840 protein-coding genes, 21 tRNA genes, 1 pseudogene and 4 riboswitches (1 of these 866 only partly in view) are annotated in these 903,184 nt (G+C 66.2%); of the genes and pseudogenes, 396 read left to right on the top strand and 466 right to left on the bottom strand.

Going from position 1 to position 903,184, the window contains the following annotated elements; genetic code table 11:
- Positions 1-198: 198 nt before the first annotated feature.
- On the top strand, positions 199-2,871 hold the full coding sequence (gene gyrA / locus AC6HZP_RS11540) for a DNA gyrase subunit A (RefSeq protein ID WP_497526789.1): 2,673 nt from the start codon (positions 199-201) through the stop codon (positions 2,869-2,871).
- Positions 2,872-3,001: 130 nt separating this feature from the next.
- On the opposite strand, the gene AC6HZP_RS11545 is transcribed toward gyrA, so the two are convergent.
- Positions 3,002-3,229 (bottom strand): hypothetical protein, encoded by a 228-nt coding sequence (locus AC6HZP_RS11545; protein WP_201403693.1) that lies wholly within the window; start codon positions 3,227-3,229, stop codon positions 3,002-3,004.
- Between the two features lie 205 nt (positions 3,230-3,434).
- Here AC6HZP_RS11545 and coaD point away from each other — a divergent pair, with 205 nt between their 5' ends.
- From coaD to tgt, 6 genes are all read left to right on the top strand, one after another.
- Positions 3,435-3,929 carry a pantetheine-phosphate adenylyltransferase gene (gene coaD / locus AC6HZP_RS11550; RefSeq protein ID WP_497526663.1) on the top strand — a complete coding sequence of 165 codons (495 nt, stop codon included), beginning with the start codon at positions 3,435-3,437 and terminating at the stop codon, positions 3,927-3,929.
- Between the two features lie 63 nt (positions 3,930-3,992).
- On the top strand, positions 3,993-4,520 hold the full coding sequence (locus tag AC6HZP_RS11555; protein WP_201404428.1) for a peptidylprolyl isomerase: 528 nt from the start codon (positions 3,993-3,995) through the stop codon (positions 4,518-4,520).
- An 89-nt stretch (positions 4,521-4,609) separates the two neighbouring features.
- The gene (locus AC6HZP_RS11560; protein WP_371812984.1) at positions 4,610-5,083 is read left to right on the top strand and encodes a peptidylprolyl isomerase; all 474 of its coding nucleotides are present in this window, start codon (positions 4,610-4,612) and stop codon (positions 5,081-5,083) included.
- A gap of 179 nt (positions 5,084-5,262) precedes the next feature.
- On the top strand, positions 5,263-6,180 hold the full coding sequence (yddG, locus tag AC6HZP_RS11565; protein WP_497526664.1) for an aromatic amino acid DMT transporter YddG: 918 nt from the start codon (positions 5,263-5,265) through the stop codon (positions 6,178-6,180).
- Between the two features lie 70 nt (positions 6,181-6,250).
- Positions 6,251-7,333 (top strand): tRNA preQ1(34) S-adenosylmethionine ribosyltransferase-isomerase QueA, encoded by a 1,083-nt coding sequence (queA, locus tag AC6HZP_RS11570; protein WP_497526665.1) that lies wholly within the window; start codon positions 6,251-6,253, stop codon positions 7,331-7,333.
- Positions 7,330-8,460: a tRNA guanosine(34) transglycosylase Tgt gene (tgt, locus tag AC6HZP_RS11575; protein ID WP_497526666.1), complete on the top strand. Its 1,131-nt coding sequence runs from the start codon at positions 7,330-7,332 to the stop codon at positions 8,458-8,460. The genes queA and tgt overlap by 4 nt, the downstream gene beginning before the upstream one ends.
- Before the next feature lie 201 nt (positions 8,461-8,661).
- On the opposite strand, the gene AC6HZP_RS11580 is transcribed toward tgt, so the two are convergent.
- On the bottom strand, positions 8,662-9,297 hold the full coding sequence (locus AC6HZP_RS11580) for a MarC family protein (RefSeq protein WP_497526667.1): 636 nt from the start codon (positions 9,295-9,297) through the stop codon (positions 8,662-8,664).
- Positions 9,298-9,433: 136 nt separating this feature from the next.
- A complete protein-coding gene (locus AC6HZP_RS11585; protein ID WP_201403699.1) occupies positions 9,434-9,865 on the bottom strand; it encodes a DUF4864 domain-containing protein in 432 nt (143 codons plus the stop codon).
- Positions 9,866-10,064: 199 nt separating this feature from the next.
- On the opposite strand from AC6HZP_RS11585, the gene AC6HZP_RS11590 reads away from it, so the two are divergent.
- The 4 genes from AC6HZP_RS11590 to AC6HZP_RS11605 all read left to right on the top strand — a co-directional run bounded on the left by AC6HZP_RS11590 (position 10,065) and on the right by AC6HZP_RS11605 (position 13,926).
- Entirely contained in the window at positions 10,065-10,301 is a 237-nt protein-coding gene (locus AC6HZP_RS11590) for an Lrp/AsnC ligand binding domain-containing protein (RefSeq protein ID WP_018184528.1), read from the top strand.
- 365 nt (positions 10,302-10,666) lie between these two features.
- Positions 10,667-11,761, top strand: coding sequence for an HlyD family secretion protein (locus tag AC6HZP_RS11595; RefSeq protein WP_497526668.1), 1,095 nt, complete (start codon positions 10,667-10,669; stop codon positions 11,759-11,761).
- Positions 11,761-13,290 carry a DHA2 family efflux MFS transporter permease subunit gene (locus tag AC6HZP_RS11600; protein WP_201403701.1) on the top strand — a complete coding sequence of 510 codons (1,530 nt, stop codon included), beginning with the start codon at positions 11,761-11,763 and terminating at the stop codon, positions 13,288-13,290. The genes AC6HZP_RS11595 and AC6HZP_RS11600 overlap by 1 nt, the downstream gene beginning before the upstream one ends.
- A 159-nt stretch (positions 13,291-13,449) precedes the next feature.
- Positions 13,450-13,926 carry a hypothetical protein gene (locus AC6HZP_RS11605; RefSeq protein WP_201403702.1) on the top strand — a complete coding sequence of 159 codons (477 nt, stop codon included), beginning with the start codon at positions 13,450-13,452 and terminating at the stop codon, positions 13,924-13,926.
- Positions 13,927-13,959: 33 nt separating this feature from the next.
- On the opposite strand, the gene AC6HZP_RS11610 is transcribed toward AC6HZP_RS11605, so the two are convergent.
- Entirely contained in the window at positions 13,960-14,280 is a 321-nt protein-coding gene (locus tag AC6HZP_RS11610) for a YnfA family protein (protein ID WP_497526669.1), read from the bottom strand.
- 139 nt (positions 14,281-14,419) lie between these two features.
- Positions 14,420-14,495 (bottom strand) — tRNA-Lys (locus AC6HZP_RS11615).
- 224 nt (positions 14,496-14,719) lie between these two features.
- On the opposite strand from AC6HZP_RS11615, the gene AC6HZP_RS11620 reads away from it, so the two are divergent.
- The 3 genes from AC6HZP_RS11620 to AC6HZP_RS11630 all read left to right on the top strand — a co-directional run bounded on the left by AC6HZP_RS11620 (position 14,720) and on the right by AC6HZP_RS11630 (position 17,690).
- Positions 14,720-16,063, top strand: a complete 1,344-nt coding sequence (locus AC6HZP_RS11620) for a UDP-glucose dehydrogenase family protein (RefSeq protein ID WP_497526670.1) — start codon at positions 14,720-14,722, stop codon at positions 16,061-16,063.
- Positions 16,064-16,495: 432 nt separating this feature from the next.
- Positions 16,496-16,786 carry a hypothetical protein gene (locus AC6HZP_RS11625; RefSeq protein WP_497526671.1) on the top strand — a complete coding sequence of 97 codons (291 nt, stop codon included), beginning with the start codon at positions 16,496-16,498 and terminating at the stop codon, positions 16,784-16,786.
- A gap of 118 nt (positions 16,787-16,904) precedes the next feature.
- Entirely contained in the window at positions 16,905-17,690 is a 786-nt protein-coding gene (locus AC6HZP_RS11630) for an endonuclease/exonuclease/phosphatase family protein (protein WP_201403706.1), read from the top strand.
- Between the two features lie 39 nt (positions 17,691-17,729).
- Here the strand turns inward: AC6HZP_RS11630 and AC6HZP_RS11635 are convergent, their stop codons facing one another.
- From AC6HZP_RS11635 to AC6HZP_RS11675, 9 genes are all read right to left on the bottom strand, one after another.
- Entirely contained in the window at positions 17,730-18,011 is a 282-nt protein-coding gene (locus AC6HZP_RS11635) for a hypothetical protein (protein WP_497526672.1), read from the bottom strand.
- Between the two features lie 167 nt (positions 18,012-18,178).
- A complete protein-coding gene (locus AC6HZP_RS11640; RefSeq protein WP_497526673.1) occupies positions 18,179-19,393 on the bottom strand; it encodes a molybdopterin molybdotransferase MoeA in 1,215 nt (404 codons plus the stop codon).
- A complete protein-coding gene (gene moaC, locus AC6HZP_RS11645) occupies positions 19,393-19,872 on the bottom strand; it encodes a cyclic pyranopterin monophosphate synthase MoaC (RefSeq protein ID WP_497526674.1) in 480 nt (159 codons plus the stop codon). The genes AC6HZP_RS11640 and moaC overlap by 1 nt, the downstream gene beginning before the upstream one ends.
- Positions 19,872-20,387 (bottom strand): GNAT family N-acetyltransferase, encoded by a 516-nt coding sequence (locus AC6HZP_RS11650; RefSeq protein ID WP_497526675.1) that lies wholly within the window; start codon positions 20,385-20,387, stop codon positions 19,872-19,874. The genes moaC and AC6HZP_RS11650 overlap by 1 nt, the downstream gene beginning before the upstream one ends.
- 2 nt (positions 20,388-20,389) lie before the next feature.
- On the bottom strand, positions 20,390-21,190 hold the full coding sequence (gene trpC, locus AC6HZP_RS11655; RefSeq protein ID WP_497526676.1) for an indole-3-glycerol phosphate synthase TrpC: 801 nt from the start codon (positions 21,188-21,190) through the stop codon (positions 20,390-20,392).
- Positions 21,191-21,194: 4 nt separating this feature from the next.
- Positions 21,195-22,208, bottom strand: a complete 1,014-nt coding sequence (gene trpD, locus AC6HZP_RS11660; RefSeq protein ID WP_497526677.1) for an anthranilate phosphoribosyltransferase — start codon at positions 22,206-22,208, stop codon at positions 21,195-21,197.
- Between the two features lie 12 nt (positions 22,209-22,220).
- Positions 22,221-22,832: an anthranilate synthase component II gene (locus tag AC6HZP_RS11665; RefSeq protein ID WP_497526678.1), complete on the bottom strand. Its 612-nt coding sequence runs from the start codon at positions 22,830-22,832 to the stop codon at positions 22,221-22,223.
- Positions 22,833-22,856: 24 nt separating this feature from the next.
- Positions 22,857-24,371 (bottom strand): anthranilate synthase component I, encoded by a 1,515-nt coding sequence (trpE, locus tag AC6HZP_RS11670; RefSeq protein ID WP_497526679.1) that lies wholly within the window; start codon positions 24,369-24,371, stop codon positions 22,857-22,859.
- Positions 24,372-24,669: 298 nt separating this feature from the next.
- A complete protein-coding gene (locus AC6HZP_RS11675; RefSeq protein WP_497526680.1) occupies positions 24,670-26,556 on the bottom strand; it encodes a SurA N-terminal domain-containing protein in 1,887 nt (628 codons plus the stop codon).
- A gap of 247 nt (positions 26,557-26,803) precedes the next feature.
- Here AC6HZP_RS11675 and tpiA point away from each other — a divergent pair, with 247 nt between their 5' ends.
- From tpiA to AC6HZP_RS11700, 5 genes are all read left to right on the top strand, one after another.
- Positions 26,804-27,565, top strand: a complete 762-nt coding sequence (gene tpiA, locus AC6HZP_RS11680; protein WP_201403716.1) for a triose-phosphate isomerase — start codon at positions 26,804-26,806, stop codon at positions 27,563-27,565.
- Between the two features lie 119 nt (positions 27,566-27,684).
- On the top strand, positions 27,685-28,131 hold the full coding sequence (gene secG / locus AC6HZP_RS11685; protein WP_201403717.1) for a preprotein translocase subunit SecG: 447 nt from the start codon (positions 27,685-27,687) through the stop codon (positions 28,129-28,131).
- A gap of 162 nt (positions 28,132-28,293) precedes the next feature.
- On the top strand, positions 28,294-29,922 hold the full coding sequence (gene pyrG, locus AC6HZP_RS11690) for a CTP synthase (RefSeq protein ID WP_201403718.1): 1,629 nt from the start codon (positions 28,294-28,296) through the stop codon (positions 29,920-29,922).
- 243 nt (positions 29,923-30,165) lie between these two features.
- Positions 30,166-30,999, top strand: a complete 834-nt coding sequence (gene kdsA / locus AC6HZP_RS11695; RefSeq protein ID WP_497526790.1) for a 3-deoxy-8-phosphooctulonate synthase — start codon at positions 30,166-30,168, stop codon at positions 30,997-30,999.
- Positions 31,000-31,092: 93 nt separating this feature from the next.
- Positions 31,093-32,190, top strand: coding sequence for a hypothetical protein (locus AC6HZP_RS11700; RefSeq protein ID WP_497526681.1), 1,098 nt, complete (start codon positions 31,093-31,095; stop codon positions 32,188-32,190).
- A gap of 176 nt (positions 32,191-32,366) precedes the next feature.
- Here AC6HZP_RS11700 and queF read toward each other — a convergent pair whose 3' ends face one another.
- Together queF and AC6HZP_RS11710 are read right to left on the bottom strand one after the other, a co-directional pair.
- The gene (gene queF, locus AC6HZP_RS11705; protein ID WP_497526682.1) at positions 32,367-32,819 is read right to left on the bottom strand and encodes a preQ(1) synthase; all 453 of its coding nucleotides are present in this window, start codon (positions 32,817-32,819) and stop codon (positions 32,367-32,369) included.
- A gap of 11 nt (positions 32,820-32,830) precedes the next feature.
- A complete protein-coding gene (locus AC6HZP_RS11710; protein ID WP_497526683.1) occupies positions 32,831-33,805 on the bottom strand; it encodes a hypothetical protein in 975 nt (324 codons plus the stop codon).
- Between the two features lie 200 nt (positions 33,806-34,005).
- Between AC6HZP_RS11710 and eno the strand changes: the two genes are divergently transcribed.
- The 3 genes from eno to AC6HZP_RS11725 are packed head-to-tail and all read left to right on the top strand — an operon-like array spanning position 34,006 to position 35,711.
- Positions 34,006-35,283: a phosphopyruvate hydratase gene (gene eno, locus AC6HZP_RS11715; protein ID WP_201403722.1), complete on the top strand. Its 1,278-nt coding sequence runs from the start codon at positions 34,006-34,008 to the stop codon at positions 35,281-35,283.
- A gap of 42 nt (positions 35,284-35,325) precedes the next feature.
- Positions 35,326-35,589: a hypothetical protein gene (locus AC6HZP_RS11720; protein ID WP_497526684.1), complete on the top strand. Its 264-nt coding sequence runs from the start codon at positions 35,326-35,328 to the stop codon at positions 35,587-35,589.
- Positions 35,586-35,711: a hypothetical protein gene (locus AC6HZP_RS11725; protein WP_497526685.1), complete on the top strand. Its 126-nt coding sequence runs from the start codon at positions 35,586-35,588 to the stop codon at positions 35,709-35,711. The genes AC6HZP_RS11720 and AC6HZP_RS11725 overlap by 4 nt, the downstream gene beginning before the upstream one ends.
- Positions 35,712-35,713: 2 nt before the next feature.
- Here AC6HZP_RS11725 and aguA read toward each other — a convergent pair whose 3' ends face one another.
- The gene (gene aguA / locus AC6HZP_RS11730) at positions 35,714-36,817 is read right to left on the bottom strand and encodes an agmatine deiminase (protein ID WP_497526686.1); all 1,104 of its coding nucleotides are present in this window, start codon (positions 36,815-36,817) and stop codon (positions 35,714-35,716) included.
- A 106-nt stretch (positions 36,818-36,923) separates the two neighbouring features.
- Between aguA and AC6HZP_RS11735 the strand changes: the two genes are divergently transcribed.
- The gene (locus AC6HZP_RS11735; RefSeq protein WP_497526687.1) at positions 36,924-37,631 is read left to right on the top strand and encodes an HAD family hydrolase; all 708 of its coding nucleotides are present in this window, start codon (positions 36,924-36,926) and stop codon (positions 37,629-37,631) included.
- Here AC6HZP_RS11735 and AC6HZP_RS11740 read toward each other — a convergent pair.
- From AC6HZP_RS11740 to AC6HZP_RS11760, 5 genes are all read right to left on the bottom strand, one after another.
- Positions 37,628-38,563: a homocysteine S-methyltransferase family protein gene (locus AC6HZP_RS11740; protein ID WP_497526688.1), complete on the bottom strand. Its 936-nt coding sequence runs from the start codon at positions 38,561-38,563 to the stop codon at positions 37,628-37,630. The two genes, AC6HZP_RS11735 and AC6HZP_RS11740, sit on opposite strands and share 4 nt — an antisense overlap.
- Positions 38,564-38,612: 49 nt before the next feature.
- A complete protein-coding gene (locus AC6HZP_RS11745; protein ID WP_497526689.1) occupies positions 38,613-39,500 on the bottom strand; it encodes an amino acid ABC transporter permease in 888 nt (295 codons plus the stop codon).
- Positions 39,490-40,311 carry a transporter substrate-binding domain-containing protein gene (locus tag AC6HZP_RS11750; RefSeq protein WP_497526690.1) on the bottom strand — a complete coding sequence of 274 codons (822 nt, stop codon included), beginning with the start codon at positions 40,309-40,311 and terminating at the stop codon, positions 39,490-39,492. The genes AC6HZP_RS11745 and AC6HZP_RS11750 overlap by 11 nt, the downstream gene beginning before the upstream one ends.
- Positions 40,312-40,606: 295 nt before the next feature.
- Positions 40,607-41,497 (bottom strand): N-carbamoylputrescine amidase, encoded by an 891-nt coding sequence (gene aguB / locus AC6HZP_RS11755; protein ID WP_497526691.1) that lies wholly within the window; start codon positions 41,495-41,497, stop codon positions 40,607-40,609.
- A 3-nt stretch (positions 41,498-41,500) separates the two neighbouring features.
- Positions 41,501-42,688: a serine hydrolase gene (locus AC6HZP_RS11760; protein WP_497526692.1), complete on the bottom strand. Its 1,188-nt coding sequence runs from the start codon at positions 42,686-42,688 to the stop codon at positions 41,501-41,503.
- A 142-nt stretch (positions 42,689-42,830) separates the two neighbouring features.
- Here AC6HZP_RS11760 and AC6HZP_RS11765 point away from each other — a divergent pair, with 142 nt between their 5' ends.
- Positions 42,831-44,303: an NAD-dependent succinate-semialdehyde dehydrogenase gene (locus AC6HZP_RS11765; RefSeq protein WP_497526693.1), complete on the top strand. Its 1,473-nt coding sequence runs from the start codon at positions 42,831-42,833 to the stop codon at positions 44,301-44,303.
- Between the two features lie 6 nt (positions 44,304-44,309).
- A complete protein-coding gene (locus AC6HZP_RS11770; protein WP_201403732.1) occupies positions 44,310-44,855 on the top strand; it encodes a putative glycolipid-binding domain-containing protein in 546 nt (181 codons plus the stop codon).
- Between the two features lie 21 nt (positions 44,856-44,876).
- Here the strand turns inward: AC6HZP_RS11770 and AC6HZP_RS11775 are convergent, their stop codons facing one another.
- Together AC6HZP_RS11775 and AC6HZP_RS11780 are read right to left on the bottom strand one after the other, a co-directional pair.
- Positions 44,877-45,296, bottom strand: coding sequence for a VOC family protein (locus AC6HZP_RS11775; RefSeq protein WP_201403733.1), 420 nt, complete (start codon positions 45,294-45,296; stop codon positions 44,877-44,879).
- A gap of 30 nt (positions 45,297-45,326) precedes the next feature.
- Positions 45,327-45,971, bottom strand: a complete 645-nt coding sequence (locus tag AC6HZP_RS11780) for a DsbA family oxidoreductase (protein WP_497526694.1) — start codon at positions 45,969-45,971, stop codon at positions 45,327-45,329.
- A gap of 148 nt (positions 45,972-46,119) precedes the next feature.
- Here AC6HZP_RS11780 and AC6HZP_RS11785 point away from each other — a divergent pair, with 148 nt between their 5' ends.
- The gene (locus tag AC6HZP_RS11785; RefSeq protein ID WP_201403735.1) at positions 46,120-46,365 is read left to right on the top strand and encodes a hypothetical protein; all 246 of its coding nucleotides are present in this window, start codon (positions 46,120-46,122) and stop codon (positions 46,363-46,365) included.
- A gap of 6 nt (positions 46,366-46,371) precedes the next feature.
- On the opposite strand, the gene AC6HZP_RS11790 is transcribed toward AC6HZP_RS11785, so the two are convergent.
- On the bottom strand, positions 46,372-46,890 hold the full coding sequence (locus tag AC6HZP_RS11790; protein ID WP_497526695.1) for a GNAT family N-acetyltransferase: 519 nt from the start codon (positions 46,888-46,890) through the stop codon (positions 46,372-46,374).
- Positions 46,891-47,177: 287 nt separating this feature from the next.
- Between AC6HZP_RS11790 and AC6HZP_RS11795 the strand changes: the two genes are divergently transcribed.
- From AC6HZP_RS11795 to AC6HZP_RS11820, 6 genes are all read left to right on the top strand, one after another.
- On the top strand, positions 47,178-48,620 hold the full coding sequence (locus AC6HZP_RS11795; RefSeq protein ID WP_497526791.1) for a DUF6212 domain-containing protein: 1,443 nt from the start codon (positions 47,178-47,180) through the stop codon (positions 48,618-48,620).
- Positions 48,610-51,291 carry a glycosyltransferase gene (locus AC6HZP_RS11800; protein WP_497526696.1) on the top strand — a complete coding sequence of 894 codons (2,682 nt, stop codon included), beginning with the start codon at positions 48,610-48,612 and terminating at the stop codon, positions 51,289-51,291. Before AC6HZP_RS11795 ends, AC6HZP_RS11800 begins: the two co-directional genes overlap by 11 nt.
- 29 nt (positions 51,292-51,320) lie before the next feature.
- Positions 51,321-52,496, top strand: a complete 1,176-nt coding sequence (locus tag AC6HZP_RS11805) for a polysaccharide pyruvyl transferase family protein (RefSeq protein WP_497526697.1) — start codon at positions 51,321-51,323, stop codon at positions 52,494-52,496.
- An 81-nt stretch (positions 52,497-52,577) separates the two neighbouring features.
- Complete coding sequence (locus AC6HZP_RS11810) at positions 52,578-53,819, top strand: polysaccharide pyruvyl transferase family protein (protein WP_497526698.1); 1,242 nt, start codon at positions 52,578-52,580, stop codon at positions 53,817-53,819.
- 13 nt (positions 53,820-53,832) lie between these two features.
- Entirely contained in the window at positions 53,833-54,891 is a 1,059-nt protein-coding gene (locus tag AC6HZP_RS11815) for a glycoside hydrolase family protein (RefSeq protein WP_497526699.1), read from the top strand.
- Between the two features lie 41 nt (positions 54,892-54,932).
- Positions 54,933-56,111: an SGNH/GDSL hydrolase family protein gene (locus AC6HZP_RS11820; protein WP_497526700.1), complete on the top strand. Its 1,179-nt coding sequence runs from the start codon at positions 54,933-54,935 to the stop codon at positions 56,109-56,111.
- Here AC6HZP_RS11820 and AC6HZP_RS11825 read toward each other — a convergent pair.
- Positions 56,066-57,307, bottom strand: coding sequence for a glycosyltransferase family 4 protein (locus AC6HZP_RS11825; RefSeq protein ID WP_497526701.1), 1,242 nt, complete (start codon positions 57,305-57,307; stop codon positions 56,066-56,068). The two genes, AC6HZP_RS11820 and AC6HZP_RS11825, sit on opposite strands and share 46 nt — an antisense overlap.
- 42 nt (positions 57,308-57,349) lie before the next feature.
- Positions 57,350-57,832, bottom strand: a complete 483-nt coding sequence (locus tag AC6HZP_RS11830) for a MarR family transcriptional regulator (RefSeq protein WP_244669916.1) — start codon at positions 57,830-57,832, stop codon at positions 57,350-57,352.
- A gap of 295 nt (positions 57,833-58,127) precedes the next feature.
- Here AC6HZP_RS11830 and AC6HZP_RS11835 point away from each other — a divergent pair, with 295 nt between their 5' ends.
- The 14 genes from AC6HZP_RS11835 to AC6HZP_RS11900 all read left to right on the top strand — a co-directional run bounded on the left by AC6HZP_RS11835 (position 58,128) and on the right by AC6HZP_RS11900 (position 77,657).
- Positions 58,128-59,909, top strand: a complete 1,782-nt coding sequence (locus AC6HZP_RS11835) for a type I secretion system permease/ATPase (protein ID WP_497526702.1) — start codon at positions 58,128-58,130, stop codon at positions 59,907-59,909.
- Positions 59,906-61,303 carry an HlyD family type I secretion periplasmic adaptor subunit gene (locus AC6HZP_RS11840; RefSeq protein ID WP_497526703.1) on the top strand — a complete coding sequence of 466 codons (1,398 nt, stop codon included), beginning with the start codon at positions 59,906-59,908 and terminating at the stop codon, positions 61,301-61,303. The genes AC6HZP_RS11835 and AC6HZP_RS11840 overlap by 4 nt, the downstream gene beginning before the upstream one ends.
- Positions 61,304-61,601: 298 nt before the next feature.
- A complete protein-coding gene (locus AC6HZP_RS11845) occupies positions 61,602-62,315 on the top strand; it encodes a calcium-binding protein (protein ID WP_201403744.1) in 714 nt (237 codons plus the stop codon).
- Between the two features lie 92 nt (positions 62,316-62,407).
- Positions 62,408-64,657, top strand: coding sequence for a glycosyltransferase (locus AC6HZP_RS11850; RefSeq protein WP_497526704.1), 2,250 nt, complete (start codon positions 62,408-62,410; stop codon positions 64,655-64,657).
- A complete protein-coding gene (locus tag AC6HZP_RS11855; protein WP_497526705.1) occupies positions 64,654-65,490 on the top strand; it encodes a class I SAM-dependent methyltransferase in 837 nt (278 codons plus the stop codon). Before AC6HZP_RS11850 ends, AC6HZP_RS11855 begins: the two co-directional genes overlap by 4 nt.
- A gap of 2 nt (positions 65,491-65,492) precedes the next feature.
- The gene (locus AC6HZP_RS11860) at positions 65,493-66,755 is read left to right on the top strand and encodes a glycosyltransferase family 4 protein (protein ID WP_497526706.1); all 1,263 of its coding nucleotides are present in this window, start codon (positions 65,493-65,495) and stop codon (positions 66,753-66,755) included.
- 11 nt (positions 66,756-66,766) lie between these two features.
- A complete protein-coding gene (locus AC6HZP_RS11865) occupies positions 66,767-67,510 on the top strand; it encodes a hypothetical protein (RefSeq protein ID WP_497526707.1) in 744 nt (247 codons plus the stop codon).
- Positions 67,511-67,526: 16 nt separating this feature from the next.
- Positions 67,527-69,767 carry a hypothetical protein gene (locus AC6HZP_RS11870; protein ID WP_497526708.1) on the top strand — a complete coding sequence of 747 codons (2,241 nt, stop codon included), beginning with the start codon at positions 67,527-67,529 and terminating at the stop codon, positions 69,765-69,767.
- Positions 69,764-71,077 (top strand): glycosyltransferase family 4 protein, encoded by a 1,314-nt coding sequence (locus AC6HZP_RS11875; RefSeq protein ID WP_497526709.1) that lies wholly within the window; start codon positions 69,764-69,766, stop codon positions 71,075-71,077. The genes AC6HZP_RS11870 and AC6HZP_RS11875 overlap by 4 nt, the downstream gene beginning before the upstream one ends.
- A 59-nt stretch (positions 71,078-71,136) precedes the next feature.
- A complete protein-coding gene (locus AC6HZP_RS11880) occupies positions 71,137-72,327 on the top strand; it encodes a polysaccharide pyruvyl transferase family protein (RefSeq protein WP_497523051.1) in 1,191 nt (396 codons plus the stop codon).
- A gap of 27 nt (positions 72,328-72,354) precedes the next feature.
- Entirely contained in the window at positions 72,355-74,382 is a 2,028-nt protein-coding gene (locus AC6HZP_RS11885; RefSeq protein ID WP_497523052.1) for a calcium-binding protein, read from the top strand.
- 38 nt (positions 74,383-74,420) lie between these two features.
- Complete coding sequence (gene galE / locus AC6HZP_RS11890) at positions 74,421-75,431, top strand: UDP-glucose 4-epimerase GalE (protein WP_497523053.1); 1,011 nt, start codon at positions 74,421-74,423, stop codon at positions 75,429-75,431.
- A gap of 122 nt (positions 75,432-75,553) precedes the next feature.
- A complete protein-coding gene (gene dusA, locus AC6HZP_RS11895; protein WP_497523054.1) occupies positions 75,554-76,558 on the top strand; it encodes a tRNA dihydrouridine(20/20a) synthase DusA in 1,005 nt (334 codons plus the stop codon).
- A 109-nt stretch (positions 76,559-76,667) separates the two neighbouring features.
- Entirely contained in the window at positions 76,668-77,657 is a 990-nt protein-coding gene (locus tag AC6HZP_RS11900; RefSeq protein ID WP_497523055.1) for a bile acid:sodium symporter family protein, read from the top strand.
- Between the two features lie 13 nt (positions 77,658-77,670).
- On the opposite strand, the gene AC6HZP_RS11905 is transcribed toward AC6HZP_RS11900, so the two are convergent.
- Both AC6HZP_RS11905 and cobS read right to left on the bottom strand, forming a co-directional pair.
- Positions 77,671-77,838, bottom strand: coding sequence for a DUF1289 domain-containing protein (locus AC6HZP_RS11905; protein WP_201403755.1), 168 nt, complete (start codon positions 77,836-77,838; stop codon positions 77,671-77,673).
- Entirely contained in the window at positions 77,835-78,638 is an 804-nt protein-coding gene (gene cobS, locus AC6HZP_RS11910) for an adenosylcobinamide-GDP ribazoletransferase (RefSeq protein WP_497523056.1), read from the bottom strand. Before cobS ends, AC6HZP_RS11905 begins: the two co-directional genes overlap by 4 nt.
- A 143-nt stretch (positions 78,639-78,781) precedes the next feature.
- Between cobS and cobT the strand changes: the two genes are divergently transcribed.
- Positions 78,782-79,810, top strand: coding sequence for a nicotinate-nucleotide--dimethylbenzimidazole phosphoribosyltransferase (gene cobT / locus AC6HZP_RS11915; RefSeq protein WP_497523057.1), 1,029 nt, complete (start codon positions 78,782-78,784; stop codon positions 79,808-79,810).
- 1 nt (position 79,811) lies between these two features.
- On the opposite strand, the gene AC6HZP_RS11920 is transcribed toward cobT, so the two are convergent.
- Entirely contained in the window at positions 79,812-81,368 is a 1,557-nt protein-coding gene (locus AC6HZP_RS11920) for a sensor histidine kinase (RefSeq protein ID WP_497523058.1), read from the bottom strand.
- Positions 81,369-81,445: 77 nt separating this feature from the next.
- Here AC6HZP_RS11920 and AC6HZP_RS11925 point away from each other — a divergent pair, with 77 nt between their 5' ends.
- Both AC6HZP_RS11925 and AC6HZP_RS11930 read left to right on the top strand, forming a co-directional pair.
- Complete coding sequence (locus AC6HZP_RS11925) at positions 81,446-82,096, top strand: uracil-DNA glycosylase family protein (RefSeq protein WP_497526792.1); 651 nt, start codon at positions 81,446-81,448, stop codon at positions 82,094-82,096.
- Positions 82,097-82,217: 121 nt separating this feature from the next.
- Complete coding sequence (locus tag AC6HZP_RS11930; RefSeq protein WP_201404436.1) at positions 82,218-82,703, top strand: Lrp/AsnC family transcriptional regulator; 486 nt, start codon at positions 82,218-82,220, stop codon at positions 82,701-82,703.
- Between the two features lie 59 nt (positions 82,704-82,762).
- Here AC6HZP_RS11930 and AC6HZP_RS11935 read toward each other — a convergent pair whose 3' ends face one another.
- The 5 genes from AC6HZP_RS11935 to AC6HZP_RS11955 form a co-directional block, all read right to left on the bottom strand.
- Positions 82,763-83,449, bottom strand: a complete 687-nt coding sequence (locus AC6HZP_RS11935; protein WP_497523059.1) for an ABC transporter permease — start codon at positions 83,447-83,449, stop codon at positions 82,763-82,765.
- A complete protein-coding gene (locus tag AC6HZP_RS11940) occupies positions 83,449-84,156 on the bottom strand; it encodes an ABC transporter permease (protein WP_201403760.1) in 708 nt (235 codons plus the stop codon). The genes AC6HZP_RS11935 and AC6HZP_RS11940 overlap by 1 nt, the downstream gene beginning before the upstream one ends.
- Before the next feature lie 72 nt (positions 84,157-84,228).
- Complete coding sequence (locus AC6HZP_RS11945; protein ID WP_201403761.1) at positions 84,229-84,993, bottom strand: transporter substrate-binding domain-containing protein; 765 nt, start codon at positions 84,991-84,993, stop codon at positions 84,229-84,231.
- 129 nt (positions 84,994-85,122) lie between these two features.
- Positions 85,123-85,737 carry a molybdenum cofactor guanylyltransferase MobA gene (mobA, locus tag AC6HZP_RS11950; RefSeq protein ID WP_497523060.1) on the bottom strand — a complete coding sequence of 205 codons (615 nt, stop codon included), beginning with the start codon at positions 85,735-85,737 and terminating at the stop codon, positions 85,123-85,125.
- A complete protein-coding gene (locus tag AC6HZP_RS11955) occupies positions 85,734-86,972 on the bottom strand; it encodes a benzoate/H(+) symporter BenE family transporter (RefSeq protein WP_201403763.1) in 1,239 nt (412 codons plus the stop codon). Before AC6HZP_RS11955 ends, mobA begins: the two co-directional genes overlap by 4 nt.
- A gap of 104 nt (positions 86,973-87,076) precedes the next feature.
- Here AC6HZP_RS11955 and AC6HZP_RS11960 point away from each other — a divergent pair, with 104 nt between their 5' ends.
- A complete protein-coding gene (locus tag AC6HZP_RS11960) occupies positions 87,077-87,772 on the top strand; it encodes a GntR family transcriptional regulator (RefSeq protein ID WP_497523061.1) in 696 nt (231 codons plus the stop codon).
- Here the strand turns inward: AC6HZP_RS11960 and AC6HZP_RS11965 are convergent.
- The gene (locus AC6HZP_RS11965) at positions 87,769-88,986 is read right to left on the bottom strand and encodes a polysaccharide pyruvyl transferase family protein (RefSeq protein WP_497523062.1); all 1,218 of its coding nucleotides are present in this window, start codon (positions 88,984-88,986) and stop codon (positions 87,769-87,771) included. The two genes, AC6HZP_RS11960 and AC6HZP_RS11965, sit on opposite strands and share 4 nt — an antisense overlap.
- A 349-nt stretch (positions 88,987-89,335) precedes the next feature.
- On the opposite strand from AC6HZP_RS11965, the gene AC6HZP_RS11970 reads away from it, so the two are divergent.
- On the top strand, positions 89,336-90,331 hold the full coding sequence (locus AC6HZP_RS11970) for a glycosyltransferase (protein WP_497523063.1): 996 nt from the start codon (positions 89,336-89,338) through the stop codon (positions 90,329-90,331).
- 263 nt (positions 90,332-90,594) lie between these two features.
- On the top strand, positions 90,595-91,566 hold the full coding sequence (rsgA, locus tag AC6HZP_RS11975) for a ribosome small subunit-dependent GTPase A (RefSeq protein WP_497526793.1): 972 nt from the start codon (positions 90,595-90,597) through the stop codon (positions 91,564-91,566).
- A gap of 18 nt (positions 91,567-91,584) precedes the next feature.
- Here rsgA and AC6HZP_RS11980 read toward each other — a convergent pair whose 3' ends face one another.
- The 5 genes from AC6HZP_RS11980 to AC6HZP_RS12000 form a co-directional block, all read right to left on the bottom strand.
- Positions 91,585-92,073: a YciI family protein gene (locus AC6HZP_RS11980; RefSeq protein ID WP_497523064.1), complete on the bottom strand. Its 489-nt coding sequence runs from the start codon at positions 92,071-92,073 to the stop codon at positions 91,585-91,587.
- An 18-nt stretch (positions 92,074-92,091) separates the two neighbouring features.
- Positions 92,092-92,580 carry a MarR family winged helix-turn-helix transcriptional regulator gene (locus tag AC6HZP_RS11985; protein WP_497523065.1) on the bottom strand — a complete coding sequence of 163 codons (489 nt, stop codon included), beginning with the start codon at positions 92,578-92,580 and terminating at the stop codon, positions 92,092-92,094.
- Complete coding sequence (locus tag AC6HZP_RS11990; protein ID WP_497523066.1) at positions 92,577-93,200, bottom strand: DJ-1/PfpI family protein; 624 nt, start codon at positions 93,198-93,200, stop codon at positions 92,577-92,579. The genes AC6HZP_RS11985 and AC6HZP_RS11990 overlap by 4 nt, the downstream gene beginning before the upstream one ends.
- A gap of 75 nt (positions 93,201-93,275) precedes the next feature.
- The gene (locus AC6HZP_RS11995; protein ID WP_497526794.1) at positions 93,276-93,749 is read right to left on the bottom strand and encodes a VOC family protein; all 474 of its coding nucleotides are present in this window, start codon (positions 93,747-93,749) and stop codon (positions 93,276-93,278) included.
- Between the two features lie 221 nt (positions 93,750-93,970).
- Positions 93,971-94,198, bottom strand: a complete 228-nt coding sequence (locus AC6HZP_RS12000) for a GDCCVxC domain-containing (seleno)protein (protein ID WP_201403770.1) — start codon at positions 94,196-94,198, stop codon at positions 93,971-93,973.
- 313 nt (positions 94,199-94,511) lie between these two features.
- Between AC6HZP_RS12000 and AC6HZP_RS12005 the strand changes: the two genes are divergently transcribed.
- Positions 94,512-96,965, top strand: coding sequence for an arylsulfatase (locus tag AC6HZP_RS12005; protein WP_497526795.1), 2,454 nt, complete (start codon positions 94,512-94,514; stop codon positions 96,963-96,965).
- 60 nt (positions 96,966-97,025) lie between these two features.
- Here AC6HZP_RS12005 and yghX read toward each other — a convergent pair whose 3' ends face one another.
- Positions 97,026-97,913, bottom strand: a complete 888-nt coding sequence (gene yghX / locus AC6HZP_RS12010; RefSeq protein ID WP_497523067.1) for a YghX family hydrolase — start codon at positions 97,911-97,913, stop codon at positions 97,026-97,028.
- A 300-nt stretch (positions 97,914-98,213) separates the two neighbouring features.
- Here yghX and AC6HZP_RS12015 point away from each other — a divergent pair, with 300 nt between their 5' ends.
- On the top strand, positions 98,214-98,648 hold the full coding sequence (locus AC6HZP_RS12015) for a YbaN family protein (RefSeq protein WP_497523068.1): 435 nt from the start codon (positions 98,214-98,216) through the stop codon (positions 98,646-98,648).
- Between the two features lie 48 nt (positions 98,649-98,696).
- Here AC6HZP_RS12015 and AC6HZP_RS12020 read toward each other — a convergent pair whose 3' ends face one another.
- The 6 genes from AC6HZP_RS12020 to AC6HZP_RS12045 all read right to left on the bottom strand — a co-directional run bounded on the left by AC6HZP_RS12020 (position 98,697) and on the right by AC6HZP_RS12045 (position 107,765).
- Entirely contained in the window at positions 98,697-100,520 is a 1,824-nt protein-coding gene (locus tag AC6HZP_RS12020) for an ABC transporter ATP-binding protein (protein ID WP_497523069.1), read from the bottom strand.
- A gap of 662 nt (positions 100,521-101,182) precedes the next feature.
- Positions 101,183-102,181: an alpha/beta hydrolase family protein gene (locus AC6HZP_RS12025; RefSeq protein WP_497523070.1), complete on the bottom strand. Its 999-nt coding sequence runs from the start codon at positions 102,179-102,181 to the stop codon at positions 101,183-101,185.
- Positions 102,182-102,365: 184 nt separating this feature from the next.
- Complete coding sequence (locus AC6HZP_RS12030) at positions 102,366-103,400, bottom strand: DUF1254 domain-containing protein (RefSeq protein ID WP_201403775.1); 1,035 nt, start codon at positions 103,398-103,400, stop codon at positions 102,366-102,368.
- A 332-nt stretch (positions 103,401-103,732) separates the two neighbouring features.
- Positions 103,733-104,779, bottom strand: a complete 1,047-nt coding sequence (locus AC6HZP_RS12035) for a Gfo/Idh/MocA family protein (protein ID WP_497523071.1) — start codon at positions 104,777-104,779, stop codon at positions 103,733-103,735.
- Positions 104,780-104,965: 186 nt separating this feature from the next.
- On the bottom strand, positions 104,966-105,754 hold the full coding sequence (locus tag AC6HZP_RS12040) for a ThuA domain-containing protein (protein WP_201403777.1): 789 nt from the start codon (positions 105,752-105,754) through the stop codon (positions 104,966-104,968).
- Positions 105,755-106,310: 556 nt separating this feature from the next.
- Positions 106,311-107,765 carry a DHA2 family efflux MFS transporter permease subunit gene (locus tag AC6HZP_RS12045; RefSeq protein WP_497523072.1) on the bottom strand — a complete coding sequence of 485 codons (1,455 nt, stop codon included), beginning with the start codon at positions 107,763-107,765 and terminating at the stop codon, positions 106,311-106,313.
- Between the two features lie 158 nt (positions 107,766-107,923).
- Here AC6HZP_RS12045 and AC6HZP_RS12050 point away from each other — a divergent pair.
- A tRNA-Val gene (locus AC6HZP_RS12050) sits at positions 107,924-107,998 on the top strand.
- Between the two features lie 537 nt (positions 107,999-108,535).
- Here AC6HZP_RS12050 and AC6HZP_RS12055 read toward each other — a convergent pair.
- Positions 108,536-108,736 (bottom strand): hypothetical protein, encoded by a 201-nt coding sequence (locus tag AC6HZP_RS12055; protein WP_201403779.1) that lies wholly within the window; start codon positions 108,734-108,736, stop codon positions 108,536-108,538.
- Positions 108,737-109,160: 424 nt separating this feature from the next.
- Between AC6HZP_RS12055 and AC6HZP_RS12060 the strand changes: the two genes are divergently transcribed.
- Positions 109,161-109,367 (top strand): cold-shock protein, encoded by a 207-nt coding sequence (locus AC6HZP_RS12060; protein WP_201403780.1) that lies wholly within the window; start codon positions 109,161-109,163, stop codon positions 109,365-109,367.
- 155 nt (positions 109,368-109,522) lie between these two features.
- On the opposite strand, the gene AC6HZP_RS12065 is transcribed toward AC6HZP_RS12060, so the two are convergent.
- From AC6HZP_RS12065 to AC6HZP_RS12085, 5 genes are all read right to left on the bottom strand, one after another.
- Positions 109,523-109,927: a cupredoxin domain-containing protein gene (locus AC6HZP_RS12065; protein WP_497523073.1), complete on the bottom strand. Its 405-nt coding sequence runs from the start codon at positions 109,925-109,927 to the stop codon at positions 109,523-109,525.
- A gap of 21 nt (positions 109,928-109,948) precedes the next feature.
- Positions 109,949-110,839: a metallophosphoesterase family protein gene (locus AC6HZP_RS12070; protein ID WP_497526796.1), complete on the bottom strand. Its 891-nt coding sequence runs from the start codon at positions 110,837-110,839 to the stop codon at positions 109,949-109,951.
- 452 nt (positions 110,840-111,291) lie between these two features.
- A complete protein-coding gene (locus tag AC6HZP_RS12075; RefSeq protein ID WP_497523074.1) occupies positions 111,292-111,873 on the bottom strand; it encodes a hypothetical protein in 582 nt (193 codons plus the stop codon).
- A gap of 100 nt (positions 111,874-111,973) precedes the next feature.
- Positions 111,974-114,259, bottom strand: coding sequence for an NADP-dependent malic enzyme (locus AC6HZP_RS12080; RefSeq protein WP_497523075.1), 2,286 nt, complete (start codon positions 114,257-114,259; stop codon positions 111,974-111,976).
- A 92-nt stretch (positions 114,260-114,351) separates the two neighbouring features.
- Positions 114,352-114,540, bottom strand: a complete 189-nt coding sequence (locus AC6HZP_RS12085; RefSeq protein ID WP_201403785.1) for a hypothetical protein — start codon at positions 114,538-114,540, stop codon at positions 114,352-114,354.
- Between the two features lie 459 nt (positions 114,541-114,999).
- Here AC6HZP_RS12085 and cysS point away from each other — a divergent pair, with 459 nt between their 5' ends.
- The 4 genes from cysS to cimA all read left to right on the top strand — a co-directional run bounded on the left by cysS (position 115,000) and on the right by cimA (position 118,651).
- A complete protein-coding gene (gene cysS / locus AC6HZP_RS12090; protein ID WP_497523076.1) occupies positions 115,000-116,505 on the top strand; it encodes a cysteine--tRNA ligase in 1,506 nt (501 codons plus the stop codon).
- Between the two features lie 131 nt (positions 116,506-116,636).
- The gene (locus AC6HZP_RS12095; RefSeq protein ID WP_497523077.1) at positions 116,637-116,807 is read left to right on the top strand and encodes a hypothetical protein; all 171 of its coding nucleotides are present in this window, start codon (positions 116,637-116,639) and stop codon (positions 116,805-116,807) included.
- A 30-nt stretch (positions 116,808-116,837) separates the two neighbouring features.
- A complete protein-coding gene (locus AC6HZP_RS12100; RefSeq protein ID WP_497523078.1) occupies positions 116,838-117,050 on the top strand; it encodes a CysS/YqeB C-terminal domain-containing protein in 213 nt (70 codons plus the stop codon).
- Entirely contained in the window at positions 117,047-118,651 is a 1,605-nt protein-coding gene (cimA, locus tag AC6HZP_RS12105; protein ID WP_497523079.1) for a citramalate synthase, read from the top strand. Before AC6HZP_RS12100 ends, cimA begins: the two co-directional genes overlap by 4 nt.
- A gap of 96 nt (positions 118,652-118,747) precedes the next feature.
- Here cimA and AC6HZP_RS12110 read toward each other — a convergent pair whose 3' ends face one another.
- Entirely contained in the window at positions 118,748-119,425 is a 678-nt protein-coding gene (locus tag AC6HZP_RS12110; RefSeq protein WP_497523080.1) for a TetR/AcrR family transcriptional regulator, read from the bottom strand.
- 86 nt (positions 119,426-119,511) lie between these two features.
- On the opposite strand from AC6HZP_RS12110, the gene AC6HZP_RS12115 reads away from it, so the two are divergent.
- Entirely contained in the window at positions 119,512-120,693 is a 1,182-nt protein-coding gene (locus tag AC6HZP_RS12115; RefSeq protein ID WP_497523081.1) for an FAD-dependent oxidoreductase, read from the top strand.
- Between the two features lie 14 nt (positions 120,694-120,707).
- Here AC6HZP_RS12115 and AC6HZP_RS12120 read toward each other — a convergent pair whose 3' ends face one another.
- On the bottom strand, positions 120,708-121,313 hold the full coding sequence (locus AC6HZP_RS12120) for an LOG family protein (RefSeq protein ID WP_497523082.1): 606 nt from the start codon (positions 121,311-121,313) through the stop codon (positions 120,708-120,710).
- Between the two features lie 228 nt (positions 121,314-121,541).
- Between AC6HZP_RS12120 and AC6HZP_RS12125 the strand changes: the two genes are divergently transcribed.
- The 4 genes from AC6HZP_RS12125 (at position 121,542) to pssA (ending at position 126,783) form a co-directional block, all read left to right on the top strand.
- Positions 121,542-123,050, top strand: a complete 1,509-nt coding sequence (locus AC6HZP_RS12125) for a LysM peptidoglycan-binding domain-containing protein (protein WP_497523083.1) — start codon at positions 121,542-121,544, stop codon at positions 123,048-123,050.
- A gap of 129 nt (positions 123,051-123,179) precedes the next feature.
- The gene (locus AC6HZP_RS12130) at positions 123,180-125,117 is read left to right on the top strand and encodes an ABCB family ABC transporter ATP-binding protein/permease (RefSeq protein ID WP_497523084.1); all 1,938 of its coding nucleotides are present in this window, start codon (positions 123,180-123,182) and stop codon (positions 125,115-125,117) included.
- Positions 125,118-125,195: 78 nt separating this feature from the next.
- Positions 125,196-125,945, top strand: coding sequence for a phosphatidylserine decarboxylase (locus AC6HZP_RS12135; protein WP_497526797.1), 750 nt, complete (start codon positions 125,196-125,198; stop codon positions 125,943-125,945).
- Between the two features lies 1 nt (position 125,946).
- Entirely contained in the window at positions 125,947-126,783 is an 837-nt protein-coding gene (gene pssA / locus AC6HZP_RS12140; RefSeq protein WP_497523085.1) for a CDP-diacylglycerol--serine O-phosphatidyltransferase, read from the top strand.
- A gap of 93 nt (positions 126,784-126,876) precedes the next feature.
- On the opposite strand, the gene AC6HZP_RS12145 is transcribed toward pssA, so the two are convergent.
- Positions 126,877-127,077, bottom strand: coding sequence for a hypothetical protein (locus tag AC6HZP_RS12145; RefSeq protein WP_201403796.1), 201 nt, complete (start codon positions 127,075-127,077; stop codon positions 126,877-126,879).
- Between the two features lie 181 nt (positions 127,078-127,258).
- On the opposite strand from AC6HZP_RS12145, the gene puuE (AC6HZP_RS12150) reads away from it, so the two are divergent.
- Both puuE (AC6HZP_RS12150) and parC read left to right on the top strand, forming a co-directional pair.
- Positions 127,259-128,170: an allantoinase PuuE gene (gene puuE / locus AC6HZP_RS12150; protein ID WP_201403797.1), complete on the top strand. Its 912-nt coding sequence runs from the start codon at positions 127,259-127,261 to the stop codon at positions 128,168-128,170.
- Positions 128,171-128,232: 62 nt separating this feature from the next.
- Positions 128,233-130,491 (top strand): DNA topoisomerase IV subunit A, encoded by a 2,259-nt coding sequence (gene parC, locus AC6HZP_RS12155; protein WP_497523086.1) that lies wholly within the window; start codon positions 128,233-128,235, stop codon positions 130,489-130,491.
- Between the two features lie 85 nt (positions 130,492-130,576).
- On the opposite strand, the gene AC6HZP_RS12160 is transcribed toward parC, so the two are convergent.
- Together AC6HZP_RS12160 and AC6HZP_RS12165 are read right to left on the bottom strand one after the other, a co-directional pair.
- A complete protein-coding gene (locus AC6HZP_RS12160; RefSeq protein WP_497526798.1) occupies positions 130,577-131,260 on the bottom strand; it encodes a glutathione S-transferase family protein in 684 nt (227 codons plus the stop codon).
- Between the two features lie 21 nt (positions 131,261-131,281).
- Positions 131,282-131,725, bottom strand: coding sequence for a DoxX family protein (locus tag AC6HZP_RS12165; RefSeq protein WP_497526799.1), 444 nt, complete (start codon positions 131,723-131,725; stop codon positions 131,282-131,284).
- Positions 131,726-131,776: 51 nt separating this feature from the next.
- Between AC6HZP_RS12165 and AC6HZP_RS12170 the strand changes: the two genes are divergently transcribed.
- Positions 131,777-132,238, top strand: coding sequence for a MarR family winged helix-turn-helix transcriptional regulator (locus AC6HZP_RS12170; RefSeq protein WP_497523087.1), 462 nt, complete (start codon positions 131,777-131,779; stop codon positions 132,236-132,238).
- Between the two features lie 179 nt (positions 132,239-132,417).
- Here the strand turns inward: AC6HZP_RS12170 and AC6HZP_RS12175 are convergent, their stop codons facing one another.
- The 6 genes from AC6HZP_RS12175 to AC6HZP_RS12200 all read right to left on the bottom strand — a co-directional run bounded on the left by AC6HZP_RS12175 (position 132,418) and on the right by AC6HZP_RS12200 (position 138,936).
- Complete coding sequence (locus AC6HZP_RS12175) at positions 132,418-133,164, bottom strand: arginyltransferase (protein WP_497523088.1); 747 nt, start codon at positions 133,162-133,164, stop codon at positions 132,418-132,420.
- Positions 133,165-133,247: 83 nt separating this feature from the next.
- A complete protein-coding gene (locus AC6HZP_RS12180; RefSeq protein ID WP_201403803.1) occupies positions 133,248-133,748 on the bottom strand; it encodes an RDD family protein in 501 nt (166 codons plus the stop codon).
- Between the two features lie 87 nt (positions 133,749-133,835).
- On the bottom strand, positions 133,836-135,068 hold the full coding sequence (locus tag AC6HZP_RS12185; RefSeq protein WP_497523089.1) for a threonine ammonia-lyase: 1,233 nt from the start codon (positions 135,066-135,068) through the stop codon (positions 133,836-133,838).
- Positions 135,069-135,110: 42 nt separating this feature from the next.
- Entirely contained in the window at positions 135,111-136,487 is a 1,377-nt protein-coding gene (locus AC6HZP_RS12190; RefSeq protein ID WP_497523090.1) for a branched-chain amino acid ABC transporter permease, read from the bottom strand.
- A gap of 13 nt (positions 136,488-136,500) precedes the next feature.
- A complete protein-coding gene (gene hemB / locus AC6HZP_RS12195; RefSeq protein ID WP_497523091.1) occupies positions 136,501-137,520 on the bottom strand; it encodes a porphobilinogen synthase in 1,020 nt (339 codons plus the stop codon).
- A 123-nt stretch (positions 137,521-137,643) separates the two neighbouring features.
- A complete protein-coding gene (locus tag AC6HZP_RS12200; RefSeq protein ID WP_201403807.1) occupies positions 137,644-138,936 on the bottom strand; it encodes a hemolysin family protein in 1,293 nt (430 codons plus the stop codon).
- Between the two features lie 273 nt (positions 138,937-139,209).
- Between AC6HZP_RS12200 and AC6HZP_RS12205 the strand changes: the two genes are divergently transcribed.
- The 3 genes from AC6HZP_RS12205 (at position 139,210) to ldtR (ending at position 141,346) form a co-directional block, all read left to right on the top strand.
- Positions 139,210-140,250 (top strand): enoyl-CoA hydratase/isomerase family protein, encoded by a 1,041-nt coding sequence (locus AC6HZP_RS12205; RefSeq protein WP_497523092.1) that lies wholly within the window; start codon positions 139,210-139,212, stop codon positions 140,248-140,250.
- Positions 140,247-140,669, top strand: a complete 423-nt coding sequence (locus AC6HZP_RS12210) for a DUF6163 family protein (protein WP_201403809.1) — start codon at positions 140,247-140,249, stop codon at positions 140,667-140,669. The genes AC6HZP_RS12205 and AC6HZP_RS12210 overlap by 4 nt, the downstream gene beginning before the upstream one ends.
- A 164-nt stretch (positions 140,670-140,833) precedes the next feature.
- Entirely contained in the window at positions 140,834-141,346 is a 513-nt protein-coding gene (ldtR, locus tag AC6HZP_RS12215) for a transcriptional regulator LdtR (protein ID WP_497523093.1), read from the top strand.
- Positions 141,347-141,466: 120 nt separating this feature from the next.
- Here ldtR and AC6HZP_RS12220 read toward each other — a convergent pair whose 3' ends face one another.
- Positions 141,467-142,840: a S1 family peptidase gene (locus AC6HZP_RS12220; RefSeq protein ID WP_497523094.1), complete on the bottom strand. Its 1,374-nt coding sequence runs from the start codon at positions 142,838-142,840 to the stop codon at positions 141,467-141,469.
- Between the two features lie 82 nt (positions 142,841-142,922).
- Entirely contained in the window at positions 142,923-143,678 is a 756-nt protein-coding gene (locus AC6HZP_RS12225) for a CHAP domain-containing protein (protein ID WP_497523095.1), read from the bottom strand.
- Positions 143,679-144,585: 907 nt separating this feature from the next.
- Here AC6HZP_RS12225 and AC6HZP_RS12230 point away from each other — a divergent pair.
- The 10 genes from AC6HZP_RS12230 (at position 144,586) to AC6HZP_RS12275 (ending at position 155,366) form a co-directional block, all read left to right on the top strand.
- On the top strand, positions 144,586-145,836 hold the full coding sequence (locus tag AC6HZP_RS12230) for a L,D-transpeptidase family protein (protein WP_244669923.1): 1,251 nt from the start codon (positions 144,586-144,588) through the stop codon (positions 145,834-145,836).
- 178 nt (positions 145,837-146,014) lie between these two features.
- The gene (gene glyA, locus AC6HZP_RS12235; protein WP_497523096.1) at positions 146,015-147,322 is read left to right on the top strand and encodes a serine hydroxymethyltransferase; all 1,308 of its coding nucleotides are present in this window, start codon (positions 146,015-146,017) and stop codon (positions 147,320-147,322) included.
- Between the two features lie 12 nt (positions 147,323-147,334).
- Complete coding sequence (nrdR, locus tag AC6HZP_RS12240) at positions 147,335-147,814, top strand: transcriptional regulator NrdR (RefSeq protein WP_201403814.1); 480 nt, start codon at positions 147,335-147,337, stop codon at positions 147,812-147,814.
- A 54-nt stretch (positions 147,815-147,868) separates the two neighbouring features.
- Positions 147,869-149,008 carry a bifunctional diaminohydroxyphosphoribosylaminopyrimidine deaminase/5-amino-6-(5-phosphoribosylamino)uracil reductase RibD gene (gene ribD / locus AC6HZP_RS12245; protein WP_497523097.1) on the top strand — a complete coding sequence of 380 codons (1,140 nt, stop codon included), beginning with the start codon at positions 147,869-147,871 and terminating at the stop codon, positions 149,006-149,008.
- Complete coding sequence (locus tag AC6HZP_RS12250; RefSeq protein ID WP_201403815.1) at positions 149,009-149,620, top strand: riboflavin synthase; 612 nt, start codon at positions 149,009-149,011, stop codon at positions 149,618-149,620.
- Positions 149,621-149,797: 177 nt separating this feature from the next.
- On the top strand, positions 149,798-150,250 hold the full coding sequence (gene ribH, locus AC6HZP_RS12255; protein WP_201403816.1) for a 6,7-dimethyl-8-ribityllumazine synthase: 453 nt from the start codon (positions 149,798-149,800) through the stop codon (positions 150,248-150,250).
- A gap of 2 nt (positions 150,251-150,252) precedes the next feature.
- Positions 150,253-150,774, top strand: coding sequence for a transcription antitermination factor NusB (nusB, locus tag AC6HZP_RS12260; RefSeq protein ID WP_201403817.1), 522 nt, complete (start codon positions 150,253-150,255; stop codon positions 150,772-150,774).
- 2 nt (positions 150,775-150,776) lie between these two features.
- Complete coding sequence (gene thiL / locus AC6HZP_RS12265; RefSeq protein WP_497523098.1) at positions 150,777-151,772, top strand: thiamine-phosphate kinase; 996 nt, start codon at positions 150,777-150,779, stop codon at positions 151,770-151,772.
- 80 nt (positions 151,773-151,852) lie between these two features.
- Positions 151,853-153,082 carry an MFS transporter gene (locus AC6HZP_RS12270; RefSeq protein WP_497523099.1) on the top strand — a complete coding sequence of 410 codons (1,230 nt, stop codon included), beginning with the start codon at positions 151,853-151,855 and terminating at the stop codon, positions 153,080-153,082.
- A gap of 136 nt (positions 153,083-153,218) precedes the next feature.
- Positions 153,219-155,366, top strand: a complete 2,148-nt coding sequence (locus AC6HZP_RS12275) for a sodium-translocating pyrophosphatase (protein WP_497523100.1) — start codon at positions 153,219-153,221, stop codon at positions 155,364-155,366.
- Between the two features lie 87 nt (positions 155,367-155,453).
- Here the strand turns inward: AC6HZP_RS12275 and AC6HZP_RS12280 are convergent, their stop codons facing one another.
- Positions 155,454-155,948: an outer membrane protein assembly factor BamE gene (locus tag AC6HZP_RS12280; RefSeq protein WP_371812986.1), complete on the bottom strand. Its 495-nt coding sequence runs from the start codon at positions 155,946-155,948 to the stop codon at positions 155,454-155,456.
- 185 nt (positions 155,949-156,133) lie between these two features.
- On the opposite strand from AC6HZP_RS12280, the gene AC6HZP_RS12285 reads away from it, so the two are divergent.
- The 8 genes and pseudogenes from AC6HZP_RS12285 to AC6HZP_RS12320 all read left to right on the top strand — a co-directional run bounded on the left by AC6HZP_RS12285 (position 156,134) and on the right by AC6HZP_RS12320 (position 162,571).
- On the top strand, positions 156,134-156,685 hold the full coding sequence (locus AC6HZP_RS12285; protein ID WP_497523101.1) for a ubiquinol-cytochrome C chaperone family protein: 552 nt from the start codon (positions 156,134-156,136) through the stop codon (positions 156,683-156,685).
- Positions 156,685-157,218, top strand: coding sequence for a YceD family protein (locus tag AC6HZP_RS12290; protein ID WP_497523102.1), 534 nt, complete (start codon positions 156,685-156,687; stop codon positions 157,216-157,218). The genes AC6HZP_RS12285 and AC6HZP_RS12290 overlap by 1 nt, the downstream gene beginning before the upstream one ends.
- Before the next feature lie 127 nt (positions 157,219-157,345).
- The gene (plsX, locus tag AC6HZP_RS12295) at positions 157,346-158,416 is read left to right on the top strand and encodes a phosphate acyltransferase PlsX (RefSeq protein ID WP_201403822.1); all 1,071 of its coding nucleotides are present in this window, start codon (positions 157,346-157,348) and stop codon (positions 158,414-158,416) included.
- Entirely contained in the window at positions 158,413-159,390 is a 978-nt protein-coding gene (locus AC6HZP_RS12300; RefSeq protein WP_201403823.1) for a beta-ketoacyl-ACP synthase III, read from the top strand. The genes plsX and AC6HZP_RS12300 overlap by 4 nt, the downstream gene beginning before the upstream one ends.
- 122 nt (positions 159,391-159,512) lie before the next feature.
- On the top strand, positions 159,513-159,842 hold the full coding sequence (locus AC6HZP_RS12305; RefSeq protein WP_018181779.1) for an integration host factor subunit alpha: 330 nt from the start codon (positions 159,513-159,515) through the stop codon (positions 159,840-159,842).
- 42 nt (positions 159,843-159,884) lie between these two features.
- Positions 159,885-160,136, top strand: a pseudogene (locus tag AC6HZP_RS12310) (MerR family transcriptional regulator); the annotation flags it as partial.
- 951 nt (positions 160,137-161,087) lie between these two features.
- A tRNA-Pro gene (locus AC6HZP_RS12315) sits at positions 161,088-161,164 on the top strand.
- 891 nt (positions 161,165-162,055) lie between these two features.
- Positions 162,056-162,571, top strand: coding sequence for an NUDIX hydrolase (locus AC6HZP_RS12320; RefSeq protein ID WP_497523103.1), 516 nt, complete (start codon positions 162,056-162,058; stop codon positions 162,569-162,571).
- A 15-nt stretch (positions 162,572-162,586) separates the two neighbouring features.
- Here AC6HZP_RS12320 and AC6HZP_RS12325 read toward each other — a convergent pair whose 3' ends face one another.
- Together AC6HZP_RS12325 and AC6HZP_RS12330 are read right to left on the bottom strand one after the other, a co-directional pair.
- A complete protein-coding gene (locus AC6HZP_RS12325; RefSeq protein WP_497523104.1) occupies positions 162,587-164,041 on the bottom strand; it encodes an N-acyl-D-amino-acid deacylase family protein in 1,455 nt (484 codons plus the stop codon).
- 10 nt (positions 164,042-164,051) lie between these two features.
- Positions 164,052-164,987, bottom strand: a complete 936-nt coding sequence (locus AC6HZP_RS12330; RefSeq protein WP_497523105.1) for a MurR/RpiR family transcriptional regulator — start codon at positions 164,985-164,987, stop codon at positions 164,052-164,054.
- 446 nt (positions 164,988-165,433) lie between these two features.
- Between AC6HZP_RS12330 and AC6HZP_RS12335 the strand changes: the two genes are divergently transcribed.
- From AC6HZP_RS12335 to AC6HZP_RS12370, 8 genes are all read left to right on the top strand, one after another.
- Positions 165,434-166,213, top strand: a complete 780-nt coding sequence (locus AC6HZP_RS12335) for an ABC transporter ATP-binding protein (RefSeq protein ID WP_497523106.1) — start codon at positions 165,434-165,436, stop codon at positions 166,211-166,213.
- Between the two features lie 31 nt (positions 166,214-166,244).
- Complete coding sequence (locus AC6HZP_RS12340; protein WP_497523107.1) at positions 166,245-167,096, top strand: ABC transporter permease; 852 nt, start codon at positions 166,245-166,247, stop codon at positions 167,094-167,096.
- Between the two features lie 36 nt (positions 167,097-167,132).
- The gene (locus tag AC6HZP_RS12345) at positions 167,133-168,260 is read left to right on the top strand and encodes an ABC transporter substrate-binding protein (RefSeq protein ID WP_497523108.1); all 1,128 of its coding nucleotides are present in this window, start codon (positions 167,133-167,135) and stop codon (positions 168,258-168,260) included.
- A gap of 70 nt (positions 168,261-168,330) precedes the next feature.
- Positions 168,331-168,666: a hypothetical protein gene (locus tag AC6HZP_RS12350; RefSeq protein ID WP_201403831.1), complete on the top strand. Its 336-nt coding sequence runs from the start codon at positions 168,331-168,333 to the stop codon at positions 168,664-168,666.
- 46 nt (positions 168,667-168,712) lie between these two features.
- Positions 168,713-169,492 (top strand): SDR family oxidoreductase, encoded by a 780-nt coding sequence (locus AC6HZP_RS12355; RefSeq protein ID WP_497523109.1) that lies wholly within the window; start codon positions 168,713-168,715, stop codon positions 169,490-169,492.
- Positions 169,493-169,502: 10 nt separating this feature from the next.
- On the top strand, positions 169,503-170,504 hold the full coding sequence (locus tag AC6HZP_RS12360) for a Gfo/Idh/MocA family protein (protein WP_497523110.1): 1,002 nt from the start codon (positions 169,503-169,505) through the stop codon (positions 170,502-170,504).
- A gap of 12 nt (positions 170,505-170,516) precedes the next feature.
- Positions 170,517-171,560 (top strand): Gfo/Idh/MocA family protein, encoded by a 1,044-nt coding sequence (locus tag AC6HZP_RS12365; RefSeq protein WP_497523111.1) that lies wholly within the window; start codon positions 170,517-170,519, stop codon positions 171,558-171,560.
- Between the two features lie 161 nt (positions 171,561-171,721).
- Positions 171,722-172,456: a class I SAM-dependent methyltransferase gene (locus AC6HZP_RS12370; protein ID WP_497523112.1), complete on the top strand. Its 735-nt coding sequence runs from the start codon at positions 171,722-171,724 to the stop codon at positions 172,454-172,456.
- Positions 172,457-172,523: 67 nt separating this feature from the next.
- On the opposite strand, the gene AC6HZP_RS12375 is transcribed toward AC6HZP_RS12370, so the two are convergent.
- From AC6HZP_RS12375 to AC6HZP_RS12390, 4 genes are all read right to left on the bottom strand, one after another.
- Positions 172,524-173,762, bottom strand: a complete 1,239-nt coding sequence (locus AC6HZP_RS12375) for an O-antigen ligase family protein (RefSeq protein WP_497523113.1) — start codon at positions 173,760-173,762, stop codon at positions 172,524-172,526.
- A 26-nt stretch (positions 173,763-173,788) separates the two neighbouring features.
- The gene (locus tag AC6HZP_RS12380; protein WP_497523114.1) at positions 173,789-175,285 is read right to left on the bottom strand and encodes an undecaprenyl-phosphate glucose phosphotransferase; all 1,497 of its coding nucleotides are present in this window, start codon (positions 175,283-175,285) and stop codon (positions 173,789-173,791) included.
- Between the two features lie 115 nt (positions 175,286-175,400).
- Entirely contained in the window at positions 175,401-176,603 is a 1,203-nt protein-coding gene (locus AC6HZP_RS12385) for a glycosyltransferase family 4 protein (protein WP_497523115.1), read from the bottom strand.
- 4 nt (positions 176,604-176,607) lie between these two features.
- Positions 176,608-177,171 carry a polysaccharide biosynthesis/export family protein gene (locus tag AC6HZP_RS12390; RefSeq protein WP_497523116.1) on the bottom strand — a complete coding sequence of 188 codons (564 nt, stop codon included), beginning with the start codon at positions 177,169-177,171 and terminating at the stop codon, positions 176,608-176,610.
- Between the two features lie 249 nt (positions 177,172-177,420).
- Between AC6HZP_RS12390 and AC6HZP_RS12395 the strand changes: the two genes are divergently transcribed.
- Entirely contained in the window at positions 177,421-179,493 is a 2,073-nt protein-coding gene (locus AC6HZP_RS12395) for a GumC family protein (protein ID WP_497523117.1), read from the top strand.
- Here AC6HZP_RS12395 and AC6HZP_RS12400 read toward each other — a convergent pair whose 3' ends face one another.
- Positions 179,494-180,702, bottom strand: coding sequence for a GNAT family N-acetyltransferase (locus tag AC6HZP_RS12400; protein ID WP_497523118.1), 1,209 nt, complete (start codon positions 180,700-180,702; stop codon positions 179,494-179,496). It abuts the gene before it with no gap.
- Positions 180,703-180,816: 114 nt separating this feature from the next.
- Between AC6HZP_RS12400 and AC6HZP_RS12405 the strand changes: the two genes are divergently transcribed.
- On the top strand, positions 180,817-181,905 hold the full coding sequence (locus AC6HZP_RS12405) for a polysaccharide deacetylase family protein (RefSeq protein WP_497523119.1): 1,089 nt from the start codon (positions 180,817-180,819) through the stop codon (positions 181,903-181,905).
- Here the strand turns inward: AC6HZP_RS12405 and AC6HZP_RS12410 are convergent.
- The gene (locus tag AC6HZP_RS12410) at positions 181,868-182,083 is read right to left on the bottom strand and encodes a DUF2842 domain-containing protein (protein WP_201403842.1); all 216 of its coding nucleotides are present in this window, start codon (positions 182,081-182,083) and stop codon (positions 181,868-181,870) included. The genes AC6HZP_RS12405 and AC6HZP_RS12410 overlap by 38 nt on opposite strands.
- Before the next feature lie 214 nt (positions 182,084-182,297).
- Between AC6HZP_RS12410 and AC6HZP_RS12415 the strand changes: the two genes are divergently transcribed.
- Positions 182,298-183,389 carry a COX15/CtaA family protein gene (locus tag AC6HZP_RS12415; RefSeq protein ID WP_497523120.1) on the top strand — a complete coding sequence of 364 codons (1,092 nt, stop codon included), beginning with the start codon at positions 182,298-182,300 and terminating at the stop codon, positions 183,387-183,389.
- A gap of 24 nt (positions 183,390-183,413) precedes the next feature.
- On the opposite strand, the gene AC6HZP_RS12420 is transcribed toward AC6HZP_RS12415, so the two are convergent.
- Entirely contained in the window at positions 183,414-184,508 is a 1,095-nt protein-coding gene (locus AC6HZP_RS12420; RefSeq protein ID WP_497523121.1) for a M24 family metallopeptidase, read from the bottom strand.
- A gap of 138 nt (positions 184,509-184,646) precedes the next feature.
- Here AC6HZP_RS12420 and waaC point away from each other — a divergent pair, with 138 nt between their 5' ends.
- A complete protein-coding gene (waaC, locus tag AC6HZP_RS12425; RefSeq protein WP_497523122.1) occupies positions 184,647-185,690 on the top strand; it encodes a lipopolysaccharide heptosyltransferase I in 1,044 nt (347 codons plus the stop codon).
- Here waaC and AC6HZP_RS12430 read toward each other — a convergent pair.
- The 7 genes from AC6HZP_RS12430 to AC6HZP_RS12460 all read right to left on the bottom strand — a co-directional run bounded on the left by AC6HZP_RS12430 (position 185,673) and on the right by AC6HZP_RS12460 (position 194,086).
- Positions 185,673-186,815: an AGE family epimerase/isomerase gene (locus AC6HZP_RS12430; protein WP_497523123.1), complete on the bottom strand. Its 1,143-nt coding sequence runs from the start codon at positions 186,813-186,815 to the stop codon at positions 185,673-185,675. The genes waaC and AC6HZP_RS12430 overlap by 18 nt on opposite strands.
- The gene (gene rfaE1 / locus AC6HZP_RS12435; RefSeq protein WP_497523124.1) at positions 186,812-188,251 is read right to left on the bottom strand and encodes a D-glycero-beta-D-manno-heptose-7-phosphate kinase; all 1,440 of its coding nucleotides are present in this window, start codon (positions 188,249-188,251) and stop codon (positions 186,812-186,814) included. Before rfaE1 ends, AC6HZP_RS12430 begins: the two co-directional genes overlap by 4 nt.
- A 21-nt stretch (positions 188,252-188,272) precedes the next feature.
- Positions 188,273-188,797 carry a D-glycero-alpha-D-manno-heptose-1,7-bisphosphate 7-phosphatase gene (locus tag AC6HZP_RS12440; RefSeq protein ID WP_497523125.1) on the bottom strand — a complete coding sequence of 175 codons (525 nt, stop codon included), beginning with the start codon at positions 188,795-188,797 and terminating at the stop codon, positions 188,273-188,275.
- Complete coding sequence (rfaD, locus tag AC6HZP_RS12445) at positions 188,794-189,804, bottom strand: ADP-glyceromanno-heptose 6-epimerase (protein ID WP_497523126.1); 1,011 nt, start codon at positions 189,802-189,804, stop codon at positions 188,794-188,796. Before rfaD ends, AC6HZP_RS12440 begins: the two co-directional genes overlap by 4 nt.
- A 66-nt stretch (positions 189,805-189,870) precedes the next feature.
- On the bottom strand, positions 189,871-190,929 hold the full coding sequence (gene waaF, locus AC6HZP_RS12450) for a lipopolysaccharide heptosyltransferase II (RefSeq protein WP_497523127.1): 1,059 nt from the start codon (positions 190,927-190,929) through the stop codon (positions 189,871-189,873).
- 52 nt (positions 190,930-190,981) lie between these two features.
- Positions 190,982-191,293, bottom strand: a complete 312-nt coding sequence (locus AC6HZP_RS12455; RefSeq protein ID WP_497523128.1) for a hypothetical protein — start codon at positions 191,291-191,293, stop codon at positions 190,982-190,984.
- 51 nt (positions 191,294-191,344) lie between these two features.
- On the bottom strand, positions 191,345-194,086 hold the full coding sequence (locus AC6HZP_RS12460) for a DUF2339 domain-containing protein (protein ID WP_497523129.1): 2,742 nt from the start codon (positions 194,084-194,086) through the stop codon (positions 191,345-191,347).
- 168 nt (positions 194,087-194,254) lie between these two features.
- Here AC6HZP_RS12460 and AC6HZP_RS12465 point away from each other — a divergent pair, with 168 nt between their 5' ends.
- The 4 genes from AC6HZP_RS12465 to AC6HZP_RS12480 are packed head-to-tail and all read left to right on the top strand — an operon-like array spanning position 194,255 to position 197,996.
- Positions 194,255-195,970 (top strand): ArnT family glycosyltransferase, encoded by a 1,716-nt coding sequence (locus AC6HZP_RS12465; protein WP_497523130.1) that lies wholly within the window; start codon positions 194,255-194,257, stop codon positions 195,968-195,970.
- Positions 195,967-196,920 (top strand): phosphatase PAP2 family protein, encoded by a 954-nt coding sequence (locus AC6HZP_RS12470; protein WP_497523131.1) that lies wholly within the window; start codon positions 195,967-195,969, stop codon positions 196,918-196,920. The genes AC6HZP_RS12465 and AC6HZP_RS12470 overlap by 4 nt, the downstream gene beginning before the upstream one ends.
- The gene (locus AC6HZP_RS12475) at positions 196,877-197,665 is read left to right on the top strand and encodes a glycosyltransferase family 2 protein (protein WP_497523132.1); all 789 of its coding nucleotides are present in this window, start codon (positions 196,877-196,879) and stop codon (positions 197,663-197,665) included. The genes AC6HZP_RS12470 and AC6HZP_RS12475 overlap by 44 nt, the downstream gene beginning before the upstream one ends.
- Positions 197,655-197,996 carry a lipid-A-disaccharide synthase N-terminal domain-containing protein gene (locus AC6HZP_RS12480; RefSeq protein ID WP_201403856.1) on the top strand — a complete coding sequence of 114 codons (342 nt, stop codon included), beginning with the start codon at positions 197,655-197,657 and terminating at the stop codon, positions 197,994-197,996. Before AC6HZP_RS12475 ends, AC6HZP_RS12480 begins: the two co-directional genes overlap by 11 nt.
- Here AC6HZP_RS12480 and metC read toward each other — a convergent pair.
- The gene (gene metC, locus AC6HZP_RS12485) at positions 197,989-199,167 is read right to left on the bottom strand and encodes a cystathionine beta-lyase (RefSeq protein ID WP_497523133.1); all 1,179 of its coding nucleotides are present in this window, start codon (positions 199,165-199,167) and stop codon (positions 197,989-197,991) included. The two genes, AC6HZP_RS12480 and metC, sit on opposite strands and share 8 nt — an antisense overlap.
- Positions 199,168-199,500: 333 nt before the next feature.
- Between metC and AC6HZP_RS12490 the strand changes: the two genes are divergently transcribed.
- From AC6HZP_RS12490 to AC6HZP_RS12505, 4 genes are all read left to right on the top strand, one after another.
- Positions 199,501-200,523 (top strand): amino acid ABC transporter substrate-binding protein, encoded by a 1,023-nt coding sequence (locus tag AC6HZP_RS12490; RefSeq protein ID WP_201403858.1) that lies wholly within the window; start codon positions 199,501-199,503, stop codon positions 200,521-200,523.
- A 167-nt stretch (positions 200,524-200,690) separates the two neighbouring features.
- Positions 200,691-201,866, top strand: a complete 1,176-nt coding sequence (locus tag AC6HZP_RS12495) for an amino acid ABC transporter permease (RefSeq protein ID WP_497523134.1) — start codon at positions 200,691-200,693, stop codon at positions 201,864-201,866.
- 9 nt (positions 201,867-201,875) lie between these two features.
- Positions 201,876-203,210, top strand: coding sequence for an amino acid ABC transporter permease (locus tag AC6HZP_RS12500; RefSeq protein WP_497523135.1), 1,335 nt, complete (start codon positions 201,876-201,878; stop codon positions 203,208-203,210).
- A 17-nt stretch (positions 203,211-203,227) separates the two neighbouring features.
- The gene (locus AC6HZP_RS12505) at positions 203,228-204,028 is read left to right on the top strand and encodes an amino acid ABC transporter ATP-binding protein (RefSeq protein ID WP_305798452.1); all 801 of its coding nucleotides are present in this window, start codon (positions 203,228-203,230) and stop codon (positions 204,026-204,028) included.
- A gap of 73 nt (positions 204,029-204,101) precedes the next feature.
- Here AC6HZP_RS12505 and AC6HZP_RS12510 read toward each other — a convergent pair whose 3' ends face one another.
- The 7 genes from AC6HZP_RS12510 to AC6HZP_RS12540 all read right to left on the bottom strand — a co-directional run bounded on the left by AC6HZP_RS12510 (position 204,102) and on the right by AC6HZP_RS12540 (position 211,274).
- Positions 204,102-205,325 carry an OmpA family protein gene (locus AC6HZP_RS12510; protein ID WP_497523136.1) on the bottom strand — a complete coding sequence of 408 codons (1,224 nt, stop codon included), beginning with the start codon at positions 205,323-205,325 and terminating at the stop codon, positions 204,102-204,104.
- Between the two features lie 231 nt (positions 205,326-205,556).
- Positions 205,557-206,414, bottom strand: a complete 858-nt coding sequence (gene sseA, locus AC6HZP_RS12515; protein ID WP_497523137.1) for a 3-mercaptopyruvate sulfurtransferase — start codon at positions 206,412-206,414, stop codon at positions 205,557-205,559.
- A gap of 41 nt (positions 206,415-206,455) precedes the next feature.
- Positions 206,456-207,172: an alanyl-tRNA editing protein gene (locus tag AC6HZP_RS12520; protein WP_201403863.1), complete on the bottom strand. Its 717-nt coding sequence runs from the start codon at positions 207,170-207,172 to the stop codon at positions 206,456-206,458.
- Positions 207,173-207,174: 2 nt separating this feature from the next.
- A complete protein-coding gene (locus tag AC6HZP_RS12525) occupies positions 207,175-208,212 on the bottom strand; it encodes a cysteine synthase A (RefSeq protein WP_497523138.1) in 1,038 nt (345 codons plus the stop codon).
- A 141-nt stretch (positions 208,213-208,353) separates the two neighbouring features.
- On the bottom strand, positions 208,354-209,784 hold the full coding sequence (locus AC6HZP_RS12530; RefSeq protein ID WP_497523139.1) for a cryptochrome/photolyase family protein: 1,431 nt from the start codon (positions 209,782-209,784) through the stop codon (positions 208,354-208,356).
- 3 nt (positions 209,785-209,787) lie between these two features.
- Positions 209,788-210,807, bottom strand: coding sequence for an acyltransferase family protein (locus tag AC6HZP_RS12535; RefSeq protein WP_497523140.1), 1,020 nt, complete (start codon positions 210,805-210,807; stop codon positions 209,788-209,790).
- 119 nt (positions 210,808-210,926) lie between these two features.
- Complete coding sequence (locus AC6HZP_RS12540) at positions 210,927-211,274, bottom strand: hypothetical protein (RefSeq protein ID WP_497523141.1); 348 nt, start codon at positions 211,272-211,274, stop codon at positions 210,927-210,929.
- A 229-nt stretch (positions 211,275-211,503) separates the two neighbouring features.
- Between AC6HZP_RS12540 and AC6HZP_RS12545 the strand changes: the two genes are divergently transcribed.
- The 24 genes from AC6HZP_RS12545 to AC6HZP_RS12660 all read left to right on the top strand — a co-directional run bounded on the left by AC6HZP_RS12545 (position 211,504) and on the right by AC6HZP_RS12660 (position 237,369).
- Positions 211,504-212,580: a Gfo/Idh/MocA family protein gene (locus AC6HZP_RS12545; RefSeq protein WP_497523142.1), complete on the top strand. Its 1,077-nt coding sequence runs from the start codon at positions 211,504-211,506 to the stop codon at positions 212,578-212,580.
- Positions 212,580-213,404, top strand: coding sequence for a sugar phosphate isomerase/epimerase family protein (locus tag AC6HZP_RS12550; protein ID WP_497523143.1), 825 nt, complete (start codon positions 212,580-212,582; stop codon positions 213,402-213,404). Before AC6HZP_RS12545 ends, AC6HZP_RS12550 begins: the two co-directional genes overlap by 1 nt.
- Complete coding sequence (locus tag AC6HZP_RS12555) at positions 213,401-214,228, top strand: alpha/beta fold hydrolase (RefSeq protein ID WP_497523144.1); 828 nt, start codon at positions 213,401-213,403, stop codon at positions 214,226-214,228. Before AC6HZP_RS12550 ends, AC6HZP_RS12555 begins: the two co-directional genes overlap by 4 nt.
- Positions 214,225-214,956, top strand: a complete 732-nt coding sequence (locus tag AC6HZP_RS12560; protein WP_497523145.1) for a ribulose-phosphate 3-epimerase — start codon at positions 214,225-214,227, stop codon at positions 214,954-214,956. The genes AC6HZP_RS12555 and AC6HZP_RS12560 overlap by 4 nt, the downstream gene beginning before the upstream one ends.
- Positions 214,953-215,891 carry an ROK family protein gene (locus AC6HZP_RS12565; RefSeq protein WP_497523146.1) on the top strand — a complete coding sequence of 313 codons (939 nt, stop codon included), beginning with the start codon at positions 214,953-214,955 and terminating at the stop codon, positions 215,889-215,891. The genes AC6HZP_RS12560 and AC6HZP_RS12565 overlap by 4 nt, the downstream gene beginning before the upstream one ends.
- Before the next feature lie 8 nt (positions 215,892-215,899).
- The gene (locus tag AC6HZP_RS12570; RefSeq protein ID WP_497523147.1) at positions 215,900-216,715 is read left to right on the top strand and encodes a DeoR/GlpR family DNA-binding transcription regulator; all 816 of its coding nucleotides are present in this window, start codon (positions 215,900-215,902) and stop codon (positions 216,713-216,715) included.
- An 850-nt stretch (positions 216,716-217,565) separates the two neighbouring features.
- Positions 217,566-218,039, top strand: coding sequence for a formate dehydrogenase subunit gamma (locus tag AC6HZP_RS12575; RefSeq protein ID WP_497523148.1), 474 nt, complete (start codon positions 217,566-217,568; stop codon positions 218,037-218,039).
- Positions 218,036-219,592 (top strand): NADH-ubiquinone oxidoreductase-F iron-sulfur binding region domain-containing protein, encoded by a 1,557-nt coding sequence (locus AC6HZP_RS12580; RefSeq protein WP_497523149.1) that lies wholly within the window; start codon positions 218,036-218,038, stop codon positions 219,590-219,592. Before AC6HZP_RS12575 ends, AC6HZP_RS12580 begins: the two co-directional genes overlap by 4 nt.
- Before the next feature lie 9 nt (positions 219,593-219,601).
- Positions 219,602-222,448, top strand: coding sequence for a formate dehydrogenase subunit alpha (gene fdhF, locus AC6HZP_RS12585; protein ID WP_497523150.1), 2,847 nt, complete (start codon positions 219,602-219,604; stop codon positions 222,446-222,448).
- Between the two features lie 4 nt (positions 222,449-222,452).
- Positions 222,453-223,265: a formate dehydrogenase accessory sulfurtransferase FdhD gene (gene fdhD, locus AC6HZP_RS12590; protein WP_497523151.1), complete on the top strand. Its 813-nt coding sequence runs from the start codon at positions 222,453-222,455 to the stop codon at positions 223,263-223,265.
- Positions 223,255-223,491, top strand: a complete 237-nt coding sequence (locus tag AC6HZP_RS12595; RefSeq protein ID WP_201403878.1) for a formate dehydrogenase subunit delta — start codon at positions 223,255-223,257, stop codon at positions 223,489-223,491. The genes fdhD and AC6HZP_RS12595 overlap by 11 nt, the downstream gene beginning before the upstream one ends.
- Before the next feature lie 624 nt (positions 223,492-224,115).
- Positions 224,116-224,191 (top strand) — tRNA-Asn (locus tag AC6HZP_RS12600).
- Positions 224,192-224,284: 93 nt separating this feature from the next.
- Positions 224,285-224,360: transfer RNA gene (locus AC6HZP_RS12605), tRNA-Asn, on the top strand.
- A 437-nt stretch (positions 224,361-224,797) separates the two neighbouring features.
- Entirely contained in the window at positions 224,798-225,775 is a 978-nt protein-coding gene (locus tag AC6HZP_RS12610) for a Bug family tripartite tricarboxylate transporter substrate binding protein (RefSeq protein ID WP_497523152.1), read from the top strand.
- Positions 225,776-225,879: 104 nt separating this feature from the next.
- Entirely contained in the window at positions 225,880-226,356 is a 477-nt protein-coding gene (locus AC6HZP_RS12615; protein WP_497523153.1) for a tripartite tricarboxylate transporter TctB family protein, read from the top strand.
- Positions 226,357-226,359: 3 nt separating this feature from the next.
- Positions 226,360-227,859 (top strand): tripartite tricarboxylate transporter permease, encoded by a 1,500-nt coding sequence (locus AC6HZP_RS12620; protein ID WP_497523154.1) that lies wholly within the window; start codon positions 226,360-226,362, stop codon positions 227,857-227,859.
- A gap of 204 nt (positions 227,860-228,063) precedes the next feature.
- Complete coding sequence (locus tag AC6HZP_RS12625) at positions 228,064-228,321, top strand: hypothetical protein (RefSeq protein WP_201403883.1); 258 nt, start codon at positions 228,064-228,066, stop codon at positions 228,319-228,321.
- Between the two features lie 30 nt (positions 228,322-228,351).
- Positions 228,352-228,569, top strand: a riboswitch (cobalamin riboswitch).
- 30 nt (positions 228,570-228,599) lie between these two features.
- Positions 228,600-228,806 carry a CbtB domain-containing protein gene (locus AC6HZP_RS12630; RefSeq protein WP_201403884.1) on the top strand — a complete coding sequence of 69 codons (207 nt, stop codon included), beginning with the start codon at positions 228,600-228,602 and terminating at the stop codon, positions 228,804-228,806.
- A gap of 16 nt (positions 228,807-228,822) precedes the next feature.
- Positions 228,823-229,578, top strand: coding sequence for a CbtA family protein (locus AC6HZP_RS12635; RefSeq protein ID WP_497523155.1), 756 nt, complete (start codon positions 228,823-228,825; stop codon positions 229,576-229,578).
- Between the two features lie 4 nt (positions 229,579-229,582).
- A complete protein-coding gene (gene cobU, locus AC6HZP_RS12640; protein WP_497523156.1) occupies positions 229,583-230,131 on the top strand; it encodes a bifunctional adenosylcobinamide kinase/adenosylcobinamide-phosphate guanylyltransferase in 549 nt (182 codons plus the stop codon).
- Entirely contained in the window at positions 230,128-231,144 is a 1,017-nt protein-coding gene (gene cobW / locus AC6HZP_RS12645; RefSeq protein WP_497523157.1) for a cobalamin biosynthesis protein CobW, read from the top strand. Before cobU ends, cobW begins: the two co-directional genes overlap by 4 nt.
- Positions 231,145-231,148: 4 nt before the next feature.
- Positions 231,149-235,039: a cobaltochelatase subunit CobN gene (gene cobN, locus AC6HZP_RS12650; protein ID WP_497523158.1), complete on the top strand. Its 3,891-nt coding sequence runs from the start codon at positions 231,149-231,151 to the stop codon at positions 235,037-235,039.
- Positions 235,036-235,659: a cob(I)yrinic acid a,c-diamide adenosyltransferase gene (gene cobO, locus AC6HZP_RS12655; protein WP_497523159.1), complete on the top strand. Its 624-nt coding sequence runs from the start codon at positions 235,036-235,038 to the stop codon at positions 235,657-235,659. The genes cobN and cobO overlap by 4 nt, the downstream gene beginning before the upstream one ends.
- Positions 235,660-235,908: 249 nt before the next feature.
- Positions 235,909-237,369: a cobyric acid synthase gene (locus tag AC6HZP_RS12660; RefSeq protein ID WP_497523160.1), complete on the top strand. Its 1,461-nt coding sequence runs from the start codon at positions 235,909-235,911 to the stop codon at positions 237,367-237,369.
- On the opposite strand, the gene cbiB is transcribed toward AC6HZP_RS12660, so the two are convergent.
- Together cbiB and AC6HZP_RS12670 are read right to left on the bottom strand one after the other, a co-directional pair.
- On the bottom strand, positions 237,341-238,324 hold the full coding sequence (gene cbiB, locus AC6HZP_RS12665; protein ID WP_497523161.1) for an adenosylcobinamide-phosphate synthase CbiB: 984 nt from the start codon (positions 238,322-238,324) through the stop codon (positions 237,341-237,343). The genes AC6HZP_RS12660 and cbiB overlap by 29 nt on opposite strands.
- A gap of 277 nt (positions 238,325-238,601) precedes the next feature.
- Positions 238,602-239,381 carry an ABC transporter substrate-binding protein gene (locus AC6HZP_RS12670; protein WP_497523162.1) on the bottom strand — a complete coding sequence of 260 codons (780 nt, stop codon included), beginning with the start codon at positions 239,379-239,381 and terminating at the stop codon, positions 238,602-238,604.
- Between the two features lie 228 nt (positions 239,382-239,609).
- Here AC6HZP_RS12670 and AC6HZP_RS12675 point away from each other — a divergent pair, with 228 nt between their 5' ends.
- From AC6HZP_RS12675 to AC6HZP_RS12685, 3 genes are read left to right on the top strand one after another with little or no spacing between them, the layout of a single operon-like run.
- Complete coding sequence (locus tag AC6HZP_RS12675) at positions 239,610-241,550, top strand: TonB-dependent receptor plug domain-containing protein (RefSeq protein WP_497523163.1); 1,941 nt, start codon at positions 239,610-239,612, stop codon at positions 241,548-241,550.
- On the top strand, positions 241,538-242,584 hold the full coding sequence (locus AC6HZP_RS12680; RefSeq protein ID WP_497523164.1) for a FecCD family ABC transporter permease: 1,047 nt from the start codon (positions 241,538-241,540) through the stop codon (positions 242,582-242,584). The genes AC6HZP_RS12675 and AC6HZP_RS12680 overlap by 13 nt, the downstream gene beginning before the upstream one ends.
- Positions 242,584-243,357, top strand: coding sequence for an ABC transporter ATP-binding protein (locus AC6HZP_RS12685; RefSeq protein ID WP_497523165.1), 774 nt, complete (start codon positions 242,584-242,586; stop codon positions 243,355-243,357). Before AC6HZP_RS12680 ends, AC6HZP_RS12685 begins: the two co-directional genes overlap by 1 nt.
- Before the next feature lie 20 nt (positions 243,358-243,377).
- On the opposite strand, the gene cobD is transcribed toward AC6HZP_RS12685, so the two are convergent.
- Positions 243,378-244,388, bottom strand: coding sequence for a threonine-phosphate decarboxylase CobD (gene cobD, locus AC6HZP_RS12690; protein ID WP_497523166.1), 1,011 nt, complete (start codon positions 244,386-244,388; stop codon positions 243,378-243,380).
- A gap of 221 nt (positions 244,389-244,609) precedes the next feature.
- On the opposite strand from cobD, the gene AC6HZP_RS12695 reads away from it, so the two are divergent.
- Positions 244,610-245,425 carry a bestrophin-like domain gene (locus AC6HZP_RS12695; protein ID WP_497523167.1) on the top strand — a complete coding sequence of 272 codons (816 nt, stop codon included), beginning with the start codon at positions 244,610-244,612 and terminating at the stop codon, positions 245,423-245,425.
- A gap of 148 nt (positions 245,426-245,573) precedes the next feature.
- Here AC6HZP_RS12695 and AC6HZP_RS12700 read toward each other — a convergent pair.
- Positions 245,574-245,647: transfer RNA gene (locus tag AC6HZP_RS12700), tRNA-Cys, on the bottom strand.
- 205 nt (positions 245,648-245,852) lie between these two features.
- On the opposite strand from AC6HZP_RS12700, the gene AC6HZP_RS12705 reads away from it, so the two are divergent.
- The 4 genes from AC6HZP_RS12705 to AC6HZP_RS12720 all read left to right on the top strand — a co-directional run bounded on the left by AC6HZP_RS12705 (position 245,853) and on the right by AC6HZP_RS12720 (position 251,802).
- Positions 245,853-246,521 (top strand): protein-L-isoaspartate O-methyltransferase family protein, encoded by a 669-nt coding sequence (locus AC6HZP_RS12705; protein ID WP_497523168.1) that lies wholly within the window; start codon positions 245,853-245,855, stop codon positions 246,519-246,521.
- A gap of 253 nt (positions 246,522-246,774) precedes the next feature.
- A complete protein-coding gene (locus AC6HZP_RS12710) occupies positions 246,775-248,112 on the top strand; it encodes a TolC family outer membrane protein (RefSeq protein ID WP_497526800.1) in 1,338 nt (445 codons plus the stop codon).
- Positions 248,113-248,272: 160 nt separating this feature from the next.
- On the top strand, positions 248,273-248,869 hold the full coding sequence (locus tag AC6HZP_RS12715) for a PopZ family protein (protein WP_497523169.1): 597 nt from the start codon (positions 248,273-248,275) through the stop codon (positions 248,867-248,869).
- A 182-nt stretch (positions 248,870-249,051) separates the two neighbouring features.
- Positions 249,052-251,802, top strand: coding sequence for a valine--tRNA ligase (locus AC6HZP_RS12720; RefSeq protein WP_497523170.1), 2,751 nt, complete (start codon positions 249,052-249,054; stop codon positions 251,800-251,802).
- 584 nt (positions 251,803-252,386) lie between these two features.
- Here the strand turns inward: AC6HZP_RS12720 and AC6HZP_RS12725 are convergent.
- The gene (locus tag AC6HZP_RS12725) at positions 252,387-254,243 is read right to left on the bottom strand and encodes a DEAD/DEAH box helicase (protein WP_497523171.1); all 1,857 of its coding nucleotides are present in this window, start codon (positions 254,241-254,243) and stop codon (positions 252,387-252,389) included.
- A 331-nt stretch (positions 254,244-254,574) separates the two neighbouring features.
- On the opposite strand from AC6HZP_RS12725, the gene AC6HZP_RS12730 reads away from it, so the two are divergent.
- From AC6HZP_RS12730 to AC6HZP_RS12780, 11 genes are all read left to right on the top strand, one after another.
- On the top strand, positions 254,575-254,910 hold the full coding sequence (locus AC6HZP_RS12730) for an FtsB family cell division protein (RefSeq protein ID WP_497523172.1): 336 nt from the start codon (positions 254,575-254,577) through the stop codon (positions 254,908-254,910).
- Between the two features lie 167 nt (positions 254,911-255,077).
- Positions 255,078-256,136, top strand: coding sequence for a pyruvate dehydrogenase (acetyl-transferring) E1 component subunit alpha (pdhA, locus tag AC6HZP_RS12735; RefSeq protein ID WP_201403903.1), 1,059 nt, complete (start codon positions 255,078-255,080; stop codon positions 256,134-256,136).
- A gap of 15 nt (positions 256,137-256,151) precedes the next feature.
- Positions 256,152-257,540, top strand: a complete 1,389-nt coding sequence (locus tag AC6HZP_RS12740) for a pyruvate dehydrogenase complex E1 component subunit beta (RefSeq protein ID WP_201403904.1) — start codon at positions 256,152-256,154, stop codon at positions 257,538-257,540.
- 4 nt (positions 257,541-257,544) lie between these two features.
- On the top strand, positions 257,545-257,841 hold the full coding sequence (locus AC6HZP_RS12745) for a DUF5076 domain-containing protein (protein WP_201403905.1): 297 nt from the start codon (positions 257,545-257,547) through the stop codon (positions 257,839-257,841).
- 7 nt (positions 257,842-257,848) lie between these two features.
- The gene (locus tag AC6HZP_RS12750; protein WP_497523173.1) at positions 257,849-259,207 is read left to right on the top strand and encodes a pyruvate dehydrogenase complex dihydrolipoamide acetyltransferase; all 1,359 of its coding nucleotides are present in this window, start codon (positions 257,849-257,851) and stop codon (positions 259,205-259,207) included.
- A gap of 75 nt (positions 259,208-259,282) precedes the next feature.
- Positions 259,283-260,698 (top strand): dihydrolipoyl dehydrogenase, encoded by a 1,416-nt coding sequence (lpdA, locus tag AC6HZP_RS12755; protein ID WP_497523174.1) that lies wholly within the window; start codon positions 259,283-259,285, stop codon positions 260,696-260,698.
- Positions 260,699-260,704: 6 nt separating this feature from the next.
- Positions 260,705-261,004: a GIY-YIG nuclease family protein gene (locus AC6HZP_RS12760; RefSeq protein WP_201403908.1), complete on the top strand. Its 300-nt coding sequence runs from the start codon at positions 260,705-260,707 to the stop codon at positions 261,002-261,004.
- A 164-nt stretch (positions 261,005-261,168) separates the two neighbouring features.
- Positions 261,169-261,417 (top strand): GlsB/YeaQ/YmgE family stress response membrane protein, encoded by a 249-nt coding sequence (locus tag AC6HZP_RS12765; protein WP_497523175.1) that lies wholly within the window; start codon positions 261,169-261,171, stop codon positions 261,415-261,417.
- A 79-nt stretch (positions 261,418-261,496) separates the two neighbouring features.
- A complete protein-coding gene (locus AC6HZP_RS12770) occupies positions 261,497-261,745 on the top strand; it encodes a GlsB/YeaQ/YmgE family stress response membrane protein (protein WP_201403910.1) in 249 nt (82 codons plus the stop codon).
- 18 nt (positions 261,746-261,763) lie between these two features.
- Positions 261,764-262,726, top strand: a complete 963-nt coding sequence (gene lipA, locus AC6HZP_RS12775; RefSeq protein WP_201403911.1) for a lipoyl synthase — start codon at positions 261,764-261,766, stop codon at positions 262,724-262,726.
- Between the two features lie 5 nt (positions 262,727-262,731).
- Positions 262,732-263,199, top strand: coding sequence for a type II toxin-antitoxin system RatA family toxin (locus tag AC6HZP_RS12780; protein ID WP_201403912.1), 468 nt, complete (start codon positions 262,732-262,734; stop codon positions 263,197-263,199).
- On the opposite strand, the gene AC6HZP_RS12785 is transcribed toward AC6HZP_RS12780, so the two are convergent.
- Genes AC6HZP_RS12785 through AC6HZP_RS12795 form a run of 3 tightly spaced genes read right to left on the bottom strand, consistent with a single transcriptional unit; the run spans position 263,184 to position 265,807 of the window.
- Positions 263,184-264,098 (bottom strand): bestrophin family protein, encoded by a 915-nt coding sequence (locus tag AC6HZP_RS12785; protein WP_497523176.1) that lies wholly within the window; start codon positions 264,096-264,098, stop codon positions 263,184-263,186. The two genes, AC6HZP_RS12780 and AC6HZP_RS12785, sit on opposite strands and share 16 nt — an antisense overlap.
- A gap of 3 nt (positions 264,099-264,101) precedes the next feature.
- A complete protein-coding gene (locus tag AC6HZP_RS12790; RefSeq protein ID WP_497523177.1) occupies positions 264,102-264,599 on the bottom strand; it encodes a CinA family protein in 498 nt (165 codons plus the stop codon).
- Positions 264,596-265,807, bottom strand: a complete 1,212-nt coding sequence (locus AC6HZP_RS12795) for a bifunctional 2-C-methyl-D-erythritol 4-phosphate cytidylyltransferase/2-C-methyl-D-erythritol 2,4-cyclodiphosphate synthase (protein ID WP_497523178.1) — start codon at positions 265,805-265,807, stop codon at positions 264,596-264,598. The genes AC6HZP_RS12790 and AC6HZP_RS12795 overlap by 4 nt, the downstream gene beginning before the upstream one ends.
- A 216-nt stretch (positions 265,808-266,023) precedes the next feature.
- On the opposite strand from AC6HZP_RS12795, the gene dusB reads away from it, so the two are divergent.
- The 8 genes from dusB (at position 266,024) to hflX (ending at position 276,165) form a co-directional block, all read left to right on the top strand.
- Positions 266,024-266,992 carry a tRNA dihydrouridine synthase DusB gene (dusB, locus tag AC6HZP_RS12800; protein ID WP_497523179.1) on the top strand — a complete coding sequence of 323 codons (969 nt, stop codon included), beginning with the start codon at positions 266,024-266,026 and terminating at the stop codon, positions 266,990-266,992.
- An 8-nt stretch (positions 266,993-267,000) separates the two neighbouring features.
- The gene (locus AC6HZP_RS12805) at positions 267,001-268,125 is read left to right on the top strand and encodes a two-component system sensor histidine kinase NtrB (RefSeq protein WP_497526801.1); all 1,125 of its coding nucleotides are present in this window, start codon (positions 267,001-267,003) and stop codon (positions 268,123-268,125) included.
- A gap of 1 nt (position 268,126) precedes the next feature.
- Positions 268,127-269,569: a nitrogen regulation protein NR(I) gene (gene ntrC, locus AC6HZP_RS12810; protein WP_201403916.1), complete on the top strand. Its 1,443-nt coding sequence runs from the start codon at positions 268,127-268,129 to the stop codon at positions 269,567-269,569.
- A 136-nt stretch (positions 269,570-269,705) separates the two neighbouring features.
- Positions 269,706-271,985, top strand: a complete 2,280-nt coding sequence (locus AC6HZP_RS12815) for a sensor histidine kinase NtrY-like (RefSeq protein ID WP_497523180.1) — start codon at positions 269,706-269,708, stop codon at positions 271,983-271,985.
- A gap of 14 nt (positions 271,986-271,999) precedes the next feature.
- Complete coding sequence (gene ntrX, locus AC6HZP_RS12820; protein WP_201403917.1) at positions 272,000-273,364, top strand: nitrogen assimilation response regulator NtrX; 1,365 nt, start codon at positions 272,000-272,002, stop codon at positions 273,362-273,364.
- 83 nt (positions 273,365-273,447) lie between these two features.
- Positions 273,448-274,323, top strand: a complete 876-nt coding sequence (locus AC6HZP_RS12825; RefSeq protein ID WP_497523181.1) for a D-amino-acid transaminase — start codon at positions 273,448-273,450, stop codon at positions 274,321-274,323.
- Between the two features lie 147 nt (positions 274,324-274,470).
- Positions 274,471-274,725 (top strand): RNA chaperone Hfq, encoded by a 255-nt coding sequence (hfq, locus tag AC6HZP_RS12830; RefSeq protein WP_029073711.1) that lies wholly within the window; start codon positions 274,471-274,473, stop codon positions 274,723-274,725.
- Positions 274,726-276,165 carry a GTPase HflX gene (gene hflX, locus AC6HZP_RS12835; protein WP_497523182.1) on the top strand — a complete coding sequence of 480 codons (1,440 nt, stop codon included), beginning with the start codon at positions 274,726-274,728 and terminating at the stop codon, positions 276,163-276,165.
- A 121-nt stretch (positions 276,166-276,286) separates the two neighbouring features.
- Here hflX and mazG read toward each other — a convergent pair whose 3' ends face one another.
- The gene (gene mazG / locus AC6HZP_RS12840; RefSeq protein WP_497523183.1) at positions 276,287-277,144 is read right to left on the bottom strand and encodes a nucleoside triphosphate pyrophosphohydrolase; all 858 of its coding nucleotides are present in this window, start codon (positions 277,142-277,144) and stop codon (positions 276,287-276,289) included.
- Between the two features lie 288 nt (positions 277,145-277,432).
- On the opposite strand from mazG, the gene AC6HZP_RS12845 reads away from it, so the two are divergent.
- From AC6HZP_RS12845 to AC6HZP_RS12885, 9 genes are all read left to right on the top strand, one after another.
- Positions 277,433-277,642 (top strand): cold-shock protein, encoded by a 210-nt coding sequence (locus AC6HZP_RS12845; protein ID WP_201403921.1) that lies wholly within the window; start codon positions 277,433-277,435, stop codon positions 277,640-277,642.
- A gap of 114 nt (positions 277,643-277,756) precedes the next feature.
- Complete coding sequence (locus AC6HZP_RS12850; RefSeq protein WP_201403922.1) at positions 277,757-277,978, top strand: hypothetical protein; 222 nt, start codon at positions 277,757-277,759, stop codon at positions 277,976-277,978.
- 147 nt (positions 277,979-278,125) lie between these two features.
- Positions 278,126-278,368 (top strand): hypothetical protein, encoded by a 243-nt coding sequence (locus AC6HZP_RS12855; protein ID WP_497523184.1) that lies wholly within the window; start codon positions 278,126-278,128, stop codon positions 278,366-278,368.
- A 58-nt stretch (positions 278,369-278,426) separates the two neighbouring features.
- Complete coding sequence (locus AC6HZP_RS12860) at positions 278,427-278,978, top strand: thermonuclease family protein (RefSeq protein ID WP_497523185.1); 552 nt, start codon at positions 278,427-278,429, stop codon at positions 278,976-278,978.
- A 293-nt stretch (positions 278,979-279,271) separates the two neighbouring features.
- A complete protein-coding gene (locus AC6HZP_RS12865; protein WP_497523186.1) occupies positions 279,272-280,114 on the top strand; it encodes a response regulator transcription factor in 843 nt (280 codons plus the stop codon).
- 24 nt (positions 280,115-280,138) lie between these two features.
- Positions 280,139-282,367: a GumC family protein gene (locus AC6HZP_RS12870; RefSeq protein ID WP_497523187.1), complete on the top strand. Its 2,229-nt coding sequence runs from the start codon at positions 280,139-280,141 to the stop codon at positions 282,365-282,367.
- The gene (locus AC6HZP_RS12875) at positions 282,364-283,620 is read left to right on the top strand and encodes a polysaccharide biosynthesis/export family protein (RefSeq protein ID WP_497523188.1); all 1,257 of its coding nucleotides are present in this window, start codon (positions 282,364-282,366) and stop codon (positions 283,618-283,620) included. Before AC6HZP_RS12870 ends, AC6HZP_RS12875 begins: the two co-directional genes overlap by 4 nt.
- An 18-nt stretch (positions 283,621-283,638) precedes the next feature.
- On the top strand, positions 283,639-284,877 hold the full coding sequence (locus AC6HZP_RS12880) for a glycosyltransferase (RefSeq protein ID WP_497523189.1): 1,239 nt from the start codon (positions 283,639-283,641) through the stop codon (positions 284,875-284,877).
- A complete protein-coding gene (locus AC6HZP_RS12885; RefSeq protein ID WP_497523190.1) occupies positions 284,874-286,157 on the top strand; it encodes a glycosyltransferase family 4 protein in 1,284 nt (427 codons plus the stop codon). The genes AC6HZP_RS12880 and AC6HZP_RS12885 overlap by 4 nt, the downstream gene beginning before the upstream one ends.
- Positions 286,158-286,225: 68 nt before the next feature.
- On the opposite strand, the gene AC6HZP_RS12890 is transcribed toward AC6HZP_RS12885, so the two are convergent.
- From AC6HZP_RS12890 to AC6HZP_RS12915, 6 genes are all read right to left on the bottom strand, one after another.
- Positions 286,226-287,464, bottom strand: coding sequence for a glycosyltransferase family 4 protein (locus AC6HZP_RS12890; RefSeq protein ID WP_497523191.1), 1,239 nt, complete (start codon positions 287,462-287,464; stop codon positions 286,226-286,228).
- The gene (locus tag AC6HZP_RS12895) at positions 287,461-288,729 is read right to left on the bottom strand and encodes a hypothetical protein (RefSeq protein ID WP_497523192.1); all 1,269 of its coding nucleotides are present in this window, start codon (positions 288,727-288,729) and stop codon (positions 287,461-287,463) included. The genes AC6HZP_RS12890 and AC6HZP_RS12895 overlap by 4 nt, the downstream gene beginning before the upstream one ends.
- A gap of 19 nt (positions 288,730-288,748) precedes the next feature.
- The gene (locus AC6HZP_RS12900) at positions 288,749-289,975 is read right to left on the bottom strand and encodes a glycosyltransferase family 4 protein (RefSeq protein WP_497523193.1); all 1,227 of its coding nucleotides are present in this window, start codon (positions 289,973-289,975) and stop codon (positions 288,749-288,751) included.
- A gap of 135 nt (positions 289,976-290,110) precedes the next feature.
- Complete coding sequence (locus tag AC6HZP_RS12905) at positions 290,111-290,764, bottom strand: PIG-L deacetylase family protein (protein ID WP_497523194.1); 654 nt, start codon at positions 290,762-290,764, stop codon at positions 290,111-290,113.
- Positions 290,761-291,573, bottom strand: coding sequence for a glucose-1-phosphate cytidylyltransferase (locus AC6HZP_RS12910; RefSeq protein ID WP_201403934.1), 813 nt, complete (start codon positions 291,571-291,573; stop codon positions 290,761-290,763). Before AC6HZP_RS12910 ends, AC6HZP_RS12905 begins: the two co-directional genes overlap by 4 nt.
- A complete protein-coding gene (locus AC6HZP_RS12915; protein ID WP_497523195.1) occupies positions 291,570-292,868 on the bottom strand; it encodes a methyltransferase domain-containing protein in 1,299 nt (432 codons plus the stop codon). The genes AC6HZP_RS12910 and AC6HZP_RS12915 overlap by 4 nt, the downstream gene beginning before the upstream one ends.
- A gap of 255 nt (positions 292,869-293,123) precedes the next feature.
- Here AC6HZP_RS12915 and AC6HZP_RS12920 point away from each other — a divergent pair, with 255 nt between their 5' ends.
- Positions 293,124-294,128, top strand: a complete 1,005-nt coding sequence (locus AC6HZP_RS12920; RefSeq protein ID WP_497523196.1) for a glycosyltransferase — start codon at positions 293,124-293,126, stop codon at positions 294,126-294,128.
- A 30-nt stretch (positions 294,129-294,158) separates the two neighbouring features.
- On the opposite strand, the gene AC6HZP_RS12925 is transcribed toward AC6HZP_RS12920, so the two are convergent.
- Both AC6HZP_RS12925 and AC6HZP_RS12930 read right to left on the bottom strand, forming a co-directional pair.
- Positions 294,159-295,517, bottom strand: coding sequence for a DUF4910 domain-containing protein (locus AC6HZP_RS12925; RefSeq protein ID WP_497523197.1), 1,359 nt, complete (start codon positions 295,515-295,517; stop codon positions 294,159-294,161).
- On the bottom strand, positions 295,514-296,578 hold the full coding sequence (locus AC6HZP_RS12930; protein WP_497523198.1) for an NAD-dependent epimerase/dehydratase family protein: 1,065 nt from the start codon (positions 296,576-296,578) through the stop codon (positions 295,514-295,516). The genes AC6HZP_RS12925 and AC6HZP_RS12930 overlap by 4 nt, the downstream gene beginning before the upstream one ends.
- 303 nt (positions 296,579-296,881) lie before the next feature.
- Here AC6HZP_RS12930 and AC6HZP_RS12935 point away from each other — a divergent pair, with 303 nt between their 5' ends.
- A complete protein-coding gene (locus AC6HZP_RS12935) occupies positions 296,882-298,333 on the top strand; it encodes a lipopolysaccharide biosynthesis protein (protein WP_497523199.1) in 1,452 nt (483 codons plus the stop codon).
- 121 nt (positions 298,334-298,454) lie between these two features.
- On the opposite strand, the gene AC6HZP_RS12940 is transcribed toward AC6HZP_RS12935, so the two are convergent.
- Together AC6HZP_RS12940 and gmd are read right to left on the bottom strand one after the other, a co-directional pair.
- The gene (locus AC6HZP_RS12940; protein ID WP_497523200.1) at positions 298,455-299,423 is read right to left on the bottom strand and encodes a GDP-L-fucose synthase family protein; all 969 of its coding nucleotides are present in this window, start codon (positions 299,421-299,423) and stop codon (positions 298,455-298,457) included.
- A complete protein-coding gene (gene gmd, locus AC6HZP_RS12945; protein WP_497523201.1) occupies positions 299,407-300,477 on the bottom strand; it encodes a GDP-mannose 4,6-dehydratase in 1,071 nt (356 codons plus the stop codon). The genes AC6HZP_RS12940 and gmd overlap by 17 nt, the downstream gene beginning before the upstream one ends.
- A gap of 278 nt (positions 300,478-300,755) precedes the next feature.
- Between gmd and AC6HZP_RS12950 the strand changes: the two genes are divergently transcribed.
- Positions 300,756-302,027, top strand: coding sequence for a glycosyltransferase family 4 protein (locus AC6HZP_RS12950; protein ID WP_497523202.1), 1,272 nt, complete (start codon positions 300,756-300,758; stop codon positions 302,025-302,027).
- Here AC6HZP_RS12950 and AC6HZP_RS12955 read toward each other — a convergent pair.
- The gene (locus tag AC6HZP_RS12955) at positions 301,991-303,109 is read right to left on the bottom strand and encodes a glycosyltransferase family 4 protein (RefSeq protein ID WP_497523203.1); all 1,119 of its coding nucleotides are present in this window, start codon (positions 303,107-303,109) and stop codon (positions 301,991-301,993) included. The genes AC6HZP_RS12950 and AC6HZP_RS12955 overlap by 37 nt on opposite strands.
- A 314-nt stretch (positions 303,110-303,423) precedes the next feature.
- Here AC6HZP_RS12955 and AC6HZP_RS12960 point away from each other — a divergent pair, with 314 nt between their 5' ends.
- A complete protein-coding gene (locus tag AC6HZP_RS12960) occupies positions 303,424-303,630 on the top strand; it encodes a tautomerase family protein (RefSeq protein ID WP_201403944.1) in 207 nt (68 codons plus the stop codon).
- A gap of 153 nt (positions 303,631-303,783) precedes the next feature.
- Here the strand turns inward: AC6HZP_RS12960 and AC6HZP_RS12965 are convergent, their stop codons facing one another.
- The 8 genes from AC6HZP_RS12965 to AC6HZP_RS13000 all read right to left on the bottom strand — a co-directional run bounded on the left by AC6HZP_RS12965 (position 303,784) and on the right by AC6HZP_RS13000 (position 312,563).
- Positions 303,784-304,878, bottom strand: a complete 1,095-nt coding sequence (locus AC6HZP_RS12965) for a linear amide C-N hydrolase (RefSeq protein ID WP_497523204.1) — start codon at positions 304,876-304,878, stop codon at positions 303,784-303,786.
- A gap of 52 nt (positions 304,879-304,930) precedes the next feature.
- Positions 304,931-305,680 carry a hypothetical protein gene (locus tag AC6HZP_RS12970; RefSeq protein ID WP_497523205.1) on the bottom strand — a complete coding sequence of 250 codons (750 nt, stop codon included), beginning with the start codon at positions 305,678-305,680 and terminating at the stop codon, positions 304,931-304,933.
- A 357-nt stretch (positions 305,681-306,037) separates the two neighbouring features.
- Entirely contained in the window at positions 306,038-307,144 is a 1,107-nt protein-coding gene (locus AC6HZP_RS12975; protein WP_497523206.1) for a DUF4432 family protein, read from the bottom strand.
- Between the two features lie 2 nt (positions 307,145-307,146).
- Entirely contained in the window at positions 307,147-308,643 is a 1,497-nt protein-coding gene (locus tag AC6HZP_RS12980) for an amidohydrolase family protein (RefSeq protein ID WP_497523207.1), read from the bottom strand.
- Positions 308,640-309,725 carry an ABC transporter ATP-binding protein gene (locus AC6HZP_RS12985; protein WP_497523208.1) on the bottom strand — a complete coding sequence of 362 codons (1,086 nt, stop codon included), beginning with the start codon at positions 309,723-309,725 and terminating at the stop codon, positions 308,640-308,642. Before AC6HZP_RS12985 ends, AC6HZP_RS12980 begins: the two co-directional genes overlap by 4 nt.
- Positions 309,722-310,510, bottom strand: coding sequence for an ABC transporter permease (locus tag AC6HZP_RS12990; protein ID WP_201403950.1), 789 nt, complete (start codon positions 310,508-310,510; stop codon positions 309,722-309,724). The genes AC6HZP_RS12985 and AC6HZP_RS12990 overlap by 4 nt, the downstream gene beginning before the upstream one ends.
- Complete coding sequence (locus AC6HZP_RS12995; RefSeq protein ID WP_497523209.1) at positions 310,507-311,379, bottom strand: ABC transporter permease; 873 nt, start codon at positions 311,377-311,379, stop codon at positions 310,507-310,509. Before AC6HZP_RS12995 ends, AC6HZP_RS12990 begins: the two co-directional genes overlap by 4 nt.
- Before the next feature lie 26 nt (positions 311,380-311,405).
- The gene (locus AC6HZP_RS13000; RefSeq protein WP_497526802.1) at positions 311,406-312,563 is read right to left on the bottom strand and encodes an ABC transporter substrate-binding protein; all 1,158 of its coding nucleotides are present in this window, start codon (positions 312,561-312,563) and stop codon (positions 311,406-311,408) included.
- A 219-nt stretch (positions 312,564-312,782) separates the two neighbouring features.
- On the opposite strand from AC6HZP_RS13000, the gene AC6HZP_RS13005 reads away from it, so the two are divergent.
- The 3 genes from AC6HZP_RS13005 (at position 312,783) to AC6HZP_RS13015 (ending at position 315,389) form a co-directional block, all read left to right on the top strand.
- A complete protein-coding gene (locus tag AC6HZP_RS13005) occupies positions 312,783-313,568 on the top strand; it encodes an IclR family transcriptional regulator (RefSeq protein ID WP_497523210.1) in 786 nt (261 codons plus the stop codon).
- A gap of 117 nt (positions 313,569-313,685) precedes the next feature.
- Positions 313,686-313,982, top strand: coding sequence for a hypothetical protein (locus tag AC6HZP_RS13010; RefSeq protein WP_201403954.1), 297 nt, complete (start codon positions 313,686-313,688; stop codon positions 313,980-313,982).
- A gap of 165 nt (positions 313,983-314,147) precedes the next feature.
- Positions 314,148-315,389, top strand: a complete 1,242-nt coding sequence (locus tag AC6HZP_RS13015; protein WP_497523211.1) for an AI-2E family transporter — start codon at positions 314,148-314,150, stop codon at positions 315,387-315,389.
- A 45-nt stretch (positions 315,390-315,434) separates the two neighbouring features.
- On the opposite strand, the gene AC6HZP_RS13020 is transcribed toward AC6HZP_RS13015, so the two are convergent.
- Positions 315,435-317,849: a heavy metal translocating P-type ATPase gene (locus tag AC6HZP_RS13020; RefSeq protein ID WP_497523212.1), complete on the bottom strand. Its 2,415-nt coding sequence runs from the start codon at positions 317,847-317,849 to the stop codon at positions 315,435-315,437.
- A gap of 187 nt (positions 317,850-318,036) precedes the next feature.
- Here AC6HZP_RS13020 and AC6HZP_RS13025 point away from each other — a divergent pair, with 187 nt between their 5' ends.
- Positions 318,037-318,549 (top strand): L-2-amino-thiazoline-4-carboxylic acid hydrolase, encoded by a 513-nt coding sequence (locus AC6HZP_RS13025; RefSeq protein WP_497523213.1) that lies wholly within the window; start codon positions 318,037-318,039, stop codon positions 318,547-318,549.
- A 25-nt stretch (positions 318,550-318,574) separates the two neighbouring features.
- Here AC6HZP_RS13025 and AC6HZP_RS13030 read toward each other — a convergent pair whose 3' ends face one another.
- The 9 genes from AC6HZP_RS13030 to AC6HZP_RS13070 form a co-directional block, all read right to left on the bottom strand.
- On the bottom strand, positions 318,575-320,374 hold the full coding sequence (locus AC6HZP_RS13030; RefSeq protein ID WP_497523214.1) for an aminodeoxychorismate synthase component I: 1,800 nt from the start codon (positions 320,372-320,374) through the stop codon (positions 318,575-318,577).
- A gap of 223 nt (positions 320,375-320,597) precedes the next feature.
- Positions 320,598-321,293, bottom strand: coding sequence for a response regulator transcription factor (locus tag AC6HZP_RS13035; RefSeq protein WP_201403959.1), 696 nt, complete (start codon positions 321,291-321,293; stop codon positions 320,598-320,600).
- On the bottom strand, positions 321,290-324,010 hold the full coding sequence (locus tag AC6HZP_RS13040) for a DUF4118 domain-containing protein (protein ID WP_497523215.1): 2,721 nt from the start codon (positions 324,008-324,010) through the stop codon (positions 321,290-321,292). Before AC6HZP_RS13040 ends, AC6HZP_RS13035 begins: the two co-directional genes overlap by 4 nt.
- Before the next feature lie 115 nt (positions 324,011-324,125).
- Positions 324,126-324,731 carry a K(+)-transporting ATPase subunit C gene (locus AC6HZP_RS13045; protein ID WP_497523216.1) on the bottom strand — a complete coding sequence of 202 codons (606 nt, stop codon included), beginning with the start codon at positions 324,729-324,731 and terminating at the stop codon, positions 324,126-324,128.
- A gap of 11 nt (positions 324,732-324,742) precedes the next feature.
- Positions 324,743-326,833, bottom strand: a complete 2,091-nt coding sequence (gene kdpB, locus AC6HZP_RS13050) for a potassium-transporting ATPase subunit KdpB (RefSeq protein ID WP_497523217.1) — start codon at positions 326,831-326,833, stop codon at positions 324,743-324,745.
- Between the two features lie 33 nt (positions 326,834-326,866).
- Positions 326,867-327,034 carry a hypothetical protein gene (locus AC6HZP_RS13055; protein ID WP_497523218.1) on the bottom strand — a complete coding sequence of 56 codons (168 nt, stop codon included), beginning with the start codon at positions 327,032-327,034 and terminating at the stop codon, positions 326,867-326,869.
- 3 nt (positions 327,035-327,037) lie between these two features.
- The gene (gene kdpA, locus AC6HZP_RS13060; protein ID WP_497523219.1) at positions 327,038-328,753 is read right to left on the bottom strand and encodes a potassium-transporting ATPase subunit KdpA; all 1,716 of its coding nucleotides are present in this window, start codon (positions 328,751-328,753) and stop codon (positions 327,038-327,040) included.
- Between the two features lie 14 nt (positions 328,754-328,767).
- Positions 328,768-328,857: a K(+)-transporting ATPase subunit F gene (kdpF, locus tag AC6HZP_RS13065; RefSeq protein WP_497523220.1), complete on the bottom strand. Its 90-nt coding sequence runs from the start codon at positions 328,855-328,857 to the stop codon at positions 328,768-328,770.
- Positions 328,858-329,187: 330 nt separating this feature from the next.
- On the bottom strand, positions 329,188-329,448 hold the full coding sequence (locus AC6HZP_RS13070; RefSeq protein WP_497523221.1) for a hypothetical protein: 261 nt from the start codon (positions 329,446-329,448) through the stop codon (positions 329,188-329,190).
- Between the two features lie 250 nt (positions 329,449-329,698).
- On the opposite strand from AC6HZP_RS13070, the gene AC6HZP_RS13075 reads away from it, so the two are divergent.
- Together AC6HZP_RS13075 and ppk2 are read left to right on the top strand one after the other, a co-directional pair.
- Entirely contained in the window at positions 329,699-331,381 is a 1,683-nt protein-coding gene (locus tag AC6HZP_RS13075; RefSeq protein WP_497523222.1) for a hypothetical protein, read from the top strand.
- Between the two features lie 154 nt (positions 331,382-331,535).
- Positions 331,536-332,366, top strand: coding sequence for a polyphosphate kinase 2 (gene ppk2 / locus AC6HZP_RS13080; RefSeq protein WP_497523223.1), 831 nt, complete (start codon positions 331,536-331,538; stop codon positions 332,364-332,366).
- A 14-nt stretch (positions 332,367-332,380) separates the two neighbouring features.
- Here ppk2 and AC6HZP_RS13085 read toward each other — a convergent pair whose 3' ends face one another.
- The gene (locus tag AC6HZP_RS13085; RefSeq protein ID WP_497523224.1) at positions 332,381-334,066 is read right to left on the bottom strand and encodes a SulP family inorganic anion transporter; all 1,686 of its coding nucleotides are present in this window, start codon (positions 334,064-334,066) and stop codon (positions 332,381-332,383) included.
- 424 nt (positions 334,067-334,490) lie between these two features.
- On the opposite strand from AC6HZP_RS13085, the gene AC6HZP_RS13090 reads away from it, so the two are divergent.
- Together AC6HZP_RS13090 and AC6HZP_RS13095 are read left to right on the top strand one after the other, a co-directional pair.
- Positions 334,491-334,817 carry a hypothetical protein gene (locus tag AC6HZP_RS13090; protein WP_497523225.1) on the top strand — a complete coding sequence of 109 codons (327 nt, stop codon included), beginning with the start codon at positions 334,491-334,493 and terminating at the stop codon, positions 334,815-334,817.
- On the top strand, positions 334,801-335,259 hold the full coding sequence (locus tag AC6HZP_RS13095; protein WP_201403970.1) for a hypothetical protein: 459 nt from the start codon (positions 334,801-334,803) through the stop codon (positions 335,257-335,259). Before AC6HZP_RS13090 ends, AC6HZP_RS13095 begins: the two co-directional genes overlap by 17 nt.
- 42 nt (positions 335,260-335,301) lie before the next feature.
- Here the strand turns inward: AC6HZP_RS13095 and AC6HZP_RS13100 are convergent, their stop codons facing one another.
- Positions 335,302-336,510 carry a serine hydrolase domain-containing protein gene (locus AC6HZP_RS13100; RefSeq protein WP_497523226.1) on the bottom strand — a complete coding sequence of 403 codons (1,209 nt, stop codon included), beginning with the start codon at positions 336,508-336,510 and terminating at the stop codon, positions 335,302-335,304.
- Positions 336,511-336,574: 64 nt separating this feature from the next.
- Here AC6HZP_RS13100 and AC6HZP_RS13105 point away from each other — a divergent pair, with 64 nt between their 5' ends.
- Positions 336,575-337,213, top strand: a complete 639-nt coding sequence (locus tag AC6HZP_RS13105; RefSeq protein ID WP_497523227.1) for a TetR/AcrR family transcriptional regulator — start codon at positions 336,575-336,577, stop codon at positions 337,211-337,213.
- 38 nt (positions 337,214-337,251) lie between these two features.
- Positions 337,252-337,710, top strand: a complete 459-nt coding sequence (locus tag AC6HZP_RS13110) for a MarR family winged helix-turn-helix transcriptional regulator (RefSeq protein ID WP_497523228.1) — start codon at positions 337,252-337,254, stop codon at positions 337,708-337,710.
- Between the two features lie 12 nt (positions 337,711-337,722).
- On the opposite strand, the gene AC6HZP_RS13115 is transcribed toward AC6HZP_RS13110, so the two are convergent.
- The 3 genes from AC6HZP_RS13115 to AC6HZP_RS13125 form a co-directional block, all read right to left on the bottom strand.
- On the bottom strand, positions 337,723-338,133 hold the full coding sequence (locus AC6HZP_RS13115) for an ester cyclase (protein ID WP_497523229.1): 411 nt from the start codon (positions 338,131-338,133) through the stop codon (positions 337,723-337,725).
- 276 nt (positions 338,134-338,409) lie between these two features.
- Positions 338,410-338,499, bottom strand: a tRNA-Ser gene (locus AC6HZP_RS13120).
- Between the two features lie 368 nt (positions 338,500-338,867).
- Positions 338,868-340,202 (bottom strand): dicarboxylate/amino acid:cation symporter, encoded by a 1,335-nt coding sequence (locus tag AC6HZP_RS13125; RefSeq protein ID WP_497523230.1) that lies wholly within the window; start codon positions 340,200-340,202, stop codon positions 338,868-338,870.
- Between the two features lie 246 nt (positions 340,203-340,448).
- On the opposite strand from AC6HZP_RS13125, the gene AC6HZP_RS13130 reads away from it, so the two are divergent.
- The 7 genes from AC6HZP_RS13130 (at position 340,449) to metG (ending at position 349,939) form a co-directional block, all read left to right on the top strand.
- Positions 340,449-342,305 (top strand): sensor histidine kinase, encoded by a 1,857-nt coding sequence (locus AC6HZP_RS13130; RefSeq protein ID WP_497523231.1) that lies wholly within the window; start codon positions 340,449-340,451, stop codon positions 342,303-342,305.
- The gene (locus AC6HZP_RS13135; protein ID WP_497523232.1) at positions 342,302-343,642 is read left to right on the top strand and encodes a sigma-54-dependent transcriptional regulator; all 1,341 of its coding nucleotides are present in this window, start codon (positions 342,302-342,304) and stop codon (positions 343,640-343,642) included. Before AC6HZP_RS13130 ends, AC6HZP_RS13135 begins: the two co-directional genes overlap by 4 nt.
- A gap of 312 nt (positions 343,643-343,954) precedes the next feature.
- Entirely contained in the window at positions 343,955-345,304 is a 1,350-nt protein-coding gene (locus AC6HZP_RS13140; RefSeq protein ID WP_201403976.1) for a septal ring lytic transglycosylase RlpA family protein, read from the top strand.
- Positions 345,305-345,392: 88 nt separating this feature from the next.
- Entirely contained in the window at positions 345,393-346,580 is a 1,188-nt protein-coding gene (locus AC6HZP_RS13145; RefSeq protein ID WP_497523233.1) for a D-alanyl-D-alanine carboxypeptidase family protein, read from the top strand.
- Positions 346,571-347,233, top strand: coding sequence for a dTMP kinase (gene tmk, locus AC6HZP_RS13150; RefSeq protein WP_201403977.1), 663 nt, complete (start codon positions 346,571-346,573; stop codon positions 347,231-347,233). The genes AC6HZP_RS13145 and tmk overlap by 10 nt, the downstream gene beginning before the upstream one ends.
- Positions 347,234-347,235: 2 nt before the next feature.
- On the top strand, positions 347,236-348,306 hold the full coding sequence (locus tag AC6HZP_RS13155) for a DNA polymerase III subunit delta' (protein ID WP_497523234.1): 1,071 nt from the start codon (positions 347,236-347,238) through the stop codon (positions 348,304-348,306).
- Positions 348,307-348,337: 31 nt separating this feature from the next.
- The gene (metG, locus tag AC6HZP_RS13160; RefSeq protein ID WP_497523235.1) at positions 348,338-349,939 is read left to right on the top strand and encodes a methionine--tRNA ligase; all 1,602 of its coding nucleotides are present in this window, start codon (positions 348,338-348,340) and stop codon (positions 349,937-349,939) included.
- A 291-nt stretch (positions 349,940-350,230) separates the two neighbouring features.
- Here metG and AC6HZP_RS13165 read toward each other — a convergent pair whose 3' ends face one another.
- Complete coding sequence (locus AC6HZP_RS13165; protein WP_497523236.1) at positions 350,231-351,274, bottom strand: glycosyl transferase family 90; 1,044 nt, start codon at positions 351,272-351,274, stop codon at positions 350,231-350,233.
- A 159-nt stretch (positions 351,275-351,433) separates the two neighbouring features.
- On the opposite strand from AC6HZP_RS13165, the gene AC6HZP_RS13170 reads away from it, so the two are divergent.
- From AC6HZP_RS13170 to AC6HZP_RS13185, 4 genes are all read left to right on the top strand, one after another.
- On the top strand, positions 351,434-352,267 hold the full coding sequence (locus AC6HZP_RS13170) for a TatD family hydrolase (protein WP_497523237.1): 834 nt from the start codon (positions 351,434-351,436) through the stop codon (positions 352,265-352,267).
- Positions 352,260-353,099 carry an MBL fold metallo-hydrolase gene (locus AC6HZP_RS13175; protein ID WP_497523238.1) on the top strand — a complete coding sequence of 280 codons (840 nt, stop codon included), beginning with the start codon at positions 352,260-352,262 and terminating at the stop codon, positions 353,097-353,099. The genes AC6HZP_RS13170 and AC6HZP_RS13175 overlap by 8 nt, the downstream gene beginning before the upstream one ends.
- Before the next feature lie 145 nt (positions 353,100-353,244).
- On the top strand, positions 353,245-354,207 hold the full coding sequence (locus AC6HZP_RS13180) for a lysylphosphatidylglycerol synthase transmembrane domain-containing protein (protein WP_497523239.1): 963 nt from the start codon (positions 353,245-353,247) through the stop codon (positions 354,205-354,207).
- Between the two features lie 321 nt (positions 354,208-354,528).
- Positions 354,529-355,251 (top strand): hypothetical protein, encoded by a 723-nt coding sequence (locus AC6HZP_RS13185; protein WP_497523240.1) that lies wholly within the window; start codon positions 354,529-354,531, stop codon positions 355,249-355,251.
- Between the two features lie 471 nt (positions 355,252-355,722).
- On the opposite strand, the gene AC6HZP_RS13190 is transcribed toward AC6HZP_RS13185, so the two are convergent.
- Together AC6HZP_RS13190 and AC6HZP_RS13195 are read right to left on the bottom strand one after the other, a co-directional pair.
- Positions 355,723-356,271: a chloramphenicol phosphotransferase CPT family protein gene (locus tag AC6HZP_RS13190; RefSeq protein WP_497523241.1), complete on the bottom strand. Its 549-nt coding sequence runs from the start codon at positions 356,269-356,271 to the stop codon at positions 355,723-355,725.
- A gap of 213 nt (positions 356,272-356,484) precedes the next feature.
- Entirely contained in the window at positions 356,485-357,174 is a 690-nt protein-coding gene (locus tag AC6HZP_RS13195) for a CDGSH iron-sulfur domain-containing protein (protein WP_497523242.1), read from the bottom strand.
- A gap of 217 nt (positions 357,175-357,391) precedes the next feature.
- On the opposite strand from AC6HZP_RS13195, the gene AC6HZP_RS13200 reads away from it, so the two are divergent.
- Positions 357,392-358,105 carry a DUF1868 domain-containing protein gene (locus AC6HZP_RS13200; protein ID WP_497523243.1) on the top strand — a complete coding sequence of 238 codons (714 nt, stop codon included), beginning with the start codon at positions 357,392-357,394 and terminating at the stop codon, positions 358,103-358,105.
- Between the two features lie 71 nt (positions 358,106-358,176).
- On the opposite strand, the gene AC6HZP_RS13205 is transcribed toward AC6HZP_RS13200, so the two are convergent.
- Together AC6HZP_RS13205 and AC6HZP_RS13210 are read right to left on the bottom strand one after the other, a co-directional pair.
- Positions 358,177-359,238, bottom strand: a complete 1,062-nt coding sequence (locus AC6HZP_RS13205; RefSeq protein WP_497523244.1) for an alkene reductase — start codon at positions 359,236-359,238, stop codon at positions 358,177-358,179.
- Positions 359,239-359,341: 103 nt separating this feature from the next.
- A complete protein-coding gene (locus AC6HZP_RS13210; RefSeq protein ID WP_201403989.1) occupies positions 359,342-359,767 on the bottom strand; it encodes a group III truncated hemoglobin in 426 nt (141 codons plus the stop codon).
- A 256-nt stretch (positions 359,768-360,023) separates the two neighbouring features.
- Between AC6HZP_RS13210 and rimO the strand changes: the two genes are divergently transcribed.
- Positions 360,024-361,340, top strand: a complete 1,317-nt coding sequence (rimO, locus tag AC6HZP_RS13215; protein WP_497523245.1) for a 30S ribosomal protein S12 methylthiotransferase RimO — start codon at positions 360,024-360,026, stop codon at positions 361,338-361,340.
- Positions 361,341-361,653: 313 nt separating this feature from the next.
- On the opposite strand, the gene AC6HZP_RS13220 is transcribed toward rimO, so the two are convergent.
- Positions 361,654-362,505, bottom strand: a complete 852-nt coding sequence (locus AC6HZP_RS13220; protein ID WP_497523246.1) for a hypothetical protein — start codon at positions 362,503-362,505, stop codon at positions 361,654-361,656.
- On the bottom strand, positions 362,498-363,037 hold the full coding sequence (locus AC6HZP_RS13225) for an RNA polymerase sigma factor (RefSeq protein WP_497523247.1): 540 nt from the start codon (positions 363,035-363,037) through the stop codon (positions 362,498-362,500). The genes AC6HZP_RS13220 and AC6HZP_RS13225 overlap by 8 nt, the downstream gene beginning before the upstream one ends.
- Positions 363,038-363,121: 84 nt before the next feature.
- Between AC6HZP_RS13225 and AC6HZP_RS13230 the strand changes: the two genes are divergently transcribed.
- The 5 genes from AC6HZP_RS13230 (at position 363,122) to AC6HZP_RS13250 (ending at position 366,802) form a co-directional block, all read left to right on the top strand.
- A complete protein-coding gene (locus tag AC6HZP_RS13230) occupies positions 363,122-363,811 on the top strand; it encodes a tetratricopeptide repeat protein (RefSeq protein WP_497523248.1) in 690 nt (229 codons plus the stop codon).
- 184 nt (positions 363,812-363,995) lie between these two features.
- Positions 363,996-364,577 carry a tetratricopeptide repeat protein gene (locus tag AC6HZP_RS13235; RefSeq protein WP_497523249.1) on the top strand — a complete coding sequence of 194 codons (582 nt, stop codon included), beginning with the start codon at positions 363,996-363,998 and terminating at the stop codon, positions 364,575-364,577.
- A gap of 146 nt (positions 364,578-364,723) precedes the next feature.
- Positions 364,724-365,011 (top strand): hypothetical protein, encoded by a 288-nt coding sequence (locus AC6HZP_RS13240; RefSeq protein ID WP_497523250.1) that lies wholly within the window; start codon positions 364,724-364,726, stop codon positions 365,009-365,011.
- Between the two features lie 91 nt (positions 365,012-365,102).
- Positions 365,103-366,227, top strand: coding sequence for a type III polyketide synthase (locus AC6HZP_RS13245; protein ID WP_497523251.1), 1,125 nt, complete (start codon positions 365,103-365,105; stop codon positions 366,225-366,227).
- A complete protein-coding gene (locus AC6HZP_RS13250; RefSeq protein WP_497523252.1) occupies positions 366,224-366,802 on the top strand; it encodes an isoprenylcysteine carboxyl methyltransferase family protein in 579 nt (192 codons plus the stop codon). Before AC6HZP_RS13245 ends, AC6HZP_RS13250 begins: the two co-directional genes overlap by 4 nt.
- Here the strand turns inward: AC6HZP_RS13250 and AC6HZP_RS13255 are convergent.
- From AC6HZP_RS13255 to AC6HZP_RS13330, 16 genes are all read right to left on the bottom strand, one after another.
- On the bottom strand, positions 366,733-367,950 hold the full coding sequence (locus AC6HZP_RS13255) for a M20/M25/M40 family metallo-hydrolase (protein ID WP_497523253.1): 1,218 nt from the start codon (positions 367,948-367,950) through the stop codon (positions 366,733-366,735). The genes AC6HZP_RS13250 and AC6HZP_RS13255 overlap by 70 nt on opposite strands.
- Positions 367,947-369,221 carry an allantoate amidohydrolase gene (locus tag AC6HZP_RS13260; RefSeq protein WP_497523254.1) on the bottom strand — a complete coding sequence of 425 codons (1,275 nt, stop codon included), beginning with the start codon at positions 369,219-369,221 and terminating at the stop codon, positions 367,947-367,949. The genes AC6HZP_RS13255 and AC6HZP_RS13260 overlap by 4 nt, the downstream gene beginning before the upstream one ends.
- Positions 369,218-369,739 carry a 2-oxo-4-hydroxy-4-carboxy-5-ureidoimidazoline decarboxylase gene (gene uraD / locus AC6HZP_RS13265; protein ID WP_497523255.1) on the bottom strand — a complete coding sequence of 174 codons (522 nt, stop codon included), beginning with the start codon at positions 369,737-369,739 and terminating at the stop codon, positions 369,218-369,220. The genes AC6HZP_RS13260 and uraD overlap by 4 nt, the downstream gene beginning before the upstream one ends.
- Positions 369,740-369,772: 33 nt before the next feature.
- Positions 369,773-370,954, bottom strand: a complete 1,182-nt coding sequence (locus AC6HZP_RS13270; RefSeq protein ID WP_497523256.1) for a urate hydroxylase PuuD — start codon at positions 370,952-370,954, stop codon at positions 369,773-369,775.
- Between the two features lie 112 nt (positions 370,955-371,066).
- Complete coding sequence (locus AC6HZP_RS13275) at positions 371,067-372,137, bottom strand: BMP family ABC transporter substrate-binding protein (protein WP_497523257.1); 1,071 nt, start codon at positions 372,135-372,137, stop codon at positions 371,067-371,069.
- A 91-nt stretch (positions 372,138-372,228) separates the two neighbouring features.
- On the bottom strand, positions 372,229-373,140 hold the full coding sequence (locus tag AC6HZP_RS13280) for an ABC transporter permease (protein WP_201404456.1): 912 nt from the start codon (positions 373,138-373,140) through the stop codon (positions 372,229-372,231).
- An 8-nt stretch (positions 373,141-373,148) separates the two neighbouring features.
- Positions 373,149-374,303, bottom strand: a complete 1,155-nt coding sequence (locus tag AC6HZP_RS13285) for an ABC transporter permease (protein ID WP_497523258.1) — start codon at positions 374,301-374,303, stop codon at positions 373,149-373,151.
- Positions 374,293-375,885, bottom strand: coding sequence for an ABC transporter ATP-binding protein (locus AC6HZP_RS13290; protein ID WP_497526803.1), 1,593 nt, complete (start codon positions 375,883-375,885; stop codon positions 374,293-374,295). The genes AC6HZP_RS13285 and AC6HZP_RS13290 overlap by 11 nt, the downstream gene beginning before the upstream one ends.
- A gap of 10 nt (positions 375,886-375,895) precedes the next feature.
- Positions 375,896-376,906: a xanthine dehydrogenase accessory protein XdhC gene (xdhC, locus tag AC6HZP_RS13295; protein WP_497523259.1), complete on the bottom strand. Its 1,011-nt coding sequence runs from the start codon at positions 376,904-376,906 to the stop codon at positions 375,896-375,898.
- Positions 376,907-376,909: 3 nt separating this feature from the next.
- Complete coding sequence (xdhB, locus tag AC6HZP_RS13300) at positions 376,910-379,228, bottom strand: xanthine dehydrogenase molybdopterin binding subunit (protein ID WP_497523260.1); 2,319 nt, start codon at positions 379,226-379,228, stop codon at positions 376,910-376,912.
- The gene (gene xdhA / locus AC6HZP_RS13305) at positions 379,215-380,699 is read right to left on the bottom strand and encodes a xanthine dehydrogenase small subunit (RefSeq protein ID WP_497523261.1); all 1,485 of its coding nucleotides are present in this window, start codon (positions 380,697-380,699) and stop codon (positions 379,215-379,217) included. The genes xdhB and xdhA overlap by 14 nt, the downstream gene beginning before the upstream one ends.
- A gap of 5 nt (positions 380,700-380,704) precedes the next feature.
- Positions 380,705-381,055: a hydroxyisourate hydrolase gene (gene uraH / locus AC6HZP_RS13310; RefSeq protein ID WP_497523262.1), complete on the bottom strand. Its 351-nt coding sequence runs from the start codon at positions 381,053-381,055 to the stop codon at positions 380,705-380,707.
- 644 nt (positions 381,056-381,699) lie between these two features.
- Positions 381,700-382,692, bottom strand: coding sequence for a quinone oxidoreductase family protein (locus tag AC6HZP_RS13315; RefSeq protein WP_497523263.1), 993 nt, complete (start codon positions 382,690-382,692; stop codon positions 381,700-381,702).
- A 75-nt stretch (positions 382,693-382,767) separates the two neighbouring features.
- The gene (locus tag AC6HZP_RS13320; protein WP_497523264.1) at positions 382,768-383,967 is read right to left on the bottom strand and encodes an MFS transporter; all 1,200 of its coding nucleotides are present in this window, start codon (positions 383,965-383,967) and stop codon (positions 382,768-382,770) included.
- A gap of 167 nt (positions 383,968-384,134) precedes the next feature.
- The gene (locus AC6HZP_RS13325) at positions 384,135-384,854 is read right to left on the bottom strand and encodes a TerC family protein (RefSeq protein WP_201404009.1); all 720 of its coding nucleotides are present in this window, start codon (positions 384,852-384,854) and stop codon (positions 384,135-384,137) included.
- A gap of 84 nt (positions 384,855-384,938) precedes the next feature.
- Positions 384,939-385,634: a CDP-alcohol phosphatidyltransferase family protein gene (locus tag AC6HZP_RS13330; RefSeq protein WP_201404010.1), complete on the bottom strand. Its 696-nt coding sequence runs from the start codon at positions 385,632-385,634 to the stop codon at positions 384,939-384,941.
- A 192-nt stretch (positions 385,635-385,826) separates the two neighbouring features.
- Here AC6HZP_RS13330 and AC6HZP_RS13335 point away from each other — a divergent pair, with 192 nt between their 5' ends.
- The 4 genes from AC6HZP_RS13335 to hspQ all read left to right on the top strand — a co-directional run bounded on the left by AC6HZP_RS13335 (position 385,827) and on the right by hspQ (position 388,330).
- Positions 385,827-386,264: a YeeE/YedE family protein gene (locus AC6HZP_RS13335; protein ID WP_497523266.1), complete on the top strand. Its 438-nt coding sequence runs from the start codon at positions 385,827-385,829 to the stop codon at positions 386,262-386,264.
- Between the two features lie 11 nt (positions 386,265-386,275).
- Positions 386,276-386,752 carry a DUF6691 family protein gene (locus tag AC6HZP_RS13340; protein ID WP_497523267.1) on the top strand — a complete coding sequence of 159 codons (477 nt, stop codon included), beginning with the start codon at positions 386,276-386,278 and terminating at the stop codon, positions 386,750-386,752.
- A complete protein-coding gene (locus AC6HZP_RS13345) occupies positions 386,749-387,909 on the top strand; it encodes a UbiH/UbiF family hydroxylase (protein WP_497523268.1) in 1,161 nt (386 codons plus the stop codon). Before AC6HZP_RS13340 ends, AC6HZP_RS13345 begins: the two co-directional genes overlap by 4 nt.
- An 85-nt stretch (positions 387,910-387,994) precedes the next feature.
- Positions 387,995-388,330 (top strand): heat shock protein HspQ, encoded by a 336-nt coding sequence (hspQ, locus tag AC6HZP_RS13350; protein WP_201404014.1) that lies wholly within the window; start codon positions 387,995-387,997, stop codon positions 388,328-388,330.
- 315 nt (positions 388,331-388,645) lie between these two features.
- Here the strand turns inward: hspQ and AC6HZP_RS13355 are convergent, their stop codons facing one another.
- A complete protein-coding gene (locus tag AC6HZP_RS13355; RefSeq protein WP_201404015.1) occupies positions 388,646-389,326 on the bottom strand; it encodes an invasion associated locus B family protein in 681 nt (226 codons plus the stop codon).
- A 249-nt stretch (positions 389,327-389,575) separates the two neighbouring features.
- Between AC6HZP_RS13355 and AC6HZP_RS13360 the strand changes: the two genes are divergently transcribed.
- On the top strand, positions 389,576-391,411 hold the full coding sequence (locus AC6HZP_RS13360) for an extracellular solute-binding protein (protein WP_497523269.1): 1,836 nt from the start codon (positions 389,576-389,578) through the stop codon (positions 391,409-391,411).
- Positions 391,412-391,550: 139 nt separating this feature from the next.
- Here the strand turns inward: AC6HZP_RS13360 and mfd are convergent, their stop codons facing one another.
- The 17 genes from mfd to AC6HZP_RS13445 form a co-directional block, all read right to left on the bottom strand.
- Positions 391,551-395,054, bottom strand: coding sequence for a transcription-repair coupling factor (mfd, locus tag AC6HZP_RS13365; protein WP_497523270.1), 3,504 nt, complete (start codon positions 395,052-395,054; stop codon positions 391,551-391,553).
- Positions 395,055-395,059: 5 nt separating this feature from the next.
- On the bottom strand, positions 395,060-395,347 hold the full coding sequence (locus tag AC6HZP_RS13370; protein WP_497523271.1) for an FAD assembly factor SdhE: 288 nt from the start codon (positions 395,345-395,347) through the stop codon (positions 395,060-395,062).
- Positions 395,348-396,101: 754 nt separating this feature from the next.
- The gene (locus AC6HZP_RS13375; protein WP_201404019.1) at positions 396,102-396,392 is read right to left on the bottom strand and encodes an HdeA/HdeB family chaperone; all 291 of its coding nucleotides are present in this window, start codon (positions 396,390-396,392) and stop codon (positions 396,102-396,104) included.
- Between the two features lie 378 nt (positions 396,393-396,770).
- On the bottom strand, positions 396,771-398,432 hold the full coding sequence (locus AC6HZP_RS13380; protein WP_497523272.1) for a hydantoinase B/oxoprolinase family protein: 1,662 nt from the start codon (positions 398,430-398,432) through the stop codon (positions 396,771-396,773).
- A gap of 1 nt (position 398,433) precedes the next feature.
- The gene (locus AC6HZP_RS13385; RefSeq protein WP_497523273.1) at positions 398,434-400,509 is read right to left on the bottom strand and encodes a hydantoinase/oxoprolinase family protein; all 2,076 of its coding nucleotides are present in this window, start codon (positions 400,507-400,509) and stop codon (positions 398,434-398,436) included.
- Position 400,510: 1 nt separating this feature from the next.
- Positions 400,511-401,065: a GAF domain-containing protein gene (locus tag AC6HZP_RS13390; protein ID WP_497523274.1), complete on the bottom strand. Its 555-nt coding sequence runs from the start codon at positions 401,063-401,065 to the stop codon at positions 400,511-400,513.
- A 13-nt stretch (positions 401,066-401,078) separates the two neighbouring features.
- Positions 401,079-401,915, bottom strand: coding sequence for an ABC transporter ATP-binding protein (locus tag AC6HZP_RS13395; RefSeq protein ID WP_497523275.1), 837 nt, complete (start codon positions 401,913-401,915; stop codon positions 401,079-401,081).
- Entirely contained in the window at positions 401,912-402,817 is a 906-nt protein-coding gene (locus AC6HZP_RS13400) for an ABC transporter ATP-binding protein (protein ID WP_497523276.1), read from the bottom strand. The genes AC6HZP_RS13395 and AC6HZP_RS13400 overlap by 4 nt, the downstream gene beginning before the upstream one ends.
- A 1-nt stretch (position 402,818) precedes the next feature.
- The gene (locus AC6HZP_RS13405; RefSeq protein WP_497523277.1) at positions 402,819-403,697 is read right to left on the bottom strand and encodes an ABC transporter permease; all 879 of its coding nucleotides are present in this window, start codon (positions 403,695-403,697) and stop codon (positions 402,819-402,821) included.
- A gap of 1 nt (position 403,698) precedes the next feature.
- Positions 403,699-404,727, bottom strand: coding sequence for an ABC transporter permease (locus AC6HZP_RS13410; RefSeq protein ID WP_201404025.1), 1,029 nt, complete (start codon positions 404,725-404,727; stop codon positions 403,699-403,701).
- A gap of 362 nt (positions 404,728-405,089) precedes the next feature.
- Positions 405,090-406,688 (bottom strand): ABC transporter substrate-binding protein, encoded by a 1,599-nt coding sequence (locus tag AC6HZP_RS13415; protein WP_497523278.1) that lies wholly within the window; start codon positions 406,686-406,688, stop codon positions 405,090-405,092.
- Entirely contained in the window at positions 406,685-407,347 is a 663-nt protein-coding gene (locus AC6HZP_RS13420) for a cupin domain-containing protein (protein WP_201404027.1), read from the bottom strand. Before AC6HZP_RS13420 ends, AC6HZP_RS13415 begins: the two co-directional genes overlap by 4 nt.
- A gap of 207 nt (positions 407,348-407,554) precedes the next feature.
- Complete coding sequence (gene recJ, locus AC6HZP_RS13425; protein WP_497523279.1) at positions 407,555-409,369, bottom strand: single-stranded-DNA-specific exonuclease RecJ; 1,815 nt, start codon at positions 409,367-409,369, stop codon at positions 407,555-407,557.
- Positions 409,370-409,379: 10 nt separating this feature from the next.
- The gene (gene glpX, locus AC6HZP_RS13430; RefSeq protein ID WP_201404029.1) at positions 409,380-410,381 is read right to left on the bottom strand and encodes a class II fructose-bisphosphatase; all 1,002 of its coding nucleotides are present in this window, start codon (positions 410,379-410,381) and stop codon (positions 409,380-409,382) included.
- Between the two features lie 16 nt (positions 410,382-410,397).
- Positions 410,398-411,723 (bottom strand): homoserine dehydrogenase, encoded by a 1,326-nt coding sequence (locus tag AC6HZP_RS13435; protein WP_201404030.1) that lies wholly within the window; start codon positions 411,721-411,723, stop codon positions 410,398-410,400.
- A gap of 24 nt (positions 411,724-411,747) precedes the next feature.
- Positions 411,748-412,968, bottom strand: a complete 1,221-nt coding sequence (locus AC6HZP_RS13440) for an LL-diaminopimelate aminotransferase (protein WP_497523280.1) — start codon at positions 412,966-412,968, stop codon at positions 411,748-411,750.
- Between the two features lie 88 nt (positions 412,969-413,056).
- Positions 413,057-413,455, bottom strand: a complete 399-nt coding sequence (locus tag AC6HZP_RS13445) for a hypothetical protein (protein ID WP_497523281.1) — start codon at positions 413,453-413,455, stop codon at positions 413,057-413,059.
- A gap of 137 nt (positions 413,456-413,592) precedes the next feature.
- Here AC6HZP_RS13445 and AC6HZP_RS13450 point away from each other — a divergent pair, with 137 nt between their 5' ends.
- Positions 413,593-415,428: a PHA/PHB synthase family protein gene (locus tag AC6HZP_RS13450; protein ID WP_497523282.1), complete on the top strand. Its 1,836-nt coding sequence runs from the start codon at positions 413,593-413,595 to the stop codon at positions 415,426-415,428.
- A gap of 321 nt (positions 415,429-415,749) precedes the next feature.
- Here AC6HZP_RS13450 and AC6HZP_RS13455 read toward each other — a convergent pair whose 3' ends face one another.
- From AC6HZP_RS13455 to AC6HZP_RS13470, 4 genes are all read right to left on the bottom strand, one after another.
- Entirely contained in the window at positions 415,750-417,036 is a 1,287-nt protein-coding gene (locus tag AC6HZP_RS13455; protein WP_497523283.1) for an O-acetylhomoserine aminocarboxypropyltransferase, read from the bottom strand.
- Positions 417,037-417,195: 159 nt separating this feature from the next.
- Positions 417,196-417,624 (bottom strand): CoA-binding protein, encoded by a 429-nt coding sequence (locus AC6HZP_RS13460; RefSeq protein WP_497523284.1) that lies wholly within the window; start codon positions 417,622-417,624, stop codon positions 417,196-417,198.
- A gap of 4 nt (positions 417,625-417,628) precedes the next feature.
- A complete protein-coding gene (locus tag AC6HZP_RS13465; protein ID WP_497523285.1) occupies positions 417,629-418,435 on the bottom strand; it encodes an SH3 domain-containing protein in 807 nt (268 codons plus the stop codon).
- A complete protein-coding gene (locus tag AC6HZP_RS13470) occupies positions 418,432-418,881 on the bottom strand; it encodes a VOC family protein (RefSeq protein ID WP_201404037.1) in 450 nt (149 codons plus the stop codon). Before AC6HZP_RS13470 ends, AC6HZP_RS13465 begins: the two co-directional genes overlap by 4 nt.
- Before the next feature lie 699 nt (positions 418,882-419,580).
- Between AC6HZP_RS13470 and rplM the strand changes: the two genes are divergently transcribed.
- The 4 genes from rplM to gfa all read left to right on the top strand — a co-directional run bounded on the left by rplM (position 419,581) and on the right by gfa (position 422,346).
- A complete protein-coding gene (rplM, locus tag AC6HZP_RS13475; protein WP_201404038.1) occupies positions 419,581-420,045 on the top strand; it encodes a 50S ribosomal protein L13 in 465 nt (154 codons plus the stop codon).
- 2 nt (positions 420,046-420,047) lie between these two features.
- Positions 420,048-420,518: a 30S ribosomal protein S9 gene (gene rpsI / locus AC6HZP_RS13480; protein ID WP_201404039.1), complete on the top strand. Its 471-nt coding sequence runs from the start codon at positions 420,048-420,050 to the stop codon at positions 420,516-420,518.
- Positions 420,519-420,672: 154 nt separating this feature from the next.
- Positions 420,673-421,623: an N-acetyl-gamma-glutamyl-phosphate reductase gene (argC, locus tag AC6HZP_RS13485; protein ID WP_497523286.1), complete on the top strand. Its 951-nt coding sequence runs from the start codon at positions 420,673-420,675 to the stop codon at positions 421,621-421,623.
- A 147-nt stretch (positions 421,624-421,770) separates the two neighbouring features.
- Entirely contained in the window at positions 421,771-422,346 is a 576-nt protein-coding gene (gene gfa / locus AC6HZP_RS13490) for an S-(hydroxymethyl)glutathione synthase (protein ID WP_497523287.1), read from the top strand.
- A gap of 18 nt (positions 422,347-422,364) precedes the next feature.
- Here gfa and AC6HZP_RS13495 read toward each other — a convergent pair whose 3' ends face one another.
- Genes AC6HZP_RS13495 through AC6HZP_RS13510 form a run of 4 tightly spaced genes read right to left on the bottom strand, consistent with a single transcriptional unit; the run spans position 422,365 to position 425,609 of the window.
- Entirely contained in the window at positions 422,365-422,715 is a 351-nt protein-coding gene (locus AC6HZP_RS13495) for a VOC family protein (RefSeq protein WP_497523288.1), read from the bottom strand.
- A 25-nt stretch (positions 422,716-422,740) separates the two neighbouring features.
- Complete coding sequence (locus AC6HZP_RS13500) at positions 422,741-423,937, bottom strand: BaiN/RdsA family NAD(P)/FAD-dependent oxidoreductase (RefSeq protein WP_497523289.1); 1,197 nt, start codon at positions 423,935-423,937, stop codon at positions 422,741-422,743.
- Complete coding sequence (locus AC6HZP_RS13505; RefSeq protein WP_497523290.1) at positions 423,934-424,695, bottom strand: pseudouridine synthase; 762 nt, start codon at positions 424,693-424,695, stop codon at positions 423,934-423,936. The genes AC6HZP_RS13500 and AC6HZP_RS13505 overlap by 4 nt, the downstream gene beginning before the upstream one ends.
- Positions 424,692-425,609: a class I SAM-dependent methyltransferase gene (locus AC6HZP_RS13510; protein WP_497523291.1), complete on the bottom strand. Its 918-nt coding sequence runs from the start codon at positions 425,607-425,609 to the stop codon at positions 424,692-424,694. The genes AC6HZP_RS13505 and AC6HZP_RS13510 overlap by 4 nt, the downstream gene beginning before the upstream one ends.
- A 102-nt stretch (positions 425,610-425,711) precedes the next feature.
- On the opposite strand from AC6HZP_RS13510, the gene recG reads away from it, so the two are divergent.
- Both recG and AC6HZP_RS13520 read left to right on the top strand, forming a co-directional pair.
- Positions 425,712-427,820, top strand: coding sequence for an ATP-dependent DNA helicase RecG (gene recG / locus AC6HZP_RS13515; protein ID WP_497523292.1), 2,109 nt, complete (start codon positions 425,712-425,714; stop codon positions 427,818-427,820).
- A 75-nt stretch (positions 427,821-427,895) separates the two neighbouring features.
- Positions 427,896-429,653: a chloride channel protein gene (locus AC6HZP_RS13520; protein ID WP_497523293.1), complete on the top strand. Its 1,758-nt coding sequence runs from the start codon at positions 427,896-427,898 to the stop codon at positions 429,651-429,653.
- 36 nt (positions 429,654-429,689) lie between these two features.
- Here AC6HZP_RS13520 and AC6HZP_RS13525 read toward each other — a convergent pair whose 3' ends face one another.
- From AC6HZP_RS13525 to AC6HZP_RS13540, 4 genes are all read right to left on the bottom strand, one after another.
- Positions 429,690-430,427, bottom strand: a complete 738-nt coding sequence (locus AC6HZP_RS13525) for a DUF502 domain-containing protein (protein WP_201404046.1) — start codon at positions 430,425-430,427, stop codon at positions 429,690-429,692.
- Between the two features lie 146 nt (positions 430,428-430,573).
- On the bottom strand, positions 430,574-432,394 hold the full coding sequence (gene glmS / locus AC6HZP_RS13530; RefSeq protein ID WP_497523294.1) for a glutamine--fructose-6-phosphate transaminase (isomerizing): 1,821 nt from the start codon (positions 432,392-432,394) through the stop codon (positions 430,574-430,576).
- A gap of 122 nt (positions 432,395-432,516) precedes the next feature.
- Positions 432,517-433,872 (bottom strand): bifunctional UDP-N-acetylglucosamine diphosphorylase/glucosamine-1-phosphate N-acetyltransferase GlmU, encoded by a 1,356-nt coding sequence (glmU, locus tag AC6HZP_RS13535; protein WP_497523295.1) that lies wholly within the window; start codon positions 433,870-433,872, stop codon positions 432,517-432,519.
- A gap of 103 nt (positions 433,873-433,975) precedes the next feature.
- Complete coding sequence (locus AC6HZP_RS13540) at positions 433,976-434,710, bottom strand: cytochrome c biogenesis CcdA family protein (protein WP_497523296.1); 735 nt, start codon at positions 434,708-434,710, stop codon at positions 433,976-433,978.
- 224 nt (positions 434,711-434,934) lie between these two features.
- Here AC6HZP_RS13540 and AC6HZP_RS13545 point away from each other — a divergent pair, with 224 nt between their 5' ends.
- The 3 genes from AC6HZP_RS13545 to msrQ all read left to right on the top strand — a co-directional run bounded on the left by AC6HZP_RS13545 (position 434,935) and on the right by msrQ (position 437,571).
- A complete protein-coding gene (locus tag AC6HZP_RS13545; protein ID WP_497523297.1) occupies positions 434,935-435,861 on the top strand; it encodes a carbohydrate kinase family protein in 927 nt (308 codons plus the stop codon).
- Between the two features lie 44 nt (positions 435,862-435,905).
- Complete coding sequence (locus AC6HZP_RS13550; RefSeq protein ID WP_497523298.1) at positions 435,906-436,559, top strand: chloramphenicol phosphotransferase CPT family protein; 654 nt, start codon at positions 435,906-435,908, stop codon at positions 436,557-436,559.
- A gap of 67 nt (positions 436,560-436,626) precedes the next feature.
- Entirely contained in the window at positions 436,627-437,571 is a 945-nt protein-coding gene (gene msrQ, locus AC6HZP_RS13555; protein ID WP_497523299.1) for a protein-methionine-sulfoxide reductase heme-binding subunit MsrQ, read from the top strand.
- Positions 437,572-437,587: 16 nt separating this feature from the next.
- Here the strand turns inward: msrQ and AC6HZP_RS13560 are convergent, their stop codons facing one another.
- The 3 genes from AC6HZP_RS13560 to epmA form a co-directional block, all read right to left on the bottom strand.
- Positions 437,588-438,232, bottom strand: a complete 645-nt coding sequence (locus AC6HZP_RS13560) for an FMN-binding negative transcriptional regulator (protein WP_497523300.1) — start codon at positions 438,230-438,232, stop codon at positions 437,588-437,590.
- A 79-nt stretch (positions 438,233-438,311) separates the two neighbouring features.
- Positions 438,312-439,382, bottom strand: a complete 1,071-nt coding sequence (locus AC6HZP_RS13565) for a lysine-2,3-aminomutase-like protein (RefSeq protein ID WP_497523301.1) — start codon at positions 439,380-439,382, stop codon at positions 438,312-438,314.
- A 16-nt stretch (positions 439,383-439,398) separates the two neighbouring features.
- Positions 439,399-440,442 carry an EF-P lysine aminoacylase EpmA gene (epmA, locus tag AC6HZP_RS13570; protein ID WP_497523302.1) on the bottom strand — a complete coding sequence of 348 codons (1,044 nt, stop codon included), beginning with the start codon at positions 440,440-440,442 and terminating at the stop codon, positions 439,399-439,401.
- Between the two features lie 142 nt (positions 440,443-440,584).
- On the opposite strand from epmA, the gene efp reads away from it, so the two are divergent.
- From efp to AC6HZP_RS13600, 6 genes are all read left to right on the top strand, one after another.
- Complete coding sequence (gene efp / locus AC6HZP_RS13575; RefSeq protein ID WP_201404056.1) at positions 440,585-441,151, top strand: elongation factor P; 567 nt, start codon at positions 440,585-440,587, stop codon at positions 441,149-441,151.
- Positions 441,152-441,577: 426 nt separating this feature from the next.
- Positions 441,578-443,101, top strand: coding sequence for a putative bifunctional diguanylate cyclase/phosphodiesterase (locus tag AC6HZP_RS13580; protein WP_497523303.1), 1,524 nt, complete (start codon positions 441,578-441,580; stop codon positions 443,099-443,101).
- An 85-nt stretch (positions 443,102-443,186) separates the two neighbouring features.
- Positions 443,187-443,792, top strand: a complete 606-nt coding sequence (locus AC6HZP_RS13585) for a methyltransferase family protein (RefSeq protein ID WP_497523304.1) — start codon at positions 443,187-443,189, stop codon at positions 443,790-443,792.
- A gap of 194 nt (positions 443,793-443,986) precedes the next feature.
- Positions 443,987-444,406 carry a cysteine rich repeat-containing protein gene (locus AC6HZP_RS13590; protein WP_497523305.1) on the top strand — a complete coding sequence of 140 codons (420 nt, stop codon included), beginning with the start codon at positions 443,987-443,989 and terminating at the stop codon, positions 444,404-444,406.
- 23 nt (positions 444,407-444,429) lie between these two features.
- Positions 444,430-445,044 carry an OmpA family protein gene (locus AC6HZP_RS13595; protein ID WP_497523306.1) on the top strand — a complete coding sequence of 205 codons (615 nt, stop codon included), beginning with the start codon at positions 444,430-444,432 and terminating at the stop codon, positions 445,042-445,044.
- Between the two features lie 155 nt (positions 445,045-445,199).
- Positions 445,200-446,492, top strand: coding sequence for an NAD(P)/FAD-dependent oxidoreductase (locus tag AC6HZP_RS13600; RefSeq protein WP_497523307.1), 1,293 nt, complete (start codon positions 445,200-445,202; stop codon positions 446,490-446,492).
- A gap of 79 nt (positions 446,493-446,571) precedes the next feature.
- On the opposite strand, the gene AC6HZP_RS13605 is transcribed toward AC6HZP_RS13600, so the two are convergent.
- The 5 genes from AC6HZP_RS13605 to AC6HZP_RS13625 all read right to left on the bottom strand — a co-directional run bounded on the left by AC6HZP_RS13605 (position 446,572) and on the right by AC6HZP_RS13625 (position 448,355).
- Positions 446,572-446,648: transfer RNA gene (locus tag AC6HZP_RS13605), tRNA-Arg, on the bottom strand.
- Positions 446,649-446,781: 133 nt separating this feature from the next.
- Positions 446,782-447,087 (bottom strand): ETC complex I subunit, encoded by a 306-nt coding sequence (locus AC6HZP_RS13610; RefSeq protein WP_201404061.1) that lies wholly within the window; start codon positions 447,085-447,087, stop codon positions 446,782-446,784.
- Between the two features lie 38 nt (positions 447,088-447,125).
- Positions 447,126-447,202 (bottom strand) — tRNA-Pro (locus AC6HZP_RS13615).
- A gap of 101 nt (positions 447,203-447,303) precedes the next feature.
- Positions 447,304-447,771: a DUF192 domain-containing protein gene (locus AC6HZP_RS13620; RefSeq protein ID WP_497523308.1), complete on the bottom strand. Its 468-nt coding sequence runs from the start codon at positions 447,769-447,771 to the stop codon at positions 447,304-447,306.
- A 5-nt stretch (positions 447,772-447,776) separates the two neighbouring features.
- Complete coding sequence (locus tag AC6HZP_RS13625; protein ID WP_244669938.1) at positions 447,777-448,355, bottom strand: cold-shock protein; 579 nt, start codon at positions 448,353-448,355, stop codon at positions 447,777-447,779.
- Between the two features lie 293 nt (positions 448,356-448,648).
- On the opposite strand from AC6HZP_RS13625, the gene AC6HZP_RS13630 reads away from it, so the two are divergent.
- The 7 genes from AC6HZP_RS13630 (at position 448,649) to AC6HZP_RS13660 (ending at position 453,640) form a co-directional block, all read left to right on the top strand.
- Complete coding sequence (locus AC6HZP_RS13630; protein ID WP_201404063.1) at positions 448,649-449,065, top strand: VOC family protein; 417 nt, start codon at positions 448,649-448,651, stop codon at positions 449,063-449,065.
- A 116-nt stretch (positions 449,066-449,181) separates the two neighbouring features.
- A tRNA-Glu gene (locus AC6HZP_RS13635) sits at positions 449,182-449,256 on the top strand.
- A gap of 76 nt (positions 449,257-449,332) precedes the next feature.
- A tRNA-Glu gene (locus AC6HZP_RS13640) sits at positions 449,333-449,407 on the top strand.
- A gap of 199 nt (positions 449,408-449,606) precedes the next feature.
- On the top strand, positions 449,607-451,151 hold the full coding sequence (locus AC6HZP_RS13645) for a helicase HerA domain-containing protein (RefSeq protein WP_497523310.1): 1,545 nt from the start codon (positions 449,607-449,609) through the stop codon (positions 451,149-451,151).
- 144 nt (positions 451,152-451,295) lie between these two features.
- On the top strand, positions 451,296-451,844 hold the full coding sequence (locus tag AC6HZP_RS13650; RefSeq protein ID WP_497523311.1) for a hypothetical protein: 549 nt from the start codon (positions 451,296-451,298) through the stop codon (positions 451,842-451,844).
- A gap of 54 nt (positions 451,845-451,898) precedes the next feature.
- Complete coding sequence (locus AC6HZP_RS13655; protein WP_201404066.1) at positions 451,899-452,543, top strand: L,D-transpeptidase; 645 nt, start codon at positions 451,899-451,901, stop codon at positions 452,541-452,543.
- Positions 452,544-452,605: 62 nt separating this feature from the next.
- Positions 452,606-453,640, top strand: coding sequence for an amino acid ABC transporter substrate-binding protein (locus AC6HZP_RS13660; RefSeq protein WP_497523312.1), 1,035 nt, complete (start codon positions 452,606-452,608; stop codon positions 453,638-453,640).
- Between the two features lie 144 nt (positions 453,641-453,784).
- On the opposite strand, the gene AC6HZP_RS13665 is transcribed toward AC6HZP_RS13660, so the two are convergent.
- The 3 genes from AC6HZP_RS13665 to AC6HZP_RS13675 all read right to left on the bottom strand — a co-directional run bounded on the left by AC6HZP_RS13665 (position 453,785) and on the right by AC6HZP_RS13675 (position 455,456).
- Positions 453,785-454,069: a GIY-YIG nuclease family protein gene (locus AC6HZP_RS13665; protein ID WP_497523313.1), complete on the bottom strand. Its 285-nt coding sequence runs from the start codon at positions 454,067-454,069 to the stop codon at positions 453,785-453,787.
- Between the two features lie 115 nt (positions 454,070-454,184).
- Positions 454,185-454,739, bottom strand: coding sequence for a 2,4'-dihydroxyacetophenone dioxygenase family protein (locus tag AC6HZP_RS13670; protein ID WP_497523314.1), 555 nt, complete (start codon positions 454,737-454,739; stop codon positions 454,185-454,187).
- A 15-nt stretch (positions 454,740-454,754) separates the two neighbouring features.
- A complete protein-coding gene (locus AC6HZP_RS13675) occupies positions 454,755-455,456 on the bottom strand; it encodes an SDR family NAD(P)-dependent oxidoreductase (RefSeq protein ID WP_497523315.1) in 702 nt (233 codons plus the stop codon).
- A 139-nt stretch (positions 455,457-455,595) separates the two neighbouring features.
- On the opposite strand from AC6HZP_RS13675, the gene AC6HZP_RS13680 reads away from it, so the two are divergent.
- The 4 genes from AC6HZP_RS13680 (at position 455,596) to AC6HZP_RS13695 (ending at position 460,050) form a co-directional block, all read left to right on the top strand.
- Complete coding sequence (locus AC6HZP_RS13680) at positions 455,596-456,318, top strand: GntR family transcriptional regulator (protein ID WP_497523316.1); 723 nt, start codon at positions 455,596-455,598, stop codon at positions 456,316-456,318.
- A 32-nt stretch (positions 456,319-456,350) separates the two neighbouring features.
- Positions 456,351-457,220 (top strand): NAD-dependent epimerase/dehydratase family protein, encoded by an 870-nt coding sequence (locus AC6HZP_RS13685; protein WP_497523317.1) that lies wholly within the window; start codon positions 456,351-456,353, stop codon positions 457,218-457,220.
- 273 nt (positions 457,221-457,493) lie between these two features.
- Positions 457,494-458,756 carry a Glu/Leu/Phe/Val family dehydrogenase gene (locus tag AC6HZP_RS13690; RefSeq protein ID WP_201404463.1) on the top strand — a complete coding sequence of 421 codons (1,263 nt, stop codon included), beginning with the start codon at positions 457,494-457,496 and terminating at the stop codon, positions 458,754-458,756.
- 205 nt (positions 458,757-458,961) lie between these two features.
- Positions 458,962-460,050 (top strand): hypothetical protein, encoded by a 1,089-nt coding sequence (locus AC6HZP_RS13695; protein ID WP_497523318.1) that lies wholly within the window; start codon positions 458,962-458,964, stop codon positions 460,048-460,050.
- Between the two features lie 221 nt (positions 460,051-460,271).
- Here AC6HZP_RS13695 and AC6HZP_RS13700 read toward each other — a convergent pair whose 3' ends face one another.
- On the bottom strand, positions 460,272-461,342 hold the full coding sequence (locus tag AC6HZP_RS13700; RefSeq protein ID WP_497523319.1) for an FUSC family protein: 1,071 nt from the start codon (positions 461,340-461,342) through the stop codon (positions 460,272-460,274).
- Between the two features lie 169 nt (positions 461,343-461,511).
- Here AC6HZP_RS13700 and AC6HZP_RS13705 point away from each other — a divergent pair, with 169 nt between their 5' ends.
- Both AC6HZP_RS13705 and AC6HZP_RS13710 read left to right on the top strand, forming a co-directional pair.
- Positions 461,512-462,033, top strand: a complete 522-nt coding sequence (locus AC6HZP_RS13705) for a DedA family protein (protein WP_201404074.1) — start codon at positions 461,512-461,514, stop codon at positions 462,031-462,033.
- A gap of 117 nt (positions 462,034-462,150) precedes the next feature.
- Positions 462,151-462,426 carry a hypothetical protein gene (locus AC6HZP_RS13710; RefSeq protein ID WP_201404075.1) on the top strand — a complete coding sequence of 92 codons (276 nt, stop codon included), beginning with the start codon at positions 462,151-462,153 and terminating at the stop codon, positions 462,424-462,426.
- A gap of 3 nt (positions 462,427-462,429) precedes the next feature.
- Here the strand turns inward: AC6HZP_RS13710 and AC6HZP_RS13715 are convergent, their stop codons facing one another.
- The 3 genes from AC6HZP_RS13715 to ltnD form a co-directional block, all read right to left on the bottom strand.
- Entirely contained in the window at positions 462,430-463,434 is a 1,005-nt protein-coding gene (locus tag AC6HZP_RS13715) for a LacI family DNA-binding transcriptional regulator (protein WP_497523320.1), read from the bottom strand.
- A 91-nt stretch (positions 463,435-463,525) separates the two neighbouring features.
- The gene (gene otnI, locus AC6HZP_RS13720) at positions 463,526-464,302 is read right to left on the bottom strand and encodes a 2-oxo-tetronate isomerase (RefSeq protein ID WP_497523321.1); all 777 of its coding nucleotides are present in this window, start codon (positions 464,300-464,302) and stop codon (positions 463,526-463,528) included.
- 7 nt (positions 464,303-464,309) lie between these two features.
- The gene (gene ltnD, locus AC6HZP_RS13725) at positions 464,310-465,290 is read right to left on the bottom strand and encodes an L-threonate dehydrogenase (RefSeq protein ID WP_497523322.1); all 981 of its coding nucleotides are present in this window, start codon (positions 465,288-465,290) and stop codon (positions 464,310-464,312) included.
- A gap of 354 nt (positions 465,291-465,644) precedes the next feature.
- Between ltnD and otnK the strand changes: the two genes are divergently transcribed.
- Both otnK and otnC read left to right on the top strand, forming a co-directional pair.
- Entirely contained in the window at positions 465,645-466,913 is a 1,269-nt protein-coding gene (otnK, locus tag AC6HZP_RS13730) for a 3-oxo-tetronate kinase (RefSeq protein ID WP_497523323.1), read from the top strand.
- The gene (gene otnC, locus AC6HZP_RS13735) at positions 466,910-467,557 is read left to right on the top strand and encodes a 3-oxo-tetronate 4-phosphate decarboxylase (protein WP_201404080.1); all 648 of its coding nucleotides are present in this window, start codon (positions 466,910-466,912) and stop codon (positions 467,555-467,557) included. Before otnK ends, otnC begins: the two co-directional genes overlap by 4 nt.
- A gap of 28 nt (positions 467,558-467,585) precedes the next feature.
- Here otnC and AC6HZP_RS13740 read toward each other — a convergent pair whose 3' ends face one another.
- On the bottom strand, positions 467,586-468,095 hold the full coding sequence (locus tag AC6HZP_RS13740) for a hypothetical protein (RefSeq protein ID WP_497523324.1): 510 nt from the start codon (positions 468,093-468,095) through the stop codon (positions 467,586-467,588).
- A gap of 212 nt (positions 468,096-468,307) precedes the next feature.
- Here AC6HZP_RS13740 and AC6HZP_RS13745 point away from each other — a divergent pair, with 212 nt between their 5' ends.
- Complete coding sequence (locus tag AC6HZP_RS13745) at positions 468,308-468,442, top strand: hypothetical protein (protein WP_256434804.1); 135 nt, start codon at positions 468,308-468,310, stop codon at positions 468,440-468,442.
- A 27-nt stretch (positions 468,443-468,469) separates the two neighbouring features.
- Here the strand turns inward: AC6HZP_RS13745 and AC6HZP_RS13750 are convergent, their stop codons facing one another.
- The 4 genes from AC6HZP_RS13750 to AC6HZP_RS13765 form a co-directional block, all read right to left on the bottom strand.
- A complete protein-coding gene (locus AC6HZP_RS13750) occupies positions 468,470-469,759 on the bottom strand; it encodes a D-tagatose-bisphosphate aldolase, class II, non-catalytic subunit (protein WP_497523325.1) in 1,290 nt (429 codons plus the stop codon).
- Complete coding sequence (locus tag AC6HZP_RS13755) at positions 469,756-470,715, bottom strand: tagatose kinase (RefSeq protein WP_497523326.1); 960 nt, start codon at positions 470,713-470,715, stop codon at positions 469,756-469,758. Before AC6HZP_RS13755 ends, AC6HZP_RS13750 begins: the two co-directional genes overlap by 4 nt.
- 61 nt (positions 470,716-470,776) lie before the next feature.
- Entirely contained in the window at positions 470,777-472,009 is a 1,233-nt protein-coding gene (locus AC6HZP_RS13760; protein WP_497523327.1) for an ROK family transcriptional regulator, read from the bottom strand.
- Positions 472,010-472,393: 384 nt separating this feature from the next.
- Positions 472,394-473,278, bottom strand: a complete 885-nt coding sequence (locus AC6HZP_RS13765) for a sugar phosphate isomerase/epimerase family protein (RefSeq protein WP_497523328.1) — start codon at positions 473,276-473,278, stop codon at positions 472,394-472,396.
- An 877-nt stretch (positions 473,279-474,155) separates the two neighbouring features.
- Here AC6HZP_RS13765 and AC6HZP_RS13770 point away from each other — a divergent pair.
- The gene (locus AC6HZP_RS13770) at positions 474,156-474,611 is read left to right on the top strand and encodes a VOC family protein (RefSeq protein WP_244669941.1); all 456 of its coding nucleotides are present in this window, start codon (positions 474,156-474,158) and stop codon (positions 474,609-474,611) included.
- Between the two features lie 106 nt (positions 474,612-474,717).
- Here AC6HZP_RS13770 and AC6HZP_RS13775 read toward each other — a convergent pair whose 3' ends face one another.
- The 8 genes from AC6HZP_RS13775 to AC6HZP_RS13810 all read right to left on the bottom strand — a co-directional run bounded on the left by AC6HZP_RS13775 (position 474,718) and on the right by AC6HZP_RS13810 (position 485,877).
- Positions 474,718-475,620, bottom strand: a complete 903-nt coding sequence (locus tag AC6HZP_RS13775) for an HNH endonuclease (protein WP_497523329.1) — start codon at positions 475,618-475,620, stop codon at positions 474,718-474,720.
- Positions 475,621-475,887: 267 nt separating this feature from the next.
- Positions 475,888-476,934 (bottom strand): quaternary amine ABC transporter ATP-binding protein, encoded by a 1,047-nt coding sequence (locus AC6HZP_RS13780; protein ID WP_497523330.1) that lies wholly within the window; start codon positions 476,932-476,934, stop codon positions 475,888-475,890.
- Positions 476,934-477,803, bottom strand: a complete 870-nt coding sequence (locus AC6HZP_RS13785; protein WP_497523331.1) for an ABC transporter permease — start codon at positions 477,801-477,803, stop codon at positions 476,934-476,936. Before AC6HZP_RS13785 ends, AC6HZP_RS13780 begins: the two co-directional genes overlap by 1 nt.
- Positions 477,804-477,968: 165 nt before the next feature.
- A complete protein-coding gene (locus tag AC6HZP_RS13790; protein WP_497523332.1) occupies positions 477,969-479,015 on the bottom strand; it encodes a glycine betaine ABC transporter substrate-binding protein in 1,047 nt (348 codons plus the stop codon).
- Positions 479,016-479,565: 550 nt separating this feature from the next.
- Positions 479,566-482,679 carry an efflux RND transporter permease subunit gene (locus AC6HZP_RS13795; protein ID WP_497523333.1) on the bottom strand — a complete coding sequence of 1,038 codons (3,114 nt, stop codon included), beginning with the start codon at positions 482,677-482,679 and terminating at the stop codon, positions 479,566-479,568.
- Between the two features lie 38 nt (positions 482,680-482,717).
- A complete protein-coding gene (locus tag AC6HZP_RS13800; RefSeq protein ID WP_497523334.1) occupies positions 482,718-483,848 on the bottom strand; it encodes an efflux RND transporter periplasmic adaptor subunit in 1,131 nt (376 codons plus the stop codon).
- 303 nt (positions 483,849-484,151) lie between these two features.
- Positions 484,152-485,291: an MBL fold metallo-hydrolase gene (locus AC6HZP_RS13805; protein WP_497523335.1), complete on the bottom strand. Its 1,140-nt coding sequence runs from the start codon at positions 485,289-485,291 to the stop codon at positions 484,152-484,154.
- Between the two features lie 40 nt (positions 485,292-485,331).
- The gene (locus tag AC6HZP_RS13810; protein ID WP_497523336.1) at positions 485,332-485,877 is read right to left on the bottom strand and encodes a TetR/AcrR family transcriptional regulator; all 546 of its coding nucleotides are present in this window, start codon (positions 485,875-485,877) and stop codon (positions 485,332-485,334) included.
- 298 nt (positions 485,878-486,175) lie between these two features.
- Here AC6HZP_RS13810 and AC6HZP_RS13815 point away from each other — a divergent pair, with 298 nt between their 5' ends.
- The 3 genes from AC6HZP_RS13815 (at position 486,176) to lexA (ending at position 488,764) form a co-directional block, all read left to right on the top strand.
- Positions 486,176-487,000 (top strand): SDR family NAD(P)-dependent oxidoreductase, encoded by an 825-nt coding sequence (locus tag AC6HZP_RS13815; RefSeq protein WP_497523337.1) that lies wholly within the window; start codon positions 486,176-486,178, stop codon positions 486,998-487,000.
- 80 nt (positions 487,001-487,080) lie between these two features.
- A complete protein-coding gene (locus tag AC6HZP_RS13820; RefSeq protein WP_497523338.1) occupies positions 487,081-487,833 on the top strand; it encodes an SDR family NAD(P)-dependent oxidoreductase in 753 nt (250 codons plus the stop codon).
- 226 nt (positions 487,834-488,059) lie between these two features.
- Positions 488,060-488,764: a transcriptional repressor LexA gene (gene lexA / locus AC6HZP_RS13825; RefSeq protein ID WP_201404097.1), complete on the top strand. Its 705-nt coding sequence runs from the start codon at positions 488,060-488,062 to the stop codon at positions 488,762-488,764.
- On the opposite strand, the gene AC6HZP_RS13830 is transcribed toward lexA, so the two are convergent.
- Positions 488,758-491,610: a ComEC/Rec2 family competence protein gene (locus AC6HZP_RS13830; protein ID WP_497523339.1), complete on the bottom strand. Its 2,853-nt coding sequence runs from the start codon at positions 491,608-491,610 to the stop codon at positions 488,758-488,760. The two genes, lexA and AC6HZP_RS13830, sit on opposite strands and share 7 nt — an antisense overlap.
- 130 nt (positions 491,611-491,740) lie before the next feature.
- Here AC6HZP_RS13830 and gltX point away from each other — a divergent pair, with 130 nt between their 5' ends.
- Positions 491,741-493,234, top strand: coding sequence for a glutamate--tRNA ligase (gene gltX, locus AC6HZP_RS13835; RefSeq protein WP_497523340.1), 1,494 nt, complete (start codon positions 491,741-491,743; stop codon positions 493,232-493,234).
- 214 nt (positions 493,235-493,448) lie between these two features.
- The gene (gene gltA / locus AC6HZP_RS13840; RefSeq protein WP_201404100.1) at positions 493,449-494,741 is read left to right on the top strand and encodes a citrate synthase; all 1,293 of its coding nucleotides are present in this window, start codon (positions 493,449-493,451) and stop codon (positions 494,739-494,741) included.
- 269 nt (positions 494,742-495,010) lie between these two features.
- Here gltA and lpxB read toward each other — a convergent pair whose 3' ends face one another.
- The 15 genes from lpxB to dnaE form a co-directional block, all read right to left on the bottom strand.
- Positions 495,011-496,195 carry a lipid-A-disaccharide synthase gene (gene lpxB / locus AC6HZP_RS13845; protein ID WP_497523341.1) on the bottom strand — a complete coding sequence of 395 codons (1,185 nt, stop codon included), beginning with the start codon at positions 496,193-496,195 and terminating at the stop codon, positions 495,011-495,013.
- A complete protein-coding gene (locus AC6HZP_RS13850) occupies positions 496,192-497,064 on the bottom strand; it encodes an LpxI family protein (RefSeq protein ID WP_497523342.1) in 873 nt (290 codons plus the stop codon). Before AC6HZP_RS13850 ends, lpxB begins: the two co-directional genes overlap by 4 nt.
- Before the next feature lie 10 nt (positions 497,065-497,074).
- A complete protein-coding gene (gene lpxA, locus AC6HZP_RS13855) occupies positions 497,075-497,893 on the bottom strand; it encodes an acyl-ACP--UDP-N-acetylglucosamine O-acyltransferase (protein ID WP_201404103.1) in 819 nt (272 codons plus the stop codon).
- Between the two features lie 10 nt (positions 497,894-497,903).
- On the bottom strand, positions 497,904-498,371 hold the full coding sequence (fabZ, locus tag AC6HZP_RS13860) for a 3-hydroxyacyl-ACP dehydratase FabZ (protein WP_201404104.1): 468 nt from the start codon (positions 498,369-498,371) through the stop codon (positions 497,904-497,906).
- Between the two features lie 4 nt (positions 498,372-498,375).
- A complete protein-coding gene (gene lpxD / locus AC6HZP_RS13865) occupies positions 498,376-499,440 on the bottom strand; it encodes a UDP-3-O-(3-hydroxymyristoyl)glucosamine N-acyltransferase (protein ID WP_497523343.1) in 1,065 nt (354 codons plus the stop codon).
- A 70-nt stretch (positions 499,441-499,510) separates the two neighbouring features.
- Entirely contained in the window at positions 499,511-501,814 is a 2,304-nt protein-coding gene (gene bamA / locus AC6HZP_RS13870) for an outer membrane protein assembly factor BamA (protein WP_201404106.1), read from the bottom strand.
- Positions 501,815-502,041: 227 nt separating this feature from the next.
- The gene (rseP, locus tag AC6HZP_RS13875) at positions 502,042-503,187 is read right to left on the bottom strand and encodes an RIP metalloprotease RseP (RefSeq protein ID WP_497523344.1); all 1,146 of its coding nucleotides are present in this window, start codon (positions 503,185-503,187) and stop codon (positions 502,042-502,044) included.
- 34 nt (positions 503,188-503,221) lie between these two features.
- Positions 503,222-504,451 carry a 1-deoxy-D-xylulose-5-phosphate reductoisomerase gene (dxr, locus tag AC6HZP_RS13880; RefSeq protein ID WP_497523345.1) on the bottom strand — a complete coding sequence of 410 codons (1,230 nt, stop codon included), beginning with the start codon at positions 504,449-504,451 and terminating at the stop codon, positions 503,222-503,224.
- The gene (locus tag AC6HZP_RS13885) at positions 504,445-505,308 is read right to left on the bottom strand and encodes a phosphatidate cytidylyltransferase (protein WP_497523346.1); all 864 of its coding nucleotides are present in this window, start codon (positions 505,306-505,308) and stop codon (positions 504,445-504,447) included. Before AC6HZP_RS13885 ends, dxr begins: the two co-directional genes overlap by 7 nt.
- Positions 505,305-506,090, bottom strand: a complete 786-nt coding sequence (locus tag AC6HZP_RS13890) for an isoprenyl transferase (protein WP_201404110.1) — start codon at positions 506,088-506,090, stop codon at positions 505,305-505,307. The genes AC6HZP_RS13885 and AC6HZP_RS13890 overlap by 4 nt, the downstream gene beginning before the upstream one ends.
- A gap of 16 nt (positions 506,091-506,106) precedes the next feature.
- Positions 506,107-506,652 carry a ribosome recycling factor gene (gene frr, locus AC6HZP_RS13895; protein WP_201404111.1) on the bottom strand — a complete coding sequence of 182 codons (546 nt, stop codon included), beginning with the start codon at positions 506,650-506,652 and terminating at the stop codon, positions 506,107-506,109.
- Positions 506,653-506,698: 46 nt separating this feature from the next.
- Entirely contained in the window at positions 506,699-507,421 is a 723-nt protein-coding gene (pyrH, locus tag AC6HZP_RS13900; protein ID WP_201404112.1) for a UMP kinase, read from the bottom strand.
- A gap of 106 nt (positions 507,422-507,527) precedes the next feature.
- A complete protein-coding gene (tsf, locus tag AC6HZP_RS13905) occupies positions 507,528-508,454 on the bottom strand; it encodes a translation elongation factor Ts (RefSeq protein ID WP_497523347.1) in 927 nt (308 codons plus the stop codon).
- A gap of 108 nt (positions 508,455-508,562) precedes the next feature.
- Positions 508,563-509,348 carry a 30S ribosomal protein S2 gene (gene rpsB / locus AC6HZP_RS13910; protein ID WP_497523348.1) on the bottom strand — a complete coding sequence of 262 codons (786 nt, stop codon included), beginning with the start codon at positions 509,346-509,348 and terminating at the stop codon, positions 508,563-508,565.
- A gap of 503 nt (positions 509,349-509,851) precedes the next feature.
- A complete protein-coding gene (gene dnaE, locus AC6HZP_RS13915) occupies positions 509,852-513,313 on the bottom strand; it encodes a DNA polymerase III subunit alpha (protein WP_497523349.1) in 3,462 nt (1,153 codons plus the stop codon).
- 527 nt (positions 513,314-513,840) lie between these two features.
- Here dnaE and AC6HZP_RS13920 point away from each other — a divergent pair.
- Positions 513,841-514,404, top strand: coding sequence for a DUF1269 domain-containing protein (locus tag AC6HZP_RS13920; RefSeq protein WP_497523350.1), 564 nt, complete (start codon positions 513,841-513,843; stop codon positions 514,402-514,404).
- A 139-nt stretch (positions 514,405-514,543) separates the two neighbouring features.
- On the top strand, positions 514,544-516,313 hold the full coding sequence (locus AC6HZP_RS13925; RefSeq protein ID WP_497523351.1) for a metallophosphoesterase family protein: 1,770 nt from the start codon (positions 514,544-514,546) through the stop codon (positions 516,311-516,313).
- 25 nt (positions 516,314-516,338) lie between these two features.
- Here the strand turns inward: AC6HZP_RS13925 and AC6HZP_RS13930 are convergent, their stop codons facing one another.
- The 4 genes from AC6HZP_RS13930 to AC6HZP_RS13945 all read right to left on the bottom strand — a co-directional run bounded on the left by AC6HZP_RS13930 (position 516,339) and on the right by AC6HZP_RS13945 (position 520,145).
- The gene (locus AC6HZP_RS13930; RefSeq protein ID WP_201404118.1) at positions 516,339-517,394 is read right to left on the bottom strand and encodes an AI-2E family transporter; all 1,056 of its coding nucleotides are present in this window, start codon (positions 517,392-517,394) and stop codon (positions 516,339-516,341) included.
- Between the two features lie 139 nt (positions 517,395-517,533).
- Positions 517,534-517,974 carry a response regulator transcription factor gene (locus tag AC6HZP_RS13935; protein ID WP_497523352.1) on the bottom strand — a complete coding sequence of 147 codons (441 nt, stop codon included), beginning with the start codon at positions 517,972-517,974 and terminating at the stop codon, positions 517,534-517,536.
- A gap of 34 nt (positions 517,975-518,008) precedes the next feature.
- The gene (gene fixJ / locus AC6HZP_RS13940; RefSeq protein WP_497523353.1) at positions 518,009-518,644 is read right to left on the bottom strand and encodes a response regulator FixJ; all 636 of its coding nucleotides are present in this window, start codon (positions 518,642-518,644) and stop codon (positions 518,009-518,011) included.
- Positions 518,634-520,145 carry a PAS domain S-box protein gene (locus AC6HZP_RS13945; protein WP_497523354.1) on the bottom strand — a complete coding sequence of 504 codons (1,512 nt, stop codon included), beginning with the start codon at positions 520,143-520,145 and terminating at the stop codon, positions 518,634-518,636. Before AC6HZP_RS13945 ends, fixJ begins: the two co-directional genes overlap by 11 nt.
- A 152-nt stretch (positions 520,146-520,297) precedes the next feature.
- Here AC6HZP_RS13945 and AC6HZP_RS13950 point away from each other — a divergent pair, with 152 nt between their 5' ends.
- The gene (locus AC6HZP_RS13950) at positions 520,298-521,017 is read left to right on the top strand and encodes a helix-turn-helix domain-containing protein (RefSeq protein WP_497523355.1); all 720 of its coding nucleotides are present in this window, start codon (positions 520,298-520,300) and stop codon (positions 521,015-521,017) included.
- A 3-nt stretch (positions 521,018-521,020) separates the two neighbouring features.
- On the opposite strand, the gene cysW is transcribed toward AC6HZP_RS13950, so the two are convergent.
- From cysW to AC6HZP_RS14130, 36 genes are all read right to left on the bottom strand, one after another.
- Positions 521,021-521,875 (bottom strand): sulfate ABC transporter permease subunit CysW, encoded by an 855-nt coding sequence (cysW, locus tag AC6HZP_RS13955; protein WP_497523356.1) that lies wholly within the window; start codon positions 521,873-521,875, stop codon positions 521,021-521,023.
- A complete protein-coding gene (cysT, locus tag AC6HZP_RS13960) occupies positions 521,872-522,753 on the bottom strand; it encodes a sulfate ABC transporter permease subunit CysT (RefSeq protein WP_497526804.1) in 882 nt (293 codons plus the stop codon). The genes cysW and cysT overlap by 4 nt, the downstream gene beginning before the upstream one ends.
- 11 nt (positions 522,754-522,764) lie before the next feature.
- Positions 522,765-523,769 (bottom strand): sulfate ABC transporter substrate-binding protein, encoded by a 1,005-nt coding sequence (locus tag AC6HZP_RS13965; RefSeq protein ID WP_497523357.1) that lies wholly within the window; start codon positions 523,767-523,769, stop codon positions 522,765-522,767.
- A gap of 167 nt (positions 523,770-523,936) precedes the next feature.
- Positions 523,937-524,668, bottom strand: coding sequence for an ABC transporter ATP-binding protein (locus tag AC6HZP_RS13970; RefSeq protein ID WP_201404125.1), 732 nt, complete (start codon positions 524,666-524,668; stop codon positions 523,937-523,939).
- The gene (locus tag AC6HZP_RS13975; protein WP_497523358.1) at positions 524,665-525,933 is read right to left on the bottom strand and encodes a lipoprotein-releasing ABC transporter permease subunit; all 1,269 of its coding nucleotides are present in this window, start codon (positions 525,931-525,933) and stop codon (positions 524,665-524,667) included. The genes AC6HZP_RS13970 and AC6HZP_RS13975 overlap by 4 nt, the downstream gene beginning before the upstream one ends.
- Positions 525,934-525,961: 28 nt before the next feature.
- On the bottom strand, positions 525,962-527,284 hold the full coding sequence (gene proS, locus AC6HZP_RS13980) for a proline--tRNA ligase (protein WP_497523359.1): 1,323 nt from the start codon (positions 527,282-527,284) through the stop codon (positions 525,962-525,964).
- Positions 527,285-527,815: 531 nt separating this feature from the next.
- Positions 527,816-528,076, bottom strand: a complete 261-nt coding sequence (locus tag AC6HZP_RS13985; protein ID WP_201404128.1) for a DUF1467 family protein — start codon at positions 528,074-528,076, stop codon at positions 527,816-527,818.
- Positions 528,077-528,083: 7 nt separating this feature from the next.
- Positions 528,084-528,488, bottom strand: coding sequence for a methylmalonyl-CoA epimerase (gene mce, locus AC6HZP_RS13990; RefSeq protein ID WP_497523360.1), 405 nt, complete (start codon positions 528,486-528,488; stop codon positions 528,084-528,086).
- Positions 528,489-528,528: 40 nt separating this feature from the next.
- Positions 528,529-530,187 (bottom strand): ribonuclease J, encoded by a 1,659-nt coding sequence (locus AC6HZP_RS13995; protein WP_497523361.1) that lies wholly within the window; start codon positions 530,185-530,187, stop codon positions 528,529-528,531.
- Between the two features lie 17 nt (positions 530,188-530,204).
- Positions 530,205-531,041, bottom strand: a complete 837-nt coding sequence (locus tag AC6HZP_RS14000; protein ID WP_201404468.1) for a biotin--[acetyl-CoA-carboxylase] ligase — start codon at positions 531,039-531,041, stop codon at positions 530,205-530,207.
- A 3-nt stretch (positions 531,042-531,044) separates the two neighbouring features.
- Entirely contained in the window at positions 531,045-532,484 is a 1,440-nt protein-coding gene (gene nuoN, locus AC6HZP_RS14005) for an NADH-quinone oxidoreductase subunit NuoN (RefSeq protein ID WP_497523362.1), read from the bottom strand.
- Positions 532,485-532,500: 16 nt separating this feature from the next.
- On the bottom strand, positions 532,501-534,012 hold the full coding sequence (locus AC6HZP_RS14010) for an NADH-quinone oxidoreductase subunit M (RefSeq protein WP_201404132.1): 1,512 nt from the start codon (positions 534,010-534,012) through the stop codon (positions 532,501-532,503).
- Positions 534,013-534,022: 10 nt separating this feature from the next.
- The gene (nuoL, locus tag AC6HZP_RS14015) at positions 534,023-536,116 is read right to left on the bottom strand and encodes an NADH-quinone oxidoreductase subunit L (RefSeq protein WP_497523363.1); all 2,094 of its coding nucleotides are present in this window, start codon (positions 536,114-536,116) and stop codon (positions 534,023-534,025) included.
- An 8-nt stretch (positions 536,117-536,124) separates the two neighbouring features.
- Positions 536,125-536,433 carry an NADH-quinone oxidoreductase subunit NuoK gene (nuoK, locus tag AC6HZP_RS14020; protein WP_201404134.1) on the bottom strand — a complete coding sequence of 103 codons (309 nt, stop codon included), beginning with the start codon at positions 536,431-536,433 and terminating at the stop codon, positions 536,125-536,127.
- Positions 536,434-536,454: 21 nt separating this feature from the next.
- Positions 536,455-537,063 (bottom strand): NADH-quinone oxidoreductase subunit J, encoded by a 609-nt coding sequence (locus AC6HZP_RS14025; RefSeq protein ID WP_497523364.1) that lies wholly within the window; start codon positions 537,061-537,063, stop codon positions 536,455-536,457.
- A gap of 69 nt (positions 537,064-537,132) precedes the next feature.
- Positions 537,133-537,621 (bottom strand): NADH-quinone oxidoreductase subunit NuoI, encoded by a 489-nt coding sequence (gene nuoI, locus AC6HZP_RS14030; RefSeq protein ID WP_201404136.1) that lies wholly within the window; start codon positions 537,619-537,621, stop codon positions 537,133-537,135.
- Positions 537,621-538,667 (bottom strand): NADH-quinone oxidoreductase subunit NuoH, encoded by a 1,047-nt coding sequence (nuoH, locus tag AC6HZP_RS14035; RefSeq protein WP_497523365.1) that lies wholly within the window; start codon positions 538,665-538,667, stop codon positions 537,621-537,623. Before nuoH ends, nuoI begins: the two co-directional genes overlap by 1 nt.
- Positions 538,668-538,674: 7 nt before the next feature.
- A complete protein-coding gene (nuoG, locus tag AC6HZP_RS14040; RefSeq protein WP_497523366.1) occupies positions 538,675-540,768 on the bottom strand; it encodes an NADH-quinone oxidoreductase subunit NuoG in 2,094 nt (697 codons plus the stop codon).
- A 3-nt stretch (positions 540,769-540,771) separates the two neighbouring features.
- Entirely contained in the window at positions 540,772-542,079 is a 1,308-nt protein-coding gene (nuoF, locus tag AC6HZP_RS14045) for an NADH-quinone oxidoreductase subunit NuoF (protein ID WP_497523367.1), read from the bottom strand.
- A 12-nt stretch (positions 542,080-542,091) separates the two neighbouring features.
- Complete coding sequence (nuoE, locus tag AC6HZP_RS14050) at positions 542,092-542,940, bottom strand: NADH-quinone oxidoreductase subunit NuoE (protein WP_497523368.1); 849 nt, start codon at positions 542,938-542,940, stop codon at positions 542,092-542,094.
- On the bottom strand, positions 542,940-544,130 hold the full coding sequence (locus AC6HZP_RS14055; RefSeq protein WP_201404141.1) for an NADH-quinone oxidoreductase subunit D: 1,191 nt from the start codon (positions 544,128-544,130) through the stop codon (positions 542,940-542,942). The genes nuoE and AC6HZP_RS14055 overlap by 1 nt, the downstream gene beginning before the upstream one ends.
- 8 nt (positions 544,131-544,138) lie before the next feature.
- Positions 544,139-544,768 (bottom strand): NADH-quinone oxidoreductase subunit C, encoded by a 630-nt coding sequence (locus AC6HZP_RS14060; RefSeq protein WP_497523369.1) that lies wholly within the window; start codon positions 544,766-544,768, stop codon positions 544,139-544,141.
- Between the two features lie 9 nt (positions 544,769-544,777).
- Entirely contained in the window at positions 544,778-545,356 is a 579-nt protein-coding gene (locus AC6HZP_RS14065; RefSeq protein WP_201404143.1) for a NuoB/complex I 20 kDa subunit family protein, read from the bottom strand.
- Positions 545,347-545,712, bottom strand: a complete 366-nt coding sequence (locus AC6HZP_RS14070) for an NADH-quinone oxidoreductase subunit A (RefSeq protein WP_201404144.1) — start codon at positions 545,710-545,712, stop codon at positions 545,347-545,349. The genes AC6HZP_RS14065 and AC6HZP_RS14070 overlap by 10 nt, the downstream gene beginning before the upstream one ends.
- A gap of 448 nt (positions 545,713-546,160) precedes the next feature.
- Complete coding sequence (locus tag AC6HZP_RS14075) at positions 546,161-546,469, bottom strand: hypothetical protein (RefSeq protein WP_201404145.1); 309 nt, start codon at positions 546,467-546,469, stop codon at positions 546,161-546,163.
- 217 nt (positions 546,470-546,686) lie between these two features.
- The gene (locus AC6HZP_RS14080) at positions 546,687-547,676 is read right to left on the bottom strand and encodes an FUSC family protein (protein ID WP_497523370.1); all 990 of its coding nucleotides are present in this window, start codon (positions 547,674-547,676) and stop codon (positions 546,687-546,689) included.
- A 396-nt stretch (positions 547,677-548,072) separates the two neighbouring features.
- Positions 548,073-548,149 (bottom strand) — tRNA-Asp (locus AC6HZP_RS14085).
- Between the two features lie 136 nt (positions 548,150-548,285).
- Positions 548,286-548,362: transfer RNA gene (locus AC6HZP_RS14090), tRNA-Asp, on the bottom strand.
- Positions 548,363-548,713: 351 nt separating this feature from the next.
- A tRNA-Val gene (locus AC6HZP_RS14095) sits at positions 548,714-548,789 on the bottom strand.
- 146 nt (positions 548,790-548,935) lie between these two features.
- Positions 548,936-549,211, bottom strand: coding sequence for an HU family DNA-binding protein (locus AC6HZP_RS14100; RefSeq protein ID WP_201404147.1), 276 nt, complete (start codon positions 549,209-549,211; stop codon positions 548,936-548,938).
- Between the two features lie 193 nt (positions 549,212-549,404).
- Positions 549,405-551,837: an endopeptidase La gene (gene lon, locus AC6HZP_RS14105; protein ID WP_201404148.1), complete on the bottom strand. Its 2,433-nt coding sequence runs from the start codon at positions 551,835-551,837 to the stop codon at positions 549,405-549,407.
- Between the two features lie 313 nt (positions 551,838-552,150).
- On the bottom strand, positions 552,151-553,422 hold the full coding sequence (clpX, locus tag AC6HZP_RS14110; RefSeq protein ID WP_201404149.1) for an ATP-dependent Clp protease ATP-binding subunit ClpX: 1,272 nt from the start codon (positions 553,420-553,422) through the stop codon (positions 552,151-552,153).
- Positions 553,423-553,663: 241 nt separating this feature from the next.
- The gene (locus tag AC6HZP_RS14115) at positions 553,664-554,299 is read right to left on the bottom strand and encodes an ATP-dependent Clp protease proteolytic subunit (RefSeq protein ID WP_201404150.1); all 636 of its coding nucleotides are present in this window, start codon (positions 554,297-554,299) and stop codon (positions 553,664-553,666) included.
- Between the two features lie 296 nt (positions 554,300-554,595).
- Positions 554,596-555,948, bottom strand: a complete 1,353-nt coding sequence (gene tig / locus AC6HZP_RS14120) for a trigger factor (protein ID WP_497523371.1) — start codon at positions 555,946-555,948, stop codon at positions 554,596-554,598.
- A 75-nt stretch (positions 555,949-556,023) separates the two neighbouring features.
- Positions 556,024-556,108 (bottom strand) — tRNA-Leu (locus AC6HZP_RS14125).
- Between the two features lie 63 nt (positions 556,109-556,171).
- Complete coding sequence (locus AC6HZP_RS14130; RefSeq protein ID WP_497523372.1) at positions 556,172-557,644, bottom strand: NAD(P)H-hydrate dehydratase; 1,473 nt, start codon at positions 557,642-557,644, stop codon at positions 556,172-556,174.
- A gap of 222 nt (positions 557,645-557,866) precedes the next feature.
- On the opposite strand from AC6HZP_RS14130, the gene AC6HZP_RS14135 reads away from it, so the two are divergent.
- The 4 genes from AC6HZP_RS14135 (at position 557,867) to AC6HZP_RS14150 (ending at position 560,899) form a co-directional block, all read left to right on the top strand.
- A complete protein-coding gene (locus AC6HZP_RS14135; RefSeq protein ID WP_497523373.1) occupies positions 557,867-558,298 on the top strand; it encodes a protein tyrosine phosphatase family protein in 432 nt (143 codons plus the stop codon).
- A 235-nt stretch (positions 558,299-558,533) separates the two neighbouring features.
- Positions 558,534-558,872, top strand: coding sequence for a P-II family nitrogen regulator (locus AC6HZP_RS14140; RefSeq protein ID WP_201404153.1), 339 nt, complete (start codon positions 558,534-558,536; stop codon positions 558,870-558,872).
- A gap of 117 nt (positions 558,873-558,989) precedes the next feature.
- The gene (glnA, locus tag AC6HZP_RS14145) at positions 558,990-560,399 is read left to right on the top strand and encodes a type I glutamate--ammonia ligase (protein ID WP_201404154.1); all 1,410 of its coding nucleotides are present in this window, start codon (positions 558,990-558,992) and stop codon (positions 560,397-560,399) included.
- Between the two features lie 92 nt (positions 560,400-560,491).
- The gene (locus AC6HZP_RS14150) at positions 560,492-560,899 is read left to right on the top strand and encodes an acyl-CoA thioesterase (protein WP_201404155.1); all 408 of its coding nucleotides are present in this window, start codon (positions 560,492-560,494) and stop codon (positions 560,897-560,899) included.
- A gap of 75 nt (positions 560,900-560,974) precedes the next feature.
- Here the strand turns inward: AC6HZP_RS14150 and AC6HZP_RS14155 are convergent, their stop codons facing one another.
- Entirely contained in the window at positions 560,975-561,853 is an 879-nt protein-coding gene (locus AC6HZP_RS14155) for an SMP-30/gluconolactonase/LRE family protein (RefSeq protein WP_497523374.1), read from the bottom strand.
- Positions 561,854-562,064: 211 nt separating this feature from the next.
- On the opposite strand from AC6HZP_RS14155, the gene AC6HZP_RS14160 reads away from it, so the two are divergent.
- The 6 genes from AC6HZP_RS14160 to AC6HZP_RS14185 all read left to right on the top strand — a co-directional run bounded on the left by AC6HZP_RS14160 (position 562,065) and on the right by AC6HZP_RS14185 (position 569,424).
- Positions 562,065-563,006, top strand: a complete 942-nt coding sequence (locus tag AC6HZP_RS14160) for a dihydrodipicolinate synthase family protein (protein WP_497523375.1) — start codon at positions 562,065-562,067, stop codon at positions 563,004-563,006.
- Positions 563,007-563,044: 38 nt separating this feature from the next.
- The gene (locus AC6HZP_RS14165) at positions 563,045-563,848 is read left to right on the top strand and encodes an NAD-dependent epimerase/dehydratase family protein (protein ID WP_497523376.1); all 804 of its coding nucleotides are present in this window, start codon (positions 563,045-563,047) and stop codon (positions 563,846-563,848) included.
- A gap of 333 nt (positions 563,849-564,181) precedes the next feature.
- Entirely contained in the window at positions 564,182-565,267 is a 1,086-nt protein-coding gene (locus AC6HZP_RS14170; protein ID WP_497523377.1) for a substrate-binding domain-containing protein, read from the top strand.
- 137 nt (positions 565,268-565,404) lie between these two features.
- The gene (locus AC6HZP_RS14175; protein ID WP_497523378.1) at positions 565,405-567,693 is read left to right on the top strand and encodes an ABC transporter permease; all 2,289 of its coding nucleotides are present in this window, start codon (positions 565,405-565,407) and stop codon (positions 567,691-567,693) included.
- An 8-nt stretch (positions 567,694-567,701) separates the two neighbouring features.
- Positions 567,702-568,493, top strand: coding sequence for an ATP-binding cassette domain-containing protein (locus AC6HZP_RS14180; RefSeq protein ID WP_497523379.1), 792 nt, complete (start codon positions 567,702-567,704; stop codon positions 568,491-568,493).
- A gap of 268 nt (positions 568,494-568,761) precedes the next feature.
- Entirely contained in the window at positions 568,762-569,424 is a 663-nt protein-coding gene (locus AC6HZP_RS14185) for a nitroreductase family protein (RefSeq protein ID WP_497523380.1), read from the top strand.
- Here the strand turns inward: AC6HZP_RS14185 and AC6HZP_RS14190 are convergent.
- Both AC6HZP_RS14190 and moaA read right to left on the bottom strand, forming a co-directional pair.
- A complete protein-coding gene (locus tag AC6HZP_RS14190; protein ID WP_497523381.1) occupies positions 569,405-570,319 on the bottom strand; it encodes a DMT family transporter in 915 nt (304 codons plus the stop codon). The genes AC6HZP_RS14185 and AC6HZP_RS14190 overlap by 20 nt on opposite strands.
- A gap of 215 nt (positions 570,320-570,534) precedes the next feature.
- Positions 570,535-571,563, bottom strand: coding sequence for a GTP 3',8-cyclase MoaA (gene moaA, locus AC6HZP_RS14195; RefSeq protein ID WP_497523382.1), 1,029 nt, complete (start codon positions 571,561-571,563; stop codon positions 570,535-570,537).
- A 156-nt stretch (positions 571,564-571,719) separates the two neighbouring features.
- On the opposite strand from moaA, the gene AC6HZP_RS14200 reads away from it, so the two are divergent.
- From AC6HZP_RS14200 to AC6HZP_RS14215, 4 genes are all read left to right on the top strand, one after another.
- A complete protein-coding gene (locus AC6HZP_RS14200; protein ID WP_497523383.1) occupies positions 571,720-572,112 on the top strand; it encodes a gamma-butyrobetaine hydroxylase family protein in 393 nt (130 codons plus the stop codon).
- Positions 572,113-572,191: 79 nt separating this feature from the next.
- A complete protein-coding gene (locus AC6HZP_RS14205) occupies positions 572,192-572,380 on the top strand; it encodes a hypothetical protein (protein WP_201404165.1) in 189 nt (62 codons plus the stop codon).
- 162 nt (positions 572,381-572,542) lie between these two features.
- On the top strand, positions 572,543-573,694 hold the full coding sequence (locus AC6HZP_RS14210; protein ID WP_497523384.1) for a sensor histidine kinase: 1,152 nt from the start codon (positions 572,543-572,545) through the stop codon (positions 573,692-573,694).
- 328 nt (positions 573,695-574,022) lie between these two features.
- Positions 574,023-574,115, top strand: a tRNA-Ser gene (locus tag AC6HZP_RS14215).
- A gap of 85 nt (positions 574,116-574,200) precedes the next feature.
- Here the strand turns inward: AC6HZP_RS14215 and AC6HZP_RS14220 are convergent.
- The gene (locus AC6HZP_RS14220; RefSeq protein ID WP_497523385.1) at positions 574,201-575,007 is read right to left on the bottom strand and encodes an AraC family transcriptional regulator; all 807 of its coding nucleotides are present in this window, start codon (positions 575,005-575,007) and stop codon (positions 574,201-574,203) included.
- Positions 575,008-575,095: 88 nt separating this feature from the next.
- On the opposite strand from AC6HZP_RS14220, the gene AC6HZP_RS14225 reads away from it, so the two are divergent.
- Together AC6HZP_RS14225 and AC6HZP_RS14230 are read left to right on the top strand one after the other, a co-directional pair.
- A complete protein-coding gene (locus tag AC6HZP_RS14225; protein WP_497523386.1) occupies positions 575,096-576,280 on the top strand; it encodes an MFS transporter in 1,185 nt (394 codons plus the stop codon).
- A 128-nt stretch (positions 576,281-576,408) separates the two neighbouring features.
- Complete coding sequence (locus AC6HZP_RS14230) at positions 576,409-577,002, top strand: ParB-like protein (protein ID WP_201404258.1); 594 nt, start codon at positions 576,409-576,411, stop codon at positions 577,000-577,002.
- Between the two features lie 52 nt (positions 577,003-577,054).
- Here AC6HZP_RS14230 and AC6HZP_RS14235 read toward each other — a convergent pair whose 3' ends face one another.
- Positions 577,055-577,477: an organic hydroperoxide resistance protein gene (locus tag AC6HZP_RS14235; protein ID WP_497523387.1), complete on the bottom strand. Its 423-nt coding sequence runs from the start codon at positions 577,475-577,477 to the stop codon at positions 577,055-577,057.
- Positions 577,478-577,635: 158 nt separating this feature from the next.
- A complete protein-coding gene (locus AC6HZP_RS14240) occupies positions 577,636-578,373 on the bottom strand; it encodes an SDR family NAD(P)-dependent oxidoreductase (RefSeq protein WP_201404260.1) in 738 nt (245 codons plus the stop codon).
- Between the two features lie 205 nt (positions 578,374-578,578).
- Between AC6HZP_RS14240 and AC6HZP_RS14245 the strand changes: the two genes are divergently transcribed.
- The 3 genes from AC6HZP_RS14245 (at position 578,579) to AC6HZP_RS14255 (ending at position 580,248) form a co-directional block, all read left to right on the top strand.
- Positions 578,579-579,148: a TetR/AcrR family transcriptional regulator gene (locus AC6HZP_RS14245; RefSeq protein ID WP_497523388.1), complete on the top strand. Its 570-nt coding sequence runs from the start codon at positions 578,579-578,581 to the stop codon at positions 579,146-579,148.
- A 62-nt stretch (positions 579,149-579,210) separates the two neighbouring features.
- Positions 579,211-579,771 (top strand): TetR/AcrR family transcriptional regulator, encoded by a 561-nt coding sequence (locus AC6HZP_RS14250; RefSeq protein WP_497523389.1) that lies wholly within the window; start codon positions 579,211-579,213, stop codon positions 579,769-579,771.
- A gap of 12 nt (positions 579,772-579,783) precedes the next feature.
- Complete coding sequence (locus tag AC6HZP_RS14255; RefSeq protein WP_497523390.1) at positions 579,784-580,248, top strand: nuclear transport factor 2 family protein; 465 nt, start codon at positions 579,784-579,786, stop codon at positions 580,246-580,248.
- A 48-nt stretch (positions 580,249-580,296) separates the two neighbouring features.
- Here the strand turns inward: AC6HZP_RS14255 and AC6HZP_RS14260 are convergent, their stop codons facing one another.
- The 3 genes from AC6HZP_RS14260 to AC6HZP_RS14270 form a co-directional block, all read right to left on the bottom strand.
- Entirely contained in the window at positions 580,297-581,124 is an 828-nt protein-coding gene (locus AC6HZP_RS14260) for an aldo/keto reductase (protein ID WP_497523391.1), read from the bottom strand.
- A gap of 23 nt (positions 581,125-581,147) precedes the next feature.
- The gene (locus tag AC6HZP_RS14265; RefSeq protein ID WP_497523392.1) at positions 581,148-581,990 is read right to left on the bottom strand and encodes a pirin family protein; all 843 of its coding nucleotides are present in this window, start codon (positions 581,988-581,990) and stop codon (positions 581,148-581,150) included.
- A gap of 83 nt (positions 581,991-582,073) precedes the next feature.
- A complete protein-coding gene (locus tag AC6HZP_RS14270; RefSeq protein WP_201404266.1) occupies positions 582,074-582,511 on the bottom strand; it encodes a DoxX family protein in 438 nt (145 codons plus the stop codon).
- A gap of 261 nt (positions 582,512-582,772) precedes the next feature.
- Here AC6HZP_RS14270 and AC6HZP_RS14275 point away from each other — a divergent pair, with 261 nt between their 5' ends.
- The 6 genes from AC6HZP_RS14275 (at position 582,773) to AC6HZP_RS14300 (ending at position 589,151) form a co-directional block, all read left to right on the top strand.
- Complete coding sequence (locus AC6HZP_RS14275) at positions 582,773-583,672, top strand: LysR family transcriptional regulator (RefSeq protein WP_201404267.1); 900 nt, start codon at positions 582,773-582,775, stop codon at positions 583,670-583,672.
- Positions 583,673-583,816: 144 nt separating this feature from the next.
- Positions 583,817-584,893, top strand: coding sequence for a LacI family DNA-binding transcriptional regulator (locus tag AC6HZP_RS14280; protein ID WP_497523393.1), 1,077 nt, complete (start codon positions 583,817-583,819; stop codon positions 584,891-584,893).
- A gap of 86 nt (positions 584,894-584,979) precedes the next feature.
- Complete coding sequence (locus tag AC6HZP_RS14285; protein ID WP_497523394.1) at positions 584,980-586,266, top strand: ABC transporter substrate-binding protein; 1,287 nt, start codon at positions 584,980-584,982, stop codon at positions 586,264-586,266.
- 4 nt (positions 586,267-586,270) lie between these two features.
- The gene (locus AC6HZP_RS14290) at positions 586,271-587,188 is read left to right on the top strand and encodes a carbohydrate ABC transporter permease (protein WP_244669948.1); all 918 of its coding nucleotides are present in this window, start codon (positions 586,271-586,273) and stop codon (positions 587,186-587,188) included.
- Between the two features lies 1 nt (position 587,189).
- Complete coding sequence (locus AC6HZP_RS14295) at positions 587,190-588,023, top strand: carbohydrate ABC transporter permease (protein WP_497523395.1); 834 nt, start codon at positions 587,190-587,192, stop codon at positions 588,021-588,023.
- A gap of 51 nt (positions 588,024-588,074) precedes the next feature.
- A complete protein-coding gene (locus AC6HZP_RS14300; protein ID WP_497523396.1) occupies positions 588,075-589,151 on the top strand; it encodes a Gfo/Idh/MocA family protein in 1,077 nt (358 codons plus the stop codon).
- 62 nt (positions 589,152-589,213) lie between these two features.
- On the opposite strand, the gene AC6HZP_RS14305 is transcribed toward AC6HZP_RS14300, so the two are convergent.
- Positions 589,214-589,618, bottom strand: coding sequence for a low affinity iron permease family protein (locus tag AC6HZP_RS14305; protein ID WP_497523397.1), 405 nt, complete (start codon positions 589,616-589,618; stop codon positions 589,214-589,216).
- 390 nt (positions 589,619-590,008) lie between these two features.
- Between AC6HZP_RS14305 and AC6HZP_RS14310 the strand changes: the two genes are divergently transcribed.
- The gene (locus tag AC6HZP_RS14310) at positions 590,009-591,040 is read left to right on the top strand and encodes a DNA topoisomerase IB (protein WP_497523398.1); all 1,032 of its coding nucleotides are present in this window, start codon (positions 590,009-590,011) and stop codon (positions 591,038-591,040) included.
- On the opposite strand, the gene AC6HZP_RS14315 is transcribed toward AC6HZP_RS14310, so the two are convergent.
- Positions 591,017-593,050, bottom strand: coding sequence for an acyltransferase family protein (locus tag AC6HZP_RS14315; protein ID WP_497523399.1), 2,034 nt, complete (start codon positions 593,048-593,050; stop codon positions 591,017-591,019). The genes AC6HZP_RS14310 and AC6HZP_RS14315 overlap by 24 nt on opposite strands.
- Before the next feature lie 271 nt (positions 593,051-593,321).
- Here AC6HZP_RS14315 and AC6HZP_RS14320 point away from each other — a divergent pair, with 271 nt between their 5' ends.
- Positions 593,322-594,557, top strand: a complete 1,236-nt coding sequence (locus AC6HZP_RS14320) for a DUF763 domain-containing protein (protein ID WP_497523400.1) — start codon at positions 593,322-593,324, stop codon at positions 594,555-594,557.
- Positions 594,558-594,573: 16 nt separating this feature from the next.
- Here the strand turns inward: AC6HZP_RS14320 and AC6HZP_RS14325 are convergent, their stop codons facing one another.
- The 5 genes from AC6HZP_RS14325 to AC6HZP_RS14345 all read right to left on the bottom strand — a co-directional run bounded on the left by AC6HZP_RS14325 (position 594,574) and on the right by AC6HZP_RS14345 (position 600,017).
- Complete coding sequence (locus tag AC6HZP_RS14325; protein ID WP_497523401.1) at positions 594,574-595,524, bottom strand: sugar phosphate isomerase/epimerase family protein; 951 nt, start codon at positions 595,522-595,524, stop codon at positions 594,574-594,576.
- Between the two features lie 14 nt (positions 595,525-595,538).
- Positions 595,539-596,645, bottom strand: coding sequence for an ABC transporter ATP-binding protein (locus AC6HZP_RS14330; RefSeq protein ID WP_497523402.1), 1,107 nt, complete (start codon positions 596,643-596,645; stop codon positions 595,539-595,541).
- Positions 596,646-596,663: 18 nt separating this feature from the next.
- The gene (locus tag AC6HZP_RS14335) at positions 596,664-597,578 is read right to left on the bottom strand and encodes an ABC transporter permease subunit (protein ID WP_497523403.1); all 915 of its coding nucleotides are present in this window, start codon (positions 597,576-597,578) and stop codon (positions 596,664-596,666) included.
- 12 nt (positions 597,579-597,590) lie between these two features.
- Positions 597,591-598,475, bottom strand: coding sequence for a carbohydrate ABC transporter permease (locus tag AC6HZP_RS14340; protein ID WP_201399818.1), 885 nt, complete (start codon positions 598,473-598,475; stop codon positions 597,591-597,593).
- 192 nt (positions 598,476-598,667) lie between these two features.
- Positions 598,668-600,017 (bottom strand): extracellular solute-binding protein, encoded by a 1,350-nt coding sequence (locus AC6HZP_RS14345; RefSeq protein WP_201399819.1) that lies wholly within the window; start codon positions 600,015-600,017, stop codon positions 598,668-598,670.
- Between the two features lie 332 nt (positions 600,018-600,349).
- Between AC6HZP_RS14345 and arsK the strand changes: the two genes are divergently transcribed.
- A complete protein-coding gene (gene arsK / locus AC6HZP_RS14350; protein ID WP_497523404.1) occupies positions 600,350-601,555 on the top strand; it encodes an arsenite efflux MFS transporter ArsK in 1,206 nt (401 codons plus the stop codon).
- Here the strand turns inward: arsK and AC6HZP_RS14355 are convergent.
- Genes AC6HZP_RS14355 through AC6HZP_RS14370 form a run of 4 tightly spaced genes read right to left on the bottom strand, consistent with a single transcriptional unit; the run spans position 601,530 to position 605,569 of the window.
- Positions 601,530-602,291 carry an ABC transporter permease gene (locus tag AC6HZP_RS14355; RefSeq protein WP_497523405.1) on the bottom strand — a complete coding sequence of 254 codons (762 nt, stop codon included), beginning with the start codon at positions 602,289-602,291 and terminating at the stop codon, positions 601,530-601,532. The genes arsK and AC6HZP_RS14355 overlap by 26 nt on opposite strands.
- Positions 602,288-603,208: an ABC transporter permease gene (locus AC6HZP_RS14360; protein WP_497523406.1), complete on the bottom strand. Its 921-nt coding sequence runs from the start codon at positions 603,206-603,208 to the stop codon at positions 602,288-602,290. The genes AC6HZP_RS14355 and AC6HZP_RS14360 overlap by 4 nt, the downstream gene beginning before the upstream one ends.
- 27 nt (positions 603,209-603,235) lie before the next feature.
- On the bottom strand, positions 603,236-604,732 hold the full coding sequence (locus AC6HZP_RS14365) for an ABC transporter substrate-binding protein (RefSeq protein WP_497523407.1): 1,497 nt from the start codon (positions 604,730-604,732) through the stop codon (positions 603,236-603,238).
- A 48-nt stretch (positions 604,733-604,780) separates the two neighbouring features.
- Positions 604,781-605,569, bottom strand: a complete 789-nt coding sequence (locus AC6HZP_RS14370) for an NAD(P)H-dependent oxidoreductase subunit E (protein WP_497523408.1) — start codon at positions 605,567-605,569, stop codon at positions 604,781-604,783.
- A 118-nt stretch (positions 605,570-605,687) separates the two neighbouring features.
- A riboswitch (cobalamin riboswitch) is annotated at positions 605,688-605,913 on the bottom strand.
- A gap of 220 nt (positions 605,914-606,133) precedes the next feature.
- Here AC6HZP_RS14370 and AC6HZP_RS14375 point away from each other — a divergent pair.
- Positions 606,134-606,394, top strand: a complete 261-nt coding sequence (locus AC6HZP_RS14375) for a hypothetical protein (RefSeq protein ID WP_201399825.1) — start codon at positions 606,134-606,136, stop codon at positions 606,392-606,394.
- Positions 606,395-606,501: 107 nt separating this feature from the next.
- Positions 606,502-607,290, top strand: coding sequence for a class I SAM-dependent methyltransferase (locus AC6HZP_RS14380; protein ID WP_497523409.1), 789 nt, complete (start codon positions 606,502-606,504; stop codon positions 607,288-607,290).
- Between the two features lie 89 nt (positions 607,291-607,379).
- On the opposite strand, the gene AC6HZP_RS14385 is transcribed toward AC6HZP_RS14380, so the two are convergent.
- The 5 genes from AC6HZP_RS14385 to AC6HZP_RS14405 all read right to left on the bottom strand — a co-directional run bounded on the left by AC6HZP_RS14385 (position 607,380) and on the right by AC6HZP_RS14405 (position 611,807).
- Entirely contained in the window at positions 607,380-608,075 is a 696-nt protein-coding gene (locus tag AC6HZP_RS14385; protein ID WP_497526805.1) for an acid phosphatase, read from the bottom strand.
- A gap of 416 nt (positions 608,076-608,491) precedes the next feature.
- Positions 608,492-609,454: an alpha/beta hydrolase gene (locus AC6HZP_RS14390; RefSeq protein ID WP_497523410.1), complete on the bottom strand. Its 963-nt coding sequence runs from the start codon at positions 609,452-609,454 to the stop codon at positions 608,492-608,494.
- Positions 609,441-610,088, bottom strand: a complete 648-nt coding sequence (locus AC6HZP_RS14395) for an RraA family protein (RefSeq protein ID WP_497523411.1) — start codon at positions 610,086-610,088, stop codon at positions 609,441-609,443. Before AC6HZP_RS14395 ends, AC6HZP_RS14390 begins: the two co-directional genes overlap by 14 nt.
- 25 nt (positions 610,089-610,113) lie before the next feature.
- Positions 610,114-611,301 (bottom strand): UxaA family hydrolase, encoded by a 1,188-nt coding sequence (locus tag AC6HZP_RS14400; protein WP_497523412.1) that lies wholly within the window; start codon positions 611,299-611,301, stop codon positions 610,114-610,116.
- A gap of 59 nt (positions 611,302-611,360) precedes the next feature.
- Positions 611,361-611,807 carry a UxaA family hydrolase gene (locus tag AC6HZP_RS14405; protein ID WP_497523413.1) on the bottom strand — a complete coding sequence of 149 codons (447 nt, stop codon included), beginning with the start codon at positions 611,805-611,807 and terminating at the stop codon, positions 611,361-611,363.
- 47 nt (positions 611,808-611,854) lie between these two features.
- Between AC6HZP_RS14405 and AC6HZP_RS14410 the strand changes: the two genes are divergently transcribed.
- The 4 genes from AC6HZP_RS14410 to AC6HZP_RS14425 all read left to right on the top strand — a co-directional run bounded on the left by AC6HZP_RS14410 (position 611,855) and on the right by AC6HZP_RS14425 (position 616,359).
- Entirely contained in the window at positions 611,855-612,535 is a 681-nt protein-coding gene (locus AC6HZP_RS14410) for a GntR family transcriptional regulator (protein WP_497523414.1), read from the top strand.
- A gap of 126 nt (positions 612,536-612,661) precedes the next feature.
- Positions 612,662-613,678, top strand: a complete 1,017-nt coding sequence (locus AC6HZP_RS14415) for a sugar ABC transporter substrate-binding protein (RefSeq protein ID WP_497523415.1) — start codon at positions 612,662-612,664, stop codon at positions 613,676-613,678.
- 150 nt (positions 613,679-613,828) lie between these two features.
- Entirely contained in the window at positions 613,829-615,340 is a 1,512-nt protein-coding gene (locus AC6HZP_RS14420) for a sugar ABC transporter ATP-binding protein (protein ID WP_497523416.1), read from the top strand.
- A complete protein-coding gene (locus AC6HZP_RS14425) occupies positions 615,337-616,359 on the top strand; it encodes an ABC transporter permease (protein ID WP_497523417.1) in 1,023 nt (340 codons plus the stop codon). The genes AC6HZP_RS14420 and AC6HZP_RS14425 overlap by 4 nt, the downstream gene beginning before the upstream one ends.
- 70 nt (positions 616,360-616,429) lie before the next feature.
- Here the strand turns inward: AC6HZP_RS14425 and AC6HZP_RS14430 are convergent, their stop codons facing one another.
- Positions 616,430-617,506 (bottom strand): hypothetical protein, encoded by a 1,077-nt coding sequence (locus tag AC6HZP_RS14430; protein ID WP_497523418.1) that lies wholly within the window; start codon positions 617,504-617,506, stop codon positions 616,430-616,432.
- A gap of 740 nt (positions 617,507-618,246) precedes the next feature.
- On the opposite strand from AC6HZP_RS14430, the gene AC6HZP_RS14435 reads away from it, so the two are divergent.
- Positions 618,247-619,512 carry a porin gene (locus AC6HZP_RS14435; RefSeq protein ID WP_201399836.1) on the top strand — a complete coding sequence of 422 codons (1,266 nt, stop codon included), beginning with the start codon at positions 618,247-618,249 and terminating at the stop codon, positions 619,510-619,512.
- Positions 619,513-619,571: 59 nt separating this feature from the next.
- Here the strand turns inward: AC6HZP_RS14435 and AC6HZP_RS14440 are convergent, their stop codons facing one another.
- Complete coding sequence (locus AC6HZP_RS14440) at positions 619,572-619,880, bottom strand: hypothetical protein (RefSeq protein WP_497523419.1); 309 nt, start codon at positions 619,878-619,880, stop codon at positions 619,572-619,574.
- A 253-nt stretch (positions 619,881-620,133) separates the two neighbouring features.
- Between AC6HZP_RS14440 and AC6HZP_RS14445 the strand changes: the two genes are divergently transcribed.
- Positions 620,134-620,391, top strand: a complete 258-nt coding sequence (locus AC6HZP_RS14445) for a YjhX family toxin (protein WP_497523420.1) — start codon at positions 620,134-620,136, stop codon at positions 620,389-620,391.
- A gap of 55 nt (positions 620,392-620,446) precedes the next feature.
- Here the strand turns inward: AC6HZP_RS14445 and AC6HZP_RS14450 are convergent, their stop codons facing one another.
- The 3 genes from AC6HZP_RS14450 to gatC form a co-directional block, all read right to left on the bottom strand.
- Positions 620,447-620,752: a chorismate mutase gene (locus tag AC6HZP_RS14450; RefSeq protein ID WP_201399839.1), complete on the bottom strand. Its 306-nt coding sequence runs from the start codon at positions 620,750-620,752 to the stop codon at positions 620,447-620,449.
- A 7-nt stretch (positions 620,753-620,759) separates the two neighbouring features.
- On the bottom strand, positions 620,760-622,241 hold the full coding sequence (gatA, locus tag AC6HZP_RS14455; RefSeq protein ID WP_497523421.1) for an Asp-tRNA(Asn)/Glu-tRNA(Gln) amidotransferase subunit GatA: 1,482 nt from the start codon (positions 622,239-622,241) through the stop codon (positions 620,760-620,762).
- Between the two features lie 97 nt (positions 622,242-622,338).
- Complete coding sequence (gene gatC, locus AC6HZP_RS14460) at positions 622,339-622,626, bottom strand: Asp-tRNA(Asn)/Glu-tRNA(Gln) amidotransferase subunit GatC (RefSeq protein ID WP_201399841.1); 288 nt, start codon at positions 622,624-622,626, stop codon at positions 622,339-622,341.
- Positions 622,627-622,856: 230 nt separating this feature from the next.
- Between gatC and AC6HZP_RS14465 the strand changes: the two genes are divergently transcribed.
- The 11 genes from AC6HZP_RS14465 to AC6HZP_RS14515 all read left to right on the top strand — a co-directional run bounded on the left by AC6HZP_RS14465 (position 622,857) and on the right by AC6HZP_RS14515 (position 634,618).
- Positions 622,857-624,134 carry a DNA polymerase IV gene (locus tag AC6HZP_RS14465; RefSeq protein ID WP_497523422.1) on the top strand — a complete coding sequence of 426 codons (1,278 nt, stop codon included), beginning with the start codon at positions 622,857-622,859 and terminating at the stop codon, positions 624,132-624,134.
- A 133-nt stretch (positions 624,135-624,267) separates the two neighbouring features.
- Positions 624,268-624,744: a DUF1801 domain-containing protein gene (locus AC6HZP_RS14470; RefSeq protein ID WP_497523423.1), complete on the top strand. Its 477-nt coding sequence runs from the start codon at positions 624,268-624,270 to the stop codon at positions 624,742-624,744.
- Between the two features lie 44 nt (positions 624,745-624,788).
- Positions 624,789-625,220, top strand: coding sequence for a DUF1801 domain-containing protein (locus AC6HZP_RS14475; protein WP_497523424.1), 432 nt, complete (start codon positions 624,789-624,791; stop codon positions 625,218-625,220).
- A gap of 271 nt (positions 625,221-625,491) precedes the next feature.
- On the top strand, positions 625,492-625,965 hold the full coding sequence (locus tag AC6HZP_RS14480) for a DUF995 domain-containing protein (protein ID WP_497523425.1): 474 nt from the start codon (positions 625,492-625,494) through the stop codon (positions 625,963-625,965).
- Positions 625,966-626,205: 240 nt separating this feature from the next.
- On the top strand, positions 626,206-627,867 hold the full coding sequence (gene pgm, locus AC6HZP_RS14485) for a phosphoglucomutase (alpha-D-glucose-1,6-bisphosphate-dependent) (protein ID WP_497523426.1): 1,662 nt from the start codon (positions 626,206-626,208) through the stop codon (positions 627,865-627,867).
- A gap of 150 nt (positions 627,868-628,017) precedes the next feature.
- Positions 628,018-629,466 (top strand): metallophosphoesterase family protein, encoded by a 1,449-nt coding sequence (locus AC6HZP_RS14490; RefSeq protein WP_497523427.1) that lies wholly within the window; start codon positions 628,018-628,020, stop codon positions 629,464-629,466.
- The gene (locus AC6HZP_RS14495; protein ID WP_497523428.1) at positions 629,466-631,808 is read left to right on the top strand and encodes an ATP-binding protein; all 2,343 of its coding nucleotides are present in this window, start codon (positions 629,466-629,468) and stop codon (positions 631,806-631,808) included. The genes AC6HZP_RS14490 and AC6HZP_RS14495 overlap by 1 nt, the downstream gene beginning before the upstream one ends.
- A 111-nt stretch (positions 631,809-631,919) precedes the next feature.
- The gene (locus AC6HZP_RS14500) at positions 631,920-632,177 is read left to right on the top strand and encodes a hypothetical protein (protein WP_497523429.1); all 258 of its coding nucleotides are present in this window, start codon (positions 631,920-631,922) and stop codon (positions 632,175-632,177) included.
- Between the two features lie 30 nt (positions 632,178-632,207).
- On the top strand, positions 632,208-633,353 hold the full coding sequence (ada, locus tag AC6HZP_RS14505) for a bifunctional DNA-binding transcriptional regulator/O6-methylguanine-DNA methyltransferase Ada (protein WP_497523430.1): 1,146 nt from the start codon (positions 632,208-632,210) through the stop codon (positions 633,351-633,353).
- Entirely contained in the window at positions 633,350-634,090 is a 741-nt protein-coding gene (locus AC6HZP_RS14510) for a 2OG-Fe(II) oxygenase (RefSeq protein WP_497523431.1), read from the top strand. Before ada ends, AC6HZP_RS14510 begins: the two co-directional genes overlap by 4 nt.
- 3 nt (positions 634,091-634,093) lie before the next feature.
- Positions 634,094-634,618, top strand: a complete 525-nt coding sequence (locus tag AC6HZP_RS14515; RefSeq protein ID WP_497523432.1) for a methylated-DNA--[protein]-cysteine S-methyltransferase — start codon at positions 634,094-634,096, stop codon at positions 634,616-634,618.
- A 9-nt stretch (positions 634,619-634,627) separates the two neighbouring features.
- Here the strand turns inward: AC6HZP_RS14515 and AC6HZP_RS14520 are convergent, their stop codons facing one another.
- Entirely contained in the window at positions 634,628-635,119 is a 492-nt protein-coding gene (locus AC6HZP_RS14520; protein WP_497523433.1) for a MarR family winged helix-turn-helix transcriptional regulator, read from the bottom strand.
- Between the two features lie 84 nt (positions 635,120-635,203).
- Between AC6HZP_RS14520 and AC6HZP_RS14525 the strand changes: the two genes are divergently transcribed.
- The 3 genes from AC6HZP_RS14525 to AC6HZP_RS14535 all read left to right on the top strand — a co-directional run bounded on the left by AC6HZP_RS14525 (position 635,204) and on the right by AC6HZP_RS14535 (position 638,532).
- Positions 635,204-636,103, top strand: a complete 900-nt coding sequence (locus tag AC6HZP_RS14525) for an EamA family transporter (RefSeq protein ID WP_497523434.1) — start codon at positions 635,204-635,206, stop codon at positions 636,101-636,103.
- A 93-nt stretch (positions 636,104-636,196) separates the two neighbouring features.
- Positions 636,197-636,553 (top strand): DUF488 domain-containing protein, encoded by a 357-nt coding sequence (locus AC6HZP_RS14530; RefSeq protein ID WP_497523435.1) that lies wholly within the window; start codon positions 636,197-636,199, stop codon positions 636,551-636,553.
- Between the two features lie 146 nt (positions 636,554-636,699).
- A complete protein-coding gene (locus tag AC6HZP_RS14535) occupies positions 636,700-638,532 on the top strand; it encodes a heavy metal translocating P-type ATPase (RefSeq protein WP_497523436.1) in 1,833 nt (610 codons plus the stop codon).
- A gap of 82 nt (positions 638,533-638,614) precedes the next feature.
- Here the strand turns inward: AC6HZP_RS14535 and metE are convergent, their stop codons facing one another.
- Positions 638,615-640,969: a 5-methyltetrahydropteroyltriglutamate--homocysteine S-methyltransferase gene (gene metE / locus AC6HZP_RS14540; protein ID WP_497523437.1), complete on the bottom strand. Its 2,355-nt coding sequence runs from the start codon at positions 640,967-640,969 to the stop codon at positions 638,615-638,617.
- A 108-nt stretch (positions 640,970-641,077) separates the two neighbouring features.
- Positions 641,078-641,298: riboswitch (cobalamin riboswitch) on the bottom strand.
- Positions 641,299-641,368: 70 nt separating this feature from the next.
- Positions 641,369-641,719, bottom strand: coding sequence for an ArsC family reductase (locus AC6HZP_RS14545; protein WP_497523438.1), 351 nt, complete (start codon positions 641,717-641,719; stop codon positions 641,369-641,371).
- A 291-nt stretch (positions 641,720-642,010) separates the two neighbouring features.
- Between AC6HZP_RS14545 and AC6HZP_RS14550 the strand changes: the two genes are divergently transcribed.
- The 3 genes from AC6HZP_RS14550 (at position 642,011) to AC6HZP_RS14560 (ending at position 646,757) form a co-directional block, all read left to right on the top strand.
- Positions 642,011-643,468 (top strand): efflux transporter outer membrane subunit, encoded by a 1,458-nt coding sequence (locus AC6HZP_RS14550; protein WP_497526806.1) that lies wholly within the window; start codon positions 642,011-642,013, stop codon positions 643,466-643,468.
- 93 nt (positions 643,469-643,561) lie between these two features.
- On the top strand, positions 643,562-644,779 hold the full coding sequence (locus AC6HZP_RS14555; RefSeq protein ID WP_497523439.1) for an efflux RND transporter periplasmic adaptor subunit: 1,218 nt from the start codon (positions 643,562-643,564) through the stop codon (positions 644,777-644,779).
- Between the two features lie 4 nt (positions 644,780-644,783).
- On the top strand, positions 644,784-646,757 hold the full coding sequence (locus AC6HZP_RS14560) for a MacB family efflux pump subunit (protein WP_497523440.1): 1,974 nt from the start codon (positions 644,784-644,786) through the stop codon (positions 646,755-646,757).
- A gap of 16 nt (positions 646,758-646,773) precedes the next feature.
- On the opposite strand, the gene AC6HZP_RS14565 is transcribed toward AC6HZP_RS14560, so the two are convergent.
- The 12 genes from AC6HZP_RS14565 to AC6HZP_RS14620 all read right to left on the bottom strand — a co-directional run bounded on the left by AC6HZP_RS14565 (position 646,774) and on the right by AC6HZP_RS14620 (position 661,048).
- Positions 646,774-647,976, bottom strand: a complete 1,203-nt coding sequence (locus tag AC6HZP_RS14565; RefSeq protein ID WP_497523441.1) for a glycosyltransferase family 4 protein — start codon at positions 647,974-647,976, stop codon at positions 646,774-646,776.
- 128 nt (positions 647,977-648,104) lie between these two features.
- Positions 648,105-650,351 (bottom strand): polysaccharide biosynthesis protein, encoded by a 2,247-nt coding sequence (locus AC6HZP_RS14570; protein ID WP_497523442.1) that lies wholly within the window; start codon positions 650,349-650,351, stop codon positions 648,105-648,107.
- Positions 650,352-650,575: 224 nt separating this feature from the next.
- On the bottom strand, positions 650,576-651,493 hold the full coding sequence (locus AC6HZP_RS14575; protein ID WP_497523443.1) for a sulfotransferase family protein: 918 nt from the start codon (positions 651,491-651,493) through the stop codon (positions 650,576-650,578).
- On the bottom strand, positions 651,490-652,689 hold the full coding sequence (locus AC6HZP_RS14580) for a glycosyltransferase family 4 protein (protein ID WP_497523444.1): 1,200 nt from the start codon (positions 652,687-652,689) through the stop codon (positions 651,490-651,492). The genes AC6HZP_RS14575 and AC6HZP_RS14580 overlap by 4 nt, the downstream gene beginning before the upstream one ends.
- Before the next feature lie 169 nt (positions 652,690-652,858).
- On the bottom strand, positions 652,859-654,211 hold the full coding sequence (locus AC6HZP_RS14585) for a lipopolysaccharide biosynthesis protein (RefSeq protein ID WP_497526807.1): 1,353 nt from the start codon (positions 654,209-654,211) through the stop codon (positions 652,859-652,861).
- A gap of 116 nt (positions 654,212-654,327) precedes the next feature.
- Positions 654,328-655,071 carry an HAD family hydrolase gene (locus AC6HZP_RS14590; RefSeq protein ID WP_497523445.1) on the bottom strand — a complete coding sequence of 248 codons (744 nt, stop codon included), beginning with the start codon at positions 655,069-655,071 and terminating at the stop codon, positions 654,328-654,330.
- A 12-nt stretch (positions 655,072-655,083) separates the two neighbouring features.
- Positions 655,084-656,049, bottom strand: a complete 966-nt coding sequence (locus AC6HZP_RS14595) for an ATP-grasp domain-containing protein (RefSeq protein WP_497523446.1) — start codon at positions 656,047-656,049, stop codon at positions 655,084-655,086.
- Positions 656,050-656,055: 6 nt separating this feature from the next.
- Positions 656,056-657,261: a DegT/DnrJ/EryC1/StrS family aminotransferase gene (locus AC6HZP_RS14600; RefSeq protein ID WP_497523447.1), complete on the bottom strand. Its 1,206-nt coding sequence runs from the start codon at positions 657,259-657,261 to the stop codon at positions 656,056-656,058.
- Between the two features lie 23 nt (positions 657,262-657,284).
- Positions 657,285-657,977, bottom strand: a complete 693-nt coding sequence (locus AC6HZP_RS14605; RefSeq protein ID WP_201399865.1) for a PIG-L deacetylase family protein — start codon at positions 657,975-657,977, stop codon at positions 657,285-657,287.
- Complete coding sequence (locus AC6HZP_RS14610; RefSeq protein ID WP_497523448.1) at positions 657,974-658,894, bottom strand: methionyl-tRNA formyltransferase; 921 nt, start codon at positions 658,892-658,894, stop codon at positions 657,974-657,976. Before AC6HZP_RS14610 ends, AC6HZP_RS14605 begins: the two co-directional genes overlap by 4 nt.
- Positions 658,891-659,574: a sugar transferase gene (locus AC6HZP_RS14615; protein ID WP_497523449.1), complete on the bottom strand. Its 684-nt coding sequence runs from the start codon at positions 659,572-659,574 to the stop codon at positions 658,891-658,893. The genes AC6HZP_RS14610 and AC6HZP_RS14615 overlap by 4 nt, the downstream gene beginning before the upstream one ends.
- A 130-nt stretch (positions 659,575-659,704) precedes the next feature.
- Positions 659,705-661,048: a polysaccharide biosynthesis/export family protein gene (locus AC6HZP_RS14620; protein WP_497523450.1), complete on the bottom strand. Its 1,344-nt coding sequence runs from the start codon at positions 661,046-661,048 to the stop codon at positions 659,705-659,707.
- Positions 661,049-661,169: 121 nt separating this feature from the next.
- Here AC6HZP_RS14620 and AC6HZP_RS14625 point away from each other — a divergent pair, with 121 nt between their 5' ends.
- Positions 661,170-662,360, top strand: coding sequence for a glycosyltransferase family 4 protein (locus tag AC6HZP_RS14625; protein ID WP_497523451.1), 1,191 nt, complete (start codon positions 661,170-661,172; stop codon positions 662,358-662,360).
- Positions 662,361-662,435: 75 nt separating this feature from the next.
- Here AC6HZP_RS14625 and AC6HZP_RS14630 read toward each other — a convergent pair whose 3' ends face one another.
- Positions 662,436-664,673, bottom strand: coding sequence for a GumC family protein (locus tag AC6HZP_RS14630; protein ID WP_497523452.1), 2,238 nt, complete (start codon positions 664,671-664,673; stop codon positions 662,436-662,438).
- 173 nt (positions 664,674-664,846) lie between these two features.
- On the opposite strand from AC6HZP_RS14630, the gene AC6HZP_RS14635 reads away from it, so the two are divergent.
- Positions 664,847-666,148 carry an O-antigen ligase family protein gene (locus tag AC6HZP_RS14635; protein WP_497523453.1) on the top strand — a complete coding sequence of 434 codons (1,302 nt, stop codon included), beginning with the start codon at positions 664,847-664,849 and terminating at the stop codon, positions 666,146-666,148.
- Between the two features lie 37 nt (positions 666,149-666,185).
- On the opposite strand, the gene AC6HZP_RS14640 is transcribed toward AC6HZP_RS14635, so the two are convergent.
- The 3 genes from AC6HZP_RS14640 to AC6HZP_RS14650 are packed head-to-tail and all read right to left on the bottom strand — an operon-like array spanning position 666,186 to position 669,669.
- Entirely contained in the window at positions 666,186-667,700 is a 1,515-nt protein-coding gene (locus tag AC6HZP_RS14640) for a pectate lyase (protein ID WP_497523454.1), read from the bottom strand.
- Positions 667,697-668,557, bottom strand: coding sequence for an ATP-binding protein (locus tag AC6HZP_RS14645; protein WP_497523455.1), 861 nt, complete (start codon positions 668,555-668,557; stop codon positions 667,697-667,699). The genes AC6HZP_RS14640 and AC6HZP_RS14645 overlap by 4 nt, the downstream gene beginning before the upstream one ends.
- Before the next feature lie 35 nt (positions 668,558-668,592).
- Entirely contained in the window at positions 668,593-669,669 is a 1,077-nt protein-coding gene (locus tag AC6HZP_RS14650) for a glycosyltransferase (RefSeq protein ID WP_497523456.1), read from the bottom strand.
- 871 nt (positions 669,670-670,540) lie between these two features.
- Between AC6HZP_RS14650 and AC6HZP_RS14655 the strand changes: the two genes are divergently transcribed.
- The 3 genes from AC6HZP_RS14655 to AC6HZP_RS14665 are packed head-to-tail and all read left to right on the top strand — an operon-like array spanning position 670,541 to position 673,308.
- Positions 670,541-671,530, top strand: a complete 990-nt coding sequence (locus tag AC6HZP_RS14655; protein WP_497523457.1) for a sensor histidine kinase — start codon at positions 670,541-670,543, stop codon at positions 671,528-671,530.
- Positions 671,527-672,186: a response regulator gene (locus AC6HZP_RS14660; protein ID WP_201399874.1), complete on the top strand. Its 660-nt coding sequence runs from the start codon at positions 671,527-671,529 to the stop codon at positions 672,184-672,186. The genes AC6HZP_RS14655 and AC6HZP_RS14660 overlap by 4 nt, the downstream gene beginning before the upstream one ends.
- A gap of 24 nt (positions 672,187-672,210) precedes the next feature.
- Positions 672,211-673,308, top strand: coding sequence for a glycosyltransferase (locus tag AC6HZP_RS14665; protein ID WP_497523458.1), 1,098 nt, complete (start codon positions 672,211-672,213; stop codon positions 673,306-673,308).
- Here the strand turns inward: AC6HZP_RS14665 and AC6HZP_RS14670 are convergent.
- Positions 673,280-674,914, bottom strand: coding sequence for a glycosyltransferase family protein (locus AC6HZP_RS14670; RefSeq protein WP_497523459.1), 1,635 nt, complete (start codon positions 674,912-674,914; stop codon positions 673,280-673,282). The genes AC6HZP_RS14665 and AC6HZP_RS14670 overlap by 29 nt on opposite strands.
- Before the next feature lie 537 nt (positions 674,915-675,451).
- Between AC6HZP_RS14670 and rfbF the strand changes: the two genes are divergently transcribed.
- Genes rfbF through AC6HZP_RS14700 form a run of 6 tightly spaced genes read left to right on the top strand, consistent with a single transcriptional unit; the run spans position 675,452 to position 681,034 of the window.
- Positions 675,452-676,270, top strand: a complete 819-nt coding sequence (gene rfbF, locus AC6HZP_RS14675) for a glucose-1-phosphate cytidylyltransferase (RefSeq protein WP_201399877.1) — start codon at positions 675,452-675,454, stop codon at positions 676,268-676,270.
- Positions 676,271-676,273: 3 nt separating this feature from the next.
- Complete coding sequence (gene rfbG / locus AC6HZP_RS14680; RefSeq protein ID WP_497523460.1) at positions 676,274-677,377, top strand: CDP-glucose 4,6-dehydratase; 1,104 nt, start codon at positions 676,274-676,276, stop codon at positions 677,375-677,377.
- Between the two features lie 36 nt (positions 677,378-677,413).
- Positions 677,414-678,658 (top strand): DegT/DnrJ/EryC1/StrS family aminotransferase, encoded by a 1,245-nt coding sequence (locus AC6HZP_RS14685; protein WP_497523461.1) that lies wholly within the window; start codon positions 677,414-677,416, stop codon positions 678,656-678,658.
- A gap of 20 nt (positions 678,659-678,678) precedes the next feature.
- The gene (locus AC6HZP_RS14690) at positions 678,679-679,650 is read left to right on the top strand and encodes an NAD-dependent epimerase/dehydratase family protein (RefSeq protein ID WP_497523462.1); all 972 of its coding nucleotides are present in this window, start codon (positions 678,679-678,681) and stop codon (positions 679,648-679,650) included.
- The gene (locus tag AC6HZP_RS14695) at positions 679,650-680,642 is read left to right on the top strand and encodes a glycosyltransferase family 2 protein (protein WP_497523463.1); all 993 of its coding nucleotides are present in this window, start codon (positions 679,650-679,652) and stop codon (positions 680,640-680,642) included. The genes AC6HZP_RS14690 and AC6HZP_RS14695 overlap by 1 nt, the downstream gene beginning before the upstream one ends.
- Positions 680,642-681,034, top strand: a complete 393-nt coding sequence (locus AC6HZP_RS14700; RefSeq protein ID WP_497523464.1) for a GtrA family protein — start codon at positions 680,642-680,644, stop codon at positions 681,032-681,034. The genes AC6HZP_RS14695 and AC6HZP_RS14700 overlap by 1 nt, the downstream gene beginning before the upstream one ends.
- A 42-nt stretch (positions 681,035-681,076) precedes the next feature.
- On the opposite strand, the gene AC6HZP_RS14705 is transcribed toward AC6HZP_RS14700, so the two are convergent.
- The 3 genes from AC6HZP_RS14705 to soxR form a co-directional block, all read right to left on the bottom strand.
- Positions 681,077-682,120, bottom strand: a complete 1,044-nt coding sequence (locus AC6HZP_RS14705) for a Gfo/Idh/MocA family protein (protein ID WP_497523465.1) — start codon at positions 682,118-682,120, stop codon at positions 681,077-681,079.
- Between the two features lie 271 nt (positions 682,121-682,391).
- Complete coding sequence (locus AC6HZP_RS14710) at positions 682,392-683,861, bottom strand: MFS transporter (protein WP_497523466.1); 1,470 nt, start codon at positions 683,859-683,861, stop codon at positions 682,392-682,394.
- A 200-nt stretch (positions 683,862-684,061) separates the two neighbouring features.
- Complete coding sequence (gene soxR / locus AC6HZP_RS14715) at positions 684,062-684,517, bottom strand: redox-sensitive transcriptional activator SoxR (RefSeq protein WP_497523467.1); 456 nt, start codon at positions 684,515-684,517, stop codon at positions 684,062-684,064.
- A gap of 231 nt (positions 684,518-684,748) precedes the next feature.
- On the opposite strand from soxR, the gene AC6HZP_RS14720 reads away from it, so the two are divergent.
- The 3 genes from AC6HZP_RS14720 (at position 684,749) to AC6HZP_RS14730 (ending at position 686,910) form a co-directional block, all read left to right on the top strand.
- Positions 684,749-685,357: a superoxide dismutase gene (locus tag AC6HZP_RS14720; protein WP_497523468.1), complete on the top strand. Its 609-nt coding sequence runs from the start codon at positions 684,749-684,751 to the stop codon at positions 685,355-685,357.
- Between the two features lie 198 nt (positions 685,358-685,555).
- A complete protein-coding gene (locus tag AC6HZP_RS14725) occupies positions 685,556-686,329 on the top strand; it encodes a ferredoxin--NADP reductase (RefSeq protein WP_497523469.1) in 774 nt (257 codons plus the stop codon).
- Positions 686,330-686,331: 2 nt separating this feature from the next.
- Positions 686,332-686,910, top strand: a complete 579-nt coding sequence (locus tag AC6HZP_RS14730) for a flavin reductase family protein (protein ID WP_497523470.1) — start codon at positions 686,332-686,334, stop codon at positions 686,908-686,910.
- 127 nt (positions 686,911-687,037) lie between these two features.
- Here the strand turns inward: AC6HZP_RS14730 and AC6HZP_RS14735 are convergent, their stop codons facing one another.
- A complete protein-coding gene (locus tag AC6HZP_RS14735) occupies positions 687,038-687,361 on the bottom strand; it encodes a hypothetical protein (RefSeq protein ID WP_497523471.1) in 324 nt (107 codons plus the stop codon).
- A 116-nt stretch (positions 687,362-687,477) separates the two neighbouring features.
- Here AC6HZP_RS14735 and AC6HZP_RS14740 point away from each other — a divergent pair, with 116 nt between their 5' ends.
- Positions 687,478-688,146: a helix-turn-helix transcriptional regulator gene (locus tag AC6HZP_RS14740; protein ID WP_201399888.1), complete on the top strand. Its 669-nt coding sequence runs from the start codon at positions 687,478-687,480 to the stop codon at positions 688,144-688,146.
- 117 nt (positions 688,147-688,263) lie between these two features.
- On the opposite strand, the gene AC6HZP_RS14745 is transcribed toward AC6HZP_RS14740, so the two are convergent.
- The 4 genes from AC6HZP_RS14745 to AC6HZP_RS14760 are packed head-to-tail and all read right to left on the bottom strand — an operon-like array spanning position 688,264 to position 693,201.
- Positions 688,264-689,226 carry a substrate-binding domain-containing protein gene (locus AC6HZP_RS14745; protein ID WP_201399889.1) on the bottom strand — a complete coding sequence of 321 codons (963 nt, stop codon included), beginning with the start codon at positions 689,224-689,226 and terminating at the stop codon, positions 688,264-688,266.
- Positions 689,227-689,276: 50 nt separating this feature from the next.
- Positions 689,277-690,236, bottom strand: a complete 960-nt coding sequence (locus tag AC6HZP_RS14750; protein ID WP_201399890.1) for an ABC transporter permease — start codon at positions 690,234-690,236, stop codon at positions 689,277-689,279.
- Positions 690,233-691,762, bottom strand: a complete 1,530-nt coding sequence (locus tag AC6HZP_RS14755) for a sugar ABC transporter ATP-binding protein (RefSeq protein WP_201399891.1) — start codon at positions 691,760-691,762, stop codon at positions 690,233-690,235. The genes AC6HZP_RS14750 and AC6HZP_RS14755 overlap by 4 nt, the downstream gene beginning before the upstream one ends.
- A gap of 2 nt (positions 691,763-691,764) precedes the next feature.
- Positions 691,765-693,201, bottom strand: coding sequence for an aldehyde dehydrogenase family protein (locus AC6HZP_RS14760; protein WP_497523472.1), 1,437 nt, complete (start codon positions 693,199-693,201; stop codon positions 691,765-691,767).
- A gap of 152 nt (positions 693,202-693,353) precedes the next feature.
- Between AC6HZP_RS14760 and AC6HZP_RS14765 the strand changes: the two genes are divergently transcribed.
- Both AC6HZP_RS14765 and AC6HZP_RS14770 read left to right on the top strand, forming a co-directional pair.
- Complete coding sequence (locus tag AC6HZP_RS14765) at positions 693,354-694,103, top strand: IclR family transcriptional regulator (RefSeq protein WP_497523473.1); 750 nt, start codon at positions 693,354-693,356, stop codon at positions 694,101-694,103.
- A gap of 104 nt (positions 694,104-694,207) precedes the next feature.
- Positions 694,208-694,792, top strand: coding sequence for a DUF1349 domain-containing protein (locus AC6HZP_RS14770; RefSeq protein ID WP_497523474.1), 585 nt, complete (start codon positions 694,208-694,210; stop codon positions 694,790-694,792).
- A gap of 12 nt (positions 694,793-694,804) precedes the next feature.
- Here the strand turns inward: AC6HZP_RS14770 and AC6HZP_RS14775 are convergent, their stop codons facing one another.
- Positions 694,805-695,701 (bottom strand): LysR family transcriptional regulator, encoded by an 897-nt coding sequence (locus AC6HZP_RS14775; RefSeq protein WP_497523475.1) that lies wholly within the window; start codon positions 695,699-695,701, stop codon positions 694,805-694,807.
- A 114-nt stretch (positions 695,702-695,815) separates the two neighbouring features.
- Between AC6HZP_RS14775 and AC6HZP_RS14780 the strand changes: the two genes are divergently transcribed.
- Complete coding sequence (locus AC6HZP_RS14780) at positions 695,816-696,550, top strand: SDR family oxidoreductase (RefSeq protein WP_497523476.1); 735 nt, start codon at positions 695,816-695,818, stop codon at positions 696,548-696,550.
- 39 nt (positions 696,551-696,589) lie between these two features.
- The gene (locus AC6HZP_RS14785; RefSeq protein ID WP_497523477.1) at positions 696,590-697,489 is read left to right on the top strand and encodes an SDR family oxidoreductase; all 900 of its coding nucleotides are present in this window, start codon (positions 696,590-696,592) and stop codon (positions 697,487-697,489) included.
- A gap of 54 nt (positions 697,490-697,543) precedes the next feature.
- Here the strand turns inward: AC6HZP_RS14785 and AC6HZP_RS14790 are convergent, their stop codons facing one another.
- The 10 genes from AC6HZP_RS14790 to AC6HZP_RS14835 form a co-directional block, all read right to left on the bottom strand.
- A complete protein-coding gene (locus AC6HZP_RS14790; protein ID WP_497523478.1) occupies positions 697,544-698,416 on the bottom strand; it encodes a sugar phosphate isomerase/epimerase family protein in 873 nt (290 codons plus the stop codon).
- 76 nt (positions 698,417-698,492) lie between these two features.
- On the bottom strand, positions 698,493-699,530 hold the full coding sequence (locus tag AC6HZP_RS14795; RefSeq protein WP_497523479.1) for a zinc-dependent alcohol dehydrogenase: 1,038 nt from the start codon (positions 699,528-699,530) through the stop codon (positions 698,493-698,495).
- A 34-nt stretch (positions 699,531-699,564) separates the two neighbouring features.
- Positions 699,565-700,416, bottom strand: a complete 852-nt coding sequence (locus AC6HZP_RS14800; protein WP_497523480.1) for a carbohydrate ABC transporter permease — start codon at positions 700,414-700,416, stop codon at positions 699,565-699,567.
- A 1-nt stretch (position 700,417) separates the two neighbouring features.
- Positions 700,418-701,320 (bottom strand): carbohydrate ABC transporter permease, encoded by a 903-nt coding sequence (locus tag AC6HZP_RS14805; RefSeq protein ID WP_497523481.1) that lies wholly within the window; start codon positions 701,318-701,320, stop codon positions 700,418-700,420.
- Between the two features lie 165 nt (positions 701,321-701,485).
- Positions 701,486-702,820 (bottom strand): extracellular solute-binding protein, encoded by a 1,335-nt coding sequence (locus tag AC6HZP_RS14810; RefSeq protein ID WP_497523482.1) that lies wholly within the window; start codon positions 702,818-702,820, stop codon positions 701,486-701,488.
- 385 nt (positions 702,821-703,205) lie between these two features.
- Entirely contained in the window at positions 703,206-704,234 is a 1,029-nt protein-coding gene (locus tag AC6HZP_RS14815) for a substrate-binding domain-containing protein (RefSeq protein WP_497523483.1), read from the bottom strand.
- 386 nt (positions 704,235-704,620) lie between these two features.
- Entirely contained in the window at positions 704,621-705,445 is an 825-nt protein-coding gene (locus tag AC6HZP_RS14820) for a carbohydrate ABC transporter permease (RefSeq protein ID WP_497523484.1), read from the bottom strand.
- Positions 705,442-706,305 (bottom strand): carbohydrate ABC transporter permease, encoded by an 864-nt coding sequence (locus AC6HZP_RS14825; protein WP_497523485.1) that lies wholly within the window; start codon positions 706,303-706,305, stop codon positions 705,442-705,444. Before AC6HZP_RS14825 ends, AC6HZP_RS14820 begins: the two co-directional genes overlap by 4 nt.
- Positions 706,306-706,367: 62 nt before the next feature.
- Entirely contained in the window at positions 706,368-707,687 is a 1,320-nt protein-coding gene (locus AC6HZP_RS14830; protein WP_497523486.1) for an ABC transporter substrate-binding protein, read from the bottom strand.
- 35 nt (positions 707,688-707,722) lie between these two features.
- Positions 707,723-709,345 carry a GMC family oxidoreductase gene (locus tag AC6HZP_RS14835; RefSeq protein WP_497523487.1) on the bottom strand — a complete coding sequence of 541 codons (1,623 nt, stop codon included), beginning with the start codon at positions 709,343-709,345 and terminating at the stop codon, positions 707,723-707,725.
- Between the two features lie 227 nt (positions 709,346-709,572).
- Here AC6HZP_RS14835 and AC6HZP_RS14840 point away from each other — a divergent pair, with 227 nt between their 5' ends.
- The 6 genes from AC6HZP_RS14840 to AC6HZP_RS14865 all read left to right on the top strand — a co-directional run bounded on the left by AC6HZP_RS14840 (position 709,573) and on the right by AC6HZP_RS14865 (position 716,465).
- Complete coding sequence (locus AC6HZP_RS14840; RefSeq protein ID WP_497523488.1) at positions 709,573-711,315, top strand: substrate-binding domain-containing protein; 1,743 nt, start codon at positions 709,573-709,575, stop codon at positions 711,313-711,315.
- Positions 711,316-711,396: 81 nt separating this feature from the next.
- On the top strand, positions 711,397-712,206 hold the full coding sequence (locus AC6HZP_RS14845) for an enoyl-CoA hydratase/isomerase family protein (protein ID WP_497523489.1): 810 nt from the start codon (positions 711,397-711,399) through the stop codon (positions 712,204-712,206).
- Entirely contained in the window at positions 712,206-712,979 is a 774-nt protein-coding gene (locus AC6HZP_RS14850) for an SDR family NAD(P)-dependent oxidoreductase (RefSeq protein ID WP_497523490.1), read from the top strand. The genes AC6HZP_RS14845 and AC6HZP_RS14850 overlap by 1 nt, the downstream gene beginning before the upstream one ends.
- Positions 712,980-713,100: 121 nt before the next feature.
- Complete coding sequence (locus tag AC6HZP_RS14855) at positions 713,101-714,156, top strand: ABC transporter ATP-binding protein (RefSeq protein WP_497523491.1); 1,056 nt, start codon at positions 713,101-713,103, stop codon at positions 714,154-714,156.
- Positions 714,153-715,292 carry a type 2 periplasmic-binding domain-containing protein gene (locus AC6HZP_RS14860; protein ID WP_497523492.1) on the top strand — a complete coding sequence of 380 codons (1,140 nt, stop codon included), beginning with the start codon at positions 714,153-714,155 and terminating at the stop codon, positions 715,290-715,292. Before AC6HZP_RS14855 ends, AC6HZP_RS14860 begins: the two co-directional genes overlap by 4 nt.
- A 15-nt stretch (positions 715,293-715,307) precedes the next feature.
- Positions 715,308-716,465 carry a CaiB/BaiF CoA transferase family protein gene (locus tag AC6HZP_RS14865; protein WP_201399912.1) on the top strand — a complete coding sequence of 386 codons (1,158 nt, stop codon included), beginning with the start codon at positions 715,308-715,310 and terminating at the stop codon, positions 716,463-716,465.
- An 87-nt stretch (positions 716,466-716,552) separates the two neighbouring features.
- Here the strand turns inward: AC6HZP_RS14865 and AC6HZP_RS14870 are convergent, their stop codons facing one another.
- Positions 716,553-717,392 carry an ergot alkaloid biosynthesis protein gene (locus AC6HZP_RS14870; protein WP_497523493.1) on the bottom strand — a complete coding sequence of 280 codons (840 nt, stop codon included), beginning with the start codon at positions 717,390-717,392 and terminating at the stop codon, positions 716,553-716,555.
- On the bottom strand, positions 717,392-717,847 hold the full coding sequence (locus AC6HZP_RS14875; RefSeq protein WP_497523494.1) for a nuclear transport factor 2 family protein: 456 nt from the start codon (positions 717,845-717,847) through the stop codon (positions 717,392-717,394). The genes AC6HZP_RS14870 and AC6HZP_RS14875 overlap by 1 nt, the downstream gene beginning before the upstream one ends.
- Positions 717,848-717,908: 61 nt before the next feature.
- Here AC6HZP_RS14875 and AC6HZP_RS14880 point away from each other — a divergent pair, with 61 nt between their 5' ends.
- Positions 717,909-718,556, top strand: a complete 648-nt coding sequence (locus AC6HZP_RS14880; RefSeq protein WP_497523495.1) for a TetR/AcrR family transcriptional regulator — start codon at positions 717,909-717,911, stop codon at positions 718,554-718,556.
- Positions 718,557-718,625: 69 nt separating this feature from the next.
- Here AC6HZP_RS14880 and AC6HZP_RS14885 read toward each other — a convergent pair whose 3' ends face one another.
- The 4 genes from AC6HZP_RS14885 to AC6HZP_RS14900 all read right to left on the bottom strand — a co-directional run bounded on the left by AC6HZP_RS14885 (position 718,626) and on the right by AC6HZP_RS14900 (position 721,430).
- The gene (locus AC6HZP_RS14885) at positions 718,626-718,985 is read right to left on the bottom strand and encodes a YciI family protein (RefSeq protein ID WP_201399916.1); all 360 of its coding nucleotides are present in this window, start codon (positions 718,983-718,985) and stop codon (positions 718,626-718,628) included.
- A gap of 106 nt (positions 718,986-719,091) precedes the next feature.
- The gene (locus AC6HZP_RS14890) at positions 719,092-719,961 is read right to left on the bottom strand and encodes a sigma factor (RefSeq protein WP_497523496.1); all 870 of its coding nucleotides are present in this window, start codon (positions 719,959-719,961) and stop codon (positions 719,092-719,094) included.
- 194 nt (positions 719,962-720,155) lie between these two features.
- On the bottom strand, positions 720,156-720,461 hold the full coding sequence (locus AC6HZP_RS14895) for a putative quinol monooxygenase (protein WP_201399918.1): 306 nt from the start codon (positions 720,459-720,461) through the stop codon (positions 720,156-720,158).
- Positions 720,462-720,548: 87 nt separating this feature from the next.
- On the bottom strand, positions 720,549-721,430 hold the full coding sequence (locus AC6HZP_RS14900) for an AraC family transcriptional regulator (protein WP_497523497.1): 882 nt from the start codon (positions 721,428-721,430) through the stop codon (positions 720,549-720,551).
- A 187-nt stretch (positions 721,431-721,617) separates the two neighbouring features.
- On the opposite strand from AC6HZP_RS14900, the gene AC6HZP_RS14905 reads away from it, so the two are divergent.
- The 3 genes from AC6HZP_RS14905 (at position 721,618) to AC6HZP_RS14915 (ending at position 725,090) form a co-directional block, all read left to right on the top strand.
- Positions 721,618-722,466 carry an SDR family NAD(P)-dependent oxidoreductase gene (locus AC6HZP_RS14905; protein WP_497523498.1) on the top strand — a complete coding sequence of 283 codons (849 nt, stop codon included), beginning with the start codon at positions 721,618-721,620 and terminating at the stop codon, positions 722,464-722,466.
- Positions 722,467-722,491: 25 nt separating this feature from the next.
- Positions 722,492-723,910, top strand: coding sequence for an aldehyde dehydrogenase family protein (locus AC6HZP_RS14910; RefSeq protein ID WP_497523499.1), 1,419 nt, complete (start codon positions 722,492-722,494; stop codon positions 723,908-723,910).
- Between the two features lie 220 nt (positions 723,911-724,130).
- A complete protein-coding gene (locus AC6HZP_RS14915) occupies positions 724,131-725,090 on the top strand; it encodes an aspartyl/asparaginyl beta-hydroxylase domain-containing protein (RefSeq protein WP_497523500.1) in 960 nt (319 codons plus the stop codon).
- Between the two features lie 113 nt (positions 725,091-725,203).
- Here the strand turns inward: AC6HZP_RS14915 and AC6HZP_RS14920 are convergent, their stop codons facing one another.
- On the bottom strand, positions 725,204-726,046 hold the full coding sequence (locus tag AC6HZP_RS14920) for a helix-turn-helix transcriptional regulator (protein ID WP_497523501.1): 843 nt from the start codon (positions 726,044-726,046) through the stop codon (positions 725,204-725,206).
- Positions 726,047-726,143: 97 nt separating this feature from the next.
- Between AC6HZP_RS14920 and AC6HZP_RS14925 the strand changes: the two genes are divergently transcribed.
- The 3 genes from AC6HZP_RS14925 to AC6HZP_RS14935 all read left to right on the top strand — a co-directional run bounded on the left by AC6HZP_RS14925 (position 726,144) and on the right by AC6HZP_RS14935 (position 728,938).
- Positions 726,144-727,034 (top strand): SDR family oxidoreductase, encoded by an 891-nt coding sequence (locus tag AC6HZP_RS14925; protein WP_497526808.1) that lies wholly within the window; start codon positions 726,144-726,146, stop codon positions 727,032-727,034.
- A 330-nt stretch (positions 727,035-727,364) separates the two neighbouring features.
- Positions 727,365-727,829 carry a flavodoxin domain-containing protein gene (locus AC6HZP_RS14930; RefSeq protein ID WP_497523502.1) on the top strand — a complete coding sequence of 155 codons (465 nt, stop codon included), beginning with the start codon at positions 727,365-727,367 and terminating at the stop codon, positions 727,827-727,829.
- A gap of 26 nt (positions 727,830-727,855) precedes the next feature.
- Complete coding sequence (locus AC6HZP_RS14935; protein WP_497523503.1) at positions 727,856-728,938, top strand: LacI family DNA-binding transcriptional regulator; 1,083 nt, start codon at positions 727,856-727,858, stop codon at positions 728,936-728,938.
- 87 nt (positions 728,939-729,025) lie between these two features.
- Here the strand turns inward: AC6HZP_RS14935 and AC6HZP_RS14940 are convergent, their stop codons facing one another.
- From AC6HZP_RS14940 to AC6HZP_RS14960, 5 genes are all read right to left on the bottom strand, one after another.
- Complete coding sequence (locus tag AC6HZP_RS14940) at positions 729,026-729,868, bottom strand: sugar phosphate isomerase/epimerase family protein (protein WP_497523504.1); 843 nt, start codon at positions 729,866-729,868, stop codon at positions 729,026-729,028.
- Between the two features lie 11 nt (positions 729,869-729,879).
- Positions 729,880-730,218 (bottom strand): putative quinol monooxygenase, encoded by a 339-nt coding sequence (locus tag AC6HZP_RS14945; RefSeq protein WP_497523505.1) that lies wholly within the window; start codon positions 730,216-730,218, stop codon positions 729,880-729,882.
- Between the two features lie 117 nt (positions 730,219-730,335).
- Positions 730,336-730,815, bottom strand: a complete 480-nt coding sequence (locus AC6HZP_RS14950) for a flavodoxin domain-containing protein (protein ID WP_497523506.1) — start codon at positions 730,813-730,815, stop codon at positions 730,336-730,338.
- A gap of 3 nt (positions 730,816-730,818) precedes the next feature.
- Positions 730,819-732,138 (bottom strand): FAD-dependent oxidoreductase, encoded by a 1,320-nt coding sequence (locus tag AC6HZP_RS14955; protein WP_497523507.1) that lies wholly within the window; start codon positions 732,136-732,138, stop codon positions 730,819-730,821.
- 24 nt (positions 732,139-732,162) lie between these two features.
- Complete coding sequence (locus AC6HZP_RS14960) at positions 732,163-733,344, bottom strand: cytochrome P450 (RefSeq protein ID WP_497523508.1); 1,182 nt, start codon at positions 733,342-733,344, stop codon at positions 732,163-732,165.
- 474 nt (positions 733,345-733,818) lie between these two features.
- Between AC6HZP_RS14960 and AC6HZP_RS14965 the strand changes: the two genes are divergently transcribed.
- The 3 genes from AC6HZP_RS14965 to AC6HZP_RS14975 all read left to right on the top strand — a co-directional run bounded on the left by AC6HZP_RS14965 (position 733,819) and on the right by AC6HZP_RS14975 (position 736,683).
- Positions 733,819-734,790, top strand: a complete 972-nt coding sequence (locus AC6HZP_RS14965; protein ID WP_497523509.1) for a sugar ABC transporter substrate-binding protein — start codon at positions 733,819-733,821, stop codon at positions 734,788-734,790.
- Positions 734,791-734,862: 72 nt separating this feature from the next.
- The gene (locus tag AC6HZP_RS14970; RefSeq protein ID WP_497523510.1) at positions 734,863-735,864 is read left to right on the top strand and encodes an ABC transporter permease; all 1,002 of its coding nucleotides are present in this window, start codon (positions 734,863-734,865) and stop codon (positions 735,862-735,864) included.
- A 12-nt stretch (positions 735,865-735,876) separates the two neighbouring features.
- Positions 735,877-736,683, top strand: coding sequence for an ATP-binding cassette domain-containing protein (locus tag AC6HZP_RS14975; RefSeq protein WP_497523511.1), 807 nt, complete (start codon positions 735,877-735,879; stop codon positions 736,681-736,683).
- Between the two features lie 103 nt (positions 736,684-736,786).
- On the opposite strand, the gene AC6HZP_RS14980 is transcribed toward AC6HZP_RS14975, so the two are convergent.
- The 8 genes from AC6HZP_RS14980 to AC6HZP_RS15015 form a co-directional block, all read right to left on the bottom strand.
- On the bottom strand, positions 736,787-738,217 hold the full coding sequence (locus AC6HZP_RS14980; RefSeq protein WP_497523512.1) for an amidase: 1,431 nt from the start codon (positions 738,215-738,217) through the stop codon (positions 736,787-736,789).
- Positions 738,214-738,417 carry a hypothetical protein gene (locus tag AC6HZP_RS14985; protein ID WP_497523513.1) on the bottom strand — a complete coding sequence of 68 codons (204 nt, stop codon included), beginning with the start codon at positions 738,415-738,417 and terminating at the stop codon, positions 738,214-738,216. The genes AC6HZP_RS14980 and AC6HZP_RS14985 overlap by 4 nt, the downstream gene beginning before the upstream one ends.
- 37 nt (positions 738,418-738,454) lie before the next feature.
- Positions 738,455-739,837 carry an MFS transporter gene (locus AC6HZP_RS14990; protein WP_497523514.1) on the bottom strand — a complete coding sequence of 461 codons (1,383 nt, stop codon included), beginning with the start codon at positions 739,835-739,837 and terminating at the stop codon, positions 738,455-738,457.
- Between the two features lie 3 nt (positions 739,838-739,840).
- A complete protein-coding gene (locus tag AC6HZP_RS14995; protein ID WP_497523515.1) occupies positions 739,841-740,758 on the bottom strand; it encodes an ABC transporter permease in 918 nt (305 codons plus the stop codon).
- A gap of 37 nt (positions 740,759-740,795) precedes the next feature.
- Positions 740,796-741,743: an ABC transporter permease gene (locus AC6HZP_RS15000; RefSeq protein WP_497523516.1), complete on the bottom strand. Its 948-nt coding sequence runs from the start codon at positions 741,741-741,743 to the stop codon at positions 740,796-740,798.
- A 75-nt stretch (positions 741,744-741,818) separates the two neighbouring features.
- Positions 741,819-743,423 carry an ABC transporter substrate-binding protein gene (locus tag AC6HZP_RS15005; protein WP_497523517.1) on the bottom strand — a complete coding sequence of 535 codons (1,605 nt, stop codon included), beginning with the start codon at positions 743,421-743,423 and terminating at the stop codon, positions 741,819-741,821.
- A 19-nt stretch (positions 743,424-743,442) separates the two neighbouring features.
- Entirely contained in the window at positions 743,443-744,225 is a 783-nt protein-coding gene (locus tag AC6HZP_RS15010) for an ABC transporter ATP-binding protein (protein ID WP_497523518.1), read from the bottom strand.
- A gap of 7 nt (positions 744,226-744,232) precedes the next feature.
- Entirely contained in the window at positions 744,233-745,195 is a 963-nt protein-coding gene (locus tag AC6HZP_RS15015) for an ABC transporter ATP-binding protein (RefSeq protein WP_497523519.1), read from the bottom strand.
- Positions 745,196-745,736: 541 nt separating this feature from the next.
- Between AC6HZP_RS15015 and AC6HZP_RS15020 the strand changes: the two genes are divergently transcribed.
- Positions 745,737-746,216 carry a GNAT family N-acetyltransferase gene (locus AC6HZP_RS15020; protein WP_497523520.1) on the top strand — a complete coding sequence of 160 codons (480 nt, stop codon included), beginning with the start codon at positions 745,737-745,739 and terminating at the stop codon, positions 746,214-746,216.
- 186 nt (positions 746,217-746,402) lie between these two features.
- Here the strand turns inward: AC6HZP_RS15020 and AC6HZP_RS15025 are convergent, their stop codons facing one another.
- The 3 genes from AC6HZP_RS15025 to AC6HZP_RS15035 form a co-directional block, all read right to left on the bottom strand.
- On the bottom strand, positions 746,403-747,188 hold the full coding sequence (locus AC6HZP_RS15025) for an SDR family oxidoreductase (protein ID WP_497523521.1): 786 nt from the start codon (positions 747,186-747,188) through the stop codon (positions 746,403-746,405).
- Between the two features lie 114 nt (positions 747,189-747,302).
- A complete protein-coding gene (locus AC6HZP_RS15030; protein WP_497523522.1) occupies positions 747,303-748,004 on the bottom strand; it encodes a ribonuclease activity regulator RraA in 702 nt (233 codons plus the stop codon).
- A 607-nt stretch (positions 748,005-748,611) separates the two neighbouring features.
- Complete coding sequence (locus AC6HZP_RS15035; protein WP_497523523.1) at positions 748,612-749,514, bottom strand: LysR family transcriptional regulator; 903 nt, start codon at positions 749,512-749,514, stop codon at positions 748,612-748,614.
- 235 nt (positions 749,515-749,749) lie between these two features.
- Between AC6HZP_RS15035 and AC6HZP_RS15040 the strand changes: the two genes are divergently transcribed.
- The 11 genes from AC6HZP_RS15040 to AC6HZP_RS15090 all read left to right on the top strand — a co-directional run bounded on the left by AC6HZP_RS15040 (position 749,750) and on the right by AC6HZP_RS15090 (position 762,831).
- Positions 749,750-751,897 (top strand): ATP-binding protein, encoded by a 2,148-nt coding sequence (locus AC6HZP_RS15040; protein ID WP_497523524.1) that lies wholly within the window; start codon positions 749,750-749,752, stop codon positions 751,895-751,897.
- Between the two features lie 3 nt (positions 751,898-751,900).
- Positions 751,901-752,959 (top strand): NAD-dependent epimerase/dehydratase family protein, encoded by a 1,059-nt coding sequence (locus tag AC6HZP_RS15045; protein ID WP_497523525.1) that lies wholly within the window; start codon positions 751,901-751,903, stop codon positions 752,957-752,959.
- A gap of 54 nt (positions 752,960-753,013) precedes the next feature.
- Entirely contained in the window at positions 753,014-753,931 is a 918-nt protein-coding gene (gene puuE, locus AC6HZP_RS15050; protein WP_497523526.1) for an allantoinase PuuE, read from the top strand.
- Entirely contained in the window at positions 753,904-755,289 is a 1,386-nt protein-coding gene (locus AC6HZP_RS15055; protein ID WP_497523527.1) for a dihydroorotase, read from the top strand. Before puuE (AC6HZP_RS15050) ends, AC6HZP_RS15055 begins: the two co-directional genes overlap by 28 nt.
- 363 nt (positions 755,290-755,652) lie before the next feature.
- The gene (locus AC6HZP_RS15060) at positions 755,653-756,510 is read left to right on the top strand and encodes an ABC transporter permease (RefSeq protein ID WP_497523528.1); all 858 of its coding nucleotides are present in this window, start codon (positions 755,653-755,655) and stop codon (positions 756,508-756,510) included.
- 38 nt (positions 756,511-756,548) lie between these two features.
- Positions 756,549-757,535 carry a glycine betaine/L-proline ABC transporter substrate-binding protein ProX gene (gene proX / locus AC6HZP_RS15065; protein WP_497523529.1) on the top strand — a complete coding sequence of 329 codons (987 nt, stop codon included), beginning with the start codon at positions 756,549-756,551 and terminating at the stop codon, positions 757,533-757,535.
- A gap of 108 nt (positions 757,536-757,643) precedes the next feature.
- Positions 757,644-758,849 carry a M24 family metallopeptidase gene (locus AC6HZP_RS15070; RefSeq protein WP_497523530.1) on the top strand — a complete coding sequence of 402 codons (1,206 nt, stop codon included), beginning with the start codon at positions 757,644-757,646 and terminating at the stop codon, positions 758,847-758,849.
- 8 nt (positions 758,850-758,857) lie between these two features.
- The gene (locus AC6HZP_RS15075) at positions 758,858-759,661 is read left to right on the top strand and encodes an SDR family NAD(P)-dependent oxidoreductase (protein WP_497523531.1); all 804 of its coding nucleotides are present in this window, start codon (positions 758,858-758,860) and stop codon (positions 759,659-759,661) included.
- A 40-nt stretch (positions 759,662-759,701) separates the two neighbouring features.
- Positions 759,702-760,613 (top strand): allantoinase PuuE, encoded by a 912-nt coding sequence (locus AC6HZP_RS15080; RefSeq protein WP_497523532.1) that lies wholly within the window; start codon positions 759,702-759,704, stop codon positions 760,611-760,613.
- Positions 760,610-761,773 (top strand): quaternary amine ABC transporter ATP-binding protein, encoded by a 1,164-nt coding sequence (locus AC6HZP_RS15085; RefSeq protein WP_497523533.1) that lies wholly within the window; start codon positions 760,610-760,612, stop codon positions 761,771-761,773. Before AC6HZP_RS15080 ends, AC6HZP_RS15085 begins: the two co-directional genes overlap by 4 nt.
- Positions 761,774-761,817: 44 nt before the next feature.
- Complete coding sequence (locus AC6HZP_RS15090) at positions 761,818-762,831, top strand: GlxA family transcriptional regulator (protein ID WP_497523534.1); 1,014 nt, start codon at positions 761,818-761,820, stop codon at positions 762,829-762,831.
- Positions 762,832-762,883: 52 nt separating this feature from the next.
- On the opposite strand, the gene AC6HZP_RS15095 is transcribed toward AC6HZP_RS15090, so the two are convergent.
- Entirely contained in the window at positions 762,884-764,551 is a 1,668-nt protein-coding gene (locus tag AC6HZP_RS15095; protein WP_497523535.1) for a tetratricopeptide repeat protein, read from the bottom strand.
- Between the two features lie 498 nt (positions 764,552-765,049).
- Between AC6HZP_RS15095 and AC6HZP_RS15100 the strand changes: the two genes are divergently transcribed.
- Genes AC6HZP_RS15100 through AC6HZP_RS15125 form a run of 6 tightly spaced genes read left to right on the top strand, consistent with a single transcriptional unit; the run spans position 765,050 to position 771,034 of the window.
- The gene (locus tag AC6HZP_RS15100) at positions 765,050-766,648 is read left to right on the top strand and encodes an ABC transporter substrate-binding protein (protein ID WP_497523536.1); all 1,599 of its coding nucleotides are present in this window, start codon (positions 765,050-765,052) and stop codon (positions 766,646-766,648) included.
- A 3-nt stretch (positions 766,649-766,651) separates the two neighbouring features.
- Entirely contained in the window at positions 766,652-767,674 is a 1,023-nt protein-coding gene (locus tag AC6HZP_RS15105; protein ID WP_497523537.1) for an ABC transporter permease, read from the top strand.
- Between the two features lies 1 nt (position 767,675).
- Positions 767,676-768,518 (top strand): ABC transporter permease, encoded by an 843-nt coding sequence (locus tag AC6HZP_RS15110; RefSeq protein WP_497523538.1) that lies wholly within the window; start codon positions 767,676-767,678, stop codon positions 768,516-768,518.
- Positions 768,518-769,426: an ABC transporter ATP-binding protein gene (locus AC6HZP_RS15115; RefSeq protein ID WP_497523539.1), complete on the top strand. Its 909-nt coding sequence runs from the start codon at positions 768,518-768,520 to the stop codon at positions 769,424-769,426. The genes AC6HZP_RS15110 and AC6HZP_RS15115 overlap by 1 nt, the downstream gene beginning before the upstream one ends.
- Positions 769,420-770,202 (top strand): ABC transporter ATP-binding protein, encoded by a 783-nt coding sequence (locus AC6HZP_RS15120; protein ID WP_497523540.1) that lies wholly within the window; start codon positions 769,420-769,422, stop codon positions 770,200-770,202. The genes AC6HZP_RS15115 and AC6HZP_RS15120 overlap by 7 nt, the downstream gene beginning before the upstream one ends.
- 46 nt (positions 770,203-770,248) lie before the next feature.
- A complete protein-coding gene (locus tag AC6HZP_RS15125; protein ID WP_497523541.1) occupies positions 770,249-771,034 on the top strand; it encodes a phosphate/phosphite/phosphonate ABC transporter substrate-binding protein in 786 nt (261 codons plus the stop codon).
- Between the two features lie 177 nt (positions 771,035-771,211).
- On the opposite strand, the gene AC6HZP_RS15130 is transcribed toward AC6HZP_RS15125, so the two are convergent.
- The gene (locus AC6HZP_RS15130; protein WP_497523542.1) at positions 771,212-771,823 is read right to left on the bottom strand and encodes a TetR/AcrR family transcriptional regulator; all 612 of its coding nucleotides are present in this window, start codon (positions 771,821-771,823) and stop codon (positions 771,212-771,214) included.
- An 81-nt stretch (positions 771,824-771,904) separates the two neighbouring features.
- Here AC6HZP_RS15130 and AC6HZP_RS15135 point away from each other — a divergent pair, with 81 nt between their 5' ends.
- Positions 771,905-772,603, top strand: coding sequence for an SDR family NAD(P)-dependent oxidoreductase (locus tag AC6HZP_RS15135; RefSeq protein ID WP_497523543.1), 699 nt, complete (start codon positions 771,905-771,907; stop codon positions 772,601-772,603).
- A 194-nt stretch (positions 772,604-772,797) separates the two neighbouring features.
- Here the strand turns inward: AC6HZP_RS15135 and AC6HZP_RS15140 are convergent, their stop codons facing one another.
- Both AC6HZP_RS15140 and AC6HZP_RS15145 read right to left on the bottom strand, forming a co-directional pair.
- Positions 772,798-774,441 carry an arylsulfatase gene (locus AC6HZP_RS15140; RefSeq protein ID WP_497526809.1) on the bottom strand — a complete coding sequence of 548 codons (1,644 nt, stop codon included), beginning with the start codon at positions 774,439-774,441 and terminating at the stop codon, positions 772,798-772,800.
- Positions 774,442-774,733: 292 nt separating this feature from the next.
- Positions 774,734-776,134 carry an aminotransferase-like domain-containing protein gene (locus AC6HZP_RS15145; RefSeq protein WP_497523544.1) on the bottom strand — a complete coding sequence of 467 codons (1,401 nt, stop codon included), beginning with the start codon at positions 776,132-776,134 and terminating at the stop codon, positions 774,734-774,736.
- Between the two features lie 189 nt (positions 776,135-776,323).
- On the opposite strand from AC6HZP_RS15145, the gene AC6HZP_RS15150 reads away from it, so the two are divergent.
- The 8 genes from AC6HZP_RS15150 (at position 776,324) to AC6HZP_RS15185 (ending at position 782,894) form a co-directional block, all read left to right on the top strand.
- Positions 776,324-776,743 (top strand): RidA family protein, encoded by a 420-nt coding sequence (locus AC6HZP_RS15150; protein ID WP_497523545.1) that lies wholly within the window; start codon positions 776,324-776,326, stop codon positions 776,741-776,743.
- A 112-nt stretch (positions 776,744-776,855) separates the two neighbouring features.
- Positions 776,856-777,683, top strand: coding sequence for a transporter substrate-binding domain-containing protein (locus AC6HZP_RS15155; protein ID WP_497523546.1), 828 nt, complete (start codon positions 776,856-776,858; stop codon positions 777,681-777,683).
- Between the two features lie 121 nt (positions 777,684-777,804).
- Positions 777,805-778,455 (top strand): amino acid ABC transporter permease, encoded by a 651-nt coding sequence (locus AC6HZP_RS15160; RefSeq protein ID WP_201399968.1) that lies wholly within the window; start codon positions 777,805-777,807, stop codon positions 778,453-778,455.
- Entirely contained in the window at positions 778,452-779,108 is a 657-nt protein-coding gene (locus tag AC6HZP_RS15165; protein ID WP_497523547.1) for an amino acid ABC transporter permease, read from the top strand. Before AC6HZP_RS15160 ends, AC6HZP_RS15165 begins: the two co-directional genes overlap by 4 nt.
- Positions 779,101-779,880 carry an amino acid ABC transporter ATP-binding protein gene (locus tag AC6HZP_RS15170; protein ID WP_497523548.1) on the top strand — a complete coding sequence of 260 codons (780 nt, stop codon included), beginning with the start codon at positions 779,101-779,103 and terminating at the stop codon, positions 779,878-779,880. Before AC6HZP_RS15165 ends, AC6HZP_RS15170 begins: the two co-directional genes overlap by 8 nt.
- Complete coding sequence (locus AC6HZP_RS15175) at positions 779,870-781,069, top strand: oxamate carbamoyltransferase subunit AllG family protein (protein WP_497526810.1); 1,200 nt, start codon at positions 779,870-779,872, stop codon at positions 781,067-781,069. Before AC6HZP_RS15170 ends, AC6HZP_RS15175 begins: the two co-directional genes overlap by 11 nt.
- Positions 781,066-782,490, top strand: a complete 1,425-nt coding sequence (locus AC6HZP_RS15180) for an FAD/NAD(P)-binding protein (protein ID WP_497523549.1) — start codon at positions 781,066-781,068, stop codon at positions 782,488-782,490. Before AC6HZP_RS15175 ends, AC6HZP_RS15180 begins: the two co-directional genes overlap by 4 nt.
- The gene (locus AC6HZP_RS15185) at positions 782,487-782,894 is read left to right on the top strand and encodes a RidA family protein (protein WP_201399972.1); all 408 of its coding nucleotides are present in this window, start codon (positions 782,487-782,489) and stop codon (positions 782,892-782,894) included. The genes AC6HZP_RS15180 and AC6HZP_RS15185 overlap by 4 nt, the downstream gene beginning before the upstream one ends.
- Positions 782,895-783,260: 366 nt before the next feature.
- On the opposite strand, the gene guaA is transcribed toward AC6HZP_RS15185, so the two are convergent.
- From guaA to guaB, 5 genes are all read right to left on the bottom strand, one after another.
- Entirely contained in the window at positions 783,261-784,823 is a 1,563-nt protein-coding gene (gene guaA, locus AC6HZP_RS15190) for a glutamine-hydrolyzing GMP synthase (RefSeq protein WP_497523550.1), read from the bottom strand.
- 141 nt (positions 784,824-784,964) lie between these two features.
- On the bottom strand, positions 784,965-785,414 hold the full coding sequence (locus AC6HZP_RS15195; RefSeq protein WP_497523551.1) for a hypothetical protein: 450 nt from the start codon (positions 785,412-785,414) through the stop codon (positions 784,965-784,967).
- A gap of 215 nt (positions 785,415-785,629) precedes the next feature.
- Complete coding sequence (locus tag AC6HZP_RS15200; protein ID WP_497523552.1) at positions 785,630-786,943, bottom strand: RsmB/NOP family class I SAM-dependent RNA methyltransferase; 1,314 nt, start codon at positions 786,941-786,943, stop codon at positions 785,630-785,632.
- 12 nt (positions 786,944-786,955) lie between these two features.
- Complete coding sequence (locus tag AC6HZP_RS15205; RefSeq protein ID WP_497523553.1) at positions 786,956-787,363, bottom strand: MAPEG family protein; 408 nt, start codon at positions 787,361-787,363, stop codon at positions 786,956-786,958.
- Positions 787,364-787,485: 122 nt separating this feature from the next.
- Complete coding sequence (guaB, locus tag AC6HZP_RS15210) at positions 787,486-788,976, bottom strand: IMP dehydrogenase (RefSeq protein ID WP_201399977.1); 1,491 nt, start codon at positions 788,974-788,976, stop codon at positions 787,486-787,488.
- 312 nt (positions 788,977-789,288) lie between these two features.
- Between guaB and AC6HZP_RS15215 the strand changes: the two genes are divergently transcribed.
- Positions 789,289-790,323 carry an ATP-grasp fold amidoligase family protein gene (locus AC6HZP_RS15215; protein ID WP_497523554.1) on the top strand — a complete coding sequence of 345 codons (1,035 nt, stop codon included), beginning with the start codon at positions 789,289-789,291 and terminating at the stop codon, positions 790,321-790,323.
- A 70-nt stretch (positions 790,324-790,393) separates the two neighbouring features.
- Positions 790,394-791,842: a DHA2 family efflux MFS transporter permease subunit gene (locus AC6HZP_RS15220; RefSeq protein WP_497523555.1), complete on the top strand. Its 1,449-nt coding sequence runs from the start codon at positions 790,394-790,396 to the stop codon at positions 791,840-791,842.
- 20 nt (positions 791,843-791,862) lie between these two features.
- Here the strand turns inward: AC6HZP_RS15220 and AC6HZP_RS15225 are convergent, their stop codons facing one another.
- Positions 791,863-792,609, bottom strand: coding sequence for an RlmE family RNA methyltransferase (locus AC6HZP_RS15225; protein WP_497523556.1), 747 nt, complete (start codon positions 792,607-792,609; stop codon positions 791,863-791,865).
- Entirely contained in the window at positions 792,606-793,967 is a 1,362-nt protein-coding gene (locus tag AC6HZP_RS15230; protein ID WP_497523557.1) for a Ppx/GppA phosphatase family protein, read from the bottom strand. The genes AC6HZP_RS15225 and AC6HZP_RS15230 overlap by 4 nt, the downstream gene beginning before the upstream one ends.
- Before the next feature lie 430 nt (positions 793,968-794,397).
- Here AC6HZP_RS15230 and AC6HZP_RS15235 point away from each other — a divergent pair, with 430 nt between their 5' ends.
- Entirely contained in the window at positions 794,398-795,465 is a 1,068-nt protein-coding gene (locus AC6HZP_RS15235) for a transglycosylase SLT domain-containing protein (RefSeq protein ID WP_497523558.1), read from the top strand.
- Positions 795,466-795,725: 260 nt separating this feature from the next.
- Positions 795,726-796,205, top strand: coding sequence for a VOC family protein (locus AC6HZP_RS15240; RefSeq protein ID WP_497523559.1), 480 nt, complete (start codon positions 795,726-795,728; stop codon positions 796,203-796,205).
- Between the two features lie 46 nt (positions 796,206-796,251).
- Here AC6HZP_RS15240 and AC6HZP_RS15245 read toward each other — a convergent pair whose 3' ends face one another.
- Positions 796,252-797,346, bottom strand: coding sequence for an ATP-dependent DNA helicase (locus AC6HZP_RS15245; RefSeq protein ID WP_201399982.1), 1,095 nt, complete (start codon positions 797,344-797,346; stop codon positions 796,252-796,254).
- Between the two features lie 409 nt (positions 797,347-797,755).
- Here AC6HZP_RS15245 and AC6HZP_RS15250 point away from each other — a divergent pair, with 409 nt between their 5' ends.
- Positions 797,756-798,577 carry a L,D-transpeptidase gene (locus tag AC6HZP_RS15250; RefSeq protein ID WP_244669490.1) on the top strand — a complete coding sequence of 274 codons (822 nt, stop codon included), beginning with the start codon at positions 797,756-797,758 and terminating at the stop codon, positions 798,575-798,577.
- A 118-nt stretch (positions 798,578-798,695) separates the two neighbouring features.
- Here AC6HZP_RS15250 and AC6HZP_RS15255 read toward each other — a convergent pair whose 3' ends face one another.
- The 3 genes from AC6HZP_RS15255 to AC6HZP_RS15265 all read right to left on the bottom strand — a co-directional run bounded on the left by AC6HZP_RS15255 (position 798,696) and on the right by AC6HZP_RS15265 (position 801,970).
- Entirely contained in the window at positions 798,696-800,363 is a 1,668-nt protein-coding gene (locus AC6HZP_RS15255; RefSeq protein ID WP_497523560.1) for an NAD+ synthase, read from the bottom strand.
- A gap of 87 nt (positions 800,364-800,450) precedes the next feature.
- Complete coding sequence (locus tag AC6HZP_RS15260; protein WP_497523561.1) at positions 800,451-801,245, bottom strand: DODA-type extradiol aromatic ring-opening family dioxygenase; 795 nt, start codon at positions 801,243-801,245, stop codon at positions 800,451-800,453.
- A 107-nt stretch (positions 801,246-801,352) separates the two neighbouring features.
- The gene (locus AC6HZP_RS15265) at positions 801,353-801,970 is read right to left on the bottom strand and encodes a TetR/AcrR family transcriptional regulator (RefSeq protein WP_497523562.1); all 618 of its coding nucleotides are present in this window, start codon (positions 801,968-801,970) and stop codon (positions 801,353-801,355) included.
- An 80-nt stretch (positions 801,971-802,050) separates the two neighbouring features.
- On the opposite strand from AC6HZP_RS15265, the gene AC6HZP_RS15270 reads away from it, so the two are divergent.
- Positions 802,051-803,325: an MFS transporter gene (locus tag AC6HZP_RS15270; protein ID WP_497523563.1), complete on the top strand. Its 1,275-nt coding sequence runs from the start codon at positions 802,051-802,053 to the stop codon at positions 803,323-803,325.
- A gap of 143 nt (positions 803,326-803,468) precedes the next feature.
- The gene (locus tag AC6HZP_RS15275; RefSeq protein ID WP_201399987.1) at positions 803,469-803,948 is read left to right on the top strand and encodes a DUF992 domain-containing protein; all 480 of its coding nucleotides are present in this window, start codon (positions 803,469-803,471) and stop codon (positions 803,946-803,948) included.
- Between the two features lie 47 nt (positions 803,949-803,995).
- Here the strand turns inward: AC6HZP_RS15275 and AC6HZP_RS15280 are convergent, their stop codons facing one another.
- From AC6HZP_RS15280 to AC6HZP_RS15295, 4 genes are all read right to left on the bottom strand, one after another.
- Entirely contained in the window at positions 803,996-804,418 is a 423-nt protein-coding gene (locus tag AC6HZP_RS15280; protein WP_497523564.1) for a GFA family protein, read from the bottom strand.
- Positions 804,419-804,423: 5 nt separating this feature from the next.
- Entirely contained in the window at positions 804,424-805,809 is a 1,386-nt protein-coding gene (locus AC6HZP_RS15285) for a class II 3-deoxy-7-phosphoheptulonate synthase (protein ID WP_497523565.1), read from the bottom strand.
- Positions 805,810-805,942: 133 nt separating this feature from the next.
- Positions 805,943-806,755: an LssY C-terminal domain-containing protein gene (locus AC6HZP_RS15290; RefSeq protein WP_201399990.1), complete on the bottom strand. Its 813-nt coding sequence runs from the start codon at positions 806,753-806,755 to the stop codon at positions 805,943-805,945.
- A 27-nt stretch (positions 806,756-806,782) separates the two neighbouring features.
- Positions 806,783-807,580, bottom strand: coding sequence for a helix-turn-helix domain-containing protein (locus AC6HZP_RS15295; protein ID WP_497523566.1), 798 nt, complete (start codon positions 807,578-807,580; stop codon positions 806,783-806,785).
- Positions 807,581-807,696: 116 nt separating this feature from the next.
- Here AC6HZP_RS15295 and AC6HZP_RS15300 point away from each other — a divergent pair, with 116 nt between their 5' ends.
- Positions 807,697-808,053: a nuclear transport factor 2 family protein gene (locus AC6HZP_RS15300; RefSeq protein WP_497523567.1), complete on the top strand. Its 357-nt coding sequence runs from the start codon at positions 807,697-807,699 to the stop codon at positions 808,051-808,053.
- 98 nt (positions 808,054-808,151) lie between these two features.
- Here the strand turns inward: AC6HZP_RS15300 and AC6HZP_RS15305 are convergent, their stop codons facing one another.
- The 4 genes from AC6HZP_RS15305 to rpiA form a co-directional block, all read right to left on the bottom strand.
- Positions 808,152-809,072 carry a DNA-3-methyladenine glycosylase family protein gene (locus tag AC6HZP_RS15305; RefSeq protein WP_497523568.1) on the bottom strand — a complete coding sequence of 307 codons (921 nt, stop codon included), beginning with the start codon at positions 809,070-809,072 and terminating at the stop codon, positions 808,152-808,154.
- Positions 809,073-809,168: 96 nt separating this feature from the next.
- A complete protein-coding gene (gene gor / locus AC6HZP_RS15310) occupies positions 809,169-810,548 on the bottom strand; it encodes a glutathione-disulfide reductase (RefSeq protein WP_497523569.1) in 1,380 nt (459 codons plus the stop codon).
- Positions 810,549-810,552: 4 nt separating this feature from the next.
- On the bottom strand, positions 810,553-811,059 hold the full coding sequence (locus AC6HZP_RS15315; RefSeq protein ID WP_201399995.1) for a DUF2059 domain-containing protein: 507 nt from the start codon (positions 811,057-811,059) through the stop codon (positions 810,553-810,555).
- 28 nt (positions 811,060-811,087) lie between these two features.
- Positions 811,088-811,786, bottom strand: a complete 699-nt coding sequence (gene rpiA, locus AC6HZP_RS15320; protein WP_497523570.1) for a ribose-5-phosphate isomerase RpiA — start codon at positions 811,784-811,786, stop codon at positions 811,088-811,090.
- 154 nt (positions 811,787-811,940) lie between these two features.
- Here rpiA and gph point away from each other — a divergent pair, with 154 nt between their 5' ends.
- Entirely contained in the window at positions 811,941-812,612 is a 672-nt protein-coding gene (gene gph, locus AC6HZP_RS15325) for a phosphoglycolate phosphatase (RefSeq protein ID WP_497523571.1), read from the top strand.
- A 10-nt stretch (positions 812,613-812,622) separates the two neighbouring features.
- On the opposite strand, the gene AC6HZP_RS15330 is transcribed toward gph, so the two are convergent.
- Positions 812,623-813,513: a cell envelope integrity EipB family protein gene (locus AC6HZP_RS15330; RefSeq protein ID WP_497523572.1), complete on the bottom strand. Its 891-nt coding sequence runs from the start codon at positions 813,511-813,513 to the stop codon at positions 812,623-812,625.
- A 185-nt stretch (positions 813,514-813,698) separates the two neighbouring features.
- Between AC6HZP_RS15330 and AC6HZP_RS15335 the strand changes: the two genes are divergently transcribed.
- The 7 genes from AC6HZP_RS15335 (at position 813,699) to AC6HZP_RS15365 (ending at position 820,625) form a co-directional block, all read left to right on the top strand.
- A complete protein-coding gene (locus AC6HZP_RS15335; protein ID WP_497523573.1) occupies positions 813,699-814,163 on the top strand; it encodes a RidA family protein in 465 nt (154 codons plus the stop codon).
- A 6-nt stretch (positions 814,164-814,169) separates the two neighbouring features.
- Positions 814,170-814,937 carry a glycerophosphodiester phosphodiesterase family protein gene (locus AC6HZP_RS15340; RefSeq protein WP_497523574.1) on the top strand — a complete coding sequence of 256 codons (768 nt, stop codon included), beginning with the start codon at positions 814,170-814,172 and terminating at the stop codon, positions 814,935-814,937.
- Between the two features lie 751 nt (positions 814,938-815,688).
- Entirely contained in the window at positions 815,689-816,963 is a 1,275-nt protein-coding gene (locus AC6HZP_RS15345) for a GNAT family N-acetyltransferase (protein WP_497523575.1), read from the top strand.
- A 6-nt stretch (positions 816,964-816,969) separates the two neighbouring features.
- Positions 816,970-818,652 carry a sulfatase-like hydrolase/transferase gene (locus AC6HZP_RS15350; protein ID WP_497523576.1) on the top strand — a complete coding sequence of 561 codons (1,683 nt, stop codon included), beginning with the start codon at positions 816,970-816,972 and terminating at the stop codon, positions 818,650-818,652.
- Between the two features lie 28 nt (positions 818,653-818,680).
- On the top strand, positions 818,681-819,109 hold the full coding sequence (locus AC6HZP_RS15355; RefSeq protein ID WP_371812673.1) for an HIT family protein: 429 nt from the start codon (positions 818,681-818,683) through the stop codon (positions 819,107-819,109).
- A gap of 70 nt (positions 819,110-819,179) precedes the next feature.
- Positions 819,180-819,653 carry a carboxymuconolactone decarboxylase family protein gene (locus tag AC6HZP_RS15360; RefSeq protein WP_201400003.1) on the top strand — a complete coding sequence of 158 codons (474 nt, stop codon included), beginning with the start codon at positions 819,180-819,182 and terminating at the stop codon, positions 819,651-819,653.
- Positions 819,654-819,722: 69 nt separating this feature from the next.
- Complete coding sequence (locus tag AC6HZP_RS15365) at positions 819,723-820,625, top strand: sigma-70 family RNA polymerase sigma factor (protein WP_497523577.1); 903 nt, start codon at positions 819,723-819,725, stop codon at positions 820,623-820,625.
- Positions 820,626-820,695: 70 nt separating this feature from the next.
- Here the strand turns inward: AC6HZP_RS15365 and clpA are convergent, their stop codons facing one another.
- The 3 genes from clpA to AC6HZP_RS15380 form a co-directional block, all read right to left on the bottom strand.
- Positions 820,696-823,140, bottom strand: coding sequence for an ATP-dependent Clp protease ATP-binding subunit ClpA (clpA, locus tag AC6HZP_RS15370; RefSeq protein ID WP_497523578.1), 2,445 nt, complete (start codon positions 823,138-823,140; stop codon positions 820,696-820,698).
- 9 nt (positions 823,141-823,149) lie between these two features.
- The gene (gene clpS, locus AC6HZP_RS15375) at positions 823,150-823,479 is read right to left on the bottom strand and encodes an ATP-dependent Clp protease adapter ClpS (RefSeq protein WP_201400006.1); all 330 of its coding nucleotides are present in this window, start codon (positions 823,477-823,479) and stop codon (positions 823,150-823,152) included.
- Between the two features lie 331 nt (positions 823,480-823,810).
- Entirely contained in the window at positions 823,811-824,155 is a 345-nt protein-coding gene (locus AC6HZP_RS15380) for a hypothetical protein (protein ID WP_497523579.1), read from the bottom strand.
- A 232-nt stretch (positions 824,156-824,387) separates the two neighbouring features.
- Between AC6HZP_RS15380 and AC6HZP_RS15385 the strand changes: the two genes are divergently transcribed.
- Complete coding sequence (locus AC6HZP_RS15385) at positions 824,388-824,630, top strand: hypothetical protein (protein WP_201400008.1); 243 nt, start codon at positions 824,388-824,390, stop codon at positions 824,628-824,630.
- A gap of 112 nt (positions 824,631-824,742) precedes the next feature.
- Here the strand turns inward: AC6HZP_RS15385 and AC6HZP_RS15390 are convergent, their stop codons facing one another.
- Both AC6HZP_RS15390 and AC6HZP_RS15395 read right to left on the bottom strand, forming a co-directional pair.
- Positions 824,743-825,108, bottom strand: a complete 366-nt coding sequence (locus AC6HZP_RS15390) for a phasin family protein (protein ID WP_497523580.1) — start codon at positions 825,106-825,108, stop codon at positions 824,743-824,745.
- 126 nt (positions 825,109-825,234) lie between these two features.
- Positions 825,235-825,396, bottom strand: coding sequence for a hypothetical protein (locus AC6HZP_RS15395; RefSeq protein ID WP_201400009.1), 162 nt, complete (start codon positions 825,394-825,396; stop codon positions 825,235-825,237).
- A gap of 203 nt (positions 825,397-825,599) precedes the next feature.
- On the opposite strand from AC6HZP_RS15395, the gene AC6HZP_RS15400 reads away from it, so the two are divergent.
- Positions 825,600-827,135: a serine hydrolase gene (locus tag AC6HZP_RS15400; RefSeq protein WP_497523581.1), complete on the top strand. Its 1,536-nt coding sequence runs from the start codon at positions 825,600-825,602 to the stop codon at positions 827,133-827,135.
- A 54-nt stretch (positions 827,136-827,189) separates the two neighbouring features.
- Here AC6HZP_RS15400 and AC6HZP_RS15405 read toward each other — a convergent pair whose 3' ends face one another.
- The gene (locus tag AC6HZP_RS15405; RefSeq protein ID WP_497523582.1) at positions 827,190-827,834 is read right to left on the bottom strand and encodes a DnaJ domain-containing protein; all 645 of its coding nucleotides are present in this window, start codon (positions 827,832-827,834) and stop codon (positions 827,190-827,192) included.
- Between the two features lie 172 nt (positions 827,835-828,006).
- On the opposite strand from AC6HZP_RS15405, the gene panC reads away from it, so the two are divergent.
- The gene (gene panC, locus AC6HZP_RS15410; protein ID WP_497523583.1) at positions 828,007-828,870 is read left to right on the top strand and encodes a pantoate--beta-alanine ligase; all 864 of its coding nucleotides are present in this window, start codon (positions 828,007-828,009) and stop codon (positions 828,868-828,870) included.
- A gap of 9 nt (positions 828,871-828,879) precedes the next feature.
- On the opposite strand, the gene AC6HZP_RS15415 is transcribed toward panC, so the two are convergent.
- Positions 828,880-829,320 carry a DUF1489 family protein gene (locus AC6HZP_RS15415; RefSeq protein WP_201400012.1) on the bottom strand — a complete coding sequence of 147 codons (441 nt, stop codon included), beginning with the start codon at positions 829,318-829,320 and terminating at the stop codon, positions 828,880-828,882.
- 256 nt (positions 829,321-829,576) lie between these two features.
- Between AC6HZP_RS15415 and AC6HZP_RS15420 the strand changes: the two genes are divergently transcribed.
- The 3 genes from AC6HZP_RS15420 (at position 829,577) to AC6HZP_RS15430 (ending at position 830,837) form a co-directional block, all read left to right on the top strand.
- On the top strand, positions 829,577-829,768 hold the full coding sequence (locus AC6HZP_RS15420; protein WP_201400013.1) for a hypothetical protein: 192 nt from the start codon (positions 829,577-829,579) through the stop codon (positions 829,766-829,768).
- Between the two features lie 74 nt (positions 829,769-829,842).
- The gene (locus AC6HZP_RS15425) at positions 829,843-830,544 is read left to right on the top strand and encodes a DUF599 domain-containing protein (RefSeq protein ID WP_201400014.1); all 702 of its coding nucleotides are present in this window, start codon (positions 829,843-829,845) and stop codon (positions 830,542-830,544) included.
- Positions 830,541-830,837: a DUF3253 domain-containing protein gene (locus AC6HZP_RS15430; RefSeq protein WP_201400015.1), complete on the top strand. Its 297-nt coding sequence runs from the start codon at positions 830,541-830,543 to the stop codon at positions 830,835-830,837. The genes AC6HZP_RS15425 and AC6HZP_RS15430 overlap by 4 nt, the downstream gene beginning before the upstream one ends.
- Positions 830,838-830,848: 11 nt before the next feature.
- Here the strand turns inward: AC6HZP_RS15430 and AC6HZP_RS15435 are convergent, their stop codons facing one another.
- The 5 genes from AC6HZP_RS15435 to AC6HZP_RS15455 form a co-directional block, all read right to left on the bottom strand.
- A complete protein-coding gene (locus AC6HZP_RS15435) occupies positions 830,849-831,658 on the bottom strand; it encodes a YdcF family protein (protein ID WP_497523584.1) in 810 nt (269 codons plus the stop codon).
- Positions 831,659-831,675: 17 nt separating this feature from the next.
- Entirely contained in the window at positions 831,676-832,494 is an 819-nt protein-coding gene (locus AC6HZP_RS15440; protein WP_497523585.1) for an aldo/keto reductase, read from the bottom strand.
- A gap of 149 nt (positions 832,495-832,643) precedes the next feature.
- A complete protein-coding gene (locus tag AC6HZP_RS15445) occupies positions 832,644-833,795 on the bottom strand; it encodes a GGDEF domain-containing protein (RefSeq protein ID WP_497523586.1) in 1,152 nt (383 codons plus the stop codon).
- A gap of 97 nt (positions 833,796-833,892) precedes the next feature.
- Positions 833,893-835,047, bottom strand: a complete 1,155-nt coding sequence (locus AC6HZP_RS15450; protein WP_497523587.1) for a DegT/DnrJ/EryC1/StrS family aminotransferase — start codon at positions 835,045-835,047, stop codon at positions 833,893-833,895.
- A complete protein-coding gene (locus tag AC6HZP_RS15455) occupies positions 835,047-836,009 on the bottom strand; it encodes a Gfo/Idh/MocA family oxidoreductase (RefSeq protein WP_497523588.1) in 963 nt (320 codons plus the stop codon). The genes AC6HZP_RS15450 and AC6HZP_RS15455 overlap by 1 nt, the downstream gene beginning before the upstream one ends.
- A 252-nt stretch (positions 836,010-836,261) precedes the next feature.
- On the opposite strand from AC6HZP_RS15455, the gene AC6HZP_RS15460 reads away from it, so the two are divergent.
- Positions 836,262-837,248, top strand: coding sequence for an alpha/beta hydrolase (locus tag AC6HZP_RS15460; protein WP_497523589.1), 987 nt, complete (start codon positions 836,262-836,264; stop codon positions 837,246-837,248).
- Here the strand turns inward: AC6HZP_RS15460 and mgtE are convergent.
- Together mgtE and AC6HZP_RS15470 are read right to left on the bottom strand one after the other, a co-directional pair.
- Positions 837,207-838,613, bottom strand: a complete 1,407-nt coding sequence (gene mgtE, locus AC6HZP_RS15465; protein WP_371813036.1) for a magnesium transporter — start codon at positions 838,611-838,613, stop codon at positions 837,207-837,209. The genes AC6HZP_RS15460 and mgtE overlap by 42 nt on opposite strands.
- Positions 838,614-838,891: 278 nt before the next feature.
- Positions 838,892-838,976, bottom strand: a tRNA-Leu gene (locus tag AC6HZP_RS15470).
- 236 nt (positions 838,977-839,212) lie between these two features.
- Here AC6HZP_RS15470 and lipB point away from each other — a divergent pair.
- Positions 839,213-839,914 carry a lipoyl(octanoyl) transferase LipB gene (gene lipB, locus AC6HZP_RS15475; RefSeq protein WP_497523590.1) on the top strand — a complete coding sequence of 234 codons (702 nt, stop codon included), beginning with the start codon at positions 839,213-839,215 and terminating at the stop codon, positions 839,912-839,914.
- 241 nt (positions 839,915-840,155) lie between these two features.
- Here lipB and AC6HZP_RS15480 read toward each other — a convergent pair whose 3' ends face one another.
- Both AC6HZP_RS15480 and AC6HZP_RS15485 read right to left on the bottom strand, forming a co-directional pair.
- On the bottom strand, positions 840,156-840,437 hold the full coding sequence (locus AC6HZP_RS15480) for an acylphosphatase (RefSeq protein WP_497523591.1): 282 nt from the start codon (positions 840,435-840,437) through the stop codon (positions 840,156-840,158).
- On the bottom strand, positions 840,437-841,123 hold the full coding sequence (locus AC6HZP_RS15485) for an HAD hydrolase-like protein (protein WP_497523592.1): 687 nt from the start codon (positions 841,121-841,123) through the stop codon (positions 840,437-840,439). The genes AC6HZP_RS15480 and AC6HZP_RS15485 overlap by 1 nt, the downstream gene beginning before the upstream one ends.
- A 269-nt stretch (positions 841,124-841,392) precedes the next feature.
- Between AC6HZP_RS15485 and AC6HZP_RS15490 the strand changes: the two genes are divergently transcribed.
- Complete coding sequence (locus tag AC6HZP_RS15490) at positions 841,393-842,535, top strand: ceramide glucosyltransferase (RefSeq protein ID WP_497523593.1); 1,143 nt, start codon at positions 841,393-841,395, stop codon at positions 842,533-842,535.
- 15 nt (positions 842,536-842,550) lie between these two features.
- On the opposite strand, the gene AC6HZP_RS15495 is transcribed toward AC6HZP_RS15490, so the two are convergent.
- Positions 842,551-844,566 carry an acetyl-CoA carboxylase biotin carboxylase subunit gene (locus AC6HZP_RS15495; RefSeq protein ID WP_497523594.1) on the bottom strand — a complete coding sequence of 672 codons (2,016 nt, stop codon included), beginning with the start codon at positions 844,564-844,566 and terminating at the stop codon, positions 842,551-842,553.
- Between the two features lie 239 nt (positions 844,567-844,805).
- Here AC6HZP_RS15495 and folP point away from each other — a divergent pair, with 239 nt between their 5' ends.
- Genes folP through AC6HZP_RS15520 form a run of 5 tightly spaced genes read left to right on the top strand, consistent with a single transcriptional unit; the run spans position 844,806 to position 847,185 of the window.
- Entirely contained in the window at positions 844,806-845,645 is an 840-nt protein-coding gene (folP, locus tag AC6HZP_RS15500; protein ID WP_497523595.1) for a dihydropteroate synthase, read from the top strand.
- A complete protein-coding gene (gene folB, locus AC6HZP_RS15505; RefSeq protein ID WP_497523596.1) occupies positions 845,642-846,013 on the top strand; it encodes a dihydroneopterin aldolase in 372 nt (123 codons plus the stop codon). The genes folP and folB overlap by 4 nt, the downstream gene beginning before the upstream one ends.
- On the top strand, positions 846,006-846,494 hold the full coding sequence (gene folK / locus AC6HZP_RS15510) for a 2-amino-4-hydroxy-6-hydroxymethyldihydropteridine diphosphokinase (RefSeq protein ID WP_497523597.1): 489 nt from the start codon (positions 846,006-846,008) through the stop codon (positions 846,492-846,494). The genes folB and folK overlap by 8 nt, the downstream gene beginning before the upstream one ends.
- A gap of 57 nt (positions 846,495-846,551) precedes the next feature.
- A complete protein-coding gene (locus tag AC6HZP_RS15515; protein WP_497523598.1) occupies positions 846,552-846,800 on the top strand; it encodes a hypothetical protein in 249 nt (82 codons plus the stop codon).
- Positions 846,787-847,185 carry a type II toxin-antitoxin system VapC family toxin gene (locus AC6HZP_RS15520; RefSeq protein ID WP_497523599.1) on the top strand — a complete coding sequence of 133 codons (399 nt, stop codon included), beginning with the start codon at positions 846,787-846,789 and terminating at the stop codon, positions 847,183-847,185. The genes AC6HZP_RS15515 and AC6HZP_RS15520 overlap by 14 nt, the downstream gene beginning before the upstream one ends.
- 21 nt (positions 847,186-847,206) lie before the next feature.
- On the opposite strand, the gene AC6HZP_RS15525 is transcribed toward AC6HZP_RS15520, so the two are convergent.
- From AC6HZP_RS15525 to AC6HZP_RS15565, 9 genes are all read right to left on the bottom strand, one after another.
- On the bottom strand, positions 847,207-848,739 hold the full coding sequence (locus AC6HZP_RS15525) for an acyl-CoA carboxylase subunit beta (protein ID WP_497523600.1): 1,533 nt from the start codon (positions 848,737-848,739) through the stop codon (positions 847,207-847,209).
- A gap of 9 nt (positions 848,740-848,748) precedes the next feature.
- On the bottom strand, positions 848,749-849,573 hold the full coding sequence (locus AC6HZP_RS15530) for an ATP12 family chaperone protein (RefSeq protein ID WP_497523601.1): 825 nt from the start codon (positions 849,571-849,573) through the stop codon (positions 848,749-848,751).
- Complete coding sequence (locus tag AC6HZP_RS15535; RefSeq protein WP_201400035.1) at positions 849,566-850,567, bottom strand: RluA family pseudouridine synthase; 1,002 nt, start codon at positions 850,565-850,567, stop codon at positions 849,566-849,568. Before AC6HZP_RS15535 ends, AC6HZP_RS15530 begins: the two co-directional genes overlap by 8 nt.
- 34 nt (positions 850,568-850,601) lie before the next feature.
- Positions 850,602-850,985, bottom strand: coding sequence for a fluoride efflux transporter CrcB (gene crcB, locus AC6HZP_RS15540; protein WP_497523602.1), 384 nt, complete (start codon positions 850,983-850,985; stop codon positions 850,602-850,604).
- 99 nt (positions 850,986-851,084) lie between these two features.
- Positions 851,085-851,161: riboswitch (Fluoride riboswitch) on the bottom strand.
- A 152-nt stretch (positions 851,162-851,313) separates the two neighbouring features.
- A complete protein-coding gene (locus AC6HZP_RS15545; RefSeq protein WP_201400037.1) occupies positions 851,314-851,454 on the bottom strand; it encodes a hypothetical protein in 141 nt (46 codons plus the stop codon).
- A 73-nt stretch (positions 851,455-851,527) separates the two neighbouring features.
- Positions 851,528-852,595 (bottom strand): fatty acid desaturase, encoded by a 1,068-nt coding sequence (locus AC6HZP_RS15550; RefSeq protein ID WP_497523603.1) that lies wholly within the window; start codon positions 852,593-852,595, stop codon positions 851,528-851,530.
- 43 nt (positions 852,596-852,638) lie between these two features.
- Positions 852,639-853,679: a 2-hydroxyacid dehydrogenase gene (locus tag AC6HZP_RS15555; RefSeq protein WP_497523604.1), complete on the bottom strand. Its 1,041-nt coding sequence runs from the start codon at positions 853,677-853,679 to the stop codon at positions 852,639-852,641.
- Between the two features lie 3 nt (positions 853,680-853,682).
- A complete protein-coding gene (locus AC6HZP_RS15560; RefSeq protein WP_497523605.1) occupies positions 853,683-854,801 on the bottom strand; it encodes an AAA family ATPase in 1,119 nt (372 codons plus the stop codon).
- 68 nt (positions 854,802-854,869) lie between these two features.
- Complete coding sequence (locus AC6HZP_RS15565) at positions 854,870-855,982, bottom strand: S-(hydroxymethyl)glutathione dehydrogenase/class III alcohol dehydrogenase (RefSeq protein WP_497523606.1); 1,113 nt, start codon at positions 855,980-855,982, stop codon at positions 854,870-854,872.
- Positions 855,983-856,194: 212 nt separating this feature from the next.
- Here AC6HZP_RS15565 and AC6HZP_RS15570 point away from each other — a divergent pair, with 212 nt between their 5' ends.
- Positions 856,195-856,764 carry a nucleoside 2-deoxyribosyltransferase gene (locus AC6HZP_RS15570; protein ID WP_497523607.1) on the top strand — a complete coding sequence of 190 codons (570 nt, stop codon included), beginning with the start codon at positions 856,195-856,197 and terminating at the stop codon, positions 856,762-856,764.
- A 5-nt stretch (positions 856,765-856,769) separates the two neighbouring features.
- Here the strand turns inward: AC6HZP_RS15570 and AC6HZP_RS15575 are convergent, their stop codons facing one another.
- The 3 genes from AC6HZP_RS15575 to AC6HZP_RS15585 all read right to left on the bottom strand — a co-directional run bounded on the left by AC6HZP_RS15575 (position 856,770) and on the right by AC6HZP_RS15585 (position 860,215).
- Positions 856,770-857,399: a glutathione S-transferase family protein gene (locus AC6HZP_RS15575; RefSeq protein ID WP_201400043.1), complete on the bottom strand. Its 630-nt coding sequence runs from the start codon at positions 857,397-857,399 to the stop codon at positions 856,770-856,772.
- A gap of 82 nt (positions 857,400-857,481) precedes the next feature.
- Positions 857,482-858,789, bottom strand: a complete 1,308-nt coding sequence (locus AC6HZP_RS15580) for a replication-associated recombination protein A (protein ID WP_497523608.1) — start codon at positions 858,787-858,789, stop codon at positions 857,482-857,484.
- Positions 858,790-858,820: 31 nt separating this feature from the next.
- Positions 858,821-860,215, bottom strand: coding sequence for a DegQ family serine endoprotease (locus tag AC6HZP_RS15585; RefSeq protein ID WP_497523609.1), 1,395 nt, complete (start codon positions 860,213-860,215; stop codon positions 858,821-858,823).
- A 267-nt stretch (positions 860,216-860,482) separates the two neighbouring features.
- Between AC6HZP_RS15585 and AC6HZP_RS15590 the strand changes: the two genes are divergently transcribed.
- Positions 860,483-861,451: a hypothetical protein gene (locus tag AC6HZP_RS15590; protein ID WP_497523610.1), complete on the top strand. Its 969-nt coding sequence runs from the start codon at positions 860,483-860,485 to the stop codon at positions 861,449-861,451.
- 598 nt (positions 861,452-862,049) lie between these two features.
- Here the strand turns inward: AC6HZP_RS15590 and rplQ are convergent.
- From rplQ to AC6HZP_RS15820, 46 genes are all read right to left on the bottom strand, one after another.
- The gene (gene rplQ, locus AC6HZP_RS15595) at positions 862,050-862,481 is read right to left on the bottom strand and encodes a 50S ribosomal protein L17 (protein WP_201400047.1); all 432 of its coding nucleotides are present in this window, start codon (positions 862,479-862,481) and stop codon (positions 862,050-862,052) included.
- A gap of 49 nt (positions 862,482-862,530) precedes the next feature.
- Complete coding sequence (locus tag AC6HZP_RS15600) at positions 862,531-863,547, bottom strand: DNA-directed RNA polymerase subunit alpha (RefSeq protein WP_497523611.1); 1,017 nt, start codon at positions 863,545-863,547, stop codon at positions 862,531-862,533.
- Between the two features lie 126 nt (positions 863,548-863,673).
- Positions 863,674-864,063 (bottom strand): 30S ribosomal protein S11, encoded by a 390-nt coding sequence (gene rpsK, locus AC6HZP_RS15605; protein WP_018184927.1) that lies wholly within the window; start codon positions 864,061-864,063, stop codon positions 863,674-863,676.
- Positions 864,064-864,141: 78 nt separating this feature from the next.
- Positions 864,142-864,510 carry a 30S ribosomal protein S13 gene (gene rpsM, locus AC6HZP_RS15610; protein ID WP_201400049.1) on the bottom strand — a complete coding sequence of 123 codons (369 nt, stop codon included), beginning with the start codon at positions 864,508-864,510 and terminating at the stop codon, positions 864,142-864,144.
- Between the two features lie 161 nt (positions 864,511-864,671).
- Entirely contained in the window at positions 864,672-865,277 is a 606-nt protein-coding gene (locus tag AC6HZP_RS15615; protein ID WP_497523612.1) for an adenylate kinase, read from the bottom strand.
- Positions 865,274-866,608 (bottom strand): preprotein translocase subunit SecY, encoded by a 1,335-nt coding sequence (secY, locus tag AC6HZP_RS15620; RefSeq protein ID WP_201400051.1) that lies wholly within the window; start codon positions 866,606-866,608, stop codon positions 865,274-865,276. The genes AC6HZP_RS15615 and secY overlap by 4 nt, the downstream gene beginning before the upstream one ends.
- 108 nt (positions 866,609-866,716) lie before the next feature.
- Positions 866,717-867,205, bottom strand: coding sequence for a 50S ribosomal protein L15 (gene rplO, locus AC6HZP_RS15625; RefSeq protein WP_201400052.1), 489 nt, complete (start codon positions 867,203-867,205; stop codon positions 866,717-866,719).
- 19 nt (positions 867,206-867,224) lie between these two features.
- The gene (rpmD, locus tag AC6HZP_RS15630; protein ID WP_018184922.1) at positions 867,225-867,431 is read right to left on the bottom strand and encodes a 50S ribosomal protein L30; all 207 of its coding nucleotides are present in this window, start codon (positions 867,429-867,431) and stop codon (positions 867,225-867,227) included.
- 30 nt (positions 867,432-867,461) lie between these two features.
- The gene (gene rpsE, locus AC6HZP_RS15635; RefSeq protein WP_026304633.1) at positions 867,462-868,007 is read right to left on the bottom strand and encodes a 30S ribosomal protein S5; all 546 of its coding nucleotides are present in this window, start codon (positions 868,005-868,007) and stop codon (positions 867,462-867,464) included.
- Positions 868,008-868,049: 42 nt separating this feature from the next.
- Positions 868,050-868,406 carry a 50S ribosomal protein L18 gene (gene rplR, locus AC6HZP_RS15640; RefSeq protein ID WP_201400053.1) on the bottom strand — a complete coding sequence of 119 codons (357 nt, stop codon included), beginning with the start codon at positions 868,404-868,406 and terminating at the stop codon, positions 868,050-868,052.
- 11 nt (positions 868,407-868,417) lie between these two features.
- Positions 868,418-868,951, bottom strand: coding sequence for a 50S ribosomal protein L6 (gene rplF, locus AC6HZP_RS15645; RefSeq protein ID WP_201400054.1), 534 nt, complete (start codon positions 868,949-868,951; stop codon positions 868,418-868,420).
- Positions 868,952-868,991: 40 nt separating this feature from the next.
- Entirely contained in the window at positions 868,992-869,390 is a 399-nt protein-coding gene (rpsH, locus tag AC6HZP_RS15650) for a 30S ribosomal protein S8 (protein WP_201400055.1), read from the bottom strand.
- 14 nt (positions 869,391-869,404) lie between these two features.
- Positions 869,405-869,710 (bottom strand): 30S ribosomal protein S14, encoded by a 306-nt coding sequence (gene rpsN, locus AC6HZP_RS15655; RefSeq protein WP_201400056.1) that lies wholly within the window; start codon positions 869,708-869,710, stop codon positions 869,405-869,407.
- A 26-nt stretch (positions 869,711-869,736) separates the two neighbouring features.
- Complete coding sequence (rplE, locus tag AC6HZP_RS15660; protein ID WP_201400057.1) at positions 869,737-870,294, bottom strand: 50S ribosomal protein L5; 558 nt, start codon at positions 870,292-870,294, stop codon at positions 869,737-869,739.
- Positions 870,287-870,601: a 50S ribosomal protein L24 gene (gene rplX, locus AC6HZP_RS15665; RefSeq protein WP_029075462.1), complete on the bottom strand. Its 315-nt coding sequence runs from the start codon at positions 870,599-870,601 to the stop codon at positions 870,287-870,289. The genes rplE and rplX overlap by 8 nt, the downstream gene beginning before the upstream one ends.
- A complete protein-coding gene (rplN, locus tag AC6HZP_RS15670) occupies positions 870,601-870,969 on the bottom strand; it encodes a 50S ribosomal protein L14 (protein WP_201400058.1) in 369 nt (122 codons plus the stop codon). The genes rplX and rplN overlap by 1 nt, the downstream gene beginning before the upstream one ends.
- Before the next feature lie 81 nt (positions 870,970-871,050).
- Positions 871,051-871,299, bottom strand: coding sequence for a 30S ribosomal protein S17 (rpsQ, locus tag AC6HZP_RS15675; RefSeq protein WP_201400059.1), 249 nt, complete (start codon positions 871,297-871,299; stop codon positions 871,051-871,053).
- Between the two features lie 10 nt (positions 871,300-871,309).
- Positions 871,310-871,510, bottom strand: a complete 201-nt coding sequence (rpmC, locus tag AC6HZP_RS15680) for a 50S ribosomal protein L29 (protein ID WP_018184912.1) — start codon at positions 871,508-871,510, stop codon at positions 871,310-871,312.
- A gap of 25 nt (positions 871,511-871,535) precedes the next feature.
- On the bottom strand, positions 871,536-871,949 hold the full coding sequence (rplP, locus tag AC6HZP_RS15685) for a 50S ribosomal protein L16 (protein WP_201400060.1): 414 nt from the start codon (positions 871,947-871,949) through the stop codon (positions 871,536-871,538).
- 32 nt (positions 871,950-871,981) lie between these two features.
- Positions 871,982-872,692, bottom strand: a complete 711-nt coding sequence (gene rpsC, locus AC6HZP_RS15690; protein ID WP_201400061.1) for a 30S ribosomal protein S3 — start codon at positions 872,690-872,692, stop codon at positions 871,982-871,984.
- A complete protein-coding gene (gene rplV, locus AC6HZP_RS15695; RefSeq protein ID WP_035831212.1) occupies positions 872,692-873,072 on the bottom strand; it encodes a 50S ribosomal protein L22 in 381 nt (126 codons plus the stop codon). Before rplV ends, rpsC begins: the two co-directional genes overlap by 1 nt.
- Before the next feature lies 1 nt (position 873,073).
- Positions 873,074-873,352 carry a 30S ribosomal protein S19 gene (rpsS, locus tag AC6HZP_RS15700; protein ID WP_018184908.1) on the bottom strand — a complete coding sequence of 93 codons (279 nt, stop codon included), beginning with the start codon at positions 873,350-873,352 and terminating at the stop codon, positions 873,074-873,076.
- Positions 873,353-873,364: 12 nt separating this feature from the next.
- Positions 873,365-874,201, bottom strand: coding sequence for a 50S ribosomal protein L2 (rplB, locus tag AC6HZP_RS15705; protein WP_201400062.1), 837 nt, complete (start codon positions 874,199-874,201; stop codon positions 873,365-873,367).
- Between the two features lie 22 nt (positions 874,202-874,223).
- Positions 874,224-874,517 (bottom strand): 50S ribosomal protein L23, encoded by a 294-nt coding sequence (locus tag AC6HZP_RS15710; protein ID WP_201400063.1) that lies wholly within the window; start codon positions 874,515-874,517, stop codon positions 874,224-874,226.
- Entirely contained in the window at positions 874,514-875,134 is a 621-nt protein-coding gene (gene rplD / locus AC6HZP_RS15715; protein ID WP_201400064.1) for a 50S ribosomal protein L4, read from the bottom strand. Before rplD ends, AC6HZP_RS15710 begins: the two co-directional genes overlap by 4 nt.
- Positions 875,134-875,853 (bottom strand): 50S ribosomal protein L3, encoded by a 720-nt coding sequence (rplC, locus tag AC6HZP_RS15720; protein WP_201400065.1) that lies wholly within the window; start codon positions 875,851-875,853, stop codon positions 875,134-875,136. The genes rplD and rplC overlap by 1 nt, the downstream gene beginning before the upstream one ends.
- 16 nt (positions 875,854-875,869) lie before the next feature.
- Positions 875,870-876,178: a 30S ribosomal protein S10 gene (gene rpsJ / locus AC6HZP_RS15725; protein WP_018184903.1), complete on the bottom strand. Its 309-nt coding sequence runs from the start codon at positions 876,176-876,178 to the stop codon at positions 875,870-875,872.
- Positions 876,179-876,243: 65 nt separating this feature from the next.
- On the bottom strand, positions 876,244-877,434 hold the full coding sequence (gene tuf, locus AC6HZP_RS15730; protein ID WP_201400066.1) for an elongation factor Tu: 1,191 nt from the start codon (positions 877,432-877,434) through the stop codon (positions 876,244-876,246).
- Between the two features lie 49 nt (positions 877,435-877,483).
- Positions 877,484-879,559, bottom strand: coding sequence for an elongation factor G (gene fusA, locus AC6HZP_RS15735; RefSeq protein ID WP_201400067.1), 2,076 nt, complete (start codon positions 879,557-879,559; stop codon positions 877,484-877,486).
- Positions 879,560-879,582: 23 nt separating this feature from the next.
- Positions 879,583-880,053, bottom strand: a complete 471-nt coding sequence (gene rpsG, locus AC6HZP_RS15740; RefSeq protein ID WP_201400068.1) for a 30S ribosomal protein S7 — start codon at positions 880,051-880,053, stop codon at positions 879,583-879,585.
- 15 nt (positions 880,054-880,068) lie between these two features.
- The gene (gene rpsL, locus AC6HZP_RS15745; protein ID WP_029075557.1) at positions 880,069-880,440 is read right to left on the bottom strand and encodes a 30S ribosomal protein S12; all 372 of its coding nucleotides are present in this window, start codon (positions 880,438-880,440) and stop codon (positions 880,069-880,071) included.
- A gap of 439 nt (positions 880,441-880,879) precedes the next feature.
- Entirely contained in the window at positions 880,880-881,314 is a 435-nt protein-coding gene (locus tag AC6HZP_RS15750) for a cupin domain-containing protein (RefSeq protein ID WP_497523613.1), read from the bottom strand.
- Between the two features lie 164 nt (positions 881,315-881,478).
- Positions 881,479-882,813: an esterase-like activity of phytase family protein gene (locus tag AC6HZP_RS15755; RefSeq protein WP_497523614.1), complete on the bottom strand. Its 1,335-nt coding sequence runs from the start codon at positions 882,811-882,813 to the stop codon at positions 881,479-881,481.
- A gap of 162 nt (positions 882,814-882,975) precedes the next feature.
- Positions 882,976-884,259 (bottom strand): alpha/beta hydrolase, encoded by a 1,284-nt coding sequence (locus AC6HZP_RS15760; protein WP_201400071.1) that lies wholly within the window; start codon positions 884,257-884,259, stop codon positions 882,976-882,978.
- Positions 884,260-884,435: 176 nt separating this feature from the next.
- Positions 884,436-888,671, bottom strand: a complete 4,236-nt coding sequence (rpoC, locus tag AC6HZP_RS15765) for a DNA-directed RNA polymerase subunit beta' (protein ID WP_201400072.1) — start codon at positions 888,669-888,671, stop codon at positions 884,436-884,438.
- Between the two features lie 97 nt (positions 888,672-888,768).
- Positions 888,769-892,905: a DNA-directed RNA polymerase subunit beta gene (rpoB, locus tag AC6HZP_RS15770; protein ID WP_497523615.1), complete on the bottom strand. Its 4,137-nt coding sequence runs from the start codon at positions 892,903-892,905 to the stop codon at positions 888,769-888,771.
- 141 nt (positions 892,906-893,046) lie between these two features.
- Positions 893,047-893,418 carry a 50S ribosomal protein L7/L12 gene (gene rplL / locus AC6HZP_RS15775; RefSeq protein ID WP_201400074.1) on the bottom strand — a complete coding sequence of 124 codons (372 nt, stop codon included), beginning with the start codon at positions 893,416-893,418 and terminating at the stop codon, positions 893,047-893,049.
- A gap of 45 nt (positions 893,419-893,463) precedes the next feature.
- Positions 893,464-893,982, bottom strand: a complete 519-nt coding sequence (gene rplJ / locus AC6HZP_RS15780; protein WP_201400075.1) for a 50S ribosomal protein L10 — start codon at positions 893,980-893,982, stop codon at positions 893,464-893,466.
- Between the two features lie 298 nt (positions 893,983-894,280).
- Entirely contained in the window at positions 894,281-894,976 is a 696-nt protein-coding gene (gene rplA, locus AC6HZP_RS15785; protein WP_305798436.1) for a 50S ribosomal protein L1, read from the bottom strand.
- Positions 894,977-894,978: 2 nt separating this feature from the next.
- Positions 894,979-895,410 carry a 50S ribosomal protein L11 gene (rplK, locus tag AC6HZP_RS15790; RefSeq protein WP_201400076.1) on the bottom strand — a complete coding sequence of 144 codons (432 nt, stop codon included), beginning with the start codon at positions 895,408-895,410 and terminating at the stop codon, positions 894,979-894,981.
- Between the two features lie 141 nt (positions 895,411-895,551).
- Positions 895,552-896,082 carry a transcription termination/antitermination protein NusG gene (nusG, locus tag AC6HZP_RS15795; protein WP_018184655.1) on the bottom strand — a complete coding sequence of 177 codons (531 nt, stop codon included), beginning with the start codon at positions 896,080-896,082 and terminating at the stop codon, positions 895,552-895,554.
- 14 nt (positions 896,083-896,096) lie between these two features.
- Positions 896,097-896,297: a preprotein translocase subunit SecE gene (gene secE / locus AC6HZP_RS15800; RefSeq protein WP_201400077.1), complete on the bottom strand. Its 201-nt coding sequence runs from the start codon at positions 896,295-896,297 to the stop codon at positions 896,097-896,099.
- 97 nt (positions 896,298-896,394) lie between these two features.
- Positions 896,395-896,470 (bottom strand) — tRNA-Trp (locus AC6HZP_RS15805).
- 713 nt (positions 896,471-897,183) lie between these two features.
- Positions 897,184-898,374 carry an elongation factor Tu gene (gene tuf, locus AC6HZP_RS15810; RefSeq protein ID WP_201400078.1) on the bottom strand — a complete coding sequence of 397 codons (1,191 nt, stop codon included), beginning with the start codon at positions 898,372-898,374 and terminating at the stop codon, positions 897,184-897,186.
- A 108-nt stretch (positions 898,375-898,482) separates the two neighbouring features.
- Positions 898,483-898,556 (bottom strand) — tRNA-Gly (locus AC6HZP_RS15815).
- A gap of 20 nt (positions 898,557-898,576) precedes the next feature.
- A tRNA-Tyr gene (locus tag AC6HZP_RS15820) sits at positions 898,577-898,661 on the bottom strand.
- A gap of 199 nt (positions 898,662-898,860) precedes the next feature.
- On the opposite strand from AC6HZP_RS15820, the gene rlmB reads away from it, so the two are divergent.
- Together rlmB and AC6HZP_RS15830 are read left to right on the top strand one after the other, a co-directional pair.
- The gene (gene rlmB / locus AC6HZP_RS15825) at positions 898,861-899,703 is read left to right on the top strand and encodes a 23S rRNA (guanosine(2251)-2'-O)-methyltransferase RlmB (protein ID WP_497523616.1); all 843 of its coding nucleotides are present in this window, start codon (positions 898,861-898,863) and stop codon (positions 899,701-899,703) included.
- Positions 899,704-899,884: 181 nt separating this feature from the next.
- A tRNA-Thr gene (locus AC6HZP_RS15830) sits at positions 899,885-899,959 on the top strand.
- Between the two features lie 102 nt (positions 899,960-900,061).
- Here AC6HZP_RS15830 and AC6HZP_RS15835 read toward each other — a convergent pair.
- From AC6HZP_RS15835 to AC6HZP_RS15845, 3 genes are all read right to left on the bottom strand, one after another.
- Entirely contained in the window at positions 900,062-900,706 is a 645-nt protein-coding gene (locus tag AC6HZP_RS15835; RefSeq protein ID WP_497523617.1) for an alpha/beta hydrolase family protein, read from the bottom strand.
- A gap of 97 nt (positions 900,707-900,803) precedes the next feature.
- Positions 900,804-902,258: an NAD-dependent succinate-semialdehyde dehydrogenase gene (locus AC6HZP_RS15840; RefSeq protein ID WP_497523618.1), complete on the bottom strand. Its 1,455-nt coding sequence runs from the start codon at positions 902,256-902,258 to the stop codon at positions 900,804-900,806.
- Between the two features lie 45 nt (positions 902,259-902,303).
- On the bottom strand, positions 902,304-903,184 hold the 3' portion of the coding sequence (locus tag AC6HZP_RS15845; protein ID WP_497523619.1) for an arginase family protein. Its footprint extends 127 nt past the window's final position; only the last 881 of its 1,008 coding nucleotides appear in the window; its start codon lies beyond the right edge, outside the window; it ends in the stop codon at positions 902,304-902,306.

Here is a 903,184-nt window from a genome sequence, read left to right on the forward strand (position 1 = left end):
CGGTCAGGGCATCAAAGTGCCGAGAATCCAGCGGTTTCGGCGGGATTCCTTGATGCTGCCACAGGCTGGCCCTATGATGTTCCCAACCGAAACTGATTCCGGAAAAAATACTTGTCCGATATCAACGAGCCGCCTCGCCCCGACGAACCTGGCGACGGCCGCCCTTCCGACTTCGAAACGATCTCCATCACCGATGAGATGAAGCGGAGCTATCTCGATTACGCGATGAGCGTGATCGTGAGCCGTGCGCTTCCGGACGCGCGCGACGGCCTCAAGCCGGTTCACCGCCGCATCCTCTATTCGATGAACGAGAACGGCTACGACTGGAACAAGCCGTATCGCAAGTCGGCCCGTGTCGTCGGTGACGTGATCGGTAAGTACCATCCGCATGGCGACGCTTCGATCTACTTCGCGCTGGTTCGCATGGCGCAGGATTTCTCCATGCGCGTCATGCTGGCGGACGGCCAGGGCAACTTCGGCTCGGTCGACGGCGACAGCCCGGCCGCCATGCGTTACACCGAAGTGCGCCTCGCCAAGCCGGCGCATGCCCTGCTCGACGACATCGACAAGGACACCGTCGACTTCCAGGACAACTACGACGGTTCGGAACGCGAACCCGTCGTCCTGCCGGCGCGCTTCCCGAACCTGCTTGTCAACGGCGCCGGCGGCATCGCCGTCGGCATGGCGACCAACATTCCGTCGCACAATCTCGGCGAAGTCATCGACGGCTGCATCGCCTATCTGGAAAATCCGGGCATCAGCATCGACGAGCTGATGGACATCATCCCTGGGCCGGACTTCCCGACCGCCGGCCTGATCATCGGCCGCGCCGGCATCCGCGCCGCCTATCATGAAGGCCGCGGCTCCGTGCTGATGCGCGGCCGTGTCACCGTCGAAACCGTTCGCAAGGAGCGCGAGGCTCTCGTCATTCACGAGATCCCGTACCAGGTGAACAAGGCGACGATGATCGAGAAGATCGCCGAGCTCGTCCGCGACAAGCGGATCGAGGGCATCTCCGACATCCGCGACGAGTCCGATCGCCTCGGCATGCGCGTCGTCATCGAGCTGAAGCGCGATGCCGTCGCCGATGTCGTGCTGAACCAGGTCTACCGCTACTCGCCGCTGCAGACGTCCTTCGGCGTCAACATGGTGGCGCTGACGGGCGGCAAGCCGCAGCTGATGAACCTGAAGGACCTGATCCAGGCCTTCGTCAACTTCCGCGAGGAAGTGGTCGCGCGGCGCACGCGCTTCCTGCTCGCCAAGGCGCGCGACCGCGCCCACGTCTTGGTCGGTCTCGGCATCGCCGTCGCCAACATCGACGAGGTGATCCAGCTGATCCGCACCGCGCCCGATCCGTCGACGGCGCGCGAGCGCCTGATGGAGCGGCATTGGCCGGCGGTCGACATCGCGCCGCTGATCGCGCTGATCGACGACCCGCGCCACAAGCTGGCCGAGGACAATACCTACCGGCTGTCGGAAGTGCAGGCCCGCGCGATCCTCGATCTCCGCCTGCAGCGCCTGACGGCTCTCGGACGCGACGAAGTCGCCGACGAGCTGAACAAGCTCGGCCTCGAGATCACCGACTACCTCGACATCCTGCGCTCGCGCGCCCGCATCGTCGGCATCGTTCGGGACGAGCTGATCGCCGTCCGCGACGAGTTCGCCACGCCGCGCAAGACCGAGATCCTGGACGGCGGCGTCGACTTCGAGGATGAGGATCTCATCCAGCGCGAGGACATGGTCGTCACCGTCAGCCACGAGGGCTACATCAAGCGCGTGCCGCTGGTGACCTACCGGGCCCAGCATCGCGGCGGCAAGGGCCGCTCGGGCATGGCGACCAAGGACGAGGATTTCGTCACCCGCCTGTTCGTGACCAACACGCATACGCCTGTGGTGTTCTTCTCGTCGCGCGGCATTGCCTACAAGATGAAGGTCTGGCGCCTGCCGCTGGCCGCTCCGCAGGCGCGCGGAAAGTTCCTGAACAACCTGCTGCCCCTCCAGGACGGCGAGCGGATCACCTCGATCCTGCTGCTGCCCGAGGACGAGGAGAGCTGGGCGACGCTCGACGTGATGTTCGCGACGACGCGCGGCACGGTTCGCCGCAACAAGCTGTCCGACTTCGTCCAGGTGAACCGCAATGGCAAGATCGCCATGAAGTTCGACGACGAGGACGACGCGATCGTCGACGTGCAGCTCTGCTCCGAGCATGACGACGTCCTGCTGACGACGGCGGACGGCCAGTGCATCCGCTTCGCCGTGACCGACGTCCGCGTCTTCAAGGGGCGCGATTCGACCGGCGTGCGCGGTATCTCGCTTGCCGAGGGCGACCGCATCATCTCGATGGCGATCCTGCACCACTTCGACGCCTCGGGCGACGAGCGTTCGGCCTATCTGAAGATGAGTCGCGCCGTGCGCGGTGAAGTCGAGGATGCGACGGTCATCGAGCACGACGCCGACGAGGCGCCCGGCAACGACACGCTGCCGCAGCCGCGCTACGCCGAGATGAGCGCCGCCGAGCAGTTCGTTCTCACCATTTCCGAGAACGGCTACGGCAAGCGGACCTCGTCCTTCGAGTACCGCATCACCGGACGCGGCGGTAAGGGCATCGTCGCGATGGCGGTGAACGAGCGGAACGGCAAGCTGATCGCTTCCTTCCCCGTCGACGACAGCGACCAGATCATGCTGGTGACGGATGGCGGCCAGATGATCCGCATGCCGGTGGGCGGCGACAAGCCGATCCGCATCGTCGGCCGCGGCTCGCAGGGCGTGATCGTGTTCAACACGCATGACAGCGAGAAGGTCGTCTCGGTCGACCGCCTGACGGACGCCGAGGAAGAAGAAGCCGGAGACGAGACGCCGCCGGCGGCCTAGGCAAGACCCTCGACCCTCTCCCGCATGCGGGAGAGGGTGAGCCTGAAAATGAAGACGCCGGCCTCGGGGTAAAGGCCGGCGTTTTCGTGAGGTCAGAGATGAACGGTAGTTCCTGGGGGAGGGGAAACCCTCAGTTCGCGCCGGGGACCGGCACGCGGGTGATGACGGAGACGCCTTCCTGACGGTCCACGACCGTGATCATGCGCGCTTCGGGAAGCGGCGTCGCGATCGACAGGCGGTCTGCCTTCTTGGCTGCCGGCACATCCCGGTCGGAATAGACGGCGGCGCTGGCAAATCCGACGGCGATCGTCGCTGCGGCGCACGTCGCGAGGATGGTGGTGTGGAACCACGTCGTCATGGATCGGCTCCCCTCTGTCTTGTTGCGCCGGAACTTGAACGCAACATGCTCTTCTGCCTATGAACGGCATCACAAGCCGCTGTTCATTGACTGTTCATCTGGGGAGGCAATGCGGGCTTGGGAAGTTGGTTCCTTGATGTTGCTGGCTTACGCTTCGTAAAGCCTGCGTGAGAATCCGAGATCGATCCGGGAGCGAGTTGTGATCATGGCGCGCATCGCCTTCTATCCGGGGTCGTTTGACCCACCGACCCACGGCCATCGCGACATGCTGCAGGCGGCGCTCGCCGTCACCGACCGGTTGGTCGTGGCGATCGGCGTGCACCCAGGCAAAGCGCCGCTTTTCTCCTTCGAGGAGCGGGTCGCGCTGATCCGCGAGATGGTCGCCGAGATCGACGACAGCGAGGGGCGCGTCGACGTGATCGCCTTCGACGGGCTGACCGTCGACGCGGCGCGCGAATGTGGCGCCACCGTGATCATCCGTGGTCTTCGCGACGGCACCGATCTCGACTATGAGATGCAGCTCGCCGGCATGAACGGCACCATGGCGCCGGAGATTCTGACGGTTTTCCTGCCGGCGACGCCGGCGACACGTCATATCACCGCGACACTGGTGCGCCAGATTGCCAAGATGGGTGGCGATGCGTCAGCCTTCGTTCCCGCAGGGGTTGCCCGAAAGCTGACACAAAAATTCAGTTCCTGAGGCCGCCGCGACAGGCGGCCCCGTTCCAGACCGGAGATCCTCGTGACCCGATTCCTAGGCCTGATGGCGGCCATCGCCGCCGCCTTCCTGTTCATCGCCGCGCCGGCCCAGGCCGCGAGCGAGAAGCTCGACCCCGAGAACACGATCTATCTCGACCTCAAGGATGGTCGCGTCGTGATCAAGCTGCGGCCGGACCTCGCTCCGAAGCATGTCGCGCAGATCAAGAAGCTGACCCGCGAGGGTTTCTATGACGGCATCGTCTTCCACCGCGTGATCGACGGCTTCATGGCCCAGACGGGCGACCCGACCGGCACCGGCATGGGCGGCTCGAAGGAGCCCGACATCAAGGCCGAGTTCTCGAAGGCGCATTTCGCCCGCGGCACGCTCGGCATGGCGCGCTCGCAGAACCCCGATTCCGCCAATTCGCAGTTCTTCATCATGTTCGCCGACGGCGGCTTCCTCGACGGCCAGTACACCGTCTGGGGCGAAGTCGTCGACGGCATGCAGTTCGTCGACAAGATCGCCAAGGGCGAGCCGCCGGCGAACCCGGACAAGATCGTGAAGATGCAGATCGCCGCCGACGCCAAGTAAGCGTCGACGCCCATCCAGGCCGCCGACTCGAAAGCAAGTCGGCTCTTGCCGCGCCGCCTTCCGGCGCGGCCCTTCAGAAGGAGACTACCGTGGCCGACATCAAGGACCCGGAGAACACCCTCATCCTCGAGACCACCCAGGGCACGGCGATCATCGCGCTGCGTCCGGACCTCGCGCCGAACCATGTCGCGCGCATCAAGGAACTGGCCCGCGAGGGCTTCTATGACGGCATCGTCTTCCACCGCGTGATCGACGGCTTCATGGCCCAGACGGGCGATCCGACCGGCACCGGCATGGGCGGTTCGGGCAAGAAGCTGAAGGCCGAGTTCTCGCGTGAGCCGCATGTCCGCGGCACCGCCTCGATGGCCCGCGCCCAGAACCCGGATTCCGGCGACAGCCAGTTCTTCCTCTGCTTCGGCGATGCCCGCTTCCTCGACGGCCAGTACACCGTCTGGGGCCAGGTCGTCGAAGGCATGGACAACATCGACAAGATCAAGCGCGGCGAGCCGGTCCAGAACCCGGACAAGATCGTCTCGCTGAAGGTCGCTGCCGACGCGGCCTGATCGGCCTCTGGAATTCGCGGCCGGGACGTCCGGCCGCCACGCTTTTCTGCACGCCCCGGTGTTTCGCCGGGGCGTTTCCTGTTTGGGATCGGGAAGCGACGCCGCACGTCTTCCCGCCGGATGGTGCGGCGCTGCCGTCTGGCCGATCGAAACACCGCGCCATACGCTTTCACGGGAAGATGGATATGCTCGGCGTCTCGGTGGCGGGCTTTCCGCGCGCGAGGATCGATCCGCCCACGCTCATCGGCGTCAGCGCCGTGCTGATGTGGAGCGCGACCGTCGGCCTCTACCGCAATATTTCGGAGACCTTCGGCGCCGTCGGCGGCTCCGCCTTGATCTTCACCTTCAGCGGCATCGTCGCGACGCTCTATGGCGGCCGCGCCGCCTTTCGCGGCCATTCACGCCGCTACCTCCTGCTCGGCGGCGCGATGTTCGTCACCTACGAGATCGCGCTGGCGCTAGCGATCGGCTTCGCCCAGGACCGGACCCAGACGATCGAAGTGGGCATGGTCAACTATCTTTGGCCCTGCTTCACCATCGCCTTCGCCGTCTGGGTCGGCGAGGCGAGGGCGGATTTCCGGATCGTGCCGGGCGTGATCCTCTGCCTTGCCGGCGTCGTCCTCGCCTCCTCGGGCGGCGGCGCCGTCTCGCTGCATGCGATGATCGGCAATGTTTCCGGCAATCCGGCGCCGTATCTGATGGCGTTCGCCGCCGCCGTCACCTGGCCGCTCTACACCATCTTCACACGCCGCATGTCGGGCGGGCGGAGCGCCGTGCCGCCCTTGCTGCTCCTGACGGCGGCGCTGCTCTGGATCTACTATTTCGCCAGCGACCAGCCGCCGCTGCATTTCGACCTGCGCGGCCTCTCCATGGCGCTGCTGTTCGGCGTGCTGACCACGCTCGCCTATTCCGCCTGGACCTATGGAGTCACCCACGGCAACCTGACCTTGCTCGCCACCGCCTCCTATTTCACGCCGCTGCTCTCGGTCATGCTCTCCAGCTTCCTGCTCAACATGCTGCCGGGCGTGAATTTCTGGGGCGGGGCGGTGCTCGTCACCGGCGGCTCGCTCGTCTGTTGGCGAGCCTCGCGGCGTTGAGCCGCCGTGTCTGCGGTTGAGATCGGAGCCTGCGACCGTTAGGAAGGGCGCGCAAAGACGGAACGAGTGAATGCGCGTCGACCTTTTCGATTTCGATCTCCCCGAGGAAAACATCGCCCTGCGTCCGGCCCGGCCGCGCGACAGCGCGCGCCTGCTCGTGGTCAAGCCGGGACAGCCCCTCGAGGACCGCATCGTCCGCGAGCTGCCGGACATGCTGCGTCCCGGCGACGCGCTCGTCTTCAACGACACCAAGGTGATCCCGGCCCAGCTCTTCGGCGAGCGCGTCCGCGACGGCGTCTCGGCGCGGATCGCCGTGACGCTGCACATGCGCGAAGCGGCCGACCGCTGGCGCGCCTTCGTGCGGCCCGCCAAGAAGCTGCAGCTCGGCGACCGCATCCAGTTCGGCGAGACGGAAGATCGCGCCTGCCTGATCTCCGGCCTCGCCGCGACCGTTGCCGAGAAGGGCGACGCCGGCGAAGTCGTGCTCGCCTTCGATCTCTCCGGCCCGATCCTCGACGAGGCGATCGCCTCAGTCGGCCACATCCCGCTGCCGCCCTATATCGCCTCGAAGCGCATCGAGGACGACGAGGACCGGCAGGACTACCAGACCATCTATGCCCGCGAGGAGGGCGCCGTGGCGGCGCCGACCGCCGGCCTGCATTTCACGCCCGACCTCTTCGCGCGCCTCGATGCGCTCGGCGTCGAGCGGCATTTCGTGACGCTGCATGTCGGCGCCGGCACCTTCCTGCCGGTGAAGGCCGACGACACGGCGGAGCACAAGATGCATGCCGAGCGCGGCGAGGTCTCTCAAGCGACCGCCGATGCGCTCAACGCCGTGCGGGCGCGGGGAAATCGCGTCATCGCCGTCGGCACCACGTCGCTGCGGCTGCTGGAAAGCGCCGCCGGCGAGGACAAGATCATCCGCCCGTTCCACGGGCCTACCTCGATCTTCATCACGCCGGGCTATCGCTTCCGGGCGATCGACCTGCTGATGACCAATTTCCACCTGCCGCGCTCGACGCTTTTCATGCTCGTCTCCGCCTTCGCGGGGCTGGAGACGATGCGGGCGGCGTATGAGCACGCCATCGCGACCGGCTACCGCTTCTATTCCTACGGCGACGCGTCGCTGCTTTTCCCGAACGAGACAGAATGACCGAGAAATTCCAGTTCACCCTGCTCGCCAAGGACGGCATGGCGCGACGCGGCGAGATATCGATGCCGCGTGGAAACATCCGCACGCCCGCCTTCATGCCGGTCGGCACGGCCGGCACGGTCAAGGCGATGTATCCGGGCCAGGTGCGCGAGCTCGGCGCCGACATCATCCTCGGCAACACCTATCATCTGATGCTGCGGCCGGGCGCCGAGCGGGTGGCCAAGCTCGGCGGCCTGCACACTTTCGCCAACTGGCCGCACCCGATCCTGACCGATTCCGGCGGCTTCCAGGTCATGTCGCTGGCGCAGCTGCGCAAGCTCAACGAGCACGGCGTCACCTTCCAGAGCCATATCGACGGCCGTCGCTACGAGCTGACGCCGGAGCGCTCGGTCGAGATCCAGGGCCTGCTCGACAGTGACATCCAGATGCAGCTCGACGAATGTGTCGCCCTGCCGTCCTCCGAGAAGGAGATCGAGCGCGCGATGAACCTGTCGCTGCGCTGGGCCGAACGCTCCAAGGCCGCCTTCGGCGACCAGCCGGGCAAGGCGATCTTCGGCATCGTGCAGGGCGGCGACGTCCCGCGGCTCCGCGTCGAGAGCGCGCAGGCTTTGAGGGCGATGGAGTTCAAGGGCTATTCGATCGGCGGCCTCGCGGTCGGCGAGCCGCAGGCCGTGATGCTCGACATGCTGATGGTGACGACGCCGGAGCTCCCGGAAGAGAAGCCGCGCTACCTGATGGGCGTCGGCACGCCGGACGACATCCTCGAATCCGTCGCGCGCGGCGTCGACATGTTCGACTGCGTGATGCCGACCCGCGCCGGACGGCACGGCCTCGCCTTCACCCGCTTCGGCAAAGTCAATCTGAAGAACGCCCGCCACGCCGAGGACCACCGCCCGCTCGACGAGGCGTCGGAATGCCCGGCGAGCCGCGACTATTCGCGCGCCTATCTGCATCACCTGTTCAAGGCGAACGAGACGCTGGCGGCGATGCTTCTGACGTGGAACAACCTCGCCTATTACCAGACGCTGATGGCCGGCATCCGCGCCGCGATCGACGAGCAGCGCTTCGAGGACTTCCGCCTTGCCACCAAGGAAGGCTGGGCGAGGGGCGACATCCCGGCGCTCTGAGGGGGCCGGGACCGCGTTCTTCGATCGCGCCGCCTCACTCAGGCTCGATCGCCGCGAAGCGATCTCCGCCGTCATCCCCGAGAAGGCGGGGATCTATCCATCCGAGGTCTTGGGAATTTCGCGCGGGAGCAACCCGGCCGAATGGATCCCGGGTCAAGCCCGGGATGACGGCGAGGGTGAGGCGGCCGTCGCGCCCGCCCGTCAGCCCGCCCAGCCCGGGAACAGCGCCGTGAGGCTGCCGACCAGCATCTCCATGGCGATGGCGGCCAGGATCATGCCCATCAGCCGCTTGGTCACGCTCAGCACGGTGGGCGAGGCGATGCGGGCGATGAACGGGCCGGTGAGCAGCAGCCCGCCGATCAGGAGGATGACGGCGACGAGGCCGGCCGAGAACGCGACGATCTTGCCGCCCGCCTGCGCCTCATGGGAAAAGACGACGAGCGCCGAAATCGTGCCGGGGCCGAGCAGGAGCGGGATGCTCAACGGGTAGAAGGCGACGTTGCTGGCGCTCTTGTAGGTCTTCTGCTCCTGGTCCGATCCGGCCCGGGTCGGGCTGTCGTCACCGTTCAGCATGTCGAGGGCGATCAGGAGCACGATCAGGCCGCCGGCGAGGCGGAAGTGATTGATGTCGAGACCGAAGAAGCCGAGGATCGCCGTGCCGGCCGCGGCGGAGATCAGGCTGCCGATCGCGACCGTGATGGTGACGAGGATGGCGGTCCGACGCTGCTCGTCCTGCGTCATTCCGCCTGTGAGCGAGAGGAACATCGTCAGGCTCGCAATCGGATTGGTGATCGCGAACAAAGCTGAGAAGGTCTTGATCGCGAACGTCAAATCCATTTGCCCGAGATCTCCGATTCGGTGGGTTGCAGCGTATCCTTTCCATCACCTTAGGGTAGGTCAAGCGATCCCCGCCGATACCGCGCGCAAAAGCGCGCGGCGGTCCGCATCGAGCGATAGGGGCGGAGGGGGACTTCTAGATGGTCGGCGCCGTGTCCTTGATCAGCGTGCACCCGGCGATCTTCCAGCTGCCGTCCGGCTGCTTCTCGAAGCGGTAGAGCGCGATCCAGTTCTTGCCGTCCGGACCGGTCACATAGACCTTCTGCACGAGGCCGATCGGGCTGTCGGCGATCTCGCCATAGGCGATGCTGCGCGGCCGGTAGATCGGCGGATAGGCCTCGCGGACCATGCCGAGGAAGATGTCCGGCGAGGGGAACATGCGCTGGATGCCCGGCGCGGCATAGCCATAGGCGGCGACGCCGTCGTCGCGCTGGAAGGCGTCAAGCTGGCCCTGCACCAGCTGCTTCAGCGCGCCCTTGTCGGCGACGCTCGGCTCGGCGGCGATCGCCACCGACGAGAACAGGGCGGTGGCCATCAGGAAGACGATCGTGAAGGCGATACGGGTCATGGTCAGGCTCTCCGGCGCTGCGGCGGCGCGAAAGGCTCCTTGTTGAAGTAGCTACGCCGGGCGCGACGACAAGGTTTCACGGCTTCGCGAGGCGCGTCGAAACTGCAGGCAGGCGGGGCGGGAGATCACGCGTACGCATTGCGGGGAGGGGACCGGACCTGTTATCCCGTCCTCACATCACGCGCTGCCGGAGGCCCCGATGCGAGCTCTTTTCGTCCAGATCAAATGTCATCTCGGCCGCGCCTACGAGGTGGCGAACGCCATCGCCGATGCCGAGATCGCCTCCGAGATCTATTCGACCGCCGGTGAGTTCGACCTTCTGGTCAAGTTCTACCTCCCCGACGACGCCGACCCCGGCCATTTCGTCACCGAATCGGTGCAGCGCTTCGACGGCATCCGCGATACGCGCACGATCATGACGTTCCGCGCGTTCTAGGTTTCGCCTGCGGGACGGATCCTCTGCCGCGCGCGGAAGAGGGAGTTCCTCGGCGCGCCCATGCTGTTCGCTCGGAAGCCCCCGTGACCGAGCCACATGTTGTTGGATTTCGTTCCGTCACGGGTTGTAAAAAGTAAGTCTGACATCCTATCCTCGCAGGGACACCTGCTTCCGGCGGCGCGTCCTGCCGCGGGGTATGGCTGACGGCATGATCCGGCCGACTCCCTCCCTCGCTCGGCGCGCTTCGCCGAAACCCTGATTTCGGATCCGCGCCGAGCCTTGCGGCCGCCGGCTCGATCCGTTTCGCTATGTGAATCCGGACCCGGGCGGATGCGCCTTGCCGGAATGACCGCTGGAGAACGACCGTGGAAGCGCCCGTACCTGCTGCTGAACTTGGCCAGAAGCCGAAGCATCCGACCCTGCGGCGCACGCTGCTGCTCGGCGGCCCGATCGTCGCCATCGTCCTCGGGCTCTGGCTGTACCTGACCGGCGGGCAATATGTGTCGGAAGACGATTCCTATGTCGGCGCCGCCGACGTCACCATCGTTCCGCAGGTGACCGGGCAGGTGACGCGCGTCGCGGTCGGCCCCAACCAGCTGGTCAAGGCGGGCGATCTTCTGTTCGAGATCGATGCGCAGCCGTTCCAGATCGCGCTCGATCAGGCCCAGGCCGAGCTCGTCCAGGTGCAGGAGAAGCTGCAGGGCCTGATCCTCACCTACAACCAGCAGCAGGCGAGCGTGGCGCAGGCCAAGGCCGACGTGACCTTCGCGCAGCAGGAATTCGACCGCATCAACGCGCTCGTCAAGGACAGCGTCGAAACCCGCGCCGCCTATGACCAGGCGCAGCGGGAGCTGCGGGTCGCCCAGCAGGCGCAGCTCGCGGCCCAGTCCGGCGCGGCGGCGACGCTGGCCCAGCTCGGCGGCAGCATCGACAAGCCGATCGAGCAGCATTCGGCCTATCTAGCGGCGAAGGCGCAGGTCGAGCTGGCTGAGCGCAATGTCCGCCTGACGCAGGTCTTCGCGCCGTTCGCCGGCACGGTGACCCAGGTCGAGAACATCCAGCCGGGCAGCTTCCTGAGCATCGGCCAGGCCGCCTTCAGCCTGATCGGCGTCGATAGCTGGGTGGATGCCAACATCAAGGAAACCGACCTGACCCATATCAAGGTCGGCGACCCTGCCACCGTTGTCCTCGATTCCTATCCGAACCAGCCGATCGAGGCCGAGGTCGAGAGCATCTCGCCGGCGAGCGGATCCGTCTTCGCGCTGTTGCCGGCGCAGAACGCCTCCGGCAACTGGGTCAAGGTGGTGCAGCGCATGCCCGTGCGCCTCAAGATCACCAAGACCGATCCGAACGTCGTGCTGCGCGACGGCGCCAGCGCCACGGTCTCGATCGACACCGGCTATCGCCGCACGCTCGGCACCCTCTGGCATGATCTCGCCAGCATGGTGGGGATCTACTGATGTCCGACATCGCCGCGACGCCGGCGACAGGCACGAGGCGCGTCGCCGTCACGATCTGCGTGATGGTCGCGACCCTGATGCAGGCGCTCGATTCGACGATCGCCAATGTCGCGCTGCCCTATATGCAGGGCAGCCTCGCGACGACGAGCACGCAGGTCAACTGGGTGCTCACCTCCTACATCGTCGCCGCCGCCATCCTGACGCCGGCGACCGGCTGGCTCGAGGCGCGCTTCGGCCGGCGCCAGCTGTTCATCGTCTGCGTCACCGGATTCGTCGTCGCCTCGATGCTGTGCGGTACGGCGACGTCGATCGAGCAGATGGTAATCTACCGCATGATCCAGGGCGCGTTCGGCGCACCGGTCGTGCCGTTGTCGCAGGCGGTGCTGCTCGACACCTATCCGCTGCGCCAGCGCGGCCAGGCGATGGCGATCTTCGGCCTCGGCGTCATGCTCGGCCCCATCCTCGGCCCGACGCTCGGCGGCTGGCTGACGCAATATTACGACTGGCGCTGGGTGTTCTACGTCAACGTGCCGTTCGGTATCTTGGCGCTGCTCCTGGCGTTCGGCTTCCTGGAAGGCAAGACGGGCTCTGCCAAGGCGCGGCTCGACTGGTTCGGCTTCGCCACGCTCGGCATCGCCATCGCGGCGCTGCAGCTGTTCCTCGATCGCGGCGAGCAGCTCGACTGGTTCCAGGCGACCGAGATCAAGTTCGAGTTCACCCTCGCCATCCTCGGCTTCTATCTCTTCATCGTCCACACGATGACGGCGCGAAAGCCGTTCCTCGATCCGAGGCTGTTCGCCGACCGCAACTTCGTCATGGGGCAGGTGCTGATCTTCGTCGTCGGCGCCGTGCTGCTCGCGACGCTGGCGCTGCTCGCGCCCTATCTCGAGCGGCTGATGGGTTATCCCGTGCTGACCGCCGGCCTCGTGCTGGCGCCGCGCGGCATCGGCACCATGGCGGCGATGCTGCTCGTCGGGCGGCTGATGTCGGTGGTCGATACGCGCTACCTGCTCCTGACCGGCCTCGGCCTTACCGCCGTCGCGCTCTACCAGATGAGCCTGTTCACGCCCGACATCTCGCAAACGACGATCATCACCACCGGCCTGATCCAGGGTTTCGGCCTCGGTTTCGTCTTCGTGCCGCTCAGCACCGTCACCTTCGCGACGATCGCCGCCGACCTGCGCACCCAGGGCACCGGCTTCTACAGTCTGGTCCGCAATGTCGGCTCCAGCGTCGGCATCTCGGTGACGAGCTTCCTGCTGACGCGCAACACGGCGATCGTGCATGCCGGGCTCGCCGCCGACGTCTCGCCCTATAGCCGCGCCGTGCAGCAGCTCGGGCCGGGGCTGCAACTCGATACGCTGGCCGGCAAGGCGAACCTGAACGATCTGATCGACCTGCAGGCGGCGACCATCGCCTATGCCGACAATTTCCGCCTGATGATGTTCATCACCATCCTGATCATGCCGCTCGTCTTCCTGCTCCGGAACACGCAGCCGCTGAAGTCGGCGCCCGATGTGGTGGAGTGACGGACGGATCGCCCTCGAACGGCGGGGACTGATTTGACGCAGCCGTGCAATCCGCACCTGTGCAAATCAGTTCCGGCTGCTTAGGAAGGGATGGGGGACTTTTCCTTGCGCCTCCCGTCCGGCCTGCGGACGGAGCCAGAATCGTAGCGAGACGAATTGATGAAGAAGCTGAGCCTGATCGCCACCGCCGCCCTGATGCTGGCGCTGCCTGCCGTCGGCCACGCGCAGCAGAAGCCGACCGCGCCGCCCGTCATGGTCAGCGCCGGCAAGTGCGACAAGCTGGTCGTCGCCGGCAAGGACGCGACCAAGCAGTGCAAGAACGAGGTGGCGAGCGCGCCGCTGCCCGGCGGCGTCGTCATGTTCATCTTCACCCAGGGCAAGACGCTGATCGGCTTCACCGGCGACGCGACCAAGCTCGCGGGCGACACCAAGACCGGCATCGCCGGCGTGCCGGTGGTCGAGGTCAGTGTCCGCTCCGGCAAGGAGCCGAAGGTGCTCAAGGCGAAATCCGGCGTCTGCAAGTTCAGCGACCCGTATTCCGGCAAGCCGGCGATTGTCAGCTGCACGGCCGACACCGCCGAAGGCCGCTTCACCGGCTCGTTCAAGTCGAACGGCAAGGCACCCCAGGCACGCTGAGGAAGCCGCCCCAGGCACGCTGAGGGAAGGCCCTCAGCCGCGCGGCGCGAACAGGATGATCGAGGCGCCGGCCAGGCAGATGGCGGCGCCCGTCATGTCCCAGCGGTCGGGCCGGGCGCCCTCGACGATCCAGAGCCACAGGATCGACAGCGCGATATAGATGCCGCCATAGGCGGCATAGGCGCGTCCCGCCGCGGCGCTGTCGACCAGCGTCAGCAGATAGGCGAACAGCGCCAGCGACAGGCCGCCCGGCACCAGCCACCAGATCGAGCGGTCGAGGCGCAGCCAGGCCCAGAAGGCGAAGCAGCCGGCGATTTCGGCAAGACCCGCGGCGACATAGATCAGGATCGTCATCGGGATGGCCCCTTTGCCGCGACGCTTCGCGCGAAATGGGTGATTCCCCGGCTCGCGCCGCGCGCTCCGGCGGGGCAGATTGGCGCTGGCGGCCAGGCCGGTCTGCCTTGGCGCCAGGAACGTCGAAACATCAGGGGAGTGGTGAGCCCGTCGGGATTCGAACCCGAGACCCCATGATTAAAAGTCACGTGCTCTACCGGCTGAGCTACGGGCTCGTCGAGGCAGCGCCTCGAATTGGGGCGGAACCTAGTCGCCACGGCGGGGCGGGTCAATAGTCCGGCGGGCGGGGAAGGTCGATCGGTCCACGGATTTATCGCGATTGCAGCTTGCCGGTTCGAATTCCAGCGTTGGAGATCGCCCGAATGGGTTATGAACGCGCCATATTCCTCGGTTACAATGAACCCATGTCCCTATTCATGAGAAACTCGAAGGCGTCGACATGCGCATCGCGATGATCGGTTCTGGTTATGTCGGGCTGGTGTCCGGCGCGTGCCTGGCGGATTTCGGCCACGATGTCATCTGCATCGACAAGGACGCGGCGAAGATCGAGGCGCTGAAGCGCAACCAGATCCCGATCTTCGAGCCCGGGCTCGAAGACCTGGTCGCCTCCAACGTCCGCGCCGGCCGCCTCTCCTTCACCACCGAATTCGCCGAGCCGGTCGGCGCGGCGGATGTCGTCTTCATCGCCGTCGGCACGCCGTCGCGCCGGGGCGACGGCCATGCCGATCTCTCCTATGTCTATGCCGCCGCCCGCGAGATCGCCGCGGCCGCGAAGGGCTTCACCGTCGTCGTCACCAAGTCGACCGTGCCGGTCGGCACCGGCGACGAGGTCGAGCGCGTCATCCGCGAAGCGAATCCCGACGCCGACGTCGCCGTCGTCTCCAATCCCGAATTCCTGCGCGAGGGCGCGGCGATCAACGACTTCAAGCGGCCGGACCGCATCGTCGTCGGCGTCGAGGGCGAGCGCGGCAAGGCGGAGATGTCGGAGGTCTACCGGCCGCTCTATCTCAACCAGGCGCCGATTCTCTTCACCTCGCGCCGTTCGTCCGAGCTGATCAAATACGCCGCCAACGCCTTCCTCGCGATGAAGATCACCTTCATCAACGAGATGGCGGACCTGTGCGAGAGCGTCGGCGCCGACGTGCAGGCGGTCTCGCGCGGCATCGGCCTCGACAACCGCATCGGCTCGAAGTTCCTGCATGCCGGCCCCGGCTATGGCGGCTCCTGCTTCCCGAAGGACACGCTGGCGCTCGTCAAGACGGCGCAGGATCACGGCACGCCGCTGCGCCTGATCGAGACCACCGTCTCGATCAACGACCAGCGCAAGCGGGCCATGGCCCGCAAGGTGATCCAGGCGAGCGGCGGCGACATCCGCGGCAAGAAGGTCGCCGTGCTCGGCCTGACCTTCAAGCCGAACACGGACGACATGCGCGAGGCGCCGTCGCTGTCGATCATCCAGGCGCTGCAGGACGCCGGCGCGACGATCTCGGCCTATGACCCCGAGGGCATGGAGCCGGCGCGCCAGCTGCTCACCGACGTCACCTATGCCACCGACGCCTATGACGCGGCGGCCGATGCCGACGCCCTGGTGATCGTCACCGAATGGAACACGTTCCGGGCGCTCGACCTGAAGCGGCTCAAGGCCGTCATGAAGACGCCCTTGATGGTCGACCTTCGCAACATCTATCGCCACGACGATGTGGTGCGCGAGGGCTTCCGCTATGTCAGCGTCGGCCGTCCCGGCGACGATGGCGCTTTCCAGCTGGATGTCGCCGCGGAATAGCGGCGAGTGTTCTGCCCATGATGCAAGGCCCTGTTCTTTCACCTCTCCCTGAGGGAGAGGTGAGGGGCCACGCGGGAATGATGGGCCAGACACTGAGGAGGCCTTCGCGCAACATCGGCTTCGTTGTGCTGATCGGATTTTGCTACCCTCCGCCGTCATCCCGGCGAAGGCCGGGATCCAGACGCACAGGCCTATGGCCGATAGGCTGAGCCACGCTTTCCTGGCTGGTGTTCATGGGCCCCGGCCTCCGCCGGGGCGACGGAGCACTGCCGTTAGATCTTGGATCGCTTGGCGACCTTCGGTGTTTTCAAGGAGCCTCCCTCGGGGAGAGGCAAGGGGTAACGCTTCCCGCTCGCGCCCTAGCCGGCGAAGCTCCGGACTTGATGACGGCGGGCGACCGATGGATAAGAAGGCCATCGGAACCAGCAGGTAATGGATGAGATGGACGTTCTGGAACTCCTCGGCGCGCTGCACAATGCGTTGCAGCCGGGCGCTTCGGTCGAAGACACGGAGAGCTGGAAGGAAGCCTTCGCCGTCATCCGACGCGAGGTCGAGGCGGATGCCGCCACCGACAAGTACGATCGCGAGACACTCGACGTCATCGATGCGAAGCTGAAGGCGCTGATCGGCGAACTCGAATCGGGCAATCCCGAGCCGGATTTCAAGCCGGCGCGGACCTGGGTCGCGGCGCTGGGCGCGGCGATCCATCGCCGCCGGGCCTGACCGGGAGCGGCGGCCGCCGTCGACTATCGGCTTGAGCGGACGGGGGAACTCGCGCGATGTCTACAGGTTGGAGAAACGGTGAGTTGCCTTGTCCCGCGCGCCCGTTAGTCTGGAATCCATGACCACCATCCGCATCCTCTCCTACAACGTTCACGCCTGTGTCGGCATCGACAAGCACATGTCGCCCGAGCGCATCGCCAAGGTGATCGAGAGCTGCCGGCCCGACGTGGTCGCGCTGCAGGAGATCGATGTCGGACGGCCGCGCAGCGGCCGGATCGACCAGGCGCGGATCCTGGCCGATCTGCTCGGCATGGACGCGCATTTCCACCCGTCCACCCGGATCGGCCCGGACGAGCACTATGGCGACGCCATCCTGACGTCGCTGCCCTACACGATGAAGAAGATGGATGTCCTGCCGGGCTTCCACGACCGCATCAAGGTCGAGCCGCGCGGCGCGCTCTGGGCGTCGGTCGATGTCGGCGGCGTCGACGTGCAGGTGGTCAACACCCATCTCGGCGTCTGGCCGCACGAGCAGATGCTGCAATTGTCGACGCTGCTCGGCCCGGACTGGCTCGGCCATCCCGAGTGCCGCGACCCTGTCGTCTTCCTCGGCGACTTCAATGCCCCACCGGGCCTCGCGCCCTATCGGCGGCTCGCCTCCGAATTCATCGACGTCCAGAAGGCCTGGGGCGAGCGGAAGGCGAAGCCGACTTTCCCGGGACGCCTGCCGGCGCTCCGCATCGACCATGTCTGGCTGCGTGGCCGGGCGCGGATCCGCAATGTCGAGGTGGTCCGGACGCCGCTGGCGCGCGTCGCCTCCGACCATCTGCCGCTCGTCGTCGATCTCGATTTCGGGGCGCACACGACGCTGAGCGATCGCGACACGCGCGTCGGCGCCGCCTGAGACAGGTGGTTAACGAAAGGCTACCGGAACGGTGCGCCGTTAACGCGAGCTGTGAACCTTGGTCACGCCCCAAAGCCGCCAGCGCCGGCGCGGCGGCAGGGTCGCTTCCTTGGGCTCCGTGGACGGACCGCCCGGCGGCGCGCGCAGCCGGCAGAGGTCCGAGACGAGGTCGTCATAGCGCGAGAGCTCGGAGCAGTTCATGCGCGAGAGCATCATCGCGCCCGCTGCGAAGCTCGATCCGAATTCAAGCGTGCGCGTACCCAGAGATGGCTTGGCGAGGGACGGCTTGGCAACCGCCGGCCTGGCAACCGACTTGACCATGGAACACCTCCCCACGGCTCGTTGCGCTCTGGGGTAACGGTTGTCACCGGGCGCGGTTCCTTAGCCGAGGATTTTGACGGCCGCATCTTAGATCAGAATTTAAGCTTGTGAAGATTGAGTCTTGCGTTTGCGATGAAAATTCAGGCTGATTTTTGCCGAATCGGCGCCTAGGGCAGGCGGAGGATGCGGCAGGGGGCGCTTTCCGGCTCGGCGGCGGCGAAAGGAGGCCGGACGATCAGGCAGATCGCCTGGGCGAAAGTCGACAGCATCGAGCTGTCCTGGCGCGGCAGCGGCGTTGCGATCCGCCGGCCGTCGGGGAGGTCGACGAGGCTGGCGCGGACATAGTCCTGCCGCCGGTCATTCTCGCGAACCGGCCCGCCGAGTTCGGCCGCCTCGGTCTCGTCGACGAGTTCCAGCCCGAGCAGCCGCTGGATCAGCGGCTTCAGGAACAAGAGGCCGCAGACGAGGCTGGAAACGGGATTTCCCGGCAGGCCGAGCACGCGCATCGCGCCGATCCGGCCGAACATCAGCGGCTTGCCGGGGCGCATGGCGATCTTCCAGAAGTCGAGCTCCATGCCGCGCCCGACCAGAACCTCGCGGACGATGTCGTGCTCGCCAACCGAAGCGCCGCCGAGCGTCACCAGAACGTCGGCGCCGCTGGCAGCGGCTCGATCGATGGCGGCGGCAAGCGCTGCGCGATCGTCCGGCACGATGCCGAGATCGAGCACCGCGCCGCCGAGCGTTTCGACGAGGCCGGCGATGCCAAAACTGTTCGAGGCGACGATCTGGTTGGGTCCGATCGGCGAGCCCGGCGGCACCAGCTCGTCGCCCGTGGCGATGATGGCAACAAGCGGCTTGGCCCGGACCGCGACATGGCTGTGGTTGAGGGCGGCGGCGAGCGACAATTGCCGCATGCCGAGCCGCGTGCCGGCGGCGAGCATCGGCTGGCCGGCGATGAAATCGAGGCCCTTCGCCCGGATGTGCTGCCCCGGCCTGACCGCTTCGGTCGCGCGGATCCGGCCATCGCTCTCGACGACCGTGTCCTCCTGCAGGAGGATGGCGTCGGCGCCCGCCGGGACCGGCGCGCCGGTGAAGATGCGCACGGTCTGGCTTTCGCCGACGACACCGTCATAGGCATGTCCCGCCGGCGCCGCGCCGATCAGCGTCAGCGTGGCCGGGAGGCTCGCGACATCTGTCGCACGGACGGCATATCCGTCCATGGCGGAGACGTCGACCGGCGGCTGGGTGCGGAGCGCGGCAAGCGGCGACGCGAGGATGCGGTTGAGCGCGCCCGCGAGCGGGATGTCCTCCGGAGCGGTCGGCTCGACGCCCTGGACGACGCGGCGGATGGCGTCTTCGACCGGGAGAAGCTTGTCGGCCATCAGTCGGCCCGCCAGTCGCCGGAACGGCCGCCGGTCTTTTCCAAGAGCCGGATATCGCCGATCGTCATGCCGCGATCGACCGCCTTGGCCATGTCGTAGATGGTGAGGCAGGCGACGGAGACGGCCGTCAGCGCTTCCATCTCGACGCCGGTCCGCTCGGCCACCTTGGTGGTCGCGCGAACCCGGAGGCCCGGCAGCGCGGCGTCGAATTCGATGTCGATGGTCACCTTCGACAGCATGATCGGGTGGCAGAGGGGGATCAGCTCATGCGTCTTCTTCGCCGCCATGATGCCGGCGATCCGCGCCGTGGCGATGACGTCGCCCTTGGCCGCCGTGCCGGAGCGGATCAGCTCCAGCGTCGCGGCCTGCATGCGCACGGTGCCCTCCGCGATCGCCGTGCGCGTCGTGACGTCCTTCTCCGAGACATCCACCATGTGGGCAGCGCCGGTCTCGTCGAGATGGGTGAGGCGAGGGGACATCAGAGGATCTCCTTGCGCATGAAGAGGCGCCGTTCGATCGGCAGGCCGGAGAGCCGCTCCGCTGCGTGCAGCAGGTGGAAGGCCGGCGTCCAGTCGATCGGCTCGACCTCGACGAAGCCAAGTCGCTCATAGAACGGCCGGTTCCATGGCACGTCGCGGAAGGTGGCGAGCGTCAGCGTGGCGATGCCGCTTTCGCGGGCGGCCTGTTCGGCCGCGGCGACGAGGCTGCGGCCGATGCCCTGCCCGCCGAAGGGCGTGGCGACCGAAACCTCGTAGATGTGCAGCGCATGATCGAGCCGGCCCGCCAGCACGAAGCCGATCGGCGCATCCTCGCTATCGGCGGCGCAGAAGGCGACGCCGTGGGCGAGAATGGCGGCGATGAACGCCTCGCTCGTCGGCTCGTTCTCGGCGATCGCCTCGAGGCCGACCGAGCGGAAGCGCTGGCCCGCATTGCGCTCGACGGCACGGAGCGCCGGCGCATCGTCCGGCCGTACGGGGCGGATCGCGGCGTTCACGCTCAGGCCGTGACGCGGCCGAGAAGCTGCGCGGTCGCGGCCGCGACATCCTCCTGCCGCATCAGGCTTTCGCCGACAAGATAGGTGTCGATCCGCACATTCCGCAGCCGTGCGATATCGGCCGGGGTGAAGATGCCGCTCTCGCCGACGAGGATCCGATCGTCGGGCACAAGCGCCGCAAGCCGTTCGGAAGTCTCGAGCGAGACCTCGAAGGTGCGCAAATTGCGGTTGTTGATGCCGACCAGCGGCGACTTCAGCTTCAGCGCGCGCTCGAGCTCCGCCTCGTCATGCACCTCGATCAGCACGTCCATGCCGAGCTCGAAGGCGGTATCTTCCAGCGACACGGCGACGTCGTCGGAGACGCCGGCCATGATGATCAGGATGCAGTCGGCGCCCCAGGCGCGCGCCTCGTAGACCTGGTAGTCCTCGTAGAGGAAGTCCTTGCGCAGCGCCGGCAGGTCGACGGCCTCGCGGGCGGCGACCAGATAGTCGGGCGAGCCCTGGAAATAGGGCGTGTCGGTCAGCACGGAGAGGCAGGCGGCGCCTCCTGCCTTGTAGGCGCGTGCCAGCGCCGGCGGGTCAAAATCGGGGCGGATCAGCCCCTTTGAGGGACTGGCCTTCTTGATCTCGGCGATCAGCGCCGGCTCATCGGCCGCGAGCTTGCGGCGGATCGCGTCCGCGAAGCCGCGCGCCGGCGCAACGTCCTTCGCGCGGGCGATGATCTCGGCCCGAGGCACTGCTGCCTTGGCGGCCGCGATCTCCTCGCGCTTGGTCGCTTCGATCTTCTTCAGGATATCCGTCATCACTCTATCCGTTCGTGATCGCGACGAGGCGATCGAGGCGTTCATGCGCGCGGCCTTCGTCGATCGAGGCTGCGGCGAGCGCGACGCCCTCGGCCAGCGTCTCGGCGCGGCCAGCGACGATCAGCGCCGCGCCGGCGTTCATCAGCACGGTGTCGCGATAGGCGCCGCGCTCGCCTTCGAGCAGGGCGCGCAGCGCGGCCGCGTTGTACTGGGCATCGCCGCCGCGGATCGCGTCGATCGGCGAGACGGGCAGCCCGACCGAGACCGGATCAATGGAAAACGTCTCGATCCGCCCGTTCTTCAGCGCCGCGACCTTGGTCTGCCCGGCGGTGGTGATCTCGTCGACGCCACCGGCGCCATGCACGATCCACGCACTTTCCGAGCCGAGCGCCGCCAGCACCTTGGCGATCGGCTCGACCCATTCTTCCGAATAGACGCCGATCAGCTGGCGCTTGACGCCGCCGGGATTGGAGAGCGGTCCGAGCAGGTTGAAGATCGTCCGGGTGCCGAGTTCGACGCGGGCGGGGCCGACATGCTTCATCGCCGAATGGTGCATCGGCGCGAACATGAAGCCGATGCCGACTTCGCGGATCGATCGGCCAATCGCCTCCGGTGAGATGTCGACATTGACGCCGAGTGCCGCCAGCACGTCGGCGGCGCCGGATTTCGACGAGACGGCGCGGTTGCCGTGCTTGGCGACGGGCACGCCCGCGCCCGCCACGACGAAGGCCGAGGCGGTCGAGATGTTGTAGGTGTGTGCGCCGTCGCCGCCCGTGCCGACGATGTCGATGGCGTCGGCTGGCGCGTCCACCGGCAGCATCTTGGAGCGCATCGTCGCGACCGCGCCGGCGATCTCGTCGACGGTCTCGCCGCGCACGCGCAGCGCCATCAGGAAGCCGCCGATCTGGGCCGGCGTCGCCGACCCGGACATGATCACGTCGAAGGCCGATTCCGCCTCGGCCCGCTCCAGCGACTTGCCGGAGGCGACCTTGGCGATGTGGGATTTCAGGTCACTCATGCTGCCTCCGCCTCACGCGACCGACCGGGGAGTGCGATTCCTCGCATTCCATTCGGCCGCGAGGTCGAGGAAGTTCTTCAGCATCAGGTGGCCATGCTCGGAGGCGATGCTCTCGGGATGGAACTGCACGCCGTGCATCGGCAGGGTCTTGTGCATGGCGCCCATGACGACGCCATCTTCCGATTCCGCCGTGATCTCCAGAACGGCCGGCATCGTCTCGCGCTTCACCGTCAGCGAGTGGTAGCGCGTCGCCTTGAACGGCCCGTTGATGCCGCGGAAGACGCTCTTGCCGGTATGGTTGATGGTCGAGATCTTGCCGTGCATCTGGCTCGGCGCGCGGATGACGTCGCCGCCCATCGCCTGGCCGATGGCCTGGTGGCCGAGGCAGACGCCGAAGATCGGAATGGTGGCGCCGACGCGCTCGATCAGGTCGAGGCAGATGCCCGCCTCGTTCGGCGTGCAGGGGCCGGGCGACAGCACGATTCCCTCCGGATCGAGGGCGATGACCTCCTCGACCGTGATCTTGTCGTTGCGCTTGATGATCAGCTTGGCGCCAAGCTCCCCCAGATAATGGACGAGATTGTAGGTGAAGCTGTCGTAGTTATCGATGACGAGAAAGGCCATGATCCTGCGTCCCCTCTGCTTCGTCTACTGCCCGCGCCCAGCCTGAGAAGCGAACTTTACCGCTTCCTCGGCTGCACGGAAGAGCGCACGCGCCTTGGCGATGCATTCCTGGTGCTCGCTCTCGGGCACACTGTCGGCGACGATGCCGGCGCCGGCCTGCGCATACATCTTGCCGTCCTTGACGATCGAGGTGCGCAGCACGATGCAGGTGTCCATCGCGCCGTCGGCCGAGAAGTAGCCGACGCAGCCGGCATAGATGCCGCGCTTCTCGCCTTCGAGCTCGTCGATGATCTCCATCGCGCGCACCTTCGGCGCGCCGGAAACCGTGCCGGCCGGGAAGCCCGCGGCGAGCGCGTCCAGCATATCGTATTCAGATGACAGCCGGCCGATGACGTTCGAGACGATGTGCATCACCTGGCTGTAGTACTCGAGGAAGAACTTGTCGGTGACCTTCACCGTGCCGATCTCGGCGACGCGGCCGACATCGTTGCGGCCGAGGTCGAGCAGCATGAGGTGCTCCGCCAGTTCCTTCGGATCGGCCAGGAGCTCGGCGGCGAGCGCCTTGTCCTCTTCGGGCGTCGCGCCCCGGCGGCGGGTGCCGGCGATCGGCCGGATCGTCACTTCGCCATCCCTAACGCGAACCAGGATCTCCGGGCTGGAGCCGGCGACGGCGAAGTCGCCGAAATCCAGGAAATACAGGAAGGGCGACGGGTTGGTCCGGCGCAGCGCCCGGTAGAGCGCGAAGGGCGGCAGGCTGAACGGCGCCTCGAAGCGCTGTGACAGCACGACCTGGAAGATGTCGCCGGCGGCGATGTATTCCTTCGCCTTGGCGACCATCTCCAGATAGCGCGCATGCGTCGTGTTGGAGACGACGGGGACGGCGAGGTCGATGTCGTCGGGGTAGGGGCTGCGGTGCAGCGGGCCTTCCAGCGTGTCCACCACCGCCGTCAGCCGCTCGACGGCGCGGGCATGCGCCTGGGCCGCGGTGACGCCGGCCGCTGGACGCACCGGGGTCACCAGCGTGATCTCGTCCTTGATCGAATCGAACACCACCATGACCGTCGGACGCAGCATGATCGCGTCGGGAACGCCGAGCGCGTCCGGGTTCGGCGCGCCGAGCTCTTCCATCTGGCGAACCATGTCGTAGCCGAGATAGCCGAAGATGCCGGCCGACATCGGGGGCAGGCTCTCCGGCAGATCGATGTGCGATTCGGCGATAACGCGGCGAAGCGCATCCAGCGAGCGCCCTTCCAGCGGCTCGAAGGCGTCGGGATCGCGCGCCGGCGTCCGGTTCAGTTCGGCCCGGTCGCCGAAGGCGCGGAAGATCAGGTCGGGCTCGATGCCGATCATCGAATAGCGGCCGCGCACGGCGCCGCCTTCGACCGATTCGAGCAGGAACGTCTTCGACCGTCCGGCCGAGAGCTTGAGCATGGCGGAGACCGGGGTCTCCAAATCGGCAACCATTCGGGTCCAGACGACCTGCGCGCGCCCTTCATCATAGGCAGGCGCAATCGTCTCCAGCGACGGCTCGATCAGCATGGTTTCAGTCCATCAAGTTGGGAAGGCTCCGGGAGCCTTGCGTGGCAGCGCGACGCGGTCGCGGCTATGGCGTGTTCATCATCTTCCCGGCCGAGCCGGGATCGATGGTCAACGCCATCGCCAAGTCTGCGTGCGCCGCCAGCATGCCGCCCGCTGTCCATCGCCCGTGGACGGCCACCAACCGGCCCCGCGCGGGGCCGGGATGCCGTCGAATGCGACGGGGACGAGGCGCGCGTGGCGCGCCTGTCCTTCTCGCAGATCGGGTGAATGGCGTGGCGACATGGTTTCCAACCAACCCTCAGATGGCGCTGATGATCTGCTGCAGCGCGGTCTGGTTGACCGTCGCGCCCAGCTGACGCTGCAGCTCGGACACGTATTGCTGCAGAAGATCGTTCTGCATGGAGTCGGCAAGCTGCTGGGTCAGCGGATTGCTATCGTCCTTGGCGGGAGTGTACGGGGTCTCGACCACATCCGCTACCTGCAGAACGATCTGCTCGCCGTCCTGCGCGCCCGGCGCCACGTCCGACGATCCCTTCGGACCGGCAAAGGCGGCCTTGAGAGCTTCGACCGAGAGGCCGTCGCCCGGCTGCGAGGCGCGGGTCTGCTTGTCGCGCGTGGCGACGGTGAGGCCGAGCGAGCTGGCAATTGCGTCCAGCGTCTCGCCCTTGCCGAGACGGTCCTGGGCGTCCTTCGCCTTGGCGAGGAGCTTGTCGGCCGTGCTCTGCTTCTTCCAGGCCTCGACGACCTTCTCGCGGACCTCGTCGAGCGGACGGTCATGCGACGGGTTGATGTCGGCGATGGCGTACCAGACATAGCCGTCTTCGGTCGGGATCGCCGAATTGTCGATCCCAATGTCGCTCTCGAAAGCGGCCTTCAGCAGCTCCGCCTGGGCTGGGATGTCGGCCACGGCGTTGCCCTGCGGGTCCTTGCCCTGCTGGTCGACCGTGATCTTCTTCACCGTCAGCTTGTTGTTGGCGGCGATTTCCTCGAACGAGGCGCCACCGGCGCGCGCGTCCTCGATCGAATCGCGCAGCACGTTGACGTCGGACCGGGCATTGCCGAGCGCGAGCGTCTGCTTGAGCTCGCCCTTGACCTCGTCGAACGGCTTGACCGATTCCGGCACGACGTCGGTGACGCGCACGACGACCGGGCCGAAGCTGCCCTTGACCACGTCGCTGGTGCCGTTCGGCGCGAGCGAGAAGGCGGCCTCGGCGACGGCCGGATCGATCAGCTTGTCGCGCGTCAGCACGCCGAGGTCGACGTCGGCGAGCTTCTTGCCGGTGCTTTCCAGCACGGCATTGAAGTCTTCGCCGGCCTTGAGCCGATCGGCGGCGGCCTGCGCGGTGCTCTCGTCGGCGAAGACGACCTGGAAGACATGGCGCGTCTCGGGCGTCGAGAAGCTGGCCTTCTCGGCCTCATAGGCCTTCTTGGCGTCCTCGTCGCTGACGTCCTCGGGACGCGCGACTTCCGCGGCGCCGAGCTTGATGAAGCTGATGGTACGGGCTTCCGGAGCGCGCCACTCTGCCTTGTTGTCATTGTAGTAGGCGGTGAGCTCGTCGGCGTTCGGAGCCGGGATCTCGCCGACCACCGAGGACGGCAGCACGATGAAGCGGATGTCGCGCTGCTCGGTCTGGTACTCGTGCAGCGCCTTGGAGAACGCATCCGGAGCGGTGGCGCCGCCGGAGATCGACTCGGCGATCTGCTGGCGCTTCTCTTCCGCGCGGCGCTGGACGACATAGGCGTCCTCGGTCATGCCGTTGTTGCGCAGCAGCGAAACGAAATAGTTGCGGTCGAACGTGCCGCCCGCGCCCTTGAAGGCCGGGTCTTCCGCGATCTCGCGGATCAGCATGTCCTTGGAGACGCCGATATGCAGGCTGTTGGCCTGGTCGTCGAGCGCTGCCTCCGTCACCAGACGTCCCAGCACCTGGTTCGGAATGCCGAGCATCTTGGCCTGGTCGGGCGTGACCTGCTGGCCGAGGCGCTGGCTCATCGCCTGCAGTTCGCGGCGGTAGGCGCGATCGAAATTGACCGTGGAAATGTCCGTGCTGCCGACGCGGGCGACGGAATGATTGCCGACTCCGGTGAAGACATCGGCGATGCCCCAGACGGCGAAGCTCAGCACGAGCAGGCCGAGTAAGATCTGCGCCACCCAGCCGGCGGCGTATTTGCGCATCGTATTGAGCATCGACGTCCTCTAACGCGCGGGGACTTTTCCGGCCCCGCTTCGGGCGCGCGATCATAGAAAGGACCCCTCGCCGGGGCAAGGCGCAGCGCGTCAACAACGACAACGGGCTGTGCGATTGTGATTCGCGCCAGGGTTGGGGAGGGGATTCGTGGCGGTCCGGGCTGCCCCGATATGATCTGCCGGCTTGACTTGTCGGCCTCCTGCGGCTGCAAAGGAGGCAATCACAAACCAGAGTTCAGGAAACGCCATGACCGACGCCAAGCCGAAACCGTTCATCGCCGGAAACTGGAAGATGAACGGCCTGAAAGCCTCGGCGGGGGAACTGGTGCAGGTCATGGCCGGCTATGCTCCGGCGCTGCGTGCGAAGGTGGATCTGGCGATCTGCCCGCCGGCGACGCAGCTGATTCCCTTTGCGCTGGCGGCGCTCGGCAGCCGCGTCGCGATCGGCGCGCAGGATTGCCACGCCAAGGCGAGCGGCGCGCATACCGGCGATCTCTCGGCCGAGATGATCGCCGACACCGGCGCCAGCCACGTCATCGTCGGCCATTCCGAGCGCCGGACGGATCATGCCGAGACCGATGCGATCGTCCGCGCCAAGGCCGAGGCCGCCTGGCGGGCCGGCCTCGTCGCCATTCTGTGCATCGGCGAGACGGAGGCCGAGCGGCGCGGCGGCACGACGCTTTCCGTCGTCGACACGCAGCTCGAAGGCTCGGTGCCCGACGGAGCGTCCGCGGCCAATCTCGTCATTGCCTATGAGCCCGTCTGGGCGATCGGCACCGGCCTGGTTCCGTCGAACGAGGACATCGCCGAGGTGCATGCGCATATCCGCCAGCGCCTCGTCGCCCGCTTCGGCGCGGAAGGCGAGGGGATGCGCATTCTCTACGGCGGCTCGGTAAAGCCTTCCAACGCCGGCGAAATTCTGAGGATCGAGAATGTCGACGGCGCGCTCGTCGGCGGCGCCAGCCTCAAGGCGGCAGACTTTCTCGGTATCGCCGCGGCCTATGCATGATGCCGCGTTTGGCTTGTTTCCGGTTCTTCGCTCTCCATATCAGGGGCGCGGCACTGGAAACGGCGAAACCGATCGTGTACAAGGCCGCCAGCTTTTTTGAATTCTGATCAGAGACATCGATGCAGACAGTCATCATCGTGATCCACCTGATGGTGGTCGTCGCGCTCGTCGCCGTTGTTTTGCTGCAGCGCTCCGAAGGCGGAGCTCTGGGTATCGGCGGCGGCGGCGGATTCATGTCGGCGCGTGGTTCGGCCAACGTCCTGACCCGCACGACGGCAATCCTCGCGGCGATCTTCTTCATCACCTCGATGGGGCTGACCCTCCTGACGCGGTACGGCGAGCGGCCGTCCTCGATCCTCGATCAGATCCAGAGCCAGTCCTCGCCGTCGGCGCCGGCCGGCACGGGTCAGGGCATCCTGGATCAGCTGCCCGGCCAGAAGCCGCCGGCAGGCGGCGCGGCTCCTGCCGCTCCGGCAGCGGCTCCCGCCGCGCCGGCAGGCGAGACGGCTCCGGCAACCCCGGCACCGGCTGCCCCCGCGGCTCCCTCGGTTCCGAGCTCGCAGTAACCGCGCGCTCAAGCCTTTCTCCATTCGCGTCGCCGCGCGGTTCCGTGCGGCGACGTTTTATTTGGAGAGGGGCAATTGCTGAATGTGGGCGTGGCCGTCAATTTGTGCGGCGGCCAGCTCTTGTCGAAACGAATCGGTCGATCGAAACTGAGGTAGAGGCCCATGGCGCGGTACATTTTCATCACCGGCGGTGTGGTTTCCTCGCTTGGCAAGGGCATCGCCTCGGCGGCGCTCGGAGCAATGCTCCAGTCGCGAGGCTACAAGGTCCGTCTGAGGAAGCTCGATCCCTATCTGAACGTCGATCCGGGCACGATGAGCCCGTATCAGCACGGCGAGGTGTTCGTCACGGACGACGGCGCCGAGACGGATCTGGATCTCGGACACTATGAGCGCTTCACCGGGCGCCCGGCCTCGAAGGCCGATTCGGTGACCACCGGCAAGATCTACCAGGAGATCATCGCCAAGGAGCGCCGCGGCGATTATCTCGGCGGCACGGTGCAGGTGATTCCGCACGTCACGGACGCCATCAAGGCCTTCGTGCTTTCCGGCAATGACGATGTCGATTTCGTGCTGTGCGAGATCGGCGGCACGGTCGGCGACATCGAGGCGATGCCGTTCCTGGAGGCGATCCGCCAGCTCGGCAACGATCTGCCGCGCGGCAATGTCGTCTATATCCACCTGACGCTGATGCCCTACATCCCGAGCGCGGGCGAGCTGAAGACCAAGCCGACCCAGCATTCGGTGAAGGAGCTGCGCTCGATCGGCATCCAGCCGGACATCCTGCTCTGCCGCAGCGACCGCCCGATTCCGAAGGAAGAGCGCCGCAAGTTGTCGCTGTTCTGCAATGTGCGCGAATCCGCCGTCATCCAGGCGCTCGACGTCGCGCATATCTATGACGTCCCGACCAGCTATCACGCCGAGGGCCTCGACGACGAAGTGCTGGCCGCGTTCGGCATCACCGACGCCGCGCCGCCCGTCCTCGACAAGTGGAAGGCGCTGACCAGCAAGCTGCGCGCCCCGGAGGGCGAGGTGACGATCGCCGTGGTCGGCAAGTATACCGGCCTCAAGGACGCCTATAAGTCGCTGATCGAGGCGCTCCAGCACGGCGGCATCGCCAACACGGTCAAGGTCAACATCGACTGGATCGAGAGCGAGATCTTCGAGAAGGAAGATCCGGCGCCTTATCTGGAGCGGGTCAACGGCATCCTGGTGCCGGGCGGCTTCGGCGAGCGCGGCTCGGAAGGCAAGATCAAGGCCGCCGGCTTCGCGCGTCGCCACAACGTGCCGTATTTCGGCATCTGCTTCGGCATGCAGATGGCCGTGATCGAGGCGGCCCGCAATCTCGCCGGCATCGAGAAGGCGAGCTCGACCGAGTTCGGCCCGGCCGAGGAGCCGGTGGTCGGCCTGATGACCGAATGGCTGAAGGGCAACATGCTCGAGAAGCGCCATTCGACCGGTGATCTCGGCGGCACGATGCGCCTCGGCGCGTATGAAGGCCATCTGGAGCCGGGTTCGAAGATCGCCGAGATCTACGGCACGACGACGATCTCCGAGCGGCATCGCCACCGCTACGAAGTCAACATCGACTACAAGGATCGCCTGGAGAGCTGCGGCATGCGCTTCGCCGGCATGTCGCCGGATGGCGTCCTGCCGGAGACGGTCGAGCTTCCGGACCATCCGTGGTTCATCGGCGTGCAGTATCACCCCGAGCTGAAGTCGCGGCCGCTCGATCCGCATCCACTGTTCGCGTCGTTCATCGCCGCGGCGATCGAGAAGGCACGCCTCGTCTGAGGCCATACGATCCGGCGCAAGCCGCCGGATCGCCACCCCTGCCGTGGCTCAAGCCTCGTAACGCCCGGCCACATATCTTTACGCTGGGTAATCGAGGCTCCTTCGAAAATGTCCTCAAACCGCCGCAGTCTGCTGCGGTGAGTGGTGCGCCTGGACGTGTTGTGGCCGGCGAGGGTCGCTTCGCCGCCGATGACGTTGTAAGGGACTGGCCACGCTTCGATTGACTCCAAGGCACGGTGAATGATGACGACTGCCCCCAATGCGCATGTCTCGGTCGGCAACGCGACGTTCGGCAACGACCTGCCGCTGACGCTGATCGCCGGACCCTGCCAGCTCGAGAGCCGGCAGCATGCCTTCGACATGGCTGGCCGGCTGAAGGAGATGACCAGCGCGCTGGGCATGGGGCTCGTCTACAAGTCCTCGTTCGACAAGGCGAACCGCACCAGCCTCTCCGGCAAGCGCGGCGCCGGGCTCGACGCGGCGCTCCCGATTTTCGCCGATTTGAAAAAGGAATTCGGCCTGCCGATCCTGACCGACATCCACGAGCGCGAGCAGTGCGCCGTCGTGGCGGAAGTGGTCGATATCCTGCAGATCCCGGCCTTTCTCTCGCGCCAGACCGACCTTCTGGTCGCGGCCGCCGAGACGGGCAGGACGATCAACGTCAAGAAGGGGCAGTTCCTCGCCCCCTGGGACATGAAGAACGTCCTGACCAAGCTGGTCGGCAGCGGCAATCCCAACATCCTTCTGACCGAGCGCGGCGCCAGCTTCGGCTACAACACGCTCGTTTCCGACATGCGTTCGCTGCCGATCATGGCCGCCATGGGCGCCCCGGTGATCTTTGACGCCACCCATTCCGTGCAGCAGCCGGGCGGGCAGGGCGAGTCTTCCGGCGGCCAGCGTGAATTCGTGGCCGTGCTGGCGCGCGCCGCCGTCGCAGTCGGCGTCGCCGGCGTCTTCATCGAGACGCATCAGGATCCCGACAACGCGCCTTCGGACGGCCCGAACATGATCCAGATCGACGAATTGCCGGCGCTGCTCGAGCGGCTTTCCGCCTTCGACAGGCTTGCAAAGGGGTAGGCAGACGCGGTCTGTCGCCATAGACAGTGACTTGTGGGATGATGTGAAACAATCGCAGGGGCCAACCTGCGTCCGTTGAGAAGAAGCCTCGCGATGGACCCGAACGAACTCGTCGTTATTCTCGACCGGGCAATTGCAAACCTTCCCGATCCCTCGGTCGAGGGGCGTCGACGCGTTTACGAGCGCGTCGAGAAGACAATCCGCTCCACCTGCACGTCGGAAGACGGCAAGCTGGATCCGGAGCGCTATACGGCGCTCCGCCGCGACCTCGGGACCGCGATCGCGATGATCGAGAAGCGGACCCGGATCGCCGCCCGCCAGAATATTCATCCGCACACCGAGGCGGTTCCCGCGCCGCCGCCACCGCCGCCACCTGCGGCGGAGGAGCCGGCCGAGCCGTCCGAGGATGCTCCCGAGGACGCGGCCTCGCCGCCCTGGCTGAAGCGGATCAGCATCGGCGCGGCGGGTCTCGCCGTGGCGCTTGGCGCGCTGATCGCCGTCTTGCCGGGAGGCCCGCTGAGCGGCCTCATCGGTGGAGGCGGCAGCAGCAGCCAGGTCGCTGCGCCGCCACCGCCGCAAACGCCGCAGGCGGAGAAGCCGGATCCCTTCGCCGGCGCCCCGGAACCCGCCAAGCCGGCCGAGGCGGCTGCCGCCGCCCCAGCCGACGGCGATCTCGCCGCCTTCGCCCCGGTGCCGTCGCAGCCGGGCGTTCCGCGCGTCACCGACGTCAAGGTCGCCATCCTCAACGGCGCGTCCGCCTGGCGTGTCGAGCCGCTTACCGGCTTCGACGAGCAGGCCGCCCGGCCGCCGGTCATGGCGATCGCGCAGGACCGGCAGTCGCCGCTGATGGTCTCCTTCTATTGCGACACGCCGGAGCTGCTGGTGTTCCGCATCGCCTATGGTTCCGACCCGGCGACGCTGAAACAGGAAATCACCGCGCGCGGTCAGCTGGACGGAGTGCTGCGGCAGAAGATCCAGGTGAAGACCGATCGTAGCGAAGGGTTCGCCGGCGACTTCCTGGCGCTGACCGAGCACAGCTGGGGCATTCGGCTGGCGCCGGAAAACGTCGATACGCTGCGCGCCGGCAAGGAGATCGAGGTCACCATCGGCGACTCGGTCGCCGGCACGGTCTCGCTGAGCGGCGCGACGCCGGCGATCGAAGAGGCGCTCGCGAGCAGTTCCTGCACGTGATGCGTGACGGCGCGAGCGGCGCCCCTCAACCTCTCCCACGGGGAGAGGTCGGAGCGCAGCTCCGGGTGAGGGGGTAGGGAACCATCCGGCTAGGGCTCAACCCCTCACCCGCCGGCCTTCGGCCGTCGACCTCTCCCTCTGGGAGAGGTGAAGCGAGCGCCCCGGACGACCGATCTCTACCCGCGGCCGCGATAGGTCGCGACGCCTTGGTCCGGCAGCCAGACATGGGCCGGCACCGGGCCGCTCTGCCAGAACACGTCGATCGGGATGCCGCCGCGCGGATACCAGTAGCCGCCGATCCGCAGCCAGTGCGGATCAAGCAGGTCGACCAGCCGCTTGGCGATGTCGATCGTGCAGCCTTCGTGGAAGGCGCCGTGATTGCGGAAGGAATGCAGGTAGAGCTTCAGCGACTTCGATTCGACCAGCCAGTCCTTCGGCACATAGTCGATGACGAGATGCGCGAAATCCGGCTGCCCGGTGACGGGGCAGAGCGAGGTGAATTCCGGCGCGGTGAAGCGGGCGACATAGAGCGTGTCCGGATGTGGATTGGGGACGCGGTCCAGCTCCGCCTGTTCCGGGCTCTCGGCGATGCCGACGCTGCGCCCCAGCTGCAATTCTTGCTCGGTCATGGTTCTCTTCCTCAGCGTGGCTCCAGCAGCGTTCGCGTTTCGCGGTTGAAACGCCACGCCGAGAAGCCGTTCAGTTCGGTGCCGCCCCACCAGCGCCGGATACCGTTGGTCGAAATCTGGTCCTGCGCGCCGGAGAGGATATCTTCGCCCATATCCGTCAGCGTCAGCGGCGCGGTCACGTATTCGGCATGCACTTCCGAATCGGCGTGCGAATAGGGCGCGTGCACGCCGGTGATCAGTGGGAAGTCGCAGAAGGCCAGCGAATCGATCACCGCGTAGAACGGCCACGTGCCCATGAAGGGCGCCTCTTCCGCCTCGCGGGCCTGATGGAACAGGGCCGCCGGCGACAGCTCGTCCATGCCGATCGCGTCGAGCAGGCGCATTTCCGTGCGGTTGAGGCCAGTGCCCGGCTGCGGCAGTTCCTCGAGAAAACGGCCGAGCGCGGCCTGCAGGAAGGGAAAGCCCTTGATCGGTTTGCCGGCCCGCTTTGCGATCGCCTCCGGCGTCGGCGCCGTCAGTTCGCCCCAGACCGTCGCCGCCATATTGAGCAGCGCCGGGCTCACGCGGACGCCGTCGATGGCGAAACGCATGACGGTATCCGGCCGCTCCAGCGCGAAGAAGCTGTCCGCCTGGACGATGACGATGCCCTGCGAGCGCTCTTCCCTGGCGAAGAAATCGAGCACCTGAAGCAATTGAAGCTGGTCGTAGAGATCGTGCTCGAACCAGAGCTCGATGCGATCGAACTCGGCATGGCGGCGCATGACCGCGTCCCGCTCGGCGAAGGTGGCCGCGACCGTCCCGGGGTCGAACTTGAACACCGAGGCGAGATGCTCGGCGCGGACCGCGGAGAAGGCCTCCAGCGTGTCTAGCGCCGGAAGCGGACCATCATGCAGCGCGTCGCGCCAAGGCAGGATGATCGCGCGACTGCCGGCGGCGGCGAGGAGGTCGGCGGTCTGGTCGCCGTCGGTGATGAGGAGCGTCGTCATGCCGTCTTCATCTTCCGATGCAAGACGGAAGGCAACAGGAAGCGGGCAAACTTGGCAGCGTCCCGGACGAATTGGCCGGTACCGTGTCGCTCCCGCACCCGGCGCCTGTCATTGTTTGTCGCCGATCCTCTTCCGCCTTCCATCTCGGCAGGCTAGAAGCTGCCAGAGTTGAGCCGAACCGTCCGAACAAGGAATTCCGCATGACCGCGATCATCGATATCACCGCCCGCCAGATCCTCGACAGCCGTGGCAACCCGACGGTCGAGGTCGACGTCCTGCTGGAGGACGGTTCGCTTGGCCGCGCCGCGGTTCCGTCGGGCGCCTCGACGGGCGCGCATGAGGCCGTCGAGCTCCGCGACGGCGACAAGTCCAAGTATCAGGGCAAGGGCGTCCTGAAGGCGGTCGAGGCCGTCAACGGCGAGATCTTCGACGCGATCGGCGGCATGGACGCTGAAGACCAGGCGATGATCGACGGCACGATGATCGATCTTGACGGCACGCCGAACAAGGCTCGCCTCGGCGCCAACGCCATCCTCGGCGTCTCGCTGGCGCTGGCCAAGGCCGCCGCGGAAGCGGCCGGCCAGCCGCTCTATCGCTATGTCGGCGGCGTCAACGCCAAGGTCCTGCCGGTGCCGATGATGAACATCATCAATGGCGGCGCGCATGCCGACAATCCGATCGACTTCCAGGAATTCATGATCCTGCCCGTCGGCGCGCCGACGTTTGCCGAATCCGTCCGCTGGGGCTCCGAGGTCTTCCACACGCTGAAGAAGGCGCTGAAGGACGCGGGCCACAACACCAATGTCGGCGATGAAGGCGGCTTCGCGCCCAACCTGCCGTCGGCGACCGCTGCCCTCGACTTCGTCGCCAAGGCGATCGAGAAGGCCGGCTACCGCCTCGGCGAGGACATCTATCTCGGCCTCGACTGCGCCGCGACGGAGTTCTTCAAGGACGGCAAGTACAACTACGAAGGCGAAGGCGTCGTCCGCACGATCGACGAGCAGGTCGCCTATCTCGCCGATCTCGCCTCGAAGTTCCCGATCATCTCGATCGAGGACGGCATGAGCGAGGACGACTGGGCCGGCTGGAAGAGCCTGACCGACGCCATCGGCAACAAGGTGCAGTTGGTCGGCGACGATCTCTTCGTCACCAACACCAAGCGCCTGTCGCAGGGCATCAAGACCGGCACGGCCAACTCGATCCTGGTCAAGGTCAACCAGATCGGCTCGCTCACCGAGACCCTCGACGCCGTCTCGATGGCGCATCGCGCCGGCTACACGGCGGTGATGTCGCACCGTTCGGGCGAGACCGAGGATTCGACCATCGCCGACCTCGCCGTCGCCACCAACTGCGGTCAGATCAAGACGGGTTCGCTCGCCCGCTCCGACCGGACCGCCAAGTACAACCAGCTCATCCGCATCGAGGAGCAGCTGGGCGTGCAGGCGGAATACGCCGGCCGCAGCATCCTGAAGGGCTGATTTCGGCTCCGCCATGCGGTCGCGACCTAAAGTTGCGATCGCATGGACAAGCTCTCATGGGCGCGGCATGCTGCGCTCATGAAGACCGTGCACAACGAACGAGTTAAGCTGCTTGCCACCGCGCTGAACAATCTGTGCGTGGCGACGCTGGCGACTGCTCTACTCGCGCCGACGGTCGGATTTCTATATGGGACGACCGTCACGGCCAGCGGAGGCTGGTGGCTTCTGATCGCCTTCGTATGGTTATTCTTCGCATTCAGCCTACATTTGGCTGCGAGAGCCATTCTCGGAAGGATGCTCGAATGACCGGATTGCAGCTCTATCTGCTGATTACGCCGCTCGTGCTGATGGTCGTGCTCGGCGTCGTCTATTGGGTCAGCGGGATCTATGACGATCCGCGCCGTCAGCGCCACCATCCCGGCGAATAGCCTTACCCCCCAGTTCCCACCGGTTGTTGCTGTGTGATGCAGTGGATGTTGCCGCCGCCGAGAAGGATCTCGCGCGCCTCGATGCCGACGATGCGGCGATCCGGGTGCAGGGCCGCGAGGATCTCCATCGCGGCCGCGTCCGTCTTCGGATCGAGCAGCGGCATCACCACCAGACCATTGGCGATGTAGTAGTTCGCGTAGGACGCAGCGAGGCGGGCGCCCCCGCGCCGCTCGGCGCTGCCTTCGGAAACGTCGATGCCGGCCGCCTCGGAATCGGTCATGTAGAGCGGTCCCGGCATCGGCAGCTTGACGAGTTCCAGCTTTCGCCCGCGTGCGTCGGTCGCGTTCGCCAGCCGGTCATGCGCATCGTGCGAGATCGCATATTGCGGATCTTCGGGATCCTCGCACCAGGTAAGCGCCACGACGCCCGGCCGCGCGAAGCAGGCGAGGTTGTCGATATGGCCGTTGGTTTCGTCGTGGAACAGCCCGGGGCCGAGCCAGATCGTCTTCTCCACGCCGAGCCGGCCGGCGAGATGTTCCTCGATCTCGCTGCGGTCGAGATAGGGATTGCGGTTGGGATTGAGCAGGCATTCCTCGGTCGTCAGCAAAGTGCCTTCGCCGTCGACATGGATGGCGCCGCCTTCCAGGACGAACGGTGCCCGATAGCGCGGTGCGCCCTCGATCTCGAGGATCTTGGCGGCGACGCGGTCGTCCTGGTCCCAGGGCGAATAAAGGCCGCCGGCAAAACCGCCCCAGGCATTGAAGCGCCAGTCATTGCCGCGCAGCCGGCCGTCCGCGCTCACGACGAAGCTCGGACCGGTATCGCGACACCAGGCGTCGTTGGTCGTCGTCTCGACGAGGCGGATATGCGCCGGCAAACGCTGGCGGGCGTTCTCCCACTGGCCGGCCGAGACCAGCATCGTCACCGGCTCCGCCTCGGCGATCGCGCTTGCGACCGCGACAAAAGCCTGCTGCGCCGGCTTGGCGCCGAGGCGCCAGTTGTCCGGCCGCTCCGGCCAGATCATCCAGGTGCCGGCATGCGGCTCCCATTCGGCCGGCATGCGGAAACCGTCGTCGCGGGGAAGGCCTTCGAGCGTCGCAGACATGATTCTCGTTCGTTGTCGTCGGATGGGCCATCCGACAGAAGCGGGAATGAACGGGCGATGCAAGCGTGCTAAGGGACCTTGTCACGGACATCAAACGGAACCAGACATGCAGCTTCGCGCGCTCCTGTTCGACAAGGACGGGACTTTCCTCGATTTCGCCAAGACCTGGGACGCCGCCACCGGATCGGTCATCGCGGCGCTCACCGAAGGCGATCCGGCGGCCGCGCGGCGGCTGGCTGAGATTGTCGGCTATGATCTCGAGGCGTCGATCCTGATGCCGACATCCGCCTTCGTCGGCGGTTCCGTCAGCGAACTGGCCGAGCTGTGGGCCGTGGCGCTCGGCCTGCCGGCCGATGATGCCGCCTTCCTGAACCGCCTGCGCGAGCTGTTCCACGAGGCGACGCTGCATGCGGCGACGCCGATCGGCGAGCCCGGCCTGATCTTCGCGGCGCTGCGCTCGGAAGGCTACCAGCTCGGCGTCATCACCAATGATTCGGAGATCGGGGCCAAGGCGCAATGCGAGCGCCTCGGCCTCTCGCAGTGGTTCGAGGCCATCATCGGCTATGATTCAGGCCATGGCCGCAAGCCGGAAGCCGGGCAGATCGTCGCCTTCATGGAGCGCTTCGGCTACCTCCCAGGCGAGACGGCCCTGATCGGCGACACGCTGCACGACATGCATGCCGCGCGCGCCGCGGGCGTTCTCGGCATCGGTGTCGAGAGCGGCTTCATGTCGGCCGAGCAACTGGCTCCCCATGCTGATTATGTCATCAGCGATATCAGCCAGTTGCAGGACCTTCTTCAGACGATGAGCTAGCTCCTGGCGGGCTTTGGGCGCGCCGGATCGAGATGATGCCGGATCTCGGCGATGTGCTCGGGGCCGATGCCGCAGCAGCCGCCGACGATCGAGGCGCCGGCGTCGATCCAGCGTTCGGCCCAGACGAGATAGCGCGCCGGCGTGACGTCGGCGCGGATGTCGGAGATGCCGGCATAGGGCTCGTCGCTCTCTTCCTCGGCGGCGAAGGCGTTGGCATAGACGCCGATCGTCACGTCGGCGCGGCCGGCCGCGTCCAGCGTGGCGCGCGCCTCGCGGATGGCAGCCTCCATCACTTCCGGCTGGCTGCAGTTGAAGAGGATCGACACCGCGCCCGCGTCGACCGCCTTGCGCACGCCCTCGGTGACGGTCTCGCCGGAACGGAGCTCCGGCGGACCCGTGCGCCCGGCCTCGTCCTTCAGCGTGTACGAAACCCAGATCGGCTTCGGATGCTCGGCAAGCGCCGAGATCGCCGCGAGCGCCTCGACGGTCGAGCTCTGGGTCTCGATCAGCCAGAGGTCGACATGCGGCGCCAGGCCCTCGACCAGGACGCGGAGGATTTCCGGCGCGCGATCCGCGTCGAAGCGCTCCGGCCGGTAGGATTCGAACACCGGCGGCAACGAGCCGGCGACCTTGACCGGTCGTCCCGCCTGATCTGCCGCCGCGCGGGCAACCCGTCCGGCGAGATCGGAAAGCCGCAGCCCGTCCGTTTCGAAGCGCGCCGGGCCGATCTGGTGCGGCTTGATCGCGTAGGTGTTGGTCGTCACGATCTCGGCGCCGCTCTCGATGAACTGCTCGTGCGCGCGCTGCACCAGATGCGGCGCCTCGATCAGCGCCAGCGCCGACCATTCCGGCAGCTTGAAGGGCGCGCCGATGCGCTCGAGCTGCCGGCCCATGCCGCCGTCGAGCAGGGTGACGTGTTCATGCGTCGTCATGATGGATCGTCCTTGTCAGTGCAGGATCCGCCGCAGCCGAGGCCGCCGGTCAGGATCGATGTGCGTTGGCCCTGGCGCCGGGATAGCCGCGCCCGAAACGGCGCTCGAGCTTGGCCTGGCAGAACTCGAGGATGATCGACATTATCCAGTAGATCGCCGCCGCCGTGGTCAGCATTTCCATGTATTTGTAGGTAGAGCGTCCGTAGGACTGGGCGAGGAAGTTCAGTTCCCAGACGCCCATCAGCGATACCAGCGCCGAATCCTTCAGCATCGACACGACCTGCGCGCCGGCCGGCGGGATGATGAAGCGCAGCGCCTGGGGCGCGATCACCTTCCAGGCGATCCGCCAGCGCGGCAGGCCGAGCGACATCGCCGCTTCCCATTGCCCGGCCGGAACCGAGCGGACGCCGCTTCGCACGATCTCGGCATTGTAGGCGCCGTAGTTGAGCGACAGCGCCAGGATGCCGGAGGTGAGGGGGCCGAGGATGATGCCGATCTGCGGCAGAGCCAGATAGATCAGCAGCACCTGGATCAGGAGCGGCGTGCCGCGAAACAACGAGCCGTAGAACGTCGCCAGGCCGAAGAAGAACGGGTTGGACGACATCCGCCCCATCGCCGTGACGAGGCCGAGCATGCCGGCGAAGCCGACGGCGCTCGCGGTGACGAACAGCGTCATGGCGGCGCCCTGAATCATGCCGGAGGGCGTCAGCCGGATGCCCAGCATGAACGGAAGCCGCTCCGCGATGGCGCCGCCATCGAGGCCGAACTGCACGAAACCGACGATCAGGATGGCGAAAAGCCCGGTCCAGACCAGGCCGACCTTGACGCCGAAAAGGCGGTCGCCGGTGAGCCGGGTCGGGATCGCGGATGCAAACGACCCCAGGACGAGCCTTGGGCTGCGCCGCTGGGGCAGGTCGCTTCTCAGCTCAAATGTCATTGCGCGTGATGTCGGTGCCGAGCCATTTCTCCGAGATGGCCTTCAGCGTGCCGTCGGCGCGCAGCGTCTCGATGGTCTCGACCACCTTGGCGTTCCATTCGGCGTCGCCCTTGTCGACGGCAATCCAGTTCGGCTCGCCGAACAGCGGCTCGCCGACGATCTTCAGCGGCGCGCCGGCGTCGATGAGGCCCTTGGCGGTGGCGATGTTGGCGACGATCGCGTCCAGCCGGACGCCCGGGCCAAGCGCCAGGTTCTGGAAGTTGACCGTCTCGTTCGACGGCACCTTGATCGGGTCGTTGAAGGGGAAGGCGATGGTCTTCTCGCCCGGAATGGTGATGGTTTTGTCGAGATAGGCCTCGTAGCTCGAGCCCGAGCCGACGCCAACCTGCTTGCCGGAGATGTCGGCGACCGATTTGATCACCGCCTCGTCCTTGTGAACGATGAGAACGGCGGGCGAGCTGTAATACTGGACGATGAAATCGAGAACGGTGGCGCGGTCCGTCGTCGGAGTGATCGAGCAGATGCAGACATCCCAGCGCTTGGCCCAGCGACCGGCGGTGATCACCTCCCAGCCCGGCACCGAATTGACGACCTTGACGCCGAGCTTGTCGCCGACAGCCTGTGCGACGTCGATGTCGAAACCGGCGAGCTGGTTGTCCTTGTCGATGAAGGTGAAGGGCGGATAGTTGTCGACGACGACGTTGTTCAGCACCTTGGTGGACAGCACCCGGTCGAGGGTTTCGCCGGCCTGCGCCAAACCGGGCGCGAGCAAAAGGGCCGTCGCAAAAGCGAGCGCGGGACGCAATCTCATTTCCTTGGACTCCAGAGCGACCGAAAAGGTCACGGTTCAATATGGACCTGCGCCCGGAGCAAGGTTCAAGAAAACATCGGTCGGGCCCCCAGAGAGCGAACGACGAATGCTTTCAGCTCGAAATACAGGGCGAAATCATCCCATATTTCGAGGCGTCTGATCTGGCCCCGGGCCTCAATATTCTGCGTAAAATATCGACTGCCGGTGCCTATTAGGAAAGCAACGTCATGCCAATTCGATGTGACGACGCGGAATACGGTCCTGCGCAGCGACGCCGCGACGATGGCGCGAGGGCTCAGCGCCCGGGTGCGCGGGGATCGCGGCCGTCGAGCGTCGTCAGCGCGCCATAGAGGTCCGGACGGCGGTCGCGAAACACACCCCAGGAGCGGCGCTGATGGGCGATGGCGTCGAGGTCGAAGGTCGCCGTCAGGATCGCCTCGCTGCTGCGGTCGGCCTCGGCCAGCTTCGCGCCGGTCGGATCGGCGATGAAGGACGAGCCGTAGAAGGTGATCTCGGTGCCGTTCAGGCCGCGCTCGGTGCCGATCCGGTTGGAGGCCACGAGCGGCATCAGATTGGCGCCGGCATGGCCCTGCATGACGCGCTGCCAATGCGCGGCGGAATCGAGCGTGGGATCCTGCGGCTCCGAGCCGATCGCCGTCGGATAGAACAGGATCTCGGCGCCGGCGAGCGCCATGGCCCGCGCGCTCTCCGGAAACCACTGGTCCCAGCAGATGCCGACGCCGATCTTGCCGAAGCGCGTCGGCCAGACTCGGAAGCCGGTGTCGCCGGGCGAGAAATAGAACTTCTCCGTATAGCCGGGCCCGTCCGGAATATGGCTCTTGCGATAATTGCCGAGCACGCTGCCATCGGCATCGACGATGGCGATGCTGTTGTAGGCGGTCTGGCCGGCGCGCTCGAAATAGCTCACCGGCAGCACGACGCCGAGCTCCGCCGCGAGCGCTGCGAAATGGGCGATCAGCGGGTTGCCGTCAAAGGGCTGCGCCAGGTTGAAATGGTCGTGGAACTGGTCTTGGCAGAAATAGGGCGTCTCGAACAGCTCCTGGATCAGGATGATCTCGGCGCCCCGCGCCGCTGCCTCGCGGATCAGCCGCTCGGCGCGGGCGATGTTGCCGGCGCGATCCCAGTCGCATTCCATCTGCGTCGCGGCGACGGTCACCTGGCGCATGGCTTATTCCCCTTCGGCGAGGCGATTGAGGATGCCCGTATAGGGCGCGAACAGTTTTTGCTCGTCGAGTGCCACATCATCGTTCCAGCTTGCGACGACGCAATGAACGCGGCCGTCGGTCCCGACGACCCGGGTGGAAAGGTTGATGACGCCGAACTCCGAGCCGCCCTTGTAGGCGAAGGACTTCCATTGAGCGCGATCGGCGACGCCCGGATTGATGCCGACGCTGGGCAGATCGGCCGTCTGTTCGAGCAGCTGGCAGAGCTCGCGCGCGGAAAAGAACCACTCGATCGAATGGGTGGCCTCCGGGCTGAGCTCGGCGATAGCGGGGAGGGGAGCTTCCGCGATCTCGGCGAGGATGGCGCGCCGGGCAGCCGTGTCGCCCTCGGCCCAGGCGGTCCGTAGCGGCGCATTCTTCACGGTCTTGAGCGTGAAGAGCTCGCGCGTGGTCAGGAAGGGTGCATTGGCCGGCGTGACGGTCTCGACGGCGTCCCGGCCGACGATGCGGACGAGCGCGTCGGTCGCCGTGTTGTCGCTGATCGAGATCATCAGATTGGCGAGCGTCGCGATCGTCAGCGGCGTGCCGTCGGGCCAATCCTGTAGCTGGCCGGACGGCAGCGACTTCCAGGCTGGATCGAGCGGCACGACCTGGTCCCAGCTCAAGCGCCCGGCCGTTACGGCATCGCGCAGCGCCACCAGGATGGCAAGCTTCGCCGCCGAGCCGATCGCGAGCGGGTGGTCCGCGTCCTGGGCGACGATGTCCTCGCCGTCGCTGACGACGAGCAGCGCGGTCTTACCGGGCAGGGCCTCGATTTCAGCGGCCAGCGTCTCGATCGTCCCCAGCCTCTCCGCCGGGCCGAACCAGAGGCCGTTGATCCGTCCGTTCGCGTCGAGCGAGATCGCCGCTGGCATGCTCGCTTCCGCGAAGCGGAGGCGAAAGCCGTTGCTGGCGCGATCGATCCCCTGCAGCGGCCCGTGCTCCTTCCGCACGCCGGCCAGGATCCGCTCGACCTCGGCGAAGGGAACCGCGGAAAGGAAGGCGGCGTCGAAACGATCCGGCGTCGACCCACCCTCGCTCAACAGGGCCTGCAGCGTCGCTTCCGGCGTCATCGTCTCGGCCCTCACGGGTATGGCGGTGAACAGGATTGCGGCGAGCGCGGCCGCCGTCGCGAAACGTTGGATCGCAGGCACTGGCCCCTCCGTCTGTGCGCCGCTTCTCTGCGACGCCCGATACGCTCCATGGCGGTCCGGGCTCCACCGCGCTATCGTCTCCAGCGGAATGGAACGGTTCCCGACCGTGGTCGTTGGCAGAACGTCGTAAGGGAGTAGCACCATGGACAAGTCGACCGTCAAGGCCCTTCGGCTGATCGATCCGACGCTGGTCAAGAGCCAGTGCTATGTCGATGGTGCGTGGATCGGCGAGGGCTCCATCGCCGTCACCAATCCCGCGACGGGCGACGTCATCGGCATGGTGCCGAAATTCGGCGCCGACGAGACGACGCGCGCCGTCGACGCGGCGGCCGCCGCCTTCAAGACATGGGCTGCCAAGACCGCCAAGGAGCGCTCGAAGCTGATCCGCCAGTGGTTCGAGCGGATCCGGGCGCATCAGGAGGATCTGGCGCTGATCCTGACCTCGGAGCAGGGCAAGCCGCTCGCCGAGGCGAAGGGCGAGATCGACTATGCGAACGCCTATGTCGAGTTCTACGCCGAGGAGGCGAAGCGCATCGCCGGCGAGACGCTGCCAAGCCATCGCGCCGACGCGCGCATCCTCGTGCTGCGCCAACCGACCGGCGTCGTCGCGGCGATCACGCCGTGGAATTTCCCGGCCGCCATGATCACGCGCAAGGTGGCCCCGGCGCTCGCGGCCGGCTGCACGGTCGTGCTGAAGCCCGCCGGCGAGACGCCGCTGACGGCGCTGGCTTTGGCTGAGCTCGCGGATCGCGCCGGCATTCCGCCCGGCGTCTTCAACGTCGTGACCGGCAGCGCCAGCGAGATCGGCGGCGTGCTGACGTCGCATCCGGCCGTGCGGCTGGTCAATTTCACCGGCTCGACCGAGATCGGCAAGCTCCTGATGCGGCAGGCCTCGACCACCGTGAAGAAGATGGCCCTCGAGCTCGGCGGCAACGCGCCCTTCATCGTTTTCGACGACGCCGATCTCGACGCGGCGGTCGAGGGCGCCATGGTCTCGAAGTTCCGCAACATGGGCCAGACCTGCGTCTGCGCCAACCGGATCTATGCTCAGGCCGGCATTCACGATGCCTTCGTCGCCAAGCTGACGGCGGCGGTGGAAGAGCTGCGGGTCGGCAATGGCGCGGAGCCCGACATCACGCAGGGGCCGCTGATCAACGACAAGGCGGTGGAAAAGGTCGAGGAGCATCTCCGCGACGCGACCGCCAAGGGCGCCACCATTGCGCTCGGCGGCCATCGCCACGCCAAGGGCGGCACCTTCTTCGAGCCGACCGTGCTGACGGGGGCGACGCGCGACATGCAGCTCGCCCGCGAGGAGACCTTCGGGCCGATCGCGGCGGTGTTCAAGTTCGAGACCGAGGAGGAAGTCGTGAAAGCTGCCAACGATACCGAGTTCGGTCTCGCCGCCTATTTCTACTCGCGCGACATCGGCCGCATCTTCCGGGTCGGGGAGGGGCTCGAATACGGCATGGTCGGCATCAATTCCGGCCTGATCTCGACGGAGCTGGCGCCCTTCGGCGGCGTCAAGGAGAGCGGCAATGGCCGCGAGGGCTCCCATCTCGGCATCGATGAATTCGTCGAGAAGAAATATCTTCTCGTCGCCGGCCTCGATCGGTAGCGCGCCATGTCAAAAGCGGTCCGCTGGCAGAGCTGGGATGGCGAAGGGGTCGAGCACATGGTGTTCAGCGACCGGCCTACGGGCGCGGTCGCTGAGGGGGCCCTGCTCTCGGGTGGCGATGCGCGTTTCGCCGCCCACTACGAGCTGTCGTGTCATCCGAACGGTCACGTCGCGGCGGCGCGGGTCGCCATTGTCGGCGGCCCCTCGATCACGCTGCATTCGGACGGCGACGGTCTCTGGCGCAACAGCGACGGCAAGCGCGTGCCGGCCCTGGTCGGCGCGATCGACGTCGACCTGTCGGCGAGCCCGGTTACCAATATGTTAACGATCCGGAGGCTGGGGCTGCACGAAGGAGAGGCCCGGGAGATCACGGCGGTCTATGTCCGCTTCCCCGATCTCGAGCTCACGCTCGACCGGCAGCGCTACACCTGCGTCGCGGCGGGTCACCGCTATCTCTATGAGGCGGTCGACGGGTCGTTTCGGGCCGAAATCGAAACCGAGGAATCCGGTCTCGTCACCAAATATGAAGGGCTGTTCCGGCGCGTCCTCTGAGAGGCGCAGACCGATCCGCGCTCAGGCGTCGGCCACCTTGCCGTCGACGCCGAGGGGATCGTAGGTCCCGAACACCCACTCATATCCCTCGATGTCCCGACAACCATATTGCCGCGAACCGTAGTCCGTATCCTCGAGCGGCCGGGTGATCTTGGCGCCGGCGGCGACCGCCATGTCGTGATGCCCGTCGACGAAGCGAACGGAAACGTAGTTGCAGCCGGCGCCGCCGCTCGCGGTCCGGCCGCTGGCGAGGATCTCCGGATCGAAGCCGCCCAGCATGACGAGGTTCTGTCCCAGGCGAAGCTCGGCGTGCATCACTTCGCCGTCCGGTCCCTCATGCAGCGCCGTAAGCTCGAAGCCGAAACCCTTGACGAGAAACTCGATCGCGCCGCGCGGGTTGCGATAACGAAGGACCGGGAAGATGTGAGACGTGCGGACCATTCATGACCTCCCACGATTCCAGCCTGTCGTTCAGGCGTGTGCCTCGGCGCCGGCTCCCTTCGCCTGGGCCAGGGCCTGCTCGAAGACATCTTCCGGCTGGCATCCCGACAAGGCAAGCCGGCGATCGAACACGAAGAAGGGTACGCCGCTGATGCCGCCCTGCGCGGCGTCGAGCGCCAGCTGGCGCGTGATTGCGAGCTCGGCGGCGTCGCTCACCAGGCTCAGCGCCTCTTCCTCGCCGAAGCTGAAGCGGGTCGCGATCACTACGAGAACGGCCGGATCGGCGATGTTGCGCGCCTCGAGGAAATGCGCCTCGAACAGCGCTCGCGCCAAGGCGTCCTGCGTGCCCTTGTCGAGCGCGTGGCGGATCAGCGTGTGCGCCGCGAGCGTCGGGCGCTGGCGCGGCTGCTTGGAAAGGTCGAGCGCGATGCCGCTCTTGCGGGCCTCGGCCTCGACGCGGGCGAACATCGCCGAGGGATCGCCGCCGAGCCGCTTGCGAAGCTTCTCCGCGACGTCGATGCCCTCCGGCGGCACGTCCGGATCGAGCAGGAAGGGGTGATGGACGATGCGGGCGGCGGTTCCGGTCCGGGCCAGCACCTTGCCGAGCCGCACGACACCGATGAAGCACCAGGGGCAGACGATGTCGGTCACGACGTCGATCTGGAGTTCCGACATGAGCAAATCTCCTGTGCCGCGGAAAGGTCGCGTCAACCAATCGGAAATGAACGCCAGCTATAACAAGACTACGTGACCGAGGACACAGGCACCGGCGCAATTCGGTGCTAATCCTCCCGGCAAGTCGATTCCATCTCAGGGCAAAACCATGCGTATCGCTTTCGCGGCCTTTTTCGGTCTGATCTTCGGTGGAATCGTCGGTCTCGGCACGGGTGTCGGCATCGGCATGTTGCTGCAGCGCATCGTGAACGTCGGTTGCAGCGCCGGCGGATGCGCCTATTTCGTCATCTTCTGGGCCGGCCTCGGCCTGGTCGTCTGCGCACTGCTGGGAGCGATCCTGGCCGGTGTCCTGAGCCGCGAAAATACCCGCGCGAGCCTGCCGCGCCACCACTGAAGCCGGCTAGCCAATTTCGGTGAAGGCCGGATGATACCGGACTTCGCCGCTCGGCATGGCGGGCGCCTTGGTCCCGCCCTGCTTCAAGAGTCGCGCCAGAAAATACTCGGGCGGCAAGCCGGGGTAGGTGAGGCGTGAATCGGCCTCGAAGCCGAAGCGCCGATAGAGGCCCGGATCTCCAACCAGGACGCAGCCGGTAGCGCCCAGCCCCTGCAGCCGCTCCAGCCCTGCCTCGATCAGGGCCCGGCCAATTCCCTTCCCCTGAAGCGCCGGCAGAACGGCGACCGGCGCCAGCCCGAACCAGCCCTTATCCACGCCGTCTATCGTGACGGCCGAGAACGCGATGTGGCCGACGATCGTTCCGGCCTCTTCCGCGACGAGCGAAATCGCCAGCGCGCCGGCGTCGCGCAGCGCGTCGACCAGCTGCGCTTCGCGCTGGTTGCTGTGCGGATGATCGCGGAAAGCCGCGGTGATGACCGCGTTTATAGCCTCCCGGTCGGCCGATTTTTCGTCCCGGATCTTCATGCTCGATATCTACCAAGTATTTATCCCAAGCAACAAGCGCATTCCGTTTTGAATTTTGAAACAATCTTCTCGAAGAATAGCAATTAATATTTATTGAGAACGTTGTTGTGCGTTGCAAAATGGATCGATAATAATTGTCGCAGCTGAAGAACAAGCGGATTTGTCAGATCGTATTGGTTGCGATTTTGACTGGATTGCTGTGCATGAACGGACGCTGCGACGTGAACAAACCTATCAAGAGCCAGCTCGAGCCGGTTTTTCCAACGCAAAGCAAGGCAACCTTGCGGATGGTGCTGGCAGGCGCCAGCGATCGCGCCATCCTGGCGGCCGGGCCGCTGGCGCATCTCGTGACCTTCACGGACGAACTGTTCCGCTCGGACGGCACGATGCGCGATGTCTATCCCGTTCTGGCGGTCGTCGCGTCGTCGTCGGGCGCGCGCGAGGTCGAGGCCGCCTCGGCGGCGCTCGCCAAGTTCGCCACGATTCCCGCGCCGCCCGTCATCCGGATCGATCGCGATGTCGATGGCGTCTCGGCACTGGTTCAGACGGTGCTCGAATCGGGCCTCGGTCGCATCTCCGGCTACGCCCGCACCATGGCGACCGAACTCGTCATGCTGCGTCGCGAGCGCGAAACCCTGTTCGAGAATTTTCGCGTGCTCGAGGATGCGTTCCGGGCCCGGAACTGGGAGCCGGCGAGCGAGATCTTCGCGCATGACCCGTTCGTCGACCCGAAGGACGAGGGCATCGGCCGCCTGATGCGCGAAAGCTGGGTCGAGCAATTGCTGCCGGTATCGAGCTTCGGCGTCTCCGGCTTCGCCCTGCATTTCCGCAATGCCGCGAAGGGCAGCGGCGAGGTGATCGTCACGCTCGACTATGTCGAGAGCGGCGAGGGCGTTGCCGAATGGATCGTGCCCTTCTCCGATCTCGCAGCCGACTGGAACTTCTTCTCGCTGCCGAAGGCCTGCGACGGCAGCCCCCGCACGCTTCGCCTGCGCGTCTCGGCCAACGGCGCCGAGCCGCCGGCGCCGTCGCTCGGCCATCCGATCGCCAGCCGGCGCTATGCCGCCCGGGCGCGTTCGCTGCACGGCGATCTCGATCATCGCCCGCTGGCAATCAAGATCTATGCCGGCGTCCCCGGCGTGCGTCCGACGGCGCTGCCGAATTCGATCGCGCCGAGCGCGCTGATGAGCGGACGGCGCATCGAGGACTATCGTTTGCCGCTGGACGCGCTCCGCGCTGTCGCCGACGTTTCCGTCAGCCCGATCGTGCCCGACTTCCAGACCATCCGCTTCCTCGAGCACGAGGATGCGATCGTCTGCCACCCGCTCCCGGCCGGCATCTCGGCCGGCGCGATCGCCAATGTCGTGGCGCCGGGCACCGTGCGCTTCGCCGCCCGGGCGACGATCGACCATCCGGAAGGCAAGCCCGCGCTTGTCGGCTTCCTGCTGGCGCCGAGCGCCGCCAATCTCCGCTCGGAGATCGCGGTTCTCGAGCGCGAGGGAACGGCGCGCCGCTCGGCCTATTTCAGCGGCTGGCGCGACATCGTCGCCGGGGAATCGGCCAGCATCAACATCATGCTGGACGCCCCGACGCAGCGGACGATGAACCTCGTCATCCTGAGCCGCGCCAAGGGTGACTCGGTCGATTTCTCCTGGCTCAAGGTGTTCGATTTCCGCCTGGTCCGTCACTTCGACGTCGAGCCGCGCGGGGAGGCTTCCCATGCCCAGTGAAGCGGCGGACCTCGTCGTCATCGCAATGCCGCTCTACGGCCACGCGGCACTGGCCATCGAAGCGCTCGAGACCGCCTTCGCCTCCGAGACGGAATGCCGGATCGAGGTCGTCGTTTCGGTCGACGGCGACCCGCGCAGCGAGATCTTCACTGCGCTGACACTCTATGCGGCGACGCGCCCGGAACTGCATGTCATCTTCGGACAGAACGCCGGTCCCGGCGGCGCCCGCAACCGCGCGATCGACTTCATCGTCGAGAGCATGCCGGATGCGAAGGCCGTCTATTTCCTCGACGCCGACAACCGCGTCCTGCCGACGACCATCGAGACGCTGTACGAGCGCCTCAAGGCCGAGCAGTGCGGTTGGGTCTACACCAACATCGACACGTTCTCCGTGCGGTGGGGCGCCCATTACGGCGATCGCTATTCGCGGCTGACGCACTGCGTCTCCGACAATATCTGCGACACCGGCTCGATGATCTCGATCGACGTGTTCCGTGCCGGCGTGCGTTTCGACGCCGATCGGCAGAACGGCTTCGAGGACTGGGAGTTCTGGCTGTCCTGCATCGAGGCAGGCTTTGTCGGCGCTCCGTGCCACGACACGGCGTTCGAGTATCGCCTCCGGGCCGAGAGTCGCTTCAAGGAGGCGAACCGCGATCGCGCCGCCTCGGTGAGCTTCCTGCGCCGCCGGCACAAGGGCCTCTTCCGCCGCTCGACGCTGGTCGGGTTCGAGCATGAGGAATGCCCGCGCTATGCCCTGCTGCGCACGGGCGACGGGGCCATCGCCTGCTTCTCCGATCCGACGGCGGAGCCTTCCTACCTGGATTTCGACGAGGCAATCCGCGCCTTCTGGGGCAGCGCCGCGGAGCCGGACAACGTCCATTTCCCGCCTTTCCTGGCCGCGGCGAGCGGCGAGACGCTGAAGCTTCTGCACCAGTCGCGCCTCTGGCCCAACCTGCTGGTGCATCTGGAGCGGGCGACGGAGGCGGCGAATGTCGTGTTCGTGCAGATCGGCAATGTCGCCGCCGAGCGCGGCATCGACATTGAGATCCTGCCTTCCGGCCATGTCCGCAAGGGGCGCGCCGATCTCGTCTTCCTCTCCTCGACGATCGTTCGCGATGCGATCCGCAACAATGCGCTCGATTGGCTGGGCTCGGTCGCGGCGAACCAGGTCTGGCCGACGGTCGCCGTCGTCAAGGTCCGCTTCCCGTTCCCGGCGGCTGCGCCCAAGCGGTCGTCGGCGACGCCTGAGCAATCGTTGATCAATCTGGTGCAGACGATCGCAACCAGCCCGCTTCAGTCTGTGGCGGACAAGCGCTGGACCTGGCGTGCACCGCGACTGCCCGCCTTGTCGGAGCTCTACAAGCAGCTCAGGACCGAGGTTGGCGGTTCGCCCGTGCTGCCGCTCGGCCATGCCAAGAACGGCAGGCGCACGCTGGCGCTGCTCGTTCCCAACGCGTCGTTCGGCGGCGCGGAGAAGGTCGCCTTCGCGGCGGCGCGTGAATTGAAGGCCGAGGGATACGAGACGCATCTGTTCGTGCTCGGAAACGCGCGCATGGACGTGCTCGACGAGTTCGACGACGCCTTCGACCACATTCATTTCTGGAAGGCCGGCGTGCCGGCCTGGGGCGGCTCGAACCGCTTCCTCGGCCAGGATTTCATCGCCGAGTATCACGACATCGACTGGAACGCCTTGAAGGGCCTCCTGTCCGGCTTCGATCTGATCATCAACAACCACGTCATGGCGGTGCATCCGCTGATGGCGCGGTTGCGGGCCGAGGGATCGCGCACCGCCTGCTATCTGCATGTGGTCGACGAGACGCCATTGCGCCGTCCGGCTGGACAGCCCTTCGCGGCGATCGCGCATGAGCATTGCTACGACGCGTTCCTGACCTGCTCGGAGCAGCTCAAGGTCTACCTGCACAGCTACGGCGTGCCGCTGGAGAAGATCTACGCTGTCGCCAATGCCCCGAGCATCTCGGTGAAGCCGAAGATGCTGGCCGAGATCGTCCAGAACCGGCAGGCGCGGACCCCGGATGCGCCGCTGCGCATCCTCTACATGGGCCGCTTCGAGCCGCAGAAGGGCATCGACCGCATCCACGCTGCCCTGCAGGACCTCCGCGCCCGCAACATTCCGTTCGAGGCGCTGGCGGTCGGTGGTGAGATCCTCGCCGAGCAACCGAGCTCGTGGACCGAGAAGCTCCGCGAGATCGGCGTCAGCGTCCGGCCGCCGATCTTCGGAGGCCGCGAGATCGCCACCGTACTCGCCTGGGGCGATATCCTGATCATGCCGTCGCGCTGGGAAGGCGCGCCGCTGATGATCGCCGAGGCGCAGCTCGTCGGTTGCGTCCCGGTCGCCACCGCCGTCGGCGCCGTCGACGAGCTGGTCACGGATGGCCGCGACGGCTTCCTGATCGAGGGAGAGGCGGATCTGAAGATCGTCGCCGATCTGGCAAACGCCGTGGAAACGCTGGCGCGCGACCGCGGTCGTCTCGCTCAGCTGCGCGACGGCGGCCTGTTCACCGCGTCGGGTCGTTCCTGGGCGGCCTCGTTCGGACCGTTCATCGAATGGTGCGACCGGGCCGTCACGACGACACCCCGGATCGTCGCGCGGGCGCCGCGCCGGACGATCGAAGCAACCAACAACGAGATTGAGGTTTCGGCCGTCGCCTGACGCCGAAGCGATAGGAGAGGTACGTCTATATGCGTTCGAGGATCCTGGTCACGGGCATTCCCGGCCATTACACGAGGCTTGTTCGGAGCGCCAAGGGCGCGACCGTCCACTACGGCGAACAGCAGCTGCAGCCGGAGAGCAAGGAAGCGTTCCTGCGCGAGCTGACCAATATCAGCAACACCGGCAACTACCTGATCGGTGAGGGCGCCTTGCGCGCCATGCCGTCCAACGCCACGCAGGTGCCGTTCTGGCATCTCCACAATGCCTGCACGAACGGCACGGGCCTGGACGAGATCAACGCCAATTTCGACATCTGCGTCTTCACCTGCGCCAACCTGCTGCGCAAGGGCCTCTCGGCCGATGCCGAGGCGCTCGTGCTGAAGAACCTCGATATGCCGATCGTCATGCTGGGCATCGGCATCCAGAACCGCGCCGATCTCGAGGAAGGGTTGCCCGAGGGTACGCAGAAGCTGCTCGATATCCTCAAGGGCAAGGAACACTACTTCCTGACCCGTGGCCATGAGACGGCGGAGTTCCTGAAGTCGCGCGGCTTCTCCTTCGTGCGTCCGACCGGCTGCCCCTCGGTCTATTTCCTGCCCGACAACATGCGCGCGGCGCTCAAGCGCCTGCCGGACGTCAAGGTGGGCAGCGGCCGGACCGTCTTCTCCGGTTATCTCGGCGCGACGGAAGAAGCCGTTCGCGACGTCAACATGCTGAGCAAGCCGGACAGCGAGTCCTTCTATGTCGTCCAGGACGAGTTCCTGCATTTCGACATGAAGGTCGAGCCGAACAAGGACGGCCGCGTCTTCGACTCGACCTCGGGTCAGATGATCGGCGATCTCAAGTACAAGGCGCAGGACCAGCTGCAGCGCAAGCTGAAGCTCCACACCTTCTTCGACACCAACCAGTGGCGCGCCTGGACCTCGTCGATGGACTTCTCCATCGGCCGCCGCTTCCACGGCAACATCATCGCGCTGCAGTCGGGCGTGCCCGGCCTGATGGTCTCCGTCGACGACCGCATGCGGGAAATGCTGCGCTTCACCGGCCTGCCGGCGATCGAGGCCTCGGCGCTCGAGGCGGCCAACGACCGGGCCGAGTTCGTCGCCGATCATCTCGCCGACCTGAACGTGCCGCAGGTGGTCGAGAAGTACAACGAACGCGAAAGCAATTTCCGCGCGACGTTGCGCGACATCGGCCTGAACTGAATTCCAAAGCCGGCCCTTTCCGCCGCGAGGCGGCGAGGGCCGTTCGCAGACTAGGCACCAAGCATCCAGAGGACGAGCGTCATGCGCATCTTGCTGACCGGCATCCCTTCCTATCTCCAGCGCACCGTCTCCGGCGTCTCCGGCGCGACGGTCCGTCACCGGCCCTATTTCGACGACATCCTGACCAAGAAGAACGTCATCGATCAGGTCAAGAAGATCGCCAATACGGGCAATTACCTGATCGGCGAGGGCGCCGGCCACGCCCTGCAGGGCCACGACGTCACCTATGTGCCGTTCTGGCATCTCGCCAACAGCCTGACGTCGGACGACGTCTATGACGAGCTCGCGCGCACCTTCGACATCTGCGTATTCGCCTCGGCCAACCTGCTGCGGCCGGGCCTCTCCGCCGATCTCGAGGCGCAGGTCTTCGAGAAGCTGAAGCTGCCGGTCGTCGTGATGGGCATCGGCATCCAGAAGAAAGCGAACCTCCGCGACGACCTGCCGGCCGGCACGCAGAAGTTCCTCGACGTGCTGCGCGACAAGGAGAGCTACTTCCTGACGCGCGGCTACTTCACCTCCGAGTTCCTGAAGGAGCAGGGGATGAAGTTCGTGCGGCCGACCGGCTGCCCGTCGCTCTACTTCAACCCGAACGGCATGCGGCAGGCGCTGGCGAAGATCGCCAATCCCGAGCTGGTCGAAGCGCAGAAGATCGCCTTCGGCGGCTATCTCGGCAGCGTCGCCGATACGCTCGTCGATGCGCATGTGCTGCTGAAGCCGGACAGCACCGCCCACTACGTGATCCAGGACGAGGTCACCGTCTACAACGTCGACATCGTCGGCGACGACCAGACGCTCGCCTATGACCCGCCGTCGGGCCGGATCATCGCGCCGCTCGAATACAAGCACCAGGAGAAGTGGCAGCGGAAGCACGAGCTGCACGTCTTCTTCGACACCAATCGCTGGCGCACCTGGGCGTCGCAGCTCGATCTGTCCTTCGGCCGCCGCTTCCATGGCTGCATCATCACCATGCAGGCGGGCGTTCCCTCGCTGATGATCGCCGTCGACGACCGCATGCGCGAAATGCTGGAGTTCATCGGCTTCCCGCATCTCGAGGCCCAGATCTGGAATCGCGAGACGCAGAAGAAGGCATATCTGAAGGAGTTCCTGTCGACGATCGACGCGCAGGCTTCGATCGATCGCTACGACGCTTGCGAGACCAATTTCCGCACGGCGCTGAACGACATCGGCATCAAGCAGGCCTCGATCGCCAAGGCGGCTCCGGCTGCCTCGGGCCAGGCCACGCGGACCCATGAGGCCGCGTAAGCCCCATCGTTCGATGCGCATCGTCCCGGCCCTGGCCGGGACGATGCTGTGGCTCGGCATTCTCTGCGGCATGCAGGCAGAGGCGGCCGAGATAGGCTTCAACCGGGTCAATCTCGGTTGGAAGCAGCCGGCCGAGCGCAAGACCATCCTCGACGCCATGAAGCACAGCGGCGTCGCCTCGGTACGGCTTTCGCTGAGCGCGCCGATCGGGCCGAGCATCGACGCGGTGCGCATGGCAAACGCGGCCGGTTTGCGTGTCCTGCTCGAGATCTCGCTCAACAACCGCGCCTTCTATCCCGACGGAACAAAGCGCCGCTCTGCCAAGGGCAAGAGCTTTGACGTCTACCGCCTCTCCGATCTCGACCCCGAACGCTATCGCAAGGTGATCCGCGACACGCTCGCCAAGCTCGACAAGGCCGGCGTGAAGCTGGTCGGCGTCGAGCCTGGCAACGAGATCAACTGGGCCGGCTACAATGGCGATCTGGCGGTTGGCGCCGATGCCAAGAGCGATCCGGCCAAGGTCGCAGACGGTCTGGCTCGCTATGTCGAGATCGTCCGTGTGACCCGCGAAGAATTGCAGAAGACGAAGCTCAACCGCGACGCCAAGCTGATCTCGGCGGGTCTCTCCGACATGCCTGTGCCGTTCTCGCGCCGGGTCGGCCTCGAGATCGTCCCGGCGCCCGAATGGACCTCCCGCATGCAGGCACAGGGGCTCGACCAATGGGTCGACGCCTACGGCATCCATGTCTACCCCGGCAGCACCGGTTCGACGGAGAGCCGCGACGGTCTCGTGCGCGAGGCGCTCTCCTTCTGCGGTACTGCCACCGCCGGCAAGCCGTGCTGGATCACCGAATGGGGCGTCGCCAACACTTCGCCGAGCTGTCCGATCGACGACGACACGCGCGCGGCGCAGGTGGATCAGGTCCGCTCCATCATTGATGCCGATATCGAGGCGGGGAAGGTCGGCGCCGCCTACTATTTCGATTGGGACAGTGGAACCCCGTACAGCGTCTGGCGCTGCGGCGGCCTTTCTGCGGCCGGCCGGGCCGCCGTTCGTCCGGTGGCTCCATGAGGTCCTGACCACAAACAAAACATCCAGGGAGGATAGCGCGCATGGCGCTCCGGACTATCGTTATCGGCGGCTCGAACACGGTCATGCAGCCCGGCTACTGGCCGAGCCTCCTCGCCAATATGGCGCGTCGCGGCATGGCGCTGGACGTCGTTGCCGATCTTTCGGTCGGCGGCACGACATCCGGTTTCGGCCTGTTCCAGCTCAAGGCCCATCCGGGGCTCGCCGACGCCGATGTCCTGATCATCGAATATGCGCTCAACGATGCCTTCGTCTATGGCGACGAGCGGCGGCCGTTCCGCCACTGGGCCCGTTTCTACGAGGGCATCATCCGCTATGCGCTGGAACAGAACCCCAATCTGCGGATCGTCTCTCTCGTCTTCGGCGCGCGCAGCGGCACCTATGTCAGCGCGGTGCCGTCGATCGACGCCGGCATGCACTACATTTCCGACTGGTACGAGACCTCGGTCATCAACGTCTCGCGCCACCTGATGCGCCGCTTCGGCCGCGAGGTGATCACCGACCCCGCCTTCTATTCGGACCAGGGCCACTATGCCCGGCCGATCGCGACCTCCATCGTCGCGGATATCGTCGCGGACGATCTGGAGGGGATCCTCGCGGCGCCTGTTCGCCCGCGCGCCTTGCCCCTGCCGATCGATCCGCAGCATTTCGCCGGCGCCGGCGTCATCGATGCGAAGACGCTGATCGAGAGCCGCGGCCTGCCGGCCCGCGACTACCGCAATCGTCGCTTCGGCGCGACGACCGCCGATCTCAGCCGGTTCCGGCTAAAGCTCGAGTTTGAGAAGGGGAGGCCGCTGGCCCTTTCCTATGTCTGCGCCCCGGAAGTCGGCCCGCTGGAAATCTCCATGCCCGGCGAGACGATCGAGGCGGCCACGTTGAAGGGCGGCGTCCGCGACGGCGCCTTCAAGTTCCTGTTCTCGATGCTGAGCTGCGAATTCCTGTATCCCGGTCCCGCGCTGCTGCAGGAACCGGCGAAGCTCGCCGTTTCGATCCAGGTTGCGCAGGGCGTCCCGCGAACGAACCGCCATGTCCCGAAGGACAATGTCGCGCACGCGGCCTATGACCCGGCGGCGGAGCCCGTGATGCCGCTGCTCGGCATCCTCTATACCGGCACGCTCAAATCCTGCGTCGTCGAGCCGGTGGAAGCCGTCCAGCCTCAGCCGGCGGCCGCCACCGAGCGCATCGAGGCGCCGAACATCTGAGCCATGATCGAACGCTGGCGCGACAGGCATCGGTCGAGCGCATAGCGCTCGATGATCGTCTGGCGCGCCTGCCGTCGCATATCGGCGAAAGCCTGCGGCCGGGCGAGGACGTCGAGGACCGTCTCGGCGATGGCTTCCGGCTCGAAGAACGGCGCCAGCAGGCCGTTGTGGCCATGACGGATGACCTCCTGCACCGGCGCCGTCTCGGATCCGATCACCAGTGCCCCGCAGGACATCGCCTCCAGGACGGACCACGAAAGCACAAACGGGTAGGTGAGATAGATATGCGCGGCTGAAATCTGGAACAGTCGCGTCAAAGTCTCATGCGGAACCTGGCCGGGAAAGAATACACGCGCGGGATCGAGCGGCGTTTCTTCAAGGACGGCGTCCTTCCAGGACTTTCCGTCGCGCCGCGATGCACCATAGCTGTTCGAGTCGCCGCCGACGAAGACGAAGATCGCGTCCTTGTGGCGGGCGAGAACCCGCTCGGCCGCCTTGGCCGCCTGCGGGAAGCCTCGATAGGGCTCCAAATCCCGCGCCGCGAAGGTCACCACGGGATCGCCGGGCTTAATGACGCGTCCGTCGGGAAGGGTCAGGCCATGGCGATTGTCGGGCCGGAAACGGTGGACGTCGATCCCGTCATGGCAGACGGCGATGCGCCGGGCATAGTTCTCGGGATAGCGGCTGCGCTGCCAGCCGGTCGGACTGATGCCGGCATCGATGGCGTCGAGGGTAACGAGTTGGGCGGCGTTTCGCAGCCGGAGGCGCTGGCGCACGTCCAGGTCGATGACGTCTTCCGGGTCGAAGCCGACATCGGCGCCCTCGGCGCGATAGAAGAATTCGCAATAGCCGAGCGCCGGCGCGCGCGGCACAACGTCCTTCACGAACATCATGCTGCCCCAGCCGATATGGCCGACGACCAGGTCGGGCGGCCCCTCGGCGCGGACGAGCGCATCGAGGGTCTCGGCGACGCGCAATCCGATGCGGACGTGATGCTCGGTCGTCGCCAGCGGGCTGGTCCGGATCGCGGCCAGCGTGGCCGGAGGCTCGGCCCGGTGGCGGACAATGCGGACACCCGGCAAGCGCCGATCGACGCTTTCCGTGATGAGGGTGACCTCATTGCCGGCAGAGGCGAGGTTGGCGGCCAGATGTTCGAACTGGCCGACGCCGCGTCTGTGAATGAAGAGTATCTTCATGAAGAGGCCCCTGTTCCTGGCGGCGGCGGGGCGGCCATCCGGCTACGCGCCGTAGCGCGTCGCATTGGTCCAGACCAACTCCAGCTTCTGAAGCAGACGATAGGCGTTGTCGAGCTCGCGCGACTCGTCCTCGTCCCGAACGAGCAGGCGATGATAGGTGTCGTCCGCGGTCCGCAGGGCCTGGCAGAGATCGTGTCCCTTCTGGGAAAGGCTGATCCGGGCCGACCGGCGGTCGCGCTGCGAGGCGACGCGGTCGATGTAGCCGAGATCGACGAGCTGCTTCAGGTAGTAGGAGACGTTCGAGCCCAGATAGTGGCCCTTGTCGAGCAGGTCCCGCACCGACAATTCGCCATTGCCGATGGTGAACAGCACCATGACCTGGGCCGGTCCGATGTCGCCGACGCCCAGTTTGCCCATCTCGATCCGGAGCAGATCGGTGAAGCGCCGGTTGACGCGTTCGATCGTCCGGGCAAGCTCGAAATGCGTTACATGCCCGCCATCATGTTCGGTTACAACCGTGATCACGCTCGCAGATGCGAGATTGCTACTCGATCCAACGTTGTTATCCGACTCTTCGACTTCTACCGCCGCTTGCAGAAGTTCTCGCGTCATTATCTGGCCCCGTATCGCTAATTTTAATTCAAGTTTCGAAGCATTGTTGTGTTTCGATTCGTCTATTCGACAATGCTTCAGCCGATAGACGTATTCCAAGCAAACATTCTATCAGATAGTCCGAAAATTGGATTAAATGTATCTTCTGGACACCCTTGATGCTGGACGATAGAGTTATGAAGTGACAATTTCAAGGCAATCCAATATTATGCCGAAAATTGAAGCAACATCCTCGCATGTTGCAGATGCGAAGGCGTCAGGGAACGTGGCCGTTCCTGAGGCGCTCGTCATCGAGGCGCGTCGTTCCTTCATGGCCGGCCTCGGTTATGCTGCAATCCTGAGTGCATTCATCAACGTCCTGCAACTCACTGTACCGCTCTATATGCTTCAGGTGCACGATCGTGTGCTGAACAGCCGGAGCATGGATACCCTGGCCATGTTGTCGATACTGGCAGGTGGCGCGCTCATTCTCTACGGTCTTCTCGAATTTATCCGCTCTCAAGCTTTCCAGGTGATGGGCGGCCGGCTTGTGCGTAAGCTCAACGGGCCGGTTCTGGCGGCCTCCATCCGCGCTTCGGCGCGCGAAGGGACCAACAAGGCGGCGCAATCGTTGCGCGATCTGGCCGAGCTCCGGAGCTTCCTGACCGGCCATGCCGTCAGTGCTCCGCTGGAGGCGGCCTGGAGCCCGATCTTCCTGATCGTGCTGTTCCTGCTGCATCCGGGCTTCGGCATTGTCGGCGTCGTCTCCATCCTCATCCTCGTCATATCGAACATCGCCCTCGACATCTCGACGCGGAGCCTCCTGACGGAAGCCAACAAGGCCAATGTCGAGGCGATCGGCAACGTCGCGGGTCAGGTCCGCCATGCCGAGGTGATCGAGAGCATGGGCATGCTCCCCGCTCTCTCCGCGCGCTGGCGCCTGGCCCAGCTCAGCGCCCTCGAACTGCTCGAAACCGCGAACCGCCGCGGCAAGGTCATCGCCACCGTCACGAGGACCATCCGCTACGGCATGCAGCTCTTCGTGCTGGCGCTTGGTTGTATCCTGGCGATCCGGCAGGAGATCTCGAGCGGCGCCATGATCGCCTCGACGATCGTGATGGGGCGCCTTTTGATGCCCTTCGACAGCGTCGTCGAGAACGGCCGGCAGTGGGTGATGGCGAGCGGCGCGTGGAAGCGCGTGCGGGAGCTGATTGCGACCGAGGGCGCCGATCGGCAGACGATGCCGACCACCGTCTGCAATGGCGATCTCGTGGTCGACAAGCTGATCTACGCCGCGGCCGGGCAGGACGTTCCGATCATCAAGGGCGTCTCGTTCAGCCTTTCGCCGGGCGAAGTGCTCGGCGTCATCGGCCCTTCGGCGGCCGGCAAGTCGACGCTGGCGCGCCTCCTCGTCGGCATCGTCAAGCCAACGGCGGGTGGTGTCTATCTCGACGGCAACAGCGTCTATCTCTGGGAGCGGGAATCGTTCGGCCAGCTCGTCGGCTACCTGCCGCAATCGGTCTCGCTGCTCGACGGCACGATTCGCGACAACATCGCTCGCATGGATGCCGGCGATCCGCGGGCCGTGATCGAGGCGGCCCGCATCGCCGATGTGCATGAAATGATCGGCAGGCTGCCGCTCGGCTACGACACGCCGGTCGGCGACGCGCGCCTGACGCTCTCCGGTGGCCAACGCCAGCGCGTGGCGCTCGCGCGCTGCCTCTACGGCCATCCCCGGCTGATCGTGCTCGACGAGCCGAATGCCAATCTCGATGCAACCGGCGAAGCGGCGCTGATCCGCGCCATTCGTGCCGCGAAGGCCGATGGCGCCATCGTCGTCATGATCGCCCATCGACCGGCGATCATGGAGGTCGCCGACAAGCTGCTCGTGCTGGAAAACGGCCGGGTGTCCCAGTTCGGTCCGCGCACCGACATCGTATCGCCGATGAACCCCAAGCGACAGGCTCCCAACCCGTCGCCGGCGATAGCCCAAGGCGGAGATCGACGTTGAAGAACCTGACCCGACAGACCCCGGCCGAGATTGAGCGGGCCCGGCGCGATGCCGTTCCCGCGATCGTCTATGCGACCGCCTTGCGCGGCAGCCGCAACGAGATCCTCGATCGCGAGCCGAGCCTTCGCACGCCCATCATCGCCGGTTTCCTGGCGGTCACTATCGGCTTCGGCGGATTCATCGGTTGGGCCTATTCGGCGAATCTCGACAGCGCGGCGGTGGCGAGCGGCTCCGTCGTCGTCGACAGCAAGCGCAAGACCGTCAGCCATTTCGAGGGTGGCATCCTGAAGCGCCTCCTGGTGAAGGAGGGCGACTCCGTAAAGGCCGGCCAGCCGCTCATCCTGCTGGACGATACACGCGCCAGGTCCGAGCTGCAGCAGCTCACCGGGCGACGCTTCGCCCTGACGGCGAAGCTGGCGCGTCTGCGCAGCGAGCAGGCCGAGGCGAATTCGGTCGAGTTTCCGCCCGAGCTGCTGGCGTCGACCGAACAGGCGGCTCGCGACGCCGTGGCGGCCGAGCAGAAGTTCTTCGAATCGCGCACGGTGGCCAAGAGCGGCCGCCTGGACGTGCAGAGAAAATCCGTCGAGCAGCATGACGCGGAGGCGGCGGCTCTGGCCGCACAGAGCGAGTCGAACCGACGGCAGCAGGAGATTCTCGAGGAACAGCGAAGCGCGATCGACGGTCTGGTCAAGAAGGGCTTCGCCAGGCGCTCCCAGTTGCTGGAGATCGATTCGCGCCTCAGCGAACTGATCGGCAATGCCGGCGAGCAGGCGGCCAACAAGGCCAAGGCCGAACAGGCCAAGGCCGGCGCCAATCTCGAACTGCTCGCGCTGACGCAGGACTGGATGCAGCAGGTGTCCGGCGACATCGCGACGGCGCAGGGCGAACTCGCCGAGGTCGATGAGCGCATCGTCGCGGCGCGCGACGTGCTTCAGCGGCTCGAGGTGCGCTCGCCGCAGGCGGGCGTCATCGTCAACATCCAGGTCCGCACCGTCGGTGGCGCGATCTCCGCCGGTGCGCCGCTGATGGACATCGTGCCCGAGGACGAGCCGATGGTCATCGAGGCGCATGTCAGCCCCACCGACATCGACAGCGTCCGCGTCGGCTCGCCCGTGCGGGTTCGTCTGACGGCCTATAATCAGCGCAGTCATGCTCCGCTGGAGGGCAGGCTGACCTATGTGGCGGCCGATCACGTCATCGACGAGCGCACCAACGTTGCCTATTTCGTGACGCGGGCCGAGGTGCTGCCGGAGGCGCTCGCCGCCGCGCGCGATGTGAAGCTCTACCCGGGCATGCCCGCGGACGTGCTGATCATCAACAAGCCGCGCCTCGCGATCGACTACCTGCTCTCGCCGATCACCGACAGCTTCAACGCCGCCTTCCACGAAGAGTGATTGCGCGGCGCTTGTTGCGATGCAGCAATTTCGTTCGAAGAATATTTCGAATTTCCTGGCAATTTAATTGCATAGATAAACCAGTAATTCTGCAATTAGACCGATTAGTCTAGCAAATGTACTGGCTTCGCCAAGATCTAAAGAGTAGAATCATTGATAAAGGCGTTGCTTGTCTCTGATGTTCGCTTATAGTGCAGTGCGTCATGCTTTTTCCGAAACCAGCCGGGTGGCGGAGGGCAGGGCGGCCGCGGAGATACTTCGATCTGGGCGGCGCAAGCGACTGACATAGGAGACCTCAATGGCCACTCTAGAAGGTGGGGCGTATGACGACGTCCTATTCGGCACTCGCTTCAGCGATATCATCTTCGCCCATGGTGGCGCCGACACAGTCTTCGGCGGCGATGGCGATGACACGATTTTCGGTGGTGCGGGTAACGACACGCTTTTCGGCGACGACGGCAATGACCTGCTGTTCGGCGGCATAGGCGACGACACGCTTTTCGGCGGCAACGGCGACGACCAGCTGTTTGGCGGCGATGGCAATGACCAGCTGTACGGCGGTGCCGGCAACGACATCCTCGATGGCGGTGCTGGTGACGACATCCTCGACGGCGGCGACGGCAACGACATCCTTCTCGGCGGTGCCGGCAACGATGTCCTCTACGGCGGCGCTGGCGCTGATATCCTGAATGGCGGCGCGGGCAACGACATCCTCGTTGGCGGTGCCGGCAATGACATCCTGATCGGCGGCGCCGGCAACGACATCTTTGTCTTCACCGGTGGTGGCGGCAACGACGTCGTCATGGACTTCCATGCCGGCGAAGACATTCTTCAGATCCAGAAGAACATCAACGATACGCACATCTCGTCGGCAGAAGATCTTGCTGCCCGCGCGACGCAGGTCGGCAACAATACCGTGATCGATCTTGGCCATGGCGACTCGATCACGCTCGTGAACGTCAATGCCAACGACGTCCACGCCAACCCGCACGGCTATTTCGTTATCGGCTGATCCCCCGTCAGCTGATGGCCTGCGGCGCCCGGTCCCTCCCACCGGGCGCCGCACCAGTCTCTCCTTGAGTTTGCGATATCGAGGTGCCCGGCATGCTGGAAATCGTCCCGCTATCGCCCGCTGGTGGTCACGCGGAGTCCATCCGCAGTCTCAAGCTGGCCTCGGATGTTTCGGCGGTCGTCTGGGATATTCCTGGGCCCTGCTCGGTGCCGCCGCGCTGCACGCGGCAGGATGGCGAGGCCATCGCGCCGCTGGCGAGCCTGCGGCTCACGCGGGTCGATGGTGGCACCCGCATCATCTGGATCATGCGGCCGCGGACGTCGATGCGGCTCGTCGTTTCGGCCGGAACCCTCGGCCCCTCCGAGCGCATTGAAGTCGACCCCGCCGATCCCTTCATCGGTGCCGATGTCGCGGCGCTTGTCGAGGATCTGGACGGTCGGGCTCGCATCTCCTTGCTGACGGCGCTTCTGACCTCCTGGTGCGGCGCGTTCCGGCTTTCCCGCTCGGCCACCTATGCCGAAGCCATCCAATTGCTGGCGAGCGAGCTGCAGCCGGGCGATGCCCGCGCTGTCGTCGCCTGCCGGCCGACTCGCGACACCGCCATCGTCGAATTCGCCACGACGGCGGATCTCGGCACTGTCGGCTCCGCCCACGTGGTCACCGCACACGGCGTGCGGCGACTGACGGTGGAAGCCCATGCCCGCAAGGCCGACAGTCATGGCCGCCGTGCCATGGTGCTGCTCGCCGACGGCGACGCGGCGATGCTCGGGGCCGGCACGCTGGTGCTGGTCGGTGAGCACGGCATTGCCATCCGGACTCTCGGTCAGGCCACCAAAGCGCCGCTCAGCCTGCTGCGCTGGTGGGGCGCGCGTCGCAATGACAGTGCGCTTACGGAATTCCTGGTGCGCACGCTCTCCGTCCGCTCGGAAGAGGCGCGGCTCGCGGTCATCGACATGCAGGCCCGTGCCGCCGTGCCGGCCAAGGCCACCGAACTCGCAGCCTTCCAGCCGGGCGCGGAAGTCGACCTTGCCCTGTCGCTCGATGGCGGCCTTCTGGTCGGCGGCTGGTTCCGCGATCCGCAGGGTCTGATTGCCGGCGTCGATCACGTCGCGGCCGGCGAGACGAGGGCGCTCGAAGCCGACTGGCATCTGTTTCCGGGGCGCGTCGGCACAGCCGAAGGCACCGCCCGCGACGACGCGACGGGCTTCATCGCCTATCTGCCGCACGACAAGCCGGCGGGACCGATCCTGCAGCCGCGCTTTCGCCTGCGGCTGAAATCCGGCGGCGAGATCAGCCTGATCCCGAGGCCGCAACCGATCGACGCGGCGACGATGCGGGCCGGCGCCCTGCGCGCGGTCCCCTTGCAGCATGCAACGGGAACCGTGCTCTCCGAGACGCTCGGGCCGGCGCTGGCCGAAATCCAGCGACGCGTCGTCGCGTCCGTGTCGGTAGCGAGGACGGAGCATTTCGGTCCGCGGCTCGCGGAGCCGATGTTCTCGATCATCGTGCCGCTCTACCGCGTGCTCGATTTCCTGCGCTTCCAGATTGCGGCCTTCGCGACGGATCCGGGCCTGCGCGATCAGGCCGAAATCATCTTCGTGCTCGATTCGCCGGAGCAGGCGGACGATGTCAGCCATCTGCTCGGCGGACTCTACCGGCTCTACCAGATGCCGATGACGCTGGCGGTCATGAGCGGCAATGGGGGCTATGCGCGCGCCAACAATGCCGGCGTGGAGCTGGCGCGCGGGCTGATCGTCAACCTGCTGAATTCCGACGTCATTCCGACCGGGCATGACTGGCTGTCGCGGCTCTCCGATCGGCTCGGCGGCCCCGGCAAGGTCGGCGCGATCGGCCCGAAATTGCTGTTCGAGGACGGCTCGCTGCAGCATGCCGGGCTCTATTTCCAGCGCGACGCGCGCGGCACGTGGCTGAACCACCACTTCTACAAGGGCATGCCCGGCGGCCATGCGCCCGCCAATGCGGCGCGCGCGGTGCCCGCCGTCACCGGCGCCTGCCTCGTCATGATGCGGGACACGTTCCAGGACGTCGGCGGCTTCACGGAGGACTATGTCATCGGCGACTACGAAGACAGCGACATCTGCCTGAAGATCCGCGCGACGGGGCAGGCGATCGCCTACGAGCCCGGGGTCGCGCTCTATCACCTGGAGCGGCGCTCGATGCGGCGCAACGGCGACTACATGCGCGGCATCGCCTCCCGCTACAATTCCTGGCTGCACAGCCAGCGCTGGGACGGCGTCATCGGCTCGCTGATGCAGGAAAGCTTCGAGCGGCCGGAGCCGGGTTCCTCCACGCCCGCGGGCTCGCGCAGGAGCGCGGCATGACGGCAGCGGTTGCTTTGAAGCCTGTCTCCGACGCGGTCGCGGCCCGACCGGATTTTGACGAGGCCCGGCTGGCCTGGCTGCAGGAGACCCTGCTCGCCAACCGGTTCCTGCCCGAACCAACCGCCGACAGCATCTTCGTCGGCGACGGCGACTTCCGCGCCATCGGGGTCGAGTTTCTGGGTCATCTCGTGCGCTTCGGAGGAATCCTGCCGGACGACCGCGTGCTGGACATCGGCAGCGGCATCGGCCGGCTCGCCGTGCCTCTGACGCAGTATCTCTCGCCGGCCGCCGCCTATTGGGGCATCGACCCGGTGGCCGAGGGCATCGCCTGGTGCCGCGAGCGGATCTCGCCGGTCTATGACAATTTCCGTTTCGACCGGATCGACGTTGCCCATCACATCTACAATCCGAAGGGCACCATCAAGGGCGAAGCGCTGCAGCTTTCCTTCGAGCCCGAGAGCTTCGATTTCATCTTCATGGTCTCGGTCGCGACGCATCTTCCGCCGCGCGAAATCGCCGCTTATGTCCGCGAGGCGCAGCGGCTGCTCGCTCCGGGCGGGCGGCTGTTCATCACCGCCTTCGTGCTCGACGAGACGGCTAAGAGCGCCTTGCCGCAGCGCGATCCGCGCCTGCAGTTCAAGCGCGAGGGCGAGGGGCCGGCCTGGCTGGTCGATCGCACGGCGCCGCTCGGCGCGGTCGGCTTCGACGACGGCTTCTTCGAACGCGTCATTCAGCGCTTCGGTCTGTCGCTCTGCCTGAAGAGCCTCGGTCACTGGCGCGGCCAGCCGGCGGCGCACTACCAGGACATCCTCGTCGCCGAGAAGAAGGGCTGAGCATGGCGGAGCGCATACTCGTCGTCGCCCACAATCACCCCGATCTGCATCCGGGCGGCACCGAAATCTTCGCCCATGACCTGTTTCGCGCCTATCAGCGCGCGGGAGTCGAAGCCCTGTTCCTGGGGGCGACCAACCGCATACATCGGGACGAAAAGCCCGGTACCAGCTTTCAGGGCATCGGCAACGGCCAGGACGAGATCCTGCTCTGGGCCGGCCATTTCGACCGCTTCTTCATGAGCCAGGTCGATCTCTACGGCGTCATCCCCGATCTGGAAGCGCTGCTGACGGAGTTCCGGCCGGACGTCGTGCACATCCACCATCTGCTGCTGATCGGCGCGGAGTTCCCGGCGCTCGTCCGGCGGGTTCTGCCGGAAGCGCGCATCGTCATGACGCTGCACGACTACTACCTCATCTGCGCCCATGACGGCCTGATGATGCGCACCAGCGGGCGCGAGCGCTGCCACGGCGCCTCGCCGGACCGCTGCCACGGCTGCTTTCCGGAGGTCGGCGCCGACCAGTTCCTGCTGCGCGAGCGCTACCTGAAGACGCTGCTCTCGGCCGTCGATCGTTTCGTCTCGCCGAGCGCCTTCCTTAGGGACCGCTTCGTCGCCTGGGGCCTCGATGCCGATCGCATTGACGTCATCCCCAACGGCCAGCCCGGCGACGGTCGGCCGGTTGCGCGGTCTCGCGGCACGGACGGGGCGCGAAACGTCTTCGGCTATTTCGGCAACCTCAATCCCTGGAAGGGCGGCACGGTGCTGCTTGACGCGGCCGAGCGGCTGATCGGAGCCGGGGTCGATTTCGAGCTGCGCGTCCATGGCGGCACGCCGTTTCAGGCCGAGACCTTCAAGACGGAGCTCGACGAGCGGTTCGCCCGCACCACTTCGCATGTCGTCCGGCGCGGCGCCTATCGGCGCGAGGATGTTCCGCACCTGATGGCGGCCGTCGACTGGGTCGTCGTGCCGTCGATCTGGTGGGAGAACGCCCCGCTGGTCATCCAGGAGGCGCAGCAGCAGGGCCGTCCGGTGATCGTCAGCGGCATCGGCGGCATGGCCGAGATGGTCGAGCACGGCTTCAATGGCCTGACGGTCGCGCCCGATGATCCCATCGACCTGGCTCGCGCCATGCGGCAGGCGGCCGGCGATCCCGATCTTTGGTTGCGGCTTTCCGAGAATGCCAAGTCGCCGCCGACGATCGATGTCGTGGCTCGCAACTATCTCGCCCTGTTCGGTGCGCTCGAGCGCGCCAGGATCCCAGCCTGAAGGAGGTTGCCATGTCAGCCGCCGAAGCCATTCCGTTGCATCCGAAGGACGATACCCAGGCCGCGCCGCTGGGAGTGACCGGCCGGGTCGACGCCATCGACAACGGCCGTCTCTACGGCTGGGCCTTTGATCGCAGCCATCCGAATGCCCGGATGCAGATCATCGTCTCGCTCGGCTCGCAGAAGATCGCCGAGGTGACGGCCGACAAGCTGCGCTCGGACCTTCGGCGCAACGGCGTCGGCGACGGCCAGCATGCCTTCGACATTCCGCTGCCCGAGGCCGTGACGGCGCGGCAGCGCGATCTCTCGATCGTCGCCGTGTCGCCGACCGGCGAGGAACGCATTCTCTATGCGCCGACACTGGACGAGCAGGCGGCCGAGGCACTGATCGCGGCGCCGCTGACGCGGGTGCTCGAAAAGCTCGAAATCCTGATGGCGGCGCAGCGCCAGTTGCAGCTGAACCAGCGCGGCGTGCAGCGGGCGGCGACGGAAGGCGAAGGCGCCGCCCGTGGCACCGAAGTGCCGCCGGCCCAGCTCGAGCACATCGAGACGACGCAGGGCGAGATCGTCAACCGGCTGTCGGAGCTCGAGATCTTCCTGATGCGCTTCGACGGGATCGTCGCGGGGCTCGAAAAGCGCATCGACGCGCTCTCGAAGCGCGGGCGAGGCGAACCGAAGCCGCTGATGCTCGTGATGACGACGCTCATCGGCATCGTGGTTGGTGCCGGCGTGACGCTCGCCGCCTTCCTCAAGTGACCGGGAAAGGAACGGCATGATTCAGGATGGCGACAAGGGGCGTGAGGCGAAGGCGGGGCAGGGACCCAGGCCGCCGCTGCGCCAGGGTGGCGGCCCGACGCCGGCCGTCGAGAACCTGATCGCCTGCCCGATCAACGAAGCGTTCGTCCTCGTGCTCGGCGCCGGCGTGCCGATGAGCGGCGCGCAGGCCGTGATGCTGAACGGCGATCCGACGTTGCCGGGCAAGGCGCCGGTGGTCAGCTGGCCTCTCGCCGATCCCAAGGGGCGCGGCTCGCATGGCTTCGTCGCCCTGGTCTTCGCCGGCCCGCTCAAGGGCGAGCGGCTGAACACGCTGGCCTTTCGCGCGCAGGGGCGCGCCGCGTCCTATCGGGTCTCGCCGGACCTGATGCGCCCCGCCACGCTGGCGACGGCGCTGATCGAACTGGCGGGGGCGCACCTGCCGGCCGTCATCGACGCCATCGTCGCCATGCTCAGCCAGGGGCCGATGAGCCGGCGCAAGCTGACGGCGATGACGACCTTCGTCGAGGCGAGCGCCAAGGCGGACGGCTTCATCGAGATCATCGGCGCCTTCGAGGAGGGCGACGTCTATCTGCAAGGCTGGTCGTCGGATGTCCGAGCCGGCGTCAGCCGCGTGCTGATCGCGGGCTCGACGGCGCAGATCGCCGAGTGCACCGGCGCCGCTTTCGATCGGCAGGATCTGGCCAGCACCGGCAAGGGCTTCGCCGCCGTGCTGGTCGCGCCGGAACCCATCGATCCCTTCGGCATGCAGCGCGTCTACTTCCGCGGCCGGGATGGCTGGCGCTATTCCGATGTCTACGAGCAGCGCCTGCTCGCCTCGCCGCGCGACACGCCCGGCTACGCCCGTGCCATCCTTCCCAAGGTGAGGGGCTCGGCCGAGGTGGTCGGCCGGCTGCGTGACGCGGCCTATCGCTATGAGGGACTGGATACGGTCTCCGGCCTCGCGCTGCCGGTCCGCATGGCGATCGATCACGCGTTCCGCGTCGAGCAGGGTGGCCTGCTCGTCGGCGGCTGGCTTCTCGATCCGGACCACCGGGTCGAGTCGGTCAAGCTGCGGCGCCGGCAGGTCACGATCGAGCTTCGCGAGACCTGGAGCCGGATCGAGAGGCCGGACGTATCGTCGGCCTTCGACGGCAAGGCGCCGTTCCCGGCCCGTTTCGACCAGAACCAGCATGGCCACGGCTTCGCGGTCTTCATTCCGGACTTCGACGCCGATGGCGGCGCGCCCGTCTATATCGAGCTCACCATTCCCCATTGCCCGCCGGCCTATCTGCCGGTCGTTCCGAAGCGCGTCAGCTATCGGGAGGCGGTCAGCCGGCAGCTGAAATCGATCAGCGCGCGCGCCGCCGCGATGCCGGAGATCGTCGAGCGTCATCTGATCCCGCTCGTCGCCAGCGCGGCCACCAAGGCTCCGGCGGCCGAGCGGATCGAACATGTCGGAACGAATGCGCCGGGCGGCGACACGACGCTGGTCATCGGGCTCGACGAGCAGACGACGGATGTCGCGTCGCTGGTGGCCCTGCTCGCGCTCGACGCCGAGGTTCGGGCCGCGCCGATCGTCCTCGCCGGGCCGGACCGCGTGATCGCCACGCTGCGCGGTGAAATGCGCCGGCTCGCCGAATTCTACGGCCTCTCGCTCCAGATGGTCGCTGTTACCGGCTGCAACGACGTCTTCGATGCCCTGATCGTCGGCTCCGGCGCGGCCAAGACCGATCGCGTCGTCCTGTTCTCGGGCTCGCTCGTCCCGGCCGGGCGCGGCTGGTTCGGCCGGCTCTGCGCGGCGCATCGCGAGACCGACGCCACCGCCATCATCTCTCCGGCACTTCTCTACGAGGATGATTCCATCCGCTGGGCCGGCTACCGGCTGGGCGGCGAGGACGGTGGCCTGGCCGAGAACTATGTCGGCTATCCTGTGGCGACGCTCGCGACGCTCGCACCCGCGGCAACGCCGGTCGCCAATCTCGAATGCTGCATCGTCGCGAAGGCGGCGATCGCCTCGCTGGGGCAGGGCGGACACGGCTATCTCGGCAATCGGGCGAAGGGGCTCGACCTGGCGCTGCGGCTGTCGAAGACGGGCCTCAAGGCCTATTGGCTGCCCGCGGTGCGATTGCTCGGCGCCGAAGCGCCGGTGGATCGCCTCAACGCGTGGGAGGCCCACGCCCGCAACATCGACCGGGCGGTGCTCGATGTCCGCTGGTCCGATACGATTGCCGCGATGACGCAGGCGGTGGCGGCATGAATGACGAACTTCGCGTCCTGGTTGTCAGCCACGGCCATCCGAGCCTCTCGCTCGGAGGAGCCGAAATCGCCTCGCACAACCTGCACAAGGGACTGAACGCGCTGGCCGGCCTCCGCTCGGTCTATCTGGCCCGGGTCGGCGCCCCGACGCCGCGCCATGCCGGCACGGCGCTGATGAGCCTGCGCCAGAGCGCGTCCGACATCCTGTTCCATAGCGACGACTACGACCACTTCTTCCTGTCGAACCGCAACACCGACGATATCCGCCGCGATCTGGTTCGGTTCGTCCGGGACCTGCAGCCGCATGTCGTGCATTTCCATCACGTCCTCGGCCTTGGGCTGGAAGCGCTCTATGCCGTGCGGGAGGCGCTGCCGGACGCCGCCATCGTGGTGACGTTCCATGAGTTCCTGTCGATCTGCCACCACCACGGGCAGATGGTGAAGACCAAGGGCCAGCAGCTCTGCCGCCGGGCCTCTCCCACGGACTGCCACGCCTGTTTCCCCGATATCGCGCCGGCGCGCTTTCTGAAGCGCGAGCGCTTCGTGCGGTCGATGCTGGAGCTCGCCGACGCCTATGTGTCGCCGAGTGCCTTCCTGGCCCAGCGCTACGCCGCCTGGGGGCTGTCTGCGGACCGCCTGTTCGTCATCGAGAATGGGCTGGCCGTCAGCGAGCCGGCGCCGCCGCGCGCCTTGCCGGGCACCGAACAGCGCCGCAGCCGCTTCGCCTATTTCGGCCAGATGACGCCGTTCAAGGGCGTCGACGTGCTGATCGACGCGGTCGCCCGTGTGCCGGAGCGCATCTGGGGCGAGGATTCGCGGCTGATGATCTTCGGCGCCAATCTCGAATTCCAGCCGCCAGAATTCCAGGCCCGCATGAAGAAACTGATCGAGGACGCGGGAAGCCGTGTGCGCTTCTACGGCTCGTACCAGAACAGCGAGATGCCCGAACTGATGCAGACGGTCGATTGGGTCGTCGTGCCCTCGATCTGGTGGGAGAATTCGCCCGTCGTGATCGAGGAAGCCCTGTTCCACGGCCGGCCGCTTCTCTGCAGCAATATCGGCGGCATGGCCGAAAAGGTCCGCAACGGCACGGACGGACTGCATTTCAGGGTCGGCAGCCCCGAGGATCTGGCCGACCGCTTCGTCGAGGTGCTCTCCGACGGCTCGATGTGGGAGGGGCTGCGCCAGACCATGCGGCGGCCCATCGGCCATGTCGACAGCGCCGAGCAGCACCTGGCCCTCTATCGCGCCATTCTCGGCCGTCATCACGCCGCGGCCGAGGGCCCGGCCGAACACCACGAACTCGCGTAACGATTTGCGCGCAAGCCGCCCGCTAAGGGCAGCATCCCTGGGGGGAGAAGGAGACCGGTATGGCACGTTTGCTGGTGATGATTCCGTCAGGCGAAATTTACGACCATGATTGCGTGCGCTGGTACCAGTACCAGAACATCCAGCGCTCGATCGACAACTACCACAACATCGGCGACGCCTTCGTCTTCGACTCCTCTCTGAAGCTGCTTAACTTCGAGAAGGTCGGCGTGCTCGAGATCAACAATCCCGACTGGGATTCGCTCGATCGCCTGCGGGAAGAGTACGACTATGTCATGCTGCGTGGCTCCAACTACGTGCATGGCGAGATGCAGTGGCACGACACGGCCGCCGTGCTCCGCAAGCTCGGCCTGCCGGTGCTCGCCTTCGGCATCGGCGCGCAGGCGCCCGTCCGGGGAAAGCTGGAGCTGACGGAGCAGACGCGCGACGTACTGCGCGCGATGTCGGAACTGAGCACGTCGATCGGCGTGCGCGGCGCCTATTCGGCGCAGGTTCTGGGCGATCTCGGCATCGACAATGTCCGCATCATCGGCTGCCCGACGGCGTTTCGCCGGCTGGACCCGAACCTTCGTATCACGCTGTCGCCGCTCGCCGAGGTCGAAAAGGTCGGCCTGACGATCCGGCGCGAGGTTTCGCCCACCTATGCGCAGGACATCCAGCGCTACCTGAACTTCCACCGCGACCTGGTGAAGACGCTCGCCAACCGCTTCGACACCACGCTGATGGCGCAGGGCGAGGTGGAGGAGAAGAAGATCGTCCTCGGCACGGACGAGCAGAAGGAAGAGGCGATCGCCGCGCTCCGCGCCAATGGCTGGGCCGCGAACTGGTATTTCGACGACGGCATGGAGAAGCTCTACCGCGAGCGGTTGTTCTATTCCGACGTGGTGGCCGACTACGAGGCGCTGGTGCAGCGGCTCGACCTTGTGCTGGGCTATCGCCTGCACGGCAATCTGATGGCGCTCGCGAACGGCGTGCCGTCGATCTACTTCACCTATGACAGCCGCACCGCGGAGTTCGCCGAGACCTATCGGATCCCGAGCTACGACGTCTTCAGCGACGAAGCTTTCGTACTCGAGGACTATTGGGACCAGGGCCGCTTCGATGCCTTCAACGCGGCCTGGCGCGACGTCTATGACGAGACGCGTGCGTTCCTGCTCGAAAACAACGTGGATACCAAGCTCGCGCCGCGCGTTGGCGCCGCCGAGCCTGCTGATATGCGGAAAGTGGCCTGAACCTGTCGCTTTGGGGGATTTGCGATCATGGTCGATATTCATGGGACACCCGGCAATGACACGATCTTCGGCACGCCGGCGGCCGACAATCTCTACGGGGAAGACGGCGACGACAGCATCCGGCCCTATCTCGGCGCGGATCTGGTCGACGGCGGCGACGGTATCGACACGGTCAACTACATCGACAGCGCGGCGGCGATCGACGTCGATCTGACACGGGCGACCCAGCTCGGCGGCGACGCCGAGGGCGACCGGCTTCTCTCGATCGAGAGCATCTGGGGCTCGCGTTTCAACGACAGGATCGCCGGCACAGCAGGTGACGAGATCATCAAGGGCGATGCCGGCAACGACGTGATCGTGGGTGGCGGCGGGCTCGACCGCATCAATGGCGGCGCGGGTGACGACCGGATCGAGGTCTCAAGCGTCTCGATCGTAGAGGGCGGAACAGGTAACGACACGCTGGTCGTCGATGTCAGCGATTTCCGCTCTGGCGAGACGGGCGGACCCGGTTTTACCGTCTGGCATCAGCCGAATGGCGATCTGTCGCTGATCGACGACGGGGACTATCTGTCTCCGCACGGCAAGCTCGCGACCGGCATAGAGCGGCTCGAGTTCTACGGCTCGGAGCATGACGACATCGGTTTCGGCACCAGCGGCGACGACATCCTCTATGGCGGCGCCGGTAATGACGATCTCGGCGGCTTCGGCGGGGCGGACTGGATGGATGGTGGTGACGGCAACGATCATCTCTGGCAGGAGCTGACGAACAACCATTCGCCGCCGGCCAATCCGAATGTTGTCATGCTGGGTGGGGCCGGCGACGACACCTTCTCGGCGCGGATCGATTTCGGCCTGATCGACGGCGGCGACGGCTTCGACACCGTGTCGATCGACGCGGTGGATTCGGACGGCGACGTGACCATCGATATCCGCCCTTGGGGCGCGATCGGCAGCAAGATCGTCAACGTCGAGAGCTTCCAGGTCGCGGGCGCCTCCGGCAACGACCTGCTCCTCGGCGGCAATGGTGACGACACGTTCCGCGGCTATGGCGGCGACGACGTCATCCATGGCGGCAAGGGCAATGACTGGCTGATGGGCCTCGACGGCGACGACGTGCTCGACGGCGGCGCGGGGGCGGATCGCATCGACGGCGGCGCCGGCCGCGACCGGGTCGACTATGGCGGCTCGACCGCCGGTGTCGACGTCAATCTCGGACGCGCCACGCAGGTCGGCGGCTTCGCGCATGGCGACACGCTGACCTCGATCGAGGACATCTGGGGCTCGAACTACAACGACATTCTCGTTGGCGACGCGCTGGCGAACGTCATCCATGGCGGCGCGGGCGACGACCGGATCAATGGCGGCGGCGGCTTCGACCGCATCAATGCCGGCGCCGGCAACGACACCATCTTCATGAGCAATTTCGACCCGGACTGGATCGATGGCGGCGACGGCGTCGACATGCTGCAGATCCAGACGCCCTCCAGCGGTTCCTACTGGATCGACATGCAGAGCGGCACGTCGTCCACCGGCGGCATGTTCCAGAACATCGAGAAGCTGACGCTGTTCGGTCCGCTGCTCGGGCCGAACGGCCTTTACCAGCCGGTCGACCTCAACGTCATCGGCGCCAGTGGCGACGACTACATCCAGCTGCTGAACACCGGCGGCGTCGTGACGGCGCGCGGCGGCACCGGCAACGACACGATCTTCGGCGGCAAGATGGACGATACGCTGCAAGGCGACGACGGCGACGACCGGCTGCGCGGCTTCCGGGGCAACGACACGCTGACCGGCGGCGCCGGCGCCGACACCTTCATCTTCGACGGCCAGTACAATGAAGGCTTCGACCGCATCACCGATTTCAATGTGGCCGAGGGCGACCATCTCTATTTCCAGCCGGTCTCCGGCCGCGCCTTCGCCAACTACCAGGGTTTCCTGGCGCATGCCCATGACACGGCGGAAGGCGTCCATGTCGATTTCGGTTTCGGCAGCGGATTCCTGATCGAGAACGTCACGCTCGCCGAGCTCAGCCCGGACCAGGTGAGCTTCTATTGAGCCCCGCGACCCTCCAACATCCAGAGCAGGAACAAGGAATGACCGTTCTCGTGACCGGCGGCGCCGGCTATATCGGCAGTCACATGGTGCTGGCCCTCGCCGACGCGGGGCGTGAAACCATTGTCCTCGACGACCTCTCCACCGGGTTCGCCAACCAGGTCCCGTCGTCCGTGCCGCTGATCCGCGGCGATTGCGGCGACGAGGCGCTGGTGGCGCGGCTGGTCCGCGAGTTCGGCGTCACGGCGATCGTCCATTTCGCCGGATCGATCGTCGTGCCGGATTCGGTCAAGGATCCGCTCGGTTACTACTTCAACAACACGGTGAAGTCGCGCGCGCTGATCGCGGCCGCGGTCGCCGGCGGCGTGCGCCATTTCATCTTTTCCTCGACCGCCGCCGTCTATGGCGAGCCCGAAATCAGCCCGATCGCGGAGAGCTCGGCGATGCAGCCGATCTCGCCCTACGGGGCCTCCAAGCTGATGACGGAATGGATGCTGCGCGACACGGTGGCCGTGAACGAGCTTCGTGCCGTGGTGCTCCGCTATTTCAACGTTGCCGGCGCCGATCCCGCCGGCCGTTCCGGCCAGTCCTTCCCGCGTGCGACGCATCTGATCAAGCTCGCCTGCCAGGCGGCGCTCGGCCAGCGCTCGCATCTCGACGTCTTCGGCCAGGACTATCCGACGCCGGACGGCACCTGCGTGCGCGATTACATCCATGTCGGCGACCTCGCTCGCGCCCATGTGCTCGCGCTCGATCATCTGGAGCGGGGCGGGGACAGGCTGACCCTCAACTGCGGCTATGGCCGCGGCTTCTCCGTGCTCGAGGTGATCGAAGCCGTGAAGCGGGTTTCCGGCGTCGATTTCGAGGTGCGCCTCGCGCCGCGCCGCGCCGGCGATCCGCCGTCGCTGGTCGCCGCCACGGATTTGATCCGCGACCGTCTCGGCTTCAAGCCGATGCGCGAGGATCTCGACCTGATCGTCACGGACGCGCTGCTCTGGGAAGAAGCCCTGCGCGAGCGCGCCCGGGCTCCGGAACCGGCCCTGTCCGCCTGAACGTCCACGGCTGCAGGCGGTGCAGAGGCAATGCCGGCGCGATGGTGTCGCGCCGGATTGGCCAAAGGGTGCTGAGATCGCATATAGAGAATGCAAACTGCACCATTTGGCCGGCCCGATCTGTGAAAAATAAGCAATATCAAAGGCATAGAATATCCGTCGCACCTATGCTGGATTGGACGGATCGGCATTGTCGCTATTTCCATCGCCTGCTGAGCGCGCATGCGCTGCTCTATACGGAGATGGTCGTCGCCGAGGCGGTCCTGCATGGCGATCGCGCGCGGCTGCTCGGTTTCGATCCCGCCGAGCAACCCGTCGCGTTGCAGATCGGCGGCTCGGATCCGGCCAAGGTCGCGATCGCGGCCCAGGCCGGCGAGGAATTCGGCTATGGCGAGATCAACCTGAACGTCGGCTGTCCGTCGGATCGCGTCCAGTCCGGCACGTTCGGCGCCTGCCTGATGCGCGAGCCGCAGCGCGTCGCTGATTGCGTCGCGGCGATGAAGGCCGCCGTCTCGATCCCCGTCACGGTGAAGTGCCGCATCGGCGTCGATGACCAGGATCCCGAGATCGCGCTCGACGAACTGGCGGACGCAGTCGTCGCCGCCGGCGTCGATGCGCTTTGGGTCCATGCCCGCAAGGCATGGCTGCAGGGCCTGTCGCCCAAGGAAAACCGCGACATCCCTCCGCTCGACTATGACCGCGTCTATCGCCTGAAGGCGCGGCTGCCGGATCTCTATGTCGGCATCAATGGCGGCATTAAGAACCTGGACGAGGCCGAGACGCATCTCCGCCATGTCGACGGCGTCATGATCGGGCGCGCCGCCTATCAGGAGTCGGAGCTGCTCGCCGATGTGGACCGTCGCTTCCACGGCGTCGAAGGCCGGATGCGGCAGCCGCGCGAGATCATCGAGGCGATGCTTCCCTATATCAAGGCGCAGCTCGCCGCCGGCACGCCGCTCAGCCATATCGTGCGGCATATGCTCGGCCTCTATCACGGCCGTCCCGGCGCGCGCCGGTTCCGGCAGATCCTGACGGTCGAGGGCGCCAGCCGGAATGCCGGCGTCGACGTGCTGCATCGGGCGATGGATACGGTGGAGGAAATCGCCGCCGAGGTTGCCGCCGCCTGAAGCGAAGGTCCTTTGTCGGACGGTGCCTTTATCGCCGCGGCAGGGCTCGCTATGGATGGAAAGCCAACCGCATCCGGCGGATTCTGCCTGCAACGAAAGCGTTCCCGACATGACGATCCGTGGCTTTACGATCGACGGCTTCCTGATCGCGCTTGTTCTTGTGGTTCTCGCCGCGATCGCCCTTCCGGGCCCCGGCGCCACCGGCGGCGTGCTGCACATGGACGCGATCTCCACCTATGGCGTGGCGGTGATCTTCTTCCTCTACGGCCTGACGCTCGCGCCCGAGCGCATGCACGCCGGCATTCGCCACTGGCGCGTTCACGTCGCGGTGCAGCTCTGCACCTTCGTGCTGTTCCCGATCGTCGTCCTCGTCTTCGGCACGCCGTTCAAGAGCTTCATTCCGAGCGAGGTCTGGATCGGTTTCTTCTATCTCGCGGCGCTGCCGTCGACCGTTTCCTCGTCGGTCGCCATGACGTCGCTGGCGCATGGCAACGTGCCGGTCGCGATCTTCAACGCCACGTTATCGAGCCTGATCGGCGTCTTCGCGACGCCGCTCCTGATGGCCTGGTTCCTGTCGTCGTCGGGCGTCGGCATGCCGCTCCTGCCGGTCATCGGCAAGATCGTGCTGCTGGTGCTGCTGCCGATCGTCGTTGGCCAGGTCGCGCGGCATTGGCTGTCCGGCTGGGCGACGCGCCACATCAAGGCGATCCGAATGGCCGACAGGGCCATCATCCTGGCGATCGTCTACAATTCCTTCTCGGATTCGATCCTCGAAGGCGTCTGGGCCGGGAACGACGCCAGCATGATCGCGATCATCATCGTCGGCGTGATCGCCCTGTTCTTCGTGATCTACGGGCTGATGCTGATCCCGTGCCGGCTGATGAACCTGAACCGGGCGGATTCGATCGCGCTGCTGTTCTGCGCTTCCAAGAAATCGCTGGCGACGGGCGTTCCGCTCGCCAAGCTGATGTTCGGCGCGTCGCCGGCGCTCGGCCTGATCATCGCGCCGATCATGCTCTACCACTTCTTCCAGCTGGTGATCGTCAGCGTCATCGCCAACCGCGAGGGGCGTCGCGCGCTGGCGGTCGCCGGAGCCTGAGCCTGAGCGAGGCTCAGTCCCGGAGTTCCTCCAGCCGGGCGGGAAGGGCGTTCATCACGGAGCGCCGCTCGTCCTCGGTCATGCGCGACCAGTTGCTGATCTCGTCCAGCGTCCGGCCGCAGCCCTCGCAGCGTTCGGTCTCGGGGTCGAGCACGCAGATGCTGATGCAGGGCGTGATCATAGCGTCGCGACGATGGCGACCAGATAGGTGATGAGGGCGATCTGCTGCGCGGCGCCAAGCGTGTCGCCGGTCTGGCCGGCGATCTGGGCAGAGCAGAGAAGCTGGAACGCGTAGCTCGCCAGCGCCGCGACGACGAGGGCGATGAAGGCGTCGACCAGGCCCGTTCCGGCAGCGCCGGCCAACAGGGCCACGACGACGCCGATGGCGACCGCGCTCCAGCGCGTCTCGCTCGTCGGCCGGCCGGTCGCGCTGGCCAGGCCTTCGAAGCGGGCCGACGGCAGGGCGGTCCAGAGTTGCACCATCGCGGCGCGTCCGACCACTTCCGCCGCGATCAGCGACATGGCGACCGGCAGAGCGCCATAGGGCAGCAAGGCGCCGATCAGGCTCGCCCGCAGGATCAGCGACAGGATCAGCGCCACGCCGCCGAAGGTGCCGATGCGGCTGTCGCGCATGATCTCGAGTTTTCGCGAGGCCGTGGCGCCGCCGCCGAAGCCGTCGGCGGTATCGGCAAGGCCGTCCTCGTGCAGGGCGCCGGTCAGCGCGATCGTCGCCCCGAGCGAGAGAACGGCGGCCGCCATGGGCGGCAGTCCGGCTGACGAAGCGATCACAGCCACGATGGCGCCCACCGCGCCGACGAGCACGCCGACGAGCGGGAAGGCGCGGGCGGCCACGCTGAAATCGGGCCGGCGCTCGGGATCGACGCCGAGCCAGGCGGCGGGGAGGCGCGTCAGAAACGCCGTCGAGGCGGCAAGCTCGGATGCGGATGCTCGAAACATGGTGCGGTATGGCTCGTCGGTCATGTCAATCGCCCCTGATCGGCGGAACGCGGCATCGACTCGCTGTCATCCGAGCTTTGCGGTGCGCCGGAGGAGCGTTATAGATCGCCGCGCCCCCGGCCGCAAAGCGCGCCGTTTCCGACCACCCCGCATAAGCCGAGATCCCCATGGCCCGCTCCGCTACCGGACTCCCCTTCGACGACATCCGCGCCCTCTTTGAACAGCTGCCGGCTCGCGACGAGGACGCCGTCCTGGCGATCCGCGCGCGCGACGCGCAGCTGACGAAGCCGGCCGGATCGCTCGGGCGGCTGGAAGAGCTCGCCGAATGGCTGGGCGGCTGGCAGGGCAGGACCCGGCCGGCGGTAACCCGCCCCCTGGTGGCGATCTTCGCCGGCAATCACGGCGTCGCGGCGCGCGGCGTCTCCGCCTATCCCGCCAGCGTCACGCAGCAGATGGTCGAGAATTTCGCGGCCGGCGGCGCCGCGATCAACCAGATCTGCATCACCTATGATCTCGGGCTGAAGGTCTTCGATCTCGCGCTCGATATCCCGACGGGCGACATCACGGTCGAGGCCGCGCTGGACGAGGCCGGCTGCGCCGCCACCATGGCGTTCGGCATGGAAGCGACGGCGGGCGGCATCGACCTGCTGGCGATCGGCGAGATGGGCATCGGCAATACGACGATCGCCGGCGCCGTCGCCGCCGGCCTGTTCGGCGGCACGGGCCGGGACTGGGTCGGCCCGGGCACCGGCGTCGACGCCGAAGGCGTGGCGCGCAAGGCGGCCGCGATCGATCAGGCGCTGGAGCTGCATGCGGCCCATCTCGGCGATCCGCTTGAGGTTCTGCGCCGGCTTGGCGGCCGCGAGCTCGCCGCCATGGCGGGCGCCATCCTGGCGGCGCGGATGAGCCGCATCCCCATCATCGTCGACGGCTACGTCGCGACGGCGGCAGCGGCCGTGCTCTACAAGATCGATCCGTCGTCGCTTGATCACTGTCAGTTCGGCCATGTCTCGGCCGAGCCGCCGCACGCCAAGTTGCTGGAAGCGATGGGCAAGAAGCCGCTGCTCGATCTCGGCATGCGCCTCGGTGAGGGAACGGGTGCTGCGATGGCCGCCGGATTGATCAAGGCCGCCGCCGAGATCCACACCGGCATGGCAACCTTCACGCAGGCGGGCGTTTCGACCCGCGAGGGCTGAGCTAGCCGGCCGAGCGCAGGCGCACCACGGTGCCACCGGCATCGGTGGGCTCGGCAACGACCGGGCTCACCATGCGCGGCTCCATGACCCGCGCGCGGGGGAAGCAGACGATGGCTTCCGTTCCCTGATCGACGGCCGAGCGAAGCTCGAACGTGCCGCCATGCAGCCGGGTGATCGCCTCGACGATCGCCAGGCCCATGCCGCTGCCCTGTTCCGCCTTGCGGATGCCGGCCTCGCCCTGTCCGAAGGCGGACAGCAGGTTCGGCATCTCCTCGGCCGGGATGCCGGGGCCGTTGTCGCGGATCGAGACATACTGCCCACCGCCGGCCGTCCAGCCGATCTGGATATCGATCCGGCCGCCCGGCGGGGCGAATTTGATGGCGTTCGAAAGCAGATTGAGGACGACTTGCCGGGTACCGCGCGCGTCGGCCAGGAGAGGCGGTAGATCCGTCTCCGTCGCGAGCGACAGCGTCTGTTCCCGGCTCTCGGCACGCGAACGGACGAAGTTCATGCACTCTTCGGCGAGCTTGGCCAGCTGGACCGGCTCCTCGCGCAGCTCATAGCTTCCAGCCTCGAACCCCGAAAGCTCCAGGATTTCATTGATCAGCGACAGCAGATGGCCGCCGCTCTGGTGAATGTCGGCCGCATAGTCGCGATAGGTGCGGTTGGGCAGCGGGCCCAAGAGCTCGTCTTTCATGACCTCCGAGAAGCCGAGGATCGCATTCAGCGGCGTGCGCAACTCGTGGTTCATCGTGGCGAGGAAGCGCGACTTGGCGAGGTTCGCCTCCTCGGCAGTCCGGACGGCCCGGCCGACCTTGGCGCGGGCGCTCTCCAGTTCGACCGTCAGCTTGTGATTGTCGACGTCGCGTTTCAGGAAGGCCTGCATCAGATCGTGCAGGCGCTTCGCATGGGCGAGGCACGCCATCGTGGCGATCAGGCACAACGCGGCGAGGCCGACCGAGAGTGGATCCTGACGCATGCAGAGGAGCGTCACGGCGGCAAGCGTTATGGGGGCGCAGGCGGCATAGCCGGCCGCGGGCAGGCCAGCCGAGCCGACGGCGCCAACGGCGACCACCACCAGGGTCACAGCGACCAGCAGCGCGTCGGCGGAAGCGGGCGCGTTCATGGCGAGCAGGATCAGGAAGCTGGCCCAGCTGATGCCGCAGAAGGCCTCGCTGGCGACAAGTACGGATTTCCGTCGGCGGAGTTCCTGCTCTGCCCCCGAAATGTCCATCGTGCGGCCGCAGACTGTTGCCAGCCATGCGTGGAGGAGCAGGGCCGGGGTCGCCCAGAGAAGAAGAGGAACCAAGGGAACCCACGTCGCGGCGCAGAGCGCGGCGATCGGGATCAGCACGGCGGGGACTACCAGGCTGGCGCGGCGATCCCGGGCATATTCGGCGAGCAAGGCGCGATCGAGGACATTACCCGCGCGCTCGGGATCCGCGGCTTCTGCCCGCAGATCGCGAAAGCCGGCCGCTGCCGCGCCGCGCTCTTCAGCGCCTGCGCAGGGGGAAGCTTTCGTCTGGCTGTCACCCGCCGCCGCGGCTCGCATCTGCATGTCGCCACTTCCGTCAGGAAGTATCCGGAATTCTAGCCAAACTTGCGTGCCGAATGCTTAATGCGCACTTGAGCAACATGGTTAAGCCGCCACTAAATTCCGGAATGATGGAACTGGACGCCCTCTTCGACGAAATCCGCTCCTGCCGCATCTGCGTCGATCAGCCGGTGCGCGCGCCCCTGCCGCATGCGCCCCGTCCCGTCATTCGCGGTGCCGCCACCGCGCGCATCCTGATCGCGGGGCAGGCGCCCGGCACGCGCGTCCATGCTTCCGGCAAGCCGTTCACCGACCCGTCCGGCGATCGGCTGCGCGACTGGATGGGCGTCGACGAGGCGACCTTCTATGACGAGACGCGGATCGCGATCGTGCCGATGGGGTTCTGCTTCCCCGGGCTCGACGCCAAGGGCGGAGACCTGCCGCCGCGCCGGGAATGCGCGCCCGCCTGGCGCGATGCCGTGATGGCGGCGCTGCCGGCTGTCGAGCTGATCCTCGCCGTCGGCCTGTCCGCGATGCAGTGGCACCTCGGCAGCCGGGCGAAATCCGGAATGACGGAGACGGTCGCCGACTGGCGCGCGATCCTGGCTGAAACGGCGGCCCCCGGCATCCTGCCGCTACCCCACCCTTCCTGGCGCAACAGCGGCTGGATCAAGCGGAATCCCTGGTTCGAGGCGGAGCTCCTTCCGGTCCTTCAGCGTCGCGTCGCGGAGCATTTGCGCAGCGCGGATTGACTTCGCGGGCCGATTTGCGCATTCATCTTGGGAATATTATTCTCAATTCGAAGTCGTCGGCAATGCTCATTGGAAAATGATGCTAGCGCCGCGAGGTTCCAAGGCAGAGGGTTTCGGAATGATTGACCGACTTGACCGAAAAATACTGCAAATCCTGCAGGAAGACGCCACCATCCCGGTCGCCGAGATCGGGCGGCGAGTCGGACTGTCGACGACGCCTTGCTGGCGACGGATCCAGAAGCTCGAGGAAGACGGGGTGATTACCCGGCGCGTCGCCGTGCTGGACCCGAAGAAGGTGAACGCCAAGGTCACGGTCTTCGTCTCGATCACCACCAGCCAGCATAATGAGGAATGGCTGAAGCGCTTCGCCGAGGTCATCCGCGATGTGCCCGAGGTGGTTGAGTTCTACCGGATGAGTGGGCAGGTGGACTATCTGCTGCGCGTCGTCGTGCCCGACATCGAGGCCTATGACCTGTTCTACAAGCGCCTGATCGCGCGGATCGACATCGCGGATGTCTCGTCCGCCTTCGCGATGGAGCAGATCAAATATGCGACGGCGCTGCCGCTGAACTACATTCCGCTCGAAAAGGACAAGGGCGTCGCCTAAGCGGCGTCAGGCCTGTTTCGCGAAAGGCCGTCCGGCGCGAAATTGCCGGACGGAAAGGCTCAGGCGGCGCGCAAGTGCCGCGTCAGGTAGTGCTCGATCTTGTCCCAGAGCCGACGGACGGCCTCGACCACGATCAGATAGAGCACGGCGGCCCAGAGATAGACCTGGAAGTCGAACGTGCGCGAATAGGCGAGGCGGGTCACGCCCATCAGGTCGAACACGGTGACGATCGCCGCCACCGACGATCCCTTGATCATCAGGATCACCTCGTTGCCGAGCGGGCGAAGCGCGATCAGCAGGGCCTGCGGCACGATGATCTTGCGGAAGATCTGCCGTGAATTCAGGCCGAGCGACATCGCCGCTTCGCGCTGGCCGACGGGTACGGCGCGGATGGCGCCGCGCAGGATCTCGGCCTGATAGGCGGCCGTGTTCAGCGTGAAGGTCAGCACGCAGCAGAAGAAGGCATCCCGGAACAGCCACCAGAGCCCGACCGCCTCGAGCTGGGCCCGGAACTGGCCGGCGCCGTAATAGACGAGGAAGGTCTGCGCCAGCAGGGGTGTTCCCCGGAAGAAGTACATGTAGCCGAAGTCGATCCCCCGGATCACCCGATACCGGCTAAGCCGCGCCAGCGCGACCGGCCAGGAGAGCAGCGCCCCGAGCGTGATCGAGATAACGACGAGCTGAAGCGTGACGACCAGGCCCTGCAGCATGCGCGGGCCATAGGTGGCGAGAGCGTCCCAGTTCATTACGCCCTCCTCAGGCCGCGATTGGCCCAGCGCTCGACGGCGGCGATGCCGATCGACGAGATCATCGAGAGCGCGAGGTAGATCAGGCAGGCGACGCCGAAGAACAGGAACGGCTCCTTGGTCACGCGGACGGCGATGCTCGTCTTGCGCAGGAGGTCGTCGAGCGCGATCACCGACACCAGCGACGTGTCCTTGAGCAGGATCAGCCAGAGATTGGCGAGGCCGGGCAGCGCCAGGCGAACCAGCTGCGGCACGATCACGAGCCGGAGCGTCGTCCAGGGCCGGAGGCCGAGGGCGTAGGCGGCCTCATACTGGCCGCGCGTGATGTTGTTGAAAGCGCCGAGAAACACTTCCGACGCATAGGCGGAAAAGACAACGCCGAGCGCGATCATGCCGGCGACGAAGCCGTTCACCTCGACCGGCGTGTCGCTGAAGAGGCCGACGATCTTCTGCAGCGCGATCTGGCCGCCGAAATAGACGATGAAGATCGTGAGCAGTTCGGGTAGCCCGCGGAAGATGGTGGTGTAGGCGTTGCCGAAGGCGCGCCACCAGCGATTGGGGCTGCGCTTGGCGAGCGCCATCAGAAGGCCGAGCGCCAGCCCGAAGGGCAGGGTGGCGAGGGCCAGCCGAATGGTAAGCCAGGTGCCCTGCAGCAGCTGGTTGCCCCAGCCGTCGGGCCCGAAGCTTAGCAAATTCAACAGGTCCACGCGGCCCGTCCCCCAGGGTCAGTCAATCGCAGGATTGCGCCGGGCGGGTTCTACGCCCGGCGCCGTCCGCGCTCAATCCTTCCAGATCGAGAAGGGGAAGTACTTGGCGTTGATCTTGTCGTAGGTGCCGTCCGCCTTGATGGCGACGATCGCTGCCGAGATCTGGTCGCGCAGGTCGGAATCGGCCTGACGCACGCCGGCGCCGACGCCATCGGTCGGCAGGTCGGTGCCGACAAACTCGAAGTTGGCGCCGTCCGCGGTCTTCAGCCAGTCGAGGCCGGGCAGCTTGTCGACGAACAGCATGTCGATGCGGCCCGAGACGAGGTCGAGGTTCACTTCGTCCTGGGTCGGATAGAGCTTGACGTCCGAACCCTTGTACTTCTCCTCGAGTTCGGTCGCCTGGACCGTCGAGGACTGCGCGCCGATGGTCTTGCCCTTCAGGCTCTCGGGCGAGGTGTCCTTGATGGCCGCGCTCTTCGGCGCGATGAAGGAGGAGGGCGACTGGTAGTAGGGACGCGAGAAGTCGATGACCTTCTTGCGCTCGTCGGTGATCGACATCGACGAGAAGATGGCGTCGAACTTGCCGGCCTGCAGCGCAGGGATCAGGCCATCCCAATCCTGCACGGCAAACGTGCATTCGGCCTTGAGCTGATTGCAGACGGCCTTGGCGATCTCGACGTCAAAGCCGCCGATCTGGTTGTCGGCGCCGACATAGTTGAACGGCGGGAACGCGCCTTCGACGGCGATCCGGATGTTCTTCCATTCCTTCGCCTGGACGGCGCCGGTGACGGCCATCAAGGCCAGCGCCGCGATGGCGGCCTGCTTCACGATACGCATGGGCATTCCCCTGAGATACACTCTTCTAGTGCGTCTGGTTGCGCCTGCCACGGACAAGCGTTCCAGCCTTGCCACATATTCCCATTTTTTGGAGGGACGCTGCAACTGCTCGTCGTTGCTGCGGCGCGCTCAGCCCGGCCGGACAGGATCGAGCCATCCGGCGGCGGCGGCGAGCTCGTCGGGCGTGTTGGCGTTCAGAAACGGATCCGGACCGCGCTCGGGCTGCGGGAAATGGACGACGGTGAAGCCGCTGGCGGCGATGAACGCCCGCACGCCATGGCTCTTCGCGGTGAGGCGCCACTCGGCGAGCGCGTCGGCCAGCGCGACGGGCCAAAGCCCGACAACGGGGTGGTCGCGATCGCCGGAAGCGGCAATGACGATTCGGGATTGGCCGTCACGGCCGGCGTCGAGCTTCGCTACCAGATCGGTCGGAACGAACGGCGTGTCGACCGGGACGGTTGCAATGAAATCCGGTTTCCCGGGCAATGACTGGGCCCATCGCATCCCCGCCAGGATGCCGCCGAGGGGCCCCGTATCCGGCTCGTCATCGGCGAGGATGGGCAATCCGTAGCCGGCAAAGCGGGAGGGATCGCCGTTGGCATTGATCGCGAGGGGAGAGACCTGGGGAGCGAACCGCTCGATCACCCGCTCGATCAGGCTGATGCCGCCGAGCTCCACCAACGACTTGTCCTGCCCCATCCGGACCGAGTTGCCTCCTGCGAGGATCACGCCTGCGATTGTCATCGGCTCCGGTTTCTGTTGAGGAGCATGAAGGCTCCGCCTGCGATCAGGCCCCAGAATGCCGCACCGATGCCGTAGAAGGAAAGCCCCGAGGCGGCCGTGACGAAGGTCACCATTGCCGCATCCCGGTGCGCCGGAATGGAGATGGCGCCCGCCAGCGCTCCGGCGAAGGCGCCGAGCAGGGCGAGGCCGGTCGCCGCCTGGATCAGCACCGGCGGCGCCACCGTCACAAGCGCCGCGGCGAGCGTCGCGCCGAGGCCGAGCAGCAGGTAGAAGGCGCCGGCCGAGACCGAGGCGATCCAGCGGCGCGACGGCTCGGGATGGGCGTCGGGGCCGGCGCACATTGCCGCCGTCAGGGCGGCGAAATTGAGCGTGTGGCCGCCGAACGGCGCCACGAGCATGCTGGCGACGCCCGTCCCGAAGAAGACCGGGCCGACCGGCGGCTCGTAGCCATTGGCCTTCATCACCGCGATCCCCGGCAGGTTCTGCGACGCCATCGTGACGATGAAGAGCGGGATCGCCAGCGAGACCAGCCCCTGCAGGGTGAAGACCGGCCAGACAAAGGCGATGTCGGGGGTGATGTGGTCGATTGACCAGCCGCCCGTGGGCGCCGTCCAGACGATCAGCGCGACGGCCGTGGCGACCGCCGCCGGCACGGCCCAGATTTTCCGGATGCGGCCGACGAGCGCCCAGACCACCACGACGGGAATGGCCAGCGCCGGCTCGAGCCCGACGGCCCGCGCCGGCGCGAGACAGAGGCCGAGCAGGATCCCGGCCAGCATGGCGCTGGCGAGGACGGCGGGGATCGACGAGACGAGGCGGCCGAACGGCTTGATCAATCCGGCGGCGACGATGAGCAGGCCGGCGAGGATGAAGGCGCCGACGGCGGCCGGGAAGCCGCCCTCGATGATGCCGGTCGCGGCGAAGAGGACCGAACCGGGCGTCGACCAGGCGATGCTGACGGGGATGCGGTAGCGCCAGCTGAGGAATATCGAGAGCAGCCCCTGCGCGACGCAGATCGCCAGCAGGCCGGACGCCGCCTGCGCCTGCGTGGCGCCGACGGCGACAAGTCCCTGCAGCACCACCGTGAAGACGCCGGCGAAGCCGACGAAGGCAGCCATGATGCCGGCCACGATCGGCTGCGTCAGGCCTACGGACGGGCTGGTCCCGGTCGTCTCGGCAGGGGAGCGTTCAGGCGCGTTGAAAGGAGAGGCGGGCGCCTCGGCGCGGATATCCATCGGGATCGCCTTGATTGCATTCGAGGGAGGAATTGTTAAATTGGATCCAATCGACAGGCAAGGGCAGAACGCACCCTGCCGGCATTTGGGGAGAGCAGACGGGCATGACGGGAGCCTTGTTGGAGCTGGTCCAGTCCGCCGCGCCGCGCTATCGCACGGCGACGGAATATGTCGAGGCGACCCTGCGCGAGGCGATCCTTTCCGGGACGATCGCGCCCGGTACGCCGCTTCGGCAGGAGGAGCTGGCCGCGACCTTCAAGGTCAGCCGCATGCCCATCCGCGAGGCGCTGCGCCAGCTGGAAGCCCAGGCGCTCGTCGATTTCGAGCCGCATCGCGGCGCCGTCGTCGTCCAGATCACGCTTCTGGACGCCATGGACAACTATGCCATCCGCGCGGCGCTCGAGCCGCAGGCGCTGCGGCTGTCGATACCCCATCTGACCGAGGAGGATTTCGATCTCGCCGAGGAGCTACTGGCGGAAATCGATCAGGAGACCGATCCCGGCCGGATGGGCGAACTGAACCGGCGTTTCCACATGACGCTCTATTCGCAGGCCGGGCTGCCGCGCCTGATCGCGCTGACGGAGCAGCATCTCGCAACCGCCGATCGCTATCTGCGCTTTCATCTGGCGGCGGTCGGCGACATGGGCCAGGACGAGCATCGCGAGATGCTCGCCGCCTGCCGCGCCCGCGACGAGGTGAGGGCGATCGCCACCCTGGCCCGCCATCACGGCCGTGCGAGCGATTCGATGGAGGCGTTCTTCAAGTCGCGGGGTGGCAGCAAGGCCGACGGTCGCGCCTAGGGCTGCCTCGCGGCGTCGCCCGCAGTCCATCCAAGCGTCTCCAGATTGCGCCGCGCTGCCCGCTGCACGGCGGGGAGGTGCGCCTGAACCTGGCTCGTCAACGCGCCAAGCGAGGCGCGGAACCGTCGGATCAGCGCCAGCAGGACTTCAGGCTCTCCCGCCGCCTCCGGCGTGACGAGCAGCCACGACGGCAGGTCGAAATGATCGAACAGACCTTCGAACTTGTCCTGGTAGGTCAGGGCGACGGCCGGCCTGCCCATCCCGAGCGTCGCGATCGCCAGATGCATGCGTCCCGTGACGGTGCCGTCGAGATGCGAGACGATCGCCTTGATTTCATCCGGGCCGACATCCTCCCCGACGAACAGCACGTTCTCGCGCAGGGTTTCATCGAGATCGGCGGCAAAGGCCCGTAGCGCGACCTTATCGCTGTCCTCCCGATTGTCATGCGGGATGACGACGAAAGCGGTGCCGTCCTCGGCCGCGAGCTTCCTGAGCACGGTCTCGAACGAACGACCCAGTCGCGGGAAATCCTCCCGTTTCTTGAAGAGCTGGGGATGGAAGTTGATGCCGAGCACGTGCCGTCCCTGTTGGCGCTTGCCCGCAGCCCATGCTCGGACCGCTTCAGACGCCTGCCCCGGCTTCTCCTTCAGCAGGAACGCGCAATCGGCAACCAGCGTGCCTTTTCGGCCGGAGAATGCCTCGAAGCGCTGCAAGGACGATTGGTCCCGCACCTGGATGACGACGTCCGGATGCAGTTTCGCCCATGCGGGCCGCAGGTCCTCTGCTGGCGCGCTGTTGAAGCTGAAGCCGAGAATGGCGGTCGGGATCTTCCTGGAGGCGGCGAGATCGGCGATCCGCAACATGCGCTTCGCCATCTCCGATCCATAGCCGCCATCCAGGACGTCGGCGCCGAGCACGAGCAGCGCTTTCGCGTGTTTCTTTCGAATCTGGCGATCGACCTGAGGCCAGAACGCTTGTTCGCTGTCCCAGGCGACGCGAACCGTTCTCAGGCCGAGGCGGTGGGCGGCCTGATCGGCGGCATCGGTGGAGGTGAGGACGGTGACCTCGAGCCCGGCCTGGGTGCGGCACACTTCCGTTACGGCCGCGATCATTGCCGCGTCGCCGATCGATCCCGTAAGGTTCCAGGGATCGGACGGAATCAGGAAGAGCGTCGGAGGCCGGCTGGCGATCCAGTCCGACAGCCAGGTGAGCACTCTTCTGCGGGGCATTCGTAGGTCTCACCGTGCTGATCACAGGAATTCCAAACTAGAGAGTCAGAAGTTTGGAGTCGTTGCAAGAGGGATACCGGGATTGGCAAATCCTCTCGTCGTCATGATCTGTGCGCCGTGGCCGCGATCCGGCAGCTCCAGTATATTCCTCGCACAATCAAAAGCATATATTGATGCTGGATATGACGTTATAGTTGTATTCGTCCCTCACAATGCTGATTTACGGACGGACCGTAACTCGGTTTGGGGGAGGATCCGGGATGACTTCTCGGAGATTCCCGGGCGCGACATCTATCTGAACCAATCCCGTCGCCGGATCCGGCGCGGATCCTCGATGGCCTATTGGGACTGGATCCTGGCGGGGAAAGACACGGTGATGGCGATCGAGTCGCGCTATGCGGGCCGGTCGCGGATCGATGCCGGCCTGCTCGCGCGCATCCGGGCCCGTGGCGTGGCGCTCGTGCATGTGAACCACGCCTTCAACATGGGAGCGGCGAAAAAGATCGCGAAAGCGGCGGAATCCGCCGGGTTTCCGCGACCGAAGATCCTTCTCGAGACGCACGATATCCAGGCCCACCGCTATGGGCACGGTCGTCTGCCCAACCCGATCACCCGACAGGTCGACGACCTCGACAGGCTCCATCGCGACGAGGCGAAGATCGGCGCCGAGGCGGATGCGCTGGTCCATATCAGCGAGGATGACGTCGAACATTTCCGCAAATTGCTGCCGGGCCGGCGCCATTTCCTCAACCGGCCCACGTCCCGCAACCATCTCGCGGCGACCCGGCCGAACGGCGCGGCGACGATCGATTTCCTGTTCGTCGGCAACGCCCACGCCGGAAATATCACGAGCATTCAATGGTTTACGAGCGAGGTCCTGCCGCGGCTGTCGGGGCAGGGGCTCCGGATCCGCATCGTCGGCAGCATTGCCACCTGGTTCCGCCAGCACCAGCCTTCCGTCTTCGAGGCACATAGGGAGATCTGGCTGGAAGAACAGCCGGATCTCGCGGAAATCTATGCGTCCTCCCGCGCGGTCATCGTGCCGACGACCGCCGGGACCGGTGCTTCCATCAAGCTGGTCGAGGCGCTGGCGATGGGGAAACATGTCGTAGCGACGCCCATGGCTGTGTCGGCCTTCGCCCGCATTCCCGGCATAGACGAAGCCGTCCGGATCGCGGACGGAGCGGACGAATTCGCTCGTCAGATGAAAGAGCTATCCAGACTTCCTGACGTTCCGAACGAGGCGGGACTGGCCCTCTATGCCGCGCATTTCTCGAATGAATGCTACCAGCGGACGCTGGCCGGCATCCTGCGCGAAGTCCTGGGCTGAACCCGAGCGAACCGGAAGCGACCCCCGGCGGAGGCGCTGCTTGCGCGAGGCGCCGAGGCCGCCCTATAGAGCGTGCGACCCGGGGCGGGCGGATGCGTTCGCTCCGCTTCGGTCATGTTTCCGCGACGGGTTTTCCGGTAACCTGCCGTTACCAGCCCGTTACCCAGGATGCCGCCCACGATGATGTTCCTGTCCGCGCCGCCGTGCCTTCGGCCCCGATCTTGATCGAAGCCCTCGACGTCGCCGCCTCGTCGCTCGCCGAAATGGGCTGGAGCGACTTTTTCGCCGAGCAGGTCGAAGCCGACGAGGCGGACCTCGTGCCGATGCGGATCGCGACCGTGCATCGGGCGCGGATGGGCGCCATCGCCGTCGACGGTCCGGTCCGGCTGGTCCTTCCGGTCCATACCAACACGGGCGACTACGCGGTCGGCGACTGGGTGCTGGTCGAGCCGGGGACGGATCTGCTCCGCCGCCGGCTGGAGCGGCGGACGCTGCTGTCGCGCCGGGTCGAGGGCGGTACTCAGCCGCAGCTGACCGCCGCCAATGTCGACACGCTGTTCATCGTCACCTCCTGCAACGCCGATTTCAACGTCGCCCGGCTCGAGCGCTATCTGGCGCTCGCCAACCAGGCCGGCACCCATCCGGTCATCCTGCTCACCAAGGCCGATACGGTCGAGGACGCCGGGACCTATGCGGCCCAGGTGGCGACGCTGCAGCGCGGGCTCGAATGCGTCACGCTGGACGGACGCCGCGGCGAGGCGGCGGCGGCGCTCGCCCCTTGGTGCGGGGCCGGGCGGACGGTGGCGCTGATCGGCTCCTCCGGCGTCGGCAAGTCGACGTTGCTGAACACGCTGGCCGGCCCCGATCAGGACGCGCCGCAACAGACCGGCGGCATTCGCGAGAGCGACGCCAAGGGCCGCCACACCACCACTTCGCGCTCGCTGCACCGGATCGCCGGCGGCGGCTGGGTGATCGATACGCCCGGCATGCGGACGCTGCATGTGAGCGACGCGGCCGAGGGCATCGACCAGCTCTTCGCCGAGATCACCGAACTGGCGCCGAACTGCCGTTTCCGCGATTGCACGCACGAGCACGAGCCCGGCTGCGCCGTGCAGGCGGCGGTCAAGGCGGGGCAGCTCGATCCGGACCGGCTCGATCGCTGGCGCAAGCTGCAGGACGAGAACCGCGCCAAGACGCCGGTGCTGAAGGGCCCGAAGGGCAACAAGCGCCGCTGACGGCGCCAGCACGACGCGTCAGTGAAACGCGCGCACTTCGACGGGGGCCCGGCAGGCGATCGCGGCCTTGCGACCCCAGACAAGCGCCTCGTCCAGGTTCGCGGCCTCCAACACCCAGAAGCCGCCGACATGTTCCTTGGCTTCCGTGTAGGGCCCGTCGGTAACGACGATCTCGCCATTGGCCTTGGCCCGAAGCGACTTCGCACTCGCCACCGGCTTCAGGCCGCCGACGAAGATCGTGGCACCCGCCGCCTGCATCTCGGCATTGAGCGCATCGATATCGCGGTCCATGGCCGCGTCTTCGGCGACGAACGGGTCGTAGTCGTCGGGATGGTGAATAGCGACCAGATACTGCGCCATGGTTCCTCCTGGATCGTCCCTGCGCCGGTCGATTGCCCGGCTTTCCCGATCGTGACGAACGACCGGACCGGATTTCGACAGGTGTCCGGCCGTTTCTTCCAACGCCCTTTCCGTCGGCGCCGGCGCCAAGGCATGGGCAGGAACCACGGCCGATTTCCCGGGATGCTATTCCGGATCCGCCGGCACGAGGCTTTCCATCACGCCCCGGAGTTCGATCAGCGCGTCCGAGAGGCACAGCATCCGTTCGTCGCCCAACTCCGCCTTCAGCTGTGCCGCGAAGGCGGCATGCTGGGGGTGGATGGCGCGGATGGCGGCAAAACCCTTTTCCGTCGGATGCAGCAGCATGGCCTTGCGGTGCGCGGGGTTGGGCGTCACGGCCAGCATGCCGTCCTCGACCAGCTGGTTCGCCGTCCGCTGCACGCTCTGCCGGGTGATACCCATCCGCCGCGCGATCTCGGCCTGTGTCAGCGGCTGGTGCAGAACGGCACCGAGCACCTGCCAGCGTGTCGCCGTCAGCCCGGCCGGTACGGCGAGCTCCTCCGCGACCGTCAGGAACAGCCCGTTCAGCGCGAATACCGTCAGCGCCATCGAGCTCAGCTTCTCCTGGGCGTTGATTTGGGCGTTGATCTCGGTCTCGATCTCCGCGTCGATCACGGCGCGGTCTCCGCCATCAGCTCGTAGAAGCCGGCCGGGTCATGATCCCGATACAGCTTCAGCCAGGAATTCAGCGTCGCCTCGTCATAGAGGGCGAGCTTGCGAAAGATCTCGGCGGCGAAGGGGATCGGCGCGATGCCGCTGGCGGTGATCAGATCGCCGGAGGTGACCGCGAGCTGCTCCTGATAGTGCGCGCCGCCCCGATAGCCCGTCATTTCCAGAAACACCTTGGCGTTGCTGGTATGCGGCCGCTCGTCCAGCAATCCCTGCCGCGCCAGCGCCGCCGTCGCGCCGCAGATGGCGGCGACCGGAACATGCGCCCCGAGAAAGCGCCCCGCCATTTCGGCGAAATCGTCGATGCCGCCCGCCATGGCGATGTCGGCGCCCGGCAGGATCAGCATCCGGCTCGCTTCGGGCTCCAGCTCGTCGAGTGGGAGGTCCGGCAACAACCGCATCCCGCCCTTGCTGGTGACCGGATCGAGCGACCGGCCGACGGTCTTCACCTGATAGCGGCCGGGCGTCTTCTGGAACTCGGGCGAGCGGATATGCGCGATCGCATAGCCGGACTCCCAATCCGCCATCGTGTCATAGATCGCGACGTGCACGGTTTCCTGGGTCATGGCCGATCTCCCGAACAATTTGACAGCATGCTGACGAATTGTCAGCGTGCTGTCAATGTCAGGCGAGGGCGCTGCTCACTCCCTTCGGGCGGCCTCGATCGCGGCGACGTCGATCTTGCCCATGTCCATCATGGCGGTGAAGGCGCGCTTGGCTTCCTCGCCGCCGGCGGCCATCGCCTCGGTCAGCACGCGCGGGGTGATCTGCCAGGAGATGCCCCACTTGTCCTTGCACCAGCCGCAGGCGCTTTCCTGGCCGCCATTGCCGACGATGGCGTTCCAGTAGCGGTCGGTCTCCGCCTGGTCGTCGGTGGCGATCTGGAACGAGAAGGCTTCGCTCTGCTTGAAGGCGGGGCCGCCATTCAGGCCGATGCAGGGAATGCCGGCGACGGTGAACTCGACGACCAGAACGTCGCCCGCCTTGCCGGACGGGAAGTCGGTGGGGGCGCGCTGGATGGCGCCGACCGAGCTGTCGGGAAACGTCTCGGCATAGAAGCGGGCCGCCGCCTCGGCGTCCTTGTCGTACCAGACGCAGATCGTGTTTTTGGCAATCGCCATCGCGTGTCCTTTCGCTTTTTGAGCCCAATTGCGAAATGTCTTCCCGTCCGCGGGCAGGATGCTGCACGAATTCTAAGAATGCGGCTCCACGACGGGCGGTTCCGCCGGCGACGCCGGATAGGTCGTGTCGGAGCGACTTTGCCCAGTGGGTCGCGGGCGGCTCGGCAAGCGGTCCGCCCATTGTCGGCAGGCGGTCGGGAACGTCGCCTGCCGTGTCAGCGACCGCAGCAGGCCTCGCCGCCGCCCTGGCGCTCGAGCTGGATTGGCGGGCAGGGCACCGAGCCGTAGGAGCAGAAGACGCAGCAATCTCCGGCCTTCGGGCGCAGCAGCGTATGGCAGGCCTCGCATTCGTAGAAGAACTGGCAGGCGTCGGTCGGCATTTCCTCGACCTTGCCGTGACCGCAATGCGGGCATGTGATCGTGGAGCGAAGCTCAGGCTGCAAGAATTCCCCCGTCCGTTAGTTCGTCGCGCGCATCTTCCCTAGCTGGCCAGGATTCTCCGGCCGAGCGGGAAGCATGTCGTCCAGCATGCCATCCTGTTTCCGAATAGTCTGCCCCTCGGCCGATCCGAGTGTAACAAAATCGTGCTTTCCCTCGATTCTTCAAGAATTGAGGCGCATGCCGAGTTTGGGTATTGTGGCCGTCTTTATCGCGGTAACAAGCAACAGAGTGAATATAGTTCGTTCTCCATAGTTCTTATCATGATGAATAATCGGGCCTGTTTGCAGGAGATGCTCCATGCATTCCACGCGACACATGCTTTCCAGCCGATTTTTGTCCCTTCTGATGCTGTCTTCCGGTCTCTCCATCGTCACGGCCGATGCGCAGACGATCACCGGAACGCCGGGATCGCCGAGCGCGACGCAGACGATCGACGGCAACACGATACCGCCGCCGCCGTTGCCCTTCGGGGGCGTGATCAATCTCGACGCCACGAACTCGAAGCCGTTCTGGCCGCCGAGGGTGGTGCCGCCGGCCGGCGCGCCCAACATCCTGCTGATCATGACGGACGATGCCGGCTATGGCGTTTCCGGCACGTTTGGCGGCGTCATTCCGACGCCGGCGCTCGATCGTGTCGCCCAGGCGGGGCTGCGCTACACCCAGTTTCATTCGACCGCGCTCTGCTCGCCGACCCGGGCCGCGCTGATCACCGGTCGCAACCACCACTCGGCCGGCTTCGGCGTCATCACCGAGCAGTCGACCGGCTTCCCGGGCTATGATTCCGTCATCGGACCGGAGAACGCGACGATCAGCGAGATCCTCAAGGAGAACGGCTACAAGACCTCGTGGTTCGGCAAGGAACACAACACGCCGAGCTTCCAGTACAGCCTCTCCGGTCCGTTCGACCAATGGCCGGTCGGCATGGGTTTCGAGTATTTCTATGGCTTCATGGGCGGCGAGACCAACCAGTGGACGCCCTATCTGTTCCAGAACACGACCCAGGTTTTCCCGTGGATCGGCCATCCCGGCTACAATCTGACGACCGATCTCGCCGACAACGCGATCGATTATCTGAGGCAGACCAGCGCCTCGGCGCCGGACCAGCCGTTCTTCCTCTATTTCGTTCCCGGCGGCACGCACGCGCCGCACCAGCCGACGCCCGAATGGATCGCCAAGTTCAAGGGCAAGTTCGACATGGGCTGGAACGCCATGCGCGACGAGATCTTCGCCAACCAGAAACGGCTCGGCGTCATTCCGGAGAACACGGCGCTGACGCCCTGGCCGGACAGCCTGCCGAAATGGGATACGCTTTCCGCCGACGAGAAGAAGATGTTCGCCCGCCAGGCCGAGGTCTATGCCGCCTATGTCGCCTATACCGATCACGAGATCGGCCGGGTGATCCAGGAGGTCGAGGACCAGGGCAAGCTCGACAACACGCTGATCATCTATATCGAGGGCGACAACGGCACGAGCGCGGAGGGCTCGACGCTCGGCACGCCGTTCGACCTCGCCGCGATCCAGGGCATCGACATTCCGGTCAAGGACCAGCTCAAGTTCTACGATGTCTGGGGCTCCGACCAGACGACGCCGCACATGTCGGTCGCCTGGTCCTGGGCCTTCGACACACCGTTCAAATGGACCAAGCAGATCGCCTCGCATTTCGGCGGCACGCGGCAGGGCATGGCGATGGCCTGGCCCGCCCGCATCCGCGACGCCGGCGGCATCCGCACCCAGTTCCACCATATGATCGACATCGTGCCGACGATCCTGGAGGCGACGGGCGTGCGCGCGCCGGTCACCGTCAACGGCATCGGCCAGCGCCCGATCGAGGGCGTCAGCATGAGCTATAGCTGGGACAAGTCGAGCAAGGACGTGCCCTCGGCCCGCACCACCCAATATTTCGAAATGTTCGGCGACCGCGCGATCTACCACGACGGCTGGATCGCCTCGACGACGCCGCCGCAGCCGCCCTGGCTGCTCGGGCTCGCCAAGATGCCGGACGTGATCAGCGGCTATAACTGGGAGCTCTACAACATCACGGACGACTATTCGCAGAACAACGATGTCGCCGCGAGCAACCCTCAGAAGCTGCAGGAGCTGAAGGACCTGTTCCTGGTCGAGGCATCGAAATACAACGTCTTCCCGCTCGACAATTCGATCGTGCAGCGGCTTCTTGCGCCGCGTCCGAGCGCCACGGCCGGGCGGAACAGCTTCACCTATGCCGGGCGCGTCTCCGGCATTCCGCCCAGCGCCGCGCCGGATCTGCTGACCAAGTCCTACACCATCACCGCCGAGGTCGAGATCCCGCAGGGTGGGGCGGAGGGCATGCTGGCGACGATGGGCGGCCGGTTCGGCGGTTATGGCCTCTATCTGGTCAAGGGCAAGCCGGTCTTCCTGTACAACCTACTGGCGCTCCAGCGCTTCCGCTGGGCCGGCAACGACGCGCTGACGCCCGGCAAGCACACGGTCGTGTTCGATTTCACCTATGACGGCCCCGGCGCCGGCAAGGGCGGCACGGGCGTGCTCAAGGTCGACGACCAGGAGGTCGCCCGGCAGGCGATCCCGCACTCCATGCCGTTCCTGATGACGATCGACGAGACCTTCGACGTCGGCGTCGATACGCGAAGCGGGGTCGAGGACAGCGACTACCAGCTGCCCTTCGCCTTCACCGGCAAGCTGGACCGCATCACCTTCAAGCTCGGCCCGACTCAGCTCGGCGCCGCCGAGCAGGCGGCGGCGCGGACGAAGCTGGCGCGGGCGAGGGATTAGGGGCGGATCGACTGCCCGAAGCCGTGAGGCCGCCGCCCGAGCCGGGGCGGCGGCCTTCTTTCACGACAGGTATTTGTTGAACCAGTCGATCGTCCGCTTCCAGGCGAGTTCGGCCGCCGCCTGGTCGTAGCGTGGCGTCGTGTCGTTATGGAAGCCGTGATTGACGCCTGGATAGATATAGGCCCCGTAGACCTTGTTGTTGGCCTTCAGCGCCGCCTCATAGGCGGGCCAGCCGGCATCGATGTTCTTGTCGAGCTCGGCATAGTGGAGGAGGAGCGGCGCCTTGATCTTCGGCACGTCCGCCGCCTGCGGCTGGCGGCCGTAGAAGGGCACGGCGGCGGCGAGTTCCGGGAAGGCGACGGCGGCCGCGTTGGCGACGCCGCCACCATAGCAGAAGCCGACGATGCCGACCTTGCCGGTGGTGGCGTCGCTCTTCATCAGGAACTCGACCGCGGCGAAGAAGTCGTTCATCAGCTTCTCGGGATCGACCTGCTTCTGCAGCTCGACGCCCTTCTCGTCATTGCCGGGATAGCCGCCCTTCGAGGTCAGGCCATCCGGGGCCAGCGCGATGAAGCCGGCCTTGGCGACGCGGCGGGCGACGTCCTCGATATAGGGGTTCAGGCCCCGGTTCTCGTGCACGACGACGACGCCGGGCCGCTTGCCCGCGATCTTGGCCGGGCGCACGTAATAGGCGCGGACCTCGCCATTGCCGTCCAGCGATGGGTAGGTGATGTACTCGGCGACGATGTCGGGATCGGTCTTCGATACCTGGTCGGCGAGGGCGTAGTTGGGGCTCATCGAGGCGAGGATCCCGGCGGCGGTGACGCCGCCGACGGCGAATTTCGCGGCGCGGTCGAGGAATTCGCGCTTGGTGATCCGGCCATGTGCGTAGAAGTCGTAGAGCTCGAGCAGGTCGGGGTGGAAATCCTTAGCGGTCAGTCGGGTCATGACATGCCTCGTTGCATAAGGGGCTGGCGCCCCGTTGCAGGATGGGACGCTTTAACAACGACCGGGCGCCGGAGGGCAGTCCTAATCGCCGAACCGGACGCAAGATGGGCGGCGCAACAGGGCCGCCCTGCGGCCGGTTCGCGCAGCCGTATCGGAGGATCGTTCCAGGTTTTCCTTGGCGCTCGGCGCCGGCGGCTCTATTCCATCGGCTCGTCGTCGCCGCCTGCCGGCGGTGCGCAGAGGCCCTCCCGCCGAAAGAGGCGGGGAGGGGAACGAAACCAACTGCCGGAGGCGTCACCTATGCCGGAACCGCGAGCCGGAGCGCGCTATCGCTCCGCTCTCCATCTTGGCCGGCGGGCAGGGTTCATCGCGCTCGGATTCGTCTTCCTGGCGCTCGGCATCATCGGTGCCTTCCTGCCGGTCATGCCGACGACGATCTTCCTGATTCTCGCCGCCTGGGCGTTCGGCCGGTCCTCGCCCCGGCTCGAGGCATGGATGCTCGATCATCCGCGCTTTGGCGGTACACTGCGCGCCTGGCGGGCGCATGGCGCGATCCCGCGCCGCGCCAAGTGGATGGCGTGCGGCGGCATCGCGCTCGGCTATGTCGTGTTCTACGTTTCCGCCGCGCCGAGCTGGCTGCTGGCGGCGTTCGTCGCGCTCGTGATGCTGGGATGTGCGCTCTGGATCGTCACGCGCCCGGAGGGCCCGGCGGCGCAGCCGGCCGTGTCGGAATAGTCATGGCGCGGACCGGCGGCGAGATGCCGCCGGCCCGCATTCTTGTCGTCAGGCCGCCGCGAGGCCCTTGGCGAGGTCCAGCGCCTGCCGCTCGAACAGCTTGCGGTAGATGCCGTTGTCGAGGCGCACCAGCTGCTCGTGCGTGCCTTCCTCGGCGATCCGGCCGCGATCGAAGACGAGCAGGCGGTCGAGCGCCCGCACCGTCGACAGGCGGTGGGCGATGATGATCGCCGTGCGCCCTTCCATCAGTCGCTCCATCGCCTCCTGGATCAGCGCCTCCGATTCCGAATCGAGGCTCGACGTCGCCTCGTCGAGGATCAGGATCGGCGCGTCGGCCAGGAAGGCGCGGGCGAGCGCCACGCGCTGGCGTTCGCCGCCCGAGAGCTTGACGCCGCGCTCGCCGACCAGCGTCTGGTAGCCCTGCGGCAGCCGCTCGATGAAATCATGCGCGTTGGCGAGCTTCGCCGCCGAGATGATCTCGGAGAGCGACGCGCCCGGCCGGGCATAGGCGATGTTCTCCGCCAGCGAGCGGTGGAACAGGATCGGCTCCTGCTGGACGATCGCGATCTCGCCTCTGAGCGACGACTGCGTGACATGGGCGATGTCCTGCCCGTCGATCACGATGCGGCCGTCGGTGACATCGTAGAGACGCTGGATCAGCTTGACGAAGGTCGTCTTGCCCGAGCCGGAATGGCCGACCAGGCCGACCTTCTCGCCCGCTTTGATGGTGACGTCGAAGTCCTTGTAGAGCGGCGTTTCATGGCTCGCATAGTGGAAGGTGACGTCGTCGAAGCGGATCTCGCCGGCGCCGATGCGCATCGTCTTGGCGTCGGGCTTATCCTCGATGCCGAGCGGCTGCGCGTGCAGGGCGACCAGTTCCTCCATGTCGTTCACCGAGCGCTGCAGATTGCGGATATGCACGCCGACATCGCGCAGATAGCCCTGCAGCAGGAAGTAGGAGGTGAGGACGAAGGTGACGTCGCCGGCTGTCGCCTGGCCGTGCCACCAGAGGATCAGCACGGTGCCGATGATGGCGCCGCGCAAAAGCACCAGCAGCACGCCCTGCGCCGTGCCGTTGTTGGTGCCGCGGATCCAGGTGCGCGACGTGCGCGAGCGCCATTTGGCGACGACGCGCGAAAGCCGCGCATCCTCGCGGTCCTCGGCGCCGAACGCCTTGACGACGGCGTTGCAGGACACCGCGTCGGCGAGCGCGCCGCCGAGCTTGGTGTCCCACTGGTTGGCGAGGCTCGCCGCCGGCGCGACATAGCCGAGCGACAGCGCCACCGTCATGCCGATGTAGAGGATCGAGCCGGTGGCGACGATCAGCCCCATCACCGGCCAGTAGGAGCCGAGCAGGATGGTGGTGCCGACCAGCATGGCCAGCGACGGCAGCAGCGCCAGCAGCAGCGTGTCGTTCAAAAGGTCGAGCGCCCACATGCCGCGTGTGATCTTGCGCACGGTCGAGCCGGCGAAGGAATTGGCGTGCCAGTTGGTGGAGAAGCGCTGCACCCGGTGGAACGCGTCGGCCGCGATCGCCGTCATCATGTTGAGCGTCAGCCGGATGATGCCGAGGAAGGCCAGATGGCGCAGCGCCATCATGCCGACGCCGAGCGCCATCAGCGCGCCAAAGGCTGAGAGCGCGGCGGAAAGCGCCGCGTCGCGGTCGCCGCCGTCGCTAGCGATGGCGTCGACCAGGCGGCCGGCATAGAGCGGCAGCAGCACGTCGGCCATGGTCGCCGTCAGCATGGCGGCCGCGAGGCCGGCGATCAGCCAGGGCTGCTTGCGCCAGTGCGCGAAGGTGAATCCGAGAACCTCGGCGAAGGCGCCGGTGCGCCATCGGATGCGGAAACGGGGAAATCTGAATCGAGTCATGATGGCTATCCGGACGCGCCGAAGACGCCATCCGGTCCTGAAAAATGAGATGAAGAGGCGGCGGACGACGTGCGGTCGATGCACGGAGATCCGCGGTTAGGTCTTGGAAACTCGGGGCGGCGGGCTTCGGAGGACCCCGGTTTCGAACCGGGGAGGAAGCCGCTGAACGTCCGAACTAGGCGCGGGATGATCCCGCGACGAGAACCACCGGGGCGACGATCAAATGCAGCGATGCCATGCAAATCCCCCCGCGTTCGGAGTTGAAGAGAGGTCGTTTATAACCGCGTTGCTTGCTGGTGCCAAGAGCGCGCGGCTCGCAGCGCGCATACCTCCGCCGGTTGTGGCGACGCGGCAACAGCGGGGAGCGGGGGATGGGGGCAGGCCGCCGTCGTGCGGATACAGGATGGCTCAAGCCGGCTCGAACCGAGCTGCCCCTTCACCTCTCCCATGGGGAAACCTTCACAGAGCGCCGAAACGTGGCCATGCAGCCCGCGGCCTAGCCGCAGAGCTCCGTCGCCCCGGCGAAGGCCGGGGCCCATAAACACCGGCCAGGAACATTCGGGTCAAGAATGCCCAGTTCTTCCCGCCATGAGCCGGTGGGCATGGATCCCGGCCTTCGCCGGGATGACGGCGGAGCCAGGTCAGCCGGCTCCGTTTCTGAACTATGCGCCGCCCTTCAGGGCGCGATCGAAGGCGGCGGTCGTCATGTCGATCAATTGCCGGTGGATCTCGGCGCGGGATCGGCCGTCGCCGTCGGCGCAAAGCGGCTCGTCGATCTCCTCGGCGGCGAGGATCTTCGCGGCGCCCGGCTTGCATTCGCCGAACATGCTGAAATGGCTCGCATCCTCGATCAGCCGGTATTCGGCATGCGGAATGGCCCTGGCGATGCCGGAGGCCTGCGCCGTCGCGGGAATGTTTTCCGCGCGGCCGAGATTGACGATCTCCATCGGGATCGAAATGCCGGCAAAGCTTTTGAACGCGAAGACATCCGCAGGGGCCGGGTCGATCGCCATGGCGAAGCGGATGCGATCGTCGCGGTTGTCGCGGCCGGCGGCCTTGAGATCCATGGCGTGGAGATCCACGCCGGATTGCCGGATCCAGCCGCATAGCGACGCATTGAGCTGATCCGTGTCGCAATAGCCGGCGAGGAGCTTTTCATCGAGGCGCGCCCCGGCGATGGCGAACGCGGTGGTGCCGCCCATGGAGAGGCCGAGGACGCCAATCTTGCCCGGGATGAGATGGTCCTGGAAAGCGTTGGCACCTTCCAGGGCGTTCAGCGTTTCGCTGAGATCGGAAGGGCGCAGCCAGAGTTTCATGGTTTCAAGGGCGGACCGGTTGGGCCCCGAATTGCCCGGGTGGGCGGGGGCCGCGACGATGAAGCCGTGTTTGGCCAAGGGCGCTGCAAGCCAGCTCAGGGCCTGCGGATTACCGGCGAGGCCGGCACCATGCGAGAGCAGGATGAGCGGGTATTTTCCGGCCGTGATCGGCGCATCGTGCATGGCGGAGGCGCCCGCGAACAACGGGCTGTCGCCGAGCGTGACGGCCTCGCCGCCCGGCTGCGCCGGATACCAGACCGTCACATCAAGGTTTGTGCCGCGCTGTTCGGATGGCGCCGTGATCTGACGAACGCCGACGCCATCCTCGGCGCGCGCAGACTGCATCGTCGCGATCGCAAGGGCGACCGTCCCAAGCAGTGTCGCCAACTTTGTTGAAACGCTCATCCTGAAGCCTTGGTGACGACGACCCGCTCATATCCCTGCGCAAAGGAGAGCATCTTTGGATGCTCCCCCTCGGCCCATTTGCGACGGGGAGAGGTCTCCCCGTCGAAAGGTAAGTCTACCAGACTCAGTCGAGGGGATTTGCGGCCGGGAAGGTCCATTCGCCGCTGAGGATGGGCTGCTCCGGACGATAGAGCCGCGCGGTATAGTTCCAGCCCTCAACGATCGGCAGGCAGTTCGCAATCTTGCCGTCGCAGCCGCCGAACTGGATCGTCACCGAACCGTCCGCATTCTTCGCCGCGGTGATGCCGTTGATCGAATAGGCGTTGTGGTCGTTCTTCTCGAAGAAGCCCTTTTCGTTGTAGACGCTGACCGACCAGAAGGCCTGCACCGGCACGTCCTTCGGCACGTTGATGGTGTAGACCGTCTTGCCGTCGTTCTTCGCGGGCGTGAAGCTCTGGTAGTTGGCTTCGCTGTCGGGAAGGCCGCCCCAGCCCGCGGCCGTGCCGATCAGGTGCTGGACGGGATCGACCTGATCCCGCGTTCCGAAGGCGCCGTGAAACGACGGCTGGTACTTTGCCAGCGTGAGCAGCCCGTTGCGGATTTCGGTGAGGCTGTCCTGATCCCAGTCCGGCAGCTCGAGCTTTCCGGCGTCCTTCTGGCTGACCGTGATCGCATCCTGAAGCTTGTGGACCGCCTCGATATCCTTGGGGTCGTTGGGATCGACCAGGGTCCGGACCGCCACGAAGGCATATCGGGTGCCGAACGATTCCTGCGCCAGCGTGACCGTCTCCTTGCCGTGGGCGACGATCGGCACGTAGTGGTCCTCGTCGACGATCATCATCGACATGTAGCGGTCGCCCGAGTCCGGCAGGGTCAGCGTCACCGGGCCGCCGGCGAGATCAAACACCCCGAACGAATAGAGCGTATCGCGGTTCATGCGAATGACGGTCTGGTTGTCGATCGAAGCCGGCTCGCGGGAATGCTGGAACTTGCCCAGCCCGCCGACGACCTTCGCATTCATCGCGAGGTAATTGTCGGTCTCCGCGCGGACGAAATTGTCCGTGGTGACCAGAGATTTGCCGCTTTGCGCCTGCGCGGAGGCTCCGCTCGCCAGTGCAACGGAAGCCAATACGAGACCGATTCCAACCGAGCGAAACATGAACTACCTCTTCATTGGAGATTGTGCTGCGGAGCCGTGCCGGACCCTTCCACAAGGCTCGGTTGAGCGCAACTCAAATGCCGCCCTCAACCGGACCCTTCACGAGGGCTAGACCCCTAAGATGACTGGCATAAAACAGCCCGGCGCGGCTCACGCCCTTCGAGAGAAAGTCATCGGGATCGGGATGGCGAGCGCATTCCGATGGAACAGCGAATCTTTCGTCCTTTGAAAATCAGGCGCCAGTAGAGAAGCCGTCCGTAGACGCGTTGCCAAAACGCAATCGGCCCGGACGAGCCGGGCCGATGCTACTTTTCGAAAGGAGCGTCGGGCTGTCAGCCGATCTTCTTGCCGCGCGCGACGTCCTGGTCGAAGCAGAGATCGAGGATGCGCTGGATCTCGGCGGCGCGGCGGAAGCTCGGATCGCCGTTGACGCCGGTCTGGACCGCCTTGGCGAAGCGCTCGTAGGTCGTGACGACGGGCGGGCACTCGACCGGCTTCCAGGTCTGGGTGTCGATGTCGGCGCCGGTGCAGATCCGGAGCGAGGAGGCCTTGCCGTCGGTCTTCACCTCGAGCGCGCCCTCGGTGCCGAACAGCAGCAGCGTCAGGTCGTTGGCGTGGCCGGTGGCGAAGCGGGTCGCCGTGATGGTGCCGAGCGCGCCATTGGCGAACTCCGCCATCATGATCACCGAATCATTGGCGTCGAGCTTGTATTCGCCGATCTGGTCGCCTTCGGCCTTGTGGAAGGTCTTCAGGCGGCTCTCGACGGTGCTGATGTCGCTATCGGCGCCGAACGAGGCGAAGTCGACGATATGGACGCCGACGTCGCCGAGCACGCCCTTCGAGCCGTGCTCTTCCGACAGGCGCCAGAGCCAGCGCGATTCCGTGCGCCAGTCGCCCCACTGCTTGCCGACCAGCCAGCTCTGCAGATAGGAGGCCTCGACGTGGCGGATTTTGCCGATCTTGCCTGAAGCCACCAGCTCGCGCGCCTTCTGCAGCGCGGGCGAGTTGCGGTAGGTCAGGTTGACCATGTTGATGACGCCCTTGGCCTCGGCGGCCTCGGCCATTTCGATGGCGTGCGCGTAGTCGGTCGCCAGCGGCTTCTCGCAGAAGACGTGCTTGCCGGCGGCGAGCAGCTTCATCGTCGTGTCGTAGTGGACGGCATCCGGCGTGACATTGGCGGCGGCGTCGAACTGGCCCCAGGTGATCGCCTCCTCGAGGCTGCCGAACAGGTTGGCGATGCCGTGTTCCTTGCCGAAGGCGGCGCGGCGGGCCGGGTCGATTTCGACGGCGGCGACGAGGGTGACGCCGGGAACGGCCTTGAAGGCGGTCGCATGGCTGTTGGCCATGTTGCCGGTCCCGAGGATGAGAAGCTTGACCATGTTGAAGCTCTTGTCTGGATGGAGGGGCGGCTGGCGGGAGCGGGTCCCGGAAGGCGAAGGCGGGGGGAGAGAAGGGCGGGGCTCCGCGGGCCTGCCCGCGAAACCTCGACTTGAAAAGCCGAACCCTCGAAGGCCGGGGCCTCGAGGGTTCGGGACGCCCAGGACTGGGCGTCGATCGTCAGTCGACTAGCGGAAGCCTTCCTCGCCGCGCTTGTGCAGGGTCTCGCCCTTGATGGTGAGCGGACCGTTCGGCGCCTTGTCGGCCGGGGTATTCGGGGCCTTCTCGATGCCGGCCCAGGCGGGGGCGGGGTTGTAGGCCCACTTGGCGGCGTTCTTCAGGACCTGCTTGACGTCCGTGTTGTAGTAGATCGGATACGTCTCGTGGCCGGGCGAGAAATAGAAGATCTTGCCGCCGCCGCGCTGCCAGGTCAGGCCCGAGCGGAACACTTCGCCGCCTTCGTACCAGGTGACGAAGACCGTCTCCTGCGGCTCCGGAACCGTGAAGGGCTCGCCATACATCTCGGTCTGCTCGATCTCGAAATAGTCCGAGAGACCCTGGGCGATCTGGTGGTTGCGGTTGATCACCCAGACGCGCTCGAGCTCGCCGGCCTCGCGCCACTTCAGCGAGCAGGGCGTGCCCATCAGGCGCTTGAAGATCTTCGAGAAGTGGCCGGAGTGCAGGACGATCAGGCCCATGCCTTCCCAGACGCGCTTGGCGACTCGCTCGACCACGGCGTCGGAAACCTCGCCATGCGCCTTGTGGCCCCACCAGAACAGGACGTCGGTCTCGGCCAGGCGCTCTTCGGTCAGGCCGTGCTCGGCCTCCTGCAGCGTCGCAGTCGTTACCTTCAGGACGGGATCTTCGGAGAGACCTTTGGCGATCGTGGTGTGCATGCCTTCCGGATAGATCTTCCGGACAACTTCATTCTCCTGCTCGTGGACGTTTTCGCCCCAGACAACAACGCGGATCGTCATGACCATGGTCTCCCTAGACGTTACCTGACCGCAAAATCCTGTCCCGCGCGGCACGGGTGTGAGGTGTGTTGATTGCCGAACGAATGCGACACGTCGGTGACCGGCATTCGTCCAAAGCGCTTTGGATCGTAGACCGGCACACTCTATCGTGCATCTCCGTTCGTGCAATATCCCCTGTTTGACGAGACTGTCGCAGGTCGCGCCGCAGGGCGGAGGGACGGAGGCGCGAGGTCGATCTTCGATGCGCGTCGTCTTTGACCTCTCCCTGAGGAGACCTTGCAAAACACCGACGGTCGCCATGCCGTCCATGGCCTATGGGCAGCGCGCCGTCGCCCCGGCGGAGGCCGGGGCCCATAGACACCGACCAGGAAAGCTTGGCTCAGCCTATCGGCCACAGGCCTGTGTGTCTGGATCCCGGCCTTCGCCGGGATGACGGCAGAGGGTGGCAAGATCCATCCAGCGCGACGAGGGCGGCGTTGCGCGAAGGCCTCCCTGAGGGAGAGGTGAAAGGAAAGCGCCCCTGCATTGCGGGCACTCACGCAGGCGATGACGGACCCTAGTGGTCGACCTTCGGCAGATCCTGCCGCCCGGCGAGGTCGTCGCCGGCGTTCAGAGGCAGGCGGGCGCAGACGAAGGCGGCGAGCAGCGAGATGCTCGTTACCGTCAGGAAGGCGGCCGAGAAGTCCGGCATGGTCGGCGCGCCGTTGCCGGAAAGGGCGACGGAGACATGCAGGACGGTCGCCGACACGCAGATGCCCAGCGACAGCATCATCTGCTGGATCGTCGTGTAGAAGCTGGTCGCGGCGCTCATTTCCTCGCGCTCGACCTCGGCATAGGCGATCGTGTTGTAGGCGGTGAACTGCAGCGACTGCGAGAAGCCGCCGATCAGCAGCACGGCATAGATGGCGAGCAGCGGCCAGTCGGGCCGGAACATCGCGTAGCTCGCCAGGAAGCAGCTCGCGACGACGCTGTTCCAGATCAGCGTGTTGCGGAAGCCGAAGCGGCGCAGGATCGGCGTCGCCGAGGCCTTCATCGCCATGGCGCCGGCGGCGGAGATGAAGGTGACCAGTCCGCTGTGCACGGCCGACATGCCGAAGCCGAGCTGCATCATCATCGGCAGCAGGAAAGGCATCGCGCCGGCCGAGATTCGCGCCAGGCTTCCGGCGACGACCGAGAGGCTGAAGGTCTTGTGCCGCATCAGGCGGAGATCGAGGATCGGCGCGACGTGGCGGCGGGCATGCCGGAGGTAGAGCGCGCCGGAAACGATGCCGACGGCGATGAGGATCAGCGTCGTGCCGAGCGGCGCCTCGCCGCGCCCGCCGGTCTCGAAGGCGAACAGCAGCGAGCCGAGCGAGACGCCAGAGAGGAGCAGACCCAGCCCGTCGAACGGACGGCGGATATCCTCGCGGACATTGTCGATGTAGCGGCTCGCCAGCAGGATGCCGATCAGGCCGAGCGGCAGGTTCACGTAGAAGATCCAGCGCCAGTCGAGATAGGTGACGATGAAGCCGCCCACCATCGGGCCGATCACCGGGCCGATCAGGGCAGGGACCATCACCCAGGCCATGGCCGAGACGAAATCGGAGCGCGGCACGGTCTTCAGGATGACCAGTCGTCCGACGGGCACCATCATGGCGCCGCCGAGCCCCTGCAGCATCCGCGCGAGCACGAGGAAGGGCAGGTTGTGCGCCTGGGCGCACATCAGCGATCCCGCCATGAAGATGGCGATCGCCGCGCAGAACACGTTGCGCGCGCCGAAGCGGTCGGCAATCCAGCCGCTCGCCGGGATAAAGATCGCCAGGCTGAGCAGGTAGCCCGTCAGGGCGACGCTCATGTCGAGCGGCGAGACGCCGAAGCTTCGCGCCATGGTCGGCAGCGCGGTCGACAGCACCGTCGAATCGAGCTGTTCCATGAACAGGGCGCTGGCGACGATGAGGGCGGTGATGCGGTAGGCGCGTGGGGTGGGGGCGGCGGAGGCAATGCCTGCACCGAGGACGGTATCACTTGGCATAACGTACATTTCGTAAGGGGTACGTCCTATTTGGGCGATGTCGCCCGCCGATGCAATTCACAATCTCGTGGCATAACTTTTTGCCTCGGCTTGACTTGATCGGTCGCGGCACTCTATATCCCGGCCACCTTCCCCGGAGCGCTTCGCTTCGGCCGGATGGGCGGTTAGCTCAGCGGGAGAGCATTCGCTTCACACGCGAAGGGTCACTGGTTCAATCCCAGTACCGCCCACCATTTTCCTTTATCGAATAGCGATCTCGGCGGCAGTGTCCGCCTTCGGGCAGCTAAGCTTCGAGGCTGGTCGATCGACTCCGCCATCAACCTGAGTGTCTAGCCGGGAACGTTTGAATGACGCGATCTACGCGCGAATTTCACTCGACGGCAGGATCGCGGACTGCCTTCTCAGAAACGCGATCATCATCCTGAGGTGCCCGGCAAAGCCGGGCCTCGAAGGAGGGTCCAGGGAACGCCCTGGGTCGAGACCGTGGGGCGGATTTCGCCAGACTTCGCCAGCGGGTGTGGCCCGCTGGATCCTCCTTCGAGGCTTCGCTCACGCGAAGCACCTCAGGATGATGGTGGAGTATGGGAATGCAGTCCGGGAGAACGGTCTCGGCGACGGATCAACCGGCGCCGCCCGCATCGCGTGCAAAAGCCGGAATCGCGAGACGGCACAACGGGTGCCAGCGCGATCTCCGGGTCTTCCAGTTCTACGCAGCCGAGAGAATTTTACCGATAGGTCGGCTTCGTCCAGACCCTTGGATCCGACGCGCCTCAGACCTCTTCGAGCATCGGATGCAACTGGCTCTGCTCGGCGACGCGCTCGTGCTTCTCGAGCTCGCTCTTGATCCGGTATTGCAGCCGACCGCCTGATTCCGGCAGGGCTGCGACAATGATGTATGTGCCCGGAGCGGAGCTGAAGATCTTGCTCCGGTCCATGGTGACACGCTGGCCGACTTTAAATGTATGAGACATTGCCGAAACGTATCAGAAAATCGGCCGGCGAGTCATAATAATTCCGAGCGCGTGGATGGATAAATCGCCCGATCGGTTTCGATATTTTGATGCAGCGCGCCGGCGTGTCCAAAAAAGACTTAATTGATAATTTGCAGTTTCATTCCTGGTCGTCTATATATGTCTTGTCCCAGCCGAACAGAGCGGGAGTTCGATAGGCGCATTTGTCGATGCAGCCGTCGTTCATGAACGAAGCGGACGGATGTACTCCGTTTCATTTTTTCCCTGATCCCCTGACAAACGATCAGATGCTCTGGTTGGGTTTGCGAACCTGATCGGTGAATGTTGCCGCGCCTCTACAAGGCTGTTGCGATGCTCCCGGTCATGTTCGCCTCGAAGGCGCGCTGGCATGGTGCTGGCGTGAATGACTAAGGTAGTTTTCTAAATGGCCGATACTGGCACCGTTAAGTTCTTCGATTCGCAGCGCGGCTTCGGCTTCATTGCGCCTGACGCCGGTGGTCCCGACGTCTTCGTGCATGTCACCGCTCTTGAAGCAGCCGGCATGCGTTCGCTCAACGAAGGTCAGAAGGTTTCCTTCGACGTCGTCAGCGATCGCGGCAAGACCAAGGCCTCGAATCTCGCGGCCGTCTGAGCGTTCAGCGCAGATCTGAAATCGAAGAGCCCGGCTTCCCGCCGGGCTTTTTTGCGTCTGGAGTTTCGCTTTTGGCGAAATGCCAGTGCCTGCGGGGGGCGGCCGGGTGATCCTTGACCCAGTTTCAGACCGCGCTGCCGGCCGCTGCAGTCGGCCTATTTCGGCTTGGTCACGACGACCTTTCCCGTCATGCGCGGATGCAGCGCGCAGAAATAGTCGAACTTTCCCGGCTTGGTGAAGGTGAAGGTGAAATGGTCGTCGGTATCGAGCGGCGGCGACCGGAAGCCCTTGTCGGTGGCGGCGACGAGATGCGGGATGTCGTCGTGGTTGACCCAGGTCACGGTCGTGCCGGGTTCGACCGAGAGCTCAGCCGGCGTGAAGGTGAAGTTCTCGATCTGGATCGTCGCCGCCGCACCGGCGGCGGAGGCGCTCGACGCGGCGATCAGCCATAGCGGCAGCGCGAGCAGTCCCGCGACGAGCAGCCGCCGGGGCGCGGAGAGCCGGCGCCCGGCGCGACGCGCGACCGGGACCGACGAGGATTGGCGAATCCATGCGCACATGATGAAGCGCTCCCTGTTCGCTCAACCGGCAAGCGGGCGGTCGACGATCGCCAGCGGCTGCGAGCCGCGGACGAAATCGACCGTCGCGACGCCGAGATATTTCCGGAGGTCGCCGGCCGGCACCTTCATCGGGCCCGGCGCGGGCGCCTTGCCGGGAGCCGGCTGCGGGAAGGCCGTCGAGCGCGCGGTGTGGAAGGTAACGTTGCCCTCGACCTTCTGCATCACCTGGTGAATGTGGCCGTTCAGGATGGTCACCGAGCCGAAGCGCTTCAGGTTGGAGAGCGCCTCCGCGCCGTCGTCGGTGCCCCAGCCCCATTCCGGATAGATGCTCCAGAGCGGGATATGGGCGAAGACGACGACGGGCGTCGAGGCGGACACGGCGCCGAGGTCGTTCTTCAGCCAGGCGAGCTGGTCGGGGCCGAGCTTGCCGAGGCCGCCGGCGGCGAGGCCCGCCACGTTGACGAGCCCGACGAAGTGCACGCCGTCCTGATCGAAGCTGTACCAGCCGGTGCCTTTCGATCCCTTGCCGTAGCGATCGAGATAGGCCTTGCCCTGGCCCTCGTCGAGGAGGTCGTGTTCGCCCGGCACATAGAAGACGTGCAGTCCGGTCTCGGCGATCAGCTTGTCGGCATCGTCGAATTCCGACGCCTTGGAGAGGTGGCTGATGTCGCCGGTATGGATCATGAAGGCCGGCTTGACGGGCAGCGCCTTGATCCGGTCGATCGCCTCCTGCAGCGTCGCCAGCGCGTTCGGATTGGCGGGCTTGTCGAAGCCGACATGGCTGTCGCTGATCTGCAGGAAGGTGAAGGGCTGGGGCGCCGCCGCCTCGGCCGCCAGGGCCTTGTCGAGGCCGATCCCGAGCGGTAGCCCCCCGGCCAGGCCCCAGAGAATTCCGGTTCCTGCCCAGTTCATGCATCGGAGGAAGCCGCGGCGGTCGATGCCGTCCTCGTCCAGCAGGGGCCTGTCATGCGAGGGCTTGCCCTGCGAGGGCCGATCTTCGTCGGATGTGCTCATGGTTCGCTCCTGATCCAGGCGCGGTGGCGAGCACGCGCTCTGGAACCAGATAGAGCGGGGGGCGGAAATGTCTTCCCTTCACCGCTCCCTCAGGAGACCTTCGCGCAACACCCAATGATCGCCATGCAGCCCACAGCCTATGGGCAGGGCGCCGTCGCCCCGGCGGAGGCCGGGGCCCATAAACAGCTTTGGCTCAGCCTATCGGCCACAAGCCTGTGTGTCTGGATCCCGGCCTTCGCCGGGATGACGGCGGAGCGTGGCAAGATCCGATCAGCGCGATGAAGGCGGCGTTGCGCAACGGTTTCCTCAGGGAGAGGTGAAGGGCAGTGCGAGCCCGTCAGCGCCAGATTTCAGATCGGAATCGCGAGCTGCGTGCCGCCGGCTTCGCGCGGGACGATGACGACCTTCATGCGCTGGATCTCCTCGTAGCGGCGGATCTCGCGCGAATAGGGGCGCCAGTCGTAGAGGAGCAGCTCGGCCGGGCGCCAGAGGCCGACCCAGCCTGCGATGATGAAGCCCTCGCCGAACAGGCGGCCCATGGCGTGGCGGGTGAAGATCACCTCCTCGAACAGCAGCGAGAGCGCCAGGCAGATCGCCCAGAACACCAGGCCGATGCGCAGCGCCTTGCGCCCTTCCAGCCAGGTCTCGCGCTTCTTCTGCGCGGCGAGCCGGATCTGCGCGTTGCAGTAATTGGTGATGGCGGTGCTCATCCGGGTCGGAAGCTCCGGCGTGATCTGCGCTTCCGGCAGGTGGATGGCGATGGCCGAGACGGGCTTCTGGCCGCCGTGGCGCGCATTCATCGTGTCGATCAGCTGATCGATGCCGGAGGCCTCGATGTTCTCGCCGAGGAAAGGATCCACCTCCGGCGTCTGGAACATGTTGTGCATGTCGCTCAGGTAGAGGTGGACGGTCTCTTCGGCGGGGCTCGTCATGGGTGGGCTGCTCGCGGCATGAAAAATGGCCGGCCCCGAACCGGGGCCGGCCATTTCTTCTACAGGCTCTTTACGATGCGGAACAATGCCCGCGTGTAGCTCAGGCGCTCTGCGCCTCGACGGCGGCGAGCGCCGTCATGTTGACGATGCCGCGCGAGGTCACCGACGGCGTCAGGATGTGCGCCGGCTTGGCGGCGCCGAGCAGGATCGGGCCGACATGCAGCGCGTCCGTCATCACCTTGACGACGTTCATCGTGATGTTGGCGGCGTCGAGGTTCGGGAACACCAGCAGGTTCGCTTCGCCCGTCAGCTTCGACTTCGGCATGACGCGGGCGCGCAGCGTCTCGGACAGCGCCGAGTCGCCATGCATCTCGCCATCGACCTCGAGGTCGGGCGCCGTTTCCCAGAGGATTTCCGTCGCCCGGCGCATCTTGGCGCTCGAGACATTGTCGCGCGAGCCGAAATTCGAATGCGACAGCAGCGCCGCCTTCGGCGTGATGCCGAAGCGGCGGATGTGGTCGGCGGCGAGCCGGGTCACTTCCGCGATTTCCTCGGCGGTCGGGTTCTCGTTGACATAGGTGTCGGTCAGGAACGTCGTCGCGCCGGAGCTGATCAGGAGGCTCATGGCCGAATAGGAATGGCTCTCGGCGCGCAGCCCGATGACGTCGCGGATGACGCGGAAATTGGTGCGGAACTGGCCTTCCAGGCCGCAGAGCAGGGCGTCGGCGTCGTTGCGGATCAGCGCCAGAGCGCCGATGACGGTCGTGTTGGTGCGGACGATAGTGCGCGCCGCTTCCGGCGTGATGCCGCGGCGGCCCATCTTCTCGAGATAGAGCTCGACATAGTCGCGATAGCGCTTGTCGTCCTCGGGATTGATGATCTCGCAATCCGTGCCCGGCTTGAAGCGCAGACCGAAGCGCTTTACGCGGGTCTCGATCACCGAGGGGCGGCCGATTAGGATCGGCTGCGCCAGCCCGTCCTCGAGCGCCACCTGGGCGGCGCGCAGCACGCGCTCGTCCTCGCCGTCGGCATAGATGACGCGCTTCACGTCGGTCTTGGCCGCCGCGACCATCGGCTTCATCAGCAGGCCGGACTTGAAGACGAAGCGGGTCAGCCGGTCCATATAGGCGTCGAAATCGGTGATCGGCCGGGTGGCGACGCCGGTCTCCATCGCCGCGCGCGCCACCGCCGGCGCGATCCGGAGGATCAGGCGCTGATCGAAGGGCGACGGGATCAGGTAGTCCGGTCCGAACGAGAGCTGCACGCCGCCATAGGCCTGCGCGACGACGTCGGACGGCTCTTCCTGCGCGAGCGCGGCGATCGCGTTCACCGCTGCCTGCTTCATTTCCTCATTGATCGTCGTTGCGCCGACATCGAGGGCGCCGCGGAAGATATGAGGAAAGCAGAGGACGTTGTTGACCTGATTGGGGAAATCCGAACGGCCGGTGCAGATGGTGACGTCCGGGCGCACGGCGCGCGCTTCGTCCGGCATGATCTCCGGCTTCGGGTTCGCCAGCGCCAGGATCAGCGGACGCTCGGCCATGCGGGCGACCATGTCCGGCTTCAGCACGCCGGCGGCCGACAGGCCGAGGAAGACGTCGGCGCCGTCGATGATCTCGGCGAGCGTGCGCTTGTCGGTTTTCTGGGCGAAGACGGACTTCCACTGGTCCATCAGCGCCTCGCGGCCCTCATAGACGACGCCTTCGATATCGGCGACCCAGATGTTCTCGCGCTTGGCGCCGAGGGCGACCATCTGGTTCAAACAGGCGAGCGCGGCGGCGCCGGCGCCGGAGCAGACGATCTTCGCTTCCGCGATCGGCTTCGCCTTCAGCTTCAGGCCGTTTATGACGGCGGCGCCGACGATGATCGCCGTGCCATGCTGGTCGTCATGGAAGACGGGGATCTTCATGCGGGCGCGCAGCTTGCGCTCGATCTCGAAGCATTCCGGCGCCTTGATGTCTTCGAGGTTGATGCCGCCGAAGGTCGGCTCCAGCGCGGCGACGACGTCGACGAACCGGTCGATGTCGCGCTCGTCCACCTCGATGTCGAAGACGTCGATGCCGGCAAATTTCTTGAAGAGGACGGCCTTGCCTTCCATCACCGGCTTCGAGGCGAGGGCGCCGATGGCGCCGAGGCCGAGCACGGCGGTGCCGTTCGAGATCACGGCGACCAGATTGCCGCGCGCGGTATAATCGAAGGCCTTGGCGGGATCCGCCTCGATGGCGAGGCAGGGCGCGGCAACACCCGGCGAATAGGCGAGCGCCAGATCGCGCTGATTGCCAAGCGGCTTTGTCGCCCGGATCTCAAGCTTACCCGGCTGCGGGAAGCGGTGATAGAAGAGCGCGCTCTCGTCGAGATCGGCGCCCACCGGGCTTTTTTCAGTCATAGTCCTGCCTGCGAACGATACGGATTAGACGGCATCCTTGCTGCCGCGATCCGTCGTATCCGATCAGGGCTGGCGAGGCGAGCCAGTGAAGGTCAGAAAGCGGAGAAACCCGTGCGGGTCACGGTGCCGCCGCAGGCAATGCCCTTGGCCATGCACATGCTGATCGCCGACGTGCGCGGATCGCGGAGGTCGGAATGCGCCGGGCGCTGCACCATCTCGGCGAGGCCGATGCCGATGAGCGTGGCGAAGAGGGTGACGGCGAAGAACGAACGAGTGGCCATGACGCGGTACTCCAAAAGGCCCTAATCGATGGTCGGATCCTGCGCCCCCAGAGCTGAACCCGACCTGAAACTCACGTTCAGATATCGTTCGGAATTCTTGCGATTTGATTAAAATCGTCGAGATCTTAGGGTTTTGGTGACGTTGACGGCAGGATTGTGGATTGCCTTAATTCAATCTTGGCGCCATGCCGGATGTTCCCGACCGGGTCCTTGCGGACGCATCCGCGCGCATTTTCCGCCCGTTGCCGCCCTCTTCAGCGCCGGTTCGACGCCGAGCGCCTTGACGCTCCGTCCGAATTCCGTCATCACGCTGGCATGACGGCTTTTCCGCGTTTCAACGGCATTATCCGCTGCGGGATTATTACCGGCTAGCGCACGCTGGCTGAGGCCGTTCCTCTGTTCCATTCCGATAGAGACGAACGCCCCGGCCGGCGGGCTTGTGTTCATCGGGATCGTTCAATGACGCTGCGCCTCTACAATACGCTGACGAAGGACAAGGACGAGCTGAACCCGCTCTTCCGTGACCCCGCGACCGGCAAGCCGCATATCCGCATGTATGTCTGCGGACCGACCGTCTATGACTTCGCCCATATCGGCAATGCGCGCCCGGTTATCGTCTTCGACGTGCTGTTCCGGTTGCTGCGCCATGTCTATGGGCCGGACCACGTCACTTATGTCCGCAACATCACGGACGTCGACGACAAGATCAACGCGCGCGCCGCGGTCGATTATCCCGACCTGCCGCTGAACGAAGCGATCCGCCTCGTCACGGAGAAGACCGACGCGCAGTTCCAGGCGGATGTGGCGGCGCTCGGCTGCCTGCCGCCGACCGAACAGCCGCGCGCCACCGAGCATATCGACGGCATGAAGGCGATGATCGAGCGCCTGGTCGAGCGCGGCGTCGCCTATGTGGCGGAAGGGCACGTGCTGTTCTCGCCCTCGGCCATGGACCAGCTGAACGGCAAGCTGCCGCGCTATGGCGCGCTCGCCCGGCGCTCGCTCGACGAGATGCTGGCCGGCGCCCGCGTCGATGTCGCGCCCTATAAGAAAGAGCCGATGGATTTCGTGCTCTGGAAGCCGTCTGCCGAGAACGAGCCGGGCTGGCCGTCGCCTTCCGGCATCGAGGGTCGCGGCCGTCCGGGCTGGCACATCGAATGCTCGGCCATGTCGATGGCGAAGCTGCTGGAGCCGTTCGGCGGTGGCTTGACCTGCGACGATCCGCAGAAGAACACCTTTGATATCCATGGCGGCGGCATCGATCTCGTCTTCCCGCACCACGAGAACGAGATCGCGCAGTCCTGCTGCGCCTTCGACGCGCCGCGCATGGCCAATATCTGGATGCATAACGGCTTCCTGCAGGTCGAAGGCGAGAAGATGTCGAAGAGCCTCGGCAACTTCGTCACCATCCGCGAGCTGCTGGAGACGGGCGATTTCGGCGCGAACATCTGGCACGGCCGCGTGCTGCGCTTCGCCATGCTGACGACGCACTACCGGCAGCCGATCGATTTCACCGCCGAACGTCTGGTCGAGGCGCGCAAGCAGCTCGCCGACTGGATCGACCTCGTCGCGGGACTGGATGAGAGCGACGAGCCGCCGGCCGAACTGGTCGCGGTGCTCGCCGACGATCTCAACTTCTCCGAAGCCAAGGCGCTGATGGCCGGCTGGGCGCGGCAGAAGGGCGATCGGGAGGCGGCGACCAAGCTGTCGCGTTCGATGCGCTTCCTTGGCCTCTGGGCCGGCGAGGCGTCGGAAGAGATCTATGGCTACGGCCAGGAGGCGAGCGACGTCCCGGCCGAAACCGAGATCCTCGCCTTCATCGCCGCCCGTCTCGAAGCCCGCCGCGCCAAGAACTTCGCCGAGGCCGACCGCATCCGCGCCGAGCTCGACGGCCTCGGCATCGCGTTGAAGGACGCCAAGGACCCGGCGACCGGCGAGATCGTCACCACCTGGGAAGTGAAGCGATGAGGGCATCGCGCGCTCCCTTCGCCCCGCGCTCCGCCGCGAGCCCCACGACCTCCGTCATCCCGGCGAAGGCCGGGATCCATACGGCTGGGTTCGTCGGGGATTCGGCGGAAATGGTCGGAGTTTCAACGCCCATGACTTCCGCTGAATGGATCCCGGCCTTCGCCGGGATGACGACCGAGAATGTCGTCGCCGATGCAGCCCTGCCTCCCGGCACTATTCGCGACCGCACCCCGCGCTCCGCCGTCATCCCCGCAATTACCGGGATGACGAAGAGCCTCGACCTGCAATCCCGCGCGCGATAACCCCGCGCCGCCCAACAGAAAGACACCACCATGACCAACATTCCGCTCGACGAAGCCCTGATCGAACAGCTGATCGCCGACCGCATCGCGGCGCGGGAGGTCAAGGACTTCGCCAAGGCCGACACCATCCGCAAGCAGCTCGACGCCATGGGCCTGGTCATCATCGACGGCAAGGACGAGGCGACGGGTGAGTTCTGGACGACGTGGGACGTGAAGGCGACGCCGGAAGAAGGCTCCGAATGACAAAAGAGCGCCTCTATCTCTTTGACACGACGCTGCGCGACGGCGCGCAGACGAACGGCGTCGACTTCTCCGTCGAGGACAAGGTCCTGATCGCCGACATGCTCGATCAACTCGGCGTCGATTATGTCGAGGGCGGCTATCCCGGCGCCAATCCGACCGACACGCGCTTCTTCACCGAGAAGCGGACGCGCCGCGCGAAGTTCACCGCCTTCGGCATGACGAAGCGGGCAGGGGTCAGCCTCTCCAACGATCCCGGCATCAACACGCTGCTGGCCGCGGCCTCGGACGCGATCTGCTTCGTCGCCAAGAGCTGGGACTACCAGGTCAAGGTCGCGCTCGGCGCCACAGAGGAAGAGAACCTCGAGGGCATCCGCCAGTCGGTCGAGGCGGCTGTAGCAAGCGGCAAGGAAGCGCTCGTCGATTGCGAGCACTTCTTCGACGGCTACAAGGCGAACCCGACCTACGCGCTCGCCTGCGCCCGCACCGCGTATGAGGCCGGTGCACGCTGGGTCGTGCTCTGCGAAACCAATGGCGGCACGCTGCCGGAGGAAGTCGAGGCGATCGTCCGCGAGGTCGCCAAGGTGATCCCCGGCGATCATCTCGGCGTGCATGCGCATAACGACACCGAGCAGGCGGTCGCCAATTCGCTGGCCGCCATCCGGGGCGGCGCGCGCCAGATCCAGGGCACGCTGAACGGTATCGGCGAGCGCTGCGGCAACGCCAATTTGACCTCGATCATCCCGACCCTGATGCTGAAGCCGGCCTATGCCGACCGCTTCGAGATCGGCGTCTCGCAGGAGGCGCTGAAGGGGCTCACCGCGCTTTCCCACCGCTTCGACGAGATCGTCAACCGCGCTCCCAACCGGCAGGCGCCCTATGTCGGCGCCTCGGCTTTCGCGACCAAGGCCGGCATCCACGCCTCGGCCATCGTCAAGGATCCGAGCACCTACGAGCATGTGAAGCCGGAAGCGGTCGGCAATCATCGCCGCGTGCTGGTCTCGGACCAGGCCGGGCGCTCGAACCTGCTCGCCGAGCTGTCGCGCCTCGGCATCACGGTCGACAAGGGCGATCGCCGGCTCGATGCGCTGCTCTCCGAGGTCAAGGAGCGCGAGGCGGTCGGCTATTCCTATGAGGGCGCCGACGCCTCGTTCGAGCTGCTGGCGCGCCGGACCCTCGGCCATGTGCCGGAATTCTTCGCGGTCGAGAGCTTCCACGTCACGGTCGAGCGCCGCTTCAACGCGGTCGGCAAGCAGATCTCGGTCTCCGAGGCCGTGGTGAAGCTGATCGTCGGCGGCGAGCGGCTGTTGACGGTCGAGGAGGGCAACGGCCCAGTCAACGCGCTTGACCGGGCGCTCCGCAAGGATCTCGGCGTCTATCAGGAAGCGATCTCGGATCTCGAGCTGATCGACTACAAGGTCCGTATCCTGAACGGCGGCACGGAAGCCGTGACCCGCGTCCTCATTGAGACGCGCGACGCCACCGGCGACAGCTGGCTGACCATCGGCGTCTCGGAAAACGTCGTCGACGCCTCGTTCGAGGCGCTGCTCGATTCGATCATCTACAAGCTGGTGAAATCCGGGGCGAAGCCGGCGCACGGCTGAGCCGGCTTTCGTCGTCTCTTATTCACGCATCTCCGCGGGCGGGTCTCGCGGAGATGTACCCTGGCGAAATTGCGCGACACACGTCCCGGCGAGCGCCTAGCGGGCGGCTGCGATGCCGGCCAGGATGAGGTCGACACCGGCGAGGAATTGCTCGCGGTCGTCGTGTTCGCGCAATTGCGTCGCCACCTGGCGCAGGAACGGATATTCGGCCGGGTCGAGTTCGCTCCACCGGGCGGCGACGTCACCGAGGAAGGCCTCGCGGTCCGTTCGATCGGTATCGCGCGCGAGGCGGGCGTTCGCGGCATTCTGCCCGGCGACGCCCAGCACATAGTTCAGCAGGGCGGACGCGGCGTCGAACTGCTCTCGCTCGGGGACACCGAGCGCCTGGAGCCCGCCGCCGATCCCTTCGAAGATCCGCAGCATGGCGGACTGCCACGGTTCGCGGAAAAGCTGCGCACCCACCCAGGGGTGCGCATCGATCGCGTCGAACACCCCGAGGGCAATGGCGCGGATCGCCTCGCGAGGCTCCCCATTGACGATCACCCCGGCCATGACCCGGTCGATGACGTCATTGGTGGTCGCGGCGAGCAACTCACTCTTGTCGGCGACGTGCCAGTAGATCGCCCCGCTTCCGGTGGAAAGGCGGGTCGTGAGCGCGCGGAAGGTCAGGGCGGTCTCGCCGTCGGCATCGAGGATCTCGATCGCCGCCTCGACAATCCGTTCCTTCGAGAGCGCGTCGGCGCGCCGTTCTGTCCGTTGGGTCTTGGTCGTCATCCCCGCATCTTGACATGAATGGAACACCGTTCCAAAACAAATCCAACTGGAACGACGTTCCATTCACCGCGTGAAGGGAAACAAGGATGACGAAATCCATAGCGATCGTCGGAGCGGGCCTCGGCGGCCTCATGCTGGCACGCGTGCTCCACGTGCACGGCATCCCGGCGACGATCTACGAGGCAGAGCTTTCGGCTGATGCCCGCACCCAGGGAGGGATGCTCGACATCCACGAGGCCGACGGGCAGCGCGCGCTCAAGGCGGCCGGCCTGTTCGAGGCGTTTCAGGCCCTGATTCATCCCGGCGGCGAGGCGTCGCGCGTCCTGGATCAACACGGGAACGTGCTGCTCGACCAGCCCGATGACGGCACGGGTGGACGTCCCGAGGTGCTTCGCGGCGAATTGCGGCGGATCCTCCTCGAGTCGTTGCCCGCCGGGACGATCCGCTGGGGCAAGAAGCTCGCGGGTGTCACGGCGCTCGGCGGCGGCGAGCACGAACTGTCATTCGCGGATGGATCCAGCGTCCGCACCGCACTCCTCGTGGGGGCGGACGGCGCCTGGTCGAAGGTCCGGCCGCGGCTCACTGACATTCGGCCCGACTATATCGGCACGACATTCATCGAGACCTACCTCCACGACGCCGACGAGAAGCATGCGGCTTCCGCCGAGGCGGTCGGCGGTGGCGCGTTGTTCGCGCTCGCTCCGGGAAAGGGGATCTTCGCCCATCGCGAGCCGGACGGCACCCTGCACGCCTATGTTGCGCTCAGCCGGCCCGAAGCGTGGTTCTCCGGCATCGACTTCAGCGACGTCAGCACCGCGAAGGCGACGATCGCGGGCGAGTTTGACGGGTGGGCGCCGGCGCTTGCCGCGCTGATCACGGATGGCGAGACCACGCCAGTCCTGCGCAGGCTCCATGCGCTGCCCGTCGGGCATCGCTGGGAGCGCGTGCCCGGCGTGACGCTCGTCGGCGATGCCGCGCACCTCGCGCCGCCGGCCGGCGAGGGCGCGAACCTGGCGATGCTCGACGGCGCCGAGCTGGCCGAGGCGATCGCCGCGCACCCCGACGACGTCGAGACGGCGCTCGCGGCCTATGAAGCGGCGATGTTCCCCCGCAGCGAGGCGGAGGCAGCGGATGCGCACCAGATCCTGGAGATATGCCTCGGCGACCGCGCCCCCTTCGCGCTCGTCGAATTCCTCACCGGCGCGATCGAGGCGAATTCGGAAGCGGCGGCGCAGTCCGGAGCCGCGCTCTCAAACATCGGCATGTGAACCGGTTGGATCGCCTAGAGATCGGCGATCGGCATCGGCTCGACGGCCGGCTCGCGGGTGGCGGCTTTGGCGATCGCCGCCTTGAGCTTCGGCAGGATGTCGTCGGCGCTGTCGGCGACGATGTAGTTGACCTCGAAGCCGCTGCGGATGAAGCCCGCGTCGGACATGTGCCGCAGAAGCGCGATCAGCGGATCCCAGAAGCCGTTGATGTTGGCGATCAGCACCGGCTTGCGGTGCCGCCCGAGCTGGGCCCAGGTCATCATCTCGACCAGTTCCTCGAGCGTGCCGATGCCGCCGGGCAGGGCGACGAAGGCGTCGGAGCGCTCGAACATCAGCCGCTTGCGCTCGTGCATGTCGTTGGTGACGACCAGCTCATGCGCGGTGTCGAGCATGACCTCGCGTTCCTTCAGGAACTGCGGGATGATGCCGGTGACATGGCCGCCAGCCTGCATGACGGAGCGCGCGGTGATGCCCATCAGGCCGATGGCGCCGCCTCCATAGACGAGGCCGATGCCGGCCTCTCCCATCGCCTTGCCGAGATGTTCGGCGGAACTCGCATAGATGGGGGCGTCGCCCGCGGACGAACCGCAGTAGACGCAAATCGAGGAAAGCTGGGTCATGCAGACTTCCTCGCATCCGGGCGGACGGGCGTCAAGCCGATGGCGGTTGCGCGACAGCGCCATGGAAACTGCGGTTTCGCTGCCTTGTCGCGCCCTTGAAAGCGGGTATAACAAGGCAGAGAATAAGCCGGAAAACGCCGAGGAATCAGCGGTCCGGCAGGGGACATGAGCCCGCCGGGCGCGGAATCGGAAAAGCCGTTCCGTTTTGAGCGACAGGTTTGAGCATCGATGGCTGAGCAGACACCTCCCGGGCCGAAGACATCCGGTCGCGTTGCCGGCGTAGTGGCGATCGCCGCCATTCTGGTCGGGGGCTATTACGGCCTGGTCGCCAAGCCTGCCGCCGAAAAGGGAACCGCGCCGGACGCGACTTCGGCTGCGACTGGCTCGGCGCCCGCCGCCGACGGCAAGGCACCGGATGCAAAGCCGGAAGCGACGCAGGCCGCCGGGAGCGCCGCGTCCGCGAAGCCCGAGTCCGAACAGGCTGCCATTCCCGCCGAAGGCTCCGCGCCGAGCTTCGACATTGTCCGCGTCGAGCCGTCGGGCGAGACCGTCGTCGCCGGCCTCGCCGCGCCGAAGTCCAAGGTCGAGCTGCTGGATGGCCAGTCGACGATCGCCACGGCCGAGGCGAACGAGCGCGGCGAGTGGGCGGTCGCGGTCGAGAAGCCGCTGGCAGCCGGAACGCATGATCTGTCGATCCGCACGACTTCGCCTGACAAGAAGGTCGAGACCCTTTCCGAGCAGAGCGTCGCCGTGCAGGTGCAGGAGCCCGGCAAGGGGGAGGCGCTCGTCGTGCTGAACACGCCGGCGACGGCGAGCAAGGTGCTGCAGAAGCCCGAAGGCGCCGGCGAGCAGAAGGTCGCGTCGGCGGCGACGCCGGAGCCGAAGGCGGAGAACGCCCCGGCCGAAGCCAAGCCCGCCGACGAGGCGGCTGCGCCGTCTGCCAATTCTTCCGATACCGCCGCCTCGGCGCAGGCCGCGCCGGAAGGCGCCGCCCCGGGCGCGCAGGCGAACGCGCCGGAGGCCGTGGCCAAGACCGAAGCCCCGGCCGATACCGCTGCCAAGAACGAGACGCCGGCTCAGTCGGATACGCTCGCCGATGCGGATCGCGTGGCGAAGCCGGAGACGGCCGGCGCTCCCGCCGCCCAGACGGCCAAGACGGATGAGCCTGCCAAGGCAGGCGACGCCACCAAGACGGCCGATGCGGCTTCCGGCGCGAAGCCGGACGTCTCGGTCGACGCGGTCGAGGTCGAGGACGGCAAGCTGTTCGTCGCCGGCTCGGCCAAGTCCAAGGCGCCGGTGCGCGTCTACATGGACGACAAGCTGGTGGGCGAGGCGAAGCCGGAAGAAAACGGCCGCTGGCTGCTTGAGACGAAGCGCTCGGTCGAGCCGGGTCGCCGCGTCGTGCGCGCCGACCAGGTCGAGACCAATGGCTCGGGCAAGGTGGTCGGCCGCGCCGAGGTGCCGTTCGAGCGGACCGAGGACGTCGCGATGCTCGCGCCGGTCGTCGCCGGCGGCGGCGCCGGTGGCGCCAGCGCCGATGGCCATGTGCCGGCGCCGCACAACGTCATCATCCGTCGCGGCGACAATCTCTGGACCATCTCGCGCCGCCTCTACGGCCGCGGCATCCGCTATTCGACGATTTACGAAGCGAACAACGACCAGATCCGCAATCCGCACCTGATCTATCCCGGCCAGACCTTCGTGCTGCCGGCGGGCGACGCGAACTGGACTAACTGAACCACGATACCCACATGACCGGGAGCGCGCCCTGGCGCGCTCCATGATCCGTGTCCGGGCAAACCCGCGACGCGGATTTTCCGTTTGCGCCGAGGCGCGACGGGCAGCGCGAAAATCTGGAGTACGCCAATGAGCGCGACCAACAGCGCCGTACCGGGGCCCGGCAAGGGCACGCCGGATGAAGAGAGGGACGCGACGGCGTTCTCGACGATCGTCAGCCTCTGGCCCTATATCTGGCCGAAGGACCGAAACGACCTGAAGATCCGGGTCGCCGGCGCGCTCGTCATCCTGGTTCTCGCCAAGGTTCTCACCGTCTGTATTCCGTTCCTCTACAAATGGGCGACGGACGCGCTCGTCTCGCCGGCCAACGCGGCGGGCGACAAGGGCGGGCTGGCGCTGATCATCACCGTGCCGATCATGCTGGTGGTCGCCTATGGCGTCGGCCGCATCCTGCTCAACGCGTTCAACCAGATGCGCGACGCGCTGTTCGCCCGCGTCAGCGAGAACGCGATCCGCAAGCTCGGCCGCCGCGCCTTCGTGCACATGCACCGCCTGTCGCTGCGGTTCCATCTGCAGCGCCGCACCGGCGGCCTGTCGCGGACGATGGACCACGGGATGAAGGGTATCGACTCGATCGTCGACCACATCATCCTGAACACGTTCCCGACCCTGCTCGAATTCCTGCTGGCGGCCGTCGTCATCGCCTGGCAGTTCAACCTGACCTATGTCGCCGTCATCGCGGTGACCATCGTCGCCTATGTCTGGTTCACCATCGTGGCGTCGAACTGGCGCATCGCCATCCGTCGCGAGATGAACGCCTCCGATACCGACGCCAACGCCAAGGCCGTCGACTCGCTGCTCAACTACGAGACGGTGAAGTATTTCGGCAACGAGGCGATGGAGGCCGACCGCTACGACAGGTCGCTGGCGCGCTACGAGGCTGCCTCGATCAAGACCTGGACGTCGCTCGCGTGGCTCAATCTCGGCCAGACGATCATCTTCACCACCGGCATGACCGTCTGCATGGCGCTGTCGGGCATGGCGATCATGCGCGGCGAGCAGACGATCGGCGACTTCGTCATGATCAACGCGCTGCTGGTGCAGCTGTCCTTCCCGCTGAATTTCATCGGCACGGTCTATCGCGAGCTGAAGCAGGGCCTCGCCGACGTCGAGGCGATGTTCCGCCTGCTCGACATGCCGGAGGAGGTCCAGGACAAGCCCGGCGCCGAGGCGCTCGTCGTCCGTGAAGGCACGGTCCGCTTCGAGGACGTCTCGTTCCACTATGATCCGGCGCGCGAGATCCTGAAGCATGTCAGCTTCGAGGTCCCGGCCGGCAAGACGGTGGCGATCGTCGGTCCGTCCGGCGCCGGAAAATCGACGATCTCGCGGCTGATGTTCCGCTTCTACGACGTCACCGCCGGCCGCATCACCATCGACGGCGTCGACATCCGCGACGTCCGGCAGACCAGCGTGCGCGCCGCGATCGGCATGGTTCCCCAGGATACCGTGCTGTTCAACGACACGATCGCCTACAACATCGGCTATGGCCGGCCGAGTGCCTCGATGGACGAAGTCCGCGAGGCGGCCCGCATGGCGCAGATCGCCGGCTTCATCGAGGGCCTGCCGGATGGCTTCGATTCGGAGGTCGGCGAGCGCGGTCTCAAGCTCTCGGGCGGCGAGAAGCAGCGCGTCGCGATCGCGCGCACCATCCTGAAGGCGCCGCCGATTCTCGTCCTCGACGAGGCGACCTCGGCGCTCGATACCCACACCGAGCGCGAGATCCAGGGCGCGCTCGACCGTGTGTCGTCCGGCCGCACCACGCTGGTGATCGCGCACCGCCTGTCGACGGTCGTGACGGCGGACGAGATCATCGTGCTGGAAGCCGGCCAGATCATCGAGCGCGGCAATCACGACACGCTGATGCGCAAGGGCGGCCTCTATGCTTCGATGTGGGATCGCCAGCGCGAGGCGGACGAGGCGGCCGAGCGGCTGCGCCGGGTCCAGGAGACCGATACGCTGGGCGTGGTGACGCGCGGACCGAAGGCGGAACTGGAGACTGTCGGCTAAAACAAATCCGTTCCGGTGGGCTCCGGCTTCTCACCTCTCCCTGAGGGAGAGGTCGGAGGCCGCTTCACACCCGGAGCTATCCGTGATCTATCGAACCGCTGCAAATTCAGGGAGACAGGGCAAGGCATGGATTCTGTGCTGAAATCGATCCGGGCGAACTTCGTGCCGATCCACCGCGAAGGCTACCCCTTCATTGCAATCCTCGCCTTCGTCACCCTGTTCCTGGGCTGGCTCTGGGGCCCGCTGTTCTGGCTCGGACTGATTCTGACGGCGTGGTGCGTCTATTTCTTCCGCGATCCGCCGCGGGTGACGCCGCTCGATCCGGACCTCGTCATCAGCCCCGCCGATGGCCGCGTCTCGGCCGTCGGTCCCGTCGTGCCGCCGCCGGAGCTGGAGCTCGGGACCGCGCCGCGCGTACGGATCTCGGTCTTCATGAACGTCTTCAATTGCCACGTGAACCGCGCCCCGGTCGCCGGCACCGTCCAGCGCATCGCCTATACGCCCGGCAAGTTCCTGAATGCCGAGCTCGACAAGGCGAGCGAGGACAATGAGCGCAACGGCCTGGTGATCGACGGTGTCCACGGCAGGCTCGGCGTCGTCCAGATCGCCGGCCTCGTCGCGCGCCGCATCGTCTGCTTCACCCGCGAGGGGCAGCAGCTGGCGGTCGGCGAGCGCTTCGGTTTGATCCGCTTCGGCTCGCGCCTCGACGTCTATCTGCCCGAGGGCGCGACGCCGCTCGTGGCGGAAGGCCAGACGGCGATCGCCGGCGAAACCGTGCTCGCCCGCTTCGGCACCGGCGGCTCGATCAGCGGCGTGCGGGTCGACTGACATGGAAACCATCTTCCCTCCCTTCGATCCGGATGACGAGGGGGGGCATCGGCCACGCCTTCGTCAGGTTCGGCAGATCCCGATCCGGATGATCCTGCCCAATCTCGTCACGCTGCTGGCGCTCTGCGCCGGCCTGACGGCGATCCGCATGGCGATCGAGGCGCGCTATGGCGAGGCGATCGCCATGATCGTCGTCGCCGCCGTGCTAGACGGCATCGACGGGCGGGTGGCGCGCCTGCTGCGCTCGACCTCGCGCTTCGGCGCGGAGCTCGATTCGCTGACCGATTTCGTCAATTTCGGCGTCGCGCCGGCGATCCTGCTCTATGTCTGGGCGCTCGACGAGGTTCGCTCGCTCGGCTGGATCGCGGCCCTGGTCTTCGCCATCTGCGCCGCGCTGCGCCTCGCGCGCTTCAACGTCGCGATCGACAATCCGCACAAGCCGGACTGGCAGGCGAACTTCTTCGTCGGCGTGCCGGCCCCTGCGGGCGCGCTGATCGTGCTGTTGCCGGTCTATCTCGAATATCTCGACCTGCCGCACGGCCGCTTTACGGCGCCCGTCGTGCTGGTCTACACGCTCGCCGTCGGGCTCCTGATGGTCAGCCGCCTGCCGACCTGGTCGGGCAAGAAGTTCGGCGCCCGCGTCTCGCGCGAGATCGTGCTGCCGCTCTTCGTCGTGGTGGTGGTGCTCGCCGCTTCGCTGCTCAGCTACCCCTGGCACGTGCTCGCCGCCGGCGCGCTCATCTATCTGGCCGCGCTGCCGATCGGCTGGCGCGCCTGGCAGAAGCATGTGCGCGAGGACGCCGCGAAGGCGGTCCCCGCCAGCGACGGCAACAACTGACGTTCCAAAAGCAATTCACCCGGAAGGCGAGGCCATCCGGGTGAATTGTCGTATCGCGGAAATCGGGATTGCCGGCCGGTCGGCCGGCCCGGCTCAGCCGTGGCTGGCGACGGCGCGCATGCGCTCGTCATAGGGCACGCGGGCGAACGCACCGTCGAGCACGTCGGCGGCCGTCGGCGCCATCAGCTCGAGCACGCGGCGCATCTGGGCGATCTGCAGGTCGAGCGCGGCCATGAAGCGCGGATCGTCGGCCGGGAGGCTGGTTGCCTGGAACGGGGTATGCGCGGACTGCATTCTGGCCTCCTAGGGGACGGGTGGCAGCAGGCGTCGCTACCTATTGTTTTAATTTTGCGCGATGTAGGTTAACGGCGTGTGAATCGGCGGGGCGAATTAACGCTGTGAATCCAACCATCCAGCCGGAAATTGCCCTCGCCGTCGGCAAGACGCTAACCATTCTGCGAGAAGCGGGAACAGCATGACGACCACCTATCCGCGCGACCTCATCGGTTACGGCCGCAACACGCCCGACCCGCAGTGGCCGGGCGGCGCGAATGTCGCGGTGCAGTTCGTCGTCAACTACGAGGAGGGCGGCGAAAGCAGCATCCTCGACGGCGACAAGGCGTCGGAATCGCTGCTTTCCGAGATCGTCGGCGCCCAGCCCTGGGTCGGTCAGCGCAACCTCAACATGGAATCGATCTACGAATACGGCTCGCGCGCCGGCTTCTGGCGGCTCTGGCGAATGTTCACGAGCCGCCGTGTGCCCGTCACCTGCTATGGCGTCACGCAGGCCATGGCGCGCAATCCCGAAGCCGTCGCGGCGATGCGGGAGGCGGATTGGGAGCTCGCGAGCCACGGCCTCCGCTGGCTCGAATACAAGGACTTCTCCGAAGAGGAAGAGCGCCGCCACATCCACGAGGCGATCCGCCTGCATACCGAGGTCGCGGGCTCCAGGCCGCTCGGCTTCTACCAGGGCAAGCCGTCGGACCACACGCTGAAGATTCTGATGGAGGAGGGCGGTTTCCTCTATACGTCAGACAGTTATGCCGACGACCTGCCATACTGGGTCCAGGGGCCGAACGGTCCGCACCTGATCATTCCCTACACGCTCGAAACCAACGACATGCGGTTCGCCACCCCGCAGGGTTTCAACTCGGGCGACCAGTTCTTCACCTATCTGAAGGACGCCTTCGACGTCCTCTATGAGGAGGGCGAGCGGGGCGCGCCGAAGATGATGAGCGTCGGCCTGCACTGCCGGCTGGTCGGGCGTCCCGGGCGCGCGGCGGCGCTGGCGCGCTTCGTCGACTATGTGCTCGCCAAGGAAAAGGTCTGGATCCCGCGCCGCATCGACATCGCCTGGCACTGGCACGCGCACCACAGACCTGCGTGAAATGGCGGCGCGCCGCCGCTTTTCCTTGAATCGGCGATGCGCAGCAGATACTCCCATCAGGCATGGGAAAAGCGTTGATTCCGCCGGATGGCGGCCATGTCGAAAGCATCAATCTCCGCGAGGCGCTGGAAGAGCGTTATCTCGCCTACGCGCTCTCGACCATCATGGGTCGGGCGCTGCCGGATGCGCGTGACGGACTGAAGCCCGTCCACCGCCGCATCCTCTACGGCATGCACCTGCTGCGCCTCAGCCCGGACTCGGCGTTCAAGAAGTCGGCCAAGATCGTCGGCGACGTGATGGGCTCGTTCCATCCGCATGGCGACCAGTCGATCTACGACGCGCTCGTGCGCCTCGCGCAGGATTTCTCGTCGCGCTATCCGCTGGTCGACGGCCAGGGCAATTTCGGCAACATCGACGGCGACGGCGCGGCAGCCTACCGCTACACCGAAGCGCGCATGACCGAAGTCGCGCAGATGCTGCTCGAGGGCATCGACGAAGACGCGATCGACTTTCGCGAGAACTATTCCGGCGACCTGAAGGAGCCGATCGTTCTGCCGTCGAGCCTGCCGAACCTGCTCGCCAACGGCACGTCGGGCATCGCGGTCGGCATGGCGACCTCGGTTCCGCCGCACAACATCGCCGAGCTCTGCGACGCCGCGCTGGCGCTGATCAAGAACCCCGGCGCGACGACCGAGGACTTGGTCCAGCACGTCCAGGGTCCGGACCTGCCGACCGGCGGCATCATCGTCGACACGCGGGCCCAGATCACCGAGGCCTACCGGACCGGCAAGGGCGCCTTCCGCGTCCGCGCCCGCTGGCATGTCGAGGACCAGGGCCGCGGCACCTATCTGATCGTCGTCACCGAGATCCCCTACCAGGTGCAGAAGTCGCGCCTGATCGAGAAGATCGCCGAGCTGATCCAGACGCGGAAAGTGCCGCTGCTGGCCGATGTCCGCGACGAATCGGCCGAGGACATCCGCGTCGTGCTGGAGCCGCGCGCCCGCACCGTCGACGCGGCACTGCTGATGGAATCGCTGTTCAAGCTGACCGAGCTCGAGAGCCGCATCTCGCTCAACATGAATGTCCTCTCGAAGGGCATCGTGCCGAAGGTGATGAATCTCGGCGAGGTTCTGAGCGAGTGGCTCGATCATCGCCGCGAGGTGCTGGTCCGTCGCTCCGGCTTCCGCCTGAACCAGATCAAGCATCGGCTGGAAGTCCTGGAAGGCTATCTCGTCGCCTATCTCAACCTCGACGAGGTGATCCGGATCATCCGCTACGAGGATGAGCCGAAACAGGAGCTGATGAAGGCCTTCTCGCTCACCGACCTGCAGGCCGAGTCGATCCTGAACATGCGGCTGCGCTCGCTGCGCAAGCTCGAGGAATTCGAGATCCGCAAGGAGCATGACGGGCTCTCGGCCGAGATGGCGCAGATCGAGGCGCTGCTCGCCTCCGAGGAGAAGCAGTGGCAGACGGTCGCCTGGCAGGTGAAAGAGGTCCGCAAGACCTTCGGCCCCGAGACGCCGCTCGGCAAGCGCCGCACCGGCTTCGCCGACGCGCCGTCGCATGACGTCGAGGACATCCAGCAGTCGATGATCGAGCGCGAGCCGATCACGGTCGTCGTGTCGGAGAAGGGCTGGATCCGCGCGCTGAAGGGCCATGTCAGCGATTTTGCGACGCTGACCTTCAAGACCGACGATCAGCTGAAGCTCGCGCTGCATGCCGAGACGACGGACAAGCTTCTGGTGTTCTCCACCGGCGGCAAGTTCTACACGCTCGGCGCCGACAAGCTACCGGGCGGCCGTGGCCATGGCGAGCCGATCCGCCTGATGGTCGACATGGACAACGGGCAGGACATCGTCACCGTGTTCGTGCACAAGCCCGGCCGCAAGCTGCTGCTCGCCTCGACCGACGGGCGCGGCTTCGTCGTGCCCGAGACCGAGGTCATCGCCAACACCCGCAAGGGCAAGCAGGTGCTGAACGTCGACGGCACGGAAGAGGCGCGGATCTGCGTCGAGGCGGGCGGCGACCACGTCGCCGTCATCGGCCAGAACCGCAAGTTCCTGATCTTCCCGGCCGAGCAGGTGCCGGAGATGACGCGCGGCAAGGGCGTCCGCCTGCAGCGCTACAAGGATGGCGGCCCGTCCGACGTCCGCACCTTCAACGCCGCCGAGGGCCTGACCTGGATGGATTCGTCGGGGCGGAGCTATACCCGCACCGCCGAGGAACTGAAGCCCTGGGTCGCCGAACGCGGCCAGGCCGGCCGCCTGCCGCCCGACAAGTTCCCGAAGACGAACAGCTTCGGTACGCCGCAGCTGAAGTGAGGCTGAGTGGGGGATGACCCTCGCTCCGCCCCTTCAAGCATCGGATCCTGCGGAAGCCTCGATGGGAGAGGCTTCCGCGTACGGATCAGGCTGCGTGTTTCAGCAGCCATGCGTCGTGGACGATCAGGAAATCGCGCAGCCGGGCGGCGTAGTCTTGCGTGACCGCCTGAGCCACGCTCGACCGCTGCGCGAGCGCCGCACGCCATGCGCGGACCTTCGGCGTCTGCGCGAAGGCCTGTGTGTCGACGATGCTGTCGAACACATCGAAATAGCGGAAGATCGGCGCGAAGACGGCATCGACCAGGCTGAAGGTCGCGCCACTGAAGAGCGGCCCCTCGGCCAGCTCCGCTTCGACGCGGCCGAACTTGGCTAGGAGCGCCTTGCGTTTGGCCTCGTAGGTCTCGGCATCCTTCGCGGTCTCGAAGCCCCAGAGATCCGACAGAATGGAGGAGCCGAATTCCATCCAGCCCCGATGACGCGCCCGCGTGAGCGGATCGACGGGATGAAGGGCGGCGCCGGGCTGCGTTTCCTCGAGATACTCGCAGATGACGGCGCTCTCGAACAGCACGGCGTCGGTGCCATCCTCCTGCCTCACAATCAGCAGCGGCACCTTGCCGAGCGGGGAAATGGCGAGGAACCAGTTTGGCTTTGCGGCGAGATCGACATAGCGCCGCTCGAACGGCACGCCTTTCTCCGCGAGGGCGATGGCGGCCCGCTGCACATAGGGGCAGAGATGATGGCTGACGAGGATCAGCTTTGCATCGGACATCATGGTGTCTCCCGGATCGGGTCAAAAAAGAGGGCTGGAGGGGCGAAGCGCAGGGCGGCCGTCGCCGAGCAGGAATTGCGCGGCGGACAGCACGATCAGGTAGAGCGGATATTCCCATCCGCCGCCGGGCGCGTTGAACACCCATCCAGCGCCGCCATGCGCCCAGATGATGGCTCCAAGAAGCGCGGGGATCAGCGCAATGGCGACCCAGCGGGCATAGATGCCGAGGATCAGCATGGTCCCGCCGATCACTTCGGCGGCGAAGGTCACATAGGCCAGCCAGCCCGGCAGGCCGATGGATTCGAAGTAGCCCGCGGTTCCCGCAAGGCCGAAGGTGAAGAGTTTGAGCACGACGGAATGGGCGAGATACATCACGCCGAGGCTGATGCGCAGCAGCGTCACGGCATAGTCTGTCAGGCGGTCCTGGGTCACAGCGGAGCCTCCAGCTATCGGGGGTAGATGCATCTGCATATATATGCCCTTGCGTAAGTCGTCAATCTGAATGTAATTGCATCTATGTCTGATAGCCCCATCGATCTGAACCCGCCGTCCGCAGCCGCCACCCGCGCCTGGGTGCGCCTGATGCGCAGCCAGCGCATCGTCCTGGCCGCCATGGAGCAGGACCTGAAGGCAGCCGGACTACCGCCGCTCGGCTGGTATGATGTGCTGCTGGAGCTGGTCCGCGCCGAGGATGGAAGACTGCGCCCCTACGAGATCGAGGAGCGGACGCTGCTGGCGCAGCACAATCTTTCCCGCCTGCTGGATCGCATGGAGAAGGAAGGACTGGTCCGGCGCGAAACCTTCGCCGAGGACGGGCGCGGCCGATGGGTCGTCGTTACCGATGCCGGTCGTGCCATGCAGTCGCGCATGTGGACGGTCTATGGCGCGTCCATCCAAAAGCATGTCGGCGAGAAGCTGGACGAGGGGCGGGCAGACCAGCTGGCCGACCTGCTCGCCGCCCTTTCACGCTCTGTCTGAAGGTGCATTCGCCGCCGGGTGCTCCGTGCGAGACGCCGTCGCCCCAAGCCGATTCCCTGCATCGAGGTGGTACGCCCACCCCGACCCTCCCCGCAGGGGGGAGGGAGAAGGAAAAAAGCCCTCGCCCGCTTGCGGGAGAGGGTTGGGTGAGGGGCTTGCTTCCTAGAGGCGCTGCGGCCTCAGCCCGCCGGTTCCCAGCCGCGGGGGCCCAGGTGCTGTTGCGGGCGGAAGCGGGCCTTGTAGGCCATCTTCTTCGAGCCCTCGACCCAGTAGCCGAGATAGACATAGGGAAGGCCCATCTTCCGGGCGCGGCGGATGTGGTCGAGGATCATCAGCGTCCCGAGCGAGCGATCGGTGTAGCCCGGCTCATAGAACGAATAGACCATCGACAGCCCGTCCGAGAGCAGGTCGGTCAGCGCCGTGGCGATCAGCGGTCCGTCGCCCTGGCCGGTGATGGCCGTGTCGGGCCCGCGAAAACGGTACTCGACCAGCATGGTGTCGACATGCGTGTCCTCGACCATCATGGCGTAGTCGAGCACGGTCATGTCGGCCATGCCGCCCTGCGAATGGCGGGCGTCGAGATAGGCGCGGAAGAGCGAATACTGCTCGGAGGTCGGCGCGGCTTCGACGCGCGTGCCGATCAGGTCGACATTCTTATCCAGCACCCGCCGGAAGCTCCGGGTCGTCACGAACTGGTCGACGGGGACGCGGACCGAGACGCACGCCTTGCAGGCCTCGCAGGCCGGGCGATAGGCGATGTTCTGGCTGCGCCGGAAGCCGCCCTGGGTCAGGATCTCGTTGAGCGCGGATGCCTTCTCGCCGACGAGATGCGTAAAGACCTTCCGCTCCATCTGCCCCGGTAGATAGGGGCAGGGCGAAGGGGCTGTCAGGAAGAACTGCGGCGTTTCGGTCGAATGTTGGGTCATAACGCGACAGGCCCGAACCAAGGAGGCATCGGCAGACGATAATACGTCATCCGCCGATGCCAAGATTGTTTTTTACGCGGAACTCAGCGACGGGTGCGCGCCAGCGGGCCGGCGTTCAGCACGACCGTGCCGAGCAGCATGTCGTGCAGCAGCCGCTTGCGGTCGGAGAACAGGCCGATCAGCAGGATCAGCGGCGTCAGCACCGAGACGGAGAACCAGAAGATCAGGGCATGCGCGGCGGCGATGATGGCGCCGATGCGCTCGCCATCCGTCGAGCGGATGGCGACGCCCGCGAGCCGCATGCCCGGCGTCGCCGCCTTCGGCCCGCCGAGCGTCAGCGCGACGTAGAGCAGCGCTACGATGGCGAACAGCGGCAGCGCGAACAGGAACCAGGCCACGCCGAGCGTGATCACGCCCATCGCCAGGATGACGATCGAGACCAGGAGCAGGAAGAAACCGATCAGGATCGCATCGACGATAAACGCGAAGAAGCGCTTCGTGAGCACGCCCTCGAAGAGTTCGGGTTCCCGGATCGGGTCGAAAACCTGGCCGCCGGCGCGGTAGGCATCGTCATAGTGCGTCATGGCGTTCCTTGCTTCTGTCTTGCACAAGATCAAATGGGAGATTTTGCCGCAGCCTGCAAGAAGTTGCGCGGGAAGCGCCCGGAAAAATCAGGGGGGCGCCATCCGGGTGACCGTGTAGTTGCGCGCCTCCAGCGCCGCGCTGATCTCGCTGGCATGCTCGGGCCCGTGCGTCTCGATGGTGACGTCGACGCTGGCGCCCTTGGCGGGCACGGTGAGGAGGTTGCGGTGGTGGAACACCTCGAGGATGTTGCCGCCGCAAGACCCGATCGTCGCCGCGATGTCGGCGAGCACGCCCGGCTGGTCGGGGATGATGATCCGGACCGCGACGATGCGCTCGGAGCGCGCCAGCTCGCGGACCATGATCGAGGCGGCGAGGCGCGGATCGATGTTGCCGCCGCAGAGCACCAGGCCGACGCGCTGGCCGCGGAAACGGTCGGGATCGGCCAGGATGGCGGCGAGGCCGGCCGCGCCGGCGCCCTCGGCCATCGTCTTCTGCAGCGTCAGATAGGCGTTGACCGCCCGCTCGATCGACGTCTCGGTCACCAGCACGACGTCGTCGACGAAGTGGCGGGCGATCTCCAGCGTCAGCTTGCCGACATTCTTGACCGCGATGCCCTCGGCGAGCGAATTGCCGCCGCAGACGCCCTCCGTGCCGTCGAGGGCTGCGCGCATGGACGGGTAGAGCTCGGTCTCGACGCCGATGATCTGCGTCTGCGGCGCCAGCGTCTTGCTGGCGATGGCGATGCCGCCGATCAGGCCGCCGCCGCCGACGGGGATCAGCATGCTGTCGAGCGGCGGACCGTCCGCGATCATCTCGAGGGCGATCGTGCCCTGGCCGCGGATCACATGCGGATCGTCATAGGGATGCACCCAGACGGCGCCGGTCTCGTCGGCGATCGTGCCGGCGATCTGCTGGCAGATGGCGAGCGTCTCGCCCTCGACGACGACGTTGGCGCCGAAGGCCTTCGTCGCCTCGACCTTCACGAAGGGCGTCGTCTTCGGCATCACGATGGTGGCGGGGATGCCGAGGCGCTGGGCGTGATAGGCGACGGCCTGCGCGTGATTGCCGGCCGACATCGCGACGACGCCGCGCCGCCGCTCGTCGTCCGAGAGCGACAGGAGCTTCACCAGGGCGCCGCGTTCCTTGAAGGACGAGGTGACCTGCAGGTTCTCGTATTTGACGTGGATCTCCGCGCCGGCCAGCCGCGACAGCCGGGGCGCCGGCAGGAAGGGTGTGCGGATCAGGACGCCGTCGATCTGGCGGGCCGCGTCGCGGATGTCCTCCAGAGTGGGAAATGCGGGATGAGGCGATCCAGTCATGACAACTCCGGGGGCTTGGGCAGCGGCTTTGCGTTGGGGGGCTTAGGATGGTCGGATGGCGCGATCTTCTTCGAGCGCCGTGCCCTGTCCCAGCAGTCCGTTCGGACGGATGAGGAAGAGCAGGGTCAGAATCGCGAGCACGACGATGTCGCGGGACGTGGTGTCGAAATAGGCGGCCCAGAGCGTTTCCAGCGTCGCGATCAGCAGGCCGCCGAGCACGGCCCCGACGAGCGAGCCGGCGCCGCCGACGAGGCTGGCGAGCAGCGCCTTCAGGCCGACGATCAGCCCCATCGAATAGGTGATGGTGCCATAGCTCAGCGCCAGCACGGCGCCGCCGCCGGCCGCGAGCGAGGAGGCAAGGATCAGGGTCGTGCCAGTGACCTGGGCGGGGTCGATGCCCTGCAGCCGCGCCATGACGCGGTCGTCGGCCACGGCGCGCCAGGCCCGGCCGAAGGCGGAATGGTGCATGACGAACAGGACGATCGGCAGGATGACGAGCGCCAGTCCGATGACCAGCAGCCGCATCTCGGTGAGCACGACCGGAAACGGCCCCTGCGTGAGAACGACGGGCGTGTCGAGGATCGGCTGCACCCAGATCTCGCGGGCGCCCTGGGTGAGCCGCAGCATTTCCGAGAGGGCGATGCCGAGCCCGATGGTGGCGATGATGAAGGCGCGGTCCGGGCCGCCGGCAAGCGGCAGGACGACGGTGCGGCCGACGAGCCAGCCCCAGAGGGCTGCCAGCGTCACGGCCATGCCGAGGACCAGGGCGATGGAGGGGAGGAGGCCGAGCGACGGCATGCTGACAGCGGCGACGATGCCGATGATCGCGCCATAACCGCCGATCACGGCGATCTGGCCGAACGCCATATGGATGCGCCGGATCAGGCCGTAGACGAGTGCGAAGGCGAGCGCGATCGGCGAATAGAGCGCCGCGAGGCTGAGAATGTTGACGACCTGCTGCAGCGCGAAGCCGACGCCCTTCGGCAGCTTGATCGATGAGATCTCGAGGCTCGGCGATTGCCAGTTGGTCTCGGCGATCGCACGGGATACCGCGCCGTCCTGATCCAGGAACCAGCGATGCAGCGTGATGAGCTGCCGCTCGGTCAGCGCGCCGTCATAGCCGCGCACGCCGATGACCTGGCCCCGGCCCATCTCCAGCGTCCCGCCGGCGAAGGCGCAATCGACATAGAGCGGCAGGTCCATGCTGGGAACGGTGTAGTTGACCCGGAGCGCATGGCTGACGCCCTCGAGCGGGATCACCGACTGGATCGTGACCCTCTGCCCGGCGGGGGCGACGGCGGTCGCGACCGCCACGCAGACGCGCGCCTGCTGGCGGTCAATCAGGTTGCACGCGGCGAGCAGAGCTGCCGCGCAGATAACCAGCGCCATGATCGCGGCCGGTCTTGCGGCCCCCACCATCGGCGCGCTCCGATCAGCGAGGGAGGAGCGGCGCGACGAGCGGCGCGAAATAGGTCAGGATGCCGTCGGCGCCCGCCCGCTTGAAAGCAGCTAAGCTTTCCAGGAAGGCGCGATCACCGTCGATCCAACCATTGCGCGCCGCGGCCTGCAGCATCGCGTATTCACCCGACACCTGATAGGCGAAGGTGGGCATGGCGAACGTCTCCTTCACCCGCTGCACCACGTCGAGATAAGGCATGCCGGGCTTGACCATGATCATGTCAGCCCCTTCCTGAATGTCGAGCTCGACTTCGCGCAGCGCCTCGTCGGTATTGCCGAAATCCATCTGATAGGTGCGCTTGTCGCCGATCAGCGTCTTCGAGGTGCCGATGGCATCGCGGAAGGGCCCGTAGAAGGCAGAGGCGTATTTCGCCGAATAGGCCATGATCTGCACGTCGAGGAAGCCCGCGTCGTCCAGCACCTCGCGGATCGCGGCGACGCGGCCGTCCATCATGTCGGACGGCGCGATCACGTCGGCGCCGGCCTCGGCCTGGGCAAGTGCCTGCTGCACGAGCAGGGCGACGCTGGCGTCGTTGACGATGCGCTCGCCCTCGAGCACGCCGTCATGGCCATGGCTGGTATAGGGATCAAGCGCCACGTCGGTGATCAGGCCGATCTCGGGCACCGCCGCCTTGATCGCGCGGCAGGCGCGGCAGACGAGGTTGTTCGGGTTCAGCGATTCGCTGCCGGTCGGATCGCGCAGCGACGGCTCGGTGAACGGGAAGAGGGCGATCGCCGGAATGCCCAGCTGCGCGGCCTTTTCAGCCTCGATGACGGCCTGGTCGACCGAAAGCCGCTGTACGCCCGGCATCGAGGCGACGTCCTGGCGGACGTTCTCGCCCTCGATCAGGAAGATCGGCCAGATCAGGTCGTTGACCGTCAGAAGCGTCTCCCGCACCAGGCGGCGCGACCAGTCCGCCTTGCGATTGCGGCGAAGTCGGCGTCCGCCCAGGATGGCGTTCATGTCGGGCGGATTGAAGGACTGGCGGGTCATACGAATTTCCTTGAGCGGCGCAACGGCTGGAACCTAGCACCAGATAAGCCGGCTTCAAGCGCGGCACTGTCGCGCTTCGGATGGCAGGAGCGAGGCGGGCGCTTTCGCGAAACGAGAAGCGCCCTAGCCGTCGCCCTTGCGGACGAGAACCTTGTCGATCCGGCGGCCGTCGAGGTCAACCACCTCGAAGATCCAGCCCTCATGGCTGAAGAATTCGCCGGGCACGGGGATGTGGCCGAGATGGTGCAGCATGAAGCCTGCGACGGTGGCGAAGTCGCCTTCGAGCCCGAGGCCCCGCAGGCCGAGCGTGCGCTCGGCAATGTCGATGGCGGCGCTGCCGTCGATCAGCCAGGATCCGTCGGCGCGCTGGATGGCTTCGGGAACGTCGTCGCCCTCATGCTCCGGCATGTCGCCGGCGATCGCCGTCAGGATGTCCATCGGCGTCACGATGCCCTGGAAGCTGCCATACTCGTCGAGCACGACCGCCATATGGACGTTCGAGGTCTTGAACCGGTCCAGCACCTTCAGCACGGCCATGCGCTCGTCGACATAGAGCGGCTCGCGGATGATCGCGTCGAGGTCGACGGTCTTGCCCTCATAGATCTGCTCGAGCAGGTCCTTGGCGTGGACGATGCCGATCACGGCGTCGATCTCGCCGCGGCTGACGGGAAAGCGCGAATGGCCGGAATGCATGATCGCGTCGCGATTCTCCGCCGGCGGATCCTCGATGTCGAGCCAGACGACGTCGGGCCGCGCCACCATGATCGAGCGCACCGGCCGATCGGCGACGCGGATCACCGCCTCGATCATGTCGCGCTCGGCCTGGTGGAACACGCCGGCCTCGGTCCCCTCGGCGATCATCGTCTTGACCTCTTCCTCGGTCACGCCGCGATCGTCGTTGTGCTGCTTGCCGAGCGCCCGCAGGACCGTGTCGGTCGAGAGGCGCAGGAACCAGACGATCGGCAAGGCGAAGCGCGCGATGAGGCCGACGGGGCGGGCGACGAAGCAGGCGAGGCGCTCGGGATTGGTGAGCGCCATGCGCTTGGGAACGAGCTCGCCGAGAATGAGGGAAGAGTAGGCGAGGCAGACGACGACGACGATCGTGGCGATCGTGGAGGCCTTGTTGCCGAGGCTCGGGAAGGTCGTCTGCAGGAATTCGGTGAACGGCGTCGCCAGCGCCGCCTCGCCGAAGGCGCCGGACAGGATGGCGACGAGCGTGATGCCGATCTGCACGGCGGAAAGGAAGCCGGTCGGATCCTCCGACAGGCGCAGCGCGGCTGTGGCGCCGCGCACGCCCTCGCTCGCCATGAGTTGCAGGCGCGCAGGGCGCGAGGAAACAACGGCGATTTCGGACAAAGCGAAGAAGCCGTTGAAAGCGATCAACACAGCGATGATCAGAATGTCTTGCCAGGGCATGTGTCGTCTAGCGCGCGGCAATCATTTGGGAGGGTACCATCAGGTCCAACTGGGCATGAGAAAGACCCGGTAAGCGGCGCCGTGGCGGGCCGCTCCGGGACAGGGCTTCTCTTCGGCCATCGACATGGCGCGATCATATCGGAGGCGACCGGTTCCCGCCAGCGGAGAGATGGGCCCGGCGCCCGAGGCCGAATGAGATGGGGACGGACGGCGAACGGCCTTGTCGCCGGTGCGTCGCCGCTTACTGTCGGAGCGCATTCTCCGGAGAAAAGCATGGCCCGACCCGAGATCCGCTTCGACCGCGAGGGCTACGCCGGCATCGTCACGCTGTGCCGGCCGGGCGCCCTCAACGCGCTGTCGCACGGCATGGTCCGTGCGCTGGCGGAGGCGCTCGCGAGTTGGAAGGACGATGCCAGCGTGCGGACCGTCGTCGTCCGCGCCGAGGGCAGGGCCTTCTGCTCCGGCGGCGACATCCGCGCGGTCTACGAGGCCGGGCGCGGCGCGCCGGAGCAGCGCGCCTTCTTCCGCGACGAATACCGCCTGAACGCCGCGATCAAGGCGTTCCCGAAGCCTTATGTCGCGCTTGTCGACGGCTACATCATGGGCGGCGGCGCCGGGATCGCCGTGCACGGCTCGCACCGCGCCTTCGCCGAGAATGCCGTCTTCGCGATGCCCGAAACGGGTATCGGCTTCTTCCCGGATGTCGGATCCAGCTATTTCCTGTCGCGCATGCCGGGCGCGGCCGGCGTCTATTCTGCGCTTGCCGCGATGCGTCTTCGCCGCGGCGATGCGCTCCATGCGGGCATCGCGACCCATGCCGTGCCCGCCGGCGCCTTCGACGCGATCGTCGAGCGGCTGGCACGAGGCGAGAGCGCCGACACTGTCCTTGCCGACCACGCGGAGCCGGTCGAGGCCGAGACGCTGGAGCGGCTCGGCCCGGTCCTCGATGCGTCCTTCGCCAACGGATCGGTCGAATCGATCCTCATCGGGCTGGACGCGCTTGACGGGGCGCATGCCGACTGGGCGAGGCAGACGGCGGCGACGATCCGCTCGAAATCGCCGACCAGCCTGCGCGTCGCCCTGCGTCAGATCCGCGCCGCGCGGGAGCTCGATTTCGACGATTGCATCCGGCTGGACTGGCGCATCGCCTGCGCGATCCTCGACGGTCATGATTTCTACGAAGGCGTTCGCGCCGCCCTTGTCGACAAGGATCAGTCTCCGGCCTGGCAGCCGGCGACGCTTTCGGAGGTTGACCCGGAGGCGATCGATAGGCACTTCGTGACGCCGGCCGAAGGAGATATCCCGCTACCATGATCGACAACGAAGTCACCCAGCTTCCGAGCGAGCCGGACAATCCCTACGACCTGGCGCTGACGGTCTACCTTCGCGGCATCGCGGCGATCCTGCTTCTGCTGGGGCTTCGTCACTGGCTCTACATCGCCGGCGTCTTCCAGGATCCGGGCTGGAGCTTCGAGACGATGTCGACGCCGTGGAAGCTCGTGACCATCCATCTCGCCGTCGTCGATCTGGTGGCCGCCGTCGGGCTCTGGATGCGCGTCGCCTGGGGCAATGTGATCTGGGTCTACGTCGCCTTCTTCGAGATCGCGATCCATACCGTCTTCGCGGAAACCTACGGGCTGGATCTCCTCGTCGTCGCCTTCCATGTCGTGACGCTGCTGATTTTCGTGGCCCTGCTGGTGATGAGCCGGCGGCACGAGGCGATGACGGCCTGAGCGGCGGGATACAAGTTTTTAACGATAAGATCCGTTTGGAAGGCCGCCCGGGCAGGTAAGCCTGCGTTAAGCGTGATATTTAAGATCATATTCAAATGATCCCTATAAGGTCCGTTGTCATCAGGTGAGAAGAATACTTGCCACGCAACAGAGAGGCCGGAAAGATGATCAGCGCGAAGCGGGCAGTCGAAACAGTCAATCAACAGCAGGATACGCCGGAGCTCAAGCCGCTTTACATGGAAGCGCTGACTCTGGTGGAAAGGCTCCATCGCCGTCTGCTGGACGTGATCAAGGACGAATTCGACCGCTCGGGCCGCTCCGACGTCAACAGCATCCAGGCGCTGCTTCTGTTCAACATCGGCGATGCCGAGCTGACCGCCGGCGAGCTCCGCAGCCGCGGTTACTATCTCGGTTCCAACGTCTCCTACAATCTGAAGAAGCTGGTCGAGATGGGCTTCATCCATCACCAGCGTTCGCGGATGGACCGCCGCTCGGTCCGGGTCAGCCTGACGGAGAGCGGCCAGGAAGTCGCCAACATCGTCGCCGGCGTCTACGAGCGGCACATGAAGTCGATCGAGCAGGTCGGCGGCATCGCCATCGACGACTTCCAGATGCTCAACCGCGCCTTGCAGCGCCTCGACCGCTTCTGGACCGACCAGATCCTCTATCGCCTGTAGAATCGGAAAGCTAATTTATCTCCGATTCCGTAGCCGTTTGCCTTTCTTGGATCACACGTGCCAATGCTACGACATGTTGGACCGTAAGATTAAATTGCGGCTGGGCCCTGACGGGGGGGGCTATCTATTCACTGGAACGAGCTGAAGGGTAGCGAAAACGTTGATCTGATCTGGCATATCTTGATCGGGCATTTTCCCTAGACTTGTGCTAAGATAGAGTCTGCCCCCGTCCAATTTACTTTCAATTGACGGCCATTTCATTCTCGCATCAATTGGATTTACGGCCGCGCTATCGACTCTTGAGTTGTAACGAACATTCAGAAGTTCGGTTATTTTCATGTGCGGTGGGGCTATGACGCTTGCGGCATAATCAATGGAGTCGAAATCGCCATCCGATGGGGCTTCGGAAATGGCGTCAGATGGGGCTTCGGAGACGATGCCGGATGGGTCTTCGGAGAAGATGCCAGATGGGTCTTCGGAAGCAACATCGGATGGGACTTTTGATAGAGTGATCAATACACTCTGGATTTGTGCCGTTCTTTCTTCTGTAACAACCTCAGGTGATGGCAGCTTGGTTTCGGCGACAATTGTGCCGGCTAGCGTTGATTCCGCGCTCCTCCCTTGGATGCCGCCCGGTAGGCTATTCGTCACCGCGTGTATGGTGCCGGTAAACCTATCGGGAGAGACTTGAATGTTCTCCAAGCTCCCAGATCGGAGATTCGACCCATTTAGCTGAGGTAGATGGTAGGCGCCCGTGAAAACGGAATTGGGTGGGGGGGTAAAGCTAAGCGACGAGTGAGCGTTACCCCTCACCAGTTGATCGATTTTCAGATCAACGGTGGTTGTTTGACTTGGAATAATCTGATCGCAATCGGGAAAGTAGCTTAGGCCGAGCAAAGTTCTGGCGTCCGGAGAGAGGTTTGTAACTGCGATAGGTATAGGGACTGCAAGGGCCGAATTTATTATAGGGACATCATTAACTATGTGCTGACCAATGGAGATTGCGAACACTGAACCATGCTCATTGAATACTGGAGCTCCGCTGTCGCCGCGGTTTGAGGGTATTTGGAGGTCGGCAGGATTGATGCCGTCATCATGGGCCCTAACGGTTCCATCAACTTTGGCGACGTAGTCTTCGCCACCTCCATACCCTAAAATAGAGAGCCGAGTTTCCGAACTGTATTCGTCACACATTCTCAGGAACGGAAAGCGACGATTTTGCGAGTTAATTCTTAGGATTGCGGTATCACTAGGAAATTGGCTCGCTCTTAGCAATCGTGCCTGAATTGTCTCATTCGAAAGAGACATGCGGCCCTTGTTGTAGCTAGGAATTTGGACCGATATCCAGTATTGGGCGCCCTCGAATTTGTTCGCCGAAGGGAATAAATGGCCTGCCGTCAATACCAGGCCATCAGCAGATACAATAAACCCTGTCCCAAAGTCGCGATAGTCGGTTGTTCCGTCATCGGATGGAGCTAGAAGTGTACCTTCCACAACTATCCTGACTACTGCCGCGCCTGCGTCTTTATATAGGTCTGCCCGGGCATCACTCGCAAACAGAATCAGCGCTAGTACACTAACTCTGCAGTCGAGGGTCCGTCCGATACGAGTGCAAGACGAGGGAGTTGCCATTCTTCGGGATCCACTTGCTGCTTATCGAGTGGCGGATGGGCTTTCCCTCGAACTGATTACCACCGAGGACCAGTACCGATTCGGCGTTTTCCGCCAAAAAGAACCCAACGTGACCGTGCGCATCGTCCCGTTTATCGCGAAACACCACGATATCTCCAGGTCGCGGGCTTCCTGTTTCGCTGGCCCATGTTCGGAAAGATCTGGACGATGCGCTTTTGTTGGCCTTGCTATAGCCTGCGGGTAGGGTTTTCCCTTCTGCGCTTCGCAGCAGGCAGTAATTAACAAACGCCGCGCACCATGCGGTGGTGTCGCCACTGGGCTTTGTATTGGTAGCCTTGAAAAAGCCGACAATAACAGGGTTCCAGCGAACGGGCCAAGCCGTGACATATGGCTTGAACTCGCTCCCGATTTTTCCATCTTTCACGTCAAGAAAATAAAACGCAACCTCAATGGGCAATGAGTTTATTGGGGAATGATCAAGAACATACTTTCCGGCGTCTTCCTCGTCTGTTGTCGCTGCCTGGGTTCCTTGTGGCTGATATGTGGTCAAATTGCCGTTTAGCGAGGGTTGATCCGCGTACTGGGCCAAATCGCTGGGAATTTCGGGGAGGGTATCATCGGCAGCATTTCTTGAACCGATATCCAAAGCACGCGTGGCGTTGGCCAGCAATAAAGGCGCACCAGCAAGTGCAATAAGCATGTGTCGTCGATCCGGGAAAATAGACATAAAAGCCCCTCTATCCTCGGTCACCACTTATTGATGCGCTCAAATTGTGCAGGTTGCAATGGTCAGATACGGGCGGGTTGTATGTGGCTGAGTGATCAAGCTGGTCTCCAATCGTGATTGATGTTTTAGTAAGCGCTGTCGCTTCGCTCTTGATTGATAGCGATCTGTGATCGGCAAACGCTGCCTCGACCGCTTCTGGACCGACCAGATCCTCTATCGCCTCTGATCCCGGAGCGCAGAATCCCCAAAAACCCCGGCGTCGCCAGCCGGGGTTTTTGTTTGTCTGCCCTAGTGAGACCTCCGCACGCCGCCGCCTTCATCGCGCCGATCGGACTTGGCCACCCTCCGCCGTCATCCCGGCGAAGGCCGGGATCCAGACACGCCGGCCTGTGGCCGACAGGCTGGACCGAGCTTTCTTGGGCGGTGTTTATGGGCCCCGGCCTCCGCCGGGGCGACGGTGCCCGCCCATGGGCCTTGGGCTATTGGCGACCTTGGTGTTCTACAAAGGCTTCCTAATGGAGTACGGACCCTGGCGTGAAGGTTCCGGTAACCATATCGGTCCAGTATCACTCTGCGTTGTAGAGGCCGGGTGAGACATGAAAGCGCCATACTGGCGTGAAAACGAAGCAGGGTTGCTTGGGCTTCTTGCCTGCCGAGGGTCGTCCGTGTTTTGACACGGTAGCCGCCGCGTTCCAGGGCCGGCACCGGTGTTGCGGAAGGGGCTCCTTGGAATCCCGTCTGTGTTGAAGGTTCGCGGCGCGTTCTAGCCGCAGTTGAAAATTCGGAGCGGGCGAGGATTGCGCGCTCCATCTATCAGCGAGCTTCTAGAAGTAGCGACATGAGCGGATCAAAGAAGACATTCCTCCTCCCTGACGTTGCGATGACGCGTCGTGGCGCCCTGCGTTCGATCGCGGGCGCGATGGCTGCATCGGTCGCCATGCCGCTTTCGGCCTTCGCGCAGGGCGTCGATCCGATCAACCAGGTTCTGCAGAATGGCAGCAGCGATTGGTCGGACGGCTTCGATGCCGCCTCGAGCGGCGCGGCCTCCGTGCGCACCTCGGCGCCGATCCTGTCGCCCGACACGGCGCAGGCGGTGGAATACGCCATCCAGAACTATACCGACATCGTCTCGCGTGGCGGCTGGCCGGTGGTTCCCGGCGACAAGAAGCTCAGCCTCGGCCTCAAGGATCCGAATGTCGTGATCCTGCGCCAGCGTCTCGCGGTCACCGGCGACCTCGGCCAGGGTACCGGCAATTCGCAGACCTTCGATTCCTATGTCGATGCCGGCCTGCGCCGGTTCCAGGCCCGTCACGGCCTGCCGGTCGATGGCGTCGCCGGTCAGTCGACCATCAACATGATGAACGTTCCGGCCGCCGTCCGGCTCACGCAGCTGCAGACCAACCTGGTTCGCCTGCGCTCGATGTCGGGCTTCCTCGGCGAACGCTACGTGATGATCAACATTCCGGCCGCGGCGATCGAGGTCGTCGAGGGCAATCGCGTCGTCTCGCGCCACACGGCCGTCGTCGGCAAGGTCGATCGCCCGACCCCGGTGCTCGCCACCCGGATCTATCGCATCAGCTTCAACCCGAACTGGACCGTTCCGGCGTCGATCATCCGCAAGGACCTGATCCCGCTGATGCAGAAGTCGCCCGACTATCTGACCAAGAAGCATATCCGGATCTACGATACCGCCGGCGTCGAAGTGCCGCCGGAGTCGATCGACTGGCACACGGACCAGGCCACCAAGGGCTATCTGTTCCGCCAGGATCCGGGTGATTTCAACTCGCTCGGCACCGTGCGCATCTCGTTCCACAATGACGAGCAGGTGTACATGCACGACACGCCGCAGAAGGACATCTTCGGCCGTGAGCAGCGCTTCGATTCGTCGGGCTGCATCCGCGTCCAGAATGTCCGCCAGGTGATCGGCTGGCTGCTGCGCGACACGCCCGAATTCCCGCGCGAGCGCATCGACCAGATCTTCAAGTCCGGCGAGCAGGTCAACGTCAATCCGAAGCCGGAAGTGCCGCTCTACCTGCAGTATATCAGCGCCTGGGCGATGGCCGACGGCGTCACCCATTTCCGCGACGACATCTACAATCGCGACGGCATCGGCCAGCTCGCGCTCCAGTAGGCGCCGCGCATCCCGACACGGCCGTTCCGGGCGATCGTCCGGAACGGCACCGTTAATTCGAGGGCCGAATGAGGCCCTTTTTCTTGGCGTCTACCCCCACATATGGTACGTCGCCCGGGTTCCGGACGACGAGCCGACTCTGGCCCGATCCGGCACCGACAACAGGATGGACCGCCCCATGTCTCTGACGGATCGCGCCGACAGCCTTTCCTCGACCTCCGCCTTCTTCAACCGGACCCTCGCCGAGGCCGATCCGGAAATTGCCGATGCCATCGGTAAGGAGCTCGGTCGCCAGCAGCATGAAATCGAACTGATCGCTTCGGAGAACATCGTCTCGCGCGCCGTTCTGGAAGCGCAGGGTTCGGTGCTGACGAACAAGTACGCGGAAGGCTATCCGGGTAAGCGCTATTACGGCGGCTGCGAGTTCGTCGACATCGTCGAGACGCTCGCCATCGAGCGCGCCAAGAAGCTGTTCGACGCCGAATTCGTCAACGTCCAGCCGAATTCCGGCAGCCAGATGAACCAGGCCGTGTTCCTGGCGCTGCTGCAGCCGGGCGACACCTTCATGGGTCTCGACCTCACCGCGGGTGGCCATCTCACCCATGGCTCGCAGGTCAACATGTCCGGCAAGTGGTTCAAGGTGGCGCCCTATGGCGTGCGCCGCGAGGACCAGCTGCTCGACTATGAAGAGATCCAGCGCATCGCCGAAGAGACCAAGCCGAAGCTGATCATCGCCGGCGGCACGGCCTATTCGCGCATCTGGGACTTCAAGCGCTTCCGCGAGATCGCCGATTCGGTCGGCGCCTATCTGATGGTCGACATGGCGCATTTCGCCGGCCTCGTCGCCGGTGGTGCGCATCCGTCGCCGCTGCCGCATGCGCATGTCGTCACCACGACGACGCACAAGTCGCTGCGCGGCCCGCGCGGCGGCATGATCCTGACCAATGACGAGGCGATCGCCAAGAAGATCAACTCGGCCGTGTTCCCGGGGCTGCAGGGCGGCCCGCTCATGCACGTCATCGCCGCCAAGGCCGTCGCCTTCGCCGAGGCGCTGCGTCCGGACTTCAAGCTTTACGCGAACGCCGTCGTCGAAAACGCTCGTGCGCTTGCGGAAACGCTGAAGGGCCAGGGCTTCGATATCGTTTCGGGCGGCACCGACAACCACCTGATGCTCGTCGATCTGCGTCCGAAGCAGGTCAAGGGCAACGTGTCGGAGAAGGCGCTCGTCCGCGCCGGCCTGACCTGCAACAAGAACGGCATTCCGTATGATCCGGAGAAGCCCTTCGTCACCTCCGGCATCCGTCTCGGCACGCCGGCGGCGACGACGCGCGGTTTCGGCGTCGCTGAATTCCAGGAAGTCGGCCGCCTGATCGCCGAAGTCCTGGGCGCCGTTTCGCAGTCGGAAGATGGTTCGGCTCCGCTCGTCGAAGCCTCGGTCAAGGAACGCGTCCACGCCCTGACCGCGCGCTTCCCGATTTACTCCTGATCGGAACAGCCCATGCGTTGTCCCTATTGCGGCAGCGACGATACGCAGGTGAAGGACTCCCGCCCGTCGGAGGACAATACGTCCATCCGGCGGCGTCGGGTCTGCGCGGATTGCGGCGGTCGGTTCACGACCTTCGAGCGCATCCAGCTGCGCGAGTTGACCGTCGTGAAGAAGAGCGGGCGGCGCGTTCCCTTTGATCGGGACAAGCTGATGCGGTCCGTCCAGGTCGCGCTGCGCAAGCGGCCGGTCGATCCGGAGCGCGTCGAGCGCATGATCAACGGTGTCGTCCGCCAGCTGGAAAGCAGCGGCGAAAGCGAGATCAACGCCGAGCAGATCGGCGTCTATGTCATGGAGGCCCTGAAGGGGCTCGATGACGTCGCCTATGTGCGGTTCGCCTCGGTCTATCGCAATTTCCGCGAAGCCAAGGACTTCTCGACCGTCCTCGACGAGCTCTCGGCCCAGGACGCTCTGGAAGTCGACACGCGCGATTAAGACTTTGGCGCGTCGCTTCGGCGTCGCGCCAAAACCAATCTGCGGGGGTACCGGATGGCGACAGAGCGGACCGCGAGCGCCGATCCCGAGATGGACCGCCGGCTGATGGCCGTCGCGCTCCGCCTCGGGCGCCGCAATCTGGGCTCCACCGCGCCGGCGCCCGCCGTCGGCACCCTGGTCGTCGGCTTTGAGGCGGAAGGTCCGGTCATCCTCGGTCGCGGCGCGACCGGCGACGACGGCACGTCGCAGGCCGAGATCGCCGCCCTGGCCGCGGCCGGAGCGGCCGCGCGCGGCGCCACCGTCTATACGACGCTCGAACCCTCGCCAAATCCGCTCGATGGCGTTTCCGCCGTCGAGGCCCTGATCTCCGCCGGCGTCGCGCGCGTCGTCAGCGCGCTCGAGAATCCCGATCCGCGCGTCGCCGGGCGCGGCCATGCACAATTGCGCGATGCAGGCATCGCCGTCGTCACCGGCGTGCTGGGCGACGAAGCGCGGCGGCTGCATGCCGGGCCGATCTCGGTGCTGGGGGCCGGCCGTCCGCATGTCACGCTCAAGCTCGCGGTTTCCGCCGACGGCATGATCGGCCGACTGGCGGGCGAGCGCATGCTGGTCTCGGGCCGCGAGGCGTTTGCCCGGCTGCAGACCATGCGGATCGAGGCCGACGCCACGCTGATCGGCATCGGCACGGCGCTCGTCGACGATCCGAGCCTGACGGTCCGCGTGCCCGGGCTTCGCGCCCATTCGCCGATCCGCATCGTCCTCGATACGCAGGCGCGGCTGTCGCCGACCTCCTCGCTCGTCAAAGGGGCGGGCGATACGGCTCTCTGGCTCGTCACCTCCTCGGAAGCGCCGCTCGCGAACCGCGAACGTCTGGCGGCGGCGGGCGTCGAGGTGATCAACGTCGGCACGGGATCCGGCGGCGTCGATATCGAGGCCGCGCTGCGCCTGCTGGCCGAGCGCGGCGTGACACGCCTGCTGGTCGAGGGCGGCGCCAAGGTCGCGGCGTCGCTGCTTCATCGCGGGTTGCTTGACGAAGTTGTGCTGTTTCACGCGCCGGTCGTCGTCGGTCCGGACGGTGTCCGGGCCCTTGCCGGCGGCGCGCTCTCGGCGATCGAGCGCAGTCCGCGGTTCCGCCGCGTCGAGGAAACGCGTCTGGGCGAGGATCGCATGGTCCGATACGAAAGGTCTGTCTGAATGTTCACGGGTATCATCTCCGACGTCGGCAAGGTCACGGCGGTGGAGCGTCGCAACGACGTCAACAAGATCACCATCGACAGCGTCTATGACGCCGCGACGATCGCCATCGGCGCCTCGATCGCCTGCGCGGGCGTCTGCCTGACGGTGATTTCGATCGACCCGCGGCCCGACGGCCGCACGCGCTTCGATGTCGAGGCGGCGCCCGAGACGCTGGCCCTGACCGAGGTCGGTCACTGGGAAGAGGGCACCGAGATCAATCTCGAGCGCGCGCTCAAGCTCGGCGACGAGCTCGGCGGCCACATGGTCTCCGGCCATGTCGACGGCCTGGCGACGATCGTCAGCCGCGAGGACCTCGGCGAGACCACGCGCTTCGTCTTCGAGGCGCCATCGGAGCTCGCCCGCTTCATCGCCACCAAGGGCTCGGTCGCGCTCGACGGCACGTCGCTGACGGTCAACTGGGTCGAGGGCAACCGCTTCTCGGTGCTGCTCATCCCGCACACGCTCGCCACCGGCGTGACGACATGGGGCGCCCGGCAGCCCGGCGACCGCATTCATCTGGAGGTAGACCAGATGGCGCGCTACGTGGCGCGACTGACGGAAGCCGCGTAAGCTCCGCTCGACCCGGCCAGGGCGCGAGACACACACCGCCATGACCGCAGCCACGCTGTGCCGCCCGTGTGGGCGGACGCCGGCTGCGGCGTTCTTTTCCCTTTACAGCGCATGGACCGCATGGTTCACCTGCCGCCCAATCCGATCCGGGTGACCGGTCAAACAGAGAGCTTCGACATGAGCGAATCGGCCCCCCACCTCCTCGTCATCGATGCCCGTTTCTACGAGGACATCTCGGACGAGCTCTTCAATGGCGCCAAGGCGGCGATCGAGGCGGCAGGCGCCACCTTTGAGCGCATCTCCGTGCCGGGCGTTCTGGAGATTCCGGCGGCCCTCTCGATGGCGCTGGCCGCGATGGACGAAGACGAGGTCAACTATGACGGCTTCGTCGTGCTCGGCTGCGTGATCCGCGGCGAGACCTCGCATTACGATATCGTCGCGAACGAGTCGGCCCGCGCCATCATGGACATGGCGGTCATCGAGTCGCTGGCGATCGGCAACGGCATCCTGACCGTCGAGAACGACGACCAGGCCTATGCCCGCGCGCGCGTCGCCGAGAAGAACAAGGGCGGCGCCGCGGCCGAGGCTGCTCTCGCCATGGTCGCCCTCCGCAACAAATTCGGTCTGTGACGATGGCGGCACCCGACAAGGCTCCGCAGACGGCGCGGACCTTCCGACCGGCGAACCAGCGGGGCGCGGCCCGGCTGGCGGCCGTGCAGGCGCTGTACCAGCTCGACGTCGGCGGCGCTTCGCTGACCGAGGTCGTGGCCGAGTTCGAGAACTATCGTCTCGGCAAGGAGCTCGACGGCGACCAGTATCGCGACGCCGACGCGGCCTTCTTCCGTGACATCATCGCCGGCGTGGTGCGCGAGCAGCGCAACCTCGACCCGGCGATCCATGTCTCGCTGACGCCCGACTGGCCGCTGAAGCGGATCGACGTGACGCTGCGCGCCATCCTGCGCTGCGGCACCTACGAGCTGATCGGCCGCAAGGACGTGCCGGCCCGTGTCGTCATCACCGAGTATGTCGACATCGCCCGCGCCTTCTTCGGCGTCGGCGACGAGGCGGGCATGGTCAACGGCGTCCTCGATACTGTCGCCCGCAAGCTGCGCGGCGAAGAGTTCGGCGACGCTTCGACCAACGACAAGGGCTGAGCATGGCGGAGCAGGGTGGACGACCCGGCGAGTTCGGGATGATCGCCCGCTATCTGCGACCGCTGGCCGACGAGCCCGGCGCTTTCGGCCTGACCGATGACGCGGCGCTGCTGCGTCCGGAACCCGGCTTCGACCTCGTCCTGACCAAGGACATGGTCGCCGCCGGCGTGCACTTCTTCCCTGACGATCCGCCGGCCTCGATCGCCAGGAAGGCGCTCCGCGTCAACCTCTCCGACCTCGCCGCCAAGGGCGCGACGCCGATCGGCTATTTGCTCGGCCTCGCTTTGCCCGTCGACTGGACGGAGGACTGGATGGCCGGCTTCTCCGCCGGTCTCGCGGAGGATCAGCAGCGCTACGGCATTCCGCTACTCGGCGGCGACACGGTGAAATCCCCGGACGGGCTGATGCTCTCGGTGACCGCGCTCGGCCAGGTGCCGGCCGGCGGCATCGTCCGTAGAGCCGGGGCGAAGGCCGGCGACGTCATCGTCGTCTCCGGCACGATCGGCGACGCGGCCCTCGGCCTGCGTCTCCGTCTCGGCACGCTCGGCATGGACGCGGCGGGCGAGGGGGCGGCGCATCTGCTCGACCGCTACCTGCATCCGCAGCCGAGGCTCGGACTGGCCGAAGCGGTCCGCCAGTTCGCGCATGCGTCGCTCGACATTTCCGACGGCCTGATCGGCGATCTCGCGCATGTGACGGAGACCTCCGGCGTCTCGGCCGTTGTCGAGGCCGCGCGTATTCCGCTGTCCGATGCCGCCCGCGCGCTCGCGGCGGTCGATCCGACCGTGCTCGCCAGCGTCCTCACCGGCGGCGACGACTACGAGATCCTGACGACGATGCCGGAGCAGCGGTTCGCGGACTATGCGAAGGCGGCCGCCGAAGCGGGCATCCCGGTGACGGTGATCGGCCGCATCGTCGAGGGGCAGGGCGCTCCTGTCGTTGTCGATGCCAACGGGAAACCAATTTCTCTCGGACGCGCCTCGCACGATCATTTCTGATCGTCGTTTCGATTCCTGCTAGATGATTCTGCCTGAGCGCAGGGCCGGTCGATTCCGGCGGCGTGCGCGGGGGAGCAGTCGTGGACAAGCAGGTTTCCCAGGATCTCGATCGCATCGTCCGGCGCAACGCCGCCGTCCTGATGGCCGCCAACGCCGTCAACGGCTCGATCCTGCCGATCGCCGTGACGCTGGGCGGGCTCGCCGGCGTCTACCTGCTCGGCCCGGACAAGTCGCTGGCGACGCTGCCGGTGACCGCCTCGACGGTCGGCTCGGCGCTGACCACGATCCCCGCCGCCATCCTGATGAGCCGGATCGGCCGGCGGAAGGGTTTTGTTATCGGCGCCGCGCCGGCGATCCTTGGCGGGCTGCTGGCGACGTTCGCGCTGATGCAGGGGCTGTTCTGGCTGTTCGCCGTCGCGCTCTTCTTCATCGGCATGTCGGGCGCTTTCAACCAGCAATACCGTTTCGCGGCGATCGATGCCGGCAGTCCGGCGGTCCGGACCAAGGCGATGTCGCTCGTCATGGCGGGCGGCATCTTTTCCGGCATCATCGGGCCGCAGACGGTCATCCTGACCAATGACTGGCTCAGCCCCGTCATCTTCGCCGGCAGCTTCCTGGCGGCGGCGGGGCTCGGATGCATCGGGCTGCTGATCGCGAGCGGCATTCGCGACGTCGTGCCCCCGCGGGAGCTCCGGAGCCATGCCGATGGCCCGAAGGGACGCCCGCTCCGCGTCATCGCGCGCCAGCCGCGCTTCATCGCGGCGGTGCTCTGCGGCATCTCGGCCTACGCGCTGATGTCGCTCGTCATGACAGCCGCGCCGCTCGCCATGGTCGGCTGCGGCCTGACCCAGAGCGACGCGGCGCTCGGCATCCAGTGGCATGTGCTGGCGATGTTCGGACCCAGCTTCTTCACCGGCCGGCTGATCGTCCGATTCGGCAAGGATCGAGTCGTCATCGCCGGTCTCGCGCTGCTGACGGCCTGCGCCGTGGTCGGCATGTCCGGAATTTCGCTGGCGCATTTCTGGATCACGCTCATCCTGCTCGGCCTCGGCTGGAATCTGGGCTTCATCGGCGCCACGGCGATGCTGGCCGATACCTACCGTCCGGAGGAGCGGGGCAGGGTGCAGGGGCTGAACGATTTCCTCGTCTTAGGCGCGGCGGCGATCGCGTCGCTGCTGTCGGGAAAGCTCATCGGCGGGCCCGGCTGGGTGTTCATCAACCTCATCGTTTTCCCAGTCGTCACCCTCAGCCTCGCGGCGCTCGCGGGCTCCGTCCTGCTGCAGCGGCGCGCCGCTCAGGAGAAGACTTGACCCGCGCGTAAAGCCGTTCTCAACTCGCCACTACGGGGGGGAATTGCTGGGAGGAACGTTGCTCTTTCCCGCCGCACGGTTCAGCCGGCGCGGCGTCCTTGGGCGGCCGTAATAAAAGGCCGGCCAGAGGAGGAAAGTGGACGTGATCTATCTCATTATTCTATGTGCGTTGCTTGCGCTCGCCTATGGTGTATGGGCGACGCGGTCGGTCCTCGCGGCCGACGCCGGATCTGCCCGCATGCAAGAGATCGCAGCGGCGGTCCGCGAAGGCGCAAGCGCCTATCTCAAGCGGCAATATACGACCATTGCCATCGTCGGCGTGGTCATCTTCGTCATCGTTGCCTGGCTGCTGTCCCTGACGGTGGCAATCGGCTTCGCGATCGGCGCGGTCCTCTCCGGTCTCGCCGGCTTCATCGGCATGAACGTCTCGGTCCGGGCCAATGTCCGCACCGCGCAGGCGGCGACCAAGAGCCTCGCGGAGGGCCTCGAGATCGCGTTCAAGTCGGGCGCCATCACCGGCATGCTGGTGGCGGGCCTCGCCCTGCTCGGCGTCTCCGGCTACTACCTGATCCTGACCCGTTTCGCCGGTTTCTCGCCGGATGACCGCGTTGTCGTCAACGCGCTCGTCGCGCTCGGCTTCGGCGCGTCGCTGATCTCGATCTTCGCCCGCCTCGGCGGCGGCATCTTCACCAAGGGCGCGGATGTCGGCGGCGATCTCGTCGGCAAGGTCGAGGCCGGCATTCCGGAGGACGATCCGCGCAATCCAGCCACCATCGCCGACAATGTCGGCGACAATGTCGGCGATTGCGCCGGCATGGCCGCCGACCTGTTCGAAACCTATGTCGTGACGATCGTCGCGACCATGGTGCTGGCGACGATCTTCTTCGCGGCGTCTCCAGCCTTCGGCAGCATCATTCTCTTCCCGCTCGGCATCGGCGCCGCCTGCATCCTGACCTCGATCATCGGCACGTTCTTCGTCAAGCTCGGCGCGAACCAGTCGATCATGGGCGCGCTCTACAAGGGCTTCATCGCTTCCGCCGTGCTGTCGGTCATCGGCCTGGCGATCGCGACGCAGCTCCTGATCGGCTGGGGCGAGATCGGCACGGCGGCAGGGTTCACCATCACGGGCAAGAACCTCTTCTTCTGCGGCGTCATCGGTCTGGTCGTGACCGGGCTGATCGTCTGGATCACCGAATACTATACCGGCATCGGCTACCGGCCGGTGCGCTCGATCTCGCAGGCCTCGGTCACCGGCCACGGCACCAACGTCATCCAGGGCCTTGCCGTGTCGCTGGAATCGACGGCGCTGCCGACGCTGGTCATCGTCGCCGGCATCATCTCGACCTACTCGCTGGCCGGCCTGTTCGGCACGGCTGTCGCGGTCTCGACCATGCTCGGTCTCGCCGGCATGGTGGTGGCGCTCGATGCCTTCGGCCCGGTCACCGACAATGCCGGCGGCATCGCCGAAATGGCCGGCCTGCCGAAGGAGGTCCGCAAGTCGACCGACGCGCTCGACGCGGTCGGCAACACCACCAAGGCGGTGACCAAGGGCTATGCGATCGGTTCTGCCGGTCTCGGCGCCCTCGTCCTCTTCGCCGCCTACAACTACGACCTGACCCACTTCATCGCGGAGGCGAACAAGGAAGGCTCGACGACGTTCCAGTACTTCAAGGGCGTCATTCCGGACTTCACCCTCTCCAACCCCTATGTCGTGGTCGGGCTGCTGCTCGGCGGCCTCATTCCCTATCTCTTCGGCGGCATCACCATGACCGCCGTGGGACGCGCCGCCGGGTCGATCGTCGAGGAGGTGCGCCGGCAGTTCCGCGAGAAGCCGGGCATCATGGCCGGCACGGAGAAGCCGGATTACGGCCGCGCCGTCGACCTGCTGACCAAGGCGGCGATCAAGGAGATGATCGTCCCGTCGCTCCTGCCGGTTCTCGCCCCGATCGTCGTCTACTTCCTGATCTACTGGATCGCGGGCAAGAGCGAAGCCTTCTCGACCGTCGGCGCCATGCTGCTGGGCGTCATCGTGACGGGTCTCTTCGTCGCCATCTCGATGACCTCGGGCGGCGGCGCATGGGACAATGCGAAGAAGTCGTTCGAGGACGGCTTCGTCGATTCGCACGGCCAGACCCATTACAAGGGTTCGGAGGCGCACAAGGCGTCGGTGACGGGCGACACCGTCGGCGACCCCTACAAGGACACGGCCGGACCGGCCGTCAATCCGGCGATCAAGATCACCAACATCGTGGCCCTGCTGCTGCTCGCCGTCCTGGCGCAGTAGCGGTCGCGCGATCAACCGCCAAAGAAAAGGCCCTCTCCGCGTCGCGGGGAGGGCCTTCTGATTCTGGCTAAGCCGTCGTCAGCTCGATCAGCTGCCGAAGGGGTTGCTGCCCATGCCGACGGTTCCGGTCAAGACCTGCTCCAGGAAGCCCTGGTCCTTGCCGCCGGTCGGCGTCGTCTGCGTGACGTAATCGAAGATCTTGCCGTCCTGGATGCCGTAATTGGCGACCTTTTCGACTTCGTTCTTCTTGTTGAAATAGACCGCGAGGATCTTCTGGTCGACGACCTTGCGGTTCATGAAGGCGACCGGCCGCTTCCGCGTCTGGCTGATGTAGTAATACACCTCGCCACCATAATCGGCCGTGGTCGACGGCGATCCGAGCACGATCTGGACCTGATCACGGCTGGCGCCGATCGGGACCTGCTCGACCGCGTTGGGCGGAGGGACGTAGCCGGAGTGGTAGGTCTCGTTCAGACCGCCCAGGGTGCCCCCGGTTACCTTCGAGCAGCCCGATACCGCCACCAATGCGAGCGCGGCCAGCATGCCGACACTGGCGCGCCGAACGATTGGGCTGCTGGCCAAGCGTCGATCTCTCATGCCGAACTCCATTCCATTCTCCTCGCCCAGTCTCTGGGTTGGCAATCTCCCTAGCCTGCGCTAGGGCTCGTGGCAATCGTCCTTGCAAGGACAGGGGGCAGCACCATCTCAGACAGGAGAGCGCGGCCTTCCTGCCCGTGCGATCAAACCAGAATTCGGAGACCGGTCGAATGTTTCGCCGCCTGTTCGCTCGTAATCGCAGGAACGAGGCCATAGCATATTCGCTTTACGGCGCCATCGTGGCACAGGCGCGCGAACCGGTTCTCTATACCGAGTTCGCCGTGCCGGACACGCTGGATGGCCGTTTCGACATGGTCGTGCTGCACGGTTTCCTGCTGTTTCATCGCCTGAAGTCGGAGAGCGAAGCGGATCGGCAGGTGGGCCAGGACGTCTTCGACATTTTCTTGAAGGACATGGACGGCACGCTGCGCGAGATGGGGGTCGGCGATATCTCGGTCCCGAAGAAGCTGAAGAAGATGGCGGAAGCCTTCTTCGGCCGGATCCGTGCCTATGACGAAGCGCTGGAAAGCGGCGATCGCGCAGCGCTCGTGGACGCCATCGCGCGCAACGTGTTCCCGGACGGGGCGCCGGAGGGCGCGGCAGAGCGCATCGCCGACTATGCCGAATCGTCCGTGCGCTCGCTCTCGACTCAGACGTTCGATTCCATACTTTCGGGTCGACTCCACTACGCCTCCCTTCCATCCTCGCCCGCGGCAGCCTGATGACCGAACTTTCCCTCACCCGCAGTTTCGACGTTTCGCATCTCGGCAACGTCCCGCAGAATCAGCATGTCGTCGCGGACGCGGCCGAGCGGCTGGCCATTCAGCGCGAATTCGACCTCCTCGACCTCACGAGCTTCGCGGCCGACCTGGTCGTCGCTCCCTGGGGACAGCACGGCGTCAAGATCGACGGCCGCCTGCGCGCCGATCTCGTCCAGGCGTGCGTCATCACGCTCCAGCCGGTGCCGTCCCATATGGACCACCGCTTTTCGCTGAGCTTCCTTCCCGCCGACGCCATCGCCGCCGACCCGAAGACCGTGGCCGAGGCGGAAGTGATCGTCGTCTATGACGAGGAGGATCCGCCGGAGCCGCTGGAGGACAACACCATCGATTTCGGTGCGATCCTGACCGAGCAGTTCGCGCTGGCCCTCGATCCCTATCCGCGTGCGCCGGGCGCGACCCTTTCCGGCGGTGAAGAGCCCGTTGATAACGCGGACTCGCCATTTGCGGCGCTTTCTAAACTGCGCGACAAATGATAGCGAAGGGCCATGAATCGGCCACACCCGCGATAGATGGGTGTTGTCTCACCGGCCGAAACAGTTATTTTCCAGCGCCGTCGTCGCCGGGCCTTCGCTCAGAGCGGCCGCGTCGAACAGGGGCGGAATGGTTCAAGCGATAAAGATAGCGATCGACGCGATGGGCGGCGACAACGGCCCCGCGACAGTGCTCGCGGGCGCCGATATTGCACTCGTCCGTCGTCCCGAGCTGCGCTACCAGCTCTTCGGCGAGGAGAAGGCGGTTCTCCCGCTCCTTGAATCCTACCCGCGCGTCAAAGCCGTCTCGACGTTCACCCATTGCGACGTGACCGTGCAGATGGATGACAAGCCCAGCCAGGCCCTGCGCAAGGGCCGCTGGAAGTCGTCGATGTGGCGCGCGCTCGAAGCCGTGAAGAAGGGCGAGGCCGACGCCGCGCTTTCGGCCGGCAACACCGGCGCGCTGATGGCGATGTCCAAGTTCTGCCTGCGCACCATGGCGGGCATCGAACGCCCGGCGCTGGCGGCGCTCTGGCCGACGCTGCGCGGCGAAAGCGTCGTGCTCGACGTCGGCGCGACCATCAACGCCGACGCGCAGCAGCTGATCGACTTCGCCATGATGGGCGGCGCGATGGCCCGCGCGATCCTCGACATCGAGATACCGACCGTCGGCCTGCTCAACATTGGCGTCGAGGAAATGAAGGGTCTCGAGGAGGTCCGCGTCGCCGGGCAGCTCCTGCGCGAGGCTGACCTCAAGCACCTGCGCTACATGGGCTTCGTCGAGGGTGACGATATCGGCAAGGGTACCGTCGACGTCGTCGTCACCGAGGCCTTCGCCGGCAACATCGCCCTGAAGACGGCAGAAGGCACGGCGCGCCAGATCTCGACCCACCTTCGCGACGCGATGAGCCGGACGCTGATGGGCAAGATCGGCTATCTGTTCGCCAAGGGCGCCTTCCAGCAGCTGCGCCAGAAGCTCGATCCGCGCGCCTCCAACGGCGCCGTCCTGCTCGGGCTCAACGGCATTGTCATCAAGAGCCATGGCGGCACCGACGGGATCGGTTTCGCCAATGCCATCGAAGTCGGCTACAGCATGGCCAAGAACGACTTCCTGTCCAAGATCAATCAGGATCTCGCCGACTATCACCGCGCCGGTTTCGCACGGGGCGTCGCCGAGATCGTCGATGAAGGTGTGATGTGAGTTTCATCCGTTCGGTCGTCCTCGGCTGCGGGAGCTACCTGCCCGAAAAGACCCTGACCAACGCCCAGCTTTCGGAAATGGTGGAAACCTCCGATGACTGGATCGTCCAGCGCACCGGCATTCGCGAGCGTCATATCGCGGCCGAAGGCGAGCTGACGTCGGACCTGGCGACGGCGGCGGCGAAGCTCGCGCTTGCCGATGCCGGGCTGACGGTCGGCGAGATCGACATGATCATCGTCGCCACGGCGACGCCGGACGACACCTTTCCCGCCACCGCCGTCACCGTCCAGCGCAAGCTCGGCATGGAACATGGCTGTGCCTTCGACATGCAGGCCGTCTGCTCCGGCTTCGTCTTCGCCCTGTCGACGGCGGATGCCTTCATCCGGGCGAGCCAGGCGAAGCGCGTCCTCGTCATCGGCGCGGAAACCTTCTCGCGCATCCTCGACTGGACCGATCGCACCACCTGCGTGCTGTTCGGCGACGGCGCCGGCGCCGTGGTCCTCGGCGCCTCCGTCCAGGACGGCACCCGCGAGGACCGGGGCGTGCTGACCGCGCATCTGCGTTCGGACGGCCGCCACCGCGAAAAGCTCTATGTCGACGGCGGACCGTCCTCGACGGGCACCGTCGGCCATCTGCGCATGGAGGGCCGCGAGGTCTTCAAGCATGCCGTCGGCATGATCACCGACGTGATCGAGGATGCCTTCCGCGCCACCGGCTACGAGGCCGGGGATGTCGACTGGTTCGTGCCGCACCAGGCCAACCTTCGCATCATCGACGGCAGCGCTAAGAAGCTCGGCATCGACAGCGACAAGGTCGTGCGCACAGTATCCGCGCATGGCAACACGTCTGCCGCCTCGATTCCGCTCGCGCTTTCCGTCGCGCGCGATGACGGCCGGATCAAGCGGGGCGACCTGATCCTGCTCGAAGCCATGGGTGGAGGCTTCACCTGGGGCTCCGTCCTGCTGCGCTGGTAGGAATATATCAGAGATACCCGCGCCTTAGGATCAAGGACGTTGACCGGTCCCCGCTGTGGCAATAGGCTTGCCGATGGGGAAGTGACGTTGGGTCACCAAGCGGAACATCGGGAAACGAGGCCATGTCAGGCAAGACGGTGACGCGCGCCGACCTTTGTGAGGCGGTGTATCAAAAGGTCGGTCTTTCGCGGACGGAATCCGCCGATCTGGTCGAGCTGGTTCTCGACGAGATCAGCGCGTGCATTGTCAGGGGCGAATCTGTCAAACTGTCCTCCTTCGGGTCGTTTCTGGTGCGCTCCAAGGGCGAGCGCGTCGGCCGCAACCCGAAGACGGGCGAAGAGGTTCCCATCGCACCGCGCCGCGTGATGGTCTTCAAGCCCAGCAATGTCCTCAAGCAGAGGATCAATGGCTCGCTCGTTCCGAACGGACACGATACATCCGAGGACGAGTGATTACCGCAGTCGGACGAAGCGGGCGCCAACGCGTGAGAGTTAATGTCCAAGGGTCCTGATGCCTTCCGGACGATCAGTGAGGTGGCCGAGGAGCTCGACCTGCCACAGCACGTCCTGCGGTTCTGGGAGACCCGGTTCACCCAGATCAAGCCGATGAAGCGCGGCGGCGGCCGGCGCTACTATCGCCCCGACGATGTCGAGCTGCTGCGCGGAATCCGCCGGCTGCTCTATGGCGAGGGCTACACCATCAAGGGTGTCCAACGCATCCTGAAGGAGCAGGGGCCGCGCCACGTGATCGGCGCCGGGCAGGGCATGAGCCTGGATCCCGCCCCCGAGGGCGACGAGCCTGACGACTACGGCGACGATCTCGACCCGAACCAGGACTACGATCCGGATCTCGAGGGCGACGGGTATGAGGACGCACGCCCCGACGAGTCGGAGACGGGCGGACGGCGGGAGCCTGTATTCGGCCGCTCCATCGATTCGGACCGCCACGCGGCGGCGCCGCCCGTGCGCGCCCCGGCCGAGCGGGGGCAACCCTCCTATCACGGTGGTCGCACGGAGCCGCCTCCGGCGCCCTCGCGCATTCCGGCCGCGCCGCCGGACCTGACGTCGTCCGCCGATGATTATCGCCCGCCGCTGACGGCGGATCTGCCCCTGCCGCCGCCCGAGCGCGGCGTCGCGCCGTCGCGGCAGGAAGATCCCTATGCGCCGATCCGGCGCGAGACGAGCGTGCCGCCGCCCTATGCGCCGGAGCCCGCCTGGGATCCCGAGGACGAGATGCAGAACGTGCCGGAACAGCCCGCGCCGCATCCGGCGCGTGGGCCCGCCAGTGCTGGCTCTCACGGTCCGGCCCTGTCGCGGTCCGATCGCGACCGGCTGCAGGCGACGCTGTTGGAACTGCTCGAGTGCAAGCGCATCCTCGACAACGTGCGCTGACGGCCTTCCGGCGCCGCGATTCCTTCGATCGGCGGTAACCGTCCAGCTCGGCTGCGGCCGGCATTCCGAGGGCGAAGTTCAGAGGCCGGCGGGATCCCACGGAGTTCCGCGCCGAACTCTGTCAATTTTCCGCAATCCACTGAAATGCGTTCAGCATCCGGTCGATGCGGCCAGATTGCCGGTGACAAGCGCGATCGAACCATGCTACCAGCGGCGCATCGGCAGTCGACCCCATCGACGCCGACGCGGCCTGGCCGCCCGGAGGCAAGCCTCTGGAAGATTTGCGGATCCTGGATCCGATGGTGACGGAGCGTAGCGCAGCCTGGTAGCGCACTTGTCTGGGGGACAAGGGGTCGCAGGTTCAAATCCTGCCGTTCCGACCAACACTTAGCCCAATCTTTTCAGGCTGAACCGAAATGCTCATTTGGGAGCATTTTGGGAGCGTGAAGTGCTTGTCGGTGACGCCATCGTCCCGGCCTGCATTACTGGAACTCGACCATCATCCTGAGGTGCCGGGCGAAGCCGGGCCTCAAAGGAGGGTCCAGGGAACGCCAACGCGGTGCTGTCTCGCTGCCCCAGGGCCCCGGAGAAGATGCAGCCGTTCCCTAGATGCGCCCATCGCCAGAGCGCTTCCAGCTGGCGTCTCCCGACGTATCCGCCTTCTTCATCGAAGCATCCAAGCTTCAATACTGCGCTGAAAGCTTGCGCCAAAGCGTTCACCGCAAGGCGACGACGCCCGCGGTCGCCCGGGATCTGGCGTCTTCGGGTCCGGGTGAGGGGCGCCCCATGCCGCGATAACTTGGGGTGCTCTTTTCGCGGAAGCGATTCGTTAGCCGCGAAATCATGCGCACGCAAGATGGATCGTGAAAACATCTTGTGAACGCACCTTGGCTTTCCTAAGATGCAACATATTTCAGTCAGATTCGCAGATTACGATTTTCATCATGACGATGATGGTGACTTTTCAGAGTTCAAGGCGCTCCGGGAAAACGCGTGATTTCGCCGGCAGTGGATTTATGACGAACTGAAGACCGCGCAGTTCCCTCCACTCCGGATCCCAGATCATCGATTTGCGGCTCATTGAGCGTGCCGGATCAACGGCGCGCGGCCGGAGTTCTCTATGTCTATCTTGTTTCCTCGTCTCTCTCTTGAATTCAGCACCGCGACTTCTTCGAAAGCTTCCTCTTGCGTACTGATGACACCCGGCTCCTTCGACACGAGCGGGTCGTCCGATCGCGCGATCGCTTCGCCTCTGGGCTCGGAGGTGTGCACCGATGGATGAGCTCATCCTCGAGCGGCCAGGGCAGCGGCGCGCCATTCTCGAGCCCGGCGACACCTATCAGCAGTTCGGCGCCTTGCCATGGCGACGCAACAAGAAGGGTGACATCCGCGTCCTGCTCGTGACCTCGCGCGAGCGCGGCCGCTGGCTCTGCCCGAAGGGCTGGATCATCGAGGGCCGATCGGCCGCCGAGAGCGCCGCCCAAGAGGCCTTTGAGGAAGCCGGCGTCTTCGGCGATGTCGGTCTTCAGGCCTTTGGTTCCTACAGCTACGACAAGATCCTGCGCGATCAGACCGCGGTCGACTGCCGGGTGACGATGTTTGGCCTGCGCGTGCGCGGCACGCTGCTGCAATGGCGCGAGCGGGGCGAGCGCAAACGTCGCTGGTGCGGCCTCGGCGAGGCGAGCGATCTAGTTTCCGATATCGGCCTCCGCGACCTCTTGCGCGAGATCCTGCTCGACGACCGCATCCTCGTCGAGCCGACCGGCAATCCCGCCGTCAACGCCTGGTGAAAGGCGCGCCGTCCGTCAATTGCGGCCGCCGACCAAGCGGCCGGCGCGGGCGACGACGCCTTCCTGCGCCGTATAGGAGAGGCGGCCGTTGACGTAGACCTGCTCGATGCCGATCGAGCGTCGCAGCGGCTGGTCGTAGGTCGCCTGGTCGAGGATGGTGGCCGGGTCGAAGACGACGAGGTCGGCATAGGCGCCGGCCTCGATTCGCCCGCGCCCTTCGAGCTTGAACACTTTTGCCGGCAGGCCGGTCATCTTGTGGATGGCCGTCTCGATCGGGAACAGCTTCTCATCGCGGGCATAATGGCCGATGACGCGCGGAAACGTGCCCCAGAGGCGAGGGTGGGGATGCTGGTCGTGCGGCAGGCCGTCGGAGCCGATCATCGACAGCTTCGAGCGCATCACCCGGCGGACATCCGCCTCGTCCATCTGGAAATAGATCGCGCCGGCCGGCTGCAGCCGCCGCGCGGCCTCATGGATGTCGACTTCCCATTCCTCGGCGATATCGACGAGGTCGCGCGCCTCCATCTCCGGATGCGGCCGCGACCAGGCGATCATGATCCGGTAGGTGTCGGTGACGAGATCGGCGCGCAGATTGGTCGAGCCGGCCGTGTAGGGGTAGACATCGACATTGACGGGATGGCGCGCCGCGGCGGCCTCGATCTTCGGCAGCGTCTGCAGCGTCCGGCCCCAATTGTGCACGCCGGCGCATTTGTGGTGCGAGATGACGAGCGGAATGCCGGCCGCTGTCGCCGTCGTCACGGTCTCGTCGATGCTGTCGAGCACGTGCTCGAACTCGTCGCGCATATGGGTGGCATAGACGCCGCCATGCTGGGCGAATCGCCCGGCGACGCGGGTCACCTCGTCGATGTCGGCGGCGGCGTTGGTCGGATAGAACAGGCCGGTGGAGAGGCCGATGGCGCCATGCGCCATGGCCTCGTCGGCATGCGCCTGCATCGCGGCAATCTCGTCGGGCGAGGCCTTTGCGCCGATGTCGGCCATGGTGGCGAGGCGGAGCGCCGAATGGCCGACCAGCGCCGCGACATTGACGGCCGGGACGATTCGCGCGAGCGCCGCGGCATAGGCGGCGAAACTCGGGAATTCATAGGCGTTCGCGTCGCCGAGCAAGTTCATCGGCGGCGGCGGGCTGTCGCGGAAGGTGACCGGCGCGAGCGAGATGCCGCAATTGCCTGTCACCACCGTGGTGACACCCTGGCTGACCTTCGGCAGCATGTCGGGGGCATCGAGCACGATGCGGTCGTCATGGGTGTGCGCGTCGATGAATCCGGGTGCGAGCGCCAGGGCGCCGCCGAGATCCTGCTCGCGCTCGCCGCTGCCCGGCGCGATTCCGCCCACCGGCGCCACCGCCGTGATCCGGTCGGCGGTGATGGCCACCTCGCCGAGATAGGGCGCGTTGCCGGACCCGTCGTAGATCCGGGCGTTGCGGAGGACGAGATCGTGAGATGGGCGCATCGTCAGGAACCTATTCGTGCGGCTCGATGGTACGGGCCAAAGGGGCGGGATCGGTCGAGGGCGTCGGGATCGCGATGCCGATACTGGCGACCGTGTAGCGAACACGGCGGAGCGCCTCGCGGCCCTTGCTGCCGAGCTTGACGGCGACGCCGGCGGCGATGGTGTCGATGACGGCCATGTGCGCGTAGCGTGACGGCGTCGGCAGCAGAACGTTCTCGTCCTCGGCGATGACGCTCGGAATGAGGATGCCCGCCACGCCGGCGAGCGGCGTGTTCGGCCGCGTCAGCGCGACCGTCGTGGCGCCGAAGGAACCGGCGATCTCGACCGCCTCGACGACGGCGCGCGAATGGCCGCTGTTCGAGATCGCGAAGACGGCGTCGCCCGGCTGCAGGGTCGCGGCGGACATCCGCATCTGGTGGCTGTCGGCATAGGCGGAGACCGGGATTCCGAGCCGGAACAGGCGCAGCTTGGCGTCTTCCGCCAACGCCGCCGAGCCGCCGCCCTGGCCGTAGATGTCGATGCGCCGCGCCTTGGCGAAGGCGTCGATCGCCGCGCCGACCGCGGCCGTGTCGAGCTGGTCCAGCGTCTCGCGCACCGTGGTCGCGGCGCGCATCATGATCGTCTGGGCGAGTTGGCCGACATCGTCGCTGAAGACGCGGTCGGACCGTAGATAGACGGCCGCGACCGTCAGCGTCGTCGCCAGCCCGATCTTGAATTCGTTGAAGGACGAGCAGCCGACCGAACGGCAGAAGCGCGTCACCGTCGGCTGGCTGACGCCGGCCTTGGCCGCGAGCTCGGCGATCGTCAGCCGGGTCGCCGCCTCGAAGTCCTGGCGGACCACTTCGGCGACGCGTCGCTCGGCCGGCGAGAGCTCCGATTCGACCCGCTCGATGCGCGAGACGATGTCGATCGCCGCCGTGGTTCCGGAGTGGGTTCGCTTGATCATCGGCGATGTCGTCTCCGAAGGATTTGCGGTCCGATCCGGGCTGCGAGCGCCGCTCTCGAGGCGGCCTTCGCAGTCGCGGATTCGTCGATCCGGGCCGCTTTCAGCCCGTGACCACTGGTTCATCTGAGAAACTCAATTACACGATTTTTCACTCTCGGCAAGCGATCCGATCGCCGTCAGCCTCGCGCATTTCGGGCCATTTTCAGCCGATTTCGCAGGTCGCCCTTCTCAAAACACGGCGAAAAACAAGGATTTCTTTGGGTTGCGATCAATTGAGTCGATCGTTCGAATTACTCTTGCGGAGTTGGAATTTCTGTAACATGATTTCAGCAACGAGCCGCTCACAAGGGCGGACGGGGAACATGTCGACGGACGAGCCCTAGGGGCCGCCGGCGACCACGGGGAAGAGGGAGGGCGCTAGCTTGAACGCTATCGGAGCTCGTGATTTGACGCGTGCCAACGCGTCGGTCCCGGCCAAAATGGCCGTGGAGGGAGCGAGCAAATTCTACCAGGCGCGCAGCGGTGTCGTGCATGCGCTGGACAATGTCTCGCTCGACGTCCGGGAGGGCGAGTTCCTCTGCATTCTGGGGCCGTCGGGTTGCGGCAAGTCCACGCTGCTCTGGTCGATGGCCGGGCTGCATGGGCTGAGCGGCGGCCGGATCCGGCTCGGCAACGAGCCGATCGTCAAGCCGCATCCCGAGATCGCGATGATCTTCCAGGAAGCGAACCTGCTGCCCTGGCGCAATCTCGAGAAAAACATCGAGCTTCCCTTCGAGCTGAAGAAGATCCCGCCGGACAGGGCGCGGATCCAGGCGCTTCTGGAGCGGGTCGGCCTCAAGGGCTTCGAGACCAAGATGCCGCGCGAGCTCTCCGGCGGCATGCAGCAGCGCGCCTCGATCGTGCGCAGCCTGGCGGTCAATCCCTCGGTGCTTTTGATGGACGAGCCGTTCGGCGCGCTCGACGCCTTCACGCGCGACGAGATGAACCTGCTCATCCAGGAAATCTGGATGGAGACGAAGAAGACCATCATCTTCATCACCCATTCGATCGCCGAGGCGCTCTTCCTTGCCGACCGCATCGTCGTGATGTCGGCGCGACCGGGCCGCATCCAGGAAATCATCGAGGTCGACCTGCCGCGCCCGCGCGGCATCGAAGTGCAGTCGACTCTCGAGTTCATCGAACGCGCCAATGCCATCAAGGCCATGATCGACCACCGTCGGGCCTGACGGTCGCAGTCAACGTTCAAGGATATTGCAAGTGGACAGCCAACTTCGCGACCAGATTCCGACCTTCGGCGGCAAGCCGGATGCGGCCGGCGGCGGTAGCCTTTCAGGTGGTTTTTCTGCCCTGACGTCGGGCGGCGGCCGCAGCGCCTTCGAGACCTTCGTCATCATCCTCGTCGCCGTCATCATCATCGGCGGGGCGGAACTGCTGCTCGGCATCTTCCAGGTGCCGCAATACATCATGCCGAAGCCGAGCCAGATCGGCATGGCGCTGATCACCGAGTGGCCGTTTATCTGGCCGCATCTCGTGGTGACGATCTGTGAGCTGCTGATCGGCTTCGCCATCGGCGCCTCGGTCGGCTTCGTGCTCGCGGCGGTGATCACCCAGTTCCCCTTCGCCGAGAAGATCGTCACGCCCTACATCCTGCTGCTGGTGACGACGCCGATGCTCGCCCTGGTGCCGCTGCTGGTGCTGCGCTTCGGCTTCGGCTGGGAGCCGCGCATCATCGCGGTGGCGCTCGCCTCCGGTCCGATGGTGATGATCAACTCGGCGACCGGATTCCGCCGCGTCGATCTCGCCAAGATCGCGCTCGCCCGCTCGTTCGGCGCCTCGACCTTCCAGATCTTCACCAAGATCCGCATCCCGATGGCCATGCCGATGATCATCGTCGGCCTGATGGTCGGTTCGATCTTCGGCCTGCTGACCACCGTCGGCGCCGAGATGGTGGGTGGTGCCGAAGGTCTCGGCAATCGCCTCAACTACTATTCGTCGATGATCCGCATGCCGCAATTCTTCGCTGTCATCACGCTGCTCGCGATCATCGGCATCTCGATCTACGTCTTCTTCTTCTGGGTCGGAAAGAAATGGGCCAATTGGGAAGCCTGACCCCGGCCAATGCCTGACAGAAACGAGGGAACACCCATGACGGAACTATCGAACATGATGCTCAATCGTCGTCGCCTGCTTCAGTTCACGGCAGCCGGCGTCTCGGTCGCGGCGCTCGGCATCGGCGCCGCCGGTCCGGCGCTCGCCGAGGAGGTGACCGTGCGCTGGGTCTCGCCGCGCGGCACGCTCGAGGTCGTCGACGACTTCGCCTACTGGATCGCCAAGAAGTACGGCTATTTCGGCGACCTCGAGACGGTGGTCGAGGCCGGCCCGCAGGACGGCACGGCGACGGTGAAGCTGGTCGACCAGAACCAGTCGGACTTCGGCTATCCGTCGCCCGGCATCCTGTCGCTCGGCCTCGAGCAGGGCATGGACCTCGTCTCCATCTATCACGTGATGGCCGGCGACGTGTTCGACTTCGCCTTTCCGAAGGGCAAGGCTCCGGCCGACCTTAAGGGCCTTGAGGGCAAGACCATCGCGCTCGGCTCGGCCGGCTGGCAGGCGATCACCAATCCGATGCTGGCGGCTGCCGGCGTCGACACCAGCAAGGTCAAATATGTCGAGGTCAGCGCCTGGGGCCAGGCGCTCGCCCAGGGACAGGCCGACGCGGCGCTTTCCTGGGAAGGTCTGCGGGCGCAGTGGCGCGGTCAGGGTCTCGATTTCGACTATCTGCTCGGCAAGAACGTCTCCAAGTTCCCGGCCAATTCCTTCGTCATCCGCAAGGCGGATCTCAACGATCCCGCCAAGGTCGCGGCTTACGAGAAGTATCTGCGCGGTTGGGCCATGGGCCTCGAATTCGCCTGGCAGAACCCGCGCGCCGCGACCCAGATCGCCATGGAGCAGTTCCCGGGCCTGGCCAGCCAGATGAACCCGACGGTGGCGACGGAATCGCTGATGCAGCAGACGGCGCTGATGCGGGCGAACTGGGAGAACCGCAACGCCTGGGGCTTCCACGACCAGGCCAGCTGGCAGAACTATTTCGACGCCATCGCCGAGATCGGCCAGGTGTCGAAGGTGTTCAACGCCGCCGACGTCACGTCGAACCAGCTCATCCCGGCGGCGAATGATTTCGACCACGCCAAGGTGAAGGCCGACGCGGACGCCTTCCAGCTGTCCGACGACTACAAGGCCGTCGACGTCGAGGCGATCCAGGCCGTTCTCTGATCGACCACCGGGGCGGCGAGGCTCAGGCGTCGCCGCCCTTTTTCTATCCAACTGCACTGGGGGGCATTGAATGTTCGTCTTCGACCATGTCGGGATCACCACGACCGAGAAGCAGCCCGACGAGAACTGGGTCGAGCAGAGCCGGATCTGGGTCACCAATCCGCACGATCATCCCGAGCACATCGAGTTCCTGCGCTACGCGCCGGACAGCAGCGTGCCCGAGATCGTCCGCAACAATCCGCATGTCGCCTATCGCGTGAAGGAGATCGAGCCGCATCTGAAGGATGTCGAGATCCTGATCCCGCCCTTCATCGTCGGCGATTTTCTCGAAGTCGTCTTCGTCCTCAAGCACGGCATGGTGTTCGAATACATGCGCTACCTGAAAGACGGCTGGTTCGGCGAATGACGCGGCCTGGCGATTACGGATCAGGATCGACGGACGGAGGGACGCGATGAGCGGTGGATTTGCCGGCAAGAGGGTAGCGATCACGGGCGCGGCGGGCGGTATCGGGCAGACGCTCTGCCGCCTGTTCGGAACGGGCGGCGCGACGATCCTGGCGCTCGACAAGAGTGACAGGCTACCTGCCTTCGTCGAGGAACTGAAAGCGGAAGGGATCGAGGCCGAAGGCGCCTCGGTCGATATCGGCTCTGCCGAACAGGTCGCGGCGGCATTCGCGGCCTTCGGGGATGTCGACATCCTCGTCAACAATGCCGGCTACTCGCACCATCCGACGCTCGCCGTCACCGATCCGGCCGCCTGGCAGTCGGAGATGAACGGCAATCTCGGCGGCGCCCATGCCTGCGCGCATGCGGTGCTTCCCGGCATGGCGGCGCGGCGCTCCGGCGCCATCGTCAATGTCGGCTCGGTCAACGCGCTGCATGCGCTTGGCGATCCCGCCTACAGCGCCGCCAAGGCCGGCATGATCGCGATGACCAAGGCGATCGCCATGGAATATGGCCGCTACGGCATCCGCGCCAACATCGTGCTGCCCGGCACGGTGCGGACGCCGCTCTGGGAGGAGAGGGCCAAGAAGGATCCCAAGGTGCTGGAAACCCTGCAGCGTTGGTATCCGCTCGGCCGGATCGTCGACCCGATCGAGGTGGCGCGCGTCGTTGCGTTCCTCGCATCCGACGCCGCCAGCGCTGTCACCGGCGCGGCGCTACCGGTCGATTGCGGCCTGACGGCCGGCAACATCGTCATGTCACGCGAGCTGACGCTCGAAGAATTCTGAGGGGGAGATTATGGATAGACTGCGTATCGGCGTCATCGGCCTCGGCTGGTTCGGCGAAATCCACTGCGAGACGATCATCGGCGTGCCGAACCTGGAGCTGGCCACGCTCTGCACGCGCCAGCCCGATCGGCTCGCGGCGATGGGCGCCAAGTTCGGCGTCGCCAAGACCTACACCGATTACAACGACATGCTCGCCGATCCCGACATCGACGCGGTGTCGATCTGCACCATGTGGGACCAGCATGTCGGCCCGGCCGTCGCGGCGCTGAAGGCGGGCAAGCACGTCTTCCTCGAGAAGCCGATCGCCTCGACCGTCGAGGACGCGCAGACCATCGTCGACGCCGCCAAGGGCGCCAAGGGCATCCTGTTCGTCGGCCATATCGTGCGCTTCAATCCCCGCTATCGCATGGCCAAGCAGGCGATCGACGCCGGCAAGATCGGCAAGATCGTCGCGCTGTCGTCCCGCCGCAACATTCCGGCCGCCTGGACGCCGACCATCCTGAACAAGATCGGCCCGATCGTCGGCGACGCCATCCACGATACCGACGTCATGCTGTGGCTCACCGGCGAGAAGATCGTCTCGGCCTATGCGCAGACGATCTCGGTGCGCAATCTGAAACACCCCGACATCGGCCAGACCATGTACCGCTTCGAGAGCGGCGCCACGGCGACGCTCGAGACGGTCTGGTGCATGCCGGAGAAGACGCCGTTCGACATCGACGAGCGCATGTCGATCATCGGCACCGAGGGCATCATCCACGTCCAGGACACGTTCCCGAATCTCGGCATCGTGTCGAACGACAAGCTGCACAGCCCGGACACGACCTACTGGCCGGAGTTCAACGGCGTTCGCGGTGGGGCGCTCCGGGACGAGTTCTCCTATTTCGCCAACTGCGCGCTGGCCGGCGAGACGCCGAAAATGGGCGTGCCGGCCGATGCCGCAGCCGCCCTCGAGGCGACGTTGGCAGCAGAAGAATCCGCCCGCACGGGCAATGTCATCCGGATCGGTTAGGGAGGGAGCACAATGGCCAAGCAAAGGGTACTCGTCGTCGGCCTCGGCAATATGGGCATGAGCCACGCACTCGCCTATGCGAAGATCGACGGATACGAGCTTGTCGGTCTCTGCACGCGCAACATCGACAAGGTCGAGCTGCCGCCGGAGCTGCAGGGCGTCGCGAAGTTCAACAATTTCGAGCAGGCGCTCGCCGAGCTGAAGCCGGATGTCGTCTCGGTCAACACCATGCCCGACACCCATGCCGACTTCGCCATCAAGGCGATGGAGGCGGGCGCGCATGTCTTTGTCGAGAAGCCGATGGCGATCTCGGCCGAGGATGCCGAGCGGGTGGTCGAGGTCGCCAAGCGCACCAAGCGCAAGCTCGTTATCGGCTACATCCTGCGCCAGCATCCGAGCTGGGTGAAGTTCATCGAGATCGCCCGCGAGCTCGGCACCCCGCTCGTCTTCCGCATGAATTTGAACCAGCAGTCGAACGGCGAGACCTGGGAATGGCACAAGCGGCTGATGCAGAGCTTTCCGCCGATCGTCGATTGCGGCGTCCACTATGTCGACGTCATGTGCCAGATGACCTCGGCCAAGCCGGTGCGGGTGCATGCGATCGGCGCGCGGCTGACGGACGAGGTGCCGATCAACAATTACGGCCAGCTGCAGGTGATGTTCGAGGACGGCTCGGTCGGCTGGTATGAGGCAGGCTGGGGACCGATGGTTTCCGAGCAGGCCTTCTTCGTGAAGGACGTGTTCGGCCCCAAGGGCTCGGCCTCGATCGTGATGGCCGAGAACAATGCCGGCGTGAAGTCGGACGACATCAACGCGCACACCAAGACGAGCCAGATTCTCCGGCACCATGCCGACATGAGCCGGCCGGACGAGCGCATCGATGTCTCTGACGAGCCCGATCACAATGCCTTGTGCGAGCGCGAGCAGCTCTACCTGCTGAGGGCGATCGAGGAGGACCTGGACTTGACCGATCACATGAACGACGGCGTGAAGAGCCTTAAGATCGTGCTAGCCGCGGATGAATCGATCCGCACGCAGCAGGTGGTCACGCTCTAGCGAGACAATCGGAGCGGCCGCCGAGGTCGGCGGCCGCCTTCGGGGCGCTTCAAGGCGCTCCGACATGCTAGTCTTCCCGTTACGGAAGGTTTGTCCGATCCTGCGCGCCGGCGTCACGCCCCCGCCCGTTCGGCGACCGTCCGTTACGGCGGAGACCAACGATGATCGCAGTGTCCCAGCACCCCGCGCCGACGCTTGCCCGCGCCCAACATCCGACCCAGCAGATCTTCCAACGCGACTGGCTGATCTACCGGAAGATGGTCGACAACAACTACCTCTTCCATCGCGAAGCCTATGCCTGCCTGCACCATGTCCTCGCCAGCGAGATGACGCGGCCGTTCTCGTTCCTCGATGTCGCCTGCGGCGATGCGAGCGCCAGCGTCGCGGCGCTACGCGGCACGGCGGTTGCCCGTTACGAGGGCATCGACCTGTCGCGCGCCGCGCTCGACATGGCGGAACTGGCGCTCGCGGAACTCGACTGCCCAACGGTCCTGAACGAAGGCGATTTCGCCGAATTGCTGCCGCTGCGCAGCGAGCCGGCCGACGTCATCTGGATCGGGCTGTCGCTGCATCATTTCCAGACGCCCGAGAAGCTCGGGCTCATGCGGGCGGCGAGGGCCCTGCTCGCCGAGGGCGGCCGTTTCCTCATCTACGAGAACTCCAGCCCGGATGGCGAGGATCGCGACGGGTGGATGCGGCGCATGGAGGCACAGCGTCCCTTCTGGAGCGCCTATGACGACGCCGAGTGGGAGGTGGTCTGGAATCATGTCTCCCGGGCGGACTATCCGGAGACCCCGTCGACATGGGCGATGCTCGGCCATGAGGCCGGCTTCGACCGGGTCCGCGAGCTGTTCGTGGCGCCGAGCGATCTCATCCGGCTCTACAGCTTCGATTGATCCTGCTGAGGGCGTTTTCGAGCGAAGTGAATACCGGTTCGCGGGAAGAAACCGCGACCGAAAGGCTCTAGGCGGTCCTCGGCAACGTCACCGGGCCGAAGACGAGCGGCGGCGGCTGGGCCTGGACGACCGGTCGTCGCGCCTTCCATTCCAGCGCATAGGCGCCCCACAACAATCCATAGATCAGGAAGACATGCCGCCAGTGATCGTTGTCGATCACGTTGTGGATCAGGAGATGGCCGATATAGACGGCGTAGACGCACTGGATGAACGGCGTCCACGGACGCGCCCGGAACAGCAGCGGGGTCGAGATCACCAGGGTCCAGATGACGAGGGCGATGTAGGAGAAGCCGCCAAGCCAGCCATAGGCGGTGAAGCCCTTCAGCCACATATTGTGCTCGTCCTCGCCCATCATCTTGCCGAACTCGAACGGCCCGAGCCCGAGCGGATGCTCCTGGATCAGGAAGAAGCCGATGATGTGCCGTTCGAAACGCCCGAGCCGGCCGCCGTCATATTCCTGCACCAGCTTGAAGCGCTGGGCGAAGAGATCCTGCACCAGAGGAATGGAAAGCAGCAGCGCCAGCAGCAGCGCGACGGCGAGCAGGCCGCCGGCGATATAGGCGATCATCCGCAGCCGGTGGCTCTGGCGCGGCTCGGAGATGAAGGCGAGCACGGTGATCAGTAGCAGAGCGACGATCGCCAGGCCCCAGGCAGCGCGGGAGAACGACAGGAATACGCCGGCCAGCAGGATGCCGATGCCGAGCAGCTGCCAGCCGGAGTTGCGCAGCCGGTCCGTTAGCACGGCGCGGGTCATCACGATCAACGGCAGGATCAGGAAGGGGCCGAAGACGTTCGGGTCCTTGAACGCGCCCTTGGCGCGATCATAGAGGGTGAAGATCGAGGCATAGGGGATGGCGCCGAAATAGCCGAGGATGCCGAGCAGCGCACAGACGATCGCCGAGGCGATGTAGCTTCGCTCGATCACCTTGAGGCGGCGTTCGGTATCCACCTGCATGACGGCGGCGAAGAAGATCGAGGAGATGATCAGGAAGCCCGTCGTCGCCATGTAGATGGCCGGCTTCTGGAACGCCTTCAGCTCCCAGAACGAGAGAATGCCGCCGCTCATATAGAGCAGCATCAGCACGATCATCGGCAGCATCGGCCGGCTCAGCCGGAGCCCGAGGAAGGACCAGACGACGACGACGGCGCAGAGCAGCAGATCGGACGGGGCCGGCTCGAACAGCACAAAGCCGCTCAGGAAGACGAGAATGCCGATGACGGCATTCCCGACCATGCGGGCTGGCATTGCCCGGGGCCTCGTCACCATCCGGCTCAATAGGCGTTCTCGTTGTTGCTGAGCAGGGCGAACGGCGTCATCACCAGGATGTAGAGGTCGAACAGCACTGACCATCTTTCGATGTAATCGAGATCGAACTCGACCCGGCGGCGGATCTTGTCCGGCGTATCGACCTCGCCGCGCCAGCCGTTGATCTGCGCCCAGCCCGTCACGCCGGGCTTCACCTTGTGGCGGGCGAAATAGCCGTCAACCACCTCATCCCAGAGCCGGTTGGCGGTATGGGCGTTGACGGCGTGGGGGCGGGGGCCGACGAGCGAGAGCTCGCCGCGCAGGACATTCACCAGCTGCGGCAGTTCGTCGATCGACGAGCGGCGGATGAAGCGGCCGATCCGGGTAACCCGCGGGTCGTCCTTGGTCACCGCCACCTTGGCGGTGGGATCGCTCATGTGGTGGTACATCGAGCGGAACTTGAAGACGTCGATGACCTCGTTGTTGAAGCCGTAGCGCTTCTGCCGGAACAGCACCGGCCCCGGGCTGTCGAGCCGGATCGCGATGGCGGTCAGGAGCATGACCGGCGACAGCAGGATCAACGCCAGGCTGGCGATCACGAGATCGAACGCCCGCTTGAGGATCGAGGCCCATCCGGCGATCGGCCGGTCGAACAGGTCGAGCAGCGGCACCGGGCCGATATAGGAATAGGAGCGGGGCGTGAAGCGCAGCTTGCTGCTGAGCGCCGAGATCCGGATGTCGACCGGCAGGACCCAGAGCTGCTTCAGGAGCTGCAGCACGCGATTCTCGGCGGAGAGGGGCAGGGCGACGATCAGGAGGTCGATGCGGGCGAGCCGCGCGAATTCCACCAGTTCGGCGACCGTGCCGAGCTTCGGCACGCCGGCGACTTCCTCCGGCGAGCGGTCGTCGCCGCGATCGTCGAAAATGCCGTAGACGCGAACGTCGGTGCTGGTGGCTTCGCCGAGGCTCTCCAGCAGCTCCGCCGCGTTGTCGCCGCCACCGACGATCACCGCGCGCCGCTCCAGCCGTCCGGCCCGCGTCCAGCGCGCGACCAGCGACGCCACGACGACGCGCTCCAGGATGAAGAAGGCGGCGCCGATGAGGAACATCAGCCCGAGCCAGCTGCGCTTGCTGCCGGTCTCGACCCCGAAGAAGAAGCTGCCGGCCGCCACGATGGCGATCGTCACCGCCCAGCAGACCAGGATGCGCGGCAGGATCGCGAGATAGTCGCGAAGCGCCGCGACCGAATAGCCGCCGAGGTAGCGGATGCCGAGGATGGCGATCAGCGGCGCGGCGATGACGAGCACCAATTCGCTCCAGCCCGCGCCGGCAGCCCCCTGCAGAACCGTGAAGACGCCGCCAATGGCGACGAGCACGGACGCTTCGGTGGCCTGGACGGCGCTCGCCAGCAGGCGCGGCGACAGCGCTTCCGACGACAGTCCCGCCGCCACGCGACGCGCATGGGCGTTGAGGGAGATGCGGCTCGATGGAGTGCCCGCGCTGGATGATTGTTCGATCGTCATGGCCTGCCGGTTACCGAAGCGACGCGACACTCTAGCTACGTCAGGCTAACAAACCTTTGCCGATCGGCACGCGTTTCGAGCGAAGTCCAGACGGCGCAATCCCCGGTCGCGGCGGCTAGAGAATAGGGCGCTTGTCCAGGCCGGGAGCCGGACGTCCCGCCCGGCAGTCGCGATAGAGCGCGCTGACTACTTCCGTCATGTGATCGATCGAGAAGCGCGGTCGGACGATTTCGCGCAGCCGCGAGGCCTCTTCGCTGGCTCGCCGGGGATCGTCGAGCTGCTCGGCCATGGCATCGGCCAGCGCCTCGACATCGCCGGGCGGCACCAGCCGGACGCTTTCCGGGCCGAAGATTTCGGGAATGCCGCCGACCCTTGTCGCGACGAGCGGACGCGCCGCAGCGGCAGCCTCGAGCACGACATAGGGCAACGATTCGGCGCGCGAAGGCACGACCACGACCTTGGCCATGGCGAAGGCCTTGCGCGTCGCCGTGGCGGGATGGATGCGCGTCGTCGCATCGAGGCCGAGCCGGCGCACCTGGTCCTCGTAGCGCGCCTTGTCGGGACCGTCGCCGACGAGCTCCGCCGTTGGCGCGACGCCCCGGCGATCGCGTAGCCGGGCGAGCGCGTCGACGAAGACGTCGGTCCCCTTCAGGTCGCGCATCATGCCGATATAGAGGAAGTCGGCCGCCGCGGGTTCGGTCTCGATCGGATCGAACTCCTCGTCGCGGATGCCGTTCGGCACGATCCGCCAGGGCTTTTTCGGCGCCCCGACCTTGCGCGCATAGGTGTCCGCCTCATACCGGCTGACGAAGATGAACGCGTCGGTCAGGCGCTCCATGAAGTGCTCGATGCGGAAGAACATCCGCCCCGAGCGCGTCGCGGGATCGTAGTGCAGGCTTCCGCCATGCGGACAGTAGATGCGAGCCACGCTGGAACCAAAGACCCGCAAGAGCGTGCCGATGATCCGGCCATACACGCCGCCCTTGGCGCCATGCGTATGGAGGATATCGGGATTGAGTGCCCGAATGCGGCGGAAGAGCCGCAGGAAGGCGAGAAAATCGGTCGGCGACACGTGCCGCTTCATCGGCGTTCGGTGCAGGCCCAATTCCAGATGGGGAACAAGCTGCTGGAAGAGCTCTTCCTCGCGCGCACCGCCCGTCGACGAGTCGCAGACGACGCCGACGCTGTAGCCCTCGGCAGCCTGCGCCTCGGCAAGATCGCGGACGTGCCGGAAAATTCCGCCGACGGGAGAACGAAAGACGTGAACGATCCTTAGCTTGCCGTCAGCGGGCGCATGAGGGTCGTTCCGATCTGTCATCGTGTCAGAAAAGGCGCTCGCGAACGTTGACGGTGTCGCCGGGGTAGATCGGCTGCGTCGGCAATAGCCGGACAGTCGTGACTTTTCCGTTCACCTGCCGCGTCACGTCGACATCGGCCCGCTGCGCACGCGGCGTGAAGCCGCCGGCGATCGCAACCGCCGTCTGGGCCGTCATGCCGTTCACGTAAGGGTACTGGCCGGCACTGGTGACCTCGCCCATGATGAAGAAGGGCCGGTAGCGGTCGACCTCGACCGAGACGTCCGGATTGCGGACGAAGCCCTTGCGCAGCTTGGCGGCGATATCGCCCTCCATCTCCTGCGTGCTGCGGCCGCGCGCGGCGATCGCGCCGACCAGCGGCATCGAGATGTAGCCGGCCTGGTCGATCGTGTAGGTGTTGGAGAGATCCGTCTGGCCGAACACGACGACGCGAAGGCGATCGCCGCTGTCGAGGCGGTAGGGAGCGATCAACGCCTTGTAGGTGGCCGGGTCCTGGGGCGGATAGGACGAGGCGCAGCCGGCGAGCAGGCTGGCGCCAATCAAGGCCGCGACAAGCAAGGAAAATCGCATCGTTAAGGCGTCCGGATCACTAAGGAATCTGTAATCCGGACTGTCAGCTTGCCATGGTTAATGTCGGGTAAATCGGTCGATCGCCAGGGTGACAACCTGCGAGAGTATTTACCGCGCGGCGGCATGAATTAACGCCATGGTTACCCTGATTCCACGATGATGCCGCATCGGCAAGAGATCATGCCAAGAGGGTCATGCGCGGATATGGCGGACGGGCGTTTCAGACAAATCGATGATGTCGAACTCGACATGCGCGCGCTGCTTGGCGCGTTGCTGCGGGCGTTGCCGCTGCTTCTCATCTTCAGTTTGCTGTTCGCAGCCGCCCTCTATATCGGCCTGAACTTCGTCACGCCCCGCTATACCGCCTCCGCCAGGATCCTGATCGAGAGCGGCGAATCGGACATCACGCGCGCCGGCTCCGGCACCGAGGAGGTGAGGGCGCTGCTCGATTCGGAGGGCATCGCCAGCCAGGTCGAGCTCATCAATTCGCGCGATCTCGCCACCACGGTGGTCAACGCACTCGGCCTGTCGTCGCTCAAGGAATTCAACAAGCCGCGCTTCCTGCCGTCCTTTGACCAGATGCTGGCCGGCATCGGCCTCGGCCGCCCGACGCCGCAACCCTCCGCCGAAGATCGTGTACTGCAGCGCTTCGGCGAGCGGCTCGATGTCTTCTCGGTCGACAAGACGCGCGTCATCAATGTCGGCTTCTCGTCGGTTGACCCGCAGCTGGCGGCCCAGGTCGCCAACGCCGCGGCGGAGGAATATCTGGCGCTCGAGCGCGAGGCGCGCCGCTCCACCAATGCCGACGCCACCCGCTGGCTCGAATCGCAGATCGCCGATCTACGCACCAAGGTCACGGATGCCGAGGCGAAGGTCGAAGCGTTCCGCACCGAGCGCGGCCTCTTCTCGGGCGGGCAGAACAACACGTCGCTCGCGCAGCAGAAGCTCAACGACCTGAACGCCGAGCTGGCCCGCCTCGTGGCCGCCCGCTCCGCCGCCGAGGCCAAGGCCGAGACGGTGCGCAAGAGCCTCGCCAGCGGCGCGACGCCGGACGTGCCGGATGTTCGCGATTCGCAGCTGATCCAGCGCCTGCGCGAACAGCAGGTGGCGCTCCGCGCCCAGATCGCGCAGCTCTCGGCGACGCTCTTGTCCGGCCACCCGCGCATCAAGGAACTGAACGCCCAGCTCGGCGATCTCGACGGCCAGGTTCGGCGCGAGGTGACGCGCATCCTGCAGAGCCTCGAAGGCGAGGCCGCGACGGCGCGGGCCCGCGAGGCCGATATCGGCCGCGACATCGCCAACGCCAAGACCGCCACCGGCCAGACCAACGACGCCGAGGTGCAGTTGCGCGCGCTGGAGCGCGAGGCGACCGCGCAGCGCGACCTGCTCGAAACCTATCTCCGGCGCTACCGCGAGGCCTCCTCGCGCCAGGACGGCAATTATCTGCCGGCCGACGCCCGCATCATTTCGCGGGCCGCGGTCCCGTTGGAGCCGACCTTCCCGAAGAAGCTGCCGCTGACGATCGCCGCGACGGTCGCCCTGTTGCTGCTGGTCATCGCCTTCATCCTGGTCCGCGAGCTGACTTCCGGGCGGGCATTGCGTCGGATCACGGTGGTGGAGCCGCCGGCGGCGCGCCTCGCTCCGGCGCTCGAATCGCCGCCCGTTGTGGAAGCGCCGCCAATCACGGCGCAGCTGCTGACCTCCGAGCCGGCGCTGGCGCGCGGGCTCTCCGCCGAGGCGCAGGGCGCGCTGAACGCCATCGCCGACCGCATCGTTGACGCCAAGGCGTGTCGCATCCTGGTCTCCACGGCCGATGCCGACCCGGCGATCGGCCGGCCGCTCGCGGCGGTCTCGCTCGCGCGCACGCTGGCGCGGCGCGGGCATCGGGTGCTCCTGATCGATCTTCATCCCGACGAGGCGGACAGCCAGGCGATGGCTGTCGAGGCACGCCGCCCGGGCCTTGCCGAGCTCTTTGCCGGCGATGCCTCCTTCGACGCGGTGATCTTCCGCGATCGTCGCTCCCGCGCCCATGTCATTCCGCGCGGGCTTGCCGCGTTCGGGCCAGACGAGGCGGTCGCCGAGCGATTCGCCGAGATCCTCGACGCGCTCGACCAGACCTACGACCAGATCCTGCTCGATGCGGGTCCGGATCTGGCCGAGCGGCTGGCGCCGAAGACCGGCGCTACGATCCTGGTCGGGGAGGGTGACGACAAGGATCCCGCCACGGCCGAGGCCTATAAGGCGATGAAGCAGGCGGCTTCTGGCGAGGTCATGCTGCTGATCGCCGCCGCGCCGGCGAAACGCGAAGTCGAGCCGGCCTGATCAGTCGGCGTCGCCCGCAGGCTTTTCCGTCTTTCCACGCCAGCGCCGGATCTTCTTCGCCAACTGCCAGAGTTTCGGATTGTCGCGGATCGTCCGTTCGAGATGATCGATCGCCCGGAGCAGCCCCGTCGCAACACGGCCGGCGAGCGTGACCGGCACGATCGCCCGGACATGCGGCTCGTTCTCGTCGAGCCAGGACGCCTTGTAGCGCTCGTCGCCGCGACCGAGGTCGAAGGAGGCGAGGCCGCGCTCGCAACTGGCCGCGATCACCTCATAGAGCATCAGCTCGCCGGGGCTGACCCGGCGCCAGTCGTCGTTCGACACCGACATGAAATAGCCGCTGAGGCGGCCGGACAGCGCGCCGCTGCCGAAAATGGCGCGAATGCCGCCGTCGAATTCGAGTGCGTCGAGTTCGATCAAGGCGCTGTCGTCGCCCGCCCAACGGCGCAGCACAAGCGCGCGGAAGAAATCGGCCACACCCGGCTCTGCAAAACTATCGGCGATGCCCTGCTCGCGGAACCAGGCCGACTTCTGCTGGAAATAGGTCTCGAGGATCGCCAGGGCCTCGTCCTCCGACGCGGCCCGCCGCAGGACCGAGCCGCCGACCGGAGCGAGGGTGTTCGCCTGCCAGCGTCGCTTCTTGGTTTTCTTGGCGCCGCGATGGGCGGCCAGCACCTTGGTGAAATCCGGTTCGAGGCGCATCACGCTGACGTCGCAGCGCGCCGGCCGAGCCTCGGGATGCGCGGCGAGGGGATTCTCCAATCCAGCCCAGCGGACCGGCTGGGCATCGAGATCGAACAGGTCGATGCGCATCGCGGTCGCGACCCGCCGCAGTAGCTCGGCTGTCGCCGCCGGGGTGAGAGAGGCCGCGAACGCCGGATCGAACAGGCCCATGCGGATATTGGCGTGCTCGCCGCCGAGAAAGCGCGCCACCCTGAGAAGGCGGACCCGCTCGATGCCGAGCGGCAGCACCGCCACCAGCTCGCCCTCGTGGCGGATCGAGACAACAGCGGGGCGAATGTGCTGCGGACCCGTGGCCGCGCCGATCCAGCAATCGATCCAGTCAAAGCTTTGGTAGACGGAGGCGGACGCCCGGCGCTCCAGATCGCGCCACTCCGCCTTGATGTCGCGGCCCGACGCCATGACGGAGAGATCGAGATCCGCGATCGAGTAGTCCGTTCGCGGCGATAAGGTCTCTGGTCCGTCCATCTGCAATCTCTGCGGGCATGCGCTCAGTTTGAGTCAGGCTATCAACCTATCGTAAACATCGCGTTCGTATGAGAATGTCGACGGTTGCGTGCTCTTTGGACGGCTGGATCGCTGATGCAAAGTCTCAAGATTGCCGCCTATAGGGCAGGACTCAACGCACTTTACTGGAGCGGCGCCTCCGGGCTTTTCGCGCCGATGGCGCGCGGCTCGGGTGCGATTCTGATGTTTCATCAGGTTAGGCCTGCCTTACGATCAGCGTTCCAGCCGAACGCGCATCTCGAAGTGACGCCCGATTTTCTCGGCAAGGTGGTCCGCGAGATCCAGGCGGCCGGCATCGATATCGTCGATCTGGACGAGGCGACGCGGCGGCTTGCCGAACCGCGACCGGCGCGACGCTTCGTTGTGCTGACGTTCGATGACGGCTACCGCAACAATTACACCGAGGCCTATCCGGTCCTGAAGGCATTGGGCGTGCCGTTCACGATCTACGTCGCGACGGGCTTCGTCGACCGGACGGACGTGCCGTGGTGGGATGCGATCGTTGCCCTGATCGCGGAAACGCCAAGGTTCCGGATACGCATCGGCAGCCGCGAATTCGACCTTCCGACGGAGACCCTCCGCGAGAAGCGGGAGGCCTGCCGGCTCGTCGCAAGCGAGCTCTGCCAGGTCGGCGAGGACGAGCAGCGCCAGGCCATAGACAGGGCCGCGCGCGAATACGGCCTCGACACCCGCCTCATGGTTGATCGCGAGATGCTCGATTGGAACGAGGTGCGGGCGCTCGCGAGCGATCCGCTCGTCACCATCGGCGCGCACACGGTGGGGCACTACGCGATCGCCAAGCTCGACAGCGCGCGGGCGCGTCGCGAGATGGCCGAGAGCCGCGACCGGATCGAGGCGATGACCGGTATGCGCCCCCGTCATTTCGCCTATCCCTATGGCTCGCCGTCGACGGCGGCGGAGCGGGAATTCTATCTGGCAGCCGATCTCGGCTTCACCACGGCGGTCACGACCCGGCGCGGCGTCGTCGATGCCGACAGCCGCCTGACGGCGCTGCCGCGCATCTCGATCAACGGGCATTTCCAGTCCTGGCGCTATGTCGACACGCTGCTGTCCGGCGTGCCACTCGGCCTGGAGCGACGGCTGCGCAGCTGGCTGCGCCGGCCGCCTAGCGCGTTGGTGCCGGAGGCTTCTGCATCCACTTGATGAGGATGCCGGCCGGGAACACCCAGGCCAGTCCGACGACGACGTAGTAGAGCATCTGCACCCAGCGCGGCGCATCCGGCAGCTTCAGCTGCGCGATCACCATTGCCGCGAAGGCGTAGACGATCACCAGGACGACGAGCGCGATCATGCCGATGAATTTGCGGAGCCGGATGGGCATGACGTGCCTTTCGTGATTGCCTCGGCGTCGGCATAGCGCGTTCGGCCGCCGACTTCAAAGCCGCAGTCGATCGAAGCCGGCTTGCCGGAGGGCGAAGATTGGCTGACGTTGCGCGACCGGATGTCGCGCGGCCGATTGGCGTCGAGCCGGGCGGCTCTGTTGTTCGCGTGAGGGCGAGCCGCTAATCCAGCCATTGGCATTGGAGAGGTGCGCAATGACGACGGACGGATTGGCAACGAACGGAACGCTGCGGCGGACGCCTGCGCGGGACAGGGCGCGGGATCGCTCGCTGATCCGCATCTGGCTCGGCGCGGTGATTCTGATGGTCATCGCCATGATCGTCGTCGGCGGCGCGACGCGCCTGACCGGTTCCGGCCTGTCGATCACCGAATGGAAGCCGATCCACGGCGTCATTCCGCCGATCGGCGAGGTCGAGTGGCAGGAAGAATTCGCCAAGTACCAGCAGATTCCGCAGTACCAGATCGTCAACAAGGGCATGAGCGTTGACGAGTTCAAGCAGATCTTCTGGTGGGAGTGGGGCCACCGCCTGCTCGGCCGCCTGATCGGCGTCGTCTTCTTCGTGCCGTTCCTGCTGCTCTGGATCACGGGGCGGATCGAGCGTCCGCTCATTCCGCGCCTCGGAGGGCTGTTCCTGCTCGGCGGCCTGCAGGGCGCCATCGGCTGGTGGATGGTCACGAGCGGCCTCGCGGACCGCATCAGCGTCAGCCAGTACCGGCTGGCGATCCATCTCCTGATCGCCTGCTTCATCCTGGCCGCCGCCGTCTGGATCAGCCGGGGCCTTGCGCCGGATCGCGGAGAGGATCGCAAGGCGGCCGCGCCCTTGAAGGGCATGGCCAACTTCATCATCGTGGTCGTGTTCCTGCAGATCTTCCTCGGCGGACTGGTCGCCGGACTGAAGGCGGGCATGATCTACAACACCTGGCCGCTCATGGACGGCAATTTGATCCCGTCCGGCGTCTATGCCTACGATCCGGCCTGGCGCAGCGTCTTCGAGGACGCGATGACGGTGCAGTTCGACCACCGGCTGGTGGCTTATCTGCTGGTCGTCGCCGTGCTGATCCACGCCTTCCAGGCCTTCAAGCTGGCTCCGCGCTCGCATGCGGCCCGGAGTGCCCGCCATCTCGCGGTCCTGGTGCTGGCCCAGGCCGGCATCGGCATCGCGACGCTGATCGCCGTCGTGCCGCTCGATCTCGCGCTGCTGCACCAATTCGGCGCGGCGATCGTGCTCTGGGCGGCGGTCGCCCATCGGCGGGCGATGAACGAACCGACGCCGGTAACCGCCTGAGGCGGTTACCGCACTTCGCTCGCCTCAGCCTTCGGCGGGCGCGACGAAGACATCGCGGGGCAGGCGGCTGACGACGCGCGGGCCGTCCGCCTCGAGGATGACGATCTCTTCCAGGCGGATGCCGAACTTGCCCTGCAGGTAGATGCCGGGCTCGATCGAGAACACCATGCCCTCTTCGAGAATCGTCTCGCTGGTCGAGGTCAGATAGGGCGGCTCGTGCCCTTCGAGACCCAGGCCATGGCCGGTGCGGTGGGTGAAATAGGGGCCATAGCCCGCCGCCGTGATGATGCCGCGCGCCGCCGCGTCGACTTCCTTCGCGGCGACGCCGGGACGGGCCGCTGCCAGCGCTGCCTGCACGGCCGCCTCGACCACGGCATGCACCTTCCGGTATTCCGCGCTCGGCTCGCCGACAAAGGCCATCCGCGTCAGATCGCTGGAGAAATCGCCGGAGCGCGCGCCGATGTCCATGACGATCGCATCGCCGACGGCGACCGGCTGGTCGCCCGTCGCATAGTGCGGGAAGGCGCCGTTGCCGCCGGCGCCGACGATGGTGAAGAGCGGCGTGGCGCCCGCTTCCTCGAACACGGCGCGGGCCGCGTCGGCGATCTCGCGCTCGGTGACGCCGGGACGGATCGCGGCGAAGGCGGCCTCCATGGCGCGGTCGTCGATCTCGGCATTTCGCAGGATCTCGGCCTTCTCGACGCCATCCTTGGAAAGGCGCATGCGGCCGACACTCTCGGCGGCGAAGGCGGCCTTGGGCGAACCGAGCGCCTCGAGGACGAGGAGGGCGAAATCGGCGCGCATGGCCTCGTCGACCTGCACCAGCTTCGTGCCCTTTTCGATGCCGAGCGAGCGGATCAGTTCGGCGAGCGCGGCCTGCGGGCCCGTCGCGTCGGACCAGGTGAAGAAGGGAAGCTCGGTCTGCCGGCGCATTTCATCGGCGTTCAGCTCCGGCATCAGAATCGCCGCGCCGTCCGGCGTCGCGATCAGCAGGCAGGGCCGCTCGTCGGCATGCGGATGGACGCCGGCGATATAGGCCATGTGCGGACCCGGCCCGAGGGCGACGGCGTCGACGCCGATCTGGCGCAGCATGGACTGGAGAGTAGCGAGCCGGGTCATTGAGGTCTCCTGCATGATTTTCACTATTGGTAAAAACTAAGCCGGAGACGGTCAACCGCCAAGGCGGCCGCGCCGCTTGCGGAGCCGGACGGTTTGCTGCATTCCCTTGTCTTCGGCCGACTACACCGCAGGCTCCGTATGCGCGTTCTCCTCGTCAAACTGTCGTCGCTCGGCGATGTGGTGCACACCTATCCGGCGGTCACCGATGCCGCCCGGGCGATTCCCGGCCTCGAACTCGACTGGGTGGTCGACGAGGCCTTCGCGCCGCTGGCCCGGCTGCATCCGGCCGTGCGCAACGTCATCGCCCTGCCGATCCGGCGCATGAAGAAATCGCCGCGCGAAACCTTGCCTGAGATGAAGCAGGCGGTCGCCGCGCTGCGCGGCGGCGGCTACGACCTTCTGATTGATGCGCAGGGCCTGATGAAGAGCGCGCTCGTCGGCGTCTTCTCCGGCGTCAAGCCGCGCCACGGCTTCGGGCGGGGCAGTGCGCGCGAAAGCCTGGCGACGTGGTTCTATCAGGTCGGGCACGACATTCCCGAAACCGAACACATGGTCACCCGCATCCGCAAGCTGTTCGCCGCCTCGCTCGGCTATGCGATGCCGACGACGGAGCCCGATGCCGGGCTGGTGCCGGATCTCGCAAACACAGGCATCCGCACGCGGAGCGGCGACGGTATCGTGCTGATCCACGGCACGAGCTGGGCCACCAAGACCTGGACGGTCGACGGCTGGCGGGGCGTCGCCGAACGCTGCGGCGCGGCCGGGCTCGGCGTCAAGCTGTTCGCCCATGGCGCGGTCGAGACAGAGCGGGCGGGCAAGATCGCCGCCGGCCTGCCGCACGTCGAACAGGTCCCGGCCGGCGGGCTCGACAGCATCATTCCGGTGATCGCCAACGCCGCCGGCGTCGTCACGGTTGATACCGGCCTCGGGCATCTCGCCGCCGCCTTCGGCATTCCGACGATCGGCCTCTACGGCCCGACCAATCCGGGGCTGACCGGGCTCGTCGGGCCGGATGTCGAGGAGTTCCTGTCGACGCGCGATTGCGCGCCCTGCGAGCAGACGACCTGCCGCATCAAGCCGGATTTCGGCGAGGGGCCGCCTTGTCTCGCCGACCAGTCGCCGGCGCGGGTCTGGCAGGCGCTCGCCCTGCGGCTCCGTCTGCCGTCAGCCCAGTCGCTCTGATCCGGCCAGCAGCTCGGCTTCGAAAAGGGCGCCCATGACGTGGTAGAGCGTCGATGCCGGCATGTGATCGACCGCAGGGGCTCCATCGGCGTCGAACCGGTCGATCCAGCCGCCATCCAGCATGTCCGGACAGAAGGTGACCAGGCTGGCCAGGAGATGATCCGCCATCTGCGCGGCGCCTTCCTGGCCACCCTTCGCCGCGGTGACGAAGGCCTTCACCCCCTCCGCATGCGGCCACGAGCGGAAGCTCGGATTGAGTATCGAGCCGGTCTCCGTGACGGCATCGACGATCAGTCCGCTCTCCTGATCGATGCCGTGATCGAGGCCGAAATCCAGCAGCCGATCGGTGACTTCCTCCGGGACGCTGCCGCCGAGTCGGCGATATTCGCCGAGCAGCCAGTACCATTCGAACTGGTGGCCCGGCTCGACCCGATTGTGTCCGCGCGGTTCGAGCGGCTTCCAGTCCGGCGTGAAGTCCTCGAGTAGCGCGCCGCTTTCGGCGTCGATGAACCGGCTTGTCGCCAGCTCGACCAGGGCGCTGGCGCGGGCGAAATCGCGCTCGCGGCCGGTCGCCTCGTAGAGCGCCAGAACCGCCTCCAGCAGGTGCATGTGCGGGTTCTGGCGGCGGGTCGGATCGTCGGAGGGCGCGGCGTCCAGATGGCCGCCATGCGACGCCGCGAGCACCATGTCGATTTCCGCCAACGTCTCGTCCGCCAGACGGATCGAGTGCGGATCGCCGGTCAGGCGGTAGCTCCAGGCCAGCGCATAGACGATGAAGGCATGGGCATAGAGATCCCGCACACGACTGGCCGGCTTGCCGTTCGGGTCGATCGAGAACACCCAGCCCGGATGACCGTCGGCGCGGTGATAGAGGCGCTCGACATTAGCGAGGCAGGCGGCCAGCACTGTTTCGGATCCGCGATGCCATCCCGCGAGCGTCGCGCGCGAAAAAGTGGCGATCTGCCGGGCCTGCACCATCAGGCGGGTGGCCGGCAGGGCGATCGGGTTCCGGTCGAAATCGAGACGTTCGTGAAACAGGCCGCGCGCCATGTCGAAGCCGACACCGCTCCAGAGCGGCAGCGCGGACTCTTTGGCCCAAGCCTTTGCAAAGGCGAAGCTCTTCATGACCGGGCCGCCGCGACGAGCGCACTGGTCGAGCGGCCGGGCACGATGTTGGCCAGCACCAGCCGGCCGCCATTCGCCTTGACAAAATCGGCGCCGACCACCTGGTCCTCGCGATAATCCGCGCCCTTGACCAGAACGTCGGGCTTCAGCGCCTGGATGGTCTCGAGCGGCGTGTCCTCGCCGAACAGCACCACGAGGTCGACGGCGCGGAGCGCGCCCATGACGCGGGCCCGCGCCTGCTCGTCTTGCAGCGGCCGCGTCGGCCCCTTCAGGCGTTGCACGGACGCATCGGTGTTCAGCCCGACGACCAGGCGGTCGCCTTCGCGCGCCGACGCTTCGATCAGGGCGATGTGACCCGGATGCAGCAGGTCGAAGCAGCCATTGGTGAAGACCACGCGCGAACCGCGCGCCTGCCAGCGGGCGACGATCTTCGCCGCGGCCTCCAGCGAGACGAGGGCGCCGGCATGGTCCTCGGCATGGCTGGCGCGATCGAGCGCGGCGATGAGCTCGGCGCGGGTGACGATCGCCGTCCCGAGCTTGCTGACCGCGATGGCCGCGGCGGCGTTGGCCATGATGACGCTCGCTTCGAGGGGCTGTCCGGCAGCGAGCCCGACGGCGAGGGCGGCGACCACCGTGTCGCCGGCGCCGGAGACATCAAACACCTCGCGCGCCTCGGCCGCGACATGCGTCACGGTTCCGTTCTGGCGCCAAAGCGTCATGCCCTTCTCGGCCCGCGTGACGAGAACGTCGCCGCCGAACTGCCGGCCGCCCTCGGCGGCGGCCAGGACGGCCTGCTCGTCGGTGTCGTCGGCAAGCCCCGTCGCCTCGAACAGCTCCTTGCGATTCGGCGTGACGATGGTGGCGCCGCGATAGGCCTCGAAGGTGCGCCGCTTCGGATCGACGATCACCGGCACGCCGCGCGCGTTCGCCTCGGCGATCAGCGACGTTACGACTGCGTCCGAGAGGACACCCTTGGCGTAGTCGGACAGCACGACGACGTCGGCCTCGCCGATCGCCGCCTTGCCGGCGGCGATGAGCGCCGCCTCGGACGAAGATCCGGGCGCGCCGGGGCTTTCCGCGTCAATGCGCACGATCTGCTGGCGGCCGCTCATGACGCGGGTCTTGGTCACGGTCGGCCGCTGCTCATCAACGACGAGATGGGCGAGGCTGATGTTGGAAAGCTTGCCGAGCGTGGCACGGAGCTCCGCCGCCTCGGCATCGGCGCCGACATAGCCGACGAGCGTGACGTCCGCCCCGAGCGCCGCGGCATTGGCGGCGACATTGGCGGCGCCGCCCGCGACGACGCGGACATCGCCATGCAGCAGGACGGGCACAGGCGCTTCCGGCGAAATGCGGCTGACGGATCCGGTGATGTATCGGTCGACCATGACGTCGCCGATCACGGCAACGCGTCCGGAATGCAATTCGTCGAGCATCGGCGATTCCTATATGGGCCTTTACGCAGCGTTTTCCTGTAGGAGCACCGTGACGAGGAAATCGTCAAGGTCCCCGCCGGAAAACGGATATCCGGCGATGTCGGCGCTGGCGGCGGCCGCCATGTCGCTCGGCTGGTCGCCGATCAGGAAGGAGCGCTCCCGGTCGATCGGCAGGTGGTGAAGCGCGCGCAGGATCATGCCGGGCTTCGGCTTGCGGTCGGGATGATCGACCCGATAGGCCGCGACGGTGCCCTCGGCATGATAGGGGCAGGCATAGAAGGCATCGATCCGCGCGCCCACCTTCGCCAGCTCCCGCTGCATATGGGCATGGAAGCGGGCGATGTCCGATTCGCCGTAATAGCCGCGCGCGACGCCGGACTGGTTGGTGACGACGACGACCAGATACCCGGCCTCGTTCAGGCGGCGGATCGCGGCCGGCGCGCCGTCAACGAAGGTGAGGTCTTCCGGCCGGTAGGTATAGCCGTGGTCGACGTTGATGACGCCGTCGCGATCGAGAAAGGCAGCCGGTCGCAGGACCCGGCTCAAAGCGCGATACCCTTGGCGAGATAGTCGCCGACATAGCTCTGGATGCCGTCCTCGAGCGAGCGGAAATCGGCATTGTAGCCGGCGCGGCGAAGCTTCGAGACGTCGGCCTCGGTGAAGTACTGGTAGGCGTTGCGGATGCGCTCCGGCATGTCGACATAGTCGATCCGCGGCTCGCGGCCAGACGCCTTGAACACGGCGCGGGCGAGATCGGCGAAACTGCGCGCCTTGCCGGTTCCGACGTTGAAGATGCCGCTGACACCAGGGCTCGCGATCAGCCAGCGGACGACGTCGACGCAATCGGCGACATGCACGAAATCGCGCAGCTGGCCGCCATCCTCGTAATTCGGATCGTGCGAACGGAAGAGCGTCACCGCCTCGCCGGCGGCGGCGGTCGGATAGATCTTGTGGATCACCGAGCGCATGTCGTCCTTGTGCGCCTCGAACGGGCCGTAGACGTTGAAGAACTTCAGGCCGGCCCATTGCGGCGGCGCCGCGCGGCCGGCGCGGACATCCGCGATGATCTTGCGGTCGACGGCGAGCTTGCTCCAGCCATAAGCGTTGAGCGGCCGCAGGCCGGCGAGATCCGTGGGATCCTCGCTGTCGACGAAGCCGTCCTTGCCGTCGCCATAGGTGGCGGCGGAGGAGGCGTAGACCAGGCGAATGTCGCGGGCGGCCGCAAGGGACCAGAGGTCCAGCGTCGCGCGGATGTTGCGCTCGACGATCAAGTCGACGTCCGGCTCGGTGGTGGCCGAGATCGCGCCCATGTGGACGATCGCCTCGACGCGGCGGTGGTTCGCCTCCAGCCAGCCGAGGGTCGCTTCCGGCAGGATGACGTCGTCGAGCAGGATATCGGCGACGTTCAGCCATTTGCGGCCGGTGCCGAACCAGTCCGCTACGACGACGCGCCAGCCGTCGGCGGCCAGCGCCCGCGCCATGTTGGACCCGATAAAGCCGGCGCCGCCGGTCACCAGGATCGTGTCGCGTCCGTCTCTCGCATTTGCGCTCATCGATATTTCCTCAAGGCGGGCAGCGGCTTCCATCGCGCAACGCGACGGTCGGTTGGATAGCGCAAGTCAGGAGGCGATGGAACCGCCGGCACCGGCCCTGGCCACCGCCACCACCCGCTCGACGGCGGAAAAGACCCGCTCCGCCTCGATGCCTTCGAGGCAGGCGAGCGTGCCGAGCGGGCATTCGCGCTTGAAGCAAGGCCGGCAGGAAAGCTCGATCGAAACCACCTCGGCGTTCGGCGCCGTCGGCGGCGTCATCTTCTCCGAGCTGGAGCCGTAGACGACGACGAGCGGGCGGTCGAGCGCGCCGGCGACATGCATCAGACCCGAATCGTTGGAGACGACGGCATCGCACCGGCCGAGCAGCGCGGCGGCCTCGACCAGCGAGGTCCGGCCCGAGATGTCCTCGACGGGAACACCGGCGAGGCGGGCGATCTCGGCGGAGATCGTCTTGTCCTTCGGGCCGCCGAAGAGGCGAACCGCATAGCCGGCGGCGTGTGCGAGCCGGGCAAGCGCCGCGAATTTCGGCGCCGGCCATTGCTTCGCCGGGCCATATTCGGCGCCGGGGCAGAGACCAAGCACGGGCTTGCCGTCGTTCAGGCCGAACTTGGCGATCAACGCGCCGATATCGATGTCCGGCTGCCGGAGCAACGGCCGGGGCGAGGCGGGCGGCTGGCCCGGCGGTCCGGCGAGGGCGACGAAGCGGTCGATCGTGCGGGCCCTCTTGCGGGCCGAGTCGTCGCGCGCATCGGTCAAAAGCAGGCTGCGGCCCTCGGCGGCATAGCCGATCCGCTCGGGAACCCGCGCCGCGAAAGAGGGAATCGCCGCCTTGAAGGCGCGCGGCAGGATGATCGCCGTGCCATAGCCGGCCGATCTCAGCGAGCGGCCGATCTTCCACCGGCCCGTGAGCCCGAACTCGCCATGGCCGAAGCCGAGCGGGATGAGGTTGCGCACGCCTTCGATCAGTCCCGCGACCGGCAGCGAGGCCGGCGGCGCCAGCACATCGACCGGCCGATCGGGAAAGCGCCGGCGCAGCGCGGCGACCAGACTCGCGGCCATGACCATGTCGCCGACCCAGGAGGGGCCGACGAGGAGGATGGGGGAGGTTGGGTCGGTGGCGCGCATGTGGTGGCTCGGGGCCTTCATGGCCCCGGGCCGCCCGGCCGTCAAGCCGGCTTCAGCCGCGCGGGTCGGTGAGCGGGATCTCCTGTGGCGAGTTGCCGGGGAGTTCCTGCGGGATGGGCAGGATGTCCGGCGGTTGCTGCGGCGGCGCCGGTCCGGGTGGCGGCGGGTTCGGCGTGTCGGGATTGCCTGGCAATTCCTGTGGCGGAACCGGCGGAATGTCGGGCGGTTTCGGCGGCCGGTCCGGCTGTGGTGGCGGATCATGCACCGGCGGCGCCGGACCGGGAGGCGCCGGGTTCGGCGGCTGGCCCGGATCCGGGACGTCAGGGCCGGGCGTCGGAGGCGGCGCGGCGTTCGGGTCGATCATGCGGTTCTCCCTTCGCCTGTCCAACGGGACGAGGCGAGGGGAGTTCCGCCCTTACGTCCCGCCGCGTGCCTCCGGCTCGGGGCTGTCCGGCGTCGCGCCGTCGTTCTTCCCGTCTGTGTTGCGCTGGCCGAACAGCAGGCGCTGATAGACGAGGCCGATGCCGATCAGCACCGCGCCGAGGCCCATGAAGGACAGCGCCCGCCAGACGCCCTCCAGGTTCGACATGTCGAGCAGGAAGACCTTGAGGACGGTGACGACGATCAGCAACGCCGAGGCGAGGCGGGCCGAGCGCTGGCGGAAAACCAGCCCGAAGGCGAGCAGCAGGATGCCGAGGACGAGCCAGGCAACTGAATAGGCATAGGATTCGGCGGAGCCGACCGGATCCCAGGAGAGATCCGGCGACGTCGCGAACAGGAAACGGATTTCCAGCGTCACGGCGGCGAAGGCGAGGGCGAAGGCGACGACCCCCGTGGCCGGCTGCAGGAAGCGGGGCCGGGTGACCGGCATCGTCCAGGCCACGAGCCCCGCCAGCACGGCCGGCAGGCCATAGGCGAGCAGGATCTCGTTGAAGACCGGGCCGCCGAACACGCGGTCGCCGGTGAAGAGCGGATTGGCGACGAAGCCGAGCCCGACCACCGCGTTGAGCAGGCCGAAGATCCGCGCCAGGACGCCGCCGAAGCGGAACACCGGGCTCGGCCGGCTCCGCGCCAGCCGGGTCAAGCCGAGGGCGAAGGCGAAGGCCGCTGCCGTGGTCAGCCCCTGCTCGGCGAGCGCGGTCGTCGGCGACAGGAGGTCGCCACCGAAGACGATGGCGCGGATCTCGAAGACGACGAGCAGCGCCGAGAGGATCACCGCCAGCGCCTCGGCCGCATAGACGGCGCGGTCGACGCGGATGCGCCGGAGCAGGACCGAAGCGAAGGCGAAGGCGGCTGCCGGAATACCGTAGCCGATCAGGATCGACAGGTAGACGCCGGATCCGGAGCGCACGCCGAAGATGTACGGATCCCAGGCGATGCGGCCGAGGACCAGCAGCGCCAGCACGGCGACGGCGTAGCGGAGCACCGGAATCGGCCGCCACGTCTGCACCCAGGCCGCGCCGAGGCCGGCAAGCGCCAGCGCCGTCGTCAGCATGCCGCCCTCGAGCGCCATGGTGAGCGCGCTGGCGACCGCCGCGATCGATCCAGCGGCAAAGACGCCGGTCGGGATCATGTCGGTGATGAGGCCGGCGCGCTCCCGCCGGGCGAAGCGTTCCGTCAGGAAGGCGTAGAGCCCGGCGAGCGCGAGGGCGATGGCGGCGAAGCCGAGATTGGAGACGAAGCCGGCGATGCGGAGATAGGCAACGATGGCGACGAGAACCGGCCCGGCGCTGGCGGCCGCGGCATGCGCGGTCGTCGCGAACGGCCCGGCGACCGGCGACGCCTGAAGCCGGCCGAGCGCCGTTGCGAGCAGCGCCGCCGCGCCGAGCAGGGCGACGATGCCGAACATGCGGATGGCGTCCGGCATCGGGAAATAGGTTGCGAGGTTGCCGGTGACGTAGGTCGTCGGCTCCAGCGCCGCCTGCTGCGCCGCCGGCCAGAAGAAGAGCAGGGCAATCAGCTGTGCCGCCGCGATCGGCGCGGCCAGCGCCACGGCATCATAGCGCCGCGCCAAGATGAGCAGCATCGCGCCGCCGATCAGTCCGGATGCGATGCTCGCCGAGGCATAGTCGTTCGAGAGCGCCCCGAAGACGAGCAGCGCGGCGATGCCGGCGAGGACTGCAACGGCGAGCCCGTCAGGCCGGTCGGTGACGTTGCCGCGCTGGACGTCAACGACGAGGAACAGCGACGAGAGCGCGAGCAGGACGATCGCGTAGACGCCGCTCTCGATCGCGCCGGCGCCCGCGCTGAGCATGACGACGCCCCAGAGGATCGCGGCGACGCTGGCCGCGATGGCGAGCCAGCGCCAGAGCCGCAGGCGGGCGAGCGCGAAGGCGAAGGCCGTCACGATGACGAGATAGAGCATCAGTGCCGGGATGTTCGGAGCGTCCGACGAGATCAGCAGCGGCGTCGCGTAGGAGCCGGCCATACCGAGGCCGGAAAGCCAGGCGCCATGCAGCCCGGCGGCCGCCATCGTGGCCATGCCGATCAGCGCGAGCAGGAGGAAAGCCGCCGTCGGTCCGATGAGATCGTAGAGCGCGTAGGCGGCATAGACGGTCGCGAACAGCCCGACCGTGCCGGCGGCGGTCAGGATACCCGGTATGTTGGCGGAAGGGATGCGCGAGAAGGTGGCGACCCGCTCCGAGCGGCGCAGCCATTCGCCCAGGCCGAGCAGGACGATCGAGAACAGGGCGCCGAAGGCGATGCGGACTTCGGGTCCGAGCAGGCCGGCCTCGATCGAGAAGCGCACGAGGAAGATCGCGCCGAGCGCCAGCGCCAGGCCGCCAACCCAGACGGCCCAGCGCGCGCCAAGCTTCTGCTCGAAGCTCTCGGTCGGACGCTTGGCAGCCTCGGGCAGGGGAATTGGCGGAGGCTCCGGAGCCTCGGCCGGTGGCGGCGTCTCGGCGGCGTCTTCCGTCGCCTCGAAGTCCGGCTCGACCCAGTCGGGCTCCTCGATGGTTGGCTCGTCGACAATCTCAGCCGAATCGTCCTGCGGGCCAGCCGCCGCCAGCCGGGGCGGCGCGGCTTCGAGCGCCCGCAGCCGCGCTTCGAGGGCGCGGATGCGTCCGCGCGCGCCGAGCGACATGACGAAGGCCGAAATCGCCATGATCGGCAAGGCGACGAGGGCGAGAATCCCGAGTGCGATCAATCCATCCATGCGAGTCTGTTAGCATGACTGGCAAGCGAGGGCTGTGATCGATTTCGCAAGCCGGCTGCGGGTCTTCCCTGCGGCCTTCCCGCGCGACGGCCCGGCCGCTGTTGCCGCCGCCCGGACTTCGCTATATCCCGCTGTCTTCGAGCGGGACAGGAACAGGACGATAAGCGCGTGAGCAGAGCCGAAGCGACCGCAGGCGAGGCAGGGACGATCTGGTCGCGCCTCGCGACGTTGATCGAGAATGCGGTCGATCGGGTTTCTCGCTCCTCAGCGGCCAGCCTCGCGCTGATCGCGATCGTGGCGCTGCTCGCCTTCCTGCCGGGCCATTTCACCCTGCCGCCGGTCGATCGTGACGAGCCGCGCTTCGCGCAGGCGACGCACCAGATGGTCGAGACCGGCAACTATCTCGACATCCGCCTGCAGGAAGAGACCCGATACAAGAAGCCGATCGGCATCTACTGGCTGCAGTCGATCGCCGTTTGGGCAACGGGCACCGGACCGGACGCGTCGATCGGCATCTATCGCCTGCCGTCCCTCTTCGGCGCCATGATCGCGGCCTGCCTGACCTGGTGGCTGGCGATCGCCTTCGGCCGCCCGCGCGTCGCGCTGCTGGCCGGCCTGCTGGTGGCCTCGACCGTCCTGCTCGGCATCGAAGCCCGCCTCGCCAAGACCGACGCCGTGCTGCTCGCGACCATCCTGGCGGCGCATGGAGCGCTCGCCCGCGCCTGGCTCTCGACCTCGACCGAACGCAATCTGCGCCTCGCCGCGATCTTCTGGACGGCGCTCGGCGCGTCGATCCTGATCAAGGGTCCGCTCGGCCTCGCCGCCATCGCCTGTCCTTTGATCCTGCTTTCCGTCATCGGCGGCTCGTTCCGCTGGCTGAAGCAGCTGGCCCCGCTTCCGGGCCTGATCTGGATGCTCCTTGTCGTCGCGCCCTGGTTCGTGGCGATCGGCATCGCCAGCAAGGGCGCCTTCTTCCAGGAAGCCGTCGGCAAGGATCTGATCGGCAAGGTGGTGAGCGTGCAGGAGTCACACGGCGCGCCGCCCGGCGCCTATTTCCTGCTGCTGTTCTTCACCTTCTGGCCGGCGGCCGCCTATCTCAGCACCGGCATCTCCTGGATCATGGACCGGCTGAAGCAGCCGGTGATCCTCTATGCCTTCGTCTCGGTCGTGCCGTACTGGCTGATCGTCGAGGCGATGCCGACCAAGCTGCCGCATTATGTGCTGCCGGCGTATCCGCTGCTGGCGATCGCGACGGCCTCGGCTCTCGATGCCGGCGGCATCCGCCGCGAAGGCTGGTTCGCCCGCTTCGCGGCCTCCGGCGCCGCCCTCATGCCGGCGGCGCTCGCGGTCGCGGCCGTCGTCATCGCCATCCTGCTGAGCGAGAACCCCTCGGTGGCGGGCGTCCTCATCCTGATCGTCGCCAGCATCGTCGGCGTGGTGTCGGGCCGGCTCTTCATTCCTTCGCCGATCGCGAGCGCTGCGGTCGCGGTGCTCGCCGCTGTCATCACCTATCTCGGCATTTTCGGCTTCGTGCTGCCGCATCTCCAGCATGTCCGCATCAGCGAGAACCTCGCGACCGCCGGCCGCGCCGCGCTCGATTGCCCGAATCCACGCTTTGCCAGCGCCGGCTATGGCGAGCCGAGCCTCGTGCTCCTCGCGGGAACCGACACGGTGCTGACGGACGGGGCCGGGGCGGCGAGCTTCCTGGCCGCCGGCGACTGCCGCGCCGCCTTCGTCGAGAAGCGGCAGCTGCCCTCCTTCAACGAGCGTACGGATGATCTCGGCATGATGGTCGACGAGACGGGAACGGTTCGCGGCTACGCCATCAATGGCGGGCGGCTCGTCGAATTCCACATCTTCGTCGCGCGGAGCGCCACGCCATGAGCGTCTGGCGTTTCCGCCTGTCCCGCCGCCTGTCCTGGCCGCGCGAGAACGTCGCCGCCATCGCCGAGCGGGTGCGTCGCGTGGAGCAGCGTCCCTCGGCACACGCTCCCGTCTTTCAGGCATCGGACCTGATCGCGCTTCTGGTCATCAGCGTCGCGCTGGTCCTTTTCGTCGGGCTCGCATTTGACGCGCTGTCAGTCGAACGGGCCCGCGCGCTGCCGCGCTTCGTCTTCTTCCTGGGCGACTGGCTCTCCTATTTCGGCCAGTCGCAATGGGAGCTGGTCCCGTCGGGCGTCGTGGTCCTGGTCCTGATCTCGGGTCGCTGGAAGATCGTGCCCGCCAGAATCCGGTCCGCCTGGGCCGAAATCGGCGCGCTTTCGTTCTATATCTTCGCGGCCGTTGCCGGCTCCGGCATCCTCGTCAACATCGTGAAGCAGTTCATCGGCCGTGGACGGCCCATGACCTTCGACGAATACGGCGCCTTCACGCTGCATCCGCTCGAGTTCGCGCATCGATTCCAGAGTTTTCCCTCCGGCCACGCCACCACCGCCGGCGCGCTGATCGCCATCGGCTTCCTCGTGTTTCCGCGCTGGCGCATCGGGCTTCTGATCCTCGGGCTGCTGATCGCCGGCAGCCGTGTCGTCGTCGGCGCGCATTATCCGAGCGACATCCTCGCCGGATTGATCTTCGGCTATGCCTTCAGCCTCTGGTTGGCCGGACGTTTTGCCGCCGCAGGCTGGGCCTTTCAACGCGGATCGACCGGCTCTATAAGGGCTCGCACCGCGGCGACCCGCGCAGCCTTTCAAACACCTGCCCGCATCGCGGTCCTCGTTGCCGGACTGCTGGATGCGCTGGTGGGACGGCGCGTCTGGATCGCGGCGCTCAAATCCATCGGAGACGGTTCAAATGACGATGCCCGCTTCCAGCGAGACCGTCTTGGCAGATCCTAGCGCCGGGCAGGACCGCCCCGAAGTCTCGGTGGTCATTCCCTGCAAGAACGAAGCAGAGAACCTGCCGGAACTGATCGGGGAGGTCGCGACCGCCCTCGATGGCCGTCGCTTCGAGCTCATCGTCGTCGACGACGGCTCGACGGATGCGACGCCCGACGTCGTGCGCGACCTGATGCTGACGCGGCCGTGGCTGCGCCTGTTGCGTGACACCCGCTCCAGCGGCCAGAGCGCGGCGGTGCGCACCGGCCTTCTGGCGGCGCGCGGCGACGTCGTCATCACCATCGACGGCGACGGCCAGAACAATCCGGAATTCATGCCGGCCATGCTCGACGCCCTTGCCAAGGGCGGCCCGCAGACGGCGCTCGTCGCCGGCCAGCGCCTGAAGCGCACCGATTCCGGCGCCAAGCGGATCGCTTCGCGCATGGCCAACCGGCTGCGCGGCGCGATCCTCAAGGACGGCACGCGCGATTCCGGCTGCGGCCTGAAGGCCGTGCGCCGGCATGTCTTCCTGCTCTTTCCCTATTTCGACGGCTGGCACCGCTATCTGCCGGCCCTCACGATCCGCGAGGGCTACAAGGTCGCGCATGTCGACGTGGTCGACCGCAACCGCCGTCATGGAACTTCGAAATACGGCATCCTGGATCGTGCGCTCGTCGGGGCGCTCGACCTGTTCGGTGTCTGGTGGCTGATCAGGCGGCGGAAGAACATTCCCGCGCCGACGGAGGTAACGATCGATGGACGGTAATCTGTTCAGCGCCATCGGCGGCTGGCTGCACCACGTTTTCGTCGAGCAATTCGATGTCTGGATCCTGCTCGGCTTCGTCGCGCAGGCGATGTTCACCATGCGCTTCGTCGTGCAGTGGATCGCCAGCGAGCGCGCCAAGAAGAGCGTCGTGCCGGCCGCCTTCTGGACCTTCTCGATCCTCGGTGGCGGGCTGCTGCTCGTCTATGCGATCTACCGCAAGGACCCGGTCTTCATCGCCGGCCAGGCGGCCGGCCTGTTCATCTACTTCCGCAATGCCTGGTTCATCCTGAACGAGCGGAAGCACAAGCGGGAATCGGGCGCCGTCAGCTGAGATTGCTGACGCGCGCGAAGCTCTCCTCCAGGTCCTGGATCAGGTCGGCCGTATCCTCGAGGCCGATCTGCAGGCGGATGATGTGATCGCCCGACGGCCAGGCCTTCGCGGTCCGGCGCGGCCGGCCGATCACGGCCAGGCTCTCATAGCCGCCCCACGAAAATCCGAGCCCGAACAGGCGCAGCCCGTCGAGGAACGCCTTGACCTTGTCGAGGCTCCAGTCGCGGGTGACGATGCCGAACAGGCCGCTCGATCCGGTCATGTCGCGCTTCCAGATCGCGTGGCCCGGATGGGAGGCCAGGCCCGGATGCAGCACACGGTCCACCTCGCCACGCTCCGATAGCCAGCGCGCGACGGTCAGCGCCGAGCTTTGCTGCCGCTCCAGCCGGATGCCCATGGTGCGCATGCCGCGCAGCGTCAGGTAGATGTCGTCAGGCCCGACGCAGAGGCCGAGATGGCTGTGCGTATCCTTGAGCAGCGGGAGCGTGCGCGCATTAGCGGCGACCGTGCCGATCATCACGTCCGAATGGCCGCAGAGATACTTCGTACCTGCCTGGATCGACAGGTCGACGCCATGGGCGAGCGGCTTAAAGAAATACGGGGTCGCCCAGGTATTGTCGGCCAGCACATAGGCGTCATGCGCCCGCGCCACGGCGACGATGGCCGGAACGTCCGAGATCTCGAAGGTCAACGAGCCGGGGCTTTCCAGATAGACCGCCCGGGTGTTGGCCCGGAACAGCCCCGCGATCGCCGATCCGATCGTCGGATCGAAGAAGGTCGTCTCGACGCCCATGCGCTCCAGCACGCTCGTGGCGACGGTGCGGGCCGGGTCATAGACATTGTCCGCCATCAGCAGGTGATCGCCGGACCGCAGCACCGACAGGAGCGCGGTCGAGACCGCGTTCAGGCCCGACGGACAGAGCACGCTGCCTTCCGCGCCCTCGAGCTCGGAGATTGCATCCTCGAGCGCCTCGATCGTCGGCGTGCCGCGCCGGCCGTAGGTATAGCGCTGCTTGCCGGAGAGCAGGTCGTCGGCGGTCTCGAACAGCACCGTGGAGGCATGCACGACCGGCGGATTGACGAACGGACCCGTGATCGAGTGGTCGCGCCCGCTGCGCACCAGACGGGTGAGGGGCTTCTCGTTGGCGAGGTCGTGGTCATGCCGGGACATGGTGGCTCCGAGGATGGCTGGCAGAGGTATGGGGGCCGGAACTCGCGTCCCCAGCTGGCGCATCGAGCCAAATCCGTTGCTGAAACAATGGCCTGCCGACGATACCGCGCCCCCTTGACCCGCTTGGCATAATGCCATGTGATGAAGGGGTCAATTCAAGTTACGATCCGCGGTGCGTGGGCTCAGCCATGAGCGTCGGGCGCAGACCCGAGATGGAGTGCGATCAATCCGCACTCGGCCATCGTCATGGTACCATGCCGAAGATCTCGACAACGGGGCGATACTGCATCGAGCTGAAGAGACGTGCACTCCAGGGGAAAAGAAGGCTGCGCAATGTACAGGAATATTGCATCTATTCTCGCAGGCGCCGCGATGGCGTTGATGGGCGTTACGGCAGCTGGTGCCGGTACGCTCGAAGACGTCAAAGCCAAGGGCTTTGTCCAGTGCGGAGCGAACGGCGGAAATCTGATCGGCTTCGGCGCAACGGACGAAAAAGGCGAGTGGAGCGGCATCGACGTCGACTTCTGCCGTGCCATCGCCGCCGCGATCTTCAACGATCCGAAGAAGGTCAAGTTCACGCCGCTCAACGCCAAGGAGCGCTTCACGGCGCTGCAATCGGGCGAAGTGGACGTGCTCTCCCGCAACACGACCTGGACCATGTCGCGCGACAGCTCGCTCGGCCTCCAGTTCGTCGGCGTCACCTATTACGACGGCCAGGGCTTCATGGTCCGCAAGTCGCTCGGCGTCTCTTCGGCGCTGGAGCTCTCCGGCGCCAAGGTCTGCACGCAGACCGGCACGACGACGGAGCTGAACCTCGCCGACTTCTTCCGTTCCCACAACATGCCCTATGAGGTCGTTGCCTACGAGAAGAACGAGGAAGTGCTGCAGGCCTACGAGGCGGGCCGCTGCGACGCGTACACGACTGACGCCTCCGGCCTCTATGCCGAGCGCTTGAAGCTGACGGCGCCTGATGACCACATGATCCTGCCGGAGATCATCTCCAAGGAGCCGCTCGGTCCGGCGGTCCGCCAGGGCGACGACAAGTGGTTCACGCTGGTGAAGTGGACGCTGTTCGCGCTGCTCAACGCCGAGGAACTCGGGCTCACCAAGGCCAATATCGATGAGAAGAAGACGTCCGATAATCCCGAGATCAAGCGTTTCCTCGGCATCGAGGGCGAGTTCGGCACACCGATCGGTCTCTCGAACGACTGGGCCTACAACGTCATCAAGCAGGTCGGCAATTACGGCGAGATCTTCGACGCCAATATCGGTCCGTCGACCCAGCTCGGGATCGCGCGCGGCCTGAACAATCTCTGGTCGAAGGGCGGCATCCAGTACGCGCCTCCGATCCGCTGACATCCAGCATCCGACCACGGGCGGCGCGGCCGCCCGTGGCATTGCCCGCGATCGACGGACAGCAAGATCCGGATCAGCGGCGATGAGGGGAAGCAGGCCGGCGCGGCCCGGCCGATCAAGGGGACATACTTTTGACCGACAGAGGCGCGGCGTCCGCAGGGGGACGCATGGCATCCCTCCTCAACAATCCGACGGTCCGGGGCATCGCATTTCAGATTGTCTTCGTCCTCGTGCTGGGTTGGCTTGTCTGGGACATCATCGACAACACGGCCCGCAACCTCCAGAAGGCGAACATCGCCGCGGGCTACGGCTTTCTGGGACGCACCGCCGGATTCGGCATCATCCAGCGGGTGATCGACTATACCGAGGCCTCCTCCTACGGGCGGGCGCTCGTCATCGGCCTGGTGAACACGCTGATCGTGGCCGGGCTCGGCATCGTGTTCGCGACCATTCTCGGCTTCATTGTCGGCGTCGCGCGGCTGTCATCGAACTGGCTGGTCTCGCGCACGGCCGCCGCCTTCGTCGAGATCCTGCGCAACATCCCGCTGCTGCTGCAGCTGTTCTTCTGGTACTTCGTCGTGCTGCGCAATCTGCCGGGCATGCGCGAGCGGATGACGCTGATCCACGGCGTCGACCTCAACATCGGCGGCCTCCACGTGCCGAGGCTGGTGGCCGGCGATGGCCTCTGGCTCGTGCTCGCGTCCATTCCCGTGGCCATCGCCGCCGCGATCTTCGTGACGAAATGGGGCCATGACCGGCAGAGCGAGACCGGCGTCCGTCCTCCCATCGGCACGATCAATACGGCGCTGATCCTGGGTCTGCCGATCGTCGCCTTCTTCATCTCCGGCCGGCCGATCAGTGTCGACTTTCCGATCTTCAATGAAACGGGACCGCTGCTCCGGCGCGGCTTTCAGGCCGGCACCGGCATGACGATCATCCCCGAGTTCATCGGGCTGCTGCTGGCGCTCTCGCTCTACACGTCGACCTACATCGCCGAGGTGGTGCGCGCCGGCATCCAGGCCGTCAGCCGCGGGCAGACGGAGGCGGCCCATTCGCTGGGCCTGCGCGCCGGGCCGACGCTGCGCCTGATCGTCCTGCCGCAGGCGATGCGCATCATCATCCCGCCGCTGACGAACCAGTATCTGAACCTGACCAAGAACTCGTCGCTCGCCGTCGCGATCGCCTATCCCGATCTCGTCGCGGTCGGCGGGACCGTGCTGAACCAGACGGGGCAGGCGGTCGAGATCGTCAGCATCTGGATGCTGTTCTACCTCGGGCTGAGCGTGCTGACATCGATGGTCATGGGCTACTTCAACAAGCGCGCCGCGCTGGTCGAGCGGTGAGGAGAAGCCATGAACGCGCCAGCCAAAAGCTTCGTCCGCCGCGCTCTAATCGAGCCCCAGGCCGCTCCCCGCAGCACGGTCGGCATCACCGGCTGGATGCGGCAGAACCTGTTCTCGTCGCCGCTCAACGGCGTCATGACGGTCCTGATCCTGGCGTTCATCGTCTGGATGGTGACCCCCTTCATCCGTTTCACGCTCGTCAACGCCGTCTGGGAGGGCGCCGACCGTTCCGTCTGCGCCACGGCGACGGGCGCCTGCTGGGCCTATGTGAAGGCCTACCTGCCGCAGTTCATCTATGGCCGCTATCCGATCGCCGAACGCTGGCGGGTCGACATCGTATTCCTGCTCCTGGTGATCGGGCTCGTGCCGCTGCTGATCCCGCGCGTTCCCTTCAAGCGGCTGAACGCGCTGTTCCTGATCGGCGTGTTTCCGATCATCGCGTTCATCCTGCTGACGGGAGGTCATGTCCGGTTCTCAGGAAGCCTGATCCCGTCCAGCCTGATGGAGCCGGGACCGCTTCGCTTCGCCGTGCAATACGCGCTCGTCTCCGCGCTCATCCTCGGAGGGCTGGCGCTCTTCGCCAGATTGGCGGGGAGGCCATTCTACGGCTCCGGCACCACCGCGGCCGTCATCCTCGGCTATATCGCCGTGGTCCTGTTCCTGGTTGGTCTCGATTTCGGCCTCGTGCCGGTCGAGACGGCCAATTGGGGCGGCCTTCTCGTGACGCTGGTGGTCGCGATTACCGGTATGGTCGCCGCGCTGCCGCTCGGCATCCTGCTGGCGCTCGGACGGCGCTCGAACATGCCGGTGGTGAAGCTCGCATCGACCATCTTCATCGAGGTCTGGCGCGGCGTTCCGCTGATCACCGTGCTGTTCATGGCCTCGGTGATGCTGCCGCTCTTCCTGCCCGACGGCGTCTCGTTCGACAAATTGCTCAGGGCCCTCATCGGCGTGGCGCTGTTCCAGGCGGCGTATATGGCGGAGACGATCCGCGGCGGCCTGCAGGCGATCCCGCGCGGCCAGTATGAAGGTGCGATGGCGCTTGGCCTCGGCTATTGGCAGATGATGCAGAAGATCGTCCTGCCGCAGGCGCTCCGCATCGTGATCCCCGGTATCGTCGGGTCGTTCATCTCGCTCTTCAAGGACACGACGCTGGTCATCATCATCGGGCTCTATGACTTCCTGGGCCAGATCCAGGCGTCCGCCAACGATGTGAAATGGGCGTCACCCGTCACCGGACTGACGGGTTATATTTTCGCAGCCATGGTGTTTTGGGCATTCTGTTTCTCGATGTCCCGCTATGCTGCGTTTACAGAAAGACGGCTCGACAGGGGCCGAAGATAGAATCCAGGGGAGTCTCCATGTCGGATCCGTCCGTTGCTGCCATCGAGGTGCCGCTCGTTCCGCCCGCCCTTACCGTTTCGTCGACCGACGTCGCGGTGGAGATGGTCGACGTCAACAAGTGGTATGGCGAGTTCCATGTCCTTCGCGACATCAACCTGAAGGTCATGCGCGGCGAGCGCATCGTCATCTGCGGTCCCTCGGGCTCCGGCAAGTCGACGCTGATCCGCTGCATCAACCGCCTGGAAGAGCACCAGAAGGGCAAGATCGTCGTCGACGGCAAGGAGCTCACCAACGATCTCCGCAAGATCGACGAAGTGCGCCGCGAGGTCGGCATGGTGTTCCAGCACTTCAACCTGTTCCCGCACCTGACAATCCTCGAGAACTGCACGCTGGCGCCGATCAACGTCCGCCGCATGCCGAAGCGCGAGGCCGAGGACATCGCGATGCACTACCTGAACCGGGTCAAGATCCCGGAACAAGCGAACAAATATCCGGGCCAGCTCTCGGGCGGCCAGCAGCAGCGCGTCGCCATCGCCCGTTCGCTCTGCATGAACCCGCGCGTCATGCTGTTCGACGAGCCGACTTCGGCGCTCGATCCCGAGATGATCAAGGAAGTGCTCGACGTCATGGTCGGCCTGGCGCTCGAGGGCATGACGATGATCTGCGTCACGCACGAGATGGGCTTTGCCCGCCAGGTCGCGAACCGCGTGATCTTCATGGATGGCGGCCAGATCATCGAGCAGAACGATCCGGTCAGCTTCTTCACCAATCCGCAGCACGAGCGGACCAAGCTGTTCCTGAGCCAGATCCTGCACTGACGCCGAGCAGCGGCCGAATGCAAAAAAGCCCGGCAGGATCTGCCGGGCTTTTTCGTCTTCTACGCCGATCGTCTTATCGGCCGTTCAGCAGCGGCGTGATGTTGCGGATGGTGACGCGGCGGTTCTGCCGCTCCGGTCCGTCCGTCGGGATCTTCAGGTAGCGCTTGCCGTAGCCCTGGCTGACGAGCGCGTCGCGCGGGATGTCGAAATAATCCGACAGGATCCCGGCCACCGAGGCGGCGCGACGATCGGAGAGCTCGAGATTGGCGAGGTCGGTGCCGACCGCGTCGGTGTGGCCCTCGATCAGGAAGACCGCGCGCGGATCGCGATCGACCACATGGCCGATGGCGCGGCCGATCGAGCGCAACTTGCGGACCTGGTCATCCGGCACGCGGGCCGAGCCGAATTCGAAGGTGATCGTGTCGAGATCGACGCGGCGCACCATGTCGCGGACACGCGGATCGCGACGGATCTCGTTCATCGAATAGCCGCGGTCGATCCGCTGCACCGGCGCAGCGCGGAACGTGTCCTCGATCTGCCGTTCGGTGGCACGGCCGCCATCGATGAAGCGATCGCTCGGCCGGTACGGCCGATCGCCGCGATAGCCCGGAGGCGGCGGAACTTCCCGGTCGCCCGGCATCCGGCCGTCGATGAAGATGTCGCGCGGCGGCGGGCCGTCGCGATAGCCGCCGCGATCGGGACCGTCATTGCGGTCGCCGGGGCGGGGCGGCCGGGCGTCGGGACGCGAACGCTCGTTGCGCGATCCGTCCGGCCGCGCCTGTTCGCCGCGCGGCGGGCGGTTGCCGGCATCGTCGGGACGGCGGTCCGGCGCGGGCTGCGCCTTCGGCGGCTGCGGCTTGGGTTCAGCCTTGGGAGGTTGCGGCTTCTGCTCGCCCTGCGCCGGCTTCCGGTCCGGTCGCGAGGGCTCGTCCGGCTTCTTCGAACCGGCCGGCGGCTGATAGGGCTTCGGCTGCTCGCCGCTGCCGGCTGACGGCCGGGCCGGACGATCCGGATTGTCGTCGGTCTTATTGTCGTCAGTCTTGGGAGGCTGCGGCGCAGCCGGCTTTTCGGGCTCGGCAGGGGCCGCGCCGCCGGGTGTCTCCACGGCGCGAAGGTCCTTCATCGCGTCGGCGACGCCGCGCCGCGCGGCGCGCACGTCACCGCCGGTCTCCTCGGCCTGCTTCAGCGATTCCTGGGCCTTCTCCAGCAGTTCCTTTGCATTCTGGACGCGATCCTCCGCCGCCTGGGCAACGACGATCGGCCGGCTCTCCATCTGCGCCTGATCGGCGAGCGCCATTGTTGGGCCGCCGAAGAGGACGGGAACGGCAACCGATGAAAGCAGAAGAAAATAGGAGGGTCTCATGGTCTTCCTGCAGCTTGGCCTCAGCTGGCCGATGTCTGGGACGGACGCGAGGTCGTGTCTGGATGCGTCATTCCATGCCGCCGAAATGCGGCAACCGTGAGAGACATATGCGCGGATTGCCGCTGAACGACGGCTGAATGGACCGTTCAGCTTGTGGGCGGTGGCCTACTGGTCGGCCGGTCCCGTCACGACGGGTGCGTCGGGAGCGCCGCCCCATTCGGCCCAGGAGCCGTCATAGAGCGCCACGTCGCGAGCACCGAGCGTGGCAAGCGCCAGCGACAGGATCGCGGCCGAGACGCCGGAGCCGCAGCTCGTGACGATCGGCCGGGACGGATCGACACCCGCCTCGGCGAAGGCCGCCTCGAGATCGGCGGGGCTCTTCAGCCGGCCGTTCGCCACGACGGCGCCGAACGGGACATTGCGGCTCCCCGGCATATGACCGGCGCGCAGGCCGGGCCGGGGCTCCGGCGCTTCGCCGCGAAAGCGCTCGGCCGGGCGGGCGTCGACAACCGTCGCGCCGCCGGCATTGATCACACCCCGGACCTGGTCGAGGCTGCGCACAGCGCTCGCGTCGAAATGCGCGTTGAAGGTGGCGGGGCTGCGTGTGGCTTCGCCTGTCTCGACCGGACGGCCGTCCGCGATCCACTGCGGAAAGCCGCCATCCAGGATGCGGACATCGGCGGCGCCCATGGTGCGGAAGGTCCACCAGACCCGCGCGGCGGAGAAGAGCCCCGCGCCGTCATAGACGACGACCGTCTGCGTCTCCGAAATGCCGAGGCGGCCGACGGTCTCGGCGAAAACCTCCGGCGAGGGCAGCATGTGTGGCAGGCCGGAGCGGGTGTCCGCGATCGCGTCGATATCGAAGAAGACGGCGCCGGGGATGTGAGCCTTGCGGAACTCGGCCGCCGCGTCGCGCTGCGCCGTCGGCAGGTACCACGAGGCATCGACCACGGCGATGGCCGGATCGCCCAGGCGGGAGGCCAGCCATTCGGTCGAAACGAGGGTGGTTGCGCGGTCGATCATGTCCGTCTCCGGTCGTCGGTCATTCTAGCGATGGGGGAGGCTCAGGCGAAGCGGATGCGGACGCGCCGGTTCTGCTTGCCCTTGTTCTCGATCTTGGCGACGACGAGCGGGCCGATCTCGCCGGTTGACTGCACATGCGTGCCGCCGCAGGGCTGCAGGTCGATGTCGCCGATGCGGACGAGGCGGACGCGGCCGCTGCCCATCGGCGGCATGACGCTCATCGTCTTGACCAGGCCGGGATTGGCGAGGAGCTCCTCGTCCGTGATCCATTCGGTCGAGACCGCGTGATCAGCGGCGGCGAGGGCGTTCAGCTTCGCCTCGATCTCTTCCTTGGCCGGCACGGCGCCGTCGATGTCGAAATCGAGATGGCCTTCCTCGGCGCCGATGCGGCCGCCCGAAACGGGGAAGGGCAGGGCGACGGTGAGGAGATGCAGGCCGGTATGGATGCGCATGTGCCGATGCCGCGTCGCCCAGTCGAGATGCTGGACGATCGTCTCGCCAAGCGCAGGCAGGGCGGAGCCCTCGCCCGGCACGTGCACGATGTCGCTCTTGCTGTCGCCATAGACGGTGGTGGCGATCTTGATCATCGACCCGTCTTCGCGCTCCAGCGTCCCGACATCGCCCGGCTGGCCGCCGCCGGTCGCATAGAAGACGGTGCGATCGAGCAGGATGCCTCCGCGCTCATTGATGCCGACGACCTTGGCTTCAGCGGTCGAAAGATAGGGATCGTCGCGGAAGAGCAGGGTCGTCTCAGCCATCGTCACGCCTTTTCATAAGGAATGTGGATCTCGGGATTGCGCTCGAGCCAGCCGGGGACCGGCAGGCCTTTTTCACGCAGGAAGGTGGGATTGAACAGCTTCGATTGATAGCGCGTGCCGTAGTCGCAGAGGATCGTCACGATCGTATGGCCGGGGCCGAGCTTTTTGGCCAGGTGAATGGCGCCGGCGATGTTGATGCCCGAGGAGCCGCCGAGGCAGAGGCCTTCATTCTCGGCGAGGTCGAACACCACCTCGAGCGCCTCGGCATCGGTGATCTGATAGGCCGCGTCGACGGGCGCCCCTTCCAGATTGGCCGTGATGCGCCCCTGGCCGATGCCCTCGGTGATGGACGAACCCTCGGCCTTCAGCACGCCGGTCGTGTAATAGCTGAACAGCGCCGCGCCGAGCGGATCGGCCAGCGCGATCTGGATGTCCGGGTTGCGGGCCTTGAGCGCGATGCCGATGCCGGCCAGCGTGCCGCCGGAACCAACCGCCGAGACGAAGCCGTCGACCTTGCCGCCCGTCTGCTCCCAGATCTCGGGGCCCGTCGTCTCGATATGCGCCTGGCGGTTGGCGACATTGTCGAACTGGTTGGCCCAGATGGCGCCGTTCGGCTCGGTCTTTGCCAGTTGCTCGGCGAGGCGGCCCGAGAGCTTCACGTAGTTGTTCGGGTCCTTGTAGGGAACGGCCGGGACCTCGATCAGGATCGCGCCCGCGAGCCGCAGCGCATCCTTCTTTTCCTGCGACTGCGTATCGGGAATGACGATGACCGTCTTGAAGCCGAGCGCGCTCGCAACCAGAGCGAGCCCGATGCCGGTATTGCCGGCGGTGCCCTCGACGATCGTGCCGCCCGGACGAAGCTGCCCCTTGGCGACGGCGTCCTGGATGATGAACAGCGCGGCGCGATCCTTGACCGATTGTCCCGGGTTCATGAACTCGGCCTTGCCCAGGATCTCGCAGCCCGTTTCATCGGAGGCACGGCGGAGGCGGATCAGAGGGGTGTTGCCGATGGCTTCGACGACGGAAGGAAGGACGGCCATGATTGCTTTCTGGAATGAGAGACGGGAAGGCTAGCTGGCCCACAGACTGGCTTCAAGCAGGACCACCCCGCAAAGCACCATTCCCCGACGGCTTTCAACGATCCGGAATATCATTCTTCAACAGGCTGCATGAAGAGGAAATCAATCCTCTTCGTCGCTCTGAAGCCGGGAAAAGGCGCGAAGCGCCCGGTCGCGGGAGGTCGCGAGGTCGACGATCGGCTCCGGATAGCCGGCAACGCCGCCCGCCTTCCAGGGCGCGTGGATCGCCTTGGCGGGAAGGCGCGCGAGCTCCGGCACATAGGCGCGGACATACTCGCCGGCGGGATCGAATTTCTCGCCCTGCAGGACGGGATTGAAGATCCGGAAATAGGGCGCGGCGTCTGCGCCCGACCCGGCCACCCATTGCCAGCTCGCCGGATTGTTGGCGGTGTCGGCATCGACCAGCGTATCCCAGAACCACGCCTCGCCGACCCGCCAGTCGACCAGCAGGTTCTTGATCAGGAACGAGGCGACGATCATCCGGACGCGGTTGTGCATCCAGCCGGTCTGCCAGAGCTCGCGCATCCCGGCATCGACGATCGGAATGCCCGTCCGGCCCTGCTTCCAGGCGGCAAGAGCGACCTCGTCGACAGGCGGCCACGGAAAAGCATCGAAGCGCGGCTGGAAGTTGCGGGTGGCGAGATCCGGCTGGTGGTAGAGCAGGTGCCAGGAGAATTCGCGCCAGCCGATCTCGGACAGGAACTTGTCGACATTCGGCTGACCCAGCTCGGCGTCCGGCCGCGTCTCGGTGAGCGTGTGCCAGAGCTGGAACGGGCTGATCTCGCCGAAGCGGAGATGCGGCGACAGGCGCGAGGAAGCCTCGGCGGCCGGTTCGTCGCGGTGGCCGGCATATCTTTCGAGCCGATTCTTCAGGAACTCCGCCAGCCGGGCATTTGCGCCCGCTTCTCCCGGCGTCCAGCGTTCCCGGATCCCGCCGGCCCAGTCCGGCGCGGTCGGCAGCAGCTTCCACGAATCGAGACTGTCGGAATGCAGGCCGGCGACGGGACCGGGCAGGGCGTCCGGCCGCGCCAGCGGTGCGCGCGGCGGCAATTGCGCGCGACAGGCCTTCCAGAACGGCGTGTAGACCCGGAACGACCGGTCGCTCTGGGTGCGCACGGTCCAAGGCTCGCAGAGCAGATTGGCCTGAAAGCTCTCGACCTCGACGCCCCTTTGTTTCAGCGCCGCCTTGATCCTCGTGTCGACCGCGCGCTCGCCCTCGCCGTAGCGCCGATTCCACGTCACCCGCGCCGCGTCGATCTCGGCGACGAGGTCGAGGATGACGTCCGCAGCCGGCCCATGCCGGAGCGCCAGCGTCTGTCCAAGGGCGGATAGGTCGCGGTCGAGCGCGGCCAGCGAACGATGCAGCCACCATTTCACCGCGGCGCCGAGCGGCCGGATTCCCTCGCTGAACTCGTCCAGCACATAGACGATCGCGAGCGGCAATCCCTCGCGGATGGCCGCGAGCAAGGCGGGGTTGTCGGCGAGGCGGAGATCGTCGCGCAGCCAGACCAGCGTCGGCCTTGAGGCAGCCATGCTCTATTCCGCCGCCGCGAAACCGGTCCGGACGCGGTCGATCCGCGCCCAGCCCGGCCGGACGAACAGGAAGCGGAACCGGGTGCCGCGAACCAGCCATTCCAACAGCAGCGGCGTGACGACGCCGACCGCGGTGACGATCAGCGCGACCGTGCCGAGATCGGGGATGAGGCCCGTCTTGAGCAGGACGGCGCGCGTCGCCGCCATCGGCAGGAAGAAGGCGAGATAGATCGCGATCGAATGCTCGCCGCAATAGCGGAGCGGGGCCATCAGGTCGGCCTTGGAGAGCAGGGCGGAGAAGGCGATGACGGCGCAGGCGCCGAGGACGCCGAGAGCCAGGCCGATGAAGGGCAGCTCCGAATAGCCATTGAAGACGACGAGGCCGTTGACGACGACCCAGGCGACGAGGCCGGCGGCCGCGAGCGCCGGCCGCGCGATGACGAAGGCGGCGAGGCGGAAGATCTGCGGCGCAAACACATAGCCGGCATAGAAATAGACGAAGCGGGCGGCAAACTCGTCCGGGATCACCCAGCCGGTATGGACCGGCGCGATCTCCAGCGCCGCCGCCAGGATCAGCACGATCCAGGACGGCACGCCGCGCAGCAGCTTGGTGACGGCGAAGAAGATCGGCAGCAGGTAGATGAACCAGAGCGTGCCGAACGGCTCGATGAAGGCGAGCAGGAACTCGTGCAGCGCGCCGCCGACACCCTGTTCCGCCGCCATGCCCGGCGCCTTGAAGAGGAACTGGATGACCAACCAGAGCACGTAGAAATAGGCGAAATGGACGATCTTCTTGTCGGCGTAGCTGCGCCAGTCGCGATCGATCACGCGCGACAGGAACAGGCCGGAAATCAGGAAGAAGTCCGGCATCCGGAAGGGCTTGGCGAAGGCGACGAGATAGCCGAGCCAGCTTTCGGCGCCGGCGGCCTTCTCGACCCCCAACGTTGAATGCATCATCACGACCATGACGATGCAGAAGCCCTTGGCGTAATCGACCCAGTCTATCCGAGCGCGTCCCGACATCGATCCCCCACCCCGTTCCGATCGCGAGCGAACCTAAGCCAAGGAAGCGACGATCCCGTTAACGCGCAAGGCGGCGAGGGAGCCCGCCGCCTTGTTGATCCGGCAATGCCGGCGACGCTCTACTGGAGGCCGCGCTGTGCCGCGCAATTCTTGGCGACGGCGACTTCGATCAGCGCGTTCCGCTCGCCGCGCGCATGGGCGATGAAATCCTCGTAGGTGGGGTTCGGCGTCCGGATACCGAGCAGGATGAACTGCAGGGTCGGATTGCGGCGCAGCTCGTCCCAGCTATTGTTGTTGCTCGAGATCGGCACGTTGAGCGCCTGGATGCGGGATGCGATCTCGTCGCAGGAGAGCTTGCGGAACTGGCTGGAATCAACGGGGTCGATCCGCTCGCTCTGCGCGCTGGCCGTGGTCGCGCAGGCCAGAAGGCCCAGTCCCGCCAAAGCGATCGAAATGCGCTTCATCATCGTCTCCTGTCATCAATGCCCGAAATCCATGCCGGGAATATAGACCGTCGGGAGCCGGTTTGCATCGCCGCGATTGTGCTTTCGGCGGATCGGCACAACCGGTTCTTATCCGCAGGGATAATGCAGTCTTGTGCGCCTATCTGCGCATATATGCATCAACCCGCTTGACCTGATCCCGCGAAGCCGCAACCATGCGCAGGCTCGATGCCGGACAAGGAAGAGGATTCCGATGATCAAGAAGGAAGCGCGCAGGCTCAGGGTCGGCGTCCTGGGCGCGGGGCCGATCGCCCAGTTCGCCCATCTCGAATCCTGCGTGAAGGCGCGCAACGCCGATCTCTATGCGATCTGCGACGCGGCGCCGGACCTCCTCGCCCGCATGGCCGCGACCTACGAGCCGCAGAAGGCCTATGGCGAATACGAGGCGATGCTGGCCGACCCTGAGGTCGAGGCCGTGATCGTCGCGATCTCCGACAGCTTCCACGTCTCGATGGCGATCCGCGCGCTGGAAGCGGGCAAGCATGTCCTCTGCGAAAAGCCGCTCGGCACCTCGGTCGAGGAGGTCGAGGCGCTGAAGGAAGTGGTCGAGCTGACCGGGCTGACCCTGCAGGTCGGCCACATGAAGCGCTTCGATCCCGGCATCGAGGCGACGCGGGACTTCGTCCGCGACGAGATCGGCGAGCTTCTGGCGCTGAAGGCCTGGTACTGCGACAGCACGCACCGCTACACCATGACCGACGCCGTCCAGCCGCTGCCGGTCACCAGCAAGTTCGCGAAGAAGCCGAGCGAGGACCCAAAGGCGGATCTGCGCCGCTATTTCATGCTGGCGCATGGCAGCCATCTCGTGGATACCGCGCGCTTTCTCTGCGGCGAGATCACGGCGGTCAGGGCGCGGCTTTCCGAGCGTTTCGGCGCCTATAGCTGGTTCGTCGAGACGAGCTTCGCCAATGGCACGCTCGGCCATCTCGACCTCACCGTCGCCGTCCGCATGGATTGGTTCGAGGGCTTCCAGCTCTATGGCGAGAACGGCAGCGTGATCGCGAAGACCTACAATCCCTGGTATTTCAAATCGAGCGACGTCGAGATCTTCTCCGAGAAGGACGCGAGCTATAGCCGGCCGCTCGGCGCCGACGGCCATTTCTTCCGCCGCCAGCTCGAAGGCTTCGCCGACACCATCCTCAACGGCGCGCCGCAGCGCGGCGCCGACATCCATGACGGGCTCGCCTCGGTGCGCGCCATGGCGGCGATCGCCGAGTCGGTCCGGACCGGCGAGACGGTCAGCGTGCCCGACATGGTGGGGGCGGTCTGATGCGCCTCGGCATCTTCGCCAAGACCTTTTCTGGTAGCGTTCCGTTAACCGTCCTGACAGCCGTCCGCGAGGCCGGCTACCCCGCCGCGCAGTTTAACATGGCCTGCGCCGGATTGCCGGCCATGCCGGACGAAATCCCTGCCGACACCATCGCGACGATCCGCACGGCGGTCGCCGAGACCGGCGTCGAGCTGGTCGCGCTCTCCGGCACCTACAACATGATCCATCCGGATAATACGGTTCGCGAGGACGGCATGCGCCGGCTCGGCGTCATGCTGGAGGCTGCGAAGGCGCTCGGCATTCCGCTGGTCACCCTCTGCACCGGCACGCGCGATCCCGTCGACCAGTGGGCGCACCATCCGGACAATGCGACGCCGGAGGCCTGGGCCGACCTGCTGGCCGAGATGAAGAAGGCCGTCGCGCTGGCGGACAAGGCTGGCGTCGATCTCGGCATCGAGCCGGAGCAGGCGAATGTCGTGACCTCGGCCGAGGATGGCAGGCGGCTCGTCGCGGCCATCGGCTCGGACCGCATCCGCTTCATCGTCGATCCCGCCAATCTGTTCGAGATCGCCGACCGCGACACGGCACGCACCATCGTCGCCGAGGCGGTCGAGACGCTCGCCGGCCGCATCGCCATGGCGCATGCCAAGGACCGCAAGGCCGATGGCAGTTTTGCCACTGCCGGTACGGGCGTCGTCGATTTCCCGGATTTCTTCGCGCGGCTACGGCAGGCAGGCTTCGATGGCCCGGTGGTGACTCACGGCCTCTCCGCCGAGGAGGCGCCCGGCGTCGCGCGCTATCTCGCGGGGCTTCTCGCGTCATGACGGAGACGACGATCCTTCGCGACGACGCGACGCTCTCCGTCTTCGATAGCGGGGCGGGCTTTCCCGTCGTGTTCCAGCACGGCCTCGGCGGTGACGGCGGGCAGGTCGCGGAGAATTTCCCGGATGATCCGGCCTTTCGCCGCCTGACCGTCGAATGCCGCGCGCAGGGGCGCTCGTCGCCCGGCAGTATCCGGCCATTCTCGATCGCGATGTTCGCCGACGACATCCTCGCCGCCTGCGACGCGCGGGGGATCGACCGCTTCATCGTCGGCGGCATCTCGATGGGCGCCGCGATCGCGCTTCGGATCGCCGCGCGCCATCCGGACCGGGTCGCCGGGCTCGTCCTGGCGCGGCCGGCCTGGCTGTTCGACGTCGGCCCGGACAACATGCGACCCTATGGCGAAGTGGCCGCCCTGATGCGCGAGCTTCCGCGCGACGCGGCACGCGATGCCTTCGCGCAGTCCGAAACGGCCGAAACGCTTCGTCGCGACGCGCCGGACAACCTCGCCTCGCTGCTGAAGTTCTTCGACCGGCCGGACCTTGGCATGACCGCCGACCTGCTCGGCGACATCGCCGCCGACGGACCGGGCGTCACCGAGGCAGAAGCCGCTGCGCTCGCGGTGCCGACCCTCGTCATCGGCCACGGTGTCGATCACGCCCATCCGCTTAGCCATGCGCAACGCCTCGCGGCGACCATTCCGGGCGCGCGCCTGGTCGAGATCACGCCAAAGACGACCGACAAGCCGCGCCACGTCGCCGAATTCCGCGCCGCGCTGGAGGACTTCCTGCGCGCCACCGTTCCGATCCGGGAGATCCACGCATGACCACCACAAGCCGACCCGCCGCCGACTGGCTGCGCGCCCTGCCGCGCGATCGCCTGCTCGGCGAGTTTTCGCTCTGGTCCGCCGATCTCTGCAATCTGGAGCGCGACATCGCGCGCTCGGCGGCGCATGTCGATCTCTATCATATCGACGTCGCCGACGGCCGCTTCGCGCCGAGCTTCCTGCTCTTCCCCGACCAGGTCGCGCGGATCCGCGCGCTCACAGACCGTCCGCTGCATGTCCACCTGATGGTCGAGGGCGACATCGTGCTGTCGCAGATCCGCCAGTTCGCGGAGGCCGGCGCCGACCTGATCTCGATCCATGCCGAGATCGGCCCGGTGGTCGACGAGGCGCTGGCGCTGATCCGCGAGCTCGGCGTCGCCGCAGGGCTGGTGCTGCGGCTCGAGACGCCGGTGGAAATCCTGCGGCCCTGGCTGGGCCAGGTCGATTTCGTCACCCTGCTCGGCACGGCGATCGGCGTGAAGGGGCAGGGGCTTTCCGACGAGGCCTGCCCACGTCTTCTGGCCGTCCGCGCCCTGCTGCGCGAAGCCGGCCGCGAGGACGCCGTGCGGCTCGCGGCCGATGGCGGCATTCGCGACAACACGGCGCCGCGCCTGCGCGCCGCCGGCGCGGAGACGGTCGTGCTCGGCTCGCTGGCCTTCGGAGACCCGGACCTCGCCGCCCGCATGGACTGGCTGCACAAGCTGCCGGCGCCGGACAACGCGGCATGACGAAAACAGCGCTCGCGATCGATCTCGGCGGCACGGAGCTGCGCGCGGCGCTGGTGACCGAGCGCGGTGATATCGCGGCCTTCGCCGCGACCCGGACGGACGCGCGCGGCGGCCCGGAGGCCGTCATCGCGCAGATGGTCGGGCTGGTCGACAAGGTGCGCGCGGAGGTTCCGGAGGCCTCGCCGGTCGGCCTCGGCGTCGGCGCGCCGGGCCCGCTCGATCCCGAAGCCGGCATCGTCGTCGACGCGCCGACCTTGACCGGGTGGAAGAACGTGCCTCTGGTCGCGATCCTCGGCCGTCAGCTCGGGCTGCCGGTCCGCCTCGAGAACGACGCCAACGCGGCGGCGCTCGGCGAATGGCGCTTCGGCGCCGGGCAGGGCACGCAGTCGATGGTGTTCGTCACCGTCTCGACCGGCATCGGCGCCGGCGTCATCGTCGACGGTCACCTGCTGCATGGCCGGCGCGGCCTCGCCGGCGAGATCGGCCATATGGCAATCTCGGATCGGCCCGAGCGCTGTGCCTGCGGCAGCACGGGCTGCTTCGAGGCGCTCGCCTCCGGCACGGCGCTGGCGCGCGAGGCGACCAAACTCGTCGCTTCGGGCGCCGCGCCCGGCCTGGCGCGGGTCGCCGGCGCGGATCCCGTCACCGGCCGCCATGTCGCCGAAGCCGCGCGCGCTGGCGACGCGCCGGCGCTCGCCCTGCTGGACGAGGAGGCGCGCTGGCTCGGCATCGGGCTCACCAATCTGCTGCACCTCTATTCGCCGGAGCGGCTGATCCTCGGCGGCGGCGTCGGCAGCCTGCTGCCGCTGATGCGCACCGAGATCGAGCGGACGATCCGCCAGCGCGCCATGCCGCCGTTCCGCGACGTGCCGGTGGTCGGCGCCACGCTCGGCAGCCATGCCGGGCTTGTCGGCGCGGCGAGCCTCGTGCTGTAGGAGGCCGCATGAGCATCGACGAACCACACTTCCCGCTATCGGATACCGACGCCGCCAACGCCCTGCCGGCGCTCCGGCACAACCGGCTGCTGCAGTTCCTGCAGGAGCGCGGACAGGCGACGGTCGCCGAGCTGGTCGCGCTGCTCGAGGTTTCGCGCGATACGGTCCGCCGCGATCTCGTGCTGCTGGAGGGGCGCGGCCTGCTCGTCCGCTCGCATGGCGGCGCGGTGACGAAGGACCGGCTGGTCCGGGTCGACACGACCATGGGCCTGCGCATGGACGAGCATGTCGATGCCAAGCGGCGCATCGGGCTGGCGGCGGCCGAGCTGATCCGTGACGACGAGACGCTGATCCTGAATGGCGGCTCGACGATCGCCTTCTTCGCCGCCGCGCTCGGCGGCCGTCGCAACCTGACGATCGTCACCAACAACCTCCGCCTGCCGGCCGTCCTGCCGGAAGCGAGCGTGCCGTCGATCCATATCCTCGGCGGCGCCTATTGGCCGAACTACCAGGTGACGATCGGGGCGATCGGCTTCGCCGCCGTCGCCGGCATTCACGCCGATACGGCGGTTGTCGGCTGCACCGGCATCTCGGCTTCCGGCATCTCGATGACCAAGATGGACGAGGCGGCGCATACGGCCGGCATGATCGAGGTCGCGGCGCGCACCATCGTCGTCGCCGACAAGTCGAAATTCGGCGTCACCGCCTTCGCCAGCATCGCGACGCTCGACGCCATCCACTGCCTCGTCACCGACGCCCCGCCGCCGCCCGACCTCGCCGACGCGCTGGAGCGCGCGAACGTGCAGGTGGTGGTCTGCGGGTGAGGGCGAGAGCTGCCGGCGCCGCTTCTTGATCTTCGTGCAGCCCACCTCGCTCAACATCCTGAGGGACCCGAAGGGTCGTCTCGAAGGACGCACGATGGTCGTGCAGCCGTGCTTCGCAAGGCGGATGGTACGCAGGTGGTGCGTCCTTCGAGACGGCCTTCTGCGAAGGCCCCTCAGGATGAAGGGCATGGGGGTGTCCGACAAGGCCGGAAGGTTGATGCTGTCAGTGCAGAGCTTTGGACACGCTCGAGTGAACCGGCGCCGGGGATGGCACGAGTATTCCCGCCGCCCGCTCCCCTATGGCCACTTCCCCGCCCGCCATCCCACGCTCGCCGTCATCCCGGGCTTGACCCGGGATCCATCTAACCACCGGCGCGGGCCTGGGTGGTTCGCACCGATGGCGGCGCGTTGTCGTACACCAGCCAAGCCTCCCTCCAACCCGGCGGAAATGGATCCCGGCTCGGAGGCCGGGATGACGGCGAGGGTGGGGCGACGTGGTGCGCAACGAAAAGACGCGAGGAGAGGTGAGGTGAGGTGAGCTGAGGCGGGCCGACTTTCTTCCGGCGATTGAAGCCATCGCTCCGTGCCCGTCCTGGCCTGCATTCCGGCCATTGAAGGCCTGGCTCCATGCCCGTCACACCCTCGCCGTCATCCCAGGCTTGACCCGGGATCCATCCAACCACCGGGACGCGTGTGGGCGGTCCCGGCGCCGCGCACCGGTATCCGGCCAAATTGCCGGCCTGCGGCTCAACGACCCGGCCGATGCGGGGGAGCAATCCCATCGAGTGGTTGATTGCTCGAGGGATAAGCGGCACCTTGTGATCGTTCTAATTTTCGAGTGATTGCAGCAGTGACGTCCTACGAATCCTGGAGCGCGGCGCGCGCTTCCGAAATCATCGCGGCCCATGCCGGCGGCGAAGGCCCTACCTTGCCGATCCTGCATGCGATCCAGGAGGCGTTTGGATTCGTGCCGGAGGCGGCAGAACCGATGATCGCCGAGGCGCTGAACCTGTCGCGCGCCGAGATCCATGGCGTCGTGACCTTCTATCATGACTTCCGCCGCAAGCCGGCCGGCCGTCACGTCCTGAAGCTCTGCCGGGCCGAGGCCTGCCAGTCTATGGGCGGTGACGCGCTCGCGGCCCGGGCGGAAGCCGCGCTCGGCGTCGCGATGGGCGAGACTACCGCCGACGGGCGCGTCACGCTGGAACCGACCTATTGCCTCGGCCTCTGCGCCACGGCGCCGTCGGCGATGCTCGACGGCAAGCTGGTCGGACGGCTGAACGCAACCCGGCTCGACCAGTTGCTTGCGGAGGCGCAGCGATGAGTGCTCGCGTCTTCATTCCCGGTGATGCCGCGGCGGTCGCAGTCGGCGCCGATGAGGTGGCAGCCGCCGTCGAAGCGACGGCGCGGGCGAGGGGACTTGCGCTCGACGTCGTACGCAATGGCTCGCGCGGCCTGTTCTGGCTGGAGCCGATGATCGAAGTCGAAACGGCTGAGGGCCGCGTCGCCTATGGCCCCGTCACCGCCGAGGACGTGCCGGCGCTGCTCGACGCCATGCTGGTCGGAGAGGCGCATGCGCTGTTGCTTGGACCGACGGAAGAGATTCCGTGGCTGAAGCGACAGACGCGGCTGACCTTCGCGCGCTGCGGCATCGTCGATCCGCGCTCGCTCGACGACTACCGCGCCCATGGCGGCTTCAAGGGGCTGGAGCGGGCGCTGGCGATCGGCCCCGAGGCGACGATCGAGGAGGTCGTCCAGTCCGGCCTGCGCGGACGCGGCGGCGCCGGCTTCCCGACCGGCATCAAGTGGCGCACGGTCGCCGCGACGGGCGCGGAGCAGAAATACATCGTCTGCAACGCCGACGAAGGCGACAGCGGGACCTTCGCCGATCGCATGCTGCTCGAGGGCGACCCGTTCGTCATGATCGAAGGCATGGCGATCGCGGGCATCGCCGTCGGCGCGACGCGCGGCTATCTCTATATCCGCTCCGAATATCCGCACGCCGTCGCCATGATGGGCGAGGCGATCCGCACGGCCCGGGCGGCCGGCTATCTCGGCGAGACCATCGCCGGCTCCGGCTACAGCTTCGACATGGAGGTCCGCGTCGGCGCCGGCGCCTATGTCTGCGGCGAGGAGACGGCGCTGCTCGAAAGCCTGGAAGGCCGACGCGGCATCGTGCGTGCGAAACCGCCGCTGCCGGCGCACAAGGGCCTGTTCGGCAAGCCGACGGTCATCAACAACGCCATATCGCTCGCCACCGTGCCATGGATCCTGGCCGAGGGCGCGGCCGCCTATCGCGATTTCGGCATGGGCCGGTCGCGCGGCACCATGCCGATCCAGATCGCCGGCAACGTCAAGCATGGTGGGTTGTTCGAAGTCGCCTTCGGCGTCACGCTCGGTGAGCTGGTTGACGATATCGGAGGCGGCACGGCATCCGGCAAGCCGGTGCGCGCGGTGCAGGTCGGCGGGCCGCTCGGCGCCTATTTTCCACGCGCGCTGTTCGATACGCCGTTCGACTATGAGGCGTTTGCCGGCAAGGATGGCCTGATCGGCCATGGCGGCATCGTCGTCTTCGACGACACCGTCGACATGGCGAAGCAGGCGCGTTTCGCCATGGAATTCTGCGCAATCGAATCCTGCGGCAAGTGCACGCCCTGCCGCATCGGTTCTACGCGCGGCGTCGAGACCCTCGACAAGATTATCCATGACGACGATCGCGAGAAGAACCTCGTGGTGCTGGAAGACCTCTGCCACACGATGAAATTCGGATCGCTCTGTGCACTCGGCGGCTTTACGCCCTATCCTGTCATGAGTGCGCTCCATCATTTCCCCGAGGATTTTGGCGCGGCCGCGCCGGTCCTCGAAGACGCACGCTAGGAGACCGCCATGTCGCTCATCCACGAGATCGACTACGGCACGCCGCGTTCGAAGTCGGACACGATGGTGACGTTCACCATCGACGGCGAGACGATGACCGTGCCCGAGGGCACCTCCATCATGCGCGCCGCGATGGAGATGGGCACGGAAATCCCGAAGCTCTGCGCCACCGACATGGTGGACGCCTATGGCTCGTGCCGTCTCTGCCTGGTCGAGATCGAGGGCAGGGCTGGGACGCCCGCCTCCTGCACGACGCCGGTGATGCCGGGCATGGTGGTGAAGACGCAGACGGAGCGGCTGAGGCGCCTGCGCAAGGGCGTGATGGAGCTCTACATCTCCGACCACCCGCTCGACTGCCTGACCTGCGCGGCGAATGGCGATTGCGAGCTGCAGGATATGGCCGGCGCGGTCGGCCTGCGTGATGTCCGCTATGGCCATGAGGGGCACAATCACCCGAACCCCGGCCTCGACGAGTCCAATCCCTATTTTACCTACGACCCGTCGAAGTGCATCGTCTGCTCGCGCTGTGTGCGGGCTTGCGAGGAAGTGCAGGGCACCTTCGCTCTGACGATCGCCGGCCGCGGCTTCGATAGTGTCGTCTCGCCCGGCATGGAAGAGAGCTTCCTCGGCTCGGAATGCGTCTCGTGCGGCGCCTGCGTGCAGGCCTGCCCGACGGCGACGCTGACCGAGAAGTCGGTGATCGAGATCGGCCAGCCAGAGCATTCCGTCGTCACCACCTGCGCCTATTGCGGCGTCGGCTGCACCTTCAAGGCCGAGATGCGCGGAACTGAGCTGGTGCGCATGGTGCCGTGGAAGGACGGCAAGGCCAATCGCGGCCATTCCTGCGTCAAGGGCCGCTTCGCCTGGGGCTATGCCAGCCACAAGGAGCGCATCCTCAACCCGATGATCCGCGCCAGCATTTCCGATCCCTGGCGCGAGGTGTCCTGGGAAGAGGCGATCGCCTACACGGCGTCCGAGTTCAAGCGCATCCAGGCGAAATATGGCCGGCTTTCGGTCGGCGGTATCACCTCGTCGCGCTGCACCAACGAGGAGACCTTCCTCGTCCAGAAGCTGATCCGCGGCGGCTTCGGCAACAACAATGTCGATACCTGCGCCCGCGTCTGCCATTCGCCGACCGGCTATGGCCTCAGCCAGACCTACGGCACCTCGGCCGGCACGCAGGACTTTGATTCCGTCGAGCAGTCCGACGTCATCCTGCTGATCGGCGCCAACCCGACCGACGCGCATCCCGTTTTCGGCTCGCGCATGAAGAAGCGCCTGCGCGAGGGCGCCAAGCTGATCGTGCTCGACCCGCGCCGTATCGATCTCGTGCGCACGCCGCATGTCGAGGCCTCTCACCACCTGCCGCTCAAGCCCGGCACCAATGTCGCCGTGCTGACCGCGATGGCTCATGTGATCGTCACCGAGGGGCTCGCCGACGAGGCCTTCGTGCGCGAGCGCTGCGACTGGGACGAGTTCCAGGACTGGGCTTCGTTCGTCGCCGACCCGCGCCACAGCCCCGAGGCGATCGAGGCCGTTTCCGGCGTGCCGGCGGCCGAGCTCCGCGCCGCCGCAAGGCTCTATGCCACCGGCGGCAACGGCGCGATCTATTACGGCCTCGGCGTCACCGAGCACAGCCAGGGCTCGACGACGGTGATGGCGATCGCCAACCTCGCCATGGCGACGGGCAATATCGGCCGACCGGGCGTCGGCGTGAACCCGCTGCGCGGCCAGAACAACGTGCAGGGTTCCTGCGACATGGGCTCGTTCCCGCACGAGTTCTCCGGCTATCGCCATGTCTCGGGCGACGAGACGCGGGCGCTGTTCGAGGCGCTCTGGGGCGTGCCGCTCGATCATGAGCCGGGCCTGCGCATCCCCAACATGCTCGACGCCGCCGTCGACGGCCAGTTCAAGGGGCTCTACGTGCAGGGCGAGGACATCCTGCAGTCCGATCCCGACACGCGCCATGTCGCGGCTGGCCTCGCCGCCATGGAATGCGTCGTCGTGCAGGACCTGTTCCTGAACGAGACCGCCAACTACGCCCATGTCTTCCTGCCGGGCTCGACCTTCCTGGAAAAGGACGGCACCTTCACCAATGCCGAGCGGCGCATCCAGCGCGTGCGCAAGGTGATGCCGTCGCGCTCCGGCAAGGCGGACTGGGAGATCACGATCGACCTCGCCAACGCTCTCGGCTTCCCGATGAACTACGCGCACCCGTCCGAAATCATGGACGAGATCGCCCGGCTGACGCCGACCTTCGCCGGCGTCTCCTACGCCAAGCTCGATGCCGAGGGCTCGGTGCAGTGGCCCTGCAACGAGAAGGCGCCGCATGGAACACCGGTCATGCATGTCGACGGCTTCGTGCGCGGAAAGGGCCGCTTCATGGTGACGGAATATGTCGCGACCGACGAGCGCACCGGCCCGCGCTTCCCGCTGCTGCTCACCACCGGCCGCATCCTGTCGCAGTACAATGTCGGCGCGCAGACGCGGCGGACGGAGAACGTCGTCTGGCACGAGGAAGACCGACTCGAGATGCATCCGCACGATGCCGAGCAGCGCGGCATCCATGACGGCCAGTGGGTCAAGCTCGCCAGCCGCTCCGGCGAGACCAGCCTCCGCGCGCTGATCACCGAGCGCGTGGCGCCCGGCGTTGTCTACACGACCTTCCACCATCCGGGCACACAGGCGAACGTCGTCACGACGGACTTCTCCGACTGGGCCACCAACTGCCCGGAATACAAGGTGACGGCCGTGCAGGTCGCGCCCTCGAACGGGCCGACGGCGTGGCAGGAGGGCTATGACGAGCACGCCCGCCGGAGCCGCCGGATCGCGCCTGTCGTCGAGGCGGCGGAGTAGGGCAATGCAACCGCCCTTCCTTCGCGTGCCGAGGGCGCTGTGGCGCGGAAACGACGTCTCCGAGGGCGAGCGCGCCATCCCCGAGGAGGTCGCCATCGCGCTGACCTATGACGGCAGCACGCAGGCCGTGATGATGGCGACACCCGCCGATCTCGAGGATTTCGCCATCGGCTTCAGCCTGTCGGAAGGCATCGTCGCGGATCCGTCCGAGATCGAGCGGCTGGAGATCGTCGAGGCGGAGATCGGCGTCGAGCTGCGCATGTGGCTGGCCGTCCCGCGCGCCGAAGCGCTGGCGAGCCGAAGGCGCTATCTCGCCGGCCCGACCGGCTGCGGCCTCTGCGGCATCGAGAGCCTGACGGAGGCCGTGCGCCGGCTGCCGTCCGTCGAGGGCGGTGTCCGCTTCGCCGAGGCAGATATCCGCGCGGCGCTCGAGGCGCTGGCGCCGCTGCAGGTCCTGAACCGGGAAACCCGCTCCATGCACGCCGCCGCCTTCGCGGTGCCGGGGAAGGGCGTCGTCGCGCTGCGCGAGGATGTCGGCCGCCACAACGCGCTCGACAAGCTCTGCGGGGCGTTGGCGAGGGCCGGCCTCGACGCCGCCTCCGGCATGGTGCTTTTGACCAGCCGCGTCTCGGTCGAGATGGTGCAGAAGACAGCGCTGCTCGGCGCGCCGCTGATCGTCGCCGTCTCGGCCCCGACGGCGCTCGCCGTCCGCACGGCGGAGGCGGCCGGAATCACGCTCGTCGCCATCGCGCGCGGCGACGCTTTCGAAGTCTTCACCCATCCCCATCGCATCGCCCAGGATACCCATGTCGTCTGACCGCTCGTCCGAGAAGCTCGTCTACATGGCGAACCAGATCGGCAAGTTCTTCGCCAGCCAGGGCGAGGAGAAAGCCCCGGCGGCGATCGCCGAGCATCTGAGGAAGTTCTGGGATCCAAGGATGCGCGCCGGCATTCTCGCCCATCTCGAATCCGGCGGCGCCGGGCTGGACCCGCTCGTCCGCCAGGCCGTCGAACGCCTGCGGGAGATGATGGCGGCGCGGTAGGACGAGCGAGCCTTCTGCCGCGTCCGTGCCGGTGTCGGCATGGATTCCTGCTTTCGCAGGAATGACGGCGCAGGGTGTGGAGAGGGGGGCGCGGGCTGATTTGCCAACAGGCGCATCCGAGATTTCCTCCGCCGGAACTCCCACGCTCGCCGTCATCCCGGACGCAGCGAAGCGGAGATCCGGGATCCATTTCCGCAGGGTTGGCAGTCGTCCTGCCTCGCCTGCCCATGCTTCGCTGGCGCGAACTCCCCAAGCCCGGGGCTGAATGGATCCCGGGTCAAGCCCGGGATGACGGCGAGGGTGGCACGACGAGGCGAGGGCGGGTGGCCAGCGCATGGGAGGCCGCGTCTCGACGAGGGGGACGCCCGGCAGCCATTCGCCCAACCGCCCCTCGCCCGATCCGCGCCAAAAGCCGCGGCGCCGCCGAATCCCCACCGCCGCCCGCCCGATATTTACGCGGCTGCGGATCCAACGCCTTTGGCGCGAGTTATCCCCACGCGAAACCGGCAGAAATGCTGTGTTTTCACGCGCCTGGGCGTATCGGCGCGGAAAACTCGCGTTTTAGGACTTTGCAAGCCGACACAGGCTTTGCTATAGCCTCGCTCACAGCAGCGGCGACGCTGTTCCGCGATAGCTCAGTTGGTAGAGCAGGTGACTGTTAATCACCGGGTCGTTGGTTCGAGTCCAACTCGCGGAGCCAAATTCGATCAAGGGGTTAGACGGATTGTCGTCTGGCCCCTTGATTTTTTCCGAGCCTCGGCGACGGGGCGGCGGAAGGAACCGCGCACGCTGTTCCGCGATAGCTCAGTTGGTAGAGCAGGTGACTGTTAATCACCGGGTCGTTGGTTCGAGTCCAACTCGCGGAGCCAGATTTTGATCAAGGGGTCGGATGCACAGCCATCCGGCCCCTTGATTGTTTTCGGGCCTGCGTTGCGCCCCCTCGATCCTTATTCGTCCCAGCCCGCATCGCCCGGCGTCACCCTGCCGGCCGCGATTCAGCATGTCCGCCCCCGGACGCCGCAAGGCGGCTCCGTGCGTCCGAACATTGGATCGAACACTTTATGCTGCACCACAGCATATCCGTGCCCGTCGATCGAAATTGTCAGCATATCGCTGAAGGAATTGATGCCGCCTCCGCATGACATCGTGCACTTCGGTTCGGTAATACGATCTTTGCGTTGACAGACAATCCATCGACCGAAATAGTTTCCATACTAATCCCGGCAAGGGGTCAGATTTGCCAACGGTCGCAGCGGGGAGGCTCGGTCGTATTGGTACGATATTGTCAGCATTCTGGGAGGACACCATGCTGAGACGTACGCTTCTTTGCACCGCGATGGCACTCGCTTCCGTCGCCGTCGCCGGGCCCGCCTTCGCGCAGTCGTCCTATCCCGAGCGGCCGATCCAGCTGATCGTGCCCTGGGGCGCCGGCGGCGGCACGGACGCAGTCGCCCGCATCATCGGCACGCTGCTGCAGCAGGAGCTGGGCGTCCCGGTCAATGTCGTCAATCGCACGGGCGGCTCCGGCGTCGTCGGCCACAGCGCCATCGCGACCGCCAAGCCGGACGGCTACACGATCGGCATCGTGACGATCGAGATCGACATGATGCACTGGCAGGGCCTGACGGACCTGACCTACAAGGACTTCGACTTCCTCGCCATGGTCAATGCCGATCCAGGCGGCGTGATGGTTTCGGCCAGCTCCGAATACCAGACGCTTCCCGACCTGCTCGCCGCCATCAAGGAGAAGCCGGCCGGCACCTTCAAGGCGTCCGGAACCGGGCAGGGCGGCATCTGGCATCTCGGCCTCGCCGGCTGGATGATGTCGCACGGGCTGAAGCCGGACCACGTCACCTGGGTGCCGAGCCAGGGCGCCGCCCCCGGGATCACCGACATGGTCGCCGGCGGCGTCAATCTGGTGCCGACCTCGCTCGCCGAGGGCCGCTCGATGATCGACGCCAAGCGCGTCACCCCGCTCGGCTCGATGTCGCCGGAGCGGCAGGCGCTATTCCCGGATGTGCCGACGCTGAAGGAATCGGTCGAATCCGACTGGACGCTGGCGGTCTGGCGCACGGTCGCCGGTCCGAAGGGGCTGCCGGAAGACGTCGCGGCCAAGCTCGGCGCCGCGCTCGAGAAGGCCTACAACAGCCCCGAATACCAGAAGTTCATGAACGAGCGCGGCTTCGGCATGCGCTGGGCCGACGGCGCGGAGACGACGCGCATCGTCGGCGAGGACGACGCGACGCTCGGCGCGATCATGAAGGAGGCCGGCCTCGCCAAATAGGCGGCCGGCAGCCTCTCCGGTCCCATGCCTGCGGCGCGGCCACGGATGAATTCCGTCGGCCGCGCCGTGCCCCCGGTCTCGCACGGAACGGCCAAGATCAGACCATGATCAAACTCAGTGAACTCCATCTGGGCGTGTTGACCGCGCTTGGCGGCATCGTCCTTCTCTTCGTCTCCGCCCATTTCGTGGCGCTGCCCGGCCAGGCCTATGGCGCCGGCACCATGCCGCGGCTGATCGGCTGGTGCGCCATCCTGCTCGGCGGCTTTATGATCGCGACCAGCCTCCGCCATCTGCCGCGCATGTTGAAGCCGCATCTCGCCGACTGGGTCCGCAAGCCGCGGCTGGCGCTCTCGGCACTGGCCTCTCTCGCCGTGATCGTCTTCTACATCCTGTTCGCCGACGCGCTCGGCTTCATCCCGACCAGCTTCCTCGCCCTGACGGCGCTGATGCTGCTCTTGCGCACGCGCCCGCTGACCGCGGTTCTCGCCGGCGCATTGACGACGCTCGCGGTCTATTACGGCTTCTCGCGCATGCTCATGGTGCCGCTGCCGCGCACCGAATTTCTCTCGTTCCTGGGGTGACGCATGCTGATCTTTGAACAGGCCGCGGCCCTCGTCTTCCAGCCCTATGTCCTCGGCGTCATCCTGGCATCCGCCGTGTTCGGCATGCTGGTCGGCGCCATTCCGGGCCTGACCGCCACCATGGCGACTGCTCTGCTGGTGCCGATGACCTTCTTCATGGAGCCGGTGCCGGCGATCGCGGCGATCGTCACCGCGACCGCGATGGCGATCTTCGCCGGGGATATTCCGGCGGCACTCCTGCGCATGCCCGGCACGCCCGCCAACGCCGCCTATGTCGACGACGCCTACAAGATGACCCATTCCGGACGCGGCGACGAGGCGCTCGGCGCGGCGCTCGTCTTCTCGGCCATCGGCGGGCTGTTCGGCTCGATCGTGCTGATGACACTGGCGCCGGCGCTGGCCGAGGTGGCGCTCCGCTTCAGCTCGGAGGAATATTTCTGGCTGGTGCTGCTCGGCCTCTCCTGCGCCGTCTTCGTGACGCCGAGCTCGCCGACGCGAGGGCTGATCTCGCTGCTGTTCGGGCTCTTCATCGCCACCATCGGCATGGAGAACCCCTCGGGCGAGCCGCGCTTCTCCTTCGGCAATCTCGAGCTGATGGCCGGCATCCAGTTCATCCCGGCGATGATCGGCCTGTTCGCGGTGTCCGAAATCCTGCGTTCCGTGACCGCGACGATCCCGCGCCAGAAGATCCCGCGCTCCGACGGCCAGGGCATCTTCAGGACGCAATGGCTGAACCTGAAGAAGTACCCGGTGCAGACGGCGCGCGGCAGCATCACCGGCACCGCGCTCGGCATCCTGCCCGGCGCCGGCGCCGACATCGCCGCCTGGATCTCCTACGCGATCTCCAAGCGCTTCTCGAAGCAGAAGGAAAAGTTCGGCAAGGGCCATGTCGAGGGCCTGGTCGAGGCGGGCGCCTCGAACAATTCCGCCGTCAGCGGCGCCTGGATCCCGGCGCTCGTCTTCGGCATTCCGGGCGACTCGATCACCGCCATCGTCATCGGCGTGCTCTACATCAAGGGCATCAATCCCGGCCCGACGATCTTCATCAACGACCCGCAGTCGATCTACGCCATCTTCATGGTGTTCATCCTGGCCAACCTGATCATGCTGCCGCTCGGCTGGCTGGCCATCAAGGGCGCGCGGCCGATCCTGTCGATCCCGACCACGATGCTGATGCCGATCATCCTGATCTTCTGCATCGTCGGCGCCTTCGCCATCAACAATTCGATGGCCGGCGTCGTCATGATGCTGATCTTCGGCATCATCGGCTTCTTCATGGAGGAGAACGACATCCCGATCGCGCCGGCCATTCTCGGCATGGTGCTGGGGCCGATGCTGGAGCAGAACTTCATCACCTCGATGATCAAGGGCGACGGCAACTTCCTGCACTTCTTCGAGCGGCCGATCGCGGGCGGCCTCGGCGTCTTCACCATCGCCATATGGCTGGTGCCGCTGGCGATGCTGCTGCTGCGCCGGCGGAAAAAGAGGACGGTCACGGCCTGAGCCCGAGGCCGTCGCCACACAAGGATTTCCGCCGGCTCTCGGGCCGGCGGAAGCCGTTTCGAGGCGGGGTGTGGCTCCGCCATGCGTTGCAATCCCGCCTCCTTCCTCCACATAAGAACGAGGGATGGAGCGTCCGCGTCACTGGGGACCGCGCCGTCGCAAGGACGAAGAAACCAGCTCGAACCAAGCGGAGACGCCGGTCGCATGCCTTCCATTCGCCTCGGCAAGAAGACGATTTCCCTGCCCAGGAGCCGCACCGCGCGCGTCGCGGTGGGGAGCGGATTCGTGGTCGGCGGCGCCCTCGGCTTCCTGCCCGTGCTCGGATTCTGGATGCTGCCGATCGGGCTGATCGTCCTGTCCCATGATTTCCCGCGCGTGCGGCGCCTGCGCCGGCAGACGGAAGTGGCGCTTCTGCGCCGTTGGGCGCGGTTTCGCAACAAGGCCGCGCCCTCGGCCAAATGAGCGCCAGCTTGCGCTTCCAGTGCATTCAATCTAGCGTGATTTCGCGTCGGTTCCCCCGATGGGCCACAGGCTCAGGGGGATGAAATGGGAATTCGGTACGGAAGGACCCCTAGCGGGATTCCAAGTCCGGAGCTGCCCCCGCAACTGTGAGCGGCGAGCGACCTCGCGATGGCCACTGGGAAACCGGGAAGGCGTCGAGGAAGCAGCGACCCGCAAGCCAGGAGACCAGCCAGCGCCTCATACCAGCAAGCCGTCGGTGGGACGGCTAAGGAGACGCTATGACCAATTTCTCGAAGACCGCTGCCCAGGCGACCTCGATTGCCGTCGGCGGCACGGAGACCGACGCCGCCGCGCGCATCGTGCCGGCGCTGTTCGCGATCGCCTTCGGCCTCGTCCTGTTCGTCGGCACCGGCTTCGCCGCGCCGAGCCTGATCCACAACGCGACGCATGACACACGGCATTCCCTCGGCTTGCCCTGCCACTGACGCCTGAGGGATCCACATGTTCAAGACGATCATCCTGAGCGCCTTCGGCGCAGGGCTTGCCGTGGGCGTTGCCCTTTCCGTCGTGCAGGCCGTCACCACCGAGCCGCTGATCCTGCACGCCGAAACATTCGAAAACGCCGAGCCGGCCACTGCCGCCGCCGTGCCGCATGAGCATGCGGCGAACGAGGCGCATGCGGGCGAGACTGCTGCGGCTCCGGCCGCAGTCGAGGCCGCCGCTCCGGCACATGAGCACGACGAAGACGCGTGGTCGCCTGCCGACGGCTTCGAGCGTTCCGCCTATACCTTCCTCGCCAATCTCCTGGTCGGCGTCGGCGTCTCGGCCGTTCTGCTCGGCCTGATGTCGATCCGCGGCGGACAGATCGACGCCCGCACCGGCGTGCTCTGGGGCGTCGCCGGCTTCTTCGCCGCCTCGCTGCTGCCCTCGCTCGGCCTGTCGCCGGAGCTTCCGGGCACTGCCGCCGCCGAGATCACCTCGCGCCAGGTCTGGTGGCTCTCCACCGCCGCCGCCTCGGCCATCGGCCTCGCGCTGATCGTCTTCAGCCAGTCCTGGCTGCTGAAGGTCGCCGGCCTCGTCCTCGGCGTCCTGCCGCATGTGATCGGCGCGCCCGTGCCGCCGACGCTGGAGGCGTCCTATCCGGCCGGCCTCGGCGGGGAATTCGTCGCGGCATCGCTGGTCGTCAGCGCGCTGCTCTGGGTGCTGTCCGGTCTGTTCTCCGGCTGGCTCTACCAGCGTCTCGCACGGGCCGCATGACACCGTGACCGCCCCCGCGCCCCGCACGGCGCTGATCCTCGGCGGCGCCCGCTCCGGCAAGAGCCGCTTCGCCGAGGCGATCGTGATCCGCACCCGTCTTCCCGCCACCTATCTCGCCACCGCCGAGATCCGCGATGCTGAAATGCAGGCGCGGATCTCGACGCATCGCGAGCGGCGTGGCGGCGACTGGACCACGGTCGAGGAACCGCTGGAGCTGACCGACCGCGTCGCCGCGCTCGCCGATCCCGGCCGCGTGCTCCTCGTCGATTGCCTGACGCTCTGGCTCTCCAATCTGATGGAGGCCGAGCGCGACATCCCGGCCGAGGCCGCGCGCCTCGCCGACGCGCTTCGCGGCGCGCGCGGGCCGGTCGTCCTCGTCTCGAACGAGGTCGGCTCCGGCATCGTGCCGATGAATGCGCTCGCCCGCCGCTTCGCCGACGAGCAGGGGCGGCTGAACCAGACGATCGCCGCCGCCGTCGAAACCGTCTTCCTCGTCGCCGCCGGCCTGCCGCTGCGGCTGAAACCCAATCCCGATACGGAGTTCGCCCTGTGACCGCCCGCATTCCCGCCACCATCGTCACCGGCTTCCTCGGAGCCGGCAAGACGACGCTGATCCGCAACCTGATCGCCGACGCGAAGGGGCGCCGCATCGCGCTCATCGTCAACGAGTTCGGCGACATGGGCTTTGACGGCTCGCTGCTCTCCGATTGCGGCGTCGACGATTGCAAGCCCGACAGCATCGTCGAGCTCACCAATGGCTGCATCTGCTGCACCGTCGCCGACGACTTCCTGCCGACCATCGAGGCGCTGCTGGCGCGCGAGAACGCGCCGGATCACATCGTCATCGAGACCTCGGGCCTGGCGCTGCCGCAACCATTGGTCCGCGCCTTCACCTGGCCGTCGGTTCGCCACCGCGTCACCATCGACGGCGTCATCACCGTCGTCGACGCCGAGGCGGTCGCCGCCGGCCGCTTCGCGCATGACGAAGAGGCCGTGGCTGCCCAGCGCGCCGCCGACGACTCGCTCGATCACGAGGATCCGATCGAGGAACTGTTCGAGGACCAGCTCTCCTGCGCCGATCTGATCGTCTTCTCGAAGACGGACCTCGTCGACGCGAAGCAGCTTGAGGAAGTCGCAGAGATCGTCGCCCGCGATGCCCGCAAGGAAGCGCGCGTGGTTCACGCGACCGCGAGCGGCCTACCGGCCGAGATCCTGCTCGGCGTCGGCGCGGCGGCCGAGGACGACGCTTTCGAGCGCAAAAGCCATCACGACCTCGAAGGCGAGGAGCACGACCACGACGATTTCGACACCTTCATCGTCGATGTCGCCGAGCAGGCCTCGATCGAGGCGCTGGCGTCGCGCGTCCGCGCCGCCATGGCGGAAGCGAACGTGCTGCGCATCAAGGGCAGGGCGGCTGTCGCCGGCAAGGCGGCGCCCGCCGTCGTGCAGGCGGTCGGCCCGCGCGTCGACACCTATTTCGCGCCGGGCGGCAATGCCGGCCGTCTCGTCGTGATCGGCGAGCGCGGGCTCGACCGCGCCGCCATCGCCGCGCATTTCGCGGGCTAAGATCATGCATCTCGTCGCCGGAGAGATGGAGCGGATCGACGATGGCGGCAGCGCCGTCGATCTCGACCAGTCGCCCGGCGACATCGTCATCCTGTCGGCCGCCGATACGGAGCTCGCCGCCTTCGCGGCGGCCTTCGCATCGACGCCGGAAGGGCCGTCGCTGCGCCTCGCCAATCTGATGCAGCTGACGCATCCCTATTCGGTCGATCTCTATCTCGAGAAGACGGTCGCGCAGGCAAAGCTCGTCTTCATCCGCATGATGGGCGGCGTCGGCTACTGGCCCTATGGGCTGGAGGCGATCCGCGCGCTCTCCCGCGCCGGCGGACCTGAGATCGCCGTCGTGCCCGGCGAGGATCGCTGGGATCCGGCGCTCGAGGCCTATTCGACCGTCGCGCCCGAGATCGCGCATCGGCTGTGGCGCTATTCCGCCGAAGGCGGCGCGATCAATATCGGCCGCGCGCTCGCCTATGCGCGCCATGTCGTCGGCGGGGGCGAAGCGCCGCCGGAGCCGCAGGTGCTTCCCGAGGTCGGCTTCTACCGTCCGGGCGAGGGTGTCGTCACGGAGGCGCTGCGGCCCGAGGATGCCGGCCGGCCGGTGGCGTTCCTCACCTTCTACCGCTCGGTCATTCCCGGCGGCTCGACCGAGCCGATCGACGCGATGGTGGAAGCGCTCGATCGCGAGGGCATCGCCACGGTGGCGATCTTCGCCTCCAGCCTGAAGAACGAGGAAGCGGCGGCCTTCGTCGACAGAGCTTTTGAGGATCTGAAGCCTGCGATTGTCCTCAACGCCACCGCCTTTGCGATTTCGCGTCCCGGTCGGGCGCATGAACCGACCGTGCTCGACCGGGCCGGAAAGCCGGTTCTGCAGCTCGTCTTCGCCGGCACCAGTCGCGAGGCGTGGCTCGAATCCACGCGCGGTCTCGGCCCGCGCGATCTGATCATGAATGTCGTGCTGCCCGAAGTGGATGGCCGCATTCTGACCCGCGCCGTGTCCTTCAAGGAAGAGGTCGAGAGCGACGGCCGCACCGACAGCCGCATCGTCGTCTACCGCGCCGACCGCGAGCGCATCGCCTTCGTGGCGGCACAGGCGGCCAACTGGGTGCGGCTCGCGGCGAAGGAGCCTGCCGATCGGAGGATCGCGCTCGTCCTCTCCAACTATCCCGATCGCGACGGCCGCCTCGCCAACGGCGTCGGCCTCGACACGCCGGAAAGCGCCGCCCGGATTGCTTCCGCCATGAAGGGGGCCGGCTATGCGCTGGAGGGATTCCCGGAGACGGGCAGGGCGCTGATGGAGCTGCTGCTCTCCGGCCCGACCAACGCGCTGGCGAAGCGGATGGAGCTTCGGGAAGAGGGGTCCGTTCCTTCACCTCTCCCAGGGGGAGAGGTCGGCCCGGAGGGCCGGGTGAGGGGTTCAGACCTGTCCGTTGAAGACGCAACCCCTCACCCGCCGGCTTCGCCGTCGATCCCGGATCAAGTCCGGGACAGGCTCTCTCCCTCTGGGAGAGGTGAAGAGATCGCGCTTTCCCTCGCCGACTACCGCGCCTTCCACGATGCGCTGCCGGAATCCGTCCGCGACGCGCTTGCCAATCGCTGGGGCGAGCCCGAGGTCGATCCGTTCTTCGCCGAAGGAGCCTTCCGGCTCGCCATCCATCGTTTCGGCAATGTCGTCGTCGGCATCCAGCCCGCGCGGGGCTATGGCATCGATCCGAAGGCGACCTATCACGATCCCGACCTCGTGCCGCCGCACCACTATCTCGCCTTTCATGCGTGGCTGCGGCAGAGCTTCAGCGTTGATGCGATCGTGCATGTCGGCAAGCACGGCAATCTCGAATGGCTGCCGGGCAAGGCGCTCGGCCTGTCGAATGCCTGCTGGCCGGAGGTCGTGCTGGGACCGACGCCGCTGATCTATCCCTTCATCGTCAACGATCCCGGCGAGGGCGCGCAGGCGAAGCGCCGCGCCTCGGCGGTGGTCGTCGATCACCTCATGCCGGCGCTGACGCGGGCCGAGGCGCATGGCGCCTTCGCCGAGATCGAGACGCTGATCGACGAGTACCATCTGGCGCTCGGCGCCGATCCCCGCCGGCGCGACCATCTCGAACGCGAGATTTTTGATCAGGCGGTGCGCCACGGCATCGACCGCGACCTCGGCATCGGCGTCGATGCCGACGCCGGTAGCGCGCTCCGCGCCATCGACGCGCATCTCTGCGAGATCAAGGAGCTGCAAATCCGCGACGGGCTGCACATCTTCGGCAGTTCTCCGATCGACGAACATCGCCTCGATACGCTTGTCGCTATCGCCCGCGTGCCCCGTTCTGGCGGTCGCCCGGAGGACGGCTCACTGCACCGCGCGATCTCAGCCGATCTCGGCCTCGACGATTTCGATCCGCTCGCCTGCGATCTCTCGGCCGACTGGGAGGGCACGAGGCCGGACGCGCTTGCCGACATGACCGATGCGCCCTGGCGCACCAATGGTGACACGGTCGAGCGCATCGAGATTATGGCCAAGGACATCGTCGCCTCGGCCCTGCTGTCCCCCACAAGGGGGGAGAGAGCCCTGCCGACGTCCGGCCCTGCCGCCGCGCCCGTCCTCGATTGGATCGTGCGGGAACTGGCCCCAGCGCTTGACCGCTGCGGGGCTGAAGAAATCGCCGCCGTGCTGACGGCGCTCGACGGTCGTTTCGTGCCGCCCGGTCCTTCGGGCGCGCCGTCGCGTGGCCGGCCGGACGTGCTGCCGACCGGCAAGAACTTCTATTCGGTCGATACCCGCGCCGTGCCGACCGCCAGCGCCTGGCGGATCGGCAAGGCCGCCGCCGAGGCGCTCGTACTGCGCTACATGCAGGACGAGGGCGAGTGGCCGCGCTCGGTGGCGATCTCCGCCTGGGGCACCGCCAACATGCGCACCGGCGGCGACGACATCGCGCAGGTGCTCGCTCTGATCGGCGCCGAGCCGGTCTGGGAAGCGGGCACCGGCCGCGTCACCGGGTTTCGCGTCCTGACGCTCTCCGAGCTTAAGCGGCCGCGCGTCGATGTCACGCTGCGCATTTCGGGCATGTTCCGCGACGCCTTCCCGGAGCAGATCGACCTGATCGATTCCGCCATCCGCGCCGTCGCCGCGCGCGACGAGCCTGCCGACGCCAATCCGATCGCGGCCGCGCATGGCGCGGGGCAGGACCTTGCCCGCATCTTCGGCTCGAAGCCCGGCTCCTATGGCGCCGGCCTGCAGGCGATGATCGACGAGAAGGTGTGGGACAGCCGCGCCGATCTCGCCGACGCCTTCCTCGCCTGGTCGAGCTTCGCCTATGGCGGCGGCGCCGAGGGCGAGGCGGCCGGCGACCGCCTGCGCGAGCGGCTCGCCGCCACCGACGCCGTCCTGCACAACCAGGACAATCGCGAGCACGACATCCTCGACAGCGACGACTACTACCAGTTCCAGGGCGGCCTCGCGGCGACGATCGAGACGCTGAAAGGCGCGGCGCCGCGGCTCTATCACGGCGATCATTCCCGCCCCGAGACGCCAGTCGTGCGGCCGCTGGCGGAAGAAATCGGCCGCGTCGTGCGCGGCCGGGCGATCAATCCGAAATGGATCGCCGGCTGCATGCGGCACGGCTACAAGGGCGCCTTCGAGATGGCGGCGACGCTCGACTATCTCTTCGCCTTCGCCGCGACGACGCACGCGGTCGGCGATCACCATTTCGATGCGCTCTACGACGCCTATATTGCCGATGACGACGTGCACTCCTTCATCGCCGCCGCCAATGAACCCGCGCTCGCCGAAATGGCGGACCGTTTTCTCGAAGCCATGGAGCGCGGCCTCTGGTCGCCGCGCGCCAACAGCGCCTATCAACGGCTGGCAGCCCTCGCTTCCCGCCGCGACGCCCGAAAGGAATTCGCATGACGATCGAAATGACCGAAGAGGAACTGAACGCCCGTCACGCGGAGAAGATGCGCAAGAAGAAGGTCGTGCGCGACAAGATCCTCGCCTCGAAGAACGTCGAGAAGGGCCTGCTCATCGTCCATACCGGCAAGGGCAAGGGCAAGTCGACGGCCGCCTTCGGCATGGCCTTCCGCTCGCTCGGCCATGGCCTGCCGGTCGCGATCGTCCAGTTCGTCAAGGGCGCGATGGAGACGGGCGAGCGCATGGCGCTGGAGCGCTTCGGCGATCTCGTCTCGATCAACCGCCTCGGCGAGGGCTTCACCTGGGAGACGCAGGACCGCCAGCGCGACATCGCCGCCGCCCAGCACGCCTGGGAGACGGCCAAGGAACTGATCAAGGGCGGCGAATATCATCTCGTCGTGCTCGACGAGCTCAACATCGTGCTCCGCTACGACTACCTGCCGCTCGCCGAAGTGCTTGAGTTCCTGACCACCGAGAAGCCGGCGGACGTGCATGTCGTCATCACCGGCCGCAACGCTCCCGAAGGCCTGATCGAGATTGCCGACCTCGTCACCGAGATGGAGCTGATCAAGCATCCGTTCCGCTCCGGCGTGAAGGCGCAGCAGGGCATCGAGTTTTGAGCAAGTCCGGGGTCGCTCCTAGGATCTTCCTGAGCGAGATCACGCCATTCTCGACATGCTGAGGAGGCCCGAAGGGCCGTCTCGAAGCACGCAAGGCGGTAGCGCCTTAAGTCTCGCTGCAGTCTCGCTGTGCGTCCTTCGAGACGGCTTGCTGCCCAAGCCTCCTCAGGATGTTGAAGATCCGGAGTTGCAAGACAGACGCCAAATACCCGCGCAATGGGCTCCCCGGGGACCGGTGAAGGGAAACCAATGACCGCCGCCATCATGTTCCAGGGCACCGGCTCGAATGTCGGCAAGTCGGTGCTCGTCGCCGGGCTGGCGCGGCTCTATGCGCGCAAAGGCATCCGCGTCGCGCCGTTCAAGCCACAGAACATGTCGAACAACGCCGCCGTGACGGCGGATGGCGGCGAGATCGGCCGGGCGCAGGCGCTGCAGGCGCGCGCCGCCGGGCTGGAACCGACCGTCCACATGAACCCGGTGCTCCTGAAGCCCGAGAGCGATACCGGCTCGCAGATCATCCTGCAGGGGCGGCGCTTCGGCACGATGCGGGCGCGCGAATACGGCAAGCGGAAGGCCGAACTGCTGCCGAGCATCCTCGAAAGCTTCGAGCGGTTGGGGCGAAATGCCGATCTGATCCTGGTCGAAGGCGCCGGCAGCCCGGCCGAAATCAACCTCAGATCCGGCGATATCGCCAATATGGGCTTTGCGGAGGCCGCCGACCTGCCGGTGATCCTGATCGGCGATATCGATCGGGGCGGCGTCATCGCCAGCCTCGTCGGCACGCGCGCCGTGCTGCCCCAGGCGGACCGCGAGCGGATCAAGGCGTTTCTCGTCAACAAGATGCGCGGCGATGCCAGGCTGTTCGACGACGGCGTCGCCGCCGTGCGCGCAGCGACCGGCTGGCCGTCGCTCGGCGTCGTGCCGTGGTTTTCCGAGGCGCACCGCCTGCCGGCCGAGGACATCCTCGACCTTTCCGGCGGCAGCGCGCGCGCCGGCACGCTTGTGATCGCCGTGCCGGTGCTGCCGCGCATCGCCAATTTCGACGATCTCGACCCGCTGGCGCTGGAACCGGGCGTCTCGGTCGTGCTGGTCCGGGCCGGCGAACCGATCCCGATCTCGGACGTGATCCTGATCCCAGGCTCGAAATCCACCATCGCCGATCTCGCCTTCGTCCGCGCGCAGGGCTGGGACATCGACATCCTGGCGCATCGACGGCGCGGCGGCCGTGTCATCGGCCTCTGCGGCGGCTACCAGATGCTGGGCAAGGCGATCTCGGATCCGGATGGCCTCGAAGGCCCGGCGGGCAGCGTGCCGGGGCTCGGCCTGCTCGATGTCGAGACTGTTCTTGCCGCCGACAAGACGACGGCGCCGTTCTCCGGCCGCGATGCGGCGTCAGGCCTGGCCGTCTCCGGCTACGAGATCCATCTCGGCCGCACCGACGGACCGGATCGCGCGCGGCCCTGGCTGGAGCGCGCGGGTGCGGGCGAGGGAGCCGTCTCGCCGGATGGGCGGGTGCGCGGCAGCTATGTGCACGGCCTCTTCGGCGACGATGATTTCCGGCGCGATTTCCTCGTCAAGATCGGCGCGGAACCCTCGGATCTCACATACGAAATCGAGATCGACCGGGTGCTCGACCGGCTCGCCGACCATCTGGAGGAACACGTCGATACCGACGCCATCCTCAGGTATGCAACCAAAGCCAGAGCATGAGGATTCCGGTGGCGCCGAGCGCCGTCGCCGCCCTTAGAATTTTGAGCGCACGGCCGATGTCGCCGGGCCCGGCCTCGTGCCGGCCGGCATCGTTCAGATAGGGATCCTCGACCACGCGCTCGCCATAGCGGCGCGGACCGGCGAGCGCGAGGCCGAGCGCGCCGGCCATGGCCGCCTCCGGCCAGCCGGCATTCGGCGAGCGATGCTTTCGCGCGTCGTCGAGCATCACCATGAAGGACTGCTTGATCGTGCCGCCGGCAAAGGGCGCGGCCATCGCGATGAGGAAGCCCGCGAGCCGGCTCGCGGGCAGATTGACGAGGTCATCGAGACGCGCCGCCGCCCAGCCGAACGCCTCGTGCCGGGCCGAGCGGTGGCCGATCATCGAATCCGCTGTGTTGATCATCTTGTAGGCGAAGAGCCCCGGCAGGCCGAAGACGGCGAACCAGAAGGCCGGCGCGACGACGCCATCGGAAAAATTCTCGGCCGTCGATTCGATCGCGGCACGGGTGACGCCCGCCTTGTCGAGGCTCTCTGGATCGCGGCCAACGATCATCGAGACCGCCTGCCGCGCCGTCTCCAGCCCGCCTGAATAGAAGGCCTGCAGCACGCGGGCGACATGGACATAGAGGCTGCGGCTGGCGAGCAGCACTGACGCGATGATCGGGATCAGCACGAAGCCATAGGTGAAGCTCGCCGCCAGCCGCTCGATCAGGACGCCGGCGAACCAGGCGATCGCGACCAGGACGACGATGACCAGGACGCCTGCGATGCGGCGGATCCAGGGAGCCGCGCCGTCGCGGTTGAAGGTCCGGTCGCAGAAGCCGATCAGCCCGCCGAACCAGGTCACCGGATGCGGCAGGCGGCGCCAGATCCAGTCGGGATCGCCGACGAGCGCGTCGATGCCGATGGCGGCGATCAGCAGGAGCAGGCGAAAATCGAATGGGAATTCGGTCATGCGGGCTTAGGGTCCGTACTCAATTAGGAATGGGGCAGCGCTTGATGGAAACCGATGCAGTTCCAGGAGATGACGGCGAAGTTGGGCCTCCCCCAACGAGCCGACGGCGACGCCGAAATGCGTCGGTTTCCATCAAGCCCTGCGGGTTGGGCGAAAATCGTGCGCGGGTGCGTCGCCGATCCGCGCCGATGGATAGCCATCGGCTGTGGTCGGCTCCTGCCCGCGCGCGATTTTGGCCCAACGCTGCTCCGTTCCTAATTGGGTACGGACCCTAGGGTTACGAGCGGCCGAGGCGGGCGCGTTCGGCGGCGAGCGTCTCGATCGCTTCCGGCAGCGACGGCCCGGCGCAGATGGTAAGCCGGCCGGGCAGGGTGATGCGGCGATCCGCCGGGTAGAGCGCCCGAAGCGCCGGATGGGCGAGCAGCGCGCTGCCCTGGTCGGCGGCCACGACATGCGGATCGGCGACGACGAGGAGATCCGGCTTGCCGGTGACGATGCGCTCGAGCGGCACGAAGCCGCCGGTCTTGCCGGCGAGCGCGCCGCCCATGTCATCGAAGCCGGCAAGGCGCAGCAGTTCGCCGGTCAGCGTGTTCTGGCCGGTGACATAGCCGCGACGCTGGTAGACGGCGACGGTCGGCTCGTGCCCGCCGGGATCGGCTGCCGCGGCCTTCGCCCGCGCCGCCTCGATGCGGGCGATCAGGTTGTCGCCGCGATCGGGATGGCCGATCAGCGCCGCGACGTCGCGGATCTGGGCGATCGAATCGTCGATCGATTTCACGTTGTCGAGCTCGACGACCTTGTAGCCGAGCCGCTTCAGCATGGCGCGCGTCTCGCGCTTGGTGAACTTGCCGGCGAGGACGAGGTCGGGCTTGCGCTCGATCACGGTCTCGGCCGCGCCGGCGTCATGCCGGAAGGCCTTCGCCTGCTCGGCGAGATAGGAATAGGCGGGATCGGTCGCATAGAGCGAAAGCGCCGCGATCTGGCCGGGATCGGCGAGCGCCAGCAGCAACTGGTCGGCGCAGGCGTTGATCGAGACGATCCGCTGCGGCGCGGCCACAGGTACGGCAGCAGGCGCGGGAGCAGCCAGCGCAGGGCCGGTTAGTGCCCAAGCTGCCACAATCAGACCGAACTTGTTGACCCACGCGCGCATGAGGTGCGCTCCCGCTTGCAGTGACCTGGGACCTCGTCTACCGCTTCTGAAGCGAGCGGCAAAGCCGTCTCGCAGGACCCGGGACACAAACGTGACGGGTGCACTGACCAGATCGATCCAACCGAGGTCTGCCTGATGACATTCTCCGAACGGCGCCGGGGGCGCGCCGCTCTCTCCCTGTTTGCGTCTTTGCCTGTGATGCTCGCCGCCGGTGCCGCGAGCGCCGACCAGCTCGACGACATCGTCGTGACCGCGTATCGCAGCCCGACCGACATCACCAAATCCGGCAGCGCCATCACCGTCATTCCCGGCGACAAGATCAACAACGCCTCGCCGGGCTCGCTGGTCGATGTGCTGCGCCAGGTGCCCGGCGTCACCGTCACCCAGTCGGGCGGCCCCGGTGGCACCACTGAGGTGAGCATTCGCGGCGCCGAGGCGGGCCATACGCTGGTGCTGATCGACGGCGTCCGGGTCAACGACCCGGCGAGCGCCCGCAACACCTTCGATTTCGCCGTGTTCTCGCCCACCGATATCGAGCGGGTCGAGGTCCTGCGCGGCCCGCAGAGCGCGCTCTACGGTTCCGATGCCATGGGCGGCGTCATCAACATCATCACCAGGAAGCGCACCGGCGCGCTGACCGCGACGGCCGGTGTCGAGGGCGGCAGCTACGGCACCGTCGCCGGCAACGCCACGGCCGGCGGCAGCGTCGGCCCGGTCAGCCTCTCGGTCAGCGGCACGGCGTTCGACACGCACGGCTTCTCGCGCGTCGGCGATCGCGACGACGGCGAGGCGGACGGCACGCGCAAGTTCGCCGGCACGGCGCGCGGCAGCTACGACTCGGGCGAGGGGAAGGCGTTCAGCTTCGGCGTCACCGCCTATCGCCAGGAATCGGACGTCGACCGCGGCTCGAAGCCGACCGACGACCTGCCGGGCTATGAGCGCAACCGCGACGTCGTCTCCGGCTTCGGCCGTTTCGATTTCGAATCGTTCGACGGCAAGATCGCCAACCAGATCAACTTCTTCGGCACCCAGACGACGAGCGCCTACATCGAGCCGCTGACGCTCACTACCAAGCCGAGCACCAGCTTTCTCGGCCGTGTCGGCGACTCGACCGGCCTCGACTATGGCGTCGAATACCAGGGCACGATCGATCTCGCCCGCTACGGCACGCTGATCGTCGGCGGCCGGGCCGAGCGCGAATCCGGCGAGCAGGACACGACGACGACCTCGCTCGCCGGCGTCGATAAGAACGTGCAGAGCTTCGACGACGCGCGCACGCTGCTCGCGGTCTACGCGCTGCAGCAGTTCACCCTGTTCGACAATCTGAACCTGTCGCTCGGCGGGCGCTATGACGAGGACGTCGACGGCCAGGGCTTCCTGACCGGGCGCGCCACCGCCGCCTATCTGATCAACCAGACCGGCACCAAGCTCCGCGGCAGCTTCGGCAACGCCGCCAAGCGGCCGACCATGTTCCAGCTGTTCGATGCACAATACGGCAATCCGGATCTCATTGATGAGGAGAGCTGGGGCGGTGACATCGGCATCGACCAGGAGCTGTTCGATGGCCGGGTGCAAGTTTCGGCGACCGGCTTCTACAACCGATTCACCAATCTTATCAGCTACTCGCTCGCGACGAACGACTACATCAACATCACCAATGCCGAGACCTCCGGCCTCGAGCTCTCGGCCGACGCGGTGCTCTTTCCCTCCGTGCTGAAGGCGACCGGCACCTACACCTATCTCCACGCCACCAATCTCGACAGCGGCCTGCCGCTGTCGCGCCGGCCGGAGAACAGCGGCTCGCTGACGCTGACCTATACCGGCATCGAGAATTTCGAGTTCGGCGCCACGGCGATCTTCGTCGGCGAGCGCTTCAACAACGATCCGGCGAAAGCGGCCCAGTTGGTTCCGCTGGATGGCTACACCAAGATTGACCTCAACGCGTCCTACCGGCTCAATCCCCAGACGACGCTTTATGCCCGGCTCGAAAACCTGACCAACGTCGAATACCAGGACGCCTTCGGCTACAACAATGCCGGCCGTTCGGGCTATGTCGGATTGAGATGGACGCATTGACCGCAGCACGGCCGGATATCTTGAAACGAGGGGCGGCGAGCCGCTTCCTCGTGCCCGGCCTCGTTGCGCTCGTCGTCATCCTCTTCCTGCTGTCGCTCGGCATCGGCCCCGTCATCCTGCCGCTGCGCGCCGTCGTCGACGGGCTGCTCGGCACGGGCGACGAGGCCGCGCGGCTGATCGTCCGCGAAATCCGCCTGCCGCGCGCCATCCTCGCTGTGGCGATCGGCTTTTCGCTCGGCCTTTCGGGCGCGGCGCTGCAGGGGTTGCTGCGCAATCCGCTCGCCTCGCCCTCGCTGTTCGGCGCTCCCTCGGCGGCGGCCTTCGGCGCCGTGCTCGTCATCGCCTTCGGCGTGTTCGACGCGCTCTCCTTCTTCCTGCCGATCGCGGCGATGCTCGGCGCGCTGCTCTCGGTGGGACTGCTGCTCCTGATCGCCGGCCCGCGCGCCAGCCTGCTCGTCGTTATCCTCGCCGGCCTCGCCATTTCGAGCCTGGCCGGAGCGGCGACCTCCTTGGCCCTCAATCTCGCGCCGAATCCCTTCGCAGCACTCGAGATCGCGTTCTGGCTGCTCGGCTCGCTCGAGGATCGCAGCATGCAGCACGTCTTCATCGCGCTGCCCTTTATCCTTGCCGGCACGATCCTGCTGTTCGTCGACGGCGCCGCTTTCCGCGCGCTGACATTGGGCGAGGACGCGGCCGCGAGCCTCGGCATCCGGCTCGGCCGGGTGCGGCTCCGCGTCGTGCTCGGCGTGGCGCTCGCGGTCGGTGGCGGCGTCGCGGTCGCCGGCACGATCGGCTTTGTCGGTCTCGTCGCGCCGCATCTGGTGCGCCCGTTCGTGCGCCATGATCCGGCGCGGCTGATGTTGCCAGCGGCGCTCGCGGGCGCGGCGCTGCTGACGGCCGCCGATATCCTGGTGCGGATCATTCCGGCGCAGAACGAGATCAAGGTCGGCGTCGTCACGGCATTGATCGGCGCGCCGCTCTTCATCGTGCTGGTGTTCCGCCATCGCCGCGGGCTGACGGGGGAGGTGTCGTGATGACGGCGCTCCTCCGCGCGGAAGCGATCGGCGCGACGCTCGGCCGGCGCAGCGTACTCGAAAACGTCGATCTCTCGGTCTCGGCCGGCGAGCTTGTCGTGGTGATCGGGCCGAACGGCGCCGGCAAGACCACGCTGGTCCGCCGGCTGGCCGGGCTGCTCGAAGGGCCGGGATCGATCCATATCGGCGACCAACGGAGCGAGGCGCTTTCGCCGCGCGTCCGCGCTCGCCGGATCGGCTATCTGCCGCAGGGCCACGTGTTCCACTGGCCGCTCTCCGTCGCCGACGTCGTGGCGCTCGGGCGCATTCCGCATGGCGCCGGCGCCGCCGATCTCGGCGACAGCGATCGCGCCGCCGTGCTGCGCGCACTGGAGGCGACGGGAACGCTCGATTTCGCCGAGCGCGCCGTGACGACGCTGTCAGGCGGCGAACGCGCCCGCGTCGCCTTGGCGCGCGTCCTCGCCGGCGAACCGGAAATCATCCTCGTCGACGAGCCGGTCGCCGCCCTCGACGTCCGCTACCAGTTCGTCGTGCTCGACCTCTTGCGCGAGCGGGCGAGGGCCGGCGCGGCGATCGTCGCCGTGCTGCACGATCTCTCGCTCGCCGCCCGCTATGCCGACCGGCTGGTGCTGATCGCGGGCGGTCGCATTGTGGCGGAGGGGCCGCCCGCGGCGGTGCTGACACAGGACAATCTCGCCGCGACCTTCGGCATAAGGGCGACGATCGAGACGCAGGAAGGCCGCCTGATCGTCACGCCGCAGGGGGCCATCTAGGCCCCCTGCGCGCATCGCGTTCACAGCGAGATCCGGGCGAACGCAGCCCGGAGGCGGTCGAACCGATCGTCGGCAGGGATCCCGAACCGGATGACGCCGGGCCGATCGGCGAAAATGCGCGTCCAGATGCCCTGCCGGGCCAGTGCCTCGTGCAACGCGGTCGCATCCGGCGTCCGGGCCAGCACGAACAGGTCGGTGCCGCCGGCGATCGTCAGTCCCGCGCCCTCCAGAATCGCGTCCAGCCGCGCGCGACCGGCGCGAAGGTGGCGGCGGGCGGAGGCCTGCCAGACCGAATCGGCGAGGGCCTGGATGCCGATCGAGATGGCGGGGCCGGAGACCGGCCAGTCGCCGAGAAGCCGCGCCAACGGGGCGACGAGATCCGGCCGGCCGACGACGAAACCGAGGCGCAGGCCGGCCAGCCCATAAAACTTTCCGAACGAGCGCAGGACGACGACCGGTTCGTTCGCGAGATGAGGAATGACGCTGAATTCCGGAGCGACATCGCCGAACGCCTCGTCGACGACGAGCACGCCGCCCCGGCTCGTCAGCGTGGCCGCGACGGCCAGCAACTCGGCCGGGTCGAAGCGGCGGCCGTCCGGGTTGTTGGGATTGACCACGACGACGATCGGCGCCCGTTCGGCGGCCTCGGCCAGCGAGGGAACGATGGTCACGCGCCGGTTGGAAGCGCCCCACGCCTCGGCATGCCCGGCATAGGTCGGCCCGATGACGGCGACGTCGCCGGCCGGCGCGGCGAGCGGCAGCAGGCGCAGCGCTAGATCGGAGCCCGCGACGGCGGCGACCGCCAGGCCGCGCGGTACGCGACAGCTCTGCCGCGCGACGACGAGGAGATCCGCCAGCGCCGCCGGATCCGGCAGCCGATGGAAGCCCTCGGGCGGCAGATCGGGCAGCGGATAGGGATGCGGGTTGATGCCGGTCGAGAGGTCGAGCCAGTCGGCAAGCGGAACGCCATGGCGCTCCGAGGCGTCCCGAAGGGCGCCGCCGTGACGGGGAAGGGCGGTCAGATCCAGCATCCCGGCCTTATCGTCCCGAAGCGGCCGACTTGCAATCACCCGGCTCGATCTGCGCGCCAGTCGCCCGGAAGAGGGTGTCGAGGATGGATCGCCTTCCCCTACGTTACGCAGCGGCGCGACTCGGGCATAGTCAACTTCATGCGACTTCGCCGGCGCAACGCCGCCGGTCGGCAGCCGCGCGTTTCGCATTTCCGTTCCGGATTTCAGCAGGTCCCCGCCTCATGAGTGTCCTCATCGCGATCGCCGAAGTGAACTTCGTCCTGTTCGGCCTCGTGCTGCTCGCAGCCCAGCTTCTCGTGCACGAGATCGGCTATCGCATCGGCTTGCGTCGTCACGTTTCCGGCGGCCAGCCCGAGACGGTCGGGGTCGTCGTCGGCGGCCTGCTGGGGCTGCTCGCCTTCGTGCTGGCGCTGACGCTCTCCTATGCCAATACCCGCTTTTCCGAGCGACGGGCGGGCACGCTCGTCGAGGCCAACGCGATCGGCACCGCCTGGCTTCGCGCCAAGGCGATCGGCACGCCGCGCGGCGAGGAGATCGCCCACCTGCTGGAGACCTATACCGGCCTGCGCAAGGCCTTCATCCTCGCCGAGGGCGGAGGCGGCGGCAACATCGACAATCTGAACGACAGCACCAATGCGATGCAGTCGGAGATCTGGGGGCATCTGACGGGCCTCGTCCGCGAGCAACCCGGTCCGATCTCGGCCTCGCTGATGGCGGCGCTGAACGACGTCTTCGACGCCGCGACGAGCGAGCGGCTCGCCTTCGAGACGAGGCTGCCGGCGCAGATCTTCTGGCTCTTGATCGCGCTCACCATGGTCAGCATGGCCTGCCTCGGCTATCAGCTCGGGCTCCGGGAGAGGCCGGCGCGCTTCCTGATGGCGCTGCTGTCGCTGATGTGGACCGTGGTGATCGTCGACATTCTGGATCTGTCGGCCGCCCGCCTCGGCAGCTTCCGCACCAGTGTCGCCGTCTATGACTGGACGGCGCGCGGCTTCCAGGGTGGGATCACGGTGCCGCCCCTGCCAGCCGGGCCGTAAAGCTGAATCAGAGCCCGCGCGAGCAGGTTGCAGGGGTCGTCCATGCGGAGGAGGGCGCTCGTCCGATGCAGCGGGGAACGCTGCGGCCGCGGGTTCGCGTGTCGTCGGAAAAAGCGAATTTTGAGGGCAAATATCGCTCTTGGAGCGATGGAGGCCTCGCCCGGAATCGAACCGGGATGCAAGGATTTGCAGTCCTCTGCGTAACCATTCCGCCACGAGGCCCTCGGGTTGGGGATGTAGAGGTAAGGGCAGGGGTTAGGCAAGAGCTAAATCACTCGTCATCCACGACTTAACCGCGCTTCCCCCCAATTTGGGTACGGGGCCGCGACGGCCTGCGGCGCTGGAACCCGTTGGAATGGCTTGTCACCTCGCCGAACCACCGGTATTGGAACGTCTATTGCCACATGACGATAAAGGGTCCCGGATCATGGTCGATTTCGCCAAGGCGCGAACCACGATGGTGGACTGTCAGATTCGCACCGTCGACGTCACCGAATATGACGTGCTCGACGCCTTCTCCGCGGTGCCGCGCGAGAACTTCGTGCCAGATCATCTGAAGCCGCTTGCCTATATCGATGAAGACATCCTGGTGTCAGCCCAGGGCAGCGCGCCGCGCTACGTGATGGAGCCGGGGCCGCTGGCCAAGCTGGTGCAGCTCGCCGGAATCCAGGCGACCGACCGCGTGCTCGATATCGGTACGGCCACCGGTTATTCCGCCGCCATCCTCTCCCGCGTCGCGGCCTCCGTCGTGGCGCTCGAATCGGACGAGGCTCTCGCTGCCGCCGCGGTCGCGAACCTGGCCGGCGTCGGCGCCACGAATGTCGAGGTCGTGCTCGGACCGCTCACCCAGGGCTACGCCGCCAAGGCTCCCTATGACGTCATCCTGCTCGAGGGCGCCGTCGAGGAGATTCCGCAGGCCATCCTCGACCAGATCGGCGAGGGCGGTCGAATCGTCGCCGTGGTGGGAACACACGGCCTCGCAGCCAAGGCGACGGTCTATACACGCTCTGGTGGGTCGATCAGCGGTCGTCCCGCGTTCAATACCCATGTCCGGCCGCTGCCTGGCTTCGCCAAGCCCAAGGCCTTCGTATTCTGATTTCGTTGTAATTTCAGATAGTTAAGCCAAAAGTCCCGAATCTCGCTTAGTGCGCAGGCTGTGGCTTTCCAGTCGCATGGTACGGTTTATTGAGCCTTAAGGGCGGCTGTGCCATTTGACGGTCTCCCGGCCTGTCGTACATTGACGATGAATTGTCCGACGGTGGACGTCCGGTAGGGGGGCGTCGCCTCGCAACGCCGAGGTCTTGAACGTGGTTTTTTCTCGGGTCTATCTGGCAACCGTGGCCTTGGCTGTGGTTATCGTAGCTGCCCCCTCTGTCCAGGCTGACACACTGACGTCTGCGCTGTCGCAGACCTACAACAACAATCCGACTCTCAACGCCATGCGCGCCCAGCTGCGCGCTACGGACGAGAATGTCCCGCAGGCTCTTTCCGGCTACCGCCCGGTGCTGACCGGCAATGCCTTCATCGGCCCGTCTTACACCCGGGGGCGCAGCTCGCCCCTGGCGCGCATCGGTTCGGAGACGACCTGGCCGCGCGGCGTGGGACTGACGATCGAACAGCCGATTTTTCGCGGCTTCCGGACCCAGAACGCGGTGAAGCAGGCCGAGTCGTCGGTTCTCGCCGGCCGCGAGATCCTGCGCTCGACCGAGCAGGACGTTCTGCTCGACGCGGTGACCGCCTATACCAACGTCATCCAGCAGCAGGCCATCGTCGGTCTGCGCGAACAGAACATCACCTTCCTGCGCGAGCAGCAGCGCGCCGCCACCGACCGCCTGAAGGTGGGCGAGGGCACGCGTACGGATCTTGCCCAGACGGACGCGGCGCTCAGCCAGGGCCAGACGGCCTATGAAGTCGCCGTCTCGGACCTGAACTCCGCCAAGGCGACCTATCTGCAGATCATCGGTGTCGCGCCGAAGAGCCTGTCGGTGCCGCCGATCAATACGCGCCTGCTGCCGAAGTCGGCCGAGGCTGCCGTCTCCACCGGCCAGTCGCGACATCCGCTGATCCGGGCTGCGAGCTACAATGTCGATACGGCTGCCTTCAACGTGAAGGTGATCGAGGGTCAGCTCCTGCCGACCGTCTCGCTGCGGGGCGACCTCCAGCACCAGGACGATCCGTCGGTCACGGGCTCCTGGGGCAATTCCGCGTCGATCACGGCCAACCTCACCGTGCCGATCTACGAGGGCGGCGTCGTCTACTCGCAGACCCGCCAGGCCAAGGAGACGCTGGGTCAGCGTCGCATTCAGCTCGACTCGGCCCGCGACCAGGTCCGCGCCGCGGCGGTCTCGGCCTATGGCCAGCTCGAAGCGGCGATCGCGTCGATCACCTCGGCCCAATCGCAGGTAAAGGCCTCGCAGCTGGCGCTCGAAGGCGTCATCGAAGAGCAGAAGGTCGGCCAGCGCACCACCCTCGACGTGCTGAACCAGCAGCAGTCGCTGCTGCAGGCGCGCGAAACGCTGATCCTGGCGCAGCGCGCCCAGATCGTCGCGTCCTACACGCTGCTCTCGACCGCCGGCGGTCTTTCGGCCGAGAACCTGGCGCTCAAGGTTCAGCGCTACGAGCCGAAGCAGCATTACGAGGCGGTCCGCGACAAGTGGATCGGCCTGCGCACGCCGGACGGACGGTAGTACCCGCTGCTGTCGGGGGAAAAGCGATCGGCCTTGTTCCGGCCGGTCGCGGTTTTCGCTACCCTGACACCCGGAATCGCACGCGTATCAAGGCGATTCGGCAATGTCTGTTGGGTGTGGGGTGGCGATGGCCAAAGTCAGTGCGGCGCAAGAGCCTTCGATGGAAGAGATCCTCGCCTCGATCCGCCGGATCATTTCCGAGGATGATTCCGGCCTTGGCGCGCTCAAGCCCGCCGATGCGGACAGCGCGCCGGCCCGGCTGCCGAGCGTGCCGGTCTCGGCCGCCGATATTGATGCCCTGTTCAGCGCCCGCGTCAATGAATTCGCGCCGATCGAGCCGCCCCGCGCCGAAACGCCCCGGGTCGAGCTGCCGCGTGTAGAACTTCCGCCGGCGCCCGTCGCGCCGTCGCAGCCGGCCGTCGAGCCGCGCATGCTGCGCACCACGTTGCCGCCGCTGCCGGAACCCACGCAGGCCGTCGCCCGCGTGGAACGGCCGGCGCCGCCGGCGCCCGTCAAATCCGCAGCCGACGACCTGGCGCACAATGCGCCGCTGCTGTCGCAGGCGGCGGATGCCGCCGTGACGTCGGCCTTTGGCGACCTCTCGAACACGGTGCTTTCCGCGAACAGCCGGACGCTGGACGATCTGGTCAAGGAAATGCTTCGGCCGATGCTGAAGAACTGGCTCGACAGCAATCTGCCGCCGCTCGTCGAGCGACTGGTTCGCGACGAGATCGAGCGTCTGTCCCGCCGCCGCTGAGCGGCCGTTTCCGGACGCTTCCTGCCTTCTAATACCCGCATCGGCTCCCCTTCCCATTTGCCTGGGCGGTTGTGAAGCGACCTGCGGGACCCCATCTCAGCAGGTCCCGCGACGGCGGCGCGGTTGACTCGCCCCCGGCCATCCGATTTACAGCAGTTCAAATCCCTCATCCGGAAACGGTCATGCTCGACAAGAATTACGACGCGGCCGCGGTCGAGCCGCGCATCTATGAAACATGGGAAGGCAAGGGCGCCTTCAAGGCAGGCGCCGGAGCCGAACCCGGCGCCGAGACCTTCTCCATCGTCATCCCGCCGCCGAACGTCACCGGCTCGCTGCATATGGGCCACGCGCTCAACAACACGCTGCAGGACGTCCTCGTCCGCTTCGAGCGCATGCGCGGCAAGGACGTGCTCTGGCAGGTCGGCCTCGACCATGCCGGCATCGCGACGCAGATGGTCGTCGAGCGCCAGATGATGGAGCGGCAGGAGCCGAACCGCCGCGAGATCGGCCGTGACGCCTTCGTCGAGAAGATCTGGAAGTGGAAGGCCGAATCCGGCGGCACGATCATCGGCCAGCTGAAGCGCCTCGGCGCCTCGGCCGACTGGTCGCGCGAGCGCTTCACCATGGACGAGGGCCTGTCGAAGGCCGTGCTCAAGGTGTTCGTCGAGCTCTATCGCGGCGGCCTGATCTACAAGGACAAGCGCCTCGTCAACTGGGACCCGAAGCTGGAGACGGCGATCTCCGACCTCGAGGTCATCCAGGTCGAGACGAAGGGCAAGCTGTATCATTTCCGCTACCCGATCGAGGGCAAGACCTTCGATCCCGACGATGCGACCACCTACATCACGGTTGCGACGACCCGGCCGGAGACGATGCTGGGCGACACGGCCGTCGCCGTGCATCCGGAGGATGAGCGCTACCAGGCCTTCGTCGCCGCGGGCGCGCATGCGATCCTGCCGCTCGTCGGCCGACGCATTCCGATCGTCGCGGACGAGTATTCCGATCCGGAGAAGGGCTCGGGCGCGGTCAAGATCACGCCGGCGCACGACTTCAACGATTTCGAGGTCGGCCGCCGTCACAATCTGCCGATGATCTCGGTGCTCGACCGCCAGGCGAATGTCGCCATCGCCGGCAACGCCGATTTCCTGGAGGGGCTGAACAAGACCGAGGCGCTCGCCGAGACGATTGCCGCCTTCGAGGGCCTCGACCGCTTCACGGTCCGCAATTCCGTCGTCGCGATGCTGGAAGAGCAGGGCTATCTCGACCACATCGAGGAGCATGCCCACACCGTCCCGCACGGCGATCGCGGCGGCGTGCCGATCGAGCCGTTCCTGACCGAGCAGTGGTATGTCGACGCGCACACGCTGGCGCAGCCGGCAATCGCCTCCGTTCGCGAGGGCCGCACGGACTTCGTCCCGAAGACCTGGGAAAAGACCTATTACGAGTGGATGGACAACATCCAGCCCTGGTGCATTTCGCGCCAGCTCTGGTGGGGCCATCAGATTCCGGCCTGGTACGGCCCGGATGGCAAGTTCTTCGTCGCCTATGACGAGGCCGAGGCGGCGACGCTCGCGGCTGCGCATTACGGCGCGCCGGTCGCGCTGACGCGCGACGAGGACGTGCTCGACACCTGGTTCTCCTCGGCACTGTGGCCGTTCTCGACGCTCGGCTGGCCGGACGAGACCAACGAACTCGCCCGCTACTATCCGACCAGCGTGCTGATCACCGGCTTCGACATCATCTTCTTCTGGGTCGCGCGGATGATGATGATGGGCCTGCACTTCATGAAGGACGAGAACGGCACGCCGGTCGAGCCCTTCAAGGACATCTACATGCACGCCCTCGTCCGCGACGAGAAGGGCGCCAAGATGTCGAAGTCGAAGGGCAACGTCATCGATCCGCTCAGCCTGATCGACGAGTTCGGCGCCGACGCCCTGCGCTTCACGCTGACGGCGATGGCGGCGCAGGGCCGCGACATCAAGCTGGCGACGAGCCGCGTCGAGGGCTATCGCAACTTCGCGACCAAGCTCTGGAACGCCTCGCGCTTCGCCGAGATGAACGGCGCGACGCGGGTGGCCGGCTTCGAGCCGTCGACGGCCAAGGAGCGGCTGAACCGCTGGATCGCCACCGAGACGACGCGCACCGCGCGCGCCGTGACGGAGGCGCTCGAGGCCTACCGCTTCAACGACGCCGCCAACGCGCTCTACCGCTTCGTCTGGAACTCGTTCTGCGACTGGTATCTGGAGCTGGTCAAGCCGGTGCTGAACGGCGAGGACGAGGCCGCCAAGGCCGAGACCCGCGCCACCATCGGCTGGACGCTCGACCGCATCGTCACGCTGCTGCACCCCTTCATGCCCTTCATCACCGAAGAGCTCTGGGACCGCACCGCCGACGAGGGATCGAGCCGCGACAAGCTGCTGGTTCTCACGTCCTGGCCGAAGCTCGACTTCGAGGACGCGGCGGCCGCGGCCGAGATCAACTGGCTCGTCGACCTGATTTCGTCGATCCGCTCGGTCCGCTCCGAGATCAACGTGCCGCCGGGCGCCATGGTGCCGCTGCTCATCGTCGGCGCCTCGGCCGAGACGACGGCGCGCCTCGCGACGCATGACGCGCTGATCAAGCGGCTCGCGCGCGCCTCGGACATTTCGGCCGCCGACGCGCCGCCGAAGGGCGCCGTGCAGACGGTCGTCGGCGAGGCCACGATCGCCCTGCCGCTCGCCGGCGTCATCGACCTCGACGCCGAGCGCGCCCGCCTCGGCAAGGAGCTCGACAAGGCGGCCAAGGAGATCGGCAAGATCGAGGCGAAGCTCGGCAACGAGAACTTCGTGTCGCGCGCGCCGGAAGAGGTGATCGACGAGCAGCGCGAGCGCCTCGCCGAAGCGCAGGAGCTGACGGCGAAGATCACCGCCGCGCTGGAGCGCCTGAAGGACTGACCGGCTCCGGTTTTTTGGACGTTCGATTGCAGAAGGGCTCGCGGCAACGTCGCGGGCCCTTTTTTTTGTTTCGGGGGCAGGTCTTAAGACGAGCCAGCCGAAGAGGGCTTTTCCTCACCTCTCCCTGAGGGAGAGGTCGACGGCCGCAGGCCGGTGGGTTGGGAAGTAGGAACCTTGTCCCCCCCCCCGACCATCATCCTGAGGTGCCCGGCGAAGCCGGGCCTCGAAGGAGGGTCCAGGGAACCGCCTCGGAACGGATTTCGGCAGACCTTGTCTCCCACTGCAGTGCTCCGCTGAATCCTCCTTCGAGGCTTCGCTAACGCGAAGCACCTCAGGATGATGGTGGAGCCGGTCGGTCAGTATGGAAGGCACTGGGGTTTGGGCAGCTGCCACCGGGTACCTGAACATCAATCCGGGGTCCTGATTTCGAATTACAGGCCAGACACTCAGGACGATGGTCGAGCTTCTAAAAGGCAGCCTGCGAGAATCGGGGAAAGGTCACACGCCTCGACGGGGCAAATGAGACAAACAAAAAAGGCCCGCGACATCGTCGCGGGCCTTTTGATTCTCAGCAGTAAGAACGCTCAGCCGTCGTTGCGGTCGCGCTTCTTGAAGCCGGGCTTGAAGCCAGGCTTGCCACCGGGCTTGCCGCCCGGCTTGAAGCCGGCGCGACGGGTCGGCTTCTTGCCGGGGCCACGGGCACCGGCGCCACCGGCGGGCGCGCCGTCCGCCGGCTCGATGCGGATTTCTTCCTCACCGCCGCGACGCAGCGCCACCATAAAGCGATCGGCCGCGTCGGCCGCGATCTCGAACCGCGTGTCGCGCTCGAAGATCTTGATTGCGCCGATCTCGTTCTTGGTGACGTGGCCACGACGGCAGATCAGCGGCAGCAGCCACTTGGGATCGGCGTTCTTCTGGTGGCCGACGCTCATGCGGAACCAGACCATGTCCTGCTGCGGGCGCTCGACGCGGCCGTTCTCGCTGCCGGGACCGCTGGTCGGCCACTGGCCGTCATTGTCGCGGGGCGCGCGGGGCGGGCGTTCGCCGCGCGGGGCGTCGCGATCGCCGCGCTCGTGGCGCGGGCCGTCCCGGCGCGGCTTCGAATCGCGCGGGCCGCGCTCCTGCTGCTGGCCGGGATCGAACAGATCCTCCGGCGACGGCAGGCGGGCGCGGTAGGTGCGGATCAGCGCGGCCGCGATCTCCTCGGCGGAGCGCTGGCCAACCAGCTCGCGAACCAGCACCGCGTCCTCCTCGGAAGCCGGCTCGACCCGCAGCAGGCTCTCGAGCAGCCGCTCCTGATCCTTGGCGCGGATCTCGTCGGCGGACGGCGCGGCGGTCCAGTAGGCGTCGACGCCGGCGGCGTTGATCAGGCGGAGCGCCTTGGCGCGATTCGTGTAGGGAACGAGCAGGGCCGAGACGCCCTTGCGCCCGGCGCGGCCGGTACGGCCCGAACGGTGCAGAAGGATCGCGGGGCCGGTCGGCAGCTCGGCATGGATCACCAGGCCGAGATCGGGAAGATCGAGGCCACGCGCGGCGACGTCGGTCGCGACGCAGACGCGCGCCCGGCCGTCACGCAGCGCCTGCAGGGCATGCATGCGCTCGGTCTGGCTCAGCTCGCCCGAGAGCGCCACCACCTCGAAGCCGCGCTCCTGCAGGCCGGCGTGGACCCGCTTCACCGACTCGCGCGTCGAGCAGAAGACGAGGGCGGCCGGCTGCTCGTAGAATCGCAGCACGTTGACGACGGCGAGGTCGATCTCGTTCGGCGCGACGCGGAAGGCGCGATATTCGATGTCGCCATGCGGCTGGCTCTGGTCGATCGTGTCGATGCGGAGCGCGTCGCGCTGATACTGGCGGGCCAGACGGACGATCTCGCGCGGCAGGGTCGCCGAGAACAGCAGCGTGCGGCGCTCCTTCGGCGACGCGTCGAGAATCAGCTCCAGATCTTCCTTGAAGCCGAGATCGAGCATCTCGTCCGCCTCGTCGAGAACAACGACCCGGAGCTTGGAGATGTCGAGGCGGCCGCGTTCCAGATGGTCGCGCAGGCGGCCCGGCGTGCCGACGACGATATGCGCGCCCATGTCGAGCGCGCGCGCTTCGCGGCGCACGTCCATGCCGCCGACGCAGGAGGCGATTCGGGCGCCGGCCGGGCCATAGAGCCAGATCAGCTCGCGCTGCACCTGGAGCGCCAGCTCGCGCGTCGGCGCGATGATCAGCGCCAGCGGCTCCGCCGCCGGGCCGAAGCTCTCTTCGGTGCCGAGCAGCGTCGAGGCGAAGGCGAGGCCATAGGCGACGGTCTTGCCGGAACCGGTCTGCGCCGAGACCAGCAGATCATTCTCGCCGACATTGTCCTGGAGGACGGCGGTTTGGACGGGGGTCAGCGTTTCATAGCCCTTTTCCGCGAGGGCGCGGGCGAGGGCCGGGTTCTGGACGAGCGAAACCATAGGGGACGAAGCCTGAAATTGGAGAAGCATTCCGGGTCGCGGACAAACAGTTCGCGAGCGGTGAAGGTTCATGCGGAATGCGAGTTGCGCCTCCCATACCCCGGACAGCGCCATTAGCCAAGGATTCTCTGTCATCCATGCGGTCGCACGCCCCTATGCGGAGGGAGACGGGCGGTGCGTTCGGGCAGGGGCGGGCGCTGCTCGCGGCCCGAAGCGTTCAGAAAGCTGTGATCAACAGGTTCATCCGGTTTGGCGCCCACGGCGGAAACCCCGCGTTAATCGTCTTGCCCCATGATTTGTTCATCATGTTGCATCGCGTTCACAGTCCCTCATGACCACACGCCAGCGTAAGCACTCCAAACTCCGGTGGTTCATCCTTCCGCTCGGCTCGCTCGCCGTGATGGGCTATTTCGCCTACCATTCCTTCAATGGCGACTACGGTATCTGGTCGCGCGAGCGCATGGAGCGGGAAGCGGTGCTGCTCGAGAAGGAACTGGCCCAACTCAAGGCGGAGCGCCACTCGCTCGTCGCGCGCACGCAGCTGCTCCGGCCGGAGAGCCTCGATCCCGACATGATCGACGAGCGCGCCCGCGCCAAGCTCAACGTCGCCCAGTCCGACGAGTTGGTGATCAGCGTTGCTGCAGTGCAGCAGACCCTGCAGCATTGATTGTAGAAAAAATTCGCGATGAACCAAATTCCGGTTCATCGATGTTTTTTGTAGTCAAGTCATGTAGTTGGCGCATGGCTCCGATGCTTCTCATGCATCTTGGAATGCCCAACGGCTTCGGATAACGTCCCGCCCATCAGTTTGGGAAACGCCCCGGAGAACAAGGCATGGCTGTAGCCAAAGCGAAAGTCGGCAGCAAATCTGCGCCGGCCGCCGGACGAAAGACTGCAGCGGTAAAGTCGGCCCCGTCGACCCCCGCAGAGAATTTCTCCAAGGAACAGGAACTCTTCGCCTATCGCGAGATGCTCCTGATCCGCCGCTTCGAGGAAAAGGCCGGCCAGATGTATGGCATGGGCCTGATCGGCGGCTTCTGCCACCTCTACATCGGTCAGGAAGCGGTCGTCGTCGGCATGCAGATGGCGATCCGCACCGGTGAGGACCAGACCATCACCAGCTATCGCGACCACGGCCACATGCTCGTCGCGGGCATGGACCCGAACGGCGTGATGGCAGAGCTGACCGGCCGGCGTAGCGGTTATTCGCACGGCAAGGGCGGCTCGATGCACATGTTCTCCATCGAGAAGCAGTTCTTCGGCGGCAACGGCATCGTCGGCGCGCAGGTGCCGCTCGGCACCGGCCTCGCCTTCGCCAACCGCTATCGCAAGACCGACAATGTCTGCCTGACCTATTTCGGCGACGGCGCTGCCAATCAGGGCCAGGTCTACGAGAGCTTCAACATGGCGCAGCTCTGGAAGCTGCCCGTGGTCTACGTCATCGAGAACAACCGCTACGCCATGGGCACGTCCGTTTCGCGCTCCTCGGCTCAGGTTGACTTCTCCCGTCGCGGCGTGTCGTTCGGCATTCCGGGCGAGAAGGTCGACGGCATGGACGTCCGCGCCGTCAAGGCGGCCGGCGACAAGGCCGTCGCCTGGTGCCGCGCCGGCAAGGGCCCCTACATCCTCGAGATCGAAACCTACCGCTATCGCGGCCACTCGATGTCCGACCCGGCCAAGTACCGGTCGAAGGATGAAGTCCAGAAGATGCGCAACGAGCACGATCCGATCGAGCAGGTTCGCAGCCGGCTGCTGGAGAAGAGCTGGGCGTCCGAGGACGATCTGAAGAAGATCGACGCCGAAGTACGTGAAATCGTGAACAATGCGGCGGAATTCGCCCAGAACGATCCCGAGCCGGATGTTTCCGAGCTCTGGACGGACATTGTGAAGTAAGGCCGGGAGAAGACGATGCCGATCGATATTCTGATGCCGGCCCTCTCGCCGACCATGGAGGAGGGCACGCTCTCCAAATGGCTCAAGAAGGAAGGCGACCAGGTCAAGTCCGGTGATGTGATCGCCGAGATCGAGACCGACAAGGCGACGATGGAAGTCGAAGCCGTCGACGAGGGCACGATCGCCAAGCTTCTCGTGCCGGAAGGCACCGAGAACGTGAAGGTGAACACCAAGATCGCCGTGCTCGCCGCCGATGGCGAGGATGCGTCCGCCGTGTCGAGTGCGCCGGCCGAGGCGCCGAAGGCCGCCGAAGCACCGGCCGCCGCCGCGCCGCAGGCCGCGGCAGCCGCGCCCGCTCCGGTCCCCGCCGCTCCCGTCGCCGTGACGATCGCCGCCGATCCGGATATTCCGGCCGGCACCACCTTCGTCTCGACCACCGTCCGCGAAGCGCTTCGCGACGCCATGGCCGAAGAGATGCGCCGTGACCCCAACGTCTTCGTCATGGGCGAGGAAGTCGCTGAATATCAGGGCGCCTACAAGGTCACGCAGGGCCTGCTGCAGGAATTCAGCGCCGATCGCGTCATCGATACGCCGATCACCGAGCACGGCTTTGCCGGTCTCGCCACCGGCGCGGCACTGGCCGGCCTGCGTCCGATCGTCGAGTTCATGACCTTCAACTTCGCCATGCAGGCGATCGACCAGATCATCAACTCGGCCGCCAAGACGCTCTACATGTCCGGCGGCCAGCTCGGTGCCCCGATCGTCTTCCGTGGCCCGAACGGCGCCGCGGCCCGCGTCGGCGCGCAGCATAGCCAGGACTTCTCGTCCTGGTACAGCCACATCCCCGGCCTCAAGGTCGTCGTGCCCTATACGGCCGCCGACGCCAAGGGCCTGCTCAAGGCAGCGATCCGCGATCCCAATCCGGTGATCTTCCTCGAGAACGAGATCCTCTACGGTCACGCGTTCGACGTGCCGCAGCTGGATGACTTCGTCCTGCCGATCGGCAAGGCGCGCATCCACAAGCCCGGCAAGGACGTCACCGTCGTCTCGTTCGGCATCGGCATGACCTATGCGACCAAGGCGGTCGCCGAGCTTGCCGAGCAGGGCATCGACGCCGAGCTGATCGACCTGCGCACGCTGCGTCCGCTCGACATCGACACGGTCATCGAGTCGGTCAAGAAGACCGGCCGCTGCGTGACGGTGGAAGAGGGCTGGCCGCAGAATTCGATCGGCTCGCACATCGCGTCCGAGCTGATGGAAAAGGCGTTCGATTACCTCGACGCGCCGGTTCTCAAGGTGACGGGCAAGGACGTTCCGATGCCTTACGCCGCGAACCTCGAGAAGCTTGCCCTGCCGAACGTCGGCGAAGTCGTCGCCGCCGTCAAAGCCGTGACGTATCGGTAACGCCATGGCCGGACACAAACGCGAGCTGGAAATTCCGCCCGGCGCCCTGGAATCGGAGGAGGCCGCGGAAGTGTTCCGCGCCTGGATCGTCGACAAGGGTCTCGATGTCAGCTTCCGGACGGCCTTTGACAGCCCGTCCACTTGGGGCATCCTGCTGGTCGACATAGCTCGCCATGTCGCGCGCGGCTTTGCCAGCGACGGCGTCTGCTCGGAAGAGCAGGCGCTGGAGCAGATCAAGGCCATGTTCGACGCCGAGTGGGATCGTCCGACCGATCTGGGCACGACTGACACACGCCAATAGGTGCTTTATGCCGATCAATATCCTGATGCCCGCGCTTTCGCCGACCATGGAAGAGGGCAACCTCGCCAAGTGGAACGTGAAGGTTGGCGACAAGGTCAAGTCGGGCGATGTCATCGCCGAGATCGAGACCGACAAGGCGACGATGGAAGTCGAATCCATCGATGAAGGCACCGTTGGCCAGCTGCTGGTGCCCGAGGGCGCGCAAGGCGTGAAGGTCAACGCGCTGATCGCCGTGCTTCTGGCGGAAGGCGAAGATGCCGGCGCCATCGGCGCCGCGCCCGCCGCTGCCCCGGCGCCCGCTGCGGCTCCGGCCGCGGCACCCGCTCCGGCAGCATCAGCCCCGGCCGCGACGCCTGCTCCGGCGGCGCCGACAGCGGCTCCCGCAGCACCGGCGGCGGCTCCCGCGGCCCAGGCCGGCGATCGCGTCTTCGCGTCGCCGCTGGCCCGCCGCATCGCCAAGGAAGCCGGCATCGACCTTTCCAAGGTCAACGGCTCCGGTCCGCATGGCCGCGTCGTCCAGGCCGATGTCGAGGCTGCCAAGCAGGGTGGCGCCGCCAAGGCCGCGCCGGCTCCCGCCGCGGCACCGGCACCTGCCGCCGCGACCGCTGCCCCGGCTCACTCCGGCCCGACCGACGCGCAGACGCTCAAGCTGTTCGCCGAAGGCTCGTACGATCTCGTGCCGCATGACAACATGCGCAAGACGATCGCCCGCCGCCTGACGGAATCGAAGCAGAACGTCCCGCACTTCTACGTCACGGTGGATACCGAGCTGGACGCGCTGCTGGCGCTGCGCGAGCAGATCAACACCGCCGCGCCGAAGGATGCCGACGGCAAGCCGGCCTACAAGGTCTCGGTCAACGACATGGTCATCAAGGCCATGGCGCTGGCGCTGAAGAAGGTGCCGGGCGCCAACGCGTCGTGGACCGATGGCGGCATGCTCGTCCACAAGGTGGTCGATGTCGGCGTCGCCGTCTCGATCCCCGGCGGCCTGATCACCCCGGTCGTCCGCAATGCCGAGACCAAGTCGCTCTCGACCATCTCGAACGAGATGAAGGACCTGGCCAAGCGGGCGCGCGAGCGCAAGCTGAAGCCGGAGGAATACCAGGGCGGCACGACCTCGGTCTCCAACCTCGGCATGTTCGGCGTCAAGGACTTCGCGGCGATCATCAACCCGCCGCATGCGACGATCCTCGCGGTCGGCGCGGGCATCCAGCAGCCGGTCGTGCGCGGCGGCGAGATCAAGATCGCGACCATCATGTCGGTCACGCTCTCGACCGACCATCGCGTCGTCGACGGCGCGCTCGGGGCCGAGCTCCTGCAGGCCTTCAAGGGCTACATCGAGAAGCCCATGGCGATGCTGGTCTGATCCAGCGCCGTCCTTTCGGCTCCCTTCTCCAAGCGGGGAGGGAGCCGCAAAACCCTTCACGTCAGCGAGACGAACATGGCCGCACCCTACGACGTCATCATCATCGGCTCCGGCCCGGGCGGCTATGTCGCCGCCATCCGCGCCGCCCAGCTCGGCCTCAAGACGGCCGTCGTCGAGAAGAGCCATCTCGGCGGTATCTGCCTGAACTGGGGCTGCATCCCGACCAAGGCGCTGCTGCGCTCGGCCGAGGTCTACCACTATTTCGAACACGCCTCCGACTACGGCCTCTCGGCTGACAAGGTCGGCTTCGACATGGCCGCGATCACCAAGCGTTCGCGCGGCGTCGCCGGCCAGCTGAACCAGGGCGTCACCGGCCTCCTGAAGAAGAACAAGGTCGACGTGATCTGGGGTACGGCCGAGATCACCGCGCCCGGCAAGATTTCGGTCAAGGCGGCCGAGAATCCGCCGAAGAACGCGCTCGGCGGCGGCGACTACGAGGCGAAGAACATCGTCATCGCGACGGGCGCTCGCCCGCGCGCGCTGCCCGGCATCGAGCCGGACAAGAAGCAGATCTGGACCTATTTCGAGGCCATGGTGCCCGAGAGCCTGCCGAAGTCGCTGCTCGTCATCGGCTCCGGCGCGATCGGCATCGAGTTCGCATCCTTCTACCGGACGATGGGCTCCGAGGTGACGGTCGTCGAGGTCCTGCCGCAGATCCTGCCGGTCGAGGATGAGGAGATCGCCGCGCACGCCCGCAAGCGCTTCGAGAAGCAGGGCATCAAGATCCTGACGAGCGCCAAGGTGACCAAGGTCGTCAAGGCGGCGAACTCGGTCACGGCGACGATCGAGACGGCAGACGGCAAGACCCAGGAGATCACCACCGAGAAGCTCATCTCGGCGGTCGGCGTCGTCGGCAATATCGAGGGCCTCGGGCTCGAGAAGCTCGGCGTCAAGACGGATCGCGGCTGCGTCGTCGCCGACGGCGTCGGCAAGACCAACGTTCCCGGCGTCTGGGCGATCGGCGACGTCGCCGGCCCGCCGATGCTGGCGCACAAGGCCGAGCATGAGGGCGTCATCACCGTCGAGGCGATCGCCGGCCTGCATCCGCACCTGATGGACAAGGCCAAGATCCCGGGCTGCACCTACTGCAACCCGCAGATCGCCTCGGTCGGTCTCACGGAGAAGAAGGCGAGGGAAGCTGGCTACGACATCCGCGTCGGCAAGTTCCCCTTCATCGGCAACGGCAAGGCGATCGCGCTCGGCGAACCCGAGGGCCTGGTGAAGACGATCTTCGACAAGAAGACCGGCCAGCTGCTCGGCGCCCATCTCGTCGGCGCGGAAGTGACCGAGCTGATCCAGGGCTTCGTCATCGCCATGAACCTCGAGACGACCGAGGAAGAGCTGATCAACGCCGTGTTCCCGCATCCGACCCTGTCGGAAACGATGCACGAGAGCGTGCTGTCGGCCTACGGTCGGGCGATCCATATCTGAGGTCCCATGCGGCGAAGCTTGCGACCATGTGTCTACATCGTCGCAAGCCGCCGGCACGGAACGCTCTACATTGGCGTGACCAGCAACATCGCGGCGAGGGCGTTGCAACACCGGGAAGGATTGGTCGAGGGATTTTCGAAGCGCTACGGCACCAAGATACTGGTGTTCTTCGAAATGCACGACACGATGGAATCCGCCATTCTTCGAGAGAAGCAGCTCAAGGAATGGCGGCGGGATTGGAAGATCCGCCTCATCGAGGAAAGCAACCCCGACTGGTCCGACCTCTACAGTTTGACGATGGAATGACGACATTTGCCGCCGTCATCCCGGCGAAGGCCGGGATCCATAAACACCGGCGGAGGTGTCCCGCGATGGACCCCGGCCGTCGCCGGGGTGACGGGCGAGCTGGATGATGGAATGGAGCGCTTCGGCGCGCTGAATGATCAGGACTCGGAAGACAAGTGCTCGGCATGGATACGAAAACAATCCTGATCTGGGTCGCCATCGGCCTGGTCGCCGGCTGGCTCGCCAGCATCGTCGTCGGTGGCGGCGGCTTCATCCGCAACATCATCACGGGGCTGATCGGCGCCGTGGTCGGCGGATTTCTGGTCAGCTACTTCAACGTGCCGGTCAATCTTGGCAATGAATTCGTCAACCAGATCGTCATCGCGGCCGGCGGCGCTGTCATCGTCGTGTTCCTGGCGCGGTTGATTGCATGACGGCCATGCGCGACACAAAGCTGGTGTTGCGCACGGTCTTCCCCCATATGGTTCTAAGAATGACAGATCGGGGCTCATCATGAACGGTGTCGGCATTTTCGCGACGATCATCATCGGCATCCTCGCCGGCTGGATCGCGTCCCGCGCGATGGAACGCCGGCAAGGGTTGATCCTCAATCTGATCGTCGGCCTCGTCGGCGCCTGGATCGGCGCCGCGCTCGCCGCCGCGTTCAACATCCATTTCGCAGGGTTCGTCGGCAGCCTGGTGGTCTCGACCGTCGGCGCCATCGTCCTGCTGTTCCTGCTCAGCCTCCTGCGCCGCGCGTAAGGGGAGTTCGGAGTTACCATGGTCGTCGTGCTCGATACGCGTACCGGCAAGGATCTGCGGCCGCGCCATCCGGAAAAGGCGAACCGCCCGGAAACACCGTTGCTGCGCAAGCCGGACTGGATCCGCGTCCGCGCGCCGGGCTCGCCGGTCTATCGCGAGACGCAGGAGATCGTGAAGAAGAACGGTCTCGTGACCGTCTGCGAGGAAGCCGGCTGCCCGAACATCGGCGAATGCTGGTCGAAGAAGCACGCGACCTTCATGATCATGGGCGACACCTGCACGCGCGCCTGTGCCTTCTGCAACGTGCGCACCGGCATGCCGGAAGCGCTCGACCGCGCCGAGCCGGAGAAGGTGGCAGAAGCCGTCGCCAAGCTCGGCCTCGAGCATGTCGTCATCACCTCGGTCGACCGTGACGATCTCGCCGATGGCGGCGCCCAGCACTTCGCCGACGTGATCTACGCGATCCGCCGTGCGGCACCAGGCACCACCATCGAGATCCTGACGCCGGACTTCCTGCGCAAGCCGGGCGCGCTCGAAGTGGTCGTCGAGGCTCGCCCCGACGTCTTCAACCACAATCTCGAGACGGTGCCGTCCAAGTATCTGAAGGTGCGCCCCGGCGCCCGCTACTTCCATTCGCTGCGCCTGCTGCAGCGGGTGAAGGAACTCGATCCCAACATGTTCACCAAGTCCGGCATCATGGTCGGCCTCGGCGAGGAGCGGAACGAGATCCTGCAGCTGATGGACGATCTGCGCGTCGCCGAGGTCGACTTCATGACCATCGGCCAGTACCTGCAGCCGAGCCGCAAGCATCACCCGGTGATCCGCTTCGTCACCCCGGACGAGTTCAAGTCGTTCGAGACGATCGCCTATGCCAAGGGCTTCCTGATGGTGTCGTCGAGCCCGCTGACGCGCTCGTCGCACCACGCCGGCGAGGATTTCGCCCGGCTGCGCGCCGCGCGTCAGGCGCAGCACCAGGTCTGATCGCGATGCCGAGCTTCTCGACCGAACACGAGGTCGGTCATTCGGCCACGGAGATGTTCGATCTCGTCGCCGACGTGGAGAAATATCCGCAGTTCGTCCCGCTCTGCGAGCGGCTGGTGATCCGCGGCCGCAAGCCGGACGGCAACCGCGAGATCCTGATCGCCGACATGACGGTCGCCTACAAGATCGTCCGCGAGACCTTCACCACCAAGGTCGTGCTGGACCGTGAAGCGGGCACGATCCGCGCCGAATATCTCGACGGGCCGTTCAAGCATCTCGACAATGTCTGGGCGTTCAAGCCGATCGATGACGCACGCAGCACCGTGAGCTTCGCGATCGACTACGAGTTCCGCTCGCGGACGCTCTCGGCGCTGATGGGCACCGTCTTCGACAAGGCGTTCCGGAAGTTCTCGGACGCCTTCGAGAAGCGGGCGGACGCCATCTATGGCGGCATCCCTCAGGTCAGCACGTAGTTCACCGGCTTGACCGGCTCGGGCAGCTCCGCTTCGCCCAGCATTTCCCGCAACGTCGTCTCGATCATCGTCGACATGCCGTCGAGCGCGAGGTCGTTCGCCGCCGTGCCGAACGGCTCTTCCAGCTGGTCGCTCAGCGCCTCCAGCGCATAGAAGGTGTAGGCGAGGAAGGCGACGATCAGCGGCGTCAGCACGCCGATCGAATCGACCAGCCCGAACGGCAGCAGGAAGCAGTAGAGATAGATCGTCCGGTGCAGGATCACCGAATAGGTGAAGGGCAGCGGGGTGCCCGCCAGCCGCTCGCAGGCGCCCAGCACGTCCGAGAGCGCATCGAGATGCCGCTCCATCGCCGTCACCAGGATCGGGTCGATCTCGCCGGCCCGGCGCAGGTTGGCAATCAGGCCGCCGATATGAAGCAGGATCACCGCAGGTCGGAACTGCGCGGCCGCGAGCGGTCCGTCGACGAAATCGGCCGGCAGGAACCTTTTCAAATCGGGCAGGGGATCGCTGCGGCGGAGCTGGTGGCGCAGCGCATGGGTGAAGGCGATGGTCGCATAGATGATCGCGCGCGCCGCCGCCGGATCATCCTGCAGCGTCAGCGCCTGGCGGGCCAGCGAACGGGCATGGATCAGCAGCGCCCCCCATTGCTTGCGCGCCTCCCAGAATCGGTCGTAGCTGGCGCTGTTGCGGAAGCCGAGAAAGATCGCGATCGCGATGCCGATCAGCGAGAACGGCACGAAGGTCAGCGTCACCTTGAACGAGAAGAGCCGGCCGTGCAGCAAGGTCACGATCGTCGCGAAGGCGGCGGTGAGCAGGAGCTGCGGCAGGATGATCGGCAGCACCGAGCCGCGCCAGACGAGGATCATGCCGAACCAGTTCGGCCGCTTGCGGACGATCATTCTCTAGCCTTCCGCCGCCTCGGCAAGCAGTCTCAGCGCCTCGGCCACCGTCGCGAAGCGGACGCCGGAGCGGTCGCGATCGGCGAAGATTTGAACCGCATGCTGCGCGGGAGATCCCCGGCGCATGACGCCGAAATGGACGAGCCCGACCGGCTTCTCCGGCGAGCCGCCGGTGGGACCGGCAATGCCGGTAACGGCGACGGCGAGATCCGCGCCTGACTTCGCCAAGGCTCCCGCGGCCATGGCGAGGGCAACTTCCTGGCTGACGGCGCCGACCCGCTGGATCAGTTCCGCCGGCACGCCGATCATCTCGGTCTTGGCTTCGTTCGAATAGGTGACGAAGCCGCGATCGACGACGGCGGACGAGCCGGAGATGTCCGTCAGCACGCCGGCGATCAGGCCGCCTGTGCAGGATTCGGCCGTCGCGATCTTCAGGCCGCGCGCGATGCAGAGCTCGATCAGGGCCCGCGCCTGGCCTTCGAGCGGCGTCAGGTCGGTCATGCGTCTTCCTCCGTGAAGGGCAGGCGGATGGTCGCCGTCGCGATGGCAGCGATGCCTTCGCCCCTGCCGACAAAGCCCATCTTCTCGTTCGTCGTCGCCTTGACGCCGACGCGGCCGGGGCTGATCCCGACGATCTCGGCGATGCGCGCCCGCATGGCGTCCCGGTGCGGACCGATCTTCGGCGCCTCGGCGATGATGGCAAGGTCGAGATTGACGATGACGCCGCCGCGTGCCGCCACCCGCTTCGCCGCAAAGGCCAGGAAGCGGTCCGACGAAGCGCCGCGCCATTGCGGATCGGAGGGCGGGAAATGGTCGCCGATGTCGCCGTCGGCGATTGCCCCCAGCACGGCGTCGGTCAGGGCATGCAGCGCGACGTCGGCATCGGAATGGCCGGAGAGCTTCCGGTCATGCGGGATCTCGACGCCGCCGAGCCAGACATGATCACCGTCGGTGAAGGAATGCACGTCATAGCCGGTGCCGACGCGGGTCTCGCCCGTCCGGAGCAACGCTTCCATGCGCAGGCGCTGATCGGCCAAGTCGATATCCTCCGGCAGGGTCAGCTTGATGTTGGAACGCTCGCCGAGCACGATCCGGACCGGGATGCCGGCCCATTCGGCAATGCCGGCATCATCGGTGAAGTCGCCGGGCTCGTCGGCCGCCCGCCGATGCGCGTCGAGAATGGTGGCGAGGCGAAAAGCCTGCGGCGTCTCGGCGGCGAAGAGATCCGCGCGCGGGACCGTGTCGGTGACGATAGCGCTGGCATCGGCGCGCTTCAGCGTATCGGTGACCGGCGAGGCGGCAAGCACCGCGTCGGAGGTCCCGAGCGCGTCGATGACGCGATCGATGAGCGCCGCCGAGGCGAAGGGGCGCACGGCGTCATGGATCAGCACATGCGTGACGCCGCGATCGGCGAGCGCCTCCAGCCCGCGCCGCACCGATTCCTGCCGCGTCGCGCCGCCGGTCACGAACGGAAGCAGCTCCGCCTGGCCGGCGACGGCCGCGCCATACAGGTCGGCGTCGTCGGGGTGAATGACGACGAGAACGTCGTCGATGCGGGGATGGCTTAGGAAAAGTGCCGTCGTCCGGCGCAGGATCGGCTGGCCGGCGAGGCTCCGGTACTGCTTCGGCATGTCGCCGCCGGCGCGCACGCCCCGTCCCGCCGCCACGACCAGGACCGCGACCCGCGAAGGCCCAACACTTTCGTTCATGAGCGAGAGATCCCGCAGAAATGGAGCCTCGCGGCTCTTTTGACAGATGGTCGCATGGATCGGAGATTTCACACCGCAACGCAACAAGTCTCTTGCCGCAGCCAGCTGAGTGACTAATATGTGGGCACGTCATCCGGTGCCTATTCGGTAGTCATATTGTCTGAAGCCTTCAATCCTGTCGCCCGTCTCGCCGCTCCCCTCGACATCGGAGGGGTTGTGATCGCGAACCGGGTTCTGCTCGCGCCGATGTCGGGCGTCTCGGATCGCCCGTTCCGCCGGATCGCGGCGTCCTTCGGGGCGGGGCTGGTCGTGTCGGAAATGGTCGCCAGCGAGGAGCTGGCCGCCGGCAACGCCGAGACCGCCATGCGGGCCGAGGCGACCGGCAACAGCCTGCATGTCGTGCAACTGGCCGGCCGCGAGGCGCACTGGATGTCGGAAGGCGCCAAGGCCGCCGCCGATTCCGGCGCCGACATCATCGACATCAACATGGGCTGCCCGGCCAAGCGCGTCACCACCGGCTATTCCGGCTCGGCGCTGATGCGCGACCTCGACCATGCGCTGACCCTGGTGGAAGCGACGGTCGCGGCGAGCCCCGTTCCCGTGACGCTGAAGATGCGGCTCGGCTGGGACGACAAGACGATCAACGCCCCGGAGCTGGCGCGGCGCGCCGAAGATGCCGGGGTCGCGATGATCACCGTGCATGGCCGCACGCGCTGCCAGTTCTACAAGGGCACGGCCGACTGGGCCGCCATCGCCGCCGTGAAGCAGGCGATCTCGATCCCGCTCATCGCGAATGGCGACTGCGTCAGCATCGACAGCCTGTCGCCGATGCTCGCGGCTTCAGGCGCCGATGGCGTCATGGTCGGGCGGGGCGCCTATGGCCGGCCGTGGCTGCCGGGACATCTGGCACAATTCGCCGCCACCGGTTCGATGCCGGAAGCGCCGCGCGGGACTGAGCTGATCGAGCTCGTCGTCGGACATTTCGAGGAGATGATCGCGCTCTACGGGCCGATCCTCGGCGTCCGCAACGCGCGCAAGCATCTGAGCTGGACCATCGAGGCGCTCGGCCCCGAAGCCATGGATCCGGAAGCCCGCCTCGCCATCATGACCGAACAAAATCCGGCCCGGGTCGTCGCGCTTCTGCGCCAGCATCTTGGAGAAGCCGAAATGAGGAGAGCCGCGTGAACCGAAACATGGCTCCGAGCGACGTCGCAGACGCCGCCGCCGGCGGATCGGCATCGATCCTGCTCGACGCCTTGCCGCACCCGATCATCATGATCGACGGGGCAGGGCACGTCACCGATGCCAACAGCGCCGCGCAGGATTTCTTCCAGGCCTCGATCGCCGTGCTGCGGCGACAGCCGATCGCCCATTTCGTGCCGTTCGGCAGCCCGCTGCTCTCGCTGATCGAGCAGGTCAGGACGCGGGGCGCGGCCGTCAACGAATATCGCGTCGACGTCGGCACGCCGCGCAACGGCAGCGATCGCATCGTCGACATCTATGCCTCGCCCGTGCCCGAAAAGCCCGACTCGGTCGTCATCCTGCTGCAGGAGAAGACGATGGCCGAGAAGATCGACCGCCAGCTGACGCATCGCGGCGCGGCGCGCTCGGTCACCGGCCTCGCGGCCATGCTGGCGCACGAGATCAAGAACCCGCTCTCCGGCATTCGCGGCGCGGCGCAGCTGCTCGAATCCTCCGTCGACGACGACGATCGCGCCCTGACCCGGCTGATCTGCGATGAGACCGACCGCATCGTGAAGCTGGTCGACCGGATGGAGGTCTTCTCCGACGAACGGCCGGTCGAGCGCGCGCCGGTCAACATCCATGTCGTGCTGGAGCATGTGAAGCGGCTGGCGCAATCCGGCTTCGCCCGCAACATTCGCATCATCGAGGAATACGACCCGTCGCTGCCGGCGGTCTATGCCAATCGCGACCAGCTGGTGCAGGTCTTCCTGAACCTGGTCAAGAACGCGGCCGAGGCGATCGGCAATGACGACAATGGCGAGATCCTGCTTTCGACGGCCTTCAAGCCCGGCATCCGTCTTTCCGTCCCCGGCTCGACCAACCGGGTGACGCTGCCGCTCGAATTCATCGTCCGCGACAACGGCCCCGGTGTGCCGGCGGACATGCTGCCCCACCTGTTCGACCCTTTCGTCACCACCAAGACCAATGGTTCCGGCCTCGGTCTGGCACTGGTCGCCAAGATCATCGGCGACCATGGCGGCGTGATCGAGTGCGATTCCCAGCAGAACCGCACGACCTTCCGCGTGCTGATGCCGGCATTCCCGGGCGACGCACCTGCAGACAAGGACAACTGACATGGCGACCGGCACCATTCTCGTGGCCGATGACGACGCGGCGATCCGCACCGTGCTCAACCAGGCCTTGTCCCGGGCCGGCTATGAAGTGCGCCTGACCTCCAACGCCGCGACGCTGTGGCGGTGGGTGAGCCAGGGCGAGGGCGATCTGGTCATCACCGACGTGGTGATGCCGGACGAGAACGCCTTCGACCTGCTGCCGCGGATGAAGCGGGCGCGCCCGGAACTGCCCGTCATCGTGATGAGCGCGCAGAACACCTTCATGACGGCGATCCGCGCCTCCGAGCGCGGCGCCTACGAATATCTGCCGAAGCCCTTCGACCTGAAGGAGCTGATCTCGATCGTCGGCCGGGCGCTGGCCGAGCCGAAGCAGCGCGCCAAGGATGCCAGCCTCGACGATGGCGGCGAGAACATCCCGCTAGTCGGTCGCTCGCCCGCCATGCAGGACATCTATCGCGTGCTGGCGCGGCTGATGCAGACCGATCTGACCGTGATGATCGCCGGCGAGTCGGGCACCGGCAAGGAGCTGGTCGCCCGCGCGCTGCACGATTACGGCAAGCGCCGCACCGGCCCCTTCGTCGCCATCAACATGGCGGCGATCCCGCGCGATCTGATCGAGAGCGAGCTGTTCGGCCACGAGAAGGGCGCCTTCACCGGCGCGCAGGCGCGCTCGGCCGGCCGCTTCGAGCAGGCCGAGGGCGGCACGCTGTTCCTCGACGAGATCGGCGACATGCCGATGGAGGCGCAGACGCGGCTGCTCCGCGTGCTGCAGCAGGGCGAATACACGACGGTCGGCGGCCGTACGCCGATCAAGACGGATGTCCGCATCGTCGCCGCGACGAACAAGGACCTGCGCATACTGATCAACCAGGGCCTGTTCCGCGAGGATCTGTTCTTCCGGCTGAACGTTGTGCCGATCCGCCTGCCGGCGCTGCGCGAGCGTTCGGAGGACATTCCCGACCTCGTCCGGCACTTCTTCACGCTGGGCGAGAAGGACGGCCTGCCGCACAAGCAGATCGAGGTGGCGGCGGTCGAGCGGCTGAAGCGCTATCGCTGGCCGGGCAATGTGCGCGAGCTGGAAAACCTGATCCGCCGCCTCGCCGCGCTCTATCCGCAGGACACCATCACCGAGAACATCATCGAGGCCGAGCTCGAGCAGCCGGCCGCCGCTTTCCCGGCCGAGGGCGCCGAGATGGAGGACACGCTGATGAGCTCGGTCGAGCGCCATCTCTCGACCTATTTCCACGGCTTCGGCGAAGGATTGCCGCCGCCGGGCCTCTATCACCGCATCCTGCGCGACGTCGAATATCCCCTGATCAGCACGGCGCTCGCCGCGACGCGCGGCAACCAGATCAAGGCGGCGGAACTGCTCGGCGTGAACCGAAACACCCTGCGCAAGAAGATCCGCGATCTCGACGTCCAGGTGCTGCGCAACCCGCGCTGAACGCGCTGGCGAACCGGCGCCCTGTTGCCGGTTCGCCACAATGATGTTGCAATTCGGTCCCAGTGTCCCGCGTCATGAAGGGTGCTCGAGACCGCATGCGATTCTGGAAATTTGATCCGTTGGGCGGAGTCGCGTCGTGAGCGCGACCAGCGATCCGACAATGGCGGAGGCTCGGGCCGTGTCCGATCCGGAGCGCCGCAAGCTTCGCGTCACCGTGCGCGCGGCCGGCTATTTCACCGTCATCCTGGCGCTGACTTGCGCCTGCCTCAGCTTCTTCCTGCTGATGGGCCTGACGCCGATCCAGCCGACCGAACGGGTCGTGTTCTGGGCGCTGGCGGTCAACGGCCTGCTCACCGGCCTGCTGGTGATCGAGCTCGGCCTGGAAGTCGCCATGCTGATCCGGGCGCGCCGTCGCGGACGCGCCGCCGCAAGACTGCATATCCGCATCGTCGGCCTGTTCAGCATCGTCGCCGTCGTGCCGGCCATCCTGATCGCCGTCGTCGCCAGCATCACGCTGAACCGGGGCCTCGACCACTGGTTCTCCGAGCGCACCCGCGCCATCGTCGACACCTCGCTTTCGATCGCCCAGGCCTATGCCGAGGAGCATGCAAGGACGCTGAAGGTCGACATTCAGGGGCTCAAGGCGGACTTCGAACGGGCGCAGGTGCTGCTGGAGCAGAACCCGGACCGCTTCCAGTCCTTCATGAACTCGATGGCGGCGCTGCGCGGCATTCCCGGCGTCTTCCTGGTCAAGCCGGACGGCACGCTGATCGCTCAGGCCAATTTCCAGTTTTCGACCGGCTATCTGCCGCCGCCGCCGGATGCGCTGACGCGGGCGGCAAAGCCGGGCGCCGAGCCGATCCTGATCGCGCCGGGCGCGACCAACGTCGTCGGCGCGCTCGTCCGTCTCGAAAGCTACACGGACGTGTTCCTCTACATCACGCGCGAGATCGATCCGAAGGTCATCCGCTACATCGCCGAGACGACGGCGAGCGTGAACGAATACAAGAACCTCGAGGCGACGCGTCTCGGCGTGCAGATCGCCTTCGGCGTGCTGTATCTGGGCCTTGCCCTCGTCGTGCTGCTCTCCGCCGTCTGGCTCGGCATCGGCTTCGCCAACCGGCTCGTCTCGCCGATCCGCCGCCTGATCGACGCGGCCGACGAGATCGGTCGCGGCAATCTCGAGGTGCACGTTCCGTTCAAGAGCTCGGACGGCGATCTCGGCGCGCTGGGCGCGACCTTCAACACGATGACCGCCGAGCTGCGCAGCCAGCGCCATGAGCTGGTCGCCGCCAGCGAGCAGATCGACAGCCGTCGCCGCTTCACCGAGGCGGTGCTCGCGGGCGTCAGCGCCGGCGTCGTCGGAACCGACGCACGAGGCGTCGTCACGATCGCCAATCGCGGCGCGCTGCGCCTGCTAGGCCTCGACCAGAACGATACGCTCGGCCGGCCGGTGATCGAGATCGTGCCCGAGTTGAACGAGGTCGTGTCGGCGGCGCTGGCGGAGACCAACCGGCCGGAGCATCGCGACCAGGTATCCGTCGTCCGCGACGGCCGCGAGCGCACCATCAATGTGCGCGTGACGACCGAGGAATCCGATACGGCGGCGCATGGCTACGTGATCACGCTCGACGACATCACCGACCTCGTGACGGCGCAGCGCAGCGCCGCCTGGGCCGACATCGCCCGCCGGATCGCGCATGAGATCAAGAACCCGCTGACGCCGATCCAGCTCTCGGCCGAACGGCTGAAGCGCCGCTTCGGCAAGGGCATCGTCGAGGGTCGCGAGATCTTCGACCAGTGCACCGACACGATCATCCGCCAGGTGGGCGATATCGGCCGCATGGTGGACGAGTTCTCGTCCTTTGCGCGCATGCCGAAGCCGACCTTCGAGGAGCGCGACCTGGGCGAGGCCGCCCGCGAGGCCGTCTTCCTGATGGAAGTCGCCAATCCCGAGATCAGCTTCGAGATCGACCTGCCGCACGAGGCGCTGATCGGCCGCTACGACCCGCGCCTGATCTCGCAGGCCTTCACCAATCTGGTGAAGAACGCCACCGAGGCCATCGCCGCCGTGCCGGCGGACGATCCGGTCCCGCCGAAGATCATCGTGCGCGGGCGGGTCGAGGGCGACAGCAACATCGTCGAGATCATCGACACCGGCATCGGCCTGCCGCAGGAGAACCGGCACCGGCTGCTGGAGCCCTACATGACGACGCGCGAGAAGGGCACCGGCCTCGGCCTCGCCATCGTCAGCAAGATTATCGAAGAACACGGCGGGCAGCTCGATCTGCTCGATTCGCCCGCCGTTGCCGCTGGGGGGCGGGGCGCAATGGTCCGGATCACCCTGCCGCGTCCGTCGCAGGACGGCGGGGCCGGCTCCGGCACCAACCACAAGACCAATCCCGTAGACGCCTGACGAAGATAGAGATCATGGCCTCCGATATTTTGATCATCGACGATGAAGCTGACATCCGCGGGCTGGTAGCCGGAATTCTCGAGGACGAGGGTCATGGCACCCGCACGGCCGGCGATACCGACACGGCGCTCGCGGAAATCGAGAAACGGCGGCCGACGCTGATCTTTCTCGATATCTGGCTGACCGGCAGCCGCATCGACGGACTGGCCTTGCTCGACATCATCAAGGCGCAGCATCCCGACCTGCCGGTCGTCATGATTTCCGGCCACGGCAACATCGAGACGGCCGTCTCGGCCATCCGCCGCGGCGCCTACGACTATATCGAGAAGCCGTTCAAGGCCGACCGCCTGCTGCTGATCGCCGAACGCGCGCTGGAAGCGTCCAAGCTTCGCCGCGAGGTGCGGGACCTGCGCGAGCGGGCGGGCGATGCCGGCCGCCTCGTCGGCTCCTCGATCGCCATGAGCCACCTGAAGCAGACGATCGAGCGCGTCGCCCCGACCAACAGCCGCATCATGATTTCCGGCCCATCGGGCTCGGGCAAGGAACTGGTCGCCCGCGCGATCCATGAATCGTCGCTGCGCATGGACGGGCCGTTCGTCGTCGTCAACGCCGCCGCGATCACGCCCGACCGGATGGAACACGAGCTGTTCGGAACCGAGAACGGCACCGGCTCGGCCCGGGTCGTCGGCGCGCTGGAAGAGGCGCATGGCGGCACGCTCTATCTCGACGAAGTCGCCGACATGCCGAAGGAGACGCAGGGCAAGATCCTGCGCGTCCTGATCGACCAGAGCTTCCAGCGGGTCAACGGCACGGCGAAGGTCAAGGTCGACGTCCGCATCATCTCGTCGACGGCGCGCGATCTCGAGCACGAGATCTCGGACGGCAGTTTTCGCGAGGATCTGTTCCACCGTCTTTCGGTAGTGCCGCTGCGCGTTCCGGCGCTGGCCGAGCGTCGCGACGACGTGCCGGAGCTCGTGACGCATTTCATCGACCAGATCTCGCGCACGACCGGCCTGCCGATCCGTACCGTCGGCTCCGACGCGATGGCGGTGCTGCAGGCGCATGACTGGCCGGGCAACATCCGCCAGCTGCGCAACAACATCGAGCGGCTGCTGATCCTGGCGCGCGGCGACGAGAGCCAGGCGATCTCCGCCGACATGCTGCCGCCGGAAGTGGGCGAGATGCTGCCGACGACGCCCAATCGCGGCGGCGAGCACCTGATGTCGCTGCCGCTTCGCGACGCGCGCGAGATCTTCGAGCGCGAATATCTGACGGCGCAAGTAAACCGCTTTGGCGGCAACATCTCGCGCACGGCGGAGTTCGTCGGCATGGAGCGTTCGGCCCTGCATCGGAAGTTGAAATCGCTCGGCGTCGGTTGACGCGCGCCGCGGCCGCATTGTCCGATGCGGCCGGGCCGCCAGCGGCCGCCGATGCCCGATTCTCTTCGTCCAGCAGGAATGCCATGTCGCGCTTTGCCTATGTGAACGGCCTCTATCTCCGCCATGCCGAGGCTGTCGTTCACGTCGAGGACCGGGGCTACCAGTTCGCCGACGGCGTCTACGAGGTCTGCGAGATCCGTAATGGCCGGCTGATCGACGAGACGCTGCACATGGCGCGGCTCGAGCGCTCGCTGAAGGAGCTGCGCATCGCGCTGCCGATGAGCCTTCCGGCGCTGGGCGTGGTCATGCGCGAGGTGGTACGCCGCAACCGCGTGCGCGAGGGGCTCGTCTACCTGCAGATCACCCGCGGCGTCGCGCCGCGCAATCATCTCTTCCCCGCCGAAGGCACGCCGCCCTCGATCGTCGTCACCTCCAAATCGGCCCCGAGCAGCGCCGGCGACCGGAAGGCGGAGAAGGGCGTTTCGGTCATCAGCGTTCCCGACAATCGCTGGGAGCGCGTCGACATCAAGACCGTGTCGCTGTTGCCCAACGTGCTCGCCAAGCAGGCGGCCAAGGAGGCGGGCGCCTATGAGGCGTGGTTCGTCGACGCGAACGGCATGGTGACCGAGGGCTCCTCGACCAATGCCTGGATCGTCACCCCCGATGGCGTCCTCGTCACGCGGCCGGCGGAGAGCGGCATCCTGCGCGGCATCACGCGCACCGTGCTGTTCGAGGTCGCCAAGGCGGCGGGCCTGACCATCGAAGAGCGCGCCTTCAGCCTCGAGGAAGCGCTCGCCGCGCGCGAGGCGTTCTTCACCGCGGCGACGGCGATCGTCATGCCCGTCGTCGAGATCGACGGGCGCCCGATCGCCAACGGCGCACCGGGCACTGTGGCGACGGAATTGCGCCGACGCTTCCACGAGTTCGCGACCGAAGCCCCGGCGCGGGTGCGCGGCTGAGGAGCCCATCGAAATTCGGACAGCTTTGACCTGCGACGCATTTCTTGGTGACGCGCCGCGATTCTGCGGGCAAAGTGAGCGCAAGGCCGGCACACGATCCGGCCGTCGGGACATGGTCCCCAACAAGGCTAAGCGTGAGAGACAAGAATGGCAGAACGCGCCCAAAACCTACAAGACACGTTCCTCAACCATGTCCGCAAAAGTAAGATCCCGCTGACGATATTCCTCGTCAACGGCGTCAAGCTGCAGGGCATCGTCACCTGGTTCGACAATTTCTGCGTGCTGCTGCGACGGGACGGCCATTCCCAGCTGGTCTACAAGCACGCCATCTCCACCATCATGCCGGGCGCTCCCGTTCAGCTCTTCGAGCCGGGCGAAGAGGGCGATCGGCCGGGAGCCTGATTGTCCGAGAATAACGATCTGCCGGAAGGCGCCGAAGGGCCCGAGGCAAACGATAGCCATATCGAAACCAAGCATGTGCCCGAACGGGCACTCGTGCTCGTGCCCGTTCGACCGGCGCGAACCCGGGATGCGCGCGGCCGGGACCGGAGTTCCGGCGCGCGGGTCGAGGAGGCGGTCGGCCTGGCGCTCGCGATCGAACTCGACGTCGTCGAGGGCATCGCCGTGCCATTGCCGATGTTCAAGCCGGCGACCCTGTTCGGCAGCGGCAAGGTGGCGGAGATCGCGGCGCGCGTGCAGGCCGACAAGATCGGCCTGGTCATCGTCGACCACGCCCTGACCCCGGTGCAGCAACAGAACCTCGAAAAGGAATGGGGCACCAAGGTCATCGACCGGACGGGTCTCATTCTCGAGATCTTCGGCGAGCGCGCCCAGACGCGCGAAGGCACGCTGCAGGTCGAGCTCGCGCATCTGAACTACCAGAAGAGCCGGCTGGTCCGCAGCTGGACCCATCTGGAGCGCCAGCGCGGCGGCTTCGGCTTCCTCGGCGGCCCCGGCGAGACCCAGATCGAGGCGGATCGGCGCGCGCTGCAGGAGCGCATCACCCGCATCGAGAACGAACTCGAAACGGTCGTCCGCACCCGTCGCCTGCAACGCGAGAGCCGCCGCAAGGTGCCGCAGCCGATCGTGGCGCTCGTCGGCTATACCAATGCCGGCAAGTCGACGCTGTTCAACACGCTGACCAAATCGGACATCTTCGCCAAGGACCTCCTGTTCGCGACGCTCGACCCGACGCTGCGCCGGCTGAAGCTGCCGCACGGCACCGAGGCGATCCTGTCGGATACGGTGGGCTTCATCTCGGACCTGCCGACCCATCTCGTGGCCGCGTTCCGCGCGACGCTCGAGGAGGTGATCGAGGCGACTCTGATCCTGCATGTCCGCGATATCGCGCATGAGGACAGCGAGGCCCAGGCCCGCGACGTGATGAGCGTTCTCGAACAGCTGGGCGTCGAAGTCAGCAAGACCGACCGGCTGATCGAGGTCTGGAACAAGATCGACCTGATGCCGGAGGATGCCCGGCCGGCGACGCGCGCCAATGCCGACAACGGCAAGCCCGCCATCGTGCCGATCTCGGCGCTGACCGGCGAGGGCGTCGCGGCGCTCCTCGATATCGTCGAGCAGCGGCTGAACGAGGGCCGTCCCGTCTACACCGTGTCGCTCTCGGGCGCGGCGCTGGCGAAGCTGCACCGGCTCTACGAGCTGGGCGAAGTGCTTTCCCGCGCAGACGAGGAGGATGGCCGGACCGTCGCCACCATCCGCGTCCCGGAGAAGCACGAGCAGAGCTTCCACCGCGAGTTCCCGGGCGCCAGGCTCCAGCCTTCCTCCGAGAAGGCGGCGGCGAAGGGCCCGACCCAGGCCTGGGACCCGATGGGCAAGAACTGACAGCGCTTTCGAGGATGCCGGTTCGCGTGAAGCGAACGCGATCGAACAACAAGCTCGGGCCGTTCAGCGCTTCAAGAAGGGCTGAACGGCTGGACGAATTCGGTTCGTCAGCCCCAATTCCCTATTCGGTTCCGACGTCCTTGGCCGGCTTCGGCGGCTGCGTCTTGGCCTCGACCCACAGCGCCTCCATCTCGTCCAGGCTCGCCTCGGCGGGGGTGCGCCCTTCGGCCGCCAGGCGGGTCTCGATATGACGGAAGCGGCGGCCGAACTTGTCGTTGGTGCCGCGGAGCGCCGCGTCCGGATCGATATCGGCGTGGCGCGCTAGATTGGCGACGGCGAACAGCAGGTCGCCGATCTCGTCCTGGACACGGGCGGGCGAGACCTCGGCGCGATCCAGCTCCTGCTCGATCTCGCCGATCTCCTCCTTGATCTTGTCGAGCACGGCGCGCGGATCGTTCCAGTCGAAGCCGACCGTGCCGGCCTTGCGCTGAAGCTTCACCGCGCGCGCCAGCGTCGTCATGCCGGCCGGGACATCGTCGAGCAGGCTCGCGGAGGCGGCGTCGAGCTGACCGGCCCGGCGTCGCTTTTCGGCGCGCTCGCGCTTCTCCTCCGCCTTGATCGCCTCCCAGAATCCCTTGGCGGCGCCGGCGCTGCGCGCTTCCTCGCTGCCGAAGACATGCGGATGGCGGCGGATCATCTTCGTCGTGATGGCCATGACGACGTCGCCGAACGAAAAGGCGCCGATCTCCTCCGCCATGCGGGCGTGATAAACGACCTGCAGCAGGAGATCGCCCAGCTCTTCTTCCAGATCGACGAGATCGCCCCGCTCGATCGCATCGGCGACCTCGTAGGCTTCCTCGATGGTGTAGGGAGCGATCGACTTGAAATCCTGCACCTTGTCCCATGAACAACCCGTCACGGGATCGCGCAAGGCCGCCATGATCTCGATCAGGCGCTCAATATCTTTCGACGGCTGCATGGATATTCCTCGGATAGGGCGCGGCGCCGGCATCGGCGCTTGTGTGGATCTGGCGATGGAAACTTGCCTGCTACGCGGTTTGCCCCCTGAAACAGCGAGTTTTCCCGGCAGCCGGCAAAGGATGGATTTGTGATTTGGGACTTCTCGACCTATATAGATCACGTTCGATATTTGGCTCTGCCTTGATATTCGCCCTTCGAGGCTCGTCCCAAGACATCGCTGGAACTCGGATTGGCTGACGCGGGAGTCGCGTAGCCATAGCCAAGGCATGCACAAAGGACACGAGACATGGCAACCGGTACCGTAAAGTTTTTCAACGGCCAGAAGGGTTTTGGTTTCATTCAGCAGGACGGCGGTGGCCCGGACGTGTTCGTTCACATCAGCGCCGTTGAGCGCGCCGGCATGCGCGGCCTGGTCGAAGGCCAGAAGCTGAGCTTCGACATCGAGGCCGACCGTCGCAGCGGAAAGTCGGCGGCTGCGAACCTGCAGGAAGCTTGAACCCACCAGTTCGGGTTACAGGGTCCGGCGTTTCGACGCCGGACCCTTTTTGTTTTCGGCCCGGCCGGGGATCGCATCCCTGTTGCCGGCGCCAAACTGTCTGGAGTTTTTCCCATGGCGAAGAAGCCAGCTGCCCGCGCAGAATTCGTGCTGTTCGACGTCTCTTATGAGGATGGAAGCCAGCGCTCCAACCGTCGCGTTCCCGGCGACATACTGGGTGGTCTCGAAGGCGACGGGCCCGCTCGCGACTTCCTCGAGGCGCAGGATCGCGCGATCGCCGAGAAGTCCGGAATTGCCGCCACGCCGATCGAATCCCTGCGCCGCTCAAAGAAGTAAGATCGCCGCGGCGTCGTCCACATCTTCCCGGCAAAGCTGATAGAGTATGACAATAGGCGAGCCCGTTGGCTCGCCGATCCGCCTCGTCTCGTTCCCGGATTGACGATCCAGTTGCCGAAAGCCGCCAGCGGGCGCGAAAGGAAGGCAATGTCTCCCAGCGACACGAAGGATGCGGCCAAGGCTCGCGCGGAAGAGCGCTTCAAGAAGGCCGAGAAGCTTCGCAGCGGCGAGGCGGCCGTGATGGCGGGCGAACGCGATCGCGTCGCCTCGCAGGCCGCGAAGACGGCGCGGCTGCGCCAGCTGCGCCTCGCCAAGGAAGCCGCAGAGGAAGCCGAGCCCAAGCCGGAGCTGAAGAAGAAGACCGTAGCCAAGCCGAAAGCGCGCGCCTGATCCGAGCCAGCGGCCGATCTCCTTCCTTTCAGGTTCCGCCGCTCGCTAGATTGCGGTCATGATTCGTCCCCGTCCCCGGCGCAGCCGCAAGGCGCCGCCCCTGATCTTCCTCTTCCTGCTCATCGCAGGCCTCTTGGCCATCGGATATGTGGATCAGCATCTTCGCGAGATCCGTGCGAGCGACGGCACACGCGTCGTCGTGCGCGACGGAGATTCGCTGGCGTTCGGCGGCAAGGAATTCCGGCTCGCGGGCATCGATGCGCCCGAACTGCACCAGACCTGCGAGGATAATGCCGGGAAGCCGTGGCGCTGCGGCGAGGCCGCCCGCAAGGCGCTGCGCGAGCTGGTGGCGCAGGGCGAGCTGAGCTGTTCGCCCCGGGCCAATGACCGCTACGGCCGAGCCGTCGCGACGTGCCGCGTCAAGGATGTCGGCGATATCGGCGAAGTGCTGGTGCGGCAGGGCCTGGCGATCAATTTCGCCGGGCGAGGCGAGGGCGACTACGCGGCGCCAGAGAGTGCCGCCCGTCTCGCCAGGCGCGGCCTCTGGCAGGGCCGCTTCACCGACCCGGCCGAATGGCGCCGTCAGCACCCGCGACCCGACGCGTCCTGACGATTCGGTCGCCGCGTCGAAGCGGAACCCGGCTCGCTCGCCATTTCGGATGAAGTGAAATCCGTCCGGCCCGAAGAGCACATACCCGGTTACGACGTTCCGTCGATCCGATAGGCGCCGCCGCTCGCAAAAGACGCACGCAGCCAGCCCCAATAGGGACAACACACAAAACTAGAAAAAATGTAAAAATACAACCTAGAGTTGTGGAAATACTCAATTCGGTTGTATAACGTCATTATACACGCATAAGCAGGACGATCAATTCTTCATCTGGTGACCGAAGGGAGCCGGAAATGTGGAATGCCGATGCCATTCAGCTAGACCGTGAAAACACGTCCGTCGAGCGCGACTCCTGCACCGCCATTGCGCTGATCGATCGTCGCGTTCTCGACAGGGAATGTCTGGCGCGCGGCCTGCAGGGCGGTCGTCACGATCTGGAAATCCTCACCTTTGGTACCGTGGCCGAATGGAGCCGGGCCACCGCCGTCCATGCGCAGGTCTCCGCCATTCTTCTCAGCATCGGCAGCCAGCGCGCCGATGAGCCCCAGGTGGCGATGGCGCTCGACGATCTGGCGCAGGCCTTCCCGCATATCCCGACGATCGTCCTCGCCGACGGCGAAAGCGCCGCCCATATCCTGCAGGCGCTGGACCGGGGCGCGCGAGGCTACATTCCGACCAGCGTCGGGCTCGGCATCGCGATCGAGATCGTCAATCTGGCGAGGGCAGGCGGCCTGTTCGTGCCCGCCAACTGCCTGATGGCCGCGCGGGACGAGATCCTGGCGCCGGAATTCAGGGGCCCGCCCGTCGATCCGCTCGCCGACCTGCTGACGCCGCGCCAGGCGGCGGTGGCGGAAGCGATCCGCCGGGGCAAGGCCAACAAGATCATCGCCTACGAGCTCGACCTGCGCGAAAGCACGATCAAGGTGCATATCCGCAGCATCATGCGGAAGCTCGGCGCCCATAACCGGACCGAGGTCGCGTTCAAGCTGAACAGCCTCATCCAGGCGGCCATGTCCGGGCCCCGCGCGCCGGAGCCTGAACTCCTTCCGCCGACGGCAGAGCCGCCTCCGCGCGCGGCCGCCGGCCCTGCCATGGCCCGCGCTCGATCGCCTCTGCCGACCGTCGTCTGCGCCTGACGTTCCCAGTCCCAGGACATCATCGTGATTCAGTCTTCCCCTCCCATCGGGCGGCAGGATGTCGGCTTGCATGGTCTCGAGGCATTGCGTCAGCGCAGCCACCTGATCGCAGCCTGTTCCGCCGCCGGCCTCGCCATCGGTGCCCTGTCCTACATGCTGCAGCCGCCGCGCTATGTCGCCGAGGCGGTGATCGCCCTTGATGGCCGCCGCATCCAGTCCATGCCGGTCGACCAGGTCGTCACGCCGCTGCCGCAGGAAAACCCCGTGCTGCGGACAGAGCTCGACCGGATCTCGTCGCGCGTCATGGCGCAGAGGGTGATCGACAAGCTTGCCGCCGAAGGGGGCGAGCCGTTCGAAGGGAACGCTTCCGGCCCGCCGACCCGTATCGCTCAGCCGGCGCGGGGCGGGCTGGCTGGATGGCTCGGCCGCCTAAGGGGGAGCACGGCGCCGAAACAGCAGGATCCCCGATCGGCGCTGGAAGCGCGCCTGCGCGCCAATCTCGACGTCGTCAACGATGGCCGTTCCTACACGATCTACATTGCCTATAGCGCCGACGACGCAGCGCTGGCGGCCCAGGTCGCCAACGCCTATGCCCGCGCCTATCTCGACTATCAGGACGACGTGCAGATCGAGGCGACGCGCCGCGTTAGCGACTGGTTGGAGGTGAGGCTGGCGACGCTTGGCGCGAAACTGCAGCAGGCGGAACAGAACGCCGAGCGCTTCAAGGCGTCGTCCGGCCTGTTCGAGATGGGGGGCGTCACCATCGCCGCGCAGCGGGTCAGCGCCCTGAGCGCCGAGCTCATAACCGCTCGCGCCGCCAAGGCGACGGCCGAGGCGCGAGAGCGAACCGCCGCGCTGCTTTCGACGCGGCAGGACGGCCTCGACGGCTTCAGCGACGTGCTCGGCTCGCCCATCATCCAGCAATTGCGCGTCAGCCAGTCCCAGCTCGAGCGCCGGCTTCAGGTGCTGCGGGATACGGGCGCCTCGCAGAGCGTCGAGATCCCGGTGCTCACCTCGGAACTGCAGACGGTCCGGCAGCAGATCGACCGCGAGGTCGAACATATCCTCGTCAGCCTCCGTAACGAGATCGACACCGCCGCCCGGCGCGTGACCTCGATCGAGGGGCAGCTGCGCGCGGCCGAAGCCGATTATGGCGGGTCCGACACGGCCCGGGTGAAGCTGGAGGGGCTCGTCCGCGAAGCGAACGCCGATCGGGCCGTTTATGAAAGCCTGCTCGGCCGCGCCAAGCAGATCGGCGATCGCAAGGAGCTCACCGATCCGGGCGTCCGGCTGATTTCCGAGGCGACCGTCCCCGCACGTCCGTCCAATCCGCGCCTGTTCCCGACGGTGCTTCTCGGCCTGCTGTCGGGCGCGGGCGTCGGCGTCTGCCTCGCCCTACTGCTGGGCCGGCTCGATCCTCGCGTGCGGTCTCGCCACGCTCTGGAGGCGGCGACCGGCGTCCCCGTCCTGGCGACCATCCCGACCTTGCCGCGCCGCGCCGGCCGCGAGCCGGCCAGCCAGATCGTCCAGGACCCGCGCTCCGCCTTCGCCGAGGCGTTCGCGACGCTGCAATGGATGCTGCGCCTGTCGCCGGCCATGCGCCGCGCCGGCGTGCTGATGGTGACATCGGCGCTGCCGGGCGAGGGGAAGACGACGCTGGCGCTTTCGCTGGCGCGCTCCATGGCGCGATCGGGCCGGTCAGTCGTGCTGGTCGACGCCGATCTACACGGCCAGTCCGTCGCCCTCATGGCGGGCGCCGCGACGGCGGACGACCACCGGGGCCTGGCCGCCTATCTGTCCGGCGACCTCGACCTGGAGCAGGTCGTCGTCCCCGATCCCGAGACCCCGCTGCAGCTGATCATCGCGCGCGGCATGGAGGAGGAGAAGCCGAGCCTTCTCGCCGACAAGCGCCTCGCCATGCTGATCGCGGCGCTTCGGGATCGTTTCGACGCAGTGATCCTCGACACGCCGGCGATCCTCGCCTCGTCGGACGCTGCGCAGATCGGAGCGCACGCCGATGCGGTGCTTTTCGTCGCCCGTTGGGGCTGGACGCCTTATGAAAGCGTCACGGCCTCGATCGAGCGGCTGGCCTTTTGCGGCCAGACCGTGCGGGCGCTGGTGCTCAACCGGGTCTCGATGCGCGTCCATCGCAGCTTCGAACGACCGGGGAGTGTCGGACGCGCGCCCGCCACGCCGCCAGCACGACCGCCGGCGGCCAGCGACAGCCCGGTAGTTCAAATGCGCGAGGCATGACGATGCGGCAGAGCCAAATCTGGATTCGCCGGATGCTGCGCGCCGGGATGTTATGGGCGTCCCTGCTGGCCACCCTCCTGCTGACGATTCACGCCAGCGTCGGGATGGCAGCCGAGACCTATCGGCTCGGCGTCGGCGACATCCTGCAGGTTTCCATCTTCGGGGAGCCGGAGCTCGGCGGCAAGTTTACCCTGGCGGCGGACGGCTCCATCGGCTTTCCGCGCCTTGGCCGCGTGATGATGTTGAACCTGACCCAGGAACAAGCGGCCGAGCGCCTGACGGCCGGGCTCGCCGGGCGCGTCCCGGCCGATCACACCGTCAGCCTCGAAATCATCGGCCATGCGCCCGTCTTCGTCACCGGCGACGTCCAGTCGCCCGGCCGCTACGAATTTCGGCCCGGCATGATCGTTCTCGAACTGGTGGCGCTCGGCGGCGGCCTGCGCCGTCCGCAGGCTCCCGTCACCGGCGCCGCGCTCCAGCTCCTGACGCTGCGCCAGAGTTTTGCCGACGAGAAGCTCTCCCGCTTGTCGCAACGGGTCGAGCGCGCCCGCCTCCAGGCGGAGATTGCCGGCGAAGAATTCGACGCGACGGGCCTGACCGCGTCCGGCGCGCCCGTCGACATGGTAACGGCCGAGATGGCCCTGTTTCAGGTCCGCAAGGCATCGCTCGCGGCCCAGATCGCCGCCTTCGAGGCACAGCGCCATGCGCTGGAGGATGAGATCGCGGCGCTGCAGGAGAGCCTCACCCTGCACGATCGCGAACTCGAGTCGATCGCGAAGGATGTCGACGCGACGCAGCAACTGGCCGACCAGGGGCTGACCGCCCTGTCGAGGCTGCGGGAAAACCAGCGTCAGTATTCAGCCTTGAAGCGAGACAAGCTCGACGTGCTGAGCTTCCTGGCGCGCGCCCGGCACGGCAGCCTCGAAGTCGATCAACGCATCGCGGCGCTGAAGGAAGGCCGCGCAGCCGAAAACGCCATGGCGCTGCGGCTGATCGAGTTGGCCGCCGCCCGGAGTGAACAGAAGATCGCCTCGCTCGCCGCCAGCATCGGCGCCGCGAGCGACGATCTGGAGGCCGGCGGCGTCAAGGCGCTGCCGGACGCGACCTTTGCCGTGGTTCGCCGCACAGCGACCGGCACCGAAACGATCATCGTCACCGACCGGGACCGCCTGATGCCGGGCGATATTCTTGAGGTCGACCGCCATCTCTCGGATCTGGACAGCCCGCGCGCCGTGCGGACTGGCGGTCCCTAGGGAGCCGGGGAGGGCAGCATGACCGATCTGGATCAACTATCCCGTGCGACGCCGCACCCGCAGACCGTGAGGCCCGATGCCCCGATCCACGTCGCCATGGTCATGGGACGGCTTTCGCGGGCCTCTGGCGGCATCTTTGAGGCGGTCGCGGGCCTGGCGCCCGCGCTGCGGTCAAGGCCGGGCATCGAAGTCGACGTTTTCGGCCTCGAACACCCCGTCTCCGCCGCGCAGGACCTCGAACGCGGCGGCGTGCCGGCGCAGGCGTTTCCGACGCACGGCTTCCCATCCTTCGGCTATTCGCCCGCCCTCGACCGGGCGCTTCGCGCGAGCGGCGCCGATCTGCTGCATGTGCACGGGCTCTGGATGTATCCCTCCGTCGCCGCCCCGCGATGGGCCGCGGCCCGGAAGGCGCCCTATATCGTCACGCCGCACGGCCAGCTGGACCGCTGGGCGCTGGCACATCGGCGCTGGAAGAAGCGGCTTGCTGGTTTTGCCTACGAGATGCGCCATCTGCGCGGCGCGTCCTGCCTGCATGCGCTCTGCGAGGCCGAGCTGACTTCGATCCGCGCTGTAGGACTGACCAACCCGGTCTGCGTCGTGCCGAACGGCGTTCACGCACCCATCGCGACGGCAAACGTCGCGCCGCTCTGGCGTAGCCGCGTGCCGGGCCGCGCCTCGATCCTTCTCTTCCTCGGACGGCTGGCGCCGCAAAAGGGCATCCCGAACCTCCTGCACGCCTTAGCGATCGCGCGCGATGCCGCCGCGTCCAAGGCCTGGCATCTGGTCATCGCCGGCTGGGGCGATCCCGACTATCGCGCCCGATTGGAGCGCATGGCGGCAACACTGGGCCTTGAGGGCGTCGTTCATTTCGTCGGGCCGCAGTTCGGCGAAGAAAAAGCGCGCAGCCTCGCCGCCGCCGACGCCTTCGTGCTGCCGTCGCTCAGCGAAGGGCTGCCCATCGCCGTGCTCGAGGCCTGGGCGGCCCGCCTGCCGGTGCTGATGACGCCGCAATGCAACCTGCCCGACGGCTTTGCGAGGGCAGGGGCGATCCGCATCCTGCCGGAGCCGGACAGCATCGCAACGGGATTGCGCGAGTTGTTCGCCATGCCGATGGCGCGCCGGCTGGAAGTCGGAATGCTCGGCGCCACCCTCGTGCAGGAACGCTACGCCTGGTCCAAGGCGGCCGGCGACATGGAAAGCGTGTATCGATGGCTCCTCGGCCTCGCCGAACGCCCTGCGACGGTCGACCTCGCATGACCGTTGACACAGCAGACAGCCGATCCGTCCGCACAGGCAGGGTCGCGGCAAAGCGGCCCGCCCTGAACGTCGCCGTCATTCAGGACGGCGCGCGCCTCCGCTATGCGCTGCCGTTGGCGCTGCGTTCGGCAGGCATTCTCGGCACCATGCATACAGACTGGTTCATCCAGCCGAACTCGCTACAGGCGCTGTTCGGCCTCGCGATGGCGTCAATCTCGGCCGGCACGGGACGCCGGCTGGCGGGCCGTCGCTGCGCCGGTCTCGAGGGAAGCCGGATCGTCACCTCAGGCTGGCAGACCTTGCTGGAACGCCTGCTCGAAAGCAGGGCCACCTTGCCGGAGGAAATCTATGTCCGCCGCGCGCGAGCCATGACGCGGCAGGTACTGGATGCCGGCTGGGACGGCGCCGACGCTCTTGTCGGCTTCGTCCGCAACCTCGATCCGCTGCTCTGCGAGGTGGCGCGGCGACAAGGGCTTACCGTCGTCGCCGACCAGATCATCGCGCCCATCGACGAACAGATCCGGCAGGAGGCGCGTCAGGCAGAGCTCTGGCCCGATTGGGAAGCGCCCGCCACATCGGCAGGCGCCGCCATCATGCGGGATATCGAGCGGCGGACCTGGGATCTGGCCGACCATGTCACATGCGCCTCCGACTATGTTCGCGAGGGGCTGCTCAAGGCAGGCGTCGGGAGCGAAAGGGTCTCGGTCCTTCCCTATCCGATCGACCTCGCCACGTTTTCCTTCCAGGACCGGGGCGGCAGACGCGGCCCGGTCCTGATCGGCTTTGTCGGCGGCGTGTCGCTTCGCAAAGGAGCGCCGGCCTTTCTCGAAATCGCCGGAAGCTTCGATCCGAAAATCGCGCGCTTCACCATGGTCGGCCCCGTCTCGCTGCTTCCCGAAAGGCTGGCGCCATATCGGGGGAAGGTTCAGCTCGCCGGCGGCGTGCCGGCCGACGGGGTGCGGTCGTGGCTGGAATCGTTCGACATCTTCCTGTTCCCCTCGGCCTGCGAAGGCTCCGCGGGGGCGGTGATGGAGGCGATGGCGACGGGACTTCCTGTTGTCACCACGCCCAACAGCGGAACGCCGGTCCGAGACGGCTTGGAAGGCTACATCCATGCCTGCGAGGACGTAGACGCCATGAAGGTCTCCATCGAGCGGCTGATCCAGAATCCCGATCTCCGCCTGCGGATGGGACAAGCCGCGCGCCAACGCGTCGAGACCATGACGATCGAACGCTATGGCGAGGCCTGGCGCACGCTCCTGCTGCGCCTCACCGGATAGAGTCCCGTAGATCCGGCATGCGAGCGAGCCTGCGCGCCGCGTCCGTCACATCGGTCATTTCCTGAAGCTCAATCGTCCGCTCGCTCGCGCCGGAACATCATCGCGCCGACGACTGCCCGCGCCAGCGCGCCTGTCCGAGGCGGCGCTGCCACGGCGTGATCCACCGCCCGTCGGAGGTTGTTGGCGAACCGTTCCGGCGACCACTCGGCGATCACCGACTGCCCGGCCTGCGCCATCGCTCGAGCCAATGCGGGATCGGCGGCGACCCGCCACATATGCCGCGCCAACTCCCCGGGATCGCCGGGATCGAACCGGTAACCGTTTATCCCATGGCGCACGAGTTCGTCGCAGCAGCCGCAGCGCGCCGAAACCAGAACCGGCAGTCCCGCCGCCATGGCTTCGTTCACCACCAGGCCCCATTGCTCGGTGCGGCTCGCCAGGATGAAAGCGCCGGCGAGGCCGTAATAGGCCGGCAAATCGGCATATTGCCGAAAGCCGGGAAAATGCACATGGGCAGACAATCCCAGCTCTGCCGCCGTGGCCCAGAGATCCGGCAACAGCCTGCCATCGCCGAGCATGACGAGATCCCAGGGGAGGCCGCCGGCCATGTCGCGATAGTCGCGATAGGCCTCGAGGATCATAAAGAGGTTCTTCTTCGCGATCATCCGGCTGGAAACCAGGAAGTAGCGAGCGGGCAGGCCAAGTTGCTTCCGGCTCTCGGGAGCCGTGGCGCGGACCCGCGACGCCCCTTCCGCGAAATGTGCGTTATCGACGACGTCGAGGCCGTCAAAGATCGCATCCTCGCGCAGGCCGAGGGCGACCAGATACCGCCGATGTGCCTCGCCGCCGACGAGCGCCGCGCCATAGAGCGAAACGATCTGGCGCTTGATGGCCTCGCGCCAGGGGCGTCGGATGCTATCCTGTTCGGCGCTGTCCGACATGACGATCGCCCGCTTGCCATGGCGCGAGCACCAGAGGAGAGTGGCCAGCGCGGCGGGATGCGACCATCCGGCAATCGCGACGACATCCGGTTGGGCCGAGGCCAAGGCGGCCGAGACCTTGCCATACATGGTCCGAACCGGCTCCGCATCGATATCGGCCGACACCACCAATCGCGGAAAGCCGCCCAACCCTTCGGTGCTCGCCCAGGCATAGGTGCGGTCCGTCCCGCTGAGCTCGATGCCGGTCAGGTTCATGTATCGCGCCGCCGCATCGAGCCGGCTGACGTGATAGGGGCCGAAGCGCTGGAAGACGACGGCGACACGAACCGAAGCGGGCTGCTGGCGGAGGTCGGCAGGCGCGTTCATGACGAGAAGGGAACCGTCGCTGCCGCGGGCCGAACCTCATCGGTCCGTGTCCGGGCGAGAAGAAGCGCTGGCAGGAGGAACAGCCCGATATGGATCCAGTTGGAATAGGGCCATTGGGTGTGATGCGTGATGGCGTGCATCGACGGCGACAGCGACAGGGCATAGACGATCTGGCAGGCCGTGCTGCCGCGCATGGCGGCGTCATAGAGGCGCCGCATCAGATATCCAAGCAGGACGAACTTCAACGCGCCCAGATAGGAAAACGACGCGAACGCGTCGGTCAGCCCGGTCTCCGTCGTGCCGGGATGCGGCGCGTAGTCCCGCGCGATCTGGCCATCGAGCGAAACCATCAGGCTCTCCTTGAAATGCGTTCCAAGGAGCTGCGCCGGCACATAGTTGAACGCGGTCGCGTTCCAGTGGCTGAGGCCGAAATCGTACGCCTCCGTCGTGCGGACGGTCTCCATCCGGTTGATGGCGTTACGGACTTCCTCGCCGCCATAGGCGAGCAGATGCTCGAAATTGGCGGCGACATCGATCTTGAGCAGCGCCGACCAGGGCGAGGGATCGCGCGCGGTCGTGACCGAGCGATAGTCGCCGGTGCTGGTCAAGGCAAGGGCCGCGCCGAGCACGAATAGAATGGAGAGCAGGCGAGGCGCCGCGAGCCGGCGCTGGAACCAGAGGGCGAGGGCGATCAGAAAGACGAAATCGGCCGCCTCGCTCCGCCGGCCGTGGACGAGAATGCGGTCGGCATAGACCACGAGGTCGAACGCCACAACGGCGAGCCCCGGCAAGCTGGGCCGACGGGCGAAGCAGATCAGCGCGATCGCGAAGCCGTAGGGCATGAATCGCGCGAAGAAGATGTAGACGACCGGCAGGCCCGTATAGATCGAGAACTTGATATCATAAGGCAAGTTATTGATCTTCATATAGAAATACGCGCCGATCAACGACAGTCCCGCCGCGACGGCGAGTAGCTTGTGCTCGTCGAAGCACCAGGGACGCCTTGCCGCGACCGAGGGGCGCGGCAGGTGCCAGCCGAGAACGCAGCCGAGCAGGCAGAGAGTGGCGAAGGCCGCCGTTCGCGCCACGGCCCCCTCGGCAAAGAACGGATCCTCGGCGAACGCGGGCAGCTGCGGCGCGATGAAGCCGAGAAAGGTCGCCGCCGCCAGGAACGGATATTGATACGCGCCCTCGGGCCGGCGAAGGCTCACGACGATCACCCCGGCGGAGGTGAGGACCAGGATCCAGATCAGAGCCATCGCCATTATGTGCCTCCTCGGCTCATCAGGCAGGCTCCGCCGTCTGGTCGCGGATGCGGACCCGTTCCCGGATGCCGCGCAGCAGGTTCTTGATCGGAACGGGAAGATGCGTGCGCAGGCCGGGACGCAGACCCGGTGGCAGCTGCCATTCGTCCATCGACAAGGGCCGGGCGACGAGGGGGGGCTCGGCGGAAATTCGATCCAGCAGCGCCGCATATTCGCCCGCCATGCGGGCGACGCCGAAGCGATCCGGAGCCGTGGCGGCGCCCCGGCGCGACAGGGTGCGCCAAAGGGCGGGGTGATCGACGAGCCGTTGGATGGCTGATGCCGCCTCGCGGATATCCCCGACGGGAAACAGCAGCCCCGTTTCGCCCTCGGTGACCACGCTGTCCGTCACGCCGCGAATGCGCGAGATCACCGGGACGCAGCCGGTCGCCATCGCCTCGACGGCCGTGATCATGAACCCCTCGAACCGGGATGGCCCGAGCAGAATGTCGTGCTCCGCCATCAGGGCCGGAACGGCGGAGGGCAGGACGGCGCCGGTGAACCGGACCCGGTCGCCCAGGAACGCGCATCGTTGTCGGAGGCGAGCGAGGTCCGGGCCGTCACCCGCGACGGTCATCCGGACGGAAGGCGGCAGACGCCGCAGGATATCCGGAAGCCATAGAACGCCCTTCGCCTGATCCTCGACGCGGCCGAGCGAGAGAACGCGAAGCGGCTGGCCATCGGCGCGCGGCGCCCGAGCCGGGACCGGCAGGAAATCGGCCGCGTTGGGGACCGTGACGATGCGCTGGGGTCGGAAGCGGTAGCGACCGATCAGATCCGCCTCGATGCGGCGCGAGACGCACACCGTTGCGTGGACATGCTCGCGGATGGCTGCCGCGGCGGCATAGGTGCCGGGCGTGATGTTATGCACCACCAGGATGCGGAGCAGGGACGACGGCAGATGCCGCGCGATGTTGGTCTGCACGGAGTCGGCGTGAACATTGACGAAGACGCCGTCGAAGCCGCCATTCTCGATCGCGGCGAACAAAGCGCGCGCCAGTGCCGGCTCGTCGTCGCCGGGCAGGCCGCAGACCGCGCCGGTCTCCCGTTCCGCCTGCCAGTCCGGATGCCTCGCTGCCGCATGCGCTGCCGGTCCGATTCCGAGCCAGCGAACGTCGATGCCGAAGGCTGCTAGCCCCATGCGCAGATGGCGAAAGACCGTGAAGGTGCCGCCCAGATGCGGATAGACAAAGAAGGCGAATTTCATGCGTCGTTCCTCGTAACGAGACGTGGGACAGAGGCTTTCACGCGAGGCTAGGGCAGGGAGTTCCCGTGTCGTATCCGGCCTTTGGACCAGATGGCTCATCCATTTGGCCGAGGGGCCGGGCGGAACCTTTGACGGCTAACCGATCGTCGCCTTGCGCATCACGAAGGCCTCGGCATAGCGCCCGGCCGAGCGACATTCCGCGCCGCGCAACCGCGCCAAGCCGCGAAAGGTCTCCTCGTCGAACCAGTCTTTCGAGCGCTGCGAGGCGAAGTGCTCGATGAGAAACGCTACCTTGCGCCCCATCTCCGCCTCGCCGAACGGCACATAAAGGTTGGGCCGCCCCAGATCGCCATCCCATTTCGGGATTTCGTATTCGAGGATCATGTGATCGCGGAACACGTTCCAGGTCAGTCGCGAGACGGCGCGGTGATCCTGATGGGCATCATCGCGGCGATGGGTCAGGATGACGTCCGGCGTGACGTGGCGCTTCAAGTCCTCCATCCACGCCTTCATGGCGGCGCCCTGCTCCGGGAAGAGCCCATCCGCGAAGGCGCCACAGCGAACCTCGGCCTGCATGGCACCCGCCAGAAAGGCATCGGCCGACCGTTGCGCCTCGCGCGCCCGCTCGCCGGGGGCGCTCAGCACGCACCACGCAACGTCGAGCCGGACTCCCTTGGCGATCAGGGTCAGCAGCGTGCCGCCCGCGCCGATCTCGATGTCATCCGAATGGGCGCCGAGGCACAGTATCGACAGCCGATCGCCTGGCGCGGCGAGGGTGAGAAGCCTCATGAGGCGGAGATCGCCAGCGGCGTGGTCGATCCGGCGCGTTCCGCCTGCCGCCATGGCATCCGCCCCTGCTCGACCATCTCCTCCAGGACCTGGCGGTCCTTCAACGTGTCCATGGCGCGCCAGAAGCCCTCATATTTGTAGGCCATCAGCTCTCCCGCCTCGATCAGCCTCGCGAAAGGCTCGAGCACCAGCTCCTCACCCTCGCGGACAAAGTCGAAGATGCCGGGCCTGAACAGGAAGAAGCCGCCATTGATCCAGAGATCCGAGCGATCGGAAGTGGCGAACCCTTTGACCGCCCCGTCGCCGGCGATATCGGCAAAATGGAAACTGAGCTGCGGGCGCACCGCCAGGAAGCAGGCGAGTTTGCCGCTCGCGCGGAACCGCGCGATCATTTCGGTCAGATCCACGTCGCTGAGGCCGTCGCTGTAGTTGGCGAGGAAAATCTCCTCGTTGCGGACGTGGTCGCGAACCGCCAGCAGCCGCTCGCCGATATTGCGCCACATCCCGGTATCGATCAGCGCCACGCGCCAATCCTGCTCCGGCGTGCCCAGCATCTCGACCTTGGCGCCGAAGTCCGAGACGACGCAATCCGCATAGGCCTGCGGTCGATAGTTCAGAAAGAAGTCCTTGATGACATTGGCCTTGTAGCCGGTACAGAGCACAAAATCAGTATGGCCGTACTGGCTGTAATAGTTCATCAGGTGCCAGAGGATCGGTTGCTGTCCGATCGGGATCATCGGCTTCGGGATGCTCTCGGGATATTCGCGGATGCGCGTCCCGAGCCCGCCGCAGAACAGAACGACCTTCATGATGCCATCCCCTTTCGCTCGATCCTCGGTGTGACGATGCGAGGCTCTGGGATCGGCACGATGAAGCGGCCGCCCCACGCCGCGATGTGAGCCATCTGCGTCATGATCTCGCCCTTCAGGTTCCAGGGCAGGATGAGGACATAATCCGGCCTGGCGATTTCGATCGCCTCCGGAGGCAGGATCGGTATGCGCATCCCCGGCGTGAACTGACCGTGCTTGAAGGGATTGCGATCCACCGTGAACTCCAGGAAGTCCGTGCCGATGCCGCAATAGTTTAGAAGGGTGTTGCCCTTTCCCGGCGCGCCATAGCCGCAGATCGTCTTGCCCTGGTTCTTCAGCTCGATCAGCAGCGACAGCAGCCCGCGCTTGGTCGCCACAACCCGCTCGGCAAAATCGGAATCGGTGGCGACGCGATCCAGCCCCTGCGCCCGCTCAATCGCGAGCAGCGCCGGAACGGCAGGATGTTGCGGGCGCGTCGAGGATGCGTGGACCAGATAGACGCGCAGGGATCCGCCATGCGTCGTCAGTTCCTCGACATCGATCAGCCTCAGCTGATGCCGGGCCGCGATCTGCTCGATCGTCAGCAGGGAAAAGTACGAGAAATGCTCGTGGTAGATCGTGTCGAACTGGGTCTCGGCAATGAGGCGCGCGAGATGCGGGAATTCCAGCGTTATCACCCCCTCGGGCTTCAGCAGGATCCGCATGCCTTCGACGAAATCATTGAGGTCCGGTACCTGCGCCAGCACGTTGTTGCCGATGATCAGATCCGCCTGCTGGCCTTCCGCCGCCATTTCCTCCGCCAGATCCGCGCCGAAGAAATCGATCCGCGTCTCGATGCCCTTTTCGATCGCGATCGCGGCGACATTGGCGGCGGGTTCGATACCCCGCGCCGGAACGCCGAGAGGGCCGAAATGCTGCAGCAGATAGCCATCATTGCTGGCAATCTCGACGACGGAGCTTCGCGCGTTCAGTTGCAGTCGCTGCGTGATGGCCTCGCAATAGGCCTTCGCATGCGCAACCCAGCTCGACGAATAGGACGAATGGTAGGCATAGTCGTCGAAGATCGCGTCCGGCCTGACATAGGCCTTGAGCTGAACCAGGAAGCAGAATTCGCAGGCGAGCACCCGAAGCGGGTATGTGACCTCGCCTTCGTCGATCCTGTCCGCCGCAACGAAGCTCTCGCAGAGCGGCGACATGCCGAGATCGACGAAGACGTGATGCAGGTCGGCGCCACAAAGACGGCACGTCCCCAGAACGTCGCGCCCCCCGGGCGTCGATCCGAAAGACTTTGTCATCGAACCCCTCCATCCCCAGTCACCTCGGTACAGGCTGAATTACGAAGAACTCGCCTGCAGGTTGTATTCAGGAACATATCAAGAACCGGGAGAAGGTCGCCTCAGACGTTCTGAGGAGGGGCCAGAGGCTGCTCGCTACGCCTTTCGGATAGGGACAGATCAAGCTCCGTCCAGAGGCGCCGGCATCTACGGCTTTCGGCCGGCTTGCTGCCCGGAAGCCGGGCCGTCCAGAGTGCGATGATCTGGATTTCTTCCATGCCTGAGCAGGAAGCCATGGTCAGCATCGACGTCGCCATACCCAACTACAACTACGGTCGGTATCTCCGCGAGTGCGTCGAGAGCGTGCTGACGCAGGATGTCGCTGCGCTGCGCGTCCTCATCCTCGACAATGCCTCGGACGACAACAGCGCGGCGATCGCGCGCCAGCTGGCCTCTAGAGATCGCCGGGTCACATTCGTGCAGCACGCGACCAATCTCGGCCACCAGGCGTCGTTCAACGAGGCCATCGACTGGGCGTCCTCCGACTATTTCATGATCCTCTGCGCGGACGATCTGCTGACCCCGGGATCCCTGCCGAGAGCCCTGTCGGTGCTGGAACAGAATCCCGATGCGACGCTGGCGTTTGGAGAACTCGCAGCAACGAAGCCCGCGAAGCAGCGGCCGATGACGGCGGGGCCCGTCGATTGGCAGATCATGCCGGCGCAGAGCCTGCTCGAACAGTTTTGCCGCACGGGGCTCTATTCGGTCCGCAGTTGCTCCGCCGTGGTACGAACCTCGGCCCAGAAGCGGGCGGGACACTATTGCGCGGCGCTGGACCAATCCGACGACTTCGAATTGATGATGCGCCTCACCCTGCAGGGAGGGTTGATCGCCCGGACGCGGACTCCGCAGCTCTTCATGCGGGCGCATGAGCTCGAACGATCGGCCATTGTCCGCCGCAACCGAAGCCTGCAGATTCTTGCCTACGAGGCGGCGTTCACATGGTTTTTTACGCACGAAGGGGCGTCCCATCCCGAAGCCGCGCGCCTTGCGCGGCTGGCGGCGCGCGGGTTGGTCGGTCGTGCCTATTGGTCCGGCTTGAGCCATCTCTGCCGGGGCGAAATCCGCAATGCAGCCGGCCTGTTTCGCTATGTGGCGAGCCGATCCTGGTCATCGACTCTTCTGCCACCGCTCGACTATCTGATCCGGAGCGAGCCTCGCCCCGGCGCGGCATCCATGACGGCGACCGTTCGTCGAATGCTACCCGCGAGCTGGAGCTGATCTCGCCGACGCAGGTGAGGGAAAGGCCGTTCAGGCGCTAGCAATCGGTGTCACGCCGTCAGCTTCCAGAAGCCCATGGGCCTGCAGGCGGCGGGCGGCACTCAACAGAGTCGCGAATGGCAAACCGGCGCGCTCGGCGATTTCGAATAGCGAGGTCCGGCCGTCGGCGCCGCTCAGAACCCAGAGCATCGCCAGGTTGCTCGCCGCGCCGGCACCACCAGGGGATTCACGCTCGAAGAGTCCATGCAGCCCCAATTGCGGCTCGCCATGCATGCAGGTGCTTCGCGGCCGGAAGTCCTGCTCCAGGACGTCGACTATGTCGCCAATCATCCGATAAGATGAAGCGAGGTGCTCGGGCCGGACGAAATCGAGATTGTCGGCCGAGGTGTGATATTCGGAAAAGGTCCCGAACAGGCTGCGCTGGAACACGCCGACTGGCAGATCGAATCCGGGCGAGCCATACTGTCGCTCGTCATAGCCGATCGGGCTGAAGTCGAGCACAACCGGTGATCGGGCCGCGTGGCGCAACACATGGGCGGCGACACGATCGATGAACGCGTTTTCGCGACGGCTCTTCTTGTAGGTGGGCCCGCCACCGTCGCCGACGCAGGTCACGACCAGGCCATGCTTCACGCGGCTTGTCTGATGCTGATTGCGGGCGAGCCAGGCTATGGCGCCGATGGTCGTCGGAGCGAAGACGAAGTGATAGCTGTAGCGCGTCTTCAGGCTGGCGATCCGCTTTCCCAGCATGGCGAGCAGCGCCAGGCCCGAGCAATTGTCGTTGGCAAGCGAGGGATGGCAGATATGCGCGGACAGCAGCACCTCATCCTCCAGCGCCCCGCGATGCCGATATTCGCCATAGCTCAGGCTGCCGTCGTCGTGGCTGGCGTCGATGACCACTTCATAGCGGCCCTCCGGCAGGGCCAGCATCGCGCGATGCGTCATGCAGAAGCCCCAGGCCGGCTCGTAGTAGGACTTTCGATAGGGGATCAGGTCCGGCTGTTCGGGGAGCGTGAAGATATGCTTCCGCAGCTCGGCAAGCTCCAGAGTGGCTCGCACGGCCACGCTGTAATTCATGACGTGCAGGTTATTGTTTCGAAAGTCGACGACCCGCTCGCCGGCCTCGTTCCGGATATAGGCCTCGCGCATGTTCCATTCCCGAGGGATCGTCCAGTCAAAGACCTGCGTTCCCGTCGGAACTTCATGGATGGTGAGCGGAATTGTTCGCTGCATCCGCCGCAACGTTTCGCGCACGCCATCCCCGGCGACGCTCCGGCAAATGGGGAACAGCTCGGCGACCAGGCTATAAATCTCGGCACCGATCGCTTCCGCGTTCACCGCGCCCAGAAGGGCTGCGGGAGGCGATAGGCCCTCCAAACGAGAGGTCATGTCACGGCCAGGACATCGCCTTGCGTCGCCGGCACGCGATGACGCAGATCGGCCCCGAGCACCCCGCTCGCCATCAGCTTGCGGATATGGCCGATCCGCTGATAACGGGGGCCTTCGAAGCCCAGCAGAGCCTGCGCCGACGACCGATAGGCAGAGCAGAGTTGCTCCGCACCGCGCCGCGCATCCCACTGCGGCGCAAAATCCGGTAGCAGTTGCCGGATCTTCTCAAACGACACCCGATAGGACCGCGTGTCGGGGCCCGCGTCGGCTGCCATCTCGAGCCGGCAACCGGGGACGATCTCGGCGACGATCGTGGCCAGATCCCGGATGCGGTAGTTTTGGTCGGTCCGGCCGACATTGAATGCCTGGTTGCGAACGTCTTCCTCGCGCGCTGTCAGGCCCGCCAGGAAGGCCGCGGCGATGTCCTCGATATGCACGACGGGGCGCCACGGGGTGCCGTCAGACTTCAGGTGAATGACGCCGCCCGTCACGGCCCAGGCGACGAGATTGTTGAGCACGATGTCGAAGCGCAGGCGCGGCGACAGGCCGTAGGCCGTCGCCGGGCGGAAATAGACCGGGCAGAAGCGGCGATCGGCGAGCCGGCCGATGTCCTGCTCAGCCAGCACTTTCGACCTGCCATAGGCGGTGACCGGCTGGAGCGGCGCCGTCTCGTCGACCAGTTCGTCGCCTGCCTTGCCATAATTGCTGCAGGAAGAGGCGAACAGGAAGCGACGAACGCCGGCCTCCTTGGCCAATGTCGCGAGGCGCACGCTGGCCCGGTGGTTGATCTCGAAGGTCAACTCGGGGCTCAAGTCGCTGAGCGGATCATTGGACAGCGCCGCCAGATGGATCACGGCGTCGAAACCCCGAAGCTCGCCGACTGTGACATCGCGCACATCCTTGCGAAGCTCCGGTATGGCCGCGATCGTGCCGCCGGGTGCGTAGCTGCATTCCGCGTAGAGATCGGCGTCGCAGCCGCTGACCGAGTGACCGGCCGCCAGCAGCATCGGCACCATGACCGTGCCGATATAGCCCCGATGGCCCGTGACAAGCACTTTCATGCCCATTCCCTCCTGATCCAGGCCCCGGTTCCCGTATCCGCGAGAGGATTTTCCGGGGCAGGGAAGCTCGGTTCAGCCTAGGTCGGGCCCGTCTCTGGCACTGCCTGGCCGTTGGGGGAGGGCTCTACTCCTTCGGTCGGTATCCAAACGCCTCCCTACGCCGAGATCAGGCCTCGACTGACCGCAAGGCGTAGGGCGTTCGCCGGAGGGCGGAGCCTGAGGAACGAGAGCTTGCCACTACAATCCCCGCGATCGGCTTCGCCCTGCGATCGAGGAGCACAAGCGTCATGGACAACCAGCGACATGGATGATCTGCGGCACAGGACGATCCGCAGCGGCATGGCCAAGCTGCTCGGACAGGGTGTGAGCGTCCTGATGCGATTGGCCTTCATGGTGGTGCTCGCGCGACTGCTCGATCCGAGCGAGTTCGGCCTGGTCGCAATGGCGACGGCGATCACCGGCATGATGGCGATGTTTGCTTCCGCGGGACTGTCGACCGCAGCTGTACAGGCGCGGACGATCTCCGTCGTTCAGATGTCGACGCTGTTCTGGGTCAACATGCTGATCGGCACCCTGTTCGCCGCGCTGTGTTGCCTGCTCGCCCCGGTCCTGGTCGCCTTCTATAACGAACCAAGGCTCTTCTGGCTGACAATCCTGCTCGCGCCGGGCTTCATCCTGGGCGCCGCCAGCGTGCAGCACCTGGCCATCCTGCAACGCGAGATGCGCTACGGGGCGCTCGCCATAGTGGAGTTTTCCGGGCAGCTCCTCGGCCTAGCCTGCGGTGTCGCCATCGCCCTGGCCGGCTACCGCTACTGGGCGCTGGTCGGGGCGACCTTCTTCACGCAGCTCGGCACCACCACGGGTACGTGGGTCGCGACGCGCTGGCTGCCGAGCCGGCGCTTCAGCTTCGCGGAAGTCGTGCCGATGCTCCGGGTCGGCGGCACCGTCACCTTCAACACAATCGTGGCCTATATCGGCTTCAATCTCGAGAAGGTGCTGGTCGGGCGCTTCTGGGGCGCCGAGGCGCTCGGCAATTACGGACGCGCCTATCAGCTGATCTCGGTGCCGATCGACAATCTCAGCAACGCCGTCGGCGGCGTCGCCTTCTCGGCGCTGGCGCGGCTCCAGGACGAGCCAGCGCGGCTGCGGGCCTATTTTCTCAAAGGCTACGCGCTGCTCGCCTCGATGTCGGTGCCGCTGACCCTGTTCCTGTGCCTGTTCGCCGAGCCGATCTTCCTCGTCCTGTTCGGTCCCAGATGGATGGAAGCCGCCATCATCTTCCGCCTGCTGACACCGACGGTCCTGGTCTTCAGCCTGATCAACCCGTTCGGCTGGTTGCTGCTGGCGATCGGCCGGCAGGATCGCAACCTGCGGATCACCTTCGTGGTGGCGATCGTCGTGGTGGTCGCGTGCAGTATCGGCCTGCCCTTCGGGCCGCGAGGCGTGGCGACGGCCTATTCAATCGCAATGGTGCTCTGGTTCGTGCCGCACATCGTGTGGAGCACGCATGGCGGCCCGATCTCCCCGCGCGACATCCTGCCGGCCATCAGCCGATCCTTCCTGGCCGGCCTGATCGCCGGCGGCGCGGCATGCCTGTTCGACCGGACAGAAGGCGTGGGGCTCCCTCCGCTCGCACAGGTCCTGCTCGGCGCGAGCGTCATGCTGCTCATCTACGCCGTGATGATCCTCGGCGTGTTTGGGCAGGCCCGCTTCTATGCCGATCTGTTCAGGGGAATGCGCCGCGCCACGACCTGACGGCGGAGAGCGTCCGCGCGAGGGCCAAGAGCCATGGCCTCGTCGTCGCCGCTTGCGCCCTTGGCCAGCAGCTCGGCCATTCGGACGGGCAGGGACGAAAGATCCGGAATGGCGAGAGCGCTCACGCCACGGCGGCGCATTCGGCGAGCCACGCCTCATACGTCGCCTCGATGCCATCCCGGAGCGGGATGGAGGGCTGCCAGCCCAAGTCGCGCATTCGGCCGATATCCATGACCTTGCGCGGCATGCCGTCCGGGCGGCTAGGGTTGGTGGTGATGACACCCCGATAGCCGACAATATCGGCGATCATTTCGGCGAGGGCCCGGATCGAGATTTCCTTGCCCGACCCGACATTGATGAACTGCCTGGCCTCATACCGCTTCAGGAGCAGCACGCAGGCATCCGCCAGATCGCTGACATGCAGGAATTCGCGCGACGGCCGGCCGGATCCCCAGATGGCGACGCTCGGCAAATTGTCGAACTTGGCGAGGTGAATCCGGCGGATCAGCGCCGCCAGGACGTGAGAATTCTCGGGATCGTAATTGTCGTTCGGCCCGTACAGATTGGGCGGCACGGCGGCGATGAACCGGCAGCCATATTCGCGATGATAGCTCTCGGCGAGCTTCAGGCCCGCGATCTTGGCGATCGCATAGGGTTCGTTGGTGGGTTCCAGCGCCCCGGTGAGGAGATCCGCCTCGCGGATCGGCTGCTGCGCGTCACGCGGATACATGCAGCTCGAGCCGAGGAACAGCAGCTTCGTCACACCGGCCCGGCGCGCGCCTTCGATGATGTTCGCGGCAATCGCCAGATTGTCATAGAGAAACGGTCCCGGATGCGCCGAATTGGCGGCGATCCCGCCGACCCGCGCCGCCGCGATGACGATGGCGTCGGGCTCGCTGGCATTGATCCAGGCTTCCGTCGCCGACTGCCGTCGCAGGTCCAGCTCGTCGCTCGTCACCGTGAGGATTTCGCACGGCTCGCGGCGGAGCCGCCGCACGATGGCGGAACCCACCATGCCTCGATGCCCGGCGACCCAGATGCGCTTGCCTGCCAGGGGGAAGGTGTCGAGGATATCATGCGCTGCGGTCATTGCGGCCGGCCTCCCGAAGCACGCTGCTGAGATCCGCCCGAACCATGTCGGCAACCAGCTCCGGGAAAGACACCGTGTGGCTCCAGCCGAGTTGGTCCCGCGCCTTGCCCGGATCGCCGAGCAGGAGATCGACTTCGGTCGGGCGGAAGTAGCGCGGGTCGATCTCGATCAGCGTCGCGCCGCTGCGGGCGTCATGCCCCTTTTCGGTCGCCCCGCGACCGGACCATTCGATCGCCCGGCCGACCTCGCCAAAGGCACGCTCGACGAACTCGCGCACCGTGTGCGTTTCGCCCGTCGCCAGCACGAAATCATCGGGCTGGCGGTGCTGCACGATGCGCCACATGCCTTCCACATAGTCGCGGGCATGGCCCCAATCCCGGCGTGCATCGAGATTGCCGAGATGGATCGTCTGCTGCAGGCCCAGCTCGATGGCGGCGACGCCGCGCGTGATCTTGCGCGTCACGAAGGTTTCGCCGCGCAGCGGGCTCTCGTGGTTGAAGAGAATGCCGTTCGAGGCGTGAATGCCATAAGCCTCGCGGTAGTTGACCGTGATCCAGTAGGCGTAGAGCTTGGCGGCGGCGTAGGGGCTGCGCGGCGAGAACGGCGTCGTCTCGCATTGCGGCGCGATCCGGCTGCCGCCGAAGAGTTCGGACGTCGAAGCCTGGTAAAAGCGGCACTTCTCCGAGAGGCCGGCGATGCGGAGCGCCTCGAGCAACCGTAGCGTCCCGAGCGCATCGGCGTTCGCGGTATATTCCGGCGTCTCGAAGCTGACCTGGACATGACTCTGGGCCCCGAGATTGTACATCTCGTCCGGTTCGACCTCGTGAATGATCCGGCAAAGATTGGTCGCGTCCGTCAGCTCGCCATAGTGGAGGTGAAAGCGGACGTTCTCGCCATGCGGATCCTGGTAGAGATGATCGACGCGCTGCGTGTTGAAGGATGATGAGCGCCGCTTGATGCCGTGCACCTCATAGCCTTTGCCGAGCAGCAGCTCGGCCAGATACGCGCCATCCTGTCCGGTCACGCCGACGATCAAGGCTCTCTTGCCAGGCATGATGCTCGCTCCGTGTTCCCGAGAACCGGAAGTATACGAAGGCGTTACCGACGCGCCCTCCTGTCTGATCGGAGTAGGCTCCCCAACGCACTTGCGCGCGATGACCTCTCGCGGGTGTCGACAAAAGAGGTATGCGCGTCCGTGCCCCGTTTCCGCCTACCTCGAAGGGAGGAGCGTCCCCCGCCGGCGGAGCCACGGCTTGTGCGATTGCAGGCCTTGTCCGGCTGCTCGAGGCGGTGAAAGTCTGCCCCTGATCATTCACGGCAGAGGTCACGTCGATGCGCATCGTGCTGGTGAACCGCTATTTCCATCCGGATGAATCGGCGACCAGCCGCATGGTCTCGAGCCTGGCCTTCGGCCTCGCGGCACAGGGTATCGAGGTGCATGTGCTGGCCAGCCGGTTCCGCCACGACGACCCCGACGCCGCATTGCCACGGTTATCCTCCATCGAAGCGGTCCACGTGCACCGGCTGGCGGCGACCCATTTCGGCAGGAGCGGGCTCGCCGGTCGCGCGTCCGACTATCTGAGCTTCCACGCGGCCGTCGCGTCCTGGTGCCTTCGCCATATCCGCCGCGATGACATCGTCATCGCCTGCACGGATCCGCCGCTGCTGTCGGTCACCCTCGCGGCCGTCCTGGCCGGGCGGGGCGCCCGGCTGGTCACGTGGCTGCATGACATTTTTCCCGAGGTCGCAATCGAGCTTGGCGTTGTCGGCAAGGGCGGCCCGCTCGCCAAGCTGACGCTCGCGCTGCGTGACGGGTCCCTGCGCCGGGCCCACTGCAACGTGGTGCCAACCGCGGCCATGGCGCGCGCGCTGCGGGCCCGCGACGTCGCGCCGGACACAACCGCCGTCATTCCCTATTGGTCGGAGGAGGAGATCGTTCCGATCGAGGCGGGCCAGAACCGGCTGCGGCGCGAATGGAGCCTCGGCGAGGCGTTCGTCGTCGGTTATTCCGGCAATTTCGGACGCGCGCACGAGTTCACGACCCTGCTCGACGCAGCCGAGCACCTCCAGGACGATCCAGGCATTCGCTTCCTGCTGATCGGCGGCGGATTTGCCCGCAAAAGCATCGAGGCTGAAATCGCAAGGCGACGGCTCGGCAACATCGAGCTGAAGCCGCTGCAGCCACGGGATCGTCTGTCGGAAAGCCTCGGCATAGCCGACGTCCACCTGATCTCGCTGCTGCCGAAGCTCGAGCCCTATGTCGTACCGAGCAAGCTTTACGGCATCCTGGCTGCGGGACGTCCAGCGATCTTCATCGGCGCCAGCGATGGCGAAGTCGCCTCCGCCCTTCGGCGGCACGACTGCGGCGAGACGGTGCCGATCGGCGGGGGGGAGATGCTGGCCAGCCGGATTAGCGCCCTGCGCGACGACCCGGCCCTGTGTCGAGTACGCGGCGCGAGGGCGCGCCTCGCGTTCGAAACGACGCATGGCAGGGAGCGGGGCGTTGCGGAATGGACTGCGCTGCTTCGCGGCGTGCAGGCGGGACGGCGTCCATCCGCGGAGGCGGTCTACTCGGCAGCTTCGGGTGACGCCGCCAGCGAATGATCGACGGCGGCCAAGCCGCCTCGATGGCCAAAGCGGACGAAGGCGCTGTGCGCCAGGGCGGGCAGGGCCAAGCCCCCGAGCATCCAATAGGCCGGCCAATCCAGGAGAATGCCCGCCAGCCCAACGGTCGCGAGCAGCGCGGAGACCGCAACGAGGGTGGCCGTCGCGCGCGCGGGCGAGAGGCCGTGATCGACCAGAAGATGGTGCAAATGAGCGCGGTCCGCCGCCATCGGGCTACGCCCGGCGATCGAGCGGCGAACCATCAAGCTCAGCGTATCGATCACCGGCAGCGCCACCAGCCACAACAGGGCCGGGAACAGCGCGTGTACCCCGGCCTCCGCACGGGAAGACCCGGGGATAGAGGACAGGCTGACGATGAAGGCGGCGATGGCGCCGCCGAGCATCAGGCTGCCCGCATCGCCCATGAACACGGTCGCGCGGGCGCGCCATGGGCTGCGCATGTTGAAGACGAGAAAGCCGAGGACGACGGCCAGCAGCAGGAGGCTTCCCTCGGCGATCGCGGGACGGTCCGTCGCCATGGCGGCAAGGGCAATTCCGCCCAGTGCGACGGCCGCCACGCCGCCCGCCAATCCATCCAGCCCGTCGATCATGTTGAAGGCATTGGTCACGCCAACGAGGAAGAGAAACGCGACGAGAAGCGTGATCCAGCCCGGCAGCGCGCCTGCAAGGGGAAGGGCGAGCATCATCGTCGCGCCCGTGGCCATACCCCATCCGCCCAACAGAACAGCGGCGGCGAGGCCCTGCACGACGAGCCGCATGCCGGCGCCGATATTGTGGAGATCATCCACGAGCCCGATACCCGCCAGCATCGCCAGCGCGACGGTCAACACCAGCAACTCGGCGGCGGGCGGGGCGGCTGCCTGCAGCGATCGCAGCAGGATGATGGACGCGAAGGCAATGAACATCGCCAGCCCGCCGCAGAGCGGAACGAGCCCGACATGAACCTTGCGCGCCGAGGGGCGATCGACCAGGCCAAGCCGTGGCGACAGGCGGCGCAGCGCCGCCACCATGGCGACCGCCAGCAGGAAAGCAAAGGCAAGAAGAGGGGCACCGATCGACATGAGCCGGTCTCCGCATCGCGCCGCACAAGGGGCAGGCCGACGCGCGAGGCCGGATGGCAGATGTCGCGGCGGCTGGAGCACGATAGGGCGGCCAAGGCGGCGCGACCGATTCAGCAATAGGAGGGAAGAGACGGCTAGCGAGGGCTCGGCATCCTGCCAGCCATACGCCTTTCGGAGGACGCCATCCGGGCGAACTCCGCCGTTTCAAGCTCAACTGGTGCCTGCCTGCGATTGATAGCAGACTGAGGCTGCCGAGCGTCGGCAGGAAAGCCTAGGTGGCGCGTGGCCGAAAAACCGAGGGGGAGGAACCCAGCATGCCGTTCGTCAACATTCGTCTCGTCAAGGAAGTCATCGCCAGCGACCCGGAGGGGAAGAAGGCCGCGATCGCCGCCAAGGTGACCGAGGCAATCCGGGACGCCACCGGACTGGGCGACGAGGATGTCTGGGTGGTGTTCGAGGAGGTCCTGGCGCGAGACTGGTATCTCGGCCCGACCAATGTCGAAACCCGACGAAAGGGCTGATCGACGCGCCGAAGGCGCTCGGAAACGGAGCGCGGCTCGCGTCGAAAAGCACGAGCCGGATAAAGCGCGGGATCCTTGCATCGCTACTCGAACGACGAAAGGATCCCGGACTCGGGTAGGCAATCAGGCAGCGGTCGCTGGGACCGCCGTGGCTTACTCCGGCTTGGCCGGCAGGAAGCTGAACGGCTTGGCCGGCTTGAACTCGCCGGAAACCTCGCCGGAGAAGACTTCGCCGTGCTGGATGGTGAGCTTCTTGACCGGAGCGCCCGGCTTCAGGTCCAGCTTGGCCAGCGACACCCAGAACGTGTTCGGGCGGGTGGCGCTGTCGAAGTAGTAGATCAGGTTCTTCTGGTCGGAGATTGAACGCCAGATCGTCGAGGAGATGTTCGGCTGATCCGGCGTCGTGATCCCGAGCGGAACGCTGACGGCGCGCTGGACGCCGAGAACGCTCGCGACGGCCTGATACTGGAAGGACTGCCCGGGAACGCCCTCGATGTAGTTCGGGTCCTTCTGCTTCGGGATCGCGTCGAGCAGGAAGGACGCGCGGGCGAACCGGTCGGCGGCGCGGTTGGTGCCGGGGAGGAACTTCAGGCCACCGATTTCCTTCCAGTAGCTGTTGAGGGCCAGCTGCTCGGAATAGATCGGCGAATTGGTCATCACGGCAAAGTCCTTGCCGTGATGGATCTGAAGCTTGCCTTCGACATATTCGAAGATCGCGGAATCGCCCGTCGAGTCCGAGATCGCGAGGTGCAGCGAGGCCGGAGCGCCGTTCGGCAGCGTCGGCGCGAGCAGGTTGAACGGCTCGGCGCGCAGATGCTCGACCGCCTCATTGACGGTGGCAAAATTGTCGAGCGTGTATTGCGCCCAGAGCGAGATCGACAGGTAGGGGCGTCCGTCGACCGGCTTGCTGTACTGCGATTCCGCCAGATAGAGGATGTTGGCGACGAGACCCTTCTCGTTCATGCCGTCGGTCGAGCCGGCCTCGTATCCCGAGGTGATGACGCTGCCATACTTGGCGGTCCAGCGGATCGACTTCGGCCCGGAAGCGCCGTCCCGCTCGATCCCGGCCGGAAAGGCCCACAGATTGGAGGCCATATCCTCCTTCCAGTCCATGTTCCGGCCCGTGATGACGGTCTGGTCGGCCCCGACATAGAGCGTGCGGGTGCAGGCATCGGCGAAATCGGCCATGGAGGGGATCAACACGGCGGCTGACAGCGCAAGGGCGACGGAACGCGGCGCACGCTTCATGATTCAGGCTCCTGATAGCTGCTCGAAAAGCGAATAGGACGCGGAATGCGCGTCAGAACTTGATGATTCCGCCGATGACCGGCCCCTGCAGGACCTGATCGTAGACGAACGACCCCTTCTCGTAGTCGATCCCCTGCGCGCGATAGCCCGCCGTGGCCGAGAAGCGATCGTTGAACTTGTAACCGATCGACCCGAGCACGTCCCAGTTGAAATCGGAAGCGCCGCCACCGGCCATCGCCCAGCCGCTCAGGAAAACCGAGTCGGTGAGGGAATACTGTCCCTTCACGCCGACGACCGCGTCCACCCAGGTCGCCGTGTGCTCGCGATCGAGACCGCGATCGCCGGCCTGCGCTTCAAACGACGTCTCGATCGACCAGAGGCGGGCACCGGCGAGCACATCGAGATTGCCGCGGCTGGTCTGGACGACGGAATAGGCAACCGCGGGCGTCCATTGCAGGATCTCGGTCCCGACGGCGACGTCCAGACGCCCCTTGGGCGAACTGCCGTCGGCCGAAAGCTTCATGTAGAGCAGGTCGGAAAAGATGCTGAACCGGTCATATTTCGCCTCGACGGTGCCCATCGCGGCGAAATCGAGATTGCTCAGGAGCTTCGAGAAGTCGCTGTCGAAGTGGGCCTGCCTCTGACCGTATTTCACATCGCCGGACATCGACGACATCCAGACATAGGGAGCGACGGTGAAGGTCCATCCGGAACCGGCGGGCGCAGCGTCCGCGACCGGCTCTTCCGGCGCGACGATGTCCGCCGCGAAGGCCGGCGCCGCGCAGCCGAGCGCGATCGCCATGCCGAGCAGGCTCCCCGCAAGTCTCGCAGGCGCCCGAAGCCCATTCTCGCGAGGGGCTGGGACATCAGACGCAATCAAGCCATACGGCATCGTGTTCGCTCACTGTCGACGAGAACCATTCGGGGAGCGAAGTGGGCCGGATCCGGCCACTCCCACACCAGCCGCAATCCGCAAGCAGATGCGCGGCCGCTGCCGGCTCCCCGCCTGACTGATACCGGCTCCGCGCATGGCGCGTCAACGCGCGCGGCCCGATATTGGTACCGTCGCCAAATTACATGCTGAACTTATTATTTGACGTCGAACTTCGCCCGCCGAAGGCCCGCGCCGTCCGGGCGCGGGCAACCGGGGGGGCGGCGCTCAGACGCGACGCCCGGCCTCTCGAGCGGCGTCGATGACCTGTTCGAGCGCCGCGGCCTCCGAGGCGTCGAGCGCGCCGAAGACGTATTGGCAGCGGAAGGTCTCGCCGGGCGCCAATTGCCGGACATGTCCCTTGGCCTTCTCCGCCAGATAGCCGTCCGGTTCCGCCGTCGCGGGAAGCACGAGGCCGAAGGCCTCCTGGTCCGCGTTGCGCACCATCCAGCGAATGGCGTGGTCGAGCTGGTCCGGACGATAGCTGATGAAATCGGCCGATCCGTCGTCGAGCACCTGCAGCGCATGCGACCAGCCGGTGGGATCGGCCGCGACGTCCATCGACATGACCAACTCCGGCTCGACCGCCTGGGCGCCGTCGAGCCGCTTGTGCAGGCCGGGATCGGCGAGGGCGGCCTTGCGCAGCACCTTGTACTCTTCCGACAGCGTCTCTTCCGGCGGCAACAGGGAACGGATCCGATAGCCCGTCTTCTCGTCGGCCACGGTGTCAACGATCCGCGCATCCGGCACATAGCGGAAATTGACGTGCGCCAGATACATGAGAACCATCGGCGAACCCTTGAGGTTCTTGATGTCGATCCCGGCATGGATCTTCGTGCTGCCGGCATGCAGGCGCACGGTCGGCGTGGCGACATATTTGTGCGTGAAGGCGACGGTGTGCCGGTAGCGGCCGGAAAGCCCCATGAACGGGCCGTGCTCGTCCTCGCCGATCAGGAGTTCGGCGCTGTGATAGAGGGCGTTCGGCAGCTCGCCATGCGGCGGATGGTTGTCGGCCGGGCTCGGATTGCCCATTGCCGTCGCGCCGCAATGCAGCAGAAACCCGCCATAGTTCCCGACATAGGACTGGGTCGGCTCCGGCTCCTCGAACATCGAGCCCATGGTCAGGCGGCGACCGTTGAAGGTGGCATCCCAGATCTGCTGGCCCTGGAAGGGCAGAAGCTCGATGACGCCGACGCCATTGTCGATGCGCAGGCCAGCCACGCCGGTGCTGTAGCGAAATGTCGAGGCCGTCAGGCCGGCGAAGGATGCGATCACCGTTTCAGCCCGGCTGAAATGCTCGGGCAGCAGCGTAATCGTGGCGATATCCGACTTCATGATCAACCGCGCCTTTCCATGCGAGGCAGCGCATTGGCAACCACAGCGTGTCCCATGCGTGCGAGAAGCGATTGAGCAGCCTTGTTGATTTCGGTCAACAGGAGACGCTCGTCGAGCGCGACGAACGCGCCATTTTCCAGGATCGTCTTGCCGTCGATGAGGACGGTATGCACCGACTTCGAGCGCGAGGCGTAGAAGAGATTGCGGATCATGTTGGTGACCGGGATCATCTCCGGCCGGTCGAGCGTATGGATCACGATATCGGCGCGCTTGCCCGGCTCCAGCGAGCCGATGCGGTCCTCCATGCCGGCAGCGCGGGCGCCGCCCCGGGTCGCCATGTAGAGACCGTCCTCGGCGATCAGGTAGCCGCGATCGCCATGGGCCTCACGCGCCGTCAGGACGGCCAGGCTCGCCTGCCGCCAGAGATCGAAATCGTTCGACCAGTTGGCGGAATCCGAGCCGAGCGCAATGTTGGCGCCGCGCCGCCACAGCTCGGCATGCCGCCCCTCGAAGCAGCCGCCATGCCCCCACATCATCGAGGCGGCCGGTGCCCAGGCGATGCTGGTGCCGCGATCAAGCAGGGCGTCGCATTCGGCGTCGGTAAGGTGGTTGGCGTGGCCGAAGGTGACGTTGCGATCGAGGAAGCCGATGTCGTGCAGATGCAGCAGCGGATCCTTGCCGAAGCGCTGGCGGTCGGCGTCGGTATCGGCGGGGCTGTAGGACTGGTGCAGGTTGAGCACGACGCCGGCGGCATCGGCGCGCGCCTTCGCCTCCATCATCAGCTCTTCGCTGGCGGTGCCGAGCCCGAGGATCGCGACATGGCCCGTGACGAGGGCATCCGGATCCGCGTTGCGCGCGAGCTCGCCGCCCATGCGTTCGAGCGCTTCCTCGCGGGTTTTGGGGGCGCGCGCGAGCTCGGTCCGAACCCGGGCCTGCGCGGCGCAGGCGGGGCACCCGGCCTCGTGGGTCTCCAGCATGCCCTGTGCGAAGCCCTGCGGCTGGTCCCAGATGAAGGCGTCGCCGAGGATGGCGCGGATGCCGACTTGCTCGGCCGCACGCGCCGCCATGGCGGGCTCCAGCACGGTGCCCGCTTCCAGGAAGCAGGTAGTGCCGTTGCGGACCATCTCCATGCAGGCGAGGAGGACCGAAAGATATTCCTCCTCGTCATTTACCGTATTGAAGAAAACGCTCTCAAACGTATCGAACGCATCGCCCTCGGAAAGCTGATCGGGCAGGGCGCCGCGAAAGATCTGGAACGAGGCGTGCAGGTGGCATTCGACGAACCCCGGATGCACCGGCGCGCCGCGCGCCTCGATCACCCGCCGGGCCCGGTAGCGCGCGGCGACCTCCGCGTCCGCGCCAACAGCGAGGATCCTGCCATCCCGGATCGCGACGGCGCCGTCCTCGAAGATCCGGCTCTCGTCGTCCATGGTGATGACATAGCCATGGCGGATGATCGTATCCGCCTCAACCGGCGCGCGCTCGGTCGTATCGGTCATTCGTTCCCTCCCGGAAGAATCGTCGGCGCGGCGGGCGCCCAGACCAGTTTCACCAGATCTCCGACCGCGAGCCCCTCGGCTTCCTCGTCGCGCAGATCCGCCCAGACGGTCGTGCCATCAGCCAGGACAGCGCCGACCCGGATCGAGCTGCCGAGATAGATGATCTCGGAGATGCGCCCTTCGACACCGCGCCCCTCAGGCAGGCTTTCTTCGCGGGAAACCCGCACGGCCTCGGGCCGGATCGACAGCGCAGCCCGCGTCCCTACGGAAACGCCGGCGACGGTGGCGACCGTGAGCCGGGTGCCGACGACATCGAGCGTCGCGATGCCGTCTCTCACCGACTGCACCGAGCCGCGCAGCAGGTTGGTCTGGCCGATGAAGTCGGAGACGAAGACATTGGCCGGCCGCCGGTAGATATCCTGCGGCGTTCCCACCTGGACGATGCGGCCCCGGTTCATGATGGCGATCCGGTCCGACATGACGAGCGCTTCGGTCTGGTCATGCGTGACGAAGACGAAGGTCGCCTCCAGCCGGCGCTGGATCGCCCGCAGCTCCAGCTGCATCTGCTGGCGCAGCTTCAGATCGAGCGCTGACATCGGCTCGTCGAGCAGAAGCACCTTGGGCTCTCCGGCGAGCGCGCGGGCCAGAGCCACGCGCTGCGCCTGGCCGCCGCTCAGCTCCGTCGGGCCGCGCCCGCCGAGATGCTCGAGCCGGACAAGCGCCAGCATCTCCTCGACCTTGTCGTCGATGCGCTTCTTCGACCACTTCTTCAGCTTCAGGCTGTAGGCGATGTTGTCGTAAACGTTCATGTGCGGGAACAGCGCGCCGCGCTGGAACACCAGATTGGTCGGCCGGCGCTCCGGCGGACGGGTCGTGACGTCCTCGCCATAGACGCGAACCGTCCCACGCGTCGGATATTCGAAGCCGGCCACGATCCGGAGCAAGGTGGACTTGCCGCAGCCGCTCGCGCCGAGCAGCGAGACGAACTCATTGTCCGCGACGGTCAGATCAACGTCTTCGAGGGCGGTCATCGAGCCGAAGCTCTTGCGAACCCCCATGATTTCAACGGCGGCGTTGGTCACGAGCGCTTCTTTCGTCCGAGCAGGTTGGAGCAGATCACGAGGCCGACGAGCAACGTCAGCAGCAGCGTGGCGATGGCATTGATCGACGGGTCGACGCCCCGGCGCATCATCCCCCAGACCAGAACGGGGACGCTCTGCTGGTTGCCGATGTTGAACCAGGTGATGACGAACTCATCGAGCGAGAGGGCCGCCGCCAGCAGGGCGGCGCCCACGACCGACGGGCGGATCAACGGGAAGGTGATGTCGAGGAAGGTGCGGACCGGGCTGGCGCCGAGATCCCTTGCCGCCTCGAGCATGGAGAAGTCGAAGGTCTCGAGCCGGGCATTCATCGTCAGGACGACGAAGGGCAGGCAGACGATGAGGTGTCCGATCGCGGTGTTGACCAGGCCCTGCGGCATGCCGAGCATGCGAAAGAACACCGCAAGCGCGATGCCGATGACGAGCAGCGGCACGATCGCCGGCAGCAGGCTGGCGCCGATCAGGGCCTCGCGGACATGCGGCCGCTTGAGCCGCATCAGACCGAAGGAAAAGGCCGCCCCCATGGCGCCGGCCGCCACCGCCGAGATCAGCGCCAGCACCAGGCTGTTGGTGAGCGCGCTGATGATCAGCGGATTGTCCAGCGCGCTCCGATACCAGGAGAGCGTCAGGCCCTCGATCGGCATGGAGAGGCGCGGGGACGTGGTGAAGGAGAACAGCACGATCACCACGATCGGCGCATAGAGATAGGTGAGCACCGCCAGCACGAAGAGCGCGGCGATCCAGTGTTGTCTGAGCTTTGCGATCATCGGGTCACGCGGACGAGGATCTGGACGACGGCCAGATAGATGGCGAGGACGATGGCGATGGTGACGAAGGCGAGCGCGGCGCCGAGGGGCCAATTGGAGCCGATGCCGCGGAACTGGTCGGCGATGATGTTGCCGATCAGGAGGCTCTGCGTGCCGCCGACGAGCGATGGGGTGACAAAGTCGCCCGCCGCCAGAAGGAAGGCGAAGGCAAACGCCGTGCGGACGCCCGGCATCGCCAGAGGCAGCAGGATGGTGCGGATGAGATGGACGCGGCCGGCGCCAAGATCGCGCGCCGCCTCCATCTGATCGCGCGATACGTTCAGCAACGCCGAATAGATCGGCAGCACGGCGAGCGGCAGCAGCAGGCCGCTCAGCGTGATGACGACGGCGATGTTGCTGTAGATCAGGAACTCCAGCGGCTCGTTGATCAAACAGAGCCATTGCAGCGTCGAATTGAGCAGGCCCTGCTTCCCGAGGATCGTCCGCCAGGCATAGATGCGGACGAGGTAGCCGCTGAACAGCGACAGCAGCACGAGCTGCAGGATCAATTGTCCGCGCCGCTCGAACACGAAACGCATCGCGTAGGAGAGGGCGAAGGCGATGGGCACGACGATGGCGGCCGTCACGAAGCCTACCACGACGGTGCGGATGAGCAGCGTCCGGTAGAGCTTCGAGACGACGGCCTTCTCGTAATTGTCGAGCGTGAAGTCCGGGATCAGTTCGAACCCCTTCGCTCGCCAGAAGCTCAGCACGAACAGGCAGAGCATCGGGACGGCGAAGAACAGGACGTAGAGCAGGCTCGCCGGCAGCAGCGGGCGAAGACTGGTGGACGCACGCCCAGAGCGTGCCAGGCCGGAGCCCGTCATCATTGCATTCCTCGTCGTGCCGGGACGGATCAGGAGGCCTTGAACGTCTGCCAGGCTTCGACCCAGGCGGGCGCGCCGACGATGTCGCCGTCATTCTCCTGTGGCGGCACGACGATCTGGGTGCCGAGGATGCCGCCGCCGGGCTTGCGCACATTGTCGTAGGGGTAGAGATCGCGCACGCTCGGATCGAGCAGGTCATAGGCCGCCTCGACGGTGCAGCCGGAGCCGAGCTCCTTGGCCAGCGCCGCGTTCGACTGCGCCGAGGTCATGAAGTCTATGAAGGCATAGGCATTGTCGAGGTTGGGGGCATCCGCCGCGATGGCGTAGGCGTCCGACCAGAAGAAGGTGCCGTCGACCTCGGGCGAGCCGACGACCAGCTTCACGCCCTTTTCCTTGGCGATCAGCGTCTGATAGGCCCAGCCGCCGATGCCGATCGAGGCGTCGCCGCGGATCAGCACGTCGGCCATGTCGCCATGCGACGCGCCGATGGTGACGACGTTCGGCTTCATCTTCAGCATGGCCTCGATGACCTGCTCGAGTTCCGCCGCCGTCAGCCGGCTCGGCTCCTTCATCCCGAGCGAAACGGCATAGAGCCAGATATTGCCGAAGGGGTCGTCGAGCAGCACCAGCTGCCCCTTGTATTTCGGATCGGCGAAATCCGTGTAGCGGGCCGGCATCTTGTCCCATTTCGCGGGATTGAAGACGCAGGGCTCGTCGCCCCAGATGATGGGAATGCCGTAGGTCTTGCCGTCGCGCACCAGCCAGGGTGCGTCCTTGAACGCCGGGAACAGCCCCGCGGCGGTGGGGATGCGGGCGAGGTCGAGCGGCTGGAACAGCTCGACATTCGAGGCGAGGATGGCGCGCTGGAAATCCTTGTTCGGCGTCAGGAGGTCCATCGCGCCGCGACCGCCCGTGTTGAAGCGGGTGAGGGCTTCGTCGGCGGCCGACTGGAAGGAGGCCTGAAGCTGGATTCCGTTCTTTTCCAGGAACGGCTTGGCGACATTGCCGCCATGCTCGCCGTCCCAGCCGAGGAAGTTCAGCTGCCCGCCGAGCTTCGGAGTTTCGGCCGCCGAAGCGCCCGCCGAAGCGCCGAGCACGGAAATCGTGGCAAGTCCTGCCGCGCCCTGGATGAACCGGCGACGGTTAACGTCCGCGTTCAGGCGGTCGTTGAGAAACCCTCTAACCATCTCGTTCAAGATCGTCTCCCCCTCTTTTCTGGAACAGTCTGGCGCTGGTCTTGGTCAGAAAATTCGGCATGACAAATCGGCTGGCGCTTTTTCCCTGCACGCACCATGTCGATCGTTTTTCCTCTGCGGAAACCCTGCCTTTCTTCCCCACTCCCACTTCAAACTAAAAGTCGCTTTGTATATAAAGTCAAGGACCGTTGATGAAACCGGAGAGCCGCGATGTCGGAGACTGACGACCCGGAGGGCGGCCGCAAGGGCGTCTACACCGCGCCGGCGCTGGAGAAGGGGCTCGAGATCCTGGAGCTGCTCGCGGATGCCGGCGAGCCCTTGTCGGCCCGGAACATCGCCGACAGCCTGGGACGGTCGAAGAACGAGATCTTCCGGATGGTCTTCGTGCTGGTCGAGCGGGGCTATTTGAACCGCGACGCCGCGACCGACCGGCTGACGCTCAGCAACAAACTGTTCGAGCTCGGCATGCGCACGCCGCGATCGCGCAAGCTGGTCGAGGTGGCGATGCCGGCCATGGAGCGGCTGAGCGACGATACCGGGCTCTCGTCGCATCTCGTCGTCGTCAACCGGGGCGAGACGGTCGTGATCGCGGCCGCCGCCGGCAGCGCCGAACTCAATCTGACCCTCAGGCTCGGCTATCGCCGGCCGGCGATCGAGGCGAGCTCGGGCCAGACGATCATGGCGTTCCAGACGCCGGAGAAGCGCGCGCGGCTGATCGCCGAAAGCCTGGCCCTTTCCGACGAACCGCATGATCCCGACGCGCTGGACGCGATCCTCGACCGGATCGTGGCGGATGGCTCGCTGGTGGCGCAGAGCCACGACCTGCTCGCCGTGGTCGACGTCTGCGCGCCCATTCTCGATCGGAACGGCAGGGCGGTGGCCAGTGTCGTCATCCCCTGCCTGAGCCGCCGCGGCACGCCGTCGCTCGAGGAGAGCGTCCGCGCGGCACTGGTCGAAGCGTGCCGCGAGGTCAGCGAGGCCCTGATCGAGCGCTGAGCCCCTTCGCGGCATGCGTCACGTCGAGTGCATCGCCACCCGTGCGCACGCACCGCATTCTTTCCGTCGTCTGAATCAGCTACGGCACCCTTGCAATTGCATCAGGGGAACGGGCGCGTGCCGGAAATCGAGAAGCGCATTTTTGTCGAGGAGAAGGACCTGGTCGCCGAGAAGGGCGACTGGGAGGCGCGAAAGCTCTCGCCGGACGCGCGCGGCTGGACGTCCTACTGCTTCTTCCTGCCCGGCGAGCTGCGCGAAGTCGTCGAACGCGAGATTCGCACCAAGATCAACAAGACCTATATCCAGGCCGTGGCGGCCGAAAATCCGCCCGGCGTGTGGGTTCGCGGCGCGCGATTCGAGCTGGAGGCGGCGCTGGCCGTCCTCAGTTCGGCGAAAGCGGCGGGCCAGCCCTGAAAATGGGACGAGAAGACGGTGCAACCGGTCGCGGGCGCTCAATTCCAGGCGGGTTGCGACGCTGTTTTCCGCGCTGCCCTATACAGATTTGACGCGACTTGATCGATACTCGGCCAAAGCGGAGGAGTTGATTTGCCAGAATCGAATATCCCTAGTGAGACGCCGATGCAGGCACGAGAGCCTCGGCTCCTCGGCGTCGCGGGATCGTCGCGATCGGGCCTGATCCCTCCGCTGTCAGCGGCGCGCTGGCTGCTCATCCTGATTGCCGTCGCGGGAATCTACTTCTTTCACAGTTTCCTCGTCCCCGTTTTAGCCGCTCTGGTGATCGGCTTTGCCAGCTGGCCGATCTATCGCCGCATCGTCGAATTCGTCGGCGGCAACCGCACGGCGGCCGCGACGCTCGCGATCGTGCTGTTCACCTGTTTCCTGATCGTGCCGATCGCCTTCGCGGCCGCCTACGCCGTCGAGGAAGTCCGGCAATTGCTGGCCTGGGCGATCCAGACCAACCGGTTCGGGGCGGACGTGCCGGTGTGGATGTCGTCGCTGCCGGGCGTCGGCGAATGGCTGTCGGTACGCTGGGCCGAATATGTCGGCCGGCCGGGCGCCATCGGCGAGATGATCTATGCGGTGAGCGGCGCCAATATCGGCAATATCTACCGCGCCGTGCTCGCGGCGGGCGGCGGCCTGTTCGGCCTGCTGCTCACGCTGGTCTTCATGCTGATCACGCTGTTCTTCGTCTATCGCGACGGCGAACTGTTCGTGTCGAAGATCGACCTGCTCGGGGAGCGCATCGTTCCCATGCGCTGGGAGCGGATTTCCCGCGTCGTGCCGGCGACAATCAGCTCCACCGTCACCGGCATGACGCTGATCGCGATCGGCGAGGGCATCGTGCTCGGCGTCGCCTACTGGATCGCCGGCGCGCCGTCGCCGGTGACGCTCGGCGTGCTGACCGGCATGATGGCGCTGATCCCCGGCGGCGCGCCGCTGTCCATGACGCTGGTCTCGCTCTATCTCGTCGCCAGCGGATCGATTTTCGCGGGCGTCGCCCTGTTCATCTGGGGCACGGTCGAGCTCTTCATCGTCGACAAGACGCTCCGCCCGAAGCTCGTCGGCGGACCGATCAAGCTGCCCTTCCTGCCGACCATCTTCGGTCTCGTCGGCGGCGTGAAGACGCTGGGTTTCCTCGGCCTGTTCATCGGTCCCGTGCTGATGGCGCTGATCGTCGCGATCTGGCGGGAGTGGATCCGCGACATCGAGGCCACGGATCCGCCGAAGGTCGGCGACATCGCGATCCCCGTGCACCCGGAGACGACGGGCGTCCTGGTTCGCACCGACATCCCGGCCGAACAGGGCGTCATCGCCGACGAGCCGCCCGCCCGCCACGAAGAGACGGCGCGGATCGCCTGACATTTCTCCGCGCGACGCGTCGCCTCGCGCGGAGAGCCGGATCCATCAGATCCGCGTGACACGCAGCCGGAGCGCGTTGACGATGACGCTGAAAGACGACAGCGCCATCGCCGCCGCCGCGAGGATCGGCGACAGCAGAAGACCCGTGACTGGATAGAGCAGGCCGGCGGCGATCGGTATGCCGGCCGCGTTGTAGACGAAGGCGAAGAACAGGTTCTGGCGGATATTGCCCATCACCGCCTGGCTGAGCTTGCGCGCCTGAACGATGCCGAGCAGATCCCCGCGCAACAGGGTCACGCCCGCGCTTTCCATCGCCACGTCCGTACCCGTGCCCATGGCGATACCGACATCGGCGGCAGCGAGCGCCGGCGCGTCATTGACCCCGTCGCCGGCCATGGCGACGACCTTTCCGTCGACCCGGAACGCCGCGACGATGTTCCCCTTGTCCTCCGGCAGCACCTCGGCCTTCACCTCGTCGATGCCGAGCTCCCGCGCCACGGCGTCTGCGGTCGTCCGGTTGTCGCCCGTCAGCATGACGATGCGGATGCCGGCCTCGTGCAGCGAGCGGATCGCTTCCTGCGTCGTCGCCTTGATTGGGTCGGCGATCGCGAGGACGCCGGCGGCGCGGCCGTCAATGGCGGCGAGGATCGCCGTCGCGCCGCCGCCGCGAAGTTGATCGGCCTTGGCCTCGATCGCGGAGACATCGACACCCAGCTCGGCCAGATAGCGCGCATTGCCGAGGGCAAGCGTATGTCCGCCGACCTTGCCGACCACGCCCTTGCCGGTGGGAGAATCGAAGTCTTCGACCGGATCCAGCCGCAGGCCGCGTTCCTGCGCGGCGGCGACGATCGCAGCGGCGAGGGGATGCTCGCTCGCCTGCTCCAGGCTGGCGGCAAGACGCAGCAGATCATCCTCGGAAAGACCGGAAACCGGCCGGACCGCCGTCACGCGCGGCTTGCCCTCGGTCAGCGTGCCGGTCTTGTCGACGACGAGCACGTCGACCTTCTCCATGCGCTCCAGCGCCTCGGCATTCTTGATCAGCACGCCGGCGCGGGCGCCGCGGCCGACACCGACCATGATCGACATCGGCGTCGCCAGGCCGAGGGCGCAGGGGCAGGCGATGATCAGCACGCTCACCGCCGCGATCAGGCCATAGGCCATGGCGGGGCTCGGCCCCCAGATCGCCCAGGCGACGAAGGCGGCGAGCGCGATCAGGACGACGATCGGCACGAACCAGGACGAGACCTGATCGGCCAGTCGCTGGATCGGCGCGCGCGAGCGCTGCGCCTTCGCCACCATCTGGACGATCTGGGCCAGCATGGTATCGGCGCCGACCTTCTCGGCCCGCATCACGAACGAACCCTGGCCGTTCAGCGTGCCGCCGATCACCTTGGCGCCCACGGCCTTGGCGACGGCGAGCGGCTCGCCCGTCACCATGGATTCGTCGACGTTGGAGCGGCCGTCCAGCACCTCGCCGTCGAGCGGAACCTTGTCGCCGGGGCGGACCCGCAGCCGGTCGCCGACCTGGACATGGCCGAGGTCGATATCCGCCTCGCTGCCGTCCTCGGCGATGCGCCGGGCCGTCGCCGGGGCCAGGTTCAGCAGCGCCTTGATGGCGCCCGACGTCTGCTCGCGCGCTCTCAGTTCCAGGACCTGGCCGAGCAGCACGAGCACTGTGATTACCGCCGCCGCCTCGAAATAGACCGCCACCGAGCCGTCATGGCTCTGGAATTCCGGCGGGAACAGTCCGGGCGCCAGCGTCGCGATGATGCTGTAGAGCCAGGCGATACCGGTTCCCATGGCGATCAGCGTGAACATGTTGAGCGACCGGTTGACCAGCGAGTTCCAGCCGCGAACGAAGAACGGCCAGCCGGCCCAGAGCACGACCGGGGTCGCCAGCACCAGCTGGATCCAGCTCGAGGTCCGGCCGCCGACGAGGTGGCCGATATCGACGAGATGGCCGCCCATTTCGAGCAGGAAGACGGGAACGGCCAGCGCGAGGCCGACCCAGAACCGTCGCGTCATGTCGCGCAGTTCCTCGCTCGGTCCTTCGTCGCCGGTTGCGATCAGCGGCTCCAGCGCCATGCCGCAGATCGGGCAGCTTCCGGGGCCGACCTGCCGGATCTCCGGATGCATAGGGCAGGTGAAGATCGTGCCCTCCGGCGCATCCGAGGCGGGCGCCGGCGCGGCGTCATGGGCGTATTGATCGGGCGCAGCCTGAAACTTCGTCCGGCAGGATTCGGAACAGAAGAAGTAGTCCTTGGCGTGGTAGTGGACCCGCTGCTTGGTCTCCCGGGGATCGACGGACATGCCGCAGACCGGATCCTTCACCGTATCATGCGCCGCCGAATCCGGCGCGTTTGCGGCGTCGCCGTGCCGCCCGTGCGAATGGGTCGAGGCATGGTCATGCCCATGGTGGTGACCAGGTTCAGCCTGCCTGGTTTCTGTATCCGCGACCATGACGACAGCCTCCGATTGAAAATTACAACGTGACCGTAGGGCTTCCCACTATGGGAAGGTCAAGCTGCCGTTTCGGCGCAGCTCTGAAAATCAGGCGGAACAGGCGATTTCCGCGTAGCATGTGGGCATCTTTTGGCGCCCGGTACCTTCATTCGGGCCGTCGACACCACGCGGCGAGGGACAATCGATGGGAACGAGCGAGAGCGAGGGCGGGACGCTGGAAGGCGAAATCGGCATCCTGCAGCGCCGCAGGATCGAGGCGGCGATCATCGCGCCGATCTATGCCGGCATGGTGCGCGAAATCGGCGAGGCCAAGGCGCAGGCGATCCTCGACGCCGCGATCAGCCAGGCTGCCATCGACGCCGGACGCGGCTTCGCGGAACGGACGGAAGGCGGCACGAGCCTGAAGACCTTCCAGGAGCTGCAGGCGCTCTGGACGCAGGACGACGCGCTCGAGATCGAGGTGCTGCGGGCGAGCGAGACGCATTTCGACTACAACGTCCGCCGCTGCCGCTATGCCGAGACCTATCGCGAGATGGGCCTCGGTCCGATCGGGCATCTCCTGTCCTGCAACCGGGACGGCGTCTTCTGCCAGGGCTATGACCCGAGGATCACCCTGAAGCGCACGCAGACCCTGATGGAGGGCGCCGAGCATTGCGACTTCCGCTACAGCTTCGATGCGGAGGCCGCCAAGACCTAGGGACGTTGTCTGCTCCCCGCCGACATCACTTCAGCAGACGGGCGGGCCGCAGCCCGCGCAGGCTGTTGCCGACGAACCAGCGTTCGGCGCGACGAAGATCCTCGAGACGGAGCGGGTGCTCGATCGCCCCGCCGCTCTCGATCAGGCTCTGGCGCAGGATGCCCGGCAGCAGGCCGTCACGGACGGGGGGCGTCAGCAGCAGGCCGCCCCGCTCGACGAAGATGTTGCTCCGCGTCGCCTCCGTCACGAAGCCCGAACGGTTCAGCAGGATCGCCTCGTCCGCGCCGAGCCCGGTCGCCTCGGTGAAGGCCGCCTCGTAGAGGCCGCGCCGCGTCGTCTTGTGGCGCAGGAAGGGATCGCCGGCATCGGCGCGCAGGCTCGCGACCGCGACCACCACGGGCCGGTCGGGCTCGGCGGCGAGGCGAGGGGCCACGAGGTCGAGATCGCCGTTCCGGTGAAGCTCCAGCCGGACGCGGTGGGAAGCGTCGCCCGACAGGGAAGGGACGAGTGCTTGGAGCCGCGCCTGCGTCGCTGCGCGATCGAAGGCGAAGCCGAGCGCTTGCGCCGAACGTGCGAGACGGTCGAGATGCAGCGCCAGCCGGGCGAAGCCCGTCTCTTGCGACCAGAGCAGCGTTTCGATCAGCCCGTAGTCTTCGGCAAGATCGGTCAGCACGCGGGCCTTCAACAGGCACTCCGCATATTCGGAATCGGCCCGCGAATCCGCGACGATGCCGCCGCCGACGCCGTAGCGGCCGGAGCCGTCCGGATAGACCGCTGCCGTGCGGATGGCGACGTTCAAGCGGAGATCGCCATTCGGCCGGATCACGCCGATCGAGCCAGTGTAGACATCGCGCGGTTCCGCCTCGAGCTCGCGGATGATCTCCATGGCGCGGAGTTTCGGGGCCCCTGTGATCGAGCCGCAGGGAAACACTGCCCGCATCAACTCGCCGAGCGACGTGCCGGGCACCAGCTTTGACGTGATTGTCGAGGTCAGCGTGTGCAGGGTCGGATAGGTCTCGACCTTGAAGAGCTCCGGCACCTCGACCGAGCCGATCTCGCTGATCCTGCCGATATCGTTGCGCAAGAGGTCGACGATCATCAGGTTCTCGGCGCGCTGCTTCGGATCGTTGCGCAGCTCTTCCTTGGCCGCCTCGTCGGCTTCGGCGTTCTCGCCCCGCGTGACCGTGCCCTTCATCGGACGCGTGGTGACGACGCCGTCCGCGACGTCGAGGAACAGTTCCGGCGACACCGAGAGGATCGACGTCCCCTCGAAGGCGATCATGCCGCCATGCGACACCGGCTGGCCGGAGCGGAGCGCGGCATAGAGAGCGAGCGGGTCGCCGTCAAAACGGAAATCGACGGGAAAGGTCAGGTTGATCTGATAGGCGTCGCCGTCGCGCAGATAGTCCAGGATGCGCCCGACCTGTGCGGCATGTGCGGGCTCGTCGAGGCGGGGAAGGACCGCCGTCAGCGGGGCGGGCGGCGGCGAGGCGCCGAACACCTCGTCCAGATCGCCCGGCGCCAGCCGGATCGGCTCGCGGAACAGGCCGAACCAGAGCAGCGGCAGCGAGCGACCTTCGGGCAGGGCAGGGACGAGCCTCTCCTGCAGGACATAGCCGAGCTCGTAGCTGGCGAAGCCGGCGGCGTGCAGTCCGCTCGCAAGGCCGCGCTCGATCCGTTCGAACGCCGCTTCGACGTCGTCGCCGCGATCGCAGCGGACGATCTCCACCGGATCGACAAAGAGCTCCGCCGTCGCCGGCACGGCCAAACGGTCCTCGACCAGGACGAAAGGAGCGGTCAGCTTGGCTCGGATCGAGGACGGCATCGGGCGCGAATTCCTGGCTGGCATGGCGGTGTCGCGGGCAAGCGCGACGGCGTCTGGATAGCCCGATGCGGGCGGGGCGGAAAGCGGATGTTCCGACTGGAGCGTTTTCGAGCGAAGTGGGTACCCGTTCGCGTCAAGAAAACGCGACCAAACAAAGAACTGCCGGCATCCGCCTCGCTTTCGCGTCCATTCGACGGTCGATCCGCCCGCCGGCATGCGAGACCTAGCCGTCAGATTCGCGAAACCGGTAGCCAACGCCCGTCTCGGTGCGGAGATAGATCGGCTGCTCGGGATTGGCTTCGATCTTCTGGCGGAGCTGCCGGATATAGACGCGCAGCTGCTGCACGTCATAGGCCGCGCCCCAGACCTCCTGCATGAGGAAGCGGTGCGTCAGCACCTTGCCCGCATGCTGCACCAGCACCCGCAGGATGTCGTATTCCTTCGGCGAGAGCTTCACTTCCTCGTCGCGCAGCCGGACGATGCGCCGCACGAGGTCGACCGAGAGATCGCCGACCCGGAAGACCGGCTTTTCGCCCTGCACCTGCAGCCGATGCCGCAAAGCGACGCGGATGCGGGCGATCAGCTCGTTCATGCCGAACGGCTTTGACACATAGTCATCGGCGCCCGCCTCCAGCGCCTGCACGATGCCGGCCTCGTCCGTGCGGCTCGACAATACGAGGATGGGCACCGACGCGCCCGCCGCCTGCCAGTGCCGCAGCAAGTCCTGCCCGGACATGTCCGGGAGGCCGAGGTCGAGGATGATCAGATCCGGCTCCGCCGACGCCGCCAGTTGCATGGCCGCGCCGCCGTCCGGCGCCTCGATGACGGCATAGCCCTGCGTGCCCAGCCCGGCCTTCAAGAGCCGCCGGATCGGCGGCTCGTCGTCGACGACGAGGATCTTGATGGCGGCGGCGGTCATAGCGGCTCCTCGACGGTTTCCGCCTGCGGCGGCACCGGCATTTCGATGGTGAAGATCGCGCCGGAGCGGTCCGTCCGGTTGGTCGCCGAGATCGTGCCGCCCATCGCCTCGACGAACCCGCGCGCGATCGAAAGGCCGAGCCCCGTGCCGGCGCGGACATGATCGCCCTTCTGGACCCGATAGAACTTTCCGAAGATCCGGTCGAGGTCGTTGCCGGGAACGCCCTTGCCCTCGTCGAGCAGGCGGATGGTCATCCACTCCGTGCCGGCGACCGCCTCGAGCCGGATCTCGCTGCCCGCCGGTGCGTATTTGGTGGCGTTGTCGATGAGGTTGAACAGAACCTGTTCGAACAGCACCGGGTCGACCTTCAGCATAGGAAGATCCGGTGCGATGGCGACGGCGAGGCGATGCTCGCGCAGGATCTTCGCCGCCCGGCGCAGCACGCTGCCGATGATCTCGTCGACGTCGTGCAGGGCGAAGAGCGGTTCGATCGCTCCGGATTCTAGCCGGGTCATATCGAGGAGGTTGGCGATGAAGCGGTTGAGCCGCTCCGATTCATCCTGGATGGTCTGGAGCAGCTCATCCTTGGTCGCCGCGTCGAGCCCCCCGCCGAAATCGCGAAGCGTTCCGGCGGCGCCGAGAATGCCGGCGAGCGGCGTCTTCAGATCGTGCGAAATGGAGGTCAGCAGGGCCGAGCGCAGCCGGTCCGTCTCGGCGGTCATGCGGGCCCGGTCGACATCCTCGACGAGATAGACGCGCTCGATCGCGAGCGCCGCCTGATCGGCCAGCGCATCGAGCAGCCGGCGCTGGTCCGGCGTCAGGATCGGGCCGGTGCGATCGTCGGAGCTGATGCCGACGGCGCCAATCGCGCCCCGGCCGGTTTTCAGCGGCAGGAACAGCCATTTTCCGCCGGGCAGCGTGTCGGAGCCGCGCCCCGCCGGCTGGTCGTGCTCGAACGCCCATTTGGCCGCCGCGACATCGGCGGCGTCCACCATGTCCTCCGGCGGATAGCCGGCGCGCACCGAGAACTGGTCCTCGGCCCCGAGGAGGATGACGACCTTGACCTTCAGCATCGAGGCGACCTGGAAGACGGTCGCCCACAGCACGTCGTCGATCGCGCCGACGCCGGCGAGCTTGCGGCTGAAGGAATAGAGCTGCTCGGTCGTGCGGGCACGGCTCCGCGCCGTGATCGCCTGCGCCCGCACCCGCGCCGCAAGGTTGGAGACGATGACGGTCACGGCGGCGAAGATCACCAGCGCCGCGACATTGGTCGGATCGGCGATGGTGAGGGTGTAGGTCGGCGGCAGGAAGAAGAAATTGTAGCTGAGCGACGCGGCGGCCGTCGCGACGAGCGCGGGAAGCAGGCCGAAGCGGCCGGCCACCGCGATGATCGCCAGCAGGAAGACGAGATCGACATTCTCGATGCCGACGAAGGGCTGGATCAGCTTGTTGAAGCCGAGGGCTGCGGCAATAGCCGCGAGCGCGACGACATAGGGAAGCGGCGTGCCGGCCTGACTGCCCCCCGCGCCGGTCCTTGTCGCGGCGGATTTCGATGGCTGCGGCGCGGTCTCGCCGGCGATGACGTGGACGCTGATCGCGCCCGATCGGCGGACCAGGTCATGGACGACGGAGCCGTGCAGCATCTCGAACCAGCGCGAGCGCTCCGACTTGCCGATGATGATGTGGTTGACGTTGCGGGTCCGGGCATGGGCGAGGACATCCTCCGCGATGCCCCGGTCGCCGCCGGGCAAGGTCGTCGCCTCGCCGCCGAGATGCTCGGCAAGCCGCAGCGCCTCGGCAATCCGGTCCTGTTCGGCCTCGGATAGCTGCTGGCTGCGGGCGGTCTCGACATAGAGCGCCTCGAACGAGGCGCGCAGCCTGTCCGCGAGCCGCTTGGCGTAGCGCACCAGCGCCAGCGCGCGCGGATCCTCGCTGACGCAGACCAGCACCCGCTCGCCCGCCGCCCAAGGCCCGGCGATGGCGTGGCTCTGCATGTGGCTGAGCAGCTGCTCGTCGACCCGCTGCGCCGTGCGACGGAGCGCCAGTTCGCGTAACGCCGTCAAATTGCCGGGCTGGAAGAAGTGGTCGACCGCGCGCTTCGCCGTGGTCGGAAGATAGACCTTGCCTTCGTGCAGCCGGTTGATGAGGTCGGCCGGCGACAGGTCCACGACCTCGATGTCGTCGGCGCCGTCGAGGACGGAGTCCGGCACCGTCTCGCGCACCCGGACGCGGGTGATCTGCGCGACCACGTCGTTGAGGCTCTCCACATGCTGGATGTTCAGCGTCGTATAGACGTCGATGCCGGCGTCGAGCAGTTCCTCGACATCCATGTAGCGCTTCGGATGCCGGCTTTCGGGCGCGTTGGTATGCGCGAGCTCGTCGACCAGCACCAGCTGCGGGCGCCGCGCCAGGACGGCGTCGAGGTCCATCTCCTCCAGGCTCTGGCCACGATGCGCGATCTTCCGTTTCGGAATCAGCTCGAAGCCGGTGACCAGCGCCTCGGTCTCGGCGCGGCCATGCGTCTCGACAACAGCGATGACGACGTCGACGCCGGCGCGCGCCCTCGCATGGCCGGATTGCAGCATCTCATAGGTCTTGCCGACGCCGGGCGCCGCGCCGAGGAAGATCTTCAGCCGGCCGCGCCCCTCGCGATGCGCCGCTTCCAGCAGCGCATCCGGCGAGGGCCTCGCGTCATCCCGGTTCTGCAGGTCGTTCATTCGCTGTCGCTCGAAACGGCTCGGGGCGGATCCGAAGATCCGCCCGGCCCATTGTGAAGACCCGGACCGCGCCCGCGAACTGCAGCGGGGGCTGTCCGAATTCCTGCGGAGATGATCAGTTCGCCGTCGCCGCGTCGAGAGCCAAGTTGAGCTTCAGGACGTTGACGCGGGGCTCGCCGATCAGCCCGAACAGCCGATCCTCCGTGCCGTCGTTGACCAGCGCGGCGACTTTCGTCTCCGGCAGGTTGCGTGCCTTGGCGATGCGCGGCACCTGGAAATTCGCAGCCTCCGGCGTGATGTCCGGATCGAGGCCGCTGCCGGTCGTCGTCACGAGGTCCATCGGGACCGGGGCGTTCGGGTTCTCCACCTTGAGCGCCGCCGCATCGGTCTTGATGCGATCGATCAGGGCCGGATTGGTCGGGCCGAGATTGGAGCCCATCGAATTCACGGCATTGTAGGGCTGGGGGACTGACTTCGACGGATCGTTCGGATCGGTGCCGGTCGTCGCCGACGGCCGGCCGTGGAAGTAGCGGTCGCTGGTGAAGGACTGCCCGATCAGTGCGGAGCCGACGACCTTGCCGTCCCTCGTGATCAGGCTGCCATTGGCCTGGCTCGGGAAGATCAGCTGCGAGACCTGGGTCATGGCGAGCGGATAGGCGAGGCCGAGGATGACGGTCATTCCGATCATCATCACGAGGGCGGGACGGATTTGCTTCAGCATGATGCGTATCCTCAGGCGAGGCCGAGCGCGGTGACGATCACGTCGATCGCCTTGATGCCGATGAAGGGCACCACGATACCGCCAAGGCCATAGATAAGAAGGTTGCGACGGAGCAGGGCAGCGGCGCCCACGGCGTGATAGCGGACGCCCCGGAGGGCGAGCGGGATCAGGGCGACGATGATCAGCGCGTTGAAGATGATCGCCGACAGGATGGCGCTCTGCGGCGTCGAGAGCCCCATGATGTTGAGCACGCCGAGCTGTGGGTAGAGTGCCACGAACATCGCCGGGATGATGGCGAAATACTTGGCAATGTCATTGGCGATCGAGAAGGTCGTCAGCGCGCCGCGCGTCATCAGCAACTGCTTGCCGATTTCGACGATCTCGATGAGCTTGGTTGGATCGCTGTCGAGGTCGACCATGTTGCCGGCCTCGCGGGCGGCGACCGTGCCGGTGTTCATCGCCACGCCGACGTCGGCCTGCGCCAGCGCCGGCGCATCGTTGGTGCCGTCGCCGCACATCGCGACCAGCTTGCCCTTGGCCTGCTCCTCGCGGATCAACTCGAGCTTGTTCTCCGGCGTCGCCTCGGCGAGGAAATCGTCGACACCCGCCTCGGCCGCGATTGCCGCGGCGGTCATCGGATTGTCGCCGGTGATCATCACCGTGCGGATGCCCATCCGGCGGAGCTCGGCGAAGCGCTCGCGGATGCCACCCTTGACGATGTCCTTCAGGTGCACGACGCCGAGCAGCGCGCCGTCGCGGGCAACCGCCAGCGGCGTGCCGCCGGACTTGCCGACTTCCTCGGCGATCTGCCGTACCTCGCGCAGCGTGTCCGGATCGGCCGCCAGCTTGACGGCCGCGGAGCCGATGGCAAGCGGGATGGTGTCGACATAGGCGAGGATGGAATCGACGGCGCCCTTACGGATGACCGAGCCGTCGACATCGACGCCGCTCATGCGCGTCTGCGCGGTGAAGGGCACGAAATGCGCATGCAGCGAGGCCATGTCGCGGGCGCGGATGCCGTATTTCTCCTTGGCGAGCACGACGATCGAACGGCCTTCCGGCGTCTCGTCGGCGAGCGAGGCAAGCTGCGCCGCGTCGGCGAGTTCGGCGGCGGTGACGCCGCGCACCGGCCGGAACTCGGTCGCCTGGCGATTGCCGAGCGTGATCGTGCCAGTCTTGTCGAGAAGCAGCGTATCGACGTCGCCGGCCGCCTCGACGGCGCGGCCGGACATGGCGAGCACGTTGAAGCGGACGAGCCGGTCCATGCCGGCGATGCCGATCGCCGAGAGCAGGGCACCGATCGTGGTCGGGATCAGCGTCACGAACAGCGCGACCAGCACCAGCACCGGGATGGATCCGCCGGCATAGGCGGCGAAGCTCGGGATCGTGGCGGTGGCCAGGACGAAGATCAGCGTCATGCCGGCGAGCAGGATGTTGAGGGCGATCTCGTTCGGCGTCTTCTGCCGCGTCGCGCCCTCGACCAGGCTGATCATCCGGTCGATGAAGGTGGAGCCGGCCGCCGCCGTGATGCGGATCCGCATCCAGTCGGACAGCACCTGCGTGCCGCCGGTGACGGCGGAGCGGTCGCCGCCCGACTCACGGATGACCGGGGCGGATTCACCAGTGATCGCCGCTTCGTTCACGGAGGCGACGCCCTCGATGACTTCGCCATCGGAGGGGATGATGTCGCCGCTCTCGACCAGCACGATATCGCCGACCTGCAGGCTGTTGCCCGGCACCATCTTGTAGACCGAGAGATCGGCCTCCGGGCCGGCCAGCAGCTTGGCCTGCGTCTCGGTGCGCGTGCGCCGGAGCGCCTCGGCCTGCGCCTTGCCGCGCCCCTCGGCGACGGCTTCGGCGAAGTTCGCGAACAGGACGGTGAACCAGAGCCAGAGATTGACCTGGAAAGAGAAGCCGAGCCCTTCGCGGCCCGCGACGAGATCGCGGACGAAAAGCACGGTGCTCAGCATCGTCACCACCGCGACGACGAAGATGACGGGGTTCTTGGCGAGGGTGCGCGGGTCGAGCTTCACGAAGGAAGCGCCGATCGCCGGCACGAGGATGCGAGCGTCAAACAGGCTCGCGGATTTTGCGTGGCTCATGGGAAGATCCCGATGTAACCCGGACGACCGCCGTCAGGCGGCCAGTGCCGGAAAGAGCGTGACGATGAGGTAGAGAAGACCGACCACCCCGCCGAGCGCGGCGAGCATGACGATCAGCAGATCGGAGGCGCGGCAGACTTCCGTCGTCGCCTGGACCCGGGCGCTGGCCCGGATCCTCCGTCGTTGCGGCAAGGCGTGCATGGATCAGCCTCCCGAACCGAACGTCTGGCCGTGCATCATCGCGAGATGCTCGACGATCGGCCCGACGGCGAGCGCCGGGAAGAAGGTCAGGCCGCCGATGATCAGGATCGAGCCGATCAAGAGGCCGACGAACAGGCCGCCATGGGTCGGGAACGTGCCGGCGGAAGCAGGCACCGTCTTCTTGGCGGCGAGCGAACCGGCGATCGCCATGGCAGGCAGGATCATCAGGAAGCGCCCCATCAGCATGGCGATGCCGATGGTGACATTGTACCAGTCGGTATTGCCGCTGAGGCCGCCGAACGCCGAGCCATTGTTGGCGGCGGCCGAGGTGAAGGCGTAGAGGATCTCGGAGAAGCCGTGCGGGCCGGGATTGGCGATCGACGCGACGCTCGACGGCATGACGACGGAGATCGCCGTGAAGCCGAGCATGGCGAGCGGCAGGATCAACAGCGCCAGCAGCGCCATCTTGACCTCCTTCGCCTCGATCTTCTTGCCGAGATATTCCGGCGTGCGGCCGACCATCAGTCCGGCGATGAAGATGGCGATGACGACGAAGAGCAGGATGCCGTAGAGGCCGGCGCCGACGCCGCCGATGATGATTTCGCCAAGCTGCATGTTGATCATGGGGATCATGCCGCCGAGCGCCGTGAAGCTGTCATGCATGGCGTTGACCGCGCCGCAGGAGGCGGCCGTCGTCACCACGGCGAACAGCGAGGAAAGCGCGATGCCGAAGCGGACCTCCTTGCCCTCCATGTTGCCGCCGTCAATGCCGAGGGCATGAACGAGCGGGTTGCCGGAGGCCTCGGCCCAGTAGCAGACGATCACGCCGACGACGAACAGCCCGCCCATCGCCGCGAAGATCGCCCAGCCCTGGCGCTGGTCGCCGACCATGCGGCCGAAGACATTGGTCAGCGCCGCACCGATGGCGAAGATCGCGACCATCTGGACGAGGTTGGATAGGGCCGTGGGGTTCTCGAACGGATGCGCGGCATTGGCATTGAGGAAGCCGCCGCCATTGGTGCCGAGCATCTTGATGGCGATCTGGCTGGCCATCGGACCGGCTGCCATCGTCTGCCGCGCGCCTTCCAGCGTCGTGGCCTCGAAATAGCTGCCCAGCGTCTGCGGAACGCCCTGCCAGACGAGGAACAGCGTCAGGACGATCGAAAGCGGCAGCAGGATGTAGAGGGTCGCGCGGGTGAGATCGACCCAGAAGTTGCCAACCGAGCGAGCCGAATGGCGGGCAAAGCCACGTACCAGGGCAATCGCCAGCGCGATGCCCGTCGCCGCGGAGACAAAGTTCTGCACCGCGAGGCCGGCCATCTGCACGAGATAGGACATCGTGCTTTCGCCGGAATAGTTCTGCCAGTTGGTGTTGGAGACGAAGCTCGCCGCCGTGTTGAAGGCAAGCGGCGCCGGCACGGCCGACATGCCGATCGGATTGAACGGCAGCGAAGCCTGCAGGCGCTGCAGGGCGTAGAGCAGGATGAAGCCGGCGAGGTTGAACAGCAGCATGGCGACCGCATAGGTCACCCAGTGCTGCTCCTCGCGGTCGCTCGTGCCGGCAAGGCCGTAGAGCCCGGCCTCCACCGGCCTGAGCAGGGGCGAGAGAAGCGTGCGCTCTCCCGTGAAGACGCGCGTCATGTACCCGCCGAGCGGCTTCACGAGCGCGATGACGATTACGCAGAACAGCGCAATCTGGATCCAGCCATTGATGGTCATTGTGGGTCGCTTTCCTAGAACCGCTCAGGGCGGAGCAGGGCGTAGAGAAGGTAGGCGAGCAGAAGCAACGTCACGCCGCCACCCAGCACATAGTCGAGAACCATGGTCTATCCCTTCGCGCTCAGAGACGATCGCAGGCGAACGTGTAGACGATGGAGACGAGAAAGAAGCCGATCCCCAGAGTAAGCAGGCCTATGTCGTACATTGGACTTGAACCTCTTGTCGGCGCCGCCGCGAACGGATCGGCCGGCGCCTGAAAGCCAGAGGAAACATCGGCACGTCCGCTTGGGACGCACCCCGTTCCATCACGCTGTGAGGATGGCGAGATCAGCATAGGGATTCGAGCGGGGGAGCCGTCGGCCCGTATAGGAATCTCATAGGTGCGGGAGGGGCGGTGGTGCGGGGAGGGCGGCTTCGCCCGCCGGCGCGGGCCGTTAGTGGAGCCGTTCGCGGCGGTCCCGGCGGCGAACAAGGGTCTCGACCTCGGCCGCCAGGCAGGCGATCCAGCCTTCGCACTCGGCAAGGCGTTCGCGGGAGGTCGTGTCCGGCGATCGCTTCAGCTGCTCCAGCGCCAGCTCGGCAGCCGCGAGATCCTCGCAAAGGTCGCTGAAGCTTTCGTCGCGTCGAGCCCGCTCCTCGATCGCTCGGGCCAGCTCGGGGAGAAGTCGACATGCCACGCTGACGCCTGCGCTCATCGGACAGCTCCGGGCGAGTAGGTCTCGATGCAATTTGATGGTTGAGCTGCGCAATGTGGCGTAGGTTACGGTAGGAAACATAGGTCAGGACAATTCCAGTATCGAGCTGACCGGAGGATCGGTGGTGATGGGAATTGGAACCGGGCAAGAAGCACTTTCCCGACAAGAAGCATTTACCCGACATGACGCTCCGGCAGCCGGCGTAGTTCGGGCCGCCGTCGAGCGGATCGTCCAGAGCAACGACTTCACCGTGCCGGGCAGGGCCCGGAAATTTCTTACCTATGTCGTCGACGAGACGCTGGATGGCCGGGCGGATCGCATCAAGGCCTATTCGATCGCGATCGAGGTTTTCGGCCGCAGCGTTTCCTTCGACGCCCAATCGGATCCCGTCGTGCGCATCGAGGCGGGCAGGGTCCGCCGGGCGCTGGAGCACTATTACCTGACCGCCGGACGGGACGACCCTGTCGTCATCGCGATTCCCAAGGGCGGCTATGTTCCCCGCTTCAGCTGGCAAAACGGCCATGCGCCGCTGCCCGCGATCGGGGAAGAGCCTCCGCCGGAGACCGGTTCAGCGACGCCATCCGACGTCCGAAGCGGGAACCGGGGTTGGCCGGCACTCGGGCTGATGGCCGTTCTGGCGGCGGCCCTGGCGCTGGTTCTCGCCAGGCCTGCCACCCGCGCGGCCCTGAACGACGAGGCGGCATCCGCAGCGCCGGTGGCATCCAGCGCGGCCGCGCCGGATGTTCCGCACCTGGTCGTGGTTCCCTTCGCCGATCTCTCCGGCACAGCGAGCTCCGCCTCGGTCGCGCGGGGGCTGACGGAAGAGGTGATTGGCCAGATCGCCAAGTTCAAGGAAGTCGTCGTGATGATCCCGGCCCCGGCGAGCGCACCATCGCAGGACGGCTCGGCGGCGGACAAGCCGCGCTACGCGCTGGAGGGCAGCGTCCTCATGGAAGGCCAGAAGCTCCGGCTGGTGACCCGCTTGATGAACCGTCGGGAGGGCACCGTCGTCTGGGCCGACAATTATGACGAGGACCTCGGCCGCGCCAAGATCATCGACGTCCAGGCCGGCATTGCCGGGAGGGTGGCCTCGGCCGTCGCCCAGCCCTACGGCGCCATCTACAGCACCGACGCGGTGCGGCTGACCCAAACGGCTTCGGCCAGCTGGGACGCCTATGCCTGCACCCTGGCGTACTATGCCTATCGGGCGGAGCTGAACCCGCAAAAGCACGAGGCCGTCGAGAACTGTCTGACGCGCACGACCGAGCAATTCCCGCACTTTGCGACCGCTTGGGCCCTGTTGTCGCTGACCTATCTCGACGAAATGCGCTTTCACTACGCTGTCGGCGCGGACCGTTCGCCGCCGCTCGATCGAGCCCTCGCGGCCGCCAGGCGCGCCGTCGAGCTCGATCCCGGCAATGTGCGGGGGCTGCAGGCCTACATGACGGCGCTCTTCTTCCAGAATGACGTCGACGCAGCCCTGAAGATCGGCGCCGAGGCGGTGGAGATCAATCCGAACGACACCGAGCTGGCCGGCGAGTACGGAATGCGGCTCGCCCTGTCCGGCCAATGGCAGCGCGGGCGCGAAATCCTGCTGCAGGTGCTCGACCGCAACCCCGGTCCGCTCGGCTATTTCGAGAGCGTCGTGGCGCTGTCCTACTACATGCAGGGCGATTATCCCGCCGCCGCGGAATGGATCCGCAAGGCGAACCTGGAGGCCAATCCCATCTACCATGTGATCGCGGCGGCCATCTTCGGACAGCTCGGCAAGCCCGAGCTGGCGGGTTCGCAACGCGACTGGCTTCTCGCCAAGGCGCCGGATCTCGCGGCCGAACTGCCTCAGGCGATCCGGATGCGGAACATCCCGCAGGGTGACGCCGCCCATCTGATCGAAGGGCTCCGCAAGGCCGGGCTCGCCTCTGTCGGCGAGTAGCCATTGCCCGGCGATCCGCGCCACCGGAGGGGCAGCGCCCGGCAACATCGAACCTACGCGATGCTACGGGCATCGGCGGGAACCCGCGACTAGGGTTCAGCATCGGCAGCGGGCCGATTTGGATCGGGTCCGGGCCCACCAGCAGGAGGCGGTGATGGAACAAGATCTCGAAGAGGCCGTGGAGCTGGCCGAGGACCATCCTCGCAAGACCCTGTCCGGCAAGGAATATCAAAAGCAGCTCGAGAAGCTGCAGGGTGAGCTCTGCACGCTGCAGCAATGGGTGAAGCACACCGGACAGCGCATCATCATCGTGTTCGAGGGACGCGACGCCGCCGGCAAGGGTGGAACGATCCGCGCCCTCACCGAAAGGCTGAGCCCGCGCATCGTCCGGGTCGTCGCCCTGCCGGCGCCCTCGGATCGGCAGAAGACGCAGCTCTACATCCAGCGCTACATGGAACATTTCCCGGCGGCCGGAGAGGTCATCGTCTTCGACCGGAGCTGGTACAACCGGGCCGGCGTCGAAACCGTGATGGGCTTCTGCACCAAGGAGCAGCAGAAGACCTTCCTGCGCCTCTGCCCGATGTTCGAGCGGCAGGCGATCCAGAACGGGATCACTCTGGTCAAATACTGGCTCGAAGTCGGCAACGAGGAGCAGAAGCGCCGCTTCGAGGGCCGGATCACCGATCGGCTGAAGCAATGGAAGCTCTCGCCGATGGATCTGCCGTCCCGGGAGCGCTGGTACGACTATTCGCGGGCGCGCGACCAGATGCTGGATGCGACCGATACCGAGGAGTCGCCCTGGTACATCGTTCGATCCGACGACAAGAAGCGGGCGCGCCTGAACTTGATCTCCCATCTCCTCTCGCTCATTCCCTACGAGAAGGTGCCCCTTCCCGAGGTGAAATTGCCGAAGCGCTCCAGCAAGCACGCCTATGACGACGAGCACACAATGGCGGACCGGCGCTGGATTCCCGAGCCGTTCTGAGCTTCTGGCCGGGCTCACGCACGGACGGAGTGCGCCGCGCCTCCGCGCTCGAAAGCCAAGCAGGCATCCTCGAGGCTGTCGAAGAAGTTGCTCTCGCCGATCCGCGCCAGCGTCCCCGATCGCGTGAGCAGGGAACGCGGCTCCGTATGGAGCTCGGCGATCGCGAACACGATGCCGCGCGCGGTCAGCAACGCGTGGATATCGTCGAGCATGGCCGCGGCCGTGCTGTCGATCTGGACCACGGCCCCGGCATCGAGAACGAACCAGCGCGTATCTTCGGGCAGGCCGGCAATGCGGGCTTCCAGCCGGCGCTTCACATAGTCGACGTTGAAGAAGAGCAGGCTGCCCTGGAGGAGATAGATGGCGAGCCCGGGGATCGGCCGCGCCTCCGGATGCCGGTGCAGCTTGAAGAATCCCTCGCGCCCGGGCAGGCGGCCGAGCACCGCGTCGCGTGGTGTCGCCCCCTTGACCAGCAGATACAGCAGCGTGGCGGCGACGGCGACGATGACGCCGCGGAGCACGCCGAGGCCGATCGCTCCGGACATGCCGATCAGGGCGAACAGGAACTCCATGCGGCTGGTCCGCCAGAGCTGTTTCAGCGCCTGGATATCGATCAGGCCGATGGCGGCCGAGGCGAGGATCGCGCCGAGCGCCGCCTTCGGAATGAGCTGCAGCGCGCCGGTCAGGAAGGCGACGGCGAAGGCGAGGGCGACCGCCGCGACGACACTGGCCAGCTGTGTCTTGCCGCCCATCGAGATGTTGATCGCCGTCCGGGAGTCGGAGGCGGTGACCGGAATTCCGCCGAACAGGCCGGCCGCGACGTTGGCGGCGCCGAAGCCGACGAGTTCCTTGTTGGCGTCGACGGGCTCGCCGGTCTTCGCCGCGAAGCTGCGCGCGGTCACGATGCCGGAGCCGAAACTGACCAGCAGGACAGCGCCGGCGCCGAGGATCAGGTCGCCGAAATCGACGCCGGTCGGCACCGGCAGCGCCGGCGTCGGCAACCGCGCCGGGATGGACCCGATCACGCCGACGCCATGCGAGGGAAGATCGAAGAGAACCGAGATCACCGTGGCGACCACGATGGCGACGAGCGGGCCTGGGAAGCCGGGCAGGGCGGCGGAGAAGACGCGCAGCAGGACGAAGAGGCTCACGCCCAGCGCGAGCGTCGGCACATTGATGAGCGACGCCTTGCCCGCGAGTTCGATGAGCGGCCGGAGGAGACCGTCGCTCTCGATCGAGACCCCGGTCAGGCGGCCGATCTGGCCGACGAGGATCGACAGGGCAATGCCGCTCATGAAGCCGATCAGGATCGGCCGCGACAGGAAGCTCGCGATGAAGCCGAGCCGGAGCAGGCTGGCGACGAAACAGAGCAGCCCGACACCGAGGCCAAGCGCCGCCGCTGTCGCGACATTGTCGGTCGCCGAGAGCGGCCCGAGCGACGCGAGCACGGCCGCCAAGACGATCATCGTCCCCGCATCCGGGCCGACGATGAGCTGCCTGGACGAACCGAAAAGCGCGTAGGCGAGCAGCGGAACGATGCTGGAATAGAGCCCCATCTCGGGCGGCAGGCCGGCGATCGCCGGGTAGGCGATGGCGCTCGGAAGCCCCACGGCGGCGATCGACAGGCCCGACAGGACATCGGGCCGGAGCCAGGCTCGCTTGTATCCGCGGAACTTGGCCAGGAACGACGCCGCCGCCATTGTGTGTCTCCTGGACGCAGATTGGACCCGTGGGTGGACCCGCGCAATCGCGCGCGCACGCCGAGACCGCCCCGAGCGAGCGGTCCCAGCGCGATTGTGAGCCCTCCGGCCGAGAGTTCTACGTAGATTACGGTAGGCGACGCCCTCATGGCCCCGACAACGCCTCCCGGCAACACGCTCACCGGCACCGCCACCTGCGACGGGCCCGGCGCGATCGATCGCGTCGCATAACCCGCCAGGCTACCGCCGCCCCGTTCCGCACAGCGATCGACCACCCCCGATGCTACAGGATGATACGCGCGCGGCCATTCCCGGGGCGATATTCTGAATACTTCGACGAGACAGAATTCGTTGCAGCCCCGGATAGAACAGGCGGCGTGGCTCGCGCACCCAAGGAAGTTCATCCGGCACCGGAGGAGCAACAATGAGGTGTCCCGTCTGCGACAGTCGCGCCAAGGACATCACCCCCTCTGGCTATCGCGGCCTGTCCGTCCGTTGTATCGTCGACGGCGATTACGATATCGATCGGCAATGCCACGAAGCGCTGCTCAGCCTGGATCCATCCGGCCGCCATAGCGTGCTCAATGCGGCCATCCTGACCGTGGCGCCCGGTTCCCGACCTCGCATTACGGCGGCGACCTTCGTCCGCTGCCGGCTCGAAATACGCTCTGCCCACCGCACGCCGCCATACGCCGAAGCAACGAAATGGCCAACAAGGAGCCTGGGAGAAGCCAATGACCGCAACCGATGACCTGGCGAATCTGCTTCCGACCGCCGACCAGCTGAAACAGAAGGCCGCCGCGGCGCAGGCGGAGAAGGCCGCCGAGGCCCTGCGCGCGCGGACGGCCGAACAGACCGAGAAGAACGCCCTGATCGAGCGCCTGAGCAAGCCCTCCGGCGTCAGCGACGAGGACGCGCTGAAGCGGGTCGCGATCGTCATCCAGCGCGCCGTCAGCAACGGCTTCACCGAGGTGCAGGTCGCCCGATTCCCCAATACGCTCTTCACCGATCGCGGCCGGAGCATCAACCAGCAGGAAGCCGGCTGGCAGGAGACGCTGACCGGGTTGCCGAAGGAGATGTACGAGTTCTGGAAGCGGCACCTCGAGGCGCGCGGCTACCGGATCCGCTACCAGATCATCGATTTCTCCAGCGGCGTGCCGGGAGATGTCGGCATCTTCCTCGAATGGTCATAGGGGAGGCGACGCGGCCGCGCAGAACGCCGCCGCGTCGACCGTCTAGTTGCCGTAGACGGCGTTCCTGACATCCAGCGGAAACGCGCCGGACATGCCTTCGAAGGCCGTGTTGGTCAGGGCGACGACGGTCAGCTTCCGGGCTGGATCGACGAACCAGCTATGGCCGTAGGCGCCACCCCACTGGATCGTGCCCCTGGACTGGGGCGACTGCGCCAGTTCGGGGTCCTCGAGCACAGCCCAGCCATAGCCGAAGCCCATGCCGGGCAGCTGCGTCCCCGCGTTTCCACCGGTCTGGTCCCGCAACATCACGGCCACGGTTTCGGGTTTCAGGATGGCGCCGCCGCCAGTCCGGATGGTTTCGAGAAAACGCAATACATCGTCGCCTGTGCCCACCATGCCTCCGCCGCCCGATGGATAGGAGGCGGCGTCCAGCGCGCGGCTCGGCGCAAAGAGGCAGAGGGCCTCCCAGATCGGTACGGCGATGCCGTCGGTCATGCGAACCGGCTCGGGCTTTCCATCTGCATAGGGCGTCACCAGCCCGGCGGGATCGGCGGCAGCGAAGCCGGTGCTTTCCATCTGCAGCGGCGCGAGGATCGTTCCCCGGATCATTTCGGGAAGCGGCTTGCCGGAAACGATGGCGAGGATACCGCCGAGAACATCAAGGCCGAGGGAATAGCGCCAGCTCGTGCCCGGCGGGAAGAGGAGGGGCGCCTGCACCAGCCGGCCGAGGTTCTCCTCTAGGCTCAGGCCCGGCTGATCGAGCCCGTCCGAAACATTCAGCCGGCCGTAGGGACCGCCGCCAACAGCCGGCTCCAAAAAACGATAGCCCAGCCCGGATGTGTGGGCGAGCAGCTGGCGGATCGTGATGACGGGTTGGCTGCCATCCTCGAGGCGCGGCCGAAAATCGGGCAGCCACCGGGTAAGCGGGTCGTCGAGCGACAGCTTGCCGCCTTCGACCAGCCGCATCAGCGCCGCCGACACGATCGGCTTGGTGATCGAGGCCAGGCGGAATACCGAGCCTTCGTGCATCGGCGTCGCAGCCTCCCGGTCCGACAGACCGGCCGCCCGCCGATAGACGATCTCGCCGTCCTGCGCGACCAGCACGACGGCGCCGACAATTCGCTTCTCGGCAATGGCCCGATCGATGGCCCCGTCGAGGCGTCCCTGGAATCGGTCATCCTGAGGCAGCGCCGGAGCGCCGCCAGGGGGGAGCGGCGCGCCACTGAGTGCGTCAAATGCATTGTCCATCATGACTGCCACCTCATATAAGGAATGATCCCTCCGTAATTACCGGAGGTACCGATCCATTTCAAGAGTGACCGTTGTGATTAATAATCCCGTTCCCGATCGCCGCCCGAGAGGCCGCCCGCGCGCGTTCGACCGTGACGAAGCGCTGGAACAGGCCGGCCTGACGTTCTGGAAGCTTGGTTTTGAGGGCGCGTCGATCGCCGATCTCACGCAGGCGATGGGAATTACGCCGCAGAGCCTCTATGCGGCGTTCACCTCCAAGGCGGAGCTCTATCGGGAGGCGATCGGCTGGTATCAGTCGAGGATCGGCGGTTTCGCTGTCGCGGCGCTCGGGGAACCGGACGTGATGGTCGCGCTCGAAGGCTTGCTGACGGGGGCGGCAGTCGAGTTTTCGAACCCGACCCGGCCGCAGGGCTGCATGATCTCGACCGCGGTGCTCGTCTGCGCCGACGAGAACCGGCCGATCGCCGAGATGCTGGCAAGGGAGCGCGACGGCATGCTCGATGCGCTCACCGAGCGGATCGCACGCGGCATCGCGGCCGGGCAGCTAGCGCCGGACACCGACGCTAAGGCCCTTGCCCGCTTCGTCGGCGCGATCATCCAGGGCATGTCGGTCCAGGCCCGCGATGGCGCCGAGACGGCAGAACTGGAGTCGATCGCCGCAATCGCCCTATCGCAGCTGCGCCGCTACGCGATCGCGGCGTAGGGTGGGGGTAGGGGCAGCAAGTGCGGGCGATAGATGGCATGACCGAGCGTAAGGTTGAGAATTATCCAGTTTCCGAGGTTGAAGTCCTGGCCGAGGAACTTCGTCGCGCGATCAGCACATTTGTACGCGTGATCCGCGACAAGACCGATACCGAGAAGTCGGCACAGTCAGAAACGCTCGGCATACTGGAACGCAACGGCGCGATGAACGTCGCGGCCTTGGCGCTACGGCGAGGCGTGGCCCATCAGACGATGCGCGTTGTCGTCGCACAAATGGTGGCCGACGGGTTGATCGAACGCGGCCCCGATCCGGAGGATAAGCGCAGCCAGCTATTGTCGCTGTCCGATATCGGCCGGGACATGGTGGTGCGTGACCGTATTTCTCGCGCCTCGCGGATCGGAACGATGATCGAGGCGACGCTCTCGGTCGAGGAACGAGAGCATCTTCGCAAATCGATCGATCTGCTTGATCGCATCAGCGCAGCTGAAATCGGCTGACGGGGACGTGGATCAACTTTTCAACTGGGCGAGCACCGTCGCGAGCGTGTTCAGTCCCCAATGTTCCGCGTAGCGCCCATTGGAAATGCGAATGACGTCGATGACGTCGATCGCGACCGTCCGCCCGGTGGCTTCGATACCCATCAGCGTGCCGTCATGAATGCCGGTGATGGTCTTTCGCGTTGTGACCTTGTCACCTTCTGCGATCTGGTCGTGGATCGTCACCGAAAGGTTGGCCAATGCGGGGCGCAGAACGTTCGCGAACGTGTTCCACATGCTCTCAGGGCCGTTCGGCGCGCCCGGCGGGGCCGACCGATTGACGAAATCCGGATCGATCAGCGCCTCGAACGCAGCCCGATCCCCCTTCGCGATAACCTCTTCGTTGAACCGCCGTACGACGGCTTTGATGGCATCCACCGACATCGAGAACCCCTACTCATCAACTCGCCTCATATATACAGCCATGCTGTATATAAATATAGAGATCGGGCGAAAATGGGGAGGCGGCGGACGCCTGTCGCAATCTGATTGGCCGCAGTTGGGTGAAAAACCGGACGGCCGGAGCAGCGGAGATGGGTCGCTTGCTGCCGTGGCCAATCTTCAGGATGAATTGAGTTGTTGCGTAGGATCGGCAGTCTGAGTGCCGTTTGATGCGGTGATCAGCGGCAGTATCGCGCCAAGAGTGCAAGCGGCGATAATTGGCGGATAGGGTGGGATTCGAACCCACGGTGGGCTTGCACCCACGGCGGTTTTCAAGACCGCTGCCTTAAACCACTCGGCCACCCATCCAAGCCTTGAAATCGTTGGTCTTTTCGCTTCCGGCGTCGCGGACCCAAGCGGTCCTGCTAGCGGATCGCTGCCAAACGATTTTATGGCGTGGGCTTTACCGCGCCCCGCACGGCGGCGTCAACATGCCCGAACGCTTCGGCGCTCCTCCCGACGCAAGACATGGGAATAAATCGCGAGGGGAGTGCAGGCGGCGGTCGGCTTACGCCAAGTCGAACGCGGTATCGCTGGGCCGGATGCGAAGGCGAGGGCCGACCGCAGCCAGAAAAACCCGGCCAAAGGCAGCAGGCATGAGACCGGACCGCATGCCGGACAAAGGCCGGAGCGCGGACCTGGTTCAACCAGATCCGCGCTCCGTGTTTAGGCGGTGCTTATTCGGCAGGTTCCAGGATCGGCTCTGCATCCACCACGAGCGGCGAGCCCTTCATGGCGGCGGCCAGCATGTCGCGATCGAGCTCGTTCTCCCAGCGGGCGACGACGATCGTCGCGACCGCGTTGCCGACGAGATTGGTCAGCGCGCGGCATTCCGACATGAAGCGGTCGATGCCGAGGATGAGCGCCATGCCGGCGACCGGCACGGCGGGAACGACCGACAGCGTCGCGGCAAGCGTGACGAAGCCTGCGCCCGTGATCCCGGCAGCACCCTTGGAACTCAGCATGGCCACGAGCAGCAGCAGGATCTGATCCGAGAGCGAGAGCGGAATATCCGTCGCCTGCGCGATAAAGAGGGCGGCCAGCGTCATGTAGATGTTGGTGCCGTCCAGATTGAACGAGTAGCCGGTCGGAATGACGAGACCGACGACCGACCGCTTGCAGCCCGCCTTTTCCATCTTGTCCATCAGGCTCGGCAGCGCCGCTTCCGAGGACGAGGTGCCGAGCACCAGCAGCAGCTCTTCCTTGATGTAGCGGATGAGCGCCAGGATGGAGAAGCCGTTGTAGCGGGCGACGGCGCCGAGCACCACGAGCACGAAGATCAGCGCCGTGATGTAGAAGGTCGCGATCAGCATCGCGAGATTGGCGATCGAGCCGATGCCGTACTTGCCGATGGTGAAGGCCATGGCGCCGAAGGCGCCGATGGGCGCGGCCTTCATGAGGATGGCGACCAGCTTGAAGATCGGCGCGGTCAGGGCGAGCAGGAAATCGGTGACCGGCTTGCCGCGCTCGCCCACGATCGCGAGAGAAATGCCGAACAGCACCGAGACGAACAGGACCTGCAGGATGTCGCCATCGGCGAAGGCGCTGACGATTGTGGTCGGAATGATGTGGCTCAGGAAGCCGGTGATCGACTGCTCATGCGCCCGGACGGCGTAGTCCGCGACGGCCTTCGGATCCAGCGAGGCCGGATCGATGTGCATGCCCGCGCCAGGCTTCACGATGTTGGCGACGACCAGGCCGATGATGAGCGCGAGCGTCGAGAAGGTCAGGAAGTAGAGCATGGCCTTGCCGGCGACCCGGCCGACCTTCTGCAGGTCGGTCATGCCGGCGATGCCGGTGGCGACCGTCAGGAAGATCACCGGCGCGATGATCATCTTGACGAGCTTGATGAAGCCGTCGCCCAGCGGTTTCAGCTGGGTTCCAAGCTCCGGATAGTAGTGACCGAGCAGGATGCCCGCGGCGATCGCCACGAGAACCTGCACATAGAGATACTTGTAGAAGGGCGTTGGACGGCGTGGCTCGGCCACGGCGTCTGTCGAGACGGCAATCATGATGTCCTCCGTTCAGCTTCGTCCGGACCTCGTCCGGGCCTCCCGGGCCTTTCGGCCTCAAAGTCCAGCGATCCTCGCCGCTGTTGGCTCCAGGAATGGCAAGGCCCGTGCCAGTTGGAGGCAATCGAGATAACTCGTTGAAATATATTGGCTTAGGGAATCCGGGCTGGCCCATCGCAGCCCGAAAAGTGCGGAATTTCGCACACGTGACTTTCCAAGCCGTGCGAAACGGCGCACACTTCGGACATGAGAGAAAGGGCCGACCGCAAAGCGCGCCAGAACAGCTGGCTGTCGACGAGCCGCCTCACCTGGTGGGCGTTCGCGGCGATCTGCCTTGTCGTCTTCGGCGTCGCGCTTTGGCTGGTCGGCAATGCCGCGCGCGACAAGGCCCTCGTCACCCTGTCCGAACAGACGGAGATCGACGCCAACCTCAACACCGCGCTGCTGCGCCGCGTGCTGGAACGGCAGCGGGCGGTGCCGCTGATCCTGTCGAAAGACAAGGAACTCGCCGATGCCCTGTCGAGCCACGACCCGGCGGCAAGCGAGCGCCTCAGCCGCAAGTTGGAAACGCTGGCGGAGGGCACGCAGGCGGCCGTGATCTACCTGGTCGATCTCGACGGCAAGGCGATCTCGGCGAGCAACTGGCGCGACACCGACAGCTTCGTCGGCCGCGACTACAATTTCCGCCCCTATTTCAAGGCCGCTCTGGAAAACGGCGAGGCGGAGTATTTCGCGCTCGGCAATGTGAGTTTGCGCCCGGGTCTCTACATTTCCCGCCGCGTCGACGGGCCGAACGGGCCGCTCGGCGCGATCGTCGTCAAGCTTTCGTTCGACGAGCTCGAAAAGGTCTGGAACCAGACGGGGCGGCCGACCTTCGTCGTCGATGACCGCGGCATCGTGCTGATCACCAGCATCCCGTCCTGGCGCTTCCTGACGATCGGGCGGCTCGGAGGGGACGAGATCGACGCCATCCACGCCAGCCTCCAGTTCGGCGATGCGTCGCTGACGCCTCTGCCCCTGACGATCAAGCCGCTCGACGGCGATCAGGCCGTGCTGGTCGACGCGGTCGTGCCCGGCTCAACCCGGAATACGGAATTCATTGCCATCCATTCCGCCATGCCGACGACGCCCTGGCAGATGTATTCGCTAGCGCCCCTGCGCCCGCAGATCGACGCCGCCGTGCGCGAAGCCCGTCTCCTCACTTTCATCGTCCTCGCCAGCCTTGCGACACTGGTCGGCTACCTGTTGCGTCGGAAACAGAAGATCGCCGCCCGCATCGCGGATGCCCAGCGCCGGCAGGTCGAGTTGGAGAAAAGCGTCGTCGAGCGCACCGAGGATCTCATGAAGGCGCGCGACCGCCTCGAGGCGGAAATCGGCGAGCGCCTGAAGACGGAGACCGTGCTGCAGGGCGTCCAGCAGGATCTCGTGCACGCCAACCGGCTGGCGATCCTCGGCCAGGTCGCGGCGGGCGTCGCGCATGAGATCAACCAGCCGGTCGCGACCATCCGCGCCTTTGCCGACAATGCCCGCACCTTCATCGATCGCAAGAACCTCGGCGCCGCGGCGGAAAACCTGCAGGAGATCGCGGGGCTGACGGAGCGGATCGGCACGATCACCGGCGACCTCCGCGCGCTTGCCCGCAAGGGGCATCGCCCGTCGGAGCCGGTGGCGCTGGGCCAAGTCATCACCGGAGCGCTGGTGCTGCTGCGCAGCCGCTTTTCCGGGCGAATGGACCAGATCCACATGCAGCTGCCGCCACCCGATCTCTGCGTCGTCGGCCACGCGATCCGGCTGGAGCAGGTGCTCATCAACCTGTTTCAGAATGCGCTCGAAGCCGTCGAGGGAATGGGACAGGACGGCCATATCGATGTTCGCATCGAGGAGAGGCGGGACACGGTGATCGTCAGCGTCTCCGACAACGGGCCGGGCATTGCTCCCAACATTCGGGAGAACCTGTTCATCCCGTTCAACACGTCCAAGGAGAAGGGGCTCGGGCTCGGCCTGGTGATCGTGAAGGAGATCCTCGCCGATTACGGCGGCGGCATATCGGTAGACAGCGCCCCGCATGGAACCGTCTTCCATGTGGAGTTCAGGAAAGCATGATGGACAGATCGGTCATCCTCGTCGACGACGACAAATCGCTGCGGCGCGCCACCCGGCAGACTCTGGAGCTCGCCGGCTTCCACGTCGCGGATTTCGAGAGCGCCGCCGACGCCTTGTCCGCCGTCACGCCGCAGTTGAACGGGGTCATCGTGACGGATGTCCGCATGCCTCAAATTGACGGCCTGCAGCTGTTCGCGCGCCTCCGCGCCATCGACCCCGATCTGCCCGTCATTCTCATCACCGGCCATGGCGATATCCCGATGGCGGTACAGGCGATCCAGGACGGCGCCTACGACTTCATCGCCAAGCCTTTCGCCACCGAGAGGCTGGTGCACACCGTGCAGCGCGCGAGCGAGCAGCGGCAGCTGGTGATGGAAAATCGCGCGCTGCGGCAGGCGGCGGAGCAAGCCCGCAGCGATCTGCCGCTGATCGGCCAGACGCCGGCCATCGAGAACCTGCGCCGCACCATCCGTAACATCGCCGATACCGATGTCGACGTCCTGATCGCCGGCGAAACCGGCAGCGGCAAGGAAGTCGTCGCCCAGCTCCTGCACGAGTGGGGACATCGGAGCCGGGGCAATTTCGTCGCGCTCAACTGCGGCGCCCTGCCGGAATCGGTGATCGAGAGCGAACTGTTCGGGCATGAAGCCGGCGCCTTTACCGGCGCGCAGAAGAAGCGGATCGGCCGCATCGAGCATGCGAGCGGCGGCACGCTGTTTCTCGACGAGATCGAAAGCATGCCGGCGGCGACCCAGGTGAAGCTGCTACGGGTTCTGGAAATGCGGGAGATCACGCCTCTCGGCACCAACGAGGCGCGGCCCGTCAGCCTGCGCGTCGTCGCGGCGGCCAAGGTCGATCTCGGCGATCCCGCCCAGCGCGGCGAGTTTCGCGAGGACCTCTATTACCGCCTCAACGTCGTCACCCTGACGATCCCGCCCTTGCGCGAGCGCCGCGATGACATTCCATTGCTGTTCTCGCACTTCCTGAGCGTCGCCGCCCGGCGTTTCAATCGCGATGTGCCTGTCGTCGATGCCGCCACGCACCGCCATCTCATGCAGCACGACTGGCCGGGCAATGTCCGGGAGCTCGTGCACTTCGCCGACCGCTATGCCCTCGGCGTCGTGCCGGCCACCCATTCGGCGCCGGAGCCGGATCTGCACGATCCGCTGCCGAAGCGGCTCGAGCGCTACGAGGCGACGTTGATCCGCGAGACGCTGACCGCCAAGAACGGCAATGTTCAGGAGACCATCGAAGCGCTCGGCATTCCGCGAAAGACCTTCTACGACAAGATGCAGCGTCACGGCATCAATCGCGCCGAGTTCAAGACGGAGAGCTAGGCCCCGTTTCCCCGATCCAACGCGGCCTACGAGGCTGAGCGCCCGGTCCGAAACCCGCGATCGAGCCACGGGCGAGACGTGCACCAGCCGCCGCGCAACGGGCAGAAGGCGTCCGCCGCCGAGGTTCCGCGCATTTGACGCAATTCGGCCATGGTTCGTTAACCGCCCGGAAAGGCGCTGTCGGCTGAATGCGAACTCATGTCGGATGGGCTCCGCGCGACCGCGCAAAGGCCTGTCCGGAACCCGCTAGGCGTCGGCACCGGTCGAGACCAATCGACAAATACCGCGGTTGCTGCTATCGGATAAGGCGAGATGGGGATTTCCAAACTTCAGATTCTGAGCCTTTTGCGCTCGGAAGTGCCGCAGGGCAGGATGATGCTGAAGGCTGCGACCGCTGTCGCCGCTGCTGCTCTCCTCGCATCCTGCGCCACCGCCCCGTCCAAGCCCGCCAAGCGCAGCAAGGAATATTTCTCCGAGAAGGAATATGGCGTCAAAGCCAGCCCCCGCGTCGTCAAATATGGCGAAGCGGTACCGCAGGGCGGCGGACGCTATCTGGTCGGCAAGCCCTATACGGTGCGCGGACGAGTCTACACCCCGCGCGAGAACCCGCGCTATACGGCGGTCGGCTACGCGTCCTGGTACGGCTCGGCCTTCCACGGCCGCTACACGGCCAATGGCGAAGTCTACGACATGGACGGCCTGTCCGCCGCGCATCCGACCATGCCGCTGCCGAGCTATGCCCGCGTCACCAACACGACCAACGGCCGCTCGGTCGTCGTCCGCGTCAACGATCGCGGCCCCTATCACAGCGACCGCGTCATCGACCTGTCGTCGAAGACGGCCGACGTGCTGGACATGAAGCACCACGGCACCACCAAGGTCAAAGTCGAGTATGTCGGCCCCGCCCGCATGGAAGGGCACGACCAGAAGATGCTGATGGCGACCTACAAGGGTCCCGGCAGCAGCATTTCGGGCGGCACGATGCTGGCGCTGCAGGCGCCGAAGCTTCGCGCGCCGACCGCCAGCCCGACCGTCATGATGGCAGCCCTCGTGCCGCTGCCGCGCTCCCGTCCGGAAGTGTTCTACGGCGGCAATGCCTACGATCCGGCGCTGGCCGCCTACGAGGCGCAGCCGCAGCGTCGCGTCGTCGCCGATGCCAACGCGGTCCCGGCCGGCACCAATTACGGCGAGCGTTCGCTCGGCACGCTCACGGTTTCCCAGCCCGTCGGCTATGCCGACCCGGGCGTCATGCCGGCCTCGTATTCCGGCGACGATTCCTACACGCCGCCCCCGCGCTCGGCCCGTTCTTCCTATGCCGCCGACGCTCAGACATCGCCGGCGCAGCGCGCCGTGGCCGAGATGGCATCGGGCCGCAACACGCTTCAGGCAGCACTCGACGCCGCCGTCGTCCGGGCCGCTGCCGAGCGCAGCGCCGACGCCCCGGTTGTCCAGCTCGGCGTGTTCTCGAACGGCGCCAACGCGGACGCGCTCGCGAGCCGCTTCGCCGATCTCGGCCGCGTCACCTCGACCCGCATTTCCGTCGACGGCAAGACGATGCAGTCGGTCCGCCTCGTCGTCACCGATCGGGCTGCAACCGGCGAGAGCGCGATCGCGACCGTGCAGGCGGCAGGGCTCACCGGCGCCTATCTGGTCAACCGCTGACCATTGATCGCAGGGCGTCTCGCCTGTTAACCAGAGCAGGGTGGCCCTTGGCCATTCGTGGTTTGGCTATGGCGCCCGGCTGTTTGTCATGATGTCTCGCTGGTTCCCGCTGCGGTTGCTGATCGTGCCGGCCGTCCTGACGGCCCTCGGTGCGACGGCGGATCTGCGCGCGACCGCCGCCACGGCCTATGAGAGCAAGGCCACCAGCGCGATCCTGGTCGACGTCGATTCCGGCACCATCCTTTTCAGCAAGGCCGAGAACGCGCCGTTCCAGCCGGCCGCCATGGCCAAGATGATGACGATGGCCGTCGTGTTCGAGGCCATCCAGTCCGGCAAGATCAAGCTCGACGACAGCTTTCCGGTGAGCGAGCACGCCTGGCGGACGGGCGGCGCGCCGTCCGGCAGCGCCACCATGTTCGCGGCGCTCAAATCGTCCATTCCCGTCGCGGACCTGCTGCGCGGCGCCATCGTCCAGGCCGGCAACGACGCCTGCATCATCCTCGCCGAGGGGATCGCCGGATCGGAAGGCGCCTTCGTCGAACTGATGAACCGCAAGGCGCGCGAGCTCGGCCTGACGGGATCGCATTTCACCAATGTCTCGGGCCTGCCCGACCCGGCGCAGAAGGTCACGGCGGAGGATCTGCACAAGATCGCCGAGCACGTGATCCGCACCTATCCCGACCTCTACAAGATCTACGCCGAGCCGGACTTCACCTGGAACAAGATCTACCAGCGCAACCGCAATCCGCTGCTCTCCGCCGGCATCGGCGTCGACGGCCTGTCGACCGGCTACACCAAGGAATCGGGCTTCGGGCTGACGGCCTCGGCCGTGCGCGACGATCACCGCATGATCCTCGTCGTCAGCGGCCTCGGGACTGACAAGGAGAGGGCCGACGAGGCGCGAAAGCTGTTCGAATGGGGCAATACGGCCTTCGAGCGGCTGCGCTTCTTCGATCGCGGCGAGGCGGTGGCAGAGGCCCGCGTCTATGGCGGCACGACGCGCGCGGTCGGGCTCGCGACCGAAGAACCGCTGGATATCCTGCTTCAGCGCGGCAATCGCGAGCGAATCCGGGCCCGAGTGACCTATGAGGGGCCGTTGCTGGCGCCGATCGAGCAGGGCAGGCGGGTCGGCGTCGTCCGGGTCTGGGTCGGCGACGCGGAAGTTCTGGAGAAGCCCCTCTACACCATGGCAGCGATCGGCAAGGGCACGATGGACCAGCGCGCGCTCGACGCGGTCCAGCAATTGCTGATCGGCTGGCTGCCGCAATGGAAATGACGTCGCAATTGCCTGGCCATTTCATCACATTCGAGGGCGGGGAGGGGTCCGGGAAATCGACCCAGATCCGCCGCCTCGCGGACCGGCTGCGCGGCCGGGGGCACGACGTCGTGGTGACGCGCGAGCCGGGCGGCACCGACCTCGCCGAGGCGATCCGCAGCTTCATTCTCTCCGGTGCGGCCGAGCCGCTCGGGCCGGAGGCGGAGACCATGCTGTTCGCGGCGGCGCGGGCCGATCACGTCGAACGCGTCATCCGGCCGGCTCTCCAGCGCGGCGACTGGGTGCTGTGCGACCGCTTCATCGATTCGACCCGCGCCTATCAGGGCTCGGACGGAGTCGACGCGAGCCTGCTCGACAGCCTCGAGAAGATCGCCGTCGGCGAGGCGCGCCCCGACCTGACGCTGATCCTCGACCTGCCCGTCGAGATCGGCCTCGACCGCGCCCAGCGCCGGCGGAGCGGCGAGGAGGGCCCGGCCGATCGTTTCGAGCGCGAGACCATCGAGCGGCACCAGCGGCGCCGCGACCTGTTCCTGGCGATCGCAGCGCGCGAACCCGAACGCTGCGTCGTCATCGATGCGAACCAAAGTCTGGAACAGGTCGAGGACGCGATCTGGCATTCCGTCCGTCAACGTCTGAACGAAAGCGTGAACTGAGCATGGCCGGACCCGACGTCGCCCGCCCCGATGCCATCGAGGGCTGGCCGCTGCCGGAAGAGCAGACCGAGTGGTACGGCGATCCGGCGGTCGAGCGGCTGCTGGTCGAGGCCTATCGCGGCGGCCGCATGCATCATGGCTGGCTGATCGGCGGACCGCGCGGCATCGGCAAGGCGACGCTCGCCTATCGCTTCGCGCGCTTCGCGCTGACCTATCCCGATCCCGCCACCGCTCCGGACGCCGCGACGCTGGCGGTTCCGCCGACCTCTCCGGCCGCCGCCAAAATCGCGGCGCGATCGCACCCGAACATCCTGACGCTGTCACGGCCCTGGGACGAGCAGGGCAAGCGCTTCAAGGCGAGCCTGACGATCGACGAGATCCGCCGCACGATCCCGTTCTTCGGCTCGACGGCGGGCGAGGCGGGGTGGCGGATCGCCATCGTCGATTCCGCCGACGACATGAACGCCAATGCCGCCAACGCGCTTCTGAAGATCCTCGAGGAGCCGCCGCGCCGCTCGCTCTTCCTGGTGATCTCGCACGCGCCGGGACGCCTGCTGCCGACCATCCGCTCGCGCTGCCGCCGCCTCGATCTCGCGCCGCTCGCGACCTCCGCGATCGAGGGCGCGCTGGCGACGCATGACGACGGCCCCGCCGATATCAGGCATTTCGCGGCCGAGGCCGGCCAGGGGAGCCTGCGCAAGGCGATCGGATTCCTCGACGAGGACGCCGCCGCCATCAGCCGCGCCTTCGCCCGCGTGGTGGCGCGCTTTCCCCACCTCGACGGGCAGGCGGCCCATGCGCTCGGCGACCTCGTCGCCCAGCGCGGCGCCGACGAAGCCTTCGCCAATTTCACCGATCTCGTCTTCGCCTGGCTGAGCCGCCGCGCCCGCGGCCAGGCCGAGCCGGACGGCGCGGCGATACCCCAAAGCGTTGCGGCCACCCCACTTGCGACTTGGGCGGAGGTATGGGAAAAGCTCCGACAGTCTTCGGCGGATGTCGAGGCGCTCAATCTCGACCGCAAACAGTTTGTGCTCACGACCATGAACATTCTCGCGCGCGCGACCCGAATGTGAAGCTGTCAGGCGACCGGCGAATTCGCCGGTTATGAGACTTTGGTCGGGTTCAACGAAAAGCGAGACAGCGGTGACAGCGCCGAAATTCTACATCACGACAGCCATTTCCTATCCGAACGGCGTGCCGCATATCGGCCATGCCTACGAGATGCTGGCGACCGATACGCTGGCGCGCTTCAAGCGCCTCGACGGCTTTGACGTCTTCTTCCTGACGGGTACGGACGAGCACGGCATCAAGATGGTGCAGACGGCCGGGCGCGAGGGCATCACGCCGCGCGAGCTCGCCGATCGCAACGTGCCGCGCTTCCAGGCGATGGCCGAGGCGCTGAACTGCTCGCAGGACGATTTCATCCGCACGACGGAGCCGCGCCACTACGAGGCGTCGCAGGAAATCTGGCGTCGGATGGAAGCCAATGGCGACATCTACAAGGATGCCTATGCCGGCTGGTACTCTGTCCGCGACGAGGCGTACTACGCCGAGTCCGAGACGGAAGTCCGCCCCGACGGCGTGCGCTACGGACCGCAGGGAACGCCGGTCGACTGGGTCGAGGAGGAGAGCTATTTCTTCCGCCTCTCCGCCTATGAGGACCGCCTGCTCGCGCACTACGAGGGCAATCGCGACTTCATCGGCCCGGACGAGCGCCGTAACGAGGTGGTCAGCTTCGTCAAAGGCGGGCTGAAGGACCTCTCGATCTCGCGCACGACCTTCGACTGGGGCATCCCGGTTCCGGGCGATCCGAAGCACGTGATGTATGTCTGGGTCGACGCGCTCACCAACTACATCACCGGCGTCGGCTTCCCGGATACTGAGAGCGAGAGCTTCCAGCGCTACTGGCCGGCCGACGTCCACGTCATCGGCAAGGACATCGTCCGCTTCCATTCGGTCTACTGGCCGGCCTTCCTGCTTTCCGCCGGTCTGCCGCTGCCGAAGCGCGTCTTCGCGCACGGCTTCCTGTTCAACCGCGGCGAGAAGATGTCGAAGTCGCTCGGCAACGTCATCGATCCGTTCTCGCTCATCGAGCACTACGGCGTCGATCCCGTGCGCTTCTTCTTCCTGCGCGAGGTGCCCTTCGGCCAGGACGGCAATTACAGCCACGAGGCGATCATCAACCGGATCAATGCCGATCTCGCCAATGATCTCGGCAATCTGGCGCAGCGCTCGCTGTCGATGATCGGCAAGAACCTCGACGGCGTCGTGCCGCAGCCGGGTCCGCTGACGCCGGCCGACGAGGAGATCCTCGCGGCTGTCGACGGCCTGCTGCCGACCTGCCGCGCCGCCATGGACATCCAGCAGATCCACCAGGCCCTGAACGCGATCTGGGGCGTCGTCGCCGAGGCGAACCGCTACTTCGCCAACCAGGCGCCGTGGCAGCTGCGCAAGACCGATCCGGACCGCGCCGCGACCGTGCTCTACGTCACGGCAGAGGTGATCCGCCAGATCGCCATCCTGTCGCAGCCGGTGATGCCGGGCTCGGCCGCCAAGCTGCTCGACCTGCTGGCGATCCCGGAGGCTGCCCGCAGCTTCGCCTCGCTCGGCCCCGCCGGCCGCTTGGCGCCCGGTTCGACGCTGCCCGCGCCCGCCGGCGTCTTCCCGCGCTACGTCGAGCGGGAAGAGGGCGCCGAGAACGCCTGAGAACAGCCCGGGCCGATATCCGCGATGTCGGCCCGGATTTCTCTCTTTCTCCAAAACACGCTCTATCGTCACCCCGGCGAAGGCCGGGGCCCATAAACACCCGCCAAGAAAGCTTGGGCTATGGCCTTGCCTTCTGGCCGCGGGCCGGTGCGTCTGGATCCCGGCCTTCGCCGGGATGACGACGGAGGATGGCACGGCCAGAGCCGCTCATCCTCGGACTACCTCAGCATGATGTGGATGGTGTCTTGCAAAAGCCCCTGCCGGCGAGGGGAGGGGCAGGGGTGAAATCCCCTAACCCGGTCCCAGCCGCTCGTTGATCCGCTGCACGACGGCGACAGTTTCGGATTCGCGCGTCCGGCGCAGGGCGAACTCCTGGCCGGCCGCCGCGATCTCGCGACAGGCCTGGTCGTGCGCGCGGCACCATTCGACCTTCTCGATGACGTCCGACAGGTCCGCCGCCACCGGCACATAGTGCGTCCAGGGCACGAACTCGTCGTAGAACCACTGCCGGAAGCCGCCGGGCGAGGCGACCTTCAGCACGCAGCAGCCCAACAGCAGCCGCGTATAGAGATTGCCCCAGCTGGTGCTGGAGCCGTCGATGTCGATGGCGAACTTGACGTCGATCCAGCGCGACGGCGGGAGGTGGTTGCCGAGGATGCCGTGCGCCTCCATCGCCTCCCGCGTCGCCTGATGCGCCCGGTCGCGCTCCGGCACGATCAGCCGCACGTCGACGTCGTCGAGCCCGCGCAGCGCCAGGCAGAGCCGGACCCGCTGCTTCAGGTTCGGATCGTCGATGTCCATCTGCTCCGTGGTAGTGTGCCCGTGGCCCGAAATGTCGCCGCGCCAGAGCAGCGTATCCTTCCGCGCGGACCATTGGCCGGGGCGGTTCTCCGCCAGCGTACGGTAGGGCTCATAGTATTCGGGCACCATGAAACCCGGATCGGGCACGAGAATCGACTGCAGCTCATTGCTCGAATAAGCGAGCTCGTTCGGAATGTTTTCGCCGTCGTCCGAGACGTTGGCGACCGCCGAGGTCACGTCGGCCGCCGTCCGGCTCATGATCCGGACGAAGGGCGGCAAACGCCGCCACATCATCTCGAACTGATATGGGTCTCGTGCCATCAGGTCCCGGTCCAGATGGATATGCAACTGGTTGCCGATCCTCTGGAAATCGATCTGGAAGCGGTGCCGCCCGGGCTCGCTCGCCTGGTTCAGCACTATCGAGGCGGCAGCGCCGGCAATGGCCGGCAATTCGGCCGCCAGCTTGCGCACCAGAGCCTCTTCCTTGAAGCGGCGCGGCAGAATTCGATAGAGGGTACGCTGGCTGAATTGCACGTACGAATCCTTGGCCGCAAGCTGTCACATCCGGCAGTTTAGTGGGCCGATCTCACGGCTGTCCACAACGGTCGACAGCGTGGCGCTTAGCCGCTACTGACTGCGCACGGCGCACCCCATATTGGCGCCAATGCGCAATCATCCGAACGGTCGAAGACAATGCTGGTCGACAGTCACTGCCATCTGGATTTCGCGGATTTCGAGGCCGACCGCGCGGCGCTGATGCAGCGCGCCCGGGACGCCGGCGTCGGCCTGATGGTGACCATCTCGACCCGAGTCCGCCAGTTCGACAAGATCCGCGCGCTCGCCGAGGCCTATCCGAACGTCTTCTGCTCCGTCGGCACCCATCCGAACAGCGCGCATGAGGAGCCGGACATCCCGACCGAGACGCTGGTCGAGCTCTCGAAGCATCCGAAGGTCGTGGCGATCGGCGAGGCGGGCCTCGATTATTTCTACGGCGCCGAGCACAAGGCGGTGCAGGCTGAGGGGCTTCGCCGCCACATCGCGGCCGCCCGCATCACGCAGCTGCCGCTCGTCATCCACGCCCGCGACGCCGACGAGGACATGATCGCGATCCTGCGCGACGAGATGGGGAAGGGGGCCTTCCCGGCCATCCTGCACTGCTTCTCGTCCGGGCCTGAGCTGGCAAAGGTCGGCCTGGAGCTCGGGCTCTACGTCTCCTTCTCCGGCATCCTGACCTTCAAGAGCGCCCAGTCGCTCCGCGACATCGCGCGCGACGTGCCGCTCGACCGGTTGCTGGTCGAGACGGACGCGCCCTATCTCGCGCCGGTGCCGCATCGCGGCCAGCGCAACGAGCCGGCTTATGTCCGCGACACCGCCGCCGTGCTCGCCGAGGTGAAGGGCGTTTCCCTCGACGAGATGGCCGGGATCACGACCGACAATTTCATGCGCCTCTTCACCAAGGTGCCGCGCGACGCGGCGGCCAAGGCCGCGCTGGCGCTGGCGACCGCCACGGTGGCGCATCATGGCTGATGGCGCCCCGGAGAGCCTCCGGGCCGATCGCCTGCGCATCACCGTGCTCGGCTGCGGCGCGTCGCCCGGCGTGCCGCGCATCGGCAATGACTGGGGCGCCTGCGATCCGTCGGAGCCGAAGAATCGCCGCACGCGCTCGTCGATCCTGATCGACGGCTTTCGCGGCGATCATCCCTATCCGACGCGGGTTCTCGTCGACGCCGGCCCCGATGTCCGCACCCAGCTGCTCGACGCGAGAGTGGACCGGCTCGACGCGGTGCTCTTCACCCATCCGCACGCCGACCACACGCACGGCATCGACGATCTCCGCTCGTTCTGGCTCGATACGCACCGCCTGGTGCCGGTCTATTCGGACGATTTCACCCAGGAACGCCTGGAGGAAGCCTTCGGCTACTGCTTCCGCACGCCGACCGGCGGCAGCTATCCGCCGATCCTCGGCCGCACGCGGATCGAGCCGGGGCAGGGCTTCGCGATCGACGGTCCCGGCGGCCGGCTCGACATCCTGCCGCTCCGCCAGATCCATGGCGACATCGAGAGCCTCGGGTTCCGGATCGGCGATTTCGTCTATTCGAGCGACATCAGCGCGATCCCCGACGAAACCCTGCCGCATCTCGCGGGGCTCTCGCTCTGGATGGTCGACGCGCTGCGCTGGCGGCCGCATCCGAGCCATTTCAGCGTCGACGACACGCTCGGCTGGCACGAGAAGCTGCGGCCGCGCCGGACGATCCTGACGCATATGCACGGCGATCTCGACTATGCGACGCTCGCCGCCCATGTCCCGGGCGATGTCGAGCCGGCTTTTGACGGGATGATCCTGACCGTCAGCCTCTAGATCGGCACCGCCGCGCATGGCGGGTGTCGATAAACCGCGTGGCGTGGAGAGCTTTGGTCTTTCTCCCCGGAAAAGGACGTGCCAATCTTAGATTCGGGATGCAGCAGTATCTCGTTCACAGTCGATCGAAGGGGGATGCTGCCCAATGAAATTCCGAAATGCTGCCTGGTCCATCTTCGGGATCGGCGCGGTTGCTGTCTCTGTCTTCATTCTCTACCGCGAGTTCCGGCGCATCTCCTTCGCCGAAGTCGCCGACAGTCTCGCGGCGATCACCTTCGGCAACTGGGCCCTGGCCATCGTCGCCACGCTCTGCGCCTATGCCGCGCTCGCCTGGTACGACCGGATCGCCATCCAGCATCTCGGCAAGAAGGTCTCCTGGCTCTTCATCTCGCTCTGCTCCTTCACCACCTACGCGCTCTCGCACAATATCGGCGCTTCGGTCATTTCCGGCGCGGTGGTGCGCTACAGGGCCTATTCGACGCGCGGCCTGTCTCCGCATGAGATCGGGCTGCTGATCGTCTTCTGTTCCTTCACCTTCGCGCTCGGCACCGTGCTCATGGGCGGTTTCGTGCTCACCATCGAGCCCGAAATCGTGCAGCGCATCGCCGACATCCCGGTCTGGATCTCGTTCTGCATCGGCCTGGCGCTGCTGGGGCTGGTGGGCCTCTACGTCCTCGGCTCCTGGCTGCAGTTTCCGCCGTGGCAGTTCAAGCGCTTCAGCGTGCAATACCCGCGCCTGCCGATCGTCATGCGCCAGGTCGTCGCCGGTCCGCTCGAGCTCGCCGCCGCCGCCGCCATCATCTATTTCGCGCTGCCGGCCACCAACAATCCGGGCTATCTCGTCATCCTCGGCATCTTCCTGGCCTCGTTCACGCTGGCGCTGCTGTCGCACGCGCCCGGCGGCCTCGGCGTGCTGGAGGTGACCTTCCTCGCGGCGCTGCACGAGATGGATCCGAACGACGTTCTGGCCGCTCTGATCGTCTTCCGGCTGCTCTACCTGCTGATCCCGTTCGGCATCGCGCTCATCGTCGTGCTGCTGTTCGAGAAGACGCAGCTCGCGCGCAAGGATGGGGATTCAACTCCAGATCAGAAGAAATTACCGTTGTAAATCATATACTTGTTATGATAGTCTAAAGCATCAGAATAGACTCTGAATAGAGGCCGCGACGGTTGCGTCGCGGCCTTTGTGCTTTCCGCGGATCGGACAGGGGCAAGGGAAGGGGACAAGGGCAGGGGACCGCCCTCCTCCATTCCGCGCGCATCCGGGGGCCTGAACGACGATCGGCGGCTCCTCCGGCGCCGTTGCAGACGGATCACGGTCGCCCCATGAACGTGCTTCGGTCGCCGCTTCGCCCGAAAGCGGCCCCATTGACGTCGGGAATCGCTGCCAATCTGCCTTCAATCGGTTCGATCGAGCAGGAGATTCGCTGTGATCACGATCCCTGACGGCGCGGACAATCAGCGCCGCAACATGCTGCCGCGACTGGCCTTTCACGGTGCGGCCGGGCTCGCCGCCGTGGCATGCGCAGCCTTGGTCGGCCACTTCATGATGAAGCCGGCCGACAATCCGCGGAGCGTCGCGCCGGCGACGGCGCAGATCTACGAACTTCCGGATGGCGAGCATCCGGAGGAGGCGGCCCCGACGCCGGACGCCGCGATGGAGCAGCAGGCGGCCGTGACCACGCCGGAGCCGATCCCGGTCGCCAAGGCGCTCTCTCCGATCCCGCCGAAGCCGCTGGCAAAGCCGGCCGCGGCGCCGTCCGGTGGCGGTTCGCGCGAGGCCTGGGAGGCGATCGTCAACAAGGCGCTGACCCAGGCGCCGGCGACGCAGGCGCGTCCCGTGGCGGTTCGCGCGTCGGCCTCTGCACCGCATGCAACACCCTTTGATCCGGCGCTGGTCGGCCGCGCGCCCGCCTATGACGATGTCATGCCGATCGATCCCTTGCCGAACACGCCCCGGGTGATCGAGCGCGAAGGCCCGACCTCGATCGGCGACATGGCGAAGACGGCGACGACCTCGGTCGCGGCGACCGTCGTCACGCAGAGCAGCAAGATGGTCGACAACCTGATGCGCTGGAGCGAAAGCGCTGTCTCGAGCGTCGGCCTCAAGCGCGACCGGACGGCCACCAACGACGAGCTGGCGAACCCATAGTCCTGGGTTTGCGATCGGCCGGCGGGACTGCTCGGCACGCCCCTGGGCCGGCAGCGCGCTGTGGTGCTGCTGGCGCAGTGCGAACGGAGCGCCCGACATCCATTGCCGGGATCGCTCGGTCGAGAGCCGCTGGGATCGGAGGGGCCGGCTTCATCGGAGGGCACGGTTTGGCAGAACCAGAGCCGTCACCGGTTTCCTGGCGGATCCTCGCATTTCCTGCCAATCCGCCAACTCGACACGCCCCATACCAAATAGTTCCATAATATATCTTATGCGAATTGAGGATGTGGCGATCCCCGCCTAAGGCATCACGACAGCCAGGCCGTCTGGGATGCCACAGCCCTCACCGATCCGCAGCCGGTTGATGGCAAGCTGGACGCCGGACCGACCCGTCATCCCGACAGCGCCTCGCCTGGATCCATCGCCGCGGAATTCGCTTCGCCGCGAACCGCGCTTGGGATCCGGCCGGATCTAGCTCCGTTGGCTGTCCGGCAAGAAGCTCGACGCCCGGCGACCGCTTCGCCAGGACGCGAGCAGCGTCTCGACATTGGCATTCGTCCCGTCCGTCGAGCTCAGCTCCAGATCGTAGGACTTGCCGACATGGATGGTCTCGTAGTCCTGTTGGGCGCTGCCGATCGGCCGGTCGCCCCGGGCGGCCTCCCGCTCGATCAGGATCTCCAGCGGACAGTGAATGCCGACGAAGAAGACATCGTGCTGCGCGAACAGCTCGGCGAGCCTTTCCAGCCACCCGTCGGTATCCAGGATGTGCTCGAGGATCAGATCGTTGCCGGCGTCGGCATACGCCTTCAGCGAGCGATGAAAGCCGTCGAAGAAAGCGGCTCTGGCGGCGCTCCAGCGAAACTCCCCGCTTCGGAACCGACGCGTCGGAAGCACGCCTGAATCCCGCAAGTGATCGATGGAAATATGCCAGAACGGGCTTTCGATCCGGTCCTGCAAGGCTCTTGCGAGCGTGGACTTCCCGGAGCTCGACGCGCCGTGAATGAAGATGATCTGGGCCATGCCGGTCTCCGCTGGTCGTGACGCGGGATATGACAGCCTTGTAACAGCCAAATGACCCTCATGGCATGACGCTCGCCTGACGATATTCCTGCTTTGTTCTCATTTGGCCGGGGTCGGGCAGGTGAGGTGGCGGGTCAGCACCGGCCTCCATCTGGGGCCGGGCGGGGCGGTTCCGAGCGCCCTACCCGATCCCCCTGCTCCGCCGTCGGCTCCCTACCGGTCCTGGAAGCCGATCGCGGCATGCGTGGCGTCGCAGAACGGCTTGTTCTTCGACTGGCCGCACCGGCACAGCGTCACGCGGTTGCGCACCTCATAGGGCGTGCCGTCGGCCGACTCGATGGGGATGCCGCCGCGCACCCAGATCGGGCCGGCGACGCCTTGCTGCGGGTCCTCGACGATCGCGATCGAGGGTGGCAAGTCGGGCTCGACCGGCTCGCGCGTCTGATAGTCCCAGGCGACCAGCCGGCCGGACGGACATTGGCCGACCTGCCGGACGAAGGCCGCGCGTTGCGGCTCGGTCGTGGCCTGCGAGACCGTGTTCCAGACCTGGCCGTCGCGATCGCAGAAGCGCGCAAAGGCGCAGAGCGACTGCGCGTCGGTCAACGCCAGGGTGGGTCCGTCGATCTCCTGCGCCATGGCCGCGTAGGGCTGCCGCCGCGCCGTCTCGTCGCCGACGAAGCCGATCCGGACATGCGTGCCGTCGCAGAAGGGCTTGTTGGCGGAGTGGCCGCAGCGGCAGAGCTTGTAGGCCGGCGTCTCCGGCACGATGGTTTCGATCTCGACCCAGTCGATCGAATCCCCCTCCGAATTGGCGCCGATGGCCTGCCGGCTCAGCGGGACCTGTCCGCGGACCAGATACGGCCCGTTCTTCGAAACGGTGATCTTCATGCCGGTTGCGGCCATCGAATGCGCTCCTCCCGGAAAGCCGGCCATGTCAGCCTAAACCTCGTCCGGTCCCGAGGGCAGGCGCACGGTTTCAACTGGCGTTCCGGAGACGCGCTTCAATACGGCTGGGATCGCCGGCCGCCGCTGGCGCTGTGATCCCCGACCCGACCTGTCATGAGCGGTTCATGGATCCGGGATAGTTGCGGCCATTCCCGCAACCGCCTGGTTCCCCACCATGACATCCACCCTGTCAGATCGCCGGCTCGCCGGCTATTCCGCCGCCTCGCGGACCGAGCCGCCGCGCCATCTCGGTCGCCGCTATGACCGCAGCGGCACCTTCCTGCCCGAGCCCGGCAACACCGTCGTCTGCCATCTGGTCGACGGCTCGCCGTCGCAGGCCGCCGTCCTCGAGGTCCGCCGCCGCATGCAGGAAATGCCGGATGCCGACCGGCTGGCCTTCACGCCGGTCTCCAGCCTGCACATGACCCTGTTCCAGGGCATCATCGAATATCGCCGCGACCTGCCCTATTGGCCGGCGGACGTCGCTCTCGATACCGAAATCGACGAGATGACGCGGATCTATCTGGATCGTCTCAGCGGCTTTCGCGGCGCCGGGCCGTTTCAGGTCGAGGTCATTGATGTCGTGCCGACCGGCCTTGCCGTCGCCGGCGCCACCGAAGCCGATCGTCGTGTCATGAAGGCCTGGCGCGATGCCCTCGCCGGCCCATTCGGCTACCGCCATCCCGATCACGACGACTACATCTTCCACGTGACGTTCGCCTATCTGATCGATTGGCTCGACAGCGACCGCCTGCCCGCCTGGGAGGCCCTGTTCGACGAGGCCCTCGCGCTGTTCGCCCGCGAGGCGCCGATCCTGGAGCTTCGCCCGCCGGCCTTCTGCCGCTTCGCCGACATGAACCATTTCGAGGAACTGCTCGTCCTCGAATAGGGAAAAAACGCTCCGGGCGAGGGTGGGGCGGACGCCCCTGCCCTCGCCCGGAAAACCTCGGAAACCTGGCCTCAGGCCACGGTTTCGAGCGTCGGATAGTCGGTATAGCCCTTGGCGTCCGGGGTATAGAAAGTCGATGGGTCGGGCTGGTTGAGCGGCGCGTCGAGCGAGAAGCGACGCACGAGGTCCGGCGTCGCGATGTAGTTGCGCCCGAAGGCGACCGCATCGGCCGTGCCGCTGCTAATCAGACGCTCGGCGTCGGCCTTGTTGAGCCCCTCATTGGCGATGACGACGCCGCCGAAGGCGCGCTTGATCTCGGCGAGCAGGCTGTCAGGCCCCTCGCGCTCGATGACGAACAGGAAGGCGATGCCGCGCTTCTTCAGCTCTTCCGCGATATAGGTGAACAGCGCGCGCGGATTGCTGTCGCCCATGTCATGGCTGTCGCCACGCGGGCGGAGATGCGCCGCGACGCGCTCCCGACCCCAGACCGAAATCGCCGCGTCGACGATCTCCAGCAAGAGACGAGCGCGGTTCTCGATTGATCCGCCATAGCGGTCGGTGCGACGGTTGGTGCTGTCCTGCAGGAACTGGTCGATCAGATAGCCATTTGCGCCATGCACGTCGACGCCGTCGAAGCCGGCCCGCTTGGCATTCTCGGCGCCGCGGCGGAAATCCTCGACGATGCCGGGGATCTCGTCCGTCTCCAGCGCGCGCGGCACGACATAGGGCCGGACCGGGCGCAGCAGGCTGACGTTGCCGGCAGGCGCGATGGCGCTCGGCGCGACCGGCAGGTCGCCGCCGAGCAGCTCGGGATCCGAAATGCGGCCGACATGCCAGAGCTGCGAGACGATGCGCCCGCCCGCGACATGCACCGCCTTGGTGACGAGCTTCCAGCCCTCGACCTGCTCGTCCGACCAGAGGCCCGGCGTGCCGGTATAGCCGACGCCCTGCGCCGTGACGCTGGTCGCCTCGGTGATGATCAGGCCGGCCGCCGCGCGCTGGGCGTAATACTCGGCCATCAGCGCATTCGGGATGCGCTCATCCCCTGCCCGGCTGCGCGTCAGCGGCGCCATGATGATGCGATTGGGCAGGTGGAGGGCACCGGCCTGGAGCGGTTCGAAGAGCACTGACATCGATTGGGAATCCCTTGTGGCGCGCGCCAATTGGTTCGTCTTCCTGACCAAATATAGGCAGCGCCGGGAAAGCCGCAATCTCTACCGAACGACTCGGGTAAACTTAAAGCTGGAAGGCGTGGCGGGGCCTGCGAAACTCGCCCCGCACGCTGCCGATGCCGAGCTCGAAGCTGTCGGCGATGCGGTTGGCGCGATCGATGAAGATCGCCGCGCCCTCGGGCGGCATGATCTCGGAAGCCGTGGCGCGGAACAGCGCCAGCCAGCGGTCGAAATGCTCCGCCTCGATCGGCAGGCGCAGATGCTTCTGCATCGGCCGGCCCTGGTAGCGGCCGGTGCGCAGCACGACGTTCGACCAGAAGGCGCAGAGCTTGTCGAGGTGCTCGGGCCAGTCGTCGACCTGCGCCTCAAACACGGGGCCGATCAGTTCGTCGCGGCGAACACGGTCGTAGAAAGTGTGCACGAGCGCCTTGATCGACGCCTCGTCGACGCCGGGAATGGCCACTCCAAATCCGCTGCTCTCGCCGGCCATCCTGATCTCCGCTGCGTCCGAACCACCCTCAGCTAGGCGGTGGGCCGCGCCCCGACAAGCCCGCGTGACAAGCAGCCGCAAGCTTTGCCAAGGATTCCATTGACAGATTGGGGTCTCTCCGACAGATAGGCGGCGAGAAATAGAACAATGAAAAGGTAGCCCGTCCCGTCGACCTGACCGCGCATATAAGCGCGGCGCGCCTGACGCCCGTCGCACCGGACCAGCCACCGATCAACCAATACCGAGACATGTCCGCATGAACAGCGAAGCGCCGCGCATTTCCTTTGTCAGCCTCGGCTGTCCCAAGGCTCTGGTCGATTCCGAGCGGATCCTGACGCATCTGCGCGCCGAGGGCTACGAGCTCTCGCGCCACCATGACGGCGCCGACGTCGTCATCGTCAACACCTGCGGCTTCCTCGACAGCGCCAAGGCGGAGTCGCTGGAAGCCATCGGCACGGCGATGAAGGAGAACGGCAAGGTCATCGTCACCGGCTGCATGGGCGCCGAGCCCGAGCAGATCCGCGAAGCCTTCCCGAACGTGCTGGCGATCACCGGCCCGCAGCAATATGAGAGCGTGCTCGGCGCGGTGCACACCGCCGTGCCGCCGGCGCACGACCCGTTCGTCGACCTCGTGCCGCCGCAGGGCATCAAGCTGACGCCGCGCCACTATGCCTATCTGAAGATCTCGGAAGGCTGCAACAACCGCTGCTCGTTCTGCATCATCCCGAAGCTGCGCGGCGACCTGGTCAGCCGCCCGGCCGGCGACGTGCTACGCGAGGCGGAGCGGCTGGTGAAGGCCGGCGTCAAGGAACTGCTCGTCATCTCGCAGGATACGAGCGCCTATGGCGTCGACATCAAGTACGAGGCCAGCAAGTGGCGCGACCGCGAGGTGCGCGCGAAGTTCCTCGACCTGTCGCAGGCGCTCGGCGAGCTCGGCGCCTGGGTGCGCATGCACTATGTCTACCCCTACCCGCATGTCGACCAGGTCGTCGAACTGATGGCCGAGGGCAAGATCCTTCCCTATATCGACATCCCGTTCCAGCACGCGAGCCCCAACGTCCTGAAGGCGATGCGCCGCCCGGGCAACCAGGTGAAGACCGCCGACCGCATCCACAAATGGCGCGAGATCTGCCCGGACCTCGCCGTGCGCTCGACCTTCATCGTCGGCTTCCCCGGCGAGACGGACGAGGATTTCGAGTTCCTGCTGGAATGGCTGGATGAGGTGAAGCTCGACCGCGTCGGCTGCTTCAAGTTCGAGCCGGTCGAGGGCGCGCCGGCGAACGAGCTGGCCAATCCGGTGCCGGAAGAGGTCAAGGAAATCCGCTGGCACCGCTTCATGAAGCGCCAGCAGGAGATCAGCGCCAAGCGGCTCGCCAAGAAGGTCGGCCGCCGCATTCCCGTGATCATCGACGAGACTAACGGCCTCAGCGCCAAGGGCCGCACCGTCTGGGACGCGCCGGAGATCGACGGTTCGATCCACCTGACCTCGCGCCGCCCGATGCGCGTCGGCGAGATCTATACGGCGAAGGTCGAAAGCGCCGACGCCTACGACCTGCACGGCGTGGTGGTGTGAGGTAGCGGTCGGTCTGAAGGTAGCCGGCCCTTCCCCTCTCGCTGAGGAGACCTTTGCAGAACACCAAAGGTCGCATGCGGTCCAAGACCTAAGGGCACGGCACCGTCACCCCGGCGGAGGCCGGGGCCCATGAACACCGGCCGAGAAAACTTGGCCCAGCCTTATCGACCACTGGCCGGTGTGTATGGATCCCGGCCTTCGCCGGGATGACGACGGAGGGTGGCACGCTCCATCTTCGAGCCATCGAAGTATGTGGGATGGTGTTCTGCAAAGGTCACCTCAGGGAGAGGTGAAGAGCGGCCTGCCCCTGCCCTCAGCCGGCAACCTTCTCTGCCAGCGCCTGCAGCCGCTCGGCCGGCGCGCGGCCGATCAGCAGCCGCGCCTGGCCGCCGGAAGCCCAGTGGACGATGGTGAATCCGTCCATCTCCTCCGTCGTCGGCGGAATCTCGGCCTTGTCGGGATTGGCGATCACGCAATAGGCGATCGGCCCATGCTCGGGGTCGAGAAACGCCATCTGCACCAGCGGCTTGCCCCGGAAATCGAACAGCTGCGCCCCGCGGAACGACAGGCCTGGAAAGGCGTCCTGTGCGGAGGCGAGATCCACGCCCACCTTCTTGGAGGCGAGGCTCAGCTCGGCCGCCGCGCGCTCCGGCGTCGGCGCCAGCGCCAGCGTCTCGGGGGTCGTCAGCGACCAGTATTCGGCGACCGCCTGCCGCCAGTCCTCGACCGGGGCGGTCTCCCTCACCTGCTGCGCTTGCTCGATCGGCTGCGCCTGCTGCGCCGGCGGCGACGCGGCATTGCCGCGAATGAACTCGTTGGCGATGCCGCCGAGCAGGAACAGCGCGATCGCCGCCGCCACCATCTGCCGCGGGCTAAGCGCCGCCTGCGGCCACATCCGCCGCAGCGGCACGACGTTGCCGGCCTCGTGCTGGGCGACGGCCTGCGCCAGGATATTGTCGAGCCGCGCCTTCGGCGCCTGCGACTTCAGGGCGTCCAGCGCCGGGGAAATGCCCGCGCCGCCGCGTTCCAGGAAAGCCAGGCGGTCGGCGAGCTCCGCCTCTGCGTCGAGGCGGGCCTCCAGAGCGGCGCGATCGCGATTGTCCAGCTCGCCGTCGAGATAGGCGACCAGGATGGAATCGTCGGGATGGGTGGAGATCTCAGCCATCATCCCCTCGCCTGTCGTCCGGGGTCGCCGGCCTGGTGTCGCCCGCGAGCGGGCTCAGTTTTTCACGGATGGCGGCAAGCCGGCTCATGATGGTTCCAATCGGCACGCCGAGATGTTCAGCCGCCTCGCGGTAGGAGTATCCTTCCGCGTAGACGAGCAGGACGGTTTCCCGCTGTGCCTCGGCGAGCCGTCCTATCTCGCTTAACACCTGAGCGGCGAGAATATTCGATTCCATCGCCGGCCCCCCCTCAAAAACGAGGGCGATCTCCGCATCGACGACGCCGCTGCCCCGCCGGACCCGTTGCGACCTGAGCTCGTTGATCCAGATCGAGCGCTCGATCGAGAAGAGCCAGCGGTCAAGCCGCGTCTCCGGCGCGAACTGGTGGGAACGCTCCAGCGCGCGAACGCAGGTGGCCTGCACGAGGTCCTCCGCCGTATCGCGATTGCGCGACAGGACCAAGCCATAGCGCCACAGCGCCTCCAGATGAAGCGCCAGGCCTTGCTTCACAGCATCGTTACCGGTTCTGGACATGGGGAAACGAATAGGGCTCCCGCCCCTGCTGTTCTTGCCGCGACTCTCGTCTCAGAGGCGAGAGGAAACCAGTCGGAGGCTCCGATGACAACCATGTTCGAAAAGACGACGCGATCCGTCCTCACGATCGCATTCATTGGCCTGCTCGCCTCGACCGGCGCAGCCCTAGCTTCGAGCGGTGGCGGCGGCGGTGGTGGCGGCGGGGGCGGCGGCGGAAGCAGCGGCGGTGGAGGTAGCAGCAGCAGCAGCAGCGGCGGCATGGGCGGTGGCGGCGGCGGCATGGGCGGCGGCAGCAGCAGTAGCAGCAGCAGCGGCGGCAACAGCCACTTCATGCCGAGCAACCAGGTCTGCAAGCGCGGCCTCGTCTTCAGCCAGCGCGTCCAGCACTGCGTCAAGGCAAGGTCGAGCGGCCTGACCGATCAGGAGCTGTTCCAGCAGGGACGGCAGCTGGCGCTCGCCGGCTATCATGACAACGCCCTCGACGTTCTCGACGCCGTCCAGAACAAGCAGGACGCCATGGTGCTGACCTATATCGGCTACAGCCACCGCAAGAAGGGCGATACCGACCTCGGCATCGGCTACTACAAGCAGGCGCTGGCCATCGATCCGAACAACGTCAACACCCATGAATATCTCGGTGAAGGCTATGTCAGCATCGGGCGCCTCCAGCTCGCCAAGGATGAGCTGGTCATCGTCCAGAAGCTCTGCGGCAACACGACCTGCGAGCAATTTGAAGATCTCGAGGCCGCCGTCGCCGGCAGGCCGGCCGAATAAGCCGGCAGGGGCTCGTCCGCTCTCCGGCGGACCCACCAGGGCGCCGGTGGCGTCAATCCAGACGCCGCCGGCAGGCCATCATCCCCGCTTCACCACTTCGTGATCGACGTCCCGCCTGCCCCCGTCGAATAGGGCTCCACCTATGAACGTTTGTACGTCGCGACAACCATACAGGGAAACGACGATGTTCCAATCTCGCTTCGACAAGACCGCGCGCGCCACGCTGGCCGTTGCTTTCGTCGGGCTGCTCGGCCTCGGGGCCGCCATGCCCGCGCTTGCCGCCAGCGGTGGCGGTGGCGGCGGTGGCGGCAGCGGCTCTTCCGGCAGCGCTCCGCCGAAATGCCGGCAGGGCCTCGTCTGGGACCAGAAGGTGGGGCGCTGCGTACGGGCCCAGTCCAGCAATGTCCCTGACAAGGAGTTGCTGCAGCAGGGCCGCGCCCTCGCGCTGGCGGGCTATTATGACGACGCGCTGATCGTGCTCGACGCGGTCAAGAACAAGCAGGACGCGATGGTGCTGACCTATATCGGCTACAGCCACCGCAAGAAGGGCAATACCGACGTCGGCATCGACTACTACAAGCAGGCGCTGGCGATCGAACCGGACAACCTCAACACGCATGAATATCTCGGCGAGGGCTATGCCAGCGCCGGACGGATGGAGCTCGCCAAGCAAGAGCTGGTCATCGTCCAGAAGCTCTGCGGCAACACGACCTGCGAGCAATACGAAGATCTCGCGGCCGCCGTCGCCGGCAAGCCGACCGAATAACGACGGAAACGACCCGGCGGCATCTGTCTTGAGGCCGCCGGCTCGGCCGTCACCACTTCGTGACCCGCGTTACATCTTCTGGATGTCGAATAGTGCGCGCGCAAGGAATAGCTTCGTATCGGCATCACGCCGACGGAGAGATACCGATGACCTCGGTAGCAACCACCGTTCCGCTTGCGATCGCCTGCATCGGGCTGATCAGCCTCGCCGCCGCGGATCCGGCCTTCGGGGCCTGCGGCAGCCATAGAAGGGTGAGCCATGCGCGCATGCCGCCATGCAGCGATCAGCAGGTCTGGGACACCGAGTACCAACGCTGCCTGTCCGTCAGCGCGAAGGGGCCTCCGGATCAGGAAGCCTGGCCGCGCGGGGCGAGCTGGGGGAACAACTACGGCAGCAGCTTCGGCGCCGGACAGATCATGCCGAACGCGCAGTAGGTCCGATCCGCGCCGGCGACCGGTCCGGCCCCGACCGGCGGGAGCCAGGCTCCGGTCCTGAAAGAAATGCCTTCGCATGGAGACAATTGGCATGAACCTGATCCGGTTTCCCGGCGCCACCCTGACGGCGCCTGCCGGTAATCCGCACGTCACCGCGACGCTGCGCTCCCTGGTGACGGTGGTGCCGCCGCACCATATCCCGCAATCCGTGGCGAAGGAGCGGGCGCGCGAGGTCTTCGGCTCGCGCATGCCCTTCTTCGACCAGCTCGAGCAGGTGTTCGACAACGCCGCGATCGACGCGCGCTACAGCTGCCTGCCGGTCGAATGGTTTCTCGGCCCGGCGGATTTCGAGGAGAAGACGCGGCTCTACCAGGAGCACGCGACCGCCCTCGCCTTCACGGCCGCCAATCGCGCGCTGGACCGGGCCGAGCTGAAGGCCGAAGACATCGACGTCATCGTCTTCGTGTCCTCGACCGGCATCTCGACGCCCAGCATCGACGCGCGGCTGATGAACCTCATTCCTTTCCGCAGCGATGTGATGCGCCTGCCGGTGTTCGGGCTCGGCTGCGCCGGCGGCGTGCTCGGCTTGACGCGGACGGCGCAGATGGCGCGCTCGCAGCCGGGCCTCAACTGCCTGCTCATCGTCGTCGAGCTCTCCAGCCTCGCCTTTCGCTATGACCGGCTGACGAAGAGCAACCTCGTCGCCAGCGCGTTGTTCGGCGACGGCGCCGCCGCCGCCATCGTCACGAGCGGCGCCGAGGATTCGACGGCCCCGACGCTCGGCATCGGCGGCGAGCATTGCTGGCCCGACACGCTCGACGTGATGGGCTGGAACATCGACGCGCAGGGCTTCGACGTCATCTTCCAGCAGAGCATTCCGCAGATCATCGCCGACGACTATCCGGCTGCCCTCGACGGCTTCCTCGACCGGCATGGACTTGAGCGTTCCGACATCGACCGCCCGTGCTGCCATCCGGGCGGCGCGAAGGTGACGGACGAACTGGAGAAGGTATTCGGCTATCCGAAATTCGGCCTCGATGCCGAGCGCCGCGTGCTTGCCGCCTATGGCAACATGTCGGCGCCCACGGTCCTGTTCGTGCTCGACGATCTGCTGCGGAGCGGCGCGAGCGGCACGCTGCTGATGTCGTCGCTGGGGCCGGGCTTCACCGCCGGGTTCCAGATGCTGACCGTCGCCGAACCGCAATCCCTGCCATGAGCGTCGGCTGGGCCTATTGGCTGCTCCTCGCCGTCGCCTTGCAGCGCGGCGTCGAGCTGATCCGCGCCCGCCGCAACACCCGCGCGCTGCTGGCGCGCGGCGGCCGCGAGGTCGGCCGGGAGCATTATCCCGTCATCGTCGCGCTGCACGCGGCCTGGCTCGTGACGCTCGCCCTTCTGACGGCGCCCGACCCGCCGGTCCACTGGATCCTGATCGCCGCCTTCGCGCTGCTTCAGCTCCTGCGCCTCTGGGTGCTGGCGAGCCTCGGCCCCTACTGGACCACCCGCATCATCACGATCGACGACGCGCCGCTGCGGGCGACCGGGCCCTACCGCTTCCTGCGCCACCCCAACTACGTCGTCGTCGCGCTGGAAATCCCGCTGCTCGCCCTGATCCTCGACCTGCCGGTCGCAGCGCTGGTCTTCGGCGTCCTGAACCTCGCCGTCCTCGCCTTCCGCATCCGGATCGAGAACCAGGCGCTACTGACGCGCAGGCCGTCGGCGGATCAGGCCGAAAGCAGGTCTTCCAAGGCCAGCGCGACGATCTCGGTCGCGGCGCGCAAGTCGGACAGCTGAATGTGCTCGTCGGCCGAATTGGCGTTCGCCTCGAGGATGGAGCGAGGGCCGGCGCCATAGAGGATGGTCGGGATGCCGGCCGCCGAATAGTGCCGCGCATCGGTATAGAGCGGCGCGCCGGTTGGCTCGATCGCGAAGCCGAGCACGGATTTCGCCGGCCCCTGCACGGCCTCGACCAGCCGCTCGACGCCCGGTAGCGGCCGGAGCGGCTCGGCCAGCATGATGCGGCGACATTCGACCTCGACGCCCTCGGTCGCCGGCGTCGCCGCCTCGATCAGCTTGACGAGCTCTGCCTCGACCGCCTCACCCTGCTCTTCCGGGATCAGCCGACGGTCGATCCGGAACGCGATCCGGTCCGGCACGACCGTCGTGTTGATGCCGCCCTCGATCATCCCCACCGTGATCTGCGGCGAGCCGATGCCGCGCTCCGTCGAGACGCGCTCGGCGAGGCGGCGGCGCTCGGCATAGATCGCGGTCAGGATCGGCGTTGCGGCTTCCAGCGCATCGACGCCGGAAGACGGGATCGCCGCATGCGCCTGGCGGCCGCGCACGACGACTTCCAGATGCAGCGCGCCATTATGCGCGGTGGTGATCGCGTAGGAGAACCCGGCCGAGATGGCATAGTCGGCCTTGGAGAGGTCGTGAGCCAGGAGCCATTGCGGCCCGACGAAGCCGCCGGTCTCCTCGTCATAGGTCAGGTGCAGCTCGACGCCGCCGGAAAGTCGCTTTTCCGACTGCGCCAGAGCGAGAAGCGCGAAGGCGTAGGTGGCGAAATCCGATTTCGAAACCGCCGCGCCGCGCCCGTAGAGCGCGCCGTTCCGCTCCTCGGCGCCATAGGGATCCGTCGTCCAGCCGCGCCCGGGCGGCACGACGTCGCCATGCGCGTTGAGCGCGATCACCGGCCCCCCGCCGCTCCCGAACGTCTTGCGCACGATCAAATTGGTGACGCTCTTCATGCCGTTCTGGCGGACATACGGCTCCGGCACGGGGTATTGCTCGACCGTGAAGCCGAGCGCCTCCAGTTCGGCGGCCGCGGCTTCAGCGTGCGGTGCGCAGTTTCCCGGCGGATTGTCGCTCGGGATCCGGATCATCGCCTTCAGGAACGCAACTTCGCGCTCCCAATTGGCGGCGATGGCGTCGCGGATCATGTCGCCTCTTCCTGGCGGGCCAGCTCGAGAATGGTCCCGACCAGAGCCTCGACGGCGACGCCCATGTCGTCCTCGGTCACGAACTCGGCCGGATTGTGGCTGATGCCGCCACGGCAGCGCACGAAGATCATGCCGTATTCGCAAAGATGCGCCATCGACAGGCCGTCATGGCCGGCGCCCGACAAAAGCTTCTGCGCCGGCTTGCCCATCACCTCGGACGTCGCCCTCTCGATCGCCGCCGTCAGCCGCGCGCCGCAGGGGGCGAACGGCTTCTCCAGATAGGTGTCGAAACTCAGCGCGACCTGGCGGACGGCCTCGATCTTGCGCGCCTGCGAGATGATCGCGGCAACCGCATCGCGCCGTGCCTCGTCCGTGGCGGCGCGCACGTCGAGCGTCAGCCGCACCTCGGACGGGATGACGTTCGAGGCGCCCGGCATAACGTCCAGCTGGCCCACCGTCACGACGAGCGCGTTCTTGCGGTCCTTCCGGCCGATCGCCTCCATGGCGACCAGCAGTTCCGCCGCCGCCGCCAGCGCATCGCGCCGCATCGGCATCGGCACGGTGCCGGCATGGCCGGCCTCGCCGCGAATGCGGATATGGTGACGGCTCTGGCTGGCGATCGCGGTCACGACGCCGAGCGGCGCGTTGGTGCGCTCCAGCACCGGCCCCTGCTCGATATGGACTTCGAGATAGCCGAGCACGGAATCGGCCGGATAGGCTTCCTCGGCCACGGTTTCCGGGTCGAGCCCGAACGCCGTGATCGCCTCGCGCATGGTGACGCCGGCGCGGTCGGTCTGGTCCAGCGTCGCCGTCTCGAAGACGCCGGCGGCGATCGCCGACGACGTCAGCGTGATCGGAAAGCGCACGCCCTCCTCGTCGCCGAAAGCGAGAATCTCGAGGCCGAACGGCAGCGCGACGCCACGCGCCTTCAGCGCCTCGACGGCGAGCAGGGCGGCGACGACGCCGAAATTGCCGTCATAGCGCCCGGCATCGATCACCGTGTCGATATGCGAGCCGATCAGCAGCGATTTGTTGCCGCTGCGCCCGGCCTTTCCGGGCGGGAGGGAGCCGCGCATGCTGCCGGAGGCATCCATGCGGACGGAAAGCCCCGCCTCGCGCATCCAGTCGCCGACCAATTCGGCGGCGCGCTTGTGCTCGGGCGTCAGATAGAGCCGGGTCAGATTGTCGGGGCTGGCGGAGATCGCGGCCAGCGCGTCGATCATCTGCTGCGCGCGGGCGCCGGTCGCGCGGGTGGTGGCAAGCTCGGTCATTCGGAAACACGGTCCTCGAGGCGGAAACGGATGATCCGCTGGACCTGCGTCAGCGCGGTCGCGAATTCGATGTCGGCGGGATTGTCCAGGCGGGCTTCGAAGGCGGCGAGCACCTGATCCTTCGTCGCGCCCTTGACGGCGAGGATGAAGGGAATGCCGAAGCGGTCGCTATACACCGCGTTGAGGCGGGAGAACCGCGCATACTCCTCCGCCGTCATCCGGTCGAGGCCGGCCCCGGCCTGCTCGCTGCGGGATTCCGGCGCGAGTTCGCCGGCGATCGCGGCGCGGCCGGCGAGATCGGGATGCGCCAGCAGAAGCGCGCGCTGCGCGTCTTCATCGGCCTGCAGCACGGCGTCGGCGAAGGCCGCCACCATCGCTTCCCGGTCCGGGTAGGGCCGCGCCCTCCCCGCCTCCTCGGCCACCCACGGAGAATGTTCGGCGATATCGCCGAAACGCGTCACGAAGGCTTCCTCGTCCATGCGGTTGACCGCGGCGAGCGTCAGCGTTTGGGTCGACATTTCATCCCGGTTGCAGACCAATCTCAGGCTTGTCTAATGGCTTTGCAGCCACGCGCCAAGCCTCTTGCGATCGTCCTCCGTCATGCCGTGCTCGTTGCCGAGCGGCATGGCGGTGCCGTTCACCGCTTGCGCCATGATCTGCTGCTTGTGCGCGGCGAGCTGGTCCGTCGAGGTCAGCACCACGCCCTTGGGCGGCGCGTCGAAGCCGTCATGCGTCGGCTTGGCCGAATGGCAGGCGGCGCAGTGGCGCGCCGTCAGCGTCAGCACGTCGGCATCCGACACGGTGAGGCCGGGGTCGAGCTCGACCGGTCGCGGCGCGGTCATGACCAGCAGCACGCCGAAGGCCACCGCCGATGCCGGGATCGTCCAGGCGAACTTGCGGAACGGATCATGCGCCTCGTGCCGGTTGAGGAAATGGCGGATCGAGCCGCCAAGCAGCAGCACGAAGGCGACGAGGATCCAGCTGTGCGGATGGCTCGACAGCATCGGATAATGGTTCGAGACCATCATCAGCAGCACGGGCAGCGTCAGGTAATTGTTGTGCACCGAGCGCTGCTTGCCGATCGCGCCGAGGCGCGGATCCGGCTTCTCGTGCTTCAGGAGCGAGGCGACGATCTTCTTCTGGTTCGGGATGATCACGCCGAAAACGTTGACCGCCATGATCGTGCCGATGAAGGCGCCGACATGGATCAGCGCGCCGCGGCCCGAATAGACATGCGTGAACATGTAGGCGGCGCCGACGATCAGCACGAACAGGCAGACCGCGAGCAGCGGCGTGTTGCGGCCGATGATCGACTTGCAAAGCTGGTCGTAGATCACCCAGCCGCCGACGAGCGAGAGCATCGAGATGACGATCGCCTGCGACGGCAGCATCGGCAGGATCGACTTGTCGATCAGGAAGGTATTGGCGTTCCAGTAATACTGGACGGTCAAGAGCAGGAAGCCGGTGACCCAGGTGAGATAGGCTTCCCACTTATACCAGATCAGGTCGGACGGCAGCGCCGGCGGCGCGACCAGGTATTTCTCGACGTGATAGAAGCCGCCGCCATGCACTTCCCAGGCGGTGCCATAGACGCCCTCCTTCATCTGCTCGCGCTTCTTCAGCGAGAGGTCGAGCGCGATGAAATAGAAGGAAGTTCCAATCCAGCCGATGCCGACCACCATGTGGGCCCAGCGGATCAGGAGGTTCAGCCAATCGACGACGAATGCGGACATCAGGCGGGCTTCGGTCTCGTTGTGGTACCGGTTCCGAGCGAACTCGGACCCGCGCCGGGGCGCCGCGAGGCGGCGCGGACGGCGCAGGTCCTGCTAGGCGTGCGACAGCGGCCTATTTCGGCAGCTGGTCGTCGATGCCCTTGACGTACCAGTTCATGCTGAGGAGCGTGCCGTCGTCGAGGTTCTTGCCCTCGCCGATCGCCTCGGTGCCGTCCTGCTTGAAGATCGGCCCCTTGAACGGATGCAGCGTGCCGGCCTCGATCTCGGCCTGCGTCTTCTTGGCGGCGGCGACGACGTCATCCGGCAGGTTGGTGTAGTCCGCCATGTGCAGGATGCCGTCCTTCAGGCCGTCCCAGCTCTGCTCGGCCTTCCAGGTGCCGTCGAGCACCGCGTTGACGCGCTTGACGTAGTACGGACCCCAGGTGTCGATGATCGCCGTGTACTGCGCCTTGGGCGCGAACTTGTACATGTCGTGCGCCTGGCCGAAGCCGTGCAGGCCGCGCTCCTGGGCGATCTGCAGCGGCGCGGGCGAATCCGTGTGCTGGGTGATGATGTCGGCACCCTGGTCGAACAGCGCCTTGGCGGCGTCGGCCTCCTTGGCGGGATCGAACCAGGAATTGACCCAGACGACCTTGATCTTGAAGTCCGGGTTGATCGACTGCGCGCCGAGCATGAACGAATTGATACCCATCACCACTTCGGGGATCGGGAACGAGACGATGTAGCCGGCGACGCCGGACTTCGACTGCTTGGCCGCGATCTGGCCGGCGATGTAGCGGCCTTCATAGAAGCGCGCATTGTAGGTGCCGACATTCGGCGCCGTCTTGAAGCCGGTGGCATGCTCGAACTTCACGTTCGGGAACTTCGCGGCGACCTTGATGGTCGGATCCATGAAGCCGAACGAGGTCGAGAAGATGATCTGGCAGCCGGAACGGGCGAGGCGCTCCAGCGCGCGCTCGGCGTCCGGGCCCTCGGCGATGCTCTCGACATAGGAGGTCTCGACCTTGTCGCCGAGTTCCTTCTCGACCATCTGGCGGCCGACGTCGTGGCCCTCGCTGTAGCCGCCGTCATTGTGCGGACCGACATACATCCAGCATGCCTTCAGCTTGTCGGCCGCGTTGGCGGAACCGACGCCGATGGCCAGTGCAATCACCGCGGTCGCGGCGGTCAGAATGTGTTTCAAGGCCTGTTCCCCTCTGTACGTCTCGTTGTGCGATCCGACCCGTTCCGGATATCGCCGCGGATCGCTGCGGCATGTCCCGGCATGATGTTCCCTAGCGGTCGGGAACGAAAGATTGCCCGAGCGCCGCCGGGGTATTGGCCCGGACGAGCGCGCGGTTGCGCGAAATGATCACCAGCACGACGATCGTCGTGAGATACGGCAGCGCCGACAGGAACTGCGACGGCACACCGACGCCGAGCGCCTGGGCATGCAGCTGCAGGATGCTGACGCCGCCGAAGAGCAACGCGCCGATCAGCACGCGGCGCGGCAGCCAGGTGGCGAACACGACGAGCGCCAGCGCGATCCAGCCGCGCCCGGCCGTCATCGCCTGCGTCCATTGCGGCGTATAGACGAGCGACAGGTACGCGCCCGCGAGGCCCGAGCAGGCACCGCCGAACAGCACCGCCATGAAGCGGACGCGGATGACGCTGTAGCCGAGCGCATGGGCGGACGCGTGGCTGTCGCCGACGGCGCGCAGGATCAGCCCGCCGCGCATGCGGAACAGGAACCACGACACGCCGATGGTGATCGCGATGGCGAGATAGGTCAGCGGATCCAGGCGGAACAGCAGGCCGACGACGGGCAGGTCGCTGAGGACCGGGATCGAGACACGGGCAAGACCGGCGCCGGGCACGCCGACGAAGGCGTCGCCGATCAGGCCGGAGAGGCCGAGGCCGAACAGCGTCAGCGCCAGGCCGGAGGCGACCTGGTTGGCGACGAAGATCAGCGTCACGACACCGAACAGCGCCGCCATCGCCATGCCAGCGAAGATCGCGCCGAGGATGCCAAGGCCGAAGCTGCCGGTGGTGTGCGCCACGGCGAAGCCGACGACGGCGCCCATCGCCATCATGCCCTCGACGCCGAGGTTGAGGACGCCGGAGCGCTCGGTCACCAGTTCGCCGATCGCGGCGAAGAGCAGCGGCGTCGCCGCCGTGATGATCGTGAGCAGGATGCCTTCGAGCATGAGCGCGGTCATGACGCCACCGCCTGGGTCTGGGTGACGGGTCGGCGCACGATCTGCAGCCGGTAGAAGATGAAGCTGTCGCAGGCGAGCACGAAGAACAGCAGCATGCCCTGGAACACCCGCGTCGTCTGGTCGGACATGCCGAGCGCGATCTGCGCGCCCTCGCCGCCGAGATAGGAAAGCGCCAGCAGGAAGCCCGCGAAGATGGCGCCGATCGGGTTCAGCCGGCCGAGGAAGGCGACGATGATGGCGGTGAAGCCATAGCCGGGCGACACGGTGGTGCGCAGCTGGCCGACCGGTCCCGCGACCTCGCAGACGCCGGCGAGACCGGCGAGCGCGCCTGAGATCAGGAAGGTCAAAAGCACCATGCGGCTCTGGCTGAAGCCGGCGAAGGCCCCTGCCCGCGGCGCCTGGCCGAGCACGCGGATCTGGAAACCCGTCTTGGTCCAGCGCATCAGGAACCAGGCGGCGAAGGCTGCGATGAAGACGAAGAGGATGCTGATGCGGATATTGGTGCCAAACAGCATCGGCAGCAGCTGGTCGCCGTCGAACGGCCGGCTGTCCGGGAAATTATGCCCGGCCGGATTGCGCCAGGGACCGCGCGCCAGCCAGTCGAGGAAGAGCTGCGCCACATAGACCAGCATCAGGCTGGTCAGGATCTCGTTGGTGCCGAAGCGGATCTTCAGGAGCGCCGGGATCGCCGCATAGGCCATACCGCCGAGGATGCCGAGGATCAGCATGGCCGGCAGGATGAACGGTCCCTGCCAGTCCGGGAAGAAGATCGGCAGGAACGAGCCGGCGATGGCGCCGGCCGCGATCTGGCCCTCGGCGCCGATGTTCCAGGTGTTGGAGAGGAAGCAGAGCGACAGGCCGATCGCGATCAGGATGATCGGCGTCGCCTTGGCGATCAGGTCCTCGATCGACCACATCGCCGTCAGCGGCTCGACGAAGAACACGTAGAGGAACTTGCCGTAATCGGAGAAGCCGCGCCCGAGCGCCCCCGCCAGGCCGCCGGAATCGGGCGCCGACAGGTCGGTCGCGACGACGCGCCAGACGATGACGATCAGCGCCCCGCCGATCAGCGTCAGAAGCAGCGCCAGGAGTGGCGACAGATAGGCCATGGCGGCGGATCGCTCGCCACGGCGGACCAGTTCAATGCGCATGCACAGCCCCCCGGCCCGTCATCGTCGGCTCGCCGACACCGCCCATCAGCAGGCCGATTTCCTCGCGCGTCAACCCGGAGGTCGGCCGCGACGGCGAAAGATGTCCCTTCGAGATCACCGCGACGTGGTCGGCGATCTCCAGCACCTCGTCGAGATCCTGGCTGATCACCAGGATCGCCGAGCCCGCCCGCGCCAGGTCGATCAGCGCCTGCCGGATGATCGCCGCCGCGCCGGCGTCGACGCCCCAGGTCGGCTGGCTGACGACGAGCACGCCGGGCTGGCGGTCGATCTCGCGGCCGACGACGAATTTCTGCAGATTGCCGCCCGAGAGCGAACCCGCTTCCGGATCCGGCGCGCCCTTGCGGACGTCGAAGGAGCGGCTGATGCGATCGGCCAGCTCCCGCGCGTTATCCGGGCTGATGACGCCGCCGCGCAGCAGCCGATCGCCGGTGGCGTGGCGCGTCAGCAGCACGTTGTCCGAGAGTTTCATACGCGGCACGGCGCCATGGCCCATGCGTTCCTCCGGCACGAAGGCGGCGCCGAGCCGCCGCCGCGCCGTGACGCCGAGCGCGCCGCACGGCTTGCCGTCGATCGAGACCGCGCCGGCGTTCGCCGCCTGGCGCTCGCCGGAGAGCGCGTCAAAGAGTTCGCCCTGGCCGTTGCCGGCGATGCCGGCGATCGCCATCACCTCGCCCGCCTTGACCTCCAGCGAGATCGCATGGAGCGGAACCGCGAAGGGATGCGGCTGCGGCAGGGACAGGTCCCGCACGGCGAGCCGCGTCTTCGCGTTCTGCGGCGGCGGGATGTCGGCCGTCAGGCTGCGCACCTCGGCGCCGACCATCATGGTCGCGAGCCGCGCCGCCGTCTCCTGCTGCGGATCGCACTCGGCCACCACCTTGCCGTGACGCAGGATCGTCGCGTGATGGCAGATGCGCTTCACCTCCTCGAGGCGGTGGCTGATGTAGAGCACGGCGCAGCCGCGCTCCGTCAGCTTGTCGAGCGTCAGGAACAGATCGTCGGCCTCCTGCGGCGTCAGCACCGAGGTCGGCTCGTCCATGATGATGAGCTCGGGGTTCTGCAGCAGGCAGCGCACGATCTCGACGCGCTGCCGTTCGCCGACCGAAAGATCGGCGATCACCGAGTTCGGATTGAGCGGCAGGCCGTATTCGGCCGAGATGGTCTCGATCTCGCGCGAGAGCGCCGCGCGGCTCTTCCGGTCCGACAGCGCCAGCGCAATGTTCTCGACGACGGTCAGCGCCTCGAACAGCGAGAAATGCTGGAACACCATGCCGATGCCGAGTTTTCGCGCGGCGGAGGGGCTGGAGACGCCGACAGGCTGGCCCTTCCACTCGATCCGGCCCTCGGTCGGCTGCAGCGAGCCGTAGAGGATCTTCACCAGGGTCGACTTGCCGGCGCCGTTCTCGCCGAGCAGCGCGTGGATTTCGCCCGGGCGGATCAGAAGATCGATGGCGTCGTTCGCCTTGAACGTGCCGAACAGCTTGATGATGCCGATCGCCCGCAGCAGCGGCGCGCCTCCGGGACGCTGCCGTCCCGTTCCCGCGCTACCTGCCCCACCTCTGATAAGCTCCACCTCAGCGCCCCCTCGATCCACGCTTCGCCTGACCGGCCTGCCCCTCAGCCCCGTCCGCGAGTGCCTGCCGTATTGCCTCGTCGCGCACCAGTAGATCGGCGGCGACCGACGCTGCAATAGCGGCCGGCAGCTTCGACCGGATCCCGTCAACGCCGATCGGCGAAACGAGACGGTCGATCTCCTCCCTCGCAAGACCCGCGCCAGAAAGCTGGCTGGAGAAGCGGGCGCGCTTGGTTTCGCTGCCGATCAGCCCGACATAGGAGAAATGCTGGCCTTTCAGCGCCTTCGCGACGATGGCTAAATCGAGCGCGTGGCTGTGCGACATCACCAGCACGAAGCTTTCCGGCGGCGCGCCGTCGAGCGTCGCCGGCGTGTCTTCAGGCTGCACGCAGCGCACATTGGCGGGAACATGCTGTGGAAAGGCGTCCGGCCGCGGGTCGATCCAGACGACGCGGAACGGCAGCGGCGCCAGCGCCAGCACCAGCGCGCGGCCGACATGACCGGCGCCGAACAGGTAGAGAAGCCGCCGGTCCTCGCCAAATCCTTCCTCGATGACGCCATGATCGATCAGGACGGAGCCGATGCCGACGCTGCCGCCCTCGTCGAGGCTCCGGTGCAGCTTGCCGTCCGATTCCTGCGCCGCGCGGGTGCGGAACGGCCCTGTCGTCTCCGCCTCGGCGAGCTCCGCCACCTCCTGGCGGCGCGAGCGGTCGAACACTTCGAGCGCGAGGTCGACGCGCCCGCCGCAGCACTGGCCGAGCTCCGGCCCGAGCGCGATGCGGCGGTTCTCATAAAAATGCGGCAGCGGCCGCGCCAGCGCCGCCTGAAGATCGGCGATTGCCCGCCATTCGAGCGTGCCACCACCGATTGTGCCAAAAAAAGAGGCATCCGGCAGCACGACGATGCGGGCACCGGCCTCGCGAGGGGCCGAGCCGCGCGTCTCCACCACCGTCGCCATGGCTGCCTTGCCGTGCCGATCGATCGCTTCGAGAAGGCGCTGCCAGACCAGCATGCTCTATCCTGTCGCCGTCATCCCTCGAACCGCCCGCATGATCGCCTCCGGCGTCGCCGGCGCGTTGAGGGCGGGCATCACGCCCGGTTTCAAGCTCGCGATCGCATTGTTGATCGCGCAGAAGACCGAAATGCCGAGCATCAGAGGCGGCTCGCCCACGGCCTTCGACTTAAAGATAGTGTCTTCGCGCGGCCCTTCCGACTGGAAAAGCTCGACCTTGAAATGCTCGGGAATGTCGGACGCGGCCGGGATCTTGTAGGTCGAGGGTGCGTGGGTGCGCAGCCGCCCCTGCTTGTCCCAGACCAGCTCCTCGGTCGTCAGCCAGCCCATGCCCTGCACGAAGCCGCCCTCGATCTGGCCGATGTCGAGCGCCGGGTTCAGCGACTTGCCGACATCGTGCAGCACGTCGACCCGCTCGACCTTCATCTCTCCCGTCATCGTGTCGATCGTGACTTCCGAGCAGGCGGCGCCATAGGCGAAATAGAAGAACGGCCGGCCCTCGGCCTTGTCGCGGTTCCAGGCGATCTTCGGCGTCTTGTAGTAGCCGGCGGCCGAAAGCTGCACACGCTCGACATAGGCGGCGTTGGCGAGCTCGGCCAGGCTCATCACGTGATTGCCGAAGATGACCTGGTTGTCGCGGAACGAGACCTGCTGGCGGCGGACGTGCCACTTTTCCTCGATGAAGGCGTAGAGCCGGTCCTTGATGATGTTGCAGGCGTTGAGCGCCGCCATCGCGTTCAGATCGGTGCCGGAGGAGGCCGCCGTCGGCGAGGTGTTCGGCACCTTGTCGGTCCGCGTCGCTGTGATCGCCACCTTGCCCATGTCGACGCCGAACGCCTCGGCCACCACCTGCGCCACCTTCTGGAACAGCCCTTGCCCCATCTCGGTGCCGCCATGGTTCAGGTGCAGCGAGCCGTCGCGGTAGAGATGCACCAGCGCGCCGGCCTGGTTCAGCATCATCAGCGTGAACGAGATGCCGAACTTGACCGGCGTCAGCGCCAGGCCGCGCTTCAGGATCCGGCTGCCGGCGTTCCAGGCCGTGATCTCCTCGCGACGGGCGCGATAGTCGCTCGTCCGCTCCAGCTGGCCGACCAGCTCATGCAGCAGATTGTCGGTGACCTGCATGCCGTAGGGCGTGTGGTCGCGACCGCTCTTGTAGAAATTGTCCTTGCGGACATCGAGCGGATCCTTCTGCAGCGTGTAGGCCAGATGATCCATCATCCGCTCGGCGAACAGCATGCCCTGCGGGCCGCCGAAGCCGCGGAAGGCCGTGTTCGAGACGGTGTTGGTGCGGTAGCGCCGGGTCAGGATGCGGCAGGTCGGATAGAAATAGGAATTGTCGGAATGGAACATCGTCCGGTCGACGACGCCCATGGACAGATCCTCCGAATGGCCGCAGCGCGCGTTGAGCGCGACGTCGACGGTGCGCAGGATGCCGTCCCGGGTGGCGCCGACGCGGTACTCGACATCGAACTCGTGCCGCTTGCCGGTCATGATCATGTCGTCGTCGCGGTCGAGCCGGAACTTGCAGGGGCGACCGGTCTTCACCGCCGCCACGGCCGCGAGCACCGCCCATTGCGAGGCCTGGCTCTCCTTGCCGCCGAAGCCGCCGCCCATGCGGCGGATCTCCACCGTCACGGCGCTCGACGGGACATGCAGCGCATGCGCGACCAGATGCTGGACCTCGCTCGGATGCTGGGTCGAGGAATAGACATGCATCTCGCCCGCCTCGCCCGGCACCGCCATGGCAATCTGGCCTTCGAGATAGAAATGCTCCTGCCCGCCGATGCTGAAGCTGCCTTCGAGCCTCAGCGGCGCGGCCTGGAAGCTCATCTCGACGTCGCCGCGGCCGAAGGAATATTCCGGCAGCACGGTTTCGGTCGCCTCGGCGACAGTCACGACCGGCGTCTCGGCGACGGTGGTGAACTTGGCCTTCTTGGCGGCGCGCCGCGCCTGGTCGCGCGTCTCCGCGACGACGACGAACACCACCTGGCCATGGAAGCGGACGCGCCCCTCGGCGAGCGCGGGATCGTCGCCGATCAGCTTCGGGCTGACGTCGTTGCTGCCCGGAATATCCGCCGCCGTCAGCACGGCGACGACGCCGGGCGCCGCCCGCACCGCGTCGAGATCGAGCGCGGTGATCTCGCCGCAGGCGATCGGCGCGTAGCCCGGCGCGATGTGCAGCGTGCCGGACGGCTCGCGTATGTCATCGATATAGGCGGCAGCGCCCGTCACATGGCGCGGCGCGCTGTCATGCGGCAACGGCTTGCGAACGACGGTGAGGTCGGCATCGGCGACGACGGGGGGCTTATTCAGCAGCATGGACGTAACCCTCCCGCCTGCCGACGAGACGCGTGCGCGAGCTCGGGGTTCCGGCTGCCTCGAGCAGGGCCTTGCCGAGCAGCGCATGCGCCGTCTCGGCCCGGTAGCTGGCGCTGGCGCGATGGTCGTCCATCGGCGCGAAATCCTCGCGCAGCGCCTCGAACGCCTTGGACCAGGCGGCCGCGTCGCGGATGCCCGCCCCCTGCAGCGCCGCTTCCGCGCCCTTGGCCCGCTTCGGAATGCCGGCCATGCCGCCATAGGCGATGCGCGCTTCCTGGATCACGCCCTGATCGTCGAGCGTGAAGCGGAAGGCGCCCATCACCGAGGAGATGTCCTGGTCGAAGCGCTTGGTCACCTTGTAGCAGCGGAAGACCTGGTCCGCCCGGAGCTTCGGGATCAGCATGCCGGTGACGAACTCGCCCGCCGCGCGGTTCTGCTTGCCGTAGTCGATGTAGAAATCCTCGACCGCCATGACGCGCGCCCGGTCGCCGCGCCGCAGTTCCATGCTCGCGCCGAGCACGATCAGCGCTGGCGGCGTGTCGCCGATCGGCGAGCCGTTGGCGACATTGCCCACGACCGTGCCGCGCGCCCGCACCTGCTTCGAGCCGATGCGCCGGAACAATTCGCCGAGATCGGGATCGATGCCCCGCATGAAGGGCTCGACCGCGGCATAGGTCGCGGCGGCGCCGATCAGGACCTCGCGGCCGGTATCCTCGATGCCGTCGAGCCCGCGGACACGGCCCAGATGAATGATCTTCGGCAGTTCGCGCAACTGCTTGGTGATCCAGAGGCCGACATCGGTGGCGCCGGCCACCAGCACCGCGTCGGGATGCTGCGCATAGAGCGCCGCCAGCCCGTCGATCGAGGCCGGGGCGGCGAAGAAGCGTTGGTCGTCGCCGATGAAGACATCCCGCTCATCGGTGATGAAATCGAGGATGCCGGCCATGTCCTCGACCGTCTTGCGGAACTTGTCGTCGCGCGGCGCGGCGCAGACCGAAAGACCCGCCTCGACGATCGGCCGGTAGCCGGTGCAGCGGCACAGATTGCCGGCAATGGCATTGTTGATCTCGTCGCGATCGACCGGCCCCTCGGTGCCCTGGTAGAGCGCGAACAGGCTCATGACGAAGCCGGGCGTGCAGAAGCCGCATTGCGAGCCGTGCTTCTCGACCATCGCCTGCTGGATCGGATGCAGCGTCGGACCGTCGGCGAGATCCTCCACGGTCACGATCTCGCTGCCGTCGACCATGCCGAGCAGCTGGATGCAGGCGTTGACGGGCTCGTAGACGACCTTGCCGCCGCGCGAACGCCCGATCGCCACGGTGCAGGCGCCGCAATCGCCCTCGCCACAGCCCTCCTTGGTGCCCGTCGATCCCTCGCTCAGGCGCAGATAGTCGAGCAGCGTCGTCATCGGATCGACCTTGCCGATCTCGACGATCTTGCCCCGGCGAACGAAGCGGATGGATTCACGCATGCTGATCAACTGCCCCGATAGGTGGAATAGCCGTAGGGCGAGATCAGCAACGGCACGTGATAGTGCTCCGATGGCGCGCCGATGCCGAAGCGGATCGGGATGACGTCGAGGAAGAGGGTCGCCGGCAGCGCCGCCCCGGTGCCGCGCAGATAGTCGCCGGCATGGAAGAGGAGCTCGTAATGGCCCTCCTCCAGCGCCGCGCCTTCGAGCAGCGGCCCGTCGACCCGGCCATCGGCGTTCGTCGTGACGGATTTCACCAGCGTGGCGGCGGAACCGATGCGGTAGAGGTCGATCTTCATTCCTGCCGCCGGACGACCGGCGGCGGTATCGAGAACATGCGTGGTGAGGCGGCCCATTTCCGTTCCATTCCAGTACGTACCAGGCGTCCGACCTTGGACGAACCATAGGGAAATGCCTAAGGCTTGATCAAATGGATTCTTTGATCAATTGGTGCAGCTTATCGTGGCAACTGCGCCTCGCAACGCAAAGATGATGCCATCCCCGACTGCATGGCGGCGCGGCGCGAGTGTCTGGCTGTTGAGATGGCTCGAGGATGAGCTGATCGGGCCGTGCCACCCTCCGCCGTCATCCCGGCGAAGGCCGGGATCCAGAGACACCGGCCTGTGGCTGATGGGCTGAGCCAAGCTACCCTGGTCGGTGTTTATGGGCCCCCGCCTCCGCCGGGGCGACGGTGCGCTGCCCATAGGCGGTGGGCTGCATGGCGGCGTCCGTGTTCTGCAAAGATCTCACACAGTGTCTGGCCCGCAATGCAGGGACGCTCTCCCTACACCTCTCCCTGAGGGAGAGGTCGACGGCCGCAGGCCGGCGGGTGAGGGTTTACGGCCTCACCGGATGGCTCCCTAAACCCTCACCCGGCTCTTCGAGCCGACCTCTCCCTCAGGGAGAGGTGAAGAGCAGCGGATCGAGCGGGAAGATCGGGCTCGCTTGTTGAACGACGAGCCAAACACCGATCAAGCAGGCTGACTGGCAGCCCGGTCTTTCAGGGGATCAGGACGACGGAGCCGGTCGTGTGGCGGCCTTCCAGCGCGCGCTGGGCGTCGGCCGCGTCGGCGAGCGCGAAGGTCTGCGGCTCGGCCACGACCACCTTGCCGGACAGGATGACGTCGAAGAGGTCCCTCGCCGCCTCGACCAGCTCGGACCGTTCCGCGACATAGGCGCCGAGCGACGGGCGCGTCGCGTAGAGCGAGCCCTTCTGGTTCAGGATGCCGATGCTGAAGGGCGGCACGGCGCCCGAGGCATTGCCGAACGACACCCAGGTTCCGCGCCGCTTCAGGCAGTCGAGCGAGGCCGGGAATGTGTCCTTGCCGACCGAGTCGTAGACGACATCGACCTTGGCGCCGCCGGTGATCTCGCGCACGCGTTCGACGAAATCCTCCGTCCGGTAGTTGATGACGTGGTCGCAGCCGAGGCTCGTGGCGATCTCGGCCTTCTCGGCCGAGCCGACCGTGCCGATCACGGTGGCGCCGAGCGACTTCGCCCATTGCGTCGCGATCTGGCCGACGCCGCCGGCGGCGGCATGGAACAGAATCGTGTGCTCCGGCCCGACGCGAAAAGTCTCGCGCAGCAGGTAGCGCACCGTCAGCCCCTTCAGGATCGAGGAGGCCGCAATGGTGTCGCTGATGCCGTCGGGAATCGCGACCAGGCGGTTGGCCGGGGCGAGCCGCTGCTCCGCATAGGAACCGATCGGATCGGCGTAGCCAACCCGGTCGCCGACCTTGAACTCGGTGACGCCCTCGCCGACCGCCTCGACGACGCCGACGCCCTCGCTGCCCGGCACGAACGGGAACGCTGCCGGCGCCGGATAGAGGCCGGAGCGGATGTAGGTGTCGACGAAATTGAGGCCGATCGCCGTGTGGCGGAGCCGAACCTGCCCGGCCGCCGGCGCGCCGACCTCGATCGTGTCGAAGGAGAGCACTTCGGGGCCGCCATTCGACGTAACCCGGATCGCCCGGACGCTCACTGCCTCAACCATGGTCGTTCTCCGATGTGTCTCGCGCCGTTAATAAGCCTAGCAGCCGATCATCTTGCCGAAGAAACGAGCAACGATCTAGGCTACTTCCGCCGCCGCGCGCTTGCCGGCCGGCACCTTCGTGCTCGCCGGCTTGCGCGGCCGCACTTCGCCGGAAAGCCAGAGGCTCATCACGGCTGCCAGCAGCAAGGTCGCCATGCCCATGCGGTATCCGCCGAACTGGGCGACGAAGCCGACCATCGGCGGTCCGAGCAGGAAGCCCGAGAACGACAGCAGCGAGAGCGCCGCGACGTTGACGGCGGGCGGGCCTTCCCGCGAGGCGGCCGCGGTAACCGCGAGCGGGAACACAATCGAGACGCCGAAGCCGGTGGCCGCCGCGCCGACGATCACCATGAACGGGTCGACCGCGAGGACCATGACCAGCAGGCCGGCCAGCGCCACCGTGCAGCAGACCCTCGCCATCTTCACCGCGCCGTAGCGCATGGACAGCCAATCGCCTACCAGGCGGCCGAACGCCATGACGAGGCTGAAGGCGGTCAGCGCATAGCCGGTAGTCGGCGGCTGCGAACCAAACACGTCGCGCAGGTAGATGGCGCTCCAGTCGATGATGCCGCCCTCGACCAGCAGCATTCCGAAAGCGAACAGGCAGAGCAGCACGATCTTGGGCGACGGGAGGACGAAGTGCGGCGTCTTCTCCTTGGGCGCGTCGTCGTCTTCGGCCGTCTGGACCGGCGGCAGGCGCGATGCCAGCGCCTCGCCGATAAGCAGAACACCGATCACGACGATGATCATGTGAACGCCGGTCGACAGGCCGTAGGTGGCAGCGAGCGATCCGGTGATGCTGCCGCCCATCAGGCCGAAGCTCCAGAAGGCGTGGCAGCGCGACATGACCGTGCGGCCGATGGCGCGGCCAATCCGGTCAGCCGTCACGTTGAGGGCAACCTCGAGCGGTCCCATGCCGAGGCCGACGAGCACGAGGGCCAGGAAGAGCAGCGTCGGCGTGGTGGCGAAACCCGGCAGCAGCAACGGCGCGAGCAGGAGCGGAAAGCCGATCTTGATCGCGCGGCGCGGGCCGAGCCACTCGACCACGGCGCCGGAAAACGCCATCGAGGTGACGAGGCCCAGCGGCACACCGAGCAGGCAGAGCGCCAGCGTCGCCGGCTCCATTCCGAGCTTGTGCTGGACGTCCGGAATGCGGATCAGCCAGTTCGACATCGAGGTGGAATAGAAGAAGAACAGCGCCATGATGAGGCGCGCGGACGCGAAGGAAAGGCCCATGACACACTGTCGTAGCTGGTGGTGGAGCGCAGCCTCGGCCGCGACAAGCGCCATCCGACGATGCCGCCTTGCTCAGGATCAACCGTTGTAAAGGCGGTCCCGCGGCGTTGCAACCGGTTCTAGAACCGATTCAAGTCACGCCGGATAATCCTTTCCCGGCCGCGCCGTCAGGTCGCCCTGGCGTTTCGCTTTGCCGCGACGTTGAGCATCTCGACGACCGCCGAGAACGCCATCGCGGCATAGAGATAGCTGCGCGGAATATGGAAGCCGACGCCGTCGGCGATCAGCGCCGCGCCGATCATCAGCAGGAAGGCGAGCGCCAGCATCTTGGTCGTCGGATGCTTCTCGATGAAGGCCGAGATCGGGCCGGAAGCGATGTACATGACGATCATCGCGACGACGACGGCGGCGATCATGATCTCGAGATGCTCGGCCATGCCGATCGCGGTGACGATCGAATCGACCGAGAAGACGATGTCGATGACGATGATCTGCGCCACGATGGCGGCGAAGCCGACCTGGATCGGCCCCTTGGCGCCCTCGTCATGGCCCTCGACGCCCTTGTGGATCTCGTGCGTCGCCTTGAACACCAGGAACAGGCCGCCGGCGAGCAGGATCAGATCCCGCCACGAGAAAGGATGCTCGAACGCCGTGAAGACAGGCGCGGTCAGCCCGATCAGGAACGACAGCACCATTAGCAGCAGAATACGGAAGATGAGCGCCAGCGACAGGCCGATCTGGCGGGCCCGCTTCGCCTGCGCCGCCGGCAGGCGGGAGACGAGGACGGAAATGAAGACGACGTTGTCGATGCCGAGGACGATCTCCATGACGGAAAGCGTCAGGAAGCTCATCCAGGCGGCCGGCTGAAAGAGAAGATCCACGTTCATCCGTCGCCCCCGCCTCGCCTGTGACTAGTGCGTCTGGTCGCGTTCTCTGCACGCGAACCGGTATCCGCTTCGCTCGAATGCGCTCTAGCGGGCCGACCGAGGCCGTGTGGCCTGCAGGGCCGCGCCGATGAAGGTCAGATAGATCGTCGTCAGGCCGAGGCCTGCGAGCACGAACTGATTCGGCCGCAACCCGGCGATCAGCGCGAACAACGAGAAGATCGCCCAGCCGAGCGTCATGAGCAAGGTCAGCGGCCGGAGCCGCTCGACCCGGACCGGATGCACGAACTCGACCGGCGCGAAGGTCAGCACCGCCAGCGCCACGATGACGAAGGCCGAGAAGGCTGGCGGCGGCGCGAACACCATCAGGACGAAGACGACCATGTTCCAGACGGCCGGGAAGCCGCGGAAGCCGTATTCACGCGTCTTCATCCGCGTGTCGGCGAAGTAGAGCGCGCCGACGACCGCGACCAGAATGGCGGACGGCGTCGCCAGAAACTGCGGCATTAGGCCCGCCTGGGCCAGGATCATCGCGGGAATGAAGACATAGGTCGTGTAGTCGATGACCATGTCGAGAATGCCGCCGTCGAACCACGGCACCCGCTCGCCGACGCGCACGTTGCGCGCGAGCGGACCGTCGACGCCGTCGACGAACAAGGCCACGCCGAGCCAGAGGAAGGTCTCGACCCAGGCGCCGCGCATGACGGCGAGCGCCGCCAGAAGCGCGAATCCGGCGCCGCTCGCCGTAAGGAGATGAACGGCCCAGGTCTTCGTCTTCGGCATGAGGCTCCCCTGCTGCATCGACCGCCCGCACAGGCTGTGCGGCCGCATCCAGCGCCCAACGACACATCCACAGTCGATACGTGCTCGCAGGCGGGCTTGCAATAGCCTCTGCGGCGTCCTGTCCTGCGACATCTGACAGGATTGTTCACCTGCTTGCATACAAGCACCATGCGCTGGTTGCAGGAGTATCGCATGCTAGGCTTTTCGCCCGTATCCGCGACCATCGGAGGCGCCCTCATCGGCGCCGCCGTCGGCTTGCTATGGATCGTCAACGGCCGCGTCGCTGGCATCTCGTCGATTTTCGGCATGGCCCTGTTCGGCCGCCTGCGCGACCTGCCCTGGCGGCTGCTGTTTCTCGCCGGCCTGCCACTCGGCGCGGCGATCGGCTTCGCGCTCGGCCCGGACATGATCAAGGACGCCGCCGCCGACCTTCCCGAGATGGACCTCGGCCCGCTCGGCCTCGCCGTATCGGGGCTGCTCGTCGGCATCGGAACCGGATTGGCGCGCGGCTGCACCTCCGGTCACGGCGTGTTCGGCCTGGCGCGGCTCTCGCCCCGCTCGATCATCGCCGTCCTGGTCTTCATGGCGGCGGCCATCGTCACCGTCTTCATCGTGAGGCATGGCCCATGAATCAACGGCCCGTGAATCAACGCCCCGTTCTCTTTCATGCCGGTGCGCTCGCGGCCGGGCTGCTGTTCGGCATGGGACTGGCGATCTCGCGCATGATCGATCCGGCCAAGGTGCAGGCGTTTCTCGACATCGCGGCGATCCGGACGGGCGGCTGGGATCCGAGCCTCGCCTTCGTGCTCGGCGCCGCCGTGCTCGTCAACATGGGCGCGCTCAGGATCGCCCATCGGCGCCGGCAGCCTCTCGCCGCGACCGTCTATTCGCCGCCCGGCGCGAAGGCCGTGGACTGGCAGCTCATCACCGGATCCGCGCTGTTCGGCGTCGGCTGGGGGCTCTCGGGCCTCTGCCCCGGCCCTGCGATCGCCGATATCGCTTTCTCGCTGCCCGAAATTCTGATCTTTCTCGTCGCCATGGCGGTGGGCTGGGGCGGCGTGTACATGACACGGCGGCTCGGCGCACCCGCCGACAGCAAAACGCAGGCCTCACCATGACCGAACCAATTCGCGATGTCGCCGTCGTCGGCGCAGGCCCCGCCGGACTGGTCGCCGCGCTTCTGGCGCGTTCGCACGGGGCTTCCGTGACGCTGGTGGCGCCCAAGGCGCCGCCGCGCGACGAGCGCACCGTCGCCATGCTCGGCGCCTCGGTCGAAATCCTGCAGCAGGCCGGCGTCTGGCCGGCGCTCGCCGACAAGGCGGCGCCGCTGCGCACAATGCGAATCGTCGACGGCACCCGCCGCCTGATCCGCGCCCCGCTGGTCGAGTTCCACGCCCATGAGGTCGGCCGCGAGGCGTTCGGCTACAACATCCCCAACGCCGTGCTGGTCGAGGCGCTCGACGCGGCGCTGGACGAGGCCGGCGTCGAGCGCGTCACGGCCTTCGCCTCCGACATCCGCCCGGAGGACGATTTCGTCACCATCGACACTCCGGGCCAGGGTTCGATCCGGGCCAAGCTGGTCGGCGCCGCCGACGGACGGCGCTCGCGCGCCCGCGACGCCGCCAACCTTTCCGTGCGCAGCTGGTCCTATCCGCAGGCGGCGCTGGTAGCCAACATCAGCCACAGCCTGCCGCATGACGACGTCTCGACGGAATTCCATACCGAGACCGGGCCCTTCACCATCGTGCCGATGCCGGGGCTGCACTCGGCCATCGTCTGCGTCGAGAGCCCGGCCGAGGCCGAGCGGCTCTCGAAGCTCGACGACGAGGCGTTGGCGGCCGAATTCGAGCGGCGCGCCCATTCGATCCTCGGCAAGATCACGCTGCGCGGTCCGCGCCAGGTCTTCCCCCTCTCGGGCCAGACGGCGCGGCATTTCGCGGCCCGCCGGATCGCGCTGATCGGCGAGGCGGCGCATGTCTTCCCGCCGATCGGCGCACAGGGCCTCAATCTCGGCCTGCGCGACGCGGCGGCGTTCGCAACCATCGTCCGCGATCATGCCGCGGATCCGGGCAGCGCCTCGGCCATGGCCGCCTATGACCGGGCCCGCGCCGGCGATATCCTGTCGCGCACCACGGCCGTCGACGCGCTCAACCGGACGCTGCTGACGGATTTCCTGCCGATCCAGGCGTTGCGCGGGATCGGCCTCTATGCGATCGACCGGGTGCCGATGCTGAAACGCGTCGTGATGCGCCAGGGTCTCGCGCCACGGGTTTGACAGAAAGCCGGCGCAGACTCGCTGGTGTTACGGGTGACGCGGGCGTGGCAGCGTGGCTTCTGCCCCCGCAGAGAGGGCACAGACCATGGTTCAGCCGCGCATAGCAAAATTCCAGATCGGGCAGATCGTCCGCCACCGGACGCATCCGTTCCGGGGCGTGGTTTTCGATGTAGACCCCGTCTTCGACAATACCGAGGAATGGTGGGACGCGATCCCGGCCGATGCCAGGCCGTCGAAGGATCAGCCGTTCTATCACCTGCTCGCCGAGAATTCGGAGACGGAATACGTCGCCTATGTCTCGGAGCAGAACCTCCTCGCCGACGACAGCGAGGAGCCGCTTCGCCATCCGAAGCTGCGCGAGCACTTCAAGGAGCGGCGCGGGCAGGTCTACGTGTCGACGAAGGTCGGCGGCCTGAACTAGCAAGCCGTCCACGGGCTTTGATCGCATCGCGCTGAGCTCCGGTCGAGCCTGGCCGATCGACCAGCGCCGTCATCATCCTGAGGTGCTTCGCGTAAGCGAAGCCTCGAAGGAGGGGCCAGCGGCGCACTCCAGTTTGTAGGCGAAGTCTGGCCAAATCCCCCGCGGCGTTCCCTGGACCCTCCTTCGAGGCCCGGCTTCGCCGGGCACCTCAGGATGATGGTCCAGTTCTGGAATGTCGTCCGGCATCAGCCGCCACCCCAAACGAAAAAGGGCGCGTCCGTGGACGCGCCCTTTTCACATTCGGGAAGCTGCGGCCTACTCGGCGCCGCGTTCCTTGTTCTGCTGCTCGATGAGCTTCTTGCGGTTCTCTTCGGCGTTCTTCTGCAGCTGATCCTGCAGCGCGTCGCGGCGAGCCTTGCCGGCGGCGCGGTCGAGACCCTCACCGTCGATCACCTTGGTGAAGCCGGCGAGCGAGAACGGGAACACCATCGGCTTGCCCTGCGGGTTCAGCGAGATGGCGGTGACCTTGTTGCCCTTCTTCATCGCAGCGATGAAGGAAGCGTCGACCTCGGCCTGGGCGTAGCAGACGCTCGGCTCGCAGACGACATACTTGAGCTCGGCCGGCTTGTTCTGGTCGACCTGGACGCGCAGGCCCGGCTGGATCAGCTGACCGGTCAGGACGACGGCGGTCAGCGCGATCTTCGGCTCGCCCTCGAGCTGGCGGATCTGCAGCGAAGAGATGAACTGGTTCGTCTCGGCGCGGAGTTCCTGCGAGGTGATGCAGAGCTTCTTCTTGGACTGCGGATCCTGACCGCATTCCTTGACCCACGGCGAAACCGGAGGCTGAGCGGCGGCGGCAGCGGCCGGAGCCTTCGCCGCATCGGCGGGCGCCGCCGCGTCCTGGGCGTAGGCGACCGGCGCAGACAGAGCCATGGCCAGCGCGACGGCAGCCAGATGCGGCACCCGAACCAGACCAGAATTCCAACGATGCGACATCGAGCGTGTCCTTGCGTTTATCTCAAACCCTGCGCTTCGGTGACCGACGGTTAACCTGCGTTGTCGCAGGCTGGCCGCGCGCCGAGGCTGGATGACCAGCAAATGAGGCGACACGGTGACGGAGACGCTGTGGCGCATCAATAGCCGGACACAGCAACGATTTCTAGCTGGCACAAGATTGCCCCAGTGGCCGTGCTACGGTTTTTTTCATCGATTCGTTGCCCGAGCCCCTTTCGGGAGGAGTTTTCTATGCCGATCGGCTTTTTCGGGCCCAGGTCCGCTCTCTTCGCCGCGTCCGCCGTCGCCGCGATATGCTTCGCCGGCATGGCAGCGGCCGAGCCGCGCCACGGGCTGGCGATGCATGGCCAGCCGCGGCTGCCGGCCGGCTACACCCACCTGCCCTATGCCGATCCGGATGCGCCGAAGGGCGGCAGAATCACCTACGCCTTTGTCGGCAGCTTCGACAGCCTCAACCCCTTCATCGTGAAGGGTGCCGAGACGACCGCGCGCGGCATCTGGGATGTCTCGCTCGGCAACAACGTGTTCGAGGCGCTTTTGGCGCGCAACCGCGACGAGGCCTTCTCCCTGTACGGCCTGCTCGCCGAGAGCGTGGAGGTCCCCGAAGACCGCAGCTCCATCACCTTCAACCTGAATCCAAAGGCGCATTTCTCCGACGGCGTGCCGGTGACGCAGGACGACGTGATCTTCTCGCTGGAGATCCTGCGCGAGAAGGGGCGGCCGAACTACCGGTCCTGGTATTCGAAGGTGAAGTCGACCGAGAAGATCGGCGAACACGGCGTCAAAATGAACTTCGGCGACGGCGCGGATCGCGAGCTGCCGCTGCTGCTCGGCCTGATGCCGATCCTGCCCAAGCACGCCACCGACATCGAGAATTTTGACCGCTCGACCCTGAAGCCGCTGATCGGCAGCGGTCCCTACACGATGGGCGAGATCCGGCCCGGCCAGAGTTTCGAGCTGAAGCGCGACCCGAACTACTGGGGCAAGGACCTTCCGATCAAGCGCGGCTTCGACAATTTCGACACGATCCGGATCGACTATTATCGCGACCGCAACGCCATGTTCGAGGCGTTCAAGAAGGGGCTCTACGACGTCAACGCCGAGGCCGACCCCGCCAACTGGCGCAACGGCTACAATTTCCCCGCCGTCACGGATGGCCGCGTGATCAAGGAAGGCGTCGAGACCGGCCTGCCCAAGGGCATGCTGGGCTTCGCCATGAACACGCGCCGGCCGGCCTTCCAGGATATCCGCGTCCGTAAGGCGCTCGCCTCGCTGTTCGATTTCGAATGGGTCGACCGCAACCTGTTCTTCGACGCCTACAAGCGCAACGCCAGCTATTTCGAGGGCTCGGAGCTCTCCTCGATCGGCATCCCGGCCTCCGACAAGGAAAAGGCGCTGCTGGCGCCCTTCCCCGACGCGGTCGAACCGGATGTGCTGGACGGCAGCTATCGTCCCGCCGTCAGCGACGGCTCGGGCGGCGATCGCAAGCTGCTGCGCGCCGCGCTCGAGCTCCTGAAATCGGCAGGCTACGAGCTCAAGGGCAACACGCTCTTCAACGTCGAGACCGGCCAGCCGTTCACCTTCGAGCTGCTGCTCAAGGATCGCGAACAGGAGCGCGTCGGCCTCGCCTTCGCCCGCACGCTGGCCCGCATCGGCATCAAGGCGTCGATCCGCACGGTCGATTCGGCGCAGTACGAGCGGCGCGTCCAGGAATTCGATTTCGACATGATCCCGGCGTCATGGGTGGCGTCGCTTTCGCCCGGCAACGAGCAGAACTATCGCTGGTCCAGCGCCCAGGCCGAAGTGCCCGGCTCGTACAATTATGTCGGCGCCAAGAGCCCGGTGATCGACGCGATGCTGAAGGCGATCCTCGCCGCCGAGGAGCGCACGGATTTCATCGAAACCGTGCGGGCGCTCGACCGCGTTCTGATCTCGCAATATTACGTCGTGCCGCTCTACTACCTGCCGGAACAATGGGTCGCCCGCTGGTCGCGCGTCGGCCATCCGGACAAGCAGTCGGTCAGCGGCTACACCTACCCGACCTGGTACGCGACGCCGGCGAAGTGACATCTACGGTCACCTGACGGCGTCGTCCCAAGCTCGTCGTCATCCCGGACGCAGCGAAGCGGAGATCCGGAATCCATCCATCAGCAGCGCTGCCGTTGGTGGCCTGGCGCAGCAGTGTCCGAACGGCGAAGGCAGCGCCTCACGCCGCCTTCTTGTTGGCCTCTTCCGCCATGCGCGCCAGCTGGGTCAGGATCACCGCCGTGCCCTTCAGGCGCTGTTCCGGCTTCTCCCAGTCGCGGATCAGCACGATCTTCTGGTCGGGCCGGACCTTGGCCAGGCTGCCCTGCTCGCCGATGTAGCGGATCAGGCCGGCCGGGTTGGCGAAGGTCGAGTTGCGGAAGGCGATGACGATGCCCTTCGGGCCGGCGTCGACCTTCTCGACATTCGCCTTGCGGCAGAGCGCCTTGATGTAGACGATCTTCAGAAGGTGCTCGACCTCGTCCGGCAGCGGACCAAAGCGATCGATCAGCTCCGCGCCAAAGCCGTCGATCTGCTCCGGCTCGTCGAGATCGCCGAGGCGGCGATAGAGCGACAGGCGGAGCTGCAGATCCGGCACATAGGTTTCCGGCAGCATGACCGGCGTGCCGACGGTGATCTGCGGCGACCAGCGACCGTCGGCCTCGTGCTCCTCGGCACCGCCATCGCGCAGTGCGGCCACGGCCTCTTCCAGCATCTGCTGGTAGAGCTCGAAGCCGACTTCCTTGATGTGGCCCGACTGTTCCTCGCCGAGCAGGTTGCCGGCGCCGCGGATGTCGAGGTCGTGACTCGCGAGTTGAAAGCCGGCGCCGAGCGTATCGAGTGACTGCAGCACCTTGAGGCGGCGATCCGCCATCGCCGTCAGCCGCTTCTCGGCCGGCACGGTGAACAGAGCATAGGCACGCGTCTTCGAGCGGCCGACGCGACCGCGCAGCTGGTAGAGCTGCGCCAGGCCGAACATGTCGGCGCGGTGCACGATCAGCGTGTTGGCGGTCGGGATGTCGAGGCCGGATTCGACGATCGTCGTCGAGAGCAGAACGTCATAGGCGCCCTCGTAGAAGGCCGTCATGATGTCCTCGAGCTCGGTCGGCGGCATCTGGCCATGCGCGATCGCGACCTTCACCTCCGGCACGAATTTTTCCAGGAACTCCTTGCGGTCGGCGAGATCCGAGAGCCGCGGGCAGACATAGAAACTCTGGCCGCCGCGATAGCGTTCGCGTAAGAGCGCCTCGCGCACGACGAGCGCGTCGAAGGGCGAGATGAAGGTGCGGACCGCCATGCGGTCGACCGGCGGCGTGGTGATCAGCGACAGCTCGCGCACACCGGTCAGCGCCAGCTGCAGCGTGCGCGGGATCGGCGTCGCCGAGAGCGTCAACACATGCACGTCGGCGCGCAGTTCCTTGAGGCGCTCCTTGTGCTTGACGCCGAAATGCTGCTCCTCGTCGATGATCAGCAGGCCGAGATCCTTGAACTCGATGCCCTTGCCGAGCAGCGCATGCGTGCCGACGACGATGTCGACCTGGCCTTCCTTGATGCCCTTCTTGGTCTCTGCCAGATCCTTGGTCGAGACGAGGCGCGAGGCCTGCTCGACGCGGATCGGGAAACCGGCGAAACGGTTCGAGAACGTCCGGAAATGCTGGCGCGACAGCAGCGTCGTCGGCACGACGACCGCGACCTGCTTGCCGCTCATCACCGCGACGAAGGCGGCGCGCAGCGCCACTTCCGTCTTGCCGAAGCCGACATCGCCGCAGATCAGGCGGTCCATCGGCGTGCCGGCGCCGAGATCGGAGATAACAGCCTCGATCGCCGCGAGCTGGTCTTCCGTCTCCTCATAGGGGAAGCGGGCGGCGAACTCGTCATAGAGGCCGTCGGCCGGCGCCAAGGGCTCGGCATGGCGCATGGCGCGCTGCGCGGCGACCTTGATCAGCTGCCCCGCCATGTCGCGGATGCGCTGCTTCAGCTTCGCCTTGCGCGCCTGCCAGGCGACGACGCCGAGCTTGTCGAGCGTCGCCTCGGCGTCTTCCGAGCCGTAGCGCGACAGCAGCTCGATGTTCTCGACCGGCAGATAGAGCCGGTCGCCGCCGTGATAGAGGATTTCCAGGCAGTCATGCGGCGCGCCGGCCGCCGTGATCGTCTTCAGCCCGCTGAAACGACCGATGCCGTGGTCGACATGGACGACGATGTCGCCCTCGGAAAGGCCGGTCACCTCGCTCAGGAAATCGGACGCGCGCTTCGAGCGCTTGCGCGGGCGGACCAGGCGATCGCCCAGTATGTCCTGCTCGCCGATGACAACCATGTCGGGCGTTTCGAAGCCCGCCTCGAGGCCGAGCACGCCGAGGCCGACGACGCCCTTGGCGAGCTTCTCCGTGCCGGTCCAGTCCTCGATCCGCTCGACCCGCTTCAGGCCGTGATCGTCGAGCACCTGCGCCAGGCGATCGCGCGCACCATCGCTCCAGGAGGCGATGACGACGCGCTTCTTCTCGCGCAGGCCGGCGATATGGTTGATGACGGCGTCGAACACGTTGACGTCGCCGGCGGTGCGCTCGGCCGCGAAGGTGCGCCCGTGCCGCCCGCCGAGATCGACCACCATGGTGTCGTCGGGCTCGGCGAAGGGCGTCATGCGGAGCAGCGGCGCCAGCTTCTCGCGGGCCTTCCACTCGTCCTGCGTCAGGTAAAGCTCGCCGGGCGGCACCGGGCGATAGGGCACGCCGCCCTGCCCCTGCCCCATGGCGCTCTTGCGGGCGTCATAGTGGTCGACGATGTCGTCGAAGCGCTCGGCGATCGCCTCCTCGACCAGATGGTCGAGCACCACCGGCGCGCCCGGCACATAGTCGAACAGCGTGTCGAGCCCGTCGACGAAGAGCGGCATCCAGTGCTCGACGCCGGTATAGCGGCGGCCCTCGCTGACCGACTGGTAGAGCAGGTCCTCGCGGTCGGTGGCGCCGAACAGCGCCACATAACGCTCGCGGAAATGGGCGATCGCCTGCGGCGACAGCACCAGCTCGCTCATCGGCACGAGGTCGAGCCGCTTCTTCTGCGCGATGGTGCGCTGGCTCTCGACGTCGAAGGAGCGGATCGAATCGACGGTATCGCCGAAGAAATCGACGCGGACCGGCTCCTCCTGGCCCGCGGCGAAGAGATCGATGATGCCGCCGCGCACGGCATATTCGCCGGCCTCGCGCACGGTCGAGGTGCGCAGGAAGCCGTTGTCCTCGAGCCAGCCGGTCAGCTTGTCCATGGAAAGCTGGTTGCCGCTGGCGATCGAAAGGCTCTGGCGCGCCACCTGCTCGCGGCGCGGCAGGCGCTGCACGGCGGCGTTGACGGTGGTGAGCACGACGAGCGCGCGGCCTTTCACCGGCTGATGGTGCGCGAGATAGGAGAGCGCCGCCATGCGCCGCGCCACGACGGCGGTGTTCGGCGACACGCGGTCATAGGGCATGCAGTCCCAGGCGGGAACCGCGACCACCTCGGTGCCCGGCGAGAAGAAGCGCATCGCCTGTTCGAGATCGGCCATGCGGTTGCCGTCGCGGGCGATGACCAGGACGTAGGGCAGGTCCTCGCGCGCCGCGAGCGCCGCGATATCGGCCACGACCTTGCCGTCAAAGCCGTCCGGAACGCCGGAAAGGACCGTCGACGGACGGCCGAAGATGTATTTGAACTGGACCATTGCGCCTATCGGGGGCTGGCGCCGGTGAAGGCGGCGAGCTTCTGGAAGAATGCGGTATTGACGTCGTCGGGCGTCGGAGCCTCGCCCGTCAGCCAGATCAGGAGATCGCGATCCTGCTCCTCCATCAGCGCCTCGAGGACATCGAGCTCGCTGTCGGAGAGGTCGGCGATATGGGCATCGGCGAAGCGGCCGAGGATCAGATCCATCTCGCGCATGCCGCGATGCCAGCAGCGGAAATGGGTACGCCGGCGACGAACGTCCAGCCCCTCGCTCGACAAGGTCGTGCCGCTCATCTGTCCACTCCGCCGCTCGTCACCAATGCGGCGTGGTATAGCCCCCCGGACCGCGCTTGTCAGCCGGAGAAGGACGGGCGCACCTGCGAGGGGCCTCCCCTTCGCCTCTCCCCACGCTCGCCGTCATCCCGGGCGAGCCGTTGCGAGACCCGGGATCCATTCAGCCGAAGCATCGGGAGGCTGGAACGGTCAAAGTCGCGGCTGCATGGATCCCCGCCTTCGCGGGGATGACGGTGGAGGGTGTGGCCGTCGTCAGGGCCTCGAGGCAGCGGAGCCTAACCGTTCAACGCGAGACCCAGCCCCACCATGGATCCCTGCTTTCGCAGGGATGACGGTGGAGGGTGTCGTGGCGTCTGTGGGCGCATAGAACAGGCTCGCGCGGGCCAATTCACCTCTCCCAGAGGGAGAGGTCGACGGCCGCAGGCCGGCGGGTGAGGGGTTGTGACGTTTCAAGCAAAGCTCGGACGTCGTCGCGGAGCAGCTCTGTTCTTAGGGTTCCCTACCCCCTCACCCGGAGCTTCGCTCCGACCTCTCCCCATGGGAGAGGTGAAGGGTCTCGTTTCTGCCTGCGCCTCCCCACCCTCGCCGTCATTGCGGACGAAGCGAAGCGGAGATCCGGGATCCATTCAGCCGAAGTGTGGGGAATGGGTCGCCGATTGAATCGGGACGAGGAGCGGCCATCCCCGGATGACGCCGGAACGCGGGGCCGAACGAAATGAAGAAGGGCGGCCCGAAGACCGCCCCCCATGCGCTGCTATTTGAACACCGCGTCTACCGCGCTCGCCAGCGTCGCGCTGGCGTTGCTCTTGCAATAGGCAACGATCTTCTCTGCATTGGCATGCGACTTCTCGGTGTCGATCATGGCATTGCCGGCCTTGCCGTGGACATAGCCGCTCATCCACATGGCGACGCCAGCAATCCTGGCTGGCGCCATGGCGCCAACCTCCTTGCAGGTCAATTTCGAAGCGTCGATTTCCTTGGCCATGGCTGGGACGGCCAAGACAATACACAGAGATGCAAATGCACTTAGCAAATGACGTGTCATGGTCAGGGCATCCTCTCCTAGAGCCCCCAGCCGGCAAAATAGTGCGATTGGAACTCGCCGTCCGATAACAAGCGCGATCGTCACACTAAAGTTACCGGACGCAGGCGTGACACTTCACGACGCAGACGGCGTAGCTTTGCCAGACAAATACTTGCTTCGCGGCACAAGTAAGTTTCGCTAGCAATCGAAGACCTTGAAGTGGATGGGTGGCGTCTCCAAGCCCCGTGCCGGAAGCTGGCGCAATGCGCGAGGCCCGACCGATTGAGCTCCCACCTCTCCCCGCCCTCGCCGGCGGAGCGCGTGCCGGCCACGGCAGCCAGGCCTTATGCGAACCGGGCGCCGCGCAGCCAACACACGCGCGGCGCCCGCTGCCAGACGTCAGATGTCGACGCCGTAGATGGCCTTGGCGCGCTCGGCGCTCAGGTAGCCGTTCTTGATGTCTTCGAGCACGGCGGCGCGGGGGCGCTTGCTGGGATCGCCGTAGCCGCCGCCATTGCCGGTAACGACGCGGACGATGTCGCCCTTGTTGAGCTCGACGCCGGTCGCGAAGGCATAGCGCTTGCGGCTGCCGTCGGTCTTGATCACGTCGACATGGTTGCCGGTGCCGTCATGACCGCCTTCCATGCCCCAGGGCAGGATCTTCGAGCGAGTGTAGCCACAGGTGAGGAAGTTGCCGTCGGCGCGGACGCGGTAATCCATGCGGATACCCCGCCCCCCGCGCCACTGGCCCTCGCCGCCCTCTTCCGGGTTCAGCGCCAGCTGGTCGACATAGAGGCCGTAGCGGGCCTCGGCGATCTCGGCCGGGCAGTTGAAGGTCTCGCCGTGGAAGCCGGAAAAGATGGCGTTGTTGCCGTCACGACCCGGCATTCCGCCCCAGCCGCCGAGCTCGGGCTCGACGATGGTGAAGTGGCGGCCGGTGTCCGGATGCGGACCGCCGAGCACCGTGCCGCAGATCGAGGCGAAGCTGCCGGCGGAGAGCTTTTCCGGCAGGTGCTGCGCCAGGCAGCGCAGGATCAGGTCGAACACGCGGATCTCGACCTCGTAGTAGAAGCCGTGCGCCGCCGGCTCCTGCGCGTCGAAGATCGAGCCAGGGCGGGTCTTGACGACGAGCGGACGGAACGAGCCGCCATTCGCCGGCGCGCTGACGTCGGTGATCGCCTTGATCGCCATCTGGCACGAGACGACGACGCCGTCGCGGCTGGCGTTGCTCGGGGTCAGCGTCTGGTCGGGATTGTCGGTCAAATCAACGATAAATTCGTCGTCGGTGATCTCGACCGTCACCTTGTAGATCTGGCCGCTGTCCTGCTCCTCGGCGAAGGAGAACTTGCCCTTCGGCAGTTCCTTGAGCGCCTTCAGCGTCACCTGCTCGCCATAATCCATGAAGTGCTTCATGGCGGCGATGAAGGTCGCCTTGCCGTATTTGGCGACGAGGTCGAGGATGCGCTTCTCGCCGATGCGCACCGCCGCGATCGCCGCCCACATGTCGCCCTTCAGGAAGGCCGGCAGGCGGGAGTTCACCGTCATCAGGTCCATGACGGACTGGTTCGGCACGCCCTTCTCGATGATCTTGATCGCCGGAACGCGGAGGCCTTCCTGGAAGATCTCCTTGGCGTCGGTCGACATCGAGCCCGGCACCATGCCGCCGACGTCGTTCCAGTGCGCGATGTTCGCGGTCCAGGCGACGATCTCGCCGTCGGCGAAGACCGGCATCACCAGCACCATGTCGTTCAGATGCGTCACGCCGCCATAGAACGGGTCGTTGGTGGCGAAGATGTCGCCCGGATGGATCGAGGCGATCGGATGCTTGCGCAGGATCGCCTTCGCCGCCTTGTCGAGCACGCCGATGAAGGACGGAATGCCGGCGCCGGAGGATGCGATCTCGCCGTCGGCCGCGCAGATGCCGGTGCCCATGTCGAGCACCTCGTAGATGATCGCGCTCATGGCCGTCTTGCGCATCGCCGCGAACATCTCGTCCGAAATCGCCTGCAGCGAGTTCTGGATGATGTCGAAGGTGACGGGATCGTGGTGCGGAGTGCTCATGTCAGGCCCCCAGTTCGATGTGGGTGTTGCCATAGGCGTCGATGGAAACGCGGTTGCCGGGGTGGATCACCACGGTCGTGCCGGAATCCTCGAGGATCGCCGGGCCGCTGAAGCGCATTCCCGGCTCCAGCTTGGCGAGATCGTAGATCGTCGCCTCGTGCACGCCCTCGAGCGCATAGTCGACGTCGCGGCGGCTCTTCACCGCCTGGTCGAGCGTCGCCCCCGTCATCGGCAGCGCGTTCATCTCGAGCTTGCCCACTTCGGCCGAGGCGACGAGATGCAGCCCGACGATCTCCACCGGCGCGTCGAGGCGATAGGTGTATTCGCGCTCATAGGCCGTATGGAACCGGTCGATCATCGCGTCGATCGCGGCGGCGTCGACGGCATGGCCCTCGAACTCGACCTCGACCGCGTGCTCCTGGTTCTGGTAGCGGCACTTGATGAAGGGGACGAGCTTCACCTTGTCGGCCGCGACGCCTTCTCGAGCGAACTGCTCGGCGGCGCGGAGCTTCGTCTCGTGCAGCAGCGCTTCCAGCGCGGCGACGCGGCCGGCGCCCGGCTCGATCAGGCGCGACACGAAGAGATCGCGGCGCAGATCCGACATCATCATGCCCCAGGCCGAGAACACCGAGGCGCCGCGCGGGATGACGACCTTCTTCATGCCGAGCTCGGTGGCGAGCGCCACCGCGTGCATGGCGCCGCCGCCGCCGAAGGCGACCAGCGTGAAGTCGCGCGGGTCATGGCCACGGTTGAGCGAGACCAGCTTCAGCGCGTTGATCATGTTGTTGTTGGCGATGCGGATGATGCCGCGCGCCGCCTCGATCGGCGAAAGCCCGAGTTTTTCCGCGAGCGAATTCAGCGCGCCGTCGACGGCCTTCATGTCGGCCGTGATGGTGCCGCCGCAGAAATAGTCCTTGTCGATGCGGCCGAGCGCGAGATTGCCGTCGGTCGTCGTCGCCTGGGTGCCGCCGCGGGCATAGGCCGCCGGGCCCGGCATCGCGCCGGCCGATTGCGGGCCGACATGCAGCTTGCCGAAATCGTCGACCCAGGCGATCGAGCCGCCGCCATTGCCGATCTCGACGAGATCGACCACCGGCACCATGATCGGATAGCCGGACGCGGTGCGGTCGCGCTCGATCCAGTAGTCGGTCATGATCTTCACATGGCCGTTCTCGATCAGCGAGCACTTCGCCGTGGTGCCGCCGATGTCGAGCGCCAGCACGTTCTTCTCGCCGAGGATCCGGCCGAGTTCCGCCGCGCCCCAGAAGCCGGACGCCGGACCGCTCTCGACCATGGTGATCGGGATCTCGCGCGTTGCCGACAGCGTGTCGACGCCGCAGTTCGACTGCATGACGTAGAGCTGGCCGCCGAACTCCTTCGAGGCGAGCCCGTCTTCGAGCCGGCCGAGATAGCGGCTCGCCACCGGCTGCACATAGGCGGAGAGCACCGCCGTCGAGGCGCGCTCATATTCGCGCCATTCGCGGGTGATCTGGTGCGAGGCGACGACCGAGACCTCCGGCCAGAGCTTGCGCACCTCGGCGGCCACCGCCTGCTCGTGCCTGGGATCGGCATAGGAGTGCAGCAGGCAGATCGCGATCGCCTCGACGCCCTCGGCGCGGAAATCCTCCAGGATCGCCGGCAGACCGGAAAGGTCGAGCGGGCTGCGCTCCTCGCCGGTATAGGCGATGCGGCCCGGCACTTCGCGGCAGAGATAGCGCGGCACGAAGGGCTGCGGCTTCACATATTGCAGGTTGAAGAAATCGGGCCGGTTGCCGCGCGCGATCTCCAGCACATCGCGAAAACCTTCCGTCGTGATCAGCGCCGTCCTGGCGCCCTTGCGCTCGGTCAGCGCGTTGATGACGACGGTGGTGCCATGCGCGAAAAAGGCGATGTCGGCGGGATCGACCTCGGCCTTGGCGAGCACGTTCAGCACGCCCTGCTCGAAATTCGGCGGCGTCGTGTCGGATTTCGCGGTGCGGACGGTCTGGCGGCCCGTGGCGGTGTCCGTCTCGAAATAGACGAGATCGGTGAAGGTGCCGCCGACGTCGGTCGCGACGCGGATCGTCTTGTCGCTCATGTCAGTTCTTTCCCTCGACGAGCTGCGATGCCTGCTCGGTCACGGTGGCGGCGAGGATGCCGATCGCCGCGAAGGGGCGCAGCGCCATGGCGCGCTCGACCTTCTCGGGCGTGTAGGCGCCGGTCTTGTCGAGGATGTTGATGGTGCCGATCACCTCGTCGTCGAACACGACGGGCACGTTGATGCAGGAGCCGCAGCCGAGCTGCTCGATCAGCTCATAGTCATGGAAGACCGTCGCGATCTCCTCGATCGAGTTGGCGACATAGGGCTTCTTCTCGCCGATCACCAGATCGTTCCACTTGCCGGCGGCCGACTGCTTGTAGCCCGAGGTCGGGTATTCGACCGGATGGTTGGAATAGAGCCGGCGCGACATGCCGGAGGCGATGTCGGCGTTCATCACGGTGAAGATGATCGCGCCGACTTCGCGCTGGTAGAGTTCCTCGACCTTGGCGAGCGTCGCGGTCGGCTGGTCGCCGGCGCCGAGCGCCGCGATGAGATCGTCCCACGCCGCGCGATCCGCCACGGGATCGGCCTGCCGCTCTGCAGTAGTGCTCATTCTCAGATCCTTCCTATTCGGCCCCGGCGGGAACTTCCGTCCCAACCCGGATGGCGGCGCGCAGCGCTGCCTCGGCCTCCGTAACGACGGGAATGGCTCCGATCAGCTCGCGCGTATACGCGCTCTTCGGATCGGAGAAGATGGCCTCGACCGGGCCCGTCTCGACGAGGCGTCCCTTCTGGAACACGCTCACCCGGTCGGCGATCGCCCGCACGACCGCGAGATCGTGCGTGATGAAGAGGTAGGTCAGCCCGCGCTCCTGGCGCAGGCGCTGCAGAAGCTGGAGCACCCGCGCCTGCACCAGCACGTCGAGCGCCGAGGTCGGCTCGTCGAGCACCAGCAGTTCCGGCTCGCAGGCGAGCGCCCGGGCGATCGCGATGCGCTGGCGCTGGCCGCCGGAAAGACCGCGCGGCGAGCGCCGGGCATGCGACGCTTCGAGCCCCACCTCCTCCAGCAGCGACGCGACACGGCCGTTGCGATCGGCGCTGCGGCCGAGGCCGTGCACGTCAAGCGGCAGGCGGATCGAGGCGCCGACGCTGCGGCGCGGGTTCAACGCCGAGAGCGGGTTCTGCTGCACCAGCTGGATCGCCCGCTTCTGCTCGCGCGTCCGGCTGCGTTCCAGCGGCTTGCCGTTGAAGCGGATTTCGCCCGACGTCGCGCCGAGCAGGCCCAGCACCAGATTGGCGAGCGTCGTCTTGCCGGAGCCGCTCTCGCCGACGATGGCGTGGCATTCGCCGCGCTCGAAGGCGACCGAGACGTCGGAGAGCGCCGCGACGCTGTGGCCGTCGGCGACAAACGTCTTGCCGATATGATCGAGTTCGAGGATCGGCTCGCGCAGGTCGCGGGTCATGCGAAGGCCTCCGTCGGCTCGCCGCAGCCCGCATGCACGAAGAGCGGCTTCTCGAAATCGGGACTGCGTTCCGGCAGGTCCGGCAGGCCGCCGCCCGAGATCTTCGGGATCGCCGAGAGCAGCGCCCGCGTATAGGGATGGCGCGGATCGTTGAAGAGCTGCGCCGTCGTGCCGTGCTCGACGATGCGGCCGCGATAGATGACATAGACGCGGTCGGCGAATTCGCGCACGACGCCGAGATTGTGCGAGATCAGGAGCACCGACGTGCCGGTCCGCTCGGTCATCTCGTGCATCAGCTTCAGCGTCTGCGCCTGCACCGTCACGTCGAGCGCCGTGCCCGGCTCGTCGGCGATCAGGAGCTGCGGCCGGTTGGCCAGCGCCATCGCGATCATGACGCGCTGGTTCATGCCGCCGGAAAGCTGGAACGCGTAGGAATCGAGTGCCCGCGTCGGATCCGGGATCGAGACTTCGGCCAGCGCCGCCTCGGCGCGCCGGTCGGCCTCGGCCTTGGCGATCGAGCGATCGCCGGAGCGCAGCACGTCGCGGAACTGGCCGCGGATCTTGAAAGTCGGGTTCAGCGCCGAGGTCGGATCCTGGAAGATCATGGCAACCCGGTTGCCCCGCCGCCGGGCGATCTCCTTGCCGCCCTTCGCCGCGTCGATGCCGTCGAACCAGATATGCCCCGCGACATGCGTGCGCTTCTGGTCCTGCAGCAGGCCCATGGCGAGGCGGGCGGTCACCGACTTGCCGGAGCCGCTCTCGCCGACAAGCGCGACCTTCTCGCCGGCGCGGATATGCAGCGAGATGCCGTGCAGCACCTCGGTGACATTACGACGGTCGCCGAAGGCGAGGCGCAGGTCGCGGATGGTCAGGACGGACTTCTGGGTGTTGGTCGCTTGCATCTCAGCCCTCCGCCTCGAAGGCTTCGCGCAGGCCGTCGCCGACCAGGTTGAAGCCGAGCACGACGAGCAGGATCGCGATCGCCGGGAAAACCGTCAGCCACCAGGCGTCCGGCATGTATTTGGCGCCGTCAGCCACCATCGAGCCGAGATCCGGCGTCGGCGGCTGCACGCCGAGGCCGAGGAAGGAGAGCGACGAGGCCATCAGGATGACGAAGCCGACATCGAGCGTCATCTTGGTCAGGATCGACGGCCAGCAGTTCGGCAGGATCTCGCGGAACAGGATGTGCGCGGTCGAGGCGCCGACCGTCTCGGCGGCCAGCACATAGCCCTCCTGCGCCTCGGCGCGGGTGACGTTGTAGATGAGCCGCGCGTACCAGGGCCACCACATGGCGGTGATGGCGAGCATGCCGTTCAGCAGCGTCGGCTCCAGGAAGCCCATGATCGCCATGGCGAGCACCAGCGGCGGCACGGCGAGGAACACGTCGGTGATCCGCATCAGGATGTAGTCGGTCCAGCCGCCCTTGTAGCCGGCGACGAGGCCAACGATGACGCCGATCGGCGTCGCGATGGCCAGCACGACGATCGCCATGATCAGCGACAGGCGGTAGCCGTAGATGATGCGGGTGAAGAGGTCGCGGCCGATCATGTCGGTGCCGAACCAGAAGGCGCCGCTCGGCGCCGCCGTCATCGCCGTGAAATCGCCGGTCGGGCCGACATGGTCCGGATAGGGCGTGACGAAGGGCGCGAAGATCGCCAGCAGCACGATCGCGGCGACGAGGACGAGGCCGACCAGCGAGAGCGGGTCCGAGCTGAACGCCGCCCAGGCCCTGGAGCGGCCGCGCGTCCGCGAGGCCATGACGGGGCTATCGGGTTCCGACATGTCAGGCCCTCCCCGCCGCGAGACGGATGCGCGGATTGATGATGTTGACCAGGATGTCGACGATGATGTTGACGATCAGGAAGGCGGCGGCGATCACCAGCACCGTCCCGACGATGGCATCGAGATCCTTGCGCAGGATCACCTCGACGCCATAACGCGACAGGCCGGGCCAGCCGAACACCTTCTCGACAAGAAAGGCGTTGCCGAGCATCGCCGCGAATTCAAGACCAAGGATAGTGAGCGTCGGGATCAGCGCCGGCCGGAAGGCATAGCGCGTGGCGATCCGTCGGCCGGGAAAGCCATAGGCGCGCGCCATCTCGACATAGGGCCGCTCATAGACCTCGTTCATGTTCGAGCGCGTCAGCCGCGCCGTCTGGCCGAGGCCGGACATCGCCAAAGCCAGTGCCGGCAGGATCAGGTGGTGCAGCGCGTCGAGGAAGCCGGCGCCGTTGCCGGCGATCGCCATGTCGACGAGGATGAATCCGGTCACGGCGGGCGCGGCGGCGACCGACTGGCTCAACTGCCCCTCGATCGGGAACCAGCCCCAGAAATAGCCGAGCACCAGCTGCAGGATGACGCCCCAGACGAAGGCCGGCGTGCAAACGCCGAGCAGCGAGATCAGCCGCCCGACATGATCCGGGAAACGCCCCCGGTAATGCGCCGAGAGAATGCCGATCGGCAGCCCGATCAGCACCATCAGGATGCCGGAGACGAAGACCAGCTCCAGCGTCGCCGGCAGGAACTGCGCGATGTCGGTCGTCACCGGCCGGTTGGTGTAGAGCGACGTGCCGAGATCGCCCTTGGCGACCGATTTGACGAACTCCCAGTACTGCACCGGCAGCGGCGCATCGAGATGACGCTCCAGCCGGAGTGCGGCGACCTGCTCGGCCGTGGCGTTCGGACCGAGCGCGATGCGGGCCGGATCACCCGGCATCACCCGCGCGATGGCGAAGATCAGCATCGAGATGCCGATCATCACGATCAGGGCGGCGCCAAGCCGATGCAGGAGGGATCTGAGGATGTTCGACATTGCTACCCGTTCGCTGGGGCCCTGCTCTTCACCTCTCCCTGAGGGAGAGCTTTGTGCGATGCCGGCTTCGTCATGTTGAGAAACCGAACAGCCGTCTCGACGCCTCGGCCAACCGGCTGAGGCTCCTTCCTTCACCTCTCCCTGAGGGAGAGGTCGACGGCCGAAGGCCGGCGGGTGAGGGTTTACGGCCTCACCGGATAGTTCCCTAAACCCTCACCCGGAGCTTCGCTCCGACCTCTCCCTCAGGGAGAGGTGAAGGGTCGCGCCCCGCCCGGAGAAAACGTGTTCTGTCCCGGACGGAGAGGGAGACGTGGGCGCGATCGATAAAACGCGCCCACGACGAGATTGGATCGAGAGGCGCCCTACTCCGCCATTTCCATATCGCGGAAGGTGAAGCCGTAGGCGGAGAGCGCGAAGCGGTGCGCGTCGTCGGACAGCGCCGGCACCGTGACCGCCTTGCGCGCCGGGAACACCGCGACCTGGTCGTAGGCGTAGATCGTCGGGGCGAGATCACGCAGGCGCTGGCTCAGATCCTCGTAGATCTTCTGGCGCTTCTCGTGATCCGTCTCGGCGCGGCCCGCCTCGAGCAGCTTGTCGACCTCGGCGTCCTCCAGATATTCCGGCGACTGCCAGGTGCCCTTCGCCGACGAATGGTAGGTGTTGAAGAGCAGCGAATCCGGATCCGGCGTCGTCGCGCTGTTGGAGATCTGCGAGATGTTCGGCGTCGTCTCGGGCTTCGTCACCATCTCGGTGAACAGCGCCCAAGGAACGCGCTTCACGACCGGCTTGAAGCCGAGCTGCGAGAAGTTCGCCTGCATCAGGAGGGCAAAGCGCTCCTCGAGCGGCACCTCGGCGATCCAGGAGATCTCGAGCGGCGTATCACCCGGCTTGTACTTGCACTGCGCCAGCTCGGCCTTGGCCTTCTCCATGTCCTGCGCATACTTCGGCACCGTGGTCGAGGAGCCGAGCATGCCGTGCGGGATCGGGCCATTGGCCGGATTGCCAAGCGAGACCTTGTCGGTGACAGCGATCATCTTGTGCGCGGTCGCGTAGTCGAACGCATAGGTCAGCGCGCGGCGGCAATGCACGTCGTCGAGCGGCGCCTTCGCCGTGTTGAGCTTGACGTAGAAGACGTTGGTGCCGGTCTCGGTCAGGAGCTGCATCTTGTCGTCGGCGGCGAGCGCCTTGGCGACCTCGGGCGGCAGCCACTGCGAGGCGATGTCGTGCTCGCCCTTGGAGAGCAACGCGCGCACAGTCGACGCCTCGAGGCCGTAGCGGAAGCGGACCTTGTCGGGCGACTTCGGCGTCGCGCCTAGGAAATAACCCGGGAACTTGGCCATCACCGTTTCGGACTGCGGGTTCTGGCTCACGACGACATAGGCGCCCGAGCCGGCGTCGTTGGCCGACAGCCAGGCCTCCGAATAGTCGCCGAACGCGCCGTACTTGCCGTCCGCCTGATGCGAGCGGGCGAGCTTGGAATCGACCACCGGCAGGCGGACCAGCGACGCCAGGAACGGCGAGAACGGCCCCTTCAGCGTGAACTTGACGGTCTTCGGATCGGTTGCCTCGACCTTGTCGACGCTCTCGGCGAAGAGATGGGAGAAGCCCTGCCCGAGCGCGATCATGCGGTCGTAGGAATAGACGACGTCCTCGGCGGTCAGCGGGTTGCCGGAATGGAACTTGACGTCGTCGCGCAGCGTGAAGGTGTAGACGTTGCCGTCGACCGTCCAGCTCGCGGCCAGCAGCGGCTCCATGCCGGGCTTGCCGGCGGAGGGCGTGACCAGCGTGTCATAGACGTTGAACATCAGGATCGAGTCGGCGTAGTCGGACGCCTTGGCCGGATCGAGCTCGCCGATTGGCACCTCGTCCAGGCGCAGCACCGTCTCGGCAAATGCCGGGGCCGCCGCCAGAATGGTCGTGGAAAGCGCCGCTATCAGCAGCGTCGCGCGGAAGCTGTTCATCGAATTACCTCTTTTTCACCCTCTGCCATGGCGCTCACGGCCTTGGTATTGCGTCCCTTGCGGGCTTCTTTTCCGACCGGGGATAAACCGCCGTGACGCGCCGGATCCCCGAAAAGCTGTTGCGTGCCGACGGAAAGCACCTCGGCGATCTGGTCGGTCGGGTTCTGCACCCGATGCGGCCGCTGGGCCGAGAAGTGCAGCGTGTCGCCGGCCTTCAAGTCGAAATTCGTGTCGTCTATGACGTAGCGGATGGTGCCGCTCAGCACATAGACGATCTCCTCCCCCTCATGCGCCGTCGTCTCCGACAGATAGCGTGGCGGCACGTTCATCTTGACCGCGTTCAGCATCTGCCCCGGAAACGTCGTCGACAGACGTTCGTAGGAGATCCACGCCGGGTTGATGGCGTAGGAATCCCTGCCCTCCCGCCGCGACACCGCGTTCGGGATCTCCGGCTGGTGCAGGAACGCGCTGACCGGAAGATCCAGCACCTTGGCGATCGTCACCAGGGACGACAGCGACGGCGTGGTGATGTCCCGCTCGACCTGGCTCAGAAAGCCGATCGACAATCCCGTCGCCTCCGCGACCCGCTGCAGCGTCAATCGCCGCTGCTTGCGCGCTTCCCGGATCTTCACCCCAACCTTCAAGGGATCGCTGGTCATGCCGCCTCTCCCCGCCGTTTTTGCCCGACGCTGCAATATTTCACCATAGCTAAAATTACAAGGCAAGGTCCTTTGCCACCGCAGCAAGGACCGCCCAGTTTGCCCCGCCAATGGACGCGGGACATTGTGCTGCATCAACGATAAGGCAGCTACTGCGAAGGCAAGCAGGTGAAGGGGGTAACGAGAGGCTGACGGGCCGCTAACGCGTTAACGCAGCGGCTGGGGCTGCGCGACGTCGAGGATGCGGAAGCTCGCCTGCTTGCGGCCCTGCCAATGATCGATGCTCAACGTGCCGGCGACATGCAGCGGCCGGCCGCGCGAGGCGAGCAAGGTGCGGCCGAGGTCGCTCTCGGCGGCGCGGAAGGCGATCGCCTTGAGGTTCTGGTCGCCGCCGGAAAGCGTGACGCGGACATGGCCATTGCCGACGATGTCGGCATAGTTGACGAAGTGCGCCGGCAGCACGAAGACAGGCTCGGCATGCCCGGCCCCGAACGGTCCGGCCTGCTCGACCCGCTCGATGAAATCGGGCGTCGCGGCCCGCGCCGTCAGCGCGCCGTCGACGAGCAGCTGGTCCGCCTGCCGCGCCTGTCGCGACGCCTCGGCGGCGCGGGCTTCCAGGAAAGCCCGGAATTCCGCGAACTTCGCCGGCTCGATCGTCAGGCCGGCCGCCATGGCGTGGCCACCACCCTTGACCAGCAACCCGGCCTCGACGGCGCCGCGCACGAGCGCGCCGAGGTCGACGCCGGAGACGGAGCGGCCCGATCCGGTGCCGGTGCCGTTCGGCATCAACGCGATGGCGAAGGCCGGCCGGCGGAAGCGTTCCTTGAGCCGAGCCGCGATCAACCCGACGATGCCCGGATGCCAGCGGTCGCTCGCCGTGACGATGACGGCAGGCCCCTCGCCCGACCCGATCTCGGCCTCGGCTTCCGCGACCGCCTCCTCGAGCATCGACGTTTCAATGGCTTGGCGCTGCTTGTTCAGATCGTCGAGCTCGACCGCGATCCGCTCGGCCTCGGCCGCGTCGTCCAGCGACAGCAGCCGGGCGCCCAGCGCCGCGTCGCCGATCCGGCCGCCGGCATTGATGCGGGGACCGAGCAGGAAGCCGAGATGATAGGGCGCGACGGGCACGTCGATGCGGGCCGCGAGCGACAGCGCGGCCAGGCCCGGATTGGCCCGCCGACGCACCGCCAGCAACCCCTTGGTCACGAAAGCCCGGTTGAGGCCCACCAGCGGAACGACGTCGCAGACGGTGCCGAGCGCGACGAGATCGAGCCATTGCAGCAGGTCCGGCTCGGGCCGCATCGGGCCATACCAGCCGCGCTTCCTGAGCTCGCGATTGGTGGCGACGACGGCGAGGAAGGTGACGCCGACGGCCGCGAGATAGCCGAGGCCGGAGAGATCGTCCTGCCGGTTCGGATTCACCACGGCCAGCGCCGGCGGCAGTTCCGCGCCCATCTGGTGGTGATCGAGCACCACGGCGAGCCGGCCGAGATCGCGGGCGACGCCCAGCGCCTCATGGCTGGTCGAGCCGCAATCGACTGTGACGATGAGGTTGGCGCCCTCTTCCACCAGCGTGCGGATGGCGTCCGGATTGGGACCGTAGCCTTCAAAGATGCGGTCGGGGATATAGATCCGGGTTTCGACGCCCTGGGAGCGCAGGAACCGGGCGAGCAGCGCCGAAGAGGTCGCACCATCGACGTCGTAGTCGCCGAAGATCGCCACATGCTCGCCGGCCTCGACGGCGTCGGCGATGCGCGCCGCCGCCGAGTCCATGTCGGTAAGCACGGACGGATCCGGCATCAGCCGGCGCAGGCTCGGATCGAGGAAATGCGCCGCGTCGTCGATCGCGACGCCCCGCCCGGCAAGGACACGGGCGACGAGCTCGGGGATCTCATGCCGCTGCGCCATGGCGGTCGCCGCCAGGCTCGCATTCGCATCGACCCGTTCGGTCCAGCGGCGCCCGGTCACGGACCCTTCCACGCCGAGAAAGGCGCGCCGTGCGTCGCTGGATGGCATGCTCATGGAGACGGGCTCAGCCCTCGTTTTCGAACTTCTCGAGGTCGCGGTGCGTCGCCTTGATCCAGCGGACGGTGCCCGAGGACGAACGCATCACGACGGTATCCGTGGTGATCTCGCCGTTCCGCGCGAAGCGGACGCCCGAGAGCAAATTGCCGTCGGTGACGCCGGTCGCGGCAAAGAGCACGTCGCCCTTGGCCATCTCGTCATGGGTGAACTTCTTGTCGAAGTCCTGCACGCCCATCTTCGCCGCGCGCTCACGCTGGGCGTCGGACTGGGTCACGAGACGGCCCTGCATCTGGCCGCCGATGCAGCGCAGCGCCGCCGCGGCGAGAACGCCCTCGGGGGCGCCGCCGATGCCGAGATAGATGTCGATGCCGGTCTCGTCCGGATTGGTCGTGTGGATCACGCCGGCGACGTCGCCGTCACCGATCAGGCGGAGCGCGGCGCCGGTGGCGCGCACGTCCTCGATCAGCTTGGCATGGCGGGGACGGTCGAGGATGCAGGCGGTGATCTCGTTGACCGGCACGCCCTTGGCCGACGCCAGCGCGCGGATGTTCTCCATCGGCGAGGCGTCGAGATCGACAATGCCCTTGGCGTAGCCCGGGCCGATGGCGATCTTCTGCATGTAGACGTCGGGCGCGTAGAGCAGGCTGCCGCCCTCGGCGATCGCGATCACGGCCAGCGAATTCGGCTGGTTCTTGGCGCAGATCGTCGTGCCTTCGAGCGGGTCGAGGGCGATGTCGACGCGCGGACCGGAGCCCTTGCCGACGTTTTCGCCGATGTAGAGCATCGGCGCTTCGTCGCGCTCGCCCTCGCCGATCACGACCGTGCCTTCGATCGGCAGGCGGTTGAGTTCGCGGCGCATAGCGTCGACGGCGGCCTGGTCGGCGGCCATTTCGTCGCCCCGGCCGCGCCAGCGCGCAGCCGCGACAGCGGCGCGCTCGGTCACGCGCACCAGCTCAAGCGTGAGGATACGGTCCAGACCCGCCGCCTTCGCATTTCCAGTCGTCGCCATGTGTGGTGCTCCGCTTTCAGGCCAGTTGTTCAATTCGTATCATCTGCGGTCGCTCCGCAATATGACCGTCTGCCGTAATCTGGTCGAGCGCCTCCTTCACCTGAGCCTCGGTCGTATCATACGTGATGAGTATGACCGGTTGCGGCTCGAGGGGGCGCGGATGTTCGGGAGCGTCCGCCTTGGGAGCGCGGCGGCGCTGGACGATCGATTCCAGCGAAATGTTGTTCTCCGCCATACGCTTGGCGATCGAAGCGAAGGCGCCGGGGCGGTCATAGACGGCCAGGCGGATGTAATAGCCGCCCTCATGGGCCCGCATGCCGGCCTGCTGGTACGGCTTGAGCAGATGGGCGGGACGGCCGAAGGTTCCGACCACATCGCCGCGCGCCAGATCCGCGATGTCGCTCATCACGGCCGAGGCCGTGGCATCGCCGCCGGCGCCAGGACCGGCGAGCACGAGTCTGCCGACGAAATCAGCCTCGACCGCCACCGCGTTGGTGACGCCATCGACCCGCGCGATCGGCGAGGATTTCGGCACCATGGTCGGATGCACGCGCTGCTCGATGCCGCTTTCGGTGCGGGTGGCGACGCCGAGAAGCTTGATCCGGTAGCCCAGCTCGTCCGCCGCTTCGATATCGGCCGTGGTGATCGAGCGGATGCCCTCGACATAGATGGCGTCGGCGTTGATCTCGGTACCGAAGGCGATCGCGGTCAGAAGCGACAGCTTGTGCGCCGTGTCGAAGCCGTCGACATCGAAAGTCGGGTCGGCCTCGGCATAGCCGAGACGCTGCGCTTCGGCGAGGCAGGCGTCAAAGGCGAGGCCCTCGCGCTCCATGCGCGTCAGGATGTAGTTGCAGGTGCCGTTCAGGATGCCATAGACGCGGCCGACCGTGTTGCCGGCGAGCGACTCGCGCAGCGTCTTGATGATCGGGATGCCACCGGCGGCGGCGGCCTCGAAATTCAGCGAGACGCCCTTCGCCTCGGCGCGGCGCGCGAGCTCGGTGCCATGCTTGGCGAGCAGCGCCTTGTTGGCCGTGACGACGTGCTTGCCGGCATCGAGGGCGGCGCGAACCGATTCGGCTGCCGATCCGTCCGACCCGCCCATCAGCTCGACGAAGACGTCGATATCGGCGGACTTCGCCAGCGCGACCGGATCCTCGAACCAGGCCACGGTGGAGAGGTCGACGCCGCGATCGCGATAGCGATCGCGGGCCGTGACGGCCGTGACGGTGACGGGCCGACCGCAGCGCAGAGCCAGTTCATTGGCATGGCGCTGCGTCAGACGCAGCAGGGACGCGCCAACCGTGCCAAGACCGGCGACGCCCAAGCGAAGTGCATTGTTCATAAATTCGCCCCAGAGGGGCCCGGCTCACCGCCGGGCGCTGCTGATCGGGACGACGTTGTGCAACGTTTTGTCCGCCGTTTCAAGGAAGCGACGGACATTCCGCGCGGCCTGGCGGATCCGCTGCTCGTTCTCCACGAGCGCGATGCGGACATACTCGTCGCCATGCTCGCCGAAGCCGACGCCGGGAGCGACCGCGACATCGGCCTTCTCGATGAGAAGCTTCGCGAATTCCAGGCTGCCCATCGACTTGAAGGCGTCCGGAATCGGCACCCAGGCGAACATGCTGGCGCGCGGCGCCGGAATGTCCCAGCCAGCGCGGCTGAAGCTGTCGACCAGCACGTCGCGACGATGCTTGTAGGTCTGCCGCATCTCCTCGATGCAGTCCTGCGGGCCGTTCAGCGCCGCGGTGGCCGCCACCTGGATCGGCGTGTAGGCGCCGTAGTCGAGATAGGACTTCACCCGCGACAGCGCGGCGATCAGGCGCTCGTTGCCGACCGCGAAGCCCATGCGCCAGCCGGCCATCGAATAGGTCTTCGACATCGAGGTGAACTCGACGCAGACATCCATGGCGCCCGGGACCTGCAGCACGGAAGGCGGCGGCACGTCGTCGAAATAGATCTCGGAATAGGCGAGATCCGACAGGACGAAGAGCTCATGCTTGCGGGCGAAGGCGACGACATCGCGATAGAAATCGAGATCCGCGACATGCGCCGTCGGGTTCGACGGATAGCACAGCACCACGGCGAGCGGCTTCGGGATCGAATGGATCACCGCGCGTTCCATCGCGTGGAAGAACTCCGGACCCGGCTCGACCGGAACCGAGCGAATCACGCCGCCGGCCATCAGGAAGCCGAAGGCGTGGATCGGATAGCTAGGATTGGGCACCAGAATCACGTCGCCAGGCGCCGTGATCGCCTGCGCCATGTTGGCGAAGCCTTCCTTCGAACCGATCGTCGCGACGATCTGCGTATTGGGATCGAGCTTCACGCCGAAACGGCGCTCGTAATAGGCAGCCTGCGCCTTGCGCAGCCCGTTGATGCCGCGCGACGCCGAGTAGCCATGCACGTCGGGACGGCTGGCCGTTTCCGCAAGCTTCTGGACGATGTGGGCGGGCGTCGGGAGATCGGGGTTGCCCATGCCGAGATCGATGATATCGGCGCCGGCGGCTCGAGCGCTCGCCTTAAGCCGGTTGACCTGCTCAAAGACGTATTGCGGCAGACGCCGCACGCTGTGGAACTCGCTCATCGCTCCGAATCCATCTTTCCTGGATAGTTATGCGCCTCACCTGGCGCAGGGGCGGTTCTACACCGAACCGCAATCTATGGAAGCACCCCTATTGCGGGCATTTCGTGGCGTCGGCGCCCGGCTCGCCACATCGGTCCTGAATCTCGGACAATGCCTTCTTCGCATGCGTGGCCGCGGTCTTCTCGAGAGCCGCGTTCGATGCCTCGCTCGCCTTGCGCGCCGCCTCGGCGGTGGCCGGATCGTTGTTGCCGGCCTTCGTCTTCAGGCTGGCGGTCGCCTTGCTGAGCTCGTCCGCGTTCATCAGCTTGCCCGGCGGCTGGCCGCCGGCGACGTTGATGTTCGGAAAGACGCCCGCACGCTCGAGTTCCGGATCCGGCGTCGTATCAAATGTCTTGGAAATCTGCGAACAGCCGGCCAGCGTGACGGCGAGCGCCAGCGTAGCAAGGAGCGATACGGGGCGACACCGCTTGATTCCGGTCGGTTTCATGGTGAACTCATATGGCAAGTGCGTGGTAAGTGCGCTGACGAAGAGCGCATCGTATCGCTCTGCGCGCGAAGCTATTACACTCTGCGCGTCGGGGAAAGCGCAGCTTGGCCGACGACATAATGGCGTTCGGAGAAACAATGGCCAACGACAGATCCGGCAACAATACCCGAGACACCGCCAGCGGCACCCCGATCAGCCTCGTCGTCAAAGATCCCGAGAAATTCGCCCAGAACATCGCCCGCGTGATCGAGGGCATGACGCGGGCGGCGAACGCCTTCCTGAAATCCCGCGAGGATGGGCGGCTTTCACCGGATACGACCGACGAAATCGCCGAGGTCGTCCGCACGCTCGCCAAGGTGGTCGAATACTGGACGGCGGAGCCCGGCCGGAGCATACAAGCGCAATCAAAGCTTTATGCGAAGTATTTCACGCTGTGGACGAGCATGATGCAGCGCATGTCCGGCGTCGCCGTCGCGCCGGTCATCGAGGCGGATCCGCGCGACAAGCGCTTCAAGGACCCGCAATGGTCGGAGAATCAGTTCTTCGACTTCCTCAAGCAGTTCTACCTGATCACGGCACGCTGGGCCGAGGAGATGGTCGAGGGCGCGGTCGATCTCGATCCGCATGTCCGTCTCAAGGCCGGCTTTTACGTCCGCCAGATCGCCAATGCGGTGGCGCCATCGAACTTCCTGTTCACAAACCCGGAGATCCTGCGCGACACGCTCGATTCGAGCGCCGAGAACCTCGTGCGCGGCATGGACATGCTGGCCGAGGACATCCAGGCCGGCGACGGCGAGCTGCGCATCCGCCAGTCAGACACCTCGCATTTCGCCATCGGCAAGAACCTCGCGCTGTCGCCCGGCAAGGTCATCCTGCAGAACGACGTCTGCCAGCTGATCCAGTACAAGGCGGCGACCAAGGATGTCCTGAAGCGGCCGCTGCTGATCGTGCCGCCCTGGATCAACAAGTTCTACATCCTCGACCTCACCCCGGAAAAATCCTTCGTCAAATGGGCGGTCGAGCAGGGCCACACCGTCTTCGTCATCTCCTGGATCAATCCGGGCGAGGCGCAGGCGGAGAAGAGCTTCGAACACTACATGCGCGAGGGCATTCTCGAATCGCTCGATGCGATCGGGAAGGTCACGGGCGAAGCCGAGGTCAACGCCATCGGCTACTGCGTCGGCGGCACCCTGCTCTCCTATGCGCTCGCCTACATGGCCAGCACTGACGATACGCGCATCGCCTCGGCGACGCTGTTCGCGACGCAGGTGGATTTCACCCATGCCGGCGATCTGAAGGTCTTCATCGACGAGGAGCAGATCGAAGCGGTCGAGAAGAAGATGAGCGTGCGCGGCTATCTGGAGGGGAAGAACATGACCGCCTCCTTCAACATGCTGCGCTCGAACGAACTGATCTGGTCCTACGTCGTGAACAACTATTTCCGCGGCAAGGAACCGATCCCGTTCGACCTGCTCTACTGGAATTCCGACGCCACGCGGATGCCGGCGGCGAACCATTCCTTCTATCTGCGCAACTGTTATCTCGACAACAAGCTGGCCGAGGGCGAGCTTGTCGTCGACGGCAAGCCGCTGTCGCTCGGCGACATCACGATCCCCGTCTACAACCTCGCGACCCGCGACGACCACATCGCGCCGCCGCGCTCGGTGTTCTACGGCTCGTCCTTCTTCGGCGGCCCCGTCACCTTCGTGCTCTCCGGATCGGGCCACATCGCCGGCGTCATCAACCCGCCGTCACGCGGAAAATACCAGTACTGGACCGGGCCAGCCCCGCATGGCGACGGCTTCGACGCCTGGCTTGCCCGGGCCGAGGAGCATCCGGGCTCGTGGTGGCCGCACTGGCAGGCCTGGATCACCGCGCAGGACGACCGCCGGGTCAAGGCGCGCGTCGTCGGCGGCCGCAAGATCAAGCCGATCGAGGATGCACCGGGAAGCTATGTGAAGGTGACGGCGTAGCAATCGCAGGCATTCACGCCGAAGGAAGAGCCCTCACCCGCCAGCGGGCGAGGGCATTGGGCAGGTGCCTTGAGCGGGGGCCGAAATACCCTGGCCTTCACCTCTCCCTGAGGGAGAGGTCGACGCACGCAGTGCGGCGGGTGAGGGTTTACGGCGTATCCTGAGAGTTCCCTAAACCCTCACCCGGAGCTTCGCTCCGACCTCTCCCTCATGGAGAGGTAAAGGCAGCGTGGCGAAAGCCAACAGATGCGACCGGCAAGGCCGGCTCCCTCTCCCGCGTACGGGAGAGGGTTGGGGTGAGGGTCTGCTCGGGAGGCCCGATCAGGTGCCGGCGAGCGCCTGCTCGAGATCGGCGATGATGTCTTCCTTGTCCTCGATGCCGACCGAGAGGCGGACGACGTCGGGGCCGGCGCCGGCGACAACCTTCTGCGCGTCGCTCAGCTGGCGATGCGTGGTCGAGGCGGGGTGGATGATCAGCGAACGCGTGTCGCCGATATTGGCGAGATGCGAGAACAGCTTCACGGTCGAGACGACCTTGACGCCGGCGTCATAGCCGCCCTTCAGGCCAAAGGTCAGCACCGCGCCGGCGCCCTTCGGCACATAGCGACGGGCCAGATTGTGGTAGCGGTCGCCCGGCAGGCCGGCATAGCTGACCCAGGCGACCGCCGGATGATCGATCAGGAATTCCGCTACGGCACGCGCATTGTCCGAATGCCTCTGCATGCGCAGCGGCAGCGTCTCGATGCCGGTCAGGATCAGGAACGAGTTCTGCGGCGAGATCGCCGGGCCGAGATCGCGCAGGCCGAGCACGCGGCAGGCGATTGCGAAGGCGAAATTGCCGAAGGTCTCGGCCAGCACGACGCCGTTATATTCCGCCAGCGGCTGCGACAGCTTCGGATAGCGCGACTCGCGCGTCCAGTTGAAGCGACCACCGTCGACGATGACGCCGCCCATCGAATTGCCGTGACCGCCGAGGAACTTCGTCAGCGAGTGCACGACGATGTCGGCGCCATGCTCGAACGGCTTGCAGAGGTAGGGCGTCGCGAGCGTGTTGTCGACGATCAGCGGCACGCCGGCGCGCTTGGCGACCGCGGCGATGGCGGCGATGTCGATGACGATGCCGCCCGGATTGGCGATCGATTCGATGAAGATCGCCTTGGTCTTCGGCGTAATCGCGCGTTCGAACGAGCCGATGTCATCGGGATCGGCCCAGACGACGTTCCAGCCGAAGCTCTTGAACGAATGGTTGAACTGGTTGATCGAGCCGCCATAGAGCTTGCTCGAGGCGATGAACTCGTCGCCGGGCTGCAGCAGCGTGTGGAAGACGAGCAGCTGCGCGGCATGGCCGGACGCGACCGCGAGCGCGGCGGTGCCGCCTTCGAGCGCCGCGATGCGCTCCTCGAGCACGGCCGTGGTCGGGTTGGTGATGCGGGTATAGATGTTGCCGAAAGCCTGCAGGCCGAACAGCGACGCCGCATGGTCGACATCGTCGAAGACGAAGGAGGTCGTCTGGTAGATCGGGGTGATGCGAGCGCCGGTGGTCGGATCGGGTTGCGCGCCGGCATGGACGGCAAGCGTTGCGAAACCGGGCAGCCTGTCTTCGGACATTTTGATCTCCTCCATCCTCATTTCGGGATTGTCTTCATATCGGGAATCTTCGGCCATCCGCTGACGGCCGTATGCAACGATGGGCCGCCGCGATCCCGCCCGAGAGGCGCATTTCGCGACACGGCAAAATCCATCCGGCCGGGTGGCCGGCAGCGAGCCTCAGCCGATCAGGCGCGGACGCTCGATCGCCGGGCAACGGTCCATCACGACGCGAATGCCATGCGCTTCCAAACGGGCCGCCTCGGCATCGTTGCGGATGCCGAGCTGAAGCCACACAACCTTCGGCAGGACCGGCAGCGCCAAAACCTCGTCGACGACGCCACCGATGGCGGCGGCATTGCGAAAGACGTCGACCATGTCGATCGGCACCGGAACATCGGCGAGCCGCGCATAGACCGTCCGGCCGAACAGCTCGCGGCCGGCGATACCGGGATGGATCGGATAGGTCTCGTAGCCCGAGGCCGTCAGATAGCCGAGCACGCCATGGCTCGGCCGGGTCGCGTTGGGGCTGGCGCCGATCACCGCGATGGTCCGCGTCTCCTGCAGGATCTCGCGGAGATAGGCATCCTCGTAGCGATCGTGGTTCATGCCGTCAGAGCCCCGGAACGATCACGGCCGTGACGGCCCATTTCCCGTCGACCTTGCCATAGCAGACGCTGGTCGCCTGGAAGCCGCGCGAGATGTCGTTCGTCGCGTAGCCGGTCTTTCCGGAGGGCAGTGCCACCGAATACCAGTCCGCGCTGCCGTCCTCGCCCTCGACCGACCCTTCCAGGAACGGCACGATCGTGTCTTCGGGCAAGGTCGCGAGCACCGCCGCCGTCTCGTTCGGCTTGTCGCGGAATTCGGTGCTCTCCGACAGGATCCAGAGATTGCTGGCCGGCACACCGGCCGCGTCCGCCACGGCGAGCGCCTTGTCGCGATCGAAGACCGGCTCGGCCGGCGAGCAGATGGCGCCGTTGGCCGTCTTCGAGTGACCCAGCGTGCCCTGGTCCAGCGCGTTGCCGAACAGGTCCACCACGAGGCCGTCGAGGTCCTCGCGGCTATAGTCGACATCGCCCGTCGCCGTCAGCGCCGCCGCATTGTCGAGCCGGTCGCCGCCGGGGCGCTTTTCCGGATCGGACAAGGCCGCGGGCGGCGTCGCGTCGGGGAAGCCGATCATCGGCGAATAGATCTTCACCTCGGGCGCCGCGCTCGCCTTCAGCGTCGCGACGTCGCCGACCTCGATCGCCTTCTTCAGCGTCTCCACCAGGGCCGCCAGCTCCGGATCGTCGGTTCCGGAGGTGTCATAGGTGACGGAGAGCGCCTCATAGGGCTTCGGCTCCGGATCGGCGGAAAAGGCAGCCGGCGTCGAGAGGAGGAGTGCCGCGCAGGCGGCGGTGGCGAGGAAAAGCGTCTTCATGACTGCGGTCCAGGAAGAACGGGGCGTCCCGCCTCGTCGAATGGCAGGAATGGATTGTAGGCCACTTCCCAGAGATGACCATCCAGATCCGCGAAATAACCGGAATAGCCGCCCCAGAAGACCTTTGTCGCTTCCTTCACGATGCGGGCTCCGCAGGCAACGGCATGCGCCAGCGCGGCATCGACTTCCGCCTCGCTGCCGACATTGTGCGCCAGCGTCACGGCGCGGAAGCCGTCGCCCGCCGGTGCCACATGGGCGTCGTCGGCAAGCGCATTGCGCTGGAACAGCGCCAGCACCACGCCGGAAAGCTGGAAAAAGGTAATCGCTTCCTGGCTGGCGGAGGACGCCTGCCAGCCGAGCGCCTCGTAGAATGCGCGGGCTTTCGGCACGTTGGCGACGCCGAGCGTCACGATGCTGAGCCTTGGTGCGAGGCCTGTCGTCGTCATATGGTCTTCCCCGTCACAATCCGGCCGGCAGCATAGCGGATCGCCCGGCCGGGTACAGGGGCTCGTCGCCCTGATCCACCACGAGCCGGCTCAGGCCCCAGCCTGACGAAGCGGCGAGGCGGCTGCCTGTGCAAGCCCCCTCCCCGCGTCCTGGCCGATTCCGCGGAGTCCGCCAGGCCGGAGGATCTTCAGGCGCTGCGACTATTGGGCGCCGATCAGGAACGCGAAGGCGAGCGCCGCGCCGAGGAGCACCACAACCACACCCACCCGGAACAGCGGGTGCTTCCAAACTTCATACATAACGACTTGCCCCATCTTCTGCCTGCCGGGTCGCTCAACCGCAGATCGCAGCGCGCCCCGCTCTCGCACCATGCTTGGCAGGCGACGCGACATCGGGCAAGGGCGAGGCTCGCGGCGACGCCTCAATTCACCACTATGCTTTACGCAGATCGAACCACGCGCAGGAGCGCGCGAAGGCGGCAAAGGACCTCAAAGCCTGTCCGGAAATGCGGATTTGATGCGGTATAATATTACCGTATCAATAAAGTATTGATTTTGCTGTAGTTTTTCGAGCCGCATCTTTTCCGGTTCGCTTGACGGAATCTCGTGCGCAGGCTACACACCGCCACGAACGACAGGGCCCCGTGTCCTGTTGCCTCTAATCCTGCCCGATCCGGGCACGAGAAAACGAGTTCAACAATGAGCACCATTTCCACCAAGCCGGCGGATGTCGAGAAGAAGTGGATTCTGATCGACGCTGAAGGGCTGGTCGTTGGCCGTCTCGCCGTGATCGTGGCGAACCGTCTGCGCGGCAAGCACAAGGCCAGCTTCACTCCGCATGTCGACGACGGCGACAACGTCATCGTCATCAATGCCGACAAGGTCGTCTTCACGGGCGCCAAGTACACGGACAAGCGCTACTACTGGCACACCGGTTATGTCGGTGGCATCAAGGAGCGCAGCCCCCGCCAGATCATCGAGGGCAAGTTCCCCGAGCGCGTTCTGGAGAAGGCTGTCGAGCGCATGATCCCCGAGGGTCCGCTTGGCCGTCGCCAGCTGAAGAACCTCCGCGTCTATGGCGGCTCGACGCATCCGCATGAGGCTCAGCAGCCGGAAGTGCTCGACGTCGGCGCCCTGAATGCCAAGAACAAGAGGATTGCCTGAACATGGCTGATCTCCAGTCCCTCCAGGACCTCGCCGTCATCTCGTCCGAGAACGCGGCTCCTGTCCATGTGCAGAAGCTCGACGCCCAGGGCCGCGCCTACGCGACCGGCAAGCGCAAGAACGCGATCGCCCGCGTCTGGATCAAGCCGGGCTCCGGCAAGATCATCGTGAACGGCAAGGAATTCCGCGGCTACTTCGCTCGCCCGGTTCTCCAGATGCTCGTCCAGCAGCCGATCGGCGTCGCTTCCCGCACCGACCAGTACGACATCAACGCCACCGTTTCGGGCGGCGGTCTGTCGGGCCAGGCCGGCGCGCTGCGTCACGGCATCTCCAAGGCTCTCACCTATTACGAGCCCGAGCTGCGCAGCGTCCTCAAGAAGGGCGGCTTCCTGACCCGCGACAGCCGCGTCGTCGAGCGCAAGAAGTACGGCCACGCCAAGGCCCGCCGCAGCTTCCAGTTCTCGAAGCGCTAATCGGCGTCTACGCGACGTTTTCGAAAGGGCGCTTCGGGCAACCGCAGCGCCCTTTTTCTATGCGGCCCTGTTTCATCGCAGGGTCATGCTTGCACGACATCCTTGCGGGCGGCGCGCGCGCCCCCATCTTCAGATGCCTGAACGGAGGCGAGCCATGGTATCCACGGTCTTCATCGACGGCGAAGTCGGCACGACGGGTCTGCAGATCCGCCAGCGGCTCGAAGGCCGCAACGATGTCCGCCTGCTGTCGATCGCGCCCGAGCGGCGCAAGGAGACGGCGGCCAGGGCCGAGCTTCTGAACAGCGCCGACGCCGTCATCCTCTGCCTGCCCGACGCGGCCGCGAAGGAAGCCGTCAGCCTGATCGACAATCCGAAGGTCAAGGTGATCGACGCCTCGACCGCCTATCGGACCGCGCCGGACTGGGCTTATGGCTTCGCCGAGCTTGATTCGGCCCAGCGCGACAAGATCGCCGCCTCGACGCGGATCTCCAATCCAGGCTGCTACGCGACCGGCGCGATCGCGCTGCTGCGTCCGCTGGTCGCCGCCGGCGTGCTGCCCGCGAACTGGCCGGTCACGATCAACGCCGTCTCCGGCTATACCGGCGGCGGCAAGTCGATGATCGCCGAGTTCGAGGATCCGAACGCGGCCAATTACACGCATGAGAACTTCCGCATCTATGCGCTGCCGCTGCAGCACAAGCATGTGCCGGAGATCCAGAAGCACGGCCAGCTCGACATCCGCCCGATCTTCGCGCCGTCCGTCGGCCGCTACGCGCAGGGCATGATCGTCGAGATCCCGCTGCATCTCGACCTCGTTCCCGGCAGGCCGACGCTCAAGACCCTGAACGAAACGCTTTCGGCCCACTATGCCGGCGAGCGCTTCGTCACGGTGGCGGATCTCGTCGAGAGCGGCGCGATGACCGGGCTCGATCCGGAAGGCCTCAACGGCACCAACCGGATGAAGCTGTTCACCTTCGGCACGGAAGGCACCGGCCAGGCGCGCCTGGTCGCGCTGCTCGACAATCTCGGCAAGGGCGCCTCCGGCGCCGCCGTGCAGAACCTCAACCTGGTTCTCGGCCTCGACGAGGCCAGCGGCCTCAACTGAGGCCGATCGAATGCGGCGCGGACCCGAGCGGTCCGCGCCTCCCCTGCCCGTCCGGAGAGGCATTGCCCCAATTCCCTTGACGTCGCGTCAGCGCTACCTTGCGCGGACCCGGGACAAACCGGGATGGACGATCGGAGGGAACTGGAAATGCCTGAAACGGTCCTTCTTCATCCCGCAATCGACAGGGGCTTCCGTCAGGGCGCCGACGATTTCGCCGGCGGCACGCTCGTCTGCCACTGCCTCGATCGGCCGGTCCGGGTCGAGGTCAAGGGGCAGATCGCCCACAACCACGCCTGCGGCTGCACGCAATGCTGGAAGCCGGAGGGCGCGATCGTCGCGATCGTCGCCGTCGCCCCGACGGACCATGTGAAGGTCGTCGCCAACGCCGACAAGCTCGCCGTCGTCAACCCGGCCGCCACCATCCTGCGCCATGCCTGCACGGTCTGCGGCGTCCACATGAAGGGCCCGGTCGAGAAGGACCACGCCTTCAAGGGGCTGACCTTCCTGCATCCGGAACTGTCGCGCGAGGAGGGCTGGCAGGCGCCGCAGTTCGGCGCCTTCATCTCCTCGGTCATCGAGGGCGGCGTGCGGCCCGAGCGCATGGACGGCATCCGCGCCCGCCTGCGCGAGCTCGGGCTCCGGCCCTATGACTGCCTGTCGCCGACGCTGATGGACGCGCTCTCGATCTTCGCGGCGAAGAAATCCGGCGTGCTGAAGGACTGAGGTCCGCGTTGCCGGCGCTCAGGCGTGGCTGAGAAGGTTCACGAGCCGACCGAACGGATCGCGCACATAGAAGCGCCGGACTCCCCATGGCTCCGTCGCGGGGCCGTACTCGATCGGCAGGCCGGCGCGACGGATACGCGCCAGCACGTCGTCGAGATCATCGACCTCGATGGAGAGATCCGGCACCGGAGTGCCGGAGCCGCCCTCGCGCGCGATGCTGACCTGCGGCGTGGTGGCGACATCGGTCGCGAAGCTGACGATCCAGCCATGATCCATGACGACCTCCATGCCGAGGATGTCGCCATAGAACGCCCGAGCCGCCGCCGGATCGGGAGCCTGGATGTTCGCCACGACGCGCCTGACAACCATGATGCTCTCCCCCTACCGCGCCGGGCTAGGCTACCTGCCCCGCCACCCAGCCGGACGACCAGGCCCACTGGAAATTATAGCCGCCGAGCCAGCCGGTGACGTCGACGACCTCGCCGATGAAATAGAGGCCGGGCACCTGCTTCGCCTCCATCGTCTTCGAATCGAGCTCGTCGGTGTCGACGCCGCCAAGCGTCACCTCGGCCGTGCGATAGCCCTCGGAGCCGAGCGGCTTGACCCGCCAGGCGTTGATCGCCGCCTCGATCCGGCGAAGCGCCTTGTCGGAGAGATCGGCGAGATTGCCCGGCCCCTTCTCCTCCTCGGCGATCAGCTGCGCTAGCCGCTTCGGCAACAGCGTCGCCAGCACGGTGCCGAGCGCCTGCTTGCCCCGATCGGCCTTGGCCGCCTTCAGGGCCGCGAACACGTCGGTTCCCGGCAGCATGGCGAGCGTGATCTCGTCGCCCTCGCGCCAGAACGAGGAGATCTGCAGGATCGCCGGGCCGGAGAGGCCGCGATGGGTGAAGAGCATCGCCTCTGAGAAGCTGGTCTTGCCGTGCTTGGCGACCGCGTCGACGGCGATGCCGGAAAGCGGCGCCAGCCGCTCCAGCATGGCGGGGTCGAAGGTCAGCGGCACGAGGCCCGGCCGCGTCTCAACCAGCTTCAGACCGAACTGGCTGGCGATCTCGTAGCCGAAGCCGGTCGCGCCCATCTTGGGGATCGACTTGCCGCCGCTGGCGATCACCAGCGACTTGCAGACGACGTCGCCGGACGGCATCGCAACGCGAAACCCGCCATCGACGCGATGCTCGACGCGCTTCACCGCCGCGCCGAGCCGCATCTCGACGCCGTGGCGGCGCATCTCGGCGACGAGCATCTCGATGATCTGTTTCGACGAGCCGTCGCAGAAGAGCTGGCCCAGCGTCTTCTCGTGATAGGCAATGCCATGACGCTCGACGAGCGCGATGAAATCGCGCTGCGTGTAACGGCTGAGCGCCGAAATGCAGAAGCGCGGGTTCTGCGACAGGAAATTCTTCGGCGCGGTGTTGGTGTTGGTGAAGTTGCAGCGGCCGCCGCCGGAGATGCGGATCTTGTCGCCGGCCGAAGGCGAATGATCGACGATCGCGACCGAGCGCCCGCGCTTGCCCGCCTCGATGGCGCACATCATGCCGGCAGCGCCGGCGCCGATCACGACGACGTCGAAGAAATTCGAGGAAGATGCCGTCACGCCGAAGCTCCGAACACCTGCTCGATGTCGGCCGGCGTCAGCAACCGGTAGGCGCCGGGCTCCAGATCGGCCGGGAGATCGAGCAGGCCGATGCGGTCGCGATGCAGCGCCACGACATGGTTGCCGACGGCGGCGAACATCCGGCGCACCTGATGATAGCGCCCCTCGTGCAGGGTCAGCGTGGCCTGCTTCGGGCCGGAGGATTCCATCTCCGCCGGCAGCAGCGGCTTGTCCTCGCCCTCGAGCATCAGCCCGCCCGCCGCGAAGGTCGCCGCCTCGTCGCCGTTCAGCGGCCGGTCGAGCGTCACCTGATAGCGCTTCGGCACATGGTGGCGCGGCGAGATGATGCGATGGAGCAGCGCGCCGTCATCGGTCATCAGCAACAGGCCCGACGTCTCCTTGTCGAGCCGGCCGACGGTGGAGATGACCGGATCGCGGCGGCGCCAGCGCTCGGGCAGCAGCGAATAGATCAGCGCGCCCGTCTCCTTGTGCGAACAGGTGACGCCGAGCGGCTTGTGGATCATCAGCGCCATGCCGGGCGGCGGGTCGAGCGGTTCGCCGGCCACGGTCATGCGGGTGGCGAGATCGGGCTTCACATAGACATGCTGGCCCGGATCCGTCTCCGCCTCGCCGTCGAGGACGACGCGACCGCCCTGGATCAGCCCCTGCACCTCGCGGCGCGAGCCATAGCCGAGATTGGCGAGCAGCCGGTCGAGCCGGGCCGAGGGAAAGGATTGCTTGCCGCCGGGCTTGCTCATTTGCGTGCCTCGTAGATCTTGAAGCCCTCGGCTTCCGCGACCGGAACGGCGCGGGAGAACAGGGCCTTGAGGGGCTCCTCGTAGGGCAAGTGCCGGTTGGCGGTCAGCCACAGGCGGCCGCCCTTGCGCAGGCTTTCCGCCGCGCGCCGGACGAAGGCCTGGCCGAGCGATCGATCCTCGGCACCGCCATCATGGAAGGGCGGGTTCATGACGATAAAGTCGAGATTCTCGGGAAAGCTGCCCGCCTTGCGCACGTCGGCCCAGTGCAGGCTGGCGCGCGGATCGGCGATGTTCTTCGCCGCCGCCTCGACGGCGCGGCGGTCGATATCGACCATGGCGAGCGCCTCGACGCCGGGCATAGCGAGCACGGCGCGCGAGAGATAGCCGACGCCGCAGCCAAGATCGGCGCCGCGCCCGGAAAGCTGCGGCAGGTGCTTCAGGAGCAGGGCGCTGCCGGGATCGACGCGGTTCCACGAGAAGACACCCGGCTGCGACCAGAGCCCGGTCTCCGCGACAAGCTGCGGCGCGCCGTCGGCGATCGCTTCCCCCGTCAGCGCGAGATCGGCCGGCCGGGTCGAGACGCAGATGCGATGGTGGCGCTGCGCCGTCTCCTCGATCTCGCAGCCGAAGCCGCGCAGTTCCTTGGCGAGCCGCGAGCCGCCCTTGTCCTTGGGCGCCAGCACGGTGAGCCGGCCGCCGGGCTGCAGCGCGCGCAGCGCCTGCGCCACGTCATACCGGCGCTCGATCGTGCCCGGCGGCGCCAGCATCACCATCGCGGCAAGCGAGCCTTCGGCCCGGCGCTCCAGCGCGGCGCTGCCCGGAACGAGCGGTGAAAACTGGATCGCGTCGCGCGGCACGTCGGCGAGTTCGGCCGGAGGCGCGCCATAGACGCCGGTAGCTGCTTCTTCAGTCATCGGTCTCTCATGCACAATTTGTGCTGTTCCTACCCTGCCCTTCGCCATGGTGAAAGGTTGCCGGAACGTTCTAATCTCCCGACCGAGGAGAATCATGCCGCGATGCGCCCCGAAATCCTGAATCCGCTGTTCCGACCCGTCACCAGCCTCGCCGGCGTCGGCCCGAAGATCGGCGAAGCGATGGGACGCCTGCTGGTCGGAGGCGACGCCCCGGAGCCGCCGCGCGTCGCCGATCTCCTCCTGCATCTCCCCGTCGGCCTGATCGATCGCCGCAACCAGCCGGGAATCGCGCTGTCGCCGGAAGGCGCCGTCGTCACGCTCGAAGTCCGCATCGACCGCCATCTGCCTGCCCCGCGCGGCAACAGGCGCGTGCCCTATCGCGTCATGGCGCATGACGAGACCGGCGAAATCGCGCTGGTGTTCTTCCGCGCCGAGCAGAGCTTCCTCGAACGCACCATGCCGGTCGGCGAGACGCGCTTCATCAGCGGCAAGGTCGAATGGTTCAACGGCCGGCCGCAAATGGTCCATCCCGACCATATCGTCGACCGCGAGGCCTTCGAGCAGCTGCCGATGGTCGAGCCCGTCTATCCGATGACGGCCGGGCTCGCGCGCAAGACGCTGGGCCGCGCCATGAGCGGCGCGCTCGACAGCCTGCCCGACCTGCCGGAATGGCAGGACCCGACGCTGCTGTCCCGCCAGCGCTGGGCGGCCTTCAAAGGCTCGCTGGAAACGGTGCATGCGCCGACGACGCCGGCCGAGCTGGCGCCCGAGGGCCCGGCGATCAGCCGGCTTGCCTATGACGAGTTCCTCGCCAACCAGCTCGCCCTGATGCTGACGCGCGCCAATCTGCGCCGCGCCGCCGGCCGGGCGCGGATCGGCGACGGGCGGATGCGGCGCGCCATTATCGCCGCCCTGCCCTTCACGCTGACCGGCAGCCAGCAGGCGGCGATCGCCGAGATCGAGAAGGATCTCGCCTCCGACGAACGGATGCTCCGCCTGCTGCAGGGCGACGTCGGCTCCGGCAAGACGATGGTCGGGCTGATGGCGGCGGCGACCGTGATCGAGGCCGGCAGCCAGGCGGCGCTGATGGCGCCGACCGAGCTTCTCGCCCGCCAGCACGCCAAGACCTTGCTGCCACTCGCCGAGGCCGCCGGCATCCGAATGGCGATCCTGACCGGCCGCGAAAAGGGCCGCGAGCGGACCGAGATCCTCGCCGGGCTCGACGACGGCAGCATCGACCTCGTGGTCGGCACCCACGCCGTGTTCCAGGCCGGCGTCGAGTTCCGCGACCTGGCGCTCGCCATCGTCGACGAGCAGCACCGCTTCGGCGTGCATCAGCGCCTGGCGCTCTCGGCCAAGGGCGCGGCGACCGATATCCTCGTGATGACGGCGACGCCGATCCCGCGCACGCTGGTGCTGACCGCCTTCGGCGACATGGACGTGTCGAAGCTGCCGGACAAGCCGGCCGGCCGCCAGCCGATTGAAACCCGCACCGTGCCGCTCGACCGGCTCGACCAGGTGGTGAAGCGGATCCGCGCGGCCATCGCCGAGGGAGCCAAGGCCTACTGGGTCTGTCCGCTGGTCGAGGAATCCGAAGAAGTCGACGCCGCCGCCGCGCAGGATCGATTCGTCGACCTCGAGCGGGCGCTCGGCCCCGTCGTCGGCCTCGTGCACGGCCGGATGAAGGCGGCAGAGAAGGACGAGGCGATGCAGCGTTTTCAACGCGGCGAGACGCGGATCCTGGTCGCCACCACCGTGATCGAGGTGGGCGTCGACGTGCCGGATGCGACGATCATGGTGATCGAGCATGCCGAGCGCTTTGGCCTCGCCCAGCTGCACCAGCTGCGCGGCCGCGTCGGGCGGGGCTCGAAGGCGTCGACCTGCCTGCTCCTCTACAAGGGGCCGCTGGGCGAGGTGGCGCATGACCGCCTCGCCATCATGCGCGACACCGAGGACGGCTTCCGCATCGCCGAGGAAGACCTTCGGCTGCGCGGCGAGGGCGAGTTGCTCGGCACGCGCCAGTCCGGCACGCCGGGCTTCAAGATCGCCCGCTTCGAGCATCACGCAAACCTGCTCGAAATCGCCCGCGACGACGCCCGCCTGATCGTCGAGAAGGACCCGGCGCTGCAATCGCCGCGCGGCAAGGCCCTGCAGCTGCTGCTCTACCTCTTCGGCCGCGACGAGGCGATCAAGCTGCTCAGGGCGGGCTGATACACGATGACGCCGTGATTTCAGGGGGCATCGGGGCTATTGAGGGGCCACTGACGTCGAAGCGGCATCCGCGACATGAGACTTGCCTCCCTCCTCGATCGAGCCCTGAGCCGGGGCCGCGCGCTCGTCCGGACAACGGAGCCCGCGCTGCTCGTCGTCGCGGCGCTGATCGGCTGCCTCGCCGGCGTGGCCGTCACCGTGATGAGCCGCATCGCACAATGGCTGCACGTCGTCCTGTTCGCGATCGGCCGCAACGACTTCCTCAGCGCGACCGAGACAATCACGTCGCCCTGGCGGCTGCTGGCGACGGCCGGCGGCGGACTTGTGCTCGGCGTCGTCTACCTGCTCTACCGTCACTCGCAGCCGATCGTCGATCCGATCGAAGCTAATGCCCTGCATGGCGGCCGCATGTCGCTGCGCGACAGTCTGCGTGTCGCCTTCGAAGCCGTCGTCTCGAACGGATCCGGCGCCTCGGTCGGCCTCGAGGCCGGCTATACGCAGCTCGGCGGCGCCATGGCGTCGCGCATCGGCCAGCGGTTGCATCTGCGCCGGGCGGATCTGCGCACCGCCGTCGGCTGCGGCGCGGCGGGGGCCATCGCCGCGGCCTTCAGCGCGCCCCTTACGGGCGCGTTCTACAGCTTCGAGCTGATCATCGGCGTCTACACCGTCGCCAATATCGCTCCGGTCATGGCGGCCGCGATCTCCGGCTTTCTCGTCGCCCAGGGACTGGGAGCGGCCGCCTACACGATCGAGGTCCCGAGCACGCTTGCCCTGCACGCCACGGACTATCCGCCCTATCTGGTGCTCGGCGTCCTGTCGGGCCTCGCGGCCATCGCCATCATGCGGCTGGTCACGCTCGTCGACGTCGCGTTCCAGACGAGCCGCCTGCCCCGCGCCGTCCGGCCCGCTGTCGGCGGTCTCGTGATCGGCGCCATGGCCCTCTACACCCCGCAGGTGCTGGCGGCCGGACATGGCGCCATGCACGTCAATCTCGTCCAGGCGGTTCCCGCCGGCCTGCTGCTGACGGTCCTCCTGATGAAGATCGCCAGCGTCGCGGTATCGCTCGGATCCGGCTTTCGCGGCGGCATGTTCTTCGCGTCGCTCTTCCTTGGCGCGCTGGTCGGCAAGCTGTTCGCGATCGGCGTCGCCACGATCGCCCCGACCAGCAGCATCGATCCGGCGGCCGCCGCGATCGTCGCCATGAGCGCGCTCGGCGTCGGCATTGTCGGCGGGCCGCTCACCATGACCTTCCTGGCGCTGGAGGCGACCGGCGACCTCGCCATCACCGGCATCGTACTCGCGGCGTCGATCCTGTCCGCGATCACCGTGCGCCAGCTGTTCGGCTACTCGTTCTCGACCTGGCGACTTCACCTGCGCGGCGAGACCATCCGCAGCGCCATCGACGTCGGCTGGCTGCGCGGCCTGACCGTGGGACGGATGATGCGGACGGACGTGCGCACCGTGCTCGCCACCATGCCGGCGGACGCCTTCCGCAGCCTCTTCCCCCTCGGCTCGACGCAGCGCGTCGTGGTCACCGACGCGGACGGGCGCTACGCCGGCATCGTCCTGGTGGCGGAGATCCATTCGGCCCCGCCCTCGTCCGAGGACGAGACGATCCAGCCCTTCTGCCGGCACGCGGACAAGATGCTCTTTCCGGGCATGAGCGCCCAGGCGGCCGCCAAGATCTTCGAAATGGCGGAGAGCGAGGAGCTCGTCGTGGTCGACGACGCGACGACGCGCCAGGTCGTTGGCCTGGTGACCGAGGCGCACCTCTTCCGCCGCTATGCGGAGGAGCTCGACAAGGCGCGTCGCAATCTCGCCGGCGAGAGCTAGTCCGGGAAGCCTTCGACGCCAGTCGACGCGGCGAGCCTAGGAGCCGGCGCGTCGCGTGAGCACCGGCGCCGCGGGCTCGACGGCAAGCTTGCGCGCGGCCTCGTCATATTCGGGCGCGACCAGGCCAGCGGAGATCACCAGCTTCGCGGCCTCCTCGACGGTCATGTCGAGCTCGATCAGCTCGGCGCGGCGGACGAACATCATGAAGCCCGCCGTCGGCGCCGGGGTCGGCGGCAGGAAGACGGTGACCCATTCCTCACCGTCCTGGCCGATCTTCTGGCGGATCTCGCCCTTCGTCTCCGTCGCGATGAAGACGATTGACCATACGCCCTTGCGCGGAAATTCGATCAGCGCCGCCTTCTGGAACGACTTGCCGCCCTTGCCGGAAAGCACGGTCTCGAACAGCTGCTTCAGCGCGCTGTAGAGATTGCGCACCAGCGGCGTGTGGTTGAGCAGTTGCTCGCCGAGCCGGACCAGCGAGCGGCCGACGAAATTCGCCGTCAGGAAGCCGAGCAGCGTCAGCGCCACCACGGCGACGAACACGCCGAAGCCGGGAACGGAGAACGGCAGATAGGCGTCCGGGCTGTATTCGAGCGGAATGACCGGCTTCACCCAGCCATCGATCCATTTGATCAGCGACCAGGTGAGGTAGATCGTGATGGAAATCGGCGCGGCGATGACGAGGCCGGTCAGGAAGTAGTTCCTCAGCCGCGTGATCAGCCGGCTCCCGCCCGTTTCGGGGGCCGGAGGCAGCTCAGGGTCCTGAAAGCTCATTCAACCGCCCCTGCGTCCGATTCAGTCCATGTCCACCGCCATTATGACGGCTCGCATAGCATTGGCCAGAACTTACATCGTCCGCATGACGCACGCGGCAAAATCGCTCGGCACCGCCGCCGGGCAAGGCCCGGCCGTCGCGGCCGCTATTCGACCGTGACCGACTTGGCGAGATTGCGCGGCTGGTCGACGTCCGTGCCCATGAAGACGGCCGTGTGATAGGCGAGCAGCTGCACGGGGATCGTGTAGACCAGCGGCGTCACGCTCGCCGGCATCTCCGGCAGAACGATCGTCGCCATCGTATCCATCGCCGCCGCCTGCCGGCCCTTCTCGTCGGTGATCAGGATGATCCGCCCGCCACGCGCCGCGACTTCCTGCATGTTCGAGACCGTCTTCTCGAAGATGTGGTCGTAAGGCGCGATGACGACGACCGGCATCTCCTCGTCGATCAGCGCGATCGGACCATGCTTCAGCTCGCCGGCGGCATAGCCCTCGGCGTGGATGTAGGAGATCTCCTTCAGCTTCAGCGCGCCTTCGAGCGCGATCGGATAGCTGGTGCCGCGGCCGAGATAGAGGCAGTGCTTGACCTTGGCGAGATCGCGCGCCAGCGCCTCGATCTGGTCCTCGAGCTTCAGCGCCTCGTGCATCAGGCGCGGCACTTCGCTCAGCGCCCGGACCAGCGCCTGCTCCTCGTCGCCGGAAAGCACGCCGCGCGCCTTGCCGGCAGCGACAGCGGTCGCGGCCAACACGGAAAGCTGGGCGGTGAAGGCCTTGGTCGAGGCGACGCCGATCTCCGGACCCGCCAGGATCGGCAGGACGAAATCGGCCTCGCGGGCGATGGTCGATTCGCGCACATTGACGACGGCCGCGATCTTCTGGCCCTCGCCCTTGGCGTAGCGCAGCGACGCCAACGTGTCGGCCGTCTCGCCCGACTGCGAGATGACGATCGAAAGCCCGTCCTTCGAGAGCGGCTGCTCGCGATAACGGAATTCCGAGGCGATATCGATGTCGACCGGCAGGCGCGCATAGCGCTCGAACCAGTATTTCGCGACGAAGCCGGCATAGAAGGCGGTGCCGCAGGCGGTGATCGAAAGCCGGTCGACCTTGCTGAAATCGATGCCTTCCGGCACCCGCGCGCTGCCGTTCACGAGGTCGAGATAGCGCGCCAGCGTATGGCCGACCACCTCGGGCTGCTCGTGCACTTCCTTGACCATGAAATGGCGGTGATTGCCCTTGTCGACGACATGGGTGGTGCCCTGCAGGCGCGTCAGCGGGCGCGAGACGGGATTGCCCGCCTCGTCATAGATCTCGGCGGAGGATCGCGTCAGCACGACCCAGTCGCCATCGTTCAGATAGGTAATCTCGTCGGTGAAGGGGCCGAGCGCGATGGCGTCCGAGCCGAGGAACATCTCGCCCTCGCCCCAGCCGACCGCCAGCGGACTGCCGCGGCGCGCGCCGATCAGGAGGTCTTCCTCGCCCTCGAACAGGAAGGCGAGCGAGAAGGCGCCCGTCAGGCGGCCAAGAACCTGCTGCACGGCGTCCTTCGCCGTCATGCCCCTGGCGAGATTAACGGTCACCAGATGGGCGATCACCTCGGTGTCGGTGTCGGAGGCAAAGCTGCGTCCGGCCGCTTCCATCTCGAGCCTGAGCTCGCGGAAATTCTCGATGATGCCGTTGTGAACGACGGCCAGCCGCTCGGTCGCATGCGGATGGGCGTTGCGCTCGGTCGGCGCGCCATGCGTCGCCCAGCGGGTGTGGCCGATGCCGGAAAGGCCGAAGCGCGGCGAGGCCGTCAGCTTGGCGTCGAGATTGCGCAGCTTGCCCTCGGCCCGGAGCCGGTCGAGATGACCACCCTCGAGCGTCGCGATACCGGCGGAATCATAGCCGCGATATTCGAGCCGCTTCAGCGCGTCGACGAGCAGAGGCGCGACGGGCGTCCGGCCCAGAATACCGATAATTCCGCACATATAGCTCAATCCCCGTTCGGTGCCCGATGCGGCAGCCTAGTCCAAGTCAGATCCGAGCGCCTCTTAGCCTTTCGGGCCAAGTGCCGGAAATCACTTCCTGTTTCGCGCCTTCACCAAAAGGCTTAGACGCGGACCCGCTTGGTCTTGGCCTTCATCTCGCGGAAGCGCGCCGCCCAGCCGGGCTTCTCGACCTGCCGGCCGCGCGCGATCGCCAGCGCGTCGGGAGCCACATCCTCGGTGATGACGCTGCCGGAGGCGACGTAGCCGCCGTCGCCGATGGTGACGGGCGCGACCAGAACGCTGTTGGAGCCGATGAAGGCGCCCTCGCCGATCACGGTCAGCGCCTTGTCGTAACCGTCGTAATTGCCGGTGACGGTGCCTGCTCCGACATTCGCCTCGGCGCCGACCTTGGCATCGCCGATATAGGTCAGGTGGCTGATCTTGGCGCCGGCGCCGATCTCGGCGTTCTTGACCTCGACGAAATTGCCGACCTTGCTCTTCGGGCCGAGCTGCGCGCCCGGGCGCAGCCGCGCGAACGGCCCGATCTCGGCGCCCTTCTCGAGCGTCGCGCCGGTCAGATGCGAGAAGGCATGGATCAGCGCGCCCTCCTCGACTGTGACGCCCGGTCCGAAGAAGACATTCGGCTCGATGGTCACGTCGCGGCCAAGCACCGTGTCGTGCGAGAGGAAGACGGTTTCCGGCGCGATCATGGTGACGCCGGATAGCAGCGCCTGTTCGCGCGCGCGATCCTGCCAGATCCGCTCGATGGCGGCGAGTTCGGCGCGGGTGTTGACGCCGGCGACCTCATCCGCGTCCGCCTCGATAGCGACCACGGCGAGGCCGCGCTCATTGGCGATCTCGACCGCGTCAGTCAGATAATATTCGCCCTTGGCGTTGTCGTTGCCGATGGCATCGAGCAGCCCGAGCAGCGCATCGCCGCGAAAGCCCATCAGGCCGGCATTGCAGAAGCCGATGGCGCGCTCCGCCTCGCTCGCCTCGCGCAGCTCGCGGATCGCGACCAGCTGGCCGTCGCGTTCGATCAGGCGGCCATAGCCGGCCGGGTCCTCGGGACGAAAGCCGAGCACGACGACGCCCGCGCCCTTGGCGAGCTCCGCCCGCATGCGTGCCAGCGTCTCGGCGGTGACGAGCGGCGTATCGCCATAGAGGACCAGCACGTCGTCCGCCGGCTGCTCCAGCGCGGCGCGCGCCGCAAGCACAGCATGCGCCGTGCCGAGCCGCTCGACCTGCTCGACGACCAGCGCCGACGGGACGGTCTTGATGGCGAAGCTGCGGACCGCGTCGGCGCCCTTGCCGACGACGACGGCGAACCGCTCGATGCCGGCGCCAGCCGCCGTCTTCAGCACATGGCCGATCATCGGTAGCCCGGCGACGGCATGCATCACCTTCGGCTGGGCCGATCGCATCCGCGTGCCCTCGCCGGCGGCGAGCACGATGGCGAGCGAAGAGCGATCCGGCATGTTTCCTCCGAGATTTCGGCAGCGAGTTCGGTAACTGGGCGCAAGCTTTGCGCGATCGCGGCGGCGACGGTCAAGCGATGATATGCGGCGCCGCGCCGTCGCCTCAGCCGATCCGGGAGAGCGCCGGGAAGGTTTCGAGCAGCCAGAACGACATGGCGGTCATCTGCCCGGTCAGGAACAGGATGCCGGTGACGATCAGGAACACGCCCATCGCCTTCTCGACCATCGGCATGTAGCGGCGGAAGCGCCGGAGCCCTCCGATGAAGCGCTCGGCGAAGCCGGCTGCGATCATGAACGGAATGCCGAGACCGAGCGAATAGATGGCGAGAAGCCCCGCGCCTCGCCCGACTGTATCGGAGCTGCCTGCGACCCAGAGGATGGAGGCCAGCACCGGCCCGATGCAGGGCGTCCAGCCGAAGGCGAAGGCGAGGCCGAGGATATAGGCGCCGGCAAGGCCGGCCGGCTGGTTGGCGACCTGCACCCGCGCCTCGCGCTGCAGGAAGGCGATCCGGAACACGCCGAGGAAATGCAGGCCCATGACGATGATGACCAGGCCGGCGACGATCGACAGGATCTCCTGCTGGCGCGCGACGATGCGGCCGAGCACCGAAGCCGTCGCGCCCAGCAGCACGAACACCGTGGTGAAGCCGAGCACGAAGGCGAAGGACGAGCGCAGCACGATGCCGCGAATGCGCTTGTCGGCCTGGGTGGTCACTTCGTCGAGGCTCAGCCCCGTGACATAGCAGAGATAGGGCGGCACCAGGGGGAGCACGCAGGGCGAAACGAAGGATAGCAGCCCGGCGATCAGGGCGCCCCAGAGTGTTACGTCTGCTGACATGGGCTCTCGGTCGTACTCATTTCAGGTCGACGAACGGCCCGATGCCATCCTCGTTGCCTCCTTATAGGGCAAAGCGGGCGTCGAGACACGCGGCGAACCGCCGCCACTCCCCCGATCCGTGTCCTGTCGCGCGACACACGCACCGAGCCGTCTTGGCGGCGCGCCGCGCTTCCGCTAATGGGCTTAGGCGACGGGCCGCGGTGGGCCCCAGGAGGACGAGCTTCATGATCGTGAGTTGCGGCGAGGCCCTGATCGACTTCTTGCCGGTCAAGGATGTGAACGGAAACGATTCCTACCAGCCGAAGGTTGGTGGCTCGCCGTACAATGTGGCGCTGACGACCGGTCGCCTGGGCATTCCGACGGGATTCCTCGGCGGCATTTCGACGGATTTCTTCGGCGAGCTTTTGGCGGAAGAGCTGGAGCGCAGCCAGGTCAGCCTCAAATATACGGGCCGCTCGGCGCGCCCGACGACGCTCGCCTTCGTCAGCCTCCTCCATGACGAGCCGCAATACGCCTTCTTCGACGAGAACTCGGCCGGCCGCCTGCATGATCCGGCGATCCACGAGCCGGTCGGCGACGAGGTCGAGGCGCTGCATTTCGGCTCGATCTCGCTGATTCCCGAGCCGATCGTCGACCGCCTCGCCGCCGTCATGGACGCCAATCGCGGCAAGCGGGTGATCTGCTACGATCCCAATGTCCGGCCGACGCTGATCCACGACCGCGACGCCTTTAGCGCCCGCGTCGAACAGTTCGCCCACGGCGCCGACATCGTGAAGATCTCCGGCGCCGACCTCGAATGGCTGCATCCGGGCGTCGATCCGGAGACGGTCGCCGCCGGCTGGCTCGCCGCCGGCGCCGGCCTCGTCGTCGTCACGCGCGGCGGCAATGGCGTCACCGCCTATACCCCGACCGGTTCGGTGTTCAGCCCCGTCGTGCCGGTCACCATCGCCGACACCGTCGGCGCCGGCGACAGCTTCACCGGCGGCCTGCTGGCGCGGCTCTCCGAAAAGGGCCACCTGACCATCGACGGCGTGCGCAACATCGACCACTCTGCATTGAAGGACGCGCTCGATTTCGCCAACCGCGTCGCGGCGATCACCTGCTCGCGCGCCGGCGCCAATCCGCCCTGGCGCCACGAACTCGCCGTCTGAGCGAGCGAGGATCGCTTCCTGCCAGTCGACTTCGGGAGGAAGCCATGCCGGCAAAGCCGGGCCAGATCGTCATCCTGAACGGCGCGCCGCGATCCGGGAAATCCAGCATCGCGGCGGCGATCCAGGCGACGTTCGAAGGGCCGTGGATGAATCTCGGCGTTGACGCCTATGTCAACGCCGTCACGCCGGAACGCTATCGGCCGGGCATCGGCCTCAGGCCGGGCGGCGAGCGGCCGGATCTCGAGACGCTGGTGCCGCGTCTCTACGCAGCGCTCTACGAATCGATCGCCGCCCATAGCCGGCTCGGCCTCGACGTCGTCGTCGATGTCGGCCACCACGATTCCTATAAAAGGCCGCTGCATATCCTCCCGGATTGCGCCCGCCGCCTCGCGGGGCTGCCGGTACTCTTCGTCGGCGTCCACTGCCCGATCGAGACCATCCTGGAGCGCCGCAACCGCGGCCAGGCGGGACGCGAAGGGCTCTATGTCGTCGCGACTTCAGACGATCCCGTCCCGGAGCCGGTTCTGCGGTGGCAGCGCGAGGTGCATCGCCCGGGGATCTACGACCTCGAAATCGACACGTCGCGCCTCGATCCGATGGCCTGCGCGGCTCTCATCCGGCAGCGCCTAAGCGAGAGCCCGCCCGGCCCGACGGCCTTCGAACGGCTGGCTGCGATGGCACCGGTCACGGAAAGCTGATGGCCGGCGTGACACCTTTTACGCCGATCGAGCGTATGAGGACGGAGTGCGATTGCATGAGGTCCCGATGAATCGATCCGCCGCGCCGGCCCCGCGCCTTTATCCCTGGCAAGACAGGAAGGGCGACTTCTCGCCGTTGAAGGCATTCGTCTTCGCCGGTGTGTTCCTTCCCGGCCTCTGGCTGATCGTTCGCGGCTCGATGGGCACGCTCGGCCCCCGCCAGATGATCGAGATCAACCATCAGGCCGGGCTCTGGGCGGTCCGCTTCCTGCTGCTGACGCTGGCCGTCACACCGCTGCGCTATGTCTGGCGCTGGCCGGAGCTGGTGTTCGTGCGCCGCACGCTCGGCAACGCCGCCTTCGCCTATGTGCTGCTCCATCTCGTCGCCTATGCCGGCGATCTTGCCTGGGACATCCCGAAGGTCGTCTCGGAGCTGTTCGCCCGGATCTATCTGACCATCGGCCTGATGGTGCTGATCCTGCTGACGCCGCTCGCCATCACTTCGACCAACGGCATGATGCGGCGGCTGGGCGGCATCCAGTGGCGCCGTCTGCATCGCCTCGTCTACCCGATCATTCTGCTGGCAGCGCTGCACTTCTTCCTGCAGTCGAAGCTCGGCGTCACCGAGCCGATCGTCATCACCGCCGTCGCGGCATGGCTTCTGGCCTGGCGCCTGCTGGCGGCGTGGCTCGGCGAGGCGCGGATCGCCACGCTGCCGGCCACGATCGGCCTCGGCATCGCCGTCACCGTCGCCACCGCGTTCGGCGAGGCGCTCTACTACTATCTGAAGATCGGCGTCGCCTTCGGCCGCGTCCTGCCGACCAATTTCAACCCGGCCGCCGGCATCCGGCCGGCCTGGATCATCGGCGGCATGGTGCTCGCCGTCGTCGCCATCGCGGTGCTGCGGCGTTTCCTGCCGGCAAAAGCATCGAAGCGCACCGATCGCCGGGCGAGCACTGCGACGCGGAAGCCGGAAGAGGCCTCATCCGAGCCGCAGGGCAACGCCGCCTGACCGTGCCTGCGAAAGCCTATTCGCCCGCCGGGGGAATGTGCTCGGCAACCAGCGCCGCCATCTCGACGGCATCCGGGCGGTCGCTTCTCAAGCCGTCGACGACGCCCTGCCGATCGGCGACAGCGCGGTTCTGGCTGACCTTCCATTTGCCCTCGATCCGGTCGATCGGGATCTCGAGGCCGACGATGCCCTTCATCTGGCCGGCGACATAGGCCTCCGGCGCGTCATCGACGCTCCAGCTGTGCTGCCGCCCCTGCTCGCTGGCATCGGTGAGTTCGCCGACCTGCCGGCGCAGCCATTCCGTCGATTCGAGAACGCGCGGCGTGCCCCAGGCGTGCACCGTCACGTAGTTCCAGGTCGGCACGACCTTGTGATTCTCCGCCTTGGCGGCGTACCAGCTCGGCGTCACATAGGCGTTCGGCCCCTGGAACAGCACCATCGCTTGCGAGCCGGCCCGAAGCGCCGCCAGCTGGTCGTTGGCCCTCGCGATATGCGCGCGGAGCAGGCCCTTCTCGGCGCCCTCGGGATCGATCAGGAACGGCACCAGATTGGCCATCAGCCCGCCCTCGCCCGCCGTGACGAGCATGGCGAGGGGATGGGCGCGGATCAGCGCGTGCATCACATCGAGCCGGTCTTCGCGGAAATGGGGTGGCTGGTACACGGTGAATTCCTCTGTGCGGCAACGGGCAATCGTGCCACCCCGCACCCAGAAGGTGCAAGGCTGGAACGATAGGGCTCGTTCAGACGGCGTCGTTGAACCGGTAGGCGTGCTCGACGCCGTTCGGGTCGGTCACGGTGTCGTCCTCGTGCACGTAGTCCGGCCCGATCGGAACCTTGCCGAAGCCGCCCGGGATATCGAGCACGTAGGTCGGCTGCGCCAGCCCCGAGAGACGGCCGCGCAGCGCCCGCATCAGCGCCTGTCCCTCGGCGATCGAGGTGCGGAAATGGCTGGTGCCGGGCGCGAGGTCGCCATGATGCAGATAATAGGGCTTCACCCGCGCCTCGACGAAGCCGCGCATCAGCGCCGCCATTGTCTCCGGATCGTCGTTGACACCCTTGAGCAGCACCGTCTGGCTGACCATGGCGATGCCGGCATCGGCGAGACGGGCGAGCGCAGCTTTTACGTCCGTCGTCAGCTCGCGTGGATGGTTGGCGTGGATGGCGACATAGACGGTCTTGCCCGTGTTCCGCAGCGCCGCGACCAGCTCCGAATTGATCCGGGCCGGGTCGACGACCGGCACGCGGGTGTGAAAGCGCAGGATCCTGACGTGCTCGATGGCGCGAAAACGCTCCAGAAGCTCGGCCAGCCGGCGCGGCGCGATCACCAGCGGATCGCCGCCGGTGAAGACGATCTCCCAGATCTCCGGGCGCTCGCGGATATAGGCGAGCGCTGCCTCGAGCTCGGCCTCGCCCAGCATGGTCGGCCCGCCGGGGCCGACCGTTTCGCGGCGGAAGCAGAAGCGGCAATAGACGGCGCAGACATGCACCAGCTTCAGAAGCACGCGGTCCCGGTAGCGATGCACCAGTCCCGGCACCGGGCTGTGCGCATCGTCGCCGATGGGGTCGGCGCGCTCGTCCGGCAGCGTCGTCAGCTCCGCGACAGAGGGCACGAACTGCGCGGCGATCGGATCTGTGGGATCCTCGGCATCGATCAGCTTCGCCATCGCGGGCGTCACGGCGACCGCATAGCGCTCGGCGACCTGGTCCAGCCCGGCCTGCGCGGCAGCCGGCACCAGCCCGGCCTCGACCAGGGCGGTCGGAGAACGAAGCGTCAGCGATTTTTCGAGCGGGACGACGGGTGAGCGCGGCATGGCCGCACTCTTTCGATCATTCGGCCGCCGGTGTCCAGATCACAAGATCGAGACGCGGCGCGCCGGTCGCCAGCATCACCAGCCGGTCGAAGCCGAGCGCGATGCCCGACGCCTCCGGCATGATGGCGAGGGCTGCGAGGAAATCCTCGTCGAGCGGGTAGCGATCGCCATAGACGCGCTGCTTCTCGTCCATCTCGGCGATGAAGCGGCGGCGCTGCTCGGCCGGGTCGGTCAGCTCGCCGAAGCCGTTGGCGAGCTCGACACCGCAGCCATAGAGTTCGAAGCGCTCGGCAACGCGCGGATCGCTCGCCTTCGGCCGGGCGAGCGCCGCCTCGACGACCGGATATTCACAGAGGATCGTCGGCCGCCCCTGCCCCAGATTGGGCTCGACCTTCTCCGCGATGATGCGGCTGAAGATGTCGCTCCAGCTGTCGTCGAAGACGATGCGGATGCCGGTCGCGACCGCCTGCTCGGCAAGCGCGTCACGATCCGCCGCGCCGTCCTCGGCAAGCGTCGCGAGGAGATCGATGCCGGCATGCTTCGCGAAAGCCTCGGCGACGGTGACCCGCTCCGGCTCCAGGAAGGGATCGCAGACATGGCCGCGATGGGTGAAGAGGCGCGTCTCCGCCGCTTCGGCCGCCTCAGTCAGCAGCGCCGCGCAATCCTCCATCAGCGCCTCATAGGGCGCGCCGGCGCGATACCATTCGAGCATGGCGAATTCGCAGGCGTGGCGCGGCCCGAGTTCGCGGTTCCGGAACACCGGCCCGAGCGTGTAGATCCGCTCCTCGCCGGCCGCGAGCAGCTTCTTCGCCGCGAATTCCGGCGACGTGTGCAGATAGAGCGGCTTGCGGGTGCCGTCCGGAAACACGCGCTCGGTGGCGAAGGCGTGCAGATGCGCCTCGTTGCCGGGCGAAACCTGCAGGATCCCACACTCCACCTCCAGGAAGTCGCGCGCCTGGAACCAGGAGTGCACGGCCGCCTTGATGCGCCCGCGCTTCAGGAGCAGCGGCCGGCGATCGGCGTGGACATGGGGCGACCACCAGGGTGACGCGCTGGTCATTCTCACGGTTCTCCTGTCGTCGCGAGGGGGCAAGCCCGCTGGCATTTGCGAGATTCGACTGGCGCGAACCAGCGGAATCGCTATGGTGCGCGCCATTATCGCGCCTTTGTACGGGCGCCGACGCCAATCTGAGGGTTAATTCGTGAAGGTTATCGCCAGCCAGGTCCGCAAGGGCAACGTTCTCGAGATCGACGGCAAGCTTTACTCCGTCCTGATCGCCGAGAGCTTCCATCCCGGCAAGGGAACGCCGACCACGCAGATCGACATGCGCGGCCTCGCCGATGGCGTGAAGATCTCGAACCGCTACAAGACGACCGAGCAGGTCGAGCGTGCGTTCGTCGAAGACCGTGACTTCTCCTACCTGTTCCAGGACGGCGAAGGCTACACGTTCATGAACACCGAGAACTACGAGCAGCTGATCGTTTCGGCGGCCGTCATCGGTGACGCAGCACCGTACCTCCAGGAAGGCATGGTCGTCCGTCTGTCGATTTTCGACGAGCAGGCCGTCGGCATCGTCCTGCCGCAGCGCATGACGCTCGAGGTCGTCGAGACCGAGCCCACCACCAAGGGCCAGACCGCTTCCTCGTCCTACAAGCCGGCGATCCTGTCGAACGGCGTCCGCTCCATGGTTCCCCCGCACATCGGCCCGGGCACGCGAATCGTCGTGCTCACCGAGGACGGCTCCTATGTCGAGCGCGCCAAGGACTGACGTCCTCCCGTCGACCATGGTCCAGACCGTGCGTTGAACCAAGGTTTCGTGGCGCCGGGCTTCGTCCGGCGCCATTTTTATGTCATCTAGAAAATCCGATCCCCGGCGAAATCTTCCGCAAATACCGTACGCCGTATCGCTACGTCAGCAGATTAGGTTCGACTGTTTCCAAACAGTCGATACCCGAGCGCTTCGCCCTGCTTGTCTCGGCGTTGCCAACGCTACTTCCGACGGCATGCCGCAAGGTCAGCATCACTGGCATATTACTTCGCTGGGCGGACATAATGCGATTGTTCGAAATATAGCTCAAATCTTCTATTGACTTGATTGCCTATTGTCCCTGACTCTGGCGGCGGGTCGGACTGGGGGGTCCAGACGCAACGCACCCGACAATGGGTGCCGGTTTGCGTGGAAGCCCCAGGCGCGGTGGGCAATAGCATAATGATCGGCATCCTGGTTCTAGGATTAGGCGCGCTTTTCTTCGCCATGGTTGGGCTGATGGCCATCAACACGGTGGACGGAATTGCGCCGTTCCTGCTGTATCTGGTCACCAGCCTCGCCATGTCGTTCGTCGTCGGCGCGTTTCTGCTCCGGATCCAGCTGCGCCTGCGCCGCGCGCTCGACCGCTCCCATCGAAAGCAGCGCCAGCTCTCTGCCAGTGCCCGAATCGATTCGTTGACGGGCCTCATCAATCGGGCCGCCTTCATGCGCGCGCTGGACAGGGCGCTCGACGCCTGGCGGAACGGCGGTCCGCCGGTCGCCGTCTTGCTGATCGACCTGGACCATTTCAAGACCGTGAAGGATACGCACGGCCACGCCGCCGGCGACGACGTGCTGATCGAGACGGCCCGCCGGCTTTCAGGCTTCCAGGAGGCGAACACCACGGTCGCCCGGCTGGGCGGCGACGAATTCGCGCTCCTGCTCGAGGATGACCAGGGCGGCATACCGCGCCGCGTCGGGCGGCGCCTGCTCGACACCCTCGCCGCCCCGATCCCGATCCCGAACGGCTTTGCCCGCGTCGGCGCCACGATCGGCCTCGCGATTTCGGAGGACCGCGCCGTCACCAGCCAGGAACTGCTGCATGCCGCCGATGTCGCGCTCTATGACGGCAAGCGCCACAGCCGGGGATCGCTGCGCGCCTACGAGGCCGGCATGGACGAGGCGCAGAGGGACCGAAGCATGCTGGAGGGCGATCTGCGGCGCGCCATGACCGCGGGCGAGATCGTCCCCTACTACCAGCCGCTGATCGAACTCCATGGCGACCGGCTGATCGGATTCGAGGTGCTCGCGCGCTGGCAGCATCCCGTGCGCGGCATCATCCCGCCGACGTCCTTCATCCAGATGGCGGAGGAATCGGGCCGGATCGGCGAGATGTTCTACACGCTGCTGGGGCGCGCCTGCGAGGACGCCCGCAACTGGCCGAAGGATCTACGCCTTTCGGTCAATATCTCGCCCACCCAGTTCGCCGAGCCGCTGATGGCGTCCCGCATCCTTTCCATTCTCGACAAGGCGGGCTTCCCGCCGGCGCGGCTGGAGCTGGAGATCACCGAGAGCACGCTGGTCGACGAAGTGTCGTCGGCGCGCGAGATCCTGAACACGCTGCGCAACGCCGGCATTTCCGTGGCGCTGGACGATTTCGGCACCGGCTACTCCAGCTTGCGCCATTTGAGCGACTTGCCCGTCGACCGCCTCAAGATCGATCGCGGTTTTGTCGCGAGCGCGCAGCGCAACGGCGAGGACTGGCGGATCATCCGCGCCATCGTGCAGCTCGCCGGGACGTTCAATCTCGCCACGACCGCCGAAGGCATCGAGGCGCCGGAAATCCTGTCGACGCTGCGCGACATGGGCTGCGATATCGGCCAGGGCTATCTGTTCGGACGGCCGATTTCCGCCGAACAGACGAGCCTCTGGCTGCAGCAGCGCCCGGCCCTTCGTGCGATGGCATCCTGAGGCCCGCGGGCGGGCGGACACCTCGCTCGTAGAATCGGCGCAATTCGCGTAGAGCAGAGTCTGCATTCCGCAACGGAAGCCGACCATGCGCGCTCGAGCTCTCAATCAGAGACTGCGTATCCACCTGATCCAGGCCGGCGCCGTCGTCGCGTCTATCGGGCTGTTGCTCGTCGGCCCCTTCTGGGGCGGCGAGACGCATGAGGTCCTCCAGCTGGCCGGCATAGGCCTCGTGCTGGCCTGCGTCGCGGGACGGATGTGGAGCATTCTCTATATCGGCTCGCACAAGAACCGGCAGCTGACGACGCTCGGACCGTATTCGGTCACCCGCAACCCGCTCTACCTGTTCTCGACCATCGGCGCGGTCGGCATCGGCCTGATGTATGGCTCGCTGGTGGTTGCCGCCCTGCTCGGGCTGTTCAGCTATGCGGCCTTCATCGCCACCGCCCACAAGGAAGCCGACCATCTTGTCACGCTGTTCGGCGAACGCTATGCCGCCTACGCGGCCGAGACGCCGATGTTCTGGCCGAAACTGTCGCTCTATCGCGATACCGAGGAGCTCTCCGTCTCGACCCACGCGCTCCGGCGCACCTTCCTCGACGCGCTATTGTTCCTCGCGATCATCCCGCTCATGGAGCTGATCGAGCGACTGCACGCCGGCAACTATCTGCCGGTCTTTTTCCGTGTCATCTGATCCGGCGACCGTCTGCGTGACATCGCGTGAGCGCTCGATTCCGCCAGTATTCGGCATGGACTCTGTACCCAGCGGACAGTAGCGTGAAATTCCCATGCTAGCTTTTTCTTGAGCCCGATTTCCGAGAGGGCGAAGCTGACGCAGCGGCGTGCGCCCTCGGCGCATGAGACGTGAACAGAGGCGGGGAAATCACGATGAGACTTACATTGCCTAGTCTTGCGGCCGTGCTTTTGATGAGCCTCGGCGGGCAAGCGTACGCGCAGACGATCAGTTATTCCGAGGCCGGGGCGTTGCTCGCAAAGAGCTGCGGCAAGGACATCGAAAAATACTGCCCCAAGGTCAATCTGGGCGGCGGCGCCCTCAAGGATTGCCTGACGGCGCAGGCAGCCAAGATCAATCCGCAGTGCGTCGCCGACTACAAGACCGTGGTCGCGTCGCTCGACGCCCGCCTCGCGGCGCAGGCGGCGGTCACCAAGGCCTGCCGCGGTGACGCCACCCAGTTCTGCCAGGGCACCGCGCCCGGCAACGCGCATTACCTCAACTGCCTGAACGCCGCCAAGAAGGTCGTCAGCAAGCGCTGCACAACCGCCATCACCAACGCCGGCTGGAACTGAACGTCATGTCGAAAAACATCCGTATGACATCCCGCCTCCCGTCCGGCTCGCGCGGCCTCGCCCTGGCCGTCGCCCTCCTGCTCGCGGGCGCGAGCGGAGGCCCCGCCGGCGCGCAGACGGCGCTGAGCGGCACCGAAATCGTCAACACCATGAACAGCGCCGCCCGGGCTGCGCCTCCCGGCCTGTCGGCGGCGCTGATCCGCCAGGCCGTGCAGCAGCACATGATCGACAATCCGGGCACGCCGATCACCTGGAAGCCACTGGAACTTCTGGACAATCTCGCCCAGGTCAACGTCCAGATCCAGTTCGCGCTGAACTCCGCGATCATCCGGCCGGAATCCTATGCGACGATCGGCTCGATCGCCGATGCGCTGCACCATCCGGTGCTGGGCGGCTACAAGTTCGTCGTGACCGGCAACACCGACACGACCGGCAACCGCAAGGACAATCTGGCGCTGAGCCAGGCGCGCGCCGACGCCGTCGTCGAGGCGCTGACGACGACCTATCACGTCGACCCCGCCCGCGTCGAAGCCGTCGGCCTCGGCCAGGAATCACTGCAGGACGTCAAGAACCCGAAAAACCCGATCAACCGCCGGGTCCAGCTGATCAACATCGGCAAATACCTTCCGGGGAAGTAGAGCCGCCACCTGGCGCCAGGCACCGCCAACAGGATGGGGAGCGACGCGCGACCGGCGCGCCGCTCCCCTAAAGCCGGAGATGCTCAGGAGCCGCCGGACATTTGGCTTCCCACGAGATAGATTGAGGCCATGGCGAAGCGGGTGGGCACCATCGAATGCCAAATCCTCGAACGGTAATCATCGGCGGCGGGTTTGCCGGACTGAGCTGTGCGAAGGCCCTGGGCGGCGCGCCCACCGACGTAACCCTGATCGATCAGCGCAACTATCATCTATTTCAGCCGCTGCTCTACCAGGCAGCCACGGCTCTACTCAGTCCGTCCGAGATAGCGTGGCCAATCCGGACGCTGCTTCGCCGCTACAAGAACATCCAGACTCTGCTCGGCACGGTCGTGGGTGTCGACCGCACAGCGCGCGTCGTCCATCTCGAGGGACGGCAATCTGTGCCGTTCGATTATCTCGTGGTCGCGACCGGGGCCAGGCATGCCTATTTCGGCCATGACGATTGGGAGGCGTTCGCGCCGGGCCTCAAGAATCTCGATGACGCTACCGACATACGTCGCAAGATATTGCTCGCCTTCGAGCAGGCTGAGTTCGAACCGGACCCCGCCAAACGCGCAGCCCTTCTGACATTCGTCATCATCGGCGGAGGTCCGACGGGCGTCGAGCTCGCCGGCATGATCGCAGAGCTGACGCGAAGGACCTTGCCCGGAGAGTTCCGGGCCTTTTCTCCGCAGTCTGCCCGGGTGATCCTGGTGGAGGCCAATGCGAGAATCCTGGCGACTTTCACCGAGCCTCTCTCGGACTTCGCCGTGCGATCGCTGGCGGACATGGGCGTCGAGGTGCTGGCCGGGAAAGCAGTTACCCATATCGATGCCAAGGGCGTCGTGGTGGGTGACGAGCCGATTGAAGCGGCAACCGTCCTATGGGCTGCCGGAGTGCAGGCCTCGCCGGCTGCGCTTTGGCTGCATGCGGCTTCGGACCGCGCCGGCCGGGTGATCGTCGGTCCCGACTTGAGCATCGAAGCGGGCATCTGGGTCATCGGGGACACGGCAGCCGCCAAGAGCGAAGGAAAACCTGTGCCGGGCCTCGCTCCGGCGGCAAAGCAGCAGGGAAAGTACGTGGCTGCCGAGATCCGGAGAAGGCTCCAGGGCGACGCGAAGCCGTCCACGCCGTTTCGCTATCGGAACCAGGGCAATCTCGCCACGGTAAGCCGCAAGGCAGCCATCGCCGAATTCCCCCATTTGCGTCTCAAGGGATGGATCGCGTGGTGGCTCTGGGGAATCGCCCACATCTTCTTCTTGATCGGGGCACGCAACCGGCTGGCCGTAGCCCTCAACTGGCTTTGGGCCCATGCCACGGGCGGCCGGGGCGCGAGACTGATCACGCGCCACGACGAGCACGGCCCTTCAGATCAGGACGACTTACGCCCCGCGCCACGCCGCCACTAAAGGGAATGCTTGAGGCCGAGCTCAGGCCTACCGAGAATTCGGAATGACGCCGGAATTCAATCTAACCTGTTGAAATGATTGGCGACCCCGGCTGGGCTCGAACCAGCGACCTGCCGCTTAGAAGGCGGCTGCTCTATCCAGCTGAGCTACGGGGCCGAATTGGCCGGCGCATTGCCGCGCCGCGGTCGTTCCGACCGCTGGAGCATCGTTGCCTAGACCCGATACTCCAGCTCTTCATTCCGTCGCGCGATCCTCGCGCGAACCGGCATCCGCTTCGCGCGAATGCGGTCTAGTGCGTCCAGGCCTGGGCGCGGCCGAACTTGAAATTGTCCGAATACGAGATCTTCTTGCGCGTATCGTCCTGCGCGGTGAAGAGCTGGTAGGGAATGCCGTTCTTCTCGGCGTAGGCGATCGCCTCTTCCTGCGTGTCGAACGACAGCTTGATCTGGCGCTTCATGTCGACCGTGGAGGTGTAGCCCATCAGCGGCTCGACCGAGACCGGAACTTCCGGCTCATAGGTCAGCATCCAACGCTCGGTCTTCGCCTTGCCCGACTGCATCGCATTGCGTGCCGGCCTGAAGATACGCGCAACCATCGTTGGATCGCCTCCATCAAAATACGGGTCGCTTCGAATGGTCGGGGCAGTAAGATTCGAACTTACGACCCTCTGGTCCCAAACCAGATGCGCTACCAGGCTGCGCTATGCCCCGACTTTCACGACAAGGGTGGATTACACGTTCGGCCCAGGCTCTTCAAGGCATGCCGGGGCGACAAATTGGAGCCTCAACAAGCCAGATGTCGCGATCGGCGGTCAGCGCGCCGGAATGGCGAAATGATCGCCGGGGCGAAGGCCGATGCGATCCGCGCTGCCGCCGACGAGTTCGAGCACATAGCGAACCGGCGCGCCGCCGGGGATCAGGGCCTCGGAGAAGGGCGTCGTCCGCTTCTCGATTCGCGAGGTGGTGCCGTCCGCCCGGATGAAGATCATGTCGAGCGACAGCGGCGTGTCCTTCATCCAGAAATAAACCGGCAGATTGCTGCCGAAGTCGAACAGCATGCCATGGTCGGGCGGCATGCTCTCGCGCCCCATCAGGCCACGCTCTCGCTCGCTCGGCGTCGAGGCCCATTCGATGGTCAGCGGATGCCGGCCGGTCGCGGTGGTCACCTCGATGCGGGACGGCTCCCTGGCATGGCCGGCAACGACCGAAAGCGCCAATCCGACGATCAGCGCTGCGCACCAGGTGACGAGGAAGCCGGAACGGGGTTGGCGCGTCGACACGGCGGTCAGTGCGACGACGGCCCGGTCGAGACGCCATCGGGGCGGATCTCGGCGGCCATCAGGCCCTTGTCGCCGTCGCCGAAGCGGACGAGGACGGTCTGGCCCGGACGCAGCTCGGTCAGGCCATAGCGGCGCAGCGTCTCCATGTGGACGAAGATATCCTCCGTCCCCTCGCCGCGCGTGACGAACCCGTAGCCCTTGACGCGATTGAACCACTTCACGACGCAGCGCTCGAGCCCGCTGGTCGGCACGATGACCTGGTGGGTGCGCGGCGGTCCGGCCTGGGCCGGATGGATAGCCGTCGAATCATCCATGGAGATGACGCGGAAAGCCTGCAGGCCGCGCTGGCCCTTGGTGACCTCGCAAACGATACGGGAACCTTCATAAGCGGTCTGGAAACCGTCACGCCGAAGGCAGGTCACATGCAAAAGGATATCCGGCGAACCATCGTCCGGCAGGATGAAGCCATAGCCCTTCGACGCGTCGAACCACTTGATCGAGCCGACTACCTCGACCAGATCCAGCCCGCCCTCGTCCTCCCGCCCCGTGGCGGAAGACGGTTCAGCGCTGTTCTTGGAACCCATATCGCCGGCCCCCGATAGGCCTTTTCAGGCCGAATACACACATGGTCGACCGCATGGCACCGCCATTGAAGCGCACCCGCCGCCGATTCCCTTAACAAAGAATAACATCGGAAGTGGCGTAGACCAGTGGCATCCGGGCCACAACCGGGGATTTCCGTCCTTGGGATGCCGCTGGGGGCCGGGTTCCTGTTTGAAGGCGCTGCCGTTATGGTGGCGGGGCAATTCGTCGGCGCGGGCGCGACCCGCGGCCTCCGGCAGCCGACAATGCCAATCCGGAAAAAGGATGCCGCCCTATGAAGTACCTCCACACCATGGTCCGCGTGACCGACGTCGACAAGTCGATCGCGTTCTACAAGGAGCTCGGCCTCAATGAGGTTCGTCGCATCGACAATGAGAAGGGCCGCTACACGCTGTACTTCCTCGCAGCCCCCGGCGACGAGGACGCCCAGGTCGAGCTGACCTTCAACTGGGATCCCGAAGTTTACGGCGAGGGCCGCAATTTCGGCCACCTCGCCTATCGCGTCGACGACATCTACGCCCTTTGCGACAAGTTGCAGAAGGCCGGCATCACCATCAACCGTCCGCCGCGCGACGGCCACATGGCCTTCATCCGTTCGCCCGACAACATCTCGGTCGAGCTGATCCAGGCTGGCGATCCGCTGCCGCCGCAGGAGCCCTGGGCTTCGATGCCGAACACCGGCAAGTGGTAGAACCGAGCAATTCCGTGCCGTCTCAGCGATGAGACGGCACTCTATCCACAGGCGGGATGGAGGATGCTCAGGCGGTCTTGTCACTCCGGGGGTTGGCCCCTATAAACCGCCTCGCCGCGCCCTTCGTCTATCGGTCAGGACGCCACCCTTTCACGGTGGAGAGAGGGGTTCGATTCCCCTAGGGCGCGCCAATCCCCTTTGACCGAACTCCGACATTATTGCCGGAGCTTGTCACTTCGGGGGTTACCGCCTATAAACCGCCGCGCTGCGCCCTTCGTCTATCGGTCAGGACGCCACCCTTTCACGGTGGAGAGAGGGGTTCGATTCCCCTAGGGCGCGCCATCCCCTTTGACCGAGTTTCGCGACGAGCCCGGCTGGCAGAGCCGCCGGGCCGTATGGTTTTTGCGTAACCGGGCCGATGGCCCGCCCTCCGGATGGATCTCCTGTGGAGTTCCGGCGGAGCGTCCCGACGCCCCGGCTGCCCGTGCTAGGCTCCGGCCGAGCGTGCGGGACGAAGCGTGCAAAGGCGAAGTGGAGCACTATGAAAGCTGGAATCGAACTCGGGACCAACCAGACGGGCCAGCCGGCCCTTCTCGACCTCGAGGAACTGCTTTCGACGCGCCTTCTCGTGCAGGGCAATTCCGGCTCCGGCAAATCCCACCTGCTGCGGCGGCTGCTCGAGCAGAGCGCCGGCATGGTGCAGCAGGCGATCATCGATCCCGAGGGCGACTTCGTCTCGTTCTCCGAGCGCTTCGGCCACACCGTCGTCGACGCCGAGCGCAGCCCGAGCGAATTGCAGCGGATCGCGCTGCGCATCCGCCAGCACCGCGCCTCCGTCGTGCTCAATCTGGAAGGCCTCGACGCCGAGGAGCAGATGCGCTGCGCCGCCGCCTTCCTGAACGGCCTCTTCGATGCCGATCGCAGCGTCTGGTATCCGATGCTGATCACGGTCGACGAGGCGCAGATTTTCGCGCCTGCCGTAGCCGGCGAAGTATCCGACGAGGCGCGCCGCCTCTCGCTCGGCGCGATGACCAATCTGATGTGCCGCGGCCGCAAGCGCGGACTGGCCGGCATCGTCGCGACGCAGCGCCTCGCCAAGCTCGCCAAGAACGTCGCCGCCGAGGCCTCGAACTTCCTGATGGGCCGCACCTTCCTCGACATCGACATGGCGCGCGCCGCCGATCTTCTCGGCATGGACCGCCGCCAGGCGGAAGGATTCCGCGATCTCGATCCCGGCCAGTTCGTCGCGCTCGGACCGGCGCTGTCGCGCAAGCCCATTCCCGTCCGCATCGGCGCCGTCGACACGGCCGGACGCAGCGGCCGCCCCGTGCTGATGCCCCTGCCGGAAGTGCCGCAGGCGGAGATGCAGGACCTGATCTTCGTCGGCGGCGAGGACGACCTGCTGCCGATGCCGACGCCGAGCGTTTCTCGCGCCCGCGGCACAGCCGAGCTGCTGCGCGACATCGAGACATCCGGCCCGCTCGACAGCGCGGCGGCGGAAGTCGAGACCGACACCCGCACGGAAGCCGAAAAGCAGGAAGTGCTCGACAGCGTCTATGCCGAGATCATGTCGGATCCGGAAACGGCCTTCCGCCCGGCGCCGCTGATCTACCAGGACTTCCTGTTCCACTGCCGCATCAAGAAGCTCGGCACCTATGGGCAGGACATGCCGAGCTTCCGCAAGCGCCTGGCGCTGGCGCGCGCCGGCGTCGCCTCCGACAGGGGCGACGAAGCCTGGGAGCAGGTCTTGACCGTGGCGGAGAGCCTGCCGGAAGAAATGCAGGGCGTGTTCCTGCTGCTCGCCCGCGCCGCGCGCGAGGAAGCGCCCTGCCCGACCGACGAGGCGCTTGCCAATGCCTATGGCAGCCGCTCGCCGTCGCGCGGACGATGGCTCCTCACCTACATGTCCGAACACGGCCACATCCGCAACGAGGTGGATTTCCGCGGCAGCCGGATCGTGACGATCGCCGGCGTCAACTGGCGCACCCTGCCCGGCGCGCCGAAGGCCGGACCGATCAAGAAGGTCGACCCGCTCCGGCGGGCGCCGATGATGCCCATGCCGCCGACCGGGCATATCGCTGAGTAAGCACTCGCCACACATGTGGCGAACAGTTGCATTTTTCGCCGCACCGCCGCCATGATGCTGACCAGAATCGCGTGCTGCCTTAGCGTGAACACGCTGCAGCATCGAGGTGGAACGCTCCGCCTCGTGGTCGCGGAAGGGGGAGAGATGCAACAAGCCGCTACGTCATCGGTGGGAGGAACTCCGATCGGAGCGCCCAACCGTCGCACTGCCGCCCTGCTGGCCGGCGCCGCCGCGCTTCTGTCGATCGCCGGTTGTGCCTCGGTCACGGAGCGCGCGGGACCGTCCGTCGGCCCGGCCCCGTCCGTCGCCATCACGACGGAGGATCTGATCGGCAACTGGGGCCTCGGTTCGTTCCGCCAGGAGGCCGACCTGCCGCGCACCATCACCGAGGCGCGCCGCTATTGCAGCAATCCCTATGTCATCACGCGCGGTCCCAACAACGGCGTGATGATGTACCTGGCCGATCAGCCGAAGCCGAGCGAGCTGGTGCTGAAGACCGCCAGCGGCCGCGTTTATCTCGGCCCGCCCGGCCCGGCCGGCACGCCGAAGGACCGGCAGATCACCTCCTTCCAGGACGGCGTCCTGATCGCCCCCTGGGTCGATCCCAGCGTCACGGCGCGCTACGGCACCATGGTGTTCGTGCGCTGCGGGCAATCGGCGCCCGCCGCCGCCCCGACGGCTGCCGCCGGCTGAGTTCGGCCCGGCCGAGGCCGGGTCATTCCCTGTCAGTCCCAATCCGAGGTTACGATGCGAACCATCACGGCCAGACTGCTCCACCAGATCTTCAAGCGCCCCCTGTCGATCGCGCTCATCGGCTGCACCGCCGCGCTCGGCCTGTCGGCGACCCTTCCGGCCCAGGCCGCGCCGACGCGCGACGTGCTGCAGATCCCCGAACAGCCGGGCCTCGTGCCCTCGGCGCAGGATTCGCTGCTGCCGCCGGAATTCCGGCCGCAGCCGGTCTATTTCCGCACCAACGAGAAGCCCGGAACGATCATCATCAACACGGATGAGCGCTTCCTCTATCTCGTCCAGCCCGACAGCCGTGCCATCCGTTACGGCGTCGGCGTCGGCCGCGACGGCTTCCAGTGGTCGGGACTGCTCAAGATCTCGCGCAAGGCGGAATGGCCGGACTGGCGGCCGCCGGCGGAGATGATCCAGCGCCAGCCCTATCTGCCGCGCTTCATGGCCGGCGGCGAGGGCAATCCGATGGGCGCCCGCGCGCTCTATCTCGGCGACACGATCTACCGCATCCACGGCACCAACCAGCCGCAGACAATCGGCCATGCCCTGTCCTCGGGCTGCTTCCGCATGGTGAACAACGACGTCATCGACCTGTTCGACCGGGTTCCGGTCGGCACCAAGGTCATCGTTCGCCAGCAGGCGAAGCTCTGACGTGAAATGCCGGGCCGTCCCGTCCGGGGCGGCTTCCATGATTGATCAACGGGAAGGCGACCATGGTGTTTCCTGCGAAGGTTCTTTCTGGCCGCGTGGCGGCGATGGCTCTCGCCGTCACCCTCGGCTCGGCCGCCGCCGCTGAGGCCGGCACGCTCGACACGGTGAAGCAGCGCGGCAATCTCATCTGCGGCGTCAGCCAGGGCCTGCTCGGCTTCTCCAACGCGGGAGACGACGGCAAGTGGAGCGGCTTTGACGTTGATTTCTGCCGCGCCGTCGCCACCGCGATCTTCAAGGATCCGGAAAAGGTCACCTATGTGCCGCTCTCCGCCGCCGAGCGCTTTGACGCGCTGAAAGACGGCAAGGTCGACCTCCTGTCGCGCAACTCGACCTGGACCATGTCGCGCGAGACGGACCTGCCGCTCGCCTTCGCCGGCGTCACCTATTATGACGGCCAGGGCTTCATGGTGAAGCGCGACAGCGGCAAGGTCTCGGCGCTGGAGCTGGACGGCTCGACCGTCTGCGTCCAGAGCGGCACCACCAGCGAGCAGAATTTCGTCGACTACTTCAACGCCAACACGATGAAATTCACGACGATCGCCGCCGGCAGCCCGGAGCAGTCGCTCGACAACTACAAGTCCGGCAAGTGCACCGTCATCACCACGGACGTGTCGCAGCTCTATTCCGAGCGTGCGAGCCTGCCGGATGCTGCCGACAACATCATCCTGCCGGATGTCATCTCCAAGGAGCCGCTCGGCCCCGTCGTCCGCCAGGACGATCCGAAATGGCGCGCCCTCGTCAGCTGGGTCCACAACGCCATGCTGAACGCCGAGGAGCTCGGTGTCTCGTCCGAGCGCGTCGACGAGGCCAAGGCCTCCAAGAAGCCTGATGTTATGCGCCTCGTCGGCACCGACGGCGCCTTCGGCGAGAAGCTCGGCCTCTCCAACGACTGGGCCATCGAGATCGTCAAAACCGTCGGCAATTACGGCGAAGTCTACGAGCGCAATCTGGGCGTCGGCTCCAAGCTCGGCATCCCGCGCGGCCTGAACCAGCTCTGGTCGCTCGGCGGCATCCAATACGCCCCGCCGATCCGCTGATCAGGGGCTTCGATACGGATAAGGCCGGCGTCCGAGGACGCCGGCCTTTTTTGTTTCTGGGATGCGCGGCTACCTACCGACCTCGCCGAAGCCACCATCCCCAACATGCTGAGGAGGCCCGCAGGGCCGTCTCGAAGCACGCACTCACTTGCGGCGGGCAAGTTCCCGTATCGCTGCCCAATCGCCACGGATCAGGGCTTCCTTCTTGGCGCGCGACCAGCCCTTGATCTGATGCTCCGCCGCATAGGCGTCGGTGAGGCGATCAAACTCTTCGGACCAGACGAGCTCCACCGGCCGCCTCGAATGGGTGTAGCCGCGATAAGCTCCCGATTGATGCTCCAGAAGCCGCCGCTGCCGATCTTCAGCCGAGGTCGAGCCGACATAGTAGCTGCCGTCCGCACATCGGAGCATGTAGACGGCGGCCGTCATGGTGCGTTCTGGAGCCTCCTTCGAGGCCCGGCTTCGCCGGGCACCTCAGGATGTTGGTAGAGGGTGGCACATGCAAACCACCTGCATCCGCCTCAACACCCCGTTACGCCGCCCCTCACCGGATGAACTGGTCGATATACCCCTCGCCCAGGCCGATATCGGTGTAGTGCTTGCGGCAGAGGTCGATTTTGGTGAAGACGTCCTCGTAACCCTGCACGGCGCCATCGGGATCGACATAGATCATGGCGCCGTTGACCTGGAACAGCGTGATCATCTCGGTCACATGCGGCTCGACGACGAGCGTGTGCGTCTCGCCGGGGGCCTCGTAGACGTAGGAGCCCTCCTCCGCCGTCCAGTCGTGCTCGAGATAGTGCCAGCTGCCCTTCAGCACCCAGCCATGCACCGGCTGCGGATGTCGGTGGCGCGACAGCACGCCGGATTTCCGAACCCGCAGCAGGTTCATCCAGTAGCCGCGGCTCGCCGACAGGCAGAGCGGGCGGAACCAGACATTCTCCTGCTGCGGCACCCAGAGACGCTCATCCGTAGGGATGGCGTTCGGGATGACGATCTCGGGGAAGGATTCCTTCGGCTGCGGATGCCGATAGGGAATGCGCTTCGCGTCGGCGTCGGTCTCGAGGCCGGAATGGTTGACCGTGGTGTTGTCGCTCATGGTCTCTCTCTCATCTCAAACCGAGGCATAGCCGCCGTCGACGGGAACGACGCTTCCCGTCATGAAGCGCGCCGCATCGGAACAAAGGAAGGCGACGACGTCGCCAATATCGCGCGGCTCGCCCCAGCGCTTCATCGGCGTGCGGCCGATGATGCCGGCCGAACGGACGGGATCCTCGACAATGCCGCGCGTCACCTCGGTAGCGATCCAGCCGGGCGCGACCGCGTTGACGCGGATGCCCTCCTCCGCCCAGGCGACGCCGAGCGCCTTGGTCAGCTGCGCCACACCGCCCTTGGAGGCGGTATAGGCCGGCACCAGCGGGCCGCCGAAATAGGAGAGCATCGAGGCCGTGTTGACGATCGCGCCGCCCTGTTTCGCCAGCAGCGGCCGCGCGCCGACGCACATCCGCATCGTGCCGGTCAGATTGACGTCGATCACCTTCTGGAACACGGCCATGTCGTATTCCTGGCCCCGGAAGAGCACGCCGGCGCAGTTGACGAGCGCATCGAGCCGCTCAAAGCGCGCCAGCACCGCGTCGACCGAGGTCTGGTCAGTAACGTCGAGGAGGACGGCGCGAAGTCCGTCGCGCGCCGGCACGGCGGCGACTTCCGCCTCGCTCAGGCCGGTGACGGTGACGGCGTAGCCGGCGGCGAGCAGCGCTTCGGCGACACCGAAGCCGATGCCGCGCGCCCCGCCGGTGACAAGAGCCTGTTTCAAGATGCGAATACCCTCCCCGAGGCGCCGCCGGCCGACATGGCCGGGTGGCGGCGCTGGATCCGTCCGGGCGACGTTGCGTTGATTGGTAAAATTTCACATGTTACATGTCAACCGAGGTTTCCATCGGATGCAGGCCAGCTTGACCCAGGACGATTCCATCCCCCAACGCGCCCAGACGGCCGGCTTCGAGCCGCTGAAGCACGCCGATCTGGCCGAGCAGACCTATGCGGCGATCCGCCGGCGCATCCTGCGGCGCGAGCTGGAGACGGGCCAGCAGATCCCGATCGATATCGTCGCCGCCGAGCTCGGCGTCAGCCGCACGCCGGTCCTCGACGCGCTGAAGCGGCTGGCGTCGGAGGGGCTGGTCGAGATCCGGGCGCGGCGCGGCTGCTATGTCCGGGCACTCACGACCGACGACATCCGCGAGATCTTCGAGGTGCGCGAGGCGATCGAGCTCTATGGCATCCGCGCGGCGATCCGCGACGGCCGGCACGGCGCGCTCGCCGATGAACTGAGCGCCGCCTGCGTGGCGATGGAGGCGGCGACGGCGGGCGACATCTATGTCGACTATGACCTCTTCACCGAATGGGATCGCGCCTTCCACCGCGCCATCGTGACCGCGAGCGCCAATCGCCGGCTGGAGGAGATCTACGGCAATCTGCATGTGCATCTGCACATCATGCGCGTGCACTATTTCCGCGAGCTCGAGGCGGCTATCCGCATCAAGCGGGATCATCGCGCCATCCTCGACGCCGTCCGGGCCGGCGATCTCGCCGCGGCGCAGGCGGCCGTGTCGGCGCACATCTTCGTCACGCGCGACCGCATCATCGCCAATCTCGCCCGCGACGGCGGCCGGATGTGACAGCGCCCTACCCAGAAAACGGACAGTCGAAAATGCGCATTGCCATCACCGGCGGCAACGGAAACCTCGCCCGCAAGCTGATCGCCGGCCTCGGCGCGGAACCCTGGTGCGAGGCGATCGTCGCGCTCGATCGCCGCTTCGACCCGATCGAGGCGCCGGCACACACCACGGTCGCCTGTATCGAGGCCGATCTCCGCCAGCCGGACGACCACCGCTGGCTGGATGCCGTCGCTTCGGTCGACGCCGTCATCCACCTCGCCGCGCAGAACCCGTTTCCGGAAGCCGACTGGACGGATTCCACACTCTCCTTCGACATGACCGCCCTGCTCTTCCGGGCCGCCGCGCAGTCCGGCGTCCGGCGCTTCGTCTTCGCCACCTCGAACCATGTCATGGGCGGCTACAAGGACACTGATATCGCCGTCACGCCGGGCTCGCTCACCGAGGACCTGCCGCCGTTGCCGGGCACGCGCTGGCGCAACGACGCCGGCAGCAGCGACAGCACCCCCTATGCGGTTGCGAAGCTGATGGGCGAGCGGCTCTGCTGCAGCCTCGCCACGCGGGACGGGCTCACGGCGGTGGCGCTGCGCATCGGCTGGTGCCAGCCGGGCGACAATCATCCCTCCAGCATCTCCGCCTCCGGCACACCGCACAGCCGGCTCGACACGATGGACGCCGCCGCGCGGCGCGATCTCGCCTGGTTCCGCGGCATGTGGCTGTCGAACCGCGACCTCGTCACCATCTTCGCCGCCGCGCTCCGCGCCGATGCCGCCGGCTGGCCCTCCCCCGGCATCGTCGTCAACGCGGTTTCCGGCAATCGCGACATGGCCTGGAGCCTTGCCCGCGCCCGCGACCTCCTCGGCTACGTGCCGGAGGACGACATGGCGCGCGAACTGGGCCTCTAGCCCGCCCCAGGCATCCCCTGCGTAACAGAGTCGGATCGGCGGCCTTAGCAATAGGGCCGCGCCGGCGCCGCATGCCTGAGCGCTCCTCTGGCGATCACCGCCCGCATCTTCGGCAATATGTTTGTCGATTGAGCACGAAAAGGTGCAAAATTTGGGCAGCCGCGCAACAAAATGCGTCAGAAATGTTGCCCTATTCGGGCAGAGCAGTCATAACGCGGGCGATAACCCATGCGGGGAAATACCATGACTCTTAATAACCGGAGCGAGGCAAGGATGTCCGACGTCACCATGCTCGACCAGGCCCTGACGCGCCTTGACGAAGCAGCTGCTCATCTGAATCTGGATGGCGACGTCCTCGAGAAGCTCAAATATCCGCGCGAGACCACCAAGGTGCGGCTGATGATCCGCATGGACGACGGCTCGCGGAAGTCCTTCATGGCCTGGCGCTGCCGCTATGACGACACGCGCGGCCCGACCAAGGGCGGCATCCGCTTCCATCCGGAATCGACCATCGAGGAAGTCGAGACGCTCGCCTTCTGGATGACGATGAAGTGCGCCGTCATGAACCTGCCCTATGGCGGCGGCAAGGGCGCGGTCCGCGTCGACCCGCATTCGCTGTCGAAGGCCGAGCTGGAGCGCCTGTCGCGCGCCTACATGCAGGCCTTCTCGAAGATCGTCGGCCCGGACCGCGATATCCCGGCGCCGGACGTCTACACCAACTCGATGATCATGGGCTGGATGGCGGACGAATACGCCTCCATCGTCGGCCAGTCGACGCCGGCCGTCATCACCGGCAAGCCGATCTCGCTCGGCGGTTCGCTCGGCCGCGACGACGCCACCGCGCGCGGCGGCTACTACCTGGTCCGCAACCTCGCCTCGGAACTGGGCCTGACGCCCGGCGCCCGCGTCGCGATCCAGGGCTTCGGCAATGCCGGCCAGCACATCGCCAGCCTGCTCGGCGCCGACGGCTACAAGATCGTCGCCGTCTCGGACTCGAAGGGCGCGATCCACAATGACGCCGGCCTCGACGTCGCCAAGCTGCTCGCTTCCAAGAAGACCGGCTCGGTGCTGCAGCTGGTCGGCCAGGACGGCATCAAGGCCATCGACGCCGACGCGATCACCTCGGTCGACTGCGAGATCCTGGTGCCGGCAGCGCTTGAGGACCTGATCCACAAGGACAACGCCGCCGACATCAAGGCGCGCGTCATCCTGGAGCTCGCCAACGGCCCGATCACCCCGGAAGCCGACGTGATCCTCGCAGAGAAGAACGTCGTGGTCCTGCCCGACATTCTCGCCAATGCCGGCGGCGTCACCGTCTCCTACTTCGAGTGGGTCCAGAACCGCCAGGGCTACTACTGGACGGCGGAAGAGGTTCGCTCGCGCCTGCAGGAGACCATGGACCGCGAAGGTCGCGCCGTCTGGGATCTCGCCCAGAAGCGCGGCATCACCATCCGCAGCGCGGCCTATGTGCATGCCCTGTCGCGCGTCGCCGGCGCCATCGAGGCACACGGCACGCAGAAGTTCTTCACGAGCTAAGACAGGTCGCGGCCTACCGGCCGACGATCCGGGACGCTTCGCGGCGGCGGCACCTGGTGCCGCCGCCGTTTTTTTTTGCCGCCCGCCAGCTTGCGCCGCCCAGGCCCGCCATCACGCCGGCTTGACCGCCAGATACCGCCAACGTCTTCTGTCGACATCCTGGCGACCATGCCTGCCGGCCGCCAGATGCCGAGGGAGGCTCGCCATGGATTCCGTGTTTCGCGTCGCTGTCGTCATCATCGGGCTCATCGCGCTCGGCCTCTATTTCCGCTCGATCGTGCGCGTGTTGCTGATCAACCGTCGCGAGCGCGATTTCATCGAGCGCGGCACGCGCTTCGTGGCGGTGACGATCGTGCATGCCCTGGCCAAGCCCGGCGACGACTATGCGAGGACGCAGCGCGCCCAGGCCTGGGTGCTGCCGCTCTTCATCCTCCTGTCGGTGGCGAGCTGGTTCCTGCTCGTCCAGGTCGCCTTCACCTGCATCCTCTGGGGGTTCCGGCTCGAAGCCGGCTGGGCGCCGGCCTTCAGCTCCAGCGGCTCCGCGCTCTCCACGCTCGGCTTCAAGACGCCGCCGAGCCTCTGGGGCGAGTATCTGGCGATCTACGAGGCGGCGATCGGCCTTGCCATCGTCATCCTGCTCTTCACCTTCGTGCCGAGCTATCAGGCCGCGATCCAGATCCGCGAGCGCAAGGTCGGCTGGCTCTATGCCCGCACCGGCCGCTGCCCCACCAGCTCGAGCCTGCTCGAATCGCTGCAGCGCTCCGGCCAGGTCGAGCATCACGGCGCCGTCTGGGAGGAGTGGGAAAACTGGTTCCGCGGCGTTCTGGAAACCCATTCGATCTCGCCGATCCTCGCCTATGTGCCGGCCGTCTATCGCGGCACGAGCTGGGTGGGCGCCGCCGCCGCGGTGCTCGACGCGACGTCGCTGGTCGTTTCCTGCCTCGAGGAAAAGCACACGGAATCGGCCCGCATCTGCCGCGGGACGGGCGTCGCGGCGCTGAAGCTGATCGCGATCGAGATCAACCCGCGCATTCCTGAAAACGCCTGGACCAACGCCACGGTCGATCCGAAGCTCATCGCGCGCTTCGACCAGCTCTACGACAAGCTGGGGGAGATCGGCCTGCCGACCCTGCCCGACCGCGACGCCTGCCGAAAGACGTTCGTCCAGCTGCGGGCCGAGTACGAGACGAGCATCCGCCTGCTGGCGGAATCGACGCTGATGCCGGTGGAGGAGCCCTGGATCCTGCCGCACGCCCACACCGAGACGAACCACGCGCCACCGACGCTGGCTTGAGCGGTTGGCTTCGTACCCCTCCAGCGGGTCCCGTCTTTCACCTCTCCCTGAGGGAGAGGTCGACGGCCGAAGGCCGGCGGGTGAGGGTTTACGGCTTCACCGGATAGTTTCCTAAACCCTCACCCGGCCCTGCGGGCCGACCTCTCCCTCAGGGAGAGGTAAAGGGCAACGCGGATCGAGCGGCTCAATCGGGCTCGCTGGTTGAATTACGGGCCAGACACTCAGGTAGCGTCGGCCATGTCGGCAACGCAGCCGGCCAGTTGCTCGATCGAATGGCGAACCTGGCCCAGCGCGAAGATCAGGTTCGAGACGTGAGCGGCCGCATGGGCCGTCTGGTCCGCCGGGACTGCCGCCTGCCCGGCCACGGCGCGCGCGGCCGTGTCGAAGCTGGCGATGGCATCGTCGAGACCGTTCGTCGCCGGCGGCGCGACGCCGCCCGCCAGCGCGTCGCCGAGCGAAAGCAGGGCCGCGCGGACGGCCTCCGACACGGTTCCGAGCGGCGCGCTCAGCGCGTCGCTCACCGGGCTCGGCTGGATCATCGCGCGGTGAAACAGGAAGATCGAGGTGCGCAGGCCCCAGAGATTGTGCCGCAGCAGGAACGGATCCGCCTTGCTGCGCGAGATGTGACTGGCCTGTTCTTCCCGGACCTCGTTGGCGAGCGTCTCGATCTTCGCGAGCGAGATGTGGATGTCCTCGCCCACTGTCCGGATCGCGGCTTCGTCCGGCGCCTTGCCGGCATTCGCCACATCCAGGTCGATCAGCCCGGCCAGCAGGCCGAGCGCATGCTTGCCCTCGTTCCGGAGGCTGGTATCGGAGCGCGCCGGCGCGACGACCAGCGAGACAAAGATGCCGATCGCGCAGCCGATCAGGATCTCGCTGACGCGATGCACGGCCGAGATCAGCGCCAGGGTGTGCGAAGGGGTGGCGACCAGCAGGATCGCCGCCGTCATCGGCGCGATCCGGAGGCTCGGCCGCTTCGCCGCGAGCATGGCGAGCACGCCGGTGCAGACGATCAGCGCGAACAGCGTCCATAGCGGCGTTCCCGGCGTCAGCAATGCCGCGACGAAGCCGAAGGCCGCGCCCGCCAGCGTGCCGATCACGCGGTCTCCCGCCGCCTGCAGCGAGGCGCCGATGCGCGTCTGGATGATGATGATGGCCGTGATCACGGCCCAGTATCCCTGCGGCAGGGCCAGCAGATAGGTGATCACGGACGCGAGCCCCGCGCCGACGGCGGTGCGCAGGCCGGACTTCCAGGTGTCGGTATCGGGGATCATCCCGGCGGGAAATCGCATGCCGCCTCCGCGCAAATCAAAGCCATTCGTTTCGTCAACTTGGCCATGTCGGCACGGACTGTCACGCGAAAAGGTCCGTCATCCACGGCGAGGTATTTCCTCTGGTCGCCTGTCAGCACGACTGTCAAAGTGCCGCGAACGCAACGATGAATCGGAAGTCGACTCGCACATGCACTGGATGCAGGACGGTCTCGCGCTGATCCAACCCTATATCGCCGCCTATGGCAGCTTCGCGATATTCCTGATCATCTATTTCGAGGCCCTCGGCGCGCCGTTGCCGGGCGAGAGCGCGCTGGTCGCCGTCGCCGCGCTGGCGACGCGGGGCGACATCAACCTGACGCATGCGCTGATCGCCGCCTTCTGCGGCGCCGTGCTCGGCGACAGCACCGGCTACGCCATCGGCCATTTCGGCGGGCGTCCGCTGCTGCTCCGCTATGGCAGCTACGTCAAGCTGACGCCCGAGCGCCTGACCAAGCTCGAAGCTCTTTTTCGCGCGCGCGGCATGTGGATCGTCATGGGCGCGCGCTTCGTCGCTATACTGCGGCAGCTGAACGGCCTCGTCGCCGGCGCCGTCGCCATGCCGTGGCCCCACTTCCTGATCGCCAATACCATCGGCGCCGCCGCCTGGGTGCTGGTATGGGGCGTCGGCCCCTATGTGGCCGTCGACTGGTTCAAGGCGATCCTGCACTAGGATCTCTCACACGATGCGGACGCCGGAGTGAAGAAGGCGCGCTCCGGCCCAGGCTCCATGCTATCGTGACGCTACGGAATCCTCGTTTGTGTCACGCCAAAAGCCGGAGCCGGTTCGATGAAGTCTGTCCAGATCGCCGCCGCCACGCTGCTCCCGACGCTCGTGCTGGTCCCGACGCTCGCCAGCGCGGCGATGCTGGAGCGGCAGGCCGGCCGGGTCATCCGCGCCGCCGGCCATTGGTGCGACCGGGTCAGCAATCTCGCCGTCAACAACAAGGTCTCGACGCCGGCGCGCCGCGTCGTGCGCGTCACCTGCGACGACGGCACGCGCTACGTCCAGTACGACCTCGTGCTCACGCCGGACAACAAGGTCCGCTCGATCGAGAAGCAATAGGCCTCAGGCCGTCGCGCCCTCAATGATCTCGTAGCCGGTGTCGCGGATGGTCGGCACGCCGGGATGCTCGGGCACTTCCAGGATCATCTCGGCCGCCGTCTTGCCGATCAGGAAGCGATTGGAGCGGATGGTCGAGAGCGGCTGCGGCAGCGCCTGGCCGATATCGAGGCCATTGAAGCCGAACAAAGCGAGATCCTCGCGCAGCCGGATGCCGGCAGCGAAGCAGTGGAAGACGCCGCCGACTGCCATGTCGTCATTGGAGAAGACGACGGCGTCGAGATCGCGATGCCGGGCGAGCAATTGCCCGAGCAGCTCGCGCCCCGCCATCGTCGAGCTCGGCGCGTCGGCGGCGATCTCGCCGACGAGCGACAGCCCGACCTCCGCCAGCCCCTGCCGGAGGCCCTCATAGCGGCGCGCGGCGCGCAGGTCGCGGCTGCGGTCATGGCCGACATAGCCGAAGCGCCTGTAGCCGCGCCGATAGAGATGGAGCGCGGTATCGATGCCCGCCTGCCGGTGCGACATGCCGACGGCGATGTCGAGCGGCGTCGCGTCGATATCCATCAGCTCGGCGACGCGCACGCCGGACCGCTTCAGCATCTCGACGGTATAGGCCGTGTGATTGAGGCCGGAGAGGATCATCGCGGCGGGCTGCCAGGAGAGCAGCGAGGCGACCAGCTGCTCCTCGACCTCCTCGTCATAATCCGTGACGCCGACGACCGGCTGATAGCCGGACGAGGCGAGCGAGGCATGGATGCCGCGCAGCACGTCCGGGAACACGATGTTCGACAGCGACGGCAGCACGACGCCGATCAGGTTGGAGCCCGAAGAGGCGAGCGTGCCGGCGACGCGATTCGGCACGTATCCCATCTCGCGGACGACGGCGAGCACGCGCTCGCGCGTCTTCTCGGCGACCGAGGCCTTGTTGCGCAGCACGCGGGAGACCGTGATTTCGCTCACTTCCGCGCGAAGGGCCACATCGGCCAGCGTGTAGGAATTCTTCACGTTCATGGATGCGCCGCTTCCCGACCCGAGCCGCCCGCCAATGCCGGACATGGCTCAATATCACGGAATCGGCATCCATGTCGGACCCCGCCAGGCGTCAGCGCAGCGTTGTCTTCTGCATCCAGCCGAGCCCGTCCAGCGTCGCGCCGGCGGGGCGGTATTCGCAGCCGACGAAACCGTCATAGCCCAGCGCGTCGAGCCGGTCGAAAATCCGGAAATCGTCGAGCTCGCCGGTGCCCGGCTCGTTGCGGAGCGGCACGGAGGCGATCTGGACGTGGCCGACGATCGGCAACAAGGCTTCGAGGCCGCGCGTGACGTCGCCATGCAGGATCTGGCGGTGGTAGATGTCGAACTGCAGCTTGAGATTGGGAAGGCCGAGCTCGGCGATGATCGCCGCCGCCGTGCCGAAATCGTTCATGAAATAGCCCGGCATGTCGCGCCGGTTGATCGGCTCCAGCACGATGTCGATGCCGTGCGGCGCGAGCGTCTCGCAGGCGAAACGGACGGAATCGCGGTAGCGCGCGCCGGCCTCCGCCGAATCGCTCGGCGCCAGGCCCGACATCAGGTGCAGTCGCTTGACGCCCGTCGCCAGCGCATAGTCGAGCGCCTTGGCGACGGACGCCTGGAACTCCTCCTGCCGGCCGGGCAGCGCCGCGATGCCGCGCTCGCCGGCCGCCCAGTCGCCGGGCGGCAGGTTGAACAGCGCCTGTTCCAGCCCGGCCGCCTTCAACCGGGCGGCGATGTCGTCCGGCGAAAAATCATAGGGAAACAGGAACTCGACCGCCTGGAAGCCCGCATCAGCGGCGGCGGCGAAGCGATCGAGGAACGACCACTCGTTGAACATCATCGAGAGATTGGCGGCAAAACGGGGCATTGCGGGGTCAGTCCTTGGAGGGGGAATTCGGCGATCCGGGCAGCTCGATGCCGGCGATCTGCGCATAGAGGCGGGCGACCGAGGCATCGTCATCCTTGCCCATGCCGGCCGCCGCCGTCATCAGGAACATCTGCAGCGCCGACGAGGCGATCGGCGTCGCGAATTTATCGGTTCGCGAGATGTCGGCGATGATGCCGAGATCCTTGGTGAAGATCTCGACGGCGCTCCTCGGCGTATAATCGCCCTCGAGCACATGCGGAATGCGGTTTTCGAACATCCAGGAATTGCCTGCCGAGGCGGTGATCACCTCATAGACCCGCTCGATATCGAGGCCGAGCCGCTTGGCGAAGACGATCGCCTCGGAGGCGGCGGCGATATGAACACCCGCCAGCAACTGATTGACGATCTTGAAGGAAGCGCCGATGCCCGCCTCGTCGCCGAGCAGGTAGAGCTTGGCCGAGAGCGCGTCGAGGACGGTGCGGGACCGATCGATCGCGGCGGGCGGACCGGAGACGAGCATGGTCAGCGCGCCCTCGGCCGCGCGCACCGCGCCGCCCGAGATCGGGGCGTCGACATAGTGCCGGCCGCTCGCCGTCACAGCTTCCGCGAGGGCGCGCGCCCGCTCCGGCGCCATGGTGGCGCAGGAGATTATGACGGCATCCGGCCTGGCCGAACTGAGCAGGCCGCCCTCGCCGAGCAGCACCTGCTGCGTCTGGTCAGCATTGACGACGACGAGGACGAGGACGTCAGCCTCGGCCGCCGCCTCGGCCAGCGACGCGGCGCCGGTCCCGTGCTCGGCCGCGAACCTCGCCACGACCTCCGGCCGGGTGTCATAGCCGGTGACGGCGAAGCCGGCCCGCGCCAGCGATTGCGCCATGCCATATCCCATCGAGCCAAGCCCAATGACGGAAACCCGCGGCTTATCCTTCGTCGTCACCCTGACATCCTTTCGGGCCCGGTACGGGCCGTCTCGTCGCCTCGCCGGCATCGTCCGCCTGTCCTGTGGTTCGACATTGCAGACAAAACCGACACAAAAGACGTATGACAGCGCTGTCATCAAACGTTGCGAAATCCGCATGACAGCGCTAACAATAATCACTATTGCCGAGACGGCTTGGTGCCCGTCAAGCCTGGGAGGTCGAAAAAATGCCTTGCGCCGCAGCATGGCCGGAGCCGCCGGCTCCGCGGAACCGGCTGTCGTCCGGACGCCCGGATCGCGGTTTCGCCGTGGTCGCCCCCCTTGCCCGCCCTGCCCTCGACCGCCGTGTCCGGCCCGGCCTGCCTTCTTCTCCCCACGTCCGCGCTCCGGCGCGCGTCTGATTCCACTGCAAGGACCTTCCGCATGCTGCTTGGATGCATCGCCGACGATTTGACCGGCGCCACCGACCTCTCGCTGATGCTCTCCCGCGAGGGACTGCGCACGGTGCAGAGCACCGGCCTGCCCGAGGACGACCTCGACCTCACCGGCGTCGACGCGCTCGTCATCGCGCTGAAATCGCGCACCATTCCGGCGGCCGACGCCGTGGCACAGTCGCTCGCAGCGGCCGACTGGCTGCTCGCGCATGGCGCCAGGCGGCTGTTCTTCAAATACTGCTCGACCTTCGATTCGACCGATGAGGGCAATATCGGCCGGGTGGCGGAAGCGCTGCTGAAGCGGCTCGGTGCCGATTTCACCATCGCCTGCCCCGCCTTCCCGGCGACCGGCCGCTCGATCTACCAGGGCCATCTCTTCGTCAACGGCGTGCCGCTCGACGAGAGCAGCATGCGCGACCATCCGCTGACGCCGATGCGCGATTCCGATCTCCGCCGCGTGCTGCAGCGGCAGACGGCGCTGCCCGTCGGCCTCGTCGCCTATGCCGATGTCGATGCCGGCGCGGACGCGATCACCGCCGCCTTCGTGCGCGAAAAGGCGGCCGGCAAACGGATCGCCATCGTCGACGCGCTGCAGGACGCGCATCTGCGCGAGATCGGCAAGGCGCTGGTCGATCTGGAGCTGGTCACCGGCGGCTCCGGCATCGCCATCGGCCTGCCGGCCGCCTATCGCGACGCCGGGCTGATCGAGGCGCTCACCCCGCCGGCCACGTCCATCGCCGCGCCGGAAGGCCGTGGCGCCATCCTCGCCGGCTCCTGCTCGGCCGCGACGCGCGGCCAGGTGGAGAGGGCACAGGAGGCCGGCCTGCCGACGCTCCGCATCGATCCGCTGGAGATCGCCTCCGGGAAATTAACGCCGGAAACGGTGATCGAATGGCTCGCCGCGCAGCCGGCCGGGACGACGCCGCTGGTCTATTCGAGCGACGACCCGGCGAGCGTCCGCGCCGTGCAGGAGAAGCTCGGCCGCGACAAGGCCGGGGCGCTGGTCGAGGATCTTCTCGCCGCCGTTGCGGCGGCGCTGCCGGAGAAGGGCTTCACCCGCCTGCTCGTCGCCGGCGGCGAGACGTCTGGCGCCGTCGTCAACGCGCTCGGCGTCAAGGCGCTGTCGATCGGCCCGGAAATCGACCCCGGCGTGCCCTGGACGCGGAGCCGCTCCGGCCCGGATGTTGCGCTAGCGCTCAAATCGGGCAATTTCGGTGCGCCCGATTTCTTCCTCAAGGCCTGGAGTTCCCTGCAGTGAGCGCTTCTTCTTCCAGCGAATCCGCGCTTCGCGAGCGCATCTGCAAGTGCGGCGCGTCGATGTTCCAGCGCGGCCTCACCTTCGGTTCGACCGGCAACATCTCGGTCGCCCTGCCGGATGGCGGCTGGCTGATGACGCCGACCAACGCCTCGCTCGGCGATCTCGACCCGGCCCGGATCTCGAAGATCGACGCCAACGGCAATCATGTCGGCGGCGACAAGCCGACCAAGGAAGCGTTCCTGCACCAGGTGATGTATCGCCAGCGGCCGACCTGCGAGGCCGTCGTGCATCTGCACTCGACCCATTCGGTCGCCGTCTCCTGCCTGCACCGGATCGACGAGCATGACTGCCTGCCGCCGCTCACCGCCTATTACGTGATGCGGGTCGGCCGGCTGCCGCTGGTGCCCTATCACCCGCCGGGCGACGAGAGCCTCGCCAAGGCAGTCGAGAAGCTCGCCGAGAAACACCACGCCGTGCTGCTCGCCAATCACGGCCCGGTCGTCGCGGGAAAGAGCCTGGAAGACGCCATGTATGCGACGGAGGAGCTGGAGGAGACCGCCAAGCTCTTCCTGATGCTGCGCGGCGAGGCGACCCGGCCGCTGACGCCGGAACAGGCCGACGAGCTCCGCAAGCGGTTCGGCTGACGCCGGGCTTCCAATAGCGTCGTCGCGATCAGCCGTTGCCGATGATCTTGCTGGCAAGCAGGATCACGGCATCCCTCGACCCGAAGGCATTCGGGCATTCGCCGGGCTTCATGACGGAGGCCCGGCCGGGCTGCATCCTCTGCATCAGCTTGTCTGCCTCGCAGGCGATCGAGCTTGCGCCCTCCACGCTTCGGAACGGCGAGGGCTTCGGTCTCGGCAGGATGATGATGGTGGCCGCGGAAGCCAGCTTCGGCCGCGGCGACGTCACGGCCAGCGGCGCGCCGTTTCCGATGATCTTGCTCGCGAGAAGCTGGATCTTGCCGACCGCCTCGATGTCGTCGGGCGCGGCCTTGCCGCCCTTGTCCGGCAGGCCGGCCGCATAATAGAGGATCGCGAGGGCCAGATCGCGGTCTGTGACCTTGGCATCCGGCTTGATGTATTCGTCGGCGACCAAGTGCATGTCCCTTGCCAGTGAGGGCGCGGCGCTCAGTCCAGTCAGCAAGATGGCGGCGACGACGGCTTTCAGCATCATGATCACCTCCCGAAGAAGACGTCCGGCCGCGCGTCGCGAGGATCCGACCACGCCGGGCAGACCACGTCTCTACTATGACGCGAAACCGCCCCAAGCTGTGGTCACGACATGTTCACGAGCGCGCTAGCTTCGGTTGCAGCCGAAAGCGCCAATGCACCTTGACTTTACGTCACCTGCGGGATGACCTTCGTCACCGGAAGTTGCGGTGGGAGGACAGCATGAAGCTTGTTTTGGCACTTGTCGTGTTCGCGGGCGTTCTGGCCGGCTGCCAGACCAACCAGTCCAACTCCGGCGGGCTTTCGGGCTGCACGTCGACCGGCGCCGGCGGCACCACGGACGTCATCTGCCCCTGATACCGTCGACGCCCCTCGAAGCGTGATCTAGCCGGCCGTCGCGGCCGGCTCACAGGCGCGCGCGTACAGGGCCAGCACCCGCTCGACGCCGCGCTCGAGGAGCGCTTCGGCGGTGGCAGCGCTCGCGCCGCTCCGGACCGCTTCGGCCTCCTCGGGCAGGAACTGCGCGATCAACGGCTCCGGAATGGTCCGCCCCTTGAGCGTCGTCATCAGCCGCGTCACGGCCTGCTCGGCCTGCTCGTGCGGCCAGTAGTAGCGGATGCGGTCGCTATAGCTGTAGTGGCGCAGCACATGCTGCTCGTCCGACGTGCCCGGATAATAGCGCTGCCAGTTGCCGGGCTCGGAAAGCATCAGCGTTTCCATGGCGTTCGCAAGCGCCCGCCCGCCATAGGCAGCATCGAGCTCGGAGGCGATCAGGTCGAGGCCATAGAGCGTCTGGCGCAGCGCGAAGGTGAGGCCCGGGCCGACCTTGAGGATCGGGAAGCCGTCGCGCACCAGGGCCGCCAGCGCTTCCTCCGGCTGGTAGTCGGTCGAATGCGCCTCGAACACGAATTGCGGCTCGTCCTTCAGCACGGCGACGAGCTCGCGCGCCCGCTCCGGCCGGTAGACGACCACGCTCTCATGGCCGAACTCGACGCCCGGCTGCACCACCAGCCCGATCACCCGGTCGAAAGCGGCATCGAGCCCCTGCTCGGCGAAGACCCGACGATGCGTGGCGATGGTCTTCTTCGCCGCCGCCGCCGAGGTCGGCGGCACGTCGTCGAGCTCGTGCAGCGCGCCGCCCGGCGTTGGCACCTCGGTGCCGATGATGTAGAGCGGCGGCGGCAGGCCGGCGTCGCGGGCCGCCTGCTCGGCGACCTTGGCCAGCCGCGCGGCGCGATGCGCCGTCGTCTCGTCGTCGAGCCCTTCCGGCTCGCCGGCGCAGCCCATCGAGGCATCGAGATGGATCTTGGTGAAGCCGGCGGCGACAAAGGCCGCCACCATCGTCTCCGCCTTGGCGAGCGCCTCTTCAGCCGGGCGCGAGCGCCAGGGATTGGGGCCGAGATGGTCGCCGCCGAGGATCAATCTCGCCGTGTCGAAGCCGACCTCCGCCGCGATACCTTCGACGAAGCGGCGGAAATCGGCCGGCTTCATGCCTGTATAGCCGCCCTCGTGGTTGACCTGATTGCAGGTCGCCTCGATCAGCACGGTGGCGCCGCTCTCGCGCCCCTGCCGCAGGGCGGCCCGGATCACCGACGGATGAGCCGAGCAGACCGAGGTGATGCCGTGCACGCGGCCGGCCTGGTATTCGCGGGCGAGTTGGGCGAGAGGGCTCATCGGGTTTCTCCCACGGGCGTGGCGGCCATGAAGGCGTCGAGTTCGGCGAAGCTGGAGGTGCCTTCCATCGGCCCCTTCACGGTGACGGTGCGCGCGCCGGCCGCGTTGGCGTAGCGCAGCGACTGCTCGACTGACTTGCCGAGACGGCGGGCGACGAGATAGGTGGCGCCAAAGCTGTCGCCGGCGCCGGTCGGGTCGATCTCCTCGACCACAAAACCCGGCACATGGGTCTCGCCATCGCGATCAAAATGGCTGGCGCCGGCCTTGCCGCGCTTCAGCACGATCTCCTTCACGCCGGCGTCGAGCAGGGCGGCGACCGCCCTTCCCTCGTCCGCCTCGCCGGAGAACAGCGCCAGTTCCTCACCGGAAGGCAGGAACAGGTCAGTCGCCTTCAGCACCGCCTCGAACGCCGCCTTGCCAGCGGGGTCGCGCAGCATCTCGACGCGGATGTTGGGATCGAACGACACCGTGCCGCCGCGCGCCTTCAGCGCCGGAATGGAGGCGCTGACCATGGCGTAGACGGCCGGCACCGGCAGGCCCGAGCCCATCACGTGCAGATGGCCGGCCTCGGCGAGCACGGCTTCCGCCTCCGGCGTCGCCGCGATGCGGCCGGCGGCGCTGTCGCGCATGTTGAAGACGAAGTCGCGGCCGCCATCCGGCCGGTAGCGCACGAAGGCGCTGCCGGTCGCCGCACCCGGATGGATGGCGACGGCGGAGATGTCGACGCCGTCGCGCTTCAGCCGTTCGAGATTGACCGTGCCGAAATCATCGTCGCCGACGGCGGAGACGATCGCCGCCGGATGGCCGAGCTTGCCGACCTGGTCGATGAAGATCGCCGGCGCACCGCTCGGGAACGGCCCGATCAGCGTCTGCGCCTCCAGAAAGCCGTGGCCGAGCGTGGTCGCCATGATCTCGACGAGGATCTCGCCGATGGTGACGATCTTGCCTTCAATCATCCTCAGTTCCCTCCCCGGGCTCGTCCGTTGTCCCGGACGAGGATTGCGACGGCGCGGGCCGTCATATCTGAAACAGATGGATCGGTTGGGCGCTCGCATAGATCGCGCTCTCGTCGATCGAGAACATGCGCTGGTGCATGATCAGCGCGCCGCCCAGCGCCGGCCCCTCCAGGCCCAGCCGCGATACCTCGATCTTCGGCATCGGAAAGCCTTCGAGGAATTCGCGCCGCATCGCGGCCTCGACCTCGTCCGCCACGAAGCGGAACAGCTGCGCGACGGAGCCGCCGAGGAGGATCACGCCCGGGTTGAGGACGCTCGACAGCTGGATCAGCCCCATGGCGAGGCCGCCGCCCCATTCCCGGACGGTGCGGATCGCGCTCGCGTCGCCGGCCCCCAGCGCCGCGATCAGCTGGTCGAGGTCGGCGTCGACGGGCGCGCCATGGGCCCGGTAGCGCGCCAGCACGGCGTCCTTGCCGATATAGCTTTCGAGATGGCCGGGCTTGGGCCGGCCGGCGGAGAAACCCTCGCCGCCGACGACGATCTGGCCGAACTCGCCGGCGAAACCCGCCGAACCGCGAAACAGGCGGCCGCCGATGACGATGCCGCCGCCCGCGCCGTTCTCGATCAGCAGGAAGGCGACGGTCTCGGCGCTGTGGGAGGTGTCGCGATAGGTCTCGGCGATGGCAAAGGCGTTGGCGTCGTTCTCGATCGAGATCGGCAGCTCGAGACGCGGGAAACGGGCGGCGAGGCGCGCCGTGATCAGGGCCTTGAGGTCGACGTCGCGCCAGCCGATCATCAGGGCGTTGATGACCTTGCCGTCCGCGTCGAGCAGCGCGGGCAGCGCCAGGCAGAGGCCGCGGATGCGGGTCGCCTCCGGCAGCGCCTCGATCACCTCGGCGATCATCACCGCGAGTTGGTCGAGCCCCGCCTCCAGCGGCTGCTGGAAGACCGGGAACGGCTTTGAGACGCGGCGGATCTCCTGCGCGCAGAGATCGATCGCGACCACCGTCAGCCGGTCGACGCCGATCTCGGCACCGAGGAAGGTAGCGCCGGCCGGGTCGATCTCGATGTTGATGCCGGGACGGCCGGTCTTCGCGGCGCCCTCGCCGCGCCCGCCATCCGGCCGTTCGACGACGAGCGCGTCGGCCATCAGATTGGCGATGATGTTGCCGGTCGTCGACCGGTTGAGCCCGAGCATGCGCGCGAGATCCGCCCGGCTCATGCCGCCGCTGCGAAAGAGCGCGTTAAGCGCCCGGATTTCGTTCAGGTAGCGGACGGACTGAGGCGTTGCCAAGTTCGGTGACTCGTTCTGTAGCGAGGATTCCCTCGGACCGGCCGGGGCGGGTTCGAGGAAGGGCCGGAGAGGAAGCAACCGCTTTTTCCTGGGCGGCGCCGTCTGCCTGATTACTGCGCCCTGTGCCTTTCGAGAAGAGCGCCGGCACTCTTGCTCGCAACGGAAGCCGCGGCGCGAGTGCCCGCGCGATCAGCCACCTTTCAAAATCGACGCGCAATCAATCTTTTGCGGGGTGTTGCGCAGATGTCGCGCGAAAGAACGCGGCGGCAAAGGATGGATGGCAGCCATCGCAGGCGCCATCCATCAAGGTGCGGAACGCCTCCCGGAGGGAGAAACAAAGCGTCCCGTGCAGGGGTAGGGCGGGCCTGAAGCCCTGCCCCTCGATCAGAGCGAGCGCGCGGTGACCGCCTTGCGGGCGGACTCGCCGATGCGGGCCTCGATATAGGCCTTGGCCAGACGCGCGACCTCGACATTGTCCGTCCAGGTGTTGCGCCAGATCGCGCAGGTGATCGACAGGTCCTTGTCGACGACCTCCGTCGAGAAGCTCTCGAAGGTGATCCAGTCCTGGTAGTCGATCTCGAGCAGCGCGTCGAAGATCGCCGGGAAGTTGATCACGCCGGAGCCGAGGAAGCCGCGATTGCTCTCGCCGATGTGGAAATAGCCGAGCTTCTTGCCTGCCGTGCGCAGCGCCTGGACCGGATCCGCTTCCTCGATGTTCATGTGGAAGGTGTCGAGGTGCAGGAAGATGTTGTCGGAGCCGGACTGCTCGATGAAGGCGAGGCCCTGCGCGGTGGTATTGAGCAGATTGCTCTCGAAGCGGTTGACGACCTCGAGGTTCATCGAGACGCCGGCGGCCTTGCCGATGTCGGCGGCGCGGGCGAGTGCGGCGACGCTGTTGTCCCAGCCCTTGCGGGTCGGCAGGCTCTGATACTTGGTGTGGGCGGAGAAGATGATGCCGCCGAGCTTGGAGCCGCCGAGGTCGCGGGTGATCGAGATCGCCTCGGCCAGCAGCGCCTCGCCGCGCTTCACCACGGCCGGATCCTCCGACGAGACGTCGCAATCGAGCGGCAGGCCCATGGTGACGACGACCTTCAGGCCATAGTCCTGCAGGCGCTTGGCGAGCCAGGAAACGTCGAACTTCTTCGGGTCGAGGCGCGGAAACTCGATCAGGCCGTAGCCGAGATCATGCGACTTCTGCATCGCGCCTTCGAGATCTTCCTGCGTCGTGCCGCCGGTCCACACGAACGAATGAATGCCAAGCTTCCTCATCAGCGCTTCCTCATGGTTTTAGCTGGAACCGGCGCCTCCATCGGGCCGGAACTTGGAGCGATTTCTTCATCGCCTATTTGTTGGCAGTAGCAGCAAACAAATTTGGATGCAAGCAGGGGCGCTTGTGGGCCGGCGAAATCTCTCGCCCGGCGCGAGAGGTCGGAGCGAAGAACCGGGCGAGGGGAGGACGCCCGGCCAGATGGGCCGTGCCCCCTCCCCTCGCCCAAGCCTCAGAGCCCTCCAGTCCGATCGGCCCGCCCGGCCATCATCCTGAGGTGCTTCGCGTCAGCGAAGCCTCGAAGGAGGGTCCAGCAGGCACTGCGGTTTGCAGACGAAGTCTGATGGATGCCCCTATCACGAGCGAGCACTGGACCCTCCTTCGAGGCCCGGCTTCGCCGGGCACCTCAGGATGATGGTGGAGTTTTGAGAATACAGCCTGGGAGAAAGGTCGCCGATCGACGGTGCCCCTCAGGATTGCGCAAGCTGCCCTCCAGTCCGATCGACCCGCTCCGCCATCATCCTGAGGTGCTTCGCGTCAGCGAAGCCTCGAAGGAGGGTCCAGCGGGGTACTGCGGTTTGCAGACGAAGTCCGATGAAATGCGCATATCAGGGGCGTTTCCTGGACCCTCCTTCGAGGCCCGGCTTTGCCGGGCACCTCAGGATGATGGGCGAGTTTTGGGAGTGGAGTCCGGGAGGGCACGGTCGCCGATCGACGGTGCCCCTCATGACGATGGCCGCCGGTGCCAACAGACCGCGCCCTACCCTACCGCCTCGACCTTCCCGACGGAAAAATCCACTCCCTGTCGAAAGCCGCCCTCCCCGTTCGTCGTGACGACAGCCGCCGCCGGACGGGCGGGGTTCAGATGGGAGAGACGACATGGATACCAAACCCGACTCGGATGCCAAGACCGAAGAGGCCGTGCAGGCCGGCCCGATGCCAAAGGTGCTGAGCGGCGTGACGCCATATCTTTCCGTCGGCGGCGCCGTGAAGGCCTCGGAATTCTACCAGCGCGCGCTCGGCGCCCGCGAAGTCATGCGCCACCCCGTCGACGACAAGGGGCGCACGATGCACATCCATCTCTACATCAACGACGGCTCGGTGATGCTGTCGGATCCCTACGAGGAATACGGCTATCCGCTGCAGCCGCCGCAGAGCTTCACCCTTCACCTCCAGCTCGATGACGGCATCGACGACTGGTGGAAGCGCGCCGTCGAGAACGGCATGGAAGTCACCATGCCGCTCGAGCTGCAGTTCTGGGGCGACCGCTACGGCCAGCTGCGCGATCCGTTCGGCATCATGTGGTCGTTCGGCGCGCGGCCGCAGAAGGCCTGAGGCGCCGTCGAGAGAAGGGGCGCCCCCGCGCCCCTTCTCTCCCCAGACAGACCCGATCCTTGGCCCGGTTGATGCCCCAACGAACCGCAGGGTGAGGCGCGCCGGATCAGCCCTCGAAGATGTTCTCGCGATGAAAGCGCAGATAGAAGGGATGCGGCCGGAACTCCGGTCGCGCGGGAACGCTGAGTTTTCTTTGCAAGGGCGGCCAGCCCCGCATGTCATCGGCCGTCAGCCGGCTCGCGATCAGGATCGTGTAGTCGTCGGCTATGGAGAGAAGCCCCGCGTCGAAATAGCGATGCACCGAGCGCGCAAGCGCTATCCCGTTGCGAACATCGTCCGGCCCGCCCTGGGCCACGGGCCAGATATGGGCGGCTTCAGCTTCCCATCGTCCATTGCGATCCATCACCCGGCTCCCGGTCATTGCACACCGGTAGTCGTAGGCCGGCATCACGGCCGCGGGAAATGACGGGTCGCGGAACGGGCGCGAAACCAGCCTCTTCTCGATGCGTCGCGCGGGGATGGGCGGCACGTCGTGCACGAAGGCTGTAGGCTCTTCGGCGGCATGCAGAAGCTTCGGATTCGGGAAGATGGTTCGGCCTGGCTTAAGGTGCTGCAACGGTGCACCGGCAGGGGCGGCCGCAAATCCAGCCGCAACGATCCGTTCGAACTCGGGTTTGGGGAGATTGCGAACACCCTGGCTTAACGCCCCACTATTCTTCGATGCGCCCATCTTGCGAAGCGCATTCTCGTAGTAGAGCCCGCCCTCCCGGAAGGGGACTGTCCGACCGAAGTCGCGATAGTCTGCCATCTGCGCAAGATGGAAACCTGGGCGCGAGGGATCGGGATCCATCGACACAACCCGGGCGGCGGCAAAATAGCCGGGTGGGAGAGCCGAGCGCGCCGCCCAGGTGGGTCTGTAGTAGATGATCCAATGGCCGATCGAGGCCTCTGCCTGGTTCAGATAGAGGCTCTTGAACAGATATCGCACCTCGATGCGACCATCGCCCACGCCATTATCATTGGTTGTAAAAATCGAGCTTACAATCATTCAATATGATTGCCCTACCTCTACGGAAGGAGCAAGAGCCTGCACCCTTGGGCGTATTGATTTCTACGTGCGCGAAGATTCGATCCGCCTCGCGTGACCGGATGCAATCACCTTTGCGAGTGTCCGACGCAGCTCGCCTCGCAACGGCGCCGGCCTCGTCTTTCGTGTCGGCGACAAGGGGAGAAGCGGCTTGGCGCCCCTTCCCCCTCGTTTCCGATGCCTGTCCCCTCACCCGACGCCCGGCGTGTGGCGGGCCAGCGCCTTGATCACCTGCTTGGCGGTGACGCGGCCGGTCTGCCGACCCTCGCCGTCGACGACGCCGACCCATTGATGCTCGGCGAAGAGCGGCAACACGTCCTCGCAGCGCGCATCCATCGACACCGATTGCTCGCAGGGCTCGGTCGCGCCGCGCTCCATGATAGAGCGCACATGGATCGCGCGTGCCTTGTTCACCTCGCGCACGAATTCCTCGATGTGCTCGTTGGCGGGGCGGAGCACGATGTCCTCCGGCTTGCCCTCCTGCTGCACGGCGCCGTCTTTCAGCACGGCGATCCGATCGCCGATCTTCAGCGCCTCGTCGAAATCATGCGTGATGAACAAAATCGTCTTGTTGAGCGATTTCTGCAGCGTGATCAGCTCGTCCTGCATGCCGGAGCGGATCAGCGGATCGAGCGCCGAGAACGCCTCATCCATCAGGATGATGTCGGCATCCATGGCGAGCGCCCGCGCCAGGCCGACGCGCTGCTGCTGGCCGCCGGAGAGCTGGCGCGGCTGCGAATTCTCGTAGCCCGAAAGCCCGACCGTCTCGATCCATTTCGCGGCCACGTCGAGCCGCGCCTTGCGCGCGACGCCGCGGACCTCGAGGCCATAGGCGACGTTGTCGATCACTGAGCGATGCGGCATCAGCCCGAACTTCTGGAACACCATCGCCACCTTGGTGCGGCGATAGCGCCGGAGCGCGTCCAGGCTCATCTTCAGCACGTCGTCACCATGCACGAGGATCTCGCCGGCGGTCGGCTCGATCAGCCGGTTGACGTGGCGGATCAGCGTCGACTTGCCGGAGCCGGAGAGCCCCATGACGACGAAGATCTGCCCGGCCGCGATGTCGAGCGAGACATTGTCGAGGCCGACGACATGGTTGGTCTCGGCCTGCACCTCGGCCTTCGATTGTCCTGCCTTGAGCAGCGCCAGCGCGCCCTGCGGATCCGGGCCGAAGATCTTGGTGACGCCGCGCATGGCGATGGCGAGATCGGCATTTCCATTCTGGTCTGCCATTAGCGTGCCTCCTGCAGCCCGATACGGGCCTGCAATTGCCGGCCGAAGGCCTGGGTGATGCGGTCAAAGACGATGGCGAGCGCGACGATGCCGAGGCCGGCGAACAGGCCGCGGCTGACCTCGAGGCGGCCGATGCCCTGCAGCACCTGGTAGCCGAGGCCGCCGGCGCCGATCATCGAGGCGATCACCACCATGGAGAGCGCCATCATCGTCGTCTGGTTGACGCCGGCGAGGATGGTCGGCAGCGCGAGCGGGATCTGCACGCCGAACAGGCGCTGGCGCGGATTGGTGCCGAAGGCGCGGCTCGCCTCCATCACGGCGGGATCGACGGAGCGCAGGCCGAGATCGGTCAGCCGCACCAGCGGCGGCGCGGCATAAACGATGGTCGCGATCAGCGCCGGGATCTTGCCGGGCCCAAAGATCATCACCGTCGGGATCAGGTAGACGAAGCTCGGCAGCGTCTGCATCAGGTCGAGGATAGGCGTGACCAGATGGCGGATGCGGATCGAGCGCGCCATCCAGACGCCGACGGGGATCGAGACGACGATCGCCGTCAGTGTCGCGGAGATCATCAGCGCCATGGTGGTCATGGCGTCCTTCCAGAGGTCCATGATGCCGAGGAACATCAGCGCCGCGAACACGACGGCAGGCAGCTGCCAGCGCCGCGTCGCGAGCCAGGCGATGCTGGTCAAGACGGCGATGATCAGCCACCAGGGCGTCGCGACCAGGAGGTCCTCGATCGCCTTCAGAAGCATGAGGAGCGGATAGGCGGCGGCTTCGAACGTGCCGCCCCAGTAGCGGACGACCCAATTCAGGCCGTCATCGACCGCGCGGCGCCAGGGCCGCGTATCAATCAGTTGCGGAAACAAGATTTGTCTCTTTCTTCAGCCTGCCTCGGATGGGGGAGTTCACGAGGGTTCAGGCGGCGCCCGCCCTGCCCGGCCGAATGGCCGGCGCGCGGGAACAGGCAAAGGAAACGGCCAAACGGAAACGGCCGGGAATGCCCGGCCGTCCGCTCGCCTTGGGAAACGATTTCAGTTGAGGCTGGCCTTGACCTTCTCGGCCACGGCGGCCGGGACCCAGTTGGTCCAGCGGTCTTGCTTGGTCTTCAGGAAGTTCAGCGCGGTGGCGGCCGCATCGGCCTTGTTCTCGTCGCCATAGACGAGGATCTCGCTGATCTCGGCGTTGGTGAGGCCAACCTTCGAGAGATAGGCGGCGACGTTTGGCGCGTCTTCCTTGACCCAGCTCGCGGCGCCGACGACGGCCGGCGACGAGGGATAGGCCGTGATACCCGGCTTGTCGGTGCAGTCGCGGCTGGTGTTGCAGGCGTAGATTTCGGGCTTGGTCTCGCCCAGATCGAGCTGCACGGCGTCGAACTTGCCGAGCACGGCGGTCGGGCCCCAGTAGTAGAACAGGATCGGCTCCTCGCGCGTGAAGGCACGGGCGATCGAGGCGTCGAGCGCGCCGCCGGAGCCGGGCGAGAACAGGTTCCAGCCCTTGTTCTTCATGTCGAGCGCCTCGAACAGGGCGCCGGTCGAGATCTCGCAGGCCCAGCCGGGCGGGCACGAATAGAGGCGACCCTTGCTACTGTCCTCAGGATCCTTGAACAGCTCCGGATGCGCGACGACGTCGGTGACGGCGACGAGATCGGGATGCGCCTTCTGCACGTAGCGGGGAATGAACCATCCCTCGATCGTGCCGTCGGTGATGGCGTCGGCCAGCTCGACGACGGTGCCGTCGGCTTTGCCCTTGGCCCAGGGCTCCAGGATCGTGCTGGTCCAGAGTTCGGGGGCGATCGCCGGGCTGCCGCGCGTCAGCATCGAGGACGATGTCGGCACGGTGTCGCCGGTGACGATCTCGACCTTGCAGCCGAAACCCTTCTCCAGAATGATCGCGTGAATATGCGCCAAGGCGGCCGCGGACGGCCAGGTCATCTCGGCAATGTCGATGGTGCGGTTGGTGCCGCATGTGGCGGCGTCGGCGGTGGGCGTATCAGCGTCCTGGGCAAGCGCGGAATGGCTCGTCGCGGAAAAAAGCGCAACGGCGATCGCGGCGGCAATGCCACCGGATTTGAATATCATTGGATATCACCTCATATCGGTTAATGAACATAACCGTAGGCATTCAATCCAATTGTGTCAAACCAGACAATTTCTTGCCACAAATCGACAACTCACCCAATCAATTCTTAGATCAGAACTGGATAAATGCCTTTCCTCTTGTCAAAACAAGAAACGAGGATTGCGAGCCAACAGGAACCGGATGGATCGGATACAGGCTCGAAGAAAAAATAAATTTCACCCCGCCGAACGAGACCTGACGCACCCTGGCAAATCCCCTCAATCCCGCCGGTTGAGCGCCGAAGCGGACTAGAGGCTCTTCCGCTACGGAATGATCCGGATAAAAACTTGCGCGCCGGCAGGCGCGCCGCCGGCATCGGATCTTGGCCTCCGTGTCTGGCCCGCATTTCAAGAATGGAACCGCGCCGTGAACCCTCCCCTTGAGGGAGGGTCAAGACCGCCTCCAGGCGGTCTTGGGGAGGGGTTCTTTGTCAGTTTTGCCGCAAGCTCCGCGAATTACCCCCTCCCGAAAACGCGAAGGGCGTTTTCGACCTCCCCTCAAGAGGGAGGTTCAAGAAAGAAAACTGGCTTCGACCGGCTTGGCGGCGGAGTCGTCGGGCTTGCCGGCCGCGTCCGGCTCGGCCGACGCCTTGTGGTGCTCGGCCGCGATCAGGAGGTAGACGGCCGGCACGACGAACAGCGTGAACAGGGTGCCGATCGTCAGGCCGCTGGCGATCACCAGCCCCATGTTGAAGCGCGACACCGCCCCTGCCCCGGTCGCGGTGATCAGCGGAATGACGCCGAGCACCATCGCCGCCGTCGTCATCAGGATCGGGCGCAGGCGGATGCCGCAGGCGGCCTCGATCGCCTCGCGCTTCGACTTGCCGGCCTGCTGTTCGGCATTGGCGAATTCGACGATCAGGATGCCATGCTTGCTGATCAGCCCCATCAGCGTCACCAGCCCGACCTCGGTGTAGATGTTGAGGCTGGCGCCGCCGATGCCGACGCTGATGAACAGCAGCGCCCCGGCGATCGACATCGGCACCGACACCAGGATGATGACGGGATCACGGAAACTCTCGAAGAGCGCCGCGAGCGCCAGGTAGATGATGATCAGCGCGAAGCCGAAGGTGACGAGGAAGCCCGAGGATTCCTGGATATATTGCCGCGACAGGCCGCCATAATCGACCGAATAGCCCTGCGGCAGCGTCCGCGCGGCGAGGTCCTGCAGGAATTTGAGCGCGTCCGCCTGCGCCACGCCGGGCGTGGCGACGCCCTGGATCGTCGCGCTGTTCTGCTGCTGGAAGTGGTTGATCGATTCCGGGATGACCTTGGTCGTGATCGAGGCGACCGTCGAAAGCGGGATCGGCACACCGTTCACCACGCCGACATAGTAGTTCATCAGCTGCTGCGGATTGAGCCGGCTCGTCTGCTGGACCTGCGGGATCACCTTGTAGGAGCGGTTGTCGAGGCTGAAATAGTTGACGTAGCCGCCGCCCAGCATCCCGCCCAGCGCCGCGCCGACATCGCTCATGTTGAGGCCGAGCTGGGCTGTCTTGTTGCGGTCGATCTGGACCACGGATTGCGGGCTGTCGATCTTCAGATCCGTGTCGAGGAAGATGAAGAGCCCGCTCTTCAGCGCCGCCTGCAGGAAGCCCTGCGCCACATCGTTCAGGCGCTCGAAGCTGTCGGTCGTGCTCAGCACGAACTGGATGGGCAGGCCCTGGCTGCCGGGCAGCGGCGGCAGCTGGAAGGCGGCCGCGCGCACGCCGGCGATGTTGCTCAGCTGCTGCTGGATTGCCGGCTGGAGCTCGTTGGTGGTGCGGACGCGCTGGTCCCAGGGCGTGAACACCATGCCGGCGATCGAGGTGCTCGGCGCATCGATCTGGAACACATGCGCGGTCTCGGGATAGCCGGCCATGATGCCGTGGACCTGCGCCGAATAGAGCAGCTTCTGCTGCAGGGTGGCGTTGGGCGCCGGCGTCGCCGAGGAGATGATGACGCCCTGGTCCTCCTGCGGCGCCAGCTCGCTCTTGGCGGTCGAATAGAGGAAATAGATGCTGCCGAGGATGATCAGCGCGAAGGTCACGGTAACCGGCAGGTAGCGGAAGCTGCCGTGCAGCCAGCGTTCGTAGCGGTCGCGGATGCGGTTGAACACGCGGTCGATCAGACCGGCGAAGTGATCCTGCCAGCCGCGCCCCTCGGGATCGCGCGCCCGCAGGATGCGCGAGCACATCATCGGCGACAGGGTCAGCGCGACGATCGCCGACATCGTCACCGCGCCCACCAGCGTGAAGGCGAATTCGGTGAACAGCGCGCCGGTCAGCCCGCCCTGGAAGCCGATCGGCACATAGACGGCGACGAGCACCACCGTCATGGCGATGATCGGGCCGCCGAGCTCCCGCGCCGCCGTGATCGCGGCGGGGATCGGCGGCACGCCCTCGTCCAGATGCCGGTTGACGTTCTCGACCACGATGATCGCGTCGTCGACGACCAGCCCGATGGCGAGCACCAGCGCCAGCAGCGTCAGGAGATTGATCGAGAAGCCGAGCGCCAGCATGACCGCGAAGGCGCCGATCAGCGACAGCGGGATGGCGATGGTCGGGATCAGGACAGAGCGCAGCGAGCCGAGGAAGGCGAAGATCACCAGCGTGACGATCACCAGCGCCTCCAAAAGCGTCAGGATCACCTCGCGGATCGAGCTGTTCACGAAATCTGTGGAGTCGTAGACGATGGCGCCGCGCAAGCCCGCCGGAAGCTGGTCGTGGATCTCGGGAAACACGGCGCGGACGCCGGCGATGACGTTGAGCAGGTTGGCGCCGGGCGCCACCTGGATGCCGATATAGACCGCCTGCTTGCCGTCGAAGGCGACCTGCGATTCATAGTCGTCGGCGCCCAGCGAGACATTGGCGACGTCCTTCAACCGGACAATCGCGCCATTCGCCGATTTGACTACCAGATTGCCGAATTCGGTGACGCTGTGCAGGCTGGTCGAGGCGGTCAGATTGACCTCGACCATCTGGCCCTTGGTCGTGCCGAGCCCGGCGATGTAGTCGTTCCGCTGCAGCGCCGCGGCGATGTCGGTCGCCGTCAGATTGTAGGCGGCGAGCTTGGCGGGATCGAGCCAGGCGCGCAGCGCGAAGTTTTGGCCGCCGAGGATTTCGGCCGTCTGCACGCCGGGCACCGCCTGCAGCTTCGGCTGCACGACGCGGGTCAGATAGTCGGTGATCTTGTTGCGCGGCAGCACGTCGCTATCGAAGCCCATATACATGGCGTCGATCGTCTGCCCGACCTTGACGGACAGCACCGGCTGCTGGGTGCCCGAGGGCAGCTGGTTGATGACCGAGGCGACCTTGGTGTTGATCTCGGTCAGCGCCTTGTCGGCATCGTAGTTCAGCCGGAGATAGATGGTGATGATGTTGACGCCGGTCTGGCTGGTCGAGCTCATGTAGTCGATGCCGTTGGCCTGGGCGATGGCGTTCTCCAGCGGCGTGGCGATGAAGCCGGCGATGACGTCGGGATCTGCGCCGTAATAGGTGGTCGTCACGGTGACGACGGTGTTCTCGGTGCGCGGATATTGCAGCACCGGCAGCGAGCCGATGGCGCGGAGCCCCAGCACCAGGATCATCAGGCTGACGACGATCGCCAGCACCGGGCGGCGGATGAAGAGATCGGTGAAGTTCATGGCTCACCTTGCCGGGGCGGACCCGCCGCCCCGCCTGATCATTTGTCGACCGGCTTCGGGTTGGCGTCGTTGGCCGGCTGCACCGTGTTGTCGATCCGCACCGGCGTGCCGTTGCGCAGCTTGAGCTGGCCGGCGGTGACGACGGTTTCGCCTTCCTTGATGCCGTCCAGGATGGCGATCTGGTCGCCGCGCGTCGGGCCGGTCGTGACGAAGGCCTGCCGGGCGACCATCTGAGGCTGGCCCTTGTCGTCCTTGCCCTTGTCGTCGACCAGATAAGCGATGTCGCCGTAGGAATTGTAGGCGATCGCCGTCTGCGGCAGCGTCACGTGGCGCTGCGGCGCCGCCGTCTCGATGTCGACGGTCGCGAACATGCCGGGCAGCAGCAGGAAATCCTTGTTCGCGACCGAGGCGCGGATCAGCACCGTCCGCGTCGCGGTATCGACCTGCGCGTTGATCGACGAGACCTCGCCGTCGAAGATGCGATCGGGAAAGGTATCAACCTTGGCGGTGACGGGCTGCCCCTTGCGGATCGACGCCAGCGCCTGCTGCGGCACGTAGAAATCGACATAGATCGGATCGAGCTGCTGCAGCGTGACGATCGGCGTTCCGGCGGGGAGATACTGGCCGAGATCGACCTGGCGGACGCCGAGCCGGCCGGCGAACGGCGCCTTGACGGACTTGTAGTCGACCAGCGCCTGCTGCTGATCCGCGAGCGACTGCGCGCTCAGCATATTGGCCTTGTCGGTATCGACCTGCTGCTGCGGAATGGCTTGGGTCTTGAGCAGGCGGTTATCGCGCTCATAGACGGTGCGCTGCAGATCGGCGGTCGCCTTCAGCGCGTTCAGATGCGCGATGTCGTCGGAAGCCTCGAGCTGCAGCAGCGGATCGCCCGCCTTGACGTCGGCGCCGGATTCGAAATGCAGCGCCGCGACGATGCCGGGCACCTCGGCGCTGAGATTGGCGCCGTTGACCGCCCGCACGCTGCCGACCGCCTCGAGCGTGGAGCGCCAGTCCTGCGCGGCGGCGACCGTCGTCGAGACCGTCTGCGGCGGGTTGGCGAGCGACGCCATCACCTTCTCGATCATCGACGCCTTGAACAGCTGGAAGCCGAAGACGCCGCCGAGGACGATGCCGGTCAGGACCAGCATGATCACCATGCGCTTGATCATCTCGCCACCTTCGCAACGGTCGGCCCGGCAAGCGCGTTTCGGCGATCGTCGGCGACAGCTGCACATATAAGGCGGCGGCGGCGTGGGTCGAGTTCAGGGGCGCGCACCGCGCCGTTCCCTGATGTCGCAGGGGCGAGCGGCGCCAAGCTGCGAGAGTGCAAGCAAGGCCCTCACCCTACCCTCTCCCGCAGGCGGGCGAGGGTTTTGGCCGGCGCCCTTCAGCTACATCGAGTCTCGGGGAGACGCGCAGGCGATCCCCCTCTCCCGCGAGCGGGAGAGGGTTGGGGTGAGGGTCCCGGAGGCTTACGCGCAGGCGGCCGGCGCGATGCGTTCCTTCGGATCGCCGTTCCGCGTCGCATGGATCGGCGCCTTGGACGCATCGCTCCAGCGCGTATCCGGCCACCAGCGCTCGGTCGGGGCGAAGGGCGCGGCGACCGTCTGCCCCGGCGGCGGCAGGATGACCTTGACCGATTGGCATTGGGCAGCCCGCAGAAGCCGCTCCGCCGGTTCCGTCCAGCTGTGATGCGCCAGCTTGAACAGGCCCCAGTGCACCGGCAGCATGACCTTGCCGCGCACGGCGAGATGGGCGTCGACCGCCAGCTCCGGGCCGAGATGCCAGTCCGGCCAGGTCTCGTCATACTGGCCGGCGTCGATCAGCGTCAGGTCGAACGGCCCCAGCCTCTCGCCGATCTCGGCGAACTGGCTCTGCCAGCCCGTATCGCCCGAATACCAGACGCGATGCTTCGCGCCGGCGATGGCAAAGCCGGCCCAGAGCGTGTTCGACGCGAAGGGCGAGACCCGGCCCGAACCATGCCGCGCGGGCGTCGCCGTCACCGTGATGCCGTCGATTTTGGCCGGCTCCCACCAGTCGATCTCGACGATCCGCTCCGGCGCAATGCCCCAGCGGCGCAGATGCGCGCCGACGCCCAAGGGAACGACGAACCGCGCCGTCATGTTCTTCATGGCGAGGATCGCCGGATAGTCGAGATGATCGTAGTGATCATGCGAGATCAGCACGAGGTCGACCTGGCGCAGGAGATCGGCCGACGGCCCGACATCGAAGAAACGCTTCGGCCCGATGAAGGGGACCGGCGACACGCGCTCGCCGAGGATCGGATCGATCAGGATCTTCTTGCCGTCGAGGGCGAGCAGCATAGAGGAATGGCCGAACCAGGTGATCGCGAACGGCGCGTCCTCGACCGGCACGATCGGCGGCGCCTGGAACGCCCGCGCCGGCGCCGCGTCGGACGTATAACGGAATTCCCGCACCAGGCCGCGCATCGTATCGGTCCAGACGGCCTCGGGATGCCAGAACTTGCCCTTATCGTATTGCTGCGACGTCTCGTACGAGCCCGGCTTGCCGCCGAACACGGCATAGGCGCGGGTGAACCCCGCCCCCAGCAACGTCATCAGGACGACAGCCGCCACGAGTGCATAGATCACGCGCCACCTCCGCATGCGTCGCTCACGAGGGTTGCGTCGTTCACGAGGCGGCGACGGCATCGCAAAGCCGGACGATCATGTTGCAGAGGATCTCGCGATCGTCCGCCAATTCCTTGAAGCCCCGGATCGCGGCGACCATCATCTGGCCCGTCAGATCCGGCTCCGCCCTGCCCGCGTCGACGAGAACTTCCGAGACCATCCGCCCGAACACGATGTGGCTGCGCCGCACCGGCTCGAAGCTGATGTCGAACATGTCCCTGGCGTCCGGGTTGGCCCGGACCAGGTCGAAGCCTTCCAGCGCCCAGGACAGGCAGACATGCCGGAGCTTTGACGCCAGGTCCGGCTCACGCGGGATTTCCTCGGCGAGCTGCGCCAGCTTTCGCGAGACGATGAGATCGATGACCGCGCCGAAGACGTCCCGCTTCTGCAGGAAGCTCGCATAGAGCGTCGGCCGCGAAATGCCGGCGGCGGCGGCGATGTCGCTCATGGTGGTGCGCGCCAGGCCATAGCGGATGAACACCTCGCTCGCGGCCTCGGCAATCTGCTGACGCCGGTCGGCATCGGATCGGGTCTTGGTTTCGGTCATGGATTTTACATATCAACAAAAATTGTAAATTACAATAGGTAGCGGTCGGGGCTGCCGGATCGCCCATGGGTTGAGTCCCGAGCGCCGGTGGTCCGGGCCGGCTGTCCGAGGCCCGGCTCGCCGATCGTGCCGAAAGAGCCCGCGAACCGCGCGAATCGAGCCGGGAAATCGCATCGCGACACACCGGTGATCGACCATCCGCGCATCCCGCTGATCGCCTCGTGATTTGACAAAAATACCAAAAACGTTAAATCGTAAAGGCGATCCCCACCCCTTCAACATCGCTTCGAGGCTCGTCATGACGACTTCCAAGGTTTGGTTCATCACCGGCGCGAGCCGCGGCTTCGGGCGCATCTGGGTCGAGGCGGCGCTTGCCCGCGGCGACAGTGTCGCGGCGGCCGTGCGCAAGACTGCCGCCCTCGACGATCTGGCGCGGCAATATCCCGACACGCTCCAGGTGCTGTCGCTCGACGTCACCGACCGTGACGGCGTCGCCCGGGCCGTCGCCGAGGCGGCGGCGCGCTTCGGCCGCCTCGACGTCGTGCTCAACAATGCCGGCCATGGCTGCATGGGCGCGGTCGAGGAAGTCGCCGCGGAAGACGTCCGCGCCACCTTCGAGACCAACGTCTTCGGCTCGCTCTGGGTGATCCAGGCGGCGCTGCCGCTGCTGCGCGCGCAGGGCTTCGGCCACATCCTGCAGATGTCGAGCGTGGCGGGCGTCGTCGCCCTGCCGACGGCCGGCATCTATGAAGGCGCCAAGTTCGCGGTCGAGGGCATCGTCGAGGCGCTCGCCGGCGAAGTCGAACGGTTCGGCATCAAGGTGACCCTGATCGAGCCGGCCGGCTACGCCACCAGCTTCCTCGAGGGCCCGACGATGAAGCAGGCGACGGAGATCCCCGCCTACAATGTCGTCCGCGAGGAGCTCGCCGAGCGCCTCACCGCCGACCAGCTCGGCGATCCCCGCGCCACGGTGCCGGCGATCCTGAAGCTCGTCGATTCCGACAAGCCGCCGCTCCGGCTGATCCTCGGCGACCTGCTGCCGCTGGTCAAAGACATCTACGCCGACCGCATCCGCACCTGGGAGTCCTGGGAAGACGTCTCCAAGGCGGCGCTCCGCCTCTGATCCGCTTCGTCGCGGCCCGGACTCCTCCCGTCCGGGCCGCGAGCCGCCGATCCTCTCCAACCATGCATGAGTGCCAGACCATGACGCAGTCCGCAGGCCGGTTCACGGGCCAGACGATCATCGTGACCGGAGCCGGCGCCGGCATCGGCCGCGCCACGGCGCTTCGCCTCGCCGCCGAAGGCGCGCGGGTCCTCGCCGCCGACATCTCGGCCGACAACCTCGAAAGCCTGGCGCAACAGGCGCCGGCCGGAAGCGTCGTCGCCGTGGTCGGTGACCTGACCGAGCAGTCCTTCATCGACACCCTCGCCGCCGCCAGCGACGGCAGGATCGACGGCGTGGCGAACATTGCCGGCATCACTGACGGCTGGCTGCCGCCGGCCGAGATGGACGACGCCACCTGGCACAAGGTGTTCGAATTGAACCTGACGGCGCCGATGCGGCTCGCCCGCGCGGTGCTGCCGCAGATGCTCGCCCGCGGCAAAGGCAATTTCGCCTTCGTCTCGTCCGAGGCCAGTTTCCGCTCGTCGCTGTCGGGCGTCGCCTATACCAGCTCGAAGCACGGCCTGAACGGCCTGGCGAAATCGATCGCCTTCTACTACGGCACCAAGGGCATCCGCTCCAACGTCGTCGCGCCGGGCGGCGTCAAGACGGGCATGGATACGCGGTTCCGTTCGGACTATGCCAAGGAGATCACGGCCCCGATCCTTGAGACCGCGCCGCCGTCGGTGGAGCCCGACATCATCGTCCACTCCATCCTCTGGCTTCTCTCGGACGACTCGCCGAACATCAACGGCGTCATCCTGCCCTGCGACGGCGGCTGGACGACGATGTAGTCGGGATCCCGGCCGCCCACGCTCAAACCGGAGCCCCGGTTCTCGATGCCGGAGGCGGACGACGATCGCCCGCCTTCGTCCCGCGATCGCGCGTCCAGCGCCGCCCAGCGATCGCGCTCCTGCCGCGCTGCCTTGCGGAACGCATGGGGAACAGTTATTCTGTTCGCGTTTTGTACCTTGACGATTCTGTCGTCCCCCTTGGCAAGGCCCGCAGCGCGAGATCACCATGCTCACTCGGAAGCAGTATGAACTTCTCCTGTTCATCAACGAGCGACTGAAGGAAGCAGGCGTCCCTCCCTCTTTCGATGAAATGAAGGACGCGCTCGACCTGCGCTCCAAGTCCGGCATCCATCGCCTGATCAAGGCGCTGGAGGAACGTGGCTTCATCCGCCGCCTGCCCAACCGGGCCCGCGCGCTGGAGGTCGTCCGCCTCCCCGAGACGATGACGCCGACCCTGGCGCGGCCGAAGAAGCAGGCCTTCTCGCCGAGCGTGATCGAGGGCAGCCTCGGCCGGGTCCGCCCGGTCGAAGAAATGCCGGATCTCGCACAGCCCGTCATTATCCCGGTGATGGGCCGCATCGCCGCCGGCGTGCCGATCTCGGCCATCCAGACGCAGAGCCATTCGATCTCCGTTCCGCCGGAAATGCTGCGCGCCGGCGAGCATTTCGCGCTCGAAGTGCGCGGCGATTCGATGATCGAGGCCGGCATCCTCGACGGCGACACCGTGCTCATCCGCAAGAGCGACAATGCCGATTCCGGCGACATCGTCGTCGCGCTGGTCGACGAGGAAGAGGCGACGCTGAAGCGGCTCCGCCGCAAGGGCGCGTCGATCGCGCTCGAAGCCGCCAACCCGGCCTATGAGACGCGCATCTTCGGACCCGACCGGGTCCGCATTCAGGGCAAGCTGGTCGGCTTGCTCCGCACCTACTGATCGTCCGGCCCCGGCTCGTAGCGCGGCATCCACGGCCGGCGCACCGGGGCATAGGCGGTCAGGACCTCGAAGCGGTCGGCAAGCTGGATCGGACGCAGTCCGGCTTCGGATTGCGTCTCGACGTTTGTCGGCGGGAGGATGTCTTCATCCTCGGCACTGCGCTCGATTTCGGCATCGCGCTCCTGGAAAGCGTTCTCTTTGGCATCGCCCTGGTCGGCAGAGCGCCGCTCGGGATCGCGCGCTTCGGCAGTGCGCTCTCGAGCCAGGCGCTCTCGTGCATAGCGCTCCGGCGGAGCGGCCTGGGGGACATTGGACAATTCGGTTTGGGCCGGCGCGGACAGGACAGGGACGGGTTCCGCCGCTCCAAGCCGGGAAGCCCCCTCGCCTGCACTCGCCAAAGCCTCGTGATCAACGCGCCCCAACGCAATGACTGACCTTTGCCGGTCGGGAGGCAGCGTGCCCGGCGCGGCTCCGGCTTCGGTTCCAGACGCCTCGGCAGCGGCAAGATCCCCGACATCCGTCGCGTCGGCGGCGCGGCTCTCCGTTTCATCGTCCCGAGCTGGCGGCAGAGCCGTCCCGCCGCCGGGGATGACCGCCTCGGCGGTCACGGAGGCCGCCGCCGTATTGGACGTGCGCGGATCGGCGGGAAGGTATCCGTCAGCTGGGGCGATCGGAGCATTCGACGCGATTGGCTCGTCCGGGGCGGTCGGGCCGTTCGGGGCGGTAGCCTTGGCCGGCTCCGCCGGGGCGGCCGGATCGGCCAGCCCCTCCATCGAATCGGCTAAAATCCCCTCGCGCTGGATCAGGGCGATCGAGCCGGCGCGGCGGAGCGCATGCCGGTCGAGGACGGCCGTGTGCAGGCCGCAGCTTGCCGGCACTGCGAGCGGGCTGACGATCAGCACCGCGCGGCGGCAATCCTCTTCAAACGCGGAGCGGTCGAGCGCCAGCGCCACCAGGCCGCCATCCGGCAGCCGGCCGACGCAGCCGGAGGCGTCGCATCCGCCGGCCTGCACGACGCCGGGAAGCGCCGCGTCGCGCGGATCGCCGTCCGAGCGCAGCCAGATATCGGTGACGAAGCGGTCCTGCTTGCGGGCGACGATCGAATGGCGGCCGTCCTCGCCGCGCAGCGCGATCTGGCGGCCGTCGGCGCTGACGAGCAGGCCTGGCCGCGCCGGATAGAGCGCCAGGGCGGCGCCGAGGACCATCGGCGCCAGCCCGGCGAGCCGCCAGCGCTCGCGCCAGAGCGCCAGCCAGGCGAAGCCGGCGATGAAGATGAGAAGGGCCGTGGCGCTCGGCATGGCGGCGCCGCCCGATTGCCCGGACCATTCGCTGACCTTGGCGGCGACGACGAGCATGCCGTCGATGCCCCAGCCGACGATGGCGAGCGGCGGCGCTTCCAGCCCGAACGGCATGAGGAGCACGGCGATCAGCGCCGCCGGCATGACGAGGAAATCGGTCAGCGGCATCGCCGCGACATTGGCGAGGATCGAGAGCGGCGCCATGCGCTGGAAGTGATAGAGCGCGAAGGGCGTCGTCCCGAGCCCGCCGAGGAGCGAGGTCACCACCATGCCGCCGCCGAATAGCAGCAGTCGCCGCGAGAGGAGCGCGGCGCGGCCTCGCGGCAGCGTTGCGTTCGTCGCCAGGCGCCGCCGATGCCGCTCGGCCATGAGCTCGAAGCCGGCGACGAGCGCCACGGTGGCGGCGAACGACATCTGGAAGCTGGCCGAAAGGATGCTCTCCGGCGTCACGGCGAGCACGACCAGCCCGGCGAGCGCGACGTTGCGCATCGAGATCGCCCGCCGGTCGGCCAGGATGGCGAGGAAGGCGATCGAGGTCATGACGAAGGAGCGCTGCGCCGCGACATCGAGACCGGAGATCAGCAGGTAGAAGCCGCTGAGAAGGAGCGCGGCGATGGCAGCCCATTTCTTGATCGGCCGCCGGAGCGCCAGCGCCGGCACCAAAGCGAGCCCTGCCCGGACGGCCCAATAGATCGCGCCGGAGACGAGCGCCATGTGCAGGCCGGAGACGGAAAGGATGTGAGCGAGCCCCGACAGGCGCAGCTCGTCCTCCGTCTTTTCCGAAAGCCCGCCGGCATCGCCGATGATCAGCGCCGTGGCGACGTAGCGGCTCTCGCCGATCAGCGACGCGTCGATGCGGGCGCGGATCGCCTCGCGGATGTCCTCCAGCGGCGCGCGCAGCCGGATCGACAGCGGCGCCGGGCCGAGATCGACCCGCTTCACCTTGCCATAGGCAAACCCCGTCGCGCCGACGCCGCGATAGAAGGAATCGCGGGCGAAATCATAGCCGCCCGGCAGGACCGGACCGGAGGCGGGGCGGAGCCGGGCGAGCGCCGAGATCCCCTCGCCCACCTTCGGCACGTCGCGGCCGCGCACCGTCACGGTGACGCGTTGCGGGATGGTCGTGATCCGTCGCGCGTCCAGGCCGGCGACGAGGATCGTCAGCCGATAGCCGCCGCGCCGGGCCTTGCGCGCCTCGACCCAGCCGGTGACCGTGCCGGTCACCTGCCGCTCCAGCACCCGCGTCGCGAGCGCGTCGGTGCGCAGCTTGCTCGCGGTCGCCCCGGTCGCCACCATGGCGAGGAGCAGCGTGAGCCGTACCAGGCCGGCCCGGCGGCGCCCGGCCCATGCCATGCCCCAGAGGACGAGCGCCAGCAGCGAGAGCGCCACCGCCGAGGGCTCGGAGGGAAGCGCGAAATAGAGAAGCGAGCCGACGCCGAAGGCGACCGGAAGCCAGAGAAAGCCGCGCCCCGCCTCGATCTCGCGCTCCAGCCACGCGCCGGTGCCGAGGCGGAGAAGGTCGAGGCGGTCGGCAAGGCGTGCGGCCAAGCGAGCGTCCGCCGGCGCCTGCCACCGGCGCGCGAGATCCGGCGCCGGCGGGTCGCGGACGCCTTCAATTGGGTGCGGATCGCTTTCGGCCATGGCCCCCGCCTTTCGCCCGAGCGCCCCGCTATGCTACATGACCCACCGCAGTTCGCCGAGTGGCGAGAATCCATGCCCCTTGCGGCTTCCCGCACATCTGGAACCCCTCATGTCCAAACCAGTTGTCACCCGTTTCGCCCCCTCTCCAACCGGCTTCCTCCACATCGGCGGCGGGCGCACGGCCCTGTTCAACTGGCTCTATGCGAAACACACGGGCGGCAAGATGCTGCTCCGCATCGAGGACACCGATCGCGAGCGCTCGACCGACGCGGCGATCGACGCGATCCTCGACGGCCTGAAGTGGCTCGGCCTCGACTGGGAGGGCGAGACGGTGTTCCAGTTCGCCCGCGCGCCGCGCCATCGCGAAGTGGTCGAGGAACTGCTCGCCGCCGGCAAGGCCTATCGCTGCTACTGCACGCCCGCCGAGCTCGACGCGATGCGCGAGAAGGCGCGCGCCGAGGGCCGCGCCCCGCGCTATGACGGCACCTGGCGCGACCGCGACCCGTCCGAGGCGCCGGCCGGCGTCAAGCCCGCCATCCGCATCAAGACGCCGCTCGACGGCGAGACCGTGATCGAGGATCAGGTCCAGGGCCGCGTCGTGATCCCGAACAAGGATCTCGACGACCTCGTGCTGCTGCGCTCCGACGGCAACCCGACCTACATGCTTTCCGTCGTCGTCGACGACCACGACATGGGCGTCACCAACGTCATCCGCGGCGACGACCACCTGACCAATGCCGCGCGGCAGATGGTGATCTACCAGGCGATGGGCTGGGAAGTGCCTGTCATGGCGCATATCCCGCTCATCCACGGCTCGGACGGCGCCAAGCTTTCGAAGCGCCACGGCGCGCTCGGCGTCGATGCCTATCGCGCCATGGGCTACCTGCCCGAGGCGATGCGCAACTATCTGGTCCGTTTGGGCTGGGCGCATGGCGACGACGAGATCATGTCGCTCGAGCAGATGATCGAGTGGTTCGACATCGTCGATGTCGGCCGCTCCGCCTCCCGCTTCGATTTCGCCAAGCTGGAGAATCTGAACGGCCACTACATGCGCGCGACGGACGACGAGACGCTGCTGAAGATCTTCATCGACACCCTGCCCTATCTGCCGGGTGGCGAGGGCATGGCCGTGCAGTTGACACCGGAGAAGACCGAGCAGCTCCGCATGGCGCTTCCGGGCCTCAAGGACCGCGCCAAGACGCTGGTCGAGCTGAAGGACGGCGCCAATTTCTTCATGGTGCAGCGCCCACTGCTCCTCGACGAGAAGGCCTCGACCATTCTCGACGACGCGGCGCGCGCGCTCCTGAAGGACGTGCACGCGGTGCTGGAGACCGTTGCGGAATGGACCGTCGAGGCGACGGAAGAGGCGGTCAAGGCCTTTGCCGAGTCGCGCGAGCTGAAGCTCGGCAAGATCGCCCAACCCCTGCGTGCAGCCCTGACCGGCCGCGCCACTTCGCCGGGTATCTTCGACGTGCTGATCGTTCTCGGCCGCGAGGAGAGCCTCGGCCGCATCGCCGACCAGGCCCGATAAAATCAAGCGCCGCGGCGGTTTTGCACCACTCCGCCGCGGCGCTTTTATTGATACCAGAACCTTATAATAGCTCCCGCTCCGGCCGCTTGCCGCGATGCAATAAATCGGATACCCAGAGGACCGTAAATTCCTCTGGTAACGCGCCCCTCGCCATTCCGGCGACCGACGCGCCAGCACCCGCCCGAACACACATTTCCGCAAGGGGGTAGGTTTCATGAGCGAAACCAAGGCGACACTTACGATCGGCGACGACACCTGGGATTTCGGCGTTAAGCAAGGCACGCTGGGGCCCGACGTCATCGACATCGGTGCGCTCTACGCCAAGACCGGTCGCTTCACCTATGACCCCGGCTTCACGTCCACCGGCGCCTGCGACAGCAAGATCACCTTCATCGACGGCGACAAGGGCGTCCTGCTCTATCGCGGCTATCCGATCGAGCAGCTCGCCGAGAACGGCGACTTCCTCGAGACCTGCTATCTCCTGCTCTACGGCGAGCTTCCGACCGCCGCCCAGAAGGCCGATTTCGATCAGCGCGTGACCTATCACACGATGGTCCACGAGCAGATGTCGCGCTTCTTCACCGGCTTCCGCCGCGACGCGCATCCGATGTCCGTCATGGTCGGCGTCGTCGGCGCGCTTTCCGCCTTCTACCACGACTCGACCGACATCTCGGATCCGCATCAGCGCATGGTGGCGTCGCTCCGCCTGATCGCCAAGATGCCGACGATCGCGGCCATGGCCTACAAATACCATGTCGGCCAGCCCTTCGTTTACCCGCTGAACTCGCTCGACTACGCGTCGAACTTCCTGCGCATGTGCTTCGCCGTGCCGGCGGAAGAGTACAAGGTGAACCCGATCCTCGCCCGCGCGATGGACCGCATCTTCATCCTGCACGCCGACCACGAGCAGAACGCCTCGACCTCGACGGTCCGCCTCGCCGGCTCGTCGGGCGCCAACCCGTTCGCCTGCATCGCGGCCGGCATCGCCTGCCTCTGGGGCCCGGCGCATGGCGGCGCCAACGAAGCGGCGCTCAACATGCTGCAGGAGATCGGCTCCGTCGATCGCATCCCGGAATACATTGCCCGCGCCAAGGACAAGAACGATCCGTTCCGCCTGATGGGCTTCGGCCACCGCGTCTACAAGAACTACGACCCGCGCGCCAAGATCATGCAGAAGACCTGCCATGAGGTGCTCGGCGAGCTCGGCATCACCGATGATCCGATCCTCGAAGTGGCGCTGGAGCTGGAGCGCATCGCACTGCACGACGAGTATTTCGTCGAGAAGAAGCTCTACCCGAACATCGACTTCTACTCCGGCATCACGCTGAAGGCGCTCGGCTTCCCGACGACCATGTTCACCGTGCTGTTCGCGCTCGCCCGCACCGTCGGCTGGATCGCGCAGTGGAAGGAAATGGTCGAGGATCCGAGCCAGCGCATCGGCCGTCCGCGCCAGCTCTACACCGGCGCCCCGGCCCGCGACTACGTCCCGGTCTCGAAGCGCCACTGAGCGCTTCGGCCAGAAAATGCAAAAGGGCGCCCTCGGGCGCCCTTTTTGTTTTTCGACCGCGCTCGTTTAGCTGCGCGATCGGTCGCACGCTCCACCGTCATCCCCGCGAAGGCGGGGATCCATACAGCCGCGGAATCGGGAGTTTCGTACGAGAGCCAACTCGGCTGAATGGATCCCGGGTCAAGCCCGGGATGACGGCGAGGATGGCATGGGAGACGGAGTGCGAGAATGAAACGTCGGGGCGCACCACACGGGGCGCCCCCCGACCCTCAGCCGGCGGCGCGAGCCTGCGCCAGGACCGCCAGCACCGTCGCGGCGGCGCGTTCGGAGGGGCGGACGCCGCCCGTGCTCATCAGCGCGTCGAGGCGGGCGAAGCCGTCGAGCTGGGCCTGGCGCGCCGGACCGTTGGCGATCAGCGGCGCCAGCGCCTCGGCGAGCATCTCCGGCGTGCAGTCATGCTGGATCAGCTCCGGCACATAGAGGCCATCGAGGATGATGTTCGGCAGCGTGGCGAAGCGCCCGACGATGAAGCGCTTGGCAAGTTGTGCCTCCCAATCCGAGACCCGGTAGCCGGCGACGAGCGGCACGCCGGCGAGCGCCAGCTCCAGCGTCACCGTGCCGGACGCCGCGAGCGCCACCCGCGCTTGGCGGAAGGCGGCGAGCTTCGCGTCCTCGCCGGTGACGATCACCGGCTGAACCGGCCAGTCGCGCGTCGCCTCGCGCACCATGGCCTCGAGGCGCGGCAAGGTCGGCAGCACCAGGTCGAATGCCTGCCCGCGCTGCCGCAGCAGGCCGAGCGCGGCGCCGAACGGGCCGGAGAGGCGCGAGAGCTCCATGCGCCGGCTGCCGGGAAGCACCAGAACGGTCGGCCGCGCGCCGTCTCTAACCGCGAGATCGGCAGCGCTCGGCTGCAGTTCCGGGATTTCGCTCAGGAGCGGATGCCCGACATAGGTCGTCGCCGGCCCGCCGAGGCGGCGCATCACCTCCGGCTCGAAGGGCAGCAGCGCCAGCACATGATCGATCGTGCCGTACATCTTGCGCGCCCTGCCCGGCCGCCAGGCCCAGACCGTCGGCGCGACATATTTCACGATCGGCAGGTTCGGCAGCCGCTTGCGCACGCGGCCCGCCACGCGGCGGTTGAAATCCTGCGCGTCGACCAGCACGAGAATGTCAGGCGGATTGGCGACGATCGCCTCCACCGTCTGCCGCATGCGCTTCAGGATCGTCGGCAGCTTGGCGATCACCGCGCCAAAACCCATCGCCGTCAGGTCGTCCATCGGATAGAGGCTGCGGAGGCCCTCGTCGATCATACGATGGCCGCCGACGCCGCGGAACGACAGCGCGCCGCTCCATTGGCCATCCAGCGAGCGCATCAGCCCGGCGCCGAGGATGTCGCCTGACTCCTCGCCCGCGATGAGGAAGACGTCGAGCGGTCGAACGGCGGGCAGGCTCATCGATCGAGCCCGACGATGAAGAGACCCGTCTCGTCGGCGATGCGCACGATATCCTCGATATTGGCGGCGATGACCCCACCGGCCTCGACGGCGACGCCGGCAAGCCCCGCCTCGGCGGCGAGCTCGATCGTCCGGGGACCGATCGACGGCAGGTCGAGCCTGCGATCCTGTCCGGGTTTCGGCGCCTTCACCAGGACGCCGGACTTGTGGCCGAGCTTGATGCGGCCATTGGCGCGCAGATCGCGGCAGCGCTCCAGCATCAGATCCGTGCCCTCGGCCGCCTCGACCGCGAGAATCCGCCTTCCGCCGACGACGACGCCCTGGCCGATATCGAAGGGCCCGAGCGCGCGCACGACCTCCTGGCCGAAATGCGCCGCGTCGATGTCCTCTTCCCGCGGCTGGTGCGCGCCGAGCACGCCGGGCGGCACGAGAATGTCAGGCGCGATCTGATGCGCGCCGACCAGCTCGAAGCCGTGCTCCTCGAAAATCCGGCCGACGGAAGTGAGGAGATGATCGTCGCCGCCCCGGAACATGCCGAGCACGCGCGGCAGCAGCTTCAGCGAACCCCAGTCGACGCGAAGCCTGGAAATGCGCGGCCTGAGAACGGTGCCGACGAAGACGACCTGGCGGCAGCCGTTGCGGCGCAACACGCCGGACAGCTTGCCGAAGGCGCCGATATGGATCCACTCATGCGGATAGCGCTCGACGGCCTCGGCTTCCGCGAAGCCGTAGATCGGCAGCAGGAAGACCTTGCGGCCGGCCTTGAGCGCGGCCTCGGCGACGACGATCGGAAAGGCGCCGCCGCCACAGATGATGCCGAGCGTGCCCAAATCGGGCTCGCTCGGGGATGGGACGGCCGCTTCCGTCACGGCCGGCCTCTCACGCGTCCGCGTCGTGATGTTCGGCCGCCACGATGCGCGGCACCGTCAGGCGGCGCTTGCCGCGCTGGCGGATGAAGCTCACGACATGCATGACGTTGGCGTCGTCCTGGTAGCGATCGGCGACCGTCTCGATGCGCTCGGCGAGCTGGCCGGGTCCAAAGAACAGGTCGCGATAGGCGGCGCGCAGGCGCTGGATCTGCGGCCGGTCGAAACCGCGACGCTTCAGGCCGATGATGTTCAGGCCGCCGAGGCCTTCGGCGCCCTCGCGCACGGCGCCGAACGGGATCACGTCGTGCCAGATCGGGCAGAGACCGCCGATGATCGCCTGGTCGCCGACGCGCACGAACTGATGCAGCGCGCAGAGGCCGCCGAGGAACACGTTGTTGCCGATCTCGACATGGCCGCCGAGCGTGGCGCAGTTCGCCATGATGACGTCGTTGCCGAGCGAGCAGTCATGCGCGATGTGCACGCCCGTCATCAGGAAGCAGCGATCGCCGATCCTGGTCTCGCGCCGCTCGCCGACCGAGCCGATGCTGATCGTGACGTTCTCGCGGATGACGCAGTTCTTGCCGATCGTCACCAGCCCCGGCTCGCCCTTGTAGTGGACGGATTGCGGGTTTCCGCCGATCGAGGCGAAGGGGTGAATGGTCGTCCCCTCGCCCACCGTCGTGCGGGCGGTGATCGACACGTGGTTCTGGACCACGACGCCGTCGCCGAGAACCACGTCCCGGCCGATCAGCGAAAATGCACCGACACGGACATCGGCGCCGAGACGGGCGCCGTCCTCGATGACGGCAGTGGGATGAATGTTGCTCATGAAGCTCCGTTCACTGATCGATCAGCATGGCGCTGATCTCAGCCTCTGCGACCTTGGCCCCGGCGACGATGCCTTCGCACTGGAATTTCCAGACGGCACCGCGCGAACGCGTCTTGCGGACGTGATATTCGAGCACGTCGCCCGGCACCACCGGCCTGCGGAACTTCGCGCCGTCAATCGTCATCAGGTAGACGACGCGCGGCGGGCCGTCCTTGGCGGCGTTGGCGATGCAGATCGCACCGGCCGTCTGCGCCATGCCCTCGAGGATCAGCACGCCCGGCATCACCGGATGGCCGGGGAAGTGACCCTGAAAATGCGGCTCATTGAAGGAGACGTTCTTCAGTCCCCTGGCGCTCTCGTCGCGGTCGATGTCGACGATGCGATCGACCATCAGGAACGGATAGCGATGCGGCAACAGCTCCAGGATCTTCTGGATATCAGCCGATCCGAGCTCTTTCGTCTCTTCGGTCACGGTCATGGGCTCAGTCCCCCTGGGTATCCTTGTGTCCTGTCCTGGCTTCGCGCTGGGCGAGGCGGCGCAAGGCCACCTCCTCGCGGAACCATTCCTTGATGCCTCGCGCCGGGGTGCCGCCATAGCGGCCGCCGGGAGCGAGGTCGTCCTTGACGCTCGAGGTCGCGGCGACCTGGGCGCCGGAACCGATCGTCACATGGCCGTTGACGCCGACCTGGCCGCCGAGCACGACGAAATCGCCGAGCGTGACGCTGCCGGCGAGCGCGACCATCGAGACGATGACGCAGTGCCGGCCGATGACGACGTTGTGTCCGACCTGAACCTGATTGTCGATCTTGGTGCCCTCGCCGATCACCGTGTCGCGGTTGGCGCCGCGGTCGACCGTCGTGTTGGCGCCGATCTCGACATCGTCCTGGATGACGACTCGGCCGATCTGCGGCACCTTGGCATGGCCCTTCGGTCCCATCAGATAGCCGAAGCCGTCCTGGCCGACGCGCACGCCCGGATGCAGGATAACCCTGTTTCCGATCAAGGCGTTGGTGACGGTCGCTCCGGCGGCGATCGAACTGTCCCGACCGATTCGGACGCCGGCGCCGATGACGGCGCCCGGTCCGATGATGGTGCCGGAGCCAATCTCCGCGCCCGCGCCGACGACGGCGCCGGGCTCGACCGTGACGCCGGCCTCGAGCCGAGCCGTCTCATGCACATGCGCACCCGACGCGATGCCCGCGCCATAGACGAGCGCCGGCCGCAGCGCGGTCGGATAGAGCTTCGTCTGCACCGCGACATAGGCCTCGTAAGGCTTGGCCGCCTCGAGCGCGGCGACGCCGGCCGGGACGGAGGCCACCTGCTTCGGCGAACAGAAGCACGCCGCCGCGTGGGTGTCGGCGAGCAAGGGCAGATAGCGCGGATTGTCGATGAAGGTCAGATCGGCGGCGCGCGCCTGATCCAGCGGCGCCACGCCGCGGATGATGCGGGATCCATCGATGCCGTTGGCGATCCGCGCCCCGGTCAGGGCAACGATATCGTCGAGGGTCATCGGCCCTGACGGCGCGAAAAAGACGGGATCAGCCATGCCGTGAAGGTCCACAAACAGAAAAGGCCGCCGGCTCACCCGGCGGCCTTGCAACTCTCTATAGAGGCTATCAGAACTGCGTGCCAGCGCTGAAGCGGAACACCTGGGTCTTGTCCCAGTCCGCCTTGGTAAGCGCCTCGGCGAAGTCCGCGCGGAGCAGACCGAACGGCGAGTTCCAGATGATCGACGCACCGACCGACGAACGGACGAGCGAGCTGTCCTGCACGTTGAGGCCGTTGAGATCGTCCTGACCCCAGAGCGAGCCGGCATCGGCGAAGACCGCGCCGCGCAGGCCGAACTCTTCCGGGAAGGCCGGCAGCGGGAACTGCGCTTCCGCCGTGACGTTCCAGTAGTTCTTGCCGCCGACCGCGTAATCGCTGGCGTTACCCTGCACGCGACCACCATAGCCGAGCGACTGGAAGCCGCGGATCGTCTCGCCGCCACGGTAGAAGTTGTCGAGAACCGCGACGTCCTTGCCGCCGAAGCCGGTGACGTTGCCGGCGCCGCCCTTCAGGAAGCCGACGATGTTCGAATCCGGCCACAGTTCCTTGTAGTAGCGCGCATCGATCGAGCTGCGGACGAACTGGCCGTCGCCGCCGACACCCGCGAAGTCCTGCGAGAAGCGGACGAAGGTGCCGTCGCGCGGATCGTTGATGTTGTCGATCGTCGAATAGGTCAGCTGGTAACCGACCGACGAGTTGACCCACGTTCCGAGCGGATAGAGCGTCTCGAGCAGGTTGCTGTTCGGCTCGAAGTCCGCTGCGTACTGGCTGCCGTACGACTTCACGTCGCGCTGAACCAGCTTGTAGTTGAACTGGACGTTGAAGTCGTCGGTGATGGGCAGGCCCAGGCGGATGGTGCCGCCATAGGTGTCCATGTTGTAGGCGCGGAAGTCGGTTTCCTTCGACTGGTTGTAGAACACGTCGAAGCCGAGCGACATGCGGCGGCCGAGGAAGTACGGCTCGGTGAAAGAGACGTTCGCCGTACGATCGTCGACGCCACCGCCAACCGAAACCTTCAGATACTGGCCGCGGCCGAGGAAGTTCTTCTCGGTCATCGACACCTGGGCGATGAAGCCACCGCCCTGATCGGTGGTGTAGCCGCCGCCGATCTGGAACGAACCGGTCGACTGGTCTTCGACGTTGACGTCGATCACGACCTTGTCGGGCGCGCTGCCCGGCTGGGTCGTCACCGAGACCGTCTTGAAGTAGCCGAGATTCTTCAGGCGACGCTCGGCCTTGTCGACGATGACGCGGTTGAACGCATCGCCTTCGGACAGGTCGAACTCGCGACGGATGACGTAGTCACGCGTGCGGGTGTTGCCGCGAACGTTGATGCGCTCGACATAGAGGCGCGGACCTTCGTCGACCAGATAGGTGACGTCGATCGTGCGGTTCTCGTAGTTGCGATCGCCGCGCGGACGAACCTGCGCGAAGGAATAGCCCTTGCGCGCGATTGCCGTGCTGAGATCCTCGGTCGTGCGCTCGATCAGGGTCGAGTTGAACACGCGCCCCTCGCGGGTGCGGACCAGGCCCTTCAGATTGGCGGCATCGACCTCGGGGATCGACGAATCGACGTTGACGGTGCCGAAGCGGTAGCGCGGACCCTCGTCGACCGTGATGACCAGATCGTAGCGGTTGGTGGCCTCATTGAAATTGGCCTCGGCCGAGACGATGCGGAAATCGGCGAAGCCGTTGCGCATGTAGAGACGGCGGATCAGCTCCTGGTCGGCCTCGAAGCGCGACTCGTCGAACAGATCGCGCTTGGACAGCCAGCTGGTGATGTTCGTCCGCTTGGTCGTCATCACGTCGCGCAGGCGACCGCTGGAGAAGTGCTTGTTGCCGACGAAATTGATGCTCGAAATGCCGGTGCGCGAGCCTTCGTCGATCTTGAAGGTAACGTCGATGCGGCCGTTGTCGCGCGGCGTCGTCGTGACCGAGACGCCAGCCTCGGAACGGCCGTTGCGGCGATAGGCTTCCTTGATGCGCTCGACGTCGCCATCAAGCTTTTCCTGCGTCAGCACGCCGCGAGACTTCGTCTCGATGATCGGCTGCAGCATGTCCTTCTTGAGCTTCTTGTTGCCCTCGAAGCGGACGGTGCCGACGATGTTGTTTTCCTTGACGCTGACGACGAGCGAATTGCCCTGCCGCGTGATCTTCACGTCCGAGAACAGCCCGGTCGCGTAGAGCGCCTTGACGGATTCGTTGATCTCGGCGGGGCCGAAGTTCCGGCCCGGCTGGATCGACAGATAGTTGCGGACGGTCTCGGGATCGACGCGGGTGTTACCCTGGACGACGATGTTACGCACGACGTCGGCATGGGCCGAGCTTGCCCCAATGACGGACATCTGCGCGGCGATTACCGGCACGGCCACAGTCATTACCGCGGCACGAGCGGCTCCCCGCGTGAAAGTCTTGATGGAATTCATTGGGTTCAAACGCCCTGTTCTATTCTGACTTCCCAGTCCGAACCCCCCGTACAGGATTCGCTAACCGGACCGATCGACTGCAGCTTTGTGGCATGCGCCTGACCCATTCGCAAGCCGAGCACCAGTCTGACACAGAGGAATTTAACCGTCCGTTGCCAAGCGGCCACGCTCGGTCACAAAGAGCTCAAGTGGATGATATCGTTCCAGGTTGTGAAGAGCATCAGCATCAGCACGGCCGCCAGGCCGATGCGGAATCCGATGTCCTGGGCCTTGGGGCTAAGCGGTTTACCGCGGACGATCTCGAACAGATAGAAAAGCAGGTGCCCGCCATCGAGCATCGGCACCGGGAACAGGTTCAGAAGGCCGATCGAGACGGAAAGAATCGCCGCAAGGTTGATCAGCGCCACGACGCCGAGCGTCGCGACCTGCCCCGAAACCTGAGCGACCCGAATCGGCCCGCCCAGCTCTTCCGTCGATTCGCGGCCGGTGAAGATGCCGCCGATATAGTCGAAGGTGCGGTCGACGATGAACCACGTCTCCTGCGCGCCGAGCCAGACGGCCTGCGGCAGCGAGTAGCGCTCGAGCTTCACATCCGCGGCGGCGGCGCTGCGCGACAGGCCGAGCTGGCCGATCTTGTGGACGTTGCCGAAGCGGTCGGTGATCTCGCGACGCTGCGGCGTCGCCTCGAGCGTCACCTCGCCGCCGTCGCGCTCGACGACGATAGTGAGCTTTTCGTCAGCGCTGGCGCTGACGATGCGCTGCAGGTCGTTGAAGGAGGAGATCGGCGAGCCGTCGATCGACAGCACGAGATCGCCGACCTTGAAGCCGGCCGTCTCGGCCGCGCCGCCGGTGACGACCTGGTCGACGCGCGCCGAGGTGGTCTCGCGCCCGTAGATGGTGAAGATGCCGGCGAAGATGACGATCGCGAGGATGAAATTGGCGATCGGGCCGGCCGCGACGATCGCCGCGCGCTGCCAGACATTCTTGGCGAAGAAGGTGTCCTTGCGGTCCTCGTCCGACATGCCGGCGATGGCCTCGCGGCTCGGCGTGCTCGCCGCATCCTCGTCACCGAGGAACTTCACATAGCCGCCGAGCGGAATGGCGGAGATCTTCCAGCGCGTGCCGCGGCGATCGTTGAAGCCGATCAGCTCCGGGCCGAAGCCGATGGAAAACGCCTTGACGCGCACACCGCACCAGCGGGCGACGAGGAAGTGGCCGAGCTCGTGGAAGAACACGACGATCGTCAGGACGAACAGGAACGGGATCAGGTAGCCGAGCGTGCTCGATCCGAAATGTCCCAGGGGAGCCAGAAAGTCCATTCCTCAAACCCTCTCCGATTCCGCGGCGTCGCCATCAACTGGCGCGTCTGCCCCGGAATTCAATCAGTTCGCCGGCGAGCCGCCGGCCTTCGGCGTCCAGCGCCAGGACGGTGTCGACCGTCGCGAATTCGGTTCCGCCGACGGTTGCCACCGCCCGCTCGAGCACAGCCTCGACGGTCGCCGCGATCTCGAGAAACTCGATCGCGCCCGCCAGAAACGCCTCGACGGCGATCTCGTTGGCCGCATTCACTATATTGGTGGCCCAGTCCCCACTTTCGAGCGCATGGCGCGCGATCGACAGTGCTGGAAAACGCTCCAAATCCGGCTTTTCGAAGGTTAGCGTACCAACGGTTGCGAGATCGAGGCGCGGCGTTGCGATCGCGACACGCTTCGGCCAGCTCAGGCAGTGCGAAATCGGGATGCGCATGTCGGCGGCGCCGAGCTGGGCGACGATCGAGCCGTCGGCATAGGTGACGAAGCCGTGCACGACCGATTGCGGGTGCACCAGCACGTCGAGCCGCGCCGATTCGATGCCGAAGAGGTGATGCGCCTCGATCAGCTCGAGGCCCTTGTTCATCAGCGTCGCCGAATCGATCGAGATCTTCGGCCCCATCGACCAGCGGGGATGCTTGAGCGCCTGCGCCGGGGTGGCGCGCCGCATTTCCTCGAGCGTCGCAGTCCGGAACGGACCGCCCGACGCCGTGACGGTGATCCGCTCGATCGCGCCGACATTCGCCGCCTCGAGCGACTGGAAAATGGCGTTGTGCTCGGAATCGGCCGGCAGAATGCGGACGCCGGCCGCGGCGGCACGGCGGTTGAACAGCGCGCCGGCGCAGACCAGGCATTCCTTGTTGGCGAGCACGATGTCGGCGCCCGCCTCGATCGCCGCGAGCGTCGGCTCCAGTCCCGCCGCGCCGACGATCGCTGCGACGACCAGATCGACCGGCCGCGAGGCCGCCTCGATGATCGCCGCCGGCCCTGCCGCGACGTCGATTCCGGTGCCGGCGAGACGTTCGCGCAGCGCCTCGTAGCGCTCGGGGTCGCCGATCACGGCGAGCCTGGCGCCAAGCCGGACCGCCATCTCGGCCAGTTCGTCGACCCGGCTCTGCGCCGTCACGACCTCGACGGCGAACGCATCGCCATGCTGCAGGATGACGTCGGCCGTGCTGCGGCCGACCGATCCCGTCGCGCCGAAGACGGAGATCGTGCGCCGTGCCTTGTCCGCGCGCGCCCAGCCGGCCGCGATGGCGGGACTTCTCACCATGACAGCATCCCCTGCCCGACCTGCTGCTCGCCGAGATTGAGCCAGCCGATCAGCGCCGCGCCGGCGGCTGCGAAGATCAACCCGTCGACGCGATCCATCATGCCGCCATGTCCTGGAATGATCCGGCTGGAGTCCTTGCGATCGAAATGGCGCTTGATGGCGGATTCGAAAAGGTCACCCGCCTGCGACGCGATCGACAGCAGCGCCAGGCAGACGATCAGCATCGGGCCGATCCGCAGGCTGAAGGCCCAGGCGACGATCGCCGCGCAGACGACGCCGCCGACGAGGCCGCCGATCGAGCCCGACCAGGTCTTCTTCGGCGAGACGCGCGGCCAGAGCTTGGCGCCGCCGATGGTGCGGCCGGCGAAATAGGCGAAACTGTCCGTGGCCCAGACCAGAACCAGCAGGACGGTGACCGAGGCCAGGCCATAGGCCGGGTCCGCGCGCAGGGCGCAGAGGGAAACGCCGAGCAGGCCGGCATAGGCGACGCCGCCGGCGAGCCAGGCCGAGCGCGACAGCAGCGCCACGCCGACGAGGCCGGCGATGAGCACCGCGAGGCCGACGCCGAGCCCCTGCAGGCCGGCGATGAGCGAGGCGAGCGCCACGAAGGCGGTGCCGATCGAGACATCGGCCGTCGACGGCAGGAGATTGGGCGAGCGGCCGATGATGTTGGCCCATTCGGCGAAGACGATCGCGGCGACGAGGGCGACGAGCAGGAAGGCGGGCCATCCGCCCCACCAGGTTGCGACGAGCGCGACCGGAATGAGAACCGAGGCCGACAGCAGCCGCAGCCGGAATTCGCTCCGCCCCGCCTGGCCGCCCTGCGCGGGCGAACCCGCGGGATGATGGGATTTCAACCGCTCCTCCGGGCGGCAATCCCGCCAAAACGCCGCGCGCGGCGCGTATATTCCTCGACCGCCTGAATATAGGCGGCCCGATCGAAATCGGGCCAGAAGGCCGGCATGAAGACGAGCTCGGCATAGGCCGCCTGCCAGAGCAGGAAATTGGACAGGCGCATCTCGCCGCTGGTGCGGATGACGAGATCCGGATCGGGCATGCCGGCCGTGTCGAGATAGGACGTGATCGTCGTCTCGCAGATCGCGTCCGGCGCCAGATGTCCGGCGGCGACCGCCTCGGCCATCCGCCGCGTCGCGCGCACGATCTCGTCGCGCGAGCCGTAGTTGAAGGCGATAACCAGGCGCAGGCCGGTGTTGTCGCGCGTCAGCGCCTCGGCCTTGTCCAGCAGCGAGCGAATGTCGGCGGCGAGCTTGACGCGGTCGCCGATGACGGTGACGCGCACGCCGTTGCGGTGCAGCTCGGCGAGGTCGCGCTGGATGAACAGGCGCAGCAGCCCGAACAGGAACTGCACCTCCAGCGGCGGCCGCGACCAGTTCTCGGAGGAGAAGCTGAACAGCGTCAGGTAGCCGACGCCGAGCTCGCGCGAGGTCTCGACGGCGGTGCGAACCGCCTCCATGCCGCGCCGGTGCCCTTCCGTGCGCGACAGGCCGCGTCCCACCGCCCAGCGTCCGTTGCCATCCATGATGATGGCAACATGACGCGGCACGCTCAGCGGCGCCTCGGCGACGCCTGAGGGTTTCGCCAGGAGCTCGGCACCCGAATCGTCGGCATTCGAGTTCATGGCTATCCCCGCCCGATCAGATCTGAATGATCTCCGCTTCCTTCGCCGCGAGAATCGCGTCGATCTCGGCAATGGTGTCGTCGGTGAGCTTCTGGACCTTCTCGGAGAGCTTGCGGCTCTCGTCCTCGCTCATGCCGTCCTTCTCGCTCTTCTTCAGGCCGTCAATGCCGTCGCGGCGGACATGGCGGACCGAGACGCGCGCCGCCTCGGCATACTTGTGCGCGACCTTGACGAATTCCTGGCGGCGCTCGGCGTTGAGCTCCGGGATCGGAATGCGGAACACCTGGCCCTCGACCACCGGGTTGAGCCCGAGGCTCGACTCGCGGATCGCCTTCTCGACGGCGCCGGCCGTGGCGCGGTCCCAGACCTGCACCATGATCAGGCGCGGCTCCGGCACGCTGATCGTCGCCAGCTGCGTGATCGGCATGTGCGAGCCATAGGCGTTGACGACGATCGGGTCGAGCATGCTGGAGGAAGCACGCCCGGTACGAAGTCCGGCAAGCTCGGTCCTCAGGACGGAGACGGCGCCGTCCATGCGGCGCTTCAAGTCGTCGAAGTTCATGGCATCCTCATATCTTGGCGCGCCGGCGACAATGCGGCAGCGGACATCAATCGTCGGCGACAATCGTCGCGCGGCCCTGGCCACGCAGGATGTCGACGAATGCGTTGGGTTCCTGGATCGAAAATACGACGAGCGGAATGCCGTTGTCACGAGCGAGCGCGACGGCGGCGGTATCCATGACCTGCAACCCGCGCGAGAGCACGTCCGCATGGGTCATGCGCTCGAAGCGGACGGCGTTCGGGTCCTTGCGCGGATCGGCCGAATAGATGCCGTCGACATTGGTGCCCTTGAAGAGCGCCTCGCAGCCCATCTCGGCAGCGCGCAGCGCCGCGCCCGAATCCGTCGTGAAGAAGGGGTTGCCGGTGCCGCCGGCGAACAGGACGACCTTCGAGCGCTTCAGCGCGCGCTCGGCGCGCTGCTGGCTGAACGTCTCGCAGATCGTCGGCATCGGCACCGCCGAGAACACGCGCGACGAGACGCCGCGACGCTCGAGCGCCTCATGCATGCCGATGGCGTTCATCACGGTCGCCAGCATGCCCATGTGATCGCCGGCGACGCGGTTGCCGCCCGCCTTCGCGATGGTCATGCCGCGAAAGATATTTCCACCGCCGACGACGAGGCCGACTTCGACGCCCAGCTCGACGGCCTGTCCGACTTCGCCGGCGATCCGGTCGATGACTTTCTCATCGATGCCGAAAGGCTGATCACCCAGAAGCGCTTCGCCGGAAACCTTGAGGAGCACACGTCGAAAACGGACCGGTTCCGCCATACTAGCTTCCTCTTCACTCTATGAAATGCGCCTCCGGATACACGAAGGGCGCCGGATTGTCATCCAGCGCCCTGTTGTTTTTCACGGTGGAACCGGTGTTCCCCGGTTATTTCGTGCCGGCTGCGGCGGCGACTTCGGCCGCGAAATCGGACTCTTCCTTCTCGACGCCCTCACCGAGGCGGAACGAGACGAAGGTCTTCAGCTCGATCGGCGCGCCGACATCCGCCTCGGCGGCCTTGAGGGCCTTCTCGACGGTCAGGTCGGGGTTGATCACGAAGGCCTGCGAGAGAAGCACGACTTCCTCGTAGAACTTGCGGACGCGGCCCTCGACCATCTTCTCGATGATCGCTTCCGGCTTGCCGGACTCGCGCGCCTGCTCGGCGTAGACGGAGCGCTCACGCGCCACCACGTCGGCGTCGAGCTCATCGCTGCGGACGGCGAGCGGGTTGGTGGCGGCGATGTGCATCGCGATCTGGCGGCCGAGAGCCTGCAGCTTGTCCGCGTCGCCGGTCGACTCGAGGCCGACCAGAACGCCGATCTTGCCGAGGCCCGGCGCGACGGCCGAGTGCACGTAGCTGGCGACGACGCCGTTCGCGACTTCGACCGAAGCGGCGCGACGCAGGTTCATGTGCTCGCCGATCGTGGCGACGGCGGTGGTGATCGCCTGCTCGACGTTCTTGTCCGAGCCGTCGAAGGACGCGCCGGCGACGGCAGCGACCGAACCATCGGTCGAAAGCGCCGCCTCGGCGACCTTCTGGACCAGGTTCTGGAATTCGGCGTTGCGCGCGACGAAGTCGGTCTCGGAGTTGACCTCGACCGCGACGGCCTTGTTGCCCGACGAGGCGACGCCGACGAGGCCCTCAGCCGCGACGCGGCCAGCCTTCTTGGCGGCCTTGGCCAGGCCCTTGGTGCGCAGCCAGTCGATCGCGGCCTCGATGTCGCCACCGTTCTCCTGCAGCGCGGCCTTGCAGTCCATCATGCCTGCGCCGGTCTTCTCGCGCAGGTCCTTCACCATCGAAGCGGAAATGGTCATCGTCTGCCTCGTTTCATGTTGCTCTAACGAACAGCCGGGCGAAGGCGCCCGGCTGCGATTGTTTCAGATCGATCCACCGCCCGATGCGCGGGCGACGGCGCGGGCGGTTCAGGCAGCCGGGGCTTCTTCGCCCTGGGCTTCCTCGGCCGGGATAGCGTCGTCATAGACGTCGTCCTGGGCGCCGAGGTCGACACCGGCCTGGCCCGAAGCGCGCAGGATGCCGTCGAGGGCAGCGCGGGCGACCAGGTCGCCATAGAGCGTCAGCGCGCGGCCGGCGTCGTCATTGCCGGGGATCGGGTAGGTGATGCCGTCGGGATCGGAGTTCGAATCGATGATCGCCGCGACCGGGATGTTCAGGCGACGGGCTTCCTGGATGGCCAGGGCTTCCTTGTTCGTGTCGATGACGAACAGGAGGTCCGGAATGCCGCCCATGTCCTTGATGCCGCCGAGGGCGTTCTCGAGCTTGTCGCGCTCGCGCGACAGCGTCAGACGCTCCTTCTTGGTCAGGCCCTGCACGTCGGACGAGAGCAGCTCGTCGAGGTGGCGCAGACGCTGGATCGAGTTCGAGATCGTCTTCCAGTTGGTCAGCATACCGCCGAGCCAGCGGGAGTTGACGTAGTACTGGGCGCAGCGCTTCGCAGCCGAGGCGACCGGCTCGGAAGCCTGGCGCTTGGTGCCGACGAAGAGAACGCGACCACCGCCGGCGACCGTGTCGCTGACAGCCTGCAGCGCGCGGTGCAGCATCGGCACGGTCTGCGCCAGGTCGATGATGTGGATGTTGTTGCGGACGCCATAGAGGTACGGCGCCATCTTCGGGTTCCAGCGATGCTTCTGGTGACCGAAGTGAACGCCTGCCTCGAGCAGCTGACGCATGGAATAATCCGGAAGAGCCATGGCCCTATCTCCTTTTACCGGTTCAAGCCTCCGTGGGGAAAGCCGCGAATGCGACACCGGTGGGTTCCGTCGGACGATTCACAAATCGCCGCCGGAGCCCGAGCCCCACGTGTGGAATGCGCGCCTTATAGGCGGCGAAAGGCGGGAAGGCAAGCGTTTCGCCGCACCGCATCAACACAAGATGGGGAGGGCGGGTCGGGGTGGATGCCAGGGCGGCGTCGACGCGGCGCTCCGCTGGGGGCGACCGCCTCGAAGCCCCTCACCCCACCCCTCTCCCGCAAGCGGGAAAGGGGGACGCGGAGGCCCTGCCCGCTTCGGGAGGATGAGCTTCGTACCCCTGCCCCACGCTCGCCGTCATCCCGGCCTCCGAGCCGGGATCCATTTCCGCCGGGCTGCATGCCGCGCGGGGCTCCCGAGCGCGCATCGGCATGGATCCCTGCTTGCGCAGGGATGACGGCCGAGGGTCCGTAAGGCTTGCAGCGCAGCCTTTCGACCCACCAAGCCTACACCAGCTCGACCTGCACGACGCCGTTCACGGCGCGGAGCGCGCTCGCGATCTGCGGCGAGAGCTGGTAGCGGCCGGGGAGCTGGACCTCGACCTCGCGCTTGCCCTTGTCCAGCATCAGCACCAGGCTGACGTCGCCGTCGCCCCTGCCCTTCGCCAGATGCCGCTCGATGCTCTTCAGCGGCTCGTCATTGCGCAGGAAGACGCGGAGCTGCTTGATGCCGGCGGTCATCTGGTCGAGCGGCTTCACGGTGACGATGCGCACGCTGATGCCTTCGGGGCGATCCTCGGCGCCGACCTGCACGATCACCGACTGGCCGGGCTCGAGCCGGTCGCGATATTCGTGCAGACCCTCGGAAAAGATCACCGCCTCGAACTGCCCGGTCGGATCGGAGAACTGGACGATGCCCATGCGGTTGCCGGTGCGCGTCTTGCGCTCCTGCCGGGTCGTCACCGTGCCGGCGAGGCGGCCGGCGGCGGCGCCCTGGCGGACGGCTTCCGAAAACTCCGCCCAGGTCTGCACACGCAGGCTCTTCAGGATCGGCGCATATTCGTCGAGCGGATGGGCGCTCAGATAGAAGCCGACGACGGCGTGCTCGCGCTGCAGCCGCTCCGACGGCGGCCACGGATCGACGTCGGGCAGCGTCAGCGTCTCGCCCTGCCCGCCACCGCCGAAAAGCTCGTCCTGGCCGATCGCCGCGCCCTCGACCACCCGGTTGCCGATCGCCATCATCCGTTCGACGCCGGCCATGACGCGGGCGCGGTCCGGATTGAAGCCGTCGAGCGCGCCGGCGCAAATCAGGCTTTCCAGCGTCCGCTTGTTCAGGATGCGCGGGTTGATCCGCGACGCGAAATCGGAGAGGTCGCGGAACGGCTTCCCCGCCCTCGCCTCGACCAGATGCTCGACCGCCTGGCTGCCGACGCCCTTCACGGCGGCGAGCGAATAGAGGATGCGGCCCTCCTCGACGTCGAACACCGCGCCGGAGCGGTTGACGGAAGGCAGCTCGACCGTGATGCCGAGGCGCATCGCCTCGCGGCGGAAGTCGTTCAGCTTCTCGGTATTGCCCATGTCGAGCGTCATCGACGCGGCGAGGAACTCGACCGGATAGTTCGCCTTGAGATAGGCGGTCTGGTAGGCGACGAGGGCGTAGGCGGCCGCGTGGCTCTTGTTGAAGCCGTAGTCGGCGAACTTCGCCAACATGTCGAAGATGGTGTTGGCGTGATCCTTGGTCAGCCCCTGCTTGACGGCGCCGAGGACGAAACGGTCGCGCTGGGCGTCCATCTCCGCCTTGATCTTCTTGCCCATGGCGCGGCGCAGCATGTCGGCTTCGCCGAGCGAATAGCCGGACAGGATCTGCGCGATCTGCATCACCTGTTCCTGATAGATGACGACGCCGTAGGTCTCCTTCAGCACGACCTCGATCAGGGGATGGTAGTAGTCCGGCTTCTCCTCGCCGTGCTTGCGGGCGTTGTAGGTCGGGATGTTGTCCATCGGGCCCGGGCGATAGAGCGCCACCAGCGCGATGATGTCCTCGAAGCGGTCCGGCCGCATGCCCATCAGGGCCTTGCGCATGCCCTGGCTTTCCAGCTGGAACACGCCGACCGTCTCGCCGCGCGTCAGCATGTCGTAGCTCGCGCGGTCGTCGAGCGGGATCGCGGCGAGATCGACGTCGATGCCGCGCTTGGCGATCAGCTTGATCGCCGTCGACAGCGTCGTCAGCGTTTTCAGGCCAAGGAAGTCAAACTTCACAAGACCCGCGCTCTCGACCCACTTCATGTTGAACTGGGTGACCGGCATGGTGGAGCGCGGATCGCGGTAGAGCGGCACCAGCTTGTCGAGGCGCCGGTCGCCGATCACGATGCCGGCGGCGTGGGTCGAGGCGTGGCGATAGAGGCCCTCGAGCTTCTGCGCCATGCCGAGCAGCTGCGCGACCGTCGGATCCTCGTCGCGCGCCTCGCGCAGCCGCGGCTCGTCCTCGATCGCCTGCGCCAGCGTGACCGGATTGGCCGGGTTCTGCGGCACCATCTTGCAGAGCCGGTCGACCTGGCCGTAGGGCATCTGCAGAACGCGGCCGACGTCGCGCAACACGGCGCGCGCCTGCAGCGTTCCGAAGGTGATGATCTGCGCCACCTGGGCGGCGCCGTACTTGTTCTGGACGTAGTCGATGACCTCGCCGCGGCGGTCCTGGCAGAAGTCGATGTCGAAGTCCGGCATCGAGACGCGCTCGGGATTGAGGAAGCGCTCGAACAGCAGCGCGAAGCGCATCGGGTCGAGATCGGTGATGGTCAGCGCCCAGGCGACGAGCGAGCCGGCGCCCGAACCGCGGCCCGGACCAACGGGAATATCCTGCGACTTCGCCCACTGAATGAAGTCCGCCACGATCAGGAAGTAGCCGGGGAACTTCATGCGCTCGATGATCGAGAGCTCGAATTCGAGCCGGTCCCAGTAATCCTTCTCGACGAGGCCCGGCGCGAGGCCATGGAAGGCGAGCCGCTTCTCGAGGCCGCGGTTCGCGTAGTCGCGCAGCGCCGCGACCTCGGCCTTCTCGGCCGCCTCCGGCTCGGCGTCTGCGCCGGCGAAGCGCGGCAGGATCGGCTTCCGCTTCATCGGCCGGTAGGAGCAGCGCATCGCGATCTCGACGGAATTGTCCGTCGCCTCGGGCAGGTCGGCGAACAGCTCGACCATCTCGGCGCGCGACTTGAAATAATGCTCCGGCGTCAGACGGCGGCGCTTGTCGTCGGCGACGACCGAGCCCTCGGCGATGGCGACCAGCGCGTCATGCGCCTCGTAGTCGTCGCGCTTCGGGAAGAACGCCTCGTTGGTCGCGACCAGCGGCAGGCCGTGGCGATAGGCGAGGTCGACCAGCTCCGGCTCGGTCCGCTGCTCCTCGATCGTCTTGTGACGCTGCAATTCGACATAAAGGCGGTCGCCGAACAGCCCCGCCATGCGCTCCAGCCGCTTCTCGGCGAAGCCGCCCTGCCCGGCCCGGATCGCCTGGTCGAGCGGACCGGCGCCGCCGCCGGTGAGCGCGATCAGGCCCTCGGGAGTCTCGGCGATATCCTCGAAACGGATATGCGGCTTGTCGCCCGCATCCGTCTCCATGAAGGCGCGGGACACCAGGCGGACGAGATTCCAGTAACCGGTCTCGTTCGCGGCGATCATGACGAGATCGGAGAGGTTCTTCGCGCCGGCGACCGGCCGGCGCGACGGCTCGAAGCCGTCGTCGAACAGGACGGAGAGCTGGCAGCCGATGATCGGCTGGATTCCGACCTCGACGGTCTTCTCCGAGAATTCGAGCGCGCCGAACAGGTTGCCCGTATCGGTGAGCCCCAGCGCCGGCATCTTGTCGGCCGCCGCCAGCTTGATCAGCGACTTCAGCGGCAGCGCGCCTTCGAGCAGCGAATAGGCGGAGTGAACCCTAAGGTGAACGAATCCGACGTTCCGGGCGAAATGACTCATCAGGCGATCCTCTTCCGCCCGATTTACGGCGAGAGCGACCCGCCTGTCCATCGCCGGTCGCCCTTCCCGCCCGAGCCGGTCAGACGATAGCGACGAGCAGATCGGACCACAGGCCGATCATCGCGATGAAGAGCATCAGGGCGCCGAGCGCGGCCGCATCACGGATATAGGCTGTCATGGCTATCTCCTTATCGGACTGTCGATGCTTCATATGTTCACGTTTTGTTCTTTTCGTCAAGCCCGACGTTTCCACCACTTATTTCGGCGTCGTCGCGGATGCGGTTCGGGCCGTTTTCGCCGCTACGCGGCAGGGTTCACGGGCTCTTGAACGCGCAACCGCACGTCGGTGCTATGATTTTGGGACGCGCGCGCCGGAGTTGGGATTTCGCGCGCTCGCAATTATCGACTGCCGCGATATGGTAGCCGCGTCGGACGGGGGTCTCGCCCCGCCCGGCGGCCTGTTGCGCGCCGCTTCGCCGGGCGAACGGCCGCGTGTTCGAAATCGTTTGGAACGATGGAGTCTGACCATGAGCGACCTCGTATTCATCGCCTTCCCCTCGGAGCAGAAAGCCGAGGAAGTCCGGGAACGCGTCCTGGAGATGCAGAAGGAATATCTGATCGAGCTTGGTGACGCCGTCATTGCCGTGCGTGACGCCAACGGCCGCATCAAGCTGAACCAGCTCGTCAACACGACCGCCACCGGCGCCGTCTCCGGCGCCTTCTGGGGCACGCTGATCGGCTTCATCTTCCTGATGCCGCTCGTCGGCGCGGCGATTGGTGCTGCGTCCGGCGCGCTCGGCGGCAAGCTGACCGATGTCGGCATCAACGACCAGTTCATGAAGGACGCGGCGCAGTCGCTGGCGCCCGGCAATGCCGGCCTGTTCCTGCTCATCCGCAAGATGACGGCCGACAAGGTGCTGGAGGATCTGCGCGGCGTCGGCGGCACGGTGATGCGCACCTCGCTGACCGACGAGCAGGAGAAGGCGCTGCGCGAGGCGCTCGCCGACCACGCCGCCGCTCCCGCCGAGGCTCCGGCCCCCGCAGGCGACGCCGCGCCGGGCGCCACGCCCGCCACCGGCGCCACCAGCTGATCCATCCCCAGAGCCGTTCATCGTTTCATGGAAACAATGAACGGCTCTATCTCCTTGTTTCATTGCGTCTTCTTCACGCGAACCGGTATCCACTTCGCTCGAAGACGCTCTCAATGTCGCCCTTGCGCCCGGAATGAAAATGAGCCCGATGCTCGATCCCCGCGAGGGTGACATTGAAGACGATGCCTCCAGCACCAAGCAGCGGTCGCTTCTGGCGATCGCCGGCTCGCTGCTGGCGGAGATCAGCCCGATCAAGCTGATCGTCGCCTGGACGCTGCTGATGGGACTGCCGGCGCTCGCCTTCGGGCTGGCGCCGGTGCTGCTCTCGATCTGGATCCGGATCGCCTCGCGCCAGGCGGCGATCCTCTATACGGGCGTCGCGCCCGTGCTGTTCCTCGCCGCGCTCGGTCTCGTCGCCTGGTTCGGCGGCCGCCGCGCCTTCCGCGCCGTCGAGAGCAGCTTCTGGTCGCTGAACTCCGTCGCCGTCCAGCCGCTCTACGCGCTCTGCCGCGAGACGCTGCGCCATCTGACAGAACACCGCATCCTGGCGCGCCTGAACACCAGCCCCGACACGATCGTCAAGGCGCGCTCGATCACCGCCGCCGTCGCCGGGCTGACCGTCTTCGTGCTGGCGCTCGGGCTCGCCGCCCTGGTCTGGCCGGCGACGCGCTGGGTCGGCACGCTGGCCGATCTCGCCGCGCCCCGCCAGCTGGCGCTCATCGCCGTCGCCAATGCGGTGGTGCTGCTCGCCCTCTATCTCGCCGTCGCGGCGCTCGCCTGGGGCATCGCCGACGCCACCATGCCGCAGCCGCGCACCTTCACCCGCTTCCGCCCGGTCGTTCCCGGCGCGCCGCGCTGGCGGGTGGCGCATCTCTCCGACGTCCATTGTGTCGGCGAGCGCTACGGCTTCCGGATCGAGAGCGGCCGCGTCGGCCCGCGCGGCAACGACAAGTTCGCGGCGACGCTGGCCCGTCTCGCCCGTATCCACGCTGCCGAGCCGCTCGACGCCATCCTGATCACCGGCGACATGACCGACGCCGGGCTCTCTACCGAATGGGCCGAGTTCCTCGACGCGCTGGCGCCCCATCCGGAGCTCGCCGCCCTCGTCACGATTCTTCCCGGCAACCACGACGTCAATGTCGTCGACCGCACCAACCCGGCCCGCATGGACCTGCCGATGAGCCCGAACAAGCGGCTCCGGCAATTGCGGACCCTGTCGGCCATGGCGGCGCTGCAGGGCAGCCGCTACCGGCTCGTCGACCGCGAGAGCGGCGAACTCGGATCCACCCTCGCCGCCGCGCTAGAGGCCCGCCGCGACGATGTCGAGGCCTTCGCCGATCGCGGCTCGCGGCGTGCCGGCGGCGCGATCTCCGAACTCTGGGCGACCGCCTTCCCGATGATCCTGCCGCCGTCGCGTCCCGACGGGCTCGGCGTCATCGTGCTCGATTCGAATGCCGAGACGCATTTCTCCTTCACCAACGCGCTCGGCATGGTGTCGCTGGAGCAGGCGCGGGCGATGGAGGCGGTGAAATCGGCCTATCCCGACGCCGGCTGGATCATCGCGCTGCACCACCACGTCGTGGAATATCCGCAGCCCGCCAAGGCGCTGTCGGAGCGGATCGGCACGGCGCTGATCAACGGCAGCTGGTTCATGCGCTGGATCGCCCGCTTCGCCGGCCGCGCCGTCATCATGCACGGCCATCGCCATGTCGACTGGATCGGCGAGAGCGGCGGGCTGACGATCGTCTCCGCCCCTTCGCCGGTAATGGAGGGGACCAACGCACAGGCGAGCTATTTCTACGTCCACACCCTGCACCGGGCGGGCGACGAACTGGCGCTGGCGCCGCCGGAGAGGATCCTCGTCCCGGCGCCGGACCGCGCCAGGGCCGCGCCGGTGACGGCAGGCTAACGGGACGCTAACAGGGCGGCGGGTGTTACCCCTCCGCCGTGTCCCCCACGCCGACGCCAAGAATGTCGGCGATCCAGCGGCTCGATTCGTGATGGGCTGAGATCGTCACGATCGCGATGACGATCGGCACGCCGATGAAGGCGCCGGCGATCCCCCACAGGAAGGTGCCGAAGAAGACGGCGAACAGCACCAGCACCGGCGAGATCGACAGCGCGTTGCCGGCGATCCTCGGCTCCAGATAGGAGCCGACCAGGAACTGGATCAGGTTCAGGCAGACGAAGACGAAGACCGCCGCCTGCCAGGTCTCGAACTGCGCGATGGCGAAGAGCGTCGGCAGCACGGTGGCGAAGAGCGGCCCGATCACCGGGATATAGTTGAGCGCGAAGGCGATGACGCCCCACTCGGCCGAGAGGCTCAGGCCAGCGGCATAGGTCAGCCCCCAGACGAGCACGCCGGTCATGATGCTCATCAGCGTGCGCACCATCATGTAGCGGCGCAGCTTGGCGGCGGTCTCGCCGCTGCCGATGAACAGCGCCTCGCCGACGCTGCCAGCCTTGAAGCGCTTGAGCTTGCGGCCGACATCGCCGACCTCGAGCAGGCCGAGCATGACGTAGATCAGCACGACCAGCGAGAAGGTCAGGGTCGTGTTGAGCCGGCCGCTGACCTGCTGGACGATGCGGATGATCCAGCCCGCGTTGAAATGCTGCTCCCACAGGCCGGAGACGACGATGCCCCTGCCCTCCAGCCATTCCGCCAGCTCGCTGTACATGGTCTGGAAGCGCGCCGTGTCGCTCAGCACATAGCGGCCGACCCGGCTGAGGCTCCAGGCGAGCAGCGAGGTGAAGATCGTCATGACGATCACGGTGACGACGAGGCAGAGCAGCAGCGCCAGCAGCTGCGGCATCCGCGCCTGCATCGCCCGCTGGAACGGCCACAGCATGGCGATGATCAGAAGCGCGAAAGTGATCGGCGCGAAGACGTTCTGCGCCCAATACATCGCGGCGATGATCAGGATCACAGCGCAGATTCCCACCATGGCCGGAACCGGGCTGCGTCCAGGATTGGAAATCGGCTCATTCATGGGATCGGACTCGTTCGGCTCGCTGAGTTGCACCGCAGCGTCGTAGCACGCGCGGCCTGATTCGAAGACCGTACCAATAAGCGATATGTCGTGACGGCAGGATTGCAGCGTCAGGCGAGGGCGGGAATAGCCCGCCCCCTCAGGCGGAGGCCGACAGGGCCGCGCGGATGTGGTCGAGCAGCGCGGTGCCGAGCAACGGCTTCTCCACCAGCGCGATGCCGGAGGAAGCCGCCCGGCGCACCAGCGCCGACGAGGGATTGGTGACCGTCAGGATGACCGGCATCGTCCAGCCGCGCATCCTGAGCCGCTCGATCAGGTCGAGCCCGCTCATGTCGACGAGGTGGTGGTCGACCACCAGGCAGGCATGGGCGGGATGATTGTCGCGTTTCAGGAAGGAGCCCGCGTCGGCGTCAGTCCGCACCGTAAAGCCATCGATACCGAGCGCGAAACGCAGCGAACGCCGGACGGCGGCGTCGCCATCGACGATATAGACCAAGCCCGGTTCGGGGTTCTGTGCTGCAGGAACGGACATCGCTCGGACGGTTGGCGGCGGAAAGCCTGCAGTCTGGGCGAGCGACATTTTGCCGGCATTGATCCACCGCAAGGACAGCGGATCAGTTGTCCGAGGTTGCAATGCTTCCGTTGAGGCCGACGATCAGCGCCATGCGGACGAGCTCGGAGAGGCTCGACGCCTCCATCTTGGTCATCACATGGGCGCGGTAGATCTCGACAGTGCGCGGGCTGATGTCGAGGTCGTGGGCGATCCGCTTGTTCGCGTGGCCGGCGACCAGCCCTTCCAGAACCTGCTGCTCGCGATTGGAGAGGACGCCGAGGCGGCGGCGGATCTCGGCACGCTCCTGCCCTGCCTCCAGCGTCTTGCCATGCCGGACCAGCGCGGCGCGGACGGCGCGCAGCATCGCCTCGTCGTCGAACGGCTTCTCCATGAAGTCGACGGCGCCGCTCTTCATCGCCTCGACGGCGAGCGCGATGTCGGCATGGCCGGTGATGACGATGACCGGCAGGGAGACGCCCTGGGCCTTCAGCCGCTTCAGCATCTCGATGCCGTTGATCTCCGGCATGCGGACATCGGTGACGATGCAGCCGCCGACGAGCCCCGGGGCCTCCGTCAGGAAGGCGGCGGCGGAAGCATAGGAGCGAACTTCGAGGTCGGCGCTCTCGAACAGGAAGGCGAGGGAATCCCGCGCGGCGTCATCATCGTCGATGACATGGATGACGGCCTCAGCTGACACGCTCGGTCTCCTCGATACGGGCGGCGGGAATGGTGAAGTTGAAGATCGTGCCGCCGCCGGGGTTGCCCTCGGCCCAGATCCGCCCGCCATGCGCCTCGATGATGGTCCGGCAGATCGACAAGCCTACTCCCATCCCGGTCTGCTTGGTGGTCACGAAGGGCTGGAACAGCCGCGCCATGATGTCAGGCGCGATCCCCGTTCCCCGATCCGAGACCTTGATGCGGATCATGTCGCCCGATTCGGCCTCGCTGGAAATGGTCAGGTCCTTGCCGTCGCCCTCATCCATGGCGTCGATCGCATTGCGCATCAGATTGACCAGCACCTGCTGGATCTGGACCCGGTCGCCGAACAGCAGGTCCAGTTCTGGATCCAGCTGGAAACGAATGCGGATGCCCTTCTCGCGGGCGCCGACGAGCGCGAGCGCGCTCGCCTCCTCCAGCAGCCTCGCCAGGCTCTCGACCCGCTTCTCCGTCTCGCCGCGGGCGAGGAAATCGCGCAGCCGGCGGATGATCTCGCCGGCCCGGAGCGCCTGATCGGCGGCGCTCTCCAGTGCTGCCCGGACCTTCGGAATGTTCTCCGGCGCGCCCGAATCGAGCAGGCGGCGCGAGCCGCGCAGGTAATTCGCGACGGCCGAGAGCGGCTGGTTCAATTCGTGCGCCAGCGTGGAGGCGATCTCGCCCATCGCGGTGACGCGCGAGATATGCACCAGCTCCGCCTGCAGCTCCTGCAGGCGCGCCTCCGTCTCCTGCCTCTGCGAGAGATCGCGGATGAAGCCGGTGAAATAGCGCTGCTCGCCCGAGCGCATCTCGCCGACGGCGAGTTCCATCGGGAAGGTCGAGCCGTCCTTGCGCTCGCCGACGACGATGCGGCCGATGCCGATGATCCGCCGTTCGCCGGTCTGGCGGTAGCGCTGGAGATAGCCGTCATGCTGCTCGCTATAGGAGGACGGCATGAGAAGCTTGACGTTGCGGCCGACGATCTCGCTGGCGTCATAGCCGAACATGCGTTGCGCCGCCGCGCTGAACGACTGCACCAACCCGGTCTCGTCGATGACGATCATCGCGTCGGGAATGGTTTCGAGGATGGAGCGCAGATGCGCCTCGCGATAACGAAGGTCGGCCGCCGCCGTCGCCAGCTGCCGGCGCACCCGGAGCAGCCATTCGCCAAGCACGGCAAGGCTGCCGCCGATCACCGCGAAGGCCGCCCCGCTCCAGAGATGCGGCGCGTCGACCCCGCCTGCGTTCAGATAGATCGTGGTGCCGAGGACAAGACTGATCAGCGTCGCGGCGAGGCCCGGCCAGAGACCGCCAATTCCGGCTGCCAGGATGACGGCGGGGATATAGAGCAGGAAGGCGGACTGGGCGCGGAAGATCGGCTGCAGCGACAGGAACGTCGCGATGCCGATCAGGCCAGCGACAACCGCGGAAGCGACCAGGATGCGCCGTGCGCCCGTATCCTGTCGGAACAGGAACGTCATGACCGACCCATCGGCTTCCGGCATCGCGTGTACTCAACTCCGGCACGGATGGCCGCGCATGGCATGATCAATCAATCTATCTCCCGGCAGGGATCCCGGCACCTAAGTGATATCCCTTAGGTACATGATCTGAATTTTGTCTCGCCCCGCATCGGCCTAATCGAACGATAACGCTGATGGAATTCAAGGGTGACGACATGCTGACGTCTGTGGCAACCGCGCGGAACCTCGCTCTGGAGGCCCCTGGCCGCCGGATTTCGCCCGCTTCCGGCGACGCCCGCTTCGCGCCGGCCGGCATCATCGGCCTGATGGGCATCACGCTGCATTTCGAGCGCGGCAGCGAGATCGTCGCCGAGGAGGATCCGGCGGAATACATCTACCAGGTCCTCGACGGAACGGTGCGCACCTGCAAGCTCCTTTGCGACGGTCGTCGCCAGATCGGCGCCTTCGTCATGCCGGGCGGCTATTTCGGCATGGAGGCGCGCGGCACCCACTGCTTCGCCGCCGAAGCGATCACCGACGTCACCGTGCAGATGATCAGCCGCAGCGCCGCCTACGCCGCCGCCGGCCGCGATCCCGAGATCGCCCGCGCCCTCTGGGAAGTCACGGCGCAGAACCTCGACGCCTGCCAGCGTCACGCGCTGCTGCTCGGCCGCAAGACCGCGCTGGAAAAGATCGGCTCGTTCCTCTCAGAGATGGCGGAGCGCCAGGGCAGCGACGAGGAAATCGAGTTGCCAATGTCTCGCCAGGACATCGCCGACTATCTCGGCCTCACCATCGAGACGGTCTCGCGCACCATGACGCAGCTCGAGGGCGCCGGCACCATCAGCCTGGAAACCTCCCGGCACGTGCTGCTGAAGCGCCCGGCGGAGCTGGCGCGGCTCCGCCACTGCTGAGGCTCAGTGCCCCCGCCGCGCGCCGGCCTGCCCCGAGACGCGCTCCAGCAGCGTCTTGACCAGCAGCGTCACGAGCGCCACCAGCGTCAGCACCGCCGCCGCCGCGAAAGCCCCGGCGGCGTTGTAGTCGTGGTAGAGCAGCTCGACATGCAGCGGCAGCGTGTTGGTCTCGCCGCGGATGTTGCCGGAGACGATCGAGACGGCGCCGAACTCGCCGAGAACGCGGGCGTTGCAGAGCACCACGCCGTAGAGCAGGCCCCAGCGGATATTGGGCAGCGTGACGCGGAAGAAGGTCTGCCAGCCGCGCGCGCCGAGCGTCGCCGCGACCTCCTCGTCGCCGTTGCCCTGCAACTGCATCAGCGGGATCAGCTCGCGCGCCACGAAGGGCGCCGTCACGAAGGTCGTCGCCAGGATGATGCCCGGCAGCGCGAACATGATCTTCAGGTCATGCGCCTCGAGGAACGGCCCGAGCAATCCCTGCGCCCCATAAACGAACAGATAGGAAATGCCGGCGACGATCGGCGAGACCGAAAACGGCAGCTCGACGATGGCGAGCAGCAGCTTGCGGCCCGGGAAGCGGAACTTGGCGATCGACCAGGCGGCGGCGATGCCGAACAGCGTATTGATCGGCACCACGACGATGGCGACGGTGACGCTCAGGAGGATCGCCGCCCGCGTATCCGGCTCGGCCAGCGATCGGAGCGCGTAGCCCACACCCAACGACAGCGCCTGCACGAATACGGCGAGAACCGGCGCGCCGATCACGAGCGCCGTCACCAGCAGCACGCCGCCGATCAGCAGATAGCGCGACCAGCCCTGCTGCGCGCCCGCGCGCGAAACTCTCGAAGCGGCGCTCATGGCGTGAGCTCGTGCCGGCGGGCATAGGCCTGCAGCGCATTGGTGACGACCAGCAAGATGAAGGCGGTGCCGAGCATGACGGTCGCGATCGCGGCGGCGGCCGAATAGTCGTATTCCTCGATCCGGATGAAGGCGAGCAAGGCGGTGATCTCGGTCTGGTAGGGCTGGTTACCGGCGATGAAAATGACGGCGCCGAATTCTCCGAGGCAGCGCGCGAAGGCGAGCGACACGCCGGCAAGCAGCGCCGGGACCAGGATCGGCAGCACGACGCGGAAGAAGATCGTCACATTGCCGGCGCCGAGCGTGCGCGCCGCCTCCTCGATCTCGCCGTCCAGCTCCTCCATCACCGGCTGCAAGGTGCGCACGATGAAGGGCAGGCTGGTGAAGGCCATGGCGAGCGCGATGCCGAGCTGGGTGTAGGCGACCTTGATGCCGAGCAGGCCGAGCGGTTCGCCGAACCAGCCATTTTTGGCGAAGATCGCGGTCAACGCGATGCCGGCGACGGCGGTCGGCAGCGCGAAGGGCAGGTCGACGATGGCATCCAACAGCCGGCGCCCGGGGAAATCGTGCCGGACCAGCACCCAGGCGAGCGCGAAGCCGTAGATGGTGTTGAAGAGGGTGGCGAGCGCCGCGGCGCCCAGCGTCACGCGGTAGCTGGCGATGGCGCGCGGCGAGCTGATCACGGCCCAATAGTCGGCCGGCCCGAGACGGGCGCCGACCAGAATCAGCGTCGCCAGCGGCAGGCAGATGATCAGCGCCGCGTAGAGCAGCGTGACGCCCAGGGAAAGGCGAAAGCCGGGAACGACCCGGCCCTGCCCTTTTCCAGATTGTCTGCGGGAGCGCGGGCGCGACACGGCGCCGATCCCGCTCCCGCTCATTTCGACGGCGGTCACTGGCCGGCGAGCTGCTGATCGAGCAGGCCGTCGGAACCGAAGAACTTCTTGTTCACGGCCGGCCAGCCGCCGAACACTTCGTCGACGGTCACGAGACGCACCGGCTGGAACGAGGCGGCGAACTTGTCGACGATTGCCTTGTCGCGGACGCGGTTGCCGAACTCGGCGAGGATCGTCTGCCCCTCGGGCGAATAGAGGAAGTTCAGATAGTCGGTGGCGATCTCCTTCGAGCCGCGCTTGTCGGCGACCTTGTCGACGACCGCGACCGGGAAATCGGCGAGCAGGCTGACGGACGGCACCACGGTCTCGAACTTCTCGGGGCCGAACTCCTTGCGGATGCCGGTCGTCTCCGCCTCGAAGGTGATCAGCACGTCGCCGATCTCGCGCTCGACGAACGTCGTGGTTGCGGCGCGGCCGCCGGTGTCGAACACCGCGACGTTGGCGAGGAACTTCTTCACGAAATCATTCACCTTCGCCTCGTCATTGCCGAAGGCTTCCTTGGCGTAGGCGGTGGCGGCCAGATAGGTGTAGCGGGCATTGCCCGAGGTCTTCGGGTTCGGGAAGACAAGCTTCACGTCCTCGCGGACGAGATCGTTCCAGTCCTTGATGCCCTTCGGATTGCCCGCGCGCACCAGGAAGACCGGCAGCGAGTAGAAGGGCGAAGCGTTGTCGGGGAACTTCGAGGTCCAGTCGGCGGCGACGAAGCCCTTGTCGGCCAGGACCTGGATGTCGGTCGCCTGGTTGAAGGTCACGACGTCGGCCTCGAGGCCTTCGAGGATCGAGCGCGCCTGCTTGGACGAGCCGGCATGCGACTGCTTCACCTCGAGCGTCTTGCCGGTTTCCTTGTTGTATTTCGCGCCATAGGCCTCGTTGACGGCACCGAAGAGCTCGCGCGACACGTCATAGGAGGCGTTCAGGATCGATCCGGGCGCCTCGGCGTGGGCCGAGGGTCCAGCCAGCGCGAACAGGACCGCGGCCGTGACGAAGGAAAGGCGTCGCATCGTGCTTCCTTGCTCAAGATGGGCCGCCAACCGGCGCGCCGTTTCATCGGGATGAGCAAAGCTAGCAAGGCGTCGGAGGGGCTTCGAGGAATGAGCGCCTCAATTCAGGCGCGGCAAAGGATATCCATTCTCGGAATCGCCCGTTCCGCACACGAAACGATCGGCGACTAGAATTCGACGATCTTGCCCGCATCGAGTGTAATGCGGCGATCCATGCGTTCGGCCAGTTCCATGTTGTGCGTGACGATCAGCGCCGCGAGGCCGGAGGCGCGCACGAGCGCATCGAGCGCATCGAAGACATAGTGCGACGTCTTTGGATCGAGATTGCCGGTCGGCTCGTCGGCGAGAAGAAGGCGCGGTGCATTGGCGACGGCGCGGGCGATCGCCACGCGCTGCTGCTCGCCGCCCGAAAGCTCGGACGGCCGGTGCGCCTTGCGCGGCTCCAGCTTCATGTAGGAGAGCAGCTCCGTCGCGCGGCGCGCCGCCTCCTTGCGGTCGAGCCCACGGATCAGCTGCGGCATCATCACATTCTCGAGCGCCGAGAATTCCGGCAGCAGATGATGAAACTGATAGACGAAGCCGATCTGCAGCCGGCGGATGGTCGTCCGGTCGGCGTCGTTCAGCGATCCGGTGAGGCGGCCGCCGATCTCGACCTCGCCGGCGTCCGGCCGCTCGAGCAGTCCTGCCATGTGCAGCACCGTCGACTTGCCGGCGCCGGAAGGTGCCACGAGCGCGACCGTCTCGCCCGGATAGACCGCGAGATCCGCGCCGGTGAGGATCGAGAGCCTGCCGGAGCCTTCCTTGTAGTGACGTTCGACGCGGAGCAGGCGGAGCGCCGGCGCCCCTGCCCCGCCAACTGGCTGCTGCCGCGGTCTCTGGTTGGTCAACGTGTCACTCATTCGTAGCGCAGGGCTTCGACAGGATCGAGCTTGGCCGCCCGCCATGCCGGATACAGCGTCGCGAGATAGCTGAGTACGAGCGCCATGATGACGATCGAGATCGTCTCGCCGGCATTCATGTCGGCAGGAAGGCGCGACAGGAAGTAGAGCTCGGGCGAGAAGATCTCGGTCCGCGTCAGCCACGAGACGAACTGCCGGATCGATTCGATGTTCAGGCAGACGATGGTGCCGAGGAGCACGCCGACGATCGTGCCGACCGTGCCGATGGCGGCGCCCGTGATGAAGAACACGCGCAGGATCGCGCCCCGCGTCGCCCCCATGGTGCGCAGGATCGCGATGTCGTGGCTCTTGTCCTTCACCAGCATGGTGAGGCCGGAGATGATGTTGAGCGCGGCGACGAGCACGATCAGCGTCAGGATCATGAACATCATGTTCCGCTCGACCTCCAGCGCCGAGAAGAACGTCATGTTGCGCTGGCGCCAGTCCGTCATCACCACGGGCCGCCCGGCCGCCTGCTCGATCGGCCCGCGCAGCGCGCCGGTCTTGTCGGCGTCGGAGAGATAGACCTCGATCGCGGAAGCCTTGTCGTCGAGGTTGAAATAGGCCTGCGCCTCGGCGAAGGGCATGAAGACGAACGAGGAATCATATTCGGACATGCCGATCTCGAAGATCGCCACCACCGGATAGGCCTTTATACGCGGCGTCATTCCCATCGGAGTGACGTTGCCACGCGGCGATACCAGCGTGAGCTTGTCGCCGATCGTCAGGCCCATATTGGTGGCGAGCCGGGTGCCGATGGCGACGCCCTCGGCATTGTCGAAATCGTTGAGCGTGCCGAGCTTCACGTTGTTCGAGACGCTCGGAATGTTCGGCAGGTCCTCAGCCCGGACGCCGCGCACGAGCGCGCCGGTCGAATTGTTCGCCCCCGAGGCGAGTACCTGGCCTTCGACGAGCGGGATCGCCGCCGTGACGCCCTTCACCATGGCGAGCCGGCTGGCGACGTCGGCGAAGTCGGTGAACGGCGTCTCGATCGGCTGCAGAACGACGTGGCCGTTGATGCCGAGGATCTTGTCGATCAGCTCGCCGCGGAAGCCGTTCATCACCGCCATGACGATGATCAGCGTCGCGACGCCGAGCATGATGCCGATGAAGGAGAAGATCGCGATGATCGAGATGAAGGTCTCACGCCGGCGCGCGCGCAGGTAGCGCAGCGCCAGCATCCATTCGAAAGTCGCAAAGGGTCTCGTGCCGGTCGGCTCAGCCATACCTGTCCCGATCGCGGCGCGCCGCGGTTTAAGAGCTGCCCAGTAGTTTCGCCACTGCCGCATCCAGGCTAACGGATTCGCGTTCGCCCGTCGCGCGTCGCTTGATTTCGACTTCGCCACGCTCAAGTCCCTTCGGACCGACGATCAGCTGCCAGGGCAGGCCGATCAGGTCCATGGTCGCAAACTTCGCCCCCGCGCGGCCCTCGACATCATCGTAGAGGACTTCGATTCCGGCTTTCGTGAGGCGCTCATAGAGCCCCTCGCAAGCGAGATCCGTCGCCGCGTCGCCAGCCTTCAGGTTGATCAGGCCGACCTTGTAGGGGGCCACGCCCTCCGGCCAGATGATGCCGGCCTCGTCATGGCTCGCCTCGATGATCGCCGCCACCAGGCGGGAGACGCCGATGCCGTAGGAGCCCATGTGCACGGCGTGCTCGACACCGTCGGGACCGGTGACGGTCGCGCCCATCGGCTCGGAATACTTGGTGCCGAAATAGAAGACCTGGCCGACTTCGATGCCGCGCGCCTCGAGGCGGTTCTCCTCGGGGATCGCCTCGAACACCGCCGGCTCGTGCATTTCCTCTGTGGCCGCGTATTTGGCAGTCCAGGCCGAGACGATCGGCGTCAGGTCGCCCTCGAAATCCGTGTCGGCGCCGGGGATCGGCGTCTCGAGCGCGGCCTTGTCGAGGAACACGGCGCTCTCGCCGGTCGAGGCGAGCACGATGAACTCATGCGTCGCATCGCCGCCGATCGGGCCCGAATCGGCGCGCATCGGGATCGCCTTGACGCCGAGGCGGTCGAAGGTGCGCAGATAGGCGACGAACATGCGGTTGTAGGCGCGGCGAGCAGCGGCCTCGTCGAGATCGAACGAATAGGCGTCCTTCATCAGGAACTCGCGGCCGCGCATCACGCCGAAGCGGGGGCGCACCTCATCCCGGAACTTCCACTGGATGTGGTAGAGGTTCAGCGGCAGCTCCTTGTAGGAGCGCACATAGCTGCGGAAGATGTCGGTGACCATCTCCTCGTTCGTCGGACCATAGAGCATGTCGCGCTCGTGCCGGTCCTCGATGCGCAGCATCTCCTTGCCGTAGTCTTCGTAGCGCCCGCTCTCGCGCCAGAGATCCGCCGACTGCAGGGTCGGCATCAGGATCTCGATGGCGCCGGCGCGGTTCTGCTCCTCGCGGACGATGCGCTGGATGTTGGCGAGAACCTTCTGGCCGAGCGGCAGCCAGGAATAGATGCCCGCGCTCTGCTGGCGGATCAGTCCCGCGCGCAGCATGAGCCGATGCGAAACGATCTCCGCTTCCTTCGGCGTCTCGCGGAGAATCGGCATGAAAGAGCGGGAAAGGCGCATCAGAAAGGAGCTCCAGGCGAGTCGGATGGGCGGACATCAAGCCATAGACCGGCGAAAACACAAGAGCCAGCCGGCAGCGCCGTTGTCGCGCCACTCTGAACAACTCTTGAGCAAAGCACCCAAGCGGCGGTCAAGCACGAAAACAGGCACCAAAGAGCGTCTTCCGAGGCTCAAATCCTAAGGTCAGCGTCGCTGTCGCAAAAAAAACGTGCTGCTCATGCACAATTTGATGACAAGCGAGATGCCTTTGGATAACGTCGGGTCATAACAAAGGACCTCGCACCAAAAGCGCGGCTCCAAACAAAGGCAACGCGGTCTAAGTCTTGGGAGGATGTCCCCTCTGGCGCGCTGAAAAGCTGCTGCCGCCGAGCTCGATAAAAATGAGCTCGATTAAAGCCAATCGAGCGAAAAGCTCGGCTTGAGGGAATGAACGCGCACTAAAAAGGCAGGAACCGTAAGGTTTCCTGCCTTTTTTATTTCGACCATCGCGTCTCGCCCCGGCGAGACCGCCGGGGCCGCTGGGTGCGTTCCTCAGAACGCGAAGCGGCCCAGCATCTCGACCGTCCAGCCCATCTTCACATAGCCGTACCAGACGCCATAGACGATCACCGCGCTGATGATCGAGGTGATGATCATCTTGCGGACGAGATTGAGATTGGCGGGGGCGCTCGCCGTCGTGCCGAGGACGACATTGCCCTCCTCCGCATGGGTGCGCACGCCGAACGGCAGCACCATGAACAGCACGAGCCACCAGACGATGAAATAGATCGCCGAGATGCTGTAGATCGGCATGTTGGTCTCAAGCCTCCTCGAGTTCGACCAGCGTTCCGCAAAAATCCTTCGGATGCAGGAACAGGACAGGTCGGCCATGGGCGCCGGTCTTCGGCTCGCCGTCGCCCAGAACACGCGCGCCATCAGCCTTCAGACGATCGCGCGCGGCGATGATGTCGTCGACCTCATAGCACAGATGATGAATACCGCCGTCGGGATTGCGCGCCAGGAACCTGGCGATCGGCGACTCCGGGCCGAGCGGCTCCAGAAGCTCGATCTTGGTGTTCGGCAATTCGACGAAGACCGTCGTCACGCCATGTTCGGGCAGCCGGAGGGGCTCCGACACCCGCGCGCCCAGCGTATCGCGATAGACGCGCGTCGCGGCGTCCAGATCGGACACCGCGATCGCTACATGGTTCAGTCGTCCGATCATCGCGACGGCTCCTCACGCGGGAAAAATACCCGCCAAGGCGTCATACGATCGCGACGAAGACAGTGCAAAGTGGCTTTTTGCCCCAAGCCTGCCGAACGGCGGCGCGGACGGAGCGACGGATTGCCTCGCGCACCAGTTCCGGATCCCGCCGGCGTGCGCGCGGAATGCTCTCGATCGTGCCGAGAACCGCCGTCATGACCGTCTCTTCGAACGGGTGACCGGTGGCGCCCTGGATCGGCAGGCCGGTCAGCGCGATCTCCGGATCGGTCGCCACCGCGCCCTTCGCGTCGAGCACCACGGACACAGCGACATGACCGGAGAAGGCCAGCTTGCGGCGCTCCGGCACGCCGACATTGTCGGCGTCGGCGATGATGTTGCCGTCCTTGTAGAGCTGGCCGAAGGGAACGTCGTCGATCTCCTCCGCCGGTCCGGGGGCGAGACGGACGATGTTGCCGTTTTCCGTCAGCACGACCTGCTTGACGCCCATGTCGCGGGCGAAGGCGGCATGCGCCCAGAGATGCATCGCCTCGCCATGCACCGGAATGGCGATCTCGGGCCGCACCCAGCCATACATCTCGGCCAGCTCGTCGCGGCGCGGATGGCCGGAGACGTGCACCAGCCGATCGCGGTCGGTGATGACGACGATGCCCTGGTCGCAGAGCTGGTTGATGATGTTGCCGATGGCCTTCTCGTTGCCCGGAATCGGGCGCGCCGAGAACACAACCGTATCGCCCGGCGACAGGCCGACGAACTTGTGCTCGTCCTCGGCGATCCGGGCCAGCGCGGCGCGCGGCTCGCCCTGGCTGCCGGTCAGGATGGCGACCACCTTGGAACGCGGCAGATAGCCGTAGGATTCCTCGTCGAGGAAGGGCGGCAGCCCCTCCATGTAGCCGAGCTCGGTTGCCACCTCGATGGCGCGGCGAAGCGCCCGGCCGACGACGACGACCTGGCGGTCGGCGGCGACAGCGGCCAGCGCGATCGACTTGATGCGGCCGACATTCGAGGCAAAGGTCGTGAAGGCGACGCGGCCCGTCGCTTCCTTGACGATCTCGGTCAGCGAAGCGCCGACTTCGGTCTCGCTCGGGCTGCGGCCGTCACGCATGGCGTTGGTCGAATCGCAGACGAGCGCCAGCACGCCCTCGTCGCCGATCGCCGCCAGCCGCGCCGCGTCGGTCTGCGGGCCGATGACCGGCTCGGGATCGAGCTTCCAGTCGCCGGTATGGACCACGGTGCCGAGCGGCGTGCGGATCGCGAGCGCCATCGGCTCGAGGATCGAGTGCGTCACCGCAATGAACTCGACCTCGAAATCGCCGATCGTCACGCGATCGCCGGGAGCGACGATGGTGACCGGGATTTCGGGCGCGCCGGGCTGCGCCGCGCGCTTGGCGTTCAGAAGCCCGGCCGTGAAGGCGCTGGCATAGACCGGCAGACGCAGGCGCGGCCAGAGATCCAGCAGAGCGCCGAAATGGTCCTCATGCGCGTGGGTGATGACGATCGCTTCGATGAAGTCGCGCTCTTCTTCCATGTAGCGGATATCGGGAAGCACGAGATCGACGCCCGGAAGATCCGGGCCGGCGAAACTGACGCCGAAATCGACCGCCAGCCAACGGCGGCGGTTCGAAGGACCATAACCATAGAGAGCGAGATTCATCCCGATCTCGCCGACACCACCCAGGGGGAGGAAGACGAAGTCGTCCATAGCTGCTTTTTTTGCGCTCATTTTCTCGACGTCGCCACTGAACCGAAATGAACCTCGCCGGCGGCGATGGTCCTAACCAAACCCTCGGGAGAACGCATGACGAGCCGGCCTTCCTCGTCGATCGTCTCGAACACGCCCGAGAAACTCTGCTCTCCCACCCGCACGACGACCGCTTCCCCAAGCCCGGCCGCGCGATCAAGCCAAAGACGCCGGATCGACTTGAACCCCTGCCCCTCGTCCCAGACGCGCGCCACGCTCGCCCAGGAATCGGACAGCGCCGCGAAGACATGCGGCGCATCGATGCCGACGCCTAATCCGGCCAGCGATGTCGCAGGATATGGCAAGCCTTCCGGCGCCGCGACGACATTCACACCAATGCCGATCACGACCGCGAGGCGCCCGTCCGGCAATGGCTCCGCCTCGAGCAGGATGCCCGCGAGCTTGCCACCATCGAGGAGGACGTCATTCGGCCATTTGAGGCGCAGCCGATCGCGTCGTCCCGCCTCGCCCTGCCCCTCGAAACCATCGAGGCCGACCCGCAGGATCAGGTCCGGCGCGATGGCGCGGAGCGCCTCGTCCAGCGCCAGCCCGGCGGCAAAGCCGAGCGTGGCGGCCGTCGCGGGATTGTTCGGCACCACGACCAGCAGGCTGGCCGCGAGGTTGCCGACCGGCGTCGCCCACGGGCGGCCTCTGCGGCCCCTGCCCGCTGTCTGTTGCGCCGTCACGAACCAGCAGCGCCCAGGGTCACCCGCGCGCGCCGCTGCCAGAGCCTCTGCATTCGTCGAGCCAGCCGCCTCATACGATCTGAGGCGGTACTGGCTTTCGTTTGCGACCCGGCCGAGCTTGAACTCCATCAATCAGAAGAAGGTCTTGGCCGCGACGCTCGCCGCCTGGCCGATCGGGCCGGCGAAGAAGACGAAGAGGATGACGAAGACGCCGGAGAGGCCGAGAACGAAGCGAAGCTCGCCGGTCATCGGCTCGAAGGCGCCCGCGGGCTCGTCGAAATACATGATCTTGACGATGCGCAGGTAGTAGTAGGCGCCCACAACGCTCGACAGCACGCCGATGACGGCCAGCACGTAGAGATGCGCCTCGATCGCCGCCAGGAAGACGTACCACTTCGCGAAGAAGCCGGCCAGCGGCGGGATGCCCGCCAGCGAGAACAGGATCATGGCGAAGATGAACGCGATCACCGGATGCGAGCGCGACAGACCGGCGAGATCGTTGATCTCCTCGACCATCTGGCCCTTGCGGCGCATGAACAGGATGACGGCGAAGGCGCCGAGCGTCATGGCGACGTAGATCGCCATGTACAGGATGATGCCCTGCACGCCGGCCTGGTTGCCCGCGGCGAGACCGACGAGCGCGAAGCCCATGTGGCCGATCGACGAATAGGCCATCAGGCGCTTGATGTTGCGCTGGCCGATCGCGGCGAAGGCGCCGAGGATCATCGAGGCGATGGCGATGAAGGTGATCACCTGCTGCCAGTCCGAGGCCGCCGGGCCGAGCGACCCGATCAGCACGCGGACGAACAGCGCCATGGCGGCCGCCTTCGGAGCGGCGGCGAAGAACGCCGTCACCGGGGTCGGCGCGCCTTCATAGACGTCCGGCGTCCACATGTGGAACGGCACGGCCGAAACCTTGAAGGCGATGCCGGCGATGACGAACACCAGGCCGAACACGACGCCGATGGCGATCGGGCCGTTCGAGAGCGTCGTGGCGATGCCCTGGAACTGGGTGTGGCCGGTGAAGCCGTAGATCAGCGACATGCCGTAGAGCAGCATGCCCGAGGACAGCGCGCCGAGGACGAAGTACTTCAGGCCCGCTTCCGTCGACTTCACGGAATCGCGGTTGCTCGCCGCGACGACATAGAGCGCGAGCGACTGCAGCTCGAGGCCGAGATAGACGGCGATCAGGTCGTTCGCCGAGATCATCAGCATCATGCCGACGGTGGCGAGCAGGATCAGCACCGGATACTCGAAACGGGCAATCTTCTCCCGCTTCGAGTAGTTCACCGACATCACGATCGCGAAGCCGGAGCCGATCAGCGCCAGCACCTTCATGAAGCGGGCGAACGGATCGAGCACGAAGGCGCCGCCGAAGGTGGCGCCGTCCTCGGCCTTGAAGAGCAGGACCAGGCCGGCGACCGCGACGAGCAGCACCGCCAGCGTGGTGACGAGCGGCGTCGCGCGCTCGCCGCCGAAGGCACCGATCATCAGCAGCACGAGGGCGCCGACGGCCAGGACCAGTTCCGGCAGGAACGGGGTGAGTGAGGGAAGCGTAGCGAGGTCCATCATGATCCGTCCGTGTTCCTCACTGCGCCGCCAGCGCGAGCTTGCCGGCAGCAGAGAGCGCGGCCTGATAGTTTGTAATCAGATTGTCGACCGCCTGCCCCGTCACGTTGAAGACGGGGGTCGGATAGACGCCGAAGAAGATCGTCAGCACGATCAGCGGCACGAGGATGGCGACCTCGCGACGCGACAGATCGAACATCGACTTGAGCGAAGCCTTGTCGAGCACGCCGAAGATCACCTTGCGGTAGAGCCACAGCGCGTAGCTCGCCGACAGGATGACGCCGCTGGTGGCGAAGGCCGCGACCCAGGTGTTGACACGGAAGATGCCGATCAGGGTCAGGAACTCGCCGACGAAGCCGCTGGTGCCCGGCAGGCCGACATTCGCCATCGTGAAGACGAGGAAGGCGAAGGCGTAGAACGGCATCCGGTTGACGAGGCCGCCATAGGCCGCGATCTCGCGGGTGTGCATGCGGTCGTAGATCACGCCGACGCAGAGGAAGAGCGCGCCGGAGACGATGCCGTGCGACAGCATCTGGAAGATCGCGCCTTCGACGCCCTGCGGGTTCATCGCGAAGATGCCCATCGTGACGTAGCCCATGTGGGCGACCGACGAATAGGCGATCAGCTTCTTCATGTCCTGCTGCATCAGCGCCACCAGCGAGGTGTAGATGATGGCAATGACCGAGAGCGTGTAGATGAACGGCGCGAAGTCGGCCGAGGCGATCGGGAACATCGGCAGCGAGAAGCGCAGGAAGCCGTAGCCGCCCATCTTCAGCAGAACGCCCGCCAGGATGACCGAGCCCGCCGTCGGCGCCTCGACGTGCGCGTCGGGAAGCCAGGTGTGCACCGGCCACATCGGCATCTTCACCGCGAAGGAGGCGAAGAAGGCGATCCAGAGCCAGGTCTGCATCGAGGCAGGGAACTGGAACTGCAGCAGCGTCGGGATGTCCGTCGTGCCGGCCTGGATGTACATCGCCATGATGGCGAGCAGCATCAGCACCGAACCGAGCAGCGTGTAGAGGAAGAACTTGAACGCCGCGTAGACGCGCCGCTGGCCACCCCAGATGCCGATGATCAGGAACATCGGGATCAGGCCGCCTTCAAAGAAGACGTAGAAGAGCAGCAGGTCGGTAGCGCAGAACACGCCGATCATCAGCGTCTCGAGGATCAGGAACGCGACCATGTATTCGGCGAAGCGCTTCTTCACCGAGTACTTCGAGGCCACGATGCAGATCGGCATCAGGAAGGTCGTCAGGATGACGAACAGCATCGAGATGCCGTCGACGCCCATCGAGTACGAGATGCTGCCGCCGAGCCAGTTGGTACGCTCGACGAACTGGAAGCCGGCATTGGTGCTATCGAAGTCGATCCAGATCAGGAGCGACACCAGGAAGGTGACGATCGTGGTCCAGAGAGCGATCCAGTAGACGTTGCGCCGCGCCGCGGCGTCATCGCCGCGGACGAGCAGGATCAGGAGCGCGCCGACCGTTGGCAGGAAGGTAACGGTCGAGAGGATCGGCCAGTCAGTCATCTAAAACCCCTCAACCCGCGAACATCATCCACGTGACCAGCGCAGCGACGCCGATCAGCATGGCAAAGGCATAGTGGTACACGTAGCCGGACTGCAGCCGGACAACCCGATTGGTGACGTCGACGACGCGCGCGGAGACACCGTCCGGCCCGAAGCCGTCGATGAGCCAGCCATCGCCCTTCTTCCAGAGGAAACGGCCGAGCCACTTGGCGGGGCGCACGAACAGGAAGTCGTAGATCTCGTCGAAGTACCACTTGTTGAGCAGGAAGCGGTAGAGCACCGGCTGCTCGGCGGCGAGGCGCTTCGGCGTCTCGGGCGACCGGATGTAGAACCAGTACGCCACCAGGAAGCCGACCAGCATCATGATGAAGGGCGAGTACTTCACCAGGGCCGGCACACCGTGCATCTCGTGCAGGATGTGGTTTTCCGGACCGGTGAACAGGGCGCCCTTCCAGAACTCGTTGTAGCCCTCGCCGATGAACCGGTTGGCGAAAACCATGCCGGCGAACAGCGCGCCGATCGACAGCACGTAGAGCGGGATCGTCATCACCGGCGGCGATTCATGCACATGGCTCATGACCTCTTCCGAAGCGCGCGGCTTGCCATGGAAGGTCATGAAGATCAGGCGCCAGGAGTAGAACGACGTCATCAGCGCGGCAGCGACCACCAGCACGAAGGCGTAGCCGGAGAAGGCATTGTGGCCGACGAAGGCGCTCTCGATGATCGCGTCCTTCGAATAGTAGCCGGCCGTCAGCGGGAAGCCGGTCAGCGCCAGCGTACCGATCACCATCGTCCAGTAGGTGACGGGGATCTTCTTCCAGAGGCCGCCCATCTTGCGCATGTCCTGCTCGCCCGAGACGGCATGGATCACCGAGCCGGCGCCGAGGAACAGGAGCGCCTTGAAGAAGGCGTGCGTGAAGAGGTGGAACACGCCCGCGCCATAGGCGCCGACGCCGAGCGCGACGAACATGTAGCCGAGCTGCGAACAGGTCGAGTAGGCGATGACGCGCTTGATGTCGTTCTGCACCAGGCCGACCGTCGCGGCGAAGAACGCCGTGGTCGCGCCGAAGAAGGTGACGACGGTGAGCGCGGTCGGGGCCAGCTCGAACAGCGGCGACATGCGGGCGACCATGAACACGCCGGCGGTCACCATGGTGGCAGCGTGGATGAGTGCCGAAACCGGGGTCGGGCCCTCCATCGCGTCCGGCAGCCAGGTGTGCAGCAGGAACTGCGCCGACTTGCCCATCGCACCGATGAACAGAAGGATGCAGATCACCGTCAGCGCATCGAGGTCCCACGACAGGAAGTGGATCGTGTGGCCGGCGACGCTGCTCGTGTTGGCGAAGATCGTGTCGAAGTCGACCGAGCCGAACATCACGAAGATCGAGAAGATGCCGAGCGCGAAGCCGAAGTCGCCGACGCGGTTGACGACGAACGCCTTGATGGCGGCGGCGTTGGCCGACGGACGCTTGAACCAGAAGCCGATCAGCAGATACGAGGCCAGACCGACGCCTTCCCAGCCGAAGAACATCTGGAACAGGTTGTCCGACGTCACCAGCATCAGCATGGCGAAGGTGAAGAGCGACAGGTAGGCGAAGAAGCGCGGCCGGTGCTCGTCATGGCTCATGTAGCCGATCGAGTACACATGGACGAGCGAGGAAACCGTCGTGACGACGACCAGCATCATGGCCGTCAGCGTGTCGATGCGCAGCGCCCAGTCGAACGAGAGCGTGCCGGAGGCGATCCAGGGCAGCACCTTGACCCGGACCGTCTCGCCTTCGGGCGAGCCGATCGTCAGGAAGGCGATCCAGGACAGCACCGCCGAGACGAGCAGCAGGCCGGTCGTGATCAGCTCGGCCGGGCGGGAACCCGGCGCCGCGGCGTGGTGGTCATGCCCGTGGTCGTCGTGACCATGGTCGTCATGGCCATGATGTTCGTGGCCGTGATCATCATGACCGTGGTGGCCATGCGCATGATCGTCATGCGCGTCGGCGAGGCTCTCCTTGGGAGCGCCCACCATGGCGGCGGAGTAGCTGCCCCGCAGCGCGATGATGCCGGCGAGGATGGCGCCGAGAAGCGGGAGGAAGACGATGGCTGAATACATAGCAGGCCTCAGCCCTTCATCATGTTGATGTCTTCCACCGCGATCGACCCGCGGTTACGGAAGTAGACGACGAGGATGGCAAGTCCGATCGCAGCCTCGGCGGCGGCGACGGTGAGCACCAGCAGCGCGAAGATCTGGCCGACCAGATCGCCGAGGAAGGACGAGAAGGTCACGAGATTGAGGTTCACGGCGAGCAGGATCAGCTCGACCGACATCAGGATGACGATGACGTTCTTCCGGTTCAGGAAGATGCCGAAGACGCCCAGCGTGAACAGGATCGCCGCGACCGTCAGATAGTGGGAGAGACCGATTACCATGGTGTTTTCCTCGTCTCTCGCTCAGATGCCCTTGCCGGGCTCGACGGAGTGCAGCTCGACCTTCTGCGTCCGCGCGACCTGATCGGCGATCACCTGCCGCTTGACCCGCGGCTTGTGGCGGAGCGTCAGCACGATCGCGCCGATCATCGCCACCAGCAGCACGAAGCCGGCCGTCTGGAAGAAGAAGATGTAGTCGGTATAGAGCAGCCGCCCGATCGCCTCGGTGTTGGTCACCTGCGCGATGTCGGGGATGGGCCGGACCGGATTGGCGAGGACCTCGGGCGCGAAGGCCCAGCCGCTCAGCACGATCACGAGTTCCGCCAGCAGCACGACACCGATCAGCGCGCCGATCGGCAGATACTGCAGGAAGCCCTGCCGCAGCTCGGCGAAGTCGACGTCGAGCATCATGACGACGAACAGGAACAGCACCGCCACCGCGCCGACATAGACCACAACCAGCAGCATCGCCAGGAACTCCGCGCCGAGCATCACGAAGAGGCCGGCCGCGTTGAAGAAGGCGAGGATGAGGAAGAGCACCGAGTGCACGGGATTGCGCGACGAGATCACCATCAGCGCGGACGCGATGGTGATGCCGGAGAACAGATAGAAGATGATGGTATGCAGGATCATGATCCGTGCCCTTGGACATCGCGGCGCACCGCGGCGTCCCTCCCAATTTGCGTCGGAACCACGTTCTACCTAGCGGTAGGGCGCGTCCATGCTGATATTCTGCGCGATCTCGCGCTCCCACCGGTCGCCATTCGCGAGAAGCTTTTCCTTGTCGTAGTAGAGCTCCTCGCGCGTCTCCGTCGCGAATTCGAAATTCGGCCCCTCGACGATGGCGTCGACCGGACACGCTTCCTGGCAGAAGCCGCAATAGATGCACTTCACCATGTCGATGTCGTAGCGCGTCGTGCGGCGGGTGCCGTCATTGCGGCGCGGACCCGCCTCGATGGTGATGGCCTGGGCGGGGCAGATCGCCTCGCACAGCTTGCACGCGATGCAGCGCTCTTCGCCGTTCGGGTAGCGGCGGAGCGCATGCTCGCCGCGGAAGCGCGGGCTGAGCGCGCCCTTTTCGAACGGGTAGTTCACGGTCTTCTTCGGCGCGAAGAAATAACGCATCGCCAGGAAGAAGGCCGAGACGAACTCGGAGAGGAAGATCGACTTGGCGGTTTGGTCGAGGCGCATCACGGTGCCCATCCCATAATCTGCAGAACGGCGGCCACCAGCACGACCATGCCAAGCGAGATCGGCAGGAAGACCTTCCAGCCCAGCCGCATCAGCTGGTCGTAGCGGTAGCGCGGAACGATGGCCTTCGCCATGGCGAACATGAAGAAGACCATGGTTGCCTTCAGCACGAACCAGACGATGCCCGGCACCCAGGTGAAGGGCGCGACGTTCACCGGCGGCAACCAGCCTCCGAGGAACAGGATCGTCGTCATCGCGCACATCAGGCAGATCGACGCATACTCGCCGAGCATGAACATCATGTACGGCGTCGAGCCATATTCCGACATGAAGCCGGCGACGAGCTCGGACTCCGCCTCGACCAGGTCGAAGGGCGGGCGGTTCGTCTCGGCCAGCGCCGAGACGAAGAAGATGACGAACATCGGCAGCAGCGCCAGCCAGTACCAGTCCAGGAAGCTGCCCGGCAGGCCGAGCTTGGTGCCGAGGCCGGTCTGCTGCGACGTCACCACGTCGGAGATGTTGAGCGAGCCGACGCAGAGCAGCACGGTCACCAGGACGAAGCCGATCGAGACTTCATAGGAGACCATCTGCGCGGCGGCGCGCAGCGACGACAGGAACGGGTACTTCGAGTTCGACGCCCAGCCACCCATGATGATGCCGTAGACGCCGAGCGACGAGATCGCCAGCAGGTAGAGGATGCCGACATTGATGTTGGCGATCACCCAGCCCGCATTGAACGGGATCACCGCCCAGCCGGCGAGCGCCAGCGTCACGGTGACGAGCGGCGCGAGCAGGAAGATGCCCTTGTTGGCGCCCGACGGAATGACGGGTTCCTTCAGCACGAACTTCAGAAGGTCAGCGAAGGACTGGAACAGGCCGAAGGCGCCGACGACGTTGGGGCCGCGACGCATCTGCACGGCCGCCCAGATCTTGCGGTCGGCGAGCAGGATGTAGGCGATGAAGACCAGCAGCAGCACGAGCACGAGCAGGCTCTGGCCCACCATGATCGCGCCGGGGATGAGGTAGTTTTCGACGAAGCCGTTCATTCCCGCCTCACTCCGCAGCCGCGGCAAGCTGGCCAGCGGCGAGCGCCGAGCATTCCGCCATGGTGGCCGAAGCGCGTGCGATCGGGTTGGTCAGGTAGAAATCATGGATCGGATTGGCGAAGGCCGCCTTTCCGAGCGCGCCGCCGGCCGAGGCCAGCGCCGCCACGTCGGCGAAATCGGCCGCGCGGACCGTGTCGACGGCGGCGAGATGCGGGTGCGCCGCATAGAGCGCCTTGCGCAGTTCGCCGAGCGAGTCGAACGGCAGCCTGTGGCCGAGGATGTCGGAAAGGGCGCGAAGGATCGCCCAGTCCTCGCGGGCATCGCCCGGCGGGAAGCCCGCCCGGTTGGCGACCTGCACGCGTCCCTCGGTGTTGACGAAGGTGCCCGACTTCTCGGTGTAGGCGGCGGACGGCAGGATCACGTCGGCGCGGTGCGCGCCGGCGTCGCCATGCGTGCCGATATAGACGACGAAGGCCGAGCCGAGGCGGGCCGTGTCGATCTCGTCGGCGCCGAGCAGGAAGACTACGTCGAGCGTGCCCTGCCCAGCCGCGTCCAGCATGCCGGCGACATCGAGGCCACCCGCGCCCGGCACGAAGCCGACGTCGAGCGCACCGACGCGCGCCGCTGCATTATGCAGCACGGCGAGGCCGTTCCAGCCCTCGTCGCGGCCAGGAGCCGAGGCGATCTTGGCAGCCGCCGCGAGAACCGCCTTGCCGTCCTCGCGGGCGAGCGCGCCCTGCCCGACGATCACGATCGGCCGCTTGGCATTGGCGAGGATCTCGCCGAAGGCGCCCTTGCCGGCAACGATCTCGGCCAGCGTCTCCGGGCCAGCGCCCAGATACTCGTGCGGATAGGTCAGATCGACCGCTTCGCCGATGACGCCGATCTTGACGCCACCCGCGCGCCAGCGCTTGCGGATGCGGGCGTTCAGCACCGACGCTTCCTTGCGAGGATTGGCGCCGACGATCAGGATCGCATCCGCCTGCTCGATGCCGGCGATGGTCGGGTTGAAGAGGTAGCTGCCGCGGCCGAGCGACGGATCGAGCGCGGCGCCATCCTGGCGCGCGTCAAGGTTGGCCGAGCCGAGCGAGTTGATCAGCGCCTTCAGAGCATAGAGCTCCTCGACGGCCGCGAGATCACCGGCGATGGCGCCGATCTTCGAGCCCTCGGTTGCCTTGACCTTGCCGGAGATCGCCGCGAAGGCCTCGCCCCACGACACAGCCTTGAGCCGGCCGTCGACGCGCAGATACGGGCGATCGAGACGCTGCGTGCGCAGGCCGTCCCAGATGAAGCGGGTCTTGTCGGAGATCCATTCCTCGTTGACGGCCTCGTTGAGGCGGGGCAGCACGCGCATCACTTCGCGGCCGCGCACGTCGACGCGGATGTTCGAACCGACGGCGTCCATGACGTCGATCGACTCGGTCTTGTTCAGTTCCCACGGACGGGCCGTGAAGGCGAACGGCTTCGAGGTCAGCGCACCGACCGGGCAGAGGTCGATGACGTTGCCCTGCAGCTCCGACGATAGCGCCTTCTCGAGATAGGTCGTGATCTCGGCGTCCTCGCCGCGGCCGATCAGGCCGAGCTCGGAGATGCCGGCGACTTCCGTCGTGAAGCGGACGCAACGCGTGCAATGGATGCAGCGGTTCATCACCGTCTTGACGAGCGGGCCGATGTACTTGTCCTCGACGGCGCGCTTGTTCTCGGCGAAGCGGTTCTTGTCGACGCCATAGGCCATCGCCTGGTCCTGCAGATCGCACTCGCCGCCCTGATCGCAGATCGGGCAATCCAGCGGGTGGTTGATCAGCAGGAATTCCATCACGCCTTCGCGTGCCTTCTTCACCATGGGCGACTTGGTAAGCATGACCGGCGGCTCGCCGTTCGGGCCCGGACGCAGGTCGCGCACGTTCATGGCGCAGGAGGCGGTCGGCTTCGGCGGGCCGCCCTTCACCTCGACGAGGCACATGCGGCAATTGCCGGCGATCGACAGCCGCTCGTGGAAGCAGAAACGCGGCACCTCGGCACCGGCGGCCTCGGCCGCCTGCAGCAGCGTATAGTCCGGCGGAACGTCGACTTCGATGCCGTCAACGATGATCTTGGCCATGGTTTACTCCGCCGCTTCCAGCATCTGCCGTTCGATCGGCCGGGGGTTGCGGGAATAGAGGTCGATGCGCTCCTCGATCTCGGGCCGGAAATGCCGGATCAGGCCCTGGATGGGCCATGCAGCGGCGTCGCCGAGCGCGCAGATCGTGTGGCCCTCGACCTGGGTCGTGACCTGCAGGAGCATGTCGATTTCGCGCTTCTCGGCTTCGCCGCGCGCCATACGGTCGATCACGCGCCACATCCAGCCGGTGCCTTCGCGGCACGGCGTGCACTGGCCGCAGCTCTCATGCTTGAAGAAGTAAGCGATGCGGGCGATGGCGCGGATGACGTCGGTCGACTTGTCCATGACGAGCACGCCGGCGGTGCCGAAGCTCGACTTCACGGCGCGCGTGCCGTCGAAGTCCATGATCAGGTCTTCGCACTGCTCGGCCGGAATGATCGGGCAGGAAGCGCCGCCGGGGATGATCGCCTTCAGGTTTTCCCAGCCGCCGCGAACGCCGCCGCCGTGCTTCTCGATCAATTCCTTGAACGGGATGCCCATCGCCTCTTCGACGATGCAGGGGGTGTTCACATGGCCGGAGATGCCGAACAGCTTGGTGCCGACATTATTCGGACGACCGATCGACGAGAACCACGACGGGCCGCGACGCAAGATGGTCGGGGCGACGGCGATGCTCTCGACGTTGTTGACGGTCGTCGGGCAGCCATAGAGGCCGACATTGGCCGGGAACGGCGGCTTCAGGCGCGGCTGGCCCTTCTTGCCTTCCAGGCTCTCGAGCAGCGCCGTCTCTTCGCCGCAGATATAGGCGCCGGCGCCATGGGCGACATAGATGTCCATGTCCCAGCCATGGACGTTGTTCTTGCCGATCAGGCGCGCTTCGTAGGCCTGGTCGATCGCCGCCTGCAGATGCTCGCGCTCGCGGATGAACTCGCCGCGAACGTAGATGTAGGCCGCATGGGCGCCCATCGCGAAGCCGGCGATCAGGCAGCCCTCGACGAGATGGTGCGGATCATGCCGCAGGATCTCGCGATCCTTGCAGGTGCCGGGCTCGGATTCGTCGGCGTTGACGACGAGGTAGTGCGGCCGGCCGTCGTTCTGCTTGGGCATGAACGACCACTTCAGGCCCGTCGGAAAACCGGCGCCGCCACGGCCGCGCAGGCCCGAGGCCTTCATCTGGTCGACGATCCAGTCACGACCGGCCTCGATGATGGTCTTGGTACCATCCCACGAGCCGCGCTTCAGCGCGCCCTGGAGACCCCAGTCGTGATGGCCGTAGATATTCGTGAAGATGCGGTCTTTGTCCGAAAGCATCGTCCGCCCCCTCTACTCTTTCTTGCCCGCATCCGGCCGGACCGCGGGGTCCGAGGCCGGCACGTTCTGCTTGACCTGATTGGGAACCTTTTCCTTGTCCGCCTCGCCCTCGGCCTTGACGGCGGGAGCCGCAGGCGGCTCGGCCGGCGCCGGATTGGCGGCGGCGCGGGCAGCTTCCGCCGCAGCCGCTGCGCGGGCGGCGATCGCCTCGCGCGCCGCCTGCAGGCCTACGCCCTGCCCGACCATCGAGCCGTCATAGAGCTCCGGCGACGTCAGCGCCTTGAAGCCGCCGACCGGCGCCGAATGATGGCGATCGATCTGCGGGCCCGGCTTGATCGGCCGGCCGGCCTCGATGTCATCGAGCAGCTTGCCGAGGCTCTCGACCGTCAGATCCTCATAGGTATCCGGCACGATCTGCGCCATCGGCGCGTTCACGCAGGCGCCCAGGCACTCGACCTCTTCCCACGACAGCGAACCGTCGGCGGAGGGATGGAACGGCTCGGCGTGGATGCGCTCGCGGCAGAGCTCGATCAGCTTGTTGGCGCCACGCAGCATGCACGGCGTCGTGCCGCAGACCTGGATGTGCGCCTTCTTGCCGACCGGGGCCAGCAGGAACATCGTGTAGAAGGTCGCGACTTCGAGCACGCGGATATACGGCATGTCGAGGAACTCACCGACCCAGCGGATCGACGGCTCCGAAACCCAGCCCTGCTGCTCCTGGACGCGCCACAGAATCGAGATCACGGCGGAGGCCTGCTTGCCTTCCGGGAACTTCGTGACCTGCTTTTCGGCCCAGGCCAGATTTTCCGGCGAGAAGGCAAAGCTCGCGGGCTGTTCGGATGCGAGACGACGAACGGACATTAGCGGTCAACCTCTCCGAACACGATGTCGATGGAACCGAGAACCGCGGAGACGTCGGCCAGCATGTGGCCTCGACACAGGAAGTCCATCGACTGGAGATGCGCGAAACCGGGCGCACGGATCTTGCAGCGGTAGGGCTTGTTCGAGCCGTCCGCCACCAGGTAGACGCCGAACTCGCCCTTCGGCGCCTCGACTGCGGCGTAAACCTCGCCGGCGGGAACGTGATAGCCCTCGGTGTAGAGCTTGAAGTGATGGATGAGCGCTTCCATCGAGCGCTTCATCTCGCCGCGCTTCGGCGGGACGATCTTGTTGTCGGTGTAGGAGACCGGACCGACCTTCTCCGTCGTCAGCAGGCGATGCACGCACTGCTTCATGATGCGGATCGACTCGCGCATCTCGGCCATGCGGACGAGATAGCGGTCGTAATTGTCGCCGTGAACGCCGGTCGGAATGTCGAACTCGAGTTCCGAATAGCACTCGTAGGGCTGCGCGCGACGCAGGTCCCAGGCAGCGCCCGTGCCGCGGATCAGCACGCCGGAATAGGCCCACTTCCAGGCTTCTTCCTGCGTCAGCACGCCGATGTCGACATTGCGCTGCTTGAAGATGCGGTTGCCGGTGACGAGACGGTCGAGATCGTTCAGCCGCTGCAGGAACGGATCGCAGAAATCGCCGATATCGCGAACAAGCTGCTCCGGCAGATCCTGGTGCACGCCGCCGGGACGGAAATAGGCCGCATGCATGCGGGATCCCGAGGCGCGCTCATAGAAGATCATGAGCTTCTCGCGTTCCTCGAAGCCCCAGAGCGGCGGCGTCAGGGCGCCGCAGTCCATCGCCCAGGTCGTCACGTTCAGTACGTGCGACAGGATGCGACCGATCTCGGAGTAGAGGACGCGGATCAGCTGGCCGCGTTTCGGCACCTCGATGCCGAGCAGCTTCTCGACGGCGAGCGCGAAGGCGTGCTCCTGGTTCATCGGCGCGACATAGTCGAGACGATCGAAATAGGGCACGGCCTGGAGATAGGTCTTGTTCTCGATCAGCTTCTCGGTGCCGCGATGCAGCAGGCCGATATGCGGATCCACGCGATCGACGATTTCACCATCGAGCTCGAGCACGAGGCGCAACACGCCGTGCGCGGAAGGATGCTCGGGGCCGAAGTTGATATTGAATGGACGAACCTGGGCTTCTGCCATCTCGTGCCTCAGCTCGACTTCTGTTCGGTCTTGGGTGCGTCCGCGGCCTTCTCGTCGCCCGGCAGCACGTAGTCCGTGCCTTCCCATGGCGAGAGGAAGTCGAAGTCGCGGAATTCCTGCGCCAGGCGGACGGGTTCGTAGACGACGCGCTTCTGCTCGTCGTCGTAGCGGACCTCGACATAGCCGGTCAGCGGGAAGTCCTTGCGCAGCGGATGCCCTTCGAAGCCGTAGTCGGTGAGCAGGCGACGCAGATCGGGATGGCCGGTGAACAGGATGCCGTACATGTCGTAGGCTTCGCGCTCGAACCAGTCGGCGCCCGGCAGGATCGACGTAATCGACGGAACCGGCGTGACTTCGTCCGTCTCGAGCTTGAGGCGGATGCGGAGGTTCCGCGTCGGGCTCAGCAGGTGATAGACGACGTCGAAGCGCAGCTCGCGCTGCGGGTAGTCGACACCGCAGACGTCGATCAGGCTGACGAAGCCGGTGTTCGGATCGCTGGCGAGCCAGGCGACGAGGTCGACGATGGTTTCGAGCCGGACGTTGACGGTCAGCTCGCCATAGGCGACGTCCCAGCCGACCACATCCGCGCCACGTTGCGCGACGATGTAGTCACCGAGCTGTTTGAGGGTCTCTTCCATGCTGTGCCTTCAGCGCTCGATGGTGCCGGTGCGACGGATCTTCTTCTGCAGGAGCAGAACGCCATAGAGCAGCGCTTCAGCCGTCGGCGGGCATCCCGGAACGTAGATGTCGACCGGCACGACGCGATCGCAACCCCGCACCACGGAATAGGAATAGTGGTAGTAGCCGCCGCCATTGGCGCAGCTGCCCATCGAGATGACGTAGCGCGGCTCCGGCATCTGGTCGTAGACCTTGCGCAGCGCCGGGGCCATCTTGTTGGTCAGCGTGCCGGCGACGATCATCACGTCGGACTGGCGCGGCGAGGCGCGCGGCGCGAAGCCGAAGCGCTCGACGTCATAGCGCGGCATCGACACCTGCATCATCTCGACGGCGCAGCAGGCGAGGCCGAACTGCATCCACATCAGAGAGCCGGTGCGGGCCCAGGTGATCAGGTCCGAAGCGGCGGCGACAAAGAAACCCTTGTCCGCCAGCTCGTTGTTGACCTCCATGAAGAAGGGGTCGGAATGACCGATCGGCCGGCCCGACGCATCCACAAGCCCCTTCGGCCGCTCAGCGACCTGGGTAGCAGAGGTTCCGCTCAATCCCATTCGAGCGCTCCCTTCTTCCATTCATAGATGAAGCCGATGGTGAGAACGGCCAGGAAAATCATCATCGACCAGAAGCCGTACCAGCCGAGGTCACCGAACACGACCGCCCAGGGGAACAGGAACGCCACTTCGAGATCGAAGATGATGAACAGGATGGCGACGAGGTAGAACCGCACGTCGAACCGCATGCGCGCGTCGTCGAAGGCGTTAAAGCCGCACTCGTAGGCCGAGAGCTTCTCCGGATCCGGATTGCGGTAGGCGACGAGGAAGGGCGAGATCAACAGCGCAAGCCCGATGACCAGAGCAATCCCGAGAAACACGAGGATTGGCAGGTATTCGCGCAACAGGTCTTCCATGGTCCGGCTCCGTTGCTCCCATCATGTGCAGCCGCGCTGCCGCTCTACGATGGTGCGGCGCAAAATGGCCGCCAAGCGTTTCACTCGACTAAGATATCGGCCGGCCGTGCCAAGACGGCGATCCGCCAGGGCGGCGGTCGAAACATGAGGCGAGGCTTAGCGGAGGTGGAAAGGCGTGGCAAGCCCCGAGCCATCGCCCGGCCGGGGGGCTTCAGGGCCGGAATCGCGGATCACGGCGGGAAACGGGCAAAAATTAGAACTGGAAGAATGAAACCATTTTTGTGTGCGGCGAGATGTCCCGTCCAAGTGGCGCAAAGTCCACGCCCAGCCTGAGAAAACCAGAATCCTCGGACCCGGAATAAATTCACAAGAAAATGGGGGCGAATCGCCCCCATCTGGCAGCATCGGCCCCTGCCGGAGCTGGCGCCCCGCGTCGGCCGCCCTGCCGCTACCGGGCGCCGGATGCCTGATTCTTCAGCAGGCCGACGATCGCCGTGAGGATCGCGCCGCCGGCGCCGCCACCCACCACGTCGGCGAGGATCTTGCTGATGTCGAGGCCGGCCATCGCCGCGCCGGCGTCGGGCGCGCCGCCGCCCATCACAGCCTGCAGGATCTGGCCCAGAATGAGGCCGCCGATACCGCCGGCGATGGAATTGCCCGTGGTTCCAAGGCTCTTGTCCTTGAGGGCCGAACCCGCTGCGTTTCCGCCGATCAGGCCGGCCACCACCTGGATGATAAGAGGCAGTAGAGTCTCCATGAGAATCTCCCCGAATGGACGACCGACCGCGAATCATTCGTGACCGACGCCAGCAGACGCAGGGTAAACTTATCACAGGTGTCGATCTAATCTTTCTGTCGCTGCGGTGCAGCAACAGTATTCGTGGCACCGGCGCGGTTCGGCGCCGAATCGGACGGCGAGAACAACATGGCCGCGCCTTGGCGAGACCAAGCAGACGCACCTCACGAGAATAGCTTCAGGTGCCGGCACCGGATTCGGCATGCACCTGCGGCACGGTCTTTGACGGCGCGGCCGATCCTCGCGGCAGCAGGAAGAGGAGAGCGGTCACGACGAGGAGGCCGCCCGCCGTCAGCAACACCCGATCGAACGCGAGCGGCAGCGGCGACGCGACGGGCCCGAGATCGAAGGCGAGCGCGATCGCGGTGAGGCAGAAGGTCCACGCGCCATAGCGCTTCGCCCCGATCATCAGCATGGCGAAGACGAGGATGCCGACCAGCGTCGCATGCAGCCATGGCGCACTCGCCCATCCGAGCAGCAAGCCGCCGCAGGCCGCCCCGAGCAGGCTGCCGATGCCGCGCTGCTTCATCCGCCGCAGCGTCTGCTCGCGCGTCGGCTTCAGGACGCGTAGCGCCGCCGCTGGCAGCCATCCGGGATGCGAGCTTGGCGAGATCCCCGCCAGCAACGCCCCCAGCAGGCTGGCGGAGGCCGCCGTGGCCAGAAAACGTCCCCCTGCCCGATCGCCGACCGGAAGCGACGAGCCGCCCGTGGGCGCCCGCGGCAGCACCACGGCCGCGACGGCGACGGCCCAGATCGTCCCGGCGAGGAAGAGCCCGCCATAGAGCTGCCATCCGCCCGGTGGCAGCGGCTCGATCGACAGGAAGAAGGCCAGCGCCCCGAGCGCCACCGGAAGCCGCAGCGGACCGCCCCTGAGCTCCATCACCGCCTGCGCCAGGGCCGCTGCGACCGCCATGGCGAAGAAGCCCGCGCCGCCGATCGTCACCATCGCGCCGAGGCAAGCGAAGCCGCTGAGGATCAGCGCGGCCAATCCGAGCGTCAGAAACGGCCTCGCCACGGGAACGGTCGGGAACGAGACCAGCAGCAGATAGGCGCCGAAGGAGGCGATCGATCCGTTGGTGGCCTGCCCGACCGCCATGCCGACGCCCCACGGCGCGACAACGCCGGCAGCCGCCAGCGCCGCGCGACGGATCCGGGCGATATCGTACAAGGCAGGTTTTGCGGGAGGGTTCGGTGGCGTCATCGGACCGGTCTGCTGAAGTGCGTTGCCGCCAGTAGATTCAGGACAGACGGGATATGCAACGTCTGCGTGCTCCCTCCCCGCCCGACACCAGCCATCGGCCCAAGGCTTTCCAACCGTGTCACGGGGGTCGCGCAGGAGGCGAGGCCGCTTCCCCTGCCCCAAGACGTTTCACGGCCCATACAGGGCCCAGGAATGGCCACCGGAGGCCAACGACGCCGAGTGGGCTGAGAGCGCTATCTTACCCTCGCAACGAAGGACTACTGCCGGCAAGCGTCTAGGCGTCACGCTGCCCGCCAGGCAGGCAAGCATCGAACCCGGAGAACGTTGCAGGACGAAAATTAAGGATGAGGAGTAAAGAATAAATGGCGGGAGTGACGGGGCTCGAACCCGCGACCTCCGGCGTGACAGGCCGGCGCTCTAACCAACTGAGCTACACCCCCGCGGGTGCCCCTTTCGGGCGTCACGGCCAGGGGCCGCGTCGTGCTTGCGGATCGGGTCAATCTGGCCATGGCCAGACCGTCGCTGCGATCCGCAGTTCCAGGCAGAACGTGACGATGTCACCTGCTTGGGAAAGAATGGCGGGAGTGACGGGGCTCGAACCCGCGACCTCCGGCGTGACAGGCCGGCGCTCTAACCAACTGAGCTACACCCCCGCTGGGGTCCTCTTTCGAGGCCGCCGCAGCTCGTCGCCGCGTCGTTGTTGAGCGCTGAAGTACGGTACCGCCCTATCCAAGTCAAGCGCGCTTTCCGGAGCCATTGTGGAAAACCGGACCCATTGCCGGCGAACCGTTGCCCAGCCTCAAAAGCCACTTTCAGCAACCGGAACAAGGAGCCGCCCCTGCCCGCGCGGGCCAAGCCATCGCGTTCGGAAGAAGCATCCGGCGCGGCGGGACAAAGATCATCTGTGTGGGGGAAGCCGACGACGAGACGGACCGCCGCGAGACAAGGGCATGCCGCGCGTCCGCAAGGGGGTCTGATTTCGACGTCGCAGGGAGGGCCGGGAATGGTGGGCGGTGAGAGACTCGAACTCCCGACATCCTCGGTGTAAACGAGGCGCTCTACCAACTGAGCTAACCGCCCGGAAAATCGTCCGGCGCCGAGACGTGTAGGCGAAAGTCGCCCCGTCTTTCAAGGCCATAAGCGCGCCATCCACGGCGCGGTCAAAAAAAACGGCCTCGCGCCGCGAAGGCGCAAGGCCGTCAAAACCCAACAAGCCTGACTATGGCTTAGTTGACGGCGTCCTTCAGGCCCTTGCCGGCCTTGAACTTCGGCGTCTTGGAAGCGGCGATCTGGATCGTCTCGCCGGTACGCGGATTGCGACCCTCGCTGGCGGCGCGGGAAGCCACGCTGAAATTACCAAAACCGATGATCTTGACTTCGTCACCCGACTTCAGGGCAGCCGTGATCACGTCGAACGTTGCGTCGACAGCCTCGGCGGCGGCGGCCTTGGACACGCCGGTACGCTCGGCGACGGCAGCGATGAGATCGTTCTTGTTAGCCATGGATGATCCTTTCTCAGGTCTTGAGTCGGGACGATTCGCATGACCCGACCGAGCGCGAGAAATCCCTGAAAAACGGACGGATGGCAAGAGAAACTGGCAGAATTCTGCGCTTTTGGACCAGAAATCAGCGAATTTCGATACAAAAACGCCCGCCAGAGTGGCGGGCGTCCTGTTTTGCGCGGAAAACCGCCCCTTAATGGGCCGTCAGAGCCGCCGCCGCATCGTCGTCTGCGACGACCGTCTTGTCGGCCACGACCTTGCTTTCGTCCCACGTGATCGGCTCGGGTTTGCGAACCAGAGCATGGGTCAGCACGTCGTCCATCCGGGCGACCGGGATGATCTCGAGGCCGTTCTTCACATTGTCCGGGATCTCGGCGAGATCCTTCGCATTGTCCTCGGGAATCATCACCGTCTTGATCCCGGCGCGCAGCGCCGCGAGCAGCTTCTCCTTCAGACCGCCGATCGGCAGCACGCGACCACGGAGCGTGATCTCGCCCGTCATGGCAACGTCCTTGCGGACGGCGATGCCGGTCATGGTCGAGACGATCGCCGTCACCATCGCGATACCGGCCGACGGGCCATCCTTCGGCGTCGCGCCTTCCGGCACGTGCACGTGGATGTCGCGCCGGTCGAACAGCGGCGGCTCGATGCCGAAATCAACCGCGCGCGAGCGGACGTAGGACGCCGCCGCGGAGATCGATTCCTTCATCACGTCGCGCAGGTTGCCGGTGACGGTCATGCGGCCCTTACCGGGCATCATGACGCCTTCGATCGTCAGGATCTCGCCGCCGACTTCCGTCCAGGCGAGGCCCGTCACGACGCCGACCTGGTCCTCGAGCTCCGCCTCGCCGTAGCGATAGCGGGGTGCGCCGAGATAATCCTCGACGACCTGCTCGGTGACCTCGACCGACTTCACCTTGGTCAGCAGGATGTCCTTGACCGCCTTGCGCGCCAGCGTGGCCAGATCGCGCTCGAGGCTACGGACACCCGCCTCGCGGGTGTAGCGGCGGATGATGAAGCGGAGCGCCTCCTCGCCGACCGAGAACTCCTTCTCGTTCAGGCCGTGATTCTTCACGACCTTCGGCAGAAGGTGGTTGCGGGCGATGGCGAGCTTCTCATCCTCGGTGTATCCGGCGATCCGGATGATCTCCATACGGTCCATCAACGGGCCGGGGATGTTCAGCGTGTTCGCCGTCGTCACGAACATCACGTTCGACAGGTCATAGTCGACCTCGAGGTAGTGATCGTTGAACGTGCTGTTCTGCTCCGGATCCAGCACCTCGAGCAGCGCCGACGACGGATCGCCACGGAAGTCCTGGCCCATCTTGTCGATCTCGTCGAGCAGGAAGAGCGGATTGGACTTCTTCGCCTTCTTCATCGACTGGATGACCTTGCCGGGCATCGAGCCGATATAGGTGCGCCGATGGCCACGGATCTCGGCCTCGTCGCGCACGCCGCCGAGCGACATGCGGACATATTCACGGCCGGTCGCCTTGGCGATCGAGCGGGCGAGCGAGGTCTTGCCGACGCCCGGAGGGCCGACGAGGCAGAGGATCGGCCCCTTCAGCGTGTTGGCGCGGCTCTGCACGGCCAGATACTCGATGATCCGGTCCTTGACCTTGTCGAGGCTGTAGTGATCGGCATCGAGCACCTCCTGCGCGAAACGCAGGTCATGCTTGACCTTGGAGCGCTTGCCCCACGGAATGCCGAGCAGCCAGTCGAGATAGTTGCGGACCACCGTCGCCTCGGCCGACATCGGCGACATCTGGCGGAGCTTCTTCAGCTCGCCCATCGCCTTCTCGTTGGCTTCCTTCGACAGCTTGGTCTTGGCGATGCGCTCCTCGAGTTCGGCGAGTTCGTCCTTGCCGTCCTCCTGGTCGCCCAGTTCCTTCTGGATCGCCTTCATCTGCTCGTTCAGATAGTACTCGCGCTGCGTCTTCTCCATCTGCCGCTTGACGCGGGAGCGGATGCGCTTCTCCACCTGAAGAACGGAGATCTCGCTTTCCATCAGGCCGAGCACGCGCTCCAGCCGGCCGGCGACGGTCGGCAGAGCGAGGATCGCCTGCTTCTCGGGGATCTTGATGGCGAGGTGCGAGGCGACCGTGTCGGCAAGCTTCGAATAGTCGTCGATCTGCGTCACCGCGCCGACGACCTCGGGCGAAACCTTCTTGTTCAGCTTCACATAGTTCTCGAACTCGGTGACGACCGAGCGCGCGAGCGCCTCGACCTCGACGCGATCGCCAACGTCGTCCTCGAGCACGGTGGCATAGGCCTCGTAATAGGCCTCGTGGTCGGTGTAGCGCTGGATTTCGGCGCGCGCGATGCCCTCGACCAGAACCTTGACGGTTCCGTCCGGCAGCTTCAGGAGCTGGAGGACGCTGGCGAGCGTACCGACGGGGAAGATGGCTTCCGGCGCCGGATCGTCATCGCTGGCATTCTGCTGGGTGGCGAGGAGAATCTGCTTGTCCGCCCGCATCACCTCTTCCAGCGCACGGATGGATTTTTCTCGCCCGACAAACAGCGGCACGATCATGTGCGGGAATACGACGATGTCACGCAGCGGCAGGACCGGATAGAGTTCGTCGCCTGCTTCGAGGCCGATCGAACGCTTGGTATCAGCTGTCATGAGGCATTCCTTTCGAACCGCCACGGCCCAGATTGGCACCGTGGGGCTTGGAGATGAACCACCGGCTTGGAGGAAAGAGGGCCGTTGGGTCGACTCGGGGTCTGAACGTCTTCCGACGCGTTGACCATTAGGTGGCGTCGCACCATCGGGGTGTCAAGCAGTACACCGCACTGCAATCGGGCTCTTTGCGCCGGCCGTAACGGAAGGTTCCGCCGCCTCGCCGGGACGCGGTTCGCCCTGCCGCCGGAGAGCGCACAAACAAAAACGGCGGGGACATGCCCCGCCGTTTCGAACTCTTTCCAGTGCTGACGCATCAGGCGCCGGCGTTGGCAACGGCCTCGTCCTGGCGCTCCGCATAGATGTAGAGCGGGCGGGCCGAACCATCGACCACCTCGGCCGAGATCACGACTTCCTGCACGCCGTCCAGGCCTGGCAGGTCGAACATCGTCTCGAGCAGGATCGCTTCCATGATCGAACGCAGGCCGCGCGCGCCGGTCTTGCGCTCGATCGCCTTCTTGGCGATCGCCGAGAGCGCGTCCGGGTGGAACGTCAGCTCGACATTCTCCATCTCGAACAGGCGCTGGTACTGCTTGACCAGAGCGTTCTTGGGCTCGGTCAGGATGGTGATCAGCGCCGGCTCGTCGAGATCCTCGAGCGTGGCGAGCACCGGCAGGCGGCCGACGAATTCCGGGATCAGGCCGAACTTCAGCAGATCCTCGGGCTCGACGCTGCGGAACAGCTCGCCCGTGCGGCGATCTTCCGGGGCCGAGACGCGAGCGGCGAAGCCGATCGACGTCGAACGGCCGCGATCCGAGATGATCTTCTCGAGGCCCGCGAAGGCGCCGCCACAGATGAACAGGATGTTCGTCGTGTCGACCTGCAGGAACTCCTGCTGCGGGTGCTTGCGGCCGCCCTGCGGCGGCACGGAGGCAACCGTGCCTTCCATGATCTTCAGCAGCGCCTGCTGCACGCCCTCGCCCGACACGTCGCGGGTGATCGACGGGTTGTCGGACTTGCGCGAGATCTTGTCGACCTCGTCGATGTAGACGATGCCGCGCTGCGCCCGCTCGACATTGTAGTCGGCCGACTGCAGCAGCTTCAGGATGATGTTCTCGACGTCCTCGCCGACATAGCCGGCCTCGGTCAGCGTCGTCGCATCGGCCATGGTGAAGGGCACGTCGAGGATGCGGGCGAGCGTCTGCGCGAGCAGCGTCTTGCCGCAACCGGTCGGGCCGATCAGCAGGATGTTGGACTTCGCCAGCTCGACATCGTTGTTCTTGGCAGCGTGGTTCAACCGCTTGTAGTGGTTGTGCACGGCAACCGAGAGCACGCGCTTGGCGTGGCGCTGGCCGATCACATAGTCATCCAGGACCGCGCAGATCTCGAGCGGCGTGGGCACGCCGTCGCGCGATTTCACCAGCGAGGACTTCGATTCCTCGCGAATGATGTCCATGCACAGCTCGACGCATTCATCGCAGATGAATACCGTCGGGCCCGCGATCAGCTTGCGCACCTCATGCTGGCTCTTGCCGCAAAACGAGCAATAGAGCGTATTCTTGGTGTCGCTTCCGCTGACTTTGCTCATCCGTCTACCTCGCTGTCGTTCAGGCTCGGGACCTCCAAACGACTTATTCGATGTCTCGCCCGGCTCGATGCCGACCTGACCGGCATTCGAAAATTCGGACCCTGATGCCCCTGCGGACGGACGCACTCCGAAGAGTGCGATCCAATCATGCTATGCGCGACATGATCAATACATACTTAATGTCGCGGTCGGCTGCGTACAGCCGACCCAGCTTCCGGAGCGTTTTCTGGAAACGAGCCGATCAGTCTTTCTTGACCGCCTCGAGCGCATCACGATTGGTCAGAACCTGGTCGATCAGGCCGAACTCGACGGCCTTCTCGGCAACCATGAAGTTGTCGCGCTCGAGCGCGTCTTCAACGGTCTTCATGTCCTGGCCGGTGTGCTGCACGTAGATCTCGTTAAGCCGCTTGCGCAGGCTCTCGACCTCGCGGGCATGGATCAGGATGTCCGTCACCTGGCCCTGATAGCCGCCGGAGGGCTGATGCACCATGACGCGGGCGTTCGGCAGCGCGAAGCGCATGCCCTTCTCGCCTGCCGTCAGCAGCAGCGAGCCCATCGAGGCCGCCTGTCCGACGCAGAGCGTCGACACGGCCGGCTTGATAAACTGCATCGTGTCGTAAATCGCGAGCCCCGACGACACCACGCCACCCGGCGAGTTGATGTACATCGAGATCTCTTTCTTCGGGTTCTCGGCCTCGAGGAAGAGAAGCTGGGCGGTGATCAGCGTCGCCATATAGTCCTCGACCGGACCCGTGACGAAGATGATGCGCTCTTTCAGCAGACGCGAATAAATGTCGTAGGCACGCTCGCCGCGATTGGTCTGCTCGACCACCATCGGCACCAGCGTGTTCATATAGAGGTCGATAGGATCCTTCATGATCTTCCTTCGGCGCAGTGGACTGCCACGATTACCTAGAGATGCCCCGGCCCGACCTCACTCGGTACGACCGATTCCCGGGGCTCGAAGGCCCATACATATGGTACGCCGTCTGCGTTCGAAAGGGGTGGCGGCAAGCCCTTTCGCAGATCGTCATCCCGGCCAGGCCGGGACCCATCAGTTCTGAAGTGCCTCAGCCGTACCGCCGGCGGGTGTGGGTCCCGGCCTTGGCCGGAACCCCTTTGAGCTGGACGCGACGGGATCGAACCCCGCGCCGGAAAGCGCGCGACGGCCGATCAGGCCTTCGCTTCTTCCTCGTCGTCCTTCATCAGGTCTTCGCGCGAAACCGTCTTATCGGTGATCGCAGCGAGGCCGAGCAGGTAGTCGACGACCTTTTCCTCGAAGATCGGCGCGCGCAGGCTTGCCAGCGCGTCCGGATTCTCGCGGTAGAAGTCGTAGACCTGCTTTTCCTGGCCCGGGAACTGACGGATCCGGTCGACGAGAGCGCGCTGCACTTCCTCATCGGTGACCTGGATCGAGTTCTTCTCGCCGATTTCCGAGAGGACGAGGCCGAGGCGCACGCGGCGCTCGGCGATCTTGCGGTAGTCGGCCTTGGCGGCCTCTTCCGTCGTGTCCTCGTCGGCGAAGCTGCGGCCCGAACGCTGCAGGTCCTGCGTGACCTGGCTCCAGACGTTCTGGAACTCCTGCTCGACCATGGTCGGCGGCAGTTCGAACGCATGCTTCTCGTCGAGCTTGTCGAGCAGCTGGCGCTTGACCTTGGTGCGGGTCGCGGCGCCGAGCTGGCTCTCGAGCTGCTGGCGCATCGTCGCGCGCAGTTCTTCGAGCGATTCGATGCCGAACTTCTTGGCCCACTCGTCGTCGATCGTCGCCTCGACCGGAGCCGAGACTTCCTTGACGACGACGTCGAAGGTCGCGGCCTTGCCGGCCAGCTGCGCCGCGCCGTAAGCCTCGGGGAAGGTCACGTTCAGGACGCGCTCTTCGCCGGCCTTGGCGCCGAGAAGCTGCTCCTCGAAGCCCGGAATGAACCGGCCCGAACCGAGCTGGACGAAAGCGTTGTCGTCGGCGCCGCCGTCGAAGGGAACGCCGTCGATCTTGCCGAGATAGGAGATCGTCAGGCGGTCGCCATCAGCAGCCTCGCCGTCCTTCGGCTGGTACTCGGCCGAATCGCGAGCCAGACGCTTGACCTCGGTGTCGACTTCCTCGTCGGAGACTTCGGCGACCGGACGCTCGATCGCGATGCCGTTGAGGTCGCCGAGCTCGAACTTCGGCAGAACTTCGTAGGACATCGTGTAGGAGAGGTCCTTCTTGCCTTCGAGCACCTGGCCGGCGTCGGCCTCGTCCTCGGGCAGCTCGAAGCTCGGCTGCAGGGCGGCGCGCTCGCCGCGCTCCTCGAGCGTCTTGCGGGCGTTCTCGTTCAGGATGTTCTGAACGATCTCAGCCATAGCCGACTTGCCGTAGATCCGGCGCAGATGCGCAACCGGCACTTTGCCCGGACGGAAGCCCTTGAGCTGGACCTGGCCCTTCATCTCTTCCAGACGCGCCGAAAGGCGGCTTTCGAGATCGGTAGCCGGAACCACGATCTTGAGTTCACGTTTCAGGCCCTCTGCGAGGGTCTCGGTCACCTGCATGTTCAGCGCTTTCTGTCTTGTTCCGATCGGTTCTTTGGCGTCTCGCCCGGCGGCATTACTGCTTATTCCGGGCGTTGGTGCGGGCGGAGGGACTTGAACCCCCACGGCGCAAGCCACTGGAACCTAAATCCAGCGTGTCTACCAATTCCACCACGCCCGCAATAACCGGCCGCGGCTAGGCTCCGGCCAAGGTGGGGCCTCTATAGCATCCGAATTCGCGCGGTCAAACGAAAAGCCGCTTAAACACACGGGGAAGCGCGTCGGCGAGGTCTTCGGCGATCAATCCGCGCCCCAGAAGCGCCCCCGCCTCGCCATGCAGCCAGACGGCCGCCGCCGTCGCCTCGAAAACAGGCATACCGTCCGCCAGCAGTCCGACGATCATGCCGGCGAGCGTGTCGCCGGATCCGGCCGTCGCGAGATAGGGCGGCGCATTGTCGGCGATCGCGGCTCGCCCCTCGGGCTCGGCCACCGTCGTATCGGCGCCCTTCAACAGCACGACGGCGCCAGAACGCGCCGCCGCCTGCCTGGCGCGGTCGAGCTTGCCCGGCAGGGCTGCCAGGTCCGGAAAGAGCCGTGCGAACTCGCCGTCATGCGGCGTCAGCACGACGGGCGCCGATCTTGCCCGGATCGCGGCGAAGAGGCGCTCTGGAGCGTCGCGAAACGCCGACAGGCCGTCGGCGTCGATCACGACGGCCGACTGGGAAGCCAGCGCCGCCTCGACCAATGGCCCCGCCACCTCGGCCGGCCCGAGCCCGGGACCGAGGCCGACGCTGTTCAGCCGGTGATCCCCAAGCAGGGCGGAGAGCCCCGCCGCTCCCTCGATCCGTTTCAGCATGATGGCGGTCAGATGCGCCGCGTTGACCGCCAGCGCATCCAGCGGCGAGGCGAGCGTCACCAGCCCTGCCCCGACCCGGAGCGCCGCCCGCGCCGCCAGCCGGGCGGCGCCGGTCTGCGTCATGCCGCCGGAAACGATGACCGCATGACCGCGGTCGTATTTGTGACCATCGACCTTGAGGGTCGGCAGGACCGGCAGCCAGAGCTCCGGGCGATTGAGGCGCGCGCGGGGACCGATGGCGTCGAGGACGGCGGGGGAAATGCCGATATCGGCGACGGCCAGGCGCCCGACATGCACCCTGCCCGGCATCAGCACATGGCCCGGCTTCGGCCGGAAGAACGTCACCGTCTCGTCGGCGCGGACGGCGACGCCGAGCACCTCGCCCGTCTCGCCCTGGATGCCGCTCGGCAGATCGACGGCAACGACATGCGCCTTCGAGGCATTGATGGCGGCGATCGCCTCGGCCGCCTCGCCGGCAATCCCCCGGTCGAGCCCCGCACCGAACAGGGCATCGATGATCACGCCGGCGCCGGCGAAATCGAGCGCGCCGAGCGGAACCGTCTCGCCCCGCCATTCAGCCGCCGCGAGCGCCGCGTCGCCCTTCAGGCGCTCAAGCGCCCCGAGCAGGCCCAGCTGAACCTGGTAGCCCCGCTCGGCGAGCAGCCGGGCGACAACGAACCCGTCGCCGCCATTGTTGCCCGGTCCGCAGGCAATCACGACCGGCGTCTCGCGCGGCCAGGCCGCGACAGCGTCGGCGACGGCGCGGCCGGCCACTTCCATTAGCTGGATGCCCGGGGTTCCCGCCGCGATCGTCAGGCGGTCCGCCTCGGCCATTTCCGCCGGCGTCAATAGCTCCAACATGCTGCTCCCCGTCGCCCATCAATCCGGCCGGCCGGATTCCGGCCGCCGCGATCGTCCCTAGCATGGGCCAGACGAGCGAAATGCCGCAATCAGCATCTTCATTCGGCCGCAGGAACCTGCGACAACCGGCCTCTGTCATCCGCGGGCCGATCCGTGCCGGGCAAGGTTGTTCATTTACCCGGCAGGAGTAAGTTCGCCCCAGCCATTCAGTCGGAACCTCCCATGACCGCTCTCATCCAGATCAACGACGATTTCTTCGTGGCCGGCCAGATCGCGCTGCAGGATTTCGCCACCCTCGCCGGCCAGGGCTTCAAGGCCGTCGTCAACAATCGCCCCGACGGCGAAGAGCCGAGCCAGCCGAGCTCCGCCGAGGAGGCCGCTGCCGCCGCCGACGCCGGCATCCGCTACGAGCAGATCCCGGTCACCGGCCCGTCGATCAGCGAAGCGGACGTGCGCGCGCTGCAGGCCGTCCTCGCCGAGACGGACGGCCCCGTCCTCGCGCATTGCCGCAGCGGCACCCGCTCGCTGACGCTCTACGCCATCGGCGAAGTGCTCGACGGCCGCATGCAGCGCGACGAACTGCAGGCTTTCGGCATCGATCACGGCATCGATTTGCGCGGCGCGGAGGCATGGCTGGCCCGCAACGGCCGCTAATTTGCGCGCGGCGAAGGAACGCAACTGCCACCTTGTTGTTCATTTGCCCAATAAATGATCAACAGTTGGAGCGATAATTCTAAAATCTCGCTATTGTGCAGCGCAACGAGCCCAATTTTCCGGCGTTTCCTACGAAATCCGGCAATTGGCACGGAGCCTGCAAGTGGATAGCCAGGCCGGGCATTCGGCCAGGTTGGGCAGGCGTCACAGGCAAGCATTCGGAGATGCGGAGGCAATGAAAAAGATCGAAGCCATCATCAAGCCCTTCAAGCTGGATGAAGTGAAGGAGGCGCTGCAGGAGGTTGGCCTGCAGGGCATCACCGTCACCGAGGCCAAGGGCTTCGGCCGCCAGAAGGGTCACACCGAGCTCTACCGGGGCGCGGAATATGTCGTCGACTTCCTGCCGAAGGTGAAGGTCGAGATCGTGCTCGGCGACGAATTGGTCGACCGCGCGGTCGACGCGATCCGCAAGGCCGCGCAGACCGGCCGCATCGGCGACGGCAAGATTTTCGTCTCCAACATCGAGGAAGCCGTTCGCATTCGCACCGGCGAAAGCGGACTGGACGCGATCTAACCCCATTCTGCCGGCGATCCCCTCGCCGGAAACCCCACCCGAAGCCGGCGCCGCCGGCTTGTTGCTTGCCTCAGCCACGACCGGGCACACAGTTCACCTGATAGAAGGAAGAGAGTTATGACGACCGCGAAAGACGTCCTGAAGCTCATCAAGGAGCAGGACGTGAAGTATGTGGATTTCCGGTTCACGGATCCGCGCGGCAAGTGGCAGCACGTGACGTTCGACATCGGCATGATCGACGAGGAAATCTTCGCCGAAGGCACGATGTTCGACGGTTCCTCGATCGCCGGCTGGAAGGCGATCAACGAGTCCGACATGCTGCTGATGCCCGATCCGTCCACCGCCACCATCGACCCGTTCTTCGCGCAGTCGACGCTCTCGATCGTTTGCGACGTGCTCGAGCCGTCGACCGGCGAAGCCTATGACCGCGATCCGCGCGGCATCGCCAAGAAGGCCGAAGCCTATCTGAAGCAGACCAAGATCGGCGACACCGTCTATGTCGGTCCGGAAGCCGAATTCTTCGTCTTCGACGACGTCAAGTTCTCGGCCACGCCGTACAACACGGGCTTCAAGCTCGACGACATCGAGCTGCCGACCAACTCCGACACCGACTACGAGAGCGGCAACCTCGGCCACCGCGTCCGCACCAAGGGCGGCTACTTCCCGGTTCCGCCGATCGACAGCCTGCAGGACATGCGCGGCGACATGCTGGCGGCCATGCAGTCGATGGGCGTCGTCGTCGAGAAGCACCACCACGAAGTGGCCTCGGCCCAGCACGAGCTCGGCGTCAAGTTCGGCACGCTCGTGACGATGGCCGACCACATGCAGATCTACAAGTACGCGATCCACAACGTCGCGAACTCGTATGGCAAGACCGCCACCTTCATGCCGAAGCCGGTCTATGGCGACAACGGCTCGGGCATGCATGTGCACCAGTCGATCTGGAAGGACGGCAAGCCGGTGTTCGCCGGCAACGAGTACGCCGATCTCTCCGAGACCTGCCTCTACTACATCGGCGGCATCATCAAGCATGCCAAGTCGCTGAACGCCTTCACCAACCCGCTGACCAACTCCTACAAGCGTCTGGTCCCGGGCTATGAGGCTCCGGTGCTGCTGGCCTATTCGGCCCGCAACCGTTCGGCTTCCTGCCGTATTCCGTTCGCCACCTCGCCGAAGGCGAAGCGCGTCGAAGTCCGCTTCCCGGATCCGGGCGCGAACCCCTACCTCGCCTTCGCCGCCATGCTGATGGCCGGCCTCGACGGCATCAAGAACAAGATCCATCCGGGCGCCGCGATGGACAAGAACCTCTATGACCTGCCCCCGAAGGAACTGAAGAAGATCCCGACGGTCTGCGGTTCGCTGCGCGAGGCACTCGTGTCGCTCGAGAAGGACAATGCCTACCTGCTGGAAGGCGGCGTCTTCTCGAAGTCGATGATCGACGCCTACATCGAGCTCAAGATGGAAGAAGTCATCCGCTTCGAGCACACCCCGCATCCGGTCGAGTTCGACATGTACTACTCGGTCTGATTGGACCAGGATGTCGTATCAGCGGGGCGCCTTCGGGCGCCCCGTTTCATTTCAACCAGGCTCACCACCGATCAAAGGCCTCAGGAGGCACGATGACCGCCCAGAACGCGCCGGACTTCCCCCATCAGACGACAATCCCCGTCATCCGCACCATCGCCATGCCGCACGACACCAATCCGGCCGGCGACATTTTCGGCGGCTGGCTGATGTCGCAGATGGATCTGGGCGCGAGCACGATCGCGACCCGCCGCGCGCGCGGGCGCACCGTGACAGCCTCGGTGGACGGAATGTCGTTCCTGAGCCCGGTCTTCGTCGGCGACGAAGTGACGATCTACGGGCGCATCCTCTCGACCGGGCGGTCCTCGATGCGCGTCTTCGTCGAAGCCTGGCGGCGCAACCGCGAGAGCCATGACGTCACCAAGGTGACGGAGGCGACCTTCACCTTCGTGGCGATCGATGCGACGCGCAAATCGCGGCCGCTGCCGCCGGAAGAGGAATAGGGACTCTACGGACACCCTCTCCCGTGAGCGGGAGAGGGTTGGGGTGAGGGCTTGCAGCCCCCGCCCCTTTTAAGATTACACGTCGCGGAAACGCGAGACAGGCGAACCGGCGACCGGCGATGTGCCGATGAACACCGAGCCGGTCAGAGGCCAGCGCTGCAGCTGCTCCTCGGTGCGGCCATCGCGCAGGCTGGTCAGGAATAGCGTCTTCAGGTCCGGGCCGCCGAAGGCCGGCATGGTCGGCGCGGCGGCCGGCACGTCATAGCTCGCCAGCAGCTCTCCCTCGGGCGAGAAGCGGTTCAGCTTGGCGCCCGAGACGCCGGCGCTCCAATAGTTGCCCTCGGCGTCGGTGGCGCCGCCATCCGGCCGGCCGATCGTGTCGTCGAGTACGGCGATGCGCTTGCGATCGCTGATCTCGCCGGTCGCGGGATCGAAGGCCCAACGGTCAATCCAGGGGCCGCGCGAATCGGAATGGAACATCGTCCGCCCGTCCGGCGAGAAGGCGAGGCCGTTCGAGACCATCAGCCCGTCGATCTTCTTCTCGACCGTGCCGTCCGGCGAGACGCGATAGAGCGCGCAGACCGGCTGGCGATTCGCGTCCATGGTGCCGACCCAGAAGCAGCCATCCGGCCCGACCTTGCCGTCGTTCAGACGCGTATCCGGCAGGTCGGCCTCGATCTCGGCGAGCGTCGTGCTCTCGCCCGTCTCGGGATCGAAGATCACGACGCTGTCGCGCAACGCCACGACGAAGCGGCCGCTCTCGGTCAGGCCGAACGAGCCGACGACCGTCGGAAAGCGCCAGACCTTCGTATCGCCCGTCGCGAGATCGACGGCATGGATGGCCTTGTCCGGGATGTCGCAATAGAGCAGCCGGTTGTTGCGGTCGTCATAGACGGCGCTCTCGGCCAGCTGGTGCAGGGTGGGAACGAGCGGGCGAAGGCCGAGATCCGTCATGAATGAGCTCCTGATGATGCGAGGGCGCAACCATCGCATGCGGCGCTTCCCGCGTCGACCGCTCCCCGCCCGGCTGTGGCGGCGGAAACACAGGTCAATTGTCATCTCTTCCGGCAATCGCGACCCGGTTCTGCAACCAACCTGTCAAATTGGGTCGCCAAATCGCCGCGAATATGTAATAAGTAATTACAAGTTGGCTTGGAGAACCCCGATGAAGACCGATGCCGTCACGCCTGCCGATCTCGCGCGCTCCGTCCTCTCGGTGCCGCCCCTGCCACGCGGAGCGGATGGCGCCATTCATGAGGGCGAGACGCGCCGCCTGGTCGACTGGCTGCATGCCGGCGGCGTCACGACCTACATGTTCGGCGGCAACGCCAACCTCTACAATATCGGCGTCGGCGAGTTCGCGACGCTGCTGGACGTGCTGGAGCGGATCTCGCCCGCCGACGGCTGGGTGATCCCCTCGATCGGCGCCGACTATGGCAAGGCCTGCGACCAGGTCGACTTGCTGCGCGAGCGCGCCTTCCCGACCGCCATGCTGCTGCCCCTCACCTTCCCGGCCACCCCCGCCGGCGTCGCCACCGGCCTCCGCAAGCTCGCCGACCGCTATGGCAAGCCGCTGATCGCCTATGTGAAGAACGAGGGCTATATCGGCGCGCGCGATCTCGCCGCGCTGATCGCCGACGGCGCGGTCTGCACCGTCAAATATGCCGTGGTCCGCAAGGATCCGGCCGAGGATCCCCTGCTCTCCGAACTGCTCTCGGCGACGGGATCGGGCGAGCGGATCATCAGCGGCATCGGCGAACGGCCGGTGATCGACCACGTCAAGCGTTTCGGTCTCAACGCCTTCACCTCCGGCTCGGTCTGCGTGGCGCCACATCTCTCGACCGCGATCCTCAAGGCGCTGAAGCGCGACGACACGGCCGAGGCGGCTCGCTTGCGCGAACACTTCATCCCGCTCGAGGATCTCCGCGACCGGCATTCGCCGATCCGCGTGCTGCATGCGGCAGTCCGGGAGGCCGGCATCGCCGAGACGGGACCGATGTCCGAATTCCTCAGCAACCTCGACGACCCGGCGCTGCTGGCCGAAATCCGCGCCGCCGCCGCGACGCTCCGCGCCAGGAGCCTTGAGCGGCCGAGGCGAGCGCCGTAGGCTGAACGGAGAAACGGGCCGGCGCGGGAGACCTAAGGATGCCCTATCACCGCGTTCTCCTGACCGGCGCGGCCGGCCAGCTCGGCCGCGAATTGCGAACGCGGCTGGCGGGGCGCTTTCCCGTCCTCCGCCTTTCCGACATCGTCGAGATGTCGCCCGCCGGCCCCGGCGAGGAAGTCATCCGCTGCGATCTCGCCGATGCCGGCGCCGTGGCCGATCTCTGCCGCGACGTCGACGCGATCCTGCATTTCGGCGGGCAATCGACCGAGGCGGACTGGGATACGGTCCTCGCCGCCAACATCGCCGGCAGCTTCCATCTCTGGGAAGGCGCGCGACTAGCCGGGGTTCGGCGCATCGTCTTCGCCAGCTCGAACCACGCGATCGGCATGCACCGCCGCTCGACGCGGCTCGACCACACGGCGCGGCCGGCGCCCGACAGCCGCTACGGCCTCTCCAAGGCGTTCGGCGAGGATCTCGCGGCGCTCTATGCCTACAAGCACGGCATCGCCGCGCTGTGCATCCGCATCGGCTCGTCCTATGCCGAGCCGGCCGACGCGCGGCAGCTCTCGACCTGGATGTCGTTCGGCGACCTTGTCCGGATGATCGAGGTCGGGCTTGCGGCGGACTTCACCTACGAGATCGTCTACGGCGTCTCCGACAATGCCAGCTCGTTCTGGGACAATTCGAATGCCGAGCGGCTCGGCTACCATCCCGCCGACAGCGCCGATCGCTTCATCGACGCGCTGAGAAGCACGCGAAGCGACGACCCGATCGCCGAGCGGACCCAGGGCGGCAGCTTCGCCAGCGTCGACTTCGACGGCGACCCGGACGCCCTGCCCTGAGCGCGTCGGGCTCCGAGCCGCCGCACGCCAAGCTCCCCACGCGCCAAGCGCGCCCGCCGCCAGCACCATGCGCCGGATATTCTACGCATGCCGCAACGCGATGTCGCGTTGCAACAAGCTCAAATCATACCAAGTTTCGAACCATTTAAGTCTTGTGCGGCGCAACAATACAATTTACGGGCCGATTTTTTGCCTGTTGCCGCTGAGGAACGACCCTCAAAATCGCGACAACTTGCGTCATGCGGCCGTTGCGGGGCCTTGATGGCTTGCCTATGCTTCCCTCATCTCGGACCGACGCTGAGCGTCCCGAGTTGGCTATTGGGGAGGATAGTTATGAAGATAATTCTGACGACGCTTGCGCTTGGCGCATCGGTCTCGCTGATCGCCACCGCGGCGTATGCCCAGGGCGGCGGCAGCCTCGGCAAGGCCGTTGGCGGCTATTCGTTCGAGGACGCCGCCAAGGAAGCGCCGACGACCAAGGATTTCCATTCCAAGGACGGCAAGCTCACTTTCGCAATCGTCACCCATACCGCCGGCAACGGCTTCTTCGATCCGACCTATGTCGGCGCCCAGGTCGCGGCCAACGCCTTCGGCATCAACCTGATCAAGCTCGGTTCGGAAGCGCCCGTCGACGACATCCCGCGCGAGATCGAGATCCTCAACCAGGTCATCAACGACCCGACGATCGACGGCCTGATCATGACGACGCCGCAGTCGGGCGCCTATGACGACATCGTCCGGAAGGCCTTCGCCAACGGCATCCCGGTCGCCACCACCAACTCGTTCGACCCGAAGATCGCCAACCGCTCGCAGATCAGCCATACCGGCCAGCTCTCGACGGCCGCCGCGATCGGCGGCGAGGCGCTCGCCAAATGCGTCATCGACAGTGGCGCCAAGGGCGGCTCGATCATCTTCCCGTCGACGACCACGCTCGGCAACGAGGAAGTGAACCGCCGCGTCACCGCCGCCTTCGAGGCCGCGGTCAAGGTTCTGAACGACGCCGGTCGCCTGGCTGACTTCAAGGTCGACGCCGGTCCGGAGAACATCGGCATCGACGTCAACAAGGACGACATCACCAACTCGGTCGTCTCGCTGATCGAATCGCGCGGCGACGTCGTCGGCGCCTTCGCCGCCAACGGCTTCGTCACGCCGGCGCTCGGTGATGCGGTCGCGCAGCTGAAGCAGAACGGCAAGATCTGCGCCTTCGGCTTCGACCTCGGACCGAAGCAGCAGGAGCAGATCCGCACCGGCGCGCTCACCGGCTCGCTCGGCCAGCAGCCGTTCCTGCAGGGCTTCTGGCCCGTCGCCCAGCTCTACCTCCAGATCGACCGCGGCGTCTCCGCCGCCAATCTCGACACGAGCGCGCAGCTCGTGACGAAGGACACGGTCGACCTGGTCGGCAAGCGCTTCGAAAACTGAGCCAGATTCCGCCTGCCCTTCGCGAGAGGGGCAGGCGGACGACGCGACCGCCTCTCCGTCACCGCCGTCTCACCCCCGGCGGGCGGAGGGGCGTGACGCGGCATGGGGCCGACCGGCTCGTTTCGACGCAAAGACATATGCCCATGACATCGACGACCCTTGCTCCACCCCGCAGACGCCTGCCGCTCGAATTGATCGGAGGCTGGGAAGTCGGCCTGCTGATCTTCATGGTGCTGCTCTACATCGCGGGCGTCTTCATCAATCCCAAGTTCTTCGGCCAGACCGACGCCATCTCGGCGATCCTGCGCGACACGGCGCGCTACGGCGTCATGGCGGCCGGCATGACTTTCGTCATCATCAACAAGGACCTCGACCTCTCGGTCGGCTCGACCTTCGGCCTGGTCGCGACGGTGTTCTCGCTGGCCTTCTCGACGTCCTATTACGACCTCGGCATCGTGCCGTCGCTCCTCGCCGCCATCGCGGTCGGCCTCGGCGTCGGGCTGATCAACGGCTTCTTCGTCACGGTCCTGCGCGTTCCCTCCTTCATCACGACGCTGACGATGCTGTTCATCGGGCGCGGTTTCGTGCTGGGGCTGACGGGCGGCAAGACCGTCTCCTACAGCGAGAAGGCGCTGACGGCGCCCTGGTTCTTCCAGATCGGCGAGACCAACGCCTTCGGCTTCAACAACCAGATCCTGATCTTCGCGCTGGTGACGGCCGTCGGCATGTACGTGCTCGCCAAGACGCGCTGGGGCTACGAGACCTATGCGACGGGCGGCAACGAGTTGGCGGCGACCTATGCCGGCATCCCGACCCGCCGCGTCCGGATGCGCGCCTATGTGCTGTCCGCGCTCGCCGCCACGCTCGCCGGCCTGATGAGCGTCGCGCAGGACAAGGGCATCACCTCGCAATATGGCCAGGGCGCGGAGCTGATCGTCATCGCCTCGGTCATCGTCGGCGGCGCCTCGATCCTCGGCGGTCGCGGCCGCCTGCTCGGCGGCGCGCTCGGCGCCATTCTCGTCACGCTGATTGACAAGGTGCTGCGCGAGGGCATCCCGATGAGCCGCACCGTCAAGGTCGGCGACGTCGAGATGCAGGTGCAGGGCATGGCGCAGCTGCCGCCCGGCGCCGTCCCCGCCTTCCTCGGCCTGATCCTGCTGATCTCGGTGCTGATCGAGCCCTGGATCATCCGCCGCAACGTCTTCCCGCGCCTCTGGGCGCGGGTGCGGGGCAAGCCCCTGCCCCCGATCATCGAGATCGGCGGCGTCGCCATCGAGGGCGCGCAGACCAAGGGCTCGTCCGCCTCGGACCGCTCGATGAAGGCGCGCGGCCCGATCGGCCACTTCCTCGCCCGGCGCGACGCGGCGGCGATCATCCTCGCCGTCGTGCTCTGGTGCGTCGGGCTCTATCTCCGGCCCGATTTCTGGAGTTCGCTCGACAACACGTTCAACCTGATGCTGTCCTTCACCGAGGTCGGCCTGCTGTCGATCGGCATGACCTATGTCATCGCCAATGCCGACATCGACCTGTCGGTCGGTTCGGTGCTGGCGCTGTCGGCCGCGACCTGCGCTTTCCTGATGAAACAGATGGGCTTCGACCCGATGAGCGCGGCCTTCATCGCGCTGGTGGCCGGCGCCGCGGCCGGCTTCATCAACGCACTGCTGACGGTGAGCTTCGGCCTGCCCGCCTTCGTCGCCACGCTCGGCATGTTCTACATGGCGCGCGGCATCGGCGCCTGGCTGACGGCCGGCCGCCAGCTCTCCTCCTTCCCGGAGGCGTTCAATCTCATCGGCCGCAAGCTGATCGACGCGCTCGCCTATTTCAAGATCGCGCCAGCGCGGGGAACCCTGCTCTACGACATCGCCGCCGCCGTCAGCGTGCAGACGATCTTCATGATCGTCGTTGCAATCCTTGCCGGCATCGTGCTGGCCAAGACGCCGTTCGGACAGATGGTCTACGCCACCGGCGGCAACCGCCGCGCGGCCGACTATGCCGGTATCAACACGGCGCGGGTGCGGGCGATCAGCCTGGTGTTCTCGGCGCTCTGCGCCGCGTTCGCCGGCGTCATCTACGTCGCCTTCCTGCGCTCGTTCAATCCGTCCGCCGGGCAGCTGCGCGAGCTCGACGCGATCGCCGCCGTCATCATCGGCGGCGGTTCGATCTTCGGCGGCTACGGCACGGTGCTCGGCGCACTGGCCGGCGCGGCGGTGATCGCGCTGATCCGCGCGCTGCTGTCGCTGCAATTGATCCTCGGCAACGGCCAGTCTTTCGTGATGCCGCAGCACTGGGTCAACGTCTTCATCGGTCTCATCCTCGTCATCGCCGTCGTCGGCGACATCTGGTTCCGGCAGGGCGATCTCGCCGGCTCGATCCGTCGCCGCCTGTCCCGAAAATCCGGGGCTACCCCCAAAACAGCGCACGTCTGAGAACGCCCATGTCCGAAACCAAAGCTGCCACCCCGATCGTCGAGATGCGCCACATCTCGAAGGCCTTCGGCCCCGTCCAGGCTCTCAAGGATATCAATTTGACGCTCGGCGAGGGCGAGATCCTCGGCCTGGTCGGCGACAATTCCGCCGGCAAGTCGACCCTGATGAAAGTGATGACCGGCGCCTATCAGCGCGATTCAGGCGAGGTGCTGGTCTCGGGCAAGCCGACCCACTTCAAGAACCCGCACGAGAGCCGCGAAGAGGGGATCGAGATGATCTACCAGGACTTCGCGCTTTGCGGGAACATGGACATCGCGCAGAACATCTTCCTCGGCCGCTGGCCGAAGAAGGGCCTCTTCGTCGACCGCAACCGGATGTATGCGGAAGCTGACGAGGTACTGAAGCGGCTGAAGGTGGACGTGAACTCCGTCTTCCAGAAGGTCGAGAGCCTGTCCGGCGGCCGCCAGCAATCCGTCGCAATCGCCCGCGCCATCTCGTTCAACCCGCGCGTCGTCGTGCTCGACGAGCCGACCGCCAACCTCTCGGTCATGGCGACCGAGCGCCTGCTCGAGACCATGTCCGAGCTGAAGCGCCAGGGCGTCGCGCAGATCATCATCTCGCATCGGCTGACCGACATCTTCGAGGTCGGCGACCGCATCATGGTGATGAAGCGCGGCAAGAATGTCGGCGATCGCTACATCCAGCATACGACCGAGCAGGAAGTGCTGGAACTGATCGTCTCGGGCACGCCGGAAGCGGCATTGACCGCCGACCAGGCGCTGGCGGCGCGCGCCGCCTAGCCGGTTCCGAGCGCGGCGAAGGCCTGCCGTAACGGCCGGTTCGTGAGCGATTGTTGAGCTGCCTGACGATCCATATGACGAAGATTTGATCAGGGCGCGGTGCGCTCGGCGCCGCGTCTTTTGGTTCGCATTCTGTCGAATCCGCGCAACAGGACGCGATATTCGCGTCCTGCGCGTATCGAAAGCATGGCGTTCTACCATGCTGCATCCCTTGCAAATCGCCCTTGCCGGGCGCATGTCTCGCTCGTCATCGCCCGAAGACGAAAGCATGCCCCCCATGAATCATCAGGGCCCCGCCCATCACGGCACGCCGGCAACCGCCGCCGCGCCGATTTACGACGACTCGTTCGAGCTGCAGTTTTCGCCCAACATGCTGGCGAAGCTGGAGACGCGCCGCTCGGTGCCGATGCGCGCCTTCGATCCGGCGCCGATCCCCGTCGACCATCTCGACCGCATCCTCCGCATCGCCGCACGCGCGCCCGACCACGGCCGTCTGGCGCCCTGGCGCTTCATCGTCATCGAGGGCGAGGCGCGCCGGCTTTCCGGCGAGCGCTTTGATGCGCTCTACGCCGCCCGCACGCCCGATCTCGATGCCTCGAAACAGGACATGTGGACGCTCTACATGATGCGTTCCCCGGTCACGGTCGTGCTCGTCAGCCGCCCCGATCCGACGTCCAAGATTCCGGAATGGGACCAGATCCTCGGCTCCGGCGCCGTCGGAATGAACCTGATCCATGCCGCCTCCGCGCATGGCTACGCGACGCAGTGGCTGCTGAAATGGCCGGGTCGCAACGCCGAGGCCGCCGCCCTTCTCGGCGTGCGCGAAGATGAGCGCGTCGCCGGCTTCATCCATCTCGGCCGCCAGACGGAACGCCCGGCCGATCGGCTCCGCCCGGACCTCGAGACGATCGTCACGCGCTGGACTGGTTGACGATCACGGCCGGGGACGGCGGGACCTTGTGCGCCAGGCGCATTTCGCGCCGGAACGTGTAGACGCCCGTCGACACCACGATCAGCGTGCCGATCAGCGTCAGCGCGTCCGGCACGTCGCTCCACACCACATAGCCGATGATGACGGCGAAGATGATGCCGGCATAGCGGAAGGGCGCCACCACGGCCATGGCGCCGAGGCGCATGGCGAGGATGGAAGAGCCGTAGCCGCAGACGAGCAGGACCGCGGCCGCTCCGAGCATCAGCCACTGCCCCGCTTCCGGCGCCGACCACTCCTCGACGATCGCCAGGCCCGCGCCGGTCATCGTCACGGCGGCGGCGGTGACGGCGATCACCAGAAGCGTTGATATGCCGGGCCTGAATTCCCGCGTCACCAGATCGCGCAGCGTGATGAAGGCCATCGAGGCCAGCGCCGCCAGCGAATAGATGTCGAAGCCGGACAGGCTCGGCCGCATGATCAGCATCACGCCGAAGAAGCCGACGGCGACCGCCAGCCAGCGCCGCCAGCCGACCGGCTCCGCCAGGAAGACCGCCGCCGCCGCCGTCGTCATCAGCGGCACGATCTGGCCGATCGCCGTCACATTGGCGATCGGCATGTTGAACAGCGCATAGAGATAGAGCAGCGTCGCGCCGATCTCGCCGACGGTGCGCCAGGCGACGAGCCCGTTGCAGACGGAGCGCCACTCCCGATAGGCGCCCGTCGCCAGCACGATGACGAAGATCACCGCGAAGGAAATGAGGCCGCGGATGAAGAGAATTTGCCCCGTCGGCAGGCCGTCGCTCGCCAGCTTGATCCAGGTGTCGTTGATGATGAAGGCGAGATTGGAGAGCACCATCATGATGATGCCGCGGGAATTGTCGGCCAGGGCGGGCATGGGACTTCAGGCAATACGCGGCAGCGCGGCGCCGCAGATGATCCGGGTCGCAGCGGGTCGGCCGCGACAACGCCAGATTGATCAATAATCGGGCATGAAGCAACCGCGTCGCGGCGCTTTCACTCCGTCAATACATGGAACGCAAGAAAAACAGGGTCCGTCGAACGTAAAGCGCTCGCTGCATCGCAGCAAATCCGGACCGGGGCGCTACGGCATCAGCCGCCCGTCATGCTCATGTGCCGGCCGACGGCGGGGCGGCGGTGCTCCCGATCGATGATGAAATCATGCCCCTTCGGCTTGCGGGTGATCGCCTCGTCGATCGCCGCCGAAAGCAGCGCATTGTGCTCGGAGGCGCGAAGCGGCGCGCGCAGGTCCGTCGCGTCCTCCTGCCCGAGGCACATGAATAGCGTGCCGGTGCAGGTGACGCGGACGCGATTGCAGCTCTCGCAGAAATTGTGAGTCAGCGGCGTGATGAAGCCGAGCCGGCCGCCGGTCTCCGCGATTTCGACATAGCGAGCCGGGCCGCCGGTCTTGTACGGGATCTCGTTCAGCGTCCATGTCTCTGCGAGACGCGCCCGGACGGTCGATAGCGGGAGATATTGCTCGGTCCGGTCGACGTCGACCTCGCCGAGCGGCATCGTCTCGATCAGGGTCAGGTCCATGCCGCGACCGTGCGCGAAGCGGATCAGGTCGTCGATCTCATGCTCGTTGACGTCCTTGAGCGCGACGGCGTTGATCTTCACCTTGAGGCCGGCGGCCTGCGCGGCATCCAGCCCTTCCATCACCTTGCCGAGATCGCCCCAGCGCGTGATCGCGCGGAAACGGGCGGGATCGAGCGTATCCATCGATACGTTGATGCGCCGCACGCCGGCATCCGCCAGCTCGCCGGCGAAACGATGAAGCTGCGAGCCATTGGTGGTGAGCGTCAGCTCGTCGAGCTGACCGCTATCGATATGCCGGCCGAGCGAGCGGATCAGCGACAGAATGTTGCGGCGGACGAGCGGCTCGCCGCCGGTCAGGCGCAGGCGACGCACGCCCTTGGCGATGAAGGCGCTGCACAGCCGGTCCAGTTCCTCGAGCGACAGCACGTCCCGCTTCGGCAGGAAGGTCATGTCCTCGGCCATGCAATAGACGCAGCGGAAATCGCATCGGTCCGTCACCGAGACGCGGAGATAGGTGATCGACCGTCCGAACGGATCGATCATCGGCTTCGTCTCGGCCACCATCGGCACGATCTGGTTCATGCACGGTCCTCGGGCCACCCTATTCCGACCAGGAGCGACCATCTCTGCTATGTAGACGAGACGCCGGGTGTTTTCAAAGGACACCGGCCGAATCGGGACATCGCCGCGATGCCCGCTATTTGATTTCGCATGGCCGATTGGCCGCCGGAGACCATCATGACCACGCCCGCAGCCCCGGATTCCGCCACCGCCGCGCCCTGGCCGACCGAGATCCGCCTCTCGCCCGACAAGCGCCTGCTGACGGTCACCTTCGAAGACGGCGCGCGCTACGCCCTGCCGGCCGAATATCTCCGCGTGACCAGCCCTTCGGCGGAGGTGCAGGGCCACAGCAAGGCGCAGAAGCAGACGGTGCCCGGCAAGCGCGACGTGGCGATCCAGGCGATCAGCCCGGTCGGCAACTACGCGGTCCGTCTCGTCTTCGACGATGGCCACGACACGGGACTTTTCACCTGGACCTACCTGGCAGAACTCGGCCGCGACCACGACACGCTCTGGGCGGCCTACCTGTCGGAGTTGCAGGAGAAGGGACTTTCGCGCGACCGCCGGTGACAGGGCCGCTGCGCGTCGCTAGGCTTTGAACCAATCCAGGCTGATACCGTTGATTCCCAGCCCGTTCAGGAGAACCGAAATGGCCGATCCCAAACTGCTGATCGAGCTCGACGAGCGCATTGCGAGCGTACGAGAAGCCATGCGGACGGTGACGGAGCAGGCCGCCGCCGCCTCGGGCGCCGCCAGCGAAAGCCGGATGGCCGACCGCATCGCCGAGCTCGAGCAGCAGCTCGCCACCCTTCAGAACGAACGCGACGCGCTTTCCTGAGGCGATCGCTCGCCGAACGGCCTTGCCGGGATATCAGGCGCTGCATCCCTCCCGCAGCGTTTGGTATATGGGCCGCCTCGTCCTATGATGCGTTCGACGTCCGTTCGGATAGGCGCCTTCTGGTGGCCTTCGGCAAGCCGGGCGCATCAGGGACGAAACAAGATGTCGGCCAAAGCTGAATTCGACGGGGCCCTCGGCTCCGGACAGACCCTGATTGCGCCCGCCGGGCCGAACGACGCGCTTCACTTTCTGCGCGGCGGCGGCGAGATGGGGCGCGTCGTCCGCGCCTACGATTGGGGAAACAGCCCGCTCGGCTCCCCGCAATCCTGGCCGCAATCGCTGCGCACTGTGGTCGGGCTGGTGCTGGCCTCGCCCTTCCCCAAATGCCTGGTCTGGGGCAAGGAGATGATCGCGATCTACAATGACGCGTTCGTCCCGATCCTCGGCAAGAAGCCCGTATCGATCGGCCGCTCCTTCCGGACGATCTGGAGCGAGGCCTGGGAAACGATCGGCCCGATCGCCGAGAGAGCCTTCGCGGGCGAAGCGACCTTCGTCGAGGATTTTCCCCTCGTCGTCTCGCGCAACGACTTTCCCGAGCAGACCTACTTTACCTTCTCCTATACGCCCCTCCTCGACGAGAACGGCGAGATCGCCGGTTTCATGGACACGGTGATCGAGACGACGGGCAAGGTGGAGGCGGAGGCGAGGCTGCGCGTGCTGAACGCCGAGCTCGGCCATCGCATGAAGAACACGCAGGCCATCGTCCAGGCGATCGCACGGCAGACGCTGCGGGAGGTCGTGGACGAGGATTCGCTCAACGCCTTCACCGAGAGGCTGATGGCCCTGAGTTCGGCGCATGAGATCCTGCTCCGGCAGAGCTGGGAATCGGCGCCGCTGCGCGCGGTGATGGAAAATGTCCTGAAGCACCATGTCGGCGCGGAACGGTTCGACTTCGCCGGCCCCGACGTGGTCGTCGGACCGAAGGCGGTGCTGTCGATCTCGCTGATGCTGCACGAGATGGCGACGAACGCCATCAAGCATGGGGCGATGTCCGTCCCCGAAGGCGGGGTCGAAATCCGCTGGGTCACGCTTGGCGAAGGCGGCAACGCGATCCTGCATCTGAGCTGGACCGAGCGGAACGGCCCGCCGGCCTGCCCGCCGAAGCGGCACGGCTTCGGCTCCCGGCTGATCAGCGGCGGCCTGATCGGCGCCGGCCGCGCCCGGCTGCAGTTTCTCGAAACCGGTCTGGTCGGCAATTTCGAAGCCCCGCTCGACTGGCTCTCCGCCGGCAAGACCGGCGCGGGCGAAGTCTGAGGCGGGGGCGGAGGACGTCTCCGGCCTTCGCGGATGCGTATTCCTGGCAACGGGCGGACGACGGCCTGACTCGGGATGCCCGGAACGAGATGCAAGAGCCGAGCCTGCCGCTCTCAACGGGACTTTCAGCCCCTGCCCGCCACCCTGCGCACGCGGCACTTCAAACGAAGCCGCCGCGAGGCCCGGCGAGCGCAAGCGGCCCTCCGCCATTTCCGGCCTCTCCAGCGCCGCGAACGACCGAAAGCGGAACAAGTCGCCGATGTGGAAAAGGCGCCCTACCGCACAAATCAGCTTGTGTCCCGCCGTGCCTACCGGTAACACCAGCGGCGGAGAGGTGGCCGAGTGGCCGAAGGCGCTCCCCTGCTAAGGGAGTAGACGGCTTAAAACCGTCTCGAGGGTTCGAATCCCTTCCTCTCCGCCATTCCCCTTTCAGAACAATCTTAAGCTGCGCTCGGACCGTCGGATTTCTGCGATTCTCAGGCGGCTGGATCGCGTTTCGCCCGCGCCTAAGCACCACTCCTCAGCCGTGCAAAATACCGGGCGGGCGTCTCGCCGACCGACTTCTTGAACATGGTGATGAAGGCGGTGACCGACTCGTAGCCAAGCGCCTCGGAGACGCGCTGGACCGTGGCGCCGCCCGCGAGCTCGCGCAGGGCGACGAGCAGGTGCAGGCGTTGCCGCCAGCGGCCGAAGGTCAGGCCCGTCTCCTGCTCGATCAGGCGCGACAGCGAGCGCTCGCTGAGGGCCAGCCTCGCAGCCCACTCGTCCAGCCGGCTGCGGTCGCCCGGATTGGCCGTCAGCATGCGGGCGAGCTGCCCGATCTTGGGATGATCGGATACAGGCAGGCGCAGCGGCTCCTGCGGCATGGCCGTCAGCTCGTCCAGCAGGATCCGCGCCAGCCGGCCTGCGTGGCTTTCCTCCGCGTAGCCGTCGCCGAATTCCGCAAGCCGGTCGATCAGTTCCCGGACCAACGGGGTGACGGCCAGAATGCAGCACTCGCCCGGCAGGCTCGCCGCGTCGGGTTCGACGAACAGATAGGAAAGGCGCGCGTTGGCCGTCGCCGTGTTGCTGTGATCGATGCCGCCCGGAATCCAGACGCCGCAATGGGGCGGCACGATCCATAGTCCGCCGGCGGCGGTGCAGGTCACGGCGCCATGATGCGCGAGCACGAGCTGGCCCTTGCGGTGCCGGTGCATGGGGACTTCCGCTTCATAGTCCGCGAAATCGAGGTGCAGGGCTACGGCAGGCGCCCGCGACCGGTCGGGAACATAGGCAGTGATCGCCGATTTCAGCTGCTTCAACGCTTTGGCCATTTTTCAATATTTTGTGGCAGAATATCGAAATTCTTCGACCCAGCCAATCGGCTAAACGACCAGCATTCCAATCGGAAGGCTGGTTCAAATGACAAGAAAACGCATTGCGGCCGCTGGGCGGCCCGTCCTGCTCCTGGTCGGCGTTCTGCTGATCGCCGCAAATTTGAGGGCGCCGATCACCGGCGTCGCCCCGCTGCTCGATGCGATCCGCGATGCGTTTTCGCTCGGAACCGCCGAGGCCGGCATCCTCACCACCTTGCCGCTGCTGATCTTTGCCGGCGCATCGCCGTTCTGCGTGCTGCTTGCGCGCGAATACGGTCTCGAGCGCAGCCTCTTCATCGCGCTCATCCTGACGGCGGCCGGCATCGTCATCCGGTCGTGGGGGGAACAGTGGACGCTGTTTCTGGGCACCGGCGTGATCGGCCTGGGGATCGCCATCGCCAACGTCCTGCTGCCGAGCCTAATCAAGCGGGACTTTCCGCACCGGATCGCCGTCCTGACGAGCACCTATGCCTTGACGGCCGGCGTAGTGGCTTCGCTGGCCTCCGTCGCCGCGGTGCCGATCGCCAACCTGCCGGGGTCGGGCTGGAACTGGGCGCTCGGAGCCTTCCTCGTCTTTCCGCTTGTCGCGATGCTGGCCTGGATTCCGCAGCTCAAGGGGCATAGCGCGCCGGCGGCCGCCACGCCGACGCCGCCCCATGGCGGCAAGGTCTGGCATTCTCCGCTCGCATGGCAGGTGACGTTCTTCTTCGGCCTGAACTCCCTCGTCTACTACGTCGTCGTCACGTGGCTTCCGGTCATGCTGACCGAGGCGGGATATTCGCCGGCCGCCGCCGGCTCGCTGCACGGCGTGTCGCAGCTCGCCACCGCGATTCCGGGCCTGTTCCTCGGGGCCATCGTCGGTCGCATGAAGGATCAAAGGGCGATCGCCGTCGGGGTCGCCGCCGTCACCGCCCTTTCGCTGATCGGACTGATGCTGAAGCCCGGCTGGGGGATCCTGTGGAGCGCCCTCTTCGGCGTCGGCGCCGGCGCGACCTTCATCCTGGGGCTCGCCTTCATCAGCCTGCGCGCCGCCAATCCGAGGCAAGCCGCCGCGCTCTCCGCGATGGCCCAGAGCGTCGGCTATCTCGTCGCGGCCGGCGCGCCGCCGGCGATCGGCTATCTGCATGACGGGTCCGGTTCCTGGACCATGCCCCTCCTGATCTGCACGGCGGTCTGCGTGGTCATGGGCCTGCTGGGGCTCGGGGCGGGGCGGGCGAAGCAGATCGACTGACGAGGCCGATCCCGGCGTCGGACGTCCCTGGCCACGATCTGAACCTTAGGGCGGCCGACGCGTTCTCATCTCGCCTGTTTCGAGGAGGCTCGTCTCGAAACCTATCCCGTGCCCAAGAGAGAAAAGTCATGCGGATAATCGATATTCTGAGCCTCCGTCCGACCCAGTTGACGGCCGGATTCCGCGAGGTCGAGCTAAGACGACGCAGGTTGCGGCAAACCGGATTCAGCAAGGATGACCTGCAGAGCTATCACCAGATCCCGGTGGTGAGCGGCCCGAAGGGACACAGCTACATTCTGGATCATCACCACCTGGCGCTCGCGCTCCATCTGGAGGGCGTCAGCCAGGTGGTGATCAATCCGATGGCGGATCTGAGCGCCCTCTCCCGCGGCGAATTCTGGTTCGTGATGGAGAGAATGAACTGGGTCTACCTCTACGACCGCGACGGGATCCTTCGGACAAGCGCCGACATCCCGAAAACGATCGAGAAGCTGAAGGACGATCCCTTCCGGTCCCTCGCCGGAGAGCTTCGGCGCCAGGGCGGCTTCGCGAAGGACACGACGCTCTACAGCGAGTTTCTCTGGGCCGAGTTCCTGCGCCGACGCATCGGGGATCGCGTGGACCATGACTATGGAGGAGCGCTCAAGAAAGCGCTCAAGCTGGCCAAATCGAAGCAGGCCAACTACCTGCCCGGCTGGTGTGGCCGGGATCCCGATGAATGAGGCCGATCGGCGTCGCCGCATGGAGCGGCGCGACCGGCAAGATCCGATGCGTCTACCGGGCGGTGACGGAAATCTGCACGTCGATGTTGCCACGGACCGCGTTGGAGTACGGGCAGGTGCGGTGGGCTTCCGCGACGATTGCCTCCGCCGTCTCGGGATCGACGCCGTCGATCGTCACATCGAGCGCGACCGTCAACGCGATCTGTCCGTCATCCTTCGAGACGAGCCCGACGGTTGCGGCAACCGCGACCCGATCGTCGGAAATCCTGTGCCGGCCGCGCGCGACATGGATGACGGCGCTGCCGAAGCAGCCTGCATAGCCAGCGGCGAACAATTGCTCCGGGTTCGGCGCGCCGCCGCGTCCGCCGATGGCGGCGGGCTGCGCCAGCTTCAGGGCGAGGAGACCGTCATCGCTGGTGGCGGTGCCGTTGCGGCCGCCGACGACGTCCACCTTGGTCGAATAGAGGGTCTTCATGAGCGCTCCCCTGCGCAACGGGCTAATGGGCGGGGAGGCAGGGGCGCCGGCGGCGGGGGTAGGGTAATCCCGCCGAGGCTCGACGCCCCTGCCCGCCTTCAGTCAGGTCGTGAGACCGACCGGCAGACAGCCGGCCGGCCTCCTCGAACCGACAGAACTCAGGCGGTGAGGCCACCATCCACGGTGAATTCCGAGGCGGTCGAATAGCTCGATTCATCCGAGGCGAGATAGACGATCAGGTTCGAGACCTCCTCGACCGAGGCGAGGCGCTTGACCGGAATACGGGCGTTGATCGCGGCGACGCGCTCCGGATCCGGCTCGTCGACCAGCGGCGTCAGGATGATGCCCGGCAGCACGGTGTTGACGCGAATGTTGTACTCGGCGAGATCGAGCGCCGCGACGCGGCTCATGCCGCCGATCGCCGCCTTGGCGGCGGTATAGGCGATGTTGCCCTTGACGCCGCGATTGACGGCGGCGGACGAGACGTTGACGATCGAGCCGGAACCAGCGCGCCGCATGGACGGCACCACGGCCTTCATGCCGAGGAACACGCTGTGCTGGTTGACGGCGACGATCTTCAGATATTCCTCGTAGCTCGTGTCCTCGATCTCCTTGAGCAGGACGATGCCGGCATTGTTGACGAGGATGTTGATCGGACCGAAGGCGGCCTCCGTCTCGGCGACGACACGATCCCAGTCTTCCGGCTTGGAGACGTCCTGCTGGATGAACAGCACGTCGTCGCCCAGTTCCTTCGCCAGTTCCTCGCCCAGCTCGACCCGGATATCCGTGAACGCGACCTTGGCGCCTTCTCTGACGAAGGCGCGCACGTGCGACGCACCCTGTCCGCGCGAACCGCCCGTTACGATGGCAACCTTGCCCTCTAGTCTTCCGGTCATAGTCTTCTCCAACCTGATGCCGAAGCCGGCATCCAAGCGCATGCATTGCGAGTTCATTCGCCCCGTGGCGGTCGCCGCCGAACGGCGTCCCCTACCCCGCGCGGCCTTCGGTTCCGATTGCGGAACCGCGACCCGACCGTCATGTGGACATTGTCAACATAGGCAGCGGGGTTGACGCTGTCAACGTAGCCACCCATGATGCCGCATGCGCTCATCCCGGTTCGAAGATCTCCTTTCCGCCGCCGCCGACCTGCTCGACAATGCAGGTGCTGCGGCCGTCACCCTGCGCGATGTCGGCAGTGCCGTCGGCGTCTCGCACAACGCGCCCTACCGCCACTTCTCGAACAAACAGGACATCCTGGAAGCGCTGATCGCCCGCGAAATCATCGCGATGTGCCGGATCGCCGAAGAGCGCGAGAGCCCGGCCACGGTGCAGACGCTGACGCTGATCTTCGCCGATTGGGCGCTCGCCCATCCCGAGCGCTTCCGGCTGCTGATCCAGCAATGGCCGCGCGGCGAGCGGGAGGATCTGCGCACCGCCATGTTGCGCTGGGACGAGATGTATATCGAGGCGACCGAGGCGGAACAGGCGAGAGGCACCCTGCCCGCCGGCGATCCGCAACGCCTCAGCTATCTGGTCCGCTCGGCCACGCTCGGCTCCATCCAGCACTATCTCGCCGCCGGCGGCGTCGGCGTGCCGCGACCAGCCGACATCATCGTCGATCTCTTCCGCTATCTGGAGCGCGACGCTCGCGCGGAGCAGCAAGGCTTGTAGTCCGCCGGGTCTGCTCGGATTGCGATTATTGACATAATTCGACAACATGTCAGAGTGTCAGCATGAACAAGACAGCTGACATTCGCCGGGCGTCCGTCGTCGACGCCGCGACGCCGGTATTCCTGCGCTACGGCTTCGGCCGCACGACGATGGCAGACATCGCCAAGGCTTCAGGCCTGACGCGGCCGACCCTCTACCTGACCTTTCCCGACAAGGAATCGGTGTTTCAGGCGGTCGTCGAGACGATGGTCGAGACCAAGCTCGCCGAGGTCCGGGCGGGCACTGCGGCGTTCCCCACCCTCGCCGGCAAGCTCCTCTATGCCTGCAACGCCTGGGCCGCCGATGGCTATGACCTGGTGCAGGCCCACCCCGACGCGCGCGACATGTTCGATCTCGGCTTCAAGTCGGTCTGCGCCGGCTACCAGGCCTTCGAGGATCTGATCGGCGACCTGCTGCGGAGCGCTCTCGAGCGATCCCCGCTCGAACTGTCGACGCCGGCCCTCGCGCGATCGATCGTCTACGCCCTCAAGGGTTTCAAGGACATCGCGACCGACAGCGCCGATCTCCGCGCGCTGATCGCGACGCATATCGCCGTCGTCAGTACTGCCCTCCAGGAACGATAGGATCCCCCCGGAATGACCCTTCACACCTCGATTTCGCCGGAAGAAGCCGCCGACCGGCTGGCGATCCGCCAGTTGGTCGATGCCTATGCCCATTGCGCCGACCGGCGGGATGCCCGCGGGCAGATGAACCTGTTCACGGCCGACACGGTCTTTCAGGTCTTCATGGACAGCCGCGCGGCCGAGCCGACGCAGGTCCTGCATGGCCGGGAGGCGCTCGCGCCGGTGTTCGACAATCTCAACACCTATCAGGCGACGACCCATTTCAACGGCCAGAGCACGGTCGAGGTCGACGGCGATACGGCGACGGGCGAGAGCTATTGCATCGCCCACCACCTGACCGTCACCGGCGAGACGCGGACCCTGATGGTGGCGTCGATCCGCTATCTCGATACGTTCAGCAAACAGGATGGGATCTGGCTGTTCGCCGAGCGCAAGCTGATGGTCGACTGGACCGATACGCGCCCTTCCTCCCCCTAAGCCTTTCCTAGCGACCCAAGACCGGGGCCGGGCTCAAAAATGCCCGGCTCAGTCCCACGCCGGCGACAGGACCGGCGGGCTGACGATGCGGCTGTTCGGGCGCGCGAGCGCCGCGATCCCGTCCATCTCGTGCAGGCCGAGCTCGAAATCCGAGATCGCGAGGTTCTCCGCGACGCGGTCGGGACGGGTGGTGCGCGACAGGGCGACCACCTGGTGCTGCTGGACGAGCCAGCGCAGCACGATCTGGGCAACGCTGCGGCCGTGGTTCGCCGCGATCTTCAGCAGGAAGGGTTCGGAGAAGACCCGGCCGACCGACATGCCGCAATAGGCGGTCACGGCCATGCCGGCCTCGCGCGTCGCCTCGATCAGCACCGACTGGTCGAGGAACGGGTGATATTCGAACTGGTTGGTGACGAGCGGCGCGTTGGAGAGCTTCACCGCCTGCCGCAGCAGGGCGCTGTTGAAGTTGCTCACCCCGATATGGCGGACCTTGCCCGATCGCGCCACCTCGTTGAGGCTGCCGATCTGCTCGGCGAGCGGCACGTCGCTGCCGCCCGGCCAATGCAGCAGCAGCAGGTCGATATGGTCGGTGCGCAGGCGGCGCAGGCTTTCCTCCACCGAGGGAACGAACGCCCGGCGCCCGTAGTTCGACACCCAGACCTTCGTCGTCAGGAACAGCTCGGCGCGGGGGATGCCCGAGGCGGCGACGCATTCGCCGACCTCGGCCTCGTTGCGATAGATCTGCGCGGTATCGATGTGGCGGAAGCCGGCGTCGAGCGCCGCGGGGATCATCCGCAACATCTCGTCCCGCGCCATGCCGTAGGTTCCAAACCCGATGGCGGGAATATGGGCGCCATTGGCGGTGACGATCTTCATGGACAAGGTATCCCTCACGCCGATCAGAGCCGGCCGTCGCGGACCAACTCGCCCTCGATCTCGCGGATCCGGGTCTCGCCCGCCTCGAGCGCGGCGGCCGAGGTGTGGACCGAGTAGTAGCCGAGCACCAGCTCATGCGGATGCGGCACGGCGGAGCCCAGCACGAAATGGCTGTCCTCGTCGGCCCAGAACGTCACCGGCTCCGCGCCGGGCTCGAAGATCGCCATTTCGCCGGCCTCGATGCGACCGGATGCCGTCGTCACGGCGCCGCGACCGACGGCGACCCAGAGTACCTCGTGGCCAACCGGCGGCACGTAGGTCCATTCCTCGCCGGCGCGCAGCACCACGGCGAGATAGGCGATGGACGACGGCGGTTCGATCTCGTTGGCGACGCCGAGATAGGCGCCGAGCAGCACACGCACCGGCCCGACCTTCGGGATATCGGCAGGTCCCTGATAGAGGCTCGCGGAGGGGCCAAGCTCCAGATGCGGCGGCAGCGCGACCCAGAGCTGAAAACCCCAGGCGCGGCCGGGATCGCCAGCGCCGCCGCCATGCCAGACGCCCTTGCCCGCCAGCATCCATTCGACGCCGCCCTCGGGCAGCATGCCGGTCATGCCGTTGGTGTCTTCGTAGCTGACACTGCCCTCGGCCATGTAGGTCACGGTGGCGATGCCGGAATGAGGATGCAATCCGAAGCCGTGGAACGTCTCGCCGCCATTGTCGAACAGATCGAGGAAGACGAACGGCTTCAGGACTTCGCCGAGATCGCTCGGGCTGATGAAGCGGGTGATCATGCCGCGGGTCCGGCCGCGGGTCTTCAGGGCGACCGATCGGGCGACGCGCAGAGATTGGGCGATGGAGGACATGGCGAACCTGCTGACAGGAGATCAGGGAAAGGCGCCGTCCGGGTGGTGCTTTGGTGCCCCCACCCGGACGGCCCGGAGCAGGCTCACGCGGACAGGGCGCGCGGCTGCTGGATGGAACCTTCCGGCTCACGACGCGCACGGCGCGCGTCGAGGCTGAACGAACCAGCGCCATAGGCGACGACCTGTAGCAGACCGCCGGTGATGGCGATGTTCTTCATGAAATGGATCATCGTGTTCTGGTCGGCGAGGTTGTTGTGGAAGAAGAAGGCGGCCATCAGCGTGAAAACCGCCATCACGGCCGCGACCGGACGGACGCGATAGCCGGCGATGAGGAGAAGGCTGCCGCCGACTTCGACGACGACCGCGCCGAGATAGGCGAGCAGCGGCGCGGGCAGGCCCACCGAGGCGATATAGCCCTGGGTGGCGGCCGCGGCGCCGAGCTTGCTGAGGCCGCTCAGGAGAAACAGAATGCCGATGAGAAGACGGCCGACAGCGGCCGTGCCGTTCAGGGTGTTGTTCATGGGTCAGGTCCTTTGCCTTCGGCCGCCGGAAAGGACGATCCCTCCGCAGCCCGTAAATCCGAGCGATCGCGCGACTTTGCTGCGACCCTCCCCTCACAATTAGACCCCGACTTCATCCGGCAAAACGCGTATAATTCCGACTGATACGTTCAAGGAATTCGAACGGTCCAACGCCGGCCCACCGGCCGATCGCCGGCCGGAGCTTCGACTTTCCAGCGGACAGAGCCCGGATCGGGCGCCATCGTTCAGGAGAATGGATACTTGCCCGCCATCGGTACCCCCAGCCTGGACCAGATCCGGGTCTTCCTGACGGTGGTCGAAATCGGCAGCTTCGCCGGGGCGGCCCGCAAGCTGAACCGCGCGACCTCGGCCGTCAGCTACACCATCGCCAATCTGGAACAGCAGCTCGGGGTGAAGCTGTTCGACCGCGAGCACACGCGAAAACCGGTCCTGACGGATGCCGGCCAGGCGGTATTGGCCAAGGCGCATGCGGTCTCCTCCGGCGTCGACGACCTGCGCGCCAGCGTAAGGGGCCTGCTGGACGGGCTGGAGGCGGAGTTGACCGTCGTCGTCGACGTGATGTTCCCGCCGGCGCGCGTCGCCGACGCCCTGAAGGCCTTCGAGACCACCTTCCCGACCGTGAAACTGCGGCTCTACATGGAGGCGCTGGGCGCGGTTCCGCAGCTCGTGCAGCGCGGCATCGCGACGGTCGGCTTCGGCGGCGGCATGCGCATCGTCGGCGGCGGGCTCGAGATGATCAGCCTCGGCGACGTCGAGATGATCCCCGTCGCCGCCCCCGGCCACCCGCTGGCCCAGTTGCAGGGCGCCGCCAAGCCCGGCGAGGCGCGCCGCCACCGCCAGCTCATCTTGACGGTGCGCTCCCAGTTCGAGGAAGGCGACGATGTCGGCATCTTCGCCGCCGAGGCCTGGCGGCTGGCGGATCTCGGCGCCAAGCGCGCCCTGCTTCTGGCCGGGACCGGCTGGGGCAACATGCCGATACCGACGATTAGCGAGGATCTCGCAGCCGGCAGGCTCGTCCGGCTCGATCTTCCGGAAATCGGCAGCGGCCGCTATCTGCTGCATGCCCTCTACCGGACGCACAGCCCGCCGGGCCCGGCGGCGCGCTGGCTGATCCAGCGCTTCGTCGATCAGACGGACTGAGCGCGATCCGCGGCGCCCCGAGCGCCCGGTCAACGACCTTCCCTGCATGACTCCCACTTTTTCAAAGGACGCATCAGAATCCGCTTGAAACGACTCTGAGATCGATCTCATACTCATGTGAGATCGATCTCAGACGAGAGCCGCATGAAGCCCAGATCCATCACCCTGCTCGATGTCGCTCGTGAAGCTGGTGTCTCCCGCGCCACCGTGGCGCGTGTTCTGAGCGCCACCGGCTATGTCGGCGACGAGACGCGGTTGCGGGTCGAGCAGGCCGTGCGGGTGACCGGCTACCGGCCCAATGTCATGGCCCGCAGCCTGCGCACCCAGCGCACCTTCACGATCGGCCATATCCTTTTGGAAATGACCAGCAATCCGTTCTTCGCCCACGTCGCCAGGGCAGTCGAGGGCGAGGCGCTGCGCCACGGCTACAAGTCGCTCCTGTTCAATCACTACAAGAACAAGGAAGCCGAGCGGTTCGGCGTCGAGCGCTTCATCGAGCGCCAGGTCGACGCTGTGATCTTCACCTATCCGATCGATGGCGAGAGCCTGGCGATCCTCAAGGCGGCGGAGATGCCCGTCGTCCAGATCGAGCGCCGCCAGAGCGGCGATACGGACGCCGTCCTCGTCGACAATCGCCAAGGCATCGCCATGGCGATGCAGCACCTGCTGCAGCTCGGCCACCGCCGGATCGGCTTCATCGGCGGCGACCCGGCCCTCTATCCGCACTGGGCGGGCGAGCCCCACTCGATCGAGGACGAGCGCCTCGGCGCCTATCTCGACGCGCTGCGCGAGGCCGGCGTCTCGCCCGATCCCGACCTCGTCCGCCTCGGCGAATATTCGCGCCTCGACGACGGCTCCAACATCGAGGGCTATCGCCACATGCAGGCGCTGCTGGCGCTGAAGGAGCCGCCCACCGCCGTGCTCGCCGCCTGCGATATCCTCGCCGCCGGCGTCCTGCGCGCCACCTATGAGGCGAGGCTGCGGATCCCGGACGATCTTTCGGTCGTCGGCTTCGACGATACGCTCGCCGCGCATCTCGCGCCGCGTCTCACCTCCGTCGCGCAGCCGATGGCGAAACTCGGCCTGACGGCCTTTCAGCTCGCGCTGGCGGCGATCGAGAACCCCGATCACACGCCGCGCACCGTCACCCTCTCCCCCCAGCTCATCCTTCGTGAATCGACCGGACCGGTTCCCCGTATCGCGCCAACGATACGCGGCTAGCCCCCGGCTCGATCCAGACCAGACAGAGGAGAACGCCCCTACCGCTTCGCTGACGACCCAATAATCAAGATACTGGAGGAAACGTCGTGAATCATCGTGCACGTCCGCGCATCCGCGCGGCAGGAATGCTTGCGTCCATCGCCGCCGCCGCCCTGATCGGCCTGGCCCCGATCGCCGCCTCGGCCCAGGAAGCCGTCAAACTCAACTTCTGGGACATGATCTGGGGCCCGCCCGAGTATATCGACTCGGCCAAGGAACTGGTGGCCCAGTTCAACAAGGAACATCCGGAGATCCAGGTCGAATACCGCTCCGTTCCGTGGAACAACTGGTACCAGACCTTCGTCACCGCGATCAGCTCGGGCACCGCGCCGGACCTGTCGACCGGCGCCGGATACCAGGCAGTCCAGCTCTACGATCAGGGCGCGATCCGGCCGATCGACGACGTCGTCGAGGAGCTGAAGAAGGACGGCGAGCTGGCCGATTTCCTGCCGAACACGGTCGATACGCTGCGCTATGACGACCACTATGTCGCGCTGCCCTGGGGCCTCGACATCCGCGTCTGGTTCTACCGCAAGGACCTGCTCGAACAGGCCGGCGTCAAGGTTCCGACGACCTGGGAGGAGCTCCGCGCCGCCGCCAAGGCAACCACCAAGGACGGCCGCTACGGCATCGTCGCCTCCGGCGACACGGGCGGATCGCACTTCCTCTACAACGCCCTCCTCAACAATGGCGGCGGGCTGTTCACCCCCGATCGCAAGCTCGACCTGAAGAACGAGCGCAATGTCGAGGCCTTCGAGGCGCTGGCCGGCATGGTGGCCGACGGCTCCGTCAGCCCCGCCAGCACCGGCTACAACAGCGACGACCGCCGCTCCGCCTTCAATCGGGGCCAGGCCGCCTTCACGCTCGACGGCCCCGGCCTGATCGCGCAGGCGGGAGACCAGGCTGCCAATATCGGCGTCGTGCCGCCGCTCGCCGGCATGCATGGCGACAAGGGAACGATCTTCTGGGTCAACAACATCATGGTCTACGAGCAGACCAAGCACCCGGAAGAGACGAAGACGTTCCTGAAGTGGTGGTCGAAGAACCAGCTGCCGCTCTGGACCAAGGGCAATTCCGGCCAGCTGCCGGCGCGCAGCTCGATCGCCGCCGACGACTACTTCAAGAAGGACGACGCCCGCGCCTACGTGCTGGAGCACTACGTCCCGGTCGGCAAGACCACGGCCACCAACGCAGCCGGCATCTTCCCCGCCCTGAACGACCTCGAAGGCGAAGGCGCCATGCAGGCCTTCGCCCAGCAGCTCTGGCAGGGCAAGCCGGTCGGCCCGATCGTCGACACCGCTGAATCGCGGCTCAAGTCCATCCTGAAGGAATAGTCCCGTGTCGGTTCGGCCCATGCTCGCCGACGAAACCATGACCTGGCGCGCAAGCGCCAGGGAGTGGTTGCGATCGGGCAATTCGCTCCCCTTCTGGCTGCTCGCGCCCTCGATCTTCCTGATGCTCGCGGTCATCGCCTATCCGATGCTGACCGGGTTCTATTACGGCTTCACGAGCGGCTCGCTGCTGAAGACCGGCAAGTTCGTCGGGTTCGACAACTACGCCCGCCTGCTGCAATCGGCGGACTTCCTGCACGCGCTCTGGTTCAGCCTCGTCTTCGCCGTCTTCAATGTGATCGGCTGCTATGTGCTCGGCCTCGGGCTGGCGCTGCTGATGAACCAGGATGTGCCGTTTCGCGGCTTCTTCCGCGTCGCGCTGCTTCTGCCCTGGATCGTGCCGTCGATCGTATCGATCGTCAGCTGGCGCTGGATGATGGCCGACCAGCATGCCCTCTTCAACCAGATCATCGGCGTGTTCGGCGGCAGCCCGATCTACTTCCTGAGCGATGAGAACTGGGCGATCGCCGCCGTCATCGCCATCAAGATCTGGCGCTCCTTCCCGTTCATGATGCTGTCGCTGCTCGCCGCGCTGCAGGGCATCGACCGCAGCCTCTACGAGGCCGCCGCCCTCGACGGCGCGTCACGCTGGAACCAGTTCCGCTATGTGACGCTGCCGCAGCTCCGCAACATCTCGATCGTGCTCTGCCTCCTGATGACGATCTGGACGGTGAACGACTTCGACACGCCGTGGCTGCTGACGCAGGGCGGACCGGCCAACGCCACCGAGAACCTGGTGCTGCTCGCCTATCGCTACACCTTCGGACGCAACGATGTCGGCCTCGGCTCCGCCGTATCCTTCGTCACCCTCGCGATCCTGATGGTGCTCGTCGTCATCCTGCTTCGCCGACAGAGGGAGCGCTGACATGAACAACCTCGCTTCCTCCCGCAAGCGCTGGGGCCTGTTCTGGCTGCTCGTGCTCATCACCGTGATCGTCAACCTGCCGATCATCCTGATGGTGATGAACTCGTTCCAGACGACCGAGCAACTGGTGAACCGGACGACGATCCTGCCGCATGACCTCACGATCGCCAATTATCGCTACCTGAACGAGCGGACGAATTTCTGGACCTTCCTCTGGAACTCGTTCACCGTCTCGGGCGTCAGCACGATCACCAGCGCGGCGGTCGCGGCGCTTGCCGGCTATGCCCTCTCCCGCTTCCGCGGCAGGATGATCACCGGCTATTCGCGGGCGCTCTTCGTCGTCCAGATGTTCCCGATCATCCTGGCGCTGATCCCGCTGTTCATCCTGTTCCGGACGCTCGGCCTGATCAACAGCCCGCTCTCGGTGATCATCCTCTACACGGTGGTGCACCTGCCCTTCGCGACCTGGATGGCGCGCGCCTTCTTCGACACCATCCCGCGCGAGCTGGAGGACGCCGCCCTCGTCGACGGCTGCTCACGCTTCGGCGCCTTCGTCCGCATCGTCCTGCCGCTTTCGGGCCCGGGTCTCGCGGCGATCGGCATCTTCTCGTTCCTGTTCTCCTACAACGAGTTCTTCGTCGCCAACGTCTTCCTGCGCGACCAGGAGTCGATGACGCTGCCGGTCGGCATCACGATGTTCATGCAGCAATATTCGACCGACTGGGGAAGCCTGATGGCGGCCGCGACGGTCACCGTGATCCCGACCTTCATCCTGTTCCTCGGCATCCAGAAATGGATCACCTACGGCGCGGTCTCCGGCGGCGTCAAAGGCTGAGCCTTCCAATCCCCTCCCCGACCAAGACCAACAAATTCAAGGAAACGCATCGTGTCCCAGCAAATCCGCGTCGGCATCGTCGGCTGTGGCGAGGTCGCGCAGGTCATCCATCTGCCTGCGCTGCGAGATCTGCCCGATCTCTTCCGTGTCACGGCGCTTTGCGACGTCAGCCCGTCCGTTCTCGATACGGTGGGGTCCCAGTGGCCGGCCGCCGCCCGCCACGCCGACTATCGTGACCTGGTGACGTCCGACCAGGTCGACGCCGTCCTCGTCGCCAACCCGAATGTCTACCATGCCGAGGTCGCCATCGCGGCGATGCAGGCCGGCAAGCATGTGCTGATCGAGAAGCCGTTCTGCGTCTCGCTCGCCGAAGCCGACGCGCTCGAGGCGGCTGCAGCGAAGGCCGGCGTCACCGTCCAGGTCGGCTTCATGCGGCGCTACGCCCCCGCCTTCACCGAGGCGGTCAAGCATCTCGAGAGCCGGCGCGGCGACATCCTCCTCGCCCGCGTGCATGACGTCATCGGCCCGAACGCCAGGATCATCGACTCGACCTCGAATGTCGCGCGCGGCAAGGACGTGCCCGAGACCGTCCTGGAAGAAGGCCGCAGCCGCATGAGCGCCGCGGCCAAGGCCGCCGTCGGCGTCGGCGAAGGCCCGAAGTTCAACGCGTACAACCTGCTGCTCGGCCTCTCCAGCCACGACATCTCGGCGATGCGCGAACTGCTCGGCCGGCCGAAAGCCGTGCTGAACGCGACCCAGCACAATGGCGGCCGGGTGATCACGGCGACCTTCGACTACGGCCATTTCGTCTGCCAGTTCGAGACCGCCGTCGACCAGATCCCGCATTTCGACGCGCATCTGGAAGTCGTCACGCCGACCGAGATCCTGCGCATCGACTATGACACGCCCTATATCCGCCATTTGCCGGCCAAGCTGACCATCCTGAAGGGTCACGGCCCGGCCGGCACCTCGTCCGACACCAGCTTCCCGACGCGCTACGATTCCTTCGGCGTCGAATGGCGCGACTTCCACGCCAACGTCACCGAGAAGCGCATACCGAAGACCTCGCTCGCCGACGCGCGCGCGGATCTGGAGATCTTCCGCGACATGGTCCAGCTGATGCAGTGATCGATACGGCTGGCGCGGTCCGCTTCCGCGCCAGACCCACCAGGTGCCCCCCGCGCCGACCTTCACGCGGCGCGGCGGGCCTCCTTCTCGGCCCGGGTCCGCGCCAACGCCGAATGCGCCCGCTTCGCGGCGGCCTCGCATTTCGCGTGCAGGGCTTCCAGTTCACGGTCCGTCAGCCTTTCGATGCCGATGAACTCGTCTTCCGCCTGCGACGAACGGATCAGTTCGTCGAGCTTGGTCTGCAGGGCGACGCTGTCACGGTTCTGGGTGTTCTGGATCAGGAAGACCATCAGGAAGGTGACGATCGTCGTGCCGGTATTGATGACGAGTTGCCAGTTCTCGGAGAAATGAAAGATCGGTCCGGTGGCGGCCCAGATCAGGACGGCGGCGAGACAGATGAGAAACGCCGCCGAGCTGCCCGTCGCTCGCGCCGTCGCATTGGCGAATTTCTCGAAATATCGCTCCATGGGTTCCTCCAGCCCGTCCCAACAAGCCGGATCTAAACGGCAGGTTCGGGCGCTTCGTTCCCCCCGCTCGGAGAAAGCAGGCGACCGGCGGAACTTCTCGCCAGGGTCCTTCGTTGCCGCTTTGAAAGCCCCGTGCCCATCGAACGAGGATACCGGATGTCTTCATTCTCCGAAGCGGCGATCCATTCCGAAGCCCAGAGGATCTGGGAGGCAAGCGGCCGGCCCATCTGGTCGCACCCGCTCGACCACTGGGCCACGGCCGTCGGCAACTTGGCCAAGAGCCCGTCGGGCGGGGCCCGGCTGCAACCTCCCGCGGATATGGCGACGCCCCGGCCCGGGCAAAGCGGCAAGCCGCTGCAACGGAAGGCCGTGCGATAGGGCGCGGACGCGATGTCCGACACCAAGGACGAGCCGGATTCCGAGGCCGCGATCGCGGCGGAACTCGACATGGAGGGCGTCGAGGGCCTCACCATCCGGCGCCGCCGGCGCGGCAAGGGCTTTCTCTATTTCGATGCGGGGGGAAAGCGGATCCGCTCGAAGAGCGACCTCGAACGGATCGCCCACCTGGCCATTCCGCCCGCCTATGATTCCGTACGCATCGCCGCCAATCCCGCCTCGCATCTGCAGGCGATCGGACGCGACGCGGCCGGGCGCTGGCAGCATCGCTATCACGAGGCCTGGACGATCGTTCGCGAGGCGCGAAAGGTCGGGCGGCTCGACGGGCTGATCGCCGTGCTGCCGAAGCTCCGCGCGACGGTGCGACGCGATCTGGCGCGACGAGAACTGGACCGTCGCAAGGCGCTCGCCTGCGCCGTGGCGATCCTCGACGAAACCCACATCCGCGTCGGCTCCGAGCCCTATCTGAGCACGTCGGGCGCGCGCGGCGCCGCCACCCTCCTGAAGCGGCAATCGGTGCTCGGCCGCAGCCGGGTGCTGCTCTGCTTTCGCGGCAAGGGCGGCACGCGCTTCCGCTGCACGGTGGTGCATTCGTCACTGGCGCGGGCGCTCGGGCGCATCACCGCCCTGCCCGGCCGCCGGCTGCTGCAATATCTCGATGCCGACGGCACCGTCCGCCCCATCCGCGCGCCTGACATCAACGCCTATCTGCGCGAGGTCTCGGGCGCGCCGATCACCGCGAAGGACCTGCGCATGCTGGCGGCCAACGCCATCGCGGCCGAACACTTCGCCCGCCTCGAGCCCGAGGCCAGCGAAACGGCGCGCCGCCGCCAGGTCGCCGCCGTGATGCGGCAGGTCTCGGAGCACCTCGGCAACACGCCCGCCGTCACCCGCAAGAGCTATGTCCACGCCAAGGTGGTCGAGGCCTTCGCCGCGGGAAAGCTGCCGAAGCTGCTCCGATCCAGCCGCTCCGCCAACCAACGCAAGCGCGGCGAGACCCTGCTACGACGATTGCTGTTGCTCTGAGGCCTCAGGCGGCACCTCGAAGATCTGCCGCAGCATCGGAATCAGCCGGTTGCCGCCGCGCTCGCTAAGGTGGTCGTCGTCATAGTAGATCGGCAGGCCGTCGAACGCCCCGCGACAGCGCCCATCCGTGCAGAGATAGGGCAAGGGATCGAGGATCTTCACGCCGCAGCGCTGCGCCGCCAGATCCTGGGCCGCCCAGACGAAGGCATGCCGCTGGTGATATTCTTCCAGCGAGATCGAAACCTCCTTCGGAAGGCCTAGCAACGCGGCTCGTCCCAGGGTCACAGGAACGTTGACTGGCATTTCGGGAATGGGGCGGACGAGATAGACGGGACGCGTGCGAGCGAACGCGCACGTCGTCGCCACGAGCTTCTCCCGCACATCGTCGTAGAAGGCTTGATCCCGCTTCCGCGCCGTTTTCGTCATGTCGCCTTCATGCGGGTCCGTGTCGATGCCAGTCCGGTTCAGGATCACCAGCGGAGCCTCCGGCAGCGTCTCGATTTTTCGCAGCGCATAGTCCACGAACTCAATGCATCTCACGTCGTCCGGGGTATTCGGCTTCATGCCGCTGATCGTCCGGCAGCCGGCCCGCGTCCAGTCGAGCACATGGAGTTCCGGGCTCGGCAGCACTTTCTCCACCGATCGGATGATGGCGCCCGCATGGCTGTCGCCGAGGACGATCACGCCCAGCTTTGGACCGCCGTAAGTGCACTCGGGGACGGCTTTCTGCCCCAGCACATGGCACTCCTCAAACCGCGGGTTTTTGTTGCGCATCTCCGCGAATATGGCGAGGTTTTCGGGCGACAGGCGCGCCGGGAACCCATCCCTCATCTTCACCACTTCGCTCGGCACGATGACGGCGAGGAGCGCGACTAGGATCGCCGCATATCCGGCGCGCAGGGGCAATCGGGAGAGACCGACGCGCGCGGGTGTTTCGACGAAGCGGTAGGAGAGCCAGCCGAGCACCGCCGTCGCGAGAAAGCCGCAGGCGATGGCGACCGGATCCTTCTGCAGGTCGAAATAGAACAGCCCAAAAACGACCGGCCAATGCCATAGATAGAGCGAATAGGAGCAGCGCCCCAGCCATTGGGCGACGGCGGTTCCCGTCAACCAGGAATCCTGTCGGCCGGCGACCAGAACCAGCGCGGTCCCGACCACGGGGATCGCGGCTCGCCAGCCCGGCCAGGCGACGGACGGATCCAGCAGCAGGACCGAACCAAGGATCAGGGCGATGCCGACGAGTTCGAGCCCGATCTGGGTGCTCTTGCCGTGGAGCTGGGCCCTCGCAATCAGGAAAACCAACGCGCCGGCCAGCAGTTCCCAGGCCCGCCACGGCAGCAGGAAAAATGCCCGCTCGGGATAGATCGCCGAAGTGAAGACCGAAAGCAGGAGCGAGCCGAGCGCCAACCCCGCCAGGGAGAGCGTCAGCTTCCGCCGGCTGGGCATCAGCCGCCACAGCACGAGGACGACGATCGGGAAGAGCAGATAAAACTGCCACTCGACCGCCAGCGACCAGGTGTGCAGCAGGATCTTCTGGTGCGCATCGATGTCGAAATATCCGAATTCGCGGCTGAACCGGATGTTCGACACGAAGGCGAGCGCCGTGACCGCGTGCCGTCCGAGAAGCCGGTATTCCTGCGGCGACAGCGCGCTCCAGCCAAGGATCATGAGGACGCCGCAGAGCACCAGAAGCGCAGGGATGATCCTGCGCGCGCGGGCGAGATAGAAGTTCGCCAGGAAATTTCCCGGCGACTGCTTTCCACTCGCGACCTTTTCCACACCAGCGAGCACGATTCCGGCCATCAGGAATCCGGACAGGACGAAGAACACATCGACGCCGACGAATCCGCCGGAGAAGCCGGAAATGCCAAAATGGAACAGGATGACGGAGACGACGGCCCAAGCGCGGAGGCCGTTGATGTCGGTTCGGAAGGCAGTACTTGGCATTCTCGGCTTCGCAGATTCAGGCGCAAAGCGTGCCGCGCCCTGAAGGCGCGGAGGCTGGCGCAATGTGGTGGTGGTGGCTTGGCGGTTCGGAGCGCCGATGGAGGAAAACCGGTCCGAAGGGCGCTCAGTTCGCTTGTAGGCGGACCTCGACGACTCCGGCGGACGGCCTTCCTATTGATCACACGTGACTATATTGCAAGCTGACGGGAAGGCACCACTACAACCATTTGGGGTGCCGGCGTCCTGCTACCCGCGTTCGACCGCGAACGGGATCAGGAGCCGTTGCAGTGCTAGACATGGGCCGACCAAGTCCAGAGCAGGAGTGAAATCACGGATGGCCAGGCGAGCCGGGAGCGCGGATCTGCCTTTGCATGGCGGGCATGTGCCGCGGTGGCTTGCCGACCGGATGACCCGGCTCGGCGCCGTGATCAGCGAGGCGATCGTGCAGGAATATGGCCGCGACGAGCTGCTGCGCCGCCTCGCCCATCCGTTCTGGTTCCAGTCCTTCGGCGCGGTCATGGGGATGGACTGGCATTCGTCCGGCATCACCACCAGCGTACTCGGCGCGCTGAAGCGCGGGCTGGCGCCGCTCTCCGGCGAACTCGGCATCCATGTCTGCGGCGGCAAGGGCCGGCATTCGCGGCAGACGCCGCAGGAGCTGATCGGCATCGGCGATCGCGTCGGCTTCGACGGCGCGGCGCTGGCCAAGGCGAGCCGGCTGGTCGCCAAGGTCGACAGCGCCGCCATCCAGGACGGCTTCGACCTCTATCTGCACGGCTTCATCGTCGCCGATGACGGCCATTGGGTCGTCGTGCAGCAGGGCATGAGCGACGCGACGCGGCAGGCGCGGCGCTATCACTGGCTGTCGGAAGGGCTCACCAGCTTCGTCGAGGCGCCGCACGCGGCAATCGACGGCCCCCGGCAAGGCGAGATCGTCAACCTGACCGACAAGCGCGCCGGCGCCTCGCGCGACGGCCAGCTCGATATGCTGGCCGATCTCGGCCCCGACAAGATCGCGCTGGAATTCGCCGCGCTGCGGGCGGAGGCGGCCGAGCCGGCGGAGGCGCTGCCGGTCGAGCAGCCGCTGCTGCCGCATCTGATCCTGCCGGCGCATCACGACGTCCGTTCGAGCGACGTGGTGACGCGCCGCCTGCATGGCGCGCTGGCCGCCGCCGCAGAACAGGGACCGGTCGACTATGCCGACCTGCTGCTGGTGCCCGGCGTCGGCGCCCGCACGGTGCAGGCGCTGGCGATGGTAGCCGAGGTCGTGCATGGCGCGCCCTATCGCTTCAGCGATCCCGCCCGCTTCTCCTTCGCGCATGGCGGCAAGGACCGCCACCCCTTCCCCGTGCCACTGCGGGTCTACGACCACACCATCCGCGTCATGACCTCGGCCGTGCAGAAGGCGAAGCTCGGCGAGACCGAGGAGATGGAGGCGCTCCGCCGGCTCGACGAGCAGGCCCGCCGGCTGGAGCGCGTCGCCACCGGCCCGAGCGTGGAAGAGATGATCGCCGACGAGCGCGAACGGTCGGCGAGCTATGCCGGCCGCAGCGTGTTCGGCTGGGAATAGGCGCGCAAGCCCGCGATCAGGCGGCGCGGGCCGCGTGGCGGGCGTTGAGGCGGGCGGCGAGCGCGCGCGCCTTTTCGATCGACTCGGCCCGCTCGGCGTCGAAGCGTTCGCCGATCTCCATGATCAGCGCCGTGCCGGGCAGCACGTCGAGGGTGTCGAACACGGTCTCCCACGGCAGGTCGCCCCAGCCGAGCGGCAGGTGCAGGTCGCCGATCCCGAGCGCGATCGCCTCGCTCTGGTGGTAGAACTTCGACATGGTGTAGGGCCGGCCGAAATTGTCATGCACATGCAGATGGCCGGCGACCGGGCTCATCGCCGCGACCTCGGCGAGGAAATTGCCGCCGGTGCGGGTCGCCTCGATATAGGCGTGGCCGAAATCGATCGTCGTGACGAGATAGGGATGGTTGATCGCCTGGACCGTCGCGGCGACCTCGGACGGCTGCTGGCGATACATGTCGTCGTCGACGGCGAAGATGTTCTCGAGCGCGATGCGGACGTCGTGCTTGCCGGCGAAATCGGCCAGCTCCTTCAGCGCGTCCGCCTGCATGCGGTCATAGCCGGCGATGACGCGCGCGGGCGCCATCGGCGCATGGCCGCTGTGATGCACGAGGGTGTCGGAGCCGACGCGATGGCTCAACTCGACCATGGCGCGCGCGGCCGCCTTCTGGAATTCGAGGTTCTCGGCGTCCATGAAGTTGGAGACGATCAGGCCGTGCACCGTATAGCGCAGCGGGAACTTGGCGCAGATATCGGCGAGCCGCCTGGCGCGGCTTTCGATGACGCGGCCGCCGGCGATCAAATCGTCGCCGCAGAGCGACAGTTCGGCCACGTCGGCGCCGAGCTCGACGATGCGGGCGAGCGAGGCCTCGATATGGTTCATGTCCCCCGCATCGGCCGTGGTGGTGAAGCCGACATGGGTGATCCGGTCTTGCGAGATCAGGTCTTGCGAGCTCAGGTCCTGGGTCATGACGGGTCTCCGGGTCAGAGGGCGGTGGCGGCAGGCTGCGTCGCGACGAAGTCGATGCGCAGGCCGGTGTCGTTTGCGTAGAGGTGCACGTCGGCCGGCTCGATCCGGACGCCGACGGCGTCGCCGGTCTTGAACACGGCGGCGTCGTTCAGCGCGACAGCGAAGGAGAGCCCGTCGAAATCCGTATGCACGACGCGGCCGGCGCCGAGCTCCTCGATGAAATCGACCGTGGCGGGGATCGAACCGGGCGTGCCGGGCTCGACCAGCCTGGCTGCTTCGGCGCGGACGCCGAGCGCGACCTTGTGGCCGACGAGACGGGCCTCCACGGCGCCGGGAAGCGGGATCTGGCGCTGCTCGTCATAGACGAAGACGCCATGCCGATCGATCGTGCCTTCCATCAGGTTCATCGACGGCGAGCCGACGAAATTGGCGACGAAGCGGGTGGCCGGACGGTTATAGACCTCGGCCGGCGTACCGACCTGCTCGATGCGGCCGCCATTCATGACGACGAGCCGGTCGCCCAGCGTCATCGCCTCGGTCTGGTCATGCGTGACGAAAACGGACGTCGCGCCGAGCCGGCGATGCAGGCGGCGGATCTCGGCGCGCATGGCGACGCGCAGCTTGGCGTCGAGGTTGGAGAGCGGCTCGTCGAACAGGAACACCTTGGGCTCGCGCACGATGGCGCGGCCCATGGCGACGCGCTGGCGCTGGCCGCCGGAAAGCGCCGCCGGACGACGGTCGAGGAAGGCCTCGAGGCCGACGACCTTGGCAGTGGCGGCGACGCGCTTCATCCGCTCGGCCTTCGGCACGCCGGCGACCTTCAACGCATAGCCGATGTTCTCGGCCACCGTCATGTGCGGATAGAGCGCGTAGTTCTGGAACACCATGGCGCAGCCGCGCTCGCGCGGCTCCAGATCGTTCACGACCCTGCCGTCGATCCGGATCTCGCCGCCGGAGATCTCCTCCAGCCCGGCGATCATCCGGAGCAGCGTGGACTTGCCGCAGCCGGACGGGCCGAGGATGACGATGAATTCGCCGGCGGCGATTTCGAGATCGACGCCGTGCACGACGGCGTTCTTCGAATAGGCTTTCCGGACGCCCCGGATGGCAATGGACGACATCGGTTTTGGCCTTTCAGGTCACTTCTCGGTCGAGATCAGGCCGCGCACGAACCAGCGCTGCATCAGGATCACGACGATGAGGGGCGGCGCCATGATGATGAGCGTCCCCGCCATGGCGACGTTCCAGTCCGGCAGACCGAATTCAGAGGGAATGAGGTTCTTCAGCTGCGTCACGGCGATGCCGAAATTCGGATCGGTGGTGATCAGGAGCGGCCAGAGATACTGGTTCCACGACCAGACGAACATGATGGTGAAAAGCGCGATCATGTTCGGCTTCGACAGCGGAAACAGGATGTCGACGAAGAAGCGGACCGGGCCGGAGCCGTCCATCTTCGCCGCTTCCGCCAGTTCGTCCGGCACCGTCAGGTAGAACTGGCGGTACAGGAACGTGCCGGTCGCGGTGGCGACGAGCGGTAGGATCAGGCCGAGATAGGAATTGAGCAGGCCCCATTCGAGCTTGATCTGCACCCCGGAGACGGTCTGGACCAGCCAGGTCACGCCGGTGACGTTCAGGATTGCCTGGAACGGCGCCAGCGCGTTCGCCGCGACCGCATAGGTCGGCACGATGCGGACTTCGAGCGGCAGCATCAGCGTGATGAAGATCATCCAGAAGATCAGCGACCGGCCGGGGAAGCGGAAATAGACGATGGCGAAGGCGGCCATCGACGACAGGAGCACCTTGCCGGCCGCGACAGCGCCCGCGAACAGCAGCGAGTTGAAGAGCTTGCGGCCGAGATCGGCGCGAACCCAGGCCTCGTGCAGATTGACGAACAGATCCGAGCCCGGCATCAGCGGCATCGGCACCGTGTTGACGGTCCGGATGTCATGCGTCGCCGCGACGACGACGATGACGAAGGGAAGCAGGACCGCGAGCAGGCCGATCAGGAGAACGATCTGGCAAATGGCATTGAAGATGGGTGTGCGTTCGACCATCGGATCCGCCCCCTATTTGTAGTGCACGCGCCGCTCGATGAAGCGGAACTGCACGATGGTGAGGAGGACGACGAGGCCCATCAGGATGATCGACTGCGCGGCGGCGCCGGAATAGTCGAGCCCTTTGAAGCCGTCGAAATAGATCTTGTAGACCATGAGTTCGGTCGCCCTTGCCGGGCCGCCCTGGGTCATGATGTCGACGATGCCGAATGAGTCCTGGAAGCTCTCGGTGATGTTGATCACGAGCAGGAAGAACAGGGTCGGCGTCAAAAGCGGCAGCTGAATATCCCACACGCGGCGCATCGGGCCGGAGCCGTCCATCGCCGCCGCCTCGATCAGCGAGCGGGGAATGCTCTGCAGCGCCGAGAGGAAGAAGATGAAGTTGTAGCCGATATACTTCCACGAGAAGGCGATGATGACGGCGATCATCGCGTCGGTGCCGTGGAGCGCCGGATTCCACAGGCCGGGCCAGACCTGGTTGATCAGCGACATGAAGCCCGCCTCGGGGGCGAGGATGAAGCGGAACGCAAGGCCGAGCGCCGGCGCGGCGATGGCGTAGGGCCAGATGAAGATGCTGCGATAGGCCTTGTGGCCGCGCATCTCGCGATCGGTGAAAAGCGCCAGGATCAGCGCGACGCCCATGGCGATGCCGGTCGAGCCGAGGCCGAATACCATGCTGCGGGAAATCGCGCCCCAATAGTAGGGATCGGCGAGCAGCTGGCGGAAATTCTGCAGACCCACCCAGGTGTTGCCGCCGCCCCAGGGCTGCTCGAGCGTGAAGGCCCAGTAGAGGGCCTGGCCGCTCGGCCAGTAGAAGAAGACGAAGATCAGCACGAGCATCGGCAGCACGAACAGAAGGCCGATCGTCGTGGATGAGAAGGTGGCGCGCTTTTCCATCGGATGGTCTCGTTGTTCAGGCTGTCGACGCCCTGCGACGGGGCGGCGACAACCTGGATCCGGCTCGGCGCATGGGGCATCCGGCCGGATCGAGAAATAGGCGGAACGTGAACGGGCCACGTTCCGCCCGGCCTCCCTTGTCCCTCCCCGTAGGGCGAGGAGGGCGGGGTGGGGAGTTCGAACCCGCGGAGACTACGGCAGCGTCTTGCCGGCGTAGGTCTGCTCGAACTTGCGCAGGATCTGGTTGCCGCGATCGGCGGCGGCGTCGAGCGAGGCCTGGACGTCCTCGTTCTTGATGAAGATCGCCTGCAGACCGTTGGAGACTTCCTGGCGGATCTGCAGCAGGCCGCCGAGACGGATGCCGTGCGGAGCCGGATCTTCGGCCGGCGAGGCGGTCAGGCTGGCGATCGCCAGTTCACGACCCTTGTACGGAGCCTTGGCGTAGAAGCCCTGCTCGTTCAGGTACTGGAAGCCCGAGTTGCGGACCGGGATGTAGCCGGTCACGGTCGACCAGGTCAGCGCTTCTTCCGGCTTGGCGATGAAGTTGAAGAAGGCGGCAGCGGCCTTGTATTCGGGCTCGGACTTGCCGGAGAGGACCCAGAGCGAAGCGCCGCCGACGAAGGAGCTCTTGCGCGCCGTGCCTTCGTAGACCGGGAGCATCGCGACGTCCCAGTTCATGCCTTCCTTGGCGGTGCGGCCGATGTTGCCGTGATCGCCGACCGAGGTCAGGATGACCTGGCAATCGCCGTTCGCAAAGGCTTCGACGAAGGTCTGGCCGGTTTCCTTGGACTTGATGACGGCTTCGCCGTTGTCGTACCAGCCCTTGAGATCCTTGACGAACTGGACCCACTTGCCCTTGTTGAAGGTCAGTTCGGCGTCGAGGCCGTCAAAGCCGTTGCGCTTGGTGGCGATCGGCTCGCCATGGATGGCGTTGAACTGCTCTTCGAGCTGCCAGACTTCGTCGCGCGAGATGTTGAAGCCGAGCGGGCAGGCATAGCCGGCCGCCTTCAGCGCCTTGAAATCGGCCGCCGCTTCTTCCCATGTCGCCGGAGCATGGTCCTTGCCGATCTTGGCGAAGGCGTCCTTGTTCCAGTAGAGCAGCGCGGTCGAGGAGTTGAAGGGGAACGAGAACATCTCGCCCTTCGACGTCGCGTAGTAGCTGGAGATGCCGGAGAAATAGTCCTTCCAGTCGACCGTGTAGCCCATGTCGGTCATGAGCTTGTTGGCCGGGTAGAAGGCGCCTGACAGCATGATGTCGAGGGTGCCGGCGTCCGAGACCTGCGCGATCGTCGGCTGCTGGCCGGCGCGGAAGGCGGCGATGGTGTTCTGCAGCGAGGCGTCGTACGTGCCCTGGCTGGTGCAGACGACTTCGTAGTCGCCCTGGCTGGCGTTGAAGCGCTCGCACTGCTCCTGGACGCGCTTGGCGATATCGCCCGAATTGCCGAACCAGAAATCGATCTTGGTCTTGTCGGCCGCGGCGGGGCCGGCGAGCAGCGCTGCGACGGCAAAGGTGCCGACGGCGCCGAGGAGCTTGGCGGTCATGGAGAGCCTCACAAAGGGGTTGAGCGCCAGGTCCGGCGCGACGGGCCACCGCTTAGCCCGCCGCCCGTAACGCTCGGATGACACGCCGGCTTAGTGAAGAAAGCCGCCCTGCCCGCCCCTCGCAACCGCGCGGAAACGCTGGGGAAACCCTGTCTTGCCCGCCACGACGAGGCCGCAACCTGGCCGGGAAAAGCACGCCGGGGTCGCCCGGATCGATTCAGGCTGTTCTTGACGATCGGGAAGGCGCATAGAACCGCCGAACCCCCACGAGTCGCGAAGCGGGCCGACGTCAAGCGGCCCGCCACAGGCCATCCGCTCCAAGGCGATCACGCATGAATCCCCGCAACGCGGTCCTCGCGCTCGGCCTGACCCAGATCATCGGCTACGGCACGCTCTACTACAGCTTCAGCGTCCTCGCCCCGGCCATGGGGCGCGAGTTCGGCATCTCGACGGAGTGGATGTTCGCCGCCTTTTCCGCGTCACTCCTCGTCGGCGGCCTCAGCGCCCCCTGGGTCGGCGCCTGGATCGACCGCGCCGGCGCCGGGCGCGTCATGACGGTCGGCTCGCTCGTCGCGGCGCTGGCACTCGGCGCCTCGGCGATGGCGCTGAACGGCGGCATGCTCGTCGCCGGGCTCATCGCCATCCAGGTCGCCTCGACGCTGGTGCAGTACACCAGCTCCTTCACGCTGCTGGTGCAGATCAACCCGACGCGGGCGCAGCGCACCATCACCCAGCTGACGCTGATCGCCGGCTTCTCGTCGACGCTGTTCTGGCCCTTCACCACCGAGCTGCACGCCTATCTCGACTGGCACCGCGTCTACTGGCTCTTCGCGGCGCTGAACCTCTTCATCTGCTTTCCCGTCCATGCCTGGCTGATGATCCAGACCCGGCGCGACATGAGCCGCAGCTCCGATACAAATCCCCTCGTCCCGGCGAGGGCGCCGGTCATCGGCGTCGTCGAGGAAGCAGCCCGGCCGCGCGCCTTCGCGCTGATGCTGGCCGGTTTCGCCATCCAGAGCTTCGTCACCTCGACCTTTCTCGTCCACATGCTGCCGATGCTGACCGGCCTCGGCCTCGCCAAGGCGAGCGTGCTGGTGGCGTCGGTGTTCGGGCCGGCGCAGGTCTTGAGCCGCTTCACCAACATGACCTTCGGGGGCAAGCTGTCGCAGAGGACGCTGGCGATCATCGCCTCGCTGTTCCTGCCGCTCGCGACCGGGACCCTGCTCCTGACCGCGCCAAACCTCGCCGGCGCCTTCGCCTTCGCCATCATCTTCGGACTGAGCTCCGGCCTCTCCAGCATCGTGCAGGGAACGCTGCCGCTGGAGCTCTTCGGCAGCGACGGCTACGGCAAGCGGCTCGGCCGGCTGACCTCGGTGCGCCTCGTCGTCTCCTCGGCCGCGCCCTTCACCTTCGCGCTGATGACGGAAGGGCTCGGCTATCCGGTGGCGCTCGCCGTCATCGCCGGTCTCGGCACCCTCGCCGTCTTCGCCTTCGTGGCGATCGGCAGCCCGGTCAATCCGCGTCGAACGACGCGTTGAGCGCCGCCGCAACGCCGGCGATGGCGAGGCCCGGCCAGACCATCAGCATGGGATGGTCGAAGATGAACATCCGGTACTCGAACAGCATCGCCCCCCAATCCGGCCGCGACGGATCGGCGCCGAGGCCGAGAAAGGCCAGCGACGCGTAGGCCGTGACCGCGAGGCCGCCTTGGCTGCCGATATGGGCGAACAGCACCGGCGCCATGTTGGGCACGACATGGCGCAGCACCAGCGGCAGGCCGCCGACGCCGAGCGCCCGCGCCGCCTGCACGAAGGGCTGGCCGAGCAGCCGCTGCGCCAGCGCATGCGCGAACAGCGTATAGGGACCGACGCCGGCAAGCCCGAGCGCCACGCCGGCGGTGAGCGGGCTCAGCCCGAAGATCGCCGCCGCCGTCAGCGCCACGATCAGCGTCGGCACGACGATGAACATTTCGGCGGCGCGCAGGATCGCCGCGCCGCGCCAGTCGCCCAGCATCGCCGCCGCGATGCCGAAGGCGCAGCCGCCCACCATGCCGACGGCGGCGACGCAGACGAGCACGATCGCCGTGCGCCAGCCGCCGACCATCAGCCGGGAAAGGAGATCGCGACCGAGCTGGTCGGTGCCGAGCCAGTGCGACCACGAGCTCGGCGCATGGCGCAAGGCGAGCTGGATGGCGTCCGGGTCATGCGGCTGCCAGAGCGCGCCCGCCAGCATCAGCACGAGGACCAGAATGGCCGGGAAGCGCCGGAGGCTCACGGGACCTGCCTCGGCGCCAGCCAGGCGAGGCTCGCCGCGATGGCGGCATTGAGCAGAAGCAGCCAGAGCGCGACGACCATCACATAGGCCTGCAGCACCGGATAGTCGCGCGCCGCGATGCTCTCGACGAGGAACTGGCCGATGCCCGGCAGACCGAACAGCACCTCGAGTGCCGCCGTGCTGCCGACCGCCCAGCTCGCCTCGGCGCGGAAGGCCGAGAGCAGCGCATAGAGGGCGTGGGAATGGCCATGCCGCCAGAGCGCGGCGCCGCGGCCGAGCCCTTTGGCAAGCGCGGTGCGGAAGAAGGGCTGCGTGCTGACCTCGATCAGATCGCGCCGGTAGACACGGGAGAGAACGGCAAGCGAATGCAGCGCGATCAGCGCGATCGGCAGGATCAGCCCGGTCCAGTCCCGTGTGAACGGACGGATCCAGCGGAGCTGCACGCCGAGCACGAAGAGCAGGATCAGTCCGAGCCAGATCGACGGCACCGCCTGGGCGAGCACCGCCAGTCCCCGGGTCGCGCGGTCGACGAGGCCGCGTGGCCAAAGCGCCGCCAGGAAGCCGAGCGGCACGGCGGCGACGAGCGCGATCGCAAGGCCCGAAAAGGCGATCGAGAGCGTCAGCGGCAGGCGACGGGCAAACTCCTGAAACACGGGCTCGCCAGTGCGGAAGGAGATGCCCCAGTCGCCGCCGACGAAACGCAGCGCCCATGCGCCATAGCGCTCTAGGAAGGGCCGGTCGAGGCCCCATTGCGCGCGCAGCCCGGCGACCAGATCGCCGTCGAGGGGAAGGTTCCAGGCCCGGATCGCGATGGCGACCGGATCGGACGGCATCGCGGAAATGATGGCGAACGCCAGCAGCGAGATCGCCAGCAGGCTGGCGATCGTCCTGAACGCGATCCGGGCCGGAAGGGTCATGAAGGCGCCGCCACCATGATGGGATCGTCACTTGGCCTCGCCGATATCGGCGCGCAGCACGTGATAGTCCGAACCCCAGGGCTCGTAGCCGGCGAGCGCCTTGGAGAGGCCGACATGCCAGACCGGCGAGACCAGGAACGTGACGGGCGCGTCCTCGAACAGCTTGGCTTGGGCTGCCGCCGCGATCGCCGCCCGCTTGGCCGGGTCGGTCTCGTTGGCGAAGCCGTCGAGGATCGCGTCGAACGCGGGATCGGCATAGCCGGAGAAGTTGAGGCCGGCGCCAGTCCGGAACGTGCTGTTCAGGAAGAAGGCGGGATCGCCGGTCGGCGCCGTGTGCTGGGCCCACAGGAAGATATCGAAATCACCGGAGCCGGCGACCTCGTTGGAATTCTCGACGATCCGCGTCTCGACCTCGATGCCGAGCGCCGCGAGCTGCGCCTTGACCACCGGCAGCATGGCGACGAGATCTGGCCGCTGCGGATAGGCAAGCACCGCGAGCTTGAGGGCGGCGCCGTCCTTGCTGCGCTTGCCATCCGCGCCGGCGACCCAGCCGGCCTCTGTCAGAAGCTCGGCTGCCCTGGCGACGTCGGTCGTCCGGGGTTCCTTGGCCGCGAACGGGAAATAGGGCGCATAAGCGCCGGTCGCCGGCAGTCCGCCATGGATCGCCAGCACCAGCTGGTCCCGGTCTAGTGCGAGGTCGATGGCGCGGCGCACCGCGGCGTCGGCGAGCGCCGGTTTGCGGGTGTTGAGATAGGCGAGATACTGATAGCCGACGGGGAAATCCTTGATCGTCAGCTCCGGGTTGGCCTTGAGCCGGGAAATGCTCTCCGACGGCAGGCCGAAGGCGAGGTCGAGTTCGCCGGCCTCGAAGGCGAGTGTCATCGCCTGGCTGTCGGCGAACTTGCGGTAGGAGACCGGGCTGCGCTTGTCGGCGCCGTCGAAATGCGGGTTCGGCTCCAGCTCGATCTCGGCATCGGGCCGGAACGTCTTCACCGCATAGGGACCGCTGAAGGTCGCCGTGCCGTCTTCCTTCAGATGGTAGATGACGAGCGGCCATTCGGCGAACAGCGCCTGGATCAGCGCCACCGGCTTTTCCGTCGTCACCTTCAGCGTCAGCGGATCGACCGCCTCGAAGCGCAGCGTGCCGCCGGTCGCCAGCGCCGCCTTGTTGTTGGCCATCGTATGAGCGAGCCCGGCGCCGACCGTCTCCGCCGAAACCGCCGTGCCGTCCGAGAAATGCCGGCCGGGCTTCAGCTTCACCAGCCAGGTGAGTTCATCGGCCCGCTCGGCGCTCTCGGCGAGCTCCGGCACCAGCACGCCGTCCTTGTCGACCGCGAACAGCGTCTCGCCGACGCCATGGCTGGTGAGCGCCCAGCCATTCGGGCCCTTGGCGGGATCGAGCCCGGAGGTGATGAAGGAAGCGCCGACGCGAAGCGTCTCGGCGGCCGAGGCGGGCACGGAAAGCGCCGATGCCGAGGCAAGCAGCGCGGCGGAGACGCACAGGGCGCGAAGCATGGTCTTCATGCGGTTTGGTCTCTCTGATGGAGGGAGGAAAAGGAATGCCGGCGGCGTTCAGCCGCGCAGCCTTTGCTTGCGCCCGGTCGGCGCATAGGCGAGCGCCGGGACGATCCGGCCGGCGAGGAGATGCTCGTCGATGATCTTGTCGACGCCGCTCTCGGTGACGCCGCCGTAATAGGTGCCTTCGGGAAAGACCTGCAGGACGGGAGCGAGGTTGCAGGGGCCGAGACAGGTCGATTTCGCCGTCATGACGCCGTCGCCGACGGTCCGGAGCTTGCGGCGCTCCTGCTCGTTGCGGAGATGGCCCCAGATGACGTCGGCGCCGGCCGCGTTGCACGGACCGCCCTGGCAGACCAGGACGCGGCGCTTCTGCGCCGGCACCAGCGAGGCATCCGGCAGCGGCCTTTCCGGAAGGGCGACGGGCGGCCGCGCGGCGCTCGCCTCAATCAGCTCGTCGACCAGGCCGCCGAGCGCCGGCGCTTCCTCGGGCGGCGCCGCGATCCGGATCACCGGCCAGGCGTCGCCATCTTCGGCGAGCCAGCGCTGCAGCGTCCGCCCGAGCCAGGCGTGGAAGCTCGGCTCCAGCGGGATGAGCAAGGGAACGATGACGATCTCGGCGAAACCGTCGCGCCGGAGCGACAGCATGACGTCGCGCAGCGTCGGCGTCCCCTGCTCGGAGAAGGCGAAGACGACATGCTCGCTTGCTCCCCGCTGGCTCTGGATGCGCGCGGCGAGCCGTTGCATTTCCCGCATCGGCGCCGCCGCGAAGGCGGATTTCGCCAGCAGCACGACGGCGCGGGCCGGCGGCCCGGCCTCCGGCCGAGCAGCTTGAATAGAGGACATGTTTCCGACTCCCCGGCGGAACGGGCGAGAGGCCGGAAAAGACCGCATGAATGGGGAATCCGGGCGGAATGCGCCCGTCACGACCAGCCAAACGTTCCCTGTGGACACCCCGCCCAAGGACATTGCACCGGTCAGGGCAGGTCTCCTGGCTCGCGGGTCGATGCCGTCGCTGCCTGTCTTCCCGGCGATCTCTCGCCAGTGACGTAGAATGGCAGCGCGGCTCACCGCTTACAGTTGCGGGGGCAGCTCCGGCCTTGCCTCGGTCCTGGACCGATCGGGCGCACCGGGTTCCCTCTTAGCTCTCTGCCTTGCGGTCAGAGAGAACCTTGACCGGCGCCGAACCTAGCGAGGACGACGCCCAAGTCAACCGGGTGGACCGCGCTATGGCGCCTGCACGGAGGCGTTGCAGTGAGCGAACGCGACACCTCCCTGAATGGCGACGGGCATGACCTTTGGGACACACTCGCGGAGGTTTCGGGAGGTTTTTCCCGGCTGGACCGCATTCGCCGCACACAGCTATGACCGACTCAGCTAAGCATCGTCTCAGCGTTAAGGAGACGTTAAGTGTTTGATTCGGCGGTCTACTACGTCCAGCCCAATGAAGACCGGGGCTTTGCCATCATGAGCCAGACAGGCTCGCTCATCGGCGCCTTCTCGTCGCATGACGTGGCGCTTTCCATGGCCAAACACCTCGGCAATTCCGCCGCCGAACTCGGCATGGCGGCGCGCGTCTTCGAGCGCTCGGACGACGCGCATGAGACGCTGGTGTTCGAACGCTGGCCGATCCGCCTGGCCGACCTCCCCTGGGACGCCGTCACCGACTGAACCGCCCGCTACGCGGGATCGCGCACTACCCCCTGCCCCGCCGGCTTGACAGCCACGCGCCGATCTGGTGAATGGCGCGCCCGCAGCGAGCAGGAGGCGCCTCTTCCATGGACATCTCGACCGTCGCCGCGCATTGGGAAGCCAATGCCGAAGCCTGGACCCGCCAGTCGCGCGCCGGCTATGACGTCTACCGCGACGCGCTCAACACGCCGGCCTTCCTCGCCATGCTACCGCCGATCGCGGGCCTCGACGGTCTCGACATCGGCTGTGGCGAGGGTTCCAACACGCGCCAGCTCGCCGGCCTCGGCGCGCGCATGACGGCGATCGACATCGCGCCGACCTTCGTCCGCCATGCGCGCGAGAGCGAGGCGGCCGATCCGCGCGGCATCGACTATCGCGTCGGCGACGGCATGGCCCTGCCCTTCGCGGAAGCGCGCTTCGACTTCGCCACCGCCTTCATGTCGCTGATGGACATGCCGAACCAGTCGGCCGTTCTCGGCGAGGCGCGCCGCGTGCTGCGGCCGGGCGGCTTCCTGCAGTTCTCGATCCTGCATCCCTGCTTCGTGCCGCCGCGCCGGCGCAACATCCGCGACGCGACGGGCGAGCCCGTCGCCGTCGAGGTCGCCGATTATTTCGAGACGATCGACGGCAAGGTCGAGAGCTGGTGGTTCTCCTCGCTCCCCGCCGCCGAGCGCGCCAAGGTCGAGCCCTTCCACGTCCCGCGCTTCCACCGGACGCTGAGCCAATGGGTCGAGATGGTCGTCGGCGCCGGCCTCGTCATCGAGGCGTTCGGCGAGCCGCGCGCGAGCGTCGACGCAGCGGCGGCCGAGCCCATCATCGCCGACACCCGCGTCGCGCCGATCTTCCTGCACATAAGGGCACGAAAGCCGGGTTGAGGCAGGGCGCCGATCTGGTGAATGGCGCGCCCAGATGAAGAAAGGGGCGCCCTTGGGCGCCCCTTGACTGGGTGAGGGCCGAAAGCCGTTTACATGCCGAGATCGGCACGAAGTTCCGCCCTGGCCTCCTCATAGGCCTTCTCGAAATCGGCATCGTGTTGCAACTGGATGGCGATAACCGCCCCGGAGATGCGCCCCATCTCGATGTCGGACGGGTAGTGAATCCCCGCCACGACCCGGTTGTGGCCGTACTCCCAGGCGCGTGCCATGATCTCAGCGCGCTTCTCCGGAACCATGTCGGACAGGATGATGCCCATCATCGTTCCAACGGTCGTGTGACCCGACGGCCAGGAGCCGGAGGTCGTCGGCTTGACGATGGGCTTGACGAGATCGCTGAGCATATGGGGGCGCGGACGCTTCCAGACATCCTTGGCCGGATCAACGACCGCGCCTTCCGTCGCCGCAACGCGCTCGAAGAAGGCATCGACCTTCGGCAGGGCGTCCTTGGTGAATTTCGGCCCCATGACGTCAGCGAAGCGCCAGACATTCTCTTCGGCATCCGCCTTGGCGCGCGCCTCCATGTCCGGTGTGCGCGTCACCTGCAGTCTCAGCACTTCGGCGATTTCAGCCTTGGTCTCCGCTGAATCGTTGGCCGGCGGAGGCGGCAGGATCATCGTCAAATCGACGTCCTTGGCGGTGAGGAAAGGCTTGGCGTCCTCGGCATTCGCGGCAGTGCCGACAACGAGAAGGAGGAAAAGCCCGGCGAAGGGGGCAAGTTTCTTCATGGAGGCTGGATCCTGACAGAGAAAGCAAGCAAGGCGCCGATCCTCGTTCGGCATGATAACAAGCCAATGACAGTCCCTGTGGTGGGCGCGTAGGCCGGAGTGACGCCGCGAGCTGGGTGCTCGCGTGAGCGAAGCCTCGAAAGAGGATCCAGCAGAGCACCCCGGCTTGCGGCGAGGTTGGCGGGATCAAAGCGCGCCCGGGACCCTCCTTCGAGGCCCGGCTTCGCCGGGCACCTCAGGATGATGGTTGAGTCCTGGCACTGCGGTTCGAGAGCCTGTTGTGACGCGTGCTCTGAGGGAGCCCTTACGGCCCATTTCTCCGCTCAGCCATCATCCTGAGGTGCTTCGCGTGAGCGAGGCCTCGAAGGAGGGTCCAGCAGGGCCCCCCGGCTTGCGGGTTGGTGAGTCTGGCGCGCTCAGCCGACCCTCTCCATCCATTCCGCCACCGCCTCATAGGCGGCGATCGTCCCCGGCGGCGGGGTCGGCACGCCGATGAAGCCGTGGTTGACGCCCTGGACATGCCTATAGGTCACGGCCACGCCGGCCGTGGCGAGGCGGGCGGCGAAGAGCGCGCCGTCCTGCGCCAGCACGTCATAGGCGGCCGTCACGATCAGCGTCGGCGGCAGGCCGGCGAGATCAGCGAGGTCGGCCGCGAGCGGCGAGCAGCGCGGATCGTTCCATTGGTCGGGATCCGGCGCGTAGAGCCCACGGAACCACAGCATGTCGGCCGTCGAGAGGCCGACGCTGCCGTCGCCGAAGGCGCGATAGGATTCGCCGACGCCGATAGCCGTCATGTCGGTCACCGGATAGAAGGCGATCAGGCCGGCCGGCTGCCGCCCGCGCTCGCCGATGCCCGGAAGCACGGCGGCGATCGCCAGCGTCGCGCCGGCGCTGTCGCCCGCGACGAAGACGCGGTCGGGATCGGCGCCGAGCCCCTCCGCCCGCGCCGAGAGATCGGCGAGCGCCGCGTCGGCGTCGTCGGGCGCGGCCGGAAAGGGATGCTCGGGCGCGAGGCGATAATTGACCGAAACGACGATCGCGCCGGTCGCGATGGCGAGCCGGCGGGCGTTGCGGTCATGCGTGTCGTAGCTGCCGAGCACGAAGCCGCCGCCATGGAAATAGACGATCAGCGGCGCCGCGGCGCTGACGCCAGGCCGATAGAGCCGCGCATGCAGCGGCCCCGCCGCGCCGGCGACCTCGATCGCCTCGACCACGACCACTTCCGGCATGCGGGACGGATTGGCCTGCATCTCCTCGAACATCGCCTTCGCCACGTCGGGCCCGACGTCGGGAAAGGCCGGCCGGGCGCGGCGCGCCTTGACACCCTCGACGAGCAGCGAATGCAGCGGTTCCGTCGGGGTCAGGTCAGAATTTGCCATATTTCAGATAGGCCTCTTGTGGGTCCGTGCCCGCGAGGATCGCGGTGCGTACGCGGTTTTCCGTGGCGATCGCCGTCTCCGCCCGCTCGACTACCTCGCCGAGATGTTCGGCCGGAATGCGGACCAGCCCGTCGCGATCGCCGAGGAAATAGTCGCCCGGACGGATCGCGATGCCGCCGATCTCGATCGGCACCTCGGTCGCCACGGGCAGCCAGTGTCCGACGATATCACGCGGGGTGAAACCACGGCACCAGGTCTGGAAGCCCATCTCCAACAGGAAATTCACGTCGCGGGCGTAACCGTCGACGATGCAGCCGCGCACGCCCTTGTTCTTCAGCGTCTCGGCCGAGAGCTCGCCCATATGCGCGACGATCCGGTCGTTCGGCTGCGACACCCAGATCGAGCCGGAAGGCGCCTTGGAGAGGAGCCCCGTCCAGGCGAGCAGGGTCTGGTGGCCGTCGGCATGGGGATCGGCCCGCCCCTCGATGGTGAAGGCAGGCCCGGCAAGCGCGCGCTCCGGCAGGATCGGCCTGAGCTCGGCCGGCAGCGTGAAATCGCGCAGCCCCATGGCGCGCATGACGTCATGCACGACGCCGGTGTAGCACGCCTCCAGGCGCGCGGTCAGATCGGTCAAGTTGTCCTCCCCCCACTCGCGATTGTCAGACCGGCAGGCAGGCCGGTCCGATGGGCTCGAAGCTCTTGTAGCCGAGCACGAATTCCTGGTGCGCGAGCTCTTCCGACTTGGTGCGCCCGCCCTGCCCGAGCCCGACGACGAGATCGTGGATCTCGCGGCCGACCGCGTCGAGGCTCGCCTTGCCCTCGATGATCCGGCCGGCGTCGACGTCCATGTCGTCCTCCATCCGCCGGTAGGTCTCGGGATTGGCGCAGATCTTCACCACCGGCGAGATCGCCGATCCGACGACCGAGCCGCGGCCGGTGACGAACAGCACGGCATGGCTGCCGCAGGCGATCAGCTCGGCGATCTCGGCATTGTCGTTGATGTTCGGGAAGCCGAAGCGCACCTCGCCGTCCGGCACCACGTCGAGCAGATAGAGCCCGCCATGCGGCGGGATATCACCTGGCTTGATCAGGCCGGAAATCGGCGAGGCGCCTGACTTCGCATAGGCGCCCATCGACTTTTCCTCGATCGTCGTCAGGCCGCCCTCGGCATTGCCGGCGGCGAACGAGCCATAGCCGAGCGTCGCATAATAGCGCGCCGCCTTGGCGACGGACTGCTCGAGGATCATGCCCAGTTCCGGCGTCACGGCCCGCGCGGCCATGATGTGCTCGCAGCCGATCAGCTCGCCGGTCTCCTCGAAGATGCACGCCGCCCCCGCCTCGACGAACAGGTCGAAGGCGCGGCCGGCGGCCGGATTTCCTGAGATGCCGGACGTGCCGTCGGAACCGCCGCAGACGGTGCCGATGATGAGCTCGCTCGGCTCCATCGGCACGGTCGGCGCGGCGTCGAGCGCGGCGCGCTGCTCGGCGACGAAGGCCCTGCCCTCGTCCATCGACTTGCGCGTGCCGCCGGTCGTCTGGATGACAATGGTCTTCACCGGCCGGCCGCTGTCGCGCACCTTCTTTTCCAGCGCGTATTTGTTGAAGCTCTCGCAGCCGAGTGAGATCAGGAGCACCGCGCCGACATTCGGATGGGTGCAGAGGCGCTCCATCATCCGCTCGGCATAGGCGTTGGGATAGCAGCCCGGAAAGCCGATGACGTGGACATCGCGCTCGCGGAAGGGAATCGCGATCTCGCGGGCGACGTGATGGGCGCATTCGACGAGATAGGCGACGACGACCGTATTGCGGATGCCCTTGCGGCCGTCGCTGCGCAGCCAGCCTTGCATGGTGGATGTCCGGGCCAAGGCCGGCGGGACGGGCGCGGCTTCCGTTGCGATCGCCATGCTCATCGGCCTGCCTCCGCCTCGTTCGCGTCCATCAAATGATAGGTCGGCGTGTAGTCGCTCTTGACGTTGTGGACGTGCACCGGCGCGCCCGCCGCGATCGCCTCGGTCGCGGTGCCGATCGGCGCGCCGTATTTGACGATCTTCTCGCCGGCCCGGATCGGCCGCCGCGCCAGCTTGTGACCGAGCGGCAGATCGGCGGCGAGCGTTACCGTCGCGCCCCCCACCGCGATCGACGAGCCCGCGCGGATCCGCGACCGCGCGACGAAGACGTTGTCGGCATCCGACAAAAGCAGAAGCCGCGCGTCGGTGCCATCGACTGCGATGGAAGACTCGCCAGCAAGTTGTTGCAAAGGCTCATGATCAGGAAGCGGCATGGCAATCGGGCTCTGCTCAAATATCCGTCTCTCGATAACCGAGCTATCGGATCGAGCGGACAAAAGAAACAAAAAATTTTTTATTGCTAGCCGATCGAATACGCGCTTATCGTTGCGGCATGCCCAAGCTGAAACGAGCCACACTTGCCGAGCAGGCCTATGAGGAGTTGCGGAGCCAGATCGTCTCCGGACGCCTGCCGGCCGGCCAGCGCCTGCTGGCAGACCAGCTGGCGGGCGAGCTGATGATCAGCCAGACGCCGGTCAAGGAAGCGATCGCCATGCTGGCGCGGGACGGCCTGGTCGAGGGCGCCTCGCGGCGCGCCTCGGTCGTCCGTCACTTCACGCCCGAGGACATCCGCGAGATCTTCGAGGCGCGCATGCTGGTCGAGCTGGATGCGCTCGGTCGCGGCATCGCCTCGGGCCGCGCCACGCCCGATTTCGTCGCCCGGCTGCGGGCGATCTTCGAGGCGCATATGGCGGAGGTCGGCAAGCAGAACAGCGATGCGCTGGTCGACGCCATCCGCCTCGACCGCGAGTTTCACGAGCTGATCGTCCAGCTCGGCGCCAACGACACGATCGCCAGCTGGCATCGGGTCATCCAGCGCCAGACCCAGACGATCCGCAATTTCACGCTGAAGAGCTACTCGCTGGAACGGACGCGGCGGGAACATTCCGCGATCGTCGAAGCCGTGGCGAAGGGCGAGGCCGAACAGGCCGTCGCAGCGCTCCGGGCGCATCTGCTCGCGAGCCGCGACGCCATGATGTCGCGCGAACCCGGGGAGTTTCCGGTCCGCGCCTGAGGGCGGACGACACTGAAGGTAAGGCGCGATGTCGGAGGAGGACGTCGTCGGGGGAACAGCAGCACCGGAGAACCGGGCAATCCCTCGACACGGGACTGCGTGACTGAACCAGTGGGAGGAAACCACATGAGGACCTTGAAGAAGGCCGCCCCGATCCTGGGCGCGGCACTGCTGGCGACGATGATGGGGGCGAGCGGCGCCAGGGCCGACGGCGAGAAGGTGGCGGTCGATCTGACGACGCTGACCTCGCCGTTCTGGACCTCCTACAACCGCTACATCGTCGAGGAAGCCAAGAAGCAGGGCGTCGACCTGCTCGAGCCCTTCAATTCCGAGTTCGACACGGCGAAGCAGATCACCGGCGTGCAGAACGCGCTATCGCTCGGCGCCAAGGGCATCATCTTCTCGCCCTTCGAATCCGCCGCCGCCGGCTCGGTCCTGAAGGCGGCCGAGAAGGCCGGCGCCAAGGTCGTGGCGGTCGACGTCGCGCCCGACAACGGCCCCGTCGCCATCGTCGTGCGCGCCAACAACCTCGCCTATGGCGAGAAGGCCTGCAAATTCATCGGCGACCACGTCAAGGAAGGCCCGGTCGTGCAGATCATGGGCGACCAGGCCTCGATCAACGGGCGCGATCGCGGCAACGGCTTTCGCGAGTGCATCACCAAGAACTATCCGAACCTGAAGCTGCTCGAGATCCCGACCAAGGCCTGGTCGGGTGAAGACGCCGCCGCCGGTCTCGACGCGCTGCTCAACGCGCAGCCCGACCTGAAGGCGATCTACATGCATGCAGGCGGCGTGTTCCTCGCGCCGACGCTGCAGACGCTGAAGCGCAAGAACCTGCTGAAGCCGGCAGGCACGGAAGGCCATATCGTCATCGTCTCGAACGACGGCATCCCGCAGGAGTTCGACGCCATCCGCAAGGGCGAGATCGACGCCACCGTTTCGCAGCCGGCCGACCTCTACGCCAAGTACGGCATCCAGTATCTGAAGGAAGCGATCGCCGGAAAGACCTTCGCGGCCGGCCCGACCGACCATGACAGCACCATCCTGGAGGTGCGTCCGGGCGTGCTGGAAGACCAGCTCTCGGCGCCGTTGGTCACCAAGGAAAACGTCGACGACAAGGCCTTCTGGGGCAACCAGCTCTAAGGGCATCGAGGGTTCGGGAGGTCCGCCTCCCGAACCCTTTCAAAGGCTTGCGGTCACCACCTGACGGAACGGATCAGGCAGCATCGCCTGATCCGCCAGATCCGGAGAAATCGATGCCCTTTCCTTCCTCTCGCCGTGGGCGAGGCGCACATGACCTCGATTGACCCTGCCATCCCGATCGTCGAGGCCCGCGGCGTCTCCAAGCGCTACGGCCCGACCACCGCCCTGCACGAGGCGCACATCAAGGTGTTCGCAGGCGAGTCGCACGCGCTGGTCGGCCGCAACGGCGCCGGCAAATCGACGCTCGTCGGCATCCTGACCGGCCTGCGCGCACCCGATTCCGGCCAGGTGCTGTTCTCGGGCGAACCCGCACCGGCGATCGCCGACCGCGAAGGCTGGCGCCGGCATGTGGCCTGCGTCTACCAGCACTCGACGATCATTCCGGACCTGACCGTCGCGGAAAACCTCTTCATCAACCGCCATCCGACCGAGCGCGGCTTCATAAGCTGGTCGACGCTGCGCCGCCGCGCCCGCGAGCTGCTCGATCAATGGGGCGTCGCCGTCTCGGAGGACGCGCGCGCCGGCGACCTGCGCATCGAGGCGCGCCAGCTGGTCGAGATCGCCCGCGCCCTCTCCTATGGCGCCCGCTTCATCATTCTCGACGAGCCGACGGCCCAGCTCGATGGCGATGAGATCAAGCGGCTCTTCATTCGAATCCAGGAGTTGCAGGCCGCCGGGGTGACGTTCCTGTTCATCTCGCACCACCTGCAGGAGGTCTATGAGATCTGCCAGACGGTCACCGTGCTGCGCGATGCCCGCCACATCATCACCGCCCCCGTCGCCGACCTGCCGAAGGACCGGCTGATCGAGGCGATGACCGGCGAGCATGTCAGCCTCGGCGTCGCCGATGCGGCCGGGCGAACCGTGCCGGAAGACGCCGCCGTCGCGCTCGAAATCGACCGGCTTTCCGGCGACGACTTCAAGGATGTCTCCTTCAATGTCCGGCGTGGCGAGGTCGTCGGCCTCTCGGGTCCGACCGGCGGCGGCCGCATCGGCCTCGCCGAGGCGGTCGCCGGGCTCTCGCCCTATTCGGCCGGCGCCATCCGCATCGACCGCAAGCCGCTGCCTTCCGGCGACGTCACCGCGGCGCTCGAACTCGGCGTCGGCTGCGTGCCGAAGAGCCGGCACGACCAGGGCCTCGTCCTGTCGCAATCGGTCGCCGACAACGCGATCATGACCGTGAACCGGCACATGGGCCCGCTCGGCTTCATCGCGCCGAAACGCCGCGCCGAGCTGACGAGCCGGACGATCCGCTCGCTCGGCATCGTCACCCAGGGGCCCGACCAGCTCGTTTCCGGCCTTTCCGGCGGCAACCAGCAGAAGGTCGTGATGGGCCGGGCGCTCGCCAACGATCCGTCCGTCCTCGTGCTGATGGACCCGACCGCCGGCGTCGACGTGAAATCGAAGGAGGCGCTGCTCACCGTGATCGAGCGGATGCGGCAGGAGGGCAAGGCCATCCTCGTCGTCAGCGGCGAGATCGAGGATCTGAAGACATGCGACCGAGTGCTGGTGATGCGGCATGGATCGGTCGTCGCGGAACACAAGGCAGGCTGGAGCGATAACGCGCTCGTCGCCTCCATCGAAGGGATCGAGCTCGCATGAACACGCATCCATCCGCCACGGCGACGACGATCGCCAGCGCCGCCAAGCCGGCGTCGCGCCGGCCGATGATCCGCCTGCATGACCTGGCGCTGCTGCCGGCGCTGGTGATCCTGATCGTCATCGGCGCCTTCATCAGCCCCGCCTTCCTGACCCAGGGCAACGTGAACACCATCCTCACCTCCTCCGCCGCGCTGGCGCTGGTGGTGCTGGCCGAATCGCTGATCATCATCACGGGCAAGTTCGATCTCTCGCTCGAATCGACCGCCGGCTTCGCCCCGGCGATCGGCGCCCTGCTGGTCCTGCCGGTCGCCAACAACGGCTTCGGCATCGAGCTGCCGACCTTCGTGGGCATCCTGGTCGTGCTCGGCGTCGGCGCGCTGATCGGCCTGATCAACGGCATCCTCGTCGTGCGCTTCACGCTCAACGCCTTCATCGTCACGCTCGCCATGCTGATCATCCTGCGCGGCATGCTGGTCGGCGCCACCAGCGGGCGGACGCTGTTCGACCTGCCCGACGCCTTCTACGCGCTGATGGTCATCACCTTCCTCGGCCTGCCGCTCGCGGTCTGGCTCGCCGCGCTCGCCTTCGCCATCGCGGCCGTCATGCTGCGCTATCACCGGCTCGGCCGCGCGCTCTACGCCATCGGCGGCAATCCGGAGGCGGCGCGCGCCGCCGGCATCCGCGTCGAACGCGTCACCATCGGCGTCTATATATTGGCGGGCATCCTGGCGGCGATCGGCGGGCTGGTGATCACCGGCTATGTCGGCGCCATCAGCGCCAACCAGGGCAACGGCATGATCTTCACCGTCTTCGCCGCCGCCGTGATCGGCGGCATCTCGCTCGACGGCGGCCGCGGCACCATGTTCGGCGCGTTGACCGGCGTGCTGCTACTCGGCGTCGTGCAGAACCTGCTGACGCTGGCGCAGGTGCCGTCCTTCTGGATCCAGGCGATCTACGGCGCCATCATTCTCGGCGCGCTGATGATCGCCCGCCTCGCGTCCGGCCACGCGCAGACCTGAGCCGACGGGCAAACGAAAGAAGCCGCCGCGTTGGACGCGGCGGCTTCTCCTTTCCGGGGGGCAGAATCGATCAGATCCGGCGGGCCAGCTTGCAGAGCTGCACCAGATCGGGGTCGAACGACATCGGGTTGCGCAGGATGGTCGGGCACTTGCGCGCCAGCGCCTGGCGCTCGCCGCCACTCAGGCTGCTGTCCGAGACCGACGTCGGGCCTTTCGGGTTGCCGGGATTGCCCGGTCCGCCAGGATTACCCGGGCCGCCCGGACCACCGGGGCCGCCCGGGTTGGTGGCGACGCGGCCGCCGCAGGATCCGCCCACGCTCAGGCAGAGATTGAGCAGGCCCGCCTGGTTGAGCACACCGAGGCGCGTGTCGATCAGGCCAAGCAGCTTGGAACGGTCGCCCGTGCCGCAGCCGGAACCGCCGCCTGCATTCACGCAGACCTTGGCCAGCTCCTTGTTGGAGAGCACGGCCGCCTTGGCGTGGATGCCGCCGATCAGGTCGGACCGGACCTTCGCATTGGCGACGCCCTTCGGGCCGAGCACGTTGGCGGTCACCTTGGTGCCGCCCTTGTTGACGCCGCCCTTGGCCCCGCAGCTGGCGCCGACATTGACGCAGACATTAGCGAGTTCCTGCTTCGACAAGAGCTTCAGCCGCGCGTCGACCAGGTGAATCACCTGCTCGCGGTTTCCGCCGCAGCTGGCGGCGCCGCCCACACCGAGGCAGAGCCGGATCAGCTCCCGCTTGCTGAGGAGATCGATGCGCGCGTCGATGCCGGAAAGCAGCGTCGATTTCGACGTGTTCTGCAGCGCACTCCCGCTCGGAGCCGTGCCGCCGCCCGAACCGGTCAGGCCGCTCGTCACGCCGCCGACCGTATTGCCCACGGCGCCGGTGACGCCGTTCACCGTACCGCCGACGGCATTGCCGAGATTCGAAACCGTGCCGCCGAGCGCGTTGCCCGTATTGGTCACGGTATTGCCCAGCCCGCCGCCGACGGCGCCGCCAACAGCCCCTGTCACGCCGGAAACGGTGTTTCCCAAGCTGCCGGTGACGCCGCTGACGACGCCGCCAAGACCTTCGGAGTGGGCCGGCATCAACATGGTGCCGATCAGGAATGCCGCCGAAGTCACTGTCATTCGCAATATAGACATCTAGCCCTCCTTTCCCGTCGAGTGCGTGGCTCACCTCAACCGCGCATTCGTCAACGAAACGAGATTGACAGGGTTCCAGATGAAAACACGAATGATATTCATGTGATCAGGCGATCGCGAAGCTAGATAGGCTCCCGCTGCGATATTCCGCCTGTAGATCATTCGAATTTTAGATTATTTGCCGCACTGCAATACTGTCGGCGGCACCCGGCGACGCCCCTCTGCCGGAGCGTCACCCATGCAAGTCGTTTTACTTGCCTCCGAGACGTAGCGAACATCGCGCCAATGCGCGTCAGAAACCCAACGGAAGCCGAGGCGTTTCGGATGAATTTGGCGCCGCCATATTTTGGACGCGATCCGAACAACTTTCGCCGAAAAACCTATAGGCATGTTATTTCAAGAAATATACAGCCGATATACAAGTCACCTGAATATGAATTGCCGGCAAATTAGTCGATTGATCGGGATATTAAAACAACTCGCAGAAGTCATAATCCCGTAATACTTCGATTCAGAGATGATTCTACCTTGCGACAAAACCTGCCATGGCTAGGTTGCGACTGCCTGCCACGAGGGGTCGTGGCGGGTGTCGGATGCGGCGTTCACGGGGTGGTGACGCGCAACGACCAAATCGCATAGGGGCGTCGAGTGCTTCAGTCGTCGAGGCCGGTCGGATCTGCGGGTCCGGCCGCGTGCCGGCACGGCGGTGTTCGAAATCTCCAAAAATTGGAAGGTCAGAAATGACGTTTAAGTCTCTTATTCTCGGCTCCGCGGCCGCGATCGTCCTCGCCGGATCGGCCCAGGCCGCCGATCTCGCCATTGCCGAACCCGTCGACTACGTGAAGGTCTGCGACGCTTTCGGCAAGGGCTTCTTCTACTCGCCCGGCACCGACACCTGCATCAAGGTCGGCGGCTACCTGAAGTTCGTCACCCAGTTCGGTGACAACGACTACAGCGCCTTCAACAAGATCTACAAGAACAGCACCTGGAACGGCTTCTACACGGAAGCGTCGATCCAGCTGACCGCTTCGTCGATCACCGAATACGGCAACCTGACCGGCTGGATCGACTACCGCGCCAGGACTGGCAACGACGTCGGCTCGGGCTCCATCGCCAACCTGGTCAACGCCCAGACCAACTCGGCCTATGTCGACACCGCCTGGCTGCAGTTCGGCCCGATCAAGGCCGGCCGCTTCGACTCGCTGTTCGACTTCGGCCAGGGCTTCGACGACACCGGCATGTTCGCGTCGGACACCAAGACCGACCACATCGAGCTGTCCTACGCCATCAACGGTTTCGGCCTGACGCTGTCGCTCGAAGACAACCGCGACCGCGGCGCCGTCGGCAATTACGACGTGTTTGACGGCAACGGCAACCTGATCGCCACCGGCGGCCAGACCAACATGCCCGACATCGTCGGCGCCGTGACCTACGCTTCGGGCATCTTCAGCACGAAGGTCGCCGGTGCCTACTTCAAGCACGCCATCGACATCTCGGGCGGCGGCGTACCGGGCAATCCGTACACCTACGACAGCAAGGACGGCTTCGCCGTCGGCGGCATCGTCGAGCTGGCCCTCGACAGCATCTCGAAGGGCGACAAGGTGCAGTTCTCGGCGAGCTACGCCCAGAACGGCAACTCGTTCACCGGCATCACCGGCGGCACGTCGGTCGCCAACCTCTCCAGCTCGATCACCGGCAACGCGGCCCTCGACGCCGTTCCGGGCAACAGCTGGAGCGCCTTCACGTCGTACAAGCATGTCTGGAACAGCCAGATCTGGACGTCGGTCTCCGGCGGCTATGCCTCGTTCGACAGCAAGGCCGACTTCGCCGCCTGGAACGATCGCAGCTTCGACGCCTGGCGCGTTGGCACGACGACCAACTTCACGCCTGTGAAGGGCCTCGATCTGCTGGTCGACGTCTTCTACAGCTCCGTCTCCTCGGACACGGCGAAGGTCAAGGACGGCGACGCCTGGCAGACCAACATCTTCCTGAAGCGCTCCTGGTAAGCTTCGGCCTATCGTGAATGCAAGAAGCCCGGCGGAGCGATCCGCCGGGCTTTTTGCTGTCAGCTCGGCATCAGCGCCAGCATGATGCCCGCCCGTTCCCGGTCGGGATCGCCCTCGCCCACCGGCTGCCCGGCGCGGCCGTACCAGTAGCGCGCGTTCCAGAGGTCGCCCTCGACCCGATGGATATGGGCGTGAACCCAGGCGCCCGCCCGGCTCTCGTCCTCCTGGACGAGCGCGTGCGCGGCCTCCCAGTTGCCCTTCTCCAGATGCCAGAGCGCGGCGAGCGGCGCCGACAATCCTTCCGGCGGCTGCGACGCCGCGAGCGATGTCCGAAATTCGGCTGCGGTTGCCGTGCTTTTCTCCACCATCCGTCTTCCTCCCGCGTTGCGTTCCGGCAACGGCCCGCATTTCCCGATGCCGGCTGCCTGACGCAGACTTGTCCCCACGGCATGATACATCTATGCACGGGACCGTCTTCAGGAGTTTGGATGTTCCATTCGCTTCAGTCCCGGTGATCCCCTGCCCCCGTTAGGCAGGGTCAAGAAGCCCGCGCGCGCGTCGTCGCTGCGCGGCCCGCTTTGCTGCGGCTTTTGATCACCGAATATCCGGACGAAGCTTTCCATGAACGTCTCGAAACTCGAGCAGCGCATCCTGCATGCGCTCGCGCAGGGTGCGACAATCCGTCATCACAGGAACGAACAGGGCCGCATCGTCGCGGTCGATTGCGCCACCCGCGAGGGCTGGATCCTCTCTGACTGCACCGTCGAACTGTTCCAGCGCCTGAGGCGCCGGCGCCTGATCGCGTCCCGGGGCAGCGCGCCCTATCGCATCACGCGCGCGGGCCTCGACGCGGTCCGCGCCCAGTTGAACAATCGCTGAAACGAAAAAGGCCGGCGGATGGATGTCCGCCGGCCTTTGTACCTTGCCTCGAGATCTATCGCGCGAGGCGCGCGGCGATGGTCCGCCGCTCATATTCGATGTTCCACTCGATCAGCCGGCGCCAGAGATCGCGCGCCAGCCCTTCGTCGAGACCCGCCTCGACCGCCGCGGCAGCCACCCGGTCGAGCACTTCGTCGACCCGCTCCGGCACCAGCGCCTCTTCCGGCGACGACTTGATCTCCGCCATCCGGCGCACATAGCCGAACCGCTCCGCCAGCACCGCGACCAGCTCGGCATCCAGCCGATCGATCTCGGTTCGGATATCGCTCTTGGTCACGCACTCGGCCGGTGTACGCGTCATGACGGCATCACCACCACTTCGACGGCGTGAACGTGCCGGCGGCGTCCTCGATCACCTGGCCGAGGCGGAACAGCGTCTCTTCCTCGAACGGGCGACCGATCAGCTGCAGGCCGAGCGGCAGCTTCGCCTTGTCGAGGCCGGCCGGAACGGCGAGGCCAGGAAGGCCGGCCATGTTCACCGTCACGGTGAAGATGTCGTTCAGGTACATCTCGACCGGCGAGGCCGTCGCCATTTCCGCGAGCCCGAAGGCGGCGGACGGCGTTGCCGGCGTCAGCACGGCATCGACGCCGGCGACGAAGGCGAGGTCGAAATCGCGCTTGATCAGGGTGCGGATGCGCTGGGCGCGGACATAGTAGGCGTCGTAATAGCCGGCCGACAGCACATAGGTGCCGATCAGGATGCGGCGCTTCACCTCGCGGCCGAAGCCGGCCGAGCGGGTGTTCTCGTACATCGAGGCGATGTCGTCGCCGGGAACCCGCAGGCCGTAGCGGACACCGTCATAGCGCGCCAGGTTGGACGAGGCCTCGGCCGGCGCCACGATGTAATAGGCCGGCAGCGCGTATTTCGTATGCGGCAGCGAGATGTCGACGATCTCGGCGCCGGCTTCCTTCAGCCAGGCGATGCCCTGCTGCCAGAGCGCCTCGATCTCGTCCGACATGCCGTCGAGCCGGTATTCGCGCGGGATGCCGATGCGCAGCCCCTTCACCGACTGGCCGATCGCGCCCTCGTAGTCGCCGACCGGAACATCGACCGAGGTCGTGTCCTTGTCGTCGACCGAGGCCATCGACTTCAGCAGGATCGCGGCATCGCGCACCGTGCGGGCGATCGGGCCGGCCTGGTCGAGCGACGAGGCGAAGGCGACCGTGCCCCAGCGCGAGCAGCGGCCATAGGTCGGCTTGATGCCGACGGTGCCGGTGAAGGCGGCCGGCTGGCGGATCGAGCCGCCGGTATCGGTCGCGGTGGCGCCGGCGCAGAGACGCGCGGCGACGGCCGCCGCCGAGCCGCCCGAGGAACCACCGGGAACCAGCGGCGCGTTCGAGCCTTCCTTGCGCCACGGATTGACGACCGGGCCGTAATAGGAGGTCTCGTTCGACGAGCCCATGGCGAACTCGTCCATGTTCAGCTTGCCGAGCATGACCGCGCCGTCGTTCCAGAGATTGGCGGTGACGGTCGATTCATAGTTCGGCTTGAACTGGTCGAGGATGTGCGACGCAGCCTGGGTGTGGACGCCTTCGGTCGCGAACAGGTCCTTGATGCCGAGCGGCACGCCTTCAAGCGCCCGGCCCTCGCCCTTCGCCAGCCGCTCGTCGGAAGCGGCCGCCATGCTCAGCGCCTGGTCCGGCGTCTCGAAGACATAGGCATTCAGCGAACGCGCGGCTTCCATCGCGGCGAGATAGGCCTTGGTCAGCTCCGTGGCGGAGAAGGCCTTGGCCGACAATCCCTCGCGGATCTCGGCAATGGTCAGGCTGGTCAGGTCTGTCGAAGACATCGGCATCTCGAAAATCAGGAGGCGGAAGCGGTGAGCGGCGTCACCGTGCTGAGGACGCGCGCGCCCTCTTCGAAAAGTCTGCGGCCCGTGCCGGGCGTCACTCGACGACCTTCGGCACGACGAAGAAATCGTCGTCCGAAACCGGCGCATTGGCGACGACGCGATCGGCATAATAGCCGTCCGAGACGACGTCGGCGCGCTTCTTCATCGTCTGCGCGACCACCGAGGTCAGCGGCTCGACGCCCTCGACATCGACCTCGTTCAACTGCTCGGCGAAACCGAGAATGGCGTTGATCTCGCCCTGGAAGGAAGCGGCTTCCTCCTCGGTGACAGCGATCCGGGCGAGATGAGCGACCCGCTTGACGGTGGCGATGTCGACGGACATGGCGAGAACCCTTTGGCAAGAACCGGTTGGACGCGCCGGCAGGCGGCGGAAATATCCGCCCGCTATATCACCCGCCCTCGCCGCACCGCAACTGAACAGGTTTTCCGCACCGATTATTGCCGCGGGGACCTCTGGAACAAACAGCGAACGGATTGCAGGGCCGCCAACGGGCCGCTAACCTGCCCGCTCGCGGCACCGGGCCGTATCCGGACCGCCATGATCGGACCGCCATGTCGACCGCTGCCAACACCCTCGCCGGCTTTTGCCGCGATTGCCTGACGCCGGCGGCCGGCCGCCGCTGCCCGGCCTGCGGCAGCCCACGCCTGGTGGCGCATCCCGAACTCGGCGCGCTCGCCATCACCCATGTCGATTGCGACGCCTTCTACGCCTCGATCGAGAAGCGCGACGATCCTGATCTCGCCGACAAGCCGGTCATCATCGGCGGCGGAAAACGCGGCGTCGTCTCGACTTGCTGCTACATCGCCCGCATCCACGGCGTCCGCTCGGCGATGCCGATGTACAAGGCGCTGGAGCTCTGCCCCGACGCCACCGTGATTCGGCCGAACATGGAGAAGTATGTCGGCGTCGGCCAACAGATCCGCACGCTGATGCAGGAACTGACGCCGCTGGTCGAGCCGATCTCGATCGACGAGGCCTTCCTCGACCTCTCCGGCACCGAGCGGCTGCATGGCGCGCCGCCGGCGCTGACGATCGCCCGCTTCGCCCGCCGGGTCGAACAGGAGATCGGCATCACCATCTCGGTCGGCCTCTCCTTCAACAAGTTCCTCGCCAAGATCGCCTCCGACCTCGACAAGCCGCGCGGCTTCTCGGTGATCGGCCGCGGCGAGGCGCTCGCCTTCCTGGCCGACAAGCCCGTCAGCATGATCTGGGGCGTCGGCAAAGCGCTGGAGGCGAAGCTGGCCGAGAGCGGCATCAAGTCGATCGGCCAGCTGCAGCGGATGGAGGAGAGCGACCTCGCCAGGCGCTATGGCGTCATGGGGCTGCGGCTGGCGCGGCTTGCCCGCGCCGACGACCGCCGCGTCGTCGAGCCCCGGCACGAGGCGAAATCGATCGGTGCCGAGACGACGTTCGAGCACGACCTCGCCGATCTCGCGAGTCTGAGGCCGATCCTGCGCCGGCTGTCCGAAAAGGTGTCCGGCCGGCTGAAGCGGGCCGAGCTCGCCGCCTCGAACGTGACGCTGAAGCTGAAATCCGCCGACTTCAAGCTCCGCACCCGCTCGCGCCAGCTCGCCGACCCGACCCGGCTCGCCGACCGCATCTTTCGCACGGCGGAGCAGCTGTTGGCGCATGAGACAGATGGAACGACGTATCGCCTGATCGGCGTCCAGGTATCGGACTTCTCCGATCCGCAGTTCGCCGATCCCGACGACCTCGTCGACCCCGCCGCGGCCAAGCGCGCCAAGGCCGAGGAAGCGATCGACAAGGTGCGCGGCAAGTTCGGCAAGGCAGCCGTCGAGCACGGCATCACGTTTCGGAAGTCGGATTAGTCTCCGCCGGCTCGCAACTTCTTCACGCGCACCGGCATTCCCTTCGGGGGATGCGCTGCGGCGCGCGATTTGATGCCGCCGCCTCGCCGGGGCTAGGATCGCCGAGGGGGACGATGGAGGGAGGACCACGCCCATGACTGGCAAGACCGCGAGAAAGCCGGCGACGTCCGCCACCCGCCCGAATACGCAGGACGCTCCAGCCGGCGCGCCAAAACTGCTGGCCGGCGGCAATCCGCAGATCCCGAAGGGCTATGGCGACGAGCCCGTGCAGGCCTATATCGCCGCCATGCCGGGCTGGAAGCGCGATGTCGGCAAGGAGCTGGACGCGATCGTCACGCGCGCCGTGCCCGGCCTGCGCAAGGCGGTCAAATGGAACTCGCCCCTCTATGGCGTTGGCGACGATGGCACCTGGTTCCTGAGCTTTCACTGCATGACGAAATACGTGAAGGTCGCCTTCCTCCACGGCGCGGCTCTCGATCCGCCGCCGCCCGGCGCGTCGAAACAGGCGAATGTGCGCTATCTCGATATCCACGAGGACAAGCCCTTCGACGCGGCGGAGTTCGAGGCCTGGGTGAAGCAGGCGAGCCGGTTGCCCGGCGAAAAGATGTGAGCAGGCCGATCCCCGCCCACCGATCCCGAGAGAGGTGACAGTCCATGAAACCGACGCAGGACGACACGACCGAGGACGATCTCACCTCGCCGGCCCGGCAGATCGACGCCAAGATCCGCGAGCTCGGCGGCTGGCAAGGCGAGACGCTGGCCCGCGTCCGCCGCTGGATCCACGACGCCGATCCCGACGTGATCGAGGAAGTGAAATGGCGCGGCGTGCCCGTCTGGTCGCATGACGGCATTCTCTGCACCGGCGAAACCTACAAGAACGCCGTCAAGCTGACCTTCGCCAAGGGCGCCTCGCTCGACGATCCCAAGGGCCTCTTCAACTCCAGCCTCGAGGGCAACACCCGCCGCGCCATCGACATCCACCAGGACGAGGCGATCGACGAAGAAGCCTTCCTCGCCCTGATCCGCGCGGCGGTGGCGCTGAACCAATCGCTGGCCAGCAAGCGGAAGAAGCCGAAGGCCGGCTGATCGAGCGCCTCGCGGACGACCATCAACCTGAAGAGCAAAGAAGATCGTCAAGGTGCGCGGCAGGTCTGAGAAGTCGGCCGCCAATCTGTGCGCCACCTCCCGCGAGCGAGAGCAACAAGTATGACGGGCGCCGCCATCACGATCTATCCCAGTCGTGATTTGCGCGTGATACCGACTTCGCTCATCTTTTCCGAGTTTCTTCGTCCATTTCGAAATATCGTAAATTTCATGCCGCGCAACCGCATTTCACCTCTTCAGAGGAACCATTGTCATGCGCAAAACCGCAATATTCTCCATCCTTATCGTCGCCGCTGGCATCGGGCCGGCATTGGCCTTCGATAAACTGCCCGCCTCGGCCGTTCCCATCCCGGCCGCCGAACTCAAGGCGGCCTATTCCGGCAAGACGATCAAGTGGCCCGACGCGTCAATGTATTGGGCGCCGGATGGAACGGTGATCGGCATTCACGACAAGGCAGTCGGCACCGGGACATGGTCCGCCTCGGACGGCAAGGTCTGCAACGACGTGACATGGCTCGGCGAGAAGCCCAGCGACAAGCCGTGGCCGTTGAAAAACTGCTTCGGCTTCAAGCGGGTCGGCAAGACGATCTATCATCAGTTCACGTCCGACAAGATGAAGAGCGATACGGGCTGGTGGCGGGGCAAGTCCGATATACCTCGCCTCAAGGAGGGCAACCTCATCCAGAAGCAATTCGACGCCAACCAGGCCCTCCGGCCGAAGTCATGACGCCCAGCTCCCTGCGAGGTCGAACGCCGGCGCGCGCGGCCGCGCTGGCGTGATACGACACATCGCTCTCCACATCGCTGCATCTTTTCGGCTGGCGCAATGCGGGCGGCTCCTCCCAACAGCGGAGGAGCCGCCGCCGCGAAGTCAGCCGTTGAAGCGGCAATTCGGCTGTTGCTCATGACGGCCGCCGCGATCATTCTCGGCAACACCGCAACGGTCTGGAATCGCAGAGAAGGCGTCATGTCGGAAACCCATTTGAGCCCCCTCGCCGGCAAGCCGGTTCCCCGCACGCTGCTCACCAACATCCCCCGACTGATGACCGCCTATTTCGCGCAGACGCCGGATCCGGCGGTCCCGACGCAGAAGGTCGCCTTCGGCACCTCGGGCCATCGCGGCTCGGCCTTCGCCTCCGCCTTCAACGAATGGCACATCCTGGCGATCACCCAGGCGGTCTGCCTCTATCGCCAGCATGCCGGCATCACCGGCCCGCTCTTCATCGGCATGGATACGCATGCCCTCTCCGAAGCAGCGCTCGCCTCGGCCATCGAGGTGCTGGCGGCGAATGGCGTCGAGACGCGGATCGACGAGCATCTCGGCTACACGCCGACGCCGGTGATCTCGCACGCGATCCTCACCTATAACCGCGGCCGCACCGAGGGCCTCGCCGACGGCATCGTCATCAGCCCCTCGCACAACCCGCCCGACGATGGCGGCTTCAAGTATAATCCCCCGAATGGCGGCCCGGCCGATGTCGACGTCACCTCCTGGATCGGCAAGGCGGCCAACGAGTTCCTGGCGGCCAAGCTCGACGGCGTGAAGCGCATCGCTTACGCGCGCGCCATTAGGGAAGCCTGCATCCGCCGCTACGACTTCATCACCCCCTATGTCGCCGATCTCGGCAGCGTCATCGACATGGAGGCGATCCGCGGCGCCGGCGTGAAGATCGGCATCGACCCGCTCGGCGGCGCGGCCGTGCGCTACTGGGAGCCGATGATCGAGCGTTACAAGCTCGACGCAAGGATCGTGAACGACGTCGTCGACCCGACCTTCGCCTTCATGACGGCGGACTGGGACGGCAAGATCCGCATGGATTGCTCGTCGCCCTACGCGATGGCGCCGCTGATCGCGCTGCGCGATAAATTCGACATCGCGTTTGCCAACGACACCGACGCCGACCGCCACGGCATCGTCACGCCGTCGGGCGGGCTGATGAACCCGAACCAGTTTCTTGCCGCCTCGATCGCCTATCTCTGCGCCCACCGGCCCGACTGGCGCACCGACAGCGCCTTCGGCAAGACGGCCGTCTCCAGCGGCATGATCGATCGCGTCGTCGCCAAGATGGGTAGAAAACTGGTCGAGGTGCCGGTCGGCTTCAAATGGTTCAGCGCCGGGCTGATCGACGGCTCGCTCGCCTTCGGCGGAGAGGAAAGCGCCGGCGCCTCGTTTCTGCGCCGCGACGGCGAGGTCTGGACCACCGACAAGGACGGCATCATCCTCGGCCTGCTCGCGGCCGAGATCACCGCCAAGACCGGCAGCGACCCCAACCAGCTCTACCAGTCGGTCACCGCCGATCTCGGCAAATCCTACTACGCCCGCATCGACGCCCCGGCGACATCGGAGCAGAAGGCGATCCTGGGCAAGCTCGACCCGTCGAAGATCGACGCCGACGAGTTGGCCGGCGAAAAGGTCACCGCCCGCCTCACCCGCGCCCCCGGCAACGACGCCTCGATCGGCGGCATCAAGGTCGTCACCGAAAACGGCTGGTTCGCCGCCCGCCCCTCCGGCACGGAAGAAGTCTACAAGATCTACGCGGAGAGCTTCCTGAGCGCCGACCACCTGAAGCAGATCCAGGCGGACGCAAGGGCCGTGGTGGCGAAGGTGTTTGCGGGGGGTAGAGGCTGATCAAGCGGAATGGAAGGCTCTGCGCGACTTCCTACCGTTCTCGCCTGAATCCGGCTCATTCGCTTGCTGCCCCTGGCCGGTCTTTCCTAAGTTCGACTCTGGCACCATGTGAGCGCGTCCGCTCCAGCGGTCCACAATGGAGTATGCGAAGTGCCATCGTTAATCCATATATCCGACCTCCATCGTTCAAATGCAGATCCAATCGACAATGACACCCTGCTCGCCGCGATTTTCGCAGACATTGATAGGTTCGCGGCACTTAATGAGAAGCCTACGGCGCTGATCGTCAGTGGCGACCTAGTTCAGGGAGTCAAGAGCGGCACCAAAGATTTTGCAAGGGAGATGCGCGATCAGTATTTGGTCGCATTCGATCTAATAGAGCGCCTGTGCAACGAACTCCTCGAAGGTGACCGTTCGAAGGTCGTGATTGTCCCCGGCAATCATGATGTCTGTTGGAACACATCCGCGATGGCGATGGAGGTGGTCGCCAAGAACATGTACCCTAAGAATCTTCGACAGTCTCTGGGTGAGAGGGACGGAGAATTCCGCTGGTCGTGGAACGAGAGACAGCTCTACAGAGTCTCGGACACAGGCCACTACAGAGACCGTCTCGCTTGGTACTGGGATGGGATCGAAAATTTCTATCGGAACACCAAACTAACATTGCCGCTGGATCGTGCACGCGGATACCAGCTTTATGAGCTTTTCGATGGAAACCTTTTGGTTGCGGCATTCGAGTCGACACATCGAAATGACCATTTGCGGTACGAAGCAGAGTTGTCGACCGGAGTCGTATCTCGCTGTGCCATGGCTATACGAAAGCTTGGCTTGACACCCATGTTACTTGCGGCCGTGTGGCATCATAGCATCAACGGCGCCCCCAATAAGGAGGACTACCTGAATATCGAGGCCATCCGGCAAATGGCAGGACTGGGTTTCCAACTTGGCTTTCACGGCCACCAGCATCTCGCCGAAAGCACCGATTTAGCTGTAAGTGTTGGTGGTGGCTCAACTATGTGCGTAGTGAGCGCTGGGTCGCTCTGCGCAGGCTGGAATGATCTACCGCGCGGAACAGACAGACAGTACAATCTTGTTCGTATAGATAGCAAATTCGAAAATGGCACACTACACGTACGCGAGATGGCCGAGGGCAGCCAATTTGTACCCCGCAATCGCGGTCGCTTTATCGAGGGATTAGTGCCACTTTCCTGGTCACCACGCGTAAATGTCGCGGGTCAACCAGTCGCCTCCCGCGAGGGGAAGCTTCGGAAGCTCACCCTTGAGGTCGAAGAGGCAAACATGAAGGGTCAACGCTCCCCGGCGACCGACGACCTAATCGCGCTTCGGCCTGAGCCAAGGTCATTCCCTCGGAAAGTGCTTCTAAACGCTCTGAGAATTTCTGAGAGATGGAATGACGTTCGGGACCTCTTCGAGCCTTCGGACGATGCGGAAGAACTCGCGGTGCTTGCCGAAGCTGCATATCAGCTAGGTGACATCGCCAAGCTTAACTGCATTCTCGCCGACGGGAAATTGCCGCCAGCATACCACGAACATTACGAGACCCGCCAAATCCTGTTGCGCACGCGAGAGAGAAGATAATGCAGAATGAACGCATACCGTTCGATGTAGACACTTCACGAGTCATCGAATTACTCGCAAAGCAAATCTATCAGTCTCCTCTCGCCTTGCTCCGTGAGAATGTCCAGAACGCGTTTGACGCGATCCGCGAGCGTATCCAACGTGGCGATCTGTTCGAACCGCGCATCGATGTCACCGTTCAAAGAGACCGGATCGTAATCGAGGACAACGGCATCGGCATGTCAAAGGCCGAAATCCGAAAGCACTTCTGGACCGCAGGAAGCAGCAGTAAGAACACGCCAGAGGCTCGGGCAGCAGGCGTGGTGGGCACGTTCGGAATTGGAGCGATGGCGAACTTCGGCGTCGCGAGAATTCTTACTGTTGAAACCGAGAGCGCGCGGACTCCAGAGAGGACGATTTCAATCGCAAACCGCGACACTCTCTCACTCCGTGATGATTGTGTTGAGGTCCAATTGGCGGCGGCGACCGGACATCCGGGGACTAAGATTATAGCCGAATTAATCACTCCAGGCTCTATCGCCGAAAGCCAAGCCAAGCAATATCTGCAGGAGTTCGTCCAACTCGTACCGACGCCGATCTTTGTGAATGGAGTTCTGATAAGTCAGGTAAGCATTGACGACGCAGTTCCTGCAGTTTCTTCTGCCCACACCGAAACAGACAAGCACGCAATCCTTGGCACGCTTCTGCAAGGAGCGGTGAAGCTGGATGTCTCCAACAACGGCATCGTCCGGTTGTCTATAAAGGAGCTTGTCTGGAACGGGCAGAAACTCGAGGGACATCTGGCGCTTAGGAGTGGAGACGGTGCGGTTCACGCAGCGCGGAGTGGCTTCGGACTGGCGGCGGCACCGATCAGTTCCACTTACGCCTTCGGCGGTATTGTAGATCTGCAGGTTCTGCAACCCACCGCTGGACGCGAGGCCATCACTTCGGACGGAATACAATTGCTCCAGTCGATGATGGCACAGATTGAACAGTATGTATCGGAACGACTAGCTCGAATTGATCAGTGCAATTCAAGCTCTGCTTTTATGCAATGGATCAGTTCACATGGCCGCCACGACCTCGCGGGCAAACTCACAATCGAACGGCCGGACGGGGACGATATTTCGCTAGAAGAGGCCAGACGGCTGTCGAACATCTCTGGTCAACCAGCCGTTCTTAACTACGGAGGATCCGATCCAGCGGTCATAAAAACCTTTTCATCCGGGAACTCTATACTTATCGTACTCTCCCGCAGCAATCCCCGCCGTCAATGTCAAGAACTATACATCGCTCACTCTCCTGAAATAAGGTCTGTCCCAGACAAGCCAACCGTAACAAATATCGAAGGTGGGCTTAATCTCAGCGGCTCCAAGTGGGGCGTCGCATATAGAATAGAGTCTATCGTTTCTGAGGATTATTTTGTTGAAATTACCGTGGATTTCGGCACCATTTCTCATGGCGTTTCGGTCATTCTGCTTGATAAGCTGAAAGACGGGAAACATCATGTTGTCCTTAATTCCTCTTCCTCGAATGTATCGACTCTTCTACAAGTTTATGAGAGCCATATAGACGCATTCAGAAGCCTAGCGAAGGACTTTGTCAGGACGACAATCTTCTCCCAGATAGCCCGTCTCGTGCCCAGCAGCACTCGTCAAGGCGCAGAGGCTTTCATTGAAGCTATGCGACGGAAACGTGAGACGTTCGAATACGACAGCGACGAGTTGGACGATTTACCGACTATTTGGGATAACTATAGGGAAGGAAGAATAACCCTCGAAAACGCGATCGACCAGTCCAAGTCTAGCGCGCAAACTAACGTGCAGTACGTCGATACGGCGACCTCGGCCAGCGAAGTTGTTCCCGACCTTCTTGAAAACGAAAGAGCTCTGTTTCAACCGTCCGCAGCAGGGCAAACCCAGTGGTCTGCTGAGCCGCCCATGATGAGGACCGAAACGAGTTCATCGGCAAAGCTGATTACTATCGACCCGTCCGAAGATGACCTTCGAGGCTATAGATGCTTTATCGCTTTAGCATCACGAGCCTACACGGAGTTCGGTGATTTCTTCGCTCAACCTCACTCAACATCAGTAGTGTGGGGCGGGCAAAAAGTCCTGTTCATTTTTATCCACCACTCAGGAGAATTCGGTGTCTACTATGACCTGCAGACTACCGAGTTCGTCGGCGACCACGCCGGCGGAGGGTCACAAAGGACGTCGACCATCATCTTGAGAGACCGAATTTACATACCTATACCCGCTTCTATACAGTCGACCTTCATTCCAAGTGCGGGTCAACGAAAAAGGTTCGAGATCAAAGCCGACCTCATTAGAACATCTGCGCCTAAGGACGCAGGAGCTTAGTTGGACCGTTCAAGACAGGGCTGCGCCGGAGCGCCGCCTGTGGAAGACCTACTCCATAAACACCGGCACGCCCTCCGGCTCCGCATTCAGGTTGGCGGCGGCGCATAAGCCGTGCTCGTCGCCAAGCGCTTCGGCGATGATCAGGCCGTAGCGGGCGCCGGAGGCGACGGGGATGGCGATTTTGCGCGCCTTGGCATCCTCGCCGGTGAGATCCTTGTTGCTACTGGCGAGCAGGTCGTCGATCGCATTGCCGATGGCTTCTTTTGCGAGGATCGCGCCCTCGGTCAGCGCGTTTCGGGTGGCGTCGCACCCAGTGTCAATTCAAAAGCAATTCCCGGAGTGCGGCTCGAACCAGCGGGGCCTACCTAGAGGGCATGATCCATGCGAAGGATGAAGCCCATGGCCCACGCCCTGCACCAGAACGCTCCGGCACGGAATGCTCCCGAGGCCGGGATCGAGACCAAGCACCCCGCGAGCCCACGCGTCGCGGCCGCTGACGCCGTCGAGCGCGATCCGCGCTGGCGGGCGGTCGTTGCGCGCGACCGCGCCCTGGACGGCAAGTTCGTCTATGCGGTTCGGACGACCGGCGTCTATTGCCGGCCCTCCTGCGCGGCGCGGCCGGCGAAGCCGGAGAACGTCGCCTTCTTCGCGACAAACGAGGACGCGGAGGCGGCAGGCTTCCGCGCCTGCCGGCGCTGCACGCCGAACGCCGCCTCGCCCGCCGAGCAGCATGCGGCGACGGTCGAAAAGGCCTGCCGGACGATCGAGGCGGCCGAGGAACTACCGTCGCTGAAAGCGCTCGCCGCCTCGGTCGGCATGAGCCCCTATCATTTCCACCGCGTCTTCAAGGCGGTGACCGGGCTGACGCCGAAGGCCTATGCGGCGGCGCACCGGGTTTCGCGGGCAAAGGCGGAGCTTTCGCGGCGCGCCGGCAGCGTCACCGAGGCGATCTATGATTCCGGCTTCAATTCGAGCGGCCGCTTCTATGCGACCTCGAACGCCGTTCTCGGCATGACGCCGACGGCCTATCGCGCCGGGGGCACGGATACCGACATCAAGTTCGCGATCGGGCAATGCTCGCTCGGCGCCATCCTCGTCGCCCGGAGCGACAAGGGCATCTGCGCGATCTCGCTCGGCGACGATCCGGAAGAGCTGGCGCGCGAGCTGCAGGACCGGTTTCCGAACGCCAATCTGATCGGCGGCGACGCGGAATTCGAGGCCCTGGTGGCGCGGGTGGTCGGCTTCGTCGAGGCGCCGCAACTCGGCCTCGACCTGCCGCTCGACGTGCGCGGCACGGCGTTCCAGCAGCGGGTCTGGCAGGCGCTCCGCGCGATCCCGGCCGGCGAGACGGTGAGCTATCGCGACATCGCCGAGCGGATCGGCGCGCCGACCGCCATGCGCGCGGTGGCGGGCGCCTGCGCCGCGAACGCGATCGCGGTGGCGATCCCCTGCCATCGGGTGGTGCGGAACGACGGCGCGCTTTCCGGCTATCGCTGGGGCGTCGAGCGCAAGCGGGCGCTGCTCGAGAAGGAGGCGCAGGCATGAACGCCGCGCCCCGTCCCGCCGAAATCGCCGACGCGGCCGGGACCCGCGTCGGCCGCTACGACTGGCAGCGCCTCGCCGCCGATCTCGACTTCTATGGCAATGCCGTGCTGGAGGGTCTGCTGACTGCCGAGGAATGCCGGACGATCGCCGCGCTCTATGACGAGGAGGCGCATTTCCGCAGCCATATCCACATGGCGCGGCATGGCTTCGGCCGGGGCGAATACCGCTATTTCCGCTATCCGCTGCCGGATCTCGTCCGGGATCTGCGCACCGCGCTCTATCCGAAACTGGCGACGGTCGCGAACGACTGGAACGCGCGGATGGGCGAGGAAGCCCGCTATCCAGCCGAGCACGCCGACTATCTGGCGCTTTGCCACGCGGCCGGGCAGACGCGGCCGACGCCGCTGCTGCTGCGCTATGGGCCCGGTGATTTCAACTGCCTGCACCAGGACCTCTATGGCGACCTCGCCTTCCCGCTGCAGGTGGCGATTTTGCTGTCGGAGCCGGGCGCGGATTTCACCGGCGGCGAGTTCGTGCTGACCGAGCAGCGGCCGCGCATGCAGAGCCGGGCCGAGGTGGTGCCGCTCCGCCAGGGCGACGCCGTCGTCTTCGCCGTGCACAACCGGCCGGTCCGGGGGACGCGCGGCAGCTACCGCGTCAACCTGCGCCATGGCGTCAGCCGCGTCCGCTCCGGCCGCCGGCATACGCTCGGCCTCATCTTCCACGACGCGAGCTGATCGATGCCGATCCTGCTGACGCTTGAGACGATCCCGACGCCGATCGGCGACATGCTGCTCGCCGCCGACACGGACGGATTCTTGCGCGCGGCGGATTTTGTCGGGTGCGAGGATCGGCTCGATCGGCTGCTGGGGCGGCGTCTTGGCGAGGGCGGCTTCGTGCTCGCCGCCGGCGCCGTGCCGGTCGCGATCAGCGATGCGCTGCGGGACTATTTCGCCGGCGCGATCCGCGCCATCGAGCGGATCGCCGTGAAGACGGACGGCACGCCGTTCCAGCAGCAGGTCTGGCAGGCGCTCCGCGCCATTCCGCCGGGAGCGCCGCTCGCCTATGGCCGGCTGGCGGAGCGGCTGGGAAGACCGCAGGCGCCGCGCGCCGTCGGCCATGCCAATGGCGCCAATCCGTTCTGCGTCGTCATCCCCTGCCACCGGCTGGTCGGGGCCGACGGGGCGCTCACCGGCTATAGCGGCGGCACCGACCGCAAGCGCTGGCTGCTCGACCACGAGGCGCGGCACGCGGCCGGAGGCTGAGCCGTCGCTTCAGCCGCCTGCGGCGATGCCGGCGAGGAATTTTCGGAGCTCGCCGTCGAGCCGCGCCCGCTCCTCGTCGGAGAGCACCGAGACCAGGCGCTTCTGCGTCGCGACATGCGCCGTCACCGTCGCCTCGATCGTCGCGAAGCCCGTTTCGGTTAACGAGATGATAACAACCCGGCGGTCCCCGGCGCTTGGCGCGCGGGCGACGAGGCCGGCCTTTTCGAGCTGGTCGATCCGGTTGGTCAGCGTCCCCGAAGTGATCATCATCGTCGAGAGCAGGTCGCCCGGCGTCAGGCTGTAGGGCGGCCCCGCCCGGCGCAACGTCGCCAGCACGTCGAAGCTCGCGCCGGTCAGGCCGAACTCGGCGAAGGTCTTGTCCATCTCGCGCGTCAGATAATGCGCGACCCGGCCGAGCCGGCCGATCAACCCCATCGGGCCGACATCGAGGTCCGGCCGTTCGCGCTGCCATTGCTGCAGAATTTCATCGACATGATCCATGCCGCGACTGGGCCACAAGAGATATCTTGACGTCAAGATGCTTTGGATTATCTTGACATCAAGATATCGATAAAGGCCCCCCAAATGCACCGCAATCTCGACCTCCTCCTGACCGCGATCGCGCCGGCGATCTGGGGCAGCACCTATCTGGTGACGACCGAGCTGCTGCCGCCCGGCTATCCGCTCACCGTCGCCGTGCTGCGGGCGCTGCCGGCCGGATTGCTGCTCCTGCTCGTCGTCCGCAAGCTGCCGCGCGGGATCTGGTGGTCGCGCGTGCTGGTTCTCGGCGCCCTCAACTTCTCGATCTTCTGGGCGATGCTGTTCGTCTCGGCCTACCGTCTGCCCGGCGGCGTCGCCGCGACGGTCGGCGCGATCCAGCCGCTCATCGTCATCCTGCTCGCCCGCCTCCTGCTTGGAACGACGCTGCGCCTCGCCGCGATCGTCGCCGCCATCGTCGGCATTGGCGGCGTCGCGCTGTTGATCCTGACGCCGCACGCCGCGCTCGATCCGATCGGCATCGCGGCCGGCCTCGCCGGCGCGCTCTCGATGGCGTTCGGAACCGTGCTGACCCGCAAATGGCAGCCGCCCGTCTCGCCCCTCGCCTTTACCGCCTGGCAGTTGACGGCCGGCGGCCTGCTCCTCCTGCCCGTGGCGCTCTGGTTCGAGCCGGCCCTGCCGCCGCTCACCGGCGCCAATCTGGCGGGCCTCGCCTATCTCGGCCTGATCGGCGCGGCTTTGACCTATATCCTCTGGTTCCGTGGTATCGCGCGGCTCGGCCCGGCCACCGTATCGCCGCTCGGCTTCCTGAGCCCGCTGACGGCGGTCGTTCTCGGCTGGTGGTGGCTCGGCCAGACGCTGAGCCCGGCGCAGATGCTCGGCATGGCCATCGTGCTCGCCAGCATCTGGTTCGGCCAGCGGGCGCAGCAGGCGGCGGCGCCCGGCGAGCGGAGTTCGCTCGGGACGCAGGGCGCGGCGAAAGGCTAGCAACGCGGATGCCGGGTCGCGCGAAGAGATCGCGCCAAGGCACATGGCTGGAGGACGCTGGACGAAGCGCTGGCGAAGCCCGATGATCGCCCGATGATCCGTCTGAAGCGCATCTACGATCCCCCCTCGCCCACGGACGGGCTGCGCGTGCTCGTCGACCGCCTGTGGCCGCGCGGCATCAAGAAGAAGGATGCCGCGCTCGATCTCTGGGCTCGGGATCTCGCGCCGTCCGACGCATTGCGAAAATGGTTTCACCATGAAGTGGCGAACTGGGACGAGTTCGAGACGCGCTACCGCGCCGAGCTCGCGCAGATGCCGGACGCCGTCGCGGCGCTGCGCGAAAGATGCGCCGGCCATACGGTCACCCTGCTCTTCGGCGCAAAGGACGAGACGCACAATCAGGCCGTCATCCTGAAAGACGTGCTGGAGGCGGCGAAGCACGCTCCATAAAGCGGCGCAGTCGCCCCGCCGCCCATCGACAACGCGGAAGAAATGAGCTGGTGTGCCGGCGATCGACCTGCACGCCAGAGTCGGCCCCGGCGCGGCAGCGTCGGCGGCAACCGAGCATTCCGCTCCGGATGGGAAACGACCGAGACATGCAGCGCAGCCCGATCTGGTCCAGCAACATTGCGCTGCTCGCCGTGGCTCTCGGCGGATTGACCGCCGGCATCCTGCTCTATCTCATTGGTGGCCGCGGGTCGGCGTCCTTCGTCTGGGGCCTTGCCACGTTCCCGGTGCTGCTGAGCCTGCTGGTCCAGATCGCCACTTCGCTGCGGCGAGGCGACGCCGGCCTCGACATCATCGCGGCGCTTTCGATGCTGGCCGCGCTCGTCTTCGGCGAGCCGCTCGCCGGCAATGTCGTCGCGCTGATGTATGCCGGCGGACAATATCTGGAGAACTATGCCGAGCGCCGCGCCCGCCGCGAGATGATGGCCCTGCTCGGCCGGGTCGCGCGCACGGTGATGCTGCACACCGCCGACGGCCTTGAGGAAGTGCCGATCGAGGACGTGACGCCCGGCGATCGGCTGCTGATCCGACAGGGCGAGGTGCTTCCGGTCGACGGCACCGTCGCCAGCGAAAGCGCCGTCATCGACACCTCGGCGCTGACCGGCGAATCCCTCCCCGTCACGCTCCAGCGCGACGACGAGGCCCTGAGCGGCACGACGGCGATCGGCGCACCCTTCGATCTTATCGCACTTCGTCCGGCGGCCGAAAGCGCCTATGCGGCGATCGTCCGCCTCGTCGAAGAGGCCGAGAGGACCCGCGCCCCGGCGGTCCGCATGGCCGATCGCTATGCGCTGTGGTTCCTCGCGCTGACGCTCGCTCTCGCCGGCGGTGCCTGGATCTGGACCGGCGACCCGATCCGCGCCCTCGCCGTGCTGGTCGTGGCGACGCCCTGCCCGCTGATCCTCGCCGTCCCGGTCGCGATCATTTCCGGCATTTCGCGCGCGGCGAAGCTCGGCGTGCTGGTGAAGGGCGGCGGCGCGCTCGAAGCCCTCGGCCGCGCCCGCATCGCCGTGCTCGACAAGACCGGCACGCTGACGCGCGGCCATGCCGAACTCTCCGACATCTGGACCGCGCCGGGCTGGCAGCCGGACGAGATCCTCCGGCTCGCCGCCTCGCTCGACCAGGCTTCGACGCATGTCATGGCGGATGCCCTGATCCAGGCGGCGCAGGCGCGATCGCTGAAGCTGACGGCACCGACCGACGTCCAGGAAACGGCCGGCGCCGGCCTCGTCGGCACGATTGACAACCATGTCGTCGCCGTCGGCGGATCGGCCTTCGCGCGCAGCCACCTGAAGCCGAGCGCCGGGATCTGGAAGCCGGGCTTTCCCGGCAGCGCGGCGACGATCGACGTCGTCGTCGACGGCACGCTCGCCGGCACGCTCGTCATGGCCGATCCGCTGCGCGCCGACGCGGCCACCGTCATAGAGCGCCTGCGCGCGGCCGGCATCGCGCGCATCGTTCTCGCCACCGGCGACCGCGCCGCCGTGGCGGAGCCGGTGGCTCGCCGGTTGGCGATCGATGAGCTCAAGGCCGATCTGACGCCGCAGGGCAAGGTCGACGTCGTCACCGCCGCCCGCGCGGCCGGCCCGGTGATGATGGTCGGCGACGGCGTCAACGACGCGCCGGCGCTCGCCGCGGCCGATGTCGGCGTCGCCATGGGCGCGCGCGGCGCCGCCGCTTCGTCGGAAACCGCCGACGTCGTGCTGCTGGTCGACCGGATCGATCGCCTCGCCGACGCGATCGGCGTGGCGCATCGCTCGGCACGCATCGCGCTGCAAAGCGTGGTCGCCGGCCTCGGCCTCTCGCTGATCGCGATGATCGTGGCGGCGTTCGGCTATCTGCCGCCGCTGCAGGGGGCGCTGCTGCAGGAAGCGATCGACGTCGCCGTGATCCTGAACGCGCTCAGAGCCTTGCGAGCCTGAGCCCGCAAGGCGTTGATCTGAATAAACTTTCCGAAATGGCCGCACCGGAATAATTCTCCGGCGCGGCCAGCTTGAGCCGGCGCTACTCGGCCGCCTCGACGAAGCGCGAGCGCAGCTCCCTCGCCGCCGCGACCATGTTGACGAGCGCCGGGCGCACTTCATCCCACTTGCGGGTCTTGAGGCCGCAGTCGGGATTGACCCAGATCTGCGAGACCGCCAGGCGCTCGGCCGCCTTGTCGAGCAGCTCCGTCATCTCCACCACCGCCGGCACGCGCGGCGAATGGATGTCGTAGACGCCCGGGCCGATATCGTTCGGATAGCGATCGCTGACGAAGGCTTCGAGCAGCTCCATCTTCGAGCGCGACGTCTCGATCGAGATCACGTCGGCATCCATCGCCGCGATGGCGTCGATGATGTCGTTGAACTCCGAGTAGCACATATGGGTGTGGATCTGCGTCGCGTCGCCGACGCCGGAGGCGCAGATCCGGAAGCTCTCAACCGCCCAGTCGAGATAGTGCCCCCATTCGCCGCGCCGCAGCGGCAGGCCCTCGCGCAGAGCCGCCTCATCGATCTGGATCATCCGCGCGCCGGCCTTTTCGAGATCCTGCACCTCGTCCCGGATGGCGAGCGCGATCTGGCGGCAGGCGACGCTGCGCGGAACGTCGTCACGCACGAAGGACCAGTTCAGGATGGTCACCGGGCCGGTGAGCATGCCCTTCATCGGCTTCTCCGTGCAGGACTGGGCATAGCGCCACCACTCGACCGTCATCGGCTCCGGCCGCGACACGTCGCCGAACAGGATCGGCGGCCGGACATAGCGCGAGCCGTAGCTCTGCACCCAGCCGGACTTGGTGAAGGCGAAGCCTGAGAGCTGCTCGCCGAAATACTGCACCATGTCGTTGCGCTCGAACTCGCCATGCACCAGCACGTCGAGCCCAATCTCTTCCTGCCAGCGGATGGCCGCCTCGGTCTCCCGGCGCAGGAAGGCCTCATAGTCTGCCGGGGCCAGCGCTCCCTTGGCATGCGCCGCCCTCGCCTTGCGGACCTCCGGCGTCTGCGGGAACGATCCGATCGTCGTCGTTGGGAAAACCGGCAGGTCGAGCACCGACTGCTGCAGCGCGTGACGCTTGGCGAAGCCGCTTTCCCGCTGCGCCAGTTCGGCGGTCACGGCCGCCGTCCGCGCGGCGACCGCCGCGTCGTGCACCTTGGGCGAGGTGGCGCGGGTCGTGGCCGCCAGCGCCGAGGCGCCGATCGCCTGCGCCACGCTCGCCCGTCCGCCGGCCAGCGCCCGGCCGAGCGTCGCCAGCTCGTCCATCTTCTGGACGGCGAAGGCGAGCCAGCTCTTCAGCTCGGGATCGAGATCGGTTTCCTGCTCCAGGTCGATCGGTACGTGCAGCAGCGAGCAGGACGCCGCGATCTGGACATGATCCAGGCCGCGCCGCGCGACCACCGGCTCGAGCCGATCGAGCAGATCCGCGAGATTGGCGCGCCAGATGTTGCGGCCGTTGATGACGCCGAGCGAAAGGACGAGGCCGCTCGGCGCCTTCGCCAGAACGGCGTCCAGCTGCTCCGGCGCGCGGACGAGATCGACATGCAGACCCGCGACCGGCAGTTCGACGGCGGTGTCGAGATTGTCGCCGAGCGCGCCGAAATAGGTCGCCAGCATCAGCTTCAGCCGGGGCTGCGCATAGGCGAACATGCCATAGGCGACGCGGAGCGCCTGACGGGTCGCGTCATCGAGGTCGAGCACCAGACAGGGCTCGTCGATCTGCACCCAGTCGGCGCCATGGGCGGCCAGGCGGCGCAGGATCTCGACATAGACGGGGAGAAGCGCCGGCAGCACCGTCAGCGGATCGAGGGTCGGATCCTGGCTTTTGCCGAGCTTCAGATAGCTGACCGGCCCGAGCAGGACGGGGCGGGTGTGGTAGCCGAGCGCCTTCGCCTCGAGGAATTCGTCGAGCGGCTTGGTCGAGGCGAGCGTGAAGCGCTGCCCGCTCGTGAACTCTGGCACCATGTAGTGATAGTTGGTGTCGAACCATTTCGTCATTTCGAGCGCCGGAACGCCCGACGCGTCGTGATGATGGTGGCCGGCGCAGGCGGGATCCGGCGCATGGCCCTCACTGCCGCGCGCCATGGCGAAATAGGTGTCGAGCGGCACCTCGCCGCCCTTCCAGCCGTAGATCTCCGGGATGGCGCCGACCATGACGCTGGTGTCGAGGACATGGTCGTAGAGCGAGAAATCGTTCGACGGGATGCTCGTGATCCCGAGCGCGTGCTGGCGCGCCCAATTGGCCGCGCGCAGGCCGGCGGCGCTGGCGAGCAGGTCGTCGGCGCTCGACTGGCCGGACCAGTAGCTTTCGAGCGCGGTCTTGAGCTCGCGGCGCGGACCGATCCGCGGCGTACCGAGCGTGCTGACAGGAAGCGTGAGAGAAGACATCGGCTTAACCCCAAATGTTTGGGGGCAAAGGCCGAGCGGACGCATGCGTGAGTTCCCCTCGGCGACGGGCCGGCGGGCGCAGGCGCACCACCGGGACACCCCGCCCAGGGACGTTATGAGGTCGAGGCAGGTCTCCTGGCTCGCGGGTCTCCGCCCTGGTCCGGCCTTCCCGAAGCCTTGCGGCTTCAGTGGCAGAATTGGACCCGGGCTCGCCGCTCACAGTTGCGGGGGCAGCTCCGGCATTGCCACGCAGAGCGCGACGCACCGGATTCCCTCTTAGCTCCGACGCCGCCAGAGCGGGCCGGAGAACCACGACGCCCCAGTCCTAGGCTCCAGCCCGAGGCCCGTCAAGCGCGATATAAAGATATCCTTATATCAGCATGCGGTCGTGACGGCGTGCTACTGGAACGCCGCCGCATAGACCTCCGGCTTGAAGCCGGCCAGCAGGCGGCCGTCGCCGAGATCGAGGATCGGACGCTTGATCATCGAGGGCTGCGCCTGCATCAGCGCAATCGCCTTCGCCGCGTCGAGGTCCTGCTTGTCGGCGTCGTCGAGCTTGCGGAACGTCGTACCGGCGCGGTTCAGCACGGTTTCCCAGCCCAGCTCGCCGACCCAGCGATCGAGATGCGCCCGGTCGATGCCCTCGGCCTTGTAGTCGTGAAAGGCGTAGGCGATGCCCTTCTCGTCCAGCCACGTCCGGGCCTTCTTCATCGTGTCGCAGTTCTTGATGCCGTAGATCGTCACCGTCACGCCGTCTCACTCCTTGCCTGCCTGGCGACCCGTCCGGAGCGCCATCGATTCCCTTCCCGGATCATAGTGATCTCCGCGAAGCCATCGACCGGAAGTCAGCCTGCTTGCACAAAAGAGCGGTCGCAATCCGTGTGCGGCCATGCGCCCTGCCCGGCCGGCGTTGACCTGTCGTCCGCCCGCCGAATATAGCTAGCCTTCATTATAATTAATATGGATTCACACTTGCTCGCTCAAAGGCTTCCGGTCGCCGGGATCGCCGTCGCGCCGCGCTCCGGACCTTTACAGGGCGGGATCGCCGGCGCGCGCGCAAAACTGCCCCGCCTGGCGCTGCTGGTCGCGCTTGGCGCCGCGCTCGGCGGATGCGTGGTCGTCGGCCCGGACTATGAGAAGCCGTCCCTGAGCCTGCCGGCGAAATGGGGAAGCGCCACCTCGGCGAAGGCCGCGAAGCCGCCGGAGCTCGCGGAGTGGTGGAAGCGCCTCGGCGATCCCATGCTCGACGGGCTGATCGACGAGGCGGTCGCCGGCAATCTCGACGTCGCCAACGCCAAGGCGAAGGTGCGCGAGGCGCGCGCCAGCTACCGCCAGAGCGTCGGAGCGCTCTTCCCCGACGTCAATGGCAGCGGCTCGGCGACGCGGAGCAAGAGCCTCGGCGACGTCTCCAGCCAGTTCCGCGCCGGGCTCGACTCCAGCTGGGAGCTCGATCTCTTCGGCGGCAACAAGCGCGGCGTCGAGGCGGCGCGCTATGGCATGGACGCGGCCGAGGAAGATCTGCGCGCGACGCTCCTGACGCTGATCGGCGACGTCGCCTCCAACTATGTTTCGGCGCGCGGCTACCAGGCGCGCATCGCGCTGGCGAAGCGCACCGCCGCGTCGCAGCGCCAGACGGCGGCGATCACCCGCAACAAGTTCGAGGCGGGCGCCGCCACCGCCGCCGACGCCGCGACGGCCGCCGGCCAGGCGAGCAGCACGGAAGCCGGCATCCCCTCGCTGGAAACAGCCTATGCCCAGACGGTGCACCGCCTCTCCGTGCTGACCGGACGGCCGCCCTCGGCGCTCGCCGAGCGGATGAAGACCGCGAAACCCGTTCCCGCGCCGCGCCTTCCGATCCCGACCGGAATTCCGGCCGATATTCTGACGACGCGGCCCGACGTGCGCCTCGCCGAGGCGCAATATGCGCGCGCCACCGCGCGGATCGGCCAGGCCGAGGCGGCGCGCTATCCGAGCGCGAGCCTCACCGGCAACATTGCCACCAACGGCGTCAAGCTCGGCGATCTCGGCAAGAGCTCGACGATCAGCTGGTCGTTCGGCCCGACGCTTTCCGTCCCGATCTTCAATGGCGGCCAGCTCAAGGCGGCCGTCGACATCGCCGAGGCGCAGCGCGACCAGAGCTTCATCGCCTATCGCGCCAGCGTGCTGGCGGCGCTCGAAGACGTCGAGAACGCCATCGTCGCGCTTGCCCAGGATCGCATCCGGTCCGGCAAGCTGGCCTCGGCCGCCGCATCCTACCGCGAGGCGAACCAGGTCGCCCAGGCGCTGTTCCAGTCGGGATCGTCGAGCTTCCTCGACGTGCTGACGGCGGAGCGCTCGCTCTATTCCGCCTCGGATTCGCTGATCGAGAGCCGCGTCGCCATCGCCACCGACTACATCGCGCTCAACAAGGCGCTCGGCGGTGGTTGGAGCGGCGCGGTCGACAGCTCGAAACCCGAGATCGTCGATACCGGCACGGGCCCGCACCTTGCCCGGCGGTAGTCGCCCCGCCGCCGCCCTTCCTTCCAACGCCGCCTGGCAGCGCGTCGCGCGCGCCGAACGCGTTGCCCTCCAGAGCTTCAGAAAACGGCCCGCATGAACAAGAAACCCCGCCGCCGGTCCCGCCTCCTCCTTCTCGTCATCGCGGTTCTCGTGCTGGCCGGGGCCGGCTACGCCTATCGCGCCAATTTCAGCCGCGCGCAGACCCCGCCGATGATGACGGCGCTCGTCTCGACCGGCACGGTCGAGGAAAGCGTGCTGGCGACCGGCACGCTGAAGCCGTCGAAGCTCGTCGCGGTCGGCGCCCAGGTTTCCGGCCGGGTGACGGCGCTCAAGGTCGAGCTCGGCCAGCAAGTGGCGAAGGGCGCCCTGATCGCGGAGATCGATTCCGTCACGCAGGAAAATGCGCTGCGCACCGCGCAGGCTTCCCTCGCCAACATCCGCGCCCAGCTCGTCGAGAAGCAGGCCTCGCTGCTCCTGGCCGAGCAGACGCTCGCCCGGCAGAAATCCATGCTGGAAAAGAACGCGGTATCGCGGGCGGATTTCGAGACGGCCGACGCCAACGTCAAGACGACGCGCGCCCAGATCGAGGCGCTCGACGCCAGGATCATCGAGGCCGAGGTCGCGGTTTCGACCGCCGAGGCCAATCTCGGCTACACGCAGATCACCGCGCCGATCGACGGCACCGTGCTCGCCATCGTCACCCAGGAAGGCCAGACGGTGAACGCGGCGCAATCCGCCCCGACCATCGTCATCATGGGCCAGCTCGAGGTCATGACGGTCAAGGCAGAGATCTCGGAAGCCGACATCGTCAAGGTGAAGGCCGGCCAGCCGATCTATTTCACCATCCTGAGCGATCCGGAACGCCGCTATGAGACGACGCTCGACGCGATCGAGCCGGCGCCGGAATCGATCCGCAGCGACAGCAGCTTCAGCACCTCCTCGACGGCGGGCAGCTCCGCCTCGAGCTCCGCCGCGATCTACTACAACGGCATCTTCCACGTCCCGAACGATGACGGCCGGCTACGCACCTACATGACGGCGCAGGTGCATATCGTGCTCGGCCGGGCCGAGGACGTCGTGGTCGTCCCCGCGGTCGCGCTCGGGCCCCGCAATGCCGACGGCACCTATACGGTGCGGGTGCTCGAGGGCGACAAGGTCGTCCCCCGCAAGGTCGAGATCGGGCTGAACGACAAGGTCATCGCTGAGGTCCGCTCTGGCCTGAACAAGGGCGACCGGGTCGTCACCGGCGAAGGATCGGACGCGTCGGCGGGCGGCGCGCGCCGCTTCCGCGGCGGGCCGATGGGATTCTGAGCCGATGCATGCCCCTCCGGCCGCTGAGCCCCTGATCCACCTGACCGCGCTCCGCCGCGAGTTCCCCTCCGGCGAGGAGACGATCGCGGTCCTGAAGGATGTCGATCTCTCGATCCGGGCCGGCGAGATGGTGGCGATCGTCGGCGCCTCGGGTTCCGGCAAGTCGACGCTGATGAACATCCTCGGCTGCCTCGACCGGCCGTCCTCCGGCAGCTACCGCATCTCCGGCCGCGAGACGTCCTCGCTGCAGCCGGACGAGCTGGCGGCGCTCCGCCGCGAGCATTTCGGCTTCATCTTCCAGCGCTATCACCTGCTGGCGGAGCTGACCGCGCTCGGCAATGTCGAGATCCCGGCCGTCTATGCCGGCCAGACGCCGCACGACCGCCAGGTAAGAGCCGCCGCGCTGCTGGGCCGCCTCGGCATGGCCGACCGCACAGACCATCGGCCGGGCCAGCTCTCGGGCGGCCAGCAGCAGCGCGTCTCGATCGCGCGCGCCCTGATGAACGGCGCCAACGTCATCCTCGCCGACGAGCCGACCGGCGCGCTCGACAAGCATAGCGGCGAGGAAGTGCTCCGCATCCTCGAAGAGCTGCATGCCGAGGGCAAGACCGTCATCATCGTCACGCACGACATGGCGGTGGCGGCGCGCGCCGAGCGGATCATCGAGATCAGCGACGGCGTCATCGTCTCCGATACGCGCAAGGCCAAAGACGACGCGCCGGCGCGCCGCGAAACCAGCCAGCCGGCCGACCGCAAGCGTCGCGGCTTCGGCGCCATCCTCGACCGCGCCGGCGAAGCGCTGCGCATGGCGCTGCTATCGATGCGCGCGCACAAGCTGCGCACTTTCCTGACGATGCTCGGCATCATCATCGGCATCGCCTCGGTAGTCAGCGTCGTCGCGCTCGGCGAGGGTTCCCGGCAGAAGGTGCTCGAAAACATCTCCGGCCTCGGCACCAACACGCTGGAGATCTTCGCCGGCAAGGATTTCGGCGACATGCGATCGGGCAAGATCACGACGCTGGTCGTCGCGGATGCGACCGAGCTCTCCAAGCAGCCTTATGTCGCCGCCGTGACGCCGACGGTGTCGACCTCGAGCAGCGTCCGCTTCGGGTCGACAGAGGCAAGCGCGCTCGTCAACGGCGTCAGCGAGCAGTATTTCGCCGCCAAGGGCACGACGCTCGCCGCCGGACAGTTCTTCGACGCCGGCAGCGTCCGCTCGATGGCGCAGGACGTCGTCATCGACGAGAACACGCGCAAGGCGCTGTTTTCGGAATTTGACGGCAGCCCCGTCGGGCAGGTCATCCTGATCGGCCAGGTGCCGGCCCGGATCGTCGGCGTCGCCAAGCCACAGCAGGGCGGCTTCGGTTCCAGCCAGAACCTGTCGCTGTTCCTGCCCTACACCACCGTGCAGGCCCGCTTCCTCGGCAGTACGTCGCTGCGCAGCATCACGGTGCGGGTCAGCGACGATGTCGCGATGGACCTCGCCGAGAAGGCGGTCACCACCTTCCTGACCCAGCGCCACGGCACCAAGGACTTCTTCATCCTCAACACCGACGACATCCGCCAGACGATTACCGCCACCACCCAGACGCTCACTTTGCTGATCGCCTCGATCGCCGTCATCTCGCTGATCGTCGGCGGCATCGGCGTCATGAACATCATGCTGGTCTCGGTATCCGAACGCGTCTCGGAGATCGGCGTGCGCATGGCCGTCGGCGCCCGGCAGGGCGACATCCTGCAGCAATTCCTGATCGAGGCCGTCCTCGTCTGCCTGATCGGCGGACTGGTCGGCATCGGCACGGCGCTCGGCTTCGGCGTGCTCTTCGGCGCGCTCAGTTCCAACTTCAGCCTGATCTATTCCACCACCTCGATCGTCGTCGCCTTCTTCTGCTCCAGCCTGATCGGGGTCGTGTTCGGCTATCTGCCGGCGCGCAACGCCTCGCAGCTCGATCCGGTCGTCGCGCTTTCGAAGGGTTGAGCGAGGGAACCGCCGGTCAGATCCGGAGCGGCGCCGGGGCGAACAGGCCGGCGCCTATCTCGCGATAGACCCGCTGCGCCGACTGCACCGAATAGCCGGCGGCGATATCGGCGGCGGCCGTCTGCCCGAGCCGGCGCCGGCGCGCCTCGTCGCCTGCGAGCTGCCGGACGGCTTCCGAAAGCGCCTCGGGCCGACCGATGGGAACATGCACGGCGTTGACGTCGTCGGTGGAATAGTCGTTCAGCCCACCGACCACGGTGGTGATCATCGGCAGGCCGACCATCATCGCCTCGGCCGCGACGAGGCAGAACCCCTCCTCCTCGCTGGTCTGCAGGAAGATGTCGTGCTGGAGCGCATCGCGCCACCATCGATCGACGAAGCCGGCGAGGCAGAGCCGCTCGGCGACATTGGCCGCCTCGGCCCTGGCGAGGATCGCCGCCCCGGCCGGGCCGGTGCCGAAGATGGTGCAGCGCGCGTCGATGCCGCGTGCCTTGAGCTCGGCCAGCGCGTCGATGGCGACATCGAAGCGCTTGCGCCGGATCAACCGCCCGGCCATCACCAACTGGACGACTCCATCGATCCGATAGTCGCGCTTCACCGGCGTAGAGGAGGCGATGAAGAGGGGCACGACCTTCTCGCGACGCGGGCGAGGCCAGGGATAGTGGCTGCGCGTCCGGCAGAGTGTCGTCGGGCAATCGGCCCAGACCTCGTCGACCCGAAACGACAGCGCCCGCAGGACGAAGCGATAGAGATGGACGGATGGCTGGCGTTCCAGCCGGGCGATATGCTCGAAGGCGACGCAGCGGACCCGGCGGTTGAACATCAGCACCGACCGGCCGACGATATTGGCCTGCTTCAGCGACAGGATGACAACCTTCGGCCGGACCCGGCGGATCAACCGGGTGAGCTCGACCACGCCGCGCAGCATCCCCGCCAGGGTGAGCCGGGCTCCGGGCGTGACTTCGACCAACCTCGCCTCGCCGACGAGATCGACGATCCGCTGGCGCAACACGCCATCGCCGCGGCTGAAGACGAAGACGATCAGGTTGCAGTCGCGCAGGAATCCGTTTTCCAGGAGGGTCGCGAGACCATGCTCCGCCCCGCCCCGGGACAGCGTGTTGATGACGTAGATGACGGATCGCGATGCATCCGGAGCTTCGGCCGGATCGTCTCGACTGGGTTCTGTCGCTGCCGCGACGGGGAAACGATCCCGAAACATGGCCTAACCGCGAAGGATGCAGGTCAAAGGATCAGTCCCCCAGTATAGCAGCCTTTCCGGACCCGACCATCCGTCGCCCCCGGGTCGCAAGCGACCGCGACGTCTTCATCCTCACACGCAGGATGCGATCATCGAACCACGGCTCGCGCGGCGCCAAGGGCGTCGGCCAGCGCCGCGATTTCCGGCGGGATCTCGACGAGATCGGGATGCGGGGCGACGCTCCCCGCAGGCACCGGCGCCAACTCGGCCGCCGCGCCGGGCGGATCCTTCTCGGCGTGGAAGTTCGGCAGGATGCCGCGAATGATCCCGAACAGGCCCTCGCAATCGCCGTGCTCGGCGCAATGGCGCAATCTCCCGAAGGCATGGCGGAGCACGGGCAGCGGCACCGGCGTCGGCACGGCGCCGAGAACGCCGGGCACGGGTGGCGTCACCCGCCGCTCGGCTTCGTCGAAAAGCTCCTCGAACAGCTTCTCGCCCGGCCGGCATCCGACGATCTGGATCTTGACGTCCTGGTCGGGCGTGTAGCCGGCGAGACGGATCATGCGGCGGGCGATGTCGACGATCTTGATCGGCTCCCCCATGTCGAGCACGAAGATTTCGCCCTGCCCGAGCTTCTTCTCCAGCCCGTAGGCGGAAGCCTGCAAGGTCAGTTCAACCGCCTCGCGTATCGTCATGAAGAAGCGCTTCATTTCCGGATGCGTGACCGTGAGCGGGCCGCCGCGCGCCAGCTGGTTCTTGAAGAGCGGGATCAGCGATCCGCTCGAGCCCAGCACATTGCCGAAGCGCACGGTCATGAAGCGCGGCGAGCCCTCTTCCCGCATGCCCTCGAGATCGAGTGCCTGGCAGAACAGCTCCGCCAGCCGCTTGGTCGCGCCCATGACGCTGGTCGAGTTCACGACCTTGTCGGTGGAGACCTGCACCATGCCGAGCGCGCCCCAGCGCTTGGCCGCCTGCGCCACATTCATCGTCCCGCAGACATTGGTGAGCGCGCCCTCGCAGGGATTGAGTTCCACCATGGGAACATGCTTCAGCGCCGCCGCATGGAACACCAGCTCGGGACGGTGACGTCCGAACAGCTCGTTCACGCGGGCCGGATCGCGGACGTCGCAGAGATGGGCCGCGCGCGGCAGGTTCGGGAAGCGTTCGGCCAGTTCCAGATCGATCGAGTAGAGATTGAACTCGCAGCTGTCGACGACGAAGAGCCGCGAAGGGCCGAGCGCCGCGACCTGTCGCGTCAGCTCGCTGCCGATCGATCCGCCCGCCCCGGTCACCAGCACGCTTCGTCCGTAGATGAAGCGGCGCATGGCTTCCGTATCCAGCGCGATCTGCGGCCGCTCCAGCAGGTCCGTCAGCTCGATCGGCCTGAGCTCGAATTCGTTCGTGAGGCGCGGATTGCGCAGCTCCGTCACCGGATTGAGGCGCGATACCGCCAGGCCCCGGCGATCCGCCCGCTCGATCAGCTTTTCGGCGGCGGCCGCATCGAGCGAGGAGAGCGGCGCCGTGAAGATCAAATGCCGGGGGCGCTGGCCACGGGTTTCGAGGTCGGCCAGCACCGCCTCGAAATCCTCCATCGTGCCGAGAACAGGCACCCCGCGCAGCATCGTGCCGTCCTCGGCCGACGCGCTGTCGAGGAAACCGACGGGGAGATAGGAGGAGGTGCGATCGCGCTGCAGGGCGCGGAGATAGAGATCCGCCTCGTCGCCGGCGCCGACCAGCAGGACGGGAACCTGGGCATCGGAGGCGAGGACGGCGCCGCTGCGGAACGACGGCAGCAGGCTCTTCAGGTCCTGCTGGCGGAAGCAGAGCCGCGTCGCGGCCAGAAACGACACCAGCGTCATGACCTCGATGGCGATCGTCGAGCGCGGCACGAAGGCAAGGCGCGAATAGAAGAACAGGCAGGCCATCAGGATCAGCGAGGCGATAAACGTCGCGCGGACGAGGATCAGATAGTCGAGGATGGAGGCATATTTCCAATTGCGCTTGTAGAGGCCGGCGACGGGAAAGGTGACGATGCAGATCACGCCGAAGGCGATGGTCATGAAGGCGAGCGCCTTCACCTGCTCCGGCGTGGCGATGACCTCGGAGGGCCCAAGCCGAAGCACCACCGCCAGGACGAGGGCGAGCCCCGCGAGGGCGAGATCGATGACATAGAGGCGCTTGTTACGGAGGACGGATTTGACGATGGTGGCGGCCCGCGAGCGGACACGCCGATAGGCGAGGTTTTCCTTCAGGCGGTTGAAGCGTCCCGCGACGACGTCGCGGATCCGATCCGGTCGGGCCAATGCACCGACTTCGCCATCGAGATTGGCTGCGCCATTGGCTGCGCCGATTAGGTTTGGAGGCAGGTCTCTAACGGCCCGCTTGTCCTCCACCATGATGAACCCCTCAAGCAATACTCGTGCAGTCACTTAGAAAATGACGCAAACAACACCAGCGCCGCCAAATCACTTTGAAGGCGAAGATCAGCCAGATACTTGCTCAATGTTGAAGGCGATATATAATCGCGCCCAGCCACGCCGCGCCGAATACTATTCGGAATCGACAAGCCATCTTCAGATATGCGTCACGGCTTGTATAGGCGAGGAAACATAAGACAGCGTCAGGTAAACCCTGCCGTGGATTCGGTTTTTACGAAGTCACTTTGGCGTGGTTCGACCGAGGCGTTTCGCTGCGATCCAGCCAGAGACCCCGTGCCGCCGCGCAGCCAGTCCGACAGGTCGCGGCCGATCAGGCGGCCGAGCGCGTCGACGTCGGGCGCATAGTAATCGACGAGGCGCTCGCGCAAATCGTCGGGCAACGGGCTGTAGACGATCTCCGCGGCCAAGGCGGAGTGCATGCGACGGAACAGCGGCGACTTGCGGAACGGCGCCACCATCGGCTTCACCGGACCCAGAAGACGGCGAAGCGCCGGGCTCAGCATCGGCGTCGTCTTGTCCTTCACCTTGCGCTGGACGAATTGCGCCGTCGCGTCGACGGGAAGGCCGAGGAAGGCCCGGACGGTCGCGAGTTGTTCTTCCGGCTGCGTCCGGATCGTCTCGTAGAAGGTGACGAGAAGCTGCTCGGCCGGAAACAGGTCGTAGTAGACCGCGAGCTGACGGCCATAGAACCCGGCGCTCAGGAGGCGGGTATCCTGCGGCCGGCGCGGATCGAGATAGCGCGCCACGTCGCGGCCGACCTCGCCGCGCCGGTACATCATGCAATAATCCGAATAGGCGCGCTCGACCGGGGAGCGCAGCTGGGCAACCAGCCTCGCCCAGGGCAGCAATTGCGCGATGCGTTCGGCGGCGGTCCTTTCCTCAAGATAGGAGTTGGACTTTTCGCCGATCCGATTGGGCGCCGCCGCGCCGCGGAACTGGTCGAGATACCACGCCTCCCCGCGACTGAACTCACGGCTGAAATAGTGCAGCTCCGGATCCGGCATGAAGACGGTGGGGTCGGCCTGCAGCGATCGCTGCAGCCAGGTGGTGGCGCTCTTGGTGGCCCCGATGATGAGGAAATCGATGTCCTGCAATTTCATGGGATCGTTCTCCGGACAGCACCTGGCGACGTCTCGGGGGCCCGCCGGCACAGCGCCTGATAGATCGCCGTCAGCCGGGCAACATGCGTCTCGACATTGTAGGTCGCGTGCGCCCGGGCGCGGGCCGTCTCGACGATCCGGCGCCGATGGTCGGGATCGGTGAGCAGGCGGAAGATCGGCTCGACGAAGGCCTCCGGCTGCTCCAGCGGGACGAGGATGCCGTTGACGTCGTGCTCGATCGCTTCCGGATTGCCGCCGTCCCGCGTCGCGACGACCGGCGTTCCCAGGAACATCGCCTCGATCAGCGTCCGGCCGAACGGCTCGCGCACGGCGGGCACCAACAATATGTCCATCGCCTGCATCCACGGCTCGACCGGCTGCCGATAGCCCATCAGGCGGATGCGTCCTTCGATGCCCAGCGCGCTCGCGCGTCCCAATACCGCCTCGCCGAGGCGAGGCGCTTCCCGGCCGGGCACGCCGAAGAGCAGCCCCATGACGGGAATTTCCGGATGGCGGTCGACGAAGGCCGCGACGGCATCGACGAAGCCGAGCGGCCGCTTGCGGTCGATCAGGAGCCCGAAATAGCCGAGGAAGGCCGTGTCGGCGGGGCAGCCGAGCTCGGCGATGAGCCTGGCCCGCGCGCCGGCCCGGTCTCCGGCATCCGCCGGCGGGTCGAAGGGGCTGTGCACGACCGAGAGCTTGTGGCCGACGCCGCGCACCGGACGCTCCGGCCGCGAGAAATGCGAGACGGTCACGATGTGGCCGGCCAGGAGCGGCGCCAGCCAGTTCGCGCCGCGCGCATCGGGATCACCGCGATGATGCCAGAGCTGGCGAGCGCCGGCGAGCCGCGCCGGCAAGGCCCAGATGGCGTGGCATCGCCCGTCATTGGTATGGACGATGGCGACGCCATGCTGCCGCAGGAAGCGCGTCAGGACGCCGAGCGCACCCAGCGCGGGACCGAGAGCCCGCAGCCCTCGCCCGCTGGCTCCCGGCCGCGCGCGCAACGGGGCTTCGACGAAGGGAATGCCGCGCTGCTTCAGATAGGCGGCTACCGGACCGTCCGCGACATGCAGCACGACGATCGGCCGAACCAGGCTCGGATTCAGCGCCTCGATTAGCCGGATCGCGGAGATGTGGCTACCGCCGACCTCGTCGCCGATGAACGGAAAGCAGACGACGATGGGATCCGCGCGCATCCAACCCTTCCATGACGCCTGAAGGCCGTCGCTCGCATGGGAATTCGGCCATGCGGGTTGCATCTCGGTACCGGCTTCGGCCCGAGGCCGGATTGAGCCACGACGACAGGCGCTTGGCAGGTCAGGAAAATCATCCCAGCCAGCCGGCCGCCGCGCCGAGCGAGTGTCCTCACGCGGGCCTGGCCGTCACGGTCCCGTTCGGCGCGCCGGAGCTGTCGTCGACCGCCGCGATCGTCGGATGCAGCGCCTCCCTCGCAAGAGCCGATCGGTAGACGGCGATCAGCCCTGTCAGCATGACGGTCGCCATGACGACATGGGCGATGTTCGCCCCCATGGCGCCGATCAGCGGGATCACGGAAAAGGCCGTGATCTGGAAGGCGATCGCAGCCACGAAGACGATCTTCAGCACTGCCGGCTGCCGTCCCATCGAGAGCAGCGCGGTACGCACCGCGCCGCCGCTCAGCAGCATGGCGACGGCGACCATCTGCACCATCGCCAGCGGCGCCGCGGCGGCGAATTGCGGTCCCGCCGTCCAATAGAGAAGCGGCCGGATGCCGAGGAAAGTCAGCGCCACCAGTATCAGGCCGAAGACGATCAGCAGGATTTCCATCTGCAGGACCGTGCTGCGGAACTCGCCGAGCGCGCGCCTGGCCCAGAGCCGCGCCACGTCGGGATAGAGCACAGCCTGCACCTGAACGCCGAGCTGCAGCACCAGCCGCCCCATGCGCTTGGCGACATGGTAGAGACCGGCGGCGGTCGGATCGGCGAGCATGCCGACGATCAGCGTATCCAGCTCGTTGGCGCTCGAGCGCACCGTCAGTTCGACATTGCTGCCGACCGTGAAGGACACGAGCCCCTTGAAGCGCGTGGTCACACCGCGCAGCGGCGCCCGCAAGAGATCGCCGACGCCCTGCCGGCGCAGTTCGACAAAGGCCAGGAACAGCAGCGAAAGGGCGCCGACGATCTGCGTGACCGTCCAGACGATGACGAAGAAGAGCAGGTCCGCGCCCATCGCGAGGCCGATTGTGCAGAGAGCCAGCCGGACGAGACCGCCGACCAGCGTTCCGTAGGCGACGAGCCGGAAGCGCCCCGCCAGCCGGATCACGGCGGTCGGAAGGCCGTTGATCTGGAAGAGCAGCACCGTCGAATAGATCAGGACCTGCTTCAGCGCCGCGTCGCCGATGCCCAGCAACGGCCCGAACAGCAGCGCCAGCCCGATTGACACCAGATAGGCCATGGTCGCCGCCGACATGTCGACGAGAAGGCCGAATTTGAGCAGCGACCGATAGTCGTCGCGATGCTCGGGGCCCTGCAGCTCCGCGCCATACTTGATCAGCGGCTGCCAGGACTGGAACGAGACCAGCCGCTCGACCGCCCGCGTATAGCTGTAGGTCAGCGCGAGGATACCGTAGTCGGTGGGGCCGAGGGCGCGCGCGGTGACGACGAAGGCCAGCATGCCGATCAGCGAGCCGAACAGGTTCCCGGTCAGCAGATGGCCGATGTTGAACAGGCGCGTGCGCAGCGCTCCCTTCACTTCCAGGAATTGCCGGGTGCGACGTCCAAGCTTTCGAACAATGACCGCCGATGTCACGGAGTGTTCCTCGAGCTGAAGGCGCGGAAGCCTTTCAAGACAGCGAGCTACGAAACAGCTATTCGGCCGGAGGTATCAGTCGGGAAAGTCCTTACGGCCCCGCCGGCAGCCCCCAGCAGGCCTTCCAGGCAGGCGTCCAGTTCGTCGAGGCTGGCGATGCGGCCATGCGCTTCATGCGCAGGATCCGGCGCCTCGACCCGATGGACCCGCTCCGGACGCTCGATCTGCACGGTCCACCAGCCGCGCGCGCGGGGCGTGACGAAGTCCTTCAGCGGATTGTCAGCGACATAGGCGAGCGGCAGGCCCGGTGGCGCCCAGGCCTCGACCCTCTCGAAGCCGAGCGGATGCGGCTTGCCCCGCCCCGGCCCCAGCGTATCGGTGCAGACGATCCAGCCGAGCACGGCTTCAAGGCCGAGCGCCCTCACCTTGGCCTGCTGCGTCGCCGCCGGGCCGTCGGTGATCAGGGCCATGGGAACGCAGCCGTCGCGCGCTGCGAGATAGCGGGCAGCGTCGGGCGCGAGGTCGATTTTCGGATCATGCGACCGGTAGATCTCCACCAGTTGCTCCAGCAGGGCCGGATCGGGGCCGAGGCCCAACCGAACGAGGGCCTCGTCGAACACGCGCCCCCTCACCTCAGCCTCGAAGAGATCGACGCAGACCTCGCCAAGTCCCGGCACGCCGACCTGCCGAAAAAGCCACTCGCCGGCCGCCGCAAAACCGCTGCGGGCAAAATCCCGCTCCAGATAGAGCGTGTCGTCGAGATCGAAGACGATCAGCACCGGTGTCGGCATCGCCGTTTCCCTTCAGCCCTCGAAGATCGCGGCGTCGTATCGCAGCATCAGCACCCCGGCGCGCCAGTCGTCATGCGCGGTCGAGGGCAGCGCGGCGACCTCCTCGAGCAGCCAGCGCGCATATTCGGCGCCCGCGTGGTGGGCGAGCGGATAGCCGCCGCCGAAGCGGGCGTTGATTTCGAACACGCGCGGCCCCGTCGCCGCGTCGAGAATGACCTGGAAGCAGAGCACGCCCCGCGCTTCGGGCAGGGCCCGCGCCACGCCCTCGGCGAGCTCGCGGAAGATAGGATCGCGCTCGGTCCGGCCCTTCTCGACCTCGCCCGCGCGCACCCGCAATCGCCGATGCGCGACCGCGCTGCGCAGGACGCCGCCCTGATCGACGAACATGTTGACCGTGAATTCCGGTCCGACCAGGAACTGTTGCAGCACCATGGGTTCGTCGACGGCCTCCGGCAGTTCCGCCGGCCCCTCGACGATCCGGATGCCGCGGCTTGCGCTGCCGGCCGACGGCTTCAGGAAGGCCGGCCAGCCTAAGGGCCCGTCCATGAGGTGGCCGTTTCCGAACGGGCGGGTCCATGGCACCGGCACGCCGGCCTGCTCCAGAACCTCGGCCGTGCGGAGCTTGTCGCGCGCCACCTCGATGACGCAGGAGGGGCTGACATGGACGCGCGCGCCGAGCGCCGCGAACCGGTCGATCGCCGCCGCGAGCGGCGCCAGTTCGGGATCGATCGTCGGCACCACCAGATCGACGCCATGCTCGCGCACGATGTCGATCAAGACGTCGACGAAGGCCGGATCGCCATAGGCGGGCACGGCGAAGGCGCGGTCGGCCGCGTTGCAGGCAGCGCTCAGGCCCGGCTCCAGATCGCAGGCCAGAACCTCCAGCGAGACGCCCATCGAGGCCGCCGATTGGCGGAAGCAATCGATCAGGCCGACGCGCCGGCCGGCGGAGGAGATCAGGAGGGTGAGATGCTTCATGTCGCCCTATTCCGCCGCCTCGTGCCGCATGTTCGGCTCTGTCGCAGATGACGTATCCGTCGCGCGCCGCATCACCTCCGTCACGACATCGGCCGCCCGTCGCATCGCCGCCGCGTCCTGGCAGGGATCGACCAGAAAGGCGAGGCTGGTCTCGCCGAGCGCCGCCGCCACGGGAAGCGGCGCGTCCGGGCCGAAGCCCGCGTCGACGAAGGCCTTTTCCCGGTACACCTCCGGACAGCTTCCGGAGAAGCAGGCGACGCCCTCGGCGGTGACGGCTGCCAGAATGCGGTCGCGGCTCCAGCCGGACCTCAGCCGCTCCGGCCGGACGAAGGTGTAGAAGCGATACCAGGCGTGGCGCAGATCCTCGGGCGGCACGGGCGTCCGCAGCCCCGGAAGGTCGGCGAAGGCCTGCATCAGGATGACGGCGTTCTCCGTCCGCTGCGCATGCCAGGCGGGCAACCGCGTCAATTGCCGCAATCCGATCGTCGCCTGGATTTCCGTCATCCGGTAGTTGGACCCGAAGCTCTCATGCAGCCAGCGGAAGCCGGGCGGCGGCGCCGGCTGGAAGACCGTGGCGTGGCTCTTGCCGTGATCCTTCCGGCTCCAGGCCCGCTCCCAGAGCCGCTCGTCGTCCATAGCCAGCAAGCCGCCCTCGCCGCCCGTGGTGATGATCTTGTCCTGGCAGAAGGAAAAGGCCGAGATGTCGCCGAAGCTGCCGACCGGCCTGCCGGCGATCTCGGCGCCATGCGCCTGCGCGCAATCCTCGATCACGATGAGGCCGCGCTCCGCGGCGAGGCGCAGAATAGCCGGCATGTCGGCGGGCCAGCCGCTGAGATGCACGACGATCACGGCGCGGCTCTTCGGTGTCAGCACCGCCGCGATGGTTTCGGCCGTGATCGCCTGGCTGTCCGGATCGATATCGGCGAACACCGGAACGCCGCCCGCCATCGGCACGCAGGCGGCCGAAGCGACGAAGCTGCGCGGCGTGACGATCACCTCGTCGCCCGGCTCGAGCCCGATGGCATAGAGCGCGACGTCGAGCGCGACCGTGCCGTTCGCCAGCGCGATCGCGTGGCGCCTTCCGATCTTCCGGGCATATTCCGCCTCGAACTCCCCGACCTTGCTGCCGGTCCAGGCATTGACCTTGCCCGAACGCAGCACGGCGACGACATCCTCGATCTGCTCTTCGTCAAATTGCGGCCAACGATTCACGACGACCTCCTTCGATGACCGCTTCAGGCGCGGATCACATGCCTCACGAGAACAAAGGCTTCGGCGGCGCGGCAGTGCACGGAGGCGCCGCGCAGCATGGCGAGCGCCGTGAGCGCCTCGACCGACCGCTCATGCGGAAAGGGACGGAGCTGCGAGGCGAACATCTGCATCGCCTCGATCTTCGTTGTCAGCGTTTCGTTGACGTCGATGAAGACGTTCGGCAGGAAACCGGGCGTCACATAGGGCGCGTTCCAGTTGGTCTCCGACAGCGTCTCATAGGCGAGGATGGTCGCCGGGAATTCCGCCTGGTGCGGCCGCGCCGCGACCATCGCCGACAGGAAGGTCAGCTGGTGGTCGGCGTGGATGTCGCCGACGAAAGGGATGATCAGCGTCGTCGGGTTGAGGTCGAGCACGACCTTGCGCAACGCGGCGTTCAGCTGGGCATGCGGCGTGTCGAAGAGCTGGGCCGCCGGCTGGCCGAGCCAGAGCGTCTGGCGGACGCCGAGCAGCGCATGCGCGCGCGCCGCCTCGCCCTGCACCCGCGTCACCTGCTCGGCCGAGAAGTCCGGCGGCTGGCCGCTGGTGACCACGGCGACGAACACCTCCTGGCCGGCCCTGGCGAGGCGGGCCATGGTGCCGCCGGCGCCGAGGATCTCGTCGTCGGGATGCGGCGCGATCACCAGCGTGCGGCCGAAGGTTTCCAGCGAACCCGTCATCCGAGGCATGCTCCCAGCTTGGAATGAAGGCGGGGCCGGTCCGTGACGCCGCCGTCGCGCCGCCAGGCGGTGATGTCGATCGCCTCGCCGTCGCCGCAGCGGACGGTGAAGCCGGACGGCGTGTGGCTCTGGACCTGCCCCGGCAGGCCGATGAAGCGGTGCGAGTCGGCGAACCGGGTCGCCGCGTCGACGATGAGGCGCTGGCCGTCGGCGGTGGTGAAGGCCCCGGGATAGGGATCGCCCACCGCCCGGATCAGCCGCAGCACCGCCTCGGCCGGCTCGCGCCAGTCGATCCGGCCGTCCTCCGCCGTCCGCCGGGCGCAATAGGTGGCCTTCGCATGGTCCTGCTCGATCCTGGGCGCCTCGCCCTTCAGGACGAGCGCGACCGCCTCCGGCAGCATCCGCGCCAGCGCCTCGGTCTGCTTGTCATAGAGGCCGCGCGCGGTCTCGTCGGGGCGGACCGTGATCATCTGCTGCAACAGGATCGGCCCGGAATCGACGCCGGCGTCGAGCCAGAACAAGGTCGCCGCCGTCTCCCGCTTGCCGAGCAGGATGGTCCAGGGGATCACCGCGCGACCGCGCATATGCGGCAGCGCCGCCGGATGAAAGCCGACATTGCCGATCCGCGCGACCGACAGGAACGCATCGCGGCAGACCTGCGACCAGCCGATCACCAGCACGAGGTCGGTCTCGAATTCCCGGAGCGCCGCGAGCGCCTCGGGGCCATTGATATCGACAGCATGCACCAGCGCGCCGCCGCCGGCCTGCGCCAGCGGCCCGAGATCGACATAGTCGGAATGGCGGCGGGCCGCCTCCGGCGGCAGGGTGATCACCAGGCCCGGCGCCAATCCAGCGTCGAGCAGCGCACGGAGCCCGATCGCCGAGCCTTCGACGGCGCCGATGAAAGCGATGTTCATGCGCTGGGCTCCCGGCTGAAGGGCAGATCGAGACCGGCCGCGCGGATGGCGAGATGCGCCTCGGCCTCGGCCAGCGGCGCCGGTCGCACCCGTTCGCCACCGACGATGGTGACGACGGTGAGGACGAGGATGCGGAGATCGAGCGACAGGGTGCGGTGGTCGACATACCAGATGTCGAGCGCTAGCTTCTCGGCATTGGTCAGGCGCGTATTGCCGTTCACCTGCGCCCAGCCGGTTAGCCCCGGCCGGACCCGACAGCGCAGCTCGCCGAGGCGCCCGAAGGCGGCGATCGTCTCGGGCTTCAGCGGCCGTGGCCCGACGAAGCTCATGTCGCCAGCCGCGATGGAAAGAAGCTGCGTGATCTCGTCGAGCCGCACCCGGCGGATCCAGCGGGTCACCGCCGTTTCGCGCTGCGCGTCCGGCAGAAGCTGGCCGGCCTCGTCGCGCCGATCCTGCATCGTCCGGAACTTCACCACCCGGAACGGCCGCTCCCCGAGGCCGCAGCGTTCCTGCCGGAAGAGAAGCGGCCGGCCGAGGGCGGCCCAGACGAGAGAGGCCGTCACCAGCGCCGGCAGCGCGGCGACCAGAAGCGCGGCGAGCGCGACCAGGCGTTGGCCGGACGCCGGCGCCGGCACGGCAACGTCCCGCGCCACCAACTCCTTCTCCATTCCTGCCAGCATCGGACACCCCCTCGAAAGCGGCGCGGGATCGACGGCGCGATGGGCGCCGGTTCCCCCGAAAAGTTCCAACTCCCTGCTCCGTCGCGCGCTCCGCCCACGCGAAACGGCATCCAATTCGCGCGAACGCGGCCTATTGCGACGGCTGCGCCGCGGGCGGCTGCAGCGCGGCCAACGGCGCGTTGTTGTGCGTGCTGCGGATGCTGACGATGACGACGTCGCCCGGCTGCAGCAGCGTCGCGGGCGTCGCGCGCAGGTCGGCATTGCCGGCGGCGTCGGCCCGTCGCACCGTGAAATCCAGGATGACTTCCTTGTTGTCCGCCATCTGCTGCGCCGTCATGGCGGAGAGAAGCATCAGTTGCTCCTCGGCGGTGCGGCGCGTGCCGATCGCGGTGATCAGGGCGGAGGTGTGCGTCTGCAGGTCGACCAACGCCTGCATGTGCCGGGCCTGTTCGAGGTCGGCCAGCTGGCGCTTCAATGTCCCGATCTCGCGCCGCCCGTCCGATTGCTGGCTCATGACCTGCAATTGCCGCGACTCTTCCGCCGTCAGCTGGCGTTCCAGGTTGGACACGTCGGTCAGGGTCTTGATGCCGCGCTGTTGCAGGCCCTGCCCGCGCTCCAGGTCGGCCCGGCTGAATTCGACCGACTTCGCGACCTTGTCCGCCATCTCCACCAGCAGTTCCTGCCCCCGCGCCGCTTCGGCGATATTCTCGAGCAGGATCTTCTTCTGGGCGGCGAAGCCGTTTCGGTCGCTGTCGAGAATCCGCATCTCGACCTCGCGCATGATGTCGGCCGCGGGCCCCTTCACATAGGCGCGCGCCGATTCCGGAACGTCCTCGTCCCGGATCGCGTCGCCGCCATTGAGCTGCGCCTGCAATCGCGCGATCGACAGACCTTCGCGGATGATGGTGTTCTCCACCGCCTCCAGCTCGCCATGAATTCGCGCGCGGGCGAGAACCGGATCCTCGCCATTGGCCGCGGTGATCTGGCCGCCGGCAAGGCCCATCGCCTTCTCGACGGTCAGTCGCGCCTGGAACGGATAGGATCCGGGCTGGCGGACATCGCCGATCACGAAGACCGGACGATAGGCGGCGACCGACAGGGCGATCTTCGGCTGAACGAAGATCTTCCGCTCCGCATAGATCGCGTTCACGTGCTCGAGCGCCGCCGCGATCGTATAGCCGGCCACCGAAACGCCGCCGAGCAGGGGCGCCTGGATCGTCCCGTCGGCCGCGATCGGCAGATCGACCGGCTCCTTTTCATCGTCGAGGATATCGAACCGGAGCATGTCCCCCGGCTCCAGGAGAACCTCCGGCTCAGCGGCGAGCACGGACATCGTGCTGCCCACGACGATGAACCCCGCAATCAATACTGACAAAAACCTGACGATCGAGAGACAACCAAACATGACAACCCCTTCAGATAAAATGGATCTGAATGGAACACTTCGGCACACCCAGCATATACTGAATTGCATATTTCTGTAATTTCAATCCATGCTAACCTTCCGAAGCTTTCTCGAGCGAATGACAATCTTCAAAAACAACGTTCGGCATATCAGCCGGATCTAAGCAGCCCGGAGCGGAGGCGATCTGTTCATGGTTCAACATGCCGGCACATGGGCCTTCCAGACCGCCGCCGCGCCGCGCCTGACCGTCGCCGTCGTCTGCAGCTACACGGTATCGCTGGTCAATTTCCGCTACCGGCTGCTGGCGACCATGATCGAAGGCGGCCACCAGGTCGTCGCCTTCGGTCCGGAGGATGATGGCCCGACGATCGAGGCGCTGGCCCGGATCGGCGTGCGCTTTGTCAAAATTCCGATGGCGCGGGCCGGCCTCGATCCCTGGGAAGACCTCAGGACCCTCACCGCGCTCTATCGCGAGCTGCGGCGGCTCTCGCCGGATCTGATCCTCTGCTACACCATGAAGCCGATCATCTACGGCCTGATCGCCGCGCGCCTCGCGGGCATCCGGCGACGGCACGCGCTCGTCACGGGGCTCGGCTACGTCTTCGGCGGTGATGAGAGCGACCGCCGTCTCGGCCACATCCGCCGGATCTCGACCTGGCTGTACCGGATCGCCCTGCACGGCGACGGCCGCGTCTTCGTCTACAACGAGGCAGATGCCGACGACATCCGGGCCGGCCGCATGGTCCAGGATCCCAGGCGCATCGTCGCCGTTCCCGGCTCCGGCATCGACCTGACCCATTTCGCCGCCTCGGAGGTGCCGGGCGGCGCGCCCGCCTTCCTGATGGTGGCGCGCATCCTGCGCGAGAAGGGGCCGGTCGACTTCGTCGAGGCGGCGCGGCGCCTGCGCCGGCGCTATCCCCACGTCCGCTTCCAGATCCTCGGACCACAGGACCCGAGCCCGCTGGCGATCTCGCGCGACGAGATCGATCGCTGGGCGGCGGACGGGACGATCGAATATCTCGGCGAGACCGCGGACGTGCGACCCTACCTCACCTCCAGCACCGTCTTCGTCCTGCCGTCCTATTATCGCGAGGGCCTGCCCCGCAGCATCCTGGAAGCGCTGGCGACGGGACGTGCCGTCATCACCACCGACTTGCCCGGCTGCCGCGACGCCGTCGACCCCGGCGAAAACGGCTTCCTCGTCCCGCCGCGCGACCCGGAAGCCCTCGCGGCGGCGATGGAGCGCTTCATCGTCGATCCGGCTCTGGCCGCCACGATGGGCCGACGCTCGCTGGAGATTGCGCGTGCGCGCTTCGACGTCGAGGCAGTCAACCGCCTTCTCCTCACCGAGATGGGGCTGGTAGCGCCGACGCATATCTGAAGCAGCTTGCACGTCAGCAGCTTGCACTTCCAAACCTCCCTGCACGACGTCCTCCATCGTCCTTCCCGCCCCGCCTCACACTTCGAGATAGGCCCGCGCCTGCCGGCGATGGTTCAGCGCGCCGAGCGTTTCCTGCCCGGGCTGCGCATTCGCCTCGACGCCGTTCAGCACGGTGCCGATCAGAGGCGCATGGTTGATCTGCAGGCGCGAGACGGCATTGGTCAGCTCCTGCTCCGTGGTGCGGCCGAACCGGACGACGAGCAGCACCGCGTCGACGAAGGGCAGCAGCCAGTTGGCGTCCTCGAGGATGAGCACCGGGGCGCAATGGATCACGATCATGTCGTAGCTGGTGCGCAGATCCTCGATCACCCGGCGCATGTCGTCCGAGCGAACGCGGCGGTCGGCATGGCCGCCCCGCGGCGTCTCGAACGCGGTGATCACATCGAGCCCCGGCACGTCGGCAACCGGCTGGATGGCGTCGACGAGCCGGCAGGATCCGGCAAGGACGTCGCCGAGGGCGCGGCCGGGCGGAACGGCGGCAAGACCCGAACGGTCGGGAGCCGGCGGATCGAAGTCGATCAGCACCGTGCCGATCCCGTCATGGGCTGCCGAATAGGCAAAGCCGAGCGCGATGGCGGCCGAGCCGTCCTTCGGCAGGGGCGAGGCGAACAATATGATCGGCTTCGCCACCGGGAGCCGCACGCGACAGGCGAGATAGAGCGCGCGCAGCGCCTCCGTATAAAGCGAGCGCGGTCCTTCCAGCAGCCGCGCCAGCGTCGGCGTGCGCCGCCCGAACCAGCGCCGCGCCTCCTTCGGGATGCTGGCCAGATTGGGCGCGCCGACGATCTGCAGGATGCGCTGGCCGGACCGGATCCGCATGTCGAGCGCCTCGAACATGACGGCAAGCACGATCGCCAGCACCGTCGCGCCGATCAGGCCGCCCGCAAAGATGCGGCTGCGCTGCGGGAAGGAAGGCTGCGTCGGCACCGCGGCGATCGAGACCACGCGGGCGCTCGGCTTCGCCACCTCCGCGTAGGGATCGAGCCCGCCCAGGCGCCCGACGACCAGATCATGCAGCTTCTGATCGGCCAGGAGATCGCGCTCGAGCTCGCGCAGGCGGATCTCCGCCAGGCTGCGCTGGCGCAGCGTCGCCCGGAGATCGGCGATCTGCGCCTCGAGCTGCTGCACGCGATCGGAGATGATCGCCTCCTCGCCCGACATTTCATCGACGATGTGGCGAAGTTCGCTCGAGATCATGGCGTCGACGCTGGCGAGCTCGGCATCGGCCTTGAGCACCTGCGGATGGTTGGTTCCGAGGTTGGACGCATATTGCGCGCGCTCGCGCATCAGCGTCGCCTTGTTGTCGCGCAAGCTCGCGAGCAGCGGCGACGTCAGCGTGGTTCCTTCGAGTTCCACGCCGCCTTCCTGGACGATGCGTCCCTGATCGCGCCGGGCGCGGACGCCGGCAAGCTCGACCCGCGCCGCGGTCAGCTGGGTGTTCATGCCGTCGATCCTCTGGCGCAGGATGTCGTCGCGCACATCGGAGGCGAGCTCGTTGACGCGGCTGAACTCGGCGATCTCGCGCTCGTTCTGGGCGATCCGCGCGGCGACCTGCGCGGCGCGATCGCGCAGGAAGCTGACCGCGTCGGTCATCGCCTCCTTCTTCAGGCTGCGCGACCAGTCGACATAGGTGTTGGCCACCGTGTTGGCGAGCGCCGCCGACAGGTCCGGATCGGGGCTAATGATATGGATCGTGACGGCTAGGCTCTCGCCGGTGCGGGTCGCCGACAATTTCGACAGCAGCATGGTGATGGCCTGGTCGCGCTGCACCGTGAGCGGCGGCAGCTTGGCCGGCGCGTTCGACCCGCCGAACAGGCGATCGAAGAAGCCGGGCGGCTCGGCCGCCTCGCGCGCCGCCGCCAGATAGGTGTTGAACCAGGGGTGCTCGACCAGGTTCATCGCATCGACCACGCGACCGATGAAGACGCGCGAGGTGATGATGTCCATCTCGGTCTCCATGGCCGAGCGGTCGCGGACATCCCCCTGCATCGCCGTCACCGCTTCGAGCATCGGCGTGTCGTTGCGCTCCAGCACGATCGCCGACGTCGCCGTGTAGCTGTTGCGCATCGACGCGAGCGCGATGACGAGCAGCGCGACGGAGACCGCGATGAAGATCGAGATAAAGTATTTGTGCCGGCGCAGCAGCGCCCACATTTCGCGAAGACCGACAACATGCAGCGGTTTGGCCGGCGCTAATATTTCTTCAACAGACCCAGGACGTGCATTCGGATCAAATTTGATTGACGAATCCATCACAATGTACCTGCGATTAAATTATATCGTGATCAGCCCCCGAATTTTCTACACACCATAGACCTATCACCCTCCCATCATGAGATCAGTAAACTTATGTTTACTGTTTCCAATCGTAAATCTTCAGCTAGGATCAAGAGACATTCCGCTGCGTCCACCCGTCGGGAGACCGCATGGATCAATCGTCGTCCTTTCCCGGATCTCCGCCATATCGCGCCACGGCGGTCCGCGCGGCGCCTGTCGCCGGCACGGCGGCGCAGCGGGCTGAATTCGCGCTCGCCTGCGCGGTCGTGTTCTTCGCGCCGATGAACTTCGTGCGGCTGCCGAACTTCTACTTCACGGCCAGCGACGCCTTCGCCTGCCTCTGCCTCGGCTTCATGATCCTGAACCGCTCGCTGCCCCTGAAGCCGCTGGGTCCGGGAACGGCCTACTGGCTGTTCGGGCTGACGCTGATGGTGGGAGCGCTGCTCGGCAGCAGCCTGCTGGCGAGCGTCGTCGATCGCGGGCTGATCCTGTCGATCCAGTATCTGTTCGCCTATCTGCTGCTGCCGCTCGTCCTGCTCGGTCGCCCCTGGAAGCAGACGACGATCCTGATGAAGGTCTTCGTCGCCTCGATCATCCTGATGATCCTGCACGGCATCTACGTCATCGACATTCTGAAGGAGACCAACACCACCTTCGTCAGTGGCAGCGGCCGGCTGATGGGCTTCGTCGAGCGCGACAACGAATGCGGCGGCCTGATCGCGCTGACCGTACCGATGATCCTGGCGATGACCTCGATGCGCACCCTCCATCCGCTGATCACGCTGGCGATCCTGCCGCTCATCACCTACGGCATCATGCTGACCGGCTCGAACACCGCGCTCTATGCCATGCTCTACGGCCTCGGCGTCTTCTTCCTCGCCACCATCACGCCGCAGCGCGCCGCGATCGGCGTCGCGGCCGTCATGCTGATGGTGAGCGGCCTGAACACGCCCGTCATCCGCGACAACCTGCCGGCCACGTTCCAGAAGCGGGTGCTGACCGGGCTCGAGAGCGGCGACCTGAGCGAGGCCGGCACCTTCGACGACCGCATGCGGATGATCCAGGAGGCGTCCGGCTTCGCCGGCGACGTCGTGCTGGTCGGCTACGGGGCCGACCAGTATCGCGAGATCAGCGCGTTCCATGCGCCGGTGCACAATCTCTACCTGCTGATGTGGAACGAAGGCGGCCTGATCGCCCTCGGCGGCTTCCTGCTCATGCTGACCGGCGGCTTCATCGCGCTGGCGACGCCGCTGCGATATCGCGGCAGCCGGGAGGTCTTCGTGGGCGGCTTCGCGACGCTCAGCCTGTTCGCGGTGCTGATCAACGCCGTTCCGCATGTCTATGGCCGGTTCTGGGCCGTACCCGTCCTGCTCTCGATCGCTCCCGCCGTCACCTTCCTGAACGAGGGCCCGATACGGCAGCGCAAACGGATCGGACGCGCGCGCGCCTGAGGGGGGCAAGATCTGGACGCGCTCACGCGCCGGCGGGTCAATTCGCGGGGACATCGACGGACCTCGCGGAATGCATGCCGACGCCGTCGCCGGCCAGTTCATGCAGATATTCTTCAAGATTGGTCCACCCGTCGCCGTCCCGGTCCAGCGCACCGTCGCGCGGGTCGGCGGGATTGAGCCCCTTCGACGTCTCCCAGGCATCGGGCATGCCGTCCTGGTCGCGGTCGGGCGGCGGCGGCGCGGCGGCGAGCGTCGGCCAGCCGCCGACCGCCTCGGGATTCGACTTCAGCAGGCTGCCCGAACGCGCGCGGACGGCCTCGACCATCCGCCGATCGACGGCGTCGCGCTTCGGCCGCGTCGCGCCGGCGCTGGCCAGCACGTCGTCATAGGCCTGGCGCGGCGGGCTGGCGCGGACGTTCGCCACGTCGAAGGGGCTCGAGACCAGATAGTTCCGCCACTCCTCCGCGATGACCTGGTCATCCCCCACGCTCTCGTCGGGCCGGTAGGTCTCGTCGAGATTGTCCGAGAGGAAGAGCGAGAAGCCGTGGTCGCCCTGGCGGAACAGATAGACCAGATGGTCGTCCTTCTCGCTCCTGCCCGCGATCTTGTAGTTGCCGATCACATTCGCCCGGACCCGGGTCCAGCGATCGCTGAAGCTGATCACATAGTCCCAGATCGGCGAATAGAGGACGTTGTTGACCACGTCCGCCACGCCGCCGGGATCGCGCATCTGGAACTGCGGATTGCGGAACTTGCCGAACGCGAAGAGGGTGTGGTGGACGGAGATGTTGCCGCCCATCGTCATCAGCATGTTGCGCGCGCGGTCGTGCTTGCTCGGGCCGCCGTCGAGCAGCGGTTCGGTCACGAAGCCCCATTGGAAGGTGACGTTGGTCGCCCCCTCGGAATCGATCGTCTCGTCGGAGCCCCAGCTTGCCGAGACGTGGTCGACGATGATGTCGGTGGCCTCCTTGCCGTAGAAGCCGAGCGCGCCCGAGCAGCAGGCCTTGATGGCATGCGGCCCCGGCCTGAGGCGGAGATGGCGGATGATGACGTCATGGGTGACGACCTCGATCGACGGGCGGATCTGCCGTGGCCCGTTGCGGATCGCGATGCCATCGCCCGGAGCCGTCTCGCCGGCGATCGTCAGGTAGGGATGGAGGACGACAAGCGAGCGGAAGTTGAGCGTGATGGTGCCGCTGGTGCGGAAGATGCAGGTCCGCGGCCCCTCGGCGCCGATGCAGGCGCGCAGCGACCCCACGCCGCGATCCGCCGTCGTGGTGACGAAGATGACGCGGCCGCCTCGCCCGCCCTTCGCGCCGGCGCCAAACCCCTCGGCCGTCGGGAACGCGCGCTGGCGCCCGTCCGGCAGCTTCGGCGGGATCGGAATACCGGACCCGGCGGCGGAGGCTTCCTGCAGGTGCAGCCGCGCGAGCCAGTGCGGGATCAGCCCGACCAGATGTCCCCTGGTCGCGAACAGCCCGACCGCCGCCAAAGCGAGGCACGCCACGAGGATCAGGCGCCTGGCGTCGCGAAGCGGACCGGTCCGGTTCATGACACCTCCCTCTGGCGCGTCGCGGCCGCGGTTTCCAGCACCAACTCTTCGATTTCGGATCCCCTGCCGATCCGCGCGAGCACCTGGAAGTCGCCCTCCGGGCCCAGTTCGAACAGGGTTCCGTCATGCTTCGATCCGTCGGTCTTCACGACCAGCAGAAGCGCGCCCGGCCCCCGGCAATAGGCGCGAATGTTGGCGATCGCCACGCGCAGCCGCTCGGGCCGGAAATAGCCGAGATTAAGGATGTTCGCGGCGCGGATGAAATCGAAACGCGCCGCGAAGGACGGCTCCCGGACGAAGATGTCGTTCTCGACGAGCCGTATGGCCTGGCCGACCAGCGCCCGGCTCTCCATCCGCACCGGCAGCGACGCCCCCGCCGCGATCCGCCGGCGCAGGCGCGGCCGCAGCATCGAACGGGCCAGGAGGCGCGGCAGAACCGCGAGCGTGACGTAGTCGAGCCGCCGCACCCAGGCGCGGATGCCGACGCCGGCGACGCCATATTGCAGCGGCCAGCCATCGGGATCGGCGAGCACGTGAACGCCCGGAGCGAGATCGACCAGATGCGCGTCGATGAAGAGATCGGTGCCGACGACGCGCGGCACGGCGCCTTGCGCGCGCAGGAAATCGGCGAGCTCGATCGTCGTCAGGCCCGTCGAGGCGCCGATGTCGAGCACCGCGCAGGGCCCCTTCACGCGCGCCCGCACCATCGGCGCGAACCGCTCCTCGAGGACCGCGAAGCGCGACGGCCGCGTGAGCTTGAACGTGCCGTTGCGCATCTTCAGGCTCGAAAAGAACTCGCACTCCCGCGCGAGGTCGGCGGGGGCGGCGGAGAAGAAGCGTTTCGCTGTCAGCATCATGATCCGCGATCTCCGGGCACGACCTCCAACTCCCCTCAGGCCTGGCCGATGAACGAGGCGTAGCGACGCGCGATCTGCGGCAACGAGTAGTTCTCGTCGACGCGGCGGCGCGCGGCGGCGGACAGGCCGGCATAGTCCTGCAGGCCGATGCCGAGCATCCGGCACATCGCCTCGCCCAGGGCGTCGGCATCGCCGGGCGGAACCACCAGCCCGGTCTCCCCGACCACCGCCGCGGCGTCGCCGACATCGGTGGTGACGACCGGCTTGCCATAGCTCATCGCCTCGGCGACGACGTTCGGGAACCCCTCCGTGCGCGACGACAGGACGAGGATGTCGATGCTGCGGTAGAAGGCGTCCATGTCGGTCACCTCGCCGCTGAGCGTGATGGAATCCTGCGACAGGCCGGCCTCGGCGATCATGTCGCGCACGGTCGCATTGTCGTCGGAGAGGCCGGCGCCGACCGCCATGAAGCGCGCCGCCGGATGCCGCTGGCGGACCCGGGCGGCGGCCCGGAAGAAGGTGGCGTGATCCTTCTGGCGGTGCAGGCGCGCCGCGATGCCGAAAACCTGCGGGACGCGGCAGGCCGGCTGCTCGGCAACCGGCTCGAACCCGTTCGGGATCACTTCCATGTTCTGGTTGGCGAAGCCGAAACGGCGATGCTGCTCCAGCGCTCGCGAAGAGTTGAAGATGATGCCGTCCGGCAAGCGGGAGAGCCGCCGCGCCACGCGCAGCGCCTGGCGCGTGTTCCACGAGAGCGCGGCCGGATCGTCCAGCGCCTGGCGGACATTCCAGAACACCGGCACGCGCTCACCGGAAAACCGCGCCGCCAGAACGCCGGCGATCATGGCGTGATACATCCAGCAGAGGATGACGCGTGGCCGCTCGCGCGCGATCAGCCGCGAAAGCCGGAGAATGGCAGGCAGCGCCCCGGCCATCGAGCGGGCGTGGAGCGGCACGTAGCGGACGGCGCCGCCCTCGAGCCCGCGATGATTGTCGGAGATGTCGATCAGCGAAGCGACGATGGCCGGCTCTGTCGACACACGCAGGAGCCGCGAAAGCATAGCCTCCGCGCCGGCTTGAGCCGTGTAGTTCGTAATGACGTGCATTATCATACTACAGAGCGCTCCCAGATTTCCTTTTACTGATGCTCCGAAGCAGGCATCAGAGGAAACAAATTGACGCCGATCCCAAATTGATACAAATTTCAAACCAATATCGAAATGCAATCTAAACTCCGGAAGTCGCTGACCGCAGGGAGCGGATTGGGATCTCTCGGAAATCATCGAACCGGACTGGGATTGCCGGCGAGTTCGTCGCCGCTGCAAGTATAACTTAGAATTCGTTCCCTGTTCTTCGAGTAGCATAGTCCGCCGGGCGCGTAGTCTGGGAGGATTAAAAGCCTGACACGCTTCGCCGCCTCCCCTGACAAAGCAACATCAAACCCGGAAACTTCCGGCGACCCGCCGCATCGGAGGCCGTTTCGGCTTTGCCGGCCCCCTCCGATCCAGGACGAGACGCCCGCTCCCGAAGGATCGTTTCACCCTGCAACCCCGGCGAGCGCCGGGACCTACGAGGCGGCACCTACCCGAGAATGCAACCAGACGATATTCGACAACCATGGATGTACGTAACGTAACCTGCGCCCCGTCCATACAATGTGACCGGAGACGCCAATTATCGGCGCAAAAATGGAGAGACGCGCAAGGACTTGGCCGGACAGTTACAGAGATCGCAATAATATATAAAGCGAGCAGGTAAGGCAGACATGGGACCGCATCTGGGATTTGCTCACGGTTGGTTGAAACGAGTCTACTTTGAACCGGAAATTATTCATGCTATCCCAATCAGCAAGCGAAGCTTCGCCATGGGTCGTGGGCACATCAAAAAGGGCGAAGGGGCATAACCCGTCGCACTCGGAATGGGGGCTTTCTCCTGACGCACTTCCCCCCGCTCCGGAATGAACTTCACCTAAGGGGTTCGCAGATGACATTGTCTCCGGAAATTTCGGCCAGTGATGATTCAGTAATATTTCAGATTGCTTCACCCTTTACTGACGACAATTTGGACGAAGAACCTTCCGAACCGTCAAATGGACTATCTCGAGAAAAAATCGGCTTCTCGGGAGGCCTGCCGTCGAACAATCCGCAGGCGATCCAGGAGACGATTCACGGGACCCGCCCCAGAAAATCGGCAAGTCGATCGGTCAACAGCAAGCACAGGTCGGCCGCCCCGAGCCTCATCGGGCCGAGCGGCCGCGATCCCGTCGACGGGGGCTGGGCCGCAGCGGCGGCGCTGGCCGACGCCCAGCCGGCGATGTGGACGATCCTGACGCGGGAGAGGCAGCGGCTCTCGCGCGACATCCATGACGTCTCGGGCCAGTACATCGTCTCGATCCTGTTCCGCCTCGCGGCGCTGGAAAGGACGGTCACGGATTCCCGCCTGCTGGCCCATTTCTCCAACCTCCGCCAGACCCTGACCCGGTTCAGCGAGGAATTGCAGCAGATCGCGACCGGAGAACGGGTCGGCGTGCCGCTCGGCTATCGCCTGGTCGCGGCGCTGGCGGACCTGATCGGGCGATGGGAGATGGAGGTCGAGATCGAGGCCCGCTTCCGTCATCGCGGCATGAACCGCGACCTGGACAACCGCACCGCCGAGACGATCTACCGGATCGTCCAGGAGGCGCTGACCAACATCGCCAAGCACGCCGCCACCGCCTCCGCCGTGACGGTACGCCTGCGGCGCATGCCGGATTCCGTCAGCATCGTCATCGAGGATGACGGACGCGGCCCGGACAGCGCGATCGATACCGCGCGGGCGCGCCGCGGCTCCGGCATCGCCGGCATGAGCCAGCGCGTCGCCGAGCTGGGCGGCGTCTTCTCCATCCGCACCCGGCCGGGCGGAAAGGGCACCCGGCTGGCGGCGACGATCCCGCTGGTCGCCTCCCCGCTTCAACCAGTCGGGGTTACGCGATGAGCTATCCTATCCGGACCGTGATCGTGGACGATCATCCCGTTGTGGTGGCCGGCGCCAAGGCGCTGATCGAGACGTCGCAGGACATCATCTGCGTCGGCGAGGCGAACAACGGCGCCGACGCACTGGAGCTGATCGGGCGCACGGCGCCCGACGTCTCCGTGCTCGACGTCTCGCTGCCCGACATGAACGGGCTCGTTCTGACCGAGCAGATCATCAAGCGCGGCTACTCGGCCCATGTCGTGATCATGACGCTCTATCACGAGCGCAGCTATGTGCAGCAAGCGCTGCAGGTCGGGGCGAAGGGCTTCGTGCAGAAGTGCTCGGCCGGGCAGAACCTCTTGCTCGCGATCCGCTCGGTCATGCTGGGCGGCCTGTTCTTCGATCCGCCGACGGCGAGCGAGATGACCGCGGCGCCGGCCGAGCAGAACGCCGCGATCACCAAGTCGGTCGGGGCGCTCGGGCTGACGGCGCGCGAGCAGGACGTGCTGCGCATGGTGGCGCTCGGCTATTCGAACAAGGAGATCGCCGCGCGCGCCAATATCAGCATCAAGTCGATCGAGACCTACAAGGCGCGGGCGACCGAGAAGCTGAAGCTGCATTCGCGCGCCCAGATCGTCCACTTCGCCGTGACGCATGGCTGGATGAACGTCACCTGAGGCTGTCATCCGGCGGAGGCCAGCGTGCGAATTGCGTTCGTTCTCTCCGGCTTCGGGGCCGGCGGCGCGGAGAAGGTCGTCAACCTCCTGGCCCACCATCGCCAGAGGCAGGGCGACACGATCCATGTGCTCGCCGTCAACGCCGGCGATCCCGCGTCCTATTTCCCGTACGAGCCCGGGATCGAGCTCTCGGCGCTCGGAGGCCTCGGCAATGGCGCCGGCCGCGTCGCCGGTACCGGCCGGCGGATTCTCGCGCTCCGCCGGCGCCTCGCCGAGCTCTCGCCCGATCTCGTCGTCTCCTTCCTGACCAAGGTCAATGTGATGACGGGTCTCGCCACGCTCGGTCTCGACGTGCCGGTCATCCTGTCGGAGCGCAACAATTTCCTGTCGCAGGCGAAAAGTCCGCTCTGGCGGCTGGCCGGGCCGATCGCCGCACGGCGCGCCGCCCGCCTCGTCATGCAGACGAAAGAGGCCTGCCTCGCGCTACCCTCCTCGCTGCAGTCGCGGGCGATCGTCATCCCCAACCCGGTCGCCCCGATGCGCGCCGCCCTCCCCGGCGACGGCACGCGGATCGTCGCGGTCGGCCGGCTGGAGAAGCAGAAGGGGTTCGATCTCCTGCTCGACGCCTTCGCTAAAGCCGCGGCGCGCCTACCCGCCGCCCGGCTGACGATCTTCGGCGAGGGCCCGGAGCGCGACGCGCTGGAGAAACAAGCGCGCGATCTCGGCATCGCGGATCGCGTCCGCCTGCCGGGCGTCACCCGCTCGCCGGGCGACTGGGTTGTCGAGGGCGATATCTTCGTGCTGAGCTCGCGCTTCGAGGGATTTCCGAACGTCCTGCTCGAGGCGATGTCGGCGGGCCTGGCGACGATCGCCTTCGACTGCCCGTGGGGGCCATCCGAGATCCTCGACAATCCCGATGCCGGGATCCTGGTGCCGGCCGGCGATGTCGGAAGGCTGGCCGACGCGATGGCGCGCCTTGCCACCGATTCCGATCTGCGGCAACGGCTCGCGGCCACGGGGGCGGCCGAGGCCGCCGCGCGCTATTCTCTGCCCTCGGTGCTGGCGCTCTGGGACGCGGTGATCGCAGCCGCGGTTACGGCGCCGGCGGCTGTGCCGGCCTGAGATAGAGCATTGCGGTGCCGTAGCGATCCCGGACGCCGAGGTTCGAGACCGGCGCGTAGCCATTGGCCTCGGCAAAGGCGCGCATCGGCGCCTCCAGCACCGGATCGAAGCCGAGCAGCAGCGCTGCCGGCGGATCGCTGGCGAGAAGGGCACCGACCCGCGTCGGCGACGTCATCCTGTACTGGGCGGCGAGCGCCGGCTTGGTCAGGTCGCCGCTCCGATAGGCGAACGGCCCCGTCGCCAGCTCCGGATAGACCGCGAGCCCGCCTTCGAGCGGATAGAGCGGCGCAAGGGTCGCCACCTTGCCATGCGCCCCGGCCTCGGCCATCCGCTCGGCAATGCGGACGCCGTCATCATGCACCTGCATCACGGTCCAGCGCCCGGGATGCGGCGCCCGGCCGAGAAACTGGCCGAGGCGCGGCGTCGCGATCAAGAGCACGATCGCCGTCGCCGCGACGAGAACCGGCAGGACGTGCCGCCGCTCGTCGACGCCGAGATCGCCGAAGGCAAGAGCGAGCGCCAGCGGAAGGCAGATCAGCGGCGGCGCGAAATATTGCGGAAAGCCCGGCGTCGGGATGAAGCTGAAGGCGACGCTGAACACCAGCGCGCCGAGCACGACCAGCGCCGGCGCTGAGACGGCGCACAGCGCCGGACGGCCCTCCGCCCGACGGCGAAACGCCGTGATCAGCAGGGTCAGCACCACAACGAGGGCCACGGCGATCCCGGCCGAAAACCAGATGTCGTGCGCCAGGAGCAGCTTGGCGACCAGCGACATCGCCGCCCCGTCATCCGCCGAACCCGACAGGCGCATGTACTGCACATGCGGACCGGTGTGATAGCCGAGCACATGGGCGAGGAAGCGCGACCCGTCGGTGGCGAGGTAGTAGAGGATCGGCAGCCCGCCGACGACACCGCCGATGGCCAGCGGCGCCACCACCCAGGCCGCCCGCTCGCGGACGCCAAGGGCGCGCGGCAGCAGGAAGGCGGCGATGGCGATCGGAAACACGAAGGCGACGGCGCTGACCTTGAAGCAGACGGCGAGCGCCAGGAAGAAGCCCGACGCGGCATAGTAGAGAGGCTGCGGCCGCTCGTCCCGGACGCCGAGGACGAACAGCGCGACGCCGATGAAGGACAGCGGCAACGGCAGCAGATTGTTGGTCGCGGTCATGCCCGGCTGCAGCAGGAAGTTCTCGTTCATCAGGCTGAGCAGCACGATGCACCAGCTCACCAGGCGCGAGCGCGTCAGCACATAGCTGAAGGCGGCGATCGCCGAGATCAGAACCACCCAGCCGAGCAGGACGCCGAGCCGCCCGGTCAGCAGCAGATGATCCGATCCCGTCAGCCGGCCGATGCCGTAGAACAGCCAGGCCGAGCCCGGCGTGTGGTTGTAGAAGAAGTCGCGGTAGATCTGCTCCGTCTCGAGCAGGCGGATCGGCGGCACGTAGAGCTGCTCGTCCTTGCGCATCTCGAAATTCAGGACGCGCAGCGCCACCATGGCGAAGATCAGAAGAGAGAGGATCGCGACGCCGGCGCCGACGAGCGCCGATCTCGACCTTGCCGCTGGATGGGCCATTCCGAAGGCAGGGGCTTTCTCAAGATAGGCCATTGCGAAGCTCCGAATGGATCGTGCGGGAAGCCCGGACAAGCGCTGTGCCCGGCATCGTCCGGGCGCTCGATCCAGGCGTTGCCGGCGAGCCGGCCGTCACGCCTTCAAGAATTTCCGGAATACTGAGTATCCGGATTGTTGTCCGCAAACCATACAGTCAGAAACCCGACAGACGACCAAGGGATTATCCTGACATTCCCACGCCTTGCGGGCTTACCCAAGCTAAGATAGCATCCTTGCCAATATAATACTTATCGATGTTTCTTAAATTCGATGAGCCAGGACGATATCAGGCAAGCAGCCCGGATACTTTCTTTTAAATTATCAAATATGTCGACTGCTTGCATATTCGACATGCTGTCCTCGCGACACTGTTATCGATTCCGATCCTGAACACTGCCGATCGAGGCATCTCGCGGAGCGCGTCCGGCGGGCGCGCTCCCCGGTATTCCGGGTCTGTCCCCGCCATCCCGAAGTCCGCCATCACTTTGGGGGTATCACCTGCGCCAACCCATGGCAGGCACGCGGAGGCCGATCATGAAAGTCGTTCTACTGGCCGGAGGTCTCGGGTCCCGTCTCGCCGAGGAGACCAACCGCATCCCGAAGCCGATGGTGGAAGTCGGCGGAAGGCCGATCATCCTGCATGTCATGGATATCTACAGCCACTGGGGCTATCGCGACTTCGTCGTGGCCGGTGGCTACAAATGCATGCTGATCAAGAACTTCTTCCACAATTTCCACCTGTCGACGGCGGACTTCACGGTCGCCCTCGGCAGCGGATCGATGGTCCTGCGGCCGACCCGGCCGCTCGACTGGAACGTCTCCGTCGTCGATACCGGCCTCTCCACCATGACCGGCGGTCGCCTGCTGCGGCTTCGCGACTGGCTCGACCGCGACACCTTCATGGTGACCTATTCGGACGGTGTGGGAAACATCGACCTCGACGCGCTGCTCGCCTTCCATCGCTCGCATGGGCGGCTTGCCACCGTCACCGCCGTGCAGCCGCCGGCGCGCTTCGGCAATCTGGAGATCGAGGGCGATCGGGTCGTCGAATTCACCGAGAAGGTGCGCAAGCACGAAACCTGGATCAATGGCGGCTTCTTCGTCTTCGAGCCCGGCGTGCTCGACTATATTCCCGCGCTCTCCGAGCCGCTGGAGATGTCGCCGCTGACCCGGCTCGCCAAGGATGGCGAGCTGTTCGCCTACAAGCATCACGGCTTCTGGCACCCGATGGATACGGTTCGCGATCGCGACTATCTCGAGGGACTCTGCGAAAGCGAGGATCCGCCCTGGCTGCAATTCGCCAAGCCCGTCCCGCCGGTCGTCGGCACGACGCAGCCCGAGGCAAGGATCTAGGCCATGGCCGACCAACGCCTCGACGAACGTTACCTCGCGGAGGTCCTGCGCGGCCGGCGCATCCTTGTCACCGGCCATACGGGCTTCAAGGGCGGCTGGCTGTCGCTCTGGCTGCGCCGGCTGGGCGCCACCGTCGTCGGCGTCGCGCTGCCCCCGACCGCGCCCTCGTTCTGCAAGGCGGTAGGGCTCCAGTCACTCGTCGACGGCCGCGTCGGCGACATCCGCTCCGAGACCGCCTTCGGCCGCAGCATCGAGGGCGAGGATTTCGACCTCGTCATCCACATGGCGGCGCAGGCCTTCGTGCGCACCTCGTTCGAGGCGCCTGTCGACACCTACCTGACCAATGTCGTCGGCACGGCCATCGTCCTCGACGCCGCCCGCCACATGCCGTCGCTGCGCGGCGTCGTCGTCGTCACCAGCGACAAATGCTACGACAACCGCGAATGGGTCTGGGGCTATCGCGAGAACGACCCGATGGGCGGCCGCGACCCCTACAGCTCGTCCAAGGGCTGCGCCGAGCTCGTGGCGGCGGCCTTCCGCGCCTCCTATTTCAACGATCCGAACGGACCGCAGCTGAGCACGGTGCGCGCCGGCAACGTCATCGGCGGCGGCGACTGGGGCGCCGATCGCCTGATCCCGGATCTCGTCCGCTCCGTCGAGACCGGCATGCCGGTCCGCCTCCGCAATCCGAAGAGCGTCAGGCCCTGGCAGCTCGTCCTCGAGCCGGTACGCGGCTATCTGCTGCTGGCGGCGCGCCTGCTGGAAACGGGCGCGCGCTATGCCGGCGGCTGGAATTTCGGTCCCGACACCCGCTCAACCGTCGAGGTCGGAACGCTGGCCGACATGGTGATTGCCAAATGGCAAGGAAAACGGCCGCGCTACGTCGTCGAGCGACGCGATAATGAAGCGCCCGAATCCGCCGTGCTCCGCCTCGACAGCACCAAGTCCAGCGTCGATCTCGGCTGGAGCCCCCTGCTCCGGCTGGAGGAGACGGTCGCGATGACGGTCGCCTGGTACCAGAGCTACCGGCAGGATCCGGCCGGGATCCTCGCCTTCTCGCAGCATCAGATCGACGAATACGCCGCCGCCTGGGGGCGTGGCGACTGATCTCCGGCCTCGCCGGACGCAAACGAGGTGAGCCAAATGCGCGTGAACTACGGTCAATCCGTCTATGGCGAGGAAGAGATCGCGGCGGTCGTCAAGGTCATGCGCTCGTCGACGCAGATGGGCCCCTCCGTCCGGGCGATGGAGCAGCGCGTCGCCGCCCTGTTCGCCAAGCCGCATGGCGTCATGGTCAATTCGGGTTCGTCGGCAAACTATCTGGCGATCGAGATCCTCGATCTGCCCAAGGGCTCCGAAGTGATCACGCCGGCGCTGACCTTCGCGACAACAGTCGCGCCGATCGTGCGCGCCGGCCTCGTCCCCGCCTTCGTCGACGCGGCGGAGGCCACCTACAACATCGACGTCGCCGCGATCGAGCGGATGATCTCGCCGAATACGCGCGCCGTGATGATCCCGTCGCTGATCGGCAATCTGCCGGACTGGGACAAGATCCGCGCCATCGCCGACCGGCATGGCCTGATCGTCGTCGAGGACAGCGCCGACACGCTCGGCGCCACGCTCGACGGGACGAGCACCGGCACCCGCTCCGACATCAGCACCACCAGCTTCTACGGCTCGCATGTGATCACCGCCGCCGGCAATGGCGGCATGGTCTGCATCCGCGACGACGAGCTGGCGCGGCGCGCCAAGCTGCTGCGCTCCTGGGGCCGCACCTCGTCGCTCTTCGTCGATTCCGAGACGATCGAGAACCGCTTCAACGTCGAGCTCGACGGCTTCGCCTATGACGCCAAGTTCGTCTTCGAGGAGCTCGGCTTCAACGTCGAGCCGTCGGAAATCGGCGCCGCCTTCGGGCTGGTGCAGCTCGACCGGCTGGAGCAGAACATCGCGGCACGGGAACGGAACTTCGCCGCGCAGCGCGCCTTCTTCGCCGATTACGAGGAATGGTTCCTGCTGCCGAGGCAGATCGCCGGCGCGCGGACCGGGTGGCTCGCCTTCCCCCTCACCGTCCGGCCGGACGCCCCGTTCACGCGGCGCGACATGCAGATCTTCCTGGAGCGGCGCGACATCCAGACCCGGCCGGTCTTCACCGGCAACATCCTGCGCCAGCCGGCGATGGCCGGCGTCCAGCACAAGGCGGCGCCGGGCGGTTATCCGGTCGCCGACGACGTCATGCGCGGCGGCATCCTGCTCGCCTGCCACCATGGCCTGACGGAAGCGCAGCTCGCCCATATCCACGAGACGTTCCGGGATTTCGCGAGGGAAATCACCGGCCGGCCGGCCGCCCGGATGGATCGCTCCCCGGCAGCGATCGCAGGGGGCCCGTGAAGGGCGCGGAGGCGGCGACGATGTCGCGGATCCTTATCACCGGCGGCGCAGGCTTCATCGGCTCGCATCTGGTCGACGCCTGCCTCGCCGCCGGCCATGTCGTGCATGTGCCCGTCCGGCCCGGCTCCGACGACCATCGCCTGCGCCACGCCTCGGGCCGCCTGATCCGCCAGGACTTCGACCTGCTGGACGAGGATGCGCTGCGCCGCTTCATGGCGGACGCGCAGCCGGAGCTGATCTTCCACCTCGCGGCGCGGCCCCGCCGTCCCGAGGATCCGGATCTCGACGACGCGCGCGATGTCGTGCGCGAGGATCTCCTGGGGCTGATCGGCCTGATCGCCGCCGCGGCTAGCGTTCCGCGCCCGGCGAAGAAGCTGGTCCGCACTGGCTCGCTCGCGGAATATGGCGCGGCGCCCTCGCCCTATGACGAGGCCGTCCGCGAGGCGCCGCTGACGGCCTATGCGGCGGGCCTCGTCGCGGCGACGCATTTCTGCGCCGCGCTCGGCCGCCGCCTGCCCTTTCCCATCGTCACCGCCCGGCTCGCCCTCACCTATGGCCCCGCGCAATCGACCGAATACCTGCTGCCGCTGCTGATCCAGCGCTGCCTCGCCGGCGAGCGGATCTTCGTGCGGCACCCGACCGACCGGCGCGACCTCGTGCATGTCGACGATGTCGTCGACGCGCTGCTGCGGCTCGGCAGCGCCCCGCGCCCCGAAGCGGCGATCGTCAATATCGCCAGCGGCGTCGCCCCTTCCATGCGCGAGGTGGCCGAACGCGTCATCGAGCTTACCGGCGCCGATCCCGGATCGATCACCTATGGCGACGAGCGGGCCTCGTCCGGCGCTCCCGATTTCCGCGGCACGACGGCGCTGGCAGCGCGATGGCTCGGCTGGCGCGCCAGGACGCCGTTTTCCGAAGGGCTGACGCGCACCGTCGCCTGGTATCGCGCCGCATTGCCGGAAGCGCGCGCCCGCGCCGGGGAGGTGTCGTGATGGCCCATCCGAAGCCGCTGGTCTCCGTGCTGGTGCCGGCCTTCAACGAGGAAGCGAATGTCCGCCGCGCCTATGAGGCGATCACCGACACCTTTCTCACGCTTCCCGGCTACGACCACGAGATCGTCTTCACCGACAACCACTCGACCGACCGCACCTTCGAGATCCTGAAGGAGATCGCCCAAGACGACCCGCGCGTCCGCGTCATCCGCTTCAGCCGCAATGTCGGCTACCAGCTGTCGCTGCTCACGGCCTACAAGGCCGCCAATGGCGACTGCTCGGTGCAGATCGACTGCGACCTGCAGGACCCGCCGCATCACATCCCCGCCATGCTCGCGCTCTGGCGGGAGGGGCACCAAGTCGTCTACGGCATCCGCAAATCGCTGCAGGACGGCTGGTTCACGGTGCTGCTCCGGCGCGGTTTCTATCGCTCGATCCACGCGCTCAGCGAGGACGAGCTGCCGGTCAATGCCGGCGAGTTCCGGCTGGTCGATCGCCGCATCCTGACCGAGCTCCGGCAGGTCGACGACACCTCGCCCTATGTGCGCGGCCTGATCAGCGCCATGGGCTTTTCGCAGGTCGGCTTCGAATATGACCGGCAGGCGCGGGTCGCCGGCGGCAGCAAGTTTCCGTTCCGCGCCATGCTGGCGCTCGCCGTCGACGGCATCCTCAACCATTCGCTGGCGCCGCTCCGCCTCGCCTCGATGGCGAGCCTCGTCGTCGGCACGGTGACGCTGCTGCTGCTCTTCGGCTATCTTGTCGGCAAGCTGCTGTTCGGCCAGGACTGGCCGGCCGGCTTCGCGACCACTACCATGCTGCTGCTGCTCTCGATCACCTTGAACGCCGTGTTCCTCGGTATCGTCGGCGAGTATATCGGCCGCATCTTCATGCAGTCGAAGCACCGGCCGAAGCCGATCGTCGAGGCGACGCTGAACGGCGACGCCGGGCGGCGCGTGCGCAAGCTGACCATTCCGGACCTGGAGGCCGGCTGATGCTCTCGCCTTCCGCCCCGCCCCGCGCGGGAAACCTCGACACGCTGCTGCGCTTCGCGGCGGTCGGCGTCGTGACGACGCTGCTCGACATCGCCCTCTTCACGGGGCTGACGGCAGCGGGCGCGCCGCCGGCGCCGGCCAACCTCGTCTCCTATTCCTGCGGCATCGTCGTCAGCTACACGCTAAACCGAAGCTGGACCTTCGAGGTCGGGCACAGCCCGATGCAGGCGCTGAAATTCGGCGCCTCGACGCTGACCGGGCTGCTGATCTCGACGGTCCTCGTCGCCGCGCTCGCGACCCTGATGCCGGCGCCCTTCGCCAAGATCCTGAGCGTTCCCGTCGTCTTCTGCTGGAACTACCTCACCGCCCGGCTCTGGGTTTTTCGAGCCTGAAGGGAACGGCGGGGCACGGTTCGCGCCCCGCCGCCGGATCCGCTAAACCGCCTCGTCCTTGCCGGTACGGTCGGAGAGCTGCGCCAGGTCGAGCACTTTCTGGATGGCGGCGGCGCGGCGGAAGGTCGGCTCCTGCGCCTTGCCGGCCCGGACCGCCGCGACGAAGCGCTGGTAATTGGTCTCGACCGGCTCGAGCGGAACCTCGCGCCAGGTCGCCGTGTCGAGGTCGTCGCCCCGGCAGACGCGCAGCGTCGAGACGCCGGTGTTGTAGTTTATCTCCAGCGCGCCCTTCTGACAGAAAATCCGGAGCAGCAATTCGTCGAGATGGCCGGCCGCCATGCGCGTCGCGTGGATGACGCCGACCGCGCCGGAGGTGAAGTCGACATTCAGGGTGAAGCTGTCATTGGCGTCGAGGTCGTATTCGCCGATGCGGTTGCCCGGCGCCTTGTCGAAGGTCTTCAGACGACCGAACACATGCGCGATGTCGAGGCCAGCGCCATAGGAGGCGAAATCGACGAGGTGGATGCCGATATCGCCGAGCGTGCCGTTCGAGCCGTGCTTCTTCGACAGCCGCCAGAGCCATTTGCTCTCGGTCTGCCAGTCGCCCCAGGCCTTGGCGACGAGCCAGCTCTGCAGATAGGACGCCTCGACATGGCGCACCGGGCCGAGCTCGCCCGATAGCACGATCTCCCGCCCTTTCTGGATGGCCGGCGAGTTGCGATAGGTGAAGTTCACCATGCCGACCTTGCCGGAAGCCTCGATCGCTTCCGTCATCTCAAGAGCCTTCTCCGCGTCGGTCGCCAGCGGCTTCTCGCAGAAGACATGCTTGCCGGCGGCGATCGCCTGCATCGTCGTCGGATGATGGATGCGGTCCGGCGTGACATTCGCCACCGCGTCGAACTCGCCCCAGGCCAGCGCTTCCTCAAGGGTCGCGAACTGCCGTTCGATCCCGTGCTCGGCGCAGAAGGCGGCGAGACGCTCCGGCACGACATCGACGCCGCCGACGACGCTCACCCCCTCGATGGCGGAAAAATTCTTGGCATGCTGATTGGCCATGCCTCCCGTGCCCAGAATGAGCAGACGCATCTCGACCCTTCCTCCCGGTCCCGATTGAAGCCGCGCCCGGGCCTCTTCCCTCCCGAGCGCGACTGGCGCAATCGCTTCGTTGCGCACCCGGATGATAGCGACGGCTTTCCTTCGGGAACAAGCACGGAAAGGCGCCGGACGACTCGGGGAGCGGACGCCGGGGGGACGGAGCGTCCGCTCCCCGGCGCTCAGCGCCGGCGCATCGACCGGCGCGACAGGACCGCGAAGTCGGCGCGGGAAACGAGAGGCGACGCGAGGATGCGCGGCACGATCATCCCTTCCCGGCCGTGAGCCGCACGACGCGGAGCGCGACGGCGATGCAGAGGAGCGGCGCGATCGCGAAGATCCCCGCGAGCCACAGCGCGGCGCTGGTCGCGCCTTCGACCCCGCCGGGATTGGCGATGCCGGCGATGTTCGCGACCATGCCGGCGCAGGCGGTGCCGAACGCCATGGCGAAGAGCTGCACCGTCGTCACGCCGCCCGAGGCCAGGTCCTGCTCCTCCGCCGGCGCGCTCAGGAAGATGCGCGTGACGAGATTGGGCCAGGCGAGACCGATGCCGAAGCCGATGAACACCAGGCCGAGGCAGATCGGGCCGAGCACCATCCAGTCGCCGCCACCGGCGACCGGCATGAACAGGGCGAACAGAACCAGGCCGATCAGGACGAGAACCGGGCCGATCACGATCAGCCGGTGGCCGCTGCGCTTCTGCCAGCGCGAGCTCAGGATCGATGCGACGCTCCAGCCGAGCGACATCAGCGCAGCGAGATAGCCGGCCCAGAGCGGCGATTGTCCGTGCAGGTTCTGCAGCAGGTAGGGAACAAAGACCTCCGGCTGCAGAGCCACCATCAGCAGCGTGACCGCGAGATAGAGCGCCCCGAGCGGCGTGCCGATATGGAAGGAATTGCGCGGCAGCAGGCGCGCTTTCGAACGGCCGTCCGCGACGGCGATCAGCCCGATCATCGCGAGGCCGCCGACGAGGCCGGCGATGTTCCAGGCAAGCTCCGACGACAGGCTTCCCGCCGAAACCGCCAGCACCGCGCCGGTCAGGAGCGCCAGCTGCGGCAAGGGCACGGAGACGCGCTCGTTGCGGTCCCAGCTGCTCTTGGGCAGCGTGACATAGGCGAGGATCGCGAACAGCGCCGCGAAGGGCAGCAGCGACGAGAACGCGGCGCGCCAGGCGCCATATTCGGCGAACACGCCGCCGACGGCCGGCCCGATCAGGGTCGCCACGCCGAACATCGCCGCCACCAGGCCGATCGCCCGGCCCCAGAGCCGCTCCGGCAGGACGACGCGGGTCAGCGCATAGGCGAGCGCGAACAGGAAGCCGCCGCCGAGCCCCTGGACGCTGCGCCCGATCAGCATGACCGGCATGTTCATCGCCAGCGAGCAGATCAGCGTGCCGGCGCCGAACAGCAGCGTCGCGATCAGATAGGCGCCGCGCGGCCCCCGGCTGCGCAACAGTTTCGCTGTCAGCGCCGAGCCGAGGATCGACGCGACGACGAACAGCGTGGTCGCCCAGGCATAGAAATCGAGCCCGCCGATATCCGCGATCACGGACGGCATGGCGGTGGTGGCGATGTAGATGTTCACGGCGTGCAGCGTCACGCCGCCCGCGAGCGCCAGAGCGTAGATGCCGTTTCTGCCAGAGAGCAGCTCACCCCATCCGGCAGGGGTATCGCCCATGGAAGGCGGCGCGATGACGCCAGCCTCCGGAACGAAATCAGTTAGGTCGTTATGCATGTCGGCCTCCTTCGCGATCTCTCGTCGCTAGCCGACAGGGCTTATAGGACCTCAAGCATGGTTGAGGTCAAGCCTGTTCGTCATTTTGGAGCCAAAGACGAGAAGATCCATCCGCCGGCCAGGAAGGTCGCCCGGCAAAGCTTTGACTTTTCAACGAAATCGACACTTCGGCGGCCGCACGCGTCAGGCCAGCCTCGCCCTCAAGGGCGGGATCCGAGGCGTCGCGGGCCGGCCCCGACCCGGCCGAGTTCATCGTCCGGATTGCGCAGCGGGCACTCGGTGAGCGACAGGCAGCCGCAGCCGATGCAACTCGTCAGCTGGTCGCGAAGCTGCGTCAGCGCCACGATTCGCTCCTCCAGCATGTCCTTCCAGCCATCGGTGAAAAGCCGCCAGTCCCGCGCATTGGGGACACGGTCATGCGGGAGCCCCTCCAGCGCATCCTGGATGACGGCGAGCGGGATGCCGGCGCGCTGAGCGATCTTGATGATGGCGATCCGGCGGAGCACGGCGCGGTGATAGCGGCGCTGGTTGCCGGCGGTGCGCCAGCCTTCGATCAGCCCCTTGCTCTCGTAGTAATGCACGGCGGAGACGGCGATGCCGCTCCGCTTCGCGACCTCGCCCACCGTCAGCGTCGACTTGCTGGTGTTCTCGCTCATCTCAACCTCAATCATGCATGAGGTCTATCGGACCGGGCGGTGGGTTAACAAGGCGTTACCATTCTTAGCGACGATCCGCCGATTATTCCAAGTCATGACTTGACATATCCGGGAAAGAATTTATCAAAGCATCAGCTTGGCAAATAGGCCGACCGCGCCGGACACGGCGTCATGTCGGCCGCTGCCGGAAGCCGCGCCCGACCGTTCGGGCGAACCGATGAGGACATCACCATGGTATTCGAACTTCCCGCCCTTCCCTATTCGACCGACGCGCTGGCCGAGGCCGGCATGAGCACCGAGACGCTGGAGCTGCATCACGGCAAGCACCATCAGGCCTATGTCACGGCGCTGAACGGCTTCGTCGAGAAGAACGACGCGCTGAAGGGCAAGTCGCTCGAGGAGATCATCCGCTTCGCCAACGGCAAGGCGGATCTCGCGCCCGTCTTCAACAATGCCGGCCAGCACTGGAATCACATTCTGTTCTGGCAGTCGCTGGCGCCGAAGGGCGGCAAGCTGCCGGGCGCGCTGGAAAAGAAGCTCATCGAGGATTTCGGCAGCGTCGACGCCTTCAAGGACGCCTTCAAGACGGCGGCGACGACGCAGTTCGGTTCCGGCTGGGCCTGGCTGGTGCTGGGCCAGGACGGCAAGCTCAAGGTGACGAAGACGGCGAATGCCGACAATCCGTTCGCCGCCGGCCAGGGCCACGCCCTTCTCGGGCTTGATGTCTGGGAGCACAGCTATTACGTCGATTTCCGCAATCGCCGTCCGGACTATGTCGGCAATTTCCTCGACAAGCTGGCCAATTACGAGTTCGCCGAAGCGCGCCTGAACCAGGCCTGACCTCGGCAGCGCGGCGGCTCCCGCCCCTGGAGCCGTCGCCTCGTTCGGAAAGCAGGCCGCAAGGCGAGGAAGCCGATCCTTCGGTCCGGAGGAAAAGGAATCCATGTCACAAGACTCGCCGGCCGGCGCTCTACGGGGTAAGCCGTCACACCACCGGCAATTCAGGCCAACCGAACGACGCAGCGAGCCCCTTAGAGCATGAGCAACTTCTACGAAGAAACCGTTGTCGACATCCACCACTGGACCGACAGCCTGTTCTCCTTCCGCACGACGCGGAACGCCGCCTTCCGCTTCCAGAGCGGCCAGTTCACGATGATGGGCCTCGAGGTCGAGGGCCGCCCGCTGACCCGCGCCTATTCGATCGTCAGCAGCCACTATGACGACGAGCTCGAGTTCTTCTCGATCAAGGTGCCGCACGGCCCGCTGACCTCGAAGCTGCAGCACGTCAACAAGGGCGATCGCGTCCTCGTCGGCAAGAAGCCGGTCGGCACCCTGCTCTATGACAATCTCGAGCCCGGCAAGCGACTCTGGCTGCTGTCGACCGGAACCGGCCTGGCGCCGTTCCTCTCGATCATCCGCGACCCGGAAACCTATGAGCGCTACGAGAAGGTGATCCTCGTCCACGGCGTCCGGCAGACGGCCGAGCTCGCCTATGGCGATTTCATCCGCGACCAGCTGCCGGCCGACGAGTTCCTCGGCGAGCAGGTCACCGAGAAGCTGGTCTATTACCCGACCGTGACGCGCGAGCCCTATGTCAACCGCGGCCGCGTGACCGATCTCATCGTGTCCGGCCAGATGTTCAACGACCTCGGCATGCCGCCGCTGGACGCCGAAATCGACCGCGTGATGCTGTGCGGCAGCCCGGCCATGCTGAAGGATTGCCGCGACATCCTCGTCGAGCGCGGCTTTGCCGAAGGCAGCCAGAACAAGGCCGGCCAGTTCGTCATTGAAAAGGCATTCGTCGAAAAATGAGCATGAACGGCGCGCTGCGCCTCGATCTCCTGCACGCGGCCGGCGCGGTGACGAAGCAGACATTCGCGGAAGCGATGTCGCATCTCGCCTCCACGGTCTGCGTCGTCAGCGCAGGACAGGGCGCGCGCCGTCTCGGACGCACGGCGACGGCGGTGTTCTCGCTGTCGGCCAATCCCCCCTCGGTGGTCGTCTCCATCCGGAGCGGCAGCGATCTCGCCAGGGCGATCGTCGAGGAGGGCGGCTTCTCCGTCGCCATGCTGTCGGAAGAGCAGGAAGGGATCGGCGACGCCTTCGCCGGTCGGGTCCCGCCGGAGACGCGCTTCCTGCTCGGCGTCTGGGAGAGCTGGCCTTCGGGGCGGCCGCGCCTGCTCGGCGCCTCGGCAACGCTCGATTGCGAGCTGGGCGGCTCGGTCGCGGTCGCCGATCACGAGCTCTTCGTCGGCGTGATCACGGCGACCGACGCGCTGGGCCATGCGCGCCCGCTGCTGTGGAACCGGCGGCACTACCAGTCACTGAAGCCACATGCCGCCGACGACCAGCCGGACGCGGCGCAGCACGATCGCGGCACGGCGGCGGTCTGAGCCGTTACGGCACGGCGGCGGCCTGGGGTCACCGCACGGCGGCGGCCTGACGCCGCCCCTGCCCGCTTCCGCTATCGCTGGGTCGCGTTTTCCCGACGCGAAGGGTTCCGCCTCGCTCGATGACGCTCTACGAACGGCCGGGATCCAGCCGGCGCAGGAAGACGCGCATCTGCTTCGCGGCCTGCAGGTCGCCGCGCCGCTCCGCCGCCACGATGCCCTTCGCATAGGCGTCGGCGGCCGCCACGGTGTCGCCGGCAAGGCCGAGCGCCTTGCCGAGCTGCGCCCAGGCGGCCGAATAGTCGCCGTCGATCTCGACCGCGCGGCGGAAATGCCCGGCCGCTGCGGCGGCGTCGCCCTCCTTCAGGCAGAAGCTGCCGAGCGAGAAGCGCAGCAGCGCGTTGTCCTGCCCGACTTTGAGGCGGGCTTCCAGAGTATCGCGCAGGCTGGCCATGAATTCGCTCCTGTGGCTGTCGCGGATAGAACCCGCCTGCGGCGCGCCATCCTTGCGCGGACGGGCGGGATACCTTATAAAACAAGCTTATGCTTTGAATATAGGTTGCGCGGAATATGTCAACGCCTGGCTTGGATAATGCGGACGCGCAGGGAAAGACGGGATCGGACCGCCTGCTCTTCCTGCTGAAGACGCGCGGCCAGCAGACGGCCGCCGATCTCGGACAGGCGCTCGGCACCACCGGCGAGAACGCCCGGCAGCAGCTGACCCGGCTCGCGGCGGAGGGGCTGGTCGAGAGCGAAACCGTGGCGCGCGGTGTCGGCCGCCCCTCGCAGCTCTGGCGCCTCACCGCGCGCGGCAATGCCCGCTTTCCCGATACCCATGCCGAGCTGACCGTCAGCCTCCTGCGCAACGTCCGCGCGCTCCTCGGCGACGAGGCGCTCGACCGGGTGATCGGCGCGCGCGAGGACGAGATGCGCGCCTCCTATCGCCAGGCGCTGAAGGGAACGAAGGGGACGGAGGCCCGCCTCGCCTCGCTCGCCGCCATCCGCAGCCGCGAGGGCTACATGGCGGAGCATCGCACGTCCGACGACGGCGACGGCTGGCTGTTCATCGAGAACCACTGCCCGATCTGCGCCGCCGCGACGGCCTGCCAGGGCTTCTGCCGGTCCGAGCTGGCGATCTTCCGCGAGATGCTGGGGCCAGATTGCTCGGTCGAGCGGACGGAGCACATCGTCTACGGCGCGCGCCGCTGCGCCTACCGCATCCGCCCGGAAGAGGGCTGAGCCCGGCTCGGGCCGCTCGCCCGGAATCAAGACGACGCCACAAGGGTGTCGCAAGAGAGCACTCTGAGAGCCGATGAAGAGATCGGGCGGCGCGAGGCCGCCCGATCCGTTTCTCACTTAGAACGTGCTGCCTTCGCGGATGAACTTGATGGCATTGTCCTTGGTGATGATCGGCGACGGCAGCGCCGTATCCTTCGGCGCCTGGGCGCCGGCCAGGATCGCCATCAGGCGGTTGAAGCCGGCGCGGCCGATCTGGTCGGCGCTGTTGAGGCCGGTGGCGCCGAAGTTGGAGCCCTCGCGGGCGATCTCGACCAGCGCGCCCGCCTCGCCGTCGACGGCGGCGATGAAGATGTCGCCGCTGCGGCCGGCGTCATGGATCGCCTTCTGGGCGCCGAGGCACATCGAGTCGTTCTCGCAGAAGACGGCGTTGATGTCCTTCTCCTTCGCCAGCATGTTCTCCATCTGGCTGAAGCCGCCATCGGCGCTCCAACCGCCCCAGCCCGGCGAGACGACCGCCGTGACGTTGGCCTCCTTCAGCTTGGCAGTGACGCCGTCGCTCCGGTCGGAGCCGATCGTATTGTCGGCGGGACCGCCGCGGATGATCACGACCTTGCCCTGGCCGTTGAGCCGCTTGACGATGTAGTCGCCGATGCCCTCGCCGATGGCGCGGTTATCGGGGCCGACCCAGCTCGTATAGTCGCCGCCCTTAAGCCGGCGATCGACCATGACGACGGGAACGCCGGCCTGCTCGATCGCCTCGAGCGCCGCCGGCGCCGCCTCGATGAAGGCGCCGGAGACGATCAGGCCCTTGACGCCCTGGTTCAGGAGATCCTCGACGTCGGCGGTCAGCTTGGCGACGTCGCCATCGGCGTCCGTCGACAGGATCTTGACGTTGCCATAGGGCTTCGCCTCGTCCTTCACGGCGGCGTCCATGCCGACGAAATAGGCGCAGCAGAGCGACAGGTTGACGACGCCGATCTTGATCTCGTCCTTGGACTGGGCCTGCGCGGCCCCGGTCCAGAGCGCGGCGGTGGTCAGCACGGCGATGCCAAGCGTTCCCAGCTTCTTCTTGATGGTCATGGATATTCCTCCCCTTCATTGTGCCGCCTGCGGGCGGCTTCCTGGAACGATCAGGCCGGCTTCCTGCGGGCGAGAACCGCCACGAGGATGATCAGCCCCTTCAGCAACTGCTGGTAGTAGGAGTCGACGTTGAACAGGTTGAGCACGTTGTCGACCATGGCGAGCGCGAGCACACCGCCAAGCACGCCGACCACCGTGCCGCCGCCACCGCCGAGCAGGCCGCCGCCGATGACGACGGCTGCGATGGCATCGAGCTCGTAGCCGACGCCGACGCTCGGCTGGGCGATGCCGAGACGGCTCGCCAGCAGCACGCCGGCGATAGCCGCGAGCAGGCCGCAGATGCCATAGGCAAGAATGAGGTGCTTGCGGACGTTGACGCCGGCGAGGCGAACGGCCTCCTTGTTGACGCCGAGCGCATAGGCGGCGCGGCCGGAAACCGTATGGTCGGTGTAGAACCAGACGATCGGCACGGCGATGGCGAACAGGATGAAATTGACGGGCACCGGGCCGATGAAGGCGCCGCCGAGCAGCGCGCGGAACAGCTCGTCGGCCGGATAGCGCGGCGTGTCGGCATAGACATAGAGAAGCCCGCGAAGGCTTCCCATCATCGCCAGCGTGACGATGAAGGGCTGCAGGTTGAAGCGGCCGATCAGCCAGCCGTTGACCACGCCGACCAGCGCGCCCATCGAAAGCGCCACGGCGATCGCGGCGGTGAAGTGCATCTGCCCCTGCAGGCCGGTCGCGAGCAGGCCGGCGAAGGCAAGGACGGAGCCGACGGAAAGGTCGATGCCGCCCGTCCGGATCACCAGCAGCATGCCGAGGCTCAGGAAGCCGTTGGTGACGATCTGGCGCGAGATGTTGACGATGTTGCGCTGGGTCAGGAACGCATCCGACGTCAGCGACGCGAACACCACCAGCGCCAGGATCGCCACGGTGAAGATCAGATTGGCGCGGTTGACGTGCCGCAAGAGACTCTTGCGCGGCACTCGGGTGGACAGGGCTTCGGTCAACGTCGACGCTCCGGATTATGCGATTGTTGGGTAAGGCCGGCGGCATGGATGAACAGCGTGTCCATGCTGAACTGCTCGCGCTCGAGCTCGGCGACGATGCGACCGTCGCGCATCACGACGAGCCGGTCGGACAGCCCGAGAACTTCCGGCATTTCAGAAGAGATAAGGAGCACGGCGGCGCCTTCCGCCGCGAGGTCGGCGATCATCTGGTAGATCTCGACCTTGGTGGCGACGTCGACGCCACGCGTCGGCTCGTCGAAGATGAAGAGCTTGACGTTCTCGACCAGCAGCCATTTCGCCAGCACGACCTTCTGCTGGTTGCCGCCGGAAAGCTGGCGCACCGGCCGCGCCGTGCCAGCGGGTCGGATCGAGAGCTCGCGCACCTTGGCGTCGACCAGCTTTTGCCGTTCGGCCCCGTCGATGACGCCGTAGCGCGACGTCCGGCCGAAACTGGCAAGGCCCGCATTGTCGAGCACGCTGGCATCGAGGGCGAGGCCGTCGCCCTTGCGGTCCTCGGTGATCATGGCGATCCCCTGCCGCACCGCGTCGCCCGGCGTCGCGATATCGCCGGAGGCGCCGGCAAGGCGGATCGAGCCGGTATCGGCCGGATGCGCACCGAAAATCGCCTTGGCGACCTCGGTGCGGCCGCTACCGACCAGGCCGAACATGCCGAGGATCTCGCCGCCATGCACCTTCAGGTCGATATCGGCGAACACCCCTGCCCGCCCGAGCCGCTCGACCTCCAGCACGATGTTGCCGGAAGCAGGACCGACCGGCCGCTTCGGGAAGATGTCCCCGAGCGAGCGCCCGACCATCGCCTCGATCAGGCGATCCTGGTCGAAATCATCGATCGAGCCGGAAAGCACGCTGGCGCCGTCCTTGAGCACGACGACGGCGTCGGCGATCTCGAAGATCTCCTCCAGCCGGTGCGAGATGTAGAGAACCGTGGTTCCCGCCTCCGCCAGCTTGCGGATCTTGGCGAAGAGCAGGTCCGTCTCCAGCGCCGAGAGGACGGCGGTGGGTTCGTCGAGGATCAGGATCCGCGGCGCCGACACCAGCGCCTTGGCGATCTCGACGATCTGCTGCTGCGCGACGCTCAGCTCCGACACCAACCATTCCGGATCGATCTCGGGGAAGCCGAGATCGGTCAGGACGATGCGCGCCAGACGATGCGCCTCGTTCCAGTCGACCACGAAGGACAGGCGCCGCGCCGGCATCCGGCCCATCAGCATGTTTTCCGCGACGCTCAGATGCGGCAGCAGGCTGAGCTCCTGGTAGACCGTGCAGATGCCGAGCGCCATGGCGTCAGCCGGCGAGTGAATGCGGACAGGCGCGCCGTCGAGCAGGATGTCGCCGCTATCCGGCACGACCGCGCCGGAGAGGACTTTCATCAGCGTGGACTTGCCGGCGCCGTTCTCGCCACAGAGCGCCAGAACCTGGCCGCCGTCGATCGCAAAGGAGATATCCCGGATGGCGGGATTGCTGTCATAGCTCTTGGCGATCTGACGTACCGCGAGATGAGGCATGATCAGGTTCCAAACACGTCGGCCAGGAGCAGCGTCTTTTCCTTGCTCATATGCAGCAGCGTCTCGTGGATGCCCTCGCGGCCGTTGCCGCTCGCCTTGTTGCCGCCGAACGGCAAGTTCTCGACGCGGATGGCGGTGGTGTGGTTGACGACGACCGTGCCGACATCGAGCACCTCATAGGCGCGCATGACGCGGCGCAGATCGCCCGTGAACAGCGCCGCCTGCAGGCCAAACGGGCTGTCATTGGCGAGCTCCAGCGCTTCCTCGAAATTGTCGAACGGGATCAGCGGAAGCACCGGGCCGAAGGTTTCGTCGTCGAAGGCCGGCGTTCCCGGCACAACGCCGGTCAAAATGGTCGGGGCGTAGAAATTGCCGTCGCGGGTGCCACCGATCACGATGGTGGCGCCATCGGCGACCGCCTGGCGCACCTGCGCCTCGACCCGCTCGGCCGCCCGTGTGTTGATCAGCGGTCCGACATTCGTGGCGGGATCCAGGGGATCGCCGACCTTCAGATTGCGCGTCCGCTCCGTCAGAGCTTCGAGCAGCCGGTCGAAGACCGGGCGCTGCACCAGCACGCGCTTCACCGCGCAGCAGATCTGGCCATTGCCGCTGGTGAAGCGGCCGGCGACCAGCGCATCCGCCACCGCGTCTATGTCGGCGTCCTCGCAGACGATCGTCGCGTCGTTGCCGCCGAGTTCGAGATGCACCTTCTTGAGCGTCGCCGCGGCGACTTCTAGAATGCGTCGGCCGGCGGCCGTGCTGCCGGTCATGGCGATCATGTCGACGCCCTCGGCCTTGACCAGCGCCTCGCCGGTCTCGCGCCCGCCGGTCAGCACCTGATGCGCGGCGCGCGGCAGGCCGGCCTCCTCGAGATAGCGGCTGACCTCCAGCACGGCGAGCGGGCAATCCTCCGGCGTCTTGGTAATGACCGCGTTGCCGGCGGCGAGGCCGCCCGCGACCTTGTGACTCCAGAGCTCGACCGGATAGTTGAAAGGAACGATGGCCGCGACGACGCCGAGCGGCCGGCGCATGGTGATGGCGAGCGACGCCTCGAGGCCGGGAACGGAATCGAGCGGAACGCTCTTGCCGAACAGACGCTTCGCCTCCTCCGCATAGCCGCGGAAGATGCGCGCCGCCGCACCGACTTCGCTCGTCGTCTCGGCCAGCCGCTTGCCGTTCTCCTGACAGAGCAGGCGCCCGAGCTCGGCCTGGTTCGCCTCGATGCGACGGGCAACGGCTTCCAGAATTTCATAGCGACGATAGGCCGGCAGCTCGGCCATGCGCTGCTTGCCGGATTGAGCGGCCGCGACGGCACGTCGGACATCGTCGGCGCCGGCGCGCGGCACGCGGGCGATCTCCGCGTTGGTCGCCGGATTCAGCACGGGATCGAGGGCCTGATCCCCCGCTGCCGTCCAGCCGCCATCAATCAGCATTTGCATTTCGGACCCTCCCCGACCTCAACGTGAATCAAACCTATTTCAATTATCGTACTGCATCAACGAAAATTGGACTTGAGGTCAATAAATAAATTGCATATACGAATATTGAACAGAATTGGGGATCCCACACCTTGCGCGAAGTCGACTCGAATGTGAGCAGCACCGCCCTGAAGGCGTTGTCGGTGCTGGAGTTTCTGGGCGAGCAGCAGCGGTCGGTTTCCGTGCAGGACGTGGCCGCCGGCCTCGGATCCGATCGCACCACCGCGTACCGGATGCTGGCGACGCTGGTGCAGTCCGGTTATGTCGTGCGCGACGAGAGCGCGAAGCTCTATCGGCTCAGCCTCAAGGTGCTGTCGCTCGCGCGCCATCTGGTCAGCGACGACGAACGCTCGATCCAGATCGTCCGCAGCCTGCGACGGATCTCGGAAGAGACCGGCGAGACCGTGCATTATTCGGCGCTCGACCAGGATTGCGCGGTGCTGGTGTTCCGCTCCAAGGGCGTCCAGCGCGTCAGCGTCGACTTCCAGATCGGCGATCGCTCGCCGCTCACCAGCACCTCGATCGGCAAGGTCCTGCTCGCCTATGAGGACCCTCGCTTCGTCGACACCATTCTCGCCCGGGGCCTGCCGAAGCTCGCGCCGAAGACGATCACCGATCCCGAGCAGTTTCGCCGCGAGCTCTCGCTCGTGCGCGCGCAGGGCTATGCCTATGACGATCTGGAATTCGCGGCCGACATGCGCTGCCTCGCCGTTCCGGTGTTCGAGAAGGGCGGCCGCGTGCCCGGCGGTATCGCCATCTCCGGCCCCAGCAGCCGCTTCAGCCTCGAAAAGCTCGACGAATTGCGCACCGTCGCGGCGCGCGAGGCCATCGACCTCTCGCGAAACCTCGGCGGCTTCGTCTGAGCGACGACGGGTAGCTGACATCCGCAGATTGCCAACACCCCTCATGCAGCCGGTAGACTGGGGCGCCTGATTCCAGGGTACCGGTGCAGAGGGAAGAGAAACGCATGACGTCCGGCACGTATGGCGAGGCGGAATGGCTGAACGAGCCGCCGGAATGGTCGATCGACGGCGATGTCCTCAACGTGACCACCGGCCGCGATACCGATTTCTGGCAGTCGACCTTCTACGGCTTTCGCCGCGACGACGGCCATTTCCTGCATCGGCCGGCCGAGGGCGACGTGACGGCGCAGGTCGTCTTCGAGGGCCGGTACGAGACGCTCTACGACCAGGCGGGGCTGATGCTGCGGATCGACGCGCGGAACTGGATCAAGCTCGGCATCGAGCACTCCGACGGCGTCACCAATTTCAGCCTCGTCTGCACGCGCGACGGCCTGTCGGACTGGTCGGTAGCGGCGCAGCCGCTGCTCGCCGGGCCGCAATCAGTCCGCCTCACCCGCGTCGGCGGCGCGGTGATCGCGCATTACCGCGACGCCGCGAGCGCATGGCAGCTGCTGCGGCTCTGTCCGTTCCCGGAATCCGCCGGCGCGCGGATCGGGCCGATGGCCTGCTCGCCGCAGCGCGCGGGATTTCAGGTCCGCTTCACCGATTTCCGGATCGATCCGCCCATCGCCAATCCGCTGCACGGCTGATCCGGCGGAAACTCAGGTGCCGGCTGCCGCGAAGATCTGCCCGACCCAGTCGATGAACACGCGCACGCGCGGCGAGAGCTGGCGGCTGCGCGGATAGAGGACGGAGACGGGCGTGCTCGCCGGCGGATAGTCCTGCAATATTTCGACGAGTTCGCCGGTTTCCAGCGCATATTCCGCGTGATAGCGGGGAATCTGGATCAACCCCAGCCCGAGCTTGGCGGCGGAGAAATAGCTCTCCGCGCCGTTGACCGAGACGGTCGCCGGCAAGGTGATCGCCCGCATGCCACCGTCGACGGCGAACTCCAGGGGCAGCAGGCCGCCGGTGGCGCTGGAACGGAAGCCGACCATGCGGTGTCCCTCGGCGAGAGCGTCCGGATGCTCCGGCATGCCGTGATTGGCGAGGTAGGATGGCGACGCCAGCGTCACCTCCTCCAGCATCGCGACGCGGCGGGCGATCATCTCGCTGTCCTGCAGCCTGCCGACGCGCAGCACGCAATCAATGCCCTCCCGGACGAGATCGACCAGCCGGTCGCCCTCGCTCATGTAGACCTCGATATCGGGATAGGTCGCGAGGAAGGCCGGCAGGTTTGGCAGCACGAAATGCCGGGCGAGCGTGCCATGCACGTCGACGCGCAGCAGGCCCTTCGGCTTGGCGCCGGCGAAGCCGCTCTCGGCGTCCTCGACATCGGCGAGGATCATCAGGCAGCGCTGGTGATAGGCCTCGCCGTCCAGCGTCGGGCTGACATGTCGGGTCGTCCGTTGCAGCAGGCGCACGCCGAGCCGCGCCTCGAGCTGCTTGACCGCATCGGTGACGGTCGAGCGCGGCAACCCCGTATCCTCGGCGGCCAGCGTGAAGCTCCGTCGCTCCACGACGCGCGCGAAAACCCGCATGGCATCCAGCGTATCCATTTGTTCGCCATTCCCGGATAGTGATGCCGATTATTGGCCGATTATCCGCCCGGTGAACAGGCCTAAATCCTCCTCATCGAAACGCGCACAGCGCGCTCGCCAAGGAGAGACAGAATGACCACCAACAAGATCGCCATCGTCACCGGCGCATCCCGCGGCATTGGCGCTGCGATCGCCGAACGGCTTGGCCAGGACGGCTTCACCGTCGTCGTCAACTATGCCGGCAACGCGGCCGCCGCCGAAGAGGTCGTCCGCAAGATCGAGCAGGCCGGTGGCAAAGCCGTCACCGCGCAGGCCGACGTCAGCGATGCCGCCGCCGTGCGCCGCATGTTCGATTCCGCCGAAGCCGCTTACGGCGGCGTCGACGTGCTGGTGAACAATGCCGGCATCATGATGCTGGCCCCGCTCGCCAGCGCCGACGACGACAATTTCGACCGCCAGATCAACGTCAACCTCAAGGGCACCTTCAACACGCTGCGCGAGGCGGCGAAGCGGCTGCGCCAGGGCGGCCGGGTGATCAACTTCTCCACCACCGTCGTCGGGCTCAAGCTGGAGACCTACGGCGTCTATGCCGCCACCAAGGCAGCCGTCGAAACGCTGACGGCGATCATGGCCAAGGAGATGCGCGGCCGCGACATCACCGTCAACGCCGTGGCGCCCGGCCCCACCGGCACCGACCTCTTCCTCAACGGCAAGACGCCCGAGCTGGTCGAGCGCATGGCGAAGATGAACCCGCTGGAGCGCCTCGGCACGCCGGAGGACATCGCCGCCGTCGTCGCCTTCCTCGCCGGCCCGGACGGCGCCTGGATCAACGGCCAGACGCTGCGCGCCAATGGCGGCGTCGTCTGACGCCCGCTCCCCAAACAGGATCTCGAAGGCAATACGACCATGAACCAGCAAGTCATCGTCATCACCGGCGCGTCGAGCGGCTTCGGCGCACTCACCGCCCGCGCGCTCGCCAAAGCCGGACACATCGTCTACGCCGGCATCCGCGATACGCAGACCCGCAACGCCAGAGCGGTGGCCGACGCCGCCGCCTTCGCGAAGGAGAACGGCGTCGACCTGCGCACCGTCGAGCTCGACGTTGCGAGCGATGCCTCGGTCGAGGCCGGCATCGCCAGCATCCTTGCCGAAGCCGGACGGCTCGACGTCGTCATCCACAATGCCGGCCACATGTCGTTCGGCCCGGCCGAGGCGTTCACGCCGGAGCAGTTCGCCGCGCTCTACGACATCAACGTGCTCTCGACCCAGCGGGTCAATCGCGCCGCCCTGCCCGCGATGCGCAAGGCAGGCAAGGGCTTGGTCGTCTGGGTGTCGTCGTCGAGCGCGCGCGGCGGGACGCCGCCCTTCCTGTCGCCCTACTTCGCCGCCAAGGCGGCGATGGACTCGCTCGCGGTTTCCTACGCTTCCGAGCTCGCGCGCTGGGGCATCGAGACCGCGATCGTCGTGCCGGGCGCCTTCACCAAGGGCACCAATCACTTCGCCCATTCCGGCTCGCCGGCGGATGCGGCCCGCGCCGCCGAATATACGGACGGTCCCTACAAGGGTGTTTCGGAACAGGCGCTGCAGGGGCTCGCGTCGCTGGAGCCCGCCGATGCCGATGCCGGCGAGGTGGCCGTCGCGATCGTCGATATCGTCGGCATGCCGTTCGGCAAGCGGCCGTTCCGGGTTCATGTCGACCCGTCCAAGGACGGCGCCGAAATCGTCAACGGCGTCGCCGACCGCGTCCGCGCCGAGATGTTCCGGCGCATCGGTCTCGACGACCTCTTGAAGCCGGCGATCCGCTGATTTCGCGAGCCTGGCGGGGCGGCGGCAAGGCCGCCCCGCCGTCTCGACCGGGGGCTAGAGGACGCCAGCCGCTCCGGCGATCTTCTTGATATGAGCGAGGCCGCGGCGATAGCCGGGCACATCGAAGTGCTCCAGCATCAGCGGAACGTCGCGGCCGAGCTTGGCGATCTCGGTGACATAGGCGGTGTAGTCGAGATTGCCCTCGCCCGGCACCACTTCGTCGAGGTGGAACGAGATCGTCCCCGGGCCACCCTTCATCACCAGATCCTTGGCGTGGCAGGAGACAATCCACGGGCCGAGCAGCGCGAAGGCATCGCGGATCATCTTGCCGGTGTTGAAGTAGAGCCGCGGCGTAATGATCATGTTGGCGGCGTCGATATGGGCGCCGAACTCAGGCCGGTCGATCGCCTTGAGCAGCTTCAGATAGTTTTCCGGCGTATCGGTCACCAGCCACGGCACCATCTCCAGCGAGAACTTGGCGCGCTTGGGCTTCACCGTGTCGATGACGTAGCGCGCGGTATCGACGGCGCGCTGGAAGCCAGCCTCGCTCTGGTTGTCCGGATGCGGACCGTAGTCATAGTTGTCGCTGAGCTGCCAGGGGTCGCCGGCATGGCCGACAGTGCCGTGATAGGCGACGATCGCGCCTGCACCGAGCTCGTCCGCCAGCGCCAGCTGGTGCACGGCATATTCGAGATTGGCCTTCCGCGTCGCCTCGTCATGGGCGATGAGGTTCTTCCAGGCGCCGCCCTCGGCGATGACCAGATCGGCCGCGGCCATCGCCTTCACGATCGCGGCGATCTCCTCGCGGTTCTCGATCCGGATGTTGGGCATGTAGGCGGCGTTGTAGCCGAATTCCGTATGCGCGCGCGCATAGGCCTCGGGGTCGCCCTTGTACTCGATCCCATAGCCACCGAGCCTGAAGGTCATGGATAGTCTCCCAGATTGATCCGTAAGCGGGAAGCCGCCGCGTCGCGCGGCGGCTTCGTGTGTCGTGCAGGCGCCGTCAGGACGGCACGCCCTCGCCCGGATAGAGCAGCACCTTGCCGCAATTGCCGGTTTCCTGCAGGGCGAAGGCGGCCGCGACCTCGGACAGCGGGAAGCGATGCGTGGTCAGCTTGTCGAGCAGCGGACGGGCGTCGCGCACGCGCTGCAGCACCTCCTCGCTGAACACGTCGTGGTTCCAGTGCCAGCTTCCGAAGATGTCGATGCCCTTGCCGGTGATGCGGTTGACCGGCAGCGATCCGCTCCAGGTCACGAAGGAAAGCCGGCCGCGCGCCCGCACCAGCTCCAGCACGACCGGCGGCGCCGCCTCGTTGTTGCTGGTATCGAGCGCCGCGTCGACGCCGTAACCGCCGGTGGCGGCCCGCACCTGCTCGAGCAGGTCCGGCGCGCGCGGATCGATCACCAGCTCCGCGCCGAGCGTACGGGCGAGCTCGGCCCGGTACGGATGCAGTTCCAGCGCGATGACGCGGGCGCCGATGGTGCGCGCATTGATGATGGCGCCGAGCCCGACCGCGCCGCAGCCCGAAATCAGCACGGTATCCTTGGCCGTCACCTGCATGCGCGTCATGGCCGTGAAGCTCGGCCCGAGCGCACAGATCGCCATCGCGGCATAATCCGTCTCGATGTCGTCCGGCACCGGCTGCAGCAGGTAGTCGGGCTTCAGCAGATATTCGGCGTAGCAGCCGATACCGCTCGCAGAGCCCGTCTCGGCCCTGAGATCGCGCTGCGCGGTGCAGTGGATGTGCTCGCCGGAGCGGCAGGCCGGGCAGACGCCGCAGCCGGCATGCGGCATGACGATGACGCGATCGCCGACCTTCAGCCGCTTCGACTGCGCGGCGTCGCAGACGACGCCGACCGCCTCGTGGCCGAGCTCGCACGAGCACTTGCCCGAACGCCAGGACTGCCACTCCGTGCACATCGGCGCGACGAGCACCTTGACCTTGACGATATCGCCGGACGCCTGGGGATCCGGCCGCTCCGAGACCTGCGCCTGGCGCGGCCCGAGGATTTCAACGCTAAGAATTTTCGCTACTCCCACTTGGAAAAAACGATCCGTGACGACGCGAGGGAACTCAGCCCTTGACCGCGCCCATCGAGAAACCGGCCTGAAGGTGCTTTCTGAACAGGACGTAGAGGACCAGCAGCGGCAGGCTGGAGATCACGACTGCGGCGAACAGAAAGCCGAAATTGAAGGAAAGCTGCCCCTTGAGCAGGCTCAGCCCCACCTGCACGGTGCGGATCGTCGCGTCCGAGGACATCATGTAGACCAGCACATATTCCACCCAGCAGGCGTGGAACGTGAAGATGGCGATCGTCGTGATGATCGGCCGCGCCATCGGCAGCACGATCAGCCCGTAGATCCGCAGATAGCCCGCGCCATCGATCTTGGCGGCCTCGATCACCTCGTTCGGGATCGAGCGGACGAAGGCCGCGGCGAGATAGACGGCAAAGGAGATGTTGAACGCGACATAGGGAATGATGATCCCGAGATGCGTGTTGGTGAGCCCGAGGAAGTTCCCGGCGATGAACAGCGGCACGATCGAGGACGAGATCGTGACCAGCAGTCCCATGATGATCAGGGAGAACAAGATCGGGGTCATCCGCGACGGGATCTTGGTAAAGGCGAACGCCGCCGAGATCGAGAACAGCACCACGATGATCGTCGTCGTCACGCAGAAGATCAGGCTGTTGACGAAGAGGTGCGAGAACTCGCCCAGCTCCCAGGCCTGGATATAGTTGTTCAGCGTCCAGTTGACCGGAAACGCCACCATGTTGGAGACGATCTCCGTCTCCGGCTTGAACGAGGTGTAGGTGAGCCAGATCAACGGAAACAGCGTAAACACGGTGAAGAAGGCGAGCACGGCATAGGCCGCCACCCTGAACAGCACCGGAACCTGGGCCTGGCCGGCTTTCCACGTCGACATGTCAGTGCGCTCCCTGCTCGTAGCGGCGCGTGAAGCGTGCGGCGATCGCCGACAGGATCAGGATCAGGAAGACGCTGAGCAGGATCAGGACCACGGAAATGGCGCTGCCGAAGCCGTATTTGTAGAAGGAGAAGGTGTTCTGGATCATGTATAGGCCGAGAACGTTGCTGTAATAGCTCGGACCACCATTCGTCATGATCCAGAGTATCTCGAAGCTCTTGAGGCTGCCCGCCACCGCATAGATCGCCGAGGTCAGGAATACCGGGATCTGCTGCGGAAGGATGAGGGACTTCAGGATGTTCCACTCGTTCGCGCCGTCGAGCACCGCGGCTTCCAGCATCTCCGGGCTCGTCTTCTGCAGATTGGCGAGGAAGATGATGAAATAGATGCCCGTGTACATCCAAAGCAGCACGATCAGATAAGGCAGGATCGCGGTGTTCTTGGAGTTGAAGATGGTGAGCGAGAACATCGGATCGCCGATGGCGCGGCCGATGATCTGCGAGACGAGGCCGGTGGGCGCGAAGACCACGCCGAACAGCAGCGCCACCACGACCGGGCTCAGCAGCGCCGGAAAGAAGATCACCGCCTCGAAGAAGCCCGAGTGGCGAACCAGCCGCCGATGAATGACATAGGCGAGGAAGAAGCCGAGCGGGATCTGGCCGACCAGCGAGACCAGCACCACCAGTCCGTTGTTGCGCAGGCCCCACCAGAAGATGGGATCCGAGAACATCACGACGTAGTTGGTGAAGCCGATGAAGTTGGGAATGCCCACGCCGGCCCAGTCGGTGAAGCTCAGCACGAGGCTGTAGACAACCGGAACCACGATCACGAGCCCATAGATCAGAAGGGCCGGTGTGGTTAGCAGCGCGTAGCTGATGCGGTCGGATCTCGTTTCGGAACCCACGTGCGTCTCTCTCTTGCCGACTCTCTTGGCGACCCGCTTGCCGGCGCTTCCCGGCGAAGTCGTTGGAAGTCTGTTCTGGGGGGTGCCGCCGCCGCTCACGAGGCGGCGGCGGCACGCTGGCGCGGCTGCTTGGGAGGCACGCGCTTCTGCCGGGGGACTGCCTGGCTACTTGGCCTTGCGGTTGCTGTCGTTGGCGGCGACCCAGGCCTCGTACTTGGCGGCCAGATCTTCCGGCGTCACCGAGCCGAGCACGAGCTCCTGCAGTCCGGCGTTGACGACCTGCATCACGCCCTCGGCGTCGAGGCGATCATCGAGGACCGGCAGCACATGCGCGATCGATGACGAGAAGGCGTAGCTCTTCTTCGCCAGCGGGTCGGTCAGCATGTCGGCGATGCCGACGTCCTCGGTGTAGATCGGCAGCAGGCCGTACTTGACCGCGATGTCCTTGTTGGACGGATCGAGGTTGAACTTGATCCACTTCCAGGCCGCCTCGGTCTTCTCGTCGTCAAGCTTGGACGACATGCCGAAGCCGGTCGCCGGCTGGCCCGAGGAGGAGTCGGATCCGGCGAGCGCCGCGCCCTCGATGGCGGGAAGCGAACGGATCTCGACGAAATCCTTCATTTCGGCCGGCAGGGCGGAAGTGAGGTTCACGACTTCCCAGATACCGCCGATGAAGTAGACGCTGCGGCCGCTGACGAAGGCGGAGAGCGCCTGCTCGCGGGTCGTCGACGGCTCGCTCGGATCGATCAGGCCGGCATCGACCATCTGCTTGATCTTCTGCAGCGCGCCGACGAAGGGCTCATCCTTGAAGCCGGCGCCCTCGGCGCCCGTGAGCGCATTGGCGAACCATTCCGGCGTGCCGAGACGGCCGACCATTACCGACAGCAGGCAGGACTGCAGCACCCAGCTCGACTGGTCGCCGAAGACGGCGGGACGATATCCGGCGGCGCGGATGGTCTTGGCCTGCCCCATGAATTCGTCGAGCGTCTTCGGATACTGAAGGCCGATCTGGTCGAGCAGCTTGCGGTTCACGTAGACGACGTTGGTGAAGTTCACATAGGGAACGCCGATCTCGTAGACCTCGCCGGTCGCCGCCTGTGCCTGGGTGAACACCGGGCGCAGCATCTTGTCGACGCCATCGCGCTGGATCAGCTCGCGCAGATCCTTGGCATAGCCGCGACCGGTCAGGTAGCCGGTGCGCTTGCCGGGCCAGAGCGTGAGGATGTCGGGCAGATTGCCCGAGATCGCCAGCGCCTGCATCTTGTTGTGATAGGCGTCGTGGTCGAGATAATCGAACTTGATCGTGATGTCGGGATTGGCGGCGTGGAACCGCTCATAGGTTTCCTGAAGGCGCGCGTAGTCCGGATCCACCTTGGTGTAGGGGAAGATCGCCGTCAGGGTGACATCGGCGCGAGCCAGCGCCGTCGCGCCGAGGCTGATAGCCGTCGCGAACAGCAGCGACGACGCCTTGCGAGCCAACTGGCTCAATGCGTAGTTCATGGGCTTCTCCTCTCAAGCCGACGGGTTGCCCCGCGCTACGGCCGAATTTTCTCGTTCCCGAAACAGGCCGGCCAGCCTGTCGCGGGGTCGCAGTCAGATGGATTGGATATCGGCTGGTCCGTGATCTCGCCGGCGGCGGCCCGGCTTGCCGCCAGACCGGAACCACCGGCCGCCGGTGCGCCCGGTCCTCCTCAAGACCATCCTCCGCACCCGGCCCAAAGCCGCTCCCTCCGGCTCGCATTGGACCTCCGTCCGCCGCAATCCGTAACGTTACGAATAAGGCTTCTGGAACCGTTGTCAATCGCAAAAAGGAGACAAACGGCCGCCTCCCCTCGCGGCGCGGCCGAACCAATTCTAAACGTTACGGAAAAATCTCAGACGCGAGTCAGGGCGTGAGAATGTGGCTGCCGTGATCGACGAATTCGGCCGGCACCACCCGGCACAACTCCGCATAGTCCTCGCCGTCGATGGCCCGCGCCAGCATCTCGGAGAGCAGGTTGGCGATCCCGGCATGCGGGTAGTAGAACGCGCTCGTCGGCGGATTCAGGAAGTCGTGCAGCCTGGCGCCGCCATAGGTGATGACGCCGAAATCCTTGCCGATGCGCCTTCCCGCCTGGTGCATCGCGGTGATGAAGCCGAGCCCCGCCTCGTCCGAGGCGACGAAGGCTCCCGTCGCCTCCGGATGCCGGAGCAGCACCTCCCGCGCCATGTCGACACCACTCTGCGGCGTCGTGGCGGAGAAATGGATCAGTTCGTCCGGCACGGTAAGGTTGCGGGCATTGAACGTCTTGGTCCAGCCCTTCACGAACTGCAGGCTGTAGCTGAACTGGCTCGACGGCGCGAACAGCAGCGGCGCCGGATGCCCGTTGTCGAGCAGTAGCCGCGCTGCATCGGCGCCGATCTGTTCGTGGTCGAGATCGACATGCGGATGGGCGCTCAGAAGCTCCGTGCGCCCGAAGGTCACGAACGGCATGCCGACCTCGAGCAGGTATTTCACCCGCTCGTCCTGCGGCCGCGTGTGGGTGATGATGATCCCGTCGACCGAGCCCTCGCGGACGAGGTTGCGCACGATCTCGAGCGGATCGTCATGCTGCAGATGCGGGACGATGCTGGTGCGATAGCCATGCGCCTTCATCGCCGTCGAGACGCCGACGAGCAGCGACGCCGTCACGATGTTGAGCTGGTCCTGCCGCTCGAAGGAGAGCACCATCGCGATCGATTGCGAGCGCCCGGTGCGGAGGTTCACGCCGCCGGTATTGGGTCGGTAGCCGAGCTTGTCGGCCGCGCGCTTGACGCGGTCAATCGTCTCGGCGTTCACCTCCGGCCCGTCCTTGAGGGCGCGGCTGACGGTGGTGACGGAGATGCCGAGATGCTCCGCGACCGTGCGCAGCGTCGCCCTGGGCCGCTGGCTCATCGGGATGCTCCGCCGAGGGCCAGCCGAACGGTGTCGAGAGGGTCCAACAATTCGATATGCATCCCGTTTCCCACAAACGCGCCCGGACTGACTCGCCGTTCTGCCCGCTATACTAAGCTATTGTTCCGCCAGCCGTTCAAGCCGCGATTTCGGGCCCTGCCCCAGCTGCAAGTCCGAGGAACGGCCGCGCAGAAAACTACGGGCCGAAGCGCTCCAACCATTTCGATTGGAAATTGACTGCTTTGGTCCAATGACCGCCGGCTTCCCGTGCCGGGTTGCGCCCAAGGCCGCTCCAGAAACAAAAAACCGCCGAACCCGGCAGGCGCAGCTGCTGGGTTCGACGGCTTTCGTGGAGGCTCAGGGTCTGGGGATCGCGGACCGCGATCCTATTTGACCGCGCCCATCGCCAGACCGCTCACCAGATTGCGGCGCAGCAGGGCGACGATGACGACGACCGGCAGGCTGCTCAAGAGCGCGGCGGCGGAGAGCTCGCCCCAGTTGACCGCCAGGTAGCCGGTATATTCCGTGGTCAGGAATGCCGGCAGCGTCTGGACGTTGAAGCTCGACAGCGTCAGCACGAAGAACAGATCGTTCCACGAGAACAGGAACGCCAGTCCGGCGACGGTGACGATGCCGGGACGGGCCATCGGCAGGACGATGTCGATCATGATCCGGAACCAGCTGGCGCCGTCGATGATGCCCGCCTCCTCGACTTCCTGCGGGATCTTCTGGAAAAAGGTGCGCAGCACCCAGACGACGACCGCGAGCACCAGCAGGACGTGGGCGATGCCGAGGGCGATGCGCGTATCCAGCAGGCCGATATAGTCGAAGACGCGCGCCAGCGGCACGATGATGACGACGGCCGGCAGCATCTTCGTCGAGAGGATGAAGTGCGCGATGTCGTTCTTGCCGCGGAAATCGAACCGCGTCAGCGCATAGGAGAACGGAACGCCGAGCAGCAGACCGAGGCCGACGCCGATCGCGGTCACGATGATGCTGTCCACGAAGGCCGACAGGAAGGCGGGATTGCCCAGCACGGCGCGATAATTGTCCAGCGTCGGCGTGAACAGGATCTTCGGCGGCACGACGTTGAAATCGAGCGGGCTCTTGAACGACTGCAGCGCCATCCAGAGCACCGGAGCCATGAAGAAGATCGCAGCGAAAACAAGCCAGGCGATCGCGATACGACGGGCCAGCGGTGAATGCGTCATTCCGTGTCTCCCTTGGCAATGCGGTCGCCGGCATAGCGCGTGCACAGAACCGTCGAGATCAGCAGCCACAGGCCGATGACGCTGGTGATCGCCGGGCGGTAGAACTGAAAGGCTTCCTTATAGGCGCGCAGCACGAGCGTCTCGGTCGACGAGCCGGGGCCGCCCTGCGTGATGATGTAGGTGGTGTCGAACGCCTTGAAGGCTTCCATGAATCGGAAGATCGCCGTGATGATGAGGACGTTGGTCAGGAGCGGCAGGCTGATGTCCCAGAGCTCGCGCAACGGGCGCGCACCGTCGATCGTCGCGGCCTCATGCACGTCCGGCGGCAGCGAGCGGAAGCCGGCATGCAGGATCAGGAAGCAGAAGGGCGTCCACTGCCAGACATCCACCAGGATGACGGTGAACAGCGCCGTACTGCTGTCGGTCGCCCACGAAAAACCGCCGATGCCGATGAAGCTCAGCAGGTGATTGGCGATGCCCGAGGTCGGCTCGACGATGGTTCTCCAGATGAGACCCGAGGCCGCCGGCATGATCGCCAAGGGAATGATGAAGACCGACAGGAAGAAGTCCTTGCCGCCGCGCACGAACTCCATCGCATAGGCGATGCTCAGCCCGAACAGGAACGAGACGACGGTGGAGGCGACGGTGAATTTCAGCGTGACGACGACATTGTTCCAGAAATCCGCCTGCCGGAGCAGATCGAGGAACATCGTCGCGCTCAGGGAGAAGGCCTGACCGGAATCGGGCGCATGGAAGGCGATGTAGAACGTGTAGAGGGTCGGATAGAGCAGCAACGCAAACAGCGCGATGACGACCGGCGCGGTCAGAAACAGGGGGAAGTAGGTATTTTGCCGTAGCATTGATGATCCTCACGAGAAGCAGTTGCCGGCGCGAGGCGCCGGCAACCTGTCGCTTCGTCCACTCAGTGATTGAGTGCCTTTCGCCAGACGCCCGCGGCGTCCTTCATGGCCGCGTCGGCCGTCGTTTCGTTCAGGATCGTCTTCTGGACACCCTGGCGCAGCGCATCGACGAGCTGCAGGAACGAAACATTGGCGCGGGTCAGCACGGCCGTCTTCAGGGTCGTCTGGACGCTGTCGATGAACTCAGGCCCGAACTTTTCCTTCAGCTCCGGCTGATCCCACGACGAGGCGCGGGCACCCAGCACGCCGGCGCGCGCCAGCTCGGCCTGGACCGGCTTTGACGTCGCCCACTGCATGAAGAGCCAGGCAGCGGGCTTGTTCGCCGTGCCGTTGCTCATCGAGATGGTCCAGTACTGCGAGTTCGAATGCGGGCCCTTCGGACCGGCCGGGAACGGCGCGACGCCGATCTTGTCGCCGATCGTGGAGAGCTTGGGATCGACGAGGCGCGGATAGATCACCGATGCGTCGATGAACATCGCCGCCTGGCTCGACAGCATCGCCGTGTTGATCTCGTCCCAGTCGTAGTTGGTGACGCCCTTCGGCGCGTATTTGGCGAGATCCGCATACATCTGGATCGCCTGCACCGTCTCCGGCTTGTCGAGCGCGACCTTCAGGTCGGCGTCCAGATAGTCGCCGCCATAGGAGCTCACCACGCCGTAGAGCGGCCACCAGAGGGCCGGACCACCGCGAACGGTGATGCCGCTCATCTTGCCGCTCTCGGAAATGGTCTTCGCCGCGGCGAGCAGTTCGTCGAAGGTCTTGGGAACGGGGATGCCGAGCTCGGACAGCACGTCCTTGCGGTAGATCAGGAGCTGCGATTCAGCCGTCACCGCCAAATTGGCGAAGGGCGTGTTGCCCATGACGGCCGCCTGCTGCGCCCCGGGGAAGAAATCGTTCCAGTCGTACCAGGCCGCATCCGTCAGCTTCGGATCGTCCATGTACTGCTTGATCTCGGCGACCCAATGCTCCTGCGCATATTTGGGGGCTTCATAGATCTGCGTCATGAAGACGTCGAACTTGAACGTGCCGGCGGTCAGGTCGGCGGGAACCTTGGTCAGAAACTGCTTTTCCGGCAGCTTGCGCAGATCGACCTTGATGCCGGTCAGGCTCTCGAACTGCGGAATGAGCGGCTCGATCGCCTCCTGCCAGGGATGGCGGGTCAGCAGAACCTTGACGGTCTCGCCCTTGAACTGCTGCCAGTCGATGTTCGCCGACTTGAAGTCCGCGTCCGTCACCGCCAGGGCGGGCGACGCGCTGATGGCCATGCCGGCGCTCGCCACGGCGCCCAGCAGGAATTGCTTACGTGTCAGTCCAGATTTCATCTCTATCCTCCCAGATGATACGTTGAACGGTGACTTCAGGGTCGCCCCATCATGATGTCGACGGCGCGGTCGGCAGCCGCCATGACCGGCGCGTTGGTGTTGCCGCAGACGAGATTCGGGAAAAACGAGGCGTCGAAAACGCGCAGCCCCTCGACGCCCTTGACCTTGAGGTCGGGCGTCAGCACGGCCATGGGATCGTCCTCGCGGCCCATGCGGCAGGTGCCGACCGGGTGGTAGTTGGTCTTGACGGTCCGGCGGCAATGCGCGGCGAGCGCTTCGTCGCTGATGACGTCCGGGCCCGGCAAAAGCTCCCTTGTGGCGATCTCGGCCATCGGCGCGGTCTTGAACACCTCGCGCGCGAAGCGCAGCCCGGCGATCGAGATCCGCATGTCCTCGGGGTGTCCGAGATAGTTCGGATTGACCAGCGGCAGCGCCCTCGGATCGGCGGAGCGCAACTGCACGGTGCCGCGAGCCTTCGGGCGCGCGAGGCAGGAATGCAGCGTGACGCCCGGCACGTCCGGCAGCGGCGTCACGTCCCGATCGAGATAGACCGCGGGAATGCAGTAGAACTGGAGCGTCGGCTCGCGGCCGGCCTGATCATTCGGTGCCCGTTCGGGATCGACATAGGCGCAGACATCGCAGCCGATGGAATTGACGGGGCCGGTTCCGAACAGGAGATACTGCAGCCCGTTCATGATCATCTTCAGGCCGGTATCGTCGTGGTGATAGCCGTAGCCGGGCAATGCCTGCGAGATCACCGGCACTTCATGGTGGTCCTGCAGATTGTTGCCGACGCCCGGCGAATCCACACGCACGTCGATGCCATGCTGGCGGAGATGCTCGGCCGGGCCGATGCCGGACAGCATGAGCAGCTTCGGCGTCACATAGGCACCGGCCGTCAGGATGACTTCCGTAGAGGCGTAGGCGGTTGCCCTGCCCGACGGCCCCTCATAGTCGATGCCGACGGCGCGGTTGCCTTCGAAGATCAGCCCCATGGCGCGGGCATTCGTGCGCACGACGAGACGGCTGTCGCCCTCGACCGCCGACAGGAAAGCCTTGGTGGCGTTCGAGCGCTTGCCGTCGCCGATCGTCGTCTGCATCCAGCCGACGCCGCGCTGCTCGCCGGAGTTGAAATCGGGGTTGTACGGGAACCCCATTGCCTGCAAGCTCTTCACGAAGATCCGGCTCGTCTCGCAGGTGTACCGGACATCCGATACCTTCAGCGGACCGCCATGCCCGTGCGCCTCATTGAAGAAGCGGTTGTTGTCCTCCTGCTTGCGGAAATGCGGGAGGATCTCGGAATAGTTCCAGCCGCTGTTGCTGCCGGTCACCGCGCCCCATTCGTCATAGTCGGAAGGACGGCCGCGCATGTAGACCATGCCGTTGACCGTGCTGCCGCCGCCCAAAACCTTCGCCTGCGGAATGACATGCACGCGGCCGCCAAGCTGGTCCTGCACCGTCGTCTCATGACGCGTCACATAACGGCCGCCCTCGAGCAGCTTCACGAAGGCTGCCGGCATCTTCATGAGCGGGTGCCGGTCGCGACCGCCTGCTTCGAGCAGGAGCACCCGCGCGCCGAAATCGGCCACCAGGCGCGCCGCCGTCACGCAGCCCGCGCTGCCGCCACCGACGACGATGTAGTCAAAATTCTCTCTCATGGCCCCTCCCGGAGCAGGCGGCTTTTATCTTGACGCGCGATTGATCAAATTGATCACTTTGCACGTGCATTCCGTGATGAACTTGCGTAAATACACACAGGAAACGATCACACGCAACAGCATTTTTCGATCACATTTCCGGAAGCGATCAAATTCCGTGAAGAATCGTGCTTGTTATGATCATTTTCTAATGCTACAGCCTACGAACATCCAAAACGGTGATCAATATGATCAAATCGATCAAAACAGGGCGGGAAGACGCTATCCTCGCTCTGCTGGCAGAGAAGAAGCGCGCGACGATCTGGGACTTCTGCTCCCATATCGAAGGCGTCTCTGCCGTCACGATCCGCCGTGACATCGCCCGGATGGCCGAGGCGGGACAATTGCTGCGCACGCATGGCGGGGCGGCGCTGCTGCCGGCCGGCGCGTCTGCGGAAGCGCCGGGGCGCGAGGCGAGCGACTATTCCGACGCGATCAGCGATGTGGATGCGATCATCCTGCCGCCGATCGAAGGCCGGGGCGCCGATACGCTGCGCATGATGGCGCGCCGTCGCTCCATTCCCTTCCTGGCCGAATCCTCGCCGCAGGCCGGCGGTGTCTATCTGGGGCCGGACAATTACGCGGCCGGCCACGACCTCGGCCGTCTCGCCGGGCACTATCTGTCCGATCGGCTGAGCTCGGTCAGCCTTCTCCTGATCTCGCTCAGCGAGCTCGCCAATACGCGCCAGCGCGGCGAAGGCTTCCTGGCGGGACTCCGAGAGACCTTTCCCGGCGACATCCAGGTGTCGAAGGTCGAAGGGCACGGCAGCTATGCGCACTCGCTGCGCGTCAGTTCCGATGCATTCGAGACGCGGCGCGACATCAATGTCGTGTTCGGCGTCAATGATCATTCGATCATGGCCGCGATCGAGGCCGGGGAACGGCTGTCGATCGCGCCGCTGTTCGCCTTCTCCGTCGGCGGCGAAGGTAGCGCCCTGTTCGATCTGATCGCCCGCGGCGGCAAGCTGACCGCCTGCGCGGCGCTGTTCCCCGAAGTCGTGGGAACCCGTGCCATCAACGCGCTGGCGGCCGCCTTGAACGGGGGCCCGATGCCGGCGGAGATCGAGACGCCGCACCACGTGCTGACTTCAGACAATCTGCGCGAGTTCTATCAGCAGGAAGCGGGACGCTGGCGGCTGAAGGAATCCGCCCGCAAGACGCTCCTCGGCGGCGAGGAGCCCGTCACCCGGATGAGACGCCCGGCCTCGGTCGGCTTCGTCCCGCACTATCCCGCCCATAGCTGGTATCGCGCCATGGAGAGCGCGATGCGCGAACGGGCGACCGCGCTGGGCCTGGAACTCAGGGTCGTCGCGCCGCAGGCGGGAATCGCGCAGGAGATCGACGCGCTCCGCGCTGTGATCGCCAAGGCGGCGGTTGCGAAGATCCAGCCCGGCGAGACGGTGCTGGTGAATTCGGGGGTGTTCTGCCCCTATCTCAGCGCGGAGCTCGAGAAGCGTACCGACGTGACGATCGTGACGAACTCGCTCCACCTGATGGAGCAGCTCTGCGGTCCGACGGCGCCCAAGGTGATCATGACGAGCGGCGAGTACCAGCCGTCGCATCACTGCATGGTGGGTCCCAGCCTCGGCGCGCTGTTCGAGACGCTGCGGGTCGATCGGGCCTTCCTTTCGGTGGACGGCATTTCGGCCGGTTTCGGCGTCTCGTCCGTCGACGAGCGGCTGGCGCTGGCGGCGCGGCGCTTCATTTCCGCCTCGCGCGACGTCTGCATCCTGGCGGACCATTCGCTGGTCGGCCTCGAGAAGAACCACCGGATCGCAGGGCTATCACAGCTTACTGAAATCATTACGGATTCTGGATCCCTGGCGAGCGATCGCCTGGAGTTTGCGGCGGCCGGCATGCGTGTGACGCTGGCCGATCACAAGATGGAGAATGCACCGGGCGAGCCCGATGCATGGGAGAGCGCATCGTGAGCATTTCAGCATAAGGCTGACACCGGAACTCTGCGTTCCGGGAATGACCGACATCGACAGCAAGACGAGGCCCAGCGCGCCATGCGCGTCTGGGAATGGCGAAGCATGGACGAAAATCTGATACTGCGTGAAGAGCTCGAGCCCGGAATAGTCAGGCTCACCTTTAACCGGCCCGAGAAGCTCAACGCCCTGTCGACGCCGATGATCCGGCTCTTCAGCGATCATCTTGAGCAGATCGAAGGCGATGCGTCCGTGCGGGTCGTCATCCTGGCGGGTGCCGGCGGCAAGGCCTTCGTGGCCGGCGCCGACATCGCCGAATATCGCGGCAACCGGCAGAAGGAATTCGTCGCCTACCAGCTCGAGAGCCGCCAGGTCTTCGACCGGCTGGAGGCGCTGTCCAAACCCGTGATCGCGGCGATCGACGGCTACGCGCTCGGCGGCGGGTTCGAGATCGCGCTTTGCTGCGACACCATCATCTGCTCCCGGAGCGCGCGCCTCGGATTGCCGGAAGGGCTGCTGGGCCTTTCGCCCGGCGGCGGCGGAACGCAGCGCCTGACCCGCGCGGTCGGACGCTACGTCGCCTCCGACATCATGCTGGGCGCCTGGCGCATCACCGGCGAACGCGCCCATCAGCTCGGTATCGCGGTCGAGATCTGCGACAGCGAGGCCCTGTTCGACGTCGTCCTGCAGCGCGCCCGCGGCATGCTCAAATGCGCGCCGCAGGCCCAGGTCCTGATGAAGCGGCTGATCCGCCAGGGCGGCGACGCCGCCCTGCCCGTCGCCCAGTCGCTGGAGCAGGAATACCTCTTCCGCCTTTACCAAACCGACGACGCCCAGGAAGGCATCGATGCCTTTCTGGACAAGCGTGCACCTGACTTTCGGGGGATTTGATGCCACTCCTGCTTGCTGACAAGACAGCGATCATCACCGGCGCCGGCATGGGCATCGGCCGCGCCTGCGCCAAGGCGCTTTCGGGCGCCGGCGCGTCCATCGTGATCGCCGATATCGACGAGGCGGCAGGCCGCGCCGTCGAAGCAGACATCGTCGCCTCAGGCGGCCAGGCGCGTTTCGTCCGATGCGACGTCAACGTCATGGCCGATGTCGCCAGCACGGTGGAAACCGCCAAGGAAGCCTTCGGCGGCATCGACATCCTGGTCAACAACGCCGCCCGCGCCATCGGCGGCGCCGTCGACGAGATCGACGAGGACAGCTGGAACACGGTCCTTTCGACCAACTTGACCAGCGTCTGGCGCTTCATGCGGCTCTGCGTTCCGGAGATGAAGGCGCGCGGCGCCGGTGCGGTCGTCTCGGTGTCCTCGGTGCAGGCCCTGACCGGCTTCGCAGGATGGGCCGCCTACGCCGCCGCCAAGGGCGGGATCAACTCGCTGACCCAGCAGGCCGCGCTCGATCTCGCGCCACACGGCATCCGCGTCAACGCGGTCGCCCCCGGCACGATCATGACGCCGCTCAACGAGAAGATCTTCAAGGAACACGCCCATCCGGAAGAGCTGATCCGGACCTGGAACCAGGCGCATCCGCTGGGGCGCTTCGGGCAGCCGGAAGAGGTGGCGGAGGCGGTCCTGTTTCTGGCGTCGCCGCAGTCGTCCTTCATCACGGGCACCATCGTCCGGGTCGACGGCGGCCTGCTGATCAAGGGCGAGTAGGACTGGGAATCGGGCGGCGCCTCGCGATCCGAGCCGCGGCGCCCGTCCCCCGAAGGTCGAACGTCAGGCCAGCACGGTTTTCGATGCCCGTCGAGACGGGTTTTCTTGGAGGAAATTCATCATGGCGACAGTAACGCTCGCAAACTTGAACAAACAATGGGGCACGTTTACCGGCGTCAGCGATCTCTCCCTCGATATCGCCGACGGTGAATTCCTCGTGCTGCTCGGCTCGTCGGGCTGCGGCAAGACGACGACCATGCGCATGATCGCCGGCCTGGAAGAGCCGACCTCGGGCGACATCCGCATCGACGGCAGGCTCGTGAACGGCGTTCATCCGCGGGATCGCGATCTGGCGATGGTGTTCCAGAACTACGGTCTCTATCCGCACATGTCAGTGGCGGAGAACATCGCCTATCCGCTGAAGATCCGAGGCGTCGGCCGGGCCGAACGCACGAAGATGGTGCAACAGGCCGCCGAGCGGGTCGAGCTCAATGCCCTGCTCGACCGCAAGCCATCGGCGCTTTCCGGCGGCCAGCGCCAGCGCGTCGCCCTCGCCCGCGCCCTCGTGCGCACGCCGAAGCTGTTCCTGATGGACGAGCCGCTCTCCAATCTCGACGCCAAGCTTCGGACGGTCATGCGCGCCCAGCTCAAGCATCTGCAGAAGGAGCTGGCGACGACCACCATCTATGTCACGCACGACCAGGTCGAGGCGATGACGCTCGCCGACCGGATCGCCATCATGCAGGGCGGCAAGCTCCAGCAGGAAGGCACGCCGGCGACGATCTACTCCAAGCCCGCCAACACATTCGTCGCCGGCTTCATCGGCTCGCCGCCGATGAACCTGATCGAAGGCGAAGTCGCCGACAACCGCTTCTCGCATCCGAACGGCCGTGTCGCCCTGTCGTCCCCGCTCGCGACCGGCAAGGTCATCCTCGGCCAGCGGCCGGAGGACATCAGCCTCTCCTCCCCCGACGCGTCGGAACTGCGGGGCGTCGTCTACGCATCCGAGCTCCTCGGCGATTGCACGATGGTCTGCGTCCAGCTCGGCAGCGCCTTGGTCAATGTCCGCGTCGCGCCGGAAGAAGGCCGCAGGATCGGCGAGCCGGTCGGCATCCGCCTCAACCCGGACAAGCTCCATTTCTTCGACGCCAAGACGACGCAGCGGATCGGAGCATGACGCTTTTCAAGGGTCTGACCTGGGATCACCCCCGGGGTTACAACGCGCTGGCCGCGGCGGCTGACGACGTCAGGAAGGCGACCGGGTCCGCGCTGATCGACTGGCGGAAGCAGCCGCTCGAAGGCTTCGAGTCGCATCCAATCAAGGAGCTGGCCGACGCGCACGACCTGCTCGTCCTCGACCACCCCCATCTCGGCGAAGCGGCCGCTTATGACTGCCTGCTGCCGCTGGAGGATGTCTTCTCCGCCGGCGAGATCGAGCAATGGAAGAAGCAGTCCATCGGCCCCGCCATGGAGAGCTACATCTGGCAGGGCCACGCCTACGCGCTGCCGCTCGACGTGGCGACGCAGGTCTCCGTGCGCCGGCCGGATCTCTGCCCGAACCGTCCCGACAGCTGGGCCGATGTGCTGGCGCTGGCCGAGACCGGCAAGGTGGGCCTGTCGCTCGGCGGGCCGCACGCCCTGCTGTCATTCTATTCGCTGTGCCTGTCGCTCGGCGCCGAGCCCGGCCAGGAACGGCTGATCGACCGGTCGACGGGGCTGGAGGCGCTGGGCATTCTCCAGTCGCTCTACGCGCATCTCGACAAGTCGCTGGTCCTGCTCAACCCGATCCAGCTTCTGGAGACGATGAGCACGGAAGATCGCCTCGGCTACATTCCGCTGATCTACGGCTATGTCACCTACAGCACGCCGGGGCAGCGTCCGTTCCAGCTCGCCTTCGGCGAGGCCCCGCATGCCGGTCAGGGTCGCCGCGGCAGCGTGCTGGGCGGGACCGGGATCGCGCTGACGAAGCGCTGCGCCCCCGACGATCAGCTGCTCGACCATCTCCGCTGGCTGATGCGCGAGCCGACGCAAAGCACCTTCATTCCGCGCCATGACGGACAGCCCTCGGCGCTGGCCGCCTGGGCGGATCCGCAGGTCAACGCTGCCGCCGGCCGGTTCTATCTCGATACGCTCGAGACGGCGTCGACGGCCTGGGTCCGGCCGCGCTTCGACGGCTATATCGCCTTCCAGAACACCGCCTCCGGCATCGTCCGGCAGACGCTCGCCGGCGAATTCGACCATGGCGCCGCCCTCGATCAGATCGAAACACGATGGAAACACGCGCGCAGCACCGCGCGTGGTCCGCTTGCCTAGTTGGGAGATATGGAAATGACACAAAAGGCATTGGACAACATTACCGTCCTCGACTTCAGCCATCTGCTGCAGGGGCCCTTCGCGACGCAGCTGCTGGCCGATCTCGGCGCGAACGTGATCAAGGTCGAGCGACCCGGAAAGGGCGACCTGTTCCGCAGCCTCACCTTCAACAACCAGTGGGTCGGCGGATCGGAAAGCCCCAATTTCCTCGCCTGGAACCGCAACAAGCGGTCCCTAGCGCTCGACCTGAAGGATCCGCGCGCCAAGGAGATCATCTACAAGATCGTCGAGACGGCCGACGTGGTCGTGCAGAACTTCCGCCCCGGCGTGCTCGACCGCCTCGGCTTCGGTTATGCGGACCTCGCCCGCATCAACCCGCGCATCATCTACTGCTCCGGTTCGGGCTATGGCGACAGCGGACCGTATGTGACGCGCCCGGGACAGGACATGCTGCTGCAGGGCCTGACCGGCATCGCCGCCGCGACGGGCCGCGCCGACGGCCCGCCCGTGCCGGTCGGATCCGGCTTTGCCGACCAGATCGGCGCGATGAACATGGTCTACGGCATCCTGAGCGCGCTGCTGTGGCGCGAGCGCTCCGGCGAGGGCCAGGAGATCAAGGTCGATCTCCTCTCCGCCCTGCTCGCGCATCAGGGCCAGGAAATGCTGATGGCCATGAACTTCAACAAGGATTTCCAGCGCCCGAATTCCGGCATCGGCCACCCCGGCATGGACGCGCCCTTCGGCGTCTATCCGACGAAGGATGGCTGGGTCACCGTCGCGATGAGCCCCTACAAGACGTTCGTCGGCATCCTCGGCGACGAAAGCCTTCTCGCCTATGACGATCCGAAGACGCTGTTCGACCAGCGCGACGAGATCTGGGGCAAGCTCGCGGCGCTCACCAAGACCTGGACCACGCACGACCTGATCGAGGCCCTGCTCGCGGCCGATATCTGGTGCGGCGAGGTGAAGACGCATCTGCGCGTGGCGGAAGACCCGCAGGTCCAGCACATGAACGCCATCACGAGCTACGAGCACCCGAAGGCGGGAACGGTCAAGGTCGTCGCGCCGGCGGTCAAGTTCAGCAAGACGCCGGCCACGGTGGAACGCCCGGCGCCGCTGGTCGGCGAGCACACGGAAGAAATCCTGCGCGAATACGGCCTGGACAAGCTCTGAGCCGGTTTGCCGGAGCGCGCCCCTGATCCGGCGCGCGCGCTATGGAAAAGACAATTCGGGCGCCTTTCGCGCCCGAATTGTCGTCAGTCAAAGCCAGGCGTCGCGCACGCGCTCGGCATAGGCGGCGAAGTCGTTCGGCGCCCTGCCCGTCACTGCTTCGACATCGAAAGACAGCCGATCCTCGGCGCCGGACGCGATCCAAATGTCCATGCCGGCGAGGATCGCGGCATAGTCGGGATGCATGCCCGCCGCGCCGAAGCGCTCGACCAGCGCGCCTTCGCTCAGATTGACGTGCCGCACGCCGGCTCCGATCGCGGCCCCGACGATGTCGGCAACATCGCCATAGCTTAGCGCGCGCGGTCCGGTCAGGACGAGATCCCGATTGAAGGACACGTCGCGCGTCAGGGCTTCGGCCGCCACGGCGGCGATGTCCTCGACGTCGATGAAGGGCACGCGGCCCGCGCCCGTTGCCGAGAAGATCGCCCGTTCGTCGCGGATCGTCGGCAGGTGCTGCTGCTCGGAGAAATTCTGCATGAACCAGGTCGGACGCAGCACCGCCCATTCCGGTGCGTGTTCCTCCAGATAGGCATGCACCGCGCCCATCATCGGCCCACCTTTCGGGAGCGACGAGGCGCTGAGCAGCACGAAGCGCCGGATCCCGATCGCCAGCGCGCGATCGAGGAAGGGTTGCATGGCCCGCAGCGATTCCGGCGCATCGGTCGGCGCCACCAGATAGATCGCCTCGCGGTTCGCCAACACCGCGTCGAAGGTCGACGGATCGTTCCAGTCGAAACGGATGCCTCGCAAAGGCCCGGCGTCGGCGCCGCTGCGCGAGGCGAGACGGACATCGTGGCCGGCCTCGGCGAGGCGGGGCGCGATGCGGCGGCCGGTCTTGCCGGTGCCGCCGGTCAGGAGGATGTTCGCCATCACGGCCTCCCGAGCGCCGCGTTCAGCTCGTCGAGGCCGCCGACGGCGTCGATGACGACAAGCGGATTCCAGTAGTCGCGATAGCGCGTGATCCGGCCGTCCCGAAGCGTGATCACCGAAATGTAGCGCTGGTCATAGGGCTGGCCCGTCTTCAGGCCGCGCCCCTCGCAGCCGAATTCCAGGATCACGACATCCGCGTCGCGCGTGAAATGGACCGTCGGGTCGGTCATCCGGTCAATGGCGAGGATGTCGACGAACCGTCCGAGATAGGCGGCCAGCGCCTCGCGCCCTTCGATCCGGCGGACATAGCCTGCCGGCGCATAAGGAAACTCCATCACGCCATCGGGCGCCATCATCTCCACGAAATCCCCGGCGGCCGGGTCCAGCAGCGGGCCGAGCGCATGCCGCAGCATGTCGGAAAAGCTCGACAGTTCGCTTGTCTTGTTCGTCGTCATCGACTACTCCTGCATGGAAACGATAGAACGATACCGTTCCGTCCATATAGGATTGACGACGATGATACGCAACCGTTCCGACGAGGGGGACCCTGCCCCGCCACGGCGCACGCCGAGCGGCGCGGCCGTGATGCAGGTCGCGAAGACGGAAGCGATCGAGCGGGCGCTGTTCGAGGAATGGGCGACGACCGGATATGCGGCGCTGAGCATGGAGGCGATCGCCAAGCGGGCCGGCGTCGGCAAGGCCGCGCTCTACCGCCGCTGGCCTTCCAAGCTGGCCATGGTGTCCGATGTGATGACGCGGATCGGAACCGAGCTGATCGAGGCGCCCGATAGCGGCGATCTCCGACGCGACCTCCATCTCCTCCTGCGGCAGCTGCGCCGGGTGCTGCGCCACCGGACGATCGGCCTGATCCTGCCCGATCTGCACGCCGAGATGCCGCGCAATCCCGAGCTCGCCGACGCCGTCCGCTCGACCCTGCAGGTCGCCCGCCGGGACAAGGCCAAGGTGGTGTTCCGCCAGGCCATCGCGCGCGGCGAACTCGCCGCCGACATCGATCTCGATCTCGCCGCCGATCTGGTCGGCTCGATGATCTACTGGCGCCTCATCGTGACGCGACAGCCGGCCGACGAGGCCTACCTTCGCACGCTGGTCGACCTCATCTTGCGGGCTCTCGGCTACCGCGGTCGCTCCGACGCGACGGGCTAGAGCCCGGCTTCAAGGAAGCGGCGCTCCAGCCTATGTCTCATCATGCGATGGGAAGACGCCGTCGCAGCGTCACTGAAAATCCGACATCTCGTAGAGCGGCCGGATTTCGATCTCGCTCGGGCCGAGCATCGGATTGGGGCAACGCTTCACCCAGGCGACCGCCTCGTCCATGTCCTTGACCTCCCAGAGCCAGTAGCCGGCGACCAGCTCCCGCGTTTCGGTGAAGGGTCCGTCGATGACCGAGCGGCTGGGACCGTCGAAGGCGACGCGCTTGCCCGCTGACGAGGGCTTGAGGCCGTCGGCGGAACGCAGGATGCCGGCCTTTATCAGCTCCTCGTTGTACTTGCCCATCGCCTCGAACAGTTCCGCCGAGGGAAGCGTTCCCTTTTCACTGTCCTCGGTAGCCTTCACGAAAACCATCACGCGCATCGTTTGCATCCTTTTTTTTAACGGCTGTCTCAGCCTCACATCTGAACGACGAACGGGACTTTCGAAAATCGACACGCGCCGCGCGTCTCTTTCGCGAACGCGGGCCCTAGCCGAGCCGCACCCAGTCGATGGATTCGAGCACATAGGGCGCGAACACGAAATCGCGGATCGCGGCGATCTTGCCGTCCGACCAGTCGACCAGGACAAAATGCGCCGGCTTCTCCATCGAACCGGTGCCGTCAAAGACCAGCATGGCCGGCCTTCCCTCCACCGCGCCGAGGGCGAAGCGCCATTTCGGGATTTCGGAATAGCGGGTGAAGTAGATGTTGACGCTGTCGCGACCTTCCCGCCGCAGCCGGTTCACCAGATCGAGCTTCACGTCGTCGGCGAGCATGGCGCGGATCGCATCGAAATCGCCGCTCCGGAACAGCTCGACATAGGCGGCGAGCCTCCGCCGGTCGGGATCGGACATCAGCGGCAGCCGGGTATCCTCCGGCGCGTCGGCAAGCATGCGCAGCGCGACGCGGCCGCGTTGGAGCGCCGATTTCGCCGCCGCCGGCGAGCACGCGGCGATGCCGGCGATCTCCTCGACCGAGTGCCCCAGAACGTCCTTCAGGATCACCGCGCAGCGCTGCAGCTCGGGCAGAAGCAGGAACGTCCGGAAACCGATCGCGACGATATCCGCCTCGGGGATCGGCGCCGCCTCGACATCCTCGGTGAGCGGGACGACGTTGCTCCGCGCCCTGCCGCGCAGAAAGTCGAGGCTGGCATTGTGGGCGATGCGGAACAGCCAGCCCTCGAGATTGTCGACCTCGGCGCCCTCGGCCCGTGCCTGAAGCGCCTTGACCAGCGCGTCCTGCAGGACGTCCTCGCCATGGATCGCCGATCCGGTCATGCGCGCGCAATAGCGGTGGAGGCGCGGCCGCAACTCCGTCAGGCGATCCTCGAATGCGTCGATATCTGCGTCGGTGCTCATGAAACGGAACCCATGGATGGGGCCTATGGATCAGTGCCTATGACGCCGCCCGGCCGGTACCGGGCGCCGAACTCGATCAGGATACGCGACAGATCGGCCGGTTGCGACGGGGACGGCGAATGGCTGTCCGGCAAGGCGCGGCGCATTTCGCGCCGGCATCCCCTCGCCCGCCGACGCGGGCAAGGGGAGCGCGTTCAGACGGTTTCGCTCAATACCGCAGAGCCCAGAACCGAGTCCAGGCTGGCGATCGCCGCGATCTTCGGGAAATAGGCCTTCATGCGCGGGTCATTGCGCATTGCCTCGATCGCCGCGGGGCTTTCCCATTCGGAGTAGATGACGACGCCGGCGCCGTCTTTCGCCGCGATCAGCCGGGTCGTCTTCCAGCCCTTGAGCGTGCGGATGACCGTGTCGGTGCTCTGCTTCAGAAGCGCGAGCAGCGCCTCCTGCTTGCCGGGTTCAACTTTGAGCAGGTTGATCAGGATGACGGGTTCGTTGGACATGGCGTGTCTCCTTTCGGTCCAGACACACCCAAGACGATCCGGCCGGCGGAAACGGATCGCGCCGCCGAAGATTTTTTCCGAACGCCCTCAGCGCTTGTGGCGCATCACGTCGTCGAGCGGGGCCGCGCCGAACAGCCGCTTGTATTCGCGGCTGAACTGCGACGGGCTCACATAGCCGACCTTGTCCGACGCCGTGGTGGCGCTGGCGCCGGTGTTCAGCATGAGCTGGCGCGCCGCCTGCAGGCGAAGCTGCTTCTGGTATTGCAGCGGGCTGGTGCCGGCGACCTCGCGGAAATGCTGGCGGAAGCTGGTCGGGCTCATGCCGACGCGCGCCGCGAGGCTATCGATCGCGGACCTCTCGACGAAATTGTCGCGCAACCAACGCATGGCGTTGGCGATCTTCTGCTTCGGCGACCCGACGATGAGTTGGCGGCGCAGCACCGGTCCATGCGCGCCGCTGACCAGCCGCAAGGCGATCTCCTTCTCGATCAGCGCGGCAAGCGACCGTTGCAGCTGCGGCTCGCGCGAGAGCGCCAAGAGGCGGATCAGCGCCTCGACCAGGCCGGGATCGGCGGGCGCCAGCGACAGCGGCGGAACGCAATCGTCGGCGGCCGGCGTCCCCTCGATCTCCTGCGCGGCCTCCACCAGTCGAGCCGCGTCCAGCTTCAGGAACAGGATCAGCGAGGGCGACCGCGCACTGGCTTCCAGGATCTGCGACATGACGGGCATGTCGAGAGTCACCAGCAACGTGCTGCCCATCGCGTAATAGACGATCTGGTCGCCATAGACGGCCTGCTTCTTGCCGCCCAGCGGCACGATCAGGCCTCGCGGATAGACGCAGGGCATCGGCCCGTTCGTTCCATGCTGGCGATGGAGCGAGAGGTTCGCAATCTCGGTCGGAAAATCGCCTTCACCGGTGGCGATGCCGAGGGCGGAAGCGGCGAGCTGCTGGCAGAGATCTTTGACCATGGGACTTTCCAAACCGGGGCTGCGATTGAACATGCCGCCCGTCGATTTCGCCGACAATATGCCCAATCCGACATTTCCGCCAAACAAGTCGGATCGGGCAAATAACTTGTCAGTCTGGGCAGGCAGGGCGTCCTGGCAGGCCCCATGTACCGTTCATCCTGGATCCATACGCAGTGGGGATGACGACATGTCTGCACAGAAATACTTCCTGACCGGCGCCTCTGGCGGCCTCGGCCTGGAGCTCGCCCGGGCCATCCTCGCGAAGGGCCACACCGTGGTCGCCGCCGTGCTGCGCACCGACGCGATGGCGGAGCTCGCCCGCGAATTCGGCGACCGCCTCGTGGTCGAACGGCTCGACGTCACCGACCCCGCCCAGATCCGCAGCGTCGCCGCCCGCCATGCCGATGTCGACGTCATCATCAACAATGCCGGCGGCGCGGTGATCGGCGCGATGGAGGAGCTGAGCGACGCCGAGGTCAAGCAGCAGCTCGACCTAAACCTCGTCGGCCCGATCAATATCACCCGTGCCTTCCTGCCCGCCCTTCGCGCGAAGAAGAGCGGCCGGATCGTCTACATCACCAGCGTCGGCGGCCGCGTCGGCTTCGCCAGCGGCGCCATGTACCACGCCGCCAAGTTCGGGCTCGAAGGCTTCGCCGAGGCGACCGCCCAGGAGATCGCCGAATTCGGCATCCACACGCTGATCATCGAGCCCGGCTCGATGAAGACCAACTTCCAGGCCAACATCCGCTGGACGCAGGAAACCGACGCCTATCGCAACTCGGCCGTCGGCGCCGTCCGTCGCTACATCGAGGAGCATGGCGAGGCGAATACCGCCGGCGATCCGGTGAAGATCGCCGACGCCATCTACGAGCTCACGCAGCAGGCCGAACCGCCGGTCCGCACGGCGCTGGGCGTCGACACCTTCGCCACGCTGCAGAAGGCCTACAGCGACAGCCTGAAGACGCTGGAGGCGCAGAAGGCGCTGGCCCAATCCGTCGCCTTCGAGGGCAAGACCGGCTTCATGCCGAACGCCTGACCCTGATCACTTGCGGACGATCCCCATGAAAAAGCTCGACAAATTCTACATCGACGGCGAATTCGTTGCCCCGCACGGCACGGCGACGCTCGATCTGTTCAACCCCATGACCAACGCCAAGGTGGCGGAGGTGACGCTGGGCGACGCGGTCGATACGCAGCGCGCCATCGCCGCGGCCAAGGAAGCGCTCAAGACCTTTTCGCAGACGAGCAAGGCAGAGCGCATCGAATGGCTGGAGAAGATCCACGCCGCGCTCTCCCGGCGCAAACAGGATCTGATCGACGTGATGGTCGATGAATATGGCGGCACCACCGGCTTCTGCTCGATGATCATGCCGGCCAGCATCGACGACTTCAAGGAAATGGCCGGTGTGCTGCGCGACTTCGATTTCGAGCCGCGGACGGGCCGGGCGAGGACGCGGCTGCAGCCGGTCGGCGTTGTCGCCGTGGTCATCCCCTGGAACATGAGCAACGGCTTCATCTGCACGAAGCTCGCCTCCGCCCTCGGCGCCGGCTGCACCGTGGTCATCAAGCCGAGCGAGCTGAGCGCGCAGCAGACGCAGGTGATGATGGAATGCCTGCATGACGCCGGCCTGCCCAAGGGCGTCGTCAACATCGTCAACGGCATGGGCGACGTGGTCGGCTCCGAGCTGACGCGCAACCCGGACGTCAACAAGATCACCTTCACCGGCTCGACCGGCGTCGGCAAGATCATCGCCAAGGGCGCGGCGGACACGATGAAGCGCGTCACGCTGGAGCTCGGCGGCAAGTCGCCCAACATCATCCTGGACGACGCCAATTTCGCCGAGGCGATCCCGCAGGCGATCTTCGCCGCCTACCTCAACAGCGGCCAGGCCTGCGCGGCCGCCACGCGCCTGCTGGTGCCGGCGGCCCGGCTGGACGAGGTCAACGTCATCGCCAGGGCGACGCTCGAGAACGTCGTCAAGGTGGGCGACCCGAAGGACCCGACCGTCAATGTCGGCCCGATGGTCAGCCGCAAGCAGTTCGAGCGGGTCGAGGACTATATCCGCATCGGCCTGGAGGAAGGCGCCACGCTGCTGGCGGGCGGCGAAGGCAAGCCGGAGGGCCTGGAGCAGGGCAATTTCGTCAAGCCGACCGTCTTCACCAACGTGAAGAACTCGATGCGGATTGCGCAGGAAGAGATCTTCGGCCCGGTGCTCAGCATCATTCCCTATGCCGACGAAGCCGACGCGATCGCCATCGCCAACGACACCGCCTATGGCCTCTGCTCCTATGTCACCTCGGCCGACAAGGCGCGGGCCTACCGGGTGGCGGGCCAGATCGACGCCGGCCGCGTCTGCGTCAACAACGAGCTGCATGATCCGCTGGCGCCGTTCGGCGGCTTCAAGCAGTCCGGCTTCGGCCGCGAATACGGCGTCTTCGGCCTGGAAGCCTTCCTCGAGCCCAAGGCCATCATCGGCTGAGAGCGGTCGTTCGCGCTGAACGATCGCGGGAGGAAGCCCTCGGGCTTGCCTCCCGCGCCTCAGCGCGATCACGCGGCGCAGACGACAGAACGTCGCCGGTGGGTGACGTTCATCAATACCCCGAACTTCATGCGCGGAACGCGCCGGACGACCGGACGCGCAATGCTGCCGCAACCGTCCATCTCCACGGTGGCCCGAGGGGGCCTACCGAGGAAGAAATATGGAAGTTCTTGCGATCATTCTCATGTTCGCTGCCGCGAGCGTCGTCTACGTCTACCGGTTCCGGGGCGAAGCTCGTTACCAAAGCCTGTCCGAGTACTTCCGCAAGGGGTGGCCCATCTTCGCCCCGTTCAATTGCGTGCTCTACATGACCACGCGGGCCCACGGATCGAAGGCCATTCTCGATCCGGCCGAGTTCCCGGAAATCGAGCGCCTGCGCCAGAACTGGCAGGCGATCCGGGACGAAGGGCTCCAGCTTGTGCGCCAGAGCTATTTCGACGCCACCAAGCGCCCCGGCACGGCCGGCTCCTACGATCTCGGCTTCCGCACGTTCTTCAAGTATGGCTGGAGCCGCTTCTATCTCAACTGGTACGGCTACACGCACCATTCCGCGCGGCGCCTCTGCCCGAGGACGGTCGAAATCCTCGGGACGGTGCCCGGTTTGCACGGCGCCATGTTCGCCCTGCTCCCGGGTCGCTCGCAACTCACGCGACACGCGGATCCCCTCGCCGTATCGCTGCGTTGCCATCTCGGCCTCGCCACGCCCAATTCGGACGCCTGCTTTATTAACGTCGACGGACAAAACTTGAGCTGGCGCGACGGCGAGGTCCTCCTGTTCGACGAGACCTACCTGCACTATGTCCGCAACGACACGGACTCGGATCGCCTGATCCTGATGTGCGACATCCGCCGGCCGCTGAACCCTGTCGGCGCACTGTTCAATCTCGTCTACCACCGGCTGACGCAGGCCTCGATTGTCCCCAATACGCCGGAAGATCATCGCGACCTGGCCAACCGGATCTTCGCCGGACTGGCGCCCGTACTGGCTCGGTTCCGATCTCTCAAAGCAACGAACAGGCGAGCCTATTACGTCATGAAATGGACCCTGAACATCGTCCTGCTCATCCTGCCGATCGTGCTGATATTGCTCCTGATAAGCCTGATCCTCGGGCTGACATGAGGCCGGATTCCCGGCCGGTTCGCTCTCGCTCCTGATCCCGGCGAATGCGGCAGGGCGGACGCAGGAAGGCCCGTTGGGGGCGCCCCTCCCCCAACGGACTTCCGGCGTGAAGCTCAGGCCTCCTGCGGCGGCTCCGGCGAACGCAGCAGCGACCGGATGCGGGCGGCGTCGGCGGGATCGACCGGGTTGTAGACGATCATGCCGAGATCCGGCCGGCCATCGACGGCGAAGCCGGAATATTCGAGCTCGATCGCCCCCAGAACCGGATGGCGAAGGCGCTTGGTGCCTTCGCCATGGAAGCGCACGTCATTGCCGCTCCACAACGCCTCGAACTCCGGACTGGTGGCGCACAGCTCCGTGACAAGTTGCGTGACCTCCGATATCGCGCCGGCGCGCGCCGCATCGGCCCGGAAAGCGCTGACCACGAACTGCGCGATATCGTCCCAATCCTCCTGGGCGCCGCGCACGCGCGAATTACCGAAGACAAGGCGCAGGATGTTGCGTTCGCGCGGCGGTAGCTTGCCATAATCCGTCAGGACCAGCGCCGCCGCGCGGTTCCAGGCCACCACGTCCCACGTCGCCGTCTTGATGATCGCCGGGCTGGTCTCCATCGCGTCGAGCAGCCGTTGCAGGCGCGGCGTGACGGTATCGGTCGCCTTGTACCGCACCTCGGGCGGCCGGCCGAGCGCCAGCATGAACAGGTGCTCGCGCTCCGCTTCGGTGAGCATGAGCCCGCCCGCGATGCGGTTCAGGACGTCCGGCGACGGCGCGCCGCCCCGGCCCTGCTCCAGCCAGGTGTACCAGGTGGGGCTGATATTGGCCCGCTGCGCCACCTCCTCGCGCCGCAGGCCCGGCGTGCGGCGACGCTGGGCCGAGAAGCCGAAGGCCGCCGGATCGAGCCGGGAACGACGGTCCCGCAGATAGTCGCCGAGCGCATTGCGGGGGGTATCGGTCATCCCGAGCCTGTTAGTCATTATAATAGGAAAAGGTCACTACTTTTACTGGATAACAGGATAGGAAAAACAGGATCGCATCTGCAATGGAGAATTCATGATGCGTGTTTTTCTGACGGGATCGACCGGCTTCATCGGCTCGCGGATCGTCCCCGAACTGATCACGAACGGCCACCAAGTCCTCGGCCTCACGCGCTCGGACGCGGGCGCTGCTGCGCTCGCCGCCATGGGGGCCGAGGCCCATCGTGGCGATATCGAGGATCTGGAAAGCCTGAGAAGCGGCGCGGCCGCCTGCGGTGGCGTGATCCACACCGCGTTCGACCACAATTTCGCGAATTTCGTCGAGAACTGCCAGAAGGACCGGCGCGCCATCGAGGCGCTGGGATCGGCGCTGGCGGGCTCGGACCGCCCGCTGGTGATCACCTCCGCCACGGCGATGGGCACGGCGAAGCCGGGCGAGCCCGCGACGGAGGACTTCTTCAATCCGGACTCGCCGAACCCGCGCGTCGCCTCGGAACTGGCGGGGCGAGCGCTGTCGGAGCGCGGCGTCAACGTCTCGGTCCTGCGCCTGTCGCAGATCCACGACCGCCGCAAGCAGGGCCTTGTGACGGACGTGATCGAACTCGCCCGCAAGAAGGGCGTCTCCGCCTATATCGGCGATGGGGCGAATGCCTGGTCGGCCGCGCATCTCTCCGATACGGCGCAGCTCTTCCGGTTGGCGCTGGAGCGGCGGGAAGCCGGCGCGCGCTACCACGCGACCGCCGAGGCGGCGATCCCGTTCCGCGAGATCGCCGAGGCGATCGGCGCGACCCTGGGCGTCCCGGTGCAATCGATCCCGGCGGATGCGGCCGCCGAACACTTCGGCTGGCTCGCGGCGTTCGCGAGCAAGGACATGTCGTCTTTCAGCACGCGCACCCAGGTGCGGCTCGACTGGCACCCGCGGGGAGCGGGCCTGCTCACCGATATCCGGAACCTGGAGCACGCAGTCTGACCATCGAAACCGTCATGAGGCCGGCTCCGTCGCGGGTCGGCCTCACGCGCCTGGAGAGCGGCCGTGTCGTTGAGAGAGATGTCTCACGTTGTCAAATAGCCACGCGAGCCCATCTAAACGTTCTTCCATTCGACGACTTCCAGATTGACGTGGCGATATGACCACGTTGACAGCAATCCTCCCGAACTTTACCAATCATCCAAACACTCCGGCCCGAAGAGCGGGAAGGATGAGGCACGGCGACCCGGGTTTCGGCAAGCCGTCGTGGACTGGGCCGGCTCGCTCTGCATGCTAGGGTGAGGACGGCAAGAGGTGGAAAGAATCGCGTCAATGCGGCTGGTAATTCTCTTCGGCACGGAATCTGGAACCGCCGAATTCGTATCGGGTGAGCTGGAAGCCAAGCTGAGTTCTTCGTTCGATGTTTCGGTTCACGATCTGGCCGAGTACTCGCTCTGTGACTTCGACCCCGCCGATTTCTACGTGCTAGTCTGTTCCACCTATGGCGAGGGGGATCCTCCGCTCAGCGCCCGCCCCTTCCTCGCGGCGCTGGCGAGCGAGACACCCGACCTGACAGGCATCCGCTTCGCCGTTTTCGGCATGGGCGACAGCAGCTACGGGGAAACCTATGGGCGTGGCAGCGAGGTTGTGGCGGAGCGCCTCGAGGATCGCGGCGCCAGGCGTGTCGGTCCCTATGGCCGGCACGACGCTTCCGGGCGGGACGACGCGAGCGACGCGGCCCTGGAATGGATCGACGACATCGTGCCCCTGGCAACGGATCACGCTAGAACCGCTTAGCCCTTAGTCTGGAAAGTGCGAAGAAAATGGCAGGACGGGTCAGCAAACAGGAACAGGCGACGGCGGAAAAGCCCTTGCAGCGGGCGACGATGCGCGACGTCGCGGCCTTGGCGGACGTCAGCATCAAGACCGTCTCGCGGGTCATCAACAAAGAGAAGTACATCTCCGAGACGATCTCGCGCCGCGTGAACGAAGCGATCCAGCGCCTCAACTACCGGCATAATCTGGCGGCCAGCCAGCTCCGCGCCGGCGTCAATTCGTCGGCCGTCGGGGTCATCCTCGTCGACATCTCGAACCCGTTCTCCGCCGCCGTCCACCGGGCCGTCGAGGACGTCTTCCGCGAGACGGGCATCGCCGTGTTCCTGGCGTCGACCGATGAAGAAGCCGATCGGGAAAAGGCAGCCGTGCACGCCTTTTCGAAGCGCCGCGTCGACGGCTTCGTCATCATGCCGGCAAGCCATGACCAGGGCTACCTGCTCTCCGAGATCGCGGCGGGAACCCATGTCGTCATCATCGACCGTCCTCCGGCCTATCTGAACGTCGATTTCGTTGTCTCCGAGAACCGGAAGGGCGCCAGGCTCGGCGTCGATCACCTGATCCGCCACGGCCACCGGCGAATTGGCTTCATCGGCGACTGGCCAACCGTCGCGTCATCCCAGCTCCGCCTCGCCGGCTATGAGGACGCGCTCGCCGCCGCCGATATCGAGCGGGATCCCGGGATCATACTGCAGGGCTTCGCCGACGCGACGGCCGTGCAGCAGGCGACGGAAAATCTCCTCGCCGCCGACGCCGGCATCACGGCTCTCTTCGTCGCGCAGAACGCGCTCTGCGCGCCGGCGATGCGCGCCGTGTTTGCCCGGGGCAAGCGCAAGGAGATCGCGATCGTCGGTTTCGACGGGTTTGACGGCGCCGACCTGATCGAGCCCGGCCTGACCGTCATCGCCCAGGATCCCACGCTGATCGGCAGGACCGCCGGAGAGCTGCTTCTGCGGCGCATGAACGGAGAGAATCCGGAGCCGACCGGGCAAATGCTCGACACGCATCTGATCGTCCGGGGTTCTGGAGAAATCCCCGGACCATTCCGGGTGAAGGATGCCTCCCTCGCCTGAGCCGGAAAAAGGATGACGGCGAGGTTCCCCTCGCCGTCTCATTTCTTTGCATCGCCCCTGCCCGCCTCGTGACCGACGACGATCGCCTCAGGCGGCGTTCGAGGCCTGCGACGACCAGAGCTCGCGCACCAGCGCCATGAGGTCCAGGGCCTCGTTCCATCGGTCGGTCGTGTCGTTTCCGTCGCGACCGGTGATGGCGTACGGCTTCGGGCCGAGCTCGCAGCAGAACGCCAATGCGGCCGTCGGGGCGGCCTTGCGCCGCCAATTGTCGAACCCGTAGCGCCACCAGTCGCAGAACAGATCGAGCCACATGCGATGATGCGGGAAGGAGATCTCGACCTGGATCTGCTCGTGCGAGGCAACGCGGCCATGATAGGCCCCGGCGTGATCCATGATCTTCTGCATCATGGCATGATTTTCCTGGGAGATCGGAAAGGCGAACTCTCGCGCGACCAGATAGTGCGAGAGATCCGCGATCAGCCGCATCTCCGGAACCCGCGCGAGCAGGTCGAGCGTGAAGTCGAGATCCATGGTCAGCCGGTCCCGATGCGTCTCAAAAAAGACCGGGAAATCGACCTCGCTGGCGAGATCCATCCATCCCTCGACCAGCGCCGCGGCCTCGCCGAGGCTTCGGGTCCGGCTGTCCGCCTGGATGTTCAGATGCAGCACCGGAAATTCGGTGCAGATTTCCAGCACCGACTTCAATTCGTCGACCGTCTTCGGGAAGCAGATGCCTTCCACCTGCATGCCGGTCCCCGCCATCGTCGCGGTGGCCCGCCTGGCAACGTCCCGATCGACCCAATGCGAGTTGATGCCGTCAAATCCCGCTTCGGCGATCTTCTGGATGTTCTGCTCGATCGACGGCTCGAAACCGTCCGTATGGCGACGCTCCATCGCCCAGAGCGACTGCAGTACGAGTAGTTTTTGCATGGCTCTGTCGCTTACGGCTCGACGCCATCTTCGGGCGCGGTCAGGGGATCGAGGAAGGTCAGCTCGGTTCGCGGCTCGACGATGTACGGGGCGACCTGGACGTTGAACTCGGCGCAGTGCGGCGTCGCGATATGAGCCTCAAAGGCAGCCCGATCGCGGTAGATCTCGTAGACGAAGAACCGGCTCGGCTTCTCGCGGTGCGTGTAGCATGTGAAGTCGATATTGCCCGGCTCGCTCCGAACGTCTTCCGTGAACTTCGCCAGCAAGCCCTTCACGAGGTCTTCCTTGCCGGCGACGGCGGTGAACTCCGCATAGAGAATGTGAGGCGGCTTCGTATTGACCTGGGTCATGATGTTGGATCCGTTTCAACTAGTGGGGCGCCAGATGCGGCATCGCCAGACATCGCCGGCAGACGCCCCTCGTCGTTCTGATGGTCGGCAGCCGTCGACGAGGACGCGCCGGACGGCCTAGGCTGCATCCGATTGGAGAAGGCCGCTTCCGGCCAGGGCGATCGGCAGGATGGTGTCGATCCACTCGATGGCAAGATCGCTGGGATGATCGCGACCGGAGGCGTCATGGCGGCCATAATCGCCGACCCGCGTCGCTCCGAGCTTCACGAGCAGATCCGACACGACCAGGCAGCCCTGGCAGTAGGTTTCGGTGTAGCTGCTGTCGCCCATGCCGAAGGCCGCGAACCGGATGTCCGAGAGATCGGGTGGTTCCGCGCTCATCGAGCGAAGGAACGGAACGGCGGAAGCGGGCGCGTCGCCCTCACCATAGGTCGAGCAGACCAGAACGTAAAAGCTATCCCGATCGAAGGCCGCCGGTGAAACCTGGGCCAGATCGGAAATCGATACCTCGTGCTCGACGGCGAGCTTATCGGCGACATCGTTCGCGACGAACTCGGCGGTGCCGGACTCGGTACCGAAAATGACGACGAATTTCATGGACTAGCCTCCCTCTGGCAGGTCAAGGCGCTGCTTCAGCGCGATCTCGACAAGCTTTTCGTGTTCACGGATCTTGCGGCGGCGCCGGTTCGGTGGCGCGGCGGTTTTCTCGAAGGCGTCGATCGCCTGCCAGCCCTCGAAGGAAATCGCCTTGCCGATGACGGCTTCCGGCAGTCGCGCAAATCCCCCCTTGGCCGGCGCGGCGCTCGCCGCGAGCTCGGCAACGACGGCCGCGGCGACCGAACGTGCATCGTTGCGGTTCTCCGGGATCGTGCCGGTCGGCCCGCGCCGGAACCATCCGGTGCAGTAGAGTCCGGCCTCGATCCGCCCCGTCTCCGGATCGGCGACATCCGGCAAGGAGAAGCCCTGTTCGCCCGAGACCGCCTGCCGCGGCTTGAAGCCGATGGCGGTGATGACGCTGTCGGCATCGAGGTCCAGGCGCCCTCCCTTGCCGTCGCTGCCGCCGAAGCGGATCCCGCGCAGGGTATCGCCCTCGAGGTCGACGCCGAGCGGCGCCCAGCCGAAATGGAACGTGACCGTGACGGTCGCCTCTCGCGCCCCCGACTGCGCCGAGAGTTGCCGGAGAGCCTCCATCTTGCCGTTCGCGCTCTCCGACCCGCCGTCCGCGTCGTCGAGATCGCGCACCTCGAAGCGGACGCCCTCGATCGCCTGGAATTCTCGGATCAACGACGTGTCGAAGCGGGCGCTGCCGGCCGGCGACCGGCCGACGATGTCGACATGCCGAAGCGGCGCGGAAACCAGATGGGCCCGGGCCTCGTCGTCGATGTCAGTATCCACGAAGCCGCTCTCGGGCCGAACCAGCAACCGCAGGACATCGATCGCGACATTGCCGTTGCCGACAATGACGCACGAGCCTCCGAGGTGGACGGAGCGCGCGGCCTCGCCCGGATGCGCGTTCAACAGCCGCGTGACCTTGCCGGCGCCGTAGATGCTCGGATGATCGTCTCCGGCGAAGCCGAGCGGACGGTCCTCGTAGAGGCCCGTCGCCAGGACGACGACGTCGAAGCGCGAACGGAGTTCCTCGAGCGAAAGATCCCGGCCGATCTCGATATTTCCGGCAAAGACCACGTCCTCGCGCTCGAACTGCCGGTCGAACTGCCGGGTCACCGCCTTGGTGCCCTGATGGTCCGCCGCGACGCCATATCGGACGAGCCCGTAGGGCACGGGCAGCCGATCGAAGACCACGATCTCGACGTCGGGGGCCGACTTGCGGACGAACTGGGCCAGGTAGCAACCGGCAGGGCCCGATCCGACAACCGCGACGCTCCGGCGCGGGCCTCCCTCTTCAATGGGATTGGACATGGTGCGCTCCCAAAGTCCCAAGCGTCAGGCGGGATCGAATTCGAGCGGCAGGGTCTCGAAACCGCGCTCGTTCATCTTGAGGGTCCGCTCCGGCTTGCCGGCGAGACGGAACGCGCCGAAGCTCGGCAGCGCCCGCTGCAGCACGACCTTAGCCTCGAGGCGCGCGAGCGGCGCGCCGATGCAGAGATGGATGCCGCCTCCGAACGCCATGTGCTTGCCGATCCTGCGGCCGATATCGATGCGGTCGGGATCGTCGAAGCGGTTGGCGTCCCGATTGGCCGAGCCATAGACGAGCGTCACGCGCGAACCCTTCGGAATATGCGTGCCGTGCAGCTCGACGTCGCGGGTCGAGACGCGGGTCGAATTCTGGATCGGCCCGTCATAGCGGAGGAATTCCTCGATCGCGTTCACCGGCGCGGCGCTGGCGGCCTGCACCTCGGCCCGCAGATCGGGATCCTGCGCCAGATACCAGAAGATGTTGGTCAGAAGGTTCTTCGTGGTCGAGATGCCGGCGGCGATGACCAGCGTGCTCATGCCGACCTGCTCGAGCTCGGTCAGAGGCCGTCCGTCGATCTCACCCTGCGAAATCGTGGTCAGCAGATCCCCGCGCGGCGCCTTGCGGCGCAGCGCCAGCTCGTCGGCCAGCATGCCGCGAACTTCGCGCGCTGCCTGGAGCGCGGATTCCGGGATCGCTTCGCTGCCGGATTCACGGACGAACATGTCCAGGAAGCGCTGGTAGACCCAATCGCGATTGTCCGGATCGACGCCGAGGAGATCGTTGATGACGCCGAGCGGAAGCCGGGTGGCGAAAGCCGTCGCGAAATCGACGTGCCGCTGGTCGCGCAGCTCCTCGACCAGCCCATCGACGCGGCGGATGACGTCCTCTTCCTGATTGCGGATGAAGGTGGGCGTCAGATGATCCTTGAGGACCGAACGCAGCATGTCGTGCGAGGGCGGATCGGATTCGACGATATTGCCGTCCCCGAAAAAGATGCTGCCGGTATTGTCGAGATCGACACCTTCCGCGCTGCTGTAGGTCTGCCAGTCACGATTGGCCTCGACGACGTCATCGTACCGAGACAGCGCGTAAAAGTTCCGCTCCTCATTGAAGTAGACCGGATATTCCTCACGCAACCTGCGGTAGGCCGGCCACGGATCCTGGATGAACGCCTCATCAAACGGATCCCATACCTGCGCCACGCTCATCCTGTGCCTCCCACAGTTCCAGAAACGGAGTTCGCCCCTAGATCCATCGGCAAAAGCCGCGATGGAACGGACAACCCTCCCAAGCCTTGGCCCGCATCCGAGCCGTTGACGCCAAGCTAGGGTCCCGAACGCCGTATGTCAACGTAGTCATTTTGATCATCCCGACAGGATCTGTCGAGAGGCCAGCCCCTTCCCTCGCCCCGGGACGGGGTCCATGAGACAGACCCCTAAATCACCGATAATGTTAGGCATTCGAACAATTTCACTGCAGTTCTCGGCTGAGCAACAAACGCCATTCCGACCCAGGAAGGACAGCGATCTTTGCGGTCAGCTTCAGACAACACCGTATGTCCACGTTGACATACAGGTCCATTGTCCGCTAATCCATGCTGGCTGATGGACGTTCGATTGGCTGAGAGGGCCCTGAAAATCGGACGCGCCACGACCGGCGAATTCCATTTTCGGGAGGATCGAATGGGAACTGGAGCGCACCCTAGGCTTGCCAACTACCTGCAGCGGATTTCGATTGCCGCTGCCGTTGCGCTGGCCTCGTCGACGACCGCCTTCGCGGCCGATCTGACGGTCGGATATGTCACCAAGTCGGCGACCAACCAGGGTTGGATTCTGATCAACAAGGGCGCCGCCGACGCCGCGAAGGAGGCGGGCGTCGAGCTGATCACCGTCGGCCCCTCGGCTGCCAACGATCTTGGCGGCCAGCTGGCCACCATCGAGAACATGATCAATCGCAAGGTGAACGCGCTGGCGATCGCGCCGGCCGACTCGTCCGGCGTGACGCCCGCCGTCAAGAAGGCGCTCGAACGCAAGATCCCGGTCGTCGCGATCGATACCGCGATCTACGGCGCCGATGTCACCAGCTTCGTGGCGACCGACAATCTGGCCGCCGCCAAGGCTCAGGCCAAATGGGTCTCGGAGAACATCGACGACAAGGGCAGCCTGATCCTGGTCAACGGCTCCGTCGCACAGTCGACGGGCCGCGATCGTCGCGATGGCTTCGTGAACACGCTCAAGGAGCTGAAGCCCAACGTCACGGTCTACGAAGTCCAGACGAAGTGGGACCAGACCGAAGCGCAGAACGGCGTCGAGGCCCTGCTGCGCGCGCATCCGGAAGTCACCGTCATCGCGAACGCCTGGGACGGCGGCACGATGGGCTCGATCGCCGCGCTGAAGGCCGCCCGCAAGAAGGCCGGCGACATCAAGGTCGTCGGGTTCGACGGCGCTCCGGACGCGCTCAAGCAGATGAAGCTCGGCTGGGTCCAGGCCGATATCGCCCAGCTGCTCTATCTGCAGGGCTTCAAGGGCGTCACCGCTGCGATCAAGGCCGCTCGCGGCGAGAAGATCGAGGAGCGCATCGACACCGGCCACGCCGTCGTCGTCCCGGAAAACCTGGAGAAGTACGTTCAGGATAACCACCTCGGCTCGCTCTGAGCAGCCGACGGACGGGCCGGCGCACGCGCCGGCCCCAACTGATCACCTTCACTTCAGGATTAGGGTCGTATCATGAATACTGCCGTTCACACGCGCGGTCAGACGCAGAAGCCTGCGTTCGCCCTCAGCATCAATCGCCTGCTGAAAATGGATTGGCTCGGTGCGGGCTGCGGCGTGGTTCTGGTCGTTGCGCTGCTCAGCTTCGCCTCGCCGTATTTCCTTACGTCGGACAACCTTCTCACGATCTTGGTCCAGACCGCCGTGGTCGCCATCCTGGCCGGCGGACAGACATTCGTCATCCTGACGGGTCAGATCGACCTCGCGACGGCGTCGGTCACCGCGCTTGCCGGCGCCGTCGTCGGCATGCTGATGGTTTCAACCGGGCTTGATCCCTATCTGGCGATCGGGCTCGCCATCTCGATCGGCGGCGCGGTCGGCCTGTTCAACGGCTTCCTCGTGGCGGTATTCCGCCTGCCCGCCTTCATCGTCACGCTGGCCGGCCTCTCGCTCTGGCGTGGACTGGGCCTGCAGCTGACCGGCGGTTTCGATTCATCGCCCATGCCGGATGCGATCGCGTTCCTCGGCCGCGGCGAAATCGGGTTCGTTCCCGTGCCGGTCATCATCATGCTGGCCTACTTCATCGTCATGGCGTTCGTCCTCAAGCACACGAAGCTCGGGCGCTACATCTATGCCATCGGCAGCAACGAAGACGCCGCCCGCCTCGCCGGCATTCGCGTCACCCCGTACAAGATGGCGGCCTTCTTCATCGGCGGCCTGAGCTCGGGTCTCGCAGCGATCGTCCTGATCGGTCGCCTCGACAGTTCCGGCGGCACGATCGCCCAGGGCCTCGAGCTCGATGCGATCGCGGCGGTCGTCCTCGGCGGTACATCGCTGTTCGGCGGCCGGGGCAGCATCTGGGGCGCCCTGCTCGGCGCCGTGCTGATGGCGACCATCCGGAACGGCATGGACCTTCTGCAGATCTCGCCCTTCATCCAGTTGATGACGCTCGGCATCGTCATTCTCGTCGCGGTCGGGCTGGACGTGCTCCGCGTACGCCGCTTCAGCCGGTCTTAAGGGAGGTTGGTTATGGAGCTTCAGACAAGCGTGCGTGAAGGTCATGGCGCCAAGCCCGGCGCGGATGAACTGCTGCTCGATGCACGGGGGATCAGCAAGCACTATGGCGGCGTCGCCGCCCTTGACGGGGTCAACTTCTCCATCCGCCCCGGCGAGCATGTCGCCCTCGTCGGCGACAATGGCGCCGGCAAGTCGACCCTGGTTCGGGCGCTCACCGGCGCGATCCGGCCCGACAGCGGAACCCTCCGGTTCGACGGGCAGGACTGCCAGTTCGCGTCGCCGGTCGACGCGCGGAAGGTCGGGATCGAGACAGTCTATCAGAACCTCGCGCTGGCCGATCACCTCGACGTGGCCTCCAACCTGTTTCTGGGACGAGAAGAATTCAGGCTTCGCTTCGGGCCGCTGAGCCTGCTCGCCCATGACCGGATGAAGAAGAAGGCGGTCGAACTGCTGGCGAGAACCGGCGTTCACATCCCCCGCCTCGGCGACGCCGTGCTCAACCTTTCGGGCGGCCAGCGCCAGACGGTGGCGATCGCCCGGGCCGTCGGCTGGGGCTCGCGCCTCGTCATCATGGACGAGCCGACGGCGGCCCTCGGCGTGCAGGAGACGAAGCATGTCGAGGACATCATCAAGCGGTTGAAGGAACAGGGCATGGCAGTTCTGATCATCAGCCATAATCTGCGGCAGGTGTTCGAGCTCTGCGAGACGGTCTGGATCATGCGGCGCGGCCGCGTCGCCGGCAGCCGGAAGACGGCGACGACCACCCCGGAAGAAGTGATCCGCCTGATCACCGGCGCGAACGAGATCGCGGCGGCCTAGCCTCCCCGGCCGGCTGCCGGTCGCGCCATCCAGCGGCCGGTAAGCGAAACCAATAGCCCTGCGGAGAGCCTCCTCCGCAGGGCTTTTCTTTTGGTACTTCGGCTCAGGCGGCGACGGGCGGCAGGACCGGGCTGGGGCGCGGACCAGCCAGCCTTTCGAACGCCCGCGCGGCGCGCAGCACCAGCGCATCCTCGTGCAGGCGCCCGGCAATCTGGAACGAGAGCGGCAGGCCGACGGAATCGAAGCCGGCCGGCAGGGCGATCGCCGGCTGGCCAGTGATGTTGAACGGCGGACAATAGCGCGTCATGCCGCTCATCAGGTTTTCCGTGACGTTGTCATAGGTGACGTCCTCATCGCCGACCCGCCAGGCCGGGAAGGGCACGACCGGCATCGCGATCAGATCGACGCTCTGCATGATTTCGGCATAGCTCCGCGCGATCGTCTGGCGGACGCGCTGGGCGTGGATGTATTCGGTCGCGGGCAGGAAGGCGCCCTGGGTGATCAGACCGCGAACCCGCGGCGAATAATCGTTCGGCCGCTCGTGCAGGAAGTCGCGATGCGCTTCGGCCAGCTCCGAGGCGGCGATCGCCCACATCAGGCTGCGCGACGCCAGATGATCGGGGAGCTCGATCTCGACCAGGCGCGCGCCGGCCCGCCGCAGCAGGTTCAGGCTCGCATGGAAGGCGGCGAGCATCTCCTGCCCGATGCGCTCGTTCGCCTGCCGGCGCGGGACGCCGATGCGCAGGCCATCGATGCCGAGCTCGATGCCGGAGAGATAGTCGGGCGCGGGGCGCTCGCTGCCGGCCGGATCGCGCGGATCGGGGCCGGCCAGCACCTGCATCAGGATCGCGGTATCGGTCACCGTGCGGGTCATCGGGCCGATATGATCGAGGCTATAGCCGACCGGCAGCACCCCTGCCCGGCTGACCACGCCATAGGTCGCCTTGAGGCCCACGATGCCGCAGGCGGCGGCCGGCAACCGGATCGAGCCGCCGGTATCGGAGCCGAACGCCGCATAGGCGAGGCCCGCCGCGACCGCCGAGCCGGAGCCGCTGCTGGAGGCGCCGCAGGCCCGCTCGAGATTCCAGGGATTGCGGGTCTCGCCGAAATCCGGATGCACGCCGCCAAAGGCCAGCTCGTACATGTTGAGCTTGCCGAGGATCACCGCGCCGGCGCAGCGAAGCCGTTCGACCACGGTGGAATCGCGCTCGGGAACATGGTCGGCATAGAGCGGGGAGCCGCCCGTGGTGCGCACGCCGGCGGTTTCCATGTTGTCCTTGATCGCGATCGGCACGCCGTGCAGCGAGCCGAGGCGGATGCCTTCCGCGCGCAAAGCGTCCATCGCCCTCGCCTGCGCCAGCGCCGCCTCGGTGCAGACGGAGATGTAGCAGTTGAGCTGCGGATTGTGGGCGGCGATCCGCGACAGCATGAGCTCCGTGACCCGAACGGACGTCACCTCGCCTTCGGCGATCCGGGCGGCGAGCTCGCCCAGCGGCAGGAACGCCAGCTGCTCGTCGGACAGCGCCGCGCTCATGCCTGCACCCGATCGATCGGGAAGACCACGAAGGGCTCGACGCCTGCCGTATCGATCTTGCGCAGATCGGCCAGGGCCGCGAAGCCGCCGCGGAGCTGTTCCGCCAGCGCCACCTCGTCCAGGCCTTCAAGGTTGATCTCGAACAGGCGGGCCAGCGCCTGCATTGCTTCGACGGTCATGTCGAATACCGGTCTCTTCATGGTCACTCCTCACGGGCCAGGCCGGGTTTGGGGGGAACTAACGGATCCTGATTTTCGCAGGCGGCTCGGCGTTGATGATCAGGCAGACGGCGAAGGCCAGTCCCGACATGCCGAGGACGATCGGAAACGCATCGTCGAGATGCCCCTGGTAGAGATTGGCGAAGGCGCCGAAGAGGCCGATGCCGAGCACGGCGCCGATCTGGCGCGTCGTGTTCAGCAGTCCGGATACGAGGCTCGCCATGCCGGGGCCCGTTCGGCGGACCACCAGGAAGGTCATGGCCGGCACGGCGATCGCCACGCCGAGGCCGATCAGGGCCAGGCAGGCGTAGATGGCGACGCCCTCCCTCAGGCCCGGGATCGAGGCGAGCGCCCCGGACAGACCCATCGCGGCGCCGATCGAAATGGTGCGGTGCGGCCCCTGCGTGACCGTCAGCTGCCCACCGATCATGTTCCCGAACACGGTGGTGCCGGTCATCGGCAGGAAGGCGAGACCGGTCTGGCTGGGCGAATAGCCGAGCTGGAACTGGAAGAACACGCCGAGGAAGAACAACAGGCCGTAGAAGCAGAAGCTGACGAGGATGCCCGAGAGGCAGCCACGCCAGACGTCGGATTGCCGGATCAGCGTCAGGGGCATCAGCGGGTTGGCGCTGCGGCGCTCGACGAGCAGGAAGGCCGTGGCGGCGGCGAGGAAGGCGCCGAACGAGACGAGGAAGGTACGGCTCACCTGCCCTGCCCCCAGCTCGATGCAGGTCCAGGTCAGCGTGGCCAGCGCGACGATCGAGAGCACCAGCCCCGGCAGGTCCAGCTGCCTGAGCACCGAGATGCGGTCCCGGGGGCCGGCCAATTGGTCCCGCCATAGGGCTCGCCCCAGCAGGAGCGCGGCGAGCCCGACCGGCAGATTGAGGAAGAAGATGCTCTGCCAGCCGAGCCATTCCACCAGCGCGCCGCCGAGATACATCCCGACCGCCAGCGACAGGCTTGAGCAACCGATCCAGAGACTGATGGCGCGCGCCTGCTCGGGACCGTGGGGGAAGCTCTGCTTGATCAGCGTCAGCGACGTCGGCACGGCCAGCGCCGCCCCGACGCCTTGCCCGATCCGGCCAACCATCAGCCAGCTCATGCTCCCGGCCAGCCCGCCGACCAACGAGGCCGTGACGAACACCGCCGTGCCGATCATGAACAGCAAGGCCGGGCCCATGCGGTCGGCGATGAAGCCGCCGGCCACCAGCAGGCTGGCGAAGATCATCAGATAGACCGTCGTCATCCATTGCAGCGATTCCATCGTCGCGCCGAGCGCCTGACGGATATCGGCCATCGCCACGTTGACGATGGTGACGTTGAGGATCGTCAGGCTGAAGGTGATGCTGACGGCGGTCAGGACGGCCCATCTATCGTCCCGCCGCCGGATTGGCGCGTGCATGGGTCAGCGCTTCATGATCGTGCGCTGGCGCGGGTCCATGGCATCGCGGATGCCGTCGCCGACGAAGTTGAAGGAGAGCGCGACGATGACGATGATGATGCCGGGTATGGTGGCCACATGCGGACTGCCGCCCAGCACCTTGAGCCCGTCCGACGACATGATGCCCCAGTCCGAAATCGGCGGCTGCACGCCGAGCCCGAGGAAGGACAGCCCGGAGGCAAAGACGATCATCGACCCGATCGCCGTGGTGGCGTAGGTGAGCACCGGCGCCAGCACGTTGGGCAGGACTTCCTGGAACAGGATCTGGCCCGTCGAGCTGCCGGCGACGCGCGCCGCGTCGATATAGTCCCGGTTCCGGATAGATGCCGCCTCGATATAGACGACCCGGGTGAAGTACGGGATCATCACGATCGACATCGACAGCATGATGTTGACGACGCCCGGCCCGAGCACGGCCGAGACCGCGACGGCCAGGAGCACCATCGGGAAGGCAAAGAGCACGTCGAGCGGCCGCATGATGATGGCGGCGACGCGCCCGCCGAAGAAGCCGGCGGTGATGCCGAGCGTCAGGGCCACGATCGCCGTCGCGAGCGGCGGCAGGATGCCGATCGGCAGCGAGACGCGGCCGCCCCAGATCAGCCGGCTCAATATATCGCGGCCCTGCCCGTCCGTTCCCAGAAAGTGCCCCTCCGAGAAGGGCGGAAGCAGGCGCCGCACGTGATCGCCGGCGCTGTAGGGATCGTAGGGAGCGATCCACGGCGCGAGGATCGCGACGAGCGACACGATCACGATCACCACGAGGCTGATCGTGGCGATGCGGTCCCTTGTGAAGGTTCTCCAGGCGAGCACGGCCTGCGACTGATGCGTGGCGGCCTGCGCCTGCTGGACAACATCGCCCGTGTCGATGGCGGCGTCTGTCATGGATGTCTCCTGTCGGATACGGACGGCTCGGGCGCGGCTAGGCGCGCACGCGCGGGTCCAGCGCTGCCTGGGTGATGTCGGAGATGAAATTGACGAGGACAAACAAGGCGCCGACGCACAGCACGACGGCCTGAATGACCGGCACGTCGCGGGAAATGATCGAGTTGTACATGAGCTGGCCGATGCCCGGCCAGTTGAAGACCACCTCGCTGAACAGCGCCGTGCCGAAGAGATAGCCGAGCTGCAGGCCGCAGATGTTGACGATGCCGGGCATGGCATTGCGCAGGGCATAGCCCGTGATCACGCGCCATTCGGAAAAGCCGCGGGCGCGCGCCGCCGTCACATATTGCTGCTTCAGGATGTCGATCATGGCGGCGCGGGTGAGCCGGAGGATGACCGCGAGCGGAATGAGCGCCGCCGTGACGGCCGGCAGGATCAGGTGGCTGAGGATCACCAGCGGACCGGACGGCCTGCCGACTACCGTCATTCCCGAGGACGGCAGCAGCTTCAGATGCAGGGCGAAATAGATCGCGAGCAGAAAGCCTAGCCAGAAGGGCGGCGCATTGGCCAAAAGCAGCGAGCCGGTCACCGAGATCTTGTCGATCCGGCTGTTCTGCTTCACCGCCGCGAGCACGCCGAGGCCGATGCCGAAGACGGAGGCGATCAGGAAGGCGGCGAGCGTCAGGAGCAGGCTGTTCAGCGCCCGCGGCACGAGAACGTCGAGCACCGGCATGCTGAACGAGATCGAGCGGCCGAAATCACCGACGATCACGTGCTTGAGCCAGATCCCGTATTGCTGGACCGCCGGCAGATCGAGGCCGAGGCCGCGCCGGAGTTCGGCGACGGCTTCGGGCGTCGCATAGGGGCCGAGCAGGACCGCAGCCGCATCGCCCGGGATCAGCCGCATCAAGAAGAAGACCAGCAGCGACATGCCGAAGAGGATGAAGGGAACGACGATCAGCCGATTGGCGATGAACCGGAGCATGCGTCTGCCTCGCTTTCCAGAAACAAGTCGATCAATCCGGAAAAAGGGGCAGGCCATCCGGCCTGCCCCGCTCGCTTACTCGGAGATCCAGATGGTGTTGTAGGATTCGATCCAGTCCGCGGCCCGGATGAAGCCCTTGACCTTGGACGCCATCGCATAGGCGCCCATGTCGCTCACCACCGGCAGGTGATAGGCCTGCTCCATGTCCCGCTCGGCCAGCTTGCGGGCCAGGTCGATGCGGGCCTTCTGGTCCGTGGCGCCGATCATGCCGGTCAGCATGGTGTCGACCTCGGCATCGTTGACATGGCCGGAATTGCCCCAGGACTTGCTCTGCAGCGGAACCTGCAGCCAGAAGTCGGAGTTCGATCCCCACGACTGCTGGTTCATCCCGACATTGTCCTCGAGGCCCTTGAGCCAGCGGCCGAGATAGGTGTTCCACTCATAGGTCTGGAGCGTGACGTCGACGCCGATCTTGCGCAGGTCGCGCTGGATCCATTCTGCCATTTGGACCGGCATGATCTGGCCGGAACCGGAGGTAGATTCCTCGTAGACCGTCTTGAACCCGTCCGGATAGCCCGCCTCGGCGAGCAGCGCCTTGGCCTTCACGGGGTCATACGGATACGGCTCCTTCCAGTTCGGATCGTAGGCCGGCGACGAGGACGAGACCATGGAGAAGGACGGCTTCGCGGTGCCGCGCAGCAGCTCGCGGGCCATGCCCTCCTTGTCGATCGCCATGGAGACGGCCTGGCGCACCTTCTGGTTGGCGAAGGGACCGGTCTTGGCGTTGAAATCGACGTACCAGATATGCGGCAGCGGACCCATGGCGACGGTGTAGCCTTCGCCCTTCAACGGCTCGACGTCGTCAGGCGGAACCGAGATGATCAGATCCACCTCGCCGGCGCGCAGCGCGTTCACCCGCGTCGTCGAATCCGGGATCTGGCGGAAGATCAGCTGGTCGAGATACGGGTAAGGCTTGTTCCAGTAGTCCGGGTTCTTGTCGAGCGTGATGTACTCGCCCTTGACCTGCTCCGTGACCTTGAACGGCCCCGTCCCGGCCGGGTGATTGCCGACATCGTCATTGCCGTAGGTCTTGATCGAGGTCGGGCTGGCGATGGTCGGCAGACCCGGCGACGCGCCTTCGGCCAGCTGGTCGATGAAGAAGGCGTTGCGCTGCGACAGCGTGAAGACGACGGTCGCGTCGTCCTTGGCCTCGATGCCCTTCAGATACAGATAGCGGAACTGCGGAATGCCGGCGCCACGCGAATTGTAGAACTCGAACTTCGGATCCCAGACGCGGCGGACGTTGAACACGACCGCATCGGCGTTGAACGGCGTGCCATCGTGAAACTTCACGCCAGGGCGCAGGTGAAAGATGTATTGCAGCCCGTCGTCGCTGACGTCCCAGCTGGTGGCGAGGACCGGGATGATCGGCGGCGGCGCGCCCTTGGTATCGACCGTGTAGTCGCGGGCGACGAGCCCTTCGAAGACCAGCTGGTTGACGCGGGCCGCCGCGCCGGATTCGCTCACGGCGGGATCGCGCGTGCCGATATCGGTCTCGGCGCCGATGATGAGGCTTCCGCCGGGCTTCGGCTCCTCGGCGCGCAGCAGGGATACCGGCGCCGCCGACAACAGCAACGCACTGGCGAGCATGACAGTTCTGAGTAGTGACTTGCCCAACATTGTTGTGACGCTCCTGTTGTCACAGTGGATGTAAGGAATGGTGCCTCGCCGACAGCGAGGCGTTGATGAGACGGCGGGTGAAGGGATGTTCGGGCTGCTCGAAGATCTGATCGACAGCGCCGCTCTCGATGACGCGGCCCTTGTCCAGGACCGCGACGCGGTCGCTCATGTAGCGGCCCATGAGCAGATTGTTCGCCACGAAGAGGTAGGTCAGCCCCAGCGAAGCCTGCAGGTCCTTGAGCAGGTTGGCGACCTGCGCCTGGACCGAGACATCGAGCGCCGAAAGCGGCTCGTCGAGGAAGATGAAGCGCGGGCGGGACACCAGCGCGCGCGCGATGCCGGCGCGCTGGCACTGGCCGCCGGAAAGCTCGTGCGGGTAGCGCATGGCGAAACGCGGATCGAGACCAACCTGGGTCAGCGTCTCGGCAATGCGATCGCGTATCTCGCCGCGCTGGGTGACGCCGAAATTGCGCATCGGCAGTTCCAGGCTCTCGCCGATCTGCCGGCGCGGATTGAAGGCGGCCAGCGGATTCTGGAAGATCATCTGGATTTCGCTGCGCTTCGCGCCGGATTCCTTCCAGCGGAAATCAAGCTTCTTGCCGTCGTAGAAGACCTCGCCATGGGTCTGGCGCAGCAGGCCCAGAATGATGCGGCCGACGGTCGACTTGCCGGAACCGGAAGGGCCCACGAGCCCGAAGGTTTCGCCAGCCCGGATTTCGAGGTCGATGTCCTCGAGGATGTCCTTGCTGCCGACGCGGAAGCAGATCTGGCGCAGCCGCACCAGGGTGGGTGTCTCAGTCATCGCAGCCTCATGCCTCGGCATAGAGCCAGCAGCGCGCCGCTCGCTCTGGGCTTACCGGATAGGTTTCGGGGAGCTGGATCCCGCAGCGATCGGATGCCTTGTCGCAGCGCGGGCGGAACGAGCATCCGGACGGGAGCGCGGTCAAATCCGGGATTTCGCCCGGGATCTGGCGCAGCCTGCCATGGCCACCATCGGAGGGCACGGAGGCGATCAGGCCCCGCGAATAGGGATGATAGGGCCTGTCGAGCAGGTCGGCCGCCGGCCCCACTTCCACGGCGCGGCCGGCATACATGACGACCACGCGATCGGCGAGGCGCGAGACCACGCCGAAATCATGGGTGATCAGCCAGACCGCCATGCCGGTTCGGGACTGGATCTCCTTCAGCTGGATCAGGATTTCGTCCTGGGCGACCGCGTCCAGAAGCGAGGTCGGCTCGTCGGCGATCAGGAGATCCGGCTCGCCCGCCAGCGCCAGCGCCAGCATGGCGCGCTGCGCGTCGCCGGCGCTCACCTGATAGGAATAGCACCGCATCAGCCCCACCGGATCGGCGAAGCCGATGTCGCTCAGGATCGCCCGGCCGATCCTGTCGGCCTCAAAGCGAGAGACGTTGCGGTGGAACCGGATCGTCTCGATCAGCTGGTCGCCGACCCTGCGCATCGGATGCAGCGCCGAATAGGCGTTCTGGAACAGCATCGCGATCCGATTGCCGAGCACCTTGCGCAGTTGGGCGGGCGGCAGCGCCAGAATGTCGACCCCGTCGAGAAAAGCGGACCCCTTTTCGATGATCGCCGGCGGCTGCGGCACGAGGCGCGTCACGCTCAGCGCCGTGACGCTCTTGCCGGAGCCGGATTCCCCGACCACCGCGACCACCTCGCCGCGATCGATCGTGAAGCTGACATCATTGACCGCGCGGACGGTTCCCGACGCGGACGGGAAGGTCGTGGTCACGCCCTGGATATCGAGCAACAACGGCCTGCTCCTCTCTAAAGGACACACCAAGCCGTTGCTCACGGCGATGACCGCCATGAAGCCCGTTACTGCGACCTGATGCTATTTGCGGGAGAAAGCCGTTCGGCCGACACAAAGACGAGAGGCATTTCTCTTACGGCCGAGACGCTATCTGCTTGCCGACGGCCGTCAAGCGGGAACGGGCTCTGCAAATTAAATTAGCATGCAAATACAATTACTTGCATAAAATATCCTCAGGCTGCCCAGTCTTCATGTGCGAATCCTGAGCACAACTATGTTCGGACAAATCCGGACGAAATCACCTTCCCAAAGGGCACATCCGTCGCGAAAAATCGGATTGAGACGACGTCTTTGACGCCTGCTAGCGCGAGGCGGTGGGTGCGATCCATGGCCCTCGCCCACACCGAACCGCCGCTCCGGCTCCCGGCGGAGCATTCACCGCTTCCCAGCGATTACGTCGTGCGGCTACACGGGGACGCGACCGTGCGGCCCGCCCTCTCCCCGGCGCAGCCCTCCTATCGATGAAAGAAACATCTTTCGAATGAGCGCAAAGCCTTATCTCCATCTCTGCAAGAAGCTGGATCCCGACACGGCGCATCTGCCTGAATGGCCGGAAGGGGCTCGGCTGGTCGAGTTCACGCCGCAACTGGCCGAAGCCTCGCATCGACTGCTGCAATCCGCCTACGCCCAGGGCGGTGGCGCGGTGCCGGAGTATCGGCTCTGGCTCGACGCGCTACTCGATGATCCGGAATACGATCCGGCGCTCGTGTTTCCGGTTCTGGATGCTTCGGGACGCGTGATCGCCTTCGCCCAGTGCTGGACCAGCGGCTTCATCAAGGACCTCGCCGTTGACGCCAGTTGGCGGCGGCAGGGACTTGGCGAAGCGCTGCTCCAGTACATCCTGAACGTGTTCACACGTAGAGGCTCGCAGCGACTGTGCCTGAAAGTCGAAGCGGACAATCCCTCCGGGGCGGAGCGACTCTACAGACGCCTCGGCTTTGATGATTTTCGCGAGGGCTGAAGCTGGACCCAGCCAATGCGCCCCCCGCTGTCCGACTTGAGCGCAGCCGACAAAGGTCCCCGCGCTGAGGCGCCGCAACTCAAGCTCCCTCGTTCAGGACCAGATGGACAGCCGAAGGAGCGCTCACAGCGAGAGCGCCAATTAGGGGGGCGCTCTTCGCACGCCGATTACGTGCCTCAACTTGTCTCACACGCTGGCGATCAGGCCGCCATCGACGCGGATGACCGAGCCCGTCAGGTAGGACGAGCGTCTGCTCGCCATGAAGGCAACGACATCGGCATATTCCTGCGGATCGCCGTAGCGACCAAGGGGAATCGAACTCGTACTGGCTGCGGCCACTTCCTCGACGGATTTGCCTTCGCGCTCCGCCTTTTGCGCATCGAGGAACGTGATGCGCTGCGTCGCGACGCGGCCTGGCAGGATGACGTTGACCGTCACGCCATCCTTGCCCACCTCGCCGGCAAGGGTCTTCGACCAACCCAGCAGCGACATCCGCAGCGAGTTGGAAAGGCCCAGATTGGCGATGGGTGCGATGACGCCCGACGAGGTCGACGTGATGATGCGACCCCACCTGTTTTCACGCATCTTCGGCAGCACGGCGTCGGTGATCGCGATGACTGACAGGACCATGCTGTCGAAGTATTTCCGCCAGCTCTCGACGCTCTGGCCGGAAACCAGCGTCGGTGGCGGGCCCCCAGTGATGTTCACCAGGACGTCGACCGAGCCGAGCTTCTCTTCGATGGCGGCAAGATTGGGGGCTATCTTCGTGAGATCGGCGAGATCCCATTCGATGGCCGCCGCCGATCCACCCTTGGCGCGAATGTCGGCTGCCGTCTTCTCGGCGGCCTCCAGGTTGATGTCCGCGACGGCAATCCGCGCACCTTCCTCCGCCAGCGTTTTTGCGATCGCGCCGCCAAGGCCGCCACCGGCACCAAGCACGAGGGCCGTCTTGCCACTCAATCCCAGATCCATAACAGACTCCCAATTTTGTGGTTTTTTGCTCGGCATCTGGCCGGGCGCAGGCCCCTCGTGCGCACGATCGGATCGGCCTTGATCGATCGTGCTTTCTGTGGCGAGGGGCGTTCGCTAGCGGTTTCGGATCGCGGAGGCTCGAAACCGCTCCCGCACGGCCTCATCCGGCGGATAGATGTCCGTCAGCCGCGCGCCGCTGAGAACCTGTTCCCGAACCCAGAGGTCCAGCTTTTCCTCGTCAGGGCCCTGTGCTGCAATTTGTTCCGCATAGCGAGGCGGTACAACAACGGCGCCGTCACCGTCGGCAACGATGTAATCGCCGGGAAATACAGCAACCCCACCGCACGATATCGGTCTCTGCCAGTCTACAAAGGTCAGGCCGCTCGTCGATGGAGATGAAGATACTCCATTGGACCACACCGGGAATCCGATTTCCTCGATGGCATCTCGATCCCGGATCGCCCCATCGGTCACCAAGCCCGAAACACCGATCACCTTCATCCGGGCGCACAGTATATCGCCGAACGAGCCCGCATGCGTAACGCCCCCGGTATCCGCAACCGCGATACAGCCCGCGGACATGTCCTCAACGGCAGCCCGGGTTGAAATAGGCGCGCTCCAGATGCTTTCCGTCGCCAGATCCTCCCGCGCCGGAACGAACCGCAGCGTAAAAGCAGGACCAACCTGACGCTCCTGGCCCGGACGCAGCGGCGAGGCGCGCCGTATCCAGACATTTTTCAGCCCCTTCTGGAACAAAAACGTAGTAATTGTCGCAGTCGAGACCTGCTTCAGGGCCTGGACAATATTTATGGACATTTAGTCGCCTTCATTCTATTCTGAATGCAATTCTTGGTTACGGCATGCGCCGCAGTGGATGTGGCGACAAGATGAACTCCGTAACGGCCGGCTCAACAGCGATTCGGACAAGAAGCTTTCTGCGGATGTAGGGTTCGTGCTTTTCCGGAGCGGCGCTTCCGGCCCTCTCATGACGCCCCAGGCGCATACATTCGGCAGAATGCCTCCCTTTTGATCAGGGCAGCGTAAGAGGCTTTGGCGGCCCGTTCTTAGTAAAAGGCGTCGCTAATTGGTCCCAATCCGCCCACAGGATGGCGCAGCAGGACCGCGTCGGATCTGCCCGATGCCACTCGTAGGTATGCGGAGCCGCCATAGCGTGCGAGGGCCTTGCTGCGACGCCCCGAGGACAACAACTGAGCCCTTTACGAGGATCAGAGACCCGCTGCGGACGAGCAAAGCGATTTTGGCGGGCCGCCTCGCTTCCCTCGACGGGCGACCTCGGTCGTGGACCCGTCGCGGTCAAACGTCAGCCGGAACCCCTCCCCCGGCCTTGTGTTCCTGCGAAGCTCCGAGGATAAGTCGGTCTAAGCGCTCCCTGGCAGAAGGACGTCTACCGTCGGATCGGGTGTCAGGCTCCGGTCTTGAAATAGTTCACGATGAACTCGAGCAGTGCCTGGGTCGCTCTGGTCATGGATCGGTTCTTCGCGAACGACAGAACCACGGGTTGCGGCGGCACCGAATCCAGAATGGGAATGCAGACAAGCGGCGCCCCATCGTAGCTGATGTCACCGACGGGCCGCGTGACGGAAATGGCGACGCCAAGTCCGTGGGCGACCATTCCACGCAGCATCTCCAGATTGGCCGCGTACCGCGTGACGCGGGGCACGCGCCCGGTCCGCGTGAACAGGGACAACTGGTACTGCTTGCTCTCCGGCCAGTCGATCAGGATGTAGTCTTCGTCGACGATGTCTCCCAGACTGACGCCGGGTCGCCCCGAAAGCCTATGGCCCTTCGGAAGCAGGACAAACGGCGAGACATGCCAGAGCGTGATCGACGATACGTCCTCCCACATGCCGGTATCGTATGTGATGGCCAGATTCAGATCATTGTTGAGCAAGGACTGATGCAGCTCAGGCTGATCTTTCAGGTAGTACTGGACGTCGAGCTTGGGAAATTCCAGCGTCAGCCGGCGCATCAGCGCTGGGAGATAATAAGAGGCAATCGGGTCGAAGCAGCCTAGCGATACCCTCCCCGCGACGAAACGCGGGTCAACGCCCAACGACTGCTCGAGGTCCTGGGCCTGGTCGAGCAGCTTGAGGGCCTGCTCGAAGACGATCTTCCCCTCGGCCGTCAGGCGTATCCCGTGCCGGTTGTGGCGCGTTACCAATGCCGCGCCGAACAGGTCTTCGAGGTGGCTGATGGCAGCCGAGATCGAAGGCTGGGAAATGCTGAGCCTTCTGGCCGCAGCACTGACGCTGCCAATGTTGGCCGCCGTCACGAAATAAGTGAGCTGAGTCAGGCTGAAGCGCAATTTCCCGAACCTCGATCATCCGTGCCCGCGAATCCCGGCGACGAGAACGCGGCCTCTGCCTGTGAGGGACGCCTTTCGGCTGGCAGCGACCATCTCGCCTTCACGTATCAGAAAAACGGATATGTGGCCTATGCAAATAATATTATCGCTGATGACTCTGGGCCGGCTACATTCAGCCCAACAGCTTCCGAACTTCACTTCCATCAGGATTTTGACGCGCATGTGCAGCCGATGCTTGGACAACGATATCTCGTTTCTCGGTCCTGACTTTCCGACGTTTTTCCGGAATCCGCTCCATCATGGCCAGAGCGGGCTGCTGCTCATCGACACTAGGCAATCTGGCGAAACGACCTTCGATCAGGTGTTCGCAAGCTCCATAGAGGGCGGGCAGCTGCGCTATTTCGTCGTTGAAGGTTTCCCGGGCGAGCCGTTTGGGCCGTGGCGGGCCTTGGTCGGCGGCTTGTCGGCCGACGTAGCCGGTCTCGGCGAAACCGAACGTCGCGTGCTCGGCAATTTTGTGAACGGCCGAGACTTGAGCCTGCCCCTGCTTAACGCCCATCATGCGCGCTACCGGACCTTCGACGCCGTCCGCCAGCTCCTCGACCATGCCTCCAAGGCAAAGCCGCTGGCCATCCTGTTTCACCGGCTGGACCGGAGCGATGAAGCGTCGCTTCAGCTCCTGAGTTTCCTGTCGCCGTTCCTCGCAGACATGCGGGTATTCGTGGCGGGGACGGTCGATGCCGGAGACGAGGCTTCGCTGTCCCGCATCAAGGGCTCATTCCCCCATTCCCGGCTCAACGCGGTCGCCAATCCTGACGAGGGCCAGGCGGAAACGAGTCCGTTCAAGCTGCCCCTGCCTACTGTCGAGGCGCTCCCCGTCGCCTCGGATGCCTCGTCCGACACGGCTTCGGCCGGCCAGTGGGCCGATGCCGCGACATGGGCAAAGAGCATCGGCGCCGCGGAATTCGTGGCCAAGTACCTGAGCCGATGTCTGGAGCTCGCCGCGGACGCGGACCAGCAATGGGACATCCTGATCGAGCTGATCAAGAGCCACGCGGAAAACAACCGCAGCGAAGAGGCCGAACGCTACCTCGCCTTGTGGCTCGAGCACGACAAGACCGGACAGTTGGATCCCGGTTCACTTTCCGAAATCGCCCTGGCCTTCTGCGATGCGGGGCTGAGCCAGACGCAGCTTTCCCCGCTCCTCGAGCGCCTCGCGGGATCGAGCGACGGGATTGCCTGGGCCAGGGTCGAGCTGCTCGAGCCGCCTGAGATCGCGAGCATTGCCAGCGGACGCGTGACGCAGGGGCGCTGGCTCGGCGCGAACCAGAAGGCCACGCGCATCGCCAGAGAGCTTGGAACGGAGGAGGACTTCGCGCGTACCCTCTATGTCTACGATTGGTGGTCCAAGGCAGACCTGGACGCCATGCTGACGACATCCGAGAGTTGGCAAAGCCTCTCCGGACGCTCCAGGGCTCTGTCGGTCGCGGCGGAAACGCTGATGTACCGGTATGGAGGCTTTGCGCGCGCCTGCGAGCTGCTCGAAAAGCAGGCCAATATGCATCAGCAGACCGGCTGGATCGAGGAGCAGGCCAAGTCGCTGGTTCGCCTCTCCATGGCGCTTCTTGCCAATGGCGAACTGGATCGTGCCGACGAAACGCGCGTCAAGGCGCGGGAGACGGTGTGGCGCCTGGGGCCGGACTACCTGATCTACGAGCATGCCGGCACCAAGAGCGGCGGCGATCTCTATCCCGAGATTTCGATGGAATCGAACTTCGCATGGTATCGCGAGGGCGATTGGCTCGCGGTCGCGGAACATTGGGCCATGGCGGTCGCCATGCACGAAGGCGCCGGCAGCCCCGTGCATATCGTGGAAGCCGCGATGACCGCGCAGGCCTATGCGCGCCTCGGCCGCTTCGACGATGCTCGCGTCTATCTCGATGAGCTGATGGCCATCCTGCCGCTGCTCCAGCCGCGCGACTGGGCGTTCAACGGCGCGGTCGGCCGAGCCTCCCACGCCATCTGGGACATGCTCGACGTGAAGTACGCTTCGGCTTTCCTCGCATTCACCGAAGCGCTGATCGCCGACGGCGTCGGCGATTGGACCAATACGTCGCTCGAACTCAGCGCCGCCCGGATGGCAGCACTCCTGGGGAAACACGAGCTTGCGACCGAATACTTCTCGAAGGCGCGACAGGGCCTCAACGAGGACCAGGCTCCGCAGCGCGGTATCGTCGACTTCGACGAGGCGATTGCCCTCCGTCTGGCGGGAGACATGGATTCGGAGCGACGGCAGGCGCTGCTCGCATCGGCCATCAACTGCTTCGCCGCCAATCGTATGCCCGGATGGCACGAGAGAGCAGAACGAGAGGCTAGGATCTAGTTGATGTCTGGCCCGTCCAACACCATGACAAATACCGTTCTGATCACCGGCGCCGCGGGCTTCATCGTCAGTAATGTCGCGAAGGAGTATCTCAGCGCGGTACCGGAAGCCCGGGTCATCGTCTTTGACAAATACAAGGGCGACGACCTGGCGCAGGAGCACCTCCGGCCGTACGCGGATCGCGTCGAGCATGTCTTTGGCGATATCCGCGACAAGGCGCTGATGCGCGATGTGGTCGAAACCTATCGGCCGCAGGAGGTCATCCACGCGGCGGCGATCACGCATCAGGCCCAACTGGAGCGGGACGACCCGAGCGTCTTCATCGACGTCAACATCAACGGGACCGTCTCGCTGCTGGAAGCCGTCAAAGCTGACAGCGGACTCCGCCGGTTCGTCTACATCAGCACAGGCGGCGTGTATGGCGAGCCCTCCGAGCGCTCGCCTGTCGAGCCGCAGGGTGAGGATGGGCCGTTCGACCCGCCGGAGCTTTATGCCGTTTCCAAATATACCAGCGAGCTCATCGTCAGACGGTACGGAAAGCTGTTCGGCTTCGAGACGCTACGCGTCCGCTTCGCCGATGTCTTCGGGCCGATGGAACGGGCGACAGGCGCGCGCACGACCCTTTCGCTGCCCTACGGCATGATGCGGGCGGTCCTCGAGGCAAGGCCGCTCAAGGTCTCTTCCGCTGCGCTGGACGCGAAGATGGACATCATCAGCGCCGAGGAAATCGCCCTCGCCTTCACCAGGCTCCTGCTTCAGCCCGGCCTTCCCCATGATGTCTACAACATCGCCTCCGGACAGCACCTCTCGATAAGGGACCTGCTGGAGGCCTTTCGCTCGGTCGAGCCCCGGTTCTCCTACGTTGAGACCGCGGCGGCCGAGGCCGACGTCACGGCCGATCCGTCGCTGACCCGAGGTCGCTACAACGCCTACGACACCAGCCGCATGCGGGATCTCAGCTGGCAGCCGCGTCCGCTCAAAGAGCAGCTCGAGCGCTATCGGGATTGGGTCGAACAGGACCCGGCCAACCGCTGCCCGGCGACGTCGCCTGCCCGGTCCTGAACCGGGCGAGCGCCGCCATCCCATTCCGCCCAACGATCCTTGCGAGGAAAGCCCGTGTCAGCCCAGCCCTATCCCCGTGACCTCATCGGGTACGCAGACCAACCGCCCCATGCCGCCTGGCCGGGCGGAGCGCGAATTGCCGTTCAGTTCGTGCTGAACGTGGAAGAAGGCGGCGAGCACTGCATTCTGCACGGCGACTCCCATTCGGAATCCCACCTTTCCGAGACGGCCGCCCTGCCGCTGGACGGCAGGCGCAACTTCATCGTCGAGTCCTTCTACGAATATGGTGCTCGGGCCGGGGTCTGGCGCATCCTGCGCCTGTTCGACAAATATCGCATGCCGTTCACCTGCTTTGCGGTCGGCATGGCCGTCCTGAGAACGCCGGATACCATCCGCGCAATGCGCGACGCCGGGCATGAGATCGCCACGCACGGATGGCGCTGGATCAGCTACCAGGACGTGCCGGAGGCCGTGGAGCGCGATCACATCCGTCGGGCGATCGCGGCCCACGAGGAGGTGCTTGGCGAGCGTCCGCTCGGGTTCTATGCGGGACGCCTCAGCCCGAACTCGCGGCGTCTCAGCATCGAAGAAGGCTTTCTCTACGATGCCGATTCCTATGCCGACGACCTGCCGTACTGGAACCACGACTATGGTCGCCCGCATCTCGTGGTGCCCTACACGTCCGATACGTCCGACATGAAGTTCCAGACCGCGATCGGGACCTTCAGCGAGGGCGAGCAGTTCTTCACCTATCTGAAGGACAGCTTCGACTGCCTGTATGAAGAGGGAGCGGTCGCCCCGAAGATGATGTCGGTCGCGCTGCACAGCCGGATTATCGGTCGGCCGGGGCGCATCCGCTCCCTGGAGCGCTTCATGGCCTATATCGCCGAGAAGGAGGCCGTCTGGGTTCCGCGCCGGATCGACATCGCCCGCCATTGGATGGAATGCCACAAACCGGTCGTGTCGCTCTGATGTTCGGTGAGAACACGCCTCGCAAGGCTTTTCGCAACGGGACGGTGATCACGAGCGCGGGGCTGCTCCGGGCGGACGTACTGGTCGAGGGCGACAGGATCCTGGACCTCGTCCAGGAGGGCGGGTTCGAAGGGGCCGAGGAGATCGACTGCCGGGGCAAGCTTCTGCTGCCCGGCCTGGTCGACGCCCATGTGCACTTTCGCGATCCTGGGATGACCGAGAAAGAGGACTTCGTCAGCGGAAGCACGGCGGCGATCGTCGGTGGCGTGACCACGGCCCTCGTCATGCCCACCGACGAACCGTATACCGCCAGCGAAGAGGATTTCGCCGACAAGGTGGCGCTAGCCGACCAGCGCCTGCGATGCGACATCGGCCTGCAGGTCGCTGTCCGGCACGATGTGCAGTCGCTGGGGCCGATGCGCGAATGCGGCGCCGTCTCCTTCGAGGTCTTCACCGCGGATGTGCCGAATCCGTTTCTGCATGATGATCTCGCCAAAGTTCAACGCGCCCTGGAGCGGGTTGCGAAGGTCCATGCGGTCGCCGGCGTCAGCCCGGGAGATCAGTCGCTCCTCGACAGCTGGAGCAAGCTCCCGCTAGCCCAGCAGGTCGGCTTCGATGCCTTCTGCCGATCGCGCCCGCCGACCGCCGAGGCCATGGGCATCGCCAGAGCCATGATGGCGGCCATTGCCACGGGCTGCGCCATTCACATTCGGCAGGTCAATTCACGACTGGGCGTCGAAGTCGTTCGCAGGCTCAAGGATCTTTGCGACGTTACCGTCGAAACCACGGTTCAATGCCTGTTCTTCGATCAGCGCATCTACGAAACCAAGGGAGCCCTAGCCAAGGGGTCGCCGCCGTTCCGAACGGCGGAGGACGTCGCTGCGCTCCGAGCCGCGGTAAAAGACGGCGTGATCGACATCGTGGCCACCGACCACGCGCCGCACACGATTTTGGAGAAGGAAGCCGCGTACGAGACGTTCGCTGCCATTCCCGGCGGCATGCCCGGCGTCCAAACGCTTCTCCCCGCCATGCTCAAGCTGGTCGAGGACGGCGTGCTTTCCCAGTGCGACCTGGTGCGGGTCTCGGCGGAACGTCCGGCAAAGCGCTTCGGCCTCGGCGGACGCAAGGGCATGGTGGCCAAGGGCCATGACGCCGACATCCTTGTTGTCGACCCGGGACGTTCGACACGTATTCTGAATGCCGACCAGATCAGCAAGGCCGGATACACCCTGTTCGACGGGATGCAAGTCCAGATGGCGCTGGAGCAGGTGTATCTTCGCGGCCAGCTCGCTGTTCAAAACGGTCAATACGCGCCGGGCTTCAGGGGACAAGTTCTCAAGCCCGGCGCTTCAACGTAGAACCCGCGCCACGCTTCGGACCCGCAAGCGCATCGGGATGCCTCGGGCAAAATGACGAGAACGGCGGCGAGGCAAAGTCTCGCCGCCGTTTCGCATTGGTGGCGAGCCAGGGTCCGTACTCGATTGCGAACGCGGCGGCGCTTGGCGGAGCCCGGCCATTTCGACGCCTGCAGCAGGCACTTCAGGCCCCGCGGCGAGCCCCTTTTCCTGGCTCAGGATCCGCGCAACGCGCTGTTCGCACTTCCGATCGTGCTCAGGTCCGGACCTCTCCATCGTCATTCGCTTTTAGCAAAATATTGTTCGCGTTGGGATCATACGCAACCGAGAGGCTGGCGCATCATCGGACGCGAAAGGGTTAGTTCCATGTACAAGCTCAACGAACTTTTCGCCGGGTTCACAATCCCGGCAAACGAGTGGATCCAGACCACCATCCTGTGGGCAGTCATTCACCTCCGGCCGGTGTTTCTGGCCATCAAATGGCCTGTCTCGAACTCGTTGGAACTCCTTGACCAGTTCCTGCGAGGCGTTCCCGCCCTGATAACCGTGGTCGCAATCGGACTGCTGGCATGGCGGGCATCCGGGCCCCGACTGGCCGTCTGGAGCATCGCGGGCTTCCTCCTCATCGGCTTCCTAGGACTATGGGACATGGCCATGACGACGGTCGCCATGGTGCTTACCTCGGTGATCTTCTGCGTCGTCATCGGCGTTCCGATTGGCATTCTCGCATCGCGCAGCAGCCGGCTGGAAAAGTTCATCCGACCTGTGCTGGATGCCATGCAGACTACGCCGACCTTCGTCTACCTGGTCCCGATCGTCATGCTTTTCGGCATCGGCAATGTGCCCGCCGTCATCGCCACGATTATCGTCGCATTGCCCCCGACGATCCGCCTGACGAGCCTGGGCCTCAGGGAAGTCGACGAGGAAATGGTTGAGGCGGGTCGCGCCTTTGGCTGCACAAGCATGCAGCTTCTCAGGGAAATTCAGGTTCCGCTTGCGATGCCGACGATCGTGACGGGCATCAACCAGTCGCTGATGTTGTCGCTGAGCATGGTGGTCATCGCCGCGCTGATCGGCGCCGGCGGACTGGGGCTTGCCGTGTATTCGGGCATCAATCGCCTGGATGTCGGGGTCGCCGCAACGGCAGGTCTGGCAATCGTCCTGATCGCGATCATCACGGATCGCATTGGCCAGGCATTCGTCAATCGTCACTCCAGCAACTAAAAAATAACAATACAACAATATACCAGAGGGTAATTACCATGAATACGAACAAGACCAAATCAACAAAACTTGCCATCTTCTGCGCCGCGGCAATGACCGCGCTGGTTGGCACAGCCAACGCCCAGGAACCGAACGGTGGTAAAACCGTCGTTACCTGCACCTCGACGTCTATCGAGGGTCTCTTTCACCAGATGATCCCGATCCTCGGCCTGCGCGAGCTCGGCTATAAGGTCGACATGCCGAAGACGCTCTCGGTCCCGCTGGTCCACCAATCCATCGCCATGGGCGACTGCGACTATGCGGTCGACGAATGGGTTCCGCTGCACCAGACGTTCTATGACGCCGTCAAGGACCTGACCACGCGCCTGGGCCCGACCATTGCGGGCGCCTCGCAGGGCTACCTCATAGACAAGGCGACGGCCGACGCCCACAACATCAAGAGCCTGGAGCAGTTCAAGGATCCCGCCATCGCGGCGCTGTTCGACACGAACGGAAACGGCAAGGCCGACCTCGCCGGCGCGAACCCGGGCTGGGGTTCCGAGAAGATCATCAACAACGAGATCGCCAAGATCGGCCTCAAGGACACCGTCGACCATAATCAGGGCGAGTACTCGGTCCTGATCTCCGACGTCCTGGCCCGCTTCAAGAGCGGCAAGCCGGTGTTCTTCTATACCTGGACACCCAATTGGACGACGGCCGAGATGAAGCCGGGCGAGCAGACGGTCTGGCTGACGGTCGATCCCGCCAATTGCAGTGCAGACGAGCCCTGCGGCACGTCGACAAGCGGCTTTCCGGTCAACGACATCATGATCCTGGCCAACAACGAATTCCTGAAGCGCAATCCGTCGGCGAATGCCTTCCTTTCCGCGGTGCGCATTCCGCTTGCGGACGTCAATGCCGAGAACCTGCTGATCCATCAGGGGCAGTCGTCCGAAAAGGAAGTGATCGGCCATGCCGAGAAGTGGGTCGCGGACAACCGGGCGCAGTTCGACGCGTGGCTGAAGCAGGCGCGCGCCACTCAGTAGTTCGCGACAATCCCAAGCCTGCAGGACTGACGGACGTCAGTTCCCCGCTGCGGGGGAGCACATCGCCCCCTGCAGCCCCAGCGCCATATAAACCGAGGCCAGACTAGAATGACTGCAAAGAGCTTTGTCGGATCGACATTTCCTGCCGTGGACGACATGGGCAAAAGTGCGCAGATCCGACTGACCAGCGACGAAGAGCGGAGCCGGCGGCTTGCTGAGCTGCGCGCGATGATGACGAGCAACGCGCTGGAAGCCATCGTGATCTCGGGCAAGAGCGACCTGCGCTTCCGCGGCCGCGTCCTCTATACGTCCGATGTCTTCCAGTTCACGGCTGATTCATTCGTCGTGATCACGCATAGCGGCGCCCCCATCTTCATCACCACGCCGGTTGTCGGCCTGGGCCAGGCTCGCCGCACCAATTGGGCCGAGCAGTTCCATGTCAGCGCCCAGCCCGGCCATGTGATCGGAGAGGTTCTCGGCAAGGAGAACATTCTTTCCGGCAAGGTGGGCGTCGTTGGCCTCTCGGACGCGATATCGGCGATCCACATGAAGGAAATGACCGAGTCCGCGCCGGCCTCGATCGAGTTTGTCGACGCCACGGATGAGTTTGAGCACGTCCGCCGCGTCAAGAGCCCCGAGGAACTGGCCAACCTCCAGCAAATCTCCGCCGTGTTCCGGAAGATCTTCCAGGCCATGGAGGCTGAAATCCGTCCCGGCGTGCAGGAATCCGACATTGCCGGCGCCGCCGCGCGGCTGGCCAAGCTGCATGGCTGCCGCGATGTGAAGGTCGCCATGGCGACGACCCCGTTCAACGCCGTCAGCTACGGATCCAATCGGCGCATCGAGCGGGACGATGCCTTCATGCTCTGGATCGAGTCTCCGGGCCCCTCCGGATACTGGCTCGAATTGCGCCGGTCCTACTGCTTCGGCGCGCCATCCGCCGAGATCGTGGAATTCTGGGCGATGCTGGATCAGGTATGGGCGACGGCTCTCGAGGCCATGCGCCCTGGCGTCACCGGCGCAGAGGTCTTCGCTTCGATTGAACCGCTTCTTTCGGCATATGGATGCCGGCTCAGCCCATCGAACTACAGCCTGCACGGGATCGGCGCCGATGCGATCGAAGGGATGTGCTACCCCGGCAACGACAAGCCGCTGCTCGAGGGCGAGGTCGTCTCGTTCCATCCTTCCCTGGTCTTCGACGATGCGAAAAAGGCTGAGAGGATCAGTTTCCTGGGCATGACGGACAACGTGTTGATCACGCCCGAAGGTGGCCTGCGCCTTACCTACGATTCCGACGCCATTCGCGTGCTCTGAGGAACGCCATGAACACCTCCTCTTCAAGTCCACTCCCTGCCGGCTTCCTTTCGGGCAAGACGGCCATCGTGACCGGCGCTTCGTCGGGCATCGGCAGGGCGATCGCCGTCGCCTATGCGGCGGCAGGCGCCTCCGTGTTCATCGCGGACATCACGGAAACGCCCAAGGAGGGCGGCGAAACGACCGCCGCGCTGATCACGAAGGCTGGCGGATACGGGCAATTCGTGGCCACGGACATCGCCAGCGCGGAATCGGTCCGGAACCTGATCGAGACCGCGACCGGCCTGACCGGGCGGCTGGATATCCTGGTCAACAACGCGGCGACCTATGTCAGCAAGAAGCTGACCGAAACGACCGAAGAAGAGTGGTCGCATGTCGTTTCGGTGAACCTCACCGGGCTCTTCAACTGCAGCAAGCAGGCGATCGAAAAGATGCTGCGCCAGGATCCCGTGAATGAGGTCCGTGGCCGCATCATCAACATCACGTCGCAGCATGGCATGGTCTCGGCGCCGAAGGATTTTGCCTATGGCGTGACCAAGGCTGCCGGCGTCTATGCGACCCGTCAGATCGCCGCTGACTACGCGAAAGATCTGATCATCTGCAATGCCATTGCACCGGGGAAGATACTGACCGGGAAGCCTGGGGTCGCCGTGGACCCGGATGCCCTGGCCTATTCCAAGATGCGGACCCCGATGCCTCGCTTTGGCGAGCCGCAGGATATCGCAAACGCCGCGCTCTACCTCGCCAGCGATCTCTCTTCGTACACCACTGGCATCAACCTGATGGTCGACGGTGGATGGATGGCGGCCTGACCCCCGCCCCTCCCCGTTCATCGACTTGCTAGGACAAAGAATGACCTATCAGCCACATCGGGATTTGATCGGCTACGGCCCGAATCCGCCAAAGGTTCAATGGCCGAACAACGCGAGGGTCGCGCTCAACTTCGTCATCAACTACGAGGAAGGCGCAGAATACAGCATCGGCGAAGGCGACGGCCGGTCGGAGACGATCCTCTCCGACGTCTCACCTTCTCCCCCGATCGCCGGCCGCCGCGACCGGAACATGGAGTCTCTCTACGAATATGGCTCGCGCGTCGGCATCTGGCGCCTTGCCCGGCTTTTCTCGGAACGCCAGGTCACGCCGACATTCTACGTTGTCGGCCGGGCGCTCGAGCTGAACCCTGAGGTTGGCAAGGTGATCGCCTCCTTGGGAAGCGACATCGTGTGTCACGGATGGCGCTGGATCGACTACGAAGAGCTGGACGAAAACGAGGAACGCCGTCACATCGCACAGACGGTTGAGACGATCCGCTCCATCACCGGTATTGAGCCTACCGGCTGGTACACCGGACGCCCCAGTCTCAATACGAGGCGCCTGGTCGTCGAGCACGGAGGCTTTCTCTTCGACAGCGACGACTACAATGACGACCTGCCCTATTCCGTGACTGTCTCGGGCAACCGGCATCTCGTTGTTCCGCACAGCTTCGATTGCAATGACAGCCGCTTTTCGCGTGGCTCTGGCATCGAGACGGGTGACCAGCTCTATGCCTATCTGCGCGATGCCATGGAATGGCTGGTTGCCGAGGGCGAAGAGTTGCCGCGGATGATGACCGTGTCCCTGCACTGCAGGCTGAGCTCGCGGCCCGGCCGCATCGGCGCCATAGCCCGGTTCCTGGACCTCGCACGGTCCAATCCCCATGTCTGGATATGCCGGCGCACCGACCTGGCAAGGCACTGGTTGAGCCAAGTGGGAGAAGGTCAATGAATGCGATCGCTTCCGTAGCAGACCGCAACAGCCAGCGCGAAATCCTGCTTGCCATAGAGCATTTGTGCAAGATCTACGGTGGTGACGAGGCCCGCGCCGCCAAGCTTGCCCTGGAGGGCAAGGGACGCGCGGAGATCCTGGACGAGTGCGAGTCATTTGTCGCGGTCGCCGACGCGACGTTGAATGTGCATCGCGGCGAGATCTTCGTGATCATGGGGCTTTCCGGTTCCGGAAAGTCCACCTTGCTTCGCTGCATCAATCGGCTGATCCGCCCGACCTCCGGAACGGTTCGATTTGGGGCGGAGGACTTGACCTCCGTCTCGGAGGAGAGGCTGCGAGAGCTCAGGCTATCGAAGATCTCCATGGTCTTTCAGCACTTCGCCCTGCTGCCGCACAAGTCGGTGATCGACAACGTCTGCTTTGGTCTGAAATTGCGCGGGGTCGAGAAGTCCGAGCGCTATGCTATCGCCAAGGAATTGCTGGGCCAGGTCGGCCTGGCGGGCTGGGAGAGCCGCTTTCCGCACAATCTGAGCGGCGGCATGAAGCAGCGCGTCGGATTGGCAAGAAGCCTCGCTGTCAACCCGGATATCCTGCTGATGGACGAGGCGTTCAGCGCCCTCGATCCCGTCATCCGCCGGGAAATGCAGATCGAATTGCTGCGTCTGCAGAAGGAACTGAACAAAACCATTTTGTTCATCACGCACGACATTCAGGAAGCGCTGCTTCTGGGCGACCGTATCGCCATGATGAAGGATGGGCGCGTCGTCCAATGCGGGAGCCCGTCCGACCTGATCCTTACGCCTGCCGATGACTTCGTCGCCGAATTTACCCGTGACGCCGATCGCGCGCGAATGCTGATGGCCAAAGACATCATGCTGCCGATTGAACGGTTCAACCAATCGGAAGATCAGAGCAGCCTCTTCAGTATCGACATGGACCCGACAGGATCGATTTCGATCCTTGAACGAGACTGTTCAACGCGCGAGACGCGCAAACTCTCCGTGGACCGGTCCAGGTTTGCGCGCGATACCGATCGTCTGGGACAATTGCTTCCGCTCGCGGACAGCCCCCTTCCGATTCTGGTCACCGACGCGAGCGGCCGCGTTGTGGGTGCGACGACGAGGGAAAAGCTTCTCGCGACGATAAGCATCAAGCATTGAGGGGCGTCGGTTGGGCAAGAGGGTGAAGTGTTGGAGACCACGTGATGCCGCAAGCTAAGACCGGTGCAACACCTCCGATGCTTCCCGCGTTCGGCGAAAAAGTGGAGCCGCAGCGGTTCGGATTTCTCCTGGTTCCAAACTTCTCGCTGATTCCGTTTGCCGCCGCGACCGAAGCCCTGCGCGTTGCAAACTGGCTATCCGGCCTGACCCTGTACGAGTGGTACTTTCTCACGGAGGATGGCCGCAGCGTTCCTGCGGCCAACGGCCTCGAGGTCGCCCCCCACGCCAAGTACGATGAAGCGCCGCCCCTCAACAACATCATTGTTTTCGCGGGCGGAAGGGTCCCCCCCACTCTGCGCGAAGAGCGCGTTCTCTCGTGGATGAGACGACAGGCGCGAGCGGGCGTGCGGATTGGGGCTGCCGGCCTCGGCAGCTTCATCCTGGCGCGGGCGGGACTTCTCGACGACTATCGCTGCACCGTCCACTGGAAGCTCCTCCCGAAGTTTCGGGATGAGTTTCCACATTTGAACGCGACCGACGAAATCTACGAGATCGATCGGGATCGCCATACATCCTCAGGCGGCACCGGCACGCTGGACGTCATGCTCGCCCTGATTGCCGGCGACCATGGCGAAACCCTCGCTTCGCATGTCGCCGAGGAGTTCATGCACGACAGGATACGTCCAAGCTCACACTCGCAGCGCATGCCGCTGCGCTTCCGCTTGAACATAACCAACCGCAAGGTTCTCAACGCCGTCGGACTGATGGAGAAAAGCATCGAGAACCCGCTGAGCTGCGCCAGCATCGCGGAGTCGCAGGGTGTCTCCGTGCGACAACTCGAGAAGCTGTTCCGAGCGCACCTCGACACGACGCCAAAGGAATATCAGCGACAGATACGGCTCAAGTTCGCCCGCCGCTTGCTCATGCAAACGACGCTTTCCGTGCTGGAGGTTGGAATGGCGACGGGGTTTTCGTGTCAGTCCCATTTTTCCAAGGCATACCGGGCCGAATTTGGCGTTCAGCCTCGGCATGACCGTGGCAAGGATAGCCTTCTCTAACGGGCTCGACAGCTACTGACGCCACGGGGGGTAGGAACGTGGCCGCGTCGGGTCATGAGCCGCAGCAGCACGACGCAGCCGTGGCTTCGGCTGGCAGCTTCGGAGCCGGAGCCGTGGCCCGCGTCGTCGCGGACCGGCAAAGACAGGCTGCCGTGATGGGCGTGTCCGCAAGGCTCTGAGCTTTCGCCAGCTTTTCCCCATAGAGGGCCAACTCGCCATGCTCGTCCTTGAGCCTTAGGCATTCCACCAGCCCGTGCAGCGCCCAAACGTTGTCGGGGTGCTGAGCGCATCGCTGGATCTGATTGGTCAGGCCGAGATCGTCCCTGTAGATTTGCTCAGCCTCTTCGAAATGCCCTTGCTCGGCGAGCAAGGCTGCCAAGGCGTGCCGCGGCGGATGCATCCACGCCCAAGGTTCGATGTAGTTCAGACTATCGTCAAGCCGCACGCTTTCGCGAAGGTGGCCGAAGGCAACGGCATAGTCGCCCCTGTGATAGGCCAATTCGCCCTCGAGCATCTGCTCTCCGACGGCGAGCACGTCGTGGGCCATGTTGTTGAAGAAGCGGCGCTCGGCAGGAATACGCGCCAGGCTCTCTCTAAAGAGCTGCCTTTCGACGTCGGCTCGCGAAAAATCCTTCAATGCAGCGGCCGCGATCGTGCTCGCGTAATGATGCATTGCCGTCGAGACGAGGTAGAGAGCCGGCTCATCGGGAGCCGGTTCCGCCAGGATCGCCTCCCAGCGACCGAACCGTACGAGGACATGCGAACGAACGGAGTAATATCCTTCGAGCGTCATCGCGAGCTTGGGTCGATCCTTCACGCTCAGGACGTCTTTCGTGATGATCCCACGAAGTTTATCGGCGGCTGCAATCGCCTCGGAATAGCGCCCCAAGAACATGCATGCATGGATCATCAGATGTAGATCGTGCGCGCAAGCGACGGTGTAGTAATTGTGCTTCCCGGCGTAGGCGAGAAATTTGTCGTTTGCCGCGATTGCTTTCTTACTGGCGACTCGGGCGCGATCGTAGTCGCCACAAAGCACAAAGACATGGCCGGGCATGTGATTCATGTGGCCGGCCTCAGGGCAAAGATCCTCCAAGGCAAATGCCGCCGCCATCGAGCGCCCGGGCTCGGTAGACATCTCAAGCGCATGTATGTGCAAATGGATGATTGCAGGATGCTGCGTGGCCCCGGCCTGATCCTTGGCCGCCATCGAGCGTTCGCATACCTCGATGGCCTCCAGAACGTCGGAGCCTGCTGCAGGCCGACCGGACTTGAGGTCCCAAAGACGCCGGGGCGTCCGGGTTAACAGCGCTTCTGCAAAAAGTGCTGCCACGTCGTGGTGATCGCGGTTGGCATGATAAAGGCGCCGCATCGACGCAGTGTAATCGTCTTCCCAGCGCTCGAATTCGGCAAGCGGCACAGGGTTCGGGAGCTGGAATCGCCGCGCGAGCGCTTCGACAAGCGCATTCTCCAACTCGGAAGCGCTGTGGGCGTAAAGCCTCGCGCGCTGCACACTTTCAAAGGCCAACCGCGTGACGGCGATTGCCTCCTTCTCTCCCAATTCGCGCCAGGTCAGATTGTAGAAGGGGCCAGAGCCATAGGCGATGCCCCAATGGGCCATGACGCATTCAGGATCGGTTTCCAGGGCCTTGCGGAAGCACTTGACGCCCTCTTCACGGTTAAAGCCGTGACACCAGTTCAATCCGAGATTGAACCACATCCGCGTCTCTGCAGAGGGCGAAGAAATCGCCCACCTATGCGGCCCAAGGTCGAATACTTGTGGGCTAAATGTCGTCTTGTTCTCAAACATAGTTCCGCGCAACCGACTAGATTGGCGCGCAATGTCGGCACAAGGCGATAGTCTGTCAATGGATTCACAGCTCGCATTGTAGAATGTTATGCTCAAGAATGGACAGAATATAGAATAAATCGAAATGTTACGCGAATTAGCTTATGCTTGGAATATTTATATTCAATTATACCTGACATCAAAATCTGGTTCTCTTGACCCATTCTGGTGACGCTGATTGTATCGGCGAGCTTGCCGACGGGTTGATGCAACCTTCGAGGCAGGTAGCAGGGGCTAGATTTCGGCAGCAGGTCAGCATGTGACTGTCGCTGCGCCGGCTTCGGATCACCCAACGAGATTGTGGAGCGCCGCCAGCCGCTGTTCGAACAACGGGGGGGCGGGACCGTTGTTTAAAGAGAGGGGCATTTTATGCTGAGCCGCCGCGAATTTGTTCTCGCTGCCTCTATGGGAGCGATGGGCCTGCCACTGCTCGGAACCGCCGCGGGGGCGCAATCTCGCTCTGATACATTGCTCGTTGCCGCCGAGATGACCCCGAACAGCCTGGACACCCACACGGTCGGCGCAAACCGGGCCAGCTATGGCGCAGCGTGGCTGATCTACGACAGGCTTTTGAAGTTCGGGGTCAAGTCGCTTCCGGAAGGCGGGCTTTCCTACGACTACTTCAAGCTGGAGCCCCAGCTCGCAGAGAGCTGGGAGATTTCGCCCGATAATTCGTCAGTGACTTTCAACCTTAGGCGCGATGCCGTCTTCCACGATGGAACGCCGGTGACGGCGCATGACGTCAAATGGTCCTTCGACCGGATGGTCAAGGTTGGTGGTTTTCCCCAGAGGCAGATGGAACAGGCCTCTCTGACGGACGTCAATCAGTTCGAAGTGGTGGATGATCACACATTCAAGCTGACGTTCTTGCGCGCGGACAAGTTGACGCTTCCGTCACTCGCGATCGTCGTGCCCAACATCTACAACAGCAAGCTTTGCCAACAGCATGCCACGGAGGCGGATCCGTGGGCGCTTGAATGGACCAAGAACAACGGCGCCGGCAGCGGCCCCTATAAGGTTGATACATTCAAAGCCAGCGAGCAGATAGCGCTGACGCGTTTCGACGAATGGAAAGGCGGAGAAGCGCCCAAGATCGCGCGGGCTCTGTTCCGGAATGTCGGCGCAGCCGGAACGCGCCGGGCGCTGCTGGAGCGGGGCGACGTCGACGTTGTATCCGATCTGCCTCCGCGCGACGTAGCGGATTTGCTCAAGGACAACAAGCTTCGGGTGTCCTCCACGCCGATGGCCAATACCCTGAAGTATCTGGCGATCTCGACGATCATCAAGCCGTTTGATGACGTGCGGGTCAGGCAGGCGATCGCCTTCGCCATCCCTTACCAGTCCTTGATCGATACGGCCGTGCACGGCCGGGCCCAACCTCTTTTTGGCGGCGCGGCGGAGCCACAGGACGCATCCTGGCCCCAAAAATTCCCGTACACGTACGATCCGGACAGATCGAAAGCCCTGCTTGCCGAGGCGGGCTTGGCCGGCGGTTTCGAAACCAGCCTCGCCTTTGATGCCCAGTTGGCTTCCGCGGACGAGGCGACGGCTCTGCTGATCCAAGACTCGCTCGCCAAGCTCGGCATCCAGGTGCGCATCGACAAGCTTGCGGACTTCGCGGCCCGCAGAAACCAGAAGGCCTGGCCGCTCGCTCTCGATCTTTTCGGAGCGTGGTTCGACGATCCGGATTTCTTCTTCCGCTGGCTCTGGCACAGCCAGAACACGATCTGGAACCTTGCGAGCTACCAGAGCCCGGATATGGACCGCCTCCTGGATCAGGCACGCGTTGAACGTGACGGCGCGCGCTATACCGAGCTCGTCAAGCAGTTCATCAAGCTGGCCGCGACCGACGTACCCTATGCGCCGCTCTACCAACCGACCCTGGACGTCGTGACGAGCCAGGCGGTAAGCGGGAACGTGTATATGTTCCATCGCCAGCTCGATGTGAGAAACCTACGCAAGGACTGAACCATGCGTAGCATCCCAGGGCTGGCGATCCGCCGAATCATCGCTGGCGCGCCGACATTGGCGGGCATTGTGATCGTCTCGTTTCTGATGACACGTGTCCTGCCCGGTGATCCGGCGGTCTATTTTGCGGGCGCAGCCCCGACCCCCGAGGCAATTGCCGATTTGCGACGCACCCTGCAGCTGGACCTGCCGCTCTGGCAGCAGTTTCTCGCTTACATAGGGCAGTTGAGCCGAGGGGATCTGGGCCGTTCGCTTGTGACGGGCCAGCCGGTGACGGCGGATTTGCTGGCGCGGCTGCCCAACACTCTGGAGTTGACCCTCACGGCGCTGCTGATCGCAGTTGTTGTCGCGATACCGCTTGGTGTGCAGGTGGCGCTGCATCGCGGCCGGGCTCTGGACCACGCATTTCGCGTTGGATCAACGATCGTTTTGTCCGTGCCGGGCTTCTTTTCGGCGCTGATTCTGGTCTTCGTTTTTTACTACCAACTGGACTGGGCGCCTGCGCCACTCGGGCGGCTGGATCCTATGGCCTTCGAGCCACCGACGCGGACCGGCTTTCTCCTGATTGATGCGCTCCTGGTTGGTGACTGGGGAAATTTTCGCGACGCGCTCGCGCACATGATGCTTCCAGCGATCGCACTGGCCTTGACGGCGGTCGGCCCGCTGGCGCGCATCACGCGTGCTTCGATGCTCGCTGTCCTGTCGAGTGACTACGTGCGAGCCGCGCGATCGCATGATCTGCCACGACGGACGATTATCTATGTCTACGCCCTGAGAAATGCGCTTCTGCCGGTCCTGACCACCGCCGGGTTCGTCCTTTCGTACCTGATCAGCGCCAATGTGGTGATCGAAAAGGTATTCGGTTGGCCGGGAGTGGGCACCTACGCACTCGATGCCCTAGCATCGTCGGACTATGCAGCCGTCCAGGGCTTCATTCTGGCGATTGCGACGCTCTACCTCGCGGTCAGCATCGTGCTCGATATCCTGGCTGCCACGCTCGACGTACGTACCCGGATTGCGAATTGAGATGAGCGTGCTTGGTACGATAGCGCCTCGAGGCTGGCGCCCTGCCCTTTCGTCTGCAACGCTGACGGCCTGCGTCCTGATCCTGGCAATCGCCGTGCTGGGAGAATTCATTGCGCCCTATGATCCGATAGCAACGAACAGCGCGCTTCAACTGATGCCACCCAGTCTCGCCCACCCCTGCGGGACGGATCAGCTTGGACGCGATATCTGCTCCCGTATCCTCGTCGCCACCCGTATCGATCTGTTTATCGGGGTCGCCTCGGCGGCATTGGCGCTTCTCTTCGGAGGGGCAATCGGGGCCATCGGCGGATTTTTCGGGGGGTGGTTCGATCGGGTCTGCACGTGGTTCGTCGATACCATCATCGCCTTTCCGCTGTTTCTGCTTGCCATGGGCATCGTCGCTGCGCTCGGGAACTCGTTCATGAACGTGATCTATGCGACGGCGATCGTGAACCTGCCATTCTACGCCCGTGCGATGCGGGCCGAGATCCTGCAGCGCCGCCATGCCGGCTTCGTCGAAGCCGCCCAGGTGGCAGGCAATAGCCAGTGGAGGATATTGCTGGTTCATCTGGTGCCCTGCGCCCTGCCCGGTCTTGCCGTTCAGGCCTCGCTGACGATGGGGTGGGCGATATTGAATGCCGCAGCCCTGTCCTTCATCGGCCTCGGAATCCGACCGCCGACGCCGGAGTGGGGCCTGATGGTCGCGGATGGCGCCAGCCTCATCATCAGTGGGCAATGGTGGGTATCGATCATGCCTGGCATCGTCCTCGTGGCGGTCGTCTTGTCGTTCAACCTGCTTGGCGACGGATTGCGGGATCGCCTCGATATCCGGGAACGTCGCTGATGTTGGAGGTCAACGGACTGACCGTCGTTTTCGAGAATCGGCGACGGACCGTACAAGTTCTCGATCGGGTCTCCCTCAGAATCGAACCTGGCGAGACGCTTGGCCTGGTTGGGGAGAGTGGATCGGGAAAATCGGTGCTGTCTTACGCGATCAGCGGCCTTCTCGACCCGGCGGCCCGTATCACCAGTGGCACCATGGCCTGGCGTGGCGAGCCTATGAGCCCCTTGCGCGAAAATCGTCGACCCCGACTGCCGATCGCTCAGATCTTTCAGTCGCCGCGGAGCAGTCTCAATCCGACCCTGACGGTGGGGCGCCAGATTTCAGATGTGGCAGGACCGGAACGCGTAGCGGAGCTGCTCCGGACCGTCCGCATCCCGGAATCGAGAGCATCCGCCTATCCCTCCGAGCTCTCGGGCGGCCAATGTCAGCGCATTGGAATCGCCCTGGCGCTCGGGCGCGAGCCGCAACTGCTGGTGGCCGACGAACCGACGACCGGTCTTGATGTGCTTACGGAAGCAGCGGTTCTTGATGTCATCGGGGAATTGTCCCGCGAACGAGGCATGGCGACACTGCTCGTGACCCACAACCTCGCGCTGGCGGCGGCGCGCTGCAGTCGTATCGCCGTCATGCACGCTGGCCAGATTGTGGAGAGCGCGCCGGCCGATGCCATTATTTCCGCGCCTCAGCATCCGTACACGGTCGCGTTGCGTGGCTGCGCACCCCAGTTCAACGCCAGCCCGGCTTCCCTGGCTGTCATACCGGGTCAATTGCCCGATCTCTCGGCGCCGCTACCAGCCTGCCGCTTCAGTCGCCGTTGCGTAAACTATGGGGTCGAGTGTGAGGAACGCCCGCCCGTGGAACGGGTCGCGAAAGACCATTTCGTCAGCTGCTGGCATCCGTCATGCTAAAGGTTGAGGGACTTGGCAAAAATTACGGCGGCGGGTGGGGAAGAACACCGGTTACCGCCGTCCGCAGCGCGACGTTCGAGATCGCGCGGGGCGAAAGCCTGGCACTCATTGGAGAGAGCGGTTCGGGAAAGACGACGGTAGCGCGCATGGTCTCGCGTCTCCTTCAGCCGAGCAGCGGCCGAATCACTTTTGATGGCATCGACATTGGTGACATCGCGCCCGGCCGTTTTGCCCGCAGTCCCATGCGTCGGTTGATACAGCACGTTTTTCAGGACCCGGATGATGCACTCACCCCGCATCTGACGGCCTTCGACGCCATTGCCGAGCCATTGAGAAGGCTCGACAAGCCGCACGATTTATCCAGGCAGGTTGAGGAATTGGCGGATGCGGTGTTCCTGCCGCGCAGTGTCCTGCAGCGATATCCCCACCAGCTTTCCGGCGGCCAGAAAGCCAGGATTGGCATCGCACGAGCCCTCGCGCCTCAGCCGCGCCTCCTAGTGTTGGACGAGCCAACAGCATCGCTCGACGTCTCCGTGCAAGCCGGAATTCTCAAGTTGCTGGATGAACTGCGCAGCGCTCTCGGGCTCAGCTTCCTGTTTGTCACGCACGATATCGAAGTCGTGAAGCTCATGTGCTCCCGGTTCGTCCTGATGCAGCATGGCGACGTTGTCGAAGCCGGCGACGTGGCGTCGTTTCTCCGACACCCGCAAAGCGCCTACGGCCGAGCCTTGCTAGATGCCATTCCGCGGTTCTCGTCCACCAGCATTTCCTCCTAGCCATTGCTCCATGGGATCCAAGCGGATGCGATCGATAAGCCTTCCGATGTATTTCCTTCCGGAAATTGCGGCAGCGAACTCTGCCCTATACGCGGAGTTACGCAACAGGCTCGCCCGGCAAGGATTTGACGCAGCCACGATCCACTTCGACGGCGGTCGAGCGTCTGTCCCGGATGGCATCGAGCCCAACGTGCTCTTTACGCAGATCTGCGGCTATCCGCTCTTCAAACGCTTCAGGTCGCAAGGTCGGATGCTGGCAACGCCATGCTACAATTTCGCGGGATGTGAAGGCGCAACGCATCGCGCCTATTTCATTGTGCGTTCAGACGATACAGCCAGCTCGCTGGAAGATCTGCGCGGCCGCATCTTCGGGTGCAACAGCTTGCTGTCCAACTCCGGCATGAACCTGCCCCGCTTGTCGGTGGCGCACATTGCGGACGGCAAGCCGTTCTTCTCGGCTGTGGTCATGACGGGCGGCCACATGCTCAGCCTCGAGCATCTGCGCGAGCGAAAAATCGATGTCTGCTCCATCGATAACGTCACGTGGGGTTTCTTTCAGAAGCACCGGAAAACCGATTCCGCTCAGTTCCGGATATTGGATGAAACCGTCGCCAGCCCGTCGCTGCCCTTTGTCACGTCATCCGAGACCAGCGAGAGGGAAGCGCAATTGCTGACCGAGGCCCTTTTCGAGGCTTTTGAGGACCCGTCAACGCTGCACATTCGCAATGCGCTGGAAATCAGTTCGCTCGAAGTTCCGAACATAGCCGCGTACGAGCAGTTGGCCCTCTATGAGGACCAGGCCCGGCAGCTGGGTTATCCGGAGATCATCTGACGGTCATACAGCGAAACTGGTCCATCCCGCCCCGCGTTGACACCGCCTGAGAGGCGCGTTTTGCGGCGGCCACGCGCACATAGTGCCAAGCTCCAAGCAGCGGCTTCGCTTTTGCCACCGCGTCGTTGATGGCGCTCAGAAGCAGCGATCCACCATCCTGGACGCTTGGTCCGGCGACTAAGGGAACGCAGATTCAAGCGCGTCGAGTGTCTCGACGAAGAGCTGCTGGAGCGGACTCTGGTTGCCGGGAAGGTCCCACCTCTCGACGGCCACCCGCAGCGCACCCACGGCACTCATCGCTACGAGGCGGAGTTCCAACCTGCGTTCAGGTTGGCGCCATACCTCGCAGAGCACTTCGAAAAGAAGCATCTCCTGCTCGGCAAACGCGGCGTGCTTGGTGGCCCGTAACCCCTCGCTTGAGGACATAACCTTCGCGATCGCCTTCAACTGATCGGCGCTGTAGCGCGACAGGTGTCCTGGAAACCGGCTGCGGATCGCTTGAAGCGGTAATTCGTCGGGCGACGCCTGGCGCAGGTCGTCCAGGAATGCCTCCCAACCGCCAAGTTGCCAGCTTCGAAGGATTTCGTCCTTGCTTCTGAAGTAGGCGAAGAACGTCCTGCGCGAGATTTCCGCAGCCTCGGCAATGGCGTCCAGCGTCGTCGCTTCATAGCCTCGCTCGATAAACAGACGCACCCCGGCCTCCGCGATCCTGCGATGCGTTTCGCGCCGCTTGGTTTCGCGGATGCCGTCCCCGCGCCCTGCATTGTCCCGGACCTTGAATGTTGACATGGCTCTCAATAAATTGCACTCAGTGCATATATTTTCGCATTTAGTGCGGAAAATGCAACGAGCTTTTCAGGAGATGGTGCGATGGAAATAGCGCTGGTCACTGGTGGCAATTCCGGCATCGGATATGAGGTCGTTCGGCAACTCGCCAAGGAAGGGATGGTCGTCTATCTCGGCAGTCGCGATGCAGAAAAGGGTATCACCGCCGCAGCCGAACTTTCCAGCGCGGGCGACGTTCGGCCGATACATCTCGATCTGGCCGATGAGGCAACATTGCGATCCGCCGTGGAGCGCATCGACAGGGAGCAGGGCCGCCTCGACCTGCTCGTCAACAATGCGGGCGTCGCGCTGCCTGGCGACACGCCTGAAACCATCGCCATCGTGTTTCAAGCGAATCTGCATGGCCCGGTGCAGCTTGCGCAGCTATGCGTGCCGCTGCTTCGCAAGTCGGCAGCGGGACGCATCGTCAACGTCTCCAGCGGCGCAGGTCGGTTTTCCTTCATGGCCGGCGATTTCTTCAAGATGGATCCGGAGAAGCTGTATTACGCCTATCCGGTCTCGAAGACGGCGCTCAACGCCGCCACGGTGCTTCTGGCGAAGGCATTGGAGCGCGAAGGCATCAGGGTGAACGCCGTGTGTCCGGGAATGGTCGCCACCAAACTCAGCGGCATGCAAGGCAAAAGCCCGGCCGAAGGCGCCGCTATCATCGTATCGGTTGCTAAGTTGAGCGCGGACGGGCCTACAGGCGGCTTCTTCGACGGAACCGGCCCCATCGATTGGTGACCTTGCGCCCGACGGCGCAGTCCAGGAACCACGAATCGCACGAAGGACTAGCGACTCCTGAACCGGTTTCACCTGAAGCGAGCGCGCGGTGCGGGTGGCACCGAATCGCAAGCATGAGCCCCCTCGTTTGTGCCGCTTTCCGCCGGCGGAGGAGCGGGACGCGCTCGAGGAGGCGCCCCGCTCGGCTTGGCGGGCTATTGCCCGGACTGGTTCTTGATCGCCTCGTCGATCTGCGTCTTGACCGCGTCGAGATTGAAGGAGGCCGGCGCCTGCATCGGCGGGAACTTCAACGCCGTTTTCGCCAGCTCCGCCACCTCGTTCTGCACCAGGACGAAACGCCAGAACTGGCGGGCGTAGAAGTCGTTCATGTAGCCGCCGCCCATATCGTTGAGCGTCTCGCCCCGGATCGACGGCGTCCTTTCGAATGGGTCCTGCCGGATGTTGACGATCGACGGCATATCCGTGGTCGCCTTTTCGCCCGGCCAGCCATAAGGCTGCTGGTAGAACTGGAACTTGAAGTCGTCGATGCGGATGGCGCCCAGCTTCGCGCCACCGAAATAGAACAGCTCATGCCGGGCCGAAGGACCCTTGCCCAGCAGCAGGTCGAGCTGGTTGTAGCCGTCGAGATGGTTCTTGTAGGTTCGCCCACCCAGTTCGACGCCCTGCAGCAACTGATCCTTGATATCGGGATTGCCAGCGGCGGCGGCCAGCGTCGGCAGCCAGTCGAGGCCGGAGAAGATGCCGTTCTCCACGCTGCCGGGCTTGATGTGGTCTGGCCAGCGGATGATCGCCGGGACCCGGAAGCCACCCTCCCAGACCGTCCCCTTGGTCGCCCTGAAGGGCGTCATGCCGCCGTCCGGCCAAGTGAAGACCTCGGCGCCGTTGTCGGTGGTGAAGATGACGATGGTGTTGTCTTCCTCGCCCATGTCCTTCACGTGCTGCAGCAGCGCGCCGATGCTGTCGTCCATCTGCGCCATGCCGGCTTCCTCGAGCCCGTAGTTCGTGGTCGCGTTCATCATCGCCTGGTACTTCGGCGGGACGAACGTGAAGACATGCATGCGGGTCGTGTTATGCCAGACGAAGAACGGCTTGCCGTCCTGCTTCGCCTTGTCCATGAAATTGGTGCTGGCCTGGACGAGCGCGTCGTCGAACGTCTCCATATTGTACTTGGCCTCGCGACCCATCTGCCAGTTCTGCCGTCCCGCCATGTTCGGGAACGGCGCCAGCGGGCCCTCGTCGACGATCTTCTGCTTGCCGACCTTGCCCCAGCGCGGCTGGAGCGTCGGATCCTCGGTATCGGTCGCATAGGTGTGGAGGAGATCGCGCGGTCCGTACTTGTCGATCCAGTCCTGCGGATAGTCGTGCCAGTACGGATCCGACATCGCGTCGAGATGGTAGAGATAGCCGAAGAACTCGTCGAAGCCGTGCAACGTCGGCAGGTATTTGTTCAGATCACCGAGGTGGTTCTTGCCGAACTGCCCGGTCGCATAGCCCTGAGCCTTCAGCACGGTCGCCAGCGTCACGGCCTCGGCCGGCATGCCGACATCGGCACCCGCCTGGCCCACGGTGGTAAGGCCCGTCCGGATCGGCAATTCGCCGGTGATGAAGTTGGCCCGGCCGGCCGTGCAACTCGCCTCGGCATAATAGTCGGTGAACATCATGCCTTCCGACGCCAGCTTGTCGAGATTGGGCGTCTTGCCGGACATCATGCCCCGATGATAGGCGCCGATGTTGAACCAGCCGACATCGTCGCCCATGATCACCAGGATGTTGGGTTTCGCAGCCGGGGCTTGAGCCAAGGCTGGACCGGCGACGGTCAGGGTCGACGCCACCATCATTCCCGCAGCGAGAAGGCGCAATCTCGCGCGCGTTCTCCCGGTCACCGTTTCGGGTGATGCTTCTTTCAGGCTCATGATCAACTCCTCAAGATCAAGGAAGTTCGACAAGGCTCGAATAGCAATCGACCGGCGCAGCGCCCGCTGGGACCATACTTCGTCAAACTTGGGGGCACCCAATGACAAGGTCGCGAGGAGCGATTGATGGATAGCCCGTCCTCCGCGTCTCGACCTGCGGCAGGATCTGCCGCACCGTGAAGGCACAGGATGCAGCTTTCCCGGAAAGCGACCGGAGCTAGAGGACGCGGGGCGTCTCGTCGAGCAGCAGCGTCCGGAGCCTATGCAGGGCCGTCTCCAAGGTGCTGCGATCCCGCGCGCCGTTGATGCAGATCCGGATCCCGTCGCTGTGATTGAGGGAGGACACCTCGAAGACGGTGAACGGCGTTATGCCGACGTCGCGCTTATGAGCCTCGCGCACAAAGGCCTCGGCAGACCATCCGTTCGTCAGCTTGAGCCAGGCATAGAAGGCTTCCGGCCGGGTGATCAGGTGCCGCTCCGGAATGATGCCGGTCAGGATGGCCTGCCGGGCGCGGGCTTCGGTCCGCAAGGCGGCGATCACCGTCTCGATCGACTTTGAGGTCAGGAGGCGGACGACATGCTCGGTCGTCACGGCCGATGCCATCAAGGTGGTGGCGCGCAGGGCAACGCCGAGCGCGTGCTGCGCATGCCGTGGCATGCGCAGGAGGCCGACCCGGAGGCCCGGGCCGATGATCTTCGAGAAGCTCGTGACATAGACGGTACGGTCGGGGTCGAGGGCCGCGAACGGAACGGCCGGCGTATCCAGCATGAAGTTCCAGACGTCGTCCTCGACGATCGTGACATCGTGCCGCCGGCAAACCTCCAGGATCTCGTGGCGTCGCTCCAGCGACATGATCGCCGTCGTCGGATTGTGCAGGGTGGGCGTGCAGAACAGGACCTTGGCGCCCGTACGGCGACAGACGATGTCCAGGTATTGCGGCATCAGCCCTTCCCGGTCCATGCGGACGCTGACGAGCTGGCGCCCCATCATGCCCGCTGCTGATTTCAGTCCGTAGAAGGCGAGCTCTTCCGTCATGACCACATCCCCTGCCCGGCTGAGAGCGGCCATGGCGAGGAGCAGACCGTGTTGTCCGCCGCAGGTGATCATCACGTCGTCCGGACCGCATTCCAGACCGAAGCGAGACAGCCAATGCGCCCCGATCGCGCGGTGGCGGCGCAGGCCGGCGTCGATCTGACGGGCCAGCAGGGAGGGTATGTCGATATCCGCGTGCCATTCGCGCAGGATCTCGGCGGCGGCCGGGTGAATCGGCGCCTCGTCGGGAAAACTGTGGGAGAGATCGATGAAGGATCGCGGCGCCGAGCGCTCCCACAGGGAACTTGGCCCATCCACCCCGGCGGGCTCCTGGAGGAACGTGCCGCGGCCGACCTCGCCCGACGTCACGCCGCTATCCCGCATCATCGCATAGGCGCGGCTCACCGTGCCGATGTTGACCCCGACCTTTTTGGCAAGGTCACGCTGCGGCGGCAGACGATCTCCGGGCCTGAGGTCGCCCGTGTCGAGCGCGAGCTCGACCGCCTTGACGATCGCCAGATAACGGGGACCCGCGATCGAGGCGATGGACCGCGTCCAGTCGTTTGATTTCGGAGAGGAGGTCATCGCTGCGCGCCATATGCCGGAATTGTCCTAGCGATTGTCCTAGCAAACTTCGCGCCACGATCATCCCTTGATCAGATTGTCCGATTTTTCTGCCCCGGAACGGCCCATCAGCCTCGCGCGGGCAAGACCGTCCGACTGGCCTACCAATTGCAATGACATGTCGTCCATCCCGAAACGGAATAGCCGACCATGTCATCCGATAAGCCCACCGCACCCCTCTTCCACATGATCGCCGACGGGCCGACGCCGGTCGCCCCGTTCAGCCATGCCGTCGAGACCGACGGCTTCGTCTTCGTCACCGGGCAGATGCCCGACACCCCCGGAAATCCAGGCCTTCTGCCCGATGGGATCGAGGCGCAGACCGTCAACGTCATGCTCAATCTTGCCATTGTTCTCAAAGGCTTAGGGCTTGGGCTCGAGCACGTCGTCATGGTGCGGGCCTATCTCACGCATTTCGCGCAAGACTATGCCGTCTTCAACGAGACCTATCGCCGTTTCTTCGCCGAGGGCCGCCTGCCGGCGCGCACCTGTGTCGGCGTCACCGGCCTCGCCTACGACGCCCGTGTCGAGATCGATCTCGTCGTCCGCAGGCCTGCCACGCCGGCTTAGAACGGCGTCTGGCACACCCCTTGCAGTCTGACCCCTGCAGTTTGTCCCCCTGCACATCTTGCGCGGCTCGCGGTCCCGATCGCAGGCACCACCAACAGCCAAGGAGAGTCCAATGACGCAATCGATGCTCAAGTCCATTCGGTTCATTCTGGTGACGGCCACGATCTGTGGCGCCACCAGCGCATTCGCGGCAAACCTCGACGAGATCAAGTCCAAGGGTTCGATGACCGTTGCGACGGAAGACAATTACAAGCCGTTCGAGTTCATCGAGGACGGCACGCCCAAGGGCCTCGACCACGCGCTGCTGGCCCTGCTGAAGCAGCAGTCGTCGTTCACGGTCGAACAGCAGATCATCCCCTGGACGGGCCTGCTGCCGGGCGTCACCTCCGGCAAATACGACGTCGCCCTGACCGCCGCCGTCATCACGCCGGAGCGCGTCAAGAACCTGGACTTCACCATGCCGATCGCCGAGGCGACGCAATATTACGTGGTTCGCCAGGATGAAGCCGGCATCAAGAGCGTCGCCGACCTGTCGGGCAAGACGGTCGGCGTGCAGTCGGGTGGCGCCTCCTACGCCGCCCTGTCGGATCTGAAGGAGATGCTGGCGAAGACGGGCGGCCAGCTCGGCACGGTCCAGCAGTACACGTCGTTTCCCGAGGCCTATCAGGATCTGGCCAATGGCCGCCTCGACTACGTGATCAATGGCGTGGTCAACCTGACGAGCCTCACCAAGGAACAGCCCGGCATGTTCAAGATGGGCCAGGCCGTCGCCAGGCCCGCCTACGCGGCATGGGCGGTGCAGAAGGGAAATGCGGATCTGCTCGCCTATCTCGACGACTTCCTGCTGAAGGCCCGCAAGAGCGGCGATCTCTATCAGCTGCAGCAGGAGTGGCTCGGCACGACCTTCAAGGACATGCCGGAAACGCCGACCACCAAGTGAGGCCTGGTCTTGGGGGCCTGCGTGACTCCGTCCCGCAGGTTGCTCCCTTGAAACCTTGGCCCGCGCCCGAGGCGGCGTCGATCGCCTCCGTCGCCCCTACCCCTTCCGAAGCAGGACCGCCATGACCTGGGCTGCCTTCCTTACCCTGATCAGCGGCGCGTTGACGACGATCGCGTTGTCGGCGTCCGGCATCGTCATGGGCCTGCCGCTGGGTCTGGCCCTGGCGCTGATCCGCTGGGGACGCGTGCCCGTCGCGAGCGGGCTCGTCGCCTTCTATGTCAGCATCGTCCGCTCGACGCCGATCGTGACGTTCGCGCTCTTCGTCTTCTTCGTCCTGCCGAGCATCGGCCTGGAATTGCAGCCGATACCGGCCGCCGTCCTGACGCTGACCCTCAACACCGCCGCTTTCAATTGCGAGATCTGGCGTTCCGCCCTGGGAAGCTTCCCACGCGACCAGGTCGAAGCGGCGCACGCCTTCGGCATGACGAGACAGACCCTGTTTCGACGGATCATCATGCCGCAGATCTGGCGCACGAGCATCGGGCCCCTGACCAACGAGATGACGATCCTGTTGAAGGGGACGCCCGCGGTCGCCGTCATCGGCGTCGTCGAAATCACCCGGGCGGCGAGCCGGATCGGCGCGGAAACCTACCGTCCCCTGCCGCCCTTCCTCACGGCGACGATCCTTTACACGCTCATCATCGCGGTGCTCGTCCAGGGCCAGCGCCTGGTCGAGCGGCGCATCAGCCAGCGCTACGGGTATTCGCCATGAGTGCCTTGACCGTGATCTGGGAGCAGCGGCAGCTTTTCCTGGACGGGCTGCTGAACACCATCGCGCTGGTGGGCATCTGCGCCGCCTTCAGCCTTCCGCTTGGCGCGCTCGGGGCCGTTCTCCTGCTGGAGGCCGGCGAAAACGTAAGCCGGATCTGCCGGGCTGCGGTCGACCTGATGCGCTGTGTGCCCTTTCTGCTGCTCGCCTACGTCATCTACTACGGACTGCCGGGGATCGGGCTTCGCTTCAGCGCCTGGGGCGCCGGGATCGTGACGCTGGTCGCCTACAACACGGCCTATCTCGTCGAGATCTTCCGCTCCGCCATCGTCGCACTTCCCAAGGATCACGCCGAGGCGGCGCGCGCCTTCGGCTTTCGACCCTGGCAGATCTATCGCCGGATCCTGTTCCCGCAGGTCCTGGCGAGCTCGGCGCCGATCATCGGCAATCAGCTGGTCGTCATGGTCAAGGACAGCGCCTTGCTCATGATCATCACGGTGCAGGAACTCTCCTTCGTGGCCAATTTCATCAACACGAACTACTTCACGCCCTTCGCTCCCTTCGCCGTGGCGATGGCACTCTATTGGGGCCTGTGCCTCGTGATCGAAGTCGGCGTTGCCCGGCTCGGCAGACCGCAGTGGATGCGTCATGGCTGATCTCAATGTACCCGCGATTTCCGCGCGCATGGTCTGCAAGCAGTTCAACGGCGTCGAAATCCTGAGGGACATCTCCCTCGACGTTCAGCCGGGTCAGACCGTTTGCCTGATCGGGCCGAGCGGATCCGGCAAATCGACGTTCCTGCGCTGCCTGAACTGGCTCGAAGTCCCGACCTCGGGGACGATCGAGCTCAACGGCAAGCCGCTCGGGACAGAGGTCGCTCCCGACAAGACGATCCGCCCGATGTCCAACGCGGCGCTCGCCAAGGCGCGCACGCGCATCAGCATGGTGTTCCAGCATTTCGCGCTCTGGCCGCACCTGACGGTCCTCGGAAACGTCATCGAAGCCCCGGTCCATGTCCTCGGCCGGCCAAAGGCGGAGGCGATCGAAGAAGGCCGCCTGCTCCTCCAGCGCGTGGGGTTGGCGGACAAGGCCGACGTCTATCCCCACACCCTTTCCGGCGGGCAGAAACAGCGGGTCGCCATCAGCCGGGCGCTGGCCATGCGTCCCGATGTCCTGCTGTTCGACGAGCCGACCAGCGCGCTCGATCCGGAGATGGTCGGCGAAGTCCTCGCGGTCATGCGCAGCCTCGCAGCGGAGGGCTACACCATGATCGTCGTCACGCATGAAATGGCATTCGCCCGCGACGTCGCCGACAGGATCGTCTTCCTCGACGGCGGCCGCGTCATTGAGACAGGAGAGCCCATGGCGTTTTTCGATCAACCCCAAACCGAGCGCGCCCGCCGCTTCCTGGCCCGCTATGTCGGCTGACGCGAACGCACGGGCCCTGGGGCTCATCGAGGCGGCCGAGCCGGTTCTCACGGGTATCGTGACCGCACGGGAGGCGCTCCAGCTCGACGACCTCGAGCTCGGCCACGCAGGACCGCCTTTCGAGACCCCGGACGCCATTCCGCGACTGGTCCTGAACGCGCTCGCGGGTGCTGCGGTCCACGAAGGCTGGACGAACACGGTCGAAAGCGCGCGTCAGAAGATCCTCGACGGCGCGATCCGTCTCCATTCCAACCATGATCTCGGCACGGTCTCGCCGATGGCCGGCGTCGTCCGCCCCAGCCAGAAGCTGATGCGGGTCGAGAACCGGGCGGGCGCGGGCGTCGTCTACGCGACGCTGGCCGAATCCGGCCGCCGGGCCCTACGCTTCGGCGTCTATGACGAGGCGAGCGCGGCCGGCCTGCGTTGGGTGGACGACGTGCTCGCCGAGGCGCTGGCGGCGGCTCTGCCGGCCGAAGGCCTGCCCGTCTTCCCCCTGGTCGCCGACGGCGTGGCGCTCGGCGACGACGTGCACCAGCGCAACATCGGCGGCATGATGGCCTTCATCCGGGCCCTGCCAGCCCTGGACGACCCTTGCCGCGCCTGGCTCTTCGCCAATCCGCAGCACTTCCTGAACTACGCCATGGCGGCCGCCAAACTCGCGCTCGATCGTGCCGATGGCGTTCCCGGCTCCAGCATCGTTACCGCCATATCCCGGAACGGCGTTCATTGCGGCATCCGCGTCGCCGGGACGGGCAAGCGCTGGTTCACGGCGAAGGCCGTACTTCCCGTCGGCGGCTTCTTCTCCCCCTTCACGATCGACGACGCCCAGGCGGACCTCGGCGACAGCGCGATCGTCGAAGCCTACGGGCTTGGCGGCGCGATCGCCCATGCCTCGCCGGAGATCGCCCGGACCATGGGACGGGACTGGGACGAAGCGTCGGAAGCGGGGCGAGCGATGCGACAGCTCTATATCGGCAAAAACCCGATCATTGCCCCCGCCTTGTGCGGCGAGGCCGGCGTCGGACTTGGCCTCGACGCCCGTCGTGTCGTCGAGGCCGGGCAGCCGGTCCGCATCCACACGGGGATCGGTCACAAGGACGGTCAATCGGGCTGGATCGGGGTCGGCGTTGCCGAGGCCCCCCTCGCCTGCTTTTCGGCGGCAGTCCAGGCCTTGGGAGAGGGATCTTGAAGAAGACGAACGGGCACAAAGGCTCTCCAACGCGTCTGGTCGTGATCGGCGGCGGGTTTACCGGCGCGGCCCTCGCCATCCATGCGATCCGGGCGAGCCAGGATGACATGGAGATCACGATCATCGAGCCGGCGGCCGAACTGGGCCGAGGCACCGCTTACGGGACCGACGATCCGGCACACCGCATCAATGTCCCGAGCGATCGCATGACGCTCACCAAGGACGATCCCGAGGGAGCGACGCGCTGGCTCTTCCAGCAGGGTATTCTCCCGGACACCGGGAGCGACGATGGCGAGGGTCGATACTATGTACCGCGCCGATCCTATGGCGCCTTTATCGCCGCGAGCCTTCGCAACGCGATCGAGCAGGCCGGAGGCCGCATCACGTTCCGGCATGTGCGGGACAGCGCCATCGCGGTGATCCGCGGCGACGGGGCCTGGCGGATTTCGACGGAAGCCCATGGCGAACTCGGCGCCGATCTGGTTGCCCTGTCGTTCGGGCACGCGGCGCCGTCGGCGCCCTGTCCGATCGAACCGGACGTCGCGAAAAACCCGAAATTCGTTCCCAATCCCTGGGCTGCCGGTGCCCTGGCCGCGATCGGCGAGCAGGACAGCATCTTGATCGTCGGCACCGGGCTGACGATGGCTGACGTCGTCATGAGCCTTCGTGCGACCGGCCGGAACGGACCGATCACCGCGATTTCCAGGCGTGGACTGGTCCCCGGCGCGCACGGACTGTTTCGTTCCGATATCGACCTCTTCGAGGGCGCCCCACCGCCGCGCACCGCCCTCGGCCTGCTCCGGGCGATCCGGCGCCGGGTTCGCGAGACGGAAGCCGAAATGGGCTGGCAGCCCGTCGTCGATAGCCTGCGCGCGCAACTGCCGGACATCTGGAACGGCTTGCCGGCCGCCGAACAGCGCCGTGTCCTCAGCCGACTTCTGCCCTACTGGGACGTCCATCGCTTCCGCATCGCGCCGCAGATCAGCGCCGCGCTTGAACGCGATCGGGCGGCAGGATCGCTTTCGATCGAGAAGGCCGGATTGTCGAGCCTCGCCCCGGATGGCGATGGATTGAAGGCCCGACTGAAACGCAAGGGGGGCCGGGTCGAAGAGCGAAGCTTCGACGCCGTCGTGCTCTGCACCGGTCCGGACAAAAACGTCGCCGCGAACCCGCTCGTCGCAGCCCTACTTGCCCAAAAGCTCGCCTGCCTCGACCCCGCCGGATTGGGCCTCCGCGTCGATCGATCCAGCCGCGTCCTCGATCCGAACGACCAGGTGACGCCCGGGCTGTTCGCGTTCGGGCCGATGACGCGCGGAAGCTTTGGCGAAATGACCGGAGCCCCTGACATCGCCAGCCATATCGAACGGATCGCCGGTGATCTGTTCGGCAAGACGTTTTCGCTGAAAGGTAACCGTCTGTGACCACCAAACTCCATCACGTCGTGCCGAACGCCAGCCCGCCGCCGCCCTCGTCCCTGTACTCCCACGCCGTTCAGGCCGACGGGTGGCTGCATGTCACGGGGCAACTGCCCACGGACCCCGACGATCCGGCGGCACCGCTTCGCGAAGGCATCGAGGCGCAGAGTGAACTGTGCTTCGAGAACATCCGGCGCATCCTGGACCATGCGGGCTATCGCCTGGACGATACCGTGTTCATCCGCATCTTCCTCAAGGAGTTCGACCGGGATTTCGCCGCCTTCAATCGCATCTACGCCCGGCATTTCCCGCAGGACCAGCTCCTGCCCAGCCGGACGACCGTTGGCGTTGCGGCCCTCGGAAGAGGCGCCCTGGTGGAGATCGACCTGGTCTGCTTCCGGTCGACCTGACGGTTCGATGTCGATTGCGGCACCGATTACTGCGATCTCGGGCTATTTGGCTTTCAGAGTCTTGATCGCTGCATCGGTCAACATCTTGGGCCACCTCTCAAAAGTACCGTCATGCAGTACTGGGAGGCTCAGACCGAAGACTGCCGCGTATATTCAACGAGCCAGATCAAAAAAGTACCGTCAGGAGATTCATCCCTGGCGGCACTTCACATTTTCCTGACCATCAATATGGGCAAAGTCCATCAGACAGGCCGTCGAGCGCGATCTATACGCACCGATGGCTGCTGCCATCGGTGGGAGTAGTTTCGTTTTCAGCGCTTTATGGCGTGCGCGGCGTATTAACGGATACCGCCGAACAGTCCCAAATCATTCCCACTCGATCGTGCCAGGGGGCTTCGAGGTTACATCGTAGACGACGCGGTTGACGCCCTTGACCTCGTTGATGATGCGGGTCGCGGCCTGGCCGAGGAAGGCCATGTCGTAGGGGTAGAAATCCGCCGTCATGCCGTCGACCGAGGTGACGGCGCGCAGCGCCAGCACCGAGTCATAGGTGCGGCCGTCGCCCATCACGCCGACCGTCTGCACCGGCAGCAGCACGGCGAACGCCTGCCAGATCGTGTCGTAGAGACCGGCCTTGCGGATCTCGTCGAGATAGATCGCATCGGCCTTGCGGAGGATGTCGAGCTTCTCGCGCGTCACGCCGCCCGGCAGGCGGATGGCGAGGCCCGGGCCCGGGAACGGGTGGCGGCCGACGAAGCTGTCCGGCAGGCCGAGCTCGCGGCCGAGCGCGCGCACCTCGTCCTTGAACAGCTCGCGCAGCGGCTCCACCAGCTTCATGTTCATGCGCGCCGGCAGGCCGCCGACATTGTGGTGCGACTTGATCGTCACCGAGGGGCCGCCCGAGAACGAGACGCTTTCGATCACGTCCGGATAGAGCGTGCCCTGGGCCAAAAACTCCGGCGCACCCTTGCCGTCGCTCGCGATCTTCTTCGCCTCGGCGTCGAACACGTCGATGAACAGCTTGCCGATGATCTTGCGCTTGGTCTCCGGGTCGGAGACGCCCTCGAGCTCGCCGATGAAGAGATCGGACGCGTCGACATGCACCAGCGGGATGTTGAAATGCTCGCGGAACAGCGAGACGACCTGGTCGCCCTCATTGAGGCGCATCAGGCCGTGGTCGACGAAGACGCAGGTGAGCTGGTCGCCGATCGCCTCGTGGATCAGCACCGCCGCGACGGCCGAGTCGACGCCGCCGGAGAGCGCGCAGAGCACCCTGCCCTTGCCGACCTGGGCGCGGATCTTCTCGATCATGTCCTGCCGGTAGCCGGACATGGTCCAGTCGGACTTCAGGCCGACGATGCCGTGCACGAAATTGGCGAGCAGCTTGCTGCCGTCCGGCGTGTGGACGACCTCGGGATGGAACTGGACGCCGTAGAAGCGGCGCGCCTCGTCGGCGATCGCCGCGAAGGGCGCGCCGTCGGAAACGGCAATGACCTCGAAGCCCTCGGGGATCGCCATGACCTTGTCGCCGTGGCTCATCCAGACCTGGTGGCGGCTGCCCTTCTCCCAGACGCCCTCGAACAGCGGCGATGCCTGCTTGATCTCGACGAAGGCGCGGCCGAACTCGCGATGCTCGCTGGTCTCGACGCGGCCGCCAAGCTGGGCGGTCATGGTCTGCTCGCCATAGCAGATGCCGAGAACCGGGACGCCGGCCGCGAACACGGCCTCCGGCGCGCGGGGCGAGCCGATGTCGCCGGTGCTGGCCGGGCTGCCGGAGAGGATGACGCCCTTCGGCTGCAGCCTGGCGAAGGCCTCGTCGGCCTTCTGGAAGGGGTGGATCTCGCAATAGACGCCGGTCTCGCGCAGACGGCGCGCAATCAGCTGCGTTACCTGCGATCCAAAATCGATGATGAGAATGCTGTCGGTCATGGAGGCGGTCCGGGCGTCTGAGGGGATTGGCCCCTCGGTTAAGCGATCGCGCCGCAAACTGCAATCGCCGAGCTGCCGATCACGGCGTGCATAGGTCAAGAAAACGGCCCGCTCCTGTTGGGGAGCGGGCCGCTGGGTCGATCAGGGCGCTGCGGTCGCGGGCGTATCCGTCGCCGGAGCCTCCGCGGCGGGCGCGGCCGGGGCCGGCTCGGCCGCCGGAGCCGGCGTTTCTGCCGCCGGCGCGGCCGGCGTCTCGGTCACGGGCGCGGGCTCGGCGGCGGGCGCCGGCGTCGCGGGCGCCTCGGCGGCCGGGGCCGGCTCGACAGCCGGAGCCGGCTCGGCGGCCGGCGGCTCGACGACGACCGGAGCCGGGGCCCAGAACGCGAACTCGGCGCAACCCTCAGGCGCCTTGGCGTCGGCGAAGCGCTCCTTGAGCTTCTTGCACGCGAACTCGCGCGCCGACGTCGGCAAGTACTTGTTGATCTCGACGCCGAGCGGATCGTTCGGATTGCCGGCGGCGAACACGAAGTAAGCCCAGTATCCGGCGAACAGCACGATCATAATGGCGATGAGCCTGAGCAGCCTGCGCATGTAGTTAGACCTCCTGGAGCACCGGCCCGGGCGACGAGAACCGCCTTCCGGAAACCGGCGTTCAAACCAAAACGATGGAGCGGTTTCTTCACAAACCAGGCGCGTCCGCCACTCCAGTCCGGGAAACCCCGGGCGGCCCTTCTATCGGCGCAGCCGCGCCGTGTCGAGGCGAGCTGCCCGCAACCCGGCATGGGCACACAGATAGATGGCCCGATTCAGGCCGTGCGCGTCAGGACCGAGACGAAGAAACCGTCCGTACCGCTGGTGCGCGGCGTCATCAGGAGACCGTGCTGGAGAAGGCGGACTGCCGGGCCGAGGATGTTCATCGATTCCTGCTCATAGGCCTCGACGACCGCCTGCGGCGGCACAACGGCGAAGCCGGGATGCGCGGCGAGGAATGCCGCGACCTGATCGCTGTTCTCTTCCTCAAGCACCGAGCAGGTGATGTAGGCGAGCCGGCCGCCCGGCTTCACGTAGCGGGCGGCGGTTTCGAGCACCAGCGCCTGATCCTTGTTGCGCTCGGCGAGACTGCCCGGCCGAATGCGCCACTTGGCGTCCGGATTGCGCCGCCAGGTGCCCGTGCCGGTGCAGGGAGCATCGACGAGGACCAGGTCCATCCGATGCTCGAGATCGTCGAGCACGTCGCTGTTCGGCCGCGGCGTGCGGACCTGGACGTTGCGGACGCCGGCCCGCGCCAGCCGGTCGTGGATCGGCGCAAGACGACGACGATCGCTGTCATGCGCGAAGATCTGGCCGTGATTCTGCATCGCCGCCGCGAGCGCCAACGTCTTGCCGCCGCCGCCGGCGCAGAGATCGAGCACCTGCTGGCCCGGACGCGCGCCGGCGAATTCCGCCGCGAGCTGGCTGCCGAGATCCTGGATCTCGATCTGCCCCTTCAGGAAGGGCTCGGTCGAGGCGATATGCGGCTCGCCCCGCTCCGGCTCCAGCGGCAGGCGCAGGCAGAGCGTCGAGAGCGCCGGACGCTCCGGCGCCCGGCCGATCGCCGCCGAAAGCTCGGAGGCGGCATGGTCAGGCTCGGCCCTGAGCGTATTGACGCGGAGATCGAGCGGCGCCGGCTCGGCGAGCGCCTGCATCTCGGCGACGACATCCTCGCCGAAGACGCGCGCCAGATTGGGCGCGATCCATTCCGGATAGTCGCCGCGGACGAAATCGGGCGCCTCGGCGAGGCGATCGACGCTGAGCGCGGCGCGTTCGTCGTCGGTCAGCGGCGCCGGCGCGAAACGATCACCGGAAAACAGCTTCTCGATCGCGGCGATGTCGAGCCCGCGATGGAAGTGGAACAGGCCGAGCATGACGGAGCGGCCGTCGTCGCCGCCGGCAACAGCCGCCGACGAGTTCTTGTGGCGGAGCGCGTCAAAGACGAGATCGCCGATGGCGCGCCGGTCCTTCGAGCCAGCGAAGCGATGCGCGAGGCCCCACTCCTTCAGCGCGTCGGGCGCCGGGCGGCGGCGGGTGGCGATATCATCGAGGACTTCGATGGCGGCGGAGATGCGTGCGGCTGGGATCATGGTCCGGCGCTTCTAGAGGATACGGACGGCGAGGTCGAGCCAGAGGAAGCCCACCAGTAGGAATCCGACGAGAAAGCTGAGGTGCCGCAGCGCCAGCGGGCCGTTGAGCGAGGCGAAGGTATGGATGACGCGGCTCGCCACGAAGAGCCAGGCGACCACGACTTCCAGGATGGATGTGCCGTTGACGCCGAACAGAAAGCCGATGACGACGAAGAAAAGAAGCGGCAGCTCGAACTGGTTGGCGAGATGACGGCGCGCCGTCGCCGAGGCCTGCGGCTCGTCGACGCCGGGCGGGAAATCGGTGCTCGGCACGGCGCCGCTCGCAACCGCGCCGCGGCGGGTGATGCCGAGCCAGAGATAGCAAAGCGCGATCAGCGCGAACTGCGCGATCGCCGGCCAGAGGATAGCGGTTTTCAGCATGAAGCCCCCGATCGGTTGTGCCGGTGCAGACCAGCATCCGGGCACGCCCGGCAGGGTGAAAACAGGAAAAGGGGCAGGAGGTTCCCCTGCCCCTTCAATCCTGCCAGCGGATTGGCCGCGCGTCAGCCGATGCCGGGATAGTTCGGGCTCTCGCGCGTGATCGTCACGTCATGCGTGTGGCTCTCGCGCAGACCCGCCGTCGAGATGCGGACGAAGCGGGCCCGCTCGCGGAAGGCTTCGAGATTCTCGGCACCGACATAGCCCATGGCGGCGCGCAGGCCGCCGGCGAGCTGGTGCAGAACGCCGCTGACGGGGCCCTTGTACGGAACCTGGCCCTCGACGCCCTCCGGCACCAGCTTCAGCGTGTCGCGCACTTCGGCCTGGAAGTAACGGTCGGCCGAGCCGCGCGCCATCGCGCCGACCGAGCCCATGCCGCGATACGCCTTGAACGAACGTCCCTGGTGCAGATAGACCTCGCCCGGGCTCTCCTCGGTACCGGCGAGCAGCGAGCCAATCATGGCGCAGCGCGCGCCGGCGGCGAGCGCCTTGGCGAGATCGCCGGAATACTTGATGCCGCCATCGGCGACGATCGGGATGTCGGCCTTGTCGGCGGCGGCGACGGCTTCCATGATCGCGGTCAGCTGCGGCACGCCGACGCCGGCTACGACGCGCGTCGTGCAGATCGAGCCGGGGCCGATGCCGATCTTGACCGCGTCGGCGCCGGCGTCGATGAGCGCCTGGGCGCCCTCGGCGGTGGCGACGTTGCCGGCCATGACCTGGACCCGGTTCGACAGCTTCTTGACCCGCTCGACCGCCTCGAGCACGCGCTGCGAATGACCATGCGCGGTGTCGACGACGATCAGGTCGACTCCGGCGTCGATCAGCCGCTCGGTCCGCTCGATGCCGTTTTCGCCGACCGTGGTGGCGGCGGCGACGCGGAGGCGCCCCTGCTCGTCCTTGGCGGCGTTCGGATTGAGCTGGCTCTTCTCCATGTCCTTGACGGTGATCAGGCCGATGCAGCGATAGGCCTTGTCGACGACGACCAGCTTCTCGATCCGGTGCTGGTGCAGCAGGCGACGCGCCTCGTCCTGGCTGACGCCTTCTTTCACCGTGACGAGACCCTCGCGGGTCATCAGCTCATAGACCTTCTGGTCCGGGTTGGAGGCGAAGCGCACGTCGCGGTTGGTGAGGATGCCGACCAGGCGGCCCGGGCTGCCGCCGCCCTCGACGACGGGGATGCCGGAGATGCGGTGCGCCTTCATCAGCGCCAGCGCGTCGGCGAGCGTCGCGTCCGGCTCGATCGTGACGGGGTTCACGACCATGCCCGATTCGAACTTCTTGACCTGCCGGACCTCTTCCGCCTGCTGCTCGGGCGAGAGGTTGCGGTGAATGACGCCGAGGCCGCCGGCCTGCGCCATGGCGATGGCGAGGCGCGCCTCGGTGACCGTGTCCATGGCCGAGGAGATGATCGGAATGTTGAGCTCGATCTCGCGCGTCAGCCGCGTGCGGATGTCGACCTCGCCCGGCATGACGAGCGAATGACCCGGCTGAAGCAGCACGTCGTCAAACGTGAGTGCCTCGCGTCCGGTCGACAATTCAAGGATCTGGGCCATGGCCAACGCTCCGAATGCAAAAGACCAACCGGGGGACCAAGGGTCGCCGGTGGCCGGGTTCATCGAATAGGGTTGGCGGTGGTCTCTATCATGGCAACGCGGCCGCTGGAAAGCCTCGTCCGGCAGAATCTGCCTTCGAACCTGCGCGCTGGCCGCAGGGCCGCCCCGTGCCTGTCGCATGGCGATAAACCCGCCATCTCTTCGCGTTTGGCAGCGAAGTCCGAATCATGGAGAACGGCCGCTGGGACAGCGACCGCCAGGAAGACAGACACGATGTGATTGACCTTGGCTCGCCACGTGGTGAGATCGAAAATGCGCTTGAAAGACACGTCGCTCTACCACAGCTTCCGGCGAATTCGAATCAGGATTAAGCAAGGCTTCAATCGGCGGCAGGCACGACTTCCCTGGATCGGCGAAGCGCTGGTCCGGCGGTGGCATATTCAGCGCTACGAGAAGGAGATGGGCGCAACGCCTCGCCTGAACCCTCCTGTCACATTCTCCGAGCACCTGATCCATCGCATCTTGTTCGACCGCGATCCGCGCCTGAAGATCGTTTCCGACAAACTCGCCGTCCGGTCGTTGATCGAAGAACGCGTCGGACCAGACTATGTCGTCCCTCTGCTCGGTGCATGGGATGATGCCGCGCATATCGCATGGGAGACCCTGCCATCCAGCTACGTATTGAAGCCGAACCATGGATCGGGGATGGTATCAATCGTTTACGATGCAAATTCCGTTGATCGCCAGAAGCTTCGGGCCGAGGCGCAATCATGGCTTGGCATCGACTTTTACGATGTCGCCCGCGAATGGGGGTATCGGAGCCTGCCGCGTCGCATCCTCGCCGAAACGCTTCTAACTGGCCCGGACGGCGCCCCGCCCCCGGAGGTCCAGGTAATGACCTTTCACGGCAAGGCCGTCCTGATGCGAGTCCTGACGGGCAAGAAGGGCAAAGGCACCCGCCTTGCGAATTGGTTTGACGTGAATGGGGTCGAACAGAACCTGCGCTCAAAGGCTATTCCCGTCGGATCCTATCGTTTAAGCCGCGACACGGCGCGTCTGTTGGCAAGCCTGGCGGAAAGGGCAGCCGCCGGCTTCGACCATTTGAGGGTCGATTTCTACCTGACCGATAGCGGCCTCAAGATCGGCGAACTGACTTCCTACCATGCGAGCGGCATCGTGGAATGGAACGACTTGACCTATGATGAGATGCTCGGGAAGTGCTGGCGGAGCCCATCGGAGGCATCCCGACGCAGCCAAGGCGAGCCGTTCCTTTTTGATCAGGTGCACGGACGGACCGCCGAGCAGATCATCTCCGTGCCGCGCACCGGATTGCCAGGCGGAGCGTGACTAGCATCTCCCTCCAACTAGCCTATAGCCTTTCAGCGATTCATGGAAACGCCGAAGGAGTTGGAGCTCAATGCCCCCGCATCGCCCGCCCGCCCGGATTCTCCTGCCGCTGATCGTCGCCTGCGCGTTGTTCATGGAGAACCTCGATTCGACCGTGCTTTCGACGTCGCTGCCCGCCATCGCGCGGGATTTCGGCGTCAGTCCGATCGACCTGAAGCTGGCTCTCACCTCCTACCTACTGACCATCGCCATCTTCATCCCGGCCTCGGGATGGATCGCCGACCGGTTCGGCGCGCGCTCCGTCTTCCGCCTCGCCATCGCCCTCTTCACGCTCGGCTCGATCTGCTGCGGCTTTTCGAGCTCGATCCCGGAGATCGTCGCCTCGCGCGTCCTGCAGGGCATCGGCGGCGCGATGATGGTGCCGGTCGGCCGGCTGGTGATCCTGAAATCGGTGTCCAAGAGCGAGCTCGTGGGCGCGCTCGCCTGGCTGACCGTGCCGGCCCTGGTCGGCCCGGTCGTCGGCCCGGTCGTCGGCGGCTTCATCACCACCTATTTCGACTGGCGATGGATCTTCTGGATCAACGTGCCGATCGGCATTCTCGGCGTGACGCTGGCGACGCTCTTCATTCCGGACATTCGCGGCGAGGAGCGCGTCCGCTTCGATTTCATCGGCTTCCTGCTGACCGCCTTCGGCATCGCCGGCTTCATCACGGGCTCGACCTCGCTCGGGCTCAACCTGATGCCTTGGCCCTATGTGCTCGCCTGCCTGTTCGGCGGCGCCGCGCTGCTGGTCGCCTATTTCTTCTACAGCCGGCGCGTCGCGAACCCGATCCTCGACCTGTCGCTGTTCGCCATTCCGAGCTTCGCCGCCAGCGTCTTCGGCGGCATGCTGTTCCGGATCGGCATCGGCGCGCTGCCTTTCCTGCTGCCGCTGATGCTGCAGCTCGGCTACGGGCTGACGCCCTTCCAGTCCGGCACGATCACCTTCGTCTCGGCGCTCGGCGCCATCGCCATGAAGTTCGTCGCGCCGCCCCTGCTGCGTCGCTTCGGCTTCCGGCCGGTGCTGATCGCCAATTCCTTCATCGCGGCGATCTTCGTCGGCATTCCGGCCGCCTTCTCGATCGGCACGCCGATGCACCTGATCACCGGCCTGCTGTTCATCGGCGGCTTCTTCCGCTCGCTGCAGTTCACCAGCGCCAACGCCCTCTCCTTCGCCGACGTGCCGCAGGCGAAGATGAGCCGGGCCACGAGCATGACCAGCGTCTTCCAGCAATTGTCGCTATCGCTGGGCATCTCGACGGGCGCGATCTCGCTGCAGCTGACCATGCGGGCGCATGGCGGCCAGCTCGGCCTCGCCGACTTTCACCCGGCCTTCCTGGTCGTCGGCCTGATCGCGCTGAGCTCGGTTGTCTTCTTCATCCGCATGCCCCGCAACGCCGGCGAGGAAATGTCGGGACGGAAGGTCGTCACCAAGGAGCTCGCGCCCGACCCGGTCACGGCCATGCGCGAGCGGGCCTGAGGGCCAAACGGCTCGGCGGCCTACGGCCGCCAGCCCTCGTCCGGGCTCTCGTCTTCGGTCTCGCGCGCGACCTGCTTGCGGCCCTTGAAGCCCTTGGCGAGCAGGAACAGCTCCACCGAGCCCGCCCGGCTCGCCGGCGGCTTGATGTGGTAGACGTTGGCGAAATGCTGCTTGAGCTGGGTCAGCACGGTGCCCTCGGCGCCGCCGCGGAACACCTTGGTCAGGAAGTGGCCACCGGGCTTCAGCACGTCGAGGGCGAATTCGACGGCGACCTCGCAGAGATGGATCGTCCGCAAATGGTCGGTCTTCTGGTGGCCGGTCGTCGGCGCCGCCATGTCGGACATGACGACATCGGCACGGCCGCCCAGCGCCTCTTCGAGCAGCGCCGGCGCATCCTCGTCGAGAAAGTCCTTCTGGAACAGGATGACGCCCGGAAGCTCGTCCATCTCCAGATAGTCGATGGCGACAACCAGCTTGTTCTCGTCGCTCGACCCGACGCGCTCGACCGCGACCTGCGACCAGCCGCCCGGCGCGGCGCCGAGATCGACCACCTTCATGCCCGGCGCCAGAATCTTGTGCTTGTCGTCGATCTCGATCAGCTTGTAGGCGGCGCGCGAGCGATAGCCCTCGCGCTTCGAACGCGCGACATAGGGATCGTTCAGCTGGCGCTGGAGCCAGCGCTGCGACGAGGCCGTACGGCCGCGCGACGTCTTGACCCGAACGGTGAGTTCGCGGCCACCCGGTCCCCTGCCCTTGGTCGTGCTCATGACGTACGTCCCCCCTGTCGATGGGGCGAGCGCCGCCAGACGCCGTCCTCAGCCATCATTTCCACCAGAATTCCTTCGCGCAGGCCGCGATCCGCCACCCGCAGCCGCTGGCAGGGCCAGCGCCGGCGAATGGCTTCGAGAATGGCACAGCCCGCCAGCACCAGATCCGCCCGTTCCCTGCCGATGCAGGGATTGGCGATCCGCGCGGCATAGTCCATGCCCGTCAGCGTGTTCATCATCAGATTGACCTCATCGGCCGTCATCCACGTGCCGTCAACCCGGCGCCGATCATAGCGATCGAGGCCGAGATGCACACCCGCCAGCGTCGTCACGGTTCCCGACGTGCCCAGCATATGGAGATTGCCGGCGGCGACGGCCTGATCGAGCGCCACCGCCTCCGGGAAGTCGCGGAGCATCTCGGCAACTTCCGCCACCATCGCCTCGAAGACCTCGGCCGTCACCGTCTCGCCGCCATGGCGCTCGCTCAGCGTCACGACGCCGACCGGCAGCGACGCCCAGGTCCGGATCCGATCCGACATGCGCCGGCGACGTCCCTCGGCCGGGCGCGTCAAGTCGATCCAAACGAGCTCCGAAGAGCCGCCGCCGATATCGAACAGAAGCGCGCCGTTGGAATTCGGATCGATCAGCGAGGCGCAGCCGGACACGGCGAGCCGCGCCTCGGTCTCGCGCGACACGATCTCGAGCGCCAGCCCCGTCTCGCTGCGGACCCGCTCCAGGAAGATCGCGCCGTTCTCGGCCGAGCGGCATGCTTCCGTGGCGATCAGCCGGGCGCGCAGGACGCCGCGATCGGCGAGCTTGGAGCGGCAGACGCGCAACGCGTCGACAGCTCTATCCATCGCCGCCTCACCGAGCCGGCCGCTGCGGCCGACGCCTTCGCCGAGCCGCACGATGCGCGAGAACGCATCGACGACGCGAAAACCCCGCTCGCGCGGCTGCGCGATCAGCAGGCGGCAATTGTTGGTGCCGAGATCGAGCGCGGCGTAGAGCGTCTCGACCGGAGCGGCGGCTTCGGCTCGAGGACGCTCCTCGATACGAGACGGCGCGCGCTGCGCGGGCGACGGCGCCCCGGCGGCGCCATTGCGCGAAGGCGCGGGCCGCGCCGGAGCACCAAGGCCGGCCTTGGCCGACGGCACATACCCGCGCGCATTCGCCGAACGATCGGCCGGGCCGGACCGGCCCCGCTCGGTCGCCTTCGCTTCGATCGGTTTTTCGCCCGAGGCATAGACGGGCCGGCGCTTCTTGCGCCGCCTGCCCTTCTTCTTGCCAGGCAGTGCCTGCCCAGCGCCACGGGGGCCCTGGTCAGAACCGCCGGCGGTCCCGACATGATTCTGCGGCACGGCCGCGGAATCACTGGCGGGCGCCCTGGACTCCGCGATACGCGGATCCTCGCCCGAGATTGTCACATCAAATCCTTCGGCTGCGCGGACACAGGACAAATGGGTCCGGCGCGCAGCTCATCGCGTGCCTTGTTGAGGCTGAGTGTAGCAGCAAGCAGCGACGGCACAAGCGCGGCCCGCCAATAGCTTTCGCGGCAGGCAATTCAATGCGCATCAATTGCCACGGAAACGCCATTTTAACGACAAAATGAGGGGCAATTCAGGATGTGGAGGCGACGCAGATCGCCTCTGCTTGCGAGCAGACTTGCCTCATCGGGCGCCGCGTGAGAGTTTTACCGACCGATTAACCAGGCTTGGAGCCTCCTTGATCAGCCCTCTGCACCCGATGCGGCCCCGATCCGGCCGCATCACAACCGCAATTGCCGGCCGGATGCGCAGCCTCCTCGTGCTGCTCTTCTGTGTCCTGGTCCCGGCGGCGGCGCAGGCCAATGACGGCCCGACCCAAGGCGATATCGAAGCGCGCATCGCGCACTACGCCAAGATGTACGGCATTCCGTTCGCCCTGCTGCGCAAGGTGGTCAAGACGGAGAGCACCTTCAATCCGGCGGCGCGCAACGGGCCGTATTGGGGCCTGATGCAGATCCGGCACGATACGGCGCAGGGCCTGGGCTACAGCGGCCCGCCATCCGGGCTGCTCGACGCGGAAACCAATCTGATCTATGGCGGCGCCTATCTCGCCAACGCCTACATCGTCGCCGGCGGCAATGAGCGCCAGGCCCACGCCCTCTACAAGAGCGGATACTATTTCGAGGCCAAGCGGAAACGCATGCTGGCCAAGCTGATCAAGGTGCCGATGGGCGCCGAGCCGGTGATGGTCGCCGGCAGGACAATCGCCAAGCCGGCCGCGAACGAGCCCGAAAACGCCAAGCTGGTCGTCGCCAGCCTGGACGCCGCCGACGCCGCCCCCAAACCGATCTCCAAGCCCACATCGCCCATCATCGCCGCCAAGCCTGCCCCGACGATCGTCGAGGCGAAGGCTGAGCCGGAAGTGGTCGCCAAGCCGGTCGTGGCCAAGGCGGAAATCGTAATGCCGCTGCTGCCACGCCGCCGCCCGGCGGCGCCGATCCAGGTCGCCGCACTCACCGAACCCAAGCCGGACACATCCAAGCCCGAAGCGCCGCGCGGCCTGCTCTATGCGACGGCGCTGGTTCCCGCTTCGCAGACCGCCGGCGCGATCAACGCCGGAGAGATCATCGCCCGGCCCGAGCTGGCGCTCGCCGGCGCCTCCTCCGGCTTCGCCCGGGACGCCACGGCGGCGGCCTTCGCCCCGGCGCCTCGGCCGGCTCCGCCCCATTCCACGGCAGCGCTCCGGACCGCGCTCCGGCTTACGACGACGCAGGACAAGACCGCGTCAGACACACCGGCCCAGTCGCCCGCTCCGGCCGCGCCGCTGCCGCGCCATCGCCCGGCCCTGCCGGTCGCCCACAAGGCGAACTGATCCAGCCCCATACATGCACCGTCCTGGACCCGCGCGTCGCCTCTGCCGCCACAGAATCGCTTGCTTGACCACCTGACCGACCCCGTGCCTAGCTGAGCCTCCGCCTTGAACGGCGGAGGGAGGTCCAGCAGGGGAGATTTCAGCGGCGGAATGCGGGCTGTTCACCGCCCGGCATGAACGCGCCCGCCCTGCCCGGCCCCTCGCGCAACGCCAACAAGCGAGCGCCGCCAACGAGCGCTCCGGAGGGAGGGGAAACCGGCATGCGAACATTCACCGAAGGCGGCACGATGCAGGTCGCCTATGTCGTCCGCGACCTCGAGGCGGCGATGAAGCGCCACTGGGAGGTCTTCGGCATCGGTCCGTGGGACGTCTACCAGTTCGAGCCCGGCAAGGTTCAGGACTACGTCTATCGCGGCAAGCCGGCGACGCACACCTGCCTGATCGCCATTGCCTGGAGCGGCGATACCCAGCTCGAACTGATGCAGCCGCTGACCGGCTACAGCATCTATGACGAACATCTCGAGAAGCACGGCGAGGGCCTGCACCACATCAAGCTGTTCTATGCGGACTGCAAGAAGGCGGTCGAGGACTTCGCCCACAAGGGCTATTCGGTGATCCAGAGCGGCCGGATCGACGACGACGAGCACTACTATCTCGATACCGAAAAGGACTTCGGCTACATCATCGAGCTCGGCAATGCCGGCCGGATCCGGCCGGCCGAACGCGTCTACCCGGCCTGATCACGGCCGATAGGGCGACGGCGCGAAAGCGCCATCGCCTCATACCTCAGCGGACGATGGTGATCCGCTTCGCGGCGCGGGTCAGGCCCGTATAGAGCCAGCGATCGCGATGCTCGCGGAAGGCGTAGCTCTCGTCGAACAGGACGAGATTGTCCCATTGCGAACCCTGCGACTTGTGCACCGTCAGCGCGTAGCCGTAGTCGAACTCGTCGGAGTTGCGGCGCTGCGCATAGGGCAGGTCCTCGCCGCCATTCTCGAAGAAGTTCGGATGGACGGAGACCTTCACGGCCTTGCCGGTGGCGTCTTCCTCGGGCTTGACGGCGAGACGCAGCAGGCTCTTGCGCGGCGCGGCCAGCTCCGAGACGACCCAGGTGCCACCGTTCAAAAGGCCCTTCTGCTTGTCGTTGCGGAGGCACACGAGCTTGTCGCCGACCGCCGGCATCGGGCTCAGCAGTCCCTTCAGCTCGCGAATGCGCTGGTTGTAGAGCCGGCGCGTCTTGTTGGTGCCGACGAGCACCTGGTCGGCGGCCAGAATCTGCGCGGCATCAATCTCGCGCCGCGAGATCACCCGGCTCTCGCCATGCTCGCCATATTCGATCGGCTCGCCGGCGCGCACCGCCATCGAGAGGCGGATGATCGGATTATCCTGCGCCTGGCGATGCACCTCGGTCAGCATGGAGTCGGGCTCCTGCTCGGTGAAGAAGCCGCCGCCCTTGACCGGCGGCAGCTGCGCCGGGTCGCCGAGCACCAGCACCGGGGTGCCGAACGACAGCAGGTCGCGGCCGAGCTCCTCGTCGACCATCGAGCATTCGTCGATGATGATCAGATCCGCCTTGGAGGCCGCGCTCTCGTGGTTGATCGCGAAGACCGGCTGCTCTTCGTCATCGCCGGCGCGCGGCCGGTAGATCAGGCTGTGAATCGTGCCGGCGCCCTCGCACCCCTTGGAGCGCAGCACATGGGCGGCCTTGCCGGTGAAGGCGGCAAAAGCGACGTCCCCGTCGATATCAGCAGCGATATGGCGGGCAAGCGTCGTCTTGCCCGTTCCGGCATAGCCAAACAGACGGAAGACGGGACTGTCTCCGCGCCGCAGCCATTCAGACACGGCGGAGAGCGCATTTTCCTGTTGGGGTGACCAGCGCATAAGAACTCCGAACTTTGACCCGCCCCTGATAGCCGATTCAGGCGCGACATGCAGGAACGCGGGCGGAGAAACGATGTATCATTTCGGCAACATCCCTCCGGATCCCGGGGCCGAACCCGAAAACATGCTTAACGCGCCTTGGTTTCGGCCCATCCCAGCCGCACAAATTGCACCGACGCCGTGTCCCCGCTGGTTTCGATCACTTTTGATTGGCCCTTGGTGTGGCGAAATTGTCATTGCGGTGAAATGCGAAAGCAACCAGTAACGATATCAATCATCTTCTTGGATCGCGCCGCCCAGGCGTCGGCGGAATCGAGCCAGTCGAGACGGTTGGATCCCGGATCCGCTCCTCCAGCGTTCCGGTCTTTCATTGGGTTCATCCCAGTTTGATGATGAAAAGGAACAGGCTTTGAACGATACGAAGCCTCTAAAGTCAGCGGGCAAGCTTAGCCGTCGCACATTCATGATCGGCCTGCCCGTCGTGCTCGCAGCCTGCCAGACGACTCCGCCGCCTCCCGGCCTGGCGCCGAACGCCGTCACCGGTCCGGGCCGCGCCCCGCAGATCGACCAGGGCTTCGCGTCCATGTACGGCCCGATTACCGACGAGCCGTTCCCGATCGCGGCGATCGACCTCACGAAGATCAATCCGCGCTTCTATCGTCAGGTGGTGGATCTGCCGTCCAGCATCAATGCCGAGCCCGGTACGATCGTCATCGATCCGTACAACCATTTCCTCTACCTCGCCTTCGAGAACAACACCGCGCTCCGCTATGGCGTCGGCGTTGGCCGCGAGGGCTTCGCCTGGTCGGGCGACGCGACCATCCAGGCCAAGCAGCAATGGCCGAAGTGGCATCCGCCCAAGGAAATGCAGGCCCGCGATCCGGCAGCCGCCAAGTGGCCGAACGGCATGCCCGGCGGCCCCGGCAACCCGCTCGGCGCCCGCGCGCTCTATCTCTACCAGGGCAAGGTCGACACGCTGTACCGCATCCACGGCACGACGCAGCCCTGGTCGATCGGCAAATCGCTGTCGTCCGGCTGCATCCGCATGATGAACCAGGACATCATCGACCTCTACAACCGCGCGCCGATCGGCACCAAGGTCAAGGTGCTGGGCAACGCCACGCCGGATCCGGTCGCGGTCTACGATTCCAAGGGCGGCGCCGTTCCGGATCCCGAGCCGTCCTCGACCGCCGGCTACGGCACGACGCCTCCGGACAACGTCCACGGCTGATCCCGGCGATCGCGAAAACAGAAACAGAAAGGCCCTCCATCGGAGGGCCTTTTTCTTTGGCGCGGCAATCTGGAAATCGAGAGCGGAGCCCGATGGCTGCAGGCTCCGCCTCCAAAGCTCAGGCCCGGTCGCGGAACCGGTTGGTGATCGGATAGCGGCGGTCGCGCCCGAAGTTGCGGCGGCTGAGCTTCACGCCCGGCGCGGCCTGGCGGCGCTTGTACTCCGCGATCGCGAGCAGATGTTCGATCCGCTTCACCGTCGCCGCCTCATGGCCGCGTGCGATGACGTCGCCGACCCGCATCTCGCCCTCGACCAGGCTCTCGAGGATATCGTCGAGGATGTCGTAGGGCGGCAGCGAATCCTGGTCCTTCTGGTTTTCGCGCAGCTCCGCCGTCGGCGGCTTGGTGATGATCCGCTCCGGCACGACTTCGCCGGACGGCCCGAGACAGCCCTTCGGCACGACGCTGTTGCGGAACCGCGAAATCGCGAAGACCTGCGTCTTGTACAGATCCTTGATCGGATTGAAGCCGCCGTTCATGTCGCCATAGAGCGTGGCGTAGCCGACAGACATCTCCGACTTGTTGCCCGTCGTCACCACCATGGCCCCGAACTTGTTCGAGATCGCCATCAGGATGGTGCCGCGCGTGCGCGACTGCAGGTTTTCTTCCGTGATATCCGCCTGCCTGCCGGCGAACATCGGCGCCAGCGCATGCATGAAGCCCTCGACCGGCTCGGCAATCGGCACGATGTCGTAGCGCACGCCAAGCTTGTCGGCGCAGGCCTTGGCATCTACCAGGCTGTCCTCCGACGTGTAGCGGTAGGGCAGCATCACGCAGTGCACGCGATCGGCGCCCAGCGCGTCGACGGCCATCGCCGCGACGAGGGCGGAATCGATGCCGCCGGAGAGGCCGAGCACGACGCCCGGAAATCCGTTCTTGCCGACATAGTCGCGCAGGCCATGGACGCAGGCGAGATAGTCAGCCTCCTCGCCCTCCTCCACCCGGGCCTTTACGCCCTCGGCGCAATGCCAGGCATCGCCGACCCGCCTGAACTCGACGATCTCGATCGCCTCGCTGAAGGCCGGCAGCTGGGCGGCGAGCGAACCATCGGCGTTGAGGACGAAGGAGGCGCCATCGAAGATGAGCTCATCCTGGCCGCCGACCTGGTTCAGATAGACGAGCGGCAGGCCCGATTCCGTGACGCGGGCGACGGAGACGTTGAAGCGCTGGTCCATGACGCGGCGGCGATAGGGCGAGCCGTTCGGCACCAGCAGGATCTCGCCGCCCGTCTCGGCGATGCATTCGACGGGATCGGGACCCCAGATGTCCTCGCAGATCGGCACGCCGACGCGCACGCCGCGCAGCGAGATCGGGCCCGGATGCGGCCCCGGCGTGAAGACGCGCTTCTCGTCGAAGACGCCGTAGTTCGGCAGGTCGACCTTGAAGCGGACGCTCTCGATGCGGCCGTTGTCGCAGAGCGCGTAGGCGTTATAGAGCTTGTCGTCCTCGAGCCAGGGCAGGCCGATCAGCACGGCCGGGCCGCCATCGGCGGTATCGGCGGCGATTGCCTCGCAGGCGGCGCGGCAGGCCTCCTGGAAGGCCGGCTTCAGCACCAGATCCTCCGGCGAATAGGCCGAGAGGAACAGCTCGCTGAACATGACGACGTCGGCGCGGCCCGCCGCGGCGGTCGCGCGCGCGGCGCGCGCCTTTTCGAGATTGCCGGCGATGTCGCCGACAACCGGATTGATCTGGGCAAGGGCGATGCGGAGCGTATCGGGGCGGGTCATATTCTGCCTTTACCGCGCCGCCGAAGCGGCGGCAACGGGAACGCGGCGGCGGGCCGAAAAACGTCGCGGCCGCCGGCTCCGGAGCGCTCAGTCGAAGCGGTACATATCCATCGAGAGCGCCTCATACTCATAGGAATTATGGATCCGCTCGCCCCGGGCGCCCTCGCCCGCCGCGCCGAGCGCGACGAAGAACGGCAGGAAGTGCTCGTCCTCTGGATGCGCCATCACGGCATGCGGCGCCTGGGCCCGATAGTCGACGAGCGCCGCCGTGTCGCCGGCGGCGGCGCGATCGGAAACCCAGTCGGCGAATTCGCGCGCCCAATCGACGGGAGGCGCGTCAACGGCCGGCATGCCGGCGGGATTGCGGAACAGCGCGCGAAGATTATGCGTCGCGGCGCCGGTGCCGATCACCAGGATGTTCTCCTCGCGCAGCCCGGCCAAGGCGCGGCCGAGCATCAGATGATGCGCGGGGCTCAGATGCGGCTGGATCGAGAGCTGGACCAGCGGGACATTCGCCTCCGGCCAAACCAGCGACAGCGGGATCCAGGTGCCGTGATCGAAGCCGCGCTTCGGCGCGACATCGACCGGCAATCCGGCCGTCCGCAGCCGCTCGACCACCTCGGCGGCGAGCGTGGCATCACCCGGAGCGGGATAGTCGATTTCGTAAAGAGCCTTCGGGAAGCCACGGAAATCATAGATCATTTCCGGGTTCGCATCGGAGACCACGGTCGGCGTTCCGGTCTCGAAATGAGCGGAGACGATCACGACGGCGCGAGGACGAGGCAAGGTCGAGGCGAGCGACTGCAGGAAGCGATGCGCCGGCGTGTCGGTCAGCGCCAGCATCGGCGAACCATGCGACAGGAAGAGGGTGGGAAGCGACATCGAAAGATCCTTTGCGTGTTGAGCAAAAGATAGTCGCCGTCGCCCTCACCCATAAGACGCGCGAAGCAGCACGCAGTGTTCAACCTGCATGGCCAATCCTGCCCCCGTCACCGCTTCAGGCAGGCGTCGATCATGCGATCGGCGACCAGCGCGATTGAGCCCGCCGGACCGCCCTTGCCGAACAACTGGCCGGAGACATACGCCCCCTCGACGAGAAGCAGCAGCCCGTCGCCCAGGATTTCCGGTTCGGCCGCGCCCAGCTCGCGCGCCAATTCGGTCAGGCGCCGGCGGAGTTCACGCTTGTTTTCGACGGCGACCAGCCGCGCCGGATTGGCCCGGTCCGGGAATTCGACCGCCGCGTTGGTCATCCCGCAGCCGCGATAATCGTCGCTTTGCGAGCGGACGCTGATCCGCGTCAGATAGGCCATGATCTGCGCGCGAGGATCGCCCGGATGGTTCGCCATCACCGCGTCGACCGACTCCCAGAAGTCGGCGTCGTAGTCGCGCATATAGGCCGCGGCGAGTTCGTCCTTCGACGAGAAAGCGCGATAGAGGCTCGGCTTGGTGACGCCGGCGCGCGTCACGATCTCGTCGATGCCGACGGCGCGGATACCCTCGCGATAGAAGAGATCCCGCGCGGTCGCGCGAATGCGATCGGCCGCGCGCGGCGGCGCATCGGCGCCGTTGCGGGCCCTCGTCGACGATTTTTCGGCACGGACGGTCACAGCCTGCACTCCCAACCCACTTGACGATGTAACAGAACGGTACGTATCATAGCCGCGATTGAAACGGAACGGTCAGTAACATGAATATAGTCCGCCGCCGGCCTTTCGGCCAGAACTATGCCTTCGTCGTCGCAGGCGTGATTTTCGTCTGTCTCCTGGCCGGCGCCGGTCTGCGCGCCGCGCCCGGCGTGATGATCCTGCCGATCGAATCCGCCTTCGGCTGGAGCCGCGACACCATCTCGCTCGCGGCCGCGATCGGCATCTTCCTGTACGGCCTCACCGGCCCCTTCGCCGCGGCCCTGATGCAGAGCTTCGGCGTTCGTCGGGTCCTGGTCGGTGCGCTGCTGCTGATGGCGGCGTCCACCGGCGCCAGCGCCTTCATGACGCAACCCTGGCAGTACATTGCTACATGGGGCGTCCTTTCCGGCGTCTCCTCCGGTGCGGTCGCCATGGTGCTCGGCGCGACCATCGTGAACCGCTGGTTCGTCACCAATCGCGGCCTGATGATGGGCCTTTTGACGGCGAGCACGGCGACCGGAACGCTCATCTTCCTGCCCGGCATGGCGGCGCTGGCGCAATGGGGCGGCTGGCAGGCGGTCGTTATCACGGTGGCAATCGTGTCGGCAGCCCTGGTGCCGGTCGCCTGGCTCTTCGTGCCGGAGCGGCCCCAGGATATCGGCCTTCGTCCCTATGGCGCGGACGAGGGCGATCCGCTGCCGAGCGGCCCGCAGGGCAACGTGCTCGCCAACGCCTTCAATGCGCTGTTCGAAGCGGCTCGGACCAAGACCTTCTGGTATCTCTTCGCCACCTTCTTCATCTGCGGCTTCACCACCAACGGCCTCGTCGGCACCCACATGATCGCCTTCTGCGGCGACATGGGCATGCCCGAGATCCAGGCGGCCAGCCTGCTCGCGGTGATGGGGCTGTTCGACCTCGTCGGCACCACCGCCTCCGGTTGGCTCACCGACCGCTTCGATCCGCGCAAGCTTCTCTTCGTCTATTACGGTCTGCGCGGCATCTCGCTGATGTTCCTGCCCTTCACGGACTTCAACATCTACAGCCTGTCGATCTTCGCCGTGTTCTACGGCCTCGACTGGATCGCCACCGTGCCGCCGACGGTGCGCCTCGCCAATGAGGCGTTCGGTGATCGCAAGGCGCCGATCGTGTTCGGCTGGATCGCCGCCGGCCACCAGCTCGGCGCCGCCTCGGCCGCCTATTTCGCCGGATACATGCGGACGGCGCAGGGCAATTATCTCGACGCCTTCCTGATCGCCGGCGCGACCGGCATCCTCGCGGCGCTGCTGTCGCTAATGATCGGCCGCCGCAAGCAGCAGCTGGAGCTGGCGACGGCATGACGTAGGGACGGCTTGCGGCGGGCTTGCGGCGAGAACACGAATACGTGCTCTCCCGCATAGCCTACACGCAAGTTTCGCGTGTAGAAGGAGATCGGCGCACGACAGTGCGCCGTCTCTTTTTCCGTCTACGAACGAGGTCGAACATGTCGAAGCTGCACAAGGCCCTGCTGGCAGCTGCCGTTGCCGTCACCGCAACTCTCCCGCTGGCATCGACGGCGCAGGCCGCCGTCAAGACGGGCGTCCTGACCTGCCGCGTCGCCGCCGGTGTCGGCCTGATCATCGGCTCGCGCCGCAGCGTCTCCTGCGAATTCCATTCCAATCGCGGCGTGGAGTTCTATAGCGGCCGCATCGACCGCGTCGGCCTCGACGTCGGCGTCACCCGCAACAGCGTGATCGTCTGGAACGTGTTCGAGCCGACCCGCCGCCATGGCGATCTTTCGGGCCGCTACACCGGCGCGACCGCGCAGGCGACGATCGGCGTCGGCCTCGGCGCCAACGTCCTCGTCGGCGGCGGCCAGAACAGCGTCGCGCTGCAGCCGCTTTCGGTGACGGCCCAGACCGGCCTTAACCTCGCGGCCGGCGTCAGCTCGCTGCACCTGACCCGCACGGGCAGCGGCCGCTAAGGCAAATGAATTCCGGCTGCGGATCCCAAGGGGTCCGCGGCCGGCTCTCAATCCTGATGGGTTGAAGTCTGCCGTCGATCATAGGCCGGCGCGCCGTCCTCGATCGCGTAGTAGTCGCCCTTGTCGGCGACGAAGATGTGCTTTTCCCAGCGGACGCCCGTCGGCTTGTCGAAGCCGCCCATGGCGATGGCGATCTCGGGTCGCCCGATCCGCTCCCAGAACAGCACTGAACCACACGCGCCACAGAAGCCGCGCCGAACCGTCTCCGACGACGGGTACCAGCGCAGGCTGTCGCCCCCGGAAATCGTCACGTCACTCGCCGCGACCGTGGTCGAGGCGAGGAAATGCCCGGTCTGCCGGCGGCACATCGTGCAGTGACAGCCGACGACCGGCGCCAGCGGGCCGGCGACCCGGTAGGTCACCGCCCCGCAGAGGCAGGCGCCGGAGTGGATTTCCCCGCCTGCCGCCATCCGTGTCAGAGCCCAGCGACGAGACGATGCCGGACGTCGCCCTGGCGGCTTGCCTTGAGCAGTTCCGCCACCAGGAAGGCCAGTTCCAGCGCCTGATCGGCGTTGAGGCGCGGATCGCAATGGGTGTGGTAGCGGTCCGAAAGATCCTCGTCGGTGATCGCGCGGGCGCCGCCAGTGCATTCGGTGACGTTCTTGCCGGTCATCTCGATGTGGACGCCGCCCGGGAACGTGCCCTCACCCTGATGCACCTCGAAGAAGCTCTTCACTTCCTTGAGGATCAGGTCGAACGGCCGCGTCTTGTAGCCGCTCGAAGCCTTGATCGTGTTGCCGTGCATCGGATCGCAGGACCAGACGACGGAGCGCCCTTCCCGCTCGACGGCGCGGATCAGCTGCGGCAGGTGGTCGAACACCTTGTTGGCGCCGAAGCGGCAAATCAGCGTCAGACGGCCGGGCTCGTTGTCCGGGTTCAAGAGGTCGATCAGCTGCAGCAGGCCGTCGCCGCTCAGCGACGGGCCGCATTTCAGGCCGATCGGGTTCTTCACGCCACGCATGTACTCGACATGGGCATGATCGGGCTGGCGGGTTCGGTCGCCGATCCAGAGCATGTGGCCGGAGGTCGCGTACCAGTCGCCGGTGGTCGAATCGACCCGCGTCATCGCCTGCTCGTAGCCGAGCAGCAGCGCCTCATGCGAGGTGAAGAAATCGGTAGAGCGCAGTGACGGCGTCGAGTCCGGATCGACACCGCAGGCGCGCATGAACGCCATCGACTCGGAGATGCGATCGGCGATCTCCTGGTAGTGGTGGCCCTGCGGGCTGTCCTTGACGAAGCCGAGCATCCACTGATGCACGTGCTCCAGATTGGCGTAGCCGCCCTGCGCGAAGGCGCGCAGCAGGTTCAGCGTCGCGGCCGACTGGCGGTAGGAATCCTCGATCCGGCGCGGATCGGGAATGCGGGCCTCGGGCGTGAACTCGATGCCGTTGATGTTGTCGCCGCGATAGCTCGGCAGCTCGACGCCGTCGATCGTCTCGGTCGGGGCTGAGCGCGGCTTGGCGAACTGGCCGGCGATGCGGCCGACCTTTACCACCGGCATCGAGCCGGCGAAGGTCAGCACGACGGCCATCTGCAGGAAGACGCGGAAGAAGTCGCGGATGTTGTCCGGGTGATGCTCCATGAAGCTCTCGGCGCAATCACCGCCCTGGAGCAGGAAGCTCTCGCCGCGCGACACGGCCGCAAGGCTCTTCTTGAGCTTGCGCGCCTCGCCGGCGAAAACGAGCGGGGGATAGTTCGAGAGCCGTCCCTCGACCGCCGCGAGACCCGCCGCATCGACATAATCCGGCACCTGCTGGATCGGCTTCGACCGCCAGCTATCCGGCTTCCAACTCGTCTTCATCTTGAGCACTCCACACCCTTGCCCGCCTTTCGCGCTCGATAGCGCGTGACGGACCTCATCGGGCCTCGAAAGGTGCTGCCTTATACACGCTCGCCCGGAGCGAGGAAACACACCATGGCCCATGCGTCATGGCTCAGATCCACGAGGCCGCCCAATGCCAGAGGCGGTCCTTCAGGCCCACCAGCGCCGGCGGCGGCAGGACGACGGCGGGGACGGTCGACTTCTTGCCGGCCGGCACGAGGCGCGACATCCAGATCTCTCCATCGGTATAATAGGGGTCGCCCTCGCCATTTCGACCGTTCACGGTCGGCCCGATGCCGGTGACCTGATAGGTGGCCTCGACCATGCCGGCCGCCTTCAGATCGTCGGTGAGCAGATCGCGCACGGCGTCGATGTCCGGGCCGATGTGGTGCGTCACCTGGCCGGTATCATGGCTGAGGCCGACACCGCGATCGAAGGTCGCCGAGCCGAGCCAGACCGGGCGTCCCTCGGCCCCCATTTCGAGCACCTTCCAGAAGCGGACATGATCGCGCTGGTCCGCGCTCTCGCCGACCGGCTTCTCGAAGGCGAGGTCCTCGCGCCGACCGTCATAGTAGAGCGGGCTGACCGGCGCGTCGTGATAGGGCCGGTCCAGCACGACGCTGCCGACGATCTCGATGCTGGAACGCCAGGTGATCGGGTCGGCCGGAAACCAGCCGGCCGCATGCATCGAGCGGAGCACGTCCTCCCGGTCGCCGACCAGGCCGACATTCAGCGGGCCACCGGGAATGCCCTGCGCGGTATGCGTCACCATCGGCCGATCGGCCAGGCCGGGCTGGTGCTCATAGTGGGTCCAGGCGAGCGGCAGCACGACATAGGCCGCCAGCCCGTAGAAGACGAGCGCCACGACGAGCACCGTCAGGAGATTGCGCAACCTCAGCCGTTCGCGCAGCGTCCGCTTCACCATGGTCTGTCCCCACGCCTGTTCGCCGCATCATGGCTGAGCGGCGGCGCGGCGCAAGGCTTCCGCCGTCTCGTCGTCGGCCGGAAAGAAGGATTCGATCGCGAGTTCCGCCAGCGTGACGTCGACGGGCGTGCCGAACAGCGTCGTTGCCGAGATGAAGGAGAGCGTTTCGTCGCCGGAGCGGACGCGAAAACGAACCGCGATGCCGCCGAAATCGTCCTTCGCGGCCGGGCGCACGTCGCTCCGGGAGGGATAGGCGCGGAGCTCGTCGAGCAGGTCGGCCAGCACCGTGTCGCCGGTCAGGTCGATCTCGTGCGCGAGCCGCGCCAGCAGGTGCCCCCGCCATTCGGCGAGGTTCACCGTGCGCGGCGCCAGTCCGTCCGGATGCAGCGCCAGCCGCAGCACGTTCACGGGCGGCTCCAGCAGCGCCGGCGATACGCCCGCGACGAGGCGCATGACGGCGGCGTTGGCCGCGACCAGGTTCCAGTGCCGGTCGATCGCCAGCGCCGGATAGGGCTCATGGCCGTCGAGGATGCGCGCGACCGCACGGCGCGCCGCCGCCATCGCCGCATCGTCCATCCGGCGCTCGCGATAAACCGGCGCGAAGCCGGCGGCGACGAGCATCAGGTTCCGCTCGCGCAGAGGCACGTCCAGTTCGGCCGCCAGCTTCAGCACCATGTCGCGGCTCGGGCGGGACCGGCCCGTCTCAATGAAGCTCAGATGCCGCGTCGACATCTCGGCGTCGCCCGCGAGATCCATCTGGCTCATGCGGCGGCGCTGCCGCCAGTCGCGGATCTGCTCGCCGATCGGGCGCGAATTGGTTTCCATGCGCCGACGATAGCCTGCCGCCGATCGGCGATCCAATTACCTCCGAGGTAATCGACTTCATGCCCCCGAGCCGCAAATCTCCGGCCTGTCAGCAACGACAACCCCGGAGACCAATCATGACCAACGCCCTCGTCGAACGCTACATCGCCAGCTGGAACGAGACCGACGCCGAGAAGCGCCGCGCCCTCATCGCCGCGACCTTCACGCAATCCGCTTCCTACGTGGATCCCCTGATGAAGAGCGAGGGGCGCGGCGGCATCGACCAGATGCTGGCCGCCGTGCAGGACCGCTTCGCCGGCCTCCGCTTCAAGCAGGTCGGCAAAGTCGACGCCTATGAGGACCGGATCCGCTTCTCCTGGGAGCTCGGGCCGGATGGCGGACCCTCGATCGCCGGCGGCACCGACTTCGCCACGGTCGAAGCCGGCCAACTCGCGGATATCGTCGGCTTCCTCGACTTCGCGCCGTCCGCCTAAAGCGTTTTCGAGCGAAGTGGATACCGGTTCGCGTGAAGAAAACGCGACAAAACAAATAGTTAGAGCCTTTCGTCGTTTCCATGAAACGATGAAAGGCTCTAAGCGTCCGCGAGTCCGGCCCAGAGATGGGCCGTTGCGAGGCTTCGGTGCGGGGCGAAGGCCTGCATCGAAGCCTCCTGCAATTTGGTGTCCGGCCGCTCGGGAAGCGCCAGCAGGCGCTGCAGCGCCGTCGCCAGCCCCGAATCGCCGATCGGCGCCATGTCGGGAAAGCCGAAGCCGCGCAGCATGATATAGCGCGCCGTCCAGGTGCCGATGCCACGCACGGCGACCAGCGCCGCCTCCGCGTCAGTCACCGTCCCCTTCGCCAGATCCTCCAGCGCCAGCGACCCTTCGCTCACAAGGCGCGCCACGCCGATCAGATAGCTCGCCTTCGAGCGCGAGAAGCGCAGCGCCGTCAGATCCTCGACCTCGAGCGCCGCGACGCGCTCCGGATCGGGATGAGCCCGCATGCCGCTTTCCATATGCAGTGGACCCGTGCGTTCGATCAGCGCCCGGCGCAGGGCGGCGGCGAAGGTCAGGTTGATCTGCTGGCCGATCACCGCCCAGCAGACCGCATCCCAGATGTCGGCTGTCAGGGGAATGCGCAACCCGCTGCGCGACCCGAGAATGCGGGCGCGATCGGCGCGAGACGCGATCAACGTTTCAAAGCCCACGGGATCGCTGGCGAGGCCGAGCATGCGGGCGGCGATCGCCTCGACGCGCTCCGACGGGATGCTGTCATGGTCGACCCGCACGCGGGCGACGGGGGCTGTTGCCAGGTCGGCGTCCGAAAGGTCGATTTCGAGCCGATGGGCGCGGCCATCGACGAGAATCGTCTTGGCGATCGTCCGCCCTGAGACCCGCTCGCTGACGCTGAGCGGATCGCGGCCATGATAGGCGAGCGCATATTCCGGCCGGAAGCCCGCTTCCAGCGGCATGGCCAGCCTGATGCCCGCGCCGGGCTCGACCTCGTATCTCATCCGCACCTCGTCCCGGCGATCCGCGCATCGGCTATCCGATGCAGGGATCCCGGACACTCCGGTTCTTGCCTTCGAATTCGCGAAGGCAGGAACGCCTCAGGCGTTGCGACGATGCCGCGTGGTGGGCTCGCGCATGGTGACGAGTTCTTCGGCGGCCGTGGGATGCAGCGCCATGGTCGAGTCGAAATCGGCCTTTGTCGCCCGCATCTTCAACGCGATCGCAACGATCTGGATCATCTCGCCGGCATCGGGGCCGAGGATGTGGCAGCCGATGACGCGGTCGCTATCCGCATCGACGAGCAGCTTCATCAGCGTGCGCTCGTCGCGACCGGAAAGCGTGTGCTTCATCGGGCGGAAGTTGGTCTGGTAGACGTCGACCGCCGCGAACTCCGCCAGCGCCTCTTCCTCGGTCAGGCCAACGGTGCCGATCTCCGGCTGCGAGAACACCGCCTTCGGCACGCCAAGATGGTCAACCGAGATGCGCTTGCCGCCGAAGACGGTGTCAGCGAAGGCATGGCCCTCGCGGATCGCCACCGGCGTCAGGTTGATGCGGTTGGTGACGTCGCCGACGGCATAGATCGACGGGACGTTGGACTGCGAATAGGCGTCGACCACCACGGCGCCGGCGCCATCGAGCGCCACGCCGGCGTTCTCGAGACCGAGCCCGCTGGTGTTGGGCCGCCGGCCGGTCGCGATCATCACCTCGCCGCAGTCGAGCGCTTCGCCGCTGCTCGTCCGCGCGATCAGGCCGTCGCCGTCCTTCTCGATCGAAGCCAGCGTCTCGTTGAGCAGGACACGGATGCCCTTCTTCTCGATCTCCTCACGGAGCGTCCGCCGCACATCGGCATCGAAGCCGCGCAGCAGGCCATCGCCGCGATGGATCAGCGTCGTCTCGACGCCGAGCCCGTTGAAGATGCCGGCGAACTCGACCGCGATATAGCCGCCGCCGACGACGACGATCTTCTTCGGAAGGCGCTTCAGGTGGAACGCTTCGTTGGAGGAGATCGCCAGCTCGCGGCCCGGCAGGTCCGGCGTGATGAACGGCGCGCCGCCGGTCGCGACGAGGATGGTCTTCGCCCGGATGAGGCGATCCTCGGCCACGAGCCGCACGGTGTGCGGATCGACGATCTCGGCGCGGCTCTGCACGATCTGGGCGCCGGAGCGCTCGAGATTGCGGATGTAGATGCCGTTGAGCCGATCGATCTCCTTGTCCTTGGCCGCCACGAGGCGCGACCAATCGAAGGTCGCCTCCCCCGGGGCCCAGCCAAAGCCGACGGAATCCTCGAATTCCTCGGCAAAGCGGGACGCATAGACGAACAGCTTTTTCGGCACGCAGCCGCGGATCACGCAGGTACCGCCGACGCGGTATTCCTCCGCGACCAGCACGCGGGCGCCATAGCCCGCCGCGATGCGACCGGCGCGCACGCCGCCGGAACCCGCACCGATGATGAAGAGATCGACGTCGAACTGGCTCATGAAATTAGAAGTCGATGCCCTTCTTCTTCAGCCCTTCGCGGGACTTCTCGAACAGCTCCTCGCCGACGCGGTCCGACCAGCCCTTCACCGACTGCAGCGTCTCGCCGACGACCTTCGGGCCGATCTCGGCGAGCTTGGCGCCGGCTGGGCTCTTGTAGAACTCGGCGATCGCCTTCAGCTCGTCTTCGGTGAAGTGCTTGGCCCAGATGCGGGCGACGTCGTTGTCGAGGTCCTTGCGGCGGGCGACGAGCTCGAGCGCCTGCGCGTCGACGACCTCGGCGATCGCCTGGTGCTGGTCGGGGCGCATGCGGATCAGCCGGTTCTGCGTCTGCTGCGACAGCAGCGGCAGCAGATTGTCGAAACCGCGCGAGGTCTTGGCGGCGTGGACGGCATCCAGCGCCGCCGCGACATGCGCATCGGTCACTTCCTGCGCCTGGGCGATACCGGCTGAGCCCATGGCAAGGCCGGCGGCCAGCACGGCGGCGCCGATGGTTTTACGGATGAAGATCATGGAGAAACTCCCGATGGGCGAAATGATGTTAAGCCACCAACCAGCTGATGCCTTCCGGGCGAGCGATGACGGCGGCGGATGCAAGTCCGATGAAGAGCCCGTGCTCCACGACCCCCGGAATCGCCACAAGGGCAAGACTCAAGGCTTCTGGATCGCGAATACGGCCAAAAGATGCATCGATGATAGCGTGCCCGCCATCGGTTACGAAGGGGGTTCCCTCCACCGTCAGGCGCCGCGCCAGCGTGACCGGCTGATCGAGCCGGACAGCGGCATCGGCGATCGCGGCGATCGTGGCGCCGATGCCGAAATGGTTGACTTCGATTGGCAGCGGAAAGGCGCCGAGCGTCTCGACGAGCTTGGTGCCGTCGGCGATGACGATCATCTGGCCGGACGCCGCCGCGACGATCTTCTCGCGCAGCAAAGCGCCGCCGCCGCCCTTGATCAGGCGCAGGCGGCTGTCGAGTTCATCGGCGCCGTCGATGGTCAAATCGAGGCGCGGCGTCTCTTCCAGCGTCGTCAGCGGGACGCCCACTTCCCGCGCCAGCGCGGCGGTGCGCTCGGAAGAGGGAACGCCGACGACCGAAAGCCCGTCGCGCACAAGCGCGCCAAGGCCGCGAATGAAGTGATTGGCGGTAGACCCGGAGCCGAGACCGAGCTTCATGCCGGGTTCGACCTTCTCGAGCGCGGCGAGCGCCGCCTGCTTCTTCAGTTCATCGCTGGTGATCATCAGACACTTCAAGTTGTGAAATCGACGCCGGTCCGGCGCGGCTTGTTAGCATGGGCCAACGCCGCCGCCAACGTCCCCGCGACATCCTCCCGCCTTTCGCGAAACGGCCCGACTTGTTAGCCTTCCGTTACCCTTCGATGGAATCCCCTCGCCCATGCGCCCCATTCTCGTCTTCGACCTCGACGGCACGCTCGTCGACACCGCAACCGATCTCGTCGCGACGCTCAACGTCGTGCTGGAACAGGAAGGCCTCGTCGCCGTCCCCTACGAGGACGCCCGCTCCATGGTCGGGCACGGCGCCCGGGTGCTGATCGAGCGCGGCCTCGCCGCCAACGGCGTCACCCGCGACGCCGCCACCATCGACCGGCTGTTCGACACCTACATCGCCTATTATGCGGCGCATATCGCCGACACCAGCCGCCCGTTCGACGGCGTGGTGGCGGCGCTCGACCGCTTCGCCGCCGAAGGCTATCTGCTCGCCGTCTGCACCAACAAGCTCGAGGGCCTGTCGATGCTGCTGCTCGACGCGCTCGGGCTCTCGGAGCGCTTCGCGGCGATCTGCGGCGCCGATACCTTCGCGGCGCGGAAGCCCGATCCGCTGGCGCTCAACGAGACGATCCGCAAGGCCGGGGGCGATCCGCGCCAGGCCGTGATGATCGGCGATTCGAAGACGGACATCGACACCGCGAAGGCCGCCGGCATTCCCGTCGTCGCGGTCGATTTCGGTTATACGCCGGTGCCGGTCAGCGAGCTCGGGCCCGACGTCGTCATCAGCCATTTCGACCAATTGGACAACGCCGTGGCCGCGGTGCTCGTCCGCGTCTGAAAACCGTAACTCAGGGGCAGCGCTTGGCGGCGACCTTTACCGGCGCCATGTCGAGCCGGACGAGCTTCCCCGTCAGCGCGAAATCGCCATAGTCGAGCCGCATCCGCCGCGTCACGCCGTTCTCATAGACGATGAAGGACAGCTCGTAGGAGGGCTTCTGCTCGCCGGTCGCGTTCTCGTCGAAATAGCTGAGCGTGACCGGCCAGTGCCGGACATTGGCGATGCCGGCGGCCTTCGCCGTCGCCTCGTCGCCCAGATTATCGGCGCCGGTGTTCGTCGCACCGATGACGGCGGCGGTCGTATAGGGCTTCTCGCCCTTCTCCGAGCCGTCGAACAGGTCGACCTGGACGAAACGCTCGCCGCGGATGGCGGCGTCAATGATCGTGCTTAGGTGCTGGTTCGGGAACTGGAAGTTCGGGCTGATGTCGAAGCGGCGCGACTTCGGCTTCGCCATCGTCACATGCAGCTTGCCGTTCTCGCGCTCGGCCGAGCCGGTCGAATCCTCGGCAAGCGTGCCGTCGACATAGCTCTTGGTGGCGAAGGAGAAGCTCTTGCCGTCCGAATCCTCGAAGGTCGAGGTGGCGACGTCGGTCAGCCGCGCATTGCCGTCGCTGTCGCTGATGCGGGTGACGAAGCGGAGCTTGGTGTTGTAGCCGTCGCAGCGCGAACCCCAGAAATGATAGACCATGCGGCCTTCGGCATCGCTGATCGTGTCGGACTTGCCGCCGGCGTCGAGGCTGAGATCATAGACGGCTTCATGCGGCGCCATCACCAGCGCCGGCGCCGCCGAGATGGCCGAGGCCGAACCGGCCATGGCGAGCCAACCCGCACCGAGGAGCGCTGATATCTTCAGCATGCTGGCGAGCCGGCTGCGACCTGCATGGATGGATACGGACTTCATTCTGGCTCCCATCGTCGTCAAGCCGACATAGGGCTGACATAAGACGCATTTCAACCAGCAAAACGTCAAAAGGTCTACGAGCCGCTTTTCGCCCCTGCAAGTCCAGGTTTCAACGACCGCTTGCGGCGCTCCCGCTTTCGGGCGAAACCGGAGACCTTCCGCATTCCTGCATTTGGAGATCCTGCATGACGAGCCAGATCGACAGCCGCCTCGAGGCCCTCGGAATCGTGCTGCCCGCCGCCAGCGCGCCGGCCGCGAACTATGTCCCCTTCCTCGTGAGCCAAGGCCATCTCTACATCTCCGGCCAGATCCCCGTCGGCCCGAACGGCGTCGAATATGTCGGCAAGCTCGGCGTCGAGCTCGGCGTTGCCGAGGGCCAGGCCGCCGCGCGCCTCTGCGCCCTCAACATCCTGGCCCAGGCCAAGGCGGCGCTTGGCGATCTCGACCGGATCGTGCGCGTCGTCAAGCTCGTCGGCTTTGTCAATTCGGACCCGGCCTTCGGCGAGCAGCCCAAGGTCGTCAACGGCGCCTCCGACCTGATGGTCGAAGTGCTCGGCGAGAAGGGCCGCCATGCCCGCTCCGCCGTCGGCGTCGCCGCCCTTCCCTTCGGCGTCGGTGTCGAAGTCGAAGCCATCCTCGAAATCGCCTGAGCGAAAATGACCGCAAAGACCTCGACCGCCCCCGCCTGGCTGACCGCCCGCCCGATCGCGCACCGCGCCTATCACGATCCGGCGAGCGGCCGGGTGGAGAACACGCTCTCGGCCGTCCGCGCCGCGATCGACCACAATTTCGCGATCGAGGTCGATCTGCAGCTGACCGCCGACGGCGAGGTCGTGGTCTTCCATGACGACACGGTCGATCGCCTGCTGCAGGCGAGCGGCCGCGTCGACCGCATGACGCTCGCCGAGCTGAAGGCGACGCCCTTCAAGCAGGGCAGCGACGTCGTGCCGACGCTTTCCGAGCTGCTCGAGACCGTCGCCGGCAAGGTGCCGCTGGTGATCGAGCTGAAGAGCAACTGGAACGGCAACCGCCGGCTGGAAGCGGCCGTCGCGCCGATCCTCGCCGCCTATGCGGGGCCGGCCGTCGTCATGTCGTTCGATCCGGATTCGATGGCCGTCATGCAGTGGCTGCTGCCGGAGGTGCCGCGCGGCATCGTCGCCGACCGCTATACCGACCTCGAGGAATGGGGCTTCCTGCCGCCGCGCGCCCGCTTCGCCCTGCGCAACCTCTCGGCCGTCCCACAGGTCGGCGCCAGCTTCGTCTCCTACGATCTGAACGGCCTGCCCTCCTTCGCCCCATCGAAGGTCCGCGCCCACGGCCTGGCGCTGATCACCTGGACCGTCCGCACCCGCGAACAGGCGGCGAAGGCGAAGCTTTATACGGACCAGATCACGTTCGAGGGTTTCGATCCGGATCAGGTGTGAGCGCGCCCGGAGGGCCTTCCTTTCACCTCTCCCTGAGGGAGAGGTCGGAGCGAAGCTCCGGGTGAGGGTTTAGGGAACCCTCCGGACATGGCTCAAACGATGGAGACCGGCCGGCTAGGGCGTAAACCCTCACCCGCCGGCCTGCGGCCGTCGACCTCTCCCTCAGGGAGAGGTGAAGGACATCGCCACTCCCGCACTGGCCTGCCGTCTAACGCGGAGAGGATTGCGGCCACGGCGTCTGTCGAAGCATCCCCGGCCGTCCGCCACCCTCGCCGTCATCCCGGCCTTCGAGCCGGGATCCATTTCCGCCGGGTTGCCAGCCGTCCAGGTTCCGCGCGGCGGAGAGATGGATTCCTGCTTTCGCAGGAATGACGGCGCTTGTGTTTCTGCGCAGGGAGCGCACGGAACACGGCTCTTCACCTTTGCCCGAGGGCGACTTTGCGCAAGCCTATCCAGCCGTCATGCCGCGCTCGACCTCCATCATCCTGAGGTGCCCGAGCGCAGCTTGGGCCTCGAAGGACGCACGATCGCGGTGCAGCCCATCGATTGCACGGTCGCTTTGCGTGCTTCGAGACGGCCCTGCGGGCCTCCTCAGCATGATGAGGGTGATGTTCTGCAAAGTCCTCCTCAGGGAGAGGTGAACACGCCCAGCCGCAACGAAAACCGCCCGTTTCCCTCGTCCCGACTTGCGCTTGTCACGTTTCGCCTTAGATGCTGGGATGCAATCTGCGAAGCGAGAGCGCCCTCCCTCATGACCGCTGCCCCCGATGCGCGTCTCACCGTCCTTTCCTCCCTCACGGAAATCGAGCGCCAGCAGTGGGATGCCTGTGCCAATCCCGGCTGGGCGTCCGACGCGCCGTTCGGCGACGATCCCTCAACCTTCCTAAGGGCTTATCACGGAGAGGCGGAATCAGGACACGAAGCCGGCCCGCTTGAATCAAAATCTCAGCGGACGGCCTATAACCCCTTCGTTTCCTACGACTTTCTGAAAATTCTGGAGGAATCGGGCTCGGCCACGGCGCGCACCGGCTGGCAGGCCCGCCATCTGGTGCTGGAGGGCGCCGGCGGCCATCCGGCCGGCATCGTGCCCTGCTACCAGAAGCCCCACTCGATGGGCGAATATGTCTTCGACCAGGGCTGGGCCGACGCCTATGAGCGCGCCGGTGGCAACTATTACCCGAAGCTGCAGGTGTCGGTGCCGTTCACCCCGGCGACCGGGCCGCGATTGCTCGTCCGCGACGGCGCGCCGCCCGCGACGCGGGAAATTCTCGCCGCCGGCCTGATCGAGCTGGCGCGGCAGCTCGGCAGTTCCTCGGTCCACGCGACCTTCCTCGACGAGATCGACGCCGACATTCTCGACGACAGCGGCTTCCTCGCCCGCACCGACCAGCAGTTCCATTTCATCAACGAGGGCTATCGCGACTACGAGGATTTTCTGGACGCGCTCGCCTCCCGCAAGCGCAAGGGGATCCGGCGCGAACGGCGAGAGGCGCTGGCCGGCGGCATCACCGTCGAGCATTTGACCGGCGCCGACATCACCGAGGACGCCTGGGACGCCTTTTTCGGCTTCTACATGGATACCGGCTCGCGCAAATGGGGCCGGCCCTATCTGAACCGGCGCTTCTTCTCGCTGCTCGGCGAGCGCATGGCCGACCGCGTTCTGCTGATCCTCGCCAAGCGCGACGGCCTGCCGATCGCTGGCGCCCTCAACCTGATCGGCTCCGACGCGCTCTATGGCCGCTACTGGGGCGCGTCCGAGGACGTGCCGTTCCTGCATTTCGAGATTTGCTACCATCAGGCCGTCGACTGGGCGATCGCGCACCGCCTGCCCCGCGTCGAGGCGGGCGCGCAGGGCGATCACAAGCTGGCGCGCGGCTACCGGCCGATCGTCACCCGCTCGGCGCACTGGATCGCCGATCGCGGCCTCCGGCGGGCGGTCGCCGACTATCTCGTGCGCGAGCGCGAAGCGGTCGCCGCCGACCATGAATTCCTCGACGAGCACACGCCCTTCAAAGCTGATACGTGATCTCGCATGACAGCGATTCTTCTCTGGGGCGTGGCCGCGGCCATCGTGCTCGCGAGCGAACGGCAGGCGACGAAGCCGCTCTTCGCGATACTCGCCTTCGCCTTCCTGACCGCGCTCTTTCTCGTCATCGTCGGCGACCTGCCGCGCGCCACCCTGCTGGCGCTGATCCTGGCGCTGACGATCGTCGGCGCCTCGGCGGTCAAGCATCACCATAGCGGCATGAAGCTCGCCGTCGCCGATCTGGGGCTGACCTTTGCCGGCACCATTCCCTTCATGCTGCGGCAATACCGGCGCACCGCCGCGCTGACGATCGCCGGCGCCGTCCTTCTGTTCCTCGCCGCCCTCGCGACGCTGGCGCTGGTTCGCGGCGCGCCGTTCTCCTGGCCGGAGCGGCTGCTGGGCCTGGCGCTGACGACGGCCGCCCTCTACGCCGCCTGGTGGGCGAACGGCGGCGCCCGATACCGGACCGACGTCACCCAGCAGAAGCGGTTCTTCTCCTTCTTCCTGGCCTCGCTGGTCGATGTCGCGAGCTGGTGGCCGGCGGGCGGGCTTCGGATGCTCGACGTCGGCGAGACCGCCCTGCCGCTAGCGGCGCCGCTCGCGGCGCGAACCGATATCCGGCCCGACATCATCGTCATCCAGCATGAATCGGTGTTCGACCCGCGCCTGTTCGACCTGCCGGTCGACGCCGAAATCGCCGAGTTCCTGACGCCGACGGGCGCGCTTTCGGGACGCCTGCATGTCGACATCTATGGCGGCGGCTCCTGGCAGACGGAATTCAGCCTGCTGACCGGCCTGTCCTCGGCGAGCTTCGGACCCGATTCCTATTTCCTGTTCAAGAAGGGCGTCGGCCGCTTCGCGCATTCGCTGCCTGGTGAGGTCGCCGCGCGCGGCTATCGGACGATGCTTTCGACGAGCTGCCGGCGCGCCTTCATGAACTACGACGCCTTCTATGCCGGGCTCGGCGTCGAGGAGCGCGTCTTCTCCGACGAGTTCCCGCCGCCCTTCGATCTCACCGCCTTCGAGATCAACAATTCCGACGCCGCCTTCTTCGAGGCGACGCGGGGTGCGCTGGAGCGCTCGATCGACCGCGACCCCTCGCCCCGCTTCGTCATGGCGCTGACCAATTTCAACCACGGCCCGCACGAGACGCGGCTGGTACCGGCGGGGCGCTACGAGGACGAGCGGCGCTTCGCGCTCGCCGCACTTCCCGACGCGACCTATGGCGAATACTACGCCCGCCTTGCCGAGACGGCGGAGAGCTATGCGGCGTTCCGCGACGCGCTCAAGGCGCGCTACCCCGGCCGTCCCATGCTGATCGTGCGCTATGGCGACCACCAGCCGACGATGACCCGCGCGATCGAGGAGGCCCGGGGAATCCGGCAGGACGATCCGCGCCTGTTCGAGACGTTCTACGCCATCGAGGCGGTGAATTTCGAACCGGCGGTCGAGAGCGTGCCCGAGAAGCTCGACATCGCCATGCTGGGCACGGTGGCGCTGCAGGCATCCGGCCTGCCGCTCGACGCCGTTTCGGCGACGCGCGCCAGCCTCATCCCCGAAATCGGCGCGCTCTACATGGCGACGCCATCGGAGCGGAAGAACCGCTTCCACCGCGCCCTGGTCGACCAGGGCCTGATCGACCTCGGCAAGGCCCCTCGGGCCTTGTCGCCCGTCGCCGAACGGGCATGATGCGCCATCCTCACGACGGGAGATCCCCATGACCAGCTACGACGACAGCAACATCTTCGCCCGGATCCTGCGCGGCGAGATCCCGTCGCATCGCGTCTATGAGGACGCCGATACCATCGCCTTCATGGATGTCATGCCGCAGGGCCCCGGCCATCTGCTCGTCGTACCCCGGACGCCCTCGCGCAACCTGCTCGACGCCGATCCGGCGACGCTGTCGCGCCTGATCCCGGTGGTGCAGAAGCTAGCCCGCGCCGCCAAGACGGCGTTCGCCGCCGATGGCGTCACCGTGATGCAGTTCAACGAGCCGGCCTCGGGCCAGACCGTGTTCCACCTGCATGTCCATATCATCCCGCGCTTCGACGGCGAGCCGCTGCATCCGCATTCCGGCACGATGGAGAAGCCGGAAATCCTGGCGGAAAACGCCGAGCGGGTGCGCGCCGCGCTGGCGGCCGGATAATTTTTTCGGCCCGCGTGTCACAAACGGCGGGGCCGTCTCGTCTTGTCTCCGTAGCCGAATGGAGACCATCATGAACGAGAGACTGAACGCCTACTCCGCCGCTCCGGAAGCCCTCAAGGCGATGATCGAGCTGAGCGGCAAGCTGGCCGCCTCCAGCATCGAACACAGCCTGCAGGAGCTGGTGAAGATCCGCGCCTCGCAGATCAATGGCTGCGCCAACTGCCTGCACATGCACACGGCCGATGCCCGCAAGAGCGGCGAGACCGAGGAGCGGATCTATCTCCTCAACGCCTGGCGCGAGTCGCTGCTCTACACACCGCGCGAGCGCGCGGCGCTCGGCTGGACCGAGGCTCTGACGCTGCTCGCCCAGACCGGTGCGCCGGATGCCGACTACGAGGCCGTCAAGGCCGAGTTCACACCGGCGGAGCAGGTCGAGCTGACGCTTCTGATCGGGCTGATCAACAGCTGGAACCGGCTCGCCGTCGGCTTCCGCACCGTGCACCCGAACGATCGCAAGCAGGCGGCCGCGCTCGCGGCGGCTTGACATGCCCTCGCCCGGCCCCTCTCGTCGAAGGGAGGGGCCGGGTGAGGTCCCTACACCCAAGAGAGTTCGATGGTCGACGCGTCCACCGCAGAGTTCGAACAGCACAGGCGCTTTCTGACCGGACTGGCGTATCGCATGCTGGGGTCGCTGGCCGATGCCCAGGACATCGTCCAGGACGCGTTCCTGCGCTGGCACGACGCCGCCCCGTCGGGGCTTTCGAGCCCGCGCGCCTGGCTCGGCAAGATCGTCACCCGCCTCTGCCTGGATACGATGAAATCCGCCCGCGCGCGGCGCGAGACCTATGTCGGCCAATGGCTGCCGGAGCCGGTCATCGAGCCGATCGGCCTCGCCCCCGCCACCGCCGTCGACGACCGCATCGACGCGCCAGTCGCGCTGATGCTGGCGCTGGAGCGCCTCTCGCCGCTGGAGCGCGCCGTCTTCATCCTGCACGAATTGTTCGATTTCGGCTTCACGGAGATCGCCGACGCGCTCGACCGCAGCGAGGCGGCCTGCCGGCAATTGCTGGCGCGTGCCCGCGCCCATGTCGGCGACACCAGGCAGCGCTTCGATGTCGACGCGGAGGAAGCGGCGCGGCTCACCACGGCCTTCTTCCTCGCCACCAACAGCGGCGACGCCACGGCGCTCAAGGACCTGCTGGCCGACGCCGCCCGCCTGCATGGCGACGGCGGCGGCAAGCGCCCGGCGACCCTCAACATCATCTACGGCGCCGAGAAGATCGGCCGCTTCTTCGCCGGCCTCGCCCAGAAGCCAGAAGCCCATCCGACCCCGGTCTGGTCGGGACCGCTTCGCATCAATGGCCTGCCCGGCTTCGTCGCGCTCGACCTCTTCGGCACGATCCAGGCGGTCGCGCTGGAGATCGAGGACGGTCGGATCACGGCGATCTACAGCATGCGCAATCCCGACAAACTCGTCGGCGCCGAAGCCTTCCTGCCGGCGACCGTCAGTCCCTAAGAAACCTCCGCGCACAAAAAAAGCGAGGCGCATCTCTGCGCCTCGCTTTCATTTCGTGCGGGCGGACGGATCACTCCGTCTTCAGCGGCACCTTCGGCACCAGGCCGCCGCGCTTCGGCGGGGTCGGCGGCTTCTCGGCGACCACCTTCTTGGCGCTGGCGCTGGCCGCCTTGCGACGCGGCTTCGCCTTGGCCTTCGGCTCTTCCGGCTCGGGCTTCGGCGTCACAGGCCCGTCCTCGAGCGGCTCGAGATGCAGGCCGGTCTCGCCATTCTCGCGGGTCTCGACCGTCACCTTGACGGTGCCGCCCTTGCGGAGCTTGCCGAACAGCACCTCGTCAGCCAGCGGCTGCTTGATGTGCTGCTGGATCACGCGGCCAAGCGGGCGGGCGCCCATCTGGCGGTCGTAACCCTTGTGCGCCAGCCAGTCGATCGCCTCGGGCGAGAGATCGAAGGTAACGCCGCGATCGGCCAGCTGCGCCTCGAGCTGCAGCACGAACTTCTGCACGACGTTGTGCACGACCTCGATCGGCAGATTGCCGAACTGGACGATGGCGTCGAGACGGTTGCGGAACTCCGGCGCGAACAGGCGGTTGATCGCCTCCTGGTCGTCGGGGTCGCGCGCGGTCGACTTGAAGCCGATCGCCGGCTTGGCGAGATCGGCAGCACCGGCATTGGTGGTCATGATCAGGATGACGTTCCTGAAATCGACCTGCTTGCCGTTGTGGTCGGTCAGCTTGCCGTGATCCATCACCTGCAACAGGATGTTGAACAGGTCCGGATGCGCCTTCTCGATCTCGTCGAGCAGCAGCACGCAATGCGGATGCTGGTCGACGCCGTCGGTCAGAAGACCGCCCTGGTCGAAGCCGACATAGCCGGGAGGCGCGCCGATCAGCCGCGAGACCGTGTGGCGCTCCATGTATTCCGACATGTCGAAGCGGATCAGCTCGACGCCGAGGCTGGCGGCCAGCTGCTTCGCGACTTCCGTCTTGCCGACGCCGGTCGGGCCGGCGAACAGGTAGGAGCCGATCGGCTTCTCCGGTTCGCGCAGGCCGGCACGCGCCAGCTTGATCGCCGAGGTGACCTGGGCGATGGCGCTGTCCTGCCCGTAAACAACGCGCTTCAGCGTCGCCTCCAGGCCCTTCAGCACTTCCTGGTCGTCCTTCGACACCGTCTTGGGCGGGATCCGCGCCATGGTGGCGATGGTGTCTTCGATCTCCTTGACGCCGATCGTCTTCTTGCGGCGGTTCTCCGGCACCAGCATCTGCGAGGCGCCGGTCTCGTCGATCACGTCGATCGCCTTGTCCGGCAGCTTGCGGTCATGGATGTAGCGGGCCGACAGCTCGACCGCCGACTTGATCGCCTCGTTGGTGTAGCGGACGCGGTGGAAGTCCTCGAAATAGGGCTTCAGCCCCTTCAGGATCTCGATCGCATCGGGGATCGTCGGCTCGTTGACGTCGATCTTCTGGAAGCGCCGGACGAGCGCCCGGTCCTTCTCGAAGAACTGCCGGTATTCCTTGTAGGTGGTCGAGCCGATGCAGCGGATCGAGCCGCCGGCCAGCGCCGGCTTCAGGAGGTTCGACGCATCCATCGCCCCGCCCGACGTGGCGCCCGCACCGATGACGGTGTGGATCTCGTCGATGAACAGGATCGAGCCCGGATATTCCTCGATCTCCTTGACGACCTGCTTCAGCCGCTCCTCGAAGTCACCGCGATAACGGGTGCCTGCGAGCAACGTGCCCATGTCGAGCGAGAAGATGGTCGAGCCGGCGAGAACGTCGGGGACGTCGCCCTCGACGATGCGCTTGGCCAGGCCCTCGGCGATCGCCGTCTTGCCGACGCCAGGGTCGCCGACGAAGAGCGGGTTGTTCTTCTGACGGCGGCAGAGGACCTGGATTGTCCGCGCGATTTCGATGTCGCGGCCGATCAGCGGGTCGATCTTGCCCTTCTTCGCCTTGTCGTTGAGGTTGATGCAGTAAGCGTCCAGCGCATCCGCCTTCTTCTTGTTTTCCTCGCGGCTGTCGACCGTCGCCGCGTCGTCGTCGACGCCGCGCACCGGACGGCTTTCGCTCATCCCGGCCCGCTTGGCGATGCCGTGCGAGATGTAGTTGACCGCGTCGTAGCGGGTCATGTCCTGCTCCTGCAGGAAGTAGGCGGCATGGCTCTCGCGCTCGGCGAAGATGGCGACGAGCACATTGGCGCCGGTGACTTCCTCGCGGCCGGACGACTGGACATGGATCACCGCGCGCTGGATGACGCGCTGGAAGCCGGCGGTCGGCTTGGAATCCTCGTCCGGGCCGTGCGCCAGATTGGCGAGCTCGGTATCGATGTAATCGACCAGGCTGCGCTTCAGCATGTCGAGATCGACATTGCAGGCGCGCATGACGGCCGCCGCGTCCTGATCGTCGATCAGCGCGAGCAGGAGATGTTCGAGGGTCGCGTATTCCTGATGACGCTCGTTTGCGAAGGCGAGCGCCTGGTGGAGGGCCTTTTCGAGGCTGCGGGAGAATGACGGCACGTTAGGACCTCACTTCCTTTCCATCACGCATTGCAGCGGATGTTGGTGTTTGCGCGCGAAATCCATCACCTGGGTGACCTTGGTCTCGGCCACTTCATAGGTGAAGACACCACACTCCCCCACACCATGCTGATGCACATGCAGCATGATCTGCGTCGCCTCCTCGCGGTTCTTGTTGAAGAACCGCTCGACCACATGCACGACGAACTCCATCGGCGTGTAGTCGTCGTTCAGAAGCAGAACGCGATACAAATTCGGCCGCTTTGTCTTCGGCCGCGTCTTGGTGGCGACGCCGACATCGCTATCGCCATCATCGGGTCGACGGGTTTCTTTGCTCATCTGGTTCGATCGGTACGTCGCTAAAACGGAATCCTGCCGATAATCCCGCTGCAGCGCAATCGCTCATTTCGAGCATTCCGCACCGCCGCGCGCTAAACAGGCGGGAGGGGTGTCGAACTCTATATGGGGAGGCGGTGCAAGGATGGAAGTAGGCCGGCGCACGGCCTCATCCGAAGGGCGCTGCCGGGGCATCCGGCATGCCGGTCCAAATACCCGAACAGGCGGGTAACGCTGGCCGCATTCATGCGACCAGCCGTGCGGGATCGACGACGCGAGGTCCCTGCCCGATTGGGAAGGCCTAGCGTCTGGCCGCAGCAAAAACGGTGGACGATCAGCTCGTCAGGCTTTTCTGGCAGGCGTCAGCGACGTCGCGATTTGCCTCCGTGGCGCCCGGCAGGGTCGCCCAGCCATTGGCGATCACCAGATCCCGCCGCTGGTAGCTCGAGGCGGCCTTGAGGGCCGTGAGCCGCTCCGTCAACTGCGGATCCGCCTGCGACTGCGCCACACAGAACGGCGTCAAGGCGGCAACCATCTGCGATTTGGCAAGCGTTTCGGCGCGAGCCTGCGCGGTACCGCCGGTCACCCAGCCGCCCCAGGTAAAGCCGATGACGGCAATTCCGATCGCTCCGACCGCGGCGCCGAGCAGCGACGGTTGTACCCATTCAAATCTTGCCAATTGCCAATCCAGTCTTTCCAGAGGAATCTCTCTATACTCGGCTATATTAGCATGAGTTTGATTTCATATATCCGGCTAAAATTTCTGGCGATCCGAATAAAAATCCTTGGTCTCGATCCAAAAATACGAAGTTGGATTATGCGCCTCTGGCGACAACCCTCTCCGCCTGCACTAAGATGCACATGAAGAGGCGCAAGCAAGCACCTCCTATTCGTATTTCACTGGATCGCGCATGGCCGTCACAACCCAATTCATCGTTCAGCCTTTCCGGCTCAACAAGCGCGGCAAGTTGGAGGCGGAGCCGGCGATTGCCGCCACATCGGCCGAGAACGCCAAAATGCGCGCCGAAAAGCTGTCGACCTCCCGCGCGGGCGTGATCGCCTTCCAGATCGCGGCGGACACGGAAATGGGCGACTATGGCGAGCCGGTCACGCTCGTCCGCTACGGCACGCTGCCCGAGGACATGGAATCCTGAGGACATGGAATAGCGCGCAGCCGGCGACGGGCGAGCCGCCCTTTCAGCACGCAGGCAACAAAAAGCCCGGCGCGAGGGCCGGGCTTCAAAAAAGTCGAATGCGCCGGGCGGCTTACTTCGGGAACTTGCCGAAGAGGCCCTCGAAGGGCTTGTAGGCGTCGCGCGTCGTCTCGGTCATCATCGTGCCGAGCTTCGAGAGCTCGCCGAAATAGCCCTCATAGGCGGATTTCACATATTCGGTCTGCGCCTCGACGACCTTCTCGACGCTGGTCGACGACAGGATCTTCTCGAACGCGGCGGAACCGGATTCGAAGCTCTTCTTCGAATAGTCGGCCGCCTCGACGGCGATCGCCTGGATGCCCTGGCTGAACGAGCCGAAGCTCTTCATGGCCAGATCGATGCTTTCCCTGCTCGCCTTCTGCATGCCGTCGAAATCATTGATCACAGACTTGCCCTCCACGCACGAGCTTTGCGCCATAGCCAGCTCTACGGGTCATAAAATCCAGGAGTTCGCCCGGAATGTCAACAAAATTGCTGCACTGCACAATCGCATGACATCGCGACGACGCGACGTCGGCAGCGCGGCCGCCCCAAAACAGGACATTCACGCTTCGCCAATTTTTACGGTTTCGTAACGGCGTTTCCTTAACTTCCACAGCCAGACCGAAGAGCAGCACAGCCCATGCGGTGCGGCATTTTCCTTGGCGCAGGCTTGAAAACCTGCGGCGAAGCTGAGCGTCGGAGGCCCCGTTTCGGCCACCGGCATTAACCTTCCGGGCAAGGAATTCCGCACTTGCCTCAAAAAAGTGCGGGTCTTGCGGTCAGTTGGGAATGGGCACTGCCGGAGTTCGCGCTCCGGTTATGCGAGACGCGGAGTATTCAGTCGAAATGTTGATGGGCCTGAACCCCCTCGGTCGGCATTGCGTCCGCTCGATCCGGAACGCATTCGCTGGCCTTCTGGTTGCCGGCATGTCGTTGACGGCCCTCACCGTCCAGGCCAGCGCCGCACCCAGTTCCTCCATCGTCGTCGACGCCAAGACCGGCAAGGTTCTCTATTCGAAAGAGCCTGACGCCCTGCGCCGACCGGCATCGCTTACCAAGATGATGACGCTCTACGTCCTCTTCGGCGAGCTCGAGGCGGGCCGCATGACGCTCTCCACCCGCATGAAGGTGTCGCAGTTCGCGTCGCGCCAGTCGCCGACCAAGCTCGGCCTCAAGCCGGGTTCGACCGTCGCCGTGCGCGACGCCATGCTCGGCCTCATCACCCGCTCCGCCAACGACGCCGCCGTGGTCATCGCCGAACATATCTCCGGTTCGGAAGCCGCCTTCGCAAAGCGGATGACGCAGCAGGCGCGCTCGATCGGCATGAGCCGCACCACCTTCCGCAACGCCTCTGGCCTGCCGAACAACGAGCAGTGGTCGACGGCGCGCGACATGGCCACCCTCGGCCGCGCCCTGCAGGAGCGCTATCCGCGCTACTACAAGTATTTCGCGACCCGGAGCTTCGTCTATAACGGCCGCGAGATCCGGGGCCACAATCGCCTGCTCGGCCGCGTCGACGGCGTCGACGGCATCAAGACCGGCTACACCAACGCGTCCGGCTATAACCTCGTCTCGTCGGTGAAGCGCAACAACCGCGCGCTGGTCGCCACCGTCATCGGTGGCACCTCCGGCGCGGCGCGCGACAAGCAGATGGCGGGCCTGCTCGAGAAGTATCTGCCGGTCGCCTATGCCGGCCCGGCCAAGTCGCGCTCGCTCTTCGCCAGCAATAAGGCTGCCCCGGCGGTCGATGACGACGCCGACGACGCCCAGGTCGCCGATGCGCCCGCCGCGCAGGTCGCCGCCGCTCCGGCTCCGATCCCGGCGCGCGCCCCCGCTGCGCCGGTGGCCGTCGCCGCCGCCGCTCCGGAGGCTGACCCGGCCCCGGTGCCGACCGCCCGCCCGCTGCGCACCGCCAGCAAGAAGAACAACCTCTCGGTCGCGACCCTCATCGCCGCCGCCCCGGCTCATGCACCGGCGCCCGCTGAGGTGGCCGAAGAGGAGCCGGTTTCGGTCCAGGCCTATGCTCCGGAGCCGATCGAGCCCGCCGCCGCCCGCGGTCCGCGCATGGTCTTCCAGCAGGGTCCGAGCGGCAAGGAAATCGCCCGCCCCGTCGTCAAGACCGCGTCGATCGTCCAGCCGGCCCCGACCGCCGACAGCGACGCCGAGGGCTTCACCGGCAGCATCGCCTCGCAGGCCGCGCCTTCGATCGAGATCGCCGATGGCTGGAAGATCCAGATCGCCGCGACCCCGAGCGAGGACGGCGCCCGCGAAATGCTCGATCGCGCCAAGTCGAAGGCCGGCAAGATGCTGGCTGACGCCACCCCCACCGTGGAGCCGGTCGCCAAGGGCCAGTCCACCGTCTACCGGGCCCGCTTCGCCGGGTTCGACAACAAGGATCAGGCCCGCGCCGTTTGCGCCTTCCTGACCAAGCGGGACGTGTCCTGCCTTGCCGTCCGTCAATAACGGCTGGCCCCTGATGAGAATTTCGCCCTCCTCCCTTGTACCCGCGTTCAGGAGCTAGCGATGTCCGCCGAGGAGTCTTTCCTTCGCCTCGTTGATCTGGGCGGCCAAGAACGTCGATCCTCCCTGGTCGGGGTGGACGCGCTTCATCAGCCGTCGGTAGGCCGCTCTGATTTCGGCCTCGGAAGCGCCGGCCGAAAGGCCAAGGATCTCGTAGGCCTGCTCATGTGTCATGGCGCCCGTGCGCGCCGCGCCACGCGCCCGGCCTGCCGGATCACCCTCGACGTGTTCACGCCAGCCGGGAATACGGCGGTCGAGATAAGCTTCGAATAGGGCCCGGTCCCGGGGCCTCGCCGCGATCTGGCCGTAGAGCGCGGCCAGCTCCGTCCGGTCGAGCGTATCGAGCGCCCGCCCGGCAAACCGTCCGCGCAGTACCTTTCCGTCGGCGATCCAGGGCGAGGTGTCCCAGGGCCGCGTTTCCAAGATCTTCGGCTTCAGCATCCAGAGGCCGATCGCCAGAAGCGGAATGCCGAGGCCGAGCCGCCCGGTCAGGAGCGTGGCGGCGCCCATCGAGATCAGCGCGCCCGACAGGCCGCGCCGCGCCGCGCGGCCGAGCGCCTCAGCGCCACGATCGCCCCCGAACAGGAAGGCGATGCCGATCGCCACGCCGATCACGCCCAGAAACGGGATTATCAGACCCATCGTCGCTCCCAACCGGCCGATTCCTTGCGGCCGCTCTCTCTATTGGGGCGAAGCGCCGGCCGCCGCAATGGCCCGCCGCCGCCTGATTTGCTAGACCGTCGCGGCACGATGCGGACCGCCCCTGCCCGGACGCAGGCCGGAAGCACCGTGCGCCGCGAAACGAGGACATGCCATGCCTGCCAGCCCGACGCCTGCCAGCCCCGTCATCCACCGCACCGTCGACGATCTCCGCGCCGCGCTCGCCGCCTGGCGGCGCGAGGGGCTGCGCATCGCGCTGGTGCCCACCATGGGCGCCCTGCACGAGGGCCATCTCGATCTCGTCCGCGCCGCGCGCGAGCGCGCCGACCGCGTCGTCGTCTCGATCTTCGTCAATCCGACGCAGTTCGGCCCGAAGGAGGATTTCGGCTCCTATCCGCGCACCGAGGCGAGCGACGTCGAGAAGCTCGCCACGCTCGGCGTCGAGGCGATCTTCGCGCCGAACGCGGCCGAGATGTATCCGGAAGGCTTTGCCACGACGATCTCGATGGTCGGCCCGGCGCTGGGGCTGGAGACGGATTTCCGGCCGCATTTCTTCGCCGGTGTGGCGACGGTCGTCGGAAAGCTGCTGATCGCGGTCATGCCCGACATCGCCGTCTTCGGCGAGAAGGACTACCAGCAGCTGATGGTGGTGCGCCGCCTGGCGCGTGATTTGCGCCTGCCGACCGAGATCGTCGGCCTGCCGACCGTGCGCGAAGCGGACGGCCTCGCCCTCTCCTCCCGCAACGCCTATCTCTCGGCCGAGGAGCGCCGGCTGGCGACGACGATCGCGCGGGTGATGCACGAGGCAGCCGAGACGATCCGCGCTGGCGGCGCCGTCGAGCCGGCCCTGGCCGAGGGCCGCGACGCGCTGACTGCTGCCGGCTTCCGCGTCGACTATCTGGTGCTGCGCAATGCCGAGACGCTGGCGGAGCTCGCCGATCCGGCGAACGAGCCGCGCCGGATGCTGGCGGCCGCCTGGCTCCGCAAGACCCGGCTTATCGACAATATCGCGGTCTAACGGGGCTTCTCAGAGAAGGCCGAGCTCGGCGAGTTCGGCCTTCAGCGCCGCCGGCAATTCGTCGCCGGCGCTGCCGCCGATCGCGGCGAGATCGCGTGGCGCATCCTTCGGCAGCAGGTAGCGCCAACCCTGGAACGGCCGCTTCGGCTGCCATTCGGTCGGCACCACCTCGGGATCGAACACGATCCGGCAGCGCTGGATATTGTCGGATCCGGTGACCGCCTGCAGGTCGAGAATGCGCTGCCGCGCCTGGACCTGGCCCTTGATGACCCAATAGAGCGAGCCGCCATCGAGGATCTCGGGGATCCGCTTCGGCATCATGCGCGTGGTGTGCGTGTCCTCGGGCTCGATGCCCAGCCCACGCTGACGGGCGATGTCGTCGGCGATCCAGCCGGTCAGTTCCTCGAGCGTCTCGACGCCGACACAGAGCTTGATTAGATGCAGGGCCATGCCCAGACACTAGTCCTCGCGCCGGCCGGCGACAGGCGCCGCGGCGATTTTTCCACAAGGTTGAATTGGCGCTCGACCTCGGACTGGCCTATGAGCCTGTCTGGATGCCGCGCCGGCGTCACCATAGGCGCTCCGCCCTCGTCGGGAAAGCGTGGCGTGGGCGACGCGGCGTGACATAGACTGCCCCGGACGGCCCGAGACTCCATGCAGGAATTCGGCCGGAATGCTCTGCACCGCACCCTTTCACGAGGCCAAGATGACCGACCAGAAGACCACACTCGACATCACGGCGAGCCGCGTGGCGATGAGCGGCATCATTGCCGGCCTCGTTTTTACCGCCGCCGGCATGATCACGCGCGAGCCGATCTTCGGCGCACTCGGACTGATCGTCATCGTCGTCGGCGTGACGCTGCGCAAGCCGATCGCCAAGCTGATCTCGCCGCGCTGACGCACGTGTTGCACCGGCATAGCCGGTTTGGCACGATTGCGGCCTAGTCTGTGGCAGGGGGGAGCGCCGCAATCGTGTTTGATATTTCCGCGATCGACACCGTGGCCATCCTGGTCTTCGCGACCAGCTGGCTACTCTATTCCGTGATCCTGCACCGCATGTCCGGCACGGGCAGGACGCTGTCCTCGGCGATGGATTTCCAGCGCCGGCAGTGGATGCGGACGATGATGCATCGCGACCTGCGCATGATCGACACCGGCATCATGAGCGGCCTGCAGAACGGCACGGCCTTCTTCGCGTCGACCTCGCTGATCGCCATCGGCGGCTGCTTCGCGCTCCTGAACGCCGCCGACCACGTCTATGGCGTGATGCGCGACCTTTCCCTCGGCGACGAGGTGCCGAAGGGCCTGTTCGAAGCCAAGGTGATCGGCCTGATGCTGATCTTCGGCTATGCCTTCTTCAAGTTCGGCTGGTCCTACCGGCTGTTCAACTATGCCTCGATCCTGATCGGCGCGACGCCGACGGCCGCCCATTCCAGCGAGGCGGAGACGATCGCGGCGGCCGAGCGGGCGGCGGTCTTCACCATCACCGCCGGACGCCATTTCAATCACGGCCTCCGGGCCTTCTTCTTCTCGATCGGCTATCTCGGCTGGTTCGTGAACGGCTGGGCGCTGATCGTCACGACGCTGGTCGTCGCCGGCGTGCAGCTGCATCGCCAGTTTTTCTCGGATTCGGCCAGGATCGTCATCGAAGCAGCACGACAGAGCCAACCATGAAAACCAGCATCAGCCACGAGCAACTCCAGTCGACCCTGCTCGACCTCCTCGCCGCCCTGCCCGCCGGCAAGAGCGTCGACCCCACGGAAGTGGCACGCGCGGTCGCGGGTGGAGACGAGAAGATCTGGCGCCTGCAGATGGTGCCGATCCGCGCAATCGCCGTCCGGCTCGCCGAAGAGGGCAAGGTGTCGATCCTGCGCAAGGGCAAGCCGGTCGATCCGCGCGACTTCAAGGGCGTCTACCGGATCGGCCATCCCGTCGCCGACGCGCCCGGCTCCGACATCGTCGAATAGGACGGAACGCTCTAGGCTCCCGGGTCGCGCAACGGTCCAGGAAACAGCGCGTCCGTCTGCCCGGTCAGCCAATAGGCGAGAAGGCCCACCCACTCCTTGGCGGCGACGTCGACGAGCGACAGCCCCAGCGACGGGCGCCAGATCGGCCGGTAGAGATCCTCGGATCCGCGCGTGCGATAGTCGGTCGGCCAGGGCAAGGGCGACCACCCCGCCGCGCGAAAACTTCCCATGGCGCGCGGCATGTGGAAGGCGGAGGTGACGAGCAGCCAGCGTTCGTCCGGCCGGGCGCCGACCAGCGCCGCGGTGAAGCGGGCGTTCTCGGCCGTGTTGCGGCTGGCGTCCTCGATCGTCACGCGATCGTCGGGGAGGCCCATGGCGCGAAAGAAGCGGCGCGCCGCCGCCCCTTCCGTATAGCCGTCGGAGATGATCTCCGCCGAGCCGCCGCTGAAGACGACCCGCGCCTCGGGGAAGCGTCGCGCCAGCGCCACCGCCTCGGTCATCCGGTCGCCAGCTTCCGTCAGCTCGATGGTGCCGCGCCGCTCGCCGACATGCTGATCGATGCCGCCGCCGAGAACGAGGATGCCCGTCACCGGCCCCTCCGGCTCGACCCGCTGGAAGCGCTCTTCCAGCGGCAGCAGCAGGGCCGGTCCGAGCGGCGAGAAACCCGCCACCAGCAGCCCGACCGTCGCCAGCAGCACCAGGACGGCCCCGAACCGGTAGCCGCCGAGCCCGATGATCAGCACGCCGCCGGCGAGCGCGATCAACAGAGCCGCCGAAGGCTGCAGCAGGAACCAGATCAGCTTGGCGGCGTAAAAGAACATCCCCTAGCGCCCTAGCCTCAATCCCATTCGGGCGAGATGTCGTAATCGCAGATGCGGGTGCCGACACTGCGCAGCTCGTCGATCGCCGCGATGTCGGCGGCCGAGAGGTCGAAGCCCTCGACGTCGAGATTCTGGCGGATGCGGGCCGGATGCGTGCTTCGCGGAATGGCGACGAAGCCCTTCTGCAGCTGCCAGCGCAGCACGATCTGCGCCGGGGTGCGACCGAAGCGGCCGGCGATGTCCTTGATCTCCGGCTCGTCGAGCACGCCGGCCTGGCCGAGCGGCGAATAGGCGACGAAGATCATGCCGTGCTTGTCGGTCGCGGCGCGCAGCTTGTCCTGGTTCAGATAGGGGTGGTGCTCGCACTGGTTGGCGACGATCGGCTCCTCGGTCGCCGCCCAGGCCTCGTCGAGCAGGCGGATCGTATAGTTGGAGACGCCGATATGCTTGGTCAGGCCGCGCTGCTTGACGCGGTTGAGCGAGCGGATCGTCTCGGCCGCCGACAGCGTCTGGCTCGGCCAGTGGATCAGCAGGAGGTCGAGCTGGTCGATGCCGAGCCGCTCGAGGCTGCCCTCGGCAGCGCGCAGCATCTCGTCGGCGCCGAGCTGGTCAGGCGGGATCTTCGAGGTCACGAAGATCTCGTCGCGCGCGACGCCGGACTGGCGCAGGCCCTCGCCCACTTCCGTCTCGTTGCCATAGCCGATCGCCGTATCGATATGGCGGTAGCCCGCCTGGATCGCGGCGGCGACGGAGGTGGTGGCCGCCTCGCCGGTCAGCATCCAGGTGCCGAGCCCGATCGCCGGAATGGTGGCGCCGTGCGCCGTGAGCGTGTGCATGGGGATTCTCCAGGAAATTCGGCCAGCAGCATCGGGCGCGGGCGGGACAGCGTCAAGCCAGGGCGTTCTCGCGTTCCATGTAAACGATGAAATGCTCTAATGCCTTGTTTCAGCGCACTTTCTTGCCGCGAGGCCGGCAAGCGGACGCTCTAGCTTGCCGCCTGGAAGACCAGATCGCGACCGCCGCGCTTCGCCGCGTAGAGGGCCTCGTCGGCCAGAACCATCAGGCTCTCGAAATCTGCCTTCGGCCCGCTCACCGTCATGACGCCGATACTCACCGTCACTTGGATGCGGTGCGTGGCGAAGACGACCGGCTCGGACGCCATGTCGGCCCGGATGCATTCGGCCACGAAACGGCCCCGGTCGGCGCCGCAGCCGACGAGAAGCGCCGCGAACTCCTCGCCGCCGACGCGGCCGACGAGGTCGCTGTCACGCGTTCGCTGTCGCACTATCCCCGCGAACAGCTTCAGCGCGGCGTCGCCGGCGGCATGGCCATATCGGTCGTTGAGCTGCTTGAAGCGATCGAGATCGAACAGGAGCAGCGTGACGGCCTCCTCCGCCTTGCGGGTCTGCTCGACCTGCTCTCGGGCGAGATCCATGAAGGCGCCATGGTTCAGCAGCCCGGTCAGCCCGTCGACGGAGGCCGCCCGCTTCAGCATGTTCTTGAGCCGCTCGTCGGTCAGCCGCAGCCCGATGATGGTGGCGGCGAACATCATCAGGATCGGCTCGAGAATGCCGAGGCTGAGCAGCGACCCGCCATGCAGCAGATCGGGCGGCACGTCGGTCGTCAGGGCCCAGACCGTCCGCACGAGCAGGAACAGCGTGTGGGCGGCTGGGACGCAGGCGAAGGGACCGCGCCAGACCAGCGCGTCCCTGCCCCTCGCCCAGATCTCCCAGGCGAGCGCCGCGGACAAAGGCGCCATCAGGACGGAACTGATGGCGACGCGATAGGCGATCGAACCGCCGATCACCGGAAATTGCAGCGAAATCAGCCAGAGGGCGGGAGCGATGAAGACCGGCAGCCAGCGGGGGCGCCGGCCGTTGAAGGCCCTGGCGCCGTTCCACGCGATGCCGAGCGTCACGAAGGTGCCGGCATTGGCGACGCCGATCGAGAGCCAGTCCGGAATGCGTCCGCGCAGCAGCAGGAGCACGCAGCTCAGCGCGCCGATCTGCAGCGCCAACGCCCAGAGCCGCACATGGCGCTCGGGGCGGGACTTCAGCCAGTTCGACATGAGCGAGAGACATGCCATCTGGCTCATGGCCGCCAGAACGACCAACAGGGTCGGCACGTCGAGTTTCATGGCGAAGTGTGGCTCCCCAGCCATTCCGGCCTGGGAGCCCTCTTAGCGCGGACCCGTTAAGGAAGCATTCCGCTGCGGTTCCAGATTTGAAACAATCTCAGGCCGTCGCGAAAAGCACCGCCTCGATGACCCGCTCGACTTCCTCGTCGGTCAGGTCGGGATGCATCGGCAGACTGATGACGGTGTCGGCCAGCGTCTCGGAAACCGGCAGCGGCCGCTTCGGCACTTCGCCGAAAGCCGGGTGCTGGTGCAGGGCGAGGCGATAGAAGAAGGCGTTGCCGATGCCGCGCGCATCGAGCTCTGCCTTCAGCGCGTCGCGGTTCGGCACGGTGATCGTGTAGATCGCGTTGGCGCTGAAATAGCCGGCCGGACGCTTCTGCACGCCGACCTTGCCGGCGAGCGCCGCGTCATAGCGCCGGGCGATCTGGTCGCGACGCTCGAGCTCTTCCTCGAAGATCGTCAGCTTGGAGAGCAGGACCGCCGCCTGCAGCGTGTCGAGGCGGCCGGTGATGCCGTTGCGGACCGCGACGTCGCCCGTGCCCTGGCGGCCATGCGAACGCAGCGTGCGGACGGCGTCGGCCAGCTCGTCATTGTCGGTCAGGATCGCGCCGCCGTCGCCATAGCAGCCGAGCGGCTTGGTCGGATAGAAGCTGGTCGCCGAGATCGGCGCCATGCCGCCGACGCGGCTGTTGCCCGAGCGGCCGCCGAAGCTCTGCGCAGCGTCCGAGAAGACGGTCATGTCGTAGCGGGCGGCGATCTTGCCGATCGCCTCGTAATCCGCCGGCAGACCGTAGAGATCGACCGGCATGACGACGCGCGGCTTCAGCTGGCCTGCAGCGACCACCTCGGCGATGGCGCGCTCGAGATCGGAGGGATCCATGTTGCGGGTCTCGGCGTCGACGTCGACGAAGATCGGCGTCGCATTGACGGAGCAGACCGCGCCGGCCGTGGCGGCGAAGGTGAAGGCGGGGACGAAGACGGCGTCGCCGGGGCCGATGCCGAGTGCCATGAGGCCGATCATCAGCGCGTCGCGGCCGCTCGACACGGCGATCGCATGCGGCACGCCAGCGAAGGCGGCGAGCTTGGTCTCCAGTTCCGAAACCTCGGGCCCGAGGATGAACTGGCCGTGCACCAGCACGGCGTCCATGCGGGCGCGCACGTCGTCATGGATCCGGCGCTGCTGGCGCTGCAGATCGAAGAAGCCGATGCGGTCAGAGGCGGCCACGACGGCCGGCTGCGGGTTGGACGCCATCAGTGCTGTTCTCCAATAAGGACGGAGGAAGCGGGCCGCTTCGCCTGTCCGATACGCTGAATGATCATGTCGGCGACAACCAGGGCGTCGAGCCCGGCCTTGCCGTCGACGACGGGCCGGCGCGAGCCGGCGATGGAAGAGAGGAACGAGTCGATCTCGAGCGCGAGATTGTCGCTCGGCGGAACCGCGATCTCGTCCGGCGCCAGCACGGCATGGCCGCGCGGGAAGGACGCCACTGTCCGCGCCGCGAGATCGGCCGACCAGTAGAGATCCGGCTCGACGACCTTGATGGTGCGCTCCGCCCGGTCGGCGATGCGGCTCGCATGCAGATGCGCCACCGTGCCATTGGCGAAGCGCAGCTGCGCCTGCGCGAAATCATTGGTCGGCGCCAGCACCGGCGATCCCATCGCCTCGACGGCGACGACCTCGGAGTTCACCAGCGCCAGTACCAGGTCGATGTCGTGGATCATCAGGTCGAGCACGACGTCAACGTCGATGGCCCTGCCCTTCCACGGCCCGATCCGCACGCATTCGACGGTGAGCGGCGCGCGCACCTTGTCGCGCAGCAGGCCGAACACCGGCGAGAAGCGCTCGATATGGCCGATCTGCAGGACGACATTGTTGGCCTCGGCGCGCGCGATCAGGTCGCGGGCCGATTCCGGCGTGTCGCAGATCGGCTTCTCGATCAGCACATGGACGCCGGCATCGATGAAATCGGCGGCGACGGCATGATGCAGCGAGGTCGGCACGGTGATCGACACGGCATCGACCTTGCCGATCAGGTCGCGGTGGTCGGTGAGCGGGGTTGCCTCATACTGGGCGGCGACCGTCTCGGCCCGCTCGCGATGGGCGTCAACGACGGCGACCAGCCGGCCTTTCGGATTGGCGGCGTGCTGCCTGGCATGGAAGGAACCGAAATACCCGAGTCCGATGACACCGGTCCTGATCTCGCTCGTGGTCAATCCTGATTCTTCCTGCAATGCGTCATGGCGCGAAGCAGTCCGCTTCGCTGCGCATCGGTCTAACGAATTCTCGCTCAAAGTCGATCAGTCGCCGACAATGCGCGGTCACAATTTGTCCAGTTGGGAAACATGGCGCGAAGGCCGAACCCGACCATCACGTCCGCGTGACCGGCGTGGGCCGCCCGCTGACGGCGCCGGCCGCCGGCCTATATTCCCGGCGTGCCTCATCCCCCGCCACGCTGGAAACCCATCATGTCCAACCGCCTGTCCGCGACGCTCGGCGGCTCGCTCCTCTGCGCCGCCGGCCTGATCGCAACCGCGCATGCCGCCCCGCCCCCGCACGGCGTCGTCGAGCGCCATCAGCTTGCGAACAGTGCGGCGCTCGGCCGCCCGGTCGCCTACACGCTCTACCGGCCGGCAGGCGAGCCGGCGCCGGGCACGCGGTGGCCGGTGCTCTACCTGCTGCATGGTGGCGGCGGCGGCGCGGATGACTGGCTCGACCAGGGCAAAATCGCCGAAACGCTGGACGGAAAAATCGCGGCGGGCGAGATCCGCCCCCTCGTCGTCGTGATGCCGGATGGCGGCGGCGAGAGCTGGTTCGTCGACAATCCGGATCCCGGCGGCGCCGGCAATGTCGAACAGGCGTTGACGGATGATCTCGTCCATGCCGTCGACCAGGCCCTGCCGACCGCCGCCTGCCGGACCGGCCGGGCCGTCGGCGGCCTGTCGATGGGCGGCTATGGCGCGGCGCTCTTCGCGCTCGACCACCCGGACCGCTACGCCGCCGTCATCAGCCTTTCCGGCGCGATCGCGCCGACGATCGATCCGGGCGACAAGGAGCGCATCGAGCGCGGCCAGACCTTCTACGACGGCGCCTTCGGCAATCCGTTCGACGTCAAGCGCTTCAATGCCGACAACATCTTCCCACGCGTCGAGCGCGACAAGGACCGCGCCGACCGGCCCGCCTTCTGGCTCGCCGCGGGCGATCGCGACGGTCTCGGCATCATCACGGGATCGGCGGCGCTGCATGTCGCGCTGCGCAAGGCCGGCTACGAGACGTCGCTGCGCATCGGACCCGGGCAGCACGACTGGAACAACTGGTCGCAGGCGATCGTGCCGGCGCTCGCCTGGCTGTCGCCGAAGCTCAGCGACCACTGCGACACGCCGACGCCGGCCGCTTTCACCGGCCCGGCGAAGCTAGTTCCAGCCAAACCACAGGGCGGCGAAGCCCAGAAATGAGAAGAAGCCGACGACATCGGTAATGGTCGTCACGAACGAGCTCGATGCGACGGCCGGATCGATCTTCAGCCGGTTCAGCGCCAGCGGGATCAGGATGCCGCCGAGCGCGGCGGCGATCAGATTGATGATCATCGCGGCCGCGATGACGAAGCCGAGGTCGAGGATGCCGAAGCGATAGACGGCCATGGTGCCGACGATCGCCGCGAACAGGAAGCCGTTGAAGACGCCGACCGCCAGCTCGCGGCCGATGACGCGCAGCACGTTGTGCGGGCCGAGCTCGCGCATGGCGATGGCGCGAACGGCCACCGTCATCGTCTGCGTGCCGGCATTGCCGCCCTGGCTGGCGACGATCGGCATCAGAACCGCGAGCGCCACCATCTTCTGTAGCTGCCCCTCGAACAGGCCGATGACGAAGGAGGCGAGAACCGCCGTGACGAGGTTGATGAAGAGCCAGGGAAAGCGGCTCTTGGCGATCGACCAGACCTTGTCAGAGACTTCTTCGTCGCCGACGCCGCCGAGGCGCTTGATGTCCTCGTCGGCCTCTTCCTGGATGACGTCGACGATGTCGTCGATGGTGAGCAGGCCGACGAGCCGGTCCGATTCGTCGACCACGGCGGCCGAGATCAGGTTGTAGCGCTGGAACAGCCGCGCCGCCTCTTCCTGGTCGTCGGTGGCATGCACCAGATGGCGCGCCTCGCTGACGAGATCGGCGATCTTCACGGGGCGCTTGGCGCGCAGTAGCTGGTTCAGCGACACCGTGCCGAGCAGGTGATAGCCGGGATCGATGACGAAGACCTCGTGGAACTCCTCCGGGAGATCCTCCGCCTCGCGCATGTAGTCGATCGTCTGACCGACCGTCCAGAACGGCGGCACGGCGATGAATTCGGTCTGCATGCGCCGGCCGGCGCTTTCCTCGGGATAGTCGAGGCCGCGCTTCAGCGCGAGCCGCTCGACGGATGGGATCTGGGCGAGAATCTCGTCCTGATCGGCCTTGTCGAGGTCTTCGAGAATGTAGACCGCGTCGTCCGAATCGAGCTCGCGCACGCCCTCGGCGACGGTCTCGGACGGCAGCTCCTCCAGAATCTCGACACGGACCGCCTCGTCGAGCTCCGTCAGGGCGGTGAAGTCGAACGCGTCGCCGAGCAGCTGGATCAGGGCGGGACGCTGGTCCGGATCGAGCGCCTCGAGAATCGCGGCGACGTCCGTTTCGTGCAGATCCTCGGTGAGCGCGCGCGCCCGCTCCGCATCGCCCGCCTCGATCGCCGCGCCGAGCGCATCGAGATAGATCGAGGAAACGTTGTCGTTCTCGTCGCGCAGCGGCGGGATGCCTTCCGCCGGGCGATCATTGCGTTCGATGGTGGTCATCTCGTCCGACATGGCCCCTCTGGAACGCTTGCAGGAGATTTAAGGGGAGGTTTCGCGCGAGCTTTAGCGCCCAAGTTTGTTCGGGCAAAGGAAAAACGATGACCGCGCCGGCTTTATCGCAGGATTGCGATCCGGCCCGACCGAAGCCGGCAAAACCGCGACTGGAAAGAGAACCCGGAGCGGCGCCCTTCCGTTCCAGCCAGAGCCGGAAACGAAGGCCAGAAACAAAAACAGCGGCCCGAGGGCCGCCGCTTTGCGAGGATTTTTGCATTTGGGTTTGGTGCGGTCGAGAAGACTCGAACTTCCACGCCTTTCGGCACAGCGACCTCAACGCTGCGCGTCTACCAATTCCGCCACGACCGCGAAACCCAAGCCGGTGTGTTGTCCGGCGCGAGGTGGGATGTAGCAAATGACCTTCGACGAAACAAGCGGCTTCGAACGTTGTTTGAATTCATCCACAGGCGACGGCATCCGCCCTGCCCGCCTCGGCACGTGAAGTCCGGTCCCCCTTGCGCTATGAACCCTTGCGCTAGGACCGGATCGACCGACATGAGAACCGACACCACGAAGGACCGGCCGCCGCCGGTCGAGAGAACGCCATGACCCTCCGCGATGACCTCCATGCCTCGCTGCTGCCGAAGGAAGGCAGCCCGCCCGTCGAATGGGTGATCGAAGAGGCGCCCGTCGATTATCCGGACGCGGTCGCCGAAATGGAATCGCGCGTCGCGGCCATCGCGGCGGGAACGGCGCCGGAGCGGATCTGGCTGGTCGAGCATCCGCCGCTCTATACGGCCGGCACCAGCGCGCACGAGGAAGACTTGATCGCGCCCGACCGCTTTCCCGTGTTCCAGACCGGTCGCGGCGGCCAATACACCTATCACGGCCCCGGCCAGCGCGTGGCCTATGTCATGCTCGACCTGAACCGCCGGCGGCAGGATCTGCGCCTGTTCGTGGCGACGCTGGAACAATGGATCATCCAGACGCTGGACGGCTTCAACGTGCGCGGCGAGCGACGCGACGACCGCGTCGGCGTCTGGGTCCGGCGGCCCGACAAGGGGCCGAGCACCGAGGACAAGATCGCCGCCATCGGCATCCGCGTGCGGCGCTGGGTGACGTTCCACGGCATCTCGCTGAACGTCGAGCCGACGCTCGACCATTTCGACGGCATCGTGCCCTGCGGCGTGCATGGCCACGGCGTCACCAGCCTGGCCGATCTCGGCCGCATCGTCACGATGCCGGAAGTCGACGCCGTGCTGCGGCGCGAGTTCGAGATGCTGTTCGGCGTGACGGAGCGGCGCTAGCAGGCCGATCAACCGGCTCCGCCATCATCCTGAGGTGCTTCGCGTAAGCGAAGCCTCGAAGGAGGGTCCAGCGGGACGCTCTCCAGTTTAGACGAAGTCCGGCGAATGTGCCTCGTGGTCTACCGCACGGGCATTCCCTGGACCCTCCTTCGAGGCCCGGCTTCGCCGGGCACCTCAGGATGATGGTCCAGTTTTGGGAATGTGGTTCGGGAGCAAGGTCTCGGCTCTCCGATCGCCCTTCTCACGCCGTCGGCAGAACCCGGAACGCACCCGTCTCCGCCGTCGCGAGGTCCTCGACCACCACGGCATCGACGCGGGCGATCCTCGGGCCGTCGCCGCAGGCATCCAGCATGGCCGCCACATCGGCGACTTCGCCGGAAAACACGGCCTCGACCGCGCCGTCGCGGCGATTGCGGACCCAGCCGGAAAGGCCGCGCGCCACCGCCTCGTCGGCGACCCAGACCCGGTAGCCGACGCCCTGGACGCGGCCGGAAATCCTCGCATGGACGGTACGGACGACCATCAGCCCTCTCCGCGCAGCAACCTCAGCACGGCCGGCGCCAGATCCGCGACGCTGGGCACGATCGTGTCCGGCGGAAACGTCTCGAACTCCTCCGCCGTTCCATACCCCCAGCCGACCGCCGCGACCTTGATCGCATTCGCCCGCGCGCCCTCGATGTCGTAGCGACGGTCGCCGATCATGACGCAATGCGCGGGATCGATCCCCTCGACCGCGAGGATATGGGCGATCAGCTCCTCCTTCTCGCCGAGGCGGCCGTCGAATTCCGAGCCATGCACCGTCGTGAAGAACGGCGTCAGCTCGAAGTGGTCGAGGATCCTCTCGCAGAAGACACGCGGCTTGGAACTGGCGAGAAACATCCGCACGCCCGATTCCCGCAGCGCGCCCAGCGCCTCCGGAATGCCGCCATAGACGGCGTTCTCGAAGAGGCCAACCGTGCCGAAGCGCTCGCGATAATGGCCGAGCGCCTGCTTGGCGAGGACGGCATCGCCGCCAAGCATGGTCGCGAAGCTGCCTTCCAGCGGCGGCCCGATGGCGGCGCGCAGCGCCAGTTCGTCGGCGGGCGGATGGCCGAGTCGCTCCAGTGCGTAGAGGATCGAGGCGCTGATGCCGGGATAGGGATCGGTTAGCGTGCCGTCGAGGTCGACGAGCGCCGTCAGGCTTGGTGCGGTCAGGCTTGGAGCAGTCATGGATCAATGCAGTCCGTACTGAACGTGGGGGACGCACACGGCTTGCGCGTTCCAGCCCGCAGCGTCAAGCGCCCAGCCGCCGCCTTCGCCAGCGCGCCTTCATCAGAACGTCACGCGGTTGCGCGAGGAGGAAAGGAAGGCGCGCGCCTGATTCGCGCCGGTGTCGCATCGCGGTCCCGCTCGCATTTCCGATCGGGCCCGTGCCGATGATCCAGGAGCCGACAAGCCTTGCCGCGGTCCTCAGCCCCTTCTCCAGCGCAGGCATCGCGATGAGCATCGCCCTCCTGCTCGCCCAGGCCTTCTGCCTCGTCGCCGCCCTCGTCCATTTCGGCAGCATCGCCATCGTCACGCTGCGCTGCCGGGCCCGTCCCGACGAGACATCGCCGCTGCATGGCCAGCCGCCGATCACCATCCTGCGCCCCGTCTGCGGCAAGGAACACGCGATCGAGCGGACGCTCGGCTCCGGCTTCCGGCTCGATTATCCCGATTACGAGCTGGTGTTCTGCGTCGCCAGCCGCTCGGATCCCGTCAATGCCGTGATCCGCGATCTGATGGCGCGCTATCCGGCTGTGCCGGCGCGGCTCCTCGTCGGCGACGACCGGATCAGCATCAACCCGAAGCTCAACAATCTCGCCAAGGGCTGGATCGCGGCGCGGCATGAATGGATCGTCATGGCGGACAGCAACGTGCTGATGCCGCCGGACTATCTCGACCGCATGCTGGAGCGCTGGGACGCGACCACCGGTCTCGTCTGCTCGCCGCCGCTCGGCAGCGAGCCCGACAATCTCGGCGCCGAGTTCGAATGCGCCTATCTGAACACCTACCAGGCGCGCTGGCAGCTCGCCGCCGACGCCGTCGGCCAGGGCTTCGCGCAGGGCAAGTCGATGCTCTGGCGGCGCGAGAACCTCGATCGCCATGGCGGCATCGCCGCGCTCGCCGCCGACCCGGCCGAGGACGCCGCCGCCACCAAGGCGATCCGCGCCAACGACCAGCGCGTCCGTCTGGTGCGCCATCCCTTCGCGCAGCCGCTCGGCGCCCGCGCCCTGCAGGCGGTCTGGCGCCGCCAGCTGCGCTGGGCGCGGCTCCGGCGCGTCACCTTCCCGGCCCTGTTCGGCATGGAGCTGGTGCTGGGCGGCCTGCTGCCGGTGGGGCTGACGGTCCTGCTCGCGATCGAGGGCACGCTTTCCGCCTGGATCCCGCCCCTCCTCGCCTTCGCCTGGTACGGCGCCGAGGCGCTGATGGCGAGGAGCCTCGGCTGGCACTGCTCACGCTGGTCGCCGCTCGCCTGGGTGCTGCGCGACGCCTCGCTGCCTGCGCTCTGGATTGCCGCCGTCAGCGGCAGCGGCTTCGAGTGGCGCGGCAACCAGATGAACGTCAAGGAAGACAGCCTGCTGGCGGCCGAGAGCGACTGAGCGCCCGCCCCGGGCTCAGGCGAATTCCATGATCACCGCGTCGACGGCGAGGCTGTCGCCGGGCTTGGCGGCGATGCGCTCGACCGTCAGGTCGCGATCGGCGCGCAGCACGTTTTCCATCTTCATCGCCTCGACGATCGCCAGCGTCTCGCCCGCCTTGACCTCCTGCCCCTCCTCGACCGCCACCGAGACGACGAGGCCCGGCATCGGGCAGAGCAGGAACTTCGACGTGTCGGCCGGCTTCTTCTCCGGCATAAGCCGGTGCAGCGCCGCGACGCGCGGCGTCATCACCCGCGCCACGACGTCGACGCCGCGATAGAGCAGCCGCGTGCCGGAAGGCGCCGGCCGCACCTGCACGGTGAAGACCTCGTCGTCGAAGGCGCCCTGCCAGACGGGATCGCCGGGCAGCCAGTTCGACAGGATGGTGACGGGCTCGTTCGAACCCGGCAGCACAACCTCGACCTCGATCGGGACCTGCACCAGCCCGCCCGGGCTCGACAGCTCGACCATGGTGCCGCCGATCGCCACCACCCAATGCTCGCGCCAATGGCCCGTATGCGGCCCCAGCCGGCCGCTCAGCCGGTCGAGCCGGTCCTTGCGCAGCATTTCCATCGTCAGCGCGACGGCGGCCAGCCGCGCGAGCGTTGAAGCATCTGGCGTAACGCCCTGGAATCCCTCCGGGAACTCTTCCGCGATGAAGCCGGTCGAGAGCTCTCCCTCGCGCCAGCGCGGATGCGCCATCAGCGCCGACAGGAACGGCACGTTGTGCTGGATGCCCTCGACGACGAAATCGTCGAGCGCCACGCCCATCGCCTCGATCGCCTCTTCCCGCGTCGGCGCGTGGGTGCAGAGCTTGGCGATCATCGGGTCGTAGAACATCGAGATCTCGGAACCCTCGACGACGCCGGTGTCGTTGCGGATGGTGATGCCTTCCTGGATCGCCTCGGCCGGCGGCCGGTAGCGCGTCAACCGGCCGATCGAGGGCAGGAAGTTGCGATAGGGATCCTCGGCATAGATGCGGCTCTCGATCGCCCAGCCCTCAAGCCGGACATCCTTCTGCGCGATGGCGAGCCGCTCGCCGGCGGCGACGCGGATCATCTGCTCGACCAGGTCGATGCCGGTCACGAGCTCCGTCACCGGATGCTCGACCTGCAGGCGCGTGTTCATCTCCAGGAAGAAGAAGCTCTTGTCCTGGCCGGCGACGAACTCGACGGTTCCGGCCGAATCATAGCCGACGGCTTTCGCCAGCGCGACCGCCTGCTCGCCCATGGCCCTGCGCGTCGCCGGATCGAGCAGCGGCGACGGCGCCTCCTCGATGACCTTCTGGTTGCGGCGCTGGATCGAGCATTCGCGCTCGCCGAGATAGATCGCGTTGCCGTGCTTGTCGGCGAGTAACTGGATCTCGATATGGCGCGGATTGACGATGAACTTCTCGATGAAGACCCGGTCGTCGCCGAAGGAAGAGCGCGCCTCGGAGCGCGACAGGCGGTAGCCCTCGCGCGCCTCGGCGTCGGAATGGGCGATGCGCATGCCCTTGCCGCCACCGCCGGCCGAGGCCTTGATCATCACCGGATAGCCGATCTGGCGGGCGATCGTGACCGCTTCGTCTTCGTCCTCGATGATGCCGAGATGGCCGGGCACGGTCGAGACATTGGCCGCCGCGGCGACCTTCTTCGAGGCGATCTTGTCGCCCATCGCCTCGATCGCCCTGGCGTTCGGGCCGATGAAGACGATGCCGTTCGCCACCAGCGCCTCGGCGAAGGCGGCGCGTTCCGACAGGAAGCCGTAGCCCGGATGGATCGCGTCGGCCCCCGTCGCCTTGGCGGCGGCGATGATCCGGTCGATCAGCAGATAGGACTGCGCCGCCGGCGCCGGGCCGATATGCACAGCCTCGTCGGCCATCTCGACATGCAGCGCATCGCGATCGGCATCCGAGAAGACCGCGACCGTTCCGATCCCCATCCGCCGCGCCGTCTTGATGATGCGGCAGGCGATCTCGCCGCGATTGGCGATCAGGATCTTGTCGAACATGGGGACTCCTCGGCAGAAAGTGCCATTCGGGACAAAGGGATTTCTAAGCCCTCTGCCCTGAGGCGGCAATCAGGACGCGTGGAGAAGCCGCGCCGGAGCGACACGAACTGACGTCCCATCCCCTGCCTGCGTCGAACCGCGTCGGACAATCCGTTGACAGGCCAACGTGTTTGGGTGCTGTAACAGCGTCGCGGCTCCAATGGCCGCCTAAAACCCGTCCCCCTTGCCGCGAGCTCGTGATGGCGCCAGCCGCTCCCCTCGACATCGATCACCTCGACCGCCGGACGAGCGGCCGCAGCCTGATCATGGGTATCCTCAACGTCACGCCGGACAGTTTTTCCGACGGCGGCGACCATGCGGAGGGGGAAGCGGCGATCGCGCATGCCGAGCTTCTGGTCGCCGAGGGCGCCGACATCCTCGACATCGGCGGCGAATCGACCCGCCCCGGCGCGGCGGAAGTCGACGCCGAGACGGAGCTCGCCCGCGTCATCCCGCCGATCCGCGCCATCGCCGCGCGTTTTCCCGCGCTGATCTCGGTCGATACCTACAAGGCCTCGGTCGCGGAAGCGGCGCTCGCCGCCGGCGCAAAGATCGTCAACGACGTCTGGGGCCTGCAGCGCGAGCCGGAGATCGCCCGCGTGGCGGGGGCGCATGGCGCCGCCGTCATCGCCAGCCACTGGGAGCGCGAGACCTATTCGCCGGCGACCATCCTCGACGCGATGAAGCGCTTCTTCGACCGCTCGATCGCCCTCGCCCGCGCCGCCGGCATTCCCGATCACCGCATCGTCCTCGATCCCGGGATCGGCTTCGGCAAGGGCATGGCGGAGAACCTTTTGATCCTCGATCGCATCGACGAGATCGTCGCGCTGGGCTTTCCCGTACTCCTCGGCGTCTCGCGCAAGCGCTTCATCGGCGAGATCACCGGGCGCGAGCCCAAGGAGCGCCTCGCCGGCACGCTCGCCACCAATGTGCTCGCCGCCGCGAAGGGCGTATCGACCTTCCGCGTGCACGACGTCGCCGCCCATCGCGACGCGCTTTCCGTCACCGACGCCATTCTCTCGAGCCGCGAACTCCCATGACCGACCGCATCTTCATCAACGACCTCCGCTTCTATGGCTATCACGGCGTGTTTCCGGAGGAGGCCGTGCTCGGCCAGCGCTTCCGCGTCGACTTGACCTGCGAGCTCGACCTCGCGGAGGGCGCCCGCAACGACGACCTGACGAAGACCGTCCACTATGGCGAACTGGCCCAGCTCATTGAAAAGATCGGCAAGACGCGCCGCTTCAAGCTGATCGAGGCGCTGGCCGAAGCCATGGCGACCGAGATCTTCGCGACCTATCCGCCGATCGAAAAACTGACGATCCGCATCACCAAGCCGGAGGCTCCCGTGCCTCTCTCGACCGGCGTCATCGCCGTCGAGATCGAGCGGGAGCGGACGCGTGACTGAGGCCTTTCTCGGACTGGGCAGCAATCTCGGCGACCGCGCCGAACTGCTCCGCGACGCCATCGCCGCGCTCGATACCGCGCCCAGCGTGCGCGTGACGCGCATCTCCTCGCTCTACGAGACGCCGCCCTGGGGGCCGGTGCCGCAGGGCCCCTATCTCAACGCCTGCATCGGCGTCGAGACCAGCCTGTCGCCGCGCGCCCTGCTGGAACTCGGCCTCGCCATCGAGCGCGACCATGGCCGCGAGCGCGCCGTCCGCTGGGGACCGCGCACGCTCGACATCGACCTCCTGCTCTATGGCGACGAAGCCATCGACGAGGACGGCCTGATCGTCCCGCACCCGCGCATGGCCGAACGCGCCTTCGTGCTGGTGCCGCTGGCCGAAATCGCGCCGGAGCTGACGATCGGCGGCAAGACCGTCGCGACGCTGCTGGACGCGCTGGATGCGTCGGACATCCGGAAAACGGACGAAAGGCTGTTTTAGGGGGCAGCCCCGCAATTCACGTCGTTGTGCTAGCATCTGGATGTTAGGAGACACTCCATGACCAAGGTGCTGGCAAGCGACATCGATGACGCGACGGTCGAGCGTTTCAAGGCTCGCGCCGAGTCGGAAGGCAAGACCCCTGAGCAGGCGCTGCGCGATCTGATCCAGACCTATGTCTCTTCCGACCGCAAGGCCGAAGCACTGGCTAGGCTGGACGCCATTCGCTCTCGGACAGAAGGCAAGCCGGTGCCCGATCCCGTGGCGCTGATCCGCCAGGATCGCGACAGCAATCATGGCCGTTATTGACGCCAATGTTGCCGTCGCGCTCATCGTCGACTTGCCTTGGTCAAAGGAAGCGCGTGAGCGGATCCGGCTGGACGATGCTCCGATCGCGCCGGCGATCCTTCTGACCGAGATCGCGAACGCCTTGTGGCAGCAGGTGCGAAAGCAAGTTCTGACGCTGGACGATGCCCTCGCAGGACTGTCTGACGTCCGTCGACTGATCACGATCACCCGTGACGAAGACAGCCTTGAAGACGCGCTGCGCCTTGCCGTCTCTGCGAACCATCCGGTCTATGACTGCGTCTATCTTGCGCTCGCCAGCCAGTCCCGGACGTCCTTGCTGACCGCCGACCGAAAGCTCGCCGCCATCGCCCGCGAAAGAGGCATTCCCTGCCTGCTGCTGCTCTGATCGCGACGAGGCCGGCGTCCCCTACAGCGGAATGTTGTCGTGCTTCTTCCAGGGGTTCTCCAGCGCCTTGTTGCGCAGGAGGCGGAGGCCCCTCGCGATGCGGCGGCGGGTCGAGTGCGGCATGATCACCTCGTCGACATAGCCGCGCTCGGCGGCGACGAAGGGGGACAGGAACCGGTCCTCATATTCCTTGGTCCGCGCCGCCAGCCCTTCCGCGTCGCCGTTCTGGGCGCGGAAGATGATCTCGACGGCGCCCTTGGCGCCCATCACGGCGATCTGCGCCGAGGGCCAGGCATAGTTCAGGTCGCCGCGCAGATGCTTCGACGCCATGACGTCATAGGCGCCGCCATAGGCCTTTCGCGTGATCACGGTGATCTTCGGCACCGTCGCCTCGCCATAGGCGAAGAGCAGCTTGGCGCCGTGCTTGATCAGCCCGCCATATTCCTGCGCCGTGCCCGGCAGGAAGCCCGGCACGTCGACAAAGGTGACGATCGGAATGGAAAAGGCGTCGCAGAAGCGGACGAAGCGCGCCGCCTTGCGCGAGGCGTCGCTGTCGAGCACGCCGGCAAGTACCATCGGCTGGTTGGCGACGAAGCCGACGGTCCGGCCCTCGACGCGGCCGAAACCGACGACGATGTTTTTCGCAAACGCCGCCTGGATCTCGAAGAAGTCGCCCTCGTCGACCGTCTTCAGGATCAGTTCCTTGATGTCGTACGACTTGTTCGGATTGTCCGGGACCAGCGTGTCGAGCGACATCTCGATCCGGTCGGCCGGGTCATAGCTGTCGATTTCCGGGATCTCGCCGCGATTGTGCAGCGGCAGCAGGTCGACCAGCCGACGCATCTCGAGCAGCGTCTCGACGTCGTTGTCATAAGCGCCGTCGGCGATCGACGAGCGCGTGGTGTGGATGGAGGCGCCGCCGAGTTCCTCGGCCGTGACGCTCTCATTCGTCACCGTCTTCACGACATCCGGGCCGGTGACGAACATGTAGCTGGAATCGCGCACCATGAAGATGAAGTCGGTCATGGCGGGCGAATAGACGTCGCCACCGGCGCAGGGGCCCATGATGACGGAGATCTGCGGGATGACGCCGGAAGCCAGCACGTTGCGCTGGAACACTTCGCCATAGCCGCCGAGCGCCGCGACACCTTCCTGGATGCGCGCGCCGCCGGCATCGAACAGGCCGATGATCGGCGCCCGGTTCTTCAGCGCCATGTCCTGGATCTTCATGATCTTGCCGGCATGCGCTTCCGAGAGCGAGCCGCCGAAGACGGTGAAATCCTTGGCGAAGACGAAGACGGTGCGGCCGTTGATCGTGCCCCAGCCGGTGACGACGCCGTCACCGGGGATCTTCGTCTTCTCCATGCCGAAATCCGTGCCGCGGTGCTCGACATACATGTCGAACTCCTCGAACGAGCCTTCGTCGAGCAGCACCTCGAGGCGCTCGCGCGCCGTCAGCTTCGCCTTGGCGTGCTGGGCCGCGATCCGCTTCTCGCCACCGCCGAGACGGGCCTCGGCCCGCCGCTTCTCGAGTTCAGCCAGCACGTGCTTCAAGGATGTCTCCTATGCCCGAGCGGCCAATACCTGCGCCGCGGCCTGCATCTCGCGCCAGCGGGCTTCCCGCCGCGCGCTCGCTTCCTCGTCCTCGCCCCAGAGCGAGATCTGATAGTCCTCGTCGATATGGGCCAGCGACCAGGCCTCTTCAGCCGAGAGACGCCCATGCAGCACGGCGAGCGCCAGTATGGCCGAGCCGGTCAGCGTCGTCACCGTGTTGAGAGCGGCGAGGCGCAGCGCGTCGAGATCGCCGATGGCGACATCGACCGCCTCGATCGTCTCGGGAAACTGCTCGACATGGACGATGCCCTCGGCCAGCACGAAGCGGGCGTGAAAGCGCTCCTGCATCCAGGCGATCAGCGGCGACCAGCGCTCGTCCTGCAGCGCCACCAGCCGTTCCGGGCTGTCGGCGCGATAGCAGAGCAGGTCCGAGCCGGCATAGCGCAGCACCTCGGCGCGGGTCTCGGTCAGCGTGTTGGCGACGCCGTCGACGGCGGAGTTGACGAGGCGCGTCAGCGGCATGGTGGAGGGCTTGATGAACTCGCCCTGCGCCGCCCATTCGGCCACGATCGCCGCCGCAATCGCCTCGTCCGGAACGACGAGGCGCGCCTTGCCCGGCGTGCGCACGGCGCGGCCGTCGAGGCGGATGACGAAGCCGCCCTCCTCGGCCGGCGCATAATCCGCCGCCGCGTAAAAACGCTTCGGCAGGACCGGCGCGTCGAGCTTCTCGGGGATCTTGCGCGGCGCGTCGGCCGCCTCGTCGCCGGCGTCGGCGCCAAGGTCCGCGAGCCTGCCGGCGGGTTCCTTGTCCGCGTCCTTGCCGGTCTCACTCATCGTCGTCGCCCGTATCGCCGAGATCCTTGTCGAAGCCGAGCAGGTTCCAGCTCTGCACCATATGCGGCGGCAGCGGCGCGGTGACGTCGAGCGTGCCGGTGCCGGAGGGATGCGGGATGATGATCCGCCGCGCGTGCAGATGCAGCTTGTTCTGGATGCCGCCGGGGAAATCCCAGTTGATGTCGGCCTCGAAATATTTCGGGTCGCCGATGATGGGATGGCCGATATGGGCGGCATGGGCGCGCAGCTGGTGCGTGCGGCCGGTGACAGGGCGCATGGTCAGCCAGGCGAGCCCCTGCCCCGCGATGTCGACCACCGAATAGAGCGAGACGGCATGGCTGGCGTCGTCCTCGCCATGGCGGGCGATCTTCATCTTGTCGCCCGAGGGACCGCCGTCACGGGCGAGCCAGGTCGAGACGCGGCCCTGCGGCGGGCGCGGCACGCCCTTCACCAGCGCCCAGTAGATCTTCTTGGTCGTACGGGCGCGGAAGCTCGCCGAGAGCTTCGAGGCGGCGAGGCGCGTCTTCGCGACCACCAGCACGCCGGTCGTCTCGCGATCGAGGCGGTGCACGAGGCGGGGCTTCTGGTCCTTGGTGTCGCGCAGCGCTTCCAGCATGCCGTCGACATGCGTCGTCAGGCCGGAGCCGCCCTGCACGGCGAGGCCCTGCGGCTTGTTGAAGACGTAGACGTGGTCGTCCTCGTACAGGCACATCGCCATCAGCGCGTCGGCGGCGCTGCCGCGCGCGCCGAGCGGACGAGCGACATGCGGGCTGCCGCCGGCGGAATCGACGCCGAGCGGCGGAATGCGCACCACCTGGCCGGGATTGACGCGGTCGTTGGTCTTGGCGCGGCCGCCGTCGACCCGCACCTGGCCCGAGCGCAGCAGCTTCTGCAGATGGCCGAACGACAGGCCCGGATAGTGATCCTTGAACCAGCGGTCCAGGCGCATGCCGGCTTCGTCGGCACCTACGGTTATGTTGACGATGCTCGCCATGGAAAAGTCCTTCTCTTGAAGGCGCCTCATATCATCAGGCGAGCGTCCTGACGAGCCAGAGCCCTGCAAAGAGCGCGAGAACCGACACGATGAGCGACGTCAGCGCGTAGATCGCGGCGTTGCCGGTCTCGCCGCGCTCAATGAGAAGCGCGACGTCGAGCGAAAAGGTAGAGAAGGTCGTGTAGCCGCCGAGCACGCCGGTCGTGAGGAACAGCCGCGCGTGCTGCGACCAGTTCATCCCGTCGCGAAAGGCGAAATAGCCGGCGACGAGCCCCATGACGAGCGAGCCTGTCACGTTGATGATCAGCGTCCCCCACGGGAAGGACGTGCCGAACAGGCGGGAGGATGTGAGGTTGATGCCATGGCGCAGCAAACCGCCAAGGCCCGCACCGACAAAAACGAGAAGGGATGGAAACATGGATTCTCCTCTGGGCCTGTCGCCCATGCAACCGAGGTCCAGCGAGAACATGGCCGCGACAAGAGGCTGGACGGACTCCTGCCGTGCGCCCGAAAAGGCACGTTGGCAGGGGTCATCAGCCGATCACGGCGGTTCAGATCCGAAGGACCTCGGGAGACTCCATTCCCGAGAGAGAAATTATGCCGGCAACAGCCGGAATGCAATTGAGAGCTTCGGGCAAGCCGGCCGCCTCAGCCGGGAAAATCAGGGACCGAGGCGGCATGGCGGAACGGCGGGCGGCCCGAAGGAAAGAGCAGCCCGAACCTGACAGAAGCGACGGGAGCCGCGGCTAGCCCTTCTTGCCCTTGCCAGGCGCGCCGAGCGTCGCCTTGCTCACCTGGGTGGTGAAGGTGGTGGCCGGCGCGGGCGCTTCCTTCACCTTCTTGGGCTTCTTCGCCTCCTTGTTGCTGCGCATCTGACCTTTGGCCATGGACATTCTCCTCAGGAGGTCACGCCAGATCCTCGGCGCCCGGCAGAAGCCGTCTGCGTCCAGACCAGCCCGATCAGGCGGTCTCGGCCGCGAGCGGCAAGGTCGCCGCCTGCCAGCGCCGCATCGCCTTGAACGACACGAGTTGCTGGCGGCCTTCATCCCATAATACCAGCGGAACGGAGCGCAGGCTCTCACCAATCGTGATGCGGCCCACCTGCGTCAGTTCCGGATGATGCCGGAGGACTTCCGGCAGGCGGTAATAGGGAATGCGGCTGCAGAGATGATGCACGTGGTGCACGCCGATATTGGCGGTCATCCAGCGCAGGACGCCGGGAAGATCGTAATAGGAGCTGCCATGCAGCGCCGCTTCCTGATGCGTCCAGTCCGGCGGGCGGGCCCAGAAGGTCTCCTCGAACTGATGCTGGACGTAGAACAGCCAGACGCCGATCGAGGCGGCGATGACGGCGATCGGCACGTGAATCAACAGGAAGGGACCGACGCCGACCAGCCACATCAGGACGCCGACCAAGAGGGCGATGCCGAGATTGGTGCCCATGGTGCTCAGCCAGGGCCCCCAGCCGTCGCGCATCAGGCCAACCGGCAGGCGGTGCTGCAGCAGGAAGAGATAGGCGGGCCCGATGACGAACAGAACGACCGGGTTGCGGTAGACGCGATAGCCGAGGCGCCCCCAGAAACCGCGCGCGCGATACTCCTCGACCGTCAGCGTCGTGATGTCGCCGATGCCGCGGAGTTCCAGATTGCCATGGGTGGCATGGTGGATCGCGTGGGTTCGGCGCCAATAGTCGTGCGGCGTCAGCGTCGCCACGCCGATGACGCGGCCGACCCAGTCGTTGACGTCACGCCGGCGGAAGAAGGCGCCGTGGCTGCAATCATGCTGGATCATGAAGAGGCGGACGAGAAACCCGCCGGCCGGAATGGCGAGCGCCAGCGCCAGCCACCAGTATCCGTACTGCACCAGCGCCCACATCGCCGCCCAGAGGGCTGCGAGCGGCAGCACGGTGATCAGGATCTCCATGACGCTTCGCGTCTCGTTCGGCTCGCGAAACCGGCCCAGAATCTTCGGCCAGCCCCGCGCGTGCGAGGCGCGGTCGGATAGATGAACATCGTTTTTGTAAGTCATGGGCGGCGATCCTACACGACATCGGGTCGCCGCCTTCCATGGTTTATTTTCCGCCTTGCGGATTATCACGCGGCGCGGCGCTTACGCTTTCGGCAACGACAATGTTTTCAAGAACTTCCCCCTTCTCGGCTGCGGCAATATTGTGCAGCGTCGTCTCGCTGATCGCCCTGAGGGCGTCGGCGGTCAGGAAGGCCTGGTGGCCGGTCACCAGCACATTGGGGAAGGTCAAAAGGCGCTGGAAGACGTCGTCCTGGATGATCTCGTTCGAGAGATCCTCGAAGAACAAATCCGCCTCCTGCTCGTAGACATCGAGCGCGACGCCGCCAACCTTGCCGCTCTTCAGCCCCTCGACCAGCGCCTCGGCGTCAATCAGCGCGCCGCGACTGGTGTTGACCAGCATGAAGCCGGGACGCGCCTTCTCGATTGTCGCCGCGTTGACGAGGTGATGCGTCTCGGGCGTCAGCGGGCAATGGAGCGTGAGGATGTCGGCCTCGACCAGCACCTCGGCGAGCGGCCTATATTCGATGCCGATCTCGACCAGCGCCGGATCGTGCCACTGGTCGAAGGCGAGCACGCGGCAGCCGAAGCCGAGCTTCAGGCAGCGCGCAACGAGGCCGCCGATCCGCCCGGTGCCGACGACGCCGACCGTCTTGCCGAAGAGGTCGCTGCCGATCAGCCCGTCGAGCGAGAAATTGTTGTCGCGCACTCGTGCCCAGGCGCGCGGAATGCGGCGATCGAGCGCCAGAAGCAGGGCAACGGTGAACTCGGCAACTGCGTGCGGCGAATAGGCCGGCACGCGCACCACGTCGATGCCGAGCTCGCCGGCGGCGACGAGGTCGACATTGTTGAAGCCGGCGCAGCGGAGCGCCACGAGGCGCGTTCCGGCGGCGGCGAGATGCGCCAGGAGATCGCGATCGAGCTTGTCGTTGACGAAGACGCAGACCGCCGGAAACCCGTCCGCCAAGGGCGCGGTGGTGAGATCGAGCTTCGGCTCGAAATAGACCAGCTCATGCCCGAAGGCGGCATTGGTCTCGGAAAGATACTGCCGGTCGTACGGCTTGGTGCTGAAGACGGCGACGCGCATGCTCTACTCCTGATCCGCGAATTCCCCGAAGAGCTTCAGCCCCTCGATCCATGTGGCGCCATCCTGCTTGACGACGACGCGCGGCGCGACGCCGGCCTCCTCGCCGAGCGCCGTGGCGAGGGCTTCCGAATGGGTGACGACCCAGACCTGCGTCCGCTCGGCGGCGCGGGCGATCAGCCGCGCCAGCGGCGGGATCAGGTCCGGATGCAAGCTGGTCTCGGGCTCGTTGAGCGCGATGAACCCCGGCAGGCGATAGGCCGAGAGCGCCGCGACCAGGCAGAGAAAATGCAGCGTCCCATCTGAAAGCTCGTGCGCGCCGAGCGGGCGCGGCAGGTCCGGGAACTGGAGGCCGATCGAGACCGTGCCCTTGCCGAATTCGGTGACGAGCGCGGTGCCGGGAAAGGCATCGGCGATCGCAGCCTCGATATCCGGCGCCTCGCCCCGGATCTCGAAGACCGTCGCAAGCGCCGCCGCGAGATCGTAGCCGTCCGAGGCGAGCGTCGGCGTGGTGATGGCCAACGCCGGCTGGCGGATCGGCGAAGCCTTGTCGGTGCGGAAGTCGTGATAGAAGCGCCAGTCCTGCAGCGCCCGGCGGACGAGGTCGAGCTCGGTGAAGCGGCCCTGGTCGCGAAAACCGGAAAGCGCCGTCTCGGAAGGGACCAGCGCCTCCTCATAGGACTGGCGCCGTCCGCTTTCGTCGCGCAGCCAGGCGCTCGGGCCCTGCCGCTTCATCAGCGTCACGGCCTTGCCGTGGCTGCGATGGACGAGTTCCTCGGCCTTGACCATCGGTTCGGTCTTGGTCAGCGCCGCCTCGTCGATCGGCGCCGGCAGGCCGATCTCGATCGAATAGAAATACTCGCCGAACTCGGCGCCCAGCTTCAGCCGCACCGGCCCCTTGGCGCGGGGACCCGCCCAGAGGACGGATTCGAAGCCGCCCTCCTCCGCGATTTCGCGCGTGATCGTGCCGCGCGCGGCGGCCGCCAGGAGCTCGAGCGAGCGATAGAGATTGGTCTTGCCGACGCCGTTCTTGCCGACGAGCACGGTCAGCCGCTCGACCGGCACCTGGATGCGCCGGATCGAACGATAGAGTTCGGCCGAGACGGATGTCAGGCGAAGGGGCACGGCTCCTCCGGGCAACGGCGAAGGAATGGTTCGGGCAGGCTGCCGAAGCCCCCTGCCCGATGCTTCGGTCAGAACGTGACGACGCTGCGGATCGACTTGCCTTCGTGCATGAGATCGAAGGCGGTGTTGATCTCGGCGAGCGGCATGGTGTGGGTGATCAGGTCGTCGATGTTGATCTTGCCGTCCATGTACCAGTCGACGATCTTCGGAACGTCGGTGCGGCCCCGCGCGCCACCAAACGCCGAGCCCTTCCAGACGCGGCCGGTAACGAGCTGGAACGGACGGGTCGAGATCTCGGTGCCCGAGGGCGCCACGCCGATGATGATCGACTCGCCCCAGCCGCGATGGCAGCACTCCAGCGCCTGACGCATGGTGTGGACGTTGCCGATGCACTCGAACGAGAAATCCGCGCCGCCGCCGGTCAGGTCGACGATCGCCTCGACGACCTTGTCGCGGCCGACCTCGTCCGGATTGACGAAATGCGTCATGCCGAACTTCTTGGCCATCTCGACCTTGGCCGGGTTCAGATCGACGCCGATGATCTTGTCGGCGCCGACCATGCGGGCGCCCTGGATCACGTTCAATCCGATGCCGCCGAGGCCGAACACCACGACATTCGCGCCCGGCCAGACCTTGCCGGTGTGGATGACGGCGCCGATGCCGGTCGTCACGCCGCAGCCGATGTAGCAGATCTTGTCGAAGGGCGCGTCCTCGCGAACCTTGGCGACGGCGATCTCGGGCAGCACGGTGAAGTTCGAGAAGGTCGACGTGCCCATGTAGTGGAACACGGTCTCGCTGTCGCAGCGGAAGCGCGAGGTCTTGTCCGGCATCAGGCCCTGCCCCTGCGTCGAGCGGATCGCCGTGCAGAGGTTGGAGCGCTGCGACAGGCAGGTTTTGCACTGGCGGCATTCGGGCGTGTAGAGCGGGATAACGTGGTCGCCGGGACGCACCGAGGTGACGCCGGCGCCGACCTCGCGGACGATGCCCGCGCCTTCATGGCCGAGGATCGCCGGGAACTTGCCCTCCGAATCGAGGCCGGACAGCGTGTAGGCGTCGGTATGGCAGACGCCCGTCGCCATGATCTCGACCAGCACTTCGCCGGCCTTTGGACCTTCCAGATCGATCGTCTCGATCGTGAGCGGCTTGTTGGCTTCCCAGGCGACGGCGGCACGGGTCTTCATCGGACGGCTCCTCGAAATTCTCTTCGCGCAATTCGGGCCGGCGCAACCGCCAGCGTGCTCCTTGGATAGCCCACTCCCGCCACCGGGTCGATCCTTCCGCCCGGCGCGGGCGGGGATAGAGCGTTTTCAAGCGAAGTGCATACCGGCTCGCTCTAGTGACACGGCCAGGGTCCTGTGGAAGGCTCGGCGCCTCATCGAGGGGGTTCCATCCAGTGCCAAGCAAGGTCTATCTCGCCGGTCCCGAAGTGTTCCTGCCGAATGCGCGCGAAATGCTGGCGCGCAAGGCGGAGCTCGCCCGCGCGGCCGGGCTTATCCCGTTGTCGCCCGGCGATCTCGAAATCCCTCCGGCCGACACCAAGAAGGGATTCGGCCATGCCATCAGCGCCGTCGATGAGCGGATGATGCTGGAGGCGGACGCCATCATCGCCAATTTGACGCCGTTTCGCGGCATCGCAGCCGATACCGGCACGACCTTCGAACTCGGCTTCATGTGCGCGCTCGGCAAGGCCGTCTTCGCCTACACCAACGTCGCCGAAAACCACTATCGCCGCGTCGTGGCGCATTATCACGGCGCGGTCGCGCGCGGCGATGACGGCCATCAGCGCGGTCCCGACGGATTGTCCGTCGAGGATTTCGACATGATCGACAATCTGATGCTGCATGGCGGCATCGAGCGGCGCGGCGGCACCGTCATCGTCGGGAATGCCGCGCCGGATGCGCTCTACACGGATCTCACGGCCTTCGAGGCCTGCCTCGCCATCGCCGCCGAGCGTCTCGCCTGAGGCGATCAGCCCTTCGGCGGGATCAGGGGCTGGGCGATCTCCTGAAACACGGCGAGCCCCTCGCACTCCGCCGCCAGCGCCGCGAGGCGCGGCCAGGTCTCCGCCTGGAATGCGTCGGGATGCGCCTCGCGGACGAAGCGCAGCACGGAGGCGACGGCGATGTCGGCATGGCCGATGCGGTCGCCGTACCACCACGGCGTCGAACGCGCCGCCCGGTCCTGCTCCAGCGCGTCGAGCGTCGCGCCGATCTGCGTCCGGCAGCGCTCGACCCAGAGTTCGGAGCGGTCCTTGCGCAGGATCTTCTCGTAGAGGAGGCTGACCGCCTTGTCGCCGAGCCCCATGGCGAGCGCGATCGTCTTCAGCGCATGCCGCCGCTCCGGCCCGAACGGCGCCAGCATGGCGCGGTCGGGTCCGGCCAGCTCGTCGAGATAGTCGAGGATCGCGGCGCTTTCGATCAGCACCTCGCCATCCTCGAGCACCAGTGTCGGCACCCGCCTGAGCGGATTGTAAGCGCCCAGCTTTTCGGCATCGCCGAAGGTGGACCACGGCCAATGCTCGAACGGCAGATCGTAGAATCGCAGCGCGATCGCGACGCGGCGGACGAAGGGCGAATCATACTGGCCGATGAGGATCAAGGCGGGACGCTCCGTTGCGGAAGCGCATGCTGCCCGATGCCGGACGGGCCGGCAACCGGCCCCGATCCCGGGACGCGGGCGCCTACTCCCCCCGCTCCTTCCGCAGCTTGGACCAATAGTCCATGCGCTTGCGGATCTCGCGCTCGAAGCCGCGTTCGACCGGCTGGTAGAAGCTCTGGCGGCCGAGCGCGTCGGGGAAATAGTCCTGGCCCGAGAAGGCGTCCGGCTCGTCGTGGTCGTAGCGATAGCCGGCGTTGTAGCCCTCGTCCTTCATCAGCTTGGTCGGCGCGTTCAGGATGCGCTTCGGCGGCAGCAGCGAGCCGCCGTGCTTCGCCGTCTGCATCGCCGCCTTGAAGGCCGTGTAGACGGCGTTCGATTTCGGCGCCGTGGCGAGATAGACTGCGGCCTGCGCGAAGGCGAGCTCGCCTTCCGGGCTGCCGAGATAGTCGTAGGCGTCCTTGGCCGCGTTGGCGACGACGAGCGCCTGCGGATCGGCGAGGCCGATATCCTCGACCGCCATCCGCACCAGCCGGCGGCCGAGATAGAGCGGATCCTCGCCGGCGTCGAACATGCGGGCGAGATAGTAGAGCGCCGCATCCGGATCGGAGCCGCGGATCGACTTGTGCAGGGCCGAGATCAGATTGTAGTGGCCGTCCTGGCCCTTGTCGTAGATCGGCGCCCGGCGCTGGACGATCTCCTGCAGGCCCTTGGAATCGAAGATCTCGCCGGGCTTCGCCGCCCGCCAGACCTCTTCCGAGAGGGTCAGCGAGGCGCGGCCGTCGCCGTCGGCCATGCGGATCAGCGTCTCGCGCGCCTCCTCGTCGAGCGGCAAGGGCTTGCCCTCGACGGCCTCGGCGCGGTCGAGCAGCTTGCCGATCGATTCCGGACCGTGGGAATGAAACACCAGCACGCGCGCCCGCGACAGCAGAGCGGCGTTGAGCTCGAAAGACGGATTTTCCGTCGTCGCACCGACGAGCGTGACGGTGCCGTCCTCCATCACCGGCAGGAAGCTGTCCTGCTGGGCGCGGTTGAACCGATGGATTTCGTCGACGAAGAGCAGCGTGCCCTTGCCGATTTGCCGCCGCGCGCGCGCCTGCTCGAACACCTTCTTCAGGTCGGCGACGCCAGAGAAGATCGCCGAGATCTGCTCGAAATGCAGATCCGTCTCGTTGGCGAGCAGCCGCGCCACCGTCGTCTTGCCGGTGCCGGGCGGGCCCCAAAAGACCATCGAGCCGAGCGAGCCGGAATTCAGCATGCGCGACAACGCGCCGTCGGGACCGACCAGATGGTCCTGCCCGACGACCTCGGCCAGCCGTTCGGGGCGCAGCCGGTCCGCCAAGGGCCGCGGCGCGGCCCTCTCCATTCCAGCCGCCTCGAACAGATTACTCATATGCACGATCCGATTGGTTTCAGCGCCCGACTCATCGGCCAACTTGAGAGCGGATCAGGCGACCGCCGCGCTCGATGACCAGACGATAGCGCGAGGCGCCCTGCGAGGCGATCTCGGCGAGGCCCTTGGTCGTCTCGACCTTGGCGCCATTGACCTCGACGACGACGTCGCCGGGGCGGAAGCCGACGCCGGAAGCGGCGGAGTCCTTCTCGACCGACTGGATCAGCACGCCGTTCCGGCGCTTGCCCTGATAGGCCTGCTCCTCGATCACCGCCGGCGAGAGATTGACGACCGTGGCACCCGCGAAGGGCGATTCGCCCGTGATCGCCCGCTCGTCGCGCGGCGTCGTCTCGGGCGCCGCCACGAGGGCGAGCTCGGTCGAGTGCGGCTTGCCGCCGCGAATATAGTCGAGCTTCACCGTACCGCCGACGCCCTTGGTGGCAACGCGGTAGTTGAAGCCGTTCGGATCATCCACCTCGATGCCGTCGACGCTGTCGACGAGATCGCCGGACTTCAGGCCCGCCTTCTCGGCCGGGCTGCCTTCCTCGACATCGGTGACGAGCGCGCCGCGCGGCCGGCCGATCCCGAGCCCCTCGGCGATCTCCGGCGTCACCTGCTGGAAGCCGGCGCCAACCCAGGCGAGCCGCAGCCGGCCGTCCTTCAGCGCCGACTGCGCCACGACGCGGACCATGTTGGACGGGATGGCGAAGCCGATGCCGATCGAGCCGCCCGAGCGCGAATAGATCGCCGTGTTGATGCCGACGAGATTGCCGTCCATGTCGACGAGCGCGCCGCCGGAATTGCCGGGATTGATGGCCGCGTCGGTCTGGACGAAGAACTGGTAGTCGGAGGCGCCGATCTGCGTGCGCGCCAGCGCCGAGACGATGCCGCTCGTCACCGTCTGGCCGACGCCGAAGGGATCGCCGATCGCCAGCACCAGGTCGCCGACCTGGAGCGCATCCGAATCGGCATAGTTCACGACCGGGAACGTGCCGTCCGCCCCCTTCAGACGAAGGACGGCGAGGTCCATGCGCTCGTCCTTAAGCAGTACGTCGGCCTCGTATTCCCGCTTGTCGGACAGCGCGACCTTCACCTCGTCGGCATTGGCGATGACGTGATAATTGGTCACGACGACGCCGGACGCATCCACGATGACGCCAGAGCCGAGCGACTGCTGCACGCGCTTGCGCGGCGCGTCGTTCATGTCGCCGCCGAAGAAGCGCCGGAAGAACGGATCGTCCATGAAGGGCGAGACGCGCTGCTGCACGACGCGCGAGGCGTAGACGTTGACGACGGCGGGCGAGACGCGCTTGACGATCGGCGAGAAGGAATAGCGCAGCGCCGCCTCGGATTGTGGCACCGCGCGCTCGGCAGCCTGTGCCGCCCCGCCGAGGAATACGCCCGCCAATCCGATCGCAATCGCCATTCCAAACCGCATCGAGCCAACCTTTCTGCCGAGATTCCTTCGCGAGAGATGGTACATCAAATGCGGCGGTGCCGTGACCTTGCCGATCCGTCGCACCGGAGCGGCGCGGGAGGAATCCACAGCCGCCGCTTCCTATGACGGCACAACCTGCCTTAGGCTCGCCCAGACTTGATGGGATAAGCTGCCGGATGTCACCGTCGACGCCCCGTTCGCGCCGGACGCCGGCCGTGACATCCGACCAATGCCCGAAGGCGCGTAGGGATCAGCATGCTCTGGATCACAGTGTTCATCGTCGGTCTGCTGGCCCTGCTGGGCGGGCTGGTTCCCTTGCTTCTCAACGGTTTGAGCAAGACGAACTTCGCCGGCATCGCGATCGGCACCGTCCTGCTCGCGGCCGGCATCGCCGGCGTGATCCTGCATCCGAGACTGCCGCTGACCGTCCCGAGCCTCGCCTCGATCGAGAGCAGCGTCACCGGCCACGAGCCGGAGCCGGCTCCCGCCAGCCCCGAATCAACGCCGGAGGCGGCCCTGCCGGCAGCCCCCGCCGCCCGGGTCGTCGAGCCGGCGCACGAAGAAGAGCCGCTGCCGTCGCCTTCGGCCAAGGACGAATCGCAGCTCGAGCCGTCGCCCCTGCCCGATCCGGTTCCTGTGACGACCACCGCCGAGGCCGGCAGCGAGCCTGAGCCGCTGCCGGCCACCCCGCCGACGCCGGTCCCCTCGCCGGCCGCCGCCGCGCCCGCTGACGACGGCATCGCCACGCTGGCCATCGCCGCGCAGCAGCCGAAGGACCAGACGGCCTTCGCCGCAGTGATCAAGTCGACCAAGGCCGAATTCGACACGGCCGACGACGTCCAGCGCGAGGCGATCCAGCCGAAGCGCGCCGCCGCCATCTGCAAGGCCGTGCCCAAGCCCGAGATCAAGGGCTGGGTCGGACAGATCCAGGCGGCGGAGAAGGATTCGGGCGGGCGGCTTACCGTGACCGTCGCGCTGCCGGACGGCACGCTGGTCAAGACATGGAACAACGCCATGTCCGATATCGACGACAACACGCTGGTGCCCGCCGGCACGCCGCTGGCCCAGACCTTCGGCAAGCTGCAGACGGGCGAAGCCATCCGCTTCGCCGGCACGTTCTTCACCGACGAGCCGGATTGCTACCGCTCGAGCCGGCTGTCGCTGCCGCAATCGATGATGGAGCCGAGCTTCCTGTTCCGCTTCACCTCGGTCGAGAAGCTGTAGGGTTTTGTCCCCGGCGTCGGCCGTGCGGCGCTAGGCGGCGGCGCCAGGCACCAAGCAAGCCCCTCACCCAACCCTCTCCCGCAAGCGGGCGAGGGCTTTGGCCGGCGTTGTTCATAGGAACGCTCAGTCCGCGACAAGCGCAGATGCGCCCCCTCTCCCGCTCGCGGGAGAGGGTTGGGGTGAGGGTCTGACAGACCGGGCATCGAGCCGAACAGTCCTGCGTCCGACCTTCGAGACGGTCCGCTCCGCCATCATCCTGAGGTGCTTCGCGTCAGCGAAGCCTCGAAGGAGGATCCAGCGGTCACTGCAATTCGCAGACGCAGTCCGGCGATGCCCCCGCATTCCATGTGAGGCGTGTTCCCTGAACCCTCCTTCGAGGCCCGGCTTCGCCGGGCGCCTCAGGATGATGGGTGAGTTCCGGGAATGGGGCCTGGGAGGTTCAGGGGTCTGAAATCAGCCGTCTGCCGCCTCGAACATCAAGCCACGCCCGATTTCGAATTCCGCGCCCAAGCCCGCCTCTCCCACCGCCGTGGCGCTTCCCCAAACGAAAAAGGGCGGCCCGGAGGCCGCCCTTTCAAAACTCGCGGATGCGAACGGCTTACGCCGCCACGCCTTCCGACTCAGCCTCGGCAGCGGCCGTGCGAGCACGGTCCGAAGCGCCCTTGGCGTCGACGTCGCGATCGACGAACTCGATCACGGCCACCGGCGCGTTGTCGCCATAGCGGAAGCCGGCCTTCAGGACGCGAAGGTAGCCACCCTGGCGCTCCTGGTAACGCGGGCCGAGCGTTTCGAACAGCTTCTTGGCAGCCGCGACGTCGCGCAGCTGCGCGATCGCCTGACGACGTGCATGCAGGTCGCCGCGCTTGCCGAGCGTCACCAGCTTCTCGACGATCGGACGCAGGTCCTTCGCCTTCGGCAGGGTGGTGACGATCTGCTCGTGCGTGATCAGCGCTACAGCCATGTTTGCGAACATCGCCTTGCGGTGGCTCGCGGTACGGCTGAACTTGCGACCGGAATTACCGTGGCGCATGGCTCTCTCCTCAGTTTCTCTACCGGCGGCTCACGCCGTGGGTGCTGTCTCAGTAATGATCTTCGTAGCGCTTGGCGAGCTCTTCGATGTTCTCCGGCGGCCAGTTGGTGACCTCCATGCCGAGATGGAGACCCATCTGGGCGAGAACTTCCTTGATCTCGTTGAGCGACTTGCGGCCGAAATTCGGGGTCCGGAGCATCTCTGCCTCGGTCTTCTGAATCAGGTCGCCAATATAGACGATATTGTCGTTCTTCAGGCAATTGGCCGAACGGACGGAAAGTTCCAGTTCGTCCACCTTCTTCAGAAGCGACGGGTTGAAGGCGAGCTCCGGAATCGCTTCCGAAACGGTCTCCTTCTGCGGCTCTTCGAAATTGACGAAGATCGACAGCTGGTCCTGGACGATACGGGCAGCGTAGGCCACCGCGTCGTCGGGACGGAGCGAGCCGTCGGTCTCGACCGAAAGCGTCAGCTTGTCATAGTCGAGAACCTGGCCCTCGCGGGTGTTCTCGACGCGGTACGAGACCTTCTTGACCGGCGAATAGATGCTGTCGACCGGGATGAGCCCGATCGGCGCGTCTTCGGCGCGGTTGCGGTCGGCCGGGACGTAGCCCTTGCCGGTATTCACCGTGAACTCCATGCGGATCTCGGCGCCCTCGTCGAGGGTGCACAGGACCAGCTCGGGGTTCAGGATCTCGATATCGCCGACGGTCTGGATGTCACCAGCGGTGACGACGCCCGGACCCGTCTTGCGAACCACCATGCGCTTCGGGCCTTCGCCCTGCATCTTGATGGAGATTTCCTTGATGTTCAGGATGATGTCGGTGACATCTTCCCGGACGCCGGCAATCGACGAGAACTCGTGCAGAACGCCGTCGATCTGGACGGCGGTGACCGCGGCGCCCTGGAGCGAAGACAGAAGCACGCGGCGCAGCGCGTTGCCGAGCGTCAGACCGAAGCCGCGCTCAAGAGGCTCCGCCACGACAGTGGCGAGACGCTTGGGATCGGAACCCGGCGTCACCTCGAGCTTGTTCGGCTTGATCAGCTCTTGCCAATTCTTATGGATCACGACCGTATCCTTTCGATCTCGAACGCCGCCCGACGGTTCGGGTGGCGTGGCGCTCCGGCTAAAGGCGGAGCGCCGAATGCCGATACGCAGTGAAAGCGGCGTCCACCGGGGACGCCGCCCGAGGCTTTAGACGCGGCGGCGCTTGCGCGGCCGGCAGCCATTGTGCGCGATCGGCGTCACATCACGGATCGAGGTGATGGTGAAGCCAGCAGCCTGCAGGGCGCGAAGCGCCGACTCACGGCCCGAACCCGGACCCGAGACTTCGACTTCGAGCGTCTTCATGCCATGCTCGGCAGCCTTGCGGCTTGCATCCTCAGCAGCCATCTGGGCGGCATAGGGGGTCGACTTACGCGAACCCTTGAAGCCCATCATGCCCGCCGACGACCAGGAAATCGCATTTCCCTGCGCGTCGGTGATGGTGATCATCGTGTTGTTGAACGTCGAGCTCACATGCGCAACGCCCGAGGAGATGTTCTTCCGCTCGCGGCGACGTACGCGCGTTGTGTCCTTGGCCATTCTCTATCCTTACGTTCGATCTCGACACCGCCGTAAAACCGGCGGCTCCACCGGGGGCCTAGCGCCCCGAATTCATAATTACTTCTTCTTGCCGGCGATCGGCTTAGCCGGGCCCTTGCGGGTGCGCGCATTGGTATGCGTGCGCTGGCCGCGAACCGGCAGACCGCGGCGATGACGCAGGCCGCGGTAGCAGCCGAGGTCCATGAGCCGCTTGATGTTCATTGCGACTTCGCGACGCAGATCACCTTCCACGACGTAGTCGCGGTCGATCGCTTCGCGGATCGCCAGAACTTCGGCGTCCGAGAGCTCGTTGACACGACGCTCCGGAGCGATGTTCGTCTTCGTGATGATGTCGAGCGCGTTCTTCGCGCCGATCCCGTGAATGTACTGAAGCGCGATGATGACGCGCTTGTTCGTCGGGATGTTTACGCCTGCGATACGGGCCAATGCCGTCTCCATCTCTAGCCACCGGAACATTCCGGCGGCACCTCAACTTCCCCGCGTCCGGTGGAGGCCGGCTCGTGCGGGCATTCTCTTGCGCAAACAAGCAATGCCGTCCCCTGAAATGTCAGGGAACGCCAACGCCTGTTTGCAGCAGGTCGCGAGCCTTATCGACTCGTGACCTGTTCGTCAAGCCTATCCAGCGTCGCGTTGATGTCCGCGGACACTTCGTCGATCGAACGCATGCCGTCGATCTCAACCAGACGACCACCAGCCTTATAGTAAGGCGAGATGATCGCGGTATCCCGATTATAGGCTTCGAGCCTGGTCTTGAAGACCTCGGGATCATCGTCCTTGCGCACCGGCTCGCCGCGAGCGCGGGTCTCGTCGGCACGCTTGGTGATCCGGTCCGTCAGCTTGGACTGGTCCACCTTCAGCTCGAGCACGGCGTCGAGCTTGACGCCCTTGCCGGCCAGCATCTTCTCCAGCGCGTCCGCCTGGGCGATTGTGCGGGGAAAGCCGTCGAGGATGAAGCCCTTGCGGGCGTCCGGCTCCTCGATGCGGTCGGCAACGATCCCGACGACGACCTCGTCGGGAACAAGATTACCCGCGTCCATCAGCGCCTTGGCCTGAAGGCCGATCGGCGTCTCCGCCGCCACGGCGGCCCGCAGCATGTCGCCTGTCGACAACTGCGGAATGCCGTAGCGCTTTACCAGACGTGCGGACTGCGTGCCCTTACCAGCTCCCGGTGGTCCGAGCAGAATCAGTCTCATCGTCTCTTCCCCCTCAGCTTGGACTTCTTGACCAAGCCCTCATATTGGTGCGCCAACAGGTGGCCCTGGATCTGCGAGACCGTATCCATCGTCACGTTGACGACGATGAGCAACGAGGTGCCGCCGAAATAGAACGGGACGTGCGTCGCCGAGATCAGGAACTCAGGCAGAAGACAGACGACGACCAGGTAGATGGCGCCGAGCAGCGTAATGCGCGTCAGCACGTAGTCGATGTATTCCGCCGTCCGCTGGCCCGGGCGGATGCCCGGAATGAAGCCGCCATGCTTCTTCAGATTGTCGGCCGTGTCCGTCGGATTGAACACGATCGCCGTGTAGAAGAAGGCGAAGAAGATGATCATCGCCGCATAGAGCAGCATGTACAGCACGGTGCCATGGCCGAGCAGCGCGACCGTCGAGGTCAGCCAGCTCGGCGCACCGCTCGACGCGGTGAAGTTGGCGATCGTGGCCGGCAGCAGCAGCAGCGACGAGGCGAAGATCGGCGGAATGACGCCCGACGTGTTCAGCTTGAGCGGCAGATGCGACGACTCACCCTGGAACATCCGGTTGCCGACCTGGCGCTTCGGATACTGGATGATGAGGCGGCGCTGAGCACGCTCCATGTACACGATGAAGGCGATCGCGACGACGGCGACGACTGCAACGAGCAGGATCACCCAGGTGGCGAGCGCGCCCTGGCGGCCCAGTTCCAACATGCCGATCAGGGCGTGCGGAAGGTTGGCGACGATGCCGGCGAAGATGATCAGCGAGATGCCGTTACCGATGCCGCGCGAGGTGATCTGCTCACCGAGCCACATCAGGAACATCGTGCCGCCCGTCAGGGTGATGACGGTCGAGATCCGGAAGAACATGCCGGGATCGATGACGATGTTCGTACCGCCCTCGAGGCCGACCGAAATGCCGTAGGCCTGAACGACGGCGAGCAGCACCGTGCCGTAGCGCGTGTACTGGTTGATGATCTTGCGACCGGCCTCCCCTTCCTTCTTCAAGGCTTCGAGGGAAGGAACGATCGACGTCATCAGCTGAATGATGATCGATGCCGAAATGTACGGCATGATGCCGAGCGCAAAAATCGCCATGCGTCCGACGGCACCGCCGGAGAACATGTTGAACAGGCCGAGAATACCGGACTGCTGATTGTTGAAGGCGCTGGCCAGCGCTTCCGGATTGATGCCGGGAAGCGGGATATAAGTGCCGAGCCGATAGACGAGCAACGCACCCAGCGTGAACCAGATGCGTTTCTTCAGAGCCTCGGCTTTGGCGAAGGCGCCAAAATTGAGATTGGCCGCCAGTTGTTCAGCCGCTGATGCCATTCGCCGCTCCGTTCGGGCCCGGAAACCGGGCCCCAATGCCCCTACCGGGCATCAAGTGGTCTCTCGGAGGCGCCGCGACAAGCGGCGCCCCTCCCCGAACGACGCAGTTTAAGCTGCGTCCGTGTTGTCGGTAACCTTGGGCGCCAGGACCTTGACGGACCCGCCAGCCTTCTCGACGGCTTCGATAGCCGGCTTCGACGCACCGGCGATCTCGAAGGCAACAGCGGCCTTCAGCTCGCCGACGCCGAGGAGGCGAACGCCATCCTGCACGCGGCGGATGACACCGGCTTCCTTCAGCGCTTCGACCGTCACCGGCTTCGTCGCGTCGAGCTTGCCCGCATCGATCGCAGCCTGGACACGGCCGAGGCTGACCTCGTTGTAGTCCTTCGCGAAGATGTTGGTGAAGCCGCGCTTCGGCAGACGCCGATGCAGCGGCATCTGGCCGCCTTCAAAGCCCTTGATCGCCACGCCCGTGCGCGACTTCTGGCCCTTGACGCCGCGACCACCGGTCTTGCCCTTACCCGAACCGATACCGCGTCCGACGCGCATGCGGTTCTTGCTGGAACCCGGGTTGTCGTTGATCTCGTTGAGCTTCATCGAACTGGTCCTTCTGGGCTCAGGCCTCGTCCACAACGCGGACGAGGTGAGCCACCTTGGCGATCATGCCGCGAACCGCAGGCGTGTCCTGCAGCGTCGAACGGCGACGGATCCGGTTGAGGCCGAGGCCGATCAGCGTAGCACGCTGCTCGGCCGGACGGCGGATCGGGCTGCCGGTCTGCTCGACGGTAACCGTCTTGGCGGCGCCTTCAGATTTCTTGGCCATTTGGTCAAATCCTCGAATTCAATCGGGCGCTCACGCCTCGGCGGAAGCTTCGGCTTCGCCGCCGCGACGGGCCTGCAGGGCCGACACCTTGATGCCGCGACGAGCCGCGACCGAACGCGGGCTGTCTTCGGCGCCAAGAGCGGCGAAGGTCGCACGCACCATGTTGTACGGGTTCGACGAACCCATCGACTTGGCGACGACGTCCTGGACGCCGAGCGTCTCGAACACGGCGCGCATCGGGCCACCGGCGATGATACCCGTACCGGCGGGAGCCGCGCGCAGGAACACCTTGCCGGCGCCGTGGCGACCGAACACGTCATGATGCAGGGTACGGCCCTCGCGGAGCGGAACCCGAACGAGGCTCCGCTTCGCTGCTTCCGTCGCCTTGCGGATCGCTTCAGGCACTTCGCGCGCCTTGCCGTGGCCGAAACCGACCCGGCCCTTCTGGTCGCCGACGACGACGAGGGCTGCGAAGCCGAAACGCCGTCCGCCCTTCACCACCTTCGCGACGCGATTGATGTGAACGAGCTTGTCGACGAATTCGCTGTCGCGCTCTTCCCGCTGCTCTCTGGCCATCGAAACATCCAATCCTGTTACGTGATGACGCGCCTCAGCGCATCAGAAGTCGAGACCGCCCTCGCGAGCGCCGTCGGCCAGCGCCTTCACGCGGCCATGAAAAAGGTAACCACCGCGGTCGAAGATGACCTGGGTCACGCCGGCGGCCTTGGCACGCTCAGCGACGAGCTTGCCGACAGCCTCGGCGGCTGCCTTGTCGGCACCCGTCTTCAGCGAGCCGCGGAGATCCTTTTCCAGCGTCGACGCCGAGGCGAGCGTACGCCCCTCGGCATCGTCGATCACCTGGGCGTAGATGTGCTCCGACGAGCGGTAGACGCTGAGCCGGGGACGTCCGTTCGCAACCTTCCGGAGCGCACGGCGGACGCGCGCAGCGCGACGGTCCTGCAGAATATTGGCCATGACGGTCTCCGTTACTTCTTCTTGCCTTCCTTGCGGAAGATCGTTTCGGTTGCGTACTTGACGCCCTTGCCCTTGTAGGGCTCGGGGCTACGATACTCGCGGATCTCGGCCGCAACCTGGCCGACCTTCTGCTTGTCGATGCCCGAAACGATGATCTCGACCGGACGCGGCGTCACGATGGTGATGCCTTCCGGGATCGCGTAGACCACGTCATGGCTGTAGCCAAGAGCGAGCTGCAGGTTCGAACCCTGGACGGCGGCGCGGTAACCCACGCCGTTGATCTCGAGCTTCTTGGAGAAGCCCTCGTTCACGCCCTTGATTAGGTTCGCAATCATCGTACGCGACATACCCCAAGCGGCACGAGCCGGCTTGCTGTCATCACGCGGGGCGACCTTGACGCCCTCTTCCGTCAGTTCAACGGCAACGTTATCCGTAAAATCGAAGGACAGTTCGCCCTTCGGACCCTTCACCGACACCGTCTGGCCGTTGATCGTGGCCGTAACGCCCTTAGGCACCGCCACCGGCTTCTTACCAATACGAGACATCAGACAAATCCGTCCGGTTCGTGTTTCACCATCAACCAGATCAGAATACCTGGCAAAGAACCTCGCCGCCGACATTCTGGTCGCGGGCGTCGCTATCCGACATCACGCCCTTCGGCGTCGACAGGATGGACACGCCGAGGCCATTCTTGACCTGCGGAATATTCTTGACCGAGGCATAGACCCGGCGACCCGGCTTCGAGACACGCTCGATCGTGCGGATCACTGGCTCGCCATCGTAATACTTCAGTTCGATCTCGATCGCGGGACGGCCATTGCCGTCGTCGACCGTCGCAAAGCCACGGATGTAGCCTTCCGACTGCAGAACACCGAGAACGTTCTCGCGCAGCTTGGAGGACGGCGTCGAAACCTTCGACTGCCGGCGCATCTGAGCATTGCGGATGCGGGTGAGCATATCACCCAGAGGATCGGTCATTGTCATGGGGACCGTGCTCCTTACCAGCTCGACTTGACGAGGCCCGGGATCAGCCCGAGCGACCCGAGTTCGCGCAATGCAATACGCGACATCTTCAGCTTGCGATAGACGCCACGCGGACGGCCGGTGACTTCGCAGCGATTACGGATGCGGGTCGCCGAAGCGTTACGGGGCAGCTCGGCAAGCTTCAGGCGAGCCTGGAAGCGTTCCTCGAGCGGCAGGCTCTCGTCATTGGCCACAGCCTTCAGCTTCGTACGCTTGTTGGCGTACTGGGCGGCCAGCTTGCGGCGCCGGTTGTTCTTTTCGATAGAGCTCTTCTTAGCCATCGATTTGTCCTCGTCCTATCCCGGCGTTACTGGCGGAACGGGAAGTTCATCGCCTTCAGAAGGGCGCGAGCTTCCTCGTCAGTCTTGGCCGTGGTGCAGACGATCACGTCCATGCCCCAAACCTGATCAATCTTGTCGTAATTGATCTCGGGGAAAATCAGATGCTCCTTGATGCCCATGGCGAAGTTGCCACGGCCATCGAAGCTCTTCGGGTTCAGGCCGCGGAAGTCACGAACGCGCGGGAGCGCGATGGTGACCAGGCGGTCCAGGAACTCGTACATCCGCGCCTTGCGCAGCGTGACCTTGCCACCGATCGCCATGTTCTCGCGCAGCTTGAACGTCGCGATGGACTTCGATGCCTTCGTCACGGCCGGCTTCTGGCCGGCGATGAGAGCCAGATCACCAAGAGCGGTGCCGACCTTCTTGGAATCGTTGACGGCTTCGCCAACGCCCATGTTCAGCACGATCTTGTCGATCTTCGGAACCTGCATGGGGTTCTTGTAGCCGAATTCCGCGACGAGCTTCGCGCGGACTTCGTCTTCGTAAAACTTCTTGAGCCGCGGCTCGTAAGCTGCCTCAGCCATCGATCACATCTCCCGAACGCTTTGCGACGCGTTGTTTGCGCCCGTCTTCGGTCACTTTAAAGCCGACGCGGGTCGGCTTGCCGTCCTTGTCCGCCAGGGCGATGTTCGACAGATGAATCGGGAGCTCCTTGGCGACGATGCCGCCCTGCTCGCTCGCCGTCTGCTTCTGGTGCTTGCGTGCGACGTTGACACCGCGCACGACGGCGCGATCTTCGGTCGGGATCACGCGGAGCACTTCGCCCGACTTACCCTTGTCCTTACCCGTGAGGACGATGACGTTATCGCCCTTCTTGATCTTGGCAGCCATCACAGCACCTCCGGAGCGAGCGAGATGATCTTCATATGGTTCCTGGCGCGAAGCTCGCGCGGAACCGGCCCGAAGATACGGGTCCCGATCGGCTCTTTCTGATTGTTGATCAGAACCGCCGCGTTCTTGTCGAAACGGATGACGCTGCCATCCGGACGACGAATATCCTTAGCTGTGCGAACGACGACCGCCTTCATGACGTCGCCCTTCTTCACGCGACCCCGCGGGATCGCCTCCTTGATCGACACGACAATGATGTCGCCGACCGAGGCGTACTTCCGCTTGGAACCGCCGAGAACCTTGATGCACATCACACGACGAGCGCCGGAATTATCCGCCACGTCGAGGTTAGTCTGCATCTGAATCATGACTGGCCGCCTACTCTTCTGGTCACCGCTTATCCCGGTCAGATACCCGGGAATTCAGCAGCGACAAACCTTTTTCGTGCCTTACTTACCGCCCGACTGCTCGGAAGCGATAACGACCCAGCGCTTGTTCTTCGAGATCGGCGCAGTCTCTTCGATCGAGACGATATCGCCAATCTTGTGGACATTGCCCTCGTCGTGGGCATGGTACTTCTTGGTCCGCCGCACGGTCTTCTTCAGAACCGGATGCGTGAAGCGACGCTCGACGAGAACGACGACCGTCTTATCGGTCTTGTCGCTGACGACGCTGCCCTGCAGAACGCGTTTCGGCATACTCGCCTCCTCAGCGCTTGTCCGCCGCGCTCTTCTGCGCAGCGATGGTCTTGATCCTGGCGATGTCGCGGCGAACCTGCCGGACACGCGCCGTGTTTTCGAGCTGGCCCGTCGCCCGCTGAAAGCGCAGGTTAAACTGCTCTTTCTTCAGGTTTGCAAGCTCGGTGTCGAGCTGGTCGGCGGTCTGCAGCCGAACGTCTTTCGCCTTCATGGCTTTATCCTCGTCCGTTCGCCGATCAATCGGCGATGCGCTGTACGAAGCGCGTCTTGATCGGGAGCTTCGCCGCGCCGAGACGGAGCGCCTCGCGGGCGGTCTCCTCGTCGACACCGTCGATCTCAAACATGATCCGGCCAGGCTTGACGCGGGACGCCCAGTATTCCGGGGCGCCCTTACCCTTACCCATGCGGACTTCGGTCGGCTTCGACGTGACCGGAACGTCCGGGAAAATCCGGATCCAGACACGACCGGCGCGCTTCATAGCACGAGTGATGGCGCGACGGGCAGCCTCGATCTGGCGCGCGGTGACGCGCTCCGGCTCGAGCGCCTTCAGGCCGAATCCGCCAAAGTTCAGATCCGTACCACCCTTGGCGACGCCATGGATACGGCCCTTGAACTGCTTGCGGAACTTGGTGCGCTTCGGTTGCAGCATTTCTGTTCTCTCTCGCCCTCAGGTCCGACCGATCAGGCCGCGGAGTCGCGACGACGAGTGTTCGAGCCCTGCTCGTTACCCTCGGTCTGGCGACGCTCGGAAGCCATCGGATCGTGCTCGAGGATCTCACCCTTGAAGATCCACACCTTGATGCCGCACGTGCCATAGGCGGTGTGCGCGGTCGCGGTGCCGTAGTCGATGTCGGCGCGCAGCGTGTGCAGCGGAACCCGACCCTCGCGGTACCACTCGAGACGGGCGATTTCCGCGCCGCCCAGACGGCCACCCGCGTTGATGCGGATGCCGAGGGCGCCGAGGCGCATCGCCGACTGGACGGCGCGCTTCATCGCGCGGCGGAACGCAACGCGGCGCTCCAGCTGCTGGGCGATGGAGGCGGCGACCAGGTTCGAGTCGATCTCCGGCTTGCGAACTTCGACGATATTGAGGTGAACTTCGCTATCCGTCAGCTTGCCGACGATCTTGCGGAGCTTCTCGATATCGGCGCCCTTCTTGCCGATGACGATGCCCGGACGAGCCGAGTAGATCGTGACGCGGCACTTGCGGTGCGGGCGCTCGATCACGATCTTGGAGACCGCGGCCTGCTTCAGCTCGACCAGGAGCTTCTCGCGGATCCGCATGTCTTCATGAAGCAGCTTGCCGTATTCGCCCTTGTTGGCGAACCAGCGGCTGTCCCACGTCCGGTTGATGCCGAGGCGGAGGCCGATCGGATTGACTTTCTGGCCCATTATGCAGCCTCCTCGGTTTCACGCACCACGATCGTGAGGTGCGAAAACGGCTTCTCGATCCGGCCGACACGACCGCGAGCACGCGGCGTCCAGCGCTTCATCACCAGGGCCTTGCCGACAAACGCTTCGGCGACCACCAGCGAATCAACGTCGAGATCGTGATTGTTCTCGGCGTTTGCGATCGCAGATTCCAGCGTCTTCTTTACGTCACGCGCAATCCGCTTCTCGGAGAAGGTCAGATCGGCGAGCGCCGTGCTGGCCTTCTTGCCGCGGATCAGCTGGGCGACAAGGTTGAGCTTGCGCGGAGAGACACGGATCATGCGCGTGACGGCGCGGGCCTCGTTGTCTTTCAGCGCGCGTTCGCGCTTCGGCTTGCCCATGTTACTTCCTCTTCGCCTTCTTGTCGGCCGTGTGACCGTAGTAGGTCCGGCTCGGCGAGAACTCGCCGAACTTGTGTCCGACCATGTCCTCGTTGACGATGACCGGAACATGCTTCTGGCCGTTGTAGACGCCAAAGGTCAAGCCCACGAACTGGGGCAGGATCGTGGAGCGGCGGCTCCAGATCTTGATCACCTCACCACGACCCGAAGAGCGGCTCTTCTCAGCCTTGCGGAGGAGATAACCGTCGACGAACGGGCCTTTCCAGATAGAACGAGCCACGGACAGCCTCTCTTACTTGCTCTTGCGCAGATGACGGCTGCGCGCGATGAACTTGTCGGTCGACTTATTGTTGCGGGTCTTCTTGCCCTTGGTCGGCTTGCCCCACGGGGTGACCGGATGACGGCCTCCCGAGGTGCGGCCTTCACCACCGCCATGCGGATGGTCGACCGGGTTCATCGCAACACCGCGGACGCTCGGACGCTTGCCAAGCCAACGATTACGACCGGCCTTGCCGAGCGAGGTGTTGGAATGGTCAGGGTTCGAAACCGCGCCGACGGTCGCAACACAGCTCTGGTGGACCAGGCGCTGCTCACCCGAATTCAGGCGAAGAATGGCCATGCCGGAGTCGCGGCCGACATACTGCGCGTAGGCACCGGCCGAACGCGCGATCTGGCCGCCCTTGCCGGGCTTCATCTCGACATTGTGCACGATCGTGCCGACCGGCATGGCGCCGAGGGGCATCGTGTTGCCGGGCTTCACATCGGCCTGGGCCGAGGAAATCACGGTGTCGCCGACTGCCAGGCGCTGCGGCGCCAGGATGTAGCTGAGCTCGCCGTCCTCATACTTGATGAGGGCGATGAACGCCGTGCGGTTCGGGTCGTACTCGATGCGCTCGACGACGGCCGGGATGTCGCGCTTGTTCCGCTTGAAATCGATCAGGCGGTACGTGCGCTTGTGACCACCGCCGCGGCCGTAGGCCGTGACGCGTCCGAGATTGTTGCGACCACCGCTCTGGCGGAGACCGACGGTCAGGCCCTTGACGGGCTTGCCGGCGTAGAGCTCCGAGCGATCGACGAGAACCAGCTGGCGCTGTCCCGGCGTAGTCGGCTTATAGTGCTTGAGAGCCATGCTTCAGCCTATTCTTTTCGCGTCAGAGACCGGTCGAAACGTCGATCGACTGACCTTCAGCAAGCGTCACGATCGCCTTCTTGACGTCGCTCTGCTTGCCCACGATTCCGCGGAAGCGCTTGACCTTGCCCTTGCGGACCAGGGTGTTCACGCCTGTAACCTTGACCTTGAACAGCGCCTCGACGGCGGCCTTGATCTCGGGCTTGGTCGCCGTCTTCAGAACGTTGAAGACGACCTTGCTCTGCTCGGTGGCAATGGTCGACTTCTCGCTCAGCACCGGGCTGCGGATGATGTCGTAATGCGAGAGATCGCTCATTTGAACCGCTCCTGCAGCGCTTCGACCGCAGCCTTGGTCAGCACGAGCTTCTCGCGGCGCAGAATGTCGTACACGTTGATGCCCTGAACCGGCAGAACATCGATATGCGGCACATTGCGGGTGGCGAGACCGAAGTTCTCGTTGACCGCGGCGCCGTCGATGATGAGCGCGTTTGCCCAGCCGAGCTTGGCCAGGTTCTCGCGAACCGCCTTCGTCTTCGGCGCATCGATGGCGATGTCCGAGACGATGATCAGGTTCTCGCCCCGGGCCTTGGCCGAGAGCGCATGACGAAGTGCAAGCTGACGGAACTTCTTGGTCAGGTCATGCGCATGGCTGCGCACCACCGGACCGAAGGCCTTGCCACCGCCGCGGAACTGCGGGGCGGTCTTGGCACCGTGGCGTGCGCCGCCGGTGCCCTTCTGCTTGTACATCTTCTTGGTCGTGCCGGAGATCTCCGAACGACCCTTCGACTTGTGCGTGCCAGCCTGGCGCTTGGCCAGCTGGTAACGCACCATGCGCTGCAGGATATCGCCGCGCGGCTCGAGACCGAAGATCTCGTCCGAAAGCGTGATTTCCCCGGCTGCCGTGCCGTCGAGCGTGGTGACCTTAATATCCATCACTCGGCCTCCTTCGCTTCAACCGCAACTTCAGCCACGGCGCCGCGCTTCTTGAACGCGCCCGGAACCGGGACGTCCGCCGGAAGCGCACGCTTCACCGCGTCACGAACCTCGATCCAGCCGCCCTTGGCGCCGGGAACGGCACCCTCGACCATGATCAGGCCACGCTCGACATCCGTGCGAATGACCTTGAGGTTCTGAGTGGTCACGCGGACATCGCCCATGTGACCAGCCATCTTCTTGTTCTTGAACACCCTGCCCGGGTCCTGGCGCTGGCCAGTCGAACCGTGCACGCGGTGAGAGACCGAGTTACCGTGCGTCGCGCGGCCACCACCGAAGTTGTGGCGCTTCATGACACCGGCAAAGCCCTTACCGATCGAGGTGCCGCTAACGTCGACGAACTGTCCGACGACGAAATGCTCGGCGGTGAGCTCGGCGCCAACCTCGATGAGGTTGTCCGGGGTCACACGGAACTCCGTGACCTTGCGCTTCGGCTCGACCTCGGCCTTGGCGAAATGTCCACGCTCAGCCTTGGGCGTGTTCTTCACCTTGGCGAGACCGCTTCCGAGCTGGACCGCGGTGTAACCGTTCTTATCTTCCGTCCGATGAGCGACAACCTGGCAGTTGTCCAGCTTCAGCACCGTCACCGGCACCTGCTCGCCTGCATCCGTGTAGATGCGGGTCATGCCCACCTTCTGTGCGATCAATCCAGAGCGCATTCTATCCTCGCTCGCCTCAGAGCTTAATTTCGACGTCCACACCGGCCGCCAGGTCGAGCTTCATCAGCGCGTCCACGGTCTGCGGGGTGGGGTCGACGATGTCGAGAAGACGCTTATGCGTCCGCATCTCGAACTGCTCACGGCTCTTTTTGTCGATATGCGGCGACCGGTTCACGGTGAACTTCTCAATCTGAGTGGGAAGTGGCACCGGGCCGACAACGCGCGCGCCGGTACGCTTCGCCGTGTTCACGATCTCGCGCGTCGACGCATCGAGAATACGATGGTCGAACGCTTTGAGCCGGATCCGGATATTCTGACCGTTCATCGATTTCTGTCCTCAGGTGACATGGGCGCGCGACGAACCCGCGCGCCCGGTCCGGATCATCCGACTTACTTAATGATGCTGGCGACGACGCCGGCGCCGACGGTACGACCGCCTTCACGGATGGCGAAACGCAGCTTCTCTTCCATGGCGATCGGCACGATCAGCTCGACGTCGACCGAAATGTTGTCGCCCGGCATCACCATCTCGACGCCTTCCGGCAGCGTGACGATGCCCGTGACGTCCGTCGTCCGGAAATAGAACTGCGGACGGTAGTTGGTGAAGAACGGCGTGTGACGGCCACCCTCTTCCTTCGTCAGGATGTAGGCCTCGGCCTTGAACACCGTGTGCGGCGTCACCGAACCGGGCTTGCAGAGAACCTGACCGCGCTCGACGCCTTCACGGTCGATGCCGCGAAGCAGCGCGCCGATGTTGTCGCCGGCCTGGCCCTGGTCGAGCAGCTTGCGGAACATCTCGACGCCGGTGCAGGTCGTCTTGACGGTCGGACGGATGCCGACGATCTCGATTTCCTCGCCGACCTTGACGATGCCGCGCTCGACGCGGCCGGTCACGACCGTGCCGCGGCCCGAGATCGAGAACACGTCTTCGATCGGCATCAGGAACGGCTGGTCAACCGGACGCTCCGGCTGCGGGATGTAGGCGTCGACGGCGGTCATCAGCTCAAGGATCGCGTCCTCGCCGAGCTTGGCGTCGCCATCGTTCAGCGCGACGACGGCCGAACCCTTGACGATCGGAATGTCATCGCCCGGGAAGTCGTAGGACGACAGCAGCTCGCGGACTTCGAGCTCGACGAGCTCGAGCAGCTCCGGATCGTCGACCAGGTCGCACTTGTTCAGGAACACCACGAGCGCCGGAACGCCGACCTGACGGGCGAGCAGGATGTGCTCGCGGGTCTGCGGCATCGGGCCGTCGGCGGCCGACACGACCAGGATCGCGCCGTCCATCTGGGCGGCACCGGTGATCATGTTCTTGACGTAGTCGGCGTGGCCGGGGCAGTCGACGTGGGCGTAGTGACGGTTGGCCGTCTCGTACTCAACGTGCGCCGTCGAGATCGTGATGCCGCGCGCACGCTCTTCCGGCGCTGCGTCGATCTGGTCATACGCCTTGAAGGTCGCGCCGCCGGCCTTGGCCAGGACCTTGGTGATTGCCGCGGTCAGCGACGTCTTGCCATGGTCAACGTGGCCGATCGTGCCAATGTTGCAGTGCGGCTTATTGCGCTCGAACTTTTCTTTACCCATCGGACTTCTCCGTCTTGTCTGTCAGCAGGTTGGGTTTCGCGTGAAAGGCCTAGGCGTACTTCGCCTGGACCTCCTGAGCGACGGCCTGCGGGACCTGCTCATAATGATCGAACTGCATCGTGTAGCTCGCGCGCCCCTGGCTCATGGAGCGCAGGTTGTTCACGTAGGAGAACATGTTCGCAAGCGGGACGAATGCGGTGATGACATTCGCGTTGCCGCGCATGTCCTGACCCTGGATCTGGCCGCGGCGCGAATTCAGATCGCCGATAACCGAACCCACATACTCTTCCGGCGAGACGACCTCGACCTTCATGACGGGCTCGAGAAGGGCCGGATTGGCCTTCATGAGACCTTCGCGAAGAGCCGCACGGGACGCGATTTCGAACGCGATCGCCGAGGAGTCGACTTCGTGGTAGGCACCGTCGATCAGGGCGATCTTGACGTCCACGACCGGGAAACCCGCGATCGGGCCCGAGCTCATGACCGAATTGAGGCCCTTTTCGACGCCGGGGACGTATTCCTTCGGAACCACGCCGCCGATGATCTTGTTTTCGAAGCTGTAACCGGCGCCGATCTCGTTCGGCTCGATGACGAACTTGACGCGGGCGAACTGGCCCGTACCGCCGGTCTGCTTCTTGTGGGTGTAGTCGATTTCCGTCTGCTTGCGGATCGTCTCGCGATACGCAACCTGCGGCGCACCAACATTCACGTTGATGTTGTACGGCGCGCGGCGAAGGATATCGATCTTGATGTCGAGGTGAAGCTCGCCCATCCCCTTGATGATCGTCTGACCCGACTCGCTGTCCGTCGAAACGCGGAAGGACGGATCCTCGGACGCCAGCTTCTGCAGGGCGATGCCCAGCTTCTCCTGGTCGGCCTTCGAAGCCACTTCCACCGACATCTCGATGACCGGCTCGGGGAACTCCATCTTCTCGAGGATCACCGGAGCGGCGGGATCGCAGAGCGTATCGCCGGTACGGGTTTCCTTGAGACCAACCAGAGCGACGATATCGCCTGCATAGGCAATCTCGATATCTTCACGCGAGTTGGCATGCATGGCGACCATGCGGCCGATACGCTCTTTCTTCTCCTTGGTGGAGTTGAGGAGCGTCGTGCCCTTGGTCAGCACGCCGGAGTAGACGCGAGCGAAGGTCAGGATGCCGAACGGGTCTTCAATGATCTTGAAGGCCAGCATGGCGAGCGGCTCGTCGTCGGTCGAATGACGCTCGACTTCCTGCTCGGTCTTGACGTCGATGCCCTTGGTCGGCGGCACATCGACCGGCGACGGGAGGAAGTCGACGACGGCGTCGAGCAGCGTCTGAACGCCCTTGTTCTTGAAGGCGGAGCCAGCCAGGACCGGGAACCAGGTCGAGTGCAGAACGGCCTTGCGGATCAGCGTCTTGAGCGTCGCTTCGTCCGGCTCGTTGCCCTCGAGATAGGCTTCCATGGCGGCGTCGTCGAGCTCGACGGCGGCTTCGATCAGGGCGGCGCGGTAAGCGGTCGCCTTCTCGAGCAGGTTCGCCGGGATCTCTTCGACGTCATACATGGCGCCGATCGAATCGTCGTTCCAGACGCAAGCCTTCATGGTGATCAGGTTGATCACGCCCTTGAAGTCCTGCTCGGCACCGATCGGCAGCTGGATCGGGACAGCGCGAGCGCCGAGGCGCTGCTTGATGTCCGCGAGGCACATGTCGAAGTTGGCGCCGGTCTTGTCCATCTTGTTGCAGAAGACAATACGCGGAACGTGGTACTTGTCGCCCTGGCGCCAGACCGTCTCGGTCTGCGGCTCGACGCCCTGGTTCGAATCCAGCACGCAAACGGCGCCATCGAGCACACGCAGCGAACGCTCGACTTCGATGGTGAAGTCGACGTGGCCGGGGGTGTCGATGATGTTCAGGCGCTTGCCGTTCCACGACGTCGTCGTTGCCGCCGACGTGATCGTGATGCCGCGCTCCTGCTCCTGCTCCATGTAATCCATGGTAGCAGCGCCGTCATGCGTCTCGCCGATCTTGTGGTTTCTGCCTGAGTAGAAGAGAATCCGCTCGGTCGTCGTCGTCTTGCCCGCGTCGATGTGGGCCATGATTCCGAAGTTGCGGTAGTCTTCGATCTTATGCGTGCGGGCCATGATGGGCTGCCTTTGTCCGATCGTTACCAGCGATAGTGCGAGAACGCGCGGTTGGCTTCTGCCATACGGTGCGTGTCTTCGCGCTTCTTCACGGCGTTGCCGCGGCTGTTCGAGGCATCCAGCAGTTCGCCCGAGAGACGCTCGATCATCGTCTTCTCGTTACGGCCACGGGCCGCGGAGAGAAGCCAACGGATGGCGAGTGCCTGACGGCGATCCGCACGGACCTCGACGGGAACCTGGTAGGTCGCACCACCGACACGACGCGAACGCACTTCGATGTGCGGAGCGACGTTGTCCAGGGCCGCGCGGAACACCACGACGGGCTCCTGCTTGGTCCGGTTCTGGATGATGTCGAAGGCACCGTAGACGATGCTCTCGGCGACCGACTTCTTGCCGTCATACATGACGGCATTCATGAACTTGGTGACGACGATATCGCCGAACTTGGGGTCCGGGATGATCTCGCGCTTCTCTGCACTATGGCGACGGGACATGGATCCTGTTCCCTATTACTTCGGACGCTTCGCGCCGTACTTGGAGCGACGCTGCTTGCGGTTCTTGACACCCTGGGTGTCGAGCACGCCGCGCAGAATGTGGTAGCGCACGCCCGGCAGATCCTTGACGCGGCCGCCACGGATCATGACGACAGAGTGCTCCTGCAGGTTGTGGCCTTCGCCCGGAATGTAGCCAATGACCTCGAAGCCATTGGTCAGGCGAACCTTCGCGACCTTACGAAGTGCCGAGTTCGGCTTCTTCGGAGTGGTCGTATAGACGCGAGTGCAAACACCGCGCTTCTGCGGGTTCTCCTGCAGCGCCGGAACCTTGTTCCGCTTCGCCGGGGCTTGACGCGGCTTGCGGATGAGCTGGTTAATTGTCGGCATGCTTCGCCTTTCAGCTAGCCTACGGTTCTGTTTCTCTCCGCTTTCGCACCTTTGCCACAACCGTTCGGCCATGAACAAAGAGCGCCCGTACCGCTAAGAGCGGAGGCGCTACGAAATGCAGAGGATCACGGCTTTCACCGCGATCGTGCGTGTCGTTCTAACGTCTGTTTCGATCCCGACAGTGTCTAAACCTGAACTCCGCAACGCGTCGTCGCTGGAAAATTTGGGCTTACCACCTGCCTGAAAGCTTGCGGAACCTACTTATTTGGACCGTTCCAGTCAACCCCTGTGTGGGGTTCTTTTCGACAGCCCGTCCGCCGCAACGTTTGCGCATCGCACCCGCGATCTCGGCAATTTATGCCAACGGAAACACCCCGTCACGCACTTTTGTTGCGAACACCGAGCCGTGCCCACGCCCGCAGCTGACTCAGCGTCCGATTCATTTCGGCGCTGCCGTCCGGGTCGAGAACGCGATTCCTTTCTGACCGGTTACGATCATCAGGATTCGAACGGTTTCTTCACCGACGACTCGGCCGTTGTGGCGATGATCGACCATTTCGGCGAACGAATCCCCCGCCTTGAAGAATCGCTTGGGCCCGCCTTCGCTCTCCACCTCGATCGTGCCGGCGAGGATATAGGCATAGGCCGGGACCGGATGGGTGTGCCACCCCGTCTCGCCGCCTGGCGGAATTTCGACGATCAGCGTCTGCACCTCGGGATCCGCGACATCGGGATAGCGGATCGGATCGCCACTGGTCGTCGTGGTGGTCTGCAGGATGCGCTTCACCTTCACCGAAGGCTTGTAGCTCTCTTCGGCATGCGCGGCCGCGCCGGACAGCGCGAGGCTTGCCGCGACCAGTATCAGAAGTTTCATGATGGCCCCTCCCCGGGCGCGCTTCCGCGAAGCGCAATGTTCAGCCGCGCGGCGTTCCGGCCGCCGGGCTTCCCCAGCGGTATTGCTAGAGCGTTCGGCACAAAAGGAAAAGGGCCGCCCGGAGGCGACCCTTCCCTATGGTGAACGCCGGAACGTCGGGAGCGCTACTGCGCCTTCAGGAAGTCGCCGACCTCGAGCACGATGAACTCGTTGTTGTCGGCCTTGCCCTTCTCACGGCCGACCGAGAACGGGAAGTTGTTGTCGTCGGCGACGATGATGTGGGTCTCGTCGATGCGATCGACATTCTCGATCGTCTCGAACGGGAAGGTGAAGATGCCGTCCTTCGAGCCGGCGCGGGCGACGCCGTTCGGGTCCTTGATCCCCATCAGGTCAATATAGCCGATCTTGCGGACGACGCCGTCGGCATCGGTCTTGGAGAGATCGATAAGGTAGACGCGCTTGAACTTCGCCGGCTCGGTGGCCCAGCCATCGCGCGGGTCACCCTCGCCGCCGTCGCGCTCGATCACCAGGGCGCGGGTGGCATCGATCATGTTGAAGTCGCCGATGGCGTTGCCGAAATCCTCGAGTGGATAGTAGCGGACCTTGTCGGCGAAGCCCTTCGTGGCGATGTCGAAATCGAAGATCGGCAGGACGGACTTGCCGCCCTTCTCCAGGTACTTGCCGGCCGCCGCGTCCCAGGGCGCGCCTTCGAGCATCGGATGCAGCGTCTTGCCGTCGGCGGAGAGGGCCATGCCCTCAAAACCCTTGGAGCGACGGACGTTGAATTCCGGCATCGGCTTGTCGGGGCCGCCCGGCATCTGGACGGCGTAGTTGTCGGGGCTGCGATAGGCGACACCGTTGACGACCGTCTCCTTGAGGCTCAGCACCGTGCCGTCGGCCGCGACCTCGAGCAGGTACGGGCCGAACTCGTCGCCGATCCAGAAATTGTCGCCGACCTTCTGGATGCTCTCGGGATCGAAGTCCGCGCCGGTCAGATAGCGGGCGTCGGTATTCTCGTTGACGATCCGGAACGGCACGACGCGGTTCGGATCCTTGGCGAAGATCGTCTTCAGGACGGCAACGCGGCCCGTCTCCCAGTCCGGCTTGACGATGTGGAACATGATCATCGCGTCGCCGGAATTGGCCTTGGAGCCGAAGCCGTTATCGGTCAGCACGACATAGGTGCCGTCGCCGAGCGCGCGGATGCCGGAGAAGCCCTGCACGGCCTGGCCCGCGAAGGGACGGGCGAGGCCGGTCGTCTCGTCGACGATCGAATAGAGGCGGTCGAAGCGACGACCGAAATCGGCGCCGGTGCCCGTGAAGCGGCCGGTCATATTGAGGGAGGCCGGCGCGTCGGCCGGGGGAACGGCGAAGCTCTGCGCCGGCAGGATCGCGTGCTGGCTCAGCACGGCGTCGAACTGGCGGGGCTCGGCGGCGGCAGCACCCGCCGCCATGGCGACGAGCGACAGACCGGCGAGAAGGGCATGGCGAAGCGACATGGACGAATCTCCGTTCAAAGGAATGGAGATCTCCTAGGCCCCGCACGTCACAGGCGAGCGACGCGGGGATGTCACAACCATGACAGGCCACCGAACAGTCCGGCGGCGGGTCCATCTCGCCCGCGCGTCCGGCGCGAGCGAGGCCGCATTCAGATAGGCGCCTCAGTAAGAGACGCTGCCCTCGGGCTTCAGCAGGTCGCCCGTCGAGGCGGCGTTGTCGGTCAGCGATTTGCCGAACGCCTTGATCTGGTCGTCATAGGTATCGCGGGTCCTCGGATCGATGACCGCAACCGGCGCGGAAACGATCAGGCCGGCGGCCGTGCCGACACTCGCCGCCGCGCCCGTGGTGACCGCCACCAGCTTGTCGCCGAGCGCGATATGGGAATCGGTCATCGGCTGGCCGGACGCCAGACGCGTCCCGATCAGCTGCACGACTTCGGGGCTCGCCGCGAACTTCGCGTGGTTGAGCTTGTCGTCGGTGTGGAGCTTGGTCAGGTCGATGACGTTGATGTTGTCGGCCGCCATCTCAGACGCATAGGGCTCCTGCGCCACGTCGATCTGGCCGAGGCGCTCGACATTGCCCCAGACGCGGCGGGAAACCTGCAGGGCGCGGTCGTCGCGCGAGACGAACAGGGTGAAGCTCGGCCCCTTCGGCCCGATATCCACCATCTGGCGGCGGAACACGTCGACGTCGACATCCGGCGCCGCCAGCATGACGTTCTTGATCTTGGGCGAGACGCGCTTGTCGCGAATGGCCATCTGGCGCAGCGCCTCGAGCGCGACCCAATTGCCCATCGAGTGCGCCAGGATCGACACCTCGTCGACATTCGGGTCGTCGGCGAGCGCCTTCAGCAGCAGTTCGAGCGCATCGCGGGAATAGTTGTTGCTCTCGCGATCATAGCCATAGGAGAGGACGCTGCCGCGCGACGGCCAGGTGAAGAGGATCGGCACCACCTTGGCATCCGAGTCGTGCACGATCTGCGCGAAGCGATAGACGGCGTCCTCGAACCGGTTGTTGAAGCCGTGGATGAAGACGAGCGCCTGGCGGCGGGGCGACTGCTTGATCTGGCGATTGAACCAGACCTTGGCCTGCGCGAGGTCCATGTCCTGCGCCTTGACTGTCACGAAATCCGTCGCGGGATTGCCCGGCAGCTTCTTCGGCCACTGCACGTCGCCCTGCTTGCGCACGGCGTCCGGCGGGACCGAGACGACGATGTTGGCGAAATCGATGGCGCGGCCGCGCTCGCCGGTGAACATCTGGCCCGGCACGGTGGAGCGCTGGCGGGTGGTGGCGACGGCCATGTCGACCGTGGTCGCGCCGGGCACCGGCGTTCCGATCTCCACCGGCAAAAGCACGTCCTTCGGACGGCCGGCGCAGCCCGCCAGCAGACCGATGACGACAAGGCTGGTGACAGACGTCCTGATCAGAACCGAGACGTTACGCAAGTCGAACTACCCCCGAAAAGCACGACGCACTACCTCGAGAGGCAGCCGGACCGGAGAACACCCTACCCCATCCACATGACAAGATGGACTCATTATGGCCAACGGGCGGCAGCCCGGCCCGTGGCACGAAAAAGGCCGCCCGAAGGCGGCCTTTTCCCAGTCCTGTGGCAGGCCGATTACTCGGCCGCGTTGGTCAGATCGCCGAGCAGGCCGGCCGGCGCTGCGGCCGGAGCCGACGCCGCCGAGGAACGACGACGCTCCTCGAGGATCAGGTCGTCGCGCTTGGTCGCGATCTCGCGGATGCGGCCCATCGTGCCGCCCGTACCCGCCGGGATCAGACGACCGACGATGATGTTCTCCTTGAGACCATCGAGCGGATCGATCTTGCCGTTGACGGCCGCCTCGGTGAGGACGCGGGTCGTCTCCTGGAAGGACGCGGCCGAGAAGAACGAACGCGTCTGCAGGCTGGCCTTGGTGATACCGAGCAGCACAGGGTTTCCGGCTGCGGGCTTCTTGCCCTCGGCCTTCGCCTTGTCGTTGATCAGGTCGAACTCGAGACGATCGACCTGCTCGCCGTTGAAGAACTCGGTCTCGCCGGCATCGAAGATCTCGACCTTCTGCAGCATCTGGCGAACGATCACCTCGATGTGCTTGTCGTTGATCTGCACGCCCTGCAGTCGGTAGACGTCCTGGATTTCGTTGACGAGGTAGGCCGCGAGTGCCTCCACGCCCTTGATCGCCAGGATGTCATGCGGCGCCGGGTTGCCGTCCATGATGTAGTCGCCCTTCTCCACGGCGTCGCCTTCCTGGAGATGGAACGGCTTGCCCTTCGGGATCAGGTACTCGATCGGCTCCAGCGGCTCGCCATCGATGCCGACCGAACCCTCGGCCGGCTCGACGATGACGCGACGCTTGTTCTTGTAGTCGCGGCCGAAGCGGATCGTGCCGTCCATCTCGGCGATGATGGCGTGATCCTTCGGACGACGGGCCTCGAACAGCTCCGCCACGCGCGGCAGACCGCCCGTGATGTCGCGCGTCTTGGCGCCTTCCGTCGGAATACGCGCCAGCACGTCACCGGCGTGGACCGTCGCGCCCGGATCGACCGAGAGAATGGTCTCCACCGAGAGCATGTAGCGGGCTTCGCCACCGCGGGGCAGCTTCAGGATCTTGCCGTCCTTGCCCTTGATGACGATCGCCGGCTTCAGGTCGCCGCCGCGCGGATTGGCACGCCAGTCGATGACGACGCGCTTGGTGATGCCGGTCGACTCGTCCGCCGTCTCGACGACGGAGATGCCTTCCACCATGTCCTCGTAGCCGATGGTGCCCGAGACTTCCGTCAGAACCGGACGGGTGTAGGGGTCCCATTCGGCCAGACGCTGGCCGCGCTTGACGTGATCGCCCTCGTCCACATGGACGCGCGAACCGTAGGTGACGCGGTTGACCGCGCGCTCGGTGCCGTCCTTGTCGACGATCACGATCGCCATGTTGCGGCCGAGAGCCACCAGCTTGCCGGCCGAGTCGCGCACCACGTTGCGGTTGCGCATCACGACCGTGCCTTCGAAGCTCGACTCGATGAACGACGAGTCGACCACCTGGGCCGTGCCACCGATGTGGAACGTACGCATGGTGAGCTGCGTGCCGGGCTCGCCGATCGACTGAGCCGCGATGACGCCGACGGCCTCGCCCATGTTCACGGTCGTGCCGCGGGCCAGGTCGCGGCCATAGCAGGCCGCGCAGACGCCGATCTTGGTGTCGCAGGTCAGCACCGAGCGGATCTTGACCGCCTGGACGCCAGCCTTCTCGACCTTGTCGACATCCCGCTCCTCGATGAGCTTGCCGGCCGGAACCAGCACTTCGCCCGTCGCACCCGACACCACGTCCTCGGCAGCCGTACGGCCGAGAATGCGCAGGCCGAGCGAAGCGACCACCTGGCCGCTGTCGATCACCGCCTGCATGCGCAGACCGTTGGTCGTGCCGCAATCCTGCTCGATGATGATGCAGTCCTGCGCCACGTCGACGAGACGACGCGTCAGATAACCGGAGTTCGCGGTCTTCAGGGCGGTGTCTGCGAGGCCCTTACGGGCACCGTGGGTCGAGTTGAAGTACTCGAGAACGGTCAGGCCTTCCTTGAAGTTCGAGATAACCGGGTTCTCGATGATCTCGCCGGACGGACGGGTCATCAGACCGCGCATGCCCGCCAGCTGCTTCATCTGGGTCGGCGAACCACGGGCGCCCGAGTGGCTCATCATGTAGACCGAGTTCATCGGCTTCTGACGACCGGTTTCCTCGTCGCGATGAACGGCCGAAATGCCCTTCATCATCTCCTCGGCGACGCGGTCACCGCACTTCGCCCAGGCGTCGACGACCTTGTTGTACTTCTCACCGAAGGTGATCAGGCCGTCATTGTACTGCTGCTCGTAATCCTTCACGAGCGCCTGGGTATCCTCGACCAGCTTGGCCTTGGTCGGCGGGATGACCATGTCGTCCTTGCCGAAGGAGATACCCGCACGGCAGGCTTCGCGGAAGCCGAGCGCCATGATGCGATCGCAGAAGATGACCGTCTCCTTCTGACCGCAATGGCGGTAGACGGCGTCGATCGTGTTCGAGACTTCCTTCTTCGTCATCAGCTTGTTGACGACGTCGAAGGGCAGGTTGTGGTGCTTCGGCAGCAGTTCGCCGATCAGCAGACGACCCGGGGTCGTGTCGTAGATCTTCGACGTGACGTTGCCGTCGGCGTCGACGCCGCGGTAGCGACCCTTGATCTTCGTGTGCAGCGTGATCGCCTTGGCGCTCAGCGCGTGCTCGATCTCGGCGATCGAGCCGAACATCATGCCCTCGCCCGGCTCCTTGTCTGCCATGATCGACAGATAATAGAGGCCAAGGACGATGTCCTGCGACGGAACGATGATCGGCTGGCCGTTGGCCGGGTGCAGGATGTTGTTGGTCGACATCATCAGCACGCGGGCTTCCAGCTGCGCTTCGAGCGACAGCGGGACGTGCACGGCCATCTGGTCACCGTCGAAGTCGGCGTTGAAGGCCGAGCAGACGAGCGGATGCAGCTGGATCGCCTTGCCTTCGATCAGCACGGGCTCGAAAGCCTGGATGCCGAGGCGGTGCAGCGTCGGAGCGCGGTTCAGAAGGATCGGGTGCTCGCGGATGACCTCGTCCAGGATATCCCAGACTTCCGGCTTCTCCTTCTCGACCAGCTTCTTCGCCTGCTTGACGGTGGACGAGAAGCCCTTGGCGTCGAGGCGCGAATAGATGAACGGCTTGAACAGCTCGAGCGCCATCTTCTTCGGCAGACCGCACTGGTGCAGCTTCATCTCCGGACCGACCACGATCACGGAACGACCGGAATAGTCGACGCGCTTGCCGAGCAGGTTCTGACGGAACCGGCCCTGCTTGCCCTTCAGCATGTCCGAGAGCGACTTCAGCGGGCGCTTGTTGGCGCCCGTGATGACGCGGCCGCGACGGCCGTTGTCGAACAGCGCATCGACCGCTTCCTGAAGCATGCGCTTCTCGTTGCGGATGATGATATCCGGCGCGCGCAGCTCGATCAGCCGCTTCAGACGATTGTTGCGGTTGATGACGCGGCGATACAGGTCGTTCAGGTCGGAGGTCGCGAAGCGGCCGCCATCGAGCGGAACGAGCGGACGCAGATCCGGCGGGATCACCGGGATCACCGTCATGATCATCCACTCGGGACGGTTGCCCGACTCGATGAAGGCTTCGACGAGCTTCAGGCGCTTGCCGAGCTTCTTCGGCTTCAGCTCCGACGTCGACGTGGCGATTTCCTCGCGCAGGTCGACGGCGAGCTTCGGCAGGTCGAGCGCCATCATCATCTCGCGGATGGCTTCGGCACCGATCAGCGCTGTGAACGAGTCATCGCCGTATTCGTCCTGGGCGCGCAGATACTCTTCCTCGGTGAGGAGCTGACGCTCCTTCAGCGGGGTGAGGCCGGGCTCGATGACGACGTAGTTCTCGAAGTACAGGATGCGCTCGAGATCCTTGAGCGTCATGTCCATCAGCATGCCGATGCGGGACGGCAGCGACTTCAGGAACCAGATATGGGCAACCGGCGCCGCGAGCTCGATGTGGCCCATGCGGTCACGCCGAACGCGTGCGAGCGTGACTTCCACGCCGCACTTCTCGCAGATGATGCCCTTGTACTTCATGCGCTTGTACTTGCCGCACAAGCACTCGTAATCCTTGATCGGCCCGAAGATGCGCGCGCAGAACAGGCCGTCGCGCTCGGGCTTGAAGGTGCGGTAGTTGATCGTTTCCGGCTTCTTGATCTCACCGTACGACCAGGACAGAATCTTCTCAGGGCTCGCAATATGGATGCGGATCTGATCGAAATTCTGTGCCGGCTGCGCCAGCGGATTGAAGATGTTCGCGACTTCTTGATTCATCGCCGATCTCCTTCGATGCCGGTGGCCGGTGGAGGACTACGCCTCTTGCCGGACCACCGCATGTAAACTGAATGGGCCTCGTGGAAACCGCGGCGGACTATTCCGCCGCGTCCGGAAGCCGCGCGTTCGCCTCCGCGTCCAAGGACTGCTTGGACTGGTTGAGCTCGACGTCGAGCCCGAGCGACCGCATTTCCTTGACCAGCACGTTGAACGATTCCGGAATACCGGCCTCGAACGTGTCGTCGCCACGGACGATCGCCTCGTAGACCTTGGTACGGCCGGCCACGTCGTCCGACTTCACGGTCAGCATTTCCTGCAGCGTGTAGGCGGCGCCATAGGCTTCGAGAGCCCACACCTCCATCTCGCCGAAGCGCTGGCCGCCGAACTGCGCCTTGCCACCCAGCGGCTGCTGCGTGACGAGCGAGTACGGGCCGATCGAACGGGCGTGGATCTTGTCGTCGACCAGGTGGTGCAGCTTGAGCATGTAGATGTAGCCCACTGTCACCTTGCGGTCGAACGCCTCACCCGTGCGTCCGTCATAGAGCACCGACTGACCGGAGGCATGCAGACCCGCCTCCTCCAGCATCTCGACGATGTCCGGCTCGCGCGCACCGTCGAAGACCGGCGTCGCAATCGAGACGCCCTTCTTCAGATGCTCGCTCATCCGGACGACCGAGGCGTCGTCCAGCTCCGAGATCGGCTCGTCCTTCGGACCGTTGTAGATGCCGTCGAGGGTCAGACGGAGCGGCTTGACGTCGCCCGACTTCTTGTAGTCCTCGAGCATCTTGCCGATCTTCAGGCCCATGCCGGCGCAAGCCCAGCCCAGATGCGTCTCCAGGATCTGGCCGACGTTCATGCGGCTCGGCACGCCGAGCGGATTGAGCACGATGTCGACATGCGTGCCGTCCTCGAGGAACGGCATGTCCTGGATCGGCGTGATCCGCGACACGACACCCTTGTTGCCGTGACGGCCGGCCATCTTGTCGCCCGGCTGGATCTTGCGCTTCACCGCGACGAAGACCTTGACCATCTTCATCACGCCCGGAGGCAGCTCGTCGCCGCGCTGCAGCTTCTCGACCTTATCGATAAAGCGCTTCTCCAGCCGCTTGCGGCTCTCGTCGTAGGATCCGCGAAGGGCCTCGATCTCGCCCATCAGCTTTTCGTCGGCGAAGGCGAACTGCCACCACTGCGACCGCGGATACTCCTCGATGACATCGCGCGTCAGCACGGTGTCCTTCTTGAAGTTCTTCGGGCCGCTGGAAGCGGTCTTGCCCTCGAACATGTCGATCAGGCGGCCATAGACGTTGCGGTCCAGAATGGCCTGCTCGTCGTCACGGTCCTTGGCGAGACGCTCGATCTCCTCGCGCTCGATCGCCATCGCGCGCTCGTCCTTCTCCACGCCATGGCGGTTGAAGACGCGCACTTCCACGATGGTGCCGGTCACGCCCGGCGGAACGCGGAGCGAGGTGTCACGGACGTCGGAAGCCTTCTCGCCGAAGATGGCGCGCAGAAGCTTCTCTTCCGGCGTCATCGGGCTTTCACCCTTCGGCGTGATCTTGCCGACGAGGATGTCGCCGGCCTGGACGTCGGCGCCGATGTAGACGATGCCGGCTTCGTCGAGGTTCTTCAGCGCTTCTTCCGAAACGTTCGGAATGTCGCGCGTGATTTCTTCCGGACCGAGCTTGGTGTCGCGCGCCATGACCTCGAACTCCTCGATATGGATCGAGGTGAAGACGTCATCGGACACGATGCGCTCGGACAGGAGGATCGAATCCTCGAAGTTATAGCCGTTCCACGGCATGAACGCGACGAGCACGTTCCGGCCCAGCGCCAGATCACCGAGATCCGTCGACGGGCCGTCCGCCAGGATATCGCCCTTGCCGACGCGATCGCCCACGCGGACAAGCGGCCGCTGGTTGATGCAGGTCGACTGGTTCGAACGCTGGAACTTCATCAGACGGTAGATATCGACACCCGACTTCGAAGGATCAAGGTCCTCAGTCGCACGAATGACGATACGCGTCGCGTCCACCTGGTCGACGACACCGCCGCGGCGGGCCGCGATGGCAGCGCCCGAGTCACGGGCAACGACCGATTCCATGCCGGTTCCGACGAACGGCGCCTCGGCGCGAACGAGCGGCACCGCCTGGCGCTGCATGTTCGAGCCCATGAGGGCGCGGTTGGCGTCGTCGTTCTCGAGGAACGGGATCAGAGCCGCGGCGACCGAAACGAGCTGCTTCGGCGACACGTCCATGAAGTCGACGCGGTCGGAGGTGACCATGACGTTCTCGCCGGAATGGCGGCAGACGATGAGGTCTTCCGTCAGCTTGCCGGCCGGATCGAGCGCCACGTTCGCCTGGGCGACGTAGTACTTCGACTCTTCCATGGCCGACAGATAGATGATCTCGCTCGTCGCGACACCGTCCTTGACGCGCCGGTACGGGCTCTCGATGAAGCCGTACTTGTTGACGCGGGCGAACGTCGCGAGCGAGTTGATCAGGCCGATGTTCGGGCCTTCCGGCGTCTCGATCGGGCAGATACGGCCATAGTGCGTCGGATGCACGTCGCGGACTTCGAAGCCGGCGCGCTCGCGGGTCAGACCACCCGGGCCAAGCGCCGAAAGACGACGCTTGTGGGTGATTTCCGAAAGCGGATTGGTCTGGTCCATGAACTGCGACAGCTGCGAGGAACCGAAGAACTCGCGCACGGCGGCAGCCGCCGGCTTCGCGTTGATCAGGTCCTGCGGCATGACGTTGCCGATCTCGACCGACGACATGCGCTCCTTGATGGCGCGCTCCATGCGCAGCAGACCGACGCGATACTGATTTTCCATCAGCTCGCCCACCGAACGCACGCGGCGATTGCCGAGATTGTCGATGTCGTCGATCTCGCCCTGGCCGTCACGCAGCTCGACGAGCGTCTTGATGACCGCGAGGATGTCCTCCTTGCGGAGCACGCGCACGGTGTCCTCGGCCGTCAGGTCGAGGCGCATGTTCATCTTGACGCGGCCGACGGCCGACAGGTCGTAGCGCTCGCTGTCGAAGAACAGCGACTGGAACATCGCCGTCGCGGTATCGACGGTCGGCGGCTCGCCCGGGCGCATCACGCGGTAGATGTCGAACAGCGCGTCTTCACGCGACTCGTTCTTGTCCACGGCGAGCGTGTTGCGGATGTAGGCGCCGATGTTGATGTGGTCGATGTCGAGAACGGTGACTTCGTCGAAGCCGGCGTCATCCAGGACCTGGAGCAGCTTCTCGCTGATCTCGTCGCCGGCCTCGGCGTAGACTTCGCCCGTCGACGGATTGACGATGTCCTCGGCGATGTAGGTGCCGTGCAGGTCCTCGTCGAGAACCTTCAGCGCCTTGACGCCCTTCTCGGCAATCGCGCGGGCGGCGCGAGCCGTCAGCTTCTTGCCGGCCTCGATGACGACTTCGCCCGTGTCGGCGTCGATCAGGTCGGTCGCAGCCTTCAGACCCTTCATGCGGGCCGGATCATAAGGCATGCGCCAGCCGTCGCCGACCTTGGAGTAGACGATCTTCGAATAGAAGGTGTCGAGGATCTCTTCGCCGTCCATGCCGAGCGCGAACATCAGCGACGTCACCGGAATCTTGCGGCGACGGTCGATGCGCGCATGCACGATGTCCTTGGCGTCGAACTCGATGTCGAGCCAGGACCCGCGATACGGGATGATGCGGGCGGCGAACAGGAGCTTGCCCGACGAATGGGTCTTGCCCTTGTCGTGATCGAAGAAGACGCCCGGCGAACGGTGCATCTGCGAGACGATCACGCGCTCGGTGCCGTTGACGATGAAGGTGCCGTTGGACGTCATCAGGGGCATTTCGCCCATGTAGACTTCCTGCTCCTTGATGTCCTTGACGGACTTCGCGCCGGTGTCCTCGTCGACATCGAACACGATCAGGCGGAGCGTCACCTTGAGCGGCGCCGAGAAGGTAATGCCGCGCTGGCGGCACTCGTCGACGTCATACTTCGGCGGATCGAAGTCATAACGGACGAACTCGAGCAGCGACGTGTTCGAGAAATCGGAGATCGGGAATACGGATTTGAAGACGGCCTGCAAACCTTCGTCCGGACGCCCGCCCTTCGTTTCCTCAACCATGAGGAATTGGTCGTAGGACGCCTTCTGAACCTCGATGAGGTTCGGCATCTCGGCCACGTCGCCGATGGACCCGAAGACTTTGCGGATGCGCTTACGACCGGTGAATTCCAGGGCCATGTTCGCTCCTTCTTTACGTTCAAGAACAGCTATCCGGAAAGCCGTATAGCCGCGCTTGGGCGCGGCTCTCTGGATAGCGGTCCTTATGGACCACGATGGAAACCGGCCCCGGCAATCCGGGGCCGGCCGAATTCAGTCGACTTACTTGACGTCGACCTTGGCGCCTGCGCCCTCGAGCTGAGCCTTGAGCTTGGCAGCTTCGTCCTTCGAGACGGCTTCCTTGACAGCCTTCGGAGCAGCTTCGACCAGGTCCTTGGCTTCCTTGAGGCCAAGAGCCGTGATCGCGCGGACTTCCTTGATCACGTTGATCTTGTTCGCGCCGGCGTCGACGAGGATGACGTCGAATTCGGTCTTCTCTTCAACAGCGGCAGCCGGAGCTGCGGCAGCTGCTGCAACAGCGACCGGAGCCGCAGCCGAGACGCCCCACTTCTCTTCGAGAAGCTTGGACAGCTCAGCAGCCTCGAGCACGGTCAGGGCGGACAGGTCGTCCACGAGCTTAGCGAGATCAGCCATTTTATCTTCCTATCAGGTTCGAACTTCAGTTGATGAGAGAACGGCCTACGCCGCTTCATCCTTCTTGGCATAGGCGCCGAACACGCGGGCAAGCTGCGCCGCGGGTGCGCTGACGACCGTCGCGATCTTGGTAGCCGGGGCCTGAATGAGGCCGACCAGCTTGCCGCGGAGTTCGTCGAGCGACGGCAGCGTGGCAAGAGCCTTGACGCCGTTCGGATCCAGATTGGTCTTGCCCATCGCGCCGCCGAGAATGACGAGCTTGTCATTCGTCTTGGCGAAATCGGACACAACCTTGGGCGCTGCCACCGGATCGTCGGAATAGGCGACGATCGTCGGACCCGTGAACAGGTCCGCAATGTGGGCAGAGTCCGTGCCTTGAAGGGCGAGCTTGACGAGGCGGTTCTTTGCGACCTTTACGCTGACCCCTGCCACGCGAGCCTTGCCACGAAGGGCGGTGAGCTCGGCGACGGTGAGGCCGGCATAGTGTGCCACGACGACGACATTGGTCTCCTGGAAGACCTCGTTCATCGTCGAGACAAGTTCGCGTTTTTCCGCTCTTTCCACTTGCCTCTCTCCAGTTGGCGGTCGACGTTTCGGTCGGGTCCGCCGGTTACGTATGCCACGACCAGAAATCCGATCGCGGCGCTGCGTTCCTGTCCCCCAGCCACCCTCGCGGGCTTCGGGTCAAAGAGGTTCGAACCGATAACGGCTTGCGCCGAAAATCCATCTTCCCCCCGTCTATGCAGGAGATTAAGCCGGCGAGCCGGCCCCTGCAGTCTCGGACAGGTATTTGACCGGGCGGAGGGTGAACCCTCCGCCGGCCATCTTGCCGCCCGGAAGACCGGGCGGAGATCTCTACGCCTTAGGCGCCCAGCGTGGTAGCCGGGTCGACATGGACGCCGGGGCCCATGGTCGAGGACACGGCGACCTTCTGCAGGTACGTGCCCTTGGCGCCGGTCGGACGGGCCTTCTGGACGGCGTCCACGAAAGCCTTGATGTTCTGGACCAGCTTCTCGGTGTCGAAGCTCGCCTTGCCGATGCCGGCGTGGATGATACCAGCCTTCTCGACGCGGAACTCGACCGAGCCGCCCTTGGCGCCCTTGACGGCGGTGGCGACGTCCATGGTCACCGAGCCGACCTTCGGGTTCGGCATCAGGCCGCGCGGGCCGAGCACCTTACCGAGACGGCCGACGAGCGGCATCATGTCCGGGGTCGCGATGCAGCGATCGAAATCGATCGTGCCGCCCTGAACGATCTCGAGCAGATCCTCGGCGCCGACGATGTCGGCACCGGCTGCCTTGGCCTCTTCGGCCTTGGCGCCGCGCGCGAAAACCGCGACGCGGACCGTGCGGCCGGAGCCGTTCGGCAGGTTGCAGACGCCGCGGACCATCTGGTCGGCATGGCGGGGATCGACGCCGAGGTTCAGAGCGACCTCGATGGTCTCGTCGAACTTCGCGTTGGCGCGATCCTTGATGAGCGCCACTGCGACGCTGATCGGATAGAGCTTGTTGCGATCGATGCCCTCGCGGGCGTTGATGACGCGCTTACCGTGAGCCATGATCAGTCAACCACCGTGAGGCCAATGGACCGGGCAGAGCCCTCGATCATCCGAGCCGCCGCATCGATATTCTCGGCGTTCAGATCCTTCAGCTTCTGCTTGGCGATCTCGACGCACTGGGCGCGCGTGACCGAACCAGCGGGAGCGCCCTTGCCGGGCGTCGTGCCGCCCTTGGGCAGGCCAGCGGCCTTCTTCAGAAGGAAGCTCACGGGAGCCGTCTTCATGACGAAGGTGAACGACTTGTCCTGGTAGTAGGTGATGACGACCGGGACCGGCGAACCCTTCTCGAGTTCCTGGGTCTGCGCGTTGAACGCCTTGCAGAATTCCATGATGTTGATGCCGCGCTGGCCGAGCGCGGGGCCGATCGGCGGCGACGGGGTCGCCGATGCGGCCTTCACCTGAAGCTTCAGGTAGCCGGCAACTTTCTTTGCCATTTCTGTTCCTTTCCCATGCCGGCAGCCCGCCGACGAGGTGGACCGACATCACGTCGGCCCGGCGCCAGCCTCAGCTGGCAGGAATGGCGTGGTTCGGATGGCGACACCTGGCGAGCGCCGCACCCTCCCACGCCCTGACGATCAGAGCTTTTCGACCTGACCGTATTCGAGCTCCACCGGAGTGGCGCGCCCGAAAATCGACACGGCGACCTTGAGCCGCGCGCGGACCTCGTCGACTTCCTCGACAAGGCCGTTGAAAGAGGCAAACGGACCGTCCGACACGCGAACCTGCTCGCCGACTTCGAAGCTGACGGACGGCTTCGGCCGCTCCACGCCTTCCTGCACCTGATGGATGATGCGGTTGGCTTCGGCTTCCGAGATCGGCATCGGCCGATTGTCGGAACCGAGGAAGCCCGTAACCTTCGGCGTGTTCTTGATCAGATGATAGGCGTCATCGGTGAGCGCCATCTTCACGAGTACGTAACCCGGGAAGAATTTGCGCTCGGCGTCGACCTTGCGACCGCGACGAACCTCGACGACCTTCTCGGTCGGAACCAGGATCTCGTCGAAAAGATCGGCGAGGCCACGCTGGCCCGCCTGCTCGCGAATCGACTCCGCGACCTTCTTTTCGAAGTTCGAATAGGCGTGAACGATATACCAGCGTTTATCCAAAGAACCGCCTCCGCCTATCGACCGATGCCGAGCAGGAACGAAACGCCCCAGCTCAGGCCGAAATCGGCCACTGTGAAGAAGAGGCTCGCCAGGACGGCCATAACGAAGACCATGACTGTCGTGATCGCGGTTTCGCGACGCGACGGCCATACGACCTTCGATACCTCCGCACGTACCTGCTGGAGGAACGTAATTGGATTTGTTTTGGTGGCCATTACCCGCTCACGGCTTGCGGGCGCGCAAACGGCCGTCTGCGCACCCCGCTGGGAAGCGTTACATAGAACCGATCAATCGATTCCTCAAGTGTTAATTTGGCAGGGGCAGTAGGATTCGAACCTACGACCTACGGTTTTGGAGACCGTCGCTCTACCAGCTGAGCTATACCCCTACACACACCCGCAACATGTGGGCGCGGCGATTTCATAGCGAGACCACGCGATTAGCGCAAGTCCATAGCCGGGTTCTCAACAGGCTGTCCGCCCAAAATCGACGGAAGAATGCCGTCGGCCGGTTGACCCCTACCCGGCTTCGACGGCTTGGCCAGGGCACATTCGCGGTTGGCGCCGGCTCCCGGCGCATTCTCGAAGACGCAACGGCTCTCGGGCGGATCGCCGCACACCTTGTGGAGCGCCCGGAAGCCCACGCAGCGCCCGTCGGGGCCGCGATAGCCCGGACCGCCCTTGCAGCCGCAGCCCCGGCAGGGCGGCTGCTCCGGACATCCCTCGGCCATTGCCGGCAAAACAAGGGCCGGCAGAATCAGGAAGATGGCGAGAAGAAGTTGCCGGACGGCCTGGCCTACGATTCGCATCGACCGCATAACCCCCCCCCGACGCGTCCGACATCGAGGCAACCGCGCATCACACGGCCGGGCGAATCGCCAATCGGCGCCCGACATCGTCACCATCATTCCAGCCCAGCCCCCGCTGATTTCGGGAAAAGGCTAGCCGGTCCCAGACCGCGGAGGCAAGCACCCTCCCCGGCCAACGCGCGCCCTCGCGCCCGCTCGAAAAATCCGGCGAGAAAACAGAAAGGGCGGACACGCTCGCGCGCATCCGCCCTTCAAACTGTCACCGATCCGCGCCGAGGCGCGGGCGGCGGAAATTACTTAATGATGCTGGCGACGACGCCGGCGCCGACGGTACGACCGCCTTCACGGATGGCGAAACGCAGCTTCTCTTCCATGGCGATCGGCACGATCAGCTCGACGTCGACCGAAATGTTGTCGCCCGGCATCACCATCTCGACGCCTTCCGGCAGCGTGACGATGCCCGTGACGTCCGTCGTCCGGAAATAGAACTGCGGACGGTAGTTGGTGAAGAACGGCGTGTGACGGCCACCCTCTTCCTTCGTCAAGATGTAGGCCTCGGCCTTGAACACCGTATGCGGCGTCACCGAACCGGGCTTGCACAGGACCTGACCGCGCTCGACGCCTTCACGGTCGATGCCGCGAAGCAGCGCGCCGATGTTGTCGCCGGCCTGGCCCTGGTCGAGCAGCTTGCGGAACATTTCGACGCCGGTGCAGGTCGTCTTGACGGTCGGACGGATGCCGACGATCTCGATTTCCTCGCCGACCTTGACGATGCCGCGCTCGACGCGGCCGGTCACGACCGTGCCGCGGCCCGAGATCGAGAACACGTCTTCGATCGGCATCAGGAACGGCTGGTCAACCGGACGCTCCGGCTGCGGGATGTAGGCGTCGACGGCGGTCATCAGCTCGAGGATCGCGTCCTCGCCGAGCTTGGCGTCGCCATCGTTCAGCGCGACGACGGCCGAACCCTTGACGATCGGAATGTCATCGCCCGGGAAGTCGTAGGACGACAGCAGCTCGCGGACTTCGAGCTCGACGAGCTCGAGCAGCTCCGGATCGTCGACCAGGTCGCACTTGTTCAGGAACACCACGAGCGCCGGAACGCCGACCTGACGGGCGAGCAGGATGTGCTCGCGGGTCTGCGGCATCGGGCCGTCGGCGGCCGACACGACCAGGATCGCGCCGTCCATCTGGGCGGCACCGGTGATCATGTTCTTGACGTAGTCGGCGTGGCCGGGGCAGTCGACGTGGGCGTAGTGACGGTTGGCCGTCTCGTACTCGACATGCGCCGTCGAGATCGTGATGCCGCGCGCACGCTCTTCCGGCGCTGCGTCGATCTGGTCATACGCCTTGAAGGTCGCGCCGCCGGCCTTGGCCAGGACCTTGGTGATTGCCGCGGTCAGCGACGTCTTGCCATGGTCAACGTGGCCGATCGTGCCAATGTTGCAGTGCGGCTTATTGCGCTCGAATTTCTCTTTTGCCATCGACGTCGCTTCCTGTCGTCTCGTTCACTACGAGCCGGGCGGCTCGAACTGCCCACCAACCGATGCGCATCGCGTTCAAAACCGCGCGAAAGCGCACACTCGAGATGATGGAGCGGGTACCGGGAATCGAACCCGGGTATTCAGCTTGGAAGGCTGCTGCTCTACCATTGAGCTACACCCGCACGCTAACGTTCCGTCGAAATGGTGGAGGAGGTTGGATTCGAACCAACGTAGACTAAGTCAACGGATTTACAGTCCGTCCCCTTTAACCACTCGGGCACTCCTCCAAATCACTTCGGCAGAGCGTCATCGTTCAGGCAGTTACCGGACAAACCCGCCGGGCGGGTCGTTCGATGGGCGTCTTATGGCGAGCTTGCCCGGCCCTGTCAACGCATATCAAAACAACTTCCACGGCTTCGGTGCATGGCTCCGATTCCGCTGGCGCGTTCGATTGCCGGTTTCGCGCGCCGCTCGTATAAGCGAGCCATGACCGACGAAAACAAACATAGCAAATCGCAGCGGCAACCGGGGCATTTCCGGGGCGGCAAGGGCAAACCCGGCCAGCGCGGCCCCCGGCGTTTCGGATCGAACGCACCGGCCGAACGACGCGCCGATCAGCTGTGGATATATGGTGTCCACGCCGTCGCGGCGGTGCTCGCGAATCCCCGGCGCAAGGTTTTGCAGCTGCTGGCGACGCAGAATGCGGCGGCGCGACTGGTCGAGGAGGGAGCGCCCGTTCCCGCCGACCTCAAGGACACGTCGCCGCGCGATCTCGACAAGCTGCTCGGCTCCGAGGCCGTGCATCAGGGCGTCGCCGTCGAAGTGGCGCCGCTGGAGCCCCTCCCCCTCGACGCGCTCGGCGACGCCCGTCTCGTCGTCGTGCTCGACCAGGTGACCGATCCCCACAATGTCGGCGCGATTCTCCGCTCGGCCGTCGCCTTCGGCGCCGACGCGCTGATCACCACCGGCCGGCACGCGCCGACCGAGACCGGCGTTCTCGCCAAATCGGCTTCCGGCGCGCTCGAGCACATCGCCATGATCGAGGTGCCGAATCTCGCCACCACGCTCACCGATCTCCGCGACATGGGCTTTACCTGCGTCGGCCTCGACAGCGAGGGCACGACGTCGATCGAGGACGGCATACAGGGCGACCGGATCGCCCTGGTGCTCGGCGCCGAAGGCAAGGGCCTGCGCCGGCTGACGCGCGACCGCTGTGACGTCGTCGCTAGGCTCGATATGCCCGGCGCGATCAAGAGCCTCAACGTCTCCAACGCGGCGGTGCTGTCGCTCTACCTGGCGCACCGGCATCTCGGCACGCCGAATCTCTGATGGAACTTTCCCACGCGACCCGCGTCACGCGCTTGACGCGGATCGCGTGATGGGAGAAGAGACCGCGTCCTTTGGTTCCGGGCGCAATTGGCGGACGGCACAAAGGACGGCACGTGACAATCGGCCTTTCGAGAGTCATGCATGCATAACTTATTGAAATCGCGTTAGAATATAACGTTAGGCCGGTTTAGCTCAGCGGTAGAGCAGCGGTTTTGTAAACCGAAGGTCGGGGGTTCAATCCCCTCAACCGGCACCAGCTTTCTTCCCATCCGCGATAGACGGCCCTGCCCGCCTCGGCTTGCAATCAGCGTCGCCCGGGCCGGCGAGATCGATTCTCCACAGATACGCGCATTCCGGCCTATCGGCCGCCGGGCAGTCCGCCAGTCCATTCGGCAACCGCCGATGCCATCGTCCGCAGGTGATCCGCGGCCGAAAAGCCGGAGACGCTCTTGCGCGGCTTCAGGTCGTGATCGCCATCCTCGAGCCAGAGAATCTCGATTCGATCCGACAGCGCGTAAGTCGAGACATCGTCGCGCGTGCCGAACTCGTCGCGCGTGCCCTGGCAGATCAGAGTCGGCGTTCTGAGGTCGAGGAGATGCGCGGTGCGCAATTGCTCGGGCTTTCCCGGTGGATGGAAGGGATAGCCGAGGCAGAGCAGCCCGACGATGGCGCCGTCCGCCAGCAGCTCGTCCGCGACCATGCTGGCGACGCGCCCGCCCATGGATTTCCCGCCGATGATGAGCGGCCCCGTCACCCCAAGCGCGGCCACGGCGGCGCGATATTCGGGAATCAGTTTGTCGGCGCGCGGCGGCGGCTTGCGTCCCTCGCCGGTGCGTCGCGAGGCCATATAGGCGAATTCGAAGCGCGCGACGCGGAACCCGGCGTCAGCGAGCGCCTTCGCCGCCGCGGTCATCGAGGCCGAATCCATCGGCGCGCCGGCGCCATGAGCCAGCAAAATGGTCGCCCGGCCGTTTTCGGGCCCGTCGAGCAGAAATTGAGTCATCGCGCTCCCTCGCCGGCCGGACAAACACGGAAACGCAGAGCCGATTCGCACCGGCCCTGCGTCCCCTATCCAACATCCGACTTTAGAGCGGGAAGGCTCAGCGATCGAGGCCGCCGACGAAGAGGTACTTCTTCTCGACGAATTCCTCGATGCCGTGGTGCGAGCCCTCGCGGGAATTGCCGGATTCCTTGACGCCGCCGAACGGCGCCAGCTCGGTCGAGATCAGGCCGGAATTGATGCCGACCATGCCGTATTCGAGCGCCTCGCCGACGCGGAAGATCCGGCCGACATCGCGGGTATAGAGATAGGCGGCGAGGCCGAACTCGGTGTCGTTGGCCTTGGCGATGACCTCGGCCTCGTCGTCGAAGACGAAGACCGGCGCCAGCGGGCCGAAGGTCTCCTCGCCGGCGACCTGCATGGTCCCGTCGACGCCGGCGATCAGCGTCGGCTCGAAGAAGGTACCGCCGAGCGCATGCCGCTTGCCGCCGACGAGCGTCCGCGCGCCCTTCGCGAGCGCATCGGCGATGTGCTCCTCGATCTTCTGAACCGCCTTTTCGTTGATCAGCGGGCCAAGTTGCACGTCGCCGCCGACGCCATCGCCGACCTTCAAGGCCGCGACGGCTGTGGCGAGCTTCTCGGTGAACGCCGCCTCGACGCCGCGCTGGACATAGATGCGGTTGGTGCAGACGCAGGTCTGGCCGGCATTGCGGAACTTCGACAGGATCGCACCCTCAACGGCCGCGTCGAGATCGGCGTCGTCGAAGACGATGAAGGGCGCGTTGCCGCCGAGCTCCAGCGCCACCTTCTTCACCGTGCCGGCCGACTGCCGCATCAGCTGCTTGCCGACCTCGGTCGAGCCGGTGAAGCCGACGATGCGGATGGCGGGATGCGAGGTCAGCACCTCGCCGATCGGCCGCGCAGGACCCGTGACGACGTTGAGCACGCCCGCCGGCAAACCCGCGCGCTGGGCGAGTTCCGCCAGCGCCAGCGCCGTCAGAGGCGTCTCGCCGGCCGGCTTCAGCACGACGGTGCAGCCGGCGGCGATCGCCGGGCCGACCTTGCGCGTGATCATCGCGGCGGGGAAATTCCACGGCGTGATCGCCGCGACGACGCCGGTCGGCTGGCGCAGCACCAGGATGCGGCCGTCGGCGCGGTGGCTCGGCAGCGTCTCGCCGGCGATCCGCTTCGCCTCTTCCGCATAGAATTCGACGTAAGCCGCGGCATAGTCGATCTCACCCTTGGCCTCGGCGAGCGGCTTGCCCTGCTCCGAGGTCAGGATCAGCGCCAGGTCGTCGCGGTTTTCGACGATCAGGTCGAACCAGCGGCGCAGGATGTTGGCGCGATCCTTGGCGACGCGCGCCGCCCACGGCCGGAAGGCGCGCTCAGCCGCCTCGACCGCCTCGGTCGCTTCCTTGGCGCCGAAGGCCGGCACGCGCGCCAGCTCCGCGCCCGTCGCCGGATTGGTGACGGGCGTCTCGCCCTCCCCGACGAAGACGCCATTGACGTAGCACTGGGTCCGCAAGAGCGAGGGATCGTTCAGGGTCAGGGTCATCAGGCGTCCTCGTGGCAAGGAAGGGATAGGCTCGGCGGGAAGGAACTACGCGGAGGCGTGGTTCTTCTTGTAGTCGGCCATCAGCGACAGGAGTTCGAACATCACGACCATGGCGTTCATCGCGGTGATGTTGTTCGGGTTGTCCTTGGTCGGCATGATGCAGACGACGTCGGCGCCGACGACATTCAGCCCGCGCAGGCCCTGCAGCATGCGCATGGCGTCGCCAATGCGGATGCCGGGATAGCCGGGCTCGAGGTTCGAGACGCCGGGGGCGTCGGCCGGGTCGAGCGAATCAAGGTCGAAGGTGACGTAGACCGGCAGGTCGCCGATCCGCTCACGCATGGTCTTCACCACGCCCTGGACGCCGATCTCCTCGATCTCGTCCATGCCGATGATGCGATAGCCGAGTTCCTCACTGGTGTTCTTCGAGCCGGGCGTGCCGACATTCGGGCGGATGCCGATCTGGGTCGAGGCATGCGCGTCGACATGGCCTTCCTCGACGGTGTAGCTCGCCCAATGCGCCGACGAGCGGCGGCTGCCCAGCCAATGCGGCAGGTGGCGGTAGCTGTCGGTGTGGGCGTCGAAATGCACCAGGGCCACCTTCTGGCCGTTGGTCAGCTTCGAATGGGGGCCGGCGACCGACTTGAGCAACGGGCCGGTGATGCCGTGATCGCCGCCCATCGAGACCAGGCGCGTGCCGACATCGTTGAAGCGGCGGGCATAGGCCTCGATGTGCTGGACGCAGACGTCGTTGACCATTGCTTCCGGCAGCGGCACGTCGCCGGCGTCGTTGATGCGGGCGAGATCCCACGGCGTGATGCCGAAGCGGCCATGGCTGCGGCGGTACTGGGCCGAGACGTTGCGGACGGCGCGAGGGCCGAGATGCTGGTCGCGCTCGGTCGAGCCGTTGCCGGAGCTGTGCGGGA

It is taken from the genome of Kaistia sp. SLG-1, from assembly GCF_059699055.1.

What these genes read in the sequence shown, in the direction of transcription:
- AC6HZP_RS14820 (WP_497523484.1), bottom strand. Translation starts at nt 705,445, where the DNA reads ATGACGCATTCACCGCTGGCCCGTCGTATCGCGATCGCCTGGCTTGTT.
- AC6HZP_RS13085 (WP_497523224.1), bottom strand. Translation starts at nt 334,066, where the DNA reads ATGGCGGCGGCGTCGTTCCTGGCCAAGTTCCGCGGATACAAGCGAGCC.
- lipA (WP_201403911.1), top strand. Translation starts at nt 261,764, where the DNA reads ATGGTCGTCGTGCTCGATACGCGTACCGGCAAGGATCTGCGGCCGCGC.
- AC6HZP_RS13945 (WP_497523354.1), bottom strand. Translation starts at nt 520,145, where the DNA reads ATGCCGGAAGCCGATGGGTCGGTCATGACGTTCCTGTTCCGACAGGAT.
- AC6HZP_RS12770 (WP_201403910.1), top strand. Translation starts at nt 261,497, where the DNA reads ATGAACGGTGTCGGCATTTTCGCGACGATCATCATCGGCATCCTCGCC.
- AC6HZP_RS14590 (WP_497523445.1), bottom strand. Translation starts at nt 655,071, where the DNA reads ATGCCGACACCGGTGCTGATCGTCTTCGATCTCGACGACACGCTCTAT.
- cobD (WP_497523166.1), bottom strand. Translation starts at nt 244,388, where the DNA reads ATGCTGGATCTGACCGCCCTTCCCCGTCACGGCGGCGCCCTTCGGGAC.
- AC6HZP_RS11720 (WP_497526684.1), top strand. Translation starts at nt 35,326, where the DNA reads ATGGACAAGCTCTCATGGGCGCGGCATGCTGCGCTCATGAAGACCGTG.
- lpdA (WP_497523174.1), top strand. Translation starts at nt 259,283, where the DNA reads ATGGCCGCACCCTACGACGTCATCATCATCGGCTCCGGCCCGGGCGGC.
- AC6HZP_RS12180 (WP_201403803.1), bottom strand. Translation starts at nt 133,748, where the DNA reads ATGACGCACTATGACGATGCCTACCGCGCCGGCGGCCAGGTTTTCGAC.
- glmS (WP_497523294.1), bottom strand. Translation starts at nt 432,394, where the DNA reads ATGTGCGGAATTATCGGTATTCTGGGCCGGACGCCCGTCGCGCCTCTG.
- AC6HZP_RS12210 (WP_201403809.1), top strand. Translation starts at nt 140,247, where the DNA reads ATGATCGACAACGAAGTCACCCAGCTTCCGAGCGAGCCGGACAATCCC.
- AC6HZP_RS11675 (WP_497526680.1), bottom strand. Translation starts at nt 26,556, where the DNA reads ATGCTCAATACGATGCGCAAATACGCCGCCGGCTGGGTGGCGCAGATC.
- AC6HZP_RS13070 (WP_497523221.1), bottom strand. Translation starts at nt 329,448, where the DNA reads ATGAGCGCAGGCGTCAGCGTGGCATGTCGACTTCTCCCCGAGCTGGCC.
- AC6HZP_RS12290 (WP_497523102.1), top strand. Translation starts at nt 156,685, where the DNA reads ATGACCGAACTTTCCCTCACCCGCAGTTTCGACGTTTCGCATCTCGGC.
- AC6HZP_RS14615 (WP_497523449.1), bottom strand. Translation starts at nt 659,574, where the DNA reads ATGCTGGCAGGAATGGAGAAGGAGTTGGTGGCGCGGGACGTTGCCGTG.
- AC6HZP_RS12995 (WP_497523209.1), bottom strand. Translation starts at nt 311,379, where the DNA reads ATGATGACGGGCTCCGGCCTGGCACGCTCTGGGCGTGCGTCCACCAGT.
- hemB (WP_497523091.1), bottom strand. Translation starts at nt 137,520, where the DNA reads ATGACCCGCCAGTCCTTCAATCCGCCCGACATGAACGCCATCCTGGGC.
- AC6HZP_RS13795 (WP_497523333.1), bottom strand. Translation starts at nt 482,679, where the DNA reads ATGAACTTCACCGATCTCTTCATCCGCCGCCCGGTGCTGGCGATCGTC.
- AC6HZP_RS11835 (WP_497526702.1), top strand. Translation starts at nt 58,128, where the DNA reads ATGCCGAAAATTGAAGCAACATCCTCGCATGTTGCAGATGCGAAGGCG.
- AC6HZP_RS11885 (WP_497523052.1), top strand. Translation starts at nt 72,355, where the DNA reads ATGGTCGATATTCATGGGACACCCGGCAATGACACGATCTTCGGCACG.
- tmk (WP_201403977.1), top strand. Translation starts at nt 346,571, where the DNA reads ATGGAAATGACGTCGCAATTGCCTGGCCATTTCATCACATTCGAGGGC.
- dxr (WP_497523345.1), bottom strand. Translation starts at nt 504,451, where the DNA reads ATGGTGAGAAGTCCCGCCATCGCGGCCGGCTGGGCGCGCGCGGACAAG.
- AC6HZP_RS11900 (WP_497523055.1), top strand. Translation starts at nt 76,668, where the DNA reads ATGACGATCCGTGGCTTTACGATCGACGGCTTCCTGATCGCGCTTGTT.
- AC6HZP_RS14465 (WP_497523422.1), top strand. Translation starts at nt 622,857, where the DNA reads ATGTCGACCGCTGCCAACACCCTCGCCGGCTTTTGCCGCGATTGCCTG.
- AC6HZP_RS14565 (WP_497523441.1), bottom strand. Translation starts at nt 647,976, where the DNA reads ATGTTTCGGGATCGTTTCCCCGTCGCGGCAGCGACAGAACCCAGTCGA.
- queF (WP_497526682.1), bottom strand. Translation starts at nt 32,819, where the DNA reads ATGACCGAGCAAGAATTGCAGCTGGGGCGCAGCGTCGGCATCGCCGAG.
- AC6HZP_RS14210 (WP_497523384.1), top strand. Translation starts at nt 572,543, where the DNA reads ATGTCGGCCAAAGCTGAATTCGACGGGGCCCTCGGCTCCGGACAGACC.
- AC6HZP_RS14645 (WP_497523455.1), bottom strand. Translation starts at nt 668,557, where the DNA reads ATGATGCTGACAGCGAAACGCTTCTTCTCCGCCGCCCCCGCCGACCTC.
- AC6HZP_RS13040 (WP_497523215.1), bottom strand. Translation starts at nt 324,010, where the DNA reads ATGAACGACCTGCAGAACCGGGATGACGCGAGGCCCTCGCCGGATGCG.
- AC6HZP_RS14825 (WP_497523485.1), bottom strand. Translation starts at nt 706,305, where the DNA reads ATGCTACGGCAAAATACCTACTTCCCCCTGTTTCTGACCGCGCCGGTC.
- AC6HZP_RS14370 (WP_497523408.1), bottom strand. Translation starts at nt 605,569, where the DNA reads ATGTCCTCTATTCAAGCTGCTCGGCCGGAGGCCGGGCCGCCGGCCCGC.
- AC6HZP_RS15590 (WP_497523610.1), top strand. Translation starts at nt 860,483, where the DNA reads ATGCTCTGGATCACAGTGTTCATCGTCGGTCTGCTGGCCCTGCTGGGC.
- AC6HZP_RS12795 (WP_497523178.1), bottom strand. Translation starts at nt 265,807, where the DNA reads ATGAACGAAAGTGTTGGGCCTTCGCGGGTCGCGGTCCTGGTCGTGGCG.
- coaD (WP_497526663.1), top strand. Translation starts at nt 3,435, where the DNA reads ATGGCGCGCATCGCCTTCTATCCGGGGTCGTTTGACCCACCGACCCAC.
- AC6HZP_RS14230 (WP_201404258.1), top strand. Translation starts at nt 576,409, where the DNA reads ATGCGGATAATCGATATTCTGAGCCTCCGTCCGACCCAGTTGACGGCC.
- AC6HZP_RS15390 (WP_497523580.1), bottom strand. Translation starts at nt 825,108, where the DNA reads ATGGCGCAAAGCTCGTGCGTGGAGGGCAAGTCTGTGATCAATGATTTC.
- AC6HZP_RS12620 (WP_497523154.1), top strand. Translation starts at nt 226,360, where the DNA reads ATGCTGATCTTTGAACAGGCCGCGGCCCTCGTCTTCCAGCCCTATGTC.
- AC6HZP_RS15615 (WP_497523612.1), bottom strand. Translation starts at nt 865,277, where the DNA reads ATGAGACTGATTCTGCTCGGACCACCGGGAGCTGGTAAGGGCACGCAG.
- AC6HZP_RS13135 (WP_497523232.1), top strand. Translation starts at nt 342,302, where the DNA reads ATGATGGACAGATCGGTCATCCTCGTCGACGACGACAAATCGCTGCGG.
- AC6HZP_RS14875 (WP_497523494.1), bottom strand. Translation starts at nt 717,847, where the DNA reads ATGACGACGAACAAGACAAGCGAACTGTCGAGCTTTTCCGACATGCTG.
- AC6HZP_RS14640 (WP_497523454.1), bottom strand. Translation starts at nt 667,700, where the DNA reads ATGAACCGGACCGGTCCGCTTCGCGACGCCAGGCGCCTGATCCTCGTG.
- fabZ (WP_201404104.1), bottom strand. Translation starts at nt 498,371, where the DNA reads ATGACCGTGACCGAAGAGACGAAAGAGCTCGGATCGGCTGATATCCAG.
- AC6HZP_RS11725 (WP_497526685.1), top strand. Translation starts at nt 35,586, where the DNA reads ATGACCGGATTGCAGCTCTATCTGCTGATTACGCCGCTCGTGCTGATG.
- AC6HZP_RS11800 (WP_497526696.1), top strand. Translation starts at nt 48,610, where the DNA reads ATGCCCAGTGAAGCGGCGGACCTCGTCGTCATCGCAATGCCGCTCTAC.
- AC6HZP_RS14380 (WP_497523409.1), top strand. Translation starts at nt 606,502, where the DNA reads ATGGACATCTCGACCGTCGCCGCGCATTGGGAAGCCAATGCCGAAGCC.
- AC6HZP_RS11815 (WP_497526699.1), top strand. Translation starts at nt 53,833, where the DNA reads ATGCGCATCGTCCCGGCCCTGGCCGGGACGATGCTGTGGCTCGGCATT.
- AC6HZP_RS12035 (WP_497523071.1), bottom strand. Translation starts at nt 104,779, where the DNA reads ATGGTCAAGCTTCTCATCCTCGGGACCGGCAACATGGCCAACAGCCAT.
- AC6HZP_RS13750 (WP_497523325.1), bottom strand. Translation starts at nt 469,759, where the DNA reads ATGAGCCCTCTCGCCCAACTCGCCCGCGAATACCAGGCCGGCCGCGTG.
- AC6HZP_RS12960 (WP_201403944.1), top strand. Translation starts at nt 303,424, where the DNA reads ATGCCGTTCGTCAACATTCGTCTCGTCAAGGAAGTCATCGCCAGCGAC.
- moaA (WP_497523382.1), bottom strand. Translation starts at nt 571,563, where the DNA reads ATGAACCAGATCGTGCCGATGGTGGCCGAGACGAAGCCGATGATCGAT.
- recJ (WP_497523279.1), bottom strand. Translation starts at nt 409,369, where the DNA reads ATGAGCATGCCATCCAGCGACGCACGGCGCGCCTTTCTCGGCGTGGAA.
- AC6HZP_RS12860 (WP_497523185.1), top strand. Translation starts at nt 278,427, where the DNA reads ATGATTCGTCCCCGTCCCCGGCGCAGCCGCAAGGCGCCGCCCCTGATC.
- AC6HZP_RS15520 (WP_497523599.1), top strand. Translation starts at nt 846,787, where the DNA reads ATGGCCGTTATTGACGCCAATGTTGCCGTCGCGCTCATCGTCGACTTG.
- AC6HZP_RS12060 (WP_201403780.1), top strand. Translation starts at nt 109,161, where the DNA reads ATGGCCGATACTGGCACCGTTAAGTTCTTCGATTCGCAGCGCGGCTTC.
- AC6HZP_RS14410 (WP_497523414.1), top strand. Translation starts at nt 611,855, where the DNA reads ATGCCCAAGCTGAAACGAGCCACACTTGCCGAGCAGGCCTATGAGGAG.
- AC6HZP_RS13025 (WP_497523213.1), top strand. Translation starts at nt 318,037, where the DNA reads ATGGGAACGAGCGAGAGCGAGGGCGGGACGCTGGAAGGCGAAATCGGC.
- proS (WP_497523359.1), bottom strand. Translation starts at nt 527,284, where the DNA reads ATGCGCCTTTCCCGCTCTTTCATGCCGATTCTCCGCGAGACGCCGAAG.
- otnI (WP_497523321.1), bottom strand. Translation starts at nt 464,302, where the DNA reads ATGCCCCGTTTTGCCGCCAATCTCTCGATGATGTTCAACGAGTGGTCG.
- AC6HZP_RS15365 (WP_497523577.1), top strand. Translation starts at nt 819,723, where the DNA reads ATGGTCGACGCGTCCACCGCAGAGTTCGAACAGCACAGGCGCTTTCTG.
- tsf (WP_497523347.1), bottom strand. Translation starts at nt 508,454, where the DNA reads ATGACCATTTCCGCTTCGATGGTGAAGGACCTGCGCGAGAAGACCGGC.
- xdhB (WP_497523260.1), bottom strand. Translation starts at nt 379,228, where the DNA reads ATGCTGCTGAATAAGCCCCCCGTCGTCGCCGATGCCGACCTCACCGTC.
- AC6HZP_RS13360 (WP_497523269.1), top strand. Translation starts at nt 389,576, where the DNA reads ATGCCGATCGGCTTTTTCGGGCCCAGGTCCGCTCTCTTCGCCGCGTCC.
- AC6HZP_RS15030 (WP_497523522.1), bottom strand. Translation starts at nt 748,004, where the DNA reads ATGTCCATAAATATTGTCCAGGCCCTGAAGCAGGTCTCGACTGCGACA.
- AC6HZP_RS12015 (WP_497523068.1), top strand. Translation starts at nt 98,214, where the DNA reads ATGCCGGAACCGCGAGCCGGAGCGCGCTATCGCTCCGCTCTCCATCTT.
- waaF (WP_497523127.1), bottom strand. Translation starts at nt 190,929, where the DNA reads ATGCGCGCCACCGACCCAACCTCCCCCATCCTCCTCGTCGGCCCCTCC.
- AC6HZP_RS12935 (WP_497523199.1), top strand. Translation starts at nt 296,882, where the DNA reads ATGGATGATCTGCGGCACAGGACGATCCGCAGCGGCATGGCCAAGCTG.
- waaC (WP_497523122.1), top strand. Translation starts at nt 184,647, where the DNA reads ATGCGCGTTCTCCTCGTCAAACTGTCGTCGCTCGGCGATGTGGTGCAC.
- AC6HZP_RS14185 (WP_497523380.1), top strand. Translation starts at nt 568,762, where the DNA reads ATGCCCCCCATGAATCATCAGGGCCCCGCCCATCACGGCACGCCGGCA.
- AC6HZP_RS11635 (WP_497526672.1), bottom strand. Translation starts at nt 18,011, where the DNA reads ATGGTCAAGTCGGTTGCCAGGCCGGCGGTTGCCAAGCCGTCCCTCGCC.
- AC6HZP_RS11850 (WP_497526704.1), top strand. Translation starts at nt 62,408, where the DNA reads ATGCTGGAAATCGTCCCGCTATCGCCCGCTGGTGGTCACGCGGAGTCC.
- AC6HZP_RS14940 (WP_497523504.1), bottom strand. Translation starts at nt 729,868, where the DNA reads ATGCAAAAACTACTCGTACTGCAGTCGCTCTGGGCGATGGAGCGTCGC.
- AC6HZP_RS15045 (WP_497523525.1), top strand. Translation starts at nt 751,901, where the DNA reads ATGTCTGGCCCGTCCAACACCATGACAAATACCGTTCTGATCACCGGC.
- AC6HZP_RS15200 (WP_497523552.1), bottom strand. Translation starts at nt 786,943, where the DNA reads ATGATCCCAGCCGCACGCATCTCCGCCGCCATCGAAGTCCTCGATGAT.
- parC (WP_497523086.1), top strand. Translation starts at nt 128,233, where the DNA reads ATGGGAAAAGCGTTGATTCCGCCGGATGGCGGCCATGTCGAAAGCATC.
- AC6HZP_RS12865 (WP_497523186.1), top strand. Translation starts at nt 279,272, where the DNA reads ATGTGGAATGCCGATGCCATTCAGCTAGACCGTGAAAACACGTCCGTC.
- AC6HZP_RS13445 (WP_497523281.1), bottom strand. Translation starts at nt 413,455, where the DNA reads ATGAAACCGACCGGAATCAAGCGGTGTCGCCCCGTATCGCTCCTTGCT.
- trpE (WP_497526679.1), bottom strand. Translation starts at nt 24,371, where the DNA reads ATGCTGATCGAGCCGTCGCTGGAGACGATTGCGCCTGCCTATGATGAA.
- AC6HZP_RS11845 (WP_201403744.1), top strand. Translation starts at nt 61,602, where the DNA reads ATGGCCACTCTAGAAGGTGGGGCGTATGACGACGTCCTATTCGGCACT.
- rpsE (WP_026304633.1), bottom strand. Translation starts at nt 868,007, where the DNA reads ATGGCCAGAGAGCAGCGGGAAGAGCGCGACAGCGAATTCGTCGACAAG.
- AC6HZP_RS13770 (WP_244669941.1), top strand. Translation starts at nt 474,156, where the DNA reads ATGGATACCAAACCCGACTCGGATGCCAAGACCGAAGAGGCCGTGCAG.
- AC6HZP_RS15350 (WP_497523576.1), top strand. Translation starts at nt 816,970, where the DNA reads ATGACAGCGATTCTTCTCTGGGGCGTGGCCGCGGCCATCGTGCTCGCG.
- AC6HZP_RS12330 (WP_497523105.1), bottom strand. Translation starts at nt 164,987, where the DNA reads ATGATCAAGCGAACCCACTCCGGAACCACGGCGGCGATCGACATCGTC.
- AC6HZP_RS12560 (WP_497523145.1), top strand. Translation starts at nt 214,225, where the DNA reads ATGACCACCACAAGCCGACCCGCCGCCGACTGGCTGCGCGCCCTGCCG.
- AC6HZP_RS14220 (WP_497523385.1), bottom strand. Translation starts at nt 575,007, where the DNA reads ATGGCCAAAGCGTTGAAGCAGCTGAAATCGGCGATCACTGCCTATGTT.
- AC6HZP_RS13690 (WP_201404463.1), top strand. Translation starts at nt 457,494, where the DNA reads ATGTCCGACGTCACCATGCTCGACCAGGCCCTGACGCGCCTTGACGAA.
- fdhD (WP_497523151.1), top strand. Translation starts at nt 222,453, where the DNA reads ATGCAACCGCCCTTCCTTCGCGTGCCGAGGGCGCTGTGGCGCGGAAAC.
- yddG (WP_497526664.1), top strand. Translation starts at nt 5,263, where the DNA reads ATGGATATGCTCGGCGTCTCGGTGGCGGGCTTTCCGCGCGCGAGGATC.
- AC6HZP_RS12225 (WP_497523095.1), bottom strand. Translation starts at nt 143,678, where the DNA reads ATGCTTATTGCACTTGCTGGTGCGCCTTTATTGCTGGCCAACGCCACG.
- AC6HZP_RS11740 (WP_497526688.1), bottom strand. Translation starts at nt 38,563, where the DNA reads ATGACGACGCATGAACACGTCACCCTGCTCGACGGCGGCATGGGCCGG.
- AC6HZP_RS14330 (WP_497523402.1), bottom strand. Translation starts at nt 596,645, where the DNA reads ATGTCGTCCATTGCCATCCGGGGCGTCCGGAAAGCCTATTCGAAGAAC.
- AC6HZP_RS12205 (WP_497523092.1), top strand. Translation starts at nt 139,210, where the DNA reads ATGGCCCGACCCGAGATCCGCTTCGACCGCGAGGGCTACGCCGGCATC.
- AC6HZP_RS15550 (WP_497523603.1), bottom strand. Translation starts at nt 852,595, where the DNA reads ATGACTTACAAAAACGATGTTCATCTATCCGACCGCGCCTCGCACGCG.
- AC6HZP_RS12145 (WP_201403796.1), bottom strand. Translation starts at nt 127,077, where the DNA reads ATGCAGTCCGCGCATACCCCGTTCCAGGCAACCAGCCTCCCGGCCGAC.
- AC6HZP_RS15025 (WP_497523521.1), bottom strand. Translation starts at nt 747,188, where the DNA reads ATGGATCTGGGATTGAGTGGCAAGACGGCCCTCGTGCTTGGTGCCGGT.
- AC6HZP_RS13540 (WP_497523296.1), bottom strand. Translation starts at nt 434,710, where the DNA reads ATGTCAGCAGACGTAACACTCTGGGGCGCCCTGATCGCCGGGCTGCTA.
- secG (WP_201403717.1), top strand. Translation starts at nt 27,685, where the DNA reads ATGCAGACAGTCATCATCGTGATCCACCTGATGGTGGTCGTCGCGCTC.
- rpsG (WP_201400068.1), bottom strand. Translation starts at nt 880,053, where the DNA reads ATGTCCCGTCGCCATAGTGCAGAGAAGCGCGAGATCATCCCGGACCCC.
- AC6HZP_RS14975 (WP_497523511.1), top strand. Translation starts at nt 735,877, where the DNA reads ATGGAGCTTCAGACAAGCGTGCGTGAAGGTCATGGCGCCAAGCCCGGC.
- AC6HZP_RS15340 (WP_497523574.1), top strand. Translation starts at nt 814,170, where the DNA reads ATGACCGCAAAGACCTCGACCGCCCCCGCCTGGCTGACCGCCCGCCCG.
- AC6HZP_RS14635 (WP_497523453.1), top strand. Translation starts at nt 664,847, where the DNA reads ATGGATCAATCGTCGTCCTTTCCCGGATCTCCGCCATATCGCGCCACG.
- tpiA (WP_201403716.1), top strand. Translation starts at nt 26,804, where the DNA reads ATGACCGACGCCAAGCCGAAACCGTTCATCGCCGGAAACTGGAAGATG.
- AC6HZP_RS14840 (WP_497523488.1), top strand. Translation starts at nt 709,573, where the DNA reads ATGATCAAATCGATCAAAACAGGGCGGGAAGACGCTATCCTCGCTCTG.
- cobO (WP_497523159.1), top strand. Translation starts at nt 235,036, where the DNA reads ATGACGATCGAAATGACCGAAGAGGAACTGAACGCCCGTCACGCGGAG.
- AC6HZP_RS15005 (WP_497523517.1), bottom strand. Translation starts at nt 743,423, where the DNA reads ATGTTGGGCAAGTCACTACTCAGAACTGTCATGCTCGCCAGTGCGTTG.
- AC6HZP_RS13970 (WP_201404125.1), bottom strand. Translation starts at nt 524,668, where the DNA reads ATGAGTGACACGTTGACCAACCAGAGACCGCGGCAGCAGCCAGTTGGC.
- nuoG (WP_497523366.1), bottom strand. Translation starts at nt 540,768, where the DNA reads ATGGCCAAGATCATCGTTGACGGCATCGAAGTCGACGTTCCGCCGGAC.
- AC6HZP_RS12040 (WP_201403777.1), bottom strand. Translation starts at nt 105,754, where the DNA reads ATGACGATCCGCGTTGTTGTCTGGGGCGAAAACGTCCACGAGCAGGAG.
- fusA (WP_201400067.1), bottom strand. Translation starts at nt 879,559, where the DNA reads ATGGCCCGCACGCATAAGATCGAAGACTACCGCAACTTCGGAATCATG.
- AC6HZP_RS12200 (WP_201403807.1), bottom strand. Translation starts at nt 138,936, where the DNA reads ATGCCCTGGCAAGACATTCTGATCATCGCTGTGTTGATCGCTTTCAAC.
- AC6HZP_RS14965 (WP_497523509.1), top strand. Translation starts at nt 733,819, where the DNA reads ATGGGAACTGGAGCGCACCCTAGGCTTGCCAACTACCTGCAGCGGATT.
- AC6HZP_RS15345 (WP_497523575.1), top strand. Translation starts at nt 815,689, where the DNA reads ATGACCGCTGCCCCCGATGCGCGTCTCACCGTCCTTTCCTCCCTCACG.
- AC6HZP_RS11785 (WP_201403735.1), top strand. Translation starts at nt 46,120, where the DNA reads ATGCGTATCGCTTTCGCGGCCTTTTTCGGTCTGATCTTCGGTGGAATC.
- AC6HZP_RS13800 (WP_497523334.1), bottom strand. Translation starts at nt 483,848, where the DNA reads ATGATCAAGCGCATGGTGATCATGCTGGTCCTGACCGGCATCGTCCTC.
- AC6HZP_RS12380 (WP_497523114.1), bottom strand. Translation starts at nt 175,285, where the DNA reads ATGACGATCGAACAATCATCCAGCGCGGGCACTCCATCGAGCCGCATC.
- AC6HZP_RS12510 (WP_497523136.1), bottom strand. Translation starts at nt 205,325, where the DNA reads ATGGCGCTCGCCGATCAGGCGCAGATGGAGAGCCGGCCGATCGTCGTT.
- AC6HZP_RS15130 (WP_497523542.1), bottom strand. Translation starts at nt 771,823, where the DNA reads ATGTCAACATTCAAGGTCCGGGACAATGCAGGGCGCGGGGACGGCATC.
- AC6HZP_RS12430 (WP_497523123.1), bottom strand. Translation starts at nt 186,815, where the DNA reads ATGAAGAGCTTCGCCTTTGCAAAGGCTTGGGCCAAAGAGTCCGCGCTG.
- AC6HZP_RS14520 (WP_497523433.1), bottom strand. Translation starts at nt 635,119, where the DNA reads ATGGATCATGTCGATGAAATTCTGCAGCAATGGCAGCGCGAACGGCCG.
- AC6HZP_RS14785 (WP_497523477.1), top strand. Translation starts at nt 696,590, where the DNA reads ATGAACCAGCAAGTCATCGTCATCACCGGCGCGTCGAGCGGCTTCGGC.
- rpsQ (WP_201400059.1), bottom strand. Translation starts at nt 871,299, where the DNA reads ATGCCGAAACGCGTTCTGCAGGGCAGCGTCGTCAGCGACAAGACCGAT.
- AC6HZP_RS14135 (WP_497523373.1), top strand. Translation starts at nt 557,867, where the DNA reads ATGACCGCTCTCATCCAGATCAACGACGATTTCTTCGTGGCCGGCCAG.
- gatC (WP_201399841.1), bottom strand. Translation starts at nt 622,626, where the DNA reads ATGTCCGTCGACATCGCCACCGTCAAGCGGGTCGCTCATCTCGCCCGG.
- AC6HZP_RS13005 (WP_497523210.1), top strand. Translation starts at nt 312,783, where the DNA reads ATGTCGGAGACTGACGACCCGGAGGGCGGCCGCAAGGGCGTCTACACC.
- tig (WP_497523371.1), bottom strand. Translation starts at nt 555,948, where the DNA reads ATGCAGGTGACCGAGACCCTCGCAGAGGGCCTGAAACGTGAACTCAAG.
- AC6HZP_RS13345 (WP_497523268.1), top strand. Translation starts at nt 386,749, where the DNA reads ATGACCGAACCAATTCGCGATGTCGCCGTCGTCGGCGCAGGCCCCGCC.
- crcB (WP_497523602.1), bottom strand. Translation starts at nt 850,985, where the DNA reads ATGTTTCCATCCCTTCTCGTTTTTGTCGGTGCGGGCCTTGGCGGTTTG.
- mazG (WP_497523183.1), bottom strand. Translation starts at nt 277,144, where the DNA reads ATGCAGCCGTCGAAAGATATTGAGCGCCTGATCGAGATCATGGCGGCC.
- folP (WP_497523595.1), top strand. Translation starts at nt 844,806, where the DNA reads ATGGCGCCAGCCGCTCCCCTCGACATCGATCACCTCGACCGCCGGACG.
- AC6HZP_RS11750 (WP_497526690.1), bottom strand. Translation starts at nt 40,311, where the DNA reads ATGAGATTGCGTCCCGCGCTCGCTTTTGCGACGGCCCTTTTGCTCGCG.
- AC6HZP_RS15165 (WP_497523547.1), top strand. Translation starts at nt 778,452, where the DNA reads ATGAGTGCCTTGACCGTGATCTGGGAGCAGCGGCAGCTTTTCCTGGAC.
- AC6HZP_RS15110 (WP_497523538.1), top strand. Translation starts at nt 767,676, where the DNA reads ATGAGCGTGCTTGGTACGATAGCGCCTCGAGGCTGGCGCCCTGCCCTT.
- fdhF (WP_497523150.1), top strand. Translation starts at nt 219,602, where the DNA reads ATGTCGCTCATCCACGAGATCGACTACGGCACGCCGCGTTCGAAGTCG.
- AC6HZP_RS12780 (WP_201403912.1), top strand. Translation starts at nt 262,732, where the DNA reads ATGCCGAGCTTCTCGACCGAACACGAGGTCGGTCATTCGGCCACGGAG.
- AC6HZP_RS14170 (WP_497523377.1), top strand. Translation starts at nt 564,182, where the DNA reads ATGAAGATAATTCTGACGACGCTTGCGCTTGGCGCATCGGTCTCGCTG.
- AC6HZP_RS14660 (WP_201399874.1), top strand. Translation starts at nt 671,527, where the DNA reads ATGAGCTATCCTATCCGGACCGTGATCGTGGACGATCATCCCGTTGTG.
- AC6HZP_RS13545 (WP_497523297.1), top strand. Translation starts at nt 434,935, where the DNA reads ATGATCGTGAGTTGCGGCGAGGCCCTGATCGACTTCTTGCCGGTCAAG.
- clpX (WP_201404149.1), bottom strand. Translation starts at nt 553,422, where the DNA reads ATGAGCAAAGTCAGCGGAAGCGACACCAAGAATACGCTCTATTGCTCG.
- AC6HZP_RS12165 (WP_497526799.1), bottom strand. Translation starts at nt 131,725, where the DNA reads ATGCATCTACCCCCGATAGCTGGAGGCTCCGCTGTGACCCAGGACCGC.
- otnK (WP_497523323.1), top strand. Translation starts at nt 465,645, where the DNA reads ATGCTGCTTGGATGCATCGCCGACGATTTGACCGGCGCCACCGACCTC.
- AC6HZP_RS12020 (WP_497523069.1), bottom strand. Translation starts at nt 100,520, where the DNA reads ATGACTCGATTCAGATTTCCCCGTTTCCGCATCCGATGGCGCACCGGC.
- AC6HZP_RS15235 (WP_497523558.1), top strand. Translation starts at nt 794,398, where the DNA reads ATGCGCAGCCTCCTCGTGCTGCTCTTCTGTGTCCTGGTCCCGGCGGCG.
- AC6HZP_RS14555 (WP_497523439.1), top strand. Translation starts at nt 643,562, where the DNA reads ATGAACAAGAAACCCCGCCGCCGGTCCCGCCTCCTCCTTCTCGTCATC.
- mfd (WP_497523270.1), bottom strand. Translation starts at nt 395,054, where the DNA reads ATGGTCCAGTTCAAATACATCTTCGGCCGTCCGTCGACGGTCCTTTCC.
- cobN (WP_497523158.1), top strand. Translation starts at nt 231,149, where the DNA reads ATGCATCTCGTCGCCGGAGAGATGGAGCGGATCGACGATGGCGGCAGC.
- AC6HZP_RS14960 (WP_497523508.1), bottom strand. Translation starts at nt 733,344, where the DNA reads ATGAGCGTGGCGCAGGTATGGGATCCGTTTGATGAGGCGTTCATCCAG.
- AC6HZP_RS14265 (WP_497523392.1), bottom strand. Translation starts at nt 581,990, where the DNA reads ATGTCCTCCATCGCCCAATCTCTGCGCGTCGCCCGATCGGTCGCCCTG.
- AC6HZP_RS14420 (WP_497523416.1), top strand. Translation starts at nt 613,829, where the DNA reads ATGACCTCGATTGACCCTGCCATCCCGATCGTCGAGGCCCGCGGCGTC.
- AC6HZP_RS11970 (WP_497523063.1), top strand. Translation starts at nt 89,336, where the DNA reads ATGGCCTATTGGGACTGGATCCTGGCGGGGAAAGACACGGTGATGGCG.
- AC6HZP_RS15145 (WP_497523544.1), bottom strand. Translation starts at nt 776,134, where the DNA reads ATGACCTCCTCTCCGAAATCAAACGACTGGACGCGGTCCATCGCCTCG.
- AC6HZP_RS12890 (WP_497523191.1), bottom strand. Translation starts at nt 287,464, where the DNA reads ATGAACGCGCCTGCCGACCTCCGCCAGCAGCCCGCTTCGGTTCGTGTC.
- rpsI (WP_201404039.1), top strand. Translation starts at nt 420,048, where the DNA reads ATGGCTGATCTCCAGTCCCTCCAGGACCTCGCCGTCATCTCGTCCGAG.
- AC6HZP_RS12760 (WP_201403908.1), top strand. Translation starts at nt 260,705, where the DNA reads ATGCGGCGAAGCTTGCGACCATGTGTCTACATCGTCGCAAGCCGCCGG.
- rpmD (WP_018184922.1), bottom strand. Translation starts at nt 867,431, where the DNA reads ATGGCCAAGAAATCTGAAGGCGCCGCCAAGACGGTTACCGTCGAGCAG.
- AC6HZP_RS15240 (WP_497523559.1), top strand. Translation starts at nt 795,726, where the DNA reads ATGCGAACATTCACCGAAGGCGGCACGATGCAGGTCGCCTATGTCGTC.
- AC6HZP_RS14910 (WP_497523499.1), top strand. Translation starts at nt 722,492, where the DNA reads ATGAAAAAGCTCGACAAATTCTACATCGACGGCGAATTCGTTGCCCCG.
- AC6HZP_RS12325 (WP_497523104.1), bottom strand. Translation starts at nt 164,041, where the DNA reads ATGCGCCCATCTCACGATCTCGTCCTCCGCAACGCCCGGATCTACGAC.
- AC6HZP_RS15355 (WP_371812673.1), top strand. Translation starts at nt 818,681, where the DNA reads ATGACCAGCTACGACGACAGCAACATCTTCGCCCGGATCCTGCGCGGC.
- gyrA (WP_497526789.1), top strand. Translation starts at nt 199, where the DNA reads ATGAAGCGGAGCTATCTCGATTACGCGATGAGCGTGATCGTGAGCCGT.
- AC6HZP_RS13170 (WP_497523237.1), top strand. Translation starts at nt 351,434, where the DNA reads ATGCTGGTCGACAGTCACTGCCATCTGGATTTCGCGGATTTCGAGGCC.
- AC6HZP_RS12730 (WP_497523172.1), top strand. Translation starts at nt 254,575, where the DNA reads ATGACCACACGCCAGCGTAAGCACTCCAAACTCCGGTGGTTCATCCTT.
- AC6HZP_RS11600 (WP_201403701.1), top strand. Translation starts at nt 11,761, where the DNA reads ATGTCCGACATCGCCGCGACGCCGGCGACAGGCACGAGGCGCGTCGCC.
- hfq (WP_029073711.1), top strand. Translation starts at nt 274,471, where the DNA reads ATGGCAGAACGCGCCCAAAACCTACAAGACACGTTCCTCAACCATGTC.
- AC6HZP_RS14780 (WP_497523476.1), top strand. Translation starts at nt 695,816, where the DNA reads ATGACCACCAACAAGATCGCCATCGTCACCGGCGCATCCCGCGGCATT.
- AC6HZP_RS14065 (WP_201404143.1), bottom strand. Translation starts at nt 545,356, where the DNA reads ATGGGATTGAGCGGAACCTCTGCTACCCAGGTCGCTGAGCGGCCGAAG.
- rplB (WP_201400062.1), bottom strand. Translation starts at nt 874,201, where the DNA reads ATGGCTCTCAAGCACTATAAGCCGACTACGCCGGGACAGCGCCAGCTG.
- AC6HZP_RS14745 (WP_201399889.1), bottom strand. Translation starts at nt 689,226, where the DNA reads ATGACCATCAAGAAGAAGCTGGGAACGCTTGGCATCGCCGTGCTGACC.
- AC6HZP_RS13670 (WP_497523314.1), bottom strand. Translation starts at nt 454,739, where the DNA reads ATGAGCGACAACACCACGGTCAACCATTCCGGCCTCGAGACCGACGCC.
- pyrG (WP_201403718.1), top strand. Translation starts at nt 28,294, where the DNA reads ATGGCGCGGTACATTTTCATCACCGGCGGTGTGGTTTCCTCGCTTGGC.
- AC6HZP_RS14955 (WP_497523507.1), bottom strand. Translation starts at nt 732,138, where the DNA reads ATGTCCAATCCCATTGAAGAGGGAGGCCCGCGCCGGAGCGTCGCGGTT.
- AC6HZP_RS12940 (WP_497523200.1), bottom strand. Translation starts at nt 299,423, where the DNA reads ATGACCGCAGCGCATGATATCCTCGACACCTTCCCCCTGGCAGGCAAG.
- AC6HZP_RS15125 (WP_497523541.1), top strand. Translation starts at nt 770,249, where the DNA reads ATGTATTTCCTTCCGGAAATTGCGGCAGCGAACTCTGCCCTATACGCG.
- AC6HZP_RS13115 (WP_497523229.1), bottom strand. Translation starts at nt 338,133, where the DNA reads ATGTCGGTGGATGCCATCAAAGCCGTCGTACGGCGGTTCAACGAAGAG.
- AC6HZP_RS12065 (WP_497523073.1), bottom strand. Translation starts at nt 109,927, where the DNA reads ATGTGCGCATGGATTCGCCAATCCTCGTCGGTCCCGGTCGCGCGTCGC.
- AC6HZP_RS14575 (WP_497523443.1), bottom strand. Translation starts at nt 651,493, where the DNA reads ATGAAATTGCAGGACATCGATTTCCTCATCATCGGGGCCACCAAGAGC.
- AC6HZP_RS15175 (WP_497526810.1), top strand. Translation starts at nt 779,870, where the DNA reads ATGTCGGCTGACGCGAACGCACGGGCCCTGGGGCTCATCGAGGCGGCC.
- rfbF (WP_201399877.1), top strand. Translation starts at nt 675,452, where the DNA reads ATGAAAGTCGTTCTACTGGCCGGAGGTCTCGGGTCCCGTCTCGCCGAG.
- AC6HZP_RS13230 (WP_497523248.1), top strand. Translation starts at nt 363,122, where the DNA reads ATGACAACCATGTTCGAAAAGACGACGCGATCCGTCCTCACGATCGCA.
- AC6HZP_RS14345 (WP_201399819.1), bottom strand. Translation starts at nt 600,017, where the DNA reads ATGACCGCCAAGCTCCTCGGCGCCGTCGGCACCTTTGCCGTCGCAGCG.
- AC6HZP_RS13375 (WP_201404019.1), bottom strand. Translation starts at nt 396,392, where the DNA reads ATGACACGTCATTTGCTAAGTGCATTTGCATCTCTGTGTATTGTCTTG.
- AC6HZP_RS14755 (WP_201399891.1), bottom strand. Translation starts at nt 691,762, where the DNA reads ATGCCTCATCTCGCGGTACGTCAGATCGCCAAGAGCTATGACAGCAAT.
- rimO (WP_497523245.1), top strand. Translation starts at nt 360,024, where the DNA reads ATGAACAGCGAAGCGCCGCGCATTTCCTTTGTCAGCCTCGGCTGTCCC.
- AC6HZP_RS12990 (WP_201403950.1), bottom strand. Translation starts at nt 310,510, where the DNA reads ATGATCGCAAAGCTCAGACAACACTGGATCGCCGCGCTCTTCGTGCTG.
- rplF (WP_201400054.1), bottom strand. Translation starts at nt 868,951, where the DNA reads ATGTCTCGTATTGGTAAGAAGCCGGTGGCGGTGCCTAAGGGCGTTACG.
- AC6HZP_RS12555 (WP_497523144.1), top strand. Translation starts at nt 213,401, where the DNA reads ATGACGGAGACGACGATCCTTCGCGACGACGCGACGCTCTCCGTCTTC.
- AC6HZP_RS14730 (WP_497523470.1), top strand. Translation starts at nt 686,332, where the DNA reads ATGAACGGCGCGCTGCGCCTCGATCTCCTGCACGCGGCCGGCGCGGTG.
- AC6HZP_RS14010 (WP_201404132.1), bottom strand. Translation starts at nt 534,012, where the DNA reads ATGACTGACTGGCCGATCCTCTCGACCGTTACCTTCCTGCCAACGGTC.
- AC6HZP_RS15430 (WP_201400015.1), top strand. Translation starts at nt 830,541, where the DNA reads ATGAAAACCAGCATCAGCCACGAGCAACTCCAGTCGACCCTGCTCGAC.
- AC6HZP_RS14180 (WP_497523379.1), top strand. Translation starts at nt 567,702, where the DNA reads ATGTCCGAAACCAAAGCTGCCACCCCGATCGTCGAGATGCGCCACATC.
- AC6HZP_RS14155 (WP_497523374.1), bottom strand. Translation starts at nt 561,853, where the DNA reads ATGACGGATCTCGGCCTTCGCCCGCTCGTTCCCACCCTGCACCAGCTG.
- rplR (WP_201400053.1), bottom strand. Translation starts at nt 868,406, where the DNA reads ATGGCCAATATTCTGCAGGACCGTCGCGCTGCGCGCGTCCGCCGTGCG.
- rpsC (WP_201400061.1), bottom strand. Translation starts at nt 872,692, where the DNA reads ATGGGCCAGAAAGTCAATCCGATCGGCCTCCGCCTCGGCATCAACCGG.
- AC6HZP_RS13130 (WP_497523231.1), top strand. Translation starts at nt 340,449, where the DNA reads ATGAGAGAAAGGGCCGACCGCAAAGCGCGCCAGAACAGCTGGCTGTCG.
- argC (WP_497523286.1), top strand. Translation starts at nt 420,673, where the DNA reads ATGGTATCCACGGTCTTCATCGACGGCGAAGTCGGCACGACGGGTCTG.
- AC6HZP_RS14740 (WP_201399888.1), top strand. Translation starts at nt 687,478, where the DNA reads ATGTCAACGCCTGGCTTGGATAATGCGGACGCGCAGGGAAAGACGGGA.
- AC6HZP_RS13995 (WP_497523361.1), bottom strand. Translation starts at nt 530,187, where the DNA reads ATGGACGACTTCGTCTTCCTCCCCCTGGGTGGTGTCGGCGAGATCGGG.
- AC6HZP_RS14140 (WP_201404153.1), top strand. Translation starts at nt 558,534, where the DNA reads ATGAAAAAGATCGAAGCCATCATCAAGCCCTTCAAGCTGGATGAAGTG.
- AC6HZP_RS12680 (WP_497523164.1), top strand. Translation starts at nt 241,538, where the DNA reads ATGGACGCATTGACCGCAGCACGGCCGGATATCTTGAAACGAGGGGCG.
- AC6HZP_RS12385 (WP_497523115.1), bottom strand. Translation starts at nt 176,603, where the DNA reads ATGACAGATCGGAACGACCCTCATGCGCCCGCTGACGGCAAGCTAAGG.
- AC6HZP_RS15495 (WP_497523594.1), bottom strand. Translation starts at nt 844,566, where the DNA reads ATGTTCGACAAGATCCTGATCGCCAATCGCGGCGAGATCGCCTGCCGC.
- AC6HZP_RS15530 (WP_497523601.1), bottom strand. Translation starts at nt 849,573, where the DNA reads ATGAGTGAGACCGGCAAGGACGCGGACAAGGAACCCGCCGGCAGGCTC.
- AC6HZP_RS13710 (WP_201404075.1), top strand. Translation starts at nt 462,151, where the DNA reads ATGAAGTCTGTCCAGATCGCCGCCGCCACGCTGCTCCCGACGCTCGTG.
- AC6HZP_RS15755 (WP_497523614.1), bottom strand. Translation starts at nt 882,813, where the DNA reads ATGTCGCTTCGCCATGCCCTTCTCGCCGGTCTGTCGCTCGTCGCCATG.
- AC6HZP_RS12595 (WP_201403878.1), top strand. Translation starts at nt 223,255, where the DNA reads ATGTCGTCTGACCGCTCGTCCGAGAAGCTCGTCTACATGGCGAACCAG.
- AC6HZP_RS13015 (WP_497523211.1), top strand. Translation starts at nt 314,148, where the DNA reads ATGCAGGCACGAGAGCCTCGGCTCCTCGGCGTCGCGGGATCGTCGCGA.
- AC6HZP_RS13245 (WP_497523251.1), top strand. Translation starts at nt 365,103, where the DNA reads ATGAACCTGATCCGGTTTCCCGGCGCCACCCTGACGGCGCCTGCCGGT.
- xdhC (WP_497523259.1), bottom strand. Translation starts at nt 376,906, where the DNA reads ATGCTGGTCTGGCAGCGCCTTCTCGAAGCGATCGATCGGCACGGCAAG.
- AC6HZP_RS14865 (WP_201399912.1), top strand. Translation starts at nt 715,308, where the DNA reads ATGACACAAAAGGCATTGGACAACATTACCGTCCTCGACTTCAGCCAT.
- AC6HZP_RS13665 (WP_497523313.1), bottom strand. Translation starts at nt 454,069, where the DNA reads ATGACGGCCGCCGTCTACATGCTCCGATGTGCGGACGGCAGCTACTAT.
- recG (WP_497523292.1), top strand. Translation starts at nt 425,712, where the DNA reads ATGCGCCCCGAAATCCTGAATCCGCTGTTCCGACCCGTCACCAGCCTC.
- AC6HZP_RS13585 (WP_497523304.1), top strand. Translation starts at nt 443,187, where the DNA reads ATGCGCGCTCGAGCTCTCAATCAGAGACTGCGTATCCACCTGATCCAG.
- AC6HZP_RS14620 (WP_497523450.1), bottom strand. Translation starts at nt 661,048, where the DNA reads ATGCAATTCAGTATATGCTGGGTGTGCCGAAGTGTTCCATTCAGATCC.
- AC6HZP_RS13390 (WP_497523274.1), bottom strand. Translation starts at nt 401,065, where the DNA reads ATGAGCACTACTGCAGAGCGGCAGGCCGATCCCGTGGCGGATCGCGCG.
- AC6HZP_RS13020 (WP_497523212.1), bottom strand. Translation starts at nt 317,849, where the DNA reads ATGGTCGCGGATACAGAAACCAGGCAGGCTGAACCTGGTCACCACCAT.
- AC6HZP_RS12580 (WP_497523149.1), top strand. Translation starts at nt 218,036, where the DNA reads ATGAGTGCTCGCGTCTTCATTCCCGGTGATGCCGCGGCGGTCGCAGTC.
- AC6HZP_RS15155 (WP_497523546.1), top strand. Translation starts at nt 776,856, where the DNA reads ATGACGCAATCGATGCTCAAGTCCATTCGGTTCATTCTGGTGACGGCC.
- AC6HZP_RS13745 (WP_256434804.1), top strand. Translation starts at nt 468,308, where the DNA reads ATGAAGCTTGTTTTGGCACTTGTCGTGTTCGCGGGCGTTCTGGCCGGC.
- AC6HZP_RS14580 (WP_497523444.1), bottom strand. Translation starts at nt 652,689, where the DNA reads ATGCGCGCGGATCCCATCGTCGTCTGCTTTCCGTTCATCGGCGACGAG.
- AC6HZP_RS15020 (WP_497523520.1), top strand. Translation starts at nt 745,737, where the DNA reads ATGAGCGCAAAGCCTTATCTCCATCTCTGCAAGAAGCTGGATCCCGAC.
- AC6HZP_RS12925 (WP_497523197.1), bottom strand. Translation starts at nt 295,517, where the DNA reads ATGACCTCTCGTTTGGAGGGCCTATCGCCTCCCGCAGCCCTTCTGGGC.
- AC6HZP_RS13965 (WP_497523357.1), bottom strand. Translation starts at nt 523,769, where the DNA reads ATGCGACGCCTTTCCTTCGTCACGGCCGCGGTCCTGTTCGCGCTGGCT.
- AC6HZP_RS14690 (WP_497523462.1), top strand. Translation starts at nt 678,679, where the DNA reads ATGTCGCGGATCCTTATCACCGGCGGCGCAGGCTTCATCGGCTCGCAT.
- xdhA (WP_497523261.1), bottom strand. Translation starts at nt 380,699, where the DNA reads ATGCGTGAATCCATCCGCTTCGTTCGCCGGGGCAAGATCGTCGAGATC.
- ribD (WP_497523097.1), top strand. Translation starts at nt 147,869, where the DNA reads ATGGCGACAGAGCGGACCGCGAGCGCCGATCCCGAGATGGACCGCCGG.
- AC6HZP_RS15075 (WP_497523531.1), top strand. Translation starts at nt 758,858, where the DNA reads ATGAACACCTCCTCTTCAAGTCCACTCCCTGCCGGCTTCCTTTCGGGC.
- AC6HZP_RS14025 (WP_497523364.1), bottom strand. Translation starts at nt 537,063, where the DNA reads ATGATCCTGCATACCATCATCTTCTATCTGTTCTCCGGCATCACCATC.
- AC6HZP_RS12740 (WP_201403904.1), top strand. Translation starts at nt 256,152, where the DNA reads ATGCCGATCGATATTCTGATGCCGGCCCTCTCGCCGACCATGGAGGAG.
- AC6HZP_RS12550 (WP_497523143.1), top strand. Translation starts at nt 212,580, where the DNA reads ATGCGCCTCGGCATCTTCGCCAAGACCTTTTCTGGTAGCGTTCCGTTA.
- rpoB (WP_497523615.1), bottom strand. Translation starts at nt 892,905, where the DNA reads ATGGCCCTGGAATTCACCGGTCGTAAGCGCATCCGCAAAGTCTTCGGG.
- AC6HZP_RS12470 (WP_497523131.1), top strand. Translation starts at nt 195,967, where the DNA reads ATGAGCGTCTGGCGTTTCCGCCTGTCCCGCCGCCTGTCCTGGCCGCGC.
- AC6HZP_RS14775 (WP_497523475.1), bottom strand. Translation starts at nt 695,701, where the DNA reads ATGGATACGCTGGATGCCATGCGGGTTTTCGCGCGCGTCGTGGAGCGA.
- AC6HZP_RS11825 (WP_497526701.1), bottom strand. Translation starts at nt 57,307, where the DNA reads ATGAAGATACTCTTCATTCACAGACGCGGCGTCGGCCAGTTCGAACAT.
- AC6HZP_RS13450 (WP_497523282.1), top strand. Translation starts at nt 413,593, where the DNA reads ATGGCCAACGACAGATCCGGCAACAATACCCGAGACACCGCCAGCGGC.
- AC6HZP_RS14835 (WP_497523487.1), bottom strand. Translation starts at nt 709,345, where the DNA reads ATGAGAGAGAATTTTGACTACATCGTCGTCGGTGGCGGCAGCGCGGGC.
- AC6HZP_RS13045 (WP_497523216.1), bottom strand. Translation starts at nt 324,731, where the DNA reads ATGCTGAAGCAAATCCGTCCCGCCCTCGTGATGATGATCGGAATGACC.
- AC6HZP_RS15835 (WP_497523617.1), bottom strand. Translation starts at nt 900,706, where the DNA reads ATGACTCAATTTCTGCTCGACGGGCCCGAAAACGGCCGGGCGACCATT.
- AC6HZP_RS11745 (WP_497526689.1), bottom strand. Translation starts at nt 39,500, where the DNA reads ATGACATTTGAGCTGAGAAGCGACCTGCCCCAGCGGCGCAGCCCAAGG.
- AC6HZP_RS13220 (WP_497523246.1), bottom strand. Translation starts at nt 362,505, where the DNA reads ATGGCTGAGATCTCCACCCATCCCGACGATTCCATCCTGGTCGCCTAT.
- AC6HZP_RS12160 (WP_497526798.1), bottom strand. Translation starts at nt 131,260, where the DNA reads ATGTCCGATGCAAAGCTGATCCTCGTCAGCCATCATCTCTGCCCCTAT.
- AC6HZP_RS13765 (WP_497523328.1), bottom strand. Translation starts at nt 473,278, where the DNA reads ATGAGGAAGCTTGGCATTCATTCGTTCGTGTGGACCGGCGGCACGACG.
- AC6HZP_RS11640 (WP_497526673.1), bottom strand. Translation starts at nt 19,393, where the DNA reads ATGGCCGACAAGCTTCTCCCGGTCGAAGACGCCATCCGCCGCGTCGTC.
- AC6HZP_RS14340 (WP_201399818.1), bottom strand. Translation starts at nt 598,475, where the DNA reads ATGGAAAAGCGCGCCACCTTCTCATCCACGACGATCGGCCTTCTGTTC.
- AC6HZP_RS12880 (WP_497523189.1), top strand. Translation starts at nt 283,639, where the DNA reads ATGACCGATCTGGATCAACTATCCCGTGCGACGCCGCACCCGCAGACC.
- soxR (WP_497523467.1), bottom strand. Translation starts at nt 684,517, where the DNA reads ATGAGCGAGAACACCAGCAAGTCGACGCTGACGGTGGGCGAGGTCGCG.
- AC6HZP_RS11860 (WP_497526706.1), top strand. Translation starts at nt 65,493, where the DNA reads ATGGCGGAGCGCATACTCGTCGTCGCCCACAATCACCCCGATCTGCAT.
- AC6HZP_RS14200 (WP_497523383.1), top strand. Translation starts at nt 571,720, where the DNA reads ATGACCACGCCCGCAGCCCCGGATTCCGCCACCGCCGCGCCCTGGCCG.
- eno (WP_201403722.1), top strand. Translation starts at nt 34,006, where the DNA reads ATGACCGCGATCATCGATATCACCGCCCGCCAGATCCTCGACAGCCGT.
- AC6HZP_RS13625 (WP_244669938.1), bottom strand. Translation starts at nt 448,355, where the DNA reads ATGGGTTCCAAGAACAGCGCTGAACCGTCTTCCGCCACGGGGCGGGAG.
- AC6HZP_RS13000 (WP_497526802.1), bottom strand. Translation starts at nt 312,563, where the DNA reads ATGGTTAGAGGGTTTCTCAACGACCGCCTGAACGCGGACGTTAACCGT.
- AC6HZP_RS15385 (WP_201400008.1), top strand. Translation starts at nt 824,388, where the DNA reads ATGGCCGTCACAACCCAATTCATCGTTCAGCCTTTCCGGCTCAACAAG.
- AC6HZP_RS14480 (WP_497523425.1), top strand. Translation starts at nt 625,492, where the DNA reads ATGCGCAAAACCGCAATATTCTCCATCCTTATCGTCGCCGCTGGCATC.
- AC6HZP_RS11780 (WP_497526694.1), bottom strand. Translation starts at nt 45,971, where the DNA reads ATGTCGGAACTCCAGATCGACGTCGTGACCGACATCGTCTGCCCCTGG.
- AC6HZP_RS12455 (WP_497523128.1), bottom strand. Translation starts at nt 191,293, where the DNA reads ATGATCGACCCGAACGCCGCGCCGCCTCCGACGCCCGGCCCTGACGTC.
- trpC (WP_497526676.1), bottom strand. Translation starts at nt 21,190, where the DNA reads ATGACGGATATCCTGAAGAAGATCGAAGCGACCAAGCGCGAGGAGATC.
- AC6HZP_RS14945 (WP_497523505.1), bottom strand. Translation starts at nt 730,218, where the DNA reads ATGACCCAGGTCAATACGAAGCCGCCTCACATTCTCTATGCGGAGTTC.
- AC6HZP_RS11855 (WP_497526705.1), top strand. Translation starts at nt 64,654, where the DNA reads ATGACGGCAGCGGTTGCTTTGAAGCCTGTCTCCGACGCGGTCGCGGCC.
- AC6HZP_RS15515 (WP_497523598.1), top strand. Translation starts at nt 846,552, where the DNA reads ATGACCAAGGTGCTGGCAAGCGACATCGATGACGCGACGGTCGAGCGT.
- AC6HZP_RS11735 (WP_497526687.1), top strand. Translation starts at nt 36,924, where the DNA reads ATGCAGCTTCGCGCGCTCCTGTTCGACAAGGACGGGACTTTCCTCGAT.
- AC6HZP_RS13285 (WP_497523258.1), bottom strand. Translation starts at nt 374,303, where the DNA reads ATGCGCATTGAACTGGTCCGCCGTGGCGAGCGATCCGCCGCCATGGCC.
- AC6HZP_RS13195 (WP_497523242.1), bottom strand. Translation starts at nt 357,174, where the DNA reads ATGGCCGCAACCGGCATGAAGATCACCGTTTCGAAGAACGGGCCGTAT.
- AC6HZP_RS14670 (WP_497523459.1), bottom strand. Translation starts at nt 674,914, where the DNA reads ATGGCCTATCTTGAGAAAGCCCCTGCCTTCGGAATGGCCCATCCAGCG.
- AC6HZP_RS15215 (WP_497523554.1), top strand. Translation starts at nt 789,289, where the DNA reads ATGCGCTTGAAAGACACGTCGCTCTACCACAGCTTCCGGCGAATTCGA.
- glmU (WP_497523295.1), bottom strand. Translation starts at nt 433,872, where the DNA reads ATGCCGGATCGCTCTTCGCTCGCCATCGTGCTCGCCGCCGGCGAGGGC.
- AC6HZP_RS11555 (WP_201404428.1), top strand. Translation starts at nt 3,993, where the DNA reads ATGGCGGCCATCGCCGCCGCCTTCCTGTTCATCGCCGCGCCGGCCCAG.
- cobT (WP_497523057.1), top strand. Translation starts at nt 78,782, where the DNA reads ATGGCCCGCTCCGCTACCGGACTCCCCTTCGACGACATCCGCGCCCTC.
- AC6HZP_RS13420 (WP_201404027.1), bottom strand. Translation starts at nt 407,347, where the DNA reads ATGACCAGCGATCCCTTGAAGGTTGGGGTGAAGATCCGGGAAGCGCGC.
- AC6HZP_RS15080 (WP_497523532.1), top strand. Translation starts at nt 759,702, where the DNA reads ATGACCTATCAGCCACATCGGGATTTGATCGGCTACGGCCCGAATCCG.
- AC6HZP_RS13700 (WP_497523319.1), bottom strand. Translation starts at nt 461,342, where the DNA reads ATGCGATTTCCCGCCGGGATGATCCCCGATACCGACACCTGGAAGTCC.
- AC6HZP_RS15285 (WP_497523565.1), bottom strand. Translation starts at nt 805,809, where the DNA reads ATGAAGACGAGTTGGAAGCCGGATAGCTGGCGGTCGAAGCCGATCCAG.
- kdpA (WP_497523219.1), bottom strand. Translation starts at nt 328,753, where the DNA reads ATGACCATCAATGGCTGGATCCAGATTGCGCTGTTCTGCGTAATCGTC.
- AC6HZP_RS15070 (WP_497523530.1), top strand. Translation starts at nt 757,644, where the DNA reads ATGACTGCAAAGAGCTTTGTCGGATCGACATTTCCTGCCGTGGACGAC.
- AC6HZP_RS14650 (WP_497523456.1), bottom strand. Translation starts at nt 669,669, where the DNA reads ATGATAATGCACGTCATTACGAACTACACGGCTCAAGCCGGCGCGGAG.
- AC6HZP_RS11775 (WP_201403733.1), bottom strand. Translation starts at nt 45,296, where the DNA reads ATGGTCCGCACGTCTCACATCTTCCCGGTCCTTCGTTATCGCAACCCG.
- nuoF (WP_497523367.1), bottom strand. Translation starts at nt 542,079, where the DNA reads ATGCTTTCGGACAAAGACCGCATCTTCACGAATATCTACGGCCATCAC.
- AC6HZP_RS13715 (WP_497523320.1), bottom strand. Translation starts at nt 463,434, where the DNA reads ATGAACGTGAAGAATTCCTACACGCTGGCCGATGTGGCCCTTCGCGCG.
- pyrH (WP_201404112.1), bottom strand. Translation starts at nt 507,421, where the DNA reads ATGGCGGAACCGGTCCGTTTTCGACGTGTGCTCCTCAAGGTTTCCGGC.
- AC6HZP_RS12530 (WP_497523139.1), bottom strand. Translation starts at nt 209,784, where the DNA reads ATGGCTGCCTCAAGGCCGACGCTGGTCTGGCTGCGCGACGATCTCCGC.
- AC6HZP_RS11880 (WP_497523051.1), top strand. Translation starts at nt 71,137, where the DNA reads ATGGCACGTTTGCTGGTGATGATTCCGTCAGGCGAAATTTACGACCAT.
- AC6HZP_RS14630 (WP_497523452.1), bottom strand. Translation starts at nt 664,673, where the DNA reads ATGGATTCGTCAATCAAATTTGATCCGAATGCACGTCCTGGGTCTGTT.
- gltX (WP_497523340.1), top strand. Translation starts at nt 491,741, where the DNA reads ATGACCCACCGCAGTTCGCCGAGTGGCGAGAATCCATGCCCCTTGCGG.
- uraD (WP_497523255.1), bottom strand. Translation starts at nt 369,739, where the DNA reads ATGTCGACCCAAACGCTGACGCTCGCCGCGGTCAACCGCATGGACGAG.
- AC6HZP_RS13175 (WP_497523238.1), top strand. Translation starts at nt 352,260, where the DNA reads ATGGCTGATGGCGCCCCGGAGAGCCTCCGGGCCGATCGCCTGCGCATC.
- AC6HZP_RS12545 (WP_497523142.1), top strand. Translation starts at nt 211,504, where the DNA reads ATGATCAAGAAGGAAGCGCGCAGGCTCAGGGTCGGCGTCCTGGGCGCG.
- AC6HZP_RS15220 (WP_497523555.1), top strand. Translation starts at nt 790,394, where the DNA reads ATGCCCCCGCATCGCCCGCCCGCCCGGATTCTCCTGCCGCTGATCGTC.
- AC6HZP_RS13790 (WP_497523332.1), bottom strand. Translation starts at nt 479,015, where the DNA reads ATGATATTCAAATCCGGTGGCATTGCCGCCGCGATCGCCGTTGCGCTT.
- AC6HZP_RS13920 (WP_497523350.1), top strand. Translation starts at nt 513,841, where the DNA reads ATGAGCGACCTCGTATTCATCGCCTTCCCCTCGGAGCAGAAAGCCGAG.
- AC6HZP_RS14205 (WP_201404165.1), top strand. Translation starts at nt 572,192, where the DNA reads ATGGCCGATCCCAAACTGCTGATCGAGCTCGACGAGCGCATTGCGAGC.
- AC6HZP_RS15420 (WP_201400013.1), top strand. Translation starts at nt 829,577, where the DNA reads ATGACCGACCAGAAGACCACACTCGACATCACGGCGAGCCGCGTGGCG.
- AC6HZP_RS14995 (WP_497523515.1), bottom strand. Translation starts at nt 740,758, where the DNA reads ATGACAGACGCCGCCATCGACACGGGCGATGTTGTCCAGCAGGCGCAG.
- AC6HZP_RS14260 (WP_497523391.1), bottom strand. Translation starts at nt 581,124, where the DNA reads ATGAAGATCGTCACCGCCAATGGCGCCCATATTCCCGCCATCGGGTTT.
- AC6HZP_RS13110 (WP_497523228.1), top strand. Translation starts at nt 337,252, where the DNA reads ATGACCGAGCGTAAGGTTGAGAATTATCCAGTTTCCGAGGTTGAAGTC.
- metG (WP_497523235.1), top strand. Translation starts at nt 348,338, where the DNA reads ATGAGACTTTGGTCGGGTTCAACGAAAAGCGAGACAGCGGTGACAGCG.
- AC6HZP_RS15160 (WP_201399968.1), top strand. Translation starts at nt 777,805, where the DNA reads ATGACCTGGGCTGCCTTCCTTACCCTGATCAGCGGCGCGTTGACGACG.
- AC6HZP_RS14895 (WP_201399918.1), bottom strand. Translation starts at nt 720,461, where the DNA reads ATGTCCAACGAACCCGTCATCCTGATCAACCTGCTCAAAGTTGAACCC.
- hspQ (WP_201404014.1), top strand. Translation starts at nt 387,995, where the DNA reads ATGGTTCAGCCGCGCATAGCAAAATTCCAGATCGGGCAGATCGTCCGC.
- cimA (WP_497523079.1), top strand. Translation starts at nt 117,047, where the DNA reads ATGACAAAAGAGCGCCTCTATCTCTTTGACACGACGCTGCGCGACGGC.
- AC6HZP_RS15480 (WP_497523591.1), bottom strand. Translation starts at nt 840,437, where the DNA reads ATGGTCGTCCGTACCGTCCATGCGAGGATTTCCGGCCGCGTCCAGGGC.
- AC6HZP_RS14535 (WP_497523436.1), top strand. Translation starts at nt 636,700, where the DNA reads ATGCAGCGCAGCCCGATCTGGTCCAGCAACATTGCGCTGCTCGCCGTG.
- epmA (WP_497523302.1), bottom strand. Translation starts at nt 440,442, where the DNA reads ATGACCAGCGCGTCACCCTGGTGGTCGCCCCATGTCCACGCCGATCGC.
- AC6HZP_RS13240 (WP_497523250.1), top strand. Translation starts at nt 364,724, where the DNA reads ATGACCTCGGTAGCAACCACCGTTCCGCTTGCGATCGCCTGCATCGGG.
- nusB (WP_201403817.1), top strand. Translation starts at nt 150,253, where the DNA reads ATGGCGGCACCCGACAAGGCTCCGCAGACGGCGCGGACCTTCCGACCG.
- AC6HZP_RS15225 (WP_497523556.1), bottom strand. Translation starts at nt 792,609, where the DNA reads ATGAGCACGACCAAGGGCAGGGGACCGGGTGGCCGCGAACTCACCGTT.
- AC6HZP_RS15290 (WP_201399990.1), bottom strand. Translation starts at nt 806,755, where the DNA reads ATGGTGAAGCGGACGCTGCGCGAACGGCTGAGGTTGCGCAATCTCCTG.
- AC6HZP_RS13525 (WP_201404046.1), bottom strand. Translation starts at nt 430,427, where the DNA reads ATGAGCTTTCAGGACCCTGAGCTGCCTCCGGCCCCCGAAACGGGCGGG.
- gatA (WP_497523421.1), bottom strand. Translation starts at nt 622,241, where the DNA reads ATGTCTTCGACAGACCTGACCAGCCTGACCATTGCCGAGATCCGCGAG.
- metE (WP_497523437.1), bottom strand. Translation starts at nt 640,969, where the DNA reads ATGTCTTCTCTCACGCTTCCTGTCAGCACGCTCGGTACGCCGCGGATC.
- AC6HZP_RS12750 (WP_497523173.1), top strand. Translation starts at nt 257,849, where the DNA reads ATGCCGATCAATATCCTGATGCCCGCGCTTTCGCCGACCATGGAAGAG.
- arsK (WP_497523404.1), top strand. Translation starts at nt 600,350, where the DNA reads ATGAATCCCCGCAACGCGGTCCTCGCGCTCGGCCTGACCCAGATCATC.
- trpD (WP_497526677.1), bottom strand. Translation starts at nt 22,208, where the DNA reads ATGAGTGACCTGAAATCCCACATCGCCAAGGTCGCCTCCGGCAAGTCG.
- AC6HZP_RS12125 (WP_497523083.1), top strand. Translation starts at nt 121,542, where the DNA reads ATGGCTGAGCAGACACCTCCCGGGCCGAAGACATCCGGTCGCGTTGCC.
- AC6HZP_RS14000 (WP_201404468.1), bottom strand. Translation starts at nt 531,041, where the DNA reads ATGGAGTTCAAGCTCGGCCGGGTCGCAAACGAAAGCCAGTACCGCCTC.
- AC6HZP_RS15000 (WP_497523516.1), bottom strand. Translation starts at nt 741,743, where the DNA reads ATGCTCCGGTTCATCGCCAATCGGCTGATCGTCGTTCCCTTCATCCTC.
- AC6HZP_RS13255 (WP_497523253.1), bottom strand. Translation starts at nt 367,950, where the DNA reads ATGATCCGCGACGCCATCGCCGCCAATTGGGAGCGCGAAGTTGCGTTC.
- rpsL (WP_029075557.1), bottom strand. Translation starts at nt 880,440, where the DNA reads ATGCCGACAATTAACCAGCTCATCCGCAAGCCGCGTCAAGCCCCGGCG.
- AC6HZP_RS12120 (WP_497523082.1), bottom strand. Translation starts at nt 121,313, where the DNA reads ATGACCCAGCTTTCCTCGATTTGCGTCTACTGCGGTTCGTCCGCGGGC.
- AC6HZP_RS12970 (WP_497523205.1), bottom strand. Translation starts at nt 305,680, where the DNA reads ATGGCGATCGCGCTCGGCTGCGCGGCGCCGGCCTTCGCGGCGGACATC.
- AC6HZP_RS12955 (WP_497523203.1), bottom strand. Translation starts at nt 303,109, where the DNA reads ATGTCGATCGGTGCCCCTCTTCTTGCCTTTGCTTTCCTGCTGGCGGTC.
- AC6HZP_RS13210 (WP_201403989.1), bottom strand. Translation starts at nt 359,767, where the DNA reads ATGGCCGGCGAGAGCAGCGGATTTGGAGTGGCCATTCCCGGCGTCGAC.
- glpX (WP_201404029.1), bottom strand. Translation starts at nt 410,381, where the DNA reads ATGGCGACGACTGGAAATGCGAAGGCGGCGGGTCTGGACCGTATCCTC.
- AC6HZP_RS12785 (WP_497523176.1), bottom strand. Translation starts at nt 264,098, where the DNA reads ATGATCGTCCGCAAGCGGCCGAACTGGTTCGGCATGATCCTCGTCTGG.
- rplX (WP_029075462.1), bottom strand. Translation starts at nt 870,601, where the DNA reads ATGGCTGCCAAGATCAAGAAGGGCGATAACGTCATCGTCCTCACGGGT.
- AC6HZP_RS14440 (WP_497523419.1), bottom strand. Translation starts at nt 619,880, where the DNA reads ATGGTGGAGAAAAGCACGGCAACCGCAGCCGAATTTCGGACATCGCTC.
- AC6HZP_RS13395 (WP_497523275.1), bottom strand. Translation starts at nt 401,915, where the DNA reads ATGACCCGCGACCTGCGCGAGCCGATCCTCGAACTCGATCATATCGGC.
- rplD (WP_201400064.1), bottom strand. Translation starts at nt 875,134, where the DNA reads ATGGATATTAAGGTCACCACGCTCGACGGCACGGCAGCCGGGGAAATC.
- rfaD (WP_497523126.1), bottom strand. Translation starts at nt 189,804, where the DNA reads ATGAGCGCAAATGCGAGAGACGGACGCGACACGATCCTGGTGACCGGC.
- AC6HZP_RS14100 (WP_201404147.1), bottom strand. Translation starts at nt 549,211, where the DNA reads ATGGCTAACAAGAACGATCTCATCGCTGCCGTCGCCGAGCGTACCGGC.
- AC6HZP_RS15330 (WP_497523572.1), bottom strand. Translation starts at nt 813,513, where the DNA reads ATGAAGTCCGTATCCATCCATGCAGGTCGCAGCCGGCTCGCCAGCATG.
- metC (WP_497523133.1), bottom strand. Translation starts at nt 199,167, where the DNA reads ATGTCCCGGCATGACCACGACCTCGCCAACGAGAAGCCCCTCACCCGT.
- ribH (WP_201403816.1), top strand. Translation starts at nt 149,798, where the DNA reads ATGAGCGAATCGGCCCCCCACCTCCTCGTCATCGATGCCCGTTTCTAC.
- AC6HZP_RS13250 (WP_497523252.1), top strand. Translation starts at nt 366,224, where the DNA reads ATGAGCGTCGGCTGGGCCTATTGGCTGCTCCTCGCCGTCGCCTTGCAG.
- mce (WP_497523360.1), bottom strand. Translation starts at nt 528,488, where the DNA reads ATGATCGGACGACTGAACCATGTAGCGATCGCGGTGTCCGATCTGGAC.
- AC6HZP_RS12745 (WP_201403905.1), top strand. Translation starts at nt 257,545, where the DNA reads ATGGCCGGACACAAACGCGAGCTGGAAATTCCGCCCGGCGCCCTGGAA.
- AC6HZP_RS13440 (WP_497523280.1), bottom strand. Translation starts at nt 412,968, where the DNA reads ATGAGCGAGTTCCACAGCGTGCGGCGTCTGCCGCAATACGTCTTTGAG.
- AC6HZP_RS12520 (WP_201403863.1), bottom strand. Translation starts at nt 207,172, where the DNA reads ATGGCTGAGACGACCCTGCTCTTCCGCGACGATCCCTATCTTTCGACC.
- AC6HZP_RS15055 (WP_497523527.1), top strand. Translation starts at nt 753,904, where the DNA reads ATGCCACAAACCGGTCGTGTCGCTCTGATGTTCGGTGAGAACACGCCT.
- rfbG (WP_497523460.1), top strand. Translation starts at nt 676,274, where the DNA reads ATGGCCGACCAACGCCTCGACGAACGTTACCTCGCGGAGGTCCTGCGC.
- AC6HZP_RS13810 (WP_497523336.1), bottom strand. Translation starts at nt 485,877, where the DNA reads ATGACCGAAACCAAGACCCGATCCGATGCCGACCGGCGTCAGCAGATT.
- ada (WP_497523430.1), top strand. Translation starts at nt 632,208, where the DNA reads ATGGCCCACGCCCTGCACCAGAACGCTCCGGCACGGAATGCTCCCGAG.
- AC6HZP_RS14250 (WP_497523389.1), top strand. Translation starts at nt 579,211, where the DNA reads ATGAACAAGACAGCTGACATTCGCCGGGCGTCCGTCGTCGACGCCGCG.
- AC6HZP_RS12905 (WP_497523194.1), bottom strand. Translation starts at nt 290,764, where the DNA reads ATGAGGCTTCTCACCCTCGCCGCGCCAGGCGATCGGCTGTCGATACTG.
- AC6HZP_RS15405 (WP_497523582.1), bottom strand. Translation starts at nt 827,834, where the DNA reads ATGGGTCTGATAATCCCGTTTCTGGGCGTGATCGGCGTGGCGATCGGC.
- AC6HZP_RS14320 (WP_497523400.1), top strand. Translation starts at nt 593,322, where the DNA reads ATGGCCAGGCGAGCCGGGAGCGCGGATCTGCCTTTGCATGGCGGGCAT.
- AC6HZP_RS13930 (WP_201404118.1), bottom strand. Translation starts at nt 517,394, where the DNA reads ATGAATGAGCCGATTTCCAATCCTGGACGCAGCCCGGTTCCGGCCATG.
- AC6HZP_RS15400 (WP_497523581.1), top strand. Translation starts at nt 825,600, where the DNA reads ATGTCGTTGACGGCCCTCACCGTCCAGGCCAGCGCCGCACCCAGTTCC.
- AC6HZP_RS13095 (WP_201403970.1), top strand. Translation starts at nt 334,801, where the DNA reads ATGACCGCAACCGATGACCTGGCGAATCTGCTTCCGACCGCCGACCAG.
- AC6HZP_RS13935 (WP_497523352.1), bottom strand. Translation starts at nt 517,974, where the DNA reads ATGTCGCTCGCCCAGACTGCAGGCTTTCCGCCGCCAACCGTCCGAGCG.
- proX (WP_497523529.1), top strand. Translation starts at nt 756,549, where the DNA reads ATGAATACGAACAAGACCAAATCAACAAAACTTGCCATCTTCTGCGCC.
- lpxB (WP_497523341.1), bottom strand. Translation starts at nt 496,195, where the DNA reads ATGAGCCTGCCCGCCGTTCGACCGCTCGACGTCTTCCTCATCGCGGGC.
- AC6HZP_RS11810 (WP_497526698.1), top strand. Translation starts at nt 52,578, where the DNA reads ATGCGCATCTTGCTGACCGGCATCCCTTCCTATCTCCAGCGCACCGTC.
- AC6HZP_RS15545 (WP_201400037.1), bottom strand. Translation starts at nt 851,454, where the DNA reads ATGGCCAAAGGTCAGATGCGCAGCAACAAGGAGGCGAAGAAGCCCAAG.
- AC6HZP_RS13090 (WP_497523225.1), top strand. Translation starts at nt 334,491, where the DNA reads ATGAGGTGTCCCGTCTGCGACAGTCGCGCCAAGGACATCACCCCCTCT.
- AC6HZP_RS13370 (WP_497523271.1), bottom strand. Translation starts at nt 395,347, where the DNA reads ATGAGCGGCACGACCTTGTCGAGCGAGGGGCTGGACGTTCGTCGCCGG.
- rpsK (WP_018184927.1), bottom strand. Translation starts at nt 864,063, where the DNA reads ATGGCCAAGGACACAACGCGCGTACGTCGCCGCGAGCGGAAGAACATC.
- AC6HZP_RS15490 (WP_497523593.1), top strand. Translation starts at nt 841,393, where the DNA reads ATGAGCATCGCCCTCCTGCTCGCCCAGGCCTTCTGCCTCGTCGCCGCC.
- AC6HZP_RS11865 (WP_497526707.1), top strand. Translation starts at nt 66,767, where the DNA reads ATGTCAGCCGCCGAAGCCATTCCGTTGCATCCGAAGGACGATACCCAG.
- AC6HZP_RS13985 (WP_201404128.1), bottom strand. Translation starts at nt 528,076, where the DNA reads ATGCCGATCTACAGCATCTCGGCGATCTATTTCATCGTCTGGTGGCTC.
- AC6HZP_RS12005 (WP_497526795.1), top strand. Translation starts at nt 94,512, where the DNA reads ATGCTTTCCAGCCGATTTTTGTCCCTTCTGATGCTGTCTTCCGGTCTC.
- AC6HZP_RS13335 (WP_497523266.1), top strand. Translation starts at nt 385,827, where the DNA reads ATGCTAGGCTTTTCGCCCGTATCCGCGACCATCGGAGGCGCCCTCATC.
- AC6HZP_RS12110 (WP_497523080.1), bottom strand. Translation starts at nt 119,425, where the DNA reads ATGACGACCAAGACCCAACGGACAGAACGGCGCGCCGACGCGCTCTCG.
- AC6HZP_RS12420 (WP_497523121.1), bottom strand. Translation starts at nt 184,508, where the DNA reads ATGACCCGGCTCGCTACTCTCCAGTCCATGCTGCGCCAGATCGGCGTC.
- AC6HZP_RS15255 (WP_497523560.1), bottom strand. Translation starts at nt 800,363, where the DNA reads ATGACCCGCCCCGATACGCTCCGCATCGCCCTTGCCCAGATCAATCCG.
- AC6HZP_RS11935 (WP_497523059.1), bottom strand. Translation starts at nt 83,449, where the DNA reads ATGAACTGGGACGCTCTCGCCACCTATGGCCCGCGCATGCTGCAGGGC.
- AC6HZP_RS13315 (WP_497523263.1), bottom strand. Translation starts at nt 382,692, where the DNA reads ATGGTTGAGGCAGTGAGCGTCCGGGCGATCCGGGTTACGTCGAATGGC.
- AC6HZP_RS14255 (WP_497523390.1), top strand. Translation starts at nt 579,784, where the DNA reads ATGACCCTTCACACCTCGATTTCGCCGGAAGAAGCCGCCGACCGGCTG.
- AC6HZP_RS14810 (WP_497523482.1), bottom strand. Translation starts at nt 702,820, where the DNA reads ATGAACTACGCATTGAGCCAGTTGGCTCGCAAGGCGTCGTCGCTGCTG.
- AC6HZP_RS12130 (WP_497523084.1), top strand. Translation starts at nt 123,180, where the DNA reads ATGAGCGCGACCAACAGCGCCGTACCGGGGCCCGGCAAGGGCACGCCG.
- AC6HZP_RS11625 (WP_497526671.1), top strand. Translation starts at nt 16,496, where the DNA reads ATGGATGAGATGGACGTTCTGGAACTCCTCGGCGCGCTGCACAATGCG.
- AC6HZP_RS13645 (WP_497523310.1), top strand. Translation starts at nt 449,607, where the DNA reads ATGAAAGCTGGAATCGAACTCGGGACCAACCAGACGGGCCAGCCGGCC.
- AC6HZP_RS11875 (WP_497526709.1), top strand. Translation starts at nt 69,764, where the DNA reads ATGAATGACGAACTTCGCGTCCTGGTTGTCAGCCACGGCCATCCGAGC.
- AC6HZP_RS12715 (WP_497523169.1), top strand. Translation starts at nt 248,273, where the DNA reads ATGGAAGAGATCCTCGCCTCGATCCGCCGGATCATTTCCGAGGATGAT.
- rpsH (WP_201400055.1), bottom strand. Translation starts at nt 869,390, where the DNA reads ATGACAATGACCGATCCTCTGGGTGATATGCTCACCCGCATCCGCAAT.
- AC6HZP_RS14685 (WP_497523461.1), top strand. Translation starts at nt 677,414, where the DNA reads ATGCGCGTGAACTACGGTCAATCCGTCTATGGCGAGGAAGAGATCGCG.
- AC6HZP_RS13180 (WP_497523239.1), top strand. Translation starts at nt 353,245, where the DNA reads ATGAAATTCCGAAATGCTGCCTGGTCCATCTTCGGGATCGGCGCGGTT.
- AC6HZP_RS13320 (WP_497523264.1), bottom strand. Translation starts at nt 383,967, where the DNA reads ATGGGCCTTTCCTTCGCGTCCGCGCGCCTCATCATGGCGCTGTTCTTC.
- AC6HZP_RS14655 (WP_497523457.1), top strand. Translation starts at nt 670,541, where the DNA reads ATGACATTGTCTCCGGAAATTTCGGCCAGTGATGATTCAGTAATATTT.
- AC6HZP_RS12765 (WP_497523175.1), top strand. Translation starts at nt 261,169, where the DNA reads ATGGATACGAAAACAATCCTGATCTGGGTCGCCATCGGCCTGGTCGCC.
- AC6HZP_RS12500 (WP_497523135.1), top strand. Translation starts at nt 201,876, where the DNA reads ATGAACGCGCCAGCCAAAAGCTTCGTCCGCCGCGCTCTAATCGAGCCC.
- AC6HZP_RS14560 (WP_497523440.1), top strand. Translation starts at nt 644,784, where the DNA reads ATGCATGCCCCTCCGGCCGCTGAGCCCCTGATCCACCTGACCGCGCTC.
- AC6HZP_RS12025 (WP_497523070.1), bottom strand. Translation starts at nt 102,181, where the DNA reads ATGCAGTCTGCGCGCGCCGAGGATGGCGTCGGCGTTCGTCAGATCACG.
- puuE (WP_201403797.1), top strand. Translation starts at nt 127,259, where the DNA reads ATGACGACCACCTATCCGCGCGACCTCATCGGTTACGGCCGCAACACG.
- AC6HZP_RS11665 (WP_497526678.1), bottom strand. Translation starts at nt 22,832, where the DNA reads ATGGCCTTTCTCGTCATCGATAACTACGACAGCTTCACCTACAATCTC.
- AC6HZP_RS15060 (WP_497523528.1), top strand. Translation starts at nt 755,653, where the DNA reads ATGTACAAGCTCAACGAACTTTTCGCCGGGTTCACAATCCCGGCAAAC.
- AC6HZP_RS14625 (WP_497523451.1), top strand. Translation starts at nt 661,170, where the DNA reads ATGGTTCAACATGCCGGCACATGGGCCTTCCAGACCGCCGCCGCGCCG.
- AC6HZP_RS12965 (WP_497523204.1), bottom strand. Translation starts at nt 304,878, where the DNA reads ATGAAGCGTGCGCCGCGTTCCGTCGCCCTTGCGCTGTCAGCCGCCGTG.
- cobS (WP_497523056.1), bottom strand. Translation starts at nt 78,638, where the DNA reads ATGACCGACGAGCCATACCGCACCATGTTTCGAGCATCCGCATCCGAG.
- AC6HZP_RS14425 (WP_497523417.1), top strand. Translation starts at nt 615,337, where the DNA reads ATGAACACGCATCCATCCGCCACGGCGACGACGATCGCCAGCGCCGCC.
- thiL (WP_497523098.1), top strand. Translation starts at nt 150,777, where the DNA reads ATGGCGGAGCAGGGTGGACGACCCGGCGAGTTCGGGATGATCGCCCGC.
- AC6HZP_RS12900 (WP_497523193.1), bottom strand. Translation starts at nt 289,975, where the DNA reads ATGAAATTCGCCTTCTTTGTCTATCCGCATCTGGGCGGCACCTTCACG.
- clpS (WP_201400006.1), bottom strand. Translation starts at nt 823,479, where the DNA reads ATGAGCAAAGAAACCCGTCGACCCGATGATGGCGATAGCGATGTCGGC.
- plsX (WP_201403822.1), top strand. Translation starts at nt 157,346, where the DNA reads ATGGTTCAAGCGATAAAGATAGCGATCGACGCGATGGGCGGCGACAAC.
- AC6HZP_RS15100 (WP_497523536.1), top strand. Translation starts at nt 765,050, where the DNA reads ATGCTGAGCCGCCGCGAATTTGTTCTCGCTGCCTCTATGGGAGCGATG.
- AC6HZP_RS12345 (WP_497523108.1), top strand. Translation starts at nt 167,133, where the DNA reads ATGACGGAACTATCGAACATGATGCTCAATCGTCGTCGCCTGCTTCAG.
- AC6HZP_RS14935 (WP_497523503.1), top strand. Translation starts at nt 727,856, where the DNA reads ATGGCAGGACGGGTCAGCAAACAGGAACAGGCGACGGCGGAAAAGCCC.
- AC6HZP_RS14830 (WP_497523486.1), bottom strand. Translation starts at nt 707,687, where the DNA reads ATGAAATCTGGACTGACACGTAAGCAATTCCTGCTGGGCGCCGTGGCG.
- AC6HZP_RS14925 (WP_497526808.1), top strand. Translation starts at nt 726,144, where the DNA reads ATGCGTGTTTTTCTGACGGGATCGACCGGCTTCATCGGCTCGCGGATC.
- AC6HZP_RS11820 (WP_497526700.1), top strand. Translation starts at nt 54,933, where the DNA reads ATGGCGCTCCGGACTATCGTTATCGGCGGCTCGAACACGGTCATGCAG.
- AC6HZP_RS13260 (WP_497523254.1), bottom strand. Translation starts at nt 369,221, where the DNA reads ATGACCGAGCTTGCCACCACCCGCGCGACCGGCGCCCGCGCGCAGCAG.
- AC6HZP_RS12625 (WP_201403883.1), top strand. Translation starts at nt 228,064, where the DNA reads ATGCCTTCCATTCGCCTCGGCAAGAAGACGATTTCCCTGCCCAGGAGC.
- AC6HZP_RS14800 (WP_497523480.1), bottom strand. Translation starts at nt 700,416, where the DNA reads ATGTCGACGTGGAAAGCCGGCCAGGCCCAGGTTCCGGTGCTGTTCAGG.
- AC6HZP_RS11805 (WP_497526697.1), top strand. Translation starts at nt 51,321, where the DNA reads ATGCGTTCGAGGATCCTGGTCACGGGCATTCCCGGCCATTACACGAGG.
- AC6HZP_RS14950 (WP_497523506.1), bottom strand. Translation starts at nt 730,815, where the DNA reads ATGAAATTCGTCGTCATTTTCGGTACCGAGTCCGGCACCGCCGAGTTC.
- AC6HZP_RS13610 (WP_201404061.1), bottom strand. Translation starts at nt 447,087, where the DNA reads ATGGTTGCGCGTATCTTCAGGCCGGCACGCAATGCGATGCAGTCGGGC.
- AC6HZP_RS14970 (WP_497523510.1), top strand. Translation starts at nt 734,863, where the DNA reads ATGAATACTGCCGTTCACACGCGCGGTCAGACGCAGAAGCCTGCGTTC.
- ntrX (WP_201403917.1), top strand. Translation starts at nt 272,000, where the DNA reads ATGGCCTCCGATATTTTGATCATCGACGATGAAGCTGACATCCGCGGG.
- AC6HZP_RS13685 (WP_497523317.1), top strand. Translation starts at nt 456,351, where the DNA reads ATGCGCATTGCCATCACCGGCGGCAACGGAAACCTCGCCCGCAAGCTG.
- AC6HZP_RS14245 (WP_497523388.1), top strand. Translation starts at nt 578,579, where the DNA reads ATGCGCTCATCCCGGTTCGAAGATCTCCTTTCCGCCGCCGCCGACCTG.
- AC6HZP_RS15415 (WP_201400012.1), bottom strand. Translation starts at nt 829,320, where the DNA reads ATGGCCCTGCATCTAATCAAGCTCTGTGTCGGCGTCGAGACGCTCGAG.
- gph (WP_497523571.1), top strand. Translation starts at nt 811,941, where the DNA reads ATGCGCCCCATTCTCGTCTTCGACCTCGACGGCACGCTCGTCGACACC.
- AC6HZP_RS13705 (WP_201404074.1), top strand. Translation starts at nt 461,512, where the DNA reads ATGCACTGGATGCAGGACGGTCTCGCGCTGATCCAACCCTATATCGCC.
- AC6HZP_RS12850 (WP_201403922.1), top strand. Translation starts at nt 277,757, where the DNA reads ATGGCGAAGAAGCCAGCTGCCCGCGCAGAATTCGTGCTGTTCGACGTC.
- AC6HZP_RS14880 (WP_497523495.1), top strand. Translation starts at nt 717,909, where the DNA reads ATGATACGCAACCGTTCCGACGAGGGGGACCCTGCCCCGCCACGGCGC.
- rplP (WP_201400060.1), bottom strand. Translation starts at nt 871,949, where the DNA reads ATGCTGCAACCGAAGCGCACCAAGTTCCGCAAGCAGTTCAAGGGCCGT.
- AC6HZP_RS13325 (WP_201404009.1), bottom strand. Translation starts at nt 384,854, where the DNA reads ATGAACGTGGATCTTCTCTTTCAGCCGGCCGCCTGGATGAGCTTCCTG.
- AC6HZP_RS14870 (WP_497523493.1), bottom strand. Translation starts at nt 717,392, where the DNA reads ATGGCGAACATCCTCCTGACCGGCGGCACCGGCAAGACCGGCCGCCGC.
- AC6HZP_RS15710 (WP_201400063.1), bottom strand. Translation starts at nt 874,517, where the DNA reads ATGAGCGATCTCTCGCATTACGACATCATCCGCAGCCCGGTGCTGAGC.
- AC6HZP_RS15115 (WP_497523539.1), top strand. Translation starts at nt 768,518, where the DNA reads ATGTTGGAGGTCAACGGACTGACCGTCGTTTTCGAGAATCGGCGACGG.
- nuoI (WP_201404136.1), bottom strand. Translation starts at nt 537,621, where the DNA reads ATGCGCCTCGACCAAACCGCCAAGTCGATCTTCCTCTCCGAGTTCGTC.
- AC6HZP_RS12685 (WP_497523165.1), top strand. Translation starts at nt 242,584, where the DNA reads ATGACGGCGCTCCTCCGCGCGGAAGCGATCGGCGCGACGCTCGGCCGG.
- AC6HZP_RS14980 (WP_497523512.1), bottom strand. Translation starts at nt 738,217, where the DNA reads ATGAGCGCGGCGCTGTCCGACGAGCAGCTGGCGTTCCTGCCGCTGGGC.
- AC6HZP_RS15295 (WP_497523566.1), bottom strand. Translation starts at nt 807,580, where the DNA reads ATGGAAACCAATTCGCGCCCGATCGGCGAGCAGATCCGCGACTGGCGG.
- AC6HZP_RS12170 (WP_497523087.1), top strand. Translation starts at nt 131,777, where the DNA reads ATGTCTGATAGCCCCATCGATCTGAACCCGCCGTCCGCAGCCGCCACC.
- AC6HZP_RS14850 (WP_497523490.1), top strand. Translation starts at nt 712,206, where the DNA reads ATGCCACTCCTGCTTGCTGACAAGACAGCGATCATCACCGGCGCCGGC.
- AC6HZP_RS12100 (WP_497523078.1), top strand. Translation starts at nt 116,838, where the DNA reads ATGACCAACATTCCGCTCGACGAAGCCCTGATCGAACAGCTGATCGCC.
- AC6HZP_RS12675 (WP_497523163.1), top strand. Translation starts at nt 239,610, where the DNA reads ATGACATTCTCCGAACGGCGCCGGGGGCGCGCCGCTCTCTCCCTGTTT.
- gmd (WP_497523201.1), bottom strand. Translation starts at nt 300,477, where the DNA reads ATGCCTGGCAAGAGAGCCTTGATCGTCGGCGTGACCGGACAGGATGGC.
- AC6HZP_RS14900 (WP_497523497.1), bottom strand. Translation starts at nt 721,430, where the DNA reads ATGGTCAAAGATCTCTGCCAGCAGCTCGCCGCTTCCGCCCTCGGCATC.
- AC6HZP_RS15245 (WP_201399982.1), bottom strand. Translation starts at nt 797,346, where the DNA reads ATGCGCTGGTCACCCCAACAGGAAAATGCGCTCTCCGCCGTGTCTGAA.
- nuoK (WP_201404134.1), bottom strand. Translation starts at nt 536,433, where the DNA reads ATGGTAATCGGTCTCTCCCACTATCTGACGGTCGCGGCGATCCTGTTC.
- AC6HZP_RS11580 (WP_497526667.1), bottom strand. Translation starts at nt 9,297, where the DNA reads ATGGATTTGACGTTCGCGATCAAGACCTTCTCAGCTTTGTTCGCGATC.
- AC6HZP_RS13455 (WP_497523283.1), bottom strand. Translation starts at nt 417,036, where the DNA reads ATGTCCGAAGACAGGCTGCCCGGTTTCGCAACGCTTGCCGTCCATGCC.
- AC6HZP_RS15275 (WP_201399987.1), top strand. Translation starts at nt 803,469, where the DNA reads ATGTCGAAGCTGCACAAGGCCCTGCTGGCAGCTGCCGTTGCCGTCACC.
- AC6HZP_RS13550 (WP_497523298.1), top strand. Translation starts at nt 435,906, where the DNA reads ATGCCGGCAAAGCCGGGCCAGATCGTCATCCTGAACGGCGCGCCGCGA.
- AC6HZP_RS14175 (WP_497523378.1), top strand. Translation starts at nt 565,405, where the DNA reads ATGCCCATGACATCGACGACCCTTGCTCCACCCCGCAGACGCCTGCCG.
- AC6HZP_RS12415 (WP_497523120.1), top strand. Translation starts at nt 182,298, where the DNA reads ATGACGACGGACGGATTGGCAACGAACGGAACGCTGCGGCGGACGCCT.
- AC6HZP_RS14915 (WP_497523500.1), top strand. Translation starts at nt 724,131, where the DNA reads ATGGAAGTTCTTGCGATCATTCTCATGTTCGCTGCCGCGAGCGTCGTC.
- glnA (WP_201404154.1), top strand. Translation starts at nt 558,990, where the DNA reads ATGACGACCGCGAAAGACGTCCTGAAGCTCATCAAGGAGCAGGACGTG.
- AC6HZP_RS14760 (WP_497523472.1), bottom strand. Translation starts at nt 693,201, where the DNA reads ATGCAAATGCTGATTGATGGCGGCTGGACGGCAGCGGGGGATCAGGCC.
- AC6HZP_RS14695 (WP_497523463.1), top strand. Translation starts at nt 679,650, where the DNA reads ATGGCCCATCCGAAGCCGCTGGTCTCCGTGCTGGTGCCGGCCTTCAAC.
- AC6HZP_RS14310 (WP_497523398.1), top strand. Translation starts at nt 590,009, where the DNA reads ATGTCCGACACCAAGGACGAGCCGGATTCCGAGGCCGCGATCGCGGCG.
- AC6HZP_RS12535 (WP_497523140.1), bottom strand. Translation starts at nt 210,807, where the DNA reads ATGTCGGGACGCGCTCGGATAGACTGGGTCGATTACGCCAAGGGCTTC.
- AC6HZP_RS13780 (WP_497523330.1), bottom strand. Translation starts at nt 476,934, where the DNA reads ATGGCAGACCAGAATGGAAATGCCGATCTCGCCATCGCCATGCGCGGC.
- AC6HZP_RS15360 (WP_201400003.1), top strand. Translation starts at nt 819,180, where the DNA reads ATGAACGAGAGACTGAACGCCTACTCCGCCGCTCCGGAAGCCCTCAAG.
- AC6HZP_RS15105 (WP_497523537.1), top strand. Translation starts at nt 766,652, where the DNA reads ATGCGTAGCATCCCAGGGCTGGCGATCCGCCGAATCATCGCTGGCGCG.
- AC6HZP_RS12660 (WP_497523160.1), top strand. Translation starts at nt 235,909, where the DNA reads ATGACCGCCGCCATCATGTTCCAGGGCACCGGCTCGAATGTCGGCAAG.
- AC6HZP_RS12390 (WP_497523116.1), bottom strand. Translation starts at nt 177,171, where the DNA reads ATGCGATTTTCCTTGCTTGTCGCGGCCTTGATTGGCGCCAGCCTGCTC.
- AC6HZP_RS13510 (WP_497523291.1), bottom strand. Translation starts at nt 425,609, where the DNA reads ATGACTGAAGAAGCAGCTACCGGCGTCTATGGCGCGCCTCCGGCCGAA.
- AC6HZP_RS14060 (WP_497523369.1), bottom strand. Translation starts at nt 544,768, where the DNA reads ATGGAAGAGACCCTCAAACAGCTCGGTGACTACATCGTCGCGCAACGT.
- rpsN (WP_201400056.1), bottom strand. Translation starts at nt 869,710, where the DNA reads ATGGCTAAGAAGAGCTCTATCGAAAAGAACAACCGGCGCCGCAAGCTG.
- AC6HZP_RS14920 (WP_497523501.1), bottom strand. Translation starts at nt 726,046, where the DNA reads ATGACCGATACCCCCCGCAATGCGCTCGGCGACTATCTGCGGGACCGT.
- AC6HZP_RS14725 (WP_497523469.1), top strand. Translation starts at nt 685,556, where the DNA reads ATGAGCAACTTCTACGAAGAAACCGTTGTCGACATCCACCACTGGACC.
- rplC (WP_201400065.1), bottom strand. Translation starts at nt 875,853, where the DNA reads ATGCGCTCTGGATTGATCGCACAGAAGGTGGGCATGACCCGCATCTAC.
- cbiB (WP_497523161.1), bottom strand. Translation starts at nt 238,324, where the DNA reads ATGACCGAATTCCCATTCGATTTTCGCCTGCTCCTGCTGATCGCCGCC.
- AC6HZP_RS12875 (WP_497523188.1), top strand. Translation starts at nt 282,364, where the DNA reads ATGACGATGCGGCAGAGCCAAATCTGGATTCGCCGGATGCTGCGCGCC.
- AC6HZP_RS14055 (WP_201404141.1), bottom strand. Translation starts at nt 544,130, where the DNA reads ATGGCAGAAGCCCAGGTTCGTCCATTCAATATCAACTTCGGCCCCGAG.
- AC6HZP_RS13190 (WP_497523241.1), bottom strand. Translation starts at nt 356,271, where the DNA reads ATGGCCCAGATCATCTTCATTCACGGCGCGTCGAGCTCCGGGAAGTCC.
- AC6HZP_RS12615 (WP_497523153.1), top strand. Translation starts at nt 225,880, where the DNA reads ATGATCAAACTCAGTGAACTCCATCTGGGCGTGTTGACCGCGCTTGGC.
- mgtE (WP_371813036.1), bottom strand. Translation starts at nt 838,613, where the DNA reads ATGACCACCATCGAACGCAATGATCGCCCGGCGGAAGGCATCCCGCCG.
- rsgA (WP_497526793.1), top strand. Translation starts at nt 90,595, where the DNA reads ATGGGCTGGAGCGACTTTTTCGCCGAGCAGGTCGAAGCCGACGAGGCG.
- AC6HZP_RS15170 (WP_497523548.1), top strand. Translation starts at nt 779,101, where the DNA reads ATGGCTGATCTCAATGTACCCGCGATTTCCGCGCGCATGGTCTGCAAG.
- AC6HZP_RS12075 (WP_497523074.1), bottom strand. Translation starts at nt 111,873, where the DNA reads ATGACGAGCCCCGCCGAAGAGACCGTCCACCTCTACCTGAGCGACATG.
- AC6HZP_RS12360 (WP_497523110.1), top strand. Translation starts at nt 169,503, where the DNA reads ATGGATAGACTGCGTATCGGCGTCATCGGCCTCGGCTGGTTCGGCGAA.
- dnaE (WP_497523349.1), bottom strand. Translation starts at nt 513,313, where the DNA reads ATGAGTCATTTCGCCCGGAACGTCGGATTCGTTCACCTTAGGGTTCAC.
- AC6HZP_RS11700 (WP_497526681.1), top strand. Translation starts at nt 31,093, where the DNA reads ATGGACCCGAACGAACTCGTCGTTATTCTCGACCGGGCAATTGCAAAC.
- AC6HZP_RS15395 (WP_201400009.1), bottom strand. Translation starts at nt 825,396, where the DNA reads ATGCCGGTGGCCGAAACGGGGCCTCCGACGCTCAGCTTCGCCGCAGGT.
- AC6HZP_RS11630 (WP_201403706.1), top strand. Translation starts at nt 16,905, where the DNA reads ATGACCACCATCCGCATCCTCTCCTACAACGTTCACGCCTGTGTCGGC.
- AC6HZP_RS15840 (WP_497523618.1), bottom strand. Translation starts at nt 902,258, where the DNA reads ATGACCCTGACCCTGAACGATCCCTCGCTCTTGCGGACCCAGTGCTAC.
- rfaE1 (WP_497523124.1), bottom strand. Translation starts at nt 188,251, where the DNA reads ATGCTCGACGAATTGCATTCCGGACGCGTTGCCGTGATCGGCGACGTC.
- nrdR (WP_201403814.1), top strand. Translation starts at nt 147,335, where the DNA reads ATGCGTTGTCCCTATTGCGGCAGCGACGATACGCAGGTGAAGGACTCC.
- AC6HZP_RS12975 (WP_497523206.1), bottom strand. Translation starts at nt 307,144, where the DNA reads ATGAAGTCGGATATCGCCACGATTACGCTGCTGCCCGAGCATTTCAGC.
- AC6HZP_RS14720 (WP_497523468.1), top strand. Translation starts at nt 684,749, where the DNA reads ATGGTATTCGAACTTCCCGCCCTTCCCTATTCGACCGACGCGCTGGCC.
- AC6HZP_RS14530 (WP_497523435.1), top strand. Translation starts at nt 636,197, where the DNA reads ATGATCCGTCTGAAGCGCATCTACGATCCCCCCTCGCCCACGGACGGG.
- rplE (WP_201400057.1), bottom strand. Translation starts at nt 870,294, where the DNA reads ATGGCTGAGGCAGCTTACGAGCCGCGGCTCAAGAAGTTTTACGAAGAC.
- secE (WP_201400077.1), bottom strand. Translation starts at nt 896,297, where the DNA reads ATGGCCACCAAAACAAATCCAATTACGTTCCTCCAGCAGGTACGTGCG.
- AC6HZP_RS13035 (WP_201403959.1), bottom strand. Translation starts at nt 321,293, where the DNA reads ATGACCGCCGCCGCCATCAAGATCCTCGTCGTCGACGACGAGCCGCCG.
- AC6HZP_RS13890 (WP_201404110.1), bottom strand. Translation starts at nt 506,090, where the DNA reads ATGAACTCGAATGCCGACGATTCGGGTGCCGAGCTCCTGGCGAAACCC.
- AC6HZP_RS13270 (WP_497523256.1), bottom strand. Translation starts at nt 370,954, where the DNA reads ATGTCCGCATTCGTCGTCGATTGGCTGAACCTCCTGATCCGCTGGGCC.
- AC6HZP_RS11990 (WP_497523066.1), bottom strand. Translation starts at nt 93,200, where the DNA reads ATGACCCAGGAAACCGTGCACGTCGCGATCTATGACACGATGGCGGAT.
- AC6HZP_RS14790 (WP_497523478.1), bottom strand. Translation starts at nt 698,416, where the DNA reads ATGACCTTCAGGCTCGGTGGCTATGGGATCGAGTACAAGGGCGACCCC.
- AC6HZP_RS11955 (WP_201403763.1), bottom strand. Translation starts at nt 86,972, where the DNA reads ATGGATATCCGCGCCGAGGCGCCCGCCTCTCCTTTCAACGCGCCTGAA.
- AC6HZP_RS14075 (WP_201404145.1), bottom strand. Translation starts at nt 546,469, where the DNA reads ATGGAGACTCTACTGCCTCTTATCATCCAGGTGGTGGCCGGCCTGATC.
- AC6HZP_RS13650 (WP_497523311.1), top strand. Translation starts at nt 451,296, where the DNA reads ATGCAACAAGCCGCTACGTCATCGGTGGGAGGAACTCCGATCGGAGCG.
- guaA (WP_497523550.1), bottom strand. Translation starts at nt 784,823, where the DNA reads ATGACCGACAGCATTCTCATCATCGATTTTGGATCGCAGGTAACGCAG.
- AC6HZP_RS13470 (WP_201404037.1), bottom strand. Translation starts at nt 418,881, where the DNA reads ATGACGACGACAGGCCTCGCACCAAGGCTCAGCATCGTGACGCTCGGC.
- AC6HZP_RS12480 (WP_201403856.1), top strand. Translation starts at nt 197,655, where the DNA reads ATGGACGGTAATCTGTTCAGCGCCATCGGCGGCTGGCTGCACCACGTT.
- rplQ (WP_201400047.1), bottom strand. Translation starts at nt 862,481, where the DNA reads ATGCGCCACGGTAATTCCGGTCGCAAGTTCAGCCGTACCGCGAGCCAC.
- AC6HZP_RS12400 (WP_497523118.1), bottom strand. Translation starts at nt 180,702, where the DNA reads ATGGACGGACCAGAGACCTTATCGCCGCGAACGGACTACTCGATCGCG.
- AC6HZP_RS11605 (WP_201403702.1), top strand. Translation starts at nt 13,450, where the DNA reads ATGAAGAAGCTGAGCCTGATCGCCACCGCCGCCCTGATGCTGGCGCTG.
- AC6HZP_RS12070 (WP_497526796.1), bottom strand. Translation starts at nt 110,839, where the DNA reads ATGAACTGGGCAGGAACCGGAATTCTCTGGGGCCTGGCCGGGGGGCTA.
- AC6HZP_RS14430 (WP_497523418.1), bottom strand. Translation starts at nt 617,506, where the DNA reads ATGTCTATATTGCGAATGACAGTGACTTCGGCGGCATTCCTGATCGGC.
- rplL (WP_201400074.1), bottom strand. Translation starts at nt 893,418, where the DNA reads ATGGCTGATCTCGCTAAGCTCGTGGACGACCTGTCCGCCCTGACCGTG.
- AC6HZP_RS13410 (WP_201404025.1), bottom strand. Translation starts at nt 404,727, where the DNA reads ATGTCGAACATCCTCAGATCCCTCCTGCATCGGCTTGGCGCCGCCCTG.
- AC6HZP_RS15260 (WP_497523561.1), bottom strand. Translation starts at nt 801,245, where the DNA reads ATGTCGCTTCCCACCCTCTTCCTGTCGCATGGTTCGCCGATGCTGGCG.
- AC6HZP_RS15120 (WP_497523540.1), top strand. Translation starts at nt 769,420, where the DNA reads ATGCTAAAGGTTGAGGGACTTGGCAAAAATTACGGCGGCGGGTGGGGA.
- AC6HZP_RS14885 (WP_201399916.1), bottom strand. Translation starts at nt 718,985, where the DNA reads ATGCGCGTGATGGTTTTCGTGAAGGCTACCGAGGACAGTGAAAAGGGA.
- AC6HZP_RS14930 (WP_497523502.1), top strand. Translation starts at nt 727,365, where the DNA reads ATGCGGCTGGTAATTCTCTTCGGCACGGAATCTGGAACCGCCGAATTC.
- AC6HZP_RS12285 (WP_497523101.1), top strand. Translation starts at nt 156,134, where the DNA reads ATGTTTCGCCGCCTGTTCGCTCGTAATCGCAGGAACGAGGCCATAGCA.
- AC6HZP_RS15450 (WP_497523587.1), bottom strand. Translation starts at nt 835,047, where the DNA reads ATGGCGTCCAACCCGCAGCCGGCCGTCGTGGCCGCCTCTGACCGCATC.
- rpiA (WP_497523570.1), bottom strand. Translation starts at nt 811,786, where the DNA reads ATGATCACCAGCGATGAACTGAAGAAGCAGGCGGCGCTCGCCGCGCTC.
- nuoE (WP_497523368.1), bottom strand. Translation starts at nt 542,940, where the DNA reads ATGTCCGTTCGTCGTCTCGCATCCGAACAGCCCGCGAGCTTTGCCTTC.
- AC6HZP_RS14445 (WP_497523420.1), top strand. Translation starts at nt 620,134, where the DNA reads ATGAACGTCTCGAAACTCGAGCAGCGCATCCTGCATGCGCTCGCGCAG.
- AC6HZP_RS12915 (WP_497523195.1), bottom strand. Translation starts at nt 292,868, where the DNA reads ATGACAAAGTCTTTCGGATCGACGCCCGGGGGGCGCGACGTTCTGGGG.
- AC6HZP_RS12525 (WP_497523138.1), bottom strand. Translation starts at nt 208,212, where the DNA reads ATGGCCGTCCTTCCTTCCGTCGTCGAAGCCATCGGCAACACCCCTCTG.
- AC6HZP_RS12355 (WP_497523109.1), top strand. Translation starts at nt 168,713, where the DNA reads ATGAGCGGTGGATTTGCCGGCAAGAGGGTAGCGATCACGGGCGCGGCG.
- AC6HZP_RS14495 (WP_497523428.1), top strand. Translation starts at nt 629,466, where the DNA reads ATGCAGAATGAACGCATACCGTTCGATGTAGACACTTCACGAGTCATC.
- AC6HZP_RS12895 (WP_497523192.1), bottom strand. Translation starts at nt 288,729, where the DNA reads ATGGCGATGGCTCTGATCTGGATCCTGGTCCTCACCTCCGCCGGGGTG.
- AC6HZP_RS14225 (WP_497523386.1), top strand. Translation starts at nt 575,096, where the DNA reads ATGACAAGAAAACGCATTGCGGCCGCTGGGCGGCCCGTCCTGCTCCTG.
- guaB (WP_201399977.1), bottom strand. Translation starts at nt 788,976, where the DNA reads ATGGCCCAGATCCTTGAATTGTCGACCGGACGCGAGGCACTCACGTTT.
- AC6HZP_RS13415 (WP_497523278.1), bottom strand. Translation starts at nt 406,688, where the DNA reads ATGAACAGCTTCCGCGCGACGCTGCTGATAGCGGCGCTTTCCACGACC.
- AC6HZP_RS14130 (WP_497523372.1), bottom strand. Translation starts at nt 557,644, where the DNA reads ATGTTGGAGCTATTGACGCCGGCGGAAATGGCCGAGGCGGACCGCCTG.
- AC6HZP_RS13820 (WP_497523338.1), top strand. Translation starts at nt 487,081, where the DNA reads ATGACGCAGTCCGCAGGCCGGTTCACGGGCCAGACGATCATCGTGACC.
- kdsA (WP_497526790.1), top strand. Translation starts at nt 30,166, where the DNA reads ATGACGACTGCCCCCAATGCGCATGTCTCGGTCGGCAACGCGACGTTC.
- AC6HZP_RS14235 (WP_497523387.1), bottom strand. Translation starts at nt 577,477, where the DNA reads ATGAAGACCCTCTATTCGACCAAGGTGGACGTCGTCGGCGGCCGCAAC.
- AC6HZP_RS12630 (WP_201403884.1), top strand. Translation starts at nt 228,600, where the DNA reads ATGACCAATTTCTCGAAGACCGCTGCCCAGGCGACCTCGATTGCCGTC.
- AC6HZP_RS14450 (WP_201399839.1), bottom strand. Translation starts at nt 620,752, where the DNA reads ATGACGCGTACACCGGCCGAGTGCGTGACCAAGAGCGATATCCGAACC.
- moaC (WP_497526674.1), bottom strand. Translation starts at nt 19,872, where the DNA reads ATGTCCCCTCGCCTCACCCATCTCGACGAGACCGGCGCTGCCCACATG.
- AC6HZP_RS12365 (WP_497523111.1), top strand. Translation starts at nt 170,517, where the DNA reads ATGGCCAAGCAAAGGGTACTCGTCGTCGGCCTCGGCAATATGGGCATG.
- AC6HZP_RS14845 (WP_497523489.1), top strand. Translation starts at nt 711,397, where the DNA reads ATGCGCGTCTGGGAATGGCGAAGCATGGACGAAAATCTGATACTGCGT.
- lpxA (WP_201404103.1), bottom strand. Translation starts at nt 497,893, where the DNA reads ATGAGCAACATTCATCCCACTGCCGTCATCGAGGACGGCGCCCGTCTC.
- AC6HZP_RS13355 (WP_201404015.1), bottom strand. Translation starts at nt 389,326, where the DNA reads ATGTCGCATCGTTGGAATTCTGGTCTGGTTCGGGTGCCGCATCTGGCT.
- AC6HZP_RS14270 (WP_201404266.1), bottom strand. Translation starts at nt 582,511, where the DNA reads ATGAACAACACCCTGAACGGCACGGCCGCTGTCGGCCGTCTTCTCATC.
- AC6HZP_RS15315 (WP_201399995.1), bottom strand. Translation starts at nt 811,059, where the DNA reads ATGATCTTCATCCGTAAAACCATCGGCGCCGCCGTGCTGGCCGCCGGC.
- AC6HZP_RS14150 (WP_201404155.1), top strand. Translation starts at nt 560,492, where the DNA reads ATGACCGCCCAGAACGCGCCGGACTTCCCCCATCAGACGACAATCCCC.
- AC6HZP_RS13140 (WP_201403976.1), top strand. Translation starts at nt 343,955, where the DNA reads ATGGGGATTTCCAAACTTCAGATTCTGAGCCTTTTGCGCTCGGAAGTG.
- rplN (WP_201400058.1), bottom strand. Translation starts at nt 870,969, where the DNA reads ATGATTCAGATGCAGACTAACCTCGACGTGGCGGATAATTCCGGCGCT.
- rpmC (WP_018184912.1), bottom strand. Translation starts at nt 871,510, where the DNA reads ATGAAGGCGAAAGACGTTCGGCTGCAGACCGCCGACCAGCTCGACACC.
- AC6HZP_RS15335 (WP_497523573.1), top strand. Translation starts at nt 813,699, where the DNA reads ATGACGAGCCAGATCGACAGCCGCCTCGAGGCCCTCGGAATCGTGCTG.
- AC6HZP_RS14700 (WP_497523464.1), top strand. Translation starts at nt 680,642, where the DNA reads ATGCTCTCGCCTTCCGCCCCGCCCCGCGCGGGAAACCTCGACACGCTG.
- AC6HZP_RS13225 (WP_497523247.1), bottom strand. Translation starts at nt 363,037, where the DNA reads ATGTCCAGAACCGGTAACGATGCTGTGAAGCAAGGCCTGGCGCTTCAT.
- AC6HZP_RS13385 (WP_497523273.1), bottom strand. Translation starts at nt 400,509, where the DNA reads ATGAGCGACAAGACGATCCGCGTCGCGACCGACGTCGGCGGCACCTTC.
- AC6HZP_RS11960 (WP_497523061.1), top strand. Translation starts at nt 87,077, where the DNA reads ATGACGGGAGCCTTGTTGGAGCTGGTCCAGTCCGCCGCGCCGCGCTAT.
- AC6HZP_RS15085 (WP_497523533.1), top strand. Translation starts at nt 760,610, where the DNA reads ATGAATGCGATCGCTTCCGTAGCAGACCGCAACAGCCAGCGCGAAATC.
- AC6HZP_RS11920 (WP_497523058.1), bottom strand. Translation starts at nt 81,368, where the DNA reads ATGCAGATGCGAGCCGCGGCGGCGGGTGACAGCCAGACGAAAGCTTCC.
- AC6HZP_RS13660 (WP_497523312.1), top strand. Translation starts at nt 452,606, where the DNA reads ATGGTGTTTCCTGCGAAGGTTCTTTCTGGCCGCGTGGCGGCGATGGCT.
- AC6HZP_RS14295 (WP_497523395.1), top strand. Translation starts at nt 587,190, where the DNA reads ATGAACAACCTCGCTTCCTCCCGCAAGCGCTGGGGCCTGTTCTGGCTG.
- cysT (WP_497526804.1), bottom strand. Translation starts at nt 522,753, where the DNA reads ATGAGCGGGAGCGGGATCGGCGCCGTGTCGCGCCCGCGCTCCCGCAGA.
- AC6HZP_RS12790 (WP_497523177.1), bottom strand. Translation starts at nt 264,599, where the DNA reads ATGACCGACCTGACGCCGCTCGAAGGCCAGGCGCGGGCCCTGATCGAG.
- AC6HZP_RS11790 (WP_497526695.1), bottom strand. Translation starts at nt 46,890, where the DNA reads ATGAAGATCCGGGACGAAAAATCGGCCGACCGGGAGGCTATAAACGCG.
- AC6HZP_RS14470 (WP_497523423.1), top strand. Translation starts at nt 624,268, where the DNA reads ATGACTGGCAAGACCGCGAGAAAGCCGGCGACGTCCGCCACCCGCCCG.
- AC6HZP_RS14595 (WP_497523446.1), bottom strand. Translation starts at nt 656,049, where the DNA reads ATGAAGCATCTCACCCTCCTGATCTCCTCCGCCGGCCGGCGCGTCGGC.
- AC6HZP_RS12885 (WP_497523190.1), top strand. Translation starts at nt 284,874, where the DNA reads ATGACCGTTGACACAGCAGACAGCCGATCCGTCCGCACAGGCAGGGTC.
- AC6HZP_RS13405 (WP_497523277.1), bottom strand. Translation starts at nt 403,697, where the DNA reads ATGTCGGAACCCGATAGCCCCGTCATGGCCTCGCGGACGCGCGGCCGC.
- glyA (WP_497523096.1), top strand. Translation starts at nt 146,015, where the DNA reads ATGTCTCTGACGGATCGCGCCGACAGCCTTTCCTCGACCTCCGCCTTC.
- AC6HZP_RS11620 (WP_497526670.1), top strand. Translation starts at nt 14,720, where the DNA reads ATGCGCATCGCGATGATCGGTTCTGGTTATGTCGGGCTGGTGTCCGGC.
- gor (WP_497523569.1), bottom strand. Translation starts at nt 810,548, where the DNA reads ATGAGCCAGTTCGACGTCGATCTCTTCATCATCGGTGCGGGTTCCGGC.
- AC6HZP_RS13125 (WP_497523230.1), bottom strand. Translation starts at nt 340,202, where the DNA reads ATGATTGCCGTCTCGACAGACGCCGTGGCCGAGCCACGCCGTCCAACG.
- AC6HZP_RS14815 (WP_497523483.1), bottom strand. Translation starts at nt 704,234, where the DNA reads ATGAGCCAGCGGCCCAGGGCGACGCTGCGCACGGTCGCGGAGCATCTC.
- AC6HZP_RS12395 (WP_497523117.1), top strand. Translation starts at nt 177,421, where the DNA reads ATGCGCGCGCTGCTTGGCGCGTTGCTGCGGGCGTTGCCGCTGCTTCTC.
- AC6HZP_RS15280 (WP_497523564.1), bottom strand. Translation starts at nt 804,418, where the DNA reads ATGGCGGCAGGCGGGGAAATCCACTCCGGCGCCTGCCTCTGCGGGGCG.
- lexA (WP_201404097.1), top strand. Translation starts at nt 488,060, where the DNA reads ATGCTCACTCGGAAGCAGTATGAACTTCTCCTGTTCATCAACGAGCGA.
- queA (WP_497526665.1), top strand. Translation starts at nt 6,251, where the DNA reads ATGCGCGTCGACCTTTTCGATTTCGATCTCCCCGAGGAAAACATCGCC.
- kdpF (WP_497523220.1), bottom strand. Translation starts at nt 328,857, where the DNA reads ATGGTTCTCGACTATGTGCTGGGTGGCGGCGTGACGTTGCTTCTGCTC.
- AC6HZP_RS15580 (WP_497523608.1), bottom strand. Translation starts at nt 858,789, where the DNA reads ATGAGTAATCTGTTCGAGGCGGCTGGAATGGAGAGGGCCGCGCCGCGG.
- AC6HZP_RS12855 (WP_497523184.1), top strand. Translation starts at nt 278,126, where the DNA reads ATGTCTCCCAGCGACACGAAGGATGCGGCCAAGGCTCGCGCGGAAGAG.
- AC6HZP_RS13145 (WP_497523233.1), top strand. Translation starts at nt 345,393, where the DNA reads ATGATGTCTCGCTGGTTCCCGCTGCGGTTGCTGATCGTGCCGGCCGTC.
- AC6HZP_RS14335 (WP_497523403.1), bottom strand. Translation starts at nt 597,578, where the DNA reads ATGGTCGAACGCACACCCATCTTCAATGCCATTTGCCAGATCGTTCTC.
- AC6HZP_RS12305 (WP_018181779.1), top strand. Translation starts at nt 159,513, where the DNA reads ATGTCAGGCAAGACGGTGACGCGCGCCGACCTTTGTGAGGCGGTGTAT.
- uraH (WP_497523262.1), bottom strand. Translation starts at nt 381,055, where the DNA reads ATGGGCCGCCTCACCACGCATGTTCTCGATACCGCCGCCGGTCGTCCG.
- AC6HZP_RS13435 (WP_201404030.1), bottom strand. Translation starts at nt 411,723, where the DNA reads ATGAACAATGCACTTCGCTTGGGCGTCGCCGGTCTTGGCACGGTTGGC.
- AC6HZP_RS14475 (WP_497523424.1), top strand. Translation starts at nt 624,789, where the DNA reads ATGAAACCGACGCAGGACGACACGACCGAGGACGATCTCACCTCGCCG.
- AC6HZP_RS15305 (WP_497523568.1), bottom strand. Translation starts at nt 809,072, where the DNA reads ATGAGATACGAGGTCGAGCCCGGCGCGGGCATCAGGCTGGCCATGCCG.
- AC6HZP_RS15205 (WP_497523553.1), bottom strand. Translation starts at nt 787,363, where the DNA reads ATGCTGAAAACCGCTATCCTCTGGCCGGCGATCGCGCAGTTCGCGCTG.
- AC6HZP_RS14305 (WP_497523397.1), bottom strand. Translation starts at nt 589,618, where the DNA reads ATGGAGCGATATTTCGAGAAATTCGCCAATGCGACGGCGCGAGCGACG.
- AC6HZP_RS15010 (WP_497523518.1), bottom strand. Translation starts at nt 744,225, where the DNA reads ATGACTGAGACACCCACCCTGGTGCGGCTGCGCCAGATCTGCTTCCGC.
- AC6HZP_RS14190 (WP_497523381.1), bottom strand. Translation starts at nt 570,319, where the DNA reads ATGCCCGCCCTGGCCGACAATTCCCGCGGCATCATCATGATGGTGCTC.
- rpsB (WP_497523348.1), bottom strand. Translation starts at nt 509,348, where the DNA reads ATGGCTCTTCCGGATTATTCCATGCGTCAGCTGCTCGAGGCAGGCGTT.
- AC6HZP_RS12505 (WP_305798452.1), top strand. Translation starts at nt 203,228, where the DNA reads ATGTCGGATCCGTCCGTTGCTGCCATCGAGGTGCCGCTCGTTCCGCCC.
- rplA (WP_305798436.1), bottom strand. Translation starts at nt 894,976, where the DNA reads ATGGCTCACGGTAAGCGCGTCATCAACGCCCGCGAGGGCATCGATCGC.
- AC6HZP_RS13155 (WP_497523234.1), top strand. Translation starts at nt 347,236, where the DNA reads ATGGCCGGACCCGACGTCGCCCGCCCCGATGCCATCGAGGGCTGGCCG.
- AC6HZP_RS14165 (WP_497523376.1), top strand. Translation starts at nt 563,045, where the DNA reads ATGCCCTATCACCGCGTTCTCCTGACCGGCGCGGCCGGCCAGCTCGGC.
- AC6HZP_RS14515 (WP_497523432.1), top strand. Translation starts at nt 634,094, where the DNA reads ATGCCGATCCTGCTGACGCTTGAGACGATCCCGACGCCGATCGGCGAC.
- AC6HZP_RS11905 (WP_201403755.1), bottom strand. Translation starts at nt 77,838, where the DNA reads ATGATCACGCCCTGCATCAGCATCTGCGTGCTCGACCCCGAGACCGAA.
- AC6HZP_RS13495 (WP_497523288.1), bottom strand. Translation starts at nt 422,715, where the DNA reads ATGGTTGTCAGGCGCGTCGTGGCGAACATCCAGGCTCCCGATCCGGCG.
- AC6HZP_RS11795 (WP_497526791.1), top strand. Translation starts at nt 47,178, where the DNA reads ATGGTGCTGGCAGGCGCCAGCGATCGCGCCATCCTGGCGGCCGGGCCG.
- AC6HZP_RS14325 (WP_497523401.1), bottom strand. Translation starts at nt 595,524, where the DNA reads ATGACCCAGGACCTGAGCTCGCAAGACCTGATCTCGCAAGACCGGATC.
- AC6HZP_RS12695 (WP_497523167.1), top strand. Translation starts at nt 244,610, where the DNA reads ATGAGTGTCCTCATCGCGATCGCCGAAGTGAACTTCGTCCTGTTCGGC.
- rpoC (WP_201400072.1), bottom strand. Translation starts at nt 888,671, where the DNA reads ATGAATCAAGAAGTCGCGAACATCTTCAATCCGCTGGCGCAGCCGGCA.
- AC6HZP_RS12055 (WP_201403779.1), bottom strand. Translation starts at nt 108,736, where the DNA reads ATGTCTCATACATTTAAAGTCGGCCAGCGTGTCACCATGGACCGGAGC.
- AC6HZP_RS15585 (WP_497523609.1), bottom strand. Translation starts at nt 860,215, where the DNA reads ATGGCGATTGCGATCGGATTGGCGGGCGTATTCCTCGGCGGGGCGGCA.
- AC6HZP_RS15095 (WP_497523535.1), bottom strand. Translation starts at nt 764,551, where the DNA reads ATGTGGTTCAATCTCGGATTGAACTGGTGTCACGGCTTTAACCGTGAA.
- AC6HZP_RS13505 (WP_497523290.1), bottom strand. Translation starts at nt 424,695, where the DNA reads ATGAGCAAGCCCGGCGGCAAGCAATCCTTTCCCTCGGCCCGGCTCGAC.
- AC6HZP_RS13235 (WP_497523249.1), top strand. Translation starts at nt 363,996, where the DNA reads ATGTTCCAATCTCGCTTCGACAAGACCGCGCGCGCCACGCTGGCCGTT.
- AC6HZP_RS14400 (WP_497523412.1), bottom strand. Translation starts at nt 611,301, where the DNA reads ATGCAAGGCTGGCTGCGCAGCGACGGCCGCAAGGGCATCCGCAATACG.
- AC6HZP_RS11770 (WP_201403732.1), top strand. Translation starts at nt 44,310, where the DNA reads ATGTCAAAAGCGGTCCGCTGGCAGAGCTGGGATGGCGAAGGGGTCGAG.
- pssA (WP_497523085.1), top strand. Translation starts at nt 125,947, where the DNA reads ATGGAAACCATCTTCCCTCCCTTCGATCCGGATGACGAGGGGGGGCAT.
- lon (WP_201404148.1), bottom strand. Translation starts at nt 551,837, where the DNA reads ATGACAGCTGATACCAAGCGTTCGATCGGCCTCGAAGCAGGCGACGAA.
- AC6HZP_RS14510 (WP_497523431.1), top strand. Translation starts at nt 633,350, where the DNA reads ATGAACGCCGCGCCCCGTCCCGCCGAAATCGCCGACGCGGCCGGGACC.
- AC6HZP_RS14770 (WP_497523474.1), top strand. Translation starts at nt 694,208, where the DNA reads ATGACGTCCGGCACGTATGGCGAGGCGGAATGGCTGAACGAGCCGCCG.
- AC6HZP_RS11545 (WP_201403693.1), bottom strand. Translation starts at nt 3,229, where the DNA reads ATGACGACGTGGTTCCACACCACCATCCTCGCGACGTGCGCCGCAGCG.
- AC6HZP_RS13595 (WP_497523306.1), top strand. Translation starts at nt 444,430, where the DNA reads ATGACATCCCGCCTCCCGTCCGGCTCGCGCGGCCTCGCCCTGGCCGTC.
- galE (WP_497523053.1), top strand. Translation starts at nt 74,421, where the DNA reads ATGACCGTTCTCGTGACCGGCGGCGCCGGCTATATCGGCAGTCACATG.
- AC6HZP_RS12405 (WP_497523119.1), top strand. Translation starts at nt 180,817, where the DNA reads ATGCAAAGTCTCAAGATTGCCGCCTATAGGGCAGGACTCAACGCACTT.
- AC6HZP_RS13755 (WP_497523326.1), bottom strand. Translation starts at nt 470,715, where the DNA reads ATGATTGAAGGCAAGATCGTCACCATCGGCGAGATCCTCGTCGAGATC.
- AC6HZP_RS14390 (WP_497523410.1), bottom strand. Translation starts at nt 609,454, where the DNA reads ATGGCAAATTCTGACCTGACCCCGACGGAACCGCTGCATTCGCTGCTC.
- AC6HZP_RS12185 (WP_497523089.1), bottom strand. Translation starts at nt 135,068, where the DNA reads ATGACTGGATCGCCTCATCCCGCATTTCCCACTCTGGAGGACATCCGC.
- AC6HZP_RS12910 (WP_201403934.1), bottom strand. Translation starts at nt 291,573, where the DNA reads ATGAAGGTCGTTCTGTTCTGCGGCGGGCTCGGGACGCGCATCCGCGAA.
- AC6HZP_RS11610 (WP_497526669.1), bottom strand. Translation starts at nt 14,280, where the DNA reads ATGACGATCCTGATCTATGTCGCCGCGGGTCTTGCCGAAATCGCCGGC.
- AC6HZP_RS13380 (WP_497523272.1), bottom strand. Translation starts at nt 398,432, where the DNA reads ATGAGCACTCCGCACCACGATCCCGTCACCTTCGACATCATCCAGAAC.
- rseP (WP_497523344.1), bottom strand. Translation starts at nt 503,187, where the DNA reads ATGGACTTTCTGGCTCCCCTGGGACATTTCGGATCGAGCACGCTCGGC.
- AC6HZP_RS15460 (WP_497523589.1), top strand. Translation starts at nt 836,262, where the DNA reads ATGTCCAACCGCCTGTCCGCGACGCTCGGCGGCTCGCTCCTCTGCGCC.
- AC6HZP_RS12250 (WP_201403815.1), top strand. Translation starts at nt 149,009, where the DNA reads ATGTTCACGGGTATCATCTCCGACGTCGGCAAGGTCACGGCGGTGGAG.
- nuoL (WP_497523363.1), bottom strand. Translation starts at nt 536,116, where the DNA reads ATGTATTCAGCCATCGTCTTCCTCCCGCTTCTCGGCGCCATCCTCGCC.
- AC6HZP_RS15440 (WP_497523585.1), bottom strand. Translation starts at nt 832,494, where the DNA reads ATGCACACGCTCACGGCGCACGGCGCCACCATTCCGGCGATCGGGCTC.
- AC6HZP_RS15445 (WP_497523586.1), bottom strand. Translation starts at nt 833,795, where the DNA reads ATGAAACTCGACGTGCCGACCCTGTTGGTCGTTCTGGCGGCCATGAGC.
- AC6HZP_RS13590 (WP_497523305.1), top strand. Translation starts at nt 443,987, where the DNA reads ATGAGACTTACATTGCCTAGTCTTGCGGCCGTGCTTTTGATGAGCCTC.
- AC6HZP_RS13460 (WP_497523284.1), bottom strand. Translation starts at nt 417,624, where the DNA reads ATGAACCACGATCGCTACGAGGATGCCTATCTCCGCGAGATCCTGCAG.
- AC6HZP_RS11590 (WP_018184528.1), top strand. Translation starts at nt 10,065, where the DNA reads ATGCGAGCTCTTTTCGTCCAGATCAAATGTCATCTCGGCCGCGCCTAC.
- nuoN (WP_497523362.1), bottom strand. Translation starts at nt 532,484, where the DNA reads ATGATGGACCTCGCTACGCTTCCCTCACTCACCCCGTTCCTGCCGGAA.
- ldtR (WP_497523093.1), top strand. Translation starts at nt 140,834, where the DNA reads ATGATCAGCGCGAAGCGGGCAGTCGAAACAGTCAATCAACAGCAGGAT.
- AC6HZP_RS12570 (WP_497523147.1), top strand. Translation starts at nt 215,900, where the DNA reads ATGAGCATCGACGAACCACACTTCCCGCTATCGGATACCGACGCCGCC.
- cysS (WP_497523076.1), top strand. Translation starts at nt 115,000, where the DNA reads ATGACGCTGCGCCTCTACAATACGCTGACGAAGGACAAGGACGAGCTG.
- AC6HZP_RS14385 (WP_497526805.1), bottom strand. Translation starts at nt 608,075, where the DNA reads ATGAAGAAACTTGCCCCCTTCGCCGGGCTTTTCCTCCTTCTCGTTGTC.
- AC6HZP_RS12845 (WP_201403921.1), top strand. Translation starts at nt 277,433, where the DNA reads ATGGCAACCGGTACCGTAAAGTTTTTCAACGGCCAGAAGGGTTTTGGT.
- AC6HZP_RS12350 (WP_201403831.1), top strand. Translation starts at nt 168,331, where the DNA reads ATGTTCGTCTTCGACCATGTCGGGATCACCACGACCGAGAAGCAGCCC.
- AC6HZP_RS12190 (WP_497523090.1), bottom strand. Translation starts at nt 136,487, where the DNA reads ATGGTGGGGGCCGCAAGACCGGCCGCGATCATGGCGCTGGTTATCTGC.
- AC6HZP_RS14860 (WP_497523492.1), top strand. Translation starts at nt 714,153, where the DNA reads ATGACGCTTTTCAAGGGTCTGACCTGGGATCACCCCCGGGGTTACAAC.
- pdhA (WP_201403903.1), top strand. Translation starts at nt 255,078, where the DNA reads ATGGCTGTAGCCAAAGCGAAAGTCGGCAGCAAATCTGCGCCGGCCGCC.
- AC6HZP_RS13205 (WP_497523244.1), bottom strand. Translation starts at nt 359,238, where the DNA reads ATGTCAGTGCTCTTCGAACCGCTCCAGGCCGGTGCCCTCCACCTGCCC.
- frr (WP_201404111.1), bottom strand. Translation starts at nt 506,652, where the DNA reads ATGAACTTCGACGACTTGAAGCGCCGCATGGACGGCGCCGTCTCCGTC.
- AC6HZP_RS12320 (WP_497523103.1), top strand. Translation starts at nt 162,056, where the DNA reads ATGGATGAGCTCATCCTCGAGCGGCCAGGGCAGCGGCGCGCCATTCTC.
- AC6HZP_RS12720 (WP_497523170.1), top strand. Translation starts at nt 249,052, where the DNA reads ATGCTCGACAAGAATTACGACGCGGCCGCGGTCGAGCCGCGCATCTAT.
- AC6HZP_RS14890 (WP_497523496.1), bottom strand. Translation starts at nt 719,961, where the DNA reads ATGAGCACCGACGCAGATATCGACGCATTCGAGGATCGCCTGACGGAG.
- AC6HZP_RS13100 (WP_497523226.1), bottom strand. Translation starts at nt 336,510, where the DNA reads ATGATGGACAATGCATTTGACGCACTCAGTGGCGCGCCGCTCCCCCCT.
- AC6HZP_RS12920 (WP_497523196.1), top strand. Translation starts at nt 293,124, where the DNA reads ATGCCTGAGCAGGAAGCCATGGTCAGCATCGACGTCGCCATACCCAAC.
- AC6HZP_RS13330 (WP_201404010.1), bottom strand. Translation starts at nt 385,634, where the DNA reads ATGCCGAAGACGAAGACCTGGGCCGTTCATCTCCTTACGGCGAGCGGC.
- cysW (WP_497523356.1), bottom strand. Translation starts at nt 521,875, where the DNA reads ATGAGCGCCGCTTCGAGAGTTTCGCGCGCGGGCGCGCAGCAGGGCTGG.
- AC6HZP_RS13655 (WP_201404066.1), top strand. Translation starts at nt 451,899, where the DNA reads ATGCGAACCATCACGGCCAGACTGCTCCACCAGATCTTCAAGCGCCCC.
- AC6HZP_RS12705 (WP_497523168.1), top strand. Translation starts at nt 245,853, where the DNA reads ATGGTCGATTTCGCCAAGGCGCGAACCACGATGGTGGACTGTCAGATT.
- AC6HZP_RS13975 (WP_497523358.1), bottom strand. Translation starts at nt 525,933, where the DNA reads ATGGCTGAGCCGACCGGCACGAGACCCTTTGCGACTTTCGAATGGATG.
- AC6HZP_RS13465 (WP_497523285.1), bottom strand. Translation starts at nt 418,435, where the DNA reads ATGAAGACGCTTTTCCTCGCCACCGCCGCCTGCGCGGCACTCCTCCTC.
- rplV (WP_035831212.1), bottom strand. Translation starts at nt 873,072, where the DNA reads ATGGGCAAGCCGAAGCGCGAACGCGCGCTGAAAGACAACGAGGCCCGC.
- AC6HZP_RS12930 (WP_497523198.1), bottom strand. Translation starts at nt 296,578, where the DNA reads ATGAAAGTGCTTGTCACGGGCCATCGGGGCTATATCGGCACGGTCATG.
- AC6HZP_RS14605 (WP_201399865.1), bottom strand. Translation starts at nt 657,977, where the DNA reads ATGACGGGTTCGCTGGAAACCTTCGGCCGCACGCTGGTGATCGCGCCG.
- AC6HZP_RS13695 (WP_497523318.1), top strand. Translation starts at nt 458,962, where the DNA reads ATGGATTCCGTGTTTCGCGTCGCTGTCGTCATCATCGGGCTCATCGCG.
- rplM (WP_201404038.1), top strand. Translation starts at nt 419,581, where the DNA reads ATGAGCACCATTTCCACCAAGCCGGCGGATGTCGAGAAGAAGTGGATT.
- AC6HZP_RS14160 (WP_497523375.1), top strand. Translation starts at nt 562,065, where the DNA reads ATGAAGACCGATGCCGTCACGCCTGCCGATCTCGCGCGCTCCGTCCTC.
- msrQ (WP_497523299.1), top strand. Translation starts at nt 436,627, where the DNA reads ATGAATCGATCCGCCGCGCCGGCCCCGCGCCTTTATCCCTGGCAAGAC.
- rplO (WP_201400052.1), bottom strand. Translation starts at nt 867,205, where the DNA reads ATGAAGCTCAACGAGATCAACGACAACCCGGGTTCCAGCAAGAACCGC.
- AC6HZP_RS13520 (WP_497523293.1), top strand. Translation starts at nt 427,896, where the DNA reads ATGAGACTTGCCTCCCTCCTCGATCGAGCCCTGAGCCGGGGCCGCGCG.
- AC6HZP_RS15150 (WP_497523545.1), top strand. Translation starts at nt 776,324, where the DNA reads ATGTCATCCGATAAGCCCACCGCACCCCTCTTCCACATGATCGCCGAC.
- AC6HZP_RS13055 (WP_497523218.1), bottom strand. Translation starts at nt 327,034, where the DNA reads ATGCACGCCTTGCCGCAACGACGGAGGATCCGGGCCAGCGCCCGGGTC.
- AC6HZP_RS14360 (WP_497523406.1), bottom strand. Translation starts at nt 603,208, where the DNA reads ATGACCCTTCCGGCCCGGATCGCGTTCAGGACGATCGCCAGCCTGCTG.
- AC6HZP_RS13200 (WP_497523243.1), top strand. Translation starts at nt 357,392, where the DNA reads ATGACATCCACCCTGTCAGATCGCCGGCTCGCCGGCTATTCCGCCGCC.
- AC6HZP_RS15090 (WP_497523534.1), top strand. Translation starts at nt 761,818, where the DNA reads ATGCCGCAAGCTAAGACCGGTGCAACACCTCCGATGCTTCCCGCGTTC.
- AC6HZP_RS11945 (WP_201403761.1), bottom strand. Translation starts at nt 84,993, where the DNA reads ATGCGTATCGTGAAGCAGGCCGCCATCGCGGCGCTGGCCTTGATGGCC.
- AC6HZP_RS12495 (WP_497523134.1), top strand. Translation starts at nt 200,691, where the DNA reads ATGGCATCCCTCCTCAACAATCCGACGGTCCGGGGCATCGCATTTCAG.
- AC6HZP_RS12085 (WP_201403785.1), bottom strand. Translation starts at nt 114,540, where the DNA reads ATGGCCACTCGTTCGTTCTTCGCCGTCACCCTCTTCGCCACGCTCATC.
- AC6HZP_RS14415 (WP_497523415.1), top strand. Translation starts at nt 612,662, where the DNA reads ATGAGGACCTTGAAGAAGGCCGCCCCGATCCTGGGCGCGGCACTGCTG.
- tuf (WP_201400066.1), bottom strand. Translation starts at nt 877,434, where the DNA reads ATGGGTAAAGAAAAGTTCGAGCGCAATAAGCCGCACTGCAACATTGGC.
- AC6HZP_RS12370 (WP_497523112.1), top strand. Translation starts at nt 171,722, where the DNA reads ATGATCGCAGTGTCCCAGCACCCCGCGCCGACGCTTGCCCGCGCCCAA.
- AC6HZP_RS13280 (WP_201404456.1), bottom strand. Translation starts at nt 373,140, where the DNA reads ATGCTCGAAGGCATCCTGCTCACGATCATCACGGCGGCGACGCCGCTG.
- AC6HZP_RS13030 (WP_497523214.1), bottom strand. Translation starts at nt 320,374, where the DNA reads ATGCCGTCCTCGATCCGAGCCAAGCTGACCGCTCCTTTCGTCCTGGTC.
- AC6HZP_RS14070 (WP_201404144.1), bottom strand. Translation starts at nt 545,712, where the DNA reads ATGGAAGACCTGTTGCGCGAATACCTGCCAATCCTCGTGTTTCTCGGG.
- aguB (WP_497526691.1), bottom strand. Translation starts at nt 41,497, where the DNA reads ATGCGCCAGGTGACCGTCGCCGCGACGCAGATGGAATGCGACTGGGAT.
- AC6HZP_RS14240 (WP_201404260.1), bottom strand. Translation starts at nt 578,373, where the DNA reads ATGACCGGAAGACTAGAGGGCAAGGTTGCCATCGTAACGGGCGGTTCG.
- AC6HZP_RS15135 (WP_497523543.1), top strand. Translation starts at nt 771,905, where the DNA reads ATGGAAATAGCGCTGGTCACTGGTGGCAATTCCGGCATCGGATATGAG.
- AC6HZP_RS13950 (WP_497523355.1), top strand. Translation starts at nt 520,298, where the DNA reads ATGGAATTCAAGGGTGACGACATGCTGACGTCTGTGGCAACCGCGCGG.
- rlmB (WP_497523616.1), top strand. Translation starts at nt 898,861, where the DNA reads ATGACCGACGAAAACAAACATAGCAAATCGCAGCGGCAACCGGGGCAT.
- AC6HZP_RS14710 (WP_497523466.1), bottom strand. Translation starts at nt 683,861, where the DNA reads ATGCATAACGACCTAACTGATTTCGTTCCGGAGGCTGGCGTCATCGCG.
- AC6HZP_RS12825 (WP_497523181.1), top strand. Translation starts at nt 273,448, where the DNA reads ATGTCGCGCTTTGCCTATGTGAACGGCCTCTATCTCCGCCATGCCGAG.
- ppk2 (WP_497523223.1), top strand. Translation starts at nt 331,536, where the DNA reads ATGGAACAAGATCTCGAAGAGGCCGTGGAGCTGGCCGAGGACCATCCT.
- AC6HZP_RS15535 (WP_201400035.1), bottom strand. Translation starts at nt 850,567, where the DNA reads ATGGCGAGCATCGTCAACATAACCGTAGGTGCCGACGAAGCCGGCATG.
- AC6HZP_RS12635 (WP_497523155.1), top strand. Translation starts at nt 228,823, where the DNA reads ATGTTCAAGACGATCATCCTGAGCGCCTTCGGCGCAGGGCTTGCCGTG.
- AC6HZP_RS13565 (WP_497523301.1), bottom strand. Translation starts at nt 439,382, where the DNA reads ATGCCGCGCTCACCCGTCGTCCCGCTCGAAAAATCGCTGACGCTTCGT.
- yghX (WP_497523067.1), bottom strand. Translation starts at nt 97,913, where the DNA reads ATGACCCGACTGACCGCTAAGGATTTCCACCCCGACCTGCTCGAGCTC.
- AC6HZP_RS12095 (WP_497523077.1), top strand. Translation starts at nt 116,637, where the DNA reads ATGACTTCCGCTGAATGGATCCCGGCCTTCGCCGGGATGACGACCGAG.
- folB (WP_497523596.1), top strand. Translation starts at nt 845,642, where the DNA reads ATGACCGACCGCATCTTCATCAACGACCTCCGCTTCTATGGCTATCAC.
- AC6HZP_RS13925 (WP_497523351.1), top strand. Translation starts at nt 514,544, where the DNA reads ATGAGCCCGATGCTCGATCCCCGCGAGGGTGACATTGAAGACGATGCC.
- AC6HZP_RS11710 (WP_497526683.1), bottom strand. Translation starts at nt 33,805, where the DNA reads ATGACGACGCTCCTCATCACCGACGGCGACCAGACCGCCGACCTCCTC.
- rplK (WP_201400076.1), bottom strand. Translation starts at nt 895,410, where the DNA reads ATGGCAAAGAAAGTTGCCGGCTACCTGAAGCTTCAGGTGAAGGCCGCA.
- rpsJ (WP_018184903.1), bottom strand. Translation starts at nt 876,178, where the DNA reads ATGAACGGTCAGAATATCCGGATCCGGCTCAAAGCGTTCGACCATCGT.
- secY (WP_201400051.1), bottom strand. Translation starts at nt 866,608, where the DNA reads ATGGCATCAGCGGCTGAACAACTGGCGGCCAATCTCAATTTTGGCGCC.
- AC6HZP_RS13815 (WP_497523337.1), top strand. Translation starts at nt 486,176, where the DNA reads ATGACGACTTCCAAGGTTTGGTTCATCACCGGCGCGAGCCGCGGCTTC.
- gltA (WP_201404100.1), top strand. Translation starts at nt 493,449, where the DNA reads ATGAGCGAAACCAAGGCGACACTTACGATCGGCGACGACACCTGGGAT.
- kdpB (WP_497523217.1), bottom strand. Translation starts at nt 326,833, where the DNA reads ATGAGCCACGCAAAATCCGCGAGCCTGTTTGACGCTCGCATCCTCGTG.
- AC6HZP_RS14280 (WP_497523393.1), top strand. Translation starts at nt 583,817, where the DNA reads ATGAAGCCCAGATCCATCACCCTGCTCGATGTCGCTCGTGAAGCTGGT.
- AC6HZP_RS11870 (WP_497526708.1), top strand. Translation starts at nt 67,527, where the DNA reads ATGATTCAGGATGGCGACAAGGGGCGTGAGGCGAAGGCGGGGCAGGGA.
- AC6HZP_RS14985 (WP_497523513.1), bottom strand. Translation starts at nt 738,417, where the DNA reads ATGAAGAGACCGGTATTCGACATGACCGTCGAAGCAATGCAGGCGCTG.
- AC6HZP_RS12115 (WP_497523081.1), top strand. Translation starts at nt 119,512, where the DNA reads ATGACGAAATCCATAGCGATCGTCGGAGCGGGCCTCGGCGGCCTCATG.
- AC6HZP_RS13400 (WP_497523276.1), bottom strand. Translation starts at nt 402,817, where the DNA reads ATGCAAGCGACCAACACCCAGAAGTCCGTCCTGACCATCCGCGACCTG.
- AC6HZP_RS15140 (WP_497526809.1), bottom strand. Translation starts at nt 774,441, where the DNA reads ATGATGGTGGCGTCGACCCTGACCGTCGCCGGTCCAGCCTTGGCTCAA.
- AC6HZP_RS12030 (WP_201403775.1), bottom strand. Translation starts at nt 103,400, where the DNA reads ATGTTTCGCTCGGTTGGAATCGGTCTCGTATTGGCTTCCGTTGCACTG.
- nuoH (WP_497523365.1), bottom strand. Translation starts at nt 538,667, where the DNA reads ATGAACGGCTTCGTCGAAAACTACCTCATCCCCGGCGCGATCATGGTG.
- AC6HZP_RS14905 (WP_497523498.1), top strand. Translation starts at nt 721,618, where the DNA reads ATGTCTGCACAGAAATACTTCCTGACCGGCGCCTCTGGCGGCCTCGGC.
- AC6HZP_RS13600 (WP_497523307.1), top strand. Translation starts at nt 445,200, where the DNA reads ATGCCAAATCCTCGAACGGTAATCATCGGCGGCGGGTTTGCCGGACTG.
- AC6HZP_RS15195 (WP_497523551.1), bottom strand. Translation starts at nt 785,414, where the DNA reads ATGCGCAGGCTGCTCAGGCTCATCGCCATTATGATCGTGCTGTTCGCC.
- AC6HZP_RS11765 (WP_497526693.1), top strand. Translation starts at nt 42,831, where the DNA reads ATGGACAAGTCGACCGTCAAGGCCCTTCGGCTGATCGATCCGACGCTG.
- AC6HZP_RS14610 (WP_497523448.1), bottom strand. Translation starts at nt 658,894, where the DNA reads ATGAACATCGCTTTCATCGGCGCCGTCGAAGGCTCGGCGATCGGGCTC.
- AC6HZP_RS14435 (WP_201399836.1), top strand. Translation starts at nt 618,247, where the DNA reads ATGACGTTTAAGTCTCTTATTCTCGGCTCCGCGGCCGCGATCGTCCTC.
- AC6HZP_RS14855 (WP_497523491.1), top strand. Translation starts at nt 713,101, where the DNA reads ATGGCGACAGTAACGCTCGCAAACTTGAACAAACAATGGGGCACGTTT.
- AC6HZP_RS14365 (WP_497523407.1), bottom strand. Translation starts at nt 604,732, where the DNA reads ATGAAGACCATGCTTCGCGCCCTGTGCGTCTCCGCCGCGCTGCTTGCC.
- mobA (WP_497523060.1), bottom strand. Translation starts at nt 85,737, where the DNA reads ATGACAATCGCAGGCGTGATCCTCGCAGGAGGCAACTCGGTCCGGATG.
- AC6HZP_RS12175 (WP_497523088.1), bottom strand. Translation starts at nt 133,164, where the DNA reads ATGACCCAACATTCGACCGAAACGCCGCAGTTCTTCCTGACAGCCCCT.
- AC6HZP_RS15300 (WP_497523567.1), top strand. Translation starts at nt 807,697, where the DNA reads ATGACCAACGCCCTCGTCGAACGCTACATCGCCAGCTGGAACGAGACC.
- ntrC (WP_201403916.1), top strand. Translation starts at nt 268,127, where the DNA reads ATGGCGACCGGCACCATTCTCGTGGCCGATGACGACGCGGCGATCCGC.
- AC6HZP_RS12980 (WP_497523207.1), bottom strand. Translation starts at nt 308,643, where the DNA reads ATGACCGATACGACCGAGCGCGCGCCGGTTGAGGCGGATACGATCATC.
- AC6HZP_RS12475 (WP_497523132.1), top strand. Translation starts at nt 196,877, where the DNA reads ATGACGATGCCCGCTTCCAGCGAGACCGTCTTGGCAGATCCTAGCGCC.
- AC6HZP_RS12375 (WP_497523113.1), bottom strand. Translation starts at nt 173,762, where the DNA reads ATGCCAGCCCGCATGGTCGGGAATGCCGTCATCGGCATTCTCGTCTTC.
- gfa (WP_497523287.1), top strand. Translation starts at nt 421,771, where the DNA reads ATGCCTGAAACGGTCCTTCTTCATCCCGCAATCGACAGGGGCTTCCGT.
- AC6HZP_RS13630 (WP_201404063.1), top strand. Translation starts at nt 448,649, where the DNA reads ATGAAGTACCTCCACACCATGGTCCGCGTGACCGACGTCGACAAGTCG.
- sseA (WP_497523137.1), bottom strand. Translation starts at nt 206,414, where the DNA reads ATGATCGACCGCGCAACCACCCTCGTTTCGACCGAATGGCTGGCCTCC.
- AC6HZP_RS14570 (WP_497523442.1), bottom strand. Translation starts at nt 650,351, where the DNA reads ATGGTGGAGGACAAGCGGGCCGTTAGAGACCTGCCTCCAAACCTAATC.
- AC6HZP_RS15750 (WP_497523613.1), bottom strand. Translation starts at nt 881,314, where the DNA reads ATGAAACTTCTGATACTGGTCGCGGCAAGCCTCGCGCTGTCCGGCGCG.
- AC6HZP_RS14705 (WP_497523465.1), bottom strand. Translation starts at nt 682,120, where the DNA reads ATGCGTCTGCTCATTCTGGGCACGGGAGGCATGGCCAATCAGCATGCC.
- AC6HZP_RS12045 (WP_497523072.1), bottom strand. Translation starts at nt 107,765, where the DNA reads ATGCCAAGTGATACCGTCCTCGGTGCAGGCATTGCCTCCGCCGCCCCC.
- lpxD (WP_497523343.1), bottom strand. Translation starts at nt 499,440, where the DNA reads ATGGCTGATCCCGTCTTTTTCGCGCCGTCAGGGCCGATGACCCTCGAC.
- AC6HZP_RS15555 (WP_497523604.1), bottom strand. Translation starts at nt 853,679, where the DNA reads ATGCGCGTCGCCGTCTTCAGCACCAAGCCGTACGACCGGCAGTATCTT.
- AC6HZP_RS11925 (WP_497526792.1), top strand. Translation starts at nt 81,446, where the DNA reads ATGGTTAAGCCGCCACTAAATTCCGGAATGATGGAACTGGACGCCCTC.
- tuf (WP_201400078.1), bottom strand. Translation starts at nt 898,374, where the DNA reads ATGGCAAAAGAGAAATTCGAGCGCAATAAGCCGCACTGCAACATTGGC.
- AC6HZP_RS14525 (WP_497523434.1), top strand. Translation starts at nt 635,204, where the DNA reads ATGCACCGCAATCTCGACCTCCTCCTGACCGCGATCGCGCCGGCGATC.
- AC6HZP_RS15270 (WP_497523563.1), top strand. Translation starts at nt 802,051, where the DNA reads ATGAATATAGTCCGCCGCCGGCCTTTCGGCCAGAACTATGCCTTCGTC.
- AC6HZP_RS12610 (WP_497523152.1), top strand. Translation starts at nt 224,798, where the DNA reads ATGCTGAGACGTACGCTTCTTTGCACCGCGATGGCACTCGCTTCCGTC.
- aguA (WP_497526686.1), bottom strand. Translation starts at nt 36,817, where the DNA reads ATGTCTGCGACGCTCGAAGGCCTTCCCCGCGACGACGGTTTCCGCATG.
- AC6HZP_RS15435 (WP_497523584.1), bottom strand. Translation starts at nt 831,658, where the DNA reads ATGTTCTTTTACGCCGCCAAGCTGATCTGGTTCCTGCTGCAGCCTTCG.
- lipB (WP_497523590.1), top strand. Translation starts at nt 839,213, where the DNA reads ATGACCCTCCGCGATGACCTCCATGCCTCGCTGCTGCCGAAGGAAGGC.
- AC6HZP_RS12080 (WP_497523075.1), bottom strand. Translation starts at nt 114,259, where the DNA reads ATGACTGAAAAAAGCCCGGTGGGCGCCGATCTCGACGAGAGCGCGCTC.
- AC6HZP_RS15485 (WP_497523592.1), bottom strand. Translation starts at nt 841,123, where the DNA reads ATGACTGCTCCAAGCCTGACCGCACCAAGCCTGACGGCGCTCGTCGAC.
- AC6HZP_RS14735 (WP_497523471.1), bottom strand. Translation starts at nt 687,361, where the DNA reads ATGGCCAGCCTGCGCGATACTCTGGAAGCCCGCCTCAAAGTCGGGCAG.
- AC6HZP_RS12950 (WP_497523202.1), top strand. Translation starts at nt 300,756, where the DNA reads ATGCGCATCGTGCTGGTGAACCGCTATTTCCATCCGGATGAATCGGCG.
- panC (WP_497523583.1), top strand. Translation starts at nt 828,007, where the DNA reads ATGCCTGCCAGCCCGACGCCTGCCAGCCCCGTCATCCACCGCACCGTC.
- AC6HZP_RS12230 (WP_244669923.1), top strand. Translation starts at nt 144,586, where the DNA reads ATGACGCGTCGTGGCGCCCTGCGTTCGATCGCGGGCGCGATGGCTGCA.
- AC6HZP_RS12805 (WP_497526801.1), top strand. Translation starts at nt 267,001, where the DNA reads ATGGCTCCGAGCGACGTCGCAGACGCCGCCGCCGGCGGATCGGCATCG.
- AC6HZP_RS11585 (WP_201403699.1), bottom strand. Translation starts at nt 9,865, where the DNA reads ATGACCCGTATCGCCTTCACGATCGTCTTCCTGATGGCCACCGCCCTG.
- AC6HZP_RS14990 (WP_497523514.1), bottom strand. Translation starts at nt 739,837, where the DNA reads ATGCACGCGCCAATCCGGCGGCGGGACGATAGATGGGCCGTCCTGACC.
- tgt (WP_497526666.1), top strand. Translation starts at nt 7,330, where the DNA reads ATGACCGAGAAATTCCAGTTCACCCTGCTCGCCAAGGACGGCATGGCG.
- AC6HZP_RS12490 (WP_201403858.1), top strand. Translation starts at nt 199,501, where the DNA reads ATGTACAGGAATATTGCATCTATTCTCGCAGGCGCCGCGATGGCGTTG.
- AC6HZP_RS15565 (WP_497523606.1), bottom strand. Translation starts at nt 855,982, where the DNA reads ATGAAGACCCGTGCCGCCGTCGCCTGGGAAGCCAACAAGCCGCTCACG.
- ltnD (WP_497523322.1), bottom strand. Translation starts at nt 465,290, where the DNA reads ATGCCGGCGAGGCGACGAGACGGCCCGTACCGGGCCCGAAAGGATGTC.
- AC6HZP_RS12540 (WP_497523141.1), bottom strand. Translation starts at nt 211,274, where the DNA reads ATGATGAAGCGCATTTCGATCGCTTTGGCGGGACTGGGCCTTCTGGCC.
- AC6HZP_RS12460 (WP_497523129.1), bottom strand. Translation starts at nt 194,086, where the DNA reads ATGGATGGATTGATCGCACTCGGGATTCTCGCCCTCGTCGCCTTGCCG.
- AC6HZP_RS14115 (WP_201404150.1), bottom strand. Translation starts at nt 554,299, where the DNA reads ATGAAGGATCCTATCGACCTCTATATGAACACGCTGGTGCCGATGGTG.
- pgm (WP_497523426.1), top strand. Translation starts at nt 626,206, where the DNA reads ATGTCGGAAACCCATTTGAGCCCCCTCGCCGGCAAGCCGGTTCCCCGC.
- AC6HZP_RS12410 (WP_201403842.1), bottom strand. Translation starts at nt 182,083, where the DNA reads ATGCCCATCCGGCTCCGCAAATTCATCGGCATGATCGCGCTCGTCGTC.
- AC6HZP_RS12725 (WP_497523171.1), bottom strand. Translation starts at nt 254,243, where the DNA reads ATGGTTTCGCTCGTCCAGAACCCGGCCCTCGCCCGCGCCCTCGCGGAA.
- AC6HZP_RS12565 (WP_497523146.1), top strand. Translation starts at nt 214,953, where the DNA reads ATGACGAAAACAGCGCTCGCGATCGATCTCGGCGGCACGGAGCTGCGC.